631 protein-coding genes, 7 tRNA genes, 6 pseudogenes and 1 CRISPR repeat array (2 of these 645 cut by a window edge) are annotated in these 922,746 nt (G+C 58.0%); of the genes and pseudogenes, 308 read left to right on the forward strand and 336 right to left on the reverse strand.

The genetic code is table 11. The features are described from left to right. The 7 genes from SH410x_RS03700 to SH410x_RS03730 all read left to right on the forward strand — a co-directional run. Positions 1–288 carry the 3' portion of a MotA/TolQ/ExbB proton channel family protein gene (locus SH410x_RS03700; protein WP_473677235.1) on the forward strand. Its footprint begins 393 nt before the window's first position, so only the last 288 of its 681 coding nucleotides appear in the window; its start codon lies beyond the left edge, outside the window; the stop codon is at positions 286–288. Between the two features lie 13 nt (positions 289–301). Further along, positions 302–790 carry an ExbD/TolR family protein gene (locus SH410x_RS03705; RefSeq protein ID WP_473674737.1) on the forward strand — a complete coding sequence of 163 codons (489 nt, stop codon included), beginning with the start codon at positions 302–304 and terminating at the stop codon, positions 788–790. A 17-nt stretch (positions 791–807) separates the two neighbouring features. After that, positions 808–1,611 (forward strand): ExbD/TolR family protein, encoded by an 804-nt coding sequence (locus tag SH410x_RS03710; RefSeq protein ID WP_473674739.1) that lies wholly within the window; start codon positions 808–810, stop codon positions 1,609–1,611. A gap of 111 nt (positions 1,612–1,722) precedes the next feature. Then, positions 1,723–2,235 (forward strand): ExbD/TolR family protein, encoded by a 513-nt coding sequence (locus tag SH410x_RS03715; protein WP_473674741.1) that lies wholly within the window; start codon positions 1,723–1,725, stop codon positions 2,233–2,235. Between the two features lie 167 nt (positions 2,236–2,402). Continuing rightward, positions 2,403–5,762, forward strand: coding sequence for an outer membrane protein assembly factor BamB family protein (locus SH410x_RS03720; protein WP_473674743.1), 3,360 nt, complete (start codon positions 2,403–2,405; stop codon positions 5,760–5,762). Between the two features lie 2 nt (positions 5,763–5,764). Beyond that, on the forward strand, positions 5,765–8,146 hold the full coding sequence (locus SH410x_RS03725; RefSeq protein WP_473674745.1) for an ABC transporter substrate-binding protein: 2,382 nt from the start codon (positions 5,765–5,767) through the stop codon (positions 8,144–8,146). Then, positions 8,143–10,134, forward strand: coding sequence for a hypothetical protein (locus SH410x_RS03730; RefSeq protein WP_473674747.1), 1,992 nt, complete (start codon positions 8,143–8,145; stop codon positions 10,132–10,134). Before SH410x_RS03725 ends, SH410x_RS03730 begins: the two co-directional genes overlap by 4 nt. A gap of 758 nt (positions 10,135–10,892) precedes the next feature. Here SH410x_RS03730 and SH410x_RS03735 read toward each other — a convergent pair. Next, positions 10,893–11,057 carry a hypothetical protein gene (locus SH410x_RS03735; protein WP_473674749.1) on the reverse strand — a complete coding sequence of 55 codons (165 nt, stop codon included), beginning with the start codon at positions 11,055–11,057 and terminating at the stop codon, positions 10,893–10,895. A 988-nt stretch (positions 11,058–12,045) separates the two neighbouring features. Here SH410x_RS03735 and SH410x_RS03740 point away from each other — a divergent pair. After that, positions 12,046–12,270, forward strand: a complete 225-nt coding sequence (locus SH410x_RS03740; protein WP_473674751.1) for a hypothetical protein — start codon at positions 12,046–12,048, stop codon at positions 12,268–12,270. 83 nt (positions 12,271–12,353) lie between these two features. Here SH410x_RS03740 and ftsY read toward each other — a convergent pair whose 3' ends face one another. The 4 genes from ftsY to SH410x_RS03760 all read right to left on the reverse strand — a co-directional run bounded on the left by ftsY (position 12,354) and on the right by SH410x_RS03760 (position 18,082). Then, positions 12,354–13,349 carry a signal recognition particle-docking protein FtsY gene (gene ftsY / locus SH410x_RS03745; RefSeq protein ID WP_473674753.1) on the reverse strand — a complete coding sequence of 332 codons (996 nt, stop codon included), beginning with the start codon at positions 13,347–13,349 and terminating at the stop codon, positions 12,354–12,356. Between the two features lie 265 nt (positions 13,350–13,614). Next, positions 13,615–15,801, reverse strand: coding sequence for a hypothetical protein (locus SH410x_RS03750; RefSeq protein ID WP_473674755.1), 2,187 nt, complete (start codon positions 15,799–15,801; stop codon positions 13,615–13,617). A gap of 3 nt (positions 15,802–15,804) precedes the next feature. Beyond that, entirely contained in the window at positions 15,805–16,950 is a 1,146-nt protein-coding gene (locus SH410x_RS03755) for a PDZ domain-containing protein (RefSeq protein ID WP_473674757.1), read from the reverse strand. Continuing rightward, positions 16,937–18,082 (reverse strand): S1C family serine protease, encoded by a 1,146-nt coding sequence (locus SH410x_RS03760; RefSeq protein WP_473674759.1) that lies wholly within the window; start codon positions 18,080–18,082, stop codon positions 16,937–16,939. The genes SH410x_RS03755 and SH410x_RS03760 overlap by 14 nt, the downstream gene beginning before the upstream one ends. Positions 18,083–18,239: 157 nt before the next feature. Between SH410x_RS03760 and SH410x_RS03765 the strand changes: the two genes are divergently transcribed. Continuing rightward, positions 18,240–19,184 (forward strand): SDR family oxidoreductase, encoded by a 945-nt coding sequence (locus SH410x_RS03765; RefSeq protein WP_473674761.1) that lies wholly within the window; start codon positions 18,240–18,242, stop codon positions 19,182–19,184. Between the two features lie 578 nt (positions 19,185–19,762). On the opposite strand, the gene SH410x_RS03770 is transcribed toward SH410x_RS03765, so the two are convergent. Continuing rightward, complete coding sequence (locus tag SH410x_RS03770; protein ID WP_473674763.1) at positions 19,763–20,272, reverse strand: hypothetical protein; 510 nt, start codon at positions 20,270–20,272, stop codon at positions 19,763–19,765. A gap of 179 nt (positions 20,273–20,451) precedes the next feature. On the opposite strand from SH410x_RS03770, the gene SH410x_RS03775 reads away from it, so the two are divergent. The 3 genes from SH410x_RS03775 to SH410x_RS03785 all read left to right on the forward strand — a co-directional run bounded on the left by SH410x_RS03775 (position 20,452) and on the right by SH410x_RS03785 (position 23,807). Further along, positions 20,452–21,225 (forward strand): HEAT repeat domain-containing protein, encoded by a 774-nt coding sequence (locus SH410x_RS03775; protein WP_473674765.1) that lies wholly within the window; start codon positions 20,452–20,454, stop codon positions 21,223–21,225. Between the two features lie 122 nt (positions 21,226–21,347). Further along, on the forward strand, positions 21,348–22,292 hold the full coding sequence (locus SH410x_RS03780) for a DNA integrity scanning protein DisA nucleotide-binding domain protein (protein WP_473674767.1): 945 nt from the start codon (positions 21,348–21,350) through the stop codon (positions 22,290–22,292). 90 nt (positions 22,293–22,382) lie between these two features. Continuing rightward, positions 22,383–23,807 (forward strand): class II fumarate hydratase, encoded by a 1,425-nt coding sequence (locus SH410x_RS03785; protein WP_473674769.1) that lies wholly within the window; start codon positions 22,383–22,385, stop codon positions 23,805–23,807. A 3-nt stretch (positions 23,808–23,810) separates the two neighbouring features. On the opposite strand, the gene SH410x_RS03790 is transcribed toward SH410x_RS03785, so the two are convergent. After that, positions 23,811–24,182 carry a DUF488 domain-containing protein gene (locus SH410x_RS03790; protein ID WP_473674771.1) on the reverse strand — a complete coding sequence of 124 codons (372 nt, stop codon included), beginning with the start codon at positions 24,180–24,182 and terminating at the stop codon, positions 23,811–23,813. A 59-nt stretch (positions 24,183–24,241) separates the two neighbouring features. Further along, positions 24,242–25,759 (reverse strand): uroporphyrinogen-III C-methyltransferase, encoded by a 1,518-nt coding sequence (gene cobA, locus SH410x_RS03795; RefSeq protein WP_473674773.1) that lies wholly within the window; start codon positions 25,757–25,759, stop codon positions 24,242–24,244. A gap of 255 nt (positions 25,760–26,014) precedes the next feature. Between cobA and rpsT the strand changes: the two genes are divergently transcribed. The 6 genes from rpsT to SH410x_RS03825 all read left to right on the forward strand — a co-directional run bounded on the left by rpsT (position 26,015) and on the right by SH410x_RS03825 (position 32,258). Next, positions 26,015–26,287: a 30S ribosomal protein S20 gene (gene rpsT, locus SH410x_RS03800; protein ID WP_473674775.1), complete on the forward strand. Its 273-nt coding sequence runs from the start codon at positions 26,015–26,017 to the stop codon at positions 26,285–26,287. A gap of 276 nt (positions 26,288–26,563) precedes the next feature. Next, positions 26,564–27,280 carry a 2-C-methyl-D-erythritol 4-phosphate cytidylyltransferase gene (gene ispD, locus SH410x_RS03805; protein WP_473674777.1) on the forward strand — a complete coding sequence of 239 codons (717 nt, stop codon included), beginning with the start codon at positions 26,564–26,566 and terminating at the stop codon, positions 27,278–27,280. Positions 27,281–27,365: 85 nt separating this feature from the next. After that, complete coding sequence (tyrS, locus tag SH410x_RS03810; RefSeq protein WP_473674779.1) at positions 27,366–28,754, forward strand: tyrosine--tRNA ligase; 1,389 nt, start codon at positions 27,366–27,368, stop codon at positions 28,752–28,754. Continuing rightward, on the forward strand, positions 28,738–28,995 hold the full coding sequence (locus SH410x_RS03815; protein WP_473674781.1) for a DUF4404 family protein: 258 nt from the start codon (positions 28,738–28,740) through the stop codon (positions 28,993–28,995). Before tyrS ends, SH410x_RS03815 begins: the two co-directional genes overlap by 17 nt. A gap of 284 nt (positions 28,996–29,279) precedes the next feature. Next, positions 29,280–29,999, forward strand: a complete 720-nt coding sequence (locus tag SH410x_RS03820; protein ID WP_473674783.1) for a GntR family transcriptional regulator — start codon at positions 29,280–29,282, stop codon at positions 29,997–29,999. 3 nt (positions 30,000–30,002) lie between these two features. After that, positions 30,003–32,258 carry an adenylate/guanylate cyclase domain-containing protein gene (locus SH410x_RS03825; RefSeq protein WP_473674785.1) on the forward strand — a complete coding sequence of 752 codons (2,256 nt, stop codon included), beginning with the start codon at positions 30,003–30,005 and terminating at the stop codon, positions 32,256–32,258. Positions 32,259–32,280: 22 nt separating this feature from the next. On the opposite strand, the gene SH410x_RS03830 is transcribed toward SH410x_RS03825, so the two are convergent. Then, complete coding sequence (locus tag SH410x_RS03830) at positions 32,281–32,676, reverse strand: hypothetical protein (protein ID WP_473674787.1); 396 nt, start codon at positions 32,674–32,676, stop codon at positions 32,281–32,283. Positions 32,677–33,602: 926 nt separating this feature from the next. On the opposite strand from SH410x_RS03830, the gene rph reads away from it, so the two are divergent. Both rph and SH410x_RS03840 read left to right on the forward strand, forming a co-directional pair. Beyond that, entirely contained in the window at positions 33,603–34,352 is a 750-nt protein-coding gene (gene rph / locus SH410x_RS03835; protein ID WP_473674789.1) for a ribonuclease PH, read from the forward strand. A 141-nt stretch (positions 34,353–34,493) separates the two neighbouring features. After that, positions 34,494–35,855 carry a hypothetical protein gene (locus SH410x_RS03840; RefSeq protein ID WP_473674791.1) on the forward strand — a complete coding sequence of 454 codons (1,362 nt, stop codon included), beginning with the start codon at positions 34,494–34,496 and terminating at the stop codon, positions 35,853–35,855. Positions 35,856–36,352: 497 nt separating this feature from the next. Here SH410x_RS03840 and dapA read toward each other — a convergent pair whose 3' ends face one another. Then, the gene (gene dapA / locus SH410x_RS03845) at positions 36,353–37,255 is read right to left on the reverse strand and encodes a 4-hydroxy-tetrahydrodipicolinate synthase (RefSeq protein ID WP_473674793.1); all 903 of its coding nucleotides are present in this window, start codon (positions 37,253–37,255) and stop codon (positions 36,353–36,355) included. A gap of 254 nt (positions 37,256–37,509) precedes the next feature. Here dapA and rpsL point away from each other — a divergent pair, with 254 nt between their 5' ends. The 5 genes from rpsL to SH410x_RS03870 all read left to right on the forward strand — a co-directional run bounded on the left by rpsL (position 37,510) and on the right by SH410x_RS03870 (position 44,192). Next, complete coding sequence (gene rpsL, locus SH410x_RS03850; RefSeq protein WP_008676202.1) at positions 37,510–37,875, forward strand: 30S ribosomal protein S12; 366 nt, start codon at positions 37,510–37,512, stop codon at positions 37,873–37,875. A gap of 85 nt (positions 37,876–37,960) precedes the next feature. Then, positions 37,961–38,434, forward strand: a complete 474-nt coding sequence (gene rpsG / locus SH410x_RS03855) for a 30S ribosomal protein S7 (protein ID WP_473674795.1) — start codon at positions 37,961–37,963, stop codon at positions 38,432–38,434. Between the two features lie 378 nt (positions 38,435–38,812). Next, positions 38,813–40,906, forward strand: coding sequence for an elongation factor G (fusA, locus tag SH410x_RS03860; RefSeq protein ID WP_473674797.1), 2,094 nt, complete (start codon positions 38,813–38,815; stop codon positions 40,904–40,906). Positions 40,907–41,017: 111 nt separating this feature from the next. Beyond that, the gene (locus SH410x_RS03865) at positions 41,018–42,472 is read left to right on the forward strand and encodes an IS701 family transposase (RefSeq protein ID WP_473669018.1); all 1,455 of its coding nucleotides are present in this window, start codon (positions 41,018–41,020) and stop codon (positions 42,470–42,472) included. 265 nt (positions 42,473–42,737) lie between these two features. Further along, positions 42,738–44,192, forward strand: a complete 1,455-nt coding sequence (locus SH410x_RS03870; protein ID WP_473669018.1) for an IS701 family transposase — start codon at positions 42,738–42,740, stop codon at positions 44,190–44,192. A gap of 93 nt (positions 44,193–44,285) precedes the next feature. Here the strand turns inward: SH410x_RS03870 and SH410x_RS03875 are convergent, their stop codons facing one another. Beyond that, entirely contained in the window at positions 44,286–45,329 is a 1,044-nt protein-coding gene (locus SH410x_RS03875) for a transporter (RefSeq protein WP_473674799.1), read from the reverse strand. 272 nt (positions 45,330–45,601) lie between these two features. Here SH410x_RS03875 and SH410x_RS03880 point away from each other — a divergent pair, with 272 nt between their 5' ends. The 3 genes from SH410x_RS03880 to SH410x_RS03890 all read left to right on the forward strand — a co-directional run bounded on the left by SH410x_RS03880 (position 45,602) and on the right by SH410x_RS03890 (position 50,956). Further along, on the forward strand, positions 45,602–46,972 hold the full coding sequence (locus SH410x_RS03880; protein WP_473674801.1) for a 3-keto-disaccharide hydrolase: 1,371 nt from the start codon (positions 45,602–45,604) through the stop codon (positions 46,970–46,972). Between the two features lie 169 nt (positions 46,973–47,141). Beyond that, the gene (locus tag SH410x_RS03885; protein WP_473674803.1) at positions 47,142–50,537 is read left to right on the forward strand and encodes an LPS-assembly protein LptD; all 3,396 of its coding nucleotides are present in this window, start codon (positions 47,142–47,144) and stop codon (positions 50,535–50,537) included. Positions 50,538–50,560: 23 nt separating this feature from the next. Continuing rightward, entirely contained in the window at positions 50,561–50,956 is a 396-nt protein-coding gene (locus tag SH410x_RS03890) for a diacylglycerol kinase (protein ID WP_473674805.1), read from the forward strand. A gap of 227 nt (positions 50,957–51,183) precedes the next feature. Here SH410x_RS03890 and SH410x_RS03895 read toward each other — a convergent pair whose 3' ends face one another. After that, positions 51,184–52,476 (reverse strand): alkaline phosphatase family protein, encoded by a 1,293-nt coding sequence (locus SH410x_RS03895; RefSeq protein ID WP_473674807.1) that lies wholly within the window; start codon positions 52,474–52,476, stop codon positions 51,184–51,186. Between the two features lie 454 nt (positions 52,477–52,930). On the opposite strand from SH410x_RS03895, the gene SH410x_RS03900 reads away from it, so the two are divergent. Continuing rightward, positions 52,931–54,682 (forward strand): alanine/glycine:cation symporter family protein, encoded by a 1,752-nt coding sequence (locus tag SH410x_RS03900; protein ID WP_473674809.1) that lies wholly within the window; start codon positions 52,931–52,933, stop codon positions 54,680–54,682. Between the two features lie 246 nt (positions 54,683–54,928). Here the strand turns inward: SH410x_RS03900 and SH410x_RS03905 are convergent, their stop codons facing one another. The 5 genes from SH410x_RS03905 to SH410x_RS03925 form a co-directional block, all read right to left on the reverse strand. Continuing rightward, positions 54,929–56,701, reverse strand: coding sequence for a TolC family protein (locus SH410x_RS03905; protein ID WP_473674811.1), 1,773 nt, complete (start codon positions 56,699–56,701; stop codon positions 54,929–54,931). Continuing rightward, positions 56,698–58,038 carry an HlyD family secretion protein gene (locus SH410x_RS03910; RefSeq protein ID WP_473674813.1) on the reverse strand — a complete coding sequence of 447 codons (1,341 nt, stop codon included), beginning with the start codon at positions 58,036–58,038 and terminating at the stop codon, positions 56,698–56,700. The genes SH410x_RS03905 and SH410x_RS03910 overlap by 4 nt, the downstream gene beginning before the upstream one ends. Next, on the reverse strand, positions 58,029–60,146 hold the full coding sequence (locus tag SH410x_RS03915; RefSeq protein ID WP_473674815.1) for an ATP-binding cassette domain-containing protein: 2,118 nt from the start codon (positions 60,144–60,146) through the stop codon (positions 58,029–58,031). The genes SH410x_RS03910 and SH410x_RS03915 overlap by 10 nt, the downstream gene beginning before the upstream one ends. Continuing rightward, positions 60,143–62,752 carry a YbcC family protein gene (locus SH410x_RS03920; protein WP_473674817.1) on the reverse strand — a complete coding sequence of 870 codons (2,610 nt, stop codon included), beginning with the start codon at positions 62,750–62,752 and terminating at the stop codon, positions 60,143–60,145. Before SH410x_RS03920 ends, SH410x_RS03915 begins: the two co-directional genes overlap by 4 nt. 109 nt (positions 62,753–62,861) lie before the next feature. After that, a complete protein-coding gene (locus tag SH410x_RS03925) occupies positions 62,862–64,502 on the reverse strand; it encodes a proton-conducting transporter transmembrane domain-containing protein (RefSeq protein WP_473674819.1) in 1,641 nt (546 codons plus the stop codon). A gap of 268 nt (positions 64,503–64,770) precedes the next feature. On the opposite strand from SH410x_RS03925, the gene SH410x_RS03930 reads away from it, so the two are divergent. The 4 genes from SH410x_RS03930 to SH410x_RS03945 all read left to right on the forward strand — a co-directional run bounded on the left by SH410x_RS03930 (position 64,771) and on the right by SH410x_RS03945 (position 69,756). Beyond that, positions 64,771–65,205, forward strand: coding sequence for a helix-turn-helix transcriptional regulator (locus SH410x_RS03930; protein ID WP_473674821.1), 435 nt, complete (start codon positions 64,771–64,773; stop codon positions 65,203–65,205). Between the two features lie 138 nt (positions 65,206–65,343). After that, positions 65,344–66,465, forward strand: a complete 1,122-nt coding sequence (locus SH410x_RS03935) for an ROK family protein (RefSeq protein ID WP_473674823.1) — start codon at positions 65,344–65,346, stop codon at positions 66,463–66,465. A gap of 150 nt (positions 66,466–66,615) precedes the next feature. Next, on the forward strand, positions 66,616–67,737 hold the full coding sequence (locus SH410x_RS03940; RefSeq protein WP_473674824.1) for a transposase: 1,122 nt from the start codon (positions 66,616–66,618) through the stop codon (positions 67,735–67,737). Positions 67,738–68,664: 927 nt separating this feature from the next. After that, on the forward strand, positions 68,665–69,756 hold the full coding sequence (locus tag SH410x_RS03945) for an IS630 family transposase (RefSeq protein WP_473668492.1): 1,092 nt from the start codon (positions 68,665–68,667) through the stop codon (positions 69,754–69,756). A 36-nt stretch (positions 69,757–69,792) separates the two neighbouring features. Here SH410x_RS03945 and SH410x_RS03950 read toward each other — a convergent pair whose 3' ends face one another. Continuing rightward, positions 69,793–72,123, reverse strand: a complete 2,331-nt coding sequence (locus tag SH410x_RS03950) for an RHS repeat-associated core domain-containing protein (RefSeq protein WP_473674826.1) — start codon at positions 72,121–72,123, stop codon at positions 69,793–69,795. A gap of 359 nt (positions 72,124–72,482) precedes the next feature. On the opposite strand from SH410x_RS03950, the gene SH410x_RS03955 reads away from it, so the two are divergent. Continuing rightward, entirely contained in the window at positions 72,483–73,754 is a 1,272-nt protein-coding gene (locus SH410x_RS03955; protein WP_473674828.1) for a transposase, read from the forward strand. A gap of 317 nt (positions 73,755–74,071) precedes the next feature. Here the strand turns inward: SH410x_RS03955 and SH410x_RS03960 are convergent, their stop codons facing one another. Beyond that, positions 74,072–75,436 (reverse strand): hypothetical protein, encoded by a 1,365-nt coding sequence (locus tag SH410x_RS03960; protein ID WP_473674830.1) that lies wholly within the window; start codon positions 75,434–75,436, stop codon positions 74,072–74,074. On the opposite strand from SH410x_RS03960, the gene SH410x_RS03965 reads away from it, so the two are divergent. Beyond that, positions 75,407–76,498 carry an IS630 family transposase gene (locus SH410x_RS03965; RefSeq protein ID WP_473668492.1) on the forward strand — a complete coding sequence of 364 codons (1,092 nt, stop codon included), beginning with the start codon at positions 75,407–75,409 and terminating at the stop codon, positions 76,496–76,498. The two genes, SH410x_RS03960 and SH410x_RS03965, sit on opposite strands and share 30 nt — an antisense overlap. A gap of 63 nt (positions 76,499–76,561) precedes the next feature. Here SH410x_RS03965 and SH410x_RS03970 read toward each other — a convergent pair whose 3' ends face one another. From SH410x_RS03970 to SH410x_RS04000, 7 genes are all read right to left on the reverse strand, one after another. Next, positions 76,562–79,039, reverse strand: a complete 2,478-nt coding sequence (locus SH410x_RS03970; RefSeq protein ID WP_473674832.1) for an RHS repeat domain-containing protein — start codon at positions 79,037–79,039, stop codon at positions 76,562–76,564. A 1,403-nt stretch (positions 79,040–80,442) separates the two neighbouring features. Then, positions 80,443–81,345, reverse strand: coding sequence for an Rpn family recombination-promoting nuclease/putative transposase (locus tag SH410x_RS03975; RefSeq protein ID WP_473674834.1), 903 nt, complete (start codon positions 81,343–81,345; stop codon positions 80,443–80,445). Between the two features lie 523 nt (positions 81,346–81,868). After that, a complete protein-coding gene (locus tag SH410x_RS03980; protein WP_473674835.1) occupies positions 81,869–82,165 on the reverse strand; it encodes a hypothetical protein in 297 nt (98 codons plus the stop codon). A gap of 1,021 nt (positions 82,166–83,186) precedes the next feature. Continuing rightward, entirely contained in the window at positions 83,187–84,089 is a 903-nt protein-coding gene (locus tag SH410x_RS03985) for an Rpn family recombination-promoting nuclease/putative transposase (protein WP_473674837.1), read from the reverse strand. 975 nt (positions 84,090–85,064) lie between these two features. Then, complete coding sequence (locus SH410x_RS03990; protein ID WP_473674839.1) at positions 85,065–85,445, reverse strand: DUF6973 domain-containing protein; 381 nt, start codon at positions 85,443–85,445, stop codon at positions 85,065–85,067. Between the two features lie 263 nt (positions 85,446–85,708). After that, positions 85,709–86,611, reverse strand: coding sequence for an Rpn family recombination-promoting nuclease/putative transposase (locus SH410x_RS03995; RefSeq protein ID WP_473674840.1), 903 nt, complete (start codon positions 86,609–86,611; stop codon positions 85,709–85,711). Positions 86,612–86,916: 305 nt separating this feature from the next. Beyond that, the gene (locus SH410x_RS04000; RefSeq protein ID WP_473674842.1) at positions 86,917–87,375 is read right to left on the reverse strand and encodes a pentapeptide repeat-containing protein; all 459 of its coding nucleotides are present in this window, start codon (positions 87,373–87,375) and stop codon (positions 86,917–86,919) included. A gap of 1,098 nt (positions 87,376–88,473) precedes the next feature. Here SH410x_RS04000 and SH410x_RS04005 point away from each other — a divergent pair. From SH410x_RS04005 to SH410x_RS04030, 6 genes are all read left to right on the forward strand, one after another. Further along, on the forward strand, positions 88,474–89,037 hold the full coding sequence (locus SH410x_RS04005) for a hypothetical protein (RefSeq protein WP_473670638.1): 564 nt from the start codon (positions 88,474–88,476) through the stop codon (positions 89,035–89,037). A gap of 248 nt (positions 89,038–89,285) precedes the next feature. After that, entirely contained in the window at positions 89,286–90,503 is a 1,218-nt protein-coding gene (locus SH410x_RS04010; RefSeq protein WP_473670640.1) for a DDE-type integrase/transposase/recombinase, read from the forward strand. A 60-nt stretch (positions 90,504–90,563) separates the two neighbouring features. Continuing rightward, positions 90,564–91,367 (forward strand): AAA family ATPase, encoded by an 804-nt coding sequence (locus SH410x_RS04015; RefSeq protein WP_473670642.1) that lies wholly within the window; start codon positions 90,564–90,566, stop codon positions 91,365–91,367. 46 nt (positions 91,368–91,413) lie between these two features. Further along, entirely contained in the window at positions 91,414–91,734 is a 321-nt protein-coding gene (locus tag SH410x_RS04020) for a hypothetical protein (RefSeq protein WP_473670643.1), read from the forward strand. Positions 91,735–92,140: 406 nt separating this feature from the next. Beyond that, a complete protein-coding gene (locus tag SH410x_RS04025) occupies positions 92,141–92,434 on the forward strand; it encodes a hypothetical protein (RefSeq protein ID WP_473674844.1) in 294 nt (97 codons plus the stop codon). 332 nt (positions 92,435–92,766) lie between these two features. Then, positions 92,767–93,126 carry a hypothetical protein gene (locus SH410x_RS04030; protein ID WP_473674846.1) on the forward strand — a complete coding sequence of 120 codons (360 nt, stop codon included), beginning with the start codon at positions 92,767–92,769 and terminating at the stop codon, positions 93,124–93,126. Between the two features lie 1,559 nt (positions 93,127–94,685). On the opposite strand, the gene SH410x_RS04035 is transcribed toward SH410x_RS04030, so the two are convergent. The 4 genes from SH410x_RS04035 to SH410x_RS04050 form a co-directional block, all read right to left on the reverse strand. Further along, complete coding sequence (locus SH410x_RS04035; protein WP_473674848.1) at positions 94,686–95,591, reverse strand: Rpn family recombination-promoting nuclease/putative transposase; 906 nt, start codon at positions 95,589–95,591, stop codon at positions 94,686–94,688. Between the two features lie 1,373 nt (positions 95,592–96,964). Next, a complete protein-coding gene (locus SH410x_RS04040; protein ID WP_473674850.1) occupies positions 96,965–100,993 on the reverse strand; it encodes an RHS repeat domain-containing protein in 4,029 nt (1,342 codons plus the stop codon). A 14-nt stretch (positions 100,994–101,007) separates the two neighbouring features. Then, complete coding sequence (locus SH410x_RS04045) at positions 101,008–101,928, reverse strand: hypothetical protein (RefSeq protein ID WP_473674852.1); 921 nt, start codon at positions 101,926–101,928, stop codon at positions 101,008–101,010. Positions 101,929–102,025: 97 nt separating this feature from the next. Continuing rightward, positions 102,026–102,589: a type 1 glutamine amidotransferase domain-containing protein gene (locus SH410x_RS04050; RefSeq protein ID WP_473674854.1), complete on the reverse strand. Its 564-nt coding sequence runs from the start codon at positions 102,587–102,589 to the stop codon at positions 102,026–102,028. Positions 102,590–102,712: 123 nt separating this feature from the next. Between SH410x_RS04050 and tatC the strand changes: the two genes are divergently transcribed. Next, positions 102,713–103,855 carry a twin-arginine translocase subunit TatC gene (tatC, locus tag SH410x_RS04055; protein ID WP_473674856.1) on the forward strand — a complete coding sequence of 381 codons (1,143 nt, stop codon included), beginning with the start codon at positions 102,713–102,715 and terminating at the stop codon, positions 103,853–103,855. A gap of 1 nt (position 103,856) precedes the next feature. Next, positions 103,857–104,348 carry a hypothetical protein gene (locus SH410x_RS04060; protein WP_473674858.1) on the forward strand — a complete coding sequence of 164 codons (492 nt, stop codon included), beginning with the start codon at positions 103,857–103,859 and terminating at the stop codon, positions 104,346–104,348. 263 nt (positions 104,349–104,611) lie between these two features. Here SH410x_RS04060 and SH410x_RS04065 read toward each other — a convergent pair whose 3' ends face one another. Next, positions 104,612–105,190: an NYN domain-containing protein gene (locus tag SH410x_RS04065; RefSeq protein WP_473674860.1), complete on the reverse strand. Its 579-nt coding sequence runs from the start codon at positions 105,188–105,190 to the stop codon at positions 104,612–104,614. A 269-nt stretch (positions 105,191–105,459) separates the two neighbouring features. On the opposite strand from SH410x_RS04065, the gene SH410x_RS04070 reads away from it, so the two are divergent. Then, positions 105,460–105,750, forward strand: a complete 291-nt coding sequence (locus SH410x_RS04070) for a hypothetical protein (protein WP_473674862.1) — start codon at positions 105,460–105,462, stop codon at positions 105,748–105,750. Positions 105,751–105,752: 2 nt separating this feature from the next. Here the strand turns inward: SH410x_RS04070 and SH410x_RS04075 are convergent, their stop codons facing one another. Continuing rightward, on the reverse strand, positions 105,753–107,006 hold the full coding sequence (locus SH410x_RS04075; protein WP_473674864.1) for a hypothetical protein: 1,254 nt from the start codon (positions 107,004–107,006) through the stop codon (positions 105,753–105,755). A 640-nt stretch (positions 107,007–107,646) separates the two neighbouring features. On the opposite strand from SH410x_RS04075, the gene rho reads away from it, so the two are divergent. The 4 genes from rho (at position 107,647) to SH410x_RS04095 (ending at position 111,038) form a co-directional block, all read left to right on the forward strand. Next, positions 107,647–109,065 (forward strand): transcription termination factor Rho, encoded by a 1,419-nt coding sequence (gene rho, locus SH410x_RS04080; RefSeq protein WP_473677236.1) that lies wholly within the window; start codon positions 107,647–107,649, stop codon positions 109,063–109,065. 71 nt (positions 109,066–109,136) lie between these two features. Beyond that, positions 109,137–109,586: a 6,7-dimethyl-8-ribityllumazine synthase gene (gene ribH / locus SH410x_RS04085; RefSeq protein WP_473677237.1), complete on the forward strand. Its 450-nt coding sequence runs from the start codon at positions 109,137–109,139 to the stop codon at positions 109,584–109,586. A 35-nt stretch (positions 109,587–109,621) separates the two neighbouring features. Then, a complete protein-coding gene (locus tag SH410x_RS04090; RefSeq protein WP_473674866.1) occupies positions 109,622–110,557 on the forward strand; it encodes a thiamine-phosphate kinase in 936 nt (311 codons plus the stop codon). Continuing rightward, positions 110,550–111,038, forward strand: coding sequence for a glycine cleavage system protein H (locus tag SH410x_RS04095; RefSeq protein WP_473674868.1), 489 nt, complete (start codon positions 110,550–110,552; stop codon positions 111,036–111,038). Before SH410x_RS04090 ends, SH410x_RS04095 begins: the two co-directional genes overlap by 8 nt. 185 nt (positions 111,039–111,223) lie before the next feature. On the opposite strand, the gene SH410x_RS04100 is transcribed toward SH410x_RS04095, so the two are convergent. The 12 genes from SH410x_RS04100 to SH410x_RS04155 form a co-directional block, all read right to left on the reverse strand. Continuing rightward, positions 111,224–112,069: a hypothetical protein gene (locus SH410x_RS04100; RefSeq protein ID WP_473674870.1), complete on the reverse strand. Its 846-nt coding sequence runs from the start codon at positions 112,067–112,069 to the stop codon at positions 111,224–111,226. A gap of 146 nt (positions 112,070–112,215) precedes the next feature. Then, on the reverse strand, positions 112,216–113,271 hold the full coding sequence (locus tag SH410x_RS04105; protein ID WP_473674872.1) for a hypothetical protein: 1,056 nt from the start codon (positions 113,269–113,271) through the stop codon (positions 112,216–112,218). Continuing rightward, positions 113,268–115,100 (reverse strand): M56 family metallopeptidase, encoded by a 1,833-nt coding sequence (locus SH410x_RS04110; protein WP_473674874.1) that lies wholly within the window; start codon positions 115,098–115,100, stop codon positions 113,268–113,270. Before SH410x_RS04110 ends, SH410x_RS04105 begins: the two co-directional genes overlap by 4 nt. Next, entirely contained in the window at positions 115,100–115,483 is a 384-nt protein-coding gene (locus tag SH410x_RS04115) for a BlaI/MecI/CopY family transcriptional regulator (protein WP_473674876.1), read from the reverse strand. The genes SH410x_RS04110 and SH410x_RS04115 overlap by 1 nt, the downstream gene beginning before the upstream one ends. 20 nt (positions 115,484–115,503) lie before the next feature. Further along, positions 115,504–118,026, reverse strand: coding sequence for a hypothetical protein (locus SH410x_RS04120; RefSeq protein WP_473674877.1), 2,523 nt, complete (start codon positions 118,024–118,026; stop codon positions 115,504–115,506). After that, positions 118,023–121,826 (reverse strand): hypothetical protein, encoded by a 3,804-nt coding sequence (locus SH410x_RS04125; RefSeq protein WP_473674879.1) that lies wholly within the window; start codon positions 121,824–121,826, stop codon positions 118,023–118,025. The genes SH410x_RS04120 and SH410x_RS04125 overlap by 4 nt, the downstream gene beginning before the upstream one ends. A 20-nt stretch (positions 121,827–121,846) precedes the next feature. Continuing rightward, complete coding sequence (locus SH410x_RS04130) at positions 121,847–123,907, reverse strand: BatA domain-containing protein (protein WP_473674880.1); 2,061 nt, start codon at positions 123,905–123,907, stop codon at positions 121,847–121,849. 3 nt (positions 123,908–123,910) lie between these two features. Beyond that, complete coding sequence (locus SH410x_RS04135; RefSeq protein ID WP_473674882.1) at positions 123,911–124,816, reverse strand: DUF58 domain-containing protein; 906 nt, start codon at positions 124,814–124,816, stop codon at positions 123,911–123,913. Positions 124,817–124,899: 83 nt separating this feature from the next. Further along, positions 124,900–125,940 (reverse strand): AAA family ATPase, encoded by a 1,041-nt coding sequence (locus SH410x_RS04140; protein ID WP_473674884.1) that lies wholly within the window; start codon positions 125,938–125,940, stop codon positions 124,900–124,902. Next, entirely contained in the window at positions 125,937–127,541 is a 1,605-nt protein-coding gene (locus tag SH410x_RS04145; RefSeq protein WP_473674886.1) for an EF-hand domain-containing protein, read from the reverse strand. Before SH410x_RS04145 ends, SH410x_RS04140 begins: the two co-directional genes overlap by 4 nt. Next, positions 127,538–128,848: a DUF1501 domain-containing protein gene (locus SH410x_RS04150; protein WP_473674888.1), complete on the reverse strand. Its 1,311-nt coding sequence runs from the start codon at positions 128,846–128,848 to the stop codon at positions 127,538–127,540. The genes SH410x_RS04145 and SH410x_RS04150 overlap by 4 nt, the downstream gene beginning before the upstream one ends. Further along, the gene (locus tag SH410x_RS04155; RefSeq protein ID WP_473674890.1) at positions 128,839–130,353 is read right to left on the reverse strand and encodes a DUF1553 domain-containing protein; all 1,515 of its coding nucleotides are present in this window, start codon (positions 130,351–130,353) and stop codon (positions 128,839–128,841) included. Before SH410x_RS04155 ends, SH410x_RS04150 begins: the two co-directional genes overlap by 10 nt. Positions 130,354–130,797: 444 nt before the next feature. On the opposite strand from SH410x_RS04155, the gene tnpA reads away from it, so the two are divergent. After that, complete coding sequence (gene tnpA / locus SH410x_RS04160) at positions 130,798–131,355, forward strand: IS200/IS605 family transposase (RefSeq protein WP_473674892.1); 558 nt, start codon at positions 130,798–130,800, stop codon at positions 131,353–131,355. Positions 131,356–131,890: 535 nt separating this feature from the next. Here tnpA and SH410x_RS04165 read toward each other — a convergent pair. The 3 genes from SH410x_RS04165 to SH410x_RS04175 all read right to left on the reverse strand — a co-directional run bounded on the left by SH410x_RS04165 (position 131,891) and on the right by SH410x_RS04175 (position 133,794). Beyond that, positions 131,891–132,796: an SMC-Scp complex subunit ScpB gene (locus SH410x_RS04165; protein WP_473674894.1), complete on the reverse strand. Its 906-nt coding sequence runs from the start codon at positions 132,794–132,796 to the stop codon at positions 131,891–131,893. Then, positions 132,793–133,398 (reverse strand): sigma-70 family RNA polymerase sigma factor, encoded by a 606-nt coding sequence (locus SH410x_RS04170; RefSeq protein ID WP_473674896.1) that lies wholly within the window; start codon positions 133,396–133,398, stop codon positions 132,793–132,795. Before SH410x_RS04170 ends, SH410x_RS04165 begins: the two co-directional genes overlap by 4 nt. Before the next feature lie 156 nt (positions 133,399–133,554). Next, positions 133,555–133,794 (reverse strand): hypothetical protein, encoded by a 240-nt coding sequence (locus tag SH410x_RS04175; protein WP_473674898.1) that lies wholly within the window; start codon positions 133,792–133,794, stop codon positions 133,555–133,557. On the opposite strand from SH410x_RS04175, the gene ruvB reads away from it, so the two are divergent. Beyond that, complete coding sequence (gene ruvB, locus SH410x_RS04180) at positions 133,793–134,950, forward strand: Holliday junction branch migration DNA helicase RuvB (protein ID WP_473674900.1); 1,158 nt, start codon at positions 133,793–133,795, stop codon at positions 134,948–134,950. The two genes, SH410x_RS04175 and ruvB, sit on opposite strands and share 2 nt — an antisense overlap. A gap of 7 nt (positions 134,951–134,957) precedes the next feature. On the opposite strand, the gene SH410x_RS04185 is transcribed toward ruvB, so the two are convergent. The 3 genes from SH410x_RS04185 to SH410x_RS04195 form a co-directional block, all read right to left on the reverse strand. Further along, positions 134,958–136,205 carry a DUF1559 family PulG-like putative transporter gene (locus SH410x_RS04185; RefSeq protein ID WP_473674902.1) on the reverse strand — a complete coding sequence of 416 codons (1,248 nt, stop codon included), beginning with the start codon at positions 136,203–136,205 and terminating at the stop codon, positions 134,958–134,960. A gap of 240 nt (positions 136,206–136,445) precedes the next feature. Next, a complete protein-coding gene (locus SH410x_RS04190; RefSeq protein WP_473674904.1) occupies positions 136,446–136,913 on the reverse strand; it encodes a hypothetical protein in 468 nt (155 codons plus the stop codon). Positions 136,914–137,338: 425 nt separating this feature from the next. After that, positions 137,339–139,909: a protein kinase domain-containing protein gene (locus SH410x_RS04195; RefSeq protein ID WP_473674905.1), complete on the reverse strand. Its 2,571-nt coding sequence runs from the start codon at positions 139,907–139,909 to the stop codon at positions 137,339–137,341. Between the two features lie 114 nt (positions 139,910–140,023). On the opposite strand from SH410x_RS04195, the gene SH410x_RS04200 reads away from it, so the two are divergent. From SH410x_RS04200 to SH410x_RS04220, 5 genes are all read left to right on the forward strand, one after another. Further along, a complete protein-coding gene (locus SH410x_RS04200) occupies positions 140,024–140,632 on the forward strand; it encodes an RNA polymerase sigma factor (protein ID WP_473674907.1) in 609 nt (202 codons plus the stop codon). A 311-nt stretch (positions 140,633–140,943) separates the two neighbouring features. Next, positions 140,944–141,120: a DUF6800 family protein gene (locus SH410x_RS04205; RefSeq protein WP_473674909.1), complete on the forward strand. Its 177-nt coding sequence runs from the start codon at positions 140,944–140,946 to the stop codon at positions 141,118–141,120. A gap of 162 nt (positions 141,121–141,282) precedes the next feature. Next, on the forward strand, positions 141,283–142,005 hold the full coding sequence (locus SH410x_RS04210) for an ABC transporter ATP-binding protein (RefSeq protein WP_473677238.1): 723 nt from the start codon (positions 141,283–141,285) through the stop codon (positions 142,003–142,005). 91 nt (positions 142,006–142,096) lie between these two features. Next, entirely contained in the window at positions 142,097–144,982 is a 2,886-nt protein-coding gene (locus SH410x_RS04215) for a Gldg family protein (RefSeq protein WP_473674911.1), read from the forward strand. Positions 144,983–145,116: 134 nt separating this feature from the next. Continuing rightward, the gene (locus tag SH410x_RS04220; RefSeq protein ID WP_473674913.1) at positions 145,117–147,360 is read left to right on the forward strand and encodes a DUF4340 domain-containing protein; all 2,244 of its coding nucleotides are present in this window, start codon (positions 145,117–145,119) and stop codon (positions 147,358–147,360) included. A 165-nt stretch (positions 147,361–147,525) separates the two neighbouring features. Here SH410x_RS04220 and SH410x_RS04225 read toward each other — a convergent pair whose 3' ends face one another. Then, entirely contained in the window at positions 147,526–149,688 is a 2,163-nt protein-coding gene (locus SH410x_RS04225) for a Tex family protein (RefSeq protein WP_473674915.1), read from the reverse strand. Positions 149,689–149,705: 17 nt separating this feature from the next. Further along, complete coding sequence (locus SH410x_RS04230) at positions 149,706–150,239, reverse strand: ATP-dependent metallopeptidase FtsH/Yme1/Tma family protein (protein ID WP_473674917.1); 534 nt, start codon at positions 150,237–150,239, stop codon at positions 149,706–149,708. 222 nt (positions 150,240–150,461) lie between these two features. On the opposite strand from SH410x_RS04230, the gene SH410x_RS04235 reads away from it, so the two are divergent. Further along, positions 150,462–151,292: a DUF1449 domain-containing protein gene (locus SH410x_RS04235; RefSeq protein WP_473674919.1), complete on the forward strand. Its 831-nt coding sequence runs from the start codon at positions 150,462–150,464 to the stop codon at positions 151,290–151,292. Here SH410x_RS04235 and SH410x_RS04240 read toward each other — a convergent pair. Together SH410x_RS04240 and rpe are read right to left on the reverse strand one after the other, a co-directional pair. Continuing rightward, positions 151,289–151,870 carry a histidine phosphatase family protein gene (locus SH410x_RS04240; protein WP_473674921.1) on the reverse strand — a complete coding sequence of 194 codons (582 nt, stop codon included), beginning with the start codon at positions 151,868–151,870 and terminating at the stop codon, positions 151,289–151,291. The two genes, SH410x_RS04235 and SH410x_RS04240, sit on opposite strands and share 4 nt — an antisense overlap. Positions 151,871–151,872: 2 nt before the next feature. Continuing rightward, positions 151,873–152,568 (reverse strand): ribulose-phosphate 3-epimerase, encoded by a 696-nt coding sequence (rpe, locus tag SH410x_RS04245; protein WP_473674923.1) that lies wholly within the window; start codon positions 152,566–152,568, stop codon positions 151,873–151,875. Between the two features lie 434 nt (positions 152,569–153,002). Between rpe and SH410x_RS04250 the strand changes: the two genes are divergently transcribed. The 7 genes from SH410x_RS04250 to SH410x_RS04280 all read left to right on the forward strand — a co-directional run bounded on the left by SH410x_RS04250 (position 153,003) and on the right by SH410x_RS04280 (position 159,711). After that, entirely contained in the window at positions 153,003–154,745 is a 1,743-nt protein-coding gene (locus SH410x_RS04250) for a hypothetical protein (RefSeq protein ID WP_473674925.1), read from the forward strand. Between the two features lie 158 nt (positions 154,746–154,903). Next, on the forward strand, positions 154,904–155,815 hold the full coding sequence (locus tag SH410x_RS04255) for a TIM barrel protein (protein WP_473674927.1): 912 nt from the start codon (positions 154,904–154,906) through the stop codon (positions 155,813–155,815). Between the two features lie 388 nt (positions 155,816–156,203). Beyond that, the gene (locus SH410x_RS04260; RefSeq protein ID WP_473674929.1) at positions 156,204–157,241 is read left to right on the forward strand and encodes an SMP-30/gluconolactonase/LRE family protein; all 1,038 of its coding nucleotides are present in this window, start codon (positions 156,204–156,206) and stop codon (positions 157,239–157,241) included. Beyond that, positions 157,220–158,233 carry a GTP 3',8-cyclase MoaA gene (gene moaA, locus SH410x_RS04265; protein ID WP_473674931.1) on the forward strand — a complete coding sequence of 338 codons (1,014 nt, stop codon included), beginning with the start codon at positions 157,220–157,222 and terminating at the stop codon, positions 158,231–158,233. Before SH410x_RS04260 ends, moaA begins: the two co-directional genes overlap by 22 nt. Positions 158,234–158,235: 2 nt before the next feature. Next, on the forward strand, positions 158,236–158,520 hold the full coding sequence (locus SH410x_RS04270; RefSeq protein WP_473674933.1) for a MoaD/ThiS family protein: 285 nt from the start codon (positions 158,236–158,238) through the stop codon (positions 158,518–158,520). Position 158,521: 1 nt separating this feature from the next. Then, positions 158,522–158,962: a molybdenum cofactor biosynthesis protein MoaE gene (locus SH410x_RS04275; protein ID WP_473674935.1), complete on the forward strand. Its 441-nt coding sequence runs from the start codon at positions 158,522–158,524 to the stop codon at positions 158,960–158,962. A gap of 77 nt (positions 158,963–159,039) precedes the next feature. Next, positions 159,040–159,711 (forward strand): hypothetical protein, encoded by a 672-nt coding sequence (locus SH410x_RS04280; protein ID WP_473674937.1) that lies wholly within the window; start codon positions 159,040–159,042, stop codon positions 159,709–159,711. 96 nt (positions 159,712–159,807) lie between these two features. Here the strand turns inward: SH410x_RS04280 and SH410x_RS04285 are convergent, their stop codons facing one another. From SH410x_RS04285 to SH410x_RS04320, 8 genes are all read right to left on the reverse strand, one after another. Continuing rightward, on the reverse strand, positions 159,808–160,146 hold the full coding sequence (locus SH410x_RS04285; RefSeq protein WP_473674939.1) for a cupin domain-containing protein: 339 nt from the start codon (positions 160,144–160,146) through the stop codon (positions 159,808–159,810). Positions 160,147–160,163: 17 nt separating this feature from the next. Next, a complete protein-coding gene (locus SH410x_RS04290) occupies positions 160,164–160,910 on the reverse strand; it encodes a DUF542 domain-containing protein (protein ID WP_473674941.1) in 747 nt (248 codons plus the stop codon). A 201-nt stretch (positions 160,911–161,111) separates the two neighbouring features. After that, a complete protein-coding gene (locus SH410x_RS04295; RefSeq protein ID WP_473674943.1) occupies positions 161,112–161,303 on the reverse strand; it encodes a DUF542 domain-containing protein in 192 nt (63 codons plus the stop codon). Positions 161,304–161,313: 10 nt separating this feature from the next. After that, positions 161,314–161,607 carry a hypothetical protein gene (locus tag SH410x_RS04300; protein ID WP_473674945.1) on the reverse strand — a complete coding sequence of 98 codons (294 nt, stop codon included), beginning with the start codon at positions 161,605–161,607 and terminating at the stop codon, positions 161,314–161,316. A 138-nt stretch (positions 161,608–161,745) separates the two neighbouring features. Further along, positions 161,746–162,465, reverse strand: a complete 720-nt coding sequence (gene pgl, locus SH410x_RS04305) for a 6-phosphogluconolactonase (RefSeq protein ID WP_473674947.1) — start codon at positions 162,463–162,465, stop codon at positions 161,746–161,748. Between the two features lie 247 nt (positions 162,466–162,712). Next, entirely contained in the window at positions 162,713–163,579 is an 867-nt protein-coding gene (locus SH410x_RS04310) for a carboxylesterase family protein (RefSeq protein ID WP_473674949.1), read from the reverse strand. A 147-nt stretch (positions 163,580–163,726) separates the two neighbouring features. Beyond that, positions 163,727–164,857, reverse strand: a complete 1,131-nt coding sequence (ribD, locus tag SH410x_RS04315) for a bifunctional diaminohydroxyphosphoribosylaminopyrimidine deaminase/5-amino-6-(5-phosphoribosylamino)uracil reductase RibD (RefSeq protein ID WP_473674951.1) — start codon at positions 164,855–164,857, stop codon at positions 163,727–163,729. A 221-nt stretch (positions 164,858–165,078) separates the two neighbouring features. Next, positions 165,079–166,425 carry a sigma-54-dependent transcriptional regulator gene (locus SH410x_RS04320; protein WP_473677239.1) on the reverse strand — a complete coding sequence of 449 codons (1,347 nt, stop codon included), beginning with the start codon at positions 166,423–166,425 and terminating at the stop codon, positions 165,079–165,081. A gap of 88 nt (positions 166,426–166,513) precedes the next feature. Between SH410x_RS04320 and SH410x_RS04325 the strand changes: the two genes are divergently transcribed. Beyond that, on the forward strand, positions 166,514–166,675 hold the full coding sequence (locus SH410x_RS04325) for a hypothetical protein (RefSeq protein ID WP_473674953.1): 162 nt from the start codon (positions 166,514–166,516) through the stop codon (positions 166,673–166,675). Here SH410x_RS04325 and SH410x_RS04330 read toward each other — a convergent pair. Continuing rightward, a complete protein-coding gene (locus tag SH410x_RS04330) occupies positions 166,672–168,726 on the reverse strand; it encodes a sensor histidine kinase (RefSeq protein ID WP_473674954.1) in 2,055 nt (684 codons plus the stop codon). The two genes, SH410x_RS04325 and SH410x_RS04330, sit on opposite strands and share 4 nt — an antisense overlap. Positions 168,727–169,048: 322 nt before the next feature. Here SH410x_RS04330 and ppdK point away from each other — a divergent pair, with 322 nt between their 5' ends. Continuing rightward, positions 169,049–171,739, forward strand: a complete 2,691-nt coding sequence (ppdK, locus tag SH410x_RS04335; protein ID WP_473674956.1) for a pyruvate, phosphate dikinase — start codon at positions 169,049–169,051, stop codon at positions 171,737–171,739. Positions 171,740–171,893: 154 nt separating this feature from the next. After that, positions 171,894–172,229: a tetratricopeptide repeat protein gene (locus tag SH410x_RS04340; RefSeq protein ID WP_473674958.1), complete on the forward strand. Its 336-nt coding sequence runs from the start codon at positions 171,894–171,896 to the stop codon at positions 172,227–172,229. A 191-nt stretch (positions 172,230–172,420) separates the two neighbouring features. Here the strand turns inward: SH410x_RS04340 and SH410x_RS04345 are convergent, their stop codons facing one another. Both SH410x_RS04345 and SH410x_RS04350 read right to left on the reverse strand, forming a co-directional pair. Next, the gene (locus SH410x_RS04345; protein ID WP_473674959.1) at positions 172,421–175,813 is read right to left on the reverse strand and encodes an efflux RND transporter permease subunit; all 3,393 of its coding nucleotides are present in this window, start codon (positions 175,811–175,813) and stop codon (positions 172,421–172,423) included. A gap of 6 nt (positions 175,814–175,819) precedes the next feature. Beyond that, positions 175,820–177,115, reverse strand: coding sequence for an efflux RND transporter periplasmic adaptor subunit (locus SH410x_RS04350; protein WP_473674961.1), 1,296 nt, complete (start codon positions 177,113–177,115; stop codon positions 175,820–175,822). 296 nt (positions 177,116–177,411) lie between these two features. Between SH410x_RS04350 and SH410x_RS04355 the strand changes: the two genes are divergently transcribed. The 3 genes from SH410x_RS04355 (at position 177,412) to SH410x_RS04365 (ending at position 181,097) form a co-directional block, all read left to right on the forward strand. Continuing rightward, entirely contained in the window at positions 177,412–178,161 is a 750-nt protein-coding gene (locus SH410x_RS04355) for an SDR family oxidoreductase (protein ID WP_473674963.1), read from the forward strand. Positions 178,162–178,235: 74 nt separating this feature from the next. Beyond that, positions 178,236–178,841, forward strand: coding sequence for an RNA polymerase sigma factor (locus tag SH410x_RS04360; protein ID WP_473674965.1), 606 nt, complete (start codon positions 178,236–178,238; stop codon positions 178,839–178,841). A 6-nt stretch (positions 178,842–178,847) separates the two neighbouring features. Further along, positions 178,848–181,097 carry a WD40 repeat domain-containing serine/threonine protein kinase gene (locus SH410x_RS04365; RefSeq protein WP_473674967.1) on the forward strand — a complete coding sequence of 750 codons (2,250 nt, stop codon included), beginning with the start codon at positions 178,848–178,850 and terminating at the stop codon, positions 181,095–181,097. Positions 181,098–181,296: 199 nt separating this feature from the next. On the opposite strand, the gene SH410x_RS04370 is transcribed toward SH410x_RS04365, so the two are convergent. Further along, entirely contained in the window at positions 181,297–182,628 is a 1,332-nt protein-coding gene (locus SH410x_RS04370; protein ID WP_473674969.1) for an outer membrane protein assembly factor BamB family protein, read from the reverse strand. A 565-nt stretch (positions 182,629–183,193) separates the two neighbouring features. On the opposite strand from SH410x_RS04370, the gene thrC reads away from it, so the two are divergent. The 11 genes from thrC to SH410x_RS04425 all read left to right on the forward strand — a co-directional run bounded on the left by thrC (position 183,194) and on the right by SH410x_RS04425 (position 193,710). Further along, positions 183,194–184,621 carry a threonine synthase gene (thrC, locus tag SH410x_RS04375; protein ID WP_473674970.1) on the forward strand — a complete coding sequence of 476 codons (1,428 nt, stop codon included), beginning with the start codon at positions 183,194–183,196 and terminating at the stop codon, positions 184,619–184,621. Between the two features lie 125 nt (positions 184,622–184,746). Then, positions 184,747–184,986 carry a hypothetical protein gene (locus tag SH410x_RS04380; RefSeq protein ID WP_473674972.1) on the forward strand — a complete coding sequence of 80 codons (240 nt, stop codon included), beginning with the start codon at positions 184,747–184,749 and terminating at the stop codon, positions 184,984–184,986. A 174-nt stretch (positions 184,987–185,160) separates the two neighbouring features. Further along, complete coding sequence (locus SH410x_RS04385; protein ID WP_473674973.1) at positions 185,161–186,009, forward strand: HAD-IIA family hydrolase; 849 nt, start codon at positions 185,161–185,163, stop codon at positions 186,007–186,009. 53 nt (positions 186,010–186,062) lie between these two features. After that, positions 186,063–187,154 carry a DUF1559 family PulG-like putative transporter gene (locus SH410x_RS04390; protein ID WP_473674975.1) on the forward strand — a complete coding sequence of 364 codons (1,092 nt, stop codon included), beginning with the start codon at positions 186,063–186,065 and terminating at the stop codon, positions 187,152–187,154. A gap of 147 nt (positions 187,155–187,301) precedes the next feature. Beyond that, complete coding sequence (locus SH410x_RS04395) at positions 187,302–187,700, forward strand: carboxypeptidase-like regulatory domain-containing protein (protein WP_473674977.1); 399 nt, start codon at positions 187,302–187,304, stop codon at positions 187,698–187,700. 150 nt (positions 187,701–187,850) lie between these two features. Continuing rightward, positions 187,851–188,342: a transposase gene (locus SH410x_RS04400; RefSeq protein WP_473674979.1), complete on the forward strand. Its 492-nt coding sequence runs from the start codon at positions 187,851–187,853 to the stop codon at positions 188,340–188,342. Positions 188,343–188,672: 330 nt separating this feature from the next. Further along, the gene (locus SH410x_RS04405; protein ID WP_473674981.1) at positions 188,673–189,227 is read left to right on the forward strand and encodes a hypothetical protein; all 555 of its coding nucleotides are present in this window, start codon (positions 188,673–188,675) and stop codon (positions 189,225–189,227) included. 1,222 nt (positions 189,228–190,449) lie between these two features. Then, positions 190,450–191,013, forward strand: a complete 564-nt coding sequence (locus SH410x_RS04410) for a hypothetical protein (RefSeq protein WP_473670638.1) — start codon at positions 190,450–190,452, stop codon at positions 191,011–191,013. 248 nt (positions 191,014–191,261) lie between these two features. Next, on the forward strand, positions 191,262–192,479 hold the full coding sequence (locus tag SH410x_RS04415) for a DDE-type integrase/transposase/recombinase (protein ID WP_473670640.1): 1,218 nt from the start codon (positions 191,262–191,264) through the stop codon (positions 192,477–192,479). 60 nt (positions 192,480–192,539) lie between these two features. Continuing rightward, positions 192,540–193,343, forward strand: a complete 804-nt coding sequence (locus SH410x_RS04420; protein ID WP_473670642.1) for an AAA family ATPase — start codon at positions 192,540–192,542, stop codon at positions 193,341–193,343. 46 nt (positions 193,344–193,389) lie between these two features. Continuing rightward, complete coding sequence (locus SH410x_RS04425) at positions 193,390–193,710, forward strand: hypothetical protein (protein WP_473670643.1); 321 nt, start codon at positions 193,390–193,392, stop codon at positions 193,708–193,710. Positions 193,711–194,107: 397 nt separating this feature from the next. Here SH410x_RS04425 and SH410x_RS04430 read toward each other — a convergent pair. The 22 genes from SH410x_RS04430 to SH410x_RS04535 all read right to left on the reverse strand — a co-directional run bounded on the left by SH410x_RS04430 (position 194,108) and on the right by SH410x_RS04535 (position 252,765). Beyond that, positions 194,108–194,193: transfer RNA gene (locus tag SH410x_RS04430), tRNA-Leu, on the reverse strand. Between the two features lie 9 nt (positions 194,194–194,202). Further along, positions 194,203–195,687, reverse strand: a complete 1,485-nt coding sequence (locus tag SH410x_RS04435; RefSeq protein ID WP_473674983.1) for a tyrosine-type recombinase/integrase — start codon at positions 195,685–195,687, stop codon at positions 194,203–194,205. Positions 195,688–195,832: 145 nt separating this feature from the next. Next, complete coding sequence (locus SH410x_RS04440) at positions 195,833–196,972, reverse strand: helix-turn-helix domain-containing protein (RefSeq protein ID WP_473674985.1); 1,140 nt, start codon at positions 196,970–196,972, stop codon at positions 195,833–195,835. Positions 196,973–197,056: 84 nt separating this feature from the next. Next, positions 197,057–198,067 (reverse strand): hypothetical protein, encoded by a 1,011-nt coding sequence (locus SH410x_RS04445; RefSeq protein ID WP_473674987.1) that lies wholly within the window; start codon positions 198,065–198,067, stop codon positions 197,057–197,059. Between the two features lie 665 nt (positions 198,068–198,732). Next, positions 198,733–199,122 carry a hypothetical protein gene (locus tag SH410x_RS04450; protein WP_473674988.1) on the reverse strand — a complete coding sequence of 130 codons (390 nt, stop codon included), beginning with the start codon at positions 199,120–199,122 and terminating at the stop codon, positions 198,733–198,735. A gap of 19 nt (positions 199,123–199,141) precedes the next feature. Continuing rightward, positions 199,142–199,297, reverse strand: a complete 156-nt coding sequence (locus SH410x_RS04455; protein ID WP_473674990.1) for a hypothetical protein — start codon at positions 199,295–199,297, stop codon at positions 199,142–199,144. Between the two features lie 38 nt (positions 199,298–199,335). Next, the gene (locus SH410x_RS04460; protein WP_473674992.1) at positions 199,336–201,153 is read right to left on the reverse strand and encodes a hypothetical protein; all 1,818 of its coding nucleotides are present in this window, start codon (positions 201,151–201,153) and stop codon (positions 199,336–199,338) included. A gap of 177 nt (positions 201,154–201,330) precedes the next feature. Beyond that, a complete protein-coding gene (locus SH410x_RS04465) occupies positions 201,331–201,786 on the reverse strand; it encodes a hypothetical protein (protein WP_473674993.1) in 456 nt (151 codons plus the stop codon). Between the two features lie 30 nt (positions 201,787–201,816). Then, positions 201,817–202,017, reverse strand: coding sequence for a hypothetical protein (locus SH410x_RS04470; protein ID WP_473674995.1), 201 nt, complete (start codon positions 202,015–202,017; stop codon positions 201,817–201,819). A 258-nt stretch (positions 202,018–202,275) separates the two neighbouring features. Continuing rightward, positions 202,276–202,647, reverse strand: coding sequence for a hypothetical protein (locus SH410x_RS04475; RefSeq protein WP_473674997.1), 372 nt, complete (start codon positions 202,645–202,647; stop codon positions 202,276–202,278). Then, a complete protein-coding gene (locus SH410x_RS04480; protein WP_473674999.1) occupies positions 202,644–203,438 on the reverse strand; it encodes a hypothetical protein in 795 nt (264 codons plus the stop codon). The genes SH410x_RS04475 and SH410x_RS04480 overlap by 4 nt, the downstream gene beginning before the upstream one ends. A gap of 165 nt (positions 203,439–203,603) precedes the next feature. Next, positions 203,604–204,311, reverse strand: a complete 708-nt coding sequence (locus tag SH410x_RS04485) for a hypothetical protein (protein ID WP_473675001.1) — start codon at positions 204,309–204,311, stop codon at positions 203,604–203,606. Between the two features lie 46 nt (positions 204,312–204,357). Then, on the reverse strand, positions 204,358–204,732 hold the full coding sequence (locus SH410x_RS04490; protein ID WP_473675003.1) for a RusA family crossover junction endodeoxyribonuclease: 375 nt from the start codon (positions 204,730–204,732) through the stop codon (positions 204,358–204,360). Between the two features lie 4 nt (positions 204,733–204,736). Further along, positions 204,737–206,044, reverse strand: coding sequence for a replicative DNA helicase (locus SH410x_RS04495; RefSeq protein ID WP_473675005.1), 1,308 nt, complete (start codon positions 206,042–206,044; stop codon positions 204,737–204,739). Next, positions 206,041–206,430: a hypothetical protein gene (locus SH410x_RS04500; protein WP_473675007.1), complete on the reverse strand. Its 390-nt coding sequence runs from the start codon at positions 206,428–206,430 to the stop codon at positions 206,041–206,043. The genes SH410x_RS04495 and SH410x_RS04500 overlap by 4 nt, the downstream gene beginning before the upstream one ends. After that, positions 206,427–207,242, reverse strand: a complete 816-nt coding sequence (locus SH410x_RS04505) for a hypothetical protein (protein WP_473675009.1) — start codon at positions 207,240–207,242, stop codon at positions 206,427–206,429. Before SH410x_RS04505 ends, SH410x_RS04500 begins: the two co-directional genes overlap by 4 nt. 52 nt (positions 207,243–207,294) lie before the next feature. Beyond that, positions 207,295–207,504 (reverse strand): hypothetical protein, encoded by a 210-nt coding sequence (locus tag SH410x_RS04510; RefSeq protein WP_473675010.1) that lies wholly within the window; start codon positions 207,502–207,504, stop codon positions 207,295–207,297. Positions 207,505–207,616: 112 nt separating this feature from the next. Next, positions 207,617–207,844 carry a helix-turn-helix domain-containing protein gene (locus tag SH410x_RS04515; RefSeq protein WP_473675011.1) on the reverse strand — a complete coding sequence of 76 codons (228 nt, stop codon included), beginning with the start codon at positions 207,842–207,844 and terminating at the stop codon, positions 207,617–207,619. After that, positions 207,841–208,035, reverse strand: coding sequence for a hypothetical protein (locus SH410x_RS04520; protein ID WP_473675013.1), 195 nt, complete (start codon positions 208,033–208,035; stop codon positions 207,841–207,843). The genes SH410x_RS04515 and SH410x_RS04520 overlap by 4 nt, the downstream gene beginning before the upstream one ends. An 86-nt stretch (positions 208,036–208,121) precedes the next feature. Further along, positions 208,122–209,033 carry a hypothetical protein gene (locus tag SH410x_RS04525; protein WP_473675015.1) on the reverse strand — a complete coding sequence of 304 codons (912 nt, stop codon included), beginning with the start codon at positions 209,031–209,033 and terminating at the stop codon, positions 208,122–208,124. A 607-nt stretch (positions 209,034–209,640) separates the two neighbouring features. Continuing rightward, positions 209,641–232,935, reverse strand: coding sequence for a tandem-95 repeat protein (locus SH410x_RS04530; protein WP_473675017.1), 23,295 nt, complete (start codon positions 232,933–232,935; stop codon positions 209,641–209,643). A gap of 108 nt (positions 232,936–233,043) precedes the next feature. Continuing rightward, positions 233,044–252,765 (reverse strand): Ig-like domain-containing protein, encoded by a 19,722-nt coding sequence (locus SH410x_RS04535; protein WP_473675019.1) that lies wholly within the window; start codon positions 252,763–252,765, stop codon positions 233,044–233,046. 876 nt (positions 252,766–253,641) lie between these two features. Between SH410x_RS04535 and SH410x_RS04540 the strand changes: the two genes are divergently transcribed. Beyond that, positions 253,642–254,697 (forward strand): ThuA domain-containing protein, encoded by a 1,056-nt coding sequence (locus SH410x_RS04540; protein ID WP_473675020.1) that lies wholly within the window; start codon positions 253,642–253,644, stop codon positions 254,695–254,697. Positions 254,698–254,852: 155 nt separating this feature from the next. Here the strand turns inward: SH410x_RS04540 and SH410x_RS04545 are convergent, their stop codons facing one another. The 7 genes from SH410x_RS04545 to SH410x_RS04575 form a co-directional block, all read right to left on the reverse strand. Next, positions 254,853–255,692, reverse strand: a complete 840-nt coding sequence (locus SH410x_RS04545) for a sugar phosphate isomerase/epimerase family protein (protein ID WP_473675021.1) — start codon at positions 255,690–255,692, stop codon at positions 254,853–254,855. Positions 255,693–255,850: 158 nt separating this feature from the next. Next, a complete protein-coding gene (locus tag SH410x_RS04550; protein ID WP_473675023.1) occupies positions 255,851–258,493 on the reverse strand; it encodes a serine/threonine protein kinase in 2,643 nt (880 codons plus the stop codon). Between the two features lie 100 nt (positions 258,494–258,593). Then, the gene (locus tag SH410x_RS04555) at positions 258,594–259,181 is read right to left on the reverse strand and encodes an RNA polymerase sigma factor (protein ID WP_473675024.1); all 588 of its coding nucleotides are present in this window, start codon (positions 259,179–259,181) and stop codon (positions 258,594–258,596) included. 44 nt (positions 259,182–259,225) lie between these two features. Then, complete coding sequence (accC, locus tag SH410x_RS04560; protein ID WP_473675026.1) at positions 259,226–260,572, reverse strand: acetyl-CoA carboxylase biotin carboxylase subunit; 1,347 nt, start codon at positions 260,570–260,572, stop codon at positions 259,226–259,228. Positions 260,573–260,575: 3 nt separating this feature from the next. After that, positions 260,576–261,148, reverse strand: a complete 573-nt coding sequence (gene accB, locus SH410x_RS04565) for an acetyl-CoA carboxylase biotin carboxyl carrier protein (protein ID WP_473675028.1) — start codon at positions 261,146–261,148, stop codon at positions 260,576–260,578. 60 nt (positions 261,149–261,208) lie between these two features. Continuing rightward, entirely contained in the window at positions 261,209–262,309 is a 1,101-nt protein-coding gene (locus tag SH410x_RS04570) for a M24 family metallopeptidase (protein WP_473675030.1), read from the reverse strand. Positions 262,310–262,582: 273 nt separating this feature from the next. After that, complete coding sequence (locus tag SH410x_RS04575) at positions 262,583–263,155, reverse strand: helix-turn-helix domain-containing protein (protein ID WP_473675032.1); 573 nt, start codon at positions 263,153–263,155, stop codon at positions 262,583–262,585. A gap of 841 nt (positions 263,156–263,996) precedes the next feature. On the opposite strand from SH410x_RS04575, the gene moaC reads away from it, so the two are divergent. The 4 genes and pseudogenes from moaC to mqnC all read left to right on the forward strand — a co-directional run bounded on the left by moaC (position 263,997) and on the right by mqnC (position 267,797). Then, positions 263,997–264,548 (forward strand): cyclic pyranopterin monophosphate synthase MoaC, encoded by a 552-nt coding sequence (gene moaC, locus SH410x_RS04580; protein ID WP_473675034.1) that lies wholly within the window; start codon positions 263,997–263,999, stop codon positions 264,546–264,548. A 249-nt stretch (positions 264,549–264,797) separates the two neighbouring features. Next, on the forward strand, positions 264,798–265,811 hold the full coding sequence (locus tag SH410x_RS04585; protein ID WP_473677240.1) for a polyprenyl synthetase family protein: 1,014 nt from the start codon (positions 264,798–264,800) through the stop codon (positions 265,809–265,811). Between the two features lie 36 nt (positions 265,812–265,847). After that, positions 265,848–266,591: pseudogene (locus tag SH410x_RS04590) on the forward strand (menaquinone biosynthetic enzyme MqnA/MqnD family protein); the annotation flags it as partial. A 42-nt stretch (positions 266,592–266,633) separates the two neighbouring features. Beyond that, positions 266,634–267,797, forward strand: a complete 1,164-nt coding sequence (gene mqnC, locus SH410x_RS04595; RefSeq protein WP_473677241.1) for a cyclic dehypoxanthinyl futalosine synthase — start codon at positions 266,634–266,636, stop codon at positions 267,795–267,797. 369 nt (positions 267,798–268,166) lie between these two features. Here the strand turns inward: mqnC and prfB are convergent. Then, positions 268,167–269,292, reverse strand: a protein-coding gene (prfB, locus tag SH410x_RS04600; protein WP_473675036.1) for a peptide chain release factor 2 whose coding sequence is annotated in 2 segments (ribosomal slippage) — positions 268,167–269,222 and positions 269,224–269,292 — 1,125 coding nt in all. Because the reading frame shifts where the segments join, the coding sequence is not laid out codon by codon here. A 76-nt stretch (positions 269,293–269,368) separates the two neighbouring features. Here prfB and mnmA point away from each other — a divergent pair. Both mnmA and SH410x_RS04610 read left to right on the forward strand, forming a co-directional pair. Then, positions 269,369–270,547: a tRNA 2-thiouridine(34) synthase MnmA gene (mnmA, locus tag SH410x_RS04605; RefSeq protein ID WP_473675038.1), complete on the forward strand. Its 1,179-nt coding sequence runs from the start codon at positions 269,369–269,371 to the stop codon at positions 270,545–270,547. Positions 270,548–270,946: 399 nt separating this feature from the next. Then, on the forward strand, positions 270,947–271,843 hold the full coding sequence (locus tag SH410x_RS04610; protein ID WP_473675040.1) for a PEP-CTERM sorting domain-containing protein: 897 nt from the start codon (positions 270,947–270,949) through the stop codon (positions 271,841–271,843). Between the two features lie 640 nt (positions 271,844–272,483). Here SH410x_RS04610 and SH410x_RS04615 read toward each other — a convergent pair. After that, positions 272,484–272,789, reverse strand: coding sequence for a hypothetical protein (locus SH410x_RS04615; RefSeq protein ID WP_473675042.1), 306 nt, complete (start codon positions 272,787–272,789; stop codon positions 272,484–272,486). Between the two features lie 159 nt (positions 272,790–272,948). On the opposite strand from SH410x_RS04615, the gene SH410x_RS04620 reads away from it, so the two are divergent. Both SH410x_RS04620 and SH410x_RS04625 read left to right on the forward strand, forming a co-directional pair. Further along, positions 272,949–273,164: a dodecin gene (locus tag SH410x_RS04620; RefSeq protein WP_473675044.1), complete on the forward strand. Its 216-nt coding sequence runs from the start codon at positions 272,949–272,951 to the stop codon at positions 273,162–273,164. Continuing rightward, positions 273,161–274,669, forward strand: a complete 1,509-nt coding sequence (locus SH410x_RS04625) for a hypothetical protein (protein WP_473675046.1) — start codon at positions 273,161–273,163, stop codon at positions 274,667–274,669. The genes SH410x_RS04620 and SH410x_RS04625 overlap by 4 nt, the downstream gene beginning before the upstream one ends. 126 nt (positions 274,670–274,795) lie before the next feature. Here SH410x_RS04625 and SH410x_RS04630 read toward each other — a convergent pair whose 3' ends face one another. Together SH410x_RS04630 and SH410x_RS04635 are read right to left on the reverse strand one after the other, a co-directional pair. Then, the gene (locus tag SH410x_RS04630) at positions 274,796–276,055 is read right to left on the reverse strand and encodes a CCA tRNA nucleotidyltransferase (RefSeq protein WP_473675048.1); all 1,260 of its coding nucleotides are present in this window, start codon (positions 276,053–276,055) and stop codon (positions 274,796–274,798) included. Positions 276,056–276,064: 9 nt separating this feature from the next. Further along, positions 276,065–276,823, reverse strand: coding sequence for a phosphoadenylyl-sulfate reductase (locus SH410x_RS04635; RefSeq protein WP_473677242.1), 759 nt, complete (start codon positions 276,821–276,823; stop codon positions 276,065–276,067). Between the two features lie 465 nt (positions 276,824–277,288). Between SH410x_RS04635 and SH410x_RS04640 the strand changes: the two genes are divergently transcribed. Continuing rightward, complete coding sequence (locus SH410x_RS04640) at positions 277,289–278,533, forward strand: HEAT repeat domain-containing protein (RefSeq protein WP_473675049.1); 1,245 nt, start codon at positions 277,289–277,291, stop codon at positions 278,531–278,533. A 47-nt stretch (positions 278,534–278,580) separates the two neighbouring features. Here the strand turns inward: SH410x_RS04640 and SH410x_RS04645 are convergent, their stop codons facing one another. From SH410x_RS04645 to SH410x_RS04670, 6 genes are all read right to left on the reverse strand, one after another. Further along, complete coding sequence (locus tag SH410x_RS04645) at positions 278,581–279,684, reverse strand: redoxin domain-containing protein (RefSeq protein WP_473675051.1); 1,104 nt, start codon at positions 279,682–279,684, stop codon at positions 278,581–278,583. Between the two features lie 341 nt (positions 279,685–280,025). Next, positions 280,026–280,529, reverse strand: a complete 504-nt coding sequence (locus SH410x_RS04650; RefSeq protein WP_473675053.1) for a hypothetical protein — start codon at positions 280,527–280,529, stop codon at positions 280,026–280,028. Beyond that, positions 280,526–281,725, reverse strand: coding sequence for a hypothetical protein (locus SH410x_RS04655; protein ID WP_473675054.1), 1,200 nt, complete (start codon positions 281,723–281,725; stop codon positions 280,526–280,528). Before SH410x_RS04655 ends, SH410x_RS04650 begins: the two co-directional genes overlap by 4 nt. 14 nt (positions 281,726–281,739) lie before the next feature. Next, a complete protein-coding gene (locus SH410x_RS04660; RefSeq protein ID WP_146405307.1) occupies positions 281,740–282,021 on the reverse strand; it encodes a DNA-directed RNA polymerase subunit alpha C-terminal domain-containing protein in 282 nt (93 codons plus the stop codon). Between the two features lie 145 nt (positions 282,022–282,166). Beyond that, positions 282,167–282,925 carry a lipoate--protein ligase family protein gene (locus tag SH410x_RS04665; protein ID WP_473675056.1) on the reverse strand — a complete coding sequence of 253 codons (759 nt, stop codon included), beginning with the start codon at positions 282,923–282,925 and terminating at the stop codon, positions 282,167–282,169. Then, positions 282,906–286,424 (reverse strand): ABC transporter permease, encoded by a 3,519-nt coding sequence (locus SH410x_RS04670; RefSeq protein ID WP_473675058.1) that lies wholly within the window; start codon positions 286,422–286,424, stop codon positions 282,906–282,908. Before SH410x_RS04670 ends, SH410x_RS04665 begins: the two co-directional genes overlap by 20 nt. Before the next feature lie 361 nt (positions 286,425–286,785). On the opposite strand from SH410x_RS04670, the gene SH410x_RS04675 reads away from it, so the two are divergent. Beyond that, complete coding sequence (locus SH410x_RS04675; protein ID WP_473675060.1) at positions 286,786–288,342, forward strand: sulfatase-like hydrolase/transferase; 1,557 nt, start codon at positions 286,786–286,788, stop codon at positions 288,340–288,342. A 117-nt stretch (positions 288,343–288,459) separates the two neighbouring features. Here the strand turns inward: SH410x_RS04675 and SH410x_RS04680 are convergent, their stop codons facing one another. Further along, positions 288,460–288,876, reverse strand: coding sequence for a DUF3293 domain-containing protein (locus tag SH410x_RS04680; protein WP_473675062.1), 417 nt, complete (start codon positions 288,874–288,876; stop codon positions 288,460–288,462). Positions 288,877–289,609: 733 nt separating this feature from the next. Here SH410x_RS04680 and SH410x_RS04685 point away from each other — a divergent pair. Continuing rightward, on the forward strand, positions 289,610–290,107 hold the full coding sequence (locus SH410x_RS04685) for a hypothetical protein (RefSeq protein ID WP_473675064.1): 498 nt from the start codon (positions 289,610–289,612) through the stop codon (positions 290,105–290,107). 394 nt (positions 290,108–290,501) lie between these two features. Here SH410x_RS04685 and SH410x_RS04690 read toward each other — a convergent pair whose 3' ends face one another. The 18 genes from SH410x_RS04690 to SH410x_RS04775 all read right to left on the reverse strand — a co-directional run bounded on the left by SH410x_RS04690 (position 290,502) and on the right by SH410x_RS04775 (position 311,373). After that, positions 290,502–292,073 carry a glycerol-3-phosphate dehydrogenase/oxidase gene (locus SH410x_RS04690; RefSeq protein ID WP_473675065.1) on the reverse strand — a complete coding sequence of 524 codons (1,572 nt, stop codon included), beginning with the start codon at positions 292,071–292,073 and terminating at the stop codon, positions 290,502–290,504. Next, positions 292,070–293,560 carry a glycerol kinase GlpK gene (gene glpK, locus SH410x_RS04695; RefSeq protein ID WP_473675067.1) on the reverse strand — a complete coding sequence of 497 codons (1,491 nt, stop codon included), beginning with the start codon at positions 293,558–293,560 and terminating at the stop codon, positions 292,070–292,072. The genes SH410x_RS04690 and glpK overlap by 4 nt, the downstream gene beginning before the upstream one ends. 337 nt (positions 293,561–293,897) lie before the next feature. Beyond that, complete coding sequence (locus tag SH410x_RS04700) at positions 293,898–294,977, reverse strand: BPSS1187 family protein (RefSeq protein ID WP_473675069.1); 1,080 nt, start codon at positions 294,975–294,977, stop codon at positions 293,898–293,900. A gap of 112 nt (positions 294,978–295,089) precedes the next feature. After that, positions 295,090–295,578 (reverse strand): hypothetical protein, encoded by a 489-nt coding sequence (locus SH410x_RS04705; protein WP_473675071.1) that lies wholly within the window; start codon positions 295,576–295,578, stop codon positions 295,090–295,092. A gap of 484 nt (positions 295,579–296,062) precedes the next feature. Further along, a complete protein-coding gene (locus tag SH410x_RS04710) occupies positions 296,063–296,317 on the reverse strand; it encodes a hypothetical protein (protein ID WP_473675073.1) in 255 nt (84 codons plus the stop codon). Positions 296,318–296,331: 14 nt separating this feature from the next. Continuing rightward, the gene (locus tag SH410x_RS04715; RefSeq protein WP_473675075.1) at positions 296,332–297,912 is read right to left on the reverse strand and encodes a HEAT repeat domain-containing protein; all 1,581 of its coding nucleotides are present in this window, start codon (positions 297,910–297,912) and stop codon (positions 296,332–296,334) included. Then, a complete protein-coding gene (locus tag SH410x_RS04720; RefSeq protein WP_473675077.1) occupies positions 297,905–298,174 on the reverse strand; it encodes a hypothetical protein in 270 nt (89 codons plus the stop codon). The genes SH410x_RS04715 and SH410x_RS04720 overlap by 8 nt, the downstream gene beginning before the upstream one ends. 91 nt (positions 298,175–298,265) lie before the next feature. Next, positions 298,266–298,904, reverse strand: a complete 639-nt coding sequence (locus tag SH410x_RS04725; RefSeq protein ID WP_473675079.1) for a hypothetical protein — start codon at positions 298,902–298,904, stop codon at positions 298,266–298,268. Between the two features lie 290 nt (positions 298,905–299,194). After that, a complete protein-coding gene (locus tag SH410x_RS04730) occupies positions 299,195–300,970 on the reverse strand; it encodes a ThuA domain-containing protein (protein WP_473675081.1) in 1,776 nt (591 codons plus the stop codon). A 118-nt stretch (positions 300,971–301,088) separates the two neighbouring features. After that, entirely contained in the window at positions 301,089–302,090 is a 1,002-nt protein-coding gene (locus tag SH410x_RS04735) for an SMP-30/gluconolactonase/LRE family protein (protein ID WP_473675083.1), read from the reverse strand. Positions 302,091–302,210: 120 nt separating this feature from the next. After that, positions 302,211–302,900, reverse strand: a complete 690-nt coding sequence (locus SH410x_RS04740) for a DUF2461 domain-containing protein (RefSeq protein WP_473675085.1) — start codon at positions 302,898–302,900, stop codon at positions 302,211–302,213. Next, complete coding sequence (locus SH410x_RS04745) at positions 302,897–303,889, reverse strand: DUF4261 domain-containing protein (RefSeq protein WP_473675087.1); 993 nt, start codon at positions 303,887–303,889, stop codon at positions 302,897–302,899. Before SH410x_RS04745 ends, SH410x_RS04740 begins: the two co-directional genes overlap by 4 nt. A gap of 320 nt (positions 303,890–304,209) precedes the next feature. After that, positions 304,210–304,695, reverse strand: coding sequence for a hypothetical protein (locus SH410x_RS04750; protein WP_473675089.1), 486 nt, complete (start codon positions 304,693–304,695; stop codon positions 304,210–304,212). Between the two features lie 191 nt (positions 304,696–304,886). Further along, complete coding sequence (locus SH410x_RS04755) at positions 304,887–305,738, reverse strand: ABC transporter ATP-binding protein (protein WP_473675091.1); 852 nt, start codon at positions 305,736–305,738, stop codon at positions 304,887–304,889. A gap of 197 nt (positions 305,739–305,935) precedes the next feature. After that, a complete protein-coding gene (locus SH410x_RS04760) occupies positions 305,936–306,868 on the reverse strand; it encodes an ABC transporter ATP-binding protein (protein WP_473675093.1) in 933 nt (310 codons plus the stop codon). Between the two features lie 102 nt (positions 306,869–306,970). Next, on the reverse strand, positions 306,971–308,086 hold the full coding sequence (locus SH410x_RS04765; RefSeq protein ID WP_473675095.1) for an ABC transporter permease: 1,116 nt from the start codon (positions 308,084–308,086) through the stop codon (positions 306,971–306,973). After that, entirely contained in the window at positions 308,083–309,495 is a 1,413-nt protein-coding gene (locus SH410x_RS04770) for a CmpA/NrtA family ABC transporter substrate-binding protein (protein ID WP_473677243.1), read from the reverse strand. The genes SH410x_RS04765 and SH410x_RS04770 overlap by 4 nt, the downstream gene beginning before the upstream one ends. A gap of 513 nt (positions 309,496–310,008) precedes the next feature. Next, a complete protein-coding gene (locus SH410x_RS04775) occupies positions 310,009–311,373 on the reverse strand; it encodes a sigma-54-dependent transcriptional regulator (protein WP_473675097.1) in 1,365 nt (454 codons plus the stop codon). A 482-nt stretch (positions 311,374–311,855) separates the two neighbouring features. Here SH410x_RS04775 and SH410x_RS04780 point away from each other — a divergent pair, with 482 nt between their 5' ends. Further along, the gene (locus SH410x_RS04780) at positions 311,856–313,133 is read left to right on the forward strand and encodes a hypothetical protein (RefSeq protein WP_473675099.1); all 1,278 of its coding nucleotides are present in this window, start codon (positions 311,856–311,858) and stop codon (positions 313,131–313,133) included. 402 nt (positions 313,134–313,535) lie between these two features. Continuing rightward, the gene (locus SH410x_RS04785; RefSeq protein ID WP_473675101.1) at positions 313,536–314,234 is read left to right on the forward strand and encodes a DUF1003 domain-containing protein; all 699 of its coding nucleotides are present in this window, start codon (positions 313,536–313,538) and stop codon (positions 314,232–314,234) included. Positions 314,235–314,343: 109 nt separating this feature from the next. Here the strand turns inward: SH410x_RS04785 and SH410x_RS04790 are convergent, their stop codons facing one another. Then, a complete protein-coding gene (locus tag SH410x_RS04790; RefSeq protein ID WP_473675103.1) occupies positions 314,344–315,108 on the reverse strand; it encodes a hypothetical protein in 765 nt (254 codons plus the stop codon). Positions 315,109–315,119: 11 nt separating this feature from the next. Further along, complete coding sequence (locus SH410x_RS04795) at positions 315,120–316,277, reverse strand: prenyltransferase/squalene oxidase repeat-containing protein (protein ID WP_473675105.1); 1,158 nt, start codon at positions 316,275–316,277, stop codon at positions 315,120–315,122. Between the two features lie 162 nt (positions 316,278–316,439). On the opposite strand from SH410x_RS04795, the gene SH410x_RS04800 reads away from it, so the two are divergent. Further along, positions 316,440–316,679, forward strand: coding sequence for a hypothetical protein (locus SH410x_RS04800; RefSeq protein WP_473675107.1), 240 nt, complete (start codon positions 316,440–316,442; stop codon positions 316,677–316,679). A 27-nt stretch (positions 316,680–316,706) separates the two neighbouring features. On the opposite strand, the gene SH410x_RS04805 is transcribed toward SH410x_RS04800, so the two are convergent. Together SH410x_RS04805 and SH410x_RS04810 are read right to left on the reverse strand one after the other, a co-directional pair. Continuing rightward, positions 316,707–318,206 carry a DUF1501 domain-containing protein gene (locus SH410x_RS04805; protein ID WP_473675109.1) on the reverse strand — a complete coding sequence of 500 codons (1,500 nt, stop codon included), beginning with the start codon at positions 318,204–318,206 and terminating at the stop codon, positions 316,707–316,709. Positions 318,207–318,212: 6 nt separating this feature from the next. Next, entirely contained in the window at positions 318,213–321,134 is a 2,922-nt protein-coding gene (locus SH410x_RS04810) for a PSD1 and planctomycete cytochrome C domain-containing protein (RefSeq protein WP_473675111.1), read from the reverse strand. Between the two features lie 508 nt (positions 321,135–321,642). Between SH410x_RS04810 and SH410x_RS04815 the strand changes: the two genes are divergently transcribed. Then, complete coding sequence (locus tag SH410x_RS04815) at positions 321,643–323,925, forward strand: arylsulfatase (protein WP_473675113.1); 2,283 nt, start codon at positions 321,643–321,645, stop codon at positions 323,923–323,925. A gap of 278 nt (positions 323,926–324,203) precedes the next feature. On the opposite strand, the gene SH410x_RS04820 is transcribed toward SH410x_RS04815, so the two are convergent. Then, positions 324,204–324,725, reverse strand: a complete 522-nt coding sequence (locus SH410x_RS04820; RefSeq protein ID WP_473675115.1) for a sigma-70 family RNA polymerase sigma factor — start codon at positions 324,723–324,725, stop codon at positions 324,204–324,206. Positions 324,726–324,998: 273 nt separating this feature from the next. Beyond that, positions 324,999–327,113, reverse strand: a complete 2,115-nt coding sequence (locus tag SH410x_RS04825; RefSeq protein WP_473675117.1) for an alpha/beta hydrolase family protein — start codon at positions 327,111–327,113, stop codon at positions 324,999–325,001. A 309-nt stretch (positions 327,114–327,422) separates the two neighbouring features. On the opposite strand from SH410x_RS04825, the gene SH410x_RS04830 reads away from it, so the two are divergent. Both SH410x_RS04830 and SH410x_RS04835 read left to right on the forward strand, forming a co-directional pair. Then, positions 327,423–333,170, forward strand: a complete 5,748-nt coding sequence (locus SH410x_RS04830) for a PVC-type heme-binding CxxCH protein (RefSeq protein ID WP_473675119.1) — start codon at positions 327,423–327,425, stop codon at positions 333,168–333,170. A gap of 257 nt (positions 333,171–333,427) precedes the next feature. Continuing rightward, positions 333,428–333,928, forward strand: a complete 501-nt coding sequence (locus SH410x_RS04835; RefSeq protein WP_473675121.1) for a hypothetical protein — start codon at positions 333,428–333,430, stop codon at positions 333,926–333,928. Here SH410x_RS04835 and SH410x_RS04840 read toward each other — a convergent pair. The 3 genes from SH410x_RS04840 to SH410x_RS04850 form a co-directional block, all read right to left on the reverse strand. Next, complete coding sequence (locus tag SH410x_RS04840; protein WP_473675123.1) at positions 333,925–335,370, reverse strand: Gfo/Idh/MocA family protein; 1,446 nt, start codon at positions 335,368–335,370, stop codon at positions 333,925–333,927. The genes SH410x_RS04835 and SH410x_RS04840 overlap by 4 nt on opposite strands. Positions 335,371–335,511: 141 nt before the next feature. Next, entirely contained in the window at positions 335,512–336,618 is a 1,107-nt protein-coding gene (locus SH410x_RS04845; protein WP_473675124.1) for a dihydrodipicolinate synthase family protein, read from the reverse strand. 75 nt (positions 336,619–336,693) lie between these two features. After that, the gene (locus SH410x_RS04850) at positions 336,694–336,918 is read right to left on the reverse strand and encodes a hypothetical protein (RefSeq protein WP_473675126.1); all 225 of its coding nucleotides are present in this window, start codon (positions 336,916–336,918) and stop codon (positions 336,694–336,696) included. A gap of 199 nt (positions 336,919–337,117) precedes the next feature. Between SH410x_RS04850 and SH410x_RS04855 the strand changes: the two genes are divergently transcribed. Both SH410x_RS04855 and SH410x_RS04860 read left to right on the forward strand, forming a co-directional pair. Beyond that, positions 337,118–340,861, forward strand: a complete 3,744-nt coding sequence (locus tag SH410x_RS04855) for a DUF1553 domain-containing protein (RefSeq protein ID WP_473675128.1) — start codon at positions 337,118–337,120, stop codon at positions 340,859–340,861. A gap of 61 nt (positions 340,862–340,922) precedes the next feature. Further along, positions 340,923–342,203 (forward strand): DUF1501 domain-containing protein, encoded by a 1,281-nt coding sequence (locus SH410x_RS04860; protein WP_473675130.1) that lies wholly within the window; start codon positions 340,923–340,925, stop codon positions 342,201–342,203. A 263-nt stretch (positions 342,204–342,466) separates the two neighbouring features. Here the strand turns inward: SH410x_RS04860 and SH410x_RS04865 are convergent, their stop codons facing one another. From SH410x_RS04865 to SH410x_RS04885, 5 genes are all read right to left on the reverse strand, one after another. Continuing rightward, on the reverse strand, positions 342,467–343,516 hold the full coding sequence (locus SH410x_RS04865; RefSeq protein ID WP_473675132.1) for an NHL repeat-containing protein: 1,050 nt from the start codon (positions 343,514–343,516) through the stop codon (positions 342,467–342,469). A gap of 102 nt (positions 343,517–343,618) precedes the next feature. Further along, a complete protein-coding gene (locus SH410x_RS04870) occupies positions 343,619–346,882 on the reverse strand; it encodes a PVC-type heme-binding CxxCH protein (protein ID WP_473675134.1) in 3,264 nt (1,087 codons plus the stop codon). Between the two features lie 88 nt (positions 346,883–346,970). Continuing rightward, positions 346,971–348,257, reverse strand: a complete 1,287-nt coding sequence (locus SH410x_RS04875) for a DUF1501 domain-containing protein (RefSeq protein ID WP_473675136.1) — start codon at positions 348,255–348,257, stop codon at positions 346,971–346,973. Between the two features lie 100 nt (positions 348,258–348,357). Beyond that, a complete protein-coding gene (locus SH410x_RS04880; protein WP_473675138.1) occupies positions 348,358–352,023 on the reverse strand; it encodes a DUF1553 domain-containing protein in 3,666 nt (1,221 codons plus the stop codon). Between the two features lie 516 nt (positions 352,024–352,539). Continuing rightward, positions 352,540–354,078 carry a right-handed parallel beta-helix repeat-containing protein gene (locus SH410x_RS04885; RefSeq protein ID WP_473675140.1) on the reverse strand — a complete coding sequence of 513 codons (1,539 nt, stop codon included), beginning with the start codon at positions 354,076–354,078 and terminating at the stop codon, positions 352,540–352,542. A 250-nt stretch (positions 354,079–354,328) separates the two neighbouring features. On the opposite strand from SH410x_RS04885, the gene SH410x_RS04890 reads away from it, so the two are divergent. Both SH410x_RS04890 and SH410x_RS04895 read left to right on the forward strand, forming a co-directional pair. Next, positions 354,329–355,591 (forward strand): NRAMP family divalent metal transporter, encoded by a 1,263-nt coding sequence (locus SH410x_RS04890; protein ID WP_473675142.1) that lies wholly within the window; start codon positions 354,329–354,331, stop codon positions 355,589–355,591. Between the two features lie 257 nt (positions 355,592–355,848). After that, on the forward strand, positions 355,849–359,637 hold the full coding sequence (locus SH410x_RS04895) for a CRTAC1 family protein (RefSeq protein WP_473675144.1): 3,789 nt from the start codon (positions 355,849–355,851) through the stop codon (positions 359,635–359,637). Positions 359,638–360,088: 451 nt separating this feature from the next. Here the strand turns inward: SH410x_RS04895 and SH410x_RS04900 are convergent, their stop codons facing one another. The 6 genes from SH410x_RS04900 to hpf form a co-directional block, all read right to left on the reverse strand. After that, positions 360,089–361,693: an Rne/Rng family ribonuclease gene (locus SH410x_RS04900; RefSeq protein WP_473675146.1), complete on the reverse strand. Its 1,605-nt coding sequence runs from the start codon at positions 361,691–361,693 to the stop codon at positions 360,089–360,091. 79 nt (positions 361,694–361,772) lie between these two features. Next, positions 361,773–362,456 (reverse strand): TIGR03936 family radical SAM-associated protein, encoded by a 684-nt coding sequence (locus SH410x_RS04905; RefSeq protein ID WP_473675148.1) that lies wholly within the window; start codon positions 362,454–362,456, stop codon positions 361,773–361,775. Positions 362,457–362,491: 35 nt separating this feature from the next. Further along, on the reverse strand, positions 362,492–364,237 hold the full coding sequence (gene ptsP, locus SH410x_RS04910; RefSeq protein WP_473675149.1) for a phosphoenolpyruvate--protein phosphotransferase: 1,746 nt from the start codon (positions 364,235–364,237) through the stop codon (positions 362,492–362,494). A 367-nt stretch (positions 364,238–364,604) separates the two neighbouring features. Further along, the gene (locus tag SH410x_RS04915) at positions 364,605–364,916 is read right to left on the reverse strand and encodes an HPr family phosphocarrier protein (protein WP_473675151.1); all 312 of its coding nucleotides are present in this window, start codon (positions 364,914–364,916) and stop codon (positions 364,605–364,607) included. Between the two features lie 53 nt (positions 364,917–364,969). Beyond that, a complete protein-coding gene (locus SH410x_RS04920) occupies positions 364,970–365,449 on the reverse strand; it encodes a PTS sugar transporter subunit IIA (protein ID WP_473675153.1) in 480 nt (159 codons plus the stop codon). A gap of 67 nt (positions 365,450–365,516) precedes the next feature. Continuing rightward, positions 365,517–365,861: a ribosome hibernation-promoting factor, HPF/YfiA family gene (gene hpf, locus SH410x_RS04925; RefSeq protein WP_473675155.1), complete on the reverse strand. Its 345-nt coding sequence runs from the start codon at positions 365,859–365,861 to the stop codon at positions 365,517–365,519. A 373-nt stretch (positions 365,862–366,234) separates the two neighbouring features. Between hpf and SH410x_RS04930 the strand changes: the two genes are divergently transcribed. Next, entirely contained in the window at positions 366,235–366,525 is a 291-nt protein-coding gene (locus SH410x_RS04930; protein WP_473675157.1) for a hypothetical protein, read from the forward strand. After that, the gene (locus tag SH410x_RS04935; protein ID WP_473675159.1) at positions 366,522–367,586 is read left to right on the forward strand and encodes an agmatine deiminase family protein; all 1,065 of its coding nucleotides are present in this window, start codon (positions 366,522–366,524) and stop codon (positions 367,584–367,586) included. Before SH410x_RS04930 ends, SH410x_RS04935 begins: the two co-directional genes overlap by 4 nt. Positions 367,587–367,871: 285 nt before the next feature. Here the strand turns inward: SH410x_RS04935 and SH410x_RS04940 are convergent, their stop codons facing one another. From SH410x_RS04940 to SH410x_RS04955, 4 genes are all read right to left on the reverse strand, one after another. After that, positions 367,872–368,390 (reverse strand): hypothetical protein, encoded by a 519-nt coding sequence (locus SH410x_RS04940; RefSeq protein ID WP_473675161.1) that lies wholly within the window; start codon positions 368,388–368,390, stop codon positions 367,872–367,874. Positions 368,391–368,518: 128 nt separating this feature from the next. Further along, on the reverse strand, positions 368,519–371,707 hold the full coding sequence (locus SH410x_RS04945) for an efflux RND transporter permease subunit (protein WP_473675163.1): 3,189 nt from the start codon (positions 371,705–371,707) through the stop codon (positions 368,519–368,521). After that, positions 371,707–373,209, reverse strand: coding sequence for an efflux RND transporter periplasmic adaptor subunit (locus SH410x_RS04950; protein WP_473675165.1), 1,503 nt, complete (start codon positions 373,207–373,209; stop codon positions 371,707–371,709). The genes SH410x_RS04945 and SH410x_RS04950 overlap by 1 nt, the downstream gene beginning before the upstream one ends. Before the next feature lie 238 nt (positions 373,210–373,447). Continuing rightward, entirely contained in the window at positions 373,448–374,047 is a 600-nt protein-coding gene (locus SH410x_RS04955) for a hypothetical protein (protein WP_473675166.1), read from the reverse strand. A gap of 161 nt (positions 374,048–374,208) precedes the next feature. Between SH410x_RS04955 and hemW the strand changes: the two genes are divergently transcribed. The 5 genes from hemW to SH410x_RS04980 all read left to right on the forward strand — a co-directional run bounded on the left by hemW (position 374,209) and on the right by SH410x_RS04980 (position 380,855). Further along, positions 374,209–375,435, forward strand: coding sequence for a radical SAM family heme chaperone HemW (gene hemW / locus SH410x_RS04960; RefSeq protein ID WP_473677244.1), 1,227 nt, complete (start codon positions 374,209–374,211; stop codon positions 375,433–375,435). Then, a complete protein-coding gene (gene metG, locus SH410x_RS04965; protein WP_473675168.1) occupies positions 375,389–377,581 on the forward strand; it encodes a methionine--tRNA ligase in 2,193 nt (730 codons plus the stop codon). The genes hemW and metG overlap by 47 nt, the downstream gene beginning before the upstream one ends. 155 nt (positions 377,582–377,736) lie before the next feature. After that, the gene (locus tag SH410x_RS04970) at positions 377,737–378,474 is read left to right on the forward strand and encodes a hypothetical protein (RefSeq protein ID WP_473675170.1); all 738 of its coding nucleotides are present in this window, start codon (positions 377,737–377,739) and stop codon (positions 378,472–378,474) included. 31 nt (positions 378,475–378,505) lie between these two features. Further along, the gene (locus SH410x_RS04975) at positions 378,506–379,543 is read left to right on the forward strand and encodes a galactitol-1-phosphate 5-dehydrogenase (protein ID WP_473675172.1); all 1,038 of its coding nucleotides are present in this window, start codon (positions 378,506–378,508) and stop codon (positions 379,541–379,543) included. 256 nt (positions 379,544–379,799) lie between these two features. Next, positions 379,800–380,855, forward strand: coding sequence for a linear amide C-N hydrolase (locus SH410x_RS04980; RefSeq protein WP_473675173.1), 1,056 nt, complete (start codon positions 379,800–379,802; stop codon positions 380,853–380,855). 290 nt (positions 380,856–381,145) lie between these two features. Here SH410x_RS04980 and coaE read toward each other — a convergent pair whose 3' ends face one another. From coaE to rpmB, 4 genes and pseudogenes are all read right to left on the reverse strand, one after another. Beyond that, complete coding sequence (gene coaE, locus SH410x_RS04985) at positions 381,146–381,793, reverse strand: dephospho-CoA kinase (RefSeq protein WP_473675175.1); 648 nt, start codon at positions 381,791–381,793, stop codon at positions 381,146–381,148. After that, positions 381,790–385,914 (reverse strand): annotated as a pseudogene (gene hrpA, locus SH410x_RS04990) (ATP-dependent RNA helicase HrpA); the annotation flags it as partial. The pseudogene hrpA and the gene coaE, both read right to left, overlap by 4 nt. Positions 385,915–386,290: 376 nt before the next feature. Further along, positions 386,291–386,599, reverse strand: a complete 309-nt coding sequence (gene gatC, locus SH410x_RS04995; protein ID WP_473675177.1) for an Asp-tRNA(Asn)/Glu-tRNA(Gln) amidotransferase subunit GatC — start codon at positions 386,597–386,599, stop codon at positions 386,291–386,293. Next, on the reverse strand, positions 386,599–386,868 hold the full coding sequence (rpmB, locus tag SH410x_RS05000; RefSeq protein WP_473675179.1) for a 50S ribosomal protein L28: 270 nt from the start codon (positions 386,866–386,868) through the stop codon (positions 386,599–386,601). The genes gatC and rpmB overlap by 1 nt, the downstream gene beginning before the upstream one ends. A 289-nt stretch (positions 386,869–387,157) precedes the next feature. On the opposite strand from rpmB, the gene SH410x_RS05005 reads away from it, so the two are divergent. The 7 genes from SH410x_RS05005 to SH410x_RS05035 all read left to right on the forward strand — a co-directional run bounded on the left by SH410x_RS05005 (position 387,158) and on the right by SH410x_RS05035 (position 392,960). Continuing rightward, positions 387,158–387,526, forward strand: a complete 369-nt coding sequence (locus SH410x_RS05005) for an STAS domain-containing protein (protein WP_473675181.1) — start codon at positions 387,158–387,160, stop codon at positions 387,524–387,526. A gap of 35 nt (positions 387,527–387,561) precedes the next feature. Then, entirely contained in the window at positions 387,562–388,320 is a 759-nt protein-coding gene (locus tag SH410x_RS05010; protein WP_473675182.1) for a sensor histidine kinase, read from the forward strand. A 16-nt stretch (positions 388,321–388,336) separates the two neighbouring features. Beyond that, positions 388,337–389,308 (forward strand): AAA family ATPase, encoded by a 972-nt coding sequence (locus tag SH410x_RS05015; RefSeq protein WP_473677245.1) that lies wholly within the window; start codon positions 388,337–388,339, stop codon positions 389,306–389,308. 172 nt (positions 389,309–389,480) lie between these two features. Next, positions 389,481–390,056, forward strand: coding sequence for a MaoC family dehydratase (locus tag SH410x_RS05020; protein WP_473675184.1), 576 nt, complete (start codon positions 389,481–389,483; stop codon positions 390,054–390,056). Beyond that, positions 390,010–391,134 (forward strand): tetraacyldisaccharide 4'-kinase, encoded by a 1,125-nt coding sequence (gene lpxK / locus SH410x_RS05025; RefSeq protein WP_473675186.1) that lies wholly within the window; start codon positions 390,010–390,012, stop codon positions 391,132–391,134. The genes SH410x_RS05020 and lpxK overlap by 47 nt, the downstream gene beginning before the upstream one ends. Before the next feature lie 192 nt (positions 391,135–391,326). Beyond that, positions 391,327–392,064 carry a phosphatase PAP2 family protein gene (locus tag SH410x_RS05030; protein ID WP_473675188.1) on the forward strand — a complete coding sequence of 246 codons (738 nt, stop codon included), beginning with the start codon at positions 391,327–391,329 and terminating at the stop codon, positions 392,062–392,064. Then, entirely contained in the window at positions 392,061–392,960 is a 900-nt protein-coding gene (locus SH410x_RS05035) for a diacylglycerol/lipid kinase family protein (protein ID WP_473675190.1), read from the forward strand. The genes SH410x_RS05030 and SH410x_RS05035 overlap by 4 nt, the downstream gene beginning before the upstream one ends. A gap of 191 nt (positions 392,961–393,151) precedes the next feature. On the opposite strand, the gene SH410x_RS05040 is transcribed toward SH410x_RS05035, so the two are convergent. Continuing rightward, entirely contained in the window at positions 393,152–394,468 is a 1,317-nt protein-coding gene (locus tag SH410x_RS05040; protein WP_473675192.1) for an amidohydrolase family protein, read from the reverse strand. Positions 394,469–395,036: 568 nt separating this feature from the next. Between SH410x_RS05040 and SH410x_RS05045 the strand changes: the two genes are divergently transcribed. Continuing rightward, the gene (locus SH410x_RS05045) at positions 395,037–396,302 is read left to right on the forward strand and encodes an acyltransferase family protein (RefSeq protein ID WP_473675194.1); all 1,266 of its coding nucleotides are present in this window, start codon (positions 395,037–395,039) and stop codon (positions 396,300–396,302) included. Between the two features lie 278 nt (positions 396,303–396,580). Here SH410x_RS05045 and SH410x_RS05050 read toward each other — a convergent pair whose 3' ends face one another. Then, entirely contained in the window at positions 396,581–397,768 is a 1,188-nt protein-coding gene (locus SH410x_RS05050; protein ID WP_473675196.1) for a sialidase family protein, read from the reverse strand. A gap of 450 nt (positions 397,769–398,218) precedes the next feature. Between SH410x_RS05050 and SH410x_RS05055 the strand changes: the two genes are divergently transcribed. After that, positions 398,219–399,604, forward strand: a complete 1,386-nt coding sequence (locus tag SH410x_RS05055; RefSeq protein ID WP_473677246.1) for a tRNA modification GTPase — start codon at positions 398,219–398,221, stop codon at positions 399,602–399,604. 127 nt (positions 399,605–399,731) lie between these two features. After that, positions 399,732–400,100, forward strand: coding sequence for a preQ(1) synthase (gene queF, locus SH410x_RS05060; protein ID WP_473675198.1), 369 nt, complete (start codon positions 399,732–399,734; stop codon positions 400,098–400,100). A 150-nt stretch (positions 400,101–400,250) separates the two neighbouring features. Here the strand turns inward: queF and SH410x_RS05065 are convergent, their stop codons facing one another. Further along, positions 400,251–401,435 carry a cysteine desulfurase family protein gene (locus SH410x_RS05065; protein WP_473675200.1) on the reverse strand — a complete coding sequence of 395 codons (1,185 nt, stop codon included), beginning with the start codon at positions 401,433–401,435 and terminating at the stop codon, positions 400,251–400,253. Positions 401,436–401,445: 10 nt separating this feature from the next. Continuing rightward, positions 401,446–401,958, reverse strand: a complete 513-nt coding sequence (locus SH410x_RS05070; protein ID WP_473675202.1) for an SET domain-containing protein — start codon at positions 401,956–401,958, stop codon at positions 401,446–401,448. Between the two features lie 279 nt (positions 401,959–402,237). Here SH410x_RS05070 and ruvX point away from each other — a divergent pair, with 279 nt between their 5' ends. Next, the gene (gene ruvX / locus SH410x_RS05075) at positions 402,238–402,768 is read left to right on the forward strand and encodes a Holliday junction resolvase RuvX (RefSeq protein ID WP_473675204.1); all 531 of its coding nucleotides are present in this window, start codon (positions 402,238–402,240) and stop codon (positions 402,766–402,768) included. Between the two features lie 215 nt (positions 402,769–402,983). After that, complete coding sequence (locus SH410x_RS05080) at positions 402,984–404,801, forward strand: C25 family cysteine peptidase (RefSeq protein ID WP_473675205.1); 1,818 nt, start codon at positions 402,984–402,986, stop codon at positions 404,799–404,801. A 195-nt stretch (positions 404,802–404,996) separates the two neighbouring features. Here SH410x_RS05080 and SH410x_RS05085 read toward each other — a convergent pair whose 3' ends face one another. Together SH410x_RS05085 and SH410x_RS05090 are read right to left on the reverse strand one after the other, a co-directional pair. Then, complete coding sequence (locus SH410x_RS05085) at positions 404,997–406,238, reverse strand: Glu/Leu/Phe/Val family dehydrogenase (RefSeq protein WP_473675207.1); 1,242 nt, start codon at positions 406,236–406,238, stop codon at positions 404,997–404,999. A gap of 338 nt (positions 406,239–406,576) precedes the next feature. Beyond that, a complete protein-coding gene (locus SH410x_RS05090) occupies positions 406,577–407,089 on the reverse strand; it encodes an NUDIX hydrolase (protein WP_473675209.1) in 513 nt (170 codons plus the stop codon). A 596-nt stretch (positions 407,090–407,685) separates the two neighbouring features. Between SH410x_RS05090 and SH410x_RS05095 the strand changes: the two genes are divergently transcribed. From SH410x_RS05095 to SH410x_RS05115, 5 genes are all read left to right on the forward strand, one after another. After that, on the forward strand, positions 407,686–407,913 hold the full coding sequence (locus tag SH410x_RS05095) for a FeoA family protein (RefSeq protein WP_473675211.1): 228 nt from the start codon (positions 407,686–407,688) through the stop codon (positions 407,911–407,913). Further along, positions 407,913–409,976, forward strand: a complete 2,064-nt coding sequence (gene feoB / locus SH410x_RS05100; protein ID WP_473675213.1) for a ferrous iron transport protein B — start codon at positions 407,913–407,915, stop codon at positions 409,974–409,976. Before SH410x_RS05095 ends, feoB begins: the two co-directional genes overlap by 1 nt. A gap of 257 nt (positions 409,977–410,233) precedes the next feature. Continuing rightward, positions 410,234–410,860: a 3-keto-disaccharide hydrolase gene (locus SH410x_RS05105; protein WP_473675214.1), complete on the forward strand. Its 627-nt coding sequence runs from the start codon at positions 410,234–410,236 to the stop codon at positions 410,858–410,860. A gap of 936 nt (positions 410,861–411,796) precedes the next feature. Continuing rightward, complete coding sequence (locus tag SH410x_RS05110) at positions 411,797–413,782, forward strand: flotillin family protein (protein WP_473677247.1); 1,986 nt, start codon at positions 411,797–411,799, stop codon at positions 413,780–413,782. Between the two features lie 16 nt (positions 413,783–413,798). Next, the gene (locus SH410x_RS05115; protein WP_473675216.1) at positions 413,799–419,108 is read left to right on the forward strand and encodes a DNA repair ATPase; all 5,310 of its coding nucleotides are present in this window, start codon (positions 413,799–413,801) and stop codon (positions 419,106–419,108) included. Between the two features lie 311 nt (positions 419,109–419,419). Here the strand turns inward: SH410x_RS05115 and SH410x_RS05120 are convergent, their stop codons facing one another. The 4 genes from SH410x_RS05120 to SH410x_RS05135 all read right to left on the reverse strand — a co-directional run bounded on the left by SH410x_RS05120 (position 419,420) and on the right by SH410x_RS05135 (position 423,588). Continuing rightward, complete coding sequence (locus tag SH410x_RS05120; RefSeq protein WP_473675218.1) at positions 419,420–419,920, reverse strand: Fur family transcriptional regulator; 501 nt, start codon at positions 419,918–419,920, stop codon at positions 419,420–419,422. Between the two features lie 132 nt (positions 419,921–420,052). Next, positions 420,053–421,489 carry a BON domain-containing protein gene (locus SH410x_RS05125; RefSeq protein ID WP_473675220.1) on the reverse strand — a complete coding sequence of 479 codons (1,437 nt, stop codon included), beginning with the start codon at positions 421,487–421,489 and terminating at the stop codon, positions 420,053–420,055. 247 nt (positions 421,490–421,736) lie between these two features. Next, positions 421,737–422,321 carry an RNA polymerase sigma factor gene (locus SH410x_RS05130; RefSeq protein WP_473675222.1) on the reverse strand — a complete coding sequence of 195 codons (585 nt, stop codon included), beginning with the start codon at positions 422,319–422,321 and terminating at the stop codon, positions 421,737–421,739. Next, positions 422,308–423,588, reverse strand: a complete 1,281-nt coding sequence (locus SH410x_RS05135; protein ID WP_473675224.1) for a prepilin peptidase — start codon at positions 423,586–423,588, stop codon at positions 422,308–422,310. The genes SH410x_RS05130 and SH410x_RS05135 overlap by 14 nt, the downstream gene beginning before the upstream one ends. A 429-nt stretch (positions 423,589–424,017) precedes the next feature. Here SH410x_RS05135 and SH410x_RS05140 point away from each other — a divergent pair, with 429 nt between their 5' ends. Beyond that, entirely contained in the window at positions 424,018–424,395 is a 378-nt protein-coding gene (locus SH410x_RS05140; protein WP_473675226.1) for a hypothetical protein, read from the forward strand. Between the two features lie 89 nt (positions 424,396–424,484). Here the strand turns inward: SH410x_RS05140 and SH410x_RS05145 are convergent, their stop codons facing one another. Beyond that, positions 424,485–427,331 carry an HAD family hydrolase gene (locus tag SH410x_RS05145; protein ID WP_473675228.1) on the reverse strand — a complete coding sequence of 949 codons (2,847 nt, stop codon included), beginning with the start codon at positions 427,329–427,331 and terminating at the stop codon, positions 424,485–424,487. Between the two features lie 152 nt (positions 427,332–427,483). On the opposite strand from SH410x_RS05145, the gene SH410x_RS05150 reads away from it, so the two are divergent. The 5 genes from SH410x_RS05150 (at position 427,484) to SH410x_RS05170 (ending at position 434,917) form a co-directional block, all read left to right on the forward strand. Further along, a complete protein-coding gene (locus SH410x_RS05150) occupies positions 427,484–428,449 on the forward strand; it encodes a carbohydrate kinase family protein (protein WP_473675229.1) in 966 nt (321 codons plus the stop codon). A gap of 15 nt (positions 428,450–428,464) precedes the next feature. Continuing rightward, positions 428,465–430,717 (forward strand): HAD family hydrolase, encoded by a 2,253-nt coding sequence (locus SH410x_RS05155; RefSeq protein WP_473675231.1) that lies wholly within the window; start codon positions 428,465–428,467, stop codon positions 430,715–430,717. 174 nt (positions 430,718–430,891) lie between these two features. Next, positions 430,892–432,883, forward strand: coding sequence for an alpha-amylase family glycosyl hydrolase (locus SH410x_RS05160; RefSeq protein WP_473675233.1), 1,992 nt, complete (start codon positions 430,892–430,894; stop codon positions 432,881–432,883). A gap of 30 nt (positions 432,884–432,913) precedes the next feature. Then, positions 432,914–433,426 (forward strand): CinA family protein, encoded by a 513-nt coding sequence (locus SH410x_RS05165; RefSeq protein WP_473675235.1) that lies wholly within the window; start codon positions 432,914–432,916, stop codon positions 433,424–433,426. 156 nt (positions 433,427–433,582) lie between these two features. Further along, complete coding sequence (locus tag SH410x_RS05170) at positions 433,583–434,917, forward strand: MBL fold metallo-hydrolase (RefSeq protein ID WP_473675237.1); 1,335 nt, start codon at positions 433,583–433,585, stop codon at positions 434,915–434,917. 236 nt (positions 434,918–435,153) lie between these two features. On the opposite strand, the gene metF is transcribed toward SH410x_RS05170, so the two are convergent. The 6 genes from metF to SH410x_RS05200 form a co-directional block, all read right to left on the reverse strand. Continuing rightward, the gene (gene metF, locus SH410x_RS05175; protein WP_473675239.1) at positions 435,154–436,029 is read right to left on the reverse strand and encodes a methylenetetrahydrofolate reductase [NAD(P)H]; all 876 of its coding nucleotides are present in this window, start codon (positions 436,027–436,029) and stop codon (positions 435,154–435,156) included. Positions 436,030–436,319: 290 nt separating this feature from the next. After that, a complete protein-coding gene (locus tag SH410x_RS05180) occupies positions 436,320–437,429 on the reverse strand; it encodes a prenyltransferase/squalene oxidase repeat-containing protein (RefSeq protein WP_473675241.1) in 1,110 nt (369 codons plus the stop codon). Next, positions 437,426–443,464, reverse strand: a complete 6,039-nt coding sequence (locus SH410x_RS05185) for a hypothetical protein (RefSeq protein ID WP_473675243.1) — start codon at positions 443,462–443,464, stop codon at positions 437,426–437,428. Before SH410x_RS05185 ends, SH410x_RS05180 begins: the two co-directional genes overlap by 4 nt. After that, on the reverse strand, positions 443,461–445,929 hold the full coding sequence (locus SH410x_RS05190) for a VWA domain-containing protein (protein WP_473677248.1): 2,469 nt from the start codon (positions 445,927–445,929) through the stop codon (positions 443,461–443,463). The genes SH410x_RS05185 and SH410x_RS05190 overlap by 4 nt, the downstream gene beginning before the upstream one ends. Continuing rightward, positions 445,926–448,403: a BatA domain-containing protein gene (locus SH410x_RS05195; protein WP_473675245.1), complete on the reverse strand. Its 2,478-nt coding sequence runs from the start codon at positions 448,401–448,403 to the stop codon at positions 445,926–445,928. The genes SH410x_RS05190 and SH410x_RS05195 overlap by 4 nt, the downstream gene beginning before the upstream one ends. Further along, positions 448,400–449,425 (reverse strand): DUF58 domain-containing protein, encoded by a 1,026-nt coding sequence (locus tag SH410x_RS05200; protein ID WP_473675247.1) that lies wholly within the window; start codon positions 449,423–449,425, stop codon positions 448,400–448,402. Before SH410x_RS05200 ends, SH410x_RS05195 begins: the two co-directional genes overlap by 4 nt. 566 nt (positions 449,426–449,991) lie before the next feature. Between SH410x_RS05200 and SH410x_RS05205 the strand changes: the two genes are divergently transcribed. The 3 genes from SH410x_RS05205 to SH410x_RS05215 all read left to right on the forward strand — a co-directional run bounded on the left by SH410x_RS05205 (position 449,992) and on the right by SH410x_RS05215 (position 453,270). After that, positions 449,992–450,789, forward strand: a complete 798-nt coding sequence (locus SH410x_RS05205; protein ID WP_473675249.1) for a hypothetical protein — start codon at positions 449,992–449,994, stop codon at positions 450,787–450,789. Between the two features lie 527 nt (positions 450,790–451,316). Continuing rightward, on the forward strand, positions 451,317–451,706 hold the full coding sequence (locus tag SH410x_RS05210) for a hypothetical protein (RefSeq protein ID WP_473675251.1): 390 nt from the start codon (positions 451,317–451,319) through the stop codon (positions 451,704–451,706). 181 nt (positions 451,707–451,887) lie between these two features. Then, the gene (locus SH410x_RS05215; RefSeq protein WP_473675253.1) at positions 451,888–453,270 is read left to right on the forward strand and encodes a Gfo/Idh/MocA family protein; all 1,383 of its coding nucleotides are present in this window, start codon (positions 451,888–451,890) and stop codon (positions 453,268–453,270) included. 194 nt (positions 453,271–453,464) lie between these two features. Here the strand turns inward: SH410x_RS05215 and SH410x_RS05220 are convergent, their stop codons facing one another. Both SH410x_RS05220 and SH410x_RS05225 read right to left on the reverse strand, forming a co-directional pair. Continuing rightward, positions 453,465–455,822 (reverse strand): alpha/beta hydrolase family protein, encoded by a 2,358-nt coding sequence (locus tag SH410x_RS05220; protein WP_473675255.1) that lies wholly within the window; start codon positions 455,820–455,822, stop codon positions 453,465–453,467. Between the two features lie 173 nt (positions 455,823–455,995). Next, positions 455,996–456,196 carry a hypothetical protein gene (locus SH410x_RS05225; protein WP_473675257.1) on the reverse strand — a complete coding sequence of 67 codons (201 nt, stop codon included), beginning with the start codon at positions 456,194–456,196 and terminating at the stop codon, positions 455,996–455,998. Between the two features lie 266 nt (positions 456,197–456,462). On the opposite strand from SH410x_RS05225, the gene SH410x_RS05230 reads away from it, so the two are divergent. Beyond that, a complete protein-coding gene (locus SH410x_RS05230) occupies positions 456,463–456,780 on the forward strand; it encodes a hypothetical protein (protein WP_473675259.1) in 318 nt (105 codons plus the stop codon). 39 nt (positions 456,781–456,819) lie between these two features. On the opposite strand, the gene SH410x_RS05235 is transcribed toward SH410x_RS05230, so the two are convergent. The 10 genes from SH410x_RS05235 to SH410x_RS05280 form a co-directional block, all read right to left on the reverse strand. Continuing rightward, entirely contained in the window at positions 456,820–457,005 is a 186-nt protein-coding gene (locus SH410x_RS05235) for a hypothetical protein (protein ID WP_473675261.1), read from the reverse strand. Between the two features lie 141 nt (positions 457,006–457,146). After that, positions 457,147–461,424: direct repeats of the CRISPR family, unit length 33 nt; unit sequence GTTTCAATCCACGCCCGCGTATGAGCGGGCGAC. A gap of 186 nt (positions 461,425–461,610) precedes the next feature. Further along, positions 461,611–461,901, reverse strand: a complete 291-nt coding sequence (gene cas2 / locus SH410x_RS05240; protein WP_473675263.1) for a CRISPR-associated endonuclease Cas2 — start codon at positions 461,899–461,901, stop codon at positions 461,611–461,613. A 5-nt stretch (positions 461,902–461,906) separates the two neighbouring features. After that, on the reverse strand, positions 461,907–462,992 hold the full coding sequence (cas1c, locus tag SH410x_RS05245; RefSeq protein ID WP_473675265.1) for a type I-C CRISPR-associated endonuclease Cas1c: 1,086 nt from the start codon (positions 462,990–462,992) through the stop codon (positions 461,907–461,909). After that, positions 462,989–463,654, reverse strand: a complete 666-nt coding sequence (cas4, locus tag SH410x_RS05250) for a CRISPR-associated protein Cas4 (RefSeq protein ID WP_473675267.1) — start codon at positions 463,652–463,654, stop codon at positions 462,989–462,991. The genes cas1c and cas4 overlap by 4 nt, the downstream gene beginning before the upstream one ends. After that, the gene (cas7c, locus tag SH410x_RS05255) at positions 463,654–464,619 is read right to left on the reverse strand and encodes a type I-C CRISPR-associated protein Cas7/Csd2 (RefSeq protein ID WP_473675269.1); all 966 of its coding nucleotides are present in this window, start codon (positions 464,617–464,619) and stop codon (positions 463,654–463,656) included. The genes cas4 and cas7c overlap by 1 nt, the downstream gene beginning before the upstream one ends. 125 nt (positions 464,620–464,744) lie before the next feature. Further along, the gene (cas8c, locus tag SH410x_RS05260; RefSeq protein WP_473675271.1) at positions 464,745–466,538 is read right to left on the reverse strand and encodes a type I-C CRISPR-associated protein Cas8c/Csd1; all 1,794 of its coding nucleotides are present in this window, start codon (positions 466,536–466,538) and stop codon (positions 464,745–464,747) included. A gap of 5 nt (positions 466,539–466,543) precedes the next feature. Next, positions 466,544–467,311 carry a type I-C CRISPR-associated protein Cas5c gene (gene cas5c / locus SH410x_RS05265; RefSeq protein ID WP_473675273.1) on the reverse strand — a complete coding sequence of 256 codons (768 nt, stop codon included), beginning with the start codon at positions 467,309–467,311 and terminating at the stop codon, positions 466,544–466,546. A gap of 231 nt (positions 467,312–467,542) precedes the next feature. Then, the gene (locus SH410x_RS05270; RefSeq protein WP_473675275.1) at positions 467,543–469,960 is read right to left on the reverse strand and encodes a CRISPR-associated endonuclease Cas3''; all 2,418 of its coding nucleotides are present in this window, start codon (positions 469,958–469,960) and stop codon (positions 467,543–467,545) included. Positions 469,961–470,196: 236 nt separating this feature from the next. After that, positions 470,197–471,627 (reverse strand): DUF1254 domain-containing protein, encoded by a 1,431-nt coding sequence (locus SH410x_RS05275; RefSeq protein WP_473675277.1) that lies wholly within the window; start codon positions 471,625–471,627, stop codon positions 470,197–470,199. A gap of 776 nt (positions 471,628–472,403) precedes the next feature. Then, a complete protein-coding gene (locus SH410x_RS05280; protein ID WP_473675279.1) occupies positions 472,404–473,864 on the reverse strand; it encodes a DUF1254 domain-containing protein in 1,461 nt (486 codons plus the stop codon). Positions 473,865–473,942: 78 nt separating this feature from the next. Here SH410x_RS05280 and SH410x_RS05285 point away from each other — a divergent pair, with 78 nt between their 5' ends. Further along, complete coding sequence (locus tag SH410x_RS05285) at positions 473,943–474,119, forward strand: hypothetical protein (protein WP_473675281.1); 177 nt, start codon at positions 473,943–473,945, stop codon at positions 474,117–474,119. A gap of 626 nt (positions 474,120–474,745) precedes the next feature. Here SH410x_RS05285 and SH410x_RS05290 read toward each other — a convergent pair. The 3 genes from SH410x_RS05290 to SH410x_RS05300 all read right to left on the reverse strand — a co-directional run bounded on the left by SH410x_RS05290 (position 474,746) and on the right by SH410x_RS05300 (position 476,672). After that, positions 474,746–474,819: transfer RNA gene (locus tag SH410x_RS05290), tRNA-Pro, on the reverse strand. 153 nt (positions 474,820–474,972) lie between these two features. Then, positions 474,973–475,437: a hypothetical protein gene (locus SH410x_RS05295; RefSeq protein WP_473675283.1), complete on the reverse strand. Its 465-nt coding sequence runs from the start codon at positions 475,435–475,437 to the stop codon at positions 474,973–474,975. 116 nt (positions 475,438–475,553) lie between these two features. Further along, positions 475,554–476,672, reverse strand: coding sequence for a sensor histidine kinase (locus tag SH410x_RS05300; protein WP_473675285.1), 1,119 nt, complete (start codon positions 476,670–476,672; stop codon positions 475,554–475,556). A 297-nt stretch (positions 476,673–476,969) separates the two neighbouring features. Between SH410x_RS05300 and SH410x_RS05305 the strand changes: the two genes are divergently transcribed. Genes SH410x_RS05305 through SH410x_RS05320 form a run of 4 tightly spaced genes read left to right on the forward strand, consistent with a single transcriptional unit; the run spans position 476,970 to position 481,569 of the window. Next, positions 476,970–477,428 (forward strand): hypothetical protein, encoded by a 459-nt coding sequence (locus tag SH410x_RS05305; RefSeq protein ID WP_473675287.1) that lies wholly within the window; start codon positions 476,970–476,972, stop codon positions 477,426–477,428. Beyond that, positions 477,425–478,495 (forward strand): ABC transporter ATP-binding protein, encoded by a 1,071-nt coding sequence (locus tag SH410x_RS05310; RefSeq protein ID WP_473675289.1) that lies wholly within the window; start codon positions 477,425–477,427, stop codon positions 478,493–478,495. Before SH410x_RS05305 ends, SH410x_RS05310 begins: the two co-directional genes overlap by 4 nt. Beyond that, positions 478,492–481,074: an ABC transporter permease gene (locus SH410x_RS05315; protein WP_473675291.1), complete on the forward strand. Its 2,583-nt coding sequence runs from the start codon at positions 478,492–478,494 to the stop codon at positions 481,072–481,074. Before SH410x_RS05310 ends, SH410x_RS05315 begins: the two co-directional genes overlap by 4 nt. Before the next feature lie 15 nt (positions 481,075–481,089). Continuing rightward, complete coding sequence (locus SH410x_RS05320; RefSeq protein WP_473675293.1) at positions 481,090–481,569, forward strand: PH domain-containing protein; 480 nt, start codon at positions 481,090–481,092, stop codon at positions 481,567–481,569. Positions 481,570–481,634: 65 nt separating this feature from the next. On the opposite strand, the gene SH410x_RS05325 is transcribed toward SH410x_RS05320, so the two are convergent. Further along, positions 481,635–483,224, reverse strand: a complete 1,590-nt coding sequence (locus tag SH410x_RS05325) for an FG-GAP repeat domain-containing protein (protein ID WP_473675295.1) — start codon at positions 483,222–483,224, stop codon at positions 481,635–481,637. A 201-nt stretch (positions 483,225–483,425) separates the two neighbouring features. Here SH410x_RS05325 and SH410x_RS05330 point away from each other — a divergent pair, with 201 nt between their 5' ends. Together SH410x_RS05330 and argJ are read left to right on the forward strand one after the other, a co-directional pair. Continuing rightward, on the forward strand, positions 483,426–486,479 hold the full coding sequence (locus tag SH410x_RS05330) for an FG-GAP-like repeat-containing protein (protein ID WP_473675297.1): 3,054 nt from the start codon (positions 483,426–483,428) through the stop codon (positions 486,477–486,479). Positions 486,480–486,864: 385 nt separating this feature from the next. Beyond that, positions 486,865–488,082: a bifunctional glutamate N-acetyltransferase/amino-acid acetyltransferase ArgJ gene (gene argJ / locus SH410x_RS05335; RefSeq protein WP_473675299.1), complete on the forward strand. Its 1,218-nt coding sequence runs from the start codon at positions 486,865–486,867 to the stop codon at positions 488,080–488,082. 502 nt (positions 488,083–488,584) lie between these two features. Here argJ and tig read toward each other — a convergent pair. Next, positions 488,585–490,093, reverse strand: a complete 1,509-nt coding sequence (gene tig, locus SH410x_RS05340) for a trigger factor (RefSeq protein ID WP_473675301.1) — start codon at positions 490,091–490,093, stop codon at positions 488,585–488,587. A 360-nt stretch (positions 490,094–490,453) separates the two neighbouring features. Here tig and SH410x_RS05345 point away from each other — a divergent pair. Continuing rightward, positions 490,454–490,526: transfer RNA gene (locus SH410x_RS05345), tRNA-Gly, on the forward strand. A gap of 561 nt (positions 490,527–491,087) precedes the next feature. On the opposite strand, the gene SH410x_RS05350 is transcribed toward SH410x_RS05345, so the two are convergent. Then, positions 491,088–491,666, reverse strand: coding sequence for an anthranilate synthase component II (locus SH410x_RS05350; protein ID WP_473675303.1), 579 nt, complete (start codon positions 491,664–491,666; stop codon positions 491,088–491,090). Between the two features lie 232 nt (positions 491,667–491,898). On the opposite strand from SH410x_RS05350, the gene SH410x_RS05355 reads away from it, so the two are divergent. The 6 genes and pseudogenes from SH410x_RS05355 to SH410x_RS05380 all read left to right on the forward strand — a co-directional run bounded on the left by SH410x_RS05355 (position 491,899) and on the right by SH410x_RS05380 (position 500,528). Further along, positions 491,899–492,438 carry a DUF2617 family protein gene (locus SH410x_RS05355; RefSeq protein WP_473675305.1) on the forward strand — a complete coding sequence of 180 codons (540 nt, stop codon included), beginning with the start codon at positions 491,899–491,901 and terminating at the stop codon, positions 492,436–492,438. A gap of 33 nt (positions 492,439–492,471) precedes the next feature. Next, a complete protein-coding gene (locus SH410x_RS05360) occupies positions 492,472–493,203 on the forward strand; it encodes a HisA/HisF-related TIM barrel protein (RefSeq protein ID WP_473675307.1) in 732 nt (243 codons plus the stop codon). A gap of 863 nt (positions 493,204–494,066) precedes the next feature. Then, entirely contained in the window at positions 494,067–497,621 is a 3,555-nt protein-coding gene (locus SH410x_RS05365) for a mechanosensitive ion channel domain-containing protein (protein ID WP_473675309.1), read from the forward strand. Between the two features lie 151 nt (positions 497,622–497,772). Further along, positions 497,773–498,066 (forward strand): hypothetical protein, encoded by a 294-nt coding sequence (locus SH410x_RS05370; RefSeq protein WP_473675310.1) that lies wholly within the window; start codon positions 497,773–497,775, stop codon positions 498,064–498,066. A 121-nt stretch (positions 498,067–498,187) separates the two neighbouring features. Beyond that, positions 498,188–498,442: pseudogene (locus SH410x_RS05375) on the forward strand (DUF790 family protein); the annotation flags it as partial. Positions 498,443–498,737: 295 nt separating this feature from the next. Next, the gene (locus tag SH410x_RS05380; protein ID WP_473675312.1) at positions 498,738–500,528 is read left to right on the forward strand and encodes a cation:proton antiporter domain-containing protein; all 1,791 of its coding nucleotides are present in this window, start codon (positions 498,738–498,740) and stop codon (positions 500,526–500,528) included. Positions 500,529–500,692: 164 nt separating this feature from the next. On the opposite strand, the gene SH410x_RS05385 is transcribed toward SH410x_RS05380, so the two are convergent. From SH410x_RS05385 to SH410x_RS05405, 5 genes are all read right to left on the reverse strand, one after another. Further along, positions 500,693–501,370, reverse strand: a complete 678-nt coding sequence (locus tag SH410x_RS05385; RefSeq protein WP_473675314.1) for an ABC transporter permease — start codon at positions 501,368–501,370, stop codon at positions 500,693–500,695. A gap of 49 nt (positions 501,371–501,419) precedes the next feature. After that, entirely contained in the window at positions 501,420–503,429 is a 2,010-nt protein-coding gene (locus SH410x_RS05390) for an ATP-dependent helicase (protein WP_473675316.1), read from the reverse strand. Between the two features lie 10 nt (positions 503,430–503,439). Then, positions 503,440–503,685 carry a 50S ribosomal protein L27 gene (rpmA, locus tag SH410x_RS05395; protein WP_473675318.1) on the reverse strand — a complete coding sequence of 82 codons (246 nt, stop codon included), beginning with the start codon at positions 503,683–503,685 and terminating at the stop codon, positions 503,440–503,442. A gap of 89 nt (positions 503,686–503,774) precedes the next feature. Further along, entirely contained in the window at positions 503,775–504,791 is a 1,017-nt protein-coding gene (locus tag SH410x_RS05400) for a hypothetical protein (protein WP_473675320.1), read from the reverse strand. Positions 504,792–504,991: 200 nt separating this feature from the next. Continuing rightward, positions 504,992–506,638, reverse strand: coding sequence for a putative PII-like signaling protein (locus tag SH410x_RS05405; protein WP_473675322.1), 1,647 nt, complete (start codon positions 506,636–506,638; stop codon positions 504,992–504,994). A gap of 729 nt (positions 506,639–507,367) precedes the next feature. On the opposite strand from SH410x_RS05405, the gene SH410x_RS05410 reads away from it, so the two are divergent. Next, the gene (locus tag SH410x_RS05410; protein ID WP_473675324.1) at positions 507,368–509,041 is read left to right on the forward strand and encodes a sigma-70 family RNA polymerase sigma factor; all 1,674 of its coding nucleotides are present in this window, start codon (positions 507,368–507,370) and stop codon (positions 509,039–509,041) included. A 292-nt stretch (positions 509,042–509,333) separates the two neighbouring features. Here SH410x_RS05410 and eno read toward each other — a convergent pair whose 3' ends face one another. Beyond that, positions 509,334–510,620, reverse strand: coding sequence for a phosphopyruvate hydratase (gene eno, locus SH410x_RS05415; RefSeq protein WP_473675326.1), 1,287 nt, complete (start codon positions 510,618–510,620; stop codon positions 509,334–509,336). A gap of 144 nt (positions 510,621–510,764) precedes the next feature. On the opposite strand from eno, the gene SH410x_RS05420 reads away from it, so the two are divergent. The 3 genes from SH410x_RS05420 to SH410x_RS05430 all read left to right on the forward strand — a co-directional run bounded on the left by SH410x_RS05420 (position 510,765) and on the right by SH410x_RS05430 (position 513,844). Further along, positions 510,765–511,388 (forward strand): riboflavin synthase, encoded by a 624-nt coding sequence (locus SH410x_RS05420; RefSeq protein ID WP_473675328.1) that lies wholly within the window; start codon positions 510,765–510,767, stop codon positions 511,386–511,388. A 12-nt stretch (positions 511,389–511,400) separates the two neighbouring features. Beyond that, the gene (rsmA, locus tag SH410x_RS05425; RefSeq protein WP_473675330.1) at positions 511,401–512,576 is read left to right on the forward strand and encodes a 16S rRNA (adenine(1518)-N(6)/adenine(1519)-N(6))-dimethyltransferase RsmA; all 1,176 of its coding nucleotides are present in this window, start codon (positions 511,401–511,403) and stop codon (positions 512,574–512,576) included. Positions 512,577–512,686: 110 nt separating this feature from the next. Continuing rightward, positions 512,687–513,844 (forward strand): TlpA disulfide reductase family protein, encoded by a 1,158-nt coding sequence (locus tag SH410x_RS05430; protein WP_473675332.1) that lies wholly within the window; start codon positions 512,687–512,689, stop codon positions 513,842–513,844. 130 nt (positions 513,845–513,974) lie between these two features. Here the strand turns inward: SH410x_RS05430 and aceE are convergent, their stop codons facing one another. From aceE to SH410x_RS05460, 6 genes are all read right to left on the reverse strand, one after another. Beyond that, on the reverse strand, positions 513,975–516,635 hold the full coding sequence (aceE, locus tag SH410x_RS05435; protein WP_473675333.1) for a pyruvate dehydrogenase (acetyl-transferring), homodimeric type: 2,661 nt from the start codon (positions 516,633–516,635) through the stop codon (positions 513,975–513,977). Positions 516,636–516,838: 203 nt separating this feature from the next. Continuing rightward, positions 516,839–518,089 (reverse strand): ABC transporter permease, encoded by a 1,251-nt coding sequence (locus tag SH410x_RS05440; protein WP_473675335.1) that lies wholly within the window; start codon positions 518,087–518,089, stop codon positions 516,839–516,841. Next, positions 518,086–519,240 (reverse strand): ABC transporter permease, encoded by a 1,155-nt coding sequence (locus SH410x_RS05445; RefSeq protein ID WP_473675337.1) that lies wholly within the window; start codon positions 519,238–519,240, stop codon positions 518,086–518,088. The genes SH410x_RS05440 and SH410x_RS05445 overlap by 4 nt, the downstream gene beginning before the upstream one ends. Continuing rightward, on the reverse strand, positions 519,237–521,303 hold the full coding sequence (locus SH410x_RS05450; protein WP_473675339.1) for an ATP-binding cassette domain-containing protein: 2,067 nt from the start codon (positions 521,301–521,303) through the stop codon (positions 519,237–519,239). The genes SH410x_RS05445 and SH410x_RS05450 overlap by 4 nt, the downstream gene beginning before the upstream one ends. Next, positions 521,282–522,391, reverse strand: coding sequence for an HlyD family secretion protein (locus SH410x_RS05455; protein WP_473675341.1), 1,110 nt, complete (start codon positions 522,389–522,391; stop codon positions 521,282–521,284). The genes SH410x_RS05450 and SH410x_RS05455 overlap by 22 nt, the downstream gene beginning before the upstream one ends. Positions 522,392–522,600: 209 nt before the next feature. Then, positions 522,601–524,163 (reverse strand): TolC family protein, encoded by a 1,563-nt coding sequence (locus SH410x_RS05460; protein ID WP_473675342.1) that lies wholly within the window; start codon positions 524,161–524,163, stop codon positions 522,601–522,603. 439 nt (positions 524,164–524,602) lie between these two features. On the opposite strand from SH410x_RS05460, the gene ppsA reads away from it, so the two are divergent. The 5 genes from ppsA to SH410x_RS05485 all read left to right on the forward strand — a co-directional run bounded on the left by ppsA (position 524,603) and on the right by SH410x_RS05485 (position 530,537). Continuing rightward, entirely contained in the window at positions 524,603–527,008 is a 2,406-nt protein-coding gene (ppsA, locus tag SH410x_RS05465) for a phosphoenolpyruvate synthase (RefSeq protein WP_473675344.1), read from the forward strand. Positions 527,009–527,048: 40 nt separating this feature from the next. Further along, the gene (trxC, locus tag SH410x_RS05470) at positions 527,049–527,468 is read left to right on the forward strand and encodes a thioredoxin TrxC (RefSeq protein ID WP_473675346.1); all 420 of its coding nucleotides are present in this window, start codon (positions 527,049–527,051) and stop codon (positions 527,466–527,468) included. 226 nt (positions 527,469–527,694) lie between these two features. Next, entirely contained in the window at positions 527,695–528,033 is a 339-nt protein-coding gene (locus tag SH410x_RS05475) for a carboxymuconolactone decarboxylase family protein (RefSeq protein WP_473675348.1), read from the forward strand. Between the two features lie 452 nt (positions 528,034–528,485). Continuing rightward, the gene (locus SH410x_RS05480) at positions 528,486–529,247 is read left to right on the forward strand and encodes an acetolactate decarboxylase (protein WP_473675350.1); all 762 of its coding nucleotides are present in this window, start codon (positions 528,486–528,488) and stop codon (positions 529,245–529,247) included. Between the two features lie 189 nt (positions 529,248–529,436). Then, the gene (locus tag SH410x_RS05485; protein WP_473675352.1) at positions 529,437–530,537 is read left to right on the forward strand and encodes a TIGR00341 family protein; all 1,101 of its coding nucleotides are present in this window, start codon (positions 529,437–529,439) and stop codon (positions 530,535–530,537) included. A gap of 86 nt (positions 530,538–530,623) precedes the next feature. Here SH410x_RS05485 and SH410x_RS05490 read toward each other — a convergent pair whose 3' ends face one another. The 5 genes from SH410x_RS05490 to SH410x_RS05510 form a co-directional block, all read right to left on the reverse strand. After that, entirely contained in the window at positions 530,624–531,076 is a 453-nt protein-coding gene (locus SH410x_RS05490) for a methyltransferase family protein (RefSeq protein WP_473675354.1), read from the reverse strand. Between the two features lie 110 nt (positions 531,077–531,186). Further along, positions 531,187–532,134, reverse strand: a complete 948-nt coding sequence (locus SH410x_RS05495) for an L-lactate dehydrogenase (RefSeq protein ID WP_473675356.1) — start codon at positions 532,132–532,134, stop codon at positions 531,187–531,189. 455 nt (positions 532,135–532,589) lie between these two features. Further along, positions 532,590–533,417 (reverse strand): glycerophosphodiester phosphodiesterase, encoded by an 828-nt coding sequence (locus tag SH410x_RS05500; protein ID WP_473675358.1) that lies wholly within the window; start codon positions 533,415–533,417, stop codon positions 532,590–532,592. 758 nt (positions 533,418–534,175) lie between these two features. Beyond that, a complete protein-coding gene (locus tag SH410x_RS05505; protein WP_473675360.1) occupies positions 534,176–534,412 on the reverse strand; it encodes a hypothetical protein in 237 nt (78 codons plus the stop codon). A gap of 140 nt (positions 534,413–534,552) precedes the next feature. Continuing rightward, positions 534,553–535,074 carry a hypothetical protein gene (locus tag SH410x_RS05510; protein ID WP_473675362.1) on the reverse strand — a complete coding sequence of 174 codons (522 nt, stop codon included), beginning with the start codon at positions 535,072–535,074 and terminating at the stop codon, positions 534,553–534,555. 852 nt (positions 535,075–535,926) lie between these two features. On the opposite strand from SH410x_RS05510, the gene SH410x_RS05515 reads away from it, so the two are divergent. Together SH410x_RS05515 and SH410x_RS05520 are read left to right on the forward strand one after the other, a co-directional pair. Next, complete coding sequence (locus SH410x_RS05515) at positions 535,927–538,116, forward strand: FdhF/YdeP family oxidoreductase (protein ID WP_473675364.1); 2,190 nt, start codon at positions 535,927–535,929, stop codon at positions 538,114–538,116. Then, positions 538,116–539,390, forward strand: coding sequence for an adenosylmethionine--8-amino-7-oxononanoate transaminase (locus tag SH410x_RS05520; RefSeq protein ID WP_473675366.1), 1,275 nt, complete (start codon positions 538,116–538,118; stop codon positions 539,388–539,390). The genes SH410x_RS05515 and SH410x_RS05520 overlap by 1 nt, the downstream gene beginning before the upstream one ends. 74 nt (positions 539,391–539,464) lie before the next feature. On the opposite strand, the pseudogene SH410x_RS05525 reads toward SH410x_RS05520, so the two are convergent. The 7 genes and pseudogenes from SH410x_RS05525 to yidD all read right to left on the reverse strand — a co-directional run. Then, positions 539,465–541,285, reverse strand: a pseudogene (locus SH410x_RS05525) (hypothetical protein); the annotation flags it as partial. Between the two features lie 122 nt (positions 541,286–541,407). After that, positions 541,408–541,633 (reverse strand): annotated as a pseudogene (locus tag SH410x_RS05530) (hypothetical protein); the annotation flags it as partial. After that, entirely contained in the window at positions 541,630–542,904 is a 1,275-nt protein-coding gene (locus SH410x_RS05535) for a M16 family metallopeptidase (RefSeq protein WP_473677249.1), read from the reverse strand. The pseudogene SH410x_RS05530 and the gene SH410x_RS05535, both read right to left, overlap by 4 nt. Then, positions 542,897–544,225: a M16 family metallopeptidase gene (locus SH410x_RS05540; protein ID WP_473675368.1), complete on the reverse strand. Its 1,329-nt coding sequence runs from the start codon at positions 544,223–544,225 to the stop codon at positions 542,897–542,899. Before SH410x_RS05540 ends, SH410x_RS05535 begins: the two co-directional genes overlap by 8 nt. A 190-nt stretch (positions 544,226–544,415) precedes the next feature. Then, entirely contained in the window at positions 544,416–545,825 is a 1,410-nt protein-coding gene (gene miaB, locus SH410x_RS05545; RefSeq protein WP_473675370.1) for a tRNA (N6-isopentenyl adenosine(37)-C2)-methylthiotransferase MiaB, read from the reverse strand. Positions 545,826–546,020: 195 nt separating this feature from the next. Further along, positions 546,021–546,524, reverse strand: a complete 504-nt coding sequence (locus SH410x_RS05550; RefSeq protein ID WP_473675372.1) for a putative molybdenum carrier protein — start codon at positions 546,522–546,524, stop codon at positions 546,021–546,023. 57 nt (positions 546,525–546,581) lie between these two features. Beyond that, positions 546,582–546,860: a membrane protein insertion efficiency factor YidD gene (gene yidD, locus SH410x_RS05555; protein WP_473675374.1), complete on the reverse strand. Its 279-nt coding sequence runs from the start codon at positions 546,858–546,860 to the stop codon at positions 546,582–546,584. A 14-nt stretch (positions 546,861–546,874) separates the two neighbouring features. Between yidD and SH410x_RS05560 the strand changes: the two genes are divergently transcribed. The 30 genes and pseudogenes from SH410x_RS05560 to SH410x_RS05705 all read left to right on the forward strand — a co-directional run bounded on the left by SH410x_RS05560 (position 546,875) and on the right by SH410x_RS05705 (position 582,091). After that, complete coding sequence (locus tag SH410x_RS05560) at positions 546,875–547,465, forward strand: gamma carbonic anhydrase family protein (protein ID WP_473675376.1); 591 nt, start codon at positions 546,875–546,877, stop codon at positions 547,463–547,465. A gap of 47 nt (positions 547,466–547,512) precedes the next feature. After that, positions 547,513–549,453, forward strand: a complete 1,941-nt coding sequence (locus SH410x_RS05565) for a sulfatase-like hydrolase/transferase (protein WP_473675378.1) — start codon at positions 547,513–547,515, stop codon at positions 549,451–549,453. A 470-nt stretch (positions 549,454–549,923) separates the two neighbouring features. Then, positions 549,924–550,811 (forward strand): sugar nucleotide-binding protein, encoded by an 888-nt coding sequence (locus SH410x_RS05570; RefSeq protein ID WP_473675380.1) that lies wholly within the window; start codon positions 549,924–549,926, stop codon positions 550,809–550,811. Positions 550,812–550,892: 81 nt separating this feature from the next. After that, a complete protein-coding gene (locus SH410x_RS05575; protein ID WP_473675382.1) occupies positions 550,893–551,543 on the forward strand; it encodes an exosortase-associated EpsI family protein in 651 nt (216 codons plus the stop codon). A 721-nt stretch (positions 551,544–552,264) separates the two neighbouring features. Next, the gene (locus SH410x_RS05580; RefSeq protein WP_473675384.1) at positions 552,265–553,677 is read left to right on the forward strand and encodes a hypothetical protein; all 1,413 of its coding nucleotides are present in this window, start codon (positions 552,265–552,267) and stop codon (positions 553,675–553,677) included. After that, positions 553,674–554,858 (forward strand): hypothetical protein, encoded by a 1,185-nt coding sequence (locus SH410x_RS05585; RefSeq protein WP_473675386.1) that lies wholly within the window; start codon positions 553,674–553,676, stop codon positions 554,856–554,858. The genes SH410x_RS05580 and SH410x_RS05585 overlap by 4 nt, the downstream gene beginning before the upstream one ends. Positions 554,859–555,159: 301 nt before the next feature. Continuing rightward, positions 555,160–556,098, forward strand: a complete 939-nt coding sequence (locus SH410x_RS05590) for a glycosyltransferase family protein (RefSeq protein ID WP_473675388.1) — start codon at positions 555,160–555,162, stop codon at positions 556,096–556,098. Between the two features lie 110 nt (positions 556,099–556,208). Beyond that, positions 556,209–557,063: an ABC transporter permease gene (locus tag SH410x_RS05595; protein WP_473675390.1), complete on the forward strand. Its 855-nt coding sequence runs from the start codon at positions 556,209–556,211 to the stop codon at positions 557,061–557,063. A gap of 70 nt (positions 557,064–557,133) precedes the next feature. Then, on the forward strand, positions 557,134–558,417 hold the full coding sequence (locus SH410x_RS05600) for an ABC transporter ATP-binding protein (protein WP_473675392.1): 1,284 nt from the start codon (positions 557,134–557,136) through the stop codon (positions 558,415–558,417). A gap of 52 nt (positions 558,418–558,469) precedes the next feature. Further along, positions 558,470–559,936, forward strand: a complete 1,467-nt coding sequence (locus tag SH410x_RS05605; protein WP_473675393.1) for a hypothetical protein — start codon at positions 558,470–558,472, stop codon at positions 559,934–559,936. Continuing rightward, the gene (locus SH410x_RS05610; protein ID WP_473675395.1) at positions 559,933–561,153 is read left to right on the forward strand and encodes a polysaccharide pyruvyl transferase family protein; all 1,221 of its coding nucleotides are present in this window, start codon (positions 559,933–559,935) and stop codon (positions 561,151–561,153) included. Before SH410x_RS05605 ends, SH410x_RS05610 begins: the two co-directional genes overlap by 4 nt. 187 nt (positions 561,154–561,340) lie before the next feature. Further along, the gene (locus SH410x_RS05615) at positions 561,341–562,120 is read left to right on the forward strand and encodes a hypothetical protein (protein WP_473675396.1); all 780 of its coding nucleotides are present in this window, start codon (positions 561,341–561,343) and stop codon (positions 562,118–562,120) included. A 94-nt stretch (positions 562,121–562,214) separates the two neighbouring features. Then, the gene (locus SH410x_RS05620; protein ID WP_473675397.1) at positions 562,215–563,111 is read left to right on the forward strand and encodes a glycosyltransferase; all 897 of its coding nucleotides are present in this window, start codon (positions 562,215–562,217) and stop codon (positions 563,109–563,111) included. Then, positions 563,112–564,026: a glycosyltransferase gene (locus tag SH410x_RS05625; protein WP_473675398.1), complete on the forward strand. Its 915-nt coding sequence runs from the start codon at positions 563,112–563,114 to the stop codon at positions 564,024–564,026. After that, a complete protein-coding gene (locus tag SH410x_RS05630) occupies positions 564,023–565,024 on the forward strand; it encodes a glycosyltransferase family 2 protein (RefSeq protein WP_473675399.1) in 1,002 nt (333 codons plus the stop codon). Before SH410x_RS05625 ends, SH410x_RS05630 begins: the two co-directional genes overlap by 4 nt. A 5-nt stretch (positions 565,025–565,029) precedes the next feature. Further along, the gene (locus tag SH410x_RS05635; RefSeq protein WP_473675401.1) at positions 565,030–566,121 is read left to right on the forward strand and encodes a glycosyltransferase family 4 protein; all 1,092 of its coding nucleotides are present in this window, start codon (positions 565,030–565,032) and stop codon (positions 566,119–566,121) included. After that, positions 566,118–567,107 (forward strand): glycosyltransferase family 2 protein, encoded by a 990-nt coding sequence (locus SH410x_RS05640; protein ID WP_473675403.1) that lies wholly within the window; start codon positions 566,118–566,120, stop codon positions 567,105–567,107. The genes SH410x_RS05635 and SH410x_RS05640 overlap by 4 nt, the downstream gene beginning before the upstream one ends. After that, positions 567,104–568,009: a sulfotransferase family protein gene (locus SH410x_RS05645; RefSeq protein ID WP_473675405.1), complete on the forward strand. Its 906-nt coding sequence runs from the start codon at positions 567,104–567,106 to the stop codon at positions 568,007–568,009. The genes SH410x_RS05640 and SH410x_RS05645 overlap by 4 nt, the downstream gene beginning before the upstream one ends. Then, entirely contained in the window at positions 568,009–568,953 is a 945-nt protein-coding gene (locus tag SH410x_RS05650) for a sulfotransferase family protein (RefSeq protein ID WP_473675407.1), read from the forward strand. Before SH410x_RS05645 ends, SH410x_RS05650 begins: the two co-directional genes overlap by 1 nt. A 61-nt stretch (positions 568,954–569,014) precedes the next feature. Further along, positions 569,015–570,058, forward strand: a complete 1,044-nt coding sequence (locus SH410x_RS05655) for a glycosyltransferase family 2 protein (protein WP_473675409.1) — start codon at positions 569,015–569,017, stop codon at positions 570,056–570,058. Then, a complete protein-coding gene (locus SH410x_RS05660; protein ID WP_473675411.1) occupies positions 570,055–571,257 on the forward strand; it encodes a glycosyltransferase family 4 protein in 1,203 nt (400 codons plus the stop codon). Before SH410x_RS05655 ends, SH410x_RS05660 begins: the two co-directional genes overlap by 4 nt. A 44-nt stretch (positions 571,258–571,301) precedes the next feature. Beyond that, positions 571,302–572,504, forward strand: a complete 1,203-nt coding sequence (locus tag SH410x_RS05665; RefSeq protein WP_473675413.1) for a glycosyltransferase family 2 protein — start codon at positions 571,302–571,304, stop codon at positions 572,502–572,504. 75 nt (positions 572,505–572,579) lie between these two features. After that, positions 572,580–573,929 (forward strand): glycosyltransferase family 4 protein, encoded by a 1,350-nt coding sequence (locus tag SH410x_RS05670; RefSeq protein WP_473675415.1) that lies wholly within the window; start codon positions 572,580–572,582, stop codon positions 573,927–573,929. Then, positions 573,922–574,131 (forward strand): annotated as a pseudogene (locus SH410x_RS05675) (polysaccharide pyruvyl transferase family protein); the annotation flags it as partial. The gene SH410x_RS05670 and the pseudogene SH410x_RS05675, both read left to right, overlap by 8 nt. A gap of 48 nt (positions 574,132–574,179) precedes the next feature. Next, complete coding sequence (locus SH410x_RS05680) at positions 574,180–574,395, forward strand: hypothetical protein (RefSeq protein ID WP_473677454.1); 216 nt, start codon at positions 574,180–574,182, stop codon at positions 574,393–574,395. Positions 574,396–574,537: 142 nt separating this feature from the next. Then, a complete protein-coding gene (gene epsE, locus SH410x_RS05685) occupies positions 574,538–575,767 on the forward strand; it encodes an exopolysaccharide biosynthesis GT4 family glycosyltransferase EpsE (protein ID WP_473675417.1) in 1,230 nt (409 codons plus the stop codon). A gap of 128 nt (positions 575,768–575,895) precedes the next feature. Further along, entirely contained in the window at positions 575,896–578,553 is a 2,658-nt protein-coding gene (locus SH410x_RS05690) for a DUF1592 domain-containing protein (RefSeq protein WP_473675419.1), read from the forward strand. A gap of 105 nt (positions 578,554–578,658) precedes the next feature. After that, positions 578,659–579,981 (forward strand): DUF1552 domain-containing protein, encoded by a 1,323-nt coding sequence (locus SH410x_RS05695; protein ID WP_473675421.1) that lies wholly within the window; start codon positions 578,659–578,661, stop codon positions 579,979–579,981. A gap of 459 nt (positions 579,982–580,440) precedes the next feature. Next, complete coding sequence (locus tag SH410x_RS05700) at positions 580,441–580,803, forward strand: hypothetical protein (protein WP_473670265.1); 363 nt, start codon at positions 580,441–580,443, stop codon at positions 580,801–580,803. Next, positions 580,784–582,091 (forward strand): hypothetical protein, encoded by a 1,308-nt coding sequence (locus tag SH410x_RS05705; RefSeq protein ID WP_473670264.1) that lies wholly within the window; start codon positions 580,784–580,786, stop codon positions 582,089–582,091. The genes SH410x_RS05700 and SH410x_RS05705 overlap by 20 nt, the downstream gene beginning before the upstream one ends. On the opposite strand, the gene SH410x_RS05710 is transcribed toward SH410x_RS05705, so the two are convergent. Further along, complete coding sequence (locus tag SH410x_RS05710; protein WP_473675423.1) at positions 582,088–585,360, reverse strand: G8 domain-containing protein; 3,273 nt, start codon at positions 585,358–585,360, stop codon at positions 582,088–582,090. The two genes, SH410x_RS05705 and SH410x_RS05710, sit on opposite strands and share 4 nt — an antisense overlap. A 373-nt stretch (positions 585,361–585,733) precedes the next feature. On the opposite strand from SH410x_RS05710, the gene SH410x_RS05715 reads away from it, so the two are divergent. Together SH410x_RS05715 and SH410x_RS05720 are read left to right on the forward strand one after the other, a co-directional pair. Continuing rightward, positions 585,734–588,652 carry a hypothetical protein gene (locus SH410x_RS05715; protein WP_473675425.1) on the forward strand — a complete coding sequence of 973 codons (2,919 nt, stop codon included), beginning with the start codon at positions 585,734–585,736 and terminating at the stop codon, positions 588,650–588,652. 448 nt (positions 588,653–589,100) lie between these two features. Continuing rightward, positions 589,101–589,961 carry a WecB/TagA/CpsF family glycosyltransferase gene (locus SH410x_RS05720; protein ID WP_473675427.1) on the forward strand — a complete coding sequence of 287 codons (861 nt, stop codon included), beginning with the start codon at positions 589,101–589,103 and terminating at the stop codon, positions 589,959–589,961. 86 nt (positions 589,962–590,047) lie between these two features. Here SH410x_RS05720 and SH410x_RS05725 read toward each other — a convergent pair whose 3' ends face one another. The 4 genes from SH410x_RS05725 to SH410x_RS05740 form a co-directional block, all read right to left on the reverse strand. Next, positions 590,048–590,575 carry a PEP-CTERM sorting domain-containing protein gene (locus SH410x_RS05725; RefSeq protein ID WP_473675429.1) on the reverse strand — a complete coding sequence of 176 codons (528 nt, stop codon included), beginning with the start codon at positions 590,573–590,575 and terminating at the stop codon, positions 590,048–590,050. A gap of 517 nt (positions 590,576–591,092) precedes the next feature. Continuing rightward, positions 591,093–595,748: a tetratricopeptide repeat protein gene (locus SH410x_RS05730; RefSeq protein WP_473675431.1), complete on the reverse strand. Its 4,656-nt coding sequence runs from the start codon at positions 595,746–595,748 to the stop codon at positions 591,093–591,095. 704 nt (positions 595,749–596,452) lie between these two features. Further along, complete coding sequence (locus SH410x_RS05735) at positions 596,453–598,855, reverse strand: tyrosine-protein kinase domain-containing protein (protein ID WP_473675433.1); 2,403 nt, start codon at positions 598,853–598,855, stop codon at positions 596,453–596,455. Positions 598,856–599,029: 174 nt separating this feature from the next. After that, positions 599,030–599,959: an exosortase/archaeosortase family protein gene (locus SH410x_RS05740; RefSeq protein ID WP_473675435.1), complete on the reverse strand. Its 930-nt coding sequence runs from the start codon at positions 599,957–599,959 to the stop codon at positions 599,030–599,032. A gap of 936 nt (positions 599,960–600,895) precedes the next feature. Between SH410x_RS05740 and SH410x_RS05745 the strand changes: the two genes are divergently transcribed. From SH410x_RS05745 to rfbA, 4 genes are all read left to right on the forward strand, one after another. After that, positions 600,896–602,404: a hypothetical protein gene (locus SH410x_RS05745; RefSeq protein ID WP_473675437.1), complete on the forward strand. Its 1,509-nt coding sequence runs from the start codon at positions 600,896–600,898 to the stop codon at positions 602,402–602,404. A 534-nt stretch (positions 602,405–602,938) separates the two neighbouring features. Beyond that, positions 602,939–604,573: a sugar transferase gene (locus tag SH410x_RS05750; RefSeq protein WP_473675439.1), complete on the forward strand. Its 1,635-nt coding sequence runs from the start codon at positions 602,939–602,941 to the stop codon at positions 604,571–604,573. Positions 604,574–604,897: 324 nt separating this feature from the next. Beyond that, positions 604,898–606,010, forward strand: coding sequence for a dTDP-glucose 4,6-dehydratase (gene rfbB / locus SH410x_RS05755; protein WP_473675441.1), 1,113 nt, complete (start codon positions 604,898–604,900; stop codon positions 606,008–606,010). 309 nt (positions 606,011–606,319) lie between these two features. Then, positions 606,320–607,237 (forward strand): glucose-1-phosphate thymidylyltransferase RfbA, encoded by a 918-nt coding sequence (rfbA, locus tag SH410x_RS05760; RefSeq protein ID WP_473675443.1) that lies wholly within the window; start codon positions 606,320–606,322, stop codon positions 607,235–607,237. A 91-nt stretch (positions 607,238–607,328) separates the two neighbouring features. Here rfbA and SH410x_RS05765 read toward each other — a convergent pair whose 3' ends face one another. The 3 genes from SH410x_RS05765 to SH410x_RS05775 all read right to left on the reverse strand — a co-directional run bounded on the left by SH410x_RS05765 (position 607,329) and on the right by SH410x_RS05775 (position 613,632). Beyond that, positions 607,329–610,106, reverse strand: a complete 2,778-nt coding sequence (locus tag SH410x_RS05765; RefSeq protein WP_473675445.1) for a sulfatase-like hydrolase/transferase — start codon at positions 610,104–610,106, stop codon at positions 607,329–607,331. 192 nt (positions 610,107–610,298) lie between these two features. Then, complete coding sequence (locus SH410x_RS05770; protein WP_473675447.1) at positions 610,299–612,365, reverse strand: FAD-dependent oxidoreductase; 2,067 nt, start codon at positions 612,363–612,365, stop codon at positions 610,299–610,301. A gap of 439 nt (positions 612,366–612,804) precedes the next feature. Then, entirely contained in the window at positions 612,805–613,632 is an 828-nt protein-coding gene (locus SH410x_RS05775) for a glycerophosphodiester phosphodiesterase (protein WP_473675449.1), read from the reverse strand. A gap of 475 nt (positions 613,633–614,107) precedes the next feature. Here SH410x_RS05775 and SH410x_RS05780 point away from each other — a divergent pair, with 475 nt between their 5' ends. Beyond that, positions 614,108–615,283, forward strand: coding sequence for an efflux RND transporter periplasmic adaptor subunit (locus tag SH410x_RS05780; protein ID WP_473675451.1), 1,176 nt, complete (start codon positions 614,108–614,110; stop codon positions 615,281–615,283). 87 nt (positions 615,284–615,370) lie between these two features. Then, complete coding sequence (locus SH410x_RS05785) at positions 615,371–618,652, forward strand: efflux RND transporter permease subunit (protein ID WP_473675453.1); 3,282 nt, start codon at positions 615,371–615,373, stop codon at positions 618,650–618,652. Positions 618,653–618,849: 197 nt separating this feature from the next. Here SH410x_RS05785 and SH410x_RS05790 read toward each other — a convergent pair whose 3' ends face one another. The 3 genes from SH410x_RS05790 to SH410x_RS05800 are packed head-to-tail and all read right to left on the reverse strand — an operon-like array spanning position 618,850 to position 622,306. Next, positions 618,850–619,410, reverse strand: a complete 561-nt coding sequence (locus tag SH410x_RS05790; RefSeq protein ID WP_473675455.1) for a DUF6702 family protein — start codon at positions 619,408–619,410, stop codon at positions 618,850–618,852. After that, the gene (locus SH410x_RS05795; protein WP_473675457.1) at positions 619,407–622,106 is read right to left on the reverse strand and encodes a M1 family aminopeptidase; all 2,700 of its coding nucleotides are present in this window, start codon (positions 622,104–622,106) and stop codon (positions 619,407–619,409) included. The genes SH410x_RS05790 and SH410x_RS05795 overlap by 4 nt, the downstream gene beginning before the upstream one ends. Before the next feature lie 2 nt (positions 622,107–622,108). Next, a complete protein-coding gene (locus tag SH410x_RS05800) occupies positions 622,109–622,306 on the reverse strand; it encodes a hypothetical protein (protein WP_473675459.1) in 198 nt (65 codons plus the stop codon). Between the two features lie 280 nt (positions 622,307–622,586). Between SH410x_RS05800 and SH410x_RS05805 the strand changes: the two genes are divergently transcribed. After that, the gene (locus tag SH410x_RS05805; protein ID WP_473675461.1) at positions 622,587–623,843 is read left to right on the forward strand and encodes a DUF1559 family PulG-like putative transporter; all 1,257 of its coding nucleotides are present in this window, start codon (positions 622,587–622,589) and stop codon (positions 623,841–623,843) included. Between the two features lie 882 nt (positions 623,844–624,725). Here the strand turns inward: SH410x_RS05805 and SH410x_RS05810 are convergent. Together SH410x_RS05810 and SH410x_RS05815 are read right to left on the reverse strand one after the other, a co-directional pair. After that, positions 624,726–626,342: a transposase gene (locus SH410x_RS05810; protein WP_473668888.1), complete on the reverse strand. Its 1,617-nt coding sequence runs from the start codon at positions 626,340–626,342 to the stop codon at positions 624,726–624,728. A gap of 145 nt (positions 626,343–626,487) precedes the next feature. Continuing rightward, a complete protein-coding gene (locus tag SH410x_RS05815; protein WP_473675463.1) occupies positions 626,488–627,843 on the reverse strand; it encodes a D-arabinono-1,4-lactone oxidase in 1,356 nt (451 codons plus the stop codon). A 187-nt stretch (positions 627,844–628,030) separates the two neighbouring features. On the opposite strand from SH410x_RS05815, the gene SH410x_RS05820 reads away from it, so the two are divergent. Both SH410x_RS05820 and SH410x_RS05825 read left to right on the forward strand, forming a co-directional pair. After that, positions 628,031–628,813: a phosphatidylinositol-specific phospholipase C/glycerophosphodiester phosphodiesterase family protein gene (locus SH410x_RS05820; protein ID WP_473675465.1), complete on the forward strand. Its 783-nt coding sequence runs from the start codon at positions 628,031–628,033 to the stop codon at positions 628,811–628,813. Positions 628,814–629,012: 199 nt separating this feature from the next. Next, complete coding sequence (locus SH410x_RS05825) at positions 629,013–630,503, forward strand: hypothetical protein (RefSeq protein ID WP_473675467.1); 1,491 nt, start codon at positions 629,013–629,015, stop codon at positions 630,501–630,503. Between the two features lies 1 nt (position 630,504). Here SH410x_RS05825 and SH410x_RS05830 read toward each other — a convergent pair whose 3' ends face one another. After that, the gene (locus SH410x_RS05830; protein ID WP_473675469.1) at positions 630,505–631,275 is read right to left on the reverse strand and encodes a hypothetical protein; all 771 of its coding nucleotides are present in this window, start codon (positions 631,273–631,275) and stop codon (positions 630,505–630,507) included. An 81-nt stretch (positions 631,276–631,356) separates the two neighbouring features. Then, positions 631,357–634,593: a hypothetical protein gene (locus SH410x_RS05835; RefSeq protein ID WP_473675471.1), complete on the reverse strand. Its 3,237-nt coding sequence runs from the start codon at positions 634,591–634,593 to the stop codon at positions 631,357–631,359. 216 nt (positions 634,594–634,809) lie between these two features. On the opposite strand from SH410x_RS05835, the gene cas5 reads away from it, so the two are divergent. The 6 genes from cas5 (at position 634,810) to SH410x_RS05865 (ending at position 643,686) form a co-directional block, all read left to right on the forward strand. Beyond that, positions 634,810–634,872: a CRISPR-associated protein Cas5 gene (cas5, locus tag SH410x_RS05840; protein ID WP_473677250.1), complete on the forward strand. Its 63-nt coding sequence runs from the start codon at positions 634,810–634,812 to the stop codon at positions 634,870–634,872. 19 nt (positions 634,873–634,891) lie between these two features. After that, complete coding sequence (locus SH410x_RS05845; RefSeq protein ID WP_473675473.1) at positions 634,892–635,902, forward strand: lysophospholipid acyltransferase family protein; 1,011 nt, start codon at positions 634,892–634,894, stop codon at positions 635,900–635,902. Positions 635,903–636,378: 476 nt separating this feature from the next. Further along, a complete protein-coding gene (locus SH410x_RS05850; protein ID WP_473675475.1) occupies positions 636,379–637,650 on the forward strand; it encodes a PQQ-binding-like beta-propeller repeat protein in 1,272 nt (423 codons plus the stop codon). 1,048 nt (positions 637,651–638,698) lie between these two features. Continuing rightward, a complete protein-coding gene (locus SH410x_RS05855) occupies positions 638,699–640,027 on the forward strand; it encodes a PDDEXK nuclease domain-containing protein (RefSeq protein WP_473677251.1) in 1,329 nt (442 codons plus the stop codon). A 209-nt stretch (positions 640,028–640,236) separates the two neighbouring features. Next, a complete protein-coding gene (locus SH410x_RS05860) occupies positions 640,237–640,932 on the forward strand; it encodes a hypothetical protein (protein WP_473675477.1) in 696 nt (231 codons plus the stop codon). Positions 640,933–640,971: 39 nt separating this feature from the next. Further along, the gene (locus SH410x_RS05865; protein WP_473675479.1) at positions 640,972–643,686 is read left to right on the forward strand and encodes a DUF5060 domain-containing protein; all 2,715 of its coding nucleotides are present in this window, start codon (positions 640,972–640,974) and stop codon (positions 643,684–643,686) included. Positions 643,687–643,790: 104 nt separating this feature from the next. Here the strand turns inward: SH410x_RS05865 and SH410x_RS05870 are convergent, their stop codons facing one another. Both SH410x_RS05870 and SH410x_RS05875 read right to left on the reverse strand, forming a co-directional pair. Then, positions 643,791–645,863 carry a glycogen debranching protein gene (locus tag SH410x_RS05870; RefSeq protein WP_473675481.1) on the reverse strand — a complete coding sequence of 691 codons (2,073 nt, stop codon included), beginning with the start codon at positions 645,861–645,863 and terminating at the stop codon, positions 643,791–643,793. A 468-nt stretch (positions 645,864–646,331) separates the two neighbouring features. Next, positions 646,332–646,979, reverse strand: coding sequence for a hypothetical protein (locus SH410x_RS05875; protein ID WP_473675483.1), 648 nt, complete (start codon positions 646,977–646,979; stop codon positions 646,332–646,334). A gap of 343 nt (positions 646,980–647,322) precedes the next feature. Here SH410x_RS05875 and SH410x_RS05880 point away from each other — a divergent pair, with 343 nt between their 5' ends. After that, complete coding sequence (locus SH410x_RS05880) at positions 647,323–649,701, forward strand: phosphoketolase family protein (protein WP_473675485.1); 2,379 nt, start codon at positions 647,323–647,325, stop codon at positions 649,699–649,701. Between the two features lie 197 nt (positions 649,702–649,898). After that, the gene (locus SH410x_RS05885) at positions 649,899–650,312 is read left to right on the forward strand and encodes a hypothetical protein (RefSeq protein ID WP_473675487.1); all 414 of its coding nucleotides are present in this window, start codon (positions 649,899–649,901) and stop codon (positions 650,310–650,312) included. Here the strand turns inward: SH410x_RS05885 and SH410x_RS05890 are convergent. Continuing rightward, positions 650,301–650,642: a hypothetical protein gene (locus tag SH410x_RS05890; RefSeq protein WP_473675489.1), complete on the reverse strand. Its 342-nt coding sequence runs from the start codon at positions 650,640–650,642 to the stop codon at positions 650,301–650,303. The genes SH410x_RS05885 and SH410x_RS05890 overlap by 12 nt on opposite strands. Before the next feature lie 67 nt (positions 650,643–650,709). Between SH410x_RS05890 and SH410x_RS05895 the strand changes: the two genes are divergently transcribed. Further along, positions 650,710–651,183, forward strand: a complete 474-nt coding sequence (locus SH410x_RS05895; RefSeq protein ID WP_473675491.1) for a DsrE family protein — start codon at positions 650,710–650,712, stop codon at positions 651,181–651,183. Positions 651,184–651,319: 136 nt separating this feature from the next. Here SH410x_RS05895 and SH410x_RS05900 read toward each other — a convergent pair whose 3' ends face one another. Continuing rightward, entirely contained in the window at positions 651,320–652,231 is a 912-nt protein-coding gene (locus SH410x_RS05900) for a LysR family transcriptional regulator (RefSeq protein ID WP_473675493.1), read from the reverse strand. Positions 652,232–652,571: 340 nt separating this feature from the next. On the opposite strand from SH410x_RS05900, the gene SH410x_RS05905 reads away from it, so the two are divergent. The 4 genes from SH410x_RS05905 to SH410x_RS05920 all read left to right on the forward strand — a co-directional run bounded on the left by SH410x_RS05905 (position 652,572) and on the right by SH410x_RS05920 (position 659,297). Then, on the forward strand, positions 652,572–653,165 hold the full coding sequence (locus SH410x_RS05905) for a cytochrome c oxidase subunit 3 (protein ID WP_473675495.1): 594 nt from the start codon (positions 652,572–652,574) through the stop codon (positions 653,163–653,165). A 209-nt stretch (positions 653,166–653,374) separates the two neighbouring features. Next, the gene (locus tag SH410x_RS05910) at positions 653,375–656,275 is read left to right on the forward strand and encodes a secretin N-terminal domain-containing protein (RefSeq protein WP_473675497.1); all 2,901 of its coding nucleotides are present in this window, start codon (positions 653,375–653,377) and stop codon (positions 656,273–656,275) included. After that, on the forward strand, positions 656,272–657,963 hold the full coding sequence (locus SH410x_RS05915; protein WP_473675499.1) for a GspE/PulE family protein: 1,692 nt from the start codon (positions 656,272–656,274) through the stop codon (positions 657,961–657,963). The genes SH410x_RS05910 and SH410x_RS05915 overlap by 4 nt, the downstream gene beginning before the upstream one ends. A 122-nt stretch (positions 657,964–658,085) precedes the next feature. Beyond that, the gene (locus tag SH410x_RS05920) at positions 658,086–659,297 is read left to right on the forward strand and encodes a type II secretion system F family protein (protein ID WP_473675501.1); all 1,212 of its coding nucleotides are present in this window, start codon (positions 658,086–658,088) and stop codon (positions 659,295–659,297) included. A 142-nt stretch (positions 659,298–659,439) separates the two neighbouring features. On the opposite strand, the gene SH410x_RS05925 is transcribed toward SH410x_RS05920, so the two are convergent. Further along, on the reverse strand, positions 659,440–660,756 hold the full coding sequence (locus SH410x_RS05925) for a glucose-6-phosphate isomerase (protein ID WP_473675503.1): 1,317 nt from the start codon (positions 660,754–660,756) through the stop codon (positions 659,440–659,442). A gap of 169 nt (positions 660,757–660,925) precedes the next feature. Here SH410x_RS05925 and SH410x_RS05930 point away from each other — a divergent pair, with 169 nt between their 5' ends. Beyond that, complete coding sequence (locus SH410x_RS05930) at positions 660,926–661,600, forward strand: MotA/TolQ/ExbB proton channel family protein (protein WP_473675505.1); 675 nt, start codon at positions 660,926–660,928, stop codon at positions 661,598–661,600. A 59-nt stretch (positions 661,601–661,659) separates the two neighbouring features. Next, positions 661,660–662,484: a hypothetical protein gene (locus SH410x_RS05935; protein ID WP_473677252.1), complete on the forward strand. Its 825-nt coding sequence runs from the start codon at positions 661,660–661,662 to the stop codon at positions 662,482–662,484. 61 nt (positions 662,485–662,545) lie between these two features. On the opposite strand, the gene SH410x_RS05940 is transcribed toward SH410x_RS05935, so the two are convergent. After that, positions 662,546–662,755 (reverse strand): hypothetical protein, encoded by a 210-nt coding sequence (locus SH410x_RS05940; RefSeq protein ID WP_473675507.1) that lies wholly within the window; start codon positions 662,753–662,755, stop codon positions 662,546–662,548. An 87-nt stretch (positions 662,756–662,842) separates the two neighbouring features. On the opposite strand from SH410x_RS05940, the gene SH410x_RS05945 reads away from it, so the two are divergent. The 4 genes from SH410x_RS05945 (at position 662,843) to SH410x_RS05960 (ending at position 667,462) form a co-directional block, all read left to right on the forward strand. Beyond that, positions 662,843–663,016, forward strand: a complete 174-nt coding sequence (locus tag SH410x_RS05945) for a hypothetical protein (protein ID WP_473675508.1) — start codon at positions 662,843–662,845, stop codon at positions 663,014–663,016. Between the two features lie 109 nt (positions 663,017–663,125). Beyond that, on the forward strand, positions 663,126–663,857 hold the full coding sequence (locus SH410x_RS05950) for a 3-keto-disaccharide hydrolase (protein WP_473675510.1): 732 nt from the start codon (positions 663,126–663,128) through the stop codon (positions 663,855–663,857). Between the two features lie 56 nt (positions 663,858–663,913). Then, on the forward strand, positions 663,914–665,824 hold the full coding sequence (locus SH410x_RS05955; protein WP_473675512.1) for a UbiD family decarboxylase: 1,911 nt from the start codon (positions 663,914–663,916) through the stop codon (positions 665,822–665,824). Between the two features lie 78 nt (positions 665,825–665,902). Beyond that, a complete protein-coding gene (locus SH410x_RS05960) occupies positions 665,903–667,462 on the forward strand; it encodes a GMC family oxidoreductase (RefSeq protein WP_473675514.1) in 1,560 nt (519 codons plus the stop codon). On the opposite strand, the gene glnD is transcribed toward SH410x_RS05960, so the two are convergent. The 3 genes from glnD to SH410x_RS05975 all read right to left on the reverse strand — a co-directional run bounded on the left by glnD (position 667,408) and on the right by SH410x_RS05975 (position 671,379). Next, positions 667,408–670,044 carry a [protein-PII] uridylyltransferase gene (glnD, locus tag SH410x_RS05965; RefSeq protein WP_473675516.1) on the reverse strand — a complete coding sequence of 879 codons (2,637 nt, stop codon included), beginning with the start codon at positions 670,042–670,044 and terminating at the stop codon, positions 667,408–667,410. The genes SH410x_RS05960 and glnD overlap by 55 nt on opposite strands. Positions 670,045–670,081: 37 nt before the next feature. Continuing rightward, on the reverse strand, positions 670,082–670,420 hold the full coding sequence (locus SH410x_RS05970; protein WP_146389333.1) for a P-II family nitrogen regulator: 339 nt from the start codon (positions 670,418–670,420) through the stop codon (positions 670,082–670,084). Between the two features lie 347 nt (positions 670,421–670,767). Continuing rightward, complete coding sequence (locus SH410x_RS05975; protein ID WP_473675519.1) at positions 670,768–671,379, reverse strand: cob(I)yrinic acid a,c-diamide adenosyltransferase; 612 nt, start codon at positions 671,377–671,379, stop codon at positions 670,768–670,770. Positions 671,380–671,555: 176 nt separating this feature from the next. Here SH410x_RS05975 and SH410x_RS05980 point away from each other — a divergent pair, with 176 nt between their 5' ends. Both SH410x_RS05980 and SH410x_RS05985 read left to right on the forward strand, forming a co-directional pair. Further along, positions 671,556–671,996, forward strand: a complete 441-nt coding sequence (locus tag SH410x_RS05980) for a bis(5'-nucleosyl)-tetraphosphatase (protein WP_473675521.1) — start codon at positions 671,556–671,558, stop codon at positions 671,994–671,996. Positions 671,997–672,204: 208 nt separating this feature from the next. Then, positions 672,205–673,158: a cytochrome c gene (locus SH410x_RS05985; RefSeq protein ID WP_473675523.1), complete on the forward strand. Its 954-nt coding sequence runs from the start codon at positions 672,205–672,207 to the stop codon at positions 673,156–673,158. 10 nt (positions 673,159–673,168) lie between these two features. Here SH410x_RS05985 and nirD read toward each other — a convergent pair whose 3' ends face one another. Beyond that, on the reverse strand, positions 673,169–673,489 hold the full coding sequence (gene nirD, locus SH410x_RS05990) for a nitrite reductase small subunit NirD (protein WP_473675525.1): 321 nt from the start codon (positions 673,487–673,489) through the stop codon (positions 673,169–673,171). Between the two features lie 249 nt (positions 673,490–673,738). On the opposite strand from nirD, the gene SH410x_RS05995 reads away from it, so the two are divergent. The 3 genes from SH410x_RS05995 to SH410x_RS06005 all read left to right on the forward strand — a co-directional run bounded on the left by SH410x_RS05995 (position 673,739) and on the right by SH410x_RS06005 (position 678,133). Then, complete coding sequence (locus SH410x_RS05995; protein ID WP_473675527.1) at positions 673,739–675,574, forward strand: TIGR03960 family B12-binding radical SAM protein; 1,836 nt, start codon at positions 673,739–673,741, stop codon at positions 675,572–675,574. A 92-nt stretch (positions 675,575–675,666) separates the two neighbouring features. After that, positions 675,667–676,776, forward strand: a complete 1,110-nt coding sequence (locus SH410x_RS06000) for an SPFH domain-containing protein (RefSeq protein WP_473675529.1) — start codon at positions 675,667–675,669, stop codon at positions 676,774–676,776. Positions 676,777–677,113: 337 nt separating this feature from the next. Continuing rightward, entirely contained in the window at positions 677,114–678,133 is a 1,020-nt protein-coding gene (locus SH410x_RS06005) for an NHL repeat-containing protein (protein WP_473675531.1), read from the forward strand. A 17-nt stretch (positions 678,134–678,150) separates the two neighbouring features. On the opposite strand, the gene SH410x_RS06010 is transcribed toward SH410x_RS06005, so the two are convergent. Then, positions 678,151–679,923 carry a hypothetical protein gene (locus SH410x_RS06010; RefSeq protein WP_473675533.1) on the reverse strand — a complete coding sequence of 591 codons (1,773 nt, stop codon included), beginning with the start codon at positions 679,921–679,923 and terminating at the stop codon, positions 678,151–678,153. Positions 679,924–680,450: 527 nt separating this feature from the next. Between SH410x_RS06010 and SH410x_RS06015 the strand changes: the two genes are divergently transcribed. Beyond that, positions 680,451–681,545, forward strand: coding sequence for a hypothetical protein (locus SH410x_RS06015; protein ID WP_473675535.1), 1,095 nt, complete (start codon positions 680,451–680,453; stop codon positions 681,543–681,545). Positions 681,546–681,623: 78 nt separating this feature from the next. Continuing rightward, entirely contained in the window at positions 681,624–683,735 is a 2,112-nt protein-coding gene (gene mutL / locus SH410x_RS06020) for a DNA mismatch repair endonuclease MutL (protein WP_473675537.1), read from the forward strand. A gap of 104 nt (positions 683,736–683,839) precedes the next feature. Here the strand turns inward: mutL and thrS are convergent, their stop codons facing one another. Continuing rightward, positions 683,840–686,047, reverse strand: a complete 2,208-nt coding sequence (gene thrS, locus SH410x_RS06025) for a threonine--tRNA ligase (RefSeq protein WP_473675539.1) — start codon at positions 686,045–686,047, stop codon at positions 683,840–683,842. A gap of 406 nt (positions 686,048–686,453) precedes the next feature. On the opposite strand from thrS, the gene SH410x_RS06030 reads away from it, so the two are divergent. After that, positions 686,454–687,833 (forward strand): EF-hand domain-containing protein, encoded by a 1,380-nt coding sequence (locus SH410x_RS06030; RefSeq protein ID WP_473675541.1) that lies wholly within the window; start codon positions 686,454–686,456, stop codon positions 687,831–687,833. A gap of 161 nt (positions 687,834–687,994) precedes the next feature. Here the strand turns inward: SH410x_RS06030 and SH410x_RS06035 are convergent, their stop codons facing one another. Both SH410x_RS06035 and SH410x_RS06040 read right to left on the reverse strand, forming a co-directional pair. Next, positions 687,995–689,209, reverse strand: coding sequence for a chorismate synthase (locus SH410x_RS06035; RefSeq protein WP_473675543.1), 1,215 nt, complete (start codon positions 689,207–689,209; stop codon positions 687,995–687,997). Then, the gene (locus SH410x_RS06040; RefSeq protein WP_473675545.1) at positions 689,197–690,465 is read right to left on the reverse strand and encodes an LL-diaminopimelate aminotransferase; all 1,269 of its coding nucleotides are present in this window, start codon (positions 690,463–690,465) and stop codon (positions 689,197–689,199) included. Before SH410x_RS06040 ends, SH410x_RS06035 begins: the two co-directional genes overlap by 13 nt. Before the next feature lie 183 nt (positions 690,466–690,648). On the opposite strand from SH410x_RS06040, the gene SH410x_RS06045 reads away from it, so the two are divergent. The 3 genes from SH410x_RS06045 to SH410x_RS06055 all read left to right on the forward strand — a co-directional run bounded on the left by SH410x_RS06045 (position 690,649) and on the right by SH410x_RS06055 (position 694,438). After that, positions 690,649–691,422, forward strand: a complete 774-nt coding sequence (locus tag SH410x_RS06045) for a sensor histidine kinase (RefSeq protein WP_473675548.1) — start codon at positions 690,649–690,651, stop codon at positions 691,420–691,422. 129 nt (positions 691,423–691,551) lie between these two features. Further along, positions 691,552–692,238: a YMGG-like glycine zipper-containing protein gene (locus SH410x_RS06050; protein ID WP_473675550.1), complete on the forward strand. Its 687-nt coding sequence runs from the start codon at positions 691,552–691,554 to the stop codon at positions 692,236–692,238. 205 nt (positions 692,239–692,443) lie between these two features. Beyond that, positions 692,444–694,438, forward strand: a complete 1,995-nt coding sequence (locus SH410x_RS06055; RefSeq protein ID WP_473675552.1) for a mu-protocadherin — start codon at positions 692,444–692,446, stop codon at positions 694,436–694,438. 318 nt (positions 694,439–694,756) lie between these two features. Here the strand turns inward: SH410x_RS06055 and SH410x_RS06060 are convergent, their stop codons facing one another. Further along, positions 694,757–695,875 (reverse strand): DUF1559 family PulG-like putative transporter, encoded by a 1,119-nt coding sequence (locus SH410x_RS06060; protein WP_473675554.1) that lies wholly within the window; start codon positions 695,873–695,875, stop codon positions 694,757–694,759. Between the two features lie 473 nt (positions 695,876–696,348). On the opposite strand from SH410x_RS06060, the gene rpiB reads away from it, so the two are divergent. The 6 genes from rpiB (at position 696,349) to SH410x_RS06090 (ending at position 705,453) form a co-directional block, all read left to right on the forward strand. Next, a complete protein-coding gene (gene rpiB / locus SH410x_RS06065; RefSeq protein WP_473675555.1) occupies positions 696,349–696,795 on the forward strand; it encodes a ribose 5-phosphate isomerase B in 447 nt (148 codons plus the stop codon). Positions 696,796–696,832: 37 nt separating this feature from the next. Continuing rightward, complete coding sequence (gene thiC / locus SH410x_RS06070; RefSeq protein ID WP_473677253.1) at positions 696,833–698,200, forward strand: phosphomethylpyrimidine synthase ThiC; 1,368 nt, start codon at positions 696,833–696,835, stop codon at positions 698,198–698,200. Positions 698,201–698,211: 11 nt separating this feature from the next. Beyond that, a complete protein-coding gene (locus tag SH410x_RS06075) occupies positions 698,212–700,746 on the forward strand; it encodes a hypothetical protein (protein WP_473675557.1) in 2,535 nt (844 codons plus the stop codon). Between the two features lie 191 nt (positions 700,747–700,937). After that, a complete protein-coding gene (locus SH410x_RS06080; protein WP_473675559.1) occupies positions 700,938–702,011 on the forward strand; it encodes an ABC transporter ATP-binding protein in 1,074 nt (357 codons plus the stop codon). Then, complete coding sequence (locus tag SH410x_RS06085; protein ID WP_473675561.1) at positions 702,008–703,663, forward strand: ABC transporter permease; 1,656 nt, start codon at positions 702,008–702,010, stop codon at positions 703,661–703,663. Before SH410x_RS06080 ends, SH410x_RS06085 begins: the two co-directional genes overlap by 4 nt. A 5-nt stretch (positions 703,664–703,668) precedes the next feature. Then, positions 703,669–705,453: a HEAT repeat domain-containing protein gene (locus tag SH410x_RS06090; RefSeq protein ID WP_473675562.1), complete on the forward strand. Its 1,785-nt coding sequence runs from the start codon at positions 703,669–703,671 to the stop codon at positions 705,451–705,453. Between the two features lie 5 nt (positions 705,454–705,458). On the opposite strand, the gene SH410x_RS06095 is transcribed toward SH410x_RS06090, so the two are convergent. Then, positions 705,459–706,325, reverse strand: a complete 867-nt coding sequence (locus SH410x_RS06095) for a hypothetical protein (protein WP_473675563.1) — start codon at positions 706,323–706,325, stop codon at positions 705,459–705,461. Next, positions 706,306–707,013: a PTS sugar transporter subunit IIA gene (locus SH410x_RS06100; protein WP_473675565.1), complete on the reverse strand. Its 708-nt coding sequence runs from the start codon at positions 707,011–707,013 to the stop codon at positions 706,306–706,308. The genes SH410x_RS06095 and SH410x_RS06100 overlap by 20 nt, the downstream gene beginning before the upstream one ends. 118 nt (positions 707,014–707,131) lie before the next feature. Here SH410x_RS06100 and SH410x_RS06105 point away from each other — a divergent pair, with 118 nt between their 5' ends. After that, positions 707,132–708,700: a hypothetical protein gene (locus tag SH410x_RS06105; protein WP_473675566.1), complete on the forward strand. Its 1,569-nt coding sequence runs from the start codon at positions 707,132–707,134 to the stop codon at positions 708,698–708,700. 10 nt (positions 708,701–708,710) lie between these two features. On the opposite strand, the gene SH410x_RS06110 is transcribed toward SH410x_RS06105, so the two are convergent. Further along, entirely contained in the window at positions 708,711–709,157 is a 447-nt protein-coding gene (locus SH410x_RS06110) for a YbjN domain-containing protein (protein WP_473675568.1), read from the reverse strand. A gap of 202 nt (positions 709,158–709,359) precedes the next feature. Between SH410x_RS06110 and SH410x_RS06115 the strand changes: the two genes are divergently transcribed. Next, positions 709,360–709,959, forward strand: coding sequence for a pyroglutamyl-peptidase I (locus SH410x_RS06115; RefSeq protein WP_473675570.1), 600 nt, complete (start codon positions 709,360–709,362; stop codon positions 709,957–709,959). A gap of 36 nt (positions 709,960–709,995) precedes the next feature. Here the strand turns inward: SH410x_RS06115 and SH410x_RS06120 are convergent, their stop codons facing one another. Continuing rightward, positions 709,996–710,772: a (5-formylfuran-3-yl)methyl phosphate synthase gene (locus SH410x_RS06120; RefSeq protein ID WP_473675572.1), complete on the reverse strand. Its 777-nt coding sequence runs from the start codon at positions 710,770–710,772 to the stop codon at positions 709,996–709,998. A gap of 257 nt (positions 710,773–711,029) precedes the next feature. Here SH410x_RS06120 and SH410x_RS06125 point away from each other — a divergent pair, with 257 nt between their 5' ends. From SH410x_RS06125 to SH410x_RS06140, 4 genes are all read left to right on the forward strand, one after another. Continuing rightward, complete coding sequence (locus tag SH410x_RS06125) at positions 711,030–712,352, forward strand: hypothetical protein (RefSeq protein WP_473675574.1); 1,323 nt, start codon at positions 711,030–711,032, stop codon at positions 712,350–712,352. Positions 712,353–712,480: 128 nt separating this feature from the next. Then, positions 712,481–713,992: a BNR-4 repeat-containing protein gene (locus tag SH410x_RS06130; RefSeq protein ID WP_473675576.1), complete on the forward strand. Its 1,512-nt coding sequence runs from the start codon at positions 712,481–712,483 to the stop codon at positions 713,990–713,992. A 434-nt stretch (positions 713,993–714,426) separates the two neighbouring features. Next, positions 714,427–715,374, forward strand: coding sequence for an aldo/keto reductase (locus tag SH410x_RS06135; RefSeq protein ID WP_473675578.1), 948 nt, complete (start codon positions 714,427–714,429; stop codon positions 715,372–715,374). A 2-nt stretch (positions 715,375–715,376) separates the two neighbouring features. After that, positions 715,377–716,411 carry a zinc-binding alcohol dehydrogenase family protein gene (locus SH410x_RS06140; protein ID WP_473675580.1) on the forward strand — a complete coding sequence of 345 codons (1,035 nt, stop codon included), beginning with the start codon at positions 715,377–715,379 and terminating at the stop codon, positions 716,409–716,411. 169 nt (positions 716,412–716,580) lie between these two features. On the opposite strand, the gene SH410x_RS06145 is transcribed toward SH410x_RS06140, so the two are convergent. From SH410x_RS06145 to SH410x_RS06175, 7 genes are all read right to left on the reverse strand, one after another. After that, positions 716,581–716,949, reverse strand: coding sequence for a DUF971 domain-containing protein (locus SH410x_RS06145; RefSeq protein ID WP_473675581.1), 369 nt, complete (start codon positions 716,947–716,949; stop codon positions 716,581–716,583). A 4-nt stretch (positions 716,950–716,953) separates the two neighbouring features. Next, on the reverse strand, positions 716,954–718,954 hold the full coding sequence (locus SH410x_RS06150; RefSeq protein ID WP_473675583.1) for a YjhG/YagF family D-xylonate dehydratase: 2,001 nt from the start codon (positions 718,952–718,954) through the stop codon (positions 716,954–716,956). Continuing rightward, positions 718,947–719,615, reverse strand: coding sequence for a zinc metallopeptidase (locus SH410x_RS06155; protein ID WP_473675585.1), 669 nt, complete (start codon positions 719,613–719,615; stop codon positions 718,947–718,949). The genes SH410x_RS06150 and SH410x_RS06155 overlap by 8 nt, the downstream gene beginning before the upstream one ends. 224 nt (positions 719,616–719,839) lie before the next feature. Then, complete coding sequence (locus SH410x_RS06160) at positions 719,840–722,452, reverse strand: alpha/beta hydrolase (RefSeq protein ID WP_473675587.1); 2,613 nt, start codon at positions 722,450–722,452, stop codon at positions 719,840–719,842. Next, on the reverse strand, positions 722,449–723,663 hold the full coding sequence (locus SH410x_RS06165) for an RNA polymerase sigma factor (protein WP_473675589.1): 1,215 nt from the start codon (positions 723,661–723,663) through the stop codon (positions 722,449–722,451). Before SH410x_RS06165 ends, SH410x_RS06160 begins: the two co-directional genes overlap by 4 nt. Before the next feature lie 168 nt (positions 723,664–723,831). Continuing rightward, positions 723,832–724,566, reverse strand: coding sequence for an FHA domain-containing protein (locus tag SH410x_RS06170; RefSeq protein WP_473675591.1), 735 nt, complete (start codon positions 724,564–724,566; stop codon positions 723,832–723,834). A gap of 436 nt (positions 724,567–725,002) precedes the next feature. Then, on the reverse strand, positions 725,003–725,254 hold the full coding sequence (locus tag SH410x_RS06175) for a hypothetical protein (protein WP_473675593.1): 252 nt from the start codon (positions 725,252–725,254) through the stop codon (positions 725,003–725,005). 281 nt (positions 725,255–725,535) lie between these two features. On the opposite strand from SH410x_RS06175, the gene SH410x_RS06180 reads away from it, so the two are divergent. Beyond that, entirely contained in the window at positions 725,536–727,332 is a 1,797-nt protein-coding gene (locus tag SH410x_RS06180) for a 30S ribosomal protein S1 (protein ID WP_473675594.1), read from the forward strand. 604 nt (positions 727,333–727,936) lie between these two features. Here the strand turns inward: SH410x_RS06180 and SH410x_RS06185 are convergent. The 8 genes from SH410x_RS06185 to SH410x_RS06220 all read right to left on the reverse strand — a co-directional run bounded on the left by SH410x_RS06185 (position 727,937) and on the right by SH410x_RS06220 (position 736,326). After that, positions 727,937–728,716, reverse strand: a complete 780-nt coding sequence (locus SH410x_RS06185; protein ID WP_473675596.1) for an endonuclease/exonuclease/phosphatase family protein — start codon at positions 728,714–728,716, stop codon at positions 727,937–727,939. Positions 728,717–728,968: 252 nt separating this feature from the next. Then, the gene (gene argF, locus SH410x_RS06190; protein ID WP_473675598.1) at positions 728,969–729,919 is read right to left on the reverse strand and encodes an ornithine carbamoyltransferase; all 951 of its coding nucleotides are present in this window, start codon (positions 729,917–729,919) and stop codon (positions 728,969–728,971) included. Continuing rightward, positions 729,916–731,553, reverse strand: coding sequence for an aminotransferase class III-fold pyridoxal phosphate-dependent enzyme (locus SH410x_RS06195; RefSeq protein ID WP_473675600.1), 1,638 nt, complete (start codon positions 731,551–731,553; stop codon positions 729,916–729,918). Before SH410x_RS06195 ends, argF begins: the two co-directional genes overlap by 4 nt. After that, complete coding sequence (gene argB, locus SH410x_RS06200) at positions 731,550–732,413, reverse strand: acetylglutamate kinase (protein WP_473675602.1); 864 nt, start codon at positions 732,411–732,413, stop codon at positions 731,550–731,552. Before argB ends, SH410x_RS06195 begins: the two co-directional genes overlap by 4 nt. A gap of 338 nt (positions 732,414–732,751) precedes the next feature. Beyond that, a complete protein-coding gene (locus tag SH410x_RS06205; protein ID WP_473675604.1) occupies positions 732,752–733,321 on the reverse strand; it encodes a DJ-1/PfpI family protein in 570 nt (189 codons plus the stop codon). Next, positions 733,318–734,283, reverse strand: a complete 966-nt coding sequence (locus tag SH410x_RS06210; protein WP_473675605.1) for a sugar phosphate isomerase/epimerase family protein — start codon at positions 734,281–734,283, stop codon at positions 733,318–733,320. The genes SH410x_RS06205 and SH410x_RS06210 overlap by 4 nt, the downstream gene beginning before the upstream one ends. Before the next feature lie 19 nt (positions 734,284–734,302). Then, positions 734,303–734,611, reverse strand: a complete 309-nt coding sequence (locus SH410x_RS06215) for a hypothetical protein (protein WP_473675606.1) — start codon at positions 734,609–734,611, stop codon at positions 734,303–734,305. 155 nt (positions 734,612–734,766) lie between these two features. Next, on the reverse strand, positions 734,767–736,326 hold the full coding sequence (locus SH410x_RS06220) for a sulfatase family protein (protein ID WP_473675608.1): 1,560 nt from the start codon (positions 736,324–736,326) through the stop codon (positions 734,767–734,769). A gap of 562 nt (positions 736,327–736,888) precedes the next feature. Between SH410x_RS06220 and SH410x_RS06225 the strand changes: the two genes are divergently transcribed. Beyond that, on the forward strand, positions 736,889–738,493 hold the full coding sequence (locus SH410x_RS06225) for a 2-isopropylmalate synthase (protein ID WP_473675610.1): 1,605 nt from the start codon (positions 736,889–736,891) through the stop codon (positions 738,491–738,493). 161 nt (positions 738,494–738,654) lie between these two features. Here SH410x_RS06225 and mgtE read toward each other — a convergent pair whose 3' ends face one another. From mgtE to SH410x_RS06245, 4 genes are read right to left on the reverse strand one after another with little or no spacing between them, the layout of a single operon-like run. Beyond that, the gene (gene mgtE / locus SH410x_RS06230; RefSeq protein WP_473675612.1) at positions 738,655–740,004 is read right to left on the reverse strand and encodes a magnesium transporter; all 1,350 of its coding nucleotides are present in this window, start codon (positions 740,002–740,004) and stop codon (positions 738,655–738,657) included. A gap of 13 nt (positions 740,005–740,017) precedes the next feature. Continuing rightward, positions 740,018–741,403 (reverse strand): NAD(P)(+) transhydrogenase (Re/Si-specific) subunit beta, encoded by a 1,386-nt coding sequence (locus tag SH410x_RS06235; RefSeq protein WP_473675614.1) that lies wholly within the window; start codon positions 741,401–741,403, stop codon positions 740,018–740,020. Continuing rightward, positions 741,400–741,696 (reverse strand): NAD(P) transhydrogenase subunit alpha part 2, encoded by a 297-nt coding sequence (locus SH410x_RS06240; RefSeq protein WP_473675616.1) that lies wholly within the window; start codon positions 741,694–741,696, stop codon positions 741,400–741,402. Before SH410x_RS06240 ends, SH410x_RS06235 begins: the two co-directional genes overlap by 4 nt. Positions 741,697–741,714: 18 nt before the next feature. Then, positions 741,715–742,842 (reverse strand): Re/Si-specific NAD(P)(+) transhydrogenase subunit alpha, encoded by a 1,128-nt coding sequence (locus SH410x_RS06245; RefSeq protein WP_473675618.1) that lies wholly within the window; start codon positions 742,840–742,842, stop codon positions 741,715–741,717. 510 nt (positions 742,843–743,352) lie between these two features. Here SH410x_RS06245 and SH410x_RS06250 point away from each other — a divergent pair. Continuing rightward, the gene (locus SH410x_RS06250; protein WP_473669018.1) at positions 743,353–744,807 is read left to right on the forward strand and encodes an IS701 family transposase; all 1,455 of its coding nucleotides are present in this window, start codon (positions 743,353–743,355) and stop codon (positions 744,805–744,807) included. Between the two features lie 24 nt (positions 744,808–744,831). Here the strand turns inward: SH410x_RS06250 and SH410x_RS06255 are convergent, their stop codons facing one another. Continuing rightward, complete coding sequence (locus SH410x_RS06255) at positions 744,832–746,313, reverse strand: SLC13 family permease (RefSeq protein WP_473675620.1); 1,482 nt, start codon at positions 746,311–746,313, stop codon at positions 744,832–744,834. A 139-nt stretch (positions 746,314–746,452) separates the two neighbouring features. Here SH410x_RS06255 and SH410x_RS06260 point away from each other — a divergent pair, with 139 nt between their 5' ends. Next, positions 746,453–747,634 carry an alkaline phosphatase family protein gene (locus SH410x_RS06260; RefSeq protein WP_473675622.1) on the forward strand — a complete coding sequence of 394 codons (1,182 nt, stop codon included), beginning with the start codon at positions 746,453–746,455 and terminating at the stop codon, positions 747,632–747,634. 126 nt (positions 747,635–747,760) lie between these two features. On the opposite strand, the gene SH410x_RS06265 is transcribed toward SH410x_RS06260, so the two are convergent. Next, a complete protein-coding gene (locus tag SH410x_RS06265) occupies positions 747,761–748,936 on the reverse strand; it encodes a CynX/NimT family MFS transporter (protein WP_473675623.1) in 1,176 nt (391 codons plus the stop codon). Then, entirely contained in the window at positions 748,933–751,404 is a 2,472-nt protein-coding gene (locus SH410x_RS06270; protein WP_473675625.1) for a heavy metal translocating P-type ATPase, read from the reverse strand. The genes SH410x_RS06265 and SH410x_RS06270 overlap by 4 nt, the downstream gene beginning before the upstream one ends. Positions 751,405–751,674: 270 nt before the next feature. Here SH410x_RS06270 and SH410x_RS06275 point away from each other — a divergent pair, with 270 nt between their 5' ends. Together SH410x_RS06275 and SH410x_RS06280 are read left to right on the forward strand one after the other, a co-directional pair. After that, positions 751,675–752,043 carry a hypothetical protein gene (locus SH410x_RS06275; protein WP_473675627.1) on the forward strand — a complete coding sequence of 123 codons (369 nt, stop codon included), beginning with the start codon at positions 751,675–751,677 and terminating at the stop codon, positions 752,041–752,043. An 8-nt stretch (positions 752,044–752,051) separates the two neighbouring features. After that, positions 752,052–752,216 carry a hypothetical protein gene (locus SH410x_RS06280; RefSeq protein WP_473675629.1) on the forward strand — a complete coding sequence of 55 codons (165 nt, stop codon included), beginning with the start codon at positions 752,052–752,054 and terminating at the stop codon, positions 752,214–752,216. A 5-nt stretch (positions 752,217–752,221) separates the two neighbouring features. Here SH410x_RS06280 and SH410x_RS06285 read toward each other — a convergent pair whose 3' ends face one another. Further along, positions 752,222–753,091: a hypothetical protein gene (locus tag SH410x_RS06285; RefSeq protein ID WP_473675631.1), complete on the reverse strand. Its 870-nt coding sequence runs from the start codon at positions 753,089–753,091 to the stop codon at positions 752,222–752,224. A 398-nt stretch (positions 753,092–753,489) separates the two neighbouring features. On the opposite strand from SH410x_RS06285, the gene SH410x_RS06290 reads away from it, so the two are divergent. Beyond that, positions 753,490–754,284 carry a hypothetical protein gene (locus tag SH410x_RS06290; protein WP_473675632.1) on the forward strand — a complete coding sequence of 265 codons (795 nt, stop codon included), beginning with the start codon at positions 753,490–753,492 and terminating at the stop codon, positions 754,282–754,284. A 112-nt stretch (positions 754,285–754,396) separates the two neighbouring features. Here SH410x_RS06290 and SH410x_RS06295 read toward each other — a convergent pair whose 3' ends face one another. From SH410x_RS06295 to SH410x_RS06320, 6 genes are all read right to left on the reverse strand, one after another. After that, positions 754,397–755,293 carry a DMT family transporter gene (locus SH410x_RS06295; protein WP_473675634.1) on the reverse strand — a complete coding sequence of 299 codons (897 nt, stop codon included), beginning with the start codon at positions 755,291–755,293 and terminating at the stop codon, positions 754,397–754,399. 133 nt (positions 755,294–755,426) lie between these two features. Beyond that, positions 755,427–756,368, reverse strand: a complete 942-nt coding sequence (cysK, locus tag SH410x_RS06300; RefSeq protein ID WP_473675636.1) for a cysteine synthase A — start codon at positions 756,366–756,368, stop codon at positions 755,427–755,429. 243 nt (positions 756,369–756,611) lie between these two features. Then, positions 756,612–757,622: a 2-oxoacid:ferredoxin oxidoreductase subunit beta gene (locus tag SH410x_RS06305; RefSeq protein ID WP_473675638.1), complete on the reverse strand. Its 1,011-nt coding sequence runs from the start codon at positions 757,620–757,622 to the stop codon at positions 756,612–756,614. A gap of 139 nt (positions 757,623–757,761) precedes the next feature. Continuing rightward, positions 757,762–759,651 carry a 2-oxoacid:acceptor oxidoreductase subunit alpha gene (locus tag SH410x_RS06310; protein ID WP_473675640.1) on the reverse strand — a complete coding sequence of 630 codons (1,890 nt, stop codon included), beginning with the start codon at positions 759,649–759,651 and terminating at the stop codon, positions 757,762–757,764. 159 nt (positions 759,652–759,810) lie between these two features. After that, complete coding sequence (locus SH410x_RS06315) at positions 759,811–761,313, reverse strand: hypothetical protein (RefSeq protein WP_473675642.1); 1,503 nt, start codon at positions 761,311–761,313, stop codon at positions 759,811–759,813. A gap of 12 nt (positions 761,314–761,325) precedes the next feature. Beyond that, a complete protein-coding gene (locus tag SH410x_RS06320) occupies positions 761,326–761,988 on the reverse strand; it encodes a gluconolactonase (protein ID WP_473675644.1) in 663 nt (220 codons plus the stop codon). Positions 761,989–762,205: 217 nt separating this feature from the next. Between SH410x_RS06320 and SH410x_RS06325 the strand changes: the two genes are divergently transcribed. Further along, positions 762,206–763,258: a site-2 protease family protein gene (locus SH410x_RS06325; protein WP_473675646.1), complete on the forward strand. Its 1,053-nt coding sequence runs from the start codon at positions 762,206–762,208 to the stop codon at positions 763,256–763,258. A gap of 606 nt (positions 763,259–763,864) precedes the next feature. On the opposite strand, the gene SH410x_RS06330 is transcribed toward SH410x_RS06325, so the two are convergent. The 4 genes from SH410x_RS06330 to SH410x_RS06345 form a co-directional block, all read right to left on the reverse strand. Then, on the reverse strand, positions 763,865–766,411 hold the full coding sequence (locus SH410x_RS06330; protein WP_473675648.1) for a DUF7133 domain-containing protein: 2,547 nt from the start codon (positions 766,409–766,411) through the stop codon (positions 763,865–763,867). Between the two features lie 2,170 nt (positions 766,412–768,581). Further along, positions 768,582–770,498: a Xaa-Pro dipeptidyl-peptidase gene (locus tag SH410x_RS06335; RefSeq protein ID WP_473675650.1), complete on the reverse strand. Its 1,917-nt coding sequence runs from the start codon at positions 770,496–770,498 to the stop codon at positions 768,582–768,584. Positions 770,499–770,766: 268 nt separating this feature from the next. Continuing rightward, complete coding sequence (locus tag SH410x_RS06340) at positions 770,767–771,504, reverse strand: toprim domain-containing protein (protein WP_473675652.1); 738 nt, start codon at positions 771,502–771,504, stop codon at positions 770,767–770,769. Then, positions 771,501–772,481, reverse strand: coding sequence for a serine/threonine-protein kinase (locus SH410x_RS06345; RefSeq protein WP_473675654.1), 981 nt, complete (start codon positions 772,479–772,481; stop codon positions 771,501–771,503). Before SH410x_RS06345 ends, SH410x_RS06340 begins: the two co-directional genes overlap by 4 nt. 241 nt (positions 772,482–772,722) lie before the next feature. Between SH410x_RS06345 and SH410x_RS06350 the strand changes: the two genes are divergently transcribed. Genes SH410x_RS06350 through SH410x_RS06360 form a run of 3 tightly spaced genes read left to right on the forward strand, consistent with a single transcriptional unit; the run spans position 772,723 to position 775,827 of the window. After that, entirely contained in the window at positions 772,723–772,980 is a 258-nt protein-coding gene (locus tag SH410x_RS06350) for a putative signal transducing protein (protein WP_473675656.1), read from the forward strand. Further along, entirely contained in the window at positions 772,973–774,046 is a 1,074-nt protein-coding gene (gene pdxA / locus SH410x_RS06355; RefSeq protein ID WP_473675658.1) for a 4-hydroxythreonine-4-phosphate dehydrogenase PdxA, read from the forward strand. Before SH410x_RS06350 ends, pdxA begins: the two co-directional genes overlap by 8 nt. Positions 774,047–774,072: 26 nt before the next feature. Next, positions 774,073–775,827, forward strand: a complete 1,755-nt coding sequence (locus tag SH410x_RS06360) for a DUF6798 domain-containing protein (protein ID WP_473675660.1) — start codon at positions 774,073–774,075, stop codon at positions 775,825–775,827. A gap of 273 nt (positions 775,828–776,100) precedes the next feature. Here the strand turns inward: SH410x_RS06360 and gad are convergent, their stop codons facing one another. Next, positions 776,101–777,501: a glutamate decarboxylase gene (gene gad / locus SH410x_RS06365; RefSeq protein ID WP_473675662.1), complete on the reverse strand. Its 1,401-nt coding sequence runs from the start codon at positions 777,499–777,501 to the stop codon at positions 776,101–776,103. A 339-nt stretch (positions 777,502–777,840) separates the two neighbouring features. On the opposite strand from gad, the gene SH410x_RS06370 reads away from it, so the two are divergent. Continuing rightward, positions 777,841–779,013, forward strand: a complete 1,173-nt coding sequence (locus SH410x_RS06370) for a sialidase family protein (RefSeq protein WP_473675664.1) — start codon at positions 777,841–777,843, stop codon at positions 779,011–779,013. 31 nt (positions 779,014–779,044) lie between these two features. On the opposite strand, the gene SH410x_RS06375 is transcribed toward SH410x_RS06370, so the two are convergent. Next, complete coding sequence (locus SH410x_RS06375) at positions 779,045–780,499, reverse strand: DcaP family trimeric outer membrane transporter (RefSeq protein WP_473675666.1); 1,455 nt, start codon at positions 780,497–780,499, stop codon at positions 779,045–779,047. 203 nt (positions 780,500–780,702) lie between these two features. On the opposite strand from SH410x_RS06375, the gene SH410x_RS06380 reads away from it, so the two are divergent. Then, a complete protein-coding gene (locus tag SH410x_RS06380; RefSeq protein WP_473675668.1) occupies positions 780,703–780,999 on the forward strand; it encodes a hypothetical protein in 297 nt (98 codons plus the stop codon). A gap of 29 nt (positions 781,000–781,028) precedes the next feature. Here SH410x_RS06380 and hemC read toward each other — a convergent pair whose 3' ends face one another. Further along, positions 781,029–781,964, reverse strand: a complete 936-nt coding sequence (hemC, locus tag SH410x_RS06385; protein ID WP_473677254.1) for a hydroxymethylbilane synthase — start codon at positions 781,962–781,964, stop codon at positions 781,029–781,031. A gap of 409 nt (positions 781,965–782,373) precedes the next feature. Here hemC and SH410x_RS06390 point away from each other — a divergent pair, with 409 nt between their 5' ends. From SH410x_RS06390 to SH410x_RS06400, 3 genes are all read left to right on the forward strand, one after another. Further along, complete coding sequence (locus SH410x_RS06390; RefSeq protein ID WP_473675670.1) at positions 782,374–785,364, forward strand: protein kinase domain-containing protein; 2,991 nt, start codon at positions 782,374–782,376, stop codon at positions 785,362–785,364. 249 nt (positions 785,365–785,613) lie between these two features. Continuing rightward, positions 785,614–786,141, forward strand: a complete 528-nt coding sequence (locus SH410x_RS06395) for a hypothetical protein (RefSeq protein ID WP_473675672.1) — start codon at positions 785,614–785,616, stop codon at positions 786,139–786,141. A gap of 165 nt (positions 786,142–786,306) precedes the next feature. Then, positions 786,307–787,662 (forward strand): homoserine dehydrogenase, encoded by a 1,356-nt coding sequence (locus SH410x_RS06400; protein WP_473675674.1) that lies wholly within the window; start codon positions 786,307–786,309, stop codon positions 787,660–787,662. Between the two features lie 405 nt (positions 787,663–788,067). On the opposite strand, the gene SH410x_RS06405 is transcribed toward SH410x_RS06400, so the two are convergent. Next, positions 788,068–789,273 (reverse strand): hypothetical protein, encoded by a 1,206-nt coding sequence (locus SH410x_RS06405; protein WP_473669210.1) that lies wholly within the window; start codon positions 789,271–789,273, stop codon positions 788,068–788,070. Between the two features lies 1 nt (position 789,274). Beyond that, a complete protein-coding gene (locus SH410x_RS06410) occupies positions 789,275–789,631 on the reverse strand; it encodes a hypothetical protein (RefSeq protein ID WP_473669212.1) in 357 nt (118 codons plus the stop codon). A gap of 218 nt (positions 789,632–789,849) precedes the next feature. On the opposite strand from SH410x_RS06410, the gene SH410x_RS06415 reads away from it, so the two are divergent. Beyond that, positions 789,850–790,050: a small basic protein gene (locus tag SH410x_RS06415; RefSeq protein ID WP_473675676.1), complete on the forward strand. Its 201-nt coding sequence runs from the start codon at positions 789,850–789,852 to the stop codon at positions 790,048–790,050. A 449-nt stretch (positions 790,051–790,499) separates the two neighbouring features. On the opposite strand, the gene SH410x_RS06420 is transcribed toward SH410x_RS06415, so the two are convergent. Continuing rightward, the gene (locus tag SH410x_RS06420; RefSeq protein ID WP_473675678.1) at positions 790,500–790,979 is read right to left on the reverse strand and encodes a hypothetical protein; all 480 of its coding nucleotides are present in this window, start codon (positions 790,977–790,979) and stop codon (positions 790,500–790,502) included. A 169-nt stretch (positions 790,980–791,148) separates the two neighbouring features. Here SH410x_RS06420 and SH410x_RS06425 point away from each other — a divergent pair, with 169 nt between their 5' ends. The 6 genes from SH410x_RS06425 (at position 791,149) to SH410x_RS06450 (ending at position 797,260) form a co-directional block, all read left to right on the forward strand. Beyond that, positions 791,149–791,781: a hypothetical protein gene (locus tag SH410x_RS06425; RefSeq protein WP_473677255.1), complete on the forward strand. Its 633-nt coding sequence runs from the start codon at positions 791,149–791,151 to the stop codon at positions 791,779–791,781. 369 nt (positions 791,782–792,150) lie between these two features. Next, complete coding sequence (gene hemB / locus SH410x_RS06430; protein WP_473677256.1) at positions 792,151–793,113, forward strand: porphobilinogen synthase; 963 nt, start codon at positions 792,151–792,153, stop codon at positions 793,111–793,113. Next, on the forward strand, positions 793,110–793,811 hold the full coding sequence (locus SH410x_RS06435; RefSeq protein ID WP_473675680.1) for a class I SAM-dependent methyltransferase: 702 nt from the start codon (positions 793,110–793,112) through the stop codon (positions 793,809–793,811). Before hemB ends, SH410x_RS06435 begins: the two co-directional genes overlap by 4 nt. Beyond that, positions 793,811–794,815, forward strand: a complete 1,005-nt coding sequence (locus tag SH410x_RS06440) for a Gfo/Idh/MocA family protein (protein ID WP_473675682.1) — start codon at positions 793,811–793,813, stop codon at positions 794,813–794,815. Before SH410x_RS06435 ends, SH410x_RS06440 begins: the two co-directional genes overlap by 1 nt. A gap of 31 nt (positions 794,816–794,846) precedes the next feature. Beyond that, complete coding sequence (gene larE, locus SH410x_RS06445; RefSeq protein WP_473675683.1) at positions 794,847–795,704, forward strand: ATP-dependent sacrificial sulfur transferase LarE; 858 nt, start codon at positions 794,847–794,849, stop codon at positions 795,702–795,704. Further along, a complete protein-coding gene (locus SH410x_RS06450) occupies positions 795,701–797,260 on the forward strand; it encodes a protein kinase domain-containing protein (protein ID WP_473675684.1) in 1,560 nt (519 codons plus the stop codon). Before larE ends, SH410x_RS06450 begins: the two co-directional genes overlap by 4 nt. Positions 797,261–797,470: 210 nt before the next feature. On the opposite strand, the gene SH410x_RS06455 is transcribed toward SH410x_RS06450, so the two are convergent. From SH410x_RS06455 to SH410x_RS06465, 3 genes are all read right to left on the reverse strand, one after another. Beyond that, on the reverse strand, positions 797,471–798,667 hold the full coding sequence (locus SH410x_RS06455; protein ID WP_473675685.1) for a TIGR03364 family FAD-dependent oxidoreductase: 1,197 nt from the start codon (positions 798,665–798,667) through the stop codon (positions 797,471–797,473). Then, positions 798,664–800,010: a DUF5690 family protein gene (locus SH410x_RS06460; protein WP_473675686.1), complete on the reverse strand. Its 1,347-nt coding sequence runs from the start codon at positions 800,008–800,010 to the stop codon at positions 798,664–798,666. Before SH410x_RS06460 ends, SH410x_RS06455 begins: the two co-directional genes overlap by 4 nt. A gap of 135 nt (positions 800,011–800,145) precedes the next feature. After that, positions 800,146–801,273, reverse strand: coding sequence for a DUF1559 family PulG-like putative transporter (locus SH410x_RS06465; protein WP_473675687.1), 1,128 nt, complete (start codon positions 801,271–801,273; stop codon positions 800,146–800,148). 226 nt (positions 801,274–801,499) lie between these two features. On the opposite strand from SH410x_RS06465, the gene SH410x_RS06470 reads away from it, so the two are divergent. After that, positions 801,500–801,576, forward strand: a tRNA-Leu gene (locus SH410x_RS06470). A gap of 2,149 nt (positions 801,577–803,725) precedes the next feature. On the opposite strand, the gene SH410x_RS06475 is transcribed toward SH410x_RS06470, so the two are convergent. From SH410x_RS06475 to SH410x_RS06500, 6 genes are all read right to left on the reverse strand, one after another. Beyond that, a complete protein-coding gene (locus tag SH410x_RS06475; RefSeq protein ID WP_473675688.1) occupies positions 803,726–804,901 on the reverse strand; it encodes a tetratricopeptide repeat protein in 1,176 nt (391 codons plus the stop codon). Positions 804,902–804,912: 11 nt separating this feature from the next. Continuing rightward, positions 804,913–806,070, reverse strand: coding sequence for a hypothetical protein (locus SH410x_RS06480; RefSeq protein WP_473675689.1), 1,158 nt, complete (start codon positions 806,068–806,070; stop codon positions 804,913–804,915). After that, entirely contained in the window at positions 806,070–807,401 is a 1,332-nt protein-coding gene (locus SH410x_RS06485; protein WP_473675690.1) for a multiheme c-type cytochrome, read from the reverse strand. Before SH410x_RS06485 ends, SH410x_RS06480 begins: the two co-directional genes overlap by 1 nt. Positions 807,402–807,415: 14 nt before the next feature. Then, a complete protein-coding gene (locus SH410x_RS06490) occupies positions 807,416–807,826 on the reverse strand; it encodes a hypothetical protein (protein WP_473675691.1) in 411 nt (136 codons plus the stop codon). Between the two features lie 56 nt (positions 807,827–807,882). Beyond that, a complete protein-coding gene (locus SH410x_RS06495) occupies positions 807,883–809,010 on the reverse strand; it encodes a DUF1559 family PulG-like putative transporter (RefSeq protein WP_473675692.1) in 1,128 nt (375 codons plus the stop codon). 644 nt (positions 809,011–809,654) lie between these two features. Next, complete coding sequence (locus SH410x_RS06500; protein ID WP_473675693.1) at positions 809,655–810,392, reverse strand: DUF2293 domain-containing protein; 738 nt, start codon at positions 810,390–810,392, stop codon at positions 809,655–809,657. Positions 810,393–810,898: 506 nt separating this feature from the next. On the opposite strand from SH410x_RS06500, the gene SH410x_RS06505 reads away from it, so the two are divergent. The 5 genes from SH410x_RS06505 to SH410x_RS06525 all read left to right on the forward strand — a co-directional run bounded on the left by SH410x_RS06505 (position 810,899) and on the right by SH410x_RS06525 (position 819,028). Next, the gene (locus tag SH410x_RS06505; RefSeq protein ID WP_473675694.1) at positions 810,899–815,785 is read left to right on the forward strand and encodes an Ig-like domain-containing protein; all 4,887 of its coding nucleotides are present in this window, start codon (positions 810,899–810,901) and stop codon (positions 815,783–815,785) included. A 179-nt stretch (positions 815,786–815,964) separates the two neighbouring features. Next, on the forward strand, positions 815,965–816,285 hold the full coding sequence (locus tag SH410x_RS06510; RefSeq protein WP_146408915.1) for an HU family DNA-binding protein: 321 nt from the start codon (positions 815,965–815,967) through the stop codon (positions 816,283–816,285). A gap of 196 nt (positions 816,286–816,481) precedes the next feature. Continuing rightward, complete coding sequence (locus SH410x_RS06515) at positions 816,482–817,273, forward strand: hypothetical protein (RefSeq protein ID WP_473675695.1); 792 nt, start codon at positions 816,482–816,484, stop codon at positions 817,271–817,273. Beyond that, entirely contained in the window at positions 817,274–818,050 is a 777-nt protein-coding gene (locus tag SH410x_RS06520; protein ID WP_473675696.1) for a lysophospholipid acyltransferase family protein, read from the forward strand. It abuts the gene before it with no gap. Between the two features lie 84 nt (positions 818,051–818,134). Next, positions 818,135–819,028: an alpha/beta hydrolase gene (locus tag SH410x_RS06525; RefSeq protein WP_473675697.1), complete on the forward strand. Its 894-nt coding sequence runs from the start codon at positions 818,135–818,137 to the stop codon at positions 819,026–819,028. A gap of 137 nt (positions 819,029–819,165) precedes the next feature. Here the strand turns inward: SH410x_RS06525 and SH410x_RS06530 are convergent, their stop codons facing one another. The 4 genes from SH410x_RS06530 to SH410x_RS06545 all read right to left on the reverse strand — a co-directional run bounded on the left by SH410x_RS06530 (position 819,166) and on the right by SH410x_RS06545 (position 823,945). After that, positions 819,166–819,633: a YbaN family protein gene (locus SH410x_RS06530; RefSeq protein ID WP_473675698.1), complete on the reverse strand. Its 468-nt coding sequence runs from the start codon at positions 819,631–819,633 to the stop codon at positions 819,166–819,168. 290 nt (positions 819,634–819,923) lie between these two features. After that, positions 819,924–820,598, reverse strand: a complete 675-nt coding sequence (locus SH410x_RS06535) for a phosphonatase-like hydrolase (RefSeq protein ID WP_473675699.1) — start codon at positions 820,596–820,598, stop codon at positions 819,924–819,926. Positions 820,599–820,691: 93 nt separating this feature from the next. Then, positions 820,692–822,776, reverse strand: a complete 2,085-nt coding sequence (locus tag SH410x_RS06540; protein WP_473675700.1) for a LamG-like jellyroll fold domain-containing protein — start codon at positions 822,774–822,776, stop codon at positions 820,692–820,694. A gap of 17 nt (positions 822,777–822,793) precedes the next feature. Further along, positions 822,794–823,945, reverse strand: a complete 1,152-nt coding sequence (locus SH410x_RS06545; protein ID WP_473675701.1) for a phosphonoacetaldehyde reductase — start codon at positions 823,943–823,945, stop codon at positions 822,794–822,796. Positions 823,946–824,326: 381 nt separating this feature from the next. On the opposite strand from SH410x_RS06545, the gene SH410x_RS06550 reads away from it, so the two are divergent. From SH410x_RS06550 to SH410x_RS06565, 4 genes are all read left to right on the forward strand, one after another. Then, the gene (locus SH410x_RS06550) at positions 824,327–824,881 is read left to right on the forward strand and encodes a helix-turn-helix domain-containing protein (RefSeq protein ID WP_473675702.1); all 555 of its coding nucleotides are present in this window, start codon (positions 824,327–824,329) and stop codon (positions 824,879–824,881) included. Positions 824,882–825,172: 291 nt separating this feature from the next. After that, a complete protein-coding gene (locus tag SH410x_RS06555; protein WP_473675703.1) occupies positions 825,173–826,681 on the forward strand; it encodes a sulfatase family protein in 1,509 nt (502 codons plus the stop codon). A 224-nt stretch (positions 826,682–826,905) separates the two neighbouring features. Next, a complete protein-coding gene (locus SH410x_RS06560) occupies positions 826,906–828,039 on the forward strand; it encodes a WD40 repeat domain-containing protein (RefSeq protein ID WP_473675704.1) in 1,134 nt (377 codons plus the stop codon). 269 nt (positions 828,040–828,308) lie between these two features. Beyond that, entirely contained in the window at positions 828,309–833,759 is a 5,451-nt protein-coding gene (locus SH410x_RS06565) for an MSCRAMM family protein (protein WP_473675705.1), read from the forward strand. Between the two features lie 327 nt (positions 833,760–834,086). Here SH410x_RS06565 and SH410x_RS06570 read toward each other — a convergent pair whose 3' ends face one another. From SH410x_RS06570 to SH410x_RS06635, 14 genes are all read right to left on the reverse strand, one after another. After that, entirely contained in the window at positions 834,087–836,936 is a 2,850-nt protein-coding gene (locus tag SH410x_RS06570; protein ID WP_473675706.1) for a TlpA family protein disulfide reductase, read from the reverse strand. Continuing rightward, positions 836,933–837,916 (reverse strand): prenyltransferase/squalene oxidase repeat-containing protein, encoded by a 984-nt coding sequence (locus SH410x_RS06575; protein ID WP_473677257.1) that lies wholly within the window; start codon positions 837,914–837,916, stop codon positions 836,933–836,935. Before SH410x_RS06575 ends, SH410x_RS06570 begins: the two co-directional genes overlap by 4 nt. Positions 837,917–838,085: 169 nt before the next feature. Continuing rightward, positions 838,086–838,856 carry a hypothetical protein gene (locus SH410x_RS06580; RefSeq protein ID WP_473675707.1) on the reverse strand — a complete coding sequence of 257 codons (771 nt, stop codon included), beginning with the start codon at positions 838,854–838,856 and terminating at the stop codon, positions 838,086–838,088. Next, positions 838,853–840,025 carry a hypothetical protein gene (locus SH410x_RS06585; protein ID WP_473675708.1) on the reverse strand — a complete coding sequence of 391 codons (1,173 nt, stop codon included), beginning with the start codon at positions 840,023–840,025 and terminating at the stop codon, positions 838,853–838,855. The genes SH410x_RS06580 and SH410x_RS06585 overlap by 4 nt, the downstream gene beginning before the upstream one ends. Further along, a complete protein-coding gene (locus SH410x_RS06590; RefSeq protein ID WP_473675709.1) occupies positions 840,025–843,384 on the reverse strand; it encodes a hypothetical protein in 3,360 nt (1,119 codons plus the stop codon). The genes SH410x_RS06585 and SH410x_RS06590 overlap by 1 nt, the downstream gene beginning before the upstream one ends. Then, positions 843,381–845,627, reverse strand: coding sequence for a hypothetical protein (locus tag SH410x_RS06595; RefSeq protein WP_473675710.1), 2,247 nt, complete (start codon positions 845,625–845,627; stop codon positions 843,381–843,383). Before SH410x_RS06595 ends, SH410x_RS06590 begins: the two co-directional genes overlap by 4 nt. Continuing rightward, a complete protein-coding gene (locus SH410x_RS06600; protein WP_473675711.1) occupies positions 845,624–847,717 on the reverse strand; it encodes a BatA domain-containing protein in 2,094 nt (697 codons plus the stop codon). The genes SH410x_RS06595 and SH410x_RS06600 overlap by 4 nt, the downstream gene beginning before the upstream one ends. Further along, positions 847,714–848,658: a DUF58 domain-containing protein gene (locus tag SH410x_RS06605; protein WP_473675712.1), complete on the reverse strand. Its 945-nt coding sequence runs from the start codon at positions 848,656–848,658 to the stop codon at positions 847,714–847,716. Before SH410x_RS06605 ends, SH410x_RS06600 begins: the two co-directional genes overlap by 4 nt. A gap of 1 nt (position 848,659) precedes the next feature. Beyond that, positions 848,660–849,694: an AAA family ATPase gene (locus SH410x_RS06610; RefSeq protein ID WP_473675713.1), complete on the reverse strand. Its 1,035-nt coding sequence runs from the start codon at positions 849,692–849,694 to the stop codon at positions 848,660–848,662. Between the two features lie 473 nt (positions 849,695–850,167). Further along, positions 850,168–851,805 carry a sulfite reductase subunit alpha gene (locus tag SH410x_RS06615; RefSeq protein ID WP_473675714.1) on the reverse strand — a complete coding sequence of 546 codons (1,638 nt, stop codon included), beginning with the start codon at positions 851,803–851,805 and terminating at the stop codon, positions 850,168–850,170. 101 nt (positions 851,806–851,906) lie between these two features. Further along, positions 851,907–853,733, reverse strand: a complete 1,827-nt coding sequence (locus tag SH410x_RS06620) for a NirA family protein (protein WP_473675715.1) — start codon at positions 853,731–853,733, stop codon at positions 851,907–851,909. Positions 853,734–853,747: 14 nt separating this feature from the next. Beyond that, positions 853,748–856,030: a molybdopterin oxidoreductase family protein gene (locus tag SH410x_RS06625; RefSeq protein ID WP_473677258.1), complete on the reverse strand. Its 2,283-nt coding sequence runs from the start codon at positions 856,028–856,030 to the stop codon at positions 853,748–853,750. An 11-nt stretch (positions 856,031–856,041) separates the two neighbouring features. Beyond that, positions 856,042–857,889, reverse strand: a complete 1,848-nt coding sequence (locus SH410x_RS06630) for a DmsC/YnfH family molybdoenzyme membrane anchor subunit (protein WP_473675716.1) — start codon at positions 857,887–857,889, stop codon at positions 856,042–856,044. 480 nt (positions 857,890–858,369) lie between these two features. Then, on the reverse strand, positions 858,370–858,879 hold the full coding sequence (locus tag SH410x_RS06635; RefSeq protein ID WP_473675718.1) for a hypothetical protein: 510 nt from the start codon (positions 858,877–858,879) through the stop codon (positions 858,370–858,372). Between the two features lie 279 nt (positions 858,880–859,158). Between SH410x_RS06635 and SH410x_RS06640 the strand changes: the two genes are divergently transcribed. Next, complete coding sequence (locus SH410x_RS06640) at positions 859,159–859,680, forward strand: CBS domain-containing protein (protein WP_473675719.1); 522 nt, start codon at positions 859,159–859,161, stop codon at positions 859,678–859,680. A gap of 160 nt (positions 859,681–859,840) precedes the next feature. Here the strand turns inward: SH410x_RS06640 and SH410x_RS06645 are convergent, their stop codons facing one another. Together SH410x_RS06645 and infC are read right to left on the reverse strand one after the other, a co-directional pair. Further along, a complete protein-coding gene (locus SH410x_RS06645) occupies positions 859,841–861,010 on the reverse strand; it encodes an NAD(P)-binding domain-containing protein (RefSeq protein ID WP_473675720.1) in 1,170 nt (389 codons plus the stop codon). Between the two features lie 41 nt (positions 861,011–861,051). Continuing rightward, positions 861,052–861,582, reverse strand: a complete 531-nt coding sequence (infC, locus tag SH410x_RS06650; protein WP_146404857.1) for a translation initiation factor IF-3 — start codon at positions 861,580–861,582, stop codon at positions 861,052–861,054. Between the two features lie 343 nt (positions 861,583–861,925). Between infC and SH410x_RS06655 the strand changes: the two genes are divergently transcribed. The 3 genes from SH410x_RS06655 (at position 861,926) to SH410x_RS06665 (ending at position 864,498) form a co-directional block, all read left to right on the forward strand. Then, positions 861,926–861,999: transfer RNA gene (locus SH410x_RS06655), tRNA-Val, on the forward strand. A 97-nt stretch (positions 862,000–862,096) separates the two neighbouring features. Then, positions 862,097–862,249, forward strand: a complete 153-nt coding sequence (locus SH410x_RS06660; protein ID WP_473675721.1) for a hypothetical protein — start codon at positions 862,097–862,099, stop codon at positions 862,247–862,249. A gap of 1,340 nt (positions 862,250–863,589) precedes the next feature. Continuing rightward, positions 863,590–864,498 (forward strand): PEP-CTERM sorting domain-containing protein, encoded by a 909-nt coding sequence (locus SH410x_RS06665; RefSeq protein WP_473675722.1) that lies wholly within the window; start codon positions 863,590–863,592, stop codon positions 864,496–864,498. Positions 864,499–865,996: 1,498 nt separating this feature from the next. Here SH410x_RS06665 and SH410x_RS06670 read toward each other — a convergent pair. After that, positions 865,997–866,326: an HU family DNA-binding protein gene (locus SH410x_RS06670; RefSeq protein ID WP_473675723.1), complete on the reverse strand. Its 330-nt coding sequence runs from the start codon at positions 866,324–866,326 to the stop codon at positions 865,997–865,999. Positions 866,327–866,595: 269 nt separating this feature from the next. Here SH410x_RS06670 and SH410x_RS06675 point away from each other — a divergent pair, with 269 nt between their 5' ends. After that, entirely contained in the window at positions 866,596–867,312 is a 717-nt protein-coding gene (locus tag SH410x_RS06675; RefSeq protein WP_473675724.1) for a tetratricopeptide repeat protein, read from the forward strand. A gap of 48 nt (positions 867,313–867,360) precedes the next feature. Here SH410x_RS06675 and SH410x_RS06680 read toward each other — a convergent pair whose 3' ends face one another. From SH410x_RS06680 to SH410x_RS06715, 8 genes are all read right to left on the reverse strand, one after another. After that, positions 867,361–867,663 carry a hypothetical protein gene (locus SH410x_RS06680; protein ID WP_473675725.1) on the reverse strand — a complete coding sequence of 101 codons (303 nt, stop codon included), beginning with the start codon at positions 867,661–867,663 and terminating at the stop codon, positions 867,361–867,363. A gap of 7 nt (positions 867,664–867,670) precedes the next feature. Then, entirely contained in the window at positions 867,671–868,534 is an 864-nt protein-coding gene (locus SH410x_RS06685) for an endonuclease/exonuclease/phosphatase family protein (RefSeq protein WP_473675726.1), read from the reverse strand. Between the two features lie 224 nt (positions 868,535–868,758). Continuing rightward, positions 868,759–869,055 (reverse strand): DUF167 family protein, encoded by a 297-nt coding sequence (locus SH410x_RS06690; RefSeq protein WP_473675727.1) that lies wholly within the window; start codon positions 869,053–869,055, stop codon positions 868,759–868,761. 251 nt (positions 869,056–869,306) lie between these two features. Further along, a complete protein-coding gene (locus tag SH410x_RS06695) occupies positions 869,307–870,092 on the reverse strand; it encodes an HAD-IIB family hydrolase (RefSeq protein ID WP_473675728.1) in 786 nt (261 codons plus the stop codon). Positions 870,093–870,400: 308 nt separating this feature from the next. After that, a complete protein-coding gene (locus SH410x_RS06700) occupies positions 870,401–870,784 on the reverse strand; it encodes a hypothetical protein (RefSeq protein ID WP_473675729.1) in 384 nt (127 codons plus the stop codon). Between the two features lie 284 nt (positions 870,785–871,068). Continuing rightward, the gene (locus SH410x_RS06705; protein WP_473675730.1) at positions 871,069–871,374 is read right to left on the reverse strand and encodes a hypothetical protein; all 306 of its coding nucleotides are present in this window, start codon (positions 871,372–871,374) and stop codon (positions 871,069–871,071) included. A gap of 91 nt (positions 871,375–871,465) precedes the next feature. Next, on the reverse strand, positions 871,466–872,968 hold the full coding sequence (locus SH410x_RS06710) for a bifunctional aminoglycoside phosphotransferase/ATP-binding protein (protein ID WP_473675731.1): 1,503 nt from the start codon (positions 872,966–872,968) through the stop codon (positions 871,466–871,468). A 126-nt stretch (positions 872,969–873,094) separates the two neighbouring features. Then, positions 873,095–874,687, reverse strand: a complete 1,593-nt coding sequence (locus tag SH410x_RS06715) for a glycoside hydrolase family protein (protein ID WP_473675732.1) — start codon at positions 874,685–874,687, stop codon at positions 873,095–873,097. A 108-nt stretch (positions 874,688–874,795) separates the two neighbouring features. Between SH410x_RS06715 and tnpC the strand changes: the two genes are divergently transcribed. The 6 genes from tnpC (at position 874,796) to SH410x_RS06745 (ending at position 879,322) form a co-directional block, all read left to right on the forward strand. Further along, a complete protein-coding gene (gene tnpC, locus SH410x_RS06720; RefSeq protein WP_473669496.1) occupies positions 874,796–876,220 on the forward strand; it encodes an IS66 family transposase in 1,425 nt (474 codons plus the stop codon). 527 nt (positions 876,221–876,747) lie between these two features. Continuing rightward, complete coding sequence (locus tag SH410x_RS06725; RefSeq protein WP_473675733.1) at positions 876,748–877,527, forward strand: sugar phosphate isomerase/epimerase family protein; 780 nt, start codon at positions 876,748–876,750, stop codon at positions 877,525–877,527. A gap of 21 nt (positions 877,528–877,548) precedes the next feature. Then, on the forward strand, positions 877,549–878,469 hold the full coding sequence (locus SH410x_RS06730; RefSeq protein WP_473675734.1) for an NUDIX hydrolase: 921 nt from the start codon (positions 877,549–877,551) through the stop codon (positions 878,467–878,469). Positions 878,470–878,513: 44 nt separating this feature from the next. After that, a complete protein-coding gene (gene trxA, locus SH410x_RS06735; protein ID WP_473675735.1) occupies positions 878,514–878,837 on the forward strand; it encodes a thioredoxin in 324 nt (107 codons plus the stop codon). 214 nt (positions 878,838–879,051) lie between these two features. Next, positions 879,052–879,124, forward strand: a tRNA-Cys gene (locus SH410x_RS06740). Positions 879,125–879,249: 125 nt separating this feature from the next. Continuing rightward, a tRNA-Lys gene (locus SH410x_RS06745) sits at positions 879,250–879,322 on the forward strand. 1,050 nt (positions 879,323–880,372) lie between these two features. On the opposite strand, the gene SH410x_RS06750 is transcribed toward SH410x_RS06745, so the two are convergent. Then, complete coding sequence (locus SH410x_RS06750) at positions 880,373–881,035, reverse strand: hypothetical protein (protein ID WP_473675736.1); 663 nt, start codon at positions 881,033–881,035, stop codon at positions 880,373–880,375. Positions 881,036–881,288: 253 nt separating this feature from the next. Here SH410x_RS06750 and SH410x_RS06755 point away from each other — a divergent pair, with 253 nt between their 5' ends. After that, the gene (locus tag SH410x_RS06755; protein ID WP_473669771.1) at positions 881,289–883,442 is read left to right on the forward strand and encodes a recombinase family protein; all 2,154 of its coding nucleotides are present in this window, start codon (positions 881,289–881,291) and stop codon (positions 883,440–883,442) included. A 4-nt stretch (positions 883,443–883,446) separates the two neighbouring features. Here the strand turns inward: SH410x_RS06755 and SH410x_RS06760 are convergent, their stop codons facing one another. Then, positions 883,447–884,061: a transposase gene (locus tag SH410x_RS06760; RefSeq protein ID WP_473675737.1), complete on the reverse strand. Its 615-nt coding sequence runs from the start codon at positions 884,059–884,061 to the stop codon at positions 883,447–883,449. 509 nt (positions 884,062–884,570) lie between these two features. Then, positions 884,571–885,911 (reverse strand): tetratricopeptide repeat protein, encoded by a 1,341-nt coding sequence (locus tag SH410x_RS06765; RefSeq protein WP_473675738.1) that lies wholly within the window; start codon positions 885,909–885,911, stop codon positions 884,571–884,573. A 339-nt stretch (positions 885,912–886,250) separates the two neighbouring features. Between SH410x_RS06765 and SH410x_RS06770 the strand changes: the two genes are divergently transcribed. The 11 genes from SH410x_RS06770 to SH410x_RS06820 all read left to right on the forward strand — a co-directional run bounded on the left by SH410x_RS06770 (position 886,251) and on the right by SH410x_RS06820 (position 897,917). After that, positions 886,251–887,090, forward strand: coding sequence for an MBL fold metallo-hydrolase (locus tag SH410x_RS06770; protein WP_473675739.1), 840 nt, complete (start codon positions 886,251–886,253; stop codon positions 887,088–887,090). Between the two features lie 200 nt (positions 887,091–887,290). Next, entirely contained in the window at positions 887,291–889,081 is a 1,791-nt protein-coding gene (locus SH410x_RS06775) for a sensor histidine kinase (protein ID WP_473675740.1), read from the forward strand. A gap of 324 nt (positions 889,082–889,405) precedes the next feature. Beyond that, positions 889,406–890,518 (forward strand): PstS family phosphate ABC transporter substrate-binding protein, encoded by a 1,113-nt coding sequence (locus SH410x_RS06780; RefSeq protein ID WP_473675742.1) that lies wholly within the window; start codon positions 889,406–889,408, stop codon positions 890,516–890,518. A gap of 3 nt (positions 890,519–890,521) precedes the next feature. Beyond that, positions 890,522–891,475 (forward strand): phosphate ABC transporter permease subunit PstC, encoded by a 954-nt coding sequence (gene pstC, locus SH410x_RS06785; RefSeq protein ID WP_473675743.1) that lies wholly within the window; start codon positions 890,522–890,524, stop codon positions 891,473–891,475. Next, entirely contained in the window at positions 891,472–892,716 is a 1,245-nt protein-coding gene (locus SH410x_RS06790) for a PstA family ABC transporter permease (RefSeq protein WP_473675744.1), read from the forward strand. The genes pstC and SH410x_RS06790 overlap by 4 nt, the downstream gene beginning before the upstream one ends. Next, the gene (pstB, locus tag SH410x_RS06795) at positions 892,713–893,606 is read left to right on the forward strand and encodes a phosphate ABC transporter ATP-binding protein PstB (RefSeq protein ID WP_473675745.1); all 894 of its coding nucleotides are present in this window, start codon (positions 892,713–892,715) and stop codon (positions 893,604–893,606) included. Before SH410x_RS06790 ends, pstB begins: the two co-directional genes overlap by 4 nt. A gap of 6 nt (positions 893,607–893,612) precedes the next feature. Further along, entirely contained in the window at positions 893,613–894,263 is a 651-nt protein-coding gene (phoU, locus tag SH410x_RS06800; RefSeq protein ID WP_473675746.1) for a phosphate signaling complex protein PhoU, read from the forward strand. A gap of 73 nt (positions 894,264–894,336) precedes the next feature. Continuing rightward, positions 894,337–895,083 carry a response regulator gene (locus SH410x_RS06805; RefSeq protein WP_473675747.1) on the forward strand — a complete coding sequence of 249 codons (747 nt, stop codon included), beginning with the start codon at positions 894,337–894,339 and terminating at the stop codon, positions 895,081–895,083. Between the two features lie 569 nt (positions 895,084–895,652). Further along, a complete protein-coding gene (locus SH410x_RS06810; protein ID WP_473675748.1) occupies positions 895,653–896,189 on the forward strand; it encodes a c-type heme family protein in 537 nt (178 codons plus the stop codon). A gap of 3 nt (positions 896,190–896,192) precedes the next feature. Beyond that, the gene (locus SH410x_RS06815; protein WP_473675749.1) at positions 896,193–896,882 is read left to right on the forward strand and encodes an MOSC domain-containing protein; all 690 of its coding nucleotides are present in this window, start codon (positions 896,193–896,195) and stop codon (positions 896,880–896,882) included. Between the two features lie 99 nt (positions 896,883–896,981). Then, positions 896,982–897,917 (forward strand): heme-binding protein, encoded by a 936-nt coding sequence (locus SH410x_RS06820; RefSeq protein WP_473675750.1) that lies wholly within the window; start codon positions 896,982–896,984, stop codon positions 897,915–897,917. 30 nt (positions 897,918–897,947) lie between these two features. On the opposite strand, the gene SH410x_RS06825 is transcribed toward SH410x_RS06820, so the two are convergent. From SH410x_RS06825 to SH410x_RS06835, 3 genes are all read right to left on the reverse strand, one after another. After that, positions 897,948–898,799, reverse strand: coding sequence for a c-type cytochrome (locus tag SH410x_RS06825; RefSeq protein WP_473675751.1), 852 nt, complete (start codon positions 898,797–898,799; stop codon positions 897,948–897,950). 293 nt (positions 898,800–899,092) lie between these two features. Beyond that, the gene (locus SH410x_RS06830; protein WP_473677259.1) at positions 899,093–900,478 is read right to left on the reverse strand and encodes a DUF1501 domain-containing protein; all 1,386 of its coding nucleotides are present in this window, start codon (positions 900,476–900,478) and stop codon (positions 899,093–899,095) included. Between the two features lie 59 nt (positions 900,479–900,537). Next, a complete protein-coding gene (locus tag SH410x_RS06835; RefSeq protein WP_473675752.1) occupies positions 900,538–903,597 on the reverse strand; it encodes a PSD1 and planctomycete cytochrome C domain-containing protein in 3,060 nt (1,019 codons plus the stop codon). 111 nt (positions 903,598–903,708) lie between these two features. Between SH410x_RS06835 and SH410x_RS06840 the strand changes: the two genes are divergently transcribed. After that, on the forward strand, positions 903,709–904,323 hold the full coding sequence (locus SH410x_RS06840; RefSeq protein ID WP_473675753.1) for a metallophosphoesterase family protein: 615 nt from the start codon (positions 903,709–903,711) through the stop codon (positions 904,321–904,323). Positions 904,324–904,413: 90 nt separating this feature from the next. Here SH410x_RS06840 and SH410x_RS06845 read toward each other — a convergent pair whose 3' ends face one another. After that, complete coding sequence (locus SH410x_RS06845) at positions 904,414–905,706, reverse strand: DUF3472 domain-containing protein (protein WP_473675754.1); 1,293 nt, start codon at positions 905,704–905,706, stop codon at positions 904,414–904,416. Positions 905,707–906,078: 372 nt separating this feature from the next. Between SH410x_RS06845 and SH410x_RS06850 the strand changes: the two genes are divergently transcribed. From SH410x_RS06850 to SH410x_RS06865, 4 genes are all read left to right on the forward strand, one after another. Then, positions 906,079–907,536 (forward strand): sulfatase, encoded by a 1,458-nt coding sequence (locus tag SH410x_RS06850; protein ID WP_473675755.1) that lies wholly within the window; start codon positions 906,079–906,081, stop codon positions 907,534–907,536. Further along, positions 907,536–908,369 (forward strand): phytanoyl-CoA dioxygenase family protein, encoded by an 834-nt coding sequence (locus tag SH410x_RS06855; protein WP_473675756.1) that lies wholly within the window; start codon positions 907,536–907,538, stop codon positions 908,367–908,369. The genes SH410x_RS06850 and SH410x_RS06855 overlap by 1 nt, the downstream gene beginning before the upstream one ends. 120 nt (positions 908,370–908,489) lie before the next feature. Beyond that, positions 908,490–908,945: a GNAT family N-acetyltransferase gene (locus SH410x_RS06860; RefSeq protein ID WP_473675757.1), complete on the forward strand. Its 456-nt coding sequence runs from the start codon at positions 908,490–908,492 to the stop codon at positions 908,943–908,945. A gap of 399 nt (positions 908,946–909,344) precedes the next feature. After that, positions 909,345–910,412 (forward strand): M42 family metallopeptidase, encoded by a 1,068-nt coding sequence (locus SH410x_RS06865; RefSeq protein ID WP_473675758.1) that lies wholly within the window; start codon positions 909,345–909,347, stop codon positions 910,410–910,412. Positions 910,413–910,426: 14 nt separating this feature from the next. Here SH410x_RS06865 and SH410x_RS06870 read toward each other — a convergent pair whose 3' ends face one another. After that, positions 910,427–911,713: a PQQ-binding-like beta-propeller repeat protein gene (locus tag SH410x_RS06870; protein WP_473675759.1), complete on the reverse strand. Its 1,287-nt coding sequence runs from the start codon at positions 911,711–911,713 to the stop codon at positions 910,427–910,429. A 557-nt stretch (positions 911,714–912,270) separates the two neighbouring features. Between SH410x_RS06870 and SH410x_RS06875 the strand changes: the two genes are divergently transcribed. Next, positions 912,271–913,341, forward strand: a complete 1,071-nt coding sequence (locus tag SH410x_RS06875) for a linear amide C-N hydrolase (RefSeq protein ID WP_473675760.1) — start codon at positions 912,271–912,273, stop codon at positions 913,339–913,341. Positions 913,342–913,596: 255 nt separating this feature from the next. Here the strand turns inward: SH410x_RS06875 and SH410x_RS06880 are convergent, their stop codons facing one another. Together SH410x_RS06880 and SH410x_RS06885 are read right to left on the reverse strand one after the other, a co-directional pair. Further along, positions 913,597–914,982 carry a PP2C family protein-serine/threonine phosphatase gene (locus SH410x_RS06880; protein ID WP_473675761.1) on the reverse strand — a complete coding sequence of 462 codons (1,386 nt, stop codon included), beginning with the start codon at positions 914,980–914,982 and terminating at the stop codon, positions 913,597–913,599. Between the two features lie 162 nt (positions 914,983–915,144). Beyond that, on the reverse strand, positions 915,145–916,371 hold the full coding sequence (locus tag SH410x_RS06885) for a M20/M25/M40 family metallo-hydrolase (RefSeq protein ID WP_473675762.1): 1,227 nt from the start codon (positions 916,369–916,371) through the stop codon (positions 915,145–915,147). Between the two features lie 331 nt (positions 916,372–916,702). Between SH410x_RS06885 and SH410x_RS06890 the strand changes: the two genes are divergently transcribed. Continuing rightward, positions 916,703–918,223 (forward strand): sporulation stage II, protein E, encoded by a 1,521-nt coding sequence (locus SH410x_RS06890; protein WP_473675763.1) that lies wholly within the window; start codon positions 916,703–916,705, stop codon positions 918,221–918,223. A gap of 209 nt (positions 918,224–918,432) precedes the next feature. Next, complete coding sequence (gene rarD / locus SH410x_RS06895; RefSeq protein WP_473675765.1) at positions 918,433–919,392, forward strand: EamA family transporter RarD; 960 nt, start codon at positions 918,433–918,435, stop codon at positions 919,390–919,392. 49 nt (positions 919,393–919,441) lie between these two features. Here the strand turns inward: rarD and ccoG are convergent, their stop codons facing one another. The 4 genes from ccoG to ccoN all read right to left on the reverse strand — a co-directional run. Continuing rightward, entirely contained in the window at positions 919,442–920,851 is a 1,410-nt protein-coding gene (ccoG, locus tag SH410x_RS06900; RefSeq protein ID WP_473675766.1) for a cytochrome c oxidase accessory protein CcoG, read from the reverse strand. A 9-nt stretch (positions 920,852–920,860) separates the two neighbouring features. Further along, entirely contained in the window at positions 920,861–921,499 is a 639-nt protein-coding gene (locus SH410x_RS06905) for a cbb3-type cytochrome c oxidase N-terminal domain-containing protein (protein ID WP_473675767.1), read from the reverse strand. After that, complete coding sequence (locus SH410x_RS06910) at positions 921,496–921,672, reverse strand: hypothetical protein (RefSeq protein WP_186774852.1); 177 nt, start codon at positions 921,670–921,672, stop codon at positions 921,496–921,498. Before SH410x_RS06910 ends, SH410x_RS06905 begins: the two co-directional genes overlap by 4 nt. A gap of 61 nt (positions 921,673–921,733) precedes the next feature. Continuing rightward, positions 921,734–922,746, reverse strand: the 3' portion of a protein-coding gene (gene ccoN / locus SH410x_RS06915) for a cytochrome-c oxidase, cbb3-type subunit I (protein ID WP_473675768.1). The gene runs 1,354 nt beyond the window's last position; only the last 1,013 of its 2,367 coding nucleotides appear in the window; the start codon falls outside the window, past its right edge; it ends in the stop codon at positions 921,734–921,736.

Genomic DNA, 922,746 nt, shown 5'->3' on the forward strand with positions numbered 1-922,746 from the left:
GCGTTTAAGACGCTCGCGACGGCCGAGAGCGTCGAACCGTCCTTGTTGGCCGGCGACATTCAGGTGGCACTCGTGACGACGGCCAGCGGTCTGGCGATCGCCATCCCGTTGATGATTCTGGTCGCATCGGTGAACATTCGCATCGCCAAAATGGAAGATCTCGTCGGTTCGGGCCTGACCCGGTTCTTCGAAGCTTTCAAAGCGGGCTTGGCTGTCGCCGCCACGCGTCCGGCTCCCGCGGCAACCGAACCCGCTGCCGAAGAAGCCACCTACGCGGAAACCATGTAAAGAGTAGACCAGCATGAGCAATGAGCTAATCGACGACGACGATGACGAGCTGGATGGCGTTCCACCTCGTGAGAAACGCGAAGAAGAGGAGATGGACATCACGCCGATGATCGACATCACTTTTCTGCTGCTGATCTTTTTTGTGGTGGCGTCAAAAATGGACCCGTCCCAGACCGGCAATATCCCCGAAGCCCAGAACGGCTTGGCGATTTCAGCCAAAGATTCGGCCATCATTTTTATCGAACCCGCGGGCGGTGACGCCCCTGCGATATTGAAACGCCGCGATCAGAGTGAGTTCAGCAAAGACGAAGAGGCCCAGGCGACTGAGATTGTCCAGTACATCACCGATGAGCTGGAAAAATCGATCAGTAAGAACAAGGACCAAGTGATGCTGCTCGGTGACGGTCAGGTCAAGGTTTCCGAAGTCACCCGCGTGCAAAAAATCATCGGCGATGAGTTCACCGACATGCAGTTCACCTACATCGCCGTCAAAGAAAAATAAAAGAGGAAAGTCATCGAATGTCGATCAGTGTCCAATGCCCGTCGTGCGACATGCGCCGCAAAGTCAACGAACGGTTGGCCGGGCGGACGATTCGTTGCCCGGGGTGCGATCAACCGCTGACGATCCCCGCGATCACGGCAGCGGAGCCGCTCGAGCAGGCCGGTCTCGAGGTGCGAGAGGGCGATGCGCGAGAGGACGATGCACGGCAGGACGATGGGATCGTGGAGGCGATGCCTGTGGTGGCCGCCGAGCCCGTGTTGGCCGCATCGTCACAATCCGGGCCCGGTAACGCGGCGAGCGCTACGCCGAGAGTTGCCTCCGAGCCGCACCACGCCGAGCACCCACCCTCGGCCCTGCTGCACGATGAAGAGGATGACGCATTGCCGCCGCGGAAAAAACGCGACGATGGTGAGCTCGACATGACGCCGATGGTGGATGTGACGTTCCTGTTGCTGATTTTTTTCATGGTGACGGCGAGTTTCAGTCTGCAGAAATCCATCAAGATGCCGAAGCAGAATTCGGACTTGCCGAGTATGTCCAACGTCAAGGAGCCCACCGAGGAGCTCGATCCCATTGAGTTGGAGATCGAAGAAAACGGTAGTTTTCTCGTCCTCGCGGCCGATTGGGAGCGGGAAACGCCCGGCAAACAGAACCTGATCAGCGCGCTCAAACAAGCCATCGGGGCGAACAAGGATGGCATGCGGTTGGACATCAAAGTCCACGAGAACGCCAAGCTGCAAATGCTCGTCGACGGCATGGACGCCGGCACCATCGCTGGCTTTCAAGAAATTCAAGTCGCCGAGGTCGATGGATTCGATTGAGGGCGACGAACCGCCGCAGCGTCAAGCTAATAGCTTCGGGCTACTGGCTTTCCTTCTCCACATTGGCTGTCCACTCATTTGCGAGCAGCTAATCTCTAGTAGCTAAAACCCATGAGCATTCTATCTCCACGTCGCGAACAGGTTGACACTGTAAACGAAAGTTCGCAGGTGGAGGCCGAGCACGCACCGTCACGGCCCAGACGCGAGGAAGGCGAACTCGACATGACACCGATGGTGGATGTGACGTTCCTGTTGCTGATTTTTTTCATGGTGACGGCGAGTTTCAGTCTGCAGAAATCCATTCGTGTGCCGAATCAGGATTCCGATCTCCCCAGCCCCAACACGCCCGTGGAACCGCTCGATACACTCGTTCCCGTCACCGTAAACGTCGACGAGAACGGTGGTTTCTTGGTGCTGGCCGCTGACTGGGAACGAGAAGCGTCCGGCAAACAAAAGTTGATCACTGTGCTCAAACAAGCCATCGGGGCGAACCAGGACGGCATGCGGCTCGATATTAAGGTACACGAGAACTCCCAACTGCAAATGCTCGTCGACGCTATGGACTCCGGCGTCATCGCGGGCCTCCACGATATCCACGTCACCGAAGTCGTCAGCTTTGATTAGGCGGCGAAACGCCGATTAGGCGGCGAAACGCCGCAGCGACTCGCTTCCGATTTTCACACTCTCTTCTCTTTGCTCTTCACCACATTTCTATCCTCTTCGCCTGTGGAGCTAGACGCTACTAGTTCGACGCTAGTAGCTGACAGCGAACAGCCAATAACTTTTTCTTTATGCTTGCTAACGAACTGATTGACCGCTTGGAACGACGTGGTTTGCTTGACCAAGAAATTATCGAAGCTCTCCGCGAACAATTGACAGAGGGCGGTGCCCGGGTGACGCCCGAAGCGGTCGCGAAACTGCTTGTTGACAATGGACAGTTGACGCGGTTTCAAGCGTCCAAGTTGATTGGTGAGCTCCGTAGCCCTGATTACGAAGATGTGGTCGAGGCGGTCGATGTCGACGATGATTTGACGTCGATCGGGGGCGATGACGATGTGATGATGATCGATGAGGTATTCGATGCCGAGCCGTTGGATGCCGAACCGGTCGAGGCGATGGCAGTGGAAGCCGAGCCCGTCGAAGCGGTTGCGGTTGCCGAGGGTGTCGAGGGCGAACGACCGCGGCCGAAGCGACCCTCAGGCCGGGTTGCGCCTCCGGAGCACAAGTCGGTTTGGGATTCGTTCAAAATCTACGGATATCTGGGCATCATTGGATTCTTGGCCATCGCGGGATATGGATTCTATTTCATCCTGAGCAAAGCCAGCGCCGACGACGTGATCGATGCTGCGAACAAGCAGTACGACAGCCAGAGCTACCAGCCGGCTCAAGACGCCTACATTTCGTTCTTGGCTCAGTACGGTCAAGACAATCAGTATTCGTCGCAGGCTCGAACACGCGTGGGGATGTGCGAGATCTACCGTAGTTCGCAGATGACCGACCCGACCGAAGGTCTCCACAAAGCCAAGGAGGTATTGCCTCGGATCATTGACGAGCCCGCGATGAACGACGAACGCGGCAATCTCGGGGAGCTGTTGGTGGACATTGCCGAGAACATCGCTAAGGAGGCTGGCAAAGCGACCGAGACCAGCGAGAAGCAGCAATTGCTCGACCAGCTCGACGAGCAGTGGACTCTCATCGACAACCCGAACTACATGTTGACGTCGATGAAAACCACCCTCGAGGGGCGGCTGCTGCAAGTCACCGAGGCGCGCAACCGTGTCAAACGCGATATCGTTCGCAACATCCGCTTAGACGAAACGGAAGCGGCCATGAAAGAGGCCCTGGCAAAAAAAGAAACGAAGGATGCGTATGACTTCCGCAAGGCCCTGTTGCGTGATTTCCCCGAACTCGCCGCCGATCCACGTTTAACCGTGCTCGTTGAGGAGGCCAGTGCGATCCAGGAGACCCTGCTCGCTCCCTCCAAGAACAAACCGGAATCGATCACGACGCCGATCGAGGGAGGCTCGCTGAAGTCGATCGTGTTGACCAACCGGGTTGAGCTCAAGCCGCCTGTGCCGGGATTGCAAGATGAGATTTTTTACCTGCGTGCTGGGGGCAGCGTGCTCGCCTTTTCTGCCTACGACGGTCAATTGCTGTGGCGGAAATTCACGGGCTACGGTGAAGACCATACACCGATTCGGCTCGATGACGGGAGGTCGGTGCTGCTCACGGATCTCAATCAGAACGAGGTTCAGAGTTATCGCGGCAAAGACGGTCAGTTGCAGTGGCGATTGAAGGTCGGCGAAACATTCGTCGAACCCGTCGCGGGGAAGGATTCGATCTTGATCTCCGTTCACTCGGGACGCTTGATCTCGCTGGATTCAGAAACCGGAGATACGAACTGGGTGACCGACCTGCCCCAGACCATCAGCTCGCCGGCGGGCATCGACGACAAACTCAACCGCATTTACCTGCCCGGTGATCACAGTAATCTGTATGCGATCGATGCCAACACAGGAAAAAGTGTTGAGAGTTTCTACACCGGACATGAAGAGGGAACGATTGCCGTCGCCCCGGTGGCGTTGCTCGGACACCTCTTTGTGATTGAGAATGCTGGCTCGGATTACGCGAACTTGCACGTGCTGCGAATGGACGAAAAAGGCGGCGGTTTGAAAGTCGCTCAGCAACCATTCCGCTTGACCGGAAACGTGCTCGTGCCGCCCGTCATCCAACAGCGCCGGATGATCGTGCTAACCGATCGTGGGCAAGTCGCGGTGTTTGACATTGAACCGACCGCCGAGGGAGAGCAAGTCTCCAAGATCGCTGAGCAGGTCGCGTCCTACGACAAGCCCACGCTGACGGATATGGCTGTGGGCCGCAGTCAAATGTGGATCACGGGAACGCGGTTGGGACGTTATGAGCTGCAGATCAATACCGGCCGTGTCGTCTTCGATTGGGGCAAGGATGAAGGGGATACGTTCATCGGCCAGCCACTGGCGACGGAGGATCTGTTGATCCATGCCCGCATCCTGCGTGGCACGTCGGCCATTCGGGTTACCGGTGCGGTGCCCAAGACCGGCGACGAAATCTGGCGGACGGATGTGGGCACGCCGATTTCGATGTTGATCAAAGCCGACAAGGGGTTCCATGCTGTGACCAGCCAAGGGGCGTTGTTCCAGCTCGATCTGGAATCATTCAAGAGCGGTTCGACCCAAGGACCGATCGAGAATCCGGGGGCGAATTCGATCTCGATGAACTTCACCAACCCCATCACGATCGATGGCAATCGCCGCGTCTTTCTCAACGAGTCCCAGCCCAACGAGTCGATGGTGTACGACCCCACCCGCCGTCGGGAAATCTTGCGGAAGGTCACCTATCACTTGTCCGATCCCAAGCCCGTCGGTGTGGGAATCTACAGTGGTGGCGGCATGTTGTTGCCGCTGGATTCCGGACGCGTCGTGCTGATGAACTGGGAAACCGGTGCGTCCAAAGGTGCTCCTTTTCAACCTGCGAGCAATCCCAGCCCGGACAACACGGTGACCTGGTCGACGCCGGTTCGTGTCAGTAGCGATGCCGATCAGGTGCTGCTGACCGATAGCCGCAAGAAAATATATCGGATTCGGGTTGGCGACCAAATTCGTGAACTCTCTAGCGTCGATTTGAAGGCTCCTTTTCTCCGCAAAACCATCGGCGTCGGCACGGTCTTCGTCGGTGGTGTGAGTGGCCCTGCGGCCGATTTCTTGGTCGGTTACGAAGAAGAAGGTTTGGCGAAGAAGTTCGAGAAACTGTTGGATGGTCGAATCCAATGGGGCCCGTCGCTGGCGACCACCGAAGATGGGGAGGAGTTAGCGATGTTGATCACGAATGACTCTGTCCTGCGAGCGTTCTCAGCGGACGGTGAGCAGGTGTTTCAGACCCCGATGCCCGTCGCAGGGTTGCCCGTGGACGATGTCGTGTCGATCCAAGGCCGCTGGATTTTGACTGGTGTCGACGGCTGGCTCGTCGCAATCGACCCCGCCACCGGTAAGGTGCTCGGCACCACGGAGCTGGGCCAGCCCCTGTCCGCCAGCCCACTGCCGGCGGGTAACCAATTGTTCGTCCCCGGCGCCGAGGGCGTGGTCTACATCACCAACATCCCCGGCGAGAATTGATTATGTCCTGGTATTCTTTCATGCACGTGTTCTCACCACCTCACACGATTTTCGTCAAAAACATCGTTGCAGCCGCTCTGATTTGCGGATCGGTGGTGTTTTTCGGATCGGCATGCACGCACCTGCAGGCGGAGATCATCAACTACGCGGAGGTAGGCCGCCCCGAGGATCCCGGGCTGGAACTCCTCCAGGAAGACCCGCACGACCTCATCTTTTTCAAACAGGATGCCGGCGGCGGTTGGGTCAAGGCGAGGCTGCTCGATTTGCCCAACCGCGAGATGCCGACCAATGCCAAGGGCCAATTGAAATTTCGCATCAACGGCATCGAAACCAAAGACTTCGTTGCGAAGTGGGATGAGATTGAGCTGATCGACTTTTGGGAGAAACGTCTCGAGCGGGAAACCGCCGATCGCATCAAAGCTGGTGACTTCACCGGTGCGTATCCGTTTCTGTCGGTGCTGATTCGCGATTACCCCAATCGTCCTAATTTGCGGACACTGCGCTCGGAGTATCTGCTTCGTGATGCGCTCAGCCGCTTCAAGAAAGGTGAGATTGGCCCCGCCTTAGCGATGCTGGAAGAACTCCATCGCTATGCACCGGAGTACAAGAGCGACTCGGTCATTTCGGGGATTGGAATGACGACGGACCGTTTGATGCAAAAGCTGATGGACGAGCAGAAGCTCGAGTTGGCACAGCAGCTCCTCGCGAGATTGGAGAAAGACTACCGTGGTCAGAATCTGGCGTCGATCAAGAAATGGAACCAAACTTTTCTTGAGATGGCGCAGGAGCGACAAGATGGGGCGATCGCAGCGTTGAAGGCAGAAGACTTTCGCGAGGCCCGTCGGCTTTCGCGGGAGAGTATCCACCTGAAACCATCGATCCCCAACGGCCAGGAACTCGTTCGCAAAATCGACCAGATCTATCCGCTCGTGAATGTCGGCGTGCTGCAAACCGCCAAGGATCCCGATCCCACGCGTTTGGACAATTGGGCGGCGCGGCGAGCGGGGCGTTTGCTCTACCGTGTGCTGTTCGAGATGCAGGGTGCGGGGCCGGAAGGTGGCGAGTATGACTTCTTGTTCGGTGAGACCGAACAGAGTGCCGACCGCCAGGAATTTAAGATGCTGTTGCAGCCCGAGAAGCTGGAGCCGCCACTCAATCGGATCAACGGATTTCTCGTTGCTGATCGCTTGGCCGAACGCGTCGACCCTGGTTCGCCAGTATATTTCTCACCCTGGGCGGCGGCGATCAAGGCCATTGGGCTCGATGGGCCCAAGGAGATTGACTGTCTGTTGCGGCGTCCCAACGTGTTGCCGTCCGCATTGATTCAGATGACCGTTGACGGCAGTTGGTTCGGCGGGGAACCGGGGTCGCCCACCGGGGATTATCGCCGCGATGTCGTCGAGGGCGACGTGGTCCGCTATACGCTCGTGGGCAAGCAGCGAACTGCGACCCAGCCCCGTGAGATTGTGGAAATACGTACCGAAAGCGCTGCCGATGGGGTGGCTAAATTGCTCAAGGGCGAAGTCGACGTGCTCGACCAATTGTTTCCCGCCGATGCCGTTCGTCTGGAAGGTAATCGGAAGATTCGTGTGGCGAAGTATCCGTTGCCCAGTGTGCATATGCTCGTCCCCTGCAGCGACCATGCGTACTTGGCCGAGCGAGCCTTTCGGCGTGCTCTGGTCTACGGGACGAACCGAGAGGACATCCTTGCGGGCGAACTGCTCGAAGGTCTCGAGGTACCCGGTTGCCGAGTCTTGTCGGGGCCCTTTCCCGCTGGACTGGAGCAGAACGATCCACTCGGCTACGCATATGATCAATCCATCGCACCCCGCCGTTACGAACCGCGGCTGGCGAAGCTGTTGATCACCATGAATGCCAACACGCTCGAGAGTCAGGCCAAACGCAAAAATGAGAAGGTCCCCGAGCTGAAACCCATTCGGCTGGCCCACCCCCCTGAGAACCTGTCCCGTTCGGCCTGCGAAGCGATCAAGAGCCAGTGGGAGTTGCTGGATTTAGTCGTTGAGCTAGTGGAGCTGCCGGTTGGAAAAGCGTTTCCGGACCCGGGGACGGCGGACCTTGCCTACGTCGCCGCGGCGGTATGGGAGCCGATCATCGACGCGCGACGCGTACTCGGCCCCGAGGGCATGGCCGGCAGCACGGATCAATTGGTGGGTTTGGGATTACGGCGATTGGAGGAATCCAAGAACTGGAAAGATGCCCGTGACCGATTGCTCGATCTGCATTACATCGTGCATCATGAGTTGCCCATCATTCCGCTTTGGCAATTGGTCGATTCCTATGCTTACAACCGCAATCTTCTCGGCGTTGGATCGGACGTCGTGTCGTTGTACCAGAACGCTGAAAAATGGAGGCTGAGCCAATGAACCGCCGCATAAGTTTGGCCATCGCGGCCTCGATCGTCATCCTCACGCTCGGCAGTTGGACCGGTGCGTTCGCCCTCGCGCCGGTGGCCGATGCCGTCGATGCCGAAAACAACACGTCGGCGTCCTCCGCCGAGCGTGTCGCTTCCGCTGCGGCGGACGGTAACGAAACACCAGATCCCCTTGCCGAGATAGAGGAGCGTCCGGAAGAACCGCCCCCGTTCGACTTCTCACCGTACCGCGTGCTGATTTGGATCGCCTCGGACAACCCCCGTATCAATGCGGAGTCGCTGCGGGGAGACCTGATGAAGTATCTCGATCGAGATTTTCGCTCGGTGTGGCGCACCGTTATCGCGGATGCGCCGCCCGGGGTCGCTTCGATCGCCCGTCGTGACCTCGCGTCGATCACGTTTGACTCGATTGCCGCAGCGGACCCCGTGATCGCACTGAAACGCGACCATCCCGATTCGGTACGCGTTCACTTCGCCTCCGACGCGGGGCGTTTTTTGAAGCAAATTCTCGGTACACAGGGGCGCGTCCAGGATGTCCTCCGCCGCATCGAACAGGATCCCGAATCAAAAACCACGCCCGCCAAATTTGCGTGGAAGGCCAATTTACATCCCATCTCGGGGGATGCCGTCGACCTGCGTGAGATGTGGAGCGACGAATCGACCGAGGCGATGTTGGTATCGCGGGGCATGGGCGATTCGCTAACCGAACCCGATGCCAAGCTCATTGTGCCACCGCTCGAAGGACAGGTGATCGAGGCGATCGAGCAATTCGATAAAATCTATGTTGTGCGATTGCAAACCAGGGTCGCGCCGGCAACGGTCGATGTCGTCGAGCTCGACACGCTGATGCAGTACTTCGGTGACGTGGTGCACCACGAGATGATCTCGCTCAACGATGTCGCGATGTCAGTCGGCGTCGCCGTGCGAGACGCATTTTCGCCCGTCGTCCGCATTGACGATGCCGGAAGAAGCTCGGCAGTCGGGTTGGTACGGGCCGCCGGTTTGGCGCTCGACCCCGACTCTCCCATTCATCTGCGTGTCGGCGAAGTGCTCGTCCCACTGGTCCGCAAAGATGATCGCAATGGCCGCCCGCTCACGCTCGGTCCACTCGATTTTGCGTCATTGTATGTCACCGAAAAGACCGAGAATTCGGTCAATATGGATTTTTATACAGGCCGCATGACCACGTTGCAGGGCCGCAAGAACAATCGTACGCATCGCATGGGGATACGACTCAAACCTCGCCGTGAGAGCACGATGCTGCGGCTGCACGCCAAGGGGAAGCCTAACGAACCGTTGATCGGCTACGAACTCTACGACAAGGAACTCGATAGTACGAGCATGACGTTCGTCGGACGCACCGACTGGAATGGCCGGTTGCACGTTGGGAAAATTGATCGCCCGTTGCGTTTGCTCTATGTCAAGAACGGTGGCGCCGTCCTGGCGAGACTGCCGATCGTTCCCGGTCAACATGAACTCGTTGTTGCCGATCTCGCCGGTGACGACATGCGACTGCAAGCGGAAGCCTACATCCGCGGCGTTCAGAATGCGATCGTCGATCTGGTGGCCATTCGCGAACTCTTCAAAGCACGCATTCTGATGCGGATCAAGGAAGGGAATTTGAAGGCTGCCGATGAACTGCTTGAGACCCTGCGAAATGAACCGTCCAACGAGAAAATCGCCAATGACATGGGCGTCAAGCAGACCATGTTCCTCAAAGAGATCGGGCGGAATCCCAATCAACAGCGCAAAGTTGATGAAATGTTCAGCGAGACCCGAGAGCTGCTGTCCAAACAGATCAACCCTAGGATCATTAATGACCTGGAAATCGCATTGATCGAAGCCAAGGCGGGCGGCGAGACGCCCGCGACAGACGGAAGTCCAGATGCGGAGGAGTCGGTGAAGGACGAGGCACCGCCTGCCGCAGCAGGCGAGGCAGAAACCGAACCGCCACCCGCAGGCGTTATTGAGCCAAAGTAGGGCCCGTTCATCCGAAGGGGGCGCAGCATACCGGGACAGGTTTTTCAGACATCGCTCTCGCATCCAGTGCTCTTTGAAAAATGCGTCCCCGTCGAACGAATGCTCGCCAGGAACGTGAGCAGACGTCGGGGATTATCGTCGGGGGTTGCAGCCACCGACACTCCCGATCATTTCTCCTCCCAGTATTTGTGGCGTAGCGTCGTGAGCATGTCGGCGAAACTCGGCTTCGACCTCCAGTGGTAGCGAGGTCGGTTCGGAACCTGGAGTTCCTCGCCAAAGTACCGGGTATTCCCGTGCGATAGTGTGCGTTTGCGGTGGGGGCAGAGGCGGTGATCGGCGTTCTCTGCGTCCTCGCGTCCCCCCGACTCTGCGTTGAATTCCTCTCTACGACATGGGGCCACCCATCTAGAACGAAGGGACATTAGAACGAAGGGACACAGCACTTGTTGGAGGATTTTGACCTCCCCATCGGAGCGGATCTCGCCGAGTTGGATGCTTGCGTCGATTTTCGCGAAAAGATGCTCTGTCCCTCTGATTTTGGTCCCTCTACAAGCATGCAGGGCGGCCTCTGCGATGGTCGGGGGAATCTTGGTCGCTCCGTTGCCATTGGCATTGATTCGACCACGAAAAACACGAATCACACGAATTTGACCCACGCTGACTTTTCGTGTTATTCGTGTGATTCGTGGTTCAAACCCCACGCTGGTTGCCGGGCCGGCTGCATGTCTCTTTCGAAGGCAACGATTCATTGCCTGTCCCTAATTTCCTGCGATGGTCGGGATAATTTTGGTCGCTCCGTTGTCATAGGCATTGATTCGACCACGAAAAACACGAATCACACGAATTTGACCCACGCTGACTTTTCGTGTGATTCGTGTGATTCGTGGTTCAAACCCCACGCTCGTTGCCGGGCGGACTTGCATGTCTCTTTCAAAGGCAACGATTCATTGCCTGTCCTAACTTCTATCTTTGGTGTGTGAAAGACCTGCCGTCCCTCCAGGACTACGCGATCATCGTTTGCAACCGGTTCCCCGGACTTGCGTCCGGGGCTGTTGCATGCCGTGACTTCGTCACTAAGAGGAACTCAAAACGAGAAAGCTCAGAGGGACATCGCACCTCCTCAATAAACTCCTACCAGCATGCAGGGCGGCCTCTGCGATGGTCGGGGGAATCTTGGTCGCTCCGTTGCCATTGGCATTGATTCGACCACGAAAAACACGAATCACACGAATTTGACCCACGCTGACTTTTCGTGTGATTCGTGTGATTCGTGGTTCAAACCCCACGCTCGTTGCCGGGCGGGCTTGCATGTCTCTTTCAAAGGCAACGATTCATTGCCTGTCCTAACTTCTATCTTTGGTGTGTGAAAGACCTGCCGTCCCTCCAGGACTACGCGATCATCGTTTGCAATCGGTTCCCCGGACTTGCGTCCGGGGCTGTTGCATGCCGTGACTTCGTCACTAAGAGGAACTCAAAACGAGAAAGCTCAGAGGGACATCGCACCTCCTCAATAAACTCCTACCAGCATGCAGGGCGGCCTCTGCGATGGTCGGGATAATTTTGGTCGCTCCGTTGTCATTGGCATTGATTCGACCACGAAAAACACGCATTCGACCCACGCTGACCTTTCGTGTGATTCGTGTGATTCGTGGTTCAAACCCCATGCTGGTTGCCGGGCGGGCGTGCCTGCGCTAGTCAGAAAGAATGGTAAATCCGGAGCGAATTATGCCGGATCCATCTTGTTTTCAGGGAAATATTATGTCTCCCCTCTTCCGGACCCGGATGATAGGGTCACAATACGTCTAGCGGTGTCCGTTTGCGGCGCGTGGGAAATTCCCGCGATGTCGGTCAGCGGACGATAGCCGTTGTCTTTTCAAAAGACCCTACCCCAATTCTCTCAAGGCAAAAAAGATGATGTTCCGAATTCTTGGTGTTGCACTCTGTGCGTGCAGTTTGACCTTCGCCGGTTGCGACGAGTCGGCCAAAGACGATGTTTCCACCGCGGCTGATTCCGCTGCTGAAACGACTGGCGACGCGATCGATACCGCTGCTGTTGAGACAGACGAAGCGGTTGTAGTTGTCGAAGAAAAGGCTGATGGCGCAGTCGAAGCAGTCGAGGAAACGGTTACCGAGTAAGGGTACCGTTCCGATCGAGTCAGAAAATTCACACGCGGCGACCGAGCAATTGGACGCCGCGTTTTTTATTGCCGAAGCGTCACTCAGTTCTGGAACAGTGCTTCCGCGAAGGAGTCGGGGTCGAACGCGGCCATGTCGGCGAGTCCTTCACCCAGCCCTACGAACTTGACGGGTAATTGGAATTGTTCGTGGATGGGAAGCACGACGCCGCCTTTAGCCGAGCCGTCGAGTTTGGCCAGCACGATGCCTGTGCAGCCGGCTGCCGCACTGAAGCCTTTGGCTTGGCTGATCGCGTTTTGTCCCGCCGTGGCGTCGAGTACCAACAGCACCTCGTGCGGCGCCCCTGGCAATCGTTTTTCGATAACGTTGCGGATCTTTTGCAATTCTTGCATGAGGTTGCTCTGCGTTTGCAATCGGCCCGCAGTATCGATGATCACGTAGTCGGACCCGAGTTCGATTGCCTTGTCGACGCTCTGGTAAGCGATGCTGGCGGGGTCGGCACCGCTTTTACCCGTTACGATTTCGCAGCCGATTCGGCCCGCCCAAATCGTCAGTTGCTCGACGGCGGCAGCCCGGAATGTATCACCGGCCCCGAGCACGAGAGTGTGCCCGCCGCCGTGCAGGTGATGGGCGAGTTTGCCGATCGAGGTGGTCTTGCCACTGCCGTTGACGCCCACTACCAGGATCACGGTGGGGCCGGAATCGGCTTTTGCGAGCCCGCCGTGGTCTTGCCTGAGTTGCTCGCGAACCTCGTCGGTGATCGTGGCAACGACTTCCTCCAACTGCACGACCCGGCCGCGGTACTGTTGGGCCACTTCATCGCGAATTTTGTTGGCGGGGCCGGTGCCCATGTCGGTGCGAATCAAGCGTGCGAACAACTCGCCCAAAAATTCTTCGTCGACGAGCCGCCCTTCGCTCTTGAATAGGTCGCGGATGTCAGTGCCGAGCACCCGGCGAGTTTTCTGCAACCCATGGGAGAATTTTGAAAACAGACGGCCTTTCCCTGCTGACTCTCCCGAAGGTGCCGCGTCGCGGGTTGCTGGTTGGCTCGGTGTTGTCTTCGATCGCCAAAACGCCATCGGTATCGGTTTCCTAAGGATAAAAATCGGTTGCGAGGGACTGAACACCATATCAAACGCCGGTGATCTATTCGACGGGTGGTTCGCGGGCAGGCAGGCATTCAGGTGCGCAGAGTCAAACGTCGAGACGCGGAATCTTCATTCGCTGTCGCCTAGCATCGCGTGAGGAAAAGCGGACGTCGCTACGCTCGCCAGAGCGTGGGGGCCGACAGTCTGGCGGACGGTGGCTACGGGAGACTTTCGTGACTTGTTGTTCACGCGATGCTTACTGCGAGAATGGCTGAAGGATGGTGGGGAGTTGGCGGTAGAGGAACCTCGGCATCATGCTGAGATAGCGATCCGAGACGGGGTCGTGCTCGATGAAGACGAGCGTGTCGGCGCGAGCGGCGGCGTCGCGGATGCGCTGCATGATTTCCTCGCGCCGGGGCCCCAGTTCGTCGCCGATCACCAGCAATGGCATGCGATCGTAGGTGGCCGCCGTGCCGACCCACCAATGCTTTGCGTCGGCAACGCGGACTTGCAGGCCCATCGGGGCCAGTGTTTTGGCAAGCATCGCGCCGGCGGGTTGATCGGCGTAAGGCAGCACCAGTTGTCCGGGCGTTAAACGCCGTTGGCGGGCGTCATCCCAGTTGACGACACAGGCGACTTGGTTGATGTGCGCGGTTTGCCGGAGCAGGCCCGCCAGTGTGATCGCGGTGTCAAGTTGCGGCCCCGACTGGCCGCCTTCGAGCAGCGGCCATTGTTCGGGGAAGAGCTCAGGCAGCTCGTGGGCGGCATCTCCCTGGGACAGCAAGCCGTTGGCATGGGTGGTCCAGTGCGCGATCGCTTGTTCGGGTAGTTTGGGATCCAGGCCACGTGCCAGACGCAGACAGTCCGTCACGAGCGCTCGCAAATTGAGTTGCTCCCGCTCGTTCCACTGGGGATCCTGGGCAAACCGATCGACGAGGGCCTTTGCCGACTCTTGCTCCGCGGCGAAGTCGTCGGTGGCGAGCACGGCTTGCAACTTCGCCTGGGTATCAGCGATTGTGAGCGTCAGCAGCAATCGTGTCTCCTCCCGCTCGAAGGCAACGCCGGCCTCACTGGCGATCGCGTCGATCAATTCGCCGATCGGCTTCCAACCCGGCTGCGGGTCACGGACCTTCTGCGAGATCGAAATGTCAGCTAAGTCGAGGGTGAACCAATCGATTTGGATCGGGACTTGAGTCAATTCGCTGCAGACGAAAACGAAGCCGGTCAAAGGATAGCCAGCCGTTTGGATCGCAACTCTCAGTTTGAGCGCGTTGTCAATGTTCACTTCGGGTGGCGGAGTGGCCAACAGCATCGGGTCGAGCATCGCGTCGGCGGCTTGATCCACGACGAGGTCGTCCATGGGAGCAGTCGCCGGGGTCACCGGTGGCGCGTCGGGAGCGTTGCCGGGCAGATCCAGCAGATCGACAAAGGCCGCGAGTTCGGGCGGCAGGTCCGTCAAAGGATCTGCGGCGGGGGCGTCGGTCTGCCCCGGCACAACGGCCGGATTGTCAGTCAGGGGACCTGTTGTCGACGTCGGGTCCCCGCCTGCGAGCACGTCCATCGGCATGAGATCCGCAGGGATCATCGCGTCGGTAGGGGACGGGACCGTGTCGGTGGGAGACGGGACCGTGTCGGTGGGGGCGGCGGTCTCGGGCTGCGGTGTGGTCGTCTCGTCCGCCGCGGACGGGCCCACTTGCTCGGTGGCATCGGCATCCGGTGTTGATTCGTCAGCGGGGGCCTGCGGCGTCGGGTCGGGAGTACGCTCCGTGATGGTCTCTTCTTCGACGGAACGCGATGGGGGCCCTGGCTCGCTGTTTGGCTGGGGCTGTGCCTGTTCGGCGATGAGCGGTTGCGGATTGGAGCCGCTGAGCGACCACATCACCAGGATCGCGACAATCAGCAATCCCCCGGCGATGGCGATGGCCATGAACAGTCGCTGGCGGAACTTTCGCGTCGATTCGCTCGCCCAGGCTGCATTGGTTTGCCAATCTGCGGGGTCGCTGGAGTCGTTGTCGGCTTCTGTTTCGTGAGGTGTCGGTGATCGGTTGGCGTCGGCTTCAATGGGTGGTGCCGACGCCGCGGCAAATCCGCCATTGCCGCGGCGTGAGCCCGCCGACAGTGCGAGGTCCTCGTTGTTGAGGAGATCGCCCTGGGTGATCTCCTGGCTATCGACCGGGTCACTGCCGACCACCATGGGCGGTCGTGCCGGCGTGTGGGGGCGGGAGGCCTGGGACGCACCGGTCGGTGGTGTTCCCGGTGGCTGTGTGGCCGCGGGAGGGGGCACCGTTGGGGCAGATGGCGTGGGCGACTTCGGCTCGGGTACCTCGATTTGTACCATCGAACCGCAGCGTGGGCAGGCTACGATCGTGCCGATCAAAGCCTCGTCGGTCACCCGCAGGCGACCATGACAGCTAACGCACCGAACGGCAAAGGAAACAGTCAAGGGTTATTTACCGCCCGCTTCGGCAATCATGCTGGAGACTTCGGTGGTGACGAGCGAGGCGGGCAGCGCGTAACTGACGACACGTCCGGCTCGGGCGATGTTGATACCGATCACATGTCCTTCGGTGTCGAGGACTGGGCCGCCGCACTGTTCGGGATTGAGCACGGTATCGTGCTGGAGGGCCCGCTCGAATCCTGACAAGCGAACATTGCGTGCACCGTTGACTCGCGCGTCGTTTTCCGACTCCTGCATGACTGCAAATTCGCTCAGTTGAGCAGGGATATCGACCGTGCTGCCATCGCGTTCGATGGTCAGCTGGACGACTTCGCCGGGAAACATACTGTTGAGGGTCGAGACGACGATATCGACAGTGTTTTGGGTCTGCCCATCGATGGCGATGATTCGATCGCCCATTTCCAAGCCAGCTTCATCGGCACCGCTATGCGGAATGATACTGCGAACGCGTGCCCCGGCTTGTTCGGTTTGCTGCAGCTTAATGCCCAAACGCCCCATGTGTCCGACTTTGCGGGGTGCCGCGCCGACGACACCAATTCCCGCAACACGTCCCGATCGGTCGGGGCTGACCAGGAAACTGCCAATTTGGGGAACGGCGGACGTGAACTGGACCGCATGGAGCGATTGGTCGACCGTTGCGGCATCGGCCTGGACGATCAGTAACGCCAGGTCACTGGCCCGGCGCACCGCTGCGACACGCGCCGGCAAGAGCTGGCCATCGGCGATGCGTATGCGGATCGGATCGCCTGACAATTCGCTGCGTTTGGTCAGAATGTAAACGTCCTGCAGGTCCGTCGACGCTGTTGGGATTGGGGTTGTGGCAGCCACGGCCGCGGTATCGGCGCGACTGACGACGGTTCCCAACGCCACCGGTCGACCGCTGCTGATGACTTCCACGACGCTGCCCTTGAGCTCCCCGGCAATTGGGTGGAGGAGTTGCATCATCGCATTGCTGTCGCGGCGATGGACGACCCGGTCGACGAGCCGCTGCTGCAGCCATTCGGGAATCGGCGCGGCGTCCTGGGCGCTGACGGGCGGTGCGGCGAGCATGGTGGCCGTGCCGAGCAAGAACGCACTGCACAGGAGTCGCCAACGGTGACCGGTATCGACGAGTGGATGGTTAAGAGGATTCATTGGCTCTTCCGATTTCGACAACAACTTGAACGAGACTGCCCGCACGGCGTAATCTAACTTGGATGCGTTCACCCGGCATCGTATCAGCAACCGCGTTTTTGAGTGATTCGAAATCGGTGATCGGTATGTCACCGAATCGTTCGACCACGTCACCCTTCTCGATACCCGCTGCGGCGGCGGGAGAGCCGGGGTAGACGATTTTGACGTTTGCTTCGTCGGTACCGTTGCCTTGGACGCCGAGTACCGGTTTGAACCCGGGCAAGAACCCCCATGATTCGTTCTGGCTCATGCGATCCCAGGATTCACCAAAGTGGTCGATCGGTACATGCAGGTTGTCCGCGACGTCGTTGCCAATCCGGCTGTGAACGGCAATCAATCGTCCGGCCAAATCAAAGAGTGGCCCGCCTGAATCGCCGCCAATGAGTGCGCAATCGGTATCGAGGGAATCCCGGCGAACGTCCAGAATTCGGCCCACCCGAGTCACCATGCCACGATCACGGTCGTATCCGCCGGGGTGGCCGGTGGCGATGCACCACATCCCACTGCGCAGGTCTTTGCTCTTGCCAAGGGTCGCGTAGGTCCAGGGTTTTCCACCATTTTGGCCGGGATCGATTTTGATCAGTCCGGCATCGACCTCGCGATTCATGCCGCGGGTCTTGGCGGTGACGGTGCGTCCATCGGCGAGCGTGAGGACGGCGACTTTGCCGGGCCGCATCGCTACGTGGGCTGCTGTTAAAACAAATCCACTGCCCGTCACGATGACCCCACACCCCTGTGCGGGGCCAATCTGCACGCTCACGGTACACTTGCTCGCCCGCCCCGCGACTTGCTGGGTCTGCCGTTGCAGCACACGAAGCATCTCGAGAGATTCGGGGACGCCCCCGCGATCGAGCAAACTTTCTAGGCTCGCCGGCGGTTGGACGTAGGTATCGCCGTTGACGTTGACGTTGACGTTGACGTTTTCGCCAGCGGGTTCAGCGCTCGACGAGATCCCACCATCGGGCGGAATTTGATCTTGCGCGATCACCGGCGAGGCCACCGCGAGTAGGACCGCAGCGGTGACAGACGCTTTCACGAACCAGCCGATTCGCGGCGGGGCGTTCGCTCCGGTTTCGGATGTTTTTGTTTTCAACCTGTCAGTCCCATCGCAAAAAACCACGGATTCGACACCTCGTGCACTCATGTTCTAGTATAGGAGCCCGCACAGAGGCTCCCGTATTGTACCCTCTGTATCCCCATTCGCCCACCTTTTTGGGGCGAGATGAACATAGAAACGGGTCCCTTCTGCCATGACAAAAAACACAACCGATTTAACTTGCCGTTCACCGAGTCTGCTGATTGTCGGCTGTGGCTATCTCGGCGTGCGAGTCGGCCGGGATGCGAAATCACGCGGTTGGTCCGTTACCGGAACCACACGAAACCGCATGAAATCACTTGCCGAGCAAGGGTTTCACCCGCTGCAGTTCGATTGGGACGATACTCGTGATCTGGCGGGGGTTGCACAGATTATCGAAAATCGTGACATCGATCGCATCCTCATCTCGGTTAGCTACGATCGAAACAGCCCTGTGGATCGGTTCGACTCGCAAGTGGGTGGACTGTCGCGGTTGCTACGGCAGGTTCGCAGTACCTCTGAGCAGCTTGGGCGAACCGTCCCGGATGTCTGCTACATCAGCACAACGGGTGTCTACCACCAAACCGGCGGCGTGTGGGTCGACGAGTGCGCCACCACGCGACCCACGCGCGAAGGCGGTCGGGCGCACTTGCTGGCCGAGGCGAAACTGCGCAGTTGTTTGGGGCAGTCGGCGTGGACGATCCTGCGGCTGTCGGGCATTTACGGCCCCGCACGCGTGCCCCGAGCCGCTGACGTCCGGGCGGGGCGACCCATCGCTTCGCCGCCCGAGGGGTATTTGAATTTGATCCACGTTGACGACGCTGCGGCAGCAACCATTTCGGCTTTGTCATGGGCCGACGGGGGCCGCTCCAGCAGTTCCGACCGCGAGCGGCTGTATGTGGTCAGCGACGATCGACCCGTCATCCGTCGCGAATTCTACGAGGAAATCGCGAGGCAAACCGATTCCGCCGAGCCTACCTTCGTCACCCCAGCGAAGAATTCGCCCGTGCAATATCGCAGCGAAACGGACAAACGGATTTGGAACCACCGCTGCAAACGTGATCTGCTGAGGCAGCTACGCTTTCCGACCTATGTCGAAGGTTTGCGGGCGATTCTGTAGACAAAGATGGATCATCCGACGGAAGCGTGCGCCGGAGGTTTTAGGCTAGTTTTTGCGCTATCTTGGGGACATACCAGGCATGTCTCAAGTGTCCAGTGATTTATTTGTGGGATTGGATGGACAGCAGTTCGACTGCTTGGTTTGAAAACAGATTGGATACTGGAGCGATCCTTAAAAAAACTTCCACGGTACTCCCACGCACCCTTCCGTTGGATGAGCCAAAAAGAGGCGCCGTGATGGTCCCCGCAGTGACGATCGTCGCGGCATGTGATCGCCCCGGACGCAATTCCAGGGGATTTATCGCCGCGGAGAGCCGCATCCTCGACGCGAGGCGGTAAACGCCCATCGGCTGATTCACGTACGGAAAACTTTGCACAGGTACTCGCTTCGCGATTCTAAATGTTTGGACGCCCGGCCACCCCAGGCGGGCGTCCGAGTCGATCTCGAGCTGCCGCTTCGTGGTGACGTCGTTGAACCCTGTGTTCATCGGGCCGCGATATCTTCGGTAGAATCGCGATATCTTCGGTAGAAGTGCGGGGCGATGCCCACGCAGTTAAAAAAAATTTCCGAGTGGGGGTTTACCGTTGTTTTTCCCGCTCGGCTTGGCGGGCGGGGAAGTCCACGACGACGAGCTTTTGGTTGGGCTCGTCCCAGGCGTATTCTTGGTAGTAGGGCAGCATCGGCAGTTGGATGCCATCGGTTTTGCCAGGCTTGATGATCTCGGACATGAGTTTGGCATGGTCGAGCGGCTTGGGATCTTGAATGCTCTGAGCGTTGCGAATCTGGATCGTCTTTTCTACCGACATCCCGCCCAGTTTTCCCACAGTGGTGCGGTAGGCACCCGCACTGGCGGCTAGCGGGTTGTTGGCCTCCACCTTGGTGCTGGCCAGGACGCCGCCCTCAGCGATGGCAGCTTGGAGATCGAGCACGTTCTGAGTCGTCTTGCCGATCGTTTCTCGCGGGGTGGCTTCTTCGGCGGTGGTCCCTGGGGTCGTCGATTCGTTTGTTTCCGCGGTGGGCTTCGACGGCATGCATCCGCTGAGGGCGAGCAGCCCCATGAGGGCGGTCATCAGAAAAGTCGTCTTCATCCGTCGGTCTCCAGTTTTCGGCCGTTGTTGAATTCCAATCCTGCCGATCAAGATAGCAGATTTAGGCCCGCGAACCGGATAAATTGGCCTTGGGCGCGGGAGGATGTTTTTGGTAGTCGATACGGTTCTCGCAAGTTTTTGCTCGCTCTTCCTCTATCCCTCCGAGTCGGAACCTCCCCATGGCGTCTGAAAAACGTTTTGCCGATCGTTTCGGTTCCCCCGCAACGAAAATTCCCAACGCTGAAGGGCGACAGGGGATGGGACGGCGTGCCATCCTCGTCGCCCTGCTCGCTGCCGGGGCATCCGGCGTCACATCGGGGTGCAAAGACGGGCCGATGTATGCGCTCAAGACGGTCAACCCCTATTTCACGATGCGTCAATGGGCGCGGGACGAGGAGCTCGGGGTCACGGACCATCAGCGCCGCAAGGAATTGCAGGCGCTCGTCAAGACCATGCCGAATCTGCCACCGGAGCGCCAGCAGTATTGGTCGAAGCACCTGGAGCAAATCTACACGCATGACGAGAACGCCGAAATGCGCCGTTTAGCAGTGGTCGCGGCGGGCAAGTCATCCGATCCGACGATGTTGAAGTTGATCGAGAAGGGGCTGGACGACGACGTGATCAAGGTCCGCATGGAGGCCTGTCGGGCGCTCGGGAATCGGCGTGAAGACGAGGCGACACGCATGCTGGCGGAAACGATCGGCAGTTCGCAGAACAAAGACGTGCGCCATGCCGCGATCTCGGCCCTCGCGGAGCATCCCGGCCAGGTCGCGACCAATTCGCTCAAGCTCGCATTGGAAGACCGAGACCCTGCCACTCAAAGCCTCGTCATGAGCGCCTTGCGGCAGAATACGGGCAAAGATTTTGGCGATGATCCGGAAACCTGGATTGCAGGACTCGATGGCAAAGATGTCGATGAGAAACCACGCGGCGGCTTGGGATCGTATTTTTAAGCGTGGAGTCGTGATCGAACCGGGGACACTCGGCCAATGACGCTATGGAAACGGCGCGAAATGAAGTAGACTGGGGAGCCTCCCGCATGCTTCTCTGCTCACCGCTGTAAAAAACTCCACCGATGGCGACTCAACGACTGACCAAACACAACGCGTCGATGATTCTCGCGGGTGTGGCGTTGAAAGCCGACCGCAATGCTGACGCTCTGTTGTTGCTTTTGGATGGTGGAACGGATTGGAAACGCATCTCCGAGTTGACCGATGCCCCCAAGAACACGGTCATCATCGCTGTCGATACCCTCGAGGATCTTGATGGGGCTGCCGAAGCGGGACTGCGTCCGCTGGCGTTAAACAAGGAGAAAGCCCCCTTACTCGAACGGCTTCAAGAAGCGTTGTTGGAGGCGGCCGCCGATGAAATGATCCGCACCAATGGCGAGGTCGTGGCCGTCTATAGCGGGTTCCAGCAGGGGCGACTGGACTCGATCAGCCACCTGCAACTCGATGAACGGATGCGGCGGTTCACCGTTCGTGATCTGCAGACAATCGAAAGCAGTGTGCCCCTGAAAACGATCAAGGCCGTTGTCGATCTGGCGTCGCAGATCGGTCGCGAAGGCCGAGAGGGCAAAGCCGTGGGCACCATGTTCGTGGTCGGTGATACGCGAAAAGTTCTCGAGCACTCCAGCGACGGTGGCGTCGATCCATTTCGTGGCTACAACAAAAAACACCGCAACCTGCTCGACCCCAAAGTGCAGGAAGACGCCAAGGAGGTCGCCCAGCTCGATGGGGCCTTCGTCGTTACCAGCGACGGTGTGATCGAACGCAGTCGGCAGATGCTCGAAGTGTCCCACGAAGATCTGAAGATGACCAAGGGCCTCGGTTCGCGGCACTGGGCCGCCGCCGCCATCACGAGAAAAACCAAAGCGGTCTCGGTGGTGATCAGTCAATCGACCGGGACCGTCCGGCTATACCAAAATGGTTTTCTGATTCTGCAGATCGTGCCGATGGATAAAGCCGTTAAATGGCAGGAGTTCGCCTTCGAGCCGCCGCCGCAATCGAGTGAGGATTGACCGCGCGTCACGATTTGCTAGTTTCTGGCGAAATCATGATCCCCAGCTCGGGGCTCAATTTTTCTCGTCGTCAACCAGTGGATCTCTCTCATGACCAACACCCGAACCGAACGCGACTCCATGGGCGAAGTTCACGTTCCCGCGGACGCTTATTACGGTGCGCAGACGCAGCGTGCCGTCGAGAATTTCCCCGTCAGCGGCTGGGAGCTGTCACCGGCGATGATCTCAGCGATGGGACGCGTGAAATGGGCCTGTGGGATCGCGAACGCCGATCTCGGCAAACTCACCGGCAGCGGCAAAAACCCGCTCTCCGATAAACAGGTCGCCTCGATGTTGGATGCGTGCCAAGAAGTCGTTGACGGCAAGCTGGCGGATCAATTCCCCATTGACGTGTTCCAGACCGGCAGCGGCACGAGCAGCAACATGAACGTCAACGAGGTCATCAGTAACCGTGCCATCGAGATCGATGGCGGCGACCGAATGGCGGAGGCGAAGTCGATCCATCCCAACGATCACGTGAACATGGGCCAGAGCACCAATGACACGTTTCCCACGGCGATCCATGTCGCGACGGCTGTCGAAATTCAAAATCGTTTGATCCCGACTTTGCGGCGGATGCACGCATCGCTCCAGCAAAAGGCAGAGGCTTGGGACAAGATTATCAAGATCGGACGGACGCACCTGATGGATGCCACGCCCCTGCGTCTGGGCCAAGAGTTCGGCGGTTTTGCCCGCCAAATCGAAATGTCGATCGATCGCGCCGAGCGCGCCCGCGACGCGGTCCTCGAACTGCCCGTGGGTGGCACTGCCGTCGGTAGCGGCATCAACACGCACCCTGAGTTCGGTGCACGTGTCGCCGCAGAACTCGCCAAGCAAACGGGCATCGATTTCGTTGAGGCGGCCAATCATTTCGAAGGTAATGCTAACCGCGACGGGCTCGTCGAAGCCCACGGCCAGCTCAAATGCATCGCCCAGACGTTGCTCGGTCTGGCCAATAATATCCGTTGGCTCGGCAGCGGGCCGCGTTGCGGCTATTACGAAATCAAGCTGCCGACCCGGCAGCCCGGCAGCTCCATCATGCCCGGCAAAGTCAATCCCGTGATGTGCGAATCGCTGATGCAGATCGCCGCCCGCGTGATCGGCAACGACACGACGGTCACCGTCAGTGGCGGGTGTGGCGGCAACTTTCAGCTCAATATCATGATGCCCGTGATGGGGCACACTGTGCTCGAGTCGATCGGGCTGCTCGATGGTGGCTGCGCCGCGTTCATTGATTTCTGTCTCGATGGCATGGAGCCCAACGAAGAGGCCTGCAACGCCGCAGTCGAACAATCGCTGTCGATGTGCACCAGCCTGAACCCGCTGATTGGCTACGAGCAAGCAGCGGCGCTAGCGAAAGAGGCCTTCAAAACCGGCCAAACAATTCGCGAACTTTGTGAGCAGAAGAACCTGTTGCCCGCCGATCAGCTCAACGATGCCCTCGACCCGTGGAAAATGACCGAGCCGCAAGCGTAGTGATTACGCATTGCTGAGGTGATTTTTGAGTATCACGGCGTTGTTATGTGCTTCATCCTTCGCCGCGTAGATCAACAGGATCGGCTTTTCGCCTGCGGCATCGAGCAGTGCTTCGATTTGTTCGGACTTGCCGGACAATTCATCGGCGTATCGCGTCTGAAACTCATTCCACTTGTCGGGATCGTGATCGAACCACTTGCGCAGCTCATTGCTGGGCGAGAGTTCTTTCGCCCAATCATCTAAATTCAGCGATTCCTTCTTCACGCCACGCGGCCAGAGTCGGTCGACCAGCACTCGGTAGGAATCGTCTGACTCGGGCAGATGGTAAGCCCGTGCAATCTCGATGTTGCCGTGGGGATGTTTTGATCCGCTCATAGGTGATCTCGTTTGAGGAAACCGCAATCCGTCCATTGCCGAGCCTCGGATTGCAAAAATCATTCCGTTTCCGACGCTTTTCGAATCGCGTCGGCAAGGCCTTGCATGGACGCCGTCTCAGCGACGGCATCGACGCGGCGGTGATGGCGGCGGAGCACTTCGGCCGTGATCGGGCTGATCGCTGCGAAGCGACAGTTCTCCAGGTCATCCCCATAGAGTCGCTCGAGGTTTTCAGCCGTCGCACTGCTGGTCACGGTGACCCAATCGATTTCGCCTTGTCGCAGCATTGTAGCGATGTCGGGATTCGCGACCGTCACATCGGTGTTTTGATACGCGATGACTTCTTCAACGTCCGCACCGGCGGCTACCAGGCCATCGGGCAGCGCCCGGCTGCCGCGGCTTGCCCGGACGATCAGCACGCGTTCGCCCCGCACGCTTGGTCCCATTTCGTCGACCAACCCGTCAGCGTCAAATTGTTGGGGAATCGTGTCGGCGGCCAGGTGATAGTTGCTCAGGGCCGCCGCCGTTGCGTTGCCGACCGCGGCAATCCGCAGCCCCGCGAGGCAGCGTAGGTCTCCGCCTCGCGCGAGGATGCGTTCCATCCAATACCGCACGCCATTGGTGCTGGCGAAGACGATGGATGTGAAGGTGGGCAAGCGATCGATGGCACTGTCGACGTCTGACCAATCGTCGGGGGCGCTGACTTCGATCACACTGTGGCGAACGACACTGGCGCCGAATTCCTCGAGCGGGCGGGCGAGGTCATGGGCTTGATCGGCGGGGCGAGTCACGAGCACGCGTTGGCCGTGCAGCGGTCGGCGGCGGAACCAGTCCATGGTTTCAGCCAACCGCGTGACTTCGCCGACAATGGTGATCACTGGCGGTCGGAATCGGCTGGCGGGCGTGAGGTGCTCGACGACCTCATCGAGTCGGCACGCAATCTGTTGCTGGTCGGGCATGCTGCAGCGACGGACCAGGGCACAGGGTGTTTCAGGCGGTTTGCCCGCGTCGAGCAGGGCCCGTGTCCATGCTTCGGCTGTCGTCACGCCCATGTAGATCACCAGCGTCCCGGGAAACGCGGCCAGGGCCGCCCAATCCAGCGCCGATGTCGACTTGCCCGGCTCCTCGTGGCCGGTCACCAATGCGACTGCGGAGGCGATTCCCCGGTGTGTGATGGGAATTCCAGCATAGGAGCCCGCCGCCAAAGCGGCCGTGATCCCGGGGACAATTTCGTAGCGAATTTCTGCGGCCACGAGCGCATCGACCTCTTCGCTGGTTCTCGCAAAGACAGCCGGATCGCCCCCCTTGAGCCGCACCACGCACTTGCCTTGGGAGGCGTGGCGGATTGTTTCGGCGATGATCTCCGGCTGGGTCCAGATCCGAGTTTGCCCATGTTTGCCAACGCAAATGCACTCGGCTTGGGGGGCGTGGGCCAGCATCTCGGTATTCGTTAGCCCGTCATACAGCACCACGTCGCTGCGGCGCAGCCAATGTTCCCCTCGTAATGTCAGCAGTTCGGGGTGTCCGGGGCCCGCCCCGACCAGGGCGACGAAGCCAGCGGAGTCAGGCGCATTCATAGTTTTTCGGGGAGAGGTCACTGAAGGTTCATGTCCAAGCGTAGGATTTTCAAACATCGGCGGGAGCAGCGAAAGCGTGCTAATCGCGGGTTCCGTGTGTAGCGATTATGGAAGTTTTACTTGGATCTGGACAGCCGCCCGTCCAATGGGCATAATACGCCGCTTGCCAATTCACTCGCAGGCGGACACCCGCCGCGAAATCAACATCTTTTGTAGTCTCCAACGGGGCAGCACGCGATTGCTGCTGCCAAACACATGCCAAATACCCAGAGCGCCAAGAAACGACTCCGTCAAAGCGAAGTCCGCCGTCTCCGAAACCGCGGTGTCCGCAGTAGCATGCGTGGCGCCATTCGCCGTGTCCGCGAAGCGGTTGCAGCGGGCGAGCAGGAAAAGGCGCAGAGCGAATTTCGATTGGCGTGCAAAAAGCTAGATCAAGCTGCTGCCCGCAATGTCATCCATCGCAACGCCGCCGCCCGCACGAAGAGCCGGCTCAACGCAGCGGTGAAGAAGGTCGCTCAAGCCGCCTAGGCGGCCTGTTTGTTGGCGAAGCCCACGGCCGTGCAATCGCCCCGGACGCCCGTCCGGGGAACCGGTTGCGAAGGCTGTCCCCCCCGTATCGTCCTGAAGGGGCGGCAGGTGTTTCGTGCGCCAGCGATTCGCATGGAAAATGCTGGGAACGCCTGTTGTCGCTTTGCGGTTTCGGAGCCGAATCTGCACAGCAAAATAGGACGCCAACCCGCGATTTTTGAGCGACGCCAGTCCCCGCTCTATGGTCGCATTTCGGAACGAGTGAATACCAGCGACATGACATCACTCCCGTCCGCGAGCGTTGCTGTGATCTTGCCTGCCGCTGGTAGCGGCCAGCGTTTTGGTGATCATGCCAATAAACTGTTTGCACTTTTACGTGGGCGTCCGCTGTGGACGTATGCCGCTGAAACACTGCTGCGCCGAAGCGAAGTGAACCTGATTTGGTTGGCGGTGTCGAAGCGGGATCGAGATCGCTTCGCAGATCAGGTTTTGAGTTTGTCGCAGCCTGATCGGGTACGCCTTGTCACCGGTGGTGCCGAGCGTAGCGATACCGTCGCCGCGGCCCTGGCGGAAATCAATCGCACAACCAGCGAAGCGACTCGGTGGGTAGCGATCCACGATGCGGCGCGGCCGTTGCTGACCGACGCAGATGTATCGGCTGTCTTCTCGGCGTCCGCACGGACCCGCGCTGCCATCCTGGCCACGCCCGTGACCGGGACGCTCAAGCGTGGCTCGCACGATAGCTCCGCTTGCCAGACCATCGATCGGAGAGGAGTATGGGTAGCTCAGACGCCGCAGGTATTTGCCTTGGATTTAGTTTGCCAGGCCTACGCACGCCATCGAGGTCGGCCGGCGACCGACGATGCGGAGTTGGTCGAGCGAACAGGGCATCCCGTGTCGCTGGTCACCGGGGCTGCGGACAACCTCAAAATTACCTATCCCGAAGACCTGGCGGTTGCCGAAGCGTTGATGCAAACGCGTCCCGCGAACTAGAAGCCTTACTGAGAATCATAAAAAATCCGCAGCGAACGCCGCCGGATCGTGATTTTTGAACCAACGAACAACGAATCAGATCAACATGACGCAGTCCCATTCACCCGCGGCCGCCGAGATTCCAGCGGCCACGCCAACAACCGAAAACCTGCTCGATGAACTTCGGTGGCGTGGTTTGATCCATCAGACCACCGATGAAGAAGGGCTGGCGAAATTGCTGGCCTCAGGGCCCCAAAGTATCTACATCGGGTTTGATCCGACCGCCTCGAGTTTGCACGTGGGCGGTTTAATGCAATTGATGATGTTGCGGCGATTCCAGCTCGCCGGCCATCGCCCCATCGCGTTGGTCGGGGGTGCCACCGGCATGATCGGCGACCCCAGCGGTAAGAGTGAAGAGCGTAATTTGCTCTCCGCCGAACAGTTGCAGCTCAATGTCGACGGTGTCGCCGCACAGATGCGACGGTTCCTCGATTTTGAGGGCGAAGCGGGGTTCAGCGGCAGTAACGGGGCTCTGCTGCTAAACAATTTTGATTGGATGCAGGGATACTCGTACCTCGAATTCCTGCGGGACGTCGGTAAGAACTTTCCGATTGGCACGATGATGGGGAAGGAATCGGTACGGAGCCGGATCAATAGCGATGCGGGGCTGAGCTACACCGAGTTCAGTTACATGCTGCTGCAAGCCTACGACTTTGTGCATTTGTTGCGTGCTCACGGCTGCCGCATTCAGGCGGGCGGTAGTGACCAGTGGGGCAACATCACAGCCGGCATCGATCTGGGCCGGCGGATGACCGGCGAGCAGCTCTTTGGCTTGACGGCGCCGCTGCTGACGACCGGTGACGGCAAGAAAATGGGCAAGACCGAGAAGGGTGCGATTTGGTTGGACGCCGAGCGCACCAGCCCGTACGCGTTCTACCAGTACTGGGTCCACGTCAACGACGAAGACGTCATGCGGTGCATCGCCTACCTGACCGAGATCGGCAGGGACGAGTACGAGGAATTGGCTGAGCGAACCGAAAAGGCAGCTGGAGAACGGGCGGCGCAAAAGCGTTTAGCGCAGTGGATGACTCAGCTTGTTCACGGCGGCGAGGGGCTGCAGTCGGCCGAGCGGGCGACGACGATCCTGTTTGGCGGTGATATCGGCAATGCGCCGGACGCGGAGCTGCAGGAGATCTTTGCTGACGTACCCAGTTGTGATATTACGGACGAGCAGATTGCGGGCGATGGTTTGTGGATCATCGAGGCCTTGCAGCTCGCCGGGCTATGCTCCAGCGGCGGCGATGCGAGACGCAGCGTCAAGGAAAGTAGTATTTCGCTCAACAGCGTCCGCGTCAGTGATGAGCAGAAACGAATCATTCGCGACGATTTTGCAGGACGATCTGTCATTGTGCTGCGTCGCGGGAAACGAAAATACGCACTGTTGAAACTCTTGCCCGATGCATCCCCAGGTGAAAAAAATGCGAACGCAACTTGAAGAAACACTCCAGCAACTCCGCACCCAGCTCGCCAGTCTCGATAGCTTGGCCCCTGAGCAGCGTGAGCAGTTGCAGGCGACGGTCAATGAAATTGAGCAAAGTCTCGACGAGCAGGATGTCAATTCCCACTCGCTCGCCACTCGCTTGAGCGATGCCACAGCCGAGTTTCAAGAGTCGCATCCGGCGCTGACCAGCAGCGTCGGGCGTATCGCCGACATGCTCTCTCAGATGGGCATCTGATCTCCCCGCTGATCGCCCACCAGCGGCCTGGCTTGGTGTTGAAGACTGGCCGCAGGGGGGCGAGTTCGATCGCCGCGAACGCGGCATGTCAGGATCGGGGCAATTCGTTGGGGCCCCTTCGTGATGTCCAGGATGATCGTCTCATCGTCCTGCGGGGGTCAACGATCCCGCCCTACCCCATGCTGATATCCTGGAGGTCGAGTACAATGGACTGTATTCCGTCCAGGGTGGGAGCATCCGAGCGAGCGGCACGCAACGAAGTATCTGTGAAAACGAGGGATTCTGTGGGCCAAGAAATTCATTCCGTTCGTGCGTATCAGTATCTTCGCAACCGATTGATTTCCGGTGATTTCGAGCCCGGAACGCGGTTGTTGTACGGACCGATCGGTAAGGAGCTCGGGATCAGCGCGACGCCCGTCCGGGAAGCGGCGGGGCGATTGGCCAACGAAGGGCTGGTCGAGTTGGTGCCTCAAATTGGGGCTGTCGTCCGCAAGATCGGGCGTGCTGAGCTCGTCGAGATTTACGAAGTCCGGGAAATTATCGAACCCGGCGCGGCTGCGATTTCGGCCCGTAAGGCGAGCGAGGAGCAAATCGCGGCCATCGAGGCTGAACTCGGCAAGATGTATGCGGCGGCTCAGGACCAGGAGCGATCGGGAACCGACGTCGCGGGCCGCGACATCCAACGGGAGTTCGATAAAGCTGATTTTACCTTCCACATGCGGGTCCTCGAGGCGACTGGTAATCGCGCGATCGTGCAAACGGCCATGCACTCGCACGCCTTGATCCGCGTCTTCGGGATTCGCAAGAACAGTCACGATACCGACTCGATGAAACTGACCTGCGCTCAGCACCAGGCCATTTATGATGCCATTGCTAATCATGACCCCGATACGGCAGCCGCCGCAGCGCTCGGGCATATCCAGTACGGGCTGATGCTGTACTTGAAGCTGATGGATCAACAGGATGCCGAGTCTGCCGTCGGCCAGGCGTCTGAGGTCCACTGATTGATGCCTGACCTTATCGCGCAAGGTACCGTCGACTCCCAGGAAGCTTCGCCAGGTTCGGGGCGTTGGCGTCGCGGGTTACCCGAGATTGCTGCCGGTCGTGACGTGCTGTTGGGGCGGCAGCCTCAGTCCTCACCGCCTCCGGGGCGATCCTCCGGTCAGGGCGGTGTTGACGTCGATGTGCGGGCGACGACTGCCCCGGGCCAGCGTCAGAGACGCCATGTCGCTGCGATCCCCTGGGCGGTTCCCTGGGACAGTTCGATTTCGCGACACCACGCCATCCTCACGTCGCTGAGCGGCGATCGGTTGCAGGTCACACGCGATCCCCGCGCGCGCAATCCCATTTTTTACCGAGGGAAACCGCGAGATCAATTTGTCCTTGTTCCGGGCGAGCACTTTGTGATCGGGAAAACCACCTTCACGCTTGCTCGACGGCCTGGATTTTCGGTGGAATCGAACCGCCCCGCAACGCCGTCTGGTACCGCACTGCTCTCGCCGCATTGCGGCACTCAGTCCGCCGAGCATGCAGGCGTCTCCGGGGCACCGACCGCGGCGACGCCTGACTACATGGCCGCGCCGGAGAGCGGTGAGGTGACGGAGATGGCGTTCGCTGAATCGGCTCTGCGACAGAAGAACTTTTACGATTCGCAGGCCCGCATCGAGTTATTGGCTCGATTGCCGGACCTCGTCGCTGGCAGTGTTAGCGACGAGGAGTTGTTCGCCCGCGTCACCGATGTCTTGCTGCGGGCGACTCCGTCAGCATCCGCTGTCGCGATTGTTCGAGCGAGTGAGCGAGATCTCGAGTCGCAACTACCGGACTCGATGCTTGAAACGCCCGGCATGCAGATTCTGCATTACGACGTCCGTGATAACGAATCGAACTCCCACGATGTCAGCACGAAACTCGTCAATGCCACGCTCCGCCGCCGCGACAGTGTGTTGCATTTGTGGGAGTATCAGCCCTCCCGAACGAGCGCTGACCCTCAGGCTCCGAAAGACGCGGTTCCCGACTACACCGTGGCCGAGAATGTGGACTGGGCCTTCTGTGTTCCGCTGCGGAGCGACGCGTGTCGAGGGTGGGTGCTCTACGTGACCGGCAGCCGAGCGGGCGTGATGACGAGGGGGGGGCCTATGACGGGCGGCCCCGCGACGGGGCATTCCGCAACGGGGGATTCAGGGCCTGGCGGCGCAGTGAATCAGGGGCTGATGAGTGATTCACGGACGCTGGTCGATCGTCTTAGCGACGATGTTAAATTCGCTGAAGTCGTGGGTTCTCTGGTGTCAGGTATCCGCCAGGCCACCCAGTTCCAGCAGCGGCATGCGGCGATGCGCCGATTTTTTGCACCCGTGGTACTCGATGCCATCGCGGGTACCGATTCGGAGAGCTGGCTGCAGCCGCGCGAGTGCAGTCTGTCGGTGATGTTTTGCGACTTGCGTGGATTCTCCCTTACGTCGGAGGCCCAGGGCGGCCAGCTCCTCATTTTGCTGGAACAGGTCAGTGCGGCATTGGGGGTGATGACGAAACATATTCTTAATACGGAAGGTGTCATCGGCGATTTCCACGGCGATGCCGCCATGGGGTTCTGGGGCTGGCCTTTGCCTCTGCCGCATGGCACCGATCCGATGATCGCCGCGAGTGCCGCCGCGGCCCAGGCGGCAGCCGATATCCGCCGGGACTACGCTCGCGGCGAAACCGAGTTCCGCTGCGGGATTGGGATCGCCTCGGGACGCGCCGTCGCGGGACGCATCGGCACGGTCGATCAAGTCAAGGTCACGGCGTTTGGCCCGGTGGTGAATCTCGCCAGCCGTTTGGAGGGACTGACGAAAGTATTCGGCGTCGAGATCATCGTCGACAGCGTCACGGCAAAGCACTTGCAGCGGCAAGCGACCGCAGTTCAGCCCGGTGACTCCAGCGGTTCGCCTGGCACCCCGGATCCGGACGCGGTCGAGAGCGGCTCGTCTGCAGGCTTTCAATTGCGAACGCTCGGTCGGGTGCGTGCTGCGGGAACGCGAACGCCAGTGGAGATTTTTCAATTGATCGTCCCGCTCGAAAACCAGCCGCAACTCAGCCAGGATGAGCTCGAAATATCGCGTGCTGCTTTCGCTGCGTTCGGTGAGGGGCGGTGGGATGATGCCTATCAGCAATTGCATGAATTGCCTGCCTGGGATCGACCCAAAGACGTTCTGTTGCAGCGGATCCTGGAGTACCGCCGTGTGGCACCGCCAGACTGGGACGGTGTGCTCACGTTTTCAAAGTAGCGATTGCAGGAGCGACAGCCCGTCAGCGCGGCTGTTTCTCGCGGTATGCCCGCAGTACCGTGATCGCGTCGGAGATGCTTGCCCCCGTTTCCTCGCAATAAAGCTTTGCGGCGTCGGCAAGTTTTATTTCAGGATCGTCGCATTTCGCACGCACGGCATCTGACGGTTCGGGGAGTTCGGCGATATCGACTGGTTTCTTGCCATACATCATGACGGTGGCGGTAAACAGACCGCAGCCGATCCCGTAAAATACCCAACCCCAGAATGGTGGCAAAGCTTTTACCGTCATTCCAAGGATCATGAAGACGGCTGAAACGACGATGCCCGTGAAGAGAAACAGCGGGGTTTCGCTCCATGAAAAATCACGGGGTTGAGAAGACGGGGCCGCCTTCTCGACGTCGTGTTTTTCATCCGTCATATAAATCATCCGTATCAAAATTAATTCACGAGACCCGGAAGTGGCTGCCGCCTCCCCGCATCCGAGTTTTCATATTTGGGGGAGCGGAGGCAATACTGTAACTCGCCGGCACAGCCCTGTGGATTGCCCCATTGCTAGGCCTCTGTGCGGAAGTTTTGGCTCATCCGACGGCAGGGGGCGCGGGAGTCGAGTGGAAGGTATTTTGAAGGTATCGCTCCAGCATCCAAGCTGTCTTTCAAAGACACCATTGTACCATCGACCGGGAGATCCCTTGCCACGCCCGCACCTCTGCAGAGCTTCGCTCCGTTTTTCCCGGCAGGCCCCGTCTGATTTCCCGGCAAGCGGTCTAACGCTGTTCATCCAATCCCACAAATAAATCATGGGATACTTGAGACATGCCTCCAACACCTCCGGCGCATGCTTGAGTCGGATGATCCGAAGTTTTCGTATGGAATTAGCCGATGGACGTTCGCCCCGGTTCTCGAAACGCTCCGCGTTTCACGCGGTAACCGGGGCGAACGTCCAATCGGCTAATCTTGGGGTTCTGTCCCAGAACTTTTGCGCGTGCGCTTAGCTGGCTGTTGAGCTAGGAACGAGCGGAAAATAAGTGGCCGAACGCTCCGCGGTCGGAATGGTTGACCGCGGAGCGTTCGACCACCATTTCTCAAAAAGTCAACATGCCTTTAGGTTCTGAAGGGATCGCGGGCAATGGGTTGCCGATCATGCACGCCGACCTGGGAAGGGGGGGTGAGTCTGTTCGGGAATCCGCGTCAGTCCAGCCACGCACAACTCGGATCGGTGGCGCGAACCTGCTACCATGCCCATGCCCGGGTTCATGCCGGGCCCGGACTCGGGTTCGTGCCCGTGCTCGTGCACCGGACTGCGTGCGAACAGGCATCCTCTTTCTCCACAACGATCAACTCACCATGACCGACGCCACCTCTGAATCGATCGCCCTCCGCCCGCATGATGTCTTGCGTGATGTGCAGGTCGAGTGTGGCTATCTCGAATCGAATCCTGCCAGCGTGCTATATCGCAGCGGCAAGACAATTGTGCTGTGCACGGCATCGGTCGAGACAAAGGTACCGCCATGGATGGCCGGTCGCGGGAAAGGCTGGGTGACGGCCGAGTACAATATGTTGCCGGGGAGTACGAGCCCGCGGAAGAGCCGCGATCGCGGAGGTAAAGTCGACGGGCGAACCACCGAGATTCAACGGCTCATTGGACGCAGTCTCCGTGCGGTCGTCGATCTCGAAGCACTTGGCGAACGGTCCATCACGGTGGACTGTGACGTCCTTCAAGCCGACGGGGGAACGCGCACGGCATCCATCACGGGTGGCTACATTGCTTTGTCACTCGCCGTCGCTCAGCTGGCGAAAATGCCACTGCTCGACCCCGCGATCAACGTTGCCGACGTCTTGCCCCGCAGCGTCGCCGCCATCAGCGTGGGCGTGATCGAGGGTGAAGTTGTGTTGGATCTCGACTACCAACTTGACTCGGCCGCTGATGTTGACATGAACGTGGTGATGACGGGCGACGGTCGATTCATTGAGATCCAAGGCACCGGGGAAGAGGCCACTTTCGACGACGAGCAGCTCGCCGGGATGCTGGGTTTGGCGAAAAAAGGCATTCGAGAATTGACCCAAAAACAGGTGGATGCGATCGGGGTACAATGAACGTTTTGTATCTAGCGACAGCGAATCAATTGTTGGCGTAGGGATCTTGTAAAAGATCCTATGCTGTTAGGATCTTTTACAAGATCCATTATGAAGAACTCGGGTGATTGATCCGCGATCGCGTGCTCCTAGGAGTGTTCGATGCCCCGCCTCCACGTCATGAAGGTCTCGTTACTTGCCGCGGTGCTCGGTGTGTTCACCGGCTGCGTCGGCAAGACATACGATCTGCGACTCGTCCCCTATGGCGAATCGATGCAGCGAACTCTGACGGTCTCGTTCAATCCGAGTCGTGAGGGCGACGATGCGTCACCGCTGTCGGACACTGAGTTGGCTCACATGCGGGAGTTCTATGATCCTGCGATGGATCGGATCCAGGGCGGCTCGCACACCTTCGTAGGTGCGTTTCGCGGTGAGATGCCGGCGGACGTGGGAGGCGCCGGTGAGTACGCCTTGTATGAGTCGCCGCTCGGTTCGACATCACTCTACAGCGAACGGTTTCGCGGTGAAGATGATCTGCAGCAGAACATGAGCGATCGCAACGCCGCCGTCGATCGATTGGTGGATTTGCTGCTGAACTGGTCGCAAGAGGAATTCGCTGGCCAGCCGATCTTGCCTCGCGTCGAGAGATTGCTCGACCAAGACGTCCGCCGTGATCTAAAGAACCTCTCCGTCTACTGTTGGACCCATGTGATGGTTGTTGACGTCGACGAAGAGGTGGTCGGGCAACGATTCATGGCGCGGATGGGGCAGTATCTCGTCGAGCGAAATTACTTCTCTCTTGCTGATCTGCCGAACATGGTCCGGGTCTTCCAGGGCGAGGACCAAGCGGCGACGCTCGGGTTGTTTCGCGACGTGGTCATTCGGAAACTGCAAATCGGCGGTGACGAATCGGCGGTCGCATCGTTGGCAATCCTCGGTGATGCCGAGGGGCTTGCATCGTCGCTGCGTGAATCGATTCGGAAAACGGAGATTTATCAGATGGAGCTCGCGAAATACAAAAGCGAGCACAATTTGGACGAAGGTGCCGACGTCAAAGACAGCGACTTTGGTCCACTGAGCTTGCTGGTCGAGAACGCATTTCAAGCGATGTTGCCCAATGCCTTTGGCAATACGAGCATCAGCGTGACGTTGCAGAGCAGTGCGAGACCGTTCGCCACCAATGGAACCTGGGACGCAGGTCAAGGATCTGTCGAATGGTCGTCGAGGATTGCCGAGGGCGACAATCCTGCACTGTTCTTCAGTGCCTGGAGTACGCCCGACGACGACGCTCAACAACAATGTTTTGGCGAGACGATTCTCACCGGAGAGCCGCTGGCCCGTTTTGTGTTTTGGTATCGCGGTCTAACTGACATGCAGAGGCAGCAGTACGATGCGTTTCAGCACACGCTCGCGCCGGGGAGCACCTTGGTCGAAAAGATCGACGCGTTTGATTGGGTTGGCGATGAGAAGCTTGCCGAGGTGCCGCGTTTGCTACTCAGGGACGCGATCGAGGAAGCTCACTAGCGGTCCAGGATAGCGCCACTTTGATTGAAAAACAACGTATTCTTCCGATCGCATGAGCCGTTTTGGCGCTAGGGTAACGCCCCGCAGATTAGCCAAGGTGTTTGGATTTTGAGGGGCGTCGATTTTATGGGTGAAGCATCCTGGCCGCGCTGACGTGACACGATAACGCACCCGACGCGGTAGCCCGATGACGGCCCCAGGCAACGCCTGGGGGTGCTGGCTACAACGTATTTCACGATCCAAAACCCAGGGCGATGCCCTGGGCTTTCATTACCGCCGCCCCCGTTGGGGCTCACGCACACGGATTGAAAATGATCACCAATTCAATCGACGTCCCAAAGGATCGCAGAGAATAGCCGGTGGTTTGAACGGCAGTGAACACCACCGGACTCAGCTTGCTTTCGTGCACACCGACCCTGGAGGGGTCGCAGCGATACGGGGCCCTCCCACCACGTCGGGCTTTGAGGTTTGGCGATCGATGTCGGTCCTCAGTCGGTTCATGCTACCGCCGAACCGATGCCAAATCTCAGCAGGGTTTCTTGGAGGATACTGCGTTCGGCATCGTTCAGGGCGACCATGGGCAGTCTCAATTCTCCGGTATCGCGGCCGAGCATTTGCATGGCGGCTTTGACTGGGATCGGGTTGGTGGAGAGGCCCAGCATGGTGCTGCAGAAGGCGTATAGGCGATGGTGGAGTTTGGCGGCGGTTGTGTAATCCCCTGCTGAGGCCGCTCGGACCATCTCCAGCATCACGCTCGGGACGACGTTTCCGGCGACGGAGATCACGCCCTCGGCACCGACGCTCATCATCGGCAGGGTCAGTGAATCGTCGCCTGAGAGCACCGTCAAATCGGTGGTGCCCAAAATCGCCGAGCATTGGTCGAGCGAGCCGGTGGCTTCCTTGACCATGGTGATCCCAGGCAGTTCGGCGAGGCGCTGGATCGTTTCGACTTCGATGTTTTTACCGGTGCGGCCGGGGATATTGTAGACGCAGACAGGGATATCGACTTCTTCGGCGATCGCCTGAAAGTGCTGAAACATGCCTTCCTGAGTCGGCTTGTTGTAGTAGGGTGCCACCTGCAGGACCGCGTCGGCCCCCTCCGAGGCGGCGCGTCGGGAGAGACGCAGGGCCTCGGCGGTATTATTGCTACCGGCACCCGCCATGACTTTCACACGACCGGCGACGCAGGCAATCGTCTCGGCGATCACCCGTTCGTGCTCGTCGTGCGAGAGTGTTGGTGATTCGCCGGTGGTGCCGGCGGGGACGATGCAGTTCGTACCGGCATCGATTTGAAACTCAATTTGCTCTCGCAAACGCGCCACGTCGAGTTGATTATCGCGAAATGGAGTGATGATGGCGACGGCCAATCCAGCGAATTGACTCCCTTTTCGTTGACTCATATGTGGTTGACCTTGGATGGATGGGTGGAGTAGGTATTTGCGGCCCCAGTGTAACGGTTGGGGCTATAGTTTCACGAGGGCAAATGGAATCTCCAGAGAGCGAAAAATCTCTCTGCGGGTTCGGACTTGACAAATCGGCGCCACACGCGATACTTCGCCCCTTGCCGCATGACTTGCTTTGTGCCGCAGAACCGTTGCCCTGTCACCCTTTCGTTGTCGATTGCTTCGGCGATCTTACGTTCTGACTTCTATTTATGCCCACAATCAATCAGCTCGTCCGCAAGAATCGCAAGCTCAAGAAGAGCCAAAGTAAGTCGCCGGTTCTTGAAAAATGCCCTCAAAAACAGGGCGTTTGCCTGCAAGTTCGGACAATGACTCCGAAAAAGCCTAACTCGGCACTGCGGAAAATCACGCGGGTACGGTTGAGCAACGGCAAGGAAGTTACCGTGTACATCCCTGGCGAAGGCCACAACCTGCAAGAACACTCGATTGTGCTTGTCCGCGGTGGTCGTGTACGCGATTTGCCGGGTGTGCGTTATCAGGTCGTTCGCGGGTCGCGTGACGCACTCGGTGTCGATGGCCGTAAACAGTCTCGCAGCCGTTATGGTGCGAAAAAATAATTTTCGCTCGGTCTGCGACTAGGGTTTCCTAACGCACCCAGTACTCTCCCGCCCAAAAACACTTTTTTAGAACCGACAGACTTTCATGGGACGAATCACCTCCAGTCGCTCGATGCTCAAAGGCGACCCAAAGCACCAGTCGCTTTTGGCAAGCAAGTTCATCAACTGCCTCATGCTCGACGGCAAAAAGACGACTGCACAGCGAGTTTTCTACGATGCACTCGAGGAAATTGGCAAGCGGCACGAGGGCGAAGAAACGCCTTTCGAAATCTTTGAAGCCGCACTGGAAAATATCAAGCCGTACATCGAAGTTCGCAGCAAGCGAGTCGGTGGTGCGAGCTATCAGGTGCCCATGCAGGTCAACAAGGCTCGTCAACAAAGTCTCGCGATTCGCTGGATTTTGATGGCTGTGCGTGACAAAAAGGGTCGCCCAATGCACCTGAAGCTCGCCGATGAGCTGCTGGCTGGCTACAAGAAAGAGGGTGCCGCCTACACTCGTCGCGAAAATACGCACCGTATGGCCGACGCGAATAAGGCGTTTGCTCACTTCGCTTGGTAGACCTTTGTCTGTTGGCTGCTAGCCTCTTTTAATCGGGTTTGGCAGGCTGCCGAAATATTTACACGAAACGCTGGCGATCCTTGGGTAGGGTTGGCAGCGTTTTTGCTTGGATGGATTCCCCCCCCTGTCATGATCGCTCGTCGCTTGGGACCATTGTCCCGAGCGAACCCCGTTCCCGAGCGAACCCCGTTCCCGAGCGAACCCCGTTCCCGAGCGAGCAACCCGTTCCCGGACAGGACCCGGGTCCCATCCTACGAGGTCTTGCCCGGCGTCAAAACGCGTTTTATTGTTTGGCCTTCCCTTCATTCCAAATTCTCGGTGTGCTAGTCGCTCGATGCTAGTAGCTCACCGCGAGCCGCTAACTGCTGTCTTCCACCCATGGCCGCCGACATCTCCAAGCTCCGCAATATTGGCATCATCGCTCATATTGACGCGGGCAAAACCACTGTCACCGAGCGGATGCTCTACCTCAGCGGCCAAAAGCATCGTGTCGGTCGCGTCGATCACGGCACCACCGACACCGACGATGATCCTGAGGAACAAGAACGCGGGATCACGATTTTCAGTGCCTGTGTGAAGTACACGTGGGGCGATTACAGCATTAACCTGCTCGATACCCCCGGCCACGTCGACTTTACCGCCGAAGTTGAACGCTGCCTCCGGGTCCTCGACGGTGCAGTCGTTGTCTTCTCAGCTCGGGAGGGTGTCGAGGCGCAGAGTGAAACGGTGTGGCGCCAGGCCGATCGATATGAAGTGCCTCGAATCGTGTTCATTAACAAGATGGATCGTGAGGGTGCGAGTTTCGATGCTGTTTTTGGAGACATTGCGCCGCGACTCGGTGGTCGACCCGTGGCTGTCGAGATTCCCGTTGGAGAAGGACCCACCCACGTTGCCGACCCGTTTCGCGGCGTGATCGATCTGATCGATATGAAGCTGGTGCAGTTTGATCCCGAAACCCATGGCAAGACGGTAACGGAAGTCGACCTTCCAGACGAGCTTCGTGACGACGCGATGATTTGGCGTGAGCAGTTGATGGAGGTCGTCTATGAGCTCAGTGAAGAGGCGATGGCGTTGGCGATGGAGGAACAGGAAGTGCCGCGTGAGCTCGTGATCGCTGCGCTTCGCAAGGGCTGTATCGAGCGCATCATCCAGCCGGTGTTCTGTGGCTCGGCGCTGCATGGAATCGGTGTGCAGCCGCTGATGACCGGTGTGGGGAATTTCCTGCCCAGCCCTCTCGATCGTCCGCCGGTCGAAGGCATCACGCCAGGCAAGGCTGACAAGCCGCAAATCCGCAAGCCCGATATTAAAGAGCCGTTCTGCGGTTTGGTGTTCAAGATTTTGCCGGCCAAGACGGGCGACAACTATTGGATTCGTGTCTACAGCGGAAAACTCGAGCAGAACTCAAGGGTGTACTGCCCCAACCGCGAGAAAAAGGAAAACGTCGCACAGATTTGGCAGATTCACGCGACCAAAAAAGAGCGGGATGGCCAGAGCGACACCGTGGGTGCAGGCGATATTTGCTGCGTGATCGGCCCTCGTTTTGCAATCACCGGCGATACGGTCTGTGATGTCAAGGCACCGATCCAGCTGCCCACGATCCAGTTTGCCGAAGCGGTGCTGTCGATGGCGATTGAGCCGGAGAGTACGGCCGATCGGAAGAAACTCGAGGAAACGCTCGATATGTTACGTCGGCAAGATCCGACGTTCCGCGCGGTCGAAAACGAGGAACTGGGGCAAACCATCATCAGTGGGATGGGCGAATTGCACCTCGAAGTGATCCAGCATCGATTGACGCGTGATTTTAATCTCAACGTGAAGTTCTACAAACCGCGGGTCAACTACCGTGAAACGATTGGTGGCTCTGCCGACGTGACGGGTCAGTGCAACCGAATTGTGGGTGCGAACGCCATGTTTGCCCGCTTGAAAACCCGCGTCTTGCCCGCGGACAACCCGGCCGCACCCGTTGTCGTCTTTGATCGTCTGCCACCCGATTGTGGGCTGCCCAACGCGGTGCGAACGGCAGCCATTGACGAGATTCGCGAGCGGGCGAGCGGGGGGGGCATGATCGCAGGGTTCCCACTCTCAGGCGTGCGATTTGAAGTCTACGATGCCGAGATGCACGAGGATGGCAGCGACGAGGTCGCCTTCCGGATCGCCGCGGGCGACGCCTTTGAATCCGGCATCGAGGCCGCCGGGCCGGTTCTGCTCGAACCGGTGATGCGGGTCGAAGTCACCACACCGGATGATTACATGGGCGAAATTGTCGGTGACTTGCAGCAGCGTCGCGCGATCATTGCGTCGACGGAAACACGTGGCGCGATGACGGTGATCGTCGCTCACGCGCCGCTGAAGGAGATGTTCGGCTACAGTAGCGCCATTCGCAGCCTGAGCCAAGGGCGAGCCGGCGGCACGATGGAACCCTTCGGTTACCAAGCCGCGCCGAAAGAAGATGCCGATAGCTTTCAGTTCTAAGTTCCAGTTTTGCACTTTTTGCTAACTGATATTGGCACGAAAAAGGCGGCCCGTTCCAATGAGATTTGAACCTTCAAACTTTCAAATCCTTTGGCACGGAAGCCGCCCACCATGGAACTTACCAGTTCGTTCGAGACTCTGCTACGCACGTTCTCCCCAGCTTTCACCGCTCCCAGCTTCCAAACGTTTCGCCTGTTGATGACCGGCTGGATTCTGTCAGCCCGACATCGCTATGTCACCGATCTGATTATTTCCAGCGACTCCGTTGGCAACGGGCATTTCTCTGATTACCACCGCTTCTTCTCGCAAGCGGCTTGGGACATCGATCATCTCTGGAAACTGTTGGCCCAGTTGATCCTGAACAACTTGATCGGTGCCGATGCCACGATCGTGCTTTCGGGGGATGACACCCTCTGTCGTAAACGCGGCCTGGGGATCTTTGGTGCTGGAATGCACCACGATGCGTTGAGTTCGTCGAAGTCCAAGAAAATTTGTCACTGGGGGCACGATTGGGTGGACCTGTGCATCGTGATTGCTCATCCATGGTGGGCACCGACGAAAGTCTTTTCTCTGCCGATTTGCATGAGGCTCTATCGCAATCGCCAGGGGCTCGCCAAAGGGAAAGGCAAACGCAAGAAGAATCCCACCGCCGCGCAGGTGCGTGCCGCATCCAAGCAGGCCAAGCAAGCCGCAGCAGCTAAGAAGAAGGCAGCTGAGAACGCCAAGAAGAAAAACAAACCCGATCCAAAAGCCCATAAAACACGGCCTGAACTGATGGCTGAGATGGTGGCCATGGTTGCTGCATGGTTCCCAGATCGCCAGTTCATTCTCGTCGTCGACAGTCTTTACAGCGGCAAGAGCGTGCTGTCGAAGTTGCCTGAGAACTTTGAGTTGATTGGCCCAGTTCATGCCAAGGCGGCGCTCTACTCACCGGCCCCTCAAGAAACAACCGTCCGTCGTGGGCCTCGCCGTAAGAAAGGTGAGCGGTTGAAAGATGCCGCTGCTTGGGAGCAGGACAGTTCACGTTGGCAAACGCTCCACTACGATCAATACGGGCTGCACGGATCGCTGCGGGTGAAAACTCGCACGGGACTGTACTACAAAGCCGGCAACGACCGACTGCTTCGCCTGGTGCTCTCGCAAGACACCGTGGGTCAGCGGCCGACACGAATCTTTTACTGCACCGACGTGTCGATGAAGCCCCAGGAAATTCTTTCGATCTTCTCGCAACGTTGGTCGATTGAAGTGACGCACTTCGATTGCAAGCAACATCTCGGACTAGAAGATCCGGCGAACCGCACTCCCAAAGCGGTCGAACGAACCGCTCCGATGGCGATGTTCCTGTACAGCCTGTCGATCCTGTGGTTCGCGACCGAAGGCCACGAGGAACTCCAGTTTCCGAATCGACCTTGGTACCACTGGAAGTCTGAACCGAGCTTCGCGGACATGCTCACGACGCTACGCCGCAAATCCTGGGAAGAGAAATTATCGGGGGTGTCGCTCGCTGCGACACCCGACGATAATTCCAGACGTCTGCTCACGTTCCTGGCGACGCTCGCCGGATAGCATGCGGAAAGTGCAAAACTGGAACTAAGGACACCAGGAACAATAAGTGACGGGTTTACCGCAGTGGATCTTGTTAAAGATCTTGTTAAAGATCCTGTTCTGGATGGATCTTTAACAAGATCCTCTACGCCAGTTATTGATCCCACGTTGCTAAGTTCCAGTTTTGCACTTTTTGCTAACTGATATTGGCACGAAAAAGGCGGCCCGTTCCAATGAGATTTGAACCTTCAAACTTTCAAATCCTTTGGCACGGAAGCCGCCCACCATGGAACTTACCAGTTCGTTCGAGACTCTGCTACGCACGTTCTCCCCAGCTTTCACCGCTCCCAGCTTCCAAACGTTTCGCCTGTTGATGACCGGCTGGATTCTGTCAGCCCGACATCGCTATGTCACCGATCTGATTATTTCCAGCGACTCCGTTGGCAACGGGCATTTCTCTGATTACCACCGCTTCTTCTCGCAAGCGGCTTGGGACATCGATCATCTCTGGAAACTGTTGGCCCAGTTGATCCTGAACAACTTGATCGGTGCCGATGCCACGATCGTGCTTTCGGGGGATGACACCCTCTGTCGTAAACGCGGCCTGGGGATCTTTGGTGCTGGAATGCACCACGATGCGTTGAGTTCGTCGAAGTCCAAGAAAATTTGTCACTGGGGGCACGATTGGGTGGACCTGTGCATCGTGATTGCTCATCCATGGTGGGCACCGACGAAAGTCTTTTCTCTGCCGATTTGCATGAGGCTCTATCGCAATCGCCAGGGGCTCGCCAAAGGGAAAGGCAAACGCAAGAAGAATCCCACCGCCGCGCAGGTGCGTGCCGCATCCAAGCAGGCCAAGCAAGCCGCAGCAGCTAAGAAGAAGGCAGCTGAGAACGCCAAGAAGAAAAACAAACCCGATCCAAAAGCCCATAAAACACGGCCTGAACTGATGGCTGAGATGGTGGCCATGGTTGCTGCATGGTTCCCAGATCGCCAGTTCATTCTCGTCGTCGACAGTCTTTACAGCGGCAAGAGCGTGCTGTCGAAGTTGCCTGAGAACTTTGAGTTGATTGGCCCAGTTCATGCCAAGGCGGCGCTCTACTCACCGGCCCCTCAAGAAACAACCGTCCGTCGTGGGCCTCGCCGTAAGAAAGGTGAGCGGTTGAAAGATGCCGCTGCTTGGGAGCAGGACAGTTCACGTTGGCAAACGCTCCACTACGATCAATACGGGCTGCACGGATCGCTGCGGGTGAAAACTCGCACGGGACTGTACTACAAAGCCGGCAACGACCGACTGCTTCGCCTGGTGCTCTCGCAAGACACCGTGGGTCAGCGGCCGACACGAATCTTTTACTGCACCGACGTGTCGATGAAGCCCCAGGAAATTCTTTCGATCTTCTCGCAACGTTGGTCGATTGAAGTGACGCACTTCGATTGCAAGCAACATCTCGGACTAGAAGATCCGGCGAACCGCACTCCCAAAGCGGTCGAACGAACCGCTCCGATGGCGATGTTCCTGTACAGCCTGTCGATCCTGTGGTTCGCGACCGAAGGCCACGAGGAACTCCAGTTTCCGAATCGACCTTGGTACCACTGGAAGTCTGAACCGAGCTTCGCGGACATGCTCACGACGCTACGCCGCAAATCCTGGGAAGAGAAATTATCGGGGGTGTCGCTCGCTGCGACACCCGACGATAATTCCAGACGTCTGCTCACGTTCCTGGCGACGCTCGCCGGATAGCATGCGGAAAGTGCAAAACTGGAACTAAGCGACCGCGAGCGTAGCGACCTTGAAGTCGACACGCTCGATTGTCTCGCCGGCGCGAAGTGCCGGTTAGAAACTCTTGGACCAGCTCGCGGCCATGTACCAGTCCGTTTCGAGCTGGATGCCGTTTAGGTCCTGGTACAGGTTGGGGACGAACTCAACATTGAGTAGGTGTCCCTTAATGAGTGCGGCCGATCCCAGGCCCAGATTCAGGTAGTACCCGCCGCGAAAACTCTCCACATTCGTGCTGATCACATTGTCTGGCGACATGGGGTCCGCACCCTCATAGTTGGTCATCCACAGATTCTCGATGCGAATGCTACTCGAGAGATTGTGGGTCCAAGTATGGCTGTACCAGTTGTTGAGCCGGAACTCATCGCTCACGGTGTAGTCGCGGTAGTTGCGTCCAATGGGTAGGTTGGTTTGCAGCTGTGTCCCCAATGATCCCGTTTCAAAGTAGTGCTTCCAGGTGATGCCCGGGCGAGCATTGAAGGTGCCCGAGCCAAGCCGCATCGGATAGGCGTACGGTTGGGACATGGCACCGGCGGTGGGAATCGTCGAGGTGCGAAAGATTTTGCCTGTGGGCACGGACGCACCTAGGTTTAGGATCACGTCGTCATCGTCGTCCGAGTACAAACGCATCAGGACGCCGAGCCGCAGGTCACCAAAGCCGCTATTGTGCAAGGTGAACGGGGTGCCAGGGCCACCCGGATTCATGGGGCCGCGGATATGATCCATCGTGATGCTCGGTAGCTCAATCATCGTGTACGCCGTGATGTCATCGGTCATGCCTCGCATGATGTGCAGCATGTGCATCTCGTGCGTCATCTGCGTCGGCGATGCACCGCGGTTGGTCACCGGATCGCTGGTCGCCCCATACGCGATCGCTTCGGCGTCACTGAGCCTGCGCGTGCCGGCCCGGTTCCCGTCCATGTACATGTTCATGTACTTGTACTCGACCATCCACTCACCCGGGGCGTGCAGGTGGTCGCCCATCAAGCCGGCAGGCGCGTGTTTGTCGGCCCGGGATCGCAGGTCATCGTCGGCATGACCCGCGCCCACAACACTGGCCATGGCGAGGGTCAACGTCGCGGAAATAATTCTATAAAACATCGATTACCCTTCAATCTACTCATCAACGACTCAAAGCCTGCTCCTCACCTGCGGATCTATCGGGCATTCCCCTCTCGATCCCCTCCGAATCAGATGCGTTGCAGCGAAATCGCTGCGTTTCGCCGCGACGCACCGTCACAACCCACAGATTTCCCCAGTTGCCGCTCTCGTGATTTGACGCAGCAAAGCGCCGACGGCGGGCTAACGGGGAACTACAATGAGGGACGTTTTCCGTCTCTGTTCCTCCAGCATGCTTGTTCACTTCCATGACCATGAGTTTTTCCCCTTCCCAGAACAAACGCCCGGCAGTCGTCTCCGCGTTGATTTTGAGCGGCAGTCTGCTCGTATGCTCCGTGATCCTGCCTGCTCGTTCGACGTTCGGCCAAGACGAGCAGTCAGCCGAGTCGCCGGCCGCTCCTGCCGATGAAAAGCAAGACGCCAGCGCCCCCGAGTCGAAGGACCCGGCGCCCGAGAAGCCTGATGCGGATGCCAAGAAACCTGACGCAGCCCCTGAAAAGACGGATGCGGACCCCGCCGAACCCGCCCCGATGCCCGCCGAACCCGCCACCACGCCCGCTGAGCCCGCTGAGCCTGCTGAGCCCGCCGCGGACCCGGAATGGGTGGCCAAGGGCGTGTGGACGATGCCACCGACCGAAGGTGATGTGGCGCTCGACTTTTCGCTGGTCGGTGAATATGTGGGTGATTTGAAAACGAGCGACGCGGCACAGACAGACGAATCGTCGGACGACGAATCAAAGACAGCTGGCGTGAGCCGTCGCGGCGTCCAAATACGTAATCTCGGCGACGGCGAATTCGAAGCGCGGGTCTATGACGGTGGGTTGCCCGGCCAGGATGGGTATCAGAACGACGAGCCGATGGTCCTGCTCGGTCGGCGCAGCGGGCAGACGCTCGTGCTTTCGGGCGGCCCGTGGGCGATGTTTGTGACTCCTGAGCATTGTAGGATTATTGATGCGTCGGGAACGATGCTCGCCACCCTCGAGCGTACCCGGCGTCAGAGCCCGACCCTTGGGGCGGCGCCACCGGCAGGCGCCACGGTTCTCTTCGACGGCAGCGACACGTCCGCGTTCACCAACGGCGAGATGACCGAGGATGGGTTGCTCAAGCAGGGTGCTGATGTCCGCGAGATGCTGGGCGATTTTGATTTGCACGTCGAGTTTCGGATTCCTCACATGCCTAAACTCGCCGACCAACGACGGGGTAATAGTGGCTTGTATTTGCAGGGCCGATACGAGTGTCAGGTGCTCGATTCGTTCGGTGATGCCAACGTCTTCAATGGGCTCGGTGCTTTGTATCGATACAAAACCCCGAAAATGAACATGGCGTTCCCACCGCTGACCTGGCAAACCTATGACGTTCACTTCACCGCCGCCCGCTTTGCTGCAGACGGCACCAAGCTGCGCAATGCCCGTGTCACTTCGTGGGTGAACGGTGTGATGGTGCAAGACGATCAGGAATTACCAGGTCCGACGGGGGCAGGGAAAGACGAATCTCCCACGCTGCTGCCGACGAAGATCCAGGACCACGGCGATCCGGTTCGCTTTCGCAACATCTGGGCAATCGACCGTGGATTGACCGGCGGCGTCGAGTTCCCGCAGATGGCTGAGCCTGCTGCGAAAGAGTAGTTGACCAGATCAGCCGCACCCCCCGGAAAATAGTGGGCAGAGGTGGGTGGAATTTGGCTTGTGGACGAGTGGCTGGCTTTCGTAATGTCGCTTGCGGACGGTCTACCTCTGGGTGGATCGTCCGTCATTTGAGTGCCTCTCGACCACCACTGTATTGCAAAGTTGCCTGTTGGCTGCTGTTGTCCACCCCACCGTCACGCCACCGCGGCCCAAGCAAAAAATTCAATTTGCATGGACGCGGTTCGTTGCTGCGCTGCCGGTCTTGACGACGATGATGGGCATTCTGATGCTCCTGTCGACGCACTCGCTGACTGCTCGTGCCGAAGGACCGCCTCCGGATCGCCCCAGCCCCACGCGGATTGACGTTGGGAGCAGCGACTCGATTTTACGGGTTCGGGGTGAGACCGTGTACCGTTGGCAGCGGGAGGGGGCCGCCGCCGCATCCCTGCCGCAGACGGGAACTGTGGCCACGATTGGGGCAGCGACCGCCCTGCCGATGTCTCAAGACTGCACGGTGCTGCACGGTGACTGCGTGCTCGAGTACAAGGGCAAGCGTTTCGAGGCCGAATCGATCCTGTTGGTCGTCGATGGATTCGGCGATGCGATCAATGTGAAGTTGTTAATGGATCGTGTTGCGCTCGGTGCAGGAAAAACCAAACAAGAACCAATTGTGGGAGAGCTCCGTTTATCGGCGCCTCCGGAAATACGGGCTCAGCAGTACCGCGGCAAGACAGAGGTCCCGGCCCAGTGGTGGGCCCTGTGTGGTTTGACGCCGCCTGGCCAGATCGCACCGAGCGGCTCGGCGACGATTGCGCCGGTGCAGTACAGCGAACCTATTTCACCCGGCCCGGCGATGCAGTTGGTCCAGCCACTGCCGGCCCCTGCGCCGGATCCAAACATGCAAACCGTCCCTCCCTCGGGTTTGATCTGGGATGAATCCGGTGTGGTTTCGGATCCCTCATTGCGCACACCATCGGCGCTCGACGATCCGGTGACGAGTTACGCATCACCCCCATTGGCAGCGCCCGCGGATGCGGGGCCGGTGAGGTCGCTGCCCGAACCTCCGATCATGACGGACAACGGAGGTACGACCGGCGGATGGGCCTATTCGATCGGTGGTGGCAGCAAGAGCATCGAGTTGCTCTCGCGTGGTACCTCACGACCGACCGACTTCCGAACGATCGATCGCACGGAGGTCAATGAAACGATCGTGGTTGCCACGGGCGGTGTCACGGTTTTGGTGCGAGATATCATGGCGCAAACGCCCACGGGGTTGCGAGTGCCGATTGGAACCGTGTCCTTGTCGGCCGACCGAATCGTGGCTTGGACGCCCCCGTTGGGCGATATCATCACCGGCGCGGCCAGCGCCGCGGATGCCGAAGGAGAACTCTATCTCGAGGGCGACATCGTCGTTCGTCAGGGCGACCAGATCGTCTATGCCGATGCGATGTACTACAACGCGGCACGCGAGGTCGGCGTGATTCTCGATGCCGAAGTGATTGCGACGATTCCGCAAACGCAAGGTACTGCGAGAGTCAAAGCCGAGGTGATGCGGCAGGTCGCGCGAGGTCACTACGTCGCTAACAATGCTGCCGTCACCAGCAGTCGACTCGGCGTGCCCGGCTATTGGCTGCAAAGCAACGAACTCTCACTGACACAGCGTCCCATTGCCACGGTCGATCCAGCAACCGGCCAGGTCATTCCGGATACCGAGCCGTATGTTTCCAGTAGTGGGAATTTTGTGTATGCCGGTGGGGTTCCCGTGCTGTATTGGCCGCGTTTCTCCACGCCCCTGCGTAAGCCAAACATGTACCTCAATGGAGCGAGCATCAAGAGCGATCAGATTTTTGGTCGGCAGGTGCTGCTCGAATGGGACACGTTCCAGCTACTTGGATGGAACACGCCCGCCGGTGTCGAATCCAGTTTGCTAACGGATTACTTGAGCATGCGTGGTCCGGCGATCGGATCGCACACCGACTACACCCTGCCGAGCCTCTTCGGTGTCTCCGGCCCCGTGGTGGGGACGTATGACAGTTATCTCATCAAAGACCACGGGCTCGATAATCTCGGCAACGGTCGTAATAATTTGGTGCCTGAAACCGATATTCGCGGAGCCTCGGTGCTGAGTCATCGGCACTACCTTCCCAACGACTGGGAGTTCATCGCGGAGTTAGGGTGGATCAGCGATCGTAATTTCGTCGAGCAGTATTTTGAGAACCGTTGGGATCAGCGCGCCAACCGAAACACTGGAATGCGTCTGCGGAAATACGCGGGTTCGCAATTATACGACGCTAACTTCAACGTGCAGATCAATGATTTCTTCGAAGAGACGGAGCGGCTGCCCGAATTCAATCACTACGCGCTAGGCGGATCGCTATTGGGGGATCGTTTGACGTGGTCGATGCACAATCAGGTTGGCTACGAGAGACTCAACCCAGCCGACCCGCCCACCGATCCGGCGACCGCGGCGGTCACGGCGACGTTGCCTGGTGAGATCGCCAGCCAGGGGATTGTGGCGCGAACGCGGCAGGAGTTGTCGATGCCGATCCAGGCCGGTGTGGTCAAAATCGTACCCTTCGCGATCGGCGAAGTGGCGCAGTATGGCCAAGACATCAACGGGGACCCCCTCACCCGATTGTGGGGTGGTGGCGGTATTCGTGCGAACCTACCGCTCTCGCGTGTCGACCCCACCGTCCAGAGCAGTCTGCTCAACGTGCGCGGCCTCGCTCACAAGATTGATCTTTCAGCAGAATACTTTTATGCGGATAGCAACACCAACTATGAAGACCTGCCGTACTACGATCCGCTGGACGATCATACGCAAGAACAGTTTCGCCGCTCGTTCATTTACACAACCTTTGGCGGCGCTCTGCCCACTCAGTTCGATCCGCGCAACTATGCCCTTCGGCAAGGCATCCAGCGAAACGTGACCAGCCCGAGTAACACGGTGGTCGATGATATCCAACAGCTGCGTTTGAGCATGAATCAACGCTTCCAGACCAAACGGGGTCTGCCGGGCCGCGAACGGATTGTGGATCTATTCCGCTTTGACCTGCAAACCATCCTGATGCCTCGCGCCGACCGCGATAACTTTGGCGAGACCGTCGGCCCGACGCTCTTTGACGCACAATACAATTTAGGGGATCGGGTGGCGCTGCTCGGTGACGGCTACATCGACTTCTTCGATGAGGGATTGCGGTCGCTCAGCGGTGGTATCCGCACGAGTCGGCCTGGGCTCGGCGATTTGTACGTTGGTTTGTTGTCACTCGAAGGTCCGATCAGCAGCACGGTGCTGCAAGCAAAACTCGATCATCGTCTGAATGAGAAATGGATCATCTCGGCTGGCAACGTGTACGATTTCGGACCCACGGGCAGTAACACGCAGACGTTCGGATTGACTCGGATCGGTGAATCATTCCTGTTCCAGATCGGTGCCAACGTCGATTCGGGCCGCGATAATACGAGTTTCGGCTTCATGTTCGAACCACGGTTCTTGCCCTCCTCGCGACTGGGGCGACTCGGCGGACAAATGATCCCACCGCCCGGTGTCGAAGGACTCGAGTAGATGGTCATCCCGCAGGCGCTCCGATGAGTCAGACATGGTCTAATAAATTTCGAGTTGCCTGGGTGGGCCTCTTTGGGGCGCTGCGTGATCAAGCCAGTTTTCATGTTCACCTGAGCGTCGCGACGGCCGTGATTTGTTTGGCTGTTCTGTTGCGACTGCAGCTTTGGCAATGGATCGCTCTGATCTTTGCCATCGGCATTGTCTTCACCGCCGAACTGTTGAACACCGCGATTGAGTTGCTCGTCGCGGTCCTGCACCCCGAACATGACCCGCGTATCGGGCGCGCCCTCGACGTTGCTGCCGCTGCCGTTTTAGTGGCTGCTTGGATGGCCGCGACGATCGGGCTTCTGATCCTGGGCCCTGAAATCTACCATTGGCTAATCGAAGTTTGCGGGCGGGCAGCGTCGCCGGATGCCTGACGACAATCGGCTCGCCGGTGCATAGCGAAGGTCGATTGCAAAGCGAGCCCCGTTTGCGGCTGGATGGGGCGCGAGGAATACTGAAATACGCAGCCGTTACATGCTAATCCCACGACTCCACGCACCCCATCCGGAAGCAAATCAAAGCGAGCTCGCTGATCGACTGCCCCCTAGTGTAACCGGGACGCTGACCGGAGAAACGAAGAACGACACCAAAATCATCGAATCTACATAGACTCCGATAGCAGCGTGTGAACGTAGTCGGCAAAACCGGTCATCGAGGCAGGTGGCTCGCCGGGTCCGATCACAAGTGGGCCGCTGCCGGGATCGCTTGCGAGCAACCCATGGCTGCCGTGAACGAGTGTGGCATCGAGTGGGATGACGTCCATTTTATATCGCATGCCGAGCTTCTTTTGCAGTAATCTCGCGGCCGCTCGAACGCGGCTGGTCATGAATAATTCGCAGGGGTCGTAGCCTGGTTTACGATGAATGTCGACGGTGCGGGCGAAATCGGGGGCGTCACGGTCATCGTCCCAGTAGTAGTACGTGAACCACGCATCCGGATCGGCCAGCACGATGAGTTCGCCGCTGCGTGGATGATCAAGATCGAGCTCCGCGGGCGGTACGACAGCGGCCACACCGGGCACAAGACGCAAGCACGCTGCGACCTCGTCAATCATCGAGGCCTTTCGTACATAGACATGCGCCACCTGATGATCGGCCACGGCAACTGCATCGCAGTCGCCGACCAATAGCACTTCGCCAAACGGTCCTAACCGGGTACGAAGAAAACCGCCTGCTCGCAGGACGCGATTCAGGTGCACCGGGCGATGCACCTTTGTCAGTCCATACTCGCTAACGACGACGACCTGAGCGCCGACGGCATCAGCGGCGTCGATCACGCGGCCAGCCGCCGCGTCGACTTCGGCCACGCGGCGCGGATCCTGATGATCCAAACGCTGGAAATCATAATCCAAGTGTGGTAGATAGCAGAGCGTCAGTTGAGGCTGTTTCTCACGCAGCACCAGCGCCGTGGCGTCGGCGATCCAGTCGCTCGAGGCGATGCCGGCGCCCGGTCCCCAGAAGGCGAAAAATGGAAACGGGCCAAGCTGCTTTGTTAACTCGCAACCTGTCCAGTCCAAGACGTCGAATACCTTGCTGCCGTCACACCCATAGTGCGGTTTGGGTGTGGCGCCATACTTCGCGGTGGTCGCTTGATTGAACCACCAGAACATCTTGGCCGTTTCGTAACGCTCGTAAAACAGTTCGCCCTGAATCAGGGTGCGCGACTGTTGCCAAAACCGGATCTCCTGGGTATCGCGATACAGCCATCCATTGGCGACGATCCCATGCTCCCGCGGGGTGAGCCCGGTCAGCAGTGTCGCCTGGCTTGTGGCGGTGACCGCGGGCACGGGGCTGGTCCACGGCCGCGCCACGCCGATCTGCGAGAGACGCGGGGCGTGGGGCAGTAGGTCCGGCGTCAGTCCGACGACGTTGAGGATGCACAGCCGCTGCGTCATAGGTCATTCTCGGGGTCGAATGTGTTGCTCGTGAGTTCCTCGTCGCTGCCCGGTTCGACAGGCGGCAGCCAGAGGGAAAACCGTCAGGATTCTCTTACCGTTGTAGGGATTGCCGCCGAATGAATCGACCGTGGGGACGGCCCCTCGGAACGAAAGATCCAGAAAAAAGGGCTCGTTCGACCGACGCGAACGCGGATGAGTTCCCACCCGGCCGAAGTACGCTTGGCCCGGATCAGCCAGAAAAAAGCGAGAAACGTGGGATTGAGCAAGAACCCTGTGGGCATTGTTTCTCCGCGCGTGCACAGCGTGTGGGTGGGATCAGGGTGGTCGCGGGAGAGCGGGTCTCTGCGGAAAGCGAACGCGGTTTATGTTATCCTTCGGCTCAGTCAGCGGCCCCGACCTCGTTCCGGCCGATCCGATTTGCATTCAACACCATTTTCGCGTTCTCACATTTATGTCATTTCACGTGATTGTAAGCCGTCGTCCATTGCTCCTGTTCTTGCTGATTGGGTTCCTGCTTGTTGTCGGGGGCCAAACCTGTTGTGCCCAGTCCGATGCTGCTGCACCTCCTTCTGCGGGAGTCGGTCAGACGGATCCCCCCCTGACGGATCTCGCGGAAACAGATCCCGCGATGGCGTTGACTGGCGAGGAAGTGGTCACGTTGGGGTTGGATCAGAAGATCGATGAGTGGTTCAAGCCCGTGGCGGACACGTGGGGCGGGATTGTTTTTTTTGAGGTTTACATTCCGGGGGCGGGACTGCTGCCGTTTGTGCTGATTCTCCTGGTTGGTGGGGCCGCCTTTTTTACCCTTGCGTTCGTCTTTCCCAATCTGCGTTTCCTCCCGCTGGCATTTCAGGTCGTCAGCGGCAAGTTTGATGACATCGAGCAGCGGAGCCCAGAAGAGGTCAACGACTTCGACGCGGCGGGCGTTGACAAGGGCCTGGTCGACACGAGTCATGACAAGTGCATGGGCGAGGTGACGCACTTTCAGGCACTCGCGACAGCCGTTTCGGGCACGGTGGGGTTAGGCAACATCGCGGGCGTGGCCGTCGCGGTGGCGACGGGTGGCCCCGGTGCAACGTTTTGGATGATTATCTGCGGCCTGCTCGGGATGTCGACAAAGTTTGTCGAGTGCACGTTGGGGGTGAAGTACCGGGATGTCGATGCCGAGGGGACCGTCTATGGCGGTCCGATGTACTACCTGCATCGAGGGCTGACCGAAATGGGCGCGGGGCCCGTCGGCAAGGTGCTCGCCATGTTGTTCGCTCTGTTTTGTATCGGCGGATCCTTCGGCGGCGGCAACGCGTTCCAATCCAACCAAGCCGCTCAGCAAATTAAATCGCTCCTGGGGCTGCCCGATACCGGGTCGGCCGGGACGCTGATCGGACTCGCGATGGCCATCCTGGTGGGGTTCGTGATCATTGGCGGGATCAAGCGGATTGCCCATGTGACGGAAAAAATTGTGCCGCTGATGGCGATCATCTATCTCGCCGCGTCGGTCGTGATTATCGCCATGAATTGGGACAAGATCCCGTGGGCGTTTGGCGTGATCCTCCGCGGTGCGTTCACACCGGACGCCGCTTTGGGCGGTTTGATCGGCGTGATGATCCAGGGCTTCCAACGTGCCGCGTTCTCCAACGAAGCGGGAGCGGGTTCGGCTCCAATCGCCCACTCCGCGGTGAAAACCCGGTACCCAGCCTCCGAGGGCATTGTCGCACTGCTCGAACCCTTCCTGGATACCGTGGTGATTTGCACCATGACGGCCCTGGTCATCGTTTTTTTCAACGCCGATGACTCCTTCAAATGGGGGGCGGTCGAGTCGAAGAACGTGATCGTTGATGGCGTTCGCCTGGGCGGCGTCGATCTGACGTCGGCCGCCTTCGATGCCAAACTGCCAGGGTTCCGCTATGTGTTGACGATCGCGATCATTCTGTTCGCGTTCTCAACGATGATCTCATGGTCCTACTACGGTTTGCAATCCTGGAAATACCTATTTGGACGCGGCAAGGTGGCTGACCTGACGTACAAATTACTGTTCTGCATGGTGATTGTGATTGGTGCGGCCATTTCGTTGGGATCGGTGATCGATTTCTCCGACGCGATGATTTTCGCGATGGTGTTCCCCAACATGATCGGGCTCGTGCTGTTATTCCCGAAGGTTCGCGACGAACTTCGCAGCTATCTGACCGCGATCGGAAAACGCTGAGTGTATCGTTGGGGTTTAGGGTTTAGGGTTTAGGGTTTAGGGTTTAGGGTTTAGGGTTTAGGGTTTAGGGTTCAGGGTTCAGGGTTCAGGGTTTAGGGTTCAGGGTTCAGGGTTCAGGGTTCAGCGGTTAGGGGGATGGTTGGCTCGCTGGCGATCGCTAACTCGTCGTGGGCTGTTGAATCAGGGTTGGGCAATTGATCTCGCGACCCCTCCGGTGCGATCTCACGGGGGGACGGGAACGACGCACTATGGCGCATTGCCATCCTGATGCCGACGCCAGTCCTCCTCCCATGCTTTCGGTTGGACTTTGAGCGGTGGGGGGAGATGTCCGGGGCCCGGCAACGGACTGGGCGGCATGGACGACACTCCAATCGCTTGGTCGAGAGGATCGAGGCCCATGACAATTTGCAGTTCACTGAGCGCATCGAACCAGCTTCGCTGGGCCTCGATCAGCTTGATCTCGGTCTGATTCGTCTTTGTTTCAAGTAGATTCAAGTAAATCAGGTCTACTTTGCCCCGTTCAAACGCGAAACGGTATCGATCGAGCGTTTCAACGGCCGCCTTGAGTGCGTTGTCAGCCTGCTCGACGATCTCGGCAGAGAGGACCAGCGTGTTGTAGGCCGTTTGCAACTCCACCCCAATCTTGTTCCTCATCAGCCGTAACTTTTCAGTCGTTTGTACGATTTTGGCGTTGGTGGATTGAATTTCGCCGCGCGCCTTGCGGCGTTGGATGGGCACTTCGCCAGTGAAACCGACGACAAGTTTAAACGGTCCTTTCTCGTTTTCCGGAGTTGTTCGGGCACCGACATCTTGGGACGCTTCGGCGATAATGTCGAATTGAGGCCGTGTCTGATTGATGGCCAATTGACGATCAAGCTGCACGCCGCGGATTTCGTACTGCAAAATCTGCGGTTCAGGTCGTTGGCTTAGCGCGGCGGCCAAATCGCTTTCAAAATCGCGAGCGGGTAGCGGCTCGATCATCGGAAATCGCTCGGGAAGCCACGCGGCATCGGGCACGAGTGGACGTCCCTCAGCATCTCGTAAATACAAACTCAGTTTGAATGCCGCGGCTCGAAACTTTCTTTCCGATTCCAATTGGTTGGACGCCCGCTCGGCGATCAACTGTTCGTTCAGAATTAAGTCGATTTCCGCAAATTTTCCGGCTTTAAACCCGGCTTCATACTGCTTCCCACGCCTGCGGGCGATTTCCAATAACTCCTGCTGTGCCTGGCGAACGGCCCCCGCGGCAACCCACTGCCAGTATTGGTCAATCGCGTCTCGCGACACGTCCAGGATCGCACGCTGGATGATTGGTGTGGCGGCGCGGCGATCCAGGTCGGCTTGGAAGACGGCGACTCGCTGAGGATCAATCGCCCGGCCTCTGAGGAGCGGCTGGGCAAGTGAAATTTTGAACTCGCCACCTTCATTGGTTTGACGCTCCTTATACCAGGGTTGGTAGTAGCCACGCCCGATACGGTAACCGGCAGCAGCGTATCCGCCCCACCAAGTTTGACGGGCCAATTGGAGTCCATTGCGGTAATTGCGAAAATAGCCTGTCGGTTCGGAGTACGAAAACGTGCTCAGTTTGGTGTCGTATGCTCCGTACGCGGATAATAATTCACCCGCTGCCAATCCCGGTTGCTGCCGCGCACGGACGATCTCTGGATACGACCGATAGACGCTCGCGACCACATCGGCGAGCACGAGCGAGTTCTGCATCTCTGGCTCCGACATCCCCGCTGGAATCTGTTCGACGGAGAGCTCCTGATCAGGCGGCGGATTTCGCGTTTGTGCCGTCGAGAACAGGCCTACGCCCGACATCTCGATGGCGTGGACCTGCACCGGTTCCAGATTGCTTTCGAGCATTCCCGGTGAGCCCAACAATGCCGCGAAAGACGACTCGTCGCCCTGGATCGATTGCCGTGACGCGGGCAGTGGCGGCTCGGCCGCCGTCGTTCCCACCATCGCAAGCATCACCCATAGACACCCGCTCGCGATTCTTTGAGCGATCTTGATCATGCTTTAGGAAGTTTCACTTTGGTGTTGACCTTGCCTGGCTTTTGATCTGCGATCACGGGCGGGAATCCGTTGAGTTGTCTCCATAACTCGTATCCCAAGCTGACTTGTTTTAATAAAACCCAACCGTTCGCACGCACTCCCTGCCGTAAGTATCGGTCATCCGGCCAGTCATCCTGACGTTTAAATCGATTGTCCGGCGTCACCAGCACGCGAAAGTTGCCTTTCGCGTCATCGGTTGGAAAGACCCGGTTGACTTGACCGCCAAAAGTGCCGACCGCGACCGAGGGCCAACCGACGAACTGAACGGCGGGCCAACCTTCGAATTGCAGACGGACGCGGTCGCCTACTTGAACCAACGGCATGTCGTTGCCGTTGATTTGCATCTCCACCCCGAGTTCGTCCGCATCGGGGACGATCACGAAGAGTTGGTCGCCTTCCTTAATCGTGTCACTGCCCTCGAGGCCGAACCATTCTTGGATTCGCCCCGATCGCGGAGCCCTCATTTCCAAGCGATCGAACTCGGCTCGTTTGTTTCGCAGATCCAGAATTTCCTTTTCGATTTTGTTGATTTTCTGCATGGAATCCAGCACCTTTTGTTCGGCGGTGCGATTCTTGATAGAGATCTCCTGCAGTTTGGAATCGATCTCTTCCTCTTTCGAAATCAGGATGGCGGCGAATTCGTGCACCGCGTTTCGAGCCTTGTCGACCTTTGCCTCCTGCGACTGGACTCCCTTGCGCTTGCTGAACAGTTCCTCGCGCGAAACGAGCCCCTGTTCAGCGACCTCTTCGGCGATTCGCAGCTGATTGCTTTTGTCCGCCAATTCCGCTTCCAGTGAGGTGACTTCGTTCTTAGCCTGCGCCCATTTTTGTTTGGCCGCTTCCAAATCCTGAGTCAAGGACGCTGTCATGCTGTTGCCGGAGTTTGCCTGTAGCACGGTGGCCTGCTGGGCAACGGTCAATATTGATATCGCAGCCGCCTCCTGTGCTTCCATCGCCGTGATTTGCATGTCGACTTGCGAGATGCCGTTTGCGGCGAAGGGGGCCAAACGCATGAGGAGTTCATTTTGAGTGACGTAAGATCCCTCCCGCAGTCCCGGTTTGACGTACTCGACGACACCTTTGGCCGGGCTGCGGACCGCTTGAGGGCGTTGTTGCGGATTGACGGCGACCACCGTACCGACCCCGCGAGCGGTCTGCTGCCAGGGCGCATACAACATGGCCAGGATGGAAACGAGTAGCGACACAAAGGTCAGCTTTCCAAAGAACCGCACCCAGTTTCCGGTACGCACCATCTGCAGCGATGCGAAGTCTTCCGTGTCGGATTGTTTTAAACGCATATGTTTTGGGAAACCTCAATCTGACGATCACAAAGTTCGGCAATATCATTTCGTTGGGTGTTCACCACCAAGGTCCACGGCGCAGCATCGTCTGTCACCAAGTTCCAAATGTCAGCCCGCGAGCGATCATCGAGTTCATCCAGTACACCATCGATCACTAGCAATTTTGGTTGTGACACGATTGCTCGAGCGAGAATCAATCGGATGATCTGATCGCGAGAGAGTGGAAAGCCACCGGTTTGCAGCGATTGGTCCAGGGACACGCTGCTCGGGGAGATCGCAACGCTTCGGAGTGCCTCACGCACTCGTCGGTGGTTGATCCCACGGCGCCCACAACTCACATTATCGCGCAGGCTGCCATGAAAGATATCTTTGGGGCCCACGTAGGCGACGATGTCTCCCTCGCTATTTGCGGCCGCCTCCGTCGCTTCGATCCCCGCGATCTGCACGACGCCCTGAATGGTTGTTGACATCCCTGCGAGCGCCTCGGCCAATCGGGATCGTCCGCTGGTATCGTTGCCAACGATCGCCACTCGGCTGCCCGCATCGATCTGTGCCGCCTTGACCCGCGATTGCGCCGTTGCGGTGACAAACTTCAAATGATCCCATACGACCTCGGCTGGCCCCGTCGGGCGATTTCCCAGGTCGATGGGGGGATCGGTCGGGATGTCTACGAGATGCCCTACTTTGTCGATGCCAGCCATCAGGTCATAAAATTTCTCAATGGACTTGCCCGCTTTGGCAAAAGAACCGACGACCACCGTCACGATCAGCTCACTGGCCACGAGTTGACCAAGCGTCAGCTTACCTTGGATCACCAGATAGCCACCCAGGGCCAGCACCGCCGTCGAAGCGGCAACCTGCAATGCGATCGCAAAGGCGACTTGGCGAATGACGACACGAAACTGATTTTGCCGAGCGACCAAGTACTCCGAGGTCAATCGATCGGCACGCTCAATCGCCAGCGTTGCACCGCCACCGGATTTGAAGATAGATGGCTGTGAAATCACGTCCTGCAGCCAATGAACGACACGGTACTTGGCGACCGATTCGTCAATCGATGTGTTAATGCCGCCTCTTCCGAGGCCCCAGGTGATGGCGACCATGCACACCAATAGCACGACGTCAAAGCCTAACAATAGCGGATGATAGAATGCCAGCACGATCATCCCCAACACCGTCGTCAACACGATCGAAATGCCATCGAGTAGCAGCACCGCGGTTGCTTTTTGGATGGTCATGATGTCGAACACCCGATTGGCGAGTTCACGCGGATACTGCCCTACCAAAAATCGTTGGTTGGCGTGCGGGAATCGATGGGACAGATCGCTGACAATGCGGACGAACTGCCGCCTCTGAATGATCTCCACGACCACGGTCTGCAGGATTCGCAGCACTCCCGCGATGCTCAAACAAGTTAGCAACATCAATCCCAACACGATCAATGGTTGTAATTGCGTGCCCCAGCTCACCACGTTAACCAAGGCTTCAATCGCCAGTGGCGTTGCCAACGACATGATCCCGGCGACCAACGCGAACAGAAAGACGAGTCCAATATCGCTGCGGTCCAGGTTCAATAGCCCGATGAAACGCTGCATCGGTTTGGGATGCGGTGCCTGATGTCCTGCGGCCGGCACTGTAGAGTCAGCCGGGTGGGCTGAAATCGAATCACACTCCAGCCGACGCGTGGCAACGAAACATGTCGGTGGCTTGTCGCCACGCTGCAGTCGGGCGACACGCCGGCGACTGACGATGCCGTGGGGGATCCAGGAACCGCGACTGCTGACCTCAAAGCGACGCCCACGCGTTCGCTCCAGTACCGCCAGTTCCCCGTCCTCGAACCATAAGACGATAGGACTTCCGTCGCGGACCATCCCGAATGCGTCTCGGATGTCGCGTAGCGGGACTTCTCGAAGCTCAATGTTCGATTGGGCTGCTGCCGCCCGCAACAGCGAGATGCCACCCTGACCTGCGGCAACCGTTTCGTTGCCATGCACGTCCCCCGGCTCGACGGTGACACCCAAACAGTGTCCAACACGAATAAGCGTTCCCAAGATCATTTCCGCATCGGGCGCTTGCTTGCCGGCATTAGTAGTGGTACGGATCATTCGGTTTGACCCATGCCGCTCAGCTCACCCTGCACCGGGATCCAGCCGCCGGATAGATCGCGGCGGAAGGTCAGGGCACCATCGATCGCGGTCAAATGCAACCAATCGCCCTCGACGAGGTCGGCCACCGCAGGGTGTTTTTCCAAGACACGATCGATTGACAGCAGCGGTGCCGCGACCACGGCCTGCAGTCGCATCGGGCTGTGTTGGAAGCTCACGCCGTTGTGTACCGATTGCCATGGTAGACCCGTCCTGAGGTCTCCCGCGTTGCCCGAGAGAATCCCAAACTGACCGACAACATTATGGATCGTTTTGGTACCGCTGCCGAAATGTTTGTTGTCGACCGTGGACGCAAAGTACTGCATGTTGATCCAGTGGGCGACGATCAGAGGCGCGGTCATGATCGCTTCGAGAATGGTGCCATCCGGATCCTGTTGATGGTCGTAGCTGTGTAGAAACGATCGACCTGCGAGGTTGACGCCTCGCGTCATGCGGCGGGGGGCGATGATGAATGCCGCGTTTCCCGCGAGTGCCCATTCGGGCCGCACCTCCGACCAATCAACCGCTCGCCTGAACAAATCAGCGGTACTCTCGCTCTTGATCGTTAGCATCCTTTCGAGTCGCGTCGGATCCCCCGCACGATCGGAGAGCTCGGTGAGACTGGCCATCGCCTTCTGATGTGAATCGGGAACACGATGCGATTCAAAGTATTGAATCTTGTCTGTCGTCGTGTTGTGCAGGCCCGCGAGAAAATGAGTGTTGCTTGGAATGTCAATGCCCCGCTCCGCCAAGAGAGTGCGGATCGATGGTTGGTTCAATAGCATCGCCGCCAACCTTGCGTTGGGCTCGCCCGAGTGACCTCCGCACGCACCGCAGTCCAGTCCCGCAGCGAGCGGGTTGTTGTCCGTTTGACTGGCGTGGCCACACAGTACTACCAGTGGCGCGAAATCTGTCGTCAATCCCACCCCACGCAGCATCGACTCTGCTAAGTCGGCTTGGTGCGAGGGGGGCAAGCCTTGTCGAGCGAGATCCTGCAGTACCGGTCCCACTCGGTCGCAGAGCTCGGGCGGCACGGCGTCGAAGCGACCGGTCGCGGCGGCGGAATGAATTCCGAAGGCTCGCTTGGCGAGTTTCCACCCGTAGAACACTCCCGTCGTTTCAACGAAGGCGAAGCAGCTCACCGCACTGGTTTGGAACTCGGTCCAGATTCGACGCCACGTTCGAATTCGGGTTCGCTTCGAAAGTATGTGCGCTGGACGAGTTGGTTCGCCTATGGGCAGACTCTCATGGAGTTTGAATTTCGGTTTCAGTAGGGCGGGCACGTGCGAGTCCCCACTTGCCGCTCCGAGCGGTACGGACTCGATCGGCATCCCAAAGAATCCTGCATAGCCGAAGGTTTCGATGCCCTGCGAGAGCGATTCGATATGACGGCGAATTCGTTCGCTGCGAACGTCAATGCAGAACACCATCTGGGCCAGTTTGGGTTGCGAAGCAATTGGTGGTGAGTCGGAGATCGACGTCTTGAGCGATTGCAGCAAGGTGTTGCGGAATCCCATCTCGCTGGCACGCAGCAGCACCATGCGTACCGCGATCTCCTCTTTCGCGTCTCCGATGAAAGTACCGTGGATGGCCAAGCCGCGAGCAAAACCGTCCCACTGGATCGTGAGCGACTTCACGCTCGCCAGGGCGACGTCATACGCCAACCGGATGGCCAGCAAGCCCGCCAGATCGCCTCCCTCGACTTGGAGTGACACGGCATCAGGCGAGTCCTTCCAGTCCGTCTGGTACTTTGCCCACGCTGACCAGCCAGGGATCGAGTACGCCTGACACATCAGAAATGTGCTCCGCAGCCGTGGCGGAACGCGGAGTTGGGTGAGCAGCTGTGCGATCGCGGCTTCGGGATGGGATGGCAACTGAGCGACGAAGTGACGGAATCCCGGCAACCCCAAAAACTCGACGTTCCGATCGCAAGACGCAGTCGCTCGCCAGGCCGCGTAGAGCGACAGGTGCGACGTTGGGCTCGACCATGTCGCTTGGCCCTCGTCGTAGTGGGCGGAACAATGTTTCGAGACCTCGTCGCGAATCACCTCCGCCCAATTGACTCCGCTGGCGCCCGTGGCAACTTCCGCGACGGTCTGCATCCCCGAGAACGATCGATGGAGAAAGTCTTCATGGACGTCCGCGGTGAAGTCCTGCACGCTCGCCAATCTTGCTGCGATGTCACCGACGGTTTGAGGAATGGCCAGACCCTCTGAACTGAGCTCCTCAATCGCGTGTTGAATATTGGATCGATTGAATCGCTGCTCGCGAAACGCAGCAGCATAGTATTCCAGCGGCATCAACATTTCACAGTCGGAAAACGATTGCAAAAACTGTCGTGCATCGAGGAATCGCTTCGACGCCAGCCCCGCATAGGGATTCACCGCCACGTAGTCCCTCAGCGGCCACACCGGCGCGATGATTCCCGCGACTTCAGTGATTGCGTCTTGAATGGAAAACTGAATGTTTCCGAAATAGGTGGCCGCGAGCTCGCTGTCATGATGCGCTTGCACGCGATCATCGAGGGCGAAGGAAGTGGTTTCGATCTCGGCTCGAGAAGGTGTCATCGTCATGCGTTGTGTTGCTTTGCTGAAAGAGAGTTCGGTCAGTTCGTGTGAATCATGCGTGTCGTACAAATCGTCGTTGGCGAAGTCGCTGGGATGCTGTCAGGTTTGACTAGCTACAGACGATCGAGCCAAACACGCGGCGCAATATGCTTTCGATGTAGAACCCGTTGGAGGCGTGGATGTGCCAGCGGTCGAGCCAGTGACTGCGGCCTCCCGACCTCACTCGCAGTTGCAGTAAGAACAGGCCCGCGAAGCCCGCTGCGATGAGCGTGGTGACCGTGAACCAACCCGTAGGGGCCGTGACGGCGGGCAAACTCGGCGAGACGAATGCGTCCACCGCGAGGTAGCTGGCCGAATAGGTCAGGCACAACGCACCACCTACCGCGAGCGAGCGCAGAAACAGCTCCTTGTCTCCCCTGCGTAGCACGGCCCCGAGCCAGTCCGTTAACGCCAAGCACAGCAGACCGCCGAGCAAGAGACCGCCTGGCTTTGCCATCGGATTGAGTCGGAAAATCGTGAAGGCCAACCCGAGCAGCGCCAGCGACGCAACCGCTGCCGCGAGAGTCGACCCCAAGTCCGATCGAAGGGTTGCCGTAGCCCGTGAATACATTGTTCCCGGTGCACCGGAGAATCGAAATCCGTTGCCGGCTTCAATCGGTGAGGAAACGCCTCGCATCGCGGCACGCCTGCTCAACACACTACCACTGCTCAGAAATGCGTGAGCCTTGTAGAGCGAGTGGGCGACAATGTGCAGCATCGCCGCTGAGTAGGCCCCGAGGCCACACTGCAGCAACATGAATCCCATCTGGGCTATGGTCGAGTATGCCAGCGTTTTTTTGATGCTGGTCTGCGTCAACATCACGATCGCGGCAAAACAAGCCGTCCCGCCACCGACCAACGCCAACATCGTCATCGCCGCAGGCGTTTGTGTTAGCAGGGGGCTGGTGCGGATAATCAAGTAACCGCCCGCATTGACGATGCCCGCGTGCATCAAGGCCGATACCGGTGTCGGCGTTTCCATCGTCAGCGGCAACCACGTGTGAAATGGAAACTGCGCCGATTTTGTGATGGCACCGACAACCAATAAAAAGCCTGCCGCCACCGTCGTTGACGTCGCCTCGGGTAACTTGCCCGATAGTGCGAACAAATCCGCAAAATCCAGCGTGCCGTACTGGCGATAGAACAATACCATCGCGATCACCAATGCCGCGTCGCCGATGCGACTAATCGTGAACTTGGTCCACGCCGCGCGGCACGCCGCGGGGCGGTCGCCGTATTGGATGAGCAGTTGATGCAGGCCCAAACTCGTCATCACCCACGCCGCAATGAACATGAGCAGGTTGCCCGAAACGACCATCATGCAGACCGCACCGAGCGTAAAACTCGTCCAGCGGTAATACCGACCCTCGCCCGATTCACCGTCGAGATATCGCATCGAGTAGCGAAAGATTGCCCAGCCGACAAACGAGACCAGCGCGAACATGATTGCCGCGACCGAGTCGAAATACACCGACACATTGAGCGGCAGCTCGCTCGAAAAACGCACCAGCGTGGAGGACTGCGGCAGCGTGATCCCCGTCCCGATCGCAATCCCTACGCCCGCGGCGATCAACGCCTGTAACCCTGCCAAAAAGGTGGCCGAGCGGCGGAAGCCGTGGAGATGGCGTGATGCGAACCGGTTGGGGACGCACCCGACCGCGATGAATGCTGCCGAGGACAGGACCAGAAGGAAGGGGACCAAGGAATTCATTGGGCGATCTCTGAGTGGCGATAATTGATACGCGAAACATAAAGCACGACACAGGAGTCGTCAATTGTGTTTCGTCTGAAGCGGCGGAGATTCTTGGGTCGTTCTCCGGGATGCTTGGAAGAAATTGAGGAAAAACGCGTGTTTTGCCGTCTCGAAACATTAGGCGAATTTCATTTCACGAATTCGATGGTATGCTAGTCAGCACGGATGGCGGTCACGCGGGCCGCCTTCGCACTGTCTCGACGCGTGAAATTTGGCTGAATTCGACGTGAAACGCACAACAAATCGAACCTCGACGAGCAAGTCGCCTGAAATCGCTGCGAGTGATGCTGGCGGAGACCCGGCCAACGTCCCCTCAAAGGTCGACGTGAGAACGCAATCCAGCGCGGCCGCACCGAGCGCGGCCGCACCGAGCGCGGCCGCACCGAGCGCGAACCGTTGGACGTTCTTCACCAACCACGCACATGTGCTGATCGCTCTGCACGCCGATCCGGGGCTTGTCCTGCGGGAGGTGGCGATTCAGGTAGGGATTACCGAGCGGGCGGTGCAGCGGATCGTCCAGGACCTCGAAGCCGAGGGATTCATTCGCCGCGAGAGGGTCGGACGAAAAAATCGGTATGAGGTGCTTACCGAAGAGCACTTGCGGCATGCTGTCGAAGCTCACCGCACGATTGGCGATCTGCTGGAATTTATCCACGGCTAAATCGGTGGCCAACGGGACCGCTCTCGGGCGGTCAGCGATCTTGTGCACCCTTGGGCCTGGAAATTCACTGCCGAATCGCTAATCTCATGCGTGTTCTGTTATTTGGGTGCGATGGTCTATTTTGGGAGATGGCGAGGCGTGGGGATTTATATTGGAGTGGATGTGGGCGGAACGACGTCCACGGTGTGCATGGGTGATGCCGAGGGGCATTTGCTGGAGATCACGCCGCAGTTTGCGACTCGCAGCGACGAGGGCCCCGCAGCGACCATCGCCGATATCGCAGCCGAAATCGTACGTGTTCTCGGCGCCCACGGGAAACAGCTCCAAGACGTCGAAATGGTGACGATTGCGACGCCGGGGCCAGCGACCAGCGAAGGCGTCTTGCTGTCCACGCCCAACCTGAAGCATGCCGACTGGAACAATTGTCCAGTCCGCGAGATGCTCGAAACAAAACTACGAGCCGAGGCTCGTCAGGATCCCCGGGTCGATGCAGCGATTGATGGACTCGCGGTGCGGTATCTCGGCGATGGCCAAGCGGCGGCATTGGGGGAATTCGCGGTCCGCCGGGGCGATATTCAAATGCAGCCCGAATTGGCGTCGCAACTGAATATTCAAATCCAAAGTCCCGAGCCTGAGCTGAACTCGCTCTTCATGGTCGCCGTCGGCACGGGGCTGGGAGGCGGTGAAGTTCGTAATCGTGAAGTGGTCCGCGGCAGTGAGGGCCGAGCCGGGCACGCGGGACACCTGATGCTGCCCGCTGATGCGTTTCGTTACCCGCACGACCAAGAACTGCAAGTCGGCAATGCGTTCTGTACGGTGGAATCCGCTGTGTCCCTGACCGCCTTGACCCATCAACTCGGCTATCGATTGCAACTCGATCAGTGGAAAGATCACTCCTTGCACAAGGTGGCCGGGACATCCAAAGATCGCGCCAAAAAACTCCGAGAGTTGGCGGCCGCAGGAGACGAGTTGGCGTTGGAACTGTTCGATGATCAAGCGACGGCATTGGGCATCGCGTTATTGATGATCCAGTACATCGGTGACTACGACGAACTCGTTATCGGCGGCGGGGTGTGCGATCTCGCACCGCAGATTCGCGATCGTTATCTCGCCACCGTCAAAAACGCGTTTTACCAACGTGCGTTGGACGGCTTCCGCAGTTTTGATGCCATCACGTTTTCGCATTGCGGCGACCAAGCCTCGGTGATCGGTGCCTACGTCGACGCGTTGGTTCCCAGGGGCGAAGCAGCCTGCTGCTAAAACGTGTTGGAATGAGGATAGTGAGAAAAAGAGAATAGAAGAGAATAGGGAGAGAATAGGGACAGGGGAGAGAATAGGGACAGGCAAGGAAGGAGAATAGGGACAGGCAATGAATGGTTGCCTTCGATCGCGGCTTGCGTACCATTGCCGATGGTTTCGCTGCTCAAAACCGTGACGCTGATGGAGGTGATGAAGATGCCCAGGCAAGCTCGTGGGGAAGTGATCGATCCGAATGAGATTCAGATCCTCCACTGTATCGAGAGGTGCGTCCGCAAGGCGTGGCTCTGTGGGACCGATCCCGTTACAGGAGAGTCCTTCGAGCACCGCAGGGGCTGGATCCGCGACCGAATGGAATTACTCGCCTCCGTGTTCGCGATCGATTGCCTGACGTTTTCGATCATGAGCAATCACCTGCACCTCGTTTTAAGAAGTCGCCCGGACGTCGTCGCGGCGTGGTCGGACGAGGAGGTCGCCCAGCGTTGGCTGCGGCTGTTCCCCGCACGTCGCAACCCTGACGGCAGCCCCGCCGTGCCAACGAGACCGGAACTGAACATGATCCTGAATCAGCCGGCGGTTCTAGCCTCGCGGCGTCAGCGATTGTCTGACGTGAGTTGGTATATGCGCTGTCTCGCCGAGCATATTGCTCGCCGCAGCAACGCCGAAGACAAGGCTCGCGGCCACTTTTGGGAAGGTCGTTTTCGGGCACAGGTACTCCTCGATGAAGCGAGCTTGCTAGCGTGCGCGGCCTATGTGGATCTCAACCCAATTCGCGCCGCCATGGCGGAAACGCCTGAATCGAGCGAGTACACCGGAGCCAAGGATCGGATTGACGACTTGACTCACTGCTCCGATCGGACCCGCGAAAGCACCCATGACTGGGAGCGAAGCCGCGGTCGGCATCGCAGCGGCTGGATGAGTCCAATCGAAATTGACGAGCAGCACGATCCCGTCGGGCCGCACCTGGATCATTCGGGCAGGCGAGGCAGCCTGAAAGATTTCCTAAGTGTCTCGTTGGCGAGCTATCTGGAACTGCTCGACTGGACGGGCCGTCAACTCCGCAGTGACAAGGTCGGTGCGATCCCCTCGCACTTGCAGCCGATCCTCACACGTATGGGCTTGGATACCCATGCCTGGTGCGACGTTGTGAGCCGATTTGGGCGGGTGTTCAAGCGAGCAGCGGGTAGCGCAGAACACCTCGCCGAGGAAGCCAGCCGTCGCGGCCAAGGTTGGCTCTGCGCCCGTGACAACCCACTCGGGATATCTTCGGCCTGACCGTCTTCGGAAAACCTTCCACTTTGATTCCCTCCGGGGTCGCTGCTGCGCCGATATCGGAGAATCGGATCAGAATCAGCCCGATGCTCGGTGGCGGCATTCAGCGAGGCCCCGATCGTAGTTAAATCGGCCGAAATACAAACCGCAGCCCGGACTGAAAAGTGGGTGGCCCTCTTTCTTTCTTTAGATTGCTTCCAACACATCAGAGCGGGATCTCGCCGTCTTTGAAAGACGAATCTTGGCACAGCAAATGCCGGCACACTGTGTGCGTTATTTGCTAGCACTACAGGCTGTGGTTGATCGACCGAAATCGTCTACCGGTTGATCAAGACGCTAAAACACGCGGCATTCGTACCGGACACCATAATCCTATTCTTCTCTATAGCAGCGTTTAATCTGCTTTCCAGAAACGTTAAGCATGAATCCAAAAGCAACTCCACAAAAACTACCCACACAGACGGGAAGCAGGAAAATGCAAGTATACGCCAACGGAAGCAAAACTAGCTCGAGCAGCAGGCCCTCCTCGAAAAACCAACCAGCGTCAGACGGTGAGGGATCCAAGATAAAAACCTTCCAAATCCCTATTGTGAAATACATTGCTAGGTGTAAGGCGATCAAAATCCCACCCCCGAAAAAACCAATCCGAAACGCACTCAACTTGCATGTGTCAAAAAACATGATGCTGAACATAGAAAGCGACGAACAAAACGCGAAGACGTGCAATGCATTGGGCCAATTGCGTTGCGGCCATTGGTTCAACAGGTAACAGCCAAGTGCAATTGGAATCTGTACCACGAGCAGGCTTCTTATTGTATATTTCAGTGGTTTTCGCACGGACACTAAGCACATCTGGGTAAGTATTTCGGTATAACTGGCAAGCTTTTTGCACCCATGTTGAGTTGGGAATCCTTTCTGATTTGCTAGCAAATGCTCGATGGTCGAGATTATGCGAAGCATCATGTTTCTCCCTGTTTCACGAACCGGGAGATTCAAATGGCACGCCCCTCTACAAAATTCGCACAAATTGGCTCAGTCGAGCAAAAACAGCAACTGACGGAAATGTGGAAAAGTCATCATTGCCACTATACGCGAGTTCGTGCGCACGCAATCTTACTCAGCGACCAACAGTACGAAATAAGTTCCCTTGTCGATATCTTTGGCGTGGATCGAGATTCGGTATCCAGTTGGATTGACAGATTTTCAGAAGGCGGCCCCGACGCACTTGAAGACTCCGAGCATCCCGGTGCGCCGCCGATACTCAACGCCTCAGAGCAGCAAACTCTCCGGCGACTACTTCGAAAATACCCGAATCGACCAGCCAAGGTGCTGAAAGAGCTGAAAGAAAAAACCGGCAAGGAAATCAAGCGACCCACTCTGCGAGAATACGCGAGGCGGTTTCGGCTGAGTTGGAAACGTTATCGTCGAAGTTTGCGGCAAAAACGGGATGAAAAGAAATTTCAATTGGCCAAGGAAGAGCTAGCCGAGTTTCTCGAAGAACCGGATTTGAACGTTGTTTACTTTGACGAGGCGGGTTTCTCGCTCAAAGGAGTTGTTCCCTACGGATGGCAACCGATCGGTCGACGCTACGAAATACCCGTAACCGGGGCACACGGCAGCAACGTTCAAGCGATTGGGTTTCAGGGTCAAGACGGTGAAACCCACACCTATCTCCACAAAGGCTACGTGAACAGCGAAATGGTGATTGCAATTTTCGATGATTATTGCCAAACAATCGACGGTCCAACTGTTGTGGTCCTTGACAATGCCTCAGTCCACACGAGCGGAGCATTTCAAACTCGCATGGAAGACTGGGCAGAGAAAGGACTCTACATCTACCATCTGCCGCCATACAGTCCAGAGCTGAATGCAATTGAAATGCTTTGGAAAAAACTCAAGTACCAACTGCTCCCCGCTGGCGCCTGGGAGCGCTTCAGTACACTGCTAAACACACTTACGAAAACACTCAATGAGTTTGGAGAAGTGTCGTATATGCCTACGCTTTTTAATTATGCCGAATAAATTCACCCGACGTGCTTAGCTTCATGCTTCTAAATCTCAATTACGAACTTCGGGCAGCGTTGGCGGTGGTCCTCCCTGGTTAGGTTGCGTCTTGAGGGGAGGGAGGAGATAACGTTTTGGAGGATTGTATGGCTCAAGAGTACATTCAAGACGAGTTTCGAATTTCGGTTGGCAGCCATCAAAGCTAACTGAAGTGTGACGCTCACAATGCAAATAGAAAGTTCCTTGGTTGTGTTCATCGATATCAACAAGAACGACTTTGTCATCTAACCAAAGCCAATGCTGCTCGATCTTTACCCAACGCTGTTCCAAGGGAAGCCAAACGTAGTCGATGTCTCGTCCACTGTCGCTACTTTCGCCTGGGGCAATTTCCGAATACTCCCAACTAAAGTCTTCATCTTCCCAACCGCCTTCCGCAACAATTACTGGTTCGTTAGTCGCATTGTGAAAACCACCGCCGAAAGGCCCCCAATCCCACGTTCCTAAAGGATCTACCCTCGTCATTGAACTGCTTGATGCATACTCCAAAAGATTCCAAGGGCTTCCTTCGAACCCAATAGGGTCTCTGGAGCTAAACCGCCCCAGCTGAGCGTCATACCAGCGGTTGCGGAAGTAGTACAGCCCGGCATCTGGTGTCCACTCGCGACTGGTATACGTGTAGTGGACGCCGTAGGTGCTTACCGCTCGCGGCGTGAAGTTGGCCGCGAAGATGCTTAGGTTACCGTAGGGGTCGTACTCATAGCGTTCTTGAACGCTCCCCGAATCACTCGCCACCGCCGTCGTATTCCAGTTCGCATCAGCCAGGTAATACAGTCGCTCAGTCAAGAGTCCACCCGACGGTGAGATGTCCCGGTCTCGGAGTACGAGATCGTCGATATACCGCATTCCCCACACGTAATGGCGACGTGGCGTGTTCGACGTGTCGACGTGTTCCTCGACACACTGCCAGGCGTCGGTGAAGTAGTACTCTCGCGTCTGGGCGAGGGTTCCCGAGGTGTACTCCTTGGCAGCGATCCGGAAGTTGCGGCCGTCGAACTGATTTTCGAGCAGCACGTTCGAAGTCGCGTCATCGACCAGCTTCGTCATCCGGTTCCAGGCGTCAAACGTCGCCGTCATTGTCGCGTCGGTGCCAAGATCAGGGCGGGGGTTGGTCGTCGTGTTACCGTTCCTGTCGTAAACGGGTGTCGCCCAGATGTCGCTCGGCATGTTGCTGATGTCCGTGATCTCGTTGACTTCGTTCGCAGTGCGCGTCTGATTAAAATCCCAGGTACCGTCGCCGTTCTCGTCCTGCCGGAATTCTTTCCAATTCCCCGTCGGGTCGAGCGTCCAGCATTGGGCGGCGTCGAGCGAAATGATCGCGGTGTGCGTGCCATTGAGCTGGCCACGTTGAGCGGACTGCAGGCGGTTGAGTCCGTCGTATGCGTACAGCCAGTCGTGCTCCCGGCTGGGATCCGACGGGTTCTCTCGCCAAGTGCGGTTGCTGGCCCGATCATAGCCATACTCGATCCGGGATAGATCGGTGCCTGCCGAGACGTCTCGCCAGCGGACGTCTTTCACCCGACCGAAGCGATCCAAACCGCTGTAGATGTCGCCAGTGTCGGGGTCGGTCGACAGGGTTGGCGAGATCAGCGTGTAACGCAGATCGGCCTGTGTGCTGTCCTGTTGGGCGAACGTGGAAACGCCCAGGTATTCGTAGGCGGCTAAGACGGTGGAATCATCATCGATCAGGCTGGACACCTGGTTCAGTTTATCGGTGATCGAGCCACTGCTGCCGTAGTCGAGCGTGACTTCTCGCCCGTTGGGATAGAGCGTGGCGGTGGGACGCAGCACGTTCCCGCTGCCATCGGTGTACGACCGTCCCACGCTGGGTGTCGAGGCGGGGTTGACCGCGCCGCTGTGCGATTGGAACGTTTTCGTCACTTGTCCGAACCCATCGAACTGCCGGGTGATTTGATTCTCGATCGATCCACTGCCGACCGACGCATTATTATAACAGGTCACCGCCGAGACATTCCCGCGAACATCGTAGGTTTGCTCCACTCGGCGGATCGCTCCGTCGACGCCTGCGCCCAAGGTCGTCACCCGGTCCTGCGTCTGACGACCGAGGGCGTCGAAGTCGTACTGGCGGGTCGTACCGTTTTGGTCGGTGAGGCTGGTCCGTTGCGACTGGCGGTTGTACGTGTAGCTGACGCTATCGGACGTGCCCGTCGAATCGGGGTAGATCTCGCGGCGTAGCAGGCTGCTCGACGCGATCGCGCTGTCTGACAGTGTGGTGCCGTAGATGTACTGCGTCACCTGGTTGCCGGTCGAGGCGTTAACGGCGGTGAGTGTCTTGAGTTCACCATCGGGTGTGTAGGTGAACTGCACGGTTTGGTTTTCATCATCCGATGCGGGTGCAGTCGGCCTGGTAGCAGTTCGCCGTGGCCGTGATTTTTCGGATTGCTATAGGAGAAAAACGGCGTCCGTGTCCCAATGGGTGTTTTTGGTTTGCAGGCCAAACATCTCAAAAGGAACGGACGCCATGAAACAGATTACCACATCGCTGGGTTCATTTGAACAACTCTTCGTTCACTTCGAAGTCGAGTTCGCAAGCAACTTGGTCAGCGTCATCTGGAGAGTCATCGCAGCGGTACAATCTTTTTTCCCGAGCAGAGATCACGCCCGCCAGCACCGATAAGTTCGAGCGGCGGTTGGAACGTCTCGTTCGAGAACTTGCTCGGCTAATCATGCAACGAGCCGTCCGAAACATCGAGTCGGACGACCGCGATCAGACAGTCAGTTCGTTCCGCTTCGATGGCCAAAGTTTCAGACGCAATCGCCGCACCACCAACACGATCGACACCCGCTTCGGGCCCGTCTCGTTTGAGCGGTGGTTCTTTCAAAACACACAAAGCGAAGCTCCAGGGATCGCTCCCTTGGACGTGCGATTGGGGATCGTGGCCAAGCGGATGACTCCGGCATTGGCGGAAGTCACCGGTCGTTTGGCTGCGGACCTGCCACAGCAAGCTGCGCGAGAGATGTTGGCGGAGCGGTTCGGTGTCACGCCATCAGTCGAAGCCTACCGCCGCGTCGTCGCCGATTTGGCCACACAAGTCCGCACCGTGCACGACGAAGAGGCGGTTAAACAACTAATCCAGTGGATCCAGGAGGCTCGACGGAGCGATGGAAAACACGACGTTTTACTGCAAGTGGGCCGCGACGGAGTGTTCGTGCAAACGCGTCCCTGTTGGGAGGAAGCGTCCTGTGGAACGATTGCCGTTTACGATCGCCATCGCAAACGAGTCGGGACGATCTACTTGGGCCAGATGCCCGAGAGCGAACAGCCGACGATGACCCGGCGCCTGACCGAAGTGATCCAAGGCGTACTGCGTGGGGCTGGATCGGAGGTGTTGAAACTTCGCTACGTCACCGACGCTGGCTGCCACCCGCAAGCGTACTATCGCGATGTACTCTGCAAGATGAAGCACCCGCTGACAAACCGGCGGCTGAAGTGGACTTGGTGCGTGGACTTCTTTCATGCTTGTGAATATGTTTCGCAGCTCGCCGCGTCGCTGTTCGGCAGTGGCACTGACGCAGCCAACCACTGGGCCAAGCAGCAACGCCATACCCTGCGTCACGAGCAGGGCGGCATCAAGACCGTGATCGCTCGAGCGGCACAACAGAAGCGACGTGGCGGACTCAAGGGAACCAGGAAAGACTTCGCACCAGCGCTGAACTACTTGAAGAAATACAAGGTGCACATGGACTATGCTGAGCGGAAGAAGATCGGTGATCCGATCGGCAGCGGTATTACCGAAGCGGGATGCAAGGTGATCTTCAATCAACGGCTCAAGCAATCGGGCATGCGTTGGCACCGCTTAACGGGCCAGTTCATCGTCGATCTTCGGACAGCGAACCGAAGCGGAATCTGGAATCGCATTTGGCATCGGCTAACTTCCTCGCATGCAGAGTTACCACCGATAACTCAAACAAACGCAAAACAATTAGCCTCAAACTAAATGAAAAACGCTGCTACTCAGCCGACTGCACCCTCCGATGCTGTGCAGGCGGCACCCAGAAGGTGCCACACGCATTTTCCCACGCTCGAAATGGCAGCCTGGGCAAAGCCGTGGAACTAGGAGGCCTGGAAAAACTAGCGACCGTCGCCGTCTGCGCGGAAAATTGGGTGGCCCCTTCTTTCCTTCTTTCGCTTCCCAAAATCACCGCAAAATCCCTACAGTCTCAATTCGGCCAAAAATACGACATCAAAAAGGCCGGTAACAACTACACGGATCGCACCCCTGCCCCATTTGGACGTCTCCAGTGCAGAGTCTGCTTAATTGGCACCTGACACCTTGATCTTTTCCAATTGCTTAAGATTATTTCGCTCTCTTGATGCCCCCAGTTCAGCTTCTGCATCTAGAGCCTCATACTGCTCATAAAGATTCTCAAACCGAATACCAAACTTTCGCGAATCGTTAAACCGACCAATGACTTTAAAATGTTCACCAAGGCGGTCGCGAAACGCTAGATCTGACGCATCTGCATCTCCTAGATCCCGAAGCAGCTCTCTGTACGAACTTAATGACCAAACCGCAACGTCCCAAATGTCATATCTCGCGAAATTTAAAAGATGTATTTTGCTAGCTCGGTCGAATAAATCTCGTAGTTCTTTAGAGTCATCCTGGCCTTTGGCTTCCGACAGCTCTCTAAGTCTTTTGTATGCTATCCTCGCGAAGGATTCTATGCACATTCCACGTGAGGTCTCACTCTCATCACTCCGGCAGCATTCGTAGATTTGAAATTCGGAAAAATCCATGATGGCGGGATATGGCGTTGCAAAAAGTTTGCCGATAAGTTCTCGGCTTAGCAACATTGTCAGGTGGGGTCTCCCAACTGGCAATTCGCCGACCGGAAAGAATTCAGATGAGCAATAGCTACGAACAAGATCTTTCGCGGGAGTGAAACCATCGTCTAGGATAAGAAGTCCAAGTAAAGCATGTGCTTCGGTTCTTTTGTCTGACCTGCAAAGACGGAGTATCGTCTGCGCGGAACGTGCTAAATCTGCTGGTAAGTATTGAGCATCTGCGATATATGCGATAGCCGTTGTCAAGCACAAGTTTCGCAAATCGTCATCCTTCGCTGCGATCGATAAACGCGAGAGAAGCGTGATACGTTTTTTGAATGAATCGCCATTAGTGTCTTGTGCAAGCGAGAGCAAAGCCTTAGCAGCATCAACTCGTTCTAATGACGATGATGTTGGAAACGCAGCGAACAATCTCTCGCTCAACCTGTCGGTCGCCGATTCTCTCTCTTCCCGAAGTAGCGGAGACTGGAGGATTGCTAGAAAGTTCATTGTTTCTGCTTCGCCACGCGGAATGACCGCAGCGATCTCGCCGATTTCCAGCGAGGGATCCAACAAAACAACAGGCCGGACAATTTCACTGGTAAATCCATGGTCAGCTAACAAAGTTTCTACAACAGCCCTCTGTGCATCTGAATCCGCGAAGCCGAACCAACCTTTAGAACCAGCATTTTGCATGCTACTTTGACCCATAGCTTCACAGCATGAGACTGACATTGCTAAGCACATCTGGGTAAGTATTTCGGTATAACTGGCAAGCTTTTTGCACCCATGTTGAGTTGGGAATCCTTTCTGATTTGCTAGCAAATGCTCGATGGTCGAGATTATGCGAAGCATCATGTTTCTCCCTGTTTCACGAACCGGGAGATTCAAATGGCACGCCCCTCTACAAAATTCGCACAAATTGGCTCAGTCGAGCAAAAACAGCAACTGACGGAAATGTGGAAAAGTCATCATTGCCACTATACGCGAGTTCGTGCGCACGCAATCTTACTCAGCGACCAACAGTACGAAATAAGTTCCCTTGTCGATATCTTTGGCGTGGATCGAGATTCGGTATCCAGTTGGATTGACAGATTTTCAGAAGGCGGCCCCGACGCACTTGAAGACTCCGAGCATCCCGGTGCGCCGCCGATACTCAACGCCTCAGAGCAGCAAACTCTCCGGCGACTACTTCGAAAATACCCGAATCGACCAGCCAAGGTGCTGAAAGAGCTGAAAGAAAAAACCGGCAAGGAAATCAAGCGACCCACTCTGCGAGAATACGCGAGGCGGTTTCGGCTGAGTTGGAAACGTTATCGTCGAAGTTTGCGGCAAAAACGGGATGAAAAGAAATTTCAATTGGCCAAGGAAGAGCTAGCCGAGTTTCTCGAAGAACCGGATTTGAACGTTGTTTACTTTGACGAGGCGGGTTTCTCGCTCAAAGGAGTTGTTCCCTACGGATGGCAACCGATCGGTCGACGCTACGAAATACCCGTAACCGGGGCACACGGCAGCAACGTTCAAGCGATTGGGTTTCAGGGTCAAGACGGTGAAACCCACACCTATCTCCACAAAGGCTACGTGAACAGCGAAATGGTGATTGCAATTTTCGATGATTATTGCCAAACAATCGACGGTCCAACTGTTGTGGTCCTTGACAATGCCTCAGTCCACACGAGCGGAGCATTTCAAACTCGCATGGAAGACTGGGCAGAGAAAGGACTCTACATCTACCATCTGCCGCCATACAGTCCAGAGCTGAATGCAATTGAAATGCTTTGGAAAAAACTCAAGTACCAACTGCTCCCCGCTGGCGCCTGGGAGCGCTTCAGTACACTGCTAAACACACTTACGAAAACACTCAATGAGTTTGGAGAAGTGTCGTATATGCCTACGCTTTTTAATTATGCCGAATAAATTCACCCGACGTGCTTATTACACTAGTGTAGATGCAAATCACACCTAATTTGCAAAAAAACATTATATGCCACTCCCCGCCGCTGGACAGTTGGATTCACACTCTTTTTGATCGAAAGCACCCTTTACAACTCCTCTATAGCCTTTGGCCAGTAGGAAAATCTTAAGTGCATCTTGGCATCCCAGTGCTTCGCAACATTCGCGACACTGAGGAGCTGCCTTTGGATTCTTTGGATCGGCACACATTGCGGGAGGCGTTCCGGGCGGATCTCCGCTGTCAGTTCCGTTTCCGCACGGATCGCCGAGTCCGAGATTGCCGGGTTTATTTCTGTTTGCCTCGCAGCAGACGATGCTAACGATAAACTCCAAGTTGTTCCCAACTATTTGCTTAGTGACGGACTTAATAAACTTTTCCCCGCACTCTCTTGCTGCAGTTTTTCGTTGAACACCATCCCTAAGCTTTTTAGTGAAACATTCCGCAAAGCTTCTTGCAGAGCCGCCCACTTGCGGCGGTTTTTGGCCACCACCAATCAGATGGGCAAACTTCTCTCCACAGGTGGAGCTTCCCGTAACTATAGGCCCGGCTGGCTTTCTCTGCGTACCTGAAGCATCTAAATAAGTTAATACTCCACTAGCAACGTACTCATAAATGTTCCAAAGGCTGCCCTCGAACCCAATCGGGTCTCTGGAGCTAAACCTGCCCAGTTGAGCGTCGTACCAGCGGTTACGGAAGTAGTACAGCCCGGCATTCGGTGTCCACTCGCGGCTAGTATAGGTGTAGTGAACACCGTAGGTGCTTACCGTTCGCGGCGTGAAGTTGGCCGCGAAGATACTCAGGTTGCCGTACGGGTCGTACTCGTAGCGTTCCTGCACGCTACCCGAATCGCTCACCACCGCCGTCGTGTTCCAGTTCGCATCGGCCAGGTAGTACAGTCGCTCGGTCAAGAGTCCACCGGAGGGCGAGATATCGCGATCGCGGAGTACGAGATCGTCGATGTATCGCATCCCCCACACGTATTGGCGCCGTGGCGTGTTGGACGTGTCGACGTGTTCCTCCACGCACTGCCAGGCGTCGGTGAAGTAGTACTCACGCGTCCGGGCGAGTGTTCCCGAGGTGTACTCCTTGGCAGCGACGCGGAAGTTACGGCCGTCGAACTGGTTTTCTAGGAGCACGTTCGAAGTCGCGTCATCGACCAGCTTCGTCATCCGGTTCCATGCGTCAAACGTCGCCGTCATTGTCGCGTCGGTGCCAAGATCAGGGCGGGGGTTGGTCGTCGTGTTACCGTTCCTGTCGTAAACGGGTGTCGCCCAGATGTCGCTTGGCGTGTTGCTGATGTCCGTGATCTCGTTGACTTCGTTCGCAGTGCGCGTCTGATTAAAATCCCAGGTACCGTCGCCGTTCTCGTCTTGCCGGAACTCTTTCCAGTTACCTGTCGAGTCAAGCGTCCAGCACTGAGCGGCGTCGAGCGAGGTGATCGCGGTGTGCGTGCCACTGAGCTGGCCACGGTGGGCGGACTGCAGGCGATTGAGCCCGTCATAGGCGTATAGCCAGTCGTGTTGCCGGTTGGGATCCGACGGGTTTTCTCGCCAGATTCGGTTACTGGCTCGGTCATAGCCGTACTCGATCCGGGATAGATCGGTGCCTGCCGAGACATCTCGCCAACGAACGTCTTTTACCCGACCGAAGCGATCCAAACCGCTGTAGATATCACCAGTGTCGGGATCCGTCGATAGTGTCGGTGAGATCAGCGTGTAGCGGAGATCGGCCTGCGTGCTGTCCTGTTGGACGAAGGTGCCAAAACCCAGGTATTCGTAGGCGGCTAAGACGGTCGAATCATCATCGATCAGGCTGAACACCTGGTTCAGTTTATCGGTGATCGAGCCACTGCTGCCGTAGTCGAGCGTGACTTCTCGCCCGTTGGGATAGAGCGTGGCGGTGGGACGCAGCACGTTCCCGCTGCCGTCGGTGTACGACCGTCCCACGCTGGGTGTCGAGGCGGGGTTGACCGCGCCGCTGTGCGACTGGAACGTTTTCGTCACTTGTCCGAACCCATCGAACTGTCGGGTGATTTGATTCTCGATCGATCCGCTGCCGACCGATGCGTTATTATAGCAAGTCACCGCCGAGACATTCCCGCGAACGTCGTAGGTTTGCTCTACCCGGCGGATCGCTCCGTCGACGCCTGCACCTAAGGTGGTCACCCGGTCCTGCGTCTGACGACCGAGGGCGTCGAAGTCGTACTGGCGGGTCGTACCGTTTTGATCCGTGAGGCTGGTCCGTTGCGACTGGCGGTTATACGTGTAGCTGACGCTATCAGACGTGCCGGTTGAATCCGGGTAGATCTCACGACGCAGCAGGGTGCTCGACGCGATCGCGCTGTCTGACAGTGTGGTGCCGTAGATGTACTGCGTCACCTGATTGCCGGTCGAGGCGTTGACGGCGGTCAGTGTTTTGAGATCACCATCGGGTGTGTAGGTGAACTGCACGGTTTGGTTTTGATCATCCGATGCTGTGCAGGCGGCACCCAGAAGGTGCCACACGCATTTTTTCACGCTCGAAATGGCAGCCTGGGCAAAGCCGCGGAGCAAGGAGGCCTGGGAAAACTAGCGACCGTCGCCGTCTGCGCGGAAAATTGGGTGCCCCTTCTCTCGTTGCACTTTCCGGAGCTCAATAGCTTGCCTGCGTTTCCCTTGGTACGGAAGCTCAGCACAACCTTGTTACCGCAGTCGCAACTCCGAGAGAGGCCGAAGTCGGTGGCTAGTCGTTCTTCGTAAGAAACTTTCATTCTCTATCCAAAACCGGTTTTATCCCGGCACTCCCGGACCCATTAGATGGTTTCCTTCCGCTTCACTGAAGCATTAAACGCAATTGCCCGTAAACCAGAAGGACGCCAGGTACGGCGGTGATTGCTACTAGCAATCGACGACAATTGAGCGTGCAAGAACCACGGCTATTGGGCAAAGTCCATGCAAGACAGCCCAAAAAGCTTGTGCAGATAGTTGTCAGAATTAAGCACGACGCGAATTCCGAGACGTCTTTCCCGGATGCATGCTTGAATGCAAAGGCGACTACCCATCCAAACTGAATCCATCCACAGGCCGTCAGCGACGCGCCGACAAGTGTCAATGTTGAAACCCTAGCCTTAGGTTCCGCTTTTCTGGTTGACGCAACCGATCTGTACGGGTTGGAGTCTTGCTCTTTCACAAAATAGGCCACGCAGGTCCGCCTTCTCCGCTATCTGGGTGGGGAGTTGGATTGGGATAAGTCTCAGGTTGGATTGGCCCAAGCCACGGTGCGTGTAAAGGCGTTGGAGATGGATTGCCAAATGGATGCACTTGTACCCAAGTCCACGACTGGCAGTAACGAACACCAAGCCAATACCCATATACTTGACACACTTTCCGAAATCTCAAAGGGTTGTACCAAGGGGCATTGTATTTCGGGAGCGGGTACCCCAGGTCTGGGATGGGAGTCGCATACCAAGAACGTTCCCAGTTAGAGTCCAAACAACATGTCGACAAGGTGTTGTTGACGCTGGTCTGACAATTATTGCCGGGTAGGCCACCAGGGTAGTACCAATTCCGAGCCGTACATTGCTGTATCTGTAGGTTGGTCGCCATGCAACAAGAAGTTCCGTCGGGCAAGGAACGACGGCAATCCGTGGATCGAGCTATTGGATACCAAGTCCACGAGCCCGCTGAATATTGATCTGTGGGGCACGGGCCATTTTCGATTTGACAGTGTGTTCCAACGCCCGTGAATCCCTCAGCTCTGCAGCATACTCTCGGCATCAACCCTTTCGGGTCGGTATAGACCATAGGTCGAGAACCAACATACTCATGTATGTTGACGGAGTAGCCGTGATACCCGATGGGATCTCTGGAGCAAGAATCGGTGGAGTGTTCGTAGGTGCAATCATGAGGCCGTCGTCGCTGCAGTTTGGCTAGGCATTGCGTTTTCGCAAGCGTTCCTGAAGGGATTCAATCTGCATCGTAAGTGTAGGTAGGTCTCCTTCGATCAACTCGGCGTCCATGGAAATGGTTTCGCCCAGCAGTTCTTGCAGTACTTGAATCTTGCCCGCCAGTTTGCCTTTTTCAAGCCCTTCTTCACGTCCTTCCTCTCGCCCTTCTTCGCGGGCACCTGAGATGGCCCATTCGTAGTCTCGTTGGGCCTTTTCGCGTTGGTCATACATCTGTTTGTCCTCGGTCTTGCCGGATATGATTTCGATCGTGGAAATGGCTGTCTCGAACTCGATGCCGGGCAGCAACTGCCTGAGCGTCTCGGAATCGTAGTTTTGAGCGTACCGCAAGAGAAATGCCCACTGATGCAGCTTACTCGCTTTGGCAATGGTCTGCTCTTCGAGCGAATACTTGGTCAATTCTACCGTGTGGACCTCGATCGCGTTAGTGATTTCTCGACCGCTTGCCCGGTCGAGCATTTGGAAGCGATGGTGGGCCTGTTCGTTTCCGGCAAACAGCACCCGATTCATTAAACAAATCGAGATTGACCGAGCAGCCCGTGCGTAGTTGCTGCCGAGCGTCAATTGATCGACGTACATGCTACAGGCGTAATATACCAGTCGCTCAATCAAGCCGGCATAGACCGAAACCTGCATCTCCACATTCAACAATCGACCAAACTCATCACGACAACGCACGTCCAGCACGATCAACTTACTCTCGGCAAACTCTTGGTAACTGAACGGATTGAGCACTTCGACAGCAGTGATCGGGCGTTCGAGATCGAGGATGGCATTGAGTAACCCAATCAGGGCCGCCGAATTTTGAGGCGAGCCGAAGATCTTCTTGAAAGCGAAATCGACAGTCGGCCGAATTCCAAGCGCCATGCTGAGTGCTCTAAAGTGAAAGGTACCGAACTTCTGTGCGCAGCCAGCTTAACGCATTCTGCTGGAGATGGCAGTCGGTGGCGAGCCAACTCGCCGAAGGCAAACCGACCGTCGGCGCTACCGAGAAAAAGTGAATCTCGATAACGTACTGCGTTTCTAAATGTCGCATTCGATCGCCCGTCACTCCCACAGACGCATCCGCACGCCGGCCAGAATGGTGCGATGTCCCCGTGAGTCGGCCTCGCTTCGCTAGCCTTTTTTGACTGCGTTCGCCGGGTGGGCTCCTGCCACCGGGCTTAGTCACGCGGCGACGTGCTGTCACGGTCGTTCAGCGATCTATCCAGAGTGGCGGCATCCAGCCGAAACAGCCGCGACGCACTTCGTGTGCGTCGGTACGTCCGCTTCGCTCACCCGGAAGAACCAACGCCTGGGCGGTTTCGTGCCGCAAGTGTAGCGGACTTGGTGTCCACCAACAAAAAACGGCAGCTTATCGGCTACCGTTTCAGCTTCGTTTTACTCCGGTTCACGGTGTGGTCTCCCGGAAACTACCCCCGTCCCCTTTGATCTTGCCGTCCCCTTTGATCTTGCTCACAGATCTCCCCGTTCCACTGAAGAGGAACTGAGAGATCATCGCCCACAGCGTTATCGCAGGCGTGAATACATCGTCGTAGGCGCTTCCGAACTCGACTTTTTCTTCGCTAAAAACATCTTTGACGAACGAGTCATCGATGATTTCGGTCAACGGCAAAGCCGTCGACTGAATCATTGATCGCTTGAAAATGCTGAAGCAATCCTTCGAGTCAACTGATAGAATGGACATGACCCTTCCTTGGTCGATTTCCTGAAAGTCCCCAACCAAGGAAGGTCACGTCACCGCCGAATTATATCGGCCGATCGGGTCACGCCAATCTCAATATTCATTTATCGGTGACAATCTGTCGAAACTTCGAACCGCGAAGGAACGCGGCTCTCGGTGCTGCGCGGCAGTCGACCGTCGCTGACAAAAAGTTCTCGAAAACAGCGTAGACAATGCCATTCGCGTCCGACACCTTTTAGAGCACTGCGGAGTTTGACCTATTTGGCCTCTCGCAGTTAGGTAATTTCTGAAGTTGATCGAAGGCATTTCATTCCAAACCGGAAGAAAGGCCAGCCAATCGGTGCAAGTACGAGGGAAAGACGCGATAGATTCAAGTTTGGAAAGACGGCCAACGTGCTCTGCGTCTCTCGAATGAAATTCAGCCAGATTGGAATTGCGACAAGAGCGGACGCGATTGCTACGCAGAATAATCCGACGCAATATACTTTCATTTCTATTCTGATGGTTAAAGGAGCAAGTTTGAATGTATACGCCTATTAAACATATGGTGACGGTTCGGCAGAATTACGGTCATCGGCTGGGCATTCGTGGCAACCTTTCAGACAATCATCGATTGCAGCACCAATAAGTGTAACTTGAGCAGTGTAATAACCGGTCCAAAGGGCTACGCAAACCAAACTTCCAGGGAAAAAAAGCAACCCGCATGTCGCGATCCCTGTGCCATATTCGACCAACGCAATTCCCAAAGCAGCTACAGCGGCTGCGGCACAGCACGCCTCGCAACCATCTGGATTATCAATTTCACCGCAACCATAAACAAGAGCAAGGGCAGCTGCCGCTGACAAGCTTCCTGGCTTCGAGGGTAAGGTTGGCTTCGCTTGCGTCCCCTGGGGATCTATTCCCCATACTGCAAAATACGCTCGATACAAACTGTTTCCATCCACATACCCGATGGGATCTCTGGAGCAAGAATCGGTGGAGTGTTCGTAGGTGCAATCATGAGGCCGTCGTCGCTGCAGTTTGGCTAGGCATTGCGTTTTCGCAAGCGTTCCTGAAGGGATTCAATCTGCATCGTAAGTGTAGGTAGGTCTCCTTCGATCAACTCGGCGTCCATGGAAATGGTTTCGCCCAGCAGTTCTTGCAGTACTTGAATCTTGCCCGCCAGTTTGCCTTTTTCAAGCCCTTCCTCGCGTCCTTCCTCTCGCCCTTCTTCGCGGGCACCTGAGATGGCCCATTCGTAGTCTCGTTGGGCCTTTTCGCGTTGGTCATACATCTGTTTGTCCTCGGTCTTGCCGGATATGATTTCGATCGTGGAAATGGCTGTCTCGAACTCGATGCCGGGCAGCAACTGCCTGAGCGTCTCTGAATCGTAGTTTTGAGCGTACCGCAAGAGAAATGCCCACTGATGCAGCTTACTCGCTTTGGCAATGGTCTGCTCTTCGAGCGAATACTTGGTCAATTCTACCGTGTGGACCTCGATCGCGTTAGTGATTTCTCGACCGCTTGCCCGGTCGAGCATTTGGAAGCGATGGTGGGCCTGTTCGTTTCCGGCAAACAGCACCCGATTCATTAAACAAATCGAGATTGACCGAGCAGCCAGTGCGTAGTTGCTGCCGAGCGTCAATTGATCGACGTACATGCTACAGGCGTAATATACCAGTCGCTCAATCAAACCGGCGTAGACCGAAACCTGCATCTCCACATTCAACAATCGACCGGACTCATCACGACAACGCACGTCGAGCACGATCAACTTACTCTCGGCAAACTCTTGGTAACTGAACGGATTGAGCACTTCGACAGCAGTGATCGGGCGTTCGAGATCGAGGATGGCATTGAGCAGCCCAATCAGCGCTGCCGAATTTTGAGGCGAGCCGAAGATCTTCTTGAAAGCGAAATCGACAGTCGGCCGAATTCCAAGCGCCATGCTGAGTGCTCTAAAGTGAAAGGTACCGAACTTCTGTGCGCAGCCAGCTTAACGCATTCTGCTGGAGATGGCAGTCGGTGGCGAGCCAACCCGCCGAAGGCAAACCGACCGTCGGCGCTACCGAGAAAAAGTGAATCTCAATAACGTACTGCGTTTCTAAATGTCGCATTCGATCGCCCGTCACTCCCACAGACGCATCCGCACGCCGGCCAGAATGGTGCGATGTCCCCGTGAGTCGGCCTCGCTTCGCTAGCCTTTTTTGACTGCGTTCGCCGGGTGGGCTCCTGCCACCGGGCTTAGTCACGCGGCGACGTGCTGTCACGGTCGTTCAGCGATCTATCCAGAGTGGCGGCATCCAGCCGAAACAGCCGCGACGCACTTCGTGTGCGTCGGTACGTTTGCTTCGCTCACCCGGAAGAACCAACGCCTGGGCGGTTTCGTGCCGCAAGTGTAGCGGAGTTGGTGTCCACCAACGAAAAACGGCAGCCTATCGGCTACCGTTTCAGCTTCGTTTTACTCCGGTTCACGGTGTGGTCTCCCGGAAACTACCCCCGTCCCCTTTTGTCTTCCGGGGACTAAACTGTTACAACCTTATCGGGCTTGTTCGCTAACGATCCTCCGTCCATCTACCAATTTTGGAATCGTAGTAGCATGAAGGATACCCACCGTCGGTAGCAAAAATAAGTACAAAGCTTTTCCCATCCTGTCGCACTAAGTATTTCCAGGATTTTGTGCCTGCATCGGGAGGAGGGATTACTGAAAGATAACCTGGAACTAGCTCATCAAGAGTATCGGGCAATGAATTATTCGACTGCTCGTGCTTCGCAATGGCCTTGATTATCTTGTCCCCGGATGACATTGACGTGCTGATCTTTTTGGTGGACCAGTTGGAACATCCCGGTAGAGAAATGCAGCTGCATACGAGCATACAGTACCAAAAGATAAAAAAGTTGCTCGACCTCGCACGTTGCTTGATCACGACGTGCTCCCCCCTGAGGAATTTCCAGACCCTGCGGAACCGCCTCCGCTGGCTGTTCCAGCTGGGTCGATCCGGGGATCGTCCTCAGATGTCACGAGTGTTCCATTTTTTACCGCCTCTGTACATGCCTTCTCCACATGGTACGACACATCGCCGCAAAGGTACCCCCTCTCGGCAAAACGTATTCCAATCCGCCTCCCTATTGGATTATTAAATTGATCAACATCACTATCGGTGGTGTCTTCGCCATATTCGTGGGCATTACCGATCGCTTCGGCGGCATCTTCGCCGTAGTGATAAGCTAACATCGCTTGCCAGTAGCAATGGCGAGCTGCATTCTGTTCTCCGGGCTCAATAAACCCAACCCCAAATCCCATAGCCTCCCCTCCAATTCCGTTACCGAGTAGGCCTGACGCTCCGAGCGCGTCGATCGGGCCGACCTCCCAGGCACCACGACATGCTTCGCAGGCTGTGTTCCACCATCCTTTGGCCTTGCCTGATGAATCTCTAGAGTTGAGGGGCTTACAGGTGACATAAGAATACAGATTCTGTCCATCCACGTACCCAATCGGATCTCTGGAGCAAGAATCGGTGGAGTGTTCGTAGGTGCAATCATGAGGCCGTCGTCGCTGCAGTTTGGCTAGCCATTGCGTTTTCGCAAGCGTTCCTGAAGGGATTCAATCTGCATCGTAAGTGTAGGTAGGTCTCCTTCGATCAACTCGGCGTCCATGGAAATGGTTTCGCCCAGCAGTTCTTGCAGTACTTGAATCTTGCCCGCCAGTTTGCCTTTTTCAAGCCCTTCCTCGCGTCCTTCCTCTCGCCCTTCTTCGCGGGCACCTGAGATGGCCCATTCGTAGTCTCGTTGGGCCTTTTCGCGTTGGTCATACATCTGTTTGTCCTCGGTCTTGCCGGATATGATTTCGATCGTGGAAATGGCTGTCTCGAACTCGATGCCGGGCAGCAACTGCCTGAGCGTCTCCGAATCGTAGTTTTGAGCGTACCGCAAGAGAAATGCCCACTGATGCAGCTTACTCGCTTTGGCAATGGTCTGCTCTTCGAGCGAATACTTGGTCAATTCTACCGTGTGGACCTCGATCGCGTTAGTGATTTCTCGACCGCTTGCCCGGTCGAGCATTTGGAAGCGGTGGTGGGCCTGTTCGTTTCCCGCAAACAGCACCCGATTCATTAAACAAATCGAGATTGACCGAGCAGCCAGTGCGTAGTTGCTGCCGAGCGTCAATTGATCGACGTACATGCTACAGGCGTAATATACCAGTCGCTCAATCAAACCGGCATAGACCGAAACCTGCATCTCCACATTCAACAATCGACCGGACTCATCACGACAACGCACGTCGAGCACGATCAACTTACTCTCGGCAAACTCTTGGTAACTGAACGGATTGAGCACTTCGCCAGCAGTGATCGGGCGTTCGAGATCGAGGATGGCATTGAGCAGCCCAATCAGCGCTGCGGAATTCTGAGGCGAGCCGAAGATCTTCTTGAAAGCGAAATCGACAGTCGGCCGAATTCCAAGCGCCATGCTGAGTGCTCTAAAGTGAAAGGTACCGAACTTCTGTACGCAGCCAGCTTAACGCATTCTGCTGGAGATGGCAGTCGGTGGCGAGCCAACTCGCCGAAGGCAAACCGACCGTCGGCGCTACCGAGAAAAAGTGAATCTCGATAACGTACTGCGTTTCTAAATGTCGCATTCGATCGCCCGTCACTCCCACAGACGCATCCGCACGCCGGCCAGAATGGTGCGATGTCCCCGTGAGTCGGCCTCGCTTCGCTAGCCTTTTTTGACTGCGTTCGCCGGGTGGGCTCCTGCCACCGGGCTTAACCTTTTCAGGCGGATCCCTTTCTGCTCATTCCAAGATCTTGCGGGGATCTTTCTGTATCGAATACCGTACAAGAATCATAGAGTGCTCCGAGCAGGCCCATGGCAGGAATTATGCATCCCTGAAGATTAGCTCCACAAAAATCTGCCGATTCAAACTTTGCAACATTGCTTGCCTTGACGTTGCGAAAGGACGACCCATGTAGATCACACTGCTTGAAGTCAACACCACGCAAATCGGCAGAATCAAAATTGCACAATTTTGCGGTCGCTCGGAAAAAGCTGCACCAATAGAGATCGGCGGATTCAAAAGAAGAAGCCGTCAAGGTGGAGTCGGTGAAATCCGCTCCCTCCAATGTAAGCCTTGAGAAATCGCAACGTTCTAGCACCAGTTCGTCCAAACGAGCACCGATTAGTTCGCCGTCGAATTCGTGCAGGACTTCGCCATTCAGACTATGCAGTTTCATGTAAATACAACCATTGTTGGACGTCGGATCATGCCATATTGGGGACACTCGGCCATATCGGCATGATGAACAGAGGCAAGCTAGGAATTCCCCAGGTCGGTGTTGTCCGAGGGGGCGGAACGAACGGCCTCGGTACTGGCCGTGGAACCGGGGTTTCCATAACAGGTAATGGAACCGGATTGGGTACCGGGTTTGGAACCGGTTCCGGATCATCGCAAGGCGGTGGATCAGTACATCTCGCAATGTAAAGTGCACTATTCAACGCAAGGGATGCTTTGTCAATGTTAATGAGTCACCGATGCCCACGCTTACTTAGACGAGGCTTTGCGTGATCGTTTGGATGAGTTTCCGGAAGGCCCAGAGGATCTTCACGTAACTCACTCTGACGTTGCGATATTTTCTTTTCTAAGTTCTTAATTTTCTCCGCAAGACGTCTGCAGTAGTCAGGCGAATGCGTGGCCAATCCGCTAGGATCCGTTTCGTCCACTCCAAAATACACGCAATACAAAGACGAGCCATCCACATACCCAATCGGGTCTCTGGAGCAAGACCCGAGGTGGGTGGGGATACATTCACTCGCGGTCATCGTAGATGCCCAATCGTCACGCTTGGCGGTCACGGAGACGCTGCTGTAAGGTTGCGAGTTGGGTCGTAAGTGCATCTACTTCCTGCGATTGGAGTGCGGCATCCGTCGTAGGTGGTTCCCCGAGCAAGTCCTGTATCAGTTGGATCTTTCCAGCCAGTCTGCCCTTCGTTAATCCAAGTTGCTCACCTTTCGCTAGTCCAAGCTGCTCGCCCTCTTCAATACCTGTTACCGACCTCGCTCTGATCGCATTTTACGGTCTTTTCCTGCCGAATTGTTGTCGTAGTCACGGACTGTTCTTACACCGGTAATTCGGTAGGCAGCAGCCCGCCGCCCGCAGACCAGAGCCTTGCCCCCCGCGCCTCGCAACCCGCCCCCTTCAACTAAATCGTACCCCGCCTCTCCCCTCGCCCCCCGACTCACTTTTCAGGCAGTCGGTTCGCGATCATTCGAATCCCTGACTCGACCAACTATCCTGCTGGACTTTTCTACTTCAAGTTCAAAAGCCAGCGCCCGTGCGAGCCAGAATCTTCCGCTCTCAAGCAGAACGTGATGAGTTCCTGCTGGAGCTCAAGCTCACCCAGTGCCCCCACTGCAAGAAAGTCGGCGCGCTCAATCGCCATGGGTCCTTGCGCGGATACGACGAGAACAACTTCCGCCACAAATCTATCCGGGCACGAAGGGTCTTCTGTAGCAACCGAAATCAAGCCGCCGGATGTGGACGCACCTTCAGCGTGTGGATTGCTGACAAAGTCAAACGACTCTTTCTCAGTGCAGAGCAACTCTGGGCATTCCTCAACCAGGCCGCCGCGACCGGCAACAAACGCAAGGCATTCAAAAAGCTCAATAGCAGCATGAGCGATTCGGCACCCTATCGAATTTGGAAACGATTGCAAGATGCACAATCCGCGATTCGGACCGCACTGTCGACCATGTGCCTGCCGCCAAAAATCGATAGCTCACAGCCCAGCAACACGCCCGCTGAGAGCACACTCGCTCATCTGATCAAAGCCTTCGCTGGCCACACGCTCAATCCCATCGCCGCCTTCCAGCTCACACTGCAGACCTTCTTCATCTGACACGCTGCGGCCGCACCTCAGCAGGCCGATTCGGTCCGTGATCACACGGCAACCTGTCGATCCTGGCCAGCATCGTCTGCCTCGGATGGTCGATTTGCCATCGTAGCTCACGCTTGCGAAATTCTTTTTTCTGCTCGACAACACAACCCGACGATAGATCCACCGCCGACCGCACTTAGACTCGCCTGCGAATCGATTTCATGAATCGATTTCGTTCAATCAAAAGTCAAAAACCAGCGGAGCGGTCCATGAAACGACCATCGATCTACGTCAAAATGAAAGTCCTCGGAGCGATCGAAGTCGCCCCCGGAAAAACACGTCACGAGAGAATCCACAACGTCGCGGCGATGACGTTCCTGGACGACCAAGGAGACCCACACCAGTTCACCTGGCGGACCATCCAAACGTGGTACTACCGCTACAAAAACGACGGCATCACCGGCATGAATGCTTCACCGCGAGCCGACAAAGGCAAGCCACGCAAGGTCACGCCCGAAGAAGTTCTCGAAGCGATCAACACCGCGCTGCCGCACTTTGTATCTGCGAAAACGGGGCACAAGAGGACGCCCACCAAGTCAGCCGTCTATCGGTTCTGCATTGAAAAGGGACTCCTGCACGCTAGCCAGATCGCTCTGACCACGTTCTGCCGCTTCGTCCGTGAGTACGAATTACTCAAGGACGATCCAGGCGAAAATCGACGCCGACTCGCCTTCAGCATGCAGTACGCCAACCAACTTTGGCAGGCCGATACCATGTTCGGACCGCACATCGGTGGCCGGCAAGCCAAGCTGATTGGCCTGATCGATGACGCCAGTCGTGTGCTCTGTCATGGCGAATTCTTCTTCGAAGAGAACACCGATTCGATGATCAAGGCGCTTCGCTCGGCCTTCTACAAACGAGGCTTGCCCGAACAGCTATACGTTGACAACGGCTCGATCTACTGCAGCCAAGAGATCACGCTGATCTGCGCCCGCGTGGGCTGCATCCTTCGTCACACCGCCGTTCGAGACGCCGCCGCGAAAGGGAAAATCGAACGCTTCTTTCGTCGCGTGCGTGATCAATTTCTAATCCGCAAACTCGACCTCTCCTCGATCGACGCTCTCAACAAACAGTTCACTCACTGGGTCGAACACGACTACAACGCCACTGTACACACGACCCTCGGTATGAAGCCGATTGATCGCTTTGGTGTGGATCTTTCTCGGATCCGATTTCTCTCGCCATCGGAGGATACCGACGAGTTGTTCTACGCCGAGGCGACTCGCAGTGTCAAAAAGGACAACACGTTCAGCTTCCAAGGCGAGCGTTACGAAACTCCGATCGACTTGCGTGGCAAGAAGGTCACGCTGCGGCATGAGCGACATCACCAAGGTGTGGTCGTCGTCTACGAAAACGATCGACGCATCGGCAAGGCCCGGTTGCTCGATGCCGTCGCCAACGGCATGAAACGCCATAAAGACTCATAAATGCCCGGCAGCCAATCCACCGTGATCCAACTCCTTCTTTTTCCAAAAGTCCACCTCACCATGATCCGTTCTTACTTCGGCTTGTCCGAAAATCCCTTCGCGCTACGCGACATCCAACTACTACAACATCAGCAGGAAATCCATGACACGCTCCGAGTCCACAGCCAACAAGGCGGCCTATGTCTGGTCGTCGGCAGACCCGGCACCGGCAAATCCGTGATCAAAGAATCGCTCAAACGACTTCCCGAGAAAGAGTACTTGGTCGCCACGGTTGCACGCACACTGCACACCTATACCAATACAGTAAAAATCCTCTGTGAAGCGTTTCGGATTGAGTTTGAAAGCTCGGCGTTCAAGTGCGAACGCAAGCTGATCCAGCAAGCCTTCAGCCTCAATCGCAGTGGCAAGATGCTCGTCACGGTGATCGACGATGCCCATCTGATGGCGATGGATAACCTTCGCCGACTACGACTCCTCTTGGAAGATTTCCCGAAGAATCACAACCTGATTCTGGTCGGCCAGCCGGAGTTGCTCGCCGATCTGGACTTGGCGGTCAACCTGGATTTGAAAAGCCGGGTGACGTATTCGGTGATCACCAAGCGGTTGCACGACGATGTGATGCGCGCGTTTATCGAACGTGAACTCGATTCGATCGGTCTAGCGCACAGCACGTTCACTGCTGGAGCAACGGAGTTGATTATCCGCTCTGCCGATGGAGTGTTGCGCAAGTGCCGCAACCTGTGCTTAGCGTCGATGCTCGAAGCGGTCCGAGCCGCCGCTGGAACGACGATCGATATCGACTTGGTCAATCGCGTGTTGCTTCAACCGCACTGGCAAAACGAAGTCGACCTAACAGATTTTTAAGACCCAAAAATGCTCCCTCCCCTCCCTCTAACTCCAGGCTTCTGTTATGAAGATGACGAACGACTTACTCCGCGCGATCCGCAACGATCTACCGATGAAACTGACGATCGTTCGGCTCGGCCAGCACGGTCCGATAGCGAAACAAAGCGACGGCTACTTCCGTTTCCAATGCCCATCGTGCAAAGAACTTCGAGCGACCGTGAACCCGAAGAACAATCTCGCTCATTGTTTTAGCTGCGGCCAGAACTACAACAACATCGATCTGATGATGACGCAGGGCCACGACTTCTTGCCGGCGGTCGACATCCTGAGCAACTGGCTTGTGCAATACCAAAGCGACCTCGGCCAAAGAAAGTCTTCGGCCTAATCAGTCAATCGCATCGGCCCCCAGCCAAAGCTCTTTCAATCAGTGCGACCGCTTTGCCCAAGCGATCGCACTTTTTTAATGCGCTGAGCACACACGGCTCCGAGCACACACGGCTCCGAGCACAACAGGTTCGAGCACAACAGGTTCGAGCACAACAGGTTCGAGCCTCGACTCGGTCGCTCCTATCGCACAGCCCCGAAACACGCTCTCCAGAATTCTCAACAATTCGGCAAAAGGACCATTTCGGGCTTCAAATCCCTACAGTCACAATTCGGCAAAAAGTGCGACCGCAATTCGGTCGGTAACAGAAACGTTTGTGGAAGAAGTTTCAGTTGTTGACGACACTTCCCGAGAAGGATCAACGCGCCGTCATTCGCATGGTTAATTCTTTGAGCAAGCAGGCATCATGAGCGATCGTGATCTACAGATTCTGGCCCGTGATGCTGGACAGTTTGTCGAGGCGTTTCGTCACGCCTTCGATTCCGATTGGCATCACACGAAGCGTTGCCTTTGCGATGACATCATGGTTCCCGAGAACCGAACGTTTCTCAGACTTGGACTCGATAACCTTGGCGAACTCAACAACGAACAAGCCAACTGGACCGCACGCGCCGGATTGCTCGACGCCTACCGCGATCTTTCTGATACGTTGACTCGACTTGGCGTCCACCCTGATCAACTTGATCCACCGTCAGACTGATCGGCCCAGAGTGGTCGCACGCGGTTGGAAGCTGTATCGGTGCGCGGGTGTTTGCTCGGATGGAGACTTGTGCGGAGCGTCGGTGCGCGGTCCCTGGCGGCAGCTCAATGGGCCTTGGCAAGTTTACCGCTACACGGTTGTCCGTTTGCTCGAAGACTCGCTGCACCGACAACCGCTTCGCTAGCGTTTCTGGTAGTTCCAACGTGGTTACGCTATCGCGAGATTCTATGCGTCAACTGCGGACGGACTGCGCTTTTGACGTACTGCGACAGTTGGTTAGCACTTTCGGTATTTGGACGTTTAATCCATCGGAGAATCTTTGGGAGTTCAACGTGAGTGTCGCAGAACGTCAACGCTTGCCGCCGTCTTGCAAGTCGTTTGGCACTCCGCCGCTACCGCGTTCGCTCAGCTTCGCTCACGCTCTAGGAGCGGTGAACGGCATCCTGCCTTGCTGTTTTATCGGCATCCTGCCTCGGTTCGCTCCGTCGATGTTCCGCCATCCATGGCTACACATCGACTCCGTTCACGACGCCCGGTCTCCGCTCGGTCGCTGCGGTGCGGACTCCGTTCGCAAAGCCTCACTGCGCCTTCCCTGCGCTCGGTCGCTACGACCCGGCGAACGCGGCGTCGGCCTCGCTTCGCTGGCCTTCCTTGACCGCGTTCGCCGGGTGGCATCCTGCCACCGGGCTTAGTCATGCGGCGACGTCCTGTCGCCGTCGTTTCAGCGATCTATTCAGGGTGGCGGCATCGTGCCGAAGATTGCGACGACATCCTGTCGTCGCTTAGGTCGCTTCGCTCCGGTGCGTGCACGTGTTGCTAGCCAACCAACGAGAAAGACCACCTTGCGGTGGCCTCGTTGGGCACTGTTTCACTCCGGTGCAGAGTCTGGATCACTCATCTAAGAGACCTGACCCATTAGATGGATTTTGCGCATCAAAGAGTCCTGACCCATTTGGCCGCATCCTAAACTGTTACGGCAAAAGTCCCATTTAGGGCTTCAAATCCCTACAGTCACAATTCGTCAAAAAGTGCGGCTGTAATTCGGTCGGTAACACCTAATCTTCTTCAGGCACAGAGTAGAATTCGCCAGAAGTCGTAATATTTCTGTTTCGCCAATCACGGACGTCGAGAAATAAATAAAAACTATTGAAATCTCGATGCAACAGAAGGTCGTATGTCCTTGATCCACCCGATTCAATTGGCGAGCACTCGTCTTTATAAACCGCAATATGAATCTGTGAGGATCCACCTTGTCTTGCATTCGCCGACCAATCATTGCCGGGAATGACGTCATCCGGCCCACGACACCAAATTGGCAGAAAGCCATTGTTCGTAACTGTGATACGAAACTGCCGATATCTATCTGAAAAAATTGGCTTCGCAACAGCTTGTTCGACATTGGAGAAAGAGACTCGCGGTCGAAACGGTGAGAGTATCCAGAATGCCACGGCCACCAACAACACTAGAAACAGCAATGTCCGAAGTCGGTACTGTCTCAAGATCCGCATGTTGGAAATCCTGCTTGACAGTAATTCAAGGTCAGCTCTCCTTGCAGGTTGAATTTGCTAGCGGACACCACCGATCCCTCTAGACTCCCCACACCTCGCGTTGCATTCAGTCCAGTTCTTATAAGCGTTTCCACGATCAAACTGCTGTCCCGATATAGCTGGAAGCATGGTGTCAACACACCTTCTGAAATCGCAACAATCACCGCAATACTGTTTCGGAGGAGGGTCCCCGCCATCTGAAGGCTCCCAGCACGGTGTTCTCGGATTGGAACCAGGTGGGTCATTCGGGTGCGTTCCATAATTACATGGGTCAGTATTTCTATTTTCGCTGGTTAGGCAACAGTATGTATTTGCCATTGCAATTGCGGTTTGCTCAGTCGGCTGTTTTATGTCTTCCATACCGACATCAATAGCACATTGAGCTGCGGCAATCGCTTCATTCATATTTGGCTTGTTCTTCATTTTCTTTGCAATGCACTCACTAAACTCTTTAATCTTATCAATGACCCCGCCGCCAGGAACACCCATGACTGGAAACATCCAAATGTATCTTTTCTCACAGGCTGTACCGGTTGTTGGGGCAGGATTTCCAGTGTTGCTTCTCTGCATGCCATTCCAGTCGACATACGATGTTGGGCCACCGCCGCAATAAGAATAAATTTGCAACAGACGCCGCTCATCACCGATAGGATCTCTGGAGCAAGAGTCGAATGAGCTAGTCGTAGATGTTGTAGGTGACAGCATCATCCGGTTTGTCGATCGCGGAGACGTTGTTGCAGTTCAGCTAAACGCTTCGTAAGTGCATCGGTTCCTTCGGTTAGCAACATGGCCTTCGTCGTACGTGTATCTTCCAGCAACTCCTGAAGCATCTGCACCTTCCCGATCAGTTCGCCTTCTTCACGCCCTTCTTCACGTCCTTCCTCTCGCCCTTCTTCGCGGGCACCTGAGATGGCCCATTCGTAGTCTCGTTGGGCTTTTTCGCGTTGGTCATACATCTGTTTGTCCTCGGTCTTGCCGGATATGATTTCGATCGTGGAAATGGCTGTCTCGAACTCGATGCCGGGCAGCAACTGCCTGAGCGTCTCCGAATCGTAGTTTTGAGCGTACCGCAAGAGAAATGCCCACTGATGCAGCTTACTCGCTTTGGCAATGGTCTGCTCTTCGAGCGAATACTTGGTCAATTCTACCGTGTGGACCTCGATCGCGTTAGTGATTTCTCGACCGCTTGCCCGGTCGAGCATTTGGAAGCGATGGTGGGCCTGTTCGTTTCCGGCAAACAGCACCCGATTCATTAAACAAATCGAGATTGACCGAGCAGCCAGTGCGTAGTTGCTGCCGAGCGTCAATTGATCGACGTACATGCTACAGGCGTAATATACCAGTCGCTCAATCAAACCGGCATAGACCGAAACCTGCATCTCCACATTCAACAATCGACCGGACTCATCACGACAACGCACGTCCAGCACGATCAACTTACTCTCGGCAAACTCTTGGTAACTGAACGGATTGAGCACTTCGACAGCAGTGATCGGGCGTTCGAGATCGAGGATGGCATTGAGTAACCCGATCAGGGCCGCCGAATTTTGAGGCGAGCCGAAGATCTTCTTGAAAGCGAAATCGACAGTCGGCCGAATTCCAAGCGCCATGCTGAGTGCTCTAAAGTGAAAGGTACCGAACTTCTGTGCGCAGCCAGCTTAACGCATTCTGCTGGAGATGGCAGTCGGTGGCGAGCCAACCCGCCGAAGGCAAACCGACCGTCGGCGCTACCGAGAAAAAGTGAATCTCGATAACGTACTGCGTTTCTAAATGTCGCATTCGATCGCCCGTCACTCCCACAGACGCATCCGCACGCCGGCCAGAATGGTGCGATGTCCCCGTGAGTCGGCCTCGCTTCGCTAGCCTTTTTTGACTGCGTTCGCCGGGTGGGCTCCTGCCACCGGGCTTAGTCACGCGGCGACGTGCTGTCACGGTCGTTCAGCGATCTATCCAGAGTGGCGGCATTCAGCCGAAACAGCCGCGACGCACTTCGTGTGCGTCGGTACGTCCGCTTCGCTTGCCGGAAGAACCAACGCCTGGGCGGCTTCGTGCCGCAAGTGTAGCGGACTTGGTGTCCACCAACGAAAAACGGCAGCCTATCGGCTACCGTTTCAGCTTCGCTTTACTCCGGTTCACGGGGTGGTCTCCCGGAAACTACCCCCGTCCCCTTTTGTCTTGTACACCAGCATCCTTGCCACGAGTTAGAATTGATCCATCAAAGCAATCAATTCTAACCTCGGGAAGTCAGGCGAAAACGGGGCAAAGACCAATTAGATTTGCTAGCAAACATGTCCGTAGAATGGGAATGCACCCGGATCCTGATACTTTCCGTCGCTAGTGATCGCCTGATTGATCGGGTGGACGAGTCGATTCAACCCCCGTCCCGTTATCTTCTTCCGATCCCCTCAACTTGACCGTAAGTCACAACCTCATCATTGACGTATGGCAACTCAACTTGATCACTACTAAGACCAAAGCTTTCGACCAAAATTGATTTCTCAATCTGTTTGAACATTATACATTGTGACCGCTTAGAATCGATGTCAGAGAGGACGAAGCAGGGCACGAAATTTCGGTTGATCTTGGGCTCCTCCGTGATTACAAGTTCGACAAGCAATTCTTTGTCGCTGTTTTTTACTCGAACGACTCTCCCAACAACATCACCGAAAAAGATCACGTCGATACCTGGCTCGATTCCTTCAGTAATAGGAAAAAAGACATGCAATCTAATCCTTGGCTTATCGTTGGACAGGTTTCGGCTCGCGAGAAAAACAAAAACGAAAGAAACGACCGCAACTGCGAGGGCCGCGACGACCATATAGGCTGGGCGTATGTGCATATCACAAAACGAATTACGACGGTAAATTGACAGATGAGAAAGCGTAAGGTCAAAACATCAAGCTCGACGATATCACATTTGCGAGTCCACTAATCACCCGCGCAAAGGTCATTCCGTTAACCCTAGATACACGTGGTGACGTATTTAAAAAATGCCGGGATTATACGGTGGTAGCATACGTGGAATATCTTCACCCAAAGTGTTTTTGCACTTTAAACGCTTGTGCTCATCCTCTATTAGTCTCAAGATTGGAGATATTCCCATGCAATGATCAATTAAAAGGCGAGCGTTTAAGGTGCAGCAGTTCTCTGCTCGTTGGCAATCATCTCTGCATCCGTCTGGGTCCTGCCATGCATACAGCTTGTCGCACTCTTGTTGGCAGAGAATGTCGTGTTGCCTGCAGTTATGAGTTTGTCTCGATGCAATTCCCTCGCAAGCTTCAGGCAGCCCAGGCAAGTCAGACAGGTCAGGAGGGCCGTCGTAACACCCACTGGCAATGGCGGGCGTTCCACCAATCCCCAATCGAATGCGCCAGTTGCCTCCGAAATACGCTCGCAGGAGATCAATGTCAGCAATGAAAATACTAGAGAGACCTAGCGGGTCTGCGTTGTGCAATGGCGACGATTTTACATATCCATAAATATTCCACTGGCTCCCCTCATACCCAATTGGGTCTCTGGAGCTAAACCTGCCCAGTTGAGCGTCGTACCAGCGGTTACGGAAGTAGTACAGCCCGGCATTCGGTGTCCACTCGCGGCTAGTATAGGTGTAGTGAACACCGTAGGTGCTTACCGTTCGCGGCGTGAAGTTGGCCGCGAAGATACTCAGGTTGCCGTACGGGTCGTACTCGTAGCGTTCCTGCACGCTACCCGAATCGCTCACCACCGCCGTCGTGTTCCAGTTCGCATCGGCCAGGTAGTACAGTCGCTCGGTCAAGAGTCCACCGGAGGGCGAGATATCGCGATCGCGGAGTACGAGATCGTCGATGTATCGCATCCCCCACACGTATTGGCGCCGTGGCGTGTTGGACGTGTCGACGTGTTCCTCCACGCACTGCCAGGCGTCGGTGAAGTAGTACTCACGCGTCCGGGCGAGTGTTCCCGAGGTGTACTCCTTGGCAGCGACGCGGAAGTTACGGCCGTCGAACTGGTTTTCTAGGAGCACGTTCGAAGTCGCGTCATCGACCAGCTTCGTCATCCGGTTCCATGCGTCAAACGTCGCCGTCATTGTCGCGTCGGTGCCAAGATCAGGGCGGGGGTTGGTCGTCGTGTTACCGTTCCTGTCGTAAACGGGTGTCGCCCAGATGTCGCTTGGCGTGTTGCTGATGTCCGTGATCTCGTTGACTTCGTTCGCAGTGCGCGTCTGATTAAAATCCCAGGTACCGTCGCCGTTCTCGTCTTGCCGGAACTCTTTCCAGTTACCTGTCGAGTCAAGCGTCCAGCACTGAGCGGCGTCGAGCGAAGTGATCGCGGTGTGCGTGCCACTGAGCTGGCCACGTTGGGCAGACTGCAGGCGATTGAGCCCGTCATACTGATACAGCCAGTCGTGTTCCCGATTGGGATCCGACGGATTTTCTCGCCAAGTGCGGTTACTGGCCCGGTCGTAGCCGTACTCGATCCGGGATAGATCGGTGCCTGCCGAGACATCTCGCCAGCGAACGTCTTTTACCCGACCGAAGCGATCCAGACCGCTGTAGATATCGCCAGTGTCGGGATCCGTCGCCAGGGTTGGCGAGATCAGCGTGTAGCGAAGGTCTGCCTGCGTGCTGTCCTGTTGGACGACCGTGCCGAGACCCAGGTATTCGTAGGCGGCTAAGACGGTGGAGTCATCATCGACTAGGCTGGACACCTGGTTCAGTTTATCGGTGATCGAGCCACTGCTGCCGTAGTCGAGCGTGACTTCTCGCCCGTTGGGATAGAGCGTGGCGGTGGGACGCAGCACGTTCCCGCTGCCATCGGTGTACGACCGTCCCACGCTGGGTGTCGAGGCGGGGTTGACCGCGCCGCTATGCGACTGGAACGTTTTCGTCACTTGTCCGAACCCATCGAACTGCCGGGTGATTTGATTGACGATCGAGCCGCTGCCGACCGACGCGTTATTATAACAGGTCACCGCGGACACGTTGCCGCGAACGTTGTAGGTTTGCTCTACGCGGCGAATGGTTCCGTCGACGCCTGCACCTAAGGTCGTGACTCGGTCTTGCGTCTGACGACCGAGGGCATCGAAGTCGTACTGGCGTGTCGTACCGTTTTGATCCGTGAGGCTGGTCCGTTGTGACTGGCGGTTGTACGTGTAGCTGACGCTATCAGACGTGCCGGTTGAATCCGGGTAGATCTCACGACGCAGCAGGGTGCTCGACGCGATCGCGCTGTCTGACAGTGTGGTGCCGTAGATGTACTGCGTCACCTGATTGCCGGTCGAGGCGTTGACGGCGGTGAGTGTTTTGAGATCACCATCGAGTGTGTAGGTGAACTGCACGGTTTGATTTTGATCGTCCGAGGCCGTGCACGCGGTGCTAGTGCTCGAACTGGCCGGTGGATCGACCACGTTATCGATCGTTTCGTTTTGGCGACTGGCCGCATCGTAAAGCGTCCGTGAGATCTTGCCGGCAGCGTCGATGCTGTCACGCAGTCGACCCGCGTTATCGTAGACTTGCTGTGAAACCAGGACCGTATCGCTACTGGAGGGAATCGTGGCCGAACGGGTCAGGGCCGTGCCACCGTTCGTTCCGTACTCGGCCGAGGCGACCATGCGGCCCACGGCGTCCGGGTAGCTCGCTGAGTACTGAACGCGTGCATTCGGCGTCGCCGAGGGCGAGCCCAACTCACCGGTCTGGGCGGCCGGGGCATTGTGGTATCGCTGCCGTGTGGTGGATTGGATCGAGTTTCCCGCATCATCGTAAGCCATGTCCGATTGCGAGAGAATCACGTCGCCGGTGACGTTCAAGGCGTCGGCATAGGTCGTGTCGTTGCCATAGCCGACGTACGAATGAATCATCCAGCCCGTGCTGTCGAAGACCTGTTTGGTAAAGCGGCTCGAACCTCCCGGCATGGATTTGACCGGGTTGCCGACCGCATCAAACCAGGTATTGCTGGTGATCGGGTTGCCGACCGTGCCCGTGTTGGGATCGACTGCATAGCGAATGGACTGGTAAACCCGTCCCAGATTGTCGTACTTGGTCACATTTCGAGAGACCAGATTACCGCTGGCGGAAGTATCGTAGCGGTCGGACTGGATCACCCGGCTCAGGTTGTCATAGGTAACCCGACCAAAGGCATCGAGCTCCCCGTTGGTGTCTACCCGGCGGTTGCGCCAGTCATAGGTGAACGCGGTGGTGCGGGTGTTGACGCCATCGACGTAAGCGATCTGGCTGGTGAGGTTGTTATCGCCCCCGTCATTGCCGTTGTCGAAGACAGAGCCACTGACCTGCACCATGTTGTTGCCCGAGGCACCCCCGCCGGTCGGGTCGGACTCGGTGGACCCCGTGTCATTGGTGCCCACGAAGATCGCCACGACGTTGTCGCGAACATCGTAAACACGTTGGCTGATCGTGCCGCCGGGCGAAATCTGCAGGTTCTGCCGCTTCTGGCTATCGTAGCCGTAGGTTGTTTGGTCGTAATTGGTCCCACTGGTTCCTTCGCCAGAGGCCGGGATGGTGTGATAGACACGTGTCGATGAGACTAAGCAGCAATCGGTGTACTGCCAAGTCGTCCAGCTCGTGAACGACGCTTGCGAGAACGTATCGGTGGGCTGCAGACGGCCCAAGGTCGATCCACGCGGCACTTGGATCTGCTCCAGAATATTCCCGCGTGCATCCCGTTGCTGGATGTTGACCGGGTTGATCAGCGTGTAGGTGTAAGCAGGTGCCGTTCCGGTGGCGTAGCCGCTGGCGGTCCAGGTCGCGTGCTCAGCATCTTTGTAAACTGTCCAGTGAGCACGTCGCACCGCAGTGGCCGTGCCGCCGATGTCGATCGTGTGGACAGGACCCAGTTGCTGGGTCGTGCGTCCCCGTGAATCGATCTCGTAATCAGAAATCAAGTGTTTTCCACCGCCGCTCGGTGTGCTCCAACCAGAAGGTACACCGGAAAGCACCGATGTGTCGGCATCATTGATGCGCTGTAGCATTGCCCCGAGCACTTGGTCGTAGAGCATGCAGTCCTCGTTCGAAAGCATCCGCCCTTTCAAAACTAAGGCTTGGCAATTTGCAGAAATGCGACGATGTGTTGATCATCCACGAGATGGTCAGAATCTCGTAGCATTTGGCGACCGAGACCGAACGTGGGCTCGCTCTCGTCCGGCTGCACGACCGGGGCAATGACCAGCGTGGTGCCCGGTTGGGCGGCCCAAGTCAGATTCAGCTCGCTGAGTTCCCAGCGGTCGCGACCGGCTTGGATGCGGACGGCTGTGTCGCTGCTAATAAATTTCTGATGGACGGCACCGTGCTGGATTTCGGGGCGGATTTGTATCTGAGACTGACCGTGTCGCGGTCCATTCTCGGCCGTGAGCGCTAATAGCAATTGAGGGGCGTCCAGTGCGCGCCCGGTCAAGCCGCCGGTATTTTGCAAGAGTACGGTTTCAGTCGCACCGAGTGCTGGGGCCAGGGGTAATTCGTGACGCCGGGACGGACGCAGCGGAACGGTCTCGCGCCCATCGGGTTGGGCGCCGAGTATTTTGGCTCCCGCGAACAGTTCATTGACCGGGTCGAGCTGAGACGCGTCTTGGCCGCTGGCATGGTTCGCCGCACCTCCCAGCTCATTGAGTATCCCAATGCGCAGTCCGTTTGCCAGCCAAGCTTGCCGAACACGCGCATCAAAGACGGTTTCGTCGATGCTACGCCACATTGTTTCGCCGAGTTCTGATGAGGGAACGTGACGAAATTCTACCGCCAGCGAAATCGTGTCGCTGCTTTTATGGGTGAGCGTGGAGCTGTTGTGTCGCGCCGGGACGATCTGATGATCTGCGTCGTCAGCTGGATCGCTGGACCCTGGCAAGAGAGCGGATTCCGACCATGCGCCCGAATTCCAGAGCGAGCAACCGGTGCCTGCCGAAACGATGAGCCCGGCGACGAGGAGCCCGGCGAGTTGCATTTCGAACTTCGAAGATTTCATCGCGGAGGGCTTCGTTCGTCGAAAAGTAGGTGGGGGAAACAAATCGGGGCCGTCAGGGGTCGGATGATCCGTCTATACGAACCCGGCTTCCCGCGTGTCAACGCCCAGCGACGAGCAACGCGAGGAAATGCCGACAAAAATCGGGCAAATCGTCGGGCCGACGACTGGAAACGTGATGTCCATCGACGACCACCGCCGCATCCTCAAATACTGCTCCGGCATTGACGAGGTCGTCCCGGATGCCTGGCGAACCGGTGACACGAACGCCTCGGTAGACACCTGCGGAAATGGGAATCCACCCGCCGTGGCAGATCGCCGCAATCGGCTTGCCCGCCGCGTCGAATTCACGGACCAGCCTAAGCACGTCGGGATCGCGGCGCAATTTATCGGGCATGAAACCGCCCGGCACGAGTAATCCGTCAAAATCGTTGCTCTGGACGCTGGAGATCGCCACATCGCTGACGCAGGGATAGCCTAGCTTCCCTTGATAGGTCGCCCCGGCGTCCGGCCCGGCGACGACGACCTCCGCGCCGGCCTCGATCAGTCGTAATTTAGGGTACCAGAGTTCGAGATCCTCGTAGATTTCCCCCACAAAAGCGAGAATTCGGCTTCCTTCCAACGTGTGGGGGGACACGTGATCGGTCGAGGGGAGAGCATTCATAGAGCGTTTTTCCAAATCGAAGACGACGGAATCGCAAAGTGATCGTGCGACTTTGCTGGAAACAGTTAAACTAGTAGATTCGTGAGATACAAGTCGACCTTCCTTTTTTCGATAAAGACTGCCGTGGACGCCCTGGCTCGCCCCAAAGACGACCTGTTTGACAATTCGACCATGACGGTGCGTGAGCACCTTGATGAACTTCGCGGTACACTGGTCAAAGCCATCATTTGGCTCGCGATCGGCCTGGCCTTCGGGCTGATATTCGCCAGTCGGGTGGTTCGCTATGTGCAGGAGCCGCTCAAACAGGCGATTGTGAAGTACAACGCTGATCGCGATCTCGTGCTGCTTGGCCTCCCCAATCGCGAAGATCCCGAGGTCGAGCGGTTGCACGAGTTTCTAATCCAGAACTCGCTCGTCGCCGAACTGATTTACGCGCTGCCCGAGCCACTGAGTAAGTCCGCTGCAGCGGAATTGATGGACAGCGACAAAGCACCGTTGACCCCGAAAGGTGCTGGCGCAGCGAGCGGTGCTGAGCCGGATGCTGGCCCGAGCGACACAGCAACGGCTGCGGCACTCGATTCGACGCGTCGTATTTTTACCGCGGACCTGATCGCGGCGATCGGCGAGGTTCCCAATCCAGACGCCATGGTGCCGACGATCCAGTTCCGGCGGAGCGAACGGGGGGTCAGCTCGTTGAAAGTAGAGGAAACGTTCATGATTTGGTTCAAAGCCGGATTGATCGTGGGAGCAGTGTTGGCCTCACCCATGATTTTTTATCACCTGTGGAATTTCGTCGCCGCGGGCCTGCACTCCCATGAACGACGCTACGTTCACGTGTACTTGCCATTCAGCGTGACATTGTTTGTCGCGGGCGTGTCCCTCGCGTTTTTCCTGGTGTTGCAGTACGTGTTGAAGTTTCTGCTCGATTTCAACAGCAGCATGGACGTCGAGATCGAACCGCGTTTGTCGTACTACGTGAATTTCGTGTTGATGCTGCCGCTCGGATTTGGTGTGGCCTTCCAGCTGCCATTGGTGATGTTGTTTTTACAACGCATCGATTTGATCCAAACCAAGGACTACATCAGTAGTTGGCGGATCGCGACGCTGGTGATTTTCATCATCTCGATGGTGGTCACGCCCGCAGATGTCACGAGCATGATCGCCTTGGCCCTTCCGTTGATGGTCCTGTATTTTCTCGGGATTGCGCTGTGTGCGTACATGCCGCGTGGACGAGGCATGGGCCGCGGTGCCTATGATCCAGCGTAAGATGGCTCATCGCATTCGACTGCGGAAACCGTGGCAGAGGTATGACCACTCGGTGCGTCCGGGGGGTGGTGCTGCCTCCCCGGGAGATCGCGAGTCGGTCGCTGCCCATCCACATCGTGTCGACGTTCCTGATCGACAGCCCGGCGATACCGACGGGGGCCCTGAGGACGCGAATCTCGTTCACCGCGTGATCTATCGCCGTCAATTTCATCGGCCCAGCGGGATCGAATCCGGCGAACGGGTGCTGCTCGAAGTAGGGGCCGCGGCCGGGCAAATCGTTGAAATCCGCGTTAACTCGCTCGCGATCAGTACCGAGACTGATGCGGACGAGGGCGGATCGGAGCAAAACGTGGAAGCCTCGCTGCGATTGAGCCTCGACGGCCGGCTGGCCGATCACAACGAACTCGAGATTGAGCTCGAATCGACGGCCGATGCACCCGGTCCGCCGCGGTTGGTCGGTGAGGTGAACCTATGGATCGTCACGCGTAAGTAGCCCCCGGCTTTTTGGGGGGCGGGAGGCTGGTTCTCTCAATTCTTGGGTGTGACTCGGCGTTTGCCCTGTCGGTCATTCGTCGCGTTTTAGGGACGCCGTTTTGTGGGGGTGACCGCGACCGAAGGCATCCAACGACCGCAAACGGCTAAGGAGCGAGCGGGGAATTACTGTCCGATATTGTGGCCGAACGCTCCGCGGTCGACCCTCCCGACCGCGGAGCGTTCGGCCACAATATCCCAATGTTTGGGCAGTCCCGCGCTAGCCTATTTGAGCTTGCCCAGCAACGCTTCGAGCACGTCGTCGCTGATCATGGATTCGACTTGGGCGTCAATGGGGTCGATGCCATCAGGCTGTGCACCTGCGGCCGGAGTGATCGTGGAGATGGGGGCGTGCGGAGGCTGTCGTTTTGCCGCTTTGGGAACTTTGATTAATTGCGTGTTCCCATCGAGCAGATGGTCGAGCCAGGTGACTGCGTCGTAGCATCCTGCCCGCCGTCGTCGTGCCGCTTTCGCAATCCGATGGTCCGACGACACCACGCTGAGTGTCTTGGGCGCCGCGTGCTGGGCGATGATTTCTTCGAGTAGATCATCCGCTTCCGGGTACTCGACGGCGAACCTGACGTCGATGCCGTGATGCAGGTATTGAGATGCGCGATGCCTCGGAGCGTTCTTGGCATCGAAGACCACGCACGTTCGCAGTCGCACGCTTTCGTCGAGATGCTCGACAAGGCGATCGAGCAATCGTTGGCGTTCGGTCTCCAGCCAACGCAGTGTCGCACCACGGCCGGGCGGTGCGACCGGCCCAATCACGTTGTATCCGTCGATCAACAGCACGATCGACACGGGGCAGCCTCTGGAAATACGTCACGAGAGAAGGATCGTTAGGACCAGAACAAACGGTCCATTCGCCATCATAGCAGCAAATCAGAGAATCGCGACAAAGCAAAATCGGGGATCCTCATTGCTACTGACGCCGATATCGCGTCGATCTAACTCGTTGAAGCGTGTGCCCATCGGGCTACGTTTTTCCAAGCAATCGCGAGGGGTGTCGCCCACGCGCTTTTGACCAAGCTGGAACTGGCTTAATCACTCTTCCCGGACGGAACGCACCCATGAAAATGAATCGCAATCACTGCTTCCTCATCGGGGTGCTGCTCGTTTTGTTAGGAGCTCAGTTCCGGATGATTGATTCGTTCGTGCTCAATGAAAACACCACACGAACGCTAGCAAAGGTGAGCCGCAAGGCCGCCATTGCTCCTGAGAACACGCTTGACAACATGATGTTGCAAGTTCATCCCAATCCAACCAAACGTGTGCATCCACCTCGCTGGCTAGGTTTGGCGATGATCGCCGTAGGCAGCGTGGTCAGTCTGCATGCCCTGGCGATGCCTCGCCAGGAATGAGCTTATCGATTCAGTTCGATACCGAATGTGTAACCGAAGGCGACGTAGCCTTGATCTTTCCGTCCCGTTTCGATCGATGGTGTCAAAAGCCCACCGGTCTGCTCGGTCAGGTTGTGGCTGGAACGCCAAACCCCACGAGCAATATCGATGACTTGGAGACCACATCGCACGTTGATCAATTTGGTCAACTGATAGCCGATTTCGGTTCGGCCGTCGAACCCGATCACAAACTCGCTGTTGCTGTCGAACTGAGTCGTACTCGTCGTTGTGGTATCCAAAACCACGGTGGCGGACTCTTCAAAACTGTCGTAGACCGTGGTCGCTTCGCTGCGTCGGTTCGAGTAAGCCTGCGAGTTAACGCCGGTGAAGCCTCTGAATTCAGCTGAGTATCGCCACCGATCTTGGTACTTGAAGTATCGAAAGCCTGCTTGCATGAGGTACATATCGTTTTGAATTTGCACAGCGTACGTGTTCAGGCGATCCATCGGTGTGGGATCGAGGTTGGGCGGATTCGGGATCAGCTGGACATAGGGTGATGTGCCGATGCCGATGTTCGCCAGAGCAGCATCATCAAATGTATAGCCATAGGTCTGGAGCGATGCCGCATCTTGAGCCCGGATGAAACGAGCCCCCAGCATCGGTTCGAGGATGCCGCCATAATGGTACGGTTCCATTCGCCAGGTTTTGCTCAATTCGTAGCTTCTCATGTGCATGGAGTTGAGCGTCAACCCGATGTTATAAAACCGAGTCCCATACCCCAATACGTTGCCGTCGGGGTCGCGGAACACGTCCGCACCAAAACGGTTGGGGTCAGGGTACGTTGGCGTTCCATCGAAGTCAGCACCGTTGATTCGGTTGAGTCGATCCACGATCAGTGAATCAGCCGCGGTGGCTTCGTTCTGGATGTAGGTGAACAACATCCCCGTGTCCTGGTCAGGTCGCATGTACCCGACTTCATAACGTTGGCCGCCACCGGAATCGAGCCGATTGCCATCACCAATGTCATCACTCTCGGACGGCCGTGAGCCGTACAAATTGATGCGATCGTACGTAGCGTACCATCCCGTGTGAGCCCGTTTCTTGGGCTTCATGTCGAGGATGTCTGCGTCGTAGACCGGCTCGAACCACTGAAAGTCCGGGTCAAATGCGAACGGATCCGCAAGTGCATGGTTGTGATCTTGTGCCGATGCGGAGACGCCTCCGGTCGCCAAGACCAGCAACATCGTCAGTTTCGTCGTCAGCTTCCGTACCGACATCGTATTTCCACCGTCATGCTAGGAGTTGCCGCCCGCGCCTTGAGAGCCGATCACGGGGGAACACCAACCGGTGAGGTTGATGCTGCTCCCATCATCGACTCTGCCCCGCGTGGCTGCGGGTCACTTAAATCAAACCACAATCCGGCACGCTGTTGTGTGCCTTTCGTATCGGGTTGTGCAGGTAGTATCGGCCAGGACACCCCCAAAGGCTTAGCCGGATTACTGGAGGAAACCGTAAATCCGCCAAAATGCTCAGAAGCCGAATGATCGCTGGCAATCCCACTATTCTGCTCAAACCGCATTTTCCCCCAAGTAATCGAGATGTTTTGCATCGGCAGGCAGCCCGAATTGCTGAAAATGGCCCCGATTTAAATGCGGCAAGGGTGTTTGTCGAAACCCAGTGACCAAGAACGCAAAAAAGAGGCTGGCGAACGGTGCCCCGTCAGGTAGACTAATGTTAATGTGATAGGGGGGCCGTACTCGGCCTGCCCTGAACCCCTCCCGGATGCCGCCTGTCTTTTCCAAACCAGGCATCTGACATGCTCCTCTCTCCTCGCCCCCCCTCCGACCGATTCTCCTCCTCATGGACTCTTCCACCCCGTCTCGGTCGGCGCGTGACTCGCGCCGTCGACCGCCCCGTATGCGCCATCCCGATCAAGCCGTCGATCAGCGCGTGCGCGAACTCGACGCTGAACGCGATCCTCTCTCTCTGCCCGAAGAAATTGTCAGCGAAGTCACCAAGGCTGGTGGCCGCGTCGGGATTCCGCAACCCGATGCCAATGGCTCGCCGGTCAATTTGGTTCAGCTGCAACAGATGTCGCATCCTGAGCTCATCGCGATGGCGGAGCAGGCTGGACTGGTGGATGTCGCCGGCATTGCCCGCCAGGAGCTCGTCTTTCGCTTGCTCAAGGCGAAGATGAGTGCCAACGGTTTGATGTACGGCGAGGGCACACTCGAAATCCTACCCGACGGGTTTGGTTTTCTGCGCAGTGCGCAGTACCACTATCTGTCCTGTCCCGACGACATCTACGTCTCGCCGAGTCAGATCCGACGCTTTGGACTGCATACCGGCAGCCATGTCGCTGGGCAAATCCGCCCGCCGAAAGAGAACGAACGATATTTCGCGCTGTTGCGGATCGAAGCGATCAACCATAGCGAACCATCACGGCGTGGTCGGCAAGTCCCATTTGATGAACTCACGCCGCTGCATCCTCGCACCCGTATCGTGATGGAACACGCGGTCGACGAGATGAGCACACGCGTGGTCGATCTCTTTATGCCGATCGGATTCGGCCAACGCGGTCTGATCGTCAGCCCACCGCGCGCGGGCAAGACCATCCTGATGCAACAACTCGCCCGTGGCGTGTTGGCGAATTATCCGTCCGCCTATGTGTTCGTGTTGCTGATTGATGAACGACCCGAAGAGGTCACCGACATGGAGCGGGAAATCCGTTCGCATCAATGTGAGGTGATCAGCAGCACGTTCGACGAGCCGGCATCGCGACACATCCAAGTCGCTCAGATGGTCGTCGAAAAAGCCAAGCGGATGGTGGAGTCGGGCACCGACGTCGTCATTTTCCTCGACTCGATCACGCGTTTGGCGCGAGCCTACAATAGCGACGTGGAATCAGCGACCGGCAAGCTTTTGAGTGGTGGTTTGGATGCGGGTGCCATGCAAAAACCAAAATCCATTTTCGGCTCGGCACGCAAAGTCGAGGAGGGGGGGTCGCTCACGATCCTGGCCACCGCGCTGGTCGATACCGGCAGCCGTATGGACGATGTCATCTTCGAAGAATTCAAAGGGACTGGCAACCTTGAAATTGTGCTCGATCAAGAACTCGTCCACCGGCGGGTTTGGCCCGCGATCGATCTGTACCGTAGCGGCACCCGACGCGAGGAAATTCTCTTCGATGCCGATGAATATCAGCGGATCCAAACGCTCCGCCGCTCGCTCGCCGAACTTTCGCCCACCGAAGCGATGATGACACTCACCAAGAAACTCGCCGCGACGCAAAACAATGTCGAGTTCCTGATGAGTATTCCACCGGAATCACCGTAGTACGACCCCGCTTTCACCCACCAACGATACCCACCAAGAGATCTCAATCCGTGTCAGCATCCATTGATGGAATGACCGGTCCGCTGCCCTCCGGGCGGATCGCAGTTGTCGTCAGTCGTTACAATCCAGGCATTTGTGATTCGATGTGCGAAGCTGCCGTCGAAACCCTGACGCAGGCCGGTATCGCCCCGGAGCGTCACTGGATTATCCGTGTCCCCGGTGCCTGGGAATTGTGCTGGGCCGTCGAGCAAGCCTTGCAGCACGCCGACGTTGCGGCGGCGATCGCATTGGGCTGTGTCATCCGGGGCGAAACCACGCACGACGAACACATTAACCGTACCGTCAGCGCCTCGTTGATGAATCAGAGCATCAGTAGCGGCCGGCCCGTCGGCTTTGGTTTGTTGACCTGCAACACGCTCGAACAAGCGATCCAGCGCAGCGGTGGCAACGTCGGCAATAAAGGCCACGAGGCAGCCGACGCGGTACTGGAACTCTTGCGTCTGGCCCCCAAACTCCGCTGAACGAATCTTTGCTGAAAGAGCACGACTGAGCCAACATGGAACAATCCTTTCTCGCCTATTTGCGTGGTCGTACCCGCAGCCTGCCCGCTGTCGCAGTCGGTATCGGTGACGACGCCGCCATCATGGATTCGCCCGCGGGCGGCCCCGGCGTGCAACAAGTCGCATGCACCGACCAGATCATCGACGGGGTCGATTTTGACAGCCAGTCTCAACCGCTCGCATCGATCGGCTACAAGTCCATCGCGATCAACCTCAGTGACATCGCCGCGATGGGGGCCACACCGACCGCAGCGCTCGTCACGCTGGCGCTCCCCGCCCACAACGCGACCGAAATCGCCGGTGAAGTCTACGAAGGTATTCTCGAAGCCTGCGGTCAGTTCAATATCGCCATCGCGGGCGGAGACCTGTCGACCTACGATGGACCACTTGCGATCAGCGTCTGCATGCTCGGCACCGTCACCGATCCATGGCTGCGTAGCAGCGCCGAAGAAGGTGACGCCATCTTCGTCACCGGTTCGCTCGGCGGCAGTCTGCTCGGTCGCCATCTGCGGCCCACCCCACGCGTCGAATTCGCAAAACGTCTGCGGCAACACGCCCAGGTTCACGCCGCGATCGACATCAGCGACGGGTTCAGTCTCGACCTCGATCGGCTGCTCGCCGCCAGTCGTGTGGGGGCCGAACTCGACCTCGAACACATTCCGATTTCCGATGCCGCCATCGAAATGTCCGCCGCGAGCGGCCGCACGCCACTGCAGCACGCGTGGAGTGACGGTGAAGATTTTGAGTTGATCTTCACGGTGAGCGAATCCGACGCGGCAGAAATTGAAAAACTGTCTGCCGACGAGCTGACCGTGGAAGTAACCCGCGTGGGCACCGTGGTCGGTCGCACCGGTTTATGGAAACGTATCACCGGCAGCAAACTCGAACGCGTCTTCCCGCAAGGTTACGTGCACGGCGAAACCGATGGCTGAGTCGTTCACGTTTGCGATGGGTGAATTCGATGCCGAATTCCCTACCGGCTACCTCTACGCAAAAAATCATATGTGGGCGTTGCCAATGCCCGCACCGGAGAATGTGGCGACGCCGCTGCGGTACCGGTTTGGTTTGACGGCCTATGCCGTGCGACTGCTGCAGGACGTCTACTTTCTGGAATGGATCGTCGACGCACCCGCACCCCTCACGCCTCGCATGTCGATCGGCTCCATCGAGAGTAAGAAAGCTGAGAGCGACCTCTTTACACCGCTGCCTGGAACCCTCACCGCGATCAACGAGGATGTGCTCAGTGACCCCTCACTCATCAATGCGGACCCCTACAACGCCGCGTGGCTGATTGAAATCGAAGCGACTCCCGAAGCAGCGGCGGTGCTGCTCTCATCCGCTCAGTACGCCGATCACCTCGTCGAAGCTTGGGAAGTCGCGCAGCGAACGATCAAGGGCCAAGCCAACACGTAGCTTGGGACCATTGTCCCGAACGCTTCGTTTCCGTGGAGGTTCACCGAAACGAAGCCCATGACGAGATCATGCGCTCCGCATCCATCAACCGATTTGTGTGAGCTTCCGGGTGGTTTGCGTTACTCGATGCCTGACGGCATTCGGCTCACCATCGCCGGTCGAGCTTTGATTGAATGCACAGCCCGTTAGGGCACAGGGTTGGTCAAACCGGTCAGGTAGGGCGTTTTTTGCTGCGGCGAGTCGCGATCGAAAAACTCGTCCCGCTGCCACACGTCCTTTCCCTTGAGTTGCAGTTTGAGTTCACGCCATGTGAAGCGAATGGGTTGATAGTTCCACGCCGGAACGCCATTTTTCGACGCCGCTTCGATCCGTAAAACCAATTCCGGATCCGTGCCGTTGTCCCATACGAAAGCAAACAATGCGCCGTCACGTTCTGGTGTCGAGTCGGCGTAGCGATAAAGTGGATGCGGCAACAGACGCAGTTGATTCGTTTGACCGTCATGAATCATCTGCGCGCTGAACTGTCTCGCCAGCGATCGCATCTGGGTCAACCGCATCCGTGCGTTCGCAGCAACCGCTGGTGCATCGTCAAACGTACTGAGTTGCAGTTCGTCAATGTCCGGATCCCAGCGTTTGGTGGGATAGCCGGGAATGGTCGCCGGTGAAATTCGTTCGGGTTTCAATAGATGCAGTTCGATAAACTGTATGTCCGTGCCATTGATGGGTAGCGAACCGATCGTACCGATCAGCGCCAGTCGTGATGCGGCATCTTCCCACACAAAGACACTGCCGAAAACGGTCCCTTCCGTGGCGAAACGCAACAACGGTGAGCGAACGAGCTGAAACGCTTTGTTGCCGTCGACAGGCAAAATCTCCAGTGATGCGGCTTGTTCTAAAAATAGCTTTGAGAGCATCTCGGCACGCTCGTTGGTGGGATCCGCCGAAGACGCTGCAGCGTTGTCCTGAGCTTGGCACGTTGTTCCCAGAGACAACGTGGCCAAGGTGATCCCGATTAAAATGGTTCGTTTCATGATTCGTATTCGGTGTTGAAGGATGGGCAGAAGTGTGATTCGCTCGACCACCGGATCATTGGCTGTAACGCCTTCGGCGTCATTCGATTTGTGGGTAACGAAGAGGGCCCACGCCTCCGGCGATAGGCTGCCGACGCTCCGCGACTCTATTGGTCGGCAGGTTCGTCGAGCAGCACCCGACGCGAGCGGTAGCCGTCCATGGATTCATTCGTGATCGGTTTGGGGGCGGGGAGGGACTCCGTTGCCGGAGCGGCCTGCTCATCTTCGTCCACTGGCGGCGCCTCCTCCGAGTTGTTTGCATTCTCTTCCTCCTCGATCTCTTCGTTCTCCGGTGGATCGACAGGAATGTAGGGTGTTTGGACTTCACTGCCGCGACCGTCGCCGTTGTCCTCCAGTTGCGCGTGTTCGGTTTGCAAGCGTTCGAGCGACTTGAAACGTCCGTGAACCTCCAGATTCACGACGACGTACAAATCAAACAGCGAGAGTTCGCCGTCACCATCGACGTCCCTCAGTTGTTCATGCTCACCACGACCGGTCAGCACGTCCGCCAGGGCGTAGGGCATCTCGGTACCGGTGTATTCCTGATCGGCTTCGGTTGCGCTGACCACGATCCGGTTCGCGCCGGCGAGCGGTTTGAGCCAAAATCCGCTGACCGGCAGGGTGACCCACACGATTTGACGCTTTGCCGCGAGTGGTTTCAGCCAAGCGGCCATCTCGATCTGGTCCAGGTCTGGGCCGAGGACGTTGAACCGGCTTTTGCCGGCGTAGAGATCGGCGTGGCCGAGCAAGAGGATCCAGCAATCCGCATCGGCGGGCACGGTGTCGCACCATTTTGTAATGGCATTTTGAAGCGATTCGCGGGTGCAAACTTCCAGCGTGCGATCGAGTGTCGCGTTGAGTGTATCCTGCATCGCTTCGTCGCCGACCAGACCCGTCACGTTGTCTGCCGGAACTCGCAGCACCGAAGTCGCTGCCGTCATGATTTGTTCGAACGCGCCGCTCAGACGCTCACGATGGGCATCGTCGCCCGGCAATCCACAGGCGACGAGCAGCCAGGACGGCGGGGCCGGAGCGATATCAGAAGTCGTTGCATCAGGAGTCGTTGCATCGGGATTCAGTATCTCGGGAACGGCCGTCTCGTCCGCGAAAACGGGTAGGCTGGCCAAACAAATCGCTAGGGTGATCCAGCGGGAATATCTCATTGCAAATTCTCTGCGTTTGGTTGGGTGTCCTGGGACAAAACCAGGGACGATACATAGTCTTTCGACAGGGTGTCGGCGAGGGTGTCGGTTTCCAATTGACGTACGTTTCCCGACCAGTCAACGGCAACCCAGCCGCTCTCAGACCGCTCCATCACGATCGCCGCAGGGCAATGGACGGGCCAGGATCGAATGGCCGCGAGCGAGCGACTGTCGACAAGATGAGCGGTTTGATCATTGCCGCAGTGACGCCATCCGCCTGTCAGAATCATCATGGTCCGACCATCCGCGGCGTAACGAATCGACTGGATACTCTGTTTCGAATCGGACCAACTCGCCAGAATCTGTCCGGACTGCAAATCCCAGCGGTTGACTGAACCCGATGAGTCGCCTGATACCAAGCCATGGGCCGCATGGTAGGCCACGCTCGTGACGCCGCCGGCATGTTTGCCGATCAGCGAGACGGGCGTGCCGGCGGTCAGATCCCACAAGCGAAGGGTACCGGACGCGGTTCCGATCACCACTCGCCGTGTCGAAGGTATTTCGACGACCGCTGAGACTTCCGAGTTGGAGAATGTGATGGGCGGGTATTGCTCGCCATCGATGCGAATGCCTTGATCCACATCCGCGACCAAATGGGCGCCCGGCAGGCTGAGGGCAAAGTTCGCCCAGCGTCGCGGTGGCGGCGCGTTCCAGAATCCACGGGGCGCTTCGGGCAAGCCGTCCGGCAATGCATCGATCACCGGCGGTGGTTGTATCGGGCTTGCGACCGATGCGGCGATCTCGCCGGTAACCAATGGATGCGTCTTGGCACTGTCGGTGACGACGGATCGCGTCGGCCTCACAGCAGGGTGGACCAGCAGCAGTAGCACGCATCCTATTCCTGCGGCCAGGTTCAGCGGCGCGGCAGACTGCACGAGCCCTCGCCTGCACATCAGCAGCCGGATGCGTTCTTCGAGCGAATCGGTCGGCCGCATGCCGTTGGCAAGCCGAGGCATCCCGATGGCGTGCTCGCTGATGAAATCGACCACCCGCAACAGTGCTTCGGCGTAATGACGCGGCGTCGAGTCGAGCCGGGCGACTGCCCAGGCATCGCAACATGCCTCCTCATGCCGCTCGAGTTGTTGCCGAGCGAGATGGACACCGGGGAACCACCAATAGAGACAGCCCACCAGCCACTCGAGCCAACGCACCCAATGATCGTAGCGATAGTAGTGAGCGGTCTCATGCGCCAAAAACGCGTGCTGCTCGGATTCCGACAAGACGGCCCATAACGGCTCCGGGCAGACGATGACCGGACGCAGCGAAAACCCGAACAACATCGGGGACAGTCGTAGCGGCAGTCGGATGACTTCGGGGCCCGTGCGACGTCGCTGATGCAGCCTGAATCGGGAGAGAAGTGTCATCCGTTTGGGCGTTGGCCCCGGTTCTGTGGGGGCGCAATCGGGGCCAACGCCCGAACGGTTCATGGAGTCAGTGCTCGCTAACAGCGACGCCACAAATGCAGATGCTTTCGGATCGAGGGTTCCCTCACGTTTGATCAGCACATGAAAACGGATCGAACGGACCATGCCACGCGAGACGAAGAACGCGAACCCCGCCAACCAGACGCTGCCCAATCCGAGCCACCAGTGGAAGCCCACCAACCAGTCCGAGTGACGGGGCAGGATCGGTAGCAGTACCAGCGGCGGCGTGATGAGTTTGATCAGGAACGCGACCCACAACAGGTGCGCCAGCACCGCCCGCCGACCCGATCGGCCGACAATCCACGCAAGCCCACCGATCAGTGTCGCGATCAATAGGTTGCCCAGTACGGTCTGCGCAGTGAACATCATTCGGCGTCCAGGTCATCGAGCAGTTTTCGCAGATGATCACGCTGGTTCGATGTGAATTTCTTTGAACCCACCAAGTGATTTAATAGCGTCGACATCGTGCCATCGCACAGTTCGTCGGCGGTGGTTTGCAGTCGCTGGGTGATCAATTCCTCACGGGCGACAACCGCATGGAAGAGATGCGGCCATTCATTTCGATCCCGGTCGACATAGTTCTTCGCCTCCAGTCGCGAAAGCAGTTTTTGTACGGTCGCAATATCCGACGGTGTGGAGGCACCATACAACGACTGCGACAGATTTTTCACACTTGACGGACCGTGTTCCCACAGTTGCTCCAGAATAGCCAGTTCGGCCCCGGTGGGTTCTTTGGTGATTTTTGCCATTTATCAATATACCTCGAAGTTTATAGTCCAATTGTCTTGCGCCAGACCCACTCTGTGGTCAGTAAACCGAGTAATGTCAACCATAGCCACCATTGACTCCACGCTGGCGTAAGGTCGCGATGGGGTGGGCCCATGGTCTCTTTGCGGTCTCTTAGTAGTTCTGCCAATTGATGCGGTTGATTTAAGACGTCGCCGCCTGAGAGCGACGCCAGGCGTGCCAGCAGCTCATGATTCGGTAATGGATTTTGCTGTTCGAACGGGTCGCTCAAGATCTGAATGGCGAGTGAAGTGCTGTCGACTTGCGTCCCATGATCGAATGCCGATTGGGAGCTTACTCCTTCGTATGCCGTCATCTCGATTCGCAAACCGCCGTCGCCGACACCGCTGCTTTCGCTGAGCACCAAATCCAATCGGTAACCTTCATCGGTCGGGTCGGCGTTGAGCATCAGCTCTTCACCCCACGCCAATCGCGGGCTCACCTCGCCACTCTCGCGCACGACGTTATCGGGCCATAGCAGTGGGGAGTAGAGCGATAAATCGTCTAGGGAAGCGGGCTCGAACATGGCCCAAACAGCATACTTGTTCGTCCGCCGGGCGCCCTCATCATACGCCCTGGCAAGAATCGACAGTGGTTCACCGGGGCGATAGAACTGCTTGTCGGAATTGGCGACCAGGCGTCGCCGACCGGTCGACGAACCCTCGGTTACCCAGTAGACCAAATTCCGCCAGAACTTGGCTGCGACGCGTTCGGGTTGCGGCCCCCAGTGCTCGCTCAAGCCCGTCAATGCGGTGCCACCGAGGGAGGCCGTCGATACCAATACGCGTCCGCGACCGACGCGATGGGCAACCATCGCGGGCGTTCCGTCATCGCGGTTTTTCGCCAGTACGTCGGCGGTCGCTTTGGCACTCGCGACGGACCCGCTTTCCGAAAGTGGTGGCAATGCCGCAATGAGTTGATCGTTTGCTGCCTGCTCCCAGCGCAACCGCCAGATCGGATGCTGCGCCAGCGTGACATCCACGTCGCGCGGCTGTGGATAGCTGCGTGGGCGATCTTCAAGGGTTGTAGGCAGCAGCGGCAGCAGAGCGGAATCCGACCAATCCGCGAGCATCAACGCGTCCCCACCGGCGACAATCAAACCGCCGCCCCGGCCCTCAATCCACTGTGCCAACCAACCGACTTGCTCGTCATCCAAGATGCTGGGGCTGACGTCACTGAACACGACGCAGTCATACGCGAACAGCTCCGCCCGCGTCTTGGGGAACCCGATCAGCTCGGAATTCGAAGGTCCGCTGCGCAGCCCACTCGGGGAACGACCACCCGTGCTGGTGAGGACCGCGCACTCGATATCTTCGTCGGACTGCAGTGCACTTTGAACCGTGACGACGTCCGCCTGCGCAGAGGTCGATGGGGACCCGCCAAAGGACAGGATCTGGGATAAGAAACTGGGCGACGAGCGGGTTGCTGTCGCCGCATTTTCGACGTACAGGACACGAACTTTCGTGCGATCAATGTCAACGTGAGTTTCGACTCGGTTATTTCGCTCGGTAACTTCTCCGACCAACGGGTCAACGATGACGACCAAGTCCTCAGGTTGCTCATCGACGCGAAACTTCAGCGAAACGGATTGCGCGCCGCCACTGAGGGTGATCGGTACGGTCGCCAACGTCGCCGAGTCGAGCTCTGAAATTTTGGTGCGACTGACAATCCGCACCGTGGTTTGTTGTCCGGTGAAACCGTAGCTGCGAAGAAAGACCTGCAGCTCATTTTCGGTGTACTTGCGGACTCGAGACGGCACCACCAACGAGACGACCGCGATGTCGCCATTCCCGCTCGCACGACCCACCGGGACGACATGCAGTGGCACCTTTGCAGCGGCAAATAACTCCGCCAAACGTTCGACCGATTCCGTTCCGCGAACACGACCGTCCGAGAACATCACGACGCCCGCCGTTTGACGTTCGTTGACCTGTGGGAGTAGCTGACGCAGGGCTTCGCCCAACCGGGAATCCGAGGCGTCGGGCGGCGCGATCGAGCCGGTATCGTCGGTGCCTGCGGAACTCGACGTCAGGGTGAGTGACGCCGGGGCATCGGATTTCTCGTCTGCGGGTTGGGCTAGCGGTTCCAAGCGATGTCCAAATCGGAATGCTTGTTCGTCGCCTGTCTCGCTCGCCCCCGCAGCAGACTGTGCATCGGTGAGAAACCGCAGACTCTCGTCCCAGCGAGTTTCGTCGTGGCCGAGCTGCATGCTCTGCGAACCGTCGAGCAAGTACAGCATGCTCGGCCGCACGATCGCGCCGCTGCGTTCGTCGACGATTGTCGGTCCGAACAGGATCAGTGCCAGTATCGCTACCGCCGCGGCCCGGAGCGCCCACAAACCCCATCGCCGACGAACCTGCGACGGACCCCAGAAATATCGCACGATGGCCCATGCCAACAGACACGCCAGACCGATCGCGATGAAGCCTTTGAGAGGCCACGCGGGCAGCCAAGTCAGAGAGATTTCGGCAGGTACGAAGCGGTTGAAGAGCACGTGGAAACTCATGGTGTGAGCACCCCCGTCAGCTCACGCTCATCGCCTGCGATGGCGCGAAAGTACTGATCGACGGCGCCGCGGTACTGTGTGGGAACGGGTGCGTCGCGATCAGCAGACACCTCCAACAAAATCATTTCCTGGATCCGCCGCCGTAGTTCACGCACAACCACATTTGCCCTCCCGGCGAGCGTGTGGCTGTCGGTCGGCGAAAATCGCCCTGCCCCAGACACGTCACCACTTTCCGGATCCGTAATGTCTCCACTTTCTCCCGAGGACGATTCGCCTTCTCCCGAGGACGATTCGCCTGCGAGCGTTTCGGCCAACTCACTCATCCCCTCTTGCTCGAGTTCCCGTTTGAGTGCTCCCGCTTCCGCCTTGGCTTCGGGCGTTTTCTCAGCCGCTTCTCCGCCCTGGCTCAATGTTTGAGCGAGTAGGTTGGCGCGTTTCTCAATCGCTTTGAGTCGAGCCAACCGAGGTTCGACCAATTGGCGATACAACAGATCGAGTTGCACGGCCGCGTCGGCGTACGTGCGTGCCCGCTCGTAACCTTCATCGTCTGCGGGCGGCTGAGCATCCGGCGCGCCTTGGAGATACTCCTCCGCTGCCGACTCGGTCGCATCGAGTTGTTCGAGGAAGCCGTGCTCCTCGATGAATTGGGCGAGATAGTCGCTGACTTCGCTGCTCTCAACATCGCCGACCCGAATCGGCGTCTTCAGCACGTCCTCAATGGTTTCGGCGCGTCGCTGCAATTGGCGTCCGAGCCGTCTGGCCCCATCGCCGGACTCGCGGCGTTGATCTGCCAGTTCCGGTTCCATGTTGGCCAGCGACGTTGTCATGTCACGTAGTGACGAGACTCGCTTGACCGGTTCCGTCGCCGAGATCGCGTCGAGCTGGAAACCCATCTCACGCAGTTGATCGGCGGTGTCCTGACTGTTCGCGCCGAATGATTCGAGCGATCCATCACGGGCGGACAACGCCAGTCCATCGAGTGCCGCCTGAGCATCTTTCATCCGTTGCTGCAGCAGCGGCGAGTCGGTCAGGCGGTCTTGAATCCGCTCTTCGATGGCCCGCAGTCGTTCGAGCAACTCCAGTTCACCGGCAAACAATTCGTCGAGACGCTCCTGGTGGCTGATTTCCTGCGCCGCTTCGTTCTCCATGTCATCGCCGTTATCGCTCGGCTCGCCGGTTTCGCTCGGCTCGCCGGTTTCGCTCGGCTCGCCGGTTTCGCTCGGCTCGCCGGTTTCGCTCGGCTCGCCGGTTTCGCTCGGCTCGCCGGTTTCGAGGCCGCCGTCGTCTTGTGGCTCGTCGCCGTTGCCCTGGTCATCGGTCGCGTTTTTACCTTGCTCAGAAGCTTCCTCCTCCTCAGTATTCTCCCCTCTGTTATTCACGTTGTCACCAGCGGGTTCCTGATCCGCGTCTGGTGGGGCCGGTGATGGGATGGGGGTGCTTTCCGTTTGCGGTTCGCCCTCGGTTTGAGCGGAGGACGGTTCGGCGGGCGTTGCTTCTTGGTCGCCGCCCTTGGTTGAGCCGGTGTTGGGGGACGTTGACTTGCCGCCTGATCCCTTGCCGGTGGTGGATGATGCCATTCGCTGCGCCTGTTGTCCTAGCTGTGACTGGGCTGTGGCGATTTGTTCGAGTTCATCCGCCAATTCCTGTTCGGTGCGATCTCGCTCGCGGCGGAGTTTTTGTTGCATCTGACGTGCGAACTGCTGCATGGCACGCTGCTGAGCGGCATTGGGGTTTTTAATGAAGAAGATTTCGAGGGTGCGACGAGCTTCGGCAAGCGATCGGAGCGAGTCCTGTTCTTGTGCGAGGGCGAGATCGAAGCTTGCTGCGGCGAGCGAGTCAGCGGCCTGCAACATCGCTGACTCGGCCTGATTGAGGGCTTCGACGTCGTCGTTGCCTCGCGATACCAAAAACTCCGCCAAAAACCGCGTTAATCCCGCCAGTTCACTTTGACTGGCAACCATCCGATCGAGCGTGCCGAGTTGCGATGCCAACTCGGTGCTGGACCGACCGCCCATCCGCCGTGTTCGATTGATCAAAAAACGCTGTCGTCGAATCAGTTCATCCAACTGCACGAGGATGCGACCGCCGCCCGTGCCCGGTTCAAGTTCAATCTCGCCGAAGAACTGACGGAGGGGACGGATGTCGATGTAGCGAACGTCACTCTCAGCACGCTGGGGATGCGGGGCTCGATTGTCAACGGCGAACGCGTAATAGCTGATGTAGTCCCGCTCGGACAACGCGAAGGACTCCAGCGGCAGGATCTCTTCCAATCGTAAACGAGTCGTCAGGCCAGGCTCCGTTGAATCCTCTGCCGACGCGTCCCAATCGGTCAAGACATACTCATCGTTGTCGCCGATCTGAAACACGATCCCCGCTGACGTGACGCCATAGTCGTCAGCGATCTGAGCTCGCATCGGCAGCTCGGCCAGCGATTGGACACGAATCTCGTCGTCAGGATCACGCCAAGCAATTCGTGGCGCAGCATCTTGGCGAACTCGCATCCGTCCCGCAACGGGCTTCATCGGTGTGCCATCTCGACCATTGCCTGAAAACCGCCACACCAACGAGGCGTCGCTAGGCAGCGAAAATGTCCAGAGTGTCGGGTCGTCTCCGGCGGTGATCGACACAGGTTGCAACTGCGAGGATTTCGGGCCGATTTCCAATTGAGCCTCGCCCAGTGGATGATTCGTCTCGACCACGACTTGCACGTCGGACGACTGCAAGACCGCGACATCTGCGGAGCCGAACTTTCGCTGCTCCAATTGGGTGTAGGCCGGAGGTTGCACAGCGACTTCGATGCGTTGTGCCTCGATCAGCAGTTGGACGTCGATACGATAGACACGAGTTTCGCCGATGCTGGTCAAAAACTGATATTCAATCGCGTGATTCGTTTTGCCCAAATCGAGTTGAAACTGCTCTCGATGCGATTCCATCGGCGACAGTTCCGTTTCCACCCAAGGAACGTACGGAGAATTACTGTCTGAAATTGTGGCCGAACGCTCCCAAGCCGATTCGGCATCGATGTCAGCTGTGTTCTTGTCAGCTGCATCCCTGTCAGCTGCATCCCTGTCAGCTGCATCCCTGTCAGCTGCATCCCTGTCTGCGGGAGCGAAATCGTCCACGACCGGTACATCACGATAGCGCAGGACCACATCGCGATCGATCCGGCCCTGCAGTTCCAATGACACGCTCACGTCGCTGCCTTCGAGCACGCGAGCGTCCCCGGGGCTGACCGACATCGTTGTGTACGGAAGATCCTTCCCGAGCGCACGCAGCATGGCCGTCCGCCAATCGTCCCCGGCGCAGAACGCGCCCAATGCCGCCATCGACACGAGCAGCAACCCGCCGCCACCGAGGACCAACGTTCGTGACGGAATCAGGGTGGAGGGCGTGAGCGTTTCCCACCGACCGAGTGTCTGATGCCCGAGCGCCGCCAACATCGCTTGAGGCCCCTGGACGCGGCCTTCGACGGTGTCCAGGACTGTTCGGATGCGTTGCCCGAAGTCACCGAAGACGCGTTCGAGCCGGTTCGCAAAGGTACGCTCACGCGTACCGGAAAAGCTAGTCACCATCCGCCACCCCCACCACGCAAAGACCACCAATCCGCCACCAACAAACGCCACCGTGCGTGTCCGCTGAGACCACTCCCAGAAAAAATCGCCGGTCGCCAGCAGTAGCCAAAGGCAGCCGATCATGATCGCGGCAAACACGGTCGCAATCGCCACGTCGACGACAAAATACCGTCGCCGCAACGAGTGGAAACGCTCGGCCACTTCGCAGGATACGGCAGGTGCATTCATGGGTTTTGATATTGTGCTCATCATGACACCGTTCGATTTGCCAGGGTAAACTCGCCTATTAACAACACACAGGCAGCAGCGGCCAACCACGGCCATAGCTCATTCGGCTTTCGCGTTGCGACCGATTGACCCCGCGCCCGGTCAGTGGCATCGGCGAGGTTCAAACCAAAATGGTCCGCCAGCGCCGATGCTTCCATGCGGGTGGGATCCGATTCGCGCGACGATCCGTTGATGACGTACAACGCGTCGGGCTGTTGTTCAAAGCCCGCGTGTTCAAAAACCGGTTCAGCGACTGGTTGTGATTCTGTACGGAGGGCAGCCTGAGTCACCGCCACACTGGGTGGCCGTTGGAAATCGAGTGGTTCCCCAATGCTGCGAAACCGAATGGGCCCTTCGCCGGTGAGATTCAAAAGGTCGCCAGCCATTTGTTGCACGAGAGGCAGGTACAGCGGATTGGTGGTCCAATTACTCCAACTCGAGTCGGCGCTCGAGAGGAACCACACAACACTTCCTTGGCCGACACGTTGTCGGGTCATCGCCGGCCGGTTGCTGTCAAATTGTGCCAGCACCGTTGTTGGGTCGGACACACTGACAGGCAATCGTTTTCGAAACGTCAACCGGGTCAGGTCACCGTGTTGAGGATCCGCAAACGGCGACAGCATGTCGGTACGCTGTTGAAGGGTTTGGATGCGGAACGGGGTCACGCCACTGGGTTGCGGTGGCCGCAGTGTGCCGGGTACCAACTTGGATTGATTCCATGCATCGAGCGCCCCGGCGTCGAGTGAGTCGCCGGCGAACACCAGCAGTCGGCCGCCATCACTCACATAGGATTCCAACCGCTCGATCATCAGAGCGGACAGGGCGCCGGCGTCGGAGACGACCACCAACGGGTTTTTCGGGGCATCCAAGTTAGAAACCGAGTCATCCTCCAAGAACAGCACCTCGACGGCAAAGCGACTCTGGGGAGTGGATTGGCGCGCGGCATCTTCTTCACTGATCAATGGGAGACGTGGGTGGCGGCCGAGGGCAGCGGCCAAATAGTAACTCGCGGCACTTGAACCGGCATCGGCGGCTCCTCCATCGATGACGAGTAGGTTCAGCGGCTCAGCGACTTGCACGGCGGTCAATCGGCGATTGTCGGCGGCCAAGTCATCGGCAACGTCGATGGACGCGGTGACCCTCCATAAACCCGCATCCAAGTTTCCTAAATCAAACTGCACATCCTCGGCTTGGCCACTGGGCACGCTGATCGACTTTTTCAATCGGACTTGGCGAGTCCCGTTGGATGCCGACACGACCATCGGAACTTCTTCTTGGGGCAGATTGCCAAAATTAAACAACGTCGCGGCGAATCGAGCGGCGGTTTCCGTTTCCAAACGCGATTGCAGCGGTGTAAACTGAGTGATCGCCAAATTGTTTGCTGCGGCGCGACCGACGTCGATGATGCGAACGGGCACATTGTCGGGAAACCCCAGTGACTCGGTCGCAGCGGGGGCGATCGCCAGACCGCTCTGTTGCAGGTCCGTAACGATCGTGACCTCGGCGAGCGATTCTGGAAAGGCTCCGATGCGATCGCGTGCCCACTCGACCGCGGCGAGATAATTGGTGTCGCCGTCGAGTGCCCGGGGAGCCGTCGGACGCGTCGTGGACGCAGGCAATGGCTCGACCTTTCCGTCAAACCACGCCCACAGCACGTTCGTGCCCTCGCCATATTCGGCGATTCCATCGGAGGCCGCTTGCAAAGCATCGTCAATCACCCGACCGCTATTGCCGGGCATTCCCATGCTGGCCGATCGATCAACCAGCACAATCTGTAGATGGTCACCATCACGCTGGCTTCTTCCAGGCAGAAATGGTCTCGCAAATAGGAGCGCCAACAGGGCCACCAACGCCATCCGTGTCAGCAGCAGTAACCAACGACGAATCCGTCGACGCTGCGCCCCATCACGAATCACTTCGTTGAGGAAACGCATCGTCCCGAGTTCAACGCGTCGCACCTGCCAGCGGTTCAATAAATGGATGATCAGCGGAATGGCGACTGCGGCGGAGCCGATCAGAAATCCGGTTTGAATGAAGTTCATGCGTTATCGAGTTCGCCTCACCAAGTAGTCGACCAATGCGCCCGAGGGCGGCTGGTCAGTGGTCAACTCCAAACGATCGACGCCCTGATGTCGGCAAACGTCTTCCAACTGATCGCACCAGTCCTCGATGCGTTTGAGGTAATCGACGCGGATACTCTCCACATCCGTCGTCACGTCCGCACTCCCTTCCATATCCAGCACCCGCACGCGGCCCTGCTTGGCGAGATAGCGTTCAAAGGGATCGAGGATATGGAACAAGACGACTTCATGACCCCGATGCCGCAATTGTTGCAGCCCACGTTCGATCCCGGCGACGTCGTCGACCAAGTCGCTTAAGACGACCACGATGCCCCGATGTCGCGCAACCGCAGCGGCTTGCTCGAGAGACTTGGCCAGTTCCGTAACGGGACGCTCGGGCGTCTGCGCCAGCATCCTCAGGCAATCCTCCCAACGCCCAGGTTTGACCGACGGATCGAGATACTGTCGGACGCCATCATCCATCAATCCGAGTGCCACCGCATCGCGTTGTTTCAACGCGAGAAACGCCATCGCGGCGGCGAGCGTGGCGGCATATTCGTACTTGGTCATCGCCCCATCGATCTTGCACTGCATCGAACGACTGGCATCGACGAGCAGGTACAGGTTGAGGTTGGTCTCGGCGTCGAACTCTTTGACGTATAGTTTGCGTTGACGAGCGAACACTTTCCAATTGACGTGTCGCAGATCGTCACCGGGGCCATAACGCCGATGCGACGAAAACTCGACGCTGTAGCCCACGAATGGACTGCGGTGCAAGCCTTGCAGGAAACCTTCCACCACGCCGCGGGCGCGCAGTTCCAGCGAACTGAGCCGTGCCAGTTCGTCGGGCCGAAGCCAATTTGGAGCAGTGGTTTTTGTGGAAGATTTCATGGGTCTAAGGGGTCTCTAGGTCGTCGTGGATCGTGCTAAAGATCTATTCAGCACCGGATCTTTAACAAGATCCGCTACGGGTATTAATTCACCTCGTCTTTGACATTCTCTAACAGCGCATCGACCACGTCATCGGAATCCACGTTGTCGGCGCGTCCATGGAAGTTCAAAACCAATCGATGTCGCAGCACCGGATGCGCCAGTGCTCGAACGTCTTCGAAATCGACGTGATAACGACCTTCCAACACCGCGCGAGCTTTCCCTGCAAGGATCAATGATTGCCCGGCGCGCGGGCTCGCCCCGTACGTGACGTACTTACTAACCATGTCGACACGCGGTTGGGAGGCGTCCGGGTTCTTCGCCGGTCGGCTCGCGTTGACCAGACGCGCCGCGTACATGACGACATCGTCCGCTACCGGCACGCTCCGAACGATTTCTTGCAGCCTCAACAAATCCGCTGACTCGAGTACCGCCGTGGGCGTCGAGACATCGGTGCCCGTCGTGCCACGAATGATCGTGGCCTCCTCCTGCACGGTCGGGTATCCCACCCGGATATTGAACATGAATCGGTCAACCTGGGCTTCGGGCAACGGATAGGTGCCCTCCATCTCGATTGGGTTTTGCGTCGCGACGACGAAGAACGGTGGATCGAGCTGATACGTCGTGTTGCCGATACTCACCTCCCGTTCCTGCATCGCCTGCAGGAGTGCCGCCTGGGTTTTGGGGGGCGTGCGGTTGATCTCATCTGCGAGCAGAAAGTTCGTAAAGATCGGACCCGGTACGAATTTGAGTCGATACCCACCACTCTCCAGTTCTTCCATCACGTCGGTACCGGTGATGTCCGAAGGCATCAGGTCGGGGGTGAACTGAACGCGTTTGAATTTCAAGTCCAAGGTTTGCGACAGCGTGCGTGCCATCAATGTCTTGCCCAGTCCAGGAACACCGTGCAGCAGCACGTGGCCGCGACACAGCAGGGCCAGCAACAGGAGGTCAACGACCTCCTGTTGGCCAACGATGACCTTGGCGACTTCCGCTCGCAATTGACGTCGTGCGTCGCGGAGTTTTTCAACCTCCTCGAGCAGTTGTTTGTCCTGGTTGACGGTCGAGTTCATCGTGCTGCTCATGTTGCATCCTTCGTGGCTTGAGTGGCTTCTGCTTCGTCGATTAAATCATCGTGATCGGCATCGGTTTGGTGAAACACATCGCGTGGTCCAAGAAATTCATCCCATGTCAAATCGCCATCGCCGTTGCGATCCATCCTTTGAAACCAGATCGGTCCACTCGGTGGTTTTAAAAACGCTTCGGGTGTTTCGATCGTGGGTCGATCGACGCGTCCGAACAGGCTCACGCCACCTCGCTGGATCTCGATCCGATACGATTTCGTCAGTCGTGACGGATTGATCTCCGGTTCATTGCCAGCAACGTTCATCAATTGAGACTCGCATTGTCGCAGCTCACGGATCGAGATGCGACCGTCGGCGTTGGTGTCGAGGATTTGAAAGAACCCATTGCCGTTATCGAGCAATGTGACTTGGCATGTTGTCGATGCAGGTTCCGTGTATTGTTGGACGTAGGACATCATTTCCTCAGCAAAGACCCGGTCGTCTTCGTCTTGATCCATCGCATCGAATAGGTAGCGAGCGAACCGTTGATGTTCGGCGATCTCGTCTCGGTCGAGATATCCATTGGCATCGACATCAATGGCGTTGAAGGCGGTCGCTGCATTCGTGCTGGCCTCCGCCATTGGGTCTCGATGTCGGTAGCTGACACTCAGCGACAAACCGTCGCGTGACAGACGAATCAAATCGGGGCGTGCAATGGTCACATCGGTTGAGTGGGTGGCAATGATCCGCATCGCGTCGTTGGACGATTGGTGCAAGTCGATCGTCAATGAGAGATCGGGTTCAGCGGCGGCGAGGCCACTCATCTCTTGCATGCTCAGTTTTTCGTCATGGTCGGCATCGAGCGAACCGATCCGCTCAGGCTCCCATCCTAACTCTTTGGCAGTGAGGTGCGCATCGCGGTCGGTGTCGTAGCGACGAACCAAGCGAGCGGCCAGAATCGGCTCGGTCGCATCGCGAAGTAATTCGGAGTGGACTGCACCGGGCGGTTCGGTATCAAACGCACTGACGACAATGCCCTGCATGGTTGTGGACGCCGTGCTTAGGAACTCATCGAAGGTCACACACTGATCAAAATCGCTGTCGCGTTCGGCGATTCTCGCGGCGGATAGCTGCATTTCGACGCGGTCGATCAAGCCGGACTCGTCTCGATCCAGCACACGAAAGACACTCAAGTCCTGGTCGGCGAGCGCGTTGTTTTGTCGGTAGGTCACGAGCTGTCCGGCCGCCCGATCGACGGCCAGTTCGAGGTCCTTGTTTGTGTACGGACGGCTCGAACGCAATGAACTCAGGAACTTGTTGCCCTCAAATCGCCGGCCGCTCACGAACAATGGATGCTTCTTTGTTTCGGTGCGGCTGAGCTTTCCATCTTGATCGGTGTCCAGTGAGGCGACCAAGCGAGTTAAGTAGTCCGCACGGGTTTGTTCCAGGGTCTTGGCATCATCCATGATCTGGACACGCAGATGAACGGGACCGTCGGGCAGCAGCAACAACATGTCGTGCCGACCCGCATCCTCAGCTCGCACCGTTGGCGATAGAACGGCCATCATCACCATGGTGAAAAGACGCGGAAATATGGAAAGGGAAAGGGGCGAATGAATCATCCCAGTAACTCCTTGATCGGTGCGCCCCCCTCATCGACGATCGGGATCGGCCGATCGCCTAAGGAATTACTCGATGAGGACGAGATGCCGATCGATTCCAAGACTGTCGCAAACAGATCCGCTGCACTGACGGGACGATCTTTGACCTCCATCGCGTCGGCCGTTGTCTCACCGATCACCTGCCCGCCCGCAATTGACGCACCGGCCAGGGCAACGCTCCAGGCATCGGGGAAATGATCGCGTCCACTGTTCGGGTTGATCTTGGGTGTCCGGCCGAACTCACCCATCCACACGACCAAAGTGGACTCCAGCAACCCACGCTCGCGTAAATCGGTCAGCAGCGTCGACCACGCCGGGTCGAGCGTTTCGCACATGGAAGAGACCGAGCGGAAGTTGTTCAGGTGCGAATCCCAGCTTGCCTCTCCGGCGGCATTCAATGAGACCTCGACAAACGGCACGCCGCGTTCGACCAGACGTCGGGCCAGCAAACAGCCTTGCCCAAACCGGCTTCGCCCGTAGGCGTCACGCAATTCCGTCGGCTCCTCGTCCAAATTGAATGCGCCTTCGCCCCGCGTCTCCACCATCCGCATCGCTTGATCGTAGACGGCGGCGTGTTTGAGCGCCGATGCCGAGCCGCCATGCACACCCGAACGCATCATGCTGAGCAGCTGTTGGCGATTCTCCAGATCGTCGTGTTGGATGCCCACCGGTTCGAGATTCTCAACAGTCAAGTTGGCACGGGTGGTCGGATTGTTGCTCGCTCCGGAAACCAATAAAGGGGAATAACGCGGACCTAAAAAGCCACTGCCCAGGTTGCCGAACCGGAACGGAGCGATCGATACGAATCCAGGCAGCGGTGAATCAGCAGGTTCGTTACGCTGGGCGACCAACGAACCGAGAACGGGGTACTCCGTCGCTCCGCCCATCGGTCGGTAACCGGTTTGCATCAGCTGGGTCGCCCGGCCGTGGTCGCCCTCCCGTGTCTTCATCGATCGAATCAACGCGACGTCCTTCATCTGCTTCGCCAACATCGGCAGATTGTCACTCAGCGAGATGCCCGGTACCGCCGTCGCAATGGACTTGGTCGGGCCACCGTTGCGATGTCCCGGCTTCGGATCGAGTGTTTCCAGTTGGCTGGGACCGCCCGACATCCACAATAGGATGCACGCTTTGGGCGGGCGTTTGCCCGCAGCAGCGTGAGCCAATCGCGGCAGCCATCCTGAGCAACTCGTCCCGGCCAGCGACGCGGCGGCGATCCGCATGATGTCACGCCGTGAATAATGATCAAACTGAAAATTTATCGACATAGCACAAACTCCGGGCTGTTTAACAAGGCCCAGAGGATCTCGCCATAAGCGTGCTCCCGAGCCGTCTCACTGGACTGTGTTTCCAAATAGTTCGTCAACGCCGAGACCTCCGCGGCGGTTGGCTCTCGCGTCAGCACCGCGAGATACAAGGTTTTGATGCGGTCCTGTTGATTGAAGAACGGGGATTCCATCACCGCACGCAGCAACCGACTGCGATCCGAACTGATCGCGTCGCTCGTCATTTTACCGTTCATCAGCATCAATGCTTGGGGAATTCCCGAGGCATAGTCCTCCGGAGTCGTGCCGGTTGTCTCACTCAATCGGCTGACCAACTGCATGCGATCACCCGACCATCGGGACGAAGCCGGATCGAGCCGGCTGACCGGCAGAATCAAAGACTGCTCGAGCGAGTCGAAGACTTGCTCGGGACTGATCACTTTCAATGTTCGCGTGAAGGTCTCAGGCGTCGGTTCTCCATCAGCCGCAGCACTCTCGGCTTGGTACCATGCCGATTTGCAAATTGCCGCCGTCAGCTGATCAACGTTGAAGCCGGTCGCAGCGAATTGCTGACCCAGTTCATCGAGCACTTCACGTTCGGCGGGTGTTGCTAAATCGAGGTTTTCGACATCGGGGAACAGCCCGCGTCCAACCAACTGCTGCCAGAAACGATTGGCGACCGTCGCGGCAAAGTTGGGATTCTCTTTCGCGGTCATCCACGTCGCGAAACGTGTTCGTGCGGCTTGATCGGGCTTGGGGAGCGCATCTTTGTCCCATAGGAACTTGGCAGGATACTCGGTCCCTTCGTACCAAATCGCGCCAGGAGCCTTTGCCTTGCGTGAAGCGTTCGCGACGTCGCCGGCGCGAGGCATGTCGCCATAGAACGCGGCCAGCCCCCAAAAATCAGACTGTTTCCAATCCACAAAGGGATGGTCGTGACATTGGGCGCACTCCATACGCACGCCCAGAGCGACGCGTGAAATGTGGGCGGCATAGTTCTCAGGCAAATTCCCGAGCAATTGGTAGTAATCGGGCGTTTCCGCGCTCGTCAGCCGACGCATCAATTCGTCAAAAGGCGTTTTTTTGGCGAAGGCCTCCTGCAACCACGCCTCGAGCGTCTCGGGAGCACCGTTGACCGTCGTTCCAGGCGGCAGCAGGACGCGCCGCCACTGACGAGCAAGATTGGCTGCCGCGAGTCGCTGGTAGACTTCCGCCCGAGTTCCTTCGCCGAAAACCAATTGATCGATCAAGGTGTGGCGACGACGTTCGCCCAATGCCTCAAAATCCCGCAGCTCCGAGACGCTCGGTACCCGCCCCAGTACATCCAAATAAACACGCCGCGCAAACGTCAAGTCGTCACACCGTGTGGGGAGCGGACCGAACAATTCCTGGCCACGTTGATCGAGCCAGGCTGCCAAATCATCGCCACGCGAATCGGCCAGGGCCCGGCGAGACGAACCGAGCACACCGCCAAAGACGATCAGTAGAAGGACTGCCAACGCTCGCATGCTTCGCTCTCCTGTCACAGGGATCAACTCATCACGACGTTTAATATAGACATTGTGTCTAGAGGAGTCAAGCTTTTGTGGCGAGATTCCTGAGCGGCGATGTCCTCGCCGTTACGACGAGAGTTTTCGCGAAGGTATCGGTTATCTTGATACCGTTAAGAATTGGGGCGTGACGCCTGCCGTCGCTTCGCGACTCTTCGGTTCGTTCCGTCCGTTCGACCCCGGATTTCATCCGGGGCTATCGCATGCCATTGCTTCGCAATTCCAGGTCAACAGTCGCGAAGCGTCAATTCACGGTATCCCAGACGCCGTTCTGGGGACACGAACACCAACACGCTACACAGTCGCGAAGCGACGGCAGGTGATAGCCCCGGACGTCGGTCCGGGGAGTAACGTCGTACACCACGCCGCCAAGTCGCGAAGCGACGACAGGAGAGTAAACGTATGTCATCCCACCACGGCATCCTCGTGCATGTCGTCTTCTCTACGAAATACCGGAAACCACTGCTTCTCGACGATTGGCGAGACGATCTGTTTGCGTATATCGGGGGCACGATCAAGGATCACCAGGCCGCTCTGCTGAAGTCAGGCGGCGTCGAAGACCACGTCCATCTATTGATCAGGACTCATCCGAGGTTTGCCATCTCATCAACGATTCAGATGCTGAAAGCAAACTCATCGAAATGGGTCAACGAGAGTCGCAAAACGCGTCTGAAATTTCAATGGCAATCAGGATACGGAGCGTTTTCTGTGAGCCAATCCATGGTGAGTACCGTCAAGCGATACATCGCGAATCAGCGAGAGCATCACCGGAAGATGACCTTTCACGATGAATACCTTTCGATGTTGAAAAGGCACGAGATCGAATTTGACCCGCGCTACGTTTTGAACAGGAGAGCGTATCGTGAGGTCGCCGAATCGCAGAGTCGCGAAGCGACGGCAGGCGTCGCATCGTCCACCGGAGATTCGCGATATCGTGATCTCCACGCACATCACCCATGAAAATTCCTGCCGTCGCTTCGCGACTCATCGTGTTTCGCGGGTCGCTGTGACCATGGACTTGCGTCCATGGCTATCGCCTGCCGTCGCTTCGCGACTCTTCGCGTTTCGCGGGTCGTGGTGACCATGGACTTGCGTCCATGGCTATCACCTGCCGTCGCTTCGCGACTCATCGTGTTTCGCGGGTCGTGGTGACCATGGACTTGCGTCCATGGCTATCGCCTGCCGTCGCTTCGCGACTCTTCGCGTTTCGCGGGTCGCTGTGACCATGGACTTGCGTCCATGGCTATCGCCTGCCGTCGCTTCGCGACTCTTCGCGTTTCGCGGGTCGTGGTGACCATGGACTTGCGTCCATGGCTATCACCTGCCGTCGCTTCGCGACTCTTCGCGTTTTGCGGGTCGTGGTGACCATGGACTTGCGTCCATGGCTATCGCCTGCCGTCGCTTCGCGACTCTTCGCGTTTCGCGGGTCGTGGTGACCATGGACTTGCGTCCATGGCTATCGCCTGCCGTCGCTTCGCGATTTAGGAGCAGTGCTCTACTGCAGGTGTCCTTCTTCGACCTGAGGTAGATCGTCAAGTGATTCCAATCCGAGGAGTACGAGCAGGCGTTCGGCGGGATAAAATTTGGATACCAATTTCGGTTTCTTTTTGGCGGAGGCTGGATCGGCGTCCGCCGAACTGTCTGGCGCATCGACTGGTTCGCGTTTCATCTCGATCAGCCGGCGGCGAACCATTTGATTGAGCAAAGGGCCGCTGTCGCGACCTCGTTTGTCGGTGCATTCGACGGCGGTGATGCCTGGTTGGTAGGCGACCATCGCGAGCACTTCGATCGCAGGTTGGGCGAGTTTGGTCTCGCGAACCTTGCCCGTGAACACGTGGCGCATTGATTCCACCTCCGGTGCGACGACGAGACGGTATCCCGTTTCATCCTCAGCAATCCGGATGCCTTGCCGGTGTTCGCGATACGACGCCTGCAGGCGATCGATCGCCTCGATCACTTCCTCGGGGGTCATGCCACGCATGATCGAGGCGAGTCGTGCAGCGGTGATTCCGTTGCCGTTGGGATTGCCTACGAACAGGGCCGCTTCAATGATCGCCTCGGGGGACGCAGCGATCTCTTCGGCCGGCTGTTCGGCGACTTCGGCCTGCCATGCGTCCCCTTCGTGTGCCGTGTCAACGTCGGCGTCATCATCCGCGTTGATGCGGCTGCTGGTTTGGGCGGCGACCAGGTGTTCACGCTGCAGTACCTCGCCGATCTCGAAGCCGGTCCCGTTCTCGTTGGATTCTCCATCGCCGACGAGATGTTGGTAGGCCGCCCCCAGTTCTTCGAGCGAGAACCCATCTTCGTCGTCTTCGAAATCGGCGTCAGCGTCGGGGGCCACATGTTCGAGTCGCTCGCTATCGTCGCTGGGCATTTCGTCGTCTTCAGATGGGCTATTCATGCGGTCCCGCCTCCGTACTGGGATGTGGTCCAGTCGGCACGCAGTTGTTTCATGCCGCGGTGCAACAGGCCTGCGACGGCGCCGGTGGTTTTTTCCAGCACCTCGGCGACTTCGGCCAATTTTAAACCTTCGAGATAATGCAGCTCGATCGCTTGTCGCTGGCCGTCGGGCAGTCGCTCCACCGCTGCTGCCAGCGCGGTGACATTCTCGCCGACGACCGCCACCTGGCTCGGCGTGGCTTGATCGGCCGCTAACAATCCCTCCAGCCGCATCGAGGATTGGGCCAGTTTCTGCTCCATCGATCGTTCGCGGCGGACGTCGCGTTTGTCGCGGTGCAGGTCGCGGTCGAGGTGGCAGATCTGTCGTACGAGAATCTGACGCAGCCATGCCCGCAGTTCGGCCTCGGTGCCCCCGCGAAACTGGTCAATCGCGCCGACGGCGTTGAGCATCGTTTGTTGGACAATGTCGGAGTCCCCGATCTTGGCTCGATAGGCAGCGCGCATATGGGTCCGCGCCAGCATTCGCAGGTACGGCTCATAGCGGGCGATCCATTCGGGATCGGACACCGATGGCGGGGGGTCGGAGGCGGCATCAGATGACATGATATGACTCCAGGAGACGAGAGTGGGGCTGCGTGGACGTCGATTCTATCACTTAGGAACGAGCGGAAAACAAGTGGCCGAACGCTCCGCGGTCGGAATGGTCGACCGCGGAGCGTTCGGCCACAATATCAGACAGTAATTTTTTTCGCTCGTTCCTTACGCTTCGGGTGGATGCGGAAATGACGCTATCGCGACGCCCTTGCACTTTGCCTGGGGGGCGGCCGCCGACCGATACCGCCGATGCTCGCGAACTGAACTACCGCCAATCGGGTCTCGCCCGCTACAGTAAACGTCTCGCCCGCTACAGTAAACAAAGTCGAGCAGAGAAGTTTGAGCGGCACTCCTCATGGCGCCGAGGCAGCCGCTCAGCGAGAACGTTTCTACGGAATTCAGCATGGCACGCGAAGCAATCTATCAACAATCCGACCCCGAGCGACGCGGTGACGCACTGGGGGATCGCGTGTCAGGAGGGCGAAGTCCAGCGCCCTCGCAACCCACCGGCCAGAAACCGCCTGCCACCTCGGCAGCGGGAACGCCGCCGGGTGGAGAGCCGCCAGCCCCAGGTGATCCGGGGGACGCGACTTCCGGACGCGCCGAAGCCGATGGGAAGCTACGACCGCGGCGGATGGAGGAAATGGTCGGTCAGCAGGACGTGATCGAGCGGCTGAAGATCGCTATCGACGCGGCCCAGTCCCGTGGTGAGCCACTCGGGCACATTTTGTTTGATGGTCCGCCGGGACTCGGTAAGACCACGTTCGCGACGGTGATCCCGGCGGAAATGAACACCACCGTCCAAATGGCAAACGGCGCCGGAATTCGCGCGCCCAAGGATCTGCTGCCCTATCTCACCAACGTGTCCGAAGGTTCGGTGCTGTTCATCGACGAGATTCACCGGGTTCCCAAGGCGGTGGAGGAATACCTGTACACAGCGATGGAGGATTTTCGGATCGACGTGGTGTTGGGTGACGGCGTCAATGCCCGCACGCTCAACCTCGAACTCAAACCGTTCACACTGATCGGCGCGACCACGCGGGCGGGCATGCTCAGCGCTCCGCTGCGTGATCGCTTTCAGATTCGTGAGCATCTCGGCTGGTACACCCCGGGCGAGCTCGCCGAGATTGTCCATCGCAACGCGAAAAAGCTAGCGATCAAGGTCGATGATCCTTCGGCCAATGTGATCGCCGATCGCTCCCGCAGCACACCCCGGCTGGCCAATAATCGTCTGCTCTGGGTGCGTGATTACGCCCAGAGCAAAGCGGGCGGGAAGGTCGACCGCGAGATCACCTGCGCGGCCCTGGACATGATCGGGATCGATGGTCTCGGCCTCGACAAACAGGATCGCAACTATCTCGACACGCTGATGCGAGTGTTCTTGGGCGGCCCCGCCGGGCTCGACGCGATCGCCCATACCATGAACGTCAGTAGTGATACGCTCGAAGACGAAGTCGAGCCGTTTCTACTCCGCAGCGAGTTGCTCGTTCGCACCCGCCGCGGGCGTCTGGCGACGCCCAACGCCTATGAGCACATGCGCCGTCCGATGCCGGAGAACTGAGCAACGATTAGAAATCGTCGGTGACGATCTCGTGCGACGCGCGGGTCCCCAACGCACCCCACAGATCATAGGGACTGCGTGAACCGGGGGCGTTTTCCCCGGTGCCACCGAGCCAGACGTTGCTGTGGTGATGGACCCCGCCGACAATCGACTCGGTAACGAATTTGATCGCACCGTCGCCCATCATGATGTTGACGCCGCCTTGGTGACGGCTGCTCGCTGAGGCAACGCCGTGCGAACTGGCCGAGTTTCCGCCGAAACAGATTTCTTGATTCGGCGGCCGGATCGTATTGAATCCGCTGAAGGCCGCGCCGCTCGCTGCCCAGCGAAATCCGCGTCCCTCCTCACTTGGGGCCAGCGTGATCGCACCAGGGAGCCAGAATTGGGGGCGTGTCGCATCGTTAAAACCTTCGTCCAGGCATGCATCAGGATCATCGCGGAGCATTTCGCCCGGTGGGGAATCAAAACCGATCCCCGGACGCGTGCGAATGTCATTATCACCGAGGTCCGTGGCGATTTCACCCACGAAGATGGTATTGGAGAGCCCGTCGAGCACATCGCGAAATCGAGTCGATTGGTGCGAAACAAACGCACCGCGACAGGCCGCGCCGGCCTGTTGAGCGTGGGTGCTCAAATTGCTCATCGAATAGACGGTGCGATTGACGATTCCGAGCGGACCTTGGTCCATGTAGTGCAGCGAATCGCCCAGACACGCGGCATAGTTGGTGCGTCCGAAACTGGGCAGGCCGATGCCCGGATCGCTCGGGCAGCGCAGTGTCGCGATCTCGGTCGTCCAGGGTGCGTAGTCGGCAGCGGTTGTTTCCGGGCCCATCGCTGGCCATGGATTCGGGGTTCCCCCGTTATGTGCCAGCGGACTGTTGATTTGTTGCCACAACGCTTGCTGCTCCATGAACGGCGTTAAGCCGACCCAGATCGAAAGGTCCATACGATTGGTCGTGTTGACGTCCAGTGCGGCACCGTCCTGCCATGTTCCACCACCGTGGATCGGCAGTTGTTGGAAGGCGGAGTGATAGTTGTGGATGCTGAGCCCGAGCTGTTTCAGGTTATTGCTGCAGCTCATCCGCCGGGCCGCCTCACGGGCAGCTTGAACGGCGGGCAACAGGAGGCCGACGAGGACGCCAATGATCGCGATCACGACCAGTAGCTCAACGAGCGTGAAGGCTCTGTGGGAGCCGGTGTGTGCGTGGCGAACAGGCTGCGCAGGCACCTGCACGCGTTGAAGTGAAATAAACATGAAGTGAGTCTTTGGGAAGGGCGAATAATAGGTGGGGCAAGCGAATCGAGGGCGACACAGCGGTCCGGGCATCGATTGGTTCGACAGATTGCGCACAGGCACACTCATGTCCAACGAGATGTCGACGGCGGATTAGCGGCGAGCCACGGGCAAAAGAATGGGCTGAGCGAGTTCAGCAGTCACGGATTTCGTTCGCACGTAGCGCACGAAGAACGAGACATTACTCAGGGCAGCAGTGGCTCAAACCGCTGTGGGGGGCCCGCGTGAGAGTGCGAAGCCGTATCGCTCCGCAGGCATCCAGCACGACTCAGCCAAGACGAACAGCTTGGCGTCGAAATCCCAACTCCAGGCAGCGTGGTCTGTGACCTGAGACGCCACCAAACTCTGGGCGACACAGCCGGCACACAGCGCAACACAATGATGTGCGTGCGTTTGGGATGGCACGATGAAGACATCGGAATCCGGATGCTGCTCCGTCGCTTCATGCTCGCAACCGCAGGCGTGAGCCGATTCGCAATCGCTGGCCGTCGGTCGCGGATGTTGATTTGCGAGCGAATCACAGCAGGAGCCACCGGCGGCGTGAATATGCGTCTCAACCTGACTCGCATGATGGTGGGCAGCAGGCAGCAGCCAGCCCCCGACCAAGTAGGCGATGAGCGTCAGGTGGATGAGAAACCGCTGCACGAAGGGTGGCCTGTCAAAACTCAAGAGAGAGAAATTGTTGTTGAAGCGCGCAGGTGCAACCTGCACGACCCCACTAATATGTCACGCTCCCACTACGGAGAGAAGTCCAAAATCGTTCTAAATCGTGAGGATTCATGAGAATATCACGAAACAGTGGGGCCTCCAGTCGGCGTCGATGATGAACAATGCTCAGCAAGTCTTCGCGCCAAAGGCCCGGCAATTTGCCTAGCCCAGTCCCGCAGGGCTGGGTAAATCTGCCGGGCCGTTGGCCCTTCAGGGAAACCTGCGGCGATCATGAACCCAGCCCGTTGGGCTGGGCTAGCCAGACGAATGGGCCTTTGGCCCGAAAAGCAGTCTCCCCAGATGCGTACCACACGCTGGACTGAGACGCCCCAGGCGACACGCCGCCGCCCCGTCGCGACTGAAGACGTTTCCTGCGACGCTGCGAGTTAGCGCTCGCCTCCATCGATGGTGATCATTTTCTGGATCTGCTCCGGGTCAGGTTTCTCCTCTGACTTCACACTGCCGTCGACCATGGCGTAAATGGCGGGCGAAAAGAAGTCGGGGGATTCACTGAGGTCCTCGGGGGCGGTCCAGGGAACCGTCTTTTTCGATTCCACGATCAGAATCGTATTCGCGCTGCCGTCAGCGATGTCCTTGAGTTTTCGGCCATCTTCTTTTTCCATCAACGCGTTCTTGGAGGTAAGGCCAAGGTAGTTCGTGTGCCCTTTTGGTTGGTCATGGGGGGCCCGGGGGCTGCGGTAGATCTCCGGCATTCTATCCAGCAGTGTGAGGTTGTGCTCGCTGTCCCAGGGTTCGGTGAATCGATAGGACTCAAATAGCTCCACTTGATCCATTAAGGGTAGGATCGCCACGCGCCAACTGAACGGCTGGATTTCTTTCCCTTCCTCCACAGGACCGGCTCCGAGCACATTCTTCGATCCAGGAAATTGATCATATCTGGCGTTGAAGTTATGGAACGCGATCGCCAGTTGTTTCATGTCGTTTTTCGTTTGCGTAGCTTTGGTCCTAGCGTGCGACTTGCTCACAACGTCGCGCATCTGATTCGGCCCCATGGATTGTGACTGGATGATGAACATCAGTGCTTTGACGTAAGGATCGTTGTAGTTGAGGCGGTGGTCCCCGAGTACTGCGCGATTATCGGCTTGGGTGACGGGGAAATGGCCGACGCGTTCGAAGTTCAGCGTGTTGGATCGAACCGTCTGCTCTGGGGTCAGACCCATCACATCGCCATCGGTTTTGACGGCCTGCGTGATGACCGAGAAGGACTGCTCGATCTCCTGCGGGGTCGGTTGGCTCAGTACAAGGGTCATGTCCTGGGGCTCAAAGTTGAGTTGAATCGACGTGTCGCGACTATCGTGTTGGGTACCGAAGTCACCGTACGAAAAATCTTGAAGTTCCGTGCTGACTGTCGCGATGTAGAACTGGAAACCAACAAAGTAGGCAAGTACTGCTTTTTTCGTTTCTGGTGTACTGTCGCTCGGGGAGGTGATTCGCCAGATACCCTGCAGTTGGTCGGTAAGCAGTTCGGCGGCGTTCATTCCCCGGTGCGATGCGTCGCCCGTCGATTGCGTGTTGGTTTTTGAGGACGCTGCTGGTGAATCGGGTGTGACGGTCGTGTTATTCCCGTCATCCGCCACAACCTCAATGTGCGTGCCCGGGCCTATCGGCAGCGTGACTTCGCGTCCGTCGGGATACTTGATTTTGATGAACATGCCCAGCATCAGCCCCGCCCAAACCCCGAAGAATCCGCAGGCGATCGCCATCGCTCGCGGAACAGGACGGCGCAGCCAGGGTTGCGAGGCGGCCACGGTTGACATGGGTAGCGGACAAGGGCTCGGCAGCGACTCGTCCGCTTGCCTAACCAGTTTCTGGAGATCGCTGCCGCGGGCGAAACGAGACAGGGTCTTGGCCACTTCGCTGGGTGTGTTCGGCCGTCGGTCCGGTGATTTTTCCAGCATCGCGTCGACCAGTTTGACGACTTCGTTCGGGCACTCGGGCAATCGCGATTGGATACTCGGCGGTCGTGCCGAGACGTGTGCGGTCAGCTTGGCGAACGAGGTCGGATATTGTTCAGACTCAAACGGGGCGTGCCCGGTCAGGAGCTTGAAGAAGGTGCAGCCGAGAGAATAGACATCACTGCGACTGTCGACATCGTGGGCATTGGCAACCTGTTCAGGGGCAACGTAGTCCGCGGTTCCCATGGTCTGGCCGCTGGCGGTCAATTCGACTCCAGGGTTGGTGTGGAGCCGTGCCAAACCCAGGTCGAGAAGTTTCACTTCGCCGCTGTGGCTGATCATGATGTTGGACGGTTTGACATCACGATGCACGAAGCCTTGGTCGCTGGTGTACTCCAGAGCAGCCGCAATTTTCGTAATCACGTCGGCTGCGTCGGCAAGTGACAGCGGTCCGGTTCTCTCGACGATTTGATGCAGGTTTCTGCCGTCAATGAATTCGGTCACCAACACGGCCAGCCCATCGACTTCCCGCGCGTCGTGGGCCGTGACGATGTTGGGGTGGCTGAGTCGTCCGACCGCTCGCATTTCCGCGTCGAACCGAACGCGGGTCTTGGGGTCGGTCAGGCGATGATCGGCAATGACTTTGAGGGCGACTTGGCGGCCCAGCTTGGTATGGCGAGCCAAGAAGACTCGGCCCATGCCGCCGTGCCCGATCTGCCGAATGATTTCATACTCGCCGAGTTGCTTGGGCAGGTCACTCATCAGCGAGCGGTCGTCGGTTTCGCCGGCTCGTGCGAGGGCGCCGAGCGCCTTGGCCAAGGCCATTCGGCATTCCGGTTCGCGACTGAACCCTGCGTGCTGGTCCTCGGCGCGGAGATTCACGATCAGCGAATCCTCGCCGTCGTCGACGGAGTTCAGTTCCGACTGGCACTCCGAACAGTCCTGCAGGTGCTCGTAGATCGCCTGCGAATCGTCATCCGGCAGACGCCCACAGGCATAGGCATGGAGGAGGCGGTGGGAGGGGCATTGGGTGGCGGTCATCATGGTATTCTCCAAAGAATGGGCGTCAAACTCAAGTGACGGGGAAAATCGTCTGGTTGATGAACGACGGGCGCTGACACCATTTTGAAGAGAATTTCCTGGTAGGTTTTCGGTATGAGTGACCCCCCAATCCCAACGCCGCCGGAGCATCCGACGCTGTCCACGTTCTTCCTGGAGGGGGTTCAGCAACTGGACCCTCGGCAATGGAGCCGTCTGGTCGAGGTGTTTGGGCCGATTGTCTATCGTTGGTGTCGCGCCGCCGGTGTCCCGGAATCAGAGGCCGCTGACTTGGTCCAGGACGTCTTCACATCGGTCGCCCGTAAGATCGCAGTGTTCGAGCGGCAAAAGGAATCAGGGAGCTTTCGATGTTGGCTGGCCACGATCACACGCAACCAAGTCAGGGATTTCTTTCGCCAAGCATCGCGGCGGGCGGAGGCTCAGGGCGGCACCGCGGCGCAGCGGTGGATGCTCGATCAGGTCGATGACCTGGATGACTCGATCAACGGGGATTCCATCAGCACACCGCTGTTGAAATCGATGTTAGAGAGTGTGAAAGCGGAGTTTGAGGACGTCACGTGGCAGGCGTTTTGGCTGACGGCGATCGAGAACCAACAGCCATCATGGGTGGCCGAACGCACTGGTCTTTCTTTAGTGAGCGTTTACCAGGCGAAATCCCGCGTGCTGAAGCGTTTGCGGCAGGCGGCCCGCCAATGGCCGGAATGAATCAGAGGACGCTGCTGTCCTCAGCGGGACACCGGCCGCGCGAGCCCCGCGGCCGGTGCGCCCCGGCTCAGCTGAAAAATCGCTAGCACCGGGGTCTGTCGGCGAACAAATCGATGGCCGCATGCGTCCACTGGGAAATCGGATTCGTTTGCATGGAATTTGACACTTGGGCACAAATTGCCCAATGGGAAGCCGCGGTTGCCTGCCTCCCCCCTTCCCCAATTGCCCAATCGCATGATAATCCTGCACCGAAGGCGCAATTTAAATGCGTCCATGTCCATTTTTACCTCCACTGCTGATCGATAAAGACCATGGCTGGAACCGAACGTCGTCGTGAAATCTGCCGCCTGCGGGCCCGTCGCAAGAAAACCATTCAACTGCTCAGCCGCGTCAAGGCAGGCACGATGGAAAAGGCTGAAGCGGCTCGCAAACTGCGTCGCATGACGCCGGGTGCCGACGCGATCATCAAGCGTGAAGGTCTGGCGTAACGACGCTGGCTGACTTCTTTTTCATCTGAACTCTTTCCCCATTCGGACATCGACTCGATGGCAGAACCTGCACGCCAACCCGATTCGGCCGCAATCGAGCTTTCCAAACAATCGTCTCCCGCCACAGCATCCTCGTCAGCGCAGACGGCATCGTCGCCGACGATGATGATCGAGGCGGTGGGGCTGAGTAAATTCTACGGCCCGTTTGCTGCCGCCCGTGACGTTTCTTTTAGCGTTAAACAGGGTGAGCTCGTTGCTTTTCTCGGTCCCAACGGTGCGGGTAAGAGCACCACGATGAAAATGTTGACCGGCTACATCGCACCGAGCGAAGGTTATGCCAAGATCGCCGGTCACAACATGATGGATGACCGTATCGCCGGCAGCCATCGGCTGGGGTACCTGCCTGAAAACGGGCCGCTGTATCCTGAGATGACGCCGATGGGCATGCTGGAGTTCTTTGCCGATGCACGCGGGCTACCTAATTCGCGGAAAAAAGATCAGATCGACAAGGTCATCGATATCTGCGACCTCAGTTCGGTGATCTACAAACCGATCAGTAAACTGTCCAAGGGGTTCAAGCAACGCGTGGGGATGAGCCAAGCACTGTTGCACGAGCCTGATGTTTTGATTCTCGACGAGCCGACCGCCGGGCTGGACCCGAACCAGATTCGTGGCGTTCGCCGGACGATGCGGAAGCTCAGTGAGACGAAAACCATTCTGCTTTCGACGCACATCCTCCAGGAAGTCGAAGCGATGGCTGACCGTGTCATCCTGATCAACGAGGGCCGCAAGGTATATGACGGCGACGTCGAAGGCCTTCGCGCCGCGGGGCACGGCGACGTCAACGAAGCCTTCCATGAATTGACCGGCCACAGCGAGAACTGACCCTACCAGTCCCCCACGGCGAGTCCTCCCTCGTTCGCAGCGCGTCGTTGCTTCTCATTCGATCCCACCTCTCCAATTTTCAATCGTCCCCATGGCGCTCAATTACGTTTCGATGTCCCTGCTCAGCGTACTGCTCTACGATGCAGTATTTCTGTTGTTGTTGCTCGCGATCGTCCTGCTGCTGTCGTACACCAATCGGGCCGCCTTTGCGGTCATGAAACGCAACTTTGTCGGCTATTTCAGCAACCCGACAGGCTATGTGTTTCTGTGTATCTTCGTCTTTTTGACCTCGGTGGCCGCGTTCTGGCCGTATGAGTTCTTCAATTCGAACCTCGCCACGCTCGACCAGCTCAACTACTGGTTCCCGATGATCATGCTGGTGTTCATCCCCGCGATCACGATGAGCATTTGGGCAGAGGAAAAGCGTCAGGGGACTGACGAGTTGTTGCTCACGCTGCCGGCGAGCGACTTTGACATCGTGATCGGCAAGTACATGGCGGCGGCCGCGATTTTTACCTGTTCGCTGCTCTTCAGCCAGTTCAGTACCTTCACGACGCTGGCGATTCTGACTGAAGGGTCGCTCGACATTGGATTGATTTTCACAACGTACCTCGGCTATTGGTTCGTGGGCCTGACGATGATCGCGATCGGCATGATCGCATCGTTTTTGACTGGCAACCTCACCGTTGGTTTCATCTTGGGAGCGTTGTTCAACGCTCCGTTGGCGTTTGCCTCGCTGGCCGATTCGGTCAGCCCGAGCCAGCGGTTTGCCGAGTGGGTCAAGAACAGTGGTATCGCCCGGCCGTTTGACGATTTCGGACGCGGCGTGATCAGTTCCTCCTCGATTATCTACTTTTTGCTGGTTGCCGCGGTGGCACTGTACGTCTGCATGATCCTGATCGGACGCCGGCATTGGACAGGCGGAAAAGACGGAAACCAAATGGCGTGGCAATACGTCGTCCGCGTCGTCGCAATGGTCGTCTTCACGGTCGGTGCGGTAATGTTCTTTCGCGCCCACGAGGTCGGCCGCACGGACATGACCGAGGGGCACGTCAGTTCGCTGGCCAGTGCGACGAAGGATTTGATCCAAAATCTCAGTGATGATCGCCCAATCGTGATCGACGCGTTCATCAGCGATGAGGTTCCCGAGCTATATGCCCAGACCCGCTATGAGCTGATCAACCTGCTCAAGGAGTTCCGCGCCGAAGCGGCCAAGAAGGGGCGGACGATCGAGGTCAACCTGTACGACGGCATTGATTTGTCGAGCGACGAAGCGGCACTCGCAGCGAAACGATTTGGTATCGAGCCGGTCACGCGTACGTTCCGCGAAAAAGGTGCCTACACGCAAAAACAATTGATTCTCGGGGCCGCGTTCCGCTCGGGTCTTGAGAAGGTCACCGTGCCGATTTTTGAGTACGGCATCCCCGTCGAATATGAACTCGTCCGTTCGATCAATACCGTCGCCAGCGGCACCCGGAAACGACTGGGGATCGTGAAATCCGACGCCAATTTGATGGGGGGCGTGTCGATGGCTGGGATGCAGATGCAGCGCATCGACAAGCACCGGTTGATCGACGAACTGGCCAAACAGTACGAAGTTGAGGAAGTCGATTTGAGCGGGCCTGTGTCGCCCGACATGTACGACGCATTGTTCGTTGTCCAGCCATCCTCGTTGGCGCCACCTGAATTTGATCGGCTCGTGACCGCAATTCAGGCGGGCGTGCCGACAGCGATTTTTGAAGACCCGCGTCCAGTGGGCGCCGCGTACATCACCGCGACCGGTGATCCCAAGCAAGCCGGAGGTGGTTTCATGGGCATGGGGGGCGGCGGTCCGCAGCCCAAGGGCGACATTCGCCGTCTGTGGGATGTGCTCGAGCTGAACGTGCCCGGAACGCCAGCGGCACAGGGACTCTACGACCCTGACGTCGTTTGGCAACAGCATAACCCGTACCCCGCACTCGAAGCCGCCAACGAACTGTGGCTGTTCATCGACGAGGCCATCGCCCAGAAACCGGGTGAAGGCCTGAGTGACGAGAGCCCGATTACGGCGGGACTCCAGCAAGTCTTGGCGATCTTGTCGGGCGGCGTCCAAGCCAAGCCTGATAGCACGCTCAAGCACACTCCCCTGTTGAGCACCGGCCCGATTTCGGGCACGCTGGATGCCAACGCCATCCGCAAGATCCTCTCCGGTGGTGCCACGCTCGCTCAAGAGATTCAGGGGCTCCAACCGAACATGCCGATCGCAATGTCGATCGAGGCGGCTGCGGCAACGGAGTCAGAAGGTGATGCTGCTGCCGATGAAACCGCCGAGCAAGCGAACACGGGCATCAAGGTCGTCTACGTCGCCGACTCCGACATCATCCTGCCTGAATTCTTGGTCATTCGCGCCGACCCCAAACAAATGGAACTGCGACTGCAACTGCAGAACGTGACCTTCGCACTCAACGCGGTCGATTGGTTGACCGGTCAAACCGATTTCATCGACGTGCGAAGTCACCAAATGAACTTTGCGAGTTTGAAGATGATCGACGCTCGGCAAGAGCAGGCAAACCAACAGGTTCGCAAACGCAGCCGCGAGTTCCAAAAGGAATTCGACGAAACCATCCGCACCGCTCAAGAAGAGATCGATCAAGAACTGCAGTCGCTACGCGAGGACGTCGAAAAGCTGCAGGAAGAGCGTGAAGATGGCACGGTACCGCAAAGCGTGCTGCAGGAAAAATTGATCGCGTTCCAAATTAAGCAGGACAACCAGCAACGGATTCTCAGCGTGCGTCGCAAGAGCATGGAGAATCAACGTGATCAAAAGATCGCCACCGTTCGCCGGGAAGCCGACCGAGACGTGACGGCGATCCAGAACCAAGTCAAGACGTTGGCTGTCGCGCTTCCCTGTATTCCGCCCTTGATTGTCGGGATCATGGTGTTTGCCTCACGTCGACTGCGTGAACGCGAGCACATCAGCAAGAGCCGGCTCAAGTAACCGTTGATAGAATTGATTTTGGTGACGCTGTCGTGAGCCGAAGGCCGTAAGGCACCGGGCAGCGTCGCCAGTCCGATCGCTTTTGCGTCTCGGCTCACTCTCCCAAAAACTTCCCTCATAAAAACGATTTCAAAGTGAACGAAGGACAAAAAACCGGACTGTTCTGTGTGATCGGCGCCGTCATGCTGGGCATCGGTCTGTTCGTTTCCTGGCCTGATTCGCCGGTTGACGAGACCTCCATTGCCGCTGGCAAGCCGCTGTTTCCTAGTTTTAAAGATCCGTTGGCGGCCGCTAGCGTGAAAATCGTTTCGTTCGACGAGGCGCAGGGCCAAGTCGATACGTTCGAAGTGCGGAAAGACCGCGAGTCAGGCCAGTGGACGATCCCGTCCCGCAAGGGGTATCCCGCGGACGCCGTCGAGCAGATGAAGGATGCCGCCAATGCCTTGGTCGGACTGGAGATCCTCGACGTCCAAACTCGCAACCCCGAAGATCATGTGGCACTCGGGGTCGTTGAGCCCAAGCTCGAAACTCTCGAGGCTGGCGATATCGGTGTCGGCCGATTGGTGACGTTCCGCGATGAGTCGCAAAAGGATCTGGCGTCGCTGATCATCGGCGAACCGGTCAAGGACGAAGAAGGCCGGCGATACGTGCGCAAACCCGGCCAAGATCCGGTGTACGTCGTCGAACTGGAAGAAGCTGCATTGTCGACCAAATTCCAGGTCTGGATCGAGAATGATTTGTTGCAGCTGAGCAGCATCGACATTAAATCAATCCGCATGGAAGACTACGCCGCCTCGATGACCTCGCGAGGGTTTTCCCTCGACCGTAGCTACACGGCTGAAGTCGCCGCCGATGGGAGTGATTGGAAACTGGAGCAATTGCTGGAATATCCGGCCGACGATCCATTGGCCGATCCCGTGGAGGTGAAGGTGGGTGCCGACCAAATCGTTAATAAAGAAAAACTCGACGACCTCAAAAACGCACTCGATGACCTGAAAATTGTCGATGTCGCTCGCAAGCCGGAAGGCATGAGCGCCAACCTTCGCGCGGATAAAGATCTGGTTTCTGACAACGAAGCGGTCAATTCCCTCGCCACGCGGGGCTTCTTTCCCGTGCAGCGTGGGAACGGTTCGGACGTGGAAGTTCTCTCGGCCAACGGGGAACTCGACGTCACGCTTACCGACGGAGTGCAGTATGTACTGCGGTTCGGCAATGTTTTCGGTATCGCAGATGAGAACTCTGGCGACGTCGAAGAGGAATCTTCGGACACCGCCGTCAATCGCTACCTGCTCGTCACCGCCCGGGTCGACGAAAGTCAGTTCCCCGCGCCTGAGCTGAATTCCGTCCCGCAGACGATCGAGGAGCTCGCCGCCATGCTCGGCGAACCGGCGACCAGGGATGAACAAGGCAAGGAGTCGGAAAAGGGTGAGTCAGCAGCGACGGAGGAACCGGCTGCTGGCAAGACCGAAATGAAGGAGAGTCCATCCGGTGAAGCAACCGAACCGGTCGAGGCCCCCGCGGAAACCGCGAAACCCGCTGGCGAAGAAACGCCCGCTGGCGAAGAGGCACCTGCTGAGGAGATGAAACCCACCGAAGAACAACCTGCTGCTGAGGAACCCGCTGCCAAGGAACCGGCCGCTGAGGAGCCCACTGCGACGGAGGAAGCCGCTCCCGCTGAAATGAAAGACGGCGGCGAGGGCGAGAAGCCTGCCGAAACCGAGGCTGCCAAGCCTGCCGACGAGGCCAAGCCTGCTGGGGATGCCAAGCCTGCTGGGGATGCCAAGCCTGCCGATGACAGCAAGCCTGCTGCGGATGCTGCCAGCGAAGAAGAACCCGCTGCTAGTGAAGAGTCTGCACCGGAGGACAAGCCTGCCGATAGCGAAGCACCCGCGACCGAAGAAGTCGAAGTCGAGGGCAGTGGTGAGGCGACCGGTGAAGGCCAGGGGCAAGCTGCCGACGATGACGACACCGCAGCGGAGCCTGCCGAGGCACCCGCAGCGACTGAGGACGTCCCTGCTGCCCCAGAGGCTGCTGCCAAGGAGGAGTCGGAGTCGGGTGTGCTGGCTTTCGCAGATCTGACCCAGGAAGAGAAACTCGAGCGGCTCGAGGCCGAGCAAGAAAAAATCCTCAAAGCGAACACGCGTCTGCTCGACGCCCGCAAGGATCGGCTCAACGCCGCCAAGCGCCGGGTCAGCGATCTCAACGCGAGATTCGCCGATTGGTACTATGTCATCCCCGAAGCCACCTATCGGGAACTGCGGATCAATCGCGATGAGTTGTTGACCACGCCAGGAGCCGCTGCAGCAGCGGCCCCAGCCCCCGGTCAGGGTGGCCCGAGCATGCCGTTTCAAATCCCCGGCCTCAACGCACCCCGCTGAGCGGGTGAGTGATTTCGCCACCCTCGCCCGAGGGTGGTCGTCGCCTTCCGCTCCGCGAAAGTTGCGTAGGAGGTTGCTGCCGCGATAGACGCTGGCTGATTTCTACCGGGCGGTGAGCCCGGTGGACTGGGGGTCTCGATCGAGACTCCCAATCGCCGATCGAGATCAGAACTTGCGTGTGACCGCGATCCGTTTGCGGTCCATGTCGACCTCGAGCACCTTCACCTTGACGACATCGCCGACCGAGACGATGTCGTTGGGGTCTTTGACGAATGTATCGGCTAGCTGAGAGACGTGAATCAATCCATCTTGATGCACGCCAAGATCAATGAAAGCGCCGAAGTGCGTGACATTGGTGATCACGCCTTCGAGTACCTTGCCGACGGTGAGGTCCTCCATCGAGTTGACCGACTCATCGAAGTGAGCGACTTTGAACTCGCTGCGCGGATCGCGTCCCGGTTTCCCGAGTTCGGCGATAATGTCGCGGATGGTGGGCAATCCAAACTGGGCATCGACGAACTGTTCGGCCTGCAGTTTTTGGCTCAGGCCCGCATTGCCGACCAGGGCTTTGACGTCCGCGGCGAGCGTACCGGCCATGCGGCTGACGATGGGATAGCTTTCGGGGTGCACCGCGGAGTTGTCGAGCGGCTCGTCACCGCCACGAATCCGTAAAAAACCAGCGGCCTGTTCAAAGGCTTTCTTGCCGAGTTTCGGTACCTTGGTCAATTGGCGGCGGCTGTTAAAACGGCCGTTGGCATCTCGGAAGGCGACGATGTTTTCGGCCAGTTTCGGGCCGATGCCCGCAACATGCGACAGCAGCGGCACGCTGGCCATGTTGAGATCCACGCCGACGCGATTGACGCAGGTTTCGACCGTCCGATCGAGGCACTTACGCAACTGCGTTTGATTGACATCGTGCTGGTACTGGCCGACCCCAATCGATTTCGGGTCCGTTTTCACGAGTTCGGCGAGCGGGTCCTGCAGGCGGCGCGCGATGCTGATCGCACCCCGCACGGTGATATCGAGGTCGGGGAACTCTTTCCCGGCCAGTTCGCTGGCCGAGTAGATCGAGGCCCCCGACTCACTCACCATCACCTTGGTCACATCGAGTTGATGTTCGCGGATCAAAGCGCCCACGAAGGCGTCGGTTTCTCGCGATCCGGTGCCGTTACCGATCGCAATGAGTTCGACCCCGTGTTTTTGGATCAGGGCGAGCAGCGTTTTGCCTGCCGTGGCCGTGTCGCTTTTGGGCGGCGTGGGATAGATGGTTGTGTTGGCGAGGAATTTGCCGGTGCCATCGACGATCGCGACCTTGCAACCGGTGCGGAAACCGGGGTCGATGCCGATCGTTACCCGGGGCCCCGCGGGCGCCGCCATCAGCAGTTCATGTAGGTTTTTGCCGAATACCTGGATCGCGTCTTCGTCCGCCCGCTCCTTGAGGATCTGCAGTACCGAGGACTGGGTTGCCGGTTGGAGGTGCCGCGAAAAGCACTCTTCGGCGGCGGTCTCCAGCTCTCGGTGAAACGTCGACGACGGGTTTTTGATAAACGTCGATTTCAGTTGCGAGACCGCCCGATCGTCCTCCATCGCCAGCCCCACGCGCAAGACGCCTTCGGCTTCGCCACGGAGCATTGCGAGCAAGCGGTGGCCGGGGATCCGGGCCGCGGATTCATGGCGGTCGAGATACTGTTCGAACTTGGCCGCCTCCTCTTTCTTGCCGCGTTTGACGTGGGAGGTGATCTGGCCAAATTTCATGCCTTTTTCCAGCATCCACTCGCGCGTCGGTACGTCCTCGCTCCACTGCTCGGCGATGATATCAATCGCCCCCGCAATCGCGGTGTCGGTGTCTGGCACGTCCGACTCGGCATTGACGAACGACGCCAGGACGGCGTCCTTGGGTCGATCGAGCTTGGATTGCTGGAGCAGCAGGTCGGCGAGCGGTTGCAATCCTCGCTCGCGAGCGATGGTGGCCCGTGTGCGTCGCTTGGGCTTGAAGGGGAGGTAGATCGCTTCGAGTGTCCGCAAGTCGCCACAGGCCTCAATTTCGGCCCGCAGTCGATCCGTCAGTTTCCCCTGGCTGTCAATTGTTTTTAAAACCGTCAATTTGCGAGCGGCCAGCGTGGTCGCTTTTTCGAGAGCATCTTCGATCGCCCGCAACGCGACCTCGTCGAGGCCACCGGTAACCTCTTTGCGGTAGCGGGCGATGAACGGGATCGTGTTCCCGGCGGCGAGCAGCTCGACGACGGAGGTGACCTGAGCCAGCGGTAAGGCCAATTCACGGGCGATGGATGCGGTGATGATCGGATCGGTGACGGAGGTCGTGGCCATGGGGGGAGTCGTGGGCGTTAGGGGTGTCGTTGTTGGGCTTGTTGGAAATGATGGCGAACGGCGCGGCCGCTGATCGTTGTTTTCTCGAGCAGCTCGCTGGCGATCGTGCTGATTGCGGCGATGTGGGCGTCATCACTGAGGATGTGTTCCGTCTTGGCGATCATGCGTCGCCGCAGCGTCTCATGTTGCCGTGTTGAGGCGGCACGGGTACATAGCAAATTGGCGACATCATCCAAATCGCGGCCCGCGCCCCGGTGGCAGTATTGACCCGTGAATCGGGCTTCGGCAACCATCCCCGCCAAAAGAATCAAGACATCGTCCTCGAGCCGGTCGTTGACCCCCTTGGCACGCCCTTTCTTGATCTCGCAGTGCCCGAGTCGCGTGCCGCCGAACGCCATTTTTCCCGGGGCGATCGTGACCTTGTGGATGTGCCGGCCCAGCGACACCGCCATCACCGCATGCCCCGCTTCATGGTGGGCTGTGGCGATCAGTGACGCGTCGGGTTGCGATTCGGTCTCGTGCGAAGAATTTTCAGATTCGGGGCTGTTCATGCCGTTGGTATAACCTGATCGATAGGGTCTGTCAGTTAGACACCATTTTCTCGATAGCGATTTCAGCCAGCCGCCGTTGGCAAGCGTATTGCCCGCGACGCCCGCGAACCGAAGGTTTTTTAGAAAACGGGTGCAACGGGGCTGGTTCTGCCAGAGAAATCGGGGCACTTTGCGCCCGATTTCCCGCTCGATTCCGCCTAAGCTTATACTCAAGACTCAGACTTGAATCGACATCCCCGAGAAATCGAGGCGTCGATCGGTAACCCTTCTCGCTTTCCAGAGGTTCGCACCGTGACACTGTTGTTGCTCGCCGACGGCGTCTCTTGGTCTCACTCGCTGCTCGAGCATCTGTTCGTTGGCCCAATGTTACCGGCCAGTATCCTCGCGGCGATTGTGCTGGCCCTTGTGCTGATCTCGCTGCTGGGGGCCTTCTCGCCGGATTTTGGTTTCGGCGGTCCCGACATCGATACTGGGGTGGATCTCGACCCGGGGCTGGACGTCGATCCGGGGGCTCATTTGGACACGGGAGTCGATGGGCACGGGCATCACGTTTCTGGGGATGTGTTGGGGGGGCTGACCGCCGCGACGATGCGTGCCGTTCACCTCGACCGCGTGCCGTTGATGGTGTGGCTGACCCTATTTGCGTTGTTTGACTGGGTGCTGAGTTATGTGCTGTGGTTTGAGTTCGATGCACGCCACTATCAGCCAACGCTCTGGACCTGTGCGCTTTTGACGATCCGCAACGCAGTGATTGCCGTGGTGCTGACGCGGTTCACGACCGCACCGCTGCATCGTCTGCTGCTCCCGCCGACGCATCATCATCCTGTGACGCTCGTCGGTGGCACGGCTGTCGTTGAAACCAGCACGGTGGACGGCACATTCGGCCGCGCCCGCTACGCGACCAATGCCGCGCCGCTATTGATCGATATCCGTACCGCTGGAGCGCCGATCGCAAAGGGCACCCGTGTCCGTATTGTCCGCTTTGAAGCGGCGAAGAATGTGTATCACGTCGAAGCGGATGTGACGCAAGCGGGAGCGCTGGAGGCGTCTTAGCACTCCGCTTCGATCAGCTGCCAATTTCCGGCGTCAGTTTCGACTTTCCAGATATCGGGCATGGCCTCGTCGTTCAGATGCGCCGCCACGAGGCTGGCCAGTGGATCGGGGATCACCAACGCGATGACTTGGTTGCGGCTCTTGCGGAGCAGTCGGTTGATGGCCTTCATGGCCCGGGCGGCTGCGGCCTGCATCGACTCGCCGCCGGGTGGGCAGACCGTCTCCGGGTTTTCCGTGCCGCTGCGATACAGCCGCGGTTGATTTCGGCGGATCTCGTCGATCAGTTTTCCGTGCCATAGCCCGTGGTCAATATTGCGAAGTGCATCGATTGATTTGGGCCGCAGTTCGCGGCCTTGGACCAGTAGGACTGCGGTCTCAACTGCCGATTCACAGGGGGCATGATAGACGGCATGGAACCGGATACCCGCCAGTTCTTCGGCCAGATTCTCGGCTTGCTCGCGACCACGCGGGCACATCGGCATGTCGAGGGAACCCTTCATGCGACCCTGTTCATCGAACGTGGTTGCGCCGGGGCGGACGAGGATTACTTTGGTTCGGGCTGCTGCTTTTAAAGACATCATTATTGGGCTCCTTGCTCGGACGCCATCGCCTCGTTGAGTCCAGCGATGGCAACGCGATAGTCGTCGCTCGAAAAAATCGCTGAACCGACGACGAATAAATCGCAACCGGCTTGTCGTGCTGCACCAATCGTCGACGCATTGATTCCGCCATCAATTTCCAGCAGCAGATCTGGAAAGCGAGAGCGTAGATCGCGGATTCGGTCGAGTGCGACGGGATTGAATGATTGGCCACCGAATCCGGCTTGGACGCTCATGATCAGCACCATGTCGACGCAATCGAGTGCCGCCTCGAGTTGGCTCATGGGCGTGTCGGGATTGATCGCCATGCCGACACCGACCCCGAGATCTCGGATCTGGCCGGCCACATCGACCGCATCGCTGACCGCTTCGACGTGAAACGTCAGCATATCGGCACCGGCGTCCACCATCGGTTTCGCATACGCCAGGGGATCGCTGATCATCATGTGAATATCGAGCGGCATGTCCGTGTGTCGCCGCAGTCCGGCAACCACCGGCATTCCATAGGTCAGGTTGGGGACGAAATGCCCGTCCATCACGTCGAGGTGCAGCACCTCAACGCCGGCTTCGCTCAACCGCTCGACCTCGGACTGGAGATTGCCGAAATCGCATTGCAGCAGACTCGGCAAGATCGCCGGCTTTGCATCGCGAATCGAATCGAGCTTGGCTCGGTTCATAAAGACCATTCCAACGAGAATTGAATCCGGCACGAATCACGAACGCCCGGTGTAGCGATCAAGATTGGACAGTGAGGGCGACGTTGTCAATCACTTGATTTTTCGAGAGCGACCCGTGGAATTGCCCGTTTGTGCCGTCCATAACGCCTTTTTAGGCCAATCCGAGGATCGGAAATGCCGATTCGGTAAAAAATGCCGCCGCTAAAAAAACACGCTTCGTGTGATCGTGAAGACATTCACCCTTGGGAGATACGCCCAAACAGGTTATACCTACGCGGAAACAACCCTCTACAACAGATCGGCTGTGTATTTTCCACCGCCCGATTCTCATCGGATTTCCACTCCCCATGCCCGACAATTGGAACATTCTCGCCAGCCTCCTGGGTACTCCGCGACCCCCTGAGCCGGTCGAAGTAAAAAAAGAAGAGCCCCCTGTGGCTCCCGTACCCGCGGAAACGGCATCGGCTCCGCCGACGGATCCTGGTGCGGATAGCAAAGCAGCGGATTCTGAAGGCACGGCGTCACAGACGCCAGGTTTCGGCGATGCTCGCAGCGACTCAAGTCGATCGAGCCTGCGGTCTTCGCATGCCTCGCCAGCAACGAAAACGGAGCAGCCCAACGACGACGGCGATGCTGACGTGATCAATGCCCTGACGGCGGTCCAGCCACCACCGAAGCTGCCTGGTTTTGGTATTCCGGACGACGAGCCCGTCGCCGAGACCAAACCAAACACGCCGCGAGGCGGTTTTGGCTCGGCTGAAAAAGAAATTCAGCAACGAGAGTCTCAGTTAGGGACTCAGCGACGCTCAGAAACCTCGCCCCAACGCCCGAAAGAACGAAGCGACGAGCAAAGCCGCGGTGGCAAGCCCGCTCGCGGCGATCGCTCGGAGCGGCCCCGCAGTGGCTCCGAATTCGGAGGCGAACTGGGTAGGAATGCGTTCGGCAGCGACGATGATCTAGACGAAGAAGAAGTCGTTGGCTTCGTGGACGATGAACTCGACGATGACGTCGATCTTGAAGACGTTGACGAGGGGCCATCGGCCGTCGCGGATGTTTCTCGGAAATCGGGCAAGCGAGATTCAGATGACCGCGGGTCAGAGCGATCGGCCCGCAGCGAGGCCGCACAGGACGACGCACCGCGTTCACGCCGCGGTGGACGCCGTGGCCAGCGTCAACGAATGACCGAAGAAAAAGTCGCCGATGATTCGCCGCGTCCGGCTCGTCGTTCCAGCTCCCGCGATGAGGCCAGCTCGCGCGATGAAGAAGTCGTCGCCAAGAGCGATAGCTCGCCGGAACGATCGCGTGGTCGACGTGGTGGCCAGCGTAGCGAATCGCGTCGTGGTGATGAATCGCCTCGCAGCGATGAATCCCGCCGTGGCGACGAACCCCGTCGTGGTAATGACGCCCGTCGCGGCGATGAGCCCCGTCGCGCAAGTGAACCCCGCCGTGGCGATGATGCCCGTCGTGGGGAATCGTCACGTGCCGAGCGGGATTCGGTGCAGCCGCGAGCTGCGAGGACTCGCCAGCCCATTGCTGAGGATGACGATGATGGTGACGTCGGTTTCGCGGCCGATCTTTTCGACGAAGTGGACGATGTTGATGTCGATGACGACGCGAACGCTGAATTCGGCGAGGCTCGCTCGTCGGCCCGTGACGAGAAGAACGATGACGATGGGCCTCGCGCCGGTCGCCGTTCTCGACGCGGTGGACGACGGCGTGGACGTCGCGGCGCAGCGAGTGGCGAAACGAGTGATGTCGAATCGACGCCACGCGACACCGCGAAGTCCGACGATTTGCCTCGCTCGGCCTTCGGTGATGACCCCGAAGATGATGACGAAGTCGAAACCCTTCGCAGTCGCCCACGCTCGGACGATTCGCGATCATCGGGCGACTCACGTCGATCCAGTAAAGACGAGGATGATGACCGGCCTGAACGCGGGGCTCGTGGCGGACGCGGGCGGGGTCGACAGCGGGATTCGCGAAGCGATGCCCCTGCACCCAACCAAGACTTCCCGAGCTGGGATGTTCTCGTGAACTCAATGGTCGACAAAAACCTCAGCGGTCGCCGTGGCGGCGGCGGAGGTGGAGGTGGCGGAAATTCCCGTGGCGGCAATGGCGGTGGACGCGGCGGATCCTCCGGCGGTTCGTCGGGTAACTCGCGAGGACGCCGTCGCTAAGAACACGATGTTGCGGTTCGCCGCAGCGTCAATGGATAGCCTTTTTGGAAGATCCTGAGCCAAGGGCACCCGCATCGGGTGTCCTGGTGGTATTCGGATAGGCTCGCAAACCGTACAACTCAAACTCTTATATTCATTCAGTCAAGGAAATAACCGACGTGTTTAAGAATTTTTGCCCGCAAGCACTTGGCATCAATGGACGCCAGAGCGAACTGATCGAATTGGCGTTGACCTATGCTTTCCGTGGCATGGATATCGACATGCATGACATGTTGCGTCGTTCACAGCGATCGTCGTTTGAAGAAGCGTCGAAATACCTGCGTGCTGCCGACATTCGTATCGGCACGTTCACGCTTGCAATCGATCTCGATGCCGACGACGATGCCTTCACCGCGGGCGTCGCCACACTGCATCCGCTCAGCGAAGTTGCTCAGCAACTCGAAGTCGATCGCGCCTTGATCCGTGTTCCGGCGGCGACCGATCGCCTGCCTTTCAATGAATTCTTTGACGTCCAACGTCAACGAATCAGCCAGATCGCCGACGTGCTCGGCGCACGTGACATCAAATTGGGTGTCGGTTTCCGAGCAGGCAAGGAACATCTCGAAAAGAAACAGTTCCCGTTTGTTTCCAAGGTCGAAACGTTTCGCGCTCTCGTCGATGCGATTCCTAACGTTGGCTACCTCATCGACACCTGGGACTGGGTCGTTGGTGAAGGCGGCATGGATCAGCTCAGCGAGATCCCTGGCGAGAAAATCGTCGCGGTGCGTTTGGGATCCATTCCGGAAGACGTTGACCCGAGCGAAGCGACCACGCACGACCGAATTCTGCCTGAAATGAACGGTCCCTTGGACCACGTGAAGGTGGTCAAGCACCTCGACGAAGGTCAGTTCGCCGGACCGCTCAGCCCGACCGCATCGACGATGCAGTACAAAGGCCAAACACGTGAATTCCTGGTCCAGAAAGCCCAGGAAGCGATCGATGGCATCTGCAAGGAAGCCGGTCTGACCGTGGCACCATTGCCCATGGAACTGATCGAAGACATTCCTTACGAACCCACGTCGATGATCTAATCGTGTGTTGATTTCATGAGCCGAGTCGCGTGAGCGACCGGGTGACTCGCGTTACCCGATGCCTTACAGCATTCGGCTCATCATTTCCGGTCGAACTTCGGCGAAATCAACAGGCTGCTAACGCCAAAACGGCCAATAGACCGAAAGGCATTCCCGAACCTGCTTAGACGGATCCTGCGTCCTGTGGTTCGGCACGGTGCGGCTCAAGACGTTATGTGAACGTACGCCCGGGGGAACGGGCTCAAGCTCTGTGTGGACGCTGGCTTGGGATCCCAGCGATAAAACGCTCGCTGGCATCCACCGGCGCTTTGATGTTGTTAAACTTGTGGATGATCTACGGCGTGAGACGCTCACGCTCTTCGATATCGATTCCACTGAGACCAACAGCATGAAAACCATCCCATCGTTAATGTGCCTCTGTTTCGCGGCGGCCGCCAGCCTGCCGACGCATTGCATCTCGACTGCAACGGCCGAGTCTCCACGGGAGATCGGCCACGTCGATACGATGCAGCCGGGGCTCGCTAAATTCTTCGCGTCCGACGCAAAAGCCGAGGTCATTGGCGAAGGTTTTACTTGGGTCGAAGGGCCTTTGTGGGTGCCGCCGGGAACGAAAGTCCAGGGCTGCGATAGCGAGTCCGGATGCTTGTTGTTTTCTGATATTCCTCGCAACACGATTTTTCGCTGGACACCGGGGCGCGGCGTCGACACATTCCTCACGCCGAGCGGGTATAGCGGCGAGGCGGACTACGGTCGCGAACCGGGGAGCAACGGACTCGCTCTCACTGAGGATGGCGAGTTGGCGATGTGCGAACATGGCGACCGCCGACTCTCCGTTGTCGGCCCCGATGGTACTAAGAAGACATTGGTAGACCGGTATGAAGGCAAGCGGCTCAATAGCCCGAACGATCTGGTTTTTGATCGAGACGGAAACGTGTATTTCACTGATCCGCCCTACGGTTTGCCAGGCGGTGAAAAGGACCCCCGCCGAGAACTGAAGCACTTTGGCGTTTATCGCTTGTCTGCTGCGGGTGAGCTCACTTTGCTGACCACGGAGTTGGTTCGTCCCAATGGCATTGGGCTTTCACCAGATCAGAAAACGCTTTATGTCGCCCAGAGCGATTCCGAACGCCCGGTCGTCGTCGCGTATCCGATCGAAGCGGACGGGAAGCTCGGCCCGCTGCGGGAGCTCGCCAATGCGAAACCGTTTCAGGAAGAGCTGCCGGGTGCCTTCGACGGCATGGCGGTTCACTCCAGCGGCACGTTGTTTTGCAGTGGCCCCGGTGGCGTCTACGTGATCACTCCCGACGGAGAATTGCTCGGCCGCCTCGTCACCGGTGGACGAGTCAGCAACTGCGCGTTCGATCAGGACGAAAAATGGTTGTATCTCACTGCCGATAAAGAGTTATGTCGAATCAAAATGCAGTAGCTCGCCAACCGGCGTTAGTTGATCGTTTCGGTCGTGTGCATCGAAGTCTGCGTATCAGTGTTACTGACCGCTGCAATTTGCGCTGCACCTACTGCATGCCCGAGCACACGCCCCAGTACCAGCCTCGCAGCGAGATTTTGACGTTCGAAGAGATCGTTCGCTTCGCTCAGATTGCCGTTTCGCTGGGCGTTCGTGATGTGCGTTTAACAGGCGGAGAACCGCTTGTCCGCGCTCAATTGCATCACCTTGTCGAGTCGCTCTGCAGCATCGAGGGTTTGGACAAAGTCGCGTTGACCACCAACGGCGTTTTGCTCGAAGATCAGCTTGCCGACCTGGTTGCTGCAGGGCTCCGCCATGTCAATGTCAGCTTGGACGCCTTGGATGAGGAGACCTTTCATATCGCGACGCGTCGCAGTGGATTGCAGCGGGTGCTCAGCGGCATCGACGCGGCGGTTGACGCCGGAATGAACGTGAAGGTGAACTCGATCGCAATGCGCGGGCTGACCGAGCATCAAATCATTGCGTTCGGTGAATTCACCAGACGAACGGGCATCCCAGTTCGTTTTATCGAGTTCATGCCGCTCGACAGTGACGGAAGCTGGGATACCTCGGCGGTGTTGTCGGGTGACGAGATTATTCAGATGTTTAGCAGTCTTGTGCGGCCACTCGTTGCCATCAAGCGTCGCGACTCGGCGCCGGCGACAGATTATCATTTTGATGATGGCCTCGGCACTGTGGGCGTCATCGCTTCGGTGACCAAGCCCTTCTGTGATACCTGTGACCGATTCCGCCTGACGGCCGATGGGCAGCTTCGCAACTGCTTGTTCGGCGAAGACTCCGGCGACGTCCGTGAGTTGATGCGGACCGGTGCAACCGACGACAGGATCATCGTGGCAATTCAGCATGCCGTCGCTACGAAGAAACGTGGTCATGGTACCGATGACCTCTCCTTCCTACGTCCATCACGCCCCATGCACGCGATCGGAGGTTAGCCATGCAGCCCTCACCGACAGGATCAAGCACGCCTGCAGGCGATCTACAGGTGCTGGTGTTTGGTCCCCAAGCGCACCGCGTGGGCACCGATCGACTGCATATTGCAGATGTCCAATTTCCGATGACGGCCAGCGAATTGATGACCAAGATCACCCATGCATACCCCGATCTTGCGGCCTCGATCGGAGTCAGCCGGATTGCGATCAATCATGAATTTGCCGCGCCGGATTGTCCGATTGCGTCTGGTGACGAAGTCGCGTTGGTTGGCTTGATCAGTGGAGGCTGATATGCAGGATGGCACCCATGCTCCTCTTGTGATGGTTCGGTTGACGGACGGGCCGATCGCCGCACCCGCCGAATTTGCCTCGTCATCTCGTGCAGCCGCGCTGGCTGGTGCGGTGGTGGTCTTCCAGGGTTGTGTGCGTGGTAGCGAGGTGGTCGAGAAGGCGTATGCGGAACCCATTCTCGGGTTGGAGTATCAGGTCTACGAACCGATGACCTCACGCGAACTGCGACGTCTTGCTCACAGCCATGCGCTCAAACATGGCGTCCTCGCGATGGATGTTGAGCATAGTTTCGGCTTCGTCGGCAACGGCGATTGCTCCTTCGTTCTGCAAGTTGCCGCGGCGCACCGCGGCGAAGCGATGGCCTGTGTCGACGAGTTCATTGACGAGATGAAACGCCATGTTCCCATTTGGAAAGTGCCTCGGAAATTCGCTGTTCACTAATCCAGCAGAACTCTGCTACGCTTCGGCCGAAGTGTCGATCTGCAAGTTCGATTATCGAAACACTACGGAGTCTCCACATGCCGCTGTCTCAAATGGTTCAATCGCACGCACAGGTCGTCTTTCGCTCCGCGAAAGCTACTGGGGTATGCTCCGTCAGGCTGCTCGTTCTCTGCGTTGCGATCGCGTTGCAACCCGGCATTGCCTCGGCTGATGACAATTCCACGGAGAGGCTTCCTGTCTGGTCGGTAGAGTCCAGTGCCGCCGCCGCTCAACTCGCCGAGCGTGTGGACGGGGAGTGGTTTTCGATTCAGCCTCCCAAAGGTTTTGAGCGGGCGGATTTGGGGGGCACCGAGGCGCTCGGTAAAGCTGGCATCAAGGTCGCTGTGTGGACCCAGGAAACCGACCTGGAAATCCCTCCCGCGATCACCGTCATGGAATTGCCGAAACCCAATTCAGACGTTCAGGGCGATCAAGCCTTTCTCAAAGGCATGCTCGATTCCCTGAAAGCGAGATGGTCCAGCGTAAAAGCGACGCCCATCGAGCATGGGCAATGGAATGGACGGCGGGCGTTGCGGTTTGGATTTTCCGCGACGACGAATTCCGGCGCTGCGATCGAGGGCGTCGTTATGGCGAACGTGGGTAACATTCCCACCTTTGTTGTCTCGGCCATGCACATCCAAGATGCCTCGGGCAATGAAGACTCCCTCGCCGCACTCACCCATGCCGTGATCTCCTGTCAAAAGAAGTAACGCGAGTGGGAATCGTCGTTGAAGGGTAGTCGCTGACCGCTCCGCCGGTCAGGAATTGGGATTGGCGGAGCGATTCACGACTCTATTTCCCGTCGCTCACACGCTCTTCTTGTGCAGCAGAATGGTTACTAACAAGGAAGAGTTCTGGACGGCCTCAACGGCGTGGAGTTCGCCGGCATTGAGGAACAGCAGTTCGCTCGGATGCAGCGTTTGCGTGCCACTGGGGGAAGTGAATTTGACTTCGCCTTCCAGGCACTGCACCGTGATTTCGCCCGGAGCCTTGTGCTCGGCAAGCGTCTTGCCAGCCGGCAAGACCAGTCGCAACGCTTCTACGTTTTCGGTTTTCAATAGCGTGTGAGTTTTGGTCTCGGGCAGCTTGTCGGCCAGCGGCCGGATATCAATGATTTGGCCGGCCTGAGCATGAGGGATCGCCATCGTTTTCTCCAGAGGGGTTAGTGGGCAGGTTCGGACGCTTGATGCGAAGTCGTTGACTCCGCCTCCAACGCAATTGCCCGCGGAAACAAAATGTAGTTTTCTTTGTGAAGATGGTGATGCGTGTCGGTTTCAAAAAGATGCAGCGACTCGAGCATCTCGCGATGGCTCGGACACGCGTCATCAGGCACGCGGTAGTCCATCGCTGCCTGCCGGATGTGTCGTAGGGTATCGCCGACATCCTGGTGATCGAACACCATCCTGCGAATGGTTTTTTTAAGCCCGTGAATGCGTTCACGGGCCAGCGTTCCTGACTGTTCAAGGTGACTGATGGCGGGGAACAAGACCTCCTCCTCCCGCGACGTCGATGCCAGCAAGTCACTTCGGAACGTAATGAAGTATTGTTGCACGTCGACCAATTCCGGATGGGCATCTCGCTGAGAGCTAATCACTTCGGCGATCAAATCGGTTAATCGAGACAGTTCCCTTTTCAGCAGCGCGTGATGCGTCTGCTCAATATGGCGGCACAGGTCAGTCAAGGGTGCATGCAGCCAGTCGTCTACGGTCTCGTCATGGATTCCCGCAATGACGCGTCGCAGCCGCGAGTGGACGAGCAATGTCTCCAACCCATTTTTCCAGCACGCTTCTTCGACCGATTGATCGCCCTGACAGCAATAATTGATTTGGAACGCTTCAAATACGTCGGCGGTTTGGGGGTGTTCGGCAACCCATTGTCCGATGCTACTACTCAGGTTGACTTCAGACATGACTGATCTCCTCTGAAATGATTCGCTGGCGACTTCCCGGATTCAGTGCTAAATGTTCACCGTGATGTATAGTATGTGCGGTCAGCGGAGGGAGGGCAAGAGATCGTCTGTCGAGTGCTGCGGTGAAGGGAGCGAGTTGATACCGGCTCACTGGCACGGCGAATGATGGGGTTTTGAGCTGAGCACCCGTGAGCAACTTGATCAGGCCGAAGGGGTGATGGCAGCCTGCAATCGCTCCAGTACTGCCGTGGGGCTGAGGCCGTGTTGATGGCAAACGTACGCCAGCGATTTGCCGGCGCAGCTGATGTCGAGGCCCAATTCGCCAAACACCACGGTTGTTTCGGGGTGTTCGATGATCCAGTCGGGGATGCTGGTGTCGAGATCGCATTGCATAGGATCAGGCTCAATCGGTAGAGAAAAGTCGATCGACGACGGCATGCACGTTTTCGCGAAAGTTGTTGAGGGTTGCATCATCGAGCAATTCCGAGCGATCGCTCTTGATGATTGCGGCGGCGAGCGGTTTGTGTTTTTTCCAGTCCTCGAGGGTGAAGCTGCGAATGTCAACATAGACATCCGACAGATCACTCGTCACCTTCGAAACCAAGAACACGCCATTGCGGCCTCGGACGAGGTGAAAGTGCATCGCGGTGTACACTAGAACCACGCCTAGAATGAAGCCCAGCAGGAATTTCAACATCGCACATTCCTTCGTGAACGGATTGAGCAGGCTTGCTTATGACGAGTGCTTGAGACGAGTGGGCATCGCTCCGCGTCCGCCAACCCGTCACGGCCCGCTCGCCAACGAGGATTCACCAATTTACTTGCGGGCAGGTGTTCACAGTTTTGCGGCCGCGGCGTTATCGATGTAAAAGCAAACGTCGTCGCCATCGACATGGGATACCGGGTAGTCGGCAAACGACCCCTGTCTGCCGATCACCTCTGCCAGCACCTCTGCTTTGCCGGCGCCGCTGACGAGCACGGAAACTTTTTTAGCGGCGTTGAGCACACGTCCCGTCAGCGTGATGCGTTGCTGTCCCGATTGCGGATGCGTGGCGACTTCGCAGACGCGATCGGAATTCAAAAACTCGCTCTGATGGGGAAAGATCGACGCGGTGTGTCCGTCGTCCCCCATGCCGAGAATGATCAGATCGAATCGCGGATTTCCATCCCCATCGGTTGGAACGATCTGCTGGATCTCTTGCTCGTAGCGACTGCACTCCTGCGCGGCAGGTGCTTCGCCCCGAACGCGGTGAATGTTTTCGCTTGGGATCGCGATTCGATCGAACAGCAACTCCTTGGCAACGCCATAATTGCTCTCGGAATCCTCTGGCGGCACGCATCGTTCATCGCCCCAGAAAAACTGAATGCGTGACCAGTCAATTTTGCCTGCGTACTGGTCGGCCCACAGCTCGAAGAGCCTTTTGGGGGTGCTGCCGCCGGAGAGTGCCACGGTGATGGGATCGGTCGGTTGAGCATCCACCCAAGCTGCGAAGTCGGCGGCAAATGCCTCAGCAAGTGACGCTGGATCGGCAAGGATTTTAGTTGAAACGGCCATTTTGGTTTGTCAGAGCGATGAAAAAGAGCGGTTGAGTCCACATCCCGAATAGGGGCCAAGTATAGCGGAGTGTTCGCAAAATCGGTACGCGTGTACGTCGGGAACGCGGGGGCCCGTCATCGGCCCCGCATGAGGTTCGCGAAAGGCCGCCGGCTGCAGCGGCCTGATCTCATTGCCCAAAACGTTTTCGGTGATTCATGCCCAGGGGCCAAACAAGGTCGCTCAACCGCGATTCTTTGTCTGTGGGCTATTCGCGTTTTTGCGAGAACAACCACGCGTAGGTTTCGTCGTCGGCGTAGGTTTGCGTCCAGCAATCGTGCCCGACGCCCGCCCGTTCGGTGTAGCGGATTTCGCCAGGGTGTCCGCCGTTGACCAAGGCCGCGATCATGGCTCGGCTGCGGACGACGGGGACGGCGGTGTCCGCGTCTCCGTGGACGGCCCATACACTGACCGGGTCGTAACGATCGGCCCAACTCGAATCGCCGCCGCCGCAGATCGCGATCATGGCGCTAAAGCCGCTGGTGGGAGCGCGGCCTGAGGCCGGGGCTGAGTCCGCCGCTTCGCGGCTCGCCAGTGTGCGGTATTCCGCGGCCGCATACCAGCTTCCGTAGCCGCCCATGGAAAGGCCGGTAACGTACAATCGAGATGGGTCGACATCGCCGCCGGCAATGAGCTCGTCGAGCAGCTCAAAGACCAGTTTCATGGTCGGGGATGGTGTGGACATGAATGTGCCCTCACCCTCGGATTGGGACCAATCGGCATCGACCCATTTCATGTCCCGAGGACACTGGGGGGCGATGATGATCGCTGGGAACTGCTTGTCACGGCCCTTGGCAAGGAACTCGGTCGCGCCGTGCTTCAGCTGGGCTTCGTTGTCATCGCCACGTTCACCTGCGCCATGCAGGAATAAAACCAGCGGTAGCATGGCTTCGTCATCGGCGGCTTCGGGGACATAGATACGGTACTTCAGTTCCTCACCGCCCGAACTGACGTAAGTTTCTTTATCGAATTTAGCATCCATGTTAGTGGGTTCTTCTGCGATCGTTTGAGTCGTCACCAAGAGCGAAGCAGTCGCGGTCAGGAGTGAACAGGCGAGAAGACGATTCAGAGTCATGGTGAGCCGTATGTGTGAGAGTTGCGAGCGGTTGCCGGGCGATCGAACGTGCTCGGCAGCAACGCATTATAGCCGCGACGGCTGGGCCGCGTATTTACCGAACCGCCTTTTTCGACACGGTCCTGTCGCGGTACGGCGAGGCTTGGCTTACGAGGTCTTTCGATAGATGATTCGCACGTCGTTGTCGAATCGGTCGAGTTGCCAAAGCTTGAGAGATGTTGATCGCTGTAGCTCCGAAAACCCGGGATCGCCGACGGGACCGGGTGCCGACTGGCCACCGATCAGTTTGGCACCAAGGTAGACGTGGGCTTCGTCGATCTGGTTGGCTGCGGCGAAACTGCCCAGTAGTCTGCTGCCGCCCTCAATCATCACGTTCGTCAGTGGCACGCCGCCGGGATTGTCGCTCCCGCCGAGTCGCTGCAGCGCCTCATCGATCATCCCCACCGGATCAGCGTTCTCGCAGCGGAGGACCTTCACGCCAAAACCGTGCAGTGGATCGAGGTCCACGTCCCGCACCTGCGGGCCCGCGATCAGCCACAAAGGCGTCTCTGCTGCCGTTTGCACGAGCTGTCTATCGAGCGAGGGCACTCGCGTTTGCGCGAAGACGATGCGATGGAGTGTGCGTGGACCGCTCGGGCGAGCGGTCAACAGCGGGTCGTCAGCGATGACGGTGCCCATCCCGACAGCAATCCCATCGACGCGACCGCGCAGAGCATGGACTTCGCGGCGGGCCGCTTCGCCCGTGATCCACTGGCTCTGTCCGGTGGCCGTCGCGATCCGTCCGTCGATACTCATCGCCCACTTCGCAATCACCCAGGGGCGACCGGTTCGCAAGCGTTTCAGGTACGCGGCGAGCTGGTCAGTCGCTGCATCCGCAGCCACGCCGGTGACGACGCCAATCCCCGCACCACGCAGACGCTCGACACCGCCGCCGGCAACTTGATCGAAGGGGTCGACCACGGCGATCACGACACGGGCAATCCCGGCAGCGATCAGGGCGTCGGCGCATGGCGGGGTCTTGCCGTGATGGCAGCAGGGTTCGAGGGTGACGAAGGCGGTCGCACCGCGCGCATCGTGTCCCTGCCTCACGCAGTCCGATAACGCGTTGACTTCCGCATGCGCTTCACCGAATTTCTCATGGTAGCCGCGACCAATGATTTGGCCCTCTCGGACGAGCACGCAGCCGACCATGGGATTGGGTTCGACCCGGCCGAGACCGCCCCAAGCCAATTCAATCGCCTCGGTCATGTAGGTTTCGTCAGGCGATGGAGTGGTCATGATCGGTGTGGGGTGAGTGGCCAACGCAAGGAGGCTTCGGCATGCGGTAGCTGGGGATTATTGTCCCGAGCGAGCAAATGATCGCGCTTCTCGGGCGAAGGAAATTCGGACAGGACAGGGGGCCCATCCTACATTTTGAAAAGGCTTCACCGCGTTGGCTGGTGGGGCGATAGCGATTACGCGTCTTTGCTCCACGGTTCCGCTGGTCTGGCAACGAGTGGCTACGCCGCTTCGGCCTCGGCGTTAACGTTCAGGCGATTGTAGAGTGTTTTTAGGCTGACCCCGAGTTCCTCCGCCACTGCTTTTTTATTCCCATCGTGCCGCTTCATGCTGCGGTCGATCGCGAGTTGCTCGAGTTCCTTCAGCGACATGGGGGCTGTCCCGACCAGATCATCGCGGAGTTTTCGGTGCGAAAACTGAGCGGGTAGATGCTCCACACCAATCGGTAACGCATCACACAGTACCGAGGCGTGTTCAATCACATTGGCGAGCTCGCGGACGTTGCCCGGCCACTGGTGGGCTTGCAGTTCGGCGATCGCTTCGGGTGTGAATAGTTGTTCATCAGCACCGTCGCGGCGATGCCGCCGCAGCAGGTGTGACGCTAGCGTGACGAGGTCTTCGATCCGCTGGCGTAGGGGGGGCACCTGCAGTTCGAAGGTATTGATGCGAAACATCAGGTCTTCGCGGAACGTTTGTTCGCTGACCATCTTGTCCAGGTCGCGGTGAGTGGCGCAGACAATTCGCACATCGACATGCAGGCTCTCGTTGTCGCCGAGTCGGCGGATGTCGCCCGTTTCGAGCACACGCAGTAACTTGGCTTGGACCGCGAGTGGCAGTTCCCCGATTTCATCGAGGAACAGGGTTCCGCCATTGGCGACTTCAAATAGTCCCACGCGTGTCGTGTCAGCGCCGGTGAACGCGCCTTTGATGTGGCCGAACAGTTCGCTTTCGATCAGGTTTTCCGGCAGGGCACCGCAGTTGACCGCGACAAAGGGTTTTTCGGCGCGTAGGCTCTGGCTATGGATCGCGCGAGCAACCAGTTCCTTCCCACAACCGGTCTCGCCCCGGATCAGCACGGTGGAGTCGGTCGGGGCGACCCGTGTAATTAACTTGCGGACGGATTCCATGGAGGAGTGGCCGCCGATCAAGTCGCTCTGTCCTTCGGCCCGTTGCAGTCGGTGCATGAGTGCCGAGAGCAACCGTTTGCCCTCGCGTCGTTCGCTGACGCGTCCGAGCAGGGTGGCGATATCGGCGAGTCGAGTCGGTTTCGTGAGGTAGTCGAACGTGCCGTGCTTGATCGCGTCGATTGCCGTTTCGGTCGAGGGGTTGGCGGTCATGATGATCGCCTCGATCTCGGGGCGAATCTCACGCGCCTGTGCGATCACTTCGATGCCGTTGAACCCCGGCATGTTCAGATCGACGAGTAGGCAATCAATGCGTTCGCGTTTGATCGTTTCCACAGCGGTCACGCCATCCGGGCAAACGGTCACACGGTACCCCATCCGCGGCAGTTCTTTCCGCATCAATTCTTGGAGTGGCTTCTCGTCGTCGGCGAACAGGATGTGCATTCTTGACTGTGCCTTCTCAGCGGCAGCGGCACTTTCTTTGGCGGTCGGTTTTCGCTTGTCAGTCATGGGATGATAAGAGGGGTTTGAGATGGGGAGCTACGCTCACCAGAGCGAGGGTTTTGATTTTGGCTGTGACGGTCGCCACCGTCTGACGACCGTGGCGACATCATTTGATTGCTGGCTTTTTCTGGGCGGTCACCCCAAACGGTTGGTCGCTGCCGCTCGGCAAGTTTGCATGTCGATCGTCTAGGCGGCTTGGGGTTCGGCATCTTGCCAGTGCCTCACCGCATCATGGTTTTGTTGGGATGCGCGATCACGACCGATGGTGTTGCGGATCGGCAGCCGCAACTCGACTTCCGACCCGAGTCCCTCGCCTTTGCTGCGTGGGATCAGTTGCCCACCGTGTTGGGATACGATGCGGTAGGAGATGCTCAACCCCAGCCCGGTGCCACTGCCGTCGCGGCGACGCGTGTAGAACGGTTCGAACAAGTGCTGCATGACCTCGGCAGTCATCCCACAGCCGCTGTCGCGAACTCGGATGCTGGCAAAGTCGCCGTCGTTGCGGAGGATGATGTCGACACGTCCCTCGCCATCGACACTTTCCATTGCGTTGGTAGCCAGGTTCAGGATGACTTGGCGAATTTCCTGTGAGTTTGCATAGGCGGCGACGGGTTCGACAGCATCGACGTGAATCTGTTTGCATTTGTATTGGCCGAGCGTGCCGATCATCTCGACGACGTCGTGGACCAGCGGATTCACGTCGACGCTCTCTCGCTCGACATGTCCCACGCGGCTGAAGCTCAGCATGCGTTCGGTGATCGACTTACACCGATACGCTTCGCCTTGGATCCGTTGCAGGTTTTCCTGGAGCGTCTCCATCAGTTCCTCGTCCACGATCCGCTCCTGGTCGGGGAGCATGATCAGGTCGGTAACCCGGGATTCGAGAGATTCGGCGCTCCACGCAATCGCGGCCATGGGGTTGTTGATTTCGTGAGCGAAGCCGGCCGCGAGAAAACCGATGCCCGCGAGTTGTTCGTTGCGAATGACCTCGCGAGATCGGATTTTGACCTCCTCGTCTTTCTCGCGGCAGATTTTCTGAATGTGCAGGAGGCTGTTTTGAAACCGAGCGGTCACCTCGTTGAGAATCTCGCCGAGTTCGCCAATCTCATCATCGCTGCCCATTTCGATGCGGTGACGGTATTCTCCGCGGGCGACCAAGCGGGCTCCCATCACGAGATTGCTGAACGGCCCGATCACCATCATTTGAAAGTACCAAACCATCGCCAATGTGATCAAAGCGGCAAAGCCCAGAGCGATCCAGGCGCCCGCAATCCCGGCCCGGTGTTGCAGTTTGACGTGATTGCTGAAACTCGCCATTTGGCTGTGGATCAGCGCCAGGTGATCCTGCGTTTCGGTGACGAGTTCATCGAGTTTTGCCGACAGGTCGTTGCAGCCCTCCTGGGTATAGACGACAAGCGACCGTGGATCCTGCCGCATGCGGTTCACTTGCTGAATCGTGCATGCAATCTCCACCACCGACGCACGCTGTACTTGGGTGTCGATGAGCGTGGCGGCGAGGTCGCCTGTTCCGATCGGAACTGTCTGCTCGGGCGTCTGGCGTTTGTCCAGCGGACCGTCCAGCCCGATGGCATCGGCATAGCGATCGAGCGCCATCGTCAGCTCGAACAGGACGTGGTCAAAATGTGCTCGTTCGAGTTGCAGCTTGCTTTCGGCGAACATGGAGGACTCCGAGGACCCAAAAGAGTCGATCATGCCCTCGTGTGACTTCATCAAACAAATTCGTGTATTGCTATCACGAGCCGCCGTCGCCCACTCGATCAAGTCCGTCGCCATCGGCAGTTCTCTGGCACGCGTGCTGATCGCGTCGGCAAGAGCCCGGTATCGATAGAAGCCGACCAGCCCGACGAGCGTCAGCGACACGATCGTGAGCGTTAGCGTGATGACGCCAAAGAGTAATTTTGATCGGATCGAATGGCGTTGCAGTAAACCGGTGACGGGTGTGCCCCGCTTCCAAATCCCGGAATCGGAGGCCCCGCGGCTGTCGGGGCAATCGAGGTCGACGGTACCGTTTTCGAAGGACTCCCACTCGCTCAGTCGTGAAGTCTGGGAACGGGTGAAGTCCGCGTTAGGCCCTCCGGGAGCGGCGTTCGGAACCGCTGTCGCCTGTTCGTCAGGACTCGCAACCGAGCGTCCAAATCGAAATGCCCAGGCTTTTTTCCTGGAGTCATCCTTGAAAAAAAGGCGTTTCAGGGAACGCCCAAAATCTCGGGAATTGCGCATCGGTCGGCCTCCCAGGCCCATGACTCGCGTGAAACATCCATGTAACGGCTCGAGGAGCGTATCGGGGAGTGGATGCGATATCAAGATCGAAATGGTGCCGAAAAAGGGTGGTTCGATCAGGGGAAATGGCTGAAATACACGCATTTTGACGCTGAAACCTCGCCACACGATTGACCAAATCGCATTCTGCAAATACCCTTTCCCGCTCATTGACGGTACTAAACCAATCGCGATTGGCGCGCCCCGAGGCGGCCAGATGCTTCTGATCTGATGGTTTGGGCCGGTTTGGATCCAAAAACCCCCATAGGGACAGTTAGCGACGATGGCAAAGAAATCTGACGCAGCCAAAATGGTTTATTACTTCGGCAAAAAGAAAACCGAAGGCAAGGGTCACCCCAAAGCCCTCCTGGGCGGCAAAGGACTCAATCTCGCTGAAATGACCTCCATCGGGCTGCCTGTGCCTCCCGGATTCACAATCACCACCGAAGTCTGTGGTGACTACTACACCCACGGCAAGCAATTGCCCACCGGCTTGATGGACGAAGTCAATGCGGCGGTCGCAGAACTCGAAGACGAGCTCGGCAAGAAGTTCGGCGACAATGACAACCCGCTGCTCGTCAGCGTGCGTAGCGGTGCTGCCGTTTCGATGCCGGGCATGATGAATACGATTCTCAACCTCGGACTCAACGATACCGCCACCGAAGGGCTGGCGAAGGCCACCAAGAACGAACGGTTTGCTTTCGACGCGTATCGTCGCCTGATCAACATGTACGGCGACGTGGTGATGGGATTGTCCCACCACAGTTTTGAAGAAGCCTTCGACAAGGTCAAGAAAAAATACAAGGTCACCGAGGACACCGACGTCCCCGCCGAAGGTCTGCGGGAACTTTGTGACGCCTACAAGGCCGTCTACAAGAAGCAAGCCGGCGAAGATTTCCCACAAGATCCGATCAAACAACTCCAATTGGCCATCGAGGCTGTGTTCGGATCCTGGAACGCCGACCGCGCGATTTCCTATCGCCGGATCGAAGCCGCCAAGGGCAACACACTGATCGCCAACCTGATCGGTACCGCCGTGAACGTGCAAGCGATGGTGTACGGCAACATGGGTGACGACTCGGGAACCGGTGTGGGCTTCACCCGTGACCCGAACACCGGTCAAAACAAGTTTTACGGTGAATTCCTGATCAACGCCCAAGGCGAAGACGTTGTCGCCGGGATCCGCACCCCACAACCCGTTGCCGAAATGGGCAAGTGGGATAAAGCGGCTCACAAGGAATTGATGGAGATCAAGAAGAAGCTCGAAGATCACTACCAGGAAATGCAGGACATCGAGTTCACCATCGAGAAGGGCAAGCTGTTCATGCTGCAAACCCGGACCGGTAAACGCAACGGCATCGCCGCCGTCAAGATCGCCTGCGATATGGTCAAGGAAGGCTTGATCACCGAAAAGGAAGCGGTCATGCGAGTGCCCGCCTCGGACCTGACACACTGCCTGTTGCCGTCCTTCAAGCCCACTGCTCGCAACGCTGCCGACCTGCTCTGCCGCGGTCTCAACGCTTCGCCAGGTGCTGCCGTTGGGAAACTCGCCTTCACCGCTCAAGAAGCTCGTGAGCGTCACGAAGCCGGCGAAAAGGTGATTCTCGTCCGTCGCGAAACCAGCCCGGAAGACGTCGAGGGTATGTCCGCCGCCGACGGGATTCTCACCAGTACCGGTGGTGCGACCAGCCACGCGGCTGTTGTTGCTCGCGGTTGGGGTAAGTGTTGTGTCGCCGGTGCCAGCGACGTTTCGATCAACGAAAAGGCCAAGAAGATCACGGTGGTCAACGCCGAAGGCCAATCCCGTACTTTCGGTGCCAAGGACACGATCAGCCTCGATGGTGCGACCGGTGACGTCATGGCCGGTGAAGTGGAAACGCAAGAACCGAAGCTCTCCGGTGACTTTGCCCAGTTGATGGAGTGGGCGGACAAGTATCGCACGCTGAAGATTCGCACCAATGCGGATTCTCCTGCGGACAGCAAACGCGCCCGCGACTTCGGTGCCGAAGGCATCGGCCTGTGCCGCACCGAGCACATGTTCTTCGAAGCGGATCGTATCATCCACATGCGTTCGATGATTCTCGCCCACACGGAAGACGATCGTCGCGCTGCCTTGAAGAAGTTGCTGCCGTTCCAACGCAAGGATTTCGAAGGCATTTTCAAAGCCATGGCGAGCTTGCCCGTCACCGTTCGCTTGCTCGATCCGCCACTGCACGAGTTCCTGCCTCACGAGGCGGCGAGCCAAAAGCAAATGGCAGAAGAACTCGGCGTCAAGCCAGCCGAAATCAAGAAACGCAGTGACGTGCTGCACGAATCCAACCCGATGCTCGGTCACCGCGGTTGCCGGCTCAGCATCACCTATCCCGAAATTCTCGAGATGCAGGTGCAAGCGATCGTCGAAGCCGCGATCAATTGTTCGAAAAAGAATATCGACGCTCAAGTCGAAATCATGATCCCATTGGTCGGCACCGCTGCCGAACTTCGCATCCTGCGTGAGCAGGTCGAGATGACGATCGAAAAGACCAAGACCGCCAAGAAGTTCGAAGGCGAACTGCATATCTTGATCGGTACCATGATCGAGATCCCACGGGCCTGCTTGACCGCCGATGAAGTCGCTGAGTATGCAGACTTCTTCAGCTTCGGTACCAATGACTTGACGCAAATGACGTTTGGTTACAGCCGCGACGATATCGGCGGATTCCTGCCCGACTATCTCAATTCCAAGATCCTGCCCGTCGACCCGTTCCAATCGCTTGATCAAGCAGGCGTGGGACAACTCGTCGAAATGGGCGTCACCAAGGGTCGCAGCGAGAAAACCAAGCTGAAGATCGGTATCTGTGGCGAGCACGGTGGCGATCCTGCATCGATTGGATTCTGCAATAAAGTCGGATTGGACTACGTCTCGTGCAGCCCATTCCGCGTGCCAATCGCTCGGTTGGCCGCCGCCCAAGCTGCCCTTGAGCAACAGAAATAGTCGCTAAACGACGATAGATCAAAGCCTGGGGTGTGAGCCCCAGGCTTCGTTCGTAGGATGGGACCCTTGCTCCCGTCCGAGATCGATGTGCTCGCTCGGGACAATGGTCCCAAGCTACGGATACTTGCCCGAACCACTCTCAAAGCCCCGAACCATGTCAGATATTCACGCCAAGTACAGCGAAGTTGAAAAGCTGATCGACGCCGAAAAGTACGACGAAGCGATCCCGGCGCTTGAGGCGATTGCGGCCGAAGACGACACGTTCGTGCTGGCACACCTCGCCCTATCACGGGCGTACACGAAGACCGAACAGCACGATCTGGCGATTCAGCACGGCGAACGCGTCTGCGAACTCGAGCCCGAAGATGCTTTCAACTTCACCGCCATGAGCGTCACCTACCAACGCGCGTGGGCGGGGACGCAGAACCAGGACTACATTCGCAAAGCCGAAGACGCGATGGCACGTGCCCAGCAGCTCAACGCCCGCTAACGGGCTGTTGATTTTGACGCCGTTGGACCAGCGATGGTCAGCCGAATGCCGTCAGGCATCGGAAAACGCGGCTGACCCGGCTCGGCTCAAAAAGTCAACGCCCGGCCAGCACGCTGCGACCGGACAAGTAGTGAAAGTGGCTAAACGCTCCGCAGCCGGAATGATCGGCCGCGGAGCGTTCGCGTTTCTATTCAAGCCGCCGTTTCCTGCGGGTGCCATAACTGGCGAAACCATGCCGACGCGTCGAGTGCCAGGCTGAACAGGAGTGGGATCACCAGCAGTGTGAAGATGGTTGAGAATACCAAGCCACCGACAACAATCGATCCGAGACCCCGATAGAGTTCACTGCCTGAACCCGGGGCGATGACCAGCGGCAGCATGCCGAACACGCTCGTGCAGGTGGTCATGAAAATTGGTCGCATTCGACTTCGCACCGATGCACGAATCGCCTCCCGGTATGGCATCGGTTCGATCGCGCCTTCGGCCCCACCTGCGTAACCACGCATGTAGTTCAACGCTTGGTGCACGATCAGAATTGCGTTATTGACGACAACGCCAACGAGAATCACAAAACCCAGCATCGTGAGCACGTCGAGTTGCTGCGTCGGATCATTTGCACGTACGAACCACAGCCCGACGAACCCTCCCACAATCGCCAGGGGAACGGTAAACATGATGACGAGTGGATAGAGGAAGTTCTCGAATAACGCGGTCATCAAGAGATAGGTAATCACGAGTGCCAAGAAAAATCGACTGAGCGAGACGCTGCCGATCGACTCCCAGTTCCAACCCGTCCAACGTCCCATCAAAGACGCTTGCACCTCGGAGAGCCGGTCAGCGTTACCTGAGAGCGAAACAAAGATGTCATTGCTCAAGTTACCTTCGGCGCGTGCCTGAGCGACAATCTCCAAGATCGTCGATTGAGCTTGCTCGAGCGCCACGTTATTGGGTGGCGTGACCGTCAACGCGATCGCTCGCTGCTGTTCGACCCGACGGATTTGTTGTGATGCCTCCGTAGGAACAAAATCTGCGATCTGGCCGAGCGGTACCATGGCGACTTGGCCATTGGCTTCCCGCACGGCAATGGGGAGATCCTCGATCTCCTCGGGGGAGATATCAGTAGCGGGGTCTCGGACCAGAATCAGGTCGATATTGTCGCCCTGAAAATCGAAGTCACCAACGAATGAACCGTCAATCATGGAGCGCGCCGTCATCGCCAGATCACTGACGTTGATATTCAATCGTTTGGCAACGGCTTGCTTGATTTGCAACTGCCGTTCGGGGCCGGCCTCGTTAAAGTTGTCGGGTGACGATCGCACGGAGAACTTGGAAAACGCTTCTTGAAGTCGTTTTTCAAGATAGGTAGCGGCTAATTTTAGTCGGACCAAATCGTTCCCGCTGACTTCGATATCCACCGCATTGGAGCTGCCCGCGCCCCGGCCGAAAATGGAGGCCTGCGATGTGACTCCCTTGCTCGCTGGAATCACACCAAAGGACTTGTTGAATACCGAGGCAATCGGTTCGACGTTATTAGGATCCTGGCTGATCCCGATCATGAATACGCTCCCGCGGGCAACCACGAAGAAGAATTCCTTTAACGCGGGGATGTTGTGATATTCCTTTCCCGTCCGCTGGTCGACGACCGGACCATGCTGGGATGCTTCCGCCGAATTTGCCGCACTCCAAAAAGGCTTGAGTTCTTGCTCGATGCGTTGTCCCACATAGAAATTCTCCATCACCGAATAGCCTGCTGGCGTCGACATGCGGCAGAAGGTGAAGTTCTTGGTGCCGTTGGGGAGATAGCTGGCCGGTGGCATGAGCATCAGGCTGATGAGAATCGACGCCATCATGGTGATGGTGATTAACATGATCCGCAGCCATGCGCTCGAGAGACTGCGGTACGTCAACAGATAAATGAGCGATGCCCAACCATCACTGAGCCATCCAAAAAAGCGGACCAAGCCAAATAGACCCGCGATGCCCCTCGGCCCGCCGGCGCCGAAGTCGCTTGTCGGCTGATCGGCCATTTCACCTTGAGGAGCCCTCTGGTGGCGTTCAACGCTTGCCGGTGACGTCTGTCGTAGAAAGAGTGAGGCAGCGGTCGGGATGACGGTGATCGAGACAATGAACGAGAGTGCCACGGCGGCACAAATGGCCAGAATCAAGTCATAGAACAACTGCCCGGCTTCGTCTTGCACGGTCAGAACCGGAGCGAAGACTGCGATCGTGGTCAGGGTTGATGCCAGGATCGCCCCCCAGACTTCGCGTGTCCCATCATAGGCGGCCCGCCGGGGACTGGCCCCCAGTTGCAGGTGCCGATCAATGTTTTCCAGCACTACGATCGCATTATCGACCACCATGCCGACTGCGAAACTGAGCCCGGCTAACGAGATCACATTCAGGTTGCGATCGGCGAACCACATCACCACAAATGTCCCGATGACAGAGATCGGGATGGAGACCGCGATGATCAATGTCGAACGCACGCTGCGCAAAAACAGCAGCAATACCAACGTCGCCAGACCGCTACCGATCCATAGGTTTTCTTTCACCAAGCTGATCGCGCTGTAGATGTAATCCGAATCATCGAATGCCATCCGCAGACGCAGACCGTATCGATCATCCTTGAACGTCCGCAATACGCCGCCTTCGGCGTTCATTTGAGCGACAACTAATTTAACCTGCTCGATGATCTCCAGCACATTGCTGCCGGTTTTGCGTTTGACGAAAATCGTCATGGACGTTTTCCCTTTGCACTGATCAAAGTGGATCGTTTTTTCCAGCGCAAGTTCGACGTTGGCAACATCGGCGACCCGCACTGGGCTGCCCTCTTCATCGTATTTGATGATGGTGTCGCGAAGCGGTTCGAGTGAATCGTATTGCCCGAGGACGCGAAACCGCACGTCTTGACGACTGTTTGCCAGATCGCCCGCTGAGGCATTGACGTTGTCGAGACGGAGCGCGGAATTCAGTTCGGAAATGGTGATCCCACGCCGAGCCAACGCTTTCGGGTCGAATCGCACCTGAACCTGGTGCGTCCGGCCCCCTTTGATATCGATCTCAGCAACCCCATCGATGCGCTCTAGGCTCGGCGTGAGGAAGCGATCGGCGTAGTCATAAAACGTTGCGACCTCGAAATCGGGATCGTCCGCCTGTAGAAGTAAATAGGCAATCGCGTCATCGCCGGCAGTGTCGGCAACGTCAATGATGGGACGGTCGACATCTTCGGGATACTCAGGAACTTCATCGATCTTGTTGGAAACCTCTTGCAGGATCCGCTCCGGGGACGCCCCCACGTTGAACTCCAGCGTGATCTGGGCGCCGCCGAGGCTGGCGACCGATGTCATTTTCCAGAGCCCTTGAACGGACTTCAGCTTTTCTTCCTGCTCGATGATGATCGACTTCTCGATCTCCTCCGGGCTGCGTCCGCTCCAGTTGGTGCGAATGGTGATGACGGGACGGTCCACGTCGGGAGTCAGCTGAACAGGGATCCTCGCTAGCGCGATGACACCAAACAGCAGCACTAAGATCACGCCGACGGCGGTCTTAACAGGGTTCTCGATCGAGAATTGGATGATATTCATAATGCGCTACCGGTTTCGCTCCACAATTTGCTGGCCTGTGCGATACGTCCCCGGTACCGGGGTGAGTGACGAAATATCCGAGTCGATGCGAACGGGGGCTCCGGGGACCAATCTCTCCAGACCTTCGATGACGACTTGCACGCCGGGGCTCAGGCGTTCGATATCCACCTGGCGCTCACATGCAATGGCATACGAGTCACGGGTGTGCGACAGCACTTGAACGGGGACGGGCTGGGCGACCCACTGCGTCGTTTTCCCTTGTTCGGAAACGCTCCCATCGCGGGGCTGCAGGATCCAGATCGTTGATTCATCCGGTTCGATTAACACAGCGTCGCGAGGTACGACCAGTTCCGTCGACGCCTCCATGACGGGAACAAATACCGACACACCCATCCCAGGAAGCAATCGGCCGCCTTGGTCATCGAGCTCAATTCGCACTGGGAATGTGCGGCTGCCGACGGCTCCTTGCGAGTTGATCGAGAAGATCTTCCCATTGAGCTCGAGCGACAAACTATCGACGACCAGGTCGATCGAGTCGCCGATTCGCAGCAGTGGCAAGGACTCTTCGGGCACCATGATTCGGGCATCGATACGACCGTTCGAGACCACCTCGACAATCGGCGTTCCGACGGACAAGTATTCACCGATCTCGGCATGTTTGGCCACCACGCTGCCATTAAATGGTGCGAAGATGGACAGCCGTGAGGTCCGTTCGTTGGCTTCCCTAAGCAAAACGTTTAGTTGTGCCAGGCTCGCTTCGGTCTCCTCAATCAGTGAGAATTTCTGTTCGGCTTCACTGAGCGACACCGCCCTTTGCTCGACTAATTCTTTGAAGCGTTTCAGCTCCGCTCGCTCAAAGTTCAGCGTGGCCTTCTTTTCGGCAATTTGAGTGATGATTTTGTCCACCGCCAAGTTGGTCCATGTGTCATCGATGCGAGCCAGCATTGTTTTGCCGTCGATGACTTGGCTGCCCTCATCGACGGGCAGTTCGACCAGCTTTCCCGCCACTTCGGTGGCAATCGTGGCGCTGCGAACGGCGACGAGGTCACCGACCAAGGTCTTCACGGGCACAATCGGTTGGCGTTGGACGGTCCCGACCCGGACGAGCTGCGCCTGCGGACCCGCAGGTTTCCCCTTCGCCGCTGGCCCACCCGCGGACGCCCCATCAGTAGCGGGGCGAAACTGCTCAACCACCCAGTAGCTAGCCAATCCTCCGAGCAGGAACATCGTGAGGCTGGCGGACATCAGGGTGATCAGGGATTTCTGATTCAGGCGTGTCTTGCGTCGTGCATTTCGTAACATGGAATTCGCAATCGTTGGCAATCATTTTAAAGAACCGCAGGGGCATTCTCTCAAGTGCGACCGGCCTGCGGGCACTCGGGAACGCTTTTAAAGCGGGGCGATTACTCAGCAATGCGAAATTGTGGATCAACCGGGGCCAAAAAGGACTATATTCGAATCGGGGGTGGTGGGTGCCCCACGGTGGGTTTTTGTGGAAGTTCTCGCAATCGCTGTAAGGTCTCTCGATTTCACCGGTAAACACTCTTATCAGCCACAATGGTGGTGCACCGAACCAAATCGAACGTGAGGACATTCAAATGACATTCGACGTGAAAAACAAGACGGTATTGGTGACTGGGGCGAACCGCGGCATCGGAAAGGCGATCTTGGAAGAAGCACTTCATCGCGGTGCAGCCAAAGTTTACGCGGCCGTGCGAAATACCGACTCCGCCAGCCCACTGGTTGCTGAACACGGAGATCGAGTGGTGCCGGTTCCATTCGATCTGGAAGACCCCGCGTCGATCACCGCTGCCGCCAAGATTGCCGCGGATGTCGACTTGGTCGTCAGCAATGCGGGCGTCCTGAAGTCTGCGACTGCGATGGACGAACACGCGATTGAATCGCTCCAGTATGAAATGAATGTGAACGTTTACGGGCTGATCCGCGTTGCCCAAGCGTTCGCTCCCGTGCTCAAAGCCAACGGGGGTGGAGCGTTGGTGCAACTCAATAGCGTGGTCTCTGTGAAAACCTATGTGGACGTTACGACGTACTCCGCATCCAAAGCGGCCAGCTATGCCATCACACAGGGGCTGCGTGATTCGCTGCGAGAGCAGAACACGCAGGTGGTCAGCGTTCATCCCGGACCGATTCGAACGGACATGGGATCGGCTGCGGGCTTCGATGATATTGCCGAGCCACCAGCCCTGGTGGCGAATGCGATTTTTGATGCCCTCGCCGCAGACCGTTTCCATGTTTGGCCCGATTCTCTGGCCAAGCAAATTGGCGGTGCTTATCAAAGTTTTGCCGAGAATGTCATTGATGCCCAAGCGCAGGAAAGTCCCGTTTGATCGTGTCATCTTCTCCGGTGGCCACCGGGCGATACAATGAATCGTGCCCATTGTCGCCCCCCTGGAGACCCCGTATGACCGAGTCCCCACCAACGCGAGCAACACTACTGCTACGGTTGCGAGATCGTGGCGATGGGGATGCCTGGAGCGAATTCTTGCATGACTACGGGCCCATGATTTATCGGTTTGTTCGCGGCCGTGGCCTCCAAGATGCCGACGCCTCGGACTTGGTCCAGGACGTGATGCGAAGCGTCGCTTTGGCGATCGATCGACTCGACTATCAAAAAGAGAAGGGGGGCTTTCGGGCGTGGCTGTTCGCAATCACTCGCAACAAGTTGTCGACGTACTTTGAGAAGCGAAAGCGGTTGGGGCCGATCGGCAACGATACCGATCAATACGAATTGCTCGGGCAGCTGAGCACCGACCGTGGCGACCTCGAGCAGCAGTGGGAACTGGAGTATCAACGACAGCTCGCGGCGATCGCCATGGAAACGTTGAAGCAAAAAACGGAAACCAAGACGTGGATGGCCTTTGAGCTCACCGCGATGAAGGGATTGGCTGCTGACGAGGCGGGCGATCAGATCGGATTATCAAAGGGTGCCGTCTACGTTGCTCGCAGCCGAGTGACGGCAAAGCTGCGAATCGAAATTGAACGTCTGCTCGCTGAAGAAAAGGTCTAATGACTCATGAAAGTTGCATCCGCCTGCCCGACGCCTGAACAGCTCAGCGGCCTCATTCGCGGCACTTTGTCCGTTGACGACAATGCTCGTTTCACCGACCACATTGATACCTGCACGACGTGCCAGAGGGCGCTCCAAGCCGACGCGACCGGCGAAATGCCAATCGACCACTTGGTCTCGGGGGTTGAACAATGGAGCCCTGCGGAGGGGTCGAACTATTGGGCTGCGATGGCTCGCATCTCGATGGAGCATTCCGGCGCAGTCCCTGAGAGCCACGCGACAGGCCCCAGCGTTAAGGCCGACTTGGCGAAAACGACGGCGCCCACCAGCGAACTCGATTTCCTTGCCCCCTCGGAGGACCCGGCTTACCTCGGCAAGTTGCACCACTTCCAAATCGCCCGCGTGATCGGACGCGGCGGCATGGGCATTGTACTGGAAGCCTTCGATCCGCATTTGCATCGCAGTGTGGCGATCAAGGTGCTCAACCCGCAGTACCAATCGAACGACGTGGCCCGGCAACGATTCTGCCGTGAAGGACGCGCCGCCGCTGCGATCTCGCACGAGCATGTCGTGCCCATGTACCACGTCGCCAAAGCACATGAGGGTGAAGTCGCCTACTTGGTCATGCAGATGATCGAGGGCGATACACTTGAAAAACGCTTGCGTGATGGCCAGCCGTTTCCACCCCACGAAGTCGCACGCATCAGCATGCAGATTGCCGCGGGGTTGTCCGCTGCGCACAAGCGCGAGATGGTTCACCGCGATATCAAGCCGGCGAACATCATGATCGAGACGGAAACGAATCGGGTGAAACTCACCGACTTCGGACTCGCCCGAGCGACCGATGATGTCAAGCTGACCAAGACGGGGATGGTCACCGGCACGCCGCTCTACATGTCGCCCGAGCAAACGATGGGTGAGACCGCGAACGAACAGAGTGATCTCTTTTCGCTGGGGGCGGTGATGTATGAAATGGCGACAGGCGTGGCCCCTTTCCAAGCGCCGTCGGCGCTCGGCGTGATGCAAAACATCATGCACCTTACGCCCGAAGCGCCGCAAAAAGTGAATGCGGGGATCCCACGCCCCTTGTCTGACCTCATCCTGTCGCTGTTGGCCAAGAAACCCGAGGATCGGCCGGAATCCGCTTCAGCCGTGGCCACGGCGTTGGCGTCGATCGTCAATGGATACGGCCCCATTTCTCCACTGCAGGTACCGAGCGTCGCAGCGAAAGAAGTTAAAAAACTCTCTGGCAGCTACCGGCGTTTGGAGCGTCGCTGGGTGATGGCCGCCTGGGTTGCCGCTGCGGTCGGATTGGTCAGCTTGATGTCAGCGGGATTCTTAATGTCGCGTACCGATACCGGTGACGATTTTCCGTCGGTCATCCTGCCTGATAACCCGGGTACCGTGTGGTCCGTTGACTTTGCACCTGATGGCGAACGACTCGCCGCTGCCGTTGAAAACGGTAGCGTCCGAATTTGGGATATCGATAACCAAGAACTATTGAAGAGTTTCAACGCCCACCGCGGTATTGTCTGGATGGTCGCCTATCACCCGACACGGCCGCTCTTGATGACCAGCGGTGATGATGCGACGATCAAATTGTGGGACTCGAACCGCTTCGAGCTGGTCAAGGAATGGAGGGCGGGCAACGCCGTTCGCAGTGCCGCGTTTTCGCCAGACGGACATCGTATTGTTGCCGGCGATGGCGAGGGCACCATTCACGTGTATGACATTGATAGCGGAGAGCAAGTCGCCAGTACAAACCAACCCGGCTCGATCCTCGGTATCGATTACTCGGGCGATGGCAAGCTCATTGCCAGTGTCGGAAGTGACAAGGTTGTGCGTATCTTCGATGCTGAAACGCTCAATGAACGAAACACGTTGACTGGACACGACGGCCCAATCTACAGCGTGAAGTTCGCACCCGAAGGGTCGCGGCTGGCAACGGTTGGGTGGAATAAGAATGTGCGTGTTTGGGATACCGAGACCGGCAAGGAAGAGATGAATCTCGTCGGCAGTGAAGGCGACATTTGGGGCGTCTCATTCTGCGGCGATGGTACACACCTCGTCACCGGAGAACAGGGCGGCGCTGCCCGCGTCTGGGACCTGTCGAACGGGGACGTGATCACGACACTGCGCGGTCATGCCTCGGCGGTTCACAACGTTTCCCTCGATCCCACTGCCCACCGCATCGCCACGAGCAGTCGCGACGGAACCGTCCGTGTGTGGGACATGAGCTGCGTGGCACCGAAGTAACACGAGTCACCATTGAACCGAATGCCGTGAGGCATCGGGTACCACCCACCATGGCGATCTCTTAGCAACGCGGGATCAATAACTGGCGTAGTGGATCTTGTTAAAGATCCATCCAGAACAGGATCTTTAACAAGATCCACTACGGTAAACCCGTCACTTATTGTTCATGGTATCCTTAGCGACGCGAGAACGCGAACGATCAGTTGCCCTGTGGCGGATTGCCGATCGCGATCAAGCAATTCCCGACACGGACCACCATCGTGCCGTCGACCGCTGCCGCCCCGTAGAGCGTGGGTTTACTGAACATGGCCGCAGCGCTGCGACGTTCCTCTGTTGCCTCTTCGGCAAGTGGCGTCACGGCGGGCAGCGTGTCCTCGTTCCAAGACTCGTTCTCGGCCAGGATTTTGAAATCGCGGCCAGCCGCGATGACTGTGACCAGCCCTTGCTGGCCGAAAAAATAAATCCGCTCGCCGACGGCAATCGGTGTCGCCCAACACGACTGCTTGATGCGGTTTGCATAAACGGGCTCGCCGGTCTGGGCGTCGAAACAGTAGACGACGCCCGCTCGATTGATCCAGTACGCCAGCCCCTGGTGGATGATCGGTGACGCCCAGCTCGGGGATGCTTTCTCCGCAATCCATTCACGTTTCACCGACCACTCTCCGTTCTCATGGGCTACCTGCAAGAGGCAGTTGGAATCCGCTGCCGAACCTGCGTTTTCACCATTGCGACCCGCCGAGGCCCCAATCAAGAATCGGCCGTTGCCTGAGTCGATCGGCGTTGTCCCCGTATTGCCGCCGATATCCTTGAATGACCACATCAGATCACCCGCTGCGGCATCATACCCATCGACACTGCCCGCTGAGCTGACGACGATTTGCGTTGTACCGTCAATCTCCATCACAGCCGGTGAGCTCCAACTGCGGCGCGGTGTCCGTTCGGCTTTCCAGCTCGTTTCGCCCGTCTGCTTATCGAGTGCCAGCAAGCAGCTCGGGCCATCGTGCTCGAGCAAGACAAAAACCTTCGACGCCGTTTGGCAGGGTGAGGCGCCCAAGCCAAACTCAGCGGTCAAAGGACCGTCATCTTGGCCCAGGTTCCGCCGCCATAACTCGGCTCCATCATGGGTGTAGGCGACACAGTCGCCACTCTCGTACAGGGCCACGACGCGGTCAGCGTCGACCACCGGCGTTGGTGCCGCCCGGCTGACGTAGTGTGAATTTTCTACCGGAAACGAGTTCGCGAGACTCTTTCGCCACAATTCCTTGCCACTGGCTAGCTCAATGCAAATTGTGTGATACGTGTCCTTGTTCGGCCCCTCCACACTGGTGACGAATATGCGATCGCCCCATACCACCGGACTGGATTGACCATACCCCGGCAGTTCGGCCTGCCACGCCACGTTCTCCGTTGCCGACCACTGCAGTGGCAACGTCTCGGCGGAGTCATGGTTCGCACCGGCCCCCAGGAAGGCGGGCCAAACGCCGGCGTTTCCAGTCACCGCGGCTAGTAGCAGCACAAAAATCGAAGTCATTTTGATCTCTCAATGGATGAAAAGCGGGAGCGAGTGGTCGCAGTCAGTAAGCCGGAATGGCGTCCTGATCAGCATGGGAACCAATCCAACGCCACGTTCGAGGGCGGGGCAGCGGGCGATGAAATGCACCGAAACGTTGACAAATGCTACCATCACGACACTGGCGTGACGACAACGCACGACAAACAGAGACCACGCTAACGCGATGCCGTCGGCACTTGCCAACGCTGTGCTGAGTATCGCTGGCCACGTCAGGTGCGACGCCTGGGGGCGTGTGATTCAGTCAAACGTGAGAAGTGAAAAATGCCAATGACCTGTGACGGTGAGACCATTTGCATTCCTCCGTTTTCAATTTGACTTTTCATTCTCCAGACCTGTGGCGGAACGTTGCAACACAGCGGCGTGTTTTCAAGTTGCCCAGTCACTCGCGGTGCAGTGATTTTTGCCGGTTCACCCCCCCCCACTCTGGAGCAGACTCAACGTCCTCGCCACCTTTCGCTGGTAGGGGTATGATGCTGATTGCTCCTACCGTTCCCATTTCTCAGACCGCCGACGAACCATTTCGATGCTCTCGACCGCCGCCCAGCACAACGCTGCCCAAACTGACCTCTCGTTCCAGCGTTGCATCAATCCGAAGTGTGCCGCGACCTACGAGACGATGAGCGTTCGCACATCGTGCGACCGCTGTGGCGACCTGCTCGATATCGCATACGACTGGGACCGGGCGGCATTGCCAACCCAGTTGAGCGACTTCGAGGCGATGTGGAGCCAGCGCAACAATCCCATGCGGTTTTCGGGCGTTTGGCGGTTTCACGAATTGTTGCCCTTCGCCCCGCACGACAAGATTGTGACCGTTGGGGAGGGGCAAACACTGCTGCAGCAGGCCGACGAGGTGGCCAAGTACGTTGGCGTCAACCCAGGCCAATTGCATCTGCAGTATGAAGGCATGAACCCTTCGGGCAGTTTCAAGGACAACGGGATGTGCGCCGCCGTGACGCATGCGGGGATGATGGAGGCCAAACGTGCGGCCTGTGCGAGCACCGGAAACACGAGTGCGTCGTTGGCTCTGTACTGCAGCGCCACCCGCGCCATGAAAGCCGTGATCTTCATCGGCAGTGGCAAGATTAGCTATGGCAAGCTCAGCCAAGCGTTGGACTACGGCGCCCTGACGATCCAGATCGCGGGTGACTTTGACGACGCGATGATCCGCGTCAAAGAGATCGCGAAGGAACTGGGGATCTACCTCGTCAACAGCGTCAATCCATTCCGTTTAGAAGGCCAGAAGACGATTATGTATCGGGTGCTCGAAGCGCTTCGCTGGCAAGTCCCAGATTGGATCGTCGTGCCCGGCGGGAATCTCGGCAATAGCAGCGCGTTTGGGAAAGCGTTCAGCGAGCTGCACCAACATGGGTTGATCGATCGTATCCCACGTCTGGCGGTGATCAATGCCCGCGGTGCCAACACGCTCCATGAACTCGTGCAGAAGCACGGTGTTCGCTGGAACGGCGGTGATGTGAGCACGGGGCCGATCACGCAGTACAATGAGGACATGGACCGCGACGGCAAGCGGGCCGACACAATCGCCAGTGCCATCGAGATCAATCGCCCCGTGAACTTGAACAAGTGCTTGCGGGCCCTCGAAGTCATGGACGGTGTGGTCCGCGAGGTTGACGACCAGCAGATCCTCGACGCCAAAGCCCAGGTCGGTGCCGGGGGCTTCGGTTGCGAACCCGCTTCGGCCGCCAGCGTCGCGGGTACCAAACTGCTACGCAGCGAAGGCGTCATCGCACCGAGCGATCGCGTCGTGTGTATCTTGACCGGACACGAGCTAAAGGATCCCACCGCGACCGTAGCCTATCATACGTCCGACAAAGAACTCTTTGCGAAGACCCTGGGAAGCCGTGGTGTTACCGAGGCCTGCTTTGCGAACCGCGCCGTTCCTGTCGCCAACGATTTGAAAGCCATCATTGAAGCGATCCAGCAGCACAGCTGAGTCAGAATCGCTCGTTCATCTTCAAGCGTAATTCATCATCTCCGAACCGAAACCCCATTCACAGTTGCTCTAATTGTCTCCGGTATCTTGGAAACATAATGGCAACTTATTAAAGGAATGGGTGTATGTGGAAGCGACAACACGGGCGAATCGGCGCCAGTCATGACGGCTTCGATGGCCGCGAACGCCACGGTGATATCGCATCATTGATGCTGTTCCTGTTGGGTGTGTATGACCCCTTTTCTCCGGGGCATGATGTCGACACCCCTCAGCAGCATCGAGTCGTCGAGCCCCTTGAAGTGGAGCGATCTCGCTGCGCAAAACCGATGCATCACTGCCGCGCTTCTCAGCGAACCGATGCTTAAATCAATGGCGTGATTCGAGCCAGAATCCATCGCTGAACACTGGGTTGCTGTAACGGCACCGCGTGTTCCCTTCTGAGGAACGGCATGAGACGTGCAATCAGTCTCATGCCATCAGCCTATGTCGCGCGTCGAATACGGAAGACGGCGACGGCCACCTACCCTCGGAACTATTTAATGAGAACTGGATTTCTGATCGACATGGACGGTGTGATCTACCGTGGCAGCCAGATGATCCCGGGAGCAGATCAATTCATTAATGTACTACTCCGCCAAAACATTCCATTTTTGTTTTTGACGAACAATAGTCAGCGCACCCGGCGGGACGTCCAAACAAAACTACAGCGGATGGGCATCCATGTCGAAGAGTCCCACGTTTTCACTTGCGCGATCGCGACGGCTCGCTATCTAGCCAAACTCAAGCCCAATGGTACCGCTTACATCATTGGCGAAGGTGGCTTGCTACAGGCAATGCACCAAAACGGATTCTCAATCGTGGATCACTCGCCTGATTTTGTGGTTGTCGGCGAAGGCCGAACCGTCACGCTCGATGCTCTCGAATCCGCGGTCAATATGATCATGAGCGGTGCCAAACTGATTGCGACGAACATGGACCCCAGCTGTCCCACGCAAACAGGAACACGTCCCGGTTGCGGGGCCACGGTGGCCTACCTCGAGGCCGTCACAGGGCGGAAAGCATTCAGCGTCGGCAAACCCAGTCCGATCATGATGCGAGCGGCGAGAAAAGAACTCAATCTGGCGACTTCGCAAACCGTCATGATCGGCGACACCATGGACACTGACATTCTTGGCGGGGTGCAAATGGGCTATCGCACCGTGTTGACGCTCACCGGCGGTACTTGCCGGGAAGATCTTGGCCAGTTCGCTTACGGTCCCGATGTGATCGTCGAATCGGTCGCCGAACTTTGCGACATCAAACAGTTTGTGCAGAGCAGTCTGCCGGTCGGCAACCGCGATGATGACACCATCCACAACTTCCGTGAATGGGCGCTGGCCAACGCCTAGCTTTCAAATCAATTCACTTCAACCTATTTCGTTTCCATCTCTGAGGCTTTTCAATGAAGAAATTTCGAACCGGTTTTACTCTAGTAGAGTTATTAGTAGTCATCGCTATTATTGGCGTGTTGGTGGGGCTGCTGCTGCCCGCAGTCCAGGCTGCCCGCGAGGCCGCCCGTCGGATGCAATGCTCCAACAATATGAAACAGTTGGGGCTGGCAATCCACAATTACCACAGCGCCTACGATCAACTTCCAGTAGGGGCAACGCATTTTCAAGGTTACACCGGAGCGTATGCGGATTACCCGCATGTGAGTGCCTCGATTTTTCTGATGCCATTCTTGGAAATGAGCAATCTTTATCAAGGGATCGTAGAGGACGCAAAAATTGCCCCGCTGGGGTCGTATGTATGGAGCTCGACGACGCTTCAAAACGCCGGCCCGCAAGGCGCCTTCATCTGCCCCTCCGCCGCGGGCGGATCCAACTCGGAGTACAGCACCGTCTCCAAAAATCTCTACGTGTTTTCGACTGGTGATGCCATGTGGCACAACAACCGCACCGATGCCCAGGAAGGTAGCACGACATCGAGAATCGACCCACGCAGCATGTTCGTCAACGCATTGGAAGCATCCATGCGTAAGAGTCGGCGCGGTTTTCGAGATTGTCTCGATGGCCTAAGCAATACGATCGCGATGAGTGAAGTCACCGGTGCCCCACGAGAGCAAGCACTTGTGAAAGGTGATGTCGGCCGATTCAGCGGTCTCTATAACGGTTCCACCGCTGTCCCAGCCGGTTGCCTCACGGTGCCGATGACGCTCGATCGCCTTCAGTACGACACCGGAATCGATTGCTGGCGTGGGTTGATTCTCGGTGATGGCCGGGCGGTGAACAATCGATTCACGACAACTTTGTCACCAAACTCACCGTCCTGCGCCTACTCCGATAGCAACTACACATGGGGCACGTTTGCACCAACGAGTCAGCATCAAGGCGGCGTTCAAGGCTTGATGTTTGATGGATCCGTTCGATTCATCACCGATTCAATTGATGCCGGAAATCTGAATGCCCCTCAAGTGACTGCTGGGAATAGCCCCTACGGGATTTGGGGAGCGATGGGATCACCGCAAGGCAACGAAACAGCGTCGTCGTTGTAAGACACCCATCTATCAATCTAGCTTCAACTATCAAATTCAAACATTCTTCGAACCCTAATGAATATCTCTGTAACTTTCCTTAGCCTTCCCTGTCTCATTTTGCTTTGCGCAACACTTGGCTGTTCCAAAGACGATCGTCCTGAGGGTATGCCGGACCTGCAACCATTGACCGTCAAAGTCGTGCAATCCGGAACTCCCTTGGCGGGTGCGAGCGTCCGGTTGATACCGAACGACTCCTCCAGTCCTTGGGCCTTGGGGGGGACTACCGACGACAATGGCGAAGCCGCCATTCAAACCAATGGCAAATACAGCGGCGCACCTTCAGGAGAGTACAAGGTAACGGTCAGCAAACTGGAATCGGATACACCGGAAACAGCGGTCGATGATCCATCAGGTACCGCCGATGGGAATACCTTTCAGTTGGTAGACCTCGCCTATCAATCGGAACTGAAGACGCCGTCTAAAATATCGGTCACCACGGAAGACGAGTCAGTGCAGATTATCGATGTCGGAGCGGCCGTCAAGAAACAACTGCCCAAGCTCTAATCGCGAGCGTTTCAGAAGCATTGACGGGTAAGGACACCAGGAACAATAAGTGACGGGTTTACCGTAGTGGATCTTGTTAAAGATCCTGTTCTGGATGGATCTTTAACAAGATCCACTACGCCAGTTATTGATCACGCGTTGCTTAGCGAGATGGCCAACTGCGCCGGTGAACTGGAGTCTTGCCCGGCTGGTCACGCTCCCGAGTCGACCAACTACAACGCCAAAGGCGACTACACTTTCGCACAGATGGATCCCGAGAAGTGCCAGCACTGTCCGCTGCTTGCACGCTGCCGCGTCCAACGCAATCGGGATAACGCGCAGCCGACCGGCCGCATTCAATTTGCCGGCAGTGCGGTTCGGGCCGACGCGCGTCGTCGCCACGAGCAGAGCGACGAGTTCCGCGATCGCTACCGTTGGCGGTCGGGTATCGAAGGGACCAACGGTTGCCTCAAGCGAATGATGGGCTTGGGTCGGCTCCGCGTTCGCGGCCACAATGCGGTGAAGCTTTCGATCCTACTGAAGCTGGCCGGTTGGAATCTGCTTCGAGCAGTGGCAATGCGCCGCCAGAGAAAGAATTCGCTCCAATTGGCCATTAACGAGGAAAACAGGGGCAATAGGCGACTAGGACGACGGTTCATGTAGAGCCTGCGACTCCTCGACAGTCAAACCAGGGCCTCCAGAGAGGCCCCGGCTAAAAACTTTTTCACCACCAAAAAAAGTCGCCCGCAGCAAAGCTACTTAATGTCGGTCGCGTCTGTTAAAGATCCATCCATAACAGGATCTTTAACAGACGCGCCCGACAAAAGTCTCATGCTACCGGCTTCTTTCGTGGGCGAGATGCGTTACCTTTTGCTGTATGGATTTAGCTTTTTTCTTCGAGCGGTCGGTTAGTCAGTGAAAACCATCGAACTACCTACGCAGCAAAGACTTTTCGACCCGTTCGAGGGCGTCATCGGCCCCATGGGGTGAAAGATGATCGACAACGGATGGCAGGGCCTCCTTCGCGACGTGCTCTTGGAGCAGATGCCCATCGGCCTCGTCGGTGAGCATCTCAGTGACGATCAAGGACGACCAACCTTTGAGTTGCACGCGATCATCGCGCTCCTTTGGATCCGTGACTTTCAAGGTTGGACTGTCCCCCAGGCCCACGAAGCACTGCTGTTCCGAACCGACATCCAGTACGCACTGAACTTGGAGCCAAGCACCGAAGTCACTCAGCGAACCATTGAACGCTACATCGCTCGAATGCAAAGCAACGAGAAGATCAGTGAGGAGATCTTCGCAGGCGTTACCGACACCCTGCTGCAAAGCATGGAAGTCAAAGTCAAAAAGCAGCGTCTCGATTCCACCCATGTGCTTAGAATACCAGGCTCAATAAGTGACGGGTTTACCGTAGTGGATCTTGTTAAAGATCCTGTTCTGGATGGATCTTTAACAAGATCCACTACGCCAGTTATTGATCCCGCGTTGCTAAAAGCGAGTTGGACATCACCTCCTTTGCCTATTTGTGTGATTCGTGGTTACTGAATCTCTTGCGTTGGTTCATCCACGGATCCCAGCCGGCAACGTGCTCGTGTTGCTGGAACCACGAATCACACGAATGACACGAATTTTTGTGAGCGGGCATCAGCACTTTCTTTATTCGTGTATTTCGTGTCATTCGTGGTCAATGAATCCCTGAGTCTGGTTCATCCACGGATTCCCGCGGGCGATATGCTCGTGTTGATGGGACCACGAATCACACGAATGCCACGAATTTATGTGAGCGGCCATCAGCTCTTTCTTTATTCGTGTATTTCGTGTCATTCGTGGTCAATGAATCCCTGACGCTGGCTCATCCACGGATTCCCGCGGGCGATGTGCTCGTGTTGCTGGAACCACGAATCACACGAATGACACGAATTTATGTGAGCGGCCATCAGCACTCTTCTTATTCGTGTATTTCGTGTCATTCGTGGTCAATGAATCCCTGAGTCTGGTTCATCCACGGATTCCCGCGGGCGATATGCTCGTGTTGATGGGACCACGAATCACACGAATGCCACGAATTTATGTGAGCGGCCATCAGCTCTTTCTTTATTCGTGTCATTCGTGGTCAATGAATTCCTGACGTTGGCTCATCCACGGATCCCCTCGGGCGATGTGCTCGTGTTGCTGGAACCACGAATCACACGAATATTTGTGAGCGGGCATCAGCACTTTTCTTATTCGTGTCATTCGTGTCATTCGTGGTCAATGAATCCCTGAGGCTGGTTCGTCCACGGATTCCAGCCGGCCAGCAAGCATGGCAGAAACGGTGGGAAGGGCGTTTTGGACGCCGTTACGGCCAACGGTGACAGGACTGAAGTCCAGTATCTTGGCAGCGACGGGCACCGCTGGGATGTGTGTCTCAACCCGATGCGGCCCCGTGCGTGGACGATGCGAGTCAGTGCGACGAAAGGCACGACGTGAGCGGCTAGCTGTTACCGACCTCGCTCTGATCGCATTTTACGGTCTTTTCCTGCCGAATTGTTGTCGTAGTCACGGACTGTTCTTACACCGGTAATTCGGTAGGCAGCAGCCCGCCGCCCGCAGACCAGAGCCTTGCCCCCCGCGCCTCGCAACCCGCCCCCTTCAACTAAATCGTACCCCGCCTCTCCCCTCGCCCCCCGACTCACTTTTCAGGCAGTCGGTTCGCGATCATTCGAATCCCTGACTCGACCAACTATCCTGCTGGACTTTTCTACTTCAAGTTCAAAAGCCAGCGCCCGTGCGAGCCAGAATCTTCCGCTCTCAAGCAGAACGTGATGAGTTCCTGCTGGAGCTCAAGCTCACCCAGTGCCCCCACTGCAAGAAAGTCGGCGCGCTCAATCGCCATGGGTCCTTGCGCGGATACGACGAGAACAACTTCCGCCACAAATCTATCCGGGCACGAAGGGTCTTCTGTAGCAACCGAAATCAAGCCGCCGGATGTGGACGCACCTTCAGCGTGTGGATTGCTGACAAAGTCAAACGACTCTTTCTCAGTGCAGAGCAACTCTGGGCATTCCTCAACCAGGCCGCCGCGACCGGCAACAAACGCAAGGCATTCAAAAAGCTCAATAGCAGCATGAGCGATTCGGCACCCTATCGAATTTGGAAACGATTGCAAGATGCACAATCCGCGATTCGGACCGCACTGTCGACCATGTGCCTGCCGCCAAAAATCGATAGCTCACAGCCCAGCAACACGCCCGCTGAGAGCACACTCGCTCATCTGATCAAAGCCTTCGCTGGCCACACGCTCAATCCCATCGCCGCCTTCCAGCTCACACTGCAGACCTTCTTCATCTGACACGCTGCGGCCGCACCTCAGCAGGCCGATTCGGTCCGTGATCACACGGCAACCTGTCGATCCTGGCCAGCATCGTCTGCCTCGGATGGTCGATTTGCCATCGTAGCTCACGCTTGCGAAATTCTTTTTTCTGCTCGACAACACAACCCGACGATAGATCCACCGCCGACCGCACTTAGACTCGCCTGCGAATCGATTTCATGAATCGATTTCGTTCAATCAAAAGTCAAAAACCAGCGGAGCGGTCCATGAAACGACCATCGATCTACGTCAAAATGAAAGTCCTCGGAGCGATCGAAGTCGCCCCCGGAAAAACACGTCACGAGAGAATCCACAACGTCGCGGCGATGACGTTCCTGGACGACCAAGGAGACCCACACCAGTTCACCTGGCGGACCATCCAAACGTGGTACTACCGCTACAAAAACGACGGCATCACCGGCATGAATGCTTCACCGCGAGCCGACAAAGGCAAGCCACGCAAGGTCACGCCCGAAGAAGTTCTCGAAGCGATCAACACCGCGCTGCCGCACTTTGTATCTGCGAAAACGGGGCACAAGAGGACGCCCACCAAGTCAGCCGTCTATCGGTTCTGCATTGAAAAGGGACTCCTGCACGCTAGCCAGATCGCTCTGACCACGTTCTGCCGCTTCGTCCGTGAGTACGAATTACTCAAGGACGATCCAGGCGAAAATCGACGCCGACTCGCCTTCAGCATGCAGTACGCCAACCAACTTTGGCAGGCCGATACCATGTTCGGACCGCACATCGGTGGCCGGCAAGCCAAGCTGATTGGCCTGATCGATGACGCCAGTCGTGTGCTCTGTCATGGCGAATTCTTCTTCGAAGAGAACACCGATTCGATGATCAAGGCGCTTCGCTCGGCCTTCTACAAACGAGGCTTGCCCGAACAGCTATACGTTGACAACGGCTCGATCTACTGCAGCCAAGAGATCACGCTGATCTGCGCCCGCGTGGGCTGCATCCTTCGTCACACCGCCGTTCGAGACGCCGCCGCGAAAGGGAAAATCGAACGCTTCTTTCGTCGCGTGCGTGATCAATTTCTAATCCGCAAACTCGACCTCTCCTCGATCGACGCTCTCAACAAACAGTTCACTCACTGGGTCGAACACGACTACAACGCCACTGTACACACGACCCTCGGTATGAAGCCGATTGATCGCTTTGGTGTGGATCTTTCTCGGATCCGATTTCTCTCGCCATCGGAGGATACCGACGAGTTGTTCTACGCCGAGGCGACTCGCAGTGTCAAAAAGGACAACACGTTCAGCTTCCAAGGCGAGCGTTACGAAACTCCGATCGACTTGCGTGGCAAGAAGGTCACGCTGCGGCATGAGCGACATCACCAAGGTGTGGTCGTCGTCTACGAAAACGATCGACGCATCGGCAAGGCCCGGTTGCTCGATGCCGTCGCCAACGGCATGAAACGCCATAAAGACTCATAAATGCCCGGCAGCCAATCCACCGTGATCCAACTCCTTCTTTTTCCAAAAGTCCACCTCACCATGATCCGTTCTTACTTCGGCTTGTCCGAAAATCCCTTCGCGCTACGCGACATCCAACTACTACAACATCAGCAGGAAATCCATGACACGCTCCGAGTCCACAGCCAACAAGGCGGCCTATGTCTGGTCGTCGGCAGACCCGGCACCGGCAAATCCGTGATCAAAGAATCGCTCAAACGACTTCCCGAGAAAGAGTACTTGGTCGCCACGGTTGCACGCACACTGCACACCTATACCAATACAGTAAAAATCCTCTGTGAAGCGTTTCGGATTGAGTTTGAAAGCTCGGCGTTCAAGTGCGAACGCAAGCTGATCCAGCAAGCCTTCAGCCTCAATCGCAGTGGCAAGATGCTCGTCACGGTGATCGACGATGCCCATCTGATGGCGATGGATAACCTTCGCCGACTACGACTCCTCTTGGAAGATTTCCCGAAGAATCACAACCTGATTCTGGTCGGCCAGCCGGAGTTGCTCGCCGATCTGGACTTGGCGGTCAACCTGGATTTGAAAAGCCGGGTGACGTATTCGGTGATCACCAAGCGGTTGCACGACGATGTGATGCGCGCGTTTATCGAACGTGAACTCGATTCGATCGGTCTAGCGCACAGCACGTTCACTGCTGGAGCAACGGAGTTGATTATCCGCTCTGCCGATGGAGTGTTGCGCAAGTGCCGCAACCTGTGCTTAGCGTCGATGCTCGAAGCGGTCCGAGCCGCCGCTGGAACGACGATCGATATCGACTTGGTCAATCGCGTGTTGCTTCAACCGCACTGGCAAAACGAAGTCGACCTAACAGATTTTTAAGACCCAAAAATGCTCCCTCCCCTCCCTCTAACTCCAGGCTTCTGTTATGAAGATGACGAACGACTTACTCCGCGCGATCCGCAACGATCTACCGATGAAACTGACGATCGTTCGGCTCGGCCAGCACGGTCCGATAGCGAAACAAAGCGACGGCTACTTCCGTTTCCAATGCCCATCGTGCAAAGAACTTCGAGCGACCGTGAACCCGAAGAACAATCTCGCTCATTGTTTTAGCTGCGGCCAGAACTACAACAACATCGATCTGATGATGACGCAGGGCCACGACTTCTTGCCGGCGGTCGACATCCTGAGCAACTGGCTTGTGCAATACCAAAGCGACCTCGGCCAAAGAAAGTCTTCGGCCTAATCAGTCAATCGCATCGGCCCCCAGCCAAAGCTCTTTCAATCAGTGCGACCGCTTTGCCCAAGCGATCGCACTTTTTTTGATGCGCTGAGCACACACGGCTCCGAGCACACACGGCTCCGAGCACAACAGGTTCGAGCACAACAGGTTCGAGCACAACAGGTTCGAGCCTCGACTCGGTCGCTCCTATCGCACAGCCCCGAAACACGCTCTCCAGAATTCTCAACAATTCGGCAAAAGGACCATTTCGGGCTTCAAATCCCTACAGTCACAATTCGGCAAAAAGTGCGACCGCAATTCGGTCGGTAACAGCTAGCCTCTCGCCAGAGGCAACAAAAAACCCCGCTTAAAAACGGGGTTAAATGCTTTGCCATACTTCATGGTGCGAGAGCGTGCCAAATACCCAGGGCGGGACTCGAACCCGCAAGGACGTAACCGTCCGGGGGATTTTAAATCCCCTGTGTCTGCCAATTCCACCACCTGGGCAGGCGTGTTTTACGCGTTTTTTGACCGATTCGGCATTTCTTGGTCTGAAACGTGACTTGTGCGTGACAAGTCTGCGAAAGTTTTGTCGCCACTCATCATGGCCGCTAGTTTTACCGGCGCGGACTCACATTGACCAGGGAACAGGTGCCCATAAGTATTCAATGTCAGAACCGGCGTACAGTGCCTCATGACGGCCTGAACCACCTTGATCGATTCTCCGGACATGGAAAGCCACGCCCCGCAGGTATGGCGCAGGGAGTGAAACACCAGGTGTTCGCCTTGGTGGTTCGTCCGCAAGAGGAAATCCGACGTAGCGGCGGCTATCTTGGCTTCGTCATCGAGCGACTGTATCCACGCTAGTCGAGCGGCCACCAGATCGGCTTCCAGCATCCTAGCGAGCTCATTTAACCCGCCGATTCCGAAAACTGGTGCGGCGGGGTGCTTCCGTGCGATGTGGGCGGCGAGATCCGCTGCCAATACCTGATCGATGTACTGCTTGGCTGGCTTCTTGTTTTTCGTCCCCGCTGCCTTGCAGGTGACGTAGGGGTGATCGCTGTCCAGCGTCAGGCTTCCACGATTGAGCTCGAAAAGCTCGCTTGCGCGTAATCCCGTCTGGACGGCTGTGCGATAGAGTAATAGCCGCTCCGCTGCTGTCATGCCATTCCGCTCGATGTCCTGGCTGAGTATCGTCGAGACAACCCACCGCCATTCATCCGGCAGGATCATCCGGCGCTCGTGCTTTCGGTCCTCTTCGGGATTCGGTTTCTTTACCGTCGCCAGTGGATTCCGTTTGATTCTCTCGTGATCGAAAAGCCATTTCGTGAAGCTCTTTATCGACTGTAGTCGAGCCTGAATCGTCCGCGATGAACTACCGGCCTGCTTGAGTGCGCTGGCGTGCCGAGTGACGTGATCGACGTGGATGTCGCGAACGGTTGCCCAATTTCCAGCGGCGGCGAACTCCTCGATGTGTTTACGGGTTCGCTCTCGATGCTCTTCACCGCCTCCGCTGGTCGCTCGGAAATGGAAAAACGCGTCGATGTGTTCGCTCAGCGGCATGGCTCGGTAAATGGCCAGTTCTGCTTCGGCGTCATCGCGGATGCCTTCGAGCTCCAGTCGCTCGTCCTCTTCCCATCGATTCGCAATCCGTTGGGCGACTGCCTTGTCCGATACCCTCGTCGACTTGCGGACTCGGTGCGTGCCGACCGTGAAATCGGCCGTGTAGTTGACCGCAGCAACCAAGATCACTGATTGCGTGTGATCCAGCGGGGCGGACTTCGTGCCTTTTGAATCGGTCCACGTCGCGATTGCCGTTTGTATCTTCTTTCCTTGGATCGTCGCGGTTCGCTCGCAGCCATCTCGATCGGTCCATGACGCGACACCTTTCGCAGTGGTCGCCCCGGCCGGCATCGGCTTGAGCGATTCGGCAATCGTCGCGCCGTCAGGGATCGGCTTGCGGTCGGTTCGCTTGTAGATACTCGCCAAGATCGGCACCATTCCCGCATGGTGATTCCCGCTGAAACCGAAAAAGGGGGGCAACCGCTCGGGAAAGCGGCTTTCAGTCCGTCGACCTATCCCCGGCGCGAGTATACCGGGTCGGGCATCCAGGGATAACCTCAATTTTCGGTTCACTCCATTGCCATCAGCGCCCGGTCGATCTCACGTCGTCGTTGCCCGATTCCAGTGCCGGGGGCCCGGCGGGCTCGAAATCGACGCCTGGCGGCTTCGCAGGGTTGCCCGGCTCAGATGCCGGGTCGGTATCGGTATGCTTGTGAGCGTCGACGTCTGGAGCCCGTTTTTGCTCCGGTTCAGGTTTGGCACCGCGTTGCCGGTCGACTTCGTCCATCCGAGCACCGGCATCGCGTTCATCGTCGCTCGCAAACCGCTCCAGCCCCGCGGCGGATAGTTTCCGGAACGTGATCCCGGCCGTGATCCAGGGCTCCGCCCCTTCGGCCCGGCCGGATCGCTTGACCGACAATCGGATCGATTCCGCTGCCGATTGGTCGCGTCGATCGGTCGCCTGGGCACGCTCAGCGATTCGCCGCAGGGCTTCCTCGTGATCGATTGGCGGGTCGGTTTTTCCGGTGAGCCAATTCGATAACTGCCCCGGCTCCCATCGTTGTGGATCTCGATGTCCGCCACACTCCAGCCACAATTCGCGGACCAGCTCGATGGTCATTCCCCGGCCGATTGCCGAGTCGACGGCCGTGGAGGCAGACTTGAGCCCCCATCGGAATAGCTCTTGTTTCAATTCATCGACCGCCACCACCACCACCGGATTCGCGGGGCGGTTGGTTGGGGCGTTTAGATTTGCGATTAAAGGGGCGATTTGTCTAGCCTCAGGCGCTAACGGTCTTGGCTGTAGGCTATCACGGTCTTGGCCTACGGCCATAACAGACTTGGCCGTAGGCAATGTCTGTTCTTGCCTTTGGCCATCACAGCCTTGGCCTACGGCAATGAAAACCGCAGTCCAGTTGATGCGATGGGTATTGGCTGACCACGGGTTGGCCTTCTCGATGGTGATCAGATCCTGGGCAACCAACGCGGCAATCGCACGGGATACGGTTGCAACCCCGCAACCTACCTCCTCGGCGATGGTCGCCTGCGATGCAAAGCAACCTCGGGAGCCTGCCCGGTCGTCGATTGCACGCAACACGCTTTTGGTGATCGCGCCGGAAACGGATCTACCGCGATGCTGGTACGAATCGAGTTTGATTTTGCGAAGGGCTTGCAGCTGCTCGCCTCTGGGCAGATCGGTGAAGAGGTCTTGTTGGTGATTCATTGGCTTGCATGTGATTAGACTTCGTGAACGGGGAGGGGACCGGGCGACGATTGCCACCCGGTCTACAATTGCGAGATCAGACGGCTAACCACCGTTCGCAACAACTTGGAATGTTTGCGGGTCGATGCTCCGGACGCGAACGCGATAGCCGGCCGGGAGTCCCTTCTGCATCACGAGCATTGTGCTGGCCAGTGATCGCAGGCCTTCCGGCGAATCATCGAAAAGCTTGCTCACCCGGTAATGGGTGCATGGATCCACGACGCGTTCGGTAAAGATGCGATAGCGGCATCCCGGCAGCAGCTCATCGTCTGGCTTGGCGCTAGCGAGATAGGCCGCGTCGGGGGCTGGACTGGCATCAAATGAATCAATCATCCGCCTGCCCTCCGCCAAGATCCGTTTGCGTCGCGATCGGCGGGCCTTCTGTCTTGGTTCGTGTCCGAGTGCAAGAACGTCAATTGCGTTGAGGTATAGACCGGCTCTCACGGACGTACCGGCATTGGACGACAACGCGGCAGTGATCGCGGCCAATCCATCGCTATCGATCAGACCGGCGGCCCGTACCGATGCTGCCATCTGATCCAGTTCCATCCCGTACGTCAACGCGCCCGTGATCGACACATACCCAAGCTGAATGAACGACTGCATGAGTGATCCAGCAATCGCAATCGTGGCGTGTTCGTCACCTGCATTCAACTGAACCCGCACAAGTGCCGCCTGTGCAGCGAGGGTGCGACTTGCCACCTCGAAAGTGATCTTTGCAGCGTCTCGTCGCTCGACCTTGCGGGCTTTCTTTCGCGCCCGGGCTTTCCGTGCCAGTCGTTGGTCTTGCGTCTCGTCTGGGTTCGATGCTTCCACGTCTTGGGGTGTCGTTTCATCGAGCGTCGGCACCTCGGCGGCGGGCTCGGTGAACATCATCGACGGATCGGGCGTGAACTCAGCGGCTTTTCGCTGCTGTGCTGCCTGCCTGTATGCCTCAGCGGCCTTTCGCTCAGCTACGCGACGCTGAACGCATTCATCGCAAAGGACGGCGGGATAGTACGCGTACAGAACCGCTTCGGGGGCTCCGCAGCTCTCACAGATGTGTGATTGTGACATTGGATTGTCGCACTTTCGCAACCACTTTTCGTGGGTGCGCATGAATCGGCCCGGCATCCCTGTAGAAAACACGGCTGTAACCCCGTGTCGACCTTCTCGTCGCTCCCCGCCTGCGCGGATCGATGCTTCGATGTGTCCAGAAATGCCGGGCCGATTCATTCTCGCTCGTTTTAGATTGTTACAGATGGCGTGGTCACCGCTGGGAAAAGAAACTCCAGACGGTCAAGCGTGATCAGGTTTTCTAGACCCGATCGGCTGCCAACGAATCGGAAGTATCGCCGATCGCCGGGGGGTATGTCAAGCGAGTTTTTCGGGTCGCTCGCAAAGTGGGTCTGCGGTGCCGGTATTTGCGGAGCACCACTGAGCGAGGTTCATCGCGACTTCTTCACAGACCCACGTGCCTGATCGACGCGATCACCCCTGCCCTGACGCATTTCTAAGAGGTCAGATTTCTGACATCTAAGATTCCGTGCCAACGAATCAAGGAATTGCTGCGTTCCCGCGTTCTCCCAATGCTTCGCCCATCTCATTAACCTGGTAAATGGGTGGGTGAGAATTCTCACCTACCCCCATGTGGCAGTGGCCGACGGGTGTGGATGTCACTTTGCTCGTGTAGAGCAGGTCGGATTTCCGACATGCTAGATTGTGGCAGTGACCGACGGCGCTCATTCCCCGCGAAACCAGCTCGGCATAACGACGGCATCCTCTGGCAGGCTTCCGGCCGTATCGAATGCGTCCGCTGGGCCGGGGGCCTCCCGCTCTCTCGTGACCGCCTCGAGCGTCATCCTCTCTCGCCACTGCGGCCGCAGTCCGCGCCGCTCGCCGCAGGATAGTTCCCCCGATCTGATTTGCGTCGTGATGGCTTTGATCATCTCCGGCATGGGGATGTAGTAGCCGATTTCTTTCGTCGCTGGCTGCAGCTGCTGCGCGTCGAGCGACACTATTCCGAGGGCCTCGTCGATCGTCAGATCGTGATGATACACGAGAGAATGCACCTCAATACTTTTCTCGCGAAAGATGTCGGGGTCTACAGGGTGTGGGAGCGTCCTGTGCATGGGTTGGTTCTTCTCAGAATCACGCTTGGCTGCGGTTTTTGTCTAGTTTGGTTTGGAGTCGCTCGCGTGCCTGCAGTCTCACGTCGGGGCTGACGTAGACGTTGGACTCAGTGCACTGTAGACGCTGGCGGCGATCCTCGTCGGTCCATCCGGCTTGGAGGATTGCGCAGCCCACGGCAATCTCTTCGGGGCTCGGGATGTACTCGGGCTGGCTCAGTTGACTACCTGTATCTGCAGATTTTTTTGCTTCGACATCGATGTCGTTGCTTCGTCGGTGCCCTTGGAGTGTTTGGCGATCACGTCGAGCACGCGGCTTTGATGTTTCATCATGTTCAGCAGTTCTTGCTGCCGATCCTTGACGGTGCCGCGTGTCAGTAGCCGGGCCTCCTTGGACTGCAGCTCTTGCGTGCCGCTCTTTCCGTTCTCGTCACCGCCGACCGCGTTCTCGCCGAGCTTTAACTCGATGTCGGCCGATAGGTCTTTGCTGATTTTGTCGCCCAGCTTGATCGACCGCTCGGCGAACTTGTCAGCGAACTCATCACCTAGTTCGGTGCCGATCTGGCCGATTCTGTCGTGCAGTTCCTGCTCTCGCTCCGTGAGCTTACGGGCCGCGATGTCAGGGAGCGATTCAGTACTGGCCTCGAACCCGTCGAGCAGGTTCGACATACCGTCGGCGATCGTCGCGGAGAGCGAATCCATTAACCCGCCGATCCCTCCCTGCATCCCGCCCCGGACGAACTCGAAAACCGTCAGCAGGCTATTCGCAATCGTTTCCCCAAGGTTGCCGATGACCGTGATCACGGCCACCGATACGTCACGGATGATGTTGAAAAAGTTGTCGGCAAACCACGCGATGTACGTGGGGATCACGACCGTGAATAGTTGCTCGGTATCCGCCCGCAGCGTCTCGTATTGGAGCAGCACGGAAGAGACAGCCATCTCCACTATCTTGCCGAAATTTCGGTAGACGACTTCGATGGCCGTCCAGTATCCAATCCAGCTATTCACGAGCCACACAACTCCGTCCACCAGCGTGTCGGCAAACGAGGTAAACATATCCTCAGCGGACGACAATTGAACGCCGAAAAAGTCCACAAAGATGTCGGCCATGATTCCGAACACGGTCGCCACTGCATCGCCCATCACCACGACGGACGTGTGGATCGCGTCGAGCACTGGCTCCATTCGTTCCATCATCGCGGTAGCCTGCTCGGCGGCGTTGGTGAGCAACCCGCCCATTGTCTCGGCGAGCACCTTAATGCCCGATGCTATGAGCAGGCGGACGGGGGCGAGTAGTGCGCCGACCTGCTCGATCATGTCGCCGACTGCTCCGGCCGCCCGCTCTTCCATCCCAGCGAGTCGGTCCGCACTGTCGGCCTTGGCGTCGATTCCCTTGGCCGCGAGTGCTTGGACCATTGCCAGCTTCTCCGATGCTGTGGCCGCCTCGTTGATCGCTGGGATCACTTCACCGAATGCACCGAACTGTCCCTGCAATGCGTTGTTGACCATCACGAGGGATTCGTCGAGCCCCTTCCCCGTCGCCTCGCTGAGTCCGATCGCGGCCTTGGCTGCATCGTCGAGCTGGTCGGCCTCGATGCCGAGCATTGCGGACTGCCGCATCAGTCCCAGAGTGACTTCGTCGCCGACGCCGGTGAGTGATTGCAGGTCGGCGGCGAACGCCTGTAGTCGGCTCGACTGAGCCTCAACCTCCTCGCCATTGAGCCGCAGCGCCGTCTCGAGTCCCTTGACCGATTCGGTCTGGACGTCGAACGCTTCGTTGGCTGCAGAGAACGATCCCACGATGCCGCTGATTGCCTTGCCCGCCAAGCCGATCGCGACGTCGACAGCACCGATGGCCGTTGCCATCTTGGCGAGATCGCCGAACCCCATGCTGATTCGCTGCGTGGCCTTTTCTGAGACGTCGGCGGTTTTCTTTGATGTGTCGCCGAGCTTGTCGAGCGATCCTACTGCCTCGTTGATGGGGCCGGATGCGTCGTTTTTCGCGCCGATGACGTAGTCGATGTTGGCCATGGTGTGTTTTCTCTGCGGTCGTGGGTTGAAAGAAGATCCACCGCGATAGTGGAGATTCCTATCGCGGTGGCGGCTATCGCGGGGCCTCAGCGGGGATCTCACCCGACGATCGACAGTCTGTGGGAATCACAAGGTTACAAATGTTTTTTCCCGCGACCATCCAGCCCCGTGATGCAATTACCTTGCGTTGACTTCACTTAACATCTGCTGACGCAATCCTGGGTTTTTTTGATCGGCGGACAATACGGCCTGGTGCCGGCTCAGTCCTTGCGCCAGTTCAGCGTCGACTGCATCACGCCACTGCCTGGTGGCATAGCTGGATCGCCACGCCCTGGCCTCGGGCTTGGGCGGCGTTGAACGCGATGCTGGGTGGTTAACTTCTGCAAGCATCTGCTGTCGCAGTCCTGGGTTGCCGCGGTCGGCGGCCATGACGGCCTGTGCGTCCGGCATCGTTTGCTTGGCCATCGCGACGGCTGCCTTCCATCGGGCCGTTGCAGAACGCGATGGTGCGGAGACAGGCTTTGCGGCGAGCCGGGCTGCAACGTTTGCCCTGACCTGTGCTCGGGCTGCCTCGATCCGCTCGGCACGCGCGATGATACGGTCGTAGATGTCGGGGCGTGTGGCTTGGCTCATTTTTGGGGCCCTTGGTTGGTAGAGAGGAACTCAGTGACTCGGTGTTAGGTTATTTCTTTCGCGGATGGCACGGGCGATACGCTCGGTGTCCGCTACGTTAAAGTGGGCCACGCCGTTGATCTTGCCAGCTGGCCTGATCTCGAGGCGATTCGCAATTTTCTCCAACTGCGAAACAGGAACACGCAGATCCCCGCTCAGACGGCCGATCGCGATAATATCGAAAGTGGTCATTTGGTTCGCCTCTGTGGGGTGTGTTGGAACGAATGTAACAACTCGTTGCACGGTGACTTCTAGTTTCTAGAAGTCAGTCAAGAATTACCACAAAGTTTTTTTCGCAAGCCTTGCAGGTGACGTGACGTTTTATGGACTCGTCGGCGGCGGCTCGTCGCGAATGTCGGGTCTTGATTCTGACGCTGCCACAATGGGGGCATCGTGGTCGCTCGACGTATACAATCTCGAGCGGTACGCGGCGCGGCTTGGTGGCTTCGCTCACTGGGCTACTCGCAATCCTTGAGAGGCTTCCAGGTCGTTGACACGTTTGCGCAACTCGCCAAAATCGCTGATGGCCGGCAGGGCGGCCAGAATCGCTTTTGCTGCGTTCAAACGAATGGCTGAATCGTTTGACGGGTCGAGCAATTCCCGCAGCGTGCCGGCGGCCTCCGTTGCCGCTTCGGCGAGTCTACCGACGGCCTCGAAAGTGACCTCATTGCGGATCTCGGCGACTCGCTGCCGGAAGTCTCGATCCGCCGAGATGTTGTAGGCCGTTGATTCCGAGCATCCTACCTCGGTTGCAGAGCTTCGGATCGATCGGCCAGAGGCGACCAGACACGCGAGAGGCTCGAAATATTTACTTTTCTTCATGGGTTTTCGTCACTTTCTGTCGGTGGTGATGTCCAACCCCAGCCCGTCGCGGGCAATGGGATGTAGATCTCGCTCGCATCTCGGGATCCTGTGCACTCGAGCGTTCGCCGCTCGCTCTGGTATGACATAACGTACAGGTCGTCCATCGCGGTCTCGGCATCGGGGAGGGCGATCGGTTCCATTTCTGCCGGCTCGGCGGCGAGTGTCGGCGAGTAGGCGACGCGGCCGCTCATATCGGTGTCGGCCTGGATGACTCCGCAGGTGAGCATCGGCAACACGATTTCCGTCATGTCGTCCCATTCGCTCGGATCGCCGCCCAGATCGCGACAGAACAGTAAGCTTTCGCGTACCGGCGAGGGGCCTCGGGCGTGGAGTTCCCTCAGCCAGATCAGCAGGGGTCGCGACTGCTCGAATGTGATCAGCCGGCTGCCGACCAGCGCTCGGGCATAGGCTTCACCGAACGGCGTAAGGAACACACTTTGCACCTGCCCGCTGGAATGGGTCGCCGTGAGGTGTCCGCTGGCCATAAGGTTTTGCCTGGCGGCGTGGGCGTCCTTCCAGGCGTCGCGGCCATCGGCCTTCGCCGCGATTCCGATTTGCCCTGCGAGGTACTCACGCTGGCGGCGGCGAATCTCGGCGATCGGAATGCTCTTGCTCGTTTGCCACCTCCAAGGCCAGAACAGTGCGTCGCGGCGAGCGAGAATCGAAATGATCAAACTCGATTCCTGCCGTGTCGGCTCGCGGCCGTCGGCGTGTATCTCGAGTTTCGCTAGTCGGCTTTTGAGTCGCATTATTTTGGAATTCGGAAGGTAGGGTCGGTGATTGTGCGCTAAGAAAAGGGCGAAATTTCTACCGCAATAGGAGGGTCAGCTCAGAGGGACCCAGAAGACCCCGGGGGGGGCAGGGGCCGGCAGGCGAGCGTGTCGCTCACCGGCCACCCGATCCCGTCACGGCGATCAATCCCCAATCGATGGCAGGCTGTCGTGCGATGCGTCGACGGCCTGTGCTCGTGCCTTCGTGGCGGCTGCCTTCCGCGAGGGCTTCGCGGCCGCTGGTGCGGGCTGTGCTGGGCTCTTAGGTGCGAATCGTCGCTCCAGCATCCGCTCGGTGCGTTCCTTGGCCTCAAGCGTCAAGCGATCGACACGGGCCGTGTCGGCCGCTCGCAACTCCTTGAGCTCTCGCTCAAATGCGTCCGGCAGCAACTTAATGGGCTTGATCGCGTCGCCCTCGCCCTCGAACAGGTAGCCATACTTGGCGCACAGCTCACGCTTGGCGCTGTCGATACTGGAGAGCCGCGTACCAGAGTCAGCCCATCCCACGCGAAGTTTCGCCAGATTGATTGCCGCCTCGGCTTCGGCCTTCACTCGGGCCAAGTGGACGCGGGCAGCTGTCATGTCTTTTGCCAGATCCCGGCAATGCTCTGCCCGGGCTTCAAGCATCGCGGCCCGGGGGATCGCCTCGATCAGCGACTCGTAGTCGGCCTCGCTCATGCCCGCACCCTCCAGTGCGTCGACCAGTTCCGGGCCGTCGTGCTTAGCTGATTTGCCGGTGATCTCGCGAACCGCGACGCTCACCACGAAATCGCGTGCTCTCACCTTGTCATCTTCGATTGCGGCATTTTCGGCAGCGGCGATAGCACGGGCTTGGTCTAAAACTAAACTCATCAGGTTTCCTTCAATGTGTGGCATTCGCCACGGGTTAAGAATCGATCTACTCACTCGAGCCGATCTGGGCGTCGTCGATCCATGCGATACCGTTGAGAGCGTCGAACACGGCCTTCGCGATGTTGTCGGCGTCTGGCTTCTTGGTGTGCCGCTCTCGTGGCATCGGCTTGGTTTTCCAGGTCATCGCCTTCGGCCGTTGGAACACGAACACGGCATCCACTCGCAGTGGCCCCGTGAGCGGTGGGGCGTTGCCGATGGCGGCCTGTGCCGCTAACCGAACGGCCGCCTTGAACGCGGTGACTGGGTCGGTTGCGGGCGTGTAGTTTTGCACGAATTGCCGATCGCCCTTGCCAGCGAGTCGGTGGCGTTGGCGGGGCTGGGCGACGGGGATGCCTGGCACGATGATTGAGATCGTTGTCATTGGCTCAGCCCTCCCACTCGACCGACTCGATCGACCCGAACTCAGTCCGGACCGGGTCGAAGCTCACATCGATCGTCTGTACCGGACCGTTCCGGAACTTGGCGAGCTTGATTGTTCCCGTCGTCGCGTCCCTGTCGGCCCGGTGGATAAGCCACACGTCATCCGCTTCGGCTTCGATCATTGAGGAGCCATAGAGCTCGTCTATCGTTGGGGCCTGGTCTGCTGCTCGATTGTCTTTTCGTTTCGCTTGGCTCAACATCAGAACCGGAACATTCAGCTCGGTCGCCAGATTCTTGGCCGAGCTGATGATGTGGGCGATCTGCTCGTGCCTCACGTCCCGTGGGTCGGTCGGCTTGATCTTGAGCAGGTGGTCGATGGCGACGATTCGCGAACCGTATCGGGCGATGTGAAGTCGCGTCATCGCCGCGATACGCTCGATGGTCTGCGGTTGCTTCGGTCGCCATACGTGGAGTGGGACGCCTGCCAGATCGGCTTGGGCATACGCTCGCAGCGATGTCAGTTTTTCGTCGCTCAACCGTCCCGATCTCAGTACCATTGAGTTCGTACCCGTGTCGGCGGCGATTGTCCGGTCGCCAATCTGGTCGTTCGTCATCTCGAGAGACACGAAAAACGCAGGCGTTCCGGATCGGGCTGCGGACGAAAGGATCTGATAGCCCAGCGCAGTTTTGCCCATCGAGGGGCGAGCAGCGATGACCGTCAGCCCAGGGAACACCCCGCCGGTCGCTTGATCGATTGTGTCAACGGTGGTGGGAATACCGACCGCGTCGGCATCACCTCGGGCGGCTCGCTCTGCTCGATCGATCGACCCCGACACGATTTCGGCAATCGTCTGAATGTCGTCATCGAGCGAGCCAACGTCAATCGCCCCCAGGGATGCCCGCAGGCTCTCCGCGATGTCGTCCGCCTGGTTGTCGGAATTGCTGCCGTGACACCGATCAACGGCCCGCTGACACGCTCCCACGATACGGCGGCGGTGATGTAGGTCCCGAACACACTCGATGTAGTGCCTCGGATTATCGACACGACGCTGAATCGTCTCGTTGATCGCCGCGTACCCGCCCACATCCCCTAACCGGCCAGTCCGATCGATCCGGTCGAGTAGCACAATGGGGTCGTCGATCGGTATCCCGGCCGCGTGCAAGTCAATCAGCGTCGAAAACAGGCTTCCGCGTTTGTCGCACGTGAATGCCGGTCCGCTCAGCTGGGTTTCGATTGTGTCGCAGAGCTGCGGTGCGCAGATCATCGCGCCGAGCACCGCCCGCTCCGCGTCTTCGTTCCTGAGTTTGTTCATTGCTTGTACGCTCCCATTTTGTCGTTGATTTGCTGCCATGTTTTCGCGGCCAGTGACAACGCGCCATCGGTCGCGGTGTTCCATTGCTCGAGTACCTCTCGGTGCTGGGCCGCATCGGGCCCCGTGATCTCGAGTCGCCCCTCGACGATCCGCATGTGCCGGTGGTAATCCATCGCCAGATAGACGCGGATGTAGCAATTTTCGCGCTGCCGGAATGCGTCATCGATTTCCGCGTCGGTGGCACCATTGGCCCGCAGTCGCTCCCGCAACCGCTCTCGCATCTCGGGAGGCGGAATGCGTCCGATGACGTGCTGGTGTAGCCAGATCTGGTGATTGACCGCTTGGCGTTTCGCTTCCATTTCAGCGGCGGTGATGTTGATGCTCATCGAGGGCCTGCCTTTCGTGTGCTGAGTGGCCTCGCGGCATCCTCAGCGGCCATCTCATCGATCGTGGGGGCGCGTTTGTCGGCTGCGGAAATTTTTGGCGTCGCCGGCGATGAACCTGCCCGGTCATTCACCCGTGAAAGCCAAGCCCCAATAAACTTAACAATCCCGTTGACGGTTTTTCGTTTGGCTGGATTATCCAAGCACCACTGACGCGCTACCCGCAGCTCTCGTTCGACCCAACCGGCGTCTCCGAACGTCTCGACATATTCGTCGTACTTCGCGCGGGGGAGTGTCCAGGTGCCGCCACCCTTGGCTTTGATCGCAAAATGGAACTCAGTTAAAGCATGCTCTGAGCGAGAATCGCTCGGAGCTTTATCATTGACTTGAATGGAATTGACTATGCTTGACTTGGTAGCACCATGCCTAGCGGCACCGTTAGTGGGTTGCTTAGTAGTCTGCTTAGCGCGTTGCTTAGCAGCTTGGTCGGCAAACTGCCGGCCATGCTTAGCAAAGTTGCCCTTAAGGAAAGTCGGCACGTGATCTGACCAGTCGTGCAGCACCAATCGGAACTCGGTGTCTCGATCAATCCACTCGCAATCGACCAGAGACTCAATTAGCGCGTCGGCATCACCGTCCCACTCGATTTCGGTTGCAATGTCTTCGTTTGACAGTTGCCCGATGTCGCCTGCTGGAGTATTTGCGATTGCACACTTCCACACGCTCTCCAGCACGCCGATAGCCTCCCACTGTCTCAAACACAGTTGCCGTTTCAGCTTCTTGAATTTGATTTTTTCGGTTGTGCCTTGTTTCACTTGCCTGCCTCCTTGGGGTTGCCGTGTTGTGGATCGTGCTCGATGTAGGTGATCATCGGCCAGCCCTCCACTCAGCCGCGGCCTCGGCACGGGCCCGGTCCCACTCATCGCGAGACCGTGTTTGATTGTCGTGCGAGAGTTGCATCGCCCGCACGATGGAGGCAAGCTGCTCGCCCAGGCATCCTGGCTCACGCGGCGGGGAGAATGCTGCGTTATCGGCAATCGCAAAAATGCGGGTTGCGTTTGGTCGCGAGTTTGGCATACTGATTTTTCCTTGGCTGGTTTTGTCGCCTTGTCTTTGCGGGACGGGGGCGGCATTGAAAGATCTCTTGAGACGGCAGACGGCCTTCGCTTCGCGGCGGGGCCGTTTGGCGTTAAGCCTGTGGCCGATGCCCCTTCCCGCTAGGGAAGCTTGCGGCGGCGGCATCAAGATCTGCCTTGGCATAACGGATAAGTCGCGGGCCAATCTTGCGGCCGGTGATCACGCCAGTGGCGACCAGTCCCGCGAAAGTCCGCTCAGATACCGAGTAGTAGGCTGCGGCCTGCTCTCGGCTCATCAGCCCTGGCCACGATGGTGGCGGGGGATGGCAATTGCTTTTCACTGCAGTGTGCCCTCCTCCTCGCAGTCAGCGGCCATTTTCGCGACGGCCGTAAGGGTTGCGTTTTTATTGAAGAGCAGGCGTTTGCCCGCCTTGATGTGCGGCACGCGTTTTTGATCGGCCTGCTCACGCAGCCAATCTGGCGGCACGCCGATCGTGGCTGCCATCGCCGATAATCCAAAAGGTCTTTCCACCGCAGGTGCTCCGAAGGGGGCTCAGCGTCGACCAACATGATCGACGTGCGGTAATGATGGCGGAACGGCCTGGGGCTACCGCGGGGCTAGCTGGGGTTTTCAGAGGGGTTGGAAATTATTTGCCAATTATTCTTGCACGCCCCTCGCTTGATCATTGTCCCGAACGCAGGGTGATCACCTTTGTTAAACACACTTCGGACCGTTGTCTGTTCTGCGCAGCCAGCGTGCTCGATCAGGGTTTCCCCAGACAGGAATAATCCGTCATTTTCCCATAACACGCGGACGATAGCAGCCTGCGCAGAGGTGAACTCAAAGAGCTCGCCCCCCCATCTTACCGAGCGAAAGTCCTCGCTGCAGGTGTCCTCTGGTTCAGGAATCGTCGCTAACGATGCCGTCGCATCTGACTGGTTCTCGGCATTCGCTGCGTTTTCGACAGCCGCGACTGCAGCGGTATATTCAAGACGAATTGTACTGTTGATTGAATCGTTGCCTCGGGCTAACTCTAGGTGATGCAATCTCGCCGAGTTAAGAATTTCGTAACATGCGTCGTCGCTATACAGTCCCAGTCGCTCAGTCTGCTGCGTCCATGAACTCACAAGCCTTGATGTCTCACCGACGCTGGCAATGCCACTCAAATGAAACTCCATGGCATCCCAGAGACAGTAAAGCCATGCATTCGCTCGAACGATCGCTTCGTGATGTGCCGACGGGCACCATTTAGAAACGGACCTTTGCACTGAGTGGCGTAGGCAACCCATGTCAATCACGTCGACTATTTCACTAGTGAGTCGCTCCGAAAGGGCAGCGGATTGGCCTGCGAGAACAGAGGACTGCGAAACCGCTCTTTCTAGCACGACAGAGATTTCGTCCGCGCACTCAAGTCCTTTTGAGTTGCAAGCGAGGCCGAGCGATACGTTGACGGCGCAGACCCCAGTGGAGTGGGTCACTTCCTCTGCAAGATCCCTGATCTCTCGCAACTCACGTTTGCTGACTGTCATCGGGTGTTCCTTCCGGCCGTTCATAGATGAAAAGGTCCGGCGGGACGATGAACAGTCGTTGATTCGGGAGCTACCCTAGCCGGTCCGCTCTAATCTTCGCGACTGCCAGCGATTCGCTCAAGCGCTGTTCCGCAGAATGTGACGTGTGCGTGACAAGTTCACAGCCTGCCGTTGCTATGTTGCTGCACTGAAAACGGCATTTTGAGGTGCGGCAGGCATGCGTTTTATCCCGTGTTTTACGGGTTAAATCACTGCTCTAGCCCTGTTGCTGCACTGGCAAGGAAGATAGCGGGAAATCGGCCTTTAGCGGATTTTAAATCCCCTGTGTCTGCCAATTCCACCACCTGGGCTAACACCGTAGAAAACGGTGTTTTTGTGGCTTTTCGGGTCCAAATACTTGGTCCCGAAATGTTCGTGGTGACAGATTCGGCACCATCTCTGGGCGAGATCCGGTACCACGAGTCACCAAGATAACCTGTCAGAATGACTCGAAACAGTAGGCGAGGTTCACGGTTTCGGGACGTCGATCGAAATCCACGACCTAGCGTCTGGGAGGGACGCTAGGTCGTGGAATGTTTGAATCGGCGTCTCGGCGGGACGCTGCTACTTAGAGCAGGCGTGACATGGCGGCGTCGATGGCGGCGGATAGATCGGTGTCTTCCTTCGCATCGTCGTCTTTTTGCTGGGCCGCAACGAGCCGGTCCAAGACATCCGTATCGATGTCCATCGGCGCACTGGTGTCAACCCACAGGTCTTCGCTGTCGAAGACGTCCACCGGAGCGGTAGCGACCGGGTTGGTGACCGGGCTCGGCGTCGATGGCACATTGACGGGGGCAACTGCGAGTGGCTCACCGCTGGCAGACTGCGGCACCACCGAACTGGCTGAGGGCAACGCCTCACCGACCCCACCGGACGTATCGCGGCGGTTCAGTTCGTTGATGATCTGCAGGACGTCGAGTTCGGAAATCACCCGGTTACCCGAAACGTCGAAGTACCCAGCTCCATAGGTGTTTCCGTCCGAAGACAGATAGCTTTCTGGAGGCACGGGGTCGTTGAGATCGACGGTCAAGTTCTCAGCCGTCGGAATGGTAGCCCCAGACGCCACAGCGTCCGAGTTCCGATTTAAGAAGTTAATGATCAACAACGCGTCGAGCGCGGACACTGAACCGTCGTCGTTGACGTCGTATCGCACATCCGGGTTCTGCAGACGGCTGGCGACCACCTGAATGCTGACCGTGGCGATGCCACTGCGTCGACCACGGGTATCGGCGACGGAGTAGTCGAACGAATCCCGGCCGGTGAAGCCGATTGTGGGTGTGTATCGCACGGTACCGTCGGGAAGCGTGGTGACACTCCCGGCTGCAGGCTCCGATTCAATCTGCACGCTCGTTAGATCGAAGTCATCGGCAGAATCGGTATCGAGGTCATTGTCGAGGATGCGAATGATGATCGACTCACCGGCGTAGGCGACGCCGGTGTCGTCTCGGACAACCGGAGCGACGTTGGGACTGATTTCCACACGCCCCTCTTGGCTGATCGCACCCAGATCATCTTCGACGGTGTATCGGAATTCATCTTGGCCAGGGAAGCCAGTGAACGGCGTGTAGACAATCGCTCCGGTATTGGGATTGATCGTCAGGCTACCGAACGCGGGTTGGCTGGTAATCTTCAACGTGCTCGGGACGATGGTACCGTCGATATCTTCATCGTTGGCGAGGACATCGATGGTCGTCGGCCCTGTCGGACTGAGCGTGGGAGTGTCGGGATTCACGGTCGGGGCGTCGTTGACACCGGCAACGTTCACGGTGACGAGCACACTGTTGCTGACGCGGTTTGGCGTGACGCTGCGTCCCGCATTATCGGTGACCGCATAGCTGAACGAATCCGCGAGTACGGGCGAGTCAGGTCGCAGGGCCTGCAATTCGCGAGATTCCGTTGGATCGTAGGTGACGATGCCCGTCGTCGGGTTGAACCGTACGATGGCTCCACGCAAGCTGCGTTGGACCAACGGCATTGACAACTGCAGCTCGTCGGGATTGGCATCGTTGAGATCCGCGTCGATATCATTGGCGATCAAGCGAGCGGCAGGGATCGTCAGTACAGCATCCTCGGTCGTCGGATCGAGTTGATCACCGACGGGAACGGGGAAGTCGTTGACAGGCGTCACCACGATGCTCAGGGTCACCGCCGCACTTTCAGCACCCTCGGAATCGATCGCGATCACTCGCACCTGAGCGGTGCCATTGGCGTTGGCTGCCGGTGTGAAGGTGAGTATTCCGGTGCTGGAGATTTCCGGTTGGCCATCGGTTGTGAACAAGGCCGCGTCACTCGAAGCAACCGGCGAGACGCTGAACGACACACCTTGGTTGCTCTCGTCTGCGGGGCCTGGCGAAATGCTGGTGGCCCAGGTTGACGAGTACGGGCCGCGATCTTCGAACACGGTGACAGTGCCACCGGGGACGAACGCGGGCGAGTCGTTAACCGGATCGACGTTGATAGTGAAGGTTCGGACGTCCGACTCGTTGATATCTCCGTTGCCCAGGTTATCGGGACCATCATCGAAGAGTTGTACCGTGAACGTTGCCGACCCGTTGGCATTCGGAGCCAGCGTGTAGTGTAGCGACGCGGTACCCCCTGCGTTGACGACCGCACTCGGGGCGACGGTGAACAAGTCCAAGTCACCGCCGATCGACAGGATCTCGAAGTTCAGGGCTTGGCCGGGAGGGCCGATTTCATCGTCCGCGCCGGGAGGTCCGGCTTGAACGTTGGTGGCCCAGTTGTCGATCGTGACGACACCGCGGCCGTCACCGGTGTTGGTGTCTTCATCACTCGTTACATCACCGGCACCACTGAACTGCGGTGCATCGTTGACAGGCAACACATTGAACGTGACGGTCCCCGTCGCGATCTGAGGATCGGCACTCGCGGAGCCACCGGTTCCGACCGGTACGGTCACACCATCATCGGTGACGGTGTAATTGAAGTTATCGGGGCCGACGTAGTTATCACGCGGTGTGTAGCGGAAGTACGGGCTGCCTGTCGTCGGCGTGACCAACTCCAGCGTGCCACCCTGTGCCGTTGTGACAGGGATGGGCTGTGTCAGAGTCAACGATTGGTTTCCACCGGGAACGGTGTTCGCCGCTTCGTTGGCCGGTCCGACTAAGAACACATCGAGCAAACCAGGGGACGTCCCATCTCCGTTGATGAGCACGTTTTGCGAGCCACCTTCGGAGAGTTCAAAACGAAGCGGGTTGGTAGCCGGCGTATTGAACTGCGGCGCGATGACGGGGCGATCGTTGACCGGTCGCACATCGATCGTCAGCGTGGCTGGGATCGACGCGTTCAAATCGCCACGGCTGCTGTCGTTGCTGCCGTTGTCATTGAGAACAACGGAAAACTCGAATGTGCCGTACACGTCCTTGGCGGGTTTGTAGCGAAGTTGACCTTGCAGATCGACCGTCGGCATTTTATCGAAGAACTGTGCGGCGTCGGCCTGGTTAAAGGACAGGCTCGACACGGTGAAGTTCAGTTGCTGGCCCTGTCCCGAATTGATTTCATCGAAGGCGGATTGCGCCGGTCCTGCCGAGATGCCAAAAGCAAATCCGTTGATGACTTGTTCGGGCCCGTCTTCGGAGACTTCGTACTGCAAATCGAGCGTGGAGAACTCGGGCCGATCGTTGACCGGGTTCAGGTTGAGTTCCACCACCGACGTCGATGTGAGGCGGTTTTGCACCAATGACTTGGTGTCCAACGAATAGGTTTCACCGTCACCGGGATTGTCGTCCCGAACGGTGTATTCGAAGGAGTCAACGGCACCGTTGAAGTTATTGAAATCGGTCGGCGGCGTGTACAGCAAGCCGATCAACAAAGGATTGCCATTGGCATCGACCTGTGTCGTCGAGAACTTACGGGCCAGCGTCCCGCCCAGTTTCGTCTTGTCGGGGAAATCGAAGAGCTCGAGGACTTGCGTGCCACCGGTTGGTGCATCCGCGGTGCCATCGACCGCTTCGTTGGCTGGTCCCACGTCGTAGACATCGAGCAGCCCGAGTCGAGTGTAGTTGCCCACCACGACCGAGTTGGCGATATCGCTCGGCAACGCGATGTTCTTGTCAACGGGAATGAAGTAGCCACCGGTAATGACTTCACCAGGCTGGCTCGGATTCGGACGCGTGTTGTCTTCCCGCAGCGTATAACGGATGGTCGCTTGATCGCTGAAACCGTCGCCATCGGTATCCGTTCCCGCTGTGACGTTGTAGGCCTCATCGGGGCTGGCGGAACCGGACGAGCCAGCAATCGACGGATCGATGCGGGGCCGATCATTCACCGGACGCACACTGATCGTGACAAATTGCGGATCCGAGAGTGAGGTCTCGTCGTTGACTTCGTAGGCGACAATCTTATAGACCAGTTGTCCAATTTGATCTGGCGCGGGGAAGATCGTCAGGGATCCCTGGGTATTTCCGGGCGTGTAGTTGATCACCGGCATCGAGTCCATAATGGACGGATCACCGGAGACCAGTTCAGGGGCCAGGAAATTGACTTGCTGAGTCTGCACTTCGTCAAACGCATCATCAGGACCAGCGAAAATCTGCGACACGAAGTCTGGGATCGTCGTCGAGGAATGATCGTCGCGTTCGAGCACATCGATCGCAAGCTGACCGTTGAATGTGGGGACGTCGTTGGCCGCGGCCACCGTGATCGTCAGCGTGCCCGACTCCGAAATCTTCGGCGGCAGATTCTGTACGTTCGCGGGGCTGGGGGTCGTCGTCTTACCATCATCGATGATCTTGTAAGTCAACAATTCACTCGGTGCGAACGGCAACTCTTCGTTGTAGTTCAGCGGTGGCGTGTAGGTGACGTTGCTGAAGTACCTCAGGGTCAGGCCATTGACGACTTCAGAGGCGATTTCAAAGCGGAAGATACCGCCCGCGTCACTCACCAAACCGGCTTCGTTGGCACCAAGTGGTGTCAGGGTGCCGATTAACGCTGGGTCAGCGGACACGAGGTTCGTGTCCGTCTGTAGGTTGAGTGTGCCCGCGGCCGTTCCCACCTCGATGATCCGCAGTCCAGCGGTCTGTTCGCTCTCGTTGAAGGGGGCGGGGAGTCGCGAATCGAAGTCTCCTGGCGCGTCGGGCAATTCACCCACGCTCGCTTGATTGATCACCTGCAAGGAAACCCGGGTGAAGTCGGCGGGCACACCAAAGGCCCCCACGTCAGCGATGGCACCCAAGCCGATCGAGCGGAGTTGTTCTTGCAATGCGATCGCAACTTCCGACGCCGTGCTGGAGGTTGTGAACGCGACAGCAGCATCCGCACCGGGCGATGGGGTACCGCTGGTATTGAACTCAACAATCACGGCGTCACCGGACGCACCGGCGAACTGGATCCGCTGACCGTCGATTAATACCGATCCGGCGGGTACGAGGACGTTGGTCCCATCGATTTGGATACCGCTGGCGGCTTCGCCGAGCGAAATCGTCGTCACATCTGTGAGCGTGACTTCCCACGTCACCATGGTGACGACGTTGGCGGACACGGCAGCGGGATTGGGGTTTGCCGCATCATTGAGTGCGTCGGCAAGTCGAGAGGACAGGTCCGGAGCGGTATCACTGGTTTGGAATGGTACGAAGACGAACGCCGGGTCGCTCGCCGCGGTGCCGCGTCCGAACTCGACGATAGTCGTGTCGCCCGCGGCATTTTGGACTTCGAGCAATTCGCCGTTTTGTAGCATCGCTCCCGCTGGCATGATCACATCGCTGCCGATTACCCGGATCGCCGACGTTGCGGCTTGAGGGTCGATGGATGCAGCGTTATTGATGTGAACGCGGAACTGCGTCTGAGTGGTGGACGCCGCCACTGCCGTCAGGCCTTCGGTGGTCATCGCCGTGGCCAGGGCCTCAGCGATTTGTTCGGAGGAGTCCGCCATGTTGATGGCCACGGCAATCACACCATCAGCGACATTGCCGGTGGTGGTCAGTTCGAAGAGGTGCGTGTCACCATTGATGTCGAGAACCTCGACTTGCTCACCGTCGCCGAGATCGGCACCCGATGGGATCGAGATAGCTTGCCGTGCCGAGTCAACGACCAATGAAGGGGTACGTGGCACCTCGGTCACGACGTTCGCATCGCTGAACGTGACCTGGTTGTTGACTGCTGTGCCGCCGAAACCAACCGCACGCAAGGCCTGTTCGAGCCGCGTCGCAAGGTCCGCGGCCACGTCGCTTGGCGAGTACCGCAGAACTCGGTCGACCCCGGCTGGAACGACACCCGTCGTGTTGAGTGCGATCGCCGCCCGGCGACCATTGGCAGCCGTGAAGATCAGCGTCTCGCCGTTGAAGAGTTCATCCGCATCGGGGAGGGTGACGCCAGCGGTAGAGACTTGGATATTGGAAGCAATGCTGGACGAGGCCGGCATGTTGGCAGTGATCAGGTCTCCGGCATCGATCGCGATCGATGTTGGAATGCTGTTCGTCGACTCCGTCAAACGCGCCAGTCGATCGTATGCGACGGGGGCATCGTTGACCGGTGCCACGAAGATGGTCGACGTGATCGTGGTGGTCTGTCCGTTGACCGCTCGTGTGCCACGATCGCCCGCATCGAAGACGTCATCGACGTCGAGTCCTTCATCGATGCCGCTATCCATCACCGTGTAGGTGAATGTGATCTCGCCATACACGTCGTCCGCTGGCGTGAAGGTAATCATGCCGGTGGTCGGGTCGAGTGTGATCGAACCGCGACTGAGCGTGCCCGCATTCGCGTCGTCCAAGCCCACTGCGACAACACGAATATCGCCATCGTTACCAATCAACGGATCCGTTTCGTCGACTGCCCCCGCTGGAGCCGCTGCATCATTATCGAGCAGGTAGGCTGCGGGGAATACCAATACCGTGTCTTCGGTTGGTGTCGGCCGGGTCGCAGGGTTGTTAAAGAAGTTCAAGTAACGGGTGTTGGGAGCACCTGTCGCATCGGTCAAACCGACGTAGTCCGTCACGGGAACGGGAGCATCGTTGCGTGGGACAACCCGAATCGTGGCGGTGGCAGTGGCTTCGCTTGCCGTGATCGGTTCGCGGAGGAACTGGTCACGCTCGCCGCCGCTGATGTAGTACGGCGCGGCACTGAGGTCATCGGTGCCGAGCAATCCGTCGGCCTTGAGCTCAGCAAGATTCGTATCGAGGTCCGCGGGCAGTATTGAGATGCCACTGTCGAACAGGGTAAACGTGAACTCATCGAGCAGCAGGTCACCGAGGGCACCGACGTCGCTGTTGAAATCGGCCGCAGGTGTGTAACGCAACTCGGTGATCCATTGCGGGTTGGCCGGATCGTTGAATTCGGCAACCAGCGTCCCGCCTTGCGGCGTCATGATCGTATCGCCGGCACCGCCGGCAATGATGCTACCGCTCGCGGTGGCAATCGAGCGAATCAAGATCGTTTGGTTCGACTCATCCAACGGCGCGGTCGATTCGTTGGGATCGAAATCTGGAATTGCTGCGGCGATCAAATCACCTGCAGTCATGACCAACGTGGCATCGCCGCCGTCACGGGTCGGTTCGAAGGTGACGAACATTTCATCACTGGCACCGGGATCGTCATTGTCCGGAAGGACGTTGATGGTCACGGTTTCGAACGTGATCCCCTCGAGGTTGTCACTGTCGGCATTCTGCTGCGTCGAGAGACGGTACCGGAAGGTATCCACCCCGTTGAAATCTTTCGCAGGCGTATACAGGAACGATCCGGTCAGATCGTCACCTTGGATGGCACCTTGCATGGTGCGGTTGACCTCGAGCGTACCACCGGTCGGCGTGCGATAAACCAACACGTCGTCACCAGGGAAGCTGGTTTGATCCGGTTCAACAAAGATGCGTGGCAGATCGATGAAGTAACGAACTGGCAAGATTTGCGAGGCAAAGTTGTCGTTGGTGAACAGGGTCTTCTGGTTAATCTGCAGGGCTGGGTTGGACGCCGAGAGCGTGGAGTCGATACGCAGTGGCGTGTCTTCCACAGCAATGAATTTGTCACCATCGCCCGAGGGGACGGGCAACGGCACACTTCGCACGCTGACTTTGTAATCCTCGACTTCACCACCAATCGCCACGCCGGTGGGGCGGGTATTGCCGGAGTCGCTCAAGCGGATTCGCAGCCAGGTGTCTTTGTTCGTTACCGTGCTCGGGGTGGTGATGTTGAGCGTATTGATACCATCGACAACAGGCGTGTTTTTGAGGACTTGCTCTAAACCGTCTTCATCGAAGACACCGTTGCCATTGAAATCGATCCACGCATCAACCAGGCCGCCACCGGTGACATACACCTGGACGTTGGTCCCTGCTGGATCAGCAGGATTCAGGAACCCGAATACTTGATCCGCCTGAGTTGGGTCGAAGGTCGCTCCGTTATCGGCATAGCGACCGAAGAAGTAAGCGGGCGGGGTCGCGCCACCTTGGTTGAATGTGACCACCGAGACACCGTCTTCGTCGTCAATCGCGGTCAACCGTATTGACGATGCATTGGCACCATCCAGGTCCGCAAGAATACTGCCGCCGAGGGCACTCAGGTTTGGACGGATCGCCGCCAACAAAGCCTCCGCAACCTGTTCGGTCGTGAATGCACTGGTGATCAGTACTGGAATGCTACCAGGCCGCGAATTCGAGCTGGGGTCAACGAACTCGTAGGTGAGCGTTTGATCATCGGTACGCAGATCGATCAGTTGCCCCGGCGATGGCACGGAACTGAAGGTAACGGCGAGGGAATGAGGATCGGAATCGTCGACAGTGAATGTGGACGAGAAGAGACTCGAAAGTGAACTGACCGCCAATGTGGGAGCAGGTGTTACGCCCACCGCGACCGTATTGACTTCGATCTGTTCGGGATGTGCCGCGTTGATGCTCGCCGTCACACCGGCTGTCAACACGTTCGCGTTGATTGCCGACAACAACGTGGCAGCCACATCGCTGGATCGGTCACCCGCAGAGATTGGGATCGTGATGCGTGGAGCCACGGCGGTCGTGCCGTCGGAGATGAACTGGAACTCGTAGTTCGCCGCACCCACTGACAGCGTGAGCAGATCACCGGAACGCGGGACTCTCGTGATCGAAATGCGAGCATCGTTCGGCGTGATCAGATCAGCCGCCGTCGCAGCGGATCCCACCGACTGCAGTTCATCGTCAGATACGCCCGCACCGGAATCAACGGGTTGTCCATCGGGTTCCGTATCGACGTAGATTCCGAGTCGGCTACTGCCGCTGCCGCCGGTGATTGCATGGCGTGCACCGTTTCCAGGGACATAGCCTGGGTCAGTGACCTGCAGGTTCGGCGTTGTTGACTGCAACAGCGTGCCGTACGACTGCGGCGCGTCACCGAAGTCGAAACGCACGTCCGGCATGATGATCGTGAAGCGAGTTTCGTTGTTGGCTCGAGTCGGACTGACGGGATTTCCCGCCAAATCTGAAACCGCCACGATCGTCGGCGCGACCGTACCCGCATCATCCACACCGCTGCGGGAAACCACGTTTTGTGTTCCTGCGAATAGCAGGACACCGCCGCCGGGCGAGAAGACGTCGGCATTGACGCCTGCATCGTCGATTGCTTGTTGCAATTTCGTGGCGACCGAGACGGCTGGGAACGCATCACTGGGGGTGTAGCTCACCGGAATCGCGCCGCCGCTGACACCGTCGACAATCAACGCGTCAGGTCCGATGACCGACGATCCATCAACCACGCTGACGGTCGTGAATTCCGCTGCGGTTTCACCGAGGGTGATGACCGCGTCGGTCCGCATCACGTTATGCAGCGTGCTTCCCAAGTTTGCCTCGATCGCTGCCTGGAGGGCCGTGGCGATCGCCGTCGCATCGGCGTTGACAGCGACGACCACGGTGACATTCGAAGAGGTCAGCTGAGGATCGGTCGTGAACAGGAACGTGTTGGATGTACCGCTGACATTCACGGTCACCGTGGATCCGTCGATGCTCGTTCCCGTCTCGGTTGCGGGAATCGTGATGCTCAGGCCGCCCGTCACGCCGGGGTTGCCCGACAATGATAGAGTCGAATCACCCAGGTCAACCACGTCACCGTCGCGACCACCCACAGAGACCAAACCATCGCCAATCGCAATCGCTTCGCTCAGATCGATATTCGAATTGCGTAGCGCCGTGGCAATCGCGTTTGCGATTTGGTCCGGTGTATCGGTACGGCTGATTTCCACCCGACGGAGGGTCTGGGTTTGGTCGGCCGCCGCGAAGGAACCGTCCGAATCGAATTCGAACGTGACCGCCTGAGCACCGCGGGTGTAGGTGAACCGCTGCCCATCGACCATGGAATCGATTTCGCCTGTCTGCACGAGCCCGGAGGAGATGTTCCCCGTGTCGACCACGTGCCCAGGTAGGGTTCCTAACTGAATGGCATCATTGCCGACAGCGACCGGTGCCAATCCCAAGAGGGCGGCATAGTCGACCGCGTTGCTGGGGCTGCCCACGAACTGCGTGGGGGCGAGCACCCGCAAGATTGCATCGCGGATTTCAGTCACGGTTCCGGTACCAGCCAACGGGATCGCGACATTGGCACTTGCGACGCCGCCGATCGTGTTGATCTCAAACGTGACGCTCTGTGAGCCGTCGGTCGATCGAATCGTGAAGGTATCGGTATCGCGGAACCCGGCTTTGGTGTCGGTGACCACAAGCGTTTCGTTCTGCGGCACACCGAGTGTGTAACCGCTGTCGAATTCGAAGACGCTCTCGCGTCCGGCATTATCCGTGACGACGACTTGGTCGCCATCGGCAATGGAACCACCCGCAGGCAATTCGACGACACGACGTGGCTGATTGTTGAGCGTGACTTCGTAAACGGAATCTTGGTTCCAGACCCCGGCCAGTGGCGTCAGACGAATCGTACGGCTGTTTTCACTGTATCCGAACGTGAAATCACGGCCGGGCAGGAGTTGACGTCCATTTTCAGTCAGCAACACGGTGTCGGCTGTGATGGTTGTCGCATCCAGGCCGGTGCCTGCTTCGTCGATCAGTTGGATCTCGAAGAACTTGACGAACTGGTCTGAATTCACCAACCGCACGAACGATTGCTCTGGATCGGTATCGCCCAGGGTGTTGGGATCCGTCGGTGAGCCTGCAGCGTCCAAGTTGGGGGCGTCGAACGGATTATTCAGCACCGCATTGGGACGTCGAGTGTCCGCGCGATCGACGGCACCGCGATCGATAAACACGTTCGAGCCCGTACCGCCTCCCGGCGAACCCGCAACTCCATCGACACGACGCTGGCCGTAGATGTCGACTGAAGGTGCCAGGATGGGCGATGGTGGCAGGCCGATTGGGCCTTTGACGGTGCCCGCAAAGTCGCTTCGGTCGTCCAACGCATCGATGGAATTATCGATCAAGGAACTGCCGGCGGCGGGAATGTAAATCGAACGCGTTGCATCCTGGAAAATCTGAGCGAGATCCACATTGGTGCCCAGGTTGATCGAGCTACCCGCCATGGGCAGAGTGCTGTTGACGCTGTTGTTCGCAAACAGGTTGCTGCCCGTTCGGGTTCCCGAGGACGTTTGTGTGTCGACGTCGATGCCGGTACTCACGCCCACGATGACATTGTTGAGCAATGTCGGTGCGGCGCGACCGGAGACCGAAACGCCCACTCCACTGCCATCGCCGACGATGGTGTTATTGACAATACGGCTGAACAGACTCGGTGTGCCTTGTTCCCCGTTGCCAAAATCGCCACCGACGATTTCGATGCCAATATTCCCTGATCTTTCGATGACGTTATTGACGATCACCGCGCCCGGGATCAAGCCAAACTGATTCACGTTCCGCAGCAGACGAGCATCGCCTGGCAGACTCGATGAATTTCCAACCTTACCTGAGTTGGCAGCCACATTCGTCGAGATGCCCACATTGGCTGAATCACGAATGAAGTTGTCCGAAATGATCAGTTGTCCCTGGTCGTCGACACGGTTTTGATCCGTTTTGCCGAACTGATAGTCGACCATCAGGACGTCGCGTGACGGCACACCGGGATCGCCTGTGGGGCGAATCGACATGAAGTAGTCGCCCAACTGCATGTCCGTGGGGTCGGTCGAGAAACCACCATTCGTGTACGCAGCAGCGCTGCTGACGATGACGTCATAGTAGCCCGAATGCGTTGGGGTGAACTGCAGTGTTGCGCCCGCTTCGGTCTCGCCCACAGCCAACGTTGGCGAGTTAAATCCAGAGAATGCAGGGGCTCCGTTGGTACTTTCTGCGAACGCAAAATTCAGTTCGGTTGAAGTGAACTTCGTACCCTGTTCGACGACCGCCACGAACGGCCGAACCAGTCCGGCGCCGACCTTGAACAGGCCAGTCGTATCCACATCGATATCGATACCTTGTCCAGCCTCGAGATACACACGCACCGTGTCGATATCAAAGGTCGGCTCGGTGAATAGAACCGCACCATCGTCGGCGTCGCTGCCCGGGCTGATACCGAGATTGACCGCGTCGCCGATTTTCCCGACGGCAAACAGCGTATCGCCGCTGACATAACCCGGAACCGCGGCTTGGGCAAGTTCATCGCTGTAGACCACGTATTCGGTGGCGGTATTGGTGTTGGCGTTATTCTGGTCGATGACCGCAACCTTGCGGCTGGTGTATCGACCTTTGAAGGTTTCTTCCGCAACCAAATCAAGTTTTAGTGTTCGTTGCGATCCAGGATTAACCGTAACGTCTGTGGCGACAGGACGCCGCTGCAGGTTGTCGTCGAGCACGTAGGTGTTGCCGAACAACTCGATGCGGGAGGACGTCGAGGTACCGCTGTCACTGCTGTCACCGGTCGCTGCTGAGATTGCGAGCGTGTCTTGTGCTTGGTCCGAATTGATGGCATCACGAATCGACGCAGCGACCTGCGCCTCGGTATCGGCAGGATCGAATGCCACCGGCACGTTCCCAGAGTCCGGCGTCACGCCTTGTGCATAGCGGCTGTCAAATTCGAAGGTCAGTCGGTGCGATCCATCATCGAGAACGAATGTATCTCCATCGAGAAGATTCCGTCCGGCAGGGGCCACAATGGTCACAGCCCCATCGACGAGTCGATCGTTACTGTCGAACGATCGCCCCGCGGAGAACTGTTCATTGAGCTCCAAGTTGATTGGATTGTAGTCTTCGGGCACACCGTATTCGTCGGCGGTGCGAATCTCCAGCGAATAGCCACCGACGAGAATTTCGTCGGCGTGCTCGGGCTGGACCGAGTCGGTCCGAGTATCCGGCAGGTAGGACGGATCGAGCACAAAAGTGGAGTTGCCGGATTCGCCATTGTAATTTTCGTACAGCACAACTTCACCACGCTCGGCCATGCCGATAATGATGTCGTCGATATAGACGCCGGCGCCCACGTTGTCGGCACCGTCGGCTCCCTGAGCGGTCGTAATCGTGTTCGGAGCCCCCAGCCCAAACTCGTCGCCTGGCAGGATGGAATTGAGACCGTAGGGTCCGGAATCCAGTACGGGGTTGATACCGCTGTCGGGCAGGAACAGCTTGATGCGGCTGTCACCGGTAATGGGGTAGTGTTCGGCGCTCGCGTTGGTGCGGAAGTTAGAATTCTCAGCCGAGATGATGCCGATCGATGACACCAAGGCGCGTTGCAATTGCTCTGCGACTTCGACGGAGTCCATTGCCGCGTTCGTGATCACGGGGACGGCACGCGGCACATATTGGAAGCCCGACTGTCGTTTTGCTTCCCACGATACAATCTTAGAATCCGATCGTTGCACCGAAATCGATGCAGCTTCGAGGATCACGACCTCACGGCCGGACGTGCCGATCATTTGCCCGACGAGGTCGGGGTTGAGTGCGGCCAAGAACTTTTGCGCGACCTGTTGAGGGGTATCCGTCGTCGCATAGACAACTTCGTTAGCGGCCCCTGTGGCGACGGTGCGGAACGTGTAGGTGTTGCCCGTCGAGCTCAGTGGTGCGTCTTTCCGGAAAATCGAAATCGATTCACCGTTGGTCAGTTGAACGCCACCGGGCAACGTCACAGGCACGCCGTAGGTATCGAACTCGAGATTATCTTGTTGGGTGATCGTGGGCTGGATCGTAGGCACCGTGGCCGAGGAGTTGAATATCCCCAGTCCAAACCCATCACTTGTCAACGAGCGAATCGCCAAGAGTTCGGGCACAACGGTTTGCAATTTCTCGACGATCCGCGCCGAGACTTCGGCTGCCGTCAGGTCTTCGGTGAAGTAGACACGAACGTTGTTGTTCGGTGCTACGTCCGTGCCTTCGCGAGCGAAGGTCACCATGACCACTCGACCACCGCCGACCAGTCGGATTTGGTCGCCGTTACGCAAGTCCGCACCCGCCGGCACGTCGATCAGCGTGACCGGTTCGAGCGAAGTGACGATATTGCTCGATTCCGCTTTGGTCACGTCTGGCATTCCATTGCCGTCCCGATCTCCCAAGAGCACCCGCAGCGTGTTGGGTGACGTTGGATCATCGCGAAGAGGATCCAGGCCGGGAGCGTTGGAGGTGATCGCGGCTGCCAACGCAGTGGCGAGAGCTGCCTGACTGGTGGTGTTGTCGTACGTCAACGTGGCACTGCTGTCGTAACCATTGAGCAGGTTGGCAGGCAGCCCATCCCCATCGTCAAAGGCGACCGCGAACCGATTCACGCCGTTGGGACCGTATCGGAAAACGAGCAACTCGTCGTCCGAGAGCTGATTGCCAGCGGGGACATCGATACGAGTGCGTACGGTCGTCGGGTCGATATCGGTGATGACGACCAACGAGTCCGCGGCCTCGACGTTAAACGTGACGCCCAGTTGCACGAAGATGAGATTTCCATCGGTGTCGATGAATGCCGAACCGGCGGGCAGTTCGTCGACGATCCGATTGGCAATCTGATGTCGAGTTTCACCGGAGAGGGCGACAATTTGAACGTCACCGCTGGCGTCGAGTGGGTCGATGGCGCGGACGTAACGGAGGGTTACCGGTGGTGCCGTCGGGAAACTGATCGTCACCCGTTCGCCCACCGCGGCATCGTCCCCATTGGGAACGAGCAGATGTCGGAAATCACCCTGGAACTCGATCGGGTTGGCTTCACCACCGAGCAACTTCCCATCGATTTGAATGTTGGTTGCTGCCAACAGACTGAGACGCCCATTGTCGTCGACGCGTGGTCGCATGGGACCGGGCACCGCTGCCGCGACGGCATTGGCGACCTGCACAGCCGTAGCGGCCGGATTGATCAGCACCTCAATGCCCGACGCTCCGGGCGTGAGCGCGTCGACAAACGTGACGGTCGTCGTCCGCTGCTCAGGATTGGCAGCGGGATCGAGGTACGTTACCGCGAACGAATCGCCGTTGACCAAATTCGCCCCGGCGGGCAAAACAACGTCGCGTCCCACAATCGTCTGCAACGATGACACTCGGCCATTGTCATTCTGAATGAGCGTGATGTCATTGTCGATCAGCTTTTCGCCATCCACACCGACCAGTTCGACGGACCCGAACTGGGTGCGCATCGCTCCGGCGGTACTGAAGTCGAACCGGATGCGGGCATTGCTGCTACCCGCCAGCGGTGACAGATCAACACGAACTTGACGCCATTGATCGGTCGCGTTGTCATCGAAGACGGTTTGTACGGCGATGCCGGTCTTGACGTACTCGTCGTACTCATCGGAATTCGGTAATTGCCGGAATTCATCATTCGTGGCGAGCAATTTCCATTCGCCATCATCACCGGCGGCGAAGACGCGGAAGCTATCGTGCTGCGCCCGATTGAGGCGATAGTCGTCGTCGTCTTCGACGTCGATGTTGTAGGAGAAGTACAGGGTCGGTTTGTCGGCGGCGCTGTACTCGCTCAGGTCGATCGCATCAGAGATCGTCGAACCGTGACTGCCACCGGGGGACATCTGTCCTAGGTTGCTGTCCTCGGGCCGTCCAATGGTGTTGTTCTCTTGGTTGTTGTCGACTTCGAACCCGAAGTACAGGCTCGTTCCACCATTCGTATTCAGCCGGCTTTGATCGTATGGCACGACGTTGCCGTGGCCGTCATCACCGCGGCGGTCGGTGGTCGTGTGCCATGGGTTGACTTCCAAGTTGCTGAACGCCAGACCGTTGATCTGGTTCGAAAAACTAGTCCCCGCTCCCGCGCCATCTCCATACAACCGAATCTGGACGGCCGAGTGTCCGTTGTAGAAAATGTTCGCTGGCGTGGTCGTCGGCAGTCCTGCGTTGTCGGTATCGAGCGTGAATGCGTACATCCAGCCATCTCGTGTCGTCGCAAACAAGATGTCTGCGTACTTGCCGCCCTCGACGACTTGCGGTCCGAGCGACAAACCGGTGAAGAGCGGGAATCGTTCGCCGGTATCAGGGTCAATCCCAAGGTTTGCATTGGGGGCGGCGAGGTGGTCGGCATCGACGGTCAAATGGCCATACTTCACCGTCGGGATCACTCGATTGTACCCCTCCTCGAAGAAGCCTAATGGAGCTCGCTCGGTGTTGCGGGGATCGAAAACGTGAATACCGCCGGCATCGGTGACGGCGACCAGGTCATCGTTCAAATTGTTATTCAATGCCGCCAAACCGGTGATCGATCCGCCGTCACCTCCCGTGGCGCCGTCAATGAACCCGGTGTCGACGATACCAAATTCAACTTCTTCTGCAGCCGGACCTAACGTCGTGCGATAGGCACCGGTTCCGAAGTTGCGATCAGCGTCGCCATCCAAGCTCCCCAGCGAGGTGATCTCGCCGTTGGCGGCGGCAGCTTGATAGACAATGTTGGTACGCAGTTCGATCGGCACGCCGTTGCGCCCGCCCGAATCGCGGCTACCCACGACCCAGAGCCGTTCCGTGTTGTTATTGATCGCCGTGTTGTTAACGGATCCGTTCTGGGCACTGCTTGCGTTGCGGGCGAACGTCATCGCGTTGACAAGGAATTGCGCATTGTTGTCAACTTCGAGTCCGGTGCCCGCCTGATTATTTTGGCGGAAACTGATGTTGTCATCGCCCGCTGAGTTCGTGGCCCCGTTGGCGGGGCTGACGTTGAGGAAATTCCCCGTGTTGCCGTTGTTGGGACTGTTCGGTGGCAGGCTGTAGTTGAACAGCTCGCCGTCCCGCCGGATGGCGATGTCGCCCGACCGGGGATTGTCGCCGCCAATTCCGCCGTACACAGTGCCCGTGAAGGGATTGACGCTTACCAAGGTGCTGTTGTTGGAGCCCGTCCCGCCATTCAAATTCACGAATAGCCGCACGTCATCGAGCGTGTAGGCCACCGGCGATTCATCGCTGAAGACAGGTTGGATGACGGGGCGTTCGGCGGTGTAATCGTCGATGCGAGAGCTAAAGAAGGTGCCCTCGTCCAAGTCGTCTTGGCTGATACGACGCACCGAGTTCACCGGCATCAATCGCACGTTCGGATTGACCGGGTTGGCTTCGAAGAACTGGTTAAGCACTGCTGGCACAGCCGCTTCGCTGCTGACGGCGACGTAGTAGGTGCCTTCGGGAAGTTCCACGGGGCCGATGTATGCATCGAGAGTACCCGCCGAACCCCCGGTAAGATTGCTCATGTCGACGCCCTCGAGTGGACGGCCTTGATCGTCAGTGATATTGCTGTCACGTCCGACCAAAATCAAACGACCTGCCGAGTCATAGACCGATAGCACCGTGTTGGCGCGGCCGAGCTGATCAGCGTAATCGATGTCGAAGGTTGTCGTGACAAAGCGATTTTCGCTATCAAACGTGTCCGGCTTGAGTTGCTGTGCGTAGAGATCGACTTTGTAGATGTCGACATCCTCCAGCCGCGTGTCGAGCGTTGTATTGGTCAGGTTGCCCAGTTCGCCCGTCACCGTGAGCGCACCACGGTCGGAAGTCAGCAAATTGCCGAGGTCTTGCGCGTCGGCGGGATCGGCACTCAGACGTTTGTTGACGGTCTCTCGCGTCGTTTCATCGCCACTGTTCTGATCGCCAGGTGTGGGATCCACGTACACGACGGATTCACCGACATCACCGACGAGTGGACTGTGCATCGGCGTGCCACTGACTGCGATCGCGTTGGTCGCATAGCGAATGTCCGCTCCCCGGACGGTGGAGCCAGCCACTTCGTCGATGCCGCGCAAGCGGATGCCGAGTTCGTATTGCCCGGACGTCTTCGCGTTGGCACTATGAACGCGAATGTAGTACGAGTTCTTCGTATTGAAGTTACCCGGCAACACCACTTGGAAACCTGCGTCGAGCATGTTGGCGGATTCCACGTTGCCACTCGTTAAACCCGTCGGCAGCGAGCGAACGTCGCTCTGCAGCACGCCGGTTTGCAGTGCGGTGTTGACGTAGATCGTCTCCCTGCCATTCGCTTCGGCAAGCATATTGTCGCTGCTGGCGATTACCACGCCGCTATCATTGACCAGCTCGACCACGGTATCGAGCCCCGCGGACGTTTCATCGATGTCGAAGTACACCGCCGTACCACCGGCTGCACTGAAACGATAGGTGTCAATGTCATCTTGGGTCGCAAGGGTACCGCGGATGGTGAACCCGAGACGCTCATTGTCGTCGCCGGTGGTTTCACCGGTCGCGAGAATGCCGAGGATCTGTGCATCGACAGGGTCACGATTGGTCGTGATCGCGCCAGCATCGCCGCGTTCATTTTCGTAGACGTACGCGACGTTGCGGTCATTGATATAGGATTGCAATTGCAAGCCCTGCCAATCGCCCGCTGAGGCCGTGACGATTTCGTTGCCGTTGGCATCAACCGGTAGGCCGGTGTTGTTGGTGTCTCGCTGGGAGCGACCATCGGGCGTGAACCCGGCACCAATCGTACTGTCGTTGATACTGGTCAAAACGACCGGGAATCCGGGCGAACCGAGTACCTGCAACGTACCGCCGATGCGGTCATCGATATCGAGTGGACGTCCGCCACCGATGAGTGATCCGTTCGGGCCAAATTTCACAACGAGCGATTGATCGGCATCACTTCGCAGCCGAATCGCCCCGTAGTAGTGCTGCGTCAACGAGTAGATCGAACCCTCGACGACGTGAACAATGTCCGTGTCATCCCACACACTGTCGGTGGTGACGATTTCACTGCGGACACGCATCCCATTGAGTGCATTCCCGGTGAGCTCATTGTCGAGTAGCAAGGGGCCTTGGTTATCAGGACGATCGATGAAGCGATCGATCATGCCGGTCGACCGACCGGGGTCCGTCACGGCTTCGAAGGTGAGTGCATCGGGGTTGATGCTGATCGCGGCGCCTTGTCCATCAACAATCGTGTTGCCGATCAGGATGGGCTGGGAACCTCGTACGAAGATTGTCGACGCGTCATTGAAACCACGTCCCACGCGGGTGGCGAATAGCCCGGAATCCGCGCCAATCCCATCGATGTCTTTGCCGTCGGCATTGGCAACAAAACTGGAGTTAACGACCCGTACGTCAGCTTGCAAAATCTCCAACGCGTTAAATTTGGTCAAGCCACCTTGGACCGGGGCTTCCCCGCCACCGTAGCGAACGTCCACGTGATCCAAGCTCGCTGTCACGCCCTGGCGCATCACAAGCCCGCCCCAATCGCCGGCGGTACCTTCACTGATACCATCGTTGTTGGTGTCAAAGGTGCCGCCTACCCCGTACTCGTCATCGGACTGAGAGGTGAAGACAATTGGTTTTCCTTCGGTACCTTCGGCGTAAAAATCGGCGCCGAAAGTCGCTTCGATCCGAGCCGTGCCCAGTTTGATAATGGTGCCGGGATCGATCGTCAGACGCGCGTCAAAGCGAGCGAGCAGTTTCGAACCATTGTCGGCACTCGCACCGAGTTTTCGTCCCAGGAGCGATCCATCGATGCTCTGGTCACGGCCGTCGTCGAGCAGCGAGGTTTCGCCCAACCGCAGTTCGGCAACCAGGAAATAACTTCCGCTGCTGGGATCGCGGCGATAGACATTCGTACCGATGAATCCATCGGGCGCCAGCGGGATATTCGTTAATTGGATGGCCGCGTTTTGGTCCGTTACCGCTGTGGTTGTCGCGTTGCTGGCACGGGTCTCTCCGCCGTATGCGTCGGCAAAGGTGATCCGATAATCGAGGGCCTGGTTTTCACTGAAGAAACCTGCATTGTTAAATGCAACGACGGAGATCCCGGTTGCTTCGGGAACGGCTTGAATCGTCGGTACCCCGCTTTGCGATTGGCCCGAGTCAACGTACGTGCCGGTACGACGATCGAGCTGGTCGACCAATTGATACTCGATCACACCCGCGACGAGCGTGCCGCGATAAAGTTTTCGACCGACATACTGTTCCGGAGCGGTGGGCAGATTTCGCAGCGTTACCGATCCCAGCCCATCGATGGCATCGCTGACGGTTACCGTACCGGTCGGCAGGCTAACCAGCGATTCGTGACCTTCGCGAGTAACGAAAGACAGCACGTACTCATGTTGCCCCGCCGCGAGGTTGCCGGAGGTCGAGGGCGTCAGCGTCACGCTGCCCATACTCGGACGACTCTCTAGCAGCGTCGGGCCGCCGGGTGCACCGGAGATCGTTAGCGCTTGGCTGATGATGTGGACGATATCCGTATCATCAAACCGTGCACTCTGTGTCAAAGTCTGCAGTTCGCCGCCGGAGGGGGTGGCGACGCTAATGAACAGCCCATTGGTCGTGTTGTCGGACAGGATGTTGCCCGAGATTTCCGGACCAACGCGGTCGTAGTCGCTCGTGAAGTACGCCGCACCTTGGTACAAAGAGGTGTTGAAGTTGTCTTCACGGAAACTGTTGGGGTCGGCGCTCATGGCCGCGCCGGCACTGAACGAAATACGGTTGTAGATCAGCGTCGGACGGCTCTCGTTCATCTGGATCGGTGCCACTGCGTCGGCGAGCAGGCCAGCCCGGCCGCCACCGTATCGCATATCGGCGTGCGATACATAATCGAGGAAAATGCCTCGTTGTTCCCAAACTTTACGACCTTCGGCATAGTCGACTTCATTGTGCAGGTCGATGCCCGCCCAATCGCCACTGCCGGGGGCGGTATTGATCGGGTTGGTATCGATACCAACGCTCTGATCGTTGTAGCTGGTGAAGACGACCGAGGATGCCGGCGTACCGAGCACCTGGATCGCGGCGAGTTCCCGGTTGGGGTCGATTGATTCGCTACCAACGCCGATCTTGGCATCTTGCAATTTGAGCAAGGCACCCGCGTCAATCATGACTGTCACGCCGCGTGGGACATCGAACGTCGCTCCATCGGAGAGTACGCTGTTGTTCGCCCCACCGCGCCCAAATTCGAAAGCTCGATTGTCTTTCTGCGCGTTGAAGGCTTCGTTTGCGGTGGTATTCGGATCGTCAACGGCACTGACCTTGCCATCGAGACCAGCCGAGGGCAAGAGCCGAACGATATCACCGGGCTTGGCCACAGCGAGCGCCTTCGACACGGTGCCATAGGGCGAGGCGAGCGAACCATTATTGCCGTCATTGCCGTCGCTGTCTTTGGTGACAAAGATCGTACGCACGTCATTGGCATTCGCAGATGCAGGGGCCGTACGGAACCAGAAATTGAAGTCACCGCCAGCTTCGCCGTCACCGTCACCGTCCAAACGCGTGCCGTTGGCGTCGACAAACGCATCCCCATTGGCCACGCCAAAGGACGAATCGAAGGTCATCCGCAGCTCATACCCGCCCTCGCTAAGACCGCCATTGCCCGTTCCTGCGGCGGTTCCATTATACGCGTCATTGCCCTTGCTCGAGACACCGACGACGTAGTCACCCGCCGCTAAATCCACTTGCAAATACGAGTCGTCACCGTAGGAATCATCGTTCCTAGCGATCAATTCATAATTGGATGTGCCACCCGGTCCTGGTGCGACGCGGTACAACTGCACGAGCGAATCGAGCAAGCTGACGTTCTCGAGTCGCTCAGCGAATGCTTCGAGCGACAGTCGACCGAGAATTGCGTCGTCGGCGACATTGTCGTCGATCGACGGGTCGATCGTGAACGAGTAGAAATCGACGTCACTGCTCTCGGGACGATGCAGCGATTGGCCGAGTGTGATGTCGCTCTGGCTGAGGAAATCCGGTTCGCTGGGCAGTGAGGGGAACCCTGCGATGCCGTTGGGGCCACCATCGCCATCGTTGCTCTGCGTTTCGCTATTGGGCTCATCAGGGCTACTGCCGCCCGCGGCCACGCCGTCGGGTAATTCAAATAAATCGCCGACGCCGAGCAGGTTACTGATCCCACGGAGTCCCTCGACGAACCAGCTCGGTCGTGAGTCTGGTGACAGACCGTAGCCGTCGTACCATCCTTCGTCAGCTTCGAGCACCAAGATCCCACGCGACGGATCCCGTTCGTTGACTCGGTACAGACTGTAAGGGGTGCCTTCGCCGGCGCCCGTATCGGCCGTTTCCTGAATGCTCCGTAAATCGCCCGTGACAATCTGTAAACCGGAGTCTTTGGTCTCGACGAATTGCACGCCGAGGTGCTGTTCGAAAAGATCCAGGATTTCACGCGTCCGCTGTTTCTGCGCAGTCGTGATCGCGTTGTCCAACGGGTTGCCATTGGGATCTTCGCCATAGAGCGTGGCGAAGTTGTACGGGAAAATATCAATCCCTGTATTCGTATCAATCCGGCCCACCACGCTCGCATCGCGTCGTTGGTCACGAGAACCCGGTGCATCATACGCACCCGGCCACGGTGGTACGTAGTCGCCGGTGTTTTGAATCAACCCACCGCGCAGCACCACACTTTGCAAACCGTCCGATGGCGAGAAGGTGATCGGTTTTTCGGGCGATTGCCCAGCATTGGCGTCGGCGACGAAGACGCCTGAATTGCTGAACGTGTCGTTGGACGGCACGTTGATGGGATTCCCGTTGGCGTCAAGGACAGTGGTGCCTTCGCCGGCGAGATTGAACACGGTCGGTGCGTCGGGCAACGAATCACCGCTGCCCACTCGCAAGCGGAACGTGCCCACGCCGTCAACGCGTCCGGTGAGTACGGACAGGTCGTCGGCAAACTTCAGAATCGCCATCGATTGTGACGGATCGTAAATCACCGTTACCGGTTTCAGACGCAGGTCATCGGTATTGTTGACGGTGTCCTTCGTCATGAACAACTGATAGAACTCCGGCCGCACGACAGGCAATCCCGACAGGGTTTGACCGGCGGGCGGGGCCGTGTTGTTGGTGATGACGCCCGCGTTCGGGTTCGACAGTGGGTCTTCATTGAAGTAGACGTGGATCTCATCGCGCGCCTGCACACGATTTCCGACTGTTCCCGTGATCGGCTGCGGCACGACGGCCACGACACGGGCGCCAATTTCGACTTCGAAATCAATGTTCAGCGACGGCGTCGCTGAGTTGACCTGATCGGCGGGCAGGATGGGATTGCCATTGGTGTCCCGCAACGCCGTGATGTTCGTGTCGACGGAATCCCCATTGGCGAAGACATCGTTATTGTTGACATCGTCATAGCCAGCGATTTGGATCCGATAGCGATCGTCGGGCAATGCTTCGACAAATCGGGACACGACCACGCGGTCGCCGACCTCGTCATCAGCAAAACCCAAGAAGCCCGGCTGAATCAATACTTCGTTGCCGTCGTTAAACGTCCCATCTCCCCCCGAACCGATGACACGGATCCCACGCAGTGTGTCCCCGTCGAGCTGCGACGTCCCGTCGAAACGGAATGTCAGCTCCCGCGGCGCCGAATCGAGCCGATTCTCCACGCTCGTGCCATCGAGTCGGATCTGCGAGACCGCCCCGGCTTCGACGCTGACCAGTCGCGGACCGCTGAGAATCTCAGCGGCGAGCAATTCTCGGCGTTCAAGGGTTTGGTGCTGCAACCGTCGCGACATGTCGACGCCAGCGCGGCTCGATGAGCCAGCGCGGCGGGCATTTCGCCGAGCATCTTTACGAGAAATACTGCGGGCAGCTCGTGAAAGTGGGTTTCGTCGGTGGGTCATGGTTGACCGAAGCCTTGAAAGAATAAAATCGGTGGGTAGGTAATGATTGGGCGGGCACAGGCAATCTAAGTTACCTGCTGCCCGCCCGGCGTGGTGGGCGTATCCAGTCTAGTCACTCTCAGATTCGTCTGAAAAAAGATCCAGCAGGGCCGAATCGAACGCTTGGCTAGCCGATGCCGAGTCGTCGGATGGTGACGATCCCAATCCCGTGGCCAGCATGTCCACTGCCCGCTGTGCACTGGCTTCTCCTCCGGTTTGGAGCTCGATGCCACCCGTCAAAATATCGTCGAGCGGGTTCGACGAATCCTCGATCGTGGAAACCACCGGGTGGCCGATTCGATCGTTCGATCGCGGTACCAGGTTGGCCGAGCCCAAGTTCGCCGTCGAGACGCTCGCAAAGGCCTGAGTCGATGCAAACGAACCTTGCACACCGAGCGACCCGTCGCTGCCCGCACTCGCCAAGCTCACCGTCGACAACTCCGCCGGTGACGAGATCGGCTCACCTGATCCGTTGACACCGCTGGTGTCACGCTCGTTGAGCTCGTTGATCACCTGCAACACGTCGACGGTCGTGATGAAACCGTCGCCATTGACATCGTAGTAATCCGGCGGCGAGGTGGTCAGTTCGGACACACTAAATGGTGACGAAGTGTCCGCTCGCGAATTAATCAGGTTCAAGATTCGCAGTGCATCGATCGCACTGACAAATCCGTCACCCGTCACGTCGTATGAATCCACCGGATTCTGATAGATCGATTGATTGAACGTGATCGTTACCGGAATGGGATTGCTGAGCCGTCCGGTGTCGTCGATCAATCGATAGGTGAACTGATCCGTTTGGCCAGGCACCGGTTGGTTATTCAGATCCGTGCTCGCGGTAAACGAAAACGCACCGTCTTCGCGACCGAGTAGATCGACGGTACCCGTGCCACCTGCGGGCTGAGTCAACGACCCCGGAGCAATCCGAATTGTCGAACCGGGATCGGGGTCGTTATCGTTGCGGAGCAGACCGAGCGATGGATCGGTGATCCGCACGCTGCCACCGACGGGAACCGAATACGCATCTTCACCAGTAACATTGCCACGCGGTGCATCGGGAACTTCGTTGACGATGAAGTCGAACGAGTACGAATTGACAAAGGTGCCATCGAAGGCTTCGATCTCAATTTGCACTTGTCCCGATTGATCCGCTTTGGGGCTGATCTGCAACGTGTCGCCGATGAATCGAATTGAATCAATCAGCGGATCGGCCGCGAAATCTGCCGCCGTTGGGTTATTGATCGAACCCAGTCGACGGACACGATAGGTCAACGCGTCGTTATCGGGGTCGAAGAACAGCCCATCGGAATCAACCTGCAGTCGACGCAAGCGTGCCAAAGCCACCCCGTCTTCATCGATTTCGGTGGGTTGCAAACTGCCCACGACGATCGGTGCATCGGGTGTACCGATCACGTTGACATCGATCACTTGACTGACCGTCAACCCTGACGGATCGACAGCTTTCACCGTCAGTGTCGTCGAACCGAAACCAAACGGCGTGAAGTTCAACGTCAACATGTTGCCGCTGACCGTTGCTTGAATCAGGCTGCTATTGCCAACGTCCGGTTGTGGGAATGTCAGGACATCCCCGTCGGCATCGGTGAACCATGATGTGAGGTCAAACGAAGCTGTCTCGTCGGCTTGTTTGCGTTCTTGGAATTCAAGGGTCGTTTGACCGGCCTCTCCTCGCACGCCAACAAACTCGGGCGGATTGTTGATATTGCCCACCACGATCGTCGCCGTCGCGGTGGCTGTCGCACCGAGCGAATCGCTCACAACGTAGCTGAACCGATCGATGCCGCTGAAATTCACTCGAGGCGTGTAAATCAGGTTGTTGCCGACCTGAGCAATTTGACCGCCGCCACCTTCGGTACGGCGGTATTGCACCACCGCACCGTTGACGATCGACGTGAATTGATTCGGCACCAAACTGATCGTTTGGTTCTGCGGTGGGGCGACTTCATCGGCAGGACCGGCCGTGTCGTTGCTGAGAATTCCATTGATCGTTTGGCCGTTGACGACAATCGACCCCGTGATCGGAATCGTAAGAACCGGAGCACTGGCCGAGGTTCGCTCGGACGTTTGATAGGTCTCGTTGTTCAGTCGAGGGTTGTCGTTGATCGGATCGATCGTGATTTCGACGCGGCCTTTCACGGTTGCCGATTGGCTGACGATGGAACCGGGCAGCGTGCTTAGCAACCGATCGGCCACCGTGTAGGTGAACGAATCAGGAGTGAGTCCGTTGTAGTCCGCCGGTGGCGTGTACAGGATCGTGCGACCATCCGCACCGATGGCCAGCGACCCACCCTGAGCCGTCCGGAACGCCGTGGTATCGGTTCCGGCTCGCAGGAAGAACAGCACCTGCTCCTGCGGTTCGCTGCCGGGGCCGGCGGTGTAGAACGGATCGATCAGGTCGACGGCATCGAAGACGACCGGGCCGAGGCTCGTTTGATCGTCTTGACTGACCACATTGTCTTCGTTGATCGTCCGTGTCGTGATCACATCGCTCGCATTGACACCGACCTGTAATGTCGGTGGATCGTTGACGGGGGTGACCGTGATCGTGGCCGAGACTCGCTGCGTGCTGACGAGTTGATTCTCAGGAGCCCCTGGGACAACATCGCTCACGCGAGCGTCGAAGACCACTTTTCCGGCGAAGTCATCGTCGGCAGCGAAGGTGAACGTGCCGTTGGACATCACCGTGAGCGTACCCGCAAACTGTCCGGATTCGCCATACAGATCACGAGTGCCGACATCATCGGTGTAGATCTGCACGCCACCGGGCGTAACGGTTGTCACGCCGACGAGCAAGCCATTGTTGTTGTCGAACGTGTCACTGCCGAGGTCATCGCTGGCCTGCAGGAATCCGCCCTCGGGGATATTGTACTGCGGGTTGGGGATGCCGATGACCGGTGGTTGGCCACCGACAACACGCACGAGGTAATCTTCCACTTCGCCGCTCAACGCCAATCCAACCGGTGAACCGGTGCCGGTGCGCGAGATGCGGAACCGAGCGTAGGTGTCTGCGGACTGTCCCGCCGGCAATTTCGGCGTGGTGTCAGGAATCGTGATGCTGAACGAACGATTCGTCGTGCCATCACCAAAGATAGCCGGGTTCGCAACGCTGCTATCCGTCGCGAGATCGGGTGAAATCACCAATTCGCCTGGATCATCCCAGTCACCGTCCGCATTGAAGTCGATCCAACCCTCGAGCACTCCCGCGCCCGTCACGACCACATTGATCGACGTGGTCAGGTTGGGATTGAAGATGCCCTGCGGGTTACTCTCGCTGGTGAACGTAACTCCGTCTTCGTCATTGCCGCTGACCTCAACGACGACCGAACCGGCGGTGGGACCGTCGACGGTCGTTACACTGGCGGGGTTCAACGGGCTCAGCTGAATCGCCGCTTCGATCGCAGTGGCGATCGCAGCTTTGGTCATCGTGCCTGGGACGGCAACGGCGTAGTTGTCTTCGTCAAAAATTCCGTCGGTATCAAATTCAAAAGTAGCGATCGCCATGCCGGTATCGATCGTGAAAGTTTCACCATCGAACTGGGTGAGATCCGCCATGTCGTTGGGATTGATGGCGATGCTAACGACACCCGCATCCTGAGTGGTCGCGAACACGCCCCCGCCACCACTGACGCCGATGGTTAGATCGTCGCCATCGGCAGTTCGTACGGAGAGCCCATCGAGTTCCGCGTCCACGCTCGTGCCGAGCATTGGGCCGTTCCCGATGATGTGTCGAGCCCCATTGTCTTTGAGCAGCGTGGGATAACGACCTGCAACCGAGCCGACCGGGTCGGGGGCATCGCCATAATCCAAGGCAATATCCGACAGATTGATCGTGAACTGCGTCGTGCGATCATTGCGATTGGGTTGCAATGGATTGCCGACCGAGTCCTTGATTGCCGGCAAGTAATAGTTGTCGACGGGTCCCGAAATGATCGAGGCGTTTTCAACGAACAGCGTGTTACCGCCACGATCTTCGGCGGACAACGTCGTCGTTGGTAACTCACCAGGCTTGTTGACACTGTTGAGCTGACGCAACAACACCTGCTTGACCGCTTCGGCATTGAACAGTGGCGAGATCGTAATGGGAATCGCCCCGCCGGGAACGCCGATGACGTTGAGGGTGGGGGCAGCCGAGGTATCAACCTGGGTGCCAGGTAAATCGTTGAGGATCACCGCACCGGTTGGAATGCCATTTTCATCGCGTTCGGCGATCGGATAGACCGTGCCGTCTTCGGCAGGAGTGAATCGCAGACCACCGGTGTTGTTGCGAATGGCCGCAGCCAAGCTTTCAGCGATGTCGCCGGGGGTGCTCGTCGGTTGGAAGGAAACCTGAACATTACCCGGTTGCACGCCGCCACCGTTGTCGACGGAATCGAACTCGTAGGAAACGGACACGTCGCCTTGCCGGATACGAAGGATTTCGCCATCGCCGACAATCCCACGGACGATACCAATGGCGGGCGTTCCGCTCACACCCGGCAGTCCGGTGTTGCTGACGCGGTTGCGATCGGTGCGACCCAGTGAAATCTGAGATCCGTTGACCACGGTTGCTTGCAGCCCAACCGTCGAGGCATTGATCGCCGCGGTTAAGTTTGCCGCCAATACGTCCGCACTGTCGGCAGTGCTGTACGGGACGATAATCGCACCGAGAATGTTTTGGCCAACCGGCGGCACGCCACCAATATCAAACTGGAAGACAACATCATTGCCCTCCGGATCGGTGATGATAAAGACGCTGCCGTTGGTAATGCTATTGCCGCCCAGAACGGGCATCGTCAACAGCAATGGACCAAAGACCTGAACCGTGCTGCTGCCGCTGACGCCGGGTTCCCCACGCACCTCAAGGGAGCTGCTGGGTGAGACGCTCAGTGTGAGCGGATTGTTGACGTCAACGCTCACGGCAACTTGGCCGGGAGCCACCGTGTCGCTGCCGGGCAGCAATCCGGGGATCACCGGACTGCTATCGACGCTGCCGTCGCCGTCGGTATCACCGGCGAGCACGTTCAACGCCAAGGCGACCTTGTCGGCCAACTGGGTTGCGGTATCCGTCAAGGAGTAGAGGACCTTGACATTGCCCGGGGTCACGCCATCGCCATTCGGATCGGCGTCCGTGACGAGATCGAACTCGAGTGTCTGCCGCTCTTCGAACGCGGCTGAATCCGTCAGTGCGACACCGTTGAAATCGGTAATGATTCTCGCCGTTTGGCCGGCGGGAATCGTCAGGAATACAAATTGATCCTGAGCGACGGGATCGACATTGATTCCACGCAATTGGATCGCCGACGAAATTCGGCGGGCGAGTTCGTCGCGGGAAACGTAGTATTCGCTCGTTGTTCCGTTCTCGTTGATCACCGTCTCGGTGACATCGATGGCGATGTTGCCTGCGATCACTTCGGGAGGATCGACGTCGCTGGTGTCAAACTCAAACGTATACAGCTCTGGAAGCTCATCGCCTTCACGCAGTTCCAGCGTGAAGAGCGTCCCGTCGAGCGGCGAGTTGATGGTGCCGACCTCGAATCCCGCGGGATACGTGCTGTTGACGACGATCGCTGTCGATGGAGGCTCGGGGGCTCGGCTGACGCGGATCGCGTCACCATCGAGCAGCGGACGAGCCAGACCGATCAAACGCAATTGGCCAGCGGAAACGTTGGCAAATCCAGCGGAGGGAAGATCCAGGTAGACCGTGGAAACATCCACTGTCGGGGTCAGGCCCAAGCCAGAATCGGTGATGGCCACGTTGATCAGTTCGGCGATGTCCGCACCGCTGAGATCACCCAGGCTCGTGTCGAGGGCGATTGGAATCGCACTGCTATTGCTCAGCTGAGCATCAAACGTGAATTCGAACACACGCTGAATGTTCCCATTGCCGAGCGTGAACGAATCGCCGTCAGCGATACCGTTGGCGCCCGTTCCAATCGCGGGAACTTCGAACGCAAGCGTGCGAGAGTCCTGATCCAGTCCACCGCCGGATGTATCGACGACATACCCAGACGGAGCCCCCAGAACCACTCGGCTGCTATCAACCTGCACCTCGATATCGAACGCGGCGGCGCGACTCGCGGGCAGCTCACCCGTCTCATTGACCTTGCGGCGTTCCTGGGTGATCGCCGTTTGAATGCTCTCTGCAATTTGATTGAGATAAGCATTGCGTCCCACCGCATCCGTCGGGGTTGGGATCGCCGGGAGGCTGTCCAACCGCAGTGACACACCTCTCGCGGGAGACGGTGCCGTTCCGGCGGCGAACGAATCGGGCTTCCCGGTGATCGAGATCGTGGGACCACCGGTTTCGCTGGTGATGATCAGATTACTCAGATCGTCATCGGGGACATCGACAAAGACATTGTTGATGCCATTGTTGGTCAAGGTGTTTTGGATGACCCGGTATAGCTCAAAAATACTGCCTTCGATCGCATCGACCGGGTTGAATGTGACCGGGATCGCACCGCCAGTGGCCGTGCCCCCTTCGCTCACATACTGGAAAACAAAGCTGTCGTTTCCAACCTTCAATGTGACCTCGTCACCCACCAACGATTCCGTCGGCAAGGAGATTCGTCGTGAACCGGGCAGCAACACACCATCGGCATCAAACTCGAATACCGTCGGTTCGTTCGTGCCATCGGAGATTTGGAAAATGTCTCCGTCGCGTAGACCGCCCGCATCCGTACCCACACTTGGTACGATCAGCGTGGGGGCTTCGGGGAGGAGCAATTGGTATCCCGATTCGAACTCGAATACCACCGTGCCACCATCCGAATCAGTGATTCGGATTTGGTCGCCGTCGGCAACCTGGCTGGGGTCGGGAGCGATCACCACACTGCGGTCACGGTTGTTCAACGCAACACGGTAGGAACGATCGTCTCGCCACACGCCTGCCAAAGGAATCAACGTGATTGTGTTGCTCGTTTCGTCATAACTGAACGTGTAGTCAATGCCTTCGGTGAGCAATCGGTCATTCTCAAAGACCGTGATGTTCGCACCCGATTTGCGTAGACCTGCAATCTCGGCAACCTTCAACGTGCTGTCGTCGACTCCAACTCCGGTGAACGGGTTGGAAGCATCGCCGGTGTCGACCAATTGAATTCGGAAATCACCCAACGTGCCCGATCCGCGTTGGATGAAGCTCGTCGTGAGATCACTGTCGAGTCCGGCCGCGTCGTTGTCACGTGGATTCAGAGCGACTGCAACGGGGCCGATGAAATCGGCGAGTTCAGAGCTACCACGATCCTTGAACACGGACTGTCCGGAACCGCCAGGGGTAGCGAAGTTCGGATTGTCCGCCCGCAAGACACCATTGACGTCTCGGTCAGGTGCCAGGATGTTGCTCGCCGGCAAGCCGACGGCAGACTTCACGGCCGAAAACGTACTGCGTTCGTTCAAGCTGCTCGTCGCACTGTCGATCAGCTTGGAACCCGCCGCCGGCAAGAAATTGTTGCCCTGAGCGTCTTGGAGCAACTGTTCATTGGGGCCGACGAAAAAGTTAAAGTCACCGGATTGTGAGGCCACGTTGGTCGCACCGACGACATCATCTGTCGAGAGTGATGTGTCGATCACATCGAACGGCGAGGTGGTGTCAATCGGCCAAGTGATATCAAACCGAATTTCGCTATTGCGAGACTCGTCGTGTTGGAACACGTTCCCGTTGACGATCACGTTCTGTGGCTTGATGTAATCATCGCCAGCGGTCTGCACCCGTTTTCCGAATCCAAAGAAATTGGTCTCGTCGACGGCAATGCTTTGGTGCAGGTTGGACAGCACGTTGTTCATCAAGGTTGGTGAGGCCCCTCCGGTCACCCAAATCCCACTCTCGATAATTAGCTGGTCACTGTTTTCGGCAAAATCCACGCGGTTGTTGTTGGGGAGCCGGTAATCGTTCGTTGACAATTTCAACCCGGCAGCAGTTGCCTCGGGGCTGAGTTCAATTTCCGCTACGTTATTGAATAACACGTACAACTCGGTTGTCGCGAATCCATCGGTCAGCGTGTTGGCTGGACGAATCGTCGAATTCAAGTCTTCCTGGCGATCGTGGCCGAAACCGAAGGGGAAATCGGTTTCGTTCTGCCCGAAGTAGTGCAGCGGGAAGAGCGTCCGCGTGATGCCCTCGCGGCGACTCGGATCGGACAGGTTGACAATCCCGGCGTTGTCGCCGTCTTGGCCACCGAGTGCCAATGCGGTCACCCGCGAGATCGGCCCTGAACGTCCATCCGGACCATTTCCGTTTTCGTAATTGGGGAGTGCGGGAATGTCCTGGCCTGACAACGGTTCCTGGAGTCCCTGAATCGCGTTGGCGATCGCACTCATGATGTCCGGAACCCGGTAACCGCCATCGGCCGTGTTCGTAATCAGTGGAATGTTGTAATTGCCATTGGCCAGAATGATGCTGCTGACACTGTCGGTGAACTCAAACGTCAAACTGTTTCCGACGGTGTTTGGAATACCACCGCTGACGGGGAAGTTTGGCCAGTCACCCGCGAAATCGGGAATCTGCGTCATCGTGAAGGTCGTCCCCACGAGAGCACCCGCTTTGGTCCCCGTCTGATTGGATTGAGATTCGGATTCGTTGTCGAGACTCATCACAAATTGACGCGGCGCGTAAACCTCAATGCCGATTTCATACTCGCCCGTTGTGGTGCCCCCAGTTCGACCCGAGATGCTATTGGCGTCGTAGTTGGCGTTGCCCACCGAGCTGACACCAATGTAATACGTGCCGGTCTTGAGCGCTGTGAAGTCGACAAAGGCATCGCGGCCATTGAACGCGTCGCCGACAGTCCCCGGTCGGTTGCTGGCGGGATCGGCAAAGGCCGTTGACCGCGGGTCGAGGTAACCTGGCGCTGCACCGTTGTCGGCGATCAAGGTCTCGTTGGCTGCACCCGCATTCAGGATCTGGCGTTGACCGAACTGATCAAAGATCTGAATGATCGTGTCGGGACCGCCGGCATCGGTGTCGATGTCAACGATCAGTCGATCGCCCACACCCAGTTCGGCTTTATAGAAGTCGACGTCATTTTCGTCAGCAACTCCGGCCAAGGCCGCTGGCAGGGTGAGTTCGGGAAAGACGAGGCTCAGGAACAGTTGGTCGCTGGCACTGATCGTCTGGCCACCGGTAAGGTTGACCCGTAATTGCGTGTCGGTGAATGTTACATCGACGCCCACGGTCGACGCGTCACTGACATTGACCCGCTCTAGGTCGCTGAAGTCACCTTCAAATACGTACCCATTGAAGGCTCCCTCGTCGACAACACCGGCTTCGGTGTAGTTGATCGCAATCGCTGAGTTGCTGATGCCAATGTCGGCGTTGATCGTCGTGACGGGGGCCCCGTCGGTAGCAAAATCATTGATACTGGGGAATTCCGTACCCACGCCGACCACGGCAGATCGTGAGTCGGTCACATTCGCGCCATCGAAGACTGTTCGGAATGTGATCGTTTGGTCCGCTAAACCTTGCGCGATATTGTAACCGATCGCGCCCGATTGAATGTATGGCCCGGAGTGATCCTTGCCGACGTAGGTAACGGTGGCTTCGGATAACACGTCGTTGGCATCCGCAGCGGCCGCGTCGGGGAACGACGACTGTATTCCATCGGCCCCGTACACGGTGTTGTTGATCACGCGTGCAAAGGGTTGTGGCGCTTCGGCAATGTTGGCTTCTGCGACAAAAATTCGCGAGCCGCCACCGCGTGCATACGCGGAGGTGAAGTAGATATTGCTGACCCCTTCCACATAAACCGCAACGGTTGGGAAAGCCTCGGGGGTGCGTGCGAATTCCTCGAAGAACCCGTTTCGTTGGGACGGTGACGGTGCCAGCGTCGCGGTCACGAGTTCGGCCATGTCGTTGGTCACGAGAATACTGCCCTGGATCGCTTGCTGGATCGAAAGCATCAACTCGAACGAGTCGTAACCGTATGCGCGGGCACCGGCTCGCGGTGGCACGTCGTTGTAGCCGCCCGTGGCCGCCGGGTGACGGTAGTAGATCGGCACGTGACCATCGGTCCAACCATTGCCGCCGACCACGCCACTGCCGCCCGCGGTCGTCGCTGCGCCAGCGACGTCTTCGAACTCAAAGACGACCCGTGTCCCGCCCGCGTCGATGGCCATCGCATAACCATCGGGGATCTGCGAGATGCTGCTGAGGAAATCAGTGATCTCGCCATTATTGCCAATGTTCTGGAACAAGCTGGCATCGATGACGAAGGGGCGTGACTCGCCCTCAATCTTGATGCCTGATAAGCCGGCCTGATCGACTGTGTTGTTGCGTATCACCACGCCCGTGCTCAACCCACCTTCGACAGAGTTATTGAGTGTTGGCAGGTTCCTTGCCACGCCCAGCGAAGGGTTGCCCACCGGTGGTAGTTGCAAGAAGGGGTGAGGATCGGTGACGGTGCGATCGAGCCCATACACGTCGTCCTGGTTACCGAAGAATCCACCGCCAAAGAAGGATCCGTCTGGGTTGGCGCGGATGTCTTCGGGATCGGTGCCGCGGTCGCCCGGTTCCGACCAAATGCCGATCGCGTGAACATCACTAATCGTGTTGTTTTCAATGATCACCTGGCCCTGGGTGCGTTTGTAATTACTATCGCCGGTGCCGTTAAAGAGCACGGCCGGCATGAAAATCCGGCGCTCATTGTTGTCCGTCATTTCGGACCCCAGCGGATCGGACGTGGCCGGCGCGTCGGTGAAGGACTGCAGCGGTTGGAACGTGCCCGCGACAATTCCGGTGAGATTCAAGCGATTGCCCGTCATCGTTTCCGTATCGAGCCCGGATGCCGAAGCGGCTTCGGCGTCGAGTTGGTTGGACTCATTGATCGCCGTACGCAGCCTCATCGCAAGTTCAACGGGCGTATCAGTGGGCAGGAACGGTAGCCGTTGATTGCCAAATCCGGCGACGCCATCGGTGTCGAACTCGAACACCTGCGTCATTTTTCCATCGCTCAGTTCGAACGTGTCACCATCCGCAATCTGTGACCCCGCAGGGACGATCAGTGCGATTTCCTGTGCCTGGCGAGCGTTCGTGTCGAACGAGGCCGTCAGCTGTTGAGCGAGCGCTGTGGGTGTCGAGAAACTGGTCGCCCGGCGGGCTTCGAGTTGATACTCGCCGGCAGGCCCGCTATTGAACCCGGTGCTTTGGAAGCTGGTCTCACCCGGGATGGCGTTGAATACCGTTTCACCACGCTCGGCGAAGCCGACAATGAAGTCATCCAGGAACAATCCATCGACGCCCGCTAACGCAGTCGCGTCACCCTCATATTCAAATTCAAAGCGGACATCCGTATCGCCCGCAAACGCACCGAGATCCACAATCTGCTGATGCCACTCGCCATCGCCGAGGAAGTCGGTGCCAAACTGATGATTCAACGCAAAAGGACTGTCTGTCAAATTGCTAAGCGTGATTCCCGTTGGGTTCTCATTGCTCGTGATTTTCAGGCTGACATCGTCTGTCGGGCTATCCCACAGATAGTTGAAATAGAGGCGTGGCAAGTCCTCAGCGACGTAACCGGTCAAATCGAATGGATCACTGCGCAGGTTGCCCGTGGACTCGTTATTGCGGTTAAGGAACAAGCTTTCGTTCGTGCTGATGCCCGTATCGACGGGCTGCCCCTCAACGGAAACGTGCAGCAGGTAGCGTCCTGAAATCGGTATGTCCGCAGCTGCGCTCGTTACCGTCACCACGCCATTGGAGATCGCCACATCGGTATCCGTATTAACGACACCAATGAAATAAACCCCCGCATCGAGAAATCCATCAAAGAATGGATCGCGACTACGACCGATGACATCCCCGGTATTGAAGACGAAACCGGCGCCGAGACTGCCGAGTTGTCCTTCACTTGGACGCGAATCTAAAATTCGGCCAGGTGGTGTCAGTACCTGCGGTGTCGCATCAATGATCACCAAATCCACATCAACGCTGTCGAAGTCCCGTGAGTAACCTTCACCGGGTTCTTGGTCGTTCGGATTATCAACATCTTCGCCTTGGAAGGGGTTGTAGCCCTCGTCGACATCGAGAATGACACGTGTGTTGTTGTTCGTAACGACCAACTGATAGAAGTCCGAGATATCGCCACCCATCCCGCCTTCAATCGTCACGTGCGGGATCGTGTTGGCGGTGTAATCGAACTGGCCACCAATCTGCGTGTTATTGCCCAGCGAAAATGGCAATGAACCGAGGTCGAGTGCCCCAAGCGGATTCTGGGCACCTTCGGGGATCGTTTGCACGGAGGTATATGGCGCCGTTGCAAAGAAGCTGGACCCTTGGGTCTCGCTGTAGAGCGTTTGGTCGCGTCCGGTTTGGGCGACATTGCTGTCATCGAAATTACCGTAGACCCCGTGACCGAATTCACCGCCCCGCTCCGTCGATTTGGTAAAGCCGCTGCCGACAATCTCTACGTCGTTAAACAGTTCATCAAAGCGCGGACCACCGAAAACGCTATCGTTGGATGCGGAACCCGTCGGCACATAAGTGTCGATGCGATCTTCGAATAATCGTTGTACTGAGTTGATCGGTTCACGTCGTACGTCGTTGTTGAACAACTCGTCGGGAACTTGCGTGGCCGCCGAAACAGCCACGTAGTAAGAGCCCTCGGGCAACGAAACCGGACCGATCAGAGGATCGGCGGTCGAGATCGATCCGCGGTCAAGGCGTTCGGCTAAATTGTCGCCATCACCGAAGGGACTCGTTTGATCCTCGGCGACGTTGCTGTCGGCACCGAACAAGACGAGCTGGGGTTGGGCGGGGCCGAATTCACCGTCGGAATCGTAATACACACTGATGTTGGTGTCCGGACGTGTCAGACCGGAGGCGTAATCAATGTCAAACACCGTCGATAGGTAGTTCTTCAGCTGGCCGGTGGTTGTGACGGATGCATCGAGGTCGATTTGGAAGAAGTCGATGTCGTTACTGCTGCTCAGCGAACCGGCCACACTGATGACGGGGTTCTTGCCCTCGAGCAAATTCCCAACGTTCTGGGGACGGTTCTGCGGGGCACTGTCGTCTTCTCCCAAGGGAACCAGCTGCAAGGTGTCGTTGCTGGCTACGGTGAACCCGTTTTCGTTAGTCTGTTCGTTCTCGCCGGCTTCACCCAATAGCGGTGATTCCCCGGGCAGGCCGCGGACATGGATGCCCTGGTTGGCATAGCGGATATCGGCGAACCGCACCACACTGCCAGGATACTCCTGTGCTTCTTGCAGCCGGACTTGGAATTTGTAGTTGCCGCGACTGCCGCCCGCATTCGGATCGTCTGGATTGTTCGACGCGCTGCGGACGCGCACGTAGTACACGCTGCGACTCTCGACGCCACTGGCGTCGCCTGGCAAGACAACGTGGAGACCGGCATCACGTGGATTGACGCTGCCAATGTCGAGATAGTTGCCAAACACATCGAAGTCGGTGTAGCTGTCGTCGCGTGACTGCAGTGGACCGACAAGTCCATCCACGGACGGATCCGTCGCTACCGTGTCACCGGCATTGGAGTTATCGCTGCGCGCCAACACAACGCCATTGGAATCGAGCACTTCGACAACCGTATCCAAACCGAATGTCGTGTCGTCGACGTCCACCCAGACACTCGAGCCGGCGCTACCGACAAAGCTATACGTGTCAACGTCGGTTGGCTCGGAGAGATAGCCGCTGACTTCGAAACCGAGGCGACGATTCTCATCACCCGTGTTCAAGTCATTTGCCAAGTCGCCCAAGACCTGAGCCTGCTGCACGGTGCCGTTGCGGCCCGGTGCCACGTCAGTAGCAAGTTCTTGCTCGAGCACAAAATCAACATTGCGGTCATTGCTGTATTGGTCCAGCAGCACGCTCCGCCAATCGTTCGATTCCGGACGCGACCCATAGGAATCACCGTTGGTATCGGTGAACTGCGTTCCGTCGACGCCGATTCCTGCGCCGACCGTGTCATCTTTAAAGCTCGTCAAAACGACGGGCGCGCCTGGCAGACCAACAATTTGCACGGTCCCGCCGATACGCTGAGCGCTATCGCTCGTTTCGCCCGTGGCGGTGAATCCGGTCCCGAGTGTGGGGCTGTTCGGCGTACCGCCGCCCATCAGTTTCACCACGAGAGATTCGTTGGCGCGGCTCTGTAGCCGTAATCCGCCCGAACTCTGCATGTTGCCGACGATCACGCTCTCGCTGAGCACGTGCACAATGTCGGTATCGTCCCAAACCGATTCGGTGAGCAACTCGCCACCGCGAATCACCAAACCGCTGATCTGTTTGTCGGCATCGTCGTCGGCGGGCACGACCTCGAACCGGTTCTCGCGAATCAACGGACCTTGGTTGTCGTCGAGATGCGAGAACGTATCAACAACGCCGGTTTGGCGACCGGTATCACGCAGATAGTCGGCGGTCATGGAATCGACATCAATCGCGATCGTTGCCCCGCGGTTATCGACAAAATCATTGGCCACGATGACCGGTTGACTGCCGCGCACGAAAATGACGGATGCGTCGGAGGCGAGTCGGCCGCCACGTCCGGGGCTGCCCGATCCGTCCTGGCCACTTTCATTGAACTCAAAACGAGAATTCACCACACGCCCATTGGCCTGTTGCAATTCCAACGGTGCGAAACCGTGGCTCTCGCCACCTTCGACTAAGCTGATGCCCCCGCCGTAGGCGACGATGGCATGATCCAAGCTAACGTTGGCGTTGGGCCCGGCGTAGATGCCCGACCAATCGCCGCGCTCGGCTGCTTGCGAGCCCGTGATCGTGCCCACATCATTATTGGTGTCAAAAGTACCCCCGGCACCGTATCGATCATCTTGGGTGCTGGTGAAGACGACCGGACGCGCCAAGGTGCCTTCGGCGAGCAGTTGGGCCCCGTGGCCCAATTCGATGCGGGCCCCCGTCAGCTTGACCACCATGCCTGGATCCACGACGAGGGAGGCATCGAGCCGACCGCGACGTCCAACGTGCGACAGATCCAAAATGCCTTCGGAAGCCGAGCCGGTATCGGTGTACGTCGAGCGGGAACCGTCGAGGTCAGCGATCAGGCGATAACCATTGAGACTCTTGCTGACGTCATCGGCATCGGCCGCTGTGGTAAACTCTGCTCGATAGAGCCGTCGTGATACGTAATCCGTTCCAATCGGAATCCGCGGCAATCCCGCTAGCTGGATGCTCGCGCCGGTGAGCGATTGCCCACTTGCAGCGGACTGACGGAGCGACCCCGACACGTTTGTCGGCGCCGATTCGAATCCATTGGCGTCAACATAGGTCATCAGGTAGGCCACCGTCTGGGTGCCTGCGGGCAAGCTGCCGCCGGTCAATACCTGTGCGGATGCCTGGGCCAGCGACGGTCGAATGCCGTCGTTAATGGAACCGCCGGGGGTGCCCGCGATGACGAGATTTTCAGCGATGTAATGGACAATGCTGATGTCGTCAAAGCGCGCAGCAGCAGTGAGCTGCGTCGGTGGCGAGTTCGGCGTAACAATCGTGCGGATGAACAGCCCGTTGATACTGTTGCCCGTCAACACGTTGTTCTTAATGTCGGGGCCGATGCGGCTGTAATCCGGCGTGAACGCACCCGCCTGTTGGAACGCAGGCGTGCCGAAGGTCGTCTCTCGGAAACTATCCGGGGCGGCACTGATCGCCGCGCTGCTACTGAGCGAGATTTCACTAAAGGAAATGCTGGGTCGCAAATTGATCAGTTCGATCGGATTGATCGTCTGTTGCACCGAGTCGACGCGAATGTCGCTGGCACCACCGTAGCGAATCTCGGCATGATTGACCGATTGGAGGAAGATGCCTTCATCTTCCAAGTCGCGGCGCCCTTGGGCTTGATCGACGTCACGGCGGAATACCAATCCACCCCAGTCGCCAGGTTTTGCTGCGGGGGAGGTGCCTGCACCGGACTTGTCGGCTTGACGATCACGTGTGCTCGTGAAAATGACGCTGCCGTCGTCGTAGCCAAGTCCCGCGTCGTTGCTATCGCCGAGAATCATCTCGGTGGGATCGGTCGCATTGAAGTCAACCAATCGAGGCGTCCCGAGTACCTGCAGCGCGCCACCACTGCGGTCGATCAACGAGCTGCTGCTGCCGACGCTGATCCGCGCCGAACGCATCTTGAAGATGGCTGCGGCATCGATCATCGTTGTCACGCCCGCTGGGATCTCCATGTCCCGGCCATCCTCGAGGACGCTGCCACCGATTTCGCTGAGTCCAAACTCATAGGCAAAATTATCGACTTCCGTGGTCACGTCTTGGTCCGAACCGCCGTTACCGACAATCCGGACAATGTCGCCCCGCTGCGTCGCACCAAAGGCGTTGGCCACGGCGGGATTATTGATGTTGTTAAACGGCGCATCGAGGCTGCCATCGGCATTGGTAGCGGCGAGTTTGTCGACGAAGATCATCCGCCCGAACGTTTCCACGCCGCGGAAATTATTCGAAAACTTGATCGCCTGTTCGCCATCGAGCGTGAGGCTGTCGCCACTGACCGTTGCCGTCACCTTGGTGGCGTCTTGACGGCCATTGATCGCTGTCGCAAGTAACTCGGCTAAGTTACCCGCTGGCGAATCGTTGCCGGCAGTGTTGCTATAGGAAACAGCAATGTTGCCCGGAAGTGGCGAACCACCGCCGATAGGAATGAATTCATAGGTGCGAGAATCACCGTTGCTACCGGTGATCATGATGGTCTGCCGCGGTGTGATCGCTTGGCCAGCAAGGGTGAAGTTCAGCGTTCGCTGTTCGGGGCGAGTCTGGAACCAGAAGTTGTTCACACCACGAGGGGTGCCGTCGCCGTCACCATCGAGCGGCGTGCCAGGGACGCCCGCGCGAGAACCATCTTGATCTCGAATCACGTCGACTTCATCGACCTGCGGTTCAAACTTGATCCGCAACTCGTAGTCGCCTTGCGTCAAGCCACCGAAGCCGCTGTCCTTGATCATCGGGTCGTACGTGTCATTGCCGCTCGCCGCGACGCCGATGTAATACACGCCCGCACCGAGCGACGCATTGAGGAACGAATCTTCACTAAAGTAATCGTCGTTGCGGCTGAGTTGCTGCACTCCGCCACCGGACAACACGACTGGACTGGTCCGTAGGTCCTGGCCGCTGATGTCGGTCGTCGACGAGCCCTTAACAAGGCTGACATTGAACAGGCTGCTCGCCAGAGCATCGCCCTGAATCGCCGCGATCACATCGCTGACCGGAACACTCGTGATGAATCGGCCGCGGCGAGGCAGGTCAACCAGGATGCCGTTTGGGATCACATTGCCGTTGTTGTCGACAAGCGGTGTCACCCGTACCGCATCATCACCCACACCGCGATCGCTCTCGATGAACTCGATTCTCGATCCATTGCCGGTCGCACCAACTTGCACGGCATCGAATTTCAATAGCAGCGTAGGACCAATCTTCAAATCAGTCGTCGCACTCGCTCGCACTTCCTGAAATAACGTCAGGGTGGTGTCGAGCGAACTGGAGTCCGCCAAACGCTCAGCATAGGTCTCCACACTGAGCTGACCGACGCGATCGGCGTCGTCCAAATTGACTTCAAACCGATACAGGTCGACGTCGACACTGTCGGGACGGGCGACGTATTGGCCGTGCAGCACATCGACGTTCGACGGGAACACGGGTTCCCAGTTGGGCAACTGGAAATCGTCAATATTGTCGGGCATGTAGACTAGCGAGCCCTCGGTCGTGGGAACCTGGCTAGGCAACACGATGGGGTCAATGGGATCGTTGAGGAACCCTCGGAACTCCGGGAAGTCCTCATCAAAGACTTGATAGTTGGGCGAGTTGGTATTCGTTGTGGGGGCGGTGATCTGAGGACCGAGCACACCGTCGCTGGCACGCCGTAGCAATGCCTCCTCGTTGAACGCGTTGAGCGACATCAACACCTGAGGTGCCTGGTCGGGAGCGGCCAGCAAACCCAGCAGGAAGCCCACCCCAGCGGCAGCCTTGCGCGTGAAGTCTTCGCCGTAATTCAGCCCGAAATTTGCTTGGTTACTGAACACAATCGATGCATTGGACGTCGCCGCAGTGGCATTGTCATTGATCGCGGGGTCGACACGCACCGACGCTTGCAATTGAGGCACCGACGTGAATCGTTGAGAAGCAGGCAGGAACGGGTTGGTCAATACGCTGCTGGTTTCACCCAATGCAAACGTGATGCCCTGATTCGCCGTTTCGGTGAACTGCACGCCAATCTCGTGGCTCCACAGCTCCAGCACTTCGCGAATACGCTGTTTCTGTGTCGGTGTGATCTGATTCAACGACGACGTCGAGCCGCTTTGGAAATAGACGCCCTTGAAGTTGTAGGGGATCTCGGTGATGCCCGCCTGCGTGTCAGGACCAAATGCCGCGTTGATATGCTCGATCAGCAATCGATGACCGGGATCATCGTCGCCACCGGGCAATTGAATCGCGAGATCCTGCGGCGAAATTGAGTCCCGAATCACCAGGCTCGTCAGCACACCGGATTGCCCGAACGTGCCGATATTCAGTGACGTGCCCAGCGTATCGCCCAGACCTGTCAGCGTGATCGGGGACGCACCGACCAGATTCTGCGGCAGCGGCAGATTGGTGGAATTGCTGTTGACCGAAATTGAGATGATACCGCTGATCACCGCATCGCCCGCGATCACATTGACGAGATCGCTGACAACGGGCGTGCTGCCGCCGTAGTTGAACACGATCACGCCCGTGGAGTCCTGCGACACCGATAGCCCGTTCGTGCCGGTATTGACAAATCGAATCTGTTGCCCGGAGGCATCTTCGCCGACCGCGCGTGAGACGAATTCGAACGAAGCGTTGTCCGAACCGAGCGATACGGTTGCCGACGGTGCCGTTACGAAGTCCGTTGGCGGGACGATTAAGTCAGCCTTGGCATCGACCGCGGTACCAATCCGCAATCGGAACGTACCACCACCGACCGGAACACCGGGCAAATTGTTAATGTCGGTATCGAAGATCAACCGTGCCGTGAAGGTGTTCGCATCGTAGATCACCTGTTTCGGCTGATAGAAGATGTCGTCGGTCGTGCGGACCGTTTCCTGGGTTAGCAGCAATTGATAGAACCGTGGGTTCTCCGCGGAACGCTCAGTCGGCTGCCCGTCCGGCCCATTCTCGGTGAACAACGGGTCTTCATTGAAGTAAACCACCACCTCGTCACGATTCTGCGTCAGCGATCCGTCTGCATTGCGAACCACCGGCTGCGGGACGATCGATTCGACCAACGCCCCGAGATCGAGTTGGAAGTCGATCGTTTCCGTGCGTGTCCCCGGCACCGACGGCTGAATCAACTCACCCTGCAAATTACGCAGACCCACGATTCGTGGAGTCGCATTGGGATCGTCATAACCGTAGATGTTGATGCGGTAGTTGTCGTCCGGCAGTGTGTCGGCAAACCGTACAACAATTTCGTTTTCGTTGGGATCGCCCAGCGTCACCAGACCGGGCTGGATAGCCACGTCGTCGGCGGTGCCGAACGAACCATCGCGACCGCTACGCGTGATTTGGATAGCATCCAGCGTGTTGGTATCGATCTGCTGATCTTGGTCGAACCGGAACGTCAGCACGCGTGGGGCGACCTGCCGCACATCGCCATTGTCGATCAGTTCCCCCTCGTTGGGCTGGATGCCGATCAACTGAGGCCCGGCTAGCAACTGCCGGGGCTCGAGCGTTTCGAGCAAGTGTTGACGCCGCGTCAGACGCGAAGCACCACGGCGTTTGCCATCACGCTCACGACGCTGCGAGCGTTCAGAACGCTCCGACGATGAGGAGGGAGCGGATGAGACGGGGGAAGACGATGAGTTTCGCTGACGCGAGGTCATAGACCGAACCTTCTTGGCAGAGCGGACGGCGGAACGGCGGCAGCAAGCAGGAAAATGCTCACACCACCGGAAAACCGTTGCACTTGTTGTGGATCTCGAAGTTCTGAAAGGGGCTGTCTGCACACCGCAATGGAGCTTATGGCGGGAGGCACTCCCACATTTCAAGCTCCAGTTGCCGCTGCACACATGGTGCCGAGTATAGTTGCAGCATCCAGGGTCGCAAATTTTTGCCACACTGCTGGATACCTCAAGAATCGTCTCAGCAAGCGGACTCACTCCGGACATCCGGGATGATTCCGCGTTCCTTTGGACGCCGCCGACAGGGAAAAGTTCCCGTGGAACAGCAATCGCCCAACGATTAGTTTTCAGCTTTTTGGGGCACTCTGGCAAACACTAAAATGGCATTCCGGGGTAAAAAACTCACCATTTGAGCGGCCTGTGGCGAACTATTCGGCACGACCGATAACAATGGGGGGGCAGATTGTCGCCAGCGACCGACGGGCGGCGTCCCCCCCCATTGAGTCCACCGCCGGCCTGACGCCGTAAGGGCGGGCATTGGAGGATCGCCGAAGGGTGGCGACCGTCACCAGAGGGTGGTGGATCACGGATGCCTTCAAATACTTCAAAAGACTCACGAAGTGGTGGTGAGCGACGGACGAAACCTACTTGGTCCCGCGAAATTTCGATTCAACCGGCGGCAATGACCGACACTCGCTGCGAAGGCCGGTGCCAAGCTCGGGGGAGGATGGCGGCGAGAACGTAGTCGACTTCGCGGTCTTCGATACGCACCCAACGGCGCGTTGTTTTCAGCTAGAATAGTCAACCCAACCGGTGTAACGTGCTCACCGAGACTCCCTCGCTCTTGAAGAACCATTCATGAAAAAGATTCCAATGTGGACGCGTACGCGTACCAGTGTGCTGAGTGCCCTATTTTTGATTTTTGGCATCATGCCGATCTCGCGAGGCGACGATTCGACGCTCGTCTTTGAGCCGAAATCGCCAGCCATCGGGAATATTGTATTGGTCTCGGGCGATGAGGAGTATCGCAGCGAGGAATCGATGCCGATGCTGGGCAAAATCCTCAGCCAACGACACGGGTTTCAATGCACCGTTGTCTTCTCGCTGTCCCCAGACGGCAGCTATATCGATCCCAATAATGCCGAGGGTTTACGAGGCTTGGCGGCGCTCGATAATGCTGACTTGATGATCATCGGCACCCGTTTTCGCCATCCCAGCAAGGATGAGGCCGAGCACATCACCAGGTTCATCAATGCCGGCAAGCCTGTCATCGGCATTCGCACTGCCACTCACGCTTTCAATGGAAAGGGTGACTTCGGCGGCAAAATCCCGTTCGGGCAATGGGGCCGTCAAATTCTGGGAGAACAGTGGGTCAGCCACCACGGCGGGCACAAGTCCCAAGGGGCCCGGGGCGTGATTGTGGACGCGAATGCGGACCATCCCATTTTGAACTCGGTTGACGATGTCTTTGCACCGAGTGATGTGTACGGCGTGACTCATTTGACCGCCGATGACACCATTCTGTTGCGGGCGGCCGTCACCGAGTCGTTGGATCCAAAGTCGAAGAATGTCCCAGGTGAGAAGAACGATCCGATGCAACCGTATGCCTGGCTGCACACCTACGAAGCTCCCAATGGGAACCACGGGCAAGCGTTCGCGACCACGTCCGGCGCGTCGGTCGATTTCGTCAACGAAGACTTGCGGCGTCTGATCGTCAACGCAGCCCTGTTCTTGACGGGACACGAGGTTCCGGCCAATGCCAACGTCGATTTCGTCGACCCGTTTCAGCCCACGTTCTACGGCTTTATCAACGAGCCCAATTTTTGGAAGAACGCCGACCGTCAGCCGCGCGATTACGGGCTGGGAGAGTCACCTGAACTGCCCGATCCCCCGGGCAGCCCTGAATGGCCGTAATGGGTTTTGTCGCGGGGGGACCCCCGGGTAAAAGGGGACCCCCGGGTAAAACACGTGGAACCGCTTCACGTGTTGGTTCCTCGGAGTGGCTCGTCAGACGCGAGGTCCACTCCTTTGGAAATCAGGCTGCGTGACCGGCGTAGCGACACGCGGCCTCAGGCAGCAACCTTCTGCATGGCGGCTTTCGCGACGGTGACGCATTGGCCAATCTCAGCGAGCGGGTTGCTGGGGTTCTCCTCATACTCCAGCGACAACGCACCGTTAGCAGGGAAGCCGACGTCCTGCATCGCGAAAAAGACGCCTTCGACGTCGAGGTGTCCCTTGCCCAAGACCACACCCTCGGTGTGTTCTTTCATGTCGGCAAAGTCCTTTAAGTGAACGCCGTACAATCGCCCCTTGAGCGAGCGAATGACGTCGACGGGTTGTTCGCCGGAGCGGATGTAGTGACCGAGGTCGGCGCAGGCACCGATCCGCTCGTCGTGACCCTCGATCGCCTTGAGGACATCGACCACGCGGTTGTAACGCGCTGCTGGACCGTGGTTGTGGATTGCAACGCGAATGTCGTACTCTTTGACGAGGTCGTCCAGGCTGTCAAAGGCAGCCGGATCCGGATCCGCTGTGATGGTCGGCACACCAAGGGCCTTCGCAAATTCAAACAGCTGGCGATTGGCAGCCGCATCGCCACCGAAATGGTTCACTCCATGGGCGGAGATCGACATCCCCAGGTCGGCCACACGCTTCCGAATGTCCGCAATTTGCTCGGGTGTCGAATTGACCGGCAGCATCCCGCTATAAAACTCAACTTGATCAAACCCGAGGTCCGCAGCGTGCTGCAACGCTTCGTTGACTTTGTAGCCGCGCAGCGAATACAGCTGGATGCCGAGTTTTGCCTGGGCGGGACCAGCGGCCAGGGCCGTCCGAGGTAGTGAGGCGGCTGCAACTGCTGCAGCGGTCGCCGCGAGCCATCGACGTCGAGTGAGTGACGGGGAATTCATAATGCGTTTCCTGCAGAATACGTTGGGGGTAAGGGAGTCCTAAACAGCATAACCGGGAGGCAACGCAATGACGAGTTACGCTGTCGCGAAAATGTCGGCGGCCCAGAACGCCCCCGGCTTGATGTTGCCGTGTCTCCGGCGCTACCAATGGCTCACAATCAATCGCCCGCCCGCTCACGCAGGATTTCGTCAATCGCGAGATAGTTGGCTTTAAACACGTCACCGGACTCTTTCAGCAGTTCCAGAATTTCGTCGACCGACTCCTGGGCAGCCGCGACGTCCTCGATGTGTTCGGCATAATAGGGGCCGGCCAGTGATAAGAACCCGCTTGGTCCCTGCTCAGCCATGACGCCGTTCTGCACCAGTCGCCCCGTTTCCCCTGTTTCGTTGTATTCGGCCACCATATCGATCAAACGATTTTGAACTGCCTGCACGATCAACGGCACCGCGTCGTCAACGTTCATGATGACGTCGAAAGCTTGGCGGTAGAACTGATCGTAATTTCGGAATAGGGGGTCGGTGAAGACTTTAACCGCAAACTGCACCGGAAAATCGAGCTTGCCCTCCGATCGCAGTTCAATCGCTGCGGTCAAAACATCGGGAGAAACTAACCATTTGGGCGGAGTCGGAAACCTCTGCGGTCTACTTGGGCCAACGATACTGTCGCCCATCATGCCACCGGACATCATCACCTCGTGCGGTGGTGGCGGAACAGTCTTACCGGTCACCGGGTCGACTTCACGTTGTTGCCATTGAGCGAGTGCCGTTTGCGTTTGGTCAACGACGTAATCGTCCAGCCATGTGGGCGCATCCACGCGCCCGTCGACTGCGTCAAGTATTAATCTGGCAGACGACCATTGTTGTTCCATTATCGAGTCGCCAAAGGTTTTGTCGTCGATGGGGTGACCTAAATTCACTAGCAATTGGGACAGTCGTTCACGCCCCGCAGGCGATTGCGCCATCTCATGGAAGTGCTCTGCCGAGGCTGCGATTGCGGTCGGTCCCTCGCTGACATCTCCCCGCACGCCTTTCAGGAAGTGGTCAAGCAGCATCACGGACGACAACCGCGCCCGATCATTGCCTTCCGCTAATTGTGTTTCGATCACGGCCAACCCGGGTGTGGGTAGGTAGTGATGAAAAGTGTCCATCAAGTAGCCCATGAACGCAGGTGCCGGGTCAGGTTGACTTGCTGAATCTCTACCAAACCCGCTGCGTGGCATATCAAACATCATCGTGCCATACCGACCCGCCCGCCCCAGTGTCTCCCGAGCGGCATCTTCGCGAAACGCTGTGTCACGTGAGAGCAACTCCATTGCACGCATGGCGGCGCCGATCTCCGTGATCTCTTGCTCGCGGTTGAAAATATCGACCCAGTGTTTGTAGTCTTCGCCTTTGTACAACTTCGTCGCTTCATTTGGTGCCGATGCATTCGCTGTGATGACTGGTTGAACTTCATCGTCGGCGACGACTTGCACTTTCGTATCCTTGCCATCCGTTTCCACGACGACGCTGCCGTGATCGGTCTTGATTTGAATGATGACGGTCGCCGCCAGTGCTGCCGCCGCAATCCATCCGGCCGCATAGAAACCGCCTGCGAGGCGACGTGTCTTGTGTGGTGGCGGTGGGACGCTGTTGTTCTCGCGCGCCGCCACGAGCGATCTCGGGATCACAGGAGTATCCTGTGATGGGGTCTGCTGCGCTCGTTCGAGTAATGTGTTCAAGTTCGCATCGCCGCACCAACGCTCGATTTTCTCTGCGACTTGATGGGCGGTGGGACGTCGCTCGGGGTTGCGGTCGAGCATCGTCGTGACCAAGTCACTCAGTGGCTTGTCGACATCATCGCAGCGTTTGGCCAGTGGTGGCAGTGTGCCACCGGTGATCGCCAGCACGCGGGCCGCGATCCCGCCATCGACCGCAAACGGCCACACGCCAGCGATCAAACGATACAGTGTGGCACCGAGTGAATACACGTCCGCAGATCCGCTGACCTGCCGGCTGTCGATTAACTGCTCCGGAGACATCGCGGGCAACGTGCCCATGATGTGCCCCGCAGTGGTTAATCGATCGTCGATGACAACGGGATCATCGCCGGCGAGCACCAATCCCAGGTCGAGCAGTTTGACGGTGCCACCGCCGATCAACATCATGTTGGATGGTTTGATATCACGGTGGACCAATCCGGAATCATGCACATGGACGAGAGCCAAGGCGGTTTGCCGAGCGATCTCGCAGGCATCGGCAACCGGGATCGTTCCAATCCGCTGGGCCACGCGACCGACGTCGAGTCCGTCCAAATATTCCATCACGAGGTAGTGCCAACCGGCATCGCAGCCGGCGTCGTCGGCGCGGACGATGCCGGCATGTGTCAGCGACGCGACCGCAGTCATCTCGCGATCGAAACGTTCCAGCCAACCGGGCTGGTCGACGCGGGCAGGCGGCAGCAGCTTGATAGCACATCGCCGCTTCAAACGTTCGTGTTGGGCCAGACACACCGTCGCCATGCCGCCGTGGCCGAGGGTGCCGAGAATGCGATACGGGCCGAGTTGTGACATCGGCGGCGGCGACGTCGCGATCAGACGCCCGACGGCGATTTGGCAGGCCGACTCGTTTTGCAGTGGGTCACCAGCGGCCGTGACCCACGCGGGACGCTCGGCAATTCGCCCGATCGCTGCCTGGCACTCGCTGCAACCATCCAAATGGTCGCTGGCGTTCTCGAACTGACGATTGTCGAGCTCGCCATCGAGGAAGCTCTGCCACCGCTCGGCGGAGAGACATGGTGATTTCGGTGCGGTCGCGATCATGATGCGGATGTCCTCGAAAAAGGGCCAGGCGGTTGTTTCCGCTCACACAACGAGAAGATTGGACACCCGGACTGAATTTTCTTCTACCGCTAACAAAACCCTATTCCTCGACGCCCTGCATTTCCTGCCTTAGCCGCCGCAGGACCCGAGCACGGGCCTTGTACACTGTCCAGCGAGACACGTGCATGTCTTCGGCGACTGCGGCGGTGTCGTGTCCTTCAACGACGACCCGGTAGAACATCGTCCATGTTTTGGGCTCGATCGACGCGCGAAGGATTTCCAACATCCGCAGTTGGATACTCCGCTTGTCATCGATGATTTCGCTGGGAGGATCAACCTGATCGGCGATATCCCACTCCACTCCGCCGATGGCAACGATGCCGCCGCGAGCGTCCACTCGCTGGCGATCTCGCATTTTGTTTTTCGCAATTGTCCACAGCCATCCACGAAACGTGGCATCGGCGCGTTCACCATCGAAGCGACCGATCGCGTGAGAGACGGCCATCAGCGTGTCCTGCATCACATCGGCTGCGTCGGCAGACTGGACGCCGCAGCGTCGGATCCAGCCATAGACCACTGGCCCATAGACTTGCACCAGCGTCTGCCAACCATCGTCACTGCCCGCTTGAGCGCGTTCGAGCAGCGAACGATGAGTTGATGGTTCATCAGCGGTGCGCGGCGAGTTCAAAGTTAAAATCCACGGATGGACGGTGCGATCACACGCGTATTGGTTTACTGCCCTTTATACACCCGGTCGACGTACTTCGTGTCGACGCTACCGTCGAGGAACGCTTTGTCCTTGAGAATCCACTGATGGAAGGGGACGGTCGTTGAGATACCTTCGACCTGCAGTTCGCGAAGAGCGCGGAGCATGGTGGCGATGGCGAGCTCACGGGTGGGGCGATGGACAATCAGCTTGCCGATCATGGAATCGTAGTAGGGCGGCACCGTATAGCCGGTGGTGACATGCGAATCAAATCGCACGCCCAGTCCGCCGGGAGCGAACATCGACTCGATCTTGCCCGGGCACGGCTGGAAGTTCTTCTTGGGATCTTCGGCGTTGATCCGGCATTCGATCGCCACGCCGTTGACCTGAAGATCGTGCTGGGCAAAAGACAGGGGTTCCCCGGCAGCAACGCGAATTTGTTCTTGGATCAAGTCGACGCCAGTGATCATTTCGGATACTGGATGTTCGACTTGAATGCGCGCGTTGACCTCGATGAAGTAGAAGTTGTAGTCCTTGTCAACGATGAACTCGACGGTGCCGGCGCCGGCATAGTCGGCGCCGGCGATCATGCGTACCGCGGCACCGCAGATTGCATCGCGGCAATCCTGCGGCAGATCAGGGCTGGGGGCTTCCTCGAGAAGTTTTTGGTGCCGTCGCTGGACGCTGCAGTCACGTTCAAATAGGTGGCAAACATTGCCATGAGTGTCCGCGATGACTTGGACTTCGATGTGACGCGGGTTCTCGACGAATTTCTCAAGATAGACGCCACCGTTTCCAAACGCTGCGATCGCTTCGTTGCGGGCGGCCTCGAGTTGGCTGACGAGGACTTCTTCGTTTTCGGCGACTCGCATGCCCTTGCCACCGCCACCGGCGGTCGCTTTGATCAGGACTGGGTACCCAATTTCCTGGGCCACCGGGGCGGCGCGCGTGAAATCGGTGATCAACCCGTCACTCCCGGGCACGACGGGGACGTTTTGGGCAACGGCCATGCTGCGGGCGGTGTTCTTGTCCCCGAGTTTTTCCATCGCGGTGGGTGAGGGGCCGATGAATTCAAAACCGCTGCTGCGGCACATCTCATTGAACTGAGCGTTCTCCGCCAGAAAACCGTAGCCCGGGTGGATGGCGTCGGCACCGGAGACTTCCGCCGCAGCGATGATCCGGTCGGTTTTGAGATAGCTGTCGGCACTGCGGGCGGTGCCAACACAGATGGACCGATCGGCCAGCTTCACGTGCATGGAGTCGGCATCGGCTTGGCTGAAAACGGCCACCGATTCGATGCCCATTTCACGGCAGGCGCGGATGATGCGCAGCGCAATTTCGCCTCGATTGGCGATCAAGATTCGTTGAAACATCGCTCAGCTACCGGTCTGGATGCGGAAGAGGGGCTTGTTGAAGTCGACGGGTTCCTGATCACCGACGAGCACTTCAACAATTTTACCGCTGCATTCGGCGGGAATCTCGTTGAACACCTTCATCGCTTCGACAATGCACACGACAGTGTCTTCGTTGACCTGGTCGCCGACTTTGACAAATGGCGGTGTCTCGGGGTTCGCTCGCGCGTAAAACGTGCCCACCATGGGTGAATTGATGGTGATCGTGCCGGCCGTGGAGGCTGCTGCATCGGCGCCTGCGGGGGCCGGTGCCGCCGCGACTGGGGCGGGGGCTGGCGCCGCGACCGGGGGAGCCCCGGCGGGATAAGCAGTCGGTACGGGCTGGGAACCGCCACGGGTCAATCGGATGCGATCCTCGGCCTGTTGCAGATCCACTTCGCTGAGTTCGTGCTGCTCCATCAACTCCACGATCTGGCGAATGCGGTCGATGTCAAAAACGTCGCCCTGTCCGGTCGCTGAGCGAGATTTTGTCCCCTGAGGGGATTTTGAGCCAACGCTCTTGGTGGACGAGCCGCGTTTGGGCGAATCAGCAGTCATGCGAAAAGCCTGGGTTTCAAAACGAAAGGATAGAGGGGCGTGGGGATTCAGACCGGTGTTTTACATTACCAGCGGGCAATCATCGAGACCCTTGGGCAAGTCGCTGAGCAATTCGCAGCCGGTATCGGTGACCAAGAGATCGTCTTCGATGCGGATGCCGAATTCCCCCTCAAAATAAACTCCCGGCTCGACAGTCAGCACCATGCCGCTGCGGAGCGTGTCCGTGCAGGCGGGACCCATCCGCGGATCTTCGTGAATTTGCAGTCCAAAGCCGTGTCCGAGGCCGTGGCTGAAGGCCTCGGCAAACCCGGCTTTGGCCAATACGGCGCGGGCGGCTGAGTCGACCGCGACCCCCTCGACGCCATCGCGAATCGTGGCGATCGCCGCGAGTTGGGCCTCCAAAACGGCCTGGTAGGCGGCTTCGAAGCGGTCCGAGTTGGCGGACTTGGTGCCCGGACGGTGCAATGTGCGGGTCAGATCGCTGCAGTATCCGTCGACTTTGGCACCCCAATCGATCAACAGCGTGCGACATTCGCCCAAGGGCATGTTGCCCGGTCGATAATGCGGGAGAGCCCCGCTCGGTTCGGCACCCACGATCGGATGAAACGACACGCCCTCGGCGCCGAGCTGCCGCATCGTGGCCTCCAGCTCGTAATAGATGTCTTGCTCGGTTTTGGTCGGTTTGAAGTTCGCGGTCACCGTCTTGAAGGCCTGTTGGGCAATCGCGATGGATTGCCGAATCGTGGCGATTTCGGAGCGGTCTTTGATGGCGCGGAGGTTCTCGACGATCGCGGATGTCTCGACCCAAGTCATCTCGGGAAGCTTTTCCTGCCAATCTCGCAGCATTGCGATCGAGACGTGTCCGGCTTCGATGCCAATCCCGCGCAGATCCTGAGACGAAGCCACTTCGGCAAAGAGCTCGCCGATTTTCTGGCTCGGCGGGCGGATGGCTGCGGGTAGCGACGGGCACTCTTGAGCGAGTTGGACTTGATAGCGTCCGTCCGAAAGTATCGTCGCACTCGCATTGGGCTGAATCAATAGCCACGAGCTATCGCCGGTGAACCCACTGAGGTAGCGGACGTTGATTTCGTCGACAATCAACATAGCGTCAACGTCGAGATCGGCGAGCGAGGCGGCCAAGCGAGAGATGCGATCAGTCATTGGAGAAGCTGCTGGCTTTTAGCGATTAGCTGCGAGCTATTTTAAGGAGGAGTGGCTGGTGAAGAGCACGCGGCGTCGCAAAATGGAGGGTGCCAGAGGAGGCCGTGTTCTGTTGTTTTGTAACCGACCGGCCAATCGTTATGGAAGGCAGGGGCGGGCGAAGAGAGCTCGTCGCGACAGGCGATCCGCGAGTAGCGAGCAAAAAAAACGCCACTGACGCGAGCGGGCAAGCGTCAGTGGCGTTTTTAAGCGAGGCGTTGAATCGGTTGGTCCTTAGACCAACTCTTTCTTGGCACCGACGAGAGTTCGCAAACGTTCGGCGAGCAAGTGCGCGTCGAATGGTTTCTTGAACGTTTCGTTGATGCTGCTGCGATCGAAGCTCATCGGTTGGCCGTCATCGGGCAACAACGCAATCAGCACAATATCGGTGAAGTCGACGTTCTTCCGCAGGTTCTGACAGATCTGGACCGCTTCGATCTTGCCGATCGAGAAGTCCACGATGATGCAGTCTGGGTTGAAACTCTCGGCTTGTATCCCGGCTTCGAAACCGCTCGCCGCGACAGCGACTTTGAACGATTTTTCAGGGGGTAACTCGCGCTTTAAATTTTCGATCAATACCTGATCCTGGGCGACGATCAGGCACTTTGCCATCGCTTCGTCTTCCAGGTCGCCCAGCGGCATGCCGTGCTCTTTCAGGAATTTGATCAGATATTCTCTCGGAATCCGTCGATCTTGCGATCCTGGAATCCGGTAACCTTTTAAACGCCCCGAGTCAAACCATTTGCTAACGGTTCTCGGGGCAACTTTACAGATCTTTGCGACCTGACCAGTTGTGAAGACCTTCATTCTAGGTGCTCCAAACGCCTCGTTGATTCATCCCTTGAGAACATGGTGCGTCGGTAACCATGTTCTCGATGGCCCGTGGTCGTTCGTCCGATCGTTTGTCAGTGAGACTGGGGTTTGCGGTGGGTCGCAATCAGTTTGCACCAAACGATTTTCAAAACGCTGGGTCTGGGCCAGCCGGCTCGCATCCTGCTGAACGCTTTGCCGAAGTGGGATCCTCGCTGTTGATAAATGTAAATATGAGGTGGCTCATCCACGCGGGTACGTGAATGTTAGGGGGGGATTGTAGATGCCGCTTGTCGCTCCTCTGTCTGCGAGCCATTCTCGGCCGAGACCGATTCTTGACCGCATTGACAACCTGATCAGCAGGTCGTCGGCGGTAAAAATCAATGACTCGACTTCAAACGTCCGTACAGGATTGCTCATCGACCGTGTTCCGGTTCTCCGCATCGACCACCGCACCGTCAGACCAAAGTCTGGTGGCGAGGCTTGGCGATGCGAAGCAACGCGAACACGTTTCCCAGAATTCCCCCCTGGGTGTCCGTCGACCTTCGCTGTTCTCTTCGATAACCTACCGGGGCAGAAAATCGAAGGGAAAGTGAAAGTGTCCTTCCAAGGCTTAGTGTCGAGCAAAACCGGGGTAACTCTTTAATGCGTTTCAGCAGGAATTATCACTATCAGCGGATCAAGCGGCTAACTGCCGTGATTTGCAAGTCAAGATCAATCGACACGCGGAGAATTTTTCCACCAAACGTTACGACGTAACCAAGCCGTGGTCGGTTCCCTCGCCCCAAGTTCCGAAATCGCTTTATTTCATAGTTTTTTCACAATCAGGATGGATTTCATGAGTCGCTCGGACCCGCCCAGCTCGACGCATTTCGATGAAGCCGGCCACGCTCAGATGGTTGATGTCACCGGCAAAACCGTCACCGCACGCCTCGCCACGGCCTCCTCGACCATTCGCATGAACCCAGCCGCGGCGGCCGCCCTCCGGTCAGGCACCAGCCGCAAGGGGGATGTTCTCGGCGTCGCCCGCATCGCAGCTATCGGTGCGGCCAAGTCGACGTCGACCCTGATCCCGCTGTGTCATGCGATCCCGATTGAAGGCGTTGAAGTGCAGTTTCAGTGGCTGGCAGGCGTGGGCAGCGCAATCGATGCAGGCGTGAGCAGCGCAGCAGGAGTGAACGCGGAATCGACCCTGGAATCGCTGCGATGCAGTGCGACGGTGCGGACGACCGCGAAAACGGGAGTGGAAATGGAAGCCCTCACGGCCGCCTCCGTGGCGGCACTGACCGTTTACGACATGCTAAAGAGCGTTGATCGGGCAATGGAGATTATCGAAACTCGATTGGACTTTAAATCTGGGGGCAAGTCTGGCATCTTCTCGCGAGATTGACACGCCCGCTGAGTTGTCCTCCGTGCTCGGAAAGCGGTTTGACACCTAGGAAGGATCAAAATCGCTCGGTGTTTCGAGCTGATGGGGAATTCTTTCAACGCGATCGCCGCGGCGAGCCGGGCGACCCTCCACTCGATATCACGCTTCTAACCTGCTCGCGTTGCTATGCACCCATCCATTGCCGCCACCTCGCGTACTGTCCCTACCTCAACCGCCGGCCAGGAGGAGAAAACCTCTACCGCCAACGCGATGCAGCGGGTCTACGCACCGGTGGCCGACCACCTCTCTGCCGTCGACGAGCGACTGCACCGCGAACTGCAATCTCGCTATGAAGCCATCGTGCCGGTGTTGCGGCACGGCACACAGCTCGGTGGCAAGCGATTACGGCCCGCGCTGTTGCTGCTCTGTGCGACTGCGACGGAGCATCACTGCGCGGCGAAAGTGTCGCCTCACGCCCCATGCACCGATCGCCATGCCCTGACGGATGACCACATCACGATGGCAACCGTTGTCGAGATGGTGCATACCGCGACGCTGGTTCATGATGATGTGCTCGACCACGCCACCACACGTCGACATGCTCCCACGATCAATGCGAAATGGAACGATGACACCAGCATTCTGCTGGGTGATTATCTGTTCGCGCAAAGCTTTTATCTGGCCGCGACGCTACCGTCGACACAGGCCTGTCGCTGGGTTGGCAAGGCCGCCCAACAGGTATGTGAGGGGGAACTGCGACAAATCCTCAGCCGCGACTGGCTGGACATCGACGAAGAAACCTATCTCGATATCTTGCGTGGCAAGACGGCGGAGTTGACGAGCGTGGCCTGTCGGCTCGGGGGCAGTCTCTCCGGTGGTGACGACGCGCTCGTCGCGGCGCTGAGTGTCTACGGCAACGACCTCGGCATCGCATTTCAGATCGCCGACGACTACCTGGACCTGTGGGGCAACCCGCACGAAATCGGCAAAACGCTTGGCACCGATCTCGCTCAGGGCAAGATCACACTGCCGTTGATTCGTCTGCTGCGTCACCAGGATCCGTCCATCGCCGCCCAGGCGAGCGATGCACTCGGCGCCTCCCCCGAGGACCGCCTCGCTCGAATTCTCCCGTTGTTGAGTAACAGCGACGCAGCGGAATATACTCGCCAGGTCGCGGACCGTTTTCGCTGCTCAGCGATCGCCGCGATCGAGCATCTGGCACCCTCGCCCGCTCTCGACTCCCTGATCGAAATCGCGAACTTCTCCGTCGGCCGGCGAATTTGAGATCTTTCCCATCCCACCCGCACTCCAGAACCTCCCATGCTCCGCTTCGGTGCCGTTTCTTACCTCAACACCAAACCGCTGATCGAGACCCTGCCGCAGCGTCTCGCTGGCTGGGGCTCGCTGCGGCTGGATCTCCCCTCGCGGCTGGCCACCGATTTGGCCCACGGCGCGCTCGACGTGGCGTTGATCCCGAGTGTTGAGTATTTTCGACATCGCGATCAGTATGAAATCGTCTCCGATGCCGCGATCGCCTGTCGTGGTCCCGTCTGGAGCGTGCGATTGCTCAGCCGTGTCCCCGTGCAAGACATCCGGACGCTCGCTCTGGATGAAGGCAGTCGCACTTCTGCGGCGATGGCGCAAGTCCTGCTCTGGGAAATGCACGGCGTGCGTCCCACCACGGTCCCATTCCCAATCGGAGCGGCTGCCGAGGACGTCGCCGCCGACGCGGTGCTGATGATTGGTGACCGGGCCATGCACCCGCCCCATGGCGTCTACCACGAGATCTGGGATCTCGGTGATCGCTGGTGTCGCTGGACCGAGCTGCCGTTCGTTTTCGCAATGTGGGTGGCACGCCGCTGTGTCACCGCGGATGCCACGCAGCGCAACCGGATCGCCGAAACGCTCAGTCTGTCCCGGGACGAAGGCGGAGAGTGCCTGGAAGCCATTGCGATTCGTGAAGCGGCGGCACATGGTTTGACGAATGAAGACCTACACCGTTACTTTGCTGAGAACCTGCACTTCCATCTCGGTACCCGCGAGCGTGCAGGACTCGACCTGTTCCGCCAGAAATCAGAGGCCACTGGATTGATTCCGACTGAAAATATGACTACCGCTACTGTCTCCAATTCGTCCTCCATCCGCCGCATCCTCGATAAAGCCGTCTCTGGCACGCGCTTGGACGACGCCGATGCGATCGCCCTGCTGCAGTCTCACGACCTCGCCGCCCTCGGCGCAGCCGCCGAAACGGTTTCGCGGCAAAAGCATCCCGAGTCCTATCGAACCTACAATATCGACCGGAACATCAACTACACAAATGTCTGCACGGCGGTGTGTGATTTCTGTGCGTTCTATCGAGGCCCGAAAAGCGATGAGGGCTACGTGCTGTCCCGCGAAGTACTGCTCCAGAAAATCCAAGAAACCGTCGATCTCGGCGGCAACCAAATCTTGTTGCAGGGGGGACTGCACCCCAAATACAAACTGGATTGGTACGAGGAGATGCTCAGCGAGATCAAATCGCGATTCCCCAGCGTCAACATCCACGGATTCTCACCGCCCGAACTGCATCACTTTACGAAACTCAATCGACTGTCGATTACCGAAGTTCTGACCCGGCTCAAGGCTGCGGGACTGGGCAGTATCCCGGGCGGCGGTGCGGAGATCCTAACCGACCGGGTGCGCGGTGAGATCACCCGTGGCAAGGTGATGACGGACGATTGGCTCGGTGTGATGCGGGCATGGCATGAACTGGGCGGCGTCAGCTCGGCAACGATGATGTTCGGACACGTCGAAACGCTCGCCGAACGCGTCGAGCACCTGCGCCGGCTACGCGACCTGCAGGACGAAACGAGCGGGTTCACTGCCTTCATCTGTTGGACGTTCCAGCCCGAGCACACTCAGATGAGCGAAATCCCCAAATTGGGATCGTTCGAGTACCTGAAGATGCTGGCGGTGGCCCGCTTGTACCTCGACAATATCCCGAACCTGCAGAGCAGTTGGGTGACTCAGGGACTCAAAATCGGCCAGATGGCGTTGATGTTCGGGGCCAACGACATGGGCAGTCTAATGATAGAGGAGAACGTCGTCGCCGAAGCCGGCACGGTGCACTATCTGTCCTTGCAAGAGATCCGCAGCGCGATCGAAGAACACGGTTTCCAAGCCCGCCAACGCGACGTGTTCTACAACCTCGTCGAAGAGGAACTCGAACAGAAAGCGATTGCAGCGAATGCAAACGCCAGCGCCCGCGAATTGGTGCAGATGTCGCTGTAGTCGAGCGAGCACGTATTGGGCAACGGATCGGTGCGGAGGGCGAGTGGCAATCGCATGCCCTGTGACGTCGACCAACAGGCTAGCGAACTTCCCGGCACTTCCCCTGTTTGGTAACGCGGGCGTTTGTGGGCAACGCGGCTTCTCATTCATCGTCACACGCTGCGTTGATGGCGGTGACGTCGAGAACTCCCGCTGGGCGGCACCGTCGACGGCTGGATCCCGGCTTCAACGGGATTCCGAATCCAGCTCTCTCGCCGGCCAACGGGGTCACCGTTGGCGTGCCTTGCCTCATTGTCGCTGCCACCTCTGTTCCCGTTTCCGCCGTGGCATCACGCCTGGAACATCGACGTGGACGCCGCTTCGGTTCCGTTACGACTCGTCATCGACCACGGCTTCGGTTTTGCCGGCTTTGAGGCGCAGGAAGGAATCGAGGAATCCTTGCAGCTCGCTGCCGTTGATCACGCTTTCGAAATTCCCGACATAGTGTCCGGTGCGCGAATCTTTGACGCGTTGATCGGGGTGCAGGAAATAGTTGCGGATCTGGCTACCGAATCCAGTTTTGGCTTGGCCGGCGTATTTCGATGCCTCCTCGACTTCGCGTCGTTCTTCTTCGATTCGTGCCATCTTTGCACGCAACATCTTCCACGCCGTGTCCCGGTTTTGGTGTTGGCTGCGTTCGTTCTGGCACTGCACGACGGTGTTGGTGGGGATGTGGGTCAATCGTACCGCGCTATCGGTTTTGTTGACGTGCTGTCCGCCCGCGCCACCGGCTCGGTAGGTGTCCTCCCGCACATCCTTCTTCTCGATGTCAATGATGATGGAGTCATCGATCTCCGGCGACACGCTGACGGCCGCAAAGCTGGTTTGGCGTTTGCTCTCGCTGTTGAATGGGCTGATTCGGACGAGCCTGTGCATCCCTTCTTCGCCTTTGAGGTATCCGTACGCCATGGGCCCTCGGATGGCGATTGAAGCGCGATTGATCCCCGCCTCCTCATTTTCGTGCCGGTCGAGCAGTTCAATCTTGTACCCTTCGCCAACCGCCCAGGCGGAATACATCCGGAGCATCATGTCGGCCCAGTCATTGGCGTCGGTGCCGCCGTCGCGTGCATTGATCTGCAGGATCGCGCCAGCAGCATCGTGGGGGCCGTTCAGTAGGGCCTTCAGTTCGAGATCATCGAGAACACCCTCGAGCCGTTTGATTTCGGTGCTAACCTCTAGCTCGATGGAGGGGTCTTCGTCTGCCATCTCGAACAAGGCACCGAGATCGGTTGCGGATTCGGCGAGGTCGTCGAGCGGTCCCACAATGCCCTTGAGCGCCTTCAGCTGCATCACGACCTTTTGTGCGGACTCGCTGTTGTCCCAGAAGTCTGGGGCCGCCATCTGGCTCTCAATCGCTTGGATCTTTTCGTTCTTGCCAGCGTGGTCAAAGAGAGTCCTGTAGTTGTTTCAAGCGAGCGACGATCGATTTACTGCGGTGGGTCAGTTCAGCGTCCATGACGAATCAGGCTCAATGGGTATGATAGGGACAGGTTTTCAATGTTTGTGTGGTTCTCTCACCGGGTTATTTATACATGTCTCGTGTCGTTCTTGCGATGAGTGGCGGGGTGGATTCGAGCGTCGCGGCGCACCTGCTCACCCAGGCGGGTCATGAGGTGATCGGCGTGTTCATGCGGCACGGTGAGGCCTCGGCATCAGCGTGCCGGATCAGCAGCGACGATGCCGCCGACGCCAATCCGCTGGGGCTCCCCGTGCTCGGTGGCGTCTCGTCGGGGGCCGCTGCCTCCGGCAAACGGGCCGATCACAAACAGGGTTGCTGCAGTGCTACCGATGCTGCTGACGCGCGCCGGGTGGCGATGTCGATGGACATCCCGTTCTATTCACTCGATCTGCAGGAAGACTTTCGCAAGATCGTTGATTACTTCGTCGACGATTATCTCAATGCGCGCACGCCGAATCCCTGCGTGAAATGCAATCACTGGATCAAATTTGGCAAGCTGTTTGACTATGCCGATGGGGTCGATGCGGATTTCGTCGCGACCGGCCATTACGCGAGAATGCAGCACGTTGATGGCTCGCAGCGGCTGCTGCGGGGACTCGATGACGGCAAAGACCAGTCGTATGCTCTGTTCGGCATCGGCCGTGAGCGTCTGTCCCGGATGATGCTGCCGGTCGGGGATTTTGAGAAGTCCGAGATCCGCGAAATGGCAGCGTCGCTGGGGTTGGGCGTCTCGGAGAAAAAGGACAGCCAAGAGATCTGTTTCGTGACCCAGGGGCACCACAGCGATTTTGTGAAGTCGCGGCGTCCTGACCGCGTCGGCACAACGGCGGGCGATTTCGTGACGACCGATGGCCGCGTCGTCGGCCAGCACGACGGTTTCGAAGCGTTCACGATCGGCCAGCGAAAAGGATTGGGGATCGCTTTGGGGACACCTCATTTCGTGGTCCGAATCGAAGCCGACACACGGCGGGTTGTGCTCGGCAGCCCTGCAGAACTGCTCGCCCCGGGACTGGAGGCCGATCAAGCGAATTGGTTGATCGACCCGCACGACCTTCCCGAGCTCGTCAGCGTGCAGATTCGCTACAACGGCAGTCCCTATGCCGCCCGCGTTCAACTCAACGCCGACGACCCGACTCGCTTCACCGTCCGTTTCTGCGAACCGCAATCCGCTGTCGCGCCCGGTCAAGCCGCGGTGGTCTACGACGGCGAGCAAGTCCTCGGCGGCGGTTGGATCGTAGGTGCTGCGACCTGATAAACGGCCTCTGCTGGTAGAGCTTCTCTTGTGAACTTGATTGATGCCACGATTGACTAAAACCTCACATCGAGTTGGGCTGCGGCAGAATTCCAGCAACTTCGCAAAACGCCAGTATCGAGTTGAGCCTTAGGAAACGTGTGGGGCTTCGGGACAGGCTTACTGCTAGTTCAGAAAATTACATCGTTTTTTCGTGACACATGCGGTTTTTGAATGTCCATAACAGTAGTCTTTCTGTGCGTGAGTGCCCTAGTTCGCAGGGAGCTGAGACGCAACAGGGAATTTGTTTTTTTTGCGTTAACGGTGATTGCAGTGACGCTGCGTCGGATTAATGTGTTCTAAGGTTCCACGGACGCTTCCGCGCCGGGATTAGTATGACTCAATTATACAGGGTGAATCATGGCTTTGACTCGAAGTGCTTTTCTGGCGTGTGCCTTGCTGGCGTTCTGCGGAACCGCCGAGGCGGCGATCGTCACGGGCAGCAGTTCAGCCGATTTCATTGACGTCGGTATTGAACTTGATTTGCTACCAGGGGTTGGCGGCGGGGCGACGGTTGACGCTCAGATCCATAACGTGGCACCGGCATCGGGCAACGCGCCGCCGGCATACAGTTCCAACAATCCGGTCGTGGGTGTCGATATCAGTGCGGGGGCGGCAACAGTTCCTGTCCTTGGTACACCCATTGTCACAGTGGCCAATGTAACCGCAGGTACGGTCGAGTCGACAGTTTCCTCCGACGTGGACGGATTGGCAGGGGCGCGTTTCGCGAACGGCACTCATGAGATCGTCGACTTGGACCTCTCCATCGCTGACCTACCTGTCCTTCCCGATCTGATCTCGATTACAGCAGACTCGATTGATGTTTCGTCGGTAGTGTCGGGAGATTTTGGGGCGTTGGGCGCCGTGGGAACTCTCGAAGTGGCGAACCTGGTGATCTCGATCTCAGGTGTCACCGCAGCGACATTCAACGGAACAATCGCACCCAATACAGGCATTGACCTGTCTTCCTTCTTGGGAGGCGTTTCGCTCATGCTCAACCAACAAACCTTGGTTGGCGATGGCTTGAATAGCTTGGCGCTGACGACGAATGCCATCAGTCTGGAACTGACGGATGTGGGGCTCTCGGGAATCGGAGACCTCAATGGCAGCGTCGTCGTCGGGCCAACCTTTGCCAGTCTCGGGGCCTCCGCCGTTCCCGAGCCTTCGTCCGCGATCATGCTGGGTCTCGTTTGTGCTGGTGCTGTTTGGGTGCGACGTCGTTCCAACCGCAAAGCAGCGTTGGCTCTCGAAGCTTAGTCCCGCCTCTTGCCATCTGGCGTGGTGGCCAATGCCCGCTTGGCCCCGACGGCCTTGTGGGCCTGCGATCACGCCCTGGCAGCGCGGGCAATCGGTGCCTCGCATCGGTTCACGGAATTAAAAAAGGCTCAGCCGACGGCAGGGTGCGCGGGAGGACAGTGGAGGTTTTTTGAAGGCATCGCTCCAGTATCCAATCTGTTTTCAAAGAAGCGTCCCTGCCGAAGGAATGTTCGGCAGGGACTGGCAGCACCATTGGCGTACCATCGACCGGGATATCCCTTGCCAAGCTCGCACCTCTGCAGAGCTTCGCTGTGTTTTTCCCGGCAGGCCAGGCTAATTTCCCGGCAAGCAGTCGAACGCTGTCAAACCAATCCCACAAAGAAATCATGGGACACTTCAGACATGCCTCAAAACCTCCGGCGCACGCTTCGGTCGGATGATCCTTGAAAAAGTTGTTGACCTGGTGGAGCACTGTCTCGTGCCGAGTACCCCTGCGGTATGGATTACCGCTGTCGGTTGATCGATGGCACCCAAACGAGGTTTTCCAATGCGCAATAGACCGGGCAGCAGCATTTGGCCGAAACCATAAATGGAGTTCATGGCGAAACCAAACACAGCGAGTTTGATTACCAATGCTCGACTACCGTCGCGATAGGCCGCTGGCCCGGACGCTCCCGCATCGACGCGTAGGTAGATTGTCACGACCAGCCAGAACCCAGACATGAACACGGCCCTGGCCCAGGTCGCGTCCCATTTCGATCTCGCGGCCCGCCACTGAGCGGCCCACAAAGTGGCGGACAAAATCAGTAGCATGACGGCGCTGCCAACGCCCACCACCGTGAGACGCTGCGGCGCCCACCACCGTGAGGCGCTGCGGCGCCAGCGACCAGGCGAACCCGCCCGCCAAACTGACCAGCGGCGAGGATTGTGGTAAAGTCAGCTTCATCGTTTCACTGCCTCGTCACTTGCAAATCATCGGGTTGCGACCTATTGTGCATGTGTGGGTATATATATGCAGTCGTAGTCTGCATCGCACACCTTTCGCGTGTGAGTACGAAGTCCCAAGGCCCGCAGAATTTGATTTCTCAAACACCAGGAAGCCATGATGTCAGACCATATCTATAAGAAGATTGAACTCGTTGGCACGTCGCCGAACTCGATCGAGGAAGCCACCGCGAACGCCATTTCGCTGGCGTCCAAGTCGATACGTGGCATGCGTTGGTTTGAAGTCGTCGAAACACGCGGCCATATCGCTGACGACAAAATCGCGCACTGGCAAGTGACAGTGAAGGTGGGATTCACGCTGGAGTCGGAATCGTGAGTCGAATGATGCGTTTTCGCGGGGTGCGATCGCACCTCGGCGGACCGTCATTCGCCATGCTCATTGCGTTTGGGGCGATGGGATTTCTCGTCGCGGTATCACGACCGGCGCTGGCGACTGATCCGTCGCCCAGCTTTCTGTCACTGCATCCCGACAACCCGCACTACTTTCTATGGCAGGGCAAACCCACGGTGCTGGTGACGTCGGGGGAACACTATGGCGTGGTGTTGAATCTCGATTTTGATTACGTGGCGTACCTCGACGAGTTACAGCGTCGCGGGCTCAATCATACACGCACCTTTTCGGGCGTTTATCGGGAGGACGCCGGCGCATTTCACATCACCGACAACACGCTCGCTCCCCAGGCGGACCGCTACATCTGCCCCTGGGCACGCAGTGGTCAACCGGGCTATCGAGGCGGCGGCAATCGGTTCGATCTCTCGCAGTGGAACGATGCCTACTTTGATCGGCTCAGGGACTTCGTTTCCCAAGCGGGCAAGCGAGGCATCGTCGTCGAGTTGACTTTGTTTTGCCCCATGTATAACGACAACATGTGGGACATGTGTCCCATGAAGTCAACAAACAATATCAATGGCGTTGGCAAGTGCGGGCTCAATGACGTTTATTCCTTGGCGAATGATGATCTCACCGCGGTGCAAGTCGCGGTGACTCGTAAAATCGTCGATGAACTCAGTGACTTGGGGAACCTGTATTACGAGGTTTGCAATGAGCCTTACATCGGCGGGGTGACCATGCCGTGGCAGCACCTGATTGTCGACACGATCGTCCAGGCGGAATCAACCTTTGCGCAGCAACATTTGATCTCACTGAACATCGCCAACGGACGCCGGAAAGTCGACCGGCCACACCCGAACGTTTCGATATTTAATTTCCATTACTGTGTGCCGCCCGACACGGTTGCCTTGAATGATGGGCTCGGCAAAGTAATCGGAGAAAACGAAACCGGTTTTCGTGGTTCGGCGGACGTGTTGTATCGTACCGAAGGCTGGGATTTTTTGATGGCGGGTGGTGCGATCTATAATAATCTCGACTACTCGTTTTCCGTCAAACATCCGGACGGGACATTGGCTGGGTATCGCTCACCCGGTGGAGGCAGCGCCGCACTGCGAGACCAACTGGGGATTCTCAAGCAGTTTTTCGACACGTTGGACTTCGTTCGAATGCAGTCTGACAACGCGGTCGTCCAATCCGTTTCGCCTGAATTGACGACCAGCGTTTTGGCAGATTCCGGTAAGCGATACGCTGTCTACATGCATGTGCCGCTGCCGAACAAGCCGAAAGATTTGCCGGAGCGTTTGCGTGACGATATCGCTGCCAAAATCGTCCTTGACGTCCCGGCGGGGCATTACGATGTCAAATGGCTCGATACCAAGACGGGCAAATATGAAGGCGCCGAGTCCGTCAATCATACCGGTGGGGCGATGACGCTTTCGTCACCGACATTCGCTAATGATATCGCGTTGCGGGTGAGTCGGTCCGAGTAGCGCCCGAGATAGGAAAACACCGGTGATGAGCACCGGTGGTGAGCACCGAGCGCGGACGCTGCATTCTTTGGTTCTCGTGTTGACTCTGTTCCAGTGTCCACACGGCCACTTGTTCTCTGGTGGTTCCTAAGTCTGACGCCGCACCCAGGCCGCTGCGTCCGCACGCGTATGGAGAACGTCATCGAGTTGCAGGCAGCGGATCTCGGCCAGCCAGGAACGGAAGTGCGGGCCAGGCGCCATCCCCATTTCGATCAAGTCATCGCCGCCGATCAGTGGCGGTGGATCGAGCAACTCCGGTTCACGCTGTAGCTCGGTTCTCGCCCGCTTGACTCCCGCTTCGTCCTCGGCGGTCGCCTCGGCAACGGGAACGATGACATCGATGTCTCGGTTGATCAAGATTGGCTGTAGTGCTGACCACGGTGCATCGGCGCAGTCGATGATCTGAGGTGCAAACTCGATCGCAGCCGCAATCGCCCGCTGCTCCGCCGTCGACAGTTTCCATTTCTGCGTCAAACTCTTTAGGCTGTCAATCGCAGCGGCAGTCTTGGGGTGGAGAGAGAGTGTGGTGATTGCCATCGCTGTTTCAAAGGAATGCCGGGGCATGCGTTGCCATCGGGAGTTCAGTTTCGCCCAGTCAATGGATTCGAGATGCGGCCACACCTGGCGGTGCAGGCCCGTGTCGACCAGCAGACGCAGCCCGCGCACGGCGTCGGCTTGACACATCACGCGGCGCATCTCTGCGCCGATACGTTCGCCGCTGACAACGCTCAGCGTATCGGCATGCTGGTGGATCGCAGCCAGCGTGGACGCTTCAATGCTCAGCCCCAAGGTCGTGACAAATCGGACGGCGCGGAGCATGCGAAGTTTATCTTCGTCGAAACGGCGATCGGCCTCACCGATCGTGCGGAGGTGCATCGACTGCAGGTCGGTAATCCCATCGACATAATCCAGGATCTCGTTCGCCGCGGGATCATAGAACAGGCCATTGATGGTGAAGTCGCGTCGGGCCGCATCGGCTTCGGCCGTACCGTAGGTGACATGATCGGGGCGGCGGCCGTCGCTATAGGTGCCGTCAGCGCGAAAGGTGGCGACTTCGGTCGGTGCCAGTGGCTCCCTCGCGGTATTGTGCGCACGGGGCGGTAGCACACCGATGACACCGAACGAGGCACCAAACGCGACCGTTTGCCGCCTCCCAAAAACTCGCTGAACGGAATCCGGTGTCGCATCGGTGGCGACGTCAAAATCCTTAGGCGTGCGGCCGAGCAAAGCATCCCGCACGCAGCCACCTGCAAAGACTGCGAAGTAGCCGTCGTCGCGTAGGCGCTCGACGATGCGAATTGCCTCCCGCGCCGGAGGTGATTGCAATGCAGACGGAGGAAATTGCATGGCCGTCAACTAGTTATGCAGCCCGCACTCAGTCTTCTGGAAACCGCTCCAGCGACCGGACCGCTCGTCCTCGCCGATCGTGACCGGACGCGTGCAGGGCTCGCAACCGATGCTGGGGTACCCGCGGTCGTGCAGCGGGTTGTAGGGGATTTTTTCGTCCATAATCAGTGACCACACTTGTTGCTTCGTCCAGTTGGCCAAGGGGCTGATTTTGACGAGTTGAAACTTTCGGTCCCAGCCGACAATGGGTGCCTTGGCACGATCATCACTTTGGTCCCGCCGGATGGCGCTGGCCCACGCATGAAAGCCGCGTGCCGCCTCGTGCAACACTCGTATTTTCCGATCAAAGCAGCAGCGGTTGGGATCCGTTGCGTAGATCGGGCCACCGTTCTCCCGCTCGAATTCCTCGACAGAGAGCTTGGGGTATTTGTACTCCACGGTCATTCCGTACCGCTCTCGCACACGCTCGCGAAGCTCCAGAGTCTCCTGGAACTGATAGCCTGTTTCCAAGTTGAACACGGGCGTCTCTGGCGCGATCTCGGCCAGCATGTGAAGGATCGTCATGCCTTCGGGACCAAAGGCGGTGGCCATCGTGAATTTTGGAGCGTAGCGATCGATCGCCCACTTCAAAATGGCTTGCGGCGATTCGTTCTCGAGTGATTCGCTATCCCGCGCCAGCTCCGCCAAGAATTCCGGAGTCGGCTCCAGCGGTGGATCCGCGACCCGCGCACCACCGACCAACGGAATGCCCTGCTCATCGAGTTCCATCGCCTTTCGGGCTGCCGATGCGGCTCCGGCAGATTCCTCGTGCGAGAGTGCTTTCGACGATGGCGAATCAAGAGTCACGATGGGATGGCCCGGAAAAAGAGTGGACTGGACAGACTGGACGGATTGGAAAGAAGCTCAATACGAAATCGTTTTTCAACTTTGGATTGCGACAAGAATACAATCCTGACCTAAATGGTCAAGTATCTCCATCGGCCACCGTTGCTTGCCAGCTTGAGCGGATTTACGCAGCGAACCTGCTTGGCGGGGTCGTCGAGCCACCAATCCGTTCGGCAAACAAGTTCGGTTGGCGACCCGACGCGACCTCCAGGCCCGGGAGGTCGCGATTGCTCGAGCCTCGAAAACACGGGGTAAAAATGTGAAAAGAACAACGGGACATTTTGGGCAGCCCCTGCTCATGCTGCTAGAATAGAGTGCAGTCTGATCCTCGAGTCGATGGAGATTCCCATGTTCGTTCTTCCCCCCCGCTTGATTTCCGGAGTTCTCGTGGCTTTGGTCGCGTGGACGACTTGGCACATGGACGCCGCGGTGTGGGCGGGCAAAGTCGAACTGTCCGGCGGCGGTCAATTGATCGGCGACGTCAAAACAGCGAAGAAGGCGGACGGATCGACGACCCACGCGGTGGTGAAGATTGACGATGAACTCTCTGTCGCTGTCGCGGGCACGCACGTGCGTCACACTGTGGTTGCCGCTGATCTGCAAGAGTATCGCGATCGTGCAGCGGCCGCCGGGCAAGACGCCGAGTCCCAGTTTCAGCTCGCCCATTGGTGCCGACTCAACACGCTGTTGCCGCAGCATCGCTATCACCTGACCCGCACGATCGAACTGGATCCCGACCATGGTCTCGCCCGCGCCGCGTTGGGCTACATCCGCCACGATACCGAGAGCGGCTGGGTCAACGCCGAAGCACTCCGCCGCGATCAGGGGCTGATCCACTCCAGCAAGGGCTGGGTGCTTCCTGAGGTACTGGCCGTGCGCAACCGGGCTGATGAGGCGGACAGAGAAGCCAAGCTGTGGATCCGAAAATTCCGGCGAGTCCACGCCAATGCGGTGCGAGGCGACAGCGAAGCGATCGCGGAGATCGAAGCGATTGACGACCCGATGGCAATCCAGGCGATCGCGACCGAGTTGCTGCGCTCACGAAATTCCAAGCTGAACCTGCGCAGCCTGAGGTTGATTTACGTGCGTTTACTCGGTCGGTTGCGCTATGGGGGAACCGTTGCTGCACTGGTGGAAATGGGCCTGAACGAACCCGACGAATTGATCCGAGAGGAAGCCCTGCGGCAACTTACCGAGTACGGTGCCCCCTCGGCTGTGGCCACCTATCTTCCGATGCTCCGTTCCAGTTCGCCGGCTCAAGTCGATGCGGCGGCGCGGGCGCTAACCTACTTTGTCGACCCCGAGCTCGCCTTTGCCTACGTCGATGCGCTCGTCACCGAACAACAGTCTCAGGTCCAAGTCGGCAGTGGTGGTACGCAAGCAGGGTTCGGCAACAATGGTGCGTCAGGCATGAGCCAGGGAGCGAAGGTGTATACCAAGACATCGTCCATTCGCCATCCCGCCGCTTTACAGCTGGTCAAGACAATCGCACCGGGCGTCGATTTCGGCTACGACGAAGCTGCGTGGCGGCAGTATTTCGCAGGCCTGAGAAATCCGTATCGCGCCGACCTGCGGCGAGACCCGAGCAACTAGCTTGATCCTCAAAGCCACCGCCCGGCCGCCGCCCGGCCGCCGCCAGTTCACTCGGCGAGTAGCTGCTCGATGGTCGTCCGCATCTGCTGCTCACCGGGCGTGCCCTGCCAGTTCATCTCCCCCTGCCACCAGCGGCGAATGAACCCGTCTTTGTCGATGATGTAGGTGGTCGGCCACATCGTCGTGCCCCATGCCCGCCAATTGTTCGAGGCCTGGTCAAAGAGCACCGGGAACTCAAATTCATCGCGATGTTTGGCGGCCTTCACTTTGTCAAAGTCGCGTTCTGCGGACGTTTCGGGGCTCTGGATCCCGATCACCACCAATCCGTCGTCGGCCATATCACGATGCCAGGCGAGATAGTGAGGGAAGTTTCGCTGGCAGTTGATGCACTCAAAGGCATAGAAAAAGACGACGACGACCTTGCCGCGAAGATCGGCTAACTGCACCCCATCGCCGTCGATCCAAGTGGCATCCTCGGTGACGAGTTCGGGGCCGCGGGGGTACGTGCGTTTGACGGCGGAAAAGTCAAACGGCTCGCCCACCAAACCGCCAATCTTCCCTCGCTGGTCGTTGGACAGGACCTTGAGCAGCGCTTGCATCTCGTCCTGTGTCACCTCCGCGGTCTGCTCATTCGCCACACCAGCATCTATTTCCTGATCCGCCAATCGTTTCTGGATCTTGGCGACCTGTTCGCCTGTCTTCGCAAAACGCTGCTTTAACTGTTCCGACTGTGAGGGGGTGATCGCCAGTTCCGCAACCGTGTCGGCACGCTGCAGCATGCGAGTACCGGCGGCTTGCCGTTCGAGTTGCTCCAGCCGCTGCTGTTGATCGTCATCGAGAATGTCGTCGAGGCTCGCTCGCAATAGCTCCGTGAGCTCGTTGATCTCCGCAGCCTGTTTCTCTGCCGGCAGGATGCGACTGACCCACCATCGAGGATCAACCTCCCCGATGGCTTGGTCCACCTGTTCGATGGTAGCCGCGTCGAGGCCTAATTCCTGATGGACCGCGTCATCCCGAATCATCTGCAGGAGATGCGGCGGTGACGCTGTTACCGGTGAGGCCTCATCGCCAAAGGAGTTCGGCGGCGAACACTGGCATGCCAAAAAAGTGCTCAGGAGAATGCCTGTAGCGCGTCGAAGAGCAAAGTTCATAGTCGTCCCGGGCCGTCGATTCGGAAGATAAGTTGACGTAACAAGTCGCTGACCGAGGCGTCGAGACGCGCAACAGGCTTGCCGTTGGATGAGGCGTTTGGGCTTTCACGTCCGTTGATTTCGAGAGCCGATTCGCCTGGGCGGCGCGCGTTACCCGATGCCTGACGGCATTCGGCTCATTACCCTGAAATGGTTAAAATGGAAGCGGAACCGCCGCGGCTCAATTTTCGCACCTTTCAAGCGTTCCTATTGGCCAGGAACCGCACCCATTTGCATGGGGATGGGGGGCATTGGTGACGAGCCGAGAGCGATGCCCGGTTCAACCACGCCAGAGCAACTCGCTACGAACGCGATGGGCCGGATTGTCGGGAACGCCAGCGTCTCATCACGGCGGGCAATCGGCGATGCAGCGGCGGCTTGACGGGGGTGTCCACCAGTGCCAATTCGGATTGGATCAAATTATTGAGCGCCACAGCCTCCGGTTTCCGGGCAACCAGATTAAAAGGATGCTCCGCAACCGCCTCACGGCCTTCTTCGACAAACACCCGCACCCGAATCCCCCACTGAATCTTTAGCAGGTGACCGCGATAGCTCAGCGGCGACGACGGCAGGCGGCAGTGAATCGGTTGGCTGTCACGAATCCCCAGATTCCGCAGGCTCGCTGCATCGTAGCGCCGAAAGTAGTGGACACTTAGATCCTCATCGCCCTTGCCCTCGGTGTACCACAGCACTGAAACCTCCACGCCGCTTAGCTCTTCCAGCTTGACGCGGCTGACCCGCCAACTGGCGCGTAGGTAACCACCGGCCGTATAGGTCGCGTCGTCACGGCACAGCGATACATTCACCGCGGGCTGTTTGGCGGAGCCATTAGCGGTGGATGGACGACGAGCGGGAAACTTCGGCAGAACGATGGCCAAGGGCGGGCTTCTCCTGAAACAATCAATCGCCACCGCACCGAATTATTCGTCGCGCTAAACGAATGCATCACGTTGTGGGGTAGCTCGAACTCCAATTGTTGCTCCCAAGGGGCCATCGGGTCAACACGCACGGAGCTTTCGGTGAGCAAATCTTTGCTAAGGGCGACATATTGATCCGAACGCACGTCGGTGCCCTGTCGGAAAAACGACTCCTCTTCACAGACTAACCTAACCCGCAAACTCCGTAGCCGCATTCGCCCCATTTGCATCACAAATAATTGATACGTCCCACCGGGTTGTAGCGGGTGATCACTGATCTCGACGACCGTCGAGCCAACGCCCGCAATGCGGCGAACACGACGCAAAAACGATTTCAATGCCCAGATCGCGACCCCCGTAAAGGGAACCAATAGCATCGCCAGCACGGGTCTGGGGTTGTTGTACCACCATCCTGAGATGGCAACGGCAAGCAGCACCACGCAAACGGAGTTCCACATCAGCGCCAGTGAGGCGGATCCGAATACGGACCAACGGCCCGTCGATACCGACGCGAGGCGATATCGCAGTCGCTCACCGGGGCTCTCGTCCAGTGCGGGGCCGCGCGGCACCGTCGGCAGCCGGGGATATTCCTCCTGACGGGGCAATTCGCCCGCCTCACCGCCGGACGCTTTGTTTTCTTGGTCGTCAGCCGTTTCGCTGGCCGCGGAATCACTCGTGCGGTGGGTGGACGAAGACGTTCCCCAGCCTGAGAGCCGCCCCTTTTGCGCCGAAATTCGCTCCTGGCTAAAGCCGAGGTGCATCAAGCGGTAACCCAGCCCAAACACACCCGAGCCGATCGTCGCCAGCGAAATCAGGGCGACAATCCATCGCCCCCAGTGAAAGCCACCGCCGCGAGCAAGATCCGAATCGAGCACCACACGAGCCTTATCGGGTAGCTCCATCCCGATCTGCGGCACCATCCAATACGCCACCACCACCAGCGTGAAAATGAACACGCCGACGAAGATTAATCCTAGGTAAAACGCCAGTTCGCCGAGGACACCCCGAAATGGACCGGTGCGCAATCGACGGCCGAGCTTTTTACTCCACGGACGCCACTGCCAAGATTTTCGGGACCGTCGCACCAATGTTCGCCGCTCTAGTGAGCTTTGGCGGTTACGACTTGGCGACCCGGACGAAAGAATCCGAGTTGTTCCAAGGCATCGTATACTTCATCGAGCGTCTTTTCGCCAAAATTACTGATCTTCAATAACCGGCGCGGGGTCGCGTTGAGCAAATCACGCACTGTCAAAATGCCAGTTTCTTCGAGGCAATTGGTCGTCCGTACCGAGAGTCCCATCTCGGCAATACTCAGGTCCAATCGCTCGCGGCGCAGGCGGGCGTCCTCTTCGGCTTGGCTCAGTGGGATTCGCGTCTTCATAAGATTCCTTCCATTACAATGATGTGAATGAACAGCAATGCAAAAACGAGGCCACCCGATTGGGGGGGGTTTCGGCAGCATGGCATGATCGACCAAGCGTAACTGTATCAAATTTTTTCGGCAATAGGAAGAAATTCACAAAGGTTTAACGACGCTCGTGCCAGTCCTGACGGTTGTAACGCGAAATGAACAATTCGTCAGCGATCCTCTCGATCGGTTTTTCCAAGTCCGCCGGCCGTCCCTGCACCCCAAATTCCTCCGCGAAAGAGTTGACTAAGATCGATTCGTCGAGGTCCACATTGCAGATGAAATCGCGATGGTCACGACCCCGTCGATATTCCGGTTGCCGTGGTGCGAATGCGAGACACTTGGCAATCAAATCTAAATCAGCAGCCAGCAGCAGCGTGCCGTGGTAGAGCAGGTGATGGCGGGCCACACGTAGACTGTTGCCTGAAAACTTGCGGCCCTGCCACGTCAGATCGCAGATGCCAGACCGCTCCGTGTCCGGCAGTTGCCTGCGAACCGCCGCGAGCACACGCTGCATGACATAGTCGTGTGCGGCGTCAATATTGCGTAGTCCGCCATTGGCGGGCACGCCCACGACCACGCTGTACATGAGACATCCCGGGCCACCGACGACCGAGGCACCTCCGGTGCAGCGCCGCAACACGTCGAGCCCCTGCTCCCGGCACCAGGCTCGGTCGACTTCTTCGCCAATCTTCGAGCTGCGGCCCAGAATCACGGTGGGTTGGTCAAACCGCCAAACGCGAATCAAGCCGGTATCCACCACCTCGTCGTCTGGGCGGACACCGTTTTCGACCACACCGTCGGCCCACTGCAACATCGCTTCGTCTCGCGCCAGTTCATGGCGTGCACTCGCGCTCTCAAATTTCAATTCCAGCATGCTCGGCTCGCAGCGAATCCAAAAGCGGCAATGTCGCGACCCGCCACACCGCGATCAACCCCGCCAACATCCCAAACACCAAAATTCCCAGTAGAATCCACAGGGGTTCGGCGATGGGGACAGAGTTGCCCGTCATCCACGCATAGGGCAACACCGCCAGGATCGCCGTGATCACGCCGCAGCCCATGCCCAGGAGCAGGAGCACGAAGTTCTCAGCCATGACCAGTTTCGCTAAACGCCCGCGGGTGAACCCCACCGCTCGCAAGACGCCGAGTTCACTGCGGCGTTCCAGCACGCTGCGAAGTTGTGATACCGCCAAACCGATCGTCCCGAGCAGTAACCCCAACGCACCCAGACTCTGAAAGGTGCGTAAATAAGTGTTCTGCACCGCCAGCATGCTGCTGAGTACCTGCGGGGCGGATTCCACATCCATCCCAACATCGACCAAGCGAGATTCCAATACCTCCGAGATGGCTGCCGGCGGTACCCCATCACCTGCTCGGATCAAGAAATAGCGGTAACCACTCTGCTCGGGGAACGCCTGTTCGAAATTCCGCTCGCCGATCATTAGCTTGCCCTGCAAGACCGAGCCGGCCAGCAAACCGGCGACTTCGAATGTCAGCGACTTTCCATCGCCATAGTCAAACGTTTTCGTTTGCCCAATTCCGCCTGTCATCTGCAGACTCCACATCGCGGTGTTCTGATCGATGACGACGGGGATCGGATCGTCCTCCGTACCGCGGGCGGGCCGGGCTAGCAATTGCCATGGCGTCTGCGCATCTTCCGCCCCTGACGCCGCCCACCCGAATTGATCCAAGTCGTTTGGGGCGGGAATGCCCAGCACGGTGGGCCGCGTTGCCTGATACAAGTTGTTGCAGCTGGCGTCCTCGCCGGTGCGCATCCGGCACGCGACCATGGTGGCGCCGGCCAACTGCTTGGCATCCCGACCGAACAGGTCCTCACGCACGACGTCATCATGGAGGTCGAGCGAAATCGGTGATCCGGTTTCGGCAATCAAGTCAAACCCACCCGTACCCTCCTGCGTTGGCGACATGCGAAACGCAGTGATCGATAAGATCAGAAACGCAGCCGTCGCCACCAACCCAATCGTCAGCGTACTTCGCAGCGGATTGCGTCGCGCGTTGGCCATGGCCAGTGTTCGAAGGGACGGTCGCGCCGTCCGCCGCTGAGCCAAGCTGCCATGGATCCACAGCAGTGAGGCGATCAACAGCAGCATCCCGCCACCGACAAAGCCACCCGCGGCCGCCTGGGCACTGCCCCGTGACCCCGCCACCGCAGCGCCCATCGCCAGCACGATGAGCACGCCAATTGCGATCGGACGCATTCGGCAGCCGAGCCATCCTCGTTTCTGCCCGTGAGTGCCCGCCGTACCCGACATCCGCCGCCCGCCCAGTAAGGCCGCGGGGTTCAGTCGCAGCAGAAAACGCAGTGTCCAGGTCGCCGTGGCCATGCACACCAACCATCCCCCCACGCCGCCGAGCACGATCGATAGCGGTGAGGCATGGAACTGCAGGAACGGGACCGTGACCGCGCCCACCCACCATGACCGCAATGCCCACAGCACGAACGCTGCATAGCCGACACCACCGAGCAATCCTAATAACACGCCCACCGTCGATGTAATCGCAGTCTCGCCCAACACCAACGCCATCACCCGCCGTGGCGAAAACCCGACGGCGAGCAACGTGCCGAACTCGTCGATCCGCTGCAGCATGCCTAACCGCAGCAACAACGCAATCAACATCATCGCGGCCAGGATCACAAACATCGATAACGCCAAAAACAATCCATCAAACGGCGTCGTGCCTTGGGATGCGGTGAGTTGTTCACTGCGGATCGAACGCGGTGTCCATCCCAGTTCATCCTGGACGGGGGTGATGGCTGCGACGATCAATGACTCCAGGTCATTCAGGTCGTACTTGGGCACGAACCGCAGTCCCGTCGTCTCGCCAAACCGGCTACCGAATCGTTCCTGTCCATCGTCCAGGGGAATGAATGCTTTGGGGGTCAAACCATGCTCGTTCCAATACTGGTCATCCTCGGGATCAATTTTCCGCTCTAACGTGAAGGGCAGATCCCAGTCGCCAATCGAGTCCTGGTCCGTCACACCGGGCACTTCTGGTGTCAGGGCCGGATCGTTGTACGCCGTGACCGGGTCCTGATAGGTCCCCGGCCGACCCGGCCGATAAGGCCCCGCTCGAGGCGTCAGTGGAACGACCTGCGTGACCACCGCGTCGAACGAACGTTCAATCTCCTTGCCCCGCTGTACCTCCGGTTCGTAATAGAAGACTCGTAGCGGTGATCCCACACTCACATCCAACCGATCGGCTGTCCAGCGATTGAGCACAATGGGGACCGCGCCGTCCATGCGGACGCCCTCTGGAACCGCATAGTCCAAACGCAGTGTTGACCCGGAGTCCATCGCCGAGATCGTGCTATACGGTACGCTCTTTAAGGTGTCGGCCACCTTTTTTTCGGCCACCTTTTTTTCGTCAGGCTCGATCGCGTTGGCGAGGTAGGTCATGACCGCGGTCACATCGCCCTGCGGCAATGCCGCGGTGATCCGATCCACAGCGACTTGGGGCAGCAGCAGACTGTCGCTCGAGAGCGAGAGGTAGTCAATTGCCTCACCGTCCTGCACTCGCTGCAGTTTCCAGCCGAGTGACTTCAGGTCGAGCGAAATCGCGTCTGAGGCCAGTTCGTGATCAAACAGCATCACATTGGCTTGCCCCTTCCGGTCGAGCACGTCTGCGACCACTTCCCGCGATACGAAGACGGTCTTGGGGACGCTCTGGCTGGCAGTCAATGAAAATCGCCCCAACCCGCGATCGGGCACGATCGCGGCAACCTTCATCCGGGGCAGTCCTTCGCCTTGGAGTTCGCGTTTGCCCAGCGGACTGTCCGCGGGCACCGCTCCCTCGACCGGTAATCGGAGGGTCACATCGTCGCCAATGCGGACCTCCAGACCGTCGGCTGCGGATTGATTGAGCACGACACTATATTCACCAGGCATGACGTCAGGACGGACACCGGAAACATCGAGATCCCAGAATGATTCATCCACGCCAACGATCTGCACACCTCCCAGATGACGAATGCGAGGCATGTTCCCCGCTGGCGTCTCTCCCTCAGACGATGAGCCGGTCGGCGTTTTGATTTTCGTTTCCACGCTGCTGCCGGGAAATAAGATCACACTGACGGCGGAACCGTCGCTGGCGAGTGCCGATTGGCTCGCTAACTTGACGCTGTCGATCAGGAAAAATTGGCCGGGCGCCAGAATCGACTCAATGCGGCCGAGACGCTCGACGGTCAACGCCCGCAAGCTCGCTCGCATCGAATCACCCACCAGCAACGCACCCGTGATCACCGCGGTGGCCGTCGCGACGCCCAGGGCGACCGCGATCGTGACGGCGAGGCGATGTCGTAGTGTCGCGATAATCACGGAATACAACGAAAGCGACCGAGACGAGTGGGCCATCAAAATTCCTAGTAGTTTGGACCTGAATTCGGCGTGAGAAAACGCTGTGCGTTCTACTTCTGTCACTTAACCGCGCCGACCTGGAGCCCTTCACGACTGATGTTGGCGCGGAACCTTATACTAGCGGATCTTGGGACAAGCGTCTTTCAGGGGTGCGGCAACGACCATCGCGAATTCTCGGGATGCACTGAATGATTCGCTTCAATCGCGAAACGACCGCGCACTGAACGGCAGGTGAATTCGCCTCGGTGGCAGCACCTCGATTGAAGCACGTCTCCACACCGGGCATAATGGGTTGCGTAGACGGTTCCAGAGTCTTCGTGCTCTCACTGAACACTCTTTCGGATTTGGATCCAGCCCGATGTTGATGTTGCCCGGTGTTGCGTCGCGTGCCCTCCTGATCCTGCTATGCGCATCTGCCGGGCAAGTCGTCGCGGACGGACTGCGTGCGGGCAACCCCATCGCCACGGCGGCCGCCAGCGATAGCGTGAAACCCAATGTCGTCCTGATACTCGCGGACGATTTGGGCTGGAATTGCGTCGGGTATCACAATTCGAACTACCACACGCCTCATCTCGATCGGCTGGTGAGCCAGGGGGTTGAGTTGGATCAGTTCTATGTCGCCCCAATGTGCTCTCCGACCCGAGCCGGATTGATGACCGGACGGTACCCCATTCGCCTTGGTGCCGCTCGTGCCGTGATTCCGCCATACCGTGATTTCGGATTGCCGGTCAGCGAAGTGACTCTACCCGAAAGGTTGGCTGATCTCGGGTACCACAACCGAGCTGTGTTCGGGAAATGGCACCTCGGTCATCGCCGGTCCAAATGGCATCCGTTGAACCAGGGATTCACGCACTTTCACGGGCACTTCAACGGAGCGATCGACTACTTCGAGTTGACCCGCGAAGGTGTTCGTGATTGGCACGTCGACGGGCAACCCTCTGGTGAACAGGGCTACTCGACGCATCTGATCGCGGACGCCGCAGCGAATTGGATCACTCAATCAGCGGCGGGCGACACGCCCTATTTCTGCTACGTCCCTTTCAACGCCCCTCATTCTCCTTTTCAAGCTCCGGAGAAAACGATCGCTCGTTTCGATAAGGGGGCCTCTGGGACCGCCCGAGACGGCAAACCGGGCAAAGCCAAAAACGTCGCGATTCTCAAAGCGATGATCTGGGAAATGGACCAGGGCATTGGACGGATTCTCCAGTCCATCGAAGACTCCGGCGAAGCAGACAATACGATCGTTTGGTTCCTCAGTGACAACGGTGGTGTCGGGTCGTTACCACGATTGAATAAGCCGCTGCGAGGTAGCAAACTCACCGTCTACGAAGGCGGAGTGCGAGTCCCCGCCTGCATCCGCTGGCCGAACCGTCTGGCCGCGAACACAAAAAGTCAACGCGTGTGTGGTTACATTGATGTTCTGCCGACGATCATCGCCGCCGCCAGCGGTTCAATCGTGCACGATCCCGAACGCCCGATCGATGGCATTTCCCTGCTAAGCGAACTGGAGTCGCCGGACCGACCGGTCCACGATGATCGCCCATGGTTCTCGTATCATGGACAGTCTGGCGCCGATGATGAGCATCTTGCCGTGCTGGTCGATGGATGGAAACTGAAGGTGAATGGTCCCCAACTCACCTCGGAGTCGCAGTTGAGTGACCCCCACTGTCGAGTCGAACTGTTCCACCTCAGCGACGATCCCAATGAAACCAAGAACCTCGTGGGCGAATATCCCGATCAAGCCAAACGGCTCGGACGGTTATTGATTGACCATCGATCCCTGCAACCGAGCGATGGGGTGCCCGCGTATCGCGTCGGAAACAAAGGTTTTGTTCCGCCGGCAAAATGGCAGGTCGACCTGTCCACGCCCGATGTCTTGGTTGGCTCCTATCCTGACGGCGAAGTCCAGCAGTAGCCGCGGAGCGACAACCGGAACAAGATTCGTTGGACCGGGCCCTTGATCCCCTCTGAGGTCGCGTTTCGGTGAGCCGCCGCCCGGCATGGTCGCTCGAGACAATGGCCCTCAAGCGACCTATTGGCAACGGGGGACCAGGTCGCGAACGATACCATCTTGGTCAACAACGTACTTTTGCTCATCATCGAGTCGAAAGATCGCCCGCTGCTGGAATTCCACCGCGAGCTTTAAGACGTTGAATTCCTCAATGCCGGCAACCAGAAAACTTTCCTCTTTCCAATCCCCGGAGGCTGACTGCCCCGTTACCGGTTGGATTTGATCGGTGTGGCGGTGCAAGGAACGCCGCAAGTCTCTATTTCGAAGGCCATTTTCGACGGCACTCAATTGCTCTGACAACGGATTCCAAGCCGTGATCACAAAACACGGTGCCGTAAAAGGCAGCGCGCCAGCCAGGGGCCCGGCATACACCTTCCCTGCACCATGATCCACAATCAGCGATGCCCCATAAGTTCGCCAAATCGATTCAAAATGCATATCACTCCTATTCCAAATGAGCCGAGGGCCGTAAGGCCCCGGGTACCACAACAATGTTTTGGCGTTACCGGGTGAGAGCACGATTCGGGCGTCACCCGAGGCCTTACGGCCTTCGGCTCATGAAGACCGGTTTGGCCCCGGGTACCACAACAATCTTTTGGCGTTATCGGGTGAGAACACGATTCGGGCGTCACCCGAGGCCTTACGGCCTTCGGCTCATGAAGACCGGCTTGCCCTCTGAGCCGAGGGCCGTAAGGCCCCGGGTACCACACCAATGTTTTGGCGTTATCGGGTGAGAACACGATTCGGGCGTCACCCGAGGCCTTACGGCCTTCGGCTCATGAAGACCGGTTTGGCCTCTGAGCCGAGGGCCGTAAGGCCCCGGGTACCACAACAATCTATCGGCGTTATCGGGTGAGAACACGATTCGGGCGGTCACCCGAGGCCTTACGGCCTTCGGCTCATGAAGACCGGCTTGCCCTCTGAGCCGAGGGCCGTAAGGCCCCGGGTACCACAGCAATGTTTTGGCGTTATCGGGTGAGAACACGATTCGGGCGGTCACCCGAGGCCTTACGGCCTTCGGCTCATGAAGACCGGTTTGGCCTCTGAGCCGAGGGCCGTGAGGCCCCGGGTACCACACCAATGTTTTGGCGTTATCGGGTGAGAACACGATTCGGGGTGTTACCCGAGGCTCAAGCGAATTTGATATGTTGGAATCTTGGAGGAGAATGCGATGGATTCAACCCCGTTGGGATTGTTCATTACTTGGACTGTTTACGGAACATTTTTGCCAGGCGATACACGCGGATGGCGACATCGGCGGGATGGGGCTCAGATTCCTCAACCGAAGCTCGAACGGTGGCACCGTGATCGCCTGAGTCATGACGTTATCCTGCTCGATCTTTCCATGAGAGAAACTGCGGCAAATGCGATTCGCGAAATTGCAGGTTTTCGTTCGTGGTCATTGTGGGCCGTTTCGGTGCGTTCGAATCATGCTCACGTTGTGGTTACCGCACCCGACTATCATCCCAAAACAGTTCGAGATCAGTTAAAGGCGAAAGGGACTCGTGAATTGCGCGGCGTCTATGCGGTCTGGAAAGATCGCCCCGTCTGGGCTGATAGAGGTGATATTGAGTTTTTGAAAAACGAGGACGAAATTCAGCAGTGCATGACGTACGTGTCAGAAGCCCAGGACCGCAAAGCTCGAGACCCCCTGAGCCGAGGGCCGTGAGGCCCCGGGTACCACAGCAATGTTTTGGCGTTATCGGGTGAGAACACGATTCGGGTCGTCACCCGAGGCCTTACGGCCTTCGGCTCAATCGGACCGGTTTGGCCCCGGGTACCACACCAATGTTTTGGCGTTATCGGGTGAGAACACGATTCGGGGTGTCACCCGAGGCCTTACGGCCTTCGGCTCAATCGGACCGGTTTGGCCCCGGGTACCACAACAATCTTTTGGCGTTATCGGGTGAGAACACGATTCGGGTCGTCACCCGAGGCCTTACGGCCTTCGGCTCAATCGGACCGGCTTGGCCCCGGGTACCACAGCAATGTTTTGGCGTTATCGGGTGAGAACACGATTCGGGCGGTCACCCGAGGCCTTACGGCCTTCGGCTCACGCGGGGTTAGCGGGCTAACTCAAAATGGGCGGCGGTGGCTTTGAAATCCGTGAGCTGTTTTTCTTGCCAAGCTTGGTCTTGTCCGAGTTCAGTGGCCATCAGACGGGCGACCTCGGGGGCGACGGCTTGGGCGGCGCGGATGTTGAGGAACATCGCTCGGGTGCGCCGGGCTAAGACGTCTTCGACCGTGAGTGCCATCTCATTGCGGACTGCCCAGACGACTTCGGCGGCGCGAATGGGGAGGTCGTCGTGGAGTTGCGTTCCAAGTTCTGGCGAGGCGGCGATTAGCTGGTCAATGAGTGCCGCGTCGGTGCCATAAACACTGTCACTCGGTGCATCGGGGGCGCCGTGTATCGGAAGCTGTTTCGTGGACTTGCCGTTCGTCTCTAGGCCGGTCAATGCGACGGCGCGGTCGATACAGTCCTCTCCCATGTGGCGAACGGTTGTCCATTTTCCACCGGTGATGGTGATCATGCCGGACTTGGAAACCAGAATGGTGTGATCTCGAGAGAGCGATTTGGTATCGCTCTTTTTCCCACTGCCACGACTCGGGGGGCGTACCAAGGGACGGATGCCGATAAACACACTCAAGCAATCCTCTCGGGTTGGGGCGCGTGTTAGATAGTCGCCGGCGGTGCGGAGCAGGAACTCGATCTCATCGGATTGGGCCGTCGGTTCTAACGTCGCCTGCTCAATTGGCGTATCGGTGGTGCCAACGACGACGTGTCCGTGCCATGGGATCAGGAACAAGACACGACCGTCAGACGTCTTGGGGACGATGATGGCTGTATCGTCAGGCAGGAATTCACGCGGCAGCACGATGTGAACACCCTGGCTCGGCGCGATGATCGGTTCCGCCGAGGCGTCATCACTACGTCGAATGGCATCGCAGAATGGCCCTGTCGCATTGATCACGCAGCGTGCCTGCACGTCGTGAGACGTCTGTGTTTGCTGATCTTGGAAGGTCACACCGCAGACACGTCCCTCTGCATCGTGGCGCAAGCCTGTTACCTGGGCGGCATTGATGACACAGGCACCATGTTCTGCCGCGGTCATCGCCAGGTGAATGAGCAGCCGCGCGTCGTCGAATTGACCATCATGATAGACCACACCACCCCAGCGAACTCGCCGGGGCTGGATCGTGCTGGCGGCCTTGATCGCTTGGCCCGTCGATGCACCATAGGCGTGTGGGAACTTGCTTTTGCCCGCGAGCAGATCGTAGAGCACAAATCCCGTTCGCATCATGAAACGCTGCCACAGCGTTTCGCAGGGAACGAGGAACGGCAGCGGATGAACGAGGTGCGGGGCGTTGGCCTGCAGTCGCGTTCGTTCATGCAGTGAATCCCGCACCAGCGAAAGATTGCCCTGCTGCAGGTATCGCACGCCACCATGGATCAGCTTGGTGCTGCGGCTCGACGTGCCTTTGCCAAAGTCGCTCTGTTCGAGCAATAGCACCGACAAGCCCCGGACGGCTGCATCCATGGCCACGCCGACACCCGTGGCGCCGCCACCGATGACGACGATATCAAAGGGGTCCCGCCGATCACGAACCTGGTTTAGATATTTTTCGCGGTTCATGATTGTTGCCATCCCATGCTGCGTTGGACTGCGTGTTGCCAGCGGGCGCGACGTTTTTGTACTTCGGCACTGGGCATGGACGGTTCAAAGATCCGTTCGCTTTGCCAGATCGACCCCACTTCGTCTAAGTTTTTCCAAAAGCCCACGGCGAGCCCAGCCAAGAATGCGGCTCCGAGTGCTGTGGTTTCAATCACGCGTGGACGCTCAACGGGCACCTGCAGAATGTCGGCTTGAAACTGCATCAAGAAATCATTGGCGCTCGCACCACCGTCGACACGCAGTTCTTTGACAGCGATGCCCGTATCGGCATTCATGGCGTCGAGCACGTCGGCGACTTGGAAAGCGATACTCTCGATCGCCGCGCGGGCGAGGTGGGCGGATGTAGTGCCGCGTGAAATACCGACAATCGTGCCTCGTGCATAAGGGTCCCAGTGGGGGGCTCCCAAGCCTGCGAACGCGGGGACGAGATAACAGTCTCCGCTGTCGGGCACGGTAGCCGCCAGGTCAGCAACCGCCTCGGTTGTTTCAGCAATGCGGAGCTCATCACGCAGCCATTGCACCACCGCGCCGCCAATGAAAATGCTGCCTTCGAGTGCGTAATCAGGGCGGTCTTCTCCGGTGCACGCGATTGTTGTCAATAATTGACACTTCGATGGAATGGGTTCCGGACCGATGTTCATCAGCACGAAGCAGCCCGTGCCATAGGTGCATTTCGCCATCCCGTGTTCGGTACAGTTCTGTCCGAACAAGGCTGCGTGCTGGTCGCCGGCACAGCCAGCGATCCGAATCGGTTGGCCGAGAAAGTCTGCCGTGGAGTCAGCGAATTCATAACTCGACGGTCGGACGGTGGGCAATACCGAGCGCGGGATGTCGAGCAGGTTCAATAAGGTCTCATCCCAGTCGAGGGTGAGTAGATTCAGCATCATCGTTCGGGCTGCGTTACTGACATCGGTCGCATGGGTGCGCCCGCCGCTGAGGTTCCATAACAGCCAAGTGTCGATGGTGCCGAACGCCAGTTCGCCGCGTTCGGCGCGGCGGCGGGCTCCGGGGATATTCTCGAGGAGCCAGCGGAGTTTGGTGCCGCTGAAGTAGGGGTCGACAACGAGACCGGTCTTTTCAGCGATCATGTCGGCATGGCCGTCGCTGCGCAGTTGATCACAAAAATCGGCAGTGCGCCGATCTTGCCACACGATCGCGTTGTGCAGCGGTTGCCCCGTTTCACGATCCCACAGCACGACCGTTTCACGCTGGTTGGTGATCCCGATCGCGGCAATCTCTGCGGCCTTGACGTCGTTGCGCTCTAAAACCTGGCGAGCGACGTCACGCTGGGAATTCCAAATCTCCACCGCATCATGCTCGACCCAGCCCGATTGGGGATAATGCTGAGTCAGCTCCTTGGCTTCGCTGGCGAAGATTCCCCCGGCCCGATCAAACAGAATCGCACGAGAGCTCGTCGTGCCCTGGTCGAGTGCCAAAATGTATTTCACGGGGAGTGTCTCCAGGGGGGGGAGTGTTGGCTTCAAGGTTACCAGGTGTCGTCATGATGTCACTTCGGCATTCCCCGAAGTCATCAGTACTAAAAGTGCCGTGTCCCTAAGCGAGTCGTCCGTCAATCCTTACTTTTTCGGGGCCGCCGAATCTCGCAACGCATCGGCCAACCCGCGGCACCCGGCCGCTTACGCGACCCGGCTTCGTCATTGAACAAGCCGCTCGCCCCGGCTTCGTCCGTCACCGTCGGGGCGAGTGACGCAGCGAACCGACTCGACGTCTTGGCCGTCGACGGACCGCTCCAGCCATGGATCACGGAGCGATCGACGACACTCTTTACTTCAATTGCTCGTGATCGCAATTGGGATCGAGGGGCGTGGGATCGCCGACTGTATCGACATCGTGTGTGAACAGATATTTCCAGACCGCTGCGTGGATGTACTTACCCGTCGCGGCGTCTTTGATCGCCGAGCCGCCAGGTTGGACGCTGCCGTGGGCACGGTTCGCATTTTTACCTACATCCGCGTCCGTGATCAGTCGGCGGGTGTTCTCGTAGGGAGGTGCCGAGCGGTCGACGTTGACAATCGGGCCGAACTCGTTCAACCCGAGCATCTCCCAGCTGCGGCAATAATGGTCGTCCTCCCAGCCTTGATCGAGCACGTGAGAAAATGCGAAGTAGCGGTTGGCGGGGGTGGCAGAGGGCAGTGCTTGCCATGTTTGATGCTGATCTCGCGGGCCACATAAGGCGACCACGCGAGCCACTTTTTGCTGCTTGGCAAACCGTGCCGCCGTGGTGCTGCCGTGAGACGCCCCCGCAACGATGACCTTATCCCAATCCAAGTCAGACCCGTCGGCGTTCAAAAATTGCCCCCAATCTCCAGGGGTTTTTTGCTCAGCGAGCCACTTGACCAGCTGAAAGGCCCGTTCATTCATCGCATCGGGCTTGGCGATGGCCACTTCATCACTGGCGTCAATTCCCGTTGACGCTTCGAGACGCATGTTGCCACGACACTCGGGATCGACCGGTTGTCCTTGACAACAGATCGAGAACCACTGTCGTGCGTACTGCACGTCGATCGCATGCAGCCCGTAGCTGGTCAGCTGTTCAAAAAGTGCGGAATTGTGACCCATTAGCCAGATCACAACGCGTCCGCGAGCGGGGACATTGGGGTTGAACCATGCGTGTTCGACATCTGCGGGCTTGCCCTTCGCGTTCTCGAGCACGAATCCAATTTCGGGATAGGATTTGACACGCGGATCAATTTCGCTGGCACGGACCTGGACTTTGACGATCGGCGCCTGTGCGTCTGGCGTTTTCGTCGGCTGATCGGCAATCGCGAAAGATGCTGGCAAACAGACTGCCGCGGTCAGTACAAGGCGAGTTAGAGCTAGAGAACCATAGGTGGGTGATTTCATGTTCGTTAATTACTGGCGGGATAGTGGGGTGAGTTGCTGTCGCGACCCGAGGGGGGCGATCGACTGCCGTCGCTCTGAGATTCCGAGCGCGACTGAATCTTGCGGGTCTACTTTAACCCACCACACCCGGCCCGTGGGCAATCTGGATGCAATTCACACCAACAAGCCACTCCTGAAGCCGACTTGTAAAGTCATTGGGCGTGATCCCGATGGTTTCGATCAGCGCGTTGCCGCTTGCAAGCACCTGATTCAGCTCCAAAGCACTCGCAACGAGGCGCTGTAACACGCGTTCTCGTTCTGCGGCCGAGAGGATGTGGGGGTCATGTACTAACCGGCCTGCCGAATCGCTTCGCCGTGTCAGTTGAGCAAGTTGCCCCGCGTCGGCGGCCAATTTTTGACCAGCTAAGAAAACTCGTCGCAGTTGCCCGGACGTGTTGAACTGGAAAACCGGATCCACCCCATCGAAAAGACTCAGTGCGGTCTGGTCCCGCCATCCCGCAATCCACTCACGGTCGGTTGCGGGATCGGTGATGCGACCGCGCTCGCGAAGATTCACACCTTCGGCGAGCAAGTCCTCTCGGTCGGTTAGTTTTCTGGACACCGTCGAACCTCGAGCCTGACCCGCCCCGGCAACTGCCGGTTCGGTATTCAGATCCGCTGGCGTGGTCGGGTCAGCCCGTTTTTGCGATCTCGCCATAGATCAACTGTTTCGAGCACTACCCTGCGGCTTACTCGACTTCTTTTTCGTCGCGGTGCGACCGGTTTTGTGAGCGGGTTTGGTCCGTTTGATTTCATCGTGTTGCAACGTGCGTGTCACTTTGTATTCCAATCCGTGGACCGTTTGAATGAAAGATGGAACATCGGCAGGAGCGAACATTGGAAAAGTCTCGCTGGGAGGTGGGGAGATTGAAGTGGAAGCAAATTCGCGTTTCTCATCAATAGTGATGTCGACGCTTGCTATATCCCAACGCAATTTCAATGCCGGTAGTTCGTGAAAATGCTCTTGCTGACGTCGGATTATAGCGAATAAATTCCGGTAGCGTCTTTCCTGGGCACTTCGATGGCTCACAACGGGGGAATGTCTGTCATTGTTGGGTCGGCTGGTCTGGATCCGCGAGCAGTCGGTCGGCTTGGCGGGCCGCATCGGCAAAATCTTGCATGGCGGCTGCAAGTCGCGTCAGGGTTGGCGCTAGGTCGCTGAGCGAATCCTGTTCAAACTTGCGCGCCGGTTCGTCGCGCCATTCCGCTCGGGTTCGCTGCCAGTGCCCGGCAAAGTCCAGGAAATCGTGACGGATTCGCGTTTGACTGTCCAGCAATGGTCCGAGGGGGAAGGCGTTCATGGTTGGTTGGGGGCTCAGATACCTTGTGGGTTGAAGGTCCGCAACATTTTGCGGCCTTTGTAGAGATGAAAGAGGTCGGCGGGGCTGGCCGGTCGCTGGCGTCCGGCGGTGGGCAGGTCCATGGTTTCGAGTCCATCGGTGACGACGACGCAGGCGACCCCTCCGCGAGCGGCCGTGAACACGGCCGCGGTCTCTTCCAGGAAAAACCCGAGCAGTGCAGGCTTGACCTCTTCGTACTCATTCCGCTCGAGATACGTCTGCAGTGGCTCGACCAATCGCCGCTGCGCTTCGTTGAATTCGTTCGCTGGTACGGTAAAGATATCGTCGTGCTCGGCGTGCCAGCCCGCATACATGGCGTAGATGTCTTCGGGCGGGAGATCGGCGACATCGGCCGAGAGCGAGAACACGGTGGGCCCCGCCAGGGCGACGTTGCTGTAGCTCCGGTCGCCAAAGTCGTATTGATATCGGACCAAGAACGCGTCGACGGGATCGTGAAAGCTCGGCCATAGCAATCGTCTCGAATCGACGACCTCAACCGATGTCGGCGGCACGCCCATCTGTTGAGGCTGGGACAACCACAGCGCAATTTCGGCTTGCGCGGTCGACTCGGGAGAGCGGAGCGATTCGTCGATCTTGTCACCGATGCCGAGTTCGTCTGCGTACGCGATCGCGCGCAGCCGCGCCGACGGTTCTTGGGCGAGCGAGATAAGCTGTTCGATGCCAGCGGCGTCCCCGAACCGGGCCAATGCCCCGGCCGCTTCGCACTGCACGCGGCGATGTCGCAGCTGGGCGGCTTTATTCAGCGGTGCGATTGAACTTTCATCACCGATCAAAGCGACCGCGTCGCACAGTGAAACCGCCAGCGCGACGGCTTCACTCAAAATTGCCTGGACCTGTTCGACATCGCTGCCGAAGCTGCGTGGGTCTTCTTCAAATTTGGCCAACCGATCCGAGACTTGGCCGAGTAGTGCGTTCAGCGCTGGGACCCTTCCCGCCGCCGGATGTTCTGAATGGTGATCGTCCGTTCGCCCGCTGCGGACGAGATGCCCGGCGAGGTCAAGAATTGGCGCCGCCAAAGACGGTTCACCCAAGCAATCGAGCAAGGCAGGGAACACGCTGTCGATGGGCCAGTCGTCGGATTGCATCAGCGGGCTCAATATTTGGCCTGCCGCCATCCATCCACGCGGCGGCGAATCCGACAATCGTTGCACGAGCGCCGCCAACGACGCGGGCGTCCGCATCATCGCAAGCAGTTGCAGCATCAAATGGCGATTGGCGACTTCCGGCGACAACGCCGCCAGAATACTGGACAAGGCGTCGACCGGCAGGTCGTGCAGAGCTTTGGTATCTCCAGCGGCCTGAGCGTGGAGAACACGAATGTGGATCAATCGTAGCAGGCCACCGAGCACGGCGGGGTCCGCGTCGGGCAAGCGGTCCAATGCAGCGGCCAACATCGCTACCAATCGAACACCATCAACGCATTCGTCATCAGCGAGTTTCTTCAGTGCCAGTCCAGCTTCCACTGGATCGACATTCTGAGTGAGCATCAGTTCAAGCAGTTCGTCGGGTTCGGTAAGCGAATTTGGGTCAGGCATCGGTGTGATCGTTGTGTGGTGAGTGGGTCAATGTTGGGTTGATCTTGTCCGACCATCCCAACTCATTTACGTCGTGGTCGTTCGCCCAGCGACTGTGGCGTGGATCGAAGAGTGGCTGGCCGCTGATGGGGCTGAGCGGCGATTCGGAATCGGTATAAACGTGGACACCTTGGATATCCGGTTGCAACCAAATGGCTTCGCATTCGTCACACAGGACTAACCCGTATGACAGTTGGTTGAAGTCATTGAAATAAGCGCGCACGGTGCAAAGGCCACCTTGGCAAAGCGGGCATTCTCCCACGCAAAGGCGAACGCTCTCATTCGGCGGGAGCGATGACGCCGAAGGGGGCCCGTTAGAGCGGGAATGCGGTGATGACACGATTGCCTTCCAGTACGAGTTGCACGCGACGCGCCATGGGTTTGTGCTTTTGGTTGCCCTCACGCCCGCCGACAAAACCAATCCGGTGACCGAGGTCGACGGCATAAATCGTACGGTCGTCATCAGTGTGTTGGGTGGTGCGTTTGTCGATTTTCGCATTCTCGTAGGCTTGGTCGATCGTTTTCAAGGCACCCTCCATCCCGCCATCAAATACGCCGTGCTTGCCCGGTCGGCTGGGCTGGTCCACGGTATGCCGACGAAGGTGTTCGAGACGGTGCCCCTCGGCGCTGCCGGGGGTGTAGAGCAAACCGGCTGGGGAAAGATAGCGTTCACGCCCCACTTCCCGCAGCAAACCATATTTCAGCGAAACGTCCGCCGCCGGTTGAGCCTGCAGCGGTTCGGCCGGTGCGGTCGTTTCGGCCGACGCGGCCGGTGCGGTCGGTTCGGCCGGTGCCGTCGCCGGTGCGGACTGCGACTGGGCGATCGCGGGCAGGTTCCATCCCGTCGCATCGTTGATGCTGGGACGCACCAGGCTGTAGAGGCCGATCAGAATCGCGATAGCGACCCCGGCGACCGTCGTTTTCGTCTTGCCGGAGGAGTGGGAGTTTGCCATCTATGGAAGTGTCAACGGAGTCGGTCGCGAATGAATGATTTCGCTAACAAAGTAGCACTTTCGGACGCGGCAAGCCAACCCGCAGGCAATCCAACATCGACCAGGCTAGGAAAACGCTCCGCCGCGTAACGGGACATCATCCTGCCGGCGAGGAACGGCTCGATACGCCCGAACGGGTCGCCGGTAGCCGCTGCGTTGATGTCCAGCGGATATCGGTCGGCTATTTACCGTTATCTCGTGAAGGGGGCACATCCCGGGACGGGGGCACGAGTGTTTTTATTAACGGATGTTTACTTTCGTGGCTGCACCGCGGCTGGCTCGAATGTTGCGAGGTCGGGGAGCTCCGTGCGAACGCCTGCGCCCGGCACCTCGCAGTTGGCTGTCCAGACGATACCGTTGAGGATGCAGCGACGTAAATCGTTGTTGCTCCAGTTTGCATAGAAATGCGGCATCACGATCCCAAATCCACGTCCGTGATCGCGTTGAACGCACCATGACACAATCTCCTTGCGTGGCGATTCGGGCGGCAGCATGGACGTTGCTATGGCTGTCACGTTGGCGGCGGGTTGGTTGTCGTTCTTGCCAAAGTAGTTGTTGATATACGGTTCATCGTGAAGGGTGAACTCCGACCAACCGCGTGAGATGGGATGTTGTGGCGAGGCCGGAACAATGGTGGCCGCTTCGTAGACTCTGGCGATGCCCGGGTGGTGTGCGCATGTTTTGTTGGCGAAGTAGCCGCCCATCCACCCGAGCAGCGGATGAGCGCCATCGGCAGCGACGTCTTGGCCCAACAAGGCGGTCGCAAAATGCACGCACGCGATACCACAACCACGCTGCATCATGCGTTCAATCCGGGCAAGGATTTTTTGGGTTTCTGGCAAACGTTGGGGCGGAAAGGTATCGCCCATGAAAACGATCGAGTCGGTGCGAGTCAGTAAATCTTCGTCGTCAGGCCAGCCATGCACGACGGTCGCCTCGACACCTTTCAGATTTTTAGCGTGTTCCAGGCAATAGGCCATCAATCTCGCTCCCGCGGCGACTTCATGCGATCCCGGTGGATGGGTGCTTGGGCCGACGACAATCAGGATTTGCTTGGGATTTCGGCGGACCATCATCAAGCGTTCGATTTCCGCTTCGACTTCGCCTCGTTGGCCGTCGGCAAAGTTAACCAAGCGATGGTCGTGGGCGTCTTCGGCGACCCACCGGTTCGTGCCGTTGGGATAGATCTGATTGCCGCCGTTGGTTTCGACACTCCAGTAGGACGCGTTTGGACGAACGGTGAATAGCAGTGCGACTTGATCCCAGCTCGATCGCGTCGGTTGGTCACCGAGGTACAGGTCATAGGCAACCCGCAGCGGATCGTCTTGATCCAGATCGTGGCGTTCGCGACCTGTACCGACGTCTTCGCCCAGACCACTGAAGTAGATCGTGCCTGGCCAGTGGTTGGCAGCATAGACGGCCGATTCAGGGTCCGGTTTGAGGTTGCCGAACTTGCCTGGATCGAGGTGCTCGGGATAACGGCCGCCCATCACAACCAAGTGCGAGACCTTCTGCCGCGCGAGCTCCAGCCCTGACAGCGGGCTGATGTCGTCAGCGGGTGATCGCAAGAGGTCAGCAACGTTGGTCAGATAGCCGACGGTGACCAATCGCACCGAGTCATCGTCCGCGCCGGCGAGTGCCCTACGCAGTACGGTCACGGCGGAGGGGGCGTCGTCATTGCTGGCGTATCGGCTAGGGAAACGCTCCGCGATCTGTTGTGCGTACCTCGAGCCACGGTCGACACTCGCACCGGCGCGTTTGGGCACGCCCAGCGGGAGACTCGGGCGCCCGAAGTAGCGGTTCAGTGCATCCAAGCATGGTGCCGAATAGGCAAAGTTCGAGCTGACCGTCGTCGCCAGAATTTCGATCTCACCCGTATCCGCCATCGCATGCAGGCATGCCACCGCGCCGACATCGTCACAGTCGGTATCAATATCGGTATCGAAGATGACGGGGACGGGCGGCTCGGCGGCATCGGTGACCGTGACGAGCGTGAGCGACAATGCAATGAGTAAGAGTGTTTTCATGCACCCAATGATAGCAGAGACGCACGCGGTGGGGATGTTCCGCCGTCGTGAATCGGGTCAAAGATTTGGGGGCGTCAACCCAGACGCGTCATCGCCCCGGTGCTTGACGGCATGTGGCTCACTGATCCCACTGAAAAACCGGCGGCACGATCTCAGCGGGGTCCTGGAAATTTGTTTCGGCGACGAACAACTGGCCTGCGTTGGGGCATTTCGGGCGATTGGCATCGCTCATGTTTTCGACGGCGGTGGTGATGATCAACCGCACGGAGCCCTGGTCAACGACGAGTGCCGGACAGGTGTTCTGGGGTGATCCCGGGGTCCGCCAGACGCACTGCAGTTGTCCGGTTTCGCGATCATACTGGCGTGTTTCGCCGTGACTGGCCACCTCGGGCAAATAGATAGAGACGATGATGCCATTGCCGTCGGGTGTCAGAATCGCACCATCGGGAACACCGGGGTCGTCCGCTAAATCAACTAAGACTCGCTCCGCACCGATCGTGCCGGCATCCATATCGAGGTCGTATTGCACGATCTTCTTCGTCGGCGAATCAATGTCGATCAAGTTTAATTGACCGGCGGCATCTGTCCGGATCATTTTTCCGTTGCTGCAAATCTGATCATCGCGCAGTCGGATCAAGGTTCGGTCACGCCCGCGAAAAAGATACAGTCCCGCTTTGCGTTCGGAGAATGCAAGGTCCTTGGTACCGAAAACCAAGTTCTCGCCGATCACCACCCCATCATTGATGATCGTGTTATCGACGTCCGCATCGATTCCCTCACAAAAAGGGGTCCATGAGGAATCGGTGGTATCGAAGATGCCGAGTGACCGCTCCACGCCAGCGACAAATCGAGTCGGCATCTCGCCTGCGGCGGTGCCTGAGCACGCGAACGCGAATCCGGGCCGACCGGGCAGATCGAATGACTGATTCTCGCCGGTGGCTAGGTTGAGCAGATTGATCGAGCCGTGGCGTGCCTGCGGTCCATGTTGAATCCCGACCCAGGAAAGGCAGTTTGCCGCGAGCAGCGGAATCGGGCCCTCAGGCAGATAACGTAGCGCCTGCGAATTGGGGATCGGCAGGGCGGTCGCGTCAATTACGAGCGAAGCTGAAGATGAATTCACTTGTTTTTCTCCAATGTAGCCGGACCACTCCGCTGGGCCGAACGGAACAGCTCGAACCGCGATTCTTCAAGGTGAGCATTTAGGGCTCACTCCCGACGGGCGGAGCCGTCGGTCGACAATTCAGTAGGGCACATCAATGGCGCTGCACAAAAACCGCATCAACGGTTTGGTGTCGCGGATCAGGCCCACGATCTTTGCAACGGCCCCGTCACTGGTGATCTCATGCTGCGTCAGGTTCGCGACGGCGATGAAATCAATGCGGCGGAGATCTTCAATCTCGGGATGATCCATCGGGTAATCACGCGGCGAGGTCTTGAGTGATTCACCGGAGAGACGAAACGCCTCACGGAATTTCTTTTGATCCCGCGCCCGATGCCAGGCTCGTGGATCGGTATCAATCGCGCGCCGAATCGCCGCCAGGGTGTCGCGGTGCGGACGCCAGCAGCCGGCGGCGACCACACACTCGTCGTTGGCGAGGTGAACATAGACCCCAGGAGCGTGGATATTGTCGTCGGCTTGATGCCGAATCGAAATGCCCACGTTCGTTTTATAGGGTGTTTTGTCTTTGGAGAATCGCGTGTCCCGGTGGATCCGCAGCAGCGACCCGCCGCTGCGTTTGGCGATCGCATTTAACATGGGTGCCGATCGCCGCAGTGGCACCGCGAGTTGCTCAATCAGCTCCAACGCCGGCTCACGCACGGCATGTTCGTATCGCTGTTTGTTCGCGTGAAACCATTCACGATCATTGTGACGCGACAGGTCGTCCAGGAACTCAAAAAGTTCGAGGCCGATCGGCGAAGCCTGCGTCATGAAGCGGCGTCCGGCTCATCCGATGGCTGATCCATTCCCGGCACGCTGTATTGCTCGGGCACATCACGATTGTCTTGAGGCAAGCATCGGAGCACGCTCCGCGGGGGCGCGGCAATGCTGTCGTCCATCCGCCAAACTCTCCAGATGACGTCGCCAGGGCCCTCGACGGAGTCGCCGTCTTCAATCGGCTCCTCCGCTTCTTCGAGGAAGCATGTGACTAGACGCAGGAAGCTTTCGACTTCTGTAAAATCGTACGACTCGGCGTGAAAGCAGGCTTCGATGTCGAGCAAGTCGAGTTGCGAATTGCCGACCGTATCCATGACCGCCCATTCGTTTTCCAAACGGAACAATCGGACGTTCGACCACAGGTCCAAGGGCGGGAAATCGTTCTCTTCGGCGTACTCGAAACTTTCGTTGAGCGTCTTGAGGTCGCGCAGGACTTCGCCGTTGGGATTGAAATAGCAGATGGCTTGAGGCAACTCCGTGATCGCCGCGGCAATCTCGGTGACCAATGCGAGCTCGTCGAACGGTTCATAGCCCTCGGGCAAGACGGGGGCGTTGTCGTCTTCACCGAGCACGTAGGAACTGCGGACTCGGATAAACGCTGTCGGTTGCTCAGCAAGTTCACGGCCATCTTCCCACACCCATGATTGCTCGCAAGCGCGTTGCAGCGATCCGGGGTAGTTGTGTGGACCGAAGTTACCCAGCGCCCACGCGTCGACAATCTGGCTGTCCTCCGAGGCAGACGGGTCGTCCGGTGACCCACCCATCGCATCGGGCCAGGGATGATCGACCACGTCGACGACGACCTTGCCACTGCCATCCTCATCCATATTCATCAGCACGGCGGGACCAAGGAATGTCCAGTCCTCGGAGGCTTCGATGGGATCGGACGGGAAGAAGTCGTCGATGGCGGCTGCGACCTCTTCGATACTCACGCTTTGGCGCAGTAAAACCACGATGCCTTGGGTAAAAAGTCCCTTAGCCATTGGAAATCCTTCGATTGGGTATTTGACAGGCCCGTTTGGTGCAAACGGGGGGCTTAGCGGGGCTTGGTCGAAAACAACGCGGCAGTTTAGGGGGTGATTCGAACGAGAGAAACCGGGGTAGATTCCGTTATGTAGGCCAAACGCAACCAATACCGGGCTAGCTGCCCGTCCCCATCACCTCGTCGCCATCACCTGTCTCTCCCCCCCACGGCCGTCTATACCCATGACTCGGCGGCCTGGTTCGCCAACGTGGCTTTGCTGGCGAGCTAATTCATTCCCGATCGGGATGGCAAAACTCTCGGACAAACAGGGTCCGCAACCTAGGCCGCTTCGTTGAAACGGCCGCCATGGGTCGATTGCAACTTGGTGGCAGCCGCTAAACTCGCCATCAAATCACCCGGGACCCCTGCCAAATGGTATTGGCAAATGAACAGTGAAGTGGCCCGCTGGTGCGTTTGGGCAACCAAATCCGCAACCTCGCCACAGCACTTCGCAAGCCTCGCGTCCTCAATTCGACGCGTTGAGAGCAGTTTTGCCGACAGACTTAGGCCGAAGGGAGGTGCGTCGTCGGCACGCAGTAACGCGTCGCGTTTCTCCACAATTCGTTCCAGCTCTGAGATCGCCGCAACTAACTGCTGCTCGGGAGCATCGGCCTCATCGCCGCAACGATTCGCGGCGCCCATTCGAGTTTCGTCTAAAATCAAGTCGATCGAGTTCGCGAGGTCAGTTGTCTCTTCGATATAAGAGGCAACACGCTCTCGCCAAGCCGTGGGGTTCGGTTGATCGACAGTGGAGCCTGCGTTCATGATAGGGCACTTTTGAGTGAAAAGGATTGATCGCGCCGTCATAGTTCGAACATCGGAATGAGGAGGTGTTTCAATGAGGGATTCGCCGTTTCTTCCCAAAATTTCTGACCGCACCGCCTTTTCGAGATTTCTTCACGTTTTCACTGCAGAACGTTCCGCTGGCTCTGAGCAGACGCGCACGTCTGCCGAAATCAATGGCTGGTCAGTGAAAGGTCCGATCGCTCAGACGTCGCCGACTCTTCACCACCACATTCGCTGTTGCGTTTGGGATGGTCTTGGCCTTCGAGGAACTCAATCATCTTCCGCCGGAACTCATAATATTCAGGGTGCTCGAGTACGTCAGCACGCTGTCGTGGACGCTCGAACGGCAGACTGAAAATCGCGCCGACGCGGGCGCGAGGCCCGTTGGTCATCATCACCACCCGGTCACTCATGAACAACGCCTCATCCACATCGTGAGTCACCATGACTGTGGTGACCTTGTCTCGCACGAGGATCTCCAACAAGATTTCTTGCAGTTCCATGCGAGTCAAGGAATCGAGCATCCCAAAGGGTTCGTCGAGTAGCAGCATTTTAGGTTTCAATGCAAATGCCCGAGCGATCCCCACGCGTTGCTGCATCCCCTGGCTGAGATCCTTGGCGCGTTTGTGTAGGATGTTACCCAGTCCGACAAGATTCAGGTAATAGCTCGCCAAGTCGATGCGGTCGCGTTTGGATGCGTTTCGGTAGACTTGGTTGACACCCAGCATCACGTTATCAAGCGCCGTCATCCAAGGCATCAAACACGGCGACTGGAAAACGACGCCGCGATCAGGCCCCGGGCCATCAATCTCGCGACCGTCAATCACCACGCCGCCCGTGGTGATCGAATTCAGGCCGGCAATCATCGTGAGGACAGTGCTCTTGCCGCATCCTGAATGCCCGAGCAGCGAAACGTATTCGCCTTGAACCAGATTGAGATCGAAGTCTTCGACAATCACAACGGGGCCACTGTGTGTGTCGTACGTTTTGCCGAGGCGGAACAGTTCTACGTAGCCACGCATGGTTGGATGTCCTTGGGATTGGGCTGCGATCGTGAGGGGGGCAAGATTCGGCCAGATGTTCGCGAACGCAGTTGGGATGGAATCACTGAGGAGCGTTTGGCCACTTATTCAGTCGGTGATTTTCGAGTCGACACGAAGCCGGTCAGGGGGAGTGTTTCGGTCGAACGGCGCTACTCGGGTTGTTCATTCGCGGTCGCTTAGCCCATTCGACGTCCCTTGCGAGTTAGGTCTTGCGGGTGGATATCGGGAAGTCGGAATGAGAGATGTTTGCTCGCCGCCAATTCTTCGTCGCGCGCCTTTTGCCGTACATTCACAAGGTAATTCGTGACAGCGTTGCGGAGACTCTTGAAATGCTCACTGTCATTGAGTTCGGCACGGTTGCGGGGGCGGTCGATGTCAACGTCGAAGATTGGACCGAGCGTCGCCTTGGGGCCCGGGGTGAGAGGCACGATCCGATCAGCCACCAGGATCGCTTCGTCGACGTCATTGGTGATCATCAAGCAGGTCTGGCGTTCCTCCTGCCAAATCTTCAGTATCTCGTCGCCCAATTGGGACCGCGTCAGCGCATCGAGGGCCGATAGCGGTTCGTCCAACAACAGCATTTTCGGTTTCATCGCCAGGGTTCTCGCCAGCGAAGTGCGTTGCCGCATGCCGCCGGATAGTTCGTGGGGGCGACGGTGAGCAGCATGGCTCAAGCCCACCATCTCAATGAAACGCTCGACATGATCGCGTCGTTCCGCCCGCGACCAATTTCGGAACACGGCATTGACGGACAACGCGATGTTTCCACGAACGGTTAGCCAAGGCAATAAGGAGTAGTTTTGAAAGACTAAACCGCGATCCGCCGAGGGCCCCGTAATCCGCTGTCCCTCCATTTCGATTGAGCCACGATCGGGTCGGATCAGACCCGCGGCGAGTTGGGTGAATGTGGTTTTACCGCTACCGCTGAATCCGACGACCGCGAGGAACTCGCCCTCGCGGATTTCGAGGTTGATATTGCTCAAGACTTCGCTGCGTGTCACGCCACTTCCGTAGCCTTTGCAAACGTTTTCCATTTGCAGGATCGACGGGGGCACCGAAACTTTCGGCGGCTTCAGAACGCTGGGTTCGTGACGGAGTAGGACACTCATGTGCAAAGCTTCTGTATCGAGATAAGGCAAGAATAAAAACGTTCCGCAGTCGGTATGTGTCCCCACACACCACCGACTGCGAAACGCAACGAAACCATGCCGTCACGCGGTGGCAGGGTTTCCGAAGCTGACGAGATTACGAAGAAAGATCATGAAGCGATCGAGTACGAGTCCAATCATGCCAATCACGATCACACTGAAGGCGATCCGTGCGTACGTCAACTCACTACCGTTTTGGAACTCATCCCACACAAACTTCCCCAGTCCAGGGTTTTGGGCGAGCATGTCGGCGGCGATCAAGACCATCCAGCCCACCCCGAGGCTGATCCGCATGCCCGCAAACATTAACGGCAGACTGGCGGGCAAAATGATCTTAAAAAGTCGTTGCATCCATGACAAACGCAGTACATCGGCAACGTTAATGAAATCTTTGTCAACGCTCGCGACCCCGAGCGTCGTGTTGACGAGGGTGGGCCATAGAGAGCACAGGCAAACGGTGGTGGCGGAGATCAGAAAGGCTTTGTCAAAGTAGGTTTCACCTGACGCATAGCCAGCGTAGTACCACATGATGACGATGAACGCCAAAGGCAACCACGCCAGCGGGCTGACGGGTTTAAATATCTGAATGAATGGGGTGAGAGCGGCGTTGCACCACGGGCTCATACCACAAAGGACCCCCAGCGGAACCGCGACGATCGTGGCCAGCAGGAACCCAAAGAACACCGTGCTCACGCTCGTCCAAATCTGATCCAGGAATGTCGGTGCACTGGAGGCTTGGTAGTTGGCGGCGGCCAACGCACGTGTCTTTAGCGTCGCCGCTTTGGCGACATAGGCCTCCTGTTTCGCACCTGTCGATTTCACCGCGGCGGCTTCATAGGCATTGGCCTCCGCAATCATGTACACCGCTTCGCCGAGCTTTTCTTGCTTGGCCAATCGATCGGCTTGTTTCTGTTCAAAGTGCATCGCAATCAGTTGCCGCCCCGCATCCCATGTCGCCATCGGGCTGGGGAGTTTCGCGCTATCGGTCACAACGGTCTTCGCCGCCGCGTTCCACATCACCAAGAATAGACCGATGGCTACCATCGGCAGCAGCACGTATTTGGCGATCCCTTTGAATTGCTCCTGCTTGTCTTCACCCGCAGCCAAACGCACAAACGGTTCGAGGATCGGCAGTCCGGCGACCTCACACGCACGCAGTAGATTTCCTCGCCAATTCATGACTCTTCCTTCGTTCCGATTTCAAAGCTGTTGATGTATCCAATGGGGTCGCGACCGTCGTATGGATTTCCATCGATGAATTCCGTCGTGGCCGGCCGATAGCCGTCGTAGTCCGGTGGCGGTAATTCATCGGGGGCAAGCCTCCCTTCACTAATCAACAATTCAGCTGCTTGACGATAGATCTCCGGCTTGTAGATTTCTTGGGCCGTCTCGGCGTACCACGTTGCAGGCTTCGCTTCGGTGATCTGCCCCCACCGGCGCATCTGCGTCAGAAACCAAATGCAGTCACTGTAGTGCGGATAGCTGGCATTGCCGCGAAAGAAGACATTGAAGTCGGGCATCTCGCGGACGTCGGTAGACTGAAACGTAAAGGTGCCTGTCATTGACTGTGCAATCACCTCCTCTTCAGCGCCGACGTAGTCTTTGCCACTTAGAATCTTGGCCGCTTCCGGGCGATTGATGAGTTTGCCGGATGCGTCCTTCTGGTCGAGCCATTTTCCGGCGCGGATCAGCGCCTTGATCACGGCAAGATGCGTGCTGGGATGTGCCTCTGCCCATGACTTGGAAACGCCAAATACTTTCTCTGGATTGTTTTTCCAAATCTCGCTGTTGGTCGTTACCGGAACTCCGATGCCAGTCGCCACCGCTTTCTGATTCCACGGTTCGCCGACGCAGTAACCCTTGACGATATCGGCCTCAAGGTTCTGGGGCATCTGAGGCGGCGGAACGGTCGATAGCTGAACCTGTGCGTCCTGAAAACCGTTCAAGTCACTCGCGGTATACATGCCCGGATGAATCCCCGCAGCGGCCAACCAATATCGAATTTCATAGTTGTGGGTACTGACCGGAAAAACCATCCCCATCGGGAAAGGCTGTCCTTGATCGGCCAGGTACTCAAGCACGACGGGTTTGAGGCTGTCCGCAGAAATGGGGTGCGGCGGCGTGGGACTCTTGAGCTTTGGGGCATGCTCCTGCATCTGAGCCCAGACGTCGTTACTGACGGTGATCGCATTGCCGTTGTAATCCATGCTGTAGGCGGTCACGATTGGTGACTGCGTTCCAATTCCAATCGTTGCACCGATCGGCTGGCCCGCCAACATATGGGCTCCGTCGAGCTGTCCATTGATCACATTGTCGAGCAGGATCTTCCAGTTTGATTGAGGCTCCAACGTGACATTGAGACCCTCGTCATCGAAGTATCCCTTCTCTTTGGCGATGACCAGCGGGGCGCAGTCGGTGAGTTTGATAAATCCAAACTTAAGATCACTCGCTTCGAGATTCAGCATGGCGACGGAGGAGGAATCCGGTTCATCGATCACGATGTCAGAGACGTCCACCTTGGCAGCAGCGGCTTCCAGATCCGCCAGCGTGATATCGCCGGATGAACAGCCGACGAACGTCAGCGGCATCCCCAGCAGCAACCACCAGGCGGCAAGGCGACAGACGCCCTGAGTATGCCGCGGGTGAACATGAATGGACACAGAAATAACGCCTACTGCTGACCGAATCCAAGCACGCGGTGCCCAAACAGTGGGCAGACGCAGTTAGAAAAGAGTGATGCTTAGGAAGGCGATGCATTCACTGGGCCAATTCGTTGCTCACTTCCTACGCAGCGACATCACGCGCTGATACGCGACGTACAGACGATGTTAAGGGGGTGATCAGCACCCAGGCGGCGTTGCTGTTTCTGGTTCGCCAGCGATTCAGTGCGGCGTCGTTCGCGTGCGTTTCGAGAACGCATGCCGACAATTCTCGCATTCACGCTGGGTTTTCGGGCAGTGTCACACACACACCATGCAAGGAGCACATTGTTGTTCGGGTGCGCCCAGACACGTCAGCGGCCGGGGGGCTCACGCTGCCCGATGCCGAACCGCATTGGGCTCACCCCTGCCGGTCGAGCTTCGACGGAATCAACAGTCGAACTAGATGGATTTCAATTTGCGGTAGATCGTTTTGCGATCGAGGCCGAGGATCCGGGCGGCCTGGCTCTGGTTGCCGCCCACGGCGTCCAAGACGTGGTGAATGTAACGGCGTTCGATCTCTTCCATCGGAACCAGTTCACTGGGGTCGAGGCCGCCAATGAAGAGTTCACCGCCCTGGAAGTTGCGGATTTTTTCGGGCAGGTCTTCCAAGGTGATCGTATCGTAACGCGTCAGCGCGACGGCACGCTCCATCACGTTTCGCAGTTCGCGGACGTTGCCCGGCCACGAGTAGCTGAGCAGTTTTTCCGCAACGCCCTCCCCGAATCCGGATACGGACTTGCGTTCACTGTCTGCGAATTTCGCTTCAAAATGCTCTGCCAAGCGTAGGATATCCGTGCCGCGGGCACGTAGCGGCGGTAGCTCGATGCCGATCACATTGATGCGGTAATAAAGATCTTCGCGGAAACGCCCCTCAGCAACCGCTGTTTCCAAATCGCGATTGGTCGCGGTCAACACCCGCACGTCAAATGGAAATTCTTTGTCACTGCCGACTGGACGAACCCGGCGCTCCTCCAAAGCTCGCAACAGTCGGACTTGCATCGACATGGGCATCTCACCCATTTCATCGAGCAGCAGCGTGCCGCCATCCGCTTCGAGGAAAAGCCCCTTGCGCTCCCCTCGCGCGTCAGTGAACGCACCTTTGACATGCCCGAACAGCTCACTTTCGAGCAAGGTTTCTGTTAATGCAGCACAATTTATGGCGACAAATGGTTTCTCCGCCCGCCGGCTGCGCGCATGAATCGAGCGTGCGACAAGCTCCTTTCCTGTGCCACTCTCGCCTGTGATCAGTACCGCAGCGTCGGACGCGGCGACTTGTTCGAGATGATCATAGAGCTTTCTCATCGTGGGACTTTGTCCGAGGATTTCTCCGAACGCGATCGCCGAGTCGCAAGTCGATTCGAGCAAGCGGACCTGTTCGGTCAGTCGGCGGTGCTCAATCGCGCGGTGCAGGGTGATCGAGAGCAGATCCATCTCGATCGGTTTGATGATGAAATCGTACGCGCCCGATCGCATGGCGCTGACGGCCGTTTCGAGAGTGCCAAACGCGGTCATCACGACGACCGGAATGTCAGGCCGTGTCTGCGAGAGTTGCTGGCAGAACTGCAGTCCCGTCGTCCCCGGCATGCGGACGTCGGTCAAGATCACGTCAAAATCGTGTTCGTGGATCGCCGCGAGCGCTTCCGTCGCGGATGTGTACCAGCGGCTGGGGACGCCACGCAGTCGCAAATCCGTTTCGATGAGCTCGCACATATTACGCTCGTCATCGACGATCATGATTTGTCGAGCGGTTGGTTTGCTGGTCATGGGGTTTCCGAACGAAAGTGTACTGCCGCGAGCCAGTGGATCCGCCCCGCGCTGGCTTGGTCGATCAACGGGGCTTTTCACGCGGGCCGCCGCTCCACTCGCCTTGGCAGCGACATGCACTGGATTGGGGAGAGGCTTGGATTCTAAAGGTGGCAGCCGTGGGGACCAATCCGGCAGGATCTGTCTGGGCGGAGCTGAACTGGCAGCCGCACGGTCCATGTCATTTGCGCCGGCAGCCCGTACGGTGGGTGGGGGCAGCGGGAGTGGACGTCGAGCCGTTGCGTATTGACATCGATATCTTGAAACTATACCATTAGGTGCATAACTTGCGTTTCGCTGGTCCCACGTCAGTGGCGGGCGTGATTGGGCACCCCGCTGATGCATGCCTACCGAATTTCCCACCTTCCCAGCACCACCGATCAACGAATTTCTCGTTCCGTCGCGAGTTTCGGTCCGGTGTCCAATACCACCGAGTGTCCATCATGAAATGCTCTCGAGCTTTCGCGTCATTGCTGATTTTGACTGTTATGGGGGCGACCGTCTCTGCTCAGTTCACTGCGGATATCGACATTGAAGAAGCGCCGTTTCGATACAGCGAAACGGCTGGTGAGAACCGTGTGACACGGCTCATGGACAAACTCAAGAAGAAAGAAATTACCCTCCAATACACCCGCGAACGAGGGTATTTGGAATCGCTGCTCGAAGCACTTGAAATTCCAGCGTCCTCACAAACGCTCGTGTTTTCGAAAACGAGCATGCAGGTTCGCTACATCTCGCGTCGCAACCCACGGGCAGTGTATTTCAACGACGACACCTATCTCGGTTGGGTCAACGGCAGTTCGTTGGTCGAGATCTCAACCGCGGATCCCAAACTCGGTGCCGCGTTCTATACCGTCGACATGGCGCCCTGGCGTGCGAAAGTGGAACGGCAGAACTATGACTGCTTGGCCTGCCACGCCACGTCGTTGACTCAAGGCATGCCCGGTCACACGGTGCGCAGCGTCATGCCTGCTTACGATGGCAGTCTGGACCCGCAGTTGGAGTCCTTCATCACCAGCGATACCAGCCCGCTTTCCCAGCGATGGGGCGGTTGGTACGTGACCGGCATCCATGGCGGCATGCGGCATATGGGCAATGCTTACATCCGATCAGGCAAGCTCGACACGAGCGAGACTGGCAACCGCATGAATCTTCGTGACGAATTCGACACGTCAAACTACCTTTCACCGTATAGCGACATCGTGGCGTTGATGGTGCTCGAGCATCAAACGCAGATGCACAACGCGATGGTACGCGCCAATTTTTTCGCCCGCAAGCTTGGGCACGATGCCGGCATGCTCGACGCCGACCAGATCGATCAGGCCGAAGCAGGGGCTCAACTCGAGATGATTGCCCGCGAAGTCGTTGACCGAATCCTGTTTCGCGACGAAGCGAAACTGACCGATGAAGTACGTGGATCGGTGGTGTTCGCCGATGACTTTCAATCTCGCGGGCCCCAGGATTCTCAAGGCCGCTCGCTGCGGGATTTTGATCTCCACTCACGCCTATTTCAGTACCCCTGCAGCTATCTGATTTACTCGGACGCGTTCGCTTCCTTGGAACCGAGTTTGCGAATCGAGATTGTCCGCCAACTCAAAGCGGTGCTAACAGGCCAGCAGGCCCGCCCAGCCGACGCCCACCTTTCGGCAGCCGATCGTACCAACATCCTCGAGATCTTGTCCGAAACGCATCCTGATTTCAAACCGACCTCGACGCAATGACGGGGCCCCGTCACAGCAATCATTCAGGGCTCATCCGCCGGAAGCGTACTTCGGTCTGAGGAGTGATGGTTAGATGAAGTTCCTGGAGATCGGGCGTCGGTTTCATTCAGTTGTATGGAAGCGGAGGGGTGTCGCCAGCGTGCATGCGGCATCATGGTGACGTGAGAACGCAAAAACACGTATGCCCAGCTGACAGGACGCTAGGTGCGGCAGGTCACACCAAACCGAATTCAATTGGATACATTGAGGAGATACTCTGACCCGATATCTGCTCCGATCCCGACCCTGCACGCCGCCACTGATCCAGATCAGATGTTCCGCTCCAAAAATTCAACTCGACTCGTTTAGCGTAAGAGGCAGTGGCTCGTCGTTGGGCAGTGTCATTTCTATCCAAGAACAACCATGAACAATCATCACAAGTCGACTTGCGGGGTCTGCGGCAAGCAATTTCCGATGTCGGAACTGACGCCGGGGCGATTCGTTCGACCGCTGATCGCCGATCGCATCACTGCCGAGCATCCCCAGTGGAGCGCCGATACCTACATCTGCCACAGCGACCTCAACCACTTTCGCAGCCTGTACGTCCAAAACGTGCTTGAACAGGAACGCGGAGAACTCTCAACACTCGAGAAAGACGTCATCGAGAGTTTGCGTGAGCACGATGTCATGACGCAAAATCTAAACGATCAAGTCGACGAGAGCATGACATTCGGTCAACATCTCGCGGACAAAGTTGCCAGCTTTGGTGGCAGTTGGACGTTCATTTCAATCTTCTCGACAGTCCTGGTCGCTTGGGTCATCATCAATTCGATCGCCCTGTCTAGCACGCCGTTCGATCCCTACCCATTCATCCTGTTGAACCTGGTGCTCTCATGCCTGGCCGCGATTCAGGCACCGATCATCATCATGAGCCAGAACCGACAGAATGAGAAAGACCGACTCAAGGCAGATAACGATTACCGGGTCAACTTGAAAGCGGAACTCGAAATCCGACACTTGCATTCCAAGCTGGACCTGCTGTTAACCCATCAATGGCAACGTTTGCTTGAGATTCAGCAAGTGCAGACCGACTTGCTAGAGGAACTGGGGGACAAGCGATGAGGTGGACAGAGGACGCCAGAGCGAAGGCACCGCTTTAGGGTGCCGGCCGACGGTGTCGAGTTGACCGCGACCCACGGGGCATCAACCGTCGCTGACGTCGTCCGGCCGGCTATGATCGGTACCGAACCAGGCTCCAGCCCTTGCCCAGGTTCGTGAATGATTCCAGGTCGTGCGGATCGCTGAGGCCACCGACGAAGGAAGCAGGATGACTGCCCGCAGGATGCCACTCCGCCCAGTCATCGTGCTCGGTGCCGCTGAGTTGCAGTTTAATCGCGCCAAGTGTGCTTCGCTCGATAGCGGAAATGCTTAACTGGTCGTTGGCCAGCGTCGGCGAGACGAGCAGAACAAGAACGGTGGGCCGTCCAAAAGGATACGCCATGAACGGGCCGACAGCTGGGATCTCGCCATCCCGAGCCGGCCAGTCATCACGCAGCGCTTCGGTAAAAACTTCGAGTTGATTGATTTGGAAACCCACTCGAATTCGCTGGCCTTGCCAAGCGAGCGCCGAATAGTTGGCGGCAATGCTGCACCACATCGCTACCACCAACGCGATCGCCAGTAGCGAGCGGATCGATCGTGATTGGGGGTTCCGCGCGGATCGAAATCGGTTGCCGATCAGCATGCAAAGTGTTGTCGCAGCGATGGACAGGATGCAGAGAATCAGGATCACTCGCACCTGTCCGACACCTTCCGCCGCATCGTAAAACCAAGCACCTGCAGAGACGGGGGGCATCCGCAGTGAACGGATTAGGGATTCAAAACGCAAGTCGATCATCGCCCAAATAACGATGCTGAAAAGCGTGATGAGATGAACCGTCCACAGCGAATGTGTCCGCATGTCCAATACCTTGCGTAAGCGATCGAGATGCTGCACGGGGCTACTCCCTATTTGCAATACGACAACGCCATCAAGGAGAATGCCGTTGCCAGATTCCGGTCGTTTTCAAACCAGCGTGAGTTTGAGTTCGCCCACGACCCATCTGCGTTTTGACGCTCAGCAAGCTCGGCAATCAGGTCGGCTTTCCAATCGTGCTCACCGCCCGCGGTATCGGTCAGCGTATGGATACCTGCCGCACTGAGTCCGGCGGCAAAGGTGTGGTAGTAATAGTACAGTCCCGCTGATCCCATCCCAGGATTATTTTCAACGTCATAGTGATCCTGGATCCATTGCAGCGCCGCTTTGACTCGCGGGTCGTCTTGGGTCAGCCCGGCGAAAATCATGCTTTTGAGTCCGGTGTACCCCATCGAGCCGTAACTGCGCAGACCACCGTCAGGCGTGTAGCGTTCATCGGAGGTGCTCGGATCGATTTTTGTCAGCGGAATCTCATAGTAAAATCCGCCATCGTCCACCTTCGCAGCAAACGCGGTATCGTTGTATTTCGAGTCGAGGTTCTGGCAACGTGATACGAACGCCAGGGCTCGCTGGATGGCTGGGTCTTCCGCTGGCACCTCGACCGCACGCAGAGCTTCAATCATGTAGCCCGTATTGGACAGGTCGGGACGCCCCGCACCCCCGTATCCGACGCCACCGTACCAAGGATCCGAAGGATCACGTGTTCCCTCGCCATATTGGATGCCTGTGACGAAGTTTTTGGCATTCTTCAAAATCTCATTGTACTTTCCCGATTCATTGGCCTCGGCAAAGCAGACCATCGCGACGCAGGTTTCGTAGTTCTTCAGGCGCCCGTTTCCATAGATCCCGCCGTCAGGCTTGACGAAGCCCGCGAGGGCTTTGAGTCCTTTGGCCACAACAGGATCATCGCTGGACCGCCCGTTCTTCATCGCCGCAGTCAGCGCCAGAGCGGTGACGCCCGGCCCCACTTGATCGGAGAACGTACCCGCTTCTGACTGTCCCTCCCCGGCGAGAAAGGCCAAACCCTTCGCGACTATCTGCTCCCGCTGAGTGTCCGCCTCGTTGGCCGCGGGCTTCTCCTGTGCAGCAAGACTGGGGGTGAATGTGAGTGACGGCACAGCGGCAACGGCGAGCGTAAGTGCGAGGACGAAAGAGCGTCGTCTGCAGTCGTGATTCGGGCGTTGATTCATGGGGAATTTGTCTCGGGAAACGTGTTCGCGAAATGGGGTGGCGGAAGTGAACGGGCACTTTGCTATGGAGAATGCAGTCCGCGTACCATCGGGGGTGCTCTCGAAGTGAATTCGAGACAATTTCCGAACCTCAGGGGTTTTCTCTCGCACCTGCACCACCCTTTGCGATCGATCGAACGCGGCTGGCGTGGCAATGATCCGAAAAATCGAACTGGACACGGCAGACGCGAGGTGGTTTTTCCGGCACTGCAGGCGGAACTTTCACCACCGATCACGGATGCACCTCACACCGAGGTGATTGACTTTGCTGTTTCCCAGCGAATTTCGCTTCTGCTCGAACTGCGATATCCAATGGGGGGGCGGCCGCAGTCCACCGCGGAAGGTTCGGTGGGGGCAGCGTGAGGTAGAACTCATCGGACGCGTGGGCGCTTATGCCAACAGTCCCTTGATCACCTTTCCGCCCTGGTTATCGAGAAGCGACATCGATCGGTTGTTGGACTCAAAGCTCAGACGTTCAGCATCCAAACCGAACAGATGGAGCAACGTTGCATGATAGTCAAAGTGATTGACCACATTTTCGACCGCTTTATGGCCCAGCTCATCGGTGGCTCCATAGACATGCCCTTTCTTAAACCCACCGCCCGCGACCCACATACTGAATCCATAGGTGTTATGGTCGCGGCCAACGCGTTTGGGCCCTGAGTCGTTCTCGATCACTGGTAGGCGGCCCATTTCACCACCCCAGTGCACGACGGTGGAATCAAGCATGCCACGTTGCTTCAGGTCTTTAACAAGTGCGGCCGACGGGATGTCTACTTTCTTGCACGCCGAGGGCAACCCGCTGGCGATACTGCCATGGTGGTCCCATCGCTGGTTTTCAGTGAAGACCTGTGCGAACCGGACGCCTCGTTCGATCAACCGACGGGCGATCAAGCATCGTGCTCCAAACTCTTTGGTCGCAGGATCATCCAGGCCGTACAGGGTCAAGGTCGCTTTGGTCTCGGAGCTAAAATCGACCGCTTCCTTCGCAGCGAGCTGCATTTTTGCAGCCAGTTCATAGCTGGCAATTCGAGCCTCGAGGTCCTGATACCCTTGACGCTCGGCGAGATGCTGCCGGTTCAGCTGTTCCAGGAAACTGAGGGCTTCTTTCTGGGCCACACCTTTTAGATGGGCCGGCGGATCAAGGTTCAAAATCCGTGGTTCCTTGGGCCGGATGACCGTCCCCTGATAAACGGAGGGCAAGAAACCGTTGGTCCAGTTTTCGACACCCATGACGGGCAGTTGACCGGGATCGATCAACGCAACGTAGGCGGGCAGGTTGTCCGTTTCGCATCCCAACCCGTACGTCAGCCAGCTTCCCACGGTAGGGCGGCCGGACAGGATGCGGCCGTTCTGCAATGCTTGAATCGACTGGCCGTGATTGTTAACCCCGGTGTGCATGGACCGAATCATCGTGATCTCATCGACAACTCCTGCCAGTCCGGGCAGCAGTTCCGACAGTTCCATCCCACACTCGCCGTGCTTGCTGAACTTCCACGGCGAAGCCATCAGTTTGGAGGTTGCTTCGGCGGCGTTGTCGTATTTAATATCGCCTTCAAAGTTCTTGCCATCCATTTTTTGAAGTTCAGGCTTGGGATCGAACAGATCCAAATGGCTTGGGCCTCCCTGCATCCAAAGCGAAATCATCGCCTTGGCAGTTGGCTGAAAGTGGGGCTTCTTCGGTTTGACGTCGTAAGACTTCGGTTCCAATTCCGGACGAAGGAACGGATCCTTCACCGGCGTTTCCGCTTTCAATCTTTCGTTCTGCAACAGCGTTGCGAGAGCGAACCCCGCCAAACTCATCGCCCCAGAAGCCATGACGTGCCGACGTGAGGAGGCAGAAGGTCCACTGCGGTGCGACCACTGCTCGCTGGACTGTTGATGTTCCATAGCTTTTTAATCTACGTATAGGAAACGGTTTGAACCGAAAAGCGTCTGACAGAAACTGGCGATTGCCAAACGTTGAGGAGTCTGCGTCTGGTCCGCTTTTGCAATCGCCGCCGCTTCCGCCGAATCGGTCAGGTGCTGTTCCTGTTGGTCAATAAACGCGACAGCCATATCGATCTGCTCCTCACTTGGAGACTCGCACAGCGCCAGTTCCCAACCAAGTTTCACCTGAGCTCTGCGATCCTCACCCGCTTCTTCGGCAAGCCGGCCAGCAAAATCGCTTGAGCGTTTCAGTAAAAACTCGCTATTCATCAATAGCAACGACTGCGGCGCCACGGTCGATGCCGGTCGGCTTTCGCAATTCGGCGACATTTTGGGAGCGTCAAAAGTATCCAGCAATCCGAGCGGTCGGCTTCGGCGCACTTGAATGTAAACAGATCGCCTCAAGTCTTCCCCCTGCATGTCAATCACTGCACCGGGGCGACCTGCACTCAGGTTTTCCTTGCCCACGACAATTTGTCCAACACGGTCGGCCATGACAGGGACAGGAGGGCCGAATCGTTTCGCATTCAATCGACCGCTAACCGCCAAAACACTATCTCGCAACGTTTCAGCTTCTAGACGTCGAATCGACATTCCACTGAGCAAGCGATTCTCCGGATCGTTTCCGTCGGGCGGGATGGTTCGCAGTGACTGCCGATAGGCCGTCGACGTCATGATCAATTTATGCAACCCCTTCAGGCTCCATTGATTCGCCATGAAATAAGTCGCCAGCCAATCAAGCAACTCGGGATGTGAGGGGCGATCTCCCAACATCCCGAAATCACTTGGGGTCCTGACGATCCCTTTGCCGAAATGGTGCATCCAAAACCGATTGACTAAAACCCTTGCAAGGAGTGGATGTTCGCCGCTTGTCAGGTATTGGGCATAAGCCAGACGGCGACCGGTTGTGGGTAGTTTTTCATCGTCGAGAGGAATTTTAACGGGCTTGTCTGCAGCCGGGATCGACAGCACGGCGGGCTGGATTTCCTGTCGTGGGTTGCGATGATCGCCCCGGGCAAACAGAAACGTTTCGGGGACTTTCGCAGGGATCTCGGTTAGCGCACGGACGAACTGTTCCTCCGGCTTTGTGGCTCGAATTGCACTCGCACGGCTCTTGATCTCCGCCAGTTGCGGAGCGCGTTCTTGGGTTTGATCGACTTTTGCTTTGAAAGCCGCCCATTCCGCAGCAGCCGCTGCATCGTGGTTCGCCAGATTCTCCACGGTGACCACGAGTTCGGGATGTTCCGCAATCAGGTCTTTCTGTGGTGTTGTCCGCTTGTCCACGTCGACCCGCAGAGCGGCTGCGAACGGTTTGGCCACATCCTCTGGGAGTGAGGCGAGCGCCTTCTCCTGAGCGGCGGCAAGTAACGTTTGAGTCTTTTCGGCGAAGGCCTTCTTCAGCGTCGCCAGTTTGCCGCGGAGCTCTCGGTCGTACAGGTACAAAGACGAAGCCGAGATTTTCAGGATTTTTGGATACTTCTTCAAGTACGAAATCTGCTCGTCGGTGCGTTCTTTGACTGGAGTCTGGTAGGACAGGCGAACCGCATCGTGGAGCTCTTCGGGGACATGATGGACCAACTGATCCTCGAGAGTTTCGGCGATCAATTCCGCCGCACGTTGGTTGTATTCGACGTCGACCACCTTCGCTTGGGCTTCAATTTCCGCAGCCGTTTTGCGATCGGCATCGTTGTAGAGCGATACCAACCGGGCACTGGGGGCTCTCCAGTTTTTCCAGTCATAGGCGGGCTCGAAAATCGCTCGGACTTGAAAGTAGTCAGTATGCGGGATTGGGTCATAGCGATGGTTGTGGCACTGTGCGCAGCTGAGCGTTAAACCCAACAGCGAACTTCCCACCACATGCAGGGCATCGGCCATCACCTGGTTTTGAGCGAGAGGCAGTTCCTCGCCACGAACTTTCCCCGTCCCATCGGGAACCATCCGCAGGAACCCGGTGGCAATCAGCTTTGCCGTTTCTTCGGTCGACAGATTCTTCTTGGGATAGCCAATCATTTCATCGCCCGCCAATTGCTCGCGGACGAAGCGATCCAATGGCATGTCATCGCTGAACGCCGAAATGACGTAATCGCGATAACGGTATGCATGGGGACGAACCGGGTCATCATCGGTGTACCCTTCGGAATCTGCATAGCCGACAACGTCCAACCAGTGCCGGCCCCAACGCTCCCCGTACCCCGGTGAATCCAGCAAGCGGTCAATCAAATTTTCGACCGCCTGTGGGTCGGTATCGGCAACAAAGTCGTCCACTTCGGCGGGAGTGGGCGGCAGGCCGGTCAGGTCTAAGGTGGCGCGCCGGATGAAGGTCGGACGTTCCGCATCGGGCGAGAACCCCATCTCCTCTTCTTCCAAACGGCGCAGCAGAAACGCATCGATGGGATTTCGGACGCGATCCTGCTGAGCCACTTCGGGAACCTCAGGATTTTGAATCGGTCGGAAGGACCAGAACTCGCGTTGTTCAGGAGGAACGTAGACTCCATCGGGAATCGACTCTGGCTCAGGCCGTAGCGTGTTCGCGCCCGATGCAACCCAGCGACGCAGGACATCAACCTCCTCCGCTGTCAACTTCACGTCTCCCGGCGGCATGTCTTGCGAAGCAGTCCGCTCAATGAGCGGACTTTCGTCGGGGCGACCGGCGACCACTCCGGGCCCGCTGTCGCCACCTACAACGATGAATCGACTCAAACGGAGATCTAATTCGCCACCGGTCTCGTCCCCTTCGCCATGGCACTCAAGACAATGAGCTTTTAGGATAGGGCGTACGTCTTCTTCAAACGAAACGCTGTCGGAGACCGCGTGCTGGTCGGAATCTGCCCATAAGGGAAGTGACAAACCGAATAGAAACACTGCGGTTAAAATGGAGTGGGATCGCATCAACGAACTCCTGTCGCATGTTGAGATCACAGGCGGGGGGGGTGAGCGGATTTACCGCTGGCGGGACATTCAGTGTAACAGGAATTCAACCCCAGTGTCGAATGCATCCGGCATTCGAGAGAGCTGAGAGTGCTTCCCCATCCTCCCAGTTTCGCAAGGATCGATGATCACATTTTTGAGTCATAACGATGGATCCGTTCGGGGCGTTGCAACGATTGTCGATTCAGCAGAACCAGCAACCTCGCAGGGCATCGACGTAGGCGTTCGGCAACTCCGTGCGGTGCGAAGCCCACGCGGTTAAACTGAAGGACCTGATGCCAGAAACGAAACTGTGGCTGCGAATCGAGTTCACAGGCTTGCCGCCCAGGAATCGACATCGATTTAGCCGCCCGTGGCCCCCCGCTCTTTTTAGACGCAGGATGCATCCGCGGCGGGCCATCATTGTGATGGATACCCCGTAGACCTCAGAGTTCAAACCACATTCACCATCCGAAATTTCCGATTCAACATGCTCAACTTGTTTTCCAAAATGCGGGCCGATGGTCACGCGGTCAGCGGTTGCCGCCCAACATTCCCGCGTCAGCTGCGACGCCGAATAACGGCGCTCGCCATTCCTGCCGTGGCGGTCCTCGTCGCACAAACGCTGCAGGCAACACCGCTGAAAGCCGAGGCCGCCGATCGTCCCAACATCATCTATATCATGGCTGATGACATGGGCTACTCCGACATCGGTTGTTATGGAAGTGAAATTGAGACCCCGAACCTTGATGCCCTGGCTGAGGACGGAATTCGATTTACCCAGTTCTACAACACAGCACGCTGTTGCCCGACTCGAGCCAGCCTTCTGACCGGCCTATACCCGCACCAAGCGGGCATCGGACACATGATGGAAGACCGCGGTTTCGATGGTTACCGAGGCGAGCTGAACCGGCACTGCGTGACGATCCCCGAGGCGCTCAAGTCGGCGGGCTATCGTTCCTACATGGCGGGGAAATGGCACGTTACCCAAACGGTCGCTCCCTCATCGCCCGCCGAGAAACAAAACTGGCCCTTGCAGCGCGGGTTTGACCAGTTTTACGGCACGATCCATGGTGCCGGCAGTTTCTTTGATCCCAATACGCTGACCCGCGGGAACGAATTCATCTCGCCGTTTGCGGATCCCGAATACACGGCTGCTGACCGCGAAGACGAAACTTATTATTACACGAACGCCATCGCCGATCATGCGGCGGGTTATGTCCGTGAGCACTCTTCCCAATCGAACCCCGAACCGTTTTTCTTGTATGTTTCCTTCACTGCGGCGCACTGGCCGATGCACGCATTGGAAAAGGATATCGAAAAGTACAAAGGCAAATATGACGCGGGCTATGCTGCGGTTCGCAACGCGCGTTATCAGCGAATGATCGAATTGGGAGTGATCGACGAAGACAGCACCGTCAATTGGGCGATTCCTGCGGACTGGCAGAACGAGAAAGAATGGGAGTGGGACAAGCGCAATATGGAGGTCTACGCGGCCATGATCGATAGCATGGATCGTGGAATCGGACGGATCGTCGCTGCCCTTGAAGAGACCGGTCAATTAGAGAACACGATGATCTGCTTCTTCCAAGACAACGGCGGCTGTGCAGAAAACTATGGGCGAGGGGGGCAGGGAGGACCGCGTGCGAAAACGCCTTCTCTTCCGGCACTTCCCGACGAGTGGATTCAACCGGACATGACCCCCCAGCAATCACGCGAGGGATTCCCAACGCGTACCGGCGTCGGTAGCCTCGCAGGACCAGCCGACACAGCGATCGGCTACGGCAAAGTCTGGGCGACCGTATCCAATACCCCGTTTCGCGAATACAAACACTGGGTCCACGAAGGCGGAATCTCGACACCTTTGATTGTCCATTGGCCCCGCAAAATCAATCGCCCTGGTTCTTTAGAGAACACCCCCAGCCACCTGGTGGACTTAATGGCGACGGCGATCGATGTTGCAGAGGGCACCTACCCCAAAACCTTCCATAACCAGAACACGATTAAGCCGCTTCAAGGAAAGAGCTTGGTCCCGCTGTTCACCGGTGGGAGTATCCAACGCGAGGCCATCTACTGGGAACATGAAGGCAACCGGGCCGTACGCAAAGGGGATTTTAAATTGGTTGCCAAAGGGACAAAAGGAGAATGGGAACTGTACAACATCGCAAAGGACCGAAGTGAGCAAAATAACCTGAGTGAACAGAACCCGGACCTGGTGAAAGAACTGGCCGATCTGTGGCAACAGTACGCAGAGCGATCCGACGTGTTGCCGTTGTCTCCGGCAAGGCCGGGAGGACATGCGCAAGCATTGAACCGCAAGCAGATGCATTTTCAGCTGAAAGGAGAACAGACGCTGCCATCGTCCTCTGCTCCGTTCCTCCCGAACCGCACCCTGCACGTCAAAGCGGTTGCCGATATCCAAGGCGATGGCTCCATCATCGCTCAAGGGGGATCGTCGCACGGATGGGGAATCTATGTTCAAAACGGCGAGGTGCACCTGGTGGTGACACGATCCGGAAAACGCAATCTCCTGGCCAGTGAAATCAAACCCAAAGGGAAGACAACGATCGAAGCCGAGCTCCCGAAAAAAGGGCCGCTTCGTCTTCGAATCAATGGGCAGAACGTCCCGACAAACATGCGTCCGGGCAGCCTAAGCGAACAACCGCAAGACGGACTTCAGGTCGGCCAGGATACCGGTGGCGCCGTCGGCAACTACGAGACACCGTTTCCCTTTTCCGGAACGATCGATTCCGTACAAATCGATCTCAAGTAAGGCGGTAAGGGGCACGTGGATCAGGTAATCGTTACTCCTGCGCGAGACGCGTGGAGAATGAAACGAATCGCGTCGCACTTGGCGATCCCCCCAGGGTTTATCGATCACGAATGAATAACCCGAGTCGCTACGTTCGCCAGAACGAGGATTCCACCGTTTTGGCGACGGTAGCTACTTTTGATTCAACGCGTTTTATTGTCTCGCTGTCGCTATCGATCGAAATCGATCGCATGCCAGATTTCTGGAATCGGTAGATTTCTAAACCTGGGAATCAATGCTCATGAAACGCTCGCCTCCAGCGACTTGCGTTCAATGCAGTCTCTGAGATGATCCCGAACTCGCTGCAGTGCTTTGGCGACTGAATTTGGCGTCATGTCAGCTCGAGAGGCGATCGCCGCTGGCTTCATATCGTCCCGGTACCGCAGCCCAATCAACTGTTTCGCACGGCCATCCAGGGAGCCAAGGCAGTCCTGCAGGAAATCGAGTGCCCGTGAGCGTTCTTGTGCTTCTTCGTGAAATGCGACCGCAAGGCAAGCAACCGCGTCGTCGTCAAACACCAGCGGATCTCGCCCCCGACGCCGCAAATACAGCCCTACCTGCCGCCGCGCGATACCGATCGCCCAGGGGATGAATGGCGAATTGGAATCATAGGAATCAAAGGATTCGATGACGGCGACCGCGACGTTCTGCAGAACATCGTCACGATCGCGGAAATCACGGACCACCGACGCAATGAACGCCGAGACGGCTGGCTGGGCCAATGTCCATTGTCGGGTCGCTTGTCGGGTTGTCTCGTCCACAAAATTCTCCACAAAAAGATGCCTCACATGGTTACTTATCCGAGTGAACTCTTTTATGACCGACTATTCCCGCATTTTGAGGAAAATTCGGCTCATTCGCCCGAAGCGACTTCGGTCTGATGAGCCAAAGTTCCCGTTCGATGCCAATAACCCCGCCGCTCGCCGCTAGGTCAGCGAGTCTACCGGGAACGCCCCCTTTGGATCCCTCCACGCGATGCTTGAAGGGATCGAGAAAGGGTTTCGACGAGATGGTCAAGAAACCGGACGAACACGCTACTGGTTGAGCGCATTAATCAGGAAATCGCTCGCAGCTTGTTCCGCCTCGTTGCCCGATGCAATCTGCAGAGCCGATGTGGCGCTGGTGGTGCTGTAGCCGGACTGAGCCGAATCGAATAGCAATTTGCGGCGATCCTCGGAGAGATCCTTGTTGTTGCCGTCAACAGGACTGACGCACATCAGGGGGCGAGGTGCACACAGTGCCGCCAGTTGGGGAACGTCTGCTACTTTGAGAATATTCGGAGCGTAGACCCACAACGGTTGCGGCAATGGATCAGCGATCGCATCGGCAAAGCTGCCGAGGGTCCGCTCGGTGACCACTGCGTCGATCTCATCGGACAGGGCTGCCGCCAGCAGAGCAACCAACCCGCTACTGCCACGTCCATACACAGCAACTTTCCCAAAGCCTTCCTGGTCCGAAAGCGTGCGGGCCGCGATGATCACATCCCAAGCCTGTTGAGCCAGCAGGGGGCGACCCAGCACGATCGCGTCACTGGCACATTGATTGGCATCGACCACCCCTTCTCCGATCCCCCGCACATCGAGAGCCAGGACGGCGATCGGCTGTTCGAGCAATCGGCGAACCGTTTCCGATTTCATCGCCGCCTGCTTCCCCTCCGAGTCTAAAACGATCACCAACGGCAACGGTGTTTGGGAACTCTCGGGTTGGATCAACAGAGCGGGTACTTCCAACTCACGCTCGGTGCGAATGGTAAGACGCTTAATCGTGTGACCGTCCCAGTCGAACGTTCCGTGCTCTTCGGCGGGTGAGGTGACCTGCAGCGGCTTACCGCCCAGGGTCTCCCAAAGCTGTTCGCGTAGGTTTTCTGACCAGGCCGCGTAACCGGCCGAGTCGCTCGGTACGCTCGGATACCCAGACACCAGTCGGTTCGCTTCCTCGCGAACCAGGTCGACGTAGCTCTTGGCATCGGACGGGAATTTACCGTCTTTGAAAACTTGAAGGTCTTCCGACTTTTTGTCTTCCAGCACAATTTCGGGTTCACTAACGGGCGAACCATCGCCACGTCCCTGCAGAAAACGATTGAACCATCCATAACCAGCTTCCCGCAGTGGTTTCGACCAACCATGGCCGGCTGGGACATCTCGCAGCGCCACGTGGTCAGCTGAATCGTAGAGAGCATAGATCTGTTCGGCGCGGCGAATCGTATCGCGAGTTCCGGCAATCGGGAAAATGGGGTCCTTTTGACCGTTGCCAGCAAGGAAAGGACGTGGTGCGGCAAGCCCCACGAACTGAAACTGCTCCATGTTGCGGGCGATACCCGGCAGATGGTTGCAAATGCAATGATTGCCGCCATCCTTGATCCATGCTTCGTAGGAGCACAGGCAGCAGAACGACGCTCCGGCAGCGAATCGACTATCGATCGGCATCGCGTACATCGTATTCAGCCCACCACCAGAGTTGCCAGCGATTCCGATCCGCTTCGGATCGACCTCTGGGCGAGTCTGCAGATAGTCCAACGACCGGATGCTGTCCCAGAGCATGTAACGCAAATTGGTGTGTCCGACGAGCAACGCGGGGTAACTGACTTGGTGCGAGTACCCGGGCAAATTTCGTTCGCCTTGTCCTATCGGATCATACGCCAGCACGACGTAACCTTGCCGAACCAATCCGATCTGCGCAGTCCGGTAGAGATCGTAATTTTTGCCGTCTTCCATGGAATGCCCTGCAGTCACCACGATTGCAGGCAGCGGTCCCTCCACGTCCGTTGGAACATACAAATTCGCCGTCACGTAGAAACCGGGGAAGCTCTCAAAGACGACATTCTCGATCGTATAACCGTCCCGTTCTACCCGCCCTGTCACCCGGGCGTTCAGTGGCGTTTTAGCGGGCCGCGGTGACAAACCAATCGCTTCGTCCAACTTAGCGGCGAGCGATCCTTTCGCCTTCTCCCAGTCCTCTAGCCCCACTGGATTCGCGTGTTGACGACTGGCTTCGACGTTGGCATCGATGTTGTAACGCAAAGCGTTGGCGCTGCTCGGCAACCCACCGGGATACACCTTCCACGGATCAGGTTCCGCCGCGAGCGATGCGTTCAGAATGATTGCGGAGGTCAGGATTGCCAACGGAAACGGAGTGCGAGACAAGTTCATGTTGATTTTCTCGGAAGGTGGGATGCGGGGCGGGGTTGAGAGGCGGGGTTGAGAGGCGGGGGGCGAATTCGTATCGGAATCAAAGCATAACATTGCCATCTCCAACATGCGAACAAACGCTGCATCCCAATCAAGTTTCTCAGTTGGGCGAAAGCACATCCGATCAAGTCGTTCCGTTGGGGACTCAGGCGAGATGGTGTTGCCGTGCGTCCCTCCCCTCCTCGCCATAGGTTACACTCGATCCCCCACCCGCTGTGCGACAGTCCTACCGCCAGCCAAACCTTAACCATCGATAGTGCTTCAACGCTCATGAAAATTCTATTTTCCACGTTGTTGATATGGCTGGTATGCCCCATCAGCTTGGCCTCTGCTGACGACACATTGCGTGCCGGAGCGTCGTCCGTTGACATTTCGCCTCGCGCGCTTCCTGCCATCCGCAATGGAGGGTTCCTGCAGGCTACCGACACGCGGGTCGCCGATCCATTGCACGCGAGGTGTTTAGTGCTGTCCGATGGCGATGAAACGATCGCGATCACGATTGTCGATTCGTGCATGTTGCCCACTGACATCTGCGATGCGATCAAGTCGAGAGTGACGAAACAAATAGACTTGCCCGCCAATCGGATCCTGATCAGTGCCACCCACACGCATTCCGCTCCCTCGGCAATGGCGTATTGCTTGGGCACCAGTCGCGATGAAGCCTATGTCGAATACGTCGTGCCACGAGTCGCTGAAGCCATCGTTTCGGCGCATGGGAAATTGCAACCGGCGAAGATTGGTTGGACGGCCGTTGACGCCCATGAGCAAACCAATTGCCGTCGCTGGATCACCCGCAGCGACCGCATGGGGACGGATCCCTTTGGTCAGCAAAACGTCCGCGCCATGATGCATCCCGGCTATTTGAATCCAGCGTATGTCAGTCCCGCGGGCCCGATTGATCCGCAACTTTCCTTGCTGAGCGTGGTGGCTGCCGCGGATGACGCTCCGCTGTGCTTGCTGGCCAATTACTCGATGCACTACTTCGGTCAGGGTTCCGGATTTTCGGCCGACTACTTCGGCGAAGTCGCTGGCTTGCTGGAATCGCGAATCGCCGAGACCGCCGACGCGTCGCCTGGTCACTTCGTGGGCATCCTATCGCAAGGCACCAGCGGCGATTTGCACTGGATGGACTATGGCAAGCCGCAACAACGCATCGACCGCACGGAGTACGCGAAAGCGATTGCTGAAACAGCGTTGAAGGCTTGGGGAGAGATCGAACATCGATCGGATCTGACCATCGCGATGGCCGAATCGCGAATGAAGCTAAGAAGACGAGTCCCCGACGCCGAACGACTCGCCTGGGCCAAGCCGATCAACGAGCAACGTGGTGATGCACCGCCCAAAGACCGATCAGAAGTTTACGCCCAGCAGGCGGAATGGATTCATGAAAACCAGGAAACCGAGGTGGTGTTGCAAGCCCTGCGGATCGGCGATCTGGGCATCACCGCACTGCCCAACGAAGTGTACGGAATCACGGGCCTGAAACTGAAACAACAGAGCCCCCTGGTAAGTACCTTCAACATGGAACTTGCCAATGGCGCCGAAGGTTACATTCCGCCACCGGAACAGCATCGTCTGGGGGGATACACGACTTGGCCGGCGCGAACCGCCGGTCTCGAAGTCGAAGCGGAGCCGAAGATCGTCGAACGGGTTTTAACGTTACTGGAGTCCGTATCGGGAAAACCGCGACGAGCCCTGATCGATCCGTCGAATGCGTATTCCCAGACAGTGATGAAAGCCCAGCCCGCTGCTTATTGGCGACTGGGCGACATGGTCGCTGACCAGGCTGTCGACGCGACCGGCAATCACCCTGCGCAGTTCGACGGTGGTGTGGCACTGTACCTGCAGGGACCCGACCTGCAGGTCGGGTCCCTGCAGGATTCCCCTGATACTGGAACGTGGGAATCCACCAATCGCTGCGTCTATTTTGCTGGCGGTTCGATGCAGGCAAACGTTGCCGATCTGCCTGCCAACTACAGTCTGTCGATGTGGTTTTGGAGCGGGTTGCCTGGCGGCAGTGAAAATCCGTCGGCAACTTTGTTTTCCCGTGGGTCTGGTGCGGGACAAGAGTCGTTGTCGATTGTCAGCACCCATGAGGGTTTGCCGGTGCTTGCCATTCGCAGCGGATCCGCTGAGCAGGAAGGCTCCGAGCAGCACGTGGGATCGACGCTCCTGGTGAGTCAGGCCTGGCATCACGTGACCTTGGTCCGCGATGCCGACGACGTCAGGATTTATTTAGACGGCAACGCCCAGCCGGAACTGCAAACGTCGTTGCGCTCGGCCGAGTCAGCGTCTGCCGAATTTTCGTTTGGCAATTTCGATGGCAAACTAGACGAAATCGCCTTGTTCGCGCGCCCGCTTTCGGTGAACGAGATGGTTGACGCCTATCGTGCCTCGAACATAAAAGCTCCCCAGACACAGGCGAAACCGGTCGTGCGCGGTGAAAAACCGTCGGACGCCGGAGCTCTCAAAGAGTACGCCGAGGCGGTTCGAAAATCGCAGCCAATTGCTTATTGGCGGCTACATGACAGTAACCGAAACGCCGCCAGTGACGAACAGGCAGCCCACGATGCGAAGTACGAACCGAGGTCAGGGCCCCGCAAACCAGGGACGTCGCAGGCAAATTTCTCGGGTGGCCGCATGCTGGCCAATGTCCCTCACTTGAAAAACCAATACAGCATCGAGTTCTGGCTTTGCAATCAACTGCCCCACACCAACCGTCCGGTCACTGGGTACCTGTTTACACGCGGCATCGACGGTGCCAATGGCGCCCCCGGTGATAGTCTGGCCATCGGCGGCACGTACTCATCGACGGGGCGGTTGCTGTTGTACAACGGCAACGAACGGGGCGAATTACTCAGCGGCGAAACCGTACTGGCAACCGATAGCTGGAACCACGTCGTGCTGATCCGTGACGCAAGCGAAGTGAAAGTTTTCTTAAACGGTGAACTTGAAATCAACGGCCAGCTAGCCAAAACCTACCCCGACGGCTGTCCCGAAATTCAAATCGGTGGCCGCAACGATAACTACGCAAATTTCCAGGGCATGATCGACGAGGTCTCGGTATACGATCGAACCCTTTCAGCCGACGAAGTGGGAGCTCACTTTGCCACTGCGGGCACAAAACCGATTGCCCAATTGAAAACGGAAACGCCGCAGGAATTCGAGCCCACAGCGGCCGAGGCCTCCCTTGAAAAGATTCACGTTCGAGATGGGTTCGAAGTCCAGTTGGTCGCCAGCGAACCGCTCGTGAAAGACCCCGTCGCCATTGACTGGGGACTCGACGGCAAGCTGTGGGTCGTTGAAATGGCGGACTATCCGCTGGGCATGGACGGGGAGGGCAAACCGGGAGGGCGCATTCGTGTGCTCGAAGACGATGACGGTGATGGCCGTTACGATTCGTCAACGCTGTTCGCCGATGGGCTTTCTTTTCCCAATGGGCTGCTGGTCTGGGGTGACGGCGTGCTGGTGACCGCCGCGCCCGAGATTCTGTATTTGGAAGACAGCACAGGCGATGGCAAGGCCGATATCCGCCGCAGCATGTTCAGCGGATTTCTAGAAGGCAATCAGCAGTTGCGAGTCAACGGATTGCGTTGGGGGCTGGACAACTGGGTTCACTGTGCCAGTGGCAGCCACCACTCGGGCTACGGAGAAGGCAATCAAATCACCTCGGTGCAGACGGGCCAGGCTCACCAGATTGGCAGCCGCGACTTTCGCATCCGGCCCGATCGCGGTGACATCGACCCGCAGAGTGGCCCCTCGCAATACGGTCGCAATCGTGACGACTGGGGAAACTGGTTTGGAGTGCAGAATAGTCTTCCGCTGTGGCACTATGTGCTGGCCGATCAAGATATTCGCCGCAACCCACACTTCGCTCCACCGGATCCCAAACAGCAGGTAGTAACGCCCAGCAACCCACCGGTCTACCCTGCGGCGCAGCTGCAAAAGCGTTTCCACAACTTTGACCAATCGGGCCGCTTCACATCCGCGTGCTCAGCGATCATCTATCGCGACAACGTGCTGTTCCCGCGTGCTGACAACCAACAACATGCGTTCACGTGCGAGCCGTTTCATAATTTAGTCCAACACAACATCATCACTGACGACGGAGTTAGTTTCACCTTTCACCGCGATCCGGCTGAGGCAGAATTCGATTTCTTCGCCAGTCAAGACCGTTGGTGCCGCCCCGTGATGGCTCGCACTGGGCCCGACGGGGCACTATGGATCGTGGACATGTATCGCTACATGATCGAACATCCGCAATGGCTGCCGCAAACCGGAAAAGACGAGCTGCGGCCCTACTACCGGCTGGGTGAAAATCGTGGCCGTATCTATCGCGTCGTGCCTACCGGCAAACCGCTTACCGCGTCCCGGATCGCCCCTTCGACCGCCGGCTTGCTGAGCGCTCTGTCAAGTTCCAACGGTTGGCAACGCGATGCGGCACAACAAAACTTGGTCCACCGAAAAGAGGCCGCCTCGATACCGCAGATCGAGTCGATTGCCATGGCGGGCGAAACGCCGCAGCAGCGGCTGCAAGCCCTCTGCACACTCGACGGCATGCAAACCCTCAGCACCGATATCTTGCAGTCGGCACTGCAAGATCCGCACGCCGGCGTTCGTCGTCAGGCCGTACGTCTGGCGGCTGAGCATACCGTCGACGTCCGGCGGCTGAAGCCGCTTGTCGAGGACCCCAACGCCAAAGTGCGACTACAACTGGCCGCGACGCTGGGTGCCTACGATGAGCCGCTGGCCGCACATTTACTGGCCCGCTTGGCGGTTGATTCAGCGGATGAAAATTACATCCTCGCGAACGTCATGAGCTCGCTGACCCAACGCAATATCGCGGCAGTACTGACGTCCACGATTGCGTTGTCGTCCGATGCGGCGGATTCTGCGGAACCTCAACGCCGTTTGCAACACCAGTTGTTCGGGCAGGTCGCGGCCCTCGGCGATGCAGCGGCTATCGGTCAGGTGATCATGCGAATCAGCGATCGTGCGAGCGGCCCGCTCGAGCCGTGGCAACTTTCCGGTCTGGCAGATCTGTTGGATGGACTCGCAAAACGAAACTGGCCGGTTACTCAGCTGACGACGGACCACCAACAACTGATCGACAAATCGATCGATCAGGCTCGCGCCTCCGTCTCCGCGACTTCCGAACGGCTGACGCCGCTGACCGCCGCTTCGCTACGACTGTTATTGCGGCAGGACGACGTGTATGCAGACGATATGCGGCGATTGTCGAAGTTATTGGTGCCACAGTCCGCAGTCGATCTGCAATTGGCTGTCGTCAATCGCTTGGCACTCCAGGACGATCCGCAGATCGCCGAGGTGATATTGGCAGGATGGCAGTCCTATGGCCCGTCATTGCGAGCGAGAGTGTTGGACGTGCTGGCGAGTCGTACACGATGGAGCAACGTGCTGCTAACAAGCGTTGTCGCGAGACAAGTTTCCAGTGGCGAAATCAGTCCCTCGATGCGAGAACGCCTGCTGGCAACGAAAGACGATGCGCTGCGAACGGCGTGGACGGAAGCCTTCACTGCGTCGACCAGCCCCGATCGCAAGCAGATTATCGAACACTACCAAGCTGCGTTGGCATTGACCGGCGATGTCGAACGCGGACGGAAAGTGTTCGCGACCAGTTGCGCGGCCTGTCACAGGTTTGACGACGTCGGCCACGACGTGGGCCCCAACCTGGCCTCGATCACCGACAAGAGACCAACCACCTTGCTGGCCAACATCATGGACCCCAGTGCCGAAGTGGAGGCCCGCTACTTGACCTATCTCGTCGTCACGGTCGATGGTCGTGTCCACAGCGGATTGTTAGCAACCGAAACCGGAAGCAGCATCACACTGTTATCCAACGAAGGAAAACACGAAACCATTCTGCGCACGGAGATCGAGGAATTGCGAGCGTCAGGAAAATCATTGATGCCTGAGGGGCTAGAAAAAGTTCTTACACCGCAAGCCGTCGCCGACCTGCTTGCCCTGCTAACTGCGAAACCAGAAACTCGCGATTAAGGCTGCGCTCGTGCTCCACGCTCCGGCGAGCGTAGCGACACAACAAAGTGCAGTTCCGAGGCACGGAAAACGGCAACAAGTTTAGCAACGCGGGATCAATAACTGGCGTAGTGGATCTTGTTAAAGATCCATCCAGAACAGGATCTTTAACAGACGCAACCGACAAAAGTCTCATGCTACCGGCTTCTTTCGTGGGCGAGATGCGTTGCCTTTTGCTGTCTGGATTTAGCTTTTTTCTTCGAGCGGTCGGTTAGTCAGTGAAAACCATTGAACTACCTACGCAGCAAAGACTTTTCGACCCGTTCGAGGGCGTCATCGGCCCCATGGGGCGAAAGATGATCGACAACGGATGGCAGGGCCTCCTTCGCGACGTGCTCTTGGAGCAGATGCCCATCGGGCTCGTCGGTGAGCATCTCAGTGACGATCAAGGACGACCAACCTTTGAGTTGCACGCGATCATCGCGCTCCTTTGGATCCGTGACTTTCAAGGTTGGACTGTCCCCCAGGCCCACGAAGCACTGCTGTTCCGAACCGACATCCAGTACGCACTGAACTTGGAGCCAAGCACCGAAGTCACTCAGCGAACCATTGAACGCTACATCGCTCGAATGCAAAGCAACGAGAAGATCAGTGAGGAGATCTTCGCAGGCGTTACCGACACCCTGCTGCAAAGCATGGAAGTCAAAGTCAAAAAACAGCGTCTCGATTCCACCCATGTGCTTAGAATACCCGTCACTTATTGTTCCTGGTATCCTTAACTGGTAAGAGGTGGCAATTGAAAGCCGGCCCTGTCGTTTCCGCTCAGCAGTTGGTTCGCCTCGGGACTGTCCACGAAGGTTTCCGTCGTTGCGTCAAACTGGAGCGTGGGACCGAGCCGATAGGACGCTTTCGACAAATCCAAGCCTGCGACGTTGGCCAGATGCCGTTTCATGTCGTTAAAGGATCCCGAAGCAAGCTGGTTGTCAGCAAGTTGCTGGGGCGGGTTGCTGAACGAAGCCTCCTCACCCAGACGATAAGAAATATTGCCCAGGTGCGCCACAGCAGCCGTTCGGTGCCCATCCAGAACATCCGAAGCGAGGTCTTGGCTTTTGCGGCTACGGACACAATCGATGAAGTTCTGAAAGTGGTCACGGGCGTAATCTTGCGGAAGTCCACTCAACGGAGCTCCCTCGATCACTTCTCCTGCCTTCTGCCCATGAAGATAGAACTTACCTTCTTTGATGACCCCTTCGTCGGTATGGAAATCGATGCTCATTTTCAATGGATCGTCGAAGTGTAGTCCGCGTTGTTGACACACCAATTTGGCATCGCCGAAATCATATAGCGTTAACTGGGTATTGGGGGTCTCTGCCTGATCTTCGTATCCGTAGCGACCTCCCAGGCTGACAACGGACTTGGGGTTGGCACTTGCGGGCATCGCCCAGCGAGCCATTTCAAATTCATGTGCACCCAGGTTTCCAATCTCCCCGTCGCCATAGTCCCACATCCAATGCCAGCGGTAGTGAACGAGATTGGTTCGATAGGGATTCAGCGGCGCCGGTCCGGTCCACAGGTCGTAGTCCAATTCACGCGGCGGTGTTACTGGGTTTTGAAAGCCAATGCTTTTGCGAGGGCGAAAGATTTGGATATTGGCGGTCTGGAGCTTGCCGTACTTGCCCTCTCGAATGTCGGTTGTATACGCCTGCCATTTGGGATCGGAACGCCACTGTGTGCCGTGTTGGACAATACGGTTATGCGTCTGGGCCGCTTCGACCATTCGACGACCTTCGGAAATATTGTGACTGCAAGGTTTCTCGACGTAGACATCCTTTCCGGCCTGACATGCCCAAATGGTCATCAATGCGTGCCAGTGATTGGGCGTCGCGATCGAAACCGCGTCGACCGATTGGTCATCGAGTACTTCGCGGATATCTTGCACACACTTTGGCTTTTTCCCTGTGAGCCGTTCCACTGCGGCACTTCGCGAGGCGAATAGCCGGCTGTCGGGATCGACCAGATGGGTGATTTCCACATTCTTCATCTCGCCGAAAACGCCCATGTGGACTTGCCCACGGCCATTGATTCCGGCGACGGCGACGCGAACCCGGTCGTTCGCGCCGATGACTTGACCAGACGATTTGGTACCGGAAATCGTTGCTGAGGCAGCAATGCCGCTTGCCGTTACCTGTTTTAAAAACGTACGGCGAGTCGGTCGATTCATGATTGATCACTTGAAGGTTTGGTGGGTTTCTGGATTCGATCAGGACGTGTTTGGCAGCTTCGGTCGAGGGACCGACGGGCATCCTTGCCACGCTCGCCAGAGCGTGGGAAACGTCCGACGTCTAACTTCTGTCGAAGGTCGTTACACTGACGAGGATAAATCAGGGGTGACCTCTTTCAGGTAGGGATGCAGTGCCTCAAAGCGATTATCCGCCTCTGCCAACTGTTCGTTGCTCAGTTTGAGTTCGGAAACGATTGGCGAGGCAGGCGTCGATTTTCCTGGTCCGTATTCGCGAGATACCAAGTTTTTGAAGACACCTCGCTTCTTCCAAATGGTCAAGTTCGCACCGCGCAGACTGCCCGGTTTTACCTTGACCATTTGAATGAACTTGTTGAACACGTCTTCGAGAGTTTTCGGGTCTTCACCGCTTTGCTGCAATTCCCAGATGCGGGTCAGAACGTCGGCGTATGCTGCGCGCTCTGTGATCACACCTTCGGATCCGAGCTGTGCCTCTTGGAGCCAATGGAATCCACCGCGTGCACTAAACACGCGGCGCACCGGAGGCATGGCGGCAAGCGAGGTACGCATTCGCCCTAAAACGTCGCCTGCCTCTTCCTTGATGTACCCAAAGTGCGGGAACTCGGCTGCCAGTTCAATCATTAGCTCCGGTGAAGGAAGTGGCCCGCGATAGGCAACGCCTCCGGTTGTCTGGAGAATGACTGGCCGTTTGGCCACCGCCGCAAGGGCTCTCCAGTATTGCCGCAGATCTTTCTCGGACTTCCCGGAATCGGGTGGTCGAGAGATGATGGCGTCCGGTTCCAAGGATTCAGCGTGCTCGGCAAATGCGAGCATCTCGTCAGTGTTTTTCCCCTGGACGCCGAGGCACAGCGCGGTGGGAAGACTCCGAGCCGTCTCGGCCAACACTTTCATCCCATGCATCTTCTCATCCATCGTCAACAGATCGACACTGTCTCCCGATTGGGGCCAGATCATTCCCGGGCAACCACCCCACGAAACGAACTTTGCTTCCGTCGCGAGGACGTCGTAATCGACCTCTCCCGAATCCGTAAACGGCGTTGACAGAATCGGAAACGGTCCACGAACCCTCGGGTCGGCCATGGCTGTCGCCTCGTCCTGATCAGCATGCAAGTGCTTCCCGGGCAGAACTGCTCCAGCAACGACGGCCGAAAGCCCTGTGAGTGTGCTTTTGACGGCGGTCCGTCGCGAAATGAATTGTTTCAATGTCATGGTGCTCCTCGGAATTCGGACACATTAATACAAATGACGATAGCGTGGCGCGGGTTGGGAATCCAGCGAATACGCTTAGAAATCAATAAGCGAAAAGAGGCGTTGTCGAAAAGTGGCGAGCAGCAACGCGGAGGCCGTGTCGACAAAGCGACCGGTGTCGACGAGCCCGAACGGCAGGCAGCAAGAGACCAGCGAGAGTAACGAGACCAGCGAGAGTAACGAGATCAGCGAGAGTAACGAGATCAGCGAGAGTAACGAGATCAGCGATGATGGCGCCGCATCGTGTGAAAGGGCGATCATCCGCGGGCGACTTGCATTTCATGGTAGATTGCCACAGGATCCAACATCGCTGCGGTTCAGGACGTTGGCACTGAGCATCGATCCCTCGGCCTGGGGTATACTGGTGGTTTATTTGCCCAGGGCGCACTCGACAATGAGGTCGTTGTCGCCCCTGTTGTTCTCGCCGGAGGATCCTCCGACAGGATTGAGGAGACGAAAAATGAGACTCGGTTGGAAAGAAGTTAAAATCGACGATTCACGGAATATCCATCCATTTCCAGTCCGTCTGAAAGTCGTCTCGACACTCGCCCTCTTGATTTTGGCGACCGCCGGCCAGGCCCTCGCGGCGGAACCCGTGGTGCAATGGCGGTTCGATGGCGAACCCCAGACAGGGACGTGGCTGGGAAAACCCGGCACACCGGTCGAGGGTCCACAACCTCCGAAGTATCCCGGATTCGATAGCGGCAATGCAGCCATGTCCTTCACCGGACACAAGGGCTCGATTTTGATCAAGGATCACGAGCGTGGCGGTGTCCCCAATGTTCGATTCGGCAGCGGCGATACGTTCGCCTTTGAAACGTGGGTGAAATTCAGAACGCTCCGTGCGGGACAGACTGCCTACGTTCTGGGCAAGGGACGCCATCCCAAGCACGGAGACGATTTCGCTGACAACAATCAAAACTATTCCATCCGCTTTCAGGGAACGAGCGATGGTGCCCAATTCGGATTGCTCTTTACGAGCGAGCATCCAGAGACAAAGGAGCGTGCATGGCATCGTTGGTGGAGCATACCGGTCGTGCCGGCGACCGGTTGGCATCATGTGGCGCTCGAGTTCACGTTTGGGAAGAGCGACAGTCTGCAAGCCTGGATCGACGGGAAACCGGTGACAGGCAAATGGGATGAGAGCGGCGCGACGGATCTGCCGCCTGTGCAGGACGCCGACGACCTCGTCATCGGCACAGGCTATACCCGCGGCGAAGCCTCCTCGTTTCAGGGTTCGTTGGACAACCTGGCGATTTATCGCGAGGGCTTTGATCCGACTGAAATCGCCCATCGCTACCGCTTCGTCCCGCCCCCGCCAGCAGTGACGCGTGAGATGGTTCCAGCCGGCAAGGTGTTGATGCAGATCAGCGAAGAAGGCGTCCCCAAAGCCAACAGCTGGCCGCAGGAACCGCAGGTCACCGAGACGTATCACGAAGACGTCTTTGGTTTCTTTGAGCTTCCACACAGGTACGTTGCAACCGGCGTCCGAGGAGATCGAGCCAATCCGTCTCATTTGCGAGCTTCGGCGGTAGTGACCTTACCCGCTGGCAAACACCGTCTGATGGTGCGTGGTCGTGGGGTGTGTCGGCTTTTTATCGACGCCAAGAAGTTGCTCGAAACGTCGGCCCGACCGCACGACCCCGGCGGGTATGAGCTGCTTTCGAAACAGGACAATTATCTCGATCTCGGTCCCGACTTCCGCTTTGCGCCGCCCGGCAATCGCGATGCTTGGTGTGAATTCGAAACCTCTGGCGGCGAGCATTTCGTTATTCTCGAAACGATGGTGGGTGGCATCACGGGGAGCAGTACTTTCCGGCCCGAACTCGGCGAGACCGTCGTGGCCGTCTCCCTGGAAGGCAGCGAAACATGGTCGCTGCTCACTGCCGGGGATCGGGAGGTGGATTACACGGACGCAGGCTGGCAGGCGTATGAAGCAGATCGCCGAGCCAGGCTCGCCCGCATGAACGCCGCTGCCCGTGCGGGACGCCGTGCTGCCAATCACGAATACTGGGACCGCCGCCGTACCGCCGCCGCTGAGTGGCTGGCGGAGACCGACAGGGTTCCCGTGCCGGAATCGGCCAATGGTTATCCAGCCCATAACGCGGTCGATCATTTCATTAATGCGAGGATCGCTGAAGTGAAGAAGGACGCAGTCCAGGGCGACCAAGGTGGCGTCGACTATTTCAAAGAGATTCGCCCACTTCTGGAGACGCGTTGCTACGACTGCCACCAAGGCGTCAAGGCTCAAGGTGACCTGCGTCTGGACGATCCCATGTCCGTGTTGGCAGGTGGCGATTACGAGGGTTCGGCCATCGTTCCCGGCAGCATCGACGAGAGTGAGCTGATTGACCGGATCACTTCGACGGACGAGGGTATCGTCATGCCGCCCAAGGGCGATCCGTTGACGGACGAGGAAGTCACCCTGTTGAAACGTTGGATCAAGGGTGGTGCCACGTGGCCGCAGTTCGATGTCGATCATTTTGAGCCCAATCCGCTCGCCGAGGACCTCACTTTTCTCCGGCGCGTGACCCTCGATACCGTCGGAGTACCGCCCACCGAATCCGAGATCGCTGTGTTTCTCACTGACAACCCGGAATCTCGCCGCGTCCAAGTGATTGATCGGCTATTGGCAGATCCTCGTTGGGCAGATAACTGGATGGGTTACTGGCTCGATGTTCTCGCTGAGAACCCGAACATGATTAACCCAACGCTGAACAACACCGGTCCATTCCGCTGGTGGCTGTACGAGTCGCTGCTTGATAACAAGCCCGCCGACCTTTTCGCGACCGAGTTGATTCGCATGGAGGGCAGCGAGCGGTATGGCGGACCGGCTGGCTTCGGCACAGCGACGCAGAACGACCTACCGATGGCGGCCAAGGGGATTATTGTCAGCTCCGCATTTCTCGGCGTCGAGATGAAATGCGCCCGTTGTCACGACGCCCCGTCGCACGTGTCGATGCAGGAGGAATTGCTACAGTTGGCGGCATTGTTGAAACAGCAGCCGATCAAGCTGCCCGCGTCCAGCAGCGTGCCCATGGGGCCGCTGAGTCAGGCGGGACGCAAGCCTCTGATTCAGGTTACCCTTGAACCGGGAACCGAAGTCGATCCAGCCTGGCCGTTCGGCCGTTACTGCCATGAATCGGTCGCCGATGCACTGGCGGAAGATCCCCAAAACCCCCGCGACCGATTGGCAGCCCTCATCACCGCTCCGCAGAATGAACGATTTGCCCAGGTGATGGTCAACCGCGTTTGGCAGCGATTGATGGGGCGGGGGCTGGTCGTCACGGTGTCCGACTGGGAAAAGAACAGTCCCTCGCATCCGGACCTGCTGCGCTGGCTAGGGCACGAGTTCGTCGCGGGCGGTTATGATCTGAAGGCGGTCAGCCGGATGATTTTGAATTCGCATGCGTATCAACGCGCGACCGATCCGACGCTCACCCAAACCAGTCCGCTGTTCGTCTCGCCAGCACCACGGCGTTTGACGGCCGAGCAGATCGTCGATTCCGCTTTTCACGCGACCGGCACCCCATTCGATTTGGAAGAGGTCAGCCTGGACATCGACAGTGTTCGTGCCGTCAACACCACGATCAGTCTTGGCAAGGCACGGCGATGTTGGATGCTCGCCTCGAGCTCAAACGAACGCGATCGGCCCAGTTTGTCGCTGCCCCGGATCACAGCGGTAACGAGCGTGTTGAAGACGTTTGGCTGGCGCGGTGCTCGGCAGGACCCCCAGAGTCTTCGTGACACGGAGTCCAACATTCTGCAGCCTGCGATTTTCGCCAATGGTGTCATGAGTATCTGGCTGACGCGACTCAGTGATCGACATGGAATCACGCAACTCGCATTGGAGGATCAATCCGTCGACGCACTCGTCGATCGTGTTTTCCTCAGACTGCTCACTCGGCGGCCATCCGCTGAAGAGAAAGAACGCTACGTCCGATTCCTATCCGAGGGCTACGACACACGCGTGATCCCCGAATCGAAACGAATCCCGCCGACCCCTGGCGAGCGTGAACCGGTCCGTTACGTGAGCTGGTCGAACCACGTCGATGGTCCGGCCAATTCGTTGGCAGTGCAAAAGGAAGCCGATGCCCGTCGCGGCGATCCTCCCACGAATGCCTTGAACGATGACTGGCGGCTGCGCATGGAAGATATGTTGTGGGCCGTCCTCAATGCACCCGAATGGATTTATACCCCGTAGTTGCTTTTTCGTTGGGTTATGCCCAGCGGACGCGAAATCATTCAACCACTGGATCACTCTCATGGACCGCCGACACTTCCTCACTCACACCGGCGCACTCGCTGGGGCCGCTCTCGCCGGTCGCTCGGCACTCGCGCGACCGACTGCGATCAACGTCCCGAAAGGCAAGGCCGAACACGTGGTGTTCATCTGGCTGGGCGGGGGGATGTCGCAGATCGACACGTTCGATCCCAAACGTCGAGGCAACTCCAAGGCCTCACCGAAGCTCGCCGGTTCGGAGTACGACGCGATCGATACCGCCGTGCCAGGAGTGCAGTTCTGCGAACACCTGAGCCGGACTGCGAAGCTCGCCGATCGATTGACCGCCCTGCGGACGGTGAACCATCACCTCGTCGATGAACACGCCTTCGGCACCAACTTCGTTCACACCGGCCGTTTAATCAGCGGCAGCGTCACGTATCCCTCGATCGGTTCTATCATCGGCCATGTGCGTGGTGCCGTGACCCCAGATGCCCCGGCCTACATGCTGATCGGCTACCCCAACATCAGCCGCGGCCCCGGTTTTCTAGGTGCTAAGGCTGGTTACGTTTACCTCGTTGATACCGATAGCGGCCCCTCTGGTTTCTCCCGACCGGAAGACGTGACGCCACTTCGTGTCGACCGGCGTCGTCAACTTCTGCAGCCACTGACCGAGCGTGTCCCCGAGGGCTCTGTGATCGCGCAGTACCGCACTGCTCAGGCCGAAGCCCTGCGGTTGGCCGGCCCCGACTTCATGCGTCACTTCCGACTGCAGGACGAGCCGGATGCCGTGCGAAATGCTTACGGTGGCGAGTTCGGTCAACGCTGCCTACTGGCCCGCCGCCTTGTCCAGGCGGGCGTGCGATTCGTCGAAGTATCCCACAACCTCAATTTCATCAACGGTACCGGCTGGGACACCCACAATGAAGGCCAGCAGAACCAGCACCTGCTCATCAAAGAACTCGACATTGCGTTGTCAGCTCTGATCACCGACCTGGAACAGCAGGGCATCCTCGATAAGACGCTCGTCGCGATCGGCACTGAGTTCGGGCGTCCCGCCCAATACGATGGTCGTGGCGGACGCGGACACCAGGGCAGTTGTTTCAGTCTGCTCCTCGCTGGCGGCGGCCTGAAACATCAAGGTGCTTACGGTGTGACCGACGAAGTCAGTAAGTCCATCGTCGAGAACCCTGTTTCTGTCCCCGACTTCCACGCGACGATCCACGCAGCCCTCGGAATGAATCCGGCCCACGAACTGTTCGACGGATCACGGCCGATCCCGATCACGGACCAGGGAAAACCCATCGCCGCGTTGTTTGGCTAAAGGGCTCACTGTCAGCGTCGATCACGCAGGTTTCATTTGAACGAAAACCTGCCCCAGTACTCCGGTGTCTCCTTCTGTCCGATGGGCTGCCATTTTCGCTAGTTGTGCTGACCACGCCCTGGCGAGCATACCGACGTCGGTGGTTGGCGACCTGCTGATTTCTTGAGCCGAGTCGCGAGAGCGGCCGCGTGGCTCGCGTTACCCGTTACCCGACGGCTTCGGCTCACCATTGCCGGCCGATCTCAGGCTAAATCGACAGCCCGTTAGGGAAGCGGCATTCGTAGCACACGGTGGTGGTAGCTGTCGACGACGTACAACCAATCGTCGCGGACGGTCACGCCGTGCGGGCGCTGGAGTTTGAAGTCACCCTTGCCCAGCACGGTGGTCAGCGTCTTAGCAACCGGGTCGTATTTGCGAATCGTGTGGTTCATATCGTCAGCGATAAATACATTGCCATTCGGGTCGATCGCCAGATACTTGGGTTCCCTGAATTGAGCTTTCAGGGCCGGACCGTCGGCATCGCCCGGCTGTCCGGTCCCGGCGACCGTTTCGATGACGCCCGAAGGACGTACGACTCGCAATGCATTTCCGTTGCGTTCCACGATGTATAGGTTGCCCGCCTCATCCATCGCCGCCGCACGCGGATCGACCAATGGCGCATCGGTTGCTTGCTGCCCATCAGTGGGAACGCCCCGTTGGCCGTTACCGGCCAGAGTCGTGATCTGACCCGATTTCAGATCGATGGAACGGATCCGATGGTTGCCCAGATCGGCGACCATCAACCGCGACTTGTCAGGTGTCAGGGTGACGCACATCACCACATTCATCTGGGCCTCAGAGGCTGGTCCACCCTCCCCAGAAAACCCTTGTTTGCCGGTGCCGGCGAAGGTCGAAATCGTTCCGTTGGTTGCATCGACCCGCCGCACGACGTGATTGGCATGATCGGATAAGAGGATGTCACCGCCAGGTAAAATCGCCAGGTTATGGATGGCATCGAAGGTTGCCTCCGTGGCAGGTCCGCCGTCGCCCTCGTATCCGCGGGCCCCGGTGCCTGCGATCCGTTCCAGCTGCCCCTGATCATCGACGCGGAATACCCGGCCGCCAATGTACTCGGCGATCACCATCTCTCCCTGTGGATCAAACTCGACACCGAAGGGGATGTTCAGTTCGTCGGTCGTCGCCGATTGCGGTGCTGGCGTCGGGTCGCCGATCACTACGGTCACCTGCTCAGCTCGCACCAGCGATGCCGTCAAGAAAACCGCCGCGAGTGAGGCCAGGTGGCCCGCAACAGAATGGGTTGGACGGTGATACATAGGGTATGGTCTTTCAGGTTGGATTTATCGGAATCACAAGGTGCGGCACGATCGCCCCACACATCGCGAGGGAGACGTTGCAGGATCGAACGGGTGACGTTGCTACGGTTGGCGGACGTCCGTGGCACTGCCGACGGCATCGCCGTGGCGCAGCGTCAACAGGTACTCGACGAGATCGGCTAGTTGTGGCGAGCTCAAACCGGCAACCAGTCCGGTTGGCATCAGAGAAATGTTTTGCGGGCGTTCGACTTCGACTTCGTCGGCAGCAAATGTCACATGTTGCCCTGTAGCGATTCCGATCGTGATCTGCCCGTCTTGCCGATCGATCACCAGACCGCTCAGCACGCGGCCATCCTCGAGCAGGAAGGTGTGAGCGACGAAATTGTAGTTGATCGCACCGCTGGGGTATTGAATGTGGTACAGCAATTCCGTCGCCCCGTACTTCATGCCGATCGACGCCAGATCGGGACCCACGAGAGTGCCGGAACCGTCGACGTGATGGCAGCGGGCACAAGCGGCGTCTGGATGTGTGGCGAACAATTGCCGTCCGCGGTCGGGATCGCCTTGCAGGGCCAGCACCGTTTGGACGTCGTGGATTTTCATGTCGTTCTCGCTGGATTGAACTGGTAACGCCTGCTCAGCCAGCTTGCGAATCCGGTGATCAGCGTGGTTATGCAGCAGGAACGAGAGTTCACCGTTGAGGTCTTGGGGAAAGGTTTTCTCGCGATAGATTGACAGGATCCGCCGCACACCCTTGATCGATGTGGTCATCAGCTGCAAGGCGCGGCGCCGCACGTCCAGCGGCATGTCGTCGCTCGTGATCACTTTCAAAAGAAATTGGTCAGCGGCCGCGCCAGCCAACTCGGCGTTGGCATCCAGGGCTGCCAAGGCGATCGGTCCGCCACTGGACTGGCCTCGAGCGGATTCGACCCACTGTGTGACCGCCGCTCGAGAGGGTTGATGTTGAAGTTTCCCCAGGGCAGCCACTGCCGCGGCACGCACGGGGACATCGGCTGTGTCGGTGAGGGCCAGATCCAGCAGCGTTGGGCCGAACTGGGTCAGGCCGCTACGAGCGATCGCGGCGATCGCGGCCTGCTGCAGTTCCGGATCTTGCAGGGCCGCTGCGAACACGTCATGCAAGGCAGCCGCGTCGGCCAATTCCTGCCAGGGACCGGCGACCCGGAGCCCCAGTCGTTTTAGGATTTCGCGTTTGCCGGATGCGTCGACGGCACCGGTCGAGTAGCGTTGGATCAGCAGTCGGCCGGCGCGGAGATCGTCCAGTTCCGACAACGCCACCGTGGCGGCTCGCTCGACCGATGGGGACTCGTTGGCTTGCAAAATTCTGGTGAGCGCCGGCAGAGCCTCGTGACGCTGCACAGCCCATGCCAACCCGATGATCTGGCCGGCCGGATTCGACGGTGGCAGCGCGTCGTCGGGACGCAGGAACGCGTCGTTGGTACCGATCGGATAATAGGGCGGCACGGCGATCGGGAGATCGTTCCAGCCACTGTGAATCGCCCGTTCAGCCAAGTGGTCGAATAACTGGCGTAGGTCGGCCGAGGGGCGGTCGATCAACGCGGCTCGCACGGCTTCCAAATAATACCGGTCGCGGCCATCCCAACGGTTGGCCAGTTCCAGCAACGCGTCGCCCAAGTCCTCCGTTGGCACGTTGCGCAGGCACGACAGCAACGCGCGACGGACACCGGCGTCAGGATCGTTGACCAAGGGCAACAGACGATCGAGGTAAGCGACGGCGGGTGACTCCAGTTTGATGCCCTCCGGCGAGGCGAGCAGGCATTCACTTTGCACATCACGAGCGAGCAGTTGCACGGCCGTCTCTCGAATTCGCGCATCGGCATCGCTCAACGCGGCCAACGCGTCGACATGCTCGGTGCCGGCCAGCGCGTCGAGCACGTGCAACGCCCGGGCGCGGACGTGCGTGGGTGCCTCGCGAAACAGCGTCAGCAACGGCGGGCGAACAGCCACGCCTTGCGAAACCAGACGGTCGCGAGACGCCAGTCGAGTGACGGCGTTGGGCGACTGCAAATCGGTGAGAAGTCCCGCCACGGGATCGCTGAGGGGCGGTCGGTCGCTCGGTGCCGCAGGCGGCTGGGTGCTCAGTCGGTAGATGCGACCTGTCGTTTGATCCGAAAATCGATTGCCGCCCACACCAGCGTCGTACCAGTCACAAACCAGCACCGAGCCGTCGGGAGCTACGGCGAGGTCGACCGGCCGAAACCAGTCATCCTCGCCTTTCAGCAAGACTTCGTAATCGGATCGAAAGCCAGCACCGTGGCGATGCAGGGGGAACGCGTTGACCTGGTGAGTTCCCGAGTCAATCTCCAGCACCGAACCAAAATAGTGTGCGGGCAGATTGTGACCTTCATAGACCGTCAATCCGGCGGGCGCACCGTTGCCCGTTCCGACCAGCTTGGGGATGATGCCCGGCAATTCTTCGGCCCAGTGCCGCGTCGACTCGGGGTGCTGATAGCCATACTGTCCGCCATCAATCACCCAGTACATGCGTGAGCCGCGATTGCCATCGTCGTCGTTGTCGGACCCGAACACGTTTCCGAACGAATCGACGGCGGCTTCGTAATTATTGCGATGCCCCGAGGTCAGCACTTCCAGTTCAGTGCCGTCGCGATTGACGCGGAGCGTGGTGCCAAAGTTGGCGCTGGACAATCGTCGGCCGGAACGATCCGTCACGTCAAAAGTTGGTTCGCGAGCCTGCACGCCATCGGCCCCGTAACGGGCGTCGCCAACGGTAAAGTACAGTTTGCCATCGGGGCCAAAGGACATGCCGTGCAAACCGTGGTCGCTATCGACGCCACGAAAACCACTCAGCAAAGCGTAGCGACGGTCCGCCCGGTCGTCGCCGTCGGTATCTTCCAACACCAGCAGGTCGGGCGAGTGACCGATGTACACGCGCGTGCCGGTTTGTCTGCCATCCGTCCAGATTTCTTCGACAGCCAGCCCCAGTGGGACTGGAAACAGGTCCTCGGCAAAAACGGTTACCGTATCGGCGCGTCCGTCCCCGTCGGTATCACTGAGGATTTTGATGCGGTCGGCACCGTCAACGCGTTTGAGCTGGTCGAATTGCCGCTGCTGCATGCGATAGTTCAACCCTTCGGATATCCACACTCGTCCTCGCGAATCGATATCCATCGAGGTGGGATTGTTGACCAGGGGTTCGCTGGCCCACAACGACACATCCACGCCGGCGGCGGGACGCAAGGATTTCAGCGAATCGGCCGGCGGCTGTTGAGCGTGTGATGGCGTGCCCAACAGCCCCCCGGGCAATGCGATCCCAAGCAGAACACAGCCGACCGAAAGCCGAACCGTGCAAACGGAAACAGATGCCATTGGATTCTTCAAATCAGTTCGTGGTCGTCGACGCTCGGCGGTTGCCAAGCCCTCCACGCTCGGGCGAGCGCGCTACGAGGAATTTTCACTAAACAAACAATTTGGCGATGGGAGTTCCCTGGTCGGTCGTGGGAACCGGGCGGTCACCCGCGTACAGGTGTTTGCGATAGTCCACTCCGACCGCCCCGCAGACGGTGGCGAAGAAGTCGGGCACGCTGACCGGATCGGCAACAATTTTCTTGGCCAATTCGTCGGTTTCTCCCCATGCCCCGCGATGAGCCAAACCACCGCCGGCGAGCACACAACTGAACGCGGAACCCTGATGGCCGCGCCCACCCCCGCTATCGAATTCCGGCGGACGACCGAATTCGCTCGTGATCACGATCAGGGTTTTGTCCAGCAGCTTTTTCTCTTGGAGGTCGACGATCAGGGTCGCGACGGCGGTGTCCAATTCTTGAATCAATTTGTGTTGGTTCACGATGCCGCTGTTATGCACGTCCCAACCCGAGCCGTTCAAGAAGTTCAGATTGTGGCTGACTTCGATAAACCGCACGCCACGTTCGACCAGACGTCGACTGAGCAGGCAGCGTTGTCCAAATTCGCCACCGTAGCGATTGCGCAGATCATCGGGTTCACCGTCGAGGTTGAAAACGCGATTGAACTCGGGACCGCTCAGCTTCATGCTCTGTTCGATCGCGGCTTCGTAGTCGATCAATTCCGTCACGGCTGTGGAGCCGGCGTTTTTGCGCAGCGACGCGAGGAACTGCTCGCGTCGGCTCTGACGCCGAGGCGTGATGATTTTGGGACGCGACAATCCCGCCGGCCCACGACCGGTTTCGGTCAAGTACAGGTAACCGTACTTCGATCCCAAGAAGCCCGGACCGCGAGTCACATTGGGATAGCCGATCAGGACATAGGGCGGCGCGTCTTCGCTGGCCGGACCTCGCTCGTGCACGATCAATGAACCGAGCGATGGATAGGTCACCGTACCGCTGATCGCCCGTCCGGTGTGCATGCGATTGGTGGCCGCCGCGTGTTCGTCAATCACGTTGTGATTGACCGTTCGCACCGCCGTCACACGGTCCATCACCTTGGCCATCGACGACAGGTGTTCGCAGACCTGCACCCCGTCCACGGCGGTGTCGATGGAATCGTAATACGCCCCCGCTTTTCGGGCTTTCGGATCACCTTTGGCCTTGGGGTCGAAGGTATCGATCTGTCCCATGCCGCCGCCGAGCCAGATGGAAATCACATGTTCGGCTTTCCCTTGCAGCAACGCCTGCGGGTCGCTGCCGCGAGCGATCGGCGCGATACTCAGGGCGCCAGCGGCCGCCATGCTGCTGGCCAGAAATTGTCGTCGGGTGGGATCTTGCATAGCTCGCCTCAGATTCGTGCAATAGAGAAAACGGTGCGGGTAGGAACAGGCATCGCAGCGACTCGATCGAGCCACTGCGAGAATGAATAATACGGGGAGATCAAGGAACCCAAGCAAACTCGCGGTGGTTCACCAGACTCCAAACAACATCTTCGTAGACTTCACGCCACTCCGCCTGGAGTCGCGGATCGACGGCGGGACCGAGCATCACCCGACGCTGCCATTCTTCCTGGACGTCGTTGGCTTCGGGCACCAAGTGGTTCGACCAGGTGGATTGCGGCAAGGGCGGCAGGGCGGCTGGTCGCTGAACTTGATCTTCGGGCACCAGGCGGGAATCAAACCCAGCAGCCAACGCCGGCAGCAGGTCCGCCCGTTCCTGTTCGCTGGGGTGACGGGCCAAGAACCGTAGGAACAGCGTGTCCAACAGAACCTGAGGCGAGGCCGCATCGAGGGCTAATTCCGCCAACTGGCTCTGGTCGGCCGCGCGGGTCAGCGACATCGATAGCGTGCCGTTGGCGAGGATCCCCGGTTGTAATAGGTTCGGTTCGGATTCACGCTGCACGATCGGCTGTTGTCGGGTGCCGGTCCAACCAAACGCCTCCAAAACGTCGGTGATCGGTTGAGCGCGAGGCAAGGACAAACTGGGACGGTCCCGTTCGTTGTTTAACCCTGCAAACATCCAGGCGCGCGTTGGCGAACCCAGTGTCTGCCGTGTGGTGATCGGTTCGGCTCCGTCGTGTACGAAGGTCAATTCGCCCGTATCCATGCGCTGTCCCGACGCAGCGAACAACGAATCAACAACCTGTTCAGCGGCTAAGCGACGTGGATCCGGTGCGTTGAAGAAACGTTGTTCGGCGATCGCCTGTTGATTGCGACCGACCGCTTCGCGTTGGTAGGTCTGTGACGTCATGATCTGCTGCAGAACGTATCGCAGGTCATAGTCGTGCGAAACCAACTCGTCCGCCAGCCATTGCAGCAGTTCCGGATGGCTGGGCGTCTTGCCCTCCCAGTCATTGACCGGCTGAACGAAACCGGCACCGAGCAGACGGTTCCATAAAAGGTTGACGACCACCTGTGCAAACCGATGGTTCTCCGGCGAGGTGACCAAGGCCGCCAAACGTTCGCGTGAGTCCTTGGGGTTTTGCATCAGAGCGTCGATGTGGGGCCCGTCTTCGACGCCAGTGAACGACGCAAACGGCCACTTCGGCTGGACTTGCACGTCCGGTTTCAGCGTCACCTGGATCAGAGATTCTCGCCCGATGCCTTCGAAGAAAGCGTCCGGCACGCGGCTGGTCTTGGGCGGCGCCAGCGACTTGCGGTTCAACATCGCTGCCACCGAATACAGATCTTCCTGGGTGGTGCTGTGGTAGGGCGAATCGTGGCAGCGGGCACATTGCAGTTCGATGCCCAGGAAGGCCGAGGCCACGATGTGTCCCTTGGCTGCCATCGGTGAATCGTTTTCGCCGGCCATCGCGAACCCGGCGCTACCGCCTTCATGACGACTGCCGCGCATCAGCAACAACTCCGTCACCATTCGGTCGAGCGGTTTGCCGTCCCGCAGCGATTCATACAAGAACAACCGAAAGGGGCCGGTCGAGTTGAGCGATTGATTTAGAAGAGTCGGGTTTTCGGCCAGCAAGTCCATCCAGAAGCTGACCCAGTGGTCCGCATACCGTTCGTCTTGCAATAACCGCTCGACCAGTTTGCTGCGTTTGGCAGGATCGTCGCTGGCCAGGAATTCCCGGGCCTCTTCGGCGCTGGGACCGACGCCCACCGTGTCCAGATAAGCACGGCGGAGGAACGAGGCATCCTCCACCAACGGCGGTTGGTCCACGGCGGCTGGATCGATCGGCGGATTGGGCCATACGGCGCCGTCGTTGACCCACTGTTCGAGCGTGGCGATCTGCTGATCGCTGAGGCCTTCGTCGGTGGGCGGCATATCACCATCCCGAATCCGAACGATCATTTCGCTGGCGTCGGAATCCCCCGGCACAACGGCTGGAACCTCCGACTCACCCATCGCCAGGGCGTGCTCGCGGGAATTCAGCCTCAGGCCCCCCTGTTCCTTTTCGCCATGACAGCGGAAACACTGTTCGCTCAGGATCGGCAGGACTTCGTTGTGGAAATGTGTGGTGGTCGCTTCGTCGGTCGTCGCCGCTTGGCGAATCGCCCGTGCGATTTTGTCGGCGACAAAGCGGTCGATAGGATGCGTGTCTGGAGCGGTGTCAGGTGTTTCCTCCGGCGTGACGGTTTTTCGAGCGAGCTCGTGCCGTTGCTGCCAAAAAGCGTCTTGCGTTGCGGCGGCGTTGCGGCGTTGCTCATCTTCGAAGGCGACCAAGTTAGATTCGAATTTCCGCAGCACCGGTTCAACCGACGCATCGGATAGCAGCAAGGGTGACGACGCGTCGGGCTGCAGTACAAACAGTGATCCTTCGCTGTTGGGCTGGATCGCCGCGCACACTTCTCCAGATTCCGTCCGGTCGCCATTGCCGCCCACCATGACTTCTAAGACCACGCGAGCGGTACGCCGGCCGTCTTGTGCGGGGGCTGTGATTTCGAACGAGGTGAATGCTTCCTGTTGCGGAAAGGGCAACAAGCGGGCGCCGGGCACCAAGGGATCGGGAACCGGTACCACGGCTTCGAGATTTCCGCCGCGGCTTCGCACCGTTTTGGTACTCGCCACCAATTCGCCGTCGACCCATAGCCGGCTGAGCGACCGAACGCGGATGAGGAAGCGATGGTCGCCGGCGGGCAGTTCAATATCGCCGGCGATCCGCATCAATAACGGAGCCTTCCAGCTAGAGCGGATACCCCAGTCGTCATATTGCACCGGGATTCGCGACAGCAGGAATGCATCGCCCAGCCAACGTGTCGACTCGGCTGGCCAGGACTCGCTCTCGTACAACCAGCGGTCGCCGGCAGGCATGTTTTCGGACAATTGGAACAGAACGCGGCCGGCGGGAATCTCTCCCAGGTCAGGCATGACCGCTGACGCCATGCGGACGACACGTTCGTCACCCACGCGATTGAATCGAGCAGCCAAGGTCTCGTCGTCCAGCACCGCACGGTGGATGGCAACCGCATCCAACTTGCCAGCAAAACGCTCGCCGATGCGGACTTCATCGTCATCGACGACCGGCGGGTCGGACGTCGGGCCGCCCATATCCCAGCGGCCATCGGTCGGTTTGCCATTGACCCAACCGCGGATCGAGTCCGGTTCACCAAATCGATAGGTAATCGCCACATGGTGCCAACCGGTATTCACAGGAAAGCCTTGTTCGGACGTCCAGCGGTGCCAGTGCTTGTCACCGCTCGAAGGCTCGGTTGCAAACAAAAAGTTCACCTTGGCTTTACCCTGAGCCCCCACAATTCGCAAGGCCCAGTTTTGATTGTCGCGTGCAAATCCCGGCGAATTGGTGCGTCCTTTGCCAATGATGTACCGCGGCTCGCCATCGCGGATGCCGGCCGGACTCACCCACGCTTCGAGGGTAATGGGATCGCCGTTTTTGAAATCAAATTCGCTGTCCGCCCCCGGATCGGGAATCGACAGGTAGGCTCCGGCATCGACGCCCACGGAAGTATTGTCGGGCGACATGTCGGGGAATTCTGGCGGACGCGGGCCCGCTTGGTCACGCGCCACGTTGCCGTGCGCGGTCAACGCCGCGGTCTCTTCGCTGCCAAAATCCCAGCGATCAACTGACTCGGCGGCAGCTGTGGTCGTAAACGAAACGAGTAAGAGCAAGATAGCCAGGCAGGTGGGACGCATTTCAAAACTCGAGGCCGCGCAGCGGGCGGGTGGGAGTGGGGCGGGAAGTGGGGGTGGGAATCAGGCTGGTGAGGTGGGACGCTTTCGGAGTGGGACACCTATTCTATACGATTTAAGCAGTACCTTCACCCTTTATCTGGGATCACCCGGTGGAATTCCGCGCAACAGGCTCCGTTTACCCACGATTGACGGACTCATCATGCCCACGTAGCGACGTTGAATTCCGCCGTGCCACCGGCATGGGCGGTTTGGTGGCCCTTCTGCTTGGCAATGTCCCCTTGCCCCACACAGCAGAGCCGTGCGTTGCCCCAAGATGCCGCTCACGACGACTCCCTCTTTCGCCTCGGTGCCAGCGGAAGAGGGCCATCTGAATGGGGGCTCGAAAACGTCTTGCTCGACAGTCCCGAGCGTGGAGCATTGGGCCACATCTATTCCGCTCGTTACTACCAAACCGGCCATCCCGTCCCGAGGAGAGAGATGACCGATGCGCTCCGATGCAATCACACGCAGGGGGGCTTAATTGCTCTCCGGCGGCGAAGTTGATTCGCGGCTGGTCTCTTGCCCGCTGCCTAAAAGATTGTCCACAATCTGGTTCCCGCTGCCGCCCAAGACGCGTAGCGAGACGCGTGGTTGTTCAGTGGTGTCACGGTCTTGAATCAGACAATCCGAGACACGACTGTCGACGACGTTTTCGAGTAACAGCCCACAGGGGGAGCAATCGAGAATCGTGCAGCCGGAGATATTAAACAGGCGGCAGTTGCGAATCACGATCGCGGCTGCGACATCACCGACTTGGTCGATATGGTTGCCGCTGAGCGTGCACCCCGTGCAATCTGAAAATACGAGACCGAGCCGCGCGGTCGAGCCATCGCCATAGTGATAGCGGGGGTTGCTGTCGAACACGTTGCCTGAAACGACGACGCTGTCGCTGTTGGTCACCCGCAGGTTGCTGGCAAAGCCTTTCCAGATCGTGTTGCCTGTGATGGCAACCCCACGCGTGTTCGCGATGTCAATGTTGACTTGAACATCCGACAGCACATTGTCTGCGATCGTGATATTGCCGTGCCTGGTTTCTTCGGTAAAGGCGACCTCGGTGCTTGTTCCGTTGATGCGAATATTTGCGGAGTCGGGAGCCGCATGGGTGTGCTGGATCGTGCATCCGACAATGGCGACTTCCCCGATCGAGCCGCCCGTGGAATCGAGCAGCACATTGGCGGTGGGTTCGGAGTCAGCCCCACCCATGTTGCCCTCGATATCGCATGTGCCAATGTGAACGTTGCGCACATCACCACCGCGAATCACAATACCGCCTTGTTGGTTGTAGCTGATGTGCGAGCCGATAATGTTCGACTGATGTAGATTCACGTGATCGTAGAAGACGCCGACACCATGGTTCTCGTAGATGTGGCAATCGGAAATGATGACGTTTCGGTTTCGGTTGACCAAATGTATCCCGTGCAACGCCTTGCGGACGACGACGCCGCTGAGCGTCAACTGCATCGTCCCGTCGGCTTCGATGCCACAGCTTTCGGGATGCTCGCCAACGATTTCGACGGCTTCTACCATCGGGCTGCGTTGGTTTTTCCAGACGTTGTCTTTGACCGTATGGGGTGCGGCGGTACCGGCATGGGTGCCGAGGAAGCGAATCGCGGGGCCGGGCCCCGCCATGACGATGCGTGCGGCTCCGCTGCTAATGAAGGATGTTGGCCCGACCGCCTCCAAATCGACCACAATCGTCTTGGTAATCCGGTACACGCCTCTGGGCAAGCAAATGTCACCGCGTTGGGAATCGACAGCACGCTGGATTGCGGCACTGTCGTCGGTGACACCGTCACCCACGGCGCCGAAGTCGCGAACCGAGTGCGATGCTGAGGACGGAACCGGCGCAGGCTGCTGCGCGGCGGTGTGATTGGGCCATCCTCTGAGTCCCACCAACGTCATCAAGACAGCAACTGCGAAGCAAGTCAGCCGGTAAGCACGCGTCGAGACAATCGGTTGCGAAGATCGTTCGCGCCGCAAGGATGGAAAAGCAATCCGAATGGACGATGGAGGCATAATGCGACCCTAAAAGTGAGTGGGAAACAATCGCGCGCCGATGGGGGTCGCGCGGACGAATCATGGTGGTGAGTGTGGTGATACGAATCGAGTGCTTCCATACGCACCCGCGTTCTTGCGCTGCGTCGTGGATCGAGGACTCGATCGCTGACTCGTGCAAAGTTTAACAGCATCCGAATCCATAGACTCACTTTTCCGATACAATCGCAAACTCGCTCACGACATCACTCCTATCCACGAAGCTGCTCCGTTGACCGACCCCATACAATCGACGTCTGTCTCACCCGTCAACCGTTTTTTCCAAGTCCTCGGCCCCGGCCTGGTATCGGCGTGTGTCGTGATCGGCCCGGGGAGCATCGTCACGAGTTCATCCGTTGGCGCAACAACGGGCTTCGCTAATGTGTGGGTGGTCATCGTCTCCGTGCTTTTTATGTCGGTGTATTTAACTTTGGCCGTGCGTCTCGGTGTGGTCACTCAGCGATCCGCTGGCGACGTGATCGCCGACGCGGCGCATCGGTTTTTGTCGATCATCGTCGGCGTTTCGGTCTTCTTTATCGCTGCGGCGTACCAGTTCGGCAATAATCTCGGCGTGCATGCCGCCATCAACGGTTTTGTTCCCTGGCACTACTGGATCGTGATCTTCAACGCGTTCGCATTGATCTTCCTATTTGGGTTCAAGAATCTGTATCAGGTGCTCGAACGCTGCATGGCGATGTTCGTTGGCGTGATGCTGGTGGCCTTTGCGATCAACCTGGCCTTCGCCCGCCCCGACCCGATGGGCTTTCTGCGCGGCCTCAATCCGTTCTCGGGGGCGACAGAGGTGGGCTTGCCGTTGATGGGGTTGATCGGGACGACGTTCATCGTCGCCAACGCGTACTACCAGTCGTATCTTGTGCGTTTCAAAGGTTGGAAGGTGACCGACATGAAGCTCGGTCTATTCGACGCACGCGTGGGTGCGGCGATCATGGCGGTGATCACGCTCATGATCATGTGCACTTCGGCGTCGGTCTTTCACCCGCAGCTGGTCTCAGGGGAGATGACGGTCGCCGACATCAACGACGTTTCCAAAATCGGTAATCAGCTTGAGCCTTTGTTCGGCCCCGTGGGCCGGGTCGTGTTCTCCGTCGGCCTCTTTTCCGCCGCGTTCTCGTCGTTCATTGTCAACTCGATGGTGGGTGGCTTCGTGTTGGCAGACGCACTGAAGCTAGGCAATCGCCCCGATGATCTGGGCCCTCGTATCATGACGGCGGTTGTTCTGCTTTCCGGTATGAGCGTCGCCCTGTACATGATCGTGACCGGTGTTGGCAAACCGGCCGCGTTGATCGTCGCGGCTCAAGCAACGACGGTGGTGGCCTCCCCGTTGATTGCTGCCACGCTGCTGTGGTTGACCAATCGCAAGTCCGTGATGGGCGAGCACACCAACGGTCCATTCACGAATCTGATCGCCGGCGTCGGACTGGTCGTCTTGGTGCTGATCTCAGTCAAAATTGTCTTTCTGGATCTGCTCCAGTGAGCCGAGACGCGTGAGCGGGCTGTTGATTTCGTCGTCTTCGCGGTTTTTGCGATTAAATAGTCCGGCGCGTCACGCTGTGGGGAAGCTCCGTGTCCGGTCGATGCCTGGCCGGGGGCAGGTGCCCGGCCGGGAGTGATGCCTGGCTCGGTTGGTGAACGCCGTTGGCGTAAAGAACCCAAACGCAATACAATCCACACTCCCAAAAGCGAAGCTTTTGAGCACGCTGGCACTCAACTCCGAACTGCTTCCCGGTTTCCATGAACGCTCCTTCCCCAGACGAAACGCACCATCCCGTGAAGTCCAGTTCGAACAGACTCGTGTTCCTGGTTGCAATCGCAGCGGTTGCATTGATCGCGATCGGTGCTTGGTTTCTATATGGACGCGGTGGCCGATCGCAAACTTCCCAGGATTCACCGGCGGCGTTGGCGCAACTTGAGCTGCTGCGGTCTGCTCTGGCAGCGACGGAAAACCTCGACATGCAGACTGCTGAGCAATCATGGTCGGCGCTGCACGAGCAGTCGCCTGAGGATGCTTCGATTGCACTCGACCGGGCGCTCAATCGTGTCCTGCTGGTCGACGACTTGGCCGCTCAAGCGAACAACCCAGCACTCGATGCGGCGGCCAAGAAGGCGGTCCGGGCGCAATTGCCTGCAGCCATCGCTGAGGCCCGCGCCGGCATCGAGGATGTTGCCCAAGTCGCAACGGACCAGGTCACCCCGCTGTGGTTGAGGACGCGTGTGGATATGCACGAAGCGGCGCTTCTGCCCGTATCGATGACCAAGAGTTTGCGTCGGGAAATTGCGCAGCGCTTGGTTACCGCGATCCAAGGTGAGCTTGGAAACGATCCACGCAGCATGGTCTGGGGCGGATCGCTCATCGAGGTCCTGCTGCAGATGGAAGACCCGATCGACGGATTGCCACAAGACATGCGAGCGACCGCGAGCAGCACGCTGGGCATGATCTCCGATCAGCATCCCGACAACCTGTTCTTTGCTCTGCGTGCGGCGCGGGTGAACATCGAGTCCAAGAATGACGATGCGGCTAAGTACGTCCAACGCAGCGCCGAGCTGACCCGTGCGATCGAGCCTTCATTGGCACGCGATATTCGTGCCCTCGGCGTGACGCCTGATCAACTCGTCGAAACGATCACGAACGCAATCGCCCGTGGAGAATGGGGCGCTGCCGACGCGAGCATGATGCAGTGGTTCAATGTGCTCAACGGGACCGAACTCGTCAAAACCGATCGCCGCCGCGCGGCACCCCACCCGCTCGATCGACTCAGTTTCGACACCCTCCGCCGAGTCTCCGCAGAACTCGAGGCCACCTCACCGATTGAGGAGGGAACTCAACCGGCCCGGTTTGCTGTGCATGAGTTGGCGACGCCTGAGAAAGTATCCATTATCCAAACAGTGGACTTTGATCTCGACCTGGATGTCGATCTCGTCACGCTCAGCCCCTCTGGGCGGATGCAACTCTGGCAGAACGACGGCGATGATTCATGGACGGACGCTGGCGAATTGTCGCTCGACATGCAGGCCACGGGAGTGATAGCGGCCGACCTGTTTGTCGTCGACAGCAGCAGCCCACAGCGACTGCGGAGCGGGCAAGCAACCGCCGGTCGGCACGATACGTTTCTGAACTTGCTCGTGTACGGGGACTCAGGCGTGAAGATTGTGCGAATCGATGGACGAACCGAAATGGGCGACGAGGATTCGCGTTTGGCCGTCGTGACTGAGGAAACCGGTCTGGAGGATGTCACGTCCGTCACGGCTGCTGTCGCAGGCGATTTGGAAGCCGATGGCGACCTGGATCTCGTACTGGCGACCGCGAACGATGGCGTGCGGATGTTCTGCAACCGCGGCAATCGGACCTTCTTTGAGCTGCCCGGCAGTGCGGATCGCTTTGCCGGTGACGCTCCCATCTCGGCGATGGCGATCGCGGACATTGACCGCGATCTCGACTTGGACATTATCACTGTGCAGGCACAGTCCGGGCAGGTCGGCATCCTTGAGAACCTCTTGCACCTGCAGTTTCGTGCTCGAAAGATCTCCGAGATCCCACCGGTGCCGGGCGCCTTCTCAGTCGCCGTCGAAGATGTGGACGCCAATGTTTCATGGGATTTGATCGTGAGCGGTCCAAACGACCATGCGATCGTCTTCTCGCAGACCGCCGATGCCGGCGTCTGGACCGTCGATCACATCGAGACGTCGCATGAAGCGTCCCCCGCTCGCGCCATTGCGGTTGCGGATATCGACAACGACTCGTGGCTGGAATTGATTCGCGGCACACCCGGCGAACTCACGATGTCGCGCATCGGACCGTGGGGATGTGGACCCTGGACCGCGATTCAGACTGACGCGGGACCAGCCGACGTCTCCGCGATCGTCCCGGGTGATTTCAGCGGTGATGGGACGATGGACCTGGCGGTGATCGATGATTCGCAGGCGGCGGTATGGGAGAATCGCATCGAGAATGTGGACCACTATCTCGACGTGCGTTTCAAAGGCATCGACGACAACGCCAGCGGCCGGGTCAATCACTTCGCCATTGGCAGTGTGCTCGAAGCTCGCTTTGGACCGCATTACCGCGCCCGGATCGTGACGTCGCCCTCGACACACTTCGGCATCGACGGATTCGATCAAGCCGACAGCATTCGCGCGATCTTGCCCAATGGACTGACACAAACCATCCGCAATCCGCCGGTGGATATGTTGGTCGAGGAAGAGCAAACGCTGAAAGGTTCGTGTCCCTATCTCTACGCTTTCGATGGCGAGACATTCCGCTTCGTGACAGACTGCCTGTGGGCGGCGCCGCTGGGGCTACAGGTCGCCGATGGGATCGTCGCCCAGGATCGACCTTGGGAGCATCTCAAAATCGACGGTCGGCACATCCAGCCGCGCGACGGCCGCTATGAGTTTCGCCTGACGGAAGAACTCTGGGAAGTGGCGTACTTCGACGAAGTCAAACTCACAGCCATCGATCACCCCGCGGATGTGGAGGTTTGGACGAACGAAAAGGTTGGCCCAGGCAACATCGCCACGCCGACCATTTTCGCATTCTCTGAATCCGACCGTCTGCGTCCCAAGCATGCGGTCGATACCACATCGGTTGACGTCACGGACAAACTCGCTGTCGTGGACCGCCACTTTGTGAAGGGCTTCGATCGTCGTCTGCGGCAAGGGTTGTGCCCGCCACACTGGATTGATCTCGACTTTGGCGATCTTGCCAGCCGAGTTGCCAAGCAGCAATCCGGTGATCGCGTGTATCTCGTTCTGACCGGCTGGATCCTGCCGACGGACACGTCACTGAATATCCAGATCGATCAAAACCCAGACCTGCCCGCGATCGAGTTTCCATCGGTATGGGTTCCCGATACGGAGGCCGAAGGTGGCTGGCGGAACGCTATCCCGTTCATCGGTTTTCCTGGTGGGAAAACGAAAACGATCGTCGTCGACGTCAGCGACGTTGTCACCCCCGATGATGCCCGGTTGCGAATTCGCACGTCCGCTCAAATTTACTGGGACGCTGCTGAACTCGTTGTGCAGCCAGCGGCAGGGGCCGAGTACACCGAGCAATCGCTCACACTGCTGTCCGCGTCAGTCGGTTTCCATGGTTTCTCTCGCGCCGTCCGCGAAGATTCCACTCATCCAGAGACGTATCAATACGATGACGTTTCGCTGCAACCACGGTGGCCGCCGCTGCGAGGACTGTTGACCCAGCACGGTGATTGCCTCGATTTACTACGCGACTGGGATGACGCGATGGTGGTCATCGGTGCGGGCGACGAGATTCGCCTGACCTTTGCCGAGCCCACTGAGACGCTCCCTGAGGGCTGGGTACGCGATTTTGTGATGCACAATGTCGGCTGGGACAAGGACGCGGACCTGAACACACTCGCGGGGCAACAGATCGGCCCGCTACCGTATCGCTCGATGACGTCTTATCCGCCCGGTCCCGATGAAACGGCCGCCAGCGAAGCTCGCCAGGCACTCAACGCCCATCATTTGCAACGCACGCAATCGTTCCGCGAGTTTTGGGCGCGCTAAGGCGTCGCGGCAGAATCAAGGGACGAGCGGGAGAGGCGCGGCCGAACGGTAGACGCTGAACCGGCAGATTCGTCGGCAGCGTGATGTCAGAATTGGTTAGAGAAAACACGCGAAGCGATTTTCTCTGCTGACGGGGGGATCTTCCCAGGCATCGCCTGTAGCGCGCCCGGTGTGATCCCGCGGGAGAAGCCTCTGAAACGGGGGAATCCGAATCGGCTGGGGGTGCGTCTTGCTCGCTATGCTGGCAAGACATTCACCCTCGGCGGTGTTGTTGTGCGCCGTTGGCGTCATGGCGACACCGCCTACCGGCTGAGCGACAGCGGGACAATAAATCGCGTTGAATCAAGAGTAGCTAACGTCGCCAGGCGGTGGAATCCACGTCCTGGCGAACGTAGCTACTTGGGGCATTCATTCGCGTTCGCTGAGCATATCGGCTGGGGTTGCCAGCAGACTATGAATCGATTTCGACGCGTTCTCCGTGGGTGTCACGGCAATCGACTTCGAGGTGCTCGGGGAACAATCCTTCGCTGCCGAGGATCTGAACGGTCATGTTGCCAGTGTCCTCCATGTCAGACATGGCGCGGCGTTTCTTGTTGTTCAGGAACGCGGCGACGGCATCATTAACACGGACGGTGACACGAACGATGTGCTTGTTCTTGACGGCGAGGGCAAGCGTGCGAACGACTTCGATCGACATGCTCTCGGGTGTCTTGACGAGTCCGCGGCCTTTGCAGCATGGGCAATCTTGATAGATGCTCCGCTTGAGGCTTGGACGGATCCGTTGCCGCGTCATCTCAATGAGTCCAAACGGACTGGTGCGGAGAATCTTGGTGCGGGCACGATCTTTGGCCATTGCGTCTCGCAAGACACGCTCGACTTTACGGCGATAGCTTTCCTTCCGCATGTCAATGAAGTCATTGACGATCACGCCACCGAGGTCACGCAGGCGAAGTTGCCGAGCGATCTCCTTGGCTGCAGACAGGTTTAAGCGGAACGCATTTTCATCCGCAGACGCCTTGCCGCGGAAGTTGCCGCTGTTGACGTCGATAGCCACGAGTGCTTCGGTAGGATCGATGACAATTGAGCCGCCGTCCTTGAGCTGGACCTGGCGTTGGTTGATTTTAACAATCTCTTCCTCGAGATTGTATTTGTGGAACAGCGGCACTTCGCCATCGTAGAGTTTCAAGCGATCGACGACTCGCGGCATCACGCTTTTAAGAAAGTCGCGAGCTTTGTTGAAGGACTCTTCTTCGTCGATCAGGATGTGATCGATGTCATCGCTATAAATGTCACGAATCGTGCGAATGATCAGATCGCTCTCTTCGTAGATTTCCCCTGGCTCGGTGGTCGTTTCGATCCGACGGGCGATCGCTTTCCACAATCGCAACAGGTAGTCCATGTCACGGTGCAGTTCGTCTTCGCTGCGACCGGCACCGGCGGTACGGACGATGAACCCGAGTCCCTTGGGGGGATTGCAGGCGTGGAGCGCTTTCTTGAGCCGTTTCCGGTCGTCTTCGTCTTCGATTTTACGGCTGACGCCGACCCGCGAGAGTGCGGGCATCAGCACGAGATAGCGGCCGGGGATGGAGATATAGGTCGAGAGGGTAGGCCCTTTGTTGCCGATGCCTTCCTTGATGACTTGGACGAGAACTTCGTCGCCGCGCTTGAAGATTTCTTGGATGGGTGGTTTGATGCGGGGGCGACCGCCTTTGTAGACACGCGAGTTGCCGCGTCCACTTTCGCGATTTCGGGCGGCCGAAGCGGCAGCCATTTCATCCGATTCCCGCATGATCTCTTCGGGATCGTAGCCACCTTGGCGAAAGTACTGAGGCTCGACATCGCTGATGTGGAGGAATCCATTGCGTCCGACACCAAAGTCGACGAAGGCCGCTTGGATACTGGGTTCGAGATTAACGATTTTGCCGCGGTAAATATTCCCTGCATATGCCTCGACGCTTTTGCGTTCGACGTAAAGTTCCTCGAGTACGTTGTCCTCCACCACCGCAATGCGGCATTCTTCAGGCTGGAGCACATTGATTAGCATTTCACGCTTCATGATATTTCACCAAAATGGGATTTTAAAAATCGGCTGAATACGGACAATCCCTCCGAGGGAGACCGCATGGACGCCGAAGTTACGAGTGTTCTAGTTCGCCCTGAAGAATCATACCGGTGCGAATCAACGTCGCACCTCTTTCGGGCCAATCGCTCAAACCGAGCAGATTGAGGATGTCTTGGATTTTTAACGACGCCCCCTCTCCGGTCACGATGCGAGCGACGAGTTGATTGGGTTGGAGATCGAGAATGGGGATGTTCGTCGCCACACATGCGACGACGGTCTTCCCCTTCCGCTCGATCGAAACGGTGTCTTGTTGCCGCATGCGTTGAATCGCCGCAGCGATGCGAGTTGCCTCGGCATCATCGAAGTCGTCGGGCAATGTGACGCGGTAGTCCATGGCGGCGAGTTGCGATTTCCCGTCGGCCAAGTCGACTTGCGTAACGCTGTTGATCGTCAGCCCCGGTTGGTCATCGATCTGCAATCGCTGCAATAACTGAGCGGCAGGCCAGTCTTCACTGAGTTCGAGATCGAGCACCTCATCGAGACTCTCGACCCCGAGTGATAGAGCCGAGGGAAACTGCATCCGCGGCTTCGGATGGAAGCCTTCGGTCATTGAGAAAGGGAGTTCGGCCCGACGACCGATCCGCTCCCACAAATTGGCCAGGTCGCGGTGGCTGATCCAACGCAGCAATCCGGTCTTGGCGAACCGAACTCGATAGCGATACCGGGGCGTTCCGACAGGCTGCAGGTTCGGCGACACGTTGCTGCTGGTTCTGGGATTTCGCCGTGTGCGGTTCATTGCATCACCAATTCAGGCACCAAGTCCGCGAGTCTGTCCATCAGATACAAATCCACATCGCGCGCGGATTCCAGCTTGCTGACCCGTTCGGCGAACCCTTGGCACTGCTCGATCGAAACGCTGCGGATCGCTTTCTTGACCCGTGGGAGTGCCGATGGCGGGACGCTCAGATTGCGAACGCCCATCCCGAGCAGCAGTAACGCACGGGCCGGGTTGCTGCTCATTTCGCCGCACACGCTGATCGGGGTGTGCGTTTCTGCGGCAATATCAATGCTCGCCTGAATCAGTCGCAACACGGCTGGATCGCTGGATTGGTAGAGATCCGCGACGGATTCGTTGGAGCGATCGACGGCCAGTGTGTACTGTGCCAGATCGTTGGTGCCGATACTGAAAAAGTCGACTTCGGCGGCGAAGCGTTCCAGCATGATGACGGCCGCGGGCACCTCCACCATCATGCCCACTGGCAGATCGCTGCGGTAGGGAATGCCCGCTTCCTTCAGGTCCTCAGCGACCACGTTGAGCAACATCCGAGCTTGGCGAAGCTCACCGATTGTCGTCACGAGCGGAAACATCACCCGCACGTCACCGAGCATGGCGGCCCGCAGGACGGCGCGAAGTTGCGGCCGGAAGAGGTCGAGGTTGCGGAGTGACAGGCGGATGCTGCGAAGCCCCAGGAACGGATTGTTCTCGGCATGAGCACGCTTGCCGTGACCCATCTTGTCCGCGCCCAAATCGAGCGTGCGAATCACCACCGGTCGTCCACCCATCTGCGAGATCACCTCCGCGTAGGCGGCGTAGTGATCTTCTTCGGTGGGTTCCTCTTCCGACGACAGGTATAAAAACTCGGTACGGTAGAGACCGATGCCATCGGCTCCACGCTGCAAGCAGGACGCGGTTTCGTAGGGGAACTCGATGTTCGCGTTAAGTGAAATTCGCACGCCATCACTGGTCTCGGCAGGCAACTGGCTCTGCTCGGCCAAGCGGAGGGCGAGAGTTCGCCGATCCTCCGCTCGCTGCTGATAGCTGGCGAGAACCTCGTCCGTCGGATCGATGATCAGTCGTCCCCGATCACCATCGACGATCACGCAACCGGCGCCCGCGATCACCGGCAGGAACTCGCCGATGCCGACCACAGCAGGAATTTCCAGGCCTTTGGCAACGATCGCGGTATGGCCTCCCGGGCCACCGATCTCGGTACAGAATCCCTTGACGAACTCCCGATTGAGTGACGCTGTTTCGCTCGGCGTGAGCATCCGTGAGAGCACGATGACGGGCTCTGTCAGTTCCATCAAAGGCTGTTGAGTGACCGCACCGAGCTGCATTAGCAACTGCCGTTCGATGTCCAGAACGTCTTGAGCCCGGTCGGCGAGAAATGGGTTCTCCAGCCGCTGTAGCGCCGTGGCATAGTTATGCAGCACGCCACTGACGGCGAACGCTGCGGACTGGTGGTCTTCCCGGATGCGTTTTTGCAGCTCGCTGTGCAGTCGCGGATCGTGCAGCATCTGCAGTTGGGCGGCGAAGATATCGCCCGTTTGGCTACCCGCGGTCGCGGTGGTATCCAGCCGGCTTTGTTCGAGCCGTTGGGAGACGACGTCGACTGCCGCGTGCAGACGCGCGAACTCACCCTCGACATCGGAAGCCGGGACGATGCACCGTGGGATTCGATAACCATCGGAGTCGAGCACCAGGGCCGACGCAATGGCCACGCCCGGTGAAACGGGAATGCCTTGTAGTTCCAGCATCGCGGTGGATGCATGTCTATTTCCTTCCTGATGTCCGCCGCCGACTGGTCCTATGGATAGAGCAAGCGGGGGGGGCGGTGACATCGACAACGAGTCATCCGTTTGAATTGCTTTGTATGCACACTCGTGGCACGACTTGGTCACGCTCATCGATGTCAACGCAGCGGTGGGCGGAGGCTAACCTCCGCGAACGGCCCTGTTGCATGAGGAAACAAACAGCATCATCTGATCTCTTGAAAAATAAGTTGGTATGGATCGCTGCAACGCAGCGAATAGACTCGCCATCACATCCCGGCAGGTCAGCCCGGGGCGATTGGAAAAGATTGGTATGGTTGTGTTCTTGCGACTGCCAGACGCATCGATCGCCTCAAGGAGACGGCTGGCCATTCTCGTGAAATCCTTGCTCGAACAGTTCGCAGATCGCCGCCAACGCGTGTTCAGCGTCCTGTCCCTGAGCGGTGAGTTTTAGTTCGGTCCCCGCGGTCGCCCCCAGCGTCAATAGCGACAGAATGCTGCGGCAATCGACTTGCTCAGCCCCTTTCTGAATCATAATCGTCGACTCGAAACCGTCCGCGCACCGCACCAGCAGATCAGCCGGGCGGGCGTGCAGGCCCTGCGGATTTGTCACGTGGACAGTGCATTCGAGCGGAGGCAGGTTATTGAGCGGCGGCTGGTTCATGGGGTTAGTTCATGGGTGCACCGAGGGTGTCTTGGCGGGCATCACCGACGGATTTAACCGGCGGCAAACTGATTGTCGTCGGCTTCTTGCAAGAGCTGCTGGATATCGTCAGCGGTTTTGCTCTGCTTGAGGAAGCGACAAAACGATTCGTCACGCAGTTGCCGCGAGATGTTTTCCAATGCTCGCAGGTGATCGCCGGGACGCTCAGGAGGACTGATCAGCAGAAAGAAGAGCTGAACTCGTTCACCGTCGAGTGAATCGAAATCGACACCCGCTTCACTCACCCCGACTGTCCCCACAAGCTCCGCGACGCTGGGGTGCTTCGTGTGGGGAACCGCCACGCCGCGCCCGATGCCGGTGCTGCCGAGTTCCTCGCGTTTCATGATCGCCGCGATAATGTCATCACGCTGGTCGGCCGCGATTTCACCCGCTTCCAGCAGCGACTCGACGAGTTCATTGATCACAGCCTCTTTGGTGGTGGACTGCAGGTTGGCGCGAATTGCGCCTTTCTTGACAAAGTCAGAAAACTTCATAGCAACGGTATGTCTGAAATGGGTGGTAAAAAGTGCTTAAAAAAGTGAGCGAAACGGCTGTTTCGCTTCACTCGTCGTCGCTCATCGGAGCGGATTCGACGTGCTTATGTGCCGCCGAGCGGTTACCCGTCTTACGATCTTTGAGCCGCCTTAGCTGCTGCTCAACCTTCGGGATCGCATTATCCAATGCGGCAATCACGTTGCTCGCCTCCGCGCGAGCGATGCAGTCTTCGGCATGCTCAGCAGAAACGTTGATTTCGACGACAGGCTTGTCCAATTGTTTCAAATCAATCGTGACCTCGATCGCATTGATCCGGTCATAGAGTCGCCGAAGTTTGATCGCCTTTTCCTCAATCAGTTCCTGGTCACCAGGCTGAAGAGAGCCGTGGCGGGCTGAAACATTCACTTGCATGTTCAAACTCGTGTTAGGGAGAGAAGCCGCTCGTCGTGGTGTCTGGTGTTTTGCGTGTTTCGGGCATTTGTTTCCGGTAGCCGTTCCCGCTGTCCGACCGCGCTGAAATTTGAGAATACCACTCACCGCGATGGGGAGCATATAGCCTAGCTGAATCGAACGCTGCCGAATAGCGATCCTTGGGCTCATTTTCTCAACGCAAGCCAAAAAACAACAGCTGACGAGCGAAGTTCTGGGGTCGGCCCCACTTTTCTGGACTGCGTCCCCATGACAGGAACGAGTCAACGCGATAATCTGCCTTGAGCAAATTTTGTCCCAGCCCCGTGATTTTTTAGCAAAACCACTCCCCCTCTAACCCCTACAGCTGAGATTTATGGCTCGGAAGGTCGTCAATCGGCAGGAAAAAGCAGCCGAAGCAGATGCTGCTGAAAAGCTGGCAGCCGAGGTTAAGCGTAAGAAAACCTCCAAACGCAAAACCAAGAAAGCCGCCGCCGATATGCGGTTGCGGCTCTACTGGGGTGTCTTTAGCCAGAATCTCAAACGGGTAGCCGTTTTTGAATTTGACCAGCGTGACGAAGCCGCCAAGCGTGCCGAGGAACTAAGTAAAGGCGGGAAATCCCCGCACTTTATCCAGAAGGTCAAAGAAGAGATCAGACCTGAGTGAGTCTTTCGCGACGTTTTCCCGCCCAATGGGAACCGTGCGCTGCGGTATGGCTCGCCTGGCCGCATAATCTGGAGACCTGGCCAGGTCATTTTGACGGTATTCCAGAGGCCTTCGCCACCTTCGCGGTGGCGATCGCCGAATCGACACCGGTCCGGATTCTGGCCAGCGACGAGCTGGTGGAGTCTTGCCAACGCATCATCATGAAAACTCGTGATGCTCTCGGGCACGGCGATGCGCTCTGCGAAATCAAGACGGTAAACATCGCGACGGACGATTGTTGGATCCGTGATTTCGGCCCCACTTTTGTCCATGAGGACGGCGGTGTGCTCGCAGTGAACTGGCATTTCAATGCGTGGGGCGGAAAGTACGCCCCTCATGACCTTGATCAAGCCGCCGGACGGAAGATTGCCTTCGCCGCCGGTCTGCGCTGTCTCGATGCAAAACTTACCCTCGAAGGGGGGGCTCTGGAGACCGATGGAGCCGGGCGACTGCTCGTGCATTCGGCCTGCGTTTTGGATGAGGCCCGCAACCCAGGGTTGTCGCAGCAAGAAATCGCTCAGCGATTCAATCAGTATCTCGGGGTCGACGAAATCGCCTGGATCGACGGTGGGTTGATTCCCGGAGACGACACCGATGGACACATCGACCAACTCGCACGGTTCCTCGACCGCGAAAATATCGTGGCTGCGGTGGCCGAAGACGAGGGAGACCCCTGCGCCGCGGCGCTGCAGGCCAATTTCAGTCAGCTCCGTCTATGGGGCCAGCAAACCAGCCCAAACGTGCGGATTCACCGCTTGCCGGTCCCGCCGCCGCGAACCATCGACGGCCATCCGGTCCCGCAGAGCTACTGCAATTTCCTGAGACTCGGCCCTGATCGCATCCTAGTGCCAACCTTTGCCCAGCCGCGCAGTGACGAGCGGGCGATCCAAATACTCAGGGATCTGTGCCCCGGTGTGGAGATCCAAGGTGTCCCCTGCGAAAAGATCGCCTGGGGGCTTGGTGCTCTCCACTGCGCGAGCTGCCATCAACCCGCCCCACTCACGCAGGTGCGTGGCAGTTAGCACGCAGGTGCGTGGCAGTTAGCACGCAGGTGCGTGGCAGTTAGCACGCAGGTGCGAGGCAGTTAGGAACGAGCGGAAAATAAGTGGCCGAACGCTCCGCGCTCGGAATGGTCGACCGCGGAGCGTTCGACCACAATTTCAGGCAGTCATTTTCCGCTCGTTTCTGAGCGGCGTGTTGGTTTCATGAGCCGAGTCGCGTGAGCGGCCGGGCCGCTCGATTTCCCCGATGCCTGACAGCATTCGGCTCACGATTGCCGGTCGAATCTCGACGACATCAACCGCCTGTTAGTGATCGTGATCATGTCCTTCGTGGTCATGGTCATGCTCGATCTCACCTTGATAGGACGTGCCCGCGATCGTCAGGCTCAACTTGGGCGCCGCCGATGCATCATCCAGGTGCCCAACCAGCTCGGCATCTTTCGTCATGAAACGTGATGACTGACCCGCTGGGTCACTGGCGTCGGGGCTGGCCGCCAGGGTGAATTGCCTGGGAGCACCGCCATGCACCAGGTTGATGGTGAGGCTCTCGGCATCGATCGGCACCAGCTTTTCTGCACTGGACCCCAGTACATAAACGGTGACGGAATCAGCGTCATGGACCACTTCGGCGTGATATTCTTCGTCACCGAGTTCCACGAGGGTGCCGTGGTGAGGGCCTTCGTGCGGATGATCGTGGTCGTGGGTGTCGCCCGCTGCCGCCGATGGATCGGCTGCCGAGTCCGCAGTGGGCTTCGGTCCGCAACCAGAAAAGACGAGGGAGCAGGCCGCAAGGCAGACGATGCAGGAGTGTTGGAAGGTACGCATGGGGTTCTCTGTAGTTAAGAGGGTAAACGTCGAGTTGAGTTAGAAATGAAGGTGGAGTGTGTCGGCAGATGTGCTACGCGGTCATTGCGGTCCTCCTCGCGGGGCATGGGATTGGGGATCGTCGGTTTTCAATCGACTAGCTCAACTTCGCTGGTCGAGTCGCTCACGACTGCCGCTGCCGACTTCATTCCAAACAGATAGAAGAGCGCGGGGTGAACAAAGAAATCGAGCGCCGTGGAACTGATCAGGCCACCCAATATCACCGTCGCGACGGGATACAAGATTTCCTTGCCGGCTTCCCCCGACGCGAGTACCAGCGGGACCAAGCCAATGCCGGAAGTGAGCGCGGTCATCAACACGGGAGCGAGCCTTTCCAGGCCTGCCCTGACGATCATTGAAGTGGTGAACTGCTCGCCTTCGTGTTGCACCAGATGCAGATAGTGCTGCAGCAACAGAATGCCGTTTCGCGAGGCGATCCCGGCGAGCGAAATGAAGCCAACCATGGCCGCGATCGTGAGCGTTTGTCCGGTCAACACGAGCGCGGCGACCGAACCGATGAACGCCATCGGCAGTGCCGCCATGACTTGTAGCGACAAGTTCACACTGCGAAAGAGGGTGAAGAGAACCAGGAACACGCCCACCATCGCGACGGCGAACAAAGCTGAAATCACGCGACTCGCGGACTTTTGGCTTTGGAACTGGCCGCCGTACTCGACAAAATAGCCGGACGGCAGCGTGGCGATGATCGGCTGGATCGCCGTTTGAATCTCCTTGACGACGTCGACGACGCCGCGATCGGCAACATTGCACTGGATCACAACCCGGCGCCGGACATTTTCGCGTTTGACCGTGTTGGGGCCACTGGCTTTGTAAACTTTGGCCAGCCCTGAGAGTGGGAGCGTGCCGCCTTCGGGTAGCTGAATCGACAGCCGTTTGAGTTCCTCGATGTCCTCGCGATAGTTCTCTTTCATTCGCACGACGAGGTCGAACGTTCGCATCCCGTCGAGGACTTGCGAGACGACACGGCCGTTCATGGCCGTTTGCACGTACTCGTTGAGTACCGAGGTGCTCAGTCCATAACGCAGCAACTGGTCACGATCCCACTCGATGCGAAGCTGGGGCACGAGAGCTTGAGGTTCGAGCAGCGCATCGGTCACCCCCGGAATCTGTTGCATTTTCGCTTTGACCGCCTCCGCCTTCTGACGCAGGAGGTCCAGGTCGTCACCATAGATTTTGATACCGACCTGCGCCTTCACTCCCGAGAGCATGTGCGAGATCAGGTGCGCGATGGGTTGCTCGACGGCTGTCACGATATCGGGAATCTCGCTCATCGCATCGCGAATCTCGGCGAGTTGTTCCTCACGCGATCGCGGCGAAGCGGGATCGAGTTCGATGATCATCTCGGACATGTTCACGCCCTCGGCGTGTTCGTCCAGTTCGGCTCGCCCGGTCCGCCGCGCGAATCGCTGCACATCTTCGATCTGCATCAGCGACTTTTCGACCGTACCGGCGATCCGATCCGACTCGGCCAGCGAGGTCCCCGGCGGCAGGACCACGTTCAGCTGGATCGTGCCTTCGTTAAACGGCGGCAGGAAATCTTTCTCTAAACGCGACGCGAAAATGGCGGCAATCGCTACCATCAATAGGGTCATGCCGAGATTGAATCGCGGGAACGTGAGGCTGAAGCGGATGATCTTGTCCCCTACCCACTTCAAACCACGCAGCACAATTCCATCTTGGTCATGCCCACTGCCCTTGCTCAAACCGAGTAGCCAGTACGACAGTACCGGCGTGACGGTCAGCGAAACGAGCAAAGAGGAAAGGATCGAAACGATGTACGCGACGCCGAGCGGTGCGAACAGCTTCCCCTCCATCCCGCCGAGCGCAAACAAGGGCAGGAAGGCTAAGACCACGATCATGGTGCCGAAGACAATCGAGCGACGCACCTCCGTGCTGGCGCGATAGACCACCAGCAGCGGATTCAACGGGCTGCCAGCGGCACGATTCTCCTTCAGACGACGGAAAATATTCTCCACATCCACGATCGCATCATCGACCAGTTCTCCCATCGCAACGGCGATTCCGCCGAGCGTCATGGTGTTGATCGACAGGCCGAATACGGCAAATACGATCGACGTCATCACCAGTGAGAGCGGGATTGCCGTGAGTGTGATGAAGGTCGTTCGTAGGTTCAGCAGAAACAGGAACAGCACGATGACCACGAGAATCCCGCCGTCACGCAGCGCCTCAACCACATTTTCGATCGCGCGATCAATGAACGACTTCTGGGAATAAACCGTCGACAACTGGGTCCCTGGTGGAAGTGTGGAACGCAGCTCCTCGATCGCTTGCAAAACATCGTCGGTGACCGCCCGTGTATCCGCCCCCGGTTGCTTGTTAATCGTCAACACCACGGCAGGGCCACCGGCCCATTCAGAGGCAGGGGAATCGGCGTCCGATGATGAGGCGCGGGTGCGGACGAATGCCGAGCTATCACCGCGTTTCACCTGAGCACCTTCGACGACGTTGGCGACTTGCGATAGCAATACCGGGCGTCCGTTGCGGATGGTGACGGGCACTTTTTTGAGATCGTCAATGCTCTGGATGCGTCCGAGCGCTCGAACGAGCAGTTCATTGGGGCCTTGGCGATCGAGATAGCCACCGGTCCCGTTTTCGTTGCTGCCGGTGACCGCTTTATCAATCTCTTCGAGCGTGACGCCGAACCGCAACATCGCATCGGGATCGACCAAAACCTGGAACTGTTTCCGCTCGCCGCCCATCGTGAAGACTTGGGATACACCGGGGATCGTCAGCAGTCGCTGCCGCACCACCCAATCCGCGGCGGTGCGAATTTCCATCGGACTGACGTCGGGGTCATCGCTCCACATGCCCAGCATCAGAATCTGGCCCATGATCGAGGAGATCGGCGCCAGTTGCGGTGTGATCCCTTCAGGGATCCGGTCCTGGACCATCTGCATGCGTTCAGCGACGATTTGACGATCGGTATATACGTCGGTGCCGTATTCGAACTCGACATAGATCACCGAGATGCCGACGCCGGAGGAACTGCGAACCGCTTCGACGCCATTGGCGCCATTCATCGTGGTTTCAATCGGGAACGTGATCAACGACTCGACTTCCTCCGGAGCCATTCCCGGTGCTTCGGTCATGATCACGACACGCGGTCGGTTCAGGTCGGGGAACACATCAATCGGCATCACCATCGCCTGCCACGTCCCGGCACCGACCAGGAACAGGGCGATCGCGATCACGAGCAAACGTTGATGCAATGAAAATCGGATAATAGCGTTGAGCATCAGTGATTATGTCCCGCGTGAGGGTCGACGGCGCCGCCAGATTTGTTCGTGATCGCCATCTGCATGCGATGAGCGGACTTCATGGCGACGACATCGCCGGGGTAGATCGATCCATCGTTGGCGATCACCACGGAGTTCTGATCTCGGTAGCGAACGTGGACGGGCACGCGGGAGAAGTTGCGGCCGTTTTGCAGGAACACGAACCAGTCCGCACCCGACTCAACGACGGCGTCGACGGGCAGCACGATCTGTTGATCCCATTGTTCCACCGGCACGCGCAGTTCCAGTCGTTGGCCGACGCGATACTTCCACGCGAGGAACCGTTGCCCGTCGTCATTGGTCTCGTCACGGAGGATCTCGTTGGGCAGTTCGACAAAGAGCGACAGGGTGCGTGAGAGCAGGTCGATCGAGTTCGAAACGTACGCGAGCTTCAATCCATCAACGATCGTTTGCCCCGAGGAACTGCTAAATACCGCGTCCACACTCCAGCCTCGCTCGGCAGCGTCGGAGATCGCTGCGACATCCGTCTCAAACGCCTTGCCTTCGATAAACAATTGGCTGTAGTCGGATAGGGAACAGAGCCTTTCGCCGGCCACAATCGCTTGGCCTTTGTGGATGAGAAGGTCATCAATCACGAGCGGATCATGCCCCGGATCGTCTTGAGCGGCCGTTAGCGTTGAGAGTGGCGGTAGCTGCGAGAACGAGACCGTTCGTCGGGTGGAGATCTGGGTGAGTTGCAGTTCGTCATCGTGTTCGTGTGTGTCCACGTCGGGAGCAACAATTTTCAAGTTGTGCAGCAACTTCCCATTCTCGCCAATCTCTTCCACCTGACGTTCGTTGAGCCCGTGCATCCGCAAGGCTTCCCGTTGCGACTTGGCGAACGCTTCGAGCTTCTCTTTTGCATAGCGGCGTTCCAATAACAGCTTGCCCGATACCGCTCCGGAACGAGTGACATCTTCTAGCCTCGCGATCTCACGGTCTTCGACCTCGATCTCACTGATCGTTTTCAGATACGAGGTCTGCGTCTCGACCAGATCTTCGTAGGTCAGCCGCACTTCAAAGAGCAGTTCCCCCGGCATAACGGCTTCGCCAGTGACGGCGTGGACGTGTGTGATCACACCGTTGAGCGGCGAAGAGACGACGATCGAGGAACGCCCCGGTTTGGGGACAATGATCGCCGGTACAGTGATCGACCTACGATAGGTGGACAATTCCACCGGGCGTAGGAACTCCTCCGTCAGCCCCAGATTCCGGCGTGCTTGAGGAGACAGTACCAATGTCTCTGTTGCCGCGACCTCAGCGGCATGATCATGTCCGGCATGGTCATCTTGCTCGCCATGGTCGGCTGCTGCCCCGCCACGCTGTGACGCGAGTGTCGCGTCGACCCAGCTCGACAGAGTTGGCCACCATGTCGAATAGGTTGTCACAGCAACAACCATCACAATCAGGCCGCCAGCGATACGGATCGCCGGCCACGGAATCTTGGAGAGGTTTGGACTCATGGCTCGAACTCAGTAGAGATTGGACAGCGGAACGAAGAGTCTTCGGCGCGAATACGTCGGCTTTCGGCACGAACGCGTCGGCTTGCTCAGCGCAGCGAAGAACTCGGATGCGAACAATGTGTGATTCTCTTGCAAAGCACAAAACGCTCGATGCGAGCAGACACGGGGCCGCTCGGAAACGACGCATCACCCAGCGATTGCGAGCTGCTGTGAAATTAGAGAATGGCGCGAAAGAGGCTCAAATCTGCCAAGATTGCAGATTGGCACAGCGCTGCGATGACGACTCGATCGGCAGGCCGATCGCCTGGTCCACATCGCTCCACTCCATGCGGGCGCAGGTCAATGAACACCGATCGATGTCGACCGGCATGACATGCCTGACTGGGATACTCAGGAATCCGTTGAGCGGATTGGCATCCCTGGGAACAAAACTGCAGCTGGCTTCATCACACTCGTGAGCATGCTCGCAGGGGCCATTGCATACGGAGTTGACCGATAGGGTGGGCAGTTCGGTTGCATGAAGCGACTCGCCGCCATGCCCGTTGTGCTCATGCTCGTTGTGCTCATGCTCAGCGGCTTGGCGACTCGACGGGTCCGAGTGCTGAACACAGCACTCGACGTCCGCATCGACGTCAACATACTCGCCGTGATGGTGACAGTCATCCTCACCCATCGCGTGCGAGTGATGCCAGCAGCAACCCAACACCGCATGTGCGGTAAACGCGATCAGCGTCAATCGTTGGAGAAACCGGGCAATCACCGAGTTCATGTCCTTGCAAAGGTGTCCGAAGGGGTATTCATCTTTCCCCAATGTTACGATCGGGTCAAGTGGAAACATTTCTTAACCCAAACCCCCATCATCTTGACAGCAAATTCGCGAGGCACGAACCTGCGAGGATGGAACAACCGTGCGACCCTCATTCCCCGTTGGCCGATACTCCGCCAGCGGCGGATCCATCGCCAGCGGCGGGCACCCCGCCAGCGGCGGGCACCCCGCCAGTGGCGGATGCACCGCCAGGCGGCTGGCCGGTGCCGCTGTCCTTGTACCTGCACGTCCCGTTCTGCCGCCACCGGTGCGGATACTGCAATTTCAGCGTGCTGGCCGGACGCGATGACTTGCAAGATCGATTCGTCGACGCCATCGAAATCGAGTTGGAGGAAATCCAAAAGCAGCAGGCTCGTCGGATGGCGGGAGGTGGGGAGTTGGCTACTGACGAGGGGCGGGGCCGGCGGGCGACCATGGCGCCGATCGAGCTGGACACATTGTACTTGGGCGGGGGCACGCCGACGGAGCTCACGCCACCGCGTCTGCAGCGATTGTTTGCGATCTTGTCTGAACGCGTTTCGCTGTCTGAGGGAGCTGAGTTCACCTGCGAGGCCAACCCGGAGGACCTCACGGCCGACACCCTGTCGCGACTGGTCGACGGCGGCGTGAATCGGCTCAGTCTCGGGGTGCAATCCTTCCACGATACGAAACTGAACACGCTGCAACGCAGCCACACGGGCGACCAAGCGATCGCAGCGGTGCGGCGCGCCAGTGACCGAATCGAAAACATTTCAATTGATTTGATTTTTGCCGCCCCCGGCGAGACACTCGTGGACTGGCGGCGGGATCTCGAGACCGCCACGGAGCTGCCGATCAAGCATCTCTCTACCTATTCGTTGACATACGAAAAAGGCACCGAGTTTTGGTCGCGCCGCCGGCGTGGGACCCTGCAACCGGTCAGTGAGGATACGGATATTGAAATGTATCGCGCGACGCGGCAAATCCTCGCTGGGGCGGGTTTTCAGCACTACGAGATCAGTAGTTTTGCGAAGCCAGGGTCGCGCAGTCGCCATAATTCGGTGTACTGGAATGGCTACGGCTGGTACGCCGTCGGCCCCTCAGCGGCCCGGTTCGTCGGCGGCCAACGCGATGTGAATCATCGCAGCCCCACCACGTATCTCAAACAGATCCTCGCTTCGGGGACCGCGATCGCTGATCGGGAATCCATTTCGCTGGACCAGCACGCCCGCGAGCTTGCTGCATTCGGGATCCGCCAGATCGACGGTATCGATTTGCGAGACATCGAGCGGCGGGTTGGCTACGATTTCGCCGCCACGATTGAAGATGTCATCGAGCGGTTTGTTCATACGGAGACGCTTATTCGCCAGGGCGACCATATCCGATTGACCGAACATGGCCTGTTATTCGCCGACATGGTCGAGTCACAAATACTGGGCTGATTTTGCCCGTCCTGGTCGATTCGCAGCGACTTTGCAAGAATGCTGGCGCCGGACCCTCTGTTTTTCAACCGCCCTGTTTGCTGAGACTGCGTTACCGCTCATGTCGCGTCGCCTACTCGTTACCGCTGCGTTACCCTACGCCAATGGCCCCATCCATATCGGCCATCTCGTCGAGTATTTGCAAACGGATATTTGGGTTCGTTTTCAAAAACTCCGAGGTCATCGCTGTCTGTACATCTGTGCCGACGACACGCACGGCACCGCGATCATGATCCGGGCGCGTAAGGAAGGCCGCAGTGAACTCGAACTGATCGCTGAAATGAGCGAGTCGCACCAGCGTGACTTCGCCGGCTTCGGAATCGAGTTCGATAATTACGGCAGCACCCACAGCGACGAAAACCGAACGATCTGTGGCGAGTTTTGGCAGGCGCTCCGGTCGCAGGACTTGGTCACCGAGAAAACCGTTGAGCAGCTCTTTGATCCGGAAGCGGAAACGTTTTTGGCCGATCGCTTCGTTCGCGGCACGTGTCCGAAGTGTGGTCGAAAAGACCAGGCCGGTGACAACTGCACCTGCGGCCACACCTACGCTCCCACCGATTTGATCGATCCGGTCAGCACGCTCAGCGGCGCCACCCCAGTGCTCAAGGAGTCCGCCCACCTCTTCGTGCAACTGGAGAAACTGCATGGTTTTCTCAGTGATTGGGTCAAGACCTCGGGAGCGTTGCAAAGCGAAACGGCAAATTATCTGCAAGGACACTTTCTCGCCGATGAATTGCGGGATTGGGACGTCAGTCGTCCGGCACCCTACTTCGGATTCGAGATCCCCGATTCGCCGGGCAACTACTGGTACGTGTGGTTTGACGCGCCGATCGGGTACATCGCCAGCACGCAGCAGTGGTGCCATCGTCACGGTGAAAATCTCGCCGATTGGTGGAAGAGCGACGACTGTGAAATCCATCACTTCATCGGCAAAGACATCACGTATTTCCACACGCTGTTTTGGCCTGGCATGCTCAAGACGGCGGGCTACGCGTTGCCCACGAAGGTCCATATCCACGGCTTCCTCAACGTCAATGGCATGAAAATGTCCAAGCGTGACGGCACGCTGATCAAAGCGGAGACGTTCCTCAAGCACATTGACCCGAATGCCCTGCGTTATTTCTACGCTTCCAAACTTTCGTCTCGTGTCGAAGACCTCGATTTGTCGATCTCAGAATTCGTAGACAAAGTCAACTCCGACTTGGTCGGCAAGGTCGTCAATCTAGCGAGTCGGGTTGGCAAGTTTGCCAATCGCACGGGGCTGTCTGAAACCTATCCCGACGATGGCGGGCTGTTCACCAAGGCGGCGGCTCAGGGCGAGGCGATCGCTGCGGCCTACGAGCAGTGCGAATATTCCAAAGCGATGCGGCTGATCATGGAACTCGCCGATGCGGCCAACCCGTTCGTCGAACATGCCCGGCCCTGGGAAATGAATAAAGACGCGGACCGGCAGGACGAACTGCGTGACGTTTGCACGGTCGCTCTGAACCTGTTCCGCCAACTCGCCGTCTATCTCAGCCCGGTACTGCCATCATTGGCCGCGGCCTGTGGCGAGCTGTTGGGCGACAAAATCGTTTCCTGGGACCAGAGCCAAACACCGCTGGTGGGCTCAGGCGTCGGAAAATTCACTCGTATGATGGACCGTGTTCAAACAGAGGATTTAGAAAAGATGATCGAAGAAAGCAAAGCCGAAGCGGCCGCAGAAACGGATGTCGCCGCTGCACCCGCAGCGACCTTCCACGACAGCGACCAACCGCTCAAGGACGAACCGCTCGCCGAAGAAATTACGATCGATGATTTCATGAAGGTGGACTTGCGTGTTGCCCGTGTGCTCGCCGCTGAGCAGGTGCCGGAAGCCAACAAGCTACTGAAGCTCACCCTGGGGCTCGGGGGTGATGAAACACGCCAGGTCTTTGCGGGCATCAAGGCCGCGTATGACCCCGACCAGCTCGTCGGCCGCATGGTCGTGATGGTCGCCAACCTGAAGCCCCGCAAAATGCGTTTCGGCATGAGCGAAGGCATGGTCGCTGCCGCCGGCCCCGGAGGCCCCGACGTGTTCGTACTGGGCGTCGACGAAGGTGCGTTGCCCGGACAACGGGTGCACTAAGCGCCCCGTCGCTCGGTTCCCCTAGCCGATCGCCCCTACGCGGTCTCCCCGCTTCCCTCCCGCCCAGACGTGAGGGGCGGCGGGGGCGATTTCCGTCGTCGAAATAGGATTTTGAACAAGATCCACTCCCGTCGCAATTCAACCCCGCAGATCACGTGAATTCACCGCCCACTCACATCGCGATCATCCACTGCCACTTTGAGCCCGGCGATGTCACCGACGCGGTGCGCGAGCATGTCGAGTGCCTGCGAACGAGCGGCGACGATCAGATCGGCAAGATCGTGCTGCTGTCCGGCAATCGCGTCGCAGGCCTGAATGATCCGGCGTTTGATCTGGCTGAGGCAATTCAGATTCGCGATCTCGATCACGACGCTAGCGACGAATCATCCCCCAGCCAACCCGCTGGTGGACTTAAGGGATTTCGCCGAGCAGCCTCTGGCCAAGCATCGTTGGACGGCCACAATCTCTTTGAGCGAGTCGTTTCTGCCCTGCGGCGAGCTGGACTGCAGCCGGAGGATTCGATCATCCATTGGCACAATCACAGTCTCGGCAAGAATGCTGCCGCTCCTTTTGTGGTCTCGCATCTCGCCCATACGGGATGGCGGTTGCTGTTGCAGATCCACGACCTCGATGCTGATCAAAAACCGAGGAACATCCGGCACCTGCTCACCCAGACCGGAGCCACGCGGGCGACGACGCTCGACGCGATCCGGTATCCCGTTCACGAAAATATTGCGTACACGAGCCCGATTGCGACAGATCAAGATCCGCCTGCTCAATACGCTATCATGACCTCGTACGTGGCCACGATCCCCAGCATCGTGCGTGTACCACCGAGTGACCCGGCGAGTCGCCAAGCGGCGGTGGACGAAGTGTTGCGCAAGACCCATTGAACCAAGCCTCCCATTCAAATCGAGATTAAGCATGAAAGCGCTCCTGCTCACCGAATACAAAAAGATGCAGCACACCGACGTGGACGAACCCATCGTTGGTGAGGATGACGTGTTGATTCAAGTCGAAGCGTGCGGAATCTGCGGTAGTGACATCCATGGATACGACGGCAGTACCGGCCGCCGGATCCCGCCATTGGTCATGGGCCATGAGGCGGCAGGCACGGTCGTCGCCTGCGGCAGCAACGTAACGGACCTGCCCGCGGGAGCACGCGTCACGTTCGATTCGATGGTCTCGTGCGGTCAATGTCACTTCTGCCGCGATGGCCACCAAAATCTGTGCGACAACCGTATGGTGCTCGGTGTGTCCTGCGGCGACTATCGACGCCACGGTGCGTTCGCGCAGCGGATCTCGGTGCCGCGGCGAATCGTTTACGAGTTGCCTGAAACACTGTCGTTCGAGCACGCTGCATTGGTGGAGGCGGTGAGCGTCGCCGTTCACGCCGCCGCCGTCACGCCGATTCGACTCGGTGACACCGCCGTCGTCGTCGGCGCGGGCATGATCGGACTGCTAGCCCTGCAAGCCGCCCGGGCCGCTGGGGCGACACGCGTGATCGCTGTCGATCTCAACGACAAACGACTCGAGACCGCCCGCCAACTCGGGGCAACGGATGTTCTGCGTGGCGATCAAGTCGATGTGCCCGCAGCGATTCGCGATATGACGAATGGACGTGGTGCGGATGTCGCTTTCGAAGTTGTCGGTGCGACACCAACGATCAAGACGGCGATCGAGTCGGTACGCAAAGGCGGCTCAGTGACCTTGATCGGCAACGTCGCGCCAACGATTGAACTGCCACTGCAGTCGGTCGTTACCCGTGAGATCCGACTGCAAGGCACCTGCGGCTGCAACGGCGAATATCCCCAGTGCATCGACTTGATGAACCGTGGCGTGATCAACGTCGAACCGCTGATCACCGCAAAAATTTCACTCGCCGACGGCCCCAAGTGGTTTGAACGTCTCTACGCCGGCGATCCCGAGCAAATGAAAGTCGTGATCTGCCCAAACGAGTGAGTTTGGAAATTGCATTTTCCTAAACGAACCTTGCCCGCGAGATGATTGACGCGGGGGGGCGTCGTCGCGATGCCCTCAATCGTCTGTGGTTGTTGACGCGTGCACGGATCCACTCGAATCGAGCTCCCGTCCACGCCTTTCGGCCATCCCGCAGTGAAAGAAAATACTGGAAGCCAGCCCGCAGAACGGATATGCTCGGGTGCGGTGTGCCAATGGTTCGTTTCAAATGGGTGTCCGAGGAGATGAGCGAAATTCAATGACAAACAAGCTAGGCATTGTGTTGGCGCTGTTGAGCGCGATCGTTTCTGTCGTCATTCCCCATCCGCTCGGTGCCTGCACCGTCATGCGGATTCAGCGCGGCGAGCAAATCGTCGTGGCCCGTAATCATGATTGGGGTACTGGTGGTGGTTTGCTGCTCGTCAATCCACGCGGTATCGACAAAACCGCCATCACCCCCGTCCATCCCAAACAATGGGTGTCGCAGCACGGCAGCGTTTCGTTTGCTCAGTTTGGGCGGGAGCTCTCCTTTGCTGGCATGAACGAGCGAGGGCTCACCGTGGACCTACTGCAGTTGCGAGCCGCCGTGTTTCCGCAAGCCGATGCGGAGATACCATCGGTCAACGTCGTGCAGTGGGTGCAATACCAGCTCGATGTGTCCGCCACCGTTGCCGATGTGGTCGCGAGCCTCGATCAGATCAATCCGATGCCGTTCCTGGCGAATCTTGAAAAAGTCCACTACTTCGTGACCGACACCAGCGGCGACGTCGCGGTCATCGAGTACCTCGATGGCGAGCCACATGTGCACCGCGGTAGCGATGTCGTCTGTGCGCTCGCCAATTCGACATGGCAGGATTCCACCCGCGCCGTCACCGACAACAGTGCCAACAACGGCAGCGAACTTCGTTTCATGCGTGCCTCGGCGCTCGCGGCGAATGCGGAAAAGCAAAAAACCGATGTTGATCTCATCCAGTACGCGTTCGCTGCCTTGAACCGTGTTGTCCAGAACCACACGCAGTGGAATTTGGTTTATCAGCCCGCATCGCTGCGGATCCATTTCGCCACGCGGCTCGCACCCCAACGACGGTGGATCGATTTTGCCGATTTGGATTTCAACGAAGGTGCCGAAGTACTGTGTCTCGACATCAACGCGGACCTTTCGGGAGATGTGCGAGAGCATCTCGAACCGTTTACCAATGAAGCCAACCGTCTGATCATCAATGATGCCTTCGATGCTGGCCCAGCGGGGTTCATGCGCGAGACAGTCAAAGGCATGGTGCTCAGCTATGGCGAGACGTTGCGTCCTGTACCCTAGCAGGTGCGTCTCGCTGTGCCTTCGGCCTGCCCCTGCGCCAGCGGACCTGAGTCGGTCGTGCGATGAGTCCTGGCTCGCCTCCGTGAATACCGCCCACTGCGGGGGCTCTCGCCCCTTCTGTCCGTCGAGTTTAGGCGCGGTGCTCGTACTCGATCGACCGTTGGTTGCAAGCCAACGCACACGCCCCATCTCAATGAGCGCGAGTACGGTTTGCTAGGATGGTTGAAGGCGATTTCAGAGAAGAACCGATTTTTTAAATCCACTGCTGCTCATCCTCATTTGCCCTCTGACTAACAGGGCTCGTCTGAGTCGACTCTGCCTTCGGACTGCCACTCGGTGAGTTTCTGGACCACTTGGTCACGCAATTCCTCGACGCTTCGATCGTTCTGAATCACCCACGAACTGCGACGGCGTTTTTCTGACCAGGGCAGTTGCCGCTGCTCACGACGGGCCAGTTCGGCAGCATTCCAGCCACGAGCGGACAGGAGTTCCTCGTGTCGTTCGGGAGTGACCTGCATGCACCACACCTGATCACAATCACGGTCCCAACCACTCTCGAGTAACAGCGGGACGTCGAGGATGACGTACCGAGCCTCTTGGGCGATCGCATCACGCAACCTTGACTGAATAATCGTGTGCGTCCGTGGGTGGATGATCGCCTCGAGCTTCTTTAGCCGCCGATGCGATTCATCGTCGTCACCAAAAACAAGGTCCGCAATATGGCCGCGTGAGATCGAACCGTCGCTGGCGAGAATTTCGACTCCGAAACACTCAACAAGGTCGGCGATCACTTCGGCATTGCGGAGTTGCTCTTTTGCAATCGCGTCGGCATCGATCCAAACGCCACCGCGTGACTCGACGATCCGTGCGACCGTGGATTTACCGCTGCACGGCGGACCAACGATACCGATCACCAGTGTCACGTTGGAGTCTGTCATGAAAGCAGTTTCTCGCATCGTTTGGGAGACACCTTCACAGCGGTGCCGAGGGGTTGGGCAAACTGGCTGACCCGGAGTTCTTCGATCAACCAGCGAAACTCGGAGTCGGCATGGTCGAACGGTTCGCGATCATCCTCGCGTTTGGACGCCAGCCAACGGCTCCAGAGTGTGGCAATGATCTGGCGCGATTCCGCATCGCGCTGCTCAGCGCTGGCTTTCAGTTTATCGAGTCGATAGGCAATCGCTTGCAGATAGCGGGGGAGGTGTTGCAGGTGCTGCCACGGAGTCCACAGCAGAAACCCCTCGGTAAAGATCCACGCGAGTTGTGCGTCCACGTCCGCGATCGCGGCGGGGAACTTCGCCGGCGAAGTCTCCTCTCGGGCGATCCGCATCGCGTGATAGGCAGCGGTCAGTTTCGGCAGCCAGCCGGTTACATCCTGTGTCGCTTCCCCGATCCGCGCGGGGGCTTCCGCGAGTCTCGCGGCGTACTCCTCCGATGTGCGCACGATGGGACGCTTTTCGACGACAGCGAGGCGTATCAATAGGTCCGCCAGGGAGGGCTCGAGCAAGCTCGCGGGCATGATGGGAGCGAGTTTTATCTTCGCATCGGCGATCGCGGGGAGATGGCGTATTTGAGCTCGCAGATCTTTGCGGCACGCCATCGCGAACAACCGTGTCAATCCCATTTGGCTGCTCGCATCGGCCGCCGACGGTTCGGCAAACAAACGCGTTGATACAAAGTCGCCATGATCGACCACGCCGACATATTGGGCAACCTGGACACCACCGCGTCGTCGGATCACCTCGGCAGGGAGCAGGTCAATATCCCATGCCGTCATCCGCTCACGCGACCAGTTTTCCGCTTCGGTCGTACGATCAAGCGGAGCATCGGCAACGCTCGTCACCGCACCGAGTGATTTTTTGATCGCATCAACGCTGCGGTCTGTCGCGAGCGTCTTCCCTTCATCGTCGACCACACGAATCAGAAAACGCAAGTTCGATTCGAGTTTGTCATTTTGGAAATCGGCTGCGTCGATCCGCGTTTCAGCATGCCGTGTCAGCGACGCACAGAGCGCCGGCATGAATGGCGATTCGCCGCGGCTGGCAGTGATCTCCTGTGTCACCCGCCGGGCCACATCGGCGGCCGGAACGAGCAACCGTCGCAGTCGCTTGGGCAACGATTTAATCAACGCGGTCACCTTCGCCTCGAGCTGTCCGGGTACCAACCATTCGAGCGCGCCGTCACTGACCTGCGGCAGCGCCGCGGGATGGATCGTCAAATGGATCCCATCCTCGTCCGTCCCCGGCCGGAAATGATAGGCCAGTGGCAAACGGGTGGCACCCGAAACGAGTTCATCGGGAAAGTCCTCCTGCTCGATACGCGATGCCGAGGTCTCGAGCAGATCGTCCGGCCGCAGGTAGGGAGTTTCCACTCCGTTCTCCGGTGTAGCGGCTGGAATCCCCGGTTCACGCTCATGGTCGAGCGGCGGTGGGTCGGCCAGCCAAGCGGCGAGGTCGACTTCGTCACGCATGTCGCCCGACCATGACGGCGCGTCGCATTGCCGGTCAAACTTTTCGAGTCTCGCGCGATCGCAAACCCAGTCGGGCAGTCGCGAGTGGTAGAAGGCCTGCAGGGCATAGTCATCGACGACCAAGTCTCGCCGGCGAGTTTTCGCAGCGAGTTTTTCGATCGACTCGAGCAAGCGGCGATTATAGCGCACGAATTTCGCGGTCGTGGGCAGTTCGCCCCCGATTAAACCGTTACCAATCATTAGGTTGCGAGCTTCGATGGGGTCGATCGGCGCCAGCGGCACGCGGCGGCGAAGGACGACCGGTAAACCGAATAGCGACCGCCGCTCATAGCAAAACGCGCCGCTTGCCTTGCGACTCCAGTGTGGATCACTGAACGATGACTTGAGCACATGGCCGCCGACCGCTTCGATCCATGCGGGCTGGATTTTGGCAACCGTACGCGCGTATTGCCGTGTTGTCTCGACAAGTTCCGCGGCCACAATCCACTTTGGCTTCGCTTCAAACACACCGCTGCCCGGCCACAGGAACAGTTTCAGGCCGCCCGCGCCGGTGTATTCATTCTTTTCGCCCGCCATCGCAACACCAGACAATAATCCGGTTAGCAATGCTTGATGAATGGATGCATAGCGATCTGCGTCGACAATGGGCGCAAGCGTATCGGCTTTCTCCGGCGCCGCATCGCTGTATCGAATCGGCCCGATTGCAATTCGACCCCGATTGGCTTGCCGGCTTCTCTTGCCGGAACGCTGGCTTTTGGGCGGGGCCTCTGGTGTGCCAAGGTTATTGGTGGCTAGCTCTTTGAGTTGACGATAGACGTCCGACCATTCACGCATGCGATTGGGCGACAAGAAATTCTGGCGGAGCACACGAGTCATCTTGCCACGCCCGTACTTCGAGCTCATTTCGTCATAGAACTGCCACATTCGCAGCAGGCTGAGGAAGTCGCTTTCGGGGTCGGTGAATGGGGCGTGCGCCTGGTCCGCGGCGGCTCGCTTCTCAGGCGGGCGATCTCTCGGATCGGGGATCTCCATGGCTGCGGCGATGGGGAGGATTTCCGGTAACACACCGTACTCGGCTGCACCGATTAGGATACGGCCCACGCGTGGATCGACAGGCATCCGTCCGAGCTGCCAGCCGATTTCTGTCAGCTCGCCGTCATCGTCGACCGCACCGAGTTCTCGAAGCGTGCGAAATCCCTCGCGAATCGCCTCGACGCGCGGCGGATCGATGAGCGGGAAATCTTCGAGTTTGCCCAGACCCAGGACTTTGCTTTGCAGGACGACGCTGGCCAGGTTCGTACGCCGGATCTCAGGCGTGGTGAATGCATCACGGCTTTCGAAATCCTCGACATCGAATAGCCGTACCGCGATCCCCGGCCCGATGCGACCGCAGCGACCGCTGCGCTGGTTCGCGCTGGCCCGACTGACCGGCTCGACCGGCAGACGCTGGACTTTGCTGCGAACGCTATAGCGGCTGATCCGCGCAGTGCCCGAGTCGATCACGTAACGGATGCCAGGCACCGTCAACGAGGATTCGGCAACGTTGGTGGCGAAAATGATACGCTGCTTCCCGCCGCTGGGATGAAAGATCGCTTGTTGAGCCGATTGGGGCAAGCGAGCGTAGAGCGGCAACAGCTCCACTCGATTCTCGATCCCCAATCGTTTGAAGTGGCCACCCACTTGGTGTGACACGTCACGGATATCTCGCTCCGTCGGCAGGAACACGAGTGTGTCGCCCGTACCGTCCCGTCGCAGCGAATCGATCGCCGCGATCACGTGAGCGGCGAGATCGTATCCACGCGTGGGGCTCTCTGTGACATCCTCCCACGGCAGATACCGCAGTTCGACGGGGTAGCCCCGGCCCTCGACTCGCAAGATGGGTGCCGGAATCACCTCGCCCGTCTCCGCGTCCGTCGTCCCAAAATGTTCTGCAAACCGGTCGGCATCGATTGTCGCTGAGGTGATAACAATCCGCAGCTCGGGCCGACGATCCATGATCCGCCGCAGCAGACCCATCAGAAAGTCAATGTTCAGCGAACGTTCGTGAGCCTCATCGATGATGATCACATCGTAGGCCCGCAGATTGGGATCTGAGCCGGTTTCGGCCAGCAGGATCCCGTCTGTCATCAATTTGATACGGGTGCGGTCACTGGTTTTGTCGCCAAAGCGAACGTGGTACCCGATCTCGTTGCCCAGCACCGTCGAGGTTTCTTCCGCCAGTCGGGCCGCGATGCTACGGGCGGCCAGTCGCCGGGGCTGGGTGTGCCCAATCAGCCGATCGCGTCCAAACCCTGCCTCCAGGCACATTTTAGGGAGCTGGGTGCTCTTGCCGCTACCGGTTTCGCCGCACAAGACGATCACCTGATGATCGCGGAGCATCGACACGATTTCTTCGCGATGCTCCGTAATCGGTAGATCGTCGGGGAATTCGAGTTGGATCTGATCCAGATCCATCGGCGCCGCAGACGCTATCGGTTCCCGCGCGGGCGATTCCGGCAGGGGGTTGAGCGGTGAGGTGAGTTCGGGGCTACGGGGTTTCTGATTCAAAACGTTCAGCTGACTCTCGAATGAAGAAGACTCGCGACGGGCGAGGTATTCTAGCTGGGCAGCGACGCTTTGATTAGCCGCTTGGCCGCTCGCTCGACTCTCGCAGCCCTAAGTGATTTGCTAGCAGGCCGTTAAGGAGCGATCGGAAAATTCCTGTCTAAAATTGTGGCCGAACGCTCCGCGGTCGACCATTTCGACCGCGGAGCGCTCGGCCACTCATTTCCCGCTCGTTCCTAAGTGGGAACCCGCCGCACGCGTTTCCATTTGAGACGCCAATCCGTGGATGTCACCGCGGTCCTAGAGAAACCACCACTTCGAGCGGTTAGGCACGGTGCGAAATCACTGCCAGTTGGTAGCCGGACGCTCCGCGGTCGATCATTCGTGACCGAACCGCTAACGGACTAGGAGTTTTTGCTCGTTAGGAGTTTTTGCCGGTCGCAGCGATCCCGAGCACAGGTGGCACCAAGAAGAAGCCGTCCTGTGCCGCTGGGGCCGATCGCGTCGCGGTATCCGCGGACAGACTCTCGCCTGGGATGTCCTCGCGGAATCGGTTTTGCACATCCAGCGCACTGGTCATCGGCTCGATACCCTCGGTGTCGAGCTGGGAGAGCTGCTCGACAAACGCAAGGATTTCACCAATTTGAGGGCCAAAGCTCTCTCGCTCGGCATCAGTGAGATCGAGCTTGGCAAGGTGCGCAAGCTTATCGAGGTCGACGCTTTGAGACACTATTTCTGGGCGCCGCTAACGTCAAATGGCTTGGTCTTGACCGTCTTGCGTACCTTGCCGCTGCGGATGCACTGCACGCAAACCCGCACGGTCTTGTTCTGGCCGCTGGGCAACGTAACGTGAATTCGCTGCAGGTTAGGGACAAATTTGCGGCGGGTGCAGCCGGTGATCTTGGTACCGACGCCACCGAGGTATTTGGCTTTACCGCGGGTTTCGATCCGGTTGCCTACCTGAACTGTTTTGCCGCACGTTTCGCATTGTCGTGCCATCGAATTCTCCGCAACCGCTATTGAAATCGGTAAAAATGGTGAAAATCCGCAGCATGCCGCATGCCGCAGAGAAATGTTTTGATTTGGAAGCCCGGGAGGATAGCGACTTTTCTTGGTACGGAAAAGATGGGAATCGGGCGGCTCGCGCTTTATTTCTCGCCAAAAAAATTGTGACGCACCAAAAAATGGTAGAGGCTTGTTGCTGCATCCAACGGACAAGGTACACTCTTCTACCCTAAAGGGTCTACGATCGACCCCTTATCCCTTTGGAATGAACTGGAAAGCTCGCATGCCGTCATCGATTACCAACCAAATGCAGGGCGATATTTTGGTCCTCGGTTTCACGGACACAAAAATCCTGGACAGTCAGAAAATCGAAACTGTTGGGAGAGAATTGCAGGACGCCGTCGCTGAGGCGATTCATAAACGGTTGCTGGTCAATTTCGGTGGTGTCTCGTTCATGTCCTCAGCCATGATCACAAAACTCGTCATGCTCAACAAACGCTGCAAGACTCAGGGGGTGACGTTGAAGTTCTGCGAAGTCTCTCCCAATGTGATGGAAGTCTTCAAGATCACGAAGCTCAACAAACTGTTCGACATCCAAGACGGCGAAGAAAAAGCGATCGCCAGTTTCGATAAAAAGGGCTGGTTCAGCTGAATCGGCGAAAACCTCAGTCGTTATCAGGAACTCAATTGAGTCGAGAGACCGCCGCGATGGTTGAGGCCGAACGTGCCGCGATCGCGGCAGAAATCCACGATGGATTGCTGCCCTACCTCTATGCCGCCGCCGCCAAATTGTCAGCGCTGCAGCGATCCGAGGAGACCTCGGCTGACCTCCGGAACGAGCGTTTGGCGGATGCCGCTGAATGGATCGATCGGTCACGCGAAGTCGCGCGAGCTTTGATGAACGGAATCACCTACCCACCGCGAGCACTTGCCGACCCACTCGCTGCGGCGCGGGCCTTTGTCGAGCAAATCGCGGGCGCCTCCGATCAAGGCCCCGCTGCAGACCGCCCGTCACCGACAGTGCATTGGGGTTGGGGCGATGACCGTTCGCCGCTGGCCGACCGCCTACCCTCGACGACCGCCATCGCGGTCTATCGGCTGACGACTGAGTTCGTCCGCAACGCCCTGCGGCACTCGCAGGCGACTCAGATTGAAGTCTCGGTAGCCATTGTCGACGGTCATGCGATCGTGCAAATCGAAGATGATGGTTGCGGTTTTGACCCCTGCGATGCTGATCTGTCCGTGTCCCACGGGCTCTCACTGGCACGTGATCGGGCCGCGGCGGGGGATGTTGAATTGCAGATCGAATCCCACCGAAAATCCGATCGCGAAGCGGCGAGCGGGACCCGAGTGACCCTGCGAACCGCCCTGTCCGCGTGTGGCGTGTCGCGAGCGGCCCATCCCACGAGCAGATCCCGCCCCACCAGCAGGCATCCCGATGAGTGAAACGGCCTCGAACTCCATGGCGCTACACGATCCTGTCACGACGCCGCCTGAACCGGTCGTCGCGGCGTGGCAGCAATTGCAGAGCGTCGCCTCCCAGCTTCGCTCGGTCATCCGAGGCAAAGACGATGTCGTCGAATTGGTGCTGACGGCGCTGCTTGCCGAAGGCTCGATCCTGCTCGAAGACGTCCCGGGTGTGGGGAAAACTACGCTCGCCAAATCGGTCGCGAGATTGGTCGACTTGGACTACCAACGCATTCAATGCACACCTGATTTGTTACCCGGCGACATCCTCGGTGGCTCGATCTACCGGCCGGCCGTCGGTGAGTTCGAGTTCCGCCCGGGCCCAGTCTTCTGCAACTTGCTTGTCGCTGATGAAATCAATCGAGCGTCGCCGAGGACCCAAAGTGCGCTGCTCGAGGCGATGGCGGAAACGCAGGTCACGATCGAGGGCAAGCGGTACGACCTCAAGCACCCCTTCATTGTCATCGCGACTCAAAACCCCGCTGGATTTGAGGGCACCTTTCCGCTGCCGGAGTCTCAACTCGATCGATTCTTGTTTCGCTTGAAAATGGATTACCCCGATCCGCAGAGTGAAATTGATCTGCTCGTTGACCAGTCCAACCATGAGCCCGTATTGGACCTGCAAACGCACATGCATGTCGATGCGTTGGAACTCCTCCAGAGTTGGGTTCGTAACATTCGCGTGGATCGAAAAATTGCGACCTATATCGTCGCCTTGGCCACCGCAACCCGCCGCGATGGTCGACTGCGGGTGGGTTGCAGTCCGCGGGGATGTAAAATGCTCTTGCGGGCCGCCCAGGCTCGTGCCGTACTCGTCGGGCGGGATTTCGTGCTGCCCGATGACGTGCAGCACCTCGCCGTGTCGACACTCGGCCACCGCGTCAGTTCGAGGCATGCCTCGGTCGCGATGGACGAGAATTGCCAAATTATCGATTCCATCGTGAAGCAAACGGAGATCCCCCTGTAAGTAGGCTGCCCCCCCTGTGGAGTAGCCTGCCTATGTTCCCTGGCCCTGCTAACAGGATGGGGGTGGCACTTTTTCTGTCGCTGCTACCCAGGAAAATCTCCCCACATCGCTGCTGTTCGTGCAGAATGGAATATTCAGCGACGAACCACCCCAACTGAATGCACGCTCTTCCATGACGACTTCGACGTTTCGCTCTGACCCGCCTGATAATGCGTTTTCGACTCAATCGCGTACCAGCGGCGTGACTCTGTACTACGAAGACCTGGTCGAGGGGCAGTGTTGGAAGAGTCCATCGCGTCGAATCACTACAGAAGACGTCGCGAGTTTTTCCTCGCTGACGGGTGATTTTGATCCCTTGCACCTCTCCTCCCTGCCAGCAGGTGGGCAGCAGAAACTGCTGCAGTCTCCGTTCGGGGAGCCCGTCGCTCACGGGCTATTGGGGCTGAGTGTGCTCGCCGGCCTATCCATTGAGCATCCACGCGCAGCAACGCTCGCCCTGGTGGGGATCATGGATTGGCAATTCGAGAACCCGATTTTTTTTGACGAGGTGGTTCACGTGATCACGCAAGTCGAGGCGGTTGTTCCACACGGGCGACGCGCCGGCCGGATCACCTGGCTTCGCAAGCTGGTATCGAGCGATGGGCGGCTGTTACAACAAGGCCGATTCGTTACCTTGGTAGCCTCCCACAAGCGTGAACTTCATGGCAACTCGTCCAGCTCAACCGCAGCACCCCGACAACCGCGATAAGCCTTCGCCGCGGAGCTTTGATCATCGCGCTCTGCTCAGCGGACAGACCACGGGCCTGCTGGCGAGTTCGACGCGGCTCGGTCTGCGTTCGGCCAGCCTCTTTTATGGAGTTGGCTCGCGGGTCCGCCGATTTCGATATGACAGCGGGCGGGCGACGGTCAATCACGTCGATGTGCCTGTCATCAGTGTGGGTAACCTGACGACCGGTGGTACGGGCAAAACGCCAGTCGTTTGCGACCTCTGCGGACGCCTCCGCCTGCTCGGACGGCGGGTTGCGATCATTAGTCGCGGCTACGGTGCTGGTGATAGCGGAATCAACGACGAGGCCCTGGAGATGGCCGAGCGATTGCCCGATGTGCCGCATGTGCAACACGCCGATCGCGTCGAGGCGGCACGCATCGCTGTCGAGGAACTCGAGGCCGAGGTGCTGATCATGGACGATGGCTTTCAGCATCGCCGCCTGCATCGTGACCTCGATCTCGTGGTTGTCGACGCGACCTGCCCCTTTGGATTTGGATACATGTTGCCGCGTGGCTACCTGCGGGAACCCGTCAGCAGCCTTCGCCGCGCCGATGCGGTGATCCTCACGCGGACGGATCAGGTCGACACACAGTCGCTCACGGCACTGCAATCGAAGCTTCGCTCCTACCTCGGCGATCGGCCGTTGATCGAAACTTCCCACGCCCCATCCAAGATCCAGCGGGATCGTGGCGAGAGTGAGCCGATCGAATCGCTCCGCGGACGCTCCGTTGCTCTCATTTCTGCCATCGGCAATCCGGATGCGTTTGAAAAGACCGTCCGGGACTGCGGCGGCCGGATCGCTGGGCACTACAAGTTAGCGGACCATCATCCCTACGACCGCGAAACGCGGCAGGCTCTGCGAGCATGGATTGATTCACTGCAAGCCGTCGGTGCTGTCGAGCGGATCCTCTGCACGCATAAGGATGCCGTCAAGATCGCGACCGATCAAATCGCAGGCGTGCCACTGGCACACCTGCAAATTGATCTGCAAATCCGTGCCGGCGAGCAGACATTGCAATCGCTCGTCCAGAGTATGGGCGCCATGCCCACACCGTGAAACGAAACGACTTGATCGGATGTGCTTGGCGATCGCGAGACAATAGAACGCGCCGAGTTCAAGGGTGAACCGAATGCGGTGAGGCATCGGGTAGCGCGAGCCACCCGGCCGCTGACGCGACTCGGCTCATGGAATCAACACGCCGCCAGGTGACGTTCTTTAGGCACAATAATTGCTGAATAGCATCGCACCATGAGCACACCCCCTCCCACGCCTCGCCCGAACTGGTTGCATCGTTTCGTACGCTTTCTGTGGGGGCGTGAACCGATCGTGCTGCTGGTGCTCTTGGTGGTGCTGTTAGGCAGTTGGGGGTTCATCGCGATCACCGACGAAGTGCTTGAGGGTGACACGCAGTCGCTCGATCGGTGGGCCGTTCGCAGTCTCCGGCACGCCGACGACTTGGCTCGCCCGATTGGTCCAGTTTGGCTGGCTGAGGTCGGGCGCGATCTGACGGCCCTGGGTGGGATTGCCGTCCTGTTACTGGCAATTGCGGGAGCTGCTGGCTTCCTCGCGATCCACGGTGCCTATCGGATGCTCGTCGTGTTGTTGGTCTCGACGCTCGGTGGCATGTTCGCGAGCCTGTGGATGAAGCATTTTTTTGATCGTCCACGCCCGGATATCGTACCGCATCTTTCGCAGGTTTATACCAATAGTTTTCCCAGCGGGCATTCGATGATGTCGGCGATCGTGTATCTCACGCTCGCCGTTTTGGTGGCCCCGTTTTTGCGAAGTTTCTGGATTCGATTTTATGTCATTGCCGCGGCGGTGCTGTTGACCGTGTTGGTCGGCATCAGCCGCGTGTACATGGGGGTGCATTATCCAACGGATATCCTGGCGGGCTGGGCCGCTGGCCTGGTCTGGGCACTGCTGTGTTGGTTGGTGGCCCGCGCTATCCCTCATTCTCAAGCCAAACAGCAGCCGCGATCATGAAACAACTCGTCTTTTACAACCAGAACGCTGGGAAAGCCTCGCAGATCAATGCACTTCGCACGGCGCTCGCCGCGGACGAGACAACCTGGGTCGAGCTCAATCGCGAGGTCGAGATTGCCTATGAGATTCAACGTTTCGTGGCTGCGGGCGGGGAGACGGTCGTTGCCGCAGGTGGCGACGGGACGGTGCACGCAGTCGTCAATGGCATGATGCAAATCGAACCGCTCAGTCGCCCCAAGATGGCGATCGTGCCTTTGGGAACGGCCAACGATTTTGCCGGAACACTGCGCATTCCCGACGAGGTCGAAGCGGCTGTCGCGGTGATCCATCACGGCATCGCCCGGGCCATGGATGTGATCCACGTTCATGGAGATGGTTGGGATCGATATTGTTCCAACGTTGCCGCCGGGGGCAACTGCGTTCGCGTGTCCGAAGAGTTAACCGACGAGATCAAATCACGCTGGGGAGCGATGTGCTACGTGCGTGGAGCCATTGGTGTCCTGGCCGACATGCAGAGCTACCGGATCACTGCCGAACTCGATGATCAACGGATCGAAAATCTCGATACGTGGGCGGTATTGATCGCCAATGGAAAGACCAATGCAGGACGCATCGAAGTCGCCCCCGAAGCCTCGCCTTCGGACGGCATGTTTGACGTCATCATCATTCGCGACGGCACCGTCCTGGATATGGTGGATATCGTTGCGAAGAACCTCACCGGCCAATTCCTCGAAAGTGAACAAGTACTCTTTCGCAAAGCCAAACGGTTTCGCTTGCACTCGCAACCACCGATGAGATTCACGCTCGATGGTGAATTGATGGACGAGCAGCCGATCGAATTCGAGGTCATCGTGGGGGCAATCGTTACCTTCGTCGGGCCGGAATTTCGAGGGTAAGGACAACGAGAGCGACATGCAGCATCGGCTGCCAGCCCGTGATCCTTGATTCCGCCATGTACGGGGACGCCGACGCTGCGCAATCATAAACGCGACGGCAGCTCACCAATCTGGATGCAGTGACATTCGGTCAATCGCGAGCGTTGCCGGAATCCATGCATTGGGGTAACGCAGTTTGGATTCGGTGTTTGTCATTTTTGAGGCTCAATCCAGTTGCCGCCGAGCATGACGCGGGTGACATGATCGAGATCGCCAACGGTCTCGTCGGGGGCTCCATCCACGATGATGAGGTCTGCCAATTTGCCGGGTTCGATTGTGCCCAAGCGATCCTGCACACCGAAGAACTCACTGTTCGTCTTGGTTGCCGCTGTGATGACTTCGAGCGGTGTCATGCCCGCTTCGACCATCAGTTCGACTTCTCGAAGATAGGCTTTGCCGGTGCCGGCAAATGGAGCTGAGGTGTGTGAGCCGACGACTATCTTTACTCCGTGCCGATGACAATGCTGGACAAACCGAAGCATGTTTGCAAACGCAGAACTGGCCACTGGCGTGGCGTCCTTCTCTCCAGCACGGGCCTCGAAGATGGCCAGCGTCGGCGAGACGAAAGTACCTTGCTCGATGAGTTGGTCCAGTAACGGCCGCAGCCTTGGATTGTTGTCCAGTTCAATATTGCTCCATAGCCGGGGCCGCCACTCGCGACGTGCATTGGAGTCATTCCCGACGACTTCCTCAAAGATCCTCGCCTGCTTTGGGTCAGCCAATGCGGTTCCGAACGAGGTGACATGTTCGATGCCGTCGACCCCTGCCTGGATTGCTGCGTCGGCCCTGACGAGTTCCAGGTGCGCGGTGACCGGAATGCCATGCCGATCGGCCGCATCGCAAGCTGCCGCGATGTGCTCGACCGGCAAACGCATGTAGATCTTGATCGCCGAAGCCCCATGCGCCACATGATCGTCGACGGCTTCGGCAGCTTGCTCGGGGGTCTCGATGACAACTGCTTGCTGCGGCCACGCTGGCGGGGCGGCATCGAGATGACCGCCGCAGAGAAAGATGCGGGGGACCGTCAAAGGGTTGCTCCCTAACCAGCGATAAAATTTGAACGGATGGCCAGGATCTCGGAATGAGGTAATGCCGTTGTTGAGTTCGTACTGGATCGGTCCGTCAGCCGAGTCGCGGGAATGAAAGTGTGAATCCAGCAGTCCCGGCAACAAGGACTTCCCGTCTGCGTCAAACGTGCTCGCTTCCCTCGGGATACGAGACTCGGTTTGCGGCCCCGCAAAGACAATTTTGTCACCCCGTACAATGACACAGGCGTTCTCGATTGGAGGTCCGCCGTTGCCGTCGATCAATCGAGCATTCGTGATCGCGACCACACGCGACTCGGGTGCCATCGCGATTTGATTGATCTCGCGGTGTTTCGCCCGCGAGGTGGCGTCGTCGGCCAGGACGACCAGACTGCATGGGGTCATTAGCACCATCATCGCTGCATATCGTAGTATTCGTTTCATCGTCGGTCCTTGTTGAAGTTTGCGCCGGCGAGCCATTGAATCGTTGCCGGCGACGGTGCGTCTCTCGTCAGCCCTTGGGGTGTCGATTGTAGTACAACTGGGCAACCGACTTCAGTTGCAAGCGGCCGCGGTGCGTGCAGACGATCGCCGCGAGTGCTCACCGTCATCGCCGCAACGTGTGGGCGCACCCGGACGACGCGCATGGACGGTTCTCCGGTGAGGATGTTTCTGAAAAGGACGCGCCTACGAACGAGATGTTTGAGCAGGATGCCACAGGGGGAATCACCAAGTCCTTGATCCGCCTGCGAAGCTCCAGCCTTGAGGGTATGATGGTCCTCCGCAGCCGCGCGACGCGGCCGGTTGGCCTATCGAGTCGATTGTGAAAGGCCGCAGTCGGCGGGATTCATACCGGTGACCTGTGATGTGAATCTCGCCAAGACTGGGGCACGCTGTTGTCGGGCGTGCAAGTGTTCGACCCCGTGGCGGTCCAGCTCGATGCGCGGCCGCACATGTACCTCCCGCCGCTCACGCAGTTGCCCCCACCCACCCTCACCGCCGGAAGTAACCCGTGATTCCTGACGCCCCTAAGTCGCCTGCAGTTCTGTCGCCTGCAGTTCCGATGCCTGCAGTTCCGATGCCTGCAGTTCCGGCGCCCGAACGGGCTGCTGCTCCTGCGCGACTGGCGTCGCTCGATGCCTACCGGGGCGCGATCATGCTTCTGATGGCCAGTGGCGGGCTGGGGTTGGCCGAGATCGCAAAGGAGTTTCCTGACAGCTCCGTCTGGCAGCTTCTCGGCCACCAAAGCGATCACGTGCAATGGGCAGGTTGTGCCCTCTGGGACCTGATTCAGGCGGCCTTCATGTTCATGGTGGGCATCGCACTGCCCTGGTCGCTGGCCAGTCGAAGTGCGCGCGGCCAGAGCTTTCAGCTGATGTTGACGCATGCTCTCTGGCGGTCGCTACTGCTGGTCCTGCTGGCCGTGTTTCTTTCTTCCGCTTGGAGCAACCAGACCAATTGGGTCTTCACCAATGTCCTGGCCCAGATCGGACTGGGCTATCCGCTGCTATTCCTGCTCGCGTTCACCAAATCCCGCACCACATGGATCGCCGCCTTTTCAATTTTGGTGCTCTACTGGTTGGCGTTTGCCCTCTATCCGCTGCCGCCCGCGGACTTTGATTGGCAGGCAGTGGGCGTCTCTGAGCAGTGGGATCGGTTGACCGGCTTCGCGGCCCATTGGGAAAAGAATGCCAACTTCGCGTCCAACTTCGATGTCTGGTTCCTGAACCTCTTTCCACGCGGCGAACCTTTCATCTTTAACCGGGGCGGCTACGCGACACTTAATTTCATCCCCTCGCTGGCCACAATGACCTTTGGCCTGCTCGCAGGTCGTCTGCTGCGTAGCGACCTGCCCATGTCCGGCAAACTGATGCGGCTCGTCCTCGCAGGCGTGCTCGGCATCGCCATGGGGCTGCTGCTCGACCGCACCGGTATTTGCCCGATTGTCAAACGCATCTGGACCCCCGCATGGACGCTCTACAGCACAGGGTTCGTGGCCATCATGCTCGCGGTCATGGTCGCGCTCGTCGATGGGTTGGCATTCAAACGCCTTGCCTTCCCGCTGATCATCGTTGGCCTCAACCCCATCACCCTTTACTGCCTGTTTCAACTGAGCACCTCCTTCATCCGTAATCAGCTTCAGATTCACCTGGGCCAGGACATCTTTGCCATTTTCGGTGACTTGTGGATTCCTCTGATGAAACGAGCCCTCGTCCTGTTGATCCTCTGGCTGATCATCTTATGGATGTATCGCCGCAAAGTCTTTCTACGTCTGTGACGGGCGAAGAAACGATGGTGATAAAACGTTCCCTGCTAGATCGGCGGGGCGCGCCCCTGGCCCGCTAAATCTTTGGGGGTGACGCTATTACCCTGCCTTGCATTTTGATTCCAAGCGAAGCAAAAACGTCCCGGTCTCCCCTCTCCTCCACGAAGCGTGGGGGAGAGGGGAGACTGGACAACCGGCACCGGTTGCGGTGCAGCAGTACCGACACCGGTCTGGCTCACTTCCACACGTATGCTTCGCTTCACGGGATCACTCAGCGTCTCGGGAACCCGTCATTCACTTGCCATTCTGAGTGACGCAATCGGGATCACGGCCAGTTCGGCACTGTTTAGGTTGCTGCCTCGGCCACCATTGTTGGAGTAGCCGACATAGAGTTTGCCATCGTGTTCGGCAGCGCAAGGGTAAGACAGGCTCAAGCGGTTGTTGGATTCCCCCGCGAGTCCCTCATGCAGCGATCGACGGATGACAAAGACTTTACTGAAGTGGTTCTTGCCAGGTTCTGACAACGCAATCGTCAGTGGAGACCGGCTGCCACCATTGTTCTTTGCGGTCGTGCAAAGTAGATAGCGTTCGCCGGTGCTAAGCACTCCCGCTGCGGGCTTGGACGTCGTCATCGGCAGATTGCTGACTGATGAAGGAGACCAACTGCGTCCAAAGTCGTCGCTCACTGCGACGAGCGCCACGGCGCCACCGCCATACCTTGCGATGTTGTAGATCGTTTTTCCGTCTACAAAGATCGCTGACTCACCCCACATTCGCTGGACCTCATCTGCAACCGGGATCTCGATGTAGTCCCACTTCGAGAAGTCGTCACCGTGACTGATCGCGACCGCCGCAGGGAAGACACGATCACCCGAATAGGGGCCGGCACTGAAGCCGGGCATGATCCAGTTCCCGTCGGCCATTTGTACCGGCGCGTTCATTGGCCAAAAGCCATTCTTCACGACCACGCCCAGTTTTTTCCATTCGCCTGTATTCTCGTCGAGTTCGTAGCCGCGTGTGTGGACGTCCTGCATTTTCCCGTAATACGACCCCTGGAAAGCCCAGAGTTTTCCTTCGTGCGAAAGGAAGACCCCATGGCTGACGGCAAGATTCTCTTCGTCCCCCGCGTCGATGACGTGCAGCGGCCCCCATGACTTCCCATCGTCTTCACTGACGCGGTACTGTGCTTCCTCCGAAACGGTGTTTTCAGCCCCTTTGTTATGGCCGAATGAAGCGTAGAGTTTGTCCTTGTGCCAGGTCAGGCCCACCCCATGCAGAAAGGTATAGCCGTCCGCTGCCTTGTCCCACTTCTTGATGACGTGAAATTCAGCATCCTGAACAACCGGCAGTTCCGCGGCTGTTGGCAACGGCACCGAGCTTTCCCAGAGCAGTGATTGCTTTGTCGCCTGCGCGTTTGCGCACGGAACGAACACTCCCCAAAGGATGATGGGCAGCAAGAGTTGAATGGCATGGTTCATGGATGATCGGCTTACATACATACAGTAGTGTCCTGCGGAAATAGTGTCTTCAGTGATCTTAGTCGCATTGCACAGACGGTCCAGCCTGATTGGCGCCTGGTCGGATATTCAGGAGCTCATCCGACGGAAGCGTACTTCACTGTGGGGCGGGTCCCAGGGTGGAACGTGCCCATGGACGACAGAGCGTAGCAAGGTGTCGTCCATCGCGTGCAACAACCTGGGTGCACCGCGTTTCCCAATGCTGCCCAACATGCTAAACAACGGCGATTGCGAGGTGAATAACAGCGAACCGCACGATTCGCACTCGCACCTTAGCCCTGACCAATAGGCCTGCGGCCCGAAAACGGTTGCTCGAATTGTGTATAACGGACCGTCTCACGCTCCCGGCCAGCGATCTCCATCAGGATTCTTCCCATTCGCCAGTTCACTGTTGACGACACAATCGTAGCGATCGCCTCGCCGCTCGCCCCTGCGGCGCGCGGCATTGTGCGGATCTCGGGTGACTGCGTCGTGCCGATTTTGCAACGGGTCGCGTTGCTGTCTGGGGATCAATGCGATGCTCATTCGCGGCGTTTCTCGGCGTCGTTGGACTTAGGCGGCGCGCTGGGGGCGCTGGACATCAGCGTGCTGCTCTGGCCAACCCCGCGCAGCTACACCGGCCAGCCCTCGGCGGAACTGCACCTGATCGGATCGCTTCCGCTGCTCGATGCCGTTGTCGATCGGTTGATCGAGGCCGGAGCGAGGGCGGCTCGCGCCGGTGAGTTCACGATGCGTGCTTTTCTGGCTGGGCGTATGGATTTGCCGCAAGCCGAAGCGGTCCTCGGTGTGATTGACGCCGAGGATCCGGACACGCTCGATCAAGCACTCTCGCAGTTGGCCGGAAACTTATCGCGGCCCCTGCAAGCGGCCCGCAGTGAGTTACTCGACCTGCTCGCGGATGTCGAAGCCGGACTCGATTTTGTCGACGAGGACATCGAGTTCGTCACGGACGAGCATTTGCTTCAACGACTCGGCGAGCTCCGTGAGCGATTGTCATTGACCGCCGAACAGCTTCGCGAACGATCCGCATCCCAGTCCGCACTTGAAATTGTCTTGCGTGGTCTCCCCAACGCCGGCAAAAGCTGCCTACTGAATGCTCTTTCAGGCACTGAGTCTGCCATCGTCACCGCGCAGGCGGGGACCACTCGCGACAGTATTTCAGTGAACTTCGAAGTCGACGGCCACTCGATTCGGATGACCGATACAGCAGGGATCGAGTGGCGTGCTGAGCATGAACCGGACTCGGCAGTGCTCGCCAAGGCACAAACGCAGGCGATCGAGGCAGCATCCCGGGCGGATATCTGTTTGTGGTGTGTCGATGCGAGTGACCTGAATCCAGACAGTGCACTGGAGCAACTGAAAAACGCCCTCGATGCCTCCGGGGGCTATAAGGCATCGATCGAGCACTGGCTCGTGCTGACGAAAACGGACTTAGCCTCTGGGCCACCATCGTGGTCTGATTCGGTAAACAGTTTGGGGGTCCCGATCCTGGCGACCAGTACACTGACGGGCACCGGCATCGGTGCGTTGCAAGCCCGGATATTAGACGCTGCCGAACGCTGCGATCCCACCGAGACCGGTGGCGTGATCGGCACAGCGGCCCGCTGCCGCGATTCGCTCACCGCCGCCAGCGGCGCCATCGGGAGGGCGATCGAAATGACCGCGTCGCAGGCAGGCCACGAGCTCGTCGCGGCGGAAATTCGCGCCGCTGCGTCCGCCATCGGCGACGTCACTGGCGAGGTCTACACCGACGATCTGCTCGATCGCGTCTTCAGCCGATTCTGCATCGGTAAATAATCCGCGTCTCGAGTCCCCTTTTCGAGGCGATCCATCCGAGTACAACAACACCTCGTTCCCCTGTTTGCCGATGTTCGGCTCACGCTGGGGGCGTGTTCCTCATCCTCTCACGTTTGACCCTCTCTCAGTGAATTCCCAACCCTCTGATTTCCGTGATCTGTTGGAAGTATTCGACAATCCGGCGCCGCAACGAAACTTCTCGATCGAACATCATTGCCCTGAGTTCACCTCGGTATGCCCCAAAACGGGGCAACCTGACTACGGCGTGATCGTCTTCACGTATGTGCCAGACCAGGTTTGTGTGGAGCTGAAGAGCCTCAAAATGTATCTGCAGCGTTTTCGCAACGAGGGTATTTTTTATGAAGCGGTCACCAACCGCATCCTCGACGACTTCGTGGCCATCGTTCAGCCACGCCGACTGCGGGTGGAGAGTCGCTGGACACCTCGCGGCGGGCTGAACAGCAATATTATCGTTGAGTATCCCGACCCGGGCTAGGATTTTTCCAATCCGTGCGTGGTGCTCCGCGATCCCCGTTGTCGGATGATCCCTCGAAGACGCCGCACCCGAATGAATTGTGCCTGTCGCGAAATCGGTCGCGAAATCGATGGTAACGTCCACGTCAATCTCATCGGAGACAGAGCGGGATTACGAATGTGACGCGTACTCGCAGGCTTCGGCAATCAGGTCGACGGCGCGGTCGATCTGTTCGCGACTGGTTGTCCATCCGACTGAACACCGAACCGTGCGACCGATCTGTTGCTCGGTTCGCCCGATCGCGCGGAGCACGCGTGTGATCTCGTCGGGTGGGCTTTCTGACTGCGCCGCCGCAACGACAATCTGTCGCGCGGCCTTCTGAACTCGTTTCGCTTCGGAGGTCAGTTCGATGGCGACCGTGTTGGGCAGTCGGTCGACATGCTCGGACAACACCTCAATGCGGCTATCGAGCGTCGAACGCAGCCCATCGATGAGTCGTTGGCAAAGTTCTTGCAGTGTCGCCTGGGCTTCGTCAACACAGCGGGCGGTCATCGCGGCAGCGGCCCCGAGGCCAACGATGCCGGGCACGTTTTCGCTGCCCGCACGCATGCCCATCTCACGGGGCTCTCCGAATGAAATCGAATGCAGGTCCAGCCCGCGGCGAACAAACAACGCGCCACTTCCCTTGGGGCCGTAGAACTTGTGCGCGGTCAGTGACAGCGTATCGACGCGCAGCTGGTGCACGTCGACCGGGATGCGTCCCACCGCTGCGGTGGCGTCGCAGTGAAGTCGGATCCCACGGCTGTGGCAACGATCAGCAAGCTCTCGGATCGGCTGGATCGTTCCCACGACGGAATTGGCCAGTTGGAGGCACGCCAGGCGTGTCGTGGGTTCAAACCGCGACGCAAACGCCTCCACCGAGACCCGTCCCTGACTGTCACAGGGGACCCAATCCACCCGCCACCCGAGTAGCCGGAGGTGCTTGGCCGCCGCAATCACCGATTCGTCTTCGACTTCGGAGACCAAAGCGTGAGGCGGTGGCACGTCGGAGTTGCAGGGAAACCTAGGGTTTTGGTCTCGCGAATCGCTGCCCGCATGACAAATCATCGCCGCCCCGAGCACGCCGAGATTATTGGCTTCGGTCCCGCCGCTGGTGAAAACGACCTCGAAGGGGTCGCAACCGAGCACCAGCGAAACGTTTTCTCGGGCGCTCTCAATCGCCTCGCTAACCGCCGAAGCGTGCACATGCGATTGAGACGGCAGCATGAAATGCGTTGACCAAAAGGCCTGCATCGACTCAATGACCGAGGGGGCCATCGGCGTCGTTCGACTGAAGTCCAGGTAAATCAGCGACACAGGTACAGGGCTAGCTCGATTTCTTTTTGCGTTTCTTGGCCAGCCGTTTCATCTTCTTGAGCTCGTCCTCAGACACCACCCAGCCCCGACAATTCCGCGCACCGCAGCGGCAGCGGGGATTCCAATCGAAGGCTTCCCAGGCGTAATCAAACGTCAACTGCGTCTCCGCTTCGATATTGCAAATCGCGACCACCCCAAGCGACGTTTTCGTCAGTTGGATTAATTCGCAATTTGGGCTGCAGGAGTGGTTCATGAACGCACCGGGCATGCTGGGCTCCAGATACCATTTGGTATCCAAATCCATCACATATTCGCTGCCTTCGTAGTCTTTTTTGCTGATCAGTTGGCCGGTAACCTCCATCACCAATTCGCCTGGCAGGAACTGACGCACAGCAAAAACACCGTGTCCACATTTGCCCGTTGTGCGAACTTCGACGTCGTCGTCCCAGTAGGAACGGTAGGAGTAGTCTTTGTCGACGACAGCTTGCAGTTTTTTTCGACGTCGTTTGTCCAAGGTGATCATGCAGTGTTCTAGGATGAAATAAGTAAGGTGTGATCGTCCATTGTCGACCGACGGCTCCGCCCGTTGCGGGCAGTTCAGCGGCGAATCAGCCCGGACGGGCGGAGCCGTCTGGCTACAATCGTTGACACATTGCCCAAGCAGCGGAGGCCCCCTAGTTTCATCAACGGGGTGCCAAGCGTCAACGCAGCAATTTACCGAATTTTCCAATCACTTCGTTCAGCCCTCGTCAATTCACCGTTGACAACCTCGCGAACCTGCACTTCACTCGTGCTCATGAACATGCTTCCACTCCCAATCGACAATTCGTTTCCTGCCCACGGCCGCATCGCGGCAGTGGATTACGGCACCGTCCGAATTGGGATCGCCGTCTGCGATCCCGATCGGATTTTGGCCAGTCCGCTTGAGGTGCACACCGTCACCCAGCCCGACGCGGGGGGATACGAGGCCGACGAGCAGTATTTTCAGAAGCTCGCTGCCGAGGAACGCGTTGCCGCGTGGGTCGTCGGGTTGCCGATCCACTGCGATGGTGGCGAGAGTGACAAAAGCACGCAAGCACGCAAGTTCGCACTGTGGCTGAGCGAGGTGACCCAATTGCCGACGCGGCTGTTTGACGAACGATTTACCACGGTCGCGGCGAACCAGAGAATCCGGCAAGCCAAGACGACGCGTAAGAAAACAAAACAACGAATTGACGCGATCGCCGCCCAGGTGTTGCTCGAATCCTTTCTCGAGGCATGTCGCTACCGCGGCGAAATTGCTGGCCAGGACGCAAATGAAATTGCTGCGGGCGGCGATTCCTTGGTAGATTGACGTAGGGCGGGACCATGGTCCTGTCCGAAATCCTCCCAAGCGTTCACGCGATCAGGCGGCTATTGATCGAATCGACGTTAGCCTCGCAATTGTGAGCCGGGTGTCCTCAGGCACTGCTCAGGCCACCCAACCGCGCCGCTAACACGTCTCGGGTCACAAAATCGCTATCGGACGGCTCACCCCGTACCGCTACCATCTAAATAAGGACACTCCACGTGCTATCGCGACGCGTCCAGTTGAGAAACGGCCCAGCGGCCCCGCAAGGGCTTAGGAATGAGCGGCACCGACGTGGCCGCACGCTCGCGGGGCCGAATGATCGACCGCGGAGCATTCAACCACGCATCCAGACAGGGGGGCTTCGCTCGCTGCTCGGCGTGGCCTGCATGCTCGTGATCGCATCGGCGAGTTCGGCCGCCGACGTCGTTGTCGTATGTGCGGACAGCTTTCGCGAGTCACTTGAGCCATGGTGCCAACTCCGCCGCGATGAGAATCTGACGCTCGCATTCTGTCGCCCGTCCCGCACGGCCGAGGAGACGTCAAAACGGATTCGCGAGGCCGCCGATGTCTCGACGCGGTACGTTGTGCTCGTCGGCGACGCTCCACCGTTTGCACCTCGACACCAGAACGATGCTGCTCTCGATAGGCTTGCCGGACCGGAGGCGGATCGCCTCACGCGGATCCCTGTGTTCTACCTGCCCTCGAAAGTGACCGCCGCATTTGGTTCAACGCCGACGTACCCGTCGGACCTGCCCTACGGCGATTTTGACAGCGACGGCGTCAGCGATGCGGCCGTCGGTCGCCTGCCCGTCGTAACGCCGGACCAGCTCGCTGGTTTAGTCCAACGCATCTTGGTTTACGAATCGTCTCAGGATTTCGGGGCTTGGCGACGTAGTTTCCAACTCACCGCCGGCGTCGGGGGCTTTGGGATGTTGGTCGACGGAGCGATTGAATCGGTCACTCGTACCGTTTTAACGAGCGTCTTGCCCGCGGACGCGAAACCGCAGATTGCCTACGCCAGCCCCGGTCATACGTTTTGTCCACCGCAGGCTTCATTCAGCGACGCGGTGCTGGGGCGGTACCGAAACGGGGCGAGATTTTGGGTCTATGCCGGACACGGGAGTGTCGACCAACTCAATTTCCTTACCCGATCTGAACACGATGCGACTGCCCTGGCCGCTCCAACCCAGAGGCGAGCGACGAATGACAGACAATGGCAAGTCGAGTCGTTGCTGGACAATCAAACGGTCGCGAGATTGGTCGCCCCACCCGGTCGGACTCCGATCGCAATCGTGTTGGCATGCTACGCGGGAGCCTACGACGCACCGGGCGACTGCTTGTCAGAACGAATGTTGCTGACGCCGGGGGGGCCGATTGCCGTGATTGCCGCGAGTCGATTGACGATGCCCTATGGCAACGCCCGGTTCGGACTCGGCCTGCTGGAGTCCGCATACCAAGGTATCGATCACGCCGACGCCCCTGAACGATTGGGCGATGCGATGCGGGCGGCCGTACGCAATTTGCAGATCCAACAACCGGGCTCAACAACACAGATGATGGTCGATGGCTTGGCCACTTTGATCTCTCCAGCGGGCGTGCAATTGGCGGACGAACGCAGCGAGCACGCAGGTTTATATCAACTGCTTGGCGATCCCACACTGAACCTCCAGGCGCCCCATCCGCTATCGATCACCGTGAACTCGACCACGCCCACCGCCGGATCATCCAACGCCGCAGCGGTCCCGAGTAACACCGTCTGTGTCAGTGTGACCAGTCCGATTGCGGGCACGCTGACGGTGTGTGTCGATCGCCCCCTGACTACGGTCTCCGCCCCGTCCGCCGAAACAACTGCCAATGCAACGGACGATCCGCATGCCTGCACGCTCGGCTACATGACGATACCCATCGATGGGCACATCGCGGGCACCACGACGATCACCCTCCCGGAGGATTGGAGCGGCCCAGTCGTGGTCCGTGGTTTTGTGCAAGGCCACGATGGTTGGGCCAGCGGCGCGGCACGGACGGTGGTGGATTAGACGTCGGCTCGGTCCGCCCGCAGGGGGACACTGCTGTGAGGCAATTTACGCTCTTAGTACGGGGGTATTGCCCCGTTTGAAGCATCCTTCCGGTGAACGTGTTCGCCGGAATGCTTGGCTGGGACAGTCGTAGTCGGCTGGGTGATTGCTCGCTCGGGACAAGGGGCCCAAGCTACGGTCCCAAGCGACGAAACGCTACGCCAAGCCTGCCAATTCGGTTGCCCGTTTGACGCGTGAGATGCCGATCATGTAGGCGGCCGTGCGCAGCGAAACATCGTGCTGCGCGGCCATCTGCCAAACCGACTCGAACGCGTCGTTCAACGTGCGATCGAGTTCTTGACGGACGCGGTCGAGCGACCAGCGGTAGTGCTGGCGGTTCTGCACCCACTCGAAATAGCTCACCGTCACCCCGCCCGCATTTGCCAAAATGTCAGGCAGCACGGTCACGCCCCGTTCATTGAGTATTTTGTCGGCTGCCGGATGCGTGGGGCCGTTGGCTGCCTCGACGATCACCTTGGCCGTGATCGCATCGACGTTTTCTTCGGTGATCACACCACCGAGGGCCGCCGGAATCAAAACGTCCACATGATCGAGCTTCAACAGTGCATCGAGCGGCAAGTGTTCGGCATCGTCAAAACCCTCGAGCAGCCCCTTGGGGTGCGCCAGTTTATGCCTGAGCAACTTGGGAATGTTCAATCCATCGGCATTGAAGTAGGTGCCCGTGATGTCGGAAACCGCTACGATCGGAAATTGGCCTTCGTGCAAGAACTTGGCCGCATGCGAACCAACATTGCCGAACCCCTGGATGGCAACTCGCGACTGGTCCGCCGACATGCCGAGCCGTTTAACCAGTTTCTGCGTCAGCGTACCGACACCGCGTCCGGTTGCTTCCTCACGCCCGCGGGCACCGTATTCTTCGACCGGTTTGCCAGTGATCACGGCCGGATTGAAGCCGTGATATTTTTCCCACTGGTTGCGAAACCAACTCATGACCTGGTGGTCCGTACCCATGTCGGGTGCTGGAATGTCGGTGTCGGGGCCGACGATGTCGTGGATTTGGTCGACAAAGGCACGTGTCAATCGCTCGATTTCGTTCTTTGACAGTTTCGCCGGATCCACACCGATACCGCCTTTGGCACCGCCGTAGGGCAGATCGACGACGGCAGTCTTCCACGTCATCAAACACGCCAGTGCACGGGATTCGTCCAAGTCAACTTCGTGGTGATAGCGAAGTCCGCCCTTCATCGGCCCCCGGGCGTGATCGTGCTGGACACGAAAGCCGACAAAGTTCGCCAGATGCCCATCGTCGCGACGGATGGTCACCTGGACCTGAATCTCGCGGTCAGGCATCAGCAACACCTCTCTCAGCTCTTCGCTGATGTCGAGCTGGTCAGCGGCCTGATTGAAAAAGTAACGCGTCGCTTCAAAGGCTTTCATGATGGACTTTGCAAAGAAGATAAGTATCAACCCGGGGAGGCGTCGCCCGCCGGTTGGGTTTCGTCGACAAAACGTACCCAACGATAACCCCAACGGCCACGCAATGCACCCACTACCGGCGCCGTAAGATCGACCCGCCGCCCGAAGCGGTCGCCGGACCGATGCTGCGAGCAGGGTGCATCGATGCCATGGTAGCGGCCCGGCGGGGAAAGCCTCCATCGCCATCGCAGCGGCGCGGGAAGGAGAGCGGAAAATTAGTGGCCGAACGCTCCGCGGTCGGGATGGTCGACCGCGGAGCGTTCGACCACAATTTCAGACAGTAACTTCCCGCGCGTTTCTTAGTACCCCAGCAGGAAGTGCTGGAGACCGACGAGCGTTTTCGAATCGCGAATGTACCGCCCCCGAACAAGCCGCTCCACTTCCTGACGCCCGACCACACGCGTCACAATTCGTTCGGTAGCCTCCAGTTGCTGTTCGCCAGCGGTTAAACCTCGGGCGACGACCATCTGCATCAGCTCGTTGCCAAGTCCCGGTGCTGAGTAGAACTCGCACACCACCTCCAGCTCTTGGGCGTGATAGCCTGTCTCCTCAACGAGCTCCCGGGTTGCCGTTTCCAGCGGTGTTTCCCCTGGATCTCGCGTCCCAGCAGGCAACTCCAGCAGCGTCTCGCCGACGCCGGTGCGTTCATTTTCAATCATCACGATCGTATCGGCATCGAGCAAAGGCAGCAGCACGACCGCACCCGGATGCCGGACGTACGCCCGCCGATGCGTCTGACCATCTCGCGAGGGCAGCTCCATTTCCACCACATCAAAACGAGAAGTTTGCAGTAAAACGGTGAAATCAGACACGTTCGTCAGCTCCTATGAGTAGGGTTTCGGTTGAGTAGGGTTTCGGTCTCGATAACAACAACGATCGGCGTTTTGCCGCCCCAGACTGACGGGAGAATCCATTTTGACGACACGATATTGAGCCGAATGCCGTAAGGCATCGGGTACCCCCCACTGCGCCGAATGCCGTAAGCCATCGGGTACCCCACTGAGCCGAATGCCGTAAGGCATCGGGTACCCCACTGAGCCGAATGCCGTAAGGCATCGGGTACCCCACTGCGCCGAATGCCGTGAGCCATCGGGTAACCCCACTGAGCCGAATGCCGTGAGGCATCGGGTACCCCACTGCGCCGAATGCCGTAAGGCATCGGGTAACCCACGGCACCCGGCCGCCTATCCACCTCGGCCCAAGCAACCCACCGCCCCTAAAAGTGAAAACTTAAAAAAATTCTCATTCGTAGAACAACCCACTAGGCTACGGCTTGGCAAGCGCCTACACTGATCTAAACGAGAATCATTCTCAACTAGCGAGTTTTTCGGCAGGCAGTTTCTCTGAGAGGAGGATTGTAGGCCGTTCGAACGACGCTCCCGCCTCGATTCCAACCTCAGCGCAGCCCATGTTCAGCGAAGTCAGTCTAGAACATTTCATCGGCACCAGTGGCGAAATTGCGCGACTGGATCTCCCCGAAGCGTGTGCCACTCGTCTGAAGGCGCTCGGTCTGTTTGCAGGCCAGCAGGTACAGTTGTCACGTACCGGTAATCCGCTGATCGTCAAAGCGGCCGGTGGTAAGGTCGCCGTCGCCGGTGAGATTGCACGCGGTATCTACATGCGAGTGGCCTCCTGATGAGTACGTCGGTCGAGTCGACCGAATCGCAGCCCGGTAATACGTCGACACCAAAGAACGCGGGGCCGCCTGTCGTCGCGATGTTGGGAAATCCGAACGTTGGCAAGACGTCGATTTTCAACCGCCTGACGAACCTGCTCGCTAAGACCTCGAATTTCCCCGGCACGACGATCGATCGCCGCATCGGTCGTGTTGAACTGAGCGCCAGCAAATCGGTCACGCTCGTCGATCTGCCGGGCATGTATTCGTTTGAGCCCTCATCGCCGGAGGAGCAAGTCGCTCATGACTTTGTTCTCGGCCAGTCCGACATGGTGCCTGACGCGGTACTGATTGTTGTCGACGCCACGCACTTGCAACGCACCCTCTTCATCGTGCGGCATGCCCTCCAGCAGGGCCGACCGACCATGGTGGTGGTCAACATGATCGAAGTGGCGCGGCGGCGGGGGATTGAAATTGACCTCAATACGCTCGGCCGCAAACTCGGCTGTCCGGTCGTGGGTGTCTCGGCGCGAACGGGCGAGGGTTTTGATCGACTGAAATCACAACTCGACGTTTTGTTGTCCGGTCCTGCCCTACCGATGCTGATCGGTGACGCGTCAGCGAAGTGCCCGCCACAACCCGCTGAAAACGTGCTGACGGTCGTTTCCACCGATGAATCATCATGTGGATCCTGCCGGATTTGCCCATTCGCCGACGGTCACCAATGGGCGTCGGCGTTGGCGCGTGAGAGTATCGTTGACGGCAGCGTGGTGTCCGACGAAACGGCCGACCGGGTCGACCGCTTTTTAACACACCGTTGGTTCGGCATGGCCGTGTTCGCGATCATCATGGTGATCGCATTCTCGCTGGTGTTTTGGATCGCGCAGGTTCCGATGCAGTGGCTCGATGAGGGCTTTGCCGCACTCGGCTCCGTCGTCAGTCAGTGGTTGCCTGAAGGCGACTTCCAAAGTCTCGTCGTCGACGGGATCATTGGCGGCGTAGGCGGCGTGGTGGTATTTCTGCCCCAGATCCTCATCCTGTTCTTCATGTTGGCGATTTTAGAAGACTCCGGGTACCTGGCCCGGGCCGTCGTCGTGGTTGACCGCTGGATGCGGCGAGTTGGCTTGCCCGGACAAGCGTTTGTGCCACTACTGGCCGCTCACGCGTGTGCGATTCCAGCCATCATGGCCACAAAAGTCATCGAGAACCGCCGCGATCGCTTGGCCGCGATCATGGTCATCCCGCTGATGACCTGCTCGGCGCGTTTGCCGGTTTACACGATGCTCGCCGCGATGTTATTCCCGGACGATCCACTCCTGGCCGCGGGGCTGTTTGCAGGGGCATATGTACTCGGCATGGTCGCTGCCTTCGTCGTCGCCTTTGTGCTCAAGCTGACCTTGTTGCCGGGCCAGCCATCGCCATTGATCCTCGATTTGCCACACTATCGAACGCCGTCCATTCGCAACGCCCTGCGATATTCGTACGAACGCGGATGGATGTTTTTGCGAGACGCGGGCACCGTGATCCTGTTGATCTCAATCGGTATTTGGGTACTTTCGACCTATCCCAAACTCTCCGATGAACGCTTTGAAACGGAGCTGGCAGCGAGCCAGGTCGCGGTCGATCAAGTCAGCGAGAGCGAACTGGAAAACATGCGTGCGGCCGCCGATCAGGAGCACGCGATCATTGGTCGGATGGGACAGGTCGTTGCACCGGTCTTCGAGCCCTTGGGGTTCGATTGGAAGATCAGTGTGGGCGTCATGACGAGCTTTGCCGCTCGCGAGGTGGTCGTGTCGACACTCTCCATTCTCTACGGCCTCGGCCCTGAACCCGAGGAAGGCTCGACGCTGCAACATCGGCTCACGGCGGCCACGTATCCCGACGGCCGGCGTGTGTTCACGCCCGCCACCTGCGTCAGTCTGCTCGTGTTTTTTGTGCTGGCAATGCAGTGTTTGCCGACGCAGGCGGTCACGAAAAAGGAAACCGGCTCGTGGAAATGGGCAGCGTTTCAGTTCGGATACATGACCCTGCTCGCCTACGCTGCCGCGTTTGTGGCCTATCAAACGATTTCGATGCTCTCGTAGCTTTTGACTCTCTAGCTTACCTCGGTTCGCTGCTTGAACTATATTGCGGGGTTCATGTCTGGAAGTCGCTCATGATGTGTTTACGAACGAGCACAAAGGGACTGTCTGAATTGGTGGTCGAACGCTCCGCGCTCGACCATCCCGACCGCGGAGCGTTCGGCCACTTATGTTCGGCTCATTCCGTCTACCCGTAGCGGCCTCCCCCACCTATGCGCCCTCCCGGCGTTCTTCAAGTTTGGACCTTTAGAAAGCTCAATATGACTAGCCTGATTCGACGTTCGTTCCTCTGTATTGCTACGCTCGCTCTGCTTTGCGGCGGAAGTGTTTCGGCTCAAGAGACCGACAAATGGACCTCATTGTTCGATGGCAAAACTCTCGACGGCTGGCAAAAAGTGGGTGGTGACGACAGTCAATGGGAGGTCAAAGATGGCGAAATCCGTGGCTCAGGAAATCCATCCATGCTCGTCTCCACGACCGGCCCGTACACGAATTTCCGCTATCGCGTGGAAATGAAGATCAACGACCACGGCAACTCCGGCTTGTACTTCCATACCACCGAAAAACCAGGGTTTTTGGACGGCTACGAAGCCCAGGTTAACAGCAGCCACACCGACCCGATCCGCACCGGATCACTCTACGGCATGTGCCACGTCTACCACGAACTCGTCAAACCCGACACTTGGTTCACCTACGAAATCGACGTCAAAGCGGACAACTGGCGAGGCCGGGATATGCTGCGGATCAAATTCATCGTCGACGGCAAGGAACTGTACGAATACCTGGACTTCGAACAGACCTTCCCATCAGGCTACTTTGCCTTCCAACAGCACGATCCCGGTAGCAAGGTCAGCATCCGCAAAATCGAAGTCATGCCGCTGAAGTAAACGGTGTTTCCGCGAGAACCCGCCGCAGAGGCCCGGGCTTAGTCTGGGCTGTTAAAACTTCGGGGTTGACGTCGGTTTCTGTTTACGCAGATTTTGTTCCATGAACTTGCTGCTGACTTTAGCCCGGAGGGCGGCATATGAATTGCCGGTGGCGTCAGCCACCGGACTGAAACTGAACTTACGCTGCTAGCCCGGAGGGCGACACAAGGACACATGCAGGCCAGTTGTGTCGCCCTCTGGGCTAGCTGGCTATGAGGCCTCTGACACCGGTGGCTCACGCCACCGGCAGGTGATGTGCCGCCCTCCGGGCTGAAAAAGCGGAACAAAACCCATGCCCGTTTCGCTGCCGTCAGCCCCAGAGTTTTAACAGCCCGGGCTTAGTCCCAGGCTTAGCGGCGTGTTGATTTCATGAGCCGCGTGAGCGGCCGGGTGGTTCGCCTGCCCCGATGCCGGGCAGCATTCGGCTCGCCAGTACCGGCCCAAGTTTCGGCTCGCTCGGCAGCCTGGTCGTAAGAGCGACAGCATCGCAGGCACGTGTTTGGCATGTCGCGGTCGCGACGGTCGATTTGGGAAGAGCCAAGGCTGTCATCCCCGGGGAAAATCTCTGCCATGCTCCCGACGGGCGGAACCGCCGGTCGACAAGGTGCAAACTTCGGGAGATTCGCGAAAAGCCCCCGCCAAAGTGCTGTTTGCGACCTAGGTTGAATTAAGATGCCCCGGGTCGCGGTGCAGAGGGCGGAGTTTCTCCCAAAGAATTTGCGCCTTGTTTGCCGTTGGATTTCAGCCCAGCTCTCTTGACCCCGTTCCACTTCACCTGCCTCTTTGACAAAAGGGATAATTCCCATGCTTGCCGCATTAATCACCGATTCCTACATGACCGATGGAATTATCGTGTTCATTGTGGGGGCAATCCTGGTGATCCTCTTCATCCTCGGGATGATGAAGCATTACTACATCAAAGTCGGCCCGGATCAAGCGATCGTGAAGTCAGGGCGTGGCGGGGTGGAGGCGGTATGCGGACAGGGCATGTTCGTCATTCCGCTGATCCATCAATACGAATTCATGGATTTGACGCTCAAGAGCTTCGAGATCCACCGGGAAGGAAGCGCGGGGTTGATCTGCCGCGACAACATTCGGGCGGACATCAAAGTCGCCTTCTTTATCCGAGTCGCGAACTCGCCGGCGGAGATGAAAGAGGTCGCCGAAGCGATCGGCGCGAAACGTTGCAGCCAAATTGAAACGCTGCGTGAACTCTTTGACGCCAAGTTCAGCGAAGCACTCAAAACCGTTGGGAAACATTTCGACTTCATCGATCTGTACGACCAACGCGACAAGTTCAAGGACCAGATCCTCAAGGTCATTGGTACGGACCTGAACGGATACCGGCTCGACGATGCCGCCATTGACTACCTCGAACAGACGCCCTTGGAGTTGCTCAGCCCCAGCAACATTCTCGACGCAGAAGGGATCAAGAAGATCACTGAGCTGACCTCGATGGAAAAGGTCAAAGAGAACCAATTCACACGCGACCGAGAGAAGACGCTCAAGAAACAAGACGTCGAAGCCCAAGAAACCATTCTCGCGCTCGAGCGGCAACGTGTCGAAGCGGTCGAGAAACAATCCCGTGAGATCGCTGAAATTACCGCACGGGAACAAGCCGCAGCGACCAAGGTGCAGCAAGAACAGCGACTCGAAGCGGAGCGTGCCCGCATCCAGACCGAAGAAGAGATCGGCGTCGCTGAAGAGAACAAGGCTCGCCAGATCTTAGTCGCCCAACGCAATAAAGAGAAAACCGATGCGGTCGAACAAGAGCGTGTGACCCGCGATCGCGACCTCGAAGCGACCGAGCGTCTACGCGTTGTCGGTGTTGCAGAGGTGGAAAAAGAAAAAGCAATCGAAGTGGAACGACGCAACATCCAAGAGGTGATCCGCGAGCGCGTGGCCGTCGAACGGTCCGTCGTCGAAGAACAGCAGCGGATCAAAGACACCGAAGAATTCGCGACTGCCGATCGTGCCAAAAAGGTGCAGATCACGGCGGCTGAAATGAAAGCCGAAGAAGAACGAATCCGGCAGACCAAGTTGGCGCAGGCGGAGAAGGAATCGAGCGAATTGATCGCCGAAAAGATCCGCATCGAAGCCGAAGCCAATCGCGACGCGGCCGAGAAACAGACGGCCGCCAAGAAGATGCTCGCCGAAGCCGAGACGGCGCAGTCCGCAGCCCTCGGGTTGGCCGAAGCACAGGTTCAAGAGGCCAAGGCCGCATCACTGGAAAAAGAAGGGCTTGCCGAAGCCAAGGTGTCACGCGAGAAGTACAGTTCCGAGGCGACCGGTATCACCGAGAAGGCCGAGGCGATGAAGAAACTCGACGGGGTCGGCAAGGAACACGAGGAATTCAAACTCGGCCTGGCCAAAGAGAAAGACGTCGAAATCGCTGCCATCCAAGCTCAGCGTGGCATCGCCGAGAGTCAAGCGGGCGTGATCGGAGAGGCCCTGCGAGCCGCTCGTATCGACATTGTTGGTGGCGATGGTGAGTTCTTCAATCAAATCACCGCCGCGGTCAAGGGCGGCAAAGCGATCGATCGATTTGTCTACAACAGTAAAGTCGCCACGGATATCAAGGACACCTTCTTTGATGGGAACGCCGATTACTTCCGCAGCCAAGTCCAAGATCTGGTCGGGCAGTTCGGACTCGATACCGATGGTATCAAGGATCTGTCCATCGCCGCGCTGATCGCCAAAATGCTGGGCATGGCGTCGACGGACGAAATGCGAAATCAACTGACCAGTTTGCTCAGTATCGCGGCGACCGCCAACGTCACCGATCAAAAGGCAGGCCGCCTGTTGGCCCGATCAAGCGGCAAGGATGAAACCACCGTTGCCGCCACACTGGTCAAGAAGGCCAAACCAACCGCCAAAGGTTAATCGGTAAGCCAAATCCATGAGTGATACACAACTCGCCGGTGGCACCTACGAGATCCTCCGCAATCGCCTGAACGACTCCGCAGGCGATTTGCGGACGCGGTTGGGGCAACTCAACGCCGACCGTAGTGAGGTGTTCGGTAATATCGAGACGCGGCTGATCGCGACCCAGCGAATCACTACCGAGCATAACTGCATTGCACGCGACATTGTTTCGATCGGTGACCATTTCGTCTTCGGCTACAACGTCCAGTTTGGACTGAAAACGGAAATCCATCTGCCCGATGTGTTCGCGATTCACCGCATGGAGAATCACGAGTTTCATCGAGAGTCACTCGATTTGATTCGTGACCCCAAGTTCGTTCGCGATTTTGAAGAACTCTATCGGTTCTACAAAGGCACCACGTTTCTGCGGTTCTTTGTGTCTGGCCCGATCCTACACATGGTGTTTCAGATCGGCCGGACGGCCAGTGATATCAAGTCGTTCAAGTGGCGGGTGTCCGACGGGAACGTCCAATACATCGATAGCCGTAGCGATCACGAAGTCCAACGGCCCACCCAGCATGCCTTCGCCTGGCAACGGGCGACCCGAGACATGCATCGCTACGGCGAGCATCCACACATCACGATCGAAGACAAGGTCTTTGTCGAAACCGTCGGTGGCGATCTGACCATCAAGGTTGAAAACAACACGGCCAGCGGCGAGGGCATCTACGCCGAACCGGTCGACAATCCCGATCAAAAACTCGATGACGCGGAAACCTACTACGCGATTGTGGGCGATCTGGTATTGCTCAAGATCAAACCGTATCAAGAGAACGCGTTCCGATACATTGTCTTCAGTGGGAAGGTTAACCAAGCCGTCCGATTGGACGAGATCCAACACGCCTGTGTGATGCTGCCAGGGGACCAAGGGCTGATCTTTCCCGGCGGATACTATTTGCAATCGGGCGAATTCAAACGATTCGATCATGGGCTGGCCGACATGCGTTACGAACGCACGATCGCGTCACCCAATGGGGAAGATTACCTCTACCTGTTCAGCAATCTCGAGCACGGTACCTACGTGCAATTGCGGTACAACCAAATCCGGCAAAAGGTCGACACGCCGCTGGTTTGTCATGGACAGACGTTCTTTGAAGCCGGCGAGATGGTGTGTTTCAAGGGCAACCAAACGCCCCAAAAACATCACCCGATTCAAATTTGGCAGACACCCTTTGTCAGCGAAGATTTTTTGCCAGCGCATCAGACCGACTCGATGCTCTTTAAAATTGGCAACAAAGACCTCGTGCGTGGGATGGCTGAGTGCAGCGAGGTGCTCCAGCTCATCGAGAAAGACGACAGCTACGATGGTTTGTATCAGGACCTGGTCAAAAAATCAGGCGATCTCCTGGATAGCTACTTCTGGATCGATAAACCAGAAACGCATCACCTCAGCCAACCGCTCACCGAAATCCGGGCGACCGCGACTGCCGCGATTGAAGAGTTTGAAAAAGTCACGCGAGTTCGAGCTGAGACCAGCAGGCGAACCGATCAAGTTCAAAAGGCAATCGAGCAAACCCTCAAAGAGGTCGAACGATCCCGGTTTGAATCGATCCATGACTTCGTCGTTGCGCTGACCGGTTTGCGTGAACATCGGGGGCATGCGATCACGCTGCGTGATCTGAAATTTGCTGACGTGTCGCTCGCCGAGACGCTCGAAGCACAGCTGGCCGATGCGACCACGCGGCTGAGTCGTCGCTGCGTCGACTTTCTGCTGACTGCCGACTCTCTGGCTCCTTACCACGCGGCCATCACGGCAGCCGAGGCCAAGATCTCCGAGGTCGATAGCGTCGCGAATGCGAAGGAACTCGAAGCCGAGATTGACACTGCTGCCTCGGAACTCGAACTGCTTACCGAAACGGTCAGTAACCTGCAGATCGACGATGCGACCCAACGCACGACGATCATCGACGCGATCGGTGACGTTTTTGGAATGGTCAACCGTGTTCGTAGCGCATTGAAAAATCGCCGTCGAGATTTGGTCGGGATCGAGGGGCGTGCCGAATTTGCCTCGCAAATGAAACTGTTGCAGCAATCGACTGCGGGATATCTCGACGTCTGCGACACGCCGGCGAGGTGTGATGACTACATGACCAAGGTGATGGTGAGCCTGGAAGAACTTGAGGGGCGGTTCGCCGAGTTTGATGAGTTCATCGAGACGCTCGCCGAACGCCGCGAAGAAATTTACACAGCGTTTGAATCACGCAAAGTCTCGTTACTCGAAAAACGCAATCAACGGGCCGAATCGCTGGCCTCGGCAGCCGATCGGATATTGAAAGGCATTGCCTCCCGCGTCACTGCGATGGAATCGAGCGACGCGATTGCGTCCTATTTCGCGGGCGACTTGATGGTCGCTAAAATCCGCAGCTTGATCGATGAACTCGACGAACTCGGTGATGCTGTTCGGGTCGGTGACTTGCAGGGCCGATTGAAAGTCATCCGCGAGGACGCCACTCGGGGACTCAAGGACCGTCAAGACTTGTTCGAAGATGGCGGCGATGTCATTCGATTGGGGCAGCGGAAATTTGCCGTCAATACGCAGCCGCTTGATTTGACGACCGTGTATCGCGGTGGCGATCTGTGTTTGCATCTGACGGGCACGCAGTTCTTCGAACCGATGAGCGACCCGCGACTGGAGGCGGCTCGTGAGCTGTGGGACCAGTCGCTAATCAGTGAGAGCCGGGACGTCTATCGCGCTGAATACTTGGCGATGGATCTGTTTGAATGGATCAAGAACGATCCCCACCCACACGCCGTCGATCAAGCGTGGGTGAGCCAGCAGATGAATGGCCGCTTCGACGAAGGCTACGCCAAGGGCGTCCATGATGTCGATGCTACCGCAATCTTGAAGGCGTTGTTGAAGATCGACCAGCAGCTTGGCTTGCTACGCTACGAACCGACGCTCCGGGCGTGTGCCCAGTTCTGGTGGCATCTGCTGCTTGACGAGCGCCGGCGTGGCGAGATGAGTGATTGGATCGCAGGGTTCGCGAAACTGGCTCGCGCCTACCCCCATGCGAAACCCGCGATACAGTTTCGCGAGCGACTGAGCCAACTCGCCCTGGCCGATGCGGACACATGGCAGCCCATCTTCGGCCCGCATCTCGCTGCGGATCGAATCGCTCAGTACCTATTCGACGAGTTGCTCGTCTCGCCTTCGAAAACAACCGCGAGTGGCCGTGCCGCTGAGTTGCTGCAAGAATTTCAAGATGCCCTGCCGGCATCGGATCGTAAGAAATGGCTGGTCGCGGGATTGCAAAACAATGCGGAAGATCCCATGCGATTGTTCGTGCTGGCTCGCAATTGGATAGACGCGTTCCTGGGCAAGCGGCAGGCTGTGAGCGATCGCGACGTTGATCCCGCGAGTGGATATCGTGACGAAGTCGCCTGGTTGGTGATGTGTGATATTGTCGGCCAATCACAGTCGAAATCCATGGCGATGCGGCCACGTAGCGATACGGGGGACGCCGAATCCATCCAGAGTCGATTAAACATCATTGACGTTCCCGTGGCGGTTGCAGTCGATTCGCTGGTGGGGAGCCATGAACGGATCGCCAACGGCCAGACAACACTTCACTTTCATGATTTCATGCATCGCTTGCGGGCATACCGTGAATCGGTCGTGCCGCGCTATCGAGCGTTGCACGTCGCCAAAGCGGAACTCGTCAAAGATGCTCGTGACTCGATGCGGTTGGACGAGTTCAAACCCAAGGTGCTCAGCAGTTTCGTTCGCAATCAATTACTCGACGAAGTCTATCTGCCACTCATCGGCGATAACTTGGCGAAACAGATGGGGGTCGCGGGCGCGGACAAACGCACCGATCGGATGGGGCTGCTGTTGCTGATCTCGCCACCCGGTTATGGCAAGACGACGCTAATGGAATACGTAGCCAACCGGCTCGGGTTGGTGTTCATGAAGATCAACGGTCCTGCCATCGGACACGGCGTGACATCACTCGATCCCGCCGAGGCGCCCAACGCTGCCGCCCGCGAGGAAGTCGAGCGGCTGAACCTCGCTCTTGAAATGGGTGACAATGTGATGCTGTATCTCGACGATATTCAGCACACACATCCTGAACTCTTACAGAAATTCATTTCACTCTGCGATGCGACGCGGAAAATCGAAGGCGTTCGGAACGGAAAAACTCGCACCTATGATCTGCGCGGTCGACGCGTGGCGGTGGTGATGGCGGGCAACCCGTACACCGAGAGCGGCGATCGTTTCCAAGTTCCGGACATGCTTTCGAACCGTGCCGACGTTTACAACCTCGGCGAGATTATCGGCGACAAGGCAGACGCGTTTGAGATGAGCTATCTCGAAAACAGTCTGTCCAGCAACACGACATTGGCTCCCCTCTCGTCGGCACCGCCCGTCGATGCCCGGCGGATCGCCATGGCCGCTCGGCGCGATTCGATCGAGGGAATCGAACTGGAGAGCAACTTTTCACTCGACCAGGTCCGCGACATGTTCGAAGTCATGCGGAAACTGCTACGCGTTCGAGATGTGGTCCTACGCGTCAACCGTGCCTACATCCGTTCGGCTGCCCAAGCCGATTCCTACCGCACCGAACCACCGTTCAAATTGCAGGGCAGCTATCGGAACATGAACCGGATCGCCGAGCGAGTCGCACCGGTGATGAACGACGCCGAGCTGCAAACGCTCATTGTTAGCAACTATGAGCAAGATGCGCAAACGTTGACGACCGACAACGAAGCCAACGTGCTGAAGTTCAAAGAGCTGATGGGGATCATGACGCCCGAAGAGACACAGCGTTGGGACGCGATCAAGTACGCGTTCGTCGAGAGTGTGCGGATGGCAGGCATGGACAGCGACGATCAAGTCGGCCAGGTGCTACGGCAACTCGCCTCGATGCGCGACGGCCTCGAGTCGATCCGGCAAGTCCTCGCCAAGGCGATTGCGATGACGGATCACTCCGGCGAAGAACGGATGGATGCCCGTGTCGATACCCTGAGGCAGTCATTGCTGGCCATTGGCGAATCGCTGAGCCATCAGATGCAAGCGACAGGCAGTAAAATGGAGGATCTGGCCCGTCAAAATGCCACCGCGCCGGTGGAGCAAAAAGTGCTCGTCCAGCACAAGGTGCCGCGCGTGATGGCGGAACTGATCAAGGGGCAATTTCACCTGATGCAGGAGTGGATGCGTCCGCTCCTGACCGAATCCATCGACAACGGCCGCGATATCGATCGCTTGGTCAAACAGCTCGACCAAATGATGCAGACCTACCAAGAGGTCGAAAATGCACTCGACCCACCGGCCGAGCCGGAATGACGCCCGCATCGGCAACCGTAATTGATTGTCGTGGTGGGCGAAGCAGTCCGTCCGTCCCGTAACCACCCGTGCGGGAATTCGATGGTTTCACCGCAGGGGGCAAAGACATTTTGCTCGATCAATGGTGCGCGGATGCTCCAAATCCCGCTCGGTCCCCACCTCAAAAAGTCTGCCCCGCTGGCTGGCTGGCTGGCCCGTCCGGCAGGAGCGGATGACTTGAAATGAGAGAACACACGCGACGGGCTGCCAATGCCTCGTCTTTGACGGCCCATTGGTGGAAAGAAACCGTCGTTGAAATGTGAGGAACGCGCTCAGATCAAATCTTGTTTACGCTTCGTGCGACGGTTGCCGGCACAGTCGCGGCAGATACCGTGCACGATCAAACGATGGCCGGTAACGCGAAATCCGTGTTCTGCAGCGACCCCGTCGCGGATATCCATCAGCGGTTCGCTGCGGAACTCGATCAGTTTACGGCACCGGTCGCAGTACAGGTGGTCGTGGTCGGGGTAGCCATAATCCAGTTCATAGACCGTTCTACCGTCGAGCTGAAAGCTATTGAGCAGTCCGGCATCGACGAACTCGCGAAGTGAACGGTACACCGTCGCTGGGCTGACGTAGTCCGAATTGCCTTTTCGAGGCAGTTTTTCGATCAATTCGTCAGCATCGAAGTGCGAGTGCTGAGCAAAAATCGTTTCAACGAGAAACTTGCGCGGCTTCGTCTGACGCTGACCTCGGCTCTGCAGATACTCCTCGAAACGCTGCTGCGGAGTGAGGGCGACTTCGAGGCGTTCGAGAGATTCGGCGCTAGACATGGGGAAGCGTTACAGAAAATGCAGAAGAGATTGGTCACATCTTAGGATAGCAAAAAAAAGGCCGGATGCCTCTGGGAAAGAAGCGTCCGGCCTAATTTGCGTTCGTTTTTCGTGGTTTTTCTTAACAGACGTTTATTTGTCCGTGAAGTCGAGGAACCACCAGCCGTCGTCCCATTCCAGGCTCACCTTACGCCATCCCAATGGGACTTGCGGGTAGGGGTAGAACGGCCCGATGAACGGGAATGCCGAGGGGCTGTACTGTTGTGGATACGAGACGGCCGCGTAATTTCCGTTGGCGGCGTACCCTGGCCATGCGTAGTTGGGCAGGTTGGGCGAATCATAGCGAGGAGCACCGACTCCGGCTGCAGCAGCCATCGGGACAGGCTGTCCCATCATCGGAGCACCACCTGAGTACTGTCCACCAGCGGAACCGGGGTAGGTTTGCCCGTTGGGGCCATGATTGACAATGCTGCCGGGGACAACCCGCTCGCCGTTGATCGATTGAGGATTAGCGTAGTTGCCATAGGACGCCTGTTGGGCAGGCACACCGCGTTGCATCTGCATTTGTGCGTGCATGGCTTGCATTTGCCGCTGCTGCTGCATTTGCATTTGAGGGTGCATCTGTTGCTGCTGCTGCTGCATCGCCGTAGCTGGCGGAAGCGGTTGCAGTCCTCCGGTGGAGGCCGCCATCTGCTGCGAATGGGTGCGGTGCGTTGCGGGCATGACGGGCGTCATGTCTCCGGCTGCGGCGCCGCTGCCCCCAACTTCGATTCGATTCCGCACGCCGCGTGCGCCCGGAGCGTGCTGAGCGACTTTCTCAATGAAGTCACGTTGCTCTTGCGAGGCGGCGTGGCCCTCGAGGTCGATCATGCCTTCGTAGACATTGACATCGACACCGAAATTCTTGACATAACCTTCGGCCTGAGCACGTCCGATCGCTCGCACCACCGCTTGGGTGAGCTGCTCGTCGTCGTGCGTACTTTGCTCGGCACCCGCTGCAGGTTCCGGTGCGGATGCGGGTACTGGAGCATTGAGTTGAGCTCCTTCGTAGGCAGCGGTCGGAAGCACAATGCCCGGCACCACTTCTTGTCCGGAGGATGCTTGCGAACCGGCCTTAGCCAGACCCGATTTTGCGGATTTCTGTTCGGGTCCAGCCAGTGCGTCGGCGAAGCTGAATTCGCTGTCGTCCTGCTTTGCTGAAGTCGCTTCGGCGGCAGGTGTGGTGGCTTGAATCGCCACGTTCGTTTTGTAGATTTTCGCGGGTTTGGAAGTGGCGACTTGTGCCGCAGTCACTTCGAGTTCGTCGACCACGTCGCGAATTCCATCGATGCCTTGGGAAGCATCCAGGACGAGTTGACGTTGTTCGTCGCCGATGACTTTGCCGCGGAACAGCACGACGCCCTCGTCGACCTTCATGTCCAGCGAAAAGTCCTTCAAGTCACCAGTGTCACGGCTCAGTTTGAGTCGTTCCATGATTGACTGCGCGATTTCTTTGTCGCCACCGTAAACCTGAGCAGGGCCCAGGGTGGCAACGGCAGCCATCGCTAGTCCAAAATATTTGCGTCGCATTGAAATGCCTCCCTACGGCCCGATTAAGTATTTTCCGCACTGCTTTGGACCCATCAGATTCAACGAATGACGTCGAATCGTGATGTGGCGATTTCGAAAATCGCCAGCCGGTCCAAACGGTGCTACTGACTGTTTCGGTTGTAGCGGGCTGCTGTCGGCAGGTTTTTTCGGATTTTGTCGGTAAATCGAGCTTGACGCGTCCAAAATCCGCTGTTTGACGCGATTTTCGGCAGACCGCTGGCCGCGATCAGTCTTCCTCGCCGTCCTCGAGGGTGGTCGCTCGTAGCTCTTCGAGCGAAATTCGCAACTGTTTACGGGCTCGGTTGAGCCGGCTGCGAACGGTGCCAATGGAGAGATCGAGAATTTCTGCGATCTCTTCGTAGGAGGCGTCGTTCATTTCCCGCAGGACCAAGATCCCGCGATGCTGTTCGCTGAGCCCACTGAGGGCCGTTTGGACCATACTGACCTGGTCCTGGCGGATCATGTTCGCATCAACGGCTTCGCCCCGATCGATCACCTCGTTTCCGAGTTCCTCTCGCTGGGCATCAAGCGAGATTTTGACCCGTTTGCGGCGTTTCCGCGAGAGCGCGATGTTGAACGCGACCCGGTACAACCAGGTAAAAAACTGACTGTTCTGTTGGAACGTGTCGAGTTTCAAGAAGGCTCGAACGAATGCCTCTTGCGTCACTTCCTCGGCGTCGTGGACCGAGCCGGTTACCTGCGTCATCGCGCGGAAGAGCCGATCCTGGTGTTCGAGAACGAGCAATTCGAATGCCTGCTCTTCGCCCGCCAAGGCTCGGCGAATCAGTTCGATCTCCTCACTCTCGGTCAATTCGTTGCTCGGTACCTAGCGTGGTTTCATGTTTTGGTAAGACGCGGTCCCATCTTAGCGGGTCCCGTAACCAAAGTGGAATCAGGAGCGTCACCAAACCATACCCCATTAGTAGGGGCGGGGTCGCCTGTTCGGACGGCCACCACCCCGATTGGGACAGCAAACGCCAACATACAATCTGCATCGTCAGCACCACCGGTAAACCAACCGCAAAGCGACCCAAAGCGTCGCGGCGGGATGGCATGTCAGGGGTTTGGACAGCCATCCGTCCCCACAACCACGCCAGCCCCGATGCGACAATCAACACGCCGCTGGTCGCCTGCCAACCGACGATCAGGCTGACCACCGCGATCAGCAGCGTCAGGTCGATCAGCCGACCGGTCTGCTCACCCAACGGATCGAGTTTTAAATCGGCCCGCGGACAGCATGATTTGGCGAGCACCCGGGCAAAGAATCCAGCCGCAGCGAGTGCCGTCAGCACGCGCACCATCGCCTCGACCTCCATCGTCGGGTCCATGACGAAATCACCCGAGAGCAGCCAATCCGGCGGTGGCCAGGCAGCGGGAACCGTCAACTGCCACGACACAATCGCCAGCGACGGACAGACGATGAGACCGCCTATCAGCCACAACCCGGCGAAGATCGCCAGTGATCGGGGGATCCGATTCCCGTCGTAACGCGTCAGCCCCATCGCCCAGGCGATCGACAAACCGACCAAATGAAAAACAGCCGTCACGATTTGAGCACTGCTGATCAATGGCGAATCCATCGACCAACGAAACGAGGTCGATCGAAACGGTAGATTCCAACCATACAACTCGACCGTCCCAATCAGGGCAAACGTCACCGCGACACAGGCTTCGACAATCGGATAACGCGGCGAAATCGGCAACCGGCAATCGCGGCATCGCCCCTCCAGCCATAACCATCCCCAGACTGGCACATTGTCTCGAACGCGCAGCGTGTTTCGACAGCGTGGACAAAATGAGTGACCACCCACACCGAGTCCCTGTGGCAGACGCCAGACAACGACGTTCAAGAAACTGCCCACGCTCGCCCCGCAGGTGGCAAAAAACGAGAACACGACGACCTCGTTGATCCGCGGCAAAAGCGCCTCGTAAAAACTGCCCCGCCAACGCCCCGCCGAGGGCAAAATCCCCGTCGACACAGCCCACGCGGCCACCACCACGTACGTGACCGCGAACGCCACGTAAGCGGCCAAAATCAGCACGGCAAGATATCGGTAGGGATGGCGGCGGGGTGACAAACGGTGGGATTCCAAGGATCAGGAAGGCGGGCGTCCATCGCGAACAATCGTCGGACGATTCGTCCGCATAATCGTGACGCTCAACGCAGGCTTTGTCGAGGTCATCGAGCCAGAGGAATCGAAGATGACAAAGTTCAGTGGAAGACGGGGAAATAAAATGGGCTCACCATCACGCGTCCCTTTGGCATCTTTCATTTCTCGTGACGGCAATGAATCGCACGCCCACCGACGCGCCGGAGAGCGAATTGCAATCATCACGTCAGCCATGTCCGCTCCCGCCCGGTCGTCCTATGGCACGCCCTTGACGAGACCGCCTGAGAACCCCGTGACCTAACGTGTCCGCCCCCTGCCCGATAGTACTGGTGTCCCGGCAAGTTACCTGCCGACCCCAAACGACCCGACCATTCACCTTCTTCAAGGAATCACCTCATGGCTAAGTTCTACGTTCAATCCGGTACATTTCGTCGCGTTGTCGCTGCCGACTCGTGCAACAAAGCAGCCTTGTGGGCCGTCCACGAAGTCATGCAGCAAATCCTGCCGACCGAGGAGGAGCGTGGCTCGGAGACCGCCGAAACGGTAACCATGCTGTCGGCTCGGGTGCGGGTCGACGAACGCGGTTTCGATCGCAACGATGCCCTCGAGTTGTCCACCATGGAAGTCATGGGCCAATGGACGGAAATGGTCATGACCCTCGATCGATTGCAACAGATGCTCGAGGGCACCCCCCCCGCCACGCCCGCCGCCAAGGGGCGGATCACCAGTGCCGATTTTTCGGGTGGCCATGTTTCAGACGATTTAGCCGCCTGATCCCAGTGTCCGATTCGCTAAAACCATTCTGATTATCTCCTTTCACAACCCACACCAATGCCAACATGAGTTTGAATCGCGACAAGGGCTCACGACAGCGGAGCGGGATTGACGTACAGCACGACCGCGTGATTGGGATGCAGGGCAACCGAGTCCTCGCAACGACCGCTCAGGGCCACGCGGCTATCGAGAACACAGGGTGGCAGGTTCTCGGTCAGTTGCAGGAACTCACTGAGATCGTCCTCCAACATCGCGTCGTCATTGGGATGCAGTGCGTGCGCGGGATCGGCCAAGCGGCACACGATGATTAATTGCTCATCGCCGCGGCGGAACTGCAACGCATAGCAACCGCGATCGATATCCGTCCTGACCACCAGATGCTCTCCGGCGAGCAACCCCGATCGGGTGAACCGATGCCGCAACGCGATCAATTCACGGTACCAAGAATGCATGGCGATGTTGCCGGCACTGACCTCGCCGATGCGAGCGGATGCAAACGCTTCCGCTTCGGTCGGCAGCACCCCGCCGGACCAATCATGTTGTGGATAGTCGCGGCGGCGGCCCTCTACCACAGCGTGACGCAATGACTCGTCACCAAAATCGACGAAAAAGGCGAACGGGTTTTCACACGCGAACTCTTCGCCCATGAACAGCATCGGGATCGCCGGCGAGAGCACCAACAGGGTCGCCGCGGCGGCCTGTGTCTCCGGTGCAGTGATCTGATGGAAACGTTGTCCGAGTGGATGGTTGCCAATGAAGTCGTGATTTTGAATGCAGTACACCACGCTCGATGTATCGACCCTCAATGCCGTGGCGTTTCCGATCTCTTCACGGCCGCGGTCACCACGGACGTCACCGCGGAAGACGAACCCACGCTCCAACGCCCGTGCCAGGTCGAGATGCGGCTGATACGAGCGGACGGTCAAACGATCATGAGAACGCACACAGGCGAGCAAGGCGTGAGCGAAATCGTCACCCCATTGGGCGTCAAATCCGCAACCGTTTTCGCTCAGGGACGCGGTCATCGACTCGTCATAAACATTCGTTTCGGCAATGAGCCAAATTCGCCGCCCGGCCCGCTCGGCCCACGCACGAACCTCACGCCCGAATTGACGTGTGATGTGCTCGTCACTGTGGTCACGCATGCAGTGAATGGCATCGACGCGCAACCCATCGAGATGAAACTCGTTGAGCCAGAAGATTGCGTTGTCAATCACCAGCCGCCGGATCGCTCCCGCCGCAGGCCCATCGTCAAAGTTCGGCGACGCACCCCACGGCGTGTCGTGACGGCTTGAAAAATATTCGCCCAGCAGCGACCAGTAATTGCCTTCGGGACCAAAGTGGTTGTACACCACATCGAGGAACACGTTCAGACCACGCGCGTGAGCTGCGTCGACGAATTGCCGCAGCTCGTCGGGAGTGCCCATCGCATTCATCGGCGCGAACCAGTGCGTCGCGTCATACCCCCAGTTCCACCGGCCTGGGCACTGCGCAATCGGCATCAACTCAATCGCGGTGATGCCCAAATCCACCAGCTCATCGAGCCGGCTGATCGCGCTCAGGAAGGTTCCTTGCGAGGTGAACGCCCCCAGGTGCAGCTCGTAGATGACTAAATCTTCTCGGCGCTGAGTACGCGGTTGATCGTCATGTTGCCATGGAAATTGACGAGAGACCACGCGCGAGGGGCCATGCACTCCATCGGGCTGGTAACGCGATGCGGGGTCGGGGATGGTTTGGGACCCATCGCCCACGTCGATCGCTGGTGAGCCCAGACGCAAACGATAATCGGTACCGATGGGGCAGTCGTCCACGCAGGCGATGAAGAAGCCATCGCGATTTCGTTGCATCTCGACCAAATCCAGTGCATCCGATGGTGTTTCGTTTCGCGCAATCTCCAGCGTGAGCGTCTCATGTGCGGGCGCAAAAACGGTGAACTGCGTGCGGCGGTGTCCAACCGGCACGGCGCCCCACGGCAGGCAAAACGTCTCATCATCGAGCATCGCCCCCTGCTCTGCCTCGGGGTTGCCGTTTTCCGGTCGCCAACCGAACCAACGCAAACCCTCGAGCACTCCCGCCGTGCTGGATTTGGACGCCAGGTACAAGCGATCGGTCCACCCCTGTTCCGCATGGGCCCGAAAGACACGTGCGGCGAGTTGCCGATCGGCATTCGCAACGACAACCGCGCGGTACCCCGCCACCAACGCCGCATAGTCGTTTCCCGAATCGCCGCAGAACACGACCTCGTCATTGCGGTAGCCTTGGTCATGGCACCACCAATCCAGTGCGAAGGCTTTCGACACCCCTCGGGGCAGCACATCGACCAACCCATCGCCATTAAACGGATCGATGCTGCTGATGACACCATAGGGCAGCGAATTTTTTGCAAGATACGCTTCCACCGCGAGATGACACTCATCCAACGCTTCGCCGGCAACATAATAGCTGAGTTTGTGTCGTTTTTGTTTCATCGGTTCCTGCAGGCGAAACCCGGGCAACTCACCGATTTCATTTCGCACCCGTTCCATGTCGAGCGTGCCAACGATCTCATCGAGGCGGTCCGCGAACGTTTCGCTGGGGCGATACTCGCTCGCGAGTGCCTGGACGGTCGCGGAACCGCCAGCGTCGCGGGCCGGGAGCGGCGAGGGTGTGCCGGGCGAGGGTATGCCGGGGGCGGTCTCCGCCCCCGCGACGCGCTCGTACAGGCTGGTGCCTACGTCGCACAGGATCCAATCGGGTTGAGGCAACCCATCGGCAGCGATGGCTTCCAGCACAAAGTCCAAATGGCGACCAGTAACGAACAGGAGCGGTAGGGTTTCAGCAGCCAATTGGCCCCTAATTTGCACTAACGCTTGTGCGGCTTCTGAATCATCACTCAGAGGGAGGAACGTTCCGTCCAAATCAGTGGCGAGTGCGCGGGGGCCAGGAGTTTTATTCATGTCGATTACAATCGGGTAGCTTTGTGTGATCTGCATCTCGCAGGTTGTTTCACGCCCAGAACGGCGTATGTTGTCAGGGGAGATTAGCACCCCCGTGATCGTGGAATCCGTGCTTACCACTGATTTATTTTCTGGAAGGAGACTGTCACAACATGTCTAACAAACCAGCCGCCATCATCGTAGGGGAAGTCTTGTGGGATTGTTTTTCGGAGCAGGACGGTGGCCAGCGAATTCTCGGCGGGGCGCCACTGAATGTGGCGTGGAATCTTGCCGGCTTGGGGCTCGATCCCTTATTTATCAGTGCTGTCGGGGATGATGACCTCGGTCACGAAATCCTCGCGAGGATGAAGAGTTTCGGGATGTCGACCGTGGGCGTAGCCGTTTTGCCCGGGGTGCCCACGGGAACCGTGCAGGTGACGCTAGCCGATGGTGAGCCCCAGTACGAGATTGTTCGAAATGTTGCCTGGGACCAAATTCCGCGTACTGACGCGGCACTCTCCGAAGCCATCAGTGAACGTTTAGCGTCTTCTCACCGAGCAGGCCAACCAGCGTTGTTCTATCACGGCTCGCTCGCCTGTCGGGATGAACGCTCGCGGGACGCGATTGTTGGGCTGCGCGATCGGGTGTTGAACGATCCCATCGACGCCCATGTTTTCTTCGACGTCAATTTGCGGGCCCCGCACTACGAGCGTTCGACACTCGAAATGCTGCGGCGGTCGGCCGCTTATATCAAACTCAACCTGGACGAATTGGCGGAGTTGACCGATGGCGTTCGCGGTGATGCCGTCGAGCAAACCATGGCCGCGGGAAAGTCGTTCGAGCAGGATCCGGGGGAAGTACGGTTGTCTGGATTGCTGGTCACACGCGGCGCCGAGGGAGCCTTGTGCTACACGCCGGGGTGCTGTGAGCCGCTGCAGGTCGAGTCGCCCTCACCCGACAAAATGGTCGATCCGGTTGGCGCCGGGGACGCGTTCGCCGCCGTCGTGATGCACGGCATTCTCATGGGCCGTCCGTTTACCAATTCGCTGCGCGACGCCGTTGCGTTTGCATCGAAAGTTTGTGGGCTCGCCGGTGCGACCTGCGACTCACCGGACTTTTACAAGCTACCTTCCTGTTAAGTATTGAATCTCGTTATGAAATCGCCTGACAACGATGGACTTCGCATCACCTTGCTCAGTCTCCATGGATTGATCCGTGGCCATGATTGCGAACTCGGCCGTGACGCTGATACCGGTGGACAGATCAAGTATGTGCTCGAACTCGCTCAAGAATTGTCGACACGTGAGGGTGTCGCATCGGTTGAGCTCGTGACACGCCAACTATTCGATGATCGCGTCGGACCGGATTACGCACAGGTCGAAGAGCGATTGAGTGACAAAGCCAAAATCATTCGAATTCCGTTTGGTCCTCGGCGCTATCTGCGAAAGGAAGCTCTGTGGCCCTATCTCGAAACATTTATCGATCAAATGCTCGGCCACTATCGCCGTACCGGGCTGCCGGATTTGATTCATGGTCACTACGCCGATGCTGGATACGCGGGTGCACAGCTCGCCCGGTTGCTGCATGTGCCCTACGTGTTTACCGGTCACTCGCTGGGCCGCGTGAAACGTGAGCGGATGCTCGAATCCAGAGCGAAATCCAAGAGCAAAAAGTCCCCCGATGATCTGGAAAAGAAATTTAAATTCAAAGCCCGTGAGGAGGCCGAAGAGACGGCGTTGGAAACCGCCGCGATGGTGATCACGAGTACCGCCCAGGAGGTTGAGCAGCAGTACTCGGTCTATCATCACTACCAACCCGACCGCATGGAAGTGATCCCGCCGGGCGTCGATCTGACAAACTTCTATCCCGACGATCCCACCGAGCCATTGCCACCGATCTACGATCAACTGCTGCCGTTCTTGCGAGCCCCTGACAAGCCGATGATCGTCGCCATGGCTCGTCCTGACGAGCGCAAGAACCTCGAGATGCTCGTCCGTGTTTTCGGTGAGAACCCCAAGATGCAGGAGGAGGCAAACCTCGTGCTGGTGATGGGAGGCCGTGACGATCTGCGCGCGATGCCTCCGTCGCAGCGAAAGGTCATCACCAATGTGCTGCAGCTCATCGACGTCTACAACCTCTACGGCAAAGTGGCATACCCGAAATCACATCGCCCATCGGACGTCCCCGACCTGTACCGCCTGACCGCCCGGCGCAAGGGGGTTTTCGTGAACCCCGCCATGACCGAGCCGTTTGGTTTGACGCTGCTCGAAGCGGCCGCCAGCGGGGTGCCGATTGTGGCCACCAATGACGGCGGTCCACGTGACATTATCGCGAATTGCCAAAACGGTTTGCTAATCGACCCCTTCGATCGCGAATCGATCGATCACGCGATCATGCGATGTCTGAGTGAACCGGAGCAGTGGCAGGAGTGGTCCCAAGCGGGGATTTCCGGTACCCGCGAGCACTACAGTTGGAAAAATCACGTCGATCGTTATCTGCGAGATGTCTCGGAAATTATCGGTACCTCCGTGCCGCCGGTTCTATCGCAGACTCCGACACGAACGTCGAAACGATTGCCGGAGTTCGACCGGATTATCATGACGGATCTCGACAACACGCTGACGGGCGACAACGACGCCCTCAATGAGTTTGTCGACCTGATGAAAAATGCTGGCAAAGATGTCGGCTTTGGTATCGATACCGGACGCTCGCTCGCCGAGGCGATGAGCTTGATCAATGATCTCGGGCTGCCGCGACCCGATGTGGTCTCAACGGCTGTCGGCACCGAACTGTATTACGGTAGCGGTTTGACGCAAGACAAGTCGTGGCACCAACAAATCTCCCACCAATGGGATGGTCCCCGTGTGCACGAGGTGCTCGACACGATACCAGGACTCTACCTGCAAAAGGACAAGGACCAAACCGAATTCAAGATCAGTTACCGCATTGACCCCGACATCATCTCGTCCGTCGACGATGTGCGCAAGCAACTGCGTGAAGCCGGTTTGAAAGTGAAGGCGATCCTATCACTCGGATCATTCCTCGATATCATCCCCATTCGCGGCGGTAGCGGGTTATCGCTGAGACACCTCGCCTATCGTTGGGGGTTCGAACCCGAACACATGCTCGTCGCGGGCGACTGCGGCAACGACGAGGGGATGCTCAAGGGTGCCACCCTCGGGGTCGTCGTGGGGAACTACAGCCCCGAACTGGAAAAGTTGCGTGGGTTGCCCCGGATTTATTTTGCGCAAGGCCACCACGCGAGGGGCGTTTTGGAAGGCATCGAGTACTATGATTTCCTCAATCATATTCGCATTCCCAACGATCGAACCGAGGCCGAATCATCCAAGGAAGACACCAACGAATCCCGGGATGCCAAGCCCAGTGATGCTTCGCCGGCCCTATAAACCATGTGATTGCCTCCTGCGATCGCTTTCGACGTCGAGCATGTCGTGCCGCAGCGCAAGGGCTGCCTGACCGGGTTTGATTGACGGAGTCGATTTTCATTCTGCGTGACAAACTCAATTCTGTGACGTATATCCCAGTACCTCTCCGAGACTTCACGCCGCTTTTGCGAAAATATGATTGCCCTGAAACTGAATGCACGATCCCGCGACGGCCATGGCGTTGCCGAGAGTCGCAACGACAAGCGAGCGAGAATCGCGCTGGAGCGAATGCTTCCGACGCTCGAGTCGTTCTGGGAATCCGAAGACGTTGACCAGGACGAAATCGATGAAGTGATGGACCGCTTGCAGCGTCACTGGCCGCGATTGTTCGGCCTGCTCGTGGAGCTCTATGGCGAGCAGTGGGATTTTTTCTATCATCTCGAACAGATCGTGATGACGCTGGTCCGGGGATGGCGAATGCGCAATGAGTCGCTGCGTCAATCCGATCGTCAGCGGATCAATAATCCGGGGTGGTACACCTCCGAGAAAATCGTGGGTGGTGCGCTCTATGTCGATCTGTTCAGCGAAAACCTGGGTAAGCTCCGCGATCAAATTCCCTATTTTCAAAAATTGGGGCTGACGTACCTGCACCTGATGCCGCTCTTCGCCGTCCGCCCTGGCAACAATGATGGCGGCTACGCCATCAGCAACTACCGCAGCGTCGATCCCCGCGTGGGAACGCTCGACGACCTCAAGGAACTTGCCGCATCGCTGCGTGAGGCCGGCATCTTGCTGGTGCTCGATTTTGTGTTCAATCACACCGCTGATGATCATTATTGGGCCCAACAGGCTCAGTCCGGGAACGAAGAGTTTGAGGACTTCTATTTCCTGTTCGCTGATCGCGTCGTCCCCGACCAGTATGAACGAACGGTGCGAGAGATTTTCCCGACGGTGCGCCGGGGCAGTTTCACTTGGCACGATGGAATGCAACGTTGGGTCTGGACGACCTTCAATAGTTTTCAGTGGGACCTGAATTATCGCAACCCGGAAGTCTTTCGGGCGATGCTCGCCGAGATGCTGTTTATCGCCAATACCGGTGTGGATTTGCTACGACTCGATGCGGTCGCGTTTATCTGGAAACAGATGGGGACGATGTGCGAGAATTTACCCGAGGCACACAAGATCATTCAGGCCTTCAATGCCTGCGCACGCGTTGCCGCTCCTGGTTTGGTCTTTAAGAGCGAAGCCATCGTGCATCCTGACGAAGTGGTGAAGTACATCAGCGAAGGGGAGTGCCAAACCTCATACAATCCCACGTTGATGGCATTGCTATGGGAATCGCTCGCCACGCGGGACACCAAACTTCTGCAGCGATCTCTCTCGCGACGCCACAAATTGCCGGCGCAAACCACATGGGTCAACTACCTCCGCTGTCACGATGACATTGGCTGGACGTTTGACGATGAAGATGCTGCCGCAGTGGGGATCAATGCGTATCACCACCGACACTTCCTGAATGCATTTTACACGGGCCAGTTTGAAGGCTCCTTTGCGCGCGGCGTGCCGTTCCAACACAATGTCGACACCGGTGACATGCGCATCAGCGGCACGCTGGCGTCTCTCGCGGGATTGGAACAGGCTATTGAGCAAGACCGCGCCGACCTGAAGGAATTGGCCATTCGCCGCATCCTTCTACTCAATGCCTCCATGCTCAGCGTCGGCGGCATTCCACTGATGTATTTGGGGGAGGAGTGGGGCACGTTGAACGACTACGATTTCGTCAAAGATCCCGCTAAGGCGGGTGATACTCGCTGGGTTCACCGCCCGAAAATGCAGTGGAACTATCTCGACGAACTGGGGGACGATGGATCGATTCGAGGACGGATTTTCAAATCGCTACAAAAGCTGATTGAGATTCGCAAAGAGACACCGGCCTTCTCGGGCTTGGATATGGAGTTGATGGCGACGCAGTCACCGCAGCTGCTCGCCTACGTGCGGGCCAGTGCCGGAAACCGAGTGATTGTGGTTTCAAACTTCAGCGAGTATCCGCAGACGGTCGACAGCAATCGGCTCCGCACCGCGGGCATGGGGCGGTTTTTCGAGGATCTGTATACCGGCCAAACCATTACCACGGCCGAAGACGTGCATTTAGAACCCTATCAATTCCTGTGGCTGCGCCGCGTGTAGTCGCCCCATCGCCGAGAGTACTCCCATTCGATGACACTCCCCATGTTTGCCGAGGCGACTCAGCTCGTCGATCATTTACGCGATTCCTCGTGGCGAATCGCATTGGCTGAGAGTTGTACGTGTGGGATGGCGGCGGCGCTCATCGGTGGCGTTCCCGGAGCCAGCGATGTGTTTTGTGGGAGCGCCGTGACATACCGCCCGTCCGCCAAATCCGACTGGCTCGGCGTCGACCCCGACACCGTGCGGAAATTCACCGCCGAGAGCAGCCAGACCACCGACGAGATGGCTCGCTGCCTGCTGCAGCGCACCCACGAAGCGGATTGGTGTGCCGCCATCACCGGGCATCTCGGCCCGCATGCGCCCGCGGCAATTGACGGACACATCTTTGTCTCATTAGCCCGTCGCCCAATGGATTCCGATAGCGACCCGATCGTATCCCGCCATGAATTCGTGCTGTCGGCGGTATCTCGATCGGAGCGGCAAAGCGAAGCCGCGCAGATTCTAATCCGTTGGATACTCAACCAAACTTCCACAGCGCATTGAAATGGACTCGTTCGTGTATTGCCCTGCCTGAGTTACCCCGATGTCGACACGCCCCCATTGGATCGCTGCAATGTAGCTTGTCCTCGTCGGCGTCGAGTCACCGAGCGTGCTAGAATCGCCTCATCTTCCCCTACTCTCCCACTCCGGCCGCTGCTCATGCTCGTTCACCATGGCGCATACGATGGCGTCACTGGCTCATGCCATCAATTGTTCTGGAACAAGAAGAAATCGAGTTTGCTCGTCGACTGCGGGATTTTCCAGGGCAACGATGCGAAGAAGCATCCCAATCCGGAAATTGAATTCTCCCTTCGTGGTATCGAGTGCCTCTTGTTGACGCATGTGCATATTGATCATGTGGGGCGACTGCCGTACCTGATGGCGGCAGGATTTGAACAACCGATTTTCTGTAGCGTGCCGACGGCCAAGCTGCTGCCGCTGGTCATGGAAGATGCGCTGCGAATTGGGTTCACGCGGTCCAAGCATTTGATCGAAAAATTCACTCATCAGATCCGGCGACTGCTCCGGCCGCTGCCCTACCATGAGTGGCACGACCTACCCGGCGGTGCCCAAGTTCGGTTGCTGCCTGCGGGACACGTGTTGGGGTCGACCATCTTTGAAGTCGAACTTCCCGCGGGCAAACGGGTTGTCTTTAGCGGCGATCTCGGTGCAGGCACCAATCCGCTGCTGAACCCTCCTGAGAGTCCCGAGCGGGCGGATCTCTTGGTGCTCGAAAGCACCTATGGGGATCGCCTGCATCCCACTCAAAAGGATCGCCAGGCGGAATTGGAGCAGATCATTCGGCGGACGCTCGCCGATGGCGGGGTGACCATCATCCCCGCATTCTCGCTCGGTCGGACTCAAGCCCTGCTTTACGAGCTCAATGGGATTTTTGAACGCGTGCAGAAGACGGAGCACCACACGCTGATGAATCGCGTTGATGTGATTGTCGACTCACCCTTGGCAACACGCTTCACATCGCTCTACAAAGAAATGAAAGATCATTGGGGAGAAGAGGCGCAGGTGGTGCTGCAGACCGATGACCAACCGCTCGTCTTTGAAAATCTCACAACCGTCGGCAGCCATACCGAGCACATGAAAACACTGGACATGGTCGAGGAGCACGGCCTGCCGGCAGTCGTGATCGCCGGGAGTGGGATGTGCACGGGAGGCCGTGTGATGAATTACCTCAAACGCTTCATTGGTGATGTCCGCACCGACATTGTCTTTGCCGGTTATCAAGCCGGCGGGACACCAGGCCACTACATCTCCCGAGGCAGCGACTGGGTACGACTCGACGGACGCAAGTTCGACATCGCTGCCAAGGTACACCAACTGACGGGCTATTCGGCGCACGGCGATCAAGCGGACTTGATCCGGTTCGTCCAAGAGATGGAGAGTCCGCCCAGCGAAATCCGGTTGGTACACGGCGACTACGGCCCGAAACGAACGCTGGCAGCGAAGTTAGCACAGCGCGGCTACATGGTCACCTGAGCGAGCGTGACAGCGAATGATGACGCACAGCAGCTGCGTTCATCAGAACGAGGATTCCACCCTCGGGCGACGGTCGTCACCGATCATGTGGCCCCGTTTGATTGTCTCGTGACCACTCGCAGGCGGGTGAGCGAGTCGAAGTTCGACCGGCAATGGTGAGCCGAGTGCCATCGGGCATCGGGCCACGCGAACCGCCCGGCCGCTCACGCAATTCGGCTCATGAAATCAACACGCCGCTAGGCTTGCCCAGCCATCTGCAGGCCATCGAGCAATTCAGCCGCGGCGGCGGAGCGATTGAGGACATAGTAGTGGATGCCGGGAACACCATTGTTGATCAAGTCAATCGTTTGCTGGCGGGCGTGCTCAACGCCAACGCGGAATTGGTGTTCAGCCGAGTCGTCCTTGGTCATCGCATCGGCGAGCCCTGACGGGATCACCGCCTTGCACATCCCGGCGATCCGCTGGGCTTGTTTGAAGTTCGTGACAGGCAGAATCCCCGGCACAATCGGCACGTCGATCCCCGCGCCGACGCAGTCATCGCGGAAACGATAGAAATCGGCGTTCTCGTAGAACAACTGTGTGATCACGATATCTGCGCCCGCGTCGACTTTGCGTTTGAGATTATCGAGATCCGTTTTCGCGTCGCTCGCTTCTTGATGCACCTCAGGATACCCGGCCACTGCGATGCCCAGGTCTTGAAAGTTTTTGCGAATCAACTCGACCAGTTCGTTGGCATACCGCAGGCCGCCCTCGGTAACGGAAAATTCAGTGGTGCCTTGGGGGGGGTCGCCCCGCAGCGCCACGATGTAATCGATACCGATTTCCGTTGCCTTCTGTAGATACTCGCAGAGTTGTTGCGTGTTGGATCCAACGCAGGTCAAATGCGAGGCTACGGGGAGATTGGTGATTTGTTTGACCCGCTGCAGCACCTCGAGTGTCGTCCCTTGGCTCGATCCGCCCGCACCGTACGTGCAGGTGAAGAACCGTGGCTGAAACTGCATCAATCGCTCGACGTTCTCACACAGCGAATCAATTCCATCGGCCGTTTTTGGTGGGAAGAGTTCAAACGAAATGGCACAGCCATCGGAGCGATATTGGTCGGCCAGAGTCATAGAGTATGGTGCTAGTTGAGGGATGTGTGATGGTCGCTCGGCTCGCCGAGCCGAATTCGTTCGTACGAAATACTATCGGCTCAGCGGGGTGAGCGACAGTGGTTTTTCCGGTCTTCCGGAATCGAACGCAACCCTCAAATCTCGCCTCCGGTAAAAGGAGACTGCTGATTTGAAGAGCCGTTCGGGCGAATCCGGGGGAGGGGGCCGGTCTCTCTGTTCGAGTGTGGCCCCCATTATAGGCGGATCCGACGCGGTGCCAATTGGGAACCGGACATCCCTCACAAAACCGCCTATCGCTGGTAAATGGGCAGGTAGTGGTAACGAACGCCGAGACTGAGGATCGCCAGAGACGTCGCGTAGGTGATACCAAAGTTGCGTTCTTCGCCGTCGCCGCTGATCCAGTGGCCGGCTCGGGTCTGGACCCGCAACAGCAATTCTTGCGTCAATCGCGTCGCCGTCTCCGCCGCCTCACCGCCGACCTGATGCATCCCCTGAGCGTAGTAGTACATTCCATAAAAGAAAAAACGGTCGTTGTTGCGCGGCGGATGTTCGATCAACCACGCCGCCGCACCACTGACCAGTGGCGAGTCGTACCGACCACAGGTCTGCATCGCAAGCAACCCGGCCGCCGTCATCGTGAACGTGGGCGAGTACGTTCCCGGCATGTAAGCAAATCCGTTGACACGCTCACGCGGAATGCCCTCATCGTTGAGCGAAGAGGTGAAGGAGTTCTCCAGGTAGGTAACCGCGTTGTCGATCGCTTCAGCGGGCACATCGAGTCCATCGTTCTTTGCCGAACGCAATGCCATGACCTGCCACACCGAGACCGAGAGATCGGAATCCCGTGCATCAGGCGTGTACCGCCAACCGCCTTGCATGTTCTTAGGCTTGGTCACCAACTGTGATTTCAAGATCACCTTGATCGCCCCATCGAGAGCCTCGTGGATACGCTCGTTCTGAAGGATCGATGAGCCCATGCCCAATATCTCGGTCAGCATCAACGTGGTGATGCCATGCCCGTACATCCGTGATCCATCTTGCCGTCCAAAGTAACCATCTGTTCGATTGCGTGGTTGCAACACGTACTCGATCGCCCGGTCCAATGCTCGACCGCGAGGTGAATCGTCGCCCGCGACGGAACCGACACAGGCCAACGCCATGATCGCCAGCGAGGTCATCGCGGTGGCATTGGTTCGATCGGCGATCGAACCATCATCAGCCTGTTGTCGCAACAAAGCGTCAACACCTCGATCGACTGCGAGATCGAGCGAGTCGGGAACATAGAGATCCGTGAGTTCATCGGCCGCCGAGCGGCGACCCAACAACGCGGCTCCGGCGGTCGCCACGCCACCTGCAGTCCACTGCGAGAGCAGCTGGCGACGTGTGATTGGACTGGTCATGGCGTATCCTCTGCGGGATTATCGCGAGTCTCGGTGGCACCGCCGCGAGCCCGTGAGGCTTCGCCGGCAATGGTTTGGAAATAAGCTTCGATCGCATTGCGGTAGGGCAACGGCACGCTGGCTTTGCGATCTTGGATCACGTCGTCACTCGCCCTCTCTCGCAGTGCTCCCCATTGCCCGTCGGCACGCATTTCGTCGTCGAGGCTGAGCAACCCGCCCGCTGGCATCTCGAATGAGTCACCTGATTGTGAACCGGGTTTGCCGGATTGACGTTGGGGCGGTTCGCCCTCGTTGGCACCGGGTTTTCCTGACGAGGCGATCTGGCTGAGCCGTTGTTGACGTTCCGCTGCGAGTCGGCGAGCGGCCTGCTGAGCTGCCGCGGCGAGGGTTGGGGAAGCCTCGCCGGCAGTGGATGCCGGCTTGCCCGAACCACTCGCGGCAGACTCGCTATCCCCACTCTCACCAGCAGCGGTCTGCCCACTGCCCTCAGCCGCCTCACCCTCCGTGGACGCGCCCTCGGTTGACTCTGCCGGTACGGAACCAAAGATCGCGCGATCGAGTTCATCGAGCGCCCGAGCGAGTTTTTCAGGCCGGTCGGCTTCGTCGAGCGTCCCGGTACGTTCAGCCGAGCTGGCAGCCTGGGACGCACCGTCGGATGAGCCTGTCGGCGAACCGGTACCACGTATCGCTTCGGCCATGACGGACAATGCATCGGCTTGGTCGGCTAACTGGTCCGCGGCTATCCCGAGATTCTGATGCGCCGCCTTCGCCGGCTCGCCCCCAGACTCGGTGGGCTCGGTTTCGGCCGCCTGCTGCAGATTTTCCTGAGCGTTTTGGATGGATGAGTCGGTGGTCTCCTGCAGTTCTTTTGCCGCGGCGTCGAGCTGATGGGCAGCATCGGTATTTCCCAGGCGTTCTTCGTGCCGGGCGGCCCGACGGAGGTCATCGGCCGCTTGGCGGGCAGTCTGGCGGGTTTGCCCCTGCGATTGGGCCAGCGACTCGGCGGACGATCGCCGCGGCTTGGGGGCCTCGCCCGGCGAGGCATCTTGAGTGAGTCGTTTCAACCCAGTGGCGAGTCGTTCCATTTCATGCTGCGAAATCTCACTGGCCCGGGCCAGCGACTCAGCCGTCGGGTTTTGGGCCTCCAGTTTGTTCACGGGTTCTTTCTTGGCCACGTTGGTAAACTTCTCGGCTTGCTGCTCGGCTTGCTCAGCGGCTTGTCGCGTGCCGGTTGCTGCTTCGGCTGCTCGCGACGCATCATCGACGCGTTGCTGCGTCTCTCGCACACGCTGCTGCAGTGATTCTTGGTCTGGCTTCTTTTGGAGCTGCTGCTCCGCTTGATCGAGTTGTTTTTCGGCGTCACGTTTCTGTTTTTCCGCCTGCTGGACACGCCGCCCCGCCTCCTCTCGTCGCTGATGCCACTGTGGAATCTGGCGTCCGAGGGATTTGATCCATTCGTTTTGCGTGCGCAGTTGGTCAGCCTCCAGTTGCTCAGCGCGTTGGTCGCGAGACTTCTCGCTCGGATGAATCTCCTCTCCGGCGGCTTGATTGGCTTCCTGCGACAGTTCGCGTGATTTCTCAGCCGCATGTTGAAGCGTTTCTTGGAGTTGCTGCGACGCCGCATGAATTTCCTCGAGCAGGGCCTGGTCATTCTGCACCCGATCTGCCTGCTCGGCCGCTGAGCGAAGTTCCTCCCGCATCTCTCGCACTGCTTCGCGAGCGGCTTCGTTCTCCGCCCGAGCACTGGCTCGTTCGGCGGCATTGAGCCACTGATCGTTGACGGCTCGAGATTGATCCGAAAGCGAACGGAGTTGGTCGCGCAACTGCTTTTTCCGCTCGAACAGTTGGGGGTCCGCTTTTTCGAGTTCTCTCTGCAGCCGATCCTCCTGATCCGCTGCGGCGCGGACGGCCTGTTCGACATCGGCAACCGTGCGTCGAGAAATATCAGACAGGTCCGCCTGCATCGGTGGATCTCGCTGGAGTTGTCGTTCGAGCTGTTTTAAGAGCTCCTCGGGACTTGTCTGCGCCAGGTCGCTGGTCGCGGACGCATCCTGGAGCGATTCTTCGAGCGCGTCGAGCTCTCGATTCTCACGCAGTTCTTCCCGAGTTTGCGATAGTTCCTCTCCCGCCTCGGCGGCGGCAAAATGGGCGGCGGTCGTTTCGAGCGTGTCCGCGAGTTGCTCGAGATTTTCGTTCGCTTCGGCAGGCGAAACCGACTTCTCCGGCTGGCGCAGCGGTGTGGAAACCGCATCCATCTGTTGTTGGATTTTCTGCAATGCGGCATCGGCATCGCGAGCGAGTTCACGCTCGGCGGCATTGCTGAGATCAGCCTCGTTGGCGCGGTCGACCAAGTCATCGGCGAGGCGATCGACCTTTGCTTGCAGGTCGTCGATCGACTGCTCCAATGCGTTTGCCTCGGACTGCGGTTCGCTCTTGTCGGACTCCGACGGATCAGGCTCGGACTGGCTCTTCGCACGCAGTTTCTTCGCCTCATCGGCGGCTTCCTTGGCAAGCTCACTGGTGGTCGGCAAGAATGCTCGCAACGTCTCGCGAGCTTCCGCCATCACCGCTTGGATCGCCGGCATTGCAACGCGGTAGCGGTCCGCCAGTGACTGCACCGGAGCGGCTGCGGACAGGAAGGGCCGAGAATCATATCGCCGCTGGGTAATCCATTGACGGGCCTGAGAGAAATCAGAGTCCCAGCGTGTGGCCTGCAAGTCCTCAAGAACTTCGTTGTCAATCTCAGTGGAGCGGAACTGCTGCAGCGGCGTTTCAGAAAATACTTGGAAGTGCTCGAGACGGATGCCCTGGTCAATCGCCCGGTCGGCGGGGTTGTTGCCGAAGCGTTCGCGATCAGCGATGTCTTGTAGCTGGGCGGCCAAACGCATCAGCTGCCCACCGGCTTCCAATCGAGTGGCCGCTTTGCTAATCCGGTCAAGAATTTGCGCTGGACTCTCGTCGGCAATGGGAACGAATTCGCTCCCGGTAACGTGCTCGATCACCTGACGTACCAATTTGAAATCGCTTGCCACGGCAACGTTCATGTCGGGCCTCACGCGTTGCCGTGCCTCGGCACGGTCGTATCGCTGGATCAATTCGTTTCGCTGGGCCGCGAACACTTCATGGCGAAGTTTCTCTTGGGCGACCAGCGGTGCGATCTCCTCGCTATTCTGCTGCTCTTCAATTCGATCTAAACGTTCGCGAGACACCATCCATTCCCGCCCGTCGCGTCGAAGTGTTTCGATCGCGGCCCGAGATTGTTGGTCCTCGCGACCGAGATCCCGAACCGCTCCTGCAATTTTGTTGAATGTATTCCCGTGCACAAAGCCGCCGGTGTGATGTTGCTGCATGTCCTTCAGGAGTACAGCGATGGAGTCGCGAAAGTTTTTCTCCACGTCGGGATTGCGATCCAACCGTAATTTTTCGTTCGCTTGTTCGATTCGGAAGATCGACTCAGCCAAAAATCGCCGCAGGTTCTTGAGGTGTCGCTGCGTTTCATCGGGCAGATCATGATCGAGTGACTCGATCAACTCCTCGACCTGCCGGATCCGTTCGGCCAATAAACTCGCTTGCCCTGGAAGTCGCTCGATTGGCACCGACGAGTCTTCGTCGACCAGCAGCGAGGTTTGTTCACCGATGGCATTCCAGTCTCGAATCAGGGCTTTGGCCAATTGACTGGCCAGTAATCGAGCGGGCAATTCGCTCACCGACTTGACCCGCCCCTGGACCCGGCGGGCCGCCGCAGCGACGGCGTCGACGGCGCGTTTGCGATCCGGTTCCGCGAGCGACTCGCCCAGGTCAGAGGCGAACTGCCAGGCCTCAATCGTTCCTTGGAGCTCCATCACGGTCGCCACCGCATAGCGGTCGATGAGTGATTCCTGATCCGTCAAAACGGAATCAGGGCTGCGAAACATCATTTCGGACAGCGTGTTCGGCTCAACAGCGACATCATCAATCGCTCGCTCTTGAGCTAGTCTTTGCAACACTTTCGGATCCATCGGCCCGGCAATTTTTTGCCAGCGTCGATCCAAAAGATCGAGTTCCGTTGCGAACGTACCATCGGGAGCAAACCCCTCGGCATCGGTGTGCTCTTGTGCCTGCTGAGCGGCCGTCTTGATCCGCTCGGTCAAATCCTGCAGGTCCGTAAACCACAGATTGAGATCTGCGACGAGGGCTTGCCAAGCAAACAGTGCTGCATGGCGATTGGGATCAAATTGCTCACCGGCGATGTAGACATACCGCCAATCCGATTCGCCCCGTTTCCCCCCTCGATCCAAGGCAACTAAGCGCACTCTCAAAAGCGTGCCGGCGGGTAACGCCTCACCCTGAGTGCCGCTGCCGCTGAGGTCCATCAAGTCACCGTTCCACTCAATCTCTTGCTGCATTGCGATCGGATCGAGCGGCACGACGCGTTCGCGGATTGGCCCACTGTCGACGATCGACTCAATCACATAGTGGTCCATCGGCACATCGTCCTCGATCCTCCCTGGAAAACGGAGCACGGCAGCCGACGAGGACATTTGACGGGTCGGTATCGACGCCGACCAGACCGCGGTCGGTGCCCGATCGATGATCGGATCGATCATGCAGTGTGGCAGAAAGGGGTTATCGAGTTCGCTTTGCAAACTGATCGCGTCAATGCGATAGCTGCCTGGTGTTTGGATCGCCACTTCAAAACGAAAACGCTTGGGATCGTCGTCGACGCTCTGCATCGGGACGGCAACGTCATTGCCGTAGTCGCCAAACCAGACCTGCGCCGCGCGGACGGGTTGGTCAAAGGTGACGGTTACTTCGGCCCGTGTTCCCACCAACGCTTCGAGGTCACCGTACTCCTCGATCGACTCCACATCAGGCAACTTAACATAGGAGGGGAAATGGTACTTCTTGGCAAATTCGACGACATGCGGTCGGGGCATGGGCGTCAACGTATACCAGTTCGACTCCGCGTCCCCGGCGAGAACTCGATAGTGGACGACGCTGCGATCGACCTGCAGATTGATCGCATACGATTCGGACTGATCTGCGGGGGGATCGCTCGCGTCGGTAGGTTGTTCACCGGATACGCCCTTGGTAGATCCATCCTTAGGAACGAGCGGAAAATGACTGTCTGATATGGTGGCCGAACGCTCCGCGGTCGACCATTCCGACCGCGGAGCGTTCGGCCACTTATTTTCCGCTCGTTCCTCAACGGGCATCACCGTACGCGGTGACATTCGCAAACTCCCTTTCCCTCCGTCATCGCTCTGCCATTGCAGATAGACCTCTCCACGTCCTAACTTCTTCACGGCAGCGACCACGGCGACGAGATCACCATGTGCAACCGATTTGGATGCAGGCTGCGGGGCGGTGATTCGGAGTTGAGTGATCGATGCTCGCTCGATCGGTGCGATGGGGACGAAGGCGCGGGCCAGGCGACGGGGGAGTTGCAGTGACGGAATCAAACTCAGTAACGCCACGACCACGCCCGCACCCACAGCGGCGAACAGCGCCGCTCGTACGAGACGCCATGGCAGCATACGGCGAATGTCGATCGATGAAAGTTCGCCGGCGACCCCGGACTGCAGTGATGAGCGAAATTCAATAGAACCGTTGGCGCGGCGCGGGTCTTCGAGTTCAACCGCCGAGAGCAAACGCTCCCGCAGCGGCGGCGTCGCCGCTTCCATGCTCCGCGCGATCGCCGTCCAATCCCGCATTCGCGATTGACGCACGCCGCACAGCCATGCCGCCATCAACGCCGCCACGTCGACGAGCAGCGTTCCCAGCGCGCGTAACGGCGTCGCCATCGACCAGAAGTAATCGATGACCACCAGCATCAGCATGCCTACAATCAAGCAAACGACGCCGACGGCCAACCCACGACCAAACTGCAGTTGCGCTCGGCGACGAGCAAATCGCTCAATTGCCGAACGTGTTGGCGGCAATAGCTCGCTCGTCGCCGGTGGGCTCGGAGACTCGTTGGAACCGTGAGGGCTGGCCGGCGGAGGTGTCAAGAGCATGCTGCCGGTACCCGATCGCGATGAATTCGCTGCACTCATATCAACCCCACTTTCTTTCGAAACCACCATTCCACCGCGAGCAGAACCACGATGATCGCGAAGATCCACCAGGTCTGCCATAACAGCGTATCGGACTCCACGATCCGTCCACCGGAGAGCGAATCGAGCGACGCCAAAATCTCGTTGGCCGACGATTCGTGCACGGCGACTCCGCCGCCCGATGATGCGATCCGCTGCAGCGCGGCTGCATCAACGGACACGTGATTGAGTTCGGTTGAGCGCGGCGCGACGACCCAAAACGGTGTCGATGCCTTGAGGGCCGCCGCATCGTAGCCGCTGGCGCGAACCCGCAACCGGTAATCGCCAGCCGGCAAGGGGCCTGTCTCGCCAAGATACGTCCGCCGCTCGGCATCGTCCAAACGTAGCGGCACGGTCGCAATCGGCTGGTCATCGCGGAGCAGCACCGCGTCCACGGTCGCCGCGGGCGCCCCATCGCCGCCGCGTCGGTCGGCATTCAACAACCGCACCCGAATCGTCGCGGCCTGTCCCACACGATAGTCAATCTTATCCGTCCCAATCGCAACGAATGCATCACGGACCGCATAGGGTGGCTGCATCGCAGCGGTCATCAACTGGTTCCAGAATCGCCCCTGCAACCGGCTCTCGACTCGGTACCGCCATCTCCATGTTTGGTCGGACGCGAGATAGAAAACTCGCCCGGCTCCATACATCCGTGTGACCAACCATGGACTCTGGTTCCCTTGATCGTCAATCGCTTCGGCCCATACCTCGGCGTCGGCCTGCGGCGTGACCGCGTCGATGGACGTGGGCGCTGGCAGGTGCGACCAGATCTCGCTGACCTTGCTGGGCGACTGGTCTCCACGCACGTCCAATCGCATCACGGGGTGCGATTGGCCCACCGCGGTCGGCTCAATCGCACGGATGTTCTTGAAAAATTTCTGCGTAGTATCAAATCGAACGGGGATCACACCCGCCATATTGGTCTGCTCGGCCAACTCCGCAATGCGGCCGTAACGACCATCGACAACGATCAGCCCGCCACCGCCCGCCACCAGTTCGGATAGCTGCTCGGCATCTTGATCGGTCCACTGATCCGGCGGGATCTCGCCCAAAATCACCGCGTCGTAACGGGCCCAAGCTCGCGCTGATTCAGGCAATTCGCCGGGGGCGTCACCGCGGCGGACCTGCCGCATGTCGGTTCCGCGACCAAACAAGACCGTATCGACCTCCCAAGCGGGATCACGCGAGAACAGATTTCGCAGATAGCGAGTTTCCCAACGCGCTGAGCCATCGAGAATCAATACACGCCGATCCCGGCTCGCTGCGGCAATGCGAAATTCCATCGAGTTGTTGGCGGACTGGGCATCCAAGCTCGCCGTCGAGGCGAGATTTTCAGCCGACTGCTCCGCTCGTTGCGACAGATCACCCACCAACGATACGTGCGCCGACAACGACAACGCCACCATGTCGCGATCAACACCACGCACATCGCCTTGGGTTGCCTGTTGCATCAGTGGCTCGACAGGGAAATTAAAATCGACGGGCGAGTTCCCGTCTCCTGTGACCACCATCGTGTCCGACCAAACCACTTGCTCACCGCTGTTGATGGCGACCCGCAATGTCTGGCCTTCGTGTCCAAAGTGTTTGACCCATATCCGTCCCGCCACATGACCGTCATCAGCCACCTGCTGGGGTGCGTCGATATCGACGAGACCAATGTCATCCGGCTCGTCCACGCTTCCCATCGCAATCGAGTGCACTGTCCAACCGACATCGGCGAGCCGCGCGGCAACTTCGCCCGCATCGGCACGGCCGGCGGAATCACGCCCATCGGTAAAGAGTACGACCGCTCGTGATGCTTTCTCGGCGGTGCGATCACCAGAAACACCCCCGCTGGTACGCTCCGCCAACGCCCGCAGCGGCGAGCTCAAGTCCGTGTCGCGCCCGTCGGCATTTTCCAACAACGCTCTGGATTGTCCGTCCAACTGCTGTGCCGGTTCGGGCGGATCGCTGGAATCAAAAACGGGTGCGGCCTCTGCCGTGGCGGAACTCCACGCCAGTCGCGCCGTGTCATCAAACACAACGACGTCCATCAGATGCGTCTCACGCAACTGCTCAACCCACCCCTCCTGGCCCGTCTGTCCGAACAACAGATCCGTTGCCCGCCGCAGCCTATTGGGGGAACTCTGGGTTTGCGAATCGCGTTCCGCCATGCTCTGCGAGCGATCAACCGCCCACACCACCCGGGCCGGATTACCGACCACTTGCCGGTGATGCCAAACGGGCCCCGCCAAGAGGAAGCATGCCAACACCACAGCGGTCCCGCGCATCGCTGGAAGCAACCACGACCAAGGAGCACCGAGTTTCGCCGTCTCTCGCAAATAGAGCACCATCACGACCAAACCGGCGGCCAATGCCGCCACGCAGATCAGCCACGTCGGTAGATCACTCGAAAATCGCAGGTTCGCAAACACGTCGCTCATGTCGTCGCCTGGGAATGAGGGCGTGCAAATCGATTCGCCGAGCGGGTGACACCAAGTTGCTGCCACACCACTTCGCTGACCATCACCGCCAACAGCAACCAGAGCAGCGGACGCCAAATCTCAACGCCAAATCGATCCCGCTTCGTCGCCGCGACGAGTGTGCCCGCGTCACCATAGCGATCAGCCTCAAGTCGCTCAGCACACTCCGCCAGCAGCTCCGGTGCAACGCCGCGCAGTGTCGACTCCGATGCCGGAACGCCAACGACCCGGGCCAGTGGCATCGGCACCTTGCCCGTGTCCGGTACCGAGTCGGTCGTCTCACCGGCATCCCCCACTCCAACGCTCCGGAATCGATACGCACCGACCCACTGCGTGTCACCGAACACGAGTGGCCGTCGGGATGAGTCTGAGAGCGTCTGCGTCCTCCCATCGGGCGTGGACACCTGCCACACCCCGACATCATCCCCATCAAGAGGCGACACCGGAGCAATAACCATTGCGGTGCCTGGCAGCACGCTGCCCGGGCAGTCCGAACCGACCATTTCCATCACCAATTCCTGCATCATCGGCAGGAAGACGGGACGAAGCGGCAAATTCGACCATGCCGTATCGCAGGGGATCGCGAACTGAACCACCCGCCCCGCGATCGTTGCCCGCTCTGACCCCGGTTCGCCCGACCCCAGTTCGCCCGAATCCAGCTCGCCCGAATCCAGCTCGTTTGAATCGGGGGCTTCTGGATCGGGGTCACCCGAATCCGGGGCTCCCGAATTTACTGCGGGCGAGATCGTCTTGGTCACAACCAATGGCCGGCCGGAAGCGGTGCGGAGCCAGATCGATACGGATTTATCTGCGGGGGTGATCGCACGCAGACGAGAAACTTCCACGGAATCAAACAGCGAGTCTTCCGCGTCCCCGAGCGATTGCCAAACCGCCAGCTTCGACCCCGGTGGCTCGATGCGAAACGGTACCTCCTCCGCACTCGTGGCCTGCTGGGGCGTCGCTGGCAACCACGGGCAACCCGCCCATGCGGATGCGTCAATCTGCTCTCCGTCAAAAAATAATACGCGTCCACCGGCAGCGAGATAGCGTTCGAGCGGATCGGTGCCATCGGGCAAAGATGGCGGTCGTTTCACGTTGGCTAGTACAATTAAATCGGGAAACGCATCCACGGTGCCTTCGTCGGCCGGTTGCTCGGCCGCAACCATCGGCTCCAGTTTGTTGGTGAGTGTACGCTCCGACATCACTTGGGTGGCAACGAGATCTTGCCTCGCGACGTTCAACCGGCCGCCCCTGCCACGCGTCGTGGAGACTCGGGAATTGCCGCGGCGAACGGCCGCTTGGAATGCAAAGGGACTGAGCGCGACTTTCAGGAAATCCGTTTCACTCTCCAGAGGCTCTCGCGACGGTTGGCCATCGACCAACCATACGCGGATCGGACGGAGTACCTCGATCGCCCACTCGCGACGATTGTCCGCAGCGATCGCGTCGGCATGTTCAATCGACAATCCCACACTCGCGCCTCCTGGATTTTCGAACGTGGTTTGCCAATCCAGACTCGCTGTCCCATGCGCTTCGATCGATACCGTCTGTGTATCAACCACACGACCATCGACCATCCAACCCGCTCGCAAGTTCGAGACCGGCAGTTCCGAGTCGTTGCGGATCGTCGCGGTGAGCGGTACCGGTTGCCCGACGAGAATGGCGGGTGCATCGGTTTGTACTGATTCGACGACCACGTTGGCGAGCGTATGGGGGTCGCCATCCGCTTCAGTAATGTCGAGGAAATCGACTTGCGGCCGGGGCTGGAATCCCGCCAATCGCTCACTCAGATGGTCAATCGACTCCAGGAACAAGGACGCATTCTCTGCACCGGCCCTTTGGAACGTATTCTCCTGGAAATCTGAAATGAGCACGATTCGGCGGTAGGGGTGCGCCGCATCGCGACACGCGTCGATGGCCGCCTGCAGCGTTTCGGTCATCTTCATCGGAGCACCGTCGAAGCGGAGATCGCGAAGTTTTTCTCGCCCGTCACGTGGCGAGCCGGTTGTCGGTGGCACGCCCAAGTGGCTGCTCGACATCAGGATGACCTCATCACGCCGGGACATCGAATCGAGTATCGTGGTCGCGGCATCGATGGCGCGAGCCGAACGGGTTGCCGCCGACATCGAACGGCTGTCGTCGACCATCATGATCAACGAAACCGGCGTCTTGCCCGCCATCGACTGCCCTCCGATCGATGAGAGCAGCGGCCGTGCCATCGCGAGCGCCAACAGAATTGGAATCGCACAACGCAACGCTAACAGGATCCATTGGTGCCACTGCATGCGTCGACGATTCGCATTGACGACATCCTGCAACAGAAACATCGCACCCCAATCGAGCGTGCGAAAACGACTGCGAAAGAGCAAGTGGATCGCCAGTGGAACAACAAAGGCCGCCGCACCGAATGCCATTGCCGCATTAATGAAACTCATGGCGTTTCCTCCATGACCGAGCGACGATGAATCGCGTCGCCAGCCAATCCAGAGACGGGCCCGGCCTGACGCATCGTGATGAACCGTGACAAACAATCCACCAGAGGCAAATCGGTGCTGATCAGCAGATGATCAACATGGTTGCGGCGACAGGCAGCGGTAATCATGTCGTTGTGCCGACGCAGTGATTCGAGATAGCGAGTGCGAATTTGACGCGCGTCAATCACCTCATGGCGATTATCTCTTTCGAGATCGCGGAAATCAATTCGTTCATGAAACGGAAAATCCAGCTCGTCGGGATCGACGACTTGTAAGAACACCACGTCCTGCCGCCCACCACGCAGCAGCGTCAATGATCGGCCGAGCGACTCGACATCGCCGAAGCCATCGGAGATCAAGACTACCAATCCACGCCGTGGTAATTTCACCGAGGCTTGACGCAGCACCGTGCCGAGATCTGTTTCGCCGCCACGGCGTTCCTGGGCAAGCGTGTTTAAGACCACGTTCAAGTGCGATGGCAGCATCCGCGGTGGAACATAGTCGCGAACTTTGGCATCGAACGTCATCACACCCACGGAATCTTGATTCGAGAGCATCAGGTACGCGAACGCTGCAGCCAAGCCCGTCGCGTATTCCTGCTTCGTCCCATCCCACCACGTGGGAGGCGGCGCCGTCGACGGAGCCGATGCGGCCCCATGGGCCTCACGACTGAGCGATCTCGCCCGCTCTCCGCCGTACGCCATGCTGCCGCTCTGATCGACCAGCAACATGCATCGCAGATTCGTTTCTTCCTCGAACTCCCGGATGTACAATCGGTCGCTCTTGCCGAATGCCTTCCAGTCAATATTCTTCAACTCGTCGCCAGGCACGTAGGGACGATGCTCTTTGAACTCCACGCTCGAACCCTTGTGCGGAGATCGATGCCGCCCCACCGCCAGCCCCTCGACGGCCTGGCGCGCGACCAGACGCAGCGATTCAATCCGCGACACATCGCGGGCGCGAAACAAATCAGCAAGTCGCATGGAGGTGGGGTCCGAGGCGGGAGAGCAGTCGCAAACAACCGCCAGTCTAGCTCACCCGCCCCCCGTCGTCACGCGCCAGCATCCCGCCGCCGCCCCTAACCTCCAATCCACAACCATTTGCGCCGAATGCCGTAAGGCATCCGGGAACACCCACCCCGCCGCCAACAGAGCTAAGCAGGTTCGGGTGATGGGGAATGAATAACCCGAACCTGCTTAAAATCCAACATGCGGGGTTTATCCACGACAAACCCGGATGGACCGAGCGATTGCCGCTGAGAAACCGCTCGCCAACATGTAGCTTGAGGAACCGTCGTCTTAACGCGTCGATTGAAACTCCGCCGGGCAATACGAACGCGATCGAGACTACAGCCCACGTCGCATCGAGACCGTTGATGGATCATGGGTTCCGATCGAGATTTTTGGCGCTAGCCTCTCTTTGCTGGGCCCGGTCTGTTTTTTTGACGTGGCGCGAAAAACCGCTACCATAGGCAACTTGTCTATTTCTTGAATTCACGGGGTTTTCTATGAACGTGCGGCGTTGCCTTGAATTGATATCCTTCGGCGTCATGCTGATTCTCTCTCAACCACTGTGCGCGCAAGATCCAGCTCCGCAGAAAAATGAACGGGCCCAGCGGGCCTATGATCTGTTCACGAATCTAGCCCCCCAATACGCGATCACGGATGCAGAAGGTGTGCGAGTTGCATTGCGTCGACAGCCGGTTATGAATTGGGTCAATCCCGAACGTTACGACAAACTAGGATCGGTCTTCGTTTGGGAGCATGCTGGTATGCCACTGGCCATTGGCACGCTGTTTAGCTATTCCGTGCGTGAGTCTCCACGAAGAAAGCTCGCGTTGCATTCACTTGCCGACGGCCCGTTAACTGCGAAGACGCCAGAGGGAACGAGCGTATGGTCACCCACTGTCGCCGGAGTGACCCGGCGTCAATTTCCGTTTGTGGTCGGCGATGCGAGTTCGGCGGCTCAGCGGATGATCCGAATGCGACAACTGGCCCGGCAGTTCAAGGTTACTTTGACCGACGCCAGCGGAAGACCATCCGCCTTGCATCTGCTCCCTCAACCTGTACTGCGATATTCTTCGCCGGAATATGGAGTTCGAGACGGAGCGATTTTTGGCTGGATGGTCGGCACCGATCCAGATGCCTTCCTACTGATTGAATGCACCGACGACGGCACGTGGCGATACGCGTTCGCAAGGTTTCATTTCTGGAAAGTGACAGCAGATCTCAAAGGTGACCAGGTATGGGAAGCGCCCGAGGAACTTGACCAGAAAGCCAACGCGATTGGCAATCCAGTTTTCCAAGACCGCGTCTATTCGACGATGCGCATCCCAATCACTCCGTGAAACCTGATCCATCAGGGGAACGCCACTGAGGGGACACAGCACTTCTTCGGCGCCACTGAGGGGACACAGCACTTCTTCACTCGCAATTGCCTAGCTGCGACAGGTACCGGCTGTGCAGAGGGATGCCAAGCCCAGAGGGGCTACGAGCTTTTGTTGATGTCCCCCTCGTGAAAATGCTGTGTCCCTCCGTATCCATGCTCTAAGAGGAACTCAGTAACCCTGGAACCGCGAAGCGGTGGCAGGCGATAGCCCCGAACGCCAGTCCGGGGGGGGGCGTGGTCGTGGGAGGGAATAGAAACCCGCCATCTTTCCCAACTCAGAAATGTGCGACAATGGCAAACGCAGAGGGGTGTTTTCGGGCACCACTGAGTTCGGCGTTAGGAGCGTTCGGCCACGATATCAGACACTAATTTCCCGCTCGTTTCTTAGGTATTTCCCGGCAGTGATGGCTGCGGAGAGATTCCAGAGCCGCAAGCCGTTTCCAACACACTTCGCCATTTTTCGCTGAAACAGAATTAGAACGCTTCATGTCTTTCGCAGCATACCTCGCCCCGTTTTCAGAACACCCCATCTTGCAGGAGCGGGTGCTGTACGTACTTGAAAGCCTGCCACGCGAGGTGCAGCGAGACTTTTTGGATGATCGCCGGTTCCGGATCACACTGGACAACTTCCACCCGGAACGCGGCTGGTCGTTCCTGATGCCGGCACCTGGTGTCGATGGCAACGGCAGTCGCTGTATCGTGCTTCGCTTGAAACTTGCCGACGCGTCCGAACTGTTCGCTTGGTACGTGATCGCGCATGAGTTTGCACACGCCTATCTGCGCAACGGTGGCTGGGGAGAAATCACGGACATCGAAGAGGCCGCCGATGCCCTGGCAGAGGCATGGGGATTCCAGAGACCCGAAAAGAACAGGTGACGAAACAGAACATGTGCTTCATCACCCCGAAGTATGCTCAGGAGGTTTTCGAGCGATGCCCCTGGCACCTTCCCTCACGATCGTGCGCACTGCCGTTGGATAAGCCACCGTTTTCCGTTACAAGAGCTCCCGTTTTCTCGGCAATCCTTGTTCGTTTCATCCTCCACCCGCGAGTTCCCCAATGCCTACCCGTTATGCTGTTCCCCGCCGCGACGTCTTGAAATCCTCCGCGGCCTGGATGGGGGCTGGTGTGTTGACGATGCACGGCCCCCGGGCGAGTGGTTTTGCGGCCGCCAATGAACGCCCTCGTATTGCCGCCATCGGCACCGGCAGTCGCTGGTTCATCAAGGCCACTGGTGTCGATTTACCCTATGGATCGGCACCTGAAATGAGCCGGTTTGGCGACTACGTCGCTGTCTGTGATGCCGACGCCAATCGTGTGGACATGGCCGCAAACTTCGTCAAAGAATGGACTGGGAACGCCCCGAGTACGACGGCTGATTACCGGGCGGTGATCGACCGCGATGACATCGACATCGTCCATATCTCGACCCCCGATCACTGGCACGCCAAAATCGCAATCGAAGCGATGCTGGCGGGAAAGGATGTGTATTGCGAAAAGCCAATGACGTTGACGATCGATGAAGGCAAACTGATGAGTGATGTTTGCCGCCGAACCGGACGCATCGTTCAAGTCGGAACTCAACAGCGAAGCGAGCTTGATTTCATCAAAGCAATCGCGATGATTCGCGACGGTCGAATCGGCGAAGTCACGAAAGCGACGTGCAGTGTCGGGAGTCCGCCGACGAGTCCCGCGATTCCCGTCGTCCCATCTCCCAAACACCTTGATTGGAACCTGTGGCTCGGTCCCGCCCCCACGACGGAGTTCCGGTACTTGGCGAGCGACAATGGCGAGACGAAAAGCTTCTCGCGTCACCACTACGAGTTCCGGTGGTGGTACGAGTACTCGGGCGGCAAGTTAACCGATTGGGGGGCGCACCATGTTGATATCGCGACCTGGGCACTCGGAAAGACGAACACTGGCCCGGTTTCGGTCAATCCCGTCATGGTCAAACACCCAGTTGAGTTCCGAGACGGATACCCGGTTGATCCATCGCGGTACAACACGGCAACTGAGTTTCTGATTCAAGCCACCTTTGAGGATGGGAAGGTGATCGAAATTCGGCACGATCGAGACAACGGAATCCTGTTTGAAGGAACCCAGGGACGCATCTTCGTAAACCGAGGCCGCTTGAGTGGTTCGCCGGTGGAGCAACTGGCAACGAATCCGTTACCAGACGGAGCGCTCGAAAAGGTTTACAAGAATCGACCGCTGGTGAATCATTTTCAAAATTTCTTTGAGTCAGTCGTCGCCCGACAAGAACCCATCTCCGACGTCCATAGCCATCACCGCGCGTTGACAACTTGCCACCTCGCCGGCATCGCCGCCAGGCTAAATCGCGAGGTGCAATGGAATCCAAACGAGCAAACGATTGAAGGCGACGACCAAGCGGCGAGTTTTCTGGCCCGCGAGAAACGTCCAGGCTTTACGATCGAGATGTAAAAGAGATCGATCGGCGCCCACCTGGAAAAACAGGGCGGCAGCCACGTCAGTCGCACAGACTGCTCGTTCTAGGAACGAGCGGAAAATAAGTGGCCGAACGCTCCGCGGTCGGAATGGTCGAACGCGGAGCGTTCGGCCACAATTTCAGACAGGAAATCCCCGCTCCTTCCTTAGCAATTCACGATCGCGATTTGCTATTGGGTTGTTTGCAAGTGTCGGCGCAAGAACTCAAAGGTCCCTTGCCCATTGATCGCATGGGGCCCATCAAACCATTCAATCTCACACTGTTGTGGCAATTTCAGTCGGGCGGAATAGAGAAAGCGAATTTTGGCGAATTCTTTGGCAACTCGATCGTCTGGTCCCACGCCGTCATAGTGTCCTCGCTCAACCATGAAGGGGCGTGGCGCAATGAGGGCAGCCATCTCTGCATAGTTGAACGTCTTCCCTAATCCAAACTCATAGATCTCGTACTCGCCGGTTCCCACATAGCTGTAGCGAGACCGGGTCGAAGCGGTTTTCCAAACCCAGTCGTTGAAGTCGGCACTGCAAATCGAAAGGCAGTAATCAGGCACGAGTGCAGGCAACCGCATCGCTGATTTACCACCATACGAGAGTCCATAAAAAGCGATTTTGTCGCCATCGACACTGGGGATCGTCCGCAGCCAGTTAATAATCTGCTGGTGTTGCGCCGCGATGATCGAGAACAGTGTCTTTCCCAGCGGGTAGGACTTCCGCTGCAGTGTTCGAAACGCATCTTTGCCGATATACGGGTTCTGGGGCGCGAACACGATGAATCCCGATTCAGCAAGCTTCGCGGCAAAGTTGTGATAGGCGCGATGATCACCGAGAAAGGTATCTTGAGGACGCCCTTCAAGGCCGTGCTGACAGACGACGACAGGAAGCTTTTGGCCCTCAGCAATGTTGTCGGGCATTAGCAGCACACCGGACGCAACGACGTCTGGGAAAACGTCCAGCATGACGTCGTAGCCTGTCCAGCCCTGTCCCTGATACGTTGCTTGCGATTGGGCCGAGACGGGCAGCTTGGGTTCGTCGTACCAGCCGACAACCTCGTTTCGGAAAATTACGCGAAACCGCTCGATCGACTGCTCGTACGAGGCCGGTGAAGTCGTATCGAGCGTGTTGGTGTCATTGTCCGCGATGCTACGAGAGTAACCGAGGTTCATGAATTCACCGCGTTCGTATTCACTCTCTTCCAACCATGCTTGGTTGTGCCGGTCTAACATTGCCAAGCGGCGGGCCCGTCGATCAATCGCTTGTTGCTGAAGCGATTGACGTACTTTATGGAACCTCTTGGCGTCGCTGTTGGACAGCAGCAGTGGTTGAGTGACGGCGGGAAAGATGGCCTTCGATGCTTGGCCGGGTGCGAGCAATTGACAGTGTGACGGTGCATCCGTTTTCGAAATCCAGGGCGTGGTGATCCGATCAAACTCCCGTTTGACGGTTTCCGCGTTGGGCGATCGCCAACTCGCCGGTGCGGCCCCTCGTTCGCCTGATTGTTCGATCTCAAAACGGGGCCAATCCTGGATTGTCACCTGCCGAGGAGCGATCGTGGCGGCGAGCCTCGCGTCATCAAAACGATTCAGTAAACCGAAAACATTTCGCTCGATGGGTTCCCGCCAAATCTGATCCCGTGGTCCGAAATACCCCGCCACCACCACATGGTCGATGCGTGGATCAACGACGCTCGCCAGTAACGCCGTTCGTCCGCCCTCACCCATGCCTGCTACCAGCACGCGAGCGTCTTCCGGTGCAGCGGATGGAGTCGTACTGCCGTCGGGTTTTGCCGTTTGTTGGGCCAACGGAACCAGCCAGTCGATTGCCGATTGAAGTGTTTGGATCTCGTATCCGCTGAGCGTTCGTCCCAGCACATACGCCGAGCGATGGATCAACTCGCGGCGAGAGAGGGTCGCGTTATTGTGCGATACCTGATCATGCCCCACGCATGCGACTTCCAAAACAGTCGTGCCTTCATCAACGAGTCGCTTGCAAACGCTCGCTTTGTAATCCGCATTGCTACTGGCATCTTCGCGGGCCCACAGCGACGGATCGCCATCGTGTGACAGCACGATCGCGCATCGCCCCGTCGCTTGCTGAGGCAACCACAGCAAACCATCGCCCCATAAGGAAGGCTGCCACTGAATCTTTGCTGACGCGCCCGGTGATGCAGTGACCGCAGGCGCCGGATGCGACGCCACGGGCCAGTCAACCGCGTGGATCGCATAGGACGGTGTGCGGTGCAACGCAGGATGGCGTATGACCGGATCGCTCGGGTACCGTGTTGGTTCCAACCCAAGTTGTGCTTTCAGGAACTCGACGTTCGCGTCGACATCTGCGTCATGGCCCCAGAATCTCGCCCGCTGGCCTGCGGACTCGTCCAGTTTGTCTAGCAAAAAACGGTCGATCCCAGCAAGCATTGCGGTCGCAGGATCGTCGGGGAACGCAGACGCTTGCGTGGTCGCTATCGATTCATCAGCGAACGTGCTTGCGCTCATCAAGAACAACGCGATCAGATGGAAGATACATTGTTTCATGAGTGCTGTCCTAATGAGGGCGAAGGGTTTCGGTGGGCAAAAAAGCACTCGCGATTCAACGACGATTTGCTCGATTTCGCGTACGCGTGCGGTTGTGTGGCCGAAACAAACCAGCCGGGCAGTTTACCAGATACACGACATCAACGATTCGCTGCCGATTCTCTGCCATGCGGTCAGTAACGCTTTGCTGTTGAGGACAGGCCGCGTGTGTGTCCCCGTTGCGATCGAGCAAGCTTTCCCGCTGCGTCGGCTCCCGGCTCGGTATCGAGCGAGTGAAACTCGGACAGTCCCTCCATCAACCGCAGCACTCGGATCGCCATGCACAGGATCATCCGACCGCAGCGTGCGCCGGAGGTTTGGGAGGCATGTCTCAAGTGCCCAATGATTTCTTTGTGGGATTGGATTAACAGCGTTAGACTGGGCCTGCCGTGAAATGAGACTGGGCCTGCCGGGAAAAACGGAGCGAAGCTCTGCAGAGGTGCGGGCCTGGCAAGGGATCTCCCGGTCGATGGTACGCCAATGGTGTTGTCAGTCCCTGCCGAACATTCCTTCGGCAAGGACGCTTTTTTGAAAACACATTGGATACTGGAGCGATCCTTCAAAAAACCTTCCACGGTACTCCCGCGCACCCTTCCGTCGGATGAGCCACAATAGCCACCATGTGAAATCCCTGGCCGACAATCCACACTACCAGCGAATTTATGGTACCGACACGATGGCGGACTGGGTTGAAAGCAACCAATGTCCCGAGAACGACAAGCTGTGCTCCGAAGCCGTCTGGTTCTCGCAGATCCAATTGCTCGGCACGCGAGCTGAGATGGAATACATTGTGGAGGCGATCGACCACGTTCGAAAACACGCTGGTGATCTGAAACAGGATGATGCCCCGACTGCTCGCGTTGAACGGGATCATGCCCCAGCTTTGGCGGCAGGATTCGCGTCTGAGCGGACCGGATGAGTGCTCTCCGATAGGTTACTCGGACGAGTTAATCGTTTTTCAGTCGTACTGGATCTGACCACGTCCCAATTGTCTTTCGTCGCCATCAGACGCGTGCCTTCGCCCGCCTGGGGCCATTGCAGCATTCGTCGCCGCGTCATCGAAGTCGCCAATGAAATTCACCGCTGGCAAACGCATCAGCACGAGTTTGCCAGCGAACATCACGAACCCAGTCGGCAAAAACATGGGATACCCACGAAGATGGAGCAGTGCCCTCGTGAGACACAGTGACTAACGAGTACACGCGGTCTGCGATTCTACTCAGACTCTCACGCCCGCGTATGAGCGGGCGACGTAGTAATGCCGAACGACAACGGCAGACGCAGTGTTTCAATCCACGCCCGCGTATGAGCGGGCGACTTCCCGCCGCCAGAGGAGCGGCAGGAGGGTCCAGTTTCAATCCACGCCCGCGTATGAGCGGGCGACGATGGCTAAAGTCCGACAACAACGCGCAGACGAGTTTCAATCCACGCCCGCGTATGAGCGGGCGACATCGGTGTACGATCCCTGTCCGTGTCCCTTGCGGTTTCAATCCACGCCCGCGTATGAGCGGGCGACGGCACCAAAGGCTAGCTAGTACCCTACGCCACTGGTTTCAATCCACGCCCGCGTATGAGCGGGCGACCTGAGCCTCGCGGGCAGGGCTTTTCCGCCGTACCTGTTTCAATCCACGCCCGCGTATGAGCGGGCGACACAAGCCCCGCTAACGGACTTTATACGTAGTGTGTTTCAATCCACGCCCGCGTATGAGCGGGCGACGATCGGTTCCCGCATTTTGGCGGGGCCGACTTGGGTTTCAATCCACGCCCGCGTATGAGCGGGCGACTGTCCGTCCCGTTCCGCATGGACGTAGCATATTTGTTTCAATCCACGCCCGCGTATGAGCGGGCGACGTGGATCTGGTGGTAGATGATGCACACGTTGGCGTTTCAATCCACGCCCGCGTATGAGCGGGCGACGAGGCGATCGAGGTGCTACTCCTGATCGAGAGGCGGTTTCAATCCACGCCCGCGTATGAGCGGGCGACTCCCGGTCTCGAAAAGTTCGTGATCGATGATAGCGTTTCAATCCACGCCCGCGTATGAGCGGGCGACCTGGCGGGCACCGCAACCCTGAAAACGAGAGAATGTTTCAATCCACGCCCGCGTATGAGCGGGCGACGTTCTACCGAGCCGGAAAGGGCCGAAAGGCTAAGTTTCAATCCACGCCCGCGTATGAGCGGGCGACGTTGCTTCACTTGGCACCAAGTGGAACAGGGGGAAGTTTCAATCCACGCCCGCGTATGAGCGGGCGACGCGAGGAGAGCACCGAGACTACCGCCCATGGGCCGGTTTCAATCCACGCCCGCGTATGAGCGGGCGACTCCACCACGGATGTATCGGGGTACTCCTCCTCCTGTTTCAATCCACGCCCGCGTATGAGCGGGCGACGCGAATCTGTATAGCAAAATCGTGTACGGGCCAAAGTTTCAATCCACGCCCGCGTATGAGCGGGCGACCCTGTGCGGCACGCTGCTCCTCCATGATTCGCTGTTTCAATCCACGCCCGCGTATGAGCGGGCGACAATCAATCCTCGTGCTTCCATTTCAGCGTTATAGTTTCAATCCACGCCCGCGTATGAGCGGGCGACGCCGAACCAAGCAGCATCGGATCGTCAATCACTGTTTCAATCCACGCCCGCGTATGAGCGGGCGACGGCTTCGGCCGCTTTGCGGATGGTCTTCTCGTCGTTTCAATCCACGCCCGCGTATGAGCGGGCGACATTTTGTTCCCACAACGCCCATTTGCCGATGGGTGTTTCAATCCACGCCCGCGTATGAGCGGGCGACCCGAGGTTTTAGTTTTTGTTTCGTTGGATTGTTTTGTTTCAATCCACGCCCGCGTATGAGCGGGCGACTTCTCGTTGAATCCGTAAACGGTCATGCTTGCAGGGTTTCAATCCACGCCCGCGTATGAGCGGGCGACAGCGAGTGACGACATGGGAAAGTTGCCTGGCGGCGTTTCAATCCACGCCCGCGTATGAGCGGGCGACTGCTTGGTGCGGTCCAGCATTTGTTGGTACGTGATCGTTTCAATCCACGCCCGCGTATGAGCGGGCGACACAAAGACGGGCTATTGGTGCACACAGACTACGAAGTTTCAATCCACGCCCGCGTATGAGCGGGCGACCGATCTGAGCCTTACCGGCATCACCAGCAACGCGTTTCAATCCACGCCCGCGTATGAGCGGGCGACCAGCCTCGATACGGTTCTCGATGTAACGATGGACGTTTCAATCCACGCCCGCGTATGAGCGGGCGACGCGGCGGCGGCGAAGGCAAAGCCAACCCACTGCAAGTTTCAATCCACGCCCGCGTATGAGCGGGCGACGAGTGTGATGGGGGCCCAAACACGGGATCTCGACGGTTTCAATCCACGCCCGCGTATGAGCGGGCGACGGTAATCATTGACGAAGTCGATCGACCACGAGTGTTTCAATCCACGCCCGCGTATGAGCGGGCGACGAGGACGGCATCCTTTCGATGGGAGACCGTGAGCTGTTTCAATCCACGCCCGCGTATGAGCGGGCGACACGCCATCCATCAGGTTGGATCAGCGAGCAGCGAGTTTCAATCCACGCCCGCGTATGAGCGGGCGACGGCTCACCTCCGAAACGGCGGCGGCATCGTCGCAGTTTCAATCCACGCCCGCGTATGAGCGGGCGACAGGCGAGGTACCCTCGGGGATGCGGCCCATCAACGAGTTTCAATCCACGCCCGCGTATGAGCGGGCGACCGTCCTCACCGACGGCACACGGCTCGTCTATCCGTTTCAATCCACGCCCGCGTATGAGCGGGCGACGTAGTTCGGCCCGGCAACCCTGCGGATTTTCCCAAGGTTTCAATCCACGCCCGCGTATGAGCGGGCGACAGCGATAGACAGTGCTCAAACATCGTCGTCTAACGAAACAGGTTTCAATCCACGCCCGCGTATGAGCGGGCGACAGTCATGGACCCACCCGAATACCCCAGGTCGGTTGTGTTTCAATCCACGCCCGCGTATGAGCGGGCGACTTTGATGCAACTATCAGTTGATCCGATCGCGTATAAGTTTCAATCCACGCCCGCGTATGAGCGGGCGACTCATGGACCCACCCGAATACCCCAGGTCGGTTGTGTTTCAATCCACGCCCGCGTATGAGCGGGCGACAGTCAGGGGCAATAACGCTATTGCTTTACAACGTGTTTCAATCCACGCCCGCGTATGAGCGGGCGACAAGCGTGCTCCCAAACAGCGGAAACTACAGTAGTGGTTTCAATCCACGCCCGCGTATGAGCGGGCGACACGAGAATCAGAGCGTGAAGCGGAGCAATACCGGGTTTCAATCCACGCCCGCGTATGAGCGGGCGACCGTGCTTGGTCCCAGTCCTCGGCCATCGCTCGTTGGTTTCAATCCACGCCCGCGTATGAGCGGGCGACGAGGGGACTCGCACCGTGGGGCCTTTGCCGTGGGTGTTTCAATCCACGCCCGCGTATGAGCGGGCGACCGCAAAAGGAGGAATAAAAGAAGATTGCCGGAATGTTTCAATCCACGCCCGCGTATGAGCGGGCGACGCGATGCACTCGGCATCGCGGCCGACGCCGACGTGTTTCAATCCACGCCCGCGTATGAGCGGGCGACACCCTTTTCCCCTCTGAACCCTTCCTCTCCTATGTTTCAATCCACGCCCGCGTATGAGCGGGCGACACGCGGTGCGATGCTTGGTGCAATGTTCATAGTTTGTTTCAATCCACGCCCGCGTATGAGCGGGCGACTTGATCTACGGTCCCGGTTACATCGACACGGACGTTTCAATCCACGCCCGCGTATGAGCGGGCGACACCGGGGAATCAGAGCACGATTTCGAGATGGTCGTTTCAATCCACGCCCGCGTATGAGCGGGCGACCCGCGGGCGACGTGGATTCCGTCGACCGCTTCGTAGTTTCAATCCACGCCCGCGTATGAGCGGGCGACCGAGCGAAATCGTCATGGGCTCGTCGTGCCATGTGTTTCAATCCACGCCCGCGTATGAGCGGGCGACGTTTCCGTCATAGTCCTCGTCTATCGGTTCGGTTATGTGTTTCAATCCACGCCCGCGTATGAGCGGGCGACGGATGGGGTAGGCGGATGGAAAAAACTGGAAGCCTGTTTCAATCCACGCCCGCGTATGAGCGGGCGACGCCCTCACCACAGCATTCGGCTGGTCCTGGCTAAGTTTCAATCCACGCCCGCGTATGAGCGGGCGACCCGATCGTGAGAGTGATCTCCAGATCCTCGATCCGTTTCAATCCACGCCCGCGTATGAGCGGGCGACATACCGAACACTTGGACCGTTATGTAGTCGTCGGTTTCAATCCACGCCCGCGTATGAGCGGGCGACTTCGGTTCCTCGGCACCGTGGCCGTCGTCTGGATCGTTTCAATCCACGCCCGCGTATGAGCGGGCGACTTTGCTGGCGATTACGGCGTGAGGGGATTAGTATCGTTTCAATCCACGCCCGCGTATGAGCGGGCGACACAACGCAGCCACGGGGCACGCTGCTATCTGCGGAGTTTCAATCCACGCCCGCGTATGAGCGGGCGACCACAACAGCGTAAGCTGAGGCGTAGACAAGAGTAAGGTGGCTGGTTTCGCGGACCTGCTTCCTGGAGAAGATTCGCGATGTGCAGTTGGGACAGGAGAGAGTAGATTCGTCGCGATTTAACGACGATAAGGTCGATCGCGAACCCCCCACGTTTTGCCGAGCACTAGAGGTCCGCGTGATCGATGATCAAATGATCAGAGGGCCTTCTAGATCAACGCTCGGTTTGGCGCCAATGTGTTCAACTTTGTCCTGATGCCGACTGCCCAGGAAGTAGAACCGCAAGCTGTCCGTCGATTCATCGATCTCGTCAATCAACTCCCTGCGAAACTGAATCCATTGGTCCGGGGTAACAATGCACTCGAAAACAGAATTTTGGACGCGTTGGCCATAATTCAGGCAAGTTTTTGCCACTCGTGTCAATCGACGCTGGCCCGCCTTCTCGACCGTTGATACGTCATACGCAACTAACACCATCATCGTATTTACTTCCAGTTGAAAGGTGGGTAGGCATCCAAGTCACCTCGAAGGTGTCGAGCGAGCAGTCTCGCTTGGATATGCGGGACCAAGCCGAGGCTCATCGTTTCGTCCAAAAACGGATGGCGAATGGCCTCTTGTTTTCGTTTTTGATACTCCGCCAACACCGTCTTGCGGGCTTTATCGGTCATCCACACCGCGCCAGTTGGCTGGATCTCGAAATCCGAAGCTTTCAATTGACGACGATTGACGAGGGACAAGGCGACACGATCGGCGATCGCTGGCCGAAACTCTTCCATCAGATCGAGCGCCAGTCCGGGACGGCCTGGTCGATCGCGGTGCAGAAAGCCGACGGCGGCATCGAGTCCCGACGCTTCGCACGCGGATCTGACGTCGTTGGCGAGCACTGAATACAGGAACGACAACAGGGCGTTGATCCGGTCAAGCGGCGGTCGCCGCGATCGTTTCGTGAACGCGAACGCTGCTTTGTCACCGCGAATCAAATCGTTGAACACCTCGAAGTACACACGACTGGCATCACCCTCGATCCCGCGAAGAAAGTCAACGCGATTCGCCCCACGATCACCTGCGTCGTTTGCTTTGACATCATCAGGTTCACTAGCATCGTCGCGTTGCAAACGTTTTGTCGTATTCGAAATCCGCAAAGCCGCCTTGTCCAATCGATCTTTCGCCGATTCGTCATCGGTTTCACGGGCCGCTCGTCGCAGGGTCGTGCGGTAGTTGGCTAGTTTGCCGATCACACACGCTCGCGCGATCTCTCCGCTGCGTCGTGGACAATCCGACCATCGGTATTGCTCTCGTCGCAGCAGCACGTTGCCCGGCGTGAATCCATTGACGGAGGCAAGGAACCGACCGTGCTCGGTCATCAGCGAGACGCTGATCCCCTTTTCGCCGCACGCACCGAGCAAGTAGGGACTTGCACCAACACGTCCGAAGCAGACCACACTGCCAACATTGATCATCGGCACGCGAAAGACGTCCTTCTTTTCAACGCGGACGACAATTGCGTCGCCCTGTTTCCGCAGGTAGGCTCCCTGGGTGGTAACAAACAGAGTATTGAGATGATGCTTCACGGCTGGTCCGTTTCATCGAAAAGAGATTGAAGATACTTGCGAGCTGTCGTGCGTGGTCGAGGGGCCGTTGGTAGGCAGAGGTCAACTAGCGAGCAGGCTTTGCACTTCTTCGGTTTGTAGATCGGCAACGGCGTTTTTTCAGACGCAATTTGAGCGTGCAATCGCGAGATCGTGTCGGCCGTCGTTTGCCTGAGCGGCGTATCCAGCGGAACTTCGACGCGCCGCCGCGTCATCCCAAAATAAAGAAATGCGGCAGTGACCTGGTAGCCGAGCATGTCTTCGATGCACAACGCTTGAGCACAAAGTTGGACTTGGTACGGCAGATCGAGTTTCGCTTTCGGCTTTCCCCGTTTGTATTCGACCACATGAATCTCGTAGTCGGTGTCCAGCCCCGTTGCCTTGCGATAGAACTCAACCAAGTCTGCTTTTCCGGTTAAACCGTGCGTGAGCGAACAAAGCCCGAGCGAGCGAACAATCATTGCCGCTGCGAGATTTTCACTCGCGCCCGGGTCATCAACGCGCGTGTGCAATTGGTCTCCTTCGACAGTGTATCGATTGTTCGCCCACAGTCCCTCGATATGGATCAATGCCGCCCGGCGTTCACAGAATAAAAAGTGCTGCAGGGCCGAGATCGGCAAACAATCGTCTTCGTCAAAAGCCATTAGGTCAGCTTGTCAAAGTCGCGTGGCAGATTGAGCAACTCGACGCCGGTCGGCAGTCGCGATTCGTCCACCGTCACGGTGTAATCCGCGAACGTCCGAGGCACACTGGTGTTCTTTTCGATTTTAACAATCTCCTCGAACAGTACTTGTGCAGGGGCGCAACCTAGCATTGATTGGCGTGTTCGTTGGGTCTCGTCGGAGTCGGTACCGACATGCTTGAAAACGAACAGCGGCTGACGAACGGTCATCGTTCCCTTGCTGGCCGATCGATCGTGCTCGTACATGTTCAGGACGGCTTCGAAGAGCATTCGCAAGTCGTCGGTGTTGAAACCGGTTTGCTGAGCCAAGTGTGCCGAAATGAATCCTTTGCCGATGAATAGCCCGTAGGGAATCATTTGTTTGCGGCCCATCGTCCGCAATTGATCTTCGGGAGTGTCGGCCTGATCGGCTTCGAGTTTCTCGCTACTATCAGTGGCCTTCCCAACGGCGACGGCCATTCGCGTGATCGATAGATCCAGTGGTAGGATCGGATCGACGCTGCGTGAAAACGCGATTTGCACGGGACCACGTACTTGACCAGCGTTGGCACCCGTGGACATCACGGCACCGAACGTTCGCACGTCGAAAAAGTTTTGGCACATCCAATCGCGCGCCGCGTGGACTTGCTTTTTGTTCGCGCCTTTCTTTTCGGGGATGCTACCAGCGGTGGCTTCGTGGGCACGTGCGATCTTGGTGTTCAGATTGCAAGCGTGTTCGATAAAGATCGCGTTAGGCATTTGGTTGCCGCTGGCGAGTTGCACGTAGTTGCGAATACGTCGCTTAACGGAGACATCGGAAACGAGTCCGTGCATATCTTGGGGATCGATCCGGGGCGCGTTGCCCGCATCTGGATCACCATTGGGGTTGCCATTCTCGCAATCGAACAGGAACAGGAATTCGTAACGGTTTTGGACTGGGTTAGACATAAAGTGATTTCCTTGAGTCTTAGTAATTTGAAATAAAAATTTGCAAGAGCGTTCTGCCGAGATTGCAAGCACGCCGATCCCCCACCCGCTCTTTTCCAAAGCGTGGCGAGGGGAGCCTGAATTGTTTACGTATCGGATGTTGCTGCGGCGACTTCTTTTTTGGCGTATCGAGTCGCCTGTTGTTGGTAAAACCCCAGGGCGAACAGCGTTTGTTGTTCCAGCGTCAAAGTTGTTGGTGGAGCCGTTTTCATGCGACTCCAAAGACGCGTCATTTGACTTTCGAAATGATGACGCAAGCCGCCATCAATTTTCGGCAGGTGAGCAATCTGGGCCGTTCGCACGAGTCGCCCGAGTACCAGAGCCGGTGTTGCGGATGCGGCGGCATAATAACGCTGCACGACTCCGGCACCGACATCGCCCAGTGCAGCCTGTTGAATGTTAGCCAACACCGCCATGATCCGGCCACACAGGTAGGCAGGGTCGTCAATTGAATCGTCAACATCAGTTGTCATTTCGGAAAGTTCCAAGTGAGAGTTACGAATTAAGAAGGCGCGCAAAAAACCGAGTCGCGCGTGCCGCGCCGCTTGGTCGCCAATCACGTCCATGCGGACGCGGGCAAGAACTTGAGCTGCGAGGGGCGGCGGGATCGGTGCTCCGGCGAGCGCTGCTCGCCATAGCGTCGCTACAGTCGGAGCCGGCATGTCGCGAAGATCACGCACCATCGCACCGAGTACTGCAGCAAATTTGTGTTTTTGAATCGTTGACTTTCCGTCGCGGGCGACGATCGACAAATCGTCGAACCACCGTTTGACGTGTCTGGCCAACTCTTCAAAGCTCCCTTGCATCCAATCGCGTATGATCACGCGACCGGAATTGCCGGAGATCGTCAGGGCGTAGTATTCGCAATTGAGCAAGTCAGTACGCTGGCCCGACCGGATCGCGTCGAGCAATCGCGAGGCACGTGATTCCGCCGCCAGAACTTCTTGCTGTGACGGATCTTCCGCTTCGTCGTCGCCCGAATCACCGGCCACCAAATCGCCGAAGATATCCTGGCTCAGTAAATCGTCCTCGGCGGCAAGCGGTCGGCTGTACCAGTAGACCACCTTCGTACCACACATTCGTCGTGACCGGCTGCCGATCAAGCGATTGAGCGAGTCGGCAACGAGTTTGACCATCTCCACGCTCATCGCCGCGTTCTCGCCTTTGGTGAACCCATAATGGCTGAACGAATCTTTATCGAATGAAGACAAAACGTCGCCTGTCGCGAGTCCTCCGACATCCGACAACCCGGTCACTTTGTTTTGTGTTGCCGCCGGATCGACCATCTTGCCGCTGAGGAAGCATCGCATCCGATTGTCGGCGGACCCGGACTTTGCAACCTGTTTGCCGACAGCAAGCGATTCGCGATGCGTTCGCCACCAATCATGCCAATCTGGTTCATCGACGAAGATCTTCGGCAAGGATCCATTCATGACCGCGATCGTGCAAGAGTCCGTCGGCTTAGCCTTTAGCTCTTTCAAATCACGACGGATCTCGGTGAGCGATTCTTCGTCATCCAGCGTGGCGGCGATCACACCGAGTGTTGGTATCGATGTTGCGGCTGCCGTGAGTAGCCCGACGTAGCTGGCGTGATGGACCATATCCCGCTCTGTCACCTCGTCCTTCACCAACAATGCGATCTTGTCGGTGCTATCGACAAGGAAGTGTCGCGAGCCGGACGATACCATTTCACCTTGACTCAGGTCGGGACACTTCGCAAACTCGCGACCCTTCTTGGACGAGTCGTCCTTGAAGTCCACGGCGCTGACGAATTTTCCGTCACGATCGAAGACCAGCAACCAGCGGACCCATTTCGGCTTGAAACCCGGTTCGCTATCGATGCCCGCGATGCGGGCGTAATGGATGAGTTCATGGAGCATGATGTTCAGTCAACCTCCACGGACGAGATGTTCGCTCGGAGTACCTCAGGACTGCCGATGGGAGGAACTTCGAGAACACCGCCGGCAATTTTCGCGGCAAACATGGAGACAGACGGTTTTACTTTCAAAGGGTTTTTCACGGACGCGGCGTGGTTGTCGGCGGTCAAATCAAACACGTCATACAGCATGAACCCTAGGTCTTGCGTGTAATTGATGGGTGCCGGCTCGTTGTCGAGGCTTTCAATTAAGCGAAAGAAACTGATGAACTCGCGGCAACCCAGGTACGGTTGTTGAAAACACTTGCCTTGCTTCGCACGGCGAACAAATTGACTGTCACACGAGTTCTGTGCCGCGTCACCTTTTCGTTTAGGAACGATGTGCGCGTGCAAGCGATAACGCGGTTGACGCAGTGCCATCGTTTGACGCTGGGTGCGACCTTTTTGGTCACTGCCAGTGAGTGATTTGTCAGCGTCAGCGAGCAGCGGTTCAGGCTGCTCGACACCCTTCATCCAGCGTTTGACCATCGTCTCGCTGATTTTTTCTTTGACCTCGTTGCGTCGCAGCGCGATATACGACGGTGGGTTCAGTAGTTCGATGCGGGTGACTTGCCAGTAGAACTCGGGCTTGAAGTAGATCGCGTCGAAGACACCCCGTGCGGCGCTGGGCGTTGGGCACGGGTACGAGTACCGCTCGACGGCAAGTTCTGGTCTCGAGAAACAGGCGAAATCACCCCACACTTCAAGCACATGGGTTTTTACATTGAGGGCTACCAAGATCAGGCTCCAGAGTTGGGGGCTGGGAAGTTAGACGCGTAACGAGGTTGACGAAATCGTTTTTCTTGGCTCCCTTCTCCCCCGGCTTTGCGGGAGAGAAGAGCCAGGGATAAGGGGGCGAGGACTATGGATGCGACGGTGAATTACGATGGTATCTCAGTACTCCAAAGCCCCTCTTCCCGAAGCGGGGCGAGGGGAACCATGTTTGTTGAGTCGTGATGATACCTTTTTTTACATGACCCAGTTCGTCTCGGCCAACTGCAGCCCAACCAAGTCGTCGTAACAGTCGTCAGTTGTGGGATGCCACCAGTCGATTTCTGACGTGATCGGGCTGGATTTCTCGTTCATTCCGTGCCCAAAATGAATCGGAAGTAAGCGGTTGAATAGGTCGTCATCTTCGCGAGGACGATAGACGCTGACGGAGTGAGCGGAAGCGAGTCGTTGCCAACGGCGAATTTGTTTGGGTGTCATCCCGCCTTGTTCGCTTGCAGTTTCGGTCGCCTCGTCGATCAACCGGGACGATGTCTCACGATCGTAGGGAGCAATGATATGAATCATATTTTGATCGATCAAACGGTAGTGCTGTTCCGTTTTCTCAAAGTCGCCGGCGCGGACGGCATCGAGAAGTTCCGCTTCATCGGGTTGTTGCCCGCAATCACGTCCCTTCAACGCGTACAACAATCGGAAATAGTCACGCATGCAATCGGGATCGTTGATGATCTCTGGAGTCGCGTCAGTTGATTGTGCCAGCACGGTCTTCAAGAAAAGCCGCGTCGCCTCAACGGCGGCGTCATAACCCGGTGGATAAGCGCGGCGGACTCGACCTTCCTCGTCCCGGTCGTCAAATGAGAAAACCGCCATATCGCACTTCGGTCTGTATCCATTGCGGTTGCAACGTCCGGCGGCTTGCGAGATCGCTTCGAGCGGTGCGAGGGCACGCATGACGAACGGAAAATCCAAATCGACGCCTGCTTCGACACACTGCGTCGCCACTAAATGAACCGGTTGGTCGTCACGGAGTCTTCGGCGAACCTGATCGAGAACTTGGGTGCGATGGCCGAGCGTCATGTTCGTGGAAAGATGCAAGACGTGTTCACAATTGCTAGAAACGGCCAACGCCAAATCGATCGCGTGACGTTTCAAATTGACAATGCACAGCGATTGACGATTCCGAGACAATCGCATCGCTAAATCGTCGAGTTCAACTGGCTCGTCTTGCTCCCAACACACGCGTACTCGCTCGGACGCAAAGTCAAACATCTCGCCGCCCGCGTCATTGATCTCGACGGGCTGCCAAGCCGGCGGTGCCCCTTTGGATTTGATCGGATCAACGATCTGTGAGACACGCTGGGAAAGCGACTCGAATGCGGGCTGGGTCGCCGTCGCAAACACGACGCTGGTGCGAAACGGTCCTGATGGGTCACACAGTCGCGATAGCGTGGCAAGCGTTGCAACAGCAAGTTTCGGCGGCAATGTTTGAACTTCATCGAACAAAATGACACTGCTAGCGAGCCGGTGCAGTTTCCGACAACGAGAAGGTCGGTGAGCGTGCAGTGATTCAAGCAGTTGCACGTTGGTGGTCAGCACGATCGGTGCGTCCCAGTTCTGTGAAAGTAATCGCCGACGAACTTCGGAGCGTGTGACGGAATCTTCATCGCTTGCATCCACATCACAACCTGCTGCGGAATGCGACTCGAGAACGATTCCATCCCCGAATTGCTGCGTCGAAAAGATGTCTCGATAGATCGATGCGGTTTGGTCGATGATGTTGAGAAACGGCATCACCACGACGATACGGCGAAGACGATGCGTGCGGGCATGTTCCAACGCAAATCGCAACATCGCGAGTGTTTTGCCAAAGCCTGTCGGTGCCGACAAGGTGAACGCACCAAGTTGATGAGTCGATCCGACGTGAGCGCACCGCTCGGCCAAGCGGTTTCGCAGAACGTCAATGGTCGACGAGGAATTCCTTACGAATCTCGCGGCGTAGCGATCCAGTGCCGCGATCAACTCATCCACGCACATTGGAGCACCGTCGGCGCGCGGCCGCCGGGGAATCTGCGAATCGCCATCAAAATGAGCTTCGGTTTCAACGAAGTCAGCATCGACGAGTGCGGAGAACAACATTCGTGTGTCAAGCATGTCGGCGGCTTGCGAACACCGTGGAACCAGCCCGCTGCCGCTGAGCCGAGGCATTTCAAATCCATCGGCCAAGAACTGCTTCATCGCTGCTTGGTGTTCTTGGACGGTCGACGTCGTGAACCGTAGCGGTTCTTGCGTCAATACCTTGCTCAACCGCTGATTGAGACTCGTCAAGCTATCGAGCGAAGGCAGCCCGGCATGATGTCCTAATATGGCGAGAGCGGGCATGATCGCGGCCGGTTTCTTTTGTGCCAACAAGGCCCACGCTCCGAGCGTCCAATGATCGCGGCCCGGTTCACGCCAATCCCGCAATCGCCGCTGAAACTGCTGCGAATACTTGCCCAGATCGTGCAGCAACCCCGCTGCACGAGCTTGCTCCTCAGCCCCGAACGCAGCCGCGTACTGTGACGCGCGTCGAGTCACCGCATCGAGATGTTCAAATACCGTTTCGAAGCGTTCATCACGCTGTTGTCCGTTGCCACTGTGTGCAAACCATCCCGACTGCATGAAGTGTCTCCCGATCTCAAACGCGTTCTTTGCCAATTCGTGACAATTTTACCAAGCCGTTTGACACGTTTGGTCAAGAGCGGGAAGGTTAGCCATCGTAGACGCCGTTGATATGTCGCTTGTCTTACTCTCCACGCATCTTGTCGTCGGTATCAAAGGCCTGCGATCTTTCACTTCTGAACGGGCGGACCGCTCCCGCAAGCGACCGGTCCGCGTTGTTCAATGTCGAATGTTCCTTATTTCACCCGTTCAATTTCCGTCGGCTGCCACTCTTTGGTGAAGAAGGATTCGAGTGGGCTGTAGAGGCGGAGGATGGTGAACCAGCCTTTGTTTGGCATGGTTTGGATCCAGTTGCCGCGATCGACACCTTCGGGTTGGGTTGGGCCGAAGAAGAGGGTGGTGGAGCCATCGGCGTTTTCTTTGGCGGCGGGTGATGGGTAGGTCTGGCTGCCGGCGCGAGGGTATTTCTGTGGCGTGGCGAGCATGGATCGCGACTGGTTGTCATAGACGGTGAAGGACCAGAACGCTTCGGCGGGGATGTCCTTGGGAAGGGTGACCTGGTAGGTCTGGCCGCCGTCGAAGGGTGTGTCCTGCGAATCGAGGAAGTTCATCAGATACTGCGAACCGACGCGTGGCAGACGCATGATCATGCCGGGAGAATCCAGCGTGTAGCCGAAGTAGAAGGCGGTACGTGAATCCAGCGTGCGGGCACCGGTCGGTGGGTTCGGGACGAACATGCCTTCCTTGGTGATCATCGGCGGTGGTGTTTCGAAGTTGTAGCCACCTTCCCAGAGCATGTTGCCCCAGTTTGAATCGTCGTAATAGTTCCAGTCGGGGTGAGTGGCGGCATAACGCCAGTTGAGAACGCGGCCGGTGGCGTTGCCGAACTTGGCGGCGTCGGTGAGGACTCGCTTGGCATTGGCATCAGGGCTGAAGGGCTTTCCGTGGACGATGCCGATCGCGGCGAGTTGCCCCGCGAGTTCAACGTCGTAGCTGGTGGCCGGCTCGTTCTGGACGTTCTCGTTGATGATCTCGAAGAAGCCGAAGTCGCTTGGTGGGACAGTGTTGAAGGCCTTACCGCTGGCTTCGACGAATTTCGTTTTGGGAGCCGGTGGATTCTTGCCCAGTCGCACGCCGCCTTCGAGTGCCGTCGCGATGCTGGTGCCGTAGCCGCCCGGCGTGAAGGGATAGATTTCCAGCGTCTGCTTGATCATTTCCACGACCGGCTGGGGGTCGTTATCGACCAGGTAGGCACGGGACGCGTAGAGCACGCGGTTGGTTTGGGAATGCGCGACGTGGAAGCCGCTGTCGGGAAGTGAGCCTTCGTAACCCGGCGGAACGATCAAGTACTTGCCGCCCTCGCCGCGGTCAGGGCCAGGGAACCCGATATCGATGATCCACGAGAACCACATGTCGTTAATCGTCCCCACGCCCTTGGGTGGCTGCTCGATGACCATCGGTCCTTTGCTCAGATCGACTACCGAGAGGTAGTAGATGGTGTCGGCGTTGGCAGTGAGAAAGATGGAAGACGAATCCATCAGATCCGGAAAAATAACGACATCGTTGAATCGAGCACCGATGCTTTCGAAGCCCTTCTGGATAGCCAGCGCCGAAGCGCCGCGGAAGCTGTTGTTGTAGACGTTCAGACCATTGGTGAAGAGCTGCATGTCACCAATCGTCTTGGCGGTCTCTGCCGTCGGCGCGCCGTCCTGAAAGGTCAGCTTGCCAAATCCGGTCTCGACGACGTCAGGGGTGACGATCGATGCGGGGATACCATCATGGGTTTGGGCGAATGCAGGCGATGCGAGGCAGCCGCAGAGGGTTATCGCGGTCGAAACTGCAGTAAGCGTGGTGCTGCGAGAGCGTTTGTGGTTTGTTTTCATCATATTTCGTGGTTGAGTTTTCAAGAGTGCATGTGAAGATCGCTCGCGTGGCGATCACGATTTCCCGTAAATACCCGCTCATCAGTCATCGAGCAAAACGTCGTTGGACCGCGTTCCCATCAGGCCGCGGTCTCAGGGGTGGAAGCAAGGGGGCGATGCCCACGTCGGTGAACACATACCGTGGAATCGAATCGGCGGTAAGAAATGCCTAAAGAACGAGCGGGAAATTACTGTCTGAAGTTGTGGTCGGACGCTTCGCGGTCGACCATTCCGACCGCGGAGCGTTCGGCCACTTATTTTCCGCTCGTTCCGAAGTGATGCACCCGATCGAGCGTCCGGCGAGCGAACCTCGCAATGGCTTGGTAGGCGTCATCGTAGCTGGTGGCACCATTCGGCATGCCATCGAGATCGAATCGGAGTTTTCTTTCGCGACCGGCGTCTGCGTACAGGGCACACCGGCGAGGAACGGGCAGAGAGCGGTGAATAGGCCGGTGATTATACCGCGTGCTCTCGGGAGATGCCCGCGCTGGATCTAAAAAACATCGGATGAGCCAAAACATCTACTGAACCTGGACGGCTTTGGGCATCTTGTAAGTACCATTGGTCAGTGGCACGTAGGGACCATAGAAACGCGCGGTGAAACGCATGCCGTCAGCCGGTGCGGGAAGCCAGTTCTTCGCCTGGTCTGCATCGGACGGTTTCTCATGCTGGATGTAAATCACCAGCTTGCCATCCTTGACCACCAGATCGCCAGCCTCGAGCATGAAGCTGTTCACGGTGTAGCGGTCGATCTCATTGGCCACGAAATAGCCGTTGGAATCGTAAAGAGGAATGGACCAGAACTGGGTCACGGGCGGCAGGTCATCCATGTCGAACGTCATCGTGTACTTGTTCTTGCCACTGAGCGGTTTGCCGTCTGCATCGGTGAACAGGAACGCGCCGGCGTGGGAGATGTTCTTGTCCGGTGCCGCCCAGGCGGCATCGGCGATCACGGCACGATCCATCCAACGGGTCTCGAACCCGCCATCATTGCGGACCGCCCCCCAGCCATTCATGTTGATCAAATTTGTTTTGAGAGTGTTGCGGACACTCTGGAAACCAGCCTGGAAGCCGGCTTCCAAGCTCGCCTGCTGATCGGCAGGCAGCTTCGACCAGTCAAAGTGGAGGCCGTTCCCGATGTTCACCGCCTGGAACTGCGAGATCATTTCAGTCTCGAGCAACGAGTCAGGCAGCAGGGTCATGGTGGGATCGTTCAGAATGACGCTGAGCAGGGTGAAGTACTGTTCGGCGGTCTGTTTGTCGACCTGGCCGATCGCATACCCAGGCAGGCCTTCGGGAACGACATACGTCCCTGGCTGAATCGTTCGACCTGCTTGCGCCAGCCCCTGATTGCCATTGGCGATCCACTGCGCAGCCGGTGTCATGGTGACTTGATCCTGGTAACGGTTGATCGTCTCGATCTCTTCTTTCGAACCGGTCTCGACGGCCATTCGGACCACCGCGTAGGCCGTCTTGGACTGCCACTGGATAACGTCGGTGGTGGGGAACTCCGCAGGTAGGTTCTTTTCATAGCCCGGGGGCACCAGGATATATTTGCGTGCCCGGGTCCCGTTGAATGGCGAGCCGACGATCATGCGGAAGATCCCGTATTGATCCATCACCTGGACGCTGAAATAGCGGTCGGTGATCTCGGGGACTTCAATGACGACGGGACCAGCCTGTAAATCGAGGAAGCCCGATCCATAGAGCGTAGTGGCGTTCGGGGTGACCACTGGAAAGTCGGGCGTGATCTGCTTGCGCACCCAAAAGAACCGGTTCACGCCTGAGTAGATTTCGTTTTCCTTGATATCGTTCTGGGTATAGGTCCAGCGCTGCCCATAGAAGATGGCCTGCTGCAAACCGTACAGATAGGCACGCTCGGCAACCGATTCCAAGCTCGGTGCGGCTTGCTTGGTTCCATCTTGGGCGAACGCATCGACGCCGGCCGCCGACAGCAGCGCCACCATCGTTATCGCGAGCATTTTCCGAAGTGCCTTCTGTCTTGTTTGCCTATTTCCTGCGGGTTGATTCCGGGCGTGTCGACCACAGGGAACTATAGGATGGACTCGCGTCTGGTGCAGCAAAATTTCTTTTTGGACAGTCGATTGAATCGGCGATGGCGATTCAACAATGAGCCGAATGCCGTGAGGCATCGGGTACCACGCACCACCTCAAATATTGAAACGATGCAGCGACTGACGGCAGACGGGGTGAAATCGATGCCGCTGCGTTGGTGACATCACACGGTGGGGTGATGAGCCGAATGCCGTGAGGCATCGGGTACCACGCGCCACCTCAAATATTGAAACGATGCGGCAGCTGACGGCAGACGGGGTGAAATCGATACCGCTGCGTTGGTGACATCACACGGTGGGGTGATGAGCCGAATGCCGTGAGGCATCGGGTAACACGCACCACCTCAAATACTGAAACGAGGCAGCGACTGACGGCAGACGGGGTGAAATCGATACCGCTGGGTTGGTGACATCACACGGTAGGGGTGATGAGCCGAATGCCGTGAGGCATCGGGTACCACGCGCCACCTCAAATATTGAAACGATGCAGCGACTGACGGCAGACGGGGTGAAATCGATGCCGCTGCATTGGTGACATCACACGGTGGGGTGATGAGCCGAATGCCGTGAGGCATCGGGTACCACGCGCCGCCTCAAATAATGAAACGATGCAGCGACTGGCGATGGGGGAGTGACCGCCAACCGGGATGCTTGCGAGACTCTGCCCCGGCGGTTGCGCGGCGAATCTAAATGGGCTCGCTGCTGGCAGTCGCGCCGCTCCTGAAGCACAGGGCTCAGGGCACAAAAAAACCCTGCGAAACAAATTGTTTCGCAGGGTTTATTACAAGTCGGGGCGACATGATTCGAACATGCGACCTCCTGGTCCCAAACCAGGCGCTCTGCCAGGCTGAGCTACGCCCCGAAGTGTCAATAATGTCTTCTTCTGGCAATTCCGCGGCGAACCAAAACCGGCTCGCTTGCTGAATTCGCCAGAGCGTAACGGACGGAGCCGATTGTGGAAAGGTTCCCTTGGGAATTTTTTTCAAATCGCTGAGTCCGGGTTTCCCGAGCGGGGCTAATGCTGTTGTTGTTGTGCGACAGGATCGCCCGTTCCGAGCTGGGCAAGGACCTGCAGAATGCCGTTGAGGTGCGCCATCCGGGGCCCGAAGCGGTCGATAAATTCGTTGAGCATGTATTCGCCCTCGACGAGATGCTCGCCCGAATCGTCGATTTCCTCGGTCACCGATTGGAGGAATTCCGTTTGAACTTCACTGAGCGTCTCAGCCGCCCGCCGGCAGGCGCGTGAGAGTTCCGGATGAGCGTCTTTCCACTGCTGCAGCTCACCGGCTCGCTGTTTCTGCATGGCTGCATTCTGAGCGACCAGTTCGCCCAGCAGTTTAGTCTGTTTCTGCTGGCCAACGAGCATCTGGCGGAGCAGTTGGACGGTCATTTCCTCGCTCGACAAGGTTGGATGGGGCTCGGATTTCGCCGAAACATCAATGCGAAACATGGGCGACATCGGGTTGTCTTCGAGGGACATGCTGAAAACTTCCTGTGGTCGATCGGGACGAGAATACGGTCGAATGAACGTCGAGTGAGAGTATAACCACGAGAGGTCGAGATTGTCGACCAAATCAACTTTTTCAGCCGCGTGCCTTACGGAGTTGCCGGCGGCACCGATTCGGTTCGCAGAGCCGCCTCGGGGAGAGTGACATTGAACTGTGTCCCCATTCGATCCCCAGCCTGGGCATCGGCCACGTTCTCCGCCCCGGCAGCGGTGGGGATGCTGTTGTACTCCGCGTCGACAATGTTGATCCGTCCGCCCAACGCATGGGTGACGTTGCGAACTAAGTACAGCCCCAAGCCAGTGCCCGTGGTGCTGCGTTCCAGCTCATTGCCTAGCCGAACGAACCGGCCAAATACCTTGCGGCGCAAATGGGCCGGGATTCCCACGCCGTTGTCGCAAACCGAAATGGTTACCTCACCGCTGGTCTCTGGATTCATCCGAGCGATGACCCGAACGAGCGGAGGGCTGCCACCATATTTAATTGCGTTGTCGATCAGATTGCGAAACAGAATTTCCACTTGGATCGGCGGTGCCGAAAGCACGATATTGGGACAGTCGATCTGGACCGTTTCGGGCGGGCGTTTGTAGCGCACACAGGCGGCGATGGCGACTTTGGCCAACAGCTCGGCAAGATCGACTTCGGTCGCGTCCTCCGATGCCGCGCCACGCTCGATCCGGGCCGCTTCGAGCAAGTGATCGATCAGCAAATCGAGCCGCTCGACATCGTCGAGCATGATTTTGTGAAATTCCGCTTGCTGGTCCACGCCCACTTTGTGCCGCGTCATCGTTTGTAAATACAGCTTCAACGATGCGATAGGACTTTTCAGTTCGTGGGTCACCGCATCGATAAAATTGGATTGCCGGCGATTCAAGTTAAACGCTTTGACACTCAAGGTCAGATAGGCGATCACGCCGGCGAGCACAGCGATGAGCAACACCGAACCGGCCAGCAACATCACCCAGAATAAGACAGGCGATTCCTTTTCGCGGAGCAACCCCAGCAGGCTGCCCGTCACCCACACCGCCCCCAGGATCACGACCAGGACAATCAACACGACGCCCAATGTGATCGGAGCGTGGAGCGTGATGGGGCGTGACAACGGCTTGGCCCGCGGCCTTGGCCGTGAATCGGAATCTCCACCGCTCATGGGTTGTTGATCGGAACCCGTGTGGCCGGGTGCTCGCTGAGGCGGAGGAGGCATGGACATAGAATCAGTGTTCGCGGTTACGCAGCGGCATTGAAATGCGGGCAGGAGTGGGGTGGGTCCCCGTCCCTGCGACCGGTTTTCAGCGCCTGCGGAGAAGGGTTAAGAGGAAAGCGACTTTTTTGAGGAAGTGCCCGCCCATGATTCGGGTCGAATTGAGAATCTGGGCAATCTACCCAGCGAGCGTCTCAGCATCGATTATTAGCACAAAATTTCCTGCTTGCCGATGACGCCAGCTGCTCAGTCGGCAATAATAAATGTATCCGGCCGAGAACCGGTTCGTGTAAACGGAGGTTTCAAATGCGTGCTCAAGCTCCCCAACGTCAATTTCCAGATCGAGTTTTACGCCAGGTTCGCTTGGATAGCGGCCGAGCTCTCGAGCGCGCCCGCTTCTGTCTTGAGAGCAGCGAGATCATCAACCTCCGCTGCGTCGATGATCGCTGCGAGACCGAGCGGCAATTCGGAAACCAACTGTGGTATTTTGAGGGCATCGGCGACGACGACAGTGCTGGCGACAGCGCCGAGCGACGAAACATCCACGGGGTCGTCGAATACTCAGTCCAGTTCGGAGTCCAGGAACTGGTGGAAGACGGCGTCTTCGACACTGCGGGCGAACGCGAGCGATTTCGCAGTCTTTACAATCGCGAAGTCAACGCGCCCTCGTGGCGACAGCCCGCCAATCAGCTGTTGCTGGCGGCGGTGATCGCGATGAGCGCGGCGGTCTTGCTGTCGATGATATTGCGGACTTGGCTCACGTGAGCCGAGCGGAGGCACCCGTCAGTAGTATTATTGCAGTTGATCGTCTGGAGAAAACCTATCGTGGCGGTGGTCTGCTACGGCGTGGTGACGTCGCTGCATTGCAGGGCGTCTGCCTGCATGCCGATGCGGGTCAGATTTTTGGGTTGCTCGGCCCCAATGGAGCGGGCAAAACCACGTTGATCAAGATTCTGCTCGGCGTGATTCGGGCGACGGGCGGACAAGCGTCCTTATTGGGTCTCCCCGCGGGATCCACCGACGCGCGACGCCGAGTGGGCTATTTGCCGGAATCGCTCCGCGTCGATCGCCATCATACGGCCCGTTCGGCGCTGCATTTCTACGGCAAACTCAGCCGGCTGGATTCGCTCACGATCACTCGCCGCAGCGACGAACTGCTCGATCTCGTCGGCCTGGCAGGGCGGGATCGCGAAAGCGTGAAGCGATTCAGCAAAGGCATGCTGCAGCGGCTCGGATTGGCTCAAGCACTCATGCACGACCCCGATCTGCTGATCCTGGACGAGCCCACCGACGGTCTCGATCCGGTGGGCCGGAGCGAAGTGCGTCGCATCATTGAACAATTGCGAGATGCGGGGAAAACCATTTTCCTCAACAGTCATATCCTGCATGAAGTCGAACTGATCTGCACGCACCTGGCAATCATGGCGAAAGGAAAGGTCTTGGCTGCGGGTCCGATCGCGGAGATGGTTGGCCCGCTCGGACCGACGACTTCCCACGTCTTGGTTGAGTTGGAATTCGAACTGCCCTCACTGACGGCGATCGCCGATCAAGCTCCTACGGATCGTGAACAGCGTGGTCGCGTGACATCCAGAATTCTCGAGCCAGCGATGGGGGATAGTGTGGTCTGGCTGAGCGAGCCCCTTGTTGCTGGCGGCGGTGAGCTGCGATATCGGTGCCGGTTGAGTTGCGAGCATCGTGCCTCGCTCGATGAAATCGTGGATCGAATCCGGGGTGCCGGCGGCTCGCTCATCCGATTGGTGCCGCACCGTCATTCACTCGAAGACACATTCATGCGACTGGTGCGCGATCAACAGCAAGATAACGCGACATGAGACCTTACCTAGCGATTATCAGCGACTCGTTCCATGCCGCGTTGGCTTCACGCGTGCTGTGGGCCGCCTTTCTCGCGATTTGGATTCTGCTGGCGACACTTGCACCGATCGGGTTGCGAGAAGATTACACGACGACGTTCCGTTGGTTTGATGTGTACAACGGCACGCGAATGAAAGCCATGCTGGCCCAGGGCATCGTGGACCCAGACGCTCGCGAGCTTCCGATCGGACGCATCGCACAGGGCATGCCCGAGGAACTACAGCGAGAATTGCGTCGCGTCGGCGAGGGCGATGAGGTACGCATCCGGCTCAACCTTTTGACGGACGCGTTGAACGTTTTGATTGAGTCCGATGCAGGGACGGCTGAAGCAGAGGCAGCCCCCCACCCACCCAAATCACCCGAGCTAGGGGCGGCGGTTCCGCCAGCGGATGGACCACGGACTGCGCCTGGGATTGATTGGTACGACGCGGAGGTGTGGGCCGACACGGTCCGCCTGCGAGAACTCCGGCAGCTCGATGAAACGGCTGACGCGGAACTCTCCGATTCACTCCGCAAACGGCGCAGTCGATTACGGATCGAAGCCGCCCTGCCGGGCGTGTTTGAATCCCGCAGTGCCCGCTCGGTCGTGCTGACCTACGCGGGGCTCGAGTTCCCTACCGATTTCCAGATCGATCGCTTGCAGTTTGACACGCTATTCAACCAGTTTGTCATCCCGCTATTGGTGAACTGGTTGCTGGGTCTGGTCCTGGTTTTCTTGGGCGTGTTGGTGACCGCGTCGATTATCCCCGACATGCTGCAGACCGGATCGCTGCATTTGCTGTTGAGCAAACCGATCACACGCAGCGGTCTGTTGATCAGCAAATTCATCGGGGGCTGTGCGTTCGTGACGCTCTGTGTGTCCCAATTGGTCTTAGGGCTGTACCTGATCGCCGGCTGCCGTCTCGATGTTTGGAATGGTCGAATTCTGTGGTGTGTTCCGATCGCCGTCATTATTTTCGCGGTGTTCTTCAGCGTCTCTGTCCTGGCGGGTTTGAAATGGCGGTCGTCGATCATCTCGATCGCTGCGGCGGGTGCCTTGGCAGCGGTGTGTGTGGTGGTTGGAATCGTGGGCGGTGTGGTTAATGCCCGCGTTGTCGCGCCAGATCGAATCATTGGAATGACGGTCGCCGGTGATGATTTGTTTGCGGCCACCGGCGGTAGCGGATTGGTGCATCTGCACCCCTCGTCGCAACGTTGGTCACCGGTAATCGAAAGTGAAGCGGGATCACGTGACCGCGTGCTCACGCCGGTCGCCCTGGACCCAGATCACGTGTTGACGGCGCGGATTCGCAATGGCCGTTTCAATCCGTTCGGTTCGGGATCACTCGATCTCGTCGTCCTTTCACGCGGTGATGGCTGGAAGCCGCAGCCGAGCCTCCGCTTGCCGACGGCCACCGAACATTTGCTTTGCATCAATGAGGAAACGGTCGTCGCCATCAATACGGCGGACCTATTGGTTACCGAACGCACGTCGATTCTCGAGGCCGCAGGCGAAGACCTCGAGGCCGCGGGCGAAGAACCAACCATCGCGGCAGGCCAAACAGTGGTTACCGAGAACGGCACCGAGGACAATGCAGCGACCAATAAGAGCGAGTCGAGCGAAGGTGCTCGCGCCCTCGGATCGGTGAGTTCATGGCTCCAATCCCTCGTCACCATGCAGGGTGGCGCGACCGATTCATTCGTGTCCATCCTGCCTCCTGACGTTGTTTTGAACGCACCGTTTCGAGTCACTCAGGTACCCGATCAGCGAACCCTGGTCGTCTTGACTGCCGATCGTCTACAGCGGATTGAGCCCCAGGGGCCCACTCGCAACCAACCCTGGACGACGATCGCACATGTCGACGTGCCACGAGCCACCGATCGAGCGGCCCCCGTGATCGCCGCGTCAGCGCGTTGGATCGTGCTGGCCCAAGGCGAACAGCCCGTGAAAATATTCGATGCCGAGACGCTACAGTTGGCCGGTCAGTGGGACCATGACTCGCGGGAGAACACGGTTCCCGGCACACCGCTGGAGCTGGTCGCGATTTCAGAGACCGATTTCCTGCTCCGCACCTCGTCGGGACACTGTGATCTCGTCAGGGTGGCTGGGCCTACCCTGCAGCATGTGACCCGGCTACCGATCGATGAGATCGAATCGATGCACTGGCAACCATCCGATTCACAGGCTGAGCCGGGAAGCTTGGTCGTCGCACACGATGTGGATCGCTTAACACGTTTTTCGATCGTTGTACCGAGTACGTCGACACGCGAAATCGAGGTCACCGTCGTGGATTCCATCACACCAGCGTTATCCGTCTGGCGGTGGGTCGATTACTACGTCGTGGGAGGATTGGAATGGCTGACGCCGCAAGTCCTGCAGCTTGGTGACACTTCGGCGGCCATGGTGTCGGGACACGATTCATTGGTGATCGGAGGTGGCGAAGCGGGAGCAGCCGAGGTGGTTCGCTACCGGATTGCGGGCCCACTACTGAGCTGCGGTGTTTTCATTGCGGTGATGCTACTGATTGGCTGTGTCTATTTCTCCCGTAGTGATTACTAGAGGTTTTTGATTTCGGTGTCTGAACTCCCTCAACTTGAGTCGCCCGACCGCTCTGGCTCCGCGCGATCAATCGAAACGGTCTCGCGGGGGCCGAAGGTTTACCGATCGGCCGTCGATTGGTGGCTAGCAATGCTGCTCGTGTTTCCGATTCTGGTCGCGATCACGATTGGCATGGTGTTGATGGCCAACGGTCGACCTGCCGATGCGTCGTCGATGTTCTTGACCGCAGCAGCGATTTTTGGGGTCACAGCCATCTTCGTCGTGCCCTGTCGCTACACCTTCCTGAACGATGCCCTGTCCATCCGCTGCGGTGTGATCTGTTACCAGGTTCCCTACGCAGCGATGCGAGACATCAACCGATCATCGACCTTGCGCAGCGGCCCCGCGTTGTCGCTGCGGCGAGTCGCCATCCAAACCGACCGCCGCGAACACATCCTCTCGCCCGTCCAGCGAGAACAGTTTATCGAGCAGCTGAAAAGCCATCTGCCGAGGTAGATGGCTCCCCGTGATTCTCGACAGCCCAGGTCAGCCGGCGAGCTACCGAACTCGGCTCACCCTCGCTAGGGGCGATTCCACCAAATCGTGAGATCAGGTGTTTCCGCACTCCCTTGCCGCAGGAAGTTGCCGACTGCAATATCGACGCGGCCGTCGGCGTCAAAATCACCGACCTCGAGTGAGATGTGATCGTAATGCCCGCTCTCAAGTTTCGAGGGCTCGAATTTCCCGGGTTCCGTCTGCGTGAGCAGCATCAGTGATGTAACGCCCGCCGCTGCGAACTCACTCGCGGTGCTGCCGGCCAAAAGAGAGCAGGCGACAATGTCCATGTCACCATCGCCGTCAAAGTCAGCCGCTTTCGCATTGAGCACACCCATCATATTCACGATGGGGTGATGGACGTACGGGAACGAACCCTTGTTCTCCAGCCATTGGATGCTGTGATGCGGCTTGTGTCCTCGGTCAAACGAGTCGCCGTTGGTGTACAGGACATCGAGATCTCCGTCGCCATCCATGTCAACCAGCTCAATTCCGCTCGAGCCGTAGGCTGGATCGGGCGCTCGCCAAACGACTTGGTGATCAAAGTTGCCCTGGCCATCATTGAGGAAGGCCTCGACGACTTCGTGTTCTTGGCTGATGAGGGCGATGAAGTCTAGGTCACCGTCGCCATCGATATCCACTGGTGGAACCCGAACGGCACCGTTGCGACTGTCGATCTCTCGTGATTCGAACTGGGGGACACCCTCGTCATTGAGCCCAACATTGAGCAGCAGCAAAATGCTTCCGGTGGTCCGCCAACCGAATTCAGCCACGAGCAAATCGGTATCGCCGTCCCCGTCGAAGTCACCGGGTTGGACGTCGCTGACGCGACTGAGTCCTTCACGGAGCACAACACTTTGGTAGGTTTCGCTCCCCTCGGACTCGCGGCGGAGCCACACGACGCGGCCCAAGTCGCTGTCGTTGGCATTGAACTCGCCGATATCCGCGACCACTAAATCCGTCAACGAATCCTGATTCAAATCACACGCTTCGCTGTGCACGGGCTGTAGTAGCGTTGCCAACTTCTTCGTCATTCCGCGTTCCTGGTCGGGCTGCCCGGGCCAATCCGCCTTCACGCCGCCCGTTCCAATGTCACAGTACACGAGCGCGGGCGATCCTCCCCAGCCGAGATCAATCCAGCGTACGTTCGTCACACCGGGAGGCCGTGAACCGGGCAACCGAACCGACTGAGCGGTGAACGCGAGTTCGCTCGGGGGCAGCGGCTGAGTCACCTCGGGGATCACGAAGGTATCAGGCGCATGAGGCTCGAAGTACGCCAGCACCGACTCCTTGCTGGGGACCTGCAAGTCCGTCCGCCCTGAAAACTCATACAGAGAAAACCCCTGCTCGATTTCTCCCAACCACTCGTCTTTGGGCGAGCTCGTCGGCCGTGGCAGCGCATGGCAATCACCACAGAATTTCTCCACCCGAGCGCGACTTTCGGCCGTCAGAGCGACCTGCTGCACAGGCGGTCTTGGTGAACCGGACGGTGACTGGACTGGGCGAGGCGACTTCTTCACCGCAGCGTCACGACAGCCCGTGGATGCCAAACCACCTAGGAGCGAAACAAAACAACCGATGTATCCGTAGATGCGCATGAAAAGGTAGAGAGTCAAATTCTAGAAATGAACCATGCGGGGTCGACGGAAGCCAGAGTGGATTCTCGACTCTTTCGCTGGGTGAATCGAAATCCTCGGCGTTTTCCGCTACGGTAGTCTATTGGCTCGCCCACTCGCACACAAGCATCTCACGGGCCCCGGACGGGATTGCCAACACGACCGAAGAGTGGGACAGCAAACCTTTGGGGTATGAAAAAAATGAAATCGATCTCGCCGCTCTTCGCCGCCCCGCTCGCAACTGCGGAGGCGTTGATCCCCGCACCCGTGGCGTTATTGCTGTTCCTGCTCGCCGGTATCGTCGGTTGCCATCCCTCGCAAACGCCGCTGTCACCACAAGAAGAGGCAGCGCAGTCGTCCACTCCGCTGCTCGACATGAACGCGGCGATTCGCGGCCAGCTCTGGGCCGAAGCGGCACTGTTCACCGACACGGTGTTAGCGAAGTATCCTGACGATGCAAAAATCATCTCGCTCGTGGCGCAGGTCGCCTATCACAATGACCAACCGGATCGGGCTGCCGACTTGCTCGTCGATGCCTGTCACGTGGAATCACTCAGCAATGAAAAGCGAATCCAGCAGGCGCTGATCGCGCTCGTGAACGTCGGTCGCCTATACGATGGCATCGAACTGCTCGATGAAGCGGTCACTCTGCATCCCGACCAAGTGGAAACACGCCGTTCGCTGTATGACCTGTACATCGGAACCGAAGATCGTCTGCGGGCACTGCCGCACGGCCGCCAACTCGTACGCCAGCGTCATTTCGATCTCGATTTGCTACTGTCGCTCAGTAACACGCAGCGCCGGACTCTCGACGCCAAGCCTCTCGCAACGATGGCCAAACGCCACCCCGACGACCTGCGACCGCTCGTGGGCGACGCAAAGATCAAATATGACTCCAACGAGTATGACGAAGCGGTCCGCATCACTCGAGAAATCACTCAGCAGCACCCGGGATTCATGCCCGCAACGCTATTGCTGGGCCGTTCGCTCGCCGCCACCGAGCAACTCGACGCGATCGAAAGCTGGACGAGATCGCAGTCGCCTGACGTCGCAGCGACCACGGACTACTGGATGACGGTGGGTGAGTGGGCGCGGACGCAACGTAACTCACGCGCGGCGGTGCGTGCGTATTGGGAAGCGGCATACCGCGCCCCCGATGCAACCGAATCCTGGTCGAAACTGAGTTCGGCTCTCCAAGTCATCGACGATGAGTCGCTTCAGCCCTACAAGGATTTACTGCCCCTCATCGGCACGCGAGCCTCGCGGCTGAGCACGCTGGACCAAGCCCATCATCGGTTCGAGCGTACGGGCAAGATATCACGAGCGATCTGTCTGGAGATCGTTGAGAACCTTCGCGACCTGGGCCGGTTGTGGGAAGCAGAGGCCTGGGCATCGATCGGGATGTCCCTGCCCGAAGACGATACGGTTCCGATGGAGTCAACTCGCCAAGAAATCATCTCCCAGCTTCGCAGTGACACCCCCTGGCAGATGACCGCGAATTTCCCGGAGCTGACAATGAACCTGGACGCTTTCGAACTACCCGAAATCGCTCAGGGAGCCCGCGTGACCCAGGGCGCGATGGCGGGGCCTGCCGCTGCAATCGAACCCGCCCAGGCAGACCGGTCAGGACTGCGATTCGAAGACGAAGCCGTCGCTCGGGGATTGAAGTTCTTTGGCCGCACCAGCGAGCATTTGGACCAGCCCGGCATCATGCTTTTTGAAACCCTCGGCTGTGGCGGCGGCACGATCGACTACGACCTCGATGGGTGGAGCGACGTGTATTGCATCGCCGCCGGGGGCACGCCGCCGGGCCGCGACTCCGAGCCCAACGCTCTGTTTCGAAACCAGGTCGGCCTGTTCTCGGATGTCACCTTGCCCACCGGTACGGGTGATCAAGGATTCGGGCAAGGCGTGGCGGTCGGTGACGTCAACGAAGATGGCTTTCCCGATTTGCTGGTGCTCAATTATGGCGCCAACACGTTACTGATCAATCAAGGCGATGGTACCTTTCGCGATGCCAGCGATCGAATTGCACCGCGGGAAAACGCGGAAGGGGACAGTGACTGGTCCACCAGCGGGGCGATCGCAGACATCGACGGGGACTCGCTTGCCGACATCGTCGTCGTCAACTACTGCGACGGCTTAGAACCCGTCACCGAACCGTGCCCGATGGCAGACTCGCCCGTCTTTCGCGCCTGCACCCCCGTCAAATTCCCGGCCCTCGCCGACCAGTTCCTGCAAGGCCAAGCGACGGGTGATTTTATCGATCGCACGCAAGATTGGGCCGCCATCCCGCAAGCCCTCGGCCGCGGACTCGGCGTCGTCGTGGGGTCGCTGGACAGCACCGCCGGCAATGATGTCTTCATCGCCAATGACATGACGAACAATCACTACTGGAGCCGCCAAGCGAACGCAGGCGAGTTCCAAATCACGGACTCAGCCATGCCGCGTGGGTTGGCCGCGAACGATCGCTTACAGGCCCAGGGTTCGATGGGTATCGCCGTAGCCGATTTCGATGGCGACAGCGATATGGATTTCTATGTCACCAATTTCGACAACGAATACAACACACTGCACGACCAGGTCCACGAGGGGATCTGGCAAGACCGAACCAGTCAACTGAATCTCGTCACGGAGACCATGCCGCTGGTCGGATTCGGCACCCAGGCCGTCGATCTCGATCATGACGGACAGCTCGAACTCGTGGTGACCAACGGTCATGTCGACCTGTTTTCACGAGGCGAAGAACGTGTCGAGTACGCGCAGCCCATGCAGATTTTTCGTCGCCGGACGGACTCTACTTTTGAGTCGATCGAACGTTCGATCGATGGCGAATACTTGCAAGGAGTCCATGTCGGACGCAGTCTCTGGACAATCGACGCCAACCGTGATGGAAAAACCGACCTGGTCGTGACGCACCAAACCGAGCCGGTCGCGCTGCTGATCAATGAGTGCGAAGGGCGTGGTCAGTGGCTCGACATCGAGCTTCGCGGGATCCACTGCAGTCGCGATGCCATCGGTGCGATTGTCCGTATTCAATGCGGTGAGGCGACGTGGACCCAGTCACTCGTATCCGGGGACGGGTACCTGTGCAGTAACGAGCGTGTCATTCGTTTTGGATTGGGAGACTGTGACGGCTCGCTCACCGCGCACATCACATGGCCCGACGGTGGCGAGCAAGAGGTAACGGGGCTCCAATCCAATGGCCGCTGGCTGATCATCCAAGACGAACCGGATGCCCAGCAGTCGTTCTGAGATTAACGGCTTGCGACCCAACCTCGCGGGACGGTGCCTCGACCTGACTGCGACGGTCCCCCCAAAAACGGCGAGTTGCCCAGGCGGATTTCACAATTACTTTCGCGAGAGCATCCCTGCCGGGGATCAGACCGGGCACTTCACGGTCCCTCGGAATGTCGATTTCATTGACGATGATGGTACATCAAGCGTGTGCGAGCCGCTCAGCGGGAGCGGGCCGATTGCATCTCGGGGCATCGCGATGGGGTTTCAGGGCAGCGGAATGGATCGGCAGGCGTCGGGAGTGCGAAATGAAAACCACCCGACCGCGTCTCGACTGCCCATGCCGCCAAGTCCTACAATGCCACTCTCCCATTCCCCCACTCTCCCAACTCGGCCCTCTGCCATGAATGAAGCGGAAAAATCAGCGATGGAAAGCTCCCACGAATTGCCAACCGGCTTCCGCTTTGCCAGTGCGACCGGCGGGATCAAAGCCAGCGGCAAATCGGACATATCGCTCATCGTGGCCGATCAGCCCTGTGTAGCGGCGTCCGTCACGACCACCAATCAGATTTTTGCCGCGCCGGTATTGCTCTGCCGTCAACGGACCCCGCGCACGACCTGCCGCGCCGTGATCACCAATAGCGGAAACGCGAATGCATGCACGGGGCAGGAGGGAGTTGACGACGCAATCGCCATGTGCGAGCAGGTTGCCGAGGCGATTGGCTGCGACGCCGAAGATGTCTTGGTGATGAGCACCGGCGTCATCGGCCAGCGACTGCCGATGGAGAAGGTCCAGCGAGGCATTCAACTGGCCAGTCAGGCACTTGGCAGCGGTGAACGCGATTTCCTGGCGGCCGCCGATGCGATCTGCACCACGGACAGTTTTCGCAAAACGGCGTCGGCGACGTTTGCAGCGGGCGGGCAGTCTTACCGCATCGCAGCGATGTGCAAGGGCGCCGGGATGATCGCGCCCAACATGGCCACGATGCTCGGCGTGATCGTCACCGACTTTCCAATGAGCGGCGTGGAAGCTCAGTCATCGCTTCGTCGAATCGTCGAGCGGACCTTCAACCGCGTCAGTGTGGACGGCCATACGAGCACCAACGATACCGTCGTCTTGCTCAGCAGCGGCGATGGCGACTGGGTGACCTCCGATGAGGCCGCCGCAGGATTCATTGAAGCGGCATCGGAAGCCTGTTTGAAGCTAGCGAAGCTCTTGGTCGCCGATGGTGAGGGCGCCGCTCGCTTCTTCGAAGTCGCTGTGGAGGGAGCGGCCAGCGATGCCGACGCGCTGACGATTGCACGGTGCGTTGCCGCCAGCCCCCTCGTCAAGACCGCCATTCAGGGAGGCGATCCGAACTGGGGCCGAATCGTCTCCGCGGCGGGTTACGCGGGACCGCCCATCGAAGTCGAAAAAACATCTTTGTTGATCGAAGGTCACTGCGTGTTTCGCGATGGTCGGCCACTGGCCTTCGACGCAGCCGATATGAGCAGGCGGATGAAACAAGCCTCCGAAGTGAAGCTTCGGCTGACCGTCGGCAGCGGCCCAGGTGCATCGAAGTACTGGTCGAGCGATTTGACGGAAGACTACGTGCGTTTCAATTCGCTGTACACGACCTAAAACCTGCTGCCGGTTTATTCCAGCTTTCCTCTTAGTGACGAAGTCACGACATGCAACAGCCCCGGACGCACGTCCGGGGAGCCGGTTGCAAACGAAGACACTTAGCCCTGGAGGGACGGCTGGTGTTTTACACGGGAAATGCCTGCCATCGCTTCGCGATTTCAAAATGGCGGAGGGTTTGTTCCCCTCCCCGGACTGACGTCCGGGGCTATCGCATGCCACCGCTTCGCGGTTCCTGGGATGCTGAGTCTCTCTCAGTTCCCCCTCCCCGGACTGACGTCCGGGGGCTGTCGCATGCCACCGCTTCGCGGTTTGAGAGCAACATGCCTCCGGTCGGATGATCTACCCGAGCATGCAGGAGGTCGAGGCGCACCATCCGTTCGCACTAACGGCGACTGCGTGATACTGCGGAAGAGGCATAAAAAAAGGGAAGCCCGGATGATCCGGACTTCCCTCAATTTTCGATGGCATCATTACCGATCGCCGGGGCGATCGACAGCAATTAGTCTTTCGAGTCTTCCATTTCGGCTTCAGCACCCTTTGGAGTGTTGTCGTCGTATTTGGCTTCCGGAATCGCGTCGTTGTCGCGAACTGGGATGACTTCGTGGTAGACCGCGAATTCCTCGTCTTGCGACTCGGCATCTTGGCTGACAGTTTCTTCCGTCACGTTTGCGGCTGCGGAAATCGCCTCGATAACCTTGCGTTCGACGATCTGATTTCGCAGCGCGTCCATCTGGCCCGATTTTTCGAAGCGAGCGCGGATCTTGCGTGGCGACGAATCGCTTTGCTCGGCGATCAGTTGAATTTCGGCTTCGAACTCTTCTGGCAGGGCGTCAATGTTTTCATTCTCGCCAATTTGCTCGAGGATGAAGTGTTCACGCAGCGACGCTTCGGTACCAGCTTGCAGGTTTTGGCGGCTGGCATTGACGAAGCGACGGATCATGTCTTCGTCGAAACCACTGCGGCGGAATTCGAGGACTTTCCGATCGAGTTCTCGTCGGGTCTGGCGATTAACCAGTGCCGGCGGCAGTTCGAATTCAGCACCCGCGAGCAATTGCTCGACGATCGAGCTCCGCACGGCTTGTTCGGTGCGGAAGTTGGCTTGCCGTTCGAGCGAGTTACGCACGAAGTCGCGCAGCTCGTCTTCGGAATCAAATTCGCCCAATTCATCCAAGAAATCAGCGGTGAGTTGCGGCAGTTCGAGCTTCAGAACTTCGACGACGGTGAATTCAACATCGACGTCCTTGTTCTGCATCGACTCGTCACTATGACCTTCGCTCAGTTTGGCTTGGCCAGTAATGACATCGCCTTCCTTCACGCCGGTCATCATTTCGCCGAAGTTCGCACAAACGGCATCGGACAGGCTCAGCCGATTCGATAGCGTGACACGCTCTTCGTCCATTTCGGACAACTTGCGGTCGCCGTCACGGAAGACGGCCGTGATCAGCAGCTTGTCACCCAGCTCGGCGGGCGCTTCGCTGGCTTCGAGCGAGGCGTAACGGGAGAGCACTCGTTTGAGTGCTTCGTCGATATCCTTCTCAGTGATTTCTTCGACAGGCTTGGTTAGCGAGAGGCCTTTCCAGTTCGGTGTTTCGAACTCGGGGCGGACTTCGATGCTGAATTGAAACTTGAACGGTCCATCATCGGGTAATTCGATGGATTCATATTCAAAGTCGGGTTCACCGATGGCAGAAAATTCTGCTTGCTCGGTGACTTGGCTGAGGCTGTCCATTAGCAACGAGCCTTTGACGCGTTCCTGGACTCGCTCCTTGAACTGCTTCTCGACCAATTTCCGCGGTGCTCGACCAGCGCGAAACCCAGCCACTTGGGCATCGGGAACGAGCTCGTCGTAGGCCTCTTTGAGATAACGATCGACTTCGCTGCGCGGGATGGACACAACAACTTCACGGAGGCACGCTTGTGGTTTTTCCACGGTGACTTCCAGTTGCAGCGGAGCCTTGCCGAGCGACTCATCGGTCGCGGTGGGATCAGTGTCGACTGACGTGGACATCCTGTATTCTTACTTATGCCAGAGGAGGGCGTCCCGAATGGGAGGGGCCGCCGCGGGACGGGAACTGTTTTGTATACGGTCGTGCCGATGAGGGCACTGTGACCGAGAGAATCCCGCAAGTGTAATGCCGAGTTAGTCGCGAAGGCAAGGCGCCAGAGGAAAAGTATCAGTGCGGATTCCGACCCCCTCCAAAAAAATCTCCGTTGCGCTAAAAAAGATTGCTAGACGGTCTTGTCACCCGGGCGAAGGCTCTTATACTCTAGCCCACACGAAGAGGAGACGAGTCGCCTGCAACGGCAGCTCAAAGGACAGGAGTGTTTCATCACACGCCCGTGCGTCCCTAACTCCTCTTCCTGCCATGCGGCTGTAGCTCAGTTGGCAGAGCATCACGTTGCCAACGTGATTGTCGTCGGTTCGAATCCGATCAGCCGCTCTTTCCAAAAAAGCCACCGATATTCCAATCGGTGGCTTTTTTTATGCGCGTTCCGCCGGCGGGGAAAGATTCACGCCCGGAGGACTGGAGAGACTTCAGCATCACCCAGCCCGGGGCTAACGCTGGGCTGTTAAAACTTCGGGGTTGACGTCGGTTTCTGTTTACGCAGGTTTTGTTCCATGAACTTGCTGCTGACTTTAGCCCGGAGGGCGGCATATGAATTGCCGGTGGCGTCAGCCACCGGACTGAAACTGAACTTACGCTGCTAGCCCGGAGGGCGACACAATGACACGTGCAGGCCGGTTGTGTCGCCCTCTGGGCTAGCTGGCTATGAAGCCTCTGACACCGGTGGCTTACGCCACCGGCAGGTGATGTGCCGCCCTCCGGGCTGGATGTGCCGCCCTCCGGGCTTAAAAAGCGGAACAAAACCCTTGCCTGTTTCGCTGCGGTCAACCCCAGAGTTTTAACAGCCCGGGGCCAACGCTCAGCCCGGGGCCAACGCTCAGCCCGGGGCCAACGCTCAGCCCGGGGCTAACGCTCAGCCCGGGCGACTCGACCACTTCACCACTTCAAGAACCGGGTGAGCAATTCGATTCCGGGAGCGGTTAGAAAACTCTCGGGGTGAAACTGCCAGCCTTCCATCGCAAATTCGCGGTGGCGAACGCCCATGATCTGCCGTTGGCCTCCCGTGTCGGTCCACGCACTGACAATAAGTTCGTCCGGCAGTGTCGGTGGATCGATCACGAGCGAGTGATACCGTGTCGCCACAAATGGATTGCTCAGTCCGGCAAACAAGCCCTGATCATCGTGGACAATGTTGTCGGTCTTGCCGTGCATTAACTGCGGCGCTCGCACGATCGTGGCGCCGAACGCCTGGCCGATGGATTGATGGCCCAAGCAAACGCCGAGAATCGGTATCTTGCCTGCAAAATGGCGGACACACTCCACACTCACCCCGGCTTCGTTCGGCGTGCAGGGCCCCGGCGAGATCAGCAATCGCGTGGGCGACATCGCTTCAATTTCAGGGACGGTAAAATCGTCGTTACGAATCACCCGGACGTCGACCTCGGGATCGATCTCACCAAGTCGCTGGACCAGGTTGTAGGTGAAAGAATCGTAATTATCGATGACCAACAACATGAAAGATTTCCGGCAAACAGTTTTGAAATTGTCAAGAGAGATTCGGGGTAGAACCACGGAAAGGATATTCTTAGCGAGTCAATACGTAAACGCTCTTTAGAATTGATGCGGGGTCGGCGTATAATCAGGTCCAGCGAAGCCTGACGAATCTTTGTTATTCAAACGAGACCCCCGATCGCCTTCGTTGGATTTGCTTTTCTCATTGCTCTGCCTTCTTCTTGGACTCATCGACGTGATTTCGGTTCGCCCCAAAGTCGCTGAACTTGCCTTCCACCTGTTCAGTCGACCGATTCATCCCGAGTTGATCGTTGTGCATCAGTCACGAATGATCCAACGCGGCCACTACAACGCCAAAGTCGACATCACCAATTGCGGGCATGTCGTCACGTTCAATGGTGGCAAGTCGACACTCTGCGAAGTGACGACGAGTGCTCAACAGCCGCTGCCCACACGCCGCTGTCTGATCCATCAAACGCTCAAAGGCAGCCGCACAGAAGAGGCAACGTGCCAGAGCGGGCTGGAGTATCGCACCCACTTTCAACTCGAAACGGTTGGTGCTGAAATGTTTTGGATGGTGGGCCAACAGCTTGGCAAAGGACAAACCGAAGGGCTGCTGCATCGCTTCGGCTCGAGCGGGCGCATGGCATTGGGCGCGATCAGTTATGTCAACATCGAGACACGGCTGAACTCGATGCTCGTCCAGGCGATCCACACGTTCCCAGATGATTACGCCATCGTGAAAGTCGAATCACTCTTCAGCTTGCCGGAGTAGGTTGGCTTGAGCGACCGGCGCGATTGGTCGCCGATGGCCGAACGTACCATCGGCGTGATCGACCTCCAAGGCGGATTGGCCGTCCACGGCATTGCTGGAAATCGCCAGCACTACCTACCCGTGCGCCCGCTATGGCGCTGCGGGCACCTTGCCGACGGAGACCCGCTCGCGCTGGCGGATTGGTACCGCGAGCAATTCCAGCTCAGCCACTTCTATATCGCCGATCTGGACGCACTGCAAAACAAAGCGGAGCAGCACGCGGCGATTGAATCTTTGATTTCACAGGGCGATGCTGGGGATCGCTGGCTGATCGATGCGGGAATTTGCCTGCACAACGCTGCCTCGCAAACGCAGTGGATCCAGCACATCGACACTCTATCGCAAAGTGTCCAGTGGATTCTGGCGAGTGAATCGTCGACTTCGACCCGTTTAATTACTCAGGTCAGCGACTCCATCGCCGCCGACTCACTGGTTCTCGGCCTCGATTTTCGAGAGGGCGAGTTTGTCGGGCCCGAGTCCGGACTCGAGCACTGGCTAGCGACTGCCGACCGAGCGGGGCTACGGCGGGGGCTAGTACTCGACGTCGCTGCTGTGGGCACGGGCGTCGGCCCGCAGACAGCAGACCTGTGCCGGTCATTGCATCACCGGTTGCCGGACTGGCAGTGGATTTCCGGGGGGGGGTGTCGCGACGCAGAGGACGTGAAAAGGTTCCTGGACGCTGGCTGCGATGCCTGTTTGGTGGCGTCTGCTTTGCTGCCACGGTAAACCACGCCGGCCGCAGGACGGGACGATTGTCCCATCCGAGGCCGCATGGCACGCTCGGGACAAAGGCCCCAAGCTACCGTCGAAACCGCAGGGCGGTCAGAATGCCGCTCTAACGGCAATTTCCGCCGGGACAGCCAGCACCGGTCTGCATGACGGGCGCCGAAGTGCGCATCACGTTACCGCTCATTGGGTAGCTGTTGACCGAAGTATACCCAGCACTGCCCGAGCAGCCGCATCCGCTGGAGTAGACAGGCGCACTTGAACAACTGCTTCCGCAGGAGGTGCTTGGCTGGCGATAGCGAACGACCGACCGGTGCGATGATGAGCACCCTCGGCGCCTGCTGGAGCAGCCCGAATACGTGCTGCTCGGGCAGGACTGACTGACTGTCGTCCCGGCCGAATAGCCGTAATGCGTCGCGGCCGGCGCGCTATAAGTCACGACCGAGGAACTGGCCCCGCCGCAATTGGTGCAACCGCTACCGGCAACCATTTGTGCCTGAGCGGCGGATGTTAAAGAGATCCCGCATGCGACGGCGAATGCCATGGCGAGTGAGCGAGACAGAAGGCGATGTGGACGAGTGTTCAGCAACATCAAGTTTTTTTCCATAGAGGAGGAAAGGGGGGAGGAGCACGAGACAATCGTTCGATTGCACGTATGAGAGTCACAATGGGCGTCTGCTGCCGCCATCCGCCAAGATATCGCGGATTAATCCTCAAAATCGGAAAAACCAAACGTGGCGATGGACGCGCAGCGTCGCCATAGGCCCCCCTAAAGCACATCCTTGCGGAGCGATATTGACGCCGTTTCGCGGCGTGTCGTAGCGTCGATTGCACTTCTTCTCTCGCTCGCTAGGTGGCACATCTTGTCTACGACGCAACCATTCCGCTCCACCGCATTGATACTGTTGAGCGCGTTGGTCGCCCTGCACGTGACTTCGCCGACACTTCACGGCCAAGATCGACGGGGACCTGAAACGGCGTATACCGAGCAATCCATCTCCATTGAGGCGGTGGAGCGTGTGATCGCGGACTTGACCGGCCGCAAGGACATTGATTCCGTCAAACGCGTGCAAGCGTTGGACAACTATCAATCGGCCCTGAACAACCTGAGATCGGCCGCCGAGAACGAAGCATGCCGCGTCGCCCTGGTCAGCGAAACGGAATCGGTCACCGCGCAGGCCGAACGCCTCAAACAACAGCGGGCCGATTTGAAGGACCAGAAGCCGGTCGTCGATTCCGGGCTAACGCTGCAGGAGATGGAGCAATTGCTGGCGCAGTGGGACCTGTTATTAGCACCTCTTAAAAAGGCACGCCAAGCCGCCGAGACGGAACTGCAATCACGCTCACAGCGACGCAAAGAAATCCGCTCCCTGATGGCGAGCAAGGAGCTGCGGATCGCCGACGCCGCTGCGCAGCTGCAGGCCCTTGCCACGGCGGAAGATTCGCTGCAATCCAATTCGTTGTCGGCCCGTTTGCTAACTCGCCGCATGACCTTGGCGAAGGAATTGCCGGCCCTGCAAGCGGAACTCACCAAGTACGACGCGGAGGATGCTGCCGACCTGCAGCGATTGCGATTTGATTTAGCCACCGCCGAAACGACCTACCGCGAAAAGTGCATGGAGCTGCTGCAGCAGCGTATCAACGCGGCCCGAGAGGCAGCAGCGGAACAGTCCATTCGCCAATCTCGCCAAGAGGCCATTGCCGCTGCACCGTCACTGAAAGACTACGCTGAAAAGAATCAGCTCCTCGCCGAAAAAACCAAAGCGATTGCTGACGAACTTGTGGTGGCTCAGGAAGAACAGAAGCTCGCCAGCGAGTTGTACGAGTCGCTAATGGGTCAATTCAATCGAACCCGTGCAAAAGTCAAGTCCGTTGGCATGACCAGTTCCGTCGGCGCGCTGCTGCGAAAAGAAAAGAAGGACCTCCCCGACCTATCCAGTCGGCGCGACGCGGTCGCCCTCCGCCAGCCCCTCATCAACGACACGCAGTACTCCAAGTTTGAGTACGAGGACCAACGCCGCGAGGTGGGCGACGCGACAACACTGCTCGCCAAAATCACGAAAGGCACCAGCGGCGACGCGGAAGCGTGGCCGGGCTCGGCGCTCGACGCCGCCCTGATTGAATCCGCGGCGGAGGACTTGATCGCCCGCCGCTCGGAAACTCTCGACACGCTGATTCGTAGCAACGACAAGTATTTTGATGAGTTAATTGAACTCGATACGATTGACCGGCAACTGATCAAACTCGCCGCCGAGTACGAAACCTACATTGACGAGCGTGTTCTATGGATTCGCAGCAGTCGCCCCTTAACGACCGCCATCAGTTTCGAGATGTCAGACACTTGGCTCATCAGCCCGACCAAATGGATGGAGGTAGCGGCGGCATTTGCAGCCGATGTTCGGTCGCGGTTTTACCTGTATGTGCTCGTGCTGGTCCCCTGGGTCGTGTTACTCGCTCGAGGCAGTTTCCTGCGCCGACGAATTGCCAGTTTCGGGGACGTTGCCAATCGCGTGAATTGCCGCTCAATCGTACCGACGCTGCGGACAATGGCATTAACGGTGGTGATTTCGCTGGTGTGGCCGACCCTGTGCGCCTTGATTGCGTGGCGATTAAACCGGATCGCGGGAGAGTCCGAATTCATGCTCGCCCTGAGCAACGGCTTTTACTGCCTGTCGCTGATCTGGCTTGCCACGGAACTCATCCGGCAATCCTGCCGACCGCTGGGACTGGGAGAGGCCCATTTTCGTTGGTCCACGCATGCGACACAGTCCATGCGTCGTGGTTTGCGTTCGGTCGCCATGATTGCCTTTCCGCTGACGTTGGTCACCGCGACACTGTGCGTGAGCGAGCAATCCCACGGGCGCGATACGCTCGAACGACTTTTCTTTATTGCGGGGATGTGCTTGGCAGCATTCCTCATCTATCGCGTGCTGACGCCCAACGGCGTCCTGCGGGACTACTTGAAGCTGGGGCAATCGGAGTGGAGCGATCGTGGAAAACATCTTTGGTCGATCCTCGGCGTCTGCCTTCCGCTGTCTTTGGCAGGTCTCGCGATCGCGGGGTACTACTACACCGCCGAAGTACTGTCGTGGAGATTGTTCCAGACCGGCGGTTTTCTGATGGGGCTCTTGGTCGTTCGCTCGCTACTATTTCGCATGCTCTTGTTGCGTCGACGATACCTGAGCATCGAGCAATCGCGGCAGCGGGCCGCCGCGCTCGCCGCCAGCGACGAGCCCGAATCGCCCCTGGTCGCCGGGATCGTGACCGAGGATGCCAAAGCGGATATCTCGGCTCATAGCGAACAATCACGACGCCTGATCAACACGGGCATGATCGCATGTTCGCTGGTTGGATTATGGATGGTTTGGGTGCAGGTGCTGCCCGCTCTCAGCATGCTCGACAAGTATCCGGTGTGGTCGACGACCGCGGTCACTACGGCGAGTGATGCTGAAAGGTCAGCAGCGATGTCCCCGACCGCCGCCATGATGCCGACCTCTGGCAGCAGGAGCGATCGCGACGCCGTCGGCTCATCGGACCATCGTGAGGCCGGAGCGGTTACCCTGTCGGACCTGGTGCTGGCACTCCTGATCGTGGTCGTCACGTTCGTCTTGTTCCGCAACGGCCCCGGGCTGTTGGAGATCACGGTGCTGCAACAGCTGCCTGTTGACGCCTCGGTCCGTTATGCGATCACGACGCTCGTCAGCTACACCATCGTCTTGATTGGCACGATCGCCGCCTGCTCGACCATCGGCTTGAAATGGTCCCAGATCCAGTGGCTGGCAACGGCATTGACGTTCGGCCTGGCCTTTGGCCTGCAAGAGATGTTCGCAAACTTTGTCGCTGGGTTGATCATCTTACTCGAACGCCCGATTCGTGTGGGCGATGTCGTGACGGTCGACGACGTCAGTGGAGTGGTCTCCCGCATCCGCATTCGCGCGACCTCGATCACAAATTTTGATCGCAAGGAGTACGTGGTACCCAATAAAGAATTCATCACCGGTCGCCTGCTCAACTGGACCCTGTCGGACAAAGTCAACCGCATCGTGATCAACGTCGGCGTCAGCTATGAATCCGACACCGAACGCGCCCGCGAGTTGCTACTCGAGTCGGCCAACAATCATCCGCTCGTGCTAGAAGACCCGTCCCCGGTAGCTTGCTTCGAAGGCTTTGGTGACAGCGCCCTCAACATGGTTTTACGAGTCTATCTGCCAACCCTCGACAATCGCTTGGAGGTGATCCATCAGTTGCACACTTCGATCAATAAAGCGTTCCGCGCCGAGGGCATTCAAATCCCATTCCCACAGCGGGACCTGCATGTCCGGACGACCCCCGCAGCCCTCGGCCTGTCCGTGAACCCGGAGTCGAGTCACCGCACCGTTTCGGACGATCGAGAGGCCCTGGTGACCGAAGCGGCATGATCCTGTTGGGTGAAGGCAATTCGCGTTGGGCGATGCATGGGAAAGGGGTGAGCGGGAGTCGTCGTTCTCGTGGCAGATTCCAGTCGTTACACTCAAGAGCTCCTCGGCACCGCCACCTCTGTCGTCCTATCGCCCCGCTCACGCGCGATCCATGCTCCACGGCGATCACTTCAACACCCCGGAAGATGCTGCGGTACGGCTGGTTTTCGACCAGGGGACCTTGCTCCTCAGTGGAGTGGCCAGGAATTTCATCGAGCGTGTGTGGCCGGTCGATCTGTGGCGAGATGACCCGCGGGGGGCGAATCTCACCGGCGGCGCGCGGGCCCCGAATTCGACGAGCCCAGTTCATCAGTGGCGAACCGATGCACTTCATTACCACCGCGTGCGGGAGGATCTTGGTCGCTCATTGGCGGTCGAGAGCTGGAGCGATGGAGTCCCTGGCTGACGCGAGGTCAACTATCCGCGTTGTGACCTGCATGCTCCCCGCCCTGACCGGCGTGACGCGATCGACTCGTGGTTGAATCAACGCCGCGGCGTGATCGTCATGCCGACCGGGACAGACCGTATTCATGCCAGATTTCACGTTCCGCCACCCCGAGCACGGCGAGGCACTGCTCGAAATCATCGGCTTTTGGACACCGGAGTATCTTCGAGAGAAAGCCGACCGCCTGGCTCAGTTCCGCAGTCACGGTCGCATCCTGATCGCAGTGGCGGAGCACGCTGATGAAGCGATCCCCGACATCGGTTTGCCCCGCGTGGTTTATAAAACGAAGTTGTTGCTCAAGGCGGTTTGGGAAATGCTGCCGTCGTGGAGGCCGTAACCGGGGCAGGAACCCTATGGGGCTCCGCCGGACCCGCCCAGCGGTAGGGAAAGCACCCCGCAGGGAGGCTCTTCGAGATCCGCATCGGCCATCGCGTTTGAGCGTGTCTCGACTGGAATCAGCCAGTGGGCAGATCTACCGCAGACCTCGATGCCATTGCGTTTCCAATCAAAAAAATGCCTCACCGGGCTGCCCGAAGAAGGGCAGCCCTGAGTAGAATGATGCCACCTGCCATTCTGCGGATCGATCTTCGGCGCCTCGTGACTTTTCTCCGACCCTTTTTTCGGCCATCGCCATGATGACTTTTACGGGCCTGACGATAGGGCTCGCAAGCGCCGCGACCTCGTCCGCTCCTCAAGGAACGGAATGGGCGACTGCCGTGGCTCCCACCGCGCCGATCCATATCGCAACGACCATCGGACTGCTGTTGGCCGCCAGCCTCGTGGCGGGATTGGCCAGTGAGTTGCTGAGATTGCCGAAAGTGACGGCGTATCTGATCGCCGGGCTGCTGTTGGGCACGAGCGTCTTTGACGTCATTCCCCATGAGCACTACCAGTTTCTCGAACCGCTGACCAAGCTGGCGATGGCGTTGGTGCTGTTTTATCTGGGCACCCTGTTCCCCTTCGATCAAATCCGCAGAATCAGCCGCCGGGCGATTCCGCTATCGATCGGCGAAATGGTTTGCACCGCACTGTTCGTGACGACGGGAGTGTACCTGCTCGGGATGACGCCCGCCCAATCCGTCTTATTAGGCACGTTGGCGATCGCGACCTCGCCCGCGACGACGATGTTCGTGCTGCGTGAGACGAATGCCGAAGGCCCGGTGACGAGTCTGACCAGCACACTCGTGACGCTCAACAATCTCGCCGCTGTGATCGTATTCGAGCTCGTGTGGATGGGCATTGAGCTGGCGTCGACGGGCGGGCAGACACACTCGATCAGCGCCACGCTGCTGCGTCTGGTGCAATCTCTCGGCGGTGCCTTTCTATTGGGTTTGATCGGCGGATTGGTGATGAGCTACGCCTGCGAGATCATGCACACGCGTCGATGGCTGGTCCTGCTGGTCGGGATGGCATCGCTGCTGCTCGGGCTGAGTGAAACCTGGCAGATCCCCTACATGTTGGTGTTCCTGGTCGTGGGTGTGGTCGTGGTCAATTCATCGAGCGGCACGCAAAAGATTACGAGCCAGTTCGATTCGATCGGCGGGCTGCTGACGGTCGTATTCTTTTCTGTTCATGGCAGCGAGCTGAACCTTGGCCTGCTGTGGCAGGTGGGTGTCGTGGGTGCGGGATATGTTGTCCTGCGAAGTCTCGGAAAAATCTTCGGGGTGTGGGCCGTTGCGTCGCGAACGGGCGCCTCCCATGAGGTCCGTACGTGGCTGGGCCCAGCCTTGCTGGCCCAGGCCGGTGTGGCGATCTCACTGAGCGCGACCGCGACGGCGAGAAATCCGGAAATCGCCGGCCAAGTCCAGACGATCATTCTGGGCACGGTCGTCATGTTTGAAATCTTTGGACCGTTGCTCACCCGCGCCGCGGTACTGCATAGTGGTGAGATGCCGATTGCCAATTCGATCCATCACACGTTTGGCACACCGCTGAGCGCCCTGCAAAACGTGTTCACCCGCCTGGCGGGGTCGGCGGGTTTGCTGAACAAGAAAGTGGCGTTGTCCGAACGGATGCGGGTCGAGCAGGTGATGCGGCGAAGCATCGAAGGGATCGCTGAGAACGCCGATTTCAACGAAGTCGTGCATTTCGTAGAGCACTCCCACGCCAATACATTCCCGGTCGTCGATGATGATCGCTGCGTGGTGGGTTTGATTCGTTTTGACTTGCTCAACCAAGCCTTCTTCGACCCGGAATCGGACCTCCTCCTGCGTGCCGGCGACTTGGCAACGCCGCCTGACCTATTACTGCACCCCTCTCAACCCGTTCGTGATGCGGTCAGCTTGTTTCGCAATACCAGTGATGACTGCGTCGCCGTCGTCACCGATGATGCCCCACATCGATTGATTGCGACGGTACGCCGGAGTGATCTGACCAGCCTGCTGATTCGCGACCGCAAGGCGGGTTTCGGCAATAGTGAGTAACCGAGTCTCCCCGAGACTCGAAAGGGTGACTTGCCTGCGAGCCCAGGAGAAAATCACCAACCCCGTTTGGCGGGGCAGCAGGAATCCCCAGCTCTTCAGCGACCAGCTGAGAACCCAGATGACGCGAACCGCTCGACTGGCTGTGCTGGTGATCGCCCGAACGATTACTTTGCGTTGCGTTGCAGGCGCATGAAGATCAGCAGCGACAGGCCGGCCGACGCGAAGATCAGGCACATGATCATGATTTGATATCTCGCTGCAATCAGCGGTGAAACACCAGCCAAGACTTGCCCCGTCATCATCCCAGGAATCGAAACCACGCCGACGGCGAACAAACTATTCGTGATCGGGATCAACGCTACGCGAACGGCTGATTCCGGGTTGCCATCGGCCTCCGAATCGAGCCGTTCAATCGCCAGGGACAGCGCATTCATGCAGTTGCTAAACGTCATCCCCGCCAGCGGAATCAGCATACGCGGGTTGTACCAGGGCTGGACATTGAGCACGCCCACGGTCATCACCGCGAGCGTCACGCCGCCGCCAATCATGATCGAGATGAGAACTTGGGCATAGCGTCGCCAAGGCTTCTTTTCAGCGGTGCGAATCGCAATCGCTGAGGCTGCCATCATCATCGCGGTGAGCGTGGCCAGGGTCACCCACGCTCGGTCGGACTCAAATAGGTAGACGAGCACGTAGCCGACCAGCGACAACTGGATCAGCATCCGAGCGAGCCCTTGCAGGCTCGTCCGCAAGGAATGGCCTGCCATGGCCAACCACACCAGCAGTCCGAACACGGGCACCAAGGCGATTGCCAAACGGGCCAGTGAAATCGGTTCAGCCATGGAGCATGCCTAGGTGATGAAGGAGAAAGCGAGTCTCGGCGAGACTCCGCTATCTACTGCGGCGGCCTTGTTTGCGATATTTATTGGGATTATCGGCTTTGCCAGTGATCTCGTACAGGAATCGGCTCGGCTGGGTCGGTCGTGGTTTCCCCCACTTCCTCCGTGTCAGGGCCAGCGACATGGTGAGACTTTCTTGCGCCCGCGTGATACCGACATAACACAGCCGTCGTTCTTCGGCGATGTCCTCTTCACGCCCGCTTTTAACGCTCCGGCTATGGGGCAGGAAGCCGTCCTCCATCCCGACCATGTAGACGACCGGAAACTCGAGTCCCTTGGCCGCGTGCATCGTCAGCAGCCAGACAGCGTTCTTCATCGCGAGCTTGTCTTTTTCGCTCCCCATCTCGCGTCCCGACAGCGCGATATCGCTCAAGAAACCGGATAGCTCTGGCTTCTCGCTTTTATCTTGGAAGGCGGAAAGGGCGTTGGTGAATTCACCAATCGACGCCATGCGGGCCTCACGCTCCTCCGGCTGATCGTACAGCTTCGTGATTTCGTCGGCATACGCGGTCCGCTGCATCAGCGTTTCCATGGCACCGACGAGCGAGTCACTTTCCGCTCGCTGCTGCACGTCGGTGCAGAGCTGACGCAGTTGATCGATACCGCGTTTAGCGGCAGGCGGCAAGTCTTCGATCGCCGCTGCGTTCTGCATGACCTGCCATACGGGCACACCTCGCTGGACGGCTCGATCGATGAGCAAGCGCGTGGTCTTGTTGCTCAGGCCGCGGGCAGGTGTGTTGATCACCCGCAGCAATGAAATCTCATCATCAGGTTGGTCGATCCACTTCAGATACGCAATTAAATCCCGTACTTCACGGCGATCGAAAAACGATTGGCTGCCCAGCATCACGTAGGGCACGTCGGCTTTGCGCAGTTCCGTTTCAAACAACCGCGGCTGCTCGTTGGTGCGAAAGAGAATCGCAATCTCTTTGGGCTGAATGTGTTCGTTATCGATCAGGTGCCGGATCTCGCGAACGACCGTTTCAGCTTCGGTGGTTTCGTCCTTGTGCTGGACGATCCGAGGGCGTTTCCCCTTAGGCCGGTCGGGCTTGAGGATCTTGTCGTGGCGCTCGGTATTGAAAGCGATCAGCGTGTTCGCCATTTCGAGAATCGCGCCCGTCGAACGATAGTTGTCCTCGAGCCACACGATTTTGGCGTCCGGCCAATCTTTCGAGAAACTCAAGATATGCGTGACGTCCGCGCCCCGCCACGCGTAAATGGACTGGTCGTCGTCGCCGACGACGCAAAAGTTACGGTGGTCCCGGGTCAACGCCTGGGTGATCCGGTATTGGCTGCCGTTGGTATCTTGATATTCGTCGACGAGCACATGGTCGTACTTCGCTGCCTCGGATTGCCGGACTTCTTCATGCTCGGTCAGAAGTGTCTCGGTATGCAGCAGCAGGTCGTCGAAATCCATCGCGCCACGGGCCCGCAAGGCATCTTGATATCGCCGATATCCCGACGCGGCGAAATGCTCTTTATCGGTGCACGCATGCCCGGCGGCTTGATCGGGCAGAATCGACTCGTTTTTCCACGACCCGATAATCGACAACATGTCCGAGGGCTTCAGCGCCGTCCCGGGCAAGCGGAGTTCGCGGAGGATCCCGCGTGCCAACGACTCTTGATCGCTGCGATCATAGATCGAAAACTTCTTGGGAAACCCCAGCACACCGGCATGTTCGCGAAGCATCCGCACGCACTGTGAGTGAAACGTGCTGATGACCGGTTTGGGCGGGGGCTTTTCGCCTTTTCGGCGGCGTTGGTTTTTATGACCGAGCAGTTCGGAGACGCGTTCGAGCATCTCACCGGCTGCTTTATTGGTGAAGGTGACCGCGAGAATCCGCTCCGGCGAGATGCCGTGCTTGATCAAATTCGCGATCCGAAACGTGACGACACGGGTTTTCCCCGTACCCGCCCCGGCTAAAACCAGCAGCGGTCCGGACAGCGTCGTGACCGCTTCGGCTTGCGGAGGGTTGAGTCCCTCGACGCTGAATCCATTCAACGGAAAGTGCTCAGGCCACGTCGACGTTGATGCGGCGACCTTCGCGATCGAATCGTACCTTGCCCGCAACCAGGGCATAGATCGTATAGTCGTTGCCCATGCCAACGCCCTTACCGGGGTGGAATTTCGTGCCCACCTGGCGGATGAGGATATTGCCTGGAGCGACCGCTTCGCCGCCAAATCGCTTCACGCCGCGGCGCTGTGCGTTGCTGTCGCGACCGTTGCGGCTACTGCCCTGACCCTTTTTATGTGCCATGATCTCTTCGTTTTGTTAGTTTCGACGCCGTCTGCGGGGACGCGTCTAAGAATTGGATTGGAATGGATTCGTATGGGAAGAACAGAAAGTTACCGGAACACCCACCGGTAATCAAGCCGTTTATCTAGTCCATATTTTTTCAGTACGTAAGACTGCTCTTCGGCATCGTCGTAGGCGGGGACACCGAACCGAACCCGATCGGACATTTGGTCCATCGAATCACCGGGGCGATAGAAGTTCAGCATCAAAGCCTTGCGTCGATAGGGGGCCGCGTCCCCCTCGCCATCTTGTTCAAACGCGTTGGTCAAGCCAAACACGTTGACGGAGATGAAATCGAGGTTGGGGTCGACATCGACCCAAGTTGCCACGCCCCACACGCCCGGAGCCCCTGGATCGTCCGATCGCGGGATCTTGACCTGTGAAATGTCGACACTGTTGTGTAGCGGAGCGGTGATCTGTTCCCGAATTGCGATCCGCTGGACAGCCGTTGGCAAGATTTCATCGATGTATTGCTGCCCCGACTCGCGGTCTTCGAGTACGAACATCGGGAACAAGCGGCGAGATTCGTAGCTGACCGATTCGATTCGCTTGTAAATCGGCTCGTCCAGATTATCCGCCGCAGGACGCAAATCGCCGCCCCGGTAACGCACGCGATAGACCATGTATTGCACGAGCTTGCGCTGCATCTTCCCGTCGGGACGGGGGATGTCGAGGTAGATCTGCCGCAGCGGCTTGAACGAAAACTCGAAACAGAAGATCTCACGACGATAGATCACCTGTTTGAGCATTTCTTCGAGCGTACGAGATCTCGGGTCAAAATGCGGCTTGCCCTCGGGATGATGTCCCGTCTTCGCCCAAGCAATTTCCGGATGGGCGTCGATCATCGACTGCAGTGTCTGCGGCCCATCGAAGGTTTCCTTGGGATCGGGCGATGGCGGGATGACAGTGACCACGCCGGGAGCAAACGGCGTTTGCACTTCCGATGAGGGGTCCTCCTTCGCTTCGACGCCCCCTGCGTCCTGGCCGGTAACGTTGCGCGGGGCGCAGAAACTCACCAGCCCGATCGCCAGCAGACTGCAAGTGACCGTGAATCGGCTGATTCGCATGGTCATTCTATTGGTGGCCCAGCTGAAGGAATTTTCATTGCGGGAGGGTAGCATCGCGGGAAACGCCTAAAACTCGAAAACGGCTGTCAAAACATACTGATACGACGCAGCACTCCACAAAACGGATCGATGAAAGTCGTCTGGCGAGGTGCCAAAGTGTTTTTGAACGGTCCGCGATGCGAGTCATCGGTACGGTCTCGTCAACGAGTTTTCACGTCGCTGGATGAGAGCGTCTCTGCGACCGATGTGTTCGATTCTACTTCGTCCGCCGATTCGGCCGCGGATAATTCGATATTTTTGCTATTTTTCCCACTTGGAGAGTCGCTTCCGTCCGCGTCTTTGGAACCACCCGTCAATTGCAACGACGCTGCGAGTTGGATGTCGGAGCCCGCCAGCTGTGGGACGCTCTGCCCGTCCATCGTCCAAGTCGCCAGTACACGGTGGCGATGGTCGTCACTCAGATGCATCATGATCCACTGAATCGGGACCCCCTCGACCTGTCCCCCCACGACCACTCGGAGCATCCGCAGGCCGCCGTCGGTCAAGTCTTCGCGGCTCTCGATGAACTCGCCGAAACGGCCGCCCAGCGTTTTTTGCACGTCTTTTTCGAACGCCTCCAGGGTCAACTGCTCGCCCTCAGGGAGCCGGGCCAATGGTCGCAGGTTCAGTTGGGCGATGGATTGATCATTTTCGATCATTCGCAGAATCGCTTCGCCGGGGAGATCCTTCATCACCCGCCAGCGCCGGTCCATCAATCCCTGCACGCCCACATGATCGCTCGACATCGCGATGAGCAGACGGTCCTGGGGCGGGGGTTCGTTAAACGCGATTTTCGCTGGGGTCGACGGCAAGGTTTGGACGCGTGCCAATGGCTTGCGGACCATCCGAATGGTGGCGGTCACGTCAAATCCTGGCTCGGCGTTACCAATCTCACGCGTTTCATGGATCGCAATCGCCGCCCACGTGACCGCACCGGCGCGGCGATCGAGGGTCAGTTTTCCGATGACCCGCAACTGCGTGGGCACGCCGGAGACCGAGCCGTCGATCTTCCCACGCAATTGCAGCTTGGCTTCGGCTGCATCGGCGGAGATCAATTCCATCTCCACATCGCTCGAGGCGATCGAGGAAAGATTGAAGAACGACACCAAATCGGAGGATGCGATTTTGACTTTTTCGCCGCCCCGCATCATCTGCTCCGGGACCAAGGCGTCGACCGCAGCACTGGAGATGGGGGTCCGCAGTAAGTCAACCTCTTCATGGGTCAGATAATCGTCGCCGGAGTAGATCGTTTCCGGCAACTGGTCCCGCCGTGCGATCACGCTGCGGACCGAGTCTCGCAGTTGGATTTCCTGGTCGGTTCGGCTCAGTCGACTGGTTCCGACGGCTTCGTGAAATTGTCGTTCCGCAGCGAGAATTGCCGAGTCCGCCGTTGCGCCGGTGGGGCGTAAAAAGCGTTCTTCGAAATCGAGAGCCAACTTGGCCTCGAGCGGCAACATGCGTTTCTTACCGTCTCGGACCAGCGGATCGGCAACCAGATTCACGTTGCCCTTGACGTCGATTTCCATCCGCACCCGGAATAGATTCTGGTCCTTGTTGACGCTCAATCGCACCTCGTCGGTGGCGTCTGCCGCTGCGACGATCCCCGGCAACGAGGCCCCCGCGAGCGTTCCCGCCGCGGCGCACGCCAGCACTGCTCCGCCGCCCGACAACGACCTCAAGAACCCTCGCCGCGAGTACCCTTCGCCCCCACGGTGAACGGTCCGCATGCCTTCCTCCTGAAGTTTTTCGACCAGTGCTTCGAGCGACAACGAGTGGGACACGATTCCATGATGGGAACGATGCGACATAGTAGCGGACCAGTCGATTGGAGAAGGAGGCAAAAATTTCGGAGATCACGGCGCAAGTCACGCCGCACCTTCGGACAATCGGCACACACCTGCCAAGCGATTGAATCCTTGTCACAGAATTACCCGCATTCTCATTCTGAGACGCAGAAGTTTCAATCTGATTGTAAAAGTGACAATATCATCCGGCATCTACGCGACACCTGGGGAAACTCGAAAGTTTTTATCGTGACGAAAACACGCTGATTTACCGGACACTTACGAAGTCAAGGCTCCCTTTTGGTCGAGTGGCAGCACGTTTGGCGTGAAAGTTTCAGTGTAGTGAGATCGTTCGCATGAGAGTTGTGCGTCTGGGAGCCCGGTTTTGAGGGAATCCATCCTTTTGGATGAACAAACTTCCCGGTTTAGCGGTCTCTTAAGAGGACATTGAACACGTTGCTTCGAAATGACGCGATCGGATGAAACCGCCGGACGTTCGGCGGGCCGACTGCCTCATCAACCATTTCGAAGCGTTGAGAAGATGTCGCGTGGCAAGGAGCCACTCGAAACACTTGACGTGTCTGGTAAACTTCCGATCGCTGGATCGGATCGTTTGCTCAGACAGGTCAAACCTAATTCAATCGCCATATGGATTTGGCGATCCCCGAGCAAATCAGATTGATGTGTTGGCGACCCGCCGGGGTTGCAAGGAAAGACAGACACAAACGATCAAGCACTGGGAAATTCGAGATTATGCATACTACCTATCGTCATATCGGACTGATCGAACTTCGCGACCAACTGACTCGGTTCGCGCCCCGACTCAAGAAAATTGAACAAGGACTGCTCGCAGAAAAACTGCTCAGTGAAATCGTAGATGATCGCGACTATGTGATCGATTACGTGTGTTTCCGGATCACGAACTATCGCCCCGATTCCAAACTGCGCCAAACGATTCGATCGGCAGACTTGCAGCACGACCTGCGTTTGCTGGTCGAAGACCTCGCCGAATCGGCCTGCGTGGACGCGGACGATGCTGGCGAGCGGGTGCTGACGGTCGACGAATTGGCAAAGAAATTTCGTGTTTCGACCAAGACAATCAGTCGCTGGCGGGATGCTGGTTTGGTGGCCCGCAAGTTCATGTTTGGCAAACGCAAACGCGTGGGTTTCCTGCAGAGCAGCGTGGATCGGTTTATCGCGACCAACCGTGACAAGGTTCGCCGTGGTGAACGGTTTAGCCAGCTAAGTGGCGAAGAGAAGTCCGAGATGATCGAGCGTGCCCGTCAGCTGGCTGAGGGTGGCGCCAGCCTATCGGAGGTTACCTTGCAACTCGCTGGGCAGATGGATCGTTCGCCTGAGGCGATTCGCTACACACTCAAAAACTTCGACGTCAAGAATCAAAAACTCGCGATTTTCCCACATCACCGCGAGTCGTTGACCGAGGAAGACAAACGGGTGATCGCTCAACTGCACAATCATGGCGCCACCATTCCCCAGTTGTGCAAGCGTTTCAAGCGTACCCGCTCGAGCATCCGCCGGATTCTCGACGAAGTCCGCATGCAACAAATCACTGAATTGCCCCTGGACCATATCTACAACGAGGACTTCGAAGCGACCAGTCGCGAAGCGGAATACTTGGCCGAGATGCCCGAAGGCACCGCGTCGCGGAAAGCCCGTACCCCGTCAGACCTGCCCAGCTATCTGGCGGCACTCTACGACGTGGCCTTGCTCAATCGCGAGCAAGAAGGGCACTTGTTTCGCAAAATGAACTACCTCAAGCACCGCGCCGGTGTGCTGCGGGACGAACTCATCGCCAGCGGCCAGACCAATGCGGCCACCATGGATCAAGTTCAGTCGCTCTACGAGGAGGCCGTGCGAGTGAAGAACAAAATCGTGCAAGCGAACTTGCGGTTGGTGGTCTCCATCGCCAAACGTCACTTGGCGAGCACCGATGATTTCTTCTCGCTGATCAGCGACGGTAACATGTCGTTGATCCGCGCCGTCGAAAAGTTCGATTACTCGCGGGGTAATAAGTTCAGTACCTACGCAACGTGGGCGATCATGAAGAACTTCGCACGGACCATTCCCAAGGAGTTCAAACACCGCGACCGTTTCCGTACCAGTGGCGAGGAAATGTTCGATGCTCATCAAGACCAACGGCTCGATCCGTACACGGAAGAAACCGTGCAGCGACAGCGGCAACGCGAACTCGCTCGCATCCTTGACCGGCTCGACGAGCGTGAACAAAAGATCATCTCCGCTCGCTTCGGCCTGCAACGTGGTGTCGAGCCACTGACGCTCAAAGAGGTCGGTGCCGAAATGGGTGTGACGAAAGAACGCGTCCGTCAGCTGGAAGCTCGGGCTTTAACCAAGCTGCGAGAAGCGGCACGCGACGCCAAAATCGACGTCGAACTCGGTGCCGGCTGAACTTGGTGACGGAAACTTACTCGCTTGCCGAGTGTGCACGGGGCCATCAGCTTGATTGCCGAGGCGATCTTCGCTGATCGCCGAAGCGTTCTCCGGGCTCACGTCCGGCAGCGTGGCCCTGTTGATTCGGTGAGCCGAGACGGTTGCTTGGCCGACTGCCGCGACGGTCAAGCGGCCGACTGCCGCGAGTCACTCGGTGGCTGACCATCGGGATTTGGCATGGGCTGCTTCCCACCGCCGCTTCGCCGGTGACTGCAAGGTCGCCCGGCGAACGATTAAGTCTAAGTCGCGTTTACGACTTGCACTTGGCAGCAAAGATCGGTCCGCCGTACTGGGCGGTGTCGCCGAGCAATTCTTCGATCCGCAGCAATTGGTTGTACTTCGCCATGCGGTCCGAGCGGCTGGCCGAACCGGTCTTGATTTGTCCGGTCGACAATGCCACGGCCAAATCGGCGATCGTGCTGTCTTCGGTTTCGCCGCTACGGTGGCTGGAGATTGAGGTGTAGCCATTGCGGTGAGCCAACTGGATCGCATCGATGGTTTCAGTCATCGTGCCGATTTGGTTGACCTTGATCAGGATACTGTTGGCGATGTCTTCGTCGATACCGCGTTGCAGTCGTTCGACATTGGTGACGAACAGGTCGTCACCGACGAGTTGAACCTTGTCGCCAAGCTTCTGGGTCATCGTTTTCCAGGTGGCCCAATCATCTTCGCTGCAACCGTCTTCGATGCTGCAGATGGGGTATTTATTGCACCAATCCGCGAAGAAATCGACCATTTCGTCACCCGACAATTCCTTGCCATCGATCGTGTATTTCTCCGTTTTGCTGTCGTAGAACTCCGTTGAGGCGGCGTCCAAGGCGATCCAGACCTGCTCACCGGCCTTGTAACCGGCTTTATCGATCGCCGTCATGATCACGTCGAGGGCTTCTTGGTTGCTCTTCAGGTCGGGTGCGAAGCCGCCCTCGTCACCGACGGCCGTGTTATAGCCTTTGTCCGTGAGCACCTTTTTGAGGTTATGGAAAATCTCGGTGCCGGCTCGCAGGGCGTCGCTGAATCGCTCGAATCCGAGCGGCATGACCATGAATTCTTGCACGTCGACGTTATTGTCCGCATGCTCGCCACCATTGATGATGTTCATCATCGGTGCCGGCAGCATCCGGGCACCACAACCGCCGAGATAGCGGAACAGGGGCTGGTTGGTCGACGCGGCGGCGGCGTGGGCCGTCGCCAGCGAAACGCCGAGGATCGCATTGGCACCCAGGTTTTTCTTGTTCGGCGTGCCGTCCAAGTCGATCATCGCTTGGTCAACGGCGGCTTGGTCGGTCGCGTCCATGCCTTCGAGAGCGTCGGCGATTTTGCCGTTAACGTTCTCGACTGCTTTCGTGACGCCCTTGCCCATGAAGACGGACTTGTCGCCGTCACGCAGTTCCCAGGCTTCGTGAATACCTGTGCTTGCGCCACTCGGCACGGCAGCTCGGCCGGCCGCTCCGTCCATCAGTGTGACTTCGCACTCGATGGTCGGGTTGCCGCGGCTATCGAGAATTTGGCGGGCATGGATGGATTCAATCAGTGTCATGTTTTTTTGGTGGTTGAGAGGTGAAGTAATCGAATAGAAAAACGGACGAGGAAAACGCTGGGCGTTGTGCTTTCGTGACGTAGTTTGTCCAATGAGCGGCAAATTGAATACCCCGCCCCATATCTCATTCGACCTTGCCCGTCCATGTTCACCGGATTGATCGAAACCCTCGCCGAGGTGGTCGCGATCGACGACCAACCTCCTGGTAAACGGATCACGGTTGCTGCGCCAGCCTTCTGCGCCGCCGACGAACCGCACGCCGTGCAGATCGGCGATAGTATCGCGATCAACGGTTGCTGCTTGACGGTCGTTGAGATTGACGCTGAGCGATTCTCCTTTGAGGCAGGCGAGGAAACGCTGCTGCGGACCAACCTCGGACAGCTCTCCCCGGGGGCTTCGCGGGTGAATTTGGAGCGTGCCCTCGCCGTCGGCGATCGGCTGGGTGGGCATTACGTCACCGGGCATGTCGATGCGATTGGCGAATTGATCCAGCGGACCGACGACCCGCCCTGGTCCAACTTGAAATTCCGTATCCCCGGTGAATACATTCACCAGATCGTCGCCAAGGGCAGCATCACGGTCGACGGGATCAGTCTGACGGTCGTCGACGTGGGGGACGCCGACGATCCCTATTTCACCGTCGCCCTGATCCCCCACACACTCGCTGCCACGACCCTCGGCCGCTGTATCGTGGGCGATACGGTGAACCTAGAAACTGATATCCTTGCCAAATACGTGCAGCGCAGCCTGCAGCACCGCGGAAACTGAAAAACAAAACCGATGAACTCTCCCGACGACGTAGAACCCGCAGACGACCCTTCTGGTCAACCCGCCGACGAACCTGCCGCCCAGCCGGTCGAGCCGATCCAGCTCAACCGCGACCGGAGCCGGCATCGGCGACCGCCTGCCGCCGCGGGCGCGGCATCACCCACCCCCGCGAAACCCAAGCCGAAAAAGCCGCCGGCTGCGGACGACGCGCCGACCGACACCTCGCACGCGGCCTACATTCGAGCGAAACGAGCCCAGCAGGGACCGCGGCAAACCGTCAGCTACCTCTCCGAGCGACTGGCGTCGGCCGGGCTACGACCGGTTTCCAAATACGGCCAGAATTTCCTGGTTGACCTCAACCTGGTCGAATTGATCGCCCGCTCCGCGGAACTGACCAAACGCGATCTGGTGCTGGAAATCGGCACCGGTGTCGGCTCGCTGACAGCGATCATGGCTGAGCAAGCCGGTGCGATTCTGACAGTGGAAATTGATAAAAACCTGCATCAACTCGCCGGCGAGGAATTGGCCGACTACCCGCACGTTAAACTCATCCAAGGCGATGCGTTGCGGAACAAGAATTCGCTCCGCAGCGACATCATGGAGAGCGTCCGCGACGCCAAGGCGAGGTTGCCCGAGGGCGGCCGGTTTATGCTCGTCGCAAATTTACCTTACAACGTCGCGACACCGATCATCAGCAACCTGTTGCATGAATCACCGCCGCCAGATCGCATCGTCGTGACGATTCAAAAGGAACTCGCTGAGCGAATGATCGCCTCTCCGGGCACGAAGGACTACAGTGCCCTGAGCGTGTGGGTGCAGTCCATGTGCCACGCTGAAATCGTGCGCATCCTGTCGCCTGGTGTGTTCTGGCCACGGCCGAAAGTCGAATCGGCAATCATCCGTCTCGACCTCGATCATGCTCGCCGCGACGCGATCCCTGACCTGGCGTACTTCCACCAAACGGTGCGTTCTCTCTTCTTCCATCGCCGCAAATTCCTCCGTAGCGTCGTCATCAGCGCGTTCAAGGGTCGCTTGGAAAAGGCCGCCGTGGATGAGGTCCTCGCGTCGCTCGGACATGGTGAGACGACTCGCGCCGAAGCACTTGATTTGCAGCAAATTGAAACTCTCGCCGAAGCGCTGCGGCAAGCCGAGATGGCGGCGGAAGATTCAGCTCAACCGCCATTATGAGAAAGAAGGCCACACTCGACGGGCCGACTTCCCACCTGTATTCTGACGTAGCGGTCGCGTAGCCGATCGCGTTCTCACTCTCTCAACTATTAACTAGCTCAGGTTTCCGCATGAACCGCCGATATCTCCGTTTCGCCCTTACGCTTGCCTGTACCGTTGCCGCCACGGGACTCCTCCTCGCGCCCCGACCGGCATCGGCCGAGGTGACCCTGCACATCGGTGACAAAGCGCCCGAATTGGACATCGAGCACTATGTGCACGAACCCAAGGATGGTCTCGGCAAGGTCACGAAATTCGAAAAGGACAAAATTTACATCGTCGAATTTTGGGCGACTTGGTGTGGCCCCTGTATCTCCAGCATGCCCCACCTCGTCGAACTGCAAAATAAGTATCGCGGCGAAGGCATGCAGATCGTCAGTATCTCCGACGAAGATGTCGAAACCGTCGATGCACTGATGGCGAAACCCTATCCCGGAAAAGATGAAACCTTCGGCGAACTGACCAGCGCCTACACGATCACTACCGATCCCGATGGCTCCGTCAGCGCTGACTACATGCTAGCCGCAGGGCAAAACGGCATCCCCTGTGCATTCCTCGTCGGCAAGACCGGCTTGGTGGAATGGATCGGCCACCCGATGGAGATCGACGAACCACTCGGCGAGGTCGTCGCGGGCACTTGGGATCGCGAAGCTTACAAAGAGCAAATGAAGCAGGAGCAGCAACTGATGGCTGCAATGCAAAAAGTCAATCAGCTCGCCCGCACCGGCAAGTTTGACGACGCAATCAAAGTCGTCGACAAGGTCCTCGAAGAAATGAAGGCCGACAATCCGAAGACAGACATGATTCGCGAGCAACTCACCAACTTCCGATACAACCTGCGATTGGATGCGGGCGACACTTCTGATGAGGTATTGAACTTCTTCCGCAAACAGATCGCCGATGCCAAAGGCGACGCCCGCGCGGTCACCCAGTTCGGATTTGGCCTGATGTCGTCCATGCAGCAAGGCACCGACCCGGGGCCACTCGCCGCCGAAACGATCACAGCACTTGAGGCCGATGTCGATAAAGCTGACGACGAAATCAAGCCGCTGATGTATTTGTGCATCGCTCAAATCAGTGCGTCGATGTCCGATTTCGACAAAGCGATCGAGGCCCAGGGCAAAGCGATCGAGCTGTCCGAAGGCAAGCAAAAAGAACGGATGGAGCAAATGCTCGAGGAAATCAAGGAAATGGCAACGGGGAAAGACGACGCCAAGGCGTCGGAGTAGCCCCACGCCCGACGGTTCTGAATGAGTAGGCGAATCTCGCCGAGACTCGCCTACTCGCCACGCCTCCCGAGTCTCCAACCGACTCGGTTGCCCGCTTCGCACACAACCGTCGGCCTGTGTCCCCGGGCGCCTAGAGCCCGACGGGGTCCAGTTTGTCTGGGTCAATACTCAGCGTCTTCCTCGCGTCCGGCAAACGGCTTCGGTCGAACGTTTCGTCCGCAGCCATCGCCGCGAGTGCGGCATAGGCAATGTGGTTCGCGTTGATTTCAAAGTGCTCTCGCATCGCCTCCCTGGTATCGCTGCGACCGAACCCATCGGTGCCTAGAGTGACATAGCGTCCCGGGATCCAAGCTGCAATTTGGTCGGGTACGATTGCCATGTAGTCGGTCGCGGCAACGTAGGGACCTTGGCGGCCGGCGAGTTTTTGTTGTATGAAGTTGCGCCGGGGCTTCGCCGGCGACCGCAGTCGATTTTCGCGATCGCTCGCCATTGCCTGGCGGCGCAACAGGTTGTAGCTGGTAATACTCCAGACATCGCTGGGTACATGGAACTCTTCGGCGAGCAATCGCTGCGCGTGCAGTGCTTCGTTGAGAATCGCCCCACTGCCAAACAGCTGGGGCCTTGCCGAACCCTGGTCACCGCCTGCATCCTCACCTCGAACTTCATACATACCTCGCAAGATTCCGTCATGCACTCCATCGGGCATGGGCGGCATCGGGTAGCTCTCGTTGTAGAGTGTCAGATAGTAGAAAATATTTTCGTTCTGCTCGTACATCCGACGCATGCCTTCTTGGATGATGACAACAACTTCGTACGCGTACGCAGGGTCATAGATTTGCAGCGTTGGAATGGTTGAGGCGACCAGCGGACTGTGGCCGTCACCGTGCTGCAATCCTTCCCCCATCAACGTGGTTCGCCCGGCAGTGCAGCCGAGCAAGAACCCTTTGGCTTGAGCGTCGGCGGCGGCCCACAGGAAATCGCCGACACGCTGGAAACCGAACATCGAATAGAAAGCGTAGAACGGAATCATCGGCGTTTGCAGATGACAATACGCGGTACCAGCGGCAATGAAAGAGGCGATCGAACCCGCCTCGGTAATGCCCTCGTCCAAAAACTGTCCATCGATCGTTTGGCTGTATTGTGTCAGTGTGCCTGCATCGACGCTTTCGTAGAGTTGGCCGTCGGGTGAGTAGAGGCCATGTCGAGAAAACATTCCTTCGAGTCCGAACGTGCGTGCTTCATCGGGGACGATCGGCACGATCCGATCGCCGATCGAATCATTGCCCATCAAGCGTTCGAGCACCCTGTCGAAAGCCATGGTCGTGGCCGCGGGGCGATCGCCAGACCCTTCCAGCAATGAGGCAAAGGATTCCAGCGGCGGGATGGGCAGGGTCGGAGACTGGGTCGCTCGCGCGGGCAAGTAGCCTCCCAGTTCACGCCGGCGATCCTGCAGATACTGGATTTCACGACTGTTCTGGGGCGGCTTGTAAAAGGGAATCTCGGCGACGTGCTCGTCACTGATCGGCACGTTGAATCGCGTGCGAAAGGCCAGCAATTGCTCCGTCGTCATGCTCTTTTTTGCATGTGCTGTGTTGAGAGCTTCGCCGGCGGTACCCATGCCATAGCCTTTGACAGTACTGGCCAACACGACGGTCGGCGCGCCCTGAAAATTCACCGCAGCATCGTACGCTGCAAACACTTTGCGAGGGTCATGGCCACCACGACTGAGCCGGTGAAGCTGTTCGTCGGATAGATGCTCGACAAGCTTTTGCAACGTCGGTGATTTGCCGAAGAAGTGCTCCCGGAGGTAGCTCCCCGATTCATGAGCGTACATTTGGTATTCACCATCGACGGTCTCATTCATTCGCTCGATAAGTTGTCCTGATTGATCGGCAGCCAACAGTTCATCCCACTCACTCCCCCACACCACTTTGATAACGTTCCAACCCGCACCCGCAAAGATTCCTTCGAGGTCCTGGAGCACTTTGCCATTTCCACGCACCGGGCCATCGAGTCGTTGCAGGTTGCAATTGACAACAAAAGTCAAGTTATCGAGTTTTTCACGGGCGGCCAGCAACAACCCACCGACGGATTCGGGTTCGTCCATTTCCCCGTCGCCAAGCATCGCCCAGACATGCGACTTGGATGTATCGACGACGTCGCGAGCCTGCAGGTAGCGCAGAAATCTCGCTTGATAGACCGCCATCATCGGCGCCAAACCCATCGAGACGGTCGGGAACTGCCAGAAGTCGGGCATCAACCAAGGGTGCGGGTACGAGGGCAAGCCGGTTTCCCGTGGTGATTCGCGGCGAAATCGCTCGAGCTGTTGTTCGCTGAGACGCCCCTCGAGAAAGGCGCGGGCGTAGACGCCTGGCGAAGCGTGTCCTTGGAGGTAAACGAAATCGCCAGGATGATCGTCGCTGCGGGCATGAAAAAAATGGTGAAAGCCGACTTCGAAAAGAGTAGCGGCGGAGGCATATGTCGAAATGTGCCCTCCGATGCCGGGGGTGTGCCGATTCGCGCGCACGACCAACGCCATGGCGTTCCATCGAATGAGACCACGCAAGCGGTGCTCGATTTCCCCATCGCCAGGGTACTCGCGTTGCTGGGAGGGCGCAATCGAGTTGACATAAGGCGTGTGCAGCGATGACTCGACTGGCACGCCCAGACGCTGTGCTTGATCGCGCAGGGCACTCAGCAAACGTGTTGATTCGGTTTTGCCATACCGGTCCACGACTTCTTGAAAACTATCGAACCAATCGGTTAGTTCGTCGTTGATTGATGACTGCATAGACTCGCTCGCATTGAATGGATCGTTCATGGAGAAAGATACAAAGCAAATTTGATACCGTCGGTGCCATCATGCCGAGGCGACCGTCGAACCCGTTCGCGGTGTAATCGCTTCGCTGGCGGCGAGGGTATCGTGATGCTGCGCATCGAGTGCCAACGCGGAACCCTGGCACTCGAGCGGCACTGGCTTGGTAAAACCGCGAATCAACCAAATTGCCTGCGGAAATATCCCATGCTGAGCCCGTAGATGACCAATCCAAATACGGCAATCGCCAGGATGGAGTCCCACAGGAGCGAGATGCCTGAGCCTTTGAGCATGATGCCCAGGCTGGCGTCGATGTAGTGATGCAATGGAGCGACGGAACTGACCGCTCGCAAAAACGGCGGCATGTTCTCGGGAGGTGTCCATGCACCCGACAAAAACACCATCGGGACAAAGATCAACGCCGTCAGCATGCCTACCTGAGCAAGATTCCGGGCGATCGTTGCGAGCAGCATTCCAATCCCCGCCGTCGTGAAAACGTAAATCGCCGTCACGGCCATGAAGAGAGTCAGACTGCCGCGAAAGGGGACGCCAAAGAACGGTTGCAAGATCAGATGGATCGTGAGAAAGGTTCCCACCAGAATCACCGACGTCATCGCAAGTACCTTCGGGAACATCATCTGAAACGTTGACAACGGCGACACCAACAGTTGCTCGACCGTGCCACGTTCCTTCTCGCGAGCCATGGCAGATGCGGGAAGCAAAATCGCAAACATGGTGATCACATTCAGCATTTCGACCAGCGACATGAACCAGGCATCATTCTGATTGGCGTTGTACCAAACACGATGCTCTTCATGAATGATCGGCGCGGCGAGCCCGTTGATATTCATGCCTTCACGTTCCATTGCTGTTTCGAGACCATACTGGCCAACGATTTGTTGACCGTAGCTGGAGGCAAGAAACCCGAGGACGGGATTGGAGGTGTCGATTTGCATTTGCAACATCGCGGTTTGGCCGCTGAGCAAGGTTTCCTGAAACTGCGGCGGAATATCCAGCACCATCATTGCCTCGCCACGGTCGAGAAGTTCGATGCTTTCGCTTTCGTTGAACACTTCGCCATCAATTCGAAATTGGGGCGGGCGGAATCGGTGAATCAATTCTCGCGATGCAAAACTATGATCAGAATCGTGGACCCTCATTCCCGCGTCCTGGAGTTGCATGCTGACGCCTGACCCCGCGAGATAGACTTCCAATGTGAACGCGTAAATCATGAACGCAATTAAAATACGATCGCGATAGAGTTGCAAATACTCCTTCGTCGTCATCACGCGCATCCGATTCCACCACACGACGAAGCCTCGCAGGGCGTTCGTTCGCCATGGAGCCGACCGTGCTTCCGCCTGCGTAGAATGCGCGTCTGTGGAGCCGGGATGTCCGGCGTGCTCGATCGTGGATGGGGGCGTACTCATGTGCTCGGCCGTTTATGAAACATGCTGTATCCAATCATCATCAATGCGGCCGCATAGACTGTCAGGACAAGAACGTCGGGCCAGAGTTCTCGTAGCCCCACCCCTTTCATGAATGCACCCACGATAATGTTCGTGTAATACATCGCCGGCAGTGCGTGGGCGGTCATTTGCGCGGTCTCGCCGAGCGATTCGATGGGCACGACGACGCCTGAGTAGAGGATCGAAGGGATCACCGTCACGATGAACGTCACCACCATCGCCGCCACTTGGGTCCGCACCAAGACCGATACCACCAAGCCGAGCCCTGTGGTGCAGATGATGTAGAGCAACGTCGCCGGAATGAAGAACAGCAGGCTGCCTTTGAAGGGCGCACCAAACAATTGAGTCGCCAGCAAGAAGAGGATCACCGCGTTGGCGGCCGAGATTCCGACGTACGGAATTAGTTTCCCGACGAGAAACTCCAGTCGACTGACCGTCGATGAATAGATGTTGTAGATCGAGCCACGTTCTTTCTCACGGACAATCCCCAGGGCGGTGTAGAACGGTGGTGTCATCATCAGAATGACCATGATCAAACGCGGCGCGAGAGCCCAACTGCTCCGCATACTTTGGTTGTATAAATACCGAGTTTGGAATTTGACCGGCTGCAGGCGTCTGGCTGCCTCGCCGAGAGAGATCCCCCGCTTCTTGGAGACGTACATCGCCAGCATCTCGCTGGTGAACGCCGTATTCATTGCCAATACGTAGCCTTTGATCGTTTGCGCACGGAATGGAAATGTCCCGTCGATCAGCGTTTGCACCACCACCGGACGGCCCGCAAGAAGCTCTTTTTGAAAGTTCTCAGGGATCACGATTGCGGCGCGAATCTTGTTATCCTCCAACAATGGAGGCAATGCGTGGCGGTCCAAGGCATAGCCCTTGAAGTCAAAGTAGCGCGAATCGATAAACCGATGCGAATACTCTCGGCTAAGGTTCGATCCATCTCGGTCAACGATCGCCAGCGGGATGTCTTCCACATCCAGTGACAACCCGTATCCGACCACCAGCATGAGTGACGTCGGAACGAGAAATGTCAGCGCCAAAAATAGACGATCGCGAACGATCTCTCGCCATTCTTTCGATGCCGTTGCGGCAACACGCTTGAGATTCATTCTTTCGCCTCGTCGGACTTCACAACATCTGTTTTCTCAGCGTCTATTTTTTCCAGGGCGAGAACCCGATTGACGAATACGTCTTCCATGGTGATCGGCTGCTCGGAAACGGACAGGACTTGGATCTGTTTCCGATCGAGAGTCTCGCGGACACGTTTTTCGGCTTCCACCAGATTCGGTGCTAGCAGGTGAATCCGTTTTCCAAACAACGAAACCCCATCGAACCCCGAAGACTCCATGATGTCCAACGCCGCGAGCGGGTTATCCGTGCTGACTTCGAGCAACTGGCCGGAGTCCTGACGCAAATTGGCTTTCAGCTCTGTTGGCGATGCGTCTGCAAACACACGACCGGCATACATCATCGCGATGTGATCGCAATGTTCAGCTTCACTCATGTAGTGGGTCGTGACCAGGATCGCGACACCTTCATTGCGTGACAATTCAAAAATGATGTCCCACAATCGTCGTCGACCAATGGGGTCAACACCTGAGGTAGGTTCGTCCAAAAAGAGAACTTGTGGGCGGTGAACCAGTGCGCAGCCGATTGCCAGGCGTTGACGAACGCCCATCGGGAGACTTCCCGACAGAGCATTTTCACGACCCGCCAGGCCAGCCATCTCGATGATCCAGTCGGTGCGCCGGCGAGCTTCGCGACGCGAAAGACCATAGATGCCCGCGTACAATCGAATGTTTTCGACAACGGTCAGATCCTGATATAGCGAAAACGATTGCGACATGTAGCCGATACGCTCTTTAATGGATTGACTTGCCCGGCGCATGTCGGCTCCCGCGACCCTGCCCGTACCCGAGGTGGGCGGTATCAGCCCGGTGAGCATCTTGATGACCGTCGTTTTCCCAGCCCCGTTGGCTCCCAATAAACCGAAAATCTCACCTTGTTCGACGCGGAAACTGACTCCATCAACCGCGCGAAACTTGCCGAATTGTCGAACGAGGTCGTGTGCTTCCATCGCAAGCCCCTCCGGCTTTGGCGAGGTTGCGGGAGCTAATTGCGTGAGCGACGCGCCATTATCTTCATCCGTCAGCCCGCGGCGGCGCAACAGGGCAATGAAGACATCTTCCAGGTCCGGTTGAGCGACATGCATTTCACTGGGTTGGCAGTCGCTGATTTGAGCAACCACAGCAGCGGATGCTTGCTTGTCGTCGGCATCATCCACAAAAACACGTAGCCACGGTCCCACAGCTTCGGATTGAGGAAACGCGGTCTTCAAACTCGCTAACGCTTTGGCTTGAGGCTCCGCTTTCGTCCGCACAACTCGGCCGGGCACCAAGGCAGCGATTTCGTCGGGTTCGCCGCGGGCCAAGCACTTACCATCGAACATCAGGGCCGCATGATGAAAGCGAGTGGCTTCATCCATGTATGCGGTCGAGACCAATGCCGTGATCTGCTCCTCACGCAACAGTTTGGCCAGGATGCTCCAGAAGTCGCGCCGAGACACCGGATCCACCCCAGTGGTGGGTTCATCTAAGATCACGAGTTTGGGATGGTGAATCAGGCAACACACCAACCCCAACTTTTGCTTCATCCCGCCAGACAAGTTCTTCATCGGTCGATCGCGAAACTTGTCGAGCCGCGTCATCTCCAGCAGCCGTTGTTTTCGCTGCCGAAGAACGTCCTGGGGAACCAGTCGAATCTGGCCAAAGAAGTCAACATTTTCCTCGATCGACAAATCGGCATAGAGATTCAAACCAAGCCCCTGCGGCATCAACCCGATCCGGTCCTTGATCGTTTCGGCGGAGCGTTCTGAATCCACTCGAACACCAAATACATCGACCGAACCACTGTCGTAGGTCAGCACGCCAGCGACCGCTTTCATTAGGCTGCTTTTGCCAGCACCGTCGGGACCGATCAGTCCGTAGATTTCACCCCGCCGGATCTCCAGGTCGATGCCGTTGACGGCGACCTGCCGGCCATAGGATTTATGAAAATCTTTGACGCGGACGATCGGCTCGTCTTCTGGTGAGTCGATCTCGGTGTGACTTGTTGGGGCAATGTCAGCCAAATCATCAGCTGTCTGTGAACCTACCATTGCGGTTTCGCCCATGGTGCCTCTTTCTTCCAACGGATGACTGCGTCAGCGGGCAAGCCGGGGGAGAGTTGATGATCGATGTTCTGATCGAGATAGAGCTTGATGGCGTAGACGAGCTTGACGCGTTCATCGGGAGTCTGCACTTCCTTGGGCGTGAACTCGGCGCGGGAAGAGATATAGCGAACCTGGGCTGGAAACGGTTTGTCAGGAAACGCATCGGTGTAAATGCGTGCCGGAAGATCGAGTCGGAGGCGTCCGATCTCTATTTCGGGAACGTAGACCTTTAAGTACAGCCGGTCGAGATTGACGACGTCGAACAGAGGGGAACCTGCGGCGACAACTTCGCCCGCATCGACGACGCGCGTCGTGATGACTCCCGCAGAGGGAGCCCTGATGGTCAAGTCATCCAACACGCTCTGGGCTTCATCTTGCGCCGCTTCCGCGCCGGCGACCTGTGCGGCAGCCGCGGCAACCTGTGCGGTTTTGGCACGGATACGCTGTTCGCCAAGATTGGCCTGGGCCAGTTGCTTTTCCGCTTGCGTTACTGCGGTCTCAGCCACGCGAACATCGTTTTTCGCGACCGTCCACCCGAGTTCGGCCTCCTCGCTCTTTCGCTTGTCGACGGTTCCGTGCTCAGCGAGTTTGGCAAAACGCTCGGCATCCCGAGCGGACTGTTCCTCGGCAGCTTTGGCTTTGGCGAGGACCGCTAACGCGTGCTCCACGGATGCCTCGGCGGTCTCCACCATCAGCGGGACTTCTCGCTGGAGTAGATCCAATGCGGCTTCTGCGGCATGGTGCTGAGCGTGGGCAGCCGCCACTGCCTGCTCGGCTTGGTGCACCTTCGCTTTGACTTGTTCGGAGTCCAAGCGAGCGAGCACCTGTCCTGGCTGGACACTGTCGCCCTCGCGGACGAGCAGTTCGTTGATCTTGCCAGCAAACTTGCTGGCGATGGTGACATGATCCCCCTCGATCCGTCCGTTGGCCTGAATCAAACCTTCCGGTAACGACTCGACGCGTCCCCACCGGTCCCACGCGAAGTACCCGCCCGCAGCAACACCCGCCAGTATGAGGATCGTGAAAATATGCTTGATGAATTTCGCCATCGTGACGCGTTCCGGTTGCTTGAATCAGCCACGATCACCCTCAGTGAAGTGAGCAACCCACCTCGTTGACCCTGAATACATTCGCGGCTGGTCCTGCTCGGGAGCAATGCCTGTGCCAGTCCACACATTTTCCCGGTGACGCAGGCTGGGCGGCGAGCGGGAAATGGCGGACGGAAACGACGATCGGCCGCTCCGTCCTCGCCCCTGTCCTAGATCGTTCCCGTTGCTCGATCCAGCATAATACGGGCGAGAGCGGCGTCATAACTGGCCGCGTAGAAACTGCTGCGACGACTCGCCAGCAACGTTTGGGCATCGAGCACCTCGGTGTTCGTGCCGACTTCCTCGCGGTAACGATCCAACGCGACTCGCAGGTTTTCCTCGCCTTGCTGGACCGACGTTTCAGCGACTTCCATCCGTTTCTTCGCGTTCTGCAGGCTCAGCCAAGCTTGCCGCACTTGCAATGCGATGCGACTACTTAGGTCACGCTGCAAGCGGGCCAGGGCAGAAGATTGTTGCTTGAATGCCGCAGCCTTGTTCTTGGCCATGCCGCCATCAAACATGGTCCATTCCCCAGCGATCCCGACCGACCACAGGTCTTGATGGGTGAGGAAGCTGTTCTCGAGGTAGTGGAACCCACCGAGCGCCCCGATCTGAGGACCTTTTGCCGCCAATTCCTGATTGGCTTGATGGCGAAGCGCGTTGGACTTGCAAGCGATCGCCTTGAGCTCGCTGCGCTGTGCCATGGCCATCGCCGTCAACTCCTCAGGACCTGAGTAAACAGGCTGCCCCGCAGTCATCAGCTCCGCCAGTATCACCGGTTGGTCCAATGGTCGCCCCACCAGCCGATTGTAGGCTGCACTGGCGAGATCCAGTCCATTGGTCGCCTCCAAGAAATTGTCTTGCGATTCGGAGAGCGCCGTCTCTACCGCCAGCACATCGGCCCGGGAGACGACGTCTTCGCCAAACAAATCCTCGACGTCAACCAAGTGCTTTTCCAGTGTCTCCACACTCAATCGAGCGACTTCAACCAGTTTCTTTGTTTTCAGCACTTGGACGTACGCTTCGGCAACCTCCATTTTGAGATCATGGACACCCGAACGCTGGTCAAACTTGGTTGCGTTGACGTTCGCTGCCGATGCGTCGATCGCACTGGAGATTCTTCCGCTGGTGTACAGCGGAACGGATGCCAGCGTTGCCGATGCGAAGAAATCTTTCTCTCCAATGGGCAATGAGCCAAAGGGCACCGCAGCAAACCCGGGGAGGCTCACCGAGATGCCTGGCGTTTTATCCAACGCAGTGTAGGCGTTGAACGTTCGCAGTGATGGCAAACGAGCTGACTTGGCGGCTTCGTGAGTATAAACGGCAGCCCCCGTGACGTCTCGCTTTGATTGCAGTTTCTCGTTGACCGCGATGGCAATCGCCCAAGCGTCTTGGATCGACTCGCCGCCTTCCCCCGCGATCAAGGGCATCACGCTGGCAATGTCTGGGAGGGTGTCCGATTCGGCCTGACCAACTTCCTGGACATGCTCCTCCACTAAAAAATCGCCCAGACTCTCATCCAGCTTGCTTTCACTGTCGTTGAAGCTAGCCAGCTCGATGTTTGACTCAGACAGGGCGTCAGATGCGTTGCCGCCAACTTCCGCTGACCCCGGATCGGGACTCGGTTGCGCAGTATTGCGAGCGGTTCGGCGCACTCCTGAACCGGCACACCCGACAAAACACAAAAGGACAAACAGAATCGCAAAAAATGATTTTTGTTGAAATGGACGCATGTGATTAGATGCCAGATCGCGAAAAGTTCTCGATAAACGTTGACATTGAAACAACGCAATTCGTCGCGAAAGACACGACTTTCCCTCTCATCGTCATCTGCGGCAGCACCGGTAAATATAGAACATTCGGCTCCTAACGACCGTTACAACCGTTGCGACCGTTCCCTGTCACGCCGCACAAGTGTGCGACTATGACACACTGGCTGCTCCGATTTGTGAAACGGGCAGCCTTGCAGAGAGGTTGCGCTGCAAACCAGAGAACGCCTGGGCATTGCAAAACGCCTGAGTTGGGCAACAACCACGCTGGAATCTTCCATTCTGCGGGCACACGAGTGCCCATTCCGCACACCGATGCCTGCGTTGGTGTGTGGAGCAGTGGCACAGTCTTTGCCTTGATCGTAGCGCAACAACTCAATTCACGTATCGCTTGGAGACTCCCATGTCCGCTGTTGATCTTGTCCGCTGGTTCGACCAAATCGGGATTGACGATGTTCCAAGCGTTGGCGGTAAGAACGCATCGTTGGGCGAAATGTACCGTGAACTGACTCCGGATGGCGTGCGAATTCCCAATGGATTTGCAACCACCGCAGCGGCGTATCGGACTTTTCTCCAGCAGGCTGGGTTGGATGACAAGATTGCCCAGGTTCTCGCAGACCTGGACTCGGGGAATATGGAGAACCTGCGCCAACGCGGCCGCGCCGTCCGTCGGTTGATTTTGAGTACCGAGTTCCCCACCGACTTCAAAGACGCGATTTGTGAAGCATATCGCCGCCTCAGCGAAGGTCGCGGCGAGCCCATCGACGTGGCCGTTCGCAGCAGCGCAACAGCGGAGGACCTGCCCGATGCGAGCTTTGCCGGACAGCAAGAAACCTATTTGAATGTCCGGGGCGAATCGGGGTTATTGGATGCCTGTCGGCGTTGCTTTGCGTCGTTGTTTACCGATCGTGCAATCTCATATCGCGTGGACAAGGGATTCGATCACAACCAGATCGCTTTGTCGGTCGGGGTTCAGGTGATGGTTCGCTCTGACCTCGGTACGTCCGGCGTGATGTTCTCGCTGGACACCGAAAGCGGTTTTCGTGATGCAGTGCTCATCAATGCCGCCTACGGACTTGGTGAGAACGTGGTACAGGGTGCGGTGAACCCCGACGAGTACTACGTCTTCAAGCCCACCTTGCGAAGTGGCTACCGGCCAATCTTGAAGAAGTCGATCGGTACCAAAGAAATCAAGATGGTCTACGACATCGGCGGCAGCAAGCTTACAAAGAACGTTCCCGTTCCCCCTGAAGAACGCACACGATTCGCCGTCAGCGACGATGACATTCTCACCTTGGCTCGTTGGGCATGCCAAATCGAGGATCACTACAGTGCGAAAAAAGGCCATCCGTGTCCCATGGACATGGAATGGGCTAAAGACGGAAACACCGGGGAGCTGTTCATCGTCCAGGCTCGGCCAGAAACCGTTCAGTCGCAACGGTCCATGAATGTGCTCGAAACATATCATCTCAACGGGACCAGCAAACCCATCGTCACCGGCGGCGCCGTTGGCTCACGCATCGGTCATGGGCGGGTCCGAGTGATTGCCGACGCCAGTCGCCTGGGCGAATTCCAAGAGGGAGAAGTACTTGTTACTGAGAAGACGGATCCCGATTGGGAACCGATCATGAAACGGGCTGCGGGGATCGTAACCAACCGCGGTGGTCGAACCTGTCACGCCGCGATTGTCAGTCGCGAACTGGGGCTGCCCGCGATCGTCGGAACACTTCGAGGAACCGAGTTGCTTCACGATGGTCAAGAGGTCACCGTCTCCTGTGCAGAAGGTGACACCGGCGTTGTCTACGAGGGACTGCTTCCCTTTGAGGTGGAAGAAACCAAGCTAGACGACCTGAAGCGTCCCAAGACAAAAGTCATGATGATTCTCGCCAATCCCGATGAGGCGTTCTCCCAGTCCTTCATCCCCAACGATGGCGTCGGCTTGGTTCGGATGGAATTCATCATCAACAACCACATCAAAGTGCATCCGCTGGCGCTCCTGAAATTGGACCAACTCACCGATCCAGCGGCGCGTACTGAGATCGAACAACTGACAGCCGGGTATACCGACAAGCCACAGTATTTTGTCGATCGGCTGGCCGAAGGCGTGGGCATGATCGCAGCCGCCTTCTTTCCGAAGGACGTGACCGTTCGGATGAGCGACTTTAAGACAAATGAATACGCCAATCTTATTGGCGGCCGCCAGTTCGAGCCGACCGAAGAAAACCCGATGCTCGGATTCCGCGGAGCGTCACGCTACTACGACGAGCGATATCGCGACGCCTTTCGGTTGGAGTGTCGAGCGATGAAGAGAGTGCGGGACGAAATGGGACTGACGAATGTCAAATTGATGATTCCATTCTGCCGCACGGTCGAAGAAGGGAAGCGAGTTCAGGAAGTGATGGCCCAAAATGGACTCGCACGAGGCGAGAACGGACTCGAGATCTATGTCATGTGCGAAATCCCCAGCAATGTGATTCAAGCCGAAGCGTTCGCGGAAATCTTTGACGGATTTTCGATTGGCTCGAACGACTTGACTCAATTGACGTTGGGTGTTGATCGAGATTCCGAAATCGTGGCTCATATCTTCAATGAACGCGATCCGGCGGTCATGGCGACCATCCGGTCGGCAATTCAATCCGCCAAAAAAATGGGGCGAAAAATCGGTATCTGCGGCCAAGGGCCAAGCGACTATCCCGAGTTTGCTGAATTCCTCGTCGCACAAGGCATCGACAGCATTTCCCTCAATCCCGACGCCGTCTTGAAGACAACAGTTAGAATCGGAGAAATGGAAGACCGAATTTCGGGATGACTCACCCTGCAAGAAACGACACAATAGGAATCGTTACAGTATGAATATCGTATGTCCCCACTGTTCCACCGTGAATCGCGTGCCCGCGTCGAAGCTGCATGATGGTCCGGTCTGCGGAAAGTGCAAACAGCCTCTCTTGCCGCCCCATCCCGTTGACTTGGATGAAAGCACCTTCGCAAAGTTCATTGCGAAAACGGAGCTGCCGGTACTGGTGGATTTCTGGGCGTCGTGGTGCGGTCCTTGTCGCATGATGGCTCCGGCGTTCGCAGAAGCCGCGGGGATTCTCGCTGCCAAAGTGATCCTCGCCAAGGTGGATACCGAAGCCGCGCCCGTGACATCGTCTCAGTTCCAGATTAGTGGCATCCCAACGATGATTCTATTCAAAGGTGGGAAAGAGATTGCACGACAATCCGGAGCGATCAGCACGCAGCAGATCGTTCAGTTCGCAAGCAAATCATAGGCCTGCCGATGGGATGCTTAGCAACGCGGGATCAATAACTGGCGTAGTGGATCTTGTTAAAGATCCATCCAGAACAGGATCTTTAACAAGATCCACTACGGTAAACCCGTCACTTATTGTTCCTGGCATCCTTATTCGCGTTCGATACGAACATTCACGCCACGAGTGGGCTGTCGCCAAGCAACCACTTCAATGCATAGGACGAAGGGAATGACCAATGGGCAAAATGAACGATAAACTCAACGATGTCACCGCGCTTACGAAACGGCTGATGGAGGAGTATCCGACAGAGACCGGGGCCTTCCTGTCCTTCGTTAAGAAAACGGAAGCTGGGCCAGCGCTCACCTGTCGCGAAAAAGAATTAATCAATATCGGGATATCCGTCGCTGGCCAATGCGAATGGTGCATTGCAGTACACGTTAAGAACGCGATCAAGAGTGGCGCAAATCGTGACGAGATCGTGTCGGCGGGATTCATGGCCGTGATCATGCACGGCGGCCCGGCGCTGATGTATATGGTGCCGCTGATGGAAGCGTTGGACGAGTTTTTGCCACAAGAAAAGTAGGCTGAAATATTCTCCTTATCAAAGCTGGGACAGAACGGGGTGTGGAACAGGATGCGTGAAGTCAAGGTTAGGTTCTTCATGGAATTGAGTGGCACACAACCGATTGCCCAGACCGTTCCGGCCGCAGAGCGTTCGGCCACTTCTCTTCCGCTCGTTCTTAAGCAACGCGGGATCAATCACTGGCGTAGTGGATCTTGTTAAAGATCCCTCCAGAACAGGATCTTTAACAAGATCCACTACGGTAAAACCGTCACTTATTATTTTTGATGCCCTAACACCGACTGCTTGCCACGTCTCTGATGTGTGCACATGAGACTCGCCAAGTATGCGAATCCGCGCAGCAGCAGCATGGAACGGACTCTCGCACATTGAGAATCACGAGACCGAAGTCAATGGGCACGCGAGTTGCTTTCCTCAAAAGGGTCATCCACACCAACAGGAAAGAACCGATCATGCAAAGCAACGCCCCTCTCTTAATTATCTCGATTTTCTCAATGGCGTTTTTGAATAGCTTGGGGGCCGAGTCCCGAGCGGAGCAACCACTCGACGGCGCTATCGTTCAGTACGGGAAAATGCACGAGGCGATCGGGATGCAGCAAGACCAGGGCCGCGTTCGACTGAGCGATTTGGTCGAGCGGCCTCATTTCTATGGAGTGGCGGCACTCCAGGGACTCGAAGGCGAAGTGACCATTGACGACGGAAAGGTTACGATCACCGGCGTTGGTTCCGATGGCCTGATGAAGCCGATCGCCAATCAGGACGGCCTGCAAGCGACGATGCTCGTGGGTGCCTACGTTCCAGCATGGACCAGTCACAAGACGGCCCAAAGCATTGCTCCCAAAGATTTCGACCAATTCATTGCCGATACAGCTTCGGCGGCAGGCATCAACATTGACAAACCATTCCTGTTCAGCGTTGACGGGACGTTTAGCGATGTCAGGTTGCATGTGATTCATGGAGCCTGTCCCATTCACGCGCGGATACAAAACACTGAGCTGCCCCCCAGCGAGCGACCTTTTGAGAGCACCCTATCGCAGGTTCGCGGAAAACTCATTGGCGTCTACGCGAAGAACGCCGTCGGAAACCTCACGCACCCAGCGACTTCAACTCATGTTCACATTCTGTTCGAGGACCAGAAAACCGGAGTCTTGGTAACCGCCCACGTCGAGCAAGTCGGACTGACCGAAGGAACCACCGTGATGCTTGCGAAGTAAACGGAACCCATTGCAGGAGACTGCAATCGTCAGAGCAAACTTCGCCCTGGACAACATAGCTGCTGGGGTGAAAGGTAAGTTTAGGAACGAGCGGAAAATAAGTGGCCGAACGCTCCGCGGTCGGAATGGTCGACCGCGGAGCGTTCGGCCACCAGATCAGACAGTAATTTTCCGCTCGTTCCTTAATCCGTGGATCCGTGGCGTAATCGCAGCGGGCGGCAACACGGCTTTGGGATGGCGATGCACCTGCATCACATCGCATCGGTCACTCAACATCTCACAACATCACTGGTACTGCGAATGGCTCTTCGGCTTCTTGAGATGGTCATTCCGAGTGACTCAACCGCATTTGTGGGCGATCTGCCGAGCGTCGACAAGGTCATCCAACGCTGGGATGAAAAACTCGATGACAAGCAATCGATGGTACGGATGCTGCTCAACGCAGTGGACTCCGAGACGTTGCTCGATGACTTAGAAGAGCGGTTTTCTAGCGTGGACGGTTTTCGCCTTATTCTGTTGAACGTCGAAGCAACGATTCCACGACCCAGCGAAGTAGACGTCGAAAGCTCAGAACCAGCGGCGAAGTCCGCCGAGCGAATCAGCCGCGAAGAGATCTACGACGATGTCGCACAGGGAGCGGAGGTGACGCGAGTCTACCTCGCTCAAGTCGTGATCGCGACGGTCGTAGCTGCCATTGGGCTGCTGCGAAACGATAACGTGGTGATCATCGGAGCCATGGTCATCGCACCGCTGTTGGGCCCCAATATGTCGCTCTGCTTGGCCACAACATTGGGAGACTGGAAACTCGCAATGTCGTCTCTGAGAACAAATGCGATCGGCTTGTCGGTCGCGTTCGGTGTATCGCTAATCGTTGGATTCCTCTTCGTCATTGATCCCAATATCGAATCCATCGGAGCCCGCACGCAGGTATCCGGGGGAGACATTCTGCTTGCGTTGGCATCCGGGTGCGCCGGAGTACTCGCGTTTACCAGCGGCGCCCCCGCTGCTCTGATCGGCGTCATGGTGGCAGTCGCATTGTTGCCACCCTTCGCTGTCTTCGGACTACTCGTGGCATCTGGAGAATACGGTGCCGCGAAGGGGGCTCTCCTATTAGTCGCCACGAATGTGATCTGCGTCAACTTAGCCGGCGTGCTGACGTTCACCGCCCAAGGCCTACAACCAAGAACCTGGTGGGAAGCCGAACGAGCCAAGAAATCGACCCAGATCGCGATCGCCACCTGGTGCACACTCTTGGTGATCCTAGCACTGTTGATCTACGGCGCGATGTGATCAGGCAAAACGCCTCACGAAGATCACGAAAGAATGCGAGGTCACTCGATCCCAACAGGCGTTGTTGATGGTTCGAGGTTTCATTGCTAAATCAAAAACGGTATGAGCCGCTTCGTCTGTCTCGCGTAGTTTTCGTAATCGGGGAAGCGGTCGTGCAACTGTCGTTCTTCGATCACCGTTTTGGAAAGCAGGACGGCCAGCAGGACAAACCATACGATTGCCTTCCACGTTGCCAATGGACTCAACGCGAGTCCGCCAGCGAACAGGAGCAGCGCGGTGTACATCGGATGCCGCACAAACCGATAGGGACCGGTCGTTATCAATTGAGCGTTGGAGTGTAACTCAGGCATTACCGAAACGCGGCGAACCCCCATGACAGCAATCGCCCACCCGCCCAACCCGATGCCAACCACGGCGATGGACAAGCCAATGGCGAACGTTGGCGACGGACGCGTCGAAAGGACCATCGCAGCAGACGCAAGGACTTGCGTCCCAACGAGAAGGCGTGACCAAATTCTCGGGCGGCTCGTTTGATTCATTGGCAAATTGATGTCCAGACATCGGCTCGATCCGTCAAAATATTTTCACCGAACGCGGCAGCAGGGTTGCCGTGTGCGCACAGGATGCGCAAGCCGCACCATTGTGCGGACTAAACCGTCAGCGAAATTGAATCAATCGCGTCTCGGATGATCATGGCGCTGGCCTTCAACGATGCCTGCTCGGATTGGTCGAGAACCAGCGGGAGGGAGGCCATCACACCCTCACCGCCAAACAAATGCGGCATGGAAATTGTGACGTCCGCAACGCCAGCAACATTTTCGATTCGCGAACAGATTGTCAGAATGGAACGCTGGTCGTGAAGAATGACGTCAACAATTCGAGCCAATGCACAGCCGATTCCATAGTACGTCGCCCCTTTGCCTTCGATTATTTGATAGGCGGCCCGACGAACCCGCGTATCAATCTCTTTTCGGACAGCGGAATCCAACTCGATCCCGCGGACCTCACTAAACTCTTCGAGCGATAGCCCAGCGATCGTTGCCAAGGACCAAGTGAGCACTTCCGAATCTCCGTGCTCGCCAATCACATGTGAATGAACATGGCGGGGGTCGACGCCGAAATGCTCGCCGAGCAATGAGCGAAACCTCGCCGTATCCAGCGTGGTTCCCGACCCGATCACGCGTTGAGCCGGCACGCCACATGCCGCTGCGATCTCGCCAGCAATGTGCGTCATGATGTCGACTGGATTGGATGCGACCAGCAGGATGGCGTCGGGGGCGTGCTCGATCACTTTTGGAATGCAATCGCGAAAGACATCTGCGTTACGCTGCAGAAGTTCCAGCCGAGTCTCGCCAGATTTTTGGCCGACCCCCGCAGAAATGATGACGACCAAGCTATCCTTCACGTCGGCATAGTCACCCGCTCGTATGGTCAATGGATTTGCAAACGGAACCGCGTGCGAGATGTCGGCCGCCTCCGCGATCGCGCGAGACGAATTGTGATCGACAAGCACAATCTCACGACCGATCCCCTGCATGACCAGCGAATAGGCAGCCGTCGAGCCAACAAATCCACTTCCAACAATACTGACCTTCATGATTCTCTATCCTGATCCGAAATGGCTTTGATTGTGGCACGGGTACGGAGGTGAAACGAATGCGGAACACTCCTTCGATGGCTCAGGGAAGTTCATGGTAGCTGATCTCGATCACGACGCGAAGAGAGACCACTTCCTGGCGAAGTGAAGTGGTCGGGACGACTGAGCAAGATGACGCTATCGCCGCATTCTAAACCACCTGCCCCAATCTGAGCAAATGATAGACGACCATGTAGCCAATGGAAGCAACCGCGCATGTTCGCATGCCTGGAAAATCCCGCAGCCTGGAGGACTGCCACTCGGTTCCGAGAAGAACGGCAAAGTTCGATTCCATTTCCGCCGGCAAATTCAATGGATGCTCCAGCACCCACGCACTCAAATCATCGTTGGACATTTGAGCGGGGGCAGAAACGGATGGGGCACAAGGATGTTGAAACGACGATGGGCACGTCCCTTCATTTACTGTCCGCGGGTAGATTCTCTTTCGCCTGCTGGATAGCTGTAGGGATGTCCGTGCAGGCCACGTCCAGCCCCAACCCGATGGCCAGGTAGTAATCCTGCACTTTATGGCCAGGCCAGCCGTTGACTTTGTAACCGAGTTCCTGAGCCTTCTGCACCAACTCACGCGACGTCCCGGAGATTTTGCAGGCGATGTGCGTCGCGTGCAAACGTTCCGCGCGCTCGATGAACTCCATTGACAGCGGTTTGCTGGCGATGATCGCGATCGGCCAATCGGCATCGAGCTTGCGCATTTCTACCAGTGGCCGTTCGTCGAATGATGTGAATAGATAGTCTGAATCCGCTGGCTTGTACTTTTGGGCCATCGCATACAGTCTGTCGCAATACGGGGCAATTCGAGCGTCGGGATACAGTTCCTTATTGCTGGTCTTCATCTCCAGTTCAATGTACACGCCTGGTTTGTCTTGGAAGTATTTGAGGAAATCCTCCAGCAACAAGAAGGCTTGGCCCTTCTTCGTTCGCACGTCCTTCAGTTGATTCGCGGTCATCTCTTCGACGGCGCCACTGGCACGATGAGTCCTGTCCAGACTATCGTCGTGCAACACGACCAACACGCCATCCTTGGTCATCCGGATGTCCGTTTCGAATCCACGGATCCCGCGCTCGTAGCACGCCTCGAAACCCTCCATGGTGTTTTCTTCGAACTCATACGCGCCTCCACGATGTGCAAGAATCAGCGGCATCGGAGCCGATTCATCGGCGAAGCAATTCGTACTCAACGCCAGTCCGGTCAATAGTTGGCACAGCAAAAAAAAACGTAGCATGGGGATCCCATCATCGAGGTGAAATAAGGGTCGGAGTGGTGCTGATTCTAAACCTTGTGCGGCGTTCCAGAAACGCCCCGAATGGTTCATCTGGATGTGATTCACCGAACCTTCTTAGAGGCATGGCGGTGGTGTCCGAAATGAGCGATGCCGTCCCAGGATAAACGCTGACGGCGGACGCATCCGCCGCCAGCCGAAGGCACCTTTCGGCTCACCCCGACCGAGATGTTCCTCGGCAGGTTGCTCCCCCCCCCCGCAGTGCTTGCTTCCGCTTCTCTCGGCACCACGATGCGACCACCGTTGCGTCAGCGTGAAAAAATTTGGCTTATCCGACGGAAGGGTGCGAGGGAGTGCAGTGGAGGGTTTTTTGAAGGCATCGCTCCAGTATCCAGTCTGTTTTCAAAGAAGCGTCTCTGCCGAAGGAATGTTCGGCAGGGACTGGCAGCACCGTTGGCGTCCCATCGACGCTTTGGTGTCATCAATCACATCAGCGGGGGCAACACGCTCACCCATAGGGGCACCGGCAGTCACTCAAACGAACTAAATCCATGCACTGCACCGACGCAATTCGATTTAGTTTCGCGGCGTCGATCAGCCGGGGGTGACGGTTGATCATCCACTTTGAAACGCCCGACTTCGCCGCTCAGTTGCATTGGCTGGACGTTTTCGGTTTCGAAAAAACGGGCCCGTTTTTTGAATCTCGAGAGTGATCGCACCGCACCCGGGATTTTTAGACATCGTAATTGCTTGAAACGACCCTAGGTTTTATTGCGTCGACGTTCCTGCCCGATTTTCGCAGCGGTATAAAACCAAAATGGAGCTATCACGATACAGCCAAGCGTCGCAACGCTGGCTCCAGCCATGCTTGCACGCTCGGCCTTCTTGCGACTCGATCCACTCGAGTTGTAGATCAGAGCAATTGATCCGATGCCCGCGACGAGCATGACCACGAAGACAATTGCTGTTGCGATCAGCGGAACTTTGAAACGTTTCATGGTATTGTAGTATCGATTGGGAGGTATAAGGGAAACCGACAACGAGGACTTCCGTCCAACGGCAGGGGTTTGCGGGCGGCGGCCTTTGACTTGCACGCAAACGAAAAAGCGAGCCACCGCCGCTCCGTCGTGAACCATGGTTATTGGCTTTGTTCGAGTAAACGGTTGCCCTCAGCATCTACCTCCCAGTAGATTGCTTGCATGCTGTGGTATTCCCGTAGCGTCGCAAACGTTCCATGACAGCCTGGGTGTTCGCAACCGCTAACCGCCCATTGTATTGGAGAATGGTTCGTGCCACCACAAACCAGGCAACGCGGTGGTGACCGACGTTCCGAACGCCACTGGAGTATACCGCGACGCCTTGCGAGTTCGTTCTCGTACTCCCGCTGTGAATCAATCTTGATTCGCAAGAAAGATGCTTTGTCCTTGAGTTCTCGCTCATCAATGCCGTTCGTTTCGAGTTCAGTCAGCAGCTCGGCGAGCCGTTCCACGGCGGGCAACTGTTCGCTATCACGGATTCCATTGCAATCGAAGCACCACGTTGGGATTGCACACCCTGGAAGTAGTTGGTTGCCGGGTAACGCATACCGATAGATCAGCGTTGTTTGTATCGTCTCCCTCTGTCCGCAGGAGTCACATTTGACGTCACGGCGGAATGTCATGGCTTCTGCAAATCGCGGGACCCGTAACCGAGCGGCGAATATGAGTTTTTTACTTGAGGAACGTCGACTTCGCTGATTCGGTGCACGGAACGGTTATCCATCGCTCTGCGATTGCGAGGTGGGTGATGGCTGAGCTTTACCGTACCCAGTGTACAGCAAGATTAGTAACGCGGTGACACAGGGTATCGAGTAGACCAACGCCGCATTTGTTATGGCGGTCAGCAGGCACATGATCGTGGTGGCGGCCAAGCCCCAGGCAGGAATTGGAGCATTCCAACTGCGCGCCGCGGCGCCGATTTGCGCTACTAGCAATGTGACCGCGGTAATATCGAAGATAGTGGTGGACAGATCGGGGGCTGGGTTTCCGGGAGCGACGAGAGGACGCAGATGCCAAAACAAGGACGTAACAGAAATCAGAGCGAGCCAAGTTGAACCAAACGCGATCAGGGTGCCAGATGCAACCCTGGACGCTCGCGTCGGGTATGGAGAAGTCATCGGCGTTGATAGAAGGTTGGTGGGGTATCGCCAGGTGCCTGTCGCCGGTGTGACGGGCGTATCACTGGTGGGGCCTTTTTTGAGTTTGAGTGATGGTCATTCGGGGGTCAAGTAAATTTGTGCACCGATTTTTTGCGGGTGCATTGAACCTGTCCGGCAGAGACGCGAGCAATCGGCCCGAGGTTGCTGCGGCAGTGCGATTTGGCGTGGAGGACGATTCAGGTCCCCGAAACGTTGGGCTCCAACAGGCTGAGTCCGAAAACGGCGAAAGTCGAACTGCCTGTTCTGCGATTCTGACATGGATCGGTTACACTCTGAAGATCACGATTCATCGAATTCATTCGGGCATGCGCAGTTATGAGAGTTCGCAGTGGCGGTGGTTACCGGGCCATCCTCTATTCCTTCAAGAAAGCGCGAGAAGCGGGCGGCTATTGGAAGTTTTTCAAGGCGATGCGCTCCCGCAATACCTGTAAAACCTGTGCTCTGGGCATGGGCGGCCAGCAGGGTGGCATGGTCAACGAGGCTGGCTCGTTTCCGGAGGTCTGCAAGAAAAGCATGCAGGCGATGGCGTCGGACATGCAGCCCGGGATCGACCCGACATTCTGGAAGAAGAACTCTCTCGAAGAGCTGCAGAAGCTGACTCCTCGCCAGCTCGAGTATCTCGGCCGGCTACTCCATCCGGTGCGGTACCGCGCCGGCACCTCACATTACGAAACCATCACCTGGGAAGAGGCCTTCACGAGCATCGCTGCAAAGCTCTCGTCGCTCTCGCCCGATGAAACGTTCTGGTACTTCAGCGGTCGGAGCAGCAACGAGGCGGGGTTCCTGCTGCAACTGATCGCCCGTTTGTACGGCACCAATAACGTCAATAACTGCAGCTTTTACTGCCACCAGGCCAGCGGCGTGGGGCTGCAGACCAGCGTCGGCAGTGGCACGGCGACGATCGATCTGAAAGATCTCGAGAAAGCGGATCTGGTGTTCTTGATCGGCGGCAACCCCGCCAGCAATCATCCTCGTTTGATGACCAGCCTGATGCATGTGCGGGGGCATGGTGGCAGAGTCATCGTGATCAATCCTGTCCGGGAGACAGGGTTGGTCAAATTTCGCATCCCCTCGTCGCCGCTCTCGATGCTCACCGGCACGAAGATTGCCTCGCATTACACGATGCCGCACATCGGTGGCGATTTGGCGCTGCTGTATGGGATCGCCAAGGCGCTCCGCAGCGGAGATCAGATCAAACTCGACTTTCTAAAGAAACACTGCCGGGACGATGAAGCCTTTCTCGAGTGTGTCGACTCCTTGGGTTGGGACGAGATCGAAGGCAAATCGGGTGTCCAGCGAGCTGAAATCGAGACGATCGCCGAAATGTACGCCGCCAGTGAACGAACCGTGTTCGCTTGGACGATGGGCATCACGCACCATGCCCACGGTGTCGACAACGTGCAAGCGATTGCCAACCTGGCGATGTGCCGCGGCATGGTCGGACGTCCTGGAGCCGGATTGATGCCGATCCGCGGTCATTCCAATGTGCAGGGGATCGGCAGCGTGGGCGTCACCCCCAAGCTCAAGCAACAGATCTTTGACGCCCTGCAATCGAAATACCACGTCAAACTGCCGCTCACCCCTGGGCTCGATACGCTGGGGTGCATGGAAGCCGCTGCCGAGGGCGGCGTCAAAGCGGCTCTCTGTTTGGGCGGTAATTTGTTTGGATCCAATCCGGACGCCACGTTTGCCGCTCGAGCCCTGTCGAATCTCGACCTGAACGTGATGCTGAGCACGACCATGAACACGGGCCATGTCCACGGGCTGGCGAAGGAAACGATCATCCTGCCTGTCCTGCCGCGCGACGAGGAGCCCGAATCGACAACACAGGAGTCGATGTTTAACTTTGTCCGGCTCAGCGACGGTGGCCCACGCCGATTGCCTGGGCCGCGTAGCGAAGTGGATGTGATCTCGACACTGGGCAAACGACTGCTCGGCGACGACCAAGGGATCGACTGGGATCAAATGCAACACACCGAGACGATCCGGCAGTGGATCGGCGACGTGATCCCCGGTTACGAAGAGATCCAAGCGATCGGTACATCGAAGAAAGAGTTTCACATCGGTGGGCGGATTTTTCACGAGCCGACCTTTGGTACCGAGGACGGTCGTGCCGTCATGCACTGCCACGCATTGCCACCGCTCAAAGGCACCGCCGAGGGCGAACTGCGATTGATGACCGTCCGCAGCGAAGGACAGTTCAACACGGTCGTTTATGAAGAGGAAGATTTGTACCGCAATCAAGACCGCCGCGACATTATCCTGATGCATCCCGATGACCTGGAACGCCTCGGACTCAAGCATGACGAGCGCGTTCGCGTTGAAAACGAAACCGGACACATGGATTCCATCCTCGCTCGTGGCTACGAAGACATCCGGCCTGGCAACGCGTTGATGTACTACCCCGAGAGCAACGTGTTAGTGCCTCGGTATGCGGACCCACACAGCAGAACGCCGGCGTTCAAAGGTGTGGTGGTCAAGATCAAGCGGATGCAGCCAGCGTGATGTCGTTCGGAAAACAGCAAACGATATGGCGGCCGTATTGCCAAATGAAAACCGCCCCGCAGCCGCTGGAAATTGTCTCTGCGGAAGACTTTGAACTCCTCACAGCGGACGGCCGCCGGCTGATCGATGCGATGGCGTCGTGGTGGTCGGCATGTCACGGATATGGCCACCGGCATGTCGTCGAATCGGTTTCTCAGCAACTCGCGACGATGCCGCACGTGATGTTCGGTGGGATCACGCACGAGCCAGCGGAACGGTTGGCGGCGCGACTGGCGGCGATGTTGCCAGCGGATTTGAATCACGTTTTCTTCGCCGACAGTGGCTCGGTGGCAGTCGAAGTCGCCATCAAGATGGCCGTCGGATATTGGCGACGGCGCGGCCGGGCCCAGCGACAACGGTTCCTGTCGTTCACGCACGCCTATCATGGCGACACCACCGGCGCGATGTCATTGTGCGACCCCGATCGCAGTATGCACGCGGATTATGGAAACGCGATCCTCTCGCAGTTCCACTGCCCATTGCCCGTCGACGACGCCAGCGAGAATGCATGCCACGAGTTACTGTCGCAGCATCGCGAGGAGATCGCCGCGGTCTTCATTGAGCCGCTCGTGCAGGGTGCTGGGGGGATGCGGTTTCACGATGCAACCACCGTCGCCCGCATTCGTCGACTCTGCGACGAGCACGATGTGCTGATGATTGCCGACGAAATCGCCACGGGATTTGGACGCACCGGGACCATGTTCGCGATTGACGCGTGCGACGTCGTTCCCGACATCATCTGTTTAGGCAAAGCCCTCACTGCGGGCACGATGACGATGGCGGTCAGTGTGGCACGCAGCAAAGTATTCGAGGCGTTCTGGTCTGACCAAACCGCCGATGCACTCATGCATGGCCCCACATTCATGGCCAATCCGCTGGCCTGCGCCGCCGCGAACGCATCGCTCGATTTATTTGAGCGTGAACCGCGTGTGGAGCAGGCACAGCAAATGGAGGCCAAGTTGCATCTCGGCTTGGCCCCCACTCGAAACCTGCCCGGCGTGGTCGACGTTCGTTGCCGCGGCGCCATCGGCGTGATCCAAGTCGAATCACTCGCTGATGTCGATGATCTCCGCCAGCGGTTTGTCGATGCCGGTGTCTGGCTGCGGCCCTTTGGTGACTGTGTCTACGTTACCCCGCCACTGAACCTCCCCGACAGGCTGCTCGATGAACTGTGCACTGCCATCGTGCGGGTCATGAGTCAGCGGGCAAATCACTGTGTGGCACACTCGTTGTGACGACGGTGACGTTTCAAGGCCACACAGTGACGACAGCATTTAGTTGCAGGGCGTCAGACGGATGAAAATGACATTCACGCCTTGCGAATAAAATGCGAGGCGTAGCTCCTGACTTCACTGCCGTTGAGCACGTGGACCATTCTTAGCTGCTGAACCTCTTGGTCGCTAAACGACGTGAGAGGGACGTGCACGAGCTGTTTTTTAAATCGTCGGGCCAGTCGCCGCCAACCGGCACCCGGCGGCAGTCCGCTCATCAGGGCGATCTGTCGGCATCGCGAGTGCATGCATGCTGCCGCGATCAATCGTTCTTCGAGTGTTTCCGTGAAATCGAGCCGGCGATCAATCCAAATGTCACGGATCGGCGTTGGCGGGTAGAGGAACATCGCGCCGCCGTAGGTACCCAAGCCAATTCCCGGGCCCACCATCTCTTTGGTGAAATCGCTGGCAAAGAACGCGAGCGTGGATTCCCACTGATGCTCAGCAAACCAGGTCGTCCGCCAGGGGTAATCGCGGGGATCGGCGGGCGAGTCAAATAGCATCAAGCACGCATCGAGTTTACCGCGGCTCGGTGGGATCACGCGAACGTAGATCTGTTTTTCATACCAATGCCGGAGCGTGTCCCGGATATCGATCCCATCCTTGACGCTCGTGGTGAATTTTTCGGTGCGGGCGAGGTCCTGGCCCATGATCGCTTGAGCCCGCTCGCAGACCCGGTTACGGAGCATCTCGATGCGCTCGTCTTCGGGCGGGAAGCTGCACTGCGAGTATGGGTTCCAGTTGTATTCCCACCGGTGCTTTTCGTCTTGGCTCGGGCGTCGCTGCAGCGAGAGCGTTTGCCAGGTCAGAGGTGGTCCTGGCAAGCGATTGACGAGGGAAACGATTTCGCCGTCGGGCAATCGCCCCTGATCAATCCCCAGTTTGACGGTCGGCGGTAGGCTACCGCCCCAGGGGTATGCAGGGTCGGGAGCAGCGGCTGTCTCGTCGACCTTCGCGTCGGTATCAAACGGGTCGACGTCGACCTCCTCGCCGGACAGCACCGTGTCCGTGAGCTGTTCGTGAAAGGGGATATTCGAGGAGTCCGTGGCGTGCTCTTCGGGATCAGTCGAATCGGCAGCCAGGTCTTGTGTCGGATTGCGTTCGATCCGGTATTGATTGGCGATCTCGGCGACGTGCAGAGCGTACTGATCACCGAGGATCTGCTGGCATGCGGTAACGATCGTGACCATGTCCGGCGTCATCCGGCGATGGACCAGCGACAGGTTACGGATGTACTGTAGGCATTTCGAGAGCAGCAGCGGGGTGACGCGTCGGGCGCGGTTGCCAAACTCGGCGAGGTAACTCTCCTTGGCGGCGATTAAAAGTTCTTTGACACCATCAATCTGCAGATCCTCGTCTTCCTCGAGTTGCGCCCGGGCGCGTTCATACAGCCCCGTGATGAAGGGCAGTTCGCCGAACAGAAACAGCAGCGTCTTGGGATCGACAGCGAAGGTTTCCGGTGGCTGCACGTAGTCGTGTTCGAAGGAGTCAAGACTCCGCCCCTTCCCCTCTTTGAGCAACCGATGGGCTTCGCGAATCCAGGGCCAATCCAGGACACTGGTAACCAGTAGGATCTGTTGGTTGGTTTGGGCGAGTTTCACCAAACGGGCAGCCATGTACGCCATCCGCTCGCGAGTCTGGTCATCGCTCGGTCTCGGGATGCTGGGCAACACGGCAGCAGCAAATTTCTCGCACCGCACGTGGCGGACCGCATACGGATCAGGCATCACGGTGGAGTACGGCTGAAACCGATTGGTTTCTAGGTCGATGAACTCGCGCCGGATATGCTCTCCCATCGCAGCGCGAATCGCCATGATGACGCCTTGGCAGGGATCGATCGGGACATAGCTCGTTGGGATTTCGTCAGGTGAGTCGTCTTCGAACTCAGCACCAAAATCCTCGCCAAACTCCCCCGTTTCGTCCTCGCCATAGCGATCGCCAAAATCATCCTCGGCACTGTAGGTCGACTCATAATTCGGCGTTGGACGCTGGATCACAATCGAAGGCTTCGGCAATTCCAGGACAGCTTGTTCAACACAGACACGAAACGATTCGGGCAGCGAAACGGCAACACAATCGAAACGGTGTTCGAGCAGGAACCGACGGGTTAACCACGCGAACTGGCCACTGCCATGAATGATCGGCAGGATGGTCGTGCGATCATCGAGCCGCAACAGGGGCGGCACGTCGGTGCTGCCGAGACTCATGTGGTCAAGCTCGGTTCGCTGGTCGCCTGAGTGGTTTCAGCCGAGGCGATGACTTCGGTCACTTCGCTGCACAGGTAATTTCGTGCCGCGGCCTCAATCGCACTGGCGTCGACACGACGATACGCATCGAGTCGATCGTCGGTCGAAAGGTACTCATGACAGCACAACCAATGACTGCCCAGTCCAAACAATCTCTGGGCAGGACGTTCCGATGCCATGATCACTCCCGCCACGGTGCGATTGATGACCTGGTCCAGTTCCGCCTGATCGACCCCTTCGCGGACAACGAAATCAATGGCGTCGTTCATCAGTCGAATGTTCGAGTCCATTTGATCGGGTGTGCAGACGAGGTACGAGAACAACGCACCCGTGTCCGCGTACTCTTGCGGCCACATCGTGGCGACCTCGGCCCGCCCGGTATCAATCAAATCCCAAAACAATCGGCTGCCTCCATCGTCGCCGATGATCGAAGCGAGCAGTCGCATTGCGAAACGATCCGGCGAGGCCATCGCGGGGCCGCCCGACAACGTGACCCGGTAGGCCTGGGTTGCATCGGGGATATTCAAACGCGGTTCGAGTCCCACGCCGACGGGTAACTGATCAGGATTGTCGGCGGCCGGTGGTGATGGCAGCGGGAGGTCGTTCCAATCCGCCGTCGCCTGTCCGGCTTGATCGACCAGGTCATCAAAGTCGACGTTGCCTGAGGCGGCGAGCACCATATTGGCGGGCCGGTATTGGGTGCGGAAGTAATCTCGCATGGTGTCAACGTGCATGGACTCAATCGACTCGGTCGTGCCGAGTACGCGTCGGCCGAGGCCGCGCGGTCCGTAACAGCATTCCATGACGCGTTCGAAAGCACCGAAAGGAGGTTGGTCTTCGTACTTCGCGATCTCCTCTAAAATGACTTGGCGTTCGGTTGCGAAATCGTCAGCGTCCAATCGCGGACGCATCATGTCAGAGAGTAAATCGACCATCCGGCGTTGGTACTTGGGAAGCACTGCCGCGTAGTACACCGTTTGCTCTTCACTGGTGTATGCATTGCTCTGGCCGCCGAGTTCGTCGAGCTCGCGATTGACATCGGCGGCACTGCGACTCGCCGTGCCTTTGAACATCATGTGTTCGAGAAAGTGGCTCAGGCCGGACTGGGCGTCGGTTTCATCACGGGCGCCGGCGCGAACGAAATATCCGATCGCAGCGGAATAGCCACGATTGTCAACATCGGCGACAACTTGCAAACCGCTGGGCAGGGTTGCAGTACGAAACTCACTCATGGTCGTCTCCTGATGTGCTGGCGTTCAAAGCGTCTACTTCGACTGGGCTCGTCTGCTCGTTCCAAACGCTGCCACCGGCGAGCGGTTCTGAACCGATCGTGACAATGCGAAACGACTGCGGCGAATGCTGTTGATAATAGTCTTTGATCTGATCGAGCTGGATCGATTCGATCGCGGCTTCGAGTTCCTCCGTGGGCATCACCCGTCCGAGTTGAAACTGATCCGAAGCCATGGAACCGGCGCGCGAACCGGCCGATTCCTGCTCCATGATCAGGCTGCTTTGAATTCGTACTTTCCAGCGTTCGAGTTCATCTTCGGAGAGGCCGTCACAGAGGTGCTGGACTTCGTGGAGGGTCAAGTCGAGCGTCTGTTGAGCACGCTGCGGGGTCGTTCCCGCGTATCCGAATACCGCACCGGTGGCGGGGACGACATTGCCCTCGGCATCGGTGCTCGGAACCATCGAATTGGTGGTCGCCCACACGCTGTAGCAGAGTCCGTGTTGCTCGCGAACGCGATCGAACAGGCGGCTGCTCATGCCGTCGCTGAGGATACCCACGCCAGCCCGCATGACGAAATAATCAGGATGACCGTACGGGATATTGTCGTAGGAAAATCCAATGTGGGTTTGGCTGCTCGGCAGCTCAATGTGCTCGTGACCCTCGATCGGCTGCGGCGCGGGCAACCCGGCCCACGTGCCGGTCTTCCAGTCCGCGAACGCGGCATCAACGGCGTCGGTGATTTGAGCTTCGTCGAAATTGCCGGCAATGGAAAGGATACTGCCGCCCGCATGGAAATGCGCGGTATAGAAGTCACGGACGTGCTCCATCGAGAGCGACTCCAGACTGAGTTCGTTGGCGATACCGCTCCGCCCCAGAGCGATGCCGTACTGCCGCTGTCGCAGTCGCCGCATCAACCGCTGGGTCGGCTCGTCTTCGTTGGCGAGCATCTCCTGCCGGAGCATCAGTTTGGCATCTTCAAATTGATCGATCGGAAGGTGCGGACGGCGGACGAGATCGGCGAGCAATCCGATCGCAGGGGCCAGCGAATCAGCGGGCATGGCTGCCGAGAAACCTGTCATGCTGGTCGATGAGGACCCATTGGAGTCAATGCCGAGGTTGTCTTCAGCGGCAACAAATTGCCGGCTGTTGTACGCCCCCGCACCACGCTGGATCATTTCGACGGTGAGCGAAGCGAGACCGCATCGCGAACGAGCCTCCACACCATCCTCGCTACCCTCAATCTCCGCAGTCACCCCACCGGGCATCCAAAAGGTGTAGGCGGCCGTTCGCAACCACGGCATCGGTTGCCAAAGCACGGTCATGCCGTTGGCGAGGCGTCGTGTACGAACAGGTGAATTAGCGGTCGTCGTATCGAGGGAAGTCAGGGCGATGGCTCCGGGTTGGGGTGGGCGAGTGCGTAGCTTGGGACCATTGTCCCGAGCGAGCGAATCAATTTCGGACGGGACGGAATCGATTTCGGACGGGACGATGGTCCCATCCTACAATCATTTGTCAGATACCAATGGACACGAGTTCGACGGTGCGGACGCGTCCGATCAAGGTGTGGCTGCTGGCGTCGTCGACTTGGATGTCGAGCATCTGGCCGGCTTGGCGGCGGTTGCCATCAAAGACCACGATGCGGTCGCAGTGCGTCCGCCCCGTCATTTGGACCGCCACCGCTTCAGGATCGGCCTTTGCCGCCTTCTTGCTGGGGCCTTCGACGAGCACCTCGACGGTGGTGCCGATCAGTTTTTCATTGTCTTCCCGAGCGACGGCATCCTGAACGGCCAGTAGCTCATTATTGCGTGCCGCTTTGACTTCACGTGGCACGTCGTCCTCGAGTCGCTCGGCAGCCTTGGTCCCACCTCGCACACTGTATTGGAAGATGAAACTGTTCTTGAACCGGCAACGCTCGATCAGTTTGACGGACTTCTGGAAGTCCTCATCGGTTTCGCCACAGAAGCCGACGATGAAATCGCTGCTGACGGCTGCATCGGGGAGAATCCGCTCGATTCGCTCGAACATCTCCATGTAGTCGCCGACCGTGTAGCCACGTTTCATTCGCTTCAGTACCGAATCGCTACCGCTCTGGGCTGGCACATGCAGGTAGGGCGAGCACTTCGGCAGATCACGCACGGTCGTCAGCAATCGCTCGGTCATGTCCTTGGGATAGTTGGTGACAAATTTCAGTCGGTCGATGCCCTTAATTTCATGCAGTTGTTCGAGCAGACCGGCCAGATCGGTGTCACCGTCATCGGCGCGGTGGCGATAGCTATTCACCGTCTGTCCGAGCAGCGTGATTTCCCGGCATCCCTGTTCGGCGAGGATCCGTGCCTCCGATAGAATCTCGGCGGGCGAACGCCCCTGCTCAGGCCCACGGGTATTGGGCACGACACAGTACGTGCAGAATTTGTCACAGCCGATCTGGATTCGCAGATAGGCTTGAAAGGGAGTCGGCCGCATCGAAGGGTCACGCAGCGGATCAAAGGTTTCATGCGAACGAGCCACCGTAGCCTGCTTGCCCGCGGTCCGGGCCAGCGACACGGCCATCTGCCGGCCCTCACCGGAGTCGATGTTTTTGATCAACTGCGGCAGCGAATGCAGTTGGCCGGGGCCGACGATCATGTCGACAAACGGTGCCCGGCGGAAAATGACTTCTTGGTCTTTCTGTGCCATGCAGCCGAGGACACCGATTTTCTTGTCGGGATGACGAGCCTTCGTATCGCGGAGTTTCCCCAGCGCGCTGTAGGTTTTCTCCTCCGCCTGCTCACGAATACTGCACGTGTTGTAGAGCAGCAGGTCGGCTTCGGCGGGCGTCGCAACGACGCGGTATCCGTGGCGTTTCAAATCGGCCACAACCATTTCGCTGTCGAGCACGTTCATTTGGCAGCCGACAGTTTTGATGTATACGGTTTTGGTCATGTGAATCGAGTTTTTCGTCGGTGGGGCGCGAAAACACGTGACTCGGCGAGTCCGTGCTTAGCCCTAGGATAACCGGCGGTGACCGATCTCCGAAAGAGTGGCATGGTGGGGTGTTTTCTCGTCGCCAGACGGCGCCGCCGGTCTGAGCGAATACACGCTGGATTCTCACGACGGATGGAGCTGTCGGCCGGCGATTTACGCCAACACCGCCACCAGTAAATCGAGCGTTTCGTCCTGGATGCCCTGGGCGTTGCTCTCACGCGGTCCGGCGACATTGAGCACCTCGGGGCGGATTTCGTTCAGCCAGGCCATGATTTTGGGCTTCGCTCGGGCCGCATTGCCGATCGAAATGCTCAGTTCGGGCTTGCCCACCTGCCGGCACAGTCGCTGGGTCAGTTTCGTGCCGCCGGTCATCCGCCCGCGATACAAAATCAGCGTGGCATCGGAATCCCGTACGTTCTTCTCCGTCCGATCGGGGTAATAGCGAGAGCCGAGCTCGACGAGTTGGTAGTGCGCGGGAACCTGCCCGTCCTCGGCCAAACGACCCGCTGGACACCAACCACCGTGCTCAATCCCCAACGCCACGGCCGCGTCGAGGGCCCCGCGATCAACCCCCGTCTGGCCACCGGAGACAATTCGCACTGGAACAAACCGTTCCGGCGCGGGGTCGAACTGAGCGAACAGGCTGGATGATTGCATGACGTTAATATAGCGATATCCGCTCTGGCGGGGGAACTCACGCGGCTTGCCCATGGATTACGGTGGGTCGTACCCACCCGGGTTCCACGGGTGACAGCGACAGATTCTCTTCACCGCCGCCCAACTGCCACGAATCGGCCCCCGTTTGCGAATCGCCCCGATCGCGTAGGAGCTGCACGTGGGCGTGAAGCGGCAACTCGGGCCAGTCAAGGGACTGATGAACATTTGATAACTGCGGATCAAGACAATCAAGATCTGTTCCACGCCTTGGCGCAGCCACCTCATCGGCATGGAGCCGGTCGGTTTGGTATCATCGGGCTTTTCGTCGCTGTCCATCGATCCATTATCCCATGAAACCATCTGAAATTGAAGCCAAAGCGAATGACGATTCGCACCCGGTCTCCGAACGCGAAATCGTCATTGGTTGTGAACCCGACCATTCGCTGATCGATGCCTCCGCGTTCATCGCACACAACGCCACCGTACTGGGGGAAGTCCGGATCGGCGCCGAAGCGAGCGTGTGGTTTGGTGCCATCATGCGGGGCGATGCCGAGCGAATTGAGATCGGACCACGGACCAATGTCCAGGATCAGTGTGTGTTGCACGGTGACCCGGGGATACCCTGTTTGCTTGGGGCTGATGTGACGGTCGGTCACTCTGCGGTCGTGCATGGGGCGACTGTCGAAGATGAAGCATTGATTGGGATCGGTGCGATCGTGCTCAATGGTGCCCACATCGGCCGCGGTGCGATTGTCGCTGCCGGATCGCTGGTCACCGAAGGGACGGTGATTCCCGCCGGCATGTTGGCCATGGGGAGTCCCGCGAAGGTGATCCGGCCTGTCGGCGAATCGCTCACCACTCGCTGCCGCGAAAACACCCAGCACTACGTTCGACTGGCCGCGAAATATAAGGCTAAGTTCGACGGACGCGAGATTCATTGATATCGCGAAAGCCCTGACCTCCTACATCCAATAACCAACTCCTGACGATGTTTCACTGTCTAACGGTTTTTACAATCGCGTTTGCGTTCTGGACGGCGTCGCTCGCAGACGCCCAGGACAACGCCACCGCGAGCCGGAGCGATGGTAAGCGTCCGAATATCTTGCTCGTCGTCGCTGACGATCTCGGCTATTCCGATTTGGGCTGCTATGGCGGCGAGATTGACACGCCACAACTCGACTCGCTCGCGACCGATGGACTGCGTTTCACGAACTTTCATGTCAACTCGATGTGCGCGTTCACGCGGACGAGTCTGATGACTGGGCATACCCACTATCAGTCAGACCGTTATCGTCGCTCGCTCCCCATCGCAGAGCGAATGGCCAGCGCCGGTTACCAAACCATGATGTCGGGAAAATGGCATCAGCCTGGCCACCCGATGGATGCGGGATTCGAGCAGTTCTACGGTTTCCTCGAAGGGCAGATCGATTCTTGGACTGGGATTGGGTATGGCCACGAAACGATCCGCAGCGGTCGCGGCGAGCCACAGGCCGTCCCCGACGGTTGGTACAGCACCGACGCGTTTACCGACTCCGCCATCCGCCAGATCGACGGGGCAATCGATGCCGGCCAACCCTTCTTCAGCTACGTTGCCTACAATGCGCCGCACACGCCATTGCATGCACCACGCGAGAACGTTGAAAAGTACCCGCCGCGATATCACGATGGCTGGACGGAGCTGCGAAAAGCAAGGTTTGCGCGGATGCAGGAGATGGGATTGCTTGACGAGCGATATCGCTTGAGCGAGCCTCAAGGCGAGGTCCGCCGGTGGGCAGAGCTTCGCGATGTCGATCGCGAAATCGAAGCCCAGCGGATGGCGGCGTATGCTGGTATGGTCGATCGGCTCGATCAAAATGTCGGTCGGCTGATCACGCACCTTCGCGAAAAAGGCGTGCTCGAGAACACGATGGTCGTGTTCCTTTCCGACAATGGGGGCGACTACGGCAACGGTGCTCCGGCGACCTATGCAAGCCAACTTGCGTGGCAACCGGGCTCGCATCCCATGGTCAGTAACGGCTGGGGCATGCTCAAAAATACGCCTTGGAATTGGTATAAACACTCGATGGCGGGAGGCGTACGTGTCCCCATGATCGTGCATTTTCCTCGTCGCACAATCCATCGTGGCGGCACGATTCTCAAGCATCGCTTGCATGTGACGGATCTATACCCCACGTTCCTCGAATTGGCGGAGGCAAGCTATCCGGACGAGGATCATGGTCGTCCGTTGACGCCCCTCTATGGCAATTCAATCCTGCCGCTGTTGAGCGACTCATCGCTTCCCGAAACCGCGATCCACGACGAGATTTTTTGGTTTTTCGATACCACCACAAACCAGCGAGGGCTCGTCGTGGGCCCATGGAAAATCATCAGTGTCAACGATAGCCCGTGGTTGCTCTATGATCTCGAGCGGGACCCAGCCGAGGCCGTTGATCTGGCCGCGGAGCAGCCCGGCGAGCTGGCGACGATGGTCAGCCGATGGCACGAATTTGCGAACACTGAAATCGTCGCGCCTCCCGACGCGCTGCGGCCTGTCGCGAAGGAGCGGCAGGGTTGGGGGCTGCACCGCTGTCGGATGGTCTTCCCCAAGTTGCTAGCCGTCTCGCCCGCCGAAGCGGCCACCGACGTGGAGCTGAACACTCACCTCGTCATGCGATTTGCCGGCGCTGCCGATTTCGCGGGCTCGCCAGGCAAACGTCTGCAGCTCTATCGGGTTGCCGATCCGACCGTGCCGCTGTGGCAATCCGATCCCGATGAAAATTCTCGCTGGCAAGGTGAACGGCGACTTGTCTTTGACGATCTACCAGCCCTGCAGCCCGATACCTCGTACTTTCTCACCTGCGACCCTGGTTGGGTGAAAATCGACGGCCAAAGAAGCGGCCCGCTCAATGACGGTGCCTATTGGTGGCGATTCCGCACGCGGAAACCGTAGCGTTCGCGGCGGCATCAGAGCATGCGGATGGGGCGCTGTGAGCCAAGCGGCGTGTTGGTTTTTTTGAGCCGAGTCGCGTGAGCGGCCGGATGGCTCGCGTTACCCGATTCTCTTGCGGCACTCGGCTCACGATTGCCGGCCCAACTTTGGCTAAAGCGTTAGCCTGCTATGCGTCCCGCGCACAAGCCATCGAGCAAGGCGTCGTTGAGCTGCGTGGGGGGGGGCTCTGTAGGCGGCATCGTCAATGTTCTCGCAGGCGGCGAGCTAGAAGGCACGTTGCTCCGCCGCGGCTGGTTCCGGTTCCGGCACGCGGTCGCGAATCGCGTCCTGCGCCGCTTGGAGGGGAACGTCGCGCCCGAATCTGCTCACGGGCTACCCAACTTTCCCACACGCCAATAGGCTATTTCCTTCCCAAGGCACGTTGCCGATGGGAATGCAGATGTTGTTTCAGTCCATGCAGAGGCCCATGAATGATCGGACTTTTAGGATCCACCGGCTACGTCGGTCAATCTATCGCCCGTACCCTGACCCAAAGGGGGCTTGAATTCGTTCCGCTTCGGCACCGCCAGATCCAGGGGATCACCGCCGAGGCGTTTGCGGCAATCCTTCGCGACCACGGCATCGACTTCCTGATCAACAGTGCCGGTTACACCGGAAAGCCGAATGTGGACGCGTGCGAAACCGATAAAGCCAACTGTCTGGACGGCAACGCGACGCTGGTGGGACGCATCCGGGAAGCCTGTGACCTCGCGGGGATCCCTTTCGGGCATGTTTCGAGCGGCTGCATTTTTACGGGCAGCCACGCCGACGGCAGCGGTTTCACGGAAGAGGAACCGCCCAACTTTAGCTTTCGTCAAGACAACTGCAGTTTTTACTCCGGGACCAAGGCACTCGGTGAAGAGCTGCTTGCCGATTGCGAAACCTGCTACGTGTGGCGGTTGCGGATTCCGTTCGACCACCGCGATTCCCCCCGCAATTATCTGAGCAAGGTCCAGCGGTATGATCGGTTGCTCGAAGCGACGAATAGCTTGTCGCACCTGAGCGAATTCACCTCCGCCTGCATCGACTCATGGGTCCAACGCATTCCTTTCGGAATCTACAACGTCGTCAACGGCGGCAGCGTCACGACACGGCGGGTCACCGAACTGATTGCCGAGCATCTGCCTCGCGACCGTCCCTATGATTTCTTTGACGATGAAGTTGAATTCATGGCCAAGGCTGCCAAAACGCCTCGGTCGAATTGTGTTTTGGATAACTCGAAAATTCTGGCGGCGGGAATACTCATGCGGCCCGTTGAAGACGCGATCGAAGACGCACTCAAAAATTGGCAGCCGGAAACAGCAGAGGTGAAATCTTAAACGCCTCGCGTCGGCGGCGATGGATCCAGCCTAGCCGCCCTTCTCTCGCTTGCCCCCTCCAGAATTCATCACTCTCGTCACATGATATCCCCCCAAGTTCGACAGCGAATCGCCCTTTGCCTATTCATTCCGTTGACGCTTTTGGTCGCGGCTTTCAGCTACGTTCAAGGCGGCAACTCGTACACGATTGCCCTGCCAAAGGTGCAGCTTCAGTCCATCCCCACTCAGCTAGGACCTTGGTCCGGTGAGGTCACGGGGCTATCCGAGCAAGAGTATGACGTATTGGACGCCGACGACGTGGTTGGCCTTTCCCTGCTGGGCCCGGATGGGGTCAGCGCCTACGTCCACATGGCGACCTGGACAGATAAGGAGCTCGTCGGGATGGTTTGCCCACACCATCCGGCGATGTGCTACCGAAACACCGGCTGGAAAACCGTTCGGACCCAACAGGACAGCGTCGAGGTGCCCGGCATTGGAGTCGTGCCACTGACGATCACTGAGATGCAGCGAGACGGTGTTCACGTCGTTGTCGCTCACACTTACGAGATCGGTCCCTATTACTTGGTCGATGACAGTGAAATCCGCAGTGTCAAGGTAAAGCTGTTCGGGCAAGACGAGTGGCCCCCGGTCACCAAGTATCTGATTCAGGTCAACACACCGACCCTCGCCGATGGTTCCACTGCCGCGAAACAGATTCTCACTGAGCTGCTCACTTGGCACGCTCCTCAGTAGCGAGCCAGCGAAACGTTTCGAGTCCAAGGCCGCTACTCTCAGCGGACGGTGGATCCACGTTCCGGTAGACGCAGTGATCGGTTTGTTGACCCGGTTTCGCCAATCAGGGGACCGCCGTTTCTTGATCCAGTGGGGGCACTGTCCTGGTGGTTGGAGCATCGAAACGACTCGCGTAATGTCGACAAAACGGCGTCCCCGAGCAGACTCCTACACGTTTTTTAGCGTTTGTGAGGACGGTGCTAGGGCTATCTAAAGGGGGCTGGTCGGACCGCGTTGGAGCGTCGGCAAAAGTTCATTTCTACTCCCTTGAACAATCCGGACGCCCGGCTAGCATTACGACCGCCTGGGGTGGATCCGTCACCCAAGCGGACGAAGTCTGCTTGAAACGACGCTACACGTTGCGGGCTGAGGTCGGATTGCGAAACAGGATTGCCCCCCCACTCGGTGTGATCCCCAAATCACAATCCACTCCACGGCAAGACGGTCGGCTTTGATTCCGTGGGTCGGTATGCTTCGTCGTATCCTTCATCGTGTTATGATCAGCATTCGCGGTCAAACATGCCGCTCTTTCGGTTGCCATGCAGGGTCCGGGCAGGGAGCTTTTCACGGGTTCCATCGAGGCAGTGATTCTTGGGGCCCATGGAATTCACATTAGCGATTGGTCAGTCATGGTAGGGCATTGGATGGAGTACTTGCTGAGTGACTTGCGCTTAAGGTCTCGATGAGTTTTCTGGTACCCATCGCACTGTTTACGTGGATCCCTTTTGTGATCCTGTTGCATCTGTGGTTGCCGGCGCGTAAGGCGACGAGTTATGCCTTTGCCGCGGGTTGGTGCTTCCTGCCGATGGCGGGGTACGCGTTGCCGGGCCTGCCGGACTACACGAAAATGTCGGCAACGTCGGTGGGTGCGTTGATGGGGATCATGGCTTCTGCCCCGCATCTGCTGGCCATGTTTCGGTTCAGTCGCTATGACGTCCCGGTGGTGCTGTTCACAATCGGACCCTTTTTGAGCAGCGTTTCCAATGGACTGGGGCCGTACGACGGGATCGCCTCTTCCGTGACGACCACCATCACGTGGGTATTGCCCTATTTCATTGGTCGGGTGGTCTATCGCACGCCCCAGGATATTGAGGCGTTGGTGACGGCGATACTGGTTTGTGGGCTGCTTTATGTGCCATTGTGTTTGTGGGAGATCCGGATGAGTCCCCAGTTGCACCTTCAGATTTATGGTTTTTATCAGCACAGTTTCCTGCAGACGATGCGCGGCGGTGGTTATCGCCCAATCGTATTCATGCAGCACGGTCTGCAGGTCGCTCTATGGATGGGGGGGTGCGTCATCCTGGTCGGTTTCTTGTGGATTGGGGCGCGTGTCAAGCGCGTCTCACGATGGCCCGTCTGGATCATTGCGGCGATTCTGGTGGGGACATTCGTGCTCCTGAAGTCGCTCGGCGCGTTGGTGCTGGTGGCGTTCGGGGCGTTTGCGCTGGCATTGTGCAAGTTTGGTTGGCCTCGAACGGCCGCTCTCCTGTTTCCACTGTTGTTGGGGGGGTACATCTGCGGTCGCGTCACGGGTGCCGTCACGGGGGAGCGATTGGTCGAAACTGTGACAACCTACGCATCCAAAGAACGTGCCGATTCACTCAAGTTCCGCTTCGACAATGAAAATTTGCTCATCGGCAAAGCAATGGAGCGGCCGATTCTGGGTTGGGGCGGATGGGGGCGCAACCGAGTCCTCACTGAAAACGGGGACATCGCGACCACTGATGGCTGGTGGATAATTATGCTCGGCATTCGTGGATCGCTGGGGATGATTTGTTTCTACTTGATGCTGCTGTGGGCACCCACGGTATGGTTGCTCAAAAGCAAGCCTCGGACTTGGCGGGCTCAGCCCGCAGCGGCCATGGTGAGTGGTCTGTCGGTGATCGCGGGGATGAATGCGATCGATTCGCTGCCCAACGCGATGATCGTCCCGATCACGATCGTTTCGTCCGGCGCCGTCACGTCGGTTGTTTTGGCCAGTCGAGCCGTGCGTCGGCCGGCGGGGCAGGTGACTCGGGTGGACCGGGGGCATTCGCGCGGCGGAGGGCCTATGTCTCAACGGCCGGTCGCCCACAAAAGAGAGGATTTGCGATGAGCGACTGGAGAATTGAGCAGTTGACCCGCGGAACCGACGAGGGTCGATTTCACTCGCACAGTTACTATGACATTCACGTGTTCGATCGAGATAGCCGATGGGTCGTGGGTTATGAAACCGGCTTTACAGAGCGGCATCCCTCATCTGAAGATATCGTTGAGGTGGGGTTGGTGGACACCGACCAGGGCCAGCCAAACTGGTTGCCAATCGGTGAAAGCCGTGCCTGGAGTTGGCAGCAGGGGCCCATGGCTCAGTTCGTCCCCGGCCGTCGCGAGGTCATTTGGAACGACCGGCGAGGGAGCGATGCTTTCGCCAATCGATATGACTTGGCGACGAAATCGACCACGATGTTGGACAAGCCCGTCTATGCGATCTCGCCCGATGGCAGTTATGCACTGTCCTTGAATTTTGATCGGCTCGACGTGTTGCGGCCTGGGTATGGCTACGCCAGTCCCGGTCCTCTGGAGGACTTGGCTGCCGCACCGGGCGACGATGGTATTTGGAAGATCGATTTGGAAACGGGGCAGCCCAAGTTGATTCTGTCATTGAGGAAAGCCGCGATCCTGTTGGCAACCAAGTTCGGTAAGAAGGCCGGGTTGAGGTTTGCAGCCAAGGCATTTCGGAATAAGTATCTATTCTGGTTTAATCATTTAAAGGTGTCCCCTTCGGGTGACTATTTCACTGTTAAGCTTCGGTTTCGCCCTCGCGATCTGTCCCAGGATTGGAACGACCGCCTCGGTGTCAGCTTGGTGGTCCGGAATGACGGGCGGCGATTGCGACTGTTGACCGACGCGACGTCGCACGTGATCTGGCTCGATGACGAGCAGCTCTATCTGTGGCAGCGCAATGGGTTGTACCTGTATCGCCACGATGCCGGTGGCGGCACACGGGTGGGCCAAATCGCAGCAGATGAAATCAAGCAAAATGTTCACGCTCGGCATTTTGCCAACGATCCAACGCAATTCATTTTCGACACGCCGTATCGCGAAGACATCGATTTAAAACTGCTTGACACAACGAGAGGCCATGTGGAAACGATCGCCACGTTCCACAACCATGTTCCAGTGAATGGCGCATTTCGCTGTGACCTGCACCCTTGTCCAAGTCCCGATTCTCAGAAGATCCTAGTTACCTCGCTGCAAAGCGGGGGACGCCAGATGTATGTGCTTAAAAGGACCTGACTCATCGAAGCGTCACCCCCAACGTGTGATGGGGGTGTTTCGGTGCCTCCCCTCAGCGTGGCTTGAGACTGCCTCCATATTCCATTGAGGCTGATCTAAGGCCGCTAGTTCGCCAGTGGCTCTGCTGGAGGAACCTTTCGTCGCGATTCGATGGACCGCCAAAGTGACAACGCTTACAGTAACAGGCTCGTGTTCTCGAGCAATGCTTGACGACTCTGTTCGAGGCAGCGTTCCTGATTTCTTCACCGATCATAAGGCAATTGATCGTGCCGCATAAAACTGAACGAAAGGGAGGGGATAAGTGTCAGAATTCGAATCTGTCTACGTTGTTACCGGGGCGAATGAATCACCGTATGTGGCAATGGCCCACCTCTCCCTGGCTTGTTTACGGCGATTGAAGCCTGACATGTTTGTGCGGGTGCTATGTGATCCAAGTACCTACGAAGCATTGCGAGCGAACGATTCTCCAATATTTCAATTGGCGTCTCGCGTTGATTCGATCCCGACCGAGTATTCCGAGGTCAGCGCGAAGAGTCGTGATATCAAAACTCGAATGCGAGATTTGATCGAAGGCGATTTCTTCTACATTGACGCCGATGCCCTGCCCGTCCGTGATTTCTATGATGTCGCAGATTACTGTGACGACGTTGGATTCGCCGTCAATCGTGATCGCTACAACCCGCCCGGCGCCGTCCCCGGATTTGCGACAACCATCTACGAGGATATGGGTTGGGACAGTGGCGTGAGTACTTACCACAATGGCGGTATCCATTTTTGGCGGGATACCCCTGCAGCGCACAAGCTCGGTCAGCTTTGGCATAGTCGTTGGAAACAAATTTACAACAAGTACGACGATATCCGCGACCAAATGTCGCTTAACTCCTCCATACACGAGTTGAAGCTGAGTGTTCGAAAGCTTCCTCCCTGTTTTAATGCCATGATTGATGGCGACCCACGCTTAGCGAGTAAAGCGAGGATCGTCCATTTTTTCAGCAAAGGCGGAGAGCCGGTAGCTGATACATTGCTCTGCCATCTCCTGACGCACCTTCAACGCACCGGCGAGATCGACTGGCAGAGCATCGATTCAGCGGTTGCCACTGATAATTACTGGACCAGTAAAGGGCAGACTTACGCGAGGGCAATGGCGGAACGTCGGTATGCGCGCGCAATCTACATGAAGGCTCGGGGCCGCTTATCGCGGTTAGTTCGAGCGACACCCTTACTCAATAAACGAACGTAGTCGTCTTGGTTGGATGTAAGGCACTGGTGCTCTCCGCAGTTGTCGTCCAGGTCTTACATCTCTCCCGTCGAGTGGCATTTAATAGCTTGGTATTTCCACTAGTGAATATGTTGAAAACTGATTTACCCATTCGCCGATACTCACCCGAATCAGCCGTTTCGCATCCGGCAAAGCTGATCGGCGACTTGTTACGCGACATCAATGCTGGTCGAGACCTTGCGTGGCGACTTTTTGTGCGAGACTTAAGTGCTCAGTACCGCCAGACCTATTTCGGCTATTTCTGGGCTTTTCTGCCACCCCTGGTGGCATCGCTGACCTTCATCTTTCTGCAGAGTCAAGGGATCACGAATATCGAAACGGGCGGGGTCCCGTACCCGGCGTTCGCGTTGATGGGGACTCTGATGTGGCAAACGTTCATCGAGTCGATGCAGAGTCCAGTTGTCTCTGTGACGGCTGCCAAGCCGATGCTGGCGAAGATCAATTTTCCGCGAGAGGCGATTCTGATGAGTGGCCTCTACATGGTGCTATTCAATTTCGCGATACGCTTGATGTTGCTGATCGTGGTGATGGGCGTCTGGCGTGTCACGCCAGGGATCACCGTTCTTTTCTTTCCCGTCGCAATGTTTGCCCTGATGGTGTGTGGATTCGCGGTCGGGCTTGCTTTGGTCCCCGTTGGCGGGCTCTACGGCGACGTGACGCGAGCGATACCAATTGTGGGACAGTTTTTGATGCTGCTGACACCGGTGGTCTATCCCGCGAGGGACACCGGGCTGGCTGGCATTCTCGCGACGTGGAACCCTGTCTCGCCACTGATCGTCACCGCGCGTCAATCGCTGACTGCACAGCCGCTTGATCACTTGACGAGTTTCTTCGCTGTGTTTTTCATCGCTTCGGTTATCTGCTTACTTGGCCTGATCGCATTTCGGCTCATCATGCCACACCTGGTCGCTCGAATGGGAGGCTGATCGGCCTGACGAAGTATCGAGTCCCCACCCAATCCTTTTCTAGTACCCAACCGTCTACGTAATAATGCTTGTGCAAAATTCCAACGAGTCCGAGGTATTGATCCACGCAGATTGCGTTTCCAAGAAATTCTCCCGTAGCTTGAAAAAGTCGCTGTGGTATGGGATGCAAGACATCTGTAGCGAACTGAATGTTTTTCGCAGCGATTCAAACACTTTGCGACGTGGCGAGGTGCTGCGTGAGAGCGAGTTCTGGGCTGTCAAAGACGTTAGTTTTGAGCTGCGTCGAGGAGAATGCCTCGGTCTTATTGGTCACAATGGCGCCGGTAAAACGACGTTATTAAAAATGCTCAATGGGCTGATCAAGCCAGATGCTGGGGAAATCGAGATTCGCGGAGATGTTGGGGCAATGATCGCGCTGGGTGCAGGATTCAATCCAATTCTTTCAGGCCGCGAGAATATCTTTATCGCTGGATCGCTGCGTGGATTCACACGCCGCGAAGTTAATGAGAAGCTAGATGAAATCATTGATTTTGCCGAAATCGAGGATTTTATTGACATGCCTGTTCAGAGCTATAGCTCTGGCATGCAGGTACGTCTCGGTTTCGCTGCAGCAGTCAACATGGATCCGGATGTATTGCTGGTCGATGAAGTGTTGGCGGTCGGGGACGTCGGCTTTAAAATGAAATGTTTGAATCGAATCGACGATATATCGGATGATGCTGCAGTAATTGTCGTCTCGCACTCAATGTCGCAGGTTTCCCGGACGGCGTCACACATACTGCTGATGGACCATGGGCAGGAAGTGTTTTTGGGTTCAGACGTTAGCTCTGGTATTGAACAGTACTTTGATATGTTTCCAGAAGAAGAGAAGTGCATCGCGGGCAATGGTAAAGTGCAGTTGAACTCAATCGAGATTGGAACTGGTTCCGGTGACCAAGCATACTGCGACAACTGTCTCCGCTATCCAGACGACCTGAACTTTAGAATTCGTTTTACGGTCGATCGCTCCGTCGACCGTTGTTCCGTTCATTTCGGAATCATGGATCGTGAAGCAAAAACTATCGCCCAATGCTTCTCGCGTGCTTCTGGGGTCGATTTCCAGTCGAAGGATCGTGAGATGGAGGTCACTTTGTCAATTCCATCGCCTCCATTCGCCACGGGAGTCTATAAAGTCAACGTGAATTTCATGGGGAATACGGTTGATGAGATTCGTGGAAGCCATTTAGCACATTACAGAGCGATTGCTGGATTTAAAATGTCGAATACGGCGGCACCGCTGCAGGCCCCAATTCAATTAGTTGGGAAATGGGAGGAGACTGAGGATACATCGATTGCACCTGACGGTCATCGTTAACGCAATTGCCTGTTTTAGTATTGGTTTCGACACCACTTAATGAGAGTTTGTAATGGATTTGTTAGTGATAGGAATTGACGGAGGCGATGTTGACATAATTAATTCGTTTGATATGCCCTGTCTTCAAGGGTTGCTAGCGGATCGGACGATGGTCTCGATCAATGAAGATCTGTGGTCTAGAGGATGGTCTGAAATTGTTTCCGGTATGCCCAGTAGTGAGACAGGGGCCTATTATGAAAAGCCTAAACTTGATGGCAGTTTTGAGTTTACCCAGAGTTTTAAGGGGACTGACTACTCCGCCAGTGCGAACTGCGTTCCGCTGTGGGATGCAATTGCTCAACGTGGAAAACGCGGTGGATTTCTAAACGTTCCTACTACGCTACCGGCACCAAATAATCCAGGATTCTTTATATCAGGTGCTGGTTCTGGGTTTAGCCCAACCTCACGCATCCCATCGCAAGCATGTCACCCCACGGAGCTTTTTGATGACTTGTTGGCTCGGAATATAAATTGGGAACAACGGTATGGCGTCTCCGGTATTACAAACCTCGACTTTTTCGTGGATCGTTGCACGCAAGCGGTAGTGCAACGAGGTCGCCTGTTCAGTGAACTCTGTTCTAGGTATCAGATCGACGTTGGTTTCCTCGTCCAGAAAGAAGCGGTAATCTTAAACAATCTCTTTATGCGAGAGATTGTTCCTTTATTAGAGCAAGGTTGCAAGCCAGAGACCTCTACGCAACGTCGCCTTGCTGAGTTTTATCGGGTTCTCGATGACTCTGTTGCGGTTATGCTTAACTGTTTGAAGCCGCAACATGTTATGGTTGTTTCTGACCACGCGGCCAGACCCTATGTTCATTCTTTGAACTTGAATGTTTTTCTTCAGGAACAGGGGCTTCAGGCTTGCGAGTCATCTAGTAGAGGGGGGGTGCGTGATACATGGGTTTATGGGCAGTTGCGAAAGGTCAAACGAGCAATTGAGCGGCGAATCCCCGCAGACGGAAAGTCAGGCGGACTGCGCCCTGACCTCTCGCAAGAGTGGAGTCGAGGTTCGCGGCGAATATTGCAGCATTCGAAAGCTTTTAGTCATCGCTACATTCCTGGAGTGTATCTCAATGATTCGCGGTTCTCGGGGATCGTCGTGGACGACCATCGTGAAGAACTTGTTGACCAAATTGTCTCAAGTATCAACGCCGCTTCGTTCGCGACCAAACATTCAATCATTGCCAGGCCTTTTCGCCAATTGCATCGCTCGTCGGCTCAGTTTGATTTGATGCCCGATGTGTGGGTTGATCTGCCAGATACAATGTTCCCGGAGCAACGGGGTGAACTCGTGCAAGATAACCCATATTGGATCAATCCTATGGGAGTCTTTGACGTCGGTGCGCGAGACATTATGACGGGCATGAAGGGGCGCAATGCGATATGCAGTGTAGAGAATCATTTGGCAGGTCACCTCGGTACGGGGCAACACTCTCTCTGTGTTGCCTATAAACTCATATTGGATCAAATGGATCAGTGAATAAAATAGGCATTCTGACGTATCATCATGTCGCGAATTGGGGATCGGCATTGCAGGCCTATTGCCTGTATGTTCTTCTTCGCCGGCTACACCCGGGGGCTGATGTGGAAATTATTGATTATATACCGCAGACGTCAGCGGACTATTCAGCACGTCAGATATATAGGGAATCTCCGCCTCGTGGCAGGTTGAGGCGTCTGACGTCTTTCACTGAGGCACCGATAGGTCCTTACGAGAGGAAATTACGAGCTTGTCAGAAGTTTCTCAGCACACGCTGCCAACTTTCAGCCTGTCGTTGTGTGACCGATTCAATCCCTGAAGGTATGGCATTCCTGGAGGATCAGGGCTATTCCCATGTCTATGTAGGCAGCGATACTGTTTTTCAGTTGGGGTGCAACTACGGCGGTACCTATATATCGGCACCGCAAGCTCCTAATCTCTACTTTTTGCCTGCACCATCGTCGTTTGAAAAGATTGCCTTTGCCGCTTCTGCTAACCCGTTTTCGCCAGCGATGCTTGATTCACTGGATCTAACGGCAACTGTAGATGCTCTAGATGACTTCAATCAAATTACCGTTAGAGACGACGCGACGCGGAACGCGTTGGAGTTGCTAGGAATTCCCAGTGGCAAGCTTAGCTTTTTGCCAGATCCTACATTTTTCGTTGACTTTGACTCTCTCGTTCAGCCTACGCCCTTTGTGACGGATCGGCGTCGGATCGCGGCGATTGCAATTGGAAATCGCGAACTCGCCGCTAGAGTTGCCGAAGCGGTGCGGGGTGGCGGCTATCAACTGATGAATTTACTTGGTGGTGACATTCAGCCAGACTACTCGTTGCAAGGCGTTGGTACAGTGGAAGAGTATCTAGCCGTTTTTCGCGAGTTTGCACTTGTCGTTACCGATCGTTTTCATGGCAGCATTATCTCTTTCGCCATCGGTGAGTGCCCCGTCATTGGGATCGAGGAAGTTGTGCGTTACCCTGAGCCAAACAGTAAGTTGCGAGATTTGTTTTGTCGACTACAACTTGATGACATGGTTTACCGTTATGCGGAGGACGCAGAGCTCGAACCGGGGTGGTTGGAATCTTGCGTCAACGCGTGGACCGTATCTAGGCCAGAGATGCTTCACCGAATGGCGAAGATCAGAGTTGAGGCGTTGGCTCAAATGACAGGTGACAATTCGACTTTTGCTACCGGCAACCATTTTGGATCTTATTAGTGACCTTGTACGGTAGCCCCTGGCTAGTCGCAGGCTGGATTTTGGGTCGGGTAGACCACGTTTCGTTTAAACTAACTCTTGTAGAAGTAAGCAATTGACCGGTAAAAATGTACTGTTTCTCTACGTGGCATTCGGTTCCCGATTTGTGGATGAGGCGAAGGGTTCAGTTCGATCGCTTCGTCAAGTGATGCCAAATACGCGAGTGGCATTGGTGACCGATTTGGCAAGTGTTGGTGATGCTGGCAGTCTGTTCGACGAAGTGATTATCCGACCTCGTGTCGGCGACTTGCGGGATCGACTGAATTATCTTGCTGAAGCTCACGACCACGACGGAATCACTTTTTATCTCGATTCGGACACGATGGTGATTGGAGATTTGCAGCCGGCAATCGACTTGCTGACGAAGGTGGATCTTGTCGCTGCTACCGTACCCGTCAAGCGACCTGTTGCCCTGGCACCCGACTGGGGTTCAGCATTATGTGAGTTCAATGCCGGTGTCTTCGCTTTTCGCGGCAATGAAAAGACGCGGGCCTTCCTGGCTGCTTGGCGTGACCTATATGAACAGCAGCGGGAAAGTTATTTGGACTCCGCCGGCACCGATTCCGGTCGCGACTATGAGGGCCAGCAGGAACTCAACGACCAGGATGCGTTCACCGTCGCACTGCTCGAAAGTGAAGTTCGGTTCTACACTCTCGACGGGGCGGAATGGAACTTTCGAACGCATTCTCCCGCCGTTTTCTATCGTCCCTGCCGTCTGATACACGGTCGCGATGCTGCCGAACTTGCTCCCGAAATCAATCGACACCGTAATTTCCGGGTGTGGCTTCCAAGTCAACGAAGGTTCATTCCCGAAGATAGGATCTACCGTACCCGGGCGCAACATACCGTTCGCAAGATTCGCCGTGCGATCACGGCGGTCCCCAGGAAAATCAAGAACAAGCTCATGGGGCGTCACCCCAAGCCCTAGACGAACGGGTTTGTCCGATGGAGCAATGCAGCGATAGGGAGTTAACTCGAGACAGGATATGGTTGAATTGACCTCGCCCAGAGAAGTTCCGGTAGTGGCTGAACCGCTCGTTAGCGTGGTCATGGCGGTGCACAATACGGGCAAGTTTTTGCGCACCGCGATTGGCAGTATCTTGAAGCAGTCCTTCAAGGACATCGAGTTCATCATCATTGATGACGGATCTGCGGACGCGACAGCTAAGATCCTGAAAGGTCAATCGGATTCGAGGATTCGGGTGATCACGCAGGAGAACCAGGGGCTGACAGCGTCCCTCAATCGCGGCATTGAAGTTGCGCGGGGCAAGTATATCGCTCGAATGGATGGGGATGACGTCAGTCTCCTATTCCGGTTGGCGGCTCAGGTCGAGTTTTTGGAACATCACCAGGACGTCGTGGCCGTCGGTGGCCAGGTGCTCGACATTGATTCCTACAGCGGGTATCTCGGCGGCAGACTCCGGCCAACGGTACATGAAGAGATCGAGCAGCAACTTTTGAAAGGCGTTGGCGATGTAATCGTTCATCCCGCGGTGATGATTCGTGCCGCCGCGCTGGGGCAGGTAGGCGGGTATGACGAACAGTATCGGACGGCCCAAGATCTTGACCTGTACTTGCGTCTGGCAGAGATCGGGCGACTGGCGAACTTGGAGTCTCACGTCTTGATGTACCGCCAGCATGCTGGAAGTACAAACAGCAAGAAGTATGCGATTCAAATTGAGAATCGGCGTAAGATCATGCAAGCGGCCTACCATCGTCGACAGCTGGATTTTACGCCGGACTGCCTCATGGACTGGACGCCTGTCGACCCGCAACAGCAGTCCATGACCTGGGCCTGGCGGGCATTATCTAACGGCGAGCGGTACTCGGCATTTCGGCATTCTGCGATGATGTTACGTCGACAACCGTTTAATTTCCAGAATTGGAAGACGCTGGCCTGTGCCGTGCGAGGATACTAGATGATGAAGCCACCTTTGATCTCAGTGATCATGCCGGTTTATAACGGTGAGACGTTTGTTGTCGAGGCGGTCCAAAGTATTTTGGATCAGACCGAGTCTGATTTCGAATTTTTGATGATTGATGATGGTTCGACGGACCGATCGCCGCAAATATTGCGTGAGTTCGAGCGTTCGGATGATCGCATCCAACTGACCGTTCGTCCGAACAGGGGTTTGGTGGCGACGCTGAGTGAGTTGATCGCATCCGCATCGGGGACCTATCTGGCGCGGATGGACGCGGACGATATCGCGCTGCCGGATCGATTCGAGAAACAGATCGCGTTTCTTAAAACGCAAACGGACGTGGTTGTCGTGGGAGGTCAGGCTGAATTGATTGACAACGCGGGTCGCGTGATTGGACCTTTTGGTTTTCCACAGCAACATGACGAGATTGATTCGCTGCTCGCTCAAGGTCACTGCACGATATGCCATCCGGCGGCAATGATGCGGCTTGACGCGGTCCACAGGGTCAGCGGCTACGACACCTCGTTGGCTGCTGCGGAAGATCTCGATCTGTGGCTTCGGTTGGCGGAGATTGGCCGAGTGGCCAACTTATCCGATACGGTTATTCAGTATCGAATCCATAGTGGATCGATCAGTGGTGCCAATCGCGAACTCCAGCGAGAGTGCGCCAGAACGGTGCAGCAGATGGCTTGCAAACGCCGCGGCGCTGATGTTAAGTTCGGCGCCGAGTCTCACTGGAGGCCTGGGAATTCCAAGAAATCACGTCAGTCGTTCGCTGCCAAGTATGCTTGGTTGGCGTTCAACCATCATCACATGGACACGTTTCGGCACTATGCTTGGCAAGCGATTCGATTGCGGCCTTTTTCGATGACGTCGCTTCGTTTATCGCGTGCGTGGATGAAGATTCGATGAGTGGCAACGCACCTCCAGTCGATTCGTGTATTAGTATTGTGATCCCCGTTCGCAATGCGGAATCAACGATCTCGCAAGCCGTCGGGTCCTGTTTGGAGTCGGCACGGGTGGGCGAGGTCATTATCGTCAACGACGGATCGACCGACGGGACGGTTGAGGCAGTTGCGAAATTGCGTGATGATCGTGTTCGCATGATCGACGGTCCGTGCCGTGGCATCAGCGCAGCGTTGAACGTAGGTTTCCGTGCCTGTCGGTTTTCCTTGGTCGCCCGCTGCGACGCAGATGACTGGATGGAAAGCGGGCGGTTCGAATGGCAAGCCCCGATGCTGGAGGATCCCAGTGTTGTCGCGGTCAGCGGCGCCTTCACGACCGTGGATTCCAAGGGTGTCCCGGTTGCCGAATTGGCGAGCGAGGGCCAGCAGCGGGACGTGACCGAATTACTGCGAGCCGGCAAAACGGTCACGCACCTGTGTACTTGGTTGATCCGCCGCGAGGCGTTGGAGGATTGCGGCGGGGCGCGGGAGTGGTTCCAAACCGCCGAAGACATCGATTTGCAATTTCGTCTGGCCGCGCGTGGCAGGATCATTCATATGCCACAACCGGCGTATCGCTACCGTCTGCACGATCAGTCGATCACACATACCCAGGGATCGCTGCAGCGTCAATTCTACGAGCAATCCGCTCGGGAATTTTCGCGTCAGCGGACGGAGACGGGCAGCGATCTGCTCGATCGCGGCTGCCCTCCGGAATGCCCTGCCAGCGAGTCGGATCCTCATTCAGCGGGCAAGAACATTGCGGGTCAGTTGGTCGGACGCGCTTGGCAGTGTCATGGGCAGGGCAAGCGATGGATGGCCGTCAAGACGATGCTGCGAGCGATTCGGCATGACCCCTCTGCGGGTCTGGCCCTGACGCGTCAAATCGCAGTCATGCTGGTCCGCAAACCCGGCCAACGCTCGAAAGAAACACCCGCAAATTTGCCGCTGCAGTCACGTCAATAAAGATCATGCGAATCACTATTCTTTCCCCGCCGCCCAATCTGTCCGGGGGCGAACGTGTCATCGCGATCTATGCCCGCGAACTGATCGAACTGGGGCATGACGTGGAGATTGTTTGCAATCGAAAGGCCACGCCGTCGCTGAAGTCTCAGGTGAAACGGATTGTCACCACACGTCGACTGCTGGAACCGGCGGGGCCTCCGAGTCACTACGAGAACTACGAGGTTCCTTTTCGGACCGTTGAGCATCATGAGGGGGTTCTAGAACGCGATCTACCGGATGCGGATGTCATCATTGCGACGTATTGGCGAACCACGCATTGGCTGCCGGGAATCAGTCACCAGAAAGGGGCGACGGTCTATTTCTTTCAAGATTACGGTGCCCCGGGGCAGACGTGGGATTTGTTAACGCCGACTCTTTCCTCATGCGGCCACATCATTACGTTGTGTCAGCGGCTGGTTGATGAAGTCTTGAAACGTCAACCCGATGCACGGGTTACGATCGTGCGTAATGCGGTTGATCCCGTCGATCGGTCGTTGTTGGTCAGCCCACGAAATCCGCAGCAATTCGGTCTTGTTTATCGAAAACCTGAATCAAAAGGTTGCTCGGACGCGTTTCACGCCATGGCGTTAGCGGCGAAACAGGTACCGGTGGAGTTGCTCACCTTTGGCGAACAACCTGACGAGGAGCAACTCGCCATTTTTGATCAGGTCGAGTCGCTGGGGCGAATTGAGGAAGATCAAATTCTGAAGACCTACGCTTCCTGTCGCGGCTGGCTATTCCCCAGTCATCTGGAGGGGTTCGGTTTGCCGATTTTGGAAGCGATGTCGTGCGGCACGCCTGTGATTGGTACCGACGCAGGTGCCGGTCCGGATCTGATTGAACTTGGCGGCGGGATCATGGTGGGAGCGGGCGACGTGCAAGCCACGGCGGAGGCAATTGTCAAAATCGCGAGTATGGATGATTCGCAGTGGGGTCACCGGTCTGAGCAAGCCTACCGCTTGGCCAATGAGTACACGTGGCAAGACGCAGGAAAGTTGTTTGAGGCTGCCCTGTTCAATGCAGTCGAGAACTCAACCGCTTTGGGAACGGCAGATTGACGACAGCAGATACAATCGGCGACGCAAAGCCACTCTCCGTCGTGGTGCTGAATTACAACTCGTTCGATTTGACGATCGACTTGTTGCGATCATTGGCCCAGCACGAGTTGGTTGATCGCATGTCCGTCGTCGTGGTCGACAACGATTCGCCCAATCGTTCTTACGAAAAAATTCAAAACGCCGTCGACGCGAGTGGATGGGATGGTTGGTGTCGCGTTGTCCAGAGTGGCCAGAACGGTGGTTTTTCGGCGGGCAATAATTTGGGGCTTTTAGAAACCGATTCGTCGCATGTCATTCTTTTAAACAGCGACACCCTGGTCGCGGCACCGTCACTGACGGAGTTGTCGCAGATCGCGTGCGACCAACCGGATGCCGCCATGTTTTCTCCGCAGTTGGGATGGCCTGATGGGACAGCTCAAAATAGTTGTTTCCGGTTTTTTCGTCCCTTGACCGAATTGGTCAATGCGGCGGGCAGTGGTCCCATTACCCGGTTGTTTACGAGGGCGACGGTACCCTGGGAAACCGATGGTCATGGCGGGCACCCCGCATGTGAGCCCGACTGGGTTAGCTTTGCTTGCGTTTTGATTCGGCGGGAAGTTTTTGATCGGATTGGAACTCTGGATGACTGTTTTTTCATGTACTACGAAGACGTCGATTTCTGTCGTCGAGCGCGCGACGCGGGGTTTGTGATCCGGCATGTCCCGGAAATCAAAGTCGTCCATCTGCGTGGTGGATCGTCGCCGGTCAAATCCCTGCAGACTCAGCGTAAACGCCGGCCTCGATATTACTACGCGGCTCGGACGCGCTATTACGCCAAGCATTTCGGACGCTTCGGGTTGTTTCGGGCGAATTGCTTTTGGTTGTTGGGACGCGGCGTCGCCTTCTGTCGTGAAGTGGGTGGTCGTCGACCGCCGCACTGCTGTGCCGCGGAATGGAGAGACATTTGGATCAATTTTTGGCATCCACTGACGGGGCGGCATCGATGACTCAACAACCGAACTTCATTGTCATCGGGGGCATGAAGTGCATGACCAGCACGCTGCACGATCAGTTGGCCCTGCAGCCGGGGATCCGCATGTCCGAACCCAAGGAGCCCAATTACTTCAGCGACGATGACCTCTTCGCGCGGGGCCCAGAGTGGTATCAATCGATTTGGGCCGCAGGGCAGTCGGACGATCTGTATGGTGAGTCGTCCACTCACTACACCAAATTGCCCACGTACCCTCACACCGTCGATCGCCTGCGGCAGCACTGTCCCGATGCCAAGTTGGTGTATGTGATGCGGCATCCCATTGACCGGTTGGTGTCCCATTACATTCATGAATGGTCGATGAATGTGATCCACTGTCCGATCGACGAGGCGATTGACCAATTCCCCGAGCTGATCGATTACAGTCGGTACGCGTACCAGTTGAAGCCTTTCATTGATACCTATGGCTTTGATAACATCTTGCCGGTGTTTTTCCGGCGTTTGCGAGACCATTCCCAGTCGGAGTTGGAACGCATTGCCAGCTATGTGGGCTATCCCCATCAACCGAAGTGGGAATCTGTTCCGGCAAGCAATGTTTCCAGCGAGCGGATTCGAAACAATGTGTGGCGAGATCGATTGGTGTATGCGCCGGGGATCAGCTGGGTGCGTCGGAACTTGGTCCCTCCCTCGGTTCGGGAGCAAGTCAAGTCTTGGTGGCGGTTGCGGCAGCGGCCCACTTTGAGCGAAGAGAGCCAATGTCGTCTGAAGGCAGTCTTCGATGACGACTTGCGGCAGTTGAGCGAATGGTTTGGATTGAGCCCAGCGCTGACATGCGATGACTTTCGCCAACGGACGGCTGATTGGACGCCATGCTGGAAACCGCCGGCTGAAACCACCTCACCAATATCGGAGCATTGATGACCACAGGATCACAGCCTTACTTCATCGTCGGTTCGGTTCGGGCGGGAACGACGCTGCTACGTTTGATGTTGGATCATCATCAGCGAATTTGTTGCTTTGGCGAATTCGAGTACGCGATTGATTTGTTGACCGATCCGGAGCGTTGGCCCGCCGCTGCGGACTACTGCGAATACTTGTCTTCGGAACGCCGTTTCGTGACGAACGGTTTGCATGCCGATCCGAGTCAGACGTATCCGCAAATTGCTCAAAGTTTGTTCGATCAGATGGCCGGCTGTGAACCCAAACCGATCAACGGCGCGGTGGTGCATCGTCATTTTGAGCGGCTGACGAGGCTGTGGCCGGATGCCAAGTTCATCTATCTATATCGCGACGGTCGGGACGTCGCGAGATCTTGCATGGCGATGGGGTGGGCGGGCACGATGTGGCACGGTGCCCAGTTTGTCATCGATGCTGAAGAGAGTTGGCAGGCGTTGTGCCAACAGACCGATGCGTCGAAACGGTTGGAGATTCGATCCGAAGACGTGGTGGTCGAGCCGGAGTCAACACTCGGTCAGATCTGCGAATTTTTGGGGGATGAGTTTGATCCAGCGATGCTTGAATTTCATCGCGATACCACCTACGAGGCACCCGACCCAACGCTGGTGGAGCAATGGCGACGCAAATGTTCGCCGGAAGAACTCCGGTTGTCCGAATCGCGGATCGGCGATCTGTTGCAGCGGCGCGGGTACGAACTCAGCGGCGGACCGCGTGATCCCATCAGTGCTGGGGAGCAGCGGCGGTTGAATTTGCAAAACAGGTTGGGAAGATACCGATTTGCGATTCGTCGTTATGGATGGCGGTTGTGGCTGACCAGTTGGTTGTCGAAACGGTTTCCCGGAACTGAATTTCGTGAGCGAACTCGCCACCGCGTCATGTCGGTTGATTTGAAGCATTTGAAATGAAACGGCCATTCATCGAAACTCTTGGTGAGTTCCACTCTCTACGTGTATCATTGAAAATCAATTGATTGAATTAGGAATTGTTGCGATCGGTCGGAACGAGGGCGAGCGTTTGAAGGCTTGCTTGGTTTCGCTGCAAAAAAACAGTGCGGATGCCGGGATCGTGTACGTCGATTCGGGATCCGATGACGGCAGTGTGGCGTTCGCCAGGTCGCTGGGCGTTGACGTGGTGGAGTTGGATCGCGACGTGCCCTTCACCGCCGCGCGGGCGCGGAACGCGGGGGTCGAGCGGTTGCGGAGCCTGCCGGGATCGATCCGCTGGGTTCAGTTTTTGGATGGGGATTGCCAGTTGCAACCCGGGTGGATGGAACGGGCAATCGGGTGTTTGGAATCGGATTCGAAACGGGCGGCCGTGTGTGGCCGCCGACGCGAGCGTTTTCCTGATCATTCGATCTACAACGCATTGATTGATTTGGAATGGGACACGCCCGTAGGCGAGACACTCGCGTGCGGCGGTGACGCGTTGTTCCGCTTGTCGGCGTTTGATGACGCGGGTGGGTTCACCGAATCGATGATCGCCGGGGAGGAGCCCGAGTTGTGCCAGCGACTGCGGAGCGAGGGGTGGTCGATTTGTCGCATTGATGCGGAGATGACGTTACATGACGCCGACTTGCATCATTTTTCGCAGTGGTGGCGACGTGCGAAACGGTTCGGCCACGCCGCCGCAGAAGCTTTCCAACGATACGGCAATCGCAGCGAACCGGTCGCCCGGTCTCAGCTTCGCGGCATCGTCCTGTGGGGTGGCATCATTCCGATACTCAACGGAATGCTGTTCCTGGTCGACTGGAGGGTTGGTTTGCTGGGATTGCTGGTGTGGCCGATCCAGTGGGCTCGCATGACGATCGCTTTCGCCAGCGACAAGGGTTGGGCGTTTGCGGCGAAACGGTCCGGCTTGCTACTGATTTGTAAGTTTGCCGAGTTCTTGGGTGTCGGTTCGTTTTGGTTTCGCCGCATCGCGGGCCGCCAAGCGACGCTCATTGAGTACAAATCGAGTCGGGGCAATGAATCCGAGTCCGAAATCGCACCAGGAACCGATCCCTCCGCATGAAAAACATCGCCTATTTGACGAATCAGTATCCCATGACTTCGCATAGTTTCATCCGTCGCGAAATCGCGGCGTTGGAACGATTGGGGTATTCGATTGAGCGTTATTCGGTTCGTAGCACGCGGTCTGAGCTGGTGGACGCGGATGACATTGCCGAAGCGAAACAAACCAAGTCGATTTTGCGTCACCGGTTTGCAATGGTGGCGCGAACTTTGGTGACGGCAGTCCTGTCGCCAGTCCGCTGGTGGTCGGCCGCTCGCTTGGCATGGCGTGCTGGACGTGGTTCCCGGGCCGGACGGATCAAACACGCGTTTTATTTCGCCGAGGCCTGTTGGCTTGCGAACGATCTGCGTCGCTGCGGAGTCGATCATGTGCATGTTCACTTCGGTACCAATTCCGCGACAGTGATGATGCTGGCCGGACAGCTCAGCGGCATCCCGTACAGCATCACCTGCCACGGCCCAGAGGAATTTGATTTCCCGTTGGCGATCGGACTGCCCGAAAAAATACGCCGGGCCGCGTTTGTTGTCGGTGTCTCCAGTTTCGGTCGCAGCCAGCTTTATCGTTGGTCGGCGTGGACGGATTGGTCCAAGATCCATGTCGTGCACTGTGGATTGGACGGATCGTTTTTTGAGGCGGGTGATCACGAGGAGGCGGAGCGGGCCGTCTCACCAATCCCGCGGCTGGTTTGTTTGGGACGGTTGTGTGAGCAAAAGGGCCAATTGTTATTGATCGAAGCGGCGGCGGAGATGTTGCGTCGCCAAATTGCGTTTGAACTGATCTTAGTGGGCGATGGTGACATGCGTGGCGAGGTCGAGAAATTGATCGTCTCCCACGGCCTACAAGATCATGTCACGATCACCGGTTGGCAGGACGGGGCGCAAGTCCGCGAATGGTTGCGGTCGAGTCACGCGATGGTGTTGCCGAGTTTTGCGGAAGGCTTGCCTGTGGCGATCATGGAATCGCTGGCGCTGCGTCGCCCGGTGATCTCGACGTACATTGCGGGCATTCCCGAATTGGTAGATGCCGAGTGCGGTTGGCTGGTCCCGGCCGGCGATGTGCCCGCGCTCGCCGATGCACTGGCGGATTGCTTGACCTGCGATCCGGAAAAATGGGTGCGATTGGGAAACACGGGAGCTGAACGTGTTCGCCAGCGGCATCACGTCGATATCGAAGCGGCAAAACTGGCGAGCTTGTTTTAAATGCTCGCTTGGAATTCAACCTTCACGGCAAGAGAACGCACATTTTGATATTCCTAGACGCTGTCTCTTGGTCGATCGCGATCGTCTTCTCGGGGATGCTCGCGATCATTGCGATGGAATGCTTGATCGCCTTGCTGCCGGCGGGCAAGGTCGATGCGGGCTCGGATGCGGATCAGCCGCGTGTTCGGGTGGCGGTGTTGGTCCCGGCCCACAACGAGGCCGCGGGAATCGAGCAGACGCTTCACCAAATCAACGCCTGCCTACTGCCGGGTGATCGCTGTGTCGTGGTGGCGGACAATTGCAGCGACGACACCGCCAGGCGGGCGGCGGATGCCGGTGCGCTCGTACTGGAGCGGCATGATCAACAGAATCGAGGGAAGGGGTTTGCGCTCGACGCGGGCATCCGGTTTCTCGAATCAGATCCACCCGATGTGGTGATTGTGATCGATGCCGACTGCGATCTCGAGCCCGACGCGATCGAGCATCTGGCGCGTACCGTAGCAGTGAGCAATCGACCGGTTCAGGCATTGTATCTGATGCGGATGCCGGTCGACGGCGGTCCAGAGGCATCGGTTTCGGTGTTCGCCTTTCTGGTCAAGAACTGGGTTCGCGCCCGCGCGATGCATCGCCTGGGGTTGCCGATCTTACTAACCGGGACGGGGATGGCGTTCCCCTGGCGCCAGATTCGCGACGCGAAACTGGCGTCGTCTGAATTGGTCGAAGACTTGGCGTTGGGATTGTCGCTGACACGTCAGGGTCATGGCCCGGTGTTCTGCGAACGAGCACGCGTTTACAGCGACCTGCCGAGCGACCCCGACGCTGCGATCGAGCAACGGACGCGTTGGGAGCACGGGTATTTGGGTTCAATTCTACGTGATGTGCCACCGCTGCTGCGTACGGGCCTCGGCCATTTTCGTCCGGTTTTGTTGGCCGTGGCGATTGATTTGGCGGTGCCACCGCTGGCGTTACTCGCGGTGGGGGCGATGCTGGGATGGGTGGTCGTTTTGGGCATTGCCCTGTTGACGGCGCATTGGCTGCCGCTGGCCATCTTGAGCGCGGCCGGAGCAATGACTTTGGCTGGTTTAGCAATCACCTTCGTGCGATTTGGACGCGACATCATGCCCTTTTCAGCGCTGGCCTCGATTCCCGCGTACATCTGGCATAAACTCGGAATCTATCAACGCTTTGTTGGCAAACGACAGACTGAATGGGTGCGCACCGCCCGCGACACCGAATCAAAGAACTAACGCTGTGGATCCTTGATGCGATTGCATGGGCTGCACAGGGCAATTGAGTCTTACCGACTAGCGGATGAGAATTGAATGGACAAGGATCGTGTTTTATTGATTGCCGAAGCGTGCAATCCGGAATGGTTCAGCGTACCACTGGTGGGTTGGGCGCATGCGTCCGCTCTGCGGAACCTCCCCGGTTATGATGTGACGGTGGTCACCCAAGTTCGAAATCGCGACGCCATTTTGAGGGCCGGTTGGGTCGAGGGAGAGGATTTCGTTTCCATCGATTCAGAACGCGTGGCAGCTCCGGCCTATAAAGTGGCGACCCTGCTTCGTGGTGGTGCGAACAAAGGCTGGACAACGGTCACTGCGGTGCAATCTCTGACGTATCGCTATTTCGAGCGTTTGATTTGGTCTCGCTATAAAAAAGAGCTGCGGTCGGGAAAGTATGACCTGGTTCATCGCTTGACGCCGCTTTCACCGACATCCCCCAGCTATCTCGCGAGTAAACTTCGTTCGATCGGGGTGCCGTTTATTATCGGGCCGCTCAATGGTGGCGTTCCCTGGCCGACGCAGTTCTCTGGCGTGCGCCGCAAAGAGAAGGAGTGGTTGTCTTACATTCGAGAATGTCACAAACTTTTGCCTGGCTACCATCGGACGCGGAGAGGTGCCCGTGCACTGATCATCGGCTCCAAGGACACTTGGCAGCAAATGCCCAAGGCCTATCAATCCAAGTGCATTTATATCCCCGAGAACGGGATTGATCTGGCGAGATTTTCGAAAACGAGAACGCATCAGGCCACCCTACCGCTCGAACTGCTCTTTGTGGGCCGCCTGGTGCCGTACAAGGGTGCTGACATGCTGATCGAGGCGGCGGCCGATCTCGTTCGGACGGGGCGAGCCCGAGTCACGATCATCGGGGCGGGCCCGGAGTCCGAGACACTCAAAGAACTGGCCGTCAAGTTAGGGTGTGCGGACGGCGTCGAATTGCTCGGGTCGATCGAGCACCAAGCGGTTCAGGATCATTTAATTCGTGCCGATCTAATGGTCTTTCCAAGTATTCGTGAGTTTGGTGGGGCGGTCGCGCTCGAGGCCATGGCCGTGGGGCTGGTGCCAATGGTGGTGAGGTACGGGGGAATTGGAGAGCTGGTGTCAGACGAAACCGGATTTCTGATTGAAATGGGATCGCGTGATGAAATTGTCGCGTCTTTAAAACAGAACCTCGATCGAGTCGCCGCGGACCCGACGCTCATTGAGCAAAAATCGACCGCAGCCAAAGAGCGAGTCCAGCGATGGTTCACCTGGGATGCGAAAGCCCAGCAGATGTCCCAGGTTTACGATTGGGTGATGGGACGCCTCGAGCAAAAGCCGGATTGGGGCATGCCGTTTGGCAGTCATCAAGAACAGGCGACCGCGATCACAGATAGGAAACATGATTAACACAGCCCAACTACGTCAGCTTCGTTCGTTCTTGAGGCGTGCCGATCCGATCGCGTCAGCATATCGGGAACATCAACTTAAAGTTGGGAAGGTATTGACTGGTGTAGCTGATTGCGAGCGAACCCTCGCGAAATATGACATTGTGATTTCACAGCGGCTTCATGGTGTTGTTTGTGCAACGTCAATGGGCATTCCTTCGGTTTCTCTGGCTTATCGACCCAAGTGCATGCGGTACATGGAGTCCGTTGGCATGTCCGACTTCGTCGTTAGTTTATCGAGTGAGAATGTCAGCGATGAGTTTTTCAAGATGATTGATTCGATTGTGAACAACTACGCTGATGTCAATCAATCACTCGTGCGAAACGTGACTCAACTTCAGGATCAAATCACTGGATTTGGCACGAAGGTTTCCGATTCGATTCGGCGAAACGCGAGCACTGCGAAGTCACGGTCCGCGGCGGAATGACCTGCGTTGATGTGGCGGTTTTCGCGGACGCAATCGTCTGTTGGAGAAAGTGGACGAGGGACAGGAGTCCTTTTTGTCGCGTCCAAAATAACCGCGTGGAACCCTCTCTCAATCGATCTTCATTCCTCATTCTAGATCAAACATGTCTCGTCCTTCTTTGATCGGGTACCTCATCCCGGAGTTTCCGGGCCAAACGCATTCTTTTTTTTGGCATGAAATTGAGGAGCTTTCAAAGCTTGGCATCGATGTTGAGCTCTTTTCGACGCGCAAGCCAAACGATGCATTGGCGACCCAGGACTGGGCGTCCGAAGCAAAAGAAAAGACCAGCTATCTCTATCCCTTGAGTCTGGCTGATTATGGCAGAGCAGTGATGGACTGCATGCGACATCCAGGTGTTTTCAAGTTGGTTCTCGTGTCGAGCGGTGGTGCTTTTGCAAAAAGAATCCGAAGGCTCTCGTTGATTCCGTTCGCGTCGAAGTTGCACCGCTTGACCAAAGCGAAGGGCATTCAACATGTTCACGTGCATTCCTGCGCAAACTCTGCCTATGTTGCATCGCTGGCAAAATGTTTCGGCTGGTGTGAATACAGTCTGACCCTGCACAATCCTTTAGGCGTATACGGTGACGACCAACGCCTCAAATGGAGGCGTGCTCGTTTCGCGATCGTGATCACGCAAAAGATCTATGAACAGGTCTGTCGCGAGCTGGCCGGAGATTTACCCTCTCAAGTCGTGATTGCTCCCATGGGTGTCGATTTGCCAAGTTTTACTCGGCAATCTCCGTATCCAAGTGGCGAAGCATCCCCGACCCGGATTTTCTCGTGTTGTCGGCTGAATCGTTGCAAGGGAATTGAAGACCTACTGGACGCTGTTGTGATGCTCAATCGATCCGGCGTCCGGGTGAATGTCCGGATCGCAGGCGAAGACGATGATGGCGGAACTGGCTATCGAAAGATCCTTGAAGCGAAGATCAAGGAGGCCGATCTGGAAGATTCGGTCGAGTTACTGGGGTCGCTCGGTCACATCGCGATCCGAAACGAGCTCGAGGCCGCCCAGATGTTCGTTCTCGCCAGCCATGCCGAGCCGTTGGGGGTCGCGTTCATGGAAGCGATGGCAATGGAACTGCCCGTCGTGGGCACGAATGCGGGTGGCGTTCCCGAGTTGATCGATCACGGCAGCACGGGATGGCTTGTGGACCCTCGCGATCCAGAGATGTTGGCACAGGCGATCGAGAGTCTTGTGCGGGACCCGAAACGATGCCTGGAATTGGGGAAAAGTGCTCGGCTGGAAATTGAAAGAAACTGGACGAGTCGACGCAGCGCTCAAGCTATCGCGGACGCGCTCTCAACGTCGCCGGAGCACGCGGGTGCATAGCGGATGAGTACCCAAAAGGCAAAAATACGCTACCGTCAGTGATCCCCATCGGGCGTCTCAGCGATCTTTTCGTCGCGAGACGACGTAGGGGCAATTTGGTCTTCGATCTATTCCGTGTCGGAATCTCTATGGTATGTCATCCCCGGCTCGCTGCTCTCCTGTTGGCTCATTTGCTGAGTGCGGGCGGTGTATTCGCTCAGGATCAGCAGGCATTTCCGGCCGGCCGAGCGGGGCTGATGGCCAGTGCCGAGCGTTTTTTCGGCGAGCACTGCATCCGCTGTCACGGGCCGGAGCTTGCGGAGGGCGAGTTCCGGGTTGATCGCGACCTGACAGCTGCCTTTGATGATCGAGCGACGGCTGCCAAATGGGCTGAAGTCGTCGACGTGCTCAACGGTCATCAAATGCCGCCTGCCGATGAGCCCCAACCCGAACCCGGCGAGGTGGCGGGACTGGTCGACGCGGTAACCACTGAATTGATTCACGCCGAACGTTCACGGCTGGATGCCGGTGTCATGCTGCGGCGAATGAATCGAGACGAGTATCACAACACGATTCGGGATCTGGTGGGCGTCGATTTTGACACGTCCCATTTCCCACCCGATCCGCCCACCGGCGGATTTGATAACAACGGCGCCGCTCTGACGATGTCGCCGCTGCTGATGGAAATGTACTTGGATGCGGCGACCGAGATTTTGGATCAGGCCCTCGTCGAAGGTAAGGAACGAGCGGGAAATAAGTGGCCGAACGCTCCGCGGTCGGAATGGTCGGCCGCAGAGCGTTCAGCCACAATTTCAGACAATAATTTTCCGCACGTTCCTAAACAGCCCCCGGTCATTCGATGGCGATTTGAGCCTGAATCGGGAAACTCCGACAGCAACCGGGTGACCTACGGCGGGCAGCGGCTGATCGTCAACGGTGGCAAGAATCGGGTGGAGGGTGACTGCATAGTGATGCATCATGGTTCATGGGATCGGAAATTCAACGTTCGAGATTTCCGTTTGGCTGATCCTGGCAAGTACCGCATCCGCATCCGCGGGCGCAGTGATGTGCCGGACCGAAATGAGGTGGTGGCTGTTGCGACTCGATTATTGGAGCAACGGCTCGAGGAGGCGATCCAACGAAAGCCTGAGGCAGAGTCGAGTAAACGAAAGGAATTTTTGGGTCGGCTCGAGCACTTCAAGACATTCCCACCTTACGACTACGGCCCCGCTCGCATCGAAGTGACGCGGCACCTGGCGGGGCAACCGGAGCTGATAGCCGAATTGGATATTGACGCGACGAGTGAGATGAGGACCTATGAATTCGACGCGACTTTCTCAGACGAAAGTGCGGGGCTGACGATTGAGTACGCCTATCAAATTCCACGAGAACTCGAGAACTTCCAGATCCAGTGGGATGATCAGTTTGCTCGCCCAACCGCTTGGGTTGACTGGATGGAAATCGAGGGGCCGATCTATGAACAATGGCCGCCGCAGAGTCACTCGCGACTATTGCCACCGGCCGCCCCAGGGATCCAAGAGCGAGCCTACGCGAGACAGGTGATCTCGCTGTTCCTGCATCGCGCCTATCGTCGCCGAGCAGACGCGGCAGAGATCGATTCCAAACTAGCATTGTTCGACGATGCGAGATCCCATTCGAGATCATTTAACCAGGCGATTCGGATCCCACTGACCGCGATCCTGGTTTCGCCCAACTTCCTGTATCTGGCAGAACCACAGGCTGAACCGGATGTCGTGGGCACTGTGCCGCTGTCTAACTATCAGTTGGCATCGCGGTTGTCCTATTTTCTGTGGAGCAGCATGCCGGACGACGACTTGTTTCGGGCGGCCAAGCGAGGCGAGCTGCAGACCCGTGATGGGTTGCACGCACAGGTCATTCGGATGTTGGCGGATGACAAAGCGGACGCGTTGGTTACCAACTTTGCCGGTCAGTGGTTGGGGATTCGCGAAGTCGGCGCGAATCCCCCCTCGCGGCAGCTCTATCACCGCTATGATCGACATCTGGAAATCTCCATTGTCGAGGAGTCGCTGTCGCTGTTTCGCGAAGTCTTGCAGAATGACTTAAGCGTGATGAATTTCATTGACTCCGAATTCGTCGTGATCAATGAACGCTTGGCCCGTTTTTATAACATTGGGGGTGTCCGCGGGGACCATTTCCGTCGAGTGTCATTGCCCGAGGGGAGTCACCGCGGTGGTGTTTTAACGCAGGCATCGATGTTGTCGCTGACGTCGAACGGGACGCGCACCTCGCCGGTCAAGCGAGGTGTATGGGTTTTGAACAATATTTTGGGGATCGATCCAGGATTACCGGTCGCCGATGCGGGCGACATCGCGCCGAAGGTGCCCGGGATTGATGATGCGACCGTGCGGGAACGTTTGGAGATCCACCGCGAGCTGCCACAGTGCGCCCGTTGCCACAACCAAATTGACCCGCTCGGGTTCGCGCTGGAGAATTTTGATGCGTCGGGTGCGTGGCGGGAACGCGAGGCGCATGGGTACGAAGGACGGATCCGCAGTAAGGACCCGCTCATCGACGCCTCGTCGCAGCTGCCCGACGGAACGGAAATTGCCGGGATTGAGTCACTCAAGGCTGAGCTCGTGCGGCAGCAGGACGCCTTTTTAGAATGTTTGGCGGCGAAGATGCTGACGTACGCCTTGGGGCGAGAGCTGGGCATTGTCGATCGTCCGCTGGTCGATGAGGCCGTGGCGCATATGAAGTCCAACGAACTGACGCTGCGGTCGCTGATCGAGTTTATTGTGCAATCGGAAGCGTTTCGAACGACGTAGAGTGGATAAGGCTTTCCGTCTGTTGTCGCCAACGCGGCGGGCGGGAGGCTTGTTGTCTTTCCCACAGGCGGGGGCGCCTATCACAAATTTCGGAGAACCTGATCCATGAAACCTCTTTCACGACGCTGTGTTCTTCGTGGTTTGGGCACGTGCCTGAGTCTGCCCTTGCTCGACGCGATGTTGCCGTCCGCCTACGGTGCCGCGTCCCAATTCACGCCCGTGGGGCGGTCGTTGGAACGTCAACCTCGCATGATCTGTTGTTATGTTCCCAATGGTGTGAACATCATGCAGTGGCAGCCCGAAGCCGCCGGGGCGGGCTATCCGCTGTCGCCGACCTTGCAGACTCTCAGCAAGCATCGGGACGATTTCACCGTCCTGAGTGGCCTGGGGCATCCCGCGGCGCGGGGCGGCCATAGCGGGGCGGATACTTGGTTGACGGCCGCTGATTTAAAAGCCACGCCCGGCAGCGATTACACGAATTGGGTTTCGGCCGATCAGATTGTGGCCGATCATCACGCCAAAGAAACTCGGTTCGGATCGCTTCAATTATCCGATCGCAGTGGCACGGGCACTGCCGGGCATACCAATACGCTCTCCTTCGGCCGCGGCGGAACGCCGATTCCCGCAGAGAGTTCTCCGCGGCGATTGTTTGAGCGATTGTTCGTGCCCGACAGCCTGGGCGACCGACGTGCCACCTTGCAGCGATACGCCGAGCAGAAGTCCATTTTAGACAGTGTGCTAAGCGACGCTCGAAAGCTGCAAAGGAATTTGTCGCCACAAGACCGCCAGAAGGTAGAGGAATATCTTCATAGTGTCCGCGAGACGGAGCGGAGCGTCGCCCAATCAGAGACCTGGATCGATGTACCGCGAGCGGATGTCGACGCGAAGCATCTGCTGCTTGCGAGCAAGCCCCATGATGCGCACGACCGTTCAATGTGGATTGATGTGATGTTGGAACTTTCTTACCTCGCCTTTGTCACCGACTCGACACGTGTGATCACGTACCAATGGTCTCGGGAGGCGAGCGGGTACGGCGGCGGGGGCGAAAATCACCACGAGTTGTCTCATCACGGCGGTGATGCCGGCATGTTGAAAAAACTTGGCGTGATCGATCGCTTTCATCTCTCCCGGTTAGCTCGATTTCTCGATCTATTGAAGCAAACCGCAGACGGCGATGGTTCGATGCTTGACCATACGATGGTGCTGTACGGCAGCGGTATGAACTCGGGTCTGGGCGGTGGGCATTCGCCTAAGAATCTGCCACTGGTATTGGCGGGTGGCGGCGGTCTGGGGATCGAGCATGGGCGGCATCTCAGCCACGATGAAGACAACCATCCACCGCTGAGTAATTTGTTGCTCGTTATGATTCAGAAGATGGGAGTCGAGACCGACGCCTTTGCCGACGCGACGGGCACTCTGGTCGTTTGAACGAGGGTGCTGAGCGACTGGCCCATTTCGCTATTTCTAGGTAGCTGATCCCTCATCGTTGCGTCCATTGGACTCACCCGCCCTTCCGGTGAGGCGTGAGCAACCGGGTGTCGCGATCAAGGGGAGGATCGGTGGAGCGATTCGAATGGTGGCGAATACTCGAACGCCGGTCCCTGGTGGTTTGTTGGCCTTGAATTTTGGGTAGAGGGTCTTGTTAAAGATCCTGCTAGGTGAGGATCATTCACAATATCCCCGACCTGATACCACCAAGATTTTATCTTTCACAAACCTTTAGACGTCCGTTGGCGTCAAGTCGCCATCTGTCTCCAGCTCGGTCGGGTGCATGACAGGGTTTGCGGCTGGGATTGGGGTCGGCTTGAATTTGGATATGAATTACACTTTGCGGCGTGCAGCCGGGAAGGCTGGGAGCTTTAGAGAACACTTTTCGAGGGAATCGCCATGGAATCGGCATCAGCCACACCCACCGCCCAACAAATCGCTGACCTCGTCATGCAGCGGCTCATCGATGGTGGCGGGATTCCCGATCTCGCCAACGCCAACTTGATGACGATCGAGCAACGGACCATCGAGGAAGTCGACCGGGTCACGCAAATCGTCATGAGCGAACTGCTCGCCAAGCAGTCTCGAGAGGCCGATCCGGTGACCGCCTGTCCCAAATGCGGTATGGAAATGACACCGAAAAAGGCTCAGCATCGCTCGCTGCAAAGTAGACGAGGCCAAGTGAAATTCAAAACCGACGTATCTCATTGCGAGGCTTGCCGCCTCGATTTTTTTCCCTCAGATGAGAACATTGCAGTGTGACATCGACATCGAGCAAACGCCCGCAGTCCTACAGAAAGTTACCATCGCCGCAGCGAGAGACCGTTCCTATGCGGTGGCCAGTCGCAACCTGCGAGACCTCGCTGAACTGACCATCTCTTCCAAGCAATGTCAGCGGATCGCCATTCGCATCGGCAACGAACGACTCGGCGAACAGCAACAAAGCATTGATCGCTACACCGCCGCGAGCATCCCCGAGCAACAGCACGGCCAAAGCCACGATGCACCAGCAAATGATTGGAGCGGACGTGCCGCAGTGATACAGGGTGACGGCGGTCGTGCTCAGATTCGCGATTCGCTTTGGGGGCAGGACAAACCGAGCGACAAAAAGCACCGTTGGTGGCGAGAGACTCAGGCCGGCGTGCTGCAAACGTATCAGTCCAGGCCATCGGACGTGGACCCTCACCCCGAGGTCCCAGAATGTTTGAAAGATCCGCTGTGGATTATTCCCAAAGTGAATGAAATCCATCGCAGCAGCGGTTCATCAAGTGATTCAGGCGAACCTGAGAGTGAGCCATCGCGTGACAGCCAGCCGTCATCAAAGCAATCAGCTTCGGCAGAACCAGCCAGCCAAAACAGCAAGTCGTCACGCAAGGATCACAAGCGTTGGAGCGGCGGTGATCCGTTGGTACAAACGATCGTTGCGACCCGACTGGGATATGATCATCTCGGGTTGGCGTTGGCGGCCGAGGCGTATCGGCGTGGTTTTAACAAAGCCAAAATCAAAGCCTTCATGGGCGACGGCTTGAAAGTGAACTGGTCGCTGTGGTCGAGTCACTTCTCGCACTACACGCCGATCGTCGACATCATGCACGCCTTGGCTTACGTCTACGGCGGTGCGATCGCATCCTGCGGGCGGATCGAAGATGGCTGGCAGTTGTATATCCAGTGGCTCGAGTGGACGTGGAGCGGTGATGTCGATCGAGTCATCACGGCGATGCAACAGCAAGCTGCCGGTCACGAAGATGTTCCCGAAGACCTGCGTCGGGCCATCACCTACCTGAGCAACAACGCGTCGCGGATGCAGTATGCTCGTTATCGGCGTGCGGGACTTCCAGTGACCACCTCGCCCGTGGAATCGGCTCAGAAGCAAATCAACGAGCGGATCAAAGGGACGGAAAAGTTTTGGCGAGACGATTCGCTTGAGCCACTACTGCAGCTCAAAGCGGACGACCTGAGCGAAACGCACGACCGAGACGCCTTCTGGCATCGTCGAGGCCAGCGAAACGACGGCTTCCGCCATCGCAAGACCAAAACCAAAGTTACCTAACAAACCCTGTCATGCACCCGCTCGGTCAGCCAGTCGTCGAGCAGCGATTCGTCAAGCCGGCGTGTCTCGTCATCGAGAGTGCCGGGTTGTGCGTGAACGGCGTCAACTTCGTTGACCTGTTTGGGTGAGAGCGAGTCCACGGGCAGCGTGATTTCATCAATGGCGGCAACGCGAAGCGTGGTCAGCTGTGGAAGTAACGCGGCGGTGACGTCTGGCACGGTCGCTATCTCGAGGACTGCGGGAGCGGCCTGACGGGCCACAACGGGCACCAGCATCTGGCTGGCTTCGGTTAGCACGACATCTCTGACACCGACCGTGTCCCCGTTCTGCACTCGATGTCGATCGAATGCAAATCGGACGAAATAGTACTTAAAACCCTGTGCCACGTCGACGCTGAATTCGGCTGACTGCCACTGGCCCTGGCTTGTCGGCGCCATGTTGGTATGAATGAGTTGCTGATATGAGGGCGCCTCGATGATACCTTCGCCACGAATCGGGATGCGGTCGATTTTGTACTGCTCAATACCGAAGTAGTCGTCAACGCCGAACACGGAAACCATCATCTTGGCTCCCCCTTCGGTCGAAATCCGGCGATAGTCAAACTGGAAATCGACGGCACCGGTCAAGCGATTTGAATCGGTGATGGTTTGATAGATGACCCCCTGCCCCCAACCATTGCCTGGGTTGATCACGGCGGTGTTGTTTTGAATCAGGAAGTCGCGTCCGGTCCAACCGTCGTCACGCGTGATTTTTGGATTCACGCTGCCTGCGAAATTAGGGTCCACCAGAACATTGCCGATGGGCTGGTCGGTGACATTGATGGTACGGGTCGTGATCGCCATGCGTCCTGAACTATCCCACACCTTCAGTCCCACCGTGTAGGCCCCAGGGGTCAAATACGTGTGGGTTACAGTCGCCCCCACGCCATCGTTAAATTGGCCGTCGTTGTCAAAATCCCACATGTAACCCACATAGTCAGACTGCACCGTGGCATTCAAAAGCAGCGACGACCCTCCACGCGAGATGTCGGTAAAAGCTGGGGTCGAGGCCGATCCAGGTACTCCAACGGCGCTGACGTTCTCAACGGAGAACAATTTGGAGAACGGCGTCCCGGTCCCCTTCGTGGACGAAACGAAGGCATTCGAGACGTTGGCAAACGTTGCGTGATCGAGCGAACTGACACTGAGCGGGTTGAGGTCGTAGGAGCTATCGTTATGGGGAATGAACGTTTGGAATCCGTACCGAAACCCTTCGACACGCAGTCCGTCGAAATCGATGCGATTGGCATCGCCTTCGTTGTGGGTCACTCCAATGCCTTGAGAGTTATTTCCTTGAGTACTGCGTTGGAAAGTGATAGGTGAGTCGACATCACCAACAACGAGTCCATCCTCAAACCGCATTAGGCTCGAGTAAAAGTTGTGGACACCATTGTTCACGCCCCAGATGGTGTAATCACTGATCACGGACTTGATGTCATGAGCGGTGCGGATGCCGAATGTAAACGCCCCTTCTTGGTCACCGCTGTCACGGTTGTGCAACCACGTATGAATGCCACGGTACGCATTGTAAACCTCGACACCGCTCATGCCTCGCATGGGAACATTGTTGGGGGTGAAGGTCGTGACGCCGGCATCGATATAACGCTGGCGAACGGCAGGGTCGTAGATCAAGGAAACCGGCAAAGTTTCCACGTGCTGCAGTCCATCGGTGTGATGCACCAAATCAAAACCGGCCCCGTTGATACTGGCGGCGACGTTGTCTTGCATCAATAAACCGAACCCACCACCCTGCACCCAATACCCACTGCCGGTGAAGCCGAGGTCGAATCTGGGGCCCCGCTCAGTATTCAAGAACGCTTCATCATCAAAGTTATTTTTGAGATCGCCGGTGATCTTGACCACGGTGTTGCCGATCCATTCTCCGATCTCATTACCATTCTCCGCCACGATACCGGCACCGACGACGTCGAAAACGACATTGTCACGCAGCACCGCGTGACTGTCGTGCTGGACGATCCCCCACCCTGGCGTGCCCCACACGACGTTGCCGGTCAGTTCCGCTTCGGGGCCATCGTAAGCCGCCGCTCCGATGCGGTGTAGATGCAATCCGTAGCGTCCGCGAGGGTTGTCACCGTTGCCGGCCGAGCCATCGACGTTGGTTCCCGGATCGTCGACGATCAGCCGTTTGTCACTGCGTCCTAAATCTTTAAATTGGGCATAGGCGATGGTGGCATTCGGGTTGTGCATGATCATCACATGACCACGCTCTTGGTTGGGCACGGTCGCGTCGCTGGACCGGACGACGACGTTGCGTGTCAGGTTGATCACGTACAGGGACAGTTCGTCGGCGGTAAACGTTTCGCCGCTGGGTCCAACGTGTTCCCAGGCAGTGCCTGATTCCAGGGTAATGTGATTCCCATCGATTGCGGCGATGGTCACGACGTCGTCGTGGAACCGGGCGTTCGCTGCGTCAGCTTGATCATATTGCTCGACCGCCAGGGTGCGATCCGTGCTGGTGCCGGGGATCAGTATCTGGTCACCGACACGCCAGCCTTCGACGGCTTCACTGAGGATCAGTTCGGTTTGATTGGCTGCGATGTCCCCCTGCGAGGTGACGCGGGAGGTTTTCACGGCACCGTGAATTTGAGTGCTGCCGTGGGAGATCAACCCACGGCCGAGCAGTGTCGGATCGGCCGCTTGGTCGATGGCCCCCCCGGTGGTATCAATCAATACCTCCGCGATCACATCGGGCTGGATCGGTTGCTCGACCGTGCCGATGTTCAATTCGCCTGTCCCCGTCACGACCAGCGTTTCGACCCACATCGTGGTATCAATATCGGTTCGCCAGCTCAGTTGACCACTGACGCGTAGCCAGTCGAGGGGCTGGGCCAAAGAGGCATCGAAGGAGACGTGAACGCCCTCGGGGATCAGAACTTTGTCGCCTGCGGCGGGTTGTTGTCCCGATTGCCAAATGGCAGGGTTCGACCAATCTCCCGATTCGATCGCTACGGCGTCGGCCTCTTGCACCGGCACTAAGTCGAGCAACGCTTGGCTTTCGGCATGCTTGACTGGATTGTCGGAATGCTCCATGTTTGCAAGGCTGATCGGCGTTGCAGTGGCCATAGATGAGTCAGCCATGACTGCGGTGATGGGCTGCTCCTGGCTGGGCTCTGCTGGTAAAATCGCCGGTGTCTCAGCGGTGAGGCCGGCGAGCAAACGACGACTCTCAAGTGATTGATGATTCAACCGTCTGCGGCGGGAGAGCGTCATGAGTAGGCTTCACGTGAAAGGCAGTTAAAAACAGTCGAGTGACAGCGAGTGACAGTGCCACCGGAACTCAAGCATGGAGCAACGGGTGAGCGTGATAGCCATCTTGGGGGGCTTTACAGATTTACCAAATTAGCGCTAGCCCATGATAATCCTAGAAGGTCTGAAGCGCGTTGTCTAGACAGCCCCTCTTGGCATGATGCTGGATGATCGCCCAAAGTTTAAATGGCTTGCTCTGCACCGGAGAGGCGATCCGGTGCAGAGTGTGCAAGCGATTTGATGCCGGTCCGTGCGTCGATGATCGGCGTGGCTTGGATGGTGGCTATGGGCGGCAGGCAGGCAAGGCGAAAATGAATTCCAGGGGACGGTGGCTCACTTGATCATCACACTTCAGCAATGGCGTCAGCGGCAGGATCCAAGGTTCTGGGTGGCTTCGCTCTTGATTGGGCTGTGGTTGCTGGTCCCGCCGTTCGCTTTGAGTGTGGGCGGAGGACTTGCGTCGAAGGAGCACCTTGTCAGGTTGCTGCCTTTTTTGATCGTCCTTGCGATGCGACCGAAATGGCTGCGGGCTCGGTTTTCCTGGTTCGATTTGCCGGTGTTGCTGTACTGCGCCTGCCCTTTTATCAGCGGCGTGGCCAATGGACTCGGGCTGAGGTTCTCGTTCTGGCAAACGGTCTTGGAATGCAGTTATTGGTTGGTTCCTTATTGGTTGGGCCGCGCCGTATTCACTGCAGGCTGGGAAGGCGAGAGTTCCCAAGGCGCGGAAGTCGGAAGCTATCGCATGGTTCGGGGCCGAAACGTTGGGCCCGTTACCGTCGATCATTCACGCGCGTTGGCGACAGTGATTGTACTGGGGGCGTTGGTCTACCTGCTGCCCACCCTCTTTGAAGTCTTTCGCGGTCCCGTGCTGACGGCATGGGCCACGGGCGAGGCGCGGGTAGGGCAATTGCGTGGGGCGGCTCGTGGGTTGACATTCAAACCGAGCGTGTTCTTGGCGTCGGGATTTGTGCTGACGATGTTTTTGGTTTTGGCTAGTCTCATCGCGGCCTGCCGAGCGTTCGTGCTTCGCGTCGCGATCCAGGATCAGCGGGCAAGCGGTGGTGGCTCGGCGCTCGTGTGGATTGTGACCGCCGCCGCCTTGGCAATGGTCGTTCTGGGATGCCGATCGTTGGGTAGCATCGCATTGTTGGCGACCGGGTTGGCGATCGTTGTGCTCATTCGATTTTTACCGACAGCGAGCATGCGCTGGACGCTGCCGGTCGCACTGGGAGGTTTACTCCTGCTGCCGCCGCTTTACATGGCCGCCCGGGTCACGGGCATGGCGAGCACGGAAAGGATCTCCAGTGGGGTCGAGCTTGTTGCGTCACCCACGCGGGCCGGGTCATTTGAGTACCGCTTGAGGGCCGAAGACGCTGTCTTTCAACGCATGACTGGTCATTGGTGGCTGGGCCACGGCCATTTTGGACGCTGGGGCGACGACAAACGCCTGCTCGATGCGGCGGATCGATCAACCCCTTTACCTACCAAGGCACTCGACGGGTTTTGGCTGTTCACGTTAACCCGGACCGGGTGTCTTTCGGTGGCGGCTTGGTGGGCGATGGTGGCCGTGCCGGTTTTCGTCTATTTGCTTCGTTGGCCGAGGCGTTTTACGGAGGGCCGCAGGACGCCCGGGGCGATCGCCGGCAACCAAGGGCTTCCGGGTGACACGATTGCCTTCAGTCTCTTTCTGGGGCTTTCATTGATCGATTCGATGGTCAATTACTTCGGCGCATTGCCACAAATGCTGCTGGTCGGATCGATGACGGGCTTAATCGTGAGCGGTGAACGACGGACAAGCGGATTGCTTTCTAGATCGTTGAGAGGTTTCCGGTTTCCTCGTCAGTGGTTGTACGCCGTCTATTTAGCGATGTCGCTGCTCTTGCCGATCGCCGCATTTGGACCACGCGCGGCCGACTCGACTTATTTCGCGGAAGTGGTGGGGACGGCTTTGCCATCCGGAGAGTTCATCAATCGCAGCACGGTTGCGGGGCTTTTCGCTTGGATTGTTGCGGCAATCATTGTGTTTGCCACTCGGCCGACGGTGGGCACCTTTCGTTTCGCGAAGGTTCGCGAGCATGTGACGTTCGCGGAGCGAAAGTCGATTCAGGTTGACCGCGGGCCACGTCATGGAGCCTGGCGTCATGTGCCAATCATGGTTTGGGTCGCCTGTCCGTTGCTGACGGGATTGTTGAACCCGAGCAGCCTGGTTGCTGCCTCGGTGCAATCGCTGTATTTGCTGCTCGCCTGGGGCGGGCCTTACGCGATGGGGTGTGTACTGCTCGGTAACCTCAACAGGCTGCGGTTCTCCGCTCAGGTGATCTTATCCGCAGGCTTTCTTAGCTTTGTGGTTTGCATGCTGGAGTTTTTTTGGGGACGGTTCCTTTACGAATCCCTATACGGACACCATCCGTATGTTCTGGAGGGGCGAACCCGGTATTTCGGCTGGCGGCCTCTGATGATGTTCGAAGACCCCAATCAGCTTGGGATGTGGTTTGCAACACTATCGATCACTGCCGTGGCTTGGTTTCGGTTTTCAGCCGTTGGAGGTGGTCAATCCGTGCTGTGGGGTTGGCTCACTCCTGCTGCGACGCGGGTGCTGCTTGCCGTCAACGCCTGGGGGGTGTTTTGGTTTCAGGCGATTGGAGCGAGTGTGCTCGCGGTGCTGGGAGCCATTTCCATTTCCTGGTGCCGACGGCCAAAAGGTCGTTGGTCGCGGCGTCTCGAGAGTCGATGGGTTTTGGCAGCCGTGTTCGGCTTGGTGATTGTGCTGTTCGCCCTCCGAGGTCCGATCCTTCACTATGGGCGGGCCACGTTGAAAACCACCACGGCGGGACGACAGGTGACGTCCGTGATGAAAGATTTTTCAATGGGATCGCTGACGTGGCGATTGGCCCGGGAAGACGACTATCACCGCCTGATTGGGCAGCATCCAATCGTAGGTTGGGGGTCGGTCGATTTCTGGCGGCAAAAACCGGACTTGGTGCGGCCGTGGGGATTGGTCACCTTGGTCGCCGGTGCGTACGGTGCCCTCGGAGTCCTCGCATGGCTGTCGATGCCCGTGGGGATGATTTGCACGTTTTGGTGGTTGCCGGGCGGGCGTGTCGACGGGGCGTGGCCGCTCCGGTGGGTCGTGGTCTTGGCTGTGATTCACACGATGGATGCGTTCCTGAACAGCGCCTACTTGTTGGCAATTTTACCGTTGTACGGCGGCGCCAATATAGCGTTCTCACGGTGTATTGAGGATCCAGTGGAATAGCCTCATGCCGGTCGGGACGCACGCGGCAGGCCGGAGGCCAATCCTGTAGATGAAACAACACGATGCGAACTCTTGTTTCGGTGTTCTCGAAACCGGTCGATGGATTTGTGGCACGTTACATGTTCACGCATGAAAGTCACATGAAAGTCGCATGTTAACGCATGAAAAGAGAGTCCCTCACGGACGTGTCGGGTTGCCATTCCAACGCTATGGATCGAAGCCCCGTCGTAGGGGGTGGTCTCATTTTACGCATCGATTTAGCATGGTGTTCTCCACCGTTCTGCGTAGTGACCGTCGTGAAATGTTTTAACGGTGTTAAGAAGCAGTTCAAGACGCCGCTGCGTTTTGGGCTGGTCGTTCTTGTTATTTTCCATAGCGCAACATGGGCAGCGATTGCTCAATGAAGTGTGTTGGTTCGTGTCACTCGATTGAACGCATGGGGGCACAGATGACGACGCCCTCATTTGATAACACTCCTATCGCGGTGAAACCTTTGACGAAGCTCTCGCTGCCTAGACAAGCTACGGTAGAATTGAATGGTGTCCGAATTGATGTCGTAACGGAACGGCAGGTCTGTGAGATCATCACCACCGAGCTGCTCTCCGGTGCCGGTGGCAGTGTGGTGACCGTGAACTTGGATCACCTTCGGCGATGCCATCACGACCCCGCATACTCCGAGTTGGTGTCTGATGCTGACATCGTGGTCGCTGATGGAATGCCGATCGTTTGGGCCGCTCGGTTGCAAGGCACTCCGCTACCCGAACGGGTCGCGGGGTCTTCTCTTTCGATATCGCTTGCACAATCGCTTGCCGAGCATCAATTGAATCTATTCTTGTTGGGTGGCAACGAAGGTGTGGCTGAGGCAGCCGGCCGCGAGCTTGCCGATCGGTTTCCTGGCCTAACGATCGCGGGTACCCACTGCCCACCCTTCGGTTTTGAGAAGGATCCTGTGGAGCTCGACCGGATCACCGCGGCGCTGCGAGCGGCGCAGCCCAATGTCGTATATGTTGCGTTGGGTTCCCCCAAGCAGGAACGGTTGATCCAGCAGCTGCAGGGCGAACTGCCGGATGCCTGGTGGCTAGGGGTCGGGATCAGCTTGAGCTTCATCACGGGCGAGGTGTCGCGTGCTCCCAGGTGGGTCCAGCAATGTGGGCTGGAGTGGGTGCACCGGTTGGTCCAAGAGCCCACTCGATTGGGGCGGCGGTACTTGATCGAGGGGCTGCCGTTTGCGGCTCGATTGGCCGTGCATTCTCTTTCGCGACGCGGCCGAAACGCTGGCGCGGCACAGACAGATCCCGCCAGGGTGTAGCAGCCTCGAGCCCTCATTGAAAAAACGGCGTTTGCTGGATAGCAAACGCCGTTTCTAGTATTTTCAGCCCTGGGACCTTTCCGATCTCACGCAGCCAGTGCGGCAGTGTTTTTTCGGTTACGCCGGGCGACTACGCAGCAAGCAACCGCGCCAATACCCAACAGGGTCATGGTGGCGGGCTCAGGCACTGCTGAGAGTTGAGCGAACGACTTGGTTCCAGCTGTTGCTCCGCTAGCCTGCACAGCAAACGTCACATCTGGTTTCAGCGAAGCCAGTTGAGCGGCGCTGACGTTGAAAACCGTCGAGAAAACGTTGGCAGTGAAGCTGCTTACGCCGCCCGTGAAGGTTGCGACAAAACCCGGGCTCGAAAGCTTGACGAGATCCAGTGTCGGTGCCACTGGTCCGAAACCGTTGCTGTTGGTCAGCGTAACGACCAGCGTACCAACACTCATTCCGCTGGCGTCAAACGCCTTGGGTGTCGAGATGAAGGCTACTGTGCTGCCGCTGGAAAGGCCCAGCGGATTTGCCGTCGCGGTGACTGGCATTGCCGACGCTGTGGCACTCGAGAGCAGTGTAATCGCCCCCAGTGCTAAACTCAAAACGAATGTCTTCATAGATTGACCTCTAGAAGGTGGAAGGGAAGACGGCTCTGCACATAGCGGAGACCAGCAGAAGACTAGCCGTTCCCCCCATCTGATGCAAGTCTTAGCAAGCGGATCGCCAGTGTATCAAGGGCGGATGATTGGGTCGGGAATTAAGGCGGAAATCGCACGGGTCCTCCAATGCACCAGTGACCTAGTTAATGGTTGACTCGACGCCAAGAGAGTCGTTTGCTTCCAACGCTTGAGGATGGTGGCGGGAAGCAGAAAATTTTTACTTTTTGTTGGACGCAATGGTGTTGGTGTTGGCAATTACCTAATGCGAGGGGGCCTGGGTCGCGGGCATGAAATGCCGGTCCCATGTGAGAAATCCAACCTGTTGAGACAACATACAGAAGGTCCGTCCTCCCTTCAACTCACGTTGTTTCTATAACGGATCCAGGCTCCAGTCGGATGGCCCGAACAAACCGATGGAACCCCGCGCTCACGGAAGTCTCCCCCCCCTCGCAGGGAAGTTCAAGGGGGGGATAGCTCAGTTGGAGGATTCCGAGGTCTTCTTGAATGAATCATAAGCGGCGAATTCAAGTGGGTGAAGTTCGGAACGCTTTAGTCCAGCGAGGTTCGCCCGGCGAAATTGTTCGCTCGCGGCGGTCGTATCACCGGCTTTCGCCGATGCTTGGGCGAGGTGGAACAAGATGATCGGATGCGGGAAGATTTCAGAAGCGGTGAGGAAACTTAAGATTGCCGCTTCGGTCTGACCGGCTGCCAGGTAGCAAACGCCTTGAGTGTCCAGGGTCACAAATGTTTTTCCGTTCAAACGGATCGCGCGATCGATGAGCTCCAGGGCTCGCTCGGGGTTTTGCTTACGAAGTGACAGCAGGGTGGCCAGGTTATTGCTGGCGGCAAAATGGTCGGGATCTCGAAGTAGGATCGCCTCATAGGTCTCCATCGCTCGGTCGTAATCCCCTTGGGCTTCGCGAAGGCGCGCCATGAGGACCGCGTAAACAATATTGTCCGCCTTCTCGCCACCGACGCGGCGTAAGACTTCGGCCAGTTTGCTGTATGCGTCACCGCAGTTAGGTTGAACCAAGACGGCGTCCGAAAACGCTACCAATTCCTCTTGGGGCGCGGTCGAAGCAATGCGTCCGATGGCCTCCACGGCAGCCTCGCATTCGCCGCGACGTAGCAGCTGCATCGCGTAGAATGTCCCTGGGAATTCACCCGACTCCTCGAGATGTGATTTCATTTCGGTGGCGGCTTGCTGCAGTCGCTGCACGTCGGGATTCATTGTCGCAGCGGAGGAGGGGGTCGCTTCCCTTGATTGATTGTCGCCTTTGAGACGCTCAGCGGTGTCGTCCATCAGTTGGGTTGTCAGCATGGTCAACAAATCTAACCGCCGCGAATAGGACAGCGTCGATGCGAACCATTGTTGCTCGCTATCAGCGGTGACCAGGTCGTCCGCCTGGATCGTCAATAGTTCCAAGAGTCGATCCAGGTTGCGTCGGCGCAGGAGCGCAATGGCGGTCAATTCGGCGGCCTCCTCATCTTTAATGCCTGACTGTTGCAATCGATCGAGCCACAACTGCGCTTCGGCTGCGTCATTGTTCTGCAGCAGCAATCGAATATAGGTTTTGATGTGAATCGGCTTGCGAAGTTCGTCGCTGCTCAGTAGCGGTAGCATCCAGCGACGTCCTTGGGTCCAGTCGCCGGTGGCGGCGGACAGTTGCCCGACAACGAATTGGTCGGGTGTGGACGGCTGCCAACCTTCAGAGATCATCGTCTCAAATTGCTCCAGGGCGACGTTCGGTTCGCTGGCCGAGAGGAAAATTGCGTCGATGATTGCCGCAGCTCGTCGATCTTCAAACGCCTGGTCGCGGGATGTCCGCGTCGAGGCCGCCGAGTTGATTTCGCTGGTATTGGCCGCAATCAACGCTTTCGCTTGACCATAGACGGAGGGGGCGCCGGTGGCTGCGAGGGATAACGCGAGTTGCCGCCGCGCCCAATGGGCGATTGGAGTGGGTAGCGACCGGCCGGGCGAGGCGGTTTCAGGCTCCGTCTCATCGCCGTCCGGATCGGACGCGGCACCCTCAGGCGGTTCCGACGCTAGCTCCGAGGGTTTGTCTGCACCGCTCGCCAGGGGAGCCTCGGGAGAGATGCCCAACCATTGGAACAATTGCTTCCGGCCGTGGCTTTCACCGTTGGCAGCGACGATGATCTGCAGGTATCGCTGATAGCTTTCCAGGTCCGTCAGATTTCCTGCCGGCACTTTGTGTAGGACCCGTGCGGCGTCGTCGACGGACCCGATTCGTTGGTAGCCATCCGCCAGCGTGAGCAGTTTGGCGGGGTCACTTGAGTCGATGCTTTGTTCAAATCGCGTCAACGCATCTCGCGCCTCGCCAAGACGCGAATTTCGCTCGAGATAGCCGATCCACGCGAGCGTTGGTCGTGCTGCAGAGGGTGCGATCTCGATGGCCTGTTCGTAGGCTTGACCCGCGGCGGCCGGGTCCCCATTCATTTCACTCAATTGCCCCAGCCAAAGAAAATCCTCGACCTCAGTGGAGTCCTTCGTCGCTTGCTTGGCGAGGCGAACGGCGCGCTGCAGATCCGCCATTTCGACACTGACTTCGGATGCGATGCGAGCCATTTCCGATGTGAACGGTTGGCTGCCCGTTCGGAGCCTTCGGATAACCAAATCGGCTTCGCCGAAGCGTTCTCTCTCGGTCAATAACTGGATTAACCGCCTGATCGAGGCCGGGCTTCGCCAGCCGAGATCAACGGCTTGGTTGTATTTCATGATCGCCGATTCGATGTTGCCGGCGCGGTCGTGCATGTTGGCTGAGAAGGCTGGAATGAGGCTCCAGTCCGGCCGTAGCACCGCCGCCTCGGCCAACAATTCCTGAGCTCGCACGTTGGCCTCGGGCGTGATCTCGTCCATCTCGTCATCGGAACGCTGCAATGACGTTTTGTCTAGCGAAATCGCCAGGGCACTGCCGTAGTACCAGCGAGCGTCCCGTCCGGAAACCTTTTCGAGTGCGGACAACTGTTCGCGAAGCCGCTCGGGTTGCTCGGACTGAAACGCGATTTGCATCAATTGCAAACGAGCGGCGACATTGTCGGGTTCTAGTTCTGCGGACAGTCTCGCTAACCGATCGGCATCCTCATAGCGTTGAGATGAGATCAACAGCGGTACCAGCGACTTCGCCAGTTCGAGCTGTTGCTCTGCTGACCAGGATGCCGGGGGCATGCTCCATCGGCTCAATTTTTGGTCGAGTTCACTATCATTTGTATCGGTCGCCGCTCTGGCTTGGGCGTAACGCAACGAGGGGCAGTCACCGATCGCCGCCTCCGCCGATGCGATGAGTTCCGCGGCGGCCTCGTACTGCTGCTCCGTGATTTCGAGCAAAATCCGGGCAGACCAAATCCGGGGCTCACCGGGTGCGTTCGCTAACTCCAGTCTCGCCAGGTCCGGTTTCTCTTGAGCGACCAAGATTTCCGCATTCAATAACGCCATGTCGGTGGCCAACGATGGCTGTTTGGACAGCGTGTCGATCATCGACTCCAATCGTCGCCAATCGCGGTCGGCTGGTTCCCGTCCAAGGTTTTGCATCAGCAGCAGGCGGGCAAAGTTGAGCGGTGCCCTGATCGGCACTCCCGGGCGATCTGCGACCATGCGATACTCCTCCACCGCTTCGTCGATACGCCCAGACCGCAAGTATGCCAGAGCGAGTCGCTCGCGTGCCGGAAGCCAGGACGGATCATTGAGGACGACGCGTCGCATGACGGCAATTTGCCGATCGACATCGCCCATTTTTTCATATAACTCGGCGAGCGTTAGATCGACCAAGCGAACTAAATCCGGGCGATCAATGACCTCTGAGCGAACCTTTTCCAAGCGGTCCGCGGCCACGTTGACGTCCCCGCTGGCGGCCAAAAGTCTTGCGTCGAGGTAATTCACCAACGGTCGGGCATAGCTCACCGAACGGAGTCGGTTGGTGATGTTCCGAGCGGCCTCCATGCGACCGTGCTCCAGGTGATACGATGCCAATGCCCATAGCAGCGTGGCATCTTGGGGCAAGCGTGAAACGCCCTTCACCAGCACGTCCGTAGCCCGGTCGACCAATGAGTTTTGGACATCCGGGTCGACGGATTGCTCTCTCATTGAATTCAGTGCCATGTGGGCATGTCGATAGAACGCTCCGCGTCCCGGGAATCTTTCCATGCCGTCCTCGCTCAATTGAATCGCATCGTCAAGCCGTTCGTCGGCGATCGCGATCTCGACAGCAAACTCTAGCGAATCGGCAATCATTGCTGCATGAATCTCGGCCGCATCGCGTTTGCTTGCTTCACCGTCTGTCTCCGTTGGCGATAATCCGTCAGCCAGTTTGATGGCGGTTTTGGCATCAAGAGCTGCATTTTCTAAAGCCTCTGCCCTCGCATCCTCCTTGCTATCATGTCCAAAACCGTTTCCGTGAAGCGATAAAAACCATCGGCCTCGCGCGAGGTAGGCTTCGGGGCGATCTGGGAAACGCTCGATCATTTGGTCGACGACGACCCTACCCTGCTCGGATTGGTCGGCTCGATCCAAAAGCGTTCCTGCCAGTTTGACGTAGATTTCCATCGGCGCTTCCCCGCTCGCAACGGATTCCCGGTATGCCTCGACTGCACCCGTCACATCGCGATTGCCAAGTTTCGCATCGCCGAGCAGCCCATACAACTCTGCTTTACTTTGCCCCGGCAAGGCAGGAAGTTGAGCGGCCAAGGAACTCGGTTCCGGCTGGAGAGAAGTATCTGGTTGGGCCAATAGTGGGGTGATGTGGGAAATCGAATCATTGAACCGTTGCATCTGCAAGCCAACCCGTGCGAGCCGAACCTGGTTGTCAATGTCCGCCGGACTCAATCGTGCTAAACGCTGAGCGATGTTATAGCAGCCATTGAAGTTACCGACTCTTTCATAAGATTCAGCGAGTCCCGCCAACGTGTTTAGATCTAGCGGATCCATCACAAGGGCTTGCTGGAACAATCGAATCGCAGCAGAGTAGTCTTCCGCCAACAAGGCGGACTTTGCCTGCCCGCCAAAAAATTCCGATTGTCGATTGAACTGGAAATGGTGGATTGCGAAAATGATAGCCGCGCCTAGGACGACAGTCCCTAACGTGATTGCCAAGAATCGGCGATTCAGATTTTTCATATGGAATGGATGATGCTGCTGAGTCAATATTGGAGATGCGGCATTCGCGTAGGTTCAAGCGTTGATTTCAAATACGCCGCATGGGCGGCAAACGGTCTGTTGGCTGAGTTAGGCAGGTTTGGGAAGGCGATCCGTCTTACTAAGACCGCCTGGGAAGCCGATTGGATGAGTGATGCCTCGAGAAACTCCGAGGCATACTCCCGTCGGATGTGTCTTTGGGGTTATCTCCTACTCTGGCTCGATCCGGGAGCAAAACAGCGTAGACGCAACTTGCCCAATTGTCCCGCTTTATTGCTTGCCCGCGTCGATGCCAAGGGTTATGTAGGGCTGCTCCCCCCCCCCCTTTTTAGGATTTCCATAGGAAGTCACGACGACGTTCCTGGGACCTTCGGTAAACCATTCGACGCGTCCTGCAGTCTCAAGTCGATTGTCTTGGGTTAGAAGCGAGCGGAGAATTACTGTCTGAAATGGTGGTCGAACGCTCCGCGGTCGACCATTCCGACCGCGGAGCGTTCGGCCACCTATTTGCCGCTCGTTCCTTAGCGCCCGTCGGCGGCATGAGCCAAATGATTGGTGCCGATATGCTTAGTAGGTCATTGCACGGATGAATCATTTATTCGCGCGTCGAGGAAGTCGTCACTGCTTTCCGTCTTGGGTATGTGCGAAGCTGTTGCTGGATTGTTGAGTCCGCGTAGGAGTAAGAATTAGTATTGATAGGAGTAGTCCTGGGTCTTCGACGAGCAGCCGCTGACGACGACGCCCATGACCGGGGTCCCGTGGGCTTTGAGCGTCTCATGGGCGGCGATGATTTGAGGGATTCGACTTTTGTCTTTCATCACTGCCAGCACCGCCGCATCGACGTGCTCGCCGATTACCCGTGTATCGACGACCGGCAAGACAGGCGGCGTATCGACGATGACGAAGTCGTATACGGCTCGCAGCTCATTGAAAAATTCCGGGAGTGTCTTCGTTCCGACGGCGGACAGATTGACAGGGCGACTCGACCCCGCCGTCATGAAAAATGCGTTGGGGCCATTGGATTGCACGGCATCTCTCCACTTGGTTTTGCCATGGAGGACGTCGGAGACCCCCGTGCCTAATTCGGTTCCGAGGTTTTCGTGCACACTCGGTCGCCGCAAATCAAAATCAACAAGAATGGTTCGGAAATTGGCGTGGGTCAAGCCGCGCCACAGACTCATCGCGAGGGTCGTTTTTCCCTCGGCAGCGACGCCACTTGTCACCATCAAGACGCTCGCCTGATCGAATCGCGACATGTTGACCAACATGGCTACGATGGAGCTGACGGAATTACCAAATTCGCCAGCGGAGAAACTCTCGTTCGTTAAGACCTCTTGGATCTTTCGTTGGCGAGGAACTGACCCGAGAACGGGTACGCTTAGTTCTCGGCCAACGGCGGAAACGCTGTTGACGTGGTTCTTGGTGAGGTCCAGCCCGGCGAACCCAATAAACGGGAGACAAAATCCCATCAGCCCTAGAATCGCGGTACCGCCATACCGCTTTTTGCTACCGGAATCGGCCATCGCGGCCGCTTCGGAAACGACGGCTATCCGCGCCCCCGATTGGAGTTCAATCTTCGTACGCTCGATTTCACCTCCGAGTCGTTTGAGCACGTCATCCAGAGAGGCGATCTCGGCCCTCATCATCTCGATATCGATCGAGGATCGGCCCAACTTTTTGGCTTCCGCATCCAGTTCCGTTAGATCTTGTTCGATCCGCTGCTTCTGTTGCTGAAGAATACCCACTTGGATCTCTCGAGTGACGATCCGTTTGGTCTCTTCCTCGAGTTCTGTTCTAAGCTGAGTGTGACGACGGGCGAGCTCTTGGGCTTCAGGGGACAGTGAAGCATCCACTTGGTTCAATTCGCCATTGGCGATTTTCCTGCCTTTTTCCTCCGATGCTAATTGGACCAGTGTCGTTTTGCGATCGTTCGCTTTGGATTTGAGTCTGGCCAGCTGATCAATTCGGTACTGGATCATCCCCTTCCCGAACTTCGTTTTGTAGAGTTCGATATCCTCTTCCAGGCTGAGAGCTGCGGCTATCAACGTCCGATAGCTTTGGTCGCTCGACAGCAAGCGATCGATTTCGTAATCGGACAAAGCCGAGGGGTCTTGGTCCGTTTCATCGCCGTCGTCGCGGTTCGCCTTATCTGCCTCCATGGTTGACTTCAATTGCGTCGCGATCAGGTCGGTTTGACGGCGCATCTTTTCGGACAGTTGTTGATATGCGTCCAATTCTCCCTGCGCCCGCAAGAGGTCAAAGTTGACCCTGCCCAGTTCCGCCTGAACTTGACCGTATCGTTCGACTGCCAGTTGTTGTGCCAGGCTCAGCGACTCAGGGTCACCCGTTCCCAGGGTTTCGGCAAGCATCCGGATCTCGCCACGTTTGGCGCGGACTTTCCCTTCGGCATCAGCATAAACTTGCTCCAGGTTGGCCACACGCTGATGCCGCTCATTTCGCTCGTCCCGAAACGCTTCGTCCATGTAGGCAGCCACCACGGCGTCAACAATTAAAACGGACGTCTGCGGGTCTCCAGTCTCCAAGGAAATCGACATGACCTCCCCCTTCCCGGGGAAATCAACTTGCAATTCTTCTGACAGCCATTGCAGGGGATTCGCGTTTTCCTTGACTTCCGGCAGATCGCGCACGGCTGGTGCCGCAAGTGCTTTGTTGAGCACAAATGGCGTCTTGATTAACTGCGCCTGCGTGTTCTTATACAGACCGAATGAATCACGAACATTGTGCTGACGATCGGCGGTTTGGAAGAGCAGCATTGGATCGACCGAGTCGACGCGTAGGTACGCCTTGGCCATATCCTTCGGGGCCAACAGGAACCAGCCAGCGGCGGCCATTGGCGGCGCTAGGAGAAGACCCAATAGGAGCGCAATGGGCCAGTGCCGACGCAGTGAATGAATGAGCCTTGTCGCGTCAAAGTTCTCCTGCGATTCCGTTTCTGTTTGCGAACCTCCCGACCAACTGGATGACGCCTCGGCGGGGGCCATCCATTGCCCACTGGGCGATGGACGGCGGTCCGTCGAAGATTCGAGGATCGCGGGGACAGTTGATCCATTCAAAATTTGATTATCCATGGCTTTTTGAAAAATTCCTAGGAACTTCCAATCGAAGACTCGCTCTGTTCGGTATCGAGCTCAAATCCAATGGTAGCATTAACGGTCCGAATGTCAGTTCACAATCGCTGTGAACAATGGTTTTTATTGCCTGGTGGGTAACGAGATCATCGCTTCCGAGCGAACTGAAATCGGTCACGCCCCCGCGGCCTTCGCGTTCCATTTTCCTGTCGATTGGGTGTTTTTCAAGTGGTCCGTTGAGGCGGGCGGAAATAGCTTCGATAGGAATTTTAAGACGGCCCACAGAAGCCCGATCGCCAGAAACATCATTCCCAGCCCAGCGTAATCGTGGACCGTATCGGCCCAATCGGGGCGGTAGTAGGTTGCGATGGCGACGACAACGACGCGCCACGCATTGACGATCACCGCAATCGGGATGATGCAGAACATGAGAATGATTTTGTCGAGTCGAGATCGTTCGACAAACATGGCCAGCGCGGACACCAGGGCCGTGAATGCCACGAGCATTCGCAACCCCGAGCAAGCTTCGGCGACCCCGATCTCGGCCTCAGGCAAAACGATGACGTTCCCACGTGAAATCGCGGGCAGACCCATCGTTTGCAATGTGAATACGCTCACGGACGTCGCTACCGACTGAAGAGCTGACCGTAAGGGGGTCACGAAGCCGCCGGGCAAAGGGATCATCAAAATCAAAAAGAGGCAGGCAGGCGTCATTACCCATAACGCCCTCCATCCGCAAAGCAGCAAGATCAACCCTGCGACCAGTCCAATGATCGAGTAACCCTCGAGCGGCAACGCACGGACCAATATCCCGGCCATCCGAAGTAGGAACCCGCCGCAGATCAATGCGGCACCCACCGCAACAACTGTCGCTGAACGCTCTTGATTGAATCCGTCAATCAAGACATCGCGGTGGATGAACATGTATACAGCGGAAACGACTGGTACAAAGAAGCCATGCGAGTAGTCCGCATTGTTCCACCACATCTCCGCCAGCCGAACAATCACACCAGCATAGGAAAGGAGGAACGTCGCTAGGATTGCGAATGCAAAAAGTGCCGACGACGTAATCGAGATTCTTGGCTTGAGCCCGTGCTGTTGCATTGAATTGCCTTGACACCCCAAGAATGCGAATGTTTTCCGCTGGCTCATCTCGCGGGGTAAACGCGACTGAATAAACCGGTATCTGTCTCCGAGGTCCGGCTAGGTTAGGCTACCATAATCAAGGACGCAACCATTTTCGGGGGGGAGGCGGCGCCGCCTGAACCCTTTCGCTCTATCGCAGTGCGTTAAGGTCAGGCAATGGAAGGTACCTAGCCTTAAAGCAGATGTAAAAATTGGCGATTTTTGTGGTCTGTGTCGGACACGTGGCGACTCGCAGGTGGTCGGTCGTCAGTCAAAAGGCCCCTTCAGCGGGTTCCCATGGCAAGGGAGATTGAATGGCCGAAAACGGGCACTGGCACAGATCTGGTATCGCGTTTCGGCTGGTTTTTCCCCTCACCTGGGAACGCGGTTGAGCGCAGGCACCCCATCGCAAGTCAGTGCAAGCACACAGGCCGGTAACCCCCTGAGGGGGAACTTGTCCTGTGAATTGCCGTCGGTTATGTTGACGCACTTCGATCGCTGGCATCGGTTGCGAACAAGAGCTTTGGCTCCTACTCCTTCGTCACTGGCTGGCATCTTCGTCTCTCTCTGGTATGGCTAACTATTCTGTAGGCTCCGGTTTGATGATTTGGGAATAGGGTTCCTCGATCACCATCAGTAGGCGAGGGTTGATGACAGGACGTGAGAGCCCTGCGCGGATAAAACAGGGTGTTGTGAACAAATGGTTCAGTAATAGGCAGGAGGGCTTCACTATTGGCTGATTCCCAAGGGTTCTGGCGGGCATACTCTCCCAATTGGCTGGCGGAAGATCTGTACGATGGCGCTCAAGCGCCATTGGTGAATCGGCGCCGTGGCCGTTCTCGCTCAACGCGCACAGGCCAGCATCCAGAGTCGGAGGATCTGCCATCGGTCGTTCCATCGGATGCTGCCTCGAATGTGATCGAGTCTAGAGAACTCGGTGGCACCGAAACGTTGGTTGAGGCCGATGTACGCGCTGAGGCGTTGGCGGCAATTGAAGTTTTGCTTGCGGATGCTCAGCACGGCGGCATGGAATCGACTGAGCCTTTCAATCATGACGCGGCAGCAAAATTGCCGGTGCGTGACGAGTCGGTGCATGACAAGCCGGTGCGTGTCGAACCGGTGCGTGTCGAACCGGTGCGTGTCGAACCGGTGCGTGTCGAACCGGTGCGTGTCGAACCGGTGCGTGTCGAACCGGTGCGTGTCGAACCGGTGCGTGTCGAACCGGCATATGCCAAACCGGCACATGTCGAACCGGTGCATGTCGAACCGGTGCATGTCGAACCGGTGCATGTCGAACCAGTGCATGTCGAACCAGTGCATGACAAGCCGGTGTGTGACGAGCCGGCACATGTCGAACCGGCACATGCCAAACCGGTGCATGTCAAGCCGGTGCATGCCAAGCCGGTGGCTTTGAAAACCAAGTGCCAAGATCAAAGTCGACCACATGGGGCGCGTCAGTCGGATCGGCGCCAGTATCGGCCGCGAGCGACGGGCTGGATGAACACAGGCTCGGCGGGGAGAAGTACATCGAGGTCGTCGAGACGCACGTGGGTGTTGATCGGCGTGGGCTGCGCCGTGGTCGGCTCGCTTTTCTTGTTTTGGGGGCAGCCGTTGTCCGGTCTCCGGATGGGGAGCGAGGCGGACGCTTTGGTTGGCTACCCGCCTGGGATGGAGGCATTGCAGGGTGATCGCACCGAGTTGCTGGCTGCGCCGCAGGTCGAGATCGCTTCGATGATCGTCGAGAACGAGGTGCCGGCGAATTTCCTTTTTCGGCCAGTGATCGAGACCTCAGGCGGTAAAACGTCGGGCGGGTTGGTGTTCGCCGCTTATCAGCGTGACCCCGAGCACCCCCTGTTCCTTGGGAATTTGAGTCGACTCGGCCCCGCCGGTGGGCTGAATGAACAGATTGATGCTCTGGATTTGTTCACCTCATGGCGATCGATCAGGTTGTTTGATCCACTGACTCATCGAGCCAGAGGGGTTTGTACGAGTCGCCCGAAAATCATTCCGGGGGCGCGTCCGTTTCCTGAGAATTCACTGCATGGAGACGTGTTTGCTGTGGGCGATCTGCCGACCAAACGCCTCAATGCGCTGCCGCTGTCGGCGGAGAAGCCATCAATGGATGATCCGGTTTGGGTCATCCTGCCCGTTCAGGATGTGGGTTTACGTGTGGTGCCGTGCCGTGTCAGCGGCTTCGACCAGAACTGGATGAGTTTCGTTTTTGAGGATGCTGCATCGCAAGAATTGATGAGCGGCCTCCACGGGGCTGAAGTCACCGACGAGAAGAGTCAGCTTGATATCGGTGGTGCTCCGGTCGTGAACGCCGCCGGCGAAGTGGTGGGGGTCGCCGCTGTGATGGAGCGGGAGGGCGGTCATTGGATTGGCCAAGCTACCCTGGCGGTCTACTTCGGAGACTATCTTTGAGGGGCCAAAGAGTGTATCTAGCCCCTTTTATCTGAATTGCCTATTTGACGGTGGAGCCGACGAATCGTAACCCGTGCGTTGACCGCCCAGCTCATGATGCGTTGTGATTCACCACCAACTTGTCCCTGCCACATTTACCTACAACTATTCACTCATAACTTTACGAGCAACAACGCTAAGTGCGGTCAAGGGAGCACCACAGCCCCTAGTACCAGTGGCCTTCCGGGGTGTCGATTTTGGGCATTGATTGATCATCGTCATGACCTATGCTGAACCCGCAGCTGTAGCTGCAGGAGCTCATGTAACGGCGTCTCAGACCGGCCACTAGAAAACTACCTCTTAACTGTAATGCTTGCGCCAGAAATCATGAAATGATACCGATTGTTCCTCAGTAAGGATTGAGCGAGAAGAAGTATCCGTTCTTGAGCGGCAACCGATCACCTCCGCCTTCAGTTGGGAACGGACCCACAGCTTTGGCGCCGAAGACAAAAAGCCTCCTCTTGTCAAGAAATCTCGTCGAAGGATAGCGATCTAATGAGCACGACTACAGCTGAACAGTGGGGATATGCTGATCCATCAGTGGTCTCCCTCGAAAGACCCGACGATGTGTCGCTGCGAGTTTCCAGGAACGAGTTGCGACGAATCGGCACTGACGCCGCACTACGGATGGGGCGACTGCAGGCATGGTACGATGTTCGATCGTCTTTGCCGCTCGTGGTCGCGGACGTGGCGATGGCAGCATCCGCAGCGGCTCTGGCGGCTGCAGCGGGCCAGTGGGCGGGCGACGTTGTGCCCGCATGGTTCGTGCTCGGCGTGGTGGTGATGACGGTGCTGCTTCAGCATTCGCAGGCCTTGTACCCCGCCTGCGGTGTCCCGCACTCGATCGAATTTCGACGAATCCTTCAATCCAGTTTCTTAACGAGTGCCGGAACGGCGGTTGGATTGGTCTTTGCCGCTCGCGGATCCACGCTGCCCTGGGCCTGCTGGTTGGTGCTCTGTCCCGCATTAACGCTTTTACTCAGCGTCATTCGTCCGCTGGTGCGTCGAACGCTCGCGACGAGTACGTGGTGGACGCAGCCTGTGCTGGTGATCGGTAGCGGCGAACGCGCCGCTCGATTGTTTGATCGGCTGCAGCAAACTCGCAGCGAAGGACTGCGGCCTGTGGGGATCGTCTTCGACCCGCTGACTCACTGGGCCAGTTCGTCTAAGTCGTCACGTGCCGTTCGATCCAATTCGCACGCTCAGAACCAATGCCGAAATGAGGCGATGGCGATGGCGATCATCGGTCGTGCGGGTAACGATGAGCAGTTGCACATCGGCCCCATCTCTGAACTCGAGGAGATTCTTGCTGAAGCGAGGGCGTGTCGTGTGGTCGTCGCTGATGCCAATCGCCAGTCGTGGAATTCATTTCAGTGTTTTCATGGCATTCCGCATGTGACCGTGCCCGTTGAATGGGATCACTATCCGACTGAGTCTGTGCGAATCATCGAGGCCGATGGCCAGATCGAAATGCATTGCCGCACGAATCTGACCTGTCCCCACGCGTTGCTCGCGAAACGATGGATGGATCTGCTCTTGGTTGTGCTGGCCGCACCGATTTGGATGCCGCTCGTCGTGTTGATTGGGGTTGCGATAAAAATTTGCGATCCCGGCCCCATTTTCTATCGCCAATACCGCGTCGGACGTTATCGACAACCGTTCCGAGCGATCAAATTTCGTAGCATGGTTTGCGATGCCGACAAGAAATTAGCCGACTACCTCGCCGTGCATCCAGAATCGAAAGCGGAATGGGACGCCACCCATAAGCTTCGAAATGACCCCCGGATCACATGCATTGGCGAATTCTTGCGGAAGTCCAGTCTCGATGAACTCCCCCAGCTTTGGAACGTGCTCGTCGGTGAGATGAGTCTCGTCGGCCCGCGGCCGATCATCGACTGCAGCGATTACGATCGTGAGTACATCGAGCAACATCCCAAGGTGTTCGAGATGTACCAAATGGTGAGGCCGGGGATTACCGGATTGTGGCAGGTCAGCGGCCGCAACGGGACGTCTTATCAGCAACGCATCCACTTCGATCGCATCTACCTACACAACTGGACGATCGGCATGGACATCTTCATTCTCTGGCGAACGATCAAAACGGCCCTCTTCCGCGAAGGGGCTTGTTAGGAACCGTCGGGCCACGCATTGGTGCGGTAGCGGATCCGTTGGCGGTTTCAGCCGAAACGCGTTGGACGAAAGACGAGCGATCTGTATCGCGGACACATGTACGATTACCTGGATGAAGCAGTCGCCGCCACCGGATGGGTTGGCCATTATCTATTTGCCACGTTTAGCAGGATGCTCGCAACTTTCTTGCAACTCAACTCAATTGTTTCCCTCGTCTCGAGACGGGTAGCGGCTTCTTAAGAGAGTACCTCCTCCTCGCCACTTGGGTTTGATCGACCGTCGCTCGACCGCACGGCCGGGTGCCGAATCTTCGCAAAGCACAGTATGCCTCACCCCAAAAAACTTCTGATCACCGGCGGTGCCGGCTTTATTGGTAGCAACCTTGTCCGCTTGGCTTTGTCGCAGGGATACGATGTCCTCAATGTCGATTCGCTAACCTACGCAGGTAATCTCGCGTCACTTGCAGACGTCGCCAGTCACCCGAGATACCAGTTCTCGCATGTCGACATCACGGACGCAGAAGGGGTCAGCCGAACCATTCGAGACTACGCGCCTGACGCAGTCATGCACCTGGCGGCCGAGAGCCATGTCGATCGCAGCATCGACGGGCCCGGCCAATTCATCCAAACTAACGTCATTGGAACATTCAATCTGCTGCAGTCCAGCCTGCAGCACTACCGGGATTTGCCGCCCGAAAAAGCGGAGCATTTCCGATTCCTGCATGTCTCGACGGACGAAGTCTACGGAAGTTTGCGTGACAGCGGTCTATTCACTGAAACCTCTCCCTACGATCCTCATTCCCCTTATTCAGCCAGCAAGGCGTCCTCGGATCACCTCGCCCGGGCGTGGGCGGACACGTACGGCCTGCCCGTGCTGGTCACTAACTGTAGCAATAATTACGGGCCCTATCAGTTCCCAGAAAAGCTGATTCCGGTCGTGATCCTGAAGTGTCTTCGTGGCGAATCGATCCCGGTTTACGGCCAAGGCGAGAACGTCCGCGACTGGTTGTATGTTGACGACCACTGTCGGGCGCTCCTAGCGGTCATCGAAAAAGGCCGGCCGGGGGAAACCTACAATATCGGCGGCAATAATGAGCTTCGAAATATTGATCTTGTACATTTGCTGTGCCGAATCATGGACGAGCTCGAACCAATGTCTCTCGTCGCCCCGCCGTCGCGGCGAGACGCCGGGACCGAGGGGCCGTCGGGCTACTCGCAACTCATCACGTTCGTTACTGATCGCCCCGGCCACGATGCCCGTTACGCGATCGACGCCAGTAAAATCAGCGGCGAGCTAGGCTGGCAACCGCAGCAAGACAATCAATCCGGTTTCCGCAAAACCGTTCAGTGGTATCTCGAAAACCAAGCCTGGTGGCAAAGCATTCTGTCGGGCGATTACCAGCTCGATCGACTTGGCCAAGCTACCGGCAGCCAGTAACAAGCAATGCATTTCATTTGGTACGACTCCCCGGCTCCACCGTTGATTCGCCCGAGCGCCGCGTCGATGCATTCGGCCGCCATCGCGACGCACTCATCAACGCGATCCGCGGATCCTAGGCCAGTTTTGCTGATCCATGCCGCCGGTTGCACGGGCGAAATGAACGTCGATGCCAATAGCGGTTAGCAAGCTCCGAGCGTCGCGAGAATCCGCCAAGCTCGGGCACCACCTCGAACAACATCCCTTACTCTTCGGCCTCGCTGCTCCGCGTTTTCCCCCGCCCCGCAACTCGCATCCCGCAACTAAAACATGCCTCTCGCAACTAGCAACTCGCCGCTCGCAACTCCCCCGGCCTCGCCGAAGGGCATTATCCTGGCGGGCGGGTCCGGCAGCCGTTTGCATCCGATCACCCGGGCGGTGAGTAAGCAGCTCTTGCCGATCTACGACAAGCCGATGATCTACTATCCGCTTTCGACGCTGATGCTCGCGGGGATCCGCGAAGTCTTGTTGATCTCCACACCGCATGACTTGCCCGCCTTTGAGCGTTTGCTCGGCGATGGTTCGCAATGGGGGATGAAGCTCACTTATGCGGAACAGGCTCGGCCTGAAGGCCTTGCACAGGCCTTCATCATCGGGGCTGATTTTGTTCAAGGGGAGCGAGTTGCCCTCGTTCTCGGGGACAATATTTTCTATGGCCAAGGATTTCGGAAAATCCTCGCAAACGCATCAACGCGAGATTCGGGGGCAACCATATTCGGATACCGCGTATCGGATCCAGAGAGGTACGGTGTCGTTCAATTTGACGATCAGGGTAAAGCCGTTTCCATCGAGGAGAAACCGGCGCATCCGAAATCCAGCTACGCCGTCCCTGGACTGTACTTTTACGACAATGACGTGATCGAAATTGCCGCAAACTTAAAGCCGTCACCGCGTGGCGAGCTCGAGATCACTGACATCAATCGTCACTACATGGAGCGTGGTGAATTGACCGTCGAGGTGTTCTCTCGCGGCTTCGCTTGGTTGGACACGGGAACCAAGGATTCGCTGCTCGATGCATGCAACTTCGTCGCCGCCGTAGAGAAACGTCAGGGGCTGAAGATTGCGTGCCTGGAAGAAATAGCATTTGCACAAAAATTCATCACCGACGGGCAGCTGCGAACACTCGCAGCCGCCTACAAGAACGACTACGGCGACTATCTCTCGCAGCTAGCAACAGCGAGAGAATAGAGCGCCCGGCATTCAAGGTCGCGACCCTCACCAGAGCATGGGGGTCACGTTCTGGCGAACGTCGTTACGTCCGTTTTTCTTCACCCGACGCTTACTTTGGGTCGTGTGGAACGGGGGGCTGTGGCGCGGCAGCCATCAATGATTCGATCACCTGGGCCAGTTTGGCTGGATCACCCACGATTTTGACGTAGGCATGGTCGGCGTTTGGGTCTGGCCGCCACTTGGTCACGCCCTTGGCACCGATGATCACTTGGCCGCCGGCGATGGTCTCCCAGAAGCTGGGCTCGGCCCCACGCACCGCGAACAATGCCGCTGCTTGGTCGTAGCTTGGCTTTCCCCGATCGATCGACATTCTGCCCGCATGCGGTCTTAACTCATACGCTCGCCTGACGGGGTTGTTGGGTGGGGTCTGTTTTAGTCCCGCGCCGGTGATCAGAACGTTGCCGACTTCAAAACCGTGCCAGATGATTTCGCCCGGCCAGTGATCGGCAACGAATTGAGCGGCTTCTCTGTGCGTCGCGATGTTCGCTTCGAGGCGTTTGGAGGTCGGGAACTCGCCTCCCATCACAACGAGTTGCTGTACTTTCTGGCGCACTAACTCCGGTTCCTCGCGACAGAGATCGGCAAGATTTGATAGCGCGCCAACGCTACAGATGGTAACACTGTTGTCAGGCTGGGCCGCCAACGTCCGGCGGTAGACGTCCAACGCATCGGGGGCGCGATCGTCGGGGCCAATGTCGTTGGGAAACTCATCACGCAAGGCGGCAGCGTAGGGGCTGTTCCGCTGCAGCGCGGTTGGCCCTTGTTTGTCGGTGCCAATTGCAATGTTGGGTTGGCCATAGTAAGTGTTGATCGCATCGACCGCCGCGGCCGATGCATTGCTCAAGTCCTTCCGATTCGTGACAACGGCAAGCAGTTCGCATTCACCCCGGCCGGCGAGTGCATGTAGTAACGCCAGTGCTCCGGCATCGTCGCAGTCACCGGACATGTCCGTATCAAAAATCAGTTTGACTGGACGTGCGTTTTCCAAACGCTCAACGGCGACATAATACGCACCACCAATTTCGTTCCCGTTCTCGTCATCCAGCCAGGTCTGCATCGTCGTCCGCCCGGCGGGCAAGGACAGTTCAAAACGGATGTCGCGGGACTCCGCAGTCACTGGGGCACTCCGCTCGAGGTCGCCTACACGGAGCCGTGCCGAGGCGACGGCCCACGCCGGGCCGCTGCCGAGTATCCCGTCGCTCACGCGGGTCTCGCCGATGCCATCGGTGAGCCGCAGCCCTGAATCCTGCGGCCAGCGATTCAGGGTGAACGCGTAGTTGCCTGCAGCGGCGACCTCGATGTGCCAGAGTCCGTTTTTACGGTCGCCGCGGCGAACCTGTGACTGTTGGTCAATGAACACGTCGGCCCATTCGCAAGCGGTGAGTTGAACCGGATTCTCTGCGTCGTGCCCAACAACCGACGGTTCGAAGTCGTTCGCGTGGTCTTTCACGCCGTCCCACCATTGATCGAGATGCGATCGCATCTTCGCGACGACTTTGGGATGGTCGTCGATGATGTTGTGCTGCTGCAGTGGGTCTTCGTGCAGGTTGTAGAGTTCTCGGTCGTGGAGCAGTCGCCAGTGCTTCCACAATATTGCCGCCCCTTCGCGTCGCGGCACGGCTGGATTGTTCAGCGTTGTGCGCACGGTCTTGAAGGGCATCCGGCTGTAATTGATCGCTAGCATGCGGTCGTCCGGTACCTCGGCCTCGCCCCGCAACACACTCGCAAGGCTCATCCCGTCGAATTGGGTTGTGGCGGGGACATTGATTCCGAGCAATTCAGTGAGCGTCGGCAGCAGATCTTGAGCTTCGGTCAACCCGCCCACATCGCCGGCTGGACGCAATCCGCCGCTGGGCCAGCGGACAAAGCAGGGCACGCGGTGGCCGCCTTCCCACAGGGTTGTCTTGCCGCCCCGCATGCCCGCATTGTAGTATTTGGGCCCAAACGTGCTGCCGTTGTCGGTCATGAAAATCACCACCGTGTTGTCGCGTATCTCACGCTCGTCTAGGAATGTCTCCAGCCGTCCCATGTTCTCGTCAATGTTGGCGCACATGGCAAGAAAGCGGACCAGCTGCTCCTTTACCGCCGGTTTCAGTTCCGGCAGTCCATCGCTAGCCGCGTCCAACGCCGCTTCGACGGGGGCAATATACTCTTGGGGGACATAGTGCGGTTGGTGCGCCGTGGCAGTCGCCAGGTAGCAGAAAAACGGACGCTCGGCGTCGGCCTCAGCCTGCATCCATGCCATCGCTTCATCGAAGAGCACATCGGTCGTGTAACCCGTGTGCGATTGCCGGTTGCCGTTGTGGATGTAGGTGTCGTCGAAGTAGTCGTTGTCCCATGTATCGGGGACCGAGCCGATATGCGACGAGGGATACCACAGACTCTCCTGGAACCCACGGTCCTGTGGACGATAGGGATAGGTGTCCCCCAAATGCCACTTGCCGAAGAGGCCCGTGCTCCAGCCCGAACCCGCAAACAGATCTCCCATGGTGGGGAAACTCCGGCGCAGCAGAGTGCGACCGCTGCTAACGTTCATGGCCCCGTTACGCAGCGCGTCCACGCCGGTCATGAGTTGACCGCGTGTGGGGGTGCACATCGGTGCGACGTGAAAGTCGGTGAACCGGACGCTTTCTGAAGACAGTTGGTCGAGGTTCGGTGTTTTCAGTATGGGATTTCCATGGCACGACATCTCACCGTAGCCCTGATCGTCAGTGATGATCACCAACACATTCGGTCGTGTGGAGGCGAGTTGTTCACTGTTGTCAGCGTGCAGTGCCGTGAGCGGTGTCAAAAACAACGCTGCGATCACTGTGAGAATGTATTTCATGACGGTCTTTGTTGTGAGTCCTTCGGCAAGATCTAGTTTTTTCCATCCGAGCCCGTGCGGCTCGCTGGACAACGCCATTCGAATGAGCCAAATGCGGTAAGGCATCGGGTACCCCATGGCACGCGGCCGCTTACATGTCTCATGCGGTCAGCGGAAACACCATGTGCATTCACCAGGCAGGCGATGTTTATCCTACGGCTTTGTTGGCAGCAACTGTAGTGCGTCGACGATCACAAAGCCAACCGTTTCGCTGTCGTTGATGGAGATGATCGTATCGACGTCGCCTTCCAACTCCACGTTGCCAATCAGCGAGAAAAGTTGATTTGGCGGTAGCGGTTGAGTTTGATCCACCGTGAATGTTTTTTCGTGAGCGCCGCTGGTGACAGTCACCGGAACGTTGGTGGCACGTGTTTCGTGCGCCGAATAGGCCATCCCTAATTGATATTGGCCCGACTCTGGCGCCTGAACGCGAAACGTCGCTGTGGATGTGCCGTCGCCTGGCTCGTCAGAGTCTCGTTCACCGCTGAAGATGTATCCGCTACCAATGAATGGCTTGAAACTGTTGGAATGGGACCATTTTCCGGTGAGTGTTGCCTGGGCGTCATCGAGCACCGTACCTGGTAGCGTCGTGGGCGAGATGGAGCCGTTCGCCAGCGGTAAATCAGAGACATTGGGTAACTCGAGCACCTGGTTTTGGGCCAGTAGTTTCGAGCGGAGTTGTGCGTAGGGCAGTTGCTGCACGGCGACGTTGTGGTCGGCGGCCAGTGCTGCGGCGACACCTGCACTTTGGCCGATGATCATCCAGGTTCCTTCGATCCGCAGCGACGAGATGCCGACGTGCGTGCATGATAGGGCGACGGGCACGAGCAGGTTGTCGCACTGCTCGGGTTTGGGCAGGATCGAGCGATACGGGACGTGGTAAGCGTAGCCCTGTTTGGGATTCACTCGCCTGACCGGAAAGATCGTCCCCTCGTTTATCACGCCTCCGTCCTTCAGCGCGACGCGTTGGCAGTCGTGCGAGTCGATCGGAAACGAGGACACAGCGATCGGGTCGTCCTTCTCCGGTTCGTCAAGGATGTCCTTCTCAGAGATGACATGGATGCCCTTCATCCGCCGCGACTCGCGGACGTAGAGGGCAGGCGAAAAATGGTCGTAGCTTGAAAACTCGTCCTTGCACAGTCCGAGTCCGGCGTAGGTGTTGCGGATGTCAGCGGGCACGGCCGGATCTGTCGTGAGGAAGTGGATGAACTCCAGTGTGTATTGCTTGTGTGCTTCCCAGATCTTTTTCCGTCCCGCCTCATCGGATGCATGCCAATCGTTGGCTCCGCCGACCAGCCCCAGTGAAAACTGGCCGCCGATCGAATTGTTGCCATCGAGTTTGTCGCCGGGCAGCGGATAGAGGTCGAATCCGACGCGTATGCCCGCGCCCAGGGCGCGCCGCATGATCTCAAATCGGGCGGGGGCGTAGTGATCGGGCTGCGGCATCGGCACGCGGTTATCCGGGTCGGCAGTCAGGCACAGGCGGAAGCTGTAGGTCATCACGTTGTTGTCGCCCGCCTGGTCCGGTCCGGCGTCGTCGGTCGTGACGAGCGGCAGCAGGTTGCCCTGGTCGTCGAAACCGCTGATGTTCATCTTCCGTTTCGGATACTGCTTGCCCGCCCGCGACTCATCGTACTCTGCGCGGCTTTCGCGACCGATCGTCCAGTCGACACCTGCGGCCGCCATCAGGTCGCCCTCATAGGTGCCGTCCACAAAGACCCTGGCGGTAAACGTGCCGTTCTTGGTCACCAGCGATGTGATTCGCGGGCCGTCCTTGGTCACCGATTCGAGATAGCGCTGTGTCAGCACTGTGACCCCGGCCTCATCGAGCATTTGCCTCGTCACACGCATGGCAACGTGCGGCTCGAAAGTCCATCGCGACTGGTCTTTCGTCGCTGGGTCGTAGGGCGCCGGAAGACCGCGGTCGGTGTAGTCCATCACCACCCGCTTGTGCCACTCATCAAACAGCCCCATGACCGTATCGCGTGCCATCTGATTGGAGTCGCAGTGGCTCAGTCCGCCGGTACTCATTGCACCCACGTGATCGGTGGGTTCTAGCAGGATGACCGAGGCGCCTTCGCGAGCGGCGGCGATCGCCGCGCAGAACCCACCGGGCGTCGAACCATAGACGACAACATCAGCCGTGTTCTCGGCCATCCCCCGCTGACTGAGGGTCGCCATCAAGGCGATGATAAGACCGAATCGGCAGATCAATGGCATCCTGAACATCCTGCTGGGGCGTGTTGTGTGAGCGGTGGGAACCCCTGGCGATCGCACGTGGGACGTTCGCCGTATCGGGATTTTGAGAGTCGCCTTGGAGATCAAGGCGGCTGAATGGGAAGCATGATTCTAACAGCCAGGCGTCCTGGCGTGTTGGCATCGGGACGTGCCTTTTGGCATCGGGACGTGCCTTGAGTGCTTCCGCGGTAGAATCGACGTCGCTCCAGGAGCAGCCGTTCCTGCCGATCGCTATCACGCGAGATAGCGTCTTCCCGTTCGGCCGCTGGGGGGCGTCCCTTTCCCGCGGCCAGCGTCACTCGATCGGGATCGAGTCGTCAGCCGGTTCTGTGGCGGGGCGCCGGCTAACTACAAAAGGTTTCGGCACCCGCCGACCCTCCATTTCGAACCCTCCATTTCGAACCTTCCGATTCAAGTGGCTCTATTGGGCAGAGTCACTCAACGCGGCGCGGATTTTAGCGGGTTGATTGGTCGTAATGGAATCAAATCCTAACTGTTGCAGCGTTTGGGCAACGGTGGGATCGTCGACAGTCCAAGCGTGCATTCCGCAGCCCATTTCGTGCACGGCGTGGACGAGGTCTGCGTTGATTGCTTCCATGTTATCGCTTGTCCCCAGGCCCGACGCTGACGTTTGACGCAGGGTGTCGACGATGGTCGACGCGGTGGGTGTGAGGGCTTGCGTTGCAGCGTTGCGGCGATACGAAGTCAACCAGTTTGTTTGGTACTGCCCCATTGTTTTGCGGGCTTCCTTGACGACGTCGGTGTTGAAACAAATCATCACGATCTGGTCTGGATCGAGGCTACTGGCGGCCAACTGTTTCTTCAGGACGGGCAAAATTTCAACGCCGCATTTAATCTCCACAAAGATCTTCTTTCCCGCGGGGATGGTCGCCAGCACCTCGTCAAGGGTTGGGATCTTCTGCCCGGCATATTCGGCGCCCTTCCAGGCGCCGAAGTCCAATTCGCGGAGTTGTTTCAAGGTGGCTTCGTTCACCGTATAGGAAGGTTGATTCGGTGCGGTGCGCTTGGTGGTTTTGTCGTGTAGGCAAACGATCTGATTGTCGGAGGAGAGATAGAAGTCACCCTCGATCACATCGGCGCCTTGTTCCCACGCCAGTTCAAAGGCGGCCAGGGTGTTCTCGGGAGCATCGTGTGACGCACCGCGGTGAGCCACAATGAGTGGCACGGTGGACGCAGCGTTTTTGGTAGTGTTCGTTGGCTCGGCTCCCCATACGACTGGATTGGACATTGTGAGTGAACATAGGAACGCTCCCCCTGCAACAAGAGCAACTCGACACCTTGTCATCCAAACCAATGAGTTCTTTCGCATCGCGGAATTTCCTTTGACGTTTGATCATGAAGCCAGCGGCTCGGTCACCGCTGGGATTTTGAGTGGGCGGTCGTGGATTGCGTTCAAGACCCACAAACAGAACGGGGCCGCAACAACATCCACTACTGTAAAATTTGTGACAACGCACAAGTGATTGTGTTAGTTGTATCGCCTCCGACCCTGTCGTCGATACGCCCCCAGTCTGACGAAGACGCTCTTTTTTGGGATTGTCGCCGCGATCGTTAAGATACTGTGAAAGTGTTCGGAAGGTTGGGTGAAGTCGTGTCGTCGCCGGCCCATGCTATGGTCGCAATCGCGGTTGGTGTATGATCGCAGCAGCTCTTTTTCGGGTTGTTTCCCCGGCATGATTACCCTCCGCGAAAAACCATCTGCCATGACGTCGAAGCACATTCCGCTGTTCCTGCTCGCCACGATCGGCATCGCCATTTCATCAGGTCTCGGTTGCCGCCGCGACTCGGTCGGTGTTCCCGGCGCGGGTGGCGAACGGCCGCCACAAAAAGTGATTTTTGTGCGGGCAAAAACCGAAAAGGTGACGGACTACGTCGAGTTGGTGGGCCGCACGGCAGCAGATGAGAGTGTCGACATTCAGTCTCGCGTGTCTGGTTTCTTGCTGAAAACGCACTTCATCGATGGCCAGAAGGTCAAGGTAAACGAGGTGCTGTTCACGATCGATCCGGAAGAGTACGAGGCGATCTATTTGCAGAGTGAGGCGCAAATCGAAGTTGCCATGACACGTCTGGACGTCGCCAAGAAAACCTTCACGAGGTCGCAAAAGCTGATTCAGAACGACGCGATTTCGCGAGAGGAATTCGATCAAAACCAAGCAGCGGTGGAAGAGGCGCAGGCCCGGGTGATCGTGGCCAAGGCGGATGCCGCCAGGGTCAAACTGGATGTCGACTACACGGAAGTCAAATCGCCCATCGCTGGGCGAGTGGATCGTGCTCTGTTGGACGACGGCAACTATGTCACCGGCGGCATGAGCGGGGGCACGGTACTCACCACAGTCGTCAGTGACCAGCCGATCAAGGCCATTGCGAACATCGACGAGAATGTGCGACTGCAGTTCATGCGGCGGCAGCGCAAGCTGGCTGGCGAGGATTTCAAGCAAGCCGACAAATTGACGGAGCTCAACATCCCCTGCGACTTGCAACTTCCCGACGAAACGGGTTTTCCGCACAAGGGGACGCTCGAGTACGGTGAGATCGTCGTCAACGATCAGACCGGGACATCCCAGGTCCGAGCGATATTCAAAAATGAGAGTGGCCTGCTGTCTCCGGGGATGTTTGTGCGTTTGCGCATCCCCACGTCGGAGCCCCACGATGCCGTACTCGTTCCCGATGTCGCGATTGGCACTGACCAGGCAACCAAGTTCGTGTACGTGGTCAACGACCAAAACGAGATCGAGCATCGGACGGTCACGCTCGGGGCTCGGCACGGCGATCTGCGCGCGATCGAGACGGGCCTGAAGGCAAACGAAGCGGTCGTCGTCGGCGGCCTGCAATTGGTTCAACCGGGGATGAAGGTCGATCCGGTTGAGCAGACGGATTGATTAACAAAGCGTGAGGCAGGACGCCTCACGATGTAATCGTGTGCCCCCGCAATTCATTCGCTTCCGACTCTACCGACGCTCGCTTCTATGTCTCAGTTTTTCATCAGCCGGCCCATCTTTGCCTGTGTCATCTCGGTCTTGGTCGTGTTGGCAGGGGGCATCTTTGTATGGACGCTGCCGATCGCTCAGTACCCCGAGATTACCCCGCCCTCGGTGCGGGTGACAACGAAGTATCCGGGAGCGAGCAGTGAGGTCGTTGCGGAAACCGTGGCCGCTCCGATTGAGCAGCAGGTCACCGGGGTTGAGAACATGCTGTACATGTCCAGCCAATCGACCAATGACGGCGGCTATTCGCTCACGGTGACCTTTGCCGTGGGCACGGATCTGGACATGGCTCAGGTGCTCGTGCAAAACCGAGTCAACCTGGCCACGCCAGTACTGCCCGCGGAGGTCAAGAGCATTGGTGTGTCGGTGGTCAAGAGTTCTCCCAACTCGTTGATGGCCGTTAATTTCTTTTCACCCGACCAGTCGCGGGATCAGTTGTACCTGAGTAACTACGCGACGATTCGCGTCAAGGATGAATTGGCTCAGATCAACGGTGTGGGCAGTATCAACATCATCGGCCAACGCGACTACAGCATGCGCGTGTGGCTGGACCCTGACCGCATGGCGGTGCTGCAATTGACGGCAACGGACATCATCGCCGCCCTGAAAGAGCAGAACATCCAGGTCGCTGCCGGGTCGCTCGGACGGCCGCCGGTCCCCCACGGCGAGGATTTTCAATACACCCTGAAGACCCTCGGGCGACTATCGACGCCTCAAGAGTTTTCCGACGTGATCGTCAAAACGGGCGACGAGGGTCAGATCGTTCAACTCCGTGATGTCGTTACCAAGCAGCGCACGTCCGAGGATGGCATCGCGTACGGCGGGATCGCCTTTGGCTCCGGGTTTGAGGACACGATGTGCAACCTCGATGGTGTGCCCTCATCGGGACTGATGGTGTACCAATTGCCAGGCTCGAACGCACTTGATACCGCCGACGCGATTCGCGCGAAGATGGAGGAGCTCAAATCGAGATTCCCGTCTGGGGTTGAGTATTCGATCAGTTACGACACGACGCCCTTTATCGGCGAATCGATCCACGAGGTCTTCAATGCACTTCGCGATGCGATCATCCTGGTGGCGATTGTGGTGCTCATCTTTCTGCAATCGTGGCGGGCAGCCATCATCCCCCTCGTCGCCGTGCCGGTGGCAATCATCGGTACGTTTGCGGTGATGGCGGCGATTGGATTCAGCCTGAATAACCTATCGCTGTTCGGGCTCGTCCTGGCGATCGGGATCGTGGTCGACGATGCGATCGTGGTGGTCGAGGCGATCGAACACAAGCTCGAGCACGGGATGACGCCCGTCGAAGCATCCCGGCAAGCGATGCGGGAGGTGACGACGCCGATCATCGCGATCTCGCTGGTTTTGATGTGCGTATTCATTCCCTGTCTATTCATCACGGGCATCACCGGTCAGTTCTTCAAGCAGTTCGCCGCGACGATCGCCGTGTCTACTTTTTTCAGTGCCGTCAACTCACTCACACTCAGCCCGGCACTGAGTGCCCTGCTGTTGCGTCCCAAAGCCGAGCAGCGTGACCCGCTATCTCGACTCATTAATTTCTTGTTCGGTTGGTTCTTCACGCTGTTCAACCGGTTCTTCGCGTCGGTCTCGGGAGTCTATGCGAACATCGCCGGTTGGTTGGTGCGGTTATCGTTTTTGGTGCTCATCGTGTACGTGGGATTGCTATGGGCAACCTACAAAGGCATGACGACGGTTCCGACCGGATTCGTGCCCGAGCAAGACAAGGGGTACCTGCTCGTCGATGTTCAGTTACCCGATTCGGCATCGCTCGAGCGGACGGAGAAGGTTGTTAAGAAGCTGAGTGGGATCTTGCTCGGGGCCCGCAGTGGCGATAGCGAGGCGCTGGCGGCCTCGATCGCGAAGGGGCCGCAGGAGGAGCAGGATGAACACGGCACGTCCGGAGCCGGCGGGTTGGCGGGCGTCGATCATACGCTCGAGATTGTTGGTCAGTCGTTTGTACAGAACGCGGTTGCCTCTAACTTCGCATCCCTGTTCGTGATCCTCGATCCGTTCCACGACCGCACCGACGCCGCACTGTACTCACAACAGATTGCGATGAAACTACGTCAGGCAGTGGCCAGCGAGATTCTCGATGCACGCGTGTCGGTATTCGGCCCGCCACCCGTTGATGGTTTGGGCAGTGGAGGCGGATTTAAAATCATGGTTCGCGATATTGGTCAGCTGGGGCTGACCCAGCTCGAAGAAACCACCACTGAACTGGCCCGAGCCGGCTCGGCCGAGCCGGCGATCATGGGCATGCAGTCCGGCTTCCGCGCCAACACGCCACAGATGTTTGTCGATGTGGACCGTGAAAAGTGCAAGCAGATGAACGTGTCGCTCAACGAAGTCTTCATGGCGATGCAAACCTACCTGGGAGGTTATTACGTCAATGACTTCAACGCCTTCGGTCGGACGTGGCAAGTCAACGTGCAGGCCGATCCGCTCTATCGCTTGACACCGGAACAGATCACCCAGCTCTATGTGCGCAGCAATTCGGGGGAGATGATACCGCTCGGGGCAGTCGTCACGGTCCGGGATACAACGGGCCCTGCATTGGTGACCCGGTACAATGGTTTTGCGGCGGCAACGATCAACGGCATGGCCATGCCCGGGGTCAGTTCGGGCGAAGCGATCAAAGCGGTCGACCGCGTCGTGGCGGACAATCTGCCTTTCGGATTCGACACGCAGTGGACGGAGTTGACGTTTTTGCAAATTCAGGCTGGCAACACAGCCCTCATCGTCTTCGCACTCGCGGTGGTGCTGGTGTTCTTGGTTCTGGCGGCCCAGTACGAGAGCCTGAAGCTGCCCCTCGCGGTGGTCTTGGTTGTGCCCATGTGTTTGCTCTGCGCCGTCATTGGCGTGGCGATCGCCCACATGGACATCAATATCTTCGTTCAAATCGGGTTTGTTGTGCTGGTGGGACTGGCCAGCAAAAACGCCATCCTGATTGTTGAGTTTGCCAAAGAACAGCAGGACGCTGGGCTGAGTAAATACGATGCCACGATCCAGGCGTGCCGTCTGCGACTGCGGCCGATCATCATGACCTCTCTGGCGTTCATTCTGGGCGTGGTGCCCTTGGTGCTGGCGTCGGGTGCCGGGGCTGAGATGCGGGCCACGCTCGGTGTCGCGGTGTTCTCAGGTATGCTCGGGGTCACGTTCTTCGGTATCTTCTTGACACCCGTGTTCTATCACGTGCTGGCGTCACCGACGCCCGATGACAAGCTCAAGAAAGCAGAGGATTGATCGCGAGTGAGGCGTCCCTCAACGCCTCGCTCTCCGAAGAGCCGATTTTCGCAGGCATGAACGCCTGCGAGTGAACGAAAGTTGCTCAGCTCGGCACGGCGACGCAACGATTCGGCAGAAACGCCTAGGCACCGGACAGGCGAGATCGCGATGATGTCATCGGCCTCGCCCTCAAACCTTGCCCTCAGCACTCGCCCTCACCACTCGATCCGGTGGACCGGTTTCTCACGCGTCGTCATAAACGAGTTCGGCTCCCCCGCCTGTCCTGGCTGTAAAACCAAGAACGTGCTGACGGGATCGGCGTGCAGATGGTCGTGAGCGGTCGCACTGCGTGACCGGTCGTCTGGACGATCAGGGGCGGCAAACAAGGTGCAGCGGAGATGCGTCAGTTGCGCGGGAGTGCCTGCGTAGGCAAAGTACCACCACACGTGCCCGCCTTCGCTTTGGCGTCCCACCCAGTGATATGCCTTCGCACTTTCAGGATCGGGCGTCTTCGCAGTCACTTGGCTTTGGGTGCCGAAACGAATTCGTTTCCGTAGCAGGGTTAAAGCCGCTGCCTGCAGTTCGCCGGGTTCTTTGAGCAAGTCATCGACCGACGACTTGGACACGGATCCGAGCAGCTGCTGTTCATCGGCGTTGCTCAAACGCAGCGCCACTTCAACACGCTGTGTTTTTGCATTGAACTGTAGTTCCGCGAGCGATTCCTGGGCGGGGTGCAGGAGCATGGTCGCAACCATCAGGCTAGCGAGAATGCTCATTGGTCGTTGTCCCCGTCCGCTTGCGGTTTCGCAGGCTTCTTCCGATCGGATTGCTTGCGTTTCGTTTTGTCTTTGTCCTTATTCCGGTCTTTGTCCTGGTCCAATTTCGGTTTTGGGTTCTGGGACGATTCCGGCTTGGCCTCCGATTTCTTGTTCTTGTTCGAATCGGCGGTTTCCTGCTTCGCCTTGTCGGCCGGAGCAGCCTTGTCGGCCGGAGCGGCCGATTCGGATTTGGCCTGAGCCTCGTCGGGCGTTTTGTCGTCCTCTTTCGTGGAGTCCTCGTCCGCTTTTTTCGCGGCTTCAGCGGCCTTTTTCATAGGATTCGAGCTGTCCTTCTTCTTTTCGTAGAGCTCAAATCGAGTGGGCTCGATCTTGGGTGGCCAGTGGTTATTGCTCTTGTCCGTGTCGGCGATCTCGCGTTTGGGATCGATTTCAAATCGCACGATTTCCTTCTCGGTCAAAAACAATTTTTTGACCTCTTTGGAATTGTATCGCCAGATCTCCGGAGGCAGGACGAGGTCTTCTTGGGTGTTATCGGCGTAGTGAATTCGCAGCGGAATCGGCATGACCAATCCGCCTTGGTTGACAAACTTAACGACATAGAAATGGGTCGTGCGGTGCAGCAGAGCCCGCTGTTCTTCGTCGAGGGACTCCAGGTGTTTCTGGTAGGCCTTGCGGTCGGACTCTTCGACTTTGTCGTCATCGTAGTCAGGCGCGTTATAGAAGTCCTTGAGTCCGGGTTGCCAATCGATCCGTCGCTGCAGTTCGCTGTTGCGTTCTTCGGACAGCGTTTTTTCTTCGGTTTCTTTTTTGCGTCGTTTGCGTTCGAATGAATCGTCGGGATCGCCACTATCGATCAGGAAGAGTTCGACCGAGTCAATCGCGATGTCGACGTGGTCGGTGCTGTAAAACCAACCACGCCAGAACCAGTCGAGATTCGTGCCGGAGGCATCTCCCATCGTCCGGAAGAAGTCGGCGGGGGTCGGGCGTTTGAATTTCCAGCGGCGGGCATACTCACGAAATGCAAAATCGAATCGTTCGCGGCCGAGCACTGTTTCCCGCAGGATATTCAGCGCCGTGGCGGGTTTGCCGTAGGCATTGTTACCGAACTGTAGGATCTCATCGCTGCCGGTCATGATCGGTCGCTGGTTCCCGCCTCGCATGTAGGGCACGATTTTCTCTGCCGGTCCGCGGCCCGACGGATAGTTTTCTTCCCATTCTTGTTCGGCGAGATACTGCAGAAAGGTATTGAGCCCTTCGTCCATCCACGTCCATTGTCGTTCGTCGCTGTTGACGATCATCGGGAAAAAGTTGTGACCGACCTCGTGGATCACCACGCTGATCAAGCCATATTTGGTGGCTTTGGAATACGTGCCATCTTTTTCGGGGCGTGGTCCATTGAAACAGATCATGGGATATTCCATGCCGTAGATCGGTCCATTGACACTGATCGCGACGTCATAGGGATATTCGAACGTGTAGCGTCCGTAGACCTCGAGCGTGTGTGCGACGGCTTCGGTGGAATACCGGCTCCACAACGGTTCGGCTTCGTTGGGGTAGTACGACATCGCGGTCACGGTGCGATCGCCGACTTTCACGGACATCGCGTCCCAAATGAATTTGCGGCTGGCAGCCCACGCAAAATCCCGCACGTTCTCGGCGTTAAAGCTCCATGTTTTTGTTGACTCCGCGTCATCTTTCGACTTCGCCGTCTCGTTCGCTTTGGCTTCCTCAGGCGTGATGATGAAAGTGGGCTTCTTTTTATCCGCGATCGAGCCGAGCCGCTCAATCCACTCGTCTTTCAAGACATCGTGCGAGTTCGACAATGTGCCCGTGGCGGCCACGACCATGTCAGCGGGGACGGTGATATTGACGTGGTAATCCCCGAGTTCGAGTGTGAATTCACCTGCGCCGAGGAATTGATTGTGCTGCCATCCGGTGTAATCGGTGTAGGCGGTCATGCGAGGATACCACTGCGCGATCTCGAAGATCGCGTTGTCGTCCTCGTCAAAATGTTCGTACCCGCTGCGGGCACGGATCACGGTGGCGTCGACAATGTTGTAGTGATAGGCGATTTCAATTTTCGTGGATTCGCCCGCTGCCAACGGTTCGGCTAAATCGACTCGCATCATGGTGTCGACGACCAAATGCGGCAGTGGATTGGCCTCCTTTTGATCCTCGCCCTTGTCCTTGCCGGGGGTCTCCTGCGTGACCGCGTCGATCTTGTACCCGCCATCGAACGATTGCTCGGTCAGCAGCGTTTGCACGGAGGAAAACGCCGAGCGGCCCGCCAACGAGGGAGCCGGGCGGCTCATGATGGCGGCGGAATCTGTGCGAAAACGATTCTGGTCGAGCTGAATCCAGACGTAGGTGAGCGTGTGGGGTGAGCGGTTGTGGTAGGTGATCCGGCAGTTCCCCGAAAGGCTCCGCTTGGCGGCATCGAGTGTCACGTCAATGTCGTAGTCGGCGCGCTGTTGCCAATATAGCGGCCCCGGAGCACCTGAAGCGGTCCGGTAAACACCGGGTGTGGGGAGCCAGCTGTCGATCGAATAAAACGGGTCCGTGGTATCAACATGCTTGCGATTACTCAGTGGCTGAGCCGAGGCGGACACCGTCGCCAAAAGACCAAGAACAATAAATGAGACAAATCGAATCACAGAGCACCTCCAAAGCGAGCGGGTCAAAACCAACATCATAGTTAGTCTGCGTAAGATAGCACGGGACGGCCCGTCTGGGGCGTCGTCATCGCCGCTCTTTGGCGTGCAATGGAAATTCGTCCGTAGTGAGAGCGACCGTCTCGTAGAGCTGGGATTCGCGATTCCGTTTTCCGATTTCGCTGCAAACGATCCGCCGCCAGCGTGGATTCTGCGGCGACATCGCTCATTTCCGATGCCACGGTGTCCTCTCAAATCCAGCAGGCTGGCATTCACCCCCGATTACGCCGAATGGGCCTCATTGGGTCGTTGGTTCCCCTCTGTCGGGCTGTCTCTTGATGAGCCTGCAGGACGCATTGGGGCACTTTCTGGAGCGTTATCGGTGAAATAGTGCGGAGATATGGTGGATTCGCCGATCGAATCTGGTATATCTAATGGTTATACTGCCAGCAGATCTTTTGCGGCAGACTTTTCTGCCCCGCTATTGCTTGTCTTAGTTCCCAGTTTTCCGGAGGGATTGTTATGAAAAAAGGTTTTACGAGATCGAGTGGCTTCACGTTGGTGGAGCTATTGGTCGTCATTGCTATTATTGGTGTGCTCGTGGGGCTGCTTCTGCCGGCGGTTCAAGCCGCCCGAGAAGCGGCTCGACGGATGAGTTGCAGTAACAACTTCAAGCAACTCGGCTTGGCACTGCACAACTACCACAGTTCCTTCGATCAGCTACCGATGCACGGTGCGGGAACGGACTCACCCGGTGGTGGAGCGGCGCCCTTTGGCAATACCGGCACAACGACCAATTGGTGGACGAACTACGGGAGTTCGAATTCATGGCGGCTGAGCGCCTTGGTCGGTATGACGCCATTTGTGGAACAGCAGGCGCTGTGGCAGCAAATCAGCAATCCAAGTCGGATCAATGCTCTTGACCCGACGACGCCCTTGGGAACGCCATGGCCATCAATGGGGCCGACCATGGAGTTTATCCAGTACCAACCCTGGGTTACCGACCTGGCAACGCTGCGTTGCCCAAGTGACCCGGGCCGAGGACTGCCCGCACAAGGACGCACCAACTATGCCGTGTGTGCCGGAGACTCGATGCAAAATGCCGTCAGAGGCCCCAAGGGATTTGACGGAACGACCGGAAAACTGGTCGGTAATTCCGGCGCTGCGTCGGCATCCAACGCGGCTGACCGCGGCATGTTCGTGCTGCACAGCGCCAGCCAATTTCGCGACGTTCTGGACGGTCTGTCCAATACCATCGCGATGGGTGAGATCGTGACGGACCTGGGAGATAAAGACACCCGGGGGACGCAAACGATCAATGGTAACCCGCCCAACGAAGTTCGCGACAATCCCAATTATTGTGTTGACCAGGGTCAGGTCGACCCTCTACGCCCTCAATACTGGAAGGCTGGTGTCTCGACGGAAAATGCAAATAACGGTCGTGGATTCAAATGGGCGGACTCGCGTCCCAATTATTCGGCGATGTTCACGATTCTGCCGCCCAACGGTCCCATCTGCGGTGGTAACAATGCTGGGCAAACCGGACTCTTTCCACCATCGAGCCGCCACCAAGGCGGCGTCCATGTGCTGATGGGTGATGGTGCGGTGAAGTTCATCACGGACTCCATCGAAGCAGGAAACAGCTCGTCACCCATGGTTTGGAGTGGTGGTACCGTTACGGTGCCACCGACCAATGTCCCAGGCTCAAAGAGTCCCTATGGATTGTGGGGTTCGCTCGGAACCAGGGCCAGCAACGAAGTGATCTCGGGTAGCTTCTAAGTCCGCCAGGGCAACGTCTTCGAGTGATCGCTTGATATTAAAAAGGCTCGTCCTCCTTCGTGGAGGACGAGCTTTTTTCGTTCATGATTCATTCATCTGCGAGAGCATCACCTTGCATTAGCGACCGCGAATGAATCACCCGAGTCGCTGCGTTTGCCAGAACGTGGATTCCACCGTCTGGCGACGGTAGCTACTTTTGATTGGCCGCGTTTTATTGTCTCGCTATCGCTGAACCAATAAAACGCGGCCCGACGGGCACGCGGATCACCGAGGTGCTGCTGATTTATCTCTGTGCAGATGCTTACTTATTGGACTTCATTTCAGTTTCCATTTTTGCTTGCTCTTCTGCCTGGATTCGCTGGTACTCTTCGATGGCAGTTTGGTCGGCGTTCTCCACCGCACTCGAATTGCTGCTTCCGCCGCAACCAGATGATCCCACGACAACCAAACCCAAAAACAATGCGGACCAACCAAATTTGACCATTTTTTCAACCCTAAACTAAACGAAAAAAACAAACGTCACGAGCGGTGAGTATAGCACGGTCAGTGCCCAAACAACATTAGTCCGAGGGCTGAGACTCACGAACCCGTTGTCAATCCATGCTCGTGTGTCGGGCCCCGCCATCCTGGCGTTGAAAGCAACTCGTTTAGGACATCAGAGACAATAAGTGACGTGTTTACCGTAGTGGATCTTGTTAAAGATCCTGTTCTGGAGGGATCTTTAACAGACGCAACCGACATTAGGTAGCTTTGCTGCGGGCGACTTTTTTTGGTGGTGCAAAAGTTTTTAGCCGGGGGTCTCTGGAGGCCCTGGTTTGACTGTCGAGGAGTCGCAGGCTCTACATGAACCGTCGTCCTAGTCGCCTATTGCCCCTGTTTTTCCTAGTTAATGGCCAATTGGAGCGAATTCTTTCGCTGGCGGCGCATTGCCACCGCTCGAAGCAGATTCCAACCGGCCAGCTTCAGTAGGATCGAAAGCTTCACCGCATTGTGGCCGCGAACGCGGAGCCGACCCAAGCCCATCATTCGCTTGAGGCAACCGTTGGTCCCTTCGATACCCGACCGCCAACGGTACCTATCGCGGAACTCGTCGCTCTGCTCGTGGCGACGACGCGCGTCGGCTCGAACCGCACTGCCGGTAAATTGAATGCGGCCGGTCGGCTGCGCGTTATCCCGATTGCGTTGGACGCGGCAGCGTGCAAGCAGCGGACAGTGCTGGCACTTCTCGGGATCCATCTGTGCGAAAGTGTAGTCGCCTTTGGCGTTGTAGTTGGTCGACTCGGGAGCGTGACCAGCCGGGCAAGACTCCAGTTCACCGGCGCAGTTGAGCTTGAATTGGTCGTAGCCGATTTCATCAGCATCGTACTTCTTCGAGCCTGGCACCGGAGCGACCAATTCGACGCCTTCTTGCTTAGCCGACTCGACGTTGGCGTCGCCACCGTAAGCGGTATCAGCCAGCAGTTCGTCTGGCATGGCGTCCCGCTTTTTCAAGTCCTCCAACACCGGCGAGACCGCATCGGCGTCGTTGTCCGCAGCGGTTTCGACTTTGGCCGAAGTAATCAAGTTCGGCTCGCCGTCTTCGTTGAACGTCTCGGCGATTTGAACCTGGTATCCGGCTCCTTTGTGACCGCTGTAGGTCGCGTCGGGATCCGACGGATTGACGATCACATGGCCGCCGGTTTTCTTGCGAACTTCGACGAATTCTTCCCGAAGTTCGCACTGCTGGTTAAAGATCGTTTGCAGTTGTTTGAAGGAGTCCCAGTCGCAGATCGGCTTGGTTTCGGTTAATTCATTGAGGATTAAGCAGAGGTCTTCGGCGGCTTGCTGCAACGCAATTTTCCGCTGTTCGGTAGTGCGTGCGTCGCCAAAGATTCGGCTGTCGGATTGCTTGCGGTAGCGGGCCAAAAGCTCGTCGTCAAATCGGTCGATCAGCCTAGCCGAACCAGACTGAGCGTCGTGCTTTTCGACTTTCTTGAAGAACCGCCGCAGGGCCACGCCGATCATTTGGGCGCGTCCCAGGGTAGCCATGTCGCTGAGCACATGGGTGGAATCGAGACGCTGCTTTTTGACTTTGACTTCCATGCTTTGCAGCAGGGTGTCGGTAACGCCTGCGAAGATCTCCTCACTGATCTTCTCGTTGCTTTGCATTCGAGCGATGTAGCGTTCAATGGTTCGCTGAGTGACTTCGGTGCTTGGCTCCAAGTTCAGTGCGTACTGGATGTCGGTTCGGAACAGCAGTGCTTCGTGGGCCTGGGGGACAGTCCAACCTTGAAAGTCACGGATCCAAAGGAGCGCGATGATCGCGTGCAACTCAAAGGTTGGTCGTCCTTGATCGTCACTGAGATGCTCACCGACGAGGCCGATGGGCATCTGCTCCAAGAGCACGTCGCGAAGGAGGCCCTGCCATCCGTTGTCGATCATCTTTCGCCCCATGGGGCCGATGACGCCCTCGAACGGGTCGAAAAGTCTTTGCTGCGTAGGTAGTTCGATGGTTTTCACTGACTAACCGACCGCTCGAAGAAAAAAGCTAAATCCATACAGCAAAAGGTAACGCATCTCGCCCACGAAAGAAGCCGGTAGCATGAGACTTTTGTCGGGCGCGTCTTAACAAGATCCACTACGCCAGTTATTGATCCCGCGTTGCTTAAGGGGCGGCATCGAGCAGTTCGAGTAGCCACGCATTTGCGAAGCGGCGGGCGTCATCCGATTCACGCACGATCGCTGCGAATTCGGGCCATTGCGGGTACAGCTTTGTGACGGAGTCGGGATCGATTGAGCAGAATTTTCCCCAGTGCGGCCGTGCTCCATATTGCTGAATCATGGTCCGTGTCAGGGCTGTCGCAAACGCTTCAAACCCCTGCCGCTGCGATGGCCGTGCGTAGCTGATGAAGCTGAGCGTGTACCACGGTTGATCGCCCCCGGATCCTGGCGAGATCAGTGTTTCGTCAGGCAACACGCGACGGACGCAGATGGGATAATGATGGACGTATCGTTCTGGTGGCGGCTTCGCCGCGTGGGCGGCGATAAACTCACGCGACGTGTTGATCGCCGCCTGCAAATGGTTCCTGGGGACGAAGAGTTCGACTTCAATATGTCGAAATCGTTCGTGCTGCATCGTCAGTTGGCGATCTGACCGGTCGACCACCTTCCATCCCTGTGGGATGAACCGTGGGATCACATTTTTGTAGGCGAACGCAGTGCATCGATCCGGTAGGAAGCGTGCCAGCAAACACACCACAAGGTGAAAGGCAGTATCCATTCCCAGTGACCAGAACCAACGATAGAGCCCCGCATGCCAACTTCGTTTTCGATCGGATTCGACGCGATGTTGGGCAAAGAAATCCCAGCGCCACGGAATAAAAAAGAACTGTTGAAGTGGATAGTCAGACTCGCTCGCGATAATTTCCTGGAGCGTTTCATACAGCCGGAGATGTTCCTCGACGGCGTATTGGGGTCGCACGGGAAATTCGACCTCACTGACCACGCCCAAGCAGCCGAGAGAGCATCGGGCGGCTCGCAATAAACGCGGTTGGTTGTTGTCGATCCAGTGGAATTCCGCGGGGCCTCCATCGCGAGGGAATGATGCGATGCGGACCGCGCGGACGAAGTGCGACAAACTCGGGCGTCCCGATCCGTGCGTGCCGGTCGCAATTGCGCCGGCAACGGATTGCTCGTCGATGAGTCCGAGCGTCGGAAGTGTCAATCCACGTCGTTGGAGTTCATTCACCACCTCTTTGATTTGGCATCCCGCGCCGACACGAACCACCCACTCCGCACCCGACCGCCGCAACTGCACTGCATGGAAGTACCGCATGTCGACGACGGCGGCGTTGGCTTCGATGACTTTGCTCCAGGAGTGCAGGCGTCCGATGCAGCGGATTGGGCCGTCAGGATGCTCATCGAGAAACGCGAGCAGCTCCTGCTCCGATTTCGGACAGGCGTCGTCGCTGGCGAGGACGCGGAGGTTGCCTCCGAAGTTATGGGCAATGAAACGCATCATCGGTGAATCCGCTTTCGATTATGTGTTTTCACTGCTCCATCCCCTCGTCTCAGGCGACCAATCGGCAGGATGCGCCGGAGAAGGGTCGATATCGTATTGACCGTCAGTCATAATGAGAGGAGTTGCCACGATTCCCCGTTCTCCTTTCGAGCCATTGCAGATGCTTTCGAGATCCTTGTTCCATTCGATGAGAGCCGCCGTCATATGCGCGGTCTGTTTGCCGACCCTCGGCACCTGCGCCGCGGACGTCACGCCGCACCGTCAGGCTCACGCTCATAATGATTACCTGCATCCGCGCCCACTCTTGGACGCACTCGATCAGGGCTTCGGCAGCGTCGAGGCGGACGTGCTTCTGGTCGACGGCGAGTTGCTCGTTGCCCACTCGCGGGCCGAGGTATCGCCTGACCGTTCACTGCGGTCATTGTACCTTGATCCGCTGCGTGAACGCATCAAGCAGAACGGAGGATTTGTGTATGCAGACGAACAGCCCATCACGCTGCTGATTGATATCAAGACGGAGGGTGCATCGACGTTTTCAGCAATCAACAAACTGCTCAGCGAGTATCGTGACGTGTTTGCTTGGTCCGAAGACGGCACGCTGCATCCAGGCCCGGTGGTCGCGATCGTCAGCGGGAATCGACCGATCGAGATGATTGCGGCGGCGTCGCCTCGATTCGCTGGCATCGACGGTCGGCTGTCGGACCTGGATAGCAAAATGGCACCTGATCTGATGCCACTGCTGAGCGACAACTGGACCCACTACTTCAGTTGGCGTGGAAAAGGCAGCTTTTCAGCGATCGAACGGGAGAAGTTGAAGCAAATCGTGGCACACGCACATGCTCAGGGGCGTCTGATTCGCTTCTGGGGCACGCCGGACAATCCCGCGATGTGGCGTGTACTGCGTGATGCGGGCGTCGACCAAATCAATACCGATAACCTCATCGGGCTCCGGCATTTCCTCAGCGAGTAAGGAACGAACGGAAAATAAGTGGCCGAACGCTCCGCGGTCGGAATCATCGACCGCGGAGCGTTCGACCACAATTTCAGACAGTAATTTTCCGTCCGTTCCTAAACGGGCGGCAAAACTGCGTCCGTGTATTCGAGGCCGGATCCGCGACGCTATCATGAGAGTTGGACCCCCTCCCCCCCTCGAGCTGAGAGAACGCCTGATGAATTTATATCGGACACTAGCGATTCCGACGCTGTTGTTGCTCTCATGGGCAGTCGCCAATCCTTTGCTGGCGAAGGATCACTTTCTCGTCATTGGCGGTGGCTACGCACCGTCAGGGAATCAAGCCTCGCTCGAACGGAACGTTCTCTTTTGGCAGCGTGTGTTGGTTGAGAAAAACATCTCGCCCGACTCACAGGCCATTTTCTTTGCCGATGGTGATGACGCGGGTGAAGACCTGCAGGTGATGGATCGGAAATCGGTTCCCAAAGCAAATCGATGGATGGCGGAGTTTTTCGGTAGCCAAAGCGATCTGGGATTGTCGTATCGCAATCACCGTGTTCCCAATGTGATTGGCAAGACGAGTCTTAAGAATATCCAGGATTGGTTTGCCGAGGCGGGGCCGTCGATGCACGAAGGAGATCGCTTGCTCATTTATGTCACGTCGCATGGCAACGACAGCCGAACTCGCAATCAAACGCATAACACCTCCATTTCATTGTGGGATGGTGAGCGTTTGGAGGTGGTCGAACTGGTCGAGTTGCTCGACACCCTTCCTGACGGGGTGCGGGTGTGCGTTGTCATGGTGCAGTGTCATGCAGGCGGTTTCGCAAGATTGATTTACAACGAGGGCAATCCTGACCGAGGATTATCGAAACAATCCCGCTGTGGATTCTTCGCAACGGTTTATGATCGGCCCGCTGCCGGTTGCACGCCTGACATTGATGAGACGACCTATGTCGAGTACAGCACTTATTTTTGGGAAGCGATCGCGGGACACAATCGCGTCAATCAGCCGATCGAGCCCCCCGACTACAACGCCGACGGCAAGATCTCGTTTGACGAGGCTCACGCCTACACCATATTGCGCAGCGACACGATTGATTTGCCTGTGAACACCTCGGGCGAGTTTCTCGGTATCGAGAGTCAATTCCAAGATGACAAGCATCCCGATCTCTTGCCGCGTGAGTTGGCGTACGACGAAGTGTTAAAACTGGCCACGCCCTCTGAACGCGCGATCCTCGAAGGATTGTCCGAGCAGCTCTCACTTTCGGGGCCGGACCGGCTGAGCGACGCCGAGCGGCTCTCGACCGAAAACCGGCCGCGAGGACGCTCTCGGGGTCGATATCGAGGCCGCCCTGAGGATCCCGCCGACCGTTTGCGGCGTCAGATCTCGTCGCAGTTACGTAAACGCTGGCCCGAACTCGCGAATCTAATGAACCCGATTTCCATCGAGTTGGTGACGACGCGCAGCGACGAATTCATTCAAGCCGTCGAGGCGCACCCCGACTACTCCAAGTATCGGGAACTGGCGCGTGCGGAGACGCAACAGCTCGATGAGCAGGAGAAGCGGGTCAAGTACGAACGGTTCGTCATGTCGGCTGAAAACGTGATTCTACGCGAGAATCTCGTGCGACTGGGCGACGCCAACGCCATCGATCACTTTCAGAAAATTGTCGAAAATGAAAATGGCGTGATTGGAATGAACTGAATTATTCGATGTGACGGGTTCGATAGGACACGAACCGGTGCAGAGGGCCGCGGGGTTGATATTCATTCGCGGCGTCCTGGCCGCCACGTCCGTCCAATTGCAATTGCCCCGCGATGAGATTGATGGATTCGATGACCAGCGGTTTGATCACGAAGCGTGGATCCTCCTGAGGGATTTTGACCAAGGCAATCGGGCCGTCCTTCGTGAAATCCCAACGGATGTCGAGGTCACCGATCGCGGCCTCCTTACTGATTTTTCGAACAAAAGGCTCCAGCGGGAGTGGTAACGCCCCCGCCTTGAGGTCGGACAAGGCAATCGCCAACAGGTTCGGCTCCTCGGTCATCTCAACGGACAATCGGCATGAGATAACCGTGTCCCATCCTCCCGAGATGTAGCGTGCGGCGGCGAACAGTTCACCGTTTTCAATGGCGATGGCGGGTTCGGTGACACCGTGGGCGAGCAGCCGCTCGAAACGTTCGGGGAATTCACTCTGCACCCAAGCGTTGATTTCATCTTCGGCGAACGAGGCTTTCCAGAACCCTCCACGCAGCGATTGTTTGCGAACTTGCTCGACGTCGTGCTGGAATTGATTGCGAGCGATCTCGGCATTGGCTTGCGATTGGTTTCTCGCCCGCGTGTAGAAATCGGGGACCTGCTGGGACTGCGAAACCGCCCACCAGCTGGCACCGCAGACCGCGACACCCCCGATGGCCACCAAGCTGAATCCAGCCCACAGCCAGCGGTTCTTGATAATCTTCTTGGCTCGGCTCATCAGTGCTCCACAAGGGTGAAACGAGTACAGCAAAAAAATGGAAAGGGTGTTCGTACCCTACGTACATCCGTCGCGTGGGAATTAGAATTTTAATGGAGAGGGCAACCAGCGTCGAATTTTACCCCCAATCGACGCGGGGGATTCGGTTTCGCTCGGATCCTCGGCGATGTCGTGGGATGGCGCGAGCGGACGGGGGGCGGAATCGGGCAAGCGGGGGAGTTGCGCCGTCGACACGGAGCTTTCAGGATTCTCGCTCGCATGCTGGACACTATCGCTCTGGATAGTGTCTGCCCCCCACATCGGTCGCGGCCTGACTCGTTCGCTGCGCGCCTTGGCAAGTTGCGATTCCTCTCGGGTCAAACCATTGCTGCCCGATCCCTGTTCTTGTGAACTCGCTTGGACGGCAGCAATTCGCAGCAAATCTTTGGCCCAAAAATGATTCAGCAAATTGGCGGCGGGCCTCAAGTCCGAATGTTGCAGACCCTGCACCGCTAGATACGCAAGACTCTGCAAATCGGATCGCTCTAAGGCACTGGCAAAATAGTCGGTGACCACGATGTCATCGATCCAGACCGTCGACGTCGACAGGTTGTCAATTGTAATGTGCAGGTTGTGATCATGCTGCGGATCGACGTCGAGCCACTCCAAAACGAAGCGGCCGGTGTGCCATTTTCCATTTCGCGGCACCTGCACGGTTTCGCTACGGCGGATCGGTTGGCCATTACGTTCCCCCTCAATCGCGACCCGGAGTTCAATGGGCTCGGCCGCGCGGACGGGCTCTGGGGGGGCGCCCGCGGCAGTGGCAAGCCGTGGAGGCGCGCCCCGCAGGGACATCGAGATGCCTAAGCGACCGGCGATCGGTCGGGCGATTTCACGACTGATCAGCCATGCCGAGGCCCCTGCATCGGTCTTGCCACCCAAACGAATCGACTGTCGGCCTTCACTGCGAACGAGTGTATCGATTTCCACGGCCCCCGAAGGGTGGTGTGCCTGCATCCAGCCGGGGACGCCGATTTCGTGGGGGAGTTCGAACCCACCGTTGATTAGTAAGTTGCGGAAGTCGGAATGGGCTGTTGTCCCTTCCTGAGACGAATCCGGATGGCTCGCCGCGTCCGATCGGCCGGTCTTGGCCGACGGCCCTGCCGACACTGCGTGAACCAGACGCGAGGGCGCATCGGCACTCGATGTGATGGCGCGACCAATGCCCCATCGCTCAGTCGACCAGAACGAGCTCCCGCCCGTCTCGGGGGTGCTCGCCGATGGTCGGCTCGAACCGGAGGACGATAGGTCGGTCGGTCGCGTTGCCGATGCCTGGCGGACGATCCCGTGATTGGAACGGGTGCGGCGGGAGCCTGCCAAGCGTTGTGCTCCCGAATTGACATGCGACGACATCCCGGCGAGTTCGCCCAGGATGCCGAGGTTTTCGACAATGGTGGTCACCTGACGAGTCAACTCGGCGATTCGTCGTCGTGCGTCGTCGGTCTCCAACGCGTATTTCATCGTGGGCGAGATGCGTTGCTCAGCGTAGCAGACAACGATCGACGAGGCGGGGATGACAACCGTCGATCCCAATTCGTTCACAATGGGCTTGGTCAGAATAAGAGGTCCCACGTCGTCGGGAGCAACGTCTGTCCAGCGGACTAGATTCGCCAGTGGGAAGCGGACACGCATCGGCCAGGGAGCCTGATTCACGCAAGTCAAAGTCGTGCCTTCCCCGACGTTGGCATGGCGGACCTGGACCAGCGAATGTTTCGCAGCCCTGCCTGGAGTGGTCGGTTCTGCAGCGGCTGAATCTAAAAGCCAACGAGACTCTACCGACCAACAGGTTTGCCACAATCGCACGGCATCGCCAACGCTTTGCGAGTCGGGGGCCCTGTCCGCATTGAGCAGTTCCTCGTCGACGATCAGACCCTGTTGGTTACCTGATTGGGAGTAACGAATGCACCATGACGACCAGTCCGCCATCCACGCATTGGCCATGACCCCCTGTTCCTGTTCAGCGAGTGGATACATCACGGCAGCGGCCATTGAATCGTTGTCGGCGTCTCGCGGGGGGATCTCTCGCTGAGGTGAGGCAGCCGAAGTCGTTTGGAAGCCAAACCAGAGCAGATCCGCGGTCGGCGCAGCGTGCATCTCGGGGGGGAATTGGCCACGGATCGTATGCGATGGCGGTCGCAAAAACTCTGCCACGCGTAGTCGCTGCGACGAAGCGTTCGAAGGCGGCCAGGCGTGTAACCGATGCAGTACCCTTTGTTCGGCCTCGGCGGGACCCTGAGACGGTGCCAGCGATTGGACGATGGTTTCCTGTTGCCATACTTCCAACTCGAATTGAGTTGCTTTGGCATGCAGACACTGCAGCAGAAGCGTTTTGGGATTTGTCGCCTCCGCGGCCGCCTCCGCGGAAATGGGATCAACGACGATCCCACTGGCTCCGGAGGCATGAATCGCATCGAGACGCTCGTCGATTTGATGCATGATTTCAGCCCAGTGTTGTGAGGGCGTCATCTGTTCATGATCATATCCGTTGAGGATCCATTTCAACGGCGAATGGGAATGCGATTGCGAGGTAAGCGACTCGGCGTCCGCAACCATTTCAGCAAAACCAGCCCAATGCACCAATAGTGGGCGTGAGGTCGTCGACTTTCCCGGCGCGGCAGTATCCGCCGAAGAGGACGCCACGGCAGTGATCTTGGGCAGCACGATCAGCGGCCAAGCCTGGGCGCTCAATGCATGTACCTTTTCACCGCTACGGTCCTTCGAACCGCCACGTTCCCAGGGCAGCAACTCTCGGAAGCGAGAGGACACCGTGACGGTCGGCTCCAGCTTCAATTCATAAACGCCACTGGGCAGGTGCTGAGTTAACTGGAACTCCCAGCTTTGGTTATCGTGGGCCGCACTTTCGAGTGGTGGAGACGGGCTCCCGCCGAGGCTGGAGGTTAGCTCACAACGGTCAATCACCCGATGATCGAACATCGACGTGACCACAATGCTGAACTTGGGTGCCGAACTGGCGAGCGGTGGATCTTCGGCCGCCGAATCACTGTTTGCCGATGCGGGCGCCTGCTTGGTGGCGGCGGCATCTGCCAGCACGACCTGCCCTTGAAGCGGTGCGGAGTCCGCCGACACGATCGTCGGCAATTGCGAAGGGGCGTCCGTGGAGACGACCGACAGATCGGTGAGATGCGCAGTCAGTACCACAGTCGTTTCTGCGTATCCGCTCGTCGCAGCCAGGGCAGCAACAAGGAGGATCGCAACCACGGTCCAAGGACCGTAGGCCGTTACCGGAGGAGAAGCGTTTTGGGTTTGATAACGAATCACAATGGCCAAGTCGCTCGCGCTCGAAGGGGATCATGGGAGAGACAGAGAAAAGGACGACATGCGAACCTAACTTTTTCGATCCTGTTGTCACAAGTCCGCTTTTTTCGCTGAATTGAGCAATCCCTTCGGAATCGCCCTGGTCACCATTCGCGAAATCCTGTCAGAATTGCGTCCTCTGCCCACTCATTTGATTGTCGTTGACCGAATCCAATCCCGGTGGCATCTTTCCGTGACGCGACCGGCTCAGAGAGCCGAGCAACATTTCCGCTGCCACCCTAGCCACCGAGGAGGGGGTTTGATGACGTCGAGAACACTGATCGCCGCGATCACCGATGCGCTGGTCTACGCGGCCGTGCGGGCGGTCGTTGCGACCATTCAAGTGTTACCACTGGACATGGGCGACCATCTCTGTCGCGGCCTGGCGATGATCTTGACGGGGCCGCTGGCGATTCGCCGGCGAGTGATCGCGGACACACTGGCGAACGTGTATCCAACGGCGTCCGCGGAGCAATCGCGTCAGTTGACGCTTTCGATGTGGCATCACTTGATGCTGATGGTTTGCGAGGTTGCCTGGGCACAGCGGCGATTGCACCGCGCGAACTGGACGGATCATATTCGCTTTGTGGGCAATCGGGAGATTCTCTCGACGTGTTTGGTGGCGCGTCCGTCCGTGCTCGTCAGCGGCCATTTTGGGAACTTTGAAGTTGGCAGTTACTCTCTCGGTCTGATGGGTTTAAAGACGCTCGCGATCGCCCGGACGCTTGATAATGCCCACCTCCACAGTTGGGTCGAGCGGTTTCGTGGTGCCAAAGGGCAACTACTCGTTGATAAAAATGGTTGCGCGCCGATCGTGGATCAATTCATGCGTGACGGCGGTGTCCTTTCCCTGTTGGCCGATCAACACGCCGGCAACAAAGGGTTGTGGGTCGACTTCTGCGGCATCCCCGCCTCTTGTCATAAAGCCTTGGCGTTATTCTCGCTGACGAACCAGGCTCCGATGCTGGCTCTCTACACACGTCGCGTCGAGGGTCGCCCCCTGCAGTTTGAGTCCGCTCTCCTGGAGATGGTCGACCCGCTGGCGATGGAGGAGGATGAACGCAGCCGTGTGGCCTGTGAATCGGTGGAGTCACTGACCCATTGGTACAACCGGCAACTGGAGCGGATCATCGACTTGGCACCCGAACAATACTGGTGGCTGCACCGCCGCTGGCGAACGCCCCCACCTCGCATTGCAAAGCGACTCGCCGAGGCGAGAGAGTGCCGAACGCGAGAGACTCCCGACGCCGATCAGGATGCCCAAGCCGCCTGAGGCCATGCAGGCCTCCCGGGGCTCGCGGGCGATTGGCTTCTTAAGGACACCCCGAGCACGTACCCAAGCGGGATTCTTTTCGTTTCGCCGCGCCGGCCTCGCTCGTCGCGGTGGCCTCGCTCGCCGCGTGCACCGTCGAGGTCGCGGCCCGATGAGGCCCGGCGGTGCAACGGCATTGTGCTCGTTTGCTTGCGCGGAGGGGACCTCGCTGAGCCGGGACTGTCGGAGGGGCTACTGAAATCCAACGATCCGTTGATCAGCGGAGGGCCCTCGTCAATGGGATCGTTGTTGATCGAGGGATCAGCAGGTTGCTAGATCGACGGCTTCGTTTCGGATAGGTTCGTAGACCCGTGTCACTCCGGCACCGCCTCACTGCGAGCTAAGCACATGTCGATCCGTTTGCAATTTCTGCGACAATCGTGGCTAGCGCCAAAAGGGCTCATTCAATTGAAACACGTATCGACAGGTGCTTGGTCATGAATCGATCTTTACCCCGCCCCCCTCACATGCTCCCGTGCTTTCACCTGCTGGTCGCATTCGTGTTGGCCGTTGGAACCGCGAAACCCGCCGTTGCGGGTGACTGGCCGCAGATACTGGGGCCCGATCGCAATGGGCAGGCAGTCGATGAATCGGTTTCCGTTTGGGAGGGGCAGCCTACCATTCGCTGGCGGGTGAAATGCGGGGCGGGTTACTCCGGCGTTGCCGTGGCGAATGATCGGGTCTTTCTTTGGCACCGCGAGAGTGACTCCGAGTTGCTCGATTGTCTGTCCGCCCCAGACGGTCAACGCTTGTGGCGAGCCGAATTTCCTGCGATTTATCGGGGCGGGGTCAATCCGGATCGCGGTCCTCGCGCGGTGCCGCTGGTCACCGACGAACAGGTGTTTGTCTACGGCGCCGCGGGTGACCTGCACGCGGTCTCGGTGAGCGACGGGAAAACTCAATGGTCACGCCAATTGCGCACGGACTACGGCGCAGACGATGGTTACTTCGGAGCGGGCGGTTCGCCCCTCTTGGTTGGGCAGTCGTTGATCGTGCCTGTGGGGGGCGAGAATCAAGCGGGGCTTGTCGCCGTCGACATCCGTGATGGCAAGACGGTGTGGACCGCCGTCGATCAGGAGGCGGCGTATGCCTCTCCGGTCACGATTGAAATCAACGGGGAAACACGCGTGGTGGCAGTGCTGCGATTGAAAATCGTGATGTTCGATCCGGCGACGGGTGAGGTCTTGTCCGAAATCGAATTCGGTAAACGCGGGCCAACAGTGAACGCCGCCACACCACTGGTCGATCAGAACAAACTGTTTGTGACTGCTGCCTATGGTGTTGGCTGCCGGATGCTCGACATGTCCGTCCGTCCTCCAGTGGATCTGTGGAGTTCGCGTGATGTGATTAGCAGCCAATATGCAACTCCGGTGCACACGAAAGACTTCCTATATGCGATCACCGGACGAGAAGACTACGGCACGGGCGAGTTGATGTGTGCACGATGGTCCGATGGGAAAGTCATGTGGGAAGAGCCCGGCTTTGGGACGGCCCATTTGATCGGTGTCGGCGACCGAGTACTGGCTCAGGCGGTCGGTGGACGGTTGGTGTTATTCGCCGCGGATCCCAACGAGTTTCGCAGTCTGGCCGAAACCGAACTGCCCGTGGGCATCTATCGATCCCTGCCCGCGTTCGCCGCGGGGACGCTGTATTGCCGTCGAACCCTATCGGCGACCGAAGGGGAAATACTCGCGATCGAATTGAAATAGCTCGCCGGTTGGACGGGCCGAACCCGTGACAGCCTGAAATCACGCGTTTGCTTATAGGCGTGAGGTGTTGTTAGCAGCATTTTTGGCGTTTGCAACTAGATGCAGTCCAACGCACTCATCTGCGAAGATTTCGGGTATTTCTGTGCGGCCCTTGGGTATTTACCCAGAGGATCCAGCTGCGTGAAAACGGGCTTCTTTACGCCAGTTCACAATCGCAAAAGTACTGCCACGAAGTTAGCTCACAGTGGAACCCGAACACTCGGAGGGCCCACGTGAGAGCTGGGAGGTGTTTACATGTTTCGCCTACCAAAATAGGGTCGAAAACAGGGGGTTTGAGGGCATCTAGTATCTGAACACGGTGCGTTTTCCTCCACTTCGACGAAGAACACTGCACGTGGAGAGTCATCCATTAATCTAAGCCACCCAGGTGGTCGGTGTGCCAGAACCCTTGAGGTCTCGGGATAGACCCTGCCGACGCTGCACCCTGCGGGCGTTCGGCTCTTCCACCGCTGCATCGTGCAACACCAGTCAACTGAAACCTACTACACTGCTGCTGCGGTTTGAGCAGTTCCTCTTACTTTTCGTTCGGATCCGCTAGGACCTTGAGAGATGTTAGATCTCGATTCGTTTTACCCCTCCCGTCTCACCGCTGCTGGTTGCCGATTGTGTCGGCTGAAAAATGGCTTCAATCGACAAACGCTCACTAACCGAGCGGGACATTTGCACCAAGTTCATAACCCCGGCGATCTGTAACGCTGGCTGGGATTTGCTGTTACAAGTCCGGGAAGAGGTCACGTTCACTGACGGTCGCGTGATCGTCAAGGGACAGTCCACTTCGCGGGGGTTCACCGCGGCCGAAATCATTGAGAACGGCTACAACCTCGACATCAAGAACCCACACAACTCCGACACCGGTCCTGGCGATCCCGATGAGTTACTCGCCGAACTGGAGTCCATCCGTACCGCCAGCCGCCAGCCGCCAGACGGTCGACCAGCTCAAAAGCGAACTCGCCGCCGCGCTGTCCTCATCGGGCGGTGGGAGGTAGCCGTGCCCGATAACACTCAACTCACAACGCCAGCTCAGTTCACCGAACTGCTTAGCACCATCCAGATCGTCGACGGGCGATTGGCAAGCCACGCATCCCGGGCGGTCAACATCAGCCTGACGGCCCGCAACTGGCTGATCGGTTACTACATCCACCAGTACGAACAAAACGGCGAAGATCGAGCCGCTTACGGCGACAAATTGCTCAACCGGCTCTCCGAAGAACTGGGGGAAGCGGGCGTCAGCCGCAGCGAAGCAAGGGAACTGCGTCGCTATCGGAAATTCTACCAGGCCTATCCGAGCATTCGGGAGTCATTGTCTCCCGAATTCCGCAAACTACTGCCAGTTAATGACTTCGGGTCAGACGAGCCCATTCGGGAGACACCGTCTCCCATTTCTAGCGATCCAATTCGGGACTCACAGAAATCCGTTTCCGCGTCCGACATCATCACCAAGCTGGCCTTCAGTCACATCGCTGAACTAATCGCTCTGGACACCCCCGAAAAACGCGAGTTCTACGCCGCCCAATGCATCTCTGGAGTCTGGTCCGTCCGCGAACTACGGCGGCAGATCGCCAGCCTGCTGTACGAACGCAGCGAACTGTCTACCAACAAACGGAAACTGGATCAGCTCACCGCAGCCACCGCCGAAACTCAGCCATCGGCACTTGTCATTCGCGACCCGTACATCTTCGAGTTCCTCGGCCTGCGTCCCGCTGAGGTGATGAGCGAATCGCATCTGGAAGACCAACTGCTCAGCAAGTTGCAGGCCATTCTGCTCGAACTCGGGCAAGGGTTCTGTTTCGAAGCACGCCAGAAACGCATCCTGATCGGCGACACACACAACTTCATCGACCTCGTATTCTACCACCGCATCCTCAAGTGCCACGTGCTTGTCGAACTCAAGCTCGAATCATTCAGTCATGAAAACATCGGCCAGTTGAACACATACGTCAGTTGGTACGACCGCAATGTGCGAAGCAAAGACGACAACCCGCCGATCGGCATCTTGTTGTGTACCGATCATGACAAGTCCCTCGTCGAATACGCCTTGGCGGGCATGCGACTTTCCAAATGCGTGTTGTCGTGGGTTAGCTCAAACGTCTTTGGGCATGGAAATTTCCTTATTCTGACTATGAAGCATCGTGGGAATGCGCTCACGCGGACACCTTCGCCACGATCCCCTTCTGGGAATGATACACGAAAACCGACATCAAAATATGATCCCGTGATTCTGTGTGCCGCAGCTCTGGCAGTAGTCTGCCATCATGTGACCGTTGAGTTGACGCCGAGCGCATTCGGAGCAGACTCGAAAGAATCGTTCGTCATGTAACGTCTTCTCCTTCGCACGCTGGATCGCTTCGGGTGCAACATCTTTTGGTAACATACATGCGGTTTCCCAAGTCCCAACAGGGGTGTGTGGTCCGTCCCATGACACTTTCATTACCAGAATGATGATCGAGTCATCTGTTGTTTCCACCTTGGTGTACGCGGCGATCAGATCTTCATCATTCATCGTCCGTTCCTTTCAGAATCTGATGAATGAGGGCGGTTAAGACGGCTTCGGTGGTGGACTGGCGAGAACGCAATCGCGCCGACAACTCGTCACACTGCGACATCAGGACTGACACCTTCGACACGATCCGATTTTGTTCGGCCCGGGAAGGAAGCGTCACCGACGGCCTTGATGCATTGGCCGTGGACGCCGACATGGTCGAAGAGGCGAAAGGTCGAGCCCGAAAGGTCGCCCTGCAGTTGGTCGCCCGCCTCCGCAAGCACGCAGGCGGTCCGATGTTCGTCGAACTGGGCGAACGGCTCGAAAAGCTAAAGGAACGGTATGACCAGGGCCTCGACGATAGTCGCAAGTTCCTCAAAGAGATTCTGCGTCTAGCCCAAGACGAAAAGGCAACGCCTCCGGAAGTCGTCCAAGACCAAGGCAAAGCCGCACTCACGGAATTGTTCGAGGAGATTCGTAACGACAATACGCCGATCGTCGTCGAAAAAATCGTCGCCGATATCGACGATATCGTTCGCATCATCCGACGGAAGGGTGCGCGGGAGTCCAGTGGAAGTTTTTTTGAAGGCATCGCTCCAGTATCCGATATGTTATCAAAGAAGCGTCCCTGCCGAAGGAATGTTCGGCAGGGCTTGGCAAGGGATATCCTGGTCGATGGTGCGGCCATGGTGTTGTCGGTCTCCAGCGAACGTTCTTTCGTTGGGGACGCATTCATAAGATGAATCGTTTTATATCAATCAAGGCACAGACAGGTATCGGTGATGATCCAATCGTTTGAGATGAAGGTGGCGCGTCTTTCCGGATTCAGGGCACTGCTCGGTGGGGTCGCTTTGCTGTTGGCAGGTGCGGCCAACGCAACCGACGTGACGCTCAGCGGGGAACTGCGACAATGGCATAAGGTCACGTTGACGCTCGACGGGCCACAGGCATCGGAAGACGGGGATCCGAACCCGTTCCTCGATTTTCGAATGCAGGTCACGTTTGACCACCCCGAATCGGGACTGACCTATGTCGTTCCCGGTTATTTTGCTGCCGATGGTGATGCCGCCAATACGTCGGCGACATCGGGAAACAAGTGGCGAGTGCACCTTGCCCCGGATCATCCCGGTGAGTGGTCTTACAACGTTTCCTTCCGGCAGGGCTCTGATGTCGCCATTTCGGATCTCCCCGACGCAGGAAGCCCCGTTGATGGGGTCGATGGATTCAGCGGGACGATGACGATTCTCCCAACGGACAAAACGGGACGTGACTTCCGCGGCAAGGGACGGCTGAATTATGTTGGCAAGCATCACTTGCAGTTTGCGGGGGATGGTGAGTTCTTTCTGAAGGCCGGAGCGGATGCCCCTGAAAATTTCCTCGCCTACCGCGAATTTGATGGCGATTTCAAAACCGATGGCCAGAAGGATAACCTCATCAAGGATTGGGCTCCTCACATTCAGGACTGGAAGTCTGGTGATCCGACATGGCAGGACGGGGAGGGAAAGGGAATCATCGGCGCGGTCAACTATCTCGCCTCGCAAGGACTGAACTCATTCTCGTTCCTGACCCTCAATATCGATGGTGATGATCGAAATGTGTTCCCTTACACGACCTATGGCGAACGAGACCGGATCGATTGCTCGCGAATGGATCAATGGGAAACCGTCTTCGCTCACGGCACCCATCTCGGCATGCACCTGCACTTCAAGACACAGGAAGCGGAGAACGTCAACCTGCTCGATAACGGAAATGTCGGACCGCAACGGAAATTGTACTATCGCGAGATCATTGCCCGCTTCGCCCATCATCTCGCCCTCAACTGGAACCTGGGCGAGGAGGTTGGGTTGGGACATAAAGTAAGCACGCAGAAAAAGAAGGATTGGGCGGATTACTTCTGGACGCACGATCCTTACCAGCACCCGATCGTGATTCATAACGGAAACAACCACTATGACCTTCTCGGAGATGCCTCGGCGCTGACGGGGTTCTCCTTGCAGACCAATCAAGCGGACTTCAGCAACGTGCATGGCGCCACGCTCAACTACATCCGTCGCTCGGACGAGGCGGGAAAGCCCTGGGTGGTGGCCTGCGACGAGCCCGGCGATGCCCAGCATTCATTGGTCACCGATGCCGAAGACCCGACACGCGACAATGCGAGGAAGAATGCTCTCTGGGGAAATCTCATGGCCGGGGGTGCGGGCGTGGAATGGTACTTTGGTTACAGCCACCCGCACAGTGATCTGACCTGTGAAGACTATCGTGTGCGAGAGAAGATGTGGGAGCAGAGCCGAATTGCTCTCGCGTTTTTTGCAGACAACAAAATCCCGTTCTGGAATATGAAGAGCGCCGACGAGAAGTTTGCCAGCAAAAATTCCTACTGTCTCTGCGATCCAGGGAAGTTGTACTTGGTGTTCTGCAAGCAAGTCGAGCAAGCGACACTTGATCTATCCGATGCCGAGGGCGTCTTCGAAGTCATGTGGTTCAATCCCCGTAGTGGTGGACCACTGCAATCGGGGTCGACCCAGGTCGTCAGCGGGGGTGGCAAGGTCATGCTCGGCGATCCGCCCAGCGATCCGGGGCAGGATTGGTTGGCGGTTGTCCGCCCTGGCGATTCCAATCGTGATTATGCCCCCGGTGTCACGGTGGGGGCGGATGTGACAATCATGTTGCCACGCGCAGCAGACACCGTCACGATCGATCTCAAAGGAGTGGTGAGCGACGATGCCAAACCAGGTAGTGACTTAACATCTCAGTGGACCAAGATCAGCGGCCCGGGGGCTGTCGAGTTCGATGACGCGACCGCGCAGGCGACCAAGGTCCGCCTCCAGGGAGCCGGCGAGTATGTCTTGAAACTGACCGCGAGCGATGGAAAACAGAACGCCGAGTCTACGCTGGAAATCACCGTGGAACCGTTCCAGGCCAGAGTGACGCGGCGCATACTCCCGATTGACGATGTCTGTATCGAGGGAAACAAGGTACTTAACGATCAGCATCTGAAGGTCGAAGGGAAACGTCGCACGAGCCTGATTCAATTCAAGCTCCAGGGACTACCGCCCAGTATTCTCGATGCCAAACTCCGCTTGACCGTCGGCGGTGATGCGGGCGGTGGCAAGTTGCGGGTGCATCGCGGGTCCCATTCAGATTGGAACCATCAGACATTGACGAAGGAATCAGCCCCGAAACCGACCGAGCTCATCGCAGAACAGAACGTTCGTGTTGGTCTCGGTGATGCGGTGACGATTCCCGTGACATCGATGCTCCAAGGTGACGGTACGTACACGTTCGTGGTATCGCTCGATGAGGGCGGCGATGATATTTGGTTTGTGGCGTCGGGAAACACGAATGGCCCCGAGCTTTTGATCACATTCGACGATCCCGACGGACGCTATACGACGTTCGGCGAGTCTGTCGAAGCGGATGTTGACGCTCGCGGCGCTGCGATTTTGCAGGGTATGGACGGTTTTAAATCAGTCGTCGAACGTCTAGCGACGCGTTGATCTCCTGAGCCGAGTCGCGTAAGCGGCCGGGTGGTTCGCGTTACCAGGGGTGGCTCGCGTTACCGGGGTGCCTCGCGTCACCTGGCTGTCTTACGGCATTCGGCTCAATCAACAGGCTGCCGGCGTTCGACGAGGACGATGACGGACCTCGGTCCCACATCCAACGTTGGGCTTTCGAGAGGTTGACTTGCTGTGTTTTCGATCGGGTCAGTCGATGATGCGCACGAGGTATCGAAGGCGACATGCCACTTTCCAGCCGCCCATTCTTGAACGCCAAATTCGATCGTGTGGGGGCCCGCGTTGATCATCACGTAGATGTCGACGTCGTCTTGGGATTCCCCATGCAGGCAGTAAGCGAGTTGCTGGGACTCCGGCGACATCTCAACCAAACGTCCCGTGCCGTACCACCGCACGTCGTCACGCCAGAAACGAGAACGGCTGATCGAGGGGTGCGATTTGCGAAACGCGATCATGTTACGAACGAATTCGAAGATGTCGGCGTGCTGCCGCTGCCGGTCCCAATCCAGCCAGGTGGTTTCGTTGTCTTGGTTATACGGATTATTGTTGCCGCCTTGGGTCTGCAAGAACTCATCGCCCATGCGAAACATCGGTGTGCCGTTGGATAGCATCAACAGACAGATGAAATTCTTGACCTGCTGCTTACGAAGTTGCAGGATTTCGGGCGGCACGCCATCGTCACCTTCCCAGCCGCTATCCCAGCTGAACTCGTTCGCTCCGTCGGTGTTGTTGTTGCCGTTGGCCCAGTTACGTTTCTCGTTGTAGGCGGTTAAGTCGTAGAGCGTGCTGCCGTCATGTGACGTCAGGTAGTTGATACTCAGCGCTGGCTGCAACGCGTGCGGCAAATCGTCGGGGAACAGATCACAACTACCGTACAAACGCGTCATCAGGTCCGGCACCATGCCGCCATCACCGCGTACGAAACGCTGCAGAGTGTCGCGGTAATGAGCGTTCCATTGCATCCATCGCTGTCCGGGGAATCGCTGTCCGAGTTGAAACTCGCCGTCGGCATCCCAAGGTTCGGCGATCAATCGATCATCGCTCAGATCGGCATCCGTCCCGATTTCGCTAACGATCGGCGGGTCGGTCAAGTTGATCGTGCCGTCGCTGTTTCGAGTGAAGACCGACGCGAGGTCAAAGCGAAATCCGTCAACGTGCATGTGCGAATCCCAAAACCGCAGGCTGTCCACAATCATTCGCCGCACCGCCCGGTTGGCTGTGTGCAACGTGTTACCCGTGCCGCTGTGGTTCGCATAGGGAGCAGCGGGGTTGCCTGTCATCATGTACGCCGAACTGCTATCGAGCCCCTTCCAACTGTAGATCGGCCCATGGTGATCACCTTCGCAGGTGTGGTTGAAAACCACGTCCAAGATGACTTCGATACCAGCGGCATGGAGCGCCTTGACCATCGTGCGGAAATCCTTTTGCTGATTGCATGCGACCGGATCGGTGGCGTACGCATGGTGCGGCGCAAAAAAGTTCAGCGGCATGTATCCCCAATAGTTTCCATCGTCCGGATCGAACTGGAAGATGGGCATCAATTCCACGGCCGTCACACCCAAGTCGACCAAGTAGGGAATCTTGTCGACGACGCCTAAGAAGGTGCCACGATGCGATTCTGGGACACCCGAATGTGGGTGCATCGTAAACCCGCGAACATGCAATTCGTAGATCACCAAGTCGCTGCCATGTCGTAATGAAGTATCGTCTTGCCAATCGAAATCGCAAAACTGGTTTGGCAAGATTCCCAAGGGTGCTTGGCCGGCATTGGACCCCGGCCTGCACGCGGCTTTTCGTGAGAACGTTTCGGGAAAGAAGACCCCTTTGGCGTACGGGTCGAGCAGGATCTTTTCGAAGTCAAAGTCGTGGAAATCGTAGCCCGCTTGCGGAGCTGGCCCGTCGACTCGGTACGCGTAGTAAGCCCAGTCCTCCGAGGGGTCGTTGTGGATCCGGTAGTGCCAGATGGGGCCCGATTTATTGCGTAAGTAGTTGAGCGTCACCTCGCGGGCTGGATGAACCAGGTCGTCGCGTCGATACAGCAACAGACGCACCGTGGTCGCATGCCGCGAATAGATCGAAAAGTTGAACGTCGACTTGTCCGCATTCCAAGTCGCACCGAGCGGGAACGGCGACCCTTCGGCTTGCTCCCAAGCATTCATTGAAAATTACCTACCAAGGGTTTGCAGGGACAGGATGAAAATGGTGGCACCAACGACGCGCTGACGCCAACGATACCATGACGCCAACGACGCCATGATGCAGTGCCCGTGCCAAGTATGTTTGGTTCAGTACCCCCCGTCGCGATATACCGAATTCTGCGGAAGGGGCAAAAAAACAACACGTTGCGACGAGTACTGAAAGACCGTGTTGCTGGGGGTCACTGGGGTTCTGCGAAAGACGTATGATTCGGTCGAAGGGGCGAGTTTTGATCGGACTGACCAAGACGCGTGCGGTCGACTGTGCGAGATCGCTCAGACGCCGCCCGTATGTGCTCACGCATTGGGGGTAAACGACAAAGCCGAACGCTGCGAAAGTTCAGCGAAGGGCCGGGCGGATCATAGCCACGGTCGGAATTGTCGGCGGCGGGTGCTGCCTTCACAAAATTGGACCCTCATGGTCGCACGATCCTATGTCTGTGTCTGCTCGGGCATGGGCAGGATCACCGGGTTCGACGTCGAACGGTCGTGTTCGCCGATGTCGTCAAATCGCTCTCGCAGCGTGGCATAGTCGCGACGGAACCCGTCTGCATCGCCGTAATCGCAGAACAAGCACTGCCGATGGTGACAACCTTTGCTTCGCTTGGCGTGTTTGATCGGACACCAGTACTGCTCGGTGCGGGCAGCGACTTCTCGTGCAAAGGCCAGCACTCCATTGCCATATCCGCAATAGACACAGTTTAGCTTTTCGATCACGTTCAAATAGCTCAGCACGTGCCGGTCGATCACGACGTACTCACTGCGACACACTCGGGGGATGTGGTATATCGGAAAACAAATCCGTTGATAGACACTGATAAAGAGGTCCAGCAGCGCCAGCGGAATGATCAGCGAGTAGATCACCGGCGCGGTTAACAGCATCGATATCGGAGATTCCCAAACCGTCCGCCAAACCTGGCGAGCCTTTGCTCGATGAAGTGCTTTCACTTCTGGCGAGAAGACCGCCCGCCCACGATCCAACTCGAATGTCAGTGTTGATTGGGTCTGGTGAATTTTATCACCGACTAAGGCTTCCAGCTCCCTGATATCTTCGAGCAGCTTGTCAAGTGAAGGTTTCATGGTGAGCGAACGATTGGGAGCGAGATCGATTGGGAGCGAGATCGGATGGGGCGAGATCAGATGCCAGCCTTCTTCTGTTCTCTCTATGCAGTTGCCGTGCCGCGAACGAGACGGGCTGCGTGGCGTGGCGTTTGATTGCAGCGCCCGTCCGTACTTGATTTGTCCAGCAACGCACAGTTGGTGTGCGTGCGATGACAGGCTGCCACGAAGATCACAGGGTCCGAAAACGGTCCGCATGCCAATGGACACTCAAACATCGGCGAAACGGTTTTGCGATGGGCAGTGGTACAGAGATTGCCTAAGCATCATGACGCATCCCAATCAAACCGAGAGAGACATAGCGATGAGTGAGACAGTCGAATCAACGAAGGTTGCCCCTGAGACATTGCATACGATCGACGCCTATTGGCGAGCGGCGAACTATTTGTCAGTCGGGCAGATCTATCTTTACGACAACCCGTTGCTGAAACGGCCGCTGAAGATCGACGACATCAAGCATATGCTGCTGGGGCACTGGGGAACGACGCCGGGGCAGAACTTCATCTACGCGCACTTGAATCGGATGATCAAGCAACACGACCTCGACATGATCTATGTCTCCGGTCCCGGCCACGGCGGGCCATCGGTTGTCGCAAATACATATTTAGAGGGGACTTATAGTGAGATCTACCCCCACATCAGCCAGGACGAGGCGGGGATGCGAAGGTTGTTCATCCAATTTTCGTTCCCTGGCGGCATCCCCAGCCACGCGTCGCCCGAGTGCCCCGGTTCGATTCACGAAGGCGGTGAACTCGGCTATTCGCTCAGCCACTCGTTCGGTGCCGTGTTTGACAATCCGGAATTGATCGTCGCGTGTGTTGTGGGTGATGGTGAAGCGGAGACGGGGCCTCTGGCGACGGCTTGGCACTCGAACAAATTTCTGAACCCGGCAACCGACGGCGCCGTTTTACCGATTTTGCATTTGAATGGATACAAAATTGCCAACCCTACCGTCCTAGCGCGCATCGAACATGAGGAACTCGAGCAACTGATGCGAGGCTACGGGTGGACGCCGATCTTCGTTGAGGGCGACGATCCGATGCTGATGCATGCTGCGATGGCAGAGGCGTTGGACACGGCTGTCGAGCAGATTCAGGCCATCCAACGTAACGCTCGCGAAAACGGTGACACGACTCGCCCACGCTGGCCCATGATCGTACTGAAGTCGCCCAAGGGATGGACGGGGCCGAAATTTGTGGACGGCGTGCCCATTGAGGGCACATTTCATTCACACCAGGTCCCGCTGTCCGACCCCGCCACCCGGCCGGATCATCTACGTCAGCTCGAAGAGTGGTTGCGCAGCTATCGCCCTGAGGAACTCTTCGATGAAACGGGGAGGTTGCTACCCGAAATCGCGGAACTCGCACCCCAGGGTGATCGGCGGATGGGGGCGAACCCTCACGCCAACGGCGGCCGCCTGCTGCGTGAATTGCGGGTCCCGGATTTCACGGACTACGCGGTTCCGATATCCGAACGAGGTTGCCTAGGCATCGGTGACACGCATGTCACGGGCAAGTTCATTCGCGACATCATTAAGTTGAACGACGACCACAAAAACTTTCGTGTGTTTGGCCCCGACGAAACCCTGTCCAACGGGCTCGAAGCCGTTTTCGATGTGACCGAGCGGCAATGGGATGCGAAGACGGTTGCGACTGATGAATACCTTGCACCCTCGGGCCGAGTTCTGGAAATGCTCAGCGAGCATCAATGCGAGGGCTGGTTGGAAGGTTACCTGTTGACCGGCCGCCATGGGATTTTTAACTGCTACGAAGCCTTCATTCACATCGTTGATTCGATGTTCAATCAGCATGCGAAGTGGTTGAAGGTGACCTCCCATTTGCCATGGCGCCACAAAATCGCGTCTCTGAACTACTTGCTCGCCTCCCATGTTTGGCGACAAGACCACAACGGATTCACGCACCAAGATCCTGGCTTCCTCGACCATGTCGTCAATAAGAAAGCGGAGATCGTACGCGCGTATTTGCCGCCGGACGCGAATTGCCTGCTGTCGGTGATGGACCACTGCTTGCGAAGTCGGCATTACGTCAACGTCGTCGTCGCGGGCAAGCATCCCGCACCGCAGTGGTTGACGATGGATGAGGCCGTCGAGCACTGTGCCAAGGGGATCGGTATTTGGGACTGGGCGGGCAATGACTGCGGTGGCGATCCAGACGTCGTGATGGCGTGTTGTGGGGATGTTCCAACCTTGGAAACATTGGCCGCCGTTTCGATCCTCCGGGAGGAACTGCCGGACCTGAAAGTCCGAGTGGTCAATATCGTCGACCTGATGCGTCTACAACCGAAATCGGAGCACCCTCATGGGCTCAGTGATGACCAGTTCGACGTGCTGTTTACTCAAAATAAACATGTGATTTTCGCGTTCCATGCGTATCCGTGGCTGATCCATCGGTTGACCTATCGTCGCACCAACCACAACAACATCCATGTTCGTGGTTACAAGGAAGAGGGCACGATCACCACGCCGTTCGATATGACGGTCTTGAACGAGCTGGATCGATTTCATTTGGTGATGGACGTGATCGACCGTTTGCCACAAACCGGTGAGCAAGGCCAGCGATTGAAAGCACGACTCGAGGACAAGTTGGTTGAGCATCGCCGGTACATCAATCAGCAGGGCCGAGACATGCCCGAAATTCGCAACTGGAAATGGAATCAAGAGTGATGGACGCTCCGCGTGCGAGTCGGACCTGCTCTCGACGTACCCCGTCACCTCTCTTCACCACGCTGCGCGACGGTGAGGGGGTGAACTCGCTGAATCTTCTAGCCAGAGTGACACAACGCCACTCTGGCACAATACGTGCAATGTCCTACTGACAACGTTCATTGTTCTCACTACCCCGCTTTTAAGGAGCACTTTCGATGTCCAAGCAAACCGTATCGGTCAGCGACGAATCCATGCATCACGATCACCGCCAATGGGAGAGTGATGTTGCCATGTGGAGAGATGACATTGAGAATTGGCAACAAGGTCATCAAACGGCACTCCACGAACTGAACCGAATCGTCGAGCGATTGACCGAGCACAATGCCGCACTGGAATCACACGTCGATCAGCTTGACTCTCATGAAGCCAATACGATGCAGCACGAACATAGCGTCGCTGCTGATTGCAAAGATCAAACCGATCCCACCCCGAAATCGGTTGCTGATCACGCTGAAGAAGCGACGCGTCATCAACAACTGCGGGATGCTCATGAACGCATGAAAAAACATCATCATACGGTCATGGCCCATGTCATGATGCTCAAGGCAACACTCGATTCAGCTGTCTAGAGCATCGATTTCATCGGAGATGTCCTGCGGGCGTTCATCGCTACCTCGCAGGCCATCGAAAATCACCACTGTGCTGGCGCGGTGGTCGCAACCATCACGCCGCAGCGTTCGGTCGACCCAATGCAACAGACCCTTGCTCGGTGCTTGCCCGGTTGGTATCCGACGAGCGTCGTCCAGCGGTAATGGCCTCACGCCGAAGCGATCATGTGACGGGGGCACGCTCCCTTTTTGATCGCTTCGTCGATTGGTAGTGAGCGGCACGCGCAGTTGTCGGTCATCGACGCACAGTGCACAGCGGCGCAGTGGTCGTCGTTGAGCTGCAAATGACATTTGCCAACGACCTTGAAAATCAAACCAACCGAGTCCCACCCACCCTACCCCACTCCAGGAGCCCACCATGCGTTTTGCATCCCCATTGTTCCGAGTCAGCTTGATTTGCGCTGCGCTCATCTCAGCGTTGAACGCCCAACCCGCGGTCGCCCAAGATGGTCCAGTCGTCGATGGAAAGGGACAGAAAGTCGTCGTTCACTTGTCTCATTTCACTGACGACCTCCACCGCTGTTTCATGGCCGTGAAAGTTGCCAACCTGATGCAAGAATACGGTGCCGACGTCACGATCTTTGTCGACTTGGAGGGAGTCCGCCTCGCCGAACGGAAGCAAGAGTTGAACTTCACGTGGGGACCTGACTCCCCGCCGCTGGCCGAACTCTATGAGAAGTTCGCTGTTGGTGGTGGCACGGTTCTCGTCTGCCCGCACTGTGCCAAGTCAGCCCATATCACCGACCCGGGACTCAAACGCAACGCCCAAATCGCGACCACCCCAATGCTCGGCAAACTCTTCATCGAAGCCGACAAGGTGATTGACTATTGAGACGCGTTCGTCGAGCGAGCGGGGAGGTTCGCAACGGGGCATCATGAGGGACCGCAGCAGCTACGCAGTCCGCTCGATTTGCGAGCGGAACGACCGGCCCGTCCGCCTTGTTTGCGAATCTTAAACGCGATGGCAATCACTGACTGTTATTGCCAATGAGGTCCACCAGCACGCGGAGAGTGTCGGTGAGCTTTCGACCCTCCCGGAATGCGGCGACAACGTTCACCTTGCCCAGTTGATGAGCAAGCGAGATTGTTTTGATTTGCCGAGTAAGTTGACCGTCGGTTCGACCTGCGATGATGCCGACGCCTAGACCCGCTCGGACGCATGCGAGGGTTGCCGCACTGTTGTCGGTTTCGGCGACAATATGGAGCGGTCCCGGGATCCCCAATCGAAATAAAGCCTGATCGAGTAATTTGCGTCCGATCGTATGCGGACTGCCCACGATCATTGGTTCGGACACTAATTCCGCAAGTCCCACGTTTGAAATTCCGACCAAGCGATGGCGTGCTGGCAATGCGATTAGGTATTCCAGCGGATAAAGTGTCTCGTATTCGATTCCCGCTCTTCTGAAATCTTGGGGCGGCTCGATCATCAGAGCCAAGTCGGCCAGGGAGTCCAAAATGATTTGCTGAGCTGCGAGATTGTCCGCGGTTTTGATCCGCAATGTCGTGCCGGGACACACCTTTTGAAATTTTTTGAAGGGGGAACCCAGATCATCCATCATCATGCGCGCTCCGGTCACCAAGGTGATTTGCGGTAGCGGCCCGCCGTCTTGCTCGGCCAGACGATCGAAGGTTGACGAAACCGTCGCCAACAGGGGACGCAGCATCTCGTAGAGCATTTGCCCACTGGGGGTGGGAACGATATTGCGCCCTGATCGTTCGAAGAGTTTGCTCTGGTAGATCTTCTCGAGCGTCTTCACCTGCTCCCAGATTGTTGGACCCGCCATCCCCAACGCCTCCGACGCGCTGGCATATCCTCCGCATTCGAAAACGCGACAAAACGTTTGCATCTGCTGCACGGTCAGCGAGTCAATTTGCGGCATCAATCGGTCTAATCGGAGAAATGGTTGTGCATCATTCGGTGGTTTCGAATGGATGGCTTGCATTCTACAAGGGAACCGCGCGGTCGTGTGGGGGGGGACGCGAGTACATGGGATCGGGTGAGCGGATTTGGCGACCGTCTTTGGTGAGTTCGGTGCGAAGTCTCCGCCCCGATCACCCGCGTGCGAGTTTTTGAGCAGAAATCGGCAGCCGGTGATGATGCCGAGAGCCTTTGCATCTGTTCATATGCTGACTGGGGGCGCAAAATGAAACGGAGCCGCCGCGGCGGGGCTCATTCCTCGCCGCCCGCTCGTACTGACCTCCTGAAATCTAGAAATCTCCTTGCCAAATTCTATTGCCCGACTGCCGCCGGATCTGCGTTACCGTCAAGGCGGATGGTTGTTCTTAAGCACGCTGCTGGTCTTTTTCTTATCGAGTCTATTGCTCTATGGGATCTATGCGGAGTCGCGTCAGGGCGATCCTCAGACGGATGTGGAGTTGCCGGCGAGTTTCTTGACGAGCACGGTGTTTCTGATTGGGATCAGCGTGGTGTTGCATGTGTCGACGCGGACGGTGCGACGAAACAAGCGGTTTTTCACTGCGTTCTTGATTGCGGTTGCAGCCCTCGCGGCGGTCATTTTTATCGTGATTCAGTACCGTTCGATGTTGGACCTGCTGGCGGGACCGGCACTGGCGGGAGGCACGGGCAAAGGCGTCGCGGGGATGGTCGTGGTGCTCGCGTTTTTGCACGCCCTGCACGTTGCGGGCGGCGTTTTGGCGTTGGGCATTGTGGGCGTGCGGACGGCATTGGGACGGTATGATCGCGAACGTCATTGGCCGGTCGATTTCACCGCTCTGTATTGGCATTTCTTGGATGTGGTGTGGTTGTGCATGCTGATCACGTTCGCACTGACAACGGGCGGGATTGAGCTTTAGGGCCTCGTGCGGCCTGATTTTCGACCTCGTCGCCGCTCGAATCTGCACGCATAGCCCGCAACTTCCGCGAAACTTAACCACAGAAATGGTGTTTCAAACGAGTGCCGACCATTTTATCTAGGGAAATCTTGATCGCTGATTAAACTGGTAGCTCGCATCCCGCCCTTCTGGGCTGAACATTTCACTCTTCTCTGAAACCGCTTCGCGAAATGCTATTCACGCCCTCGTCTCGTGCTCGTCGCGTCACACCGATGTTCAAAGGTGTCTTCCTCGTTTTGGCGGTTGCTGGTAGCAACTTCCCCGCATCGGCGCAGGAAACACTGCCTGAAACGCCAACAACCGCTGGCGTGGTTCCCGCAGCAGCGGCAACTCCCGCCCCCGAGGCGCCCGCTCCTGTGGCAGCCGCCCCTGTGGCACCCGCTCCTGAGGCGTCCGCCCCCGAGACGGCTGCTCCCGTCTCTCCCACTCCCGCTACGTCCACCCCCGACGCCCTGCGATTCAATTTTGCTGGGGCGCCTTGGAGCGAGGTGCTGCGTTGGTTTGCTGAGGAAGCGGATTTGTCGCTACAAATGGATACAATGCCGGCGGGAACGGTCAATTTTACGGATCCGAACAAGCTCTATTCGGTGTCCGAAGGATTGGACTTGATCAACCGCTTGCTATTGGACCGCGGTTGGGCGGTGGTGCGACGGGGCCGGATGCTATTGCTGGTCGATTTAGAGGCCGACAATGCGGAAAAGCTCATCAGCGAGATGGCGGAGCTCGTCACCCCAGAATCATTTGACGAACGCGGTAACAGTGATATTGTGCGCTGTGTGTTTCCGCTCGGCGCGATCACGCCCGAGCAAGCACGCGAGGAGCTATCCCAGGTGATTGGCCCGTGGGGCCGCATTAATGTGCTCGCCGGTGCACGCCAGGTCATCGTGACTGAGACCGTGGGCAAGCTGCGGGTCATCGATGAGGTGCTCAATGCCGCTTCCAAGGCTCAATCGAGTGTTGTCGAGATCACGTTGGAGCATCGCTCGGCTGATGAAGTGCTGGAAATCGCTCGGCCGCTACTCGGCCTCGAGCCTGGCAGCAACGCCGGCGATGATATTCGTGTCTCGGTGTCGATGTATGGCGATCGCATTTTTGCGACCGGCAGTCAATCGAAATTGGACCTCCTCGCCAGTGTGATCGAGAAAGCAGACCGTGCGATGCCCAATTCCGGCGAAGCGAGCGATGAAAAGCTCGCGGCCCCCGAGTTGCGGACGCATCCGGTCGCGTCGGCCAATTTGCAAACCGTCTATGACGTGTTGCAAACGATGATTGCCGGCACACCGGAGGCTAGGTTGGCGATGGACGCCAATCGCGGGGCGATCATTGCCTTCGGCCGCCCTGACATGCAGGCGAAAATCCGCAGTACGATTGTTGAACTCGAGGGCAGCGGTCGCGATTTCACGATCATCGATCTGAAACGTCTCGAGCCCGCACAGGCACTTCTGACGATCAACAAGTTCTTCGGCGTCACGGAAGCGGGCGGCGGCAATGGTCCTGTCGTCGATGGCGATCCCGCGACGGGGCGATTGTGGGTGCGGGGAACCGTCGATCAAGTGGAATCGGTCAAGCGATTGATTGCCGAACTCGAAAATGATCCGTTTGCGGGCGGATTGGGCGAAAATGTGCGGATTCTGCCCTTCACGGGTTCCGCCGCCAACGACACTCTCAAACAGATTGAGACGCTATGGCCGCTGACGGGCCGCACCAACCAAATTCGCGTCATTACCCCGTCGTCATCATCCGATCGCAACGATGGGCCGAATTCCAAGGAACGGTCACTCCCCCAACAGCGATCGCCTGTAAGCGAACAGCGGGATTTGCAAGACACGAATAACTCGGCGACGACCGGATTCCAAACTCTCGTTTGGCAGAACGAAGCACCCGTTCCCTTCCAACCGGAGGCAGCACCGGAGAACGATTACGCCGGTGACGATATTGTGATTCAGATGACCCCCGCGGGACTCGTCATCGCGTCTCGCGATCAACGTGCACTCGACATGATCGAACAACTCATGACCTCGATGGGCACTGAATCAGCGAACGCGTCCGCCCTGCCGACCATTTTCTGGCTGCGATATCTCAAAGCGGACATCGCTGCGGAATTGGTCGCCGGGATCCTCGGCGGTGCCGATGCGAGCGGGTCTGCTGGATCGCTGACCGAATCGGTCATGGGCGGACTCGGTGGCGGAATGCTCGGTGGACTGCTGGGCATGGGCGGCGGCGGTGGTGGGACCGAATCCGACACTCGAACGATTCTGACGAGTCGTGGCAGTGTGAACATCGTTCCCGACAACCGGCTCAATGCACTGATTATTCAAGCACCGCCGTCGGATCTCGACTTCATCCGCATGGTGCTCAAGGAAATCGACCGCGAGGAGAGCCCGGAAACGATTCAAACGATCGCTCGGCCAGCGTTGATCCCAGTGGTCTATCAGGACGCTGCGGAGGTCGCGAAAATTGTCACAGCGGTGTTCGCCGAAAAAATTGGCGAAGACAAACAGAGCAGCGAGGGCGGTCGTGGCGGCCAGCCGAACCCGCAGGATCTCATCAAGGCGCTGCGGGGCGGGGGCGGCGGCGGCAACCAACCCAAACCCAAGAGTGAAGCCACTAAAATCATTGTCGCAGTGGATACCCGCAGCAACTCTTTGGTCGTGACCGCGATCCCTCAGGATCTCCAAGCGATTCGCGATCTCGTCGAAACACTCGACCAACAAGGGCTCGAGTCCGAAGAGAAAGTCGAAGTCGTTGCGATGGGGGGATCTGTGCGACCCGAGATCATGTTACAAGCACTGCAGTCGGTGACCGGAAAAACGCCGACGACCACGACGTCTAAGACGAGTTCAACCAGTACCACGTCATCGGCAAGTAGCTCAGGTGAGGCGCCCACGTCGAGTTCCGCAGAAGATATTCAACGGCGGATCGAATTCTTCCGCTCTCGTTTTGGTGGCGGCGGCGGCGGTGGCGGTACCGATCGCGGTGGGCGCGGCGGCGGTGGCGGCGGAACTCGTGGAGGTGGAGGTGGAGGTGGTGGTGACGGTGGCAGTACTCGAGGTGGAGGACGCGGACGATGATTATGCACGCAGCTGAGATATTACGTAGACGCGGTTTGTTGACACCGCAGCAACTCGAACAGAGCCGCAATGGCGATCCGTCGTCGATCGTCGACACAGCCGTCGCGCTCGGATACGTCTCCGCTCGCGAGGCACTGACGGCGATCGCGGACGAAGTCGGTCTCGATTTTGTCGATCTGCGCACCTGTGAAATTGATCTGACGGCGCTCGAAGGTTTCCCGCAAAAGCTGATCTATCGACACGCCCTGTTTCCAATCGGTTGGGCGGACGGCGAATTGCGTGTGGCGACGGCGGACCCCTTCGATCTATACCCGCTCGACGAAGCCTGTGCCGCCACGGGCAAGACCGTCACGCCGGTCATTGCCGAACGCGCCGAAATCAACCGTTTGGTGAAGAAACACCTCGGCGTGGGTAGCGAGACCATCGAGGGCCTCGTTGCCGCTGCGGGCGATGAAGAAATAGAGTTGCTCGAAGGGATCGAGACCGATGGTAGCGAACTGAGCGAGATGGCTCAGGAAGCCTCGGTGGTCCGCTTGGTCAATGAGATCCTGACCGAAGCGGTTGATTCGCGTGCGAGTGATATTCACATTGAGTCGCAGTCCGACGGCCTCGTCGTTCGCTACCGCATCGACGGTATCCTGCATCCGCAGCCCGTACCGCCGGAGATCAATCGTTTTCAAGCGGCGATCATCAGCCGCCTGAAAATCATGGCGAGGCTGAATATCGCCGAGAAGAGGTTGCCGCAAGACGGTCGCATCCGCTTGCGCGTCCACGGCCGTGAGGTTGACATTCGCTTGAGTGTGATCCCGATGATCCACGGCGAAGGTCTCGTCATGCGGGTGCTCGACAAGTCCTCGATGGTCTTCGACCTCAAGGGACTCGGCATGTCCGACGCGATCTACGAGCGATTCAGCAAATTGATCCGGACGCCCCACGGGATCGTGTTGGTGACCGGGCCGACCGGTAGCGGTAAAACGACGACGCTCTATAGCAGTCTGTTGGAGATCCGCAGCCCGGAAAACAAAATCATCACGACGGAAGACCCGGTCGAGTATCAACTCGACGGAATCAATCAAATCCAAGTCCACGCCAAGATTGGTTTGACGTTTGCCGCTTCATTGCGGAGTATTTTGCGGCATGACCCCGATGTTGTTCTGGTGGGGGAAATTCGAGACTTGGAAACCGCTGAGAATGCCACGCAGGCGTCTTTGACCGGGCACCTTGTATTCAGCACACTGCACACCAACGACGCTGCCGGTGCCTTCACCCGGATGGCCGACATGGGCGTTGAACCGTTCCTGGTGGCGGGAACGGTCGAAGCCGTCATGGCCCAGCGGCTGCTGCGTCGACTCTGCCCGCACTGCAAGGAATCGTATCAGCCCACCGAAGAGGAACTCCCCAAGGATTTTCCCTTTGCGGAACTCGAAGGCCGCCCGTTGTACCGCTGCGTCGGTTGCCGGGAATGCCGAAATGTGGGCTATTCAGGCCGCCTCGGTATCTACGAACTGTTGGTCTCCAGCGAAGCGATCCGGGAACTCGCTCAACAACGCGCCAGCAGTTGGGACATTCGCCGAGCCGCCGTTGCCGAGGGCATGCGAACCCTGCGGATGGATGCTTGGGACAAAACACTCGTGGGAGTGACCAGCATCGACGAAGTCCTCCGCGTCACGAAAGGCGAAGCACTCTAAAAAGGGTCGCGAGGAACGAAGGGTTCAGGGTTCAGAAAAGACTCAGGCCTCAGCATTCCTGGCCCCTGAACCCTGCTTCTTTCCTGAACCCTGAACCCTCCTTTTTCTGAACCCTCGCCTTCATGCCTTCCTTCCAGTACACCGCACGCGACCTCACCGGCAAAAGTATCACCGGTACCATCGAAGCGGGCACGTCGCGCGAAGCCTCCATGCTGTTGTCGGGCAAAAATCTCTTCCCGACCAAGATCACAGAGAAGGCGGGAGCTGGACAATCGATCTTTTCCGGGAAAAAGAAGAAGGTCAGCGGCCAGATCATGGTGACCTTCTACAGTCAGCTCGCCTCACTGCTGCGTAGTGGCGTGCCGATGATCCGGTCGTTGACATTGCTCGGTAACCAATCTTCCGCACCGGTGCTCGGTGAGGTGATGAATGAGATCAAGGGACGCGTCGAGGAAGGTGAATCGCTTGGCGAGGCCATGGCCCGCTATCCGGGCGTGTTCAGCGACATGGCCATCAACATGGTTCGAGCCGGCACCGAGGGTGGTTTTCTCGAAGACGCTCTCGATCGGGTGGCCGTGTTCACCGAACTGCAAGAGGATCTCAAGGGACGCACCGTCAGTGCGATGGCCTATCCCGTCTTTTTGTTTGTCGTCGGGACCGTCGTCGTCAGTGGCCTGCTCGTGTTCTTTGTCCCCAAGTTCGACATGCTCTTTGATCGACTGCGCAAGAAAGGTGAAATGCCCGCGGTCACCGAGTGGTTGCTCGTCTTCAGCCACGGTCTCCAGAGCTACGGCATCTTTTTGATCTTAGGATTAGTCGTCGCATTTGTGGCTGTTCGCATGCACCTGCAAACCGAGACGGGCAAAGATCGGCTGGATCGTTGGAAGCTGAAGATTCCCGTTCTGGGCGATATTCTCATGAACCTCTCGGTGGCCCGGTTTTGTCGAGTGCTCGGTACGCTGCTGGGAAATGGCGTGCCGATTCTAAAATCGCTGGATATCAGCCGTAGCGCGACCGGCAATCGCTTGCTCAGTCAATCCATTGGCGAAGCGACAGAGAACATTCGCGCCGGCGAGAGTCTCGCCAAACCGCTTGGTGATTCAGGATATTTCCCCATGGCCGTGGTGGAAATGATCCGTGTGGGTGAAGAGAGTAACTCGCTCGATACCGTGTTGCCCGAGATTGCTGACTCACTGGAAAAGCGAACCTTCCGACGGTTGGATCTGTTCGTCCGCCTACTCGAACCCATCATGCTGTTGATCATGGCTGTCATGGTCCTCGCCGTCGTGATGGCCCTCTTGATCCCAGTGCTCAAGAGCAGTACGACGCTGTAAGTTCTGTGACTGTGATTTCGGTGGCATGGGCGGCAGGCCTTTTCACGGACCAACATGCGGCAGGTGCAATCAATGACGAGGTCGGTCATTGGAATTGCACGGAGGCGGCACGGAGGTCGGTTCGCGTGGGTGGACGATGAGTTTAAGTCGCCGCGCCGAGCAAGTCGCAGCCCCGGTTAACGGACTCGAAACACTCACGGGCCAACCACGTGAACTGGAACAATTGCCCCAGTGAGTGAGTGTCGATGTGGGGCAGCATCAGATGGGTCGCAGGTTGGCCCGCAGCATGCTGGTCGGTATTGGTCTTCGCGATCATCGCCTGCATGAGTTCGGGAAATGTCGCAGCAGCGCTCGATGGTTTGTTGCGGTGCGGCGTCGGTACAACATCGGCTCCGAGCCCGCGGGCGATTTCGGGGGATTCAATCGGCAGGTGATCGGTGCGTACTGTATTAACCGCTAGATGATGGATCACGCCCTTGCCCACCGGCATGCCGCGCCCGACCGAAGACGTCTCGATGGTGCGTTCCCACCAGGATGCAAACCCATCGAGGGCTGGGTTCCAGACCCGCAGGCGACTGGACGCTGCGCCGCGAAATTGTTCCATCGCCAGCTGCACGGCCACAAACTGCAGCACGGAGTTGTCGGCGAAACTGGCCGTCAAAAAGTGCTCGTTCATGGCCGCGGCACCGACGAGGAACTGAATGCAATCGAGTCCGAGCAGTGCAGCGGGCAACAGGGTTGCCGGTGAGTAGATCCCCAACGGCCCCCCCAGTTCGGAATCGAATGAAAAGTCGCGAAGACAGCCGAGGTCATCGGCGAACCTCCGCACCAGCCCGGTTGCTGGTGAAATCGGGATGATTAATTTGGGCAGCCAGCGAGAGGCCCCCGCGCCCAGCGACGTGGCGAGTTGATCGCTCATGAGTTTCATGCCAGCGGCTGTCGCGAGCGAAGAAGGGTGACTGTCACCGTGTGCGTCGATCGCGATCACGGCGTATCGCCGCTCGGCTGCGTGGGGGCCGTTCCCACCCACCGCCAGCCGACGCAACAGTCCATCGGCGGCATCGTTATCGAAATCGGCGGCGGCGAAATACATTCGCGGCTTGCTCCCACGGTCCGAGCGTGACAGCTCGTTGTGGTAGGGTTCACAGCACGCACGCATCAATGCGGCGGGACCACGCAAAAAGTCCTGGTCCCCAACCACGGCGACCGCATCGAGATGGTCGTGCAGCCGATTGGCAACGCGGAAGACGCGGCCCAGTTCGGAGTTCTCTCGCATCGACTCGTAATCGGTGAGCAGCTTTTCGGGCAGACGAAGTCCGCCGGTCCACGTCGCGGTGGATCGTTGGAGCATGTCGTCTCGCTGCGAGGTGAGCGTTTCACTGCGTGAAGCCAACTGCTCGGGCGTGATTCCAAAGGCATCCTCAACGACACCGGTGGGAACGAAACGCAGCAGCCTCATCGGCGATCTCTCTTGCGGTGAGGGGATGGATGGTCAAGAATTGCGTGGCATAGCGCGGCATAGGGATTGCAAAAAACCATAGCTGAACTCGCTCAAAATTAGAATGACTCGCTGATTGCATGACTCCGGTGGCGTCGGCATACCCAAAAACAAACTCGATTGAGTTTTCATGCTGGAACTGATTTCTTCCTATTCAACGTTCGCGATCCTCGCCGCCGCAGCGCTCCATCTGATCGCCTTTGCGCTGCTCATTCTGTGGGCGCGGGCGGACCGGAAACGGATTGCCCAAACACTCGAGCGTTTTACCGCCGGGCTGCCCCATCGCAGTCGCATGGACTATCACGTGCATCTCTCCGACCAAATTGAGGCGTTCCTGGCCGACATCGGTGACGTGCTGGCCGAGCCTCCGCACAGCCCTGATCGAGCGAGATTGGTCGATCGTATCCGCGTTCTTGACGAGCGGCGTGATTACCTGCAATCGCTGCGATTTGAAACCGCGTGGAATGTCGTCCGGACGATGATCGAGGCCTACCCGTTGGCGGGCGTGTTGGGCACGATTCTGGCCATCGGCTCAGCACTCGCCGCCGATGACCAGGCATCGGTGAACATCATCGTCAGCCGCTTTGGCGATGCGATCTGGAGCACCTTCGCAGGTCTGGCCGCCGCCATCGTGTTGATGTTGATCAGTAGCATCGTTGAACCCGGATTCGCCCGGCTATCGGAAAACCGCCTGCACGTCCGCGAGATGGCCGGCAGGGTCAAGCGAGAGCTTTCCGTTTATGAGCGAGCGGATCGGCCTCAGGAAACGCCCGTTCCGACAGCGCAGCCGGAATCACTCGCGTGAACGACGAACATCGCCACCCCGCGAATTCATGTTCCGACGCGGCCCCGCATTCCGGTGAAGTGCGTTTGTCGACGTCGTGGCTGTCGCGACGAACGCGTTTTCAATTGACGCCGCTGATGGATCTGTTGTTGATCATCGTCTTCGCGCAGTTTCTCGACGTTCGTGAAACCTCGCAGCAGGAATCGACGTCCTTGCAGGCGCAACGCGAACAACTCACGTTCGACATCGCGCGCCAACGCAGCGAGTTGGCGGGGATTCGTGAGGCCATGCAATCGCAGCAGCAGGAACTCGAGAAACAGCGGGATCAAGCCCGCGCGGCGCGAGATCAAGCGATGCAGCGATCCGATGCACAGTTGGCGGAACTGCAAACCGCCATGGACCTGATCGGAAATTGGTTCAAGCTCGACGAAAATGCGATCACCCGGGCAGAATCCACCACCGCGTCGGTGTCACCGGACGATCCCATGGAACGCGCCGTGGCGCAAGCCCAGCGTCTTGGTCAGGGCTCGCCCGACGCGGTGATCCGGTTTTTAATCGGCCACGCCGAATTGCTCAAACGTGCAGAGATTTGGACGGTGCATGCCGACGAGAATGGCAGTATCGAGATCGCAGCGGATCCGCAGAGCCAATCGTTCCGCTTGGAAGCCAAAACGCAAGCGGCGCGGACGGACGAGGTCGCCGATCGGTTGTTTGCTGCCTACAAACAGTTCCCGCAACCCAAGGGACTGGTGATTCTGCTCGTCTCGTATGCTCCCCAGAGCGTTGCTGGTGTGTATCAACCACTCGTCGATGCCCTCCCGAAAACCCTCGAGCGGCTGCGGGCGGACACACCCGAAACGCGGTTCGAGTACACCGTCCTCGGTGCCACCCCCGACCCCTTGTGACGGCGAACGTCTTTCGCTCCCCGAAAGCAACGTCTCAGGGACGTTGGCGGATCGCGATGCGTCATTTATTCAGCGCAATCATGATCGGAATGGCAACCAAAATCAGGGTCTGGAGCGACATGATGAACCAGTACGGCCCCGGTTTCGTGCGGCGATCAACCAGCGCATTGTCGCCATTGATGCCAGCAATGGCAAACCCGCTCCAGAGCTGGAGAAAGTAGGTGATCACAGCAAGAGCCGGGAGGACATAGAGAGCGACAAACTGGGGCATCGTATCTGCGTCAATTCAAAAATGAAGTGGTGACCTGATTCCGGACGCGTCCGGGGGTTCCCATGGCCGTTGAATGAGATTGCCAGTATGAGCGAAAAAACTCTCAAAGACACCAGCAATACGCGACACCAGTTCTCCAATCAATTGAAGGCCGATGCGGCACGAAAAAACGCTCGATCGCACGTGTCCGCTGCGGCGGCGGCCGGGCAAGATCCACGACATGACCCGTGGTGGGATGGCATCGCGGCGTGGTTGAACTAGGATACGGATGCTCGCGGGTGCTCGATCGGTCCCTTGCGGGCGAGCAAGGCGGTGGTTTCCTCCCCGCCTCGCGTCATTCTCCCACCTTAAAAATTCACTGGAGTCCTTGATGGTTCGTGAAGTCTGCCTGTCCGCTGCGTTGTTGTTTCTTGTCGCGGCCCCCTGTCTCGCCGATACCCCCGATAGCTCGGCGACCTCGTCCGACGCACAGTCCATTTTCAATGGCGAGAACCTCGAAGGCTGGAGCGGCGATGAGCGACTGTGGTCGGTCCGCGACGGCGTCATCCATGGCGAAACGACAGCTGAGAACAAGGCCAAGGGCAATACCTTTCTGATCTGGCAGGGCGGGAATACCGCTGATTTCGAGCTGCAACTGTCCTTCCGCTGCAACGCGACGAACAACTCCGGAATCCAGTATCGATCCAAGCACAACACGGCCAAGGGCGCCCCGAACGAATGGTCGCTCAAGGGCTACCAGCACGAAATTCGCAACGAAGTGAATCTCCCCAACGTGTCGGGATTCATCTACGGCGAAGGCCTCAATCGCGGTCGGGTTTGTTTGGTTGGTGAGAAGGCTGTCCAAGAAGATGGTAAAAAGAAGGTTCTCGAGACACTCATCACACAGGACGAATTCAAGGAACTGTTCCGGCTCAACGAGTGGAACGATGTCCGCATCGTTGCCAAGGGCCGCCACATTCAACACTATCTCAACGGTCGTTTGATCCTCGATTTCACCGATTCGCCAGAGCAAGCGTTGCTGGACGGCGTGTTGGGCCTGCAACTGCATGCCGGTAAAGCGATGTGGGCGGAGTACAAGGACATCCGGTTCCGTTCACTGTGAGCCGCACGCCGTGACGCACGGGTGTTCCGTGACGCACGGGGTTTCCGTGACGCACCATGTATCACTGGGCACCCGGCTGCTCACGCAACTCGGATCATTCATTCAACGCTCATCCCGCAGCAGGTACCTCTCAATTGAAGCATCGCAGCACCCGAGACGTTGTCGAAGACTTGCGTCGTGACCATCGTTTGATCGAGGTCACCGACGAAGTCGACCCGCATCTGGAGTTGGCCGAGATCCAGCGGCGTGTTTACGCAAACGGCGGCCCGGGGCTGTTGTTTGCGAACGTGCGTGGTTGCCGATTTCCAATGGCATCGAACTTGTTCGGCTCGCTCGACCAAGCTCGCTATCTGTTTCGTGATACGCTCGAGGCCGTGCGGCGACTGATTGAGGTGAAACTCGATCCCGCGGCACTTCCGAAGCGGCCGCTGCGGTACGCGGGGATTCCACTGACGGCCCTGCGAATGTTGCCTCGGCGGGTTCGTCGCGGTGCCGTGATGGCAAACTCCTGCTCGCTCGACGAACTGCCGCAGCTCAAGTGCTGGCCGGATGATGGTGGTGCGTTCGTCACCCTGCCGCAGGTGCTGACGATGGATCCGAGCGATCCTGGTAACCTCATGAGTGCCAATCTCGGCATGTACCGGGTGCAGTTGTCGGGCAATCAATACGACCCTCAGTCGCAGGTGGGACTGCATTACCAGATCCACCGCGGCATCGGTGTCCATCATCGCGAGGCAATCCAACGCGGTGAGGATTTAGCGGTCACCGTGACCGTGGGCGGTTCTCCGGCGATGACCTTGGCCGCCGTGATGCCGCTGCCCGAAGGCTTGACCGAACTGACTTTCGCGGGGGCCCTCGCCGGGCGGCGGATGCGAATGATCTGCGGCAATCATGCACCCATTGCCGCCGATGCCGACTTTGCCATCGTCGGCCGGATTGATCCGACGGCGACCATGCCCGAGGGGCCATTCGGAGATCATCTCGGTTATTACTCGCTACAGCATCCCTTTCCGTTTATGAAGGTCGAGCGGGTTTGGCATCGCGACGATGCGGTCTGGCCGTTCACGGTCGTCGGTCGCCCGCCTCAGGAAGACACCACCTTTGGGCAGTTGATCCATGAGCTGACCGACCCGATCATCCCCACGGTGATCCCGGGTGTGCGGGCGGTCCACGCCGTCGATGCCGCTGGCGTGCATCCGTTGTTACTGGCCATCGGCAGCGAGCGATACATGCCGTACCTCGGCGTGCGTGAGCCGCAAGAACTGCTGACTCAGGCCAACGCGATTTTGGGCAACGGGCAATTGTCATTGGCGAAGTACTTGTGGATCACAGACGATCCTGAGCAGGCGTTAGATATCCACGACATCGCCACGTTCTTGCAGTACATCCTGAGCCGCGTGGATTGGCGGCGGGACCTGCATTTCCATACCCGCACGACGATCGACACGCTCGATTATTCGGGCACGGGGCTCAACCAGGGCTCGAAGGTCGTGATCGCGGCAACGGGGCGTCCCTGCCGCGAACTGCCGAGGGAAGTGCCGACGGGCATTTCCCTGCCCGACGGTTTTGGTCAGGTCACCGTCGTGATGCCGGGTGTGCTCGCGATCACCGCCCCCAAATTCGACGGTCCCGAGCGAGCGGTCGACCGCGAGAAACTCGCTGCGGCGTTATCGGCTCAAAAGGATGTGAACGCGTTTCCCTTGATCACGCTGTGTGACGATGCCGAGTTCGCTGCCGCGGCAGTGAAAAACTGGCTCTGGAGCACGTTCACTCGCAGTAACCCGGCGACGGACATTGGCGGCGTCGACGAGTTTATCCTCGACAAGCACTGGGGCTGTCGCGGGTCATTGTTGATTGACGCGCGAGTCAAACCGCATCATGCACCACCGCTGATCGACGATCGGCAAACGGTAGCAAAAGTCGATGCGCGAGCGACGCGCGGAGATGCCCTGGCGAAATATCTGTAGTCCCCCGTGGCAGAGGCTGGCGGTGTCCTCCGACATCACCCACAGATCGTGCCGCTGCCACGCTCACTTCCTGAAATCATGCACGACATTGATCTTTTATCGCTTCACGATGCTCCCCATGGCCTCGATGGCGATGTGATCTTGGGTGGGGGCGTGTGCGGTTGTCTGCTTGCCCATGAGTTGCTGGTCCGGACCGATCGACCCGTCTGGATCATCGAGGCGGGCGGGCGGCAGGAGGAGAACTCGCTCGACCGCAGTCGACCGGCCCGATGGCTGCACTTGCTCGGTTCGAGCGATGACGACTCGCATGTCACGCTGGCCAATGAAGGGCTGGCGGGCCGCGAGATTACATGGCCACGTGGCCGTGGACTGGGGGGCAGCGGACGTATCAATGCGATGATTTGGATGCCGCCGCATGAGCAAGACTTTCAGTGCCTGGAACGCGCCGGGCTCGATCCCGATATCATGCAAACCGCTTGGCAGCGGGCCAATGACTTGATCGCGGTGGAATCCCCGCGATACCTCAGTCCTCCTGCGCAGCAGTTCTTGTCCGCCGTGGGGGAGCATTCGGACTTAGGAGCCTTTGCGGCGCACCACCGAATCAATCGCGACGGTCGACGGTGGACCACCGAGCAACTGTTGATCGATGTGATGCGGAGTGATCCAGGTATCGCGGGCCGGCTCCGGTGCATCCATGGCAGCGCTCAGCGTTTGAATATCGAGGGGGATCGGGTGAGCAGCTTGACGCTGCGAGACACGCAGTGCGAGCGCGAGATTTCGTTGAGTCGCAGCACGCGAGTCATCAGTTGCTTGGGGGCATTGGCCACGCCCGGGTTGCTGATGCGTAGCGGCATCGGCGACCCCAGTTCGCTTTCCCGGGTTGGTCTGACTCCACGTGTCGATTTGCCCGGTGTGGGTCGGAATCTGCATGACCACTTGATCATGCCGGTGGTGTACGACCGCGATCAGCCGGCCTTCCTGCCCGGTTCGCCGAGCACTCAGGACATCGAGCAATGGGAACAGGACGGCAGCGGTCCCTTGGCATCGAACATTGCCGAGTGTGGCGGATTTGATCGCGGTGAAAAATTTCAGTTGCACGTCACACCGACGGACTATTTGCGATACCCCAACGCGAAGGCGACCTGTGCGATGACACTCGGCGTGCAGTTGACCCGGCCGCGGTCGCGTGGGTGGATGGAGCCCATCGGCCAGGCCGACGACGTTCATCTGCTCATTCACAGTGATTACATGACCGATCCCGCTGACGCGGCGGGGTTGCCCGACGGGGTTCGCTGGGTCCGCGAATTAGCTCACGTGCTCGCTCGCGAGGGTGTGCTGGGCACCGAGCGGGTGCCGGGGGCGCGGCGGAGTGACCATGCTCGCCTGCTGTCGGCGATCGCTCGCTACGCACAGACGCTGTACCACCCCGGGGGGACGTGCCGCATTGGAAACGCGGGCGATCAGGCGGTCGCTGGTCTCGACTTTCAGGTGCCCGGTGTTGCTGGCGTGTCGATCGTCGACGCGTCGCTGTTGCCGGAACCGACGACGGGCAACCCGACGGCACTGCTCGCGATGCTGACGTGTTATGCCGCCGAGCGGTTGAGCACTTTTAACATCGCGTCCCGAATACGCTGCTGATATTCGGCGTCGAGAATCGGTTGCGATGACGAGTCGGTGATGTAGAACACGTCAGCGATCTGATCGAGATGCGTGTCGATTTTAGCGAACTGGATCGAGACGTCCAAAGCGGCCAACACGGTGGTAACGTCGGCCAGCAAACCGGGGCGATCGTAGGTGAAAAGAGAGAGGATGGTTTGGTGGTCAAAGGTGTCGTTGTCAAAGATGATTTTCGTCGGCAGCAGGAGCACGCTCTCGGGTTCGCTGTCATCTTTCGATTTCCAGACTTTACGCGCCGCCGGCAGCGGAGCATCGGGATTGTCGAGTGCATCGCGAATCACCCGGCACACCTTTTCAATGCGATGCGGGGGCGGGGCGTTGACATAGTCTGGGTCACTGACCCAAAAGGAGTCCCACAGCAAATCTTCGCCCACGGTTTCGATACTGGCTCGAAAAATCGTTAATCCGCAGGCGTACAGGGCGCTGGTGATCCGTGCGAACGTACCGATCCGGCGGTCACCTTGCCGAACGACGACGTTGTAGCGAACCTCACAGCCGTCAGGTGCTACCAATCCGGCACAGTAGCAGCCTTGGTCCTTGTCGAGCCATCGGCCGACCTCGATCAGTTCGTCGGCGATTTCCCGGCTACTGCGATGGCGGAGGAGGGACAGGGGCAGGTCTTTGACGAGATCGACAGCCGACTTGTCGCCGCTCTGCGTTTGGACCAACGCGATGATCTCGTCGCGTTGCGAGTCGAGTTCGGGGTCATTCTCACCGGGGAGGTTCCCGGTTTCGAAATATCGTCGGGTGCGGATATAGAGATCCTCGATCAAATTCATTTTCCAATCCGTCAGCACGTCTGGGCCGACGGCGATTAGGTCGGCAACGCTATGGACGAGCAACAGTTCGAGACGCCGGACCGAGCCCACTTCCGCCGCGAATCCGTGCACGACATCGGGGTCATTGAGATCGTGTCGAAAGGCGACCGTAGGCATCAAGAGGTGTTTGTGGATCAGCCATTGCAGGGTTTCCTTTTGATTCGCCTCCAGCCCCAAGGCATCGGCGACCTCACCGGCGATCCGGAACCCAACTTCGCTGTGATCTTCATCGTAGCCTTTGCCGAGATCATGGATCAGCAGCGCCAGATGCAGCAGTGTTTTGTCCTTGATGCGCCGGTACCGCCGGCCCATCACGCTATCCTGCTCCGCGAACTCGGTGACCGCTTCGACGGCTCCGATGCAATGGGCGTCGACCGTGAATTTATGATAGGCGTTGAACTGCAACAGACCGCGACATCGGCGCATGGCGGGGATCAGTTGTTCGATGATCCGCAGTTCGTGCAGTCTTCGGAGCAAAGGCGCCAGTTGCCCCGGCTGGCTGAGCAGGCCCAAGAACGCCTTCACACTGGCCGGATCAGGCGGGCTCGGTGGACGCTCGAGCATGGTCTGCCGGATCGCCTGCCAGGTTGGGTGAGCGATCCAGCGCTGGTTTTCGTTGGCAAGCTGCATCAATCGCAAGACGTCAGGCAGACTCGCCGCGAACGCATCAAGGTCTTTCGGCTCGACCCAAATCTGAGTCGGCCCCACGCGGATGCTGACGTCCACCCGGCGTGACAAAATTCGCTCAACCGCCATGGCGGTGCGGGAGGGGGCGCCAAGATTATCATCGAAAAATCCGGACACGTACCGCACCGAGCGGGTGTTCTCGAAATAGTCCTGCATGAAATCTTCGACCGGCAGCACACCGGTGCGGCCCTGGTACCCCCAGTCGCGGGCAATTTCCATCTGTGTCGGGCGATCGAGCACATCTTGGCTGCGATGGGTGCGGAAGTGCAGTTCGTGCCGCAGTCGTAATAGGAATCCATTTGCCCGGAGCAGTGATTGTAGGTCTTCGCTCGAGAGCGCACCGAGCCGATGCAATTGCGTCAGATCGGTTTGGCCGTGGGTGGCAAAGCCGAGCCACCGAACCAGTTGGATGTCTCGGAGGCCGCCTCGAGAACGCTTCACATTCGGCCGGAGCAGGTAGATCGTTTCGCCCCAGCGATGACGTTCTTCCAGCCGGGCGCGAATCACTTTCTTGTTAAGTGACTTCCAACGCCGCTTCGCACCGCTACGGAACGCATCAAAGAAGCTGCGGAATTTGGACTCGTTACCGCATAGCAAACGGGATTCTGTTAGCGAGGTGTAGATTTTGGGGTCCGACCACGCCAGTGAACGGGCTTCCGAGGGTGTGCGAACAGAGAACCCCACATCCATGCCCGCGTCCGCGAGGTCTCGCACCAGTGCACCGGCCACCGGTGCAGCCGCAGCGAGGGCCGTCCGCGGCACCAGTAGCATCAGGTCCGCGTCGCTGTAGGGTGAAAGATCACCACGGCCGTATCCACCGTGGGCCACCAGGGAAAAACGGGAGAGATGATGCGGGTTGATGCCGCTCGACTCGGCATGTCGTAGCGAATCGGCGTAGACCGCCGAAACGATCTGATCATACAAATCGCTAAGCGCCGCGGCCGTCTGAACGCTCGGCAAGCCGGCATGGAATCGAGCATCGAGCCGAGCGCGCCCCTCGCTGAGTTGGTCCCGATACCGAATCGCCGACGACGTCAACGAAACGGATTTCGTCGTAGGTTTTGACTCAGCCAGCCTACAGCGCCTCTTCGCCTCGCTCGCCGGTGCGAATCCGGATCGAGTCTTCGAGGTCGGTCACGAAGATCTTTCCGTCGCCGATTTGTCCTGTTTGAGCGGTTTGCAAAATCGCGTCGATGACGGTTTGCAAATTTTCGCTCGTGCAGACAACTTCGATCTTTACCTTGGGCACAAAATCGATGGCGTATTCGGTGCCGCGATAGATTTCCGTGTGCCCTTTTTGGCGACCAAATCCACGGACCTCACTGACGGTCATGCCCTGGATGCCTTGCTCGGTCAACGCGTTCTTAACGTCTTCGAGTTTGAAGTGGCGAACGATGGCTTCGACTTTTTTCACGGCAGAGGGCTCCGGCGGAAGTAACGAGTGTGCGTGAGATGGGTCCGATGGACGTCGGTGCCCGTACGCATTCTACACGCTCGATGGGGAAATTGGGTAGCAGGGATCCGCGATGTTATCGTCGGCGGTTCGGATTCGAATCAAAACTTGGAACCCTTCCATGGTCGCTCGGTTCCCAGAAAGCCGCCTCATCTCGCCACCTCGCGAGAGCCCCCGTTGGTAGCGTTGGGAAGTCATTCCCATCGACGATTGGTGGGGGCTGAAAATCGACCGTTGCGTTTGTCAGAGCGCGTGTTTTGACGTTGGCCTGCGATTCTCCACCGCCTGGCGACGCTGGCGACGGCATCCTATTCGCCCAACGAAGGCTTGATCCACGGTTGGTCGGTGTGCCCCAGAACGCGGTTGACGTCTCGCGAGACCACGAATAGCCAATCGCTCAACCGGTTCAAGTACATGATGATTTCGTTACTGATAGGCGTTTCGAGATCAGCGGATTCCGAGAGCGTGATCACTCGGCGTTCACTGCGGCGACAGACCGCCCGGGCAACGTGAATTTGCGCCGTCAGCGCCGATCCACCCGGCAAAATGAACTCCTTCAGGGGTGGCAGACGACTCTCTGAATGATCGATCCAACGCTCGAGTCGCTCGATGTGCTCCGCCCCGATCACCCGTAAATGGAATTCATCCGGACGGGGTGACGCTAATTCGGCACCGAGCGAAAACAGTTCGTGCTGGAGGCATGCGAAACAGTCGTCCAGTTGTCGTAGGGAATCCGTCGTCTCGCGGTCGCCAGTCCGTTCGCGACTGGTGGTGTCCAACAGGCTGCGAATGCAGCCCAAGACGGCATTGAGTTCGTCGACCGTTCCATAGGCCTCGATCCGTGCGTGGTCCTTGCGCACCCGCGGTCCGCCGAACAATCCAGTTGTGCCGGTATCTCCGGTACGAGTGTAAATTTTCATGCTGGGATGGTACCATAAGAATCGTCTCCTGCCGCGCCCGTCGCCGATGCGCCGCCGAGGAGAAGAGTGACGAAAACGCTCGCGACGTTTGATGTGAGCCGTCGCTCGCCGAGGGTAGCGTACGCCTTGGTCGATGATTCGGGGGGCAATCGCAACAAAATAGGATGGTGGTGTTGATGTCAAAGAAGACGCGGGTTCGAGCGGCAGGTGTACTGATACTGACTCAGGCACCCCAGCCCCAGTTTCTGTTGATGCGGCATCCCGATCGGTGGGATCTTCCGAAAGGCCATTGTGACGGTGACGAATCCTATTTAGAAACCGCCCAGCGAGAACTGGAGGAGGAAACCGGCATCGATCCCCGAACGTGCCGGTTCGATGAACGCTTCCAGTTTGATCTCGATTACGAGGTGAGTTACCGCAAACAACCGGGGAGAATTTTCCAGAAGAAGGTCAGGTACTTTTTGGCACGCCTCCCGGATGTTGTTAGAATTGAAGTCAGTGAACACGATTCGTACGAGTGGTTCGCCTGGTCACCGCCGCATCAGATTCAACCCCAGACCATCGATCCTTTACTCGCAGCGGTGTCCGAGTACCTCGACGCGATCGGAAAACCCTGAGCCGCTGGTGATTGCGGGCTCTCGAATCGAATCGACATGGACGGCCCGCAGTGTGAGCGGGGTGCCGCGAGGCAGCGGGCAGCGGCGAAAAATCGAGCCGTAGACGCGTCTTGGTTCACTCGCGAGCCCCGGATATTTCTCGAGTTCTTAGCACGCGGCGCGTTGGTTCGCCCGCCCTGGAAGTCTTCCCGTTATCGAAAATATTGATATGCGACCGTCTTCTCCCCTCCTGCTCCTGACGTTGGCGATCATGGGCGCAGCGGCCACGTCCAATCTTGCTCATGCACAGCAACAGCGGGCGCGGCCACCGCAGTTCGATGACGCGGTGACATCCCGCATCTTTTTTCCGGACATGGCCACCGCATTTCGAGGTGAACGCCCCACATTGTCTAGCTTGCGTGAACGGGACGCGGCGACGGTGACCGCCCAGACCGATGCGGCCGCGACGGCGGATGCCGAGACGGGGGCTGGGGGTTGGAACAAGCTCATTTCGCCCCTGTCGCTCGAAGATGAGGTGAAACGGGTCAAGCTGAAGTTTGACGCGGGGCTGACCACGCCGGGTGCGTTCAACAGCGGTGGGTACCAGGACGCGCGGCTGCAACTCTCGATTTTGTCGTCATTGTTCGCCGTGATCACCGAGTACTCCGGTGACGTGCGCTGGAAATCGGATGCTCAAACGGCCCGTGACTTAGTCGCCAAGACGGCGCGAAATTGTGCGGCCGGGTCGACCCCCGTTTTCAACGAGGCACAACTCCGCAAAGCCGATCTCCAAGACCTCGTGTCCGGTGCGGGCCTAACGGCCGTAAAAACAAGTGACCCGGAAAACGATTGGTCCATGATCGTTGATCGCTCGCCGCTGATGGAGTACTGCCAATTACTCGTCGATCAACTCAGTGACCAATCCACGGACGCTGCGACCGCGGAAGAGAACATTGACAAGCTGCGAAAGAATGCCGAGCTGCTCGCGATGGTCGGGGAGATTTTGACCAAAGAGGGAATGGATGATGCGGAGGATAGTGACTACGCCATGCTGAGTCGTGCGATGAGCGAAGCCTCTCTGTCCGTCGTCTCAGCGATCGAGCGGCAGGATTTTGATGCTGTGCGGGGCGGCGTCGGTCAAATTACCCAAACCTGCGCCAACTGCCACGAGCAATACCGCTAGTCACGGTTTTTCAAGCATCCGGTTTTTTTTCACGCACCCAGACTTCGTCGCCCTCCACCTTGATATCGAAACAATCGACTTTGGTTCGAGGATTGTCTTCCCACGTCCCGTCAACGATACAGAATCGCCACGCGTGCCAGGGGCAAGTGACGGTGTTCTCCTCGACGTATCCTTCGGCTAATGACGCGCCCATGTGAGGGCACATGTCGTCGATCGCATACCACTGGTCGCCCTTGCGAAAAATTGCCACCATGCGATTTTTAATCGCCACGGCGCGACCCACGTTCTCCTCGAAATCGCTGACTTTTCCGACGCTCTCGTAGTCGCTCATCGTTACTCCAGGTTGGTTTTTGTCATGGATGTGGCTGGCACCTATCGTTTCGAGGAACGTCTCGGCGGTGGTTACCATCCCCGCGAAACCTTATCTTAAATCCTCTGAATTACCGACACATTCGCGCTGTTCACTCCTTCAGAAGTTTACGGCCAATTGTTCCGAACGATCGAATCGGTTTCGGGCGGGGCAATGGTTCCATCCTAACACTTTGTGGGTAATTCGCAGACCCTATCCCAATGGACTGTCATGATCAATCACGCACTCAAACGCAAGCTCGAATCACGCATCCTGCCGTACGTGCAGTCGCCTGCCCAATACGTCGGTGGCGAACGCAATATCGTGGTCAAGGATCATACCGGCCTGCGGGGACGGTTGGCGATCGGTTTTCCTGACGCCTACACAATCGGCATGAGCCACCACGGATTGCAGGTGCTGTATTCGTTGATCAATCGCCGCGAGGATTGGTGTGCCGAACGCGTGTTCACCCCGTGGCCGGATATGGAGGCGAAACTGCGCGAGCACGACGTGCCGCTCTACACGCTCGAAACGTTCACACCGCTGCGCGAATTCGACGTGATTGGGTTATCTCTCCAATATGAAATCAGCTCTCCCAATGTGTTGACGATGATCGACTTAGGCGGCATCCCCTTGCTCGCCGAAGATCGCACGATGGCCGACCCGTTGCTGGTTGCGGGCGGTCCGTGTTGTCAAAACCCCGAACCGATGGCGGACTACTTTGACGTGATGATCACCGGTGATGGTGAGCCCGCCCTGCCCGCGATCTGTGACGCATGGGTGGATCTGCGAAATGCCGTTCGCCGCGACGACGGCACCTTTGCCAGCGGTGCCGAGGGGCGTCTTCAACGTAGCGACGCGCTGGCGAAAATCGCCGCTAGCCTAGAATTTGCCTACGTCCCGCGGTTTTATACGCCCGAGTATGTCGACGATCGCATCGCCGCGATCGCACGCACCCGTAGCGACGTGCCCGAAACAATCGCCCCGAGCGTGATTTCGGATCTCGATGGCATTCCGTTGCCGACGGCCCCAATCGTACCGTATGTCAAGTGTGTTCACGATCGCATCGCCATCGAGATCATGCGTGGCTGCCCCCACCTCTGTCGGTTCTGTCAAAGCACGGTGATCAAACGGCCACTGCGGATTCGCGAAGTGGACACGATCGTGAACGCGGCGCTGGAGAGTTATCGCAATACGGGCTACAACGAAATCAGCGTGCTGTCGCTGTCCAGCAGCGACTACCCACATTTCGAACCTCTGATCCGCCGTCTGCATGAGGTTTTTCGTCCGCTCGGTGTCAACATCACTGTACCGAGTCTCCGGGTCAACGATCAGTTGCGCAGTCTACCCGAACTGATCGGCAGCGACCGACGCCGTTCCCTGACCCTCGCGCCCGAGGTGGCACGCGACGACATGCGTGAACAGATCCGCAAGAAGATTAAGAATAGCGATCTCATCGATGGTTGCCGGGCGGCGTTTCAGAACGGATTTGAAAGTGTCAAACTCTATTTCATGTGCGGCCTGCCCGGCGAACGTCAAGTCGACTTGGACGGGATCGTCGACCTTGCCGAAACGATTGCCACCGTTGGCAAGGAGGTCACCGGGCGCAATGCGCGGGTGACCGCGAGCGTTTCCAATTTCGTGCCCAAAGCCCACACGCCGTACCAGTGGAACGGGATGCAATCGCGTGAGTATTTTCAATGGGCGCATCAATATCTGTACAGCCGCCGGCAGATTCGCAGCGTGAACATCAAGTGCCACGACATCGAAACGAGTCTGCTCGAAGGGTTGCTCAGCCGGGGTGACCGTCGCACCGGAAAGGCGATCCGTTTGGCCTGGGAACGCGGTGCCCGGATGGACGGCTGGACGGAGCATCTCGACCCTCAACGGTGGTGGACGGCGATCGCGGATGCTGGACTGGATGTCGATGCCATCGTCCATCAGAAATACGAACTGCTCCACAAACTGCCCTGGGACCACGTCAACGTGAAGTTCGGACGCGCCTATCTGGAGAAAGAACAAACCCGCTCGAGCATCCAGCTCACCGACATGGCGGGTGCCGTTTAAAACGTCCCTCAAGTCCCCGAAACCACACGTCATGCCCTATACTCACGACGCCATTCTCCGCCTCGCTGCACCTACAATACGAAGGAATCCACATGGGATTGTTTGACATGATTCGGTCCGAGTTGATCGACATCATCGAATGGATCGACGACTCACACCACACTCTGATGTGGCGATTCCCCCGACACGACAACGAGATCAAGAACGGAGCCCAGTTGATCGTGCGGCCCGGCCAGGTTGCCGTGTTTGTGTACCAGGGTGAGATCGCAGATGTCTATCCACCGGGACACTATGAGCTGACCACGGCGAACATGCCCGTGATGACAACGCTGCAGAGCTGGAAGTATGGCTTCGAGAGCCCCTTCAAAGCCGAGGTGTATTTTGTCAGCACGCGGCAACTGACGGACTTGAAATGGGGCACTCCCAATCCGATCATGCTTCGCGACCCGGAATTTGGTCCGATTCGCATCCGCGCTTTCGGCACCTACACGCTCAAGGCGGTCAATCCGAAGGCGCTCCTGCAGGAGGTTGTCGGTACCAACGGCCAATTCGGCGCCGATGACGTCAACACGCTGATGAGGTCCGTGATCCAAAGTACCTTCGCGGATCTGATCGGCAGCTCGCAAATCGCGGCACTCGACTTGGCGAGCAACTATGAACAGCTCGCCGGCAAACTGCGGGAAAAGGTGGTCGAGCGGATTGATGACGAGTATGGGCTGGACTGCCCACAGCTTTTTATCGTCAATATTTCGTTCCCCGAATCCGTCGAAAAGGCACTCGACACACGTACGAGCATGGGAGTGTTGGGCGATCTCGATCGCTACCAACAATACCAAATGGGCCAGGCCATGACCTCGGCCGCCGAGAGCGGCGGTGGGGGCGGTGCGTCCGAAGGCTTGGGCCTCGGTCTCGGGATGGCGATGGCCAGCCGCATGATGCCCGGCATGGCCGCCGGTGCAGGAGCTGGTTCAGCCGCCCCGCCACCACCACCCACTGAGGCATGGTACGTGGCCGCAGGCGGCCAGACGAAGGGGCCTTTTTCGGGGGCTCAACTCCGATCCGGAATTACCAGCGGTGAAGTCAACGGGCAAACGATGGTCTGGTCGGCGGGGATGGCCGCGTGGTCCCCGGTAGCGAATGTGCCGGCACTCTCTGGCTTGCTCAACGCAGCCACACCACCTCCTCCGCCACCGGCCTCGTAGGGTCCGTATCAAAACGGATTCGGGTGCCCCCTGGCTGTAGATGTCATCGGGCACCCTGCAGTTCTCCCGCTGAGAGGGCGGGCCCGCGTTGGGTCGGGGGACGAGCGACCCCGTGAAGCATTTGGGATGCGAGTCGCGTGCTGCAGGTCACGCGATGGCCGCGTGGGGGTGCGCAGGCGTCCCGCCCCCATGCGCCGAAAACACGTGCGTTGCGAGCAAGACATGCTCCGCCGCAATCCCCCGCGGGGCCGTCAAGGGGTCTGGGGTTGGGATATACTAAGCGGGAGTCACTGCGTCGTCCAAGACGTTTTTCACCATCTTTCTGAAAGTACGCTGCATGTTATGCACCCGATTTTCCCGCGTCCCCAACTTGTTCGCATCGTTCGCTCTGGCAGGATTGATCAGTGGTTCTGCCGTGCATGCCGCCGACACCACGGGCGCACCCGCCACCACCGCCCCTTCGGATCTCGAGTTTGAATATGTCGACGGATGGGCGAAACCGCCCGCGCCGATGGCAACGCTCGGGAACATGCACGGGGATATCGCCATCAGCCAAGCCGGTGACGTCTATGTGAGTGTGCAGGCCGGACCGCGACCGGGCATCCAAGTCTATTCCGCTGCGGGTGACTACCTGCGAAACGTCCCCAATTTTCATGGACGCGTTCACGGTTTTGTCATGGGGACCGACGACGGTGGCGAGTACATCCTCGGCACCGACAACAACGGCAAAGGGATCATCAAGACGCGTCTGGACGGTGAAATCGTATTCCAGCTCACGCCCGATGATTTCAATGGCAAGTCAAAAGCGATCACCTGTGTTGTGCCCGCACCGGATGGGCGTATTTTTGCCGCGGATGGTTATGGCAATAACTTGATCCATGTCTTGTCAGCGGACGGCACGTACCAGCACAGTTTCGGTGGTTCGAACGCACCCTACAACTTCAAAACCGTTCACAAGCTGGTTGTGGACACTCGCTTCAGTCCGCCACAACTATTGTGCTGTGATCGCGAGAATCGCCGCATGATGATGCTGTCGCTCGATGGCGAGGTGCTCGGGACGATCCCCGACATGAAACGCCCAGCGGCTGTGACATTGATGGGCGACTATGCCGTTGTCGGCGAGCTCGAAGGTCGCGTGAGTGTTCTCGACAAGGAAGGCAATCGCATGTTAACGCTTGGCGAAAACACGCGTCCCGGCGAGATCGCCACCAACGCGGTCAAACCCGAACAATGGCGGAATGGCATCTTAAACGCGCCTCACGGCGTCGTCGTCAATGACGAGGGCACTCTGTTTGTGGCCGAATACAACAGTTTCGGTCGCGTGTTGCGATTTGACCGCGTCTCCGACAAGGAGTAACCAGCGAGCAGAGCGGTTCACTCCACAGGCAGCATGCTTGGCAGGCCCTGAGCTTCAGCGGGAGCTGGCATGCCAGGAAATGGGAGCAGCTGACGATCTTCGAATTCGTCTGGATCTTCGATAGCGGTGACTTCGATCCCCGCGAGGGCACCCAAGACGGGTCGTTGGTTTTCCAACGCTTCGGTCCATTTCTCGAGATCCGACAAGTTATCTTCATTGAGAGCTGAGACGACCTCCAGCATGGTCGCGACCCATTTCTCGATCACAGCCTGTTCAGGTTGTGCGACCGCCGCCATCAATCCAGCTGGTTTCGCTTCGATCTTCCCCTTGGAGGAGCCTGTCGCCCCGCGGAGCAGTTGTTGCAGAACCATGCTCACTTTGCGTCGTGAAAGGTTCACTTCGGGTGGCTGGGGTGGGATCTGGGCCGCCATCATCATCCCCGGGCCCATCATGTTCATGTCCTCGTATCCACTCATGTCCCCGTATCCACTGTCCATCATTTCACCGCCGCCCATCATCATGTCCATGCCTTCATAGCCGCCCATACTGGGGTCCATTCCTCCTCCGCCCCCGGCACCGCGGCCTGAGCTAGCGCTGCGGCGTCGTTTTTCTCGGTCCTTGGTGGTTTCGCTTTTTTGCAGGAACGTGATCGGATTGGGGGGCTGCTGCAACGCTTTTTTTCGCGGGGTTTGCGAGGCAAAACGGGCCAATTCTGATTCGACAGCATTGAAAGCACGCAGCGACCACTGCTTCGTAACCTCCGCGGGATCTTTCACCTTGCCTTGCAGGCCGGTGTCGAGGCCACCGAGTTTTGACGCTGAATACAAGGCGATCAAGTCGGGCTGTGTTTCGGAGGTGCTGATGCTGATTAACTGCGTACCGAGCGACTCGTCATTGGGGGCGCGGAGAATGTTCAAGATGTCGACCGCGAATCGCTGTAGGTACGCGTGCGCTTCGGGGTTCCGCGATTGGGGTGGTTCGGCGGCGAGCAGTTTATTCATTTCGTCGACGAGCGACTTCTTTTGCTCGGGCGTCATGACCGGGAAAGCGAACTCGGTGTAGTGATGCATCCCGTGCAATGCGGCTGCCCGGACACCGTCATTCTCTTTTTCATCGGCGTAGAGTTTGAATAAAATCGGAAAGCTGTATTTCAGCGGCAGCGGGGGACGCCCGGCGGCGATATCCAGCGGTGTGGCATTGAGTCGAGCCAGGGCGTTGATTGCGTTGATGCGGGCCGCTGGAATGTAATTGCCTTCGGCGATCGTTTTCATGCCGACAAAAGTGCCCACGAGCAAGTCCTGCGCCCCGGCGCTGGACATCCGCTGAGCGCCGTCGAGATCTTTGAGCAATTCTTCGATCGTGCTGCTGAGTTCCGGCAGATTCTCTTTCTGGGTGAGTTTCCAGGGGATGTATTTTTGGAGGTAGAACTTGGCCATGCCGGGGGCCGAGGTGCTGATCTTGCTGAGATCCCGGGCCGTTTTGAGCTGGCTGGCCGCCCGCTCGAGTTCGCCGGCTTTCTTGGGGTCCTTGAAAGCCTCGAATTTCTTATCGAGTTCAAAGGTCTCGTACTTCTGTGCCGACGCGACCCCGGCTAGCAAGCACCATGCCGCTGCGGTCATGGCCATCATCCACCACAATCGGAATGCCCAGCTGCGGCGACCGTTGGCACCCGCGTCCGAATCGTTCCGAGTCAGGGCGATCACCACGGGCGCTGAGGCTGCCTGGGACCGAGCGGTTTGCGACTCAAACGGGGATGCTGAGCGACTTGCTGAGTAGCGGGAAGCGGACACGGTTGAGAATTCGTTGTGCAAAAGCAACGCAACACCTGCGAGAAGAGAGAAGGACGAAGGCAACCGAAGCCGCCTGCGGTGCAGTCCCATTATCCACCGAAAGATAGCCCGCCGTCAACAAAAATCGCGGTTTCAGGGCGGAGAAAGCCCACGAAAAAAGGCGAGGCCGGCTCCGGAGAGCCGACCCCGCCTCGCACGGGGGGACGCTGATTATCTTGTTGTCATCATCATGTTGCTCGTGGGCGTCTCCGCCCATGCCTGGGCGTCTCCGCCCGTGCGTGGGCGTCTCCGCCGTGTAAGGAGAGCATAATTCGCTCCACGATCGCGGCACGCAAAAACCACTCTATTTTTTCTCTCTGGCGTGCGTCTGGCATCCTCAGCGGACAGTTCGTAGCGATTGCAGCGGTTAATCGCCTCTCATGGGCCGCTTTGATTTGAGTTGAGCTCGAAATATTCCGATTGACATGATTGGAGGGGGGCCTCCGTCACGGCAGGATTCTCGCAGGGCGTCTGACGTCCGGCGTGTCATGGATCCAAGTCAGCAACCGTGGTTGCTGCCAGCCTGCCGTGTCCATTTCAACATTCTTGAAACGGAAGCGACGGATATCATGAATCGGATGAATTGCTGGCAATCTCTTGTGGCCTGCGTGGCCTGTTTGGTCTCAACGAATTTGGCTGAACACGCCCAGGCGCAGCGATCGGTCGTGCCGGGAACGGGTGTTGAATTGACGGGCGTCGCTGACGACTTTGAAGACGTCCAGTGGCGCTACATCCCCAACAACCCCAAGAGCACAGAGGACATCGACGAAAATCGGCGTGGCCCCTTGGGCAAGAGCGCCAATGGAAGGTGGTATGAAGGCATCAAGCGCGGCCATCCTGATGTCGTCGAACGTGTCGCCACACCTGCCGGGGGCATCCCCGGGAGTGAGGGATCGATGCTGCTGCGAAGCAAATTCACCGGTATCCCCGGTCGCCCCAGCGGCACGATGCATCAAGACGATTTTATCTGTAACATCCACACGCGTCTCGGCCGCCGCATCGATGTCTCGGAGGCCCCCAACGTGACGACGCGGGTCTTCCTGCCACCGGTGGCGGAGTGGGAAAACCGATCCGGTCCCCAATTTGGTTTCCGCTTGGGGCTGGAGACGACCGCCATGATCGAGCAGGAAGTCGGTTTTTTCAAACGGAAGGTCGAAGAGCTCGGAAACGAAATCTATTGGCCGGGCATGTTCATCGAATTCGAGAGCAAAGATCAGACCGGTCGCGATGCCGACTACGCCTATCTGCGAATTCGCAGCAACAAGAATGGCGGTGATTTCCGGGGCCCGCAAATCACCACGACGGGTTGGTGGACTCTCGGCATGAGCGTCACACCCGATGGCATGGTTCACTACTATGCGTCGCCCGGTGTCGACGACTTGACCGAAGACGACTACATCACGAGCCAGTTCCCGTACAGCTATCGCGCCGAACGGTTGCGGACATTCTTCTACAATATCTGTAGTGCTGACGATGGCCAGCGATGGAGTACATCATTCATCATCGATGACCCGAAGGTTTACTTGCTGCGTCCCAAAGGCGGAGTCCAAACCGCTGGTCGGCCAACCCGGCAGCAGCGTTAGCCGTCGGATGATCCCGTCCCTCCGTCGACCTTGTCGTTTGCGATTGTCCCCGGGCACTGATCCGTTACATTCAAGGGCATGAACGCGACCACCACCGACGAGCCGACGAACGAATCCTCCGCACCTCTCCCGCGACCGCCGGAGGGGCCGCGGATCATCCGCCAACTGCCGCCGCAACTGGTCAACCAGATTGCCGCTGGCGAGGTGATCGAGCGTCCGGCTTCGGTGGTCAAGGAATTACTCGAAAACAGTATCGACGCGGGGGCATCCCGCGTTGAACTGACGATCGCCGGCGGCGGTGTCGAGATGATCCGGATCAGTGACGATGGTTGCGGCATGACGGCCGATCAACTGCCGCTGGCGGTGACCAGTCACGCGACGAGCAAACTCCCCGAAGACGACTCGCTGTTCCATGTCGGCACGCTGGGATTTCGTGGTGAAGCTCTGGCGTCGATCGCTAGCGTGTCCCAGATGACCATCCGCAGCCGCGCCGAAGGCACCCCGAGCGGCAGCCAAATCGATATCCGCGGTGGCGTGATCGAGTTGCCCGGCCCCTGTGGATGTCCCGTCGGGACCACGATCGAAGTCCGCAATCTGTTCTTCAACACGCCCGTGCGGAGAAAGTTTCTCAAGACGCCGCAAACCGAACGCGGCCATATCGTCGAAGCGTTCACTCGCCTGGCATTGGCGAACCCCAAGGTTCACTTTGTGCTGCGCAACGGTGACAAGGAAATGTTCGACCTGTTACCGACACCACGGTGGGCCGATCGGATCGAGGCATTCTTTGGCACCGAGATTTCCGAATCGCTGATCTTGATCGAGAGCGACGATGCCCAAGTCAAAATATTTGGATTTGCCTGCGATCCCGCGGTCAGCCGAGGCAATAATCGGATGCAGTACCTGTTCCTCAACGGGCGGCACATCCGTGATCGGGCGTTGCAGCATGCTCTCGGCGAAGCCTATCGGGGACTGCTGATGGTGGGCCGGCACCCTGTCTGTTTTTTACGGATGACGATGCCGCCGGAAATGATTGACGTCAATGTGCACCCCGCCAAGCTCGAGGTGCGATTCACCGACAGTGGCCGCGTCTATAGCCGGTTGCTGCAAACGCTCCGACAACGGTTCCTGTCCACCGACATGACGCACCGCGTCGGGGCCGCCCCTGCCCCCGAACCGGTCACGGGCGATGCCTTGCGATCGCGTGGGGAATCGGTGATGGGCATGCCTGCACGCGAAGTCGACGGGCAGCGGCAGGCCGTGATCGATTGGGCGCGAACGGGGCATGACCGCAGCCGGGACCAAACGATGTCCTCGGCAACCCATCGAATCGAATCGTCGAGCTCACCGGCGCCGAGCACACCGGCGTCCGCGTTCGGGGGGACGCCCGAATTCCAGCCGTTCGGCGGGGGAATCCAACAGGTCCCGGCATCTGCACCCTGGGACGGCGATGAATCAACGGTTCATGGGCCGCTGCCGCCTGGTGATGCGTCGCTGCCGCCTGGTGAGTCGGCCGCTCAGGGTGGAGCGGCCGCTGATTCCAGCGCCGAACGATCGACGATGCAGTCCATCGGCGGGGTGAGCCCCAGCGTTTGTTATCTCGGGTTTCAGGTCCACAATCGCTATCTGGTCACCCAGGACGACAAGGGGATGGTCGTCATCGACCAACACGCCTTGCATGAGCGGGTGCTCTACGAACGGGTCTGCAAAAAAGTGCTGGGCGAAAACGGGTCCTTGGAAGCCCAGCGGTTACTCGTTCCCGAACCTGTTTCCCTGACGCCCGCCGAACGGGCCGCGGCGTTGGAAGTCAAAGACACGCTGGCCCGGATCGGGTTGGAAATCGAGGACTTTGGCGGTGAAACCGTCCTGATCCAGTCCTACCCGGCGATCATGCCGAACAAAGATCCAGCAGAGATGTTGCGGACGATTTTAGAGTCGGTGATGGGCGCCGGTCGCGATCCCAATCCCTACGACTTGCTCAACCATCTGCTCAGCACCGTGGCCTGCAAAGCGGCGGTGAAAGCAGGCGATCCACTCTCGCCGGAGGAGATCGTCAGCTTGCTCGAGCAGAAGGATCTCTACCAAGACACGCACCACTGCCCGCACGGGCGCCCGACAGCATTGTTCTTCAGCCGCGATGAACTCGACCGCATGTTCGGTCGCCTCGGCCCCCGCGGCCGCGTGACGGTTTAGGCCTGGGGGGATCCAGGCCTGAGGACGGCCTCATTGGCTCCTATGCCGAAGGCGTGCCAACGAACGAGCCGGCGGTCGGGTGAAGCGACCTCCGCCGGGAAGTCTCAATACTCGTGCGACGTCTCGCCCGATTCGGCGACCGACACGGTCGACGACCGCACGGCTTGTCGCACGGTTCGGGTTTTGATCTCGTCGGTCAACCGGGCGATCGCTTCGGCGATCGGCATCGAGCCTAAATCGCCATCGATACGGTCTCGCAGCGCGACGTGTCCGCTCTCGGCTTCCTTCGGTCCCACGACGGCCATGTAATTGACCAGGTCGAGTTGGGCGTTACGAATTTTCGCTTGCACCTTCCCATCCTGCGAATCCACGGTGACCTTCAATCCCGCTTCGTCGAGCTGCTTCGCCACTGCCACGGCGTAGTCGAGTGATTTGTCGCTCAGGGGCAGCACCCGAATTTGTTCGGGCGACAGCCACATTGGGAACGCACCGGCAAAATGCTCGATCAACATCCCCGTGAATCGCTCGAGCGATCCGAATGGGGCGCGGTGGATCATGACGGGTTGATGCGTGGCGTTGTCGTTGCCTTTGTATTCCAGCTTGAAACGCTGCGGCAGGTTGTAATCCAACTGCACGGTCCCGAGCTGCCACGAGCGACCGATACAGTCACGGACCATGAAGTCCGCCTTGGGGCCGTAGAACGCGGCTTCGCCGGGCTCCTCGTTGAACTCCAAGCCGGAATGCTGCAAGACGCCACGCAAGGCGCTTTCGGCATGGTCCCAGTTGGATTCGCTACCCACATACTTGCTGCTATCAGGATCACGCAGCGAAAGCTGGACGCTGTAATCATCGAGACCGACCGATTCTAAAACGAACTTAGTCAGTTCGATCGTCGCGCGGAATTCTTCTTCGACCTGGTCAGCGGTACAGAAGATGTGTGCGTCGTCTTGGGTCAATCCCCGCACTCGCATCATGCCGTTGAGTTCGCCGGTTTGCTCGTGGCGGTACACGGTTCCGAACTCGAACAATCGCAGCGGCAGCTGGCGATAAGATCGCGGTTGAGCGGCGAAAATTTGACAGTGGTGCGGGCAGTTCATTGGTTTGAGCAGGTATCGCTCGTGGGCGAGTTGCCAGTCATGGAGCACCTTCTGTTTGGCATCGTCCGATGACGAAGCCTTGTATTGAGGTAGTTTGACTCCGAACACCTCCGCGGCTGCCATCAGCTTGTCTTCGTCATCGCCGCTGAGCTTCCCCTCGCTCAGCCGGCTGCTCCAGGCGTCGAGCAGCCCACCGACTTCGGTACCGAACAGCGGCGCGAATTGGCTGTCGCGATAGTAGGGGAAGTGACCGCTGGTTTCGTACAGTTCGACGCGGCCGATATGGGGGCTGTAGACGGGATCGTAACCGCGTGAGAGCAGTTCGTTCCGCAAGAAATCCTCCAGTGCCACCCGCACCCGGGCTCCCTTGGGCAGCCACAAGCAGAGACCTTGACCGACCTCGGGATTGATCGCGAACAAGCCGTGTTGCTTGCCAAGGACGCGGTGATCGCGGCGGCGGGCTTCTTCGAGTTGTTCGAGGTAGGCGGCGAGTTCCTTCTTGTCGAAGAACGCGGTGCCATACACCCGTTGCAATTGCCGCCCCGAGGCGTCGCCCTTCCAATAGGCACCGGCGACGGACAGCAGCTTGATCGCCTTGATCATCCCTGCGTGAGGGATGTGAGGTCCCCGGCAGAGGTCGACGAATTCGCCTTGGCGGTAGAAACTGACGGTGGGTTGGTCGCCCAGACCGGTGTCGATGTGCTCGACTTTGAGGTCTTGATCGAGGTCGTCGCAGAGTTTGCGAGCCTCATCGCGATCGAGAACAAAGCGTTCGAAGGGTTCCTTGTCCTTGATGATTTTCTTGATCTCGGCTTCGATTTTCGGAAAATCGTCTTCGCTGATTTTCTCCGGAAGGTCGAAGTCGTAGTAAAACCCGCCCGAGGTGGTCGGGCCGAACGCCAGCGAGACGCCGTCGTAGACCCGCATGATCGCCCGTGCCATCACGTGCGCCGCCGAGTGCCTGAGCACATCGAGGGCGGAAGAATCCCGCGAAGTCAGCAATTTCAGCGACAACGATCCGTCTTCACCCGCTACTTCACCGAGCGGGCGGAACGAATCCACGATTTTCCCATCCACTTCCGCTGCGACGACGGCGCGGGCCAACCCCTCGCTGATGCCCCGAGCAATATCCATCGCCGTGGTATCGCCGGGATGACTGTGAGTGGTGCCATCGGGCAAGCGAACGTCGACGTGTTGGACCGAAGCGGTAGACATGTTTGGTAAATACGGGAAAACGTGAAAAAACGAGAAATCAGCAGCAATCGTGCCTCAGGATAACGTTTTTGACCGAAAAAGAGAAACCTCGGTTCACCCGCAATTTCGAAAGAAGCCAGCCCGGCGAAAAACGTCGCCCAACGGCTCCGCCCGTCCGGGGTGAAGGACTCGCCTGACGACGTGCGAGGTGGCGGGTCGAAAATGGGAACCCTCTTTTCGATGACGGAATTTGCAGTGCCAGCGAAACCCATCGACCACCTGCGGTGTTACAACGCAAGCATCGATTTCGCACCATGGCGGAATGAAATCATTCGAAACTGAATATGAAACGCACTTTTGCACCCTATTCTTTAATTCGGCTCGCTCGAAATCTGCATCACTTCTCCTTCTATCGCGAATTCGATTCATGTCCATCACCTCATTTCGTAGCGTACTTCGTTTTGCCTTGGTTGTAGGAATCGCATGCCAGTGGACGGTTGCGGTTCAGGCACAGCGTGGCGGTTTTGATCGCGGTGGTGGCGATCGGGGGCGCGGTGATCGTGGCGGCGGTGATCGGGGGGGTGGCCCGAGTGGATTCATGTCGCGACTGGACCGCAATGGCAACGGCATGATCGATCCTGACGAGCAAGAGGGGCCGATGGGTTCCATGATCGAGCGAATGCAGTCGGTCGACCCGAGTATCAAACCGGGCCAGCCGATCCCGCTGAGCAAAATCACGTCAGCGTTTGAGACGATGCGAGGTCAAGGCGGAGGCGACCGTGGCCGCGGGGGGGATGATCGCGGCCGAGGCGGCGATGATCGCGGCCGGGGCGGCGATGACCGTGGTCGGGGGGGTGATGACCGGAGCAGCGAACCTGCGGATCCCATGGCCGTTGCGCCGCTCGTACCGGGATTCGGCGCTGAAATTCCGGTACTGCCCATGCTCGGTTTCGGACCGTCGGCGGAGATCATGGCCGTCGTGCCCAGCGACGCGGATCTCGATGAGGCCCGTAATAACCTGAAGCGATACGACCGCAATCGGGACGGCCAGCTCGATGGTGAGGAGATTCGGCGCGGGGGTTTTTGGGGGAATCCAATGGATTTCGATCGAAACGGCGACGGCAAACTGTCCGAACAGGAACTCGCAACCCGTGAAGCGGTCGAACGCAATGGAAAGGAGGCCAGTCGCCGTGACCGTCGCGGCGACACCAAACAGTCAGACGAAAAGAACGCGCAACCTGAGGTCGTGGATTTTGAAGGCCGTCGCTCCTACCGGGTCTACTCAGCCACGGCCCCTGAGGGACTGCCCCGATTTTTTACTGACCGAGATCTCAATAGTGATGGTCAGGTTTCGATGAGCGAATACACGTCTGAGTGGAGCGATGTGCTCGTGTCCGAATTCTACGGTTGGGACTCCAATCATGACGGCGTGATCACCGCGTCGGAGGTTTTGAAGGGCGTCAACGATGGTCTGTCTGCTAGCGACACTCGCTCGGGAATCGCCCCGCAAGGCACTTCGCCCGGCAGGTCGACGACATTCGCCTCGCAAAGTGGATCGGCGGCGCCCAGCAGTGGCGAGCCAGCGGAAAAGCTGCAAATGCCCAGCGAACCGCCGAGCGAAAAAATCACCATGATGGCCAAGAAAATGATCGGGCGCTACGACGAAAACGGCGACTTCGCACTCACGGCGAGCGAATGGAGCAAGATGATGATGAGCCCCGCTGGTGCCGATTTCGACGGCGATGGTCGAATTACCGTGCAGGAATATGCTGGCTTCCTGTCAGCCAAGTCCCAGCGACTGAAATAGCATCCCGGCCATCAAGTCATGGCCGCGGTCTCGCGACACCCATTCGCACGGCGAACGCCGGACTCGCGTCCGGGGTGCCATGGGGGCGCCGCGTCGCGACTCTGGAGTTCTCTTTGGCAGGCGGTACGGCGAGTTCACCGAATGGATCTGCTCATCACCGTTTAGAAGAGTTCGATCGGGTCGCCAGCGTGGGCGGTGCCTTGGTAGGCGAGGAGGGCGTTGAGCAGTTCGATCGCGACGCGGGATTCGAGCGTCACGCCTGCGCGGACGCCGACGCAGGGGTCGTGGCGGCCTTTGGAGAGTTCGAACTCGATCTCGCGCAGGTCCTTCGTCACCGATTGCTGGGGAAGGTTGATCGTTGAGGTGGGTTTGAAGCCGACGCGGGCGACGAGCGGGTTGCCGGTCGTAATCCCGCCTAGCAAGCCGCCGTGCGTGTTGCTTTGATAACCGCCGTGGCGGATCGGGTCGTTGTTGACGCTGCCGGTACGCTCGATGACATCAGCGCCAGCGCCAATCTCACAGGACTGGACAGCATTGAGGCCGCCGAGTGCGCCCATCAAACGGACCTTGAGACTCTGGTATAGCGGGCTGCCCAGGAGTGGTGGCACGCCGACGGCGACGACTTCGACCGCCGCACCGAGAGAATCGCCGCGGCGACGGGTCTCTTTGATCAGCTCGCCAGCGGCGCGCGCAAACTCCGGATCAATGGACGGGACTTCGGCCGCGTCGAGTTGAGCTTGGGTCGCGTCAGCGTTCTCGAGTGTGAGCGACTCGGCCAATCGTGGGGACGATTGCAGCGTTCCGACTTGGCAGATCGACGAGAGGATCCGGACACCAAAAAGTTGCTGCAGGATGAGCCTGGCGACGCTGCCCCCGATCACGTCACTGATCGTGCTGCGGTAGCTCGACCGGCCGCCGCCACGCACGTCCACGAACCCTTGCGACTGGTGATATTTGACGAGGTCGGTGTGTCCGGGGCGGACTTCGCCGCCCGGGCCCGTGAACTGGGTGTAGTCGCCCGATTTTTTGCTGGTCGACAGCACGATCGCGGCGATCGGTTCGCCGGTCGTGAAACCATCTTCGTAGCCCTCGGTTTCGAACGAGGCCCCATCGACGTCGACGGACAGCTTCGATCCGCCGAGCAGCACGTCGACATCGTCGCGGTACAAGCCCGACAGAAAGAGGACCTTGTCTTTTTCGTTTCGCGGCGTGCCGTGTTTATTGCCGCCCGGTCGACGGCGATCGAGGAACGGTTGCACGTCGGCGCGGCGGATGCGGTGACCCGGTGGACAGCCGTGGATGATGGTCGTGACGGCGGGACCGTGCGACTCGCCCGCGCCGGCGACGGCGTAGTGCGGACCGCCTAGGACTTCCATTGCAGCCCGGCTCCGGCCAGACGCTTGGCGGTCTCGGCCATCAAGGCATCTTCGGCCGCTTCGTCTTCGGCGATGTACGTGACGCTGAACCGGAGGAACGCACCGGCGTCGTCCCACGGCACCGTGACGATGCCCTGTTCTTCGATCAGGAACCGGGTGGCGTCCTCCGCAGCGGCGAAGGTTTCACCGGAGGCGGCGGACGTCGGTGACTTGGTGTACAGGAAATAGGTACCGCCAGGCATCGACGCTTCGAAGCCTGCATCGTTCAAGACGGCGACGAGTTTTTCCATCCGGCGGCGATACTTGGCCCGAATTCCTGCGGGGATCGAATCGTCATCGAGGGCGGCAGCGGCGGCTTTTTGCGTCGCAATGAACTGGCCACTGTCGCTGTTGTCTTTCATGTCCGCGAAGGCTTGGACGACGAGCGGGTGCCCGGCGACAAATCCCATCCGCCAGCCGATCATGTCGTAGCCCTTGCTCATCGAATGGACTTCGACACCGACATCGAGGGCACCGGGCGTTTCCAGAAAACTGTATGGTTTGCCATCGAAGGTCAACATGATGTGCGCGGCATCGTTGACGACGACAAATTCCTTCTCCTTGGCCAGCTTGACGACCTTGGCGAAGAACTCCGCTGGAGCGGTGCCCCCGGTCGGCGAGTTGGGATAGTTCAGAATCATCAACTTGGTGCGGCGATAGATGTCATCGGGGATGGCGTCGAGATCGGGCAGGAAGTTGTTCTCGGCGAGCAATGGCAGTTTGTAGACGTCGCCGCCGTAGTAACGGGTGTGGGTGCCGGCGACCGGATAGCCGGGGACGGTCATCATCGTGATGTCGCCGGGGTTGATGAAACAGGCCGGCAGCATCGCGTAAGCGGGCTTGCTGCCGATGCAGTGATTGATCTGGGTGGCGGGGTCGAGTTCGACACCGAAGTTGCGTTGCATGAACCGCGCCGCGGCTTCCTTGTATTCGACGACCCCGTTGTCGGCATAGCCGCGGTTTTCAAGGCGATTGATCTCCTGTTCCATCGTCCGGCGGACGCTCTCGGGAGCCATTGAATCATTCTCGCCGATGCCGAAATCGAGCAGTTGCCGTTCAGGATGATCGGCGAGAGCTTTCCGCTTGGCACGCTTGATCTTCTCGAACTTGTAGATTTCGGTGCCCTTGCCGTACTTCGCCCCGCCGATCCGCTCAGCGAATAGGGATTGAATGTAGGGATCGTTCGCTTCGGGCTGAGTTGCGGCAGCAGTCGACATGGGGATACGAAAGTGGGAGAGGGGGAGACGGGAGAGGGGAGCTGGATGGGGAGTAGTTGTAGTCGGCAACGTGAAATTCGTCGAGGGTGACGCCAGGCAAACGAGCACACGCTACAATTCGGGAGAGTAAATCGACGCCTGGAAAAGACAGGCAATTTTCAGCTACTTTCTCAATTGAGTCCGATGACGCCTCATCCCTCCGAGTCGCACTCTCGCACCGACGACCGCGCCAAAGATGCCGCCCGGCATCAAGCGGCGATGGACGAGGTCCAGGGGCAATACGAGGAGCTCGCCGAGTTGGCCGGGTCGTTGGCCCATGAAATTAAGAACCCGCTGTCGATCATTCACATGAATATCGAGCTGCTGAGCGAGGATCTGGTCGAAATGGATACGGCGTCGAGTCGCCGTTGTTTGCCACGTGTCGATATGGTCCGCGATCAATGTGAGCGGATGGAAGCGTTGCTGCGAGATTTCTTGCGATATGCCCGGTTGCGGCACATCGATCTCGTCTCCGGCAGTTTGAATGACCAGGTGCGGCAGGTGCTCGGTGCTTACCAAGCCCAAGCCGACGCACAAAAGGTGGATTTGCAGCAATATCTCGATCCTGATTTGCCTTCGATCCGTTTACACAGCGATTCGTTGCAGTCCGCACTGATGAATTTGGTCAAGAATGCCTTGGAGGCGATGCCAGACGGGGGCCAGTTGTGGGCGCGGACGTATAGTAATCGCAGCGGTGTCAGTTTGGACTTGATCGATACCGGCGGCGGCGTCGACGACAATACCGTCATGCACATGTTTGAACCCTTCTACAGTACCAAAGATGGTGGTTCGGGGCTGGGGTTGCCCACGGCTCGGAAGATCATCGAGGCCCACGGGGGCCGGATCAGTGTGCAGAGCGAGCTCAACCGGGGCACGAAGTTTTCGTTGCAGTTCCCGGTGCCACCGCGTCTGGGGTAGCTCGATCATTCTACGCTAGCGGCCCAAACGGAAAAATCGCTACATAATTGCGGTTGATTCCCGTCATGCGTCGATTCTAAAAGGGATACTTCTTTGGCCGCTCATCTCGCCTCCTGTGGTAAACCCAAAATGACATCATATTCTTCGAATTGGTATGGCTCCGGCCGCACTCGTCGTTTCGGCGTTGCCGCAGCGATTTTTGCTTGCATCGCCTGCGGATCCACCGCTCGCCTCCAGGCTCAAAACAATACGCAGCGGGGAGCCACGTTTGGCGGGATCACGGGAGCCATCGCGGGTGCGATTATTGGGGAAAACAGCGATAAAGCGGGTGCTGGCGCCGCGATCGGTGGTGCGGTCGGACTCGTCGCCGGTGGTTTGCTGGGCAATGCCAACGACAAAGATGTCGCTTATCGAAACCAACAATATGCTCAACAGCGCCAATACCAAGCTCAACAGCAGATGGCGACCCAGCAGCAGGTGACGATGGGGGCGGTGAGCTATAGCGATGTGATCGCGATGAGCCGCAGCGGGGTGAGCCAAAACGTTATCTTGAATCAGATTTCCACCCGGGGTGTCCAGCGACAGCCGGCGGTGTCCGATATCATTTCGCTGCACGAACAGGGGGTGAATGAAACGGTCATTGCAGCGATGCAGCAAGCCCCGTTGGGAAGCCAAATCGCCAATGCGAACGTGGTCCCCACCACCACGATTATCGAAACGCCGGTCTACGTGACTCCGCCGCCGCGGCCTGTCCACGTCCATCACCGGCATTACGGACCCGTCTACCGGGCCCGGCCGATCTACTACGGGCGTTGAAACCGGTAACTCGTGGGTAATTCCGATTTTCATCCGCGATCGGGCTTTACCTGGATTCACCTGGGGCGATAAATTGTGTTGTGAAACCCGTTTCGGCGGGTGATCGACCTGCGGGCCATCTTATGACGAGGTGGGCTGTGTCGATCGGGACCGCAAGGACTGTCTTTGCCTGTCCCAATCATTCAACACAGCAAAGGATTGTGCCATGAGTGGCGCTGTGATGCTTTTGATGGCTGCGACCGTCGGGATCACCTATGGGTGGACCCCTGATGGCGGGAACGGCGTGAAGTACATCATTCAAATTCCACCTGAAAAGATGGAGCAGGTCGCGCGCACTGGCGAGATATCGAGCCAAATTCCGGCCGAGATCCGCGGTCATGTCAGCGAAGTGGTGGTCCGGGTAGGCAATGGCAACCTGCCCCGAGTCACTCCCCAGTACTCCTCCAGCCAGGGTGCTCCCGCAGGCGAATTGTTGGCGGGTGCGGGCAGTTTCAGCACAGTTGCTGCCGCCGATCAAATCCCGATGCCAATCCCGTCGATGGGCGACCCAAGTGATCTGCGCCCAATCCGAGCAGGCGGTTCGGCGCCCACCGCGATGATGAAACCGGCTCCCCAAAGTGGTGGCATGAATATGCCGAGTGGATTCGGCATGACGCCTGCATCGAGCAGCGCCCCACCCGGTACCGGATACAGCAACACAGGCTATGGCAGCGCACCTCCCCCGAGTACCTCGCCCAATACGGGGTACAGTAGTGCCAGTTTAGAGCAGGCCGCGCGAGAAGCGGCCAATAACGCTGCGCAACAATTCAGTACCACCGCAGACGCCAGTCGGCAACAGCTACAGCAAAACCTCAATACGAATGCCGAACGCATGGGCGATGCTGCGAACGCCCAGTTTCAATCGGTGGCCAACGGAGTGCAGGATGCTGCCAACGGGATGATGTACGGCCCTGCGCTCCCACCGAGCAGCGCCGACGATCCGCGAAACCGGTTGACCCAAAGCGGTTCGCCCGCACCGCCTCCGATGACAAGCACCTCGGCGGCCAGCGGGCCATCAACGGCTCCGTTCTCGCCCAGCACCAATTACGCGGGAACGCCCTCAAACCGCGCCAGTTCACTGCCACCGAATATGGCAGCATCGACGCCGGCGACCACCACCTACAACAGCCCTGTCTCGACGCCAGCTTTGAACGCGACAACCCGTGACGAGGAGTGGTATGCCTTGCAAAATGGATCGCAGCGTCGCCCTTCAACGGCACCGATTGGGAATTCTGCGAGCGCGTTCGCGGGGGGCAACTTTGGCCAGTTACCCGCCGGACTGCAGCCAGCATCCAATTCGCCAGCATCCAATTCGCCAGCATCCAATTCGCCAGCATCCAGTTCGCCAGCGGGCCGCCCGAGCCCCGCGAGCACTGGTGGTAACTACACCTCTTCCGGTGCTGCCAACGACTTTCGGCAAACGGCCACTGTTACCAATGAACTGGATTACGATCCCAACCTGAGCGCTGCACAGGCCGCGCGGTTACCCAAGACGGGATACAGCTACGATGCCGAGGGATATCCGGTCGATCGCCAAGGCTATCGCCTGGATTGGTACGGACGGCGTGTTGATCGACAGGGGCAATTGCTCACCGCCGTGGATACCATCGGCGATTCGAATTCAAGCCAGACCGGTGCCGGTGAAGACTCCGGTACACGCGGCAATTACGCTGCCGGCGGCAGTTACAACCCTCCCCGACTGCCCGCGAATTCGGCGGCGCCGCCGCTTGTGCAACCGCCACGCGACCGATTCGATGGGGCCAATCCCGAACAGGATCGCTACCCGCGAAATCCAGGCTCGCAGCTTGCCGGACTCACCGGAGGGAACAGCAACGAGTACCTTGACGCTGGAACTGTGAGTCGGGGCGACACGCGGCCACGACCGCGTGAGGACGACCTGGGTTCGTCTTCGGATGGGCAGTCGCTGCGGGACCGCTTGGAGGGCAAAGCAACCTCGCCGGGTGCCGCTGGCGTTGGCGAATTTGACGGGGCACCCGAGCAAGTCGCGGCGCAACCCATCTTCAACGCCTTGTTGCTGCTGTCTGTCGTCGCGAACTTGTATTTATTGTTCTGGCTGAAGAATCTGCGTGTGCAGTTTCGAGACATGGTTGCCGCGAAAAGAGCGTCCGTGACCGGCGGATCGCTGGCGACAGGGGTTTAGCCAACAGTAACACTCCCGGGCCTGCGTCGGCCGGATGGAGCCACGATTTGGGCGACCCGATGACCTGGCGTGACCGCTTTCGGCACGCGCCGCCCTGCCCCTCCGGGCCATCCACATCGCTTAGCAGTCTGGTGATTGAGCCGAAGTTTGGGCGGGCGATGGTGAGCCCGATGGCTGTCAGGCATTGGGGAAGCACGAGCCACCGGGCCGCTGACGCGACGCGGTTCATGAAATCAGCACGCCGTTAGAGTCGGCGGTGCGTGTGATTGGCGTCGCCTTCGCTCGGGCAACTTGCCCGATTCAATCAACGTGCCCGATTCAATACTCGCCAGGAAGCTGCCGGTCGTCACGCAGCATCAGGTTTAAAAAGACGCCCTGGTCAATGGTTTCAGTGATCGTTCGTGACGACCCGTCGCACAGTCCGACATGCACGGAACTTGCGTGAAAGCTAAACGGCTGACTCTTGTTGGTGTGATTGAGCGAACGATACGTGCCACAGGTATCGATCGTTGCCTCCCAAGCGGACGTTTTGCTGCAATCGGTTGGCGCATCGGGGAGGCTTGGATTGGCGGTCGTGGATTTGCCGCGGTTGGAATCCGAAGTGTCAGCTAACAGATTATCGGCCAGGTAGGCACGCATTTTCACGCCGTCGCCGGCCCCTGCCCATGCGATGCTCGCGCCCCCAGTCGTGTCCGCCATCTTGCCGCGGACGAACAACTCCGGCGAACCGATGCACTCGTAGTACATCAGCGTATGGGAAAGACCGTCGAGGATACTGCTCGCTCGGCCCCCTTTGTTATTCGGATTGCGGTTCCGAGATCCCGACGCCGGTGTCATGGCCGTGCTGAACTGCATCTGAGGTTCCCCGTCACGATAGTACAGCGGATGCCCCTCCGGGCGAAGCGCGGGAACCCGCGGCGTGGTGTAGTCCGCCACTGCCATGGACAGGCCGTCGCTACCGAGGATCGAACTCGATCCCGTCCGGCTGGGGCACTGAAACACCGAGAGTTCAGCGGCGGCACCTTCAATCAAGTCGTCCTTGTTGCTCCACTGAGTCGTCAGGATGCCGTTGTATCCCCACTTGTACTCCGATGCCGATGGAACATCGAAATTAGGATGCTTTGCCGAATTGAATTTCTGCGCCAGATCCGGTTGCTCGACGAAGGGCAGAATCCGCCACAGTGATCCTGTTCGTGAGTACGGATAGTGCCGAAACGTGTGTTCAAACATCGTCATGCCCAACACGATCTGTTTCATGTTGTTCTTGCACTGGGTACGACGAGCCGCTTCGCGTGCAGCCTGCACGGCGGGCAGTAGCAAACCGACCAAAACGCCAATGATGGCGATCACCACCAAGAGCTCGATCAAGGTGAATCCGCGTTTGCGATGAATTGGGTGCACCGAGCTCGATGCAAATTGGCCGTTCGATGAGATCATCTTTGAAACTTTGGACAGGAGGCATTGGGAAATCGTCGCCGCACAAGGCGCGGCTGGATGTCTGGCTGGCTGTACAAAGTTGGCTGGCTCGACGGGATCGCTATTGATACTGGATATCAATAGCAGGGCCGATCGTAATCTTGGAGTCGAGGCGGGTCAAGTAACGTGCCGAGGTCTCCTCCACCGCCTGTCGTGGCGTGGGGTGGCGTGGGGCGGCGTGGGACGGCGTGGGACGCGAGTCTCGGCAACTTTTCGGGCCGCAGGCCCGCAGGCAGATGGGCCCGGGGTGGGTCGTCAGCAGGCTCCCCCCAGCGGAGCGATTTGGCGACGATCTCAAGCCGGGCCGTAGGCGGCATCTGCTACCCTAGCCGACTCGGGCCTCCAACGGATATCCTCTTTGCGATCGGTCCTTGGCCGTTTTTCTATACGCCTGCTCACTTTTGCCCCCGCAAGCCATGTCTGCTTCCGAGTCTATGTTACGTCTAGCCATCGGGGGTGACCACGCTGGTTTCCCGCTCAAAGAACAGGTGATCAAGCATTTTGCGGGACAGGTCCGTGATCTGATTGACTGCGGTACCCATGACGCCGAGCCCTGCGATTACCCTGATTTTGCGGTGGAGGTCGCGGAACGCATTGGCAGTGGCCAAGCTGATCGTGGGCTTTTGATCTGCGGAAGTGGCGTCGGGGTCAGCGTCGCGGCGAACAAGATCACGGGCATTCGCGCGGCGATTTGTCACGATACCTATTCGGCCCATCAGGGTGTTGAGCATGACGACATGAACGTCTTGTGCATCGGCGGCCGGATCATCGGCAGTGAATTGGCGTTTGAAATTATCCGCGCGTTTTTGGCGGCCCGCTACACTCCCGAAGAACGGCACGCTCGGCGACTGCAGAAAATTCTCGCACTCGAAGCGGACTGACGTCCCGCGGGACTACTCGCTGCCGACGCGCTGCCTTATAACGAAGTCGCTCCATACGCCCCCCTCGAAACTGAGTTCGAACACCATGACGCAAATCCTGGCCGCCCGCGCGGGCGAAATCACTCCTGAAATGGAATTCGTTGCCGAGCGTGAATCACTTTCACCTGAATTGATCCGCGATGAAGTCGCTGCGGGACGCATGGTCATCCCTGCGAACAAGGTCCACGCCGCTGGCTCCCTCCAGCCGATGGCCATTGGGATTGCGGCGAAGTGCAAGATCAATGCGAACATCGGCAACAGTGCCGTCACCAGCAACGCCGCCGAAGAACTTGAGAAACTGCACACCGCGGTGCACTTCGGTGCCGATACGGTGATGGATCTGTCGACAGGGAAAGACATCGACAATATCCGCCGCCAGATCATCGAGAAGAGCCCGGTACCGATTGGGACGGTGCCGATCTATCAAATGCTCGAAGAGCTCGGTGGCAACATCGAAGACATGACGGCGCAGCACTTCCTCGACATGGTGGAGCATCAAGCCAAGCAGGGCGTCGATTACATGACGATCCACTGCGGTATCAAACTCGAGCATCTGCACCTCACCGTGAACCGCGTCACGGGGATTGTCAGCCGGGGCGGATCCCTGATCGCCAAATGGATGATGGCGCACAACAAACAGAACCCACTGCTCGAAGCGTTTGACGATCTCTGTGACATCATGCGTGAGTACGACGTCACGTGGTCACTCGGCGACGGCCTGCGTCCCGGCAGCATCGCCGATGCGTCGGATGCGGCCCAGTTCGCCGAACTCGACGTGCTCGGTGACTGCACCCGTCGCGGTTGGGAAAAGGGAACCCAGGTCATGGTGGAAGGCCCCGGCCACATTCCACTTGACCAAATTCAAATGAACGTCGAGCGACAAATTGAGGTTTGTGACGGGGCCCCGTTCTACGTCCTCGGGCCGCTCGTCACGGACATCGCCCCTGGGTATGACCACATCACCAGCTGCATCGGCGCGGCCAATGCGGGCATGCACGGCGCCGCGATGCTGTGCTACGTCACACCCAAGGAGCACCTGGGTTTGCCCAACGAGGAAGACGTCAAGCAGGGCGTGATCGCTTACAAAATCTCCGCCCATGCGGCCGATGTGGCGCGCGGGCGAGTGGGCGCGCAGGACCGAGACGACGCGCTCTCACGAGCCCGTTTTGCATTCGACTGGAAAGAACAATTCCGCTTGTCGCTCGATCCTGAAACCGCTCAGCGATATCACGACGAGACGCTCCCGCAGGACACCTTCAAAAGTGCCCATTTCTGCAGCATGTGCGGTCCTAAGTATTGTTCGATGAAGATTACCGAAGACATCCGGCAAATGGCCAAAGACAAACAGCTCGTCGAAATTAAATAAGTCATCGAGTTATGTCTTCGTTCTTGAAATTCCTGGCTGCCTGCAGCTTGGCCGTTCTGTGCTTAGCGACCTCGTCCCAAGGGCAAGGAATCGATGCATCCTCCGCAGCGGCGGAGGATGCCGGGGCCAACGACGCACCCAACGCGGTTGTGAACCTGGGGGTTTCTTCAGGTGGAATGCGCCGGCAGGTGCCGGGGCGATGGGCAACGCTCTTGGTCGGCGGCGCGAATCCGACGGCCCAAGATCGTGAAGAGACGATGACCGTGATTGTCGATAGCGAATCGAATCTGCAGTACGCACGGAAGATGTGGCTGCCGGCCGGTGGGCGGCGCGTGGCGTCGCTGCCCATTCAGATTCCGGCGAATATCCCCTACGACCAGAATCAAATTGATTTCTCGTCGATGCAGATTCATCACGCAGCCGATGGGGAAGAGCAGTTTCAAAATAACGTTGTCGGCATGCCGAGCACCCATCATTCTTTGCTGCTGTCCAAAGAAAAGTCTCATGCCGCGATCATTCTCGATCAACCTGCGCCCGGTGACAGCCTCGCTGAGGAGCAAAACAATGAGCTTGCCAAGACGGTCAACGCGGGCCGTGATATCGAGATCCAGTCGAATCGTGACGAAGGATTGATTTACGTCCAAGGTCATTTTTTACCGGCCTCGCCTGTTGGGCTCGACGCGATCGATCAGATTGTCATCGCCAGCGACCGAATTCTCAACGATACGTTGTCCCTCTCGCGTCTGCAGAGTTGGTTGCAAGCGGGGGGGCAGGTTTGGTTGATGGTAGATCGCGTCAGCCCGGAGGCGGCCCGGATGCTCCTGGGCGATGCGATGTGTTACAGCGTCGTGGATCGTGTCGAACTGAATCAGGTTGAATTTTCGACGGCCGATTCCATCCGTGCCGGTTCGCAGCGAATGCTCGAAACGTGGAGTTCCGAGCGTCCCGTCGAAATGGTGCGTGTGTTTGCAGAAACCGATGATGTCTTCAGCACCGTCGACGGATGGCCGGCCGCGTTCCGCAAACGAGTGGGCCGGGGCAGTGTGTTTTTTACAACGGTGGGGGCCCGTGGATGGATCCATGATGACGTCCCGCTGCAAAGCTACATCAAATTCGCCAGTCAGTTTTTTGCCAGTCGCGCCGTCGTCCCGCAGCCCTTTGCGGAGTTGACGGCGTTTGTCGACGACGAAATTGGCTACTCCATTCCACGGCGGTACGTCATCGCGGGGCTGTTGGGGCTGCATCTGCTGGTCTTGATCGTGGCAGGCGTCTGGTTGGCAAAGCGGCAGAGTTTGCAATATCTCGCCGTCGTGGTGCCGGTGGCGTCCTTGATCGCAGCGGGCGCATTCATCGCGATCGGCCGCCAGCAAACCACGGCAGTACCCTCGACGGTCGCGGTCAGTCAAATCATCCGCAATTTGCCGGGCAATCCGGTGGTCAACCTCCAGTCAGTGGCGGCCGTCTACAGCCAAGCGGAGCGTCCCCTCGACGTTGTCTCGTCCCCCGAGAGCATCTCGATACTCAGCCAACGCGTTGCCGGGGGCGAAATCAATCGATTGCAGTGGGATGATAGCGGCCGCTCAGAGTGGTTATTCGTCAATCAGCCGCCCGGCGTCGTGCGGCACATCGAGACTCAGTCAGCCGTGGAATTGTCGCCGCCATGGTTGGTTCAGGGCACCTTCACGAAAACAGGTTTTCAAGGACGAGTCGAGGGCTTGTCCGCCGAGCGTAGCGAAGACGCCGTCATTATCGCGGCCCCAGCACCGGCGCTCGCAGTGGTGTTTGATCCTGAGATGGACAACACCTTGTCGAGTGATCGCGATGATGTCCTGGCACCGGGCCAGTTCATCCAGACGGCGATCGTGTCCGATGTGCAGCGTGAACGCCAGGACCTTCTCCGCCAAATGCTCGCCAGCGAAGCGTCGCCCTTTGGACGCGAGCCCATCCTGTTGGTGTGGACGGATCCGATTGATTCGGGGGCCCGTTTTGATGAGGAGCTTGACCATCGTGGGTCGGCGCTGGCTTCCGTTCCGATTCAATTCACGCCGCCCCCAAGTGGGAGTGAATTTCACGTGCCCGCAACGTTTGTTCGCGTCGAACCGTATGCCGGCACCCGAGGCATGAGCGCGATCTTCAATTCGCAGACGGGTCAATGGCTCAAGATGGGCCGCCCCCGTGATACAGAGCTTCAGTTCGTAATGCCTCGCAAAGTGTTGCCCTGCACGGTTCGCCGGGCGAGTGTCACGATCAAAATCAACGCTCCCTCGCGGACGCTCAACGTCAAGAGCCTCGTCGACGGTGAGTTCCAGTCCGTATATCGCAAGCAAGATCCCAGCGGATTGATTCGATTCGAGATCAGCGATCCCCAGTTCCTGACGTTAAACGATCAGGGTGGGTTCGTCCTGTCGCTGGACATTTCCGAGAGCGAGCAAGAGCGAGCCCGTTCGCAGGATGAGGCCCCCGGCGTCGTGGATGCCAACCAGCCCAGTCGTAGCACGTGGCAGATCGACTATGTGCACGTCGCTTTCGATGCGACGATGCCGTAGACCCGTGCGACCCTTCAGAGAGGAAGCTTTCCGTGCAAATCGTTGAAACGCATGCCCAGCGGGCTGCGATGTTCGGAGCAAGCGTGGTGCGATGCCGCGCCGTTGAACTGACGGGCGTTTGAGTCCCTGCTTATCGGCTCGCAAGTCTGACCTGACGAAATAAAACTATCCCACCCTGGAATCAAATCACCGTGAGCAACTCAGAAACAGTTGTCGAAACCAAGGCGTTAACGAAACGCTACGATAACTTTACGGCGCTCGATTCGTTGACGATGCGTGTTGGCAAGGGAGAGATCCTTGGCTTCATCGGCCCTAACGGGGCAGGCAAAACCACGACGATCCGGATCTTGGTGGGGTTGTCCAAACCGACCAGTGGCACGGCGACGATCGCGGGTGCCGACTGCTTGAGCGAGTCTCGCAAGATCAAGCGGCTCGTGGGCTACATGCCCGACGATTTTGGTGCTTATCCCAATATGCGGGTGAGTGAATATCTCGATTTCTTTGGCGCCGCATACGGCATCGGACGCGGCCAGCGGATCAAACGAATTGATGAGGTTCTCGACATCACCGGTGCGACCTACATGCACGACCTGTACGTTGACGCCCTCAGTCGCGGCATGCAGCAGCGGGTCGCGATCGCACGCACACTGATGCACGATCCCCAGGTGTTGATCCTCGACGAACCCGCCAATGGCCTCGATCCGCAGGCCCGCATCGATATGCGGGTGATGTTATTGCGACTCTCCGATATGGGGAAAACGCTGATCGTGACGAGTCATATCCTGCCGGAGTTGGCGCGGATTTGTAATGTGGTGGCGATGATCACCAAGGGCAAACTGCGAGCGTTCGGGACGCTCGACGAAATCATGCGTGATGTGCAGCAAAGGCGGACCTTTGAAATCATGCTGATTGCCGATGAGCAGGTTCAGCGGGTGGGCGAGACCGTCCGCCGTTGGCTGCAAGAGCATGCGGGCGCCGCCCCCCTGGAAGCCGCCGATGTGGTCTGTGCCAAAACAGAGATGATGGTGCGATTCTCAACGCACTTGAATGATCATGAGGTCGCACCGCTGTTGTCGCACTTGATCAGCCAAGGCGAAACGGTTGTTCAATTCCGCGAAGTCGCGACGGATCTCGAGGATGCGTTCCTTTCGGTCGCCAACGCGGGCGATCAAAGCGACCATGTTGCTGAGCGTGTCGAGCCGAGTGCCGCCACGCCCGGTGCCGCCGCCACGCCCGGTGCCGCCGCCACAGGGGGCGATGCGTGATCAATCCCGTAATCCAGCGAGAGTTCTACGGCATTTTGCGTTCGCCGCGTGCGATGGGCGTGTTGGTGTGTTTGACGTTTGCATTTTCTATCTCGGTGCTCATGCGGTGGCCGGCCGACGCGTCGGTCGACTTAAGTGGCATTCAGTCGCTCGAGGTTTTTCGAGTGTTCGGCTATGGGCTGCTCGCCGGTGTCGTGTTTCTAGTCCCCGCGTTCCCCGCCACGTCTGTTGTCAACGAAAAAAACCAGGGCACGTTAGCACTGCTGCTGAACTCGCCGATGAGTGCGTTTTCGATCTACTTTGGCAAGATTTCAGGCGTCTTGCTGTTCAGCGTGCTCGTCCTGATGTGCAGTCTGCCGGCTTCAGCGGCCTGTTTCGCGATGGGCGGTATCAGTCTCACGGGCCAGTTGGGACTGCTGTACTTTGTTCTCCTGTTGCTCGTCATTCAGTACGCCACACTGGGGATGCTGGTCAGCAGTTATGTGCAATCCGCCGACGCGGGGGTGCGGATCACCTATACCGTCGTGCTGGGCATGTGCTTTCTGACGCTCGTACCGGCGGCTTTTTTTCCCGGTGCGGGCGGTGTCCTATCGACGTTAGCGAGTTGGCTACGAAACATTTCGCCAATCCCGTCGGTGATGGAAATCATGCGGCAAGGGGACGTCGGTTCGGCGGGTTTGAAGGCGACGTCGGCAACCGGTGAGTTCATTGTCGTGACACTTTTGAGCAGCGGCATTTTTGCCGCGATGACCTTGTCGCGGTTCAACTACCGGATCTTTGACCGCTCGCGAGCCAAGGGCGTGATCACCCATGAACGTGGGCGGGCCGCTCAAACCGCTCGGCGGCTGTTTTACCTCGTCGATCCCCAGCGTCGGAAACGTGGGATTCCCTGGTTCCTCAATCCCGTGATGGTGAAGGAATTTCGTTGCCGGAAATTTGGGCGCTCGCAGTGGTTGTTGCGATTGATTTCCGTTTGCGCCGTCGCTTCCGTGCTCGTGACCTTTGCTGCGGCGACCAGTGCGACGTCATGGGGCGTCGAGACGATCGGTGGCTTAATGGTGATGTTGCAAGTCGTCTTGGTCGTGGTGCTCACGCCCAGTTTGGCTTCGGGATTGATCAGTGGTGAGCGTGAGGGCAGCGGTTGGGAACTGTTGCGACTAACACCGCTCTCATCGTTTCGAATCGTCAGTGGAAAAATACTCAGCGCGGTCTGGACGTTGGGCTTGGTCCTGATGGCGACGTTGCCGGGATATCTGATGATGATTTTTATCCAACCGGTGATGTGGTTGCAGATCAACTTTGTGCTGGTTTGTTTAGTCTGGACCGCGATCGAAGCGTTGTCGGTCAGTGCCGCGATCGGCAGCCTGTTCCGCAGCACGGCGGTCTCGACGACGGCAGCGTACGTTGCCGTCATCATACTTTTCCTCACGCCCATGTTGGTGTGGTTGGGCCGTGACGCACCGTTCGGGCATGAAACCGTGCAAACCATCTTGTTGGCGACGCCGGTCGGGGCGGCGCTCAATGTGATTGGTGCACCCGGTTTTGAAAACTACGATTTATTGCCCCTGGCGTGGTGGATCGCAGGCATCGTTTCGGCCTTGATGTTGAGCGTTCTGGGGATTCGGGTATGGCAGTTGAGTCGCGCGGTATGAACAGTATGAACTTGAAACGAAAACGTCCTACCCGTCTCATGTGTCTGTTGGCCAGCGTGCTGGCAACGATGCTGCCGCAGTCTGGCTTCGCGATTGATCCATTCGTCGAATATGACCTGGTCATGTACGAGCGACCGGCATTTTTACCGCTTCCAGTCGATGAGGTGTTTCCCGATGGCTTGCTCGAACTTTGGTCTAAGGCGCTGCGCCGCCCGGATGTCGAACTACAGCGGATGGTGATCGACAGCATGGTGATCGCGCACGAGCGAGGATTGCCGGGCGTCGACGGCTTGCGCCCGAACCTGCGAGAAATATTGAAGGCACCCGGTCAAAACCTTGATCTTGTTCGCTCTGCTGCCCATGCGCTGATTGAGCTTGAGTCCAAGACGGATGCGGAGTTGCTTGCTGGTATTGCGATCCGTCGCGGTGGTACGGTCGCACAAATGATTGAACCGGCGCTCGCGGATTGGAAGTCTGACGCGATCAAGGATGTTTGGCTGGAGCGGCTGGAGGCGTCAACAGCGAGCCAAACCAGCATGTTATTGGCGATCAATGGTCTTGGAAAGTTAAACGCCACCGAATCGAGTGATCGGTTGGTGGCTCTGGTGAAACAACCACAGGCATCGATGCGTCTTCGGATGGAGGCCGCTGGGGTGCTGGCTAAATTCGCTTCACCGGGACTCGTTGAATTGGCCGCAACGATCCAGGGCCACGACTCGGGAACCGAACCACGAGCGGCAATTCTGGCAATCGAGTTGCTGCAGTGGCAAACGGGCGATGATGCGTCCGCTTTGCTGGAGAGTTTGCTGAGTAATCCCAGCCTTGCGGTCCAGTCAGGTGCCCTGACGCAGTTGCTGAGAATCGATCCCAACCGAGTCGACCCCTTCATCGATGAGTTGGTCGACAGCCGTGATAGTGGAATCCGTTTGGCGTGCGCACGCTCGATCATCGCGACACGGAAACTCGAGCGAATCAGAAACTTAGCGCCGCTGCTGGACGACGAGAATCCATCGCTTCGCCGTGAAGTGGCCGCTGGCCTCGTGCAGCTCGCCGATGAACCGGACCTGCGTGAGGAAGTCCTACAGCGAGTGGTCGAGGTTCTCGACCAAAACTCATGGCGAGGTTGCGAGCAGGCCGCCGTCGTGTTGGCGAAACTAGACTACAAGCCCGCCGGGCCACGGATGGTCGAGTTATTAGCTCACCAACGTGGTGAAGTCAAAATTGCCACGGCCTGGGCGTTGACTCAGCTACAAATCGCGGAGCTGTTGCCAGCGATGTTGGAGCATGCTCAAAGCGTCTATGAGGGATTCCGGTCCAACGAGCTCGATGATGCGATGCCTGGGCTCTCCGACCAAGTCGCGCACCTGTTCCTTGCGATGGGAGATCAGAAATACGCCGCAGCCGTCCCCCTGATGCGAGCGTATTTGCCCAAAAACATGGCGTTGGGTCTGCACTCACGCGCGGCCGCCGCGTGGGCACTCGGTCTGATCTATGAGGACGATCGGCAAGCCGATCTCGTGAAAATCTTGCTTGAGCGAGTCAACGACACCGACTCGCTCGAACCTGAGGCAGTGGAAGTCCGGCAGATGTGCGCCGTCAGCTTGGGGCGCATGCACGCGGAATCGGCACTCCCCGGTCTGCGCGAAAAAGCGGGCTCCGAGGCCGCCGCGGCCCGCGCGTGTGACTGGGCGATCGAACGGATGACGGGGGAGCCTGTCCCTGTATTCCAGCGTCACGAGAGAGAAGTGGGCGGTTGGTTTTTGTCGCCCCTTCCGAAATCGTCGCAGTAGCGTCGTCAAGCGGCGCGGACACTCGCGGCCAAACACTCCAGCCGTCCTGGTTTATCAAGCACCTGGTGGACGCCTGCATTGAGTGCGCGTAGACGCTGCTGGGGCGTGGCCATCCCCGTCATCCACACGTGCCGTGCATGTGCTGCCCGGCCGCAGCGCTGCGGCCAGTGCTGAGTGGTTTCTGGAGTGGCGACGGACTCATCCCAGACGACAGTGGCAAATCCACGCCCGGATCGCGGCGTGAGGTCTCGCTGCCACTGCACCAACGGTTCGGGAACGTCTCTGCCAGAAAACAAGAGTGGGAGCGAATCAATTAAACTCTCGGCGTACTCGTAGCGAGCTGCCACGACCACGATCGGCAGCAGAATCGGGGCTGGCCTGACTTCCGATCGATGGTCAACCTCCGACGCTCCACACCAATACTCCAAAAAGGTGACCGCTTCGCTCACCGGAATCGAGGCCACCCAGGTCGGTGTGCCCGGCGGCAGCTGCGTGTGGGCTTGCGCTGGCAAACGCACCGTCGGAGCGACCAGCGGGCCCCTCAGGACCAGCGTTTTTACCTGGGCAAATTGATCTCGCAGCGCTTCCATCTCCGGACCATCGATTGCCCAACGGCCGCGCTCGTGCCGGTTTGTTTGGGCGATCACCATGTGCGTCGGCACATGGCGCGGTGGCGAGGTGAGCGCCTCGGATATCGAGCGGCGAATCGAAATCGCATCGCACAGGCGTTGGCAGGCACGCCACGGCTGGGCGACGGCCGAGTGCTCGGTATCACCGATCCACAGCAGAGATTCGCAGGCGATCCGCGGTGCATTCACTGCGCCAGATCCAGACGGCTGTTCAAAATAATCTTTAGAGAGAGAGGTTTTCATCGATGGCCGCTTCGGCTTCTTTCAGAATCAACCAGGCTTCGCCGGGCGAATCGCTCGAACGAAGCCCTTCGAGAAACGCTTCATCGGAAACGATGCGGCTGAGTTTGGCCAAGATACGAAGGTGGCTGGAATCGTCGTAAGAGCAGATCAGGAAGAAAATATCGGTCAATTGTCCACGATTTGAAAACGGCAATCCCGCCTGGCAGATCCCCAGCCCGAGCACCGAATCAGCGAGAATCGAGGTTTGCGGCCGCCGCGGGTGCAACAGCGCCACGCCGTTATCAAGCGAGGTCGGATACAGTTTTTCACGATCGGCAACGGCCTCCGCCATCGCGGGAGCGTCCCACAGCATCCCCGTCGTGGCGGTCAAAGTGCTCATTGCACGGATCACGCTGCCGCGGGTGCGTGCCGCCAGCGGATTGGCAATCGTGTCAATCGTGCACAAATCGCTGATTTTTTGGGGCGGTGCGTCGGCGCGGCGATGCAGTACCCGACGCATGCGGTCGAGCTCATCGGGATCGCTCAAACCGATCCGCTCTTCGAGCCAATGGTGGATCTCAGCTTCGTTGAATCGCCATTGTCCACCGACCTTGCGGCCTGGCAAATTGCCACGGGTGACCATCTTGGTGATCTGGTCAGGCGTGACGTGAAGATATTCGGCGAGTTGGGGGATATCGAGTTCTTCCATAGCAACTTGAACATTTCTCTTGACGGAAGTTTGTGAAAACAGCTAAATCGACTCAAGTTATTGCAATGGCGGTCCGACGTCGACGTGCCCTTAGGGAGAGTTTTGTTTGCTCATCGCATTGAACTACCGAATATCATCACGCTCGCACGTCTGCACGTGGGCCGTAGCGCTGATGCTCGGTGCAATGGTCGTGCCAACATCTGCGCCCGCACAAAACGGGTTTTCAACCACTCCGCAGACGAATATGGGACCGATCAACTCGCCCCCGGTTAGCGGTGCCTATCCGCAAAACGGAGCGTATCCGCCCAGCGGAGCGTATCCGCCCAGCGGATACGCGGGAGGTCAGTCGGTACCACCGGCCACGGGAAGTCTCGGCGCTGCCACTCCCCAGTACGATCCCTATAGCACGTCGCAAGGTTCGCCATCGGGTTTCGGACCACCATCCTATCCGGGCGCGGTCGCTCCGGGAGCGCCCGGGGGAACCAATCCGGCCTATCCCAACGGCAGTTTGTTGGGCGGGATATTTTCTGGCGAAATGTTTCGAAACAGTAGCAGCAGTGCCTACCAAGGCGCTGGCTACCCATCGACGGGCTCGATCCCGTTCGGCGGGACCACCTCCAGTGCCGCCCCTTACAATGCGCCCTCGATTTATGGTGGGACAGGCGCGCCTTCACCGTATGGGGGAGCTGCGCCCAACAGTGGCATGCCCTACGGCAACGGATCGGCGTATTCAACCCCGCCCCCTGCTAATTACGGCAGCCCCGTATTCCCGCCCTCAGCATACCCATCGAGCTCACCCAACTCGCTATTTCCGCAAGGTCTCGGGACACCCTACGGCAACGGCATGCTGCCCATCGCAGGTGGAATCAGCGCCTATGATTTGCTCCGTGGCCCGCGATTCCGACAGACTTTCATCAGTGGTGGCAACAGCCAAGATGACCTCGGCGTCTATCAAACCGATGTTGCGCTCGGATTTTCATGCAAGAATTTTCTGTGGAGCAACCAACCGCTCAGTATCGCGCCCTCGTTCTCGCTGTACCTCTTCGACGGGCCGATCACGACGCCCGCGCATCAAGCCGACCTGCCAGGAAATGCCTACGGCGCTTTCATCGATTTTGGCTGGCAGTCGGATCTCAACCAGATTGTTGGGGCTGAGTTCGGCCTTCGCGTCGGTGCCTTCACGGACTTTGACACCTTCTACTCCGACAGCGTGCGGACGCTAGGCAAGGGGCTGCTCAAATTTCGATTGACGCCCACGTCGACCCTGAAAGCCGGGGCATACTACATGGATCGCGACAGCATCGGGTGGCTGCCGGCCGTCGGTGTCCTCTGCCAACCCAACCCGTACACACGCTTCGATATTTTCTTTCCCGAACCGAAGTTTTCGAAGTACTGGCGGACGCTGGGGACGCACGACGTGTGGTGGTACGTTGCTGGCGACCTCGGCGGCGGATCATGGACGGTGACCCGTGCCAACCTCGCACAAACGCAGGAACGCGTCGACGTCAACCAAATCGACGTCACCTTCGGCTTCGAGTGGGGCCGCAGCGATCTCATTCGGATGGGCCAACGCACCGCTTTCGTCGAGTTTGGTGGCGTTTTTGATCGCAAGTTGAAGTACGAAATCTCCACCGACGACCAGTCCCTGTCCAACGCGTTCTTGCTGCGGGCCGGATTCGGATACTAAGTGATCCGCCCTATAATTCGGCTGCCGCGATCGCCAATTTCACGTCCTCATTGCCATAAATGATCGATAGGAATGCGGGCATGTATCGATCAATCATCGCGCCACCGACATAGAGGACGTGATCGAGCACGTCATCCTCGGGGAACTCCTCGCCCAGCGGCAAGGCGGTTTGGTACCGCAACTCGCCGTCTTCCAGATCCATCTCGAAACTACCGAGTTTCAAGCCATAATTGGCCCGCGTGATCGCTTCGATGATGAGCTGCCGGTGGCTCTCAGGGATTTTGTTGGCAGGGTGCGTGAACACCTGCAGCATCGATTCGTCAATGATCATCGCCACCCTCAGATCACCGTGTTTGCCTTCGAATAGCATTCGGAACAGACCCCTCTCATCATCCTGGTCATAGACAACGGTGCCGCGATCCAGATAGGCGCTGAGCTGATCGACTTGAGCTGACATGTCGGTTACTCCGAGGGTGAGTGACTGGAAAAAATCTCGGCAGCACTGATAAACCAAGACGAAACGGGTGGTGGGGAGGTTCGCACCGCGTCGCAATGTCTCGAAGATGAAACACTCGTAGCCCTTGATTGTACCGAAAATTCCCATTCAAGGCGAATCACGACGCCCAGCGGGAACTATACTCCCCTAGTTCCTCTTCTCTTTGGTTATTGCTGCTCCTGTGATTCGCGTCCTGCTCACCGCCTTCGAACCGTACGACCGCTGGCCCGATAATGCCAGCTGGCTGGCATTGATCGATTTGACACGCTGGTATGATGGACCGGTCGAAATCGTGACCCGCCGATATCCGGTGGATCTGGGCCGGATGAGCGAAAAACTTCGTACTGACCTGCAGGAAAATTACGATTTCGCGTTGCACTGCGGTCAAGCTCCGGGATCGCCGCTGCTGCGTCTCGAAGCGATTGGCCTGAATTTGCGAACCGACGGCAGTGAAATTCTGTCCAGCGCCCCGGCCGCCTATCGCAGCCCGCTCCCGCTGTCAGCTGCCGCGGCCCGGATTCGCGAAGCAGGCATTCCCGCTGCCGTTTCACACCACGCCGGCACCTATCTCTGCAACGCCGCCCTGTTTCTCAGTCAACACTACATCAGCTCGTTTGGCATGCGAACAGCATCCGCTTTCGTTCATATCCCACTGGCGCCCGCTCAAGTCGCCCGGGAAAACTCGGATTCGCCCAGCATGAGCACGCCGATGGTCAGCGCCGCCCTCGCGATCATGCTCCAACAGCTCTCCGAACAACGGTAGCGGAACTTGTTGAAGATCCGTCGGACAAGAGGCTCTTTAACACGATCCACTTTCGCAGAGCGGCTTTTTCACCGTATTAAAAAGCTTCAGAGCCTCGATCCACTGCTCGACGCGTCTCACATCGAGTTCCCCGGTTCGGCGCTGGGCAGCGTCGACACCCGCCACGCAAACGTCGCCGCGAACACCCCAGCAATCGGCCCTGACTCCCTGCTGCACCAAATCTTTGACTTGATCAAGTCGCAGCGAACCGGCCAATGCGATCCAAACCCCGGCGGTTCTCGCGCGGGCAAGCAGCTTCACTAAATCCGCTGCACCGAAGTGATCTGTCAACGATCGCCCGTCCTTGCCAAAGGTGTCAATCAACAATCGTGTCCGCCCCGCCGCAATGACGCAGTCGAGAATCTGCTCGACGTCAACACATTCGGCTATGTCATGGTCGGCGTAGGCGACCGGGACCAGTTCGACACGGGGGGGGAGTGGTAGTTCACTCCAGAGACGTTCAATCTGCGTCGGTGTCCGCTGTCCACTCGGGCCGACTTTCGCAAACCGAAACGTCGAGGGGACTTGCCCCGCCAATTCGATCGCGGTGCGAGATTCGCCGAGGGCCGCCGACAGTACGGCGGTGGGCAGAGCTCGCGCCGCCGATTCCCACACGCTGGTGTCGACGGGAGCCAGCGGTCCCTGCCGCGGCTCTTTAAAATCAATCACGTCCACTCCCGCCCCCACGACCGTCATGGCTTCGTCAAGATTGCGCACGCTCACCAAAAGTTGTGAGCGGCGAGGCGGGGCGGCGGTAGCGGCAGATGCTGACATGGCTGCAGTGTATGCTGGTGCGGCTTGGAGGAATATTCGGCACAAAACGAAGGGAGATCAAAAATCTAGTATCGAACCAACCGCTGCCCCCACAATCATTCACCCGCTTTTTTGATGCCCGCCGATCGTCAGCCGGCAGCGCAGTACTGCGAGTGGCGGACCCGAGTCATCGGTGCAAGTGAAACCACGGCTCGCATCGCGTAGAATTGCCCCCACTCATTATCGTGAACTCGTTCCCTCCCCACCAGAGTGCTTTCATGCTGCGTCATCCGCTGCTCGTTCTTGCCCCACGTTTTGGCAAGACGGTGGTCTCAGGATGGCTGTTGGGCCTGCTCCTGGTGATGCTCAGCGGCTGCGATCAAGCGTCAAGGACGAGTCAGCCACCGCACCAACCCCTGACGCTGGCGGCGGCGGAGGCCGCGCCGCCTGGCGACGCTCCAGCCGACGTGATCACCCTCGCTGAGGCGGAGGCGTTCGCCCGGCAGTGGCAGGCTGCCATCATGGCGAGCGATGCGGCAAAAGTAGGCGAGCTTCTCGATTTTCGAATGATCTTTAGCCGTTCGCTTGATGGGATCGTCGAGAATGAAAAGTTTCGTCGTGGCTATTTGCAAGGAGCAGCCCCCGCAGCGGAAAATTTTGTTGAATCCGTCACCCCGTATCTGTCTCGCGACGGCGCCTACGAGCTCGTCGCGGCCGTCTATCGCGATGGGGAGTCGCACGTCGTGTTCCGTTTGTTCGATGACAATCGACGAATCAATTATCACGACCTCCACTTGATTCGCGATGGTGGGAATGTCAAAGCGGATGAATTGTTCATCGCTGCGACCGGCGAAGCGTTCTCGGAGACGCTGCGGGCCGTCGTCGGTGCTGCGGCTCAGAGCCAAAACTCGTTTCTGGGACGCTTTAGTGGCCAAGCCCAGGCGGAGAGGGAGCGGCTCGAATCGCAGACAACGATCAGCCAAGCGATCCAAGCGGGGAATTCCGAGGAGGCGCTGCAACGGCTCGACGCCCTGCCCGACGACATGAAGAAGTACAAGACATTGATGTTGTACCGCATCGCGGCAACACCCGTCGAAGACGAGGCGGCGTACCTCGCGGCCGTCGAGAGTTATATCGCTGAGTTCCCCGAAGATGCCTCGGTGGGGCTGGTCTCGATGGATGCCGCGGTGATGCGGCAGGATCCGGAGATGCTCATCGCTGCTCACGGCGCGATGACCGAGTGGACGGGTGGGGATCCTTTCTTGGATCTGATGGTCGGTGCCAACCTGGCCAATTTCGGCGAAGTCGAAAAGGCCAAAGCGATGGTCGTGGACGTCGAGGCCGATGCCTCACCGCTGCTCGAAGCCCAAGACTATGCCGCTACAATCGCGTTGGCGGCCGACGACCACGACGAAGTTCTCAAACGTCTCCGGGTGATGCGCGATCGCTTCGGATTGCAGTTCGGCGATCTCCGTGACAATGAGGGATTTGAGGAATTCATCCAAACACCTCAGTTTGAACAGTGGGAACGCGAAGAGCGGGAACGCGAGCAGCGGGAACGCGAGCAGCGGGAACGCGAAGAGCGGGAACGCGAGGGGTGAAATCGATCGCCGTCGCTTGGGAGCGTCGTCTCGAACATGAAAGTCGGGCTCGGACGGGACAAGGGTCCCATCCTACTCGGGCCATCCAACCAGCATTCTGTTTACCCACAGCAAGGAAAGAAAGAAAATTGATCGCAAAAGCAACCATTCTCGCCAGCCTGAGTGTGCTCACACTGGCTTCATTCGCGCCTGCGGAAAGTCCCTCGGTGGCAGGCACGACGGCTGACGGATATCGCGGACTATGGTATTTCAATCAACGCATCGGCGGCGAATTCGTCTACAAATACAGCGGCGGGCTCGGGACCTACTGTGCCAAACATAAACCGATGGCGGTGTATCGACCGGAGGTCAACAAGACGTTTTTCTGCTACGGCGGCGTCGATGCCGACTACATCGAGAGGTTCGCCGCCGAGTTGGCACATGGAAACCTGGGTAGCGAATCGCCCGATGGAGCCATCTATCACATGGTTTCGTACTTCGACCACGCCACCGGTGAAGTCGTACGCCCCACGATCCTGTGTGATAAACACACCTTCGATGCGCATGATAATCCCGTCATGACCATCGATACCGACGGCTATGTGTGGATCTACTCGACCGCTCACGGCAGAGCTCGCCCCGCCTTTGTGCACCGGAGTAAAGAACCCTACGACATTCGGAATTTCGAACGGGTGACGCCGTTCGATCTCGATGGCGACAAACGAACACCCATCACCAATTTTTCATACATGCAGGCCTGGCACAGTGATGCCCAAGGTTTCTGCTTTTTTTACACCCAGTACGACGTTTCCTCAAAACGGAAGACCTGCTTCGCCCACAGTCGCGATGGGATCGATTGGCAAACCCGTCAAGTCGCTGATATCGAGGTGGGTCACTACCAAATCAGCGCCGTCGATGACACCAAGGCGTGCACCGCATTCAACTACCACCCCAATCAATTTGCTGGCCACGCCGGCGAAAAAGGGCTGAACTGGCGTACCAATCTGTACTACGTCGAAACCTTGGACCAAGGGAACACGTGGCAGGCCGCCGATGGCACCGCCGTGACGCTGCCGTTGACGGATCGCGATAACGCCGCTTTGGTGCACGACTACGAGCGAGAGGAATTGCTCGTCTACATGAAGGACATTGCCTTGGACAGCGAGGGCAATCCCAACATCCTATTCGTGACTTCGCGAGGCTACGCATCTGGACCGCAGAACGGACCGCGTACCTGGCGTCTGGCACGTTGGATCGATGGGGAATGGCTGATTCACGACATCACCACGTCTGACAATAATTACGACATGGGATCACTGTACCTGCACGATGATCAGCACTTGACCGTGATCGCGCCGACGGAGCCAGGGCCGCAACCATTCAATCCGGGTGGTGAAATCGCTATGTGGAAGAGCGATGACGGAGGCGTCTCATGGCGATCAACCCAGCTGACCAGTGGTAGCCCCTACAATCACACCTATGTGCGGCGGCCCGTCGATGCCGCCCCCGAATTCTACGGATTCTGGGCTGATGGACACGGTCGAAAACCGTCCCCGTCCCGATTGTATTTCTGCGATGCGGCAGGGAACGTCTTCCGTCTGCCAGAGCATATGGTGAGCGAGAGTGAAGCTCCCGAGCCGGTGGTCTTCGAGATCCCGTAGCTGCCGTCGCCAGACGGTGGATCTCCACGCTCTGGCGAGCATCGCTACGGGAGTTTTTTCTTCATACGCTGCTCAGCGATCTCGTATCGACCGTTTAGCGAGCAGCGAAATCGGGAGCATTTTGCCATTGACCCCAGGTTTAGAATTGATATGTCAGGGTTGGAATAGGCTATAGCTCTTTTTCGTCACGAAGGCATAATCGCTAGCTGAAAACCACATTGAAATTGATTTTTCGTGAGGTTCGGGAAATAGACATGGGGGATGGATGACCGGTTCGCTCGCCGGTTCGCTGCGCAATTTCGCGCATTTCAGTAGGCCTGCGATTGAATGAATGTCGCCGAACGCTCCGCGTTCGGAACGCAACCCCGTCGGCCGCTGAGCGTTCGCCCACAGTATGACTCGCTACCTCTCTTTACTCGTTTAGGAAACACCTGATGAGCGCCCCACCGCTACCAACCAGACCGCTTGGCAACACCGGCCTCGAATTGCCCATTCTCAGTTTTGGTGCATCGTCGCTCGGAGCTGAATTTCGCAACGTTCAAATGGATGAAGTGTTTGCGAGCGTTCGAGTCGCACTCGAGTGCGGCATGAACCTGATTGATACTTCGCCATACTACGGCCGGGGCATGTCCGAAGTGCTGCTCGGCGTGGCTCTGCAAAACGTCCCCCGCGACGAATTTCAGATCTGCACGAAGCTCGGCCGATTTGATGTCAATCATTTTGACTACTCCGCCAAGCGTGTGGCCGAGAGCATCGACGTCAGCCTGCATCGATTGCGGACCGATCACTTAGACATCGTGCTCTGCCATGACATCGAGTTCGTACCGCTCGCACAGATCGTGGAAGAGACGCTGCCAGCACTTCGCAAAGCGAAGCAGGCCGGTAAGGTCCGATGCGTCGGGATCAGCGGTTACCCGATGAAAATGTTTACTGAGATGGCTGAGCAAACCGAGTTGGACTGCATCATGTCCTATAACCAGTACACGCTCCAGAACACGCGTCTGGTTGACGATGTCCTGCCTGTGCTCAAACCCAAGGGCGTGGGAATCATGAACGCGGGTCCCTTCGCGGCACGCTTGCTGACCAATGCACCTCTGCCGAGTTGGCACAAAGACTCAGCCGAGGTCCAACAGGCCGCGCGGCTAGCCGCCCAGTTGTGTGAGCGTCGCGGTGTGGATATTGCGAAGCTGGCGCTGCAGTTCTCGTGCAGTCACCCCGACCTGGCGACGACCGTAGCGGGCAGCGCCAACCCTGAGAATATTCGCAAGTGGGCACAGTGGATCAGTGAGCCGATCGATCAGGAACTGCTGACCGATGTCCTTGCTGTCTTGCAGCCTGTTCATAACATCAGCCATGCCGAAGGGCTTCCGGAGAACAACTAGTCATGAAAGCTTTGCAAATCAGCGACGTTAAAACGTGGAAGCGAATCGATATTCCCGAGCCGGGGAAACCCGGAGCGGGCGACGTGCTCGTCCGCGTCCATCGGGTGGGCGTCTGCGGAACCGATGTCGGATGTTACCTCGGTCGGTTTCCGTTCTTCGCATTCCCTCGTATTCCCGGGCATGAACTGGGCGTCGAAGTCATGGCCGTCGGCGAAGGTGTCGACACGCTGGCGGTCGGAGACCGGTGTTGCGTCGAGCCTTACATCAATTGTGGTGAGTGTGATTCGTGCCAACGGGGACACACGAATTGCTGCGAGCACAACCAGACGTTTGGTGTCATGTGCGATGGCGGGCTGACCGATCAGGTCATTTTGCCTGCCCCGAAATTGCACCGTGTGGGTTCGTTGAACTACGAGCAAGCCGCGCTCGTCGAGACGCTTGCCATCGGCTGTCACGCCGTCGATCGCGCCGCGCCTCAACCAGGGGAAAACGTGCTCATCCTCGGCGCGGGACCCATCGGCTTGTCAGCCCTCGAATTCGCTAGGCTGGCCGATGCCAATGTGATCGTGGCCGACATCAATCAACAGCGTTTGGACTTCGTCGCCAAGTCGATGGGGGTTGCGAACACCGTTCTTCTGAGCGGAGACGAGTCGGACATCGACGCGGTTCGTCAACTCGGTGGTGGACGTTTGGCAGACGTGATCGTCGACGCCACCGGTAACCATCACAGCATGGTGCGCGCCTTCGAATTCGCTGCGTTTGCCGGTCGTGTCGTGTACGTTGGCATCACTCAAAATAACTTGGAATTCCCGCATGCCGCGATCTTCCATCGGCGTGAACTCACGCTCTTGGCCAGTCGCAATGCGCTGCCCGGTGACTTTGAACGGATCATTTGTTTGATTCAAGACGGCAAAATTGACACGGCCCCTTGGATTACCCACCACGCATCTTTTGACGAGGTGCCCGAGGTTTTCGATCGCTGGATCGCTCCCGGTTCAGGGGTCATCAAAGCGATGATTGAGGTCACGCCTTCGTAAACGGCCGCGTGCACGAAATTCCGACGGCTTGCTGCGTACAGGGAAGATTGACCGACGGCTTTGCCTGCCGTTGGTCGAGGACTACGAGAACGTGTCCGTCATCACGCCGTCCCTGGCGTCGTGGTTGCCATTGTCGTGATGCTCAGAGGATCACTGAGGTCGCGACAGGCTACTCTTCGTCGCGGCGTAGTCTTGCAAACGTAAACAAGCCCGAGTGATGACCGTCACTGAAGGCGATGTTGTAGGCGTACATGCCAACGGGCTGCATGCCCTCGATCCGCGTCGGTCGTGCCTCCGCGGCGCTGAGCACGGGGAGTCCGATCGGTCTGGATTGAGGTTGCTTCGCCGCGGTATCCGATGGGGTGTCGGCGTGTAGCTTGCCGCGTTTCTCACGGCAGGTGGCGCATGGGCAGGCATCGCGGAGTTGTTGAGCGCTCCACTGCGTGGTTTGGCCGTCGCTCCAGAGAATACGAATGCCGGAATCGCCGATCCGCTCGATGGCGGTGGGCGTGTGGGTGACAGGATCATCAAGGTTCATGGTGTCAGGACTTTCTATCAGCGTTGAGTGCTCGCTTGCCCGCTTCGAGTGTCGCGAGGATCGCGTCGACGTCGTACACGCAGCCACCCCACGTTCCGCCACCGATCTGTTGCAGGGCTGCCCATAACCGGGTGTCGTCGGGGATCGCCGGGTCGACCTTGAGATCTGGGTGGGGGCTGCGTGAGGCAATCGCTTCGTCAGCATCACCACCATCGTGCGGTTCGACGAGGTTGACGTGCCCCTCCAGAGTCGTCCGGTTGACTTCGATTTCGATCACATCGCCATCGCGAACGCGTGAGATGGGGCCGCCGGCGAGTGCTTCAGGACCGATGTGGCCGATGCAGGCACCGGTGCTAACCCCCGAGAATCTCGCGTCGGTGATCAATGCCACCTCCTTGCCGAAGGTTAAATACTTCAGTGCTGAAGTGATCTGATAGGTTTCTTCCATGCCCGAGCCGATGGGCCCCCGCCCGATGAGCACGATCACCTCACCGGACTCGATCGGTTGATCGGTCTGGCCTTTGATCGCCGAAATCGCATCACGCTCGCTGGTGAAGACCCGCGCGGGGCCGCGTTTACGATAAACGCCGTCACTATCAATCACCGTAGGATCAATCGAAGTCGCCTTGATTACCGATCCTTCCGGACACAGGTTGCCCTTCGGAAAACACACCGTGCTGGTGAGCCCGGCGGCCTTGGCACGGGGCAGTGACATGATCACGTCATCGGGGTCAACGCCGTCGGCGAGCTGGAGACGTTCGCGGCAAACGGCGCGGCGTGGCGAGACTTCCCAGGCGTCGAGTAGCTCGTCCCAGGTCATCCCGGTAACTGTTTTCGCTTCGCAATTCCACAGTCCGGCACGGCGCAGGTGCAGGGCGACTTCGGGGACCCCGCCCGCTAAAAACAATCGCACCGTTGGATGCCCCACGGGGCCATTGGGCAAACAATCGACAAACCGCGGCACCTGTTGATTGGCGCGTGAGAAATCATCCACGGTCGGGCGGCGCACTCCCGCCGCAGCGGCGATGGCGGGGATGTGCAGCAGCAGGTTCGTGCTGCCACCGACGGCGGCGTGCAGCCGCATTGCGTTTTCAAATGCGGCAGGTGTCAGCACATCATGCAGCGACATTCCGCTAGCGTGCATGGCCGCGGCCGCGGAAGCCGAATCGCGGGCCATGCGGGTCCAGATGGGTTGGCCACTCGGTGCCAAGGCCGCATGCGGGACCGTCATCCCCAACGCTTCGGCAACGACTTGGCTGGTCGCCGCCGTGCCGAGAAATTGGCAGCCACCACCGGGGGTGCCGCACGCCCGGCATCCGGCGACCGAGGCTTCCTCGAGTGACATCTCGCCACGCGAATACCGCGCACCAATCGTTTGGACTTTGCCGGCGTCTTCTCCGACGGTCGGCGGCAAGGTCACGCCACCGGGGACGAGCACATTGGCGAGGTGTCCGGTGCCCGCCAAGGCCATCATCATGGCGGGTAATCCCTTGTCACAGGTGGCGATCCCGATCACGCCTTTCCGCTGGGGCAGCGAGCGGATCAGCCGCCGCATCACGATCGCGGCGTCGTTGCGGTACGGCAGCGAGTCGAACATGCCGTGGGTGCCCTGCGTGCGACCGTCACAGGGGTCGCTGACAAAGGCGGCAAACGGAACACCGCCATGGGCTTCGATCTGTTCGGCGGCCGCGCGGACGAGGATGCCGACTTCCCAGTGCCCGGTGTGATAACCCAACGCAGCGGGCGTGCCGTCCGGATTGCGAACGCCACCCTGTGTGCTCAGCACCAGGTACTGATCGCCGAGCACGCGGCGCGGGTCAAAACCCATGCCGACACTCTGCGTCAATCCAAAGAGATCGCCGCTGGTCCATTGACGCAGGATTTCGTCACTGAGCGGCAGTTTACCCGTCGGCCCGTCCGCCTTGGTCTGGAGAGACTCAGGCGGATCGAGGGCGGAGAAATAGTCGACGGGGCTAGTGGGCGAGACCGATTCGGGTTCAATCACGACGACCCAGCAGGATAAAGAGGTAGTAGGCCAACGTCATGATCGACTGCAGTGTTGCGGCGACGTACGTCAGTGCGGCGGCGTTGAGTACCTTGGCGACGTACGGCTCTTCCTGGGCGGTGATCAAGCCATCGCTGACCAGATGCTCCCGTGCCCGGTTAGACGCATCAAACTCAACAGGCAGGTTGACGAGCTGGAAAAACACGACGGCGGAGAACGAAATCACCCCGATCCACATCAGTGCTGGATAGGTAAAGATCGCTCCCACGAACAATAGCGTGGCACCGATACCGCTGCCGAAATTTGCTGCGGGGACAGCCATATTGCGGATCACCAAGGGTGCATACCCTTGCGCGTCCTGGAACGCATGACCGGCCTCGTGGCAGGCGACGCCGAGGGATGCCATCGAGTGCCCGTTGTAAACCTCAGGACTCAGTCGCAGCACTTTGGCTCGCGGATCGTAGTGGTCCGATAGCTTTCCAGGCACCTGTTCAATGGCGACTGATTGCAAACCGGATGCATCGAGCATTTTGCGAGCCGCTGTCGCTCCCGACATGCGTGCTGGCACCTCGCTCATCTGAGCGAATGCCGATTTCACCTTCCACTGGGCGTATAGCCCCAGCAAAAATGGTGGAATCACAAACAGCAGGTACATCATCATTGCAGTGCTCTACCGGAAAATAGGAAAGGTCTTGCCGAGCGAGGTCAGGAACCGCCATTTCGGCAGTCTGCAGCTCGCACGGCTTGTCATACGCAAACTCTGGGCCAAGGTTTACGCAAACTCTGGGCCAAGGTTCGTTTGAGCGTGCTGGCAAATTATCGCCAGACGGTTTCGCCCGTCTGAGCCGCTACCTGCCGGATTCTCGTGACGCCGGGGGGGGCCACTTACGGAATGGACACTCGTCCCCAGAAGGGGCGTTTTCGATCGGCGCGACTTCGGACGTCATCGAGCATCGTCTGAAATTCGCCCGTGAAGCGAAAGTCGCGGCGTTGTCCGCGGTATCGCACCGCGATTTGCGAGGCAAAATCGATTGGCATCTCCGGCGAGAGCCACACGGTGAAGGCGTTCGCGGGTGCCTGGGAGATCCGGATTTCATTGTTGGCACTGATATTTGCTGACACCTTGGCCGCCTTAACGCGTGTCGCTTCTCCCCACAGGATGGGGTTGATGACCGTATCAGGGAGCGATTCGTCCCACTCTAACCACCAGAAAAAGCGATCGCCCTGACGCATCGAAACCACTTCGATCTCCTGTGGGAATTTGCCACGGCTGTGCTCGGGCGTCATCATCCAGTTGTAGATGCGTTTGCTCTCTTCGTAGAAGAATTCTTTCCCCCGTCCGCGATACATCACCACCATCGCATCGTGTTGGTAAGTCATGTAATCGTCGTAGACGGCGCCGTTGCGTTTGAGCGGACGCCCATCTTTCTCACCCATGACGATGTACGTCGGCACGTAGACTGCGTTCGCGTCATAGTGCTGGAGTGTTTTGCGGGGTTCGGCGCCGATCGCGATCATCCCGGCCCAGATATCGGGATGGGACAGGGCGATGTCCCACGCGGCGGTCCCACCCGCCCCATGGCCGCCAATGAAAATCCGGTCGGAATCAATTGAGAACCGCCGCATGGCCCCGCGAACACTTCGCAGAACCGCGTCGTGTTCACGCATCGTGTACTCGTAGTCTTGCTGTCCGCCACGTGTCCAGCGTGGAGTCACGACGATAAACCCGTTTTGGGCAGCGTGGCCGAGTCGCATGGATTGCATTGACGCTGGCGTCGGCTGAGGATCGGTCGCTTCGTCGCTGCCCGCCTGTGTGGGGGCAGCGTCTTGACCCTGGGGAGTCGCGGACTCGCCCTCCGCTGCGACAGGACTGAGAAATCGCTCGCTCGGTACGCCCGCCCACCAGTTCAGTTGCGTTTCGGCAGGCGCGCCCGCAGCATGCAGTGCGACGATGCAGGGATATTGGCGGAGCGGGTCGTATTCCGGTGGCAGCTGAACGAGGTAGGCCGCTTCGGGAACCGCCAACGGATCAGCAGCCTGGGCGGCTTCGAAGGCAGCCTGGTCGGGACCGATGTGATACATGCCGAGCACGGACTCGTCGGCAACAGCGTCGACCGGTACATGAAACGGCGGTGGGGACGGTTTCTCGGCCGAATCATTCTGGCCTCGGTGGATCGCGATGGCCTGGTCACTCGCCAGTGGCGGTGGCAGCAACGGAAGCATCTTTGCGATCGCTTCGGCACTGGCTCCTTCGAGCCGCTTTAGGTTTTCCATCAACACGCCACGCACCTTCGGGTCGGGATGTGCCAAGTACTGTGCGACGAGTTCTCGAACCTCCACCTGCGAGATCACGATTACCAGGTTCTGCTCACCCGATCCGCTGCCTAACATCCAGCCGGCGATGGCCAGGGCGACACGCTGCTGCACCGGGATGGCATCGTTGCCTCCCAGTCGGATGAAATCGCTTAAGCGGCTGAGTGTGTTGGGAGATAGGTTGCGATCGATTTCCTCGACGATGTTCGTCAATGCAGTCTTGTCCGCCTGGGAGAGTTTCCCCACGAGTTTTCGCAGATTCGCGACCGTTTCTGCTTGTTGTGTCTCCAGCTTCTTAATTTGGCCGAGTTCATCTTCGACACGCAGTCGGGTGACTCGACTGACGCGACCGAGCGGGAAGTTGTCTAAGATCGCTTTGGCAATCGCAGGCTGTCCGGATGCGCGCCGCAGTTGGGCTTGGTCGAACAACTGCATCGCATGTCGCTCGACGAGCGCAGCCCGTTGCGGCTTGAGTTCTTGTTGCTCGGGGAATTTACGGAGGATCGCCTGCAGTTCGCTCAGGGCGTCTCCATACCGCTCCGCTTCGATGAAGAACCGCACCTCTTCGAGTCTCGCGTCGGGATCGTTTTGGTCCAGTAATTTGCCAAAGATCCGTTGCAGTGCTGGCGTGTCGATGGACTCGGTGGCCACTCGCATGTCCAGCCGCATCGGTGCATCCGACTTGAGGGCCTCCAGCTTTGCATATCGGGAGGTCAGCTCCGTCAAGCCTTGGTAGATCGTCGTCGGTGAGCCATCGGTGCCGCGGACGGTCATCTGCCGTCGCCCGTATTCATTCAGGGGTGTCACGCCAAGGATCTGACCGAGCGCGCCGACTTCGTTCGCACCCGCCGGTACCGGTTGGGGGAATTCCATGCGGAGCCCGAGGTCGGGAACCTCCACCGGTTCGTTGTTGACCATGCCACGCCGATGAACATAGGTGCGGCGAAGGCCGTCATCGATCGACCAGATCGGACGCATTTGAATCCCTCCATCCGCACCCACGGAGAATGAATTTTCATTCAGAGTGGGCAGTTCAATATAGACACCCCGCAATGTGACACCGTTGCGGAGCGTGATCAGTTGCTCGGCAGGCGACCGAACGGCGTAGCCAAGCAGCGTGAGGAGCGTCGCAGCAGCGAAGCAAACGCCGCGAAAACGCACCGGGCAGGCAGCTGAAATTTTCATGAAATCGAGCACCGCAGCGGCGTCATTGCTGCGGCGGCGCTCCCGAGTTCGTCCAGCCGAGCGGCGTCAATGACAGAGGAATCGTTGTCGGGGCCCTCGTTGCGGGGCTGCCCCAAGGTCGTCCCCGTTGGCGGGGCGATCTGCGCTAATTCGCATTGGAACAGCTCGGCAACTCGGTGCAGTGTCGACTCGAACGGTTTGATCGTTGAGCGTAAATGATCCAAGGCCGGTGATGTCTGACGCATCCACTGCCCGAGTGGCAAGGCGTCGACGTCGTCGGCATTCCAGCGGGTGTGTACGAACGCGCTGAGTGACACCCACTGCCAGTCCGTGGCCGCGAGACCGCTCTGTCGATCCAGCATTCCCATTGCCAGCGGATTCGTGGTGGAGGCCGGTGCGGTGATGCTCGCGGGAGCCCCGCCCGTCCGTTCCCCCACCGACGCGACGGATGAAATCTCCGGTCGGCTGGGTCTCGGGATTCCAAAATAGCTGACCAGCACGACAGAGGCGACGAAGGCGACGGCACCTCTTCGCAGGCCCAGACCACGATTTTTAGCAGTGGCGCGTGCGGTTTCAGTCACGGCAGCGGGCGCGTCAATGGACGCCGGCGTTCCCGGTTGCATGGAGACGTCGGGAGCGTCCGCTGCGAGCAGCGTGTCTTGCAGGTCTTGCTTGGCGCGGCGGACCCAGGTTTTGATCGTCCCCAAGGGGCGATCCATCTCCCGCGCCGCTTCGAGGTATGAGCATTCTTGTTGGTGGACGAGCTCGAATGCGCGGCGTTGTTCGGCAGGCAGTCGATCGAGCGCGCGATCGAGTTGTTCGCTCAGGGAAAGACGGCGTGCACTATCGGGCTCCGTGCCGCAGGGCGCGCTGACTTCATGCAGCGAGTTGACGCGGCGATCATGCTTCCTGCGAGATAGAAAGCTGCGGCAGCGATTGGCCGCAATCGTGACCAACCAAGGCTCGAGAGGACGCTGCGAATCCACACTCGGCATCGCCTGGGCGGCCCGTCGAAATGTTTCTTGCGTGATGTCTTCCGCGTCGTGATGATGGCCGACGTAACGCAAGCAAACGCGATAGACCAAATGCCGATGACGCTCAAAAATCTCCGTGAACGCCGACTCGTCGCGCTGCCGAAACCGGTTGACCAATGCGGCATTGGAATGCGACGCATCGGGCAGGACTGCGAAGGTTTCCGAGGACAGGCTCATGACGGGAAGTGCCGGAGGTAGAACGAGGCAGTGGTGCGTTCGCGACAGCGAATGATCGAAACCGAGTGGCTACGTTCGCCAGAACGTGGATTTCCCAAAACGTGAATGTCACCGCCTGGCGACGGTCGTTGCGTTTGATTCGACGCGTTTGATGGTCTCGCTGTTCGATTAGCGCCCGCTGAAAAATCGCTTGAGTGCGTCGTCGGCCGCGTCACGCGAGGTGTCAGTCATCTCTTTCTTGATGCCTTGGGGCAGTTTGCCCGGCTTTTGCTTTTCAGGCCGTTTGAACTTCTTGGCCTTGTCGCCACTGGCGTCGCCCGCCTTCCCATCGGTGTCGTTCGCAGCACCCGTTTGGTCGGCGACGATGGTTGCGTTAACGGACAGTTCACTGCTGTCGGTATCGGGGTCATCCTGTTCTTGCAGGGTGAGGTGACGCGTATCCGGGTCATTCATTTTCCGGACGCGGTCAACCGCATCGGCTTCGTCGAGCCACGAGCTGACATCCACTTCTTCGAAGCGACTGTCCGACGAACCCTCGGCGTGGGTGCGTTCGGCGGCATCGGCAATGCTTTTGACCTCGGGTTTTTTGGCCGCATGCAAACCATGCTCGATCACCACACCGAAGCTGAGTTTGCCCACCCGGAGCATGTCGCCGTCCTTGAGGACCTTGGCTTTATCGGGCGGCAGCCGTTTTTCATTGACGAACGTTCCGTTACGACTTTTCAGGTCCTGCACCAAAACACGACCGTCCTGGACGGCAATAATGCAGTGTTTACGGCTGACGGACTCGCTCTTGGGACGCAATTGACAGGAATCGCTACGGCCGATCAGAAACTTCTCTTGGCCTACTTCGATTTCCTTGCCAGCATGGCTGCCTGATTGAACACTGAGTCTGATTTTCATGTTTCCCCTTCGCGAGCAACGAAGATTCGGTAACGGTCATTCCTCAACCATCATACTCAACGCCGCAGCGTCGCGTGTTGGCTGGATGAGGCCTAGCGTAGGTAATTTTCGCTTTGGATACCACAGTGACCTGTTTGGATAACACAAAACAGCGGTCAACGTTTCGGTTGTGAGCAGCGAGCGGGCGTCAATTGCCACATTTTATCGTTGGTCCTGTGGGTTGTTCGTCCGGGTGAGTCGACGGCGCTCGCGGCGGGCCTGACGTGTGGTTCTTCCCGCGTCACGCCCGTGGCTAGCGCCGTCGGTTCCGATCGAAACCGCATTGCGTCCACGCGATTCGGGACCAGCTCGACGGAATTCCTCCACAGAGCGAATCGCGTGAGCAGTGGGGAGTGTTGCCGCACAAAACGTAGCGGTTTTTCCTCGCTGCACGCTCCTATTTTGCGGGCGGGTTGAGTTCTTGCAGCGATTTGCCGAGACGTTTTTGGGTGGTTCCCTTGCGTGTGACCCGCTTGCGTTTGGTGGCCGTGCCCCCCCCGCTGCTGGCGTCTCCGAATAGAGCCGCGACTTCAGGGTTGATTTCCGAGGCGTTGTCGGGCGTGCCGATCTGCTCGACCGCATCGCTCACACCGAGTAGGACGGATTGACGAACGCCGTCGCGGAGCCAGTCGAAAAAGTTGAATTCCATGGTTTTCTCTTTGCGAATCAGAAGCGTTAGAAGCTACGAACGTCCTGCTTTTAGGAAAGCAGGAGGGATGATGTCTAGAGCGCAAAACCGTGAATCTCTCGCGAGTTTCCGCAACAACGGCGTTGTGACGCTAATACTTGTTTGGTAGCCTACCCCCACTAGGCTTTGACGCCCGAAACTGGTCCCCCTTTTAACAACTACCCTCAACCCCATCGGGGTGAGCCGCCGCGAGCCCAATCGGACCAGTGCTCGCTAGTTTGCTTCGCCCCTGGTATTGATTTATGGTCAACCGCAACCTCATCCGTTCACTTGAAGACGACGATATCCTGGCAGACTTGGCCCTCATGGCTCCGGAGGATGAGGTCGAAGAATGGATGATCGAGAATTTTGCTGCTGAGGAGCAGGATTACAATTCAGGGAACATCGTCGAAGGCCGAATCGTTGAACTCAACGACGAATGGGCGTTAATCGACGTCGGCTTCAAGAGCGAAGGTACCGTTGGCCTGGATGAATGGGGCCCCGAAGAAGATCCGCCGAAAGTAGGCGACGTGGTCAAGGTCCTCATCGAAGAGATGGAGGACGAGCTCGGCGCCGCCGACGATCCGTACGGCATGATCTCGCTGAGCAAGCGAAAAGCCGAAAAGATCATCGAGTGGGAAGAGATGATGGAAACGGTTGCCGAGGGCCAAGTGGTCACCGGTACCGTGATTCGCAAGATCAAGGGCGGTTTGCTCGTCGATATCGGCGTCAACGTCTTCTTGCCAGGCAGCCAAGTGGATATCCGTCGTCCCGGCGACATCGGCGATTTCATCGGCCGTGTCGTGCAAGCCGAAGTGCTTAAGATCGACGATACCCGCCGCAACATCGTCATCAGCCGTCGTAGCCTGATCGAACGTCAACGCGAGGAAGATCGCACCTACCTGATGCAGGAACTCGAAGTCGGTCAAATCCGTACCGGCATCGTCAAAAATATCGCCGATTTCGGGGCGTTCGTCGACCTCGGCGGCATCGATGGCCTGCTGCACATCACCGACATGGCTTGGGAACGCATCGGTCACCCCACCGAAATGGTTTCGATCGACCAAGAAATCGAAGTCAAAGTGCTTCACATCGATCGCGAAAAGCAAAAAATTGCGTTGGGTCTGAAGCAAAAAGATCGCAACCCGTGGGAAAACATCGAAGGCAAGTACCCCGTCGAATCACGACATCCGGGCGAAGTTGTCAACGTGATGAGCTACGGTGCTTTCGTCAAACTCGAGCCAGGTATCGAAGGCTTGGTCCACATCAGCGAAATGAGCTGGACCAAACGCGTCAACCACCCGAGCGAATTGGTCAACATCGGCGACCAAATCGAAGTCATGATCCTCGGTGTCGACCCCGAAGGGCAGCAACTGTCCCTCGGCATGAAACAGACACTGAAGAACCCATGGGACGATGTGCTCGAGAAATATCCCGAGGGCAAAGACGTCACGGGCAAGGTGCGAAACCTTACCAACTACGGGGCGTTTATCGAACTCGAAGAAGGTATCGATGGCTTGCTGCACGTCAGTGACATGTCATGGACCCGCAAGATTGCTCACCCCAGCGAAGTGCTGGAGAAAGGGCAGGAAATCGCGTGCCGCATCCTCAGCGTCGACGAACAACGCCGCCGTATCGCATTGGGTCTGAAACAACTCGATAACGATCCATGGGATGGCGACATTCCTGACAAGTATCAGCCTGGCCAGTTGGTCAAGGGCGAAGTCACCAAGATCACCAATTTCGGTGTCTTCATCGGCCTCGAAGATGGCCTCGAAGGTCTGCTCCACGTCAGCGAGTTGGCCGACCATAAGGTCGAAGACCCCGAAGAAGTCGTCAAGGTTGGCGATCAAATCGAAGTCAAGGTGCTTCGCGTTGATACCGACGAACGTAAGATCGGCCTGTCGCTCAAACGAGTGGGCTGGAGCGAAGAACAAGAGAAATCAGCCGCTGCAGCGGAAGCTGCCGAGTCCGGTGTTCCTGCAACGCTCGACGAAGGCAGCCTCAAGGGTGGACTCGGCAGTGCCGGGCCACTGTTCCCATCGGGTGGCGATTCTTAGGTCGCGTTTCTTCGATCGACGTTCTGCCGACGGACCATTGAGTGGAACGTCGGCTGAACTGTAGAAGTATTGGGTGATGCTGGTCGTCTCGCGGGACGACCGGCACACCGAGCCGCCAAACGGTACTACCATGCAGCCATGAGCGAGAGCCCATGGCTGTTTTCGTATCCTAGGGCGACGTTCTCGAACGATCCGTTGGGCGATCACGCAGGGCGTAGGCTGGCCTGGAAACGTGTTTCAGTTGATCGGCCGTTGGGACGCTCGCGGCCCATTGGTGTCGTTGCCGTTCAACCGGCAGCGGTGAGCCGAATGCTGTAAAGCATTGGGTTACGCGTGCTACCGGGCTGCTTAGGAGCGAGCGGAAGATAAGTGGCCGAACGCTCCGCGGTCGCAATGGTCGACCGCGGCGCGTTCGACCAGAATTTCAGACCGTAATTTTCCGCGTGTTCCTTACGCGACTAGGCTCATGGAAACACCCACCCCTCTCTCCTCATGATTCGTGGCAGAGAGGGGGCGTTGTGTGGTTTTCGCACCCCATGGAATCAAAGCGCAAGCCAAAGAGAACGCGGCAACCCCCACGATTTCGCGGACCCGTTTGCGGCAGTTATTCTGCGCGGAGTTCGAGTACGCTGAGGATGGCTCGGTGATCCGAGGCGACGGCCTCGTCGAGCACTCGCGTTTCAATCACTTGCCACATTTCGGTGGGATGAAACAGGATGAAATCGATTTGCCGAGTGGGTTGCCCCACGGGGATCGTTGGCATCGCTTCCTCGTTGGTCCGTTTCCAAACGGTTCCCAAGCGAGTGAGCGTTTGGCTGCCGATGCGATCGTTCATGTCCCCCATCAGGAATGCTGGGGATGTCGCCGGTTTGATCAGATTGTTGATGAATTCGGCTGATTGCACGCGTTCGGCGTCGTTGCCACGATGATCCAGGTGAGTTGCCAGCAGGTGCAGCGGGGACGCCAGCTTGGGTACGGATAGGCGCGCCGTCAGCACGCCCCGCTGTTCACCAATGCCGACGTTGGGCAAGAGTTGATTGTTGTGGTCGTCGATCGGGAACTTTGAGAGGATCGCGTTACCGTAGTGGCCGCCCTGCAGTGGGATGTTTTTTCCAAAGGCGACATGCATGTCCGTCAGCCGCGCTAGTTCGGCAGGCTGGTCGACGTCGTCGGATCGCTTCACGTTCTGGTCGACTTCTTGTAACGCCACCAGGTCAGGCTGGACGGAGCGAATCACATCGGCGATCCGTGGCAGGTCGAGTTTGCCGTCGACGCCTTCACCATGATGGATGTTGTAGCTGAGTAGCCGCAGTGTCATCGGTTCAGCAGCGTGGACGCTCACGGCCAAGAGGATGAGCGGGAGGGTGAGCAGAGCAATTTTCATTTTAAATTCCATGATTGGGGTGCAGGACGGGACGGTTTCCGTGGGGAGTCATCGGAACCCTGGGAATCGAAGGGCGGAAATCAGCTTGACGTGGCGTTCCCGCCGAGCTCATGTCATGCGGTCGCCTCCTGCCCAGTGCTCCGCATCATCGGGATGCGTTCCCTGCAAAATGACCCGCAATTTCCCGTTATCGTGTGCCTGGTCGTCCGCAGTCAATTGGCGTCACGAGTGATCGGCACGCTGCGGAAGTGGCTAGGCAGTCGCGGTCTGGGGGACGTGCTCAGCGATCCATTCGGGACGCAAGAGGAACACCAGGAGAGCTTTCTGCGCGTGCATGCGATTGCCCGCCTGGTTGATCACGTCGCTCTGTGAGCCGTCGATCACTTCGTCGGTGATCTCCTCGCCGCGAACGGCAGGCAGGCAGTGTAGGACGCGAGCGGTGGGTGGGGCTGCGGCCATCAACTCGGCATTGAGCTGGTAGTCTGCGAACGCTTGTCGACGAATCTTCGATTCGGCTTCCTGGCCCATGCTTGTCCACACATCGGTGTAGATCGCATCGGCGTGTTTCACGGCGACCAGCGGATCACTGACCTGATCGATCTGGGCATTGGGGTAGCGGGCTGCAATCCGGTCCAACCAGGGCTGGTCGAGTTCGTAGCCATCGGGCCGGGCGAGCGTGAATCGCATGCCGAGCATCGCGCAGGCCAAGGCGAGTGAGCGGGACACATTATTTCCGTCGCCGACAAAGACGACGTGCCGCCCGGTCAGCGATCCAAATGCTTCTTGGATCGTCAGCACATCGGCGATCGCTTGGCAGGGATGTGACAGATCGGTCAGGCTGTTAATGACCGGCATCGCATTGAAGCTGGCCAGTTCCTCGACGCGCTCGTGCGTTTTCGAGCGGCAGGCCACCGCGTCGACGAATTGCCCCAAGACGTTTGTGAAATCGGCGGGCGACTCACGTTTCCCCCAGCCCACCTCGTCGCCCAGGAACAGGCTTCCGCCGCCCAGTTGGGTCATGCCCGTCTCAAAACTCACGCGCGTCCGCAGACTCGGTTTCTCAAACAGCAGCGCCAGGGTATGACGCGCCAAGATCGGCGGGCGGTGGCCACTGCGGAGTTTCTCTTTGAGGTACCTCGCGGTGGCGAGAATAGAATAAAGTTCATTCGGTTCGAGATCGAACAGGGTGAGCAGGTGTCTCATGATTGGATTTCCGGTTCAGTATTCATAGCCGGGGAGTGATTGTCTTCGTCTGGGCGCAATTCCTCATCGACATCATCGTCGAGAGTGTCGTTTTCGCCCACATCATATTCTGAATCGCCAGCGGTTTGTTGCAGCAATTCCTCAGGGGCCGATTCTTCGAGATCTGGTTCTTCGAGATCTGATTCTTCGGGATCTGGGTCTTCGGGATCTGGGTCTTCGAGATCTGGGTCTTCGAGATCTGAGTCTTCGGGATCTGAATCTTCGAGATCTGAGTCTTCGAGATCTGGGTCTTCGGGATCTGATTCTTCGGGATCTGAATCTTCGGGATCTGAGTCTTCGGGATCTGATTCTTCGGGATCTGATTCTTCGGGATCTGATTCTTCGGGATCTGAGTCTTCGAGATCTGAATCTTCGAGATCTGAATCTTCGGGGTCTGAGTCCTTGAGGACTGATTCTTCGGGTGCAAGGTTCTCAGAGCGGGGCGCGGTGGTGGTTTTTTGCTGTTCCTCTAGCTCGATCCAGTCGAAGACCTGATCGACTCGATCGCACAGATTGGCGATGTCGTTGGGGCTGAGGATGAGAGGAGGTTGCATTGCGACAGCGAATTCGCCGGCTGTCGCGACGCCGAGCTGATGCTCTGCGGCGGCCTTGACCCACTGCGCCGCTGGAATATCGAGTTCTATGCCGATCGTCCGGCCGGTAACGTGCAAATCACGGACGCATTCGCGGCCTGCCAAGCGGCCGGCCAGTTCCGTGGGTAGCTCATCGAGCCCCACGTCACACCATGAGTGCTCAATCCATTGATCGAGTGTGGCGGCGGCAATTGCCGAAACCCATGAGTTGGAGGACAACTCGGGCTCATAGGCAGCGAGTGTCGGAGCGTGTTGGGCGAGTCGTTCGCTGAGCGTCAGCAGCCCACCCTCGGTACCCCCGGTCAGCCCCGCGGACATGATCACGGCGTCGGCTGTGATGGACGCGATCGCCTCATGCACCCAGAATTGGCCACCACCCTGCGGTGGAATTCGACTGTGATCGATGGCCAGGCAGGCCCCGTGGCGATCGCAGGCCTCCCGAATCGCCATGAGTTGATCGCCAGAGATTGCCTGCATCCTGTCGTGGACGTCAATCGGCGAGACCAGCACCATCGCGACCGTGTCATCAATGCGTTCGGCGAGCGACTCGAGTGGGGCGTGGGTGAACCCGGGAACGAGCGGCCATTCAGGAGAACGGGAATCCGCCCGACCGCTTGCCATGCGGCCGACGATACCGCGGCCGTGGTCACTGCCCACTGCGACCAGGCAGCGTGACGTCACGCGGCTAGTGTCCCCGGACGCTGTTGCGTCGCTGTTGGATTGGTGATGAAGGCGGCATAGAACCAATGCGTATTGCAGCAGGTTTTCCAGCGACGCTGCCGTGAGACAGGTCGCGATACCGCGTTCGTCGTGGTCCGTTAGCACGCGCAGACGCTCGGCCAACCCGCGAGCCGGGGCTGCCGAATCGACGCCCTCACCGCCCCAGTGCGATTGTGCCCACTGCGCACTGGCCGCCGCCAGGTATTGACAGTCACGTCCAGTAGCGGAGATTTTTCCGGCGTCTGCATCGAGCCAAGCCGTCGCGCGCTGTGCGTCGCTCATGCGTGGATCTCAGTTCCCACGCCATCGGTGGTGAAGATTTCCAGCAGCAAGGAGTGGCGCAAGCGGCCGTCGATGATGTGGACTTTTTGAACGCCACGATCGAGCGTTTCTAAGCAGGCTTCGACCTTGGGGATCATGCCGCCACGAATCACCCCGTCGGTGATGAGCTGGCGCGCCTCGACCGCAGACATGGCGGGGATGATGGAGCTCGGGTCCTGCTCGTCTCGACGAACCCCGTTGACGTCTGACAGGAACACGAGCTTGTCGGCCCCGAGCGATTGAGCGACCGCCATCGCGGCCGTGTCGGCATTGACATTGTAGAGCTGCCCTTCCGAGTCGTAGCACAGCGACGGAATCACGGGGACTTGGTCGGTGTACGCGAGGCTCTCGACGACGTCACGATCGACGCTGGTGACCTTGCCGACGAATCCCAAATCGGCACCGTCCGGGTCGAGCAGCTTTTCTCCATGCAGGACACAGGTCGTGCGGGGGGACAGATTCATCGCCCGCCCACCGAGCTTCTCCATCATTTGCGTGATCTCAATGTTCAGATCACCCGCCAAGACCTGCTCGACGACTTTTAGCGAGGGCGCATCGGTCACTCTTCGGCCACGAATGAACTCGGCTTGGATGCCCGCGTCCGCCATCGCTTGCGTGATCGCTTTGCCGCCACCATGCACCACGATCGGACGAAGCCCCACGGTTTCCATGAAGATCACGTCGAGCAGCAGGTGATGCAACGCCTCGCGATCTTCGAGCAAGCTGCCGCCGAGTTTGATGACGGTCGTCTTACCACGAAAACGGCGGATCCACCCCATCGCCTCGATTAGGGTGTCCGCTTTCGCAATCGCTTGGTTCATAGAATGATCGCCCGCAAGAAAAGCGGGGAATTTTACGGTTCCCAGGTCTCCGGGTCAATTCGGGACGTTTTTCGGCATTGCGGGGCGTCAGCACGCGTGCTGACGTCCGTCCGCTACCCGCTCCCACCGCCCTGCCCTCCAAAATCCAACATGCTGGATCTGCCCCCGGTAAACCCGGACGGACTCTTTCTTTCGGCAGGTGCATGGCTTCGGTCCCTTACCAGGCTGTTGATTCAGTCACCGTTCGGCCGGCAACAGTGGGCCGAATACCGTCAGGCATCGGGCAACACGAGCCAGTCGGCCGCTCACGCGACTCGGCTTAAAAAATCAACACGCCCCTAGGCTTGCTGCCGGTGTTTTTCCTCGAGCAGTTTGATCCACGGACCGACGAACGCGCCGTTGTCGTGGAAGGTTCGACCGGAAACCAAATTACGGTCAATCACACAGGGTTCGTCGACGTAGACCCCGCCGCAGACTTCTAAATCGAACTGGCATTTCGCGACCGTGGCCATGCGCCGGCCTTGAACACAGCCCGCGCGGGCGGGGATCTCGACTCCGTGACAGACGCTCATGATCGGTGCATCGATCGCAAAGAAATGCTTCGTCACGCGGATCAAATCCGGATCCTCGCGAATGTATTCGGGAGCACGCCCGCCACTGAAGAAAATGCCGAGATATTCGTCTGGATTGATATCCCGAAACGCAATGTCAGACTGGATCGTGTAGCCTTCCCATTCTTTCGTGATCGTCCATCCGGGTTTCACCTCATGCAAGACCATCTGATATCGATGAACCTCGGGGCCCGCCACGATGGGTTGGAATCCAGCTTCAATCAACCGGTAATACGGGTACATCGTGTCGAGTGTTTCCGCAGCATCGCCGATAACGATTAGCACTTTGGGTTTCATCGGACCATTCCTTCTAAATATGTTCGGGCAGCATTAATTTCGTCGGTCACCATCGCTTCGCTTTCCAGAATTGGAATGCCCCGTGGCACGGGGTGCATGAAAATCTCCGTCCAGCCGGTGAACTGGATCTTCTGGAGTGCCGCGACGAGCGGCTGAAAGTCAAACATGCCACGTCCGGGCATTTGCATCAACTCCTGTTCCTTGGGCAGGCGTTTCATGCTGCCCATGCCGTGCTCCCACGCGTAAAAGAGGGCGATCGAGGGGCCGAGCGATTCAATCAGACCCGCGATCAATGCCGGATCTTGCGGCAGGTGATAGGGGGCCAGTGCGATTGCCAAACTCGACGAGGGTGTCAATTCAGCGAGCCACTTGAGTGAGTCGGGTGAGTTGATCAGGTTGTTGGCATGGTTCTCAATGGCCAGTCGGACACCGTTGGCCTCTGCCACCTCAATGTTCGGCCGCTGGTCCTCGACAAATTGTTTGACAGCCGATTTCAGTTCCCCGCCCTTTAAGTTTTTGGGGCCCCGCCCTGCCGTCACAACGCAGTGACACCCCAAACGTCCTGCCAGGCTGAGCTCTTGGCGCATCGCCACTTGTCGATTCGCTGCGCTGAGGTCGAAACGGGACAAGCAGCCCACCGTGACATTGTATTTGCTGAGCATGTCGAGGAATTTTTCCTCGCCGATCGCGTCGAGCAGTTCTCGCTGGCTGCCGTGGGGACGCGGCCACAGATCGATCGCCTTGGCGCCTGTCTTGGCGACTTCGGGAAGAATATCGCCGAGCGAGATATGCCCATACAAGCTCGACGCGAGCAGGTAGTTGAGTTGAAATGGTTCGCTGTCGTTCTCTGCGGCGGCCGTTGGCGAACCGCTCGCTTGCAACGCAAGGGAACTCACCGCGGCCGCAGAAGCGAGCGTGAACTGACGACGCGAAAGATTGGATGTTAATTCAGGCATCTTCATTGGCTCTACTGTTAAAGGGTTAAACGATCTCGAAACCCGGGCGATTGGTCATCGTATCGAGTTTGCCCACACGCTCGGGTCGCTGGACGTTGTCGTGTGCATACAGCGTAAAGTCTTCACGGCGCAGCGGCATCGCAGTCAACTCTTGGATTGGTTCGCCTGAGATCGTCCCGCGGCTGACGAAGAACTGACCCTTCGTGCCCGTGAGCATGATGCCATTGCGGCCTTCGTCAGCGACCGGCAAGTCCCCACGGCTGCGGATCTCGATCGGGGACTCGTTGATCGCCCACCGAGCGATGTCTAAAAGAGGCGCGCCCCAGTCGGTCATTGGGCCACCAGCATAGCCGTACCAGAAACGAAATGTGTCATGACACGGATTCGTCGGGAGCTTTTGATCATTTCTTCACGTTCTGAATGAGGCCATGTGTCCCAAGCTCTATCCACGTCGTCGCCCCGCGACTTTCGACGTGGTCGACCGTGGTGTCATCGCTTGCTTTCACGTTGGTACTCCGGGCGAGCTAGCAGCTGATCGAGATACGGCTGGTATTCCGGCTGCTGCACCCAAAAGCGGCGACCCGGCTTTTCTTTGAGCAATTTTCGCTCGGGATAGTCGCTTCCCGTATCACTGTCGGCGATCGATTGGCTCAGTTCGATCGTCTGCTGCTTCAACGCGGCGGCTCTTTCCGGTTGGGAATCTGCCAGGTTGGTGGACTCGCGAGGGTCAGCCTTGAGGTCGTACAGTTCGATACGGCCTGTTTTTCGGTCGAGGATCAATTTGTCGTCGTTGTCGATCAGAACGGTCTTGTCGTTGTACTGAAATGGCAGCGGCTTTTCACGCCGGGTGAGGTCGTTGGTGAAAAGAGGTACAAGACTGATTCCATCGAGCGGGCTGCCCGCGTGATCGCGTGAGATCCCCACCAGCTCGGCCAGGGTCGGGAAAATATCGACGACGCCTGACGGATATTCGGAGATCCGTGGTTTGATAGCCGCTGGCCACTCGACGATTCCTGGCACACGCAGCCCACCTTCGTAGACGGATCCCTTGAACCCACGCAGCCCTCCGACGGAGTCAGCACCAACACCTGGCAATCCACCATTGTCGCTGTTGAACCAGACGAGTGTCTTGTCTGCGATACCCAGCTCACTCAAGCCCGAACGCAGCGTACCGAGACTTCGATCCATGGCCACCAATTCGCCGTGATGCTGTTTCCCTTTTTCGCCGAGCTGGTCAAAACTCGCGGTGTCGTCGGGATTAGCGAGAAACGGACTGTGCGGAGACCCGTACCAAATCACGGTGAACGAAGGCTTGTTGGATTGATGTTGGCGTCCAATGAACTGGAGCGCCTCAGCGACAATGACCTCGGAGGAGTCGCCGCTGAAGTCTTCGAACTCGCCCTGGCGACTTAGGATCGGATTGAGATCGAAAAAGTTGGTGACTGACAACCATTCGTCGAAGCCAAAGGTTCCGGGATGATGTGAATCACTTGCCAAAATGGGGGCGCCTGCCCCACGCAAGCCATTGAGATGCCATTTGCCAAAATGTCCGGTAGCGAACCCGGCATCCTGCATCGCTTGAGGGAGAGTTTTCTCTTGATGGCGGAGAGCATCGCCATGGGAACGAACTCCCGTGCGGTCGTGTGTCCTCCCCGTCAGCACGCTCGCGCGAGTCGGCGAACACACCGGTCCACCGGCATAGAAGCGATCCAGACGCAGCCCATTGGCTGCCATGGCATCGAGGTGCGGAGTCTTGAGAAGTGGATGATGGTAGTACCCGGTCTGGCCCCATCCCTGGTCATCGCTCATGACCAGCACAATGTGAGACGGTCGAGAGATGTGGGAGCCAATCGCTGCGGTTTCGTCGGCATGGCAGCAGTGCAGTGCGCCCAGTCCGATCAGGACGACGACCGTATTGAGAAGGCTCTGTGCCCGTGCCAGAACCCTGGAGTGCCATCCCCTTCCCGCACCGTCCCAGAGGGAGGGTGAAGTCCGGTCCAACGAACGGAACGGTTTTGGCAATCGGATGTGAGTCAGATTCGATGGCATGATGGGGGCCGTACCGGTCGAAGTTGGCGATTGTGAGTGCGGTTGCCAAAGAACAGGCAGCTCGCAAAGGTGGCTTTCCGCCAACAGCTTAATGGATTTTTTTCCAATCATGTTTAGAATGCAGCCCGCGGGGACCCTGCCGGGCGAGGGATACCCTGGTCGTGATCGGTTGTTAACCGGCCTTGCGTTTGGTCGAGGCATCGGTAACCCCGGGATGCAAAAACGTCTTCGCGGGCAAAATGGACTGCGAACCCCACGGCTCCTTTGCCGGTCATGGGTGACAAGCGGGGTGCATTCCGCACCACTTGACGCGCACGCGATGCTCTGATTATCCTGAAAAACATGCGAAATCGACTAGCCCTACGACTTCTCCTCGACCTCGGTCTGCTTCCCGGCAGCTCGAGCCGATTCGTCGTGTGACTTTAGAACGTCGCTTTTCCGCACACCGCTGAACACGAATTAGCCCGAGCCGCCTGAAATTGCGTCTCGGGCTTTTTTTGTATGCCCGTCGTCCGCCATCTTTCGCCACTCTCTTTCCTTTCACACCAACTTTTGAACTGCCATGTCCGATCCCACGCCCGTCGCGGATTCCTTCTCAGGTGAACCGGTACCCGGCGCCGCGCCGCGTCATATTCGCATCTTCGACACCACGCTTCGCGACGGCGAACAGTCGCCTGGCGCGAGTATGAATCTGGCCGAAAAGCTCGAAGTGGCCGCGGCGTTGGCTGACATGGGCGTCGATGTGATCGAAGCCGGATTCCCGATTGCCTCGCCAGGCGACTTCGAAGCCGTTCGGCAAATTGCGGCAACCATTCGCGGCGCGACCATCTGCGGGTTGGCTCGCTGCAACGAAAAGGACATCGACCGAGCTTGGGAGGCACTCAAGGTGGCCCCGAGCAGTCGCATTCACGTTTTCTTGGCAACCAGCGCGATCCACCGTCAATTCAAATTGCGGATGACGACCGATGAGATTGTCGAACGAGCGATCGCGGGCGTGCAGCGGGCGGTATCGCACTGCGATGACGTCGAGTTCTCACCCGAGGACGCCTGCCGCACCGAGCACGATTTCTTGTGCCGGGTCGTCGAGGCCGCCATCGACGCGGGGGCCACGACGATCAATGTCCCCGATACGGTCGGCTATGCGACGCCCGAAGAAGTCTTCGAGCGATTCCAAATGCTCCGCAACCGCGTCCCGAATATCGATAAAGCGGTCTTGAGCACGCACTGCCACAACGATTTGGGGATGGCCGTTGCGAACTCGTTGGCGGCCGTCGCTGGCGGTGCCGGCCAAATCGAATGCACGATCAATGGGATCGGCGAGCGAGCTGGCAACGCTGCCCTGGAGGAAATTGTGATGGCGATCCAAACGAGGCGGGACTGCTTGAATCTGACCACGGGGGTCAACTCACGCCGGCTCGTGCCCGTCAGCCGCTTGGTGAGCAAAACCACGGGGATCCATGTCCAGCGAAACAAAGCGATTGTGGGCCGCAACGCGTTTGCCCATGAATCGGGGATCCATCAAGACGGGATGCTGAAAGAACGCAGCACGTACGAGATCATGTCACCGGAGGAAGTGGGGTTTGCCAAGACCGATTTGGTGTTGGGCAAGCACAGCGGCCGGGCGGCCTTGGCCGATCGTGCAAAACAGTTGGGCTTCACGATCAGCGGTGAACAGCTGCAGCAGGTCTTTGAAAACTTCAAGATACTCGCAGATAAGAAAAAGGAAATCTATGATGGCGACATCGTGGCTCTGGTCCAGCAACAAACCAGTGGACCGGAGACGTCGCAGTGGAGTTTGCTGGATTACGAAGTGACCAGTTCCCGCAGCCAGACGCCTCGCGTGCGTGTCACCCTCGGCCACGGTGGCGAGGAGTTCACCGAACAGGTTGAACAGGGCGACGGGCCGATTGATGCCGCGTTTTGGGCTGTCGAGAAAATCACGGGCATTGAACTGGTGTGCAAGGATTTTCGCGTCCGCAGTGCTACGCTCGGACGCGATGCGATCGCCGAAGTTAACTTGGAGGTCGAACACAAAGGCCGTACGTATCGCGGGGTCGGTGTTAGTACGGACAGTGTGGAGAGCACCATTTTTGCGATCCTGAACGCGATCGATCGGATCGTTGCAGGCGACGACGTCGGTGAAGAGAGCGATCTGCCACAACCTTGAAGGTTTCCGTTGTGACCGGGGCGAATGGATCATATTGACAGGCGGCCATGGTGTGAGCCGGGGCGCCTGTGCGGTGGTGCCCGAGACGCTGGCCGGGGCCCGCACGCCTCACTGTTTGGAGAGAGGTCCAACGCAGGCAGCCCGTCGTGATGGCCCCCGCACTAGCCCAGGATCAGTCTGGCGACGTTGATATAGATCACGATGCCGAGAATGTCCACGATCCCAGCCACGAACGGATTGCTCATCAGAGCGGGGTCGAGGCCCAGCCGTTTGAACAGGATCGGCAGCGTGACGCCACACAGGCAGCCACACACGATCACGCTCAGCAGGGTGATGGGGATTACCGTTGCCGCGATCGCCGAGGGCGCAACGAACAAGGCGACCACGAAGCCGAACGTTGCCAAGAAGCCGCCCAGCATGAAAGCAATGCAAACCTCCCGTGTGAGCACCTTGGGCAAGTCGGACAATTCGACTTCACCACCTGTCATTGCGGTGATCACCAAGGTCGCTGACTGGCTGCCCGAGTTGCCGCCGGAGCTAATGATCAGTGGGATGAACCATACCAACCACGCGTTGACGGCGAGTTCGCCCTCGTAGTGCCGCAATGCGAACGCAGTCAACAAGGCGGCAAAAAAGAGAATCGTTAACCACAGGCCCCGTTTGTAGGAAAGGGTGAAGAGCCCGATGCGGAGAAAGTCGTCGTCGAAGGGTTCGACCGCTGCGATCCGCTGAGCGTCCTCGGTCAGCTCATCGCGAACGACGTCGATCACGTCATCGTGCGTGATGATGCCGAGCATCTGACGACCCGAGTCAATCACGGGGATGGCCAGCAGGTTGAATCGCTCAACCTTCTCGGCCACGGATTCTTGGTCCTCACCGGCAAGTGCCGCGACGATGTCGGTCTCCATTAACTCGCCGAGGGTCAGCGACTTGTTCTTCAGCGATGAAACGAGTTGCCGGGTCGAGACGATCCCACGGAGCAAATTATTGTCATCGACGATATACAGATAATAGATCGTTTCCAAGCCGCTGGCGATTGCCGCGAGCTCCTCAAAGGCTTGGCCGACGGTGAGCTTCTCTGCCAGTTTGGCGACTTCGGTCGTCATCAATGCCCCGGCGGTGTCCTCCGGGTACGACCGCAGCCGTTCAATGTCGCGTCGTTCGCTGGTGGGCAGTAGCGGCAGGATCTCGTCGACCGCATCGGTCGGCAAACCTTGGATCAGGTCGACACGATCGTCCGCCGGTATCTCTTCAATTAACCTCGCCGTCTCTGCGGGCGGTTCGCTCGCGAGCATCGCGAGTTGCCGATCTTCATCGAAGTATCCAAAGATCTCCGCCCGTCGCTCTGGCTCGGCGAACTGGAGCACTCGCCATGCATCAGCGTTATCGAGACCTTCCATGAACTCGGCCGTCCGCCCGGCATTCAATGCCGTGCAGAATTCTCGCAGTTCCGCCTCCTGGCTAAACGCCAGCATCTCGCGAAGTTCCGGCAGCAGGAGCGTGTTGACCAAATGAAAAGTCGCGTTAGTTTTTGAACGCCGAAATCACTTTCGAAATTGATTGTTTGGCATCGCCAAAGAGCATTCGCGTATTCTGCTTGAAGAACAAAGGATTGTCGACGCCGGAGAAACCAGACGCCATCGAGCGTTTGAGAACGAACACCGTGCGGGCTTGATCGACGTTGATAATCGGCATCCCGTAGATGGGGCTGTTCTCGTCCTCACGCGCCGCTGGATTGACCACGTCGTTGGCACCGATCACGATGACCACGTCGACATTTTCAATCCGACGATTGATGTCGTCCATCTCGATCAGTTGATCATACGGCACATTTGCTTCGGCCAACAACACATTCATGTGCCCTGGCATCCGCCCCGCAACGGGATGGATGGCGTAGCTCACCTCGGCCCCGTTTTGCTCCAGCAATTCGCCGAGTTCGCAGACAACGTGCTGTGCTTGGGCAACGGCCATTCCATAACCAGGGACCATCACCACCGACGAGGCGGCTTCCAGGATCAAATAGGCATCGTCAGGATTGATCGGTTTGACTTCGCCTTCGACCTTCGTCGCAGCCTTTGCGGCGGTGAATCCGGAGAACAGCACGTTGCTGAGCGAACGGTTCATCGCCTTGCACATGATGTTCGTCAGGATGATGCCCGCTGCACCGACGAGTGCCCCCGCGACAATCAAAATCGTATTGTTAATTGCCAGGCCTGCGGCACATGCGGCGAGCCCTGAATAGCTGTTCAGCAGCGAGATCACGACGGGCATGTCGGCACCGCCAATCGGGATCACCGCCATCACGCCGAGTAGCACTGACAGTGCGATGACGACATAGATCAGTGTCGCGGCCCAGGTCTCGGGTTGCGCCACCATGGCGATGCCGCATCCGATCGTGGCGACGAGTAACACCATGCTCACGATCTGTTGGCCGGGAAATCGAATCGAGCGGCTAGGGATTGCCTCCGAAAGTTTCCCCCAGGCCACGATACTGCCCGAAAAGGTAACGCCACCGATCAAAATCGACAGCAAAACGGTTACGATTGTGAAGGCGGATTGCGGGTCGCTGTCGCTGTCACCACCGCCCAGATCGAGCGCTGCCCAACCAAGCAATAGGCTGGCGAGACCGCCCGACCCATTGAGCAACGCGACCATTTCGGGCATGCCCGTCATGGCCACCCGCTGGGCCGTGACAACACCCACGATGGTACCGAGCACGGCGGCGACGGCGATCCAGCGGTAGTCGATGATCTCATGCGAACCGAGCGTGACGACAACGGCCACCAGCATGCCCAGGGAGGACAGTTGGTTGCCCCGCACAGCAGTCGCGGGCGAGCCGAGTAGTTTTAGCCCAAAGATAAACAGAATTGCCGAGACGATATACGCGGCGCCGATCAGTTCCTCGTTCATGAGCGTGTCTCCGGTTCATCCTTCTTTTTGAACATGGACAGCATGCGGTCGGTCACCATGTAACCGCCGACCACGTTGACGGTGGCAAAAAACACGGCCAGGGCGGCGAGCCCCGTTGCCCAGCCCGCTAATTCGCCGCCGGCCAAGGTGATCGCACCGACCACCGTGATACCGGAGATCGCATTGGCGCCCGACATCAGCGGCGTGTGCAAGGTCGCGGGGACTTTCGAGATCAGCTCAAAACCTAAGAAGATCGAGAGCATCAAAACGAAACCTAAAAAAACGGTTTCCATTTTTGGGGCCTTAAGTGACTATTTGTTTTGAATCATGGGATGAACAATTTTGCCATCGCGTGTGATCACGGCGGCTTGGACAATCTCATCGTCGGGCGACATCTTCCACTCTTTCGCTTCGGAATCCCAGAACTCGTCGATCAGATTGCACAAGTTATTGGAATACATTTCGCTCGCACTGCGGCTGACCTGCGACGGTAAATTGCCGAGACCGAAGATCTTCACGCCCCCGACATCAACAATTTCGTCGAGTACGCTGCCTTCGACATTGCCGCCCGACTCCACCGCCATGTCCACCAAGACGCTGCCGGGTTGCATCGAGGACACCATTTCCGCGGTCACGATCTGCGGTGCGGGGCGACCGAACAACTGGGCCGTCGTGATCACGATGTCCGACTCCGCAATCACTTTGGCTTGCCCCGCCTTCTGCAACTCGACTTGTTCCGGCGTGAGCGCTTTGGCGTACCCCTGATCGGTCTGGCCGACTTCGCCCAGATCGATTTCGACAAACTTGGCACCCAATGAGCGAACTTGCTCGGCGACGACCGGACGCGTGTCGAATGCTTCGACGCGAGCTCCCAGGCGTTTCGCTGTCGCGATGGCTTGCAGTCCCGCTACGCCGGCGCCGATGACAAACACCCTTGCCGGGCGAATCGTGCCCGAGGGCGTCATCATCATGGGGAAAATTTTGGGGCAGTGGTAGGCCGCCGCGATCACCGTCACGTAGCCAGCTAAGTTCGCTTGGGACGAGAGAGCGTCCATCTTCTGCGCCCGCGTGCTCCGCGGAATCATTTCCATCGACAACGCCGTGACGCCGCGGGCGGCCATCGCGTCGACCAAGTCGCGGCGGTTCATGGGGTCGAGGAAACTGACGTGCACGCAGCCACTTTTGAGTGACTCGATATCGCCCGGTTCGGGTTGGCGGACGCGTAAGACGAGGTCCGCTTGCGAGAGTACCTCGCCGCGATCGGCTACGACCGAAACGCCTGCCTGCGTGTAGGCTTCGTCCGAGAATCCCGACGCGAGTCCCAAACCTGACTGCGCTGTTATCTCGAATCCGCTGCTGATCAGCTTTTTCGCATTGCTCGGTACGAGCGCGGTTCTGAGTTCACCCGGCCAGGTCTCGACCGGCACACCAATTCGCATTTCATTTCCCATCGGTTTGTCACATCGATCCCACCAAACTGAGGCTACAGCGTAAGCTGCGCCGGGGAAAAAAGAAAGTCTGGCGCAGGCGAACGATTTCTCGTTAATCATGCCGCTGCGGCACCTCGAGGATCCGGGCGGTTCCTCATCCAGGGTGATTGCTCACCGGACACCCAACAGACTGTTGTTTTAGTCGAAGTTCGACCGGCAATCATGATCCAAATGCCGTACGGCATCGGGTAACACGAGCCACCCGTCCGCGCACGCGACTCGGCTCATGAATCAACACGCTGCTAGGGAACGAGCGGGAAATAAGTGGCCGAACGCTCCGCGGTCGGAATCGTCGACCGCGGAGCGTTCGACCACAATTTCAGACAGAGATTTTCCGCTCGTTCCTAAGTTCCAGTTTTGCACTTTTTGCTAACTGATATTGGCACGAAAAAGGCGGCCCGTTCCAATGAGATTTGAACCTTCAAACTTTCAAATCCTTTGGCACGGAAGCCGCCCACCATGGAACTTACCAGTTCGTTCGAGACTCTGCTACGCACGTTCTCCCCAGCTTTCACCGCTCCCAGCTTCCAAACGTTTCGCCTGTTGATGACCGGCTGGATTCTGTCAGCCCGACATCGCTATGTCACCGATCTGATTATTTCCAGCGACTCCGTTGGCAACGGGCATTTCTCTGATTACCACCGCTTCTTCTCGCAAGCGGCTTGGGACATCGATCATCTCTGGAAACTGTTGGCCCAGTTGATCCTGAACAACTTGATCGGTGCCGATGCCACGATCGTGCTTTCGGGGGATGACACCCTCTGTCGTAAACGCGGCCTGGGGATCTTTGGTGCTGGAATGCACCACGATGCGTTGAGTTCGTCGAAGTCCAAGAAAATTTGTCACTGGGGGCACGATTGGGTGGACCTGTGCATCGTGATTGCTCATCCATGGTGGGCACCGACGAAAGTCTTTTCTCTGCCGATTTGCATGAGGCTCTATCGCAATCGCCAGGGGCTCGCCAAAGGGAAAGGCAAACGCAAGAAGAATCCCACCGCCGCGCAGGTGCGTGCCGCATCCAAGCAGGCCAAGCAAGCCGCAGCAGCTAAGAAGAAGGCAGCTGAGAACGCCAAGAAGAAAAACAAACCCGATCCAAAAGCCCATAAAACACGGCCTGAACTGATGGCTGAGATGGTGGCCATGGTTGCTGCATGGTTCCCAGATCGCCAGTTCATTCTCGTCGTCGACAGTCTTTACAGCGGCAAGAGCGTGCTGTCGAAGTTGCCTGAGAACTTTGAGTTGATTGGCCCAGTTCATGCCAAGGCGGCGCTCTACTCACCGGCCCCTCAAGAAACAACCGTCCGTCGTGGGCCTCGCCGTAAGAAAGGTGAGCGGTTGAAAGATGCCGCTGCTTGGGAGCAGGACAGTTCACGTTGGCAAACGCTCCACTACGATCAATACGGGCTGCACGGATCGCTGCGGGTGAAAACTCGCACGGGACTGTACTACAAAGCCGGCAACGACCGACTGCTTCGCCTGGTGCTCTCGCAAGACACCGTGGGTCAGCGGCCGACACGAATCTTTTACTGCACCGACGTGTCGATGAAGCCCCAGGAAATTCTTTCGATCTTCTCGCAACGTTGGTCGATTGAAGTGACGCACTTCGATTGCAAGCAACATCTCGGACTAGAAGATCCGGCGAACCGCACTCCCAAAGCGGTCGAACGAACCGCTCCGATGGCGATGTTCCTGTACAGCCTGTCGATCCTGTGGTTCGCGACCGAAGGCCACGAGGAACTCCAGTTTCCGAATCGACCTTGGTACCACTGGAAGTCTGAACCGAGCTTCGCGGACATGCTCACGACGCTACGCCGCAAATCCTGGGAAGAGAAATTATCGGGGGTGTCGCTCGCTGCGACACCCGACGATAATTCCAGACGTCTGCTCACGTTCCTGGCGACGCTCGCCGGATAGCATGCGGAAAGTGCAAAACTGGAACTAAGACATCAACGCCAGGCATAGACCCGTGACGACCACGGCGGCGATCAGGTTAAGAACCAGTCCCGTGCGGGCCATCTCCTCGGTGCTGATCCCGCCGGCGCCAAACACGATCGCATTGGGAGGCGTGGCAACCGGCAACATGAAGGCACACGAACAACTGATCGTGCCCGGCACCATCAGCATCGCAGGCGGCAAGTCGAGCTGAACAGCGAGTTCGCCGAGAATCGGTAGTAGCAGCATCGCAGTGGCCGTACTGCTGGTGATCTCCGTCATGAATGTCACCAAACAGCACACGGCCAGCACGATCAACCACGTCGGTGCCCCAGCCATGAAGGTTAGTTGATGTCCGATGGCGGCGCTCAGTCCCGAGTCCTGGAACCCACGCGCCAAAGCCATCCCGCCACCGAACATCACCAGAATTCCCCAGGGGATTTTTGCTGCGGTCTCCCAGTCCAACAAACGCTCGCACTTTTGATCAAACGCGGTGGACGGTTGACCGACAGTTGCCGATTGTCGATCGAACGCTCCGCCCGCCGAAATCGACTCCGCATGCTCCTTGCGCCGCCGACCACTCGGAACCAGAAACATCATCAAGGCCGCCCCGAGCGCCACCGTGGAATCACCCACCATCCCCCTCTCGGTCGGCAACAGTGCCGACCAACCGCCCCATGGTCCGGCGCGAAAGATCCACAGCAGCGCCGTGATGGCAAATACCATGAGCACACGCCGCTCGTTGATCTGCATGGGGCCGATCGAAGGCATCTCGATGGGCTGCATCGATCCCACCCCACGCGTCAGCCACCACCAAATGATCGGTAGTAAAATCAGCGTGATCGGCAGCCCGATCGACATCCACGTCGCGAATGGCATCTCGTGCCCGGTGCGTTCAAGAAACTGCCCCATGAAGACGACATTGGGCGGTGTTCCAATCGGTGTCGCCATACCGCCCACGCTCGCTGAGTAGGCGATCCCTAGCAGCAGCGGTGTTCGCAGACGTGGGTCACCGGATTGTTGCAACACCGCCATCGCGATCGGCAGCATCATCAACGCCGTCGCGGAATTGCTGATCCACATCGACAGTACCGCTGTCGCCAACATGAATCCCAGGACTAAACGTTTGCCACTGGTGCCACCGACCAATCGCACCATCGCAATCGCGATGCGGCGATGCGCGCCGCTGCGTTCCATCGCTGCGGACAATAAAAAACCCCCGAGCAACAACAGGATGACGGTGTGACCGTAAGCGGACGCGATCTCTTGGTGTCCGACGACACCCAACAGTGGCAAGAACACGAACGGAACTAAACCCACAACGGCTAGTGACACACATTCGAAAATCCACCACACCGCGCAGACAACCCCGACTCCCGCACACGCGCATGCCGGCGCTGGCAGCCCTCCCCAGAAACACGCGACCGCAACAACGATCGCCAGCACGGGACCGCCCGACAACATCCATCGTGAAATCGCTGCGTTCATGGGGTGCGTCTAGTGGGCAACATCGGGGACTGGTTTGGGGTTAGAATCGTCGCTCAGTGACAGGACGTCGCTCAGAGCGACACTAGGCTAACACAATACCACTGGCGGCATCCCGCCCCACACGATCACGAAACGAAAAATGACTCACGCGCGATTGAAGTTACTTCTTTTTACATGCTGCTGGATCGGTTTGAGCAGTCTGGTATCCGGACATGCGGTGATGGCCCAGTCGCCGCCATCGACCTCTTCGGCAGAGAACGCGGGACGACCATCGGATCGCAACGTGTTGCTGGTGACTCTCGATGGGATGCGTTGGCAGGACGTCTTTCGCGGCGCAGACGAACGCTTGATCTCGACAGAGGCCGGTGCCAAGAATCTTCGTGAGACCCAAGAACGATTCTTGGTCGAGGACCCCGCTGTCGGCCGCGAGAAACTCATGCCCTTTCTGTGGTCGAAGGTCGCCACCGAAGGCGTGCTCTACGGAAATCCCGCCGAAGAGTCGTCGGTCCGCCTCACCAACAATCGTCACTTTTCCTATCCCGGGTACAACGAGTTGTTGTGCGGGCATGCTGATCCCGCAGTAGATTCCAACGCGAAGGTGTACAACGAGAATATCACGGTGCTGGAATGGCTCAATCGCAAGCCCGATCTCAACGGCCGCGTCGCCGCGTTCTGTTCATGGGATGTGTTCCCATACATCATCAATGACAAACGCAGTGGCGTATTGGTGAACGCCGGGTGGATGCCAGTGGCTGACGTTCTCCCGGCGGGAAATGACGCCGACGAACAACGTCTCCATGAACTGCAGCAACTCGATGTTCTCGCCGCCGAGACCCCGCATCTATGGAGCAGCGTGCGTTATGACTACTTCACCTTCAAAGCCGCACAGATCTATTTGCAGAGTCAGCGTCCACGCGTGCTCTACGTGTCCTTCGGTGAGGTCGACGATTGGGCGCATGAGGGGCGGTATGATCTGTATCTCGAGTCCGCTCAACGCAATGACGATTACGTCCGCCAGTTGTGGGAGACGGTTCAGTCCATGGACGGATACCGCGACAACACAACGTTGATCATCACGTCGGACCACGGCCGAGGCGATGATCCGATCTCATGGAAATCGCATAGTACTTCGATCCCAGGCTGCGACGTGATCTGGGCCGCCGCCATGGGGCCAGGCATCCAGCCGGGACACGCCGATCATCTCCAGCTCACCCAATCACAGGTCGCAGCAACCGTCGCCGCAGCGTTGGGGTACGACTTCACGCAGTCCAATCCGGAGATCGCCAAACCACTTCCATGCGTGCAAGCAGTGGCGGAGTAGGCAGGGCGAGGGAGCTTATCGTGTCATGGATCGCTCCTCGATCCAACGTCTGAGTATGTGGCATGCTCATCGCGCACCATGCAGAGATTTAGCGGTCCAGGCTAACGGGCCGTTGAGAGCCGGGGCTCAGTCGACAGTTTCCGGGGCTCCCGCTCCTAAACCGACGTAGAGTTTGATCCCTGTGGTGAAGAACAAGCAGATCAGTGGAAGGGACCAGGATCCGGTCAGGTCAAATAGGCTTCCGAACACGGTGGGGCCTGTCGCGGCGACGAGATAGCCAATCGATTGGGCCATCCCCGAAAGTTCCGTTGCCGTCTCGGTGTGTTTGGATCGAACGACTAGAAACAGCAGCGACAACCCAAATGAACCACCCAAGACGAACCCGAGAACAGATACCCAGAGAATAATGAAGGTGCCCTGCGCGAGCAGCAGTCCAGCGAGTGCCGCCAGTTCGATCGCCGCCAAAAACAAGACAATGGCGCGCTGATCGGCACGCTTCCCCGCCAAAATCGGAATGATCAAGGAACCGATGACCCCGGTGGCCTGCGACAATGAAAGCATCCATCCGGAAAACTCAGCATCAAATCCTCGGTCCATGATGATGGCAGGCAACCAAGCCAAGACCACGTAGAACGTGAGCGACTGCAGCCCCATGAACAGAGCGACTTTCCACGCCAGCACGGACGTCCCCAGATCCCGTATGGCCTGTTGGAAGCTGCGTTTCGATTCGGATCGTCGTAGACGACTCAGTTGGGGTAGCCAAACCACAAAGGCGATCAACGCAGGGATCGACCAGAATCCGAGCGCCCCACGCCAGCCCAGTGTGAGGTGAGCGGCGAGGGGAACGCTGAGACCCGCTGCGAGCGAGGCCCCCAATCCCATCGCGCCTGAATAGAGGCTGGTGACCACTCCCGAATGAGATGCAAAGTTGCGTTTGGCGAGACTGGGCAATAGTACATTGCCAAACGCGATCGCGATGCCCGCCAAAACGGTGCCTAGATACAAAGCGGGAACCGAGTCGATGGATCGTAGCGCGGCGCCAACGGCCAGCAACCCCATCGCTCCGAGTAGCGTGCCGCCAATGCCGAAACGGCGAGTGAACAGCGGGGTCAACGCCGAAATCACCGCGAAGGCAACCAGTGGCAGCGTCGTCAGCAGTCCCAGCATGGAGTTGCTCAGGCCGGTCGCCAGGTGGATGTCATCGACCAGCGGTCCAACGCTGGCCAGGGCCGGGCGGAGGTTGACGGCAATGAGCAGGATACCCGCTATCAATAACAGTCTTTCCGATCGCGACTGAGTCATTCGCGATAGGCCATCAGTCGCAACGCATTGATGACGACCACCAACGTGCTACCCTCATGAAGCGCCACAGCGGGCCCGATGTCGAGTCCGAGAATGGTTGCGGGGACGAGGAAAGCGACCATCCCCAGGCTCATCCATAGGTTTTGACGGATGATCCGGCGAGTGGCACGGCTCAGGCCGATCGCTAGCGTCAGATGCTCGAGGTTGTCCGCCATCAGCGCCACGTCGGCGGTTTCCAATGCGACGTCGCTGCCTGCGGCGCCCATCGCGATCCCCACCGACGCGGCTGCCATCGCGGGCGCGTCGTTGACGCCATCACCCACCATGGCCACCCCGCCGGCGCTCTGCAGCTTCTCAATCTCAGCGACCTTGTCCGCTGGCATCAGTCCGCCGTGGGCCTCGTCGAGACCCACCTCACGGGCGATCGCATCGGCAACTCGCTGGTTGTCACCCGAGATCATGATCATCCGCTTGATACCCAGCTCTCGGAGCCTGGAAATCGTTTTCGCGGACGCGTCCCGGGGCGTGTCCATCAGGCCGATCACGCCGAGATAGCGGTCTCCCACGCGAACGATCATGGTCGTGCGGCCCGCTTGCTGCAGTGAATCGTCCGTTGAACGAATCGCCTCTGGCAACGCTGCCCCGTCGACTTCACGAAACAATCTCGCGTTGCCCACGTGAACGAGTTCGCCCTGGACAACCGCGCGCAGGCCACGCCCCGTGAGACTGGTCAGATCTGTCGCCAGACTGGTCAGATCTGTCGCCAGCAAACCTGCGCTCTCGCGTTGCTCGTCGCTCGCTGCGAGTCGTTTCACGGCGTCCCGCACGACGGCCTTGGCGAGTGGGTGTTTACTCAGGCTCTCTACGGCGACGACCATTCGCAGCAGTTCCGTTTCGTCGACGCCTGGGGCGGCACGGACGTCAGTGACTTTCGGTTCGCCCGTGGTCAGGGTGCCCGTTTTATCAAAGGCGATCGCGTCCAGGGCACCGAGACTCTCCAGCGGACCGCCGCCCTTGACGAGAATGCCCCCGCGAGCGGCCCTGCCGATCCCGCTCAGGACGGCGCTCGGAGTCGAAATCGCGAGCGCACAGGGGCTCGCGGCCACCAATACCGCCATCGCCCGGTAGAACGAATCGCGGAAGGCTTCATCGATCAACAGCGGTGCGAACAGCAGCAGGATCACGATCGTGATCACCGATGGAACGAAGTAGAGCTCGAACCTCTTGGTGAACTTTTGCGTCGGTGAGACGCGTGTCTCGGCTTCACGTACCATCGTGACGACCCGCGCCAATGTATTGTCCGCGGCAAGCTTGGTGACTTGGATCTCGATCGCGCCGGATTGGTTGATGGTGCCCGCGAATACGCGGTGTTCGGCCCCCAGCGACTCGGGGTCTGCGGCCGCAGCGGACACGTCGTCGACGGGTTGTTTGTCCACCGGCACGCTCTCGCCGGTAATCGGTGCTTGATCAATGCTGGTTTCGCCTTGGATTACAAAGCCGTCCGCCGCAACACGTTCGTCGGGCTGAACGACGACGATGTCGCCGACGACCAGGTCTTCGACAGCGACTTCGAAGTCCGTGCCATCACGTCGCACCCGAGCCGTTGAGGGCGCAATCTCCGAAAGCGCTTCGATCGCCCGTTTCGCGCGACCCATCGCGTAGCCCTCGAGCGAATGCCCGATGCTGAACAGAAACAGCAGCAGCGAGCCCTCCGCCCAGGCACCCAAAGACGCTGCGCCCGCGGCCGCCACGATCATCAGGAAATCAATCTCGAACTTGCCCGAGCGAATTTTCTCAATCGCTTCGCTGATCGTGTAATATCCGCCAAAGAAGTAGGCGGCGACATAACAACCAATCGAGATCCACTCGTCGCTTGCCGTGATTGTCTCCAGCAGCCAGCCAACCAGCAAACACACGCCACAGAGAATGGCGAAGATCAACTCGCTCCGGGGGCCAAAAATGCCACCGTGGTGATGGTCATGGCAGTGCGAATGATCATGGCCGGATTCACCTTGGGGAGGCTCTTCGGTGGCCCTTTGTGACGACCAGTCCTCCAAGGTATGGGAGATCTCCGCTTCGTTGGCCTGTTGGCGATCATATTCCACGCGGACCGCTCCGTCTGGCGAAACGACCGCTTCGAGAACCCCATCGATACGCGACAATCGAGAGGCAATCGCCGAAGCACGACTCGCCGCTATGGACTCGATTCGAACGCTGAGGTGGCCGTAGCGTTGATCGAGGTGCGCGCCCGTGCGACGGGCTAGTTCCCGCACCTCGGAGAGCGAAATCAGCGAGGGGTCGAAGTGAATGCAGAACTGACCTGCCGATCCGTCCTCACTCGCGGTGACGTGGACCCGGTCGACACCGTCGCGCGCCCGTACCAGTCGTTCGAATCGGGCGCAACAGGCGTCAGCGGGATCGTCGATGCCGGGAACCACCGAGCTGACCGTGATCTGTATTTTTTCCATGCGATTGAAACGGTCTGTTGGGGCATCGGTGCGAAGAGGCCTGCGAATGTTTGCCAGTTATAGCCTGCGACACCCGACTCAGTTGCCGCACGCAAGCAAAAAACGCGGGTGTTGTCGATTTGACTACATTGGTGTAGTCGTTTTGATGTCATTTGTTTTCGGTTTGCGTAATATATAACGTGGTTTTTGGATTGGCACGTAACGTGCTTGTAAATAACTATCGATGGCGGAATGCTTTCGCCATCGCTTTCCCCCCCGCAGGACAATCCAATGAAACGCATGCTCGCAATCGCCGCCATGGCGGTATCGTTAAGTTTTCTGGCCCCGGCTTCGAACGCGTCGGCCGCCGACCGCCACCACGGAGGTCATGGCAACCACGGTGCCCATCGTAACCACGCTCACCAAGGCAGTCATTACCGTGGTGGTCACGGGCACGGAGTCGGTCACGGATACGGTGCCGGTTACCGGTACGGCATCTCACCCTACGCACCGAGTTACCGCTATCGTTCGGGCTACGGCGCCATCCCATACGGATACCGTTCAGGTTACCGGCCTGGATACTACCCTGGCTACCGCTCTGGTAGCGGCATTCATCTGGACATCAACGGTGTTCACGTTCTCGGTCGTCCCCATTTTTAATGGAGCTGATGCACCGACTCTTCGCAGCCTTCCAGGTTGACCGCGTGGGCAGGTGCCCCGCGGTCCACTGGGAACGCATGACTCACTGCGAAGACCTTGCCCGCTGGGAAGACCTTGCCCGCTGCGAAGACCTTGCCCGCTGGGAAGACGTTGCCCGCTGCGAACAAGGCTGAACAGTCTAGACGGTGTGATTCGTCTCACCTGGCCCCGTGTCGCTTTTGGGTGGCTCGGCGGCGTCGCGATCGCTTTGCTGTCTCGACATCTGCACCAACGCGACGATCCCAATCACGATCGCGGCGATCCCGCTCTGGGGTGTCCAGCATAAGAATATGCCCATCAGTACTTTGTCGAACTCGATCGAGAGTGCATGACCCACCGCAATCGCGACGGCGATCAAAATCAGTGCCGCAGGAGCAATGATTCCAACTCGCTGTTGCCACGAAAGATGGCGAGGCAGCATCGCGATGGAGACGAGGACCAACGGCCCGAGTGCATCAATGGCGAGCAACGTTTCGACGCGTGCCGCGAACAAGCGGGCGATCATCGCAATGATGGCGGCAATCGTCGTCGCCACCATCATGCTCAACAAGCTGAACTGGATCGGCTGCGATGAGGCATCGCTCCCGCCCAAGAGATCGAGTTCTGCGAAACTATCAAACAGCAGTTTGTTGAGCCAATCGGCGTGGGCCGCTAAGAGGATTGCAATCGGTAGGCTCAACACGACCCCGACCAATACGTTCAGTCCGATCATCGGGTAGTCGGCAAAGTATCCACCGTACATGTTGCCGGTCTCCCAGATCTTAAACGGGAAGCCGATCGCTTCACCGGGGCCACGGGACTGCCCGATCAAACTACCCCAGTGCTCTGAGCGGACAAAGTACGACAGCGAATTCAGGCTCGCCATCGCCAGCAATCCCACGGCCATTCCCCTCGCAAACCAACGCGGCTTCGACCCGAATTGCTCCGGTGATTCTGTCGCGATGGCGGAGAGGCTTTCGGTCGCAGTCAATGATTCGCCCAGTATTCGGGTTTCGGTTTTCTCGAGCACCGTCGTCTTGCTGCCGGAGGTTGTCGGGAACTCGCACTACTGTTTTTCAGCAGGGGCGACAATGCGGAATTCATCGCTGGGAAGGTACCGCCAGCAGAAATCGGCCTCGTCGTCACACCATGCATGTCGCACGGTCTTTGTTGGAAGGCCGATCGCAATCATTTTGGCTCGTCCGCCGAATGAGCCTGATTTTATCGGCTTTGGATGCCAGGATGTGGAACTTCCATACCTCGGGCGAGGCGAATTCAATTGCTTCGGAAACGAAAGGGGGGAAAGTGAATGCGCCTGCCCGCGCAATTTGAATGGTAATCGCGCCGCACAGGTTCTACCTGGAGTATGTGTGAGGTATAACCAGCCGCGGATTCCAGCAACCCGCACGCACCACCACGAACGACACCATGTCCTCCGATTCCGCCCCAGATGACTTGCCTACGCTCGATCCGCCGGGCACGATCGTTGTGCTCGGTACGACGCCCCTCGGAATTGAAGCCGCTCTGTATGGTCGATACCTAGGTTACAACGTCACCTTGCTCGCTGGCGTGGATGCTTGGGCCTCGACGGCTGGCATCAAGCACCCGCGAATTGGCCCCACCTTCGTCAACGATTGGTTCGCCCGTCACTGGCTCGGCGATCAATCGCTCGCGTCTCGCTGGGAGGACGCGATGCCGATGTTGCCCGACCAAAGTCTCTCACCGCTGGCCATCGAAGCGATCACGGCGCAGCGTGAAGGGGCCGCATTCGTGTTGCCAATCACCATGCGGCAGTGGATCGAAGACGGTTTGCAATCGGTGCTGGAGACAGATTTGCTGCGCGGGCGATGTTTCGCCAACACGTTTGTTGACTCGATTGGGCTGGTCGACGTGATCGATGAGGATGACGACGAAAACGGCGAAACGTCGGAGGGTGACGATGGCGAAATCCCGCCGGATTTTGTGTTAACACTCAGCGGTGAACCCATCGGCGAGAATGACTCCAAGCAAATTCAGTGCGAGTGCATCATCGTTGCCGATCTCCCCATCGAGTCGGTGCGGCGAGATTTTGAGTTGCCGGTCGACTACTTCTATCGCCTCACCTCCGCAGACCATTCCGAAGCGGCCGACGAGCTGCGTGCCGGTTGGCAACAGATCGCGGAGACCTACGCTCGACTGGCCGGACGGGCGGAGTTGGACCTGTATCGTCCGCGCAGACTCTAAAGATCGTGCCGCTTTTAAGTTCCCTCATGGCAAGGGTCTGTGAGGCTTCAATCGCCCCCACCAAAGTCAGGGGAGCGTTGATCGCACCCTCCTGGAGGCAGCACGATTTCGCTCAACCGATCGTCAATCGCTTGCGACGCGACATGCGAGTGTGAGTTAGAACGAGAACGGCGATCATCGCCGCGCCGATGTAGAAACCGACGCCCAAGTGGTGGTAATCGCCGAGGATCACTCCGCCTAAAATGATCCCATAAACAGGTTCGAGGTTATTGGCAAAGTTGATCGTGAACACGGACAACTGTTTTAACAACGCGACGTATTCACTGTAGGCGTAGACCGTGCATACCTCGGCCAGCACCACCAACCATACCCAATCCATCGGCCCCGGGACGAGGTCCAGGCCCCGTCCTTCGCTCAGCCAGCGGGCCGAAATCGGCAGACTGAGTGCGCAGAACACGCAGGCCCCCGTCAATTCGTACCATGCGATCACGCGGTGTGGGGTGTGTTTGGCGAACGCTCCATTGATGATCGAGAATACGGCCGCGGCGATGGCTGCAGTGATCGCGACGAGGAAGCCCACCGCATACTGCATCTCACTCTGGAAGATCATGGCGACCGCCGCGATCACGAGTGCCCCAAACGCAAGGTCCATGCGTTTGAATACTCGCCCCGGCACCAGGATCGGTTCGAGTAGTGCCGTCCACAACGAAATCGTTGCGGCGCCGACCATGCACACCGAGACATTGGCGATCTTGACCGCCAAAAAGAACAGTACCCAGTGCAACCCGATAATGGCCCCGGTCGCGAACATGGCCGCGGCGCGGCGTATCGGCACGCGACACTTGGGACCGAGTACCACTCCCAACGTGATCGACGAGAGTAGACAGCGATAGAAGACGAGCTCGATCGAAGGAAGATCGATCAACTCGCCCAGCACACCGGTGAATCCCCACAGGAATACTATGAAGTGTAGCTTCAGATAGTCGCGTGGCTCTCCGTGGTCTTCCAAGTAAGCACGCGTGCGTAAGTTGTTTTGTGAAACGGCGTGGGCATGGCCCCGCGTAAGCCAATGAAACGCGGCCCGATGGGCGCGCGGTTCAACGAGGTTTTACCGATGTCGTCGAGTGCGGGGACGCATCCCTCTACAGTCCGAGATCACCGAATAGCGGCGTGCTGAGATAGCGTTCGCCGAGGCTGCACATGATCGTCACGATGCGTTTGCCCTTCATCTCTGGACGGGCGGCGACTTGGGCAGCGGCGCACATATTGGCTCCGCTGCTGATCCCGGCAACAATCCCTTCTTCTTTCGCCAGACGCCTGCCCCATGCGAACGCGTCTTCGTCATCGATCAAGACAACATCATCAATGAGCGAGGTATCTAAGTTCTTGGGGATGAATCCCGCACCGAGGCCTTGGATCCGATGTTTGCCCGGCGAACCGCCACTGATCACGGCCGAGTGGGTCGGCTCGACAGCGATCGCCTTAAAATCTGGATTTATTTTTTTCAGGTAGCGAGCCACGCCCGTGATCGTGCCGCCTGTCCCCACGCCTGCCACGATCGCGTCGATCTGGTGGCCGCTATCTTCCCAGATTTCGGGCCCCGTGGTCGCTTCATGAACTGCGGGGTTGGCAGGGTTCTCGAACTGCTGAGGCATGAAGGAGTTGTCCGTTTTGTCGACCAGGCTTTGCGCCGTTGCGATCGCGCCATTCATCCCATCGCCCGCGGGCGTCAGGACGAGGTTCGCACCCATGGCACGCAGCAGCGCTCGCCGTTCGACGGACATCGACTCGGGCATCGTCAGGGTGAGCTTGTAGCCTTTGGCCGCACAGACGAAGGCCAGTGCGATGCCGGTATTGCCGCTGGTCGCTTCGACAATGTGGGTGTCCGAGTTGATCTTGCCGTCTCGCTCACCGGCCTCGATCATCGATACGCCGATGCGATCCTTGACGCTGTTAAGCGGTTGGAAAAACTCGCATTTCGCAAACACTGTCGCACCGCCGGCGGGCACCAATCGATTGATTTGCACCATCGGGGTATCACCGATGCTACGGGCGATACTGTCATAAGATTTTCCACGAGCCATGATCTAATCCTTTAAGTCAAATTTTCAGTCTGGAAACCCATCCCTCGCTGACGCTTCGGGCTACGAAAGCGACGAGCCTTCCGCCCGCGAGCGGGCCTTGTCGATCGATTGAGCCGAGACGCGTAAGCGGCCGGTCTGGCGGTGTCACCGGATGCCTTGCGGCACTCGGCTCACAAACGGTGACGTCAATGTCGTGCCAAACGGCAGATCGCTAACGTGGTGGGTCAGTGTGACCACCACATGTCATGCAACTTGCCAGGTGTCGCCTGAATGGAACAGATCATTCAGGTCGCCTTCGCCCTTCTTGGCTTTCGCAGCAGTCACCTGTTCGTTGATTTGGTCATTGTAGGTGGCGATACCCTCGACGCATCGCAGCACGCCGATCGGCTCAGGCATTTCTGGATAACGCATCCGAGCGAGCATCATTTGGATGGCAGGGTTCGGCTCATGAGCGTCGTGAATCAACAGGTCGTCGGTGGGCACGTCGGCGGTGTTGACGACTTCCAAGCGGCTGCCTGTCATGCGAACGGCTTTCTCACCGTTGGCGCCAAAGATCAGCGGCTTGCCATGTTCGAGTTCAACGACGTTCTCCACCCGTTGTTTCTTTTCCTGGGCGTAGGCCATCGCACCGTCGTTGAACACGTTGCAGTTCTGATAAACCTCGACGAGGGAGGTGCCCTTGTGCGCCGCGGCGGCCTTGAGCGTCTCACCGAGATGCTTGACGTGGGCATCGACACTACGCGCCACAAACGTCGCTTCGGCGGCGAGCGCAACGGAGAGCGGGCTGAGCGGATGATCGATCGCGCCCATCGGTGTGCTCTTGGTAACCTGTCCCTCGACACTCGTTGGGCTGTATTGACCCTTGGTCAACCCATAGATGCGATTATTGAACAGCACGATGTTGATATCGAGGTTACGGCGCAGGCAGTGAATGAAGTGATTCCCACCGATCGACAGTGCGTCGCCATCGCCCGTAATGACCCATACCATGAGCTCCGGGCGAGTTGATTTCAGGCCCGTAGCAAAGGTTGGAGCACGGCCGTGGATGCTGTGCATCCCATAGGTGTTCATGTAGTACGGGAACCGGCTGCTGCAGCCGATGCCACTGATGAAAACCGTCTTTTCACGGGGATACCCGAGTTCAGGCAGTATCTTCTTCATCTGCGCCAGGATCGAGTAGTCGCCACACCCAGGGCACCAGCGGACGTCTTGATCGGAAGCGAAATCAGCAGCTTTGAGAACGGGTAGATTCATGGGAAAGCCAGAAGGAAATGGGCTTTGGAGTGAGTTGGGTAATGTTGGGCAGCGAGTCAGGTGGGATTCGACTCGAGAGGCATTCGATGTTGGATCATGACTCGAGGTCATGATCGCGGTGAGGTTCCGAATCGAAGTGCTATCCGGCTTTGACTTGACGCAGCGTCGTGGCGTGATGGGTGATTTCATCGACCAGTTCAGAAACCGCAAACGGCTTGCCTTGGATCTTGTTGATACCGATGCAATCAACGAGGAATTCCGCACGCAGCAACATTCGCAGCTGTCCGGTGTTGAGTTCGGGCACGAGAATCGTACGGAACGAACGGAGCAACTCGCCGATATTTGCGGGCATCGGATTCATGTACTGAATGTGGGCATGACTGACATCGTGCCCGGCGTCACGGCAGCGTGCCACGGCGGTCAAGCAAGCCCCATAGGTGCCACCCCAAGAGACGACCAAGACGTCACCAGAGGTTGCACCAAAGACCTCCTGGGCAGGAATCCGCTCAGCGATCTTCGCAACCTTGGCCGCGCGGATATCCGTCATGTGTTGGTGGTTATCAGGATCGTACGACACATTGCCAGTGCCGTCTTCCTTTTCCAGTCCCCCGACGCGGTGCATCAATTCTGGTGTGCCTGGAATGGCCCACGGGCGGGCCAGGTTCTCATTGCGAGCGTAGGGTAGGAACGGTTCACCGGAATCACTTGCCACGGGGTGCGTGCACTGGATTTCGGGCAGGTCGCTGATTTCAGGGATCTTCCACGGTTCACTGCCGTTGGCAATGTAACCATCCGAAAGCACCATCACGGGGACCATGCACTCGACGGCAATCCGCCACGCCTCGACGGCCATCGCGAAGCAATCGCCGGGCGAGCGGGGAGCGAGAATGGGCATCGGTGCCTCACCGTTGCGACCGTACATGGCCTGCAACAGGTCGCTCTGTTCGGTCTTCGTCGGCAGACCCGTGCTGGGGCCACCCCGCTGGACGTTGATGATAATCATGGGCAGTTCGAGCATGATGCCCAGCCCCATTGCTTCCCCCTTCAACGCGATCCCCGGTCCGCTGCTCGCCGTGACAGCCATCGAACCACCAAAGGCCGCGCCGATGGTGGCACCAATGGCTGCGATTTCGTCTTCGGCTTGGAACGTTCGCACGCCAAAGTTCTTGTAGCGAGTCAGTTCGTGCAAAATGTCCGAGGCGGGCGTGATCGGATAGGTGCCGTAGAACAACTCTTTCTTGCTGACGGATGAGGCGGCAATCAGGCCCCAAGCCAGGGCTTGGTTGCCCATGATGTTGCGGTATGTGCCCGGCTCAAGCTTGGCCGCTTCGACCTGATAGCTTTCCCCGAACACCTCTGTCGTTTCACCAAACGCCCAGCCCGCTCGCAGAGCGGCGATGTTGGCGTTCATGATGTCGGGCTTCTTCGAGAATTTCTCCTCGATGAAACGCAGCGTGGGGTCGAGCGAACGACCAAACAACCAGTACACGAGACCCATCGCGAAGAAGTTCTTGCAGCGATCGGCAAACTTCGAGCTCAACCCAAACTCACTGACCGCGTCGCGGGTCAGCTTCGTCATCGCGACGCGAACGACACGATAGGACTGATCGATCACGTCGGCATCGAGTGGATTGCTCTCGACTTTGGCGAGTTTGTATTCTTTGTCGTTGAAGCCGTCTTCGTTGGCAATCAGGATCCCACCTTTGCGAAGGTCACTGAGATTGGTGACCATCGCGGCGGGGTTCATCACGACCAGGGCGTCAAGCGTGTCACCGGGTGTGAAGATTTCATGGCTGGAAAACTGTACCTGAAACCCTGAGACCCCCGCGCGAGTCCCACGGGGGGCGCGGATTTCAGCGGGGAAATCGGGGAAGGTCGCGACGTCGTTGCCCGCTAACGCCGACGTATTGGTCAACTGGGTCCCGAGCAACTGCATCCCGTCACCCGAGTCGCCGCACAATCGTACGGTAATACCCGCAACGGTTTCGATCGTCTTGGTGGTGGCCGGGGGAGTGCTGGAGTCGATCATGGGAGGGCGGGGTAAAGGAAGCTGATGGGAGAAACGACGGTGCCGCAATCCACACATAAGGCATGATGGCAGGGACTTTAGCGATTCTATCGATCGATAGGGCGCGTCAAAATCACCCTAATCGTATCTTTTTTACTGATTTGTGGGAATGGTCAACGCTCATTCACGCGCCATTTCTCGCGTGTAAACCGCTAACACCGTCTCAAACGTGGACTTTTCAATCTTGAATTGCGGGTCCGAATCGGTAAATCGATTGCAGTGCTCAGACACCACCCGGTAGAGGAAACGGAACAAATGCCGCGGTACCCGTAACGACTCAAAAGCGACGAGCATCTTTTCGTACGACAGCGAATCGTCAAAGAGATCGCGGGGCTCGGGGGTTTGGCCCTCGGCGGCACAGGCGCTCATGCGTGCACGGGTCAAATCGTAAAGCGATTCGCCGGTCCACTGGAAGGCGGGGATCACGTTCTGCTTGTCCAACCGAGCCCGCTCGTGGAATTCACGCGTTTCACGCTCGGTGTCCCGGTACAGCTCTTCAGGCAGCATCATTTTGAAGCCGAGCCCAGGGTGCTTGAGCAATTTGTTGTCGAGCAATGGCCACACGAAACGACGCATCAACTCAGGTTTGCCACCGGTCATGTGCGGTTCATCGACGCGGTCCATCAGCACGATCATGCCGTCGAAGCCGAGTCGCGAGAGTAGTCCCTGGAATTTCCGTAGCAATTCGTAGCGATCGTCGGTGCGGTCGTAACGCGGCATCGGCTGACTCTCGAGCTCCCGGGCTGGGAACTGCATCAATACCTTGCGAACGGCACCGGTCTCCCGCTTGCCCACCCGCATGTGCCGATGGATCCCCGCGGCGGCGAAGTGGTTCTTCACCAATCGGATGACGTAGGGCAATTTGCCGAAAAAGATCAGAATCGGAATCAGCCACAGGAGATTCCAGGTCCGGATACCCTCCTCATCGGCCGAGTTCCAGAACAGCGTGCCAATCACGATCGTGACCAGGATGGACCAGGCCACCGCAAAGTAAAAATCGATCGATGCGGTCCAGTTGCTGAATCCCAGACGCTGGCGAAGTTGTGCGAACCGGCCTGTGAAGGTGGACGTTGTCGATTGGTCATAGCACGCCGCGAGTAACAACAGGTCGCGAGCGTCGTTGCGGTCGAGCTTCTTGACGAGATCCGCATCGATGCGGTTGCCATCGTCCGCCCGTGAACGATCTTCATCGGACAGTACCTGGTCGATCAATTCGGTCACGCCGAGACACATGATCGCGTCCATGTGATCCCACAATCGCCACGCATCGAGCGCTTTCTCCGGTTTGCGCGCAGCCCGTTTGCCCAGTCGCTCGCAGAAGTGATCCAGGAACGGATTGAAATCGTCGTAGCGAATGATGTAGTCGCGGTCGCCAGGATGCTCCGCATTGAACTGGACCAAATGCTGGTCGATCTGCAGCCGCATCGCCGTTTTTCCCGACCCTTTGGGACCGAAAATGATCGCGGTCGCCGGTTCAGTCGGATCGCCATACACCTTGTCCCACGCGGGGTGGTAGGCGTTGCGGATGCAGTGCTGCTTGAACACCGGATCGGTTTGCGCATCCTCCTCAGCAAAAGGATTGCGGACGATACCGTGGTGATCGAGAAAAGATTGAGTATTCACACGCGTAGTTGATTATTGACCGACGGAATTGACCATTTTCTTAAACGCCTTGCTATGGGCGTCGATTACCGACTCGGGGCCGATCATCTTGACGAAGTACTCGCTGCGGTGGGCGAATTCGGGCTGCTCAGGAGAATCCTGGTCCGGCTCGATGAGGATCGCTCCCATCATGGCGTAATCGGTGCGTTTGACAAATCGCCCACCTGCGAACGGGCCGCCACCCATCCGCTCGGCATATTCGCCGGAGATTTTCACCACATAGACGTCCCACTTCCCGCTGACGGTTTCTTCCGTCGGGGTGACCTTCTTGGACGTGCCGCTGAACTGGCCGATCCAGCGATCGATGTTTGCCTTCACACCGCCACTGGCGGGCATCATGGTCACACGGGCCGTTTGCACGTTGGCACCCTCACCGACGCTGACAGCAAACTCGTGGTCGATGATGTTATTGGCTTTTTTCGCCGTTTTGAACTCGGCTGGGACCACCAGGGTGCCCGCGCCAAAAATTTCAATTTTTGCTGTCGGCGAGGCGGACGGCTGGGCGTCGGCAGCTTCTGTGGCCGCCGCCGGTGGAGCGGCGAAAGCTGATGGAGGTGTCAGGAGAGCACCCGCGGTCACACCGCAGAACCAGAGGGCCGATAACAGCGATGTGGGGCGAGACAAAGTCAAATTCATTTTTTTACCTCGGGCGTGGGGACAGGTTGCGGAAAAGGTGCGTCCGCAGTCGTTCACAATAGTATCACATCGCTGTGGAAGTGAGGGGGGCTAGGGGGAAGGTGGCGAAAAGTCGGGCTGCCTATGCAGTTCGTTCTCCAGTACTGATTTCGCTCATGCCGTTCACCCCCCGGCCCGTTTAGTGGCGAGACGGTCGGTCGGTTGGTAGCTTGGAAGGATGAACTCTTCCGATGAATTCCTCCCGATCTTGCGGCCACCGATTGCCTTGCCAATCGTCAATCATGACGACAGTGGGGTCGCCGGCGCCGCCGAGGCGTGTGCGGAGGGCGGCGATTCGGGCGAGTTTGTCGATGCGACCGGTGACCTGAGGCTGATCGCAGCGGTGCGGGCGATCGAAAACAAATCGACCGGAGGCGTTGCCAAACTTCTGACGCTCGTCGTTTCCCTCGCCGTGTTCATTGCTCTGGGCGTGGCTTGGTGGGATGCGTGGATGGTGTTGATGATCGTCGTCGTGCTGTTGATCCATGAAGCCGGGCATTACATCGCGATGCAGTCGTTTGGTTACCGCAACGTGAAGATGTTTTTCGTGCCGTTTCTCGGCGCTGCGGTCAGTGGTCGGCATTTCAACATTTCACCTTGGAAGAAGGCGCTCGTCTATTTGGCCGGACCCGTCCCTGGGATTCTGCTCTCGCTGCCGCTGCTCGCCGCCGGGCTGATGGCGGAACGGATCTGGATGTTCGAGCTGGCCGCGATGGGGCTGCTGCTGAACGTACTCAACCTGCTGCCGATCATGCCGCTCGATGGCGGTTGGATCGTGCATCTGACGCTGCTGAGTCGTTCGCCGATCTTGGAGTTGATTGCGAGACTCGCGGGCATCGGCGTGATGTTCGCGTTTGCATTATTCACCGGCAGCCCGGTGGTCTTGATCCTTGCGATCCCACTGATGATATCACTGCCGACGACGTTTCGAGTCTCGTCGCTGATCCATCGACTGCGCGATCGACCACTGCCCCAACCCGAACGTGACGAGATCCCCGACGAAGCGATCGGATGGCTCGACGAGGCCATGCAACCCACGGCTCTGGTCACGATGCCCATGGCCAACCGAGCGGCGCTGATCGTGCACATGTACGAGGCGCTGATTGTTCGTCCGCCAGGACTGATCGCGACGCTGGCCATTTGGTTCGTCTACGTCGGCGCGATCGCCCTCGGAGTACTCGGCGGCTACTCGATTCTCCTCAGCCGCAATTTGTTGGAGGGCGTTGGGTAGCGAAATGAGTAGCCGAGTCTCTCCCAGACTCGGGAAGAAAAATGTGACGGAGGTAATTTACAGAGCATGCCCGCTTCAGGGCGAAACCCTAGCAGTTTACCTAGCCCAGGCCATCGGCCTGCGGTTGTGGGCACCAATCATCGTCGCAGGGCCAACGGTCCGATCATTTGCAATAATAACTGGGGTAGTGGATCTTGTTAAAGATCCTATGCCGATGGGATCTTTAACATGCGGATGAAAAATGTGACGGGGGTAATTTACAGAGCATGCCCGCTTCGGGGCGAAGCCCTAGCAGTTTACCTAGCCCAGGCCATCGGCCTGCGGTCGTGGACTCGGACTCTCGGATTCGGACAACATTTTCACTGTCGTCGAATATGTCGCCTGTTTGAACTCCTGCAGCGAGTCGTGGATATGCCGAACGATGCTCGGCCCGTCGTCCCGGAACATTTGCAAAGCTGCACGGGCGAACGAATTCGCTAGCCCGCTTTTATCGGAGCGAACGAATTTGTCAAATCGAGTGTCTGTTGTCGTCGGTGGTAATCAACGTGCAAAACAAGGAGTCCAAGGACCGTCGCGGACAACTTCGTCGTGGCGATTGTCACGGAATCAGCGTTCTTGATAAACGTCTGCCTGCGGGTCGCCGCCGGATTTTAGATACGCGATGAGATCGAGTATCTCATCGAGCGTCAGCACGTCCATCAAACCGGATGGCATGAGCGAGAGACTTGCCGGCGATGTCTGTTCGATTTCCGCTCGCTTTAGCGCCACCGTTTCCGCTCGCAGTGAATCGGTCTGGACCGTGATCACTGTTGCGGATACGCCGATCGGTCGACCGGTGATGACCTGGCCACTGTCCAGCACGTAGGTGCTGAGGCGATACTTCTCGTCAATTACCTTGGAAGGCTGGACAATCGATTCCAGGAGTGCGTGTTCGTCAAAGCGACGTCCGACGTGCGTTAGATCCGGTCCCGTGGGACTGCCCTGTTCGCTCACACGATGGCACTTCATGCACTGCGCTTTGACCAGTGCGGCGCGGCCCTGTTCCCATGACCGACCGTGACGCGTCCGTGGCAGTGCTGATTCCAGTTCTTCCCACGTCCACTGTTTGACAAACGAGGCGGAAAGCGATTCGCCTCCGTCAGGTTCCTCGGCGGCAAGTGCCAGCATGTCCAGCCGAGGTTTCAGACGTTTTTGTTCCGCATTGGTCAATGTGGCAATCGCATCTTCATGGATATGTTGCAGGGAAACGCTCAACAACTTCCCACCCCGGTATCTGCGAGCGGCCAGCAGCGAATCGAAAAAGGACTCACGCGTCTCTGCCGTCCAGCCTTCGGTAACACGAGCGAGCCGCTGCAAATAAAAGACGACGTCTTCCTGACTGATCGCCGTGCGGATCAATTCAACGGTGCGCGGTACCACGTCGGGTGCCTGCAGGTAGATCAGCAAACCGCATAACTCACGATTCACATAGCTGCTTGCCTGTGGATACAACGGGTCCAGTCTCGCCAGCACTTGGGCATGGTCCGATTCAGAAGGATGGCCCTGGCGGATGAAGCTCAATTGCCAGACCCGTAGCGCGTCGAGTAATTGTTCTCGGTCCAGCGTATGCAGCGGCAGGCGATCCAGCGCCGCCAATAACTCGGACTGATCCTCAGCACGCCCCAGTCGAGCCAGCGCCAGCAGTGCGGCAATCGACGCTGTCGGTCGCGATTCGTTCAACGCACGCTCGCGCCACAGTGCAGGGTCCTGGCGTTCAATGGCCAGTCGCGCGGAAAATCTCAGCCAGCGATCTGCACTATTCAAGTGCGGCCACGCCGCGTCAATCGCCTGGGCGTCGCGTTTGCTGTGCCATTGTTCCAGTTCGTGCCGCAGTGCACGTGCCGAAGAGGCTTGCTGTGCCTGCTCCGTTTGCTCAGCAGTGAGTGATGCTGCCGCGACATCGGAGCCATCGTAAGTAATTCGATACAGTCCCGATTGAGAACCGCGACCTCCGGTGATGAAGTACATGGCTCCATCGGGGCCAAACGTGAGGTCGCAGACGTTCAGCGCGCCGCCTTCCAGGAACACTTGGTACTCTGCTTCATAGCTGGCGCCGCGAGGTGACAATTGGACCTGGAAAATACGGCCGTGTTGCCAGTCGCCCATGAACAACGCGTCACGGTATCTGCGTGGAAAGTGAGATCGCGTGCCAAACTCCAAACCCGTGGGTGAACCCAGTCCGGTATCGAGCGTGGTGGGCAGAGAGTCGGCGAAGTACTCCGGCCACTTGCCCGTGCCCCAGCGCCAACCGTATTCGCCGCCGGAGACAACGTGATTCAACCGAGTCGGGCGGTACCATGGCAGCCCAATGTCCCATTCCATATCAGCATCATAGGTAAACATTTCGCCGTCATCGTTGAAGGCCACGTCGAACTGGTTACGGAAACCTCCCGCGATGATCTCCCAGTTCTTACCCTCGGGATCTGTCTTCACAACATGCCCCACGCGAATATCCGCGACGGTGTCCCGCGATTCGGGCAACAGGTGGTCGTCCTGGGGCTCTCGATAGGGCGAATCGACCTCGAAACCCTCTGGGAATGCCACGTCATTACCGTTGACGAGGTACAGCATGTTGTCGGGGCCCAACACAACTTGATTGGGACCGTGACCATAGCGACTCTGGTAGTCGAACGACTTGAGTTCTTCAGCGGAATCAAACTGGTCATCACCGTTCGTGTCACGCAACCGATAGAATCCGCTGGCGTTGGTTGCACACACATACAGGCTGTCGTGCGCCCAGAGAATTCCACGGCAATGCGGCAAGGTGTTCTCGATCACTTCAAAGTGATCCACACGCTCACGATCATCGCTCAAAGACAACCTGACCACACCCCGTTTGTCGCGTCCCAGGATGATTCGGCCGCGATCGTCGAACGTCATGCTGATCCATGACCCTTCGCCCTTATTCGCAGATCGCAACAATTGAGCGCGAAAACCGACTGGCAATGAAATCGACTCCACCGGGGTCGCTTGGCCACCGCCTGGAAGATCATCATCGCCGTGCACGGGCGAGACGACACAGCACAACAGCAGCAGAGTCCATATTGCAACGCCATGAAGTCGGCGGGCCTGGAGTCGAACAGCGAGTGCAAAAGGCAGACGTCGCGGATTCACAATAAGGTTCCCTGCGGGAAAGTAGTTCACTGATGGATGAAAACCGAATCAGGCAGCCCGAAAGATCTTCTCACGACCGGTGTCGTCATCGACTCCGCTGAACAACATCAGTCCGTGGTGAGGGCAAGCGACACGTGCTTTCGTGTTTCGAGAATCCGCACAGGTTAGCCTGATCGCGGCAGTCGTGAGGTCTTGGAGACTGGTCAAGGGTGCCAATCGTACTTGAAAAATTGCAGCTGTGCTGTCTGGCAGGCCCGACAAATCATGATTAACTGATATTGCGATCCGGTGGTAAAACCAGCACCAGCGAGATACTCGACATCGCACTGATCGCCGCTTGCGTTCAAAGAGGGACAAGAGACACGCAATGAATCGTTGTCTTCGATCATGGCTTGCGTACCCATTTCGATCGGCTCACTGCCCCAAAGCGTGAGGCTGATGGAGGTGATGAATATGCCCAGGCAAGCTCGCGGGGAAGTGATCGATCCGGGGGGAATGCGTGTGACGGGATGGAAAATGTGACGGGGGTAATTTACAGAGCTTACTCGCTTCGGGGCGAATCTCTAGCAGTTTACCTAGCCCTGGCCATCGGCCTGCGGTTGTGGACACCAATCATCGTCGCAGGGCCAACGGTCCGATCATTTGCAACAATAACTGGGGTGGTGGATCTTGTTAAAGATCCTATGCCGATGGGATCTTTAACAAGGGGATGGAAAATGCGAAGGGGGTAATTTACAGAGCATGCCCGCTTCGGGGCGAAGCTCTAGCGGTTTGCCTAGCCCTGGCCATCGGCCTGCGGTTGTGGACACCAATCATCGTCGCAGGGCCAACGGTCCGATCATTTGCAGCAATAACTGGGGTGGTGGATCTTGTAAAAGATCCTATGCCGATGGGATCTTTAACAAGATCCACTACCCATCTCGAGTTTAATTGCTTCGCTGTTGCTAGGTGTATTGTTTGCGAGCTATCTGGAGCCGTTCGACTGGACGGGCCCGTCACCTCCGCAGCCCAGATTGAAAACTAGGTGCCCCTCTTTATCCATTCTCGTATCGTCGTGAAGAATTCAACGCAGAGACGGGGAGACGCAAGGACGCAGAGAAAGCCCCTCACCGCCTCTGACCCTCGCTCTTCTCTGCGTCTCCCCGGCTCTCGCGTCTCCGCGTTCTTTTTCTTCACCAGCACCGGATGGAAAATGCGACGGGGGTAATTTACAGAGCATGCCCGCTTCGGGGCGAAGCTCTAGCAGTTTACCTAGCCCAGGCCATCGGCCTGCGGCCTGCGGCCATCGGCCTGCGGTTGTGGACACCAATCATCGTCGCAGGGCCAACGGTCCGATCATTTGCAGCAATAACTGGGGTGGTGGATCTTGTAAAAGATCCTATGCCGATGGGATCTTTAACAAGATCCACTACCCATCTCGAGTTTAATTGCTTCGCGGTTGCTAGGTGTATTGTTTGCGAGCTATCTGGAACCGTTCGACTGGATGCGGCCCGTCAACTCCGCGGTGGCAAGGTCGGTGCGATCCCCATCGCACTTGCAAACTATCCTCACAGGCCTATTGGCTATCCATGCCTGGTGGGACGTCGTGAACCGATTGGGGCGAGGGTTCAAGCGAGGAGCATCTGAACCGCATCGTTCTTAAATTGATCGGTGAACTGACATCGTGACTTGCTGGTGCCATTGAGAGGCTTCTTGCTCATTCAGGCAATCTCCTAGAACGGTCATCCTAAGCCCTGAGCGCGCCCGGAATCAGGTCACCACCTCACTGAATTCGTGGGGCAAGCAAATTTCCCGCGAAAGGATAGACTTGTTTTGTGGACACGCGAAGAATCAGCACGGTAATGCTGGCGCGATACGGTACGGTCGGGACCTTGGAGCGAGACCTGGGAACGCCCATCGCTCGCATCAAAAATGGTTGTGGAAGAGGGCGGTGCCCCTCTTTATTTCCCGTGGAGTCGACCACGGGTGATCCGTGTCCTTAGGAACGAGCGGGAGATTACTGTCTGAAACGGTGTCGAACGCTCCGCGGTCGACCGTTCCGACCGCAGAGCGTTCGGCCACTTATTTTCCGCTCGTTCCTTAACGACTCGCGGATGGCGTTCAACAAGCCGGTCGGGTTTAACACGCGAATTGTCAATGGCTGGGGCGTGTTTGAGTCAGGAATGCTGGGTCAGTCTTTCGACTTCGCTTCGTCCGCGTCGGGTTCCGGGGTTGGCTTGGGGGTGAACGCCTCTTCCAAGGCCACCGCGCCGCCGACGACAGGTAGCGTCAATTTAGTCGCGGGCAGATTGACCGTCAGTTCGGTGCCTGGATCGGGCCACAGGGTGAAGTCACGGTCGCTCGCCATGATCAACAGACCGATCTTTTGACCGGCGGGAATGATCTGATCATCGGGCTGCAAGTCGAACTTGATGTCGACAAATTCACCCGGCACGAGCGGTTTGCTATCCCGAATCGACTCCGCGTTTTGGGGATCCGCCCATCCGCGCGTGATCAGGTTGTCGTTGATATGACCACCACGGGCGCGGTCCGTCCACGGTAGCGATACCACCCACACCGACAGGTTGGTGGCCGGTCGGTCGCACGCCAGCCGAATTTGGATCGAGGCGGTTCCCGATAGATGCAAAGGTTTTGATAGTTCAGGCGAGACGTAGATCAGCCGATGCTCGGTCCAATCCGCTTTAGCTAATGATTCACCATCGAACGAAAAATTGTCGACGAGCGTTTCACTGCCTTGAGACTCGTCTGTCGACAACGACAACTTGCCCTGCTGTGGAGCACCGCCAACGAGGTGCAGATCGACTGGGGCTGCATCGGGGTTGGGGTAGTCGGCATAGGACGTTGGCTCGTCGTGCTTTTTGCCCTCGCGGACGATCCAGGATTTTGGATCTTTTTCGACACCATTGTCTTCACCAAAGAGATAATGCGTGAACCAGCGATTCATCATCTTCATCGGCGGCGGTCCACCGTGTCCGTCTTGATGGTAGTAAATCTGGACGGGCACGCCCCGTTTCTTCAACGCCGCTGAAATTCGGTAACTGTGCTCGGGGACCACGTTCCAATCGTTGAAGCCATGCGACATCAGTGTGGCGGCATGCACATGATCGAGTTGATTTAGATAGTCACGCCCCGCCCAAAAATCGTTGTAGTCGCCGGACTCGCGGTCGATGTTAGCTAGCATCGTTTTTTCGCGGATGATGCAATCGCAGTGTTCGCGAAGTTCGGGGTTGCCGCTGTGAATGAAATCGTAGAGTACGTCGATGTCTTCGCCCAAATAGCCGCCGGGATGGCGGACCAAACCGTTGGAGCGGTAGTAGTGATAGTACGAGGTGTTGGGAGCAACGGGGATGATCGCTTCCAATCCCTCGACTCCCGTCGTGGCAGCCGCCAGTGGCAAGGTGCCGTTGTACGACGTGCCCGTCATGCCGACTTTGCCCGTCGACCAATAGGCGGTCACCGGTTCATCACCGTCCGGCGTCGTGAATCCCTTGGCGCGGCCGCATAGCCAATCGATGACCGCCTTGGGAGCGAGCGATTCGTTCTTGCCTCCGACAGTTGGGCAGCCCTCGGAGAGCCCGGTTCCAGGTGAAGACGAGTGGACAACAATGAAACCACGCGGCACCCACTCAGCGACGAGATCTTTGGAAATGATCGGACGGACTCCCGAGCGTTCGAAGGGGCCGATCGTTGGTCTGGGCGTCGGTGTCGCGCCCAGTTCTTGCCTGGGCGACCACATCGAGTCGTCGGAATCGGGCGCCGTGCCGGCAAAGTAGGGGCTGGTTTCATAGATCACCGGCAGCTTCAATCCCTCCGAGTCGGTTTGCCGTGGCCGCGTGACATCGACGTGCATTCGGTCAAGCTTGCCATCCTCGTCGGAGTCGAACTCGGTCTCCACCCACAGGTCTTGGCGAATCCAGTAATCCGAGTCTGAGAACCCGGGGACTTTCGCGGCCTCGCCGTCGACGAACTTCGGTTTCGCAGGTGCTTTCTCTTTGTCGGACGCCTCGGCAGCAATCAGCGGTGAACCGGCAAAACCGCAGGAGAGCAGAGCGAGAACAACGAGGCGGTGGTGGGCAAGTATTCGCATGGAAGTCAATCGAAGGTGATGTCCGCGTGATGATGATGCAACTTAAACGTGGCTGGCGATCTCCCCCCAATGATAACTCACTTCGGCAAGCTCGACAGGTGCTCCGAGCTGGGAACACATTGCCTTGGGGGGCTGCGTCGCCTCCCCTGGTCATGCACCGCAGGCGGGGCCTGCGGTGCAGGGCGTTCCCAGAGAGGAGCCGGGGAACGAGCGAATCGAGCTAGAATCGCCAAGCATTAAAACGACGGGGCCTCGCGAAAAACGACGATTAGCCGCCGAATAGGGTGATGGCGGCATCAGCGTCGGGGATCGTTAATCGATTCTCGCGGCGTGATGCTGGGTCGACACAGGAGTGGCGAAGGAGGACGCTGTCGAGACTGCCCAGACCCCGGTGCCGCGCTTTTTCAAAGCGATCGATGCCGTGGTCGCGGAGCGTCCGCTCGACGGCCGCGGCGTGCTCGGGGCTGGAGGCAACCGGCCACTGGGACACGTCGAGCTGGGGTTGTTCGGGTAGTCGGAACACAAACATCGGGGGGCGGACGACGGTCACCCGCCCCGCGCGGATCAGTTCGGGGGCGAAACGCCGAAAAAATGCCATCATCAAAACGCCGCAGTGTATCCCGTCGGCGTCGGGGTCCATCAGCAAGACCAGTTTGTCGTAAACGCACGCCGATGGGTCCGCCAGCCGCTGGCACCATTGATCCACGCCCGTCGACCTGCCCCGACGATGGCCCAACAGGGTAGCGAAGATCCGTAGGAAAATCTCGTTTTGGATCGCGGTTTCGTGGGAGGCTTTGGCCGCGTTGAGCGGTTTGCCCTGCAGTGCCAAGATCGCTTGCTGGCGTCTGCATCGAACCTGATCGACAGATTTGGCGGCACTGTCGCCTTCGACGATCAGGCATTCTGTGTCCTGCACAGTGATTTGCCGCCCCACGGTGTCACCGGTCCGGACCTTACCGACAGCGGTACATGGATAGTGAACCGGCTGTCGTCCGTAGGCGATCACACGAGATCTTTCAAATCAGAAATCAGATCCCGCATCGACTGGTAGCGTTTTTCGGGTCGCTTCTGCAGTGCTTTCGCGACGATATCGTCGACGGCCTTGGGGATGTCGTACTGCGGCGACCGCTCGCTCGGTGGTTCAATCTCGCGGTGGCGAATATTGTCGAAGGTTTCGTCAATCGTTTTGCCACGGAAGGGCTCGCGGATCGCCATGACTTCGTACAGCACGACGCCCACGCTGAAGACGTCCGAGCGTTCGTCAATGGTCCGGTTACCGACGATTTGTTCGGGCGACATGTACAGGGGGGTGCCGGGCCGTTGGCCGCCGCCGGTGAGTGTTTGCAGCTGGGGAGCTTCGATTTCTTCACGTACGGCCTCGGGGCGAATCGCCAGCGAGCTTTCGTGTAGCGGATTGTTGTCGTCCGGGTGTCCCCAGACTTTCGCGACGCCCCAGTCCAGGAGGATGACCTCGCCAAAGTTCCCGACCCAGATGTTCTCCGGCTTGACGTCCCGGTGAATCACGCCGCGGGCATGAGCGTACGCCAATGCCTGGCAGGCACCAGCCACAATTTCCAATCGCCAAGAAATCGGATAGGCCTCGATCGCCTCGTTATCTCCCCGAGCGATGCGTTTGAGGATCTCAAACAGATTTTCGCCTGAAATCCGCTTCATCGTGAAATAGATGCCGTCGATATCGTCGTCCCCGATGTCGTAGACGGGAACGGTATTGGGGTGCTGGAGCTGCGCCGTCACGCGGGCTTCTCGCAATAACCGGCGTCGCTCGATTCGGTCGAACTTTTTCTCGGGCAGTAACTTTTTGATCGCCACGGACCGCCCCGTCACCGGGTCGAACGCGGACTGCAGGAGCGCGGTTGCCCCCCGCGCCATCTCACGCAATCCCGTGTATCGTTTCAGCCCCGGTGGTACCGGATTGGGCAAATCAGGATCGGTGCCTGATAGGATAATGGTAGGTTCGTTCATGGTATCCTCATTGTACTGTGTCGGAGCGGGCTCATGCGAGGACACGTTTTTCACGATGGTACCTCAGTGCCGCGTCCGATGGAGTGCCGCGTCCGATGGAGTGTCGCGTCCGATGGAGTGTCGCTCCGATGGAGTGTCGCGTGGCTCTCCGGACTGAAAGCGAATGCCCTAACACTACCGGCTCGGAGAGCCGAGCGACAATCAGCAGACAAAAATTTCAATCTCATCACAAGTAGAAAATATGAATACACCTGTCAATGAAAGCGACGACGATCTGAACGATGCTCATTTGGTCTCGGTGGCTGAGCGATCCAGCGAGATCGCGGCTGGCGTGATTGTGAACGTGTTGGCTGACGCCGGTATCCGCGCCACGGCCGTGGGTGGATTCACTGCAGGGTTTCGCGCCGAAGCCCCAGGGTGGGTGCAGGTCAAAGTGTTCGAGCGGGATGCCGAGCGTGCCAAAGAGATCATCGCGGAAATTAAACTGGCCAATGAGTGACCCCACCACCAAACTCGCGATCACGATGGGCGATGCGGGCGGCATCGGTCCCGAGCTTGCGCTGCGGGTGTGGCAACAGCCCGAAGTCCGTGCGTTGGGAGTGCCCGTGTTGATGGGGGATGCACGAGTTTTCGCTCGTGTCGCGACCGCCCTCGACCTGCCCCTGCCGCCCACCATCACGCTCGACCAGATCGGGACGGTCGTCTCCGACGCCCCTGGATACATCGTGGACTGCGGCAATTTGAATGCTGACGACGTCACACCAGGCCGATATTCGGCGGAGACCGGACGCGCTTCGTACGAGACGGTGTGTGCCTCGATCGATGCGGCCATCAACGGCGATGTCGATGCGATCATCACGGGCCCAATCCAAAAAGAGGCCTGGATGATGGCCGGGATTGAGTTCCCCGGCCACACCGAATTGCTGGCCGAGCGAGTCGGTCGTGCACACGGCGAGGGGGAGTCGCGAGGCAGCGTCCCCACCGCTGTCGGCGTCCCCGCTGATGTCCGCATGATGCTGGCCAGCGACACGATCGCCTGCGTGCTCGAGACCATTCACGTTCCGCTGGCGGATGTGCCGGGCCTGCTCGACCCGATATCGCTGACGCGGACGATCACCATGGCGGGGGACGCGATCGCGAGGCGAAATGCCCATCGTGGCAGTTTGTTACCACCTCGCATCGGCGTCTGCGGTCTGAATCCGCACGCGGGTGAACACGGCATGTTCAGCCACGGCGAAGAGGAACGCGTTGTCATCCCGGCGATCGACGCGGCCCGCCGCCAGGGCTGGGACGTGGTCGGCCCGCTGCCGCCCGATACCGCATTCACTCCCGCCATGCGAGCACGCATCGATGTCTATGTTTGTCTATACCACGATCAAGGCTTGATCCCTTTGAAAGCACTGTCGTTCGACGATGCCGTCAACGTCACGCTGGGGCTGCCGATCGTTCGCACGAGCGTCGACCATGGCACGGCCATGGACCTCGCTTGGCAAGGCACGGCCTCGTGCCAAAGTATGGTCGCCGCGATTCGTTTTGCGGCCGAATTGGTTGAGTCGGTGCCGTGAGTTCGAGCGTGCAGTTAGAACCGAACATGCTGCGATCCGATGCACCGCGATCCGGTGGGCTGCGATCCGGTGGGCTGCGATCCGGTGGGCTGCGGGGTGGATCACCGCGATGGTGGCGCGTCGATGTTATTCTCGCATGGTTGACCTTGGTGGGATTGTTCTTCGTCTACGCCGGCGACGCACCGCCGAGTGTGAACGAGGCTCACTACCTCGCCAAAGCAAAGAACTTCTGGAATCCGGCTTGGTGCAGTGAAGATCTTTTGGTGTCCTCGGGCAAAGCCCACTGGGTGTTTTACTGGGCCTTCGGATGGCCGACGAAGTGGTTGTCGCTGTCGACGACGGCATGGATTGGACGCATCGTTGGCTGGGGGATGCTGGCCGCGGGATTGATCCGGTTATGTTCGTCGCTGCGATTGCCGTCAACCTTCGCGGTCGTTGTCGCGATGGTCTGGGTCGCCGGTATCGAACAGGGGAATCTTGCCGGTGAGTGGGTGGTTGGCGGCATTGAGGCGAAGGTTCCAGCATTTGGAATCGTCTTGTTCGGCATCGCGGAATTGCTGCAGCGCCGGTGGAACCGAGTGTGGTTGCTATTTGGCGCGGCCGCCGCGTTCCATGTCCTCACGGGCGGATGGGCTGTGGTGGCGGGGGCGATCGCGTTCGTTTGGCTGGAGCGGGTACATCGAGACCTCGGTCAGCCGAAAGCTCGCTTTTTCACGCCCGCATTGTTCGCGGGCGGCGCGCTCTCGCTGCTAGGATTATTGCCCGCGATTTCAATGTCATGGGGTGCCACGCCAGCCGAATCGACTTCGGCGGCGCGAGTGTACACGTACTTTCGTCTTTCACACCATCTGCTGCCCTCGGCGTTTCATCGTGACTGGTACGTGCGGCATGGCGTGCTCACATTGGTCACGTTGCTATGCCTCGCCGGGCAACGACGTCGATGCCTGCGGGAAGGAGCTGCGTTTGCTCCGCACCGTGACGCACTCACCGCCCTGGCGGCTTTCACCGTCGGCGCGATGCTGATCAGCGTTTGCGGTTTGCTCATCGGGATGTTGCCAGCGGTTGCACCGGATTTGGCGGCGAAGTTGTTGCGATTCTATTGGTTTCGACTCGCCGACGTGATCACGCCGCTGGCACTCGGGTGTAGCGTCGCGGGAATGCTGGATGTCACGCGTGCTCACTATGCTGCGGCCACCAATTCAGACAGTCGTCTTCCGCTCGCTGCCAAGGACGCAGCCGCGTTCCTGGTGAGCGTCGCGATATTGCTGAGCGCCTGCGGATCGGTCGGCTGGGCGACCTGGCAACGGATGAGCAGCGGCGTGCCCGTTTCGCACAGCAACGATGTGCTCGGTCTGCACCGCGATGCGAATTACGCCGAACAGCGACGCACGATGCAGGACTGGATCAACGTCTGCCGTTTCGTTCGCGCCAATGCACCCGAGGACGCGGTGTTGCTGACGCCCCGGCACCAGCAATCGTTCAAGTGGTACGCACAGCGGGCTGAGGTGGTCAATTGGAAAGACATTCCGCAGGACGTGGTGAGCCTACGTAAGTGGGCGAGACGATTTGTCGAGATCTATCCCGTGGAACTGTCCACCATGCGTGTGACGATCCGTTACGATCGGCTGCGCGAATTTCGCCGCAAATACGGCGTCAATTGGATGGTCGTCGACCGCCGCGTCGTCGGGCCGCAGTTACCACTCGTGCAGGTGTATCCGCAGGGCACCGAGCGCAATTCCACCTACGCGATCTATCGCTTACCTTCGCTCCCAACGAAGTAGCTGCTGCGGATTCGAGTTCAACGAAAGAGCCGGCCGAATGGCGTTTCACCGAAATTGTTCCTTCGCAGCGTGTGAACAACAAGTGATGAATGCTCCCGTGGGTACGCTCGCCAGAGCGTGGATTCCACCGTCTGGCTTTTGATTCGACGCGTTTTAATGTCTCGCTGTCGTTTCGGAACGAGCGGAAAATAAGTGGCCGAACGCTCCGCGGTCGGAACGGTCGACCGCGGAGCGTTCGACCACCATTTCAGACAGTAATTTCCCGCTCGTTCCTTAGTGGCTGAAGCCACCGGCTTCCTCTTCGGTCATTGATGTGGTGACGGGGTGCGCGGTGAAGTGTTCGAGGGTTCGTTTCATGTCCTCCATGAACAGCGTCGCGAGGTCCATGCTGAACCCATGACGCACCAAGATACGTTGCACGACGAGGTCTTCTCGATGGGGTGGCATTGTGTAGGCAGCGACCTGCCAACCGCGCATCCGCAACCGATCACTGAGGTCGAAGAGCGTGTAGCCTGTCGTGTCGCTGTCCTCTTTGAGCGTCCAGGAAATCGCCGGAATGCCTTGCTTGGGATTGCCGTCGTAGATCACTTGGAAGGGCCCAAGTTTTTCAATCTCCTTCGCCAGGAACTGGGCGGTTTCATAGCAGCTCATATGGATTTTGCGATAGCCTTCCTTGCCGAGTCGCAGGAAGTTGTAGTACTGCGCAACAATCTGGCCACCGGGGCGTGAGAAGCTCAACGCGAACGTCGGCATATTTCCGCCCAGATAGTTGACCCAGAAAATCAAGTCGTCGGGCAGGTCGGCGGTATCACGGAAGATGCACCAACCGGTCCCCAGAGGCGCCAATCCGAATTTGTGTCCCGAGGCATTAATCGATTTCACACGTGGGATGCGGAAATCCCATTCGATCTCCGGTGCACAGAACGGTGCCAAAAAACCACCCGAGGCCGCGTCGACGTGCATGGGAATATCGAGTCCAGTCTCAGCGTGCAGTTTGTCCAGCGCGGCGGCGATCTTCTTGACCGGTTCATAGTTGCAGGTGAAGGTCACGCCAAAGGTGGGGACGACGAAGATCGTATTTTCGTCGACACGTTTGAGCACCTCGTCGGGATTCATGATCAGTCGATCACCTTCCAGCGGAACTTGCCGCAGTTCGATATCCCAGTACTTGGCGAACTTGTGCCAGCAAACCTGAACGGGACCACAGATCATGTTGGGTTTGTCGAAGGGTTTGCCTGCGGCTTTTCGTTTCTCACGCCAACGCCACTTGGCGGCCATGCCGCCTAGCATCGCGGCGTCCGAAGATCCCGTGGTCGAGGTGCCGACAATGTCGTTGGCATCCGGTGCGTTCCACAGATCGGCCAGAATGTGCACACAGCGGGCTTCGATCTCCGCAGTCTGAGGGTACTCGTCCTTGTCGATCATGTTTTTGTCGATACACAAATCCATGATCTTGTGGATCTCGTCGTCGAGCCATGTCTGACAGAACGTCGCCAGGTTCTGGCGGGCGTTGCCGTCGAGCATTAACTCGTCTCGCACGACCGAGTAGGCGAGCTGCGCACTGTGCTCCTTGTCCGGCATTTTGTACTTCGGAAGGGGGACCGAAGCGTCCGCCGATCCATAGGTGTCGTCAACCAAACTACCACGAAGGCTGTTGCGAGAGTGAAGAGGCATGCCGTGAATCTTCCTGTTAAATGTTTTCAGTGCAGCCATCCCGTTCTGTTCGACCGCTCATGGTCGTGCACACATTTGAGTGAGGGAACATGCTATCACATCAGGTTGTTATGATGTTGGCGCTGACCCGCCCGGCGACGGCGATCGAATGAGCCGCACAGCGATGATTGCCAGAGCGTGGGGCACCGGATGGCGATGGTCGCTACCGGTGATCCGACGCGCTCAACGGGCTCGCGGTTGCCAAGTGAGGTTGCCTCACGACCGATTCGGGGACCAGTCGATCCAAGGTCAGCCACGCAATTCGAAGACTCCTAAACAATACACCGACGGAAATATCTGATGCCAATCTTGTTACGACCTGCGCTGCTGGTCACCAGTCTAATTGTTTGCATGCATTTGCCCGTCAATGCGATCGGGGCGGATGCGGGGGCGGCGCCCATCGATGGTTCTGCATCGATCGATGTTTTTGTACCCGTCGAGGATGGCTACCCAGCGATTCGGATCCCCTCGTTGGTGACGACCCAAGCGGGCACGTTGCTGGCCTTTGCCGAGGGGCGTCAAGGTGGAGACCATTCCCAGAATGATATCATTCTTAAAAGATCGACCGATGGCGGGGAACACTGGGGTGATTTACAGGTGATCCAGGACGCTGGCGGACTGGCGCTGAACAACCCGCAAGCCGTGGTGTTGGATTCGGGACGAATTTTACTGATGTACCAGCGCAGCAAACTGGGGGAGCACAAGGCGAAACCGGGGCTTGGTCCCGACGCCTTTTTTACGTTCGTGCAACACAGCGATGACGATGGCAAAACATGGTCATCACCCCTCGATGTCAGCGGCAGCGTCAAACGCTTGCAGGGTGTTACGAGTGTGGCGTCGGGGCCGGGCGTTGGCATCGTGTTGCAGCATGGTCCTCATCGCGGCCGGATCGTGATGCCGATGAATCAGGGGCCCTATTCGGATTGGCGTGTGTACGCCGCGATCAGTGATGACGGGGGCCAGACGTGGCACTACGGCGAGTGCGCACCCGAGGACGGCAGCGGCCACGGCAACGAAGTCCAAATGGTCGAGCGATCCGACGGCAGTGTGATGCTCAATGCACGCACGCAGGGCGGCGGAACCCGCCATCGCAAGACCGCCGTCAGTGTCGATGGCGGTGAGACCTGGTCTGAACTCCAAGACGACAACACGCTCATTGAACCTGTGTGCCAAGCCTCGATCCTGCGTTATTCCTGGCCAAATGAGAGCGGTTCGGAGTCGTCTCGCAGCCGTATCCTGTTCCTCAATCCCGCCTCGACCCAAGCACGCGTCAACGGGGTTTTACGCGTTAGCTACGATGAGGGCGAAACGTGGCCAGTCTCCAAGACCATTTATGCGGGACCGTTCGCCTACAGCTGCCTGACGAAGCAAAGCGACGGACAGATCGGAATGTTATTTGAGCGTGACAACTACGCTGCGATCAGTTACGTGAGCGTGCCGCTGGAAAGTCTGGAGGCACCGCCGGCACGTTAAGGCGGTGGCGAGAGATGAGCCCACTTGGGGTTCAGGGCAGGAAAAACCCAAACGACATTTGCAACCGGTTGGCTTGGCCTGAATGACCACTGACGTCGGTGCGGGTGCCGTAGAGGTACTCGGCGCCGCAGAACACGCGTTCATAGGGGTTCGCGATTAGATTGACCGCGAAATACGTCGTGTTTCGTAGGTTCGTCTGGGCTTGACCAGGAATGTTCTCCAGAGACAGGACGCTGTACGTAAAGTTCGACGTCCAGTGTGGGTTCCACTCGTGTTTGGTCCCGATCATCCACCCGAATGCGGGCAGCAGCGCAGCGGTCGAAGGGCCCGTCGCAACAACGTCCGGCGAACCACGGTAGCTACCAATGCCGTCACCGAACATGATTTGCGAATACACCCTGGTGCCCTCGAGCACCATCGCCGAACCCGCAAAATTGAAACCCCACGCAGTGCCTTTAATCAAGGGTGCATTGTCTGGTTGGAAGCCGAGTTGACGGACGAGATACGCAATTTGGAATTCCGTATCATCCTGTTCATAGCGAATGCGAGTGATGAAATCAGGGGTTTCCGTCCGGGCTTCGCCTGGTAGCTGCACGGGCGTGATCAGATCGATCTGGGGGTCCTCCACAGCCACAGCGAGTTTCCACCACTCCGCGACCGGTTGATCCCAGCGAATGAGTCCTTGACGCCGGTTCACGTTCGAGACACCCCCTTCGAAATCCAGCGTTTGTGGGACAGCGGATGGATCGGTGAACGTCGTCCAGGTCTGACCTGCGGTGAAGCGACCGATGTTGCCATAGGCGTGACGTAGCCGGAATGTGCTCATCGTGTCGGGCGAACCACCAAAGAAGTCACCTTCGATGTAGGCACGAGTAATCTTGTCGTCGATGCGCCATCGCGTGTCGGAACTCAGACGAGTCTGTCGGGCATGAAAGCGTGCGTTCTGGCCGACGGCGCCATCGGTGGGGATCGTGGTCGTCACGAACGAATCGGTCGATCCAATGGGATTGAAACTTTGAATTAAATCCGCTTTGACGTAGCCGCCAATCTTCATGACGATGTTATCGTTGACAATGGTGATGCCGCCGGCGAAGTCGGATTGGGCGACAAAATTGTTAGGCAGCATTCCGGGCGACTCATCGTCAGATGATGGGGTGCGAAACTCCGCGGCGACCTCATCGGGGTCCTGCGAGATGTCGAGTTCGTCGCCAGTGGGATAAGAGGAAATGCTCGATGGTTCGGTCACCACGGTGGGCTCCAGTGCATCCAACGACAACCCACGATCGTCCTCTTCCTCGGCAAGATAGTCCTCGCCATCGGCAAGATTGCCCTCGCCATCGACAAGATCCACCGGCAAGTCTGGGGTCGATTGCCAGTTGACGCGGTGCAGCATGCTTTGCAGCGAATCCGTATGAGGTTCGCGGCTGAGATCCGACGCGACCGGTGGGAGCCGAACGGGTGACTGCGCAGCGGCCTCCGAGAGCATGAAAATGCTGATGGCAATTAACGCGAATCGGTATCGTTCTCGCCCGAACACCTCAACCCCAGCACGTACGGCGACTTTGGGAATATGGAAACCTGAGAGCAGGTCTCGGAGTCACGGCCTGGCGTCATTCGATTGGGCGAATGAAAACGCCCGGCCTGAAGTGACGACAGCCAGACCTCTTGCGATAAGAATCGGCCGAAACGATGTTAAAGTTTAGCGATTGTGCGGGTTGCGACGAGTTTTCAGGCGATGCCGGGGGGCAAGGCCTGGTCGATATGGTGGGGGGGCCGTCGCCAGACGGTGGAGAGCAGCAGTCGCCGCGAAAATTCACGCTCGGGCCAGTATCGCGGCAGCTTTCAACGGCCGTTGAAATGACGGCAAAAACAAGCTGCACGGCGCTGTTCTTGGTCGCTCGCACCGGGGCGGCCCCGCTGGGCATACGGTTCAGCGAGCGACAGGAACGCCCCAAAACATTCGCCGCCGCTCGGCGATACCCCTAGCGGGCGATACCCCGCGCCGGCGATACCCGCTAGCGGGCAGCTTGGATCAGCTCGGCCGCGCCGGCGGCGCGAAGTTTTTCGGCGATCGAGGTTCCCAGCTGCACCGCGACGGCGTCACCGGCGGTCGAGTCGAGATCGCAGCTGGCGGACTCTTGCAATCGCTTCGTGCCGTCGGTGGACATCACCACGGCGGTCAGCGACAGTCGACTCGGACCTTGGTTGGCTGACCATTCGACGACACCGTGGGCAGCGATGGGGGCGAGGCAGCCGCCATGCAAAGCGGCGAGCACGGTTCGCTCGGCCACCACGGCGAGTCGGGTGGGGCGGTCATCGAGACGGGACAGTGCCGCCAGCGCGTTTTCATCGTCGCTGCGGACCTCAATTCCGAGCGCACCCTGGCCGGGGGCGGGGAGCATTTCTTCGAGCGAGAAACGCACGCGTGGCAGATCGTCCATTTCTAGACGTAGCAGCCCCGCTTCGGCCAGCACGATCGCCTCGAATTCGCCCGATCGCAGCTTGGATAAACGCGTTTGCACGTTACCGCGAATCGGCATGACGACGAGGTCATCGCGAAGTAACTTCAATTGGGCCATCCGCCGCGTGCTGCCCGTGCCGACGCGAGCACCGTGGGGCAGTTCGGCGAGTGTTTTGCCTGTCGGCGAGACCAGACAATCCGCGACAACCTCGCGTGGCGGTACCGCAGCGAGCGAAAATCGCTCGTCGAGTTGGGTGGGGAGATCCTTGAGCGAATGGACCGCCACGTCGGCTTCGTTGTCGACCAGCGCCTGCTGGATGCGTTTGGTGAACAGGCCGACTTGCCGAGTGCCGTCGATCGGGCGAAGGTCGGTGTCACCGCCGCTGAGCAGAGGCACGAGTTGGCTGCCGATCCCATGCTCAGCCAAGCAGGCGGCGACGTGTCGGGCCTGCCACATCGCCAGCGGGCTCTCTCGTGTCGCGATTCGCAGCTCGCCGGCGGGAGTGCTCGGGGGTGGGGGCGGAGCGGGGGAAGAGGAGCGGGGCACAGCGAAACACTCGGCAAATTTAGTGAAGAAAAACGGCCTGTCCACGTCACACGCCGCGCCGCGGAGAAACCAGTACTTTCGTTAGGAACCGGGAAATCCGCAATTTCACGCGGATAATTGGGAACGAGGGCTCCCAAGATGCGTTCCAAGATTGGCTCGCCTGCCTATCGTAGGCAATATGCGAGTGTTTCACGAGCCGCCAAAACGTTTCACGGGTTCCCGGAACGTATCACGGCCACCAGGACATCGCACCGGCCGCTACAATAGTGGGCGAGGGAGCCTCTTCCCGCCAGCGACGCTCGTTCCCGCCGGGGGCGCTCGACTTTCTTGAACTCAGTTTCCATTTTTTCACGTGTCTTCACACCCCCGCGATGCCGATCTGCCATCGAGCGACCCCGACGCGGGTGATTCCCAGTTGAGTAAGTGGGGTGCGCCGATTGAGGCTCCGGGTTCGTCCAAGCCTGTCCGTCTGGGCCCCGTGGAGCAGGTCCCTGTTGCTGGAAATCACCAGGACTTTACGCGGACGCTGCTCTCCAGCGAGGGTTCGGTCGCGATTGAAGTGGACGAGTTTGACGATCTTGATTCCGTCCCGCTGCCGGAGATTATGGGCGGCTATCGGGTGGGCAAGCGACTCGGCCGCGGTGGCATGGGTGAGGTGTTCCTGGCCGAGCATCGTTCGATGGGGCGCACGGTCGCACTGAAGGTGTTGCCATCACGTTGGCTCAATCATGCCGGCTCGATCGAACGTTTCAACGAAGAAATTCGGGCCGCGTCCAGGTTGATGCATCCGAATATCGTGACCGCGTTTGATGCTGGGCGAGCCGAGGGGATTCATTTTCTCGCGATGGAATACGTCGACGGCAAAACGCTCTCGCAAATCGTGGCCGAGGAGGGGCCGATGTCGATTGGCGATGCGACTTCGGCGATTCGCCAAGCCGCGTTTGCCCTGCACCATGCCCATGCGGCAGGAATCATTCACAGGGATGTCAAACCGAGCAATTTGATGCGGTCTCGCGAGGGCACCATCAAACTGCTCGATCTTGGGCTAGCGAGGTTTTCTCGGCATTGGCACAACGCCAACGAAGGTAAGTCGGAGGGCGTGAAAGCAGCGCCGACGGGGACGGGGACGGGGACGGGGACGGGGACGGGGGCACGGGGCCCCGGTTCTGGTACGCCCCGCAGTGGGTCCGGTCCCGTCGCAGGCGGCCCCACGCGTGCCTCATTAGCGGCACTCGAGGTTGACAGCGATCAGGAGTCCTTGCGTCTGATGAGTTCGCCGAAGCGTTCGCTGATGGGGACGCTCGCCTTCATTTCGCCCGAGCAATTGGAGGATCCGGAATCCTCGGACGCGCGCAGTGATCAGTATTCGCTCGGCGCGACGTTGTTCTACCTGTTGGTGGGGCATCCACCGTTCCCCGGCGAGATGATGGACCAGGTTTATGGTCATCGCCATGGTGAGGTGCCGGACCTGATGTCCTACCGCCGCGACGTCGACCTGACGCTGGCTAATATTGTCGCCCGCATGCTGGCGAAGTCACCTGCTGAGCGATACGCGTCGATGGACGAAGTCGCTCGTGCCATGGCGCCGTACGACAATGATCGTTCGACGCCCGCCTGGGTGCTGGATTTCTCTCATCGCAAGATTGACGAGGAGGGGTCCACGTCCAATGAGGTCTCTGCATCGACAGGCCCCATTCGTCCCAAGTCATTGAGTGTGCTCGGCATTGATTTGAATGCCACGCATGCTGCCACGGCCGTGGGCCGCCCCGGCGGTCACATTCAAGGCGGCTGGCCGGCTGGATCCTCCGAGCAGCCACAGCCCCTGTTCCGCATGGCGGTCGTCGAAACGGCGCGCAAGGAAGGGGTGGATGCGGGCGAGCTCCGTTTTGGGCAAGACGCCTACGAGCTTCGCCAGAAGTATCCACACCGGGTTTCGCATTGTCAGATGCTGTACTTTGGGCGCCGGGACATGTTGCGGCCCATGGCGGGCCGAATGTGCCCACCGGTTATCACGACGGCGCTGTGTTTGCGGCATCTCGTTGGCCGGACACTTGTCAATTACATCGGCATGAAGGCACCGCTCACTGCGACGGATGCGGCGCATGCCGGTACGGGGGGACATGCGGGGTCGATCGACCAGGTGCTAGGAAGTAATTGGCAGCGTCATGAGAGTTGGCCCGCCGCGGTGGCGATCACCGTTGCGGGATGCTACGACCAATTGCACCGCCGTGGCATCCACACCGCAGCACGGATTGCTGGGTTGCCGGGCGTACGCCTTATCGATCGCGGGATCGCCATCGCGAGACACGCTTTTGAGAATAGTTTGGATGACCAGAGCCATGAAACGGTGCTGTATGTCGGTTTAACCGCTCAGGCACTCGATGTGGCGGTGATCCGCCGCCGCGGCAATAAAATCGAGCAACTCGCATCGGCGGGGCACTGGCACCGCGGCGCGATGGCGTGGTCGAGTCGGTTGGTCGAGATGATCCAGTCCCAGCTATCCGAGCGCCCCCAACCGGCCTCGTCCAAAGCCATCGACCGCAGCCAATTGATCCGCGCCACCAAAATCCAGATGGCCGGGGAGCGAGCGATGAAGTCGCTGCTGCTGCTGCCTCAGTCCAGGGTCGAAATTCGCCACGAAGGCAAGACTGAAACGGTCACCGTGTCGCGAGTGCAGTGGTTGGAGGCCTGTGGCGATCTGATGGGGGCCGTGGAGCAGGCGATTACCGTCGCCTGCAGTCGAGCGGGGGTCACACCCCGGGATCTCTCGCGGTGCCTCGCCCATGGGCCGATCCTGCGTCTTCCCGCGATCCGCCGCCGCGTGTTTTCGACTTTGGATCCCTTGCCGATCGAGTTTTTTGATTCGACGAATGCCGCCGAGGGTGCTGCCGCGTGCCTGCAAGCGGAGTTACCCGGGCATCGTGGGACGGTCTTACCGGCCCAGTCCCGGGCGGCCCGTTCGGTCGGTTTCGTCGTCGCCGATGCGCATGGCAAACGCAAGATTTTGCCGATCATTGCTCGCGGGACACCCACGCCCGCACGCACCAACCGCCAATTAGGAGGGAAGACGAAAGACGATCATCTGACACTCGCCTTGGTGGAGTCCTCCGGCGTCCACGATGAAGCCTGGCAGTCGCTCGGTCGGCATCGCATCGAGGTCGACCCCAGCGAACAAAATCCCACCCGCAAGATTGGTTTTGAGATCGACATCAACGGCTTGCTATCGGTTCACATGGAGCGCCCCGACCTCGGCCGCACCGTTCGATTGCCTGTCCTGCCGGAACTCGCCGTCAGTGCAGATCAGTGGGAGGATTGGCGAGAATGGGTGGAAGATCAGCTTTAGGCGAAATGTTCCGTGGCAGGGCGGGTGTGAAAGCATGCCGCTCGTAACGATCAGGCCGATCTAGGGTGCCGGTTTTCTTGACGAAGAATCGATTTTGACTCAATTCTCGTTGGACGAGGCCATTGGTCTGGATAGCCTAGTAAGCGTCCGACGTGCAGTTGGTCTTTACACGCAAAGCATCTCGCAAATGGGCTGGGTCCATTGGGGAAGGTGAAGCAAACGATGGATATAAGTGAGACGAGTCGGCCCATGATCGATGAAGTGGATCTGATGATTGCCAACGCTCGGTTGCGCGACGAACTGGAGCCGTATCGCGATGATTCGATCGACGATCCCTCCATGGGCCGAATGCCGCTGAAAACGGAAAATGAGTACCTCTCATCGATACTGGCCTGGGAGCGTGCTCCCGCGCTGCCGATCCGGGATTGGTTTAATCCGCCGCTGCACATTCCGCCGCCGGAATCACTTGCGGGCGAAACGCTGTCCTTGATCCTCAGACAAACGATCGAGCGTCTCCATTCGCAATCAATCGTGCTCACCTGCACGGACCATTTGAGCGATCCTGAGCTGTATCGGCTGATCTACCGCGATATCCTGCCCTGCTGCGAAAAGAAGATGGATGCCGCTGGAAACCAGCTGGAGTATCGCTGTGTCGACGACACGGAAACCTGGTTGACTTTTTACGCCGATGCGGTCGAGCGACGCCGGTTTCAGGAAGAGCACCAGGTTGAGCTTCCTGCCGCTCGCAAGCCCCGTTTTCCTCGCGATCTGCCCTGATCGATCGCCGCCTTTTCACGCCCGCCAAAGCAGGCGTAAGGGGACTCGGCTCACGAAATGGGTGTCTGGGGCGAGATCCACTACCAGGGTGCCATGAAAGGCCGGGCTCGTTTATCATGCTCGCCCGATCATTCATTTGCCCCCTCGATCCCTTTCCGGACTGAAATGTCGTCACCGCATGCCGCTCGTGATTCATCTCGCACCAACGTCGCTATCATTGGAATGGGAACGGTGGGTGCGGGAGTTGCCCGGCTGCTAATCGATCACGGTGACCGCACCGCCCGGCACGCCGGGAAGACGATTTGGTTGTCCAAGGCCGTCGTCCGCGACCTCGACAAGCCCCGCGGCATCAACCTGCCCCCCGGTATCCTGACGGACTCCATCGACGAAGTGTTGAACGATCCCGAGATCGATGTCGTCGTGCAATTGATTGGGGGGCTCAGTCCGGCCCGCGAGATCATGTTGCGGGCGATGGAAGCCGGCAAGGACATCGTGACCGCGAACAAGGCGTTGCTCGCCGAGCATGGTGGTGAGCTGTTCACGCGGGCCCGACAGCTCGGACGCAGCATCGCGTTCGAAGCCGCGGTGGCCGGTGGTGTGCCCATCGTGGCCAATATCAGCCAGTGTTTGTCCGCGAATCAGATTTTGTCGATGGAGGGCATCCTCAACGGGACCAGCAATTTCATCGTCTCGCAAATGGACGAAAAAGGGGCGGGTTACGAGCAAACCGTCAAACTTGCCCAAGAACTCGGTTATGCCGAAGCCGACCCGGCGATGGACGTCGATGGAACCGATGCTGCCCAGAAACTCGCAATTTTGTCGCATCTCGCATTCGGTGCGACCGTCGATTGGCGTGATATCCCACGCAGCGGCATCGATCGACTCGATCCGGTGGACCTGCGCTACGCATCGCAGCTCGGGTACCGCATTAAATTGCTGGCCGCAGCGAGAATGATCGATGGTGAATTGGAACTATCCGTTGCGCCAACGCTCGTTCGCAAAGGCACGCCCATGGCCGAAGTCCGTGATGCCTACAATGCCATCCGCGTCGTCGGCGATGCCGTTGGCCCGGTATTCTACCACGGCCTCGGTGCCGGCCAGATGCCGACCGCTTCGGCCGTTGTTGCCGACATCATTGATACCGCCGTCGGTCGGACGCCGATCACGTTCCAAACGCTCGAGTATTTTTCCAAGGATCGTCCGGCGCGCACCGTGCAGCGTGACGTGGCCAAACTCCGCGGTCGGTATTACCTCCGTTTGCACGTCTCAAACCACCCCGGCACCCTGGCTAAAATCGCTGGCGTGTTGGCGGAACACGACATTTCCATCGCGTCGGTGATCCAGCACGAAGAACGCTGCGATGAGGCACCGTCGGCGGGCAAGGCGAGCGATGAGAAATTCGTGCCCCTGGTGATCATGACTCACGAAGCGAGCGAGGGAGCGGCCAGTAAGGCCACCCAAGCAATCGCGGCGCTGAAATCGGTCGAGGGCCGCGCCGTGCGGATGCCGGTTCGAGAATAGCCCGAAACCAAAAATTCGTTTCGTCCGCTCGACGTCGAGCGGATGGGATGAAAGTTTCAACAAAAAATCTGTTTGGCCGTGAGCGGGCTGTTGATTCAGTCGGCATTCGACATTCGACCGGCACTGGTGAGCCGAACGCCGGATGGCATCGGGTAACACACGCCCCCCGGTTCGGCTCGTGGAATGATCAGCCCGTTCGCCACGGTGGTTCGAGTAGACGAACACAAATCGATGGATGCTCGCTGAGGAAAGTCGCGGAGCGACGGCGCCGCATGTCGCCTGAGGCATTGGCCGCAGGGAAACGGCCATTGCAGCATTGTCACCGCAGAGTTCGGGGCGGGGGCGACTCGTGACTCAGAGGCCTCACCCAGGTCGTCATTTGAGTGCACCTGACAGTTTGCAGGTTTAAGCTGCGACGTAGGCGCGGCAACCGTTGGCCGTTTGTTGGGCGTGCTTCCAATAGCGTTCTATTGGCTTGCTGTCGCTAATGTACGCCGCTCGCAGGCCCAAAACGGCCTCTCCGCCAGCGGTCGACCAGAATTTCTCGCTTCCTTTGATGCGGCGATTGACCTGCTTGACCGTCGATTCCATGATCGAACTCGTTAGCGGATAGCCACGCCGACGGTACTCCGGATAGTTCATTCGCCCCCGATGGTTGCGATAGTAAACTCGCGATCGACGAACAATCTCTCGAGGGTCCGTGTCGCTCGCATCGGCAGGAGGATCCCCAAGTTCCTTCTGGTGCTGATCCAATTCCAGGATCACTTCGTCGACCTTTCCCTGCCAAACCCATGTTGCGAAACGACGATAGCACTCCCATGATTGCGGCTGCTTATCGTAGATCGCGCGGGCAGCTGCCAAGCTGTAAGACAATGCGTGCATGATGTCCAGCACGCTCGTGAAGTTGCCAAACCACTGCTGCTGCATCTCTTCGATCGCCGAGGATCCATCGGAGACAAAGACCCTTTCAGTCGCCTTGAAAAAGCCGGCGTACCAAGCGGAACTGGCTGCCATCGGCCCAAACTCCTTCCAGGTTTGACCGCTAGCAACCACGTCTTTACTGAGCAGTTCAGGCCGTTGCCAAGGAGACTCCTGCGTCACCTCGACGCGCTGGCCCTTGGGGTTTTCGCCAGCAACGCACCCCATATCAGCAAGCTTTTTGGCGATGCAAACGTCTTGCAGGAAGTCAGGCAACTCCGCGTCAGGATCTTCCTGGTGTGACTTAGTTTTCATCGACAGTAAGATCGCCATTCGACTTTCTTTCCAAAAACTACCCGATTCAGGTTTCTCGCCAGCGCGATCGAATCGCTGGTACCGACCGCCATCGCTCATCACCACCGCCAGTTCAGGAGCCTCTTTGTCAGCGGGCCCCGAGTAGTTCTGATCGGGAATGGATTTCTCGAGGAAGGCGTCCTGCAAGATCTTCTCAAGTGCGCGCCGAGCCTTACCGTTTCGCAGCGTAGCCAGTCGGATCCGTTCGGTCTTGATGTCCAGTTCAGCCAGTTCTTTCAAATCGTCACTGGCGATCTGATAGCTGGCCTTGTTGGCTCCCGCGTAAACCATCTTGCGTTCGACCTTGGGGCTGACGGTGGCTTCAACGCGAAGCGCCAATTCAGCGAGCCGAGGGAAAAAAAGACCGGCGACATCGCCGGCAATAGAAGCCTTCGTTGATCCACTCGACTTCACCGCGAGCGGATTGAATGATCATCGGCTCGTCGTCGTCAGGGTCGTGCGGCTTGGGCACGGCTTTGCACTTTGGACAGCGAATGGGCTTTTCTTCGTCGGGCAGATCCTTGGCCGAATCGTTCAGTGCCATCGAACTGAGCAGATCGGTTAGGGCATTGGTTTCGATTTCCAGCTCATCGAAGGTCTTGGGCGTCCCGTCGTCGTGGTAACGACCACCATTGATTTCATTTAATTCCTTGGCGAGCTCGAGCGCTCGAGCGCGATTCTTGGGTGAAATGGCCATCCTAGCCCTCCTGGTTTATCCGAAGTGAACCGTGAAACCGGGATTCTGACCGATCTACAGATCAAAGGCCATGCCAATTGCAAACCGTCAGGTGCACTCTCGTCATTTTTCGTTCGTTTGCTGAGGTTGCCAGCCCGTAGGCAGTTCGCTACACTCTGCGACTTGCCAACCACACATTTACCACCTTTTTCTTCCAACTCTGTTTCAGATTCGCTGCCATGACCATGGATCGAAGCCTCAAGGTGCAAGCCGGGGCCATTAAAAGTCGCAACGTACTGACCCGTGCCGAACGGGTTGCACGTCTGAAAGAACTCGATCGATTCGACGAGAGTGCCGACATCATCGGCATGGCCAAGACTCGGGTTCAGAAGATCTCGTTGAAGAAGAAGAAGAAAGTCAAGAAGGCCGACGAGAAATAGTCCAGCTCCGCTGAGACGTTTCCGCTCGGATTCAAGAACTATCACGGCCAGCTGCCTCAGTCGCTGGCCGTTTTTCGTGCGCGGTGTTGCCGATCTGCGGAGATCTTCCTCTGGACGCACGCCATCAGGGGCCACGCCGTTTCGGAGTCCCTTTTCGCATGAGGGCTTGCGAGGTATTGCCCTCGGCGAGTGCCGATTGGGGAATCGTCTGCTCACGTTTCGCGTGATTCGAGAGGGGCGTCGCCACCGAGTTGGGCGTTTGGTGTTCCGTTCACAACCCTTCCCCCGGAAGACTCGCTGAGGGCCCCGTATTCGGCCCTCCCGCGGCGCCGGGTGAATGAAGTCGCTCCCGTCGTTGCCCATCGCACTTAAACGCCGCTGGGCCGCTTCGCTGGGTCCGTGGTGTCCTGGCCGTCGCCCGCCGAGGCTTTCAACGCTGCGCCACCTGTTCAGGAAGCGTCGGCATCTTGGTCTGGCGTCTTGGCGGCGTCTGTCGTCTCGACGGCGTCTCGCGTCTCAACGGTGGCTGGCATCTCGGCCACGTCTGTCGTCTCGTCGGTGGCTGGCGTCTCGACGGTGCCTGGCGTCTCGTCGGCATCTGGCTCTTGCGGGGTCGCCGACTCGCCCTCCGTCGCCCGCTTGGCCTCCTTCTTCAACGCCCGCTTGGCCACATGTTCAGCGGCCATTTGCTCCATCGTTTGGACTTGGTCAGGTGTTTTCTTGTGGAACTGGCGTTCGTAAAGAAATTCGATGAAGTCTACCAGGGGTAGTTTCCAGGGTTGCTTTTCGCGATTGGCGTAGCTCCCGAACTTTTTGGGGCTGAGTCCGAGTTCCCTTGCCATCTGAATATGGGCGTGGGAAAGATGGTATTTCTTTCGCGCCTCGATCCAAGGTTGAAACTTGTGGGGGACACGGGACTTTTTAGACATGACAAGATGCGCGGGAGGAGTGGACGTCAGCGGTGATTTTTCATTTAGTCGCGATAGGTTACAATACGAACCGTATTTCCGCACGCCACGCATCCTGAGAATTGCATCTGCCATGCCTACGAATTTCCGCCAATCGATGATTTTGGGGTGCCTGGCCACGCTGCTGCCGATGGCAACTACCCTGCACGCTGAGGACAATGCGGACGTCGACGCGGTGCCCCAGGCCAAGGTCGTCTTTGCGGACGATTTTGAGTCTGGACTCGATCGCTGGGAACTTCTCGATCCCGCCACCTGGAATCGGGCCCAGCGCGATGGCAATCACACCATGGAGATCATCACGCGAGAATCGGCTTACGCACCACCGGTACGTAGCCCCTTGCACGTTGCCCTGATCAAAGATTTGGAACTGAAGAATTTCGAGATCACGTTTCGTGTTCGCAGCACCAAGGACACGGGGAATCACCGTGATTGCTGTGTTTTCTTTGACTACCAGGACGACCAGCATTTCTACTATGTCCACCTCGGTGCCCGGCCCGACCCACACAGTGGTCAGATCATGGTCGTCGACGAAGCTCCGCGACTGGCCCTGACGAAAAACGAGAAACGGACTCCCTGGGACGACGATTGGCATCAGGTGCGACTCGTTCGTGACGCCGACCGGGGCAGCATCGACGTCTATTTCGACGACATGAGCACGCCCCACATGCACGTCACCGACAAACGCTTCGAGAGCGGCCGAATTGGGATCGGTTCGTTCGACGATATGAACGAGTTCGACGATGTCGTCGTACGAGCGAAATGAAAACAAATAGAAGGGCTCGATTCAGATATTATTTTCGAATCTCCTTCTCTCCCTCTACCTGGGCTGGCAAAAATCACGGCTTGGTAGATAACTGGGCACGCTGGGCGTCTGCCGCTCGGTTACAAACGTTCAGCCCGACGAATCGAAGATGAAAAAGCGAAAGGGATGCCCCTAAAATGCAAAGGGTCTGACAGCCAATGGTTGTTTTGCATTTTGAGATTCTCCTTTTTCGCTTTTCAATGAATCGTTCGCCTGACCCATCCATGGGCGGGCGAATTGCGATCAGCACTCCCCCCCCTTCTTGTCAGCTCCCCCTCTCCCCCTCTCCTTGTGACATACCCACCTCGCGCACCGTTTCCCGCCACTCGCCTGCGGCGGGTACGGGCTCACGATTGGGCTCGCCGTTTAACGAGCGAGAATTCGCTCAGTGTGAGCGATTTGATCTGGCCCCTATTTGTTTTCGATGGTTCGGGAACGCAGCCCGTCGCGAGTCTCCCGGGCGTCTCCCGGCTCGGGATCTCCGAAGCCGTCGAGGCTGCCCGGCGAGCGGTTGATTTGGGGATTCCCGCGATCGCATTGTTTCCTGCCACCGACCCAAGCCTGAAAACGGAAGATGCTCGGGAGGCGTTCAACGCGGGCAATCTGGTCTGTCGTGTCACGCGGGAAATCAAAGCTGCCGTCGGTGATGCCTTGGGCGTGATCCTCGATGTGGCGTTGGACCCCTATAGCAGTCACGGCCAAGATGGCTTGGTCCGCGACGGGCGGGTGATTAACGATGAAACCGTGGAGGTCCTATGTCGCCAAAGTGTCGTGCAAGCCACGGCGGGGTGTGACGTGATCGCGCCGAGCGACATGATGGATGGGCGGATCGGTAGTATTCGCCAAGCCCTCGATGCAGCCGGACATGCCGACGTGCAGATCATGTCGTACGCGGCCAAATACGCGAGTGCGTTTTATGGTCCATTCCGCGACGCTGTCGGTTCGTCGGCGAGTCTCGGAGCGGCCGACAAGAAGACGTACCAGCAATCGCCGTCGCAATCCGATGAAGCCATTCACGAGGTCGCTCTGGATCTGGCCGAGGGGGCTGACAGTGTGATGGTGAAACCCGGGATGCCTTATTTGGACATCGTCGCGCGGGTCAAACAGACATTTGGTGTGCCGACGTTCGCCTATCAGGTTAGCGGCGAATACGCGATGCTACGCGCGGCGGGGGATGCCGGTTGGCTGGACCTCGACGCTGTGATGATGGAGAGCCTCCTCGCCTTCAAACGCGCTGGTGCTGACGGAATTTTGACGTACTTTGCCGAAGCCGCTGCGGAGCACTTGCAATGACCACTGAGACAACGAACACGCCACTGGGGTTCCCGTGGCACTGGGAAGACACGTTGATTGCCGGTCGCATGCGACCGCTGGCGGCGGCCTCGGATCCCGATGGCATGTTACTCGACGCCTGCCGTCGCCAAGACGAAGGCGAGCAGGGCGTGATCGATCCGTTTTGGGCCACGACATGGCGGGCCGCCTCGGGCCTGGATCGCTTCCTCGACCGGGTCGACATCAACGACCGGCGAGTCCTGGAAGTGGGTTGTGGTACGGGGCACGCTGGCATTGCCGCGATCCTGCGTGGTGCCCAGGTAACGATGACCGACGGCGTGGACGATCCGCTGCACCTGGTGCGATTGAGTCTATCCCGATTGGGGCTCAAGGCCGATGTGCGGGTGCTGCGATTAGGAGAAGATAAAATTCTCGCCAGTAAGAGCAAAGACGGCGTTACCCAGAAGTTTCCGTTCATCCTGGGCAGCGACGTTACCTACCTTCGCGAGTTATGGCCCGCCCTCCTCGTCACGGCCGACGAACACTTGAGCGACGATGGTCAGCTTTTGTTGAGTGACCCCCAGCGTGTCATCGGCAACGAGTTCCGCGAGTGGCTCCGCAGTGAGGGTGCGATGTGGGATTATCGCGAGGAGCTGATCACACTCGAAGATGACCCAGAACATCCCATTCGAATTATGTGCCTGAGCAGGAGAGTTTGATGATACGTGCGGCAGTTGTTGGTGTCGGTTTTATGGGTTGGATCCACACGTTGGCGTATCGTCGCAGCCAGACGGCTGAGATGGTGGGCTTTGCCAGTCGCAGTGCGAAGAAGCGAGCGGGCGATTGGCGGGGGATCCAAGGGAACTTTGGGCCTCCGGGAGAGCAGTTCGATGTGTCCGATATGATTGTTTGTGAGCATCTTGATGAATTGCTCGCCGATGACTCGATCGACCTCATTGATATCTGCTTGCCGCCGCACCTCCACGTTGATGCGATCACCGCATCTCTCGCCGCTGGCAAACGGGTACTGTGTGAAAAGCCGCTCGCGCTAACGTCCGCTGATGCCGAGCGATTAACGGCGATGGCGTCTCCTGGGCAACTGATGGTGGGCCATATCTTGCCACTGATGGCGGAGTTCTCGCTGCTCGCTCGGATGAAGGCAGACGGTCGATTCGGACGCGTTATCAGCGGTCGCTTTCAGCGAACGATTGGGCCTCCGGATTGGATTCCCGATTTCTATGACCTGACACGAGTCGGCGGACCACTCCTCGATTTGCAAGTTCATGACGTCCATTTAGTTCGATTGTTGTTCGGCATGCCCTTGTCGGTACACACGGCGTCTCATGATCTCGATGGTGTGCCGAAACGCTACGAAACAGTGCTCGCGTATGACGACGCCGTGGTCAGCGTGGGTGGTGGCGTGATTGATTCGCCAGCCCGCCCCTTCACACACGGGTATGAGGTCTCATTTGAACAGGCCACGGTGCGTTTTGAGTTTGCCGCCTACTCCGATGGCACTACCGATTCGATCCCACCGGTGATCCTGCATAATGACGGCCGGATCGAGCGACCCGAGCTCGGTGGTGGCGATCCGATAGATAACTTCGTCACCGAAATTGATTTGGCGGCATCGGTTGTCGCTGGCGCACCACTGCCACCGGTTCTCGATCCGCAAATGGCTGCCGATGCGATCAAAATCTGCGAAATGCAGATGCGAAAATAGGAATCGCCTGCGATAGGTGTACTGAATCTCTATGAACGACAGCAGCTCCACATCGAAATACGAGAGCGTCGCCCATGCGTTGATTGACTCGGTCGCTTCGTATGGCAACGTGGTGATTGCGTTTTCGGGGGGCGTCGATAGCAGTGTGGTGGCCGCCGCAGCAGTGCACGCGGCGCGGCGTGGCGAGTTCGCCTGCATTGCCGTGACCGCCCGTTCCCCGTCCTTGGCGAGCTGGCAGGCGGAATTGGCACTCCGCGTGGCAGGCGAGATCGGGATCTCGCACGAATTTGTGGCAACCGATGAAATGAATCGTGATGGGTACGTGCGAAACGGAGCGGATCGTTGTTTTTATTGCAAACAAACCCTGTATGAATTCCTGCAGCCGATCGCCCTGCAACGCGATGCCGTGATTGTCTCGGGCACCAACGCGGACGACCTGGGGGATCATCGACCCGGGCTGATTGCGGGCCAGCAGGCGGGCGTCCACACTCCGCTCGCTGATTTGCAATTCGACAAACAAACCGTGCGGGGGATCGCCGCTTGGTTTGGGCTGAGCAATGCGGACCTACCCGCCTCACCCTGCTTGTCCAGCCGAATTGCTTACAACGTGGAGGTGACCCCAGAGCGATTGGTCCGCATTGATGCCGCTGAATCATGGCTGCGTCAACGAGGGATCGGTGATCTACGCGTGCGACTGCTCGCGGGGGAGTTGGCCAGCATCGAAGTCCTCCCCGATCAAATGAAGGTTGTTGTCGATTTACAAGAGAACGATTCTCTCGCCGCAGCATTCACCGCCATGGGATTTCGCAATGTCACATTGGATTTACGCGGACTGCGAAGCGGAAGCATGAATGAATCACTCGTTACCCTGTCAAGCATCCGGTCATGAGCGATTTAGTCGGACGTCGAATCGGCGATTTTCAAGTGCTCCGCCGTCTCGGTAGCGGTGGGATGGCCGATGTCTATGCGGCCCGCCAACTCGGGCTCGGTCGCGATGTGGCGCTCAAGGTATTGCGTTCGGTTGCCCAGAGTGATGATGACCATCTCAAGAGATTTCGGCGTGAGGCACAAGCGGCCGCGAGATTGAACCACCCTTCGATCGTGCAAATCTACGAGTTCGGCGAAGTCGATGGGGTGCACTACATTGCTCAAGAACTCGTCGACGGCATCAATCTCAAACAGGCCCTGGATCGAGAGGGTCCGTTCTCCGCTGACAAAGCCGTTAAGGTGCTACGCAGTGTCGGCAGCGCCCTCCAAGTGGCTCATAAAGGCGGCGTGACGCATCGTGATATCAAGCCCGAGAATATCATGCGCGGTGCCAACGAGATGATCAAAGTTACCGATTTCGGTCTGGCGCGAATGTTGACGCAAGCCGACTCCAGTACCGCGAATTTGACGCGTGCTGGTTTGACCTTGGGCACACCCCGATACATGAGTCCCGAACAAATCCAAGGCGGGACCGTCGATGCACGCAGCGATTTGTATTCGCTCGGCGTAACGATGTATCACCTCATCACCGGTTCGGCGCCGTTTGATGGTGAGGAAGCTCTTGCGCTAGCAGTCAAGCATCTGCATGAGACGCCCCGTCCAATCGATCACGTCCGCGGCAGGGCCGATTTACCCGCTTGGTTGGTGTCACTGGTCATGCGGTGCTTGCAGAAAGCTCCCGAGGCACGGGTCCAATCCGCCAGCGAATTGCTGCAGATGGTGCAAACGCACGCTCCAGAACAAACATCGAGTGTTGAGCTGGCTGTCGCCGATGCTCCAGAGCCCGTTGGTGCAGCGGCGGGGACGCCCGTTCTCTCAGCGGCGACCACTTCCAATGCGGCTGTCAACTCAGCGACAATCCAACTGCAACGTGTCACCGACCTCGCTCGCGTGACGCAGGCACGCCGGGCATCACGCCAGCGATTGGCCGTTGCCATGCTCATCGTGGCTGGTTTCTTGGGCGGCATCGGCGGATGGATGGCCGCCCGAGCGTCTCGCCCCGCATCCATCTCAAACCAACTCCGCGGTCCCATCGTGGCCGTCGCCGATACCATCGAGCAACAGTATCTGACCGCCCTGACTCGCAACGATCTACCTGCCTGGCACGCTGTCTTGAACTTCCCCGCGCCACCGGAATCTCCCCAGTCCGATTACCACGACAAAGCAAAACTGCAGCTGACACGGCTGTTAATCGAGCAGGGCGATTTTAAGACGGCATCCCGATTGCTTGATGAATTGCAACAGTCCACAACGGTGAAACCCCTGTACCAGATACTCGCCATGGTCGAGCGTCATGCCATTGCGATAGCCACCAACCAGCCACGCGAGGCCTCTCATCTGAAGACTGAGATCAGCGATAGTTTGAAAGTCGCCAGTCCTGCTGCGGCTGAACAGTTTCGCCGCCTGGTCCCCAAACCCGAGCGACTCAATCTGGGACTGGTCGAAGACGTGAATTGAGCCGCGACGCGAAGTCGAGGCAGCGATCCGAGAATGATGGCCTGAGTTTGTAGGCCAGCGTTCCACAGTCTTGGTTCCAACCGCGGAGCGTTCGGCCACTCTTTTTTCGCTCCTTCTTAATTCGACCAGATCGAGATCGTTTCACGCATGGTTGCCTAAACGACGTTGCACTCAATGACGTTGGCTCCCGCCATGGCATAAGCGTGGAACTCATTGAGCGTAAATCTTATCGAGGTGGTGCTTTGTGAAGCCGGCGCTGCTGGTCATCCCTTTGCCCCCAATTCCCGTTGTGATGAACACATTGGCTAAGGGATTCTCACAATGGATTCCCGTTGGGGCTGCGGTCTGACTGTACACACCAGACCACGACGCCTCGATATCCCATTTGGGAAAATTCATGATGCGGCGAGCTTCTTCGATCATGCAGTCATTGATTTCCGAACGCAGTTCAAAATCCAATCGGTCGGGTTGGCTCGCAGGAGCATATTCGTGTGAATCTCCCAGGATAATTCCGCCATCGAGCTCTTGCTTGAACAGGATATGGATGCCCCATCGCCGAAAGGGATCGTCCGCGGTTTCGGTTGCGTTGATCTCGTGGTTCTTGATCTCGTTCCAGGAAGGGCATTGCGAAAAACTCTCGTAACGGCGAATGGATCGGCCGGTCAAAATGTTCCCCGGCAGTGCGACTCCCTGTTGCGGCCGCAGTCGCAGCATTTGGAGCTTGCAGATCTGCATCTCACTTCGCCGGAAATGTTCGGGGAACAATGTTTGAAATTCACTGCCACAACATAAAATCACGCGAGCAGCCGTTAGCTTTTTCCCGGTGGAGGTCTCCGCGACGACGCGGCCGCTATCGCACGACTCCAGGTTGCGAATCTGCGTATGGAAGGCAGCGCGAAAGCCGCTCGAAGTGCCTAGATGGCGATGCAGGCGGTGGATCATTTGCCGTGGGTTCACAGATACTTCCTCGGGAAAAAATAATCCACCTCGGCAGTACTCGCGTCGCAATTGCGGGTATCGCTCGCAGCACTCTCGCGGCGTCCAGAGTTGCGACTGATATCCTGTCGCTGCATTGAGGTGCCGCAATTCCTCAATCAGAGTGCATTCCTCCTCATCCGACGCAATGTAGAGACTGCCGTTTTGACGAATCGAAATGTCGCAATGCGACTGGATCTCTCGGTAAATCCGCAGGCTCTCCCGACCGTATTGCTGCCAATCGTGATCCAACCCGGATGGCACGACTTGACCAAAGTTGCGGACCGTAGCCCCCGCGGGTTTACCATGGCGTTCGACGAGCGTCACACTCAATCCGCGTCGCAGGGCGTGGTAGGCGTAGAAGCTCCCCAGAACACCGCCGCCGATGATGAGTAGATCGGAATCGTCTTCGTTGGAACTGGCGCGTTTCATTTCGGCCCCGGAAGTGCGAGCGGGTTCTTACTGGGGATTTTGGACGAAAAGTAGAAGAATAGAAATAGGGTCAATGCAGACGACATCACAGCGACGGCTAACGCTCCCCAAATCAACAGTGGCAGAAAACGATTCTCGCCGGTGAATGTGTTTCGGAAAATCATGACGGCAACGTAGCTCAGATAACCCAATGCATCGGCCAAGTACATCAGATAGCCGAGCGTTCCGGTTTCTCGAAACACTGCGATCATCCTTTCGAACACCGTCGTGTGAAACGCGACGTAGGGAAGATACAACCCCAGCCCCAGCAGAACCATAAACGCCATCGGAGAAAGCTGCCCGGATACCTGTCCAATGACCGAGCCAATCACCACCACAAATCCGGCAGCGAGCACTCCAATGGATAGTAGGAACGCGGTTCGGTTGTTGCGTACCAAACTGGTTAGTCCCGCGACAGCGATGACGCCGACCATCACCCAAAACTCCGATCGAGCAAATACCGCTGGATTGTCTCGGACGCCCAATTCAGACCAGATCTCCACTGCGAAATCATCTCGCAAACTCCGCACCAGAGTCAACAAGACATAGATGGACAGCAGCCCAGTGAGGCCCCAGGCATGCCGGCGCCAGAAATCACGCCGCTGCTGATGGTTCATCGGCGCTCGCTTGCAGCGAAGGGACTCATCCGCGGCAGAGGGCGGCGGGATCTGAGACAACATCCAAACGAAAAACAGTAGAGGGATGATGAAAATCAATCCAGTCAGACATGGCATCCAATAGGTGTCGACACCGTGCGTGGAAATCAGGCTCCTGCCAACCGATTTGACAAACCCGGATGACACGATGAAACTCGCGCACAAACCGGCAGAGAGAGCTTCCGTCACAGCTCGGCCCTCTAAGAATCCGAGCACCAACCCAAACACCATGCCCAAGGGTAAACCATTGACGAACAGCCACACAAAGTTCCATGGCGCGGGCGTGATCGCAAACAGCACCAACGCGATCTCGGCGATGCCAATCAATACCAAGAGAGCGGTTGCACGATAACCGGCGGGCATCTCCGAGACAACTTTGATGCCAATGAACTTGGACAGCGTGTATCCGGCAACCTGTGAAGAAATCAGGATGGTTTTGAATCCGATCCCATAGAACATCACACCATCATACGTCGCCGCCGTAAATGGCTTCCGGAACGCGTACATGCAGAAGTACGTTCCAAAAGCAGCGGCAATGCAATAGAGGGAGAATACAGTGGGGTGAGCTGTCGACAGCCAGTGTGTTATGCCGCGTCCAGGTGCCGCATGGGAGTCGTCGAAAACGGCTACTTCATTGACCGTGGCCATTGGCGCCCTTATGGCAGGTAGATTGGCAGCAACCACTCAGGCACGAGTGATGTCTGAGATCACTCGTGCCGCGGAGGTTGCGACAGTGGATTCGACCGGAACACGCTGTCGCAAGAACATCTGCGTAAGCTTCGCTTACTGTTCGATGATGACTTCGTTGTTTTGAGCCGTACTCATCGGTTGCCAGATTTTCAGGTTGTCAACCGAATCGGTAACAAATCGAACGCTACCATCGGCCATCAACACGTTCACCCCGCCGGTGTGGTGGCTGCGGGCGGCCGCGTACACGGCCGAGGTATCACGCACCTCTAAACACTCCAGACGGTCATTGGCACCGGTGGTCGTCGTTGTTGACGGATCATTCATCTCGTCACCGCATGCTGCCAGAACATCTTTTTCGTTTGAGTTAGGATTTCGAAATGCGGAAAAGATCGTGGCCCCCATCGCTGGCGACATCCAGACTCCACGAATGTCAGTTTTGGATTCCGCCGCGAGAATCTCACTCATGGCGATCGTGTTGCTTAAGCCGTCGGTGAAGTCTCGGCTTTGCATGCCTTTACTATTCTGGAAGCGATCGCCCGCGGAAGTCGAGCCGTCCGCTGTCGTGATCACCGCGTCTTGGTGGAGGTAGAGAGTTCCGAACGCGCCGCGAGTCTCGGGCTGTTCCCACGACAGCATGTCACCTGAACCCCAGCACGCGGCATAGTTATTGCCTTTGGCCAGTGCTTCGAGTCCATAGCTGCCATCGGAAAACTGAGTTCGTACAGAGGGCGCGGAAGGGCATTTGTCAAAAGACGCCAGTTGTTCGCGTCCCAGGTGCCCGGTGAACTCATGGTATTCGCAGTCATCACATGGATTCGATACATGACTGGTGGCTCGGGAGTCCTCGCAGATCTTCACGCGTTGCCACATCGCGGGTTGTTCCATGTACGGAAAGAGCATCACGAGCCAGTGCCAGCCCATTTCGTTTTGTCCGTGCTGCCACCCACCCGTTTTGAATCGATTACCCGACTCGTCATAGTTGACGTTTCCTGGTGGGAACGCGTTGAAGGCAGACATATGATTGTGCATGCCCAACCCCAGCTGTTTCATGTTGTTTTGGCACTGCATCCGGCGTGCGGCTTCGCGAGCCGCCTGGACTGCTGGAAGCAGTAGGCCCACGAGGACGCCAATAATGGCGATGACTACCAACAATTCAACAAGCGTGAATCCACGCTGCCTACGCGTCAGCGCTCCATGAGCTTCGTTTTGACGACGATGCATTCGATAATTCCTTGGTCGAGTTCAAAAACAATTGATTTATGTCGGCCGGAATTAAAACAGGTGCATGTTGCGTTTAAGTGTGGAATTCATGAAGAACTCTTGAAGACAAATGCCTGGCAAGCGAATGCGCTGATGGGCACCGTCAGGTGTCCCTAGGGGGTGGAATGCGATGCTTCGCCCCGAAAAATCAGCTGGCCAAAAGGGAGCATTCGCAAGTGAAGTCGAAAGCGTAAGAGCAGAGACTCACTGGATTCAAAATCCAGTTGGAGCAATCCAGTGAGGGTTCGAGTCCCTCCTACGGTACTCATTGTGAGCAAAGGACTTGGGGCGATGAATCGGAGTCCTGAGCTAGTAGGGCCGGTTCCACCGGCCATATGCGTCGGTTCTCCAACTCCTCGGTCGGACGATGGCGCCGAGGTGCAAGATTGTTCTTCGTCGGGTTGCCCCAGCGTAGGGCCGGTTCCACCGGCCACATGCGTCGGTTCTCCGACTCCTCGGTCGGACGCTGGCGCCGAGGTGCAAGATTGTTCTTCGGTGGGATGCCGCAGCGTAGGGCCGGTTCCACCGGCCATATGCGTCGGTTCTCCAACTCCTCGGTCGGACGCTGGCGCCGAGGTGCAAGATTGTTCTTCGGTGGGATGCCCGCAGCGTAGGGCCGGTTCCACCGGCCATATGCGTCGGTTCTCCGACTCCTCGGTCGGACGATGGCACCGAGGTGCAAGATTGTTCTTCGTCGGGTTGCCCCAGCGTAGGGCCGGTTCCACCGGCCACATGCGTCGGTTCTCCGACTCCTCGGTCGGACGCTGGCGCCGAGGTGCAAGATTGTTCTTCGTCGGGTTGCCGCAGCGTAGGGCCGGTTCCACCGGCCACATGCGTCGGTTCTCCGACTCCTCGGTCGGACGATGGCACCGAGGTGCAAGATTGTTCTTCGGTGGGATGCCGCAGCGTAGGGCCGGTTTCACCGGCCATATGCGTCGGTTCTCCGACTCCTCGGTCGGACGCTGGCGCCGAGGTGCAAGATTGTTCTTCGTCGGGTTGCCCCAGCGTAGGGCCGGTTCCACCGGCCATATGCGTCGGTTCTCCGACTCCTCGGTCGGACGCTGGCACCGAGGTGCAAGATTGTTCTTCGTCGGGTTGCCCCAGCGTAGGGCCGGTTCCACCGGCCATATGCGTCGGTTCTCCAACTCCTCGGTCGGACGATGGCACCGGGGTGCAAGATTGTTCTTCGTCGGGTTGCCCCAGCGTAGGGCCGGTTCCACCGGCCACATGCGTCGGTTCTCCGACTCCTCGGTCGGACGCTGGCGCCGAGGTGCAAGATTGTTCTTCGTCGGGATGCCGCCGCGTAGGGCCGGTTCCACCGGCCATATGCGTCGGTTCTCCGACTCCTCGGTCGGACGATGGCGCCGAGGTGCAAGATTGTTCTTCGTCGGGTTGCCCCAGCGTAGGGCCGGTTCCACCGGCCACATGCGTCGGTTCTCCAACTCCTCGGTCGGACGATGGCGCCGAGGTGCAAGATTGTTCTTCGTCGGGATGCCGCCGCGTAGGGCCGGTTCCACCGGCCATATGCGTCGGTTCTCCAACTCCTCGGTCGGACGATGGCGCCGAGGTGCAAGATTGTTCTTCGGTGGGATGCCCCAGGGGACGGCCGGTAGAACCGGCCCTACGTGCTTTGGCGGAGCACGCTCGCTCTCCGTCGCTGTCGATAACTTTGAGAATGACTACGAACTCGAAATATTGCCCACGTCCCATTTTCCGGCCTGTTCTTCGGTGGGATGTCCCAGGGGACGGCCGGTAGAACCGGCCCTACGTGCTTTGGCGGAACACGCTCGCTCTCCGTCGCTGTCGATAACTTTGAGAATGACTACGAACTCGAAATATTACCCACGTCCCATTTTCCGGCCTGTTCTTCGGTGGGATGTCCCAGGGGATGGCCGGTAGAACCGGCCCTACGTGCTTTGGCGGAACACGCTCGCTCTCCGTCGCTGTCGATAACTTTGAGAATGACTACGAACTCGAAATATTGCCCACGTCCCATTTTCCGGCCTGTTCTTCGGTGGGATGCCCCAGGGGACGGCCGGTAGAACCGGCCCTACGTGCTTTGACCGAACCCTCTCGATCGGCGGTGGTGTCGATGACTTGGAGATTGACTACGAAGTTTCATCGATCGACGTGTTGAAACACTATCCGGACCCACCATGAATCGTTTTGCACTGGATGTGATAGGACCGTTCCGGGCGCGACGGGAGTCGTTCTTCGGGTGAGGAGACAAGGAAAACTAGCCGACCACCCCGGACAAAGGATGGGTAACCTTCGCCAGCGGTCTGTTTCGTTGCGCGTTACAGGACGCAAAACGATCCTACCGTAACGCCTTTTCCCGCAACTCTTCCGCAACGCACCCGCACCGGATTCAAAATCCATCCACGCGTCCCCACGATTGTGATTTGCAGCGGCATCATGGAATTTGCAGGCAGCCGAAGTGGTCTCTCGACATCGATGTCAGCATCGATGCGGATTGGACTTGCAGGTTGGGGTCCAACTCAACGGCGAGTGCCGAGTGCTGCGCGGCCAGCTTTGTCTTCTGGTGTTCGCTGTAGCATTGTGCCAGCAAAAAGTGGCTTTCCGCCGTCGGCGACAGATCTACGAGTTGTCGGTACGCATGCTCCTCCATCGTTCGCTCACCCAGGCGTCTGGCAGCGAATCCAATCCCCTTCCAGGCGCTCGCCAAGCTGAGCTGCTTGCGATCACTTTCCGGCTGTGAGTTCCAATACGCGACCGCACTCTGATAGGCAGTCAAGCTTTTGGGGAACTGCTCCTTGCGCTGCCAGCAGAGACCTTGGTAGTCCAAGCAGGTCGGCTGGAATTGCGGATTCCTCTGCAACGGATTGAGTAACTGCAGGGCGTCATCGATCCGATCGAGGTGCATCAGCAATGTGATCCTGCGTCCGATCGCTGCGATGGGTGGTCGCGGCGCAAGGGGCCGTTGAACCTCAGCCTCCATTTGTGAGACGGTCCGATGGAGGTCCGGTATGAGTGTCGCTACTGCCTGCCCATTGATGATGCCGCGTGGTTGTAGTTCTGCCATCGTGCGAGCCTGTTGCTCTGCCAGGGCGAAACGCCGTGAGTCCAAGCTGTTTTCCAGATCAATGCGGACGCCGTCGGCGACCGCGTCCACGTAAGCGGTCGGGACCAGCAACGCAAACGCGGTGAGCATCGCCCATGTTGACCACGATTTTGTCAAGAATGCGGGTAGCCTAAGTTCAGTCAGGAAGGTAGCGGAAGCCAGTGTTACAGCCAGCATGATGGTGGTGGCCGCTAGCCCGCGGAAAAACGTCAGTGACACGAATCCGAGGCCCCCATGTATGTAGGGTGATTGTGCGATGGCGACGAACACTGCTGCGGCAGCGAGCAATCCACAAACCATAAACGCCCTCGCGACGCCGCTCGCAAGGCTCACCTGGCCAATCGCCAGCAGAGCGAGGGGCAGTGCTGCTAGCAAACTGCAGGCGACGACATCCCAGCGACCGAACAACGCGACGACTCCATCAGCGGAGGCGAGCAATCGACTCACCAGCGTGACCGCTGCGGCCACCGCGACAAGAAACACGACCCATGTGTAGCGAGTATTCATATGGGGTTCATTCATATTGCGGCCGGTGTGGGTGGTGCTGTCTTCGCCGACGACTTTCGTGATTTCCAGATCATGCCATCAAAACAATAGTGCCAGAACGCGACGACAATATTGATGAATACCCACTGTTCAAAATACCCGCGGGAAAGGGCGTAGTTGCCCAGGCCGATGATCACCACAAACATGATCAAGAACAAAAGCCACATTTGAGATAATCGAATCAACGGATTCGATTTCCCATGGTCGCGAGTTCCGCTCATCGACCAGGTCACGATTGACATGTATTCCAAAGAGTGGAACACCGCTGAAGCGAGTGCTAACGCAATGACATATTGAGAATTTTCGTAATGCGATGCGACCAACAGCGATGCAAATAGGATCATCACGCTCGCTAGATACGCAAGGCTAGCTACCGAGGCATCGCGATTGAAAACGCACCGTGTGAACTGCCGGAGAACGAGGGCGACGGGGATCGTTAATACAAACCAGTCGACGGCGGAAACCCACTGGAATCCGTCGAACGGCCCCTCCGTCCATCCCCACCCCGCCACACGAGCGATCACGTATAGCATGAAGCCACGGAAGAGTACTTTCTCAAAGGAGAGTGCCCATCGGTTGGGCGGTTGGGATGGTGCTGAGCCAGTGGGGTGTGACCGACGCTGATAGATTCGAAACACGCCATGGTGCTGGGACGCAAAATGCCAGGCGTTCCATATGTAGTCGATGACCCCCAAACACAGCAGCGACCCCGTACCCATTTTTAAGCAGAGGCAGGCAATCAAAATGGCGGTGCCGAATGCGAGGAATTGTCGTCGGCGATCTCGCCCCTTGTGGTGGTCCACGCTGACCAAAACTAATGTGATCCAGCGATGGGGAGCGGTCACGAAGTAGATCTGCCAAAACAGCAGGCTTTGATGCGTCGTCACGCCACCGAAGCAATCCACCAGCAGAAGTAGCGGCCAGAATGCATTGGCAACGAAGAACAGATCAATCGCAGGAGAGAAAAGAAAACCACCCCTCGGCTGTGGGCCAGGCGTGGACTTCGATTCCACTTCAGACTGCGACGAGCGCGCCGCAGAGTCGCTCACGCCTTTGCCGGCACGGGCGACGGGCGCCGTGGAGCGTGATGTGGAATGGGGATTCGGCTGTGGGCGAGTCAAGGTCGTCATCATTCGATCCTCTTTGGATCCGCATCCGAATCGTGTGGGGTGGGCGGGGGGCTGCGATCGATACTCTCGCTGCCCTTTGGAATCCGGATCCAGTGGTCATGAAACGAGATCCCCGCACTCCATGGCACGAGCGGCATATGGCATTCAATGCAATCGCCGTCGGGTTGATGAGCGGGCGTGCTCAACGAGCCCTCTTGATGACACGCTTGGCATTGACCGATCGATCGTGTGCGATCGTGCGAGACGGTGTCGTGAGGATCATGGCAGGTCGAGCACGTCAAATTGCCTGGCGTTTCCAGGTAGCAGCGACTGCGTTGGATTCCGAAAGGTTGAAAGCGAGCCAGCTCATGCGGCTGCATGTCGGGGGTGATCGACGAGGCGTCTCGATGGCAGCTGGCACAGGCGGACAGGTAGTCCGCCGCCGTCTCATAACGCAACATCGGCTTGGCCTCTTCGGCGCGACCTTGGTGCGCGAGCTCGACATGTTTTTTCCGGGGGCCGTGACAGCGTTCGCAACCGACATTCTCGACGATCAGCGAATTGAGAATCGGCAGATTCGGCGGCGGTATCGACGTGCTGTGGCAGCCCAAGCATGCGCGAATATCGGCGTCTTGCATCGGACGACCGAAGCATTCAAGTGTGCCCTTGGCGAAGTCGTCAAAGCGTTCGTGGTCGGGGGTTACCCCAACCCGATCGCCTTCGGGGAAATAGGACCACCGGAGCTCGACTCCACGCTGCGTGGCCTCATCGACGGCGATTGGGGTTTGGGCATGACTGCCCGAGCCAAGCAACCAGGTTACGGGAACGGACAACCCATTGCGAGTTAAGTCGCGGACGACAAACTGACCATTGACGTGGCCGAACTCAAAGACCTGGTCACGACGCGGGTCGGGATAGCTGCCCCGTTGAGACAGTTCGTCAGCGAGGGAGGATTGGCTCATCAACATCGCGGTGTGCGAGTGCCCCGAGCGGCGATGTGCTTCATATTCCTTTTGATGGCACTCCGCACATGCTTGGTCGCCCGCAAAGTTCGTCGCGATCAGGCTGTTCCAGCCGCGTACCTGCTGCTGGACATGGTGCGGTAGACTCTCCAATACCTGCTGGGAGATAACATCGGGGCTCAGGTCGATTGGTTGCGACCGCGATCCTCTCGGGTCTGTGGCGGGAAGCCACTGTCCCGCCGCCCAGCCGACAACCAGCCAAGCCGTTCCAATAGCAACCACGACCAGCGCCAGCAGATCGCCACGCAGGAGCTTTCGCCACGCAAAGTGCGTGCTGCCCATGCGATCGACTGGAATCGATTCGTCCTTGATTGCTTTTGGTTTACGCATCGTGATGTCGCGGGTCAGCCCAGCGGCGCATCTTTCAGCTTCCATTGGCCATCGACACGTTGCAGTGTCCAGGTTTGCTCCGTTTCGCCAACCGTTGAGGTTGCGCTGCGGCGGGACTCGCTGGACGAGGTCGCGTGAACTCCACCGAAGATTTTGACGGGCACGGTCACCAGGTCACCGTCATAGGTCGCTTCACCATTCACTTGGTATCCACGCGTGCTGTATTCCTTGCGACCTTCTGGAACGGCACCGGCAACGAACGCGCTGGCAAACATTTGGTCATCGCCCGCGAGATCGCCCAATCCCTCAACACTGGCGAAGACGTTCTGTTCGTCGGTCGGCTGAACGACCCCGGAGGAGCCACATCCCACGGCAACACAGAGGTGCATCGCTAGCGCGAGACCCAGTAAATTGTTCTTTTTCATTTCGTGTTTCTTGTTTAGTTAGGAGTTTGTTTTGCAATAGGCTCGATCGAGTCGGCTTACAACGCTTCGATCACTTCATTGTTTTGCGCTGTACTCATCGGCCGCCAAATGTTCAGGTTGTCGACCGAATCGCTCACAAATCGAACGCTGCCATCGGCCATCAAGACATTCACGCCTCCGGTGTGGTGGCTGCGAGCGGCCGCGTAGATCACCGCCGTATCGCGTTGCTCGAGACATTCCAGGCGGTCGGCGCTGTTCGTGGTCGTGGTCGTCGACGGGTCGTTTATTTCGTCACCGCATGCGGCCAGCGTGTCTTTTTGGTTGTCGTTGGGGTTGAGGAAGGCAGAGAAAATGGTGGCCCCCATTGCTGGCGACATCCATACTCCACGAATGTCAGTCTTGGAGTCCGCAGCGAGAATCTCGCTCATCGCCATCGTATTGCTCAGGCCATCGGTGAAGTCTCGGCTCTGCATGCCCTTGCCATTCTGGAATCGATCGCCTGCGGAAGTCGTGCCGTTCGCGGTCGTGATAATCGCTTCCTGATTGACGTAGTGAGTGCCAAACGCACCGCGAGTCTCAGGCTGCTCCCACGACAGCATGTCTCCTGAACCCCAGCACGCGGCGTAGTTATTGCCTTTGGCGAGTGCTTCGAGTCCGTAACTGCCATCGGAAAATTGAGTTCGCACCGAGGGTGCCGATGGACATTGGTCAAACGAGGGGAGCTGCTCACGTCCCAAGTTTCCAATGATGTCGATAGATTCGCAGTGGTCGCAGGGATTCGAGGTGTGTTCGTTTGCGCGTGTGTCTTCGCATTGCTGAACGAGTTGCCACATCGCGGGCTGCTCCATGTACGGAAACAGCATCACGAGCCAGTGCCAACCCATTTCGTTTTGACCGTGCTGCCAGCCACCGGTTTTAAACCGATTGCCTGACTCGTCGTAGTTCACGCTCCCTGGTGGAAAAGCATTGAAGGCCGACATGTGATTATGCATGGCCAACCCCATCTGCTTCATGTTGTTTTGGCACTGCATCCGCCGGGCAGCTTCGCGAGCTGCTTGGACGGCTGGCAGCAGGAGTCCCACGAGTACGCCAATGATGGCAATCACCACCAACAATTCAACGAGTGTAAATCCAGGCCGGAGGCGATGTCGCATCGCCTGTGATCCATGTTGTGTACGCTGCATTTGTGAATTCCTAAGTCGAGTTTTGATTTGATTGATCTGTGTCGGGCGGAATTAAAACAGCTTCATATTGCGTTTCTGTTTGGGAATGATGAAGAACTCGTGAAGACGCCGGGCTGCCAAGTGAAGGCGTGTTTGCTGCTCCATCGGAATGCTCTATGGGATCGGTGGCCCCGCTCATGCAAAAAATCCGCTCAGAAATCTATGCTTTCCGGTGCCTCGAGCGAGGGTGGAGCTGGCGAGGGCCGCGTAGCGATCACGTAACGATCGCCTAGGAACCATGGCCGTCAGCCTGGTGGATTCGCCATGCCAGTGGCTCTCGGAAGCGAGCCCATGCCACGGGGGTGTCGCAATGGGTGCTTTTGCGCCCTAGCGGGGCCGCGGGGCGTCAGGCTGCGATCGAGGGCCTGTCAGAAATGGCGAGGGCGTTTGAACCGCTTGCGCGGTTGGTGTCCGCTGCACCAACGGCGTGCTGCAGAGCCCGCCTAGGGTTGGGGGGGCAGCCGTTTCTCATGAGTTTGAGCAACTTTTTGGATGAGAGGCTCCGGGGGCTTTTGCCCCGCCCGCTGCCAAGGGCGGGGGCAAACGGAGAACGCAGCCGCGGCGAGGGCCAAACGGAGCGTCAATCCAACGATTGAGCAGTCCGGCTAGCCCCGCAGTGCTTTGGCCAGGGGACAGTTTTTCATCGCATCGGGGTCACCGCTGCGGTATTTTTTGAGCAGACGGCGTGATTCGGCAGCGAGCTGCCGACGGACTTCGCGTCGTTGGCCCTTGACGCGGGCGATCGCCATGTTGTCGTAGGCGGTGGTTTGGTGCCGCATCCAGGCGATGACGGCGGATTCAGCACGCTGCTCGATGGGGATTCGCTGCGTCCGCGCCACCGTGCCGCTGCCGACGGGGGTGGCATGCTGGGTGACGGCGGTGGCCAATCGCTCGGCGACGCTGCCATAGGACTTGTCGAACGCTAGAAATTCAGTCACGGCGGCTTGGAAATCCTCGACGTATTCCCCCTGTTTCTCATCACGTCGGGTCTTGGCGGCGGCTTTGGATTTGGCGTATTGCGGCGTGCTGCGGGTCGCTTCCATGGACTTCTGAGCGGTTGCGATTTGAGCGGCATCGGCCCACAAACCCTGCGAAAATTCTCGCCGGCCACGGCGTTCTTTGACCGTCCAAGTTGGCCCCGCCGCTTTCACTCTGCGCGTGACCCCTGCGTCTCCGGGCAGCAACAGCTCCCAAGTGTCCGGTACGACCACCACTTCGCCGGCGGGCAAGACCACCGTGCGGGTGACGGAACCGGGACCGACCGTCAACGACTGTTTCTCGAGCGGCTCGCGGGGGTCAGGATCAGGGTGACGCGACTGCGTTTTCGGTTTCGTTTTGGGCATGGGGGCGAGCGGCGAAAAAGGTTCAGGAGAGGCGATTGGGCGGGCCAATGTGTGATGCCGATGTGGATCCCGTTAGCAGAAGGCAACACAATGGTGCCCCCCTAATGGGATGTGGCAGGCAGGTAATGGAACCAAACCGCTGCTTCGTACGTCAAAAGTGACAATATCGGCACAGTGGTCCCTGTCAGAATATCAAGCAACTGCGTCGGACAAACTCACGCAAACACCATCATGGATAGTGGCCGTAGCCAGGCCCGGTAACGTTAATGAAGTGTTTTCGGATCACGGGCGGCTAGACCGGGTGTTAGAGTTTTTTTGCTAGCACAACTGGAACTTTGCTGGGCGTCTGCGAAGACTGAGTGGAGTTATCCGGTTGGCCAAACCGATCCGGCTGTGCTGAAATACCTTGTTAACCTGACGACCGTTCGTCGACTTTTCCGATATCTCCTGCGTTTCCATGTGAAGGTGGCGGCAGGAACCAAAACACCCTTGCAACGCGTTCGCTGATGAATCTCGCTCAAAAACTACGTCAACGTCTCGCCCGCCTGATCGCCATGGATGCCCGCGGCGGTGCGGCGACTCAAATTTCGGCTGATCGCGGACGTTTGCTGTTGGAGACGCTCGAAGGACGGCAAATGATGGCGGGTGACGTCAGCATGTGGTTCACCGATCCGGCCCCCACGGCAGCGGACGACGTGTCAGCGATCACGGACGCCTCGGCGAGTGATCGGGGCACGTCGAGTGTTGCCGCGGAGGGCGAATCGACGGTTGACTTGGTCGAACTCGCCAAGCACCTCGACCAGGAGGGTTTCGAATTCTACGGAGCGGCGTGGTGCCCAGCGTGCACGCAGCAGAAGCAATTGTTCCAAGACGGTCAGGAGTACCTACCCTTCACGGAGGTGACCCTCAACGATGCCGCCCGCTCGCAAGACCCGCAGTACGCGAGCCTGAATATCACCGAGTATCCGACTTGGGTTTTCCCCGATGGAACGCATCACTCGGGGGTGCAGTCCATTGAGTCATTGATCGAGGCCAGCGATTACGTCAATCCGGCTGAGAACTTGCCCACGTTCAAACCGATTGGACCGCAAACGGTCGCTATCGGATCGCCGCTGCACATTCCGATTGACGCTTACGACGCTGATGGTGGTCCGCTGACGGTGACGGTCTCGGTCCAAGATTCGTCGGTCGTGTCGGGGACGGTCATCACGGGTAACCGCTCCCTGCGACTGGACATGGAAGGCTATGGCGACATGGTGTTCGAACTGTTCGAGCAGCGTGCCCCGGAAGCCGCTGGCCGCGTGATTGAACTCGCCGAAGATGGGTTTTATGACGGGCTGTTGTTCCACCGCGTCATCGACAATTTCGTGCTCCAGGCGGGTGACCCCAATGGTGATGGGACCGGTGGTTCCGACTTGGGCTCTTTTGACGACGATTTTAATCCTGACCTGCAGCACAACCGCTCGGGCGTGCTGTCCTTCGCGAAGTCTTCCGATGACACGAATAATTCGCAGTTCTTCATCACAGAAGTCCCCACCCGATTCTTGGACTTCCAGCACTCGATATTTGGGCAACTCGTCGAAGGAGATGACGTTCGCGAGGCGATCAGTGAAACCGACGTCAATTCGAGTGACAAACCGACCAACCCCGTAAGAATCACCCAAGCGACGGTTTTTAACGACACCGAGAACAGTGTCGTCATGCTGAAGGCCCTCGGAACTCCGGGCACCACGAATGTGACCTTCACGATCACCGACAGCAGCGGCAAACAGTACCAAGAAGTGGTCGCCGTGACGGTCACCGAGGATGTCGATTCCAACGGGGCCCAGATCAACAGTCAGCCCTACCTGAAACCGATCAACGATCCGATCGTGTCCAGCGGTACGGGGCCGGCCACCCTCCAGCTCGAGAGTGTTGATGTCGAGGGTGACGCGGTTAGCTACTTCGTCACCGGCACGAGTTCGGACGACGCAACCGCCACGGTGGATCCCGCCACGGGCCTGCTGACGGTGACGCCGAAGGCTGGTTTTCAGGGTGAAGTGCGTGTGGGAGTGGCCGTGCTAGCGGCATCCATCACTTCGCCGACTTCGGACTCTCCGATGGATTCGCAAGTCATTACGTTCTCGTTCGACGATTCCGCCATCGCCGTCCCCAGTTCGATCGATTTGCGTGCGACCAGTGACTCGGGCAGCAGCAACAGCGACAACGTCACGAACCTCGGATCGATGACGTTTGACATCAGTGGGGTGACCGCGGGCGCAACCGTCCAGATTATCGACACCTCCGATAACACGGTGATCGGAGTGGGCACGGCGACGGGCGATACGATTGCCATCACGACCAATAACATTGCCGCGATTGGTCAAGGCACGTATACCCTGGCGGCGCGGCAGGTGATCGATGGGACCGCTGGTGAAGTGTCCGCGACGATCTCACTCACCTATGACACGTCGGCGCCGTCCTTTGACACCAGTACGCTCAATACGACGGGCAACATCAACACTCTGTACCAAACGAATCTGATCAGTTCAGAAGAGGGCAGTGGAGCATCGTATGCCCTGACGACGCGTCCGAGCGGCGCGACGATCGTAGCGGGGACCGGCGTGATCAATTGGACGCCCTCGGCGTCACAAATCGGAGCCAATGCATTCACGGCCACGTTGACCGACAAGGCGGGCAATGTCACTACGAAGTCGTTTACGGTCGATGTCACCGGCGAGCCGCTCGCGGGGATCAAATTGGAAGTCACCGACCTGGACGGCAACCCCATCAGCTCGCTCGACGTGGGCGATACGTTCTTGTTGAAGATGTACGGCACCGATGAGCGGAGCCGCGCCGATCAAGGCGGTATCTACGCCGCCTACGCAGACGTTGTCTTCGATGGCACGCTTGTGCGAGTGGTGCCGGGGACATCGATCGACCACACGGTCGCGTTCTCCAACACACCCTCGGGCACCATCAACACGGGGTTGATCGACGAACTCGGTGGTGTCAGTACGAGCACGGCACCGAGCAGCGAGGCACAATCGTTAGTGGCGACGCTGCAGATGGAAGCACTCGCAGCAGGATCCGTCAATTTCGTGACGAACCCCGCTGACGGCGCCAACCGCGCGGTGCTGTTGTACTTCAACAATGAAAATGTGTCCGCCGACGCGGTGAGCTACGGCAGTGCGTCACTGGCCATTGGTCAAAGTTTCGATGCGAACCCTGATCAATTCACCGTGGCGAAAGACAGCGGCGCGACGGAACTCGATGTGCTCGCCAACGATACGATCACTTCAGGGACGGGAACGCTGGCGGTCGTCAGCGTGACCCAGCCGAGTAGTGGCGGCAGTGTGACGCTGAGCAATGGGGTCGTCAGTTTCACACCCTCAGCCGATTTCGTTGGCACGTCCGAGTTCACCTATTTAGTGTCCGGTCCTGGCGGCGTACAGAATACGGTTCCTGTGACCGTGACGGTCACAGGGACGAATGATTCACCGGTCGGCGTGGACGATACTTTCACCGTCGATGCGGGCTCGGGAGCCAATACGCTTGACGTGTTGGCCAACGAATTGGATACCGCTGACCCTGGCGAAACGCTCAGCGTCACGGGGGTCACCACCTCGGCTGCGGGCGCCACGGTCACGATCGCCAGCGACGGCAAGGCGATCAGCTACACGCCACCGGCTTCGTTCACCGGTACCGATACGTTCGAGTACACGCTCAGCGACGGCACGAGCACCGACACGGTATTGGTGACGGTGACGGTGCAACCAACCGATGCACCGCCGACAGCGGTCGACGACTCGTTCCCTGCCAGCGGCAGTCCTGCGATCAACGAGGATGCTCCGCAAGCGAGCTATGATGTGCTCGCCAATGACATCGCCGATGCAGACAGCGAGAGCTTCGTGATCACGGCATTGGGCACACCATCGGCAGGCGGCACCGTCTCGATTGGCACCGATGGCGCCTCGCTGATGTACCAACCCAAAGCCAACTTCCACGGTACTGAAACGGTCACGTACACGATTCGCGATAGCGGTGGTGGGTTGGCCACGGCCACAGCGACGTTCAACGTCACGAGCGTCAACGATGTCCCACCCATCTCCGACGGTTCGTTGACGATCTCGAAGGGCGCCGGTCCATCGACGGTCCTGTCGATCTCGGACTTACCCGCAAACGTGGACATTGGTGAGGCGCTCAAGTTCATCAGCCTGACCACACCGAATAGTGGCACGGTGGCCATTTCCACCGACGGTCAATCCATTATCTTCACTCCCGCCAGCGCCGACTTCACGGGCGAGGTCACGTTTGACTTTTCGGTCGAGGATGCTGGGGGACTGCAGAGTGGTCCCGCAACAATGACGATCACAGTAGCAGAGTACCTGCCTCGTACGATCGAAGTGCAGTTCAACGGCAACGCGTTCGGATTGCTCAGCGGCAGCTTGTCGCAATTCACCCTGACCGGCACCAACGTTCAGAACCAAGCGATTAGCATCCCGCTCAATGGGGCCAGCATCGTGGTGACCGATAGCGGCGTCCGCGTGCCCAACCTGTTGCCGGGATCCTACCAGCTGAACGTGCCTGCGATCCCGTTCCTGCACCAGGGCGAGACGGCGCAAACGATCGACATTGAAAGCGGTGTCGATGAGGGCGACGAAACCGTGGAACTGAACTTCGGCAGCGTGAAAGCCGAGTACTACAGCGTTGCTGACTGGCTCGGGTCGGCACCCCAGCTATCGGTCCTCGCCGCCGTCAGCCCTGGTGGCGAGGCGGTCTTCGCCCATACCAGTACCGCAGCGGACAGTGCCGTCTCCGGACTGCAAGTCCGACTCGATGAAGCCGGAACCGCCTTCACGGTGAACGCGACCAAGCCGGCCGCGTCCGGGGCCACCGATCAATCGCCCGTAGCGGTGAGCTTGTCCGCCAATGTCAACGACGATTCCGTCGTGCAGGTGGTCGGGACATCAGGTGCTATGCAGTTGGTCCGGATCAGTTTGGAAAACAGCCAGGGAGAGTTGAACCTGACCGAGGTTGGAGCCAGCGCATCGGCGTTAAATTCAGCGAACTCGACCGCCGCCGACTCCACGACGACTGGGGCCGAAACGGCGGCAGCTGACGAGACCGTCCCGCAGAGTTCCTTGGACCTGGCCAGCCCCAGTGGTGAACCGCTACCGAGTGCCGATTCGACATCACTCGCCGCGGCGAGCACGCTGAGTGAGACACCGGCTGCCGGGGAGCCCATGTCGACATCCGCGACGGCAAACATCGATGCTGCGATGGCAGATGTCACGGATGGTTTACGGCGTATTTCGCCTGCAGGAGACCAGATTGCCGAGGCCGATTCGGACCCCATGCAATCGTTCTCCGCGGCCGTAGATCGGGTCTTGACAGAGCGTTCGGATGCGTGAAACGGTAGCGTTTTGCCACAATTTCAGTAAAAACACGTTAAAACGCACGTTTTTTACCGGTCAAGTGGGTTGCGGGTTTTGGAGTACCGACATAACACTTGGATCGCAACGATGCAGAAACGGTTTTTTGATTTCTCTCGTTTTTTCCTGTCTCCGTATCCATTTCACAGGTTCAGCCCATGCCCGCAGCCATTCCACCCAAAGCGCCCACGAAAACTCAAATCCTTGCCAACATCGCCGAAGAAACTGAGTTGAGCAAGAAAGACGTTGCCGCCGTCCTCGACGCTTTGGCTGGCGAGATTGGCAAGTCGCTCATGAAGGGTGGCCCCGGCCAGTTTGCCATCCCAGGACTTTGCAAGATCGTCCTGAAGGACGTGCCAGCGAAACCCAAGCGAAAAGGTCGCAACCCAGCTAACGGCGAAGAAATTTGGTTGGCTCCGAAGCCCGCCAGCAAGAAGCTGACGATCCGCCCACTCAAGGGCCTCAAGGAAATGGTCTAAGCGTTTCGCGCCGACCTCCTTTTTTTGATCTCAACGCGACTGCCTTCCTCTCGATGATGCTCGGGACGGAAGGCAGTTCTATTTTGGGATGGAGCTGCCGCAGCCGATTTGCTAATGAGAACGTAGCTGGGGATCATTCTCCCGAGCGAGCCAATCGGTTTCGGACGGAGTCAGCGGGCAAAAAAGGAAAAACGGAATGATTCGAACGCGAGGCAAACGCATGCAGGTAGTTCCGCTCACGTGCGCCATTGCATTCATGCTGGCCGCGACCACACACGCTCAGGACACGCTCGTCTCAACGTCCTCGCCCCAGCACTGGGTGGTGCTGACGGAAGTCTTTCAAGGCGATGCGAAGCAGCCTGACGAGACTCACCAGATCGTTTTTGAAAACGGCGTCTATTACGACTTCCCCGCCACCAAAGGGCAGCCGTGGACGATCTTTGACCTGCCGCAATCGCGGGTCGTCTTGCTCGATCGCGAGCATCAACAGCGAACAAGTATCGCCACCGAAGACCTCGTGCAACTGACCGCGCGGGCTGAAACGGAGGTCACTGATGCAGATCAACGGGCTCGCTATGGGATGGATGCCCAGCCGACTCAAGCGAGCGAGACTCAGTTCTCACTTCACTACGACGACACCGCGTATCAGATCAGCGGCGTGCGTACAAAGGTCCCCGAAGCGGCGGCACAGTACGGCCGGTTTGTGGACTGGGTTTGCCGTTTGAATATTGCTCGTCCGCGAGGGGTACCACCCTTTGCACGGATGAAACTCAATGAGCTGATGACGGCGCAGAACATCCTACCGCGAGAAACCTCCGTCACGCTCACTCGGCACGTGGGTGTTGACCGAATCCCCGCCACGATTCGGTTGCGGTCTGTCACTTCGCTTCGCAGCGAGATCGACGATTCGCTCGCCACACAAATCCAGGACGCGCAAACCATGCGTGTTGTTTTCAAAGAAGTCCCTTGGGATCAATACGAGCACTAAATGACTCACTCTCAGCAGGGCGAAACGGCCCACGCGTCACCCGCTCGCAAACGCGGCCGTCAAAAGAAAGTCACACTGGCCAAACGCTTGGAAGCCTTAGGTGTGATGTGGTACTTCACCCTGATGCGGCGGAGTGTCCGCATCCGTGTGACCAATGATCAACGTGATGCGATCCGTCACAACTCGGAGCGACAATTCATTTATGCGCTGCTGCATGCTCACCAAGCCGCCGCGATTGCACTTTCGGATCCGAACACCGGGGCGTTGGTCTCGCGATCGCGTGATGGTGAACTACTGGTGCCGCTGCTGAAATCGTGTGGCTGTATCCCGATTCGCGGCAGCAGTGGCAGAGGTGAGAAGGGGGGCGCCACCGCGCTGACCCAAATGATCCGGCATTGCCAGGACGGCAATCCCGCCGTGATTGCTGTCGATGGGCCCAAAGGTCCCCGCGGCAAAGTTCAAAAGGGGGTTGCGATGTTGGCACAAAAAAGCGGCATCCCGATCGTGCCGGTGGTCTTGGTCCCCAGCCGCCGACTGACCTTTGCCAAAGCTTGGGATCGGATGCAACTACCCGCTCCGTTCTGCGAACTCGACTGCCGTTTTGGTGAGCCCATTGTCGTCGGTGAAGATGACGATCTCGATCAAGTCGCGCTGCGTGTCGAGGACTCACTCGCTCAGCTCGAGTGGGAGGTCGATCCGCAAGAGGCTGCGATCACACGCGAGCAAAAACAGATTCCCGCCGAGCAAGATGTTTCATTGCTCAGTCGAGTAGCTTAAACTGACGCCATTCGAAGCCGCGAGAGTCTTGCCGAGACAGCTTCGCCTCTTGACCCAAACGAATAGCGAAACTCAGTGCACGCGATGAATTATTTACTCGGTTCCATGCTTGCCATCGCGATTGGGACAAGCGCTTCGATCACCGTTGCCCAACCCCCGGTCGCCCGCGACTTGTTTTCCGAAGCGGCTCCAGTGGAGGCGACGTTCACCTACAAAGAAGTGCCGCTGAGTGCGGAAACTCCATCCCAAACGCGACCCTTAAAAATTGACTGGACGCGACCGCACGACTGGCAGGCGTCGGATACTCGCGGCGCCGTCGTCTTCTTTCACGGCGGTGGTTGGACCGGTGGCGCCCCCGGACAGTTTGCTGAACACTCCCAGGCACTCGCCGATTTAGGGCTGGTTTGTTTTCGAGTTCAATATCGATTGCTCCCCCGCAAGGGCAACGATCCGCCGACAATCTGTGTGGAAGACGCCTCCGACGCGATGCGGTTTATCCGGGGTGCGGCGACGCGATTTGGTATCGATCCCGATCGTGTTGCTTGCGGCGGCGGATCGGCCGGCGGCCACTTGGCGGCGTACCTCGGCATGATGGATGACGAACAGGTCGACGGTGTTTCACGCAAGGCCGATGCGCTCCTGCTATACAATCCCGTCTACGACAACGGGCCCGGTCAGTGGGGTGCCAAACGCGTCGGTAAGCAAACCGATCGCTATTCACCCGCGCACAACATCACGTCCGACGATCCGCCCGCAATCGTGTTTCTCGGTGAGAACGATGCGTTGATTCCCATGGAGACGGCCCAACGTTTTCAGCGTTTAAGCCGTGAGGCGGGGTTGGTTAGCATTCTGCATACGTATCCCGGTCAAGCACATGGTTTCTTCAACGTGAACGTTGCGAAAGGGAAGTATTTCCAAGACACGCTTGAGAAATCCATCGCTTTTTTGAATCAGTTGGATTGGATGGACGCAAAGTAGAAGGCGTCTTCAGACAAGAGACGCTCGGTATTGGATTCCGGCGTCCTCTCTCGCTATCTACGCTCGCTCTCAAGGCGACTGCCGGGATCTTTCCCAAGAATGGCTCGCGACTAAGAATCACGGCTTTCCGCTGATCGCTACGCTTCGCCAACACTGTGTGCGGTGGGTAGCCGGATCACCACAAAGACGCCGTAGAGAGCCGCGCCGAGAATGATCATCTTCACGCTCATCCCGAGATGGCTCCAGATCAGGGTCGAGCCAACCAGGACGGTGACCATTGAGCAAGCGAGTGCTTTGACGCGACTTCGCACGCCGCCTTGGTCCTGCCAGTCGCGTAGCGGGGCACCCACCAGCGGCCACGACATCGCTTTGGCATGCAACGATGGTGAGACTCGGAGCAGGAAGTAGCACATCAGCAGCAGGAATGGTGTGGTGGGGATTCCTGGCAAAACAACGCCGATCATGGCGAGCATGAAAAAGGCCCCTGCCATCAACCAGTAGACGGCACGCCGCCATCCATGGACCGTTGGAATCGACTCTGCTGAGATTGCGGTCGTCTCGAGTGCGCTCGGGCTGAGCCTGCCTGTGGCAACATCATTCATCATCACAAAACTCTCTGGTGAAGGCATTTGCAGGGATGCGTTTAGCCCCTTCCCCGGATACTCCCAAGCATCGGAACAAGTCTTCCTCAAAATCGCTCACTATCCATCGCATGAAGTAAATCGGACGTGGCTACGCTCGCCAGAGCGTGGCGTCCCACCGTCAGGCGACAATCCCTACGGGAGAATTCATCACGTGTTATTCAAATGTTGCTAAACAGACACCTGGATGTATAGGATAGGCGGCGTGCGATGGTCTGTCCAGTCTCGTGGGAGGTCAGATCGCGGTCCAGCTTTTACTGATCAAGGTACGCGAGGATTTCATTGAGAGAATGGATCACGGCCGTTGGATGCGCGCTGAGGAGCTGGTTCTGTGTTTGGGCGCCCGTGGTGATCCCAAAGGTCATCCCACATTTGGCGTTTTGACCTTCCTCGATATCGATCTCACTATCGCCAACCTTCACGACAGAGTTGGGATCGCGAACACCGGCTGCCACCATCGCTTGATGGATCATATCTGGCGCAGGTCGTCCCTGTTCGACATCGCTCGCTGTGACCAGACCATCGATGTCCACACCGACCACCCAGCCAATTTTTTCAATCAGTCCTTCGGCCGTTGCTCGGTCGTAGCCGGTGTTTAAAACGACTTTGATCCCGCGTTGCCGTAGTGCTGCGAATACTTCAGCGGCTCCTGGCTGCGGCTGAACGTTCAGGGTCGCATACGCTTGAGAGAGCCGCTGTTTGAAGTCTGCGAAAATAGCAAAGACTTCATCGTCGGAGTGATGTTTTCCATCGAGAGCCAACACGTCGCGGATCGCGTGCGACTTTTCTTTGCCGGCTCCGGCAGCCTGAACTTGCTCCTGTGTGAAGTCATAGCCGGTTGCGTTGATCGCCAGACGGACGGTCTTGTAGACGACATTGTCTTCGTCAACCGTAGTGCCAGCCATGTCGAATACGACCAATTCAATCATTTTCAATTTTCGATAAGTGTTATTTAGAGAACTTAGCATTGGATGCGAGGTTGGTCGCAAGGGAGGAGCATCGGTACGGCGATTCGCGTTGTCCTACTGTTTCTCTTTAAAGATCGTCTCGATCTCTTGTTGGGTGAGAACTCGTTCCCAGACGGCGACTTCGTCGATCCAGCCATCAAAGTTCCGGTCTACCCCTGCGCGGTGGCCGCCAATGACCATCCCACCAAACTCGGCGGCCGGGCCGGGCGTGGGCAACGGGTTCGACGCGACGAGACTCCCGTTGATGTATAGGCGGATCGTCTTCGAATCGAATGTGAACAACGCATGGGTCCAGTGCCCAGTGATCTGATCGCGATCAATCAAAAAGTCAAACGGACCTTGCTTGAGCGCGACCGGAGCCTTTTGAGGTTCTGCAGGTTTCAAGGTGACGGTATGCAATTGCAGATTGATTTTGTCGGCATCCTGCTTGGCCGCACGTAGCCCCAGCGATAGGTGCCATGACGCTTTCAGGCTGGTGGTTCCCTCGGCGGTACTCTCCAGTAAGAACTGCCGATCGCTCGAACCCGCGGCCGGTAGGCTTTCAGGTTTGAACCACAGCGACACCGAGTGGGCATCGGAGTTGTCGTCTAAAAAGCTGCGTGGTACCGTCACGTATTGTTGCTCATCGCGTTGCAAATGAAGGGCTCCTCCACGGATGCCTTTCCCGGCATCGATCGAAGCCCCATGATGCGACTTGGCGTCGATACGTTTGCCCAAGATGGAATCGTTTTCAAGGTTCTCGTCAAAATGCCAGTGCGCCCGGAGAGCTGATTGCAAGCCCTGCGGAGATGCGTCCGGTGTCATGGCACTCAATTTTAGTTCGACGCGCCGATTGATCGTTCCTTCGGGCTGCCGGTACTCGGCAATTAACTTGGGTTCTTCGCCCGTCCCATCGGCGGTCAAGGTCAGGAATTGCCAGCCTTCCACCAAAGACCATTCCAGCGATGGATGGTAAACATCCAGTTCGGTGATCGTGTGTGTATGGCCGGGCGAAATGACGAAGTCGTGGAGGTCATATCCCAGTCGTTGCGGGTGAACCAAATGCCGGGCCACGTGGATGTCGCCACCCAACAGCGTGACACCGGAAATCTGCTCGGCAGCGATGAAGTCCAACAACGCATCACGCTCGTACCAGTACGTAAACATGTCGTCGGTCTCTCGATTCTTCTTGTCCTGCCAAATGGCGCCCAATGCTAAAACCTTGAAGGGTGCTTGGGATGCTTTGAGGCCGCTCAGCAGCCATTTCCATTGCTCGGCTCCGAAACACGTCGTCTGTGCGGGGTCAGCGGGCGACTTTTCTGTTTGAGAAAAGTATCTTGGGTCCAGCAAGAAGACTTCGATCATTCCCAAGTCGACCTTGTGATAGACACCCTCATGGCCATTTCCGTACTGAGTGTGCGCTCGATAGTCAACAAATCCTCTCCGTGTGTTGGGCTTGCCGGCCATCATGTTCAGGCCATTGCCGTTGTTGAGGCCAAAATCATGGTCGTCCCAAACACCGATCGTGGGCGTATGGGTTGCCAGAGATGCCAAACCCGGCATCTGCAAAAACATCCGATGCCGCTGGCGGACAAAGCTCAAGTCCGAGTTGTCGATGTAGGGCGTGTCGCCCATCAAGCAAACGGTGTCGACCCCCAGAGAATCCATCTCATTCCAAATCTCATTGGGCTCGATGTCGACACAGGAAACAAAACCGACCGTGACGGACTGGCCCGAACGGGCTGGATTGGCCGTGGTGAACGTGTGCTCGTCGTCTGCTTCGACCAGCGTCGTCGTCACGCTGCCAAGAGCATCAATTTGATAGCGGTAGGTGGTCGCGGGCGTGAGATCTTCGACGGTGAACTTCGCCACATAGTCCGAATCCTTGTCGCTCGCTGCGTCGACGCTGGAAATAACCCTGCCATCCTCCGCTAGAACCGTTAGACGCAGCTTTTGCGCGACCGCATTCGGCCGGTAAAGCAGATGCGCAGCCGTCGACTCGACGGTACCCACGATTGGCCCGACGACCTCATCGGCAACTACCTGCGAGTGTGGCAACCCGCCCAGTACCAGCAAAAAAACGGAGCTGTAGAAAACTCGAAACACCCCGTCCACGGAAGGGGAAAAACGTTTCAAACGTGCTAGCGATGGCTTTGTCATCTAACCGACTTTGGATTTCAGGGAGATTGGAGCAGTTGCATGAGCGCCACCGAATCGGCGGCCCGCGGGTTGTTCGACATTCGTTCAGAGTTCACGCTGGAGGCAATTTTCTGCAGTGCCCCCGCATCGCCCACACCCGCGGCAGATGGGGAACAGGCGCAACCAACGGTAGTGATGATCTTATCAAGTTGATCGCAAGCGTCTTGCACGCTGGAAGCACCCAGTAAGTTCACGATCAGGTTGATGCGCTGGCGAACATGATCCGCGCCTCGTGGATCCATGCAGTCATCGTCCGTCACACCCGCGTTGTAGGCCAATATGCGGCTAAGCGTCAGCGCAACTGCCATGCCATGTGGGATTTTGTGCTGCGAAGTGAAACCATACGACAGCGCGTGCGAAGCGGTCGTTTTACTGATGTTAATCGCCTTGCCCGCCCGATGCGAAGCCTGACACATGCCCATTCGCGAAGCTCTCGTTGGCTGATTCACCGCATGAGCGAGATGCTCGATTGCTAGCTCAGCGGCCGCCACCGCGTAGTTGATGGACTCGTTGGTGGCACCGACCGCCCAAATGGATTCGATCGCTTGACAGAGCGCATCCAGGCCAGTCGACGCCGTGATTCGCGGCGGCAAACTTTCCGTCAGCTGCGGGTCGACGATCGCATAGGTGGGCAGCAGAAACTCGTGAGCGACAGAGTATTTCTCGTGGTCCACGTAAGCGACCGCAAACTGTGTCGCTTCACTGCCTGTTCCTGCAGTCGTTGGAATGGCCACCAGCGGCGGGCCACATTTCGTGATAGGAACGTTTCCGGTCACAATGTCCAGAGCCGCTGCAGAGTGCGTCGCGATCGAAGCGATCAGTTTGCCCAGATCAATGGCCGTGCCGCCCCCCAACGCAATCAGCAACTCGGGATTCGCGGCGCGGAACTGACGAACCCCGCGTTCAATATCGTAAAACTGCGGATTGATCTCGAAGCCTGTGAACCGGGTGACGCGGCAAGACGCCAAGGCCTCATCGAGCACGACGTTCGCGCCCGATGCATGGGCCGCATTCTCGTCAATGACCAAGAAAATCCGCTCGGCAGCATGACTCTGAACGATTGGGCCGATGTGCTGTAAAGCACCCTCGGCAAGATGGACGATCGATTTACCGCGATGTTTGTGAGGCATAGTTGTCGATCGAAAGGGATTCTAGGTTGCCAGAATGTGATTTTTAGTCAACTTCTGTTCGCCCTGCAATCCCTTGTAGTCCCCGCCCCAATGAGCCGAATGCCGTAAGGCATCGGGTACCACGCCTGCTTCCTGGAGTACAGCCACACCACAGCCGCCCCAATGAGCCGAATGCCGTAAGGCATCGGGTACCACGCCTGCTTCCTTGAGTACAGCCACACCACTGCCGCCCCAATGAGCCGAATGCCGTGAGGCATCGGGTAACGCACGGCACTCATCCGCGAATACGTTTGGGCTAACCGGAAAAAAAGAGATTCACGCAGCATTCGTTGGCTATTTGAGCATATAGCCCCCGAGACGGGCGTGATTTAGAATCACACCATGAATCTCGTCGAACTTGCCCAGCGAATCCGCGCCCACCGCCTTGCCCAGCGTTTGACCCTCGAGGAGGTGGCCTCACGCACAGGTCTCACGCGAAGCTGGCTATCGAAGGTCGAGAACTTTCGGGTCACACCGTCGCTTCCGGCACTCGGCCAGATCGCCATGGCGCTGGGAGTTTCGATTGGCGATTTAGTAGCGGGTCTGGATGAAAAACCAACGCTCGTGACGGTGCTGAAGGACGAGCGTCAGGTCATCCAGCGAGACAGTAGCAAGGGAAACGAGACGGTATATGAATCGCTCGCGCACAAACGCCCGAATCGAACGATGGACCCGTTTTTGTTAACGGTGCCGGCCGAAACCGCTCGCGACGAGGCACTCTCACACGAGGGAGAGGAGTTTTTGATGGTGCAACAAGGCATGATTGACTTCGAGTACGACGGCAACCATCAGACGCTGCGGGCGGGTGACTGCCTCTATTTTGACAGCACCGTACCCCATCGGATTCTGAACCCGTACAAGCGTGCTGCATTAGTGCTATGCGTCTTCAGTAAATAGACGCGTCTGACGGGGAGATATAGTAACTTGGTGCGTAGACGACTTTGCCGCAGCCTATCGGCGTGTTGATTTTTTGAACCGAGTCGCGTGAGCGGCCGGGTGGCTCGCGTTACCCGATGCGGTACGGGATTCGGCTCACGATTGCCGGTCGAGGTTCGGTTTGATCAACAGCCTGTTATCCCCCGACGCCTTGCTGACATGTTTCAGCGATGTGATTCATGTTTCAATGGAATCAGAGTTCCGTGATGGCGTTCCCCTATTCTCCCCCGGAAAGATCTCTTGCCTAATACAATGACAAAGACCCTTCGTTTCTTGCCGATGGCCTTCACGGCATGGGCGGCCATGCTATCCGTCAACATCGTCAGCGGCGAGCAAGTCACGCGTCCCAATATTTTGATTCTGTATGCCGACGATCTCGGGTTCGGCGATCTCTCGATCCAAAATCCTGATTCGAAGATCCCGACTCCCCAATTGGATGAACTTGCTCGTTCGTCAATGCGTTTCACGAACGCTCACTCCTCTTCGGGAATCTGCACCCCGAGTCGCTATGCGTTGTTGTCGGGCCGTTACCACTGGCGAGATTTTCATGGGATCGTGGGAGCGATGGGCGCGTCGGTATTCAAGCCGGAGCGATTAACGATGCCGGAGATGCTAAAGGAAAACGGCTACGACACGGCGTGCATCGGCAAGTGGCATCTAGGCTGGGACTGGGACGCGATCCGCAAGCCCGATGCTAAGAAGCGGGGGGCGGGCAAATCGCAGTTCTACGGCCCGGAAGCCTACGATTGGGACCAGTCGATCCCAGAGGGCCCGTTGGCACATGGCTTCGATTACTACTTCGGTGACACTGTCATCAACTTCCCCCCATACGGCTGGATTGAAAACGACCGAGTCGTCAAAGCCCCCGATACGATTCTGGATACCAGCCAGTGGAAGCCCATCAAAGAGGGCAATTGGGAGTGTCGGCCAGGACCGATGTGTTCCGATTGGGACCCGTATCAAGTGATTCCAACGATCACTCAAAAAGGAGTGGACTACATCAAGTCGCGAGCCGACGGCGACAAGCCCTTTTTCCTCTACTTTGCTTTCCCGTCGCCGCACGCGCCAATCATTCCCAATGACAAATTCGATGGCAAGTCGAAGGCCGGGCCCTACGGCGACTTTGTCTTTGAAACCGATGATGCCGCCGGCCAGTTGCTGCAGGCTGTGCGAGATGCGGGGATCGAAGACAACACCATCGTCGTTTTCTCGGCGGACAATGGGCCTGAAAAATACGCTTATGCGCGTGATGAGAAGTTCGATCATTGGTCGTCAAAACCATTTCGAGGCTTGAAGCGAGATATCTACGAAGGTGGCCATCACGTGCCTTTCCTCTTGCGGTGGCCGGGCACGACAATCCCCGGGAGCGTTTCAGATGCACTCGTGTCGCAGATCGATCTGTTCGCAACGTTCGCTGAATTGCTAGGTGAAAACGTTCCCGATGCCGCAGAAGACTCACGCAGCATGTTGCCGTTGCTGCGAGGCAAGTCAGATAAAGTACGGGAGGCCCATGTTCATAACACCAAAGCGGGTCACTACGCGGTACGGCAAGGCGATTGGGTGTTGGTCGATGCGAAGACGGGCTACGTCAGTGGTCGTTCTCGCCCGTGGGAAGTGAAGCATGGCTACCCGGCGGACGACGATGCTCCGGCGGAACTTTATAACCTCCAACGCGATATCGGGCAGAGAAAGAACGTTGCTGCGGAGCACCCCGAGCGTGTCAAATCAATGCAAGCATTACTCAACAGGATTCGAGGTTAGTGGAAGCTGCCAAGGATTTCGGCAGCATCGGTGGCTTCATTTGAGCGAAAAGGTGGCAAATGCACGAAATGACTGACGCGTTCGGTAACGAGGCGTTGCATGGATTCGTCCTCTGAAAGGGATTGCGCTCATGAGGGATCGTCGAAGTGCCGATTCAATTGTGGGGAGTGTCTGTGCACGCGCCGCCGGATCGGGGAAATGTCTTGAGAAAAAAAGGAAACAGCATGCTCACGCGGCGACAAGCGTTGACGCTGGCGGGAGTCCTGGCAACGTTAGGCTGGCAGGGGGCGCGAGTAGCCCACGGGGAATCCCCGTCAGCGGCTGATGGCGCCTGGGCGAATGCGCAAGAGCGAGTTGTTTCGCGTATTTTCCGATTGCCACCGGTCGATTCACATATTGAACGCGTCGTTGTCACCGCCATCGCCGTGGACCCGAAGGGTGAATTCTTGGCCGTCGCCGGCGATGACCATGTGATCCGCATTCTCAATGCACAGTCCCTGGATGTTGTTCACGTTTTGGGCGAGGGGGGATCGACCAAGTCGTCCAAACCAGGCCACTTTGATTGGATTCGGACGCTTGCGTTTGATGCCTTGGGTGACCGATTGGCATCGGCGGGAAACGACGGTCAACTCATTCTGTGGGACCGGCGCCGAGATTTCGCCGCGATGCAAGAGATTGACTCAGCGCCGGCCCTGGCGTGCGTCCGTTTTTCGGCGTCCGGGGAACAGATTGCCGCAGTGGGATTCGATTCACGAGTGTTCTTGATCGGTCGCACCGCTAGCACGGCACCGGCATTGCGTTGCCAATGCGTTGATTTGCGTTGCTGTACCTACCGTGATGATGGCAGCGTGCTCGCGGTTGCGGGGCGTGATGGATATTTGCACCTATTCGATCCACGAACGGGTGAAGTTTTGATGGCCAAGAAACTGCACGCTGCACGTATCCGGGACATCGCCTTCATGCCGAATTCAAAGATACTCGTGAGTGTTTCCGAAGATGGCGAAATGATTCGTTTTGATACTGCAAAGGAGCAGCTGTTATCACGCCAGAAAATCACATCGGGCCGTTTGTTTTCACTCGCCGTGATCGATGATCGTACGATTGCCACGGCCGGCAGTGATGACGAGATACATATTGTTCACGTCGGTGACGATGAACGCGAACTACGAGTCCAAGCGAAACTGCGCGGGCACGTTGGCACGATCTCCACGCTGGTCGTCAATCATGGCGATCTGATCTCGGGAGGATTCGACGCAACACTGCGACGCTGGGATCTATCGAAGACGGGAGTTTCTGACAACAAAATTGCATTAGGGAATGACGCTGGCGTCGATCCTTTGGGGCAGACGCCCCGATAGCCAACGGCCGAGAAGCGACGAGCGACGGCGGGTGGGGTCGAGCATTCTGGCGAATAATACGGTGACACAGGGAGGTGTCCGGCGTGTTCTGGAAACATATCGAAGATTTTTGTGCATCGATCGGATTTTCGGGTCGCCGTTGCGCTGGGGGTGATACCTCAGGGGATCAAGGCAGCGCGTCACGATCGGCGAGCGCCCGGGCGCGGCGCGGCAAACTGAGCCGGTTGATTGCGCCAGCGAATGCTCATGTGGGTGTCCACTCGCGCAGCATGCGTGTGGAATCTCTCGAACCGCGCCGCCTGATGGCTGCCGATCCGATCCACGTGGGCGTGGTCTACGTGGAAACGGACTACCTCGAATCGGATGTCGGTAGCGATTCCCAAGGCGACCGGTTTATCGTGTCGTTCACCGGAGGGGCGCCCGGTACAAAACTGACGGAACTGCGGATTCGCACGGACAAAGATAGCGACGGGATCAGCGTTGGCGACCTGATTTTTGATACCGACGCAGGCGGCCGCGGGAAGAACGGCTACCATCCCTTCCAATTGGTCCCAGGACAATCTGAAGAAGCGACGGCGGAAGTCAGTGACGGCGGTCAAGAGTTGATTTTGCGACCGACGGATTTTCAGGCCGGTGATCGACTGATCTTTACGATCGATGTCGATGAGGTGCTTCGCAATCTCGCCGATCTTGATCAATTCAACGCGAGACTCGATGTGATCGCATCCGGACAAGAGTTCCAGGACTCGATTCTCGAAGCGAAATTCGAGGCACCGGATTACTTTGAATCGTCGGCCGATTCAATTTTCCTCAATGACTATGGTGACCCACATGCCGACTATGGATTGAATCTTCCGCCCGATCAAGGTACCGACGTTGATAGCCTCCCCAACCGCTCGGCGGCGGCAGTGGGCACTGTCACGCAAACCCCACGTCCAGCATCGGTGGGTGGTTTTGTGTATCTCGACGGTGATGGTTCGGGGACCAAGGATGTCGGTGAAAAAGGCTTGTCGGGGATTCGTGTCCAGCTAGTACCGATCGACACCATTGAACCGCAATCCACACTGACGACGACGACCGGTGCGGATGGTTCCTACGAGTTTACCGGTGTGATGCCGGGCCGTTATCGAATTGTCGAACTCGATCAACCCACCGATACCGATGATGGCATCGACGCAGCAGGCACCATTTCGGGTCGCATCGTCGGCGCGGCCGTCAATCCAGGGGACGAGATTCGCGATGTCCTGCTCAATGGTGGTGACTCGGGAATTAATTATAACTTCGGAGAGCTGCCGCTCGGTTCGATCGGCGGTTTCGTGTACTTGGTCAATCCTGGCGAAGACTGCACCGAGACGCACGACGCATCGAATAGTCAGCCGATCGAGGGCGCTGAGGTCCGTTTAATCGGTGAGGATGGCAAGACGGTTGCGACCACGCACACGGGTGCCGATGGCAGTTACCTGTTTGCGAACTTGCATACAGGCGTCTATCGCATCGTCGAGGTCACCCCAGCAGGTCTGCTCGACGGTGAAGCACACGCCGGCGATATCCAAACGCTCGCGACGACCGTACTCGTCGCGGCGGGTTCGGTAGTCGATGGAGGCAATATTCGCAATATCGAGTTGCCTTCAGGCGGAAACGGTAGTGAGTACAACTTTTGTGAAGCGGCCCCCGGTTCGCTCGCAGGCCAGGTCTATCACGATCGAAATGACAATGGGCAGCGTGACTCTGGTGAAGAAGCGATCGGTGGTGTTGCGCTGGATCTGATCGGTTCGGACGGAACCGTAGTGGCAACGACCCATACCGATTCGCAGGGCGCGTATCGCTTTGACAATCTGACACCGGACGACTACCGGATTGTGGAGTCGCAGCCAGCAGGATTCATTGATGGCAAGGATCAGGTGGGCTCGATCGATGGCCGCCCCGTGGGACGGCTCGGCAGCGACGGTGATTCGCTCGTCGACGTGGCACTGCGTCAGGGTTTGGACGGGGTTGGCTACGATTTTGGTGAACGTCAAGTTGGTTCGCTCAGCGGACAGGTCCATGTTGACTTGGACGGCGACTGCGTGCTCGATCCCGGGGAACTCCTGCTCGCTGGCGTTGAGATTGAATTGCAGGATACCAGCGGCAAGACGATCGCCACCACAACGACGGATTCCGATGGGAAGTACCGCTTCGATAACCTGTTGCCAGGTTCCTACACCGTCGTCGAGCATCAACCGAGTGGATACTTTGAAGGTGGCGCGACGGCGGGGACGCTCGGTGGCGTGGTGGATGGTCCCAACCGGATCCAGCAAGTGACGATCGGTTCGGGACAACAGGCGCAGAACTACGATTTCTGTGAGCAGCCGCCCGCAGAACTCTCTGGCGTCGTGTTCGTGGATCGCGATGGCGATTGCATGCAGGATTCCAATGAAGAAGGGTTGGCGGGCGTGACCGTGGAATTGCTCGACGTCTCGGGCAACGTTGTCGCCACCACGACGACCGATGCCAGCGGAGTGTACTCATTCACCAATCTGCGAGCCGGCGCTTACACGGTTCGCGAAACGCAACCGAATGGCTATTTTCAAGGTGGTCAAACCGCTGGTAACAAAGGTGGTGATGCGTCGATCGCCGATCGTATCTCAGCGATTCCCGTCGGCTGGGGAGAGATTCTGACGGACTATGATTTTTGTGAAGTCCTACCCGCGGGGATTTCGGGTGTCGTCTATGTCGACCTCGATGCCGATTGCATTCGTGATGCCGGCGAAGAGGGCTTGGCCGGTGTGCTGATCGAACTGCTCGATGAAACGGGCAAGGTCGTCGATAGCACCACGACCGACGCCAGCGGCCGGTATTCATTCACCAATCTACAGGCGGGCGAATACACGGTTCGCGAAACCCAGCCGAGCGGCTATTTCCAGGGCGGGCAAAAGGCGGGTAGCAAGGGCGGCGATGATTCGGTGGCGGATCTCATCTCGGCGATCTCGATCGGTTGGGGCGAGACACTGACGGACTACAACTTCTGCGAAGTGCTCCCCGCGGGGCTGTCGGGGGTCGTGTATGTCGACCGGGATGCCGATTGCATTCGTGACGAAGACGAAGAGGGCTTAGCGGGTGTGTTGATTGAGTTGCTCAACGAATCCGGCCAGGTCGTCGCGAGTACCACGACCGACGCGAGTGGACAGTATTCGTTTGCCAACCTGCAGAAGGGGGAATACACCGTTCGCGAAACTCAGCCGAGTGGCTATTTCCAGGGCGGGCAACAGGCGGGTAGCAAGGGCGGCGATGATTCGGTCGCGGATGTCATCTCGGCGATTTCGGTCGGTTGGGGTGAGACGCTGACGGACTACAATTTCTGCGAAGTCTTGCCCGCGGAAATTTCGGGTGTCGTCTACGTGGACCACGACGCAGATTGTGTCCGTGATGCAGGCGAAGAAGGGTTGGCGGGCGTGTTGATCGAATTGCTCGATGAATCGGGTAAGGTCGTCGGCACCACGACGACCGACGCCAGTGGTCGGTACACGTTCGCCAATCTACAGGCGGGGCAATATAGCGTTCGCGAGACGCAACCCGACGGCTATTTCCAAGGCGGTCAAACCGCCGGTAGCAAGGGCGGCGACGCCTCGGTTGCCGATCGCATCTCGGCCATCCCCATCGGCTGGGGTGACAAACTCACCGATTATAATTTTTGTGAGCAATTGCCGGGCACGATCTCGGGCAAAGTGTGGAGCAATCTCGATCGTGACGAGGAATTTGATGGCAATGAATCACCCATTGCCGGAGTGCTGATCGAGTTATCCGACGAAACAGGTGTTATCGCCAGCACGCATACCGACGCTCAGGGGAACTATGAATTCACGGGACTGCGGGCTGGACGCTATACCGTCAAGGAGCATCAACCAGAGGGTTACTTCAATGGCGGGCAGACCGTCGGCTCGCTAGGCGGGCGGTCGCTCGATGTCGATGTGGTCGGTGAAATCGACCTGCGGGGCGGCGATCAGGCAATGGAGTACAACTTCTATGAACTCGCGCCCGTAACGATCTCGGGGTACGTCTTCCAAGACGGCGGTGCGCTCATCCTCAGCCAAGCTCCCGATCCTGAATTACTGCGGCAGTACCGCGATGGAAAACTCACCGACGACGACACGCGGTTGTCAGGCGTGACGTTGGAACTGCGTGACGTCCACGGAGCGATTGTCGATCCCACGCGTGTTCAGCTCGGCGGTTCGTCCGACGTTGTGCTGCGAGTGACGACGGATGGCAATGGGTACTATCAATTCACTGGTTTGCGGCCGTGGACGGTTTACTCGGTCTACCAGACCCAACCTGAGGGCCTCATTGACTCATTGGACACTCCGGGAACGTCAGGGGGACTGGCAATCAATGCTGCCGATTTTACCCAGCCTGGTGCGTTGCAAGCGTTCTTGGACGGTTTGGTTGACGGAGGCGATCCACGCTTCGATGCGATCTTCCGAATTGAAGTCTCGCCCGGCGGTAGCAGCACGAGCAATAACTTCAGCGAAATCGTGATCGAGGCGCCACCGGTTGTGCCGCCTTGGACATACGCACCCTCGACGACGCCTGATCAACCGTTGGCGCCCATCGAATCATTCGATCCGGTCGCGCTGCCGACGATGCTGCCTTATCAGTTTCGTACCATCACACCACCCATGATCGCGGATGATGAATGGCAAGTGAGTTGGCACCTGAGCGTCATCAACGGTGGTTTCCCACGGGGGCAAGGTCAGCAGCCGGAGTCGGCGATCATGACGTCACACGATGGACAAATGCGTGCAGAACCGGCAACCTTTCGCAGCGATAAGGACGACGCCGATGAGAATCGCAAGTTGTCGGACATGCTGCTCGAAGTTGATCTGTCGAATGGACGTTGGCTGATCCAGCCCAGTCGTATGGGCGTCCTGTCCGACACGGTCGCGGGCAGCAAGATCGAGATCGGACATCGCGACGCAACCGCGCTGACGGGTGATTTCGACGGTGACGGCGTCGACGAAGCGGTGCTGTTCATTAACGGTCAGTGGTTCGTGGACCTCAACGGTGATGGGAAATGGGACAAGGGCGATCTGTGGGTCCGGCTGGGCACGGCACTCGACCGACCGGTTGTCGGTGACTGGGACGGTGACGGCAAGGACGATGTGGGGATCTTCGGTCGCCGTTGGCAAAACGACGAATACCGCATTCGCCAAGACCCTGGGTTGCCCGACCCGGCCAACCAGCGACGACGCAATCTGCGACGCGAGGATTTGGTCCATCGCGTTCCTACCGAGCATGAAAAACAGCAGCGTGTGCTGATGCGTGGGCAAGACGGTGAATTGCTCGCCGACGCTGTCGACCATGTCTTCCAGTACGGCGAACAAGTCGACACGCCTTTAGCGGGTGACTGGAACGGAGATGGAATCGACCAGATCGGTGTCTTCCGTGGTGGCCAGTGGATGCTCGACGAAGACGGTGACGGACGCTGGACGGGCAAGAATCGGCCGATCGAGTTTGGCCAACCTGGCGATGAGCCCGTCGTCGGCGACTTTGACGGCGACGGGATTGACGAAATCGGCGTGGTTCGTGGCGACCTTTGGATCATTGATTCCGATGGCGATCGTCAGCTCACCGGGAACGACAAACAAATTCGTATCCCACGTCCAAGCGGCGACTCCCAACCCATCGTTGGCGATTTCGACGGCGACGACCGCGACGATCCCGGCTATTATCGCGCCGCTGGATAGCGAAGGATCGTGCCTCTTTCAGATTGGGAGGTTGGACGCCGCCGCTCAGACGGCTCGCGTGGGACCGTCTCTCAGAAGTGTGAAGGACGAAGGTCGCTCGCGTTTTGAATCTCTCACTTCTTCCGTCTGGCTTCCCGGACAACAGCGAAGGGCCGCGTTCGATCCCCCTTACTGTCTGAAATTGTGGCCGAATGCTCCGCAGTCGACGATTCCGAATTGTGGTTGAACGCTCCGCGGTCGACGATTCCGACCGCGGAGCGTTCGGCCACATATTTTCCGCTCGCTCCTAAAGGGGAATTCGTCACTTGTTGTTCACGCGATGCCAAGTCACTGCGGCGGCTTCTCCGCGAGTGTTTCAGCGATCGCTGCTCGAAGCTGTTCGCCGAGTTTCGGTCCGCCACCGACGAACAGGTGCGTGATCTTGCCTTCACGGTCGATCACGACGGTTTGTGGGATCGCGTTGGCTTGGTATCGGGCGGCCGCGACCCCGTCGATATCCAAGGCGACCTCCGGTGAGATTTTGAGTCTCGCGAGCGTCTCCAGGATGGGCTCGGCGGTCTCCTGCAGATTCACCGCGACCAGTCTGACGTCTTTCTCTTCGAACTGTGACACCGTTTCCTCGATCACCGGCATCGCTTGCATGCATGGACCACACCAGGTCGCCCAGAAATCCAAGACGAGCACTTGACCGCGTGAGGCAGAGATCGAGAAGGTTCCGCCAGCGAGCAGGTCCAACGAGAAATCCGGTGCTTCGGTACCGACCAGTGGCGACATCGCCGCGGTTCCTCCCTCGTCGCCTTCACTTTCGATGATCGGCTCGGGAGCATCTTTCAACAGCCAATCACCATAGGGCTGATCCCTTCCGGCCACGGCGATGTCGATGCCAATCAACAGTTCGTTGACATCGCCAAGCTTGATTTGGGATTGGCCCAGCAAGGGGTGCACTCCAATCAGGACACTGTTGTCGAGGCTCTGGGCTAACAGCGACATGCGATTGCCGTTTCTCAATATCGCCCGGACGGCCAATTCGCTCGACGGGGGTTCGGCTGCGGAATCATCCTCGGTTTCGTCGTCATCCGCGTGATCGTCGAGCCAAATGATCTGCGCGACCACGGAGCGTTTGATCGGGATCGTTTCGAGTCGCGTGGCGACTTCGATCGTGTCCTGGGTCACACGTGTGAGACGGCCCCGCATGATGTCGCCGTTGTTCGCGACAATCAAGTGCGTCGGCGGGTTCTTTTTGCGAATGCGTGGGACGGTTAGCAAACGGTCGCGCCGGGCGGCCTCGATTTCGGGATCACGGCATCCGGCGGTAAATGCGATCGCCCGAATTTGGTCCTGCGGTAAACGCGTTTTTTCGGTCACCTCCGACGTGAAGACGACCCCATGCTCATCGATCGACGTGACCTCGCAGGGAATAATTTCACCGGAGCGCAGGTGCATTGATCGAGGCGAGCCCTCGGCCGCTCGATTGACAGAGTTTGCGTTGTTCCCAAAGGCGCGGGCGAGGGCGTTCCAAACACCGCCCTGATTCGCTCGACGCTGGTTCGCTCGTTGAATCGCCGCTTCCCGCTGTTCACGTAGATGACGTTGTTTTGCGGTTTCAGGTGGTGGTGTTTCCCGGTACACCATGCGGCCCGAAAACGTTGGCAGAAGGTTGACGGCGGAGGCATGACGCGGGGTAAATCGCAGCGGCGTCGGTTGGACGTGCTCCTCGGTGTCCACAAAGCGACCGGTTAGCCGGCCGTCCTGGAATTCCAGCCTACCGAGAATGAACTTAGATGATTCTGACGCGATCGTCTGCGAGTTGGCGACCGTCAGGCGGCTGACGTCCGCCTGCTGAAACTCGATCGGTTCGTCAATTACTTCACTTACGAGCGTCAATCGTCCATGGTCTGACGCAGCGAGCTCGCCGCTGAGTCGAATGCCGCCATGAGTGATGACCTGAACCATTGCCGACGGCGTGTCGATCGGTACCTCTTCGTTCTCGGCCGCGGGCGTCTGGTCCGCCGATGCTTGCTTGTCAGAGTCACCGTTGGACGCATGCAAGTCAATCGACCGAACCTGCTTGGGATCAATCACATGCTGCGAATCGCCTTCGGAAATCACCCATCCGTCGCCAACCACGTCTGTCCAAATACCGCGTTCGTCGATCTCGTCATCGAGCGAGATAACGTCTTGATCGCTGGCCATTTCGCGAGTTGTCCGGCTGGTCGTTTTTAACACACGGAGTGACTCCAAGCTGACGTTGCCCGCGATATTGGTCAACCGAATGCCGGGGCGGACGCCCGGGTATTGGTCGCCGCTGACCGTGATCTCGCCAAGTACGGCCGCCTGCGGCGATAACGCCACGACATGCCCTTCGACTTGATCGAGTTCCAGCGTCAAACGCAAACTACCGTTGAGGTCCTTCCATTTGCCGAGCGGGACACAATCGGCCGTTTTATCGAGTTCCCGCAGCAATGCGATCTGATCGCCCCAGACCTCGATACGAAATGCACTGCTCGCTCCGTAGTCGGTATTCTTGGCGTCGACACCGATGGCGAACACAAAGTTCGGGGTTCCCTCCCACGCCAACTCAACTTCGATTTGCAGCGTGGCGGGTAGCCCAATATCGCGAAACGCAGTCGCCCCGACGGTATCGGTATGGAGTTGATTGCCGCCCGATGGCCATGCTTTCTGATCGGGCCGAACCTTCCAGTCCAAGACGGGCCCCGGGCCGGCGAACAGGACCGACGCACCGTCATTCCACCGCGAGACTCGTCGCACGGCCGCGCGATCAATCGATAGCTCGCCAAACGCGTCGCTATTGATGCGAATCGTCTCCTCGTCGACTTCGAGCACCTCACCGAAGAGGCGATCACCGCCTGCCAGTTCAATCGCGAACGGACCTTTCGCTGGCACAGGCTGCTCCGGGGGAGGAAAGGAAGCGGCGATCACCGATTGCAAATCAAAATGAATCGGAGCGGCAAAGTCAGGATGCCGCCACGCCAAACGCTGGGAAGCGTCCTCGCCATTGGGCTCAGGATCTGATTGGGGATGGGAATCCGCCAGACGCCCCGGCAAAAAGTCGCCCCCGGTGAGGCGTAGAACGCCAGTCGGAGCGGGCTCGGCCGCACGCGTTGATGCCCCACCAGCAAGAACACAAAGAACTGCGATCAGGATGCTATGTTTCATCGTTCGTAGATCGGCAAGAAGCGGAAATTAAGTGCCATCGCGAGTAGGGCTAACGCTGAATCGACGGAATTCCCCTGTCCACCGGAGAAACTACCGTCCGCTCCCTGGTCGGCCTTGAGTTCTTGGATCAATTGATCGTTCCATTTCTCCCAGGCTTCGACATCCCCTTGGAACAATGCTTGGGCTTCATAGTATTGCCCGTATCGCAAATAGCTGCTGTTGGGAGGCTGTTCCAATCGGCTCGTCAAGGCTCCCAAAGTTGCCTTGAACTCAGGCATGTCTTTGCGGCGTGAGACAGCGTATACCAGCGTGCCGATTGAAATTCGAGGGATGGAGTCATCGAAACCACCGATGCCCGCATAGGCGACCTGCCCCGATGGGCTGGTCATCGATTTGAAATATGCCACGCCGCGATCGATCGCTTCGTCGGGCACCTCGATGCCAGCATTGCGAGCGGCCAGCAATCCGACCATCACCGCGCCACTGACGGAGGTGTCCGCATCCGTAGCATCCGGGCCGTACCGCCAGCCACCGAATTTGTTTTTCTTTTGCGAGGTGACTGCGCCTCTTACGGCGAGCTCGAGCGAGTGGCCGAGCGATATTCTCGCCGCATCCTCACCGCTCTGTTTTCCGCTTCCACGCCATAGATCGGAGTCGTCCACGGCGCCATAGGATTCCGCGATCGCTAGCATCGCAAACCCATGGTGATACATGCTCGTGTGCCCCATGGCGCCACCATAGAAGCCCGTCGTCGAGTCTTGGCTGAGTAGGATGCTCCGCAAACCGCGGCGGATGTTTCCACTATAGATGCCAAAGTTTGGGTCTTCGCCCGAAGCCAAAAAGGCCAATACCGCCAAACCCGTTACCGCAGGACCGCTTTGCCCACCCCGCCAATCCCCATTCTCACCTTGCGTCTTGGCAAGGAATTGCAAGCCTTTTTCATAGATCTCGCGAACGTCACGCGGGACAACCTCACCCATCTGTGCCGTTGGGTATTGAGCGAAGGCGAATGTGGGGCAGAGAACGAGTAGGCAAAGGAAAATGGCCAGAGGCCCGTAGGATGGGACCAAGGTCCCGCCCGAGCCCTCGTTTCGACGAACCGTCACCAAATTGCGAGCTCGGGACCATGGCCCCAAGCGACTCACTGGGTTACTCGTCATCCAACAACCCCATTTGCTTCAAATTCGCCTTCATCATGCCCCCCTGCGCGAACGTCTTCTCCATCGCCTTGTACTGGGCTTCATCAAAAATCGCTTTCAACTTCGGTTTCGGTAGTTCGCTTAGCTCATAGGCCAATAGATAGCTGACAGATTGATGGCCAGGATCTGACAGTGTGATATTCTCGGTCATCATTGTCATCAGCTCTTCACGCTGGCGTTGCGTCATCGGAACTTGCCGTCCCAGCGTCGCGATATAGCCAGTGATCGCGACCTCACTTTGCAGCTTGCGCTGACGTTCTTCGCGTGCACGTAATTGCTCGGCTTGCTCTTTATCCACACACCCGCGGGCGACCTTCTGGAGCAGCGAATCGTTCTCAAAGATGCCTTTGATGAGACGCTGTGAAAGCGGCGCGGCGAGTTGGTAAACTTCATTGATGTTGCCTTGGCCGATCTCACCGGCATCCTGCATCGCTTGGAATTCGCGATGAGCTTTGTCAACATCATCGTAGAACCGCTTGATATCTCCTTGGGCGGCAAACTGAAGCTTTTCGATTTGGGATTCTCGCAGCGGTGTCGAGAAACCAATACGATCAATCTCCATCTGGGCACGATCGGCAAGTGCCTTCCGAGCGTTCTGAGCATTCCCCAATCGGGAGAAGATCCAGCTATCGAATTGGTTGATATCAATTTGAAAATTCTGGGCCGGTGCCTGTACCGACATGGCAACGAGGCACAGCCATCCGATGAGCAAACGATTCATTGAATCCACTCCTCGTCTAACAACAATTCTTGGCCGTTATTGAAACTTGTTGAAAAGGTCGTCTGAACCGAACTGAGTGACTGCCAAGCGGCGAGCTGTTTCTGATCAAAAACTTTCTGCACCACTTTGGCGGGAAGCTTGGGGAGGTACTGTGGGTTGTAGATGTAAACCTGCATGGACTGTAAATCCAATCCGGTATCCTCGTGCATCATCCGTTCCGTCATCTCAGCACGCTGCTCCTCGTTGATCGCGATCTTGTCCTCAATCAAATTGATGATCATCCCCACAACGGCCCTGTGTTCAAATTCATCACGCTGTTTCGACTCGGTCTGATAGCGATCGTACTGTTCTGCGGACACGATGGGTTTCAGGTACGTGGCCGCATCACGACGGATTCGGTGATAGGGGTTTTCGTTGAGCTGCTCGTTCCCCGGTCCCATCATCTGTACCTGACCGCCGGCAACCCTTGGCTGATTTGGATCATGGATCATGTCGCCGGTGGCGTTGTACGCTTCCTTGGCCGCAGTCACGATCGCGGTCATTTGCTCTTCGCTGGGATCACAAACGCGTTTGATGAATGAAATCTCGAAGTTGACGAGTGGTTTGAGAAACTCCAGTGGCGCGTGCTTGTCAGGTGCTTGACCGGCGGCAAGTGCCGGGAACAACGCCTGGATCGCGATGACATCTTGTGCCTCGACAACTTCGATCGCCGGGGCAACCTCGTCGGCATCGTCCTGGGCCGCGACCCGGATGGGCAATAAGAAGGAACACGCAAACAAGATCGCGAGTAGAACGCCCGAGTGCCGCAGGCACGCCAGCGTGCAGCCAGACGCGTCAATCTCCTCCATGTTCTGGTTTTTTGATCGTGGAAGGATCGGAGCCACTGGCCGGTGGTCGGAACGCTGCGAATACCACCGCAATGGAATTGCCAATGCGGCCCCGGCAAGGGGCATCGCACGAATGTCTCCGGAATGCGGGGACGCCCTGCGGGGGCCGGATAGCCCTTGCTTCGGCGAATCGGTCGGTGTCCGCTTCGCTCGACCGCCGGCGAATCGGTGGAACCCCGTTGGCGTATGGTTCTTGGGGCTGACGCCCCAGGCGATCTGCTGTCGCCGCTCCGCGACGGAACCGTGATTTCGTCGCCCCGCGACCCATCTCCCAATCCGCATCAGGATCCTCCGATCCGGTTGAAGTACAGGTCCAGTCCGCGGCGGAACTCTTCGGGGAGCACGGCACCGCTCTCGCCGGTCGTCTGACCGACTTCGTGATTCTCGCGAACCTCTTTCTCATTACGGCCTTTGCCGACTAATGCCAATGCGGAATCGGTTGTGTTCCCGCTGCCGCCGCCACCGGGCGACGAGCCACCACCGCCGCCACCCTTGGGATTGATCCGCTTGGATCGCAGTATCAATTCGATCGCCTCCGTTTCTGCAGCAATCGCGAAGGCCCCGGTGTCCGCATTCTTCAAAATGCCGGTCGCCTCGGTCATCACCTGATCAACGGCCGACAACATTTGGAGTTCTTTGCCAAAATGCTTTCTCGCATCGGGTAGTTCTTCAATCCGCGCGATCACCTTGACCACTCGCTCATTGATCGTGTTCTGCGAAGCGGCGAGCGTCTCGACATTCTCCGCCCGTTCAGCCTCCTGCATGGCGGGTTTCGCCTGCTCAGCCACACGGGTTTCCTCTCGCAGGTTCACTTCGGCTTCGAGAATCTGCAGGACTTCCAATACGATCGACGGGGGCAAGCTCTCCGGTGACTTGCCTCCGGGGCAGGAACCGCTGCAGGCGGGATCGACCAGATTCTCAGCCCACCGGTCCATGGCATCGGACCAGTATTCGGCTTGGGCAACCGAGAGCCCCTGTTTGCTGACCAGTTCGGTGGAAAGCTCCCGCAGCCCACCGATCACATCCGCTTGTTTCATTTCGTCGAGTGTCGCTTTAAAACGCATGAACCGCCGGCGTTCAAAGTATGCGGCCAAGTCATCCATGATGTAGGAAACGTTGCTCACGCTGGATGCTTCGGTTTCTTTCAACTTGTCGAGTTCCTCGCGTACGGAGACATCCATGCTCGGGCGGCTGACGCCGAAGGCGGGTTGCAACTGGTCAGTCAAACGGCCGGCGACCACGTTCTGTTGGCGTGACGCAGCCTTGAGTCGCTTGACGAGCGTGCTGCCTTCGAGGTTTGCCAACACCGCATTGAGTTCGTCTGCGAGCCGATCGAACTCAGCGAGCACATCGGCTTGCTCTTCGACGGCCTTGTCCAACGAGTCTTGCTGGTTCTTCGGCGGATCCTTCTGGTTCGGTTGGCTCTTGCCCATCACGGTTGTGGTGGGCAGCCGCAGCGATGGGCTGCTGGGTTTCTTGGCCGGTCCAGGCTCGGCATTCCCCTCGTCGGGCGAGTTTGCTGTGGACTCCATGTCAGCGAGCGAGGGGGCATTGCGCAGCGGTGGTGTCTTGCCCTCGTACGCTTTGGCGGGCGTGCCCGCACCTCCGGCTCGGCTCTGACCGGCTTTCGGTCCACTGACGCTGGTCGGTTTGGATGGCGCCGCGGCAATCTTCGTGGGCTGCTCGGCAGCTTGGTCGAGCAGGTCGGCAACGGAGGGCATGCGGTTCTGTGACAAATCTTTCAACACCTGCAGCATCTCGGCCCAGCGTTCGAGATGCCCCACGCCGATCTCTGGGTTGCGAGCGGCGGCCAGGACGAGGTCGTCCCCAAGCTTGCCGAGCCGATCGAGCCGGCGTCCATTGGACGTTTCCGCCGACGCCTGACGCTCGATCGCACGGCGGTTCTCCGCGGTATCGAGTTCCTCTGCGGACATCTCACGGAGCTCTTTGTTCTTTTCATAGAGTTGCCGCTCGCGATCGCGAACATCGAGGGCTTGGCGGTGCCATTTGCTGAGTTGCTCGTTCATCCAAATCGCATGTTGATCCGGCGTCAGCACATACAGAACATGTGGCGGGGAGTAGATGCGATTTCGCCCGGGTAGAAAATCCTCCGCCCACACGAACACCTCGATCGGTTGTGGTTCGATGCCGAGCGTGGTCGCGCAGAACGTTCCAATCGCTTCGACTTCGGGCGTCTCGAAATCACCGGCTGCCAAGGGGCGTTCCCCCGAGGCTGGATCCTGCACCGCGCCCACATCCAGTCCCCGCCACATCAACCCCATTCGGCGGATCCCAAAGTCATCGTTGGCGCGGGCGGTGAACTTCAGCGTCTCGCTATCGAGCACCACCGCTTGGCGAGGCAACCCGTCACAGATCAACGTGGGGGCTTCGTCGTCGACGGCGTTGACGGTTAACTCGAACGGTTCGCGGCCCGACAAGCCCAGTTGATCTTGCCATCTGAACTTCAACGATGAGACTTCGTCGATCGCCACGTTCTCGCTAGCCAATGTGGCACCGGCAACCTCCCGCTCCTGTTCATTGATCTGGCCGGTCGCTAGATCGCGATTGATGGTTGCTGTGAAGACCGCGTTGCTGCCGCGGACCATCGTCACGCTGCCACCGCGCGAGTCGACACGGCGGACCTTGTTTTGGCCGAGGTACTCAGGCAACCGCACGTCCGCCATGACGGAGGCGAGTTCCGGCCGCAAGGTGGGCTCGACGACAACACTCTCGGTCACGTCACCAACATGAAGCGTGAGTTTGTCGGATGTGATTTGCGGTGGCAAGTTGAATCGATACTCGCCGTTTTCTAAGCTGGCCCGGGCCAGCGGCTGGTTACCAATCTGCAGAGTTGCCTCGCGTGGCTGCCACCGTGATGATTCGGCGAGCACGATCGGCAGGGTGGTTGCTTCTCCATGCGGCAACACCAGTTCAGTGGGTAGCGGTTCGATGCGAGTGAACGTGTATCGAGGCGTATTCTTCCATGGCATGACCAACCGGGACATCGCATTGGCCGACGCGGCGGGATAGATCGTGGCCAAGGCGATACTCGCCAACACGACCAGTGCGGCGGCCCCACCCCATGCACGATAGTGGGACGGTGGTGCAGCGTGAGCGAGGTCGCGACGCGAGGCATCGGTGGCGACTTGGTTCATCGCTGCTTGGCACAACGCAGGCGAACGGGCCTGCTCGGAATCGCTGTGCGTTAGCTCGATCACGCCCAGCAGTTGATCACCCACAGCAGGCATTTGACGACTGAGCAAACGGGCCAACGGCTCGAGACCGCGATGTCGCCACACCCATCGATAGACGAACCATGGCACGATCGCCATCAGACCCACGGCGGCAACGAGCAAACCGGATCGGAATTCCCGCGGCGTGTCGGCGAATCGGTCCCAGCCGTATACGATCAAGAACGCCGCGGCGATGCCGAAGATCGCGATCGCTGCGGCCTCCATGATCTTGATCCGCCACACATGGCGACGATACCCGAGCAATTGCTGCTGCAGCGAATCGGGAACTCGCAGTGCGCCGTGGTGCGGCGACGAGAGGCGGGGCTTCGGAAGTCCAGAGGATTCAGGGCTCCTCGTCGGAGGACCCTCCGACTCTGGGCCCGCGGATGAATTGGTGACAACATTCATATCAATCCCACTCCCTTTCGTGCGATCCAAAATAGCGCCAACAGGACGACGAACAACCCGACCACAATCGGATGACTCCACAGCGCGATCCGTCGCACCGAGGGTGGAGGATCAGGCATCGTCGACAGCCATTGTACCACGTCATCGAGCCGGTCAACTGTTAAAACTTGGCCCCTCGTGACCCGGGCGATTTCTTCCAAAACCTCCGGGCGAGCGGGTTTTCCAATCTGTTCGAGGGAGGAACCCTGGATCAGCAGTTTGGTCTGGAGCGTGTCGCCGGTCTGTTTACAGAACAGCGTCAGCTCATGCATGCCGTGCTCGTGTGGCGTAAAACGACCCGAAAAAGCCCCCCATTGCTCGCCCACCGACTCCATGCGAATCGTTTCGATCCGGCCCGCCGGCGAGACGATCCGCAGCGTCACGTCCCCCTTGCTGAGTGGCTCGCCACTGGATTCCATCACGTTCGCGTTGACCGTCACGGTCTGCCGTACCCGCGGCCGTTCGGGCGATTGATAGAGATACATGTTTTCCCCCGACGTCATGCTACGGCGATACGCCATCCATCTGACGACTTGGCCCCAGAACCGATAGTGATACAAATCCTCGACACCCTTGCGCCACCGCCAGGCGCCGTCGGTGCCCATGAACAGTACCTTGCCGCCGCCGAACGTCCGCGTCACCAGTAAGGGTAACCGGCCAAACTGGTTGCTGGTTTCTTGATGCACGCATAGCGTCTCGGTCCCCGGTTTGGCCCGCACCACGGGGGCGTGCCACTGGAACCCCGGTAAATTGCCCCATACCTCGAGATTCTCATCCGCCGTATCGGCGAGTTTCGTCAACAGACTGCGCCGGCCTAATTCCGTCAGCTCAAAGTGCTGCGCCGTGCGAGAGCCCCAGCCGCGCGGTTGAGCTTCGTCCATGACCACCGGAATCAATTCACCGAGTGGCGTGTCGAGCAAACTGAACTCCCGCCCCTGCCAACCCGGCATGAACACGATCCCGCTGGCCTGTTGCCCGACGAGACCCCGCAGCCATTCGCATTGCTTGATCGTCAATTGCCCATCATCGATGCCCACATCGCCGATGAACACGACATCGTATTGCGACAGTTCCGCCTTGGTGGCCGGAAACTCGCTGATGTAATCCACGTTGCCGCCACCGTGTTTATCCAACCCTGGATGAAACAGCAGGCAAGAAACATCCACGCCCGGGTCTCGCGACAGGGCGTTGCGCAAGTACCGATATTCCCAACGCGGCACGGACTCGATCACGAGCACACGCAGCTTCTCTTCGCGAATCGAAATCGGCGCCGTCATTTCATTGTTGTCGTCGCGAACCTCGCCCGTTGTGGGGGAGACACTGAGCGTTAACGACGTCTCCCCTAGCGACTCCGGTTGCCAGTCGATCGAGCTGTTGGTCCGGCCCATCGCCTGCACGCGGACTTCCTTTGTGATCGTCTCGCCCTCATTCGTCTTCATGGTCACGCTCGCCTGATGATCACGCGGCAGTGAACTCTCGATCGAGAACGGGATGCGAACTCGTTTCCCGGCGATCGCGAACGTGGGCACATCGAAACTGAGCAGTTCCACATCCGGCAGCCGCGTGTCGCTACCGACCGGAAACACAAATACCGGGATGCCTAAGGACCGCAAGCGACCGGCGGCCTGGACCGGTGCCGAGCCCTGGTTCCAATCACCGTCGGAGGCCAGTACGACGCCGAGCAAGTTGTCGTGTTTCAACGCCGCATCGACCAACGGACTGGATAAATCCGTGCCGGGTTCGTTGTCATTGGCCTCCGTCGCGGCGGAGTTGGAGATCGGATTGATTTTCGCGGGCGAGTCGCCTGACTCCTGCGTTTCTGCAAAGGACTCGATCACCACTTCGGCGCGGCCCTGCAATGATTCCCACGAATCGGTCAGCGTTAGCGGCGCGATCGCATCGCTGCGAGATTCTGCGCTGGTCGATGCGTCGCGCGTCTGCATGCTCGCTGAATCATCCCACAGCACCGCTACGACGGGTTTCTCATCGGGGCGGTACTGCTCGACCCATTCCGGGCCACCCAACAGCAACGCGGCGATGGAAACCATCAGCAGCCGCAGTGCTTCGAGTGCGACGGTCGAGCCTCGCCATCCGCTGCGGCGACAGGCAACCAACCCCAACACCAAGGTCGCAATCACAGCGGCAATGGCAATGACCGCGGTCGCGGGTGTCCATGCGAAAGAGATCGAGTTGGTTTGAATCATGCCGAGGCACCTCCACGCACTGGCGAACCGTCTGTCGCCCGCACCCGCGGCAGGCATAAACAGGCTTCCCCAATCATGGCAATGAGCATCAGGATCAAGAACGCCCGCCAGATTTCTTCGACGAGTGAGTTTGATTTGCCCGCCGTGCGATCAACACGTACGAACGGTAAATCTTGAAACAACGCGTTGACTTGCTCATCGCTGAGCGTGGCCGTGGCATCTTCGGCGGCGCTGCGGTTGACCGCAATCAACCGACCGTTCTCCCGCTCACGAAACACGCCGGCAACATACGCATTCTCGCTCGATAGAGCGGATTCACGCCCCGCCATTCGCTCCCACCGCTCGGCTTCCCCCGCCAATGCCCCGCCCGCGTCAATCTGGGACGTGTTGCCCAACGATTCTGCTCCGGCCGCCAACGCACGCTGGATCATCACATACAATACGACTCCATCGGCGGCCAATGAGGAGTCCTTGGCCAGCGGCGTGGTGCTGCAGAAATAGATACCGCCCTGCGGCGTCGCCACACGCGCTAACAGTGGCGCTCCATCGGACAGTTTCGCCAGCGGCGTCGCGTCTCCACCGAGCCCCACGAATCGCTTGACCCGCAGCGTCCCGACCGGCAGAGCACTCCCCGCCATCGTTGCGGCCAGCAGGTCCGCATCGCCCCGCCACGAACTCACCGCATGTTCTCCGTCGACATCACCCCAGCTCTGCCACTGCATGCCGAAGAGTTCCCCTGACGCTGCTAATTCACCTGCAGAGTCCGGCGGAAAGAAAATCACTCGTCCCCCGCGGTCTACCAACGCTCGCAACATGTCCGCTGCATCCGAATCGGAACCATCAGGGTTAGGCAACGCGGCCTGCCACAAGACGAGTGAAACGTCTTCCCACGACACGCCCGCGAGGTCTCGCGGCGATACCACCTCCGCCATGCTTTGCGTATTCTCGTCCGGGGTGATCTCCGCTGCGAGCTGCAGCACCCGCCCGATCTCCTCGTCATCGCTGACCACGACCGTTCGCAGGGGCGGTGGTTGATCGAAGGTAAAGAAAAACGTGTTGTCCGCAGGGTTCAAGTCCGCGGGAATCGCCACCGATCCATAGCCCCGTGTCTGATCACGCGGCAGGACAACGCGGTGCCCGGCGAGCTGGCCGACGCCGCCCCGCATTTCCACCTCCACCACACTCCGCGATTGATCCAGGCCGAGCGTCACGGGGACCTTCCGCGGTGCACTCTCGGGGTCTTCCGCATCGCCTGTGATCTTGAGTGAAATCAACACGGCCGACTCAGCGTCATCCGGCGTCGTCTCTAACCTCGCCTCTTCGATCCGCACGGATTGATTGTCCGCAGCGGCACCACCCGCGGCAACACCGCCCGCTCCGGTCGGCTGGCCAAAGGCGAGTAGCCGAAATCGCACTCGGCGTCCAAACTCCGCGAACGCGTCATGCAAAGACGACCAGCGACCGTCCTCGTTCCGCCAATCATGACTGCGAAGGTCCGAACAGATCCATACTTCCGTCTGGCCGAGCTGATTGGCATTGATATAGTCGAGCGCCGCCAGCATCATCGCAGGCACATCCGCCGACGCGTCGGACGGCCCGGTTTCCGGCAAGTCCATCAAATCCGCAGGCGCTGCGACTTCCCGAGGTGATACCGTATTGCTCTCGATCAAGATCAGACGCTGTGTGCCGATCGTTTGCAGTGCCTCGGCAATCTCAGCGACCCCCGTCTCTAACTTCGTACGCGATGTTCCATCGCTGCTCGCCTGCATCGAGGGTGAGCGATCCAATAGCACGATCGTGTTGGCGGGGCCGCGTCCTGTAATCGATCCGGCGATCGACCCGCCCAGTAAACCGCTGGCGATGGGCCGACCAATCGCGAACACCAGCGCCGCGATCACGAGTGCTCGCAGCGCCAAAATCAACCACTGTCGAATCTTCGCATAGCCGCGATTCATCCGGTTGGCCGATAGCAAAAACATCATCGCCGCCCACTGCGTCGATTGAAATCGCCGCTGATTGATCAAGTGAATGATGATCGGTATCAATGCCAACGGCAGGGCGATCAGCATCCAGGGCTGCAGGAAATTCATCGCACTTTCCTCGCCATCGCTCGCCGGGTCAAAAATTTCGTCAACACGTCTTGGTACGATTCGTCGATGCTCACGCGGTGATAGTCCACGCCCGTCTGCGTGACGATCTCTTGCAGACTTTCTAGATAGTCCCGTAGTGCTTGGTGATAGCGACTGGCGATCTCACTCGGTTCCGCAAAGATTGCTGTGCCGCCTTCCATGTCTAAAAATCGCGTCGGTCGGCCAAAGGAAAAACTCAATTCCATCGGGTCGAGCAAATGGAATAGTGACAGATCATGCTTGCGGAAACGAATGTGCTCGAAACAGCCGCGAAGCAGGTCCGGATCCACAAAGAAATCTGACAACACAATGATCATCGCGCCCTGCCGCGTCGTTTCGGCGAGTTCGTGCAGAACATCGACGAGATGCGTCTCACCCTGACCGCGGATCTCTTCGAGAGTATCGAAGATCGCTCGCAAGTGCGACGGATTCCGCAGCGCGGGTAGATGCTTGACGATCCCACCGGCGACGCAGGACAGACCCACCGCATCGCCCTGGCCGACTGCCAGATAGCCGATCGTGGCCGCAATTCGCCGCGCGTACTGCAGCTTCGTCAGTGTTTTCGTGGTGATGGCATCGGTTGCCTTCTCCGCCACTGTGCCGAACTCCATCGAACCACTCGTGTCGACGACGAGACAGCAGCGCAGGTTCGTATCGGCTTCGAACTCTTTGATGTAGTAGCGATCGCTGCGGCCATGGGCCCGCCAGTCGAGTCGGCGCAGGTCGTCACCGGGAACGTACTTGCGGTACTGGGCAAACTCAACGCTGGAACCACGCGTTGGACTGGTGTGTTTGCCGGATACCGAACCCCGCATCGGACGTCGGGCCATCAGCGGCATCCCCGCGAGCGCGGCCAAGACAGCGGGATCGAGAAAGTCACGCGGTTGCTGTTGGTTCCACATGCTATTTGGTTTCTTCTCTCAACAATCGCTGGACGATATCACTGGCTGATAAACCCTCAGCTTGGGCGGCGAACGTCGTGATCAGTCGGTGCGTCAGCACGGCTAAGGCCACGTAGTGAATGTCCTCGCTACGAACCATGTACGAACCCTCCAGTGCCGCGCGCGCCTTGGCACCCAAGATCAAATCCTGAACCGCCCGCGGTCCCGCACCCCAGGACACCAACGGCAGCAACCACTCCGGTGCCGTCCCGCCGCCGGGGCGTGTTTTACGCACCAACCGCGCTGCTTGAATGTAGATGTGATCGGGGACCGGGATTCGGCGTACCAGTTCTTGGTGAGCGATGATGTCTTCGCCCGTCATCAGATGCTCGAGCTTCGGTAGGCCCGACCCTGTCGTCGTCCGCGCGATCGCGATCTCCTCCTCTTCCGAGGGATAATCGAGCTCAATCAACGCCATGAAACGGTCTAGCTGAGCTTCCGGTAACGGATACGTACCCTCCTGCTCGACCGGGTTCTGAGTCGCCAGCACCATGAACGGCGATGGCAGATCGAAACCTTTGCCGACAACCGTGATGCGCTGCTCCTGCATCGCCTCCAACATCGCCGCTTGGGTTTTGGGCGGAGCGCGGTTGATCTCGTCGGCCAAAATGATATTCGCGAACACCGGACCGTGAGCAAACTCAAATTCGCGTCGACCCTGACCGTTATCCTGCAAGATGTCCGTGCCCGTGATATCCATCGGCATCAAGTCGGGAGTGAACTGAATGCGGCTGAACTGCAGCGACATCGTCTCGGCCAGTTTGCTGACCAAGAGCGTCTTGGCCAGTCCCGGGACGCCCATCAACAACGCGTGCCGGCGAGCAAACAAGCACACCAGCAGCAGGTCAATCGTGTCATGCTGGCCCACGATCACCCGGCTGAGCTCCTGTCGGAGACGCTGGTGGATTTTCCCCAACCGATCGACGGCCTGCACATCATCGTCACTGAGGGCCGCTTCGGGGGCAGGTGGGGTTTCGGGAACAGCCGTCTGCGACATATTGAAATCTCCGGATAAGAATAGGGGCGGATCTCGTTAGAAATCACGCGGCGGAACAGGAGCAGTCCCCCCATGATAGCCCTTGGCAACACCTCCGTGGGCACTCTCATTCGGGATTTTTAGAATTGTCACCGTCGCGAGGCGAGCCGCGCACTCGTGGGTCCCGGCGGTACGAAAGAACCATCCCGATACGGCAATGTTTCGCGTCATCGCGAATGCCAAAGCGAGGATCTCGGCGGCTTTGGAATCGTGGCAATCTTCTCACCGACGGGTGGTTACGCTCGGAGGGAATGTTCCCGAGGCAGTCACCTATCCATGTTTCGATGGTCGATGGGATCCTGCGGATGCCGGAGAGAGACCGCAGTGTGCTTGGGGCAACTCTTGTTAAACCGCGAGAGCAACGCCCCACGCGTCGAGAGGAGCAACGCACGGCCCGCTGGGCACGCGGTTCAACGAAACAGGTTCACAGTGGTTCAGTAGACGTCGCGGTGGTAGCGGCCATCGATGCTGAGTTGTTTGATGTATGCGGCGGCATCGGCGGCGGACAAGTCGCCTGCTGATTCGGCGATGTCATGCAGCGCTTTGTCAACATCGCGGGCCATCCGAGACGCGTCGCCGCAGACATAGAATACTGCTCCCGATTCCAGCCACTGCCAAATCTCTGCGGCTTGCTCACGCATTCGGTCTTGTACATAAACCTTTCGCTCACCATCGCGGCTAAAGGCGGTATCCAAACGCGTCAGCAGACCACGCTCACGATACCCCTCGAGCTCGTCGCGATACAGGAAGTCGCACGATTCGTGCTGGTCACCGAAGAAGAGCCAATTTTTACCCGTTGATTTTGCCTCTGCACGCTCTTGCAAGAACGAGAGGAAGGGCGCGATCCCCGTACCCGGACCGACCATGATCATCGGCGTTTCACCGGTCGATGGGACGGTGAAGCCGGCGTGATTCGGTTGCACAAAGACGCGGACGGTTTCGCCGGCAGTCACCCGGTCCGATAGCATCGTGCTGGCGACACCCTTGCGAACGCGACTCTCCCGTTCGTACACAACCTTGCCCACCGTCAAATGGACTTGATCGCCCACTCGCTTCATGCTGCTGGCGATGGAGTACAGTCGCGGGTTGAGCGGATCGAGCGTCTCGATGACTTCCGTTGCGGTCACCCTCACACCCTTGGCGACTTCCAGCAGATCGAGTACGTCAAACCCGTCCGGCACGCCTTCGTCGAGCATGGATGACAGTACCGCTTTTGTAGGCGCGTCTTGGACACGCCCCGCCAGTAGTGCAATCAATTCATCGCTCGGGTCTTTCAGACAGTAGTCTTCACAGAACGCCTGCAGGAGAGATTTCGTATCGCCGGAAGGCGTGGTCACAGAGATCTGTGAATCAGCGGCAATGGAATCGATGAGTCTCGCCGCCAGATCAGGACAGTTCGTTGGCAGGACTCCCAACGCGTCGCCGACCTTGTACGTCAATCCCGAACCGGTCAGGTCGATCACCACATGTCGGGTATCCTTAGCCGATCCCTCGAGATTGAGGGGGCGTGATTCAAGCAGTTTCGCTGAAAATGGATTGTTGCGAGACCACTGGGCCGCCGAGCCGTTTCGACTCGCTGAAACGCCATTTTGAGTTGCCGTCCCATTTCGAACGGAACCTGACGATACACGGGAGCCTGTCCCCTCAGACGATCCTAGCTCCTTGCTGTCGGCGAGGATCTTCTTGATCATCTGTTTGGTTTCCTTGCCGCCAGGACTGCATAGTGTCAGATTCGTCTCCTCGCCGTTGGCGATGGCTTCGCTATAGGTTTGGCAGACATAGCCGCATGATCCACAATCGAGTTGTGCCATGGCAGCCATCAGTCTTCGTTCAGTCGGATGACCGTCCGCCAGACCAACACGCTCGACAATGGGCAATGAGGAATCCCGCCACGGGAATTCCTCCTCCGCTTCCGGTTGAGCAATTCCTGTGGACGCCCCCATCCCGAGGGCCTGCAGCGTCGCTGTCGGATTTTCTTCGCTTTGGATGCCGGTTAACCCAGCAAAGAATCCATTGAGCCAAGCACGTTGATCTTCACTGAACGGAGCCGTCGTGGGGATGAAGTCGGTCATGGTGTTGATGTGGACGCTGTGATAGGGAGACGGAATGAGCCCTGGACGCTAGCCTCGGGCATCAGTGTGTGATGTGGATGTGGATCAAGAGGCCGGCGGAGCTATGGGACTAAGGCGAGTTTGGTGAGCGATTGCAATTCGACGATGGTCTTTCGCCTGCTGAATTCCACGAATGATTCGTCGACCTGTCGCTCGGCGAGGTATCCGTCGATCAGATTAATGATCAAGGCTGGCAGGTCCTCAAAGACGACTGACGTCAACAATGGGCGGCCGATGCCTTGACGCGCGCCCCATCCACCGCCGACCATGACGTGGTATCCATCGACCATGTCGTCGCCTTGTTCGACCTGGCACGCGATCAAGCCGATGTCGCCGATGTAGTGCTGGGCACAACTATGATGGCAACCCGTCAGGTGGATGTTGATCGGCACGTCGATTTCAAACTGAGATTCGAGTGCCTTGGCCAGTGCCATCGCATTGGCTTTGGTATCCGCGCCCGCAAACTTGCAGCCCGCGCTGCCCGTGCACGCCACCAACCCAGCGCGGAACGAACTGGCCCGGTAGTCGAGTCCACTGGCAAGGATCGCAGCTTGGACTTCTTCGATATGACGCTCTCGAATGCCGGGAAGAATTAGATTCTGCCATACCGTCCAGCGAACTTCGCCGGTACCAAACTCGTCAGCAACGTCGGCAATCGCGCGGGCTTGGTCGCTGGTCATCCGGCCGACGGGTAACACGACGCCGACGTAAAACCGCCCCTTTTGCTGTTGCTCGTGAAATCCGACGTGAGCCATGCGGTCTTCATGATTGACGATCGTCACTCGTGATGCATCGACGTGTCGCAGCGGCTTGCCCAGCTCGCTCTCCACGGTGTCGATGAACTTCTCAAATCCCCAGTCGTCGAGAACGTATTTCAGACGTGCCTTTTTTCGATCCGTTCGATCGCCGTGTTTGATAAACACACGAAGGATTGCCCCTGCAACCTTGACGCACTCATCTGGCCGGAGCAAAACACCAGTGTCGCGGGCGAAATCTTGATGGCCGGTGATGCCGCCGAGTGTGAGTTGGAAATAGACACCCGCAGGCAGGTCCTCACTGCTGTCAGCCTCCTCAACGCGAACGGCTCGAAACCCGATATCATTGGTGTCTTCGAGCGATGCGATCCGACCGCCCCCGTCAAATGCAATGTTGAATTTTCGCGGCAACCCATACATCTCACGATGGTTGAGAATGTAGTGGTGCATCTTTTTGGCCAACGGGATCGTCTCGATCAGTTCATCGGGGTCGATGCCGGACAAGCAACTCGCGGTGCAGTTGCGAATATTGTCGCCCCCCGAGCCAAGACTGATCACGTCGAGTTCGCGAATTCCGTAGAGCATCGCAGCGGCTTGGTCCGCGGGAATCTCACGAAACTGTAAATTGGCCCGCGTCGTGACGTCGAGATACCCGCCCGCCGAACGGTCCGCCAAATCGGCCAAACCCGTCAGCTGCCAAGCTCGGCTCGTCCCCCCGGGGATCCTCAACCGCATCATGTACGAATCCTGAGCGGGAGCGACGTGGAACAGGCCGTGGAATTTCGTCAGGAAAACGTCATTTCCTTTCGGGAACTTGCCTTCGTTGCTGAGGTCCACGATCTCATCCCACATGTCCAAAGGATTCTTGGTTTGTTTGGCCAGCTCCTCCTTGCATAGTTTTTTGCCAGCGTTGATCGTTGCGGCCTGCGCGTCCAAGGCGATCTTTTCAGGACCGTAGGGTAATGTCTTGCCGTCGACGGTTGCCCCGCCACCGCCAATCGATAGTGATGTGCCGCCACGGGCACTGCCCGCAAGCACCGGCAATCCTTTGACGGCCCGAGCCACGTCGGTCCCGAAGGTGAGTCCGCTCAGATATTGTTTTTGGGATTCGGTAAAGGCGAGATTGTTTGACATGATGAAAAGTCGTCCTACTCGTTTTTCGCGATGATGCGTATGGCGCAATTTTTGTAGCTCGGTTGACCACTGTGCGGGTCGAAATGAGCGAGCGTGAGGCGGTTGGTCTCTTCGTAGTGCATTGGCATGAATGCTTGCCCGCGTCCCACCGTGGCGGTGACGTTGGCGGTCACGGTGACCTCACCGCGACGGGACAGCACGTCGACCTTTTCGCCGTGAACGACTCCGAGTTCGTCCGCGTCGACAGGATTGATTTCAATGTAGGGCTCAACGGGGTAGAGTGATCGCAACACGGGACTCTGACGTGTCCGCGTCTGAGTGTGCCATTGGCTGACCGAACCTCGCCCCGTCAAAAGCACGATCGGGTAGACGGGATCGGTTCGTTCTGGCATCGGCTGGACCTGATCAACAACGAACAGAGCGCGTCCGTTGGGGCGATAGAACCGTCCATCCGCAAATAGTCGGCGTTGCGGAGGCGGATGGCCGGCACTCTTTGCGTTCCCCTCGGATAGGTTGTTTGCCGCATCCTGTTGCGTCCACGGCCACTGGATCCCGCCGCAACGATCCAGTTGCCGGTACCCGTCGATCCCCGTGATGTCGCAGGGTTGATCAAGGCTGAGTCGCTGCAAAATACGAAACACGGCTTCTGGATCGGTCCACTCCACGAACTGCTCAGCGACGCCCCAGTAGTGAGCGATGGCGCGAAAAATATGGAAATCCGCCAGTGCTTGTCCGGGGGCGCGACGTACTTTCTTGATCAATCCATAGCGGCGTTCACTATTGATGAACGTTCCTTCTTTTTCGCCCCAACCCGCCGAGGGTAAAACAAGATGGGCGTGTTGAGCGGTCTCGGTCGTGTGATACATGTCTTGAACGACCAAAAATTCCAATTTGTCGAACAGCTCGCGAACGTCAGATTGATGGATCCAGCTATGGGCGGGATTGGTCGCGATCACCCACAATCCCTTGATCTCGCCGCGGCGGACGCCCTCGATGATGCGATCGTATTTCCAACTGCCCTCACTCGGAATACATGCCTCATCCATACCCAGTGTTTGAGCCACGGTTCGCCGATCGTCCTCGTCCTCAAACCGACGATGGCCCAACAGATTGGACGTGTTGCTCCAGAGCCTCGATCCCATCGCGTTGCATTGCCCCGTGATGCTATTGGCTCCCGTGCCCGGGCGGCCGATATTTCCCGTCAACAGAGCGATGTTGATAATGGCCTGTGCCGTGCGTGTGCCTTCGTAGCTTTGGTTGACACCCATCGTCCACCACAACGAAACGGCTCGGCCGGTTCCGATTGCCTCGGCCGTTCGGATGATGGATGCTGCCGGAATGCCGGCCTGTCGAGCGACGGACTCGACATCGTACGCAGCGACATGTTCACGCAGCGCGTCGAAGCCTTCGGTGAGTGCGGAAACAAAGTCGTGATCGACATAGTCTCTCTCGATCAACACGTTCGTGATCGCGTACAACAGCGCCAGATCGCTCTTGGGGCGAATTTGGAGGTGCTCCGTCGCCGCCGTCGCTGTCTCGGTTCGCCGTGGATCGATCACGATGATCTTAGGATCGTTGGGGTTGCGCAGCACCCGTTCCCACATGATCGGGTGAGCGATGCACGGATTCGCGCCGATAAAGACGAGGCAATCTCCCTGCTCGAAATCGTCGTAGGTGTAGGGCGGCGCGTCGAAGCCAAATGACTCCTTGTACGCCGTCACGGCCGTCGCCATGCACTGACGAGTATTTCCATCGCCGTGCCGAATGCCCATTCCAAATCGGGTGAGCGCCCCGAGAAAGGCCATCTCTTCGCACGGAATTTGTCCGGTCGAGAGGAACGCGACGGAGTCGGCTCCGTGCCGCTCCTGCACACCCCGAACCTCAGTGACGAACGTACGCAGTGCCTCGTCCCATTCAACGGGATGCATCTTTCCATCGTCGCCGCGTAACAGCGGGGTGGTCGCACGCTCGGATGAATCGAGCACTCGCAGTGCCTCCCATCCTTTGGGACATGCCATGCCGAGATTGACCGGGTAGTTGGTCTCAGGGGTCAACCCGACCGCCTCACCATCACGCAGGTGCAAGCGTAGCCCACAACCGGTCGAACAATACCCGCACGTCGCCGTTGTCGTGACGTCAGCGGCCATGGACTCATGGGTCATCCCCAAGCCGTGTTCGCCTGGGTGCAAAACCAGTTCCCGCGTCATCTGCCCTTGCCGACGCTGCAGCAACTGCGGCAGTTCGAATCGGAATCGCTTGGATGTCCCGTTGGCCCCGTCCAGGAACAGATTCGACACGATATTCATGCTCATTTCAACGTTCCCGGCATGCGGTAGTAAACGATACTCATGAAATACAGCAACCGTTCGGCCGACTCCGCGACGAGCAATGTCAGCGACCCTATGAAAGCAATCGACACGCCCGCGGAAACTTCGCCCACGCCAATCAGGCAAACAGCGATCATGCAAGCGACCAGGCCTCCCCATCCCGCACCGAGCCGAACCTGCCGCCAATGCACCAGACGCGATGTCACCAGATTCTGGCTGCGGATGTCTAGGCGATTGACCGTCGATAGCTCCACGCTCGCACCAAGATGAAAACTCAATTCCCAGAACAGTTTGGTTGCACCGGAGAGGACCACCGTGATCAGCAATAGGGTCACGACTGCGTTCGGACCACCGGCCCAGCCGATGGTGGTGGCGGTGAACGATGTGCCGACGATTAATCCCGTGGATAAAAACCGTGGTAACGTGCGCGAAAAACGCCACAGTTCGCGGCGTGTCGCGATGTAGATCATGGCGCTGCTGTAGACACCCGCTAAACCGAGCACCACGGCCGATACAATCGCGACGGAAGTCGCCCAGGTGGGGATCACGACCCCGTCGGGGACCCTGTCAGTCAACGCGGCAGGAATCCAAGGCTTCCAAACCGGTAACCACAACAACACCGTCGCGATCGTTAACACGCCAGCAAATTTGCCTAACAACACAGCCTCGCGGCTCAACCAGGACGTCCGGAGACCTAAGAACACACGCCATGCTCGCAGCGGCTGCCCCAGATGCAGCGGCGCCAGACTCATGCCGACCATCGTGATCACCAACGCGACGCTGGCCGTTAAGCGGGTGGCGGCCAGCGGCATCGCTCCGCCGGCGAAAGAAAGGGCTAGTGAGGCGATTTGCTCCACGAGAATCATGCCGACGGCAACTTGGGTCGCAACCAGCATGATCGCAAGCGGCCAGTGACTCTCTGCCACTTCGTCGATCGCTGAATCCTGGGGTGTGGCCAGCCTCACGCTGTGACTGCGTTGCCCGATATAGCGTGTCGTCGGACGTGTCAACGATGAACTCGGCGCCTCAGGCATTAGACGCTGGTCGCCATCACCGACCGCCACGGTTTGATCGATAATGCGAATCGCAATCGCCTCGTTCGGGCACGATTGCACACATGCAGGAGCTTCGCCAACTTTCAATCGTTGATGACACATATCGCACTTCCGTACGATACCCAGCCGTTTGCTGTACTTCGGAACTTCATAGGGGCACATCATCGTGCAATATTTGCAACCGATGCACTGGTCGTCCAAATGCGTGACGATCCCAGTGACATCATCTTTGACGTACGCCTTCACCGGGCAACCATTCAGACAACCGGGGTCCTCGCAGTGATGGCATGCGGTCGTCACATGCTGAATTCCAACGTCCGGTGCGACTGTTGCCGCGATAGCAACGGGTGACCGATCTGTTGCGGCCGTGGTAATCGCCTCGGCAGATGGTGACTCGGGGACGCCAATGACCAGCGTGCCGACCTTCCGCCAGCTCTCGTTATCCTCGAGCCCGTTCATGGTATGACAGGCGACCACACAGGCCTTGCAGCCACTGCAAGTGTCCAGGTTCACCTCAAAGGCGAGTTGTTGGCCGGGCTGAGGCGGCGTCGCTGGCATCAACCGGCGATAATAGATTGACTGAGACGGTTCGTTTGCCTCGCTCGAGCAAGAGCTACCCAAATCGCCCGCTGAATGCGCCTCCGAAAATTGCTCGACGGCGCTGAGCGATTGTTGCTGCTCCAAAAGCATCCCCACGAGATCAAACTCGTTGTCGGCAAACGACAGCCTCGACCTTTCGTTTGAAGACGGTGCGTGGGGAAGCGTGGTCGGCATGCAGATATGCTCAAAGACTGAGCAATTGAGAGTGAATTGGAAGAGGGTCCATCGGAGGGATGCATCCGCCGGGCCAATTCACTTGGAGCACTCTAGTCGCTGCACGCGTGGGCAGGGTTGTCACTTTATCGATGGATTGCGGCGTCTAAATGCTCGCAGTGCGGTCTCGCCCCCGAAGACTCCGCGACGCTCTCTATCGCCGGTTGCGTATCCGACTAGCAATCCAATGCCCGTCGTATAGGCACCCAAAGTGCTGCGGCGAACGGTCGCGGACTTCGCTCGACCGAGCCCGGTGACCGGGCGTTGGGATCGAAGATGTTTAACGCGGCCCAGTCGCAGGGGGGGCGCGGCGCTTAGGGTCGCGCCGCGGTTGGTCGCGCCGCGGGGGGCTGGTTTGGGCCGGATTTTGCCGAGCTCCAAGCAGGTCTCTCCGCATGTTCGCTCGGTTCTTGAGCTACCCGTCCGAGTGGAAGCCGCCTTCTAGAGATACATCGCCTGGAAGCCATCGCCCTGCTCGATCTGGTGCTGCATCGCGGCGATACGCTCCTTCGTCTTCGTCAGATCGCCGGCTTGGACATAGCGATTGAACTCCACCGCAACGGCGTGCTTGACCGATTCAGCGAGAAACTCGACAGCCGTTTCGTTGAGCCACGGGCAGGTTTCTTTGCTGAGCCGGATGGTGAGATCAACGCCTCGCGTCTTCAGGTCATTTTCACCCGTCAGCGCCACCCCCTCGACATCAAACTCCACCAGACCACTGTTGGGGTCATTGGTCAGATGGAATCGGCATACGGCGCGGTGGAGGTAATACGAATTGTGCATGCCGTGTTTGGTGACGGCGGCCTTCACTCGGAGCACGAAAGCCTCGTAGGCCGGGGAGGCATCCAGCGGCACATCCAGGCGTCCGACACTACGCAGCGGCAAACAGTCAAATTCAAATTCCACCCACTGACCGAGCATTTTACTCTCCGTACTTTCGATTCGTGACATCTTTCACACCTTCGGCAGTCCGCCCCGTCGCGATTGCTGCCTATTTACTGTTGTGACCGATTTCCCCGCAAAAAGCGAGGTCAGGTGACGTTTGTGAAAAATCCGGCATGTTTGAGGCTGCCGACCGTACGCAGCGGCACCGCCAAAACGCTCAAGATTTTTCTTGACCGAGCCCCCGGCAGCGCTTCAGATTGAGGGCAGACGAAGAAGATTTCGTTAGGAATTCGCGGCATCGGCCGAGGTACCTCTTTTCTATCAGTTCGATTTTGGAGACACGTTATGACCAAGACCATCGGCACCGGCTCCCTCCCCGCCATGGACCCCTCTTCGATGCCCGGCATGACAGCGCGTGAAATGATGGTCCGTAACTTGATCACACTTGATCCGGAAATGGACGCGCTCGAAGCACTCGATATTTTGCTGCGCAACCATATTTCGGGCGCTCCTGTGGTGGATGACGACGGCGTTTTCATGGGCGTCTTTTCGGAAAAATCCTGTATGCAGTTCGTTGTTTCCTTGGCTTACGATGGCCTGCCCAGTACGGATGTGCAGTCGCTCATCGACGCCGACCCGCCCACGATCGGCGAAGAGACCGATTTGCTGACGATCGCACAGGCATTCCTTACCCAGTCCTGCCGTCGACTCCCCGTGCTCGATCAAGATGGGAAACTGCGCGGGCAGGTTTCTCGGCGCGATGTGATGAGATCCGTCCGCAGTCACCTGAAAGCACCCCAGAAAACAGCCGCCGCGTCAGGGCTCTTCTTCAGTGCCATTCTTTCGAATTCAGAACGGCGTTTCTGACGCGAGCGAATTTTTGGGCTCATCCGACAGACGGGGCGCGACCGTGCAGGGGAAGGTTTTTAAGTACCCGAAATCGTCCGGCGCACCCTGCCGTCGGAGGGGCCGTTTTTTCGCGATCGAGCTTGTTTGTCACGATCTGCTTGTGAGCGGGGGAACTTGATCAGCTCTCCGGCTGCCACGCGATCCGACTTTGCAACCCTGCATCGCGAGCGGCCAGCGGATTTTGTCCCTCTGCCTGGGCCGCCCCCGTACCACACAGGTGATCGGCGATCTTTCTTGGGTGATCGTGGCAGTTTTCTAAAAACACCTGGTACCGGCTGCTTTGGGTACCGCCAATGGCCGTGCCTGCGACGTAGATGCCGTCATGTCTTGTCTGCATCGTTTCGGCATCGTAGAGCGGCGCTCCCGAGGTCGCCTCCGAGACAATCCCAAGTCGCTCAAACAGAGATTGGTTCTGGCGATAACCAATCAGCGTCAATACATCGTCGGCGTCAATCTGGGTGAGGGCGATCGTGCCGTCTGCATTGTGGGAGCGTATCGTCACGGTTTGGGGCGTAATTTCCGCGACGCGGGCGCCGAAGTAGGACCGGATGCTGCCGCTGCGAATCAGCCCTTCCATTTCCGGACGCAACCAATACTTAATGCCGTCGCTGGGTAGTTGTTCCCGGTGGTAGCACAGGCTCACCTTGGCGCCGCCGCGATGTAGGCGAATCGCCGCTTCGACGGCGCTGTTGCGGCCGCCGACGATGAAGACCTTGCGGCCGTGGTAGCGATGGACCTCTCGCAGGTAGCCGTCCACGTGTGGCAATTCTTCGCCTGGCACACCGAGCCGATTTGGAAAATCGGTACCGCCGACCGCCAATACCACGGCGTGGGTATCGACAAAGAAATCGGCTGCAGGGGCAGCTTTTCCGTTGGACTGGCCCGACTTTAACTCGTCCGACGAACTTGATTCGCCCGACGTGTGGCGAAACCCGACTCGCCAACGACCGCTCAAATCGTTCGTTGGGTCGGCTGTCGGCGTGATCGAGACCACGCGTTGGAATGTGCTCACGGGCACAGCGAATTGATCGACCACACTGCGAAGATAATTCAAATATTCTTCGCGGCTTGCTTTGGATTGATCGACCGTGTTGAGCGGCACGCCCGCAATGGCAATGCGGTCATTACTGCTGAACCATCGCGTTCCGGGGGCCCACCACGAAATGGTATGACCGAGCGGCCCAGCATCGAATACTTTCGCGTCGATGCCGCGTCGCCGCAATTCAATCGCCGTCTCGATCCCACTGGGACCGGCGCCGACGATGACCGTTGGCAATACGTTGCTCACTCAAAAACCAAGGGTTGAAGAAACCGAAAGCTAGCGAACACTTACTTAGGCGCGATCATGCAGATCATGCGTCGTCCGTGCTGCTGCGGTTTGGTTTCAACCTTGCCGTGTTCGCTGAGGATCTCGATGACCTGTTCCATGACTTTGCGGCCTTCCTCAATGTGGGCCATTTCGCGACCGCGAAACAGCACACTCACTTGGACCTTGTCCTTGTGCTCGAGAAACTTCTCCGCTTGCCGGATTTTAGTGCGAATATCCTCGTCGCCGGTCTTCGGACGCAGCCGGATTTCTTTGGTCTTCGTGTGTGAAGCTCCACTATTTTTTTTCTTGTTCTTGTCGTACTTAAATTTGCCGTAATCCATGATTCGGCAAACCGGAGGCCGCTCGCCAGGAGCGACTTCGACAAGATCGAGTCCTGCGTCACGGGCACGTTCGAGTGCCTGCTCGGTCGGAATGATGCCGAGCTGTTCGCCCGTCTCACTCACTACGCGGATCGGGGTAATGCGAATTTGCTGGTTGATTCGCGTCGCATCGCGAGTTTCCGGTAGGACGTTTCGTCGTGCCAATGCCACTAAAGCAATCTTCTCCGGCCGGGGGCGTTCCGGCACAATAGGTAAGAACTGAGTAAAAATTCACTTGCGGTTCAGTCCGTATCGTGAATTCTGACTCCAAAAGGTTAGTTTGAAATCGGGAGATCAACCCAATCTACGCAAAGTATCCGGCCCAAAGAGGGTAGACGTCAACACCGAATCGGTAGATTTTAACGGTTTTTGCTTTCATAGGGACCACTTGACGAATCCGTCACCCCAACCCAAACTACGCACACGTCACCCAAACAGCTTTGCTGGATTCAATTTCCCGAGCTGCCGATGATGTACCACAAGCTCTTTCCCAAGAGCACACAACCTAAAAATCGGACGATTAGCTCAGTTGGTTAGAGCGCCACGTTGACATCGTGGAGGTCGGAGATTCGAGTTCTCTATCGTCCACTCCCGAAAACCCCGCGAAACCTAGTGTTTTGCGGGGTTTTTTCGTGTCCGAATCGCCCGCGTTGCCAGTCCCCCAATCGTCAGGAATGGACTGATTTTGACACGTTTGGCCTGGGTTTGGTGCAAGCGTTCGCGGGGTGGTTTGGGCGTCTGTTTCCCCGGTTCGCTCGACATCGACATCGGTACCGATTTCAGGTTTCGAGCGGAACATCGGCAGCGACTCAATCGCTTCGGCTGGACAAGCGACTGAGGGACACAGCCCTCGACTGAGGGACACAGCACTTTTCACTCGCAATTGCTTAGCTGCGATGAAGTACGGGCTGTGCAGAAGATGCTACACCTGGGGCAGCAGCGAGTTTTCGTTGATGTCTTCGTTGTTAAAATGCTGTGTCCCTCGGCGACTCGTCCCTCGGCGACTCGTCCCTCGGCGACTCGCCACCGCGTCTGGAAGCGCCGACTCGGATCGTTTTGAAGGGGACGGGCTGGTGGGGCATTGCTCTGGAACCGCAAAGCGGTGGCATGCGATAGCCCCGGACGTCAGTCCGGGGGCACAAACGCCCCGCCATTTGAAATCGCGAAGCGATGGCAGGCGTTTTTCGATGATATTCTCGCAAATCGTTCGGTTTGTGAGCGACCTGCCGTCCCTTCAGGACTACGCGATCATCGTTTGTAACCGGTTCCCCGGACTCGCGTCCGGGGCTATCGCCTGCCGTGACTTCGTCACTGCGCTTCCATGGCAAATATCCCTCTGTGGAGATCCTCCCTCTTTGGAGCCCCGTCTGGAAGCACCGACTCGGGTCGTTTTGAAGGGGACGGGCTGGTGAGGCATTGCTCTGGAACCGCAAAGCGGTGGCATGCGCTAGCCCCGGACGTCAGTCCGGGGGCACAAACGCCCCGCCATTTGAAATCGCGAAGCGATGGCAGGCGTTTTTCGATGATATTCCCGCAAATCGTTCGGTTTGTGAGCGACCTGCCGTCCCTTCAGGACTACACGATCATCGTTTGCAACCGGTTCCCCGGACTCGCGTCCGGGGCTATCGCCTGCCGTGACTTCGTCACTACGCTTCCATGGCAAATATCCCTCTGTGGAGATCCTCCCTCTTTGGAGCCCCGTCTGGAAGCACCGACTCGGGTCGTTTTGAAGGGGACGGGCTGGTGAGGCATTGCTCTGGAACCGCAAAGCGGTGGCATGCGCTAGCCCCGGACGTCAGTCCGGGGGCACAAACGCCCCGCCATTTGAAATCGCGAAGCGATGGCAGGCGTTTTTCGATGATATTCCCGCAAATCGTTTGGTTTGTGAACCACCTGCCGTCCTTTCAGGACTACGCGATCATCGTTTGTAACCGGTTCCCCGGACTCGCGTCCAGGGCTATCGCCTGCCGTGACTTCGTCACTGCGCTTCCATGGCAGGTGTCCCTCTGTGGGTGTGATGCGCGTCCCTCATTCTGCCGCCCCTCGTTCTGTCTCTAGCGTCTTACTCGAATGTATTCAAGTGGGTTGGTTGCAAGTACCCCGAGTGAGGGGGATCGTGCTACAAATGGGCAGCGTTTGTTCATTGGGTGAGTTAATTCTATTCGGTAGGAGATTAAGATGCGTTGTACTCTATTTTTATGTTCGTTCGTGGCAATCGCCGTCGCGGGAGGGATCGACCGCGCCGACGGTGGGGCGTTTACAGCGATTCGGATTGGTGATGCCGACGGTTTCGGCTATGGCGCTGCCGCGGGCTATGAGGGAGCCGACGGAGCGGCGGCAAATCACGATGGGGGCATTCTCAGTACCGGTGATCTCCTACCCGATCTCAACAATGATAGAGTGTTGGCCACCAGTAGGGGCGACGACTTTGATAATCGCAGCGCCTCTGAAATCGCTAATGCTTACGTAACGGGTTCCGGTTTCAAAAATTCCTTATCGACGGGATCAAAATATACCGACATCTCATTGTCAACGAGCTATGACAATTCCAGTGATAGCAACCACGTTTACAACGCGGACGATGAAAACTACGGTTCTGGCGGACTATTCCCCTCGGCGCCATCGACGACGCTATCGAATCAACCAGGCTTTGTATTCGACTACGTCGTTGAGTCGGCGGACATCATTAATGGGACGGATGTGTTTTTGAATTTGGTCTTTGGCGACTATGACGTGATGCCTGCGGAGGTGAACGTTAAGTTCGCTGACGACACGACGCAAACCATTGCGCTCCAAACGCAACGTGGGAACAAGGATGGACTGATCCAGTCTGCGTTCGCGACGTTAGATTTCAATGAGGTTTATGCTTTTACAGCGGGAGAGTACCGTGGGTATCTGGAAGTTGATTTTTCAGCAAACAAGGAACCCTATACCGCGTTTGATTACGTCGAACTGAGCGTGGACCAAATTGCGCTGAACCCTGTTCCTGAACCAGCAACGCTTACCGTTTGGTCCCTTTTGAGTGGGTTGGGCTTGGTGGTTTCGCGTCGATCACGCCGAAAGAAGTCGAACGCCGTGTGCAAATAGGCTCGCCGCCTTGGTGACGTCGTTAAGTGAGTTTTAGCGGTAGGACGAGACAACGGTCCCGTTCTACCGCCTCCTTCCTGGGTTCTTCTCGGAATTGAGTGGCTGGGGTGCCCGATGTTGGATTTTTCAGGCGTTGGGAGCCGAAAAATGTGACGGGGGTAATATTTCGAGTTCAACGTTGACTTCCCGCAGTGCTCGAGTTCGTTCTTGCGGGCGCATAAAATGGAATTCGATTCCACGATGAATGGCAAAATTGCTGGAGGCGGGTGAACAATCTTTGAAAATTCACCGCGTTGCATCGGTCTGGGCAATCGGCTGCATGCCACTGATATTCCGAGAAGAACCGACCGTTTCGGTAAGAGCATGGGTGTCTGATTCGCGGCCACGACCTCTTGCCCGCGGTCGACGTCACCAGCACGTAGGGCCGGTTCTACCGGCCGTCCGCTGGGGCATCCCGCCGAAGAACGATCTCGCATCTGGGACGTCCGTCCAATGAGTTGGGAAACCAACGCATGTGGCCGGTGGAACCGGCCCTACGTGTGGGTTGATCCTGGGGCGGAGAATGGTCGTGCAGCTGGGAGGAATGGCCGGGTCGATGAGTTGGAAAACCAACGCATGTGGCCGGTGGAACCGGCCCTACGTGTGGGTTGATCCTGGGGCGGAGAACGGTCGTGCAGCTGGGAGGAATGGCCGGATCGATGAGTTGGGCAACCAACGCATGTGGCCGGTGGAACCGGCCCTACGAGCTTGGACCACGCGTGGGGTTGGCTTTCGTTTTCGATTTGGGTTACCGGAGGTGCGCGGGGGTGCAGCGACTTCCGGTAATTGTCTGAGAACCGCTTCGTGGTGGGAGCGGCTTGGGTGAGCGGTTTGGGTGAGCGGTTTGGGTGAGCGGTTTGGGTGAGCGGTTTGGGGCGCGAGAGAGCGATGAGGGGGGAGAGCTTGATGTCGAGGTGTGTGCTCCTGATGAGGTGATCATCGGGCACATGATTTCCCGGGCATGCCGTCGCTGCTGCCTCCTGGGAGATGAAACGGTTTCCGGGGGGGAAGCTTTGATTGCCGCAAGGTCTTGGGCGAAGTCTGCACACGGCAGTTCGCGGCCTGTTTCGGGGACGACCGGCTGGCGTTCTCGATTCGTTCGAATCATTTTTATTTGATTCTGAGGTCCCGCCCAGATGTGGTGGCCAGGCGGAACGATCAAGAGGTGACGCGGCGGTGGTTGGTGCTCTGTCCCCACCGCCGCAGTCCCTGAAAAGAGATGCTCTGTCCCTCAGCTTTTGTCATGAAAAGAGATGCTCTGTCCCTCAGCTTTTGTCACTCCGTTCTTCGTGTCCCTCCGTTTTTCCGGCCGGCAGCCGCAGCATTCGATCTGGTGCGTGAGACGCAGGTCTTCCATCCTAAGATCAATCGCTGCATCGCTTGGCACCGCAAGATCGCGAATACGGCAAGCTCGCCGCCCCGCCCGATTTTCTTGCCGTTGTCGGCTCCATCGGTCGGGTTAAACCATGTCCTTCAAGGCCTTGAGTGGCAGCACTTTGACCACGTTTCGGGCAGGCTTGGCCTGGAAAACCGTTTCCTCTTTGGTGAATGGGTTGATTCCCTTGCGGGCTTTTGTCGCCGGTTTGCGAATCACTTTGACTTTCATCAAGCTAGGCAGATTGAAAACGCCCGGGCCTCGTTTGCCGAGGTTTTTTCCCATCAATGCGGAGAGCTCATCGAACACGCTGACGATTTCTTTCTTGGTCAGGCCCGTGTTCTCCGCCAAAGCCGTGACGATCTCAGCCTTGGTCATTGCCTTCGCAGGCACTGCCGTTTTTTTCTTTGCCATTGTCTTTTCTCTATATGTGGTACTTCCAATAAAGGCAGAAAACTAGATCTCCGGCTGTTGAATGTCAAGTGACGAGCGTCAAGTGGGCTACCGTCCGCAAGGGTTGTCGTAGCATCAACAGGGTGATTGGCCGCTTCATTTCTCACCCGTGGGCGGATCGTAATCATCGCGGATCGGAGTGTGAATGTCGGGGAATCGCTGCCGACGGCTGAGTGAGACGATATAATCGCAGCACAGCAACTCAACCATTGATTCAGGGCCACCGAAGCATGCTTACCCGTCCATTCACCACCATGCAGTTCTATGTGTCCGTCCTGCTCAGTGGGTTGTTCGTTTTCCCCGTTTGGTCGAACGACACCGAGTTGCACCGGGAGCGTCACCGCGACGCGATCGAAAGAGCGAACGCAGCGGTCGCTGGCCAGCCTGCGCCTTCGGCGCGTTCTCTGGTGGGGCTAGGCGACGCGTTGTTGCGCGGTGGCCGCTGCGACGAAGCGGTAAAGAGCTTCGAACGAGCGATCGAGCAAAGTCCTGAGTCTGAGCCATACTTATGGCAATACGGCATCGCCTTATTTTTTGTCGGTCGATACGACGACGCTCGCTCGTTGTTTGAAAAACATCGAGTCGTCAATCCGCACGACGTCGAAAACGCCGCGTGGCACTTCCTGTGCGTCGCCAAAGCCGGTGATATTACGAAGGCTCGTAACATACTCTTACCGGCTCCGGGCGATTCCCGTGTCCCGATGGAAGCGGTTTTGCAGCGCCTGCCAGGTGGTGATTTTAAGGCGATCGGTGCAGCTGTTGAGAAGACTCGCGGCACGCCTTCGCACGTGTCGGCCGAATTCTATGGGAACCTCTACATCGGGCTGATCGCCGATGCGGAAGGGGATTCCGACGTCGCACGCGAGCATCTTCAAAAAGCGTCTGAGGCCGAACTGACACATTACATGGCGGACGTCGCTCGTGTTTATGCTCGCCAAGCGGAATGATCTCGCCGTTGAGCACATTTCATGAAGTTCGAAATTGCTATTTTGCTGTCAGTCATCCCTGCCGACTTTGCCACCGAATTGTTCGAATACCGTTTTCACATGATCGATTAGCACGTTGACGAGTACCGGATCCTCGGCCGACAGCGGCACGCTTGCGTCAATCTCTCCCTTGCGAGCGGCCAGTACGATAGCTGCCAGGACGTGTTCAACATCAACGGGTAGATCAGTGGATTCTTCAAATTGGATAGCCAAGTCAAATATCAGATCCGATACGGAGGGATCGACGGTCGCTTGGCCAGTCGGCGTGACGGAAATACCTGGCACGATTTGATAGCCGTTACGGTTGGGCACGGGCATCTCACTGAGTTGATTGAAAGGCGGCGAGTTGCGGCAGGTGATCGCTCAAGGCAAAGGACTCCTTGTCGTCGATGTTCAGCCGAAAGTCTCCCTCAAACAAGGGCCTCGATTCAACAACCTGTTCAGCGATAGGGCCAGCGGCCATGACGTAGTCAATCCGTGACTTGGGAATGTCAGATTTAAATGTGAGTCCGTCGCTCTTTCCGACTTTGGCAAATGTGTCTACCCAACCTGCGTCGATCCAAAGTTTGTATTCTTCCGTGTCGGGACCGTGGTTTAGATCGCCCATCAAAAGCATCGATCGACGGGCATCGAGATCCGGTTTCATCGATGCGATCATCGCTCGAATCTCTTTCAGTCGGATCGTGGGTTCGGCGATTGGGTAGAGGTGGGCCGAATGCACGATCAGCTCCTCGCCGTTGGGCAACTTGATCGTGGCTCGTCCCCAATGCCGCGTGAATAACTCTTTGGGCCGCTCGCCATGGACCGGTGCGTTCTGGGATTCAGTGATTTCGAACTTGCTCAGCAGTGTGCCCGGCCAATGGCCGCCGCTGGGGAATCGAACGTGGTTCATCCCCAGGATTTCGGCGACTTCTTGGGTGAGCTGCTCTTTGGGGGATTCTGAGAAGTTGATGATGTCAGGCTTATGGAGGGCGAGTTCCATCGCCAGTCGCTTCGCCATTTGGCCTTGCGCGATGGCCTGTTGAGTGCGTGCTCGTTGATGCGGCCAACCGTTGAGCCCGAAGATATTGTAGGCGATGACGCGCAGGGACGGCAGTTGCAAATCATTGGCAAACAACGGGGTGTTGGCCAGAGCAAGGCTGGCTCCGAGCGTTGAACAGAACTGACGGCGTGAAATAGTCATGGTTGTCTCTTGGGGTAAATGTCTGGATTGTAGCCGGTCATAAGTCCGACCTGCTTGGCGAGTTGCTCAAGATGCACGCGGGGCGAACGTGGTGTTCCAGTCGTGATCTGTTGGCGGTGAGCGGGCTGGCCAACCTCGCAACACCGCCTCGATTTCGATTTCGCATCGCGTGAAGAAAAACGGACCCACCGTATCGATGATGCTCATCACCGGTTCAAAGGTGCTCAGGTTTCGTTGGCTTGAATGACGCAATCTTGCGGCAGGCGTTTGGGGGCGCGGATTTCGACAACCTTATGTCGGTTCAGTTCGCCAGAAACGATCGAGACCGAACTTTTAGAAACGCCAAACGCCTTACTCAAAAACTTTTGGAGATGTGCATTGGCTTTGCCGTCTACCGGTGGCGAAGTTAACGAAACCTTGAGTTCCTGATTGACAATCCCAGCAAACTTATTCGCAGAAGCATTGGGCTGCAACTTGCATTTCAATCGCAGAATATCGCCGTTCCAGGAAAAGTGTGTCATTTTTAAAAACCAAGAATACGAGGTCCGGTATGTCGGGCAAACGCCAGCGAGACAGGGAAGCGTGTCGAATCAATACGAGCGAGCGTCTCTCAGGCGGCGGATTCCACTCTCTGGCGAGCGTCGCTGCGCCCGTTGACCGAGGGTGTCCCCGTGCCGAGCACGCACGTAAGCAGCACTCGGTTCGGTTTGTCTCGGCAGCGCCAGTCTAGCACTGACCATCACATCCCACAAATAAGCCGTTGGACGAGCGGTTAGTGAACGCATTTTTTCAAGCAAGCGATGATCGCCTCGATGACACGTTTCGTTTCCGTGGGATCACGCACACAGATGGAGTCCGCCCCAGCCTGCTTGGCCGGATAGTCATTGCCTCCGGGGAAAATTGCATCGCCCACAAAAATCATGTCGCTGATCGCGATGCCCAGCGTGTCGCGTAGTTTTCGGATGCCATATCCTTTGTCGATGCCATGCTTGGTGACGTCGATGGAGGTCGCCCCGCCCAAGTTGACGGCAAACTCGGGGAGCAGATTGACCAGCAGTGTTTTGATCTTCTGTCGTTTTTTGAAGTCTGGATCCCATTTCTTCTTGGCGTCGATCGGTGCTTGTTGGCCTAAGGCGGAAAAGGTGATCTGGCTGCCACGGTCTTCGATTTGTTCCCCCCAGCACTTCTCGGCAGAGAACCCTGATGATGCGATCGACAGTTCCAGGGACTTGACGATCTTGGCTTTCTCAGCGGCTGTGAAATTCTCGGCGTAGAGCCGCGTCCAGTCGCCTCGGTTTGGATCAGACGAGCTTGGGTCTCGCGTATACCGGTAAAACTGGGTTCCGCAGGTTGGCAACAGCAGTAGCTGATACCGTTGAGCGTGTCGCGGCAGTTGGGCGAGGACTTGCGTTTGGAACTGCGGCCAGCCGCCTCCGGAGATCACGGCGACCTTTGCCACCTCCAGCAGCTCGCCCAGCAATATCGCCATCTCGGAGTCGAGCGATGCTTTACTCTCGGCGAGCGTACCATCCAAATCGAATACGATCAGTTTTTTCATGGTTTGATTTTTTTCCGAAAACGAACTTGCTAGCGGCGAGGCAACCACATGCGGGCGAAATCTGCAGTGACCGAGCGGCTACAGGCAACCGCATGCATGCGGTCAGGTCGGGCTTTGGGGGAGCAGTTAGCGTGAATTCCAAGACTCTGTTTCCGCAATCAACTGATGGGATACCAGGAGGATGCGTGCAATCCCTCCGGTGCACGCATTCATCCAACGGGCCCGCGTTCATCCAGCGGGCCAGAAACGGGGCGTGTGCATCCTCGTTTGCTGGCCGAGTTGTCCTGGGAAGAACGTAAGCTCGAGGCTTATCGCCCGTAGTAGTACCCACTGCTACCGCCGGAGGATCCGCCGCTGCTGCCGTAGCCGCGATAGCCGCGGGCGATGGAGCCACGACTGCCGCCGGACGATCCGCCAGAGCTTCCCCACGTCGACGTGCGCGCCGCACGCCGATGGGCGAGTCTCGCTCGCAAGCTCGAAACTCCTCCGCTACTTCCTCCGCCCCACGAGCCACCACTACTCCCGTAGCTCGCGACGTACCCGCCGCTACTACCTCCACTACTTCCGTAGCTTGCCACATACCCGCCGCTGCTACCTCCACTACTTCCACCGCTGCTGCCGTAGCCGGCTTCAGCGTTCTCGGTGGTGCACGCCAGGCAAATTGCAATGGCAAATGTGAGTGCTGTCTTCATCATCATCAATTTCCTTATCCATGAATATTCGACGGAACCAAAGTGTTCCACTCCTGTTGAGTGCACGCAGATTCTGCGCCAAACATGGAGGATCGTTCACGAATCGCTAAGCGACAGCGAGACAATAAGGATCATCCGATCATAAACCAGGTCGAATCAAAAGTAGCTACCGTCGCCAGGCGGTGGAATCCACATTCTGACGAACATCCCTTCTCGGGATATTCCTTCGCGATCGCTTCGACGCGTGCTGCGGCGTGATGAGATTTTGATTTTGATAGTAAATCTCAGGCGTGAGCGCCCGTGAATCCAGGCGGATCGCTCGCGGGAAAACTCTCGTCGCTGGCCTCGTCGACCCGTTGGTCATACACCTCGTGTCTTGAGGCATCTTGCCACTGCACGGCGAGTCGCGACGCGTCGGCCGTCTTCGCGAGTAATTCGTTGTAGCGCTTCGGTGGCTCTTGATTCTCAAAATCGGTGGCCTGAGATTGAAAGCTTGCCCTTTCCGTTTCGTCGATTGCGAGCGAACTCGCACACCGATGGACACGTTCGCACAACTGTTGCCACTCGAGTTGGATAAAAGGATCGTTCATGGGAAAGCCTCCAAGGGTGAAGTAAGATCGTTCCTTAAGAATGCAAAACCTGAGCCAGTCGATAAAGGATCTTGGGCGGGGCGCAGCACAACTACAAGTGCTCGACGAATCGCACGATATCAGGGTTTTCGATGACGTGGGCCCGTTCGTCTTCCGACAGCGGTTCGTCGTGGGCGATTTGATGCTCCAAGACTTGGATGTCGGCGTCCGAAGCGTCTTCGCCCTCGTTTGCGCGATCGGCAACGCGTTGCCGCAGCGTTTGCGCGTCACTGTGGCAATCCAGGATGGCAAACGAGACACCTTGTTGTTCGGCAAGGTCACGAAAAACGCGTCGGTCGGCGTGCTTTAGAAACGTCGCGTCAACGATCACGCTGTACCCGGCAGCCAACACGCCGCGTGCCAAATCGTGAAGTCGGTGATAGGTTCGATCGTTGGATTCTTCGCTATAAAGTCTTGCGGCCAATACCGCCGAGGGCCGCTCTTGCGGCGGCAAGCCGAACATTCGTTTGCGTTCGATGTCGCTACGCAGTCGAATCGCGTCATGGCGTTGGATGACGTTGTTGCTGAGCGTCGTCTTGCCGCTGCCGCTGACGCCGTGCGTGATCCATAGCTGCGGAACCTCGCGAAGGGTGAACCGATACGCGAGTTCAATATGTTTTGCCTTGTCGGCTTGGTCGCCTCGTATCGACGCGGCCAGCCCACGGACCAGGGATCGGTAGACCAAAAAGAGTCGCAGCAGATGCAGCGAGTCGTAGTCGCCGGTGCGTTCGAGGTAGGCGTTGGTGAATCGGCGAGACAGATCGAGATGGCCACGAGCGGCAAAGTCCATTGCCAGGAATGCCGCGTCGCTGAGCATGTCGATCCAACGCAGGTGCTCGTTGAACTCAATCCCGTCAAAGGGCACCAATTGGCCTTTCCAATGCACCACATTGGCCAAGTGGAGATCGCCGTGGCATTCGCGGACAAAGCCCGCTGCCACACGATCGTCGATGCTGGCGAAGGACTGCTGAAAGAAGTCATCCAGCCAGCCGTCTACAACGCCCAGCGTTGCGGACGCTTCGTGACCCTCGTTCGATGTCAGCGTTCGAATGATCTGGCCTGTGTTTTCTCGCAGGAACTCTGGCCAGCCCGTCGCAATCCTTGTTTTGTCGACATTGGCTTGGGCGTGGATGGCGGCCACCGTGGCGGCGAGTTGATCGACCTCGGAGCTCGTCAGCTTTCCCGATTCGATTCGTTGGCTCAGTAGCGAGTCGTCGGGGAATCGCCGCATTTTGACGGCATACTCAATCGTTTCGCCGTTGCCTTGAATTTCGATCCCGTCTTTCGAGCGGGTCACCGGAACGACGCCAAGGTACAGGTCGTCCGCGTACCGCTGGTCCAAACGAACCTCCTCGTGACAGAAATGTTTCCGAAGTTCGAGCGTGCTGTAGTCGAGGAAGTCGGTCTTGATCGTCTGCTTGATTTTGTAAGCAAACTCTCCCGCTAAGAAGACAATTGAAATGTGAGTTTGGTGGACTTCAACTGGACCACTCACGACGTGCGGATAGGCAGCGGGACGTCGCAGGTCAGCGATCAGTCTTTCGTTGGTCATCATCATGGGGTCTCAGTGTGGGGCCGTCGACGCCGGCTTGGCTAGTCCATTGGCGATGCGCGTGATCCTCGCGATTGGACGGTTCCTTGGTTGAGGATCAAGCTGCTGCCATTCATTCGCTCCACGTTCTCAGCCACTGGCCAAGTGCTCGTCGCTTTGGCTGGGTGAAGCCAGTCGAATCAATTCTACACCGTCGAGGCGGAGCACGGCGGTTTCGAGGTACACACCGACGTGACCGCATTGAAAATGCTGGTCGGCTAGTGACAGGACAACGCGGCCATTGACGCTCAGCTCGATGTAACTGCCGAACGCAATCAGTTTGATCTCGGCCTGTCCGCGTGTATCGCTGTGCCAAAAACCAGATTGCAGGGACTCAAACTGCATCATCTGATCCCCGGTGGCTTGCGAATTGGTCCCCCAGGCACGCAGTTGGGCGACGCCCTTGTGCAGGTCGAGTGAGAGGTAGTAGCCGTCGCGTGTTACCGGATCGATGCGAAAGACGAGGCCGCACTTGCCGAGACCCTGCAGGTTTAGCTTTGCCTGCATGCGGAAATGCTCCAGCTCGCCGTCGAAGACGAACGCTTGAAAGCCGCTCTTGCAGGCCAGTTCGAGGTGGTCCTGGTCCACATGGCAGACCTGTTCGCTCGGGCCGACGTCCTCGATCAGCGGCGCGGCGCAGTGGACGTCGATGGGTTCACGGACGTAGTCATCGATTCCCTCGAAGGTGACCGCGCGCAGCAACCCGGACTCGTTTTGAACAAGCCGTTTCGGAGGCGGCATGAGGTTGTCTTGGGTTCGGTCGTCACGGTGCATGGAATAAAAATTCCACAGCAGCCAGCCCTGCTCATCCCGACAGACGCGGCCTGCGTAGTTGCCTTGGGCGAGCAATACGTTGTCGTGATAACTCTGCCAGTGCTCCCGCAGTGCATCGGCGTGCCAGTATCGGATCTTCGCATCCTCTCGAATGCTGCCGATCAGGTAGTGGTCATCCCCCACCCGGATTAGATTGGGCACTTCGATGTCGTCGTACATCCGCGGGTGGTGCAGCGGTTTTTGGGCGACAAAATGATTCGGTGACACCTCTTTCATCAGGGCCACGCAACCCCGACGCACCACCGGGCCATGATTGACGCGGGCGGCTGCTAAGAGCCAACCGTCTGTGCCGTCGTGAAAGAAAAACGGATCCCGAAAGCTGATCCAGTGCCGGCCCTCTTCCAGCGTCGCTTCGTAGAACTTCGGATCAGGCTCCAGCGGAAAGCAGCTCTCGCGGTCGAAGGCTGCGTCGGCGCGGGGTTCCGGTCTCTGCCTGCTGGTCTCCAGGGCTTGCTTGACGCGTTTGGGGTCTCGTGGTCCGCGGTGGTCTTCCCAGTGTACGGGCGCCTTCTCCCAGTGAAACAGATCATCGCTCAGCGCCAGACCGAGACGCTGGTAGTCGCCTTGATCGCGGCGGGACAGTCCCGTGTAAAACATCCGCCACCGGCCCTTGTGGTGCGGGTCGGCCGACACGTGCATCGTCCACAGCATCAGGTCGTCCCAACTGCCCGGCTCGCCGATGAACAAGGCGTTGTTCACCCGCCGCCAATTCAGTGCGTCCGTGCTGACGGCGTGCGCAATGAAATCGTGATTGGGCAGCACGAGGTGAAACAGGTGGTACAGACCATCGTGGTACAAGACGTCGACGTCACCGATGGTTTTTCGACTGCCGGTGATCTCGGAAAACATGAGTGTAACCGTTCACGGCCTTCGGCCCTGAACGCATCGAGATTTCAGGATTTCTGCAGTGAAATTGCTATCGGTCGATTTGGCGACACCGGCTAGAATGCTGAGATCATGGATGGAAAAGCAAGCAACCAGTGCCAAGAGTGCGTCCAATTAGCTGCCAGAATAGCTGAGCTAGAGAAGCAGCTTGCCGCGATCCAAGATCAACTTGCCAAGGCAAGCAAAAACTCGGCGACATCGTCCAAGCCACCTTCGAGCGATATCACCAACCCACCACCCAAACGAAAAAAGCCAGGCCGCCCTCCCAAACGAAAACGGGGCGGACAACTCGGCCATCAACGCCACGAGCGGAAATCCTTTCTGGATGAGCAAGTCGATCTCATCCTTGAGTATCGCTACGACGAGTGTCCCTGCTGTGGTGGTTCGCTATGCGAAGGCGACCTTGATTACAAGACGCTCCAGAGCGTGGAGCTGATCGATAAACCAATCACGATCACCGAGCACCGACGGGTCGGCCAAACCTGCCAAGACTGCGGAAAAACGCATCACTGTGCCTTGCCCGATGACATTCAACGGGCTGGATTGGTAGGGCCGAAGATGACCGCTCTGATCGGTTGGCTCAAAGGCGTTTGCCACATGTCAATTACGAAGATCAGAAAGTATTTCCGTGATATCGTCGGCGTGACGCTCAGTCGTGGCTTGATTCAAAAGCTCGTCGGCAAGGTCAGCCAGAGCATCGCCGATCCCTATCAAGAATTGCTGGACGCGATCTCCCAGCAGAGCCATCTCAATGTGGATGAGACGGGTCACAAAGACGACGGCAATAAACTCTGGACCTGGTGCTTTCGTGCCTACCTGTTTACCGTTTTTAGGATTTCTCCGAGTCGCGGCAGCAAGGTGTTGCTGGAAACGCTGGGAGCCGAATTCGATGGCACGATCGGTTGCGACTACTTCTCGGCATACCACAAATACATGCGACTTGATAAGAACGTCAAGCTGCAGTTCTGCATCGCTCACCTGATTCGCGACATCAAGTTTCTGTGCAGCCACCCTGAGCACGCCAACCAGGTTTACGGGCAGCGGTTGCGTGAAGACTTTCGCAAGCTTTTCAAGACGATTGCTCGCCGCGATGAGTTCGCCAGCGAAACAACGTTTCGCCAGTCGCTCGAACGCATCCGCAATGAGATCGTTTGGAATGCGACTGGCGAACAACCCGATACACAACACGCCGCCAACATGGCAAAGCGTTTCTACGATCACTTCGAAGACTACTTTCGCTTCATCAGTGACCCGCAGATCGGCCCGACCAACAATCTGGCCGAGCAGGCGATTCGGTTTGTGGCGATTCATCGCCGGATGACGCAAGGAACGCGTGGCGAGAATGGTCAAGCTTGGTTTGAACGGATCTGCACCGTGGTGGTAACCTGCGAGCAGCAAGGTCGCAGCGTGTTTGAATTTCTGGTTGAGTCGGTGAGCCAGTTTCTTCGGGGCGAGCCGTCGCCGAGTCTACTGCCAGCCTCCTGTGATAGTTCGTAGCCTCACTCTGCTGTAGTTTCAGCGGTGGAGATCCAGAATGGTGGATTTTCGGAGGATTGGCTCCTGCGTCCAATGGGCAAAAAGGGCTCAACCGATCGAAGTGCGTGCATCGACGGCAGCCCGCCGGATTGAAAAAATCATTGGACACTTCAGAGATGCCTGAGAAAACCTTCCACTCACGACCACGAGCGTTTAAGGTGGATGGAAATCACGAACATCACATCAATACAATTGTCACGACATATAGATCCATCGCAGCAGAGATGTCAGTGAGCTTGACAGGACAGTCCGTTGACTGAGCACGATGCATCGCTTCGGATCATCAGACACTACTCGTTCATGGCCGTAGGCCGTGAACGGTTACACATGAGTTAAGCAATCATTAGGGGGGAATAATGTCGATCGAGGCACGCCCCCGCCAAGAAACGCCCGACTCGACTGGACTTCGTCGCTACGAGAACGCTAGAGTGATCAGGTTCCCATGATACACAGATTTTTTGCTTGTTCACTCAGGAAGGACGCCCCGCGTGTTTGTTGCTGCTTCGACTTTATGTTGGCCCGATCTAGAACTGCAAGCAGCGATCGAGCTGCTCCAGGATCTCGACTTCACCGCTGTCGAAATCGCTATTCAGGATTCGGTCGGACCGGTCCGGCCGAACGAATTGCTCCAGGATGAGGCCCGGGCTGTTCAAATTCTTCGCTCCAGTCACCGCATGGACATCAGCGGCTACCGGGTGGAATTGTCCACAACGGGCGAAGAACATTACGAGCAGTTTCACACGCTGTGCCGGATCGCCAAAGCGACCAAAGTGGTCAACATTTCCGTTCCATCGGCTGAAAAGGGCACCCCCTTTAACGAAGAAGTCGAGCATTTGCAGCGGCTCGTGGCGATCGCTGAGGGCGAAGGCGTTCGCCTGAGTGTGCGTTGCATGCTCGGCTGCCTCAGCGAGGATCCCGATACCCTGCTCGTGCTGTGCAATAATATCGAAGGGCTGGGCGTTGCCCTGGACCCCAGCGTCGCACTGATCGCCTCGGCCGGGAATCCTGGCGTGGCCAAGGCCATGGCAGTCGGCAAAGGATTCGATCAACTGCTGAAATTTGTGACCAATGTCCAGCTCCGTGATACCAGCAAAGAAAAATTCCAAGTCAGCGTGGGTCAAGGCGAGATCGATTATGGCAAAATCGTGACTCAGCTCGAACGCGAAAAATACAACCGCGCACTGACGGTCGACATGGCGCCCATGGAAGAGCACGATCACCGCGTCGAACTGCGAAAACTGCGGCGACTGCTGGAGTCTTTGATCTAGGCGTTATTTGTGAATGTCAACATGCCTCACGACGGGCGGCGCCGTCGGTCGAAAATCCCAACCCATAGCGTTGGCCGGACGCGCCGGTCGGCCCTCATCGCCGGACCGCTCCGCCGGTCGGGGCTGGAGAACTCGCCCGGACCGCTCCGCCGATCTGGGCTGGGCGATGCCAGCGAGCATTCCGCGGAGATGGCTGGGCGACTCACCGATCGGCTCGCCCAACTCCACGATGGCACACCGCAGCACGGTTTGCAGTGGAACATGACCCCGCAACTCTCCTACGGCCGGCATCGCGGGCCGGCACGTCTGAATTCGCGACAGGCCGCCGTGGCAGTCGGATTGTATTTCGATCCCGAGCACGGCTGGATCGTCCCCCTGACCCGTCGCCCGCATGCGCTGCGGCACCATGGCGGACAAATCTGTTTCCCCGGCGGACGCATCGAAGCTGGCGAAACGCCCACCGAAGCGGCGCTGCGGGAATTTGAAGAAGAGCTCGGGATTGCCGCCGACGTCGTTGAAATTTGTGGCGAGCTGCCGGTGCAGTACGTCTACGCCAGTGACAACGAGGTCACCCCGGTGGTGTGCGTGCTGCGCAAACCCAGCGAGCCCTGGCGTCCCGATCCCGGAGAAGTCGACGAAGTCATACATTTGCCGTTGCAGGTGCCTTGCCAGCAGTCCCCGGTGGCCTCGATTTGCTACCAACGCGACGTCCATGCCGCAGCGGATCCGGAGACGCGTGTTGCCCAGTTTCACTTCAGCGCGCCGGCGTTTGAATACCAATCGCTACGAATTTGGGGGGCCACCGCGGTGATCCTGGACCAGTTGGCCCAGTGTTTGCTACCCAATTCATTCCGCTCGGCCGAGCGAACGAGTCTGCCAACTTGGCCGATTCGCTGTTGCGGCACAACCGAGGCCACTGGTCTACGAACCCCTTCCCGGTAAATTGTGTCCATCCTACTCAACTCTCCTTTTAGCAGGAAACAATCATGGCCTCTGATGCGGTAAAAGAATTCACTGACGACAACTTCGACGCCGAAGTCCTCAAAAACGACACCGCGGTACTCGTGGACTTTTGGGCACCTTGGTGCGGTCCCTGCCGTCAAATCGCCCCCATGATCGAAGAACTCGCCGCGGAAAACCCTGGCGTCTCGATTGGTAAGGTCAACATCGACGAAAACCCAGGTGTTGCGCAAAAGTTCGGCATCAACAGCATTCCCACTTTGCTGCTGTTCAAGAACGGCGAAATCTCCGAAAGCTTCGTGGGCGTCCGCCCCAAAGCGGCGCTGCAGCAAGCTATCTCGGCGGTCTGAGTTCGTTTTTTTCGCGGCGGTGCTCAAGTCCGCTGGCGAAAATGTCGAAGGAACGGGTAGCAACGAAATTGATGCTCCGAATGGAAAAAAACAGGCGTGCCTGGTCTTCCTAACCGGAGCAATTTCTGCGAAAGTTATCGGTGTCACAGGCGTTCTCCCCGAGAACGCTTTTCATCCCAGGACACCTGGGGTGAAATGAGGCATTGATTGACAAGGCGACGTGGCCAAGTGGCTAAGGCGAAGGATTGCAAATCCTTTATTCGTCGGTTCGAATCCGACCGTCGCCTCTATTTTTTGCTGTTGCCTCGGATTGACCGATGCATCCGAGCAACGCAAAATAAGACCTCGCTGGTCGCACCTCCTCAACAGGTTGTGCCCAGCAAACTAGTGGTGGCCTTGCGGCCACACAGCCGCCCTTGTAGCTCAGTTGGTAGAGCAACGGACTCTTAATCCGTGGGTCCTAGGTTCGAGCCCTAGCGGGGGCATAGACGTGCTAATTCCCAGTGTTTCAGAGCCCTTGATGGCGTGATTCACTGGGTTTTTTTATGCCTGATCTCATTTCGATCGATCACTTCCCCTCGAGCGAGCCTGGGCATCTTCATCGCCTCCATCTGCGTCATGGTTTTGGCGCCGAACCCAACGGCAATGGGATGCAAGCCACAATCGAAGGCAACGATTCATTGCCTGCCTCTAACCGCTTATTCAGCGAAGGCTCAGCCACACCGCACCCGCACCCGCACCCGCGAGCAGGTCCCCGTCTGGAAACAGCGACTCGAGTCGTTTGGACGGAGAGGGGCTAGTGAGGCGTGGCTCTGGAGCCCCAAAGCGGTGGCATGCGATAGCCCCGGACGTCAGTCCGGGGGCACAAGCGCTCAACCATTTGTAATCGCGAAGTGATGGCAGGCGTTCTTCGATCGTTCTTCCCGCAAATCGTTTGCTTTGCGAGCGACCTGCCGTCCCTCCAGGACTACGCGATCATCGGTTGCAACCGGTCCCCGGACTTACGTCCGGGGCTATTGCCTGCCGTGACTTCGTCACTAAGAGGAACCCCAAAACGCGGTTGAGCCTTCTGCAGCGAAGGCTCAACCACACCGCACCCGCACCCGCGAGGAGATCCCCGTCTGGAAGCAGCGACTCGAGTCGTTTGAACGGAGAGGGGCTAGTGAGGCGTGGCTCTGGAACCGCAAAGCGGTGGCATGCAATAGCCCCGGACGTCAGTCCGGGGGGCACAATCGCTCAACCATTTGAAATCGCGAAGCGATGGCAGGCGTTTTCGATTGTTATTCCCGCAAATCGTTTGGTTTGTGAACCACCTGCCGTCCCTCCAGGACTACGCGACGAAAAGAGCGAAAAGAGCGAAAAGAGGGCCACCCACTTTTCAGCTCGGGCTGCGGCTTGTTTTTCGGCCGATTTACTTACGATCCGGTCCTCGCTGAATGCTGCCACCGAGCATCGGGCTGATTCTGATCCGATTCTCCGATATCGGCGCAGCAGCGACCCCGGAGGGAATCAAAGCGGAAGGTTTTCCGAGCGGGTCAGGCCGAAGATATCCCGAGTGGGTTGTCACGGGCGCAGAGCCAACCTTGGCCGCGACGGCTGGCTTCCTCGGCGAGGTGTTCTGGGCTACCCGCTGCCCGCTTGAACACCCGCCCAAATCGGCTCACGACGTCGCACCAGGCATGGGTATCCAAGCCGATGCGTGTGAGGATCGGCTGCAAGTGCGCGGGGATCGCACCGACCTTGTCACTGCGGAGTTGACGGCCCGTCCAGTCGAGCAATTCCAGATAGCTGGCCAACGAGACACTTCGGAAACCCTTCAGGCTGCCTCGTCTGCCCGAATGATCCAGGTGCGGCCCGACGGGATCGCTCTGCTCGTCAATTTCGATCGGACTCATCCAACCACTGTGCTGGCGACCGCGACTTCGCTCCCAGTCATGGGTGCTTTGGCGGGTCCGATCGGAGCATTGAGTCAAGTCGTCAATCCGATCCTTGGCTCCGGTGTACTTGCTCGATTCAGGCGTTTCCGCCATGGCGGCGCGAATCGGGTTGAGATCCACGTAGGCCGCACACGCCAACAAACTCGCTTCATCGAGGAGTACCTGTGCCCGAAAACGCCCTTCCCAGAACCATCCCTCGCAACGCGATGGAAATCGGGATTGGCCGATCTGACCAAATCGGGATAATTGACTTTTCCGCACTCAAATCGCTCGTTTGCTGGCTGGAGCGGTACCACCGCAAACAAATCACGGAAGGTCTCCCATGCGCCCCGACGGAAAACCCGCCGCTGTCCCCCCCCGCGCCTATCGTCGCCATCGATAGTAAAAGCGGTTCCTCTCGATCGCGTGTGGGAGCATGCGATCGACCCGCAGACCAAACATCGAATTCTGCAACTCCTGTCGCAAGCAGCGGCCAAGTCATCACTGAAGTCGCCCCGCGGCGAGGAGGACAGTGATGAATAATTTTGCAATTAGCGCGAAGGCAGTTCTCGAAGCGAGCCCAAGGAACTTCCTTCATCCGAAAGTGACGGCGGAGCATCTCGAGCTTGATGCGGCCGTGTATGTCAGACAGTCCACCTGTGCCCAACTACGAGATCATCAGGAATCAACCGCACGTCAGTACGCGATGAAAGATCGTGTCATTGCACTGGGCTGGGAGCCCGACAAAGTGATGGTCATTGATGACGATCTTGGTCTCAGCGGAAGCGGCAGCGCCCAGCGAGAAGGTTTTCGCCGACTGCTCGAATTAATCACCGATCAAAAAGTCGGTCTTGTCGCGGGACTCGAAATGAGCCGCTTGGCTCGCAACTCAAAGGACTGGAGCGATCTGTTTGAAGTATGTGCGATTTTCAATACGTTGATTGCAGATGAAGATGGTGTCTTTGACCCCCATGATCCGAACGATCGACTCGTCCTGGGCCTCAAGGGAATCATCAGTGAGATGGAACTGCACACCATGAAGGTCCGACTGGAAAGAGGGCGTTTGAGCAAAGCTCAGCGCGGGGAGTTGTTTCACGATGTTCCGGTTGGCTATGTCCTCGACGCGCGTGGAATGCCACAACTCGATCCTGACGAATCCGCACGTCACGTGATGAAAATATTCTTTGAACAATTTCAAGTGATTGGTAGCTCTCACGCCTTATTTCATTATTTGTCTGAGCATCACATTCGACTTCCGTTTCGCAACCGACAAGCAGGGGTCACGAACGAGATCGACTGGCGTTTGGCGGCCAAGACGACCGTTTACGAGATGCTCAAACACCCGCTCTACGCTGGCGCGTATGGCTATGGACGTAAAAAAAAGTACGGTCTTAAATCACCACAAAAAACGTCAAAAAAACATCTTCCGCCCGAACAGTGGAAGGTGCTACTGCTTGATCGACATCCTGCTTACATTACATGGCAGCAGTACTGTGATAACCAACAACGTCTGGCCGAAAACGATAGTCGTCCCGACCGCAGTGGTCCGGTTCGCGGTGGCACAGCGTTGTTAGGTGGAATCATCAAGTGCGGCCATTGTGGTCGTCGCTTGTCGGCCAACTATCCGAAGAATTCTCATTCAATGTATGGCTGCTTTCGCCACCGAACGGTCGCCGCTGCCACGCCATGTCACAGCTCGATTCGTTGTGAGATATTGGATAGCTTCGTTGAAAGTAAAATCCTTGAAGCTCTCTCGCCAGCAGGCGTCGAACTGAGCCTGCAAGTGATCGAGAATGAAGAGACGCGGAGGCAACAAATGGAGAAACTGTTTGTTGATCGCGTCGAGCAAGCACGTTATGCAGTTGAGGTTGCTGAGCGAGGCTATCGTCATGTTGATCCGGCCAATCGTTTGGTAGCGGCACAGTTGGAAAACAATTGGGAGCAGTCGCTCATTGAACTGCAAGCCACTGAGCAGGAATTGAACGAGCTACGAGGCCAAGTTTCAACAAAACTCGCACAGGCTCAACGCGATGTGATCCTTCAGTGTTCTCGCGATGTGCATTCACTTTGGAACGAATCGTTAAGCATTGTCGATCGTAAAGAGATCATTCGACTGCTACTACAACAAGTGATCGTAGCGGTCCAGAACAACACTCAGCGTGTCGACGTTCGATTGCAGTGGCGAGGTGGATATGAGAGCGTTTACGAGATGACACGAACGGTCACACTGTATCCGCAGATGGACAACTATCGTGAACTCATGACACGTATGCTTGAGTTGGTTTTGGAAGGGCGTCGAACTCCTGAGGTGGCCAAGATACTTGAGCAAGAAGGCTATCGTTCGCCGCGGCACACCAAGCCGATTTCAGCGTCGATGATCGGTAAGCTGCTAGCGGACGATCCAACAAGTCGTCAGCAACTGACTGCCCCCGAGCCACTTGATGACCAATGGCTTGGTAGCGATCTCGCATCCGCGATTGGAGTCGCTGAGAAAAAATTGAAAGACTGGGTGACGCGTGGTTGGGCGATTGCCGACCAACGACCGTTCGGACGCGTCTGGTTGTTCTGGGCAGACGAGAACGAGGTACAGCGATTGCGTCGGTTATCTGAGCACCAAAGCGGTCAAGGTCGCCCTGCACCACCAGAATCACTTCGGACCCCGCAACGTACTGTCCGAAAGACAAGCTAGAAACTCACGCAGCTACTGCGTAAGCACACGACAAATTCAACTTCTTCCAATTGAGAGTTTCGACGCATGGCACCGCACGTTTCCAAAAGTGGCCGCGAGCTTTGTCCTCGGCGTTACTGCGGCGGGCAATATTCTCGGCGAGACAGCGCATGTACCAGCTCACGTCAGACAATCGCTGACGCCGCGAGGCCAGGACCTCCGGCTGATTCAGGATCATGTTCAGTTCCGGTCTCGTCGGCACGGCAGGGCTGCCGTCAGGGTTACGACGTTCGGGGAACAGCCGCAGCCAACGCTGGGCGACCTCCTCGTCCGACCACGCCGCGATGACGTCCGGGCGACTTCGTAAGACGAGGTGCAGGTGATTGCTCATGATCGAAAACGTCAGGCAATCGATCGCGAACACGGAGGCGAGGAATTCCATTCGGTCGCGGATCCAGCCCCTGCGGTGCTCGAAACAATCTCCCGTAGCGAGATCGGTCCCACAGAGCCACGCCTTGCGGACGCATCTCTCGATACAGTGGAGGATCTGAACCTCATTCGGATCGATCACTTCCCCACGAGCTTGCCTGGGCATCTTCATCAACTCCATCAGCGTCACGGTTTTGAGCAGCGAAACCATCGGCAATGGTACGCAAGCCGCGATCGAAGGCAACTATTCATTGCCTGTCCCTATTTATTCCTTTGTCTGTCCCTATTTACTCTTCTTTGTCGTCATAGGCATTGATTCGACCACGAAAAACACGAATCACACGAATATGACCCATGCTGACTTTTCGTGTGATTCGTGTCTTTCGTGGTTCAAACCGCACCCTGGTTGCCGGGCCGGCGAGCAGCTCAACCGATCCCGTTGGGCTTTTTCTACGCCTGACCTGCGGATAGGTCGCAATTCGACAACCAAGCTTGCGATGGCATGGCGTTGGTCGAGCGAAATTCGCAGAACGGTGCAGCGCGAGCCAGCCATTGGTTTCGAGCAGCCCAGTCCCGTCCGGGCTGCAGAGAATGGGTCGCAGTGGTCTCTCGCGGGGCGACGCTGATACGTTGCCAACGAATCGAGGCCCGGTCGGAAATCCGATCGGGCCTGGGTTCGTTTTCTATGAGTTGGTCCAGCACCCGTGGTGCGTGGCGGGATTAGGTTCCAGGGAACTGGAATCCACCCGGCAGTCCGAAGCCGGTGCTGGGAGGTGTTGCCGCTGCGGCTTCCGGAGCTTTTGCCGGCGCCGCACTGGTGGTGGGCGTCACAGGCGAAGGCGGGCTCGCCGCTGGCGTGGCTGCCGGCGTGGTTGTGGGCGGCAGGCTGGCGTCGGTAGGCAGTTGCGGCGACATGTAGCTACGCGGATCTTGGTAGCTGACGGGCGTCATCGGGATGCTGGGTTTGGTCTGGGGCGATATTTGCCCGAGCACCTGAGGTGCCTGGCTGGATCGATGGGCAGGGGCGGCAGCGATGATGGCGGAAGGCCCGGCGGCCGGTCCGATCTCTCGGGGCATGTTCGGTGAGGCGGACGCGGGCATCTCACCCATGTCCAGTTGAGCGAGCATCTCGCGAGATCGATCAATCGCCCGCTTGGTCGCGGGATCCGAGGCGGCTTCGTTTTCGTATACCAGTGACTCGTTCAACTGCACCTTCGCTTGGTCCGTTTGGCCTTTCTTGTAGTACAGAAAAGCCATGTTGAAGTGGGCGACAGCTGCTTTGTTGTTCGCTTGCAATACCTTGAGCGCCTCCTCGGTTTTGCCAGATTCAAAGTGCACGCTCGCGAGATTGTTGGCGTACCGAGACGTTCCCGGGGCGAGTTCGAGCGCCCGCTGCAGCGTTTGGGCTGCCATGTCATGCTGGCCTAATTTGCTCAGGGTCAGGCCGAGGTCGTTGTACAGGGCAGCGTCTTCGGGATTCTGAGCGATGGCTTTCTGGAAGTATTCAGCCGATTCGGGATAGCGGGCCTCGCGGAAGTGGAGGCGGGCAATACTTGTTAGCGCGGCACCATTTTTCGGATCGCTCTCGAGTGCCTGGGCGTAACTCTCCATCGCCTTGGTCAGGTTCCCTGTCGATTCCCAGAGTTGGCCGTTGGCGACAAAGACATCGGGCTGCAGCTCTTCGGGGTCTCCGTCGAGCGTCAGGGGATTTTCATTGCCCGGCTCTTCACTGTCGCGTCCAAACCAGCTGCCGATCTTGCTGGATGTTCTCGAGACTAGGCTTTGGGACGTTGTGGTGGTTTCCGATGCCACCTTGTCGGTCGTTGAGACCAGCTGGTTGGGCGTCTTTTCCTCGGCGATTGCCGACGCATCCGGTTTGCCCTGAAATGGATTCATCGACGCGAGCGACATCGAGCGTCCCGCGCATCCGGTCGAGGACAGGCTGACGGCACCACCAATCACAAGCGTCGCTAGGAGCTGCCGGCTGATGTCACGGCGGGAACCTTGGGAGCTGGCGCGGCGAGACCGCCAAACGTGCTGAGTGGTGCGTGCGTCGTCCATGTTTCACACTTCGTTGATAACGAGTAATTGTCGATCGATTGGATCGTTCTACCACCGTCAGAATCGGCATAGGCGACAGCATCCCTTAACCGATTTTGACGATTTCTCCTTTTTTTTCGCAAAGTCCTTGTATCCAGGTTCTATGCATCGCTCCGCTTCGTAGGCACGCTCACCAGGCGGTGCAGGTGTCGCGCCGGAGGTCCGAAGGCATGCTCGGGGGCGCGTGGTTACCTTGCAAACGCCGCATACCGCCCAAACCAGAGACCGGTTAAGTTATTTCGACTGGCCTACCCTGCCCGTCTTGGAGGCGTCCACCAGCCGACCTGCACCTTCGGAATCATGACTGAAAACGTTCCCATCCTCTCGCATGTCCATGATGGCTTGACCATCGAGGGCTACTCCCGCGCCGCCGTGCAGACGTGTTGGCGAGTGAACGAATTGAAATTACTGTTTGATGCCGGAGCCCAGCCGTGGGATTTCATGGGCACCCCGACCATGTTCATCTCCCACGCTCACCTCGACCACATCGCGGCGTTGCCCGCCTATGTCTCGCGCCGCAGGATGATGAAGATGGATCCGCCGGTGATCTATCTGCCCGATTGCGCGGTCGATCCCGCGTGGAAAATGCTGCAACATTTCCGGTCCCTCGATCGCGGTGCTATGCCCTGCGAGTTGGTCGGTCTGTTGGACGGTGACGAAACGCCAATCGGTCGTGAAATCATGGTCAAGAGTGTGGCGGTCAAGCACACGATCGAAGCACTTGGGTTCATTGTCTATCAGCGTCGGCACAAGCTCAAACCGGAATTCCTCGACTTGTCGGGCGAAGAGATCCGGAACCTGCGTCAATCCGGAACCGAAATCACGACCGAACTCCGCGTGCCTTTGTTTGCGTATACGGGCGACACGGCACCGCAAGGACTCGACAACAATCCCGAGTTCTATGATGCCAAGATCCTCATCAGCGAACTGACATTTGCCGCTCCGGAACACCGCCGCGACAAAATCCATAAGCATGGGCACATGCACGTCGATGACTACCGCGAACGTCAGCACGAATTCAAGAACGAACTGGTGATCGGATCTCATCTCTCGACCCGTTGTACCGACACACAGATCAAGCGATTTGTTAAGAAGGCGCTGCCAGACATGCTCAAGGACCGGTTGAAGCTATGGTTATAGCGGTGCGTCACCGGTGAGTTGTCGTGTCAAGGGTGGGAGTGGATCACGCAAGTTCTTGACCTTTCTATCGGTTTTCGGGGAGAGAAGACGCCGCCAAGTTAATCACCAGCGCGGAGGTTTTTTCGTTGAACCATGTGTGCATCACCCCGGGCGATTCCCGTTCGTCGCCCCTCGCCTCCTACTGAATACGTAACTGATCTATGTGGTCTTCACGGCTATTCTGGAAACTCTTTGCGGTCTATGTGGGGCTTAGTTTGGCTTTGGCCACCGCTTTGCTGTATGTCGTCAATTCGTCGCAGCGCTCCGAGTTAAAGCGTCAGACCGAGCAACGTTTATTCGAAACGGCGGTCATCCTAAGCAGTCACGTCCACGACTCGCTCGCCGACAGTATCGAGAATGATGTTTTGTCGCTCAGTCAGCCTGGCCTGCAAAGGCTTGTCCAACGGTTAGCCGATCAAACGGAATTGCGAATTACGATCGTGAATTCGATGGGCGTGGTCGTGGCCGACTCTGAACGTAGTCCCGTTTCCATGTTAGATCATGCCAACCGTCCAGAGCTCATTCAGGCCGCCAAGGACGGGGTGGGGACAGCAACGCGGCAGAGTCCGACGCTGCGAGTGGAGATGTTTTACCTCGCTCTGCGGGTGGACCTTAGTGCCGACCGTTATGCGTTCGTTCGGGTGGCGACTCGGATGGATGCGATCAGTCAACGCATGGCGGACACGCGGCGATATCTACTCACGTTCACGCTGCTGTTTGGTTTGATCGCGACAGTCGTCACCTACATGGTGATCGGCCGGATTATCCATCCGCTGGCGCTTCTAACCCGGAATGTCCAGGCGATCACCGAAGGGAAATCTCAGGAGCTGAAGCGTGTTCACAGCAGCGATGAAGTGGGAACGCTGTCAACGGCATTCAATCAGATGCAAACGGAAATTGCCGTACGTTTCGGCCAACTCCGCGAGCGCAACCAGCAACTGTCGACGGTGTTGGGTAATCTGCTCGAAGGCATCATCGCTGTCGATGCGAATGAAAACTTGATGATGGCAAATGACGCCAGTCGCCGGATGCTGGGTATGTCTGAGGCCGTGGGCCGGCCGCTGCTGGAATTGGCTCGCTGCCGTCCGCTGCATGATGCCGTGGTGCAGTGCCTGCAGACGGGTGGTACCGTGAAAACGGAATTTGTCACTGAGGGCACCGTGCGGCGGGACCTCGCCGTCCGCGCGACCAGCCTGCCTGGGCATCCGTCCTCGGGGGTGCTCGTTGTTCTCCACGACATTTCTGAATTGCGTCGGCTCGAGAGTTTGCGACATGAATTCGTCGCCAACGTCTCCCATGAGCTGAAGACCCCTCTGGCCTCGATCAAAGCCTACGCCGAGACGCTCCGCGCCGGAGCGATCAATGACCGGGAGAACAACCTTCATTTTGTGAGCCGGATCGAGGAGCAAGCCGAACGCTTGCACCAGTTGATTGTGGATATGTTGCATATTGCGCGTGTGGAAGCCGGCGAAGAGGCGTTTGATATCACTCAGGTCGGGTTGCGAAATGTCATCGATTCGAGTGTTTCGCAGTACGCTCAGTCAGCCCAGCAAAAACGCATTCGGCTGGTGGTCGAGCCGCCCAGCCAGCGGGCTGTGGTGATTGCGGACGAGGACGGATTGCGGACGGTGCTCGACAACCTGTTGAGTAACGCGATTAAGTACACACCGGAAGGAGGAACGGTCACGATTCGCTGGCAACTCGACGCAGGGCAGTGTGTCCTCGAGGTGCAAGACACGGGAATTGGTATCTCGCCCGAGCACCAAACGCGAATTTTTGAACGTTTCTATCGAGTTGACGAAGCTCGTTCGCGCGACCTGGGGGGCACTGGCCTGGGGCTGTCGATTGTCAAACATCTATGCCTCGCCTTCAACGGATCGGTCGATCTGCAAAGCATTTGGGGCGAAGGGACGACGTTTCGAGTGTCTCTGCCGGCCGCTGTGGATCCATGAGCCCCGTGCCCCATCTCGGCTAGCGGTTGGTTTGGTATTCGCCCATCGCTCGGTCACCCCTGACAGACTGGGAGTGTCCGCCCGCCACACAAAGGACCCGCCGGGAAGTTTTTGCACTTCGCTGCAGGGGCAACTCGCCACGCGTTTACCGTCAATCTCGCGGCCTGGTGGGCACGCATTTCAAGGATGTTTTGCTGGTTTGCTTGCGCGCGGGTGCTTAGGTTTCATTCAGCACACACGCCGTCTTAACGCAATCTTCATCTTCCTGCTCTAGGATCTCAGCACAACACGCATGGTACAGCAACCCTGACAGGAGATATTTCGATGGCGCTGAGGAACTCTGCATCACTCTGGATTCATTTGCCATGCATTCTCGTGGGGACGCTTGGCTTGGCCGGTGTGTTCCTTTCGGGAGGTTGTCGCGACCGCGGAGGGGCGAATGGCGCGGTGGAAACCATCGATATCGATGATCTCGGCAGCGAAGTCAGGGAGATTGAGGGCGCGATTAGTATTGATGGTTCGAGCACCGTCGCACCGATCAGTACCGCTGCGGCAGAATCGTTCGAAAAGGACTACCGGAATGTTCGCGTCACCGTCGCAATTTCCGGTACCGGAGGTGGGTTCGGTCGCTTTGCGCACGGTGAAACTGATATTTCGGATGCGTCGCGTCCCATCAAGGCTGATGAGTTGGCGGAGTGTCAGAAGCACGGCGTCGGTTTTGTGGAACTACCGATCGCGTACGATGGGCTCTCAATCGTCGTCAATAAAGCAAATGACTTCGTCGATTCTCTGACGGTTGATCAGTTGAAGATGATCTTTCTAAAAGAGGGTGGGGCGAAAACGTGGGCCGACGTCAATCCGGATTGGCCTGACATGCAGATCAAAATCTATGCTCCGGGAACAGACTCGGGAACCTTTGATTATTTCTTTGGCGATGTGGTGGCGAAGAACCAAGACAGTGAGCACCCACGCGATGACATGTCCGTCAGCGAAGACGACAACAACTTGGTCAATGGCGTTGCCGGAGAGAAAGGCGCGATCGGCTTTTTTGGGGCGTCCTATTACTTTGCCAACGAAGACAAAATCAAAGCGGTGAAAATCGTCAACCCAGAAACGGGGCTCGCTGTCGGCCCGACAGCGACAACGATCGAGGACGGTACCTACGCACCATTCGGACGCCCCTTGTTCCTATACGTCAATGAGAAATCGTTGAAGCGTCCCGAAGTGAAGCAGTTCGTAACGTTCTACTTGCGAAACGCGGGTTCTCTCGCCGAGCAGGTGAATTATGTTGCTTTGCCCGCAGAGATCTACGAGCGGGCGACCGATCATTTTGAAAACCGTCTTGCCGGCACGCACTTTCTCAATGCGGCCATGGAGAAGCAGTCCGGCACTTTGGCAGAGCGATACCAAGCCGACAATCTCGTCGGCGCGGAGTAGCCTGTGTCTGTTGACCTATCCTCGCGAGATATCTCGCAGCTTGTCCATCAGCCGTCGCGGCGTCGGTCTCGTACGGTCGCGCGTCTCCGGGACCGCTGCGTTCGCGGGGTACTGTTGGCCTGCTCGGCCTTGTCGGTATTCATCACGTTCACGATTATCATCGTGCTCTTGAGGGAATCGATTCGATTTTTTGGCCTCGACAACGTTCGGTTTGCTGATTTCATCGGTGGCACGAAGTGGTCCCCTTTGATCGGTGGCGAAATCGGGGTGTGGCCACTGATCTGTGGCACGCTGCTGGTGACGGGGGTCGCCATGGTTGTCGCACTGCCGCTTGGGATGGTCACTGCGATCTATCTGAGTGAGTATGCCTCTCGCCGGCTACGGTCCCTCCTGAAACCGACCTTGGAAGTGCTCGCGGGCGTTCCAACAGTGGTGTATGGCTACTTTGCACTGATGGTGATTACGCCGGGGCTAAAGTTTTTGCATGAAGGGTTCAATATATACAATGCCTTCAGTGCGGGGATTGCGGTGGGGATTCTATGCTTGCCAACGGTGTGTTCGCTGGCAGAGGATGCCCTCCGGGCCGTCCCCCGCAGCCTTCGGGATGCAGCCTATGGGTTGGGTGCGACCCGGTTTGATGTCGCCACCACGGTCGTGGTTCCGGCGGCACTCTCGGGAATCGTTTCGGCTTGCCTGTTGTCGATCTCGCGTGCGATCGGTGAAACGATGATTGTCGCGTTGGCCGCGGGAGCGACGGCACGCATGACAATCGACCCGCGGCAAGAGGTGCAGACCATGACGGGATGGATCGTGCAGATGTGCCTGGGCGACGCGAGCCACCAGGGCATGGGATACTCCTCGATGTATGCCGTCGCGGCAGTCTTGTTCCTCATCACGTTTTCGTTAACCGTGATGGGCACCCTGGTTCGCAATCGATTCCGTGAGCAGTATCAATGAACATCGACATGGAAGATCCGCTGCCCGCGCTCGGTGGTAACGAACTCGTGCCGCAGCCACCTCGCGTGGACGAGTCGCAGCACCGATCGCTGAAACTTCGCCACCGCATCGACCGCTGGTTCGTGCTCTTCTGCATGCTGACGGCCCTGGCTTCGGTCGTGATCCTGGCCGTTCTATTGGGCTCGATTCTGTATGCGGGGCTGCCAGGAATGAATTGGAACTTCATCCGTTCAGCACCGAGTTCGGTAGCGTCTGATGCAGGGATTCAACCTGCCATGTTCGGTTCGATCTGGGTCTGTAGCGTGTGCGCTCTATTTGCACTGCCAATCGGCGTTGCCACAGCCATTTTTCTGGAAGAGTTTCCCGCCCGGGGCAAGCTCGCAAAAATGTTTCAGAGCTTTGTGCAGCTAAACATCAGTAATCTGGCCAGCGTGCCATCGGTGGTTTACGGGATGATTGGATTGACTGTGTTTGCGGGAATGTTTGGCCTCTTGGGGAGTTCCCAGGCTCCGGCGGTGGAAGTGGGTGCGACCTATTACCACCAATTCCTCAGTGAGGGTGATCGCATTCTGCGCGTCCCGGTGGTCAGCCAGCAGGCCGCAGCGACGGTTGTGCGGGATCCGATGACTGCGTTGACCAGTGCTGGGCAGACGGTGCAGGTCAACGTGATTGGAGCGCGCGATCGGTTGCCGAAATCCCCGGAACTGCGTGCGGTCACTCTACGCAGTGATGCCGAGTCGGGCATCATCAGCGACAAGGCCTGGTACTATTTTCGATTCCCGTTCGGTCGCGGCGTTCTGACGGGCGGCCTGACATTGATGCTGGTCATTTTGCCGGTTGTGATCATCGCCTCGCAAGAAGCGTTGCGGGGCGTGCCGGAATCTTTGCGAGAAGCTTCCTTTGGGATTGGAGCCACGCGGTGGCAAACCGTTCAAAACGTCACACTGCCCTGCGCCATCCCGGGGATCATGACCGGGTCCATCCTAGCGATGAGCCGGGCGATCGGCGAAGCGGCGCCCATCTTGATCATCTGCGGTATTATTTACGTGGGGTCCAGCCCAGCAAACCTGATGGATGATTTCTCGGTAATGCCACTGCAGATTTTTAATTGGGCCTCCCAGCCTCAGCACGAATTTCACGCTGTTGCGGCGCAGGGAATCATTGTGCTCCTTGTGATTCTCCTTTCGTTCAATGCAATCGCTGTGTTCATTCGTCACACCGCACAGAAATCACTGTCATGACAACAATCAAAATCAAACAGAATCCGGCGGTCACAGTGGAACCTGAACGCATCAACTCGCTCGGGTTGTCCGCTCTACGGACACCGCTGGGGGGGCTTCAGTCGGGCCCTGATGACATCGCGTCGAAAGCGTCTACCGATATCGCGATCTCATTTAAAAACTTCAATGCACACTATGGTGATTTCCAAGCGATCAATCACATCAACTTGCAGATCCCTTCGAAGCAAGTGACCAGCTTTATCGGCCCGAGCGGGTGCGGCAAAACAACGCTCTTGCGATGGATTAATCGCATGAATGATATTGTGCCCACCGCTCGTGCAACCGGCCAACTGCATCTGCATGATCTGGATGTTTTGGCCTCGAGCACGGACGTGGTCGACCTGCGCCGCCAGGTCGGGATTGTATTTCAAAAGCCGAATCCATTCCCGAAATCGATTTATGATAACGTCGCCTACGGCGCTCGCTTACACCTGAAACTATCACGATCGGAACTCGATGAATTGGTCGAATGGTCATTGCGTAAGGCAGCGGTCTGGAGTGAAGTGAAAGATCGCCTTCGCAAACCCGCCCTCGGTTTGAGCGGTGGGCAGCAGCAACGCGTCTGTATCGCTCGGACCATTGCGACCGGCCCGGAAGTGTTGCTGATGGACGAACCCTGTTCGGCGCTCGATCCGATTTCTACTAGCGCGATCGAGGATCTGATTTTTGAGTTGCGTCAGCAATTCACGATTGTCATTGTGACGCACAATATGCAGCAGGCATCTCGTGTCTCCGACATGACCGCGTTCTTCTATCAGGGGAGAGTGGTTGAGTTTGGTACGACCGATCAAGTCTTTACCTGTCCGGCCGTGAAGCAGACGGAAGATTACGTCACCGGCAAATTTGGGTAAGATAGAATGACCAAGCATCTTGATCGAGATATGGATCGATTGCACCGCGACATTTTATCGCTGTGTACCATCGTGGAGGACATGATTGGCATGGCCGCGATGGTGCTGCGCGAGGGCAGATTGGAACTTTGTGATCGCGTAGCTGCTGAGGACGACACCGTCGATCGGTTCGAGGTCGCGATCGAAGAAGAGTGCCTGAAAATGTTAGCCTTGCATCATCCTGTTGCGATGGACCTTCGCCGGATTGCGACGGTGGTGAAGGTGAACAATGACTTGGAGAGGATCGCTGACTTGGCAGTCAATATTGCTGATCGAGCACGGGGCGTGCGTGAGTATCCCGAGTTTCCCATCCCCAAGGGCGTCGAGCCGATGGTGGCGCATGTGCGCAGCATGGTAAGGGGGGCGTTGGATGCTTTCGTGCATCTCGATACCGCCGCCGCCCGCGAAGTGATTCAGAGAGATGATATCGTCGATGAATTGAATGAACATTTGATCGAGTTGCTGCAGCATACGATGCAGTCCAAGAGTGCTTTCGTCGTGCCAGCACTGCATTGCTTCTCGGCAATTCGACACCTCGCGAGAATTGGCGACCTCGCAACGAATATTGCCGAGGATGCGATCTATCTAGTCGACGGCGAAATCATCCGCCATCGGTAGCCGCCGAAACGGTGCTGCCCAAAGTCGATGTCGATTGCCACCTATTTTCCTGTTACCGCATCAGTGCAAGACAATGTCAAAACCAACCGTTTTACTGATTGAAGACGACCATGCTCTGGCTGAAATTGTCGCTTATAACCTGCAGCGTGAGGGGTACGAGGTACTGCTCGCCACCGATGGGGAAGAGGGACTTCGGCAGGCCAAGCTCAAACTTCCTGGCGTGGTCATTTTGGACCTGATGCTGCCCGTGCTCGATGGGTTGGAGGTGTGCCGGCGGCTGCGGGCGGACTCCACGACGGCAAACGTGCGAGTGTTGATGCTAACAGCCAAGGCGGAAGAAACGGATCAGTTGATCGGGTTTTCGCTGGGCGCCGACGACTACGTTACCAAGCCCTTCAGTGTCAAGGTACTCATGGAACGCGTCAAATCCTTGTGTCGACGCGAGACCCAGCCACCGGGTGAGTCTCTGGTCGAGAGTCAGGGGATCCGCATCGATCCCGTCCGGCACAGCGTGACGATCAACGGCTCGCCGGTGCGGCTGACGCGCAGCGAGTTTCGTCTATTGGAGTCGCTAATCCGCCAACCCGGCCGCGTGTTCAGTCGTTTTGAGCTGATCGACGCAGCTCTCGGTGACGATACGCTTGTCCTTGAGCGTACCATCGACGTCCATGTGCGTTCCCTACGTAAGAAAATGGGCGACAGTGCCCATCTGATCGAGACGGTGCGCGGCGTGGGATACAACTTTCGGGACTCCGCCAAGTCGTCATCTTGGGATGACGAGGATCGCGCCGCCAGTGCTGCTGAATCAAGAAATTCTTAATGGGCCGTCGCCACCGGAGGAGGTTGTTCGGCCGGTCATCGGGGCTGTTGGATTGTCGGCTCGCTCGCAGGCATGGTGGGAGAGCCGCGCTGAACCATCCAAACGGGTTGTTGATTTACTCGGAGTTCGACCGGCAAGGGTAGCCGAATGCTGTCAGGAATCGTTAGGTGTGAGCCACCCGGCCGCTCATGCGACTTGGCTCATGAAATCAACACGCCGATAACCACCCGCGTCCCGTTTGGCGTTTGGCGTTTGGCGTTTTGGCGTTTTGGCGTTTTGGCTCTTGGGGCCTATGTGGATTTCCGGGCATGCCCCTGAAACGCGAAACACGACGCATTGGCGGGCTTCGCCACTGCCGCCGTTCGCGGCCGAAGCCGCGTTTTCGTCCTGTGCGCAAAGGCACCCTACCTCTTCATGGATCGCCGGTCTTCAGGTAATATACACCTGCCGGTGATTTATTTCCCTTCAACGTGCAGCTGGGGTACCTGATGTGCCGCTGCGAGAAACGGAAGATGGATCGACAGGTGTTTCGCGATCGTCGTATTCGTATACCGCTCTGGGAATCTGAGATGAAACATGCAATCGGAATCGGCTTGGTTTTGCTGGGGTCGGCAATGAGTCTGATGAGCCTACCTGCTGAGGGCGTTACTGATCGGGCGGCCGATGGATCGATATCGCCCCCAACGACTGTGGGCGAGGCGCACGCTCGAGCGAGTTTGCTGCACGAAACAATCCATGGCGCGTTACAGGTCGTGCATCGTGATTTTTTCGACGAAGACAACCCGAGTGCGATCCCGTCGGGTTCGCTCGAGGACGTGTTTGCCGAGTTAGAAGCGACGCACCAGGTCAAATTGAAGTGGCTCATTGTCGAAACGGACGTTCTCAATGTGGATCACCTGCCGGAAGATGATTTTGAGCGTGCGGCCGTGAAGGCACTCCGAGCCGACGCGCCGCAATACGAGGAGGTGCAGCAGGATCGTTACCGGTTTGCCGGTCCGATTGGTTTGGCATCTCAGTGTTTGAAGTGTCACGTCAAGCAGCGTCTCAGCACAGAGGACCGCACGGCGGGGTTACTGATCTCGATGCCCTTGAATTTGAGTCCGTAAGCGATGCAACTCACGCAAGCATTTGTAAATTCGATCCAAGTCGGCATGCCGCAAGAAATGCCGGGTGAGAAGCCCTGGACATCGGGCTTTCTGAAACGATCGGTCTCCGAGCCGCTCTGGTTGGGAGCGACGAATCTGCGCGGCGACGGGCAGGCTGATCTCGTGCATCACGGTGGGCCTGACAAGGCGGTGTGCGTCTATCCCGCGGGGCACTATCCATTCTGGCGAGAGACATTGGGTTTGCGAGAACTCATCAGTGGCGATTTTGGTGAAAATTTCACGCTTGATGGGGTGACAGAGAATGATGTCTGTATCGGCGATGTGTGGACGATTGGGGGCGCGACCGTGGATGTATCGCAGCCACGTCAGCCGTGTTGGAAGTTAGCTCGGCGGTGGGGGATTAAGGATCTTGCCCTCCAGGTGCAGCAGACCGGTCGAACAGGCTGGTATTTCCGCGTCATGGTCGAGGGGGGCGTTCAACAGGGCATGTCGATGACGCTCGCCGAACGCCCGCATCCGGAGTGGACAATTTCGGCGGCGAACCAAGTCATGCACCATGATCGAAGCAATCTTGCCGCGGCCGCTGAGCTGGCGTTGCTCCCGACGCTATCGCCCAGCTGGAAAGACACGCTAAATCGTCGTGTGCAACGGAAGTCGGCTGTTAGCGAGCGTGACCGTTTAGACGGCGCTTGATGTGACGCAACGCGTGCTCTAGAACGCCCTGAGACGATCGAGTGATTTGCTCGATCCTTTTTTGCGAACCGTTCCCTGTTCATGTCAAAGGCACTTTCAATGTTACGATTCCGCAGCTCCATTTCAACGCGCTGGGCGTTTCTGGTCGTTGGGTTACTGTTGGCCAGCACGACGCCCGCGTTCGCGCAGACAACCACCCCGGATAAAGAGCAACCCGCAGTGCGCCGAGACGCTGCAAAATTGACCTTGGCGGGCGCTGAGCAGGCGATTGCGGCGGCCCGTCTGCAGGCCGTGAAGATGGGTGTGCGATCGAATATTGCCGTGGTCGATGATGGCGGACATTTACTGGCATTTGTTCGCATGGATGGTGCCCGTCCCAGCAGTATCTACACGTCCATCACGAAAGCGACCACCGCGGCGACGCATTGGCAACCCACCGGCCCCATCGGAGGCGACAATGTCGGTGGTGCCCAGTTAAGTCTGGCTCTGGAAAATGCCGCCGCTGCGAGTGGTGGCAAATTCACAACACTTCGAGGCGGCTTGCCAATCATCCTGGACGACCAAGTGATCGGGGCGATCGGCGTCGGTGGTGCGACGGGCGAACAGGATGCCGAGGTCGCAGCGGCGGGCGTTGCGGCAGTCACGAAATCGTTTTCCAACGCCGGCCCAAATGTCAAAGCGACCGATCATGCAGAGCGTGAAGTCTTGTTCGGTAGTTGGCTGATCGAAGACATTGATGGTCAAGGCGTCATCGACCAAGCACAGTCAACATTGACGATTGCTGCTGATGGCTCGATTTCGGGGGACACCGCTGTGAATCGCTACTTCGGAAAGGCGACGATCGAGGGAGACAAAATCAAATTTGGACCGTTGGGGGCCACCCGCCGTGCGGGCCCACCCGCCCTGATGGATCAAGAAACGAAATTCATGGCCGCACTGGCGAGGGTGGCGCGTTATCAGATCGATGATCACGGCATGCTGCACCTCTTTGACGGCGAGGGAAAGGAATGCGTAGGCGCGACCTCAATGAAGTAGTCCGGCTCGCCGATCGAAGGTTACTTGACCTTACTTCGCGTTGTATTCACCGAGCTTCTCTGGGGCCGGTAGGTGATCGCGGAGTTTAAATTTCGGGCGTTCGTGATCGTTAACGAATGCTGCGATGTCGAAGGCTTCCTGCACGCTCAGGTAGGGATCGTCGAGCGGCATCGCAACTTTCAACCATGACGCGAGTTTTTCTTCGCGGCTCAGCCCCGCGCCATCGTTATAGGATTGATCGCCCCATACCGGTGGCCCATCCTCGCCGCCACGGCCATCGTCGCTGTGGCAGGATGCGCAGTGGTCGGCATAGAGCACTTCCCCCCGCTGCACGTCGCCCTGCAACGCGTCGCCGTCATCGGAAGTCAACGGAGGCACATGATGGGGGCCGAGCGGTTTGTCTGGATTTTGCTTGATCGCTTTTCCCGTCGACAGCCAGGTGATGTAGGTGGTGATCGCGACGGAGACCTCGCTGCCCAGGGGCGGTCGTGTCCCATTTTGGCTGCGCATGAAACAATTCAGCACCCGGTCCTGCAGGGTGATCACACGTTGCTCACGCGGCGACCATGCTGGGTACACCGTCGCGATCCCCAGGAAGCTGGCGGCGTCGGGATGCGTGCCGGAATCCAGATGGCACGAGGTGCAATTGAGTGAATTGCCGACATAGGGTTTCGATAGCGGATGGTCTTTCGTGTTCTCAACGATCTCTCGGCCCAGCTGAACGACACGGCCGAGTTCACCCGGTGGCAGCGGGTGCTCCGTGGTGGCGGCTGCCGAGGCGTCCTCAGCGGCTACGAAGTTGAAATGCCTCCCGCTTGCTACGAGTGAGCCGAAGAGGATGGCCGTGACGGCGAAAACAGTCAATCGTGTGGTGTGTTTCAAAGGATGCAATCCGGTCGCGGGCGGTTCCGATCAGGTCGCGTCACTCGAGCTGTTTCTAATTTCTGACAACGGCCTCAACGGATGAACTCCATTGAAATAGCCGTTAGGGTCGTTCGTCCGACAACAATTTGAGAACGTCTGATTCCGCACGGCAGATTGGCACGTCACAGTCATCGGCGATTGTTAGCATCGCGTGAACAACAAGAGACGAATTCTCCCGCAGCCACCGTCGCCAGACGGTGGGCCCCACGCTCTGGCGAGCGTAGCTACGTCCGTTTTTCTTCACGCGTTGGTTACGAGACGATATCCTTGATCACGTTCCCTTTCACGTCCGTTAAACGCATGTCGCGGCCGCCGAAGCGAAATGTTGAGCGGGTGTGGTCAACGCCCATCAAGTGCAGCATGGTCGCGTGCAGGTCGTGGATCTCGACGCGGTTTTCGATTGCTTTGTATCCCCATTCGTCGGTCGCACCGTAGACGATGCCTGGTTTAACGCCGCCACCTGCCATCCAGACTGTGAATCCAAAGGGGTTGTGGTCGCGACCATTGGCACCTTGTGCAAAGGGCGTGCGGCCGAACTCTCCCGCCCACACCACCAAGGTTTCGTCGAGCATGCCTCGGGCGCGAAGGTCCTGCAGCAGCGCGGCGATGGGTTGATCGACCGCTCGCGCGTTATTCTCGTGGCCTTGTTTCAAGTTGTTGTGCTGATCCCACCGGTCACCGCCGACTTGCGGGCAGGTCAGTTCAATGAACCGAACGCCCTGCTCGATCATCCGCCGCGCGATCAAGCACTGCGCGGCATAGATGCGAGTGGGTTCGTACTTGGACTCCATGCCATACATTCGCTGCAGATGAGCGGGTTCGTCTGCCAGGGACATGACCTCGGGTACGGCCATCTGCATAGCGTAGGCCAGTTCATAGTTGCGGATCGCGGAGTCGATACTGTCATGCTCGCCATCCCGCTCAACGGCGATGTCATCGATTTGCCGAATCAGGTCGAGTTTGCTGCGTTGTTGTTGAGCATTGGGTTCGGTTGGCGAGATATTGGCCACGCCATTGCCGGACGGTTTGAAGATCGATCCCTGGTAGCTCGCCGGAAGGAATCCGCTGCCGAAACAATCCAGACCACCGGGCGGGATCAGGCCGCCATTGATGACGACAAAACCGGGCAGGTTTTCGCACTCGCTGCCCAACCCATAGTTGACCCAGGCCCCCATGCTCGGCCGCCCCTGCAATCCGCTACCGGTGTGCAAGAAATAGTTGGCAAACGAATGTTCTGGGAATTCCGATACCATCGATCGGATCACGGCGAGTTCGTCGACAGACTTGGCGATGTGGGGAAACAAATCACTCACGGGGATGCCTGATTCGCCGTAGGAATTGAACTTCCACGGACTCGCGAGCACGTTGCCGTTGTTGTTGAACTGAGTCGGCTCAACATTGAACAGCTTGGCTGGGTCTTTGCCGTGAAATTTATCGAGCAGCGGTTTGGGATCGAACGTGTCGATCTGGGACGGTCCGCCGTCCATGTAAAGGAAAATCACGTTCTTGGCGCGGACCTGATGATGCGGCCCGTGCCCGGCTCGAGACGCCGCGCTGTCTTGGGCAGCGAAGCTGCTCTGCCCCTGCATCGCCGAGAGTGCCAAGGCACCAAAACCGCCCGCGCACTGACTCAGCATCTGACGCCGCGTGAGGGGAGGTGATTGCACTCTGCGGCATGGGTAAGGTGAAGTTATATTCATGGGATGTAGATGAACTCTTTGGCATTCACCAACGCGTGAGCGAGGTCGGCCCACACGTCGAGCGAATCGGGGGCGAGCTGTCGAGAGGTGGACTCGGCGTCAAGATAGTCAGCTGCAATCTGCCGCTCTTGCACGCTCGCTGGGCGGCCGAATGCGGACTGAAACATCCAGTTCATTCGCTCAGCGGGTTGCGGGAATTGTTCGATGGCACGAGCCGCCCAATCCCGAGCCAATTCCACCACCAGTGGATCGTTCATCAGGATGAGTGCTTGCGCGGGCACGTTGGAAACGTTGCGACGGCCCATCGTGCTGAAGGGGGTGGGCGCATCAAACGTGGTCATGAAGGGGGACAAAAAGTTCCTGCGGACGGCCGTGTAAATCGAACGACGTCCCGCACCATCGAGCGGTCCGCTATGCGGCGGTCGCCCCCGGCCGTCCATGAACGATGTCAAATAGACCGGCACGGACGGGCCATACGACGTTGAATCCAAACGCCCCGATAGCACTAAGAGTGCATCGCGAATCGTCTCCCCCTCGAGCCGTTTGATCGGGCGGTGATGCCAGAGCAAGTTTTTGGGATCAGCGGCGACGGCCGCTTTCTGCGTTTCGCTTGACATCTGATAGGTTCGTGAAAGAACAATGCGGCGAATCAAACGCTGCATGCTCTGGCCATCGCCGGCAAACTCAGTCGCCAGATAATCGAGTAGTTCCGGGTGCGAGGGCGTCTGTCCGAGAACCCCAAAATCGTCAGTGGTCGGTACGATACCGCGTCCGAGTAGGTAGTGCCAAATTCGATTGACGATGACTCGCTGTGTCAGCGGATTGTCCGCGGCGGTGATGTGTTCGGCGAGCTGCAGGCGACCACTGCCCTGCGGTATCGCGATCGGCGCTGAACCACTGATCGCGGTCAAGAAGTGGCGTGGTTCGAGATCACCAGGTTTGGAGGAATTGCCGCGAATGAGCACGTGATCGTCTTCGCCGTCGCCATCGATCATCGCGATCGCAAGCTGCGAGCGACGCATCACACGGTCGCTCAATTCCGTTCGTGCCTGCGCCCATTCGGTTGTCAACGAATGCCATCGGTCGCCGAGTCGTTGCTGGGCTGCTAATTCATCTTCGGCCACGGCGGCGGCAATTTTCTCCGCCCGTTCGTCGAGCTGTTTTCGGATCTCGGCCGTCGCCCCATCGGTAATGACTGAGACTTTGAGATCCGAGTCGAGGGCTGGCGTGAACTCCAGGTGCACACGGTGTCCCACGTAGCGACTCAAATTGAGCTGGACCCAGCGTTTGTTGTCTTTGATCGGCCGGATGACTTGGCCGTGCAGCGGTCCGGCAATCATGCGATGTGAATCGACGCACGCGAACACGTGTCCCTGTCCCTCAACTTGCACAGCGACATTGCCGTGTTGGATCTCGAAGGTGGGTGAGTGCAGCGTGCGACCTGGACGAGGGATATTCTTCAACGAACTCCGGTCATCGGTAACGGGACCAGAAACGGATTCGAGCCCATCCCAAAATCGATCGCTGACCGCTGCGTTCTCACGTGAGAACTGAATCGACGGTTTGCCATTGCTGCTCGTCAGCCAAGGTTCTCCAGCGTGGCGGGGACGCTTGCCAAAAATGAAGCCGTCCTGCAGGTCGTCCAGCGGTTGGACGGCGGCATAGTCGACAACGATGGCGGCCTCGGCCTCGTCGCTGATCGTGTCCGTCGACACACCGCCTTCGTCCGACGCGTCGGAGATCAGCTTGCGGTATTTTGCATCCAACTGGTCGAGTTCATCGGCAATGCCAGCGTTATGTTCGATGGACTCAAACCGGACTTGCCGGTAATCGCTGCTCTGCAGGAACCCGCTCAGTGAGTAGTAGTCCGCCGTCGAGATGGCATCGAATTTGTGATCGTGACAGCGCGCACAGGCGACCGTCACACCCAAGAATGTTTTGGACATCACGTCGATCATGTTGTCAAAACGGTCGCTCTCGTCTTTGCGGATATCGACTGGTGAATGCACCCACTCGCCCAAGTACCAGAACCCCGTGCCGAGGATCGACTCGTTGAATCCCAGCTCCCGGTTCAGTCGCGGTTCGGTAAGGAGGTCTCCAGCGATTTGCTCACGCACGAATTGGTCGTATGGCACATCAGCGTTGAAAGCACGGATGACATAGTCGCGGTACTGGAAGGCGTTGGGAGCGTCGTTGTCAAACTCATGACCACGTGACTCAGCATAGCGAACCAGGTCGAGCCAATGCCGTGCCCAGTGTTCTCCGAATTGTGTCGACGCCAGTAGATTATCGACGAGTTCCGCGACCGCATCGGGACCTGGCTTGGCGAGAAAATCGGCGGCCTGTTCCGGGGTGGGAGGCATCCCGATTAAATCGAAATACAACCGTCGCATCAGAATGTGGCGGTCCGCATCGGGGGCGGGTTGCAGATCCGCCCGTTCGAGCCGGGCGAGTACAAACTGATCGATCTCATCGCGTGGCCAATCACGGTCGTGGACCTGCGGTGGAGTAACATTTTGAATTGGCTGCCAAGCCCAGTGTTGGTTTTTGCGATCATCTAAATCGAAACCTGGCCTGTCTGGGCTCGATGCTGGTGCGGCTTCCTGAGGCCAAGGGGCACCCATTTCGACCCAACGTTCGAACGTTTCGATCTCTGAGTCGGCAAGTTTTCCTGCTGGCGGCATCTCATAGGAGTCGTACCGCACCGCTTCGATGATCAGGCTGCCGTCGACGTCGCCCGGGACCATGGCAGCACCCGAATCGCCGCCCTGCAGTAACGACGCACGGCTGTCGACCAGCAATCCGGCTTGCAGCTTATCCGATTGAGTGCTGTGGCACTCGAAGCAATGTTCGGCCAGTAGCGGACGAACCGCTTTCTCAAAGAACTCCAGTTCGGCGGGACTGGCAGAGGCACTTGGGCGAGCCGATACAACGTCGGCGGCCCCGCAACGAGCGGTCAGGAGCGCCCCTAAAACAAACCAACACGCCGAAACGTAGATGTGTCCAATCGCGTCGGGGCGGGGAGCTGCCTCACTGCGGCGAAATATCATATTCATAGTCACCAGTTTACAAGAAATTTGACCCGCATTGCATCTTGTTTCACCTCCACCCCAGAATAGGCGGAAACATCATGCGCACAATTGTCCACGCCCAGCCAGGCTCAACTCATGAAGATACTCTGTTTTAGCGATCTACACCGCGATCAAGATGCCGCGAGAAACTTGGTCGAAATGGCCGTGGATGCCGACCTCGTGATCGGTGCAGGCGATTTTGCTAATCAACATCAAGGGATAGGTGATACGATCAACATCCTCTGCCAGATCGAAAAGCCGACGTGTCTCGTGCCGGGCAACGGTGAAACGGTCGTCGAACTCCGCCAGGCGACGAGGGACTGGGCAAGCTGCGTGGTGCTGCATGGCGACGGCCAAACGCTGTCTACGGCGGCGGGCGTCGCCGAGGTGTGGGGCGTGGGCGGCGGGATCCCCGTCACTCCGTTTGGGGATTGGAGCTACGACTTTGACGAGGACAGCGCCGAGGAAATGTTGGCATTGTGTCCAATCGGCGGCATCCTCGTGACGCATTCTCCACCGATCGACACGGTGGATCATGACAGTTCCGGTCACATTCGCGGCAGCCGCAGCATCCGGGAATGCGTTCTCCGCTGCCGGCCCCGACTCGTGGTCTGCGGCCACATCCACAGCGATTGGGGCAAACAGGTGCGATTGGGAGAATCGCTGATCCTCAATGCCGGTCCCCAGGGCACGATGATCAAGATCGATTAGGGGCTCGATTCGGTGAACCATGCACGACGATGGCTACGCGGCGAAAGGCAAAACCTGCCGCGTGAAACGAACACCTTCTGCGTGGGGTGCTCAGCTCCTGGGTAACTCGTCTCGATTGATCTGAGGTTCCGAGCCATTGGCGGCACGCTCAAACCTTTGATCAAGCTCGACCTGGTCATCAAAGAAACCGCAGTTGCGTAGGAAGAAATGCCCCTGTTCGCTGCCACCGGCATAGTCGAGTCGCTGGCGGGCGCGTGCGGTGTTGTCACCGGTGAACTTCATGCTCGTGATCTCGTGCCACTTGCCCGCAGTATCACAGACCCATTGATTCTCGTAGTGGGCTGAACGCTGCACGTTCCCGTATTCGGGAGCAAAGTTTTCGAGGAACGAGTGGAAGCCCGTGAGATGTTTATCGGTTTTGGGGCGGCGAAAAGTGGCGAGCAGCCGCCATTCTCCTGAGGCCTTGTCGCCGAACCAGGAGGTATAGAGTGTGTTGCCTTCACCGTCGGGCGTGACCTCCGTCAAGAACCGATAGGTCGCGCCGGACCGCCATGGATAGATCATGTAGCTCTGCCCCCCCGAGCCTTCATTGCCAAAATCCTGGGCTTTCACATCCGCTCCCTTGGCGAGTGTTCGGATCCGATCTGCGGGCGGGATCTCGGCGGGGTTGTCGGTGCGAAATGGACTCCATACCGAAAACAACACGCGTCGCTCGGTATCACTATTGACCTGCATGCCAAAGTACCCCTCGCCAAAACCGTTGGCCATGAAGTACGAACCGATCGCGTCTTGACCTGCCGGGACGGTGATCTCGCTATAGGCATACGTCACGTCGGTGTCTTTGGGAAGCTGATAGTGCAGGTGCACCGATGGTCCTCGGCGGCCCCAATAAAACATGTTTCCGGCGTTGCTCTGGACATAGTCGAGTTGCATGTCGTCGGTATCCGAATGGACGAGCAAATCGCGGACTTCGACAACCGCAGAGCTATCGGCCGAGCCAGTGCTGAGATCGACGCGAACATATCCCCGATTCGCTATCGCGACTTCGCCCAGCGGGTAGGAGTTGAACGGGGAATCGAGAACCTGTGCCGACAGCTCTTGATTTCCAACGCGTGCATGAATCTGGGACTGCCCGCCGACCGCTCGTCCCTTGATGGCCAGCTCAACGTTTCCTGGCCGATCCACATGGAAATAGATCGAGTACACCTTGCCGTTTTGGATTCGCAGTGCACCGTCGGCAATCGGCAGTCGGTTGCCCGTGTGAGGCGCACGATGAAAGGCGTTCCCCGCCAACGGCACTGCCCATTCGCCCGCAAAGAGCGGAGAGATTGCCAGCGTCAGGCTAAGAATGGTGGACGCCACGAGAGGATTGGAAGTCGGCATGATCATTAATATTCCAGAGGTGTCATGACAAGTGTCGTAGGATGGGACCATTGTCCCGTCCGGGATTGTCCCGTCCGAGACCGCTCCGTCCCCCGCCCGAGGCCAGAACAATCATCTCAAACTAGGCAAGCAGCCGGTCGGCGCCAATCGTGGGAGCGCAGCAGGATTTCCGGAAACTGCCCCCTGCCGATGCCCTAATTACGACACGCATCACGAGGTTTCCGAGATGGGCGGATGCGCAGGGTTCGCGTCCCAGGGAGGTCCTGCCCTCGCCCGGTCAGGCGAACGCGAACCAACACAACACGCGGTGGCGAGGGTATGATGGGCAACTCCAATTCTCCTGCGATACGCTTTCATCTTGGATGATGTGCAATGACGATGTTCAAACCGATTTCCCTGATGCTGCTGGCATGCGTGCTACTGGCCCCTTCGAGCTCGGGGGCCGATGCCGCCGAGCAAGCCAAGCCGAACTTCGTGTTTCTGTTAGTGGATGATTTGGGGTGGGGAGATTTTGGTTGTTATGGAGCGCAGTTTTACGAAACGCCGCACATCGATCAACTCGCCAGTGAGGGGATGCTCTTCACCAACAGCTATGCGGCGTGCACGGTATGCTCGCCCAGCCGCGCGGCGATCCTGACGGGGTGTTATCCGGCGCGGCTGCACTTGACCGATTGGATTGCGGGGCACAAACGTCCCCATGCGCAGCTTTCGGTACCGGATTGGAACATGCGAATTGATCACGACCGGGTGGTCTTGCCCGAAGCTTTGAAAGCGGACGGCTATGCCACCGGTTTCTTTGGCAAGTGGCACCTGATGCCGATCGACCAACCGGATTTTGACGAGCACTATCCGACCAGCCACGGATTTGATGTCAACGTCGGCGGCCGCGAGTGGGGACAACCCAAAGGGCCGGGGCGATACTTTTCGCCCTTCGGGATGCCCCATTTGGATGATGGGGAGCCTGGTGATTTTTTGACCGATAAACTCACCGATGCCGCGCTCGACTTCCTCGATACCGAGGCGGGCAAAAACCCGTTCCTGCTGTACTTCTCTTACTACACGCTGCACGGCCCGATCATGGCACCCCCGGAGCTCGTCGAGAAATACAAGACGAAAGCGCAAACATTTGAGAATACGAAGAATGAGTTTCTCAATCCCGCTCGCGCGGGCATGGTTGAAAAGCTCGACGACAGCGTCGGGCGGATCATGGCCAAACTCGATGAACTCGGGATCGCTGAGAATACGGTGATTGTTTTGACGGGTGACAATGGTGGTGATGACGACCGGACCACCGGTGGCCTCCGTGATTTCAAGGGATTCTCACACGAAGGTGCTGTCCGAGAGCCGTTGGTGGTCAAGTGGCCCGCCCATACCCCACCGGGATCGTCGTGCGACGAGATGGTGATCGGTACGGATCTGTACCCAACCCTGTTGCAGATCGCGGGTTTGAAGCAGCGTCCGGACCAACATCTCGACGGAATCAGCATCGTGCCCTTGCTGACGGGCGAAGCGGAGACATTGCCACGTCAGTCGTTGTATTGGCATTACCCCCACTACCATCGCACGCTTCCCTACGGCGCCGTCCGCAACGGTGATTGGAAGCTGATTGAATTTCTCGAGGACGGTAGGTTGGAGTTGTTCAATTTGAAAACGGATCCATTGGAGACCAAAGACGTCGCGTCTGAGCAGCCGGAAAAAGCAAAGGAACTCTTGGCGGAACTGAACGCATGGCGGGGCGATGTCGGTGCCCAGATGATGACGGCCAACCCCGATTGGACTCCAGCGACGCCGAACAAGAAGCAGCCGCGAAAGGGCAAAGGCAAGCAGTAATGGCTTTGAACGTCGACGACATCCCCAACCCCACCCCCGCCCAGCTCGCGGAGTTGCCGCGGCAGGTGGGCTTTGTGCCCTCGGTCAATGCGCAGCCCCAGACGCTCAGCGCCGCTCAGATTGAGCAGTACAACGACCAGGGATTCTTGATGCCTTTCGGTGGTCTGCAACCGGATGAAATCTGCGAACTCCGGGCATTTTTTGACGGTGTCCTCGCCGCCTTCATCGAGCTGGGCAGGACGAGCTACTCCATCAACACGGCGCATCTGCGGTTTGCTCGTATCTATCAACTCGTGCATCATCCCCGCATCGTCGCGGCAGTCGCCGACCTGCTCGGGCCCAATGTGGTCTGTTGGGGATCACACTTTTTTTGCAAGATGCCGCATGATGGCAAGAGCGTGCCCTGGCATCAGGACAGCACGTATTGGCCGCTTAGCCCGACGAAAACGGTCACGGTGTGGTTGGCCATTGACGACGCCGACCCCGAAAACGCGAACATGAAATTCATCCCGCGTTCGCATCGACACGGATTGATCGATTACGACGAGTCCCAGGACGCGAATACGGTGCTAAACCTCGCCGTTGAGAATCCGCATTCCTACGGCGAGGGCGAAGTCGATGTGACGCTGCAGGCCGGCCAGTTTTCGATGCACTCGGACCTTTTGCTGCACGGATCGGAGGCGAATCATTCGGACCGCCGACGCTGCGGGTTGACGATTCGATACGCCGCGGCCGACGTGACGACCTGGTACGATTGGCATCAAAAAGGCGTCGTTGTTCGCGGCGAGAACACGAGTGGCCAATGGGCCGATCCAGGGATGCCGGATCATTGACGTCGCCCGTGCTCGCCAGATCGTCAGCAGGTTGGTACAAAAACTATCCGGGCCCCTTTGCCACCCTGGCAGGCCAAGCGGAATTTTTTGAATTCACCCGTCTTTTGTGTCTCGCCGCTCATGAATGCAGAATCCAAAGCCACTGTCACTCCGCTCTATGAGATTCGCCAAGCGCTGCCCAGCGACGCGGCCGCCATCCACGCCCTGATGCGGCCGTTCGTTTCCCAGCATTTGCTGTTGTCTCGTAGTGAAGCGGAAATCATTGAGTTGACCCGGCATGGATTCGTCGCCATGCAAGGCATCCGCTGCATGGGTTTTTCAGCGGTGGAAATTTACTCGCCCAAACTCGCTGAACTGCAGTGCCTCGCCGTGCACCCGGAGGCCCAGCGGACGGGTGTGGGACGCCAATTGGTGAACCAATGCATCGATCGAGCTCGCTCACTCGGCGTGATGGAAGTGCTCGCGATCAGTTCATCGGAAGATTTCTTGCGCTCCTGTGGTTTTGACTTTTCATTGCCCGACCAGAAAAAAGCGTTGTTCTACCAGATCCGCGATCGTCCCTTCGACGAGCGTTAGGAACGAGCGGGAAATTACGGTCTGATATTGTGGCCGAACGCTCCGCGGTCGACCATTCCGACCGCGGAGCGTTCGGCCACTTATTTTCCGCTCGTTCCATAGCAACGCGTGAATAACAAGTGATGAATTCTCCCGTCGCTAGCGTCGCCAGACGGTGGGCTCCGGCTCGCGGGCGAGCGTATCGACGTCCGTTTTTCTTCACGCGACGCTGAAGGTGTGTCGATGGAGTCGATGGGCTGACGGATGCGTGAGTCGCGTGCGGTGAGGCATCGCGACATGGATCCTTGCTCGCGGTCCCGTTTTGGCGTACGGTCCCGATGCGGATCGCAGTCAAACGCGATCTTCCATTCGCAGCGACGATTTTCATCCTCTCCACACTTCGACTTGAAACCTGATCGCATGACTCCACTCGAATTTCTTGAAAAAGCCATTCGCACACCGAGCCCCTCTGGATACGAGGAGCCCATTCAAAAGCTGATTTCGGAATACATCCAGGAACATACCGATGAGGTATCGATTGATGTTCATGGCAACCTGACTGCCTGCGTGGGCCCAGCGGGGGCGCCTCGTCTGATGCTAGCGGGGCACTGCGATCAGATTGGGATGTTGATTTCCCACATCGACGACGAAGGTTTTTTATATGCGCAAACGATCGGTGGCTGGGACCCGCAGCAGTTGATCGGTCAAGCGATGACGATTTGGACGGCGACCGGACCGGTGTCCGCTGTGATCAGTCGCAAACCGATTCATTTGCTCTCGGCCAAGGAACGCGAGGAAGTCGTGCGACTCGAGGACATGTGGTTGGACATTGGTGCGACCAGCGGCGAGCAGGCATCGAAAACGGTTCGCATTGGGGACCCCGTCACCTTGGATCTACAGTATCGTTCGCTGTTGGGCGATATCGTCAGCGGCCCCGGCATGGACAACAAGACCGGCATGTGGACGGTCATGGAGACGGTCCGTCGCTGTGCGGAAGCGTTGACACAGAAACCCTTGCAGTGCCAGCTTTACAGTGTCGCGACGGTCCAGGAAGAAATTGGTTTACGTGGTGCTCGAACGGCAGCGGCGGGTATCCAGCCCGATGTGGCGATCGCGGTGGATGTCACCCACGCGTCGGATTGTCCGACGATCAACAAGCAACAGCAGGGCAACATTCGCCTTGGTGGTGGCCCGGTGATTGTGCGGGGGCCGAATGTGAACGCGAAGGTCGCAGCTCGGTTGATCGAACTGGCTGAGGAAAATGATATTCCCTACCAACTCGCCGCACTCGGTCGGGCTGCGCCGAATGATTCCAATGTGCTGCAAATCTCCGGTGCAGGCGTGGCCACGGGATTGGTCGCGGTGCCGAACCGCTACATGCACTCCGCCGTCGAGACGATCTCGACGGCGGACATCGAAGCGGTTGCCCAGTTGCTAACGCTATTCGCGCAGAACCTCACGCCAGAATGCTCGTTCATCCCTGGGTAGGCATCGACACCCGCCTATTGGGCACTGATGTCGTAGCAAAAGATACTGTCGTCTTCGCGCAGGTAGAGACGACCATTTGCAATCGATGGCAGCGCCCACGCGGGACGGTCATTGGTTTCGGGCGTTTTGAACTCGCTGACCTCGACGTACTCCGCAGGGTTCGCCTCAGCTAAAACCGTCGTGCCATCGGAAAAGTGCAGATAGAGACGCTCGCCGGCCGCGGCCGCGGAGATGGAGTTGCGTCCTGCACCGCGAGCTTCCCATTTCACTTCACCGGTCATCATTTCGATGCACAGCACCCGATTACTGCCGTCCGAGCCGCCATAGATATAGTCGCCAAGAAGCACGACTCCGCCCTGTTTGTTCGCGAGCTTAGGATTGGACGGGTAGATTTCTTCGACCTCAAATTTGCCATTTTGCTTGGCCACTTGGCGGATCAAGGCACCGCCCAGGCCATAGCCTGCTGTCGAGAAGACAAGATCGTTCTTCACAACCGGTGAGGGGATGAATGCCGTCGGTGGGTTCATTTCGTAGGCCCACAACAACTCGCCAGTGTCCGCGGCGACACCGATTGGCCCACCGCCCGTGTTTTGCACGTATATCTTTGTGCCGGCGACTTCGGCGGGAACGATCGAGGAGTGTCCGGCCCCTTTGTCACCCGGATGGATGGCTTTCCAAACCAGACTGCCATCGTTCTTGTTCAGGGCGATCATCGTGGCTCGCTCGCCGCCGGGGGTGCAGACCACCTTGTCGCCGTCGACATATGGGGACTCGCTATATCCCCAACTGTCAGCCTTCTCGCCTCCGAAGTCCGCTTTGAGGTCATGGTTCCACAAAACTTCGCCGTCGGCGGTCGCACAACAGTAGAGGACGCCTGCCGGTGTGAGGACGAAGACGAGATCCCCATCGATTGTCGGCGTGGACCGGGATCCCTGCCAGGTAGGCTGGCCTTCGTTCCATGCCGAACCGGTCTTGGTCGACCACACTAACTTGCCGTCGGCATCGTTGAAGCAGGTGAGATATTCATCGTCGTCGTCAGCATGCGAGGGCCCGTCGCCGAGGGTGTAAACCCGTCCGTCAGCAATGGCGGCGCTCGCGTAACCGCGTCCCGCACCCTTGGCCTGCCACAGCAGTTTGGGGCCCGCTTCAGGCCATGACTGCATTAGGTCGGTTTCCGACGAGATGCCAGAGCGGTCTGCGCCGCGGAAGGTGGGCCAGTCGGCGGCAAATAAGGGTGTGGTTCCAATCGCGATGGCACAGCCAAATGCGGACCAAAGTCGACGTCGATTCAAGGTGATCACAGAAGTCTCCATAAATGATTTAATTGGGGGGGCCGAGCATCACGCCCCATTTCGGCAGGACCGCCCGAGCAACCCTCGCATTCTAACCGATGGCCCCGAGCGCACGTAGCGGCGGAAGAGGCAAGAGTTTAAACGAAAGATCGAACGAGTGAGTTGAAAAAGGACAGAGAACGTGCCAGCCTCTGAGTGCTCGAAATCACCTCCATTGCTCCGGTCATCCCGGGGGAGGAGGGGATTGCTGCTTCATCACGCGGGTACCGTCTGCGAACCTGGTTCTCGCAACGATGCAGGGGTGTGTACGTCTATTCGATTTTCTCTCATACATGGATGCTTCGTTGGCAGGGATTCCGAGCCCGTGTTCCCTCGCAAGACGATTCAGATGGTTGCCCCCGCCCCTGCGACGGATCGCAACTGCCGTGGGCGCCCCATCAGCAAGAGTTGATTGATGGAGTCAATCATTCGTGTAAGATGCACGAATGGATATTTTCTGTAACGTAGAAAATGGTATGCAACTCGATGAGCATGCAAGTCTTTCAACCAAAAACAAATCGATGGAAATGAACGCAATCCCTCCAACTCATTGGGCCACAGTCTGCTTTGGCTTGGTTTTCCTATTGGCATTACTGTCACAGTCAGTAATGGCGTGCACCCGCGCCGTTTATCTCGGGCCGGAGCAGACCATTATCACGGTGCGCAGCATGGACTGGGCATCGGAAATTGGAACGAATATATGGCTCTTTCCCCGAGGGATGGATCGCAACGGAGCCTGCGGTCCCGCATCAATCGAGTGGACATCGAAGTATGGCAGCGTCATCTCAACAGCATTCGACGCGGCCACCGCCGATGGCATGAACGAGAAAGGGCTTGTCGCCAACTTGCTATATCTCGCTGAGTCACAATACCCCAATCCGGCAGCCAATCAGGGCCGACCTCCATTGTGCGTCTCATTGTGGACGCAGTATGTGCTCGACGAATTTGCGACCGTCGCCGAAGCAGTTGATGCGCTGCGTGAGGAGCCGTTCTATGTCGTGCCAGTGATGTCGCCCGATGGTCGCGAGGGTACCGTGCATCTGGCGATCTCCGATCCCACCGGCGACTCTGCCATCTTTGAATATGTCGGCGGGAAACTGGTCATTCACCATGGTCGTGAGTTCCAGGTGATGACCAACTCGCCTATCTATGACCAACAGATCGCATTGAACGACTATTGGGAGCAAATTGGCGGCACCGTGATGCTGCCGGGGACCAACCGCGCCGCCGACCGTTATGTGCGGGCGTCGTTTTATATCAACGCGATTCCTCAGACGGCGAAGATGGAAGACGCGATCGCCAGTTGTTTCGGGGTGATCCGGAATGCCTCGGTGCCACTCGGTATCACAACGCCTGGCCAGCCCAATATATCGTCGACACGATGGCGATCCGTCTCGGATCACAAGAACCTACGCTACTTCTTTGAATCCACCCGCAGCCCGAGTGTGTTCTGGATCAATGTTGGCGAATTGGATTTCGATCAAGATGCCGCTGTGAAAAAGTTGACCGTCAGTGACGGGGCGATCTATTCCGGCAACGCAGCCGACCAATTTCAGCCGACCCCAGCATTCGAGTTTCTACACGCAGAAGAGAAGTAGATTTTCGCGATCCTCCTTGGTCCATCGCTTTTGTCGGGTTCCTAATCGGTCAGCATCAGCGGCGCCGATTGGTGGCATGAGCCGTTTTCGCACCCGCCGGCGCTGGAGAGCGTCGAGACTCGCACGCGAGCGAGTCGGGGGGCGGGGTGTTCCCTGATGCCGGACGGCATTCGGCTCACTCGAAACAGAACGATTGGCGGACCGCCGCAGTCTCGTTGGGGGCGCCGCTCGTTTTGGCCGGGGCTGCTGTAGGTCCTACAGATCCACAGCAGTATCACTCGCTGAGTCGTCCTGCTGTTTTCTGAGCAGCGTCATCGCTTCGAGTGCCGCGTCACATTGGTGCTCGATGGCCGATTTCCACTGGCCCGATTGGGCTGCGTGCGTCGCATTGGTTGAGTATTGATCAACGCCGTTCCAATCCAGATCCCAATGATGCAGTTCGGACGAGCGACGGATTTCAGAGACCACTGCGACGAGCCGGCCAAAGACGGTTCTGTGTTGGTCGACGGCATAGTGGCGGTATGGGCCGGTTCCGGTCGCGATCTCGGACGCTTCGAGGCCTGAATCGTAGCTCCCTTGGACGGGCCGGGTTGGCCGTTTACGCCGCCGTACATTCAATGGTCGGCGACGATCGTCGGTAACGAGGATGCCGCTGGCCCAGATCCCCAGTGCGATCGCACCGAGCAGGAACGCTACGATCGCTGAACCGGTCCATTTCGAGCCGCCTGAGTAGGCAGCGATCGCCAGTCCAATCGCGACCAACCAGCAGACCGTGGTAGCGGCCAGGAGTGAGCCCGATGAATGGCCGCTATTCCAACGAAACGACCCACCGTCGGTACCCGTTTGTCGTAGTTTCGAGCGATCGATCAAATTGTCGCTCGTCACGTCGACCGCGATCACCGTGATGTTGTCTGGACCGCCCCGCAGATTGGCCAAGTCAATCAGCACGGGCGTGAGCTTTTCAAGGGGGAGGCAATCCATCAACACGCCGAGATCGTCATCCTCGACGAGTCCGGTCAAGCCATCGCTGCAGAGCAGGTAGCGATCGCCCAGTTCCAATTCAAATGGCCCTTCCAGGTCGACCATCACGTGGGCACCGGGGCCTAGGGACCGAGTGATCACATTTTTGGGGATCGCCTTGCCGAGCGGGCTATCGCTGCTGACTTGGCCGCTCGCCTCCATTTCCCAGACGAGCGAATGATCGAAGGTGAGTTGTTCGAGGATCCCGTTACGCAGTCGATAGACACGCGAATCCCCGACTTGAGCAACGTAACCACGTCCTTGGGCGAGCACCAATGCGCTCGCCGTCGTGCCCATGTTGTGAAATTCGGGATTGCTCTGGCCGCGTTCATAGATCGCCGTATTGGCGCGATGAACGGCTTCCCCAAGTGCTTGCCCGACATCGCTCATTTGCGAGCCGACATACCGCATCGCGATCTGTTCACAGGCGATCTTCGACGCCAGTTCGCCCGCGGCGTGAGCCCCCATGCCGTCGGCGACGACAAACAAGTGCCCTCGTCGCTCAAAGCGTTCCTCTGACTCTGCAACCATCACGGCGTAGGAGTCTTGATTGTTTGCCCGGCGCATCCCCACATGGGTCAGCTCGGCGACTTGTACTCCGGGATGCCAAGAAACAGACAAGCGAAAAATGCCGGTGGGAAGGGGTGAGCGAGTGCTGAGAGCGCTCGCCGCACGTATGGGGAGTATATGAGCAGGGGAAGCACGCCGCCGGTGTCTCCGGTTTCGTCCGTTACCATTGCTACCGAGTATAAACGCCCTGCAGAGTCGAACCTAGTACCGATGCTACAAATTCGCCACCAGGATCGAGGCTGCCAGCCGACAGGCATCGAGGTAGTCCGCGACGACAAGATATTCGTCGGCGGTATGTATCGCCGCTTGGCCACAACCCAGCGTCACGGCGGCGATCCCGTGCAGAAACAGCCAATTCGCGTCGAGACCACCATTGGCAACCTCGCAAATGGGCTCGCGCCCTAGTTTGGAAACCCAGAGTCGGGCCGCTTGCACGGACGGGTGGTCCAGGCTCAAGGCGAACGCCTCGTAGTCGACGTTGCTGCTGAATTCAATTCGCCCGCAGCGGCCTGAGGCATCGGTCACCTCGGCGGCCGCGCGCTGCAGCGCTTCGCGAATTTGGCTGACGATCCAGCCTCGGAATTCCGCGTCATGGCTGCGGGCTTCGATCCGCAGTCGGACTTCGGGGGTGACGACATTGGTGGCCTCGCCGCCCTCGATCACGCCGACGTTGGCCGTGCCCCGTTTGCCATCGATCTCGATCCGTCCGAGCAAACCCGCGTCATGCAGCGCCGCAATCGCCTTGGCCGCGATCACGATCGCACTAACACCCCGCTCGGGTGCCGCTCCCGCGTGGGAGGCGAACCCATGTACCACCGCCTGCATTCGCTCGCCGCCAATGGCACCGTGGCGGATCATGTTCATGGCCCCACCGTCAAAGTTGAAGGCCTGATCGACGCGTCCGATCTTCGTCGCGTCGATATGCCGGGCGCCCTCGAGACCGACTTCCTCCTGGATCAAGAACGTCACGACCGCTGGCCCGAGCACGGCCTCGGGATGCGCGGCGGCAAACCGTAGCCGTTCCAAAATCGCGGTCAGGATGATCGCACACCCCGCTCGATCATCGCCGCCCAGGCCCGTTTCACCTGCGGCCACCACGATCTGGCCCAGTTCCGGATCGTCTCGCAGTACAGGCTCGGCGTTCAAGCAAATCGGCACCGTATCCATATGCGCCGACAGCATCGTCCGTGGTAGGTTCTCGTCCCCCGGCAAGCTGATGATCAAATTGCCACAGTTGCCTCGAATGCGGGTTCGCTGCTGCGCATCGTCGTACGTGATCATGGCTGGATCGAGCCCAGCAGCGATCAGCGTTTGGGTAATCGCGGTAGCCACGTCCGCCTCCTCGCCACTGCGGCCGCAGATGGACGTTAATTGCATGAACCGCTCCAAGGCTGCATCACGGTCGACTTCGATGAGTGAACTTTCGCTGACATCAGACATGGTGGGTTGGCTCGTCTTCGCGGTTGAGATTGTCGGAACAGTTAGGGGCGTGGATCGCTCGGCGATCCATCGTTCTGGTCGCGGGGGAGATGGTTCGGGAAAGCGATCGCACGATCACTTCACGGGCATCCTACCGCGTATCTGCGCGTCTGCAATGCTCTGCACCGGCAGCGTTTTGGGAACGCGTTATTCCGCCTGCACCGATTGCACGGTCGTGGTGGTAAGCAAAGTAAACTTTGCCGGTTGATCTGCTGAGGAAAGATGCGACGTGGCGACGATGGGTCTATCAAGTTGATTCACTCCGCACTCCTCACATCGGGTTGACGATTTCGTGATTACACCACCGCCGAGCTATCTGAAACTGCATCCCGCCGAATGCGAACCGGAAGACGCGATCCAAGTCGGCGTCACCACCGATCAGCAGGTTCAGCAAACGGAGTTGGCCGCTCGCGCGGCGGTCATTCTCAAGGACTCGGTCGCCCAGAAAGGCAGCGAGCAAATCAATCAGATTTTAGCCGATGCGACGCTCGCGACCGGATCTACCGCCGCGGTGATCTACATGCTCGATGAAGCAACGGAGCTATTGACGACACGATTTGTGTTTGGAATGCCCGCTCGGGATCGGCTGGGGGCATCTCGTCCGCTGCGTGGCGCTCGTGGTGACTTAGAGGCCATGGTGCAAGGGAACCATACCATCGAAGACTTGCCAGCGAGTCGTGTTGACCAGCATGCGTCTCCCGAATCGTTTGCCTCAGCCCACTGCATCTGCTTGGGTGGGACGGACCTGCCGATTGGTACGATGTGGTTCTTTAGCAACGAGTCACAACCCTATAACGACCAAACGAAGGCCGCCGCGAGGCTCGCCGCCGCCAACGTTTGCCACATTCTTGTCTCGCTCAAGCAGGTCGACGGTGCCGGTCAACCGCAGCGACTCGACGACGCGGTCGAGCCCGATTTCGATGTGGAGCAATTTGTCGAAGCGATGGAACCATTGCCTTCGAGCACCCTGTCGACTGCCGCGGAATGGTCCGCCGATGCAAAAGATTGGGTGGAGCAGATCGCCGATTGGCAGCAAGAGACGCTGCCGATGGGAAGTCGACTGGCACGGCACTGGGCGGTCGATGGGATGGTGGAATCCCCGCTGTCGGTTGCCCAGAGCTGGCACCACTGGGACGTCCTTCCCGACGGTATCCTCTCGCTGGCAATGTGCCAGTTTGGGCACGACTGGAGTCCTGCCGGCAATCTTGTCGATATGCTTGATGCCACCGTTGCCCGCGCCGCACTGCAAGCTCACATCGGTTATCGCCACACACCTCAAGACGCGCTGACGCGGATCTTGCACAGCATGCTGCAGGTGCGTGATGGTGCGGTTGATGAATCGGGATGTCCGAACCTATCGCTGCTCTATGCTCACGTGGATCCCGAAACGGGGCACGCCGTGATTTCGTCCATCGGTCAGTGGTCCAGTCTGATTGTTTCCAAGCACGGCTATCGCCCCTTGAGTTTGGGCCGTGCCACCGGATCGACGACCGATGGGTTTCCGACAGAACTGCCGATCATGAATCACGAGACTACCTTGCTCGCCGGCGAAGCCCTGCTGGTCACCGGTGCCGACTGGATGGGGATGGGGGCACCCGTCAGAAACAATGCACGTTCGGGCGATAAACTGTCGCGTGGCGACTCAGGGCTCAATGAGCGCGAGTCAGTGCAGCATCAGGTGGGTGCGGCACTCAAACAGGCGATGAGCGAAGGCGAATGCAGTCCGTTGGCAGCACTTCGCCGCTTCACTGCGTCATTACCGATGGCTCAGGAACGCACTGCGATCGCCCTGCTGCACGAGGCCAATCGGTAATCCGGTCGATGCCGAGACACATGAACGCTCGAACGCACTCATTGACCTCGCCACGGCTGTGGGCGAGATTGGGCGGGTTTCTGACATTGGACCGCAGGAACTAAGGAAAGTCGCTGATCGCCCCGCGATCGATCGCCCTGATTGCGGAGTGATCAGCGACTTTCCGACGATTCTTGTTGGGTCACCAACCAGCCGCTCGCATCCTACCTGTGTCATCTGCCACCGATTCATCGCCAGACGCCGCGCCCTCGATTGATCGGATCGGGTTGGTCTGCGCCGTTGGTGCCCACACCTTGTGGGGACTGTTTCCGATCTATTGGCATCTGGTCGACGTTGCCAATTCGACTGAACTCGTCTGCCACCGCATCGTTTGGTCGTTCGTTTCATTGGCCATCATGCTGCCGATTCTGATGTATCGTGGATGGTGGGGCGGCGGGCGGTCCGTGCTGCGTGAGCTTCGCAATCCTCGCGTGTGGATGATCCATGGCGTCGCTGCAATCATGATTGTGATCAATTGGTTCGCATTCATTTGGGCAGTCAATCACGGGCGGGTGCTGGATGCGTCGCTGGGCTATTACATCAACCCGTTGGTCAACGTGCTCTTGGGCGTGCTGGTTTTGGGTGAACGTCTCGATCGATGGCAATGGGTTGCGGTCGCCGTTGCAGCGGTGGGGGTTGGCATCATGGCGATCGGCACGGGAGGGTTGCCTTGGGTGTCCATGCTGATGGCCTCATCCTTCGGGATCTATGGACTGGTTAAGAAACACGCGCATTTGCCGCCACTGGTCGGGCTGTGGATCGAAGTCACCGTCTTGGTGATTCCCGCGGCGATATACCTGGGATGGCAAGTTAGGGAGGGGACCAGCGCGTTTCAGTTAGAATCGCTCCGCGTGACGACGATGCTGTTGTTCGCGGGCGTGATCACGATCACCCCACTGGTGCTATTTGCCACGGCCGTTCGCAAGCTGGATTTGTCGCTGATCGGTATTCTGCAATATGTAGGCCCTACGCTGCAGTTCCTCGTTGGCGCAGTGCTCTACAACGAGGCTCTCGATCGCACGCGGATGGGCGGGTTCGTATTCGTGTGGCTGGCGCTGATTCTGTTCATTGCGGCGACTCACCGCCCCCGGCGATTGGGGACACTTTCACAACCGTCTGCACGGTCGTGATGGCGTCCTGTCTCCGCTCAGGCGGACGGGGGCTCTCTGGCAACGATCACTATCGGGGACCGAGCAGCTTGAAGGCGATTTCGTGCTTTCGATCCTGCCCGTCTTGCACGGTCAAGATTGCCGCCTTGTTGCCGCTACCACGGGTTTGAGTGGGGCGGAACTCTGCGCTCAGCGGTACGAGCACGTTGCCGCCGGGCGGCAGTTTGAGGAGGTCATCTTGCAGGACCTCGAGCGACACGTTTTCTGGGGTCGTTACCGAGAGCGTGTACTGTTGGGGTTCGCTGGTGCGGTTGACCAAACGCAAGCGGAACGAGTTATTGACATTGCCTTGGGCCGTGATCGAAAAGGGGGCCCCTTTGCCACGCAGCAGCCGCGCGTCAAAGCCCACTTTGCTGCTCACTGCCCATGCGAACCCGCTCAGCACCGCGAGTAGCAGCACTGGATAGGCGATCGTTCGGGCGCGGAACACTTTTTTGGGTTTGCGGGCGATCTCGTCTTGCGAGCTGTACCGGATCAATCCCTTCGGCAACCCCACTCGCACCATCACGTTGTCGCACGCATCGATGCACTGGGTGCAGTTGATGCACTCCATTTGCAAGCCTTCGCGAATGTCGATTCCCGTCGGACAGACGACCACACATTGATGGCAGTCCACGCAATCCCCGGCTGGCGTCGCCGCAGGCCGCTTGCCCTTGGCGCGTGGTTCGCCACGCACCGGGTCATAAGCGACAATTTTAGATTGCTCATCGAGCATCACGGATTGGAAGCGACCGTACGGGCACGCGAGCGTGCACATTTGTTCGCGGAAATACAGGAAGTCGAACATCATCAACGCGGTCACGCCCGCCATGACCAAGAACGCCGAAGGGTTCTCAAATGGCGAGGAGCGAACCCACTGAGCCAATCGTTCGGTACCGACGAAGTACGCTAAGAAGGTGTGCGCAAGGAACATGCACAACAGCAGGTAGACGATGATCCTCGCAACACTGCGCAGGCCGCCCATATCGGCTTTGGGTTTGCCGCCACGGCCGACCGAGCCTTCAAAAAAGCGATCGATGGGACGGAACAGGAATTCCATGTACACCGTTTGCGGACATCCCCATCCACACCAAGCCCGACCGGCAACCGCCGTCACCAGCACAACGCTGATAAACACGGCTAGCATCCCGAATGCCAGGATCAATGTGTCCGTCGGATAAAACGTCTTGCCCAGTACCGTTAACTGGCGTGAGACCAAATCCATCAACACAACCGGTTTGCCACCGATCCGCAAGTGCGGAATCATGACAAACACGATCATCAGCAGATACGCGACGACGCGGCGTTTCTTCCACCACTCGCCCATCGACAGGCGTGGTCGCAGCCAACGGCGGCTGCCGTCGGATTTCAGGGTGCTGAGCACGTCGTAGGCAGCCGAGTCCCACTCATCGTGCATTGAATCGGTTTCAGGACTGCTCATGGGATCACATTAGGATTCGTTGGCGGGTTTATCCTCTTCGCTGGCCGTCGGCTCTGGCCATGGCGGGATCGTTTTGCCTTCAGGACCGCGAGGGCCTTGCAGATCTTCGCCACGCAAGCTCGCCACGTAGGCGGCAACGAGGACAATTTCGTTGGGGTGTAAACGGTTCGACCATTTCGGCATCGCACCTGCGGCGGCACCGTTATTGATGACGCTGGCGATGTCGGTGAGGTTGTTGACGTTCTTGTAGAACTCGTCGGTCAGGTTCGGGCCGACTTTGCCTTCTCCTTCACGACCGTGGCAGGAGACGCAGTTGGTTTGAAACACAATTCGTCCCACCCGCCGCCAACTGTCATCGTGCATGTATTTCAAGATGGTTGGTTCAGTGGGCTGGAGTTCGCCAATCTCATCGAACTGCAATCGCGTGTTTTCGGCGAGGGCCACCGAGTATGCGTCTTGGATCGAGCGACCGGGCGTCCCGCCTTGGTAATACAACCAATAGGGCGGGCAGAACGCGATGGTGGCGACGAAGATCCATTTCCACCATCCTGGTAAAGGATTGTCGAATTCTTCGATGCCATCGTAGACGTGCCCGGTCGTGTGCGCATCGTCGGCATCGTGCGAGTGTTCAGGAGGCTTGGTATTCATGAACGGGGGTCCTCCACATCGTCAGAGAGAGGAATCGACGCAAACCGATCCGACGCGTCTTGACTGAGCCTGAGCGTGCCATAGGTGATCGTGGCAAACGCCACCACGAAAAGCGCGAGCGCCCATTCGGCACAAACCGAATAGTCCAACGCACATACTAAATCTTTGATCATTCGTCTTGATCCTTCCCAGTGTGTCGGTGGCACGTACCACCGGTGTATAAGTTTGTGTCAATCAAGCGGCAGGGACGCTCGCCGCATCCTCGGTCGCCTGTTCGTCTGACGCGACGTCTGGTGCGGCCTCCTCGGCAGGCGTCGCCGGAACTTCCGTCGCCGGAACTTCTTCTTCGGCGAACAAGTCGATCCCAACGCGTTGAAGAAACGCGATCAATGCAACCGCTTGTTTCTCATACGTTTTGGCCGGACCACCCTGCTCGACGATTTCCGCTGCGATCCGCTCCGCTTGACGCATTGCGACCGTTGCGGTGTCGTTGAGGTCTTCGTCCGAATACTCGGCACCCAAGTAGGCAGCGGCTTGGACATGCGGCGCGATCGCGTCGTACTTCATGTCCTCAGTCAACAGGTGGGCATAATCGGGCATGACCGATCCAGGCGAGACGTTTTGAGGGTTCTCAAAGTGCGTCCAATGCCAAAAACTGCTCTGCTTGCCACCTTCCCGCGCCAAGTCTGGACCAATCCGCCGACTGCCCCACTGGAACGGTCGATCGTAGATACCTTCTCCTGGTTTGCTGTATTCCCCATACCGTTTCGTTTCGGAGACCATCGGGCGAATTTGTTGCGAGTGGCAGTTGTAGCAGCCCTCCGAAACAAAGATGTGACGACCTGCCAGTTCCAGCGGTGTGTAGGGTTTGACGGTTGCGATCGTGGGCACGTTGTTGCGAATCAAGAACGCCGGGATGGCCTCGAACAGTGTTGCGACAACCACAGCGACCGTCACCAGCACGGTGAATTTCACCGGCAGGCGTTCCCAGCGGCGGTGCCAACCCATCCAGGCAAACGATTCGATTTTCTTGGTGACCTCGAGCACGGCGACCCCTTCGAGCGGGCTCTTGCGTTCCTTCTCGTGTGGGTTGTATTGGGCACTCAAGCGAGGTGCTGTGACGACGGGGACATCGTACTCCGACGGCCGTTGTTTCCATGTCATCAACGCGTTCACGCCGAGCATCACGACGCCACTGAAGTACAGCGCGCCGCCGACTACTCGCAACCACCACAGTGGCACGATCG

The sequence above is a fragment of the Rhodopirellula sp. SH410 genome (assembly GCF_055811895.1).

Bases quoted from the DNA above. Each gene is read 5' to 3' on its own strand.
- SH410x_RS03705 (WP_473674737.1), top strand. From the start codon at position 302: ATGAGCAATGAGCTAATCGACGACGACGATGACGAGCTGGATGGCGTT.
- SH410x_RS03710 (WP_473674739.1), top strand. From the start codon at position 808: ATGTCGATCAGTGTCCAATGCCCGTCGTGCGACATGCGCCGCAAAGTC.
- SH410x_RS03715 (WP_473674741.1), top strand. From the start codon at position 1,723: ATGAGCATTCTATCTCCACGTCGCGAACAGGTTGACACTGTAAACGAA.
- SH410x_RS03720 (WP_473674743.1), top strand. From the start codon at position 2,403: ATGCTTGCTAACGAACTGATTGACCGCTTGGAACGACGTGGTTTGCTT.
- SH410x_RS03725 (WP_473674745.1), top strand. From the start codon at position 5,765: ATGTCCTGGTATTCTTTCATGCACGTGTTCTCACCACCTCACACGATT.
- SH410x_RS03730 (WP_473674747.1), top strand. From the start codon at position 8,143: ATGAACCGCCGCATAAGTTTGGCCATCGCGGCCTCGATCGTCATCCTC.
- SH410x_RS03735 (WP_473674749.1), bottom strand. From the start codon at position 11,057: ATGCAAGTCCGCCCGGCAACGAGCGTGGGGTTTGAACCACGAATCACA.
- SH410x_RS03740 (WP_473674751.1), top strand. From the start codon at position 12,046: ATGATGTTCCGAATTCTTGGTGTTGCACTCTGTGCGTGCAGTTTGACC.
- ftsY (WP_473674753.1), bottom strand. From the start codon at position 13,349: ATGGCGTTTTGGCGATCGAAGACAACACCGAGCCAACCAGCAACCCGC.
- SH410x_RS03755 (WP_473674757.1), bottom strand. From the start codon at position 16,950: ATGAATCCTCTTAACCATCCACTCGTCGATACCGGTCACCGTTGGCGA.
- SH410x_RS03765 (WP_473674761.1), top strand. From the start codon at position 18,240: ATGACAAAAAACACAACCGATTTAACTTGCCGTTCACCGAGTCTGCTG.
- SH410x_RS03770 (WP_473674763.1), bottom strand. From the start codon at position 20,272: ATGAAGACGACTTTTCTGATGACCGCCCTCATGGGGCTGCTCGCCCTC.
- SH410x_RS03775 (WP_473674765.1), top strand. From the start codon at position 20,452: ATGGCGTCTGAAAAACGTTTTGCCGATCGTTTCGGTTCCCCCGCAACG.
- SH410x_RS03780 (WP_473674767.1), top strand. From the start codon at position 21,348: ATGGCGACTCAACGACTGACCAAACACAACGCGTCGATGATTCTCGCG.
- SH410x_RS03785 (WP_473674769.1), top strand. From the start codon at position 22,383: ATGACCAACACCCGAACCGAACGCGACTCCATGGGCGAAGTTCACGTT.
- SH410x_RS03790 (WP_473674771.1), bottom strand. From the start codon at position 24,182: ATGAGCGGATCAAAACATCCCCACGGCAACATCGAGATTGCACGGGCT.
- cobA (WP_473674773.1), bottom strand. From the start codon at position 25,759: ATGAATGCGCCTGACTCCGCTGGCTTCGTCGCCCTGGTCGGGGCGGGC.
- rpsT (WP_473674775.1), top strand. From the start codon at position 26,015: ATGCCAAATACCCAGAGCGCCAAGAAACGACTCCGTCAAAGCGAAGTC.
- ispD (WP_473674777.1), top strand. From the start codon at position 26,564: ATGACATCACTCCCGTCCGCGAGCGTTGCTGTGATCTTGCCTGCCGCT.
- tyrS (WP_473674779.1), top strand. From the start codon at position 27,366: ATGACGCAGTCCCATTCACCCGCGGCCGCCGAGATTCCAGCGGCCACG.
- SH410x_RS03815 (WP_473674781.1), top strand. From the start codon at position 28,738: ATGCGAACGCAACTTGAAGAAACACTCCAGCAACTCCGCACCCAGCTC.
- SH410x_RS03825 (WP_473674785.1), top strand. From the start codon at position 30,003: ATGCCTGACCTTATCGCGCAAGGTACCGTCGACTCCCAGGAAGCTTCG.
- SH410x_RS03830 (WP_473674787.1), bottom strand. From the start codon at position 32,676: ATGACGGATGAAAAACACGACGTCGAGAAGGCGGCCCCGTCTTCTCAA.
- rph (WP_473674789.1), top strand. From the start codon at position 33,603: ATGACCGACGCCACCTCTGAATCGATCGCCCTCCGCCCGCATGATGTC.
- SH410x_RS03840 (WP_473674791.1), top strand. From the start codon at position 34,494: ATGCCCCGCCTCCACGTCATGAAGGTCTCGTTACTTGCCGCGGTGCTC.
- dapA (WP_473674793.1), bottom strand. From the start codon at position 37,255: ATGAGTCAACGAAAAGGGAGTCAATTCGCTGGATTGGCCGTCGCCATC.
- rpsL (WP_008676202.1), top strand. From the start codon at position 37,510: ATGCCCACAATCAATCAGCTCGTCCGCAAGAATCGCAAGCTCAAGAAG.
- rpsG (WP_473674795.1), top strand. From the start codon at position 37,961: ATGGGACGAATCACCTCCAGTCGCTCGATGCTCAAAGGCGACCCAAAG.
- fusA (WP_473674797.1), top strand. From the start codon at position 38,813: ATGGCCGCCGACATCTCCAAGCTCCGCAATATTGGCATCATCGCTCAT.
- SH410x_RS03865 (WP_473669018.1), top strand. From the start codon at position 41,018: ATGGAACTTACCAGTTCGTTCGAGACTCTGCTACGCACGTTCTCCCCA.
- SH410x_RS03870 (WP_473669018.1), top strand. From the start codon at position 42,738: ATGGAACTTACCAGTTCGTTCGAGACTCTGCTACGCACGTTCTCCCCA.
- SH410x_RS03875 (WP_473674799.1), bottom strand. From the start codon at position 45,329: ATGTTTTATAGAATTATTTCCGCGACGTTGACCCTCGCCATGGCCAGT.
- SH410x_RS03880 (WP_473674801.1), top strand. From the start codon at position 45,602: ATGAGTTTTTCCCCTTCCCAGAACAAACGCCCGGCAGTCGTCTCCGCG.
- SH410x_RS03890 (WP_473674805.1), top strand. From the start codon at position 50,561: ATGAGTCAGACATGGTCTAATAAATTTCGAGTTGCCTGGGTGGGCCTC.
- SH410x_RS03895 (WP_473674807.1), bottom strand. From the start codon at position 52,476: ATGACGCAGCGGCTGTGCATCCTCAACGTCGTCGGACTGACGCCGGAC.
- SH410x_RS03900 (WP_473674809.1), top strand. From the start codon at position 52,931: ATGTCATTTCACGTGATTGTAAGCCGTCGTCCATTGCTCCTGTTCTTG.
- SH410x_RS03905 (WP_473674811.1), bottom strand. From the start codon at position 56,701: ATGATCAAGATCGCTCAAAGAATCGCGAGCGGGTGTCTATGGGTGATG.
- SH410x_RS03910 (WP_473674813.1), bottom strand. From the start codon at position 58,038: ATGCGTTTAAAACAATCCGACACGGAAGACTTCGCATCGCTGCAGATG.
- SH410x_RS03915 (WP_473674815.1), bottom strand. From the start codon at position 60,146: ATGATCCGTACCACTACTAATGCCGGCAAGCAAGCGCCCGATGCGGAA.
- SH410x_RS03920 (WP_473674817.1), bottom strand. From the start codon at position 62,752: ATGACACCTTCTCGAGCCGAGATCGAAACCACTTCCTTCGCCCTCGAT.
- SH410x_RS03925 (WP_473674819.1), bottom strand. From the start codon at position 64,502: ATGAATTCCTTGGTCCCCTTCCTTCTGGTCCTGTCCTCGGCAGCATTC.
- SH410x_RS03940 (WP_473674824.1), top strand. From the start codon at position 66,616: ATGGTTTCGCTGCTCAAAACCGTGACGCTGATGGAGGTGATGAAGATG.
- SH410x_RS03945 (WP_473668492.1), top strand. From the start codon at position 68,665: ATGCTCGATGGTCGAGATTATGCGAAGCATCATGTTTCTCCCTGTTTC.
- SH410x_RS03955 (WP_473674828.1), top strand. From the start codon at position 72,483: ATGCAACGAGCCGTCCGAAACATCGAGTCGGACGACCGCGATCAGACA.
- SH410x_RS03965 (WP_473668492.1), top strand. From the start codon at position 75,407: ATGCTCGATGGTCGAGATTATGCGAAGCATCATGTTTCTCCCTGTTTC.
- SH410x_RS03960 (WP_473674830.1), bottom strand. From the start codon at position 75,436: ATGCTTCGCATAATCTCGACCATCGAGCATTTGCTAGCAAATCAGAAA.
- SH410x_RS03975 (WP_473674834.1), bottom strand. From the start codon at position 81,345: ATGGCGCTTGGAATTCGGCCGACTGTCGATTTCGCTTTCAAGAAGATC.
- SH410x_RS03980 (WP_473674835.1), bottom strand. From the start codon at position 82,165: ATGTCCATTCTATCAGTTGACTCGAAGGATTGCTTCAGCATTTTCAAG.
- SH410x_RS03985 (WP_473674837.1), bottom strand. From the start codon at position 84,089: ATGGCGCTTGGAATTCGGCCGACTGTCGATTTCGCTTTCAAGAAGATC.
- SH410x_RS03990 (WP_473674839.1), bottom strand. From the start codon at position 85,445: ATGGGATTTGGGGTTGGGTTTATTGAGCCCGGAGAACAGAATGCAGCT.
- SH410x_RS03995 (WP_473674840.1), bottom strand. From the start codon at position 86,611: ATGGCGCTTGGAATTCGGCCGACTGTCGATTTCGCTTTCAAGAAGATC.
- SH410x_RS04000 (WP_473674842.1), bottom strand. From the start codon at position 87,375: ATGAAACTGCATAGTCTGAATGGCGAAGTCCTGCACGAATTCGACGGC.
- SH410x_RS04010 (WP_473670640.1), top strand. From the start codon at position 89,286: ATGAAACGACCATCGATCTACGTCAAAATGAAAGTCCTCGGAGCGATC.
- SH410x_RS04015 (WP_473670642.1), top strand. From the start codon at position 90,564: ATGATCCGTTCTTACTTCGGCTTGTCCGAAAATCCCTTCGCGCTACGC.
- SH410x_RS04020 (WP_473670643.1), top strand. From the start codon at position 91,414: ATGAAGATGACGAACGACTTACTCCGCGCGATCCGCAACGATCTACCG.
- SH410x_RS04025 (WP_473674844.1), top strand. From the start codon at position 92,141: ATGAGCGATCGTGATCTACAGATTCTGGCCCGTGATGCTGGACAGTTT.
- SH410x_RS04035 (WP_473674848.1), bottom strand. From the start codon at position 95,591: ATGGCGCTTGGAATTCGGCCGACTGTCGATTTCGCTTTCAAGAAGATC.
- SH410x_RS04040 (WP_473674850.1), bottom strand. From the start codon at position 100,993: ATGCTTTCGAACGAGGACTGCATGCTCTACGACCAAGTGCTCGGGGCA.
- SH410x_RS04045 (WP_473674852.1), bottom strand. From the start codon at position 101,928: ATGAAATCTTCGAAGTTCGAAATGCAACTCGCCGGGCTCCTCGTCGCC.
- SH410x_RS04050 (WP_473674854.1), bottom strand. From the start codon at position 102,589: ATGAATGCTCTCCCCTCGACCGATCACGTGTCCCCCCACACGTTGGAA.
- SH410x_RS04060 (WP_473674858.1), top strand. From the start codon at position 103,857: ATGGCTCATCGCATTCGACTGCGGAAACCGTGGCAGAGGTATGACCAC.
- SH410x_RS04070 (WP_473674862.1), top strand. From the start codon at position 105,460: ATGAAAATGAATCGCAATCACTGCTTCCTCATCGGGGTGCTGCTCGTT.
- SH410x_RS04075 (WP_473674864.1), bottom strand. From the start codon at position 107,006: ATGTCGGTACGGAAGCTGACGACGAAACTGACGATGTTGCTGGTCTTG.
- rho (WP_473677236.1), top strand. From the start codon at position 107,647: ATGCGCCATCCCGATCAAGCCGTCGATCAGCGCGTGCGCGAACTCGAC.
- ribH (WP_473677237.1), top strand. From the start codon at position 109,137: ATGACCGGTCCGCTGCCCTCCGGGCGGATCGCAGTTGTCGTCAGTCGT.
- SH410x_RS04090 (WP_473674866.1), top strand. From the start codon at position 109,622: ATGGAACAATCCTTTCTCGCCTATTTGCGTGGTCGTACCCGCAGCCTG.
- SH410x_RS04095 (WP_473674868.1), top strand. From the start codon at position 110,550: ATGGCTGAGTCGTTCACGTTTGCGATGGGTGAATTCGATGCCGAATTC.
- SH410x_RS04100 (WP_473674870.1), bottom strand. From the start codon at position 112,069: ATGAAACGAACCATTTTAATCGGGATCACCTTGGCCACGTTGTCTCTG.
- SH410x_RS04105 (WP_473674872.1), bottom strand. From the start codon at position 113,271: ATGAGATATTCCCGCTGGATCACCCTAGCGATTTGTTTGGCCAGCCTA.
- SH410x_RS04110 (WP_473674874.1), bottom strand. From the start codon at position 115,100: ATGTTCACTGCGCAGACCGTACTGGGCAACCTATTGATCGCGACACTG.
- SH410x_RS04115 (WP_473674876.1), bottom strand. From the start codon at position 115,483: ATGGCAAAAATCACCAAAGAACCCACCGGGGCCGAACTGGCTATTCTG.
- SH410x_RS04120 (WP_473674877.1), bottom strand. From the start codon at position 118,026: ATGAGTTTCCACGTGCTCTTCAACCGCTTCGTACCTGCCGAAATCTCT.
- SH410x_RS04125 (WP_473674879.1), bottom strand. From the start codon at position 121,826: ATGAATGCACCTGCCGTATCCTGCGAAGTGGCCGAGCGTTTCCACTCG.
- SH410x_RS04130 (WP_473674880.1), bottom strand. From the start codon at position 123,907: ATGAACTTCATTCAAACCGGATTTCTGATCGGCTCCGCCGCAGTCGCC.
- SH410x_RS04135 (WP_473674882.1), bottom strand. From the start codon at position 124,816: ATGAAATCTTCCACAAAAACCACTGCTCCAAATTGGCTTCGGCCCGAC.
- SH410x_RS04140 (WP_473674884.1), bottom strand. From the start codon at position 125,940: ATGAGCAGCACGATGAACTCGACCGTCAACCAGGACAAACAACTGCTC.
- SH410x_RS04145 (WP_473674886.1), bottom strand. From the start codon at position 127,541: ATGATTCATTCGCCCCTTTCCCTTTCCATATTTCCGCGTCTTTTCACC.
- SH410x_RS04150 (WP_473674888.1), bottom strand. From the start codon at position 128,848: ATGTCGATAAATTTTCAGTTTGATCATTATTCACGGCGTGACATCATG.
- SH410x_RS04155 (WP_473674890.1), bottom strand. From the start codon at position 130,353: ATGCGAGCGTTGGCAGTCCTTCTACTGATCGTCTTTGGCGGTGTGCTC.
- tnpA (WP_473674892.1), top strand. From the start codon at position 130,798: ATGTCATCCCACCACGGCATCCTCGTGCATGTCGTCTTCTCTACGAAA.
- SH410x_RS04165 (WP_473674894.1), bottom strand. From the start codon at position 132,796: ATGAATAGCCCATCTGAAGACGACGAAATGCCCAGCGACGATAGCGAG.
- SH410x_RS04170 (WP_473674896.1), bottom strand. From the start codon at position 133,398: ATGTCATCTGATGCCGCCTCCGACCCCCCGCCATCGGTGTCCGATCCC.
- ruvB (WP_473674900.1), top strand. From the start codon at position 133,793: ATGGCACGCGAAGCAATCTATCAACAATCCGACCCCGAGCGACGCGGT.
- SH410x_RS04175 (WP_473674898.1), bottom strand. From the start codon at position 133,794: ATGCTGAATTCCGTAGAAACGTTCTCGCTGAGCGGCTGCCTCGGCGCC.
- SH410x_RS04185 (WP_473674902.1), bottom strand. From the start codon at position 136,205: ATGTTTATTTCACTTCAACGCGTGCAGGTGCCTGCGCAGCCTGTTCGC.
- SH410x_RS04195 (WP_473674905.1), bottom strand. From the start codon at position 139,909: ATGACCGCCACCCAATGCCCCTCCCACCGCCTCCTCCATGCCTATGCC.
- SH410x_RS04200 (WP_473674907.1), top strand. From the start codon at position 140,024: ATGAGTGACCCCCCAATCCCAACGCCGCCGGAGCATCCGACGCTGTCC.
- SH410x_RS04205 (WP_473674909.1), top strand. From the start codon at position 140,944: ATGGCTGGAACCGAACGTCGTCGTGAAATCTGCCGCCTGCGGGCCCGT.
- SH410x_RS04210 (WP_473677238.1), top strand. From the start codon at position 141,283: ATGATGATCGAGGCGGTGGGGCTGAGTAAATTCTACGGCCCGTTTGCT.
- SH410x_RS04215 (WP_473674911.1), top strand. From the start codon at position 142,097: ATGGCGCTCAATTACGTTTCGATGTCCCTGCTCAGCGTACTGCTCTAC.
- SH410x_RS04225 (WP_473674915.1), bottom strand. From the start codon at position 149,688: ATGGCCACGACCTCCGTCACCGATCCGATCATCACCGCATCCATCGCC.
- SH410x_RS04230 (WP_473674917.1), bottom strand. From the start codon at position 150,239: ATGAACAGCCCCGAATCTGAAAATTCTTCGCACGAGACCGAATCGCAA.
- SH410x_RS04240 (WP_473674921.1), bottom strand. From the start codon at position 151,870: ATGTCTTTAAAAGCAGCAGCCCGAACCAAAGTAATCCTCGTCCGCCCC.
- rpe (WP_473674923.1), bottom strand. From the start codon at position 152,568: ATGAACCGAGCCAAGCTCGATTCGATTCGCGATGCAAAGCCGGCGATC.
- SH410x_RS04260 (WP_473674929.1), top strand. From the start codon at position 156,204: ATGAAAACCATCCCATCGTTAATGTGCCTCTGTTTCGCGGCGGCCGCC.
- moaA (WP_473674931.1), top strand. From the start codon at position 157,220: ATGTCGAATCAAAATGCAGTAGCTCGCCAACCGGCGTTAGTTGATCGT.
- SH410x_RS04270 (WP_473674933.1), top strand. From the start codon at position 158,236: ATGCAGCCCTCACCGACAGGATCAAGCACGCCTGCAGGCGATCTACAG.
- SH410x_RS04275 (WP_473674935.1), top strand. From the start codon at position 158,522: ATGCAGGATGGCACCCATGCTCCTCTTGTGATGGTTCGGTTGACGGAC.
- SH410x_RS04280 (WP_473674937.1), top strand. From the start codon at position 159,040: ATGCCGCTGTCTCAAATGGTTCAATCGCACGCACAGGTCGTCTTTCGC.
- SH410x_RS04285 (WP_473674939.1), bottom strand. From the start codon at position 160,146: ATGGCGATCCCTCATGCTCAGGCCGGCCAAATCATTGATATCCGGCCG.
- SH410x_RS04290 (WP_473674941.1), bottom strand. From the start codon at position 160,910: ATGTCTGAAGTCAACCTGAGTAGTAGCATCGGACAATGGGTTGCCGAA.
- SH410x_RS04295 (WP_473674943.1), bottom strand. From the start codon at position 161,303: ATGCAATGCGATCTCGACACCAGCATCCCCGACTGGATCATCGAACAC.
- SH410x_RS04300 (WP_473674945.1), bottom strand. From the start codon at position 161,607: ATGTTGAAATTCCTGCTGGGCTTCATTCTAGGCGTGGTTCTAGTGTAC.
- pgl (WP_473674947.1), bottom strand. From the start codon at position 162,465: ATGGCCGTTTCAACTAAAATCCTTGCCGATCCAGCGTCACTTGCTGAG.
- SH410x_RS04310 (WP_473674949.1), bottom strand. From the start codon at position 163,579: ATGACTCTGAATCGTCTTCTCGCCTGTTCACTCCTGACCGCGACTGCT.
- ribD (WP_473674951.1), bottom strand. From the start codon at position 164,857: ATGACCACTCCATCGCCTGACGAAACCTACATGACCGAGGCGATTGAA.
- SH410x_RS04320 (WP_473677239.1), bottom strand. From the start codon at position 166,425: ATGCACATCCTGTTCGCCGACGACGAGAAGCCACTCCAAGAATTGATG.
- SH410x_RS04325 (WP_473674953.1), top strand. From the start codon at position 166,514: ATGGGGAGCTACGCTCACCAGAGCGAGGGTTTTGATTTTGGCTGTGAC.
- SH410x_RS04330 (WP_473674954.1), bottom strand. From the start codon at position 168,726: ATGCGCAATTCCCGAGATTTTGGGCGTTCCCTGAAACGCCTTTTTTTC.
- ppdK (WP_473674956.1), top strand. From the start codon at position 169,049: ATGGCAAAGAAATCTGACGCAGCCAAAATGGTTTATTACTTCGGCAAA.
- SH410x_RS04340 (WP_473674958.1), top strand. From the start codon at position 171,894: ATGTCAGATATTCACGCCAAGTACAGCGAAGTTGAAAAGCTGATCGAC.
- SH410x_RS04345 (WP_473674959.1), bottom strand. From the start codon at position 175,813: ATGAATATCATCCAATTCTCGATCGAGAACCCTGTTAAGACCGCCGTC.
- SH410x_RS04350 (WP_473674961.1), bottom strand. From the start codon at position 177,115: ATGTTACGAAATGCACGACGCAAGACACGCCTGAATCAGAAATCCCTG.
- SH410x_RS04355 (WP_473674963.1), top strand. From the start codon at position 177,412: ATGACATTCGACGTGAAAAACAAGACGGTATTGGTGACTGGGGCGAAC.
- SH410x_RS04360 (WP_473674965.1), top strand. From the start codon at position 178,236: ATGACCGAGTCCCCACCAACGCGAGCAACACTACTGCTACGGTTGCGA.
- SH410x_RS04365 (WP_473674967.1), top strand. From the start codon at position 178,848: ATGAAAGTTGCATCCGCCTGCCCGACGCCTGAACAGCTCAGCGGCCTC.
- SH410x_RS04370 (WP_473674969.1), bottom strand. From the start codon at position 182,628: ATGACTTCGATTTTTGTGCTGCTACTAGCCGCGGTGACTGGAAACGCC.
- thrC (WP_473674970.1), top strand. From the start codon at position 183,194: ATGCTCTCGACCGCCGCCCAGCACAACGCTGCCCAAACTGACCTCTCG.
- SH410x_RS04380 (WP_473674972.1), top strand. From the start codon at position 184,747: ATGTGGAAGCGACAACACGGGCGAATCGGCGCCAGTCATGACGGCTTC.
- SH410x_RS04385 (WP_473674973.1), top strand. From the start codon at position 185,161: ATGAGAACTGGATTTCTGATCGACATGGACGGTGTGATCTACCGTGGC.
- SH410x_RS04390 (WP_473674975.1), top strand. From the start codon at position 186,063: ATGAAGAAATTTCGAACCGGTTTTACTCTAGTAGAGTTATTAGTAGTC.
- SH410x_RS04395 (WP_473674977.1), top strand. From the start codon at position 187,302: ATGCCGGACCTGCAACCATTGACCGTCAAAGTCGTGCAATCCGGAACT.
- SH410x_RS04400 (WP_473674979.1), top strand. From the start codon at position 187,851: ATGGCCAACTGCGCCGGTGAACTGGAGTCTTGCCCGGCTGGTCACGCT.
- SH410x_RS04405 (WP_473674981.1), top strand. From the start codon at position 188,673: ATGATCGACAACGGATGGCAGGGCCTCCTTCGCGACGTGCTCTTGGAG.
- SH410x_RS04415 (WP_473670640.1), top strand. From the start codon at position 191,262: ATGAAACGACCATCGATCTACGTCAAAATGAAAGTCCTCGGAGCGATC.
- SH410x_RS04420 (WP_473670642.1), top strand. From the start codon at position 192,540: ATGATCCGTTCTTACTTCGGCTTGTCCGAAAATCCCTTCGCGCTACGC.
- SH410x_RS04425 (WP_473670643.1), top strand. From the start codon at position 193,390: ATGAAGATGACGAACGACTTACTCCGCGCGATCCGCAACGATCTACCG.
- SH410x_RS04435 (WP_473674983.1), bottom strand. From the start codon at position 195,687: ATGGTGCCGATCTTGGCGAGTATCTACAAGCGAACCGACCGCAAGCCG.
- SH410x_RS04440 (WP_473674985.1), bottom strand. From the start codon at position 196,972: ATGAATCACCAACAAGACCTCTTCACCGATCTGCCCAGAGGCGAGCAG.
- SH410x_RS04445 (WP_473674987.1), bottom strand. From the start codon at position 198,067: ATGTCACAATCACACATCTGTGAGAGCTGCGGAGCCCCCGAAGCGGTT.
- SH410x_RS04450 (WP_473674988.1), bottom strand. From the start codon at position 199,122: ATGCACAGGACGCTCCCACACCCTGTAGACCCCGACATCTTTCGCGAG.
- SH410x_RS04460 (WP_473674992.1), bottom strand. From the start codon at position 201,153: ATGGCCAACATCGACTACGTCATCGGCGCGAAAAACGACGCATCCGGC.
- SH410x_RS04465 (WP_473674993.1), bottom strand. From the start codon at position 201,786: ATGAGCCAAGCCACACGCCCCGACATCTACGACCGTATCATCGCGCGT.
- SH410x_RS04470 (WP_473674995.1), bottom strand. From the start codon at position 202,017: ATGACCACTTTCGATATTATCGCGATCGGCCGTCTGAGCGGGGATCTG.
- SH410x_RS04475 (WP_473674997.1), bottom strand. From the start codon at position 202,647: ATGAAGAAAAGTAAATATTTCGAGCCTCTCGCGTGTCTGGTCGCCTCT.
- SH410x_RS04480 (WP_473674999.1), bottom strand. From the start codon at position 203,438: ATGCGACTCAAAAGCCGACTAGCGAAACTCGAGATACACGCCGACGGC.
- SH410x_RS04485 (WP_473675001.1), bottom strand. From the start codon at position 204,311: ATGAGTTTAGTTTTAGACCAAGCCCGTGCTATCGCCGCTGCCGAAAAT.
- SH410x_RS04490 (WP_473675003.1), bottom strand. From the start codon at position 204,732: ATGACAACGATCTCAATCATCGTGCCAGGCATCCCCGTCGCCCAGCCC.
- SH410x_RS04495 (WP_473675005.1), bottom strand. From the start codon at position 206,044: ATGAACAAACTCAGGAACGAAGACGCGGAGCGGGCGGTGCTCGGCGCG.
- SH410x_RS04500 (WP_473675007.1), bottom strand. From the start codon at position 206,430: ATGAGCATCAACATCACCGCCGCTGAAATGGAAGCGAAACGCCAAGCG.
- SH410x_RS04510 (WP_473675010.1), bottom strand. From the start codon at position 207,504: ATGCCAAACTCGCGACCAAACGCAACCCGCATTTTTGCGATTGCCGAT.
- SH410x_RS04525 (WP_473675015.1), bottom strand. From the start codon at position 209,033: ATGACAGTCAGCAAACGTGAGTTGCGAGAGATCAGGGATCTTGCAGAG.
- SH410x_RS04530 (WP_473675017.1), bottom strand. From the start codon at position 232,935: ATGACCCACCGACGAAACCCACTTTCACGAGCTGCCCGCAGTATTTCT.
- SH410x_RS04535 (WP_473675019.1), bottom strand. From the start codon at position 252,765: ATGACCTCGCGTCAGCGAAACTCATCGTCTTCCCCCGTCTCATCCGCT.
- SH410x_RS04540 (WP_473675020.1), top strand. From the start codon at position 253,642: ATGAAAAAGATTCCAATGTGGACGCGTACGCGTACCAGTGTGCTGAGT.
- SH410x_RS04545 (WP_473675021.1), bottom strand. From the start codon at position 255,692: ATGAATTCCCCGTCACTCACTCGACGTCGATGGCTCGCGGCGACCGCT.
- SH410x_RS04550 (WP_473675023.1), bottom strand. From the start codon at position 258,493: ATGATCGCGACCGCACCGAAATCACCATGTCTCTCCGCCGAGCGGTGG.
- accC (WP_473675026.1), bottom strand. From the start codon at position 260,572: ATGTTTCAACGAATCTTGATCGCCAATCGAGGCGAAATTGCGCTGCGC.
- accB (WP_473675028.1), bottom strand. From the start codon at position 261,148: ATGACTGCTGATTCGCCCAAACGCGGCTCGTCCACCAAGAGCGTTGGC.
- SH410x_RS04570 (WP_473675030.1), bottom strand. From the start codon at position 262,309: ATGACTGATCGCATCTCTCGCTTGGCCGCCTCGCTCGCCGATCTCGAC.
- SH410x_RS04575 (WP_473675032.1), bottom strand. From the start codon at position 263,155: ATGAAGGTCTTCACAACTGGTCAGGTCGCAAAGATCTGTAAAGTTGCC.
- moaC (WP_473675034.1), top strand. From the start codon at position 263,997: ATGAGTCGCTCGGACCCGCCCAGCTCGACGCATTTCGATGAAGCCGGC.
- SH410x_RS04585 (WP_473677240.1), top strand. From the start codon at position 264,798: ATGCAGCGGGTCTACGCACCGGTGGCCGACCACCTCTCTGCCGTCGAC.
- mqnC (WP_473677241.1), top strand. From the start codon at position 266,634: ATGACTACCGCTACTGTCTCCAATTCGTCCTCCATCCGCCGCATCCTC.
- mnmA (WP_473675038.1), top strand. From the start codon at position 269,369: ATGTCTCGTGTCGTTCTTGCGATGAGTGGCGGGGTGGATTCGAGCGTC.
- SH410x_RS04610 (WP_473675040.1), top strand. From the start codon at position 270,947: ATGGCTTTGACTCGAAGTGCTTTTCTGGCGTGTGCCTTGCTGGCGTTC.
- SH410x_RS04615 (WP_473675042.1), bottom strand. From the start codon at position 272,789: ATGAAGCTGACTTTACCACAATCCTCGCCGCTGGTCAGTTTGGCGGGC.
- SH410x_RS04620 (WP_473675044.1), top strand. From the start codon at position 272,949: ATGTCAGACCATATCTATAAGAAGATTGAACTCGTTGGCACGTCGCCG.
- SH410x_RS04630 (WP_473675048.1), bottom strand. From the start codon at position 276,055: ATGCAATTTCCTCCGTCTGCATTGCAATCACCTCCGGCGCGGGAGGCA.
- SH410x_RS04635 (WP_473677242.1), bottom strand. From the start codon at position 276,823: ATGGAACTCGATGAGCAGGGCATTCCGTTGGTCGGTGGTGCGCGGGTC.
- SH410x_RS04640 (WP_473675049.1), top strand. From the start codon at position 277,289: ATGTTCGTTCTTCCCCCCCGCTTGATTTCCGGAGTTCTCGTGGCTTTG.
- SH410x_RS04645 (WP_473675051.1), bottom strand. From the start codon at position 279,684: ATGAACTTTGCTCTTCGACGCGCTACAGGCATTCTCCTGAGCACTTTT.
- SH410x_RS04660 (WP_146405307.1), bottom strand. From the start codon at position 282,021: ATGAAGACGCGAATCCCACTGAGCCAAGCCGAAGAGGACGCCCGCCTG.
- SH410x_RS04665 (WP_473675056.1), bottom strand. From the start codon at position 282,925: ATGCTGGAATTGAAATTTGAGAGCGCGAGTGCACGCCATGAACTGGCG.
- SH410x_RS04670 (WP_473675058.1), bottom strand. From the start codon at position 286,424: ATGGCCCACTCGTCTCGGTCGCTTTCGTTGTATTCCGTGATTATCGCG.
- SH410x_RS04675 (WP_473675060.1), top strand. From the start codon at position 286,786: ATGTTGATGTTGCCCGGTGTTGCGTCGCGTGCCCTCCTGATCCTGCTA.
- SH410x_RS04680 (WP_473675062.1), bottom strand. From the start codon at position 288,876: ATGCATTTTGAATCGATTTGGCGAACTTATGGGGCATCGCTGATTGTG.
- SH410x_RS04685 (WP_473675064.1), top strand. From the start codon at position 289,610: ATGGATTCAACCCCGTTGGGATTGTTCATTACTTGGACTGTTTACGGA.
- SH410x_RS04690 (WP_473675065.1), bottom strand. From the start codon at position 292,073: ATGAACCGCGAAAAATATCTAAACCAGGTTCGTGATCGGCGGGACCCC.
- SH410x_RS04700 (WP_473675069.1), bottom strand. From the start codon at position 294,977: ATGAAATCACCCACCTATGGTTCTCTAGCTCTAACTCGCCTTGTACTG.
- SH410x_RS04710 (WP_473675073.1), bottom strand. From the start codon at position 296,317: ATGAACGCCTTCCCCCTCGGACCATTGCTGGACAGTCAAACGCGAATC.
- SH410x_RS04715 (WP_473675075.1), bottom strand. From the start codon at position 297,912: ATGCCTGACCCAAATTCGCTTACCGAACCCGACGAACTGCTTGAACTG.
- SH410x_RS04725 (WP_473675079.1), bottom strand. From the start codon at position 298,904: ATGGCAAACTCCCACTCCTCCGGCAAGACGAAAACGACGGTCGCCGGG.
- SH410x_RS04730 (WP_473675081.1), bottom strand. From the start codon at position 300,970: ATGAAAACACTCTTACTCATTGCATTGTCGCTCACGCTCGTCACGGTC.
- SH410x_RS04740 (WP_473675085.1), bottom strand. From the start codon at position 302,900: ATGACGCAGGCTTCGCCGATCGGCCTCGAACTTTTTGAGTTCCTGGAC.
- SH410x_RS04745 (WP_473675087.1), bottom strand. From the start codon at position 303,889: ATGGCTAAGGGACTTTTTACCCAAGGCATCGTGGTTTTACTGCGCCAA.
- SH410x_RS04750 (WP_473675089.1), bottom strand. From the start codon at position 304,695: ATGAACGCAGGCTCCACTGTCGATCAACCGAACCCCACGGCTTGGCGA.
- SH410x_RS04755 (WP_473675091.1), bottom strand. From the start codon at position 305,738: ATGCGTGGCTACGTAGAACTGTTCCGCCTCGGCAAAACGTACGACACA.
- SH410x_RS04760 (WP_473675093.1), bottom strand. From the start codon at position 306,868: ATGAGTGTCCTACTCCGTCACGAACCCAGCGTTCTGAAGCCGCCGAAA.
- SH410x_RS04765 (WP_473675095.1), bottom strand. From the start codon at position 308,086: ATGAATTGGCGAGGAAATCTACTGCGTGCGTGTGAGGTCGCCGGACTG.
- SH410x_RS04770 (WP_473677243.1), bottom strand. From the start codon at position 309,495: ATGCCGCTGACGTTCGTCGGCTGTTCATCCGGCGATATCACGCTGGCG.
- SH410x_RS04775 (WP_473675097.1), bottom strand. From the start codon at position 311,373: ATGACCAGCAAACCAACCGCTCGACAAATCATGATCGTCGATGACGAG.
- SH410x_RS04780 (WP_473675099.1), top strand. From the start codon at position 311,856: ATGAAATGCTCTCGAGCTTTCGCGTCATTGCTGATTTTGACTGTTATG.
- SH410x_RS04785 (WP_473675101.1), top strand. From the start codon at position 313,536: ATGAACAATCATCACAAGTCGACTTGCGGGGTCTGCGGCAAGCAATTT.
- SH410x_RS04795 (WP_473675105.1), bottom strand. From the start codon at position 316,277: ATGAATCAACGCCCGAATCACGACTGCAGACGACGCTCTTTCGTCCTC.
- SH410x_RS04805 (WP_473675109.1), bottom strand. From the start codon at position 318,206: ATGGAACATCAACAGTCCAGCGAGCAGTGGTCGCACCGCAGTGGACCT.
- SH410x_RS04810 (WP_473675111.1), bottom strand. From the start codon at position 321,134: ATGCGATCCCACTCCATTTTAACCGCAGTGTTTCTATTCGGTTTGTCA.
- SH410x_RS04815 (WP_473675113.1), top strand. From the start codon at position 321,643: ATGCTCAACTTGTTTTCCAAAATGCGGGCCGATGGTCACGCGGTCAGC.
- SH410x_RS04825 (WP_473675117.1), bottom strand. From the start codon at position 327,113: ATGAACTTGTCTCGCACTCCGTTTCCGTTGGCAATCCTGACCTCCGCA.
- SH410x_RS04830 (WP_473675119.1), top strand. From the start codon at position 327,423: ATGAAAATTCTATTTTCCACGTTGTTGATATGGCTGGTATGCCCCATC.
- SH410x_RS04840 (WP_473675123.1), bottom strand. From the start codon at position 335,370: ATGAATCGACCGACTCGCCGTACGTTTTTAAAACAGGTAACGGCAAGC.
- SH410x_RS04845 (WP_473675124.1), bottom strand. From the start codon at position 336,618: ATGACATTGAAACAATTCATTTCGCGACGGACCGCCGTCAAAAGCACA.
- SH410x_RS04850 (WP_473675126.1), bottom strand. From the start codon at position 336,918: ATGATCGCCCTTTCACACGATGCGGCGCCATCATCGCTGATCTCGTTA.
- SH410x_RS04855 (WP_473675128.1), top strand. From the start codon at position 337,118: ATGAGACTCGGTTGGAAAGAAGTTAAAATCGACGATTCACGGAATATC.
- SH410x_RS04860 (WP_473675130.1), top strand. From the start codon at position 340,923: ATGGACCGCCGACACTTCCTCACTCACACCGGCGCACTCGCTGGGGCC.
- SH410x_RS04865 (WP_473675132.1), bottom strand. From the start codon at position 343,516: ATGTATCACCGTCCAACCCATTCTGTTGCGGGCCACCTGGCCTCACTC.
- SH410x_RS04870 (WP_473675134.1), bottom strand. From the start codon at position 346,882: ATGGCATCTGTTTCCGTTTGCACGGTTCGGCTTTCGGTCGGCTGTGTT.
- SH410x_RS04875 (WP_473675136.1), bottom strand. From the start codon at position 348,257: ATGCAAGATCCCACCCGACGACAATTTCTGGCCAGCAGCATGGCGGCC.
- SH410x_RS04880 (WP_473675138.1), bottom strand. From the start codon at position 352,023: ATGCGTCCCACCTGCCTGGCTATCTTGCTCTTACTCGTTTCGTTTACG.
- SH410x_RS04885 (WP_473675140.1), bottom strand. From the start codon at position 354,078: ATGCCTCCATCGTCCATTCGGATTGCTTTTCCATCCTTGCGGCGCGAA.
- SH410x_RS04895 (WP_473675144.1), top strand. From the start codon at position 355,849: ATGAACGCTCCTTCCCCAGACGAAACGCACCATCCCGTGAAGTCCAGT.
- SH410x_RS04900 (WP_473675146.1), bottom strand. From the start codon at position 361,693: ATGAAGCGTGAAATGCTAATCAATGTGCTCCAGCCTGAAGAATGCCGC.
- ptsP (WP_473675149.1), bottom strand. From the start codon at position 364,237: ATGCTGGAACTACAAGGCATTCCCGTTTCACCGGGCGTGGCCATTGCG.
- SH410x_RS04915 (WP_473675151.1), bottom strand. From the start codon at position 364,916: ATGAACCAGCCGCCGCTCAATAACCTGCCTCCGCTCGAATGCACTGTC.
- SH410x_RS04920 (WP_473675153.1), bottom strand. From the start codon at position 365,449: ATGAAGTTTTCTGACTTTGTCAAGAAAGGCGCAATTCGCGCCAACCTG.
- hpf (WP_473675155.1), bottom strand. From the start codon at position 365,861: ATGCAAGTGAATGTTTCAGCCCGCCACGGCTCTCTTCAGCCTGGTGAC.
- SH410x_RS04930 (WP_473675157.1), top strand. From the start codon at position 366,235: ATGGCTCGGAAGGTCGTCAATCGGCAGGAAAAAGCAGCCGAAGCAGAT.
- SH410x_RS04940 (WP_473675161.1), bottom strand. From the start codon at position 368,390: ATGCGTACCTTCCAACACTCCTGCATCGTCTGCCTTGCGGCCTGCTCC.
- SH410x_RS04945 (WP_473675163.1), bottom strand. From the start codon at position 371,707: ATGCTCAACGCTATTATCCGATTTTCATTGCATCAACGTTTGCTCGTG.
- SH410x_RS04950 (WP_473675165.1), bottom strand. From the start codon at position 373,209: ATGAGTCCAAACCTCTCCAAGATTCCGTGGCCGGCGATCCGTATCGCT.
- SH410x_RS04955 (WP_473675166.1), bottom strand. From the start codon at position 374,047: ATGTTTCCACTTGACCCGATCGTAACATTGGGGAAAGATGAATACCCC.
- metG (WP_473675168.1), top strand. From the start codon at position 375,389: ATGGCCTGTTATTCGCCGACATGGTCGAGTCACAAATACTGGGCTGAT.
- SH410x_RS04975 (WP_473675172.1), top strand. From the start codon at position 378,506: ATGAAAGCGCTCCTGCTCACCGAATACAAAAAGATGCAGCACACCGAC.
- SH410x_RS04980 (WP_473675173.1), top strand. From the start codon at position 379,800: ATGACAAACAAGCTAGGCATTGTGTTGGCGCTGTTGAGCGCGATCGTT.
- coaE (WP_473675175.1), bottom strand. From the start codon at position 381,793: ATGACAGACTCCAACGTGACACTGGTGATCGGTATCGTTGGTCCGCCG.
- rpmB (WP_473675179.1), bottom strand. From the start codon at position 386,868: ATGGCACGACAATGCGAAACGTGCGGCAAAACAGTTCAGGTAGGCAAC.
- SH410x_RS05005 (WP_473675181.1), top strand. From the start codon at position 387,158: ATGCCGTCATCGATTACCAACCAAATGCAGGGCGATATTTTGGTCCTC.
- SH410x_RS05015 (WP_473677245.1), top strand. From the start codon at position 388,337: ATGGCGCTACACGATCCTGTCACGACGCCGCCTGAACCGGTCGTCGCG.
- SH410x_RS05020 (WP_473675184.1), top strand. From the start codon at position 389,481: ATGACGACTTCGACGTTTCGCTCTGACCCGCCTGATAATGCGTTTTCG.
- lpxK (WP_473675186.1), top strand. From the start codon at position 390,010: ATGGCAACTCGTCCAGCTCAACCGCAGCACCCCGACAACCGCGATAAG.
- SH410x_RS05030 (WP_473675188.1), top strand. From the start codon at position 391,327: ATGAGCACACCCCCTCCCACGCCTCGCCCGAACTGGTTGCATCGTTTC.
- SH410x_RS05035 (WP_473675190.1), top strand. From the start codon at position 392,061: ATGAAACAACTCGTCTTTTACAACCAGAACGCTGGGAAAGCCTCGCAG.
- SH410x_RS05040 (WP_473675192.1), bottom strand. From the start codon at position 394,468: ATGAAACGAATACTACGATATGCAGCGATGATGGTGCTAATGACCCCA.
- SH410x_RS05050 (WP_473675196.1), bottom strand. From the start codon at position 397,768: ATGAACCATGCCATTCAACTCTTGCTGCCCATCATCCTTTGGGGAGTG.
- SH410x_RS05070 (WP_473675202.1), bottom strand. From the start codon at position 401,958: ATGATCACCTTGGACAAACGACGTCGAAAAAAACTGCAAGCTGTCGTC.
- ruvX (WP_473675204.1), top strand. From the start codon at position 402,238: ATGCTTCCACTCCCAATCGACAATTCGTTTCCTGCCCACGGCCGCATC.
- SH410x_RS05085 (WP_473675207.1), bottom strand. From the start codon at position 406,238: ATGAAAGCCTTTGAAGCGACGCGTTACTTTTTCAATCAGGCCGCTGAC.
- SH410x_RS05095 (WP_473675211.1), top strand. From the start codon at position 407,686: ATGTTCAGCGAAGTCAGTCTAGAACATTTCATCGGCACCAGTGGCGAA.
- feoB (WP_473675213.1), top strand. From the start codon at position 407,913: ATGAGTACGTCGGTCGAGTCGACCGAATCGCAGCCCGGTAATACGTCG.
- SH410x_RS05105 (WP_473675214.1), top strand. From the start codon at position 410,234: ATGACTAGCCTGATTCGACGTTCGTTCCTCTGTATTGCTACGCTCGCT.
- SH410x_RS05110 (WP_473677247.1), top strand. From the start codon at position 411,797: ATGATGAAGCATTACTACATCAAAGTCGGCCCGGATCAAGCGATCGTG.
- SH410x_RS05115 (WP_473675216.1), top strand. From the start codon at position 413,799: ATGAGTGATACACAACTCGCCGGTGGCACCTACGAGATCCTCCGCAAT.
- SH410x_RS05120 (WP_473675218.1), bottom strand. From the start codon at position 419,920: ATGTCTAGCGCCGAATCTCTCGAACGCCTCGAAGTCGCCCTCACTCCG.
- SH410x_RS05125 (WP_473675220.1), bottom strand. From the start codon at position 421,489: ATGCGACGCAAATATTTTGGACTAGCGATGGCTGCCGTTGCCACCCTG.
- SH410x_RS05140 (WP_473675226.1), top strand. From the start codon at position 424,018: ATGGCTAAGTTCTACGTTCAATCCGGTACATTTCGTCGCGTTGTCGCT.
- SH410x_RS05145 (WP_473675228.1), bottom strand. From the start codon at position 427,331: ATGAATAAAACTCCTGGCCCCCGCGCACTCGCCACTGATTTGGACGGA.
- SH410x_RS05150 (WP_473675229.1), top strand. From the start codon at position 427,484: ATGTCTAACAAACCAGCCGCCATCATCGTAGGGGAAGTCTTGTGGGAT.
- SH410x_RS05155 (WP_473675231.1), top strand. From the start codon at position 428,465: ATGAAATCGCCTGACAACGATGGACTTCGCATCACCTTGCTCAGTCTC.
- SH410x_RS05160 (WP_473675233.1), top strand. From the start codon at position 430,892: ATGATTGCCCTGAAACTGAATGCACGATCCCGCGACGGCCATGGCGTT.
- SH410x_RS05165 (WP_473675235.1), top strand. From the start codon at position 432,914: ATGACACTCCCCATGTTTGCCGAGGCGACTCAGCTCGTCGATCATTTA.
- SH410x_RS05170 (WP_473675237.1), top strand. From the start codon at position 433,583: ATGCTCGTTCACCATGGCGCATACGATGGCGTCACTGGCTCATGCCAT.
- metF (WP_473675239.1), bottom strand. From the start codon at position 436,029: ATGACTCTGGCCGACCAATATCGCTCCGATGGCTGTGCCATTTCGTTT.
- SH410x_RS05180 (WP_473675241.1), bottom strand. From the start codon at position 437,429: ATGACCAGTCCAATCACACGTCGCCAGCTGCTCTCGCAGTGGACTGCA.
- SH410x_RS05185 (WP_473675243.1), bottom strand. From the start codon at position 443,464: ATGAGTGCAGCGAATTCATCGCGATCGGGTACCGGCAGCATGCTCTTG.
- SH410x_RS05190 (WP_473677248.1), bottom strand. From the start codon at position 445,929: ATGAGCGACGTGTTTGCGAACCTGCGATTTTCGAGTGATCTACCGACG.
- SH410x_RS05195 (WP_473675245.1), bottom strand. From the start codon at position 448,403: ATGAGTTTCATTAATGCGGCAATGGCATTCGGTGCGGCGGCCTTTGTT.
- SH410x_RS05200 (WP_473675247.1), bottom strand. From the start codon at position 449,425: ATGCGACTTGCTGATTTGTTTCGCGCCCGCGATGTGTCGCGGATTGAA.
- SH410x_RS05205 (WP_473675249.1), top strand. From the start codon at position 449,992: ATGCTGATTCTCTCTCAACCACTGTGCGCGCAAGATCCAGCTCCGCAG.
- SH410x_RS05210 (WP_473675251.1), top strand. From the start codon at position 451,317: ATGTCTTTCGCAGCATACCTCGCCCCGTTTTCAGAACACCCCATCTTG.
- SH410x_RS05215 (WP_473675253.1), top strand. From the start codon at position 451,888: ATGCCTACCCGTTATGCTGTTCCCCGCCGCGACGTCTTGAAATCCTCC.
- SH410x_RS05220 (WP_473675255.1), bottom strand. From the start codon at position 455,822: ATGAAACAATGTATCTTCCATCTGATCGCGTTGTTCTTGATGAGCGCA.
- SH410x_RS05230 (WP_473675259.1), top strand. From the start codon at position 456,463: ATGAGCCACAATAGCCACCATGTGAAATCCCTGGCCGACAATCCACAC.
- SH410x_RS05235 (WP_473675261.1), bottom strand. From the start codon at position 457,005: ATGTTTTTGCCGACTGGGTTCGTGATGTTCGCTGGCAAACTCGTGCTG.
- cas2 (WP_473675263.1), bottom strand. From the start codon at position 461,901: ATGATGGTGTTAGTTGCGTATGACGTATCAACGGTCGAGAAGGCGGGC.
- cas4 (WP_473675267.1), bottom strand. From the start codon at position 463,654: ATGGCTTTTGACGAAGACGATTGTTTGCCGATCTCGGCCCTGCAGCAC.
- cas7c (WP_473675269.1), bottom strand. From the start codon at position 464,619: ATGTCTAACCCAGTCCAAAACCGTTACGAATTCCTGTTCCTGTTCGAT.
- cas8c (WP_473675271.1), bottom strand. From the start codon at position 466,538: ATGCTCCATGAACTCATCCATTACGCCCGCATCGCGGGCATCGATAGC.
- SH410x_RS05270 (WP_473675275.1), bottom strand. From the start codon at position 469,960: ATGCAGTCGGGATGGTTTGCACACAGTGGCAACGGACAACAGCGTGAT.
- SH410x_RS05275 (WP_473675277.1), bottom strand. From the start codon at position 471,627: ATGCAGCTCTTCACCAATGGTCTGAACGTCTACAACAACAGCTTCCGC.
- SH410x_RS05280 (WP_473675279.1), bottom strand. From the start codon at position 473,864: ATGCTCGCGATAACGATGGTGGCGCTGCTGTCGGCGGCCGGCGTCGAT.
- SH410x_RS05285 (WP_473675281.1), top strand. From the start codon at position 473,943: ATGGACTCGCGTCTGGTGCAGCAAAATTTCTTTTTGGACAGTCGATTG.
- SH410x_RS05295 (WP_473675283.1), bottom strand. From the start codon at position 475,437: ATGTCCCTCGAAGACAACCCGATGTCGCCCATGTTTCGCATTGATGTT.
- SH410x_RS05300 (WP_473675285.1), bottom strand. From the start codon at position 476,672: ATGTCCATGCCTCCTCCGCCTCAGCGAGCACCCGGCCACACGGGTTCC.
- SH410x_RS05305 (WP_473675287.1), top strand. From the start codon at position 476,970: ATGCGTGCTCAAGCTCCCCAACGTCAATTTCCAGATCGAGTTTTACGC.
- SH410x_RS05315 (WP_473675291.1), top strand. From the start codon at position 478,492: ATGAGACCTTACCTAGCGATTATCAGCGACTCGTTCCATGCCGCGTTG.
- SH410x_RS05330 (WP_473675297.1), top strand. From the start codon at position 483,426: ATGAAATCGATCTCGCCGCTCTTCGCCGCCCCGCTCGCAACTGCGGAG.
- argJ (WP_473675299.1), top strand. From the start codon at position 486,865: ATGAATGAAGCGGAAAAATCAGCGATGGAAAGCTCCCACGAATTGCCA.
- tig (WP_473675301.1), bottom strand. From the start codon at position 490,093: ATGTCCACGTCAGTCGACACTGATCCCACCGCGACCGATGAGTCGCTC.
- SH410x_RS05350 (WP_473675303.1), bottom strand. From the start codon at position 491,666: ATGTTGTTGGTCATCGATAATTACGATTCTTTCACCTACAACCTGGTC.
- SH410x_RS05360 (WP_473675307.1), top strand. From the start codon at position 492,472: ATGGCCGAACGTACCATCGGCGTGATCGACCTCCAAGGCGGATTGGCC.
- SH410x_RS05370 (WP_473675310.1), top strand. From the start codon at position 497,773: ATGCTCCACGGCGATCACTTCAACACCCCGGAAGATGCTGCGGTACGG.
- SH410x_RS05380 (WP_473675312.1), top strand. From the start codon at position 498,738: ATGATGACTTTTACGGGCCTGACGATAGGGCTCGCAAGCGCCGCGACC.
- SH410x_RS05385 (WP_473675314.1), bottom strand. From the start codon at position 501,370: ATGGCTGAACCGATTTCACTGGCCCGTTTGGCAATCGCCTTGGTGCCC.
- rpmA (WP_473675318.1), bottom strand. From the start codon at position 503,685: ATGGCACATAAAAAGGGTCAGGGCAGTAGCCGCAACGGTCGCGACAGC.
- SH410x_RS05400 (WP_473675320.1), bottom strand. From the start codon at position 504,791: ATGCGAATCAGCCGATTCACGGTCACTTGCAGTCTGCTGGCGATCGGG.
- SH410x_RS05405 (WP_473675322.1), bottom strand. From the start codon at position 506,638: ATGTCGCATCGTTCCCATCATGGAATCGTGTCCCACTCGTTGTCGCTC.
- SH410x_RS05410 (WP_473675324.1), top strand. From the start codon at position 507,368: ATGCATACTACCTATCGTCATATCGGACTGATCGAACTTCGCGACCAA.
- eno (WP_473675326.1), bottom strand. From the start codon at position 510,620: ATGACACTGATTGAATCCATCCATGCCCGCCAAATTCTCGATAGCCGC.
- SH410x_RS05420 (WP_473675328.1), top strand. From the start codon at position 510,765: ATGTTCACCGGATTGATCGAAACCCTCGCCGAGGTGGTCGCGATCGAC.
- rsmA (WP_473675330.1), top strand. From the start codon at position 511,401: ATGAACTCTCCCGACGACGTAGAACCCGCAGACGACCCTTCTGGTCAA.
- SH410x_RS05430 (WP_473675332.1), top strand. From the start codon at position 512,687: ATGAACCGCCGATATCTCCGTTTCGCCCTTACGCTTGCCTGTACCGTT.
- aceE (WP_473675333.1), bottom strand. From the start codon at position 516,635: ATGCAGTCATCAATCAACGACGAACTAACCGATTGGTTCGATAGTTTT.
- SH410x_RS05440 (WP_473675335.1), bottom strand. From the start codon at position 518,089: ATGAGTACGCCCCCATCCACGATCGAGCACGCCGGACATCCCGGCTCC.
- SH410x_RS05445 (WP_473675337.1), bottom strand. From the start codon at position 519,240: ATGAATCTCAAGCGTGTTGCCGCAACGGCATCGAAAGAATGGCGAGAG.
- SH410x_RS05450 (WP_473675339.1), bottom strand. From the start codon at position 521,303: ATGGGCGAAACCGCAATGGTAGGTTCACAGACAGCTGATGATTTGGCT.
- SH410x_RS05455 (WP_473675341.1), bottom strand. From the start codon at position 522,391: ATGGCGAAATTCATCAAGCATATTTTCACGATCCTCATACTGGCGGGT.
- SH410x_RS05460 (WP_473675342.1), bottom strand. From the start codon at position 524,163: ATGCGTCCATTTCAACAAAAATCATTTTTTGCGATTCTGTTTGTCCTT.
- ppsA (WP_473675344.1), top strand. From the start codon at position 524,603: ATGTCCGCTGTTGATCTTGTCCGCTGGTTCGACCAAATCGGGATTGAC.
- trxC (WP_473675346.1), top strand. From the start codon at position 527,049: ATGAATATCGTATGTCCCCACTGTTCCACCGTGAATCGCGTGCCCGCG.
- SH410x_RS05475 (WP_473675348.1), top strand. From the start codon at position 527,695: ATGAACGATAAACTCAACGATGTCACCGCGCTTACGAAACGGCTGATG.
- SH410x_RS05480 (WP_473675350.1), top strand. From the start codon at position 528,486: ATGCAAAGCAACGCCCCTCTCTTAATTATCTCGATTTTCTCAATGGCG.
- SH410x_RS05490 (WP_473675354.1), bottom strand. From the start codon at position 531,076: ATGAATCAAACGAGCCGCCCGAGAATTTGGTCACGCCTTCTCGTTGGG.
- SH410x_RS05495 (WP_473675356.1), bottom strand. From the start codon at position 532,134: ATGAAGGTCAGTATTGTTGGAAGTGGATTTGTTGGCTCGACGGCTGCC.
- SH410x_RS05500 (WP_473675358.1), bottom strand. From the start codon at position 533,417: ATGCTACGTTTTTTTTTGCTGTGCCAACTATTGACCGGACTGGCGTTG.
- SH410x_RS05505 (WP_473675360.1), bottom strand. From the start codon at position 534,412: ATGAAACGTTTCAAAGTTCCGCTGATCGCAACAGCAATTGTCTTCGTG.
- SH410x_RS05510 (WP_473675362.1), bottom strand. From the start codon at position 535,074: ATGACATTCCGCCGTGACGTCAAATGTGACTCCTGCGGACAGAGGGAG.
- SH410x_RS05515 (WP_473675364.1), top strand. From the start codon at position 535,927: ATGAGAGTTCGCAGTGGCGGTGGTTACCGGGCCATCCTCTATTCCTTC.
- SH410x_RS05520 (WP_473675366.1), top strand. From the start codon at position 538,116: ATGTCGTTCGGAAAACAGCAAACGATATGGCGGCCGTATTGCCAAATG.
- SH410x_RS05535 (WP_473677249.1), bottom strand. From the start codon at position 542,904: ATGAGTGAGTTTCGTACTGCAACCCTGCCCAGCGGTTTGCAAGTTGTC.
- SH410x_RS05540 (WP_473675368.1), bottom strand. From the start codon at position 544,225: ATGACCGTGCTTTGGCAACCGATGCCGTGGTTGCGAACGGCCGCCTAC.
- miaB (WP_473675370.1), bottom strand. From the start codon at position 545,825: ATGACCAAAACCGTATACATCAAAACTGTCGGCTGCCAAATGAACGTG.
- SH410x_RS05550 (WP_473675372.1), bottom strand. From the start codon at position 546,524: ATGCAATCATCCAGCCTGTTCGCTCAGTTCGACCCCGCGCCGGAACGG.
- yidD (WP_473675374.1), bottom strand. From the start codon at position 546,860: ATGGACAGCGACGAAAAGCCCGATGATACCAAACCGACCGGCTCCATG.
- SH410x_RS05560 (WP_473675376.1), top strand. From the start codon at position 546,875: ATGAAACCATCTGAAATTGAAGCCAAAGCGAATGACGATTCGCACCCG.
- SH410x_RS05565 (WP_473675378.1), top strand. From the start codon at position 547,513: ATGTTTCACTGTCTAACGGTTTTTACAATCGCGTTTGCGTTCTGGACG.
- SH410x_RS05570 (WP_473675380.1), top strand. From the start codon at position 549,924: ATGATCGGACTTTTAGGATCCACCGGCTACGTCGGTCAATCTATCGCC.
- SH410x_RS05575 (WP_473675382.1), top strand. From the start codon at position 550,893: ATGATATCCCCCCAAGTTCGACAGCGAATCGCCCTTTGCCTATTCATT.
- SH410x_RS05580 (WP_473675384.1), top strand. From the start codon at position 552,265: ATGAGTTTTCTGGTACCCATCGCACTGTTTACGTGGATCCCTTTTGTG.
- SH410x_RS05585 (WP_473675386.1), top strand. From the start codon at position 553,674: ATGAGCGACTGGAGAATTGAGCAGTTGACCCGCGGAACCGACGAGGGT.
- SH410x_RS05605 (WP_473675393.1), top strand. From the start codon at position 558,470: ATGGATTTGTTAGTGATAGGAATTGACGGAGGCGATGTTGACATAATT.
- SH410x_RS05615 (WP_473675396.1), top strand. From the start codon at position 561,341: ATGCCAAATACGCGAGTGGCATTGGTGACCGATTTGGCAAGTGTTGGT.
- SH410x_RS05625 (WP_473675398.1), top strand. From the start codon at position 563,112: ATGATGAAGCCACCTTTGATCTCAGTGATCATGCCGGTTTATAACGGT.
- SH410x_RS05630 (WP_473675399.1), top strand. From the start codon at position 564,023: ATGAGTGGCAACGCACCTCCAGTCGATTCGTGTATTAGTATTGTGATC.
- SH410x_RS05635 (WP_473675401.1), top strand. From the start codon at position 565,030: ATGCGAATCACTATTCTTTCCCCGCCGCCCAATCTGTCCGGGGGCGAA.
- SH410x_RS05645 (WP_473675405.1), top strand. From the start codon at position 567,104: ATGACTCAACAACCGAACTTCATTGTCATCGGGGGCATGAAGTGCATG.
- SH410x_RS05650 (WP_473675407.1), top strand. From the start codon at position 568,009: ATGACCACAGGATCACAGCCTTACTTCATCGTCGGTTCGGTTCGGGCG.
- SH410x_RS05660 (WP_473675411.1), top strand. From the start codon at position 570,055: ATGAAAAACATCGCCTATTTGACGAATCAGTATCCCATGACTTCGCAT.
- SH410x_RS05670 (WP_473675415.1), top strand. From the start codon at position 572,580: ATGGACAAGGATCGTGTTTTATTGATTGCCGAAGCGTGCAATCCGGAA.
- SH410x_RS05680 (WP_473677454.1), top strand. From the start codon at position 574,180: ATGTCCGACTTCGTCGTTAGTTTATCGAGTGAGAATGTCAGCGATGAG.
- epsE (WP_473675417.1), top strand. From the start codon at position 574,538: ATGTCTCGTCCTTCTTTGATCGGGTACCTCATCCCGGAGTTTCCGGGC.
- SH410x_RS05690 (WP_473675419.1), top strand. From the start codon at position 575,896: ATGGTATGTCATCCCCGGCTCGCTGCTCTCCTGTTGGCTCATTTGCTG.
- SH410x_RS05695 (WP_473675421.1), top strand. From the start codon at position 578,659: ATGAAACCTCTTTCACGACGCTGTGTTCTTCGTGGTTTGGGCACGTGC.
- SH410x_RS05700 (WP_473670265.1), top strand. From the start codon at position 580,441: ATGGAATCGGCATCAGCCACACCCACCGCCCAACAAATCGCTGACCTC.
- SH410x_RS05705 (WP_473670264.1), top strand. From the start codon at position 580,784: ATGAGAACATTGCAGTGTGACATCGACATCGAGCAAACGCCCGCAGTC.
- SH410x_RS05710 (WP_473675423.1), bottom strand. From the start codon at position 585,360: ATGACGCTCTCCCGCCGCAGACGGTTGAATCATCAATCACTTGAGAGT.
- SH410x_RS05720 (WP_473675427.1), top strand. From the start codon at position 589,101: ATGACGACGCCCTCATTTGATAACACTCCTATCGCGGTGAAACCTTTG.
- SH410x_RS05725 (WP_473675429.1), bottom strand. From the start codon at position 590,575: ATGAAGACATTCGTTTTGAGTTTAGCACTGGGGGCGATTACACTGCTC.
- SH410x_RS05730 (WP_473675431.1), bottom strand. From the start codon at position 595,748: ATGAAAAATCTGAATCGCCGATTCTTGGCAATCACGTTAGGGACTGTC.
- SH410x_RS05735 (WP_473675433.1), bottom strand. From the start codon at position 598,855: ATGGATAATCAAATTTTGAATGGATCAACTGTCCCCGCGATCCTCGAA.
- SH410x_RS05740 (WP_473675435.1), bottom strand. From the start codon at position 599,959: ATGCAACAGCACGGGCTCAAGCCAAGAATCTCGATTACGTCGTCGGCA.
- SH410x_RS05750 (WP_473675439.1), top strand. From the start codon at position 602,939: ATGAGCACGACTACAGCTGAACAGTGGGGATATGCTGATCCATCAGTG.
- rfbB (WP_473675441.1), top strand. From the start codon at position 604,898: ATGCCTCACCCCAAAAAACTTCTGATCACCGGCGGTGCCGGCTTTATT.
- rfbA (WP_473675443.1), top strand. From the start codon at position 606,320: ATGCCTCTCGCAACTAGCAACTCGCCGCTCGCAACTCCCCCGGCCTCG.
- SH410x_RS05765 (WP_473675445.1), bottom strand. From the start codon at position 610,106: ATGAAATACATTCTCACAGTGATCGCAGCGTTGTTTTTGACACCGCTC.
- SH410x_RS05770 (WP_473675447.1), bottom strand. From the start codon at position 612,365: ATGCCATTGATCTGCCGATTCGGTCTTATCATCGCCTTGATGGCGACC.
- SH410x_RS05775 (WP_473675449.1), bottom strand. From the start codon at position 613,632: ATGTCCAATCCAGTCGTATGGGGAGCCGAGCCAACGAACACTACCAAA.
- SH410x_RS05780 (WP_473675451.1), top strand. From the start codon at position 614,108: ATGACGTCGAAGCACATTCCGCTGTTCCTGCTCGCCACGATCGGCATC.
- SH410x_RS05785 (WP_473675453.1), top strand. From the start codon at position 615,371: ATGTCTCAGTTTTTCATCAGCCGGCCCATCTTTGCCTGTGTCATCTCG.
- SH410x_RS05790 (WP_473675455.1), bottom strand. From the start codon at position 619,410: ATGAGCATTCTCGCTAGCCTGATGGTTGCGACCATGCTCCTGCACCCC.
- SH410x_RS05795 (WP_473675457.1), bottom strand. From the start codon at position 622,106: ATGATGTTGGTTTTGACCCGCTCGCTTTGGAGGTGCTCTGTGATTCGA.
- SH410x_RS05805 (WP_473675461.1), top strand. From the start codon at position 622,587: ATGAAAAAAGGTTTTACGAGATCGAGTGGCTTCACGTTGGTGGAGCTA.
- SH410x_RS05815 (WP_473675463.1), bottom strand. From the start codon at position 627,843: ATGATGCGTTTCATTGCCCATAACTTCGGAGGCAACCTCCGCGTCCTC.
- SH410x_RS05820 (WP_473675465.1), top strand. From the start codon at position 628,031: ATGAGAGCCGCCGTCATATGCGCGGTCTGTTTGCCGACCCTCGGCACC.
- SH410x_RS05825 (WP_473675467.1), top strand. From the start codon at position 629,013: ATGAATTTATATCGGACACTAGCGATTCCGACGCTGTTGTTGCTCTCA.
- SH410x_RS05830 (WP_473675469.1), bottom strand. From the start codon at position 631,275: ATGAGCCGAGCCAAGAAGATTATCAAGAACCGCTGGCTGTGGGCTGGA.
- SH410x_RS05845 (WP_473675473.1), top strand. From the start codon at position 634,892: ATGACGTCGAGAACACTGATCGCCGCGATCACCGATGCGCTGGTCTAC.
- SH410x_RS05850 (WP_473675475.1), top strand. From the start codon at position 636,379: ATGAATCGATCTTTACCCCGCCCCCCTCACATGCTCCCGTGCTTTCAC.
- SH410x_RS05860 (WP_473675477.1), top strand. From the start codon at position 640,237: ATGAGGGCGGTTAAGACGGCTTCGGTGGTGGACTGGCGAGAACGCAAT.
- SH410x_RS05865 (WP_473675479.1), top strand. From the start codon at position 640,972: ATGATCCAATCGTTTGAGATGAAGGTGGCGCGTCTTTCCGGATTCAGG.
- SH410x_RS05870 (WP_473675481.1), bottom strand. From the start codon at position 645,863: ATGAATGCTTGGGAGCAAGCCGAAGGGTCGCCGTTCCCGCTCGGTGCG.
- SH410x_RS05875 (WP_473675483.1), bottom strand. From the start codon at position 646,979: ATGAAACCTTCACTTGACAAGCTGCTCGAAGATATCAGGGAGCTGGAA.
- SH410x_RS05880 (WP_473675485.1), top strand. From the start codon at position 647,323: ATGAGTGAGACAGTCGAATCAACGAAGGTTGCCCCTGAGACATTGCAT.
- SH410x_RS05885 (WP_473675487.1), top strand. From the start codon at position 649,899: ATGTCCAAGCAAACCGTATCGGTCAGCGACGAATCCATGCATCACGAT.
- SH410x_RS05890 (WP_473675489.1), bottom strand. From the start codon at position 650,642: ATGTCATTTGCAGCTCAACGACGACCACTGCGCCGCTGTGCACTGTGC.
- SH410x_RS05895 (WP_473675491.1), top strand. From the start codon at position 650,710: ATGCGTTTTGCATCCCCATTGTTCCGAGTCAGCTTGATTTGCGCTGCG.
- SH410x_RS05900 (WP_473675493.1), bottom strand. From the start codon at position 652,231: ATGCCGCAAATTGACTCGCTGACCGTGCAGCAGATGCAAACGTTTTGT.
- SH410x_RS05910 (WP_473675497.1), top strand. From the start codon at position 653,375: ATGCTATTCACGCCCTCGTCTCGTGCTCGTCGCGTCACACCGATGTTC.
- SH410x_RS05915 (WP_473675499.1), top strand. From the start codon at position 656,272: ATGATTATGCACGCAGCTGAGATATTACGTAGACGCGGTTTGTTGACA.
- SH410x_RS05920 (WP_473675501.1), top strand. From the start codon at position 658,086: ATGCCTTCCTTCCAGTACACCGCACGCGACCTCACCGGCAAAAGTATC.
- SH410x_RS05925 (WP_473675503.1), bottom strand. From the start codon at position 660,756: ATGAGGCTGCTGCGTTTCGTTCCCACCGGTGTCGTTGAGGATGCCTTT.
- SH410x_RS05930 (WP_473675505.1), top strand. From the start codon at position 660,926: ATGCTGGAACTGATTTCTTCCTATTCAACGTTCGCGATCCTCGCCGCC.
- SH410x_RS05940 (WP_473675507.1), bottom strand. From the start codon at position 662,755: ATGCCCCAGTTTGTCGCTCTCTATGTCCTCCCGGCTCTTGCTGTGATC.
- SH410x_RS05945 (WP_473675508.1), top strand. From the start codon at position 662,843: ATGAGCGAAAAAACTCTCAAAGACACCAGCAATACGCGACACCAGTTC.
- SH410x_RS05950 (WP_473675510.1), top strand. From the start codon at position 663,126: ATGGTTCGTGAAGTCTGCCTGTCCGCTGCGTTGTTGTTTCTTGTCGCG.
- SH410x_RS05955 (WP_473675512.1), top strand. From the start codon at position 663,914: ATGTATCACTGGGCACCCGGCTGCTCACGCAACTCGGATCATTCATTC.
- SH410x_RS05960 (WP_473675514.1), top strand. From the start codon at position 665,903: ATGCACGACATTGATCTTTTATCGCTTCACGATGCTCCCCATGGCCTC.
- SH410x_RS05975 (WP_473675519.1), bottom strand. From the start codon at position 671,379: ATGAAAATTTACACTCGTACCGGAGATACCGGCACAACTGGATTGTTC.
- SH410x_RS05980 (WP_473675521.1), top strand. From the start codon at position 671,556: ATGTCAAAGAAGACGCGGGTTCGAGCGGCAGGTGTACTGATACTGACT.
- SH410x_RS05985 (WP_473675523.1), top strand. From the start codon at position 672,205: ATGCGACCGTCTTCTCCCCTCCTGCTCCTGACGTTGGCGATCATGGGC.
- nirD (WP_473675525.1), bottom strand. From the start codon at position 673,489: ATGAGCGACTACGAGAGCGTCGGAAAAGTCAGCGATTTCGAGGAGAAC.
- SH410x_RS05995 (WP_473675527.1), top strand. From the start codon at position 673,739: ATGATCAATCACGCACTCAAACGCAAGCTCGAATCACGCATCCTGCCG.
- SH410x_RS06000 (WP_473675529.1), top strand. From the start codon at position 675,667: ATGGGATTGTTTGACATGATTCGGTCCGAGTTGATCGACATCATCGAA.
- SH410x_RS06005 (WP_473675531.1), top strand. From the start codon at position 677,114: ATGTTATGCACCCGATTTTCCCGCGTCCCCAACTTGTTCGCATCGTTC.
- SH410x_RS06015 (WP_473675535.1), top strand. From the start codon at position 680,451: ATGGATCCAAGTCAGCAACCGTGGTTGCTGCCAGCCTGCCGTGTCCAT.
- mutL (WP_473675537.1), top strand. From the start codon at position 681,624: ATGAACGCGACCACCACCGACGAGCCGACGAACGAATCCTCCGCACCT.
- thrS (WP_473675539.1), bottom strand. From the start codon at position 686,047: ATGTCTACCGCTTCGGTCCAACACGTCGACGTTCGCTTGCCCGATGGC.
- SH410x_RS06030 (WP_473675541.1), top strand. From the start codon at position 686,454: ATGTCCATCACCTCATTTCGTAGCGTACTTCGTTTTGCCTTGGTTGTA.
- SH410x_RS06035 (WP_473675543.1), bottom strand. From the start codon at position 689,209: ATGGAAGTCCTAGGCGGTCCGCACTACGCCGTCGCCGGCGCGGGCGAG.
- SH410x_RS06040 (WP_473675545.1), bottom strand. From the start codon at position 690,465: ATGTCGACTGCTGCCGCAACTCAGCCCGAAGCGAACGATCCCTACATT.
- SH410x_RS06045 (WP_473675548.1), top strand. From the start codon at position 690,649: ATGACGCCTCATCCCTCCGAGTCGCACTCTCGCACCGACGACCGCGCC.
- SH410x_RS06050 (WP_473675550.1), top strand. From the start codon at position 691,552: ATGACATCATATTCTTCGAATTGGTATGGCTCCGGCCGCACTCGTCGT.
- SH410x_RS06055 (WP_473675552.1), top strand. From the start codon at position 692,444: ATGAGTGGCGCTGTGATGCTTTTGATGGCTGCGACCGTCGGGATCACC.
- SH410x_RS06060 (WP_473675554.1), bottom strand. From the start codon at position 695,875: ATGATCTCATCGAACGGCCAATTTGCATCGAGCTCGGTGCACCCAATT.
- rpiB (WP_473675555.1), top strand. From the start codon at position 696,349: ATGTTACGTCTAGCCATCGGGGGTGACCACGCTGGTTTCCCGCTCAAA.
- SH410x_RS06075 (WP_473675557.1), top strand. From the start codon at position 698,212: ATGTCTTCGTTCTTGAAATTCCTGGCTGCCTGCAGCTTGGCCGTTCTG.
- SH410x_RS06090 (WP_473675562.1), top strand. From the start codon at position 703,669: ATGAACTTGAAACGAAAACGTCCTACCCGTCTCATGTGTCTGTTGGCC.
- SH410x_RS06095 (WP_473675563.1), bottom strand. From the start codon at position 706,325: ATGAAAACCTCTCTCTCTAAAGATTATTTTGAACAGCCGTCTGGATCT.
- SH410x_RS06100 (WP_473675565.1), bottom strand. From the start codon at position 707,013: ATGGAAGAACTCGATATCCCCCAACTCGCCGAATATCTTCACGTCACG.
- SH410x_RS06110 (WP_473675568.1), bottom strand. From the start codon at position 709,157: ATGTCAGCTCAAGTCGATCAGCTCAGCGCCTATCTGGATCGCGGCACC.
- SH410x_RS06120 (WP_473675572.1), bottom strand. From the start codon at position 710,772: ATGTCAGCATCTGCCGCTACCGCCGCCCCGCCTCGCCGCTCACAACTT.
- SH410x_RS06125 (WP_473675574.1), top strand. From the start codon at position 711,030: ATGCTGCGTCATCCGCTGCTCGTTCTTGCCCCACGTTTTGGCAAGACG.
- SH410x_RS06135 (WP_473675578.1), top strand. From the start codon at position 714,427: ATGAGCGCCCCACCGCTACCAACCAGACCGCTTGGCAACACCGGCCTC.
- SH410x_RS06140 (WP_473675580.1), top strand. From the start codon at position 715,377: ATGAAAGCTTTGCAAATCAGCGACGTTAAAACGTGGAAGCGAATCGAT.
- SH410x_RS06145 (WP_473675581.1), bottom strand. From the start codon at position 716,949: ATGAACCTTGATGATCCTGTCACCCACACGCCCACCGCCATCGAGCGG.
- SH410x_RS06155 (WP_473675585.1), bottom strand. From the start codon at position 719,615: ATGATGATGTACCTGCTGTTTGTGATTCCACCATTTTTGCTGGGGCTA.
- SH410x_RS06160 (WP_473675587.1), bottom strand. From the start codon at position 722,452: ATGAAAATTTCAGCTGCCTGCCCGGTGCGTTTTCGCGGCGTTTGCTTC.
- SH410x_RS06165 (WP_473675589.1), bottom strand. From the start codon at position 723,663: ATGAGCCTGTCCTCGGAAACCTTCGCAGTCCTGCCCGATGCGTCGCAT.
- SH410x_RS06170 (WP_473675591.1), bottom strand. From the start codon at position 724,566: ATGAAAATCAGACTCAGTGTTCAATCAGGCAGCCATGCTGGCAAGGAA.
- SH410x_RS06175 (WP_473675593.1), bottom strand. From the start codon at position 725,254: ATGGAATTCAACTTTTTCGACTGGCTCCGCGACGGCGTTCGTCAATCC.
- SH410x_RS06180 (WP_473675594.1), top strand. From the start codon at position 725,536: ATGGTCAACCGCAACCTCATCCGTTCACTTGAAGACGACGATATCCTG.
- SH410x_RS06185 (WP_473675596.1), bottom strand. From the start codon at position 728,716: ATGAAAATTGCTCTGCTCACCCTCCCGCTCATCCTCTTGGCCGTGAGC.
- argF (WP_473675598.1), bottom strand. From the start codon at position 729,919: ATGAGACACCTGCTCACCCTGTTCGATCTCGAACCGAATGAACTTTAT.
- SH410x_RS06195 (WP_473675600.1), bottom strand. From the start codon at position 731,553: ATGAGCGACGCACAGCGCGCGACGGCTTGGCTCGATGCAGACGCCGGA.
- argB (WP_473675602.1), bottom strand. From the start codon at position 732,413: ATGAACCAAGCGATTGCGAAAGCGGACACCCTAATCGAGGCGATGGGG.
- SH410x_RS06205 (WP_473675604.1), bottom strand. From the start codon at position 733,321: ATGAAACCCAAAGTGCTAATCGTTATCGGCGATGCTGCGGAAACACTC.
- SH410x_RS06210 (WP_473675605.1), bottom strand. From the start codon at position 734,283: ATGAAGATGCCTGAATTAACATCCAATCTTTCGCGTCGTCAGTTCACG.
- SH410x_RS06215 (WP_473675606.1), bottom strand. From the start codon at position 734,611: ATGACCGACTGGGGCGCGCCTCTTTTAGACATCGCTCGGTGGGCGATC.
- SH410x_RS06220 (WP_473675608.1), bottom strand. From the start codon at position 736,326: ATGCCATCGAATCTGACTCACATCCGATTGCCAAAACCGTTCCGTTCG.
- SH410x_RS06225 (WP_473675610.1), top strand. From the start codon at position 736,889: ATGTCCGATCCCACGCCCGTCGCGGATTCCTTCTCAGGTGAACCGGTA.
- SH410x_RS06235 (WP_473675614.1), bottom strand. From the start codon at position 741,403: ATGAACGAGGAACTGATCGGCGCCGCGTATATCGTCTCGGCAATTCTG.
- SH410x_RS06240 (WP_473675616.1), bottom strand. From the start codon at position 741,696: ATGGAAACCGTTTTTTTAGGTTTCGTTTTGATGCTCTCGATCTTCTTA.
- SH410x_RS06245 (WP_473675618.1), bottom strand. From the start codon at position 742,842: ATGCGAATTGGTGTGCCGGTCGAGACCTGGCCGGGTGAACTCAGAACC.
- SH410x_RS06250 (WP_473669018.1), top strand. From the start codon at position 743,353: ATGGAACTTACCAGTTCGTTCGAGACTCTGCTACGCACGTTCTCCCCA.
- SH410x_RS06255 (WP_473675620.1), bottom strand. From the start codon at position 746,313: ATGAACGCAGCGATTTCACGATGGATGTTGTCGGGCGGTCCCGTGCTG.
- SH410x_RS06260 (WP_473675622.1), top strand. From the start codon at position 746,453: ATGACTCACGCGCGATTGAAGTTACTTCTTTTTACATGCTGCTGGATC.
- SH410x_RS06265 (WP_473675623.1), bottom strand. From the start codon at position 748,936: ATGACTCAGTCGCGATCGGAAAGACTGTTATTGATAGCGGGTATCCTG.
- SH410x_RS06270 (WP_473675625.1), bottom strand. From the start codon at position 751,404: ATGGAAAAAATACAGATCACGGTCAGCTCGGTGGTTCCCGGCATCGAC.
- SH410x_RS06275 (WP_473675627.1), top strand. From the start codon at position 751,675: ATGAAACGCATGCTCGCAATCGCCGCCATGGCGGTATCGTTAAGTTTT.
- SH410x_RS06280 (WP_473675629.1), top strand. From the start codon at position 752,052: ATGCACCGACTCTTCGCAGCCTTCCAGGTTGACCGCGTGGGCAGGTGC.
- SH410x_RS06290 (WP_473675632.1), top strand. From the start codon at position 753,490: ATGTCCTCCGATTCCGCCCCAGATGACTTGCCTACGCTCGATCCGCCG.
- cysK (WP_473675636.1), bottom strand. From the start codon at position 756,368: ATGGCTCGTGGAAAATCTTATGACAGTATCGCCCGTAGCATCGGTGAT.
- SH410x_RS06305 (WP_473675638.1), bottom strand. From the start codon at position 757,622: ATGAATCTACCCGTTCTCAAAGCTGCTGATTTCGCTTCCGATCAAGAC.
- SH410x_RS06310 (WP_473675640.1), bottom strand. From the start codon at position 759,651: ATGATCGACTCCAGCACTCCCCCGGCCACCACCAAGACGATCGAAACC.
- SH410x_RS06320 (WP_473675644.1), bottom strand. From the start codon at position 761,988: ATGAATTTGACTTTGTCTCGCCCCACATCGCTGTTATCGGCCCTCTGG.
- SH410x_RS06325 (WP_473675646.1), top strand. From the start codon at position 762,206: ATGAACTCTTCCGATGAATTCCTCCCGATCTTGCGGCCACCGATTGCC.
- SH410x_RS06335 (WP_473675650.1), bottom strand. From the start codon at position 770,498: ATGCGAATACTTGCCCACCACCGCCTCGTTGTTCTCGCTCTGCTCTCC.
- SH410x_RS06345 (WP_473675654.1), bottom strand. From the start codon at position 772,481: ATGAACGAACCTACCATTATCCTATCAGGCACCGATCCTGATTTGCCC.
- SH410x_RS06350 (WP_473675656.1), top strand. From the start codon at position 772,723: ATGAATACACCTGTCAATGAAAGCGACGACGATCTGAACGATGCTCAT.
- pdxA (WP_473675658.1), top strand. From the start codon at position 772,973: ATGAGTGACCCCACCACCAAACTCGCGATCACGATGGGCGATGCGGGC.
- SH410x_RS06360 (WP_473675660.1), top strand. From the start codon at position 774,073: ATGCTGCGATCCGATGCACCGCGATCCGGTGGGCTGCGATCCGGTGGG.
- gad (WP_473675662.1), bottom strand. From the start codon at position 777,501: ATGCCTCTTCACTCTCGCAACAGCCTTCGTGGTAGTTTGGTTGACGAC.
- SH410x_RS06370 (WP_473675664.1), top strand. From the start codon at position 777,841: ATGCCAATCTTGTTACGACCTGCGCTGCTGGTCACCAGTCTAATTGTT.
- SH410x_RS06375 (WP_473675666.1), bottom strand. From the start codon at position 780,499: ATGCTCTCGGAGGCCGCTGCGCAGTCACCCGTTCGGCTCCCACCGGTC.
- SH410x_RS06380 (WP_473675668.1), top strand. From the start codon at position 780,703: ATGTTAAAGTTTAGCGATTGTGCGGGTTGCGACGAGTTTTCAGGCGAT.
- SH410x_RS06395 (WP_473675672.1), top strand. From the start codon at position 785,614: ATGATCGATGAAGTGGATCTGATGATTGCCAACGCTCGGTTGCGCGAC.
- SH410x_RS06400 (WP_473675674.1), top strand. From the start codon at position 786,307: ATGTCGTCACCGCATGCCGCTCGTGATTCATCTCGCACCAACGTCGCT.
- SH410x_RS06410 (WP_473669212.1), bottom strand. From the start codon at position 789,631: ATGGCCATTTCACCCAAGAATCGCGCTCGAGCGCTCGAGCTCGCCAAG.
- SH410x_RS06415 (WP_473675676.1), top strand. From the start codon at position 789,850: ATGACCATGGATCGAAGCCTCAAGGTGCAAGCCGGGGCCATTAAAAGT.
- SH410x_RS06420 (WP_473675678.1), bottom strand. From the start codon at position 790,979: ATGTCTAAAAAGTCCCGTGTCCCCCACAAGTTTCAACCTTGGATCGAG.
- SH410x_RS06425 (WP_473677255.1), top strand. From the start codon at position 791,149: ATGGCAACTACCCTGCACGCTGAGGACAATGCGGACGTCGACGCGGTG.
- SH410x_RS06435 (WP_473675680.1), top strand. From the start codon at position 793,110: ATGACCACTGAGACAACGAACACGCCACTGGGGTTCCCGTGGCACTGG.
- SH410x_RS06440 (WP_473675682.1), top strand. From the start codon at position 793,811: ATGATACGTGCGGCAGTTGTTGGTGTCGGTTTTATGGGTTGGATCCAC.
- larE (WP_473675683.1), top strand. From the start codon at position 794,847: ATGAACGACAGCAGCTCCACATCGAAATACGAGAGCGTCGCCCATGCG.
- SH410x_RS06450 (WP_473675684.1), top strand. From the start codon at position 795,701: ATGAGCGATTTAGTCGGACGTCGAATCGGCGATTTTCAAGTGCTCCGC.
- SH410x_RS06455 (WP_473675685.1), bottom strand. From the start codon at position 798,667: ATGAAACGCGCCAGTTCCAACGAAGACGATTCCGATCTACTCATCATC.
- SH410x_RS06460 (WP_473675686.1), bottom strand. From the start codon at position 800,010: ATGGCCACGGTCAATGAAGTAGCCGTTTTCGACGACTCCCATGCGGCA.
- SH410x_RS06465 (WP_473675687.1), bottom strand. From the start codon at position 801,273: ATGCATCGTCGTCAAAACGAAGCTCATGGAGCGCTGACGCGTAGGCAG.
- SH410x_RS06475 (WP_473675688.1), bottom strand. From the start codon at position 804,901: ATGAATACTCGCTACACATGGGTCGTGTTTCTTGTCGCGGTGGCCGCA.
- SH410x_RS06480 (WP_473675689.1), bottom strand. From the start codon at position 806,070: ATGACGACCTTGACTCGCCCACAGCCGAATCCCCATTCCACATCACGC.
- SH410x_RS06485 (WP_473675690.1), bottom strand. From the start codon at position 807,401: ATGCGTAAACCAAAAGCAATCAAGGACGAATCGATTCCAGTCGATCGC.
- SH410x_RS06490 (WP_473675691.1), bottom strand. From the start codon at position 807,826: ATGAAAAAGAACAATTTACTGGGTCTCGCGCTAGCGATGCACCTCTGT.
- SH410x_RS06495 (WP_473675692.1), bottom strand. From the start codon at position 809,010: ATGCAGCGTACACAACATGGATCACAGGCGATGCGACATCGCCTCCGG.
- SH410x_RS06500 (WP_473675693.1), bottom strand. From the start codon at position 810,392: ATGCCCAAAACGAAACCGAAAACGCAGTCGCGTCACCCTGATCCTGAC.
- SH410x_RS06505 (WP_473675694.1), top strand. From the start codon at position 810,899: ATGAATCTCGCTCAAAAACTACGTCAACGTCTCGCCCGCCTGATCGCC.
- SH410x_RS06510 (WP_146408915.1), top strand. From the start codon at position 815,965: ATGCCCGCAGCCATTCCACCCAAAGCGCCCACGAAAACTCAAATCCTT.
- SH410x_RS06515 (WP_473675695.1), top strand. From the start codon at position 816,482: ATGATTCGAACGCGAGGCAAACGCATGCAGGTAGTTCCGCTCACGTGC.
- SH410x_RS06520 (WP_473675696.1), top strand. From the start codon at position 817,274: ATGACTCACTCTCAGCAGGGCGAAACGGCCCACGCGTCACCCGCTCGC.
- SH410x_RS06525 (WP_473675697.1), top strand. From the start codon at position 818,135: ATGAATTATTTACTCGGTTCCATGCTTGCCATCGCGATTGGGACAAGC.
- SH410x_RS06530 (WP_473675698.1), bottom strand. From the start codon at position 819,633: ATGATGAATGATGTTGCCACAGGCAGGCTCAGCCCGAGCGCACTCGAG.
- SH410x_RS06535 (WP_473675699.1), bottom strand. From the start codon at position 820,598: ATGATTGAATTGGTCGTATTCGACATGGCTGGCACTACGGTTGACGAA.
- SH410x_RS06540 (WP_473675700.1), bottom strand. From the start codon at position 822,776: ATGACAAAGCCATCGCTAGCACGTTTGAAACGTTTTTCCCCTTCCGTG.
- SH410x_RS06545 (WP_473675701.1), bottom strand. From the start codon at position 823,945: ATGCCTCACAAACATCGCGGTAAATCGATCGTCCATCTTGCCGAGGGT.
- SH410x_RS06550 (WP_473675702.1), top strand. From the start codon at position 824,327: ATGAATCTCGTCGAACTTGCCCAGCGAATCCGCGCCCACCGCCTTGCC.
- SH410x_RS06555 (WP_473675703.1), top strand. From the start codon at position 825,173: ATGACAAAGACCCTTCGTTTCTTGCCGATGGCCTTCACGGCATGGGCG.
- SH410x_RS06560 (WP_473675704.1), top strand. From the start codon at position 826,906: ATGCTCACGCGGCGACAAGCGTTGACGCTGGCGGGAGTCCTGGCAACG.
- SH410x_RS06565 (WP_473675705.1), top strand. From the start codon at position 828,309: ATGCGTGTGGAATCTCTCGAACCGCGCCGCCTGATGGCTGCCGATCCG.
- SH410x_RS06570 (WP_473675706.1), bottom strand. From the start codon at position 836,936: ATGAAACATAGCATCCTGATCGCAGTTCTTTGTGTTCTTGCTGGTGGG.
- SH410x_RS06575 (WP_473677257.1), bottom strand. From the start codon at position 837,916: ATGGGTGAGGTTGTCCCGCGTGACGTTCGCGAGATCTATGAAAAAGGC.
- SH410x_RS06580 (WP_473675707.1), bottom strand. From the start codon at position 838,856: ATGAATCGTTTGCTCATCGGATGGCTGTGCCTCGTTGCCATGTCGGTA.
- SH410x_RS06585 (WP_473675708.1), bottom strand. From the start codon at position 840,025: ATGCGGATTGGGAGATGGGTCGCGGGGCGACGAAATCACGGTTCCGTC.
- SH410x_RS06590 (WP_473675709.1), bottom strand. From the start codon at position 843,384: ATGAATGTTGTCACCAATTCATCCGCGGGCCCAGAGTCGGAGGGTCCT.
- SH410x_RS06595 (WP_473675710.1), bottom strand. From the start codon at position 845,627: ATGATTCAAACCAACTCGATCTCTTTCGCATGGACACCCGCGACCGCG.
- SH410x_RS06600 (WP_473675711.1), bottom strand. From the start codon at position 847,717: ATGAATTTCCTGCAGCCCTGGATGCTGATCGCCCTGCCGTTGGCATTG.
- SH410x_RS06605 (WP_473675712.1), bottom strand. From the start codon at position 848,658: ATGTGGAACCAACAGCAACCGCGTGACTTTCTCGATCCCGCTGTCTTG.
- SH410x_RS06610 (WP_473675713.1), bottom strand. From the start codon at position 849,694: ATGTCGCAGACGGCTGTTCCCGAAACCCCACCTGCCCCCGAAGCGGCC.
- SH410x_RS06615 (WP_473675714.1), bottom strand. From the start codon at position 851,805: ATGACCGACTTCATCCCCACGACGGCTCCGTTCAGTGAAGATCAACGT.
- SH410x_RS06620 (WP_473675715.1), bottom strand. From the start codon at position 853,733: ATGTCAAACAATCTCGCCTTTACCGAATCCCAAAAACAATATCTGAGC.
- SH410x_RS06630 (WP_473675716.1), bottom strand. From the start codon at position 857,889: ATGCCGACCACGCTTCCCCACGCACCGTCTTCAAACGAAAGGTCGAGG.
- SH410x_RS06635 (WP_473675718.1), bottom strand. From the start codon at position 858,879: ATGTCACGAATCGAAAGTACGGAGAGTAAAATGCTCGGTCAGTGGGTG.
- SH410x_RS06640 (WP_473675719.1), top strand. From the start codon at position 859,159: ATGACCAAGACCATCGGCACCGGCTCCCTCCCCGCCATGGACCCCTCT.
- SH410x_RS06665 (WP_473675722.1), top strand. From the start codon at position 863,590: ATGCGTTGTACTCTATTTTTATGTTCGTTCGTGGCAATCGCCGTCGCG.
- SH410x_RS06670 (WP_473675723.1), bottom strand. From the start codon at position 866,326: ATGGCAAAGAAAAAAACGGCAGTGCCTGCGAAGGCAATGACCAAGGCT.
- SH410x_RS06675 (WP_473675724.1), top strand. From the start codon at position 866,596: ATGCTTACCCGTCCATTCACCACCATGCAGTTCTATGTGTCCGTCCTG.
- SH410x_RS06685 (WP_473675726.1), bottom strand. From the start codon at position 868,534: ATGACTATTTCACGCCGTCAGTTCTGTTCAACGCTCGGAGCCAGCCTT.
- SH410x_RS06690 (WP_473675727.1), bottom strand. From the start codon at position 869,055: ATGACACACTTTTCCTGGAACGGCGATATTCTGCGATTGAAATGCAAG.
- SH410x_RS06695 (WP_473675728.1), bottom strand. From the start codon at position 870,092: ATGAAAAAACTGATCGTATTCGATTTGGATGGTACGCTCGCCGAGAGT.
- SH410x_RS06700 (WP_473675729.1), bottom strand. From the start codon at position 870,784: ATGAAGACAGCACTCACATTTGCCATTGCAATTTGCCTGGCGTGCACC.
- SH410x_RS06705 (WP_473675730.1), bottom strand. From the start codon at position 871,374: ATGAACGATCCTTTTATCCAACTCGAGTGGCAACAGTTGTGCGAACGT.
- SH410x_RS06710 (WP_473675731.1), bottom strand. From the start codon at position 872,968: ATGATGACCAACGAAAGACTGATCGCTGACCTGCGACGTCCCGCTGCC.
- SH410x_RS06715 (WP_473675732.1), bottom strand. From the start codon at position 874,687: ATGTTTTCCGAGATCACCGGCAGTCGAAAAACCATCGGTGACGTCGAC.
- tnpC (WP_473669496.1), top strand. From the start codon at position 874,796: ATGGATGGAAAAGCAAGCAACCAGTGCCAAGAGTGCGTCCAATTAGCT.
- SH410x_RS06730 (WP_473675734.1), top strand. From the start codon at position 877,549: ATGCCTCACGACGGGCGGCGCCGTCGGTCGAAAATCCCAACCCATAGC.
- trxA (WP_473675735.1), top strand. From the start codon at position 878,514: ATGGCCTCTGATGCGGTAAAAGAATTCACTGACGACAACTTCGACGCC.
- SH410x_RS06755 (WP_473669771.1), top strand. From the start codon at position 881,289: ATGAATAATTTTGCAATTAGCGCGAAGGCAGTTCTCGAAGCGAGCCCA.
- SH410x_RS06760 (WP_473675737.1), bottom strand. From the start codon at position 884,061: ATGGTTTCGCTGCTCAAAACCGTGACGCTGATGGAGTTGATGAAGATG.
- SH410x_RS06765 (WP_473675738.1), bottom strand. From the start codon at position 885,911: ATGGACGACGCACGCACCACTCAGCACGTTTGGCGGTCTCGCCGCGCC.
- SH410x_RS06770 (WP_473675739.1), top strand. From the start codon at position 886,251: ATGACTGAAAACGTTCCCATCCTCTCGCATGTCCATGATGGCTTGACC.
- SH410x_RS06775 (WP_473675740.1), top strand. From the start codon at position 887,291: ATGTGGTCTTCACGGCTATTCTGGAAACTCTTTGCGGTCTATGTGGGG.
- SH410x_RS06780 (WP_473675742.1), top strand. From the start codon at position 889,406: ATGGCGCTGAGGAACTCTGCATCACTCTGGATTCATTTGCCATGCATT.
- SH410x_RS06790 (WP_473675744.1), top strand. From the start codon at position 891,472: ATGAACATCGACATGGAAGATCCGCTGCCCGCGCTCGGTGGTAACGAA.
- pstB (WP_473675745.1), top strand. From the start codon at position 892,713: ATGACAACAATCAAAATCAAACAGAATCCGGCGGTCACAGTGGAACCT.
- phoU (WP_473675746.1), top strand. From the start codon at position 893,613: ATGACCAAGCATCTTGATCGAGATATGGATCGATTGCACCGCGACATT.
- SH410x_RS06805 (WP_473675747.1), top strand. From the start codon at position 894,337: ATGTCAAAACCAACCGTTTTACTGATTGAAGACGACCATGCTCTGGCT.
- SH410x_RS06810 (WP_473675748.1), top strand. From the start codon at position 895,653: ATGAAACATGCAATCGGAATCGGCTTGGTTTTGCTGGGGTCGGCAATG.
- SH410x_RS06815 (WP_473675749.1), top strand. From the start codon at position 896,193: ATGCAACTCACGCAAGCATTTGTAAATTCGATCCAAGTCGGCATGCCG.
- SH410x_RS06820 (WP_473675750.1), top strand. From the start codon at position 896,982: ATGTTACGATTCCGCAGCTCCATTTCAACGCGCTGGGCGTTTCTGGTC.
- SH410x_RS06830 (WP_473677259.1), bottom strand. From the start codon at position 900,478: ATGCTGAGTCAGTGCGCGGGCGGTTTTGGTGCCTTGGCACTCTCGGCG.
- SH410x_RS06835 (WP_473675752.1), bottom strand. From the start codon at position 903,597: ATGAATATGATATTTCGCCGCAGTGAGGCAGCTCCCCGCCCCGACGCG.
- SH410x_RS06840 (WP_473675753.1), top strand. From the start codon at position 903,709: ATGAAGATACTCTGTTTTAGCGATCTACACCGCGATCAAGATGCCGCG.
- SH410x_RS06845 (WP_473675754.1), bottom strand. From the start codon at position 905,706: ATGCCGACTTCCAATCCTCTCGTGGCGTCCACCATTCTTAGCCTGACG.
- SH410x_RS06850 (WP_473675755.1), top strand. From the start codon at position 906,079: ATGACGATGTTCAAACCGATTTCCCTGATGCTGCTGGCATGCGTGCTA.
- SH410x_RS06855 (WP_473675756.1), top strand. From the start codon at position 907,536: ATGGCTTTGAACGTCGACGACATCCCCAACCCCACCCCCGCCCAGCTC.
- SH410x_RS06860 (WP_473675757.1), top strand. From the start codon at position 908,490: ATGAATGCAGAATCCAAAGCCACTGTCACTCCGCTCTATGAGATTCGC.
- SH410x_RS06865 (WP_473675758.1), top strand. From the start codon at position 909,345: ATGACTCCACTCGAATTTCTTGAAAAAGCCATTCGCACACCGAGCCCC.
- SH410x_RS06875 (WP_473675760.1), top strand. From the start codon at position 912,271: ATGAACGCAATCCCTCCAACTCATTGGGCCACAGTCTGCTTTGGCTTG.
- SH410x_RS06885 (WP_473675762.1), bottom strand. From the start codon at position 916,371: ATGTCTGATGTCAGCGAAAGTTCACTCATCGAAGTCGACCGTGATGCA.
- ccoG (WP_473675766.1), bottom strand. From the start codon at position 920,851: ATGAGCAGTCCTGAAACCGATTCAATGCACGATGAGTGGGACTCGGCT.
- SH410x_RS06905 (WP_473675767.1), bottom strand. From the start codon at position 921,499: ATGAATACCAAGCCTCCTGAACACTCGCACGATGCCGACGATGCGCAC.
- SH410x_RS06910 (WP_186774852.1), bottom strand. From the start codon at position 921,672: ATGATCAAAGATTTAGTATGTGCGTTGGACTATTCGGTTTGTGCCGAA.